Source organism: Arthrobacter sp. CJ23, from assembly GCF_024741795.1.
Lineage (GTDB): Bacteria > Actinomycetota > Actinomycetes > Actinomycetales > Micrococcaceae > Arthrobacter.
Genome location: NZ_CP102950.1, coordinates 3,833,361 through 4,628,024, shown reverse-complemented (window position 1 = coordinate 4,628,024; position 794,664 = coordinate 3,833,361). Strand labels below are relative to the sequence as shown.

At 66.3% G+C, this 794,664-nt stretch carries 719 protein-coding genes, 2 tRNA genes, 6 rRNA genes, 9 pseudogenes and 6 riboswitches (1 of these 742 cut by a window edge); of the genes and pseudogenes, 398 read left to right on the top strand and 338 right to left on the bottom strand.

What is annotated here, in order from left to right; genetic code table 11:
* Positions 1 to 465 precede the first annotated feature (465 nt).
* From rpmH to NVV90_RS21120, 9 genes are all read left to right on the top strand, one after another.
* Positions 466 to 603: a 50S ribosomal protein L34 gene (gene rpmH, locus NVV90_RS20945; protein WP_011776797.1), complete on the top strand. Its 138-nt coding sequence runs from the start codon at positions 466 to 468 to the stop codon at positions 601 to 603.
* A 41-nt stretch (positions 604 to 644) separates the two neighbouring features.
* Positions 645 to 1,055: a ribonuclease P protein component gene (gene rnpA / locus NVV90_RS20940; protein ID WP_258439158.1), complete on the top strand. Its 411-nt coding sequence runs from the start codon at positions 645 to 647 to the stop codon at positions 1,053 to 1,055.
* Positions 1,056 to 1,086: 31 nt separating this feature from the next.
* Positions 1,087 to 1,440: a membrane protein insertion efficiency factor YidD gene (yidD, locus tag NVV90_RS20935; protein WP_258441251.1), complete on the top strand. Its 354-nt coding sequence runs from the start codon at positions 1,087 to 1,089 to the stop codon at positions 1,438 to 1,440.
* 17 nt (positions 1,441 to 1,457) lie between these two features.
* A complete protein-coding gene (yidC, locus tag NVV90_RS20930; protein WP_258439157.1) occupies positions 1,458 to 2,429 on the top strand; it encodes a membrane protein insertase YidC in 972 nt (323 codons plus the stop codon).
* A complete protein-coding gene (locus NVV90_RS20925) occupies positions 2,429 to 2,986 on the top strand; it encodes a R3H domain-containing nucleic acid-binding protein (RefSeq protein ID WP_258439156.1) in 558 nt (185 codons plus the stop codon). Before yidC ends, NVV90_RS20925 begins: the two co-directional genes overlap by 1 nt.
* Before the next feature lie 6 nt (positions 2,987 to 2,992).
* Positions 2,993 to 3,643, top strand: coding sequence for a 16S rRNA (guanine(527)-N(7))-methyltransferase RsmG (gene rsmG, locus NVV90_RS20920; RefSeq protein ID WP_258439155.1), 651 nt, complete (start codon positions 2,993 to 2,995; stop codon positions 3,641 to 3,643).
* 87 nt (positions 3,644 to 3,730) lie between these two features.
* The gene (locus NVV90_RS20915) at positions 3,731 to 4,780 is read left to right on the top strand and encodes a ParA family protein (protein WP_258439154.1); all 1,050 of its coding nucleotides are present in this window, start codon (positions 3,731 to 3,733) and stop codon (positions 4,778 to 4,780) included.
* A gap of 67 nt (positions 4,781 to 4,847) precedes the next feature.
* Positions 4,848 to 6,062 (top strand): ParB/RepB/Spo0J family partition protein, encoded by a 1,215-nt coding sequence (locus tag NVV90_RS20910; protein ID WP_258439153.1) that lies wholly within the window; start codon positions 4,848 to 4,850, stop codon positions 6,060 to 6,062.
* 4,965 nt (positions 6,063 to 11,027) lie between these two features.
* Positions 11,028 to 11,267, top strand: coding sequence for a hypothetical protein (locus NVV90_RS21120; RefSeq protein WP_396125329.1), 240 nt, complete (start codon positions 11,028 to 11,030; stop codon positions 11,265 to 11,267).
* Positions 11,268 to 13,885: 2,618 nt separating this feature from the next.
* Here the strand turns inward: NVV90_RS21120 and trxA are convergent.
* The 5 genes from trxA to NVV90_RS20885 all read right to left on the bottom strand — a co-directional run bounded on the left by trxA (position 13,886) and on the right by NVV90_RS20885 (position 19,830).
* Positions 13,886 to 14,212: a thioredoxin gene (trxA, locus tag NVV90_RS20905; protein WP_207616073.1), complete on the bottom strand. Its 327-nt coding sequence runs from the start codon at positions 14,210 to 14,212 to the stop codon at positions 13,886 to 13,888.
* A gap of 36 nt (positions 14,213 to 14,248) precedes the next feature.
* Positions 14,249 to 15,205: a thioredoxin-disulfide reductase gene (gene trxB / locus NVV90_RS20900; protein WP_258439152.1), complete on the bottom strand. Its 957-nt coding sequence runs from the start codon at positions 15,203 to 15,205 to the stop codon at positions 14,249 to 14,251.
* Between the two features lie 211 nt (positions 15,206 to 15,416).
* The gene (locus NVV90_RS20895) at positions 15,417 to 17,075 is read right to left on the bottom strand and encodes an ABC transporter substrate-binding protein (RefSeq protein ID WP_258439151.1); all 1,659 of its coding nucleotides are present in this window, start codon (positions 17,073 to 17,075) and stop codon (positions 15,417 to 15,419) included.
* A gap of 137 nt (positions 17,076 to 17,212) precedes the next feature.
* Positions 17,213 to 19,303: a murein biosynthesis integral membrane protein MurJ gene (gene murJ / locus NVV90_RS20890; protein WP_258439150.1), complete on the bottom strand. Its 2,091-nt coding sequence runs from the start codon at positions 19,301 to 19,303 to the stop codon at positions 17,213 to 17,215.
* A 26-nt stretch (positions 19,304 to 19,329) separates the two neighbouring features.
* The gene (locus tag NVV90_RS20885) at positions 19,330 to 19,830 is read right to left on the bottom strand and encodes an NUDIX hydrolase (RefSeq protein WP_258441250.1); all 501 of its coding nucleotides are present in this window, start codon (positions 19,828 to 19,830) and stop codon (positions 19,330 to 19,332) included.
* Positions 19,831 to 20,038: 208 nt separating this feature from the next.
* On the opposite strand from NVV90_RS20885, the gene NVV90_RS20880 reads away from it, so the two are divergent.
* From NVV90_RS20880 to NVV90_RS20860, 5 genes are all read left to right on the top strand, one after another.
* A complete protein-coding gene (locus NVV90_RS20880) occupies positions 20,039 to 21,565 on the top strand; it encodes a CCA tRNA nucleotidyltransferase (protein WP_258439149.1) in 1,527 nt (508 codons plus the stop codon).
* A complete protein-coding gene (locus tag NVV90_RS20875; RefSeq protein WP_258439148.1) occupies positions 21,566 to 22,150 on the top strand; it encodes a histidine phosphatase family protein in 585 nt (194 codons plus the stop codon).
* Positions 22,151 to 22,772: 622 nt separating this feature from the next.
* Positions 22,773 to 22,913, top strand: a complete 141-nt coding sequence (locus NVV90_RS20870; RefSeq protein ID WP_258439147.1) for a hypothetical protein — start codon at positions 22,773 to 22,775, stop codon at positions 22,911 to 22,913.
* Positions 22,914 to 23,030: 117 nt separating this feature from the next.
* The gene (locus NVV90_RS20865; RefSeq protein WP_258439146.1) at positions 23,031 to 24,566 is read left to right on the top strand and encodes a glycosyltransferase family 87 protein; all 1,536 of its coding nucleotides are present in this window, start codon (positions 23,031 to 23,033) and stop codon (positions 24,564 to 24,566) included.
* Positions 24,559 to 25,998, top strand: coding sequence for an NAD(P)/FAD-dependent oxidoreductase (locus NVV90_RS20860; RefSeq protein WP_258439145.1), 1,440 nt, complete (start codon positions 24,559 to 24,561; stop codon positions 25,996 to 25,998). The genes NVV90_RS20865 and NVV90_RS20860 overlap by 8 nt, the downstream gene beginning before the upstream one ends.
* Positions 25,999 to 26,137: 139 nt before the next feature.
* Here NVV90_RS20860 and NVV90_RS20855 read toward each other — a convergent pair whose 3' ends face one another.
* The gene (locus tag NVV90_RS20855; RefSeq protein WP_258439144.1) at positions 26,138 to 26,743 is read right to left on the bottom strand and encodes an NAD(P)-dependent oxidoreductase; all 606 of its coding nucleotides are present in this window, start codon (positions 26,741 to 26,743) and stop codon (positions 26,138 to 26,140) included.
* Positions 26,744 to 26,825: 82 nt separating this feature from the next.
* On the opposite strand from NVV90_RS20855, the gene NVV90_RS20850 reads away from it, so the two are divergent.
* Positions 26,826 to 27,218: a helix-turn-helix domain-containing protein gene (locus tag NVV90_RS20850; protein ID WP_258439143.1), complete on the top strand. Its 393-nt coding sequence runs from the start codon at positions 26,826 to 26,828 to the stop codon at positions 27,216 to 27,218.
* Between the two features lie 20 nt (positions 27,219 to 27,238).
* Here NVV90_RS20850 and NVV90_RS20845 read toward each other — a convergent pair whose 3' ends face one another.
* Both NVV90_RS20845 and NVV90_RS20840 read right to left on the bottom strand, forming a co-directional pair.
* Positions 27,239 to 27,928, bottom strand: coding sequence for an ABC transporter ATP-binding protein (locus tag NVV90_RS20845; RefSeq protein ID WP_258439142.1), 690 nt, complete (start codon positions 27,926 to 27,928; stop codon positions 27,239 to 27,241).
* 50 nt (positions 27,929 to 27,978) lie between these two features.
* Positions 27,979 to 29,061, bottom strand: a complete 1,083-nt coding sequence (locus tag NVV90_RS20840; RefSeq protein ID WP_258439141.1) for an ABC transporter permease — start codon at positions 29,059 to 29,061, stop codon at positions 27,979 to 27,981.
* A gap of 202 nt (positions 29,062 to 29,263) precedes the next feature.
* Here NVV90_RS20840 and NVV90_RS20835 point away from each other — a divergent pair, with 202 nt between their 5' ends.
* The 4 genes from NVV90_RS20835 (at position 29,264) to NVV90_RS20820 (ending at position 37,407) form a co-directional block, all read left to right on the top strand.
* A complete protein-coding gene (locus NVV90_RS20835; protein ID WP_258439140.1) occupies positions 29,264 to 30,619 on the top strand; it encodes a sensor histidine kinase in 1,356 nt (451 codons plus the stop codon).
* On the top strand, positions 30,616 to 31,272 hold the full coding sequence (locus NVV90_RS20830; protein WP_309304081.1) for a response regulator transcription factor: 657 nt from the start codon (positions 30,616 to 30,618) through the stop codon (positions 31,270 to 31,272). The genes NVV90_RS20835 and NVV90_RS20830 overlap by 4 nt, the downstream gene beginning before the upstream one ends.
* A 190-nt stretch (positions 31,273 to 31,462) precedes the next feature.
* Entirely contained in the window at positions 31,463 to 35,311 is a 3,849-nt protein-coding gene (locus NVV90_RS20825; RefSeq protein ID WP_258439139.1) for an NPCBM/NEW2 domain-containing protein, read from the top strand.
* Positions 35,312 to 35,436: 125 nt separating this feature from the next.
* Entirely contained in the window at positions 35,437 to 37,407 is a 1,971-nt protein-coding gene (locus NVV90_RS20820) for a penicillin-binding transpeptidase domain-containing protein (RefSeq protein ID WP_396125328.1), read from the top strand.
* Positions 37,408 to 37,506: 99 nt separating this feature from the next.
* Here NVV90_RS20820 and NVV90_RS20815 read toward each other — a convergent pair whose 3' ends face one another.
* Positions 37,507 to 38,898, bottom strand: a complete 1,392-nt coding sequence (locus NVV90_RS20815; protein WP_258439137.1) for an aspartate aminotransferase family protein — start codon at positions 38,896 to 38,898, stop codon at positions 37,507 to 37,509.
* A 29-nt stretch (positions 38,899 to 38,927) separates the two neighbouring features.
* Positions 38,928 to 40,415, bottom strand: a complete 1,488-nt coding sequence (locus tag NVV90_RS20810; RefSeq protein WP_258439136.1) for a CoA-acylating methylmalonate-semialdehyde dehydrogenase — start codon at positions 40,413 to 40,415, stop codon at positions 38,928 to 38,930.
* A gap of 122 nt (positions 40,416 to 40,537) precedes the next feature.
* On the opposite strand from NVV90_RS20810, the gene NVV90_RS20805 reads away from it, so the two are divergent.
* A complete protein-coding gene (locus tag NVV90_RS20805) occupies positions 40,538 to 42,220 on the top strand; it encodes a PucR family transcriptional regulator ligand-binding domain-containing protein (RefSeq protein WP_258439135.1) in 1,683 nt (560 codons plus the stop codon).
* A gap of 29 nt (positions 42,221 to 42,249) precedes the next feature.
* Positions 42,250 to 43,167 carry a LysR family transcriptional regulator gene (locus tag NVV90_RS20800; protein WP_258439134.1) on the top strand — a complete coding sequence of 306 codons (918 nt, stop codon included), beginning with the start codon at positions 42,250 to 42,252 and terminating at the stop codon, positions 43,165 to 43,167.
* Positions 43,168 to 43,350: 183 nt separating this feature from the next.
* Here the strand turns inward: NVV90_RS20800 and NVV90_RS20795 are convergent, their stop codons facing one another.
* The 3 genes from NVV90_RS20795 to NVV90_RS20785 are packed head-to-tail and all read right to left on the bottom strand — an operon-like array spanning position 43,351 to position 45,504.
* Positions 43,351 to 43,755 (bottom strand): RidA family protein, encoded by a 405-nt coding sequence (locus tag NVV90_RS20795; protein ID WP_258439133.1) that lies wholly within the window; start codon positions 43,753 to 43,755, stop codon positions 43,351 to 43,353.
* Positions 43,752 to 44,558 (bottom strand): IclR family transcriptional regulator, encoded by an 807-nt coding sequence (locus NVV90_RS20790; protein ID WP_309304080.1) that lies wholly within the window; start codon positions 44,556 to 44,558, stop codon positions 43,752 to 43,754. The genes NVV90_RS20795 and NVV90_RS20790 overlap by 4 nt, the downstream gene beginning before the upstream one ends.
* Entirely contained in the window at positions 44,518 to 45,504 is a 987-nt protein-coding gene (locus NVV90_RS20785; protein ID WP_258439131.1) for a sugar kinase, read from the bottom strand. The genes NVV90_RS20790 and NVV90_RS20785 overlap by 41 nt, the downstream gene beginning before the upstream one ends.
* 280 nt (positions 45,505 to 45,784) lie before the next feature.
* Between NVV90_RS20785 and NVV90_RS20780 the strand changes: the two genes are divergently transcribed.
* The 12 genes from NVV90_RS20780 (at position 45,785) to NVV90_RS20725 (ending at position 60,723) form a co-directional block, all read left to right on the top strand.
* Entirely contained in the window at positions 45,785 to 47,086 is a 1,302-nt protein-coding gene (locus NVV90_RS20780; protein WP_258439130.1) for an alanine racemase, read from the top strand.
* A gap of 20 nt (positions 47,087 to 47,106) precedes the next feature.
* Positions 47,107 to 48,750 carry an amidohydrolase family protein gene (locus NVV90_RS20775; RefSeq protein WP_258439128.1) on the top strand — a complete coding sequence of 548 codons (1,644 nt, stop codon included), beginning with the start codon at positions 47,107 to 47,109 and terminating at the stop codon, positions 48,748 to 48,750.
* Complete coding sequence (locus NVV90_RS20770) at positions 48,747 to 49,382, top strand: bifunctional 4-hydroxy-2-oxoglutarate aldolase/2-dehydro-3-deoxy-phosphogluconate aldolase (protein WP_258439127.1); 636 nt, start codon at positions 48,747 to 48,749, stop codon at positions 49,380 to 49,382. Before NVV90_RS20775 ends, NVV90_RS20770 begins: the two co-directional genes overlap by 4 nt.
* A 23-nt stretch (positions 49,383 to 49,405) precedes the next feature.
* Positions 49,406 to 50,794 carry a GntP family permease gene (locus tag NVV90_RS20765; RefSeq protein WP_258439126.1) on the top strand — a complete coding sequence of 463 codons (1,389 nt, stop codon included), beginning with the start codon at positions 49,406 to 49,408 and terminating at the stop codon, positions 50,792 to 50,794.
* Positions 50,795 to 51,045: 251 nt separating this feature from the next.
* Positions 51,046 to 52,407: an MFS transporter gene (locus NVV90_RS20760; protein ID WP_258439125.1), complete on the top strand. Its 1,362-nt coding sequence runs from the start codon at positions 51,046 to 51,048 to the stop codon at positions 52,405 to 52,407.
* A gap of 40 nt (positions 52,408 to 52,447) precedes the next feature.
* Positions 52,448 to 53,764: a M20 family metallo-hydrolase gene (locus NVV90_RS20755; protein WP_258439124.1), complete on the top strand. Its 1,317-nt coding sequence runs from the start codon at positions 52,448 to 52,450 to the stop codon at positions 53,762 to 53,764.
* The gene (locus NVV90_RS20750) at positions 53,761 to 55,191 is read left to right on the top strand and encodes an amidase (RefSeq protein WP_258439123.1); all 1,431 of its coding nucleotides are present in this window, start codon (positions 53,761 to 53,763) and stop codon (positions 55,189 to 55,191) included. Before NVV90_RS20755 ends, NVV90_RS20750 begins: the two co-directional genes overlap by 4 nt.
* 90 nt (positions 55,192 to 55,281) lie before the next feature.
* The gene (locus NVV90_RS20745; RefSeq protein WP_258439122.1) at positions 55,282 to 56,592 is read left to right on the top strand and encodes an FAD-dependent oxidoreductase; all 1,311 of its coding nucleotides are present in this window, start codon (positions 55,282 to 55,284) and stop codon (positions 56,590 to 56,592) included.
* Between the two features lie 29 nt (positions 56,593 to 56,621).
* A complete protein-coding gene (locus NVV90_RS20740; RefSeq protein ID WP_258439121.1) occupies positions 56,622 to 58,304 on the top strand; it encodes an ABC-F family ATP-binding cassette domain-containing protein in 1,683 nt (560 codons plus the stop codon).
* 72 nt (positions 58,305 to 58,376) lie between these two features.
* The gene (locus NVV90_RS20735) at positions 58,377 to 58,955 is read left to right on the top strand and encodes a sugar O-acetyltransferase (protein WP_258439120.1); all 579 of its coding nucleotides are present in this window, start codon (positions 58,377 to 58,379) and stop codon (positions 58,953 to 58,955) included.
* A 5-nt stretch (positions 58,956 to 58,960) separates the two neighbouring features.
* Positions 58,961 to 59,545: a TetR/AcrR family transcriptional regulator gene (locus NVV90_RS20730; protein ID WP_258439119.1), complete on the top strand. Its 585-nt coding sequence runs from the start codon at positions 58,961 to 58,963 to the stop codon at positions 59,543 to 59,545.
* On the top strand, positions 59,542 to 60,723 hold the full coding sequence (locus NVV90_RS20725) for an MFS transporter (RefSeq protein ID WP_258439118.1): 1,182 nt from the start codon (positions 59,542 to 59,544) through the stop codon (positions 60,721 to 60,723). Before NVV90_RS20730 ends, NVV90_RS20725 begins: the two co-directional genes overlap by 4 nt.
* Here NVV90_RS20725 and NVV90_RS20720 read toward each other — a convergent pair.
* The gene (locus NVV90_RS20720; protein WP_258439117.1) at positions 60,656 to 61,372 is read right to left on the bottom strand and encodes a phosphatase PAP2 family protein; all 717 of its coding nucleotides are present in this window, start codon (positions 61,370 to 61,372) and stop codon (positions 60,656 to 60,658) included. The two genes, NVV90_RS20725 and NVV90_RS20720, sit on opposite strands and share 68 nt — an antisense overlap.
* A 38-nt stretch (positions 61,373 to 61,410) precedes the next feature.
* Between NVV90_RS20720 and NVV90_RS20715 the strand changes: the two genes are divergently transcribed.
* The 8 genes from NVV90_RS20715 (at position 61,411) to NVV90_RS20680 (ending at position 70,285) form a co-directional block, all read left to right on the top strand.
* A complete protein-coding gene (locus NVV90_RS20715; RefSeq protein ID WP_258439116.1) occupies positions 61,411 to 62,907 on the top strand; it encodes a bifunctional phosphatase PAP2/diacylglycerol kinase family protein in 1,497 nt (498 codons plus the stop codon).
* A gap of 143 nt (positions 62,908 to 63,050) precedes the next feature.
* Positions 63,051 to 63,995, top strand: a complete 945-nt coding sequence (locus tag NVV90_RS20710) for an ABC transporter ATP-binding protein (RefSeq protein WP_258439115.1) — start codon at positions 63,051 to 63,053, stop codon at positions 63,993 to 63,995.
* A 2-nt stretch (positions 63,996 to 63,997) separates the two neighbouring features.
* Positions 63,998 to 64,849: an ABC transporter permease gene (locus tag NVV90_RS20705; protein ID WP_258439114.1), complete on the top strand. Its 852-nt coding sequence runs from the start codon at positions 63,998 to 64,000 to the stop codon at positions 64,847 to 64,849.
* A 124-nt stretch (positions 64,850 to 64,973) separates the two neighbouring features.
* Positions 64,974 to 65,879, top strand: coding sequence for a 4-hydroxy-tetrahydrodipicolinate synthase (dapA, locus tag NVV90_RS20700; RefSeq protein WP_258439113.1), 906 nt, complete (start codon positions 64,974 to 64,976; stop codon positions 65,877 to 65,879).
* Positions 65,880 to 65,920: 41 nt separating this feature from the next.
* On the top strand, positions 65,921 to 67,207 hold the full coding sequence (locus tag NVV90_RS20695) for a sensor histidine kinase (protein WP_258439112.1): 1,287 nt from the start codon (positions 65,921 to 65,923) through the stop codon (positions 67,205 to 67,207).
* Entirely contained in the window at positions 67,204 to 67,899 is a 696-nt protein-coding gene (locus tag NVV90_RS20690; RefSeq protein WP_258439111.1) for a response regulator transcription factor, read from the top strand. The genes NVV90_RS20695 and NVV90_RS20690 overlap by 4 nt, the downstream gene beginning before the upstream one ends.
* A 62-nt stretch (positions 67,900 to 67,961) precedes the next feature.
* Positions 67,962 to 68,885, top strand: a complete 924-nt coding sequence (locus NVV90_RS20685; protein WP_258439110.1) for an intradiol ring-cleavage dioxygenase — start codon at positions 67,962 to 67,964, stop codon at positions 68,883 to 68,885.
* A gap of 71 nt (positions 68,886 to 68,956) precedes the next feature.
* On the top strand, positions 68,957 to 70,285 hold the full coding sequence (locus NVV90_RS20680) for a M18 family aminopeptidase (RefSeq protein ID WP_258439109.1): 1,329 nt from the start codon (positions 68,957 to 68,959) through the stop codon (positions 70,283 to 70,285).
* Positions 70,286 to 70,306: 21 nt separating this feature from the next.
* Here NVV90_RS20680 and NVV90_RS20675 read toward each other — a convergent pair whose 3' ends face one another.
* Positions 70,307 to 72,517, bottom strand: a complete 2,211-nt coding sequence (locus NVV90_RS20675) for a PKD domain-containing protein (RefSeq protein WP_258439108.1) — start codon at positions 72,515 to 72,517, stop codon at positions 70,307 to 70,309.
* A gap of 492 nt (positions 72,518 to 73,009) precedes the next feature.
* On the opposite strand from NVV90_RS20675, the gene NVV90_RS20670 reads away from it, so the two are divergent.
* From NVV90_RS20670 to NVV90_RS20640, 7 genes are all read left to right on the top strand, one after another.
* On the top strand, positions 73,010 to 73,762 hold the full coding sequence (locus NVV90_RS20670; protein WP_258439107.1) for a glycosyltransferase family 2 protein: 753 nt from the start codon (positions 73,010 to 73,012) through the stop codon (positions 73,760 to 73,762).
* Position 73,763: 1 nt separating this feature from the next.
* Positions 73,764 to 74,762, top strand: a complete 999-nt coding sequence (locus NVV90_RS20665) for a glycosyltransferase family 2 protein (RefSeq protein WP_258439106.1) — start codon at positions 73,764 to 73,766, stop codon at positions 74,760 to 74,762.
* On the top strand, positions 74,759 to 76,069 hold the full coding sequence (locus tag NVV90_RS20660; RefSeq protein WP_258439105.1) for a glycosyltransferase family 2 protein: 1,311 nt from the start codon (positions 74,759 to 74,761) through the stop codon (positions 76,067 to 76,069). Before NVV90_RS20665 ends, NVV90_RS20660 begins: the two co-directional genes overlap by 4 nt.
* 69 nt (positions 76,070 to 76,138) lie before the next feature.
* Complete coding sequence (locus tag NVV90_RS20655; protein WP_258439104.1) at positions 76,139 to 78,397, top strand: hypothetical protein; 2,259 nt, start codon at positions 76,139 to 76,141, stop codon at positions 78,395 to 78,397.
* Positions 78,398 to 78,440: 43 nt separating this feature from the next.
* Complete coding sequence (locus NVV90_RS20650) at positions 78,441 to 79,211, top strand: glycoside hydrolase family 16 protein (protein ID WP_258439103.1); 771 nt, start codon at positions 78,441 to 78,443, stop codon at positions 79,209 to 79,211.
* On the top strand, positions 79,195 to 81,165 hold the full coding sequence (locus tag NVV90_RS20645; protein ID WP_258439102.1) for a hypothetical protein: 1,971 nt from the start codon (positions 79,195 to 79,197) through the stop codon (positions 81,163 to 81,165). The genes NVV90_RS20650 and NVV90_RS20645 overlap by 17 nt, the downstream gene beginning before the upstream one ends.
* Entirely contained in the window at positions 81,162 to 82,205 is a 1,044-nt protein-coding gene (locus tag NVV90_RS20640) for an aminoglycoside phosphotransferase family protein (protein ID WP_258439101.1), read from the top strand. The genes NVV90_RS20645 and NVV90_RS20640 overlap by 4 nt, the downstream gene beginning before the upstream one ends.
* Here NVV90_RS20640 and NVV90_RS20635 read toward each other — a convergent pair.
* The 3 genes from NVV90_RS20635 to NVV90_RS20625 all read right to left on the bottom strand — a co-directional run bounded on the left by NVV90_RS20635 (position 82,202) and on the right by NVV90_RS20625 (position 86,025).
* Positions 82,202 to 83,653 (bottom strand): lipopolysaccharide biosynthesis protein, encoded by a 1,452-nt coding sequence (locus NVV90_RS20635; protein ID WP_258439100.1) that lies wholly within the window; start codon positions 83,651 to 83,653, stop codon positions 82,202 to 82,204. The two genes, NVV90_RS20640 and NVV90_RS20635, sit on opposite strands and share 4 nt — an antisense overlap.
* Positions 83,650 to 84,816, bottom strand: a complete 1,167-nt coding sequence (locus NVV90_RS20630; RefSeq protein WP_258439099.1) for a glycosyltransferase — start codon at positions 84,814 to 84,816, stop codon at positions 83,650 to 83,652. Before NVV90_RS20630 ends, NVV90_RS20635 begins: the two co-directional genes overlap by 4 nt.
* Before the next feature lie 87 nt (positions 84,817 to 84,903).
* Positions 84,904 to 86,025, bottom strand: a complete 1,122-nt coding sequence (locus tag NVV90_RS20625; RefSeq protein ID WP_258439098.1) for a glycoside hydrolase family 16 protein — start codon at positions 86,023 to 86,025, stop codon at positions 84,904 to 84,906.
* Positions 86,026 to 86,030: 5 nt separating this feature from the next.
* A riboswitch (cyclic di-AMP (ydaO/yuaA leader) is annotated at positions 86,031 to 86,198 on the bottom strand.
* A 383-nt stretch (positions 86,199 to 86,581) separates the two neighbouring features.
* Here NVV90_RS20625 and NVV90_RS20620 point away from each other — a divergent pair.
* Positions 86,582 to 88,003, top strand: a complete 1,422-nt coding sequence (locus tag NVV90_RS20620) for an amino acid permease (RefSeq protein WP_258439096.1) — start codon at positions 86,582 to 86,584, stop codon at positions 88,001 to 88,003.
* Positions 88,004 to 88,100: 97 nt separating this feature from the next.
* Here NVV90_RS20620 and NVV90_RS20615 read toward each other — a convergent pair whose 3' ends face one another.
* From NVV90_RS20615 to NVV90_RS20600, 4 genes are all read right to left on the bottom strand, one after another.
* Entirely contained in the window at positions 88,101 to 88,763 is a 663-nt protein-coding gene (locus NVV90_RS20615; protein ID WP_258439095.1) for a DUF1345 domain-containing protein, read from the bottom strand.
* A 4-nt stretch (positions 88,764 to 88,767) separates the two neighbouring features.
* Positions 88,768 to 88,917 carry a hypothetical protein gene (locus NVV90_RS20610; protein ID WP_258439094.1) on the bottom strand — a complete coding sequence of 50 codons (150 nt, stop codon included), beginning with the start codon at positions 88,915 to 88,917 and terminating at the stop codon, positions 88,768 to 88,770.
* A 78-nt stretch (positions 88,918 to 88,995) separates the two neighbouring features.
* Positions 88,996 to 89,298 carry a transcriptional regulator gene (locus NVV90_RS20605; protein ID WP_258439093.1) on the bottom strand — a complete coding sequence of 101 codons (303 nt, stop codon included), beginning with the start codon at positions 89,296 to 89,298 and terminating at the stop codon, positions 88,996 to 88,998.
* The gene (locus NVV90_RS20600; protein ID WP_258439092.1) at positions 89,295 to 89,732 is read right to left on the bottom strand and encodes a hypothetical protein; all 438 of its coding nucleotides are present in this window, start codon (positions 89,730 to 89,732) and stop codon (positions 89,295 to 89,297) included. Before NVV90_RS20600 ends, NVV90_RS20605 begins: the two co-directional genes overlap by 4 nt.
* 200 nt (positions 89,733 to 89,932) lie before the next feature.
* Here NVV90_RS20600 and NVV90_RS20595 point away from each other — a divergent pair.
* From NVV90_RS20595 to rplI, 5 genes are all read left to right on the top strand, one after another.
* Positions 89,933 to 90,015: transfer RNA gene (locus NVV90_RS20595), tRNA-Leu, on the top strand.
* A 306-nt stretch (positions 90,016 to 90,321) separates the two neighbouring features.
* Positions 90,322 to 90,627 carry a 30S ribosomal protein S6 gene (gene rpsF / locus NVV90_RS20590; protein WP_207616008.1) on the top strand — a complete coding sequence of 102 codons (306 nt, stop codon included), beginning with the start codon at positions 90,322 to 90,324 and terminating at the stop codon, positions 90,625 to 90,627.
* Between the two features lie 56 nt (positions 90,628 to 90,683).
* Positions 90,684 to 91,256: a single-stranded DNA-binding protein gene (locus tag NVV90_RS20585; protein WP_207616007.1), complete on the top strand. Its 573-nt coding sequence runs from the start codon at positions 90,684 to 90,686 to the stop codon at positions 91,254 to 91,256.
* Positions 91,257 to 91,384: 128 nt separating this feature from the next.
* The gene (gene rpsR / locus NVV90_RS20580; RefSeq protein WP_003800144.1) at positions 91,385 to 91,624 is read left to right on the top strand and encodes a 30S ribosomal protein S18; all 240 of its coding nucleotides are present in this window, start codon (positions 91,385 to 91,387) and stop codon (positions 91,622 to 91,624) included.
* A gap of 17 nt (positions 91,625 to 91,641) precedes the next feature.
* Positions 91,642 to 92,091 (top strand): 50S ribosomal protein L9, encoded by a 450-nt coding sequence (gene rplI / locus NVV90_RS20575; protein WP_207616006.1) that lies wholly within the window; start codon positions 91,642 to 91,644, stop codon positions 92,089 to 92,091.
* Between the two features lie 174 nt (positions 92,092 to 92,265).
* Here rplI and NVV90_RS20570 read toward each other — a convergent pair whose 3' ends face one another.
* Both NVV90_RS20570 and NVV90_RS20565 read right to left on the bottom strand, forming a co-directional pair.
* Positions 92,266 to 92,811, bottom strand: coding sequence for a hypothetical protein (locus tag NVV90_RS20570; RefSeq protein WP_258439090.1), 546 nt, complete (start codon positions 92,809 to 92,811; stop codon positions 92,266 to 92,268).
* A 264-nt stretch (positions 92,812 to 93,075) separates the two neighbouring features.
* Positions 93,076 to 93,498 (bottom strand): DUF1801 domain-containing protein, encoded by a 423-nt coding sequence (locus tag NVV90_RS20565; protein WP_258439089.1) that lies wholly within the window; start codon positions 93,496 to 93,498, stop codon positions 93,076 to 93,078.
* 58 nt (positions 93,499 to 93,556) lie between these two features.
* Here NVV90_RS20565 and NVV90_RS20560 point away from each other — a divergent pair, with 58 nt between their 5' ends.
* From NVV90_RS20560 to NVV90_RS20550, 3 genes are all read left to right on the top strand, one after another.
* Positions 93,557 to 94,408, top strand: coding sequence for a PhzF family phenazine biosynthesis protein (locus NVV90_RS20560; protein WP_258439088.1), 852 nt, complete (start codon positions 93,557 to 93,559; stop codon positions 94,406 to 94,408).
* Between the two features lie 92 nt (positions 94,409 to 94,500).
* Positions 94,501 to 95,127: an FMN reductase gene (locus NVV90_RS20555; RefSeq protein ID WP_258439087.1), complete on the top strand. Its 627-nt coding sequence runs from the start codon at positions 94,501 to 94,503 to the stop codon at positions 95,125 to 95,127.
* A 91-nt stretch (positions 95,128 to 95,218) separates the two neighbouring features.
* Complete coding sequence (locus tag NVV90_RS20550) at positions 95,219 to 95,602, top strand: zf-TFIIB domain-containing protein (protein WP_258439086.1); 384 nt, start codon at positions 95,219 to 95,221, stop codon at positions 95,600 to 95,602.
* A gap of 35 nt (positions 95,603 to 95,637) precedes the next feature.
* Here the strand turns inward: NVV90_RS20550 and NVV90_RS20545 are convergent, their stop codons facing one another.
* Both NVV90_RS20545 and NVV90_RS20540 read right to left on the bottom strand, forming a co-directional pair.
* A complete protein-coding gene (locus NVV90_RS20545) occupies positions 95,638 to 96,213 on the bottom strand; it encodes a hypothetical protein (RefSeq protein WP_258439085.1) in 576 nt (191 codons plus the stop codon).
* A 3-nt stretch (positions 96,214 to 96,216) separates the two neighbouring features.
* A complete protein-coding gene (locus tag NVV90_RS20540) occupies positions 96,217 to 96,696 on the bottom strand; it encodes a hypothetical protein (RefSeq protein WP_258439084.1) in 480 nt (159 codons plus the stop codon).
* 648 nt (positions 96,697 to 97,344) lie between these two features.
* Between NVV90_RS20540 and dnaB the strand changes: the two genes are divergently transcribed.
* Entirely contained in the window at positions 97,345 to 98,730 is a 1,386-nt protein-coding gene (gene dnaB / locus NVV90_RS20535) for a replicative DNA helicase (protein WP_258439083.1), read from the top strand.
* 64 nt (positions 98,731 to 98,794) lie between these two features.
* Complete coding sequence (locus NVV90_RS20530) at positions 98,795 to 99,604, top strand: hypothetical protein (RefSeq protein WP_258439082.1); 810 nt, start codon at positions 98,795 to 98,797, stop codon at positions 99,602 to 99,604.
* A 41-nt stretch (positions 99,605 to 99,645) separates the two neighbouring features.
* Here the strand turns inward: NVV90_RS20530 and NVV90_RS20525 are convergent, their stop codons facing one another.
* Entirely contained in the window at positions 99,646 to 100,620 is a 975-nt protein-coding gene (locus tag NVV90_RS20525) for an acyl-CoA thioesterase (protein ID WP_258439081.1), read from the bottom strand.
* 122 nt (positions 100,621 to 100,742) lie between these two features.
* Here NVV90_RS20525 and aztD point away from each other — a divergent pair, with 122 nt between their 5' ends.
* Complete coding sequence (aztD, locus tag NVV90_RS20520) at positions 100,743 to 102,056, top strand: zinc metallochaperone AztD (RefSeq protein ID WP_258439080.1); 1,314 nt, start codon at positions 100,743 to 100,745, stop codon at positions 102,054 to 102,056.
* Between the two features lie 95 nt (positions 102,057 to 102,151).
* Here the strand turns inward: aztD and NVV90_RS20515 are convergent, their stop codons facing one another.
* Positions 102,152 to 102,586, bottom strand: coding sequence for a DoxX family protein (locus tag NVV90_RS20515; RefSeq protein WP_258439079.1), 435 nt, complete (start codon positions 102,584 to 102,586; stop codon positions 102,152 to 102,154).
* Between the two features lie 101 nt (positions 102,587 to 102,687).
* Positions 102,688 to 103,110, bottom strand: coding sequence for an antibiotic biosynthesis monooxygenase (locus tag NVV90_RS20510; protein WP_258439078.1), 423 nt, complete (start codon positions 103,108 to 103,110; stop codon positions 102,688 to 102,690).
* A gap of 52 nt (positions 103,111 to 103,162) precedes the next feature.
* On the opposite strand from NVV90_RS20510, the gene NVV90_RS20505 reads away from it, so the two are divergent.
* From NVV90_RS20505 to NVV90_RS20495, 3 genes are all read left to right on the top strand, one after another.
* Positions 103,163 to 104,491, top strand: coding sequence for an MATE family efflux transporter (locus NVV90_RS20505; protein WP_396125327.1), 1,329 nt, complete (start codon positions 103,163 to 103,165; stop codon positions 104,489 to 104,491).
* A 66-nt stretch (positions 104,492 to 104,557) separates the two neighbouring features.
* Positions 104,558 to 105,112, top strand: coding sequence for a DUF308 domain-containing protein (locus NVV90_RS20500; protein WP_258439076.1), 555 nt, complete (start codon positions 104,558 to 104,560; stop codon positions 105,110 to 105,112).
* Between the two features lie 75 nt (positions 105,113 to 105,187).
* Positions 105,188 to 105,565 carry a hypothetical protein gene (locus NVV90_RS20495; RefSeq protein WP_258439075.1) on the top strand — a complete coding sequence of 126 codons (378 nt, stop codon included), beginning with the start codon at positions 105,188 to 105,190 and terminating at the stop codon, positions 105,563 to 105,565.
* A 51-nt stretch (positions 105,566 to 105,616) separates the two neighbouring features.
* On the opposite strand, the gene NVV90_RS20490 is transcribed toward NVV90_RS20495, so the two are convergent.
* Positions 105,617 to 106,165: a CGNR zinc finger domain-containing protein gene (locus tag NVV90_RS20490; RefSeq protein WP_258439074.1), complete on the bottom strand. Its 549-nt coding sequence runs from the start codon at positions 106,163 to 106,165 to the stop codon at positions 105,617 to 105,619.
* Positions 106,166 to 106,236: 71 nt separating this feature from the next.
* Here NVV90_RS20490 and NVV90_RS20485 point away from each other — a divergent pair, with 71 nt between their 5' ends.
* Positions 106,237 to 107,274, top strand: a complete 1,038-nt coding sequence (locus tag NVV90_RS20485; RefSeq protein ID WP_258439073.1) for a DMT family transporter — start codon at positions 106,237 to 106,239, stop codon at positions 107,272 to 107,274.
* Between the two features lie 75 nt (positions 107,275 to 107,349).
* Here NVV90_RS20485 and NVV90_RS20480 read toward each other — a convergent pair whose 3' ends face one another.
* Positions 107,350 to 107,616 (bottom strand): WXG100 family type VII secretion target, encoded by a 267-nt coding sequence (locus NVV90_RS20480; RefSeq protein WP_258439072.1) that lies wholly within the window; start codon positions 107,614 to 107,616, stop codon positions 107,350 to 107,352.
* A gap of 157 nt (positions 107,617 to 107,773) precedes the next feature.
* Between NVV90_RS20480 and NVV90_RS20475 the strand changes: the two genes are divergently transcribed.
* Complete coding sequence (locus NVV90_RS20475; RefSeq protein ID WP_258439071.1) at positions 107,774 to 108,046, top strand: DUF2277 domain-containing protein; 273 nt, start codon at positions 107,774 to 107,776, stop codon at positions 108,044 to 108,046.
* A gap of 15 nt (positions 108,047 to 108,061) precedes the next feature.
* Here NVV90_RS20475 and NVV90_RS20470 read toward each other — a convergent pair whose 3' ends face one another.
* The 6 genes from NVV90_RS20470 to NVV90_RS20445 all read right to left on the bottom strand — a co-directional run bounded on the left by NVV90_RS20470 (position 108,062) and on the right by NVV90_RS20445 (position 114,524).
* Complete coding sequence (locus tag NVV90_RS20470) at positions 108,062 to 110,428, bottom strand: cation-translocating P-type ATPase (protein WP_258441248.1); 2,367 nt, start codon at positions 110,426 to 110,428, stop codon at positions 108,062 to 108,064.
* 72 nt (positions 110,429 to 110,500) lie between these two features.
* Entirely contained in the window at positions 110,501 to 110,734 is a 234-nt protein-coding gene (locus tag NVV90_RS20465; RefSeq protein WP_258439070.1) for a heavy-metal-associated domain-containing protein, read from the bottom strand.
* Between the two features lie 49 nt (positions 110,735 to 110,783).
* A complete protein-coding gene (locus tag NVV90_RS20460; RefSeq protein WP_258439069.1) occupies positions 110,784 to 111,140 on the bottom strand; it encodes a metal-sensitive transcriptional regulator in 357 nt (118 codons plus the stop codon).
* A gap of 57 nt (positions 111,141 to 111,197) precedes the next feature.
* Entirely contained in the window at positions 111,198 to 112,022 is an 825-nt protein-coding gene (locus NVV90_RS20455; RefSeq protein ID WP_258439068.1) for an alpha/beta fold hydrolase, read from the bottom strand.
* Positions 112,023 to 112,044: 22 nt separating this feature from the next.
* On the bottom strand, positions 112,045 to 113,418 hold the full coding sequence (locus tag NVV90_RS20450) for a ZIP family metal transporter (RefSeq protein ID WP_258439067.1): 1,374 nt from the start codon (positions 113,416 to 113,418) through the stop codon (positions 112,045 to 112,047).
* A complete protein-coding gene (locus tag NVV90_RS20445; protein ID WP_258439066.1) occupies positions 113,415 to 114,524 on the bottom strand; it encodes a multicopper oxidase domain-containing protein in 1,110 nt (369 codons plus the stop codon). Before NVV90_RS20445 ends, NVV90_RS20450 begins: the two co-directional genes overlap by 4 nt.
* A gap of 87 nt (positions 114,525 to 114,611) precedes the next feature.
* On the opposite strand from NVV90_RS20445, the gene NVV90_RS20440 reads away from it, so the two are divergent.
* Positions 114,612 to 115,286, top strand: a complete 675-nt coding sequence (locus tag NVV90_RS20440; RefSeq protein WP_258439065.1) for a metal-dependent transcriptional regulator — start codon at positions 114,612 to 114,614, stop codon at positions 115,284 to 115,286.
* 266 nt (positions 115,287 to 115,552) lie between these two features.
* On the opposite strand, the gene NVV90_RS20435 is transcribed toward NVV90_RS20440, so the two are convergent.
* The 3 genes from NVV90_RS20435 to NVV90_RS20995 form a co-directional block, all read right to left on the bottom strand.
* Positions 115,553 to 116,047 carry a universal stress protein gene (locus NVV90_RS20435; protein WP_258439064.1) on the bottom strand — a complete coding sequence of 165 codons (495 nt, stop codon included), beginning with the start codon at positions 116,045 to 116,047 and terminating at the stop codon, positions 115,553 to 115,555.
* An 81-nt stretch (positions 116,048 to 116,128) separates the two neighbouring features.
* Positions 116,129 to 116,506: a CU044_2847 family protein gene (locus NVV90_RS20430; protein ID WP_258439063.1), complete on the bottom strand. Its 378-nt coding sequence runs from the start codon at positions 116,504 to 116,506 to the stop codon at positions 116,129 to 116,131.
* A 7-nt stretch (positions 116,507 to 116,513) separates the two neighbouring features.
* Positions 116,514 to 119,621, bottom strand: a complete 3,108-nt coding sequence (locus NVV90_RS20995; RefSeq protein WP_309304078.1) for a CHAT domain-containing protein — start codon at positions 119,619 to 119,621, stop codon at positions 116,514 to 116,516.
* Positions 119,622 to 119,780: 159 nt separating this feature from the next.
* Here NVV90_RS20995 and NVV90_RS20420 point away from each other — a divergent pair, with 159 nt between their 5' ends.
* From NVV90_RS20420 to NVV90_RS20410, 3 genes are all read left to right on the top strand, one after another.
* The gene (locus NVV90_RS20420; RefSeq protein WP_258439062.1) at positions 119,781 to 119,981 is read left to right on the top strand and encodes a hypothetical protein; all 201 of its coding nucleotides are present in this window, start codon (positions 119,781 to 119,783) and stop codon (positions 119,979 to 119,981) included.
* A 72-nt stretch (positions 119,982 to 120,053) separates the two neighbouring features.
* Entirely contained in the window at positions 120,054 to 121,187 is a 1,134-nt protein-coding gene (locus tag NVV90_RS20415; RefSeq protein ID WP_258439061.1) for an exo-alpha-sialidase, read from the top strand.
* An 8-nt stretch (positions 121,188 to 121,195) separates the two neighbouring features.
* Positions 121,196 to 121,483: a MoaD/ThiS family protein gene (locus NVV90_RS20410; protein WP_258439060.1), complete on the top strand. Its 288-nt coding sequence runs from the start codon at positions 121,196 to 121,198 to the stop codon at positions 121,481 to 121,483.
* 26 nt (positions 121,484 to 121,509) lie between these two features.
* Here the strand turns inward: NVV90_RS20410 and NVV90_RS20405 are convergent, their stop codons facing one another.
* From NVV90_RS20405 to NVV90_RS20395, 3 genes are all read right to left on the bottom strand, one after another.
* Positions 121,510 to 121,746, bottom strand: a complete 237-nt coding sequence (locus NVV90_RS20405; RefSeq protein ID WP_258439059.1) for a hypothetical protein — start codon at positions 121,744 to 121,746, stop codon at positions 121,510 to 121,512.
* Between the two features lie 216 nt (positions 121,747 to 121,962).
* Positions 121,963 to 123,144, bottom strand: a complete 1,182-nt coding sequence (locus NVV90_RS20400) for a hypothetical protein (RefSeq protein ID WP_258439058.1) — start codon at positions 123,142 to 123,144, stop codon at positions 121,963 to 121,965.
* Positions 123,145 to 123,315: 171 nt separating this feature from the next.
* A complete protein-coding gene (locus NVV90_RS20395; RefSeq protein WP_258439057.1) occupies positions 123,316 to 124,635 on the bottom strand; it encodes an MFS transporter in 1,320 nt (439 codons plus the stop codon).
* A 206-nt stretch (positions 124,636 to 124,841) separates the two neighbouring features.
* On the opposite strand from NVV90_RS20395, the gene NVV90_RS20390 reads away from it, so the two are divergent.
* The 8 genes from NVV90_RS20390 (at position 124,842) to pcaC (ending at position 132,870) form a co-directional block, all read left to right on the top strand.
* Positions 124,842 to 125,612: an IclR family transcriptional regulator gene (locus NVV90_RS20390; protein WP_258439056.1), complete on the top strand. Its 771-nt coding sequence runs from the start codon at positions 124,842 to 124,844 to the stop codon at positions 125,610 to 125,612.
* Positions 125,613 to 125,830: 218 nt separating this feature from the next.
* Positions 125,831 to 126,748, top strand: a complete 918-nt coding sequence (locus tag NVV90_RS20385; protein WP_258439055.1) for a shikimate dehydrogenase — start codon at positions 125,831 to 125,833, stop codon at positions 126,746 to 126,748.
* Positions 126,748 to 128,619: a bifunctional sugar phosphate isomerase/epimerase/4-hydroxyphenylpyruvate dioxygenase family protein gene (locus tag NVV90_RS20380; RefSeq protein ID WP_258439054.1), complete on the top strand. Its 1,872-nt coding sequence runs from the start codon at positions 126,748 to 126,750 to the stop codon at positions 128,617 to 128,619. The genes NVV90_RS20385 and NVV90_RS20380 overlap by 1 nt, the downstream gene beginning before the upstream one ends.
* A 39-nt stretch (positions 128,620 to 128,658) precedes the next feature.
* Positions 128,659 to 129,534: a protocatechuate 3,4-dioxygenase subunit beta gene (gene pcaH, locus NVV90_RS20375; protein ID WP_258439053.1), complete on the top strand. Its 876-nt coding sequence runs from the start codon at positions 128,659 to 128,661 to the stop codon at positions 129,532 to 129,534.
* Positions 129,535 to 129,538: 4 nt separating this feature from the next.
* The gene (gene pcaG, locus NVV90_RS20370) at positions 129,539 to 130,177 is read left to right on the top strand and encodes a protocatechuate 3,4-dioxygenase subunit alpha (RefSeq protein ID WP_258439052.1); all 639 of its coding nucleotides are present in this window, start codon (positions 129,539 to 129,541) and stop codon (positions 130,175 to 130,177) included.
* Positions 130,174 to 131,610 carry an adenylosuccinate lyase family protein gene (locus tag NVV90_RS20365; protein ID WP_258439051.1) on the top strand — a complete coding sequence of 479 codons (1,437 nt, stop codon included), beginning with the start codon at positions 130,174 to 130,176 and terminating at the stop codon, positions 131,608 to 131,610. The genes pcaG and NVV90_RS20365 overlap by 4 nt, the downstream gene beginning before the upstream one ends.
* A complete protein-coding gene (locus tag NVV90_RS20360) occupies positions 131,603 to 132,421 on the top strand; it encodes an alpha/beta hydrolase (RefSeq protein WP_258439050.1) in 819 nt (272 codons plus the stop codon). The genes NVV90_RS20365 and NVV90_RS20360 overlap by 8 nt, the downstream gene beginning before the upstream one ends.
* 2 nt (positions 132,422 to 132,423) lie before the next feature.
* A complete protein-coding gene (gene pcaC, locus NVV90_RS20355) occupies positions 132,424 to 132,870 on the top strand; it encodes a 4-carboxymuconolactone decarboxylase (protein WP_258439049.1) in 447 nt (148 codons plus the stop codon).
* A gap of 88 nt (positions 132,871 to 132,958) precedes the next feature.
* Here the strand turns inward: pcaC and NVV90_RS20350 are convergent.
* The 4 genes and pseudogenes from NVV90_RS20350 to NVV90_RS20335 all read right to left on the bottom strand — a co-directional run.
* Positions 132,959 to 133,093 (bottom strand): annotated as a pseudogene (locus tag NVV90_RS20350) (IS481 family transposase); the annotation flags it as partial.
* 55 nt (positions 133,094 to 133,148) lie between these two features.
* Positions 133,149 to 133,493, bottom strand: a complete 345-nt coding sequence (locus NVV90_RS20345; RefSeq protein ID WP_258439048.1) for an iron chaperone — start codon at positions 133,491 to 133,493, stop codon at positions 133,149 to 133,151.
* 173 nt (positions 133,494 to 133,666) lie between these two features.
* A complete protein-coding gene (locus NVV90_RS20340) occupies positions 133,667 to 134,308 on the bottom strand; it encodes an NADPH-dependent F420 reductase (protein WP_258439047.1) in 642 nt (213 codons plus the stop codon).
* 101 nt (positions 134,309 to 134,409) lie between these two features.
* The gene (locus NVV90_RS20335; protein WP_258439046.1) at positions 134,410 to 135,021 is read right to left on the bottom strand and encodes an NADPH-dependent FMN reductase; all 612 of its coding nucleotides are present in this window, start codon (positions 135,019 to 135,021) and stop codon (positions 134,410 to 134,412) included.
* A gap of 183 nt (positions 135,022 to 135,204) precedes the next feature.
* Between NVV90_RS20335 and NVV90_RS20330 the strand changes: the two genes are divergently transcribed.
* Genes NVV90_RS20330 through NVV90_RS20320 form a run of 3 tightly spaced genes read left to right on the top strand, consistent with a single transcriptional unit; the run spans position 135,205 to position 138,058 of the window.
* Positions 135,205 to 136,401 carry a Re/Si-specific NAD(P)(+) transhydrogenase subunit alpha gene (locus NVV90_RS20330; RefSeq protein WP_258439045.1) on the top strand — a complete coding sequence of 399 codons (1,197 nt, stop codon included), beginning with the start codon at positions 135,205 to 135,207 and terminating at the stop codon, positions 136,399 to 136,401.
* Entirely contained in the window at positions 136,401 to 136,688 is a 288-nt protein-coding gene (locus tag NVV90_RS20325; protein WP_258439044.1) for an NAD(P) transhydrogenase subunit alpha, read from the top strand. Before NVV90_RS20330 ends, NVV90_RS20325 begins: the two co-directional genes overlap by 1 nt.
* Complete coding sequence (locus tag NVV90_RS20320; protein WP_258439043.1) at positions 136,685 to 138,058, top strand: NAD(P)(+) transhydrogenase (Re/Si-specific) subunit beta; 1,374 nt, start codon at positions 136,685 to 136,687, stop codon at positions 138,056 to 138,058. The genes NVV90_RS20325 and NVV90_RS20320 overlap by 4 nt, the downstream gene beginning before the upstream one ends.
* Before the next feature lie 25 nt (positions 138,059 to 138,083).
* Here NVV90_RS20320 and NVV90_RS20315 read toward each other — a convergent pair whose 3' ends face one another.
* Positions 138,084 to 138,707: a hypothetical protein gene (locus tag NVV90_RS20315; protein ID WP_258439042.1), complete on the bottom strand. Its 624-nt coding sequence runs from the start codon at positions 138,705 to 138,707 to the stop codon at positions 138,084 to 138,086.
* Positions 138,708 to 138,870: 163 nt separating this feature from the next.
* Here NVV90_RS20315 and NVV90_RS20310 point away from each other — a divergent pair, with 163 nt between their 5' ends.
* Positions 138,871 to 139,569 carry a hypothetical protein gene (locus tag NVV90_RS20310; RefSeq protein WP_258439041.1) on the top strand — a complete coding sequence of 233 codons (699 nt, stop codon included), beginning with the start codon at positions 138,871 to 138,873 and terminating at the stop codon, positions 139,567 to 139,569.
* A gap of 71 nt (positions 139,570 to 139,640) precedes the next feature.
* Here NVV90_RS20310 and NVV90_RS20305 read toward each other — a convergent pair whose 3' ends face one another.
* The 22 genes from NVV90_RS20305 to speB all read right to left on the bottom strand — a co-directional run bounded on the left by NVV90_RS20305 (position 139,641) and on the right by speB (position 164,438).
* The gene (locus NVV90_RS20305; RefSeq protein ID WP_258439040.1) at positions 139,641 to 140,720 is read right to left on the bottom strand and encodes a LacI family DNA-binding transcriptional regulator; all 1,080 of its coding nucleotides are present in this window, start codon (positions 140,718 to 140,720) and stop codon (positions 139,641 to 139,643) included.
* Between the two features lie 38 nt (positions 140,721 to 140,758).
* Positions 140,759 to 141,661: a carbohydrate ABC transporter permease gene (locus tag NVV90_RS20300; protein ID WP_258439039.1), complete on the bottom strand. Its 903-nt coding sequence runs from the start codon at positions 141,659 to 141,661 to the stop codon at positions 140,759 to 140,761.
* Positions 141,661 to 142,539 (bottom strand): carbohydrate ABC transporter permease, encoded by an 879-nt coding sequence (locus NVV90_RS20295; protein ID WP_258439038.1) that lies wholly within the window; start codon positions 142,537 to 142,539, stop codon positions 141,661 to 141,663. The genes NVV90_RS20300 and NVV90_RS20295 overlap by 1 nt, the downstream gene beginning before the upstream one ends.
* Before the next feature lie 47 nt (positions 142,540 to 142,586).
* Positions 142,587 to 143,924, bottom strand: a complete 1,338-nt coding sequence (locus NVV90_RS20290) for an ABC transporter substrate-binding protein (RefSeq protein WP_258439037.1) — start codon at positions 143,922 to 143,924, stop codon at positions 142,587 to 142,589.
* Positions 143,925 to 143,980: 56 nt separating this feature from the next.
* Entirely contained in the window at positions 143,981 to 145,417 is a 1,437-nt protein-coding gene (locus tag NVV90_RS20285) for a GH32 C-terminal domain-containing protein (RefSeq protein WP_258439036.1), read from the bottom strand.
* 118 nt (positions 145,418 to 145,535) lie between these two features.
* The gene (locus NVV90_RS20280) at positions 145,536 to 146,261 is read right to left on the bottom strand and encodes a ferredoxin--NADP reductase (protein ID WP_258439035.1); all 726 of its coding nucleotides are present in this window, start codon (positions 146,259 to 146,261) and stop codon (positions 145,536 to 145,538) included.
* 58 nt (positions 146,262 to 146,319) lie between these two features.
* The gene (locus tag NVV90_RS20275) at positions 146,320 to 147,213 is read right to left on the bottom strand and encodes a hypothetical protein (protein ID WP_258439034.1); all 894 of its coding nucleotides are present in this window, start codon (positions 147,211 to 147,213) and stop codon (positions 146,320 to 146,322) included.
* A gap of 220 nt (positions 147,214 to 147,433) precedes the next feature.
* Complete coding sequence (locus tag NVV90_RS20270) at positions 147,434 to 148,168, bottom strand: aspartate/glutamate racemase family protein (protein ID WP_258439033.1); 735 nt, start codon at positions 148,166 to 148,168, stop codon at positions 147,434 to 147,436.
* Positions 148,169 to 148,176: 8 nt separating this feature from the next.
* Positions 148,177 to 149,637: an amidohydrolase family protein gene (locus NVV90_RS20265; protein WP_258439032.1), complete on the bottom strand. Its 1,461-nt coding sequence runs from the start codon at positions 149,635 to 149,637 to the stop codon at positions 148,177 to 148,179.
* A 10-nt stretch (positions 149,638 to 149,647) separates the two neighbouring features.
* Positions 149,648 to 150,436 carry an aspartate/glutamate racemase family protein gene (locus tag NVV90_RS20260; RefSeq protein ID WP_258439031.1) on the bottom strand — a complete coding sequence of 263 codons (789 nt, stop codon included), beginning with the start codon at positions 150,434 to 150,436 and terminating at the stop codon, positions 149,648 to 149,650.
* On the bottom strand, positions 150,433 to 151,116 hold the full coding sequence (locus NVV90_RS20255) for a GntR family transcriptional regulator (RefSeq protein ID WP_258439030.1): 684 nt from the start codon (positions 151,114 to 151,116) through the stop codon (positions 150,433 to 150,435). Before NVV90_RS20255 ends, NVV90_RS20260 begins: the two co-directional genes overlap by 4 nt.
* A 58-nt stretch (positions 151,117 to 151,174) precedes the next feature.
* Positions 151,175 to 152,656 carry an amidase gene (locus NVV90_RS20250; protein WP_258439029.1) on the bottom strand — a complete coding sequence of 494 codons (1,482 nt, stop codon included), beginning with the start codon at positions 152,654 to 152,656 and terminating at the stop codon, positions 151,175 to 151,177.
* Between the two features lie 12 nt (positions 152,657 to 152,668).
* A complete protein-coding gene (locus tag NVV90_RS20245; protein WP_258439028.1) occupies positions 152,669 to 154,039 on the bottom strand; it encodes an MFS transporter in 1,371 nt (456 codons plus the stop codon).
* Positions 154,040 to 154,273: 234 nt separating this feature from the next.
* Complete coding sequence (locus tag NVV90_RS20240; protein WP_258439027.1) at positions 154,274 to 155,614, bottom strand: MFS transporter; 1,341 nt, start codon at positions 155,612 to 155,614, stop codon at positions 154,274 to 154,276.
* 282 nt (positions 155,615 to 155,896) lie between these two features.
* Entirely contained in the window at positions 155,897 to 156,331 is a 435-nt protein-coding gene (locus tag NVV90_RS20235; RefSeq protein ID WP_258439026.1) for an SRPBCC family protein, read from the bottom strand.
* 102 nt (positions 156,332 to 156,433) lie between these two features.
* Complete coding sequence (locus NVV90_RS20230; protein ID WP_258439025.1) at positions 156,434 to 157,342, bottom strand: amino acid-binding protein; 909 nt, start codon at positions 157,340 to 157,342, stop codon at positions 156,434 to 156,436.
* Positions 157,339 to 158,379, bottom strand: coding sequence for a phosphotransferase (locus tag NVV90_RS20225; protein ID WP_258439024.1), 1,041 nt, complete (start codon positions 158,377 to 158,379; stop codon positions 157,339 to 157,341). Before NVV90_RS20225 ends, NVV90_RS20230 begins: the two co-directional genes overlap by 4 nt.
* 129 nt (positions 158,380 to 158,508) lie before the next feature.
* Complete coding sequence (gene mscL, locus NVV90_RS20220) at positions 158,509 to 158,952, bottom strand: large conductance mechanosensitive channel protein MscL (RefSeq protein ID WP_258439023.1); 444 nt, start codon at positions 158,950 to 158,952, stop codon at positions 158,509 to 158,511.
* A gap of 182 nt (positions 158,953 to 159,134) precedes the next feature.
* Complete coding sequence (locus NVV90_RS20215) at positions 159,135 to 160,430, bottom strand: D-arabinono-1,4-lactone oxidase (RefSeq protein WP_258439022.1); 1,296 nt, start codon at positions 160,428 to 160,430, stop codon at positions 159,135 to 159,137.
* Between the two features lie 28 nt (positions 160,431 to 160,458).
* A complete protein-coding gene (locus NVV90_RS20210) occupies positions 160,459 to 161,976 on the bottom strand; it encodes an aldehyde dehydrogenase family protein (protein ID WP_258439021.1) in 1,518 nt (505 codons plus the stop codon).
* Between the two features lie 12 nt (positions 161,977 to 161,988).
* On the bottom strand, positions 161,989 to 163,437 hold the full coding sequence (locus tag NVV90_RS20205; RefSeq protein ID WP_258439020.1) for a cytosine permease: 1,449 nt from the start codon (positions 163,435 to 163,437) through the stop codon (positions 161,989 to 161,991).
* Positions 163,434 to 164,438, bottom strand: a complete 1,005-nt coding sequence (speB, locus tag NVV90_RS20200) for an agmatinase (RefSeq protein ID WP_258439019.1) — start codon at positions 164,436 to 164,438, stop codon at positions 163,434 to 163,436. Before speB ends, NVV90_RS20205 begins: the two co-directional genes overlap by 4 nt.
* A 243-nt stretch (positions 164,439 to 164,681) precedes the next feature.
* On the opposite strand from speB, the gene NVV90_RS20195 reads away from it, so the two are divergent.
* Entirely contained in the window at positions 164,682 to 166,202 is a 1,521-nt protein-coding gene (locus tag NVV90_RS20195; protein ID WP_258439018.1) for a PucR family transcriptional regulator, read from the top strand.
* A gap of 25 nt (positions 166,203 to 166,227) precedes the next feature.
* Here NVV90_RS20195 and NVV90_RS20990 read toward each other — a convergent pair whose 3' ends face one another.
* From NVV90_RS20990 to NVV90_RS20160, 7 genes are all read right to left on the bottom strand, one after another.
* Entirely contained in the window at positions 166,228 to 166,986 is a 759-nt protein-coding gene (locus NVV90_RS20990) for a GGDEF domain-containing protein (protein WP_309304077.1), read from the bottom strand.
* 495 nt (positions 166,987 to 167,481) lie between these two features.
* On the bottom strand, positions 167,482 to 170,145 hold the full coding sequence (locus tag NVV90_RS20185) for a polysaccharide lyase 8 family protein (protein ID WP_258439016.1): 2,664 nt from the start codon (positions 170,143 to 170,145) through the stop codon (positions 167,482 to 167,484).
* Positions 170,146 to 170,356: 211 nt separating this feature from the next.
* Positions 170,357 to 171,367, bottom strand: a complete 1,011-nt coding sequence (locus NVV90_RS20180; RefSeq protein ID WP_258439015.1) for a hydroxyacid dehydrogenase — start codon at positions 171,365 to 171,367, stop codon at positions 170,357 to 170,359.
* Positions 171,364 to 172,275 (bottom strand): carbohydrate ABC transporter permease, encoded by a 912-nt coding sequence (locus NVV90_RS20175; RefSeq protein ID WP_258439014.1) that lies wholly within the window; start codon positions 172,273 to 172,275, stop codon positions 171,364 to 171,366. The genes NVV90_RS20180 and NVV90_RS20175 overlap by 4 nt, the downstream gene beginning before the upstream one ends.
* Positions 172,272 to 173,234, bottom strand: coding sequence for a carbohydrate ABC transporter permease (locus NVV90_RS20170; protein WP_258439013.1), 963 nt, complete (start codon positions 173,232 to 173,234; stop codon positions 172,272 to 172,274). Before NVV90_RS20170 ends, NVV90_RS20175 begins: the two co-directional genes overlap by 4 nt.
* Positions 173,235 to 173,290: 56 nt before the next feature.
* A complete protein-coding gene (locus NVV90_RS20165) occupies positions 173,291 to 174,604 on the bottom strand; it encodes a sugar ABC transporter substrate-binding protein (protein ID WP_258439012.1) in 1,314 nt (437 codons plus the stop codon).
* A 131-nt stretch (positions 174,605 to 174,735) separates the two neighbouring features.
* Positions 174,736 to 175,893, bottom strand: a complete 1,158-nt coding sequence (locus tag NVV90_RS20160; RefSeq protein ID WP_258439011.1) for a substrate-binding domain-containing protein — start codon at positions 175,891 to 175,893, stop codon at positions 174,736 to 174,738.
* A 186-nt stretch (positions 175,894 to 176,079) separates the two neighbouring features.
* Here NVV90_RS20160 and NVV90_RS20155 point away from each other — a divergent pair, with 186 nt between their 5' ends.
* Complete coding sequence (locus tag NVV90_RS20155; RefSeq protein ID WP_258439010.1) at positions 176,080 to 177,987, top strand: DUF2264 domain-containing protein; 1,908 nt, start codon at positions 176,080 to 176,082, stop codon at positions 177,985 to 177,987.
* Between the two features lie 6 nt (positions 177,988 to 177,993).
* Here NVV90_RS20155 and NVV90_RS20150 read toward each other — a convergent pair whose 3' ends face one another.
* The gene (locus NVV90_RS20150; protein ID WP_258439009.1) at positions 177,994 to 179,892 is read right to left on the bottom strand and encodes an FAD-binding monooxygenase; all 1,899 of its coding nucleotides are present in this window, start codon (positions 179,890 to 179,892) and stop codon (positions 177,994 to 177,996) included.
* Positions 179,893 to 180,213: 321 nt separating this feature from the next.
* On the opposite strand from NVV90_RS20150, the gene NVV90_RS20145 reads away from it, so the two are divergent.
* Both NVV90_RS20145 and NVV90_RS20140 read left to right on the top strand, forming a co-directional pair.
* Positions 180,214 to 180,720 carry a hypothetical protein gene (locus NVV90_RS20145; RefSeq protein ID WP_258439008.1) on the top strand — a complete coding sequence of 169 codons (507 nt, stop codon included), beginning with the start codon at positions 180,214 to 180,216 and terminating at the stop codon, positions 180,718 to 180,720.
* The gene (locus NVV90_RS20140) at positions 180,717 to 181,619 is read left to right on the top strand and encodes an amidohydrolase family protein (protein WP_258439007.1); all 903 of its coding nucleotides are present in this window, start codon (positions 180,717 to 180,719) and stop codon (positions 181,617 to 181,619) included. Before NVV90_RS20145 ends, NVV90_RS20140 begins: the two co-directional genes overlap by 4 nt.
* A 20-nt stretch (positions 181,620 to 181,639) precedes the next feature.
* Here NVV90_RS20140 and NVV90_RS20135 read toward each other — a convergent pair whose 3' ends face one another.
* The 5 genes from NVV90_RS20135 to NVV90_RS20115 form a co-directional block, all read right to left on the bottom strand.
* Positions 181,640 to 182,113, bottom strand: a complete 474-nt coding sequence (locus NVV90_RS20135) for an SgcJ/EcaC family oxidoreductase (protein ID WP_258439006.1) — start codon at positions 182,111 to 182,113, stop codon at positions 181,640 to 181,642.
* 6 nt (positions 182,114 to 182,119) lie between these two features.
* Positions 182,120 to 182,320, bottom strand: a complete 201-nt coding sequence (locus tag NVV90_RS20130) for an AsnC family protein (RefSeq protein ID WP_258439005.1) — start codon at positions 182,318 to 182,320, stop codon at positions 182,120 to 182,122.
* 91 nt (positions 182,321 to 182,411) lie between these two features.
* On the bottom strand, positions 182,412 to 182,996 hold the full coding sequence (locus tag NVV90_RS20125; RefSeq protein ID WP_258439004.1) for a histidine phosphatase family protein: 585 nt from the start codon (positions 182,994 to 182,996) through the stop codon (positions 182,412 to 182,414).
* A 109-nt stretch (positions 182,997 to 183,105) separates the two neighbouring features.
* Positions 183,106 to 184,008, bottom strand: coding sequence for an alpha/beta fold hydrolase (locus tag NVV90_RS20120; protein WP_258439003.1), 903 nt, complete (start codon positions 184,006 to 184,008; stop codon positions 183,106 to 183,108).
* Positions 184,009 to 184,132: 124 nt separating this feature from the next.
* Positions 184,133 to 184,837, bottom strand: a complete 705-nt coding sequence (locus tag NVV90_RS20115) for an alpha/beta fold hydrolase (protein WP_258439002.1) — start codon at positions 184,835 to 184,837, stop codon at positions 184,133 to 184,135.
* 182 nt (positions 184,838 to 185,019) lie between these two features.
* Here NVV90_RS20115 and NVV90_RS20110 point away from each other — a divergent pair, with 182 nt between their 5' ends.
* The 7 genes from NVV90_RS20110 (at position 185,020) to NVV90_RS20080 (ending at position 192,710) form a co-directional block, all read left to right on the top strand.
* Positions 185,020 to 186,072, top strand: a complete 1,053-nt coding sequence (locus tag NVV90_RS20110) for a YhcG family protein (RefSeq protein ID WP_258439001.1) — start codon at positions 185,020 to 185,022, stop codon at positions 186,070 to 186,072.
* A 244-nt stretch (positions 186,073 to 186,316) separates the two neighbouring features.
* A complete protein-coding gene (locus tag NVV90_RS20105) occupies positions 186,317 to 187,777 on the top strand; it encodes a fumarylacetoacetate hydrolase family protein (RefSeq protein ID WP_258441247.1) in 1,461 nt (486 codons plus the stop codon).
* Positions 187,770 to 188,459 (top strand): GntR family transcriptional regulator, encoded by a 690-nt coding sequence (locus NVV90_RS20100; protein ID WP_258439000.1) that lies wholly within the window; start codon positions 187,770 to 187,772, stop codon positions 188,457 to 188,459. The genes NVV90_RS20105 and NVV90_RS20100 overlap by 8 nt, the downstream gene beginning before the upstream one ends.
* Before the next feature lie 17 nt (positions 188,460 to 188,476).
* Positions 188,477 to 189,991 (top strand): 5-carboxymethyl-2-hydroxymuconate semialdehyde dehydrogenase, encoded by a 1,515-nt coding sequence (gene hpaE, locus NVV90_RS20095; protein ID WP_258438999.1) that lies wholly within the window; start codon positions 188,477 to 188,479, stop codon positions 189,989 to 189,991.
* A 53-nt stretch (positions 189,992 to 190,044) separates the two neighbouring features.
* The gene (gene hpaD, locus NVV90_RS20090) at positions 190,045 to 191,121 is read left to right on the top strand and encodes a 3,4-dihydroxyphenylacetate 2,3-dioxygenase (RefSeq protein ID WP_258438998.1); all 1,077 of its coding nucleotides are present in this window, start codon (positions 190,045 to 190,047) and stop codon (positions 191,119 to 191,121) included.
* Positions 191,122 to 191,124: 3 nt separating this feature from the next.
* Positions 191,125 to 191,910, top strand: a complete 786-nt coding sequence (hpaH, locus tag NVV90_RS20085) for a 2-oxo-hept-4-ene-1,7-dioate hydratase (protein ID WP_258438997.1) — start codon at positions 191,125 to 191,127, stop codon at positions 191,908 to 191,910.
* Positions 191,907 to 192,710 (top strand): HpcH/HpaI aldolase/citrate lyase family protein, encoded by an 804-nt coding sequence (locus tag NVV90_RS20080; RefSeq protein ID WP_396125326.1) that lies wholly within the window; start codon positions 191,907 to 191,909, stop codon positions 192,708 to 192,710. The genes hpaH and NVV90_RS20080 overlap by 4 nt, the downstream gene beginning before the upstream one ends.
* Positions 192,711 to 192,716: 6 nt before the next feature.
* Here NVV90_RS20080 and NVV90_RS20075 read toward each other — a convergent pair whose 3' ends face one another.
* Complete coding sequence (locus NVV90_RS20075) at positions 192,717 to 193,070, bottom strand: nuclear transport factor 2 family protein (protein ID WP_258438995.1); 354 nt, start codon at positions 193,068 to 193,070, stop codon at positions 192,717 to 192,719.
* A 58-nt stretch (positions 193,071 to 193,128) separates the two neighbouring features.
* Positions 193,129 to 193,659 (bottom strand): hypothetical protein, encoded by a 531-nt coding sequence (locus NVV90_RS20070; protein WP_258438994.1) that lies wholly within the window; start codon positions 193,657 to 193,659, stop codon positions 193,129 to 193,131.
* Positions 193,660 to 193,955: 296 nt separating this feature from the next.
* On the opposite strand from NVV90_RS20070, the gene NVV90_RS20065 reads away from it, so the two are divergent.
* Both NVV90_RS20065 and NVV90_RS20060 read left to right on the top strand, forming a co-directional pair.
* Positions 193,956 to 195,164, top strand: a complete 1,209-nt coding sequence (locus tag NVV90_RS20065; RefSeq protein ID WP_258438993.1) for an aspartate transaminase — start codon at positions 193,956 to 193,958, stop codon at positions 195,162 to 195,164.
* A gap of 48 nt (positions 195,165 to 195,212) precedes the next feature.
* Entirely contained in the window at positions 195,213 to 195,887 is a 675-nt protein-coding gene (locus NVV90_RS20060; RefSeq protein WP_258438992.1) for a 4-carboxy-4-hydroxy-2-oxoadipate aldolase/oxaloacetate decarboxylase, read from the top strand.
* Positions 195,888 to 196,082: 195 nt separating this feature from the next.
* On the opposite strand, the gene NVV90_RS20055 is transcribed toward NVV90_RS20060, so the two are convergent.
* Entirely contained in the window at positions 196,083 to 196,304 is a 222-nt protein-coding gene (locus tag NVV90_RS20055) for a hypothetical protein (RefSeq protein ID WP_258438991.1), read from the bottom strand.
* Between the two features lie 124 nt (positions 196,305 to 196,428).
* Positions 196,429 to 197,373, bottom strand: coding sequence for a LysR substrate-binding domain-containing protein (locus NVV90_RS20050; protein ID WP_258438990.1), 945 nt, complete (start codon positions 197,371 to 197,373; stop codon positions 196,429 to 196,431).
* 247 nt (positions 197,374 to 197,620) lie between these two features.
* Here NVV90_RS20050 and NVV90_RS20045 point away from each other — a divergent pair, with 247 nt between their 5' ends.
* The 9 genes from NVV90_RS20045 (at position 197,621) to NVV90_RS20005 (ending at position 206,692) form a co-directional block, all read left to right on the top strand.
* On the top strand, positions 197,621 to 198,703 hold the full coding sequence (locus tag NVV90_RS20045) for an ABC transporter substrate-binding protein (protein WP_258438989.1): 1,083 nt from the start codon (positions 197,621 to 197,623) through the stop codon (positions 198,701 to 198,703).
* Positions 198,704 to 198,752: 49 nt separating this feature from the next.
* The gene (locus NVV90_RS20040) at positions 198,753 to 199,877 is read left to right on the top strand and encodes an ABC transporter ATP-binding protein (protein WP_258438988.1); all 1,125 of its coding nucleotides are present in this window, start codon (positions 198,753 to 198,755) and stop codon (positions 199,875 to 199,877) included.
* Positions 199,874 to 200,794, top strand: coding sequence for an ABC transporter permease (locus tag NVV90_RS20035; RefSeq protein ID WP_258438987.1), 921 nt, complete (start codon positions 199,874 to 199,876; stop codon positions 200,792 to 200,794). The genes NVV90_RS20040 and NVV90_RS20035 overlap by 4 nt, the downstream gene beginning before the upstream one ends.
* Positions 200,794 to 201,612: an ABC transporter permease gene (locus NVV90_RS20030; RefSeq protein WP_258441246.1), complete on the top strand. Its 819-nt coding sequence runs from the start codon at positions 200,794 to 200,796 to the stop codon at positions 201,610 to 201,612. The genes NVV90_RS20035 and NVV90_RS20030 overlap by 1 nt, the downstream gene beginning before the upstream one ends.
* 326 nt (positions 201,613 to 201,938) lie before the next feature.
* Positions 201,939 to 202,727 (top strand): LamB/YcsF family protein, encoded by a 789-nt coding sequence (locus NVV90_RS20025; protein ID WP_258438986.1) that lies wholly within the window; start codon positions 201,939 to 201,941, stop codon positions 202,725 to 202,727.
* Position 202,728: 1 nt separating this feature from the next.
* A complete protein-coding gene (locus NVV90_RS20020; protein WP_258438985.1) occupies positions 202,729 to 203,451 on the top strand; it encodes an allophanate hydrolase subunit 1 in 723 nt (240 codons plus the stop codon).
* Positions 203,448 to 204,461, top strand: a complete 1,014-nt coding sequence (locus NVV90_RS20015; protein ID WP_258438984.1) for a biotin-dependent carboxyltransferase family protein — start codon at positions 203,448 to 203,450, stop codon at positions 204,459 to 204,461. The genes NVV90_RS20020 and NVV90_RS20015 overlap by 4 nt, the downstream gene beginning before the upstream one ends.
* A 57-nt stretch (positions 204,462 to 204,518) precedes the next feature.
* A complete protein-coding gene (locus tag NVV90_RS20010) occupies positions 204,519 to 205,859 on the top strand; it encodes an MFS transporter (protein ID WP_258438983.1) in 1,341 nt (446 codons plus the stop codon).
* An 83-nt stretch (positions 205,860 to 205,942) separates the two neighbouring features.
* The gene (locus NVV90_RS20005) at positions 205,943 to 206,692 is read left to right on the top strand and encodes an SDR family oxidoreductase (RefSeq protein WP_258438982.1); all 750 of its coding nucleotides are present in this window, start codon (positions 205,943 to 205,945) and stop codon (positions 206,690 to 206,692) included.
* Positions 206,693 to 206,831: 139 nt separating this feature from the next.
* On the opposite strand, the gene NVV90_RS20000 is transcribed toward NVV90_RS20005, so the two are convergent.
* Complete coding sequence (locus tag NVV90_RS20000) at positions 206,832 to 207,266, bottom strand: acyl-CoA thioesterase (protein ID WP_258438981.1); 435 nt, start codon at positions 207,264 to 207,266, stop codon at positions 206,832 to 206,834.
* Between the two features lie 110 nt (positions 207,267 to 207,376).
* Between NVV90_RS20000 and NVV90_RS19995 the strand changes: the two genes are divergently transcribed.
* Complete coding sequence (locus NVV90_RS19995; RefSeq protein ID WP_258438980.1) at positions 207,377 to 207,988, top strand: hypothetical protein; 612 nt, start codon at positions 207,377 to 207,379, stop codon at positions 207,986 to 207,988.
* Between the two features lie 62 nt (positions 207,989 to 208,050).
* On the opposite strand, the gene NVV90_RS19990 is transcribed toward NVV90_RS19995, so the two are convergent.
* From NVV90_RS19990 to purB, 3 genes are all read right to left on the bottom strand, one after another.
* Positions 208,051 to 208,554, bottom strand: a complete 504-nt coding sequence (locus NVV90_RS19990) for a GNAT family N-acetyltransferase (RefSeq protein WP_258438979.1) — start codon at positions 208,552 to 208,554, stop codon at positions 208,051 to 208,053.
* 191 nt (positions 208,555 to 208,745) lie between these two features.
* A complete protein-coding gene (locus NVV90_RS19985) occupies positions 208,746 to 209,402 on the bottom strand; it encodes a histidine phosphatase family protein (protein ID WP_258438978.1) in 657 nt (218 codons plus the stop codon).
* A gap of 174 nt (positions 209,403 to 209,576) precedes the next feature.
* The gene (purB, locus tag NVV90_RS19980) at positions 209,577 to 210,983 is read right to left on the bottom strand and encodes an adenylosuccinate lyase (RefSeq protein WP_258438977.1); all 1,407 of its coding nucleotides are present in this window, start codon (positions 210,981 to 210,983) and stop codon (positions 209,577 to 209,579) included.
* 266 nt (positions 210,984 to 211,249) lie between these two features.
* Between purB and NVV90_RS19975 the strand changes: the two genes are divergently transcribed.
* Both NVV90_RS19975 and NVV90_RS19970 read left to right on the top strand, forming a co-directional pair.
* On the top strand, positions 211,250 to 211,561 hold the full coding sequence (locus NVV90_RS19975) for a hypothetical protein (protein ID WP_258438976.1): 312 nt from the start codon (positions 211,250 to 211,252) through the stop codon (positions 211,559 to 211,561).
* Positions 211,561 to 212,988 (top strand): hypothetical protein, encoded by a 1,428-nt coding sequence (locus NVV90_RS19970; RefSeq protein WP_258438975.1) that lies wholly within the window; start codon positions 211,561 to 211,563, stop codon positions 212,986 to 212,988. Before NVV90_RS19975 ends, NVV90_RS19970 begins: the two co-directional genes overlap by 1 nt.
* A gap of 4 nt (positions 212,989 to 212,992) precedes the next feature.
* Here the strand turns inward: NVV90_RS19970 and NVV90_RS19965 are convergent, their stop codons facing one another.
* Complete coding sequence (locus NVV90_RS19965) at positions 212,993 to 213,421, bottom strand: phage holin family protein (RefSeq protein ID WP_258438974.1); 429 nt, start codon at positions 213,419 to 213,421, stop codon at positions 212,993 to 212,995.
* A 74-nt stretch (positions 213,422 to 213,495) separates the two neighbouring features.
* Here NVV90_RS19965 and NVV90_RS19960 point away from each other — a divergent pair, with 74 nt between their 5' ends.
* The 5 genes from NVV90_RS19960 (at position 213,496) to NVV90_RS19940 (ending at position 219,136) form a co-directional block, all read left to right on the top strand.
* A complete protein-coding gene (locus NVV90_RS19960) occupies positions 213,496 to 214,614 on the top strand; it encodes a histidinol-phosphate transaminase (RefSeq protein WP_258438973.1) in 1,119 nt (372 codons plus the stop codon).
* A gap of 149 nt (positions 214,615 to 214,763) precedes the next feature.
* Positions 214,764 to 215,963: a pyruvate dehydrogenase (acetyl-transferring) E1 component subunit alpha gene (pdhA, locus tag NVV90_RS19955; protein WP_258438972.1), complete on the top strand. Its 1,200-nt coding sequence runs from the start codon at positions 214,764 to 214,766 to the stop codon at positions 215,961 to 215,963.
* Entirely contained in the window at positions 215,963 to 216,943 is a 981-nt protein-coding gene (locus NVV90_RS19950; RefSeq protein WP_258438971.1) for an alpha-ketoacid dehydrogenase subunit beta, read from the top strand. The genes pdhA and NVV90_RS19950 overlap by 1 nt, the downstream gene beginning before the upstream one ends.
* Before the next feature lie 71 nt (positions 216,944 to 217,014).
* Positions 217,015 to 218,493 (top strand): dihydrolipoamide acetyltransferase family protein, encoded by a 1,479-nt coding sequence (locus NVV90_RS19945; protein ID WP_258438970.1) that lies wholly within the window; start codon positions 217,015 to 217,017, stop codon positions 218,491 to 218,493.
* Positions 218,494 to 218,497: 4 nt separating this feature from the next.
* Positions 218,498 to 219,136 carry a phosphatidic acid phosphatase gene (locus NVV90_RS19940; RefSeq protein WP_258438969.1) on the top strand — a complete coding sequence of 213 codons (639 nt, stop codon included), beginning with the start codon at positions 218,498 to 218,500 and terminating at the stop codon, positions 219,134 to 219,136.
* 52 nt (positions 219,137 to 219,188) lie between these two features.
* Here the strand turns inward: NVV90_RS19940 and NVV90_RS19935 are convergent, their stop codons facing one another.
* The 3 genes from NVV90_RS19935 to NVV90_RS19925 all read right to left on the bottom strand — a co-directional run bounded on the left by NVV90_RS19935 (position 219,189) and on the right by NVV90_RS19925 (position 221,409).
* A complete protein-coding gene (locus tag NVV90_RS19935) occupies positions 219,189 to 219,527 on the bottom strand; it encodes a hypothetical protein (protein ID WP_258438968.1) in 339 nt (112 codons plus the stop codon).
* Between the two features lie 143 nt (positions 219,528 to 219,670).
* Complete coding sequence (locus NVV90_RS19930) at positions 219,671 to 220,102, bottom strand: universal stress protein (protein ID WP_258438967.1); 432 nt, start codon at positions 220,100 to 220,102, stop codon at positions 219,671 to 219,673.
* Positions 220,099 to 221,409: a PLP-dependent aminotransferase family protein gene (locus NVV90_RS19925; RefSeq protein ID WP_258438966.1), complete on the bottom strand. Its 1,311-nt coding sequence runs from the start codon at positions 221,407 to 221,409 to the stop codon at positions 220,099 to 220,101. Before NVV90_RS19925 ends, NVV90_RS19930 begins: the two co-directional genes overlap by 4 nt.
* Before the next feature lie 112 nt (positions 221,410 to 221,521).
* Between NVV90_RS19925 and NVV90_RS19920 the strand changes: the two genes are divergently transcribed.
* The 3 genes from NVV90_RS19920 (at position 221,522) to NVV90_RS19910 (ending at position 224,052) form a co-directional block, all read left to right on the top strand.
* The gene (locus NVV90_RS19920; RefSeq protein WP_258438965.1) at positions 221,522 to 222,352 is read left to right on the top strand and encodes an isocitrate lyase/phosphoenolpyruvate mutase family protein; all 831 of its coding nucleotides are present in this window, start codon (positions 221,522 to 221,524) and stop codon (positions 222,350 to 222,352) included.
* A 130-nt stretch (positions 222,353 to 222,482) separates the two neighbouring features.
* A complete protein-coding gene (locus tag NVV90_RS19915) occupies positions 222,483 to 223,532 on the top strand; it encodes a hypothetical protein (protein WP_258438964.1) in 1,050 nt (349 codons plus the stop codon).
* A complete protein-coding gene (locus tag NVV90_RS19910; RefSeq protein ID WP_258438963.1) occupies positions 223,513 to 224,052 on the top strand; it encodes a hypothetical protein in 540 nt (179 codons plus the stop codon). The genes NVV90_RS19915 and NVV90_RS19910 overlap by 20 nt, the downstream gene beginning before the upstream one ends.
* 81 nt (positions 224,053 to 224,133) lie before the next feature.
* Here the strand turns inward: NVV90_RS19910 and NVV90_RS19905 are convergent, their stop codons facing one another.
* The gene (locus NVV90_RS19905; RefSeq protein WP_258438962.1) at positions 224,134 to 224,538 is read right to left on the bottom strand and encodes a GerMN domain-containing protein; all 405 of its coding nucleotides are present in this window, start codon (positions 224,536 to 224,538) and stop codon (positions 224,134 to 224,136) included.
* Between the two features lie 16 nt (positions 224,539 to 224,554).
* Between NVV90_RS19905 and NVV90_RS19900 the strand changes: the two genes are divergently transcribed.
* Entirely contained in the window at positions 224,555 to 224,857 is a 303-nt protein-coding gene (locus NVV90_RS19900) for a hypothetical protein (protein WP_258438961.1), read from the top strand.
* Between the two features lie 402 nt (positions 224,858 to 225,259).
* Here the strand turns inward: NVV90_RS19900 and NVV90_RS19895 are convergent, their stop codons facing one another.
* Positions 225,260 to 225,826: an NAD(P)H-dependent oxidoreductase gene (locus tag NVV90_RS19895; protein WP_258438960.1), complete on the bottom strand. Its 567-nt coding sequence runs from the start codon at positions 225,824 to 225,826 to the stop codon at positions 225,260 to 225,262.
* A 124-nt stretch (positions 225,827 to 225,950) separates the two neighbouring features.
* Here NVV90_RS19895 and NVV90_RS19890 point away from each other — a divergent pair, with 124 nt between their 5' ends.
* The 10 genes from NVV90_RS19890 (at position 225,951) to NVV90_RS19845 (ending at position 238,037) form a co-directional block, all read left to right on the top strand.
* On the top strand, positions 225,951 to 226,559 hold the full coding sequence (locus NVV90_RS19890) for a TetR/AcrR family transcriptional regulator (RefSeq protein WP_258438959.1): 609 nt from the start codon (positions 225,951 to 225,953) through the stop codon (positions 226,557 to 226,559).
* 352 nt (positions 226,560 to 226,911) lie between these two features.
* Positions 226,912 to 227,895, top strand: a complete 984-nt coding sequence (locus tag NVV90_RS19885; RefSeq protein ID WP_258438958.1) for an ABC transporter permease — start codon at positions 226,912 to 226,914, stop codon at positions 227,893 to 227,895.
* The gene (locus NVV90_RS19880; protein ID WP_258438957.1) at positions 227,895 to 228,860 is read left to right on the top strand and encodes an ABC transporter permease; all 966 of its coding nucleotides are present in this window, start codon (positions 227,895 to 227,897) and stop codon (positions 228,858 to 228,860) included. Before NVV90_RS19885 ends, NVV90_RS19880 begins: the two co-directional genes overlap by 1 nt.
* Positions 228,857 to 231,073 carry an ABC transporter ATP-binding protein gene (locus NVV90_RS19875; RefSeq protein WP_258438956.1) on the top strand — a complete coding sequence of 739 codons (2,217 nt, stop codon included), beginning with the start codon at positions 228,857 to 228,859 and terminating at the stop codon, positions 231,071 to 231,073. Before NVV90_RS19880 ends, NVV90_RS19875 begins: the two co-directional genes overlap by 4 nt.
* 62 nt (positions 231,074 to 231,135) lie before the next feature.
* Positions 231,136 to 232,863, top strand: a complete 1,728-nt coding sequence (locus tag NVV90_RS19870; RefSeq protein WP_258438955.1) for an ABC transporter family substrate-binding protein — start codon at positions 231,136 to 231,138, stop codon at positions 232,861 to 232,863.
* Positions 232,864 to 232,958: 95 nt separating this feature from the next.
* Positions 232,959 to 234,005: a Gfo/Idh/MocA family oxidoreductase gene (locus tag NVV90_RS19865; protein ID WP_258438954.1), complete on the top strand. Its 1,047-nt coding sequence runs from the start codon at positions 232,959 to 232,961 to the stop codon at positions 234,003 to 234,005.
* Positions 234,006 to 234,178: 173 nt separating this feature from the next.
* Positions 234,179 to 235,687, top strand: coding sequence for a S8 family serine peptidase (locus NVV90_RS19860; RefSeq protein WP_258438953.1), 1,509 nt, complete (start codon positions 234,179 to 234,181; stop codon positions 235,685 to 235,687).
* Positions 235,688 to 235,913: 226 nt separating this feature from the next.
* On the top strand, positions 235,914 to 236,567 hold the full coding sequence (locus tag NVV90_RS19855; RefSeq protein WP_258438952.1) for a hypothetical protein: 654 nt from the start codon (positions 235,914 to 235,916) through the stop codon (positions 236,565 to 236,567).
* 136 nt (positions 236,568 to 236,703) lie between these two features.
* Positions 236,704 to 237,255, top strand: coding sequence for an RNA polymerase sigma factor (locus NVV90_RS19850; RefSeq protein ID WP_258438951.1), 552 nt, complete (start codon positions 236,704 to 236,706; stop codon positions 237,253 to 237,255).
* Positions 237,252 to 238,037: a hypothetical protein gene (locus NVV90_RS19845; RefSeq protein ID WP_258438950.1), complete on the top strand. Its 786-nt coding sequence runs from the start codon at positions 237,252 to 237,254 to the stop codon at positions 238,035 to 238,037. Before NVV90_RS19850 ends, NVV90_RS19845 begins: the two co-directional genes overlap by 4 nt.
* Before the next feature lie 64 nt (positions 238,038 to 238,101).
* Here the strand turns inward: NVV90_RS19845 and ald are convergent, their stop codons facing one another.
* Positions 238,102 to 239,220 (bottom strand): alanine dehydrogenase, encoded by a 1,119-nt coding sequence (gene ald, locus NVV90_RS19840; protein ID WP_258438949.1) that lies wholly within the window; start codon positions 239,218 to 239,220, stop codon positions 238,102 to 238,104.
* A gap of 230 nt (positions 239,221 to 239,450) precedes the next feature.
* On the opposite strand from ald, the gene NVV90_RS19835 reads away from it, so the two are divergent.
* On the top strand, positions 239,451 to 240,665 hold the full coding sequence (locus NVV90_RS19835; protein WP_258438947.1) for a CdaR family transcriptional regulator: 1,215 nt from the start codon (positions 239,451 to 239,453) through the stop codon (positions 240,663 to 240,665).
* A 73-nt stretch (positions 240,666 to 240,738) separates the two neighbouring features.
* On the opposite strand, the gene NVV90_RS19830 is transcribed toward NVV90_RS19835, so the two are convergent.
* The 3 genes from NVV90_RS19830 to NVV90_RS19820 form a co-directional block, all read right to left on the bottom strand.
* A complete protein-coding gene (locus NVV90_RS19830; RefSeq protein WP_258438946.1) occupies positions 240,739 to 241,089 on the bottom strand; it encodes a hypothetical protein in 351 nt (116 codons plus the stop codon).
* Between the two features lie 46 nt (positions 241,090 to 241,135).
* Positions 241,136 to 241,342, bottom strand: coding sequence for a hypothetical protein (locus NVV90_RS19825; RefSeq protein WP_258438945.1), 207 nt, complete (start codon positions 241,340 to 241,342; stop codon positions 241,136 to 241,138).
* Between the two features lie 272 nt (positions 241,343 to 241,614).
* Positions 241,615 to 242,304 (bottom strand): helix-turn-helix domain-containing protein, encoded by a 690-nt coding sequence (locus NVV90_RS19820; protein ID WP_258438944.1) that lies wholly within the window; start codon positions 242,302 to 242,304, stop codon positions 241,615 to 241,617.
* A gap of 168 nt (positions 242,305 to 242,472) precedes the next feature.
* Between NVV90_RS19820 and NVV90_RS19815 the strand changes: the two are divergent.
* Positions 242,473 to 242,610 (top strand): annotated as a pseudogene (locus NVV90_RS19815) (IS5/IS1182 family transposase); the annotation flags it as partial.
* A gap of 10 nt (positions 242,611 to 242,620) precedes the next feature.
* Here the strand turns inward: NVV90_RS19815 and NVV90_RS19810 are convergent.
* Positions 242,621 to 243,784 carry an EAL domain-containing protein gene (locus NVV90_RS19810; protein ID WP_258438943.1) on the bottom strand — a complete coding sequence of 388 codons (1,164 nt, stop codon included), beginning with the start codon at positions 243,782 to 243,784 and terminating at the stop codon, positions 242,621 to 242,623.
* A gap of 768 nt (positions 243,785 to 244,552) precedes the next feature.
* Here NVV90_RS19810 and NVV90_RS19805 point away from each other — a divergent pair.
* Positions 244,553 to 245,077, top strand: a complete 525-nt coding sequence (locus tag NVV90_RS19805) for a hypothetical protein (protein WP_258438942.1) — start codon at positions 244,553 to 244,555, stop codon at positions 245,075 to 245,077.
* A gap of 19 nt (positions 245,078 to 245,096) precedes the next feature.
* Positions 245,097 to 245,246: riboswitch (cyclic di-AMP (ydaO/yuaA leader) on the bottom strand.
* A 113-nt stretch (positions 245,247 to 245,359) separates the two neighbouring features.
* On the opposite strand, the gene NVV90_RS19800 is transcribed toward NVV90_RS19805, so the two are convergent.
* Positions 245,360 to 245,584: a hypothetical protein gene (locus NVV90_RS19800; protein ID WP_258438941.1), complete on the bottom strand. Its 225-nt coding sequence runs from the start codon at positions 245,582 to 245,584 to the stop codon at positions 245,360 to 245,362.
* A 100-nt stretch (positions 245,585 to 245,684) separates the two neighbouring features.
* On the bottom strand, positions 245,685 to 246,095 hold the full coding sequence (locus tag NVV90_RS19795; protein ID WP_258438940.1) for a helix-turn-helix domain-containing protein: 411 nt from the start codon (positions 246,093 to 246,095) through the stop codon (positions 245,685 to 245,687).
* A 67-nt stretch (positions 246,096 to 246,162) separates the two neighbouring features.
* Here NVV90_RS19795 and NVV90_RS19790 point away from each other — a divergent pair, with 67 nt between their 5' ends.
* From NVV90_RS19790 to NVV90_RS19750, 9 genes are all read left to right on the top strand, one after another.
* Positions 246,163 to 246,945, top strand: coding sequence for a TetR/AcrR family transcriptional regulator (locus NVV90_RS19790; RefSeq protein ID WP_258438939.1), 783 nt, complete (start codon positions 246,163 to 246,165; stop codon positions 246,943 to 246,945).
* Between the two features lie 192 nt (positions 246,946 to 247,137).
* Positions 247,138 to 248,211 carry a LacI family DNA-binding transcriptional regulator gene (locus tag NVV90_RS19785; RefSeq protein WP_258438938.1) on the top strand — a complete coding sequence of 358 codons (1,074 nt, stop codon included), beginning with the start codon at positions 247,138 to 247,140 and terminating at the stop codon, positions 248,209 to 248,211.
* Between the two features lie 72 nt (positions 248,212 to 248,283).
* The gene (locus tag NVV90_RS19780) at positions 248,284 to 249,954 is read left to right on the top strand and encodes an ABC transporter substrate-binding protein (protein WP_258438937.1); all 1,671 of its coding nucleotides are present in this window, start codon (positions 248,284 to 248,286) and stop codon (positions 249,952 to 249,954) included.
* Between the two features lie 166 nt (positions 249,955 to 250,120).
* Complete coding sequence (locus tag NVV90_RS19775) at positions 250,121 to 251,098, top strand: ABC transporter permease (RefSeq protein WP_258441245.1); 978 nt, start codon at positions 250,121 to 250,123, stop codon at positions 251,096 to 251,098.
* An 8-nt stretch (positions 251,099 to 251,106) separates the two neighbouring features.
* On the top strand, positions 251,107 to 252,132 hold the full coding sequence (locus NVV90_RS19770; RefSeq protein ID WP_258438936.1) for an ABC transporter permease: 1,026 nt from the start codon (positions 251,107 to 251,109) through the stop codon (positions 252,130 to 252,132).
* Positions 252,129 to 253,076 (top strand): ABC transporter ATP-binding protein, encoded by a 948-nt coding sequence (locus tag NVV90_RS19765; protein WP_258438935.1) that lies wholly within the window; start codon positions 252,129 to 252,131, stop codon positions 253,074 to 253,076. The genes NVV90_RS19770 and NVV90_RS19765 overlap by 4 nt, the downstream gene beginning before the upstream one ends.
* Positions 253,073 to 254,176: an ABC transporter ATP-binding protein gene (locus NVV90_RS19760; protein WP_258438934.1), complete on the top strand. Its 1,104-nt coding sequence runs from the start codon at positions 253,073 to 253,075 to the stop codon at positions 254,174 to 254,176. The genes NVV90_RS19765 and NVV90_RS19760 overlap by 4 nt, the downstream gene beginning before the upstream one ends.
* Positions 254,173 to 255,714 (top strand): glycoside hydrolase family 32 protein, encoded by a 1,542-nt coding sequence (locus tag NVV90_RS19755; protein WP_258438933.1) that lies wholly within the window; start codon positions 254,173 to 254,175, stop codon positions 255,712 to 255,714. Before NVV90_RS19760 ends, NVV90_RS19755 begins: the two co-directional genes overlap by 4 nt.
* 43 nt (positions 255,715 to 255,757) lie before the next feature.
* Complete coding sequence (locus NVV90_RS19750; RefSeq protein WP_258438932.1) at positions 255,758 to 259,471, top strand: glycoside hydrolase family 32 protein; 3,714 nt, start codon at positions 255,758 to 255,760, stop codon at positions 259,469 to 259,471.
* A 100-nt stretch (positions 259,472 to 259,571) separates the two neighbouring features.
* Here the strand turns inward: NVV90_RS19750 and NVV90_RS19745 are convergent, their stop codons facing one another.
* Together NVV90_RS19745 and ptsP are read right to left on the bottom strand one after the other, a co-directional pair.
* The gene (locus tag NVV90_RS19745) at positions 259,572 to 259,850 is read right to left on the bottom strand and encodes an HPr family phosphocarrier protein (protein WP_258438931.1); all 279 of its coding nucleotides are present in this window, start codon (positions 259,848 to 259,850) and stop codon (positions 259,572 to 259,574) included.
* A gap of 47 nt (positions 259,851 to 259,897) precedes the next feature.
* Positions 259,898 to 261,598, bottom strand: coding sequence for a phosphoenolpyruvate--protein phosphotransferase (gene ptsP / locus NVV90_RS19740; RefSeq protein ID WP_258438930.1), 1,701 nt, complete (start codon positions 261,596 to 261,598; stop codon positions 259,898 to 259,900).
* A gap of 115 nt (positions 261,599 to 261,713) precedes the next feature.
* Here ptsP and NVV90_RS19735 point away from each other — a divergent pair, with 115 nt between their 5' ends.
* The 3 genes from NVV90_RS19735 to NVV90_RS19725 are packed head-to-tail and all read left to right on the top strand — an operon-like array spanning position 261,714 to position 265,623.
* Positions 261,714 to 262,436 (top strand): TetR/AcrR family transcriptional regulator, encoded by a 723-nt coding sequence (locus tag NVV90_RS19735; RefSeq protein WP_258438929.1) that lies wholly within the window; start codon positions 261,714 to 261,716, stop codon positions 262,434 to 262,436.
* Between the two features lie 59 nt (positions 262,437 to 262,495).
* The gene (locus NVV90_RS19730; protein WP_258438928.1) at positions 262,496 to 264,463 is read left to right on the top strand and encodes a PTS mannitol transporter subunit IICBA; all 1,968 of its coding nucleotides are present in this window, start codon (positions 262,496 to 262,498) and stop codon (positions 264,461 to 264,463) included.
* On the top strand, positions 264,463 to 265,623 hold the full coding sequence (locus tag NVV90_RS19725; RefSeq protein WP_258438927.1) for a mannitol-1-phosphate 5-dehydrogenase: 1,161 nt from the start codon (positions 264,463 to 264,465) through the stop codon (positions 265,621 to 265,623). Before NVV90_RS19730 ends, NVV90_RS19725 begins: the two co-directional genes overlap by 1 nt.
* Before the next feature lie 68 nt (positions 265,624 to 265,691).
* Here NVV90_RS19725 and cycA read toward each other — a convergent pair whose 3' ends face one another.
* From cycA to NVV90_RS19700, 5 genes are all read right to left on the bottom strand, one after another.
* Positions 265,692 to 267,152, bottom strand: coding sequence for a D-serine/D-alanine/glycine transporter (gene cycA, locus NVV90_RS19720; protein ID WP_258438926.1), 1,461 nt, complete (start codon positions 267,150 to 267,152; stop codon positions 265,692 to 265,694).
* Between the two features lie 151 nt (positions 267,153 to 267,303).
* The gene (locus tag NVV90_RS19715; protein ID WP_258438925.1) at positions 267,304 to 268,068 is read right to left on the bottom strand and encodes an ABC transporter permease; all 765 of its coding nucleotides are present in this window, start codon (positions 268,066 to 268,068) and stop codon (positions 267,304 to 267,306) included.
* A complete protein-coding gene (locus NVV90_RS19710) occupies positions 268,065 to 268,850 on the bottom strand; it encodes an ABC transporter ATP-binding protein (RefSeq protein WP_258438924.1) in 786 nt (261 codons plus the stop codon). Before NVV90_RS19710 ends, NVV90_RS19715 begins: the two co-directional genes overlap by 4 nt.
* Positions 268,847 to 269,218, bottom strand: a complete 372-nt coding sequence (locus NVV90_RS19705; RefSeq protein ID WP_258438922.1) for a DUF1048 domain-containing protein — start codon at positions 269,216 to 269,218, stop codon at positions 268,847 to 268,849. Before NVV90_RS19705 ends, NVV90_RS19710 begins: the two co-directional genes overlap by 4 nt.
* Before the next feature lies 1 nt (position 269,219).
* Positions 269,220 to 269,549: a PadR family transcriptional regulator gene (locus NVV90_RS19700; protein WP_258438920.1), complete on the bottom strand. Its 330-nt coding sequence runs from the start codon at positions 269,547 to 269,549 to the stop codon at positions 269,220 to 269,222.
* A 104-nt stretch (positions 269,550 to 269,653) separates the two neighbouring features.
* On the opposite strand from NVV90_RS19700, the gene NVV90_RS19695 reads away from it, so the two are divergent.
* Positions 269,654 to 270,160, top strand: a complete 507-nt coding sequence (locus tag NVV90_RS19695) for a GNAT family N-acetyltransferase (RefSeq protein ID WP_258438919.1) — start codon at positions 269,654 to 269,656, stop codon at positions 270,158 to 270,160.
* Positions 270,161 to 270,256: 96 nt separating this feature from the next.
* On the opposite strand, the gene NVV90_RS19690 is transcribed toward NVV90_RS19695, so the two are convergent.
* The 3 genes from NVV90_RS19690 to NVV90_RS19680 all read right to left on the bottom strand — a co-directional run bounded on the left by NVV90_RS19690 (position 270,257) and on the right by NVV90_RS19680 (position 274,603).
* Positions 270,257 to 271,711, bottom strand: a complete 1,455-nt coding sequence (locus tag NVV90_RS19690; protein WP_258438918.1) for a sugar porter family MFS transporter — start codon at positions 271,709 to 271,711, stop codon at positions 270,257 to 270,259.
* A 340-nt stretch (positions 271,712 to 272,051) separates the two neighbouring features.
* The gene (locus NVV90_RS19685; protein WP_258438917.1) at positions 272,052 to 273,407 is read right to left on the bottom strand and encodes a formimidoylglutamate deiminase; all 1,356 of its coding nucleotides are present in this window, start codon (positions 273,405 to 273,407) and stop codon (positions 272,052 to 272,054) included.
* The gene (locus tag NVV90_RS19680; protein WP_258438916.1) at positions 273,404 to 274,603 is read right to left on the bottom strand and encodes an allantoate amidohydrolase; all 1,200 of its coding nucleotides are present in this window, start codon (positions 274,601 to 274,603) and stop codon (positions 273,404 to 273,406) included. The genes NVV90_RS19685 and NVV90_RS19680 overlap by 4 nt, the downstream gene beginning before the upstream one ends.
* A 246-nt stretch (positions 274,604 to 274,849) precedes the next feature.
* Here NVV90_RS19680 and NVV90_RS19675 point away from each other — a divergent pair, with 246 nt between their 5' ends.
* The 7 genes from NVV90_RS19675 to NVV90_RS19645 all read left to right on the top strand — a co-directional run bounded on the left by NVV90_RS19675 (position 274,850) and on the right by NVV90_RS19645 (position 282,478).
* Positions 274,850 to 275,533, top strand: coding sequence for an IclR family transcriptional regulator (locus NVV90_RS19675; RefSeq protein ID WP_258438915.1), 684 nt, complete (start codon positions 274,850 to 274,852; stop codon positions 275,531 to 275,533).
* Positions 275,530 to 276,636, top strand: coding sequence for an ATP-binding cassette domain-containing protein (locus NVV90_RS19670; RefSeq protein ID WP_258438914.1), 1,107 nt, complete (start codon positions 275,530 to 275,532; stop codon positions 276,634 to 276,636). Before NVV90_RS19675 ends, NVV90_RS19670 begins: the two co-directional genes overlap by 4 nt.
* A complete protein-coding gene (locus tag NVV90_RS19665) occupies positions 276,633 to 277,283 on the top strand; it encodes an ABC transporter permease (RefSeq protein ID WP_258438913.1) in 651 nt (216 codons plus the stop codon). Before NVV90_RS19670 ends, NVV90_RS19665 begins: the two co-directional genes overlap by 4 nt.
* Complete coding sequence (locus tag NVV90_RS19660) at positions 277,280 to 277,999, top strand: ABC transporter permease (protein WP_258438912.1); 720 nt, start codon at positions 277,280 to 277,282, stop codon at positions 277,997 to 277,999. The genes NVV90_RS19665 and NVV90_RS19660 overlap by 4 nt, the downstream gene beginning before the upstream one ends.
* A 116-nt stretch (positions 278,000 to 278,115) precedes the next feature.
* A complete protein-coding gene (locus NVV90_RS19655) occupies positions 278,116 to 279,027 on the top strand; it encodes an ABC transporter substrate-binding protein (protein ID WP_258438911.1) in 912 nt (303 codons plus the stop codon).
* Between the two features lie 23 nt (positions 279,028 to 279,050).
* Entirely contained in the window at positions 279,051 to 280,892 is a 1,842-nt protein-coding gene (locus NVV90_RS19650; protein WP_258438910.1) for a urocanate hydratase, read from the top strand.
* 137 nt (positions 280,893 to 281,029) lie between these two features.
* Positions 281,030 to 282,478 (top strand): aromatic amino acid lyase, encoded by a 1,449-nt coding sequence (locus NVV90_RS19645; protein ID WP_258438909.1) that lies wholly within the window; start codon positions 281,030 to 281,032, stop codon positions 282,476 to 282,478.
* A gap of 24 nt (positions 282,479 to 282,502) precedes the next feature.
* Here NVV90_RS19645 and NVV90_RS19640 read toward each other — a convergent pair whose 3' ends face one another.
* Positions 282,503 to 284,155 (bottom strand): MDR family MFS transporter, encoded by a 1,653-nt coding sequence (locus NVV90_RS19640; RefSeq protein WP_258438908.1) that lies wholly within the window; start codon positions 284,153 to 284,155, stop codon positions 282,503 to 282,505.
* Positions 284,156 to 284,280: 125 nt separating this feature from the next.
* Complete coding sequence (rraA, locus tag NVV90_RS19635; RefSeq protein ID WP_258438907.1) at positions 284,281 to 284,754, bottom strand: ribonuclease E activity regulator RraA; 474 nt, start codon at positions 284,752 to 284,754, stop codon at positions 284,281 to 284,283.
* 152 nt (positions 284,755 to 284,906) lie between these two features.
* On the opposite strand from rraA, the gene NVV90_RS19630 reads away from it, so the two are divergent.
* The 3 genes from NVV90_RS19630 (at position 284,907) to NVV90_RS19620 (ending at position 288,425) form a co-directional block, all read left to right on the top strand.
* The gene (locus NVV90_RS19630) at positions 284,907 to 286,214 is read left to right on the top strand and encodes an MFS transporter (RefSeq protein WP_258438906.1); all 1,308 of its coding nucleotides are present in this window, start codon (positions 284,907 to 284,909) and stop codon (positions 286,212 to 286,214) included.
* A gap of 129 nt (positions 286,215 to 286,343) precedes the next feature.
* On the top strand, positions 286,344 to 286,949 hold the full coding sequence (locus NVV90_RS19625; RefSeq protein ID WP_258438905.1) for a TetR/AcrR family transcriptional regulator: 606 nt from the start codon (positions 286,344 to 286,346) through the stop codon (positions 286,947 to 286,949).
* 282 nt (positions 286,950 to 287,231) lie between these two features.
* Entirely contained in the window at positions 287,232 to 288,425 is a 1,194-nt protein-coding gene (locus NVV90_RS19620) for an NADP-dependent malic enzyme (RefSeq protein ID WP_258438904.1), read from the top strand.
* A 179-nt stretch (positions 288,426 to 288,604) separates the two neighbouring features.
* Here NVV90_RS19620 and NVV90_RS19615 read toward each other — a convergent pair whose 3' ends face one another.
* Genes NVV90_RS19615 through NVV90_RS19600 form a run of 4 tightly spaced genes read right to left on the bottom strand, consistent with a single transcriptional unit; the run spans position 288,605 to position 292,525 of the window.
* Positions 288,605 to 289,447, bottom strand: a complete 843-nt coding sequence (locus NVV90_RS19615) for a ribokinase (protein WP_258438903.1) — start codon at positions 289,445 to 289,447, stop codon at positions 288,605 to 288,607.
* 47 nt (positions 289,448 to 289,494) lie between these two features.
* Positions 289,495 to 290,010 (bottom strand): nucleoside deaminase, encoded by a 516-nt coding sequence (locus tag NVV90_RS19610; protein ID WP_258438902.1) that lies wholly within the window; start codon positions 290,008 to 290,010, stop codon positions 289,495 to 289,497.
* Positions 290,007 to 291,032, bottom strand: a complete 1,026-nt coding sequence (locus tag NVV90_RS19605; RefSeq protein WP_258438901.1) for a nucleoside hydrolase — start codon at positions 291,030 to 291,032, stop codon at positions 290,007 to 290,009. The genes NVV90_RS19610 and NVV90_RS19605 overlap by 4 nt, the downstream gene beginning before the upstream one ends.
* Positions 291,033 to 291,061: 29 nt before the next feature.
* Positions 291,062 to 292,525, bottom strand: a complete 1,464-nt coding sequence (locus tag NVV90_RS19600; protein WP_258438900.1) for an MFS transporter — start codon at positions 292,523 to 292,525, stop codon at positions 291,062 to 291,064.
* Between the two features lie 152 nt (positions 292,526 to 292,677).
* On the opposite strand from NVV90_RS19600, the gene NVV90_RS19595 reads away from it, so the two are divergent.
* The 3 genes from NVV90_RS19595 to NVV90_RS19585 all read left to right on the top strand — a co-directional run bounded on the left by NVV90_RS19595 (position 292,678) and on the right by NVV90_RS19585 (position 295,718).
* Positions 292,678 to 293,463, top strand: coding sequence for a GntR family transcriptional regulator (locus NVV90_RS19595; protein ID WP_258438899.1), 786 nt, complete (start codon positions 292,678 to 292,680; stop codon positions 293,461 to 293,463).
* Positions 293,464 to 293,725: 262 nt separating this feature from the next.
* Positions 293,726 to 295,045, top strand: a complete 1,320-nt coding sequence (locus tag NVV90_RS19590; RefSeq protein ID WP_258438898.1) for a sensor histidine kinase — start codon at positions 293,726 to 293,728, stop codon at positions 295,043 to 295,045.
* A complete protein-coding gene (locus tag NVV90_RS19585; protein WP_396125325.1) occupies positions 295,017 to 295,718 on the top strand; it encodes a response regulator in 702 nt (233 codons plus the stop codon). The genes NVV90_RS19590 and NVV90_RS19585 overlap by 29 nt, the downstream gene beginning before the upstream one ends.
* Positions 295,719 to 295,825: 107 nt before the next feature.
* Here NVV90_RS19585 and NVV90_RS19580 read toward each other — a convergent pair whose 3' ends face one another.
* The gene (locus NVV90_RS19580) at positions 295,826 to 296,296 is read right to left on the bottom strand and encodes a DUF4383 domain-containing protein (RefSeq protein ID WP_258438896.1); all 471 of its coding nucleotides are present in this window, start codon (positions 296,294 to 296,296) and stop codon (positions 295,826 to 295,828) included.
* Between the two features lie 158 nt (positions 296,297 to 296,454).
* Here NVV90_RS19580 and NVV90_RS19575 point away from each other — a divergent pair, with 158 nt between their 5' ends.
* The 3 genes from NVV90_RS19575 (at position 296,455) to NVV90_RS19565 (ending at position 298,433) form a co-directional block, all read left to right on the top strand.
* The gene (locus NVV90_RS19575) at positions 296,455 to 297,426 is read left to right on the top strand and encodes a hypothetical protein (RefSeq protein ID WP_258438895.1); all 972 of its coding nucleotides are present in this window, start codon (positions 296,455 to 296,457) and stop codon (positions 297,424 to 297,426) included.
* Positions 297,427 to 297,645: 219 nt separating this feature from the next.
* A complete protein-coding gene (locus tag NVV90_RS19570) occupies positions 297,646 to 297,966 on the top strand; it encodes a helix-turn-helix transcriptional regulator (RefSeq protein WP_258441244.1) in 321 nt (106 codons plus the stop codon).
* On the top strand, positions 297,963 to 298,433 hold the full coding sequence (locus tag NVV90_RS19565; protein WP_258438894.1) for an SRPBCC family protein: 471 nt from the start codon (positions 297,963 to 297,965) through the stop codon (positions 298,431 to 298,433). The genes NVV90_RS19570 and NVV90_RS19565 overlap by 4 nt, the downstream gene beginning before the upstream one ends.
* Before the next feature lie 57 nt (positions 298,434 to 298,490).
* Here NVV90_RS19565 and NVV90_RS19560 read toward each other — a convergent pair whose 3' ends face one another.
* On the bottom strand, positions 298,491 to 298,850 hold the full coding sequence (locus tag NVV90_RS19560) for a VOC family protein (protein ID WP_258438893.1): 360 nt from the start codon (positions 298,848 to 298,850) through the stop codon (positions 298,491 to 298,493).
* 42 nt (positions 298,851 to 298,892) lie between these two features.
* Positions 298,893 to 299,555, bottom strand: coding sequence for a LysE family translocator (locus tag NVV90_RS19555; protein ID WP_258438892.1), 663 nt, complete (start codon positions 299,553 to 299,555; stop codon positions 298,893 to 298,895).
* Positions 299,556 to 299,658: 103 nt separating this feature from the next.
* Between NVV90_RS19555 and NVV90_RS19550 the strand changes: the two genes are divergently transcribed.
* Positions 299,659 to 300,114 (top strand): Lrp/AsnC family transcriptional regulator, encoded by a 456-nt coding sequence (locus NVV90_RS19550; RefSeq protein WP_258438891.1) that lies wholly within the window; start codon positions 299,659 to 299,661, stop codon positions 300,112 to 300,114.
* Positions 300,115 to 300,139: 25 nt separating this feature from the next.
* Here NVV90_RS19550 and NVV90_RS19545 read toward each other — a convergent pair whose 3' ends face one another.
* The 3 genes from NVV90_RS19545 to NVV90_RS19535 all read right to left on the bottom strand — a co-directional run bounded on the left by NVV90_RS19545 (position 300,140) and on the right by NVV90_RS19535 (position 302,883).
* Positions 300,140 to 300,793 carry a hypothetical protein gene (locus tag NVV90_RS19545; RefSeq protein ID WP_258438890.1) on the bottom strand — a complete coding sequence of 218 codons (654 nt, stop codon included), beginning with the start codon at positions 300,791 to 300,793 and terminating at the stop codon, positions 300,140 to 300,142.
* Positions 300,790 to 302,316, bottom strand: a complete 1,527-nt coding sequence (locus NVV90_RS19540; RefSeq protein WP_396125324.1) for a WXG100 family type VII secretion target — start codon at positions 302,314 to 302,316, stop codon at positions 300,790 to 300,792. The genes NVV90_RS19545 and NVV90_RS19540 overlap by 4 nt, the downstream gene beginning before the upstream one ends.
* Positions 302,317 to 302,424: 108 nt before the next feature.
* The gene (locus tag NVV90_RS19535) at positions 302,425 to 302,883 is read right to left on the bottom strand and encodes an Lrp/AsnC family transcriptional regulator (protein WP_258441242.1); all 459 of its coding nucleotides are present in this window, start codon (positions 302,881 to 302,883) and stop codon (positions 302,425 to 302,427) included.
* 351 nt (positions 302,884 to 303,234) lie between these two features.
* On the opposite strand from NVV90_RS19535, the gene gluQRS reads away from it, so the two are divergent.
* Genes gluQRS through NVV90_RS19520 form a run of 3 tightly spaced genes read left to right on the top strand, consistent with a single transcriptional unit; the run spans position 303,235 to position 305,864 of the window.
* Positions 303,235 to 304,155, top strand: a complete 921-nt coding sequence (gene gluQRS / locus NVV90_RS19530) for a tRNA glutamyl-Q(34) synthetase GluQRS (RefSeq protein WP_258438889.1) — start codon at positions 303,235 to 303,237, stop codon at positions 304,153 to 304,155.
* A gap of 36 nt (positions 304,156 to 304,191) precedes the next feature.
* Entirely contained in the window at positions 304,192 to 305,319 is a 1,128-nt protein-coding gene (locus NVV90_RS19525; RefSeq protein WP_258438888.1) for a serine hydrolase domain-containing protein, read from the top strand.
* An 8-nt stretch (positions 305,320 to 305,327) separates the two neighbouring features.
* A complete protein-coding gene (locus tag NVV90_RS19520) occupies positions 305,328 to 305,864 on the top strand; it encodes an HD domain-containing protein (protein WP_258438887.1) in 537 nt (178 codons plus the stop codon).
* A 3-nt stretch (positions 305,865 to 305,867) separates the two neighbouring features.
* On the opposite strand, the gene NVV90_RS19515 is transcribed toward NVV90_RS19520, so the two are convergent.
* A complete protein-coding gene (locus NVV90_RS19515) occupies positions 305,868 to 306,521 on the bottom strand; it encodes a GntR family transcriptional regulator (RefSeq protein ID WP_258438886.1) in 654 nt (217 codons plus the stop codon).
* Between the two features lie 191 nt (positions 306,522 to 306,712).
* Between NVV90_RS19515 and NVV90_RS19510 the strand changes: the two genes are divergently transcribed.
* Positions 306,713 to 307,723, top strand: coding sequence for a 1-aminocyclopropane-1-carboxylate deaminase (locus NVV90_RS19510; protein ID WP_258438885.1), 1,011 nt, complete (start codon positions 306,713 to 306,715; stop codon positions 307,721 to 307,723).
* Here the strand turns inward: NVV90_RS19510 and NVV90_RS19505 are convergent.
* The 6 genes from NVV90_RS19505 to NVV90_RS19480 all read right to left on the bottom strand — a co-directional run bounded on the left by NVV90_RS19505 (position 307,720) and on the right by NVV90_RS19480 (position 314,095).
* Positions 307,720 to 308,913: a type II toxin-antitoxin system HipA family toxin gene (locus tag NVV90_RS19505; protein WP_258438884.1), complete on the bottom strand. Its 1,194-nt coding sequence runs from the start codon at positions 308,911 to 308,913 to the stop codon at positions 307,720 to 307,722. The two genes, NVV90_RS19510 and NVV90_RS19505, sit on opposite strands and share 4 nt — an antisense overlap.
* Positions 308,910 to 309,143: a helix-turn-helix transcriptional regulator gene (locus NVV90_RS19500; RefSeq protein WP_258438883.1), complete on the bottom strand. Its 234-nt coding sequence runs from the start codon at positions 309,141 to 309,143 to the stop codon at positions 308,910 to 308,912. Before NVV90_RS19500 ends, NVV90_RS19505 begins: the two co-directional genes overlap by 4 nt.
* Positions 309,144 to 309,269: 126 nt before the next feature.
* Complete coding sequence (locus tag NVV90_RS19495) at positions 309,270 to 310,514, bottom strand: low temperature requirement protein A (protein WP_258438882.1); 1,245 nt, start codon at positions 310,512 to 310,514, stop codon at positions 309,270 to 309,272.
* 99 nt (positions 310,515 to 310,613) lie between these two features.
* Positions 310,614 to 311,945, bottom strand: coding sequence for an ATP-binding protein (locus NVV90_RS19490; protein WP_258438881.1), 1,332 nt, complete (start codon positions 311,943 to 311,945; stop codon positions 310,614 to 310,616).
* A 468-nt stretch (positions 311,946 to 312,413) separates the two neighbouring features.
* Entirely contained in the window at positions 312,414 to 313,163 is a 750-nt protein-coding gene (locus tag NVV90_RS19485; RefSeq protein ID WP_258438880.1) for an SDR family NAD(P)-dependent oxidoreductase, read from the bottom strand.
* Positions 313,160 to 314,095, bottom strand: a complete 936-nt coding sequence (locus NVV90_RS19480) for a fumarylacetoacetate hydrolase family protein (RefSeq protein ID WP_258438879.1) — start codon at positions 314,093 to 314,095, stop codon at positions 313,160 to 313,162. Before NVV90_RS19480 ends, NVV90_RS19485 begins: the two co-directional genes overlap by 4 nt.
* A 219-nt stretch (positions 314,096 to 314,314) precedes the next feature.
* On the opposite strand from NVV90_RS19480, the gene NVV90_RS19475 reads away from it, so the two are divergent.
* From NVV90_RS19475 to NVV90_RS19455, 5 genes are read left to right on the top strand one after another with little or no spacing between them, the layout of a single operon-like run.
* Positions 314,315 to 315,649: an L-fuconate dehydratase gene (locus NVV90_RS19475; protein WP_258438878.1), complete on the top strand. Its 1,335-nt coding sequence runs from the start codon at positions 314,315 to 314,317 to the stop codon at positions 315,647 to 315,649.
* The gene (locus NVV90_RS19470) at positions 315,646 to 316,938 is read left to right on the top strand and encodes an alpha-L-fucosidase (protein WP_258438877.1); all 1,293 of its coding nucleotides are present in this window, start codon (positions 315,646 to 315,648) and stop codon (positions 316,936 to 316,938) included. Before NVV90_RS19475 ends, NVV90_RS19470 begins: the two co-directional genes overlap by 4 nt.
* A complete protein-coding gene (locus tag NVV90_RS19465) occupies positions 316,931 to 317,245 on the top strand; it encodes an L-rhamnose mutarotase (RefSeq protein WP_258438876.1) in 315 nt (104 codons plus the stop codon). Before NVV90_RS19470 ends, NVV90_RS19465 begins: the two co-directional genes overlap by 8 nt.
* A complete protein-coding gene (locus NVV90_RS19460) occupies positions 317,242 to 318,213 on the top strand; it encodes an aldo/keto reductase (protein WP_258438875.1) in 972 nt (323 codons plus the stop codon). The genes NVV90_RS19465 and NVV90_RS19460 overlap by 4 nt, the downstream gene beginning before the upstream one ends.
* On the top strand, positions 318,206 to 319,081 hold the full coding sequence (locus tag NVV90_RS19455; RefSeq protein ID WP_258438874.1) for an amidohydrolase: 876 nt from the start codon (positions 318,206 to 318,208) through the stop codon (positions 319,079 to 319,081). The genes NVV90_RS19460 and NVV90_RS19455 overlap by 8 nt, the downstream gene beginning before the upstream one ends.
* 71 nt (positions 319,082 to 319,152) lie before the next feature.
* On the opposite strand, the gene NVV90_RS19450 is transcribed toward NVV90_RS19455, so the two are convergent.
* From NVV90_RS19450 to NVV90_RS19430, 5 genes are all read right to left on the bottom strand, one after another.
* The gene (locus NVV90_RS19450) at positions 319,153 to 319,824 is read right to left on the bottom strand and encodes a FadR/GntR family transcriptional regulator (RefSeq protein ID WP_258438873.1); all 672 of its coding nucleotides are present in this window, start codon (positions 319,822 to 319,824) and stop codon (positions 319,153 to 319,155) included.
* A 199-nt stretch (positions 319,825 to 320,023) separates the two neighbouring features.
* Complete coding sequence (locus tag NVV90_RS19445; RefSeq protein ID WP_258438872.1) at positions 320,024 to 321,541, bottom strand: amino acid permease; 1,518 nt, start codon at positions 321,539 to 321,541, stop codon at positions 320,024 to 320,026.
* A 47-nt stretch (positions 321,542 to 321,588) separates the two neighbouring features.
* On the bottom strand, positions 321,589 to 323,004 hold the full coding sequence (locus NVV90_RS19440; protein WP_258438871.1) for an aspartate ammonia-lyase: 1,416 nt from the start codon (positions 323,002 to 323,004) through the stop codon (positions 321,589 to 321,591).
* 8 nt (positions 323,005 to 323,012) lie between these two features.
* Positions 323,013 to 324,098, bottom strand: coding sequence for an asparaginase (locus NVV90_RS19435; protein WP_258438870.1), 1,086 nt, complete (start codon positions 324,096 to 324,098; stop codon positions 323,013 to 323,015).
* Complete coding sequence (locus NVV90_RS19430; RefSeq protein ID WP_258438869.1) at positions 324,095 to 324,916, bottom strand: FadR/GntR family transcriptional regulator; 822 nt, start codon at positions 324,914 to 324,916, stop codon at positions 324,095 to 324,097. The genes NVV90_RS19435 and NVV90_RS19430 overlap by 4 nt, the downstream gene beginning before the upstream one ends.
* Positions 324,917 to 325,115: 199 nt before the next feature.
* Between NVV90_RS19430 and NVV90_RS19425 the strand changes: the two genes are divergently transcribed.
* The 3 genes from NVV90_RS19425 (at position 325,116) to NVV90_RS19415 (ending at position 326,874) form a co-directional block, all read left to right on the top strand.
* On the top strand, positions 325,116 to 325,700 hold the full coding sequence (locus NVV90_RS19425; protein ID WP_258438868.1) for a hypothetical protein: 585 nt from the start codon (positions 325,116 to 325,118) through the stop codon (positions 325,698 to 325,700).
* Between the two features lie 95 nt (positions 325,701 to 325,795).
* Positions 325,796 to 326,302: a hypothetical protein gene (locus NVV90_RS19420; protein ID WP_258438867.1), complete on the top strand. Its 507-nt coding sequence runs from the start codon at positions 325,796 to 325,798 to the stop codon at positions 326,300 to 326,302.
* A gap of 110 nt (positions 326,303 to 326,412) precedes the next feature.
* Complete coding sequence (locus NVV90_RS19415) at positions 326,413 to 326,874, top strand: DUF3817 domain-containing protein (protein WP_258438866.1); 462 nt, start codon at positions 326,413 to 326,415, stop codon at positions 326,872 to 326,874.
* Between the two features lie 42 nt (positions 326,875 to 326,916).
* Here NVV90_RS19415 and NVV90_RS19410 read toward each other — a convergent pair whose 3' ends face one another.
* The 6 genes from NVV90_RS19410 to NVV90_RS19385 form a co-directional block, all read right to left on the bottom strand.
* Positions 326,917 to 327,477 carry a uracil-DNA glycosylase gene (locus NVV90_RS19410; RefSeq protein ID WP_258438865.1) on the bottom strand — a complete coding sequence of 187 codons (561 nt, stop codon included), beginning with the start codon at positions 327,475 to 327,477 and terminating at the stop codon, positions 326,917 to 326,919.
* A gap of 244 nt (positions 327,478 to 327,721) precedes the next feature.
* Positions 327,722 to 328,507 (bottom strand): PKD domain-containing protein, encoded by a 786-nt coding sequence (locus NVV90_RS19405; RefSeq protein ID WP_258438864.1) that lies wholly within the window; start codon positions 328,505 to 328,507, stop codon positions 327,722 to 327,724.
* Positions 328,508 to 328,674: 167 nt separating this feature from the next.
* Positions 328,675 to 329,334, bottom strand: coding sequence for a DUF6318 family protein (locus NVV90_RS19400; protein ID WP_258438863.1), 660 nt, complete (start codon positions 329,332 to 329,334; stop codon positions 328,675 to 328,677).
* Between the two features lie 119 nt (positions 329,335 to 329,453).
* A complete protein-coding gene (locus NVV90_RS19395; protein WP_258438862.1) occupies positions 329,454 to 329,834 on the bottom strand; it encodes an RNA-binding S4 domain-containing protein in 381 nt (126 codons plus the stop codon).
* 98 nt (positions 329,835 to 329,932) lie between these two features.
* Positions 329,933 to 331,042, bottom strand: coding sequence for a sulfite oxidase (locus tag NVV90_RS19390; protein WP_258438861.1), 1,110 nt, complete (start codon positions 331,040 to 331,042; stop codon positions 329,933 to 329,935).
* A gap of 127 nt (positions 331,043 to 331,169) precedes the next feature.
* Positions 331,170 to 332,207 (bottom strand): aldo/keto reductase, encoded by a 1,038-nt coding sequence (locus tag NVV90_RS19385; protein ID WP_258438860.1) that lies wholly within the window; start codon positions 332,205 to 332,207, stop codon positions 331,170 to 331,172.
* A 275-nt stretch (positions 332,208 to 332,482) separates the two neighbouring features.
* Here NVV90_RS19385 and NVV90_RS19380 point away from each other — a divergent pair, with 275 nt between their 5' ends.
* Positions 332,483 to 332,974, top strand: coding sequence for a flavin reductase family protein (locus tag NVV90_RS19380; protein ID WP_258438859.1), 492 nt, complete (start codon positions 332,483 to 332,485; stop codon positions 332,972 to 332,974).
* 36 nt (positions 332,975 to 333,010) lie between these two features.
* On the opposite strand, the gene NVV90_RS19375 is transcribed toward NVV90_RS19380, so the two are convergent.
* Positions 333,011 to 333,835, bottom strand: a complete 825-nt coding sequence (locus tag NVV90_RS19375) for a hypothetical protein (protein WP_258438858.1) — start codon at positions 333,833 to 333,835, stop codon at positions 333,011 to 333,013.
* A 205-nt stretch (positions 333,836 to 334,040) separates the two neighbouring features.
* On the opposite strand from NVV90_RS19375, the gene NVV90_RS19370 reads away from it, so the two are divergent.
* A complete protein-coding gene (locus NVV90_RS19370; protein ID WP_258438857.1) occupies positions 334,041 to 334,445 on the top strand; it encodes a YchJ family protein in 405 nt (134 codons plus the stop codon).
* A 16-nt stretch (positions 334,446 to 334,461) separates the two neighbouring features.
* Here NVV90_RS19370 and NVV90_RS19365 read toward each other — a convergent pair whose 3' ends face one another.
* Both NVV90_RS19365 and NVV90_RS19360 read right to left on the bottom strand, forming a co-directional pair.
* Entirely contained in the window at positions 334,462 to 336,435 is a 1,974-nt protein-coding gene (locus tag NVV90_RS19365) for an acyl-CoA dehydrogenase family protein (RefSeq protein ID WP_258438856.1), read from the bottom strand.
* 62 nt (positions 336,436 to 336,497) lie between these two features.
* A complete protein-coding gene (locus NVV90_RS19360; RefSeq protein WP_258438855.1) occupies positions 336,498 to 336,794 on the bottom strand; it encodes a hypothetical protein in 297 nt (98 codons plus the stop codon).
* 247 nt (positions 336,795 to 337,041) lie between these two features.
* Here NVV90_RS19360 and NVV90_RS19355 point away from each other — a divergent pair, with 247 nt between their 5' ends.
* The 3 genes and pseudogenes from NVV90_RS19355 (at position 337,042) to NVV90_RS19345 (ending at position 343,078) form a co-directional block, all read left to right on the top strand.
* A complete protein-coding gene (locus tag NVV90_RS19355; protein WP_258438854.1) occupies positions 337,042 to 338,490 on the top strand; it encodes a DUF3375 domain-containing protein in 1,449 nt (482 codons plus the stop codon).
* Positions 338,491 to 338,492: 2 nt separating this feature from the next.
* Positions 338,493 to 339,323, top strand: a pseudogene (locus tag NVV90_RS19350) (DUF4194 domain-containing protein); the annotation flags it as partial.
* A gap of 293 nt (positions 339,324 to 339,616) precedes the next feature.
* Positions 339,617 to 343,078 (top strand): ATP-binding protein, encoded by a 3,462-nt coding sequence (locus NVV90_RS19345; RefSeq protein ID WP_258438853.1) that lies wholly within the window; start codon positions 339,617 to 339,619, stop codon positions 343,076 to 343,078.
* Positions 343,079 to 343,172: 94 nt separating this feature from the next.
* On the opposite strand, the gene NVV90_RS19340 is transcribed toward NVV90_RS19345, so the two are convergent.
* Together NVV90_RS19340 and NVV90_RS19335 are read right to left on the bottom strand one after the other, a co-directional pair.
* The gene (locus NVV90_RS19340; RefSeq protein WP_258438852.1) at positions 343,173 to 343,715 is read right to left on the bottom strand and encodes a TetR/AcrR family transcriptional regulator; all 543 of its coding nucleotides are present in this window, start codon (positions 343,713 to 343,715) and stop codon (positions 343,173 to 343,175) included.
* Positions 343,712 to 345,661 carry an MFS transporter gene (locus tag NVV90_RS19335; protein WP_258438851.1) on the bottom strand — a complete coding sequence of 650 codons (1,950 nt, stop codon included), beginning with the start codon at positions 345,659 to 345,661 and terminating at the stop codon, positions 343,712 to 343,714. The genes NVV90_RS19340 and NVV90_RS19335 overlap by 4 nt, the downstream gene beginning before the upstream one ends.
* A gap of 199 nt (positions 345,662 to 345,860) precedes the next feature.
* Between NVV90_RS19335 and NVV90_RS19330 the strand changes: the two genes are divergently transcribed.
* The 6 genes from NVV90_RS19330 (at position 345,861) to NVV90_RS19305 (ending at position 352,267) form a co-directional block, all read left to right on the top strand.
* The gene (locus NVV90_RS19330; protein WP_258438850.1) at positions 345,861 to 346,931 is read left to right on the top strand and encodes an iron-siderophore ABC transporter substrate-binding protein; all 1,071 of its coding nucleotides are present in this window, start codon (positions 345,861 to 345,863) and stop codon (positions 346,929 to 346,931) included.
* 14 nt (positions 346,932 to 346,945) lie between these two features.
* On the top strand, positions 346,946 to 348,049 hold the full coding sequence (locus tag NVV90_RS19325; RefSeq protein ID WP_396125323.1) for a FecCD family ABC transporter permease: 1,104 nt from the start codon (positions 346,946 to 346,948) through the stop codon (positions 348,047 to 348,049).
* 59 nt (positions 348,050 to 348,108) lie between these two features.
* Positions 348,109 to 349,212 (top strand): FecCD family ABC transporter permease, encoded by a 1,104-nt coding sequence (locus NVV90_RS19320; protein ID WP_396125417.1) that lies wholly within the window; start codon positions 348,109 to 348,111, stop codon positions 349,210 to 349,212.
* 1 nt (position 349,213) lies between these two features.
* The gene (locus tag NVV90_RS19315; RefSeq protein ID WP_258438848.1) at positions 349,214 to 350,044 is read left to right on the top strand and encodes an ABC transporter ATP-binding protein; all 831 of its coding nucleotides are present in this window, start codon (positions 349,214 to 349,216) and stop codon (positions 350,042 to 350,044) included.
* A gap of 44 nt (positions 350,045 to 350,088) precedes the next feature.
* Complete coding sequence (locus NVV90_RS19310; protein ID WP_396125416.1) at positions 350,089 to 351,096, top strand: siderophore-interacting protein; 1,008 nt, start codon at positions 350,089 to 350,091, stop codon at positions 351,094 to 351,096.
* A 331-nt stretch (positions 351,097 to 351,427) separates the two neighbouring features.
* Complete coding sequence (locus NVV90_RS19305; RefSeq protein WP_258438846.1) at positions 351,428 to 352,267, top strand: SGNH/GDSL hydrolase family protein; 840 nt, start codon at positions 351,428 to 351,430, stop codon at positions 352,265 to 352,267.
* Between the two features lie 67 nt (positions 352,268 to 352,334).
* Here NVV90_RS19305 and NVV90_RS19300 read toward each other — a convergent pair whose 3' ends face one another.
* Complete coding sequence (locus NVV90_RS19300) at positions 352,335 to 352,619, bottom strand: YciI family protein (RefSeq protein WP_258438845.1); 285 nt, start codon at positions 352,617 to 352,619, stop codon at positions 352,335 to 352,337.
* Between the two features lie 92 nt (positions 352,620 to 352,711).
* Here NVV90_RS19300 and NVV90_RS19295 point away from each other — a divergent pair, with 92 nt between their 5' ends.
* From NVV90_RS19295 to NVV90_RS19255, 9 genes are all read left to right on the top strand, one after another.
* Complete coding sequence (locus NVV90_RS19295; protein ID WP_258438844.1) at positions 352,712 to 353,191, top strand: MarR family winged helix-turn-helix transcriptional regulator; 480 nt, start codon at positions 352,712 to 352,714, stop codon at positions 353,189 to 353,191.
* A 41-nt stretch (positions 353,192 to 353,232) separates the two neighbouring features.
* Positions 353,233 to 354,015, top strand: coding sequence for an SGNH/GDSL hydrolase family protein (locus tag NVV90_RS19290; RefSeq protein WP_258438843.1), 783 nt, complete (start codon positions 353,233 to 353,235; stop codon positions 354,013 to 354,015).
* A gap of 327 nt (positions 354,016 to 354,342) precedes the next feature.
* Positions 354,343 to 354,579: a 50S ribosomal protein L28 gene (gene rpmB / locus NVV90_RS19285; RefSeq protein WP_011693744.1), complete on the top strand. Its 237-nt coding sequence runs from the start codon at positions 354,343 to 354,345 to the stop codon at positions 354,577 to 354,579.
* Positions 354,579 to 354,746 carry a 50S ribosomal protein L33 gene (gene rpmG, locus NVV90_RS19280; RefSeq protein ID WP_003798558.1) on the top strand — a complete coding sequence of 56 codons (168 nt, stop codon included), beginning with the start codon at positions 354,579 to 354,581 and terminating at the stop codon, positions 354,744 to 354,746. The genes rpmB and rpmG overlap by 1 nt, the downstream gene beginning before the upstream one ends.
* A 4-nt stretch (positions 354,747 to 354,750) precedes the next feature.
* Entirely contained in the window at positions 354,751 to 355,056 is a 306-nt protein-coding gene (gene rpsN / locus NVV90_RS19275) for a 30S ribosomal protein S14 (RefSeq protein ID WP_207617896.1), read from the top strand.
* 686 nt (positions 355,057 to 355,742) lie between these two features.
* Positions 355,743 to 357,268, top strand: a 16S ribosomal RNA gene (locus tag NVV90_RS19270).
* A 539-nt stretch (positions 357,269 to 357,807) separates the two neighbouring features.
* A 23S ribosomal RNA gene (locus NVV90_RS19265) occupies positions 357,808 to 360,947 on the top strand.
* A gap of 196 nt (positions 360,948 to 361,143) precedes the next feature.
* Positions 361,144 to 361,260 (top strand): 5S ribosomal RNA (gene rrf, locus NVV90_RS19260).
* The 16S, 23S and 5S rRNA genes sit together here, the layout of an rRNA operon.
* 228 nt (positions 361,261 to 361,488) lie before the next feature.
* Entirely contained in the window at positions 361,489 to 361,746 is a 258-nt protein-coding gene (locus NVV90_RS19255) for an alkaline shock response membrane anchor protein AmaP (RefSeq protein WP_258438842.1), read from the top strand.
* A gap of 18 nt (positions 361,747 to 361,764) precedes the next feature.
* Here NVV90_RS19255 and NVV90_RS19250 read toward each other — a convergent pair whose 3' ends face one another.
* Positions 361,765 to 362,853, bottom strand: a complete 1,089-nt coding sequence (locus NVV90_RS19250; protein WP_258438841.1) for an acyl-CoA desaturase — start codon at positions 362,851 to 362,853, stop codon at positions 361,765 to 361,767.
* A gap of 572 nt (positions 362,854 to 363,425) precedes the next feature.
* Here NVV90_RS19250 and NVV90_RS19245 point away from each other — a divergent pair.
* From NVV90_RS19245 to NVV90_RS19220, 6 genes are all read left to right on the top strand, one after another.
* Positions 363,426 to 364,951, top strand: a 16S ribosomal RNA gene (locus tag NVV90_RS19245).
* A 540-nt stretch (positions 364,952 to 365,491) separates the two neighbouring features.
* Positions 365,492 to 368,628, top strand: a 23S ribosomal RNA gene (locus NVV90_RS19240).
* 196 nt (positions 368,629 to 368,824) lie between these two features.
* Positions 368,825 to 368,941, top strand: a 5S ribosomal RNA gene (gene rrf / locus NVV90_RS19235).
* Positions 368,942 to 369,519: 578 nt separating this feature from the next.
* Positions 369,520 to 369,807 (top strand): HU family DNA-binding protein, encoded by a 288-nt coding sequence (locus tag NVV90_RS19230; protein ID WP_009358243.1) that lies wholly within the window; start codon positions 369,520 to 369,522, stop codon positions 369,805 to 369,807.
* 165 nt (positions 369,808 to 369,972) lie between these two features.
* Positions 369,973 to 372,144 (top strand): bifunctional copper resistance protein CopD/cytochrome c oxidase assembly protein, encoded by a 2,172-nt coding sequence (locus NVV90_RS19225; RefSeq protein ID WP_258438839.1) that lies wholly within the window; start codon positions 369,973 to 369,975, stop codon positions 372,142 to 372,144.
* Positions 372,144 to 374,132: an NHL domain-containing thioredoxin family protein gene (locus NVV90_RS19220; RefSeq protein ID WP_258438838.1), complete on the top strand. Its 1,989-nt coding sequence runs from the start codon at positions 372,144 to 372,146 to the stop codon at positions 374,130 to 374,132. Before NVV90_RS19225 ends, NVV90_RS19220 begins: the two co-directional genes overlap by 1 nt.
* 118 nt (positions 374,133 to 374,250) lie before the next feature.
* Here NVV90_RS19220 and NVV90_RS19215 read toward each other — a convergent pair whose 3' ends face one another.
* On the bottom strand, positions 374,251 to 375,279 hold the full coding sequence (locus NVV90_RS19215) for a hypothetical protein (RefSeq protein WP_258438837.1): 1,029 nt from the start codon (positions 375,277 to 375,279) through the stop codon (positions 374,251 to 374,253).
* Positions 375,280 to 375,382: 103 nt separating this feature from the next.
* Positions 375,383 to 377,080 (bottom strand): DUF853 domain-containing protein, encoded by a 1,698-nt coding sequence (locus NVV90_RS19210; RefSeq protein WP_258438836.1) that lies wholly within the window; start codon positions 377,078 to 377,080, stop codon positions 375,383 to 375,385.
* A gap of 185 nt (positions 377,081 to 377,265) precedes the next feature.
* Between NVV90_RS19210 and NVV90_RS19205 the strand changes: the two genes are divergently transcribed.
* Positions 377,266 to 378,099, top strand: coding sequence for a sugar phosphate isomerase/epimerase (locus NVV90_RS19205; RefSeq protein WP_258438835.1), 834 nt, complete (start codon positions 377,266 to 377,268; stop codon positions 378,097 to 378,099).
* Between the two features lie 10 nt (positions 378,100 to 378,109).
* On the opposite strand, the gene NVV90_RS19200 is transcribed toward NVV90_RS19205, so the two are convergent.
* Entirely contained in the window at positions 378,110 to 379,150 is a 1,041-nt protein-coding gene (locus NVV90_RS19200; RefSeq protein ID WP_258438834.1) for a LacI family DNA-binding transcriptional regulator, read from the bottom strand.
* A gap of 168 nt (positions 379,151 to 379,318) precedes the next feature.
* Here NVV90_RS19200 and NVV90_RS19195 point away from each other — a divergent pair, with 168 nt between their 5' ends.
* The 4 genes from NVV90_RS19195 to NVV90_RS19180 all read left to right on the top strand — a co-directional run bounded on the left by NVV90_RS19195 (position 379,319) and on the right by NVV90_RS19180 (position 382,973).
* Complete coding sequence (locus NVV90_RS19195) at positions 379,319 to 380,488, top strand: Gfo/Idh/MocA family protein (protein ID WP_258438833.1); 1,170 nt, start codon at positions 379,319 to 379,321, stop codon at positions 380,486 to 380,488.
* Complete coding sequence (locus NVV90_RS19190; RefSeq protein ID WP_258438832.1) at positions 380,488 to 381,702, top strand: dihydrodipicolinate synthase family protein; 1,215 nt, start codon at positions 380,488 to 380,490, stop codon at positions 381,700 to 381,702. Before NVV90_RS19195 ends, NVV90_RS19190 begins: the two co-directional genes overlap by 1 nt.
* Entirely contained in the window at positions 381,699 to 382,556 is an 858-nt protein-coding gene (locus NVV90_RS19185) for a sugar phosphate isomerase/epimerase (RefSeq protein WP_258438831.1), read from the top strand. The genes NVV90_RS19190 and NVV90_RS19185 overlap by 4 nt, the downstream gene beginning before the upstream one ends.
* Before the next feature lie 258 nt (positions 382,557 to 382,814).
* Positions 382,815 to 382,973, top strand: coding sequence for a hypothetical protein (locus NVV90_RS19180; protein ID WP_258438830.1), 159 nt, complete (start codon positions 382,815 to 382,817; stop codon positions 382,971 to 382,973).
* A 10-nt stretch (positions 382,974 to 382,983) separates the two neighbouring features.
* Here NVV90_RS19180 and NVV90_RS19175 read toward each other — a convergent pair whose 3' ends face one another.
* Positions 382,984 to 383,499, bottom strand: coding sequence for a GNAT family N-acetyltransferase (locus tag NVV90_RS19175; protein WP_258438829.1), 516 nt, complete (start codon positions 383,497 to 383,499; stop codon positions 382,984 to 382,986).
* A 57-nt stretch (positions 383,500 to 383,556) separates the two neighbouring features.
* Positions 383,557 to 385,500, bottom strand: a complete 1,944-nt coding sequence (locus tag NVV90_RS19170; RefSeq protein ID WP_258438828.1) for an FAD/NAD(P)-binding domain-containing protein — start codon at positions 385,498 to 385,500, stop codon at positions 383,557 to 383,559.
* Between the two features lie 243 nt (positions 385,501 to 385,743).
* Here NVV90_RS19170 and NVV90_RS19165 point away from each other — a divergent pair, with 243 nt between their 5' ends.
* The 8 genes from NVV90_RS19165 to NVV90_RS19130 are packed head-to-tail and all read left to right on the top strand — an operon-like array spanning position 385,744 to position 393,193.
* Complete coding sequence (locus NVV90_RS19165; protein ID WP_258438827.1) at positions 385,744 to 386,685, top strand: amino acid ABC transporter permease; 942 nt, start codon at positions 385,744 to 385,746, stop codon at positions 386,683 to 386,685.
* Positions 386,682 to 387,611: an amino acid ABC transporter ATP-binding protein gene (locus tag NVV90_RS19160; RefSeq protein ID WP_258438826.1), complete on the top strand. Its 930-nt coding sequence runs from the start codon at positions 386,682 to 386,684 to the stop codon at positions 387,609 to 387,611. Before NVV90_RS19165 ends, NVV90_RS19160 begins: the two co-directional genes overlap by 4 nt.
* Positions 387,612 to 387,621: 10 nt before the next feature.
* Positions 387,622 to 388,656, top strand: coding sequence for an ABC transporter substrate-binding protein (locus NVV90_RS19155; protein WP_258438825.1), 1,035 nt, complete (start codon positions 387,622 to 387,624; stop codon positions 388,654 to 388,656).
* Positions 388,653 to 389,834: an LLM class flavin-dependent oxidoreductase gene (locus NVV90_RS19150; RefSeq protein WP_258438824.1), complete on the top strand. Its 1,182-nt coding sequence runs from the start codon at positions 388,653 to 388,655 to the stop codon at positions 389,832 to 389,834. The genes NVV90_RS19155 and NVV90_RS19150 overlap by 4 nt, the downstream gene beginning before the upstream one ends.
* Entirely contained in the window at positions 389,812 to 390,645 is an 834-nt protein-coding gene (locus NVV90_RS19145) for a DUF1684 domain-containing protein (RefSeq protein ID WP_258438823.1), read from the top strand. Before NVV90_RS19150 ends, NVV90_RS19145 begins: the two co-directional genes overlap by 23 nt.
* Positions 390,642 to 391,691, top strand: coding sequence for an LLM class flavin-dependent oxidoreductase (locus tag NVV90_RS19140; RefSeq protein WP_258438822.1), 1,050 nt, complete (start codon positions 390,642 to 390,644; stop codon positions 391,689 to 391,691). Before NVV90_RS19145 ends, NVV90_RS19140 begins: the two co-directional genes overlap by 4 nt.
* Before the next feature lie 9 nt (positions 391,692 to 391,700).
* Positions 391,701 to 393,056 carry an NtaA/DmoA family FMN-dependent monooxygenase gene (locus NVV90_RS19135; RefSeq protein WP_258438821.1) on the top strand — a complete coding sequence of 452 codons (1,356 nt, stop codon included), beginning with the start codon at positions 391,701 to 391,703 and terminating at the stop codon, positions 393,054 to 393,056.
* A gap of 11 nt (positions 393,057 to 393,067) precedes the next feature.
* Complete coding sequence (locus NVV90_RS19130; RefSeq protein WP_258438820.1) at positions 393,068 to 393,193, top strand: hypothetical protein; 126 nt, start codon at positions 393,068 to 393,070, stop codon at positions 393,191 to 393,193.
* Positions 393,194 to 393,209: 16 nt separating this feature from the next.
* Here NVV90_RS19130 and NVV90_RS19125 read toward each other — a convergent pair whose 3' ends face one another.
* The 6 genes from NVV90_RS19125 to NVV90_RS19100 are packed head-to-tail and all read right to left on the bottom strand — an operon-like array spanning position 393,210 to position 398,751.
* On the bottom strand, positions 393,210 to 394,040 hold the full coding sequence (locus NVV90_RS19125) for an alkaline phosphatase family protein (RefSeq protein ID WP_258438819.1): 831 nt from the start codon (positions 394,038 to 394,040) through the stop codon (positions 393,210 to 393,212).
* Positions 394,037 to 394,699, bottom strand: coding sequence for an HAD family phosphatase (locus NVV90_RS19120; protein ID WP_258438818.1), 663 nt, complete (start codon positions 394,697 to 394,699; stop codon positions 394,037 to 394,039). Before NVV90_RS19120 ends, NVV90_RS19125 begins: the two co-directional genes overlap by 4 nt.
* Complete coding sequence (locus NVV90_RS19115) at positions 394,696 to 395,811, bottom strand: ABC transporter ATP-binding protein (protein WP_258438817.1); 1,116 nt, start codon at positions 395,809 to 395,811, stop codon at positions 394,696 to 394,698. Before NVV90_RS19115 ends, NVV90_RS19120 begins: the two co-directional genes overlap by 4 nt.
* The gene (locus tag NVV90_RS19110) at positions 395,808 to 396,671 is read right to left on the bottom strand and encodes an ABC transporter permease (RefSeq protein ID WP_258438816.1); all 864 of its coding nucleotides are present in this window, start codon (positions 396,669 to 396,671) and stop codon (positions 395,808 to 395,810) included. Before NVV90_RS19110 ends, NVV90_RS19115 begins: the two co-directional genes overlap by 4 nt.
* Positions 396,659 to 397,600 carry an ABC transporter permease subunit gene (locus NVV90_RS19105; protein ID WP_258438815.1) on the bottom strand — a complete coding sequence of 314 codons (942 nt, stop codon included), beginning with the start codon at positions 397,598 to 397,600 and terminating at the stop codon, positions 396,659 to 396,661. Before NVV90_RS19105 ends, NVV90_RS19110 begins: the two co-directional genes overlap by 13 nt.
* Positions 397,600 to 398,751 (bottom strand): ABC transporter substrate-binding protein, encoded by a 1,152-nt coding sequence (locus NVV90_RS19100; RefSeq protein ID WP_258438813.1) that lies wholly within the window; start codon positions 398,749 to 398,751, stop codon positions 397,600 to 397,602. The genes NVV90_RS19105 and NVV90_RS19100 overlap by 1 nt, the downstream gene beginning before the upstream one ends.
* Positions 398,752 to 398,981: 230 nt before the next feature.
* On the opposite strand from NVV90_RS19100, the gene NVV90_RS19095 reads away from it, so the two are divergent.
* Positions 398,982 to 399,701 carry a GntR family transcriptional regulator gene (locus tag NVV90_RS19095; RefSeq protein ID WP_258438812.1) on the top strand — a complete coding sequence of 240 codons (720 nt, stop codon included), beginning with the start codon at positions 398,982 to 398,984 and terminating at the stop codon, positions 399,699 to 399,701.
* A 26-nt stretch (positions 399,702 to 399,727) separates the two neighbouring features.
* Here the strand turns inward: NVV90_RS19095 and NVV90_RS19090 are convergent, their stop codons facing one another.
* From NVV90_RS19090 to NVV90_RS19080, 3 genes are all read right to left on the bottom strand, one after another.
* A complete protein-coding gene (locus NVV90_RS19090) occupies positions 399,728 to 400,219 on the bottom strand; it encodes a GNAT family N-acetyltransferase (protein ID WP_258438811.1) in 492 nt (163 codons plus the stop codon).
* A gap of 8 nt (positions 400,220 to 400,227) precedes the next feature.
* Complete coding sequence (locus NVV90_RS19085) at positions 400,228 to 401,181, bottom strand: D-2-hydroxyacid dehydrogenase family protein (RefSeq protein ID WP_258438810.1); 954 nt, start codon at positions 401,179 to 401,181, stop codon at positions 400,228 to 400,230.
* Between the two features lie 113 nt (positions 401,182 to 401,294).
* Positions 401,295 to 402,278 (bottom strand): ABC transporter substrate-binding protein, encoded by a 984-nt coding sequence (locus tag NVV90_RS19080; RefSeq protein ID WP_258438809.1) that lies wholly within the window; start codon positions 402,276 to 402,278, stop codon positions 401,295 to 401,297.
* Between the two features lie 369 nt (positions 402,279 to 402,647).
* Between NVV90_RS19080 and NVV90_RS19075 the strand changes: the two genes are divergently transcribed.
* Both NVV90_RS19075 and NVV90_RS19070 read left to right on the top strand, forming a co-directional pair.
* A complete protein-coding gene (locus tag NVV90_RS19075; RefSeq protein ID WP_258438808.1) occupies positions 402,648 to 405,170 on the top strand; it encodes a PxKF domain-containing protein in 2,523 nt (840 codons plus the stop codon).
* A 172-nt stretch (positions 405,171 to 405,342) separates the two neighbouring features.
* Complete coding sequence (locus NVV90_RS19070) at positions 405,343 to 406,332, top strand: LLM class flavin-dependent oxidoreductase (protein ID WP_258438807.1); 990 nt, start codon at positions 405,343 to 405,345, stop codon at positions 406,330 to 406,332.
* A gap of 25 nt (positions 406,333 to 406,357) precedes the next feature.
* On the opposite strand, the gene NVV90_RS19065 is transcribed toward NVV90_RS19070, so the two are convergent.
* The 4 genes from NVV90_RS19065 to NVV90_RS19050 form a co-directional block, all read right to left on the bottom strand.
* Positions 406,358 to 407,284: an AEC family transporter gene (locus NVV90_RS19065; RefSeq protein ID WP_258438806.1), complete on the bottom strand. Its 927-nt coding sequence runs from the start codon at positions 407,282 to 407,284 to the stop codon at positions 406,358 to 406,360.
* Between the two features lie 171 nt (positions 407,285 to 407,455).
* Complete coding sequence (locus NVV90_RS19060) at positions 407,456 to 408,193, bottom strand: VOC family protein (RefSeq protein WP_258438805.1); 738 nt, start codon at positions 408,191 to 408,193, stop codon at positions 407,456 to 407,458.
* A gap of 44 nt (positions 408,194 to 408,237) precedes the next feature.
* Positions 408,238 to 408,696: an aspartate 1-decarboxylase gene (panD, locus tag NVV90_RS19055; protein ID WP_258438804.1), complete on the bottom strand. Its 459-nt coding sequence runs from the start codon at positions 408,694 to 408,696 to the stop codon at positions 408,238 to 408,240.
* A gap of 66 nt (positions 408,697 to 408,762) precedes the next feature.
* Positions 408,763 to 409,092 carry a hypothetical protein gene (locus tag NVV90_RS19050; RefSeq protein WP_258438803.1) on the bottom strand — a complete coding sequence of 110 codons (330 nt, stop codon included), beginning with the start codon at positions 409,090 to 409,092 and terminating at the stop codon, positions 408,763 to 408,765.
* A 100-nt stretch (positions 409,093 to 409,192) separates the two neighbouring features.
* Here NVV90_RS19050 and NVV90_RS19045 point away from each other — a divergent pair, with 100 nt between their 5' ends.
* Complete coding sequence (locus NVV90_RS19045) at positions 409,193 to 409,786, top strand: TetR/AcrR family transcriptional regulator (RefSeq protein WP_258438802.1); 594 nt, start codon at positions 409,193 to 409,195, stop codon at positions 409,784 to 409,786.
* Between the two features lie 49 nt (positions 409,787 to 409,835).
* Here NVV90_RS19045 and NVV90_RS19040 read toward each other — a convergent pair whose 3' ends face one another.
* Entirely contained in the window at positions 409,836 to 410,690 is an 855-nt protein-coding gene (locus NVV90_RS19040) for a LysR substrate-binding domain-containing protein (RefSeq protein ID WP_258438801.1), read from the bottom strand.
* Between the two features lie 145 nt (positions 410,691 to 410,835).
* On the opposite strand from NVV90_RS19040, the gene NVV90_RS19035 reads away from it, so the two are divergent.
* Entirely contained in the window at positions 410,836 to 412,239 is a 1,404-nt protein-coding gene (locus NVV90_RS19035) for an MFS transporter (protein WP_258438800.1), read from the top strand.
* A gap of 24 nt (positions 412,240 to 412,263) precedes the next feature.
* Here the strand turns inward: NVV90_RS19035 and NVV90_RS19030 are convergent, their stop codons facing one another.
* From NVV90_RS19030 to NVV90_RS19015, 4 genes are all read right to left on the bottom strand, one after another.
* The gene (locus NVV90_RS19030; RefSeq protein ID WP_258438799.1) at positions 412,264 to 413,418 is read right to left on the bottom strand and encodes a N(5)-(carboxyethyl)ornithine synthase; all 1,155 of its coding nucleotides are present in this window, start codon (positions 413,416 to 413,418) and stop codon (positions 412,264 to 412,266) included.
* The gene (locus NVV90_RS19025) at positions 413,415 to 413,549 is read right to left on the bottom strand and encodes a hypothetical protein (RefSeq protein WP_258438798.1); all 135 of its coding nucleotides are present in this window, start codon (positions 413,547 to 413,549) and stop codon (positions 413,415 to 413,417) included. The genes NVV90_RS19030 and NVV90_RS19025 overlap by 4 nt, the downstream gene beginning before the upstream one ends.
* 77 nt (positions 413,550 to 413,626) lie before the next feature.
* Positions 413,627 to 414,091 carry a nuclear transport factor 2 family protein gene (locus tag NVV90_RS19020; RefSeq protein ID WP_258438797.1) on the bottom strand — a complete coding sequence of 155 codons (465 nt, stop codon included), beginning with the start codon at positions 414,089 to 414,091 and terminating at the stop codon, positions 413,627 to 413,629.
* 147 nt (positions 414,092 to 414,238) lie between these two features.
* Positions 414,239 to 414,312 (bottom strand) — tRNA-Gly (locus NVV90_RS19015).
* A gap of 237 nt (positions 414,313 to 414,549) precedes the next feature.
* Here NVV90_RS19015 and NVV90_RS19010 point away from each other — a divergent pair.
* On the top strand, positions 414,550 to 414,996 hold the full coding sequence (locus NVV90_RS19010; protein WP_258438796.1) for an SRPBCC family protein: 447 nt from the start codon (positions 414,550 to 414,552) through the stop codon (positions 414,994 to 414,996).
* Between the two features lie 64 nt (positions 414,997 to 415,060).
* On the opposite strand, the gene NVV90_RS19005 is transcribed toward NVV90_RS19010, so the two are convergent.
* Positions 415,061 to 416,806 carry a CAP domain-containing protein gene (locus tag NVV90_RS19005; protein ID WP_258438795.1) on the bottom strand — a complete coding sequence of 582 codons (1,746 nt, stop codon included), beginning with the start codon at positions 416,804 to 416,806 and terminating at the stop codon, positions 415,061 to 415,063.
* A 114-nt stretch (positions 416,807 to 416,920) separates the two neighbouring features.
* On the opposite strand from NVV90_RS19005, the gene dcd reads away from it, so the two are divergent.
* The gene (gene dcd / locus NVV90_RS19000; protein ID WP_258438794.1) at positions 416,921 to 417,496 is read left to right on the top strand and encodes a dCTP deaminase; all 576 of its coding nucleotides are present in this window, start codon (positions 416,921 to 416,923) and stop codon (positions 417,494 to 417,496) included.
* Between the two features lie 47 nt (positions 417,497 to 417,543).
* Here the strand turns inward: dcd and NVV90_RS18995 are convergent, their stop codons facing one another.
* From NVV90_RS18995 to NVV90_RS18985, 3 genes are read right to left on the bottom strand one after another with little or no spacing between them, the layout of a single operon-like run.
* Positions 417,544 to 418,743, bottom strand: a complete 1,200-nt coding sequence (locus tag NVV90_RS18995; RefSeq protein ID WP_258438793.1) for a cation:proton antiporter — start codon at positions 418,741 to 418,743, stop codon at positions 417,544 to 417,546.
* 5 nt (positions 418,744 to 418,748) lie between these two features.
* The gene (locus NVV90_RS18990) at positions 418,749 to 419,231 is read right to left on the bottom strand and encodes a cation:proton antiporter regulatory subunit (RefSeq protein ID WP_258438792.1); all 483 of its coding nucleotides are present in this window, start codon (positions 419,229 to 419,231) and stop codon (positions 418,749 to 418,751) included.
* Between the two features lie 21 nt (positions 419,232 to 419,252).
* Complete coding sequence (locus NVV90_RS18985; protein ID WP_258438791.1) at positions 419,253 to 420,656, bottom strand: MFS transporter; 1,404 nt, start codon at positions 420,654 to 420,656, stop codon at positions 419,253 to 419,255.
* A gap of 202 nt (positions 420,657 to 420,858) precedes the next feature.
* Here NVV90_RS18985 and NVV90_RS18980 point away from each other — a divergent pair, with 202 nt between their 5' ends.
* From NVV90_RS18980 to mnhG, 6 genes are read left to right on the top strand one after another with little or no spacing between them, the layout of a single operon-like run.
* Entirely contained in the window at positions 420,859 to 423,921 is a 3,063-nt protein-coding gene (locus tag NVV90_RS18980) for a Na+/H+ antiporter subunit A (protein ID WP_258438789.1), read from the top strand.
* Positions 423,918 to 424,451, top strand: coding sequence for a Na(+)/H(+) antiporter subunit C (locus NVV90_RS18975; RefSeq protein WP_258438788.1), 534 nt, complete (start codon positions 423,918 to 423,920; stop codon positions 424,449 to 424,451). The genes NVV90_RS18980 and NVV90_RS18975 overlap by 4 nt, the downstream gene beginning before the upstream one ends.
* The gene (locus NVV90_RS18970; protein WP_258438787.1) at positions 424,448 to 426,088 is read left to right on the top strand and encodes a Na+/H+ antiporter subunit D; all 1,641 of its coding nucleotides are present in this window, start codon (positions 424,448 to 424,450) and stop codon (positions 426,086 to 426,088) included. Before NVV90_RS18975 ends, NVV90_RS18970 begins: the two co-directional genes overlap by 4 nt.
* Positions 426,085 to 426,651 carry a Na+/H+ antiporter subunit E gene (locus NVV90_RS18965; protein WP_258438786.1) on the top strand — a complete coding sequence of 189 codons (567 nt, stop codon included), beginning with the start codon at positions 426,085 to 426,087 and terminating at the stop codon, positions 426,649 to 426,651. Before NVV90_RS18970 ends, NVV90_RS18965 begins: the two co-directional genes overlap by 4 nt.
* The gene (locus NVV90_RS18960; protein ID WP_258438785.1) at positions 426,648 to 426,926 is read left to right on the top strand and encodes a monovalent cation/H+ antiporter complex subunit F; all 279 of its coding nucleotides are present in this window, start codon (positions 426,648 to 426,650) and stop codon (positions 426,924 to 426,926) included. Before NVV90_RS18965 ends, NVV90_RS18960 begins: the two co-directional genes overlap by 4 nt.
* The gene (gene mnhG, locus NVV90_RS18955) at positions 426,916 to 427,338 is read left to right on the top strand and encodes a monovalent cation/H(+) antiporter subunit G (protein WP_258438784.1); all 423 of its coding nucleotides are present in this window, start codon (positions 426,916 to 426,918) and stop codon (positions 427,336 to 427,338) included. The genes NVV90_RS18960 and mnhG overlap by 11 nt, the downstream gene beginning before the upstream one ends.
* A gap of 10 nt (positions 427,339 to 427,348) precedes the next feature.
* On the opposite strand, the gene NVV90_RS18950 is transcribed toward mnhG, so the two are convergent.
* Both NVV90_RS18950 and NVV90_RS18945 read right to left on the bottom strand, forming a co-directional pair.
* Positions 427,349 to 427,609, bottom strand: a complete 261-nt coding sequence (locus NVV90_RS18950; RefSeq protein ID WP_258438783.1) for a DUF4235 domain-containing protein — start codon at positions 427,607 to 427,609, stop codon at positions 427,349 to 427,351.
* 167 nt (positions 427,610 to 427,776) lie between these two features.
* Complete coding sequence (locus NVV90_RS18945) at positions 427,777 to 428,520, bottom strand: NUDIX domain-containing protein (protein WP_258438782.1); 744 nt, start codon at positions 428,518 to 428,520, stop codon at positions 427,777 to 427,779.
* A 201-nt stretch (positions 428,521 to 428,721) separates the two neighbouring features.
* A riboswitch (TPP riboswitch) is annotated at positions 428,722 to 428,858 on the top strand.
* 74 nt (positions 428,859 to 428,932) lie between these two features.
* Here NVV90_RS18945 and NVV90_RS18940 point away from each other — a divergent pair.
* From NVV90_RS18940 to NVV90_RS18930, 3 genes are read left to right on the top strand one after another with little or no spacing between them, the layout of a single operon-like run.
* Positions 428,933 to 429,553 carry an ECF transporter S component gene (locus NVV90_RS18940; protein ID WP_258438781.1) on the top strand — a complete coding sequence of 207 codons (621 nt, stop codon included), beginning with the start codon at positions 428,933 to 428,935 and terminating at the stop codon, positions 429,551 to 429,553.
* The gene (locus tag NVV90_RS18935; RefSeq protein ID WP_258438780.1) at positions 429,553 to 431,136 is read left to right on the top strand and encodes an ABC transporter ATP-binding protein; all 1,584 of its coding nucleotides are present in this window, start codon (positions 429,553 to 429,555) and stop codon (positions 431,134 to 431,136) included. The genes NVV90_RS18940 and NVV90_RS18935 overlap by 1 nt, the downstream gene beginning before the upstream one ends.
* Entirely contained in the window at positions 431,133 to 431,927 is a 795-nt protein-coding gene (locus NVV90_RS18930) for an energy-coupling factor transporter transmembrane protein EcfT (protein WP_258438779.1), read from the top strand. The genes NVV90_RS18935 and NVV90_RS18930 overlap by 4 nt, the downstream gene beginning before the upstream one ends.
* 54 nt (positions 431,928 to 431,981) lie before the next feature.
* Here the strand turns inward: NVV90_RS18930 and NVV90_RS18925 are convergent, their stop codons facing one another.
* Together NVV90_RS18925 and NVV90_RS18920 are read right to left on the bottom strand one after the other, a co-directional pair.
* A complete protein-coding gene (locus tag NVV90_RS18925) occupies positions 431,982 to 432,437 on the bottom strand; it encodes a hypothetical protein (protein WP_258438778.1) in 456 nt (151 codons plus the stop codon).
* Positions 432,434 to 433,429, bottom strand: a complete 996-nt coding sequence (locus tag NVV90_RS18920; protein ID WP_258438777.1) for a WXG100 family type VII secretion target — start codon at positions 433,427 to 433,429, stop codon at positions 432,434 to 432,436. The genes NVV90_RS18925 and NVV90_RS18920 overlap by 4 nt, the downstream gene beginning before the upstream one ends.
* A 247-nt stretch (positions 433,430 to 433,676) precedes the next feature.
* Between NVV90_RS18920 and NVV90_RS18915 the strand changes: the two genes are divergently transcribed.
* A complete protein-coding gene (locus NVV90_RS18915) occupies positions 433,677 to 435,200 on the top strand; it encodes a UDP-N-acetylglucosamine 1-carboxyvinyltransferase (protein ID WP_258438776.1) in 1,524 nt (507 codons plus the stop codon).
* 82 nt (positions 435,201 to 435,282) lie between these two features.
* On the opposite strand, the gene NVV90_RS18910 is transcribed toward NVV90_RS18915, so the two are convergent.
* The gene (locus NVV90_RS18910) at positions 435,283 to 435,765 is read right to left on the bottom strand and encodes an endonuclease domain-containing protein (RefSeq protein WP_258438775.1); all 483 of its coding nucleotides are present in this window, start codon (positions 435,763 to 435,765) and stop codon (positions 435,283 to 435,285) included.
* A gap of 575 nt (positions 435,766 to 436,340) precedes the next feature.
* Between NVV90_RS18910 and NVV90_RS18905 the strand changes: the two genes are divergently transcribed.
* Positions 436,341 to 437,666 carry a glutamate--cysteine ligase gene (locus NVV90_RS18905; protein ID WP_258438774.1) on the top strand — a complete coding sequence of 442 codons (1,326 nt, stop codon included), beginning with the start codon at positions 436,341 to 436,343 and terminating at the stop codon, positions 437,664 to 437,666.
* 27 nt (positions 437,667 to 437,693) lie between these two features.
* Here the strand turns inward: NVV90_RS18905 and NVV90_RS18900 are convergent, their stop codons facing one another.
* The 4 genes from NVV90_RS18900 to NVV90_RS18885 all read right to left on the bottom strand — a co-directional run bounded on the left by NVV90_RS18900 (position 437,694) and on the right by NVV90_RS18885 (position 441,497).
* Positions 437,694 to 438,902: an O-succinylhomoserine sulfhydrylase gene (locus NVV90_RS18900; RefSeq protein WP_258438773.1), complete on the bottom strand. Its 1,209-nt coding sequence runs from the start codon at positions 438,900 to 438,902 to the stop codon at positions 437,694 to 437,696.
* The gene (locus NVV90_RS18895) at positions 438,903 to 439,313 is read right to left on the bottom strand and encodes a rhodanese-like domain-containing protein (protein WP_258438772.1); all 411 of its coding nucleotides are present in this window, start codon (positions 439,311 to 439,313) and stop codon (positions 438,903 to 438,905) included.
* Positions 439,310 to 439,579 (bottom strand): DUF1737 domain-containing protein, encoded by a 270-nt coding sequence (locus tag NVV90_RS18890; RefSeq protein WP_258438771.1) that lies wholly within the window; start codon positions 439,577 to 439,579, stop codon positions 439,310 to 439,312. The genes NVV90_RS18895 and NVV90_RS18890 overlap by 4 nt, the downstream gene beginning before the upstream one ends.
* A 14-nt stretch (positions 439,580 to 439,593) precedes the next feature.
* A riboswitch (SAM riboswitch) is annotated at positions 439,594 to 439,706 on the bottom strand.
* Between the two features lie 87 nt (positions 439,707 to 439,793).
* Positions 439,794 to 441,497, bottom strand: coding sequence for a SulP family inorganic anion transporter (locus NVV90_RS18885; RefSeq protein WP_258438770.1), 1,704 nt, complete (start codon positions 441,495 to 441,497; stop codon positions 439,794 to 439,796).
* Between the two features lie 229 nt (positions 441,498 to 441,726).
* Between NVV90_RS18885 and NVV90_RS18880 the strand changes: the two genes are divergently transcribed.
* The 4 genes from NVV90_RS18880 to NVV90_RS18865 are packed head-to-tail and all read left to right on the top strand — an operon-like array spanning position 441,727 to position 446,131.
* Positions 441,727 to 443,022 carry an NtaA/DmoA family FMN-dependent monooxygenase gene (locus NVV90_RS18880; RefSeq protein ID WP_258438769.1) on the top strand — a complete coding sequence of 432 codons (1,296 nt, stop codon included), beginning with the start codon at positions 441,727 to 441,729 and terminating at the stop codon, positions 443,020 to 443,022.
* Positions 443,023 to 443,024: 2 nt separating this feature from the next.
* On the top strand, positions 443,025 to 444,575 hold the full coding sequence (locus NVV90_RS18875) for an aromatic amino acid ammonia-lyase (RefSeq protein WP_258438768.1): 1,551 nt from the start codon (positions 443,025 to 443,027) through the stop codon (positions 444,573 to 444,575).
* Between the two features lie 5 nt (positions 444,576 to 444,580).
* Positions 444,581 to 445,621 carry a PLP-dependent cysteine synthase family protein gene (locus NVV90_RS18870; protein ID WP_258441240.1) on the top strand — a complete coding sequence of 347 codons (1,041 nt, stop codon included), beginning with the start codon at positions 444,581 to 444,583 and terminating at the stop codon, positions 445,619 to 445,621.
* Between the two features lie 24 nt (positions 445,622 to 445,645).
* Positions 445,646 to 446,131 (top strand): carboxymuconolactone decarboxylase family protein, encoded by a 486-nt coding sequence (locus NVV90_RS18865; protein ID WP_258438767.1) that lies wholly within the window; start codon positions 445,646 to 445,648, stop codon positions 446,129 to 446,131.
* Here NVV90_RS18865 and NVV90_RS18860 read toward each other — a convergent pair.
* Complete coding sequence (locus tag NVV90_RS18860) at positions 446,128 to 446,922, bottom strand: GNAT family N-acetyltransferase (protein WP_258438766.1); 795 nt, start codon at positions 446,920 to 446,922, stop codon at positions 446,128 to 446,130. The genes NVV90_RS18865 and NVV90_RS18860 overlap by 4 nt on opposite strands.
* 242 nt (positions 446,923 to 447,164) lie before the next feature.
* On the opposite strand from NVV90_RS18860, the gene NVV90_RS18855 reads away from it, so the two are divergent.
* From NVV90_RS18855 to NVV90_RS18815, 9 genes are all read left to right on the top strand, one after another.
* Positions 447,165 to 447,302, top strand: coding sequence for a hypothetical protein (locus tag NVV90_RS18855; RefSeq protein ID WP_258438765.1), 138 nt, complete (start codon positions 447,165 to 447,167; stop codon positions 447,300 to 447,302).
* Between the two features lie 230 nt (positions 447,303 to 447,532).
* The gene (locus NVV90_RS18850; RefSeq protein WP_258438764.1) at positions 447,533 to 448,795 is read left to right on the top strand and encodes an ABC transporter substrate-binding protein; all 1,263 of its coding nucleotides are present in this window, start codon (positions 447,533 to 447,535) and stop codon (positions 448,793 to 448,795) included.
* A gap of 14 nt (positions 448,796 to 448,809) precedes the next feature.
* The gene (locus NVV90_RS18845; RefSeq protein ID WP_258438763.1) at positions 448,810 to 449,721 is read left to right on the top strand and encodes a carbohydrate ABC transporter permease; all 912 of its coding nucleotides are present in this window, start codon (positions 448,810 to 448,812) and stop codon (positions 449,719 to 449,721) included.
* Positions 449,718 to 450,614, top strand: a complete 897-nt coding sequence (locus NVV90_RS18840; RefSeq protein ID WP_258438762.1) for a carbohydrate ABC transporter permease — start codon at positions 449,718 to 449,720, stop codon at positions 450,612 to 450,614. Before NVV90_RS18845 ends, NVV90_RS18840 begins: the two co-directional genes overlap by 4 nt.
* The gene (locus NVV90_RS18835) at positions 450,611 to 451,939 is read left to right on the top strand and encodes an enolase C-terminal domain-like protein (protein ID WP_258438761.1); all 1,329 of its coding nucleotides are present in this window, start codon (positions 450,611 to 450,613) and stop codon (positions 451,937 to 451,939) included. The genes NVV90_RS18840 and NVV90_RS18835 overlap by 4 nt, the downstream gene beginning before the upstream one ends.
* Positions 451,936 to 452,778: an NAD(P)-dependent oxidoreductase gene (locus NVV90_RS18830; RefSeq protein WP_258438760.1), complete on the top strand. Its 843-nt coding sequence runs from the start codon at positions 451,936 to 451,938 to the stop codon at positions 452,776 to 452,778. The genes NVV90_RS18835 and NVV90_RS18830 overlap by 4 nt, the downstream gene beginning before the upstream one ends.
* A 40-nt stretch (positions 452,779 to 452,818) precedes the next feature.
* Positions 452,819 to 453,688 (top strand): hypothetical protein, encoded by an 870-nt coding sequence (locus NVV90_RS18825; protein WP_309304075.1) that lies wholly within the window; start codon positions 452,819 to 452,821, stop codon positions 453,686 to 453,688.
* A 301-nt stretch (positions 453,689 to 453,989) separates the two neighbouring features.
* Entirely contained in the window at positions 453,990 to 455,774 is a 1,785-nt protein-coding gene (locus tag NVV90_RS18820) for a DUF6259 domain-containing protein (protein WP_258438759.1), read from the top strand.
* A gap of 46 nt (positions 455,775 to 455,820) precedes the next feature.
* The gene (locus NVV90_RS18815) at positions 455,821 to 458,655 is read left to right on the top strand and encodes an FAD-binding and (Fe-S)-binding domain-containing protein (protein WP_396125322.1); all 2,835 of its coding nucleotides are present in this window, start codon (positions 455,821 to 455,823) and stop codon (positions 458,653 to 458,655) included.
* A gap of 43 nt (positions 458,656 to 458,698) precedes the next feature.
* Here NVV90_RS18815 and NVV90_RS18810 read toward each other — a convergent pair whose 3' ends face one another.
* Positions 458,699 to 459,466 carry an IclR family transcriptional regulator gene (locus NVV90_RS18810; RefSeq protein WP_258438757.1) on the bottom strand — a complete coding sequence of 256 codons (768 nt, stop codon included), beginning with the start codon at positions 459,464 to 459,466 and terminating at the stop codon, positions 458,699 to 458,701.
* A 363-nt stretch (positions 459,467 to 459,829) separates the two neighbouring features.
* Here NVV90_RS18810 and NVV90_RS18805 point away from each other — a divergent pair, with 363 nt between their 5' ends.
* From NVV90_RS18805 to NVV90_RS18795, 3 genes are read left to right on the top strand one after another with little or no spacing between them, the layout of a single operon-like run.
* Complete coding sequence (locus NVV90_RS18805; RefSeq protein WP_258438756.1) at positions 459,830 to 462,403, top strand: cellulase family glycosylhydrolase; 2,574 nt, start codon at positions 459,830 to 459,832, stop codon at positions 462,401 to 462,403.
* Positions 462,404 to 462,459: 56 nt separating this feature from the next.
* Positions 462,460 to 463,941, top strand: a complete 1,482-nt coding sequence (locus tag NVV90_RS18800) for an ADP-ribosylglycohydrolase family protein (RefSeq protein ID WP_258438755.1) — start codon at positions 462,460 to 462,462, stop codon at positions 463,939 to 463,941.
* The gene (locus tag NVV90_RS18795; RefSeq protein ID WP_258438754.1) at positions 463,919 to 464,275 is read left to right on the top strand and encodes a hypothetical protein; all 357 of its coding nucleotides are present in this window, start codon (positions 463,919 to 463,921) and stop codon (positions 464,273 to 464,275) included. The genes NVV90_RS18800 and NVV90_RS18795 overlap by 23 nt, the downstream gene beginning before the upstream one ends.
* A gap of 246 nt (positions 464,276 to 464,521) precedes the next feature.
* Here the strand turns inward: NVV90_RS18795 and NVV90_RS18790 are convergent, their stop codons facing one another.
* From NVV90_RS18790 to NVV90_RS18775, 4 genes are all read right to left on the bottom strand, one after another.
* Positions 464,522 to 465,076, bottom strand: coding sequence for a cupin domain-containing protein (locus NVV90_RS18790; protein ID WP_258438753.1), 555 nt, complete (start codon positions 465,074 to 465,076; stop codon positions 464,522 to 464,524).
* Positions 465,069 to 465,473, bottom strand: coding sequence for a PAS domain-containing protein (locus tag NVV90_RS18785; RefSeq protein ID WP_258438752.1), 405 nt, complete (start codon positions 465,471 to 465,473; stop codon positions 465,069 to 465,071). Before NVV90_RS18785 ends, NVV90_RS18790 begins: the two co-directional genes overlap by 8 nt.
* Entirely contained in the window at positions 465,470 to 467,137 is a 1,668-nt protein-coding gene (locus NVV90_RS18780) for a GMC oxidoreductase (RefSeq protein ID WP_258438751.1), read from the bottom strand. Before NVV90_RS18780 ends, NVV90_RS18785 begins: the two co-directional genes overlap by 4 nt.
* Before the next feature lie 346 nt (positions 467,138 to 467,483).
* Positions 467,484 to 468,422 (bottom strand): aminodeoxychorismate lyase, encoded by a 939-nt coding sequence (locus tag NVV90_RS18775; RefSeq protein ID WP_258438750.1) that lies wholly within the window; start codon positions 468,420 to 468,422, stop codon positions 467,484 to 467,486.
* Between the two features lie 274 nt (positions 468,423 to 468,696).
* On the opposite strand from NVV90_RS18775, the gene cls reads away from it, so the two are divergent.
* The 3 genes from cls to NVV90_RS18760 all read left to right on the top strand — a co-directional run bounded on the left by cls (position 468,697) and on the right by NVV90_RS18760 (position 472,344).
* Positions 468,697 to 470,169 carry a cardiolipin synthase gene (gene cls, locus NVV90_RS18770; RefSeq protein WP_258438749.1) on the top strand — a complete coding sequence of 491 codons (1,473 nt, stop codon included), beginning with the start codon at positions 468,697 to 468,699 and terminating at the stop codon, positions 470,167 to 470,169.
* 97 nt (positions 470,170 to 470,266) lie between these two features.
* A complete protein-coding gene (locus NVV90_RS18765; protein WP_258438748.1) occupies positions 470,267 to 471,847 on the top strand; it encodes a hypothetical protein in 1,581 nt (526 codons plus the stop codon).
* A gap of 50 nt (positions 471,848 to 471,897) precedes the next feature.
* Entirely contained in the window at positions 471,898 to 472,344 is a 447-nt protein-coding gene (locus NVV90_RS18760) for a hypothetical protein (protein ID WP_258438747.1), read from the top strand.
* 16 nt (positions 472,345 to 472,360) lie between these two features.
* Here the strand turns inward: NVV90_RS18760 and NVV90_RS18755 are convergent, their stop codons facing one another.
* Positions 472,361 to 472,807, bottom strand: coding sequence for a hypothetical protein (locus tag NVV90_RS18755; RefSeq protein ID WP_258438746.1), 447 nt, complete (start codon positions 472,805 to 472,807; stop codon positions 472,361 to 472,363).
* A 197-nt stretch (positions 472,808 to 473,004) separates the two neighbouring features.
* On the opposite strand from NVV90_RS18755, the gene NVV90_RS18750 reads away from it, so the two are divergent.
* Entirely contained in the window at positions 473,005 to 474,585 is a 1,581-nt protein-coding gene (locus tag NVV90_RS18750; protein ID WP_258438745.1) for an NCS1 family nucleobase:cation symporter-1, read from the top strand.
* Positions 474,586 to 474,587: 2 nt separating this feature from the next.
* On the opposite strand, the gene pabB is transcribed toward NVV90_RS18750, so the two are convergent.
* From pabB to NVV90_RS18710, 8 genes are all read right to left on the bottom strand, one after another.
* Positions 474,588 to 476,708 (bottom strand): aminodeoxychorismate synthase component I, encoded by a 2,121-nt coding sequence (pabB, locus tag NVV90_RS18745; protein ID WP_258438744.1) that lies wholly within the window; start codon positions 476,706 to 476,708, stop codon positions 474,588 to 474,590.
* Complete coding sequence (locus NVV90_RS18740) at positions 476,705 to 477,277, bottom strand: low molecular weight protein-tyrosine-phosphatase (RefSeq protein WP_258438743.1); 573 nt, start codon at positions 477,275 to 477,277, stop codon at positions 476,705 to 476,707. The genes pabB and NVV90_RS18740 overlap by 4 nt, the downstream gene beginning before the upstream one ends.
* A gap of 116 nt (positions 477,278 to 477,393) precedes the next feature.
* Positions 477,394 to 478,989 carry an ABC transporter permease gene (locus NVV90_RS18735; RefSeq protein WP_258438742.1) on the bottom strand — a complete coding sequence of 532 codons (1,596 nt, stop codon included), beginning with the start codon at positions 478,987 to 478,989 and terminating at the stop codon, positions 477,394 to 477,396.
* A complete protein-coding gene (locus NVV90_RS18730) occupies positions 478,986 to 479,945 on the bottom strand; it encodes an ABC transporter ATP-binding protein (protein WP_258438741.1) in 960 nt (319 codons plus the stop codon). The genes NVV90_RS18735 and NVV90_RS18730 overlap by 4 nt, the downstream gene beginning before the upstream one ends.
* 95 nt (positions 479,946 to 480,040) lie before the next feature.
* Positions 480,041 to 481,429: an FAD-binding oxidoreductase gene (locus tag NVV90_RS18725; RefSeq protein ID WP_258438740.1), complete on the bottom strand. Its 1,389-nt coding sequence runs from the start codon at positions 481,427 to 481,429 to the stop codon at positions 480,041 to 480,043.
* A 183-nt stretch (positions 481,430 to 481,612) separates the two neighbouring features.
* Positions 481,613 to 482,575 carry a ribokinase gene (locus tag NVV90_RS18720; RefSeq protein ID WP_258438739.1) on the bottom strand — a complete coding sequence of 321 codons (963 nt, stop codon included), beginning with the start codon at positions 482,573 to 482,575 and terminating at the stop codon, positions 481,613 to 481,615.
* Complete coding sequence (locus NVV90_RS18715) at positions 482,572 to 483,999, bottom strand: MFS transporter (RefSeq protein ID WP_258438738.1); 1,428 nt, start codon at positions 483,997 to 483,999, stop codon at positions 482,572 to 482,574. The genes NVV90_RS18720 and NVV90_RS18715 overlap by 4 nt, the downstream gene beginning before the upstream one ends.
* A complete protein-coding gene (locus NVV90_RS18710; protein ID WP_258438737.1) occupies positions 483,999 to 485,045 on the bottom strand; it encodes a nucleoside hydrolase in 1,047 nt (348 codons plus the stop codon). The genes NVV90_RS18715 and NVV90_RS18710 overlap by 1 nt, the downstream gene beginning before the upstream one ends.
* A gap of 276 nt (positions 485,046 to 485,321) precedes the next feature.
* On the opposite strand from NVV90_RS18710, the gene NVV90_RS18705 reads away from it, so the two are divergent.
* Positions 485,322 to 486,299 (top strand): LacI family DNA-binding transcriptional regulator, encoded by a 978-nt coding sequence (locus NVV90_RS18705; RefSeq protein ID WP_258441238.1) that lies wholly within the window; start codon positions 485,322 to 485,324, stop codon positions 486,297 to 486,299.
* A gap of 31 nt (positions 486,300 to 486,330) precedes the next feature.
* Here NVV90_RS18705 and NVV90_RS18700 read toward each other — a convergent pair whose 3' ends face one another.
* Positions 486,331 to 486,954 carry a LysE family transporter gene (locus NVV90_RS18700; RefSeq protein WP_258441237.1) on the bottom strand — a complete coding sequence of 208 codons (624 nt, stop codon included), beginning with the start codon at positions 486,952 to 486,954 and terminating at the stop codon, positions 486,331 to 486,333.
* Positions 486,955 to 487,070: 116 nt separating this feature from the next.
* On the opposite strand from NVV90_RS18700, the gene NVV90_RS18695 reads away from it, so the two are divergent.
* Positions 487,071 to 488,126 carry a DNA polymerase IV gene (locus NVV90_RS18695; protein ID WP_258441236.1) on the top strand — a complete coding sequence of 352 codons (1,056 nt, stop codon included), beginning with the start codon at positions 487,071 to 487,073 and terminating at the stop codon, positions 488,124 to 488,126.
* Positions 488,127 to 488,181: 55 nt separating this feature from the next.
* Here the strand turns inward: NVV90_RS18695 and NVV90_RS18690 are convergent, their stop codons facing one another.
* The 5 genes from NVV90_RS18690 to NVV90_RS18670 all read right to left on the bottom strand — a co-directional run bounded on the left by NVV90_RS18690 (position 488,182) and on the right by NVV90_RS18670 (position 491,497).
* Entirely contained in the window at positions 488,182 to 488,580 is a 399-nt protein-coding gene (locus tag NVV90_RS18690) for a type II toxin-antitoxin system VapC family toxin (protein WP_258438736.1), read from the bottom strand.
* The gene (locus tag NVV90_RS18685) at positions 488,541 to 488,879 is read right to left on the bottom strand and encodes a type II toxin-antitoxin system Phd/YefM family antitoxin (RefSeq protein WP_258438735.1); all 339 of its coding nucleotides are present in this window, start codon (positions 488,877 to 488,879) and stop codon (positions 488,541 to 488,543) included. Before NVV90_RS18685 ends, NVV90_RS18690 begins: the two co-directional genes overlap by 40 nt.
* Positions 488,880 to 488,927: 48 nt before the next feature.
* Complete coding sequence (locus tag NVV90_RS18680) at positions 488,928 to 490,184, bottom strand: RNA polymerase sigma factor (protein WP_258438734.1); 1,257 nt, start codon at positions 490,182 to 490,184, stop codon at positions 488,928 to 488,930.
* Between the two features lie 19 nt (positions 490,185 to 490,203).
* Positions 490,204 to 490,563, bottom strand: a complete 360-nt coding sequence (locus tag NVV90_RS18675) for a YciI family protein (protein WP_216926769.1) — start codon at positions 490,561 to 490,563, stop codon at positions 490,204 to 490,206.
* Between the two features lie 118 nt (positions 490,564 to 490,681).
* Complete coding sequence (locus tag NVV90_RS18670; protein ID WP_258438733.1) at positions 490,682 to 491,497, bottom strand: class I SAM-dependent methyltransferase; 816 nt, start codon at positions 491,495 to 491,497, stop codon at positions 490,682 to 490,684.
* 122 nt (positions 491,498 to 491,619) lie between these two features.
* Here NVV90_RS18670 and NVV90_RS18665 point away from each other — a divergent pair, with 122 nt between their 5' ends.
* From NVV90_RS18665 to NVV90_RS18640, 6 genes are all read left to right on the top strand, one after another.
* Complete coding sequence (locus tag NVV90_RS18665; protein ID WP_258438732.1) at positions 491,620 to 492,261, top strand: LysE family translocator; 642 nt, start codon at positions 491,620 to 491,622, stop codon at positions 492,259 to 492,261.
* Between the two features lie 105 nt (positions 492,262 to 492,366).
* Complete coding sequence (locus tag NVV90_RS18660) at positions 492,367 to 493,662, top strand: APC family permease (protein ID WP_258438731.1); 1,296 nt, start codon at positions 492,367 to 492,369, stop codon at positions 493,660 to 493,662.
* Entirely contained in the window at positions 493,637 to 494,449 is an 813-nt protein-coding gene (locus NVV90_RS18655) for a hypothetical protein (RefSeq protein ID WP_258438730.1), read from the top strand. The genes NVV90_RS18660 and NVV90_RS18655 overlap by 26 nt, the downstream gene beginning before the upstream one ends.
* 65 nt (positions 494,450 to 494,514) lie before the next feature.
* A complete protein-coding gene (locus NVV90_RS18650) occupies positions 494,515 to 495,564 on the top strand; it encodes a LacI family DNA-binding transcriptional regulator (protein ID WP_258438729.1) in 1,050 nt (349 codons plus the stop codon).
* A 25-nt stretch (positions 495,565 to 495,589) separates the two neighbouring features.
* Positions 495,590 to 496,591 carry an aldo/keto reductase family protein gene (locus NVV90_RS18645; protein WP_258438728.1) on the top strand — a complete coding sequence of 334 codons (1,002 nt, stop codon included), beginning with the start codon at positions 495,590 to 495,592 and terminating at the stop codon, positions 496,589 to 496,591.
* A 136-nt stretch (positions 496,592 to 496,727) separates the two neighbouring features.
* Positions 496,728 to 499,313: a non-ribosomal peptide synthetase gene (locus NVV90_RS18640; protein ID WP_258438727.1), complete on the top strand. Its 2,586-nt coding sequence runs from the start codon at positions 496,728 to 496,730 to the stop codon at positions 499,311 to 499,313.
* A gap of 23 nt (positions 499,314 to 499,336) precedes the next feature.
* Here the strand turns inward: NVV90_RS18640 and NVV90_RS18635 are convergent, their stop codons facing one another.
* The 16 genes from NVV90_RS18635 to NVV90_RS18560 all read right to left on the bottom strand — a co-directional run bounded on the left by NVV90_RS18635 (position 499,337) and on the right by NVV90_RS18560 (position 514,950).
* Complete coding sequence (locus tag NVV90_RS18635; protein WP_258441235.1) at positions 499,337 to 500,554, bottom strand: pyridoxal phosphate-dependent aminotransferase; 1,218 nt, start codon at positions 500,552 to 500,554, stop codon at positions 499,337 to 499,339.
* 84 nt (positions 500,555 to 500,638) lie between these two features.
* Complete coding sequence (locus NVV90_RS18630) at positions 500,639 to 501,568, bottom strand: PASTA domain-containing protein (RefSeq protein ID WP_258438726.1); 930 nt, start codon at positions 501,566 to 501,568, stop codon at positions 500,639 to 500,641.
* On the bottom strand, positions 501,565 to 502,419 hold the full coding sequence (locus NVV90_RS18625) for a PASTA domain-containing protein (protein ID WP_258438725.1): 855 nt from the start codon (positions 502,417 to 502,419) through the stop codon (positions 501,565 to 501,567). Before NVV90_RS18625 ends, NVV90_RS18630 begins: the two co-directional genes overlap by 4 nt.
* Before the next feature lies 1 nt (position 502,420).
* A complete protein-coding gene (locus NVV90_RS18620; protein WP_258438724.1) occupies positions 502,421 to 502,894 on the bottom strand; it encodes a hypothetical protein in 474 nt (157 codons plus the stop codon).
* Positions 502,891 to 503,409: a phage tail protein gene (locus NVV90_RS18615; RefSeq protein WP_258438723.1), complete on the bottom strand. Its 519-nt coding sequence runs from the start codon at positions 503,407 to 503,409 to the stop codon at positions 502,891 to 502,893. The genes NVV90_RS18620 and NVV90_RS18615 overlap by 4 nt, the downstream gene beginning before the upstream one ends.
* Entirely contained in the window at positions 503,402 to 506,080 is a 2,679-nt protein-coding gene (locus NVV90_RS18610) for a baseplate J/gp47 family protein (RefSeq protein ID WP_258438722.1), read from the bottom strand. Before NVV90_RS18610 ends, NVV90_RS18615 begins: the two co-directional genes overlap by 8 nt.
* Positions 506,077 to 506,526 carry a GPW/gp25 family protein gene (locus tag NVV90_RS18605; protein WP_258438721.1) on the bottom strand — a complete coding sequence of 150 codons (450 nt, stop codon included), beginning with the start codon at positions 506,524 to 506,526 and terminating at the stop codon, positions 506,077 to 506,079. Before NVV90_RS18605 ends, NVV90_RS18610 begins: the two co-directional genes overlap by 4 nt.
* Entirely contained in the window at positions 506,523 to 506,870 is a 348-nt protein-coding gene (locus NVV90_RS18600; RefSeq protein ID WP_258438720.1) for a hypothetical protein, read from the bottom strand. Before NVV90_RS18600 ends, NVV90_RS18605 begins: the two co-directional genes overlap by 4 nt.
* Positions 506,871 to 506,878: 8 nt before the next feature.
* The gene (locus NVV90_RS18595; RefSeq protein WP_258438719.1) at positions 506,879 to 508,399 is read right to left on the bottom strand and encodes a phage baseplate assembly protein V; all 1,521 of its coding nucleotides are present in this window, start codon (positions 508,397 to 508,399) and stop codon (positions 506,879 to 506,881) included.
* 10 nt (positions 508,400 to 508,409) lie between these two features.
* Positions 508,410 to 509,168 carry a hypothetical protein gene (locus NVV90_RS18590; protein WP_258438718.1) on the bottom strand — a complete coding sequence of 253 codons (759 nt, stop codon included), beginning with the start codon at positions 509,166 to 509,168 and terminating at the stop codon, positions 508,410 to 508,412.
* A 1-nt stretch (position 509,169) separates the two neighbouring features.
* The gene (locus NVV90_RS18585) at positions 509,170 to 509,376 is read right to left on the bottom strand and encodes a hypothetical protein (protein WP_258438717.1); all 207 of its coding nucleotides are present in this window, start codon (positions 509,374 to 509,376) and stop codon (positions 509,170 to 509,172) included.
* A 1,009-nt stretch (positions 509,377 to 510,385) separates the two neighbouring features.
* Positions 510,386 to 510,877: a phage tail protein gene (locus NVV90_RS18580; protein WP_258438716.1), complete on the bottom strand. Its 492-nt coding sequence runs from the start codon at positions 510,875 to 510,877 to the stop codon at positions 510,386 to 510,388.
* A 1-nt stretch (position 510,878) separates the two neighbouring features.
* Positions 510,879 to 512,204, bottom strand: coding sequence for a phage tail sheath subtilisin-like domain-containing protein (locus tag NVV90_RS18575; RefSeq protein ID WP_258438715.1), 1,326 nt, complete (start codon positions 512,202 to 512,204; stop codon positions 510,879 to 510,881).
* Between the two features lie 13 nt (positions 512,205 to 512,217).
* Positions 512,218 to 512,919, bottom strand: a complete 702-nt coding sequence (locus NVV90_RS18570; RefSeq protein ID WP_258438714.1) for a hypothetical protein — start codon at positions 512,917 to 512,919, stop codon at positions 512,218 to 512,220.
* Between the two features lie 48 nt (positions 512,920 to 512,967).
* Positions 512,968 to 513,945 (bottom strand): YdeI/OmpD-associated family protein, encoded by a 978-nt coding sequence (locus NVV90_RS18565; RefSeq protein WP_258438713.1) that lies wholly within the window; start codon positions 513,943 to 513,945, stop codon positions 512,968 to 512,970.
* A 69-nt stretch (positions 513,946 to 514,014) separates the two neighbouring features.
* A complete protein-coding gene (locus NVV90_RS18560; RefSeq protein WP_258441234.1) occupies positions 514,015 to 514,950 on the bottom strand; it encodes an NAD-dependent epimerase/dehydratase family protein in 936 nt (311 codons plus the stop codon).
* A 142-nt stretch (positions 514,951 to 515,092) separates the two neighbouring features.
* Here NVV90_RS18560 and NVV90_RS18555 point away from each other — a divergent pair, with 142 nt between their 5' ends.
* The 8 genes from NVV90_RS18555 to NVV90_RS18520 all read left to right on the top strand — a co-directional run bounded on the left by NVV90_RS18555 (position 515,093) and on the right by NVV90_RS18520 (position 522,980).
* Entirely contained in the window at positions 515,093 to 515,845 is a 753-nt protein-coding gene (locus NVV90_RS18555) for a TetR/AcrR family transcriptional regulator (RefSeq protein ID WP_258438712.1), read from the top strand.
* Positions 515,846 to 515,854: 9 nt separating this feature from the next.
* Entirely contained in the window at positions 515,855 to 516,652 is a 798-nt protein-coding gene (locus NVV90_RS18550) for an oxygenase MpaB family protein (protein WP_258438711.1), read from the top strand.
* A 284-nt stretch (positions 516,653 to 516,936) separates the two neighbouring features.
* Positions 516,937 to 517,587: a Pr6Pr family membrane protein gene (locus NVV90_RS18545; protein ID WP_258438710.1), complete on the top strand. Its 651-nt coding sequence runs from the start codon at positions 516,937 to 516,939 to the stop codon at positions 517,585 to 517,587.
* Between the two features lie 166 nt (positions 517,588 to 517,753).
* Positions 517,754 to 518,548, top strand: a complete 795-nt coding sequence (locus NVV90_RS18540; RefSeq protein WP_258438709.1) for a DUF817 domain-containing protein — start codon at positions 517,754 to 517,756, stop codon at positions 518,546 to 518,548.
* A gap of 258 nt (positions 518,549 to 518,806) precedes the next feature.
* Entirely contained in the window at positions 518,807 to 520,681 is a 1,875-nt protein-coding gene (dnaK, locus tag NVV90_RS18535) for a molecular chaperone DnaK (RefSeq protein WP_258438708.1), read from the top strand.
* Positions 520,682 to 520,683: 2 nt separating this feature from the next.
* Positions 520,684 to 521,322 carry a nucleotide exchange factor GrpE gene (locus NVV90_RS18530; protein WP_258438707.1) on the top strand — a complete coding sequence of 213 codons (639 nt, stop codon included), beginning with the start codon at positions 520,684 to 520,686 and terminating at the stop codon, positions 521,320 to 521,322.
* A 238-nt stretch (positions 521,323 to 521,560) separates the two neighbouring features.
* Positions 521,561 to 522,532, top strand: a complete 972-nt coding sequence (locus NVV90_RS18525) for a DnaJ C-terminal domain-containing protein (protein ID WP_258438705.1) — start codon at positions 521,561 to 521,563, stop codon at positions 522,530 to 522,532.
* A 10-nt stretch (positions 522,533 to 522,542) separates the two neighbouring features.
* Positions 522,543 to 522,980: a heat shock protein transcriptional repressor HspR gene (locus tag NVV90_RS18520; protein ID WP_258438703.1), complete on the top strand. Its 438-nt coding sequence runs from the start codon at positions 522,543 to 522,545 to the stop codon at positions 522,978 to 522,980.
* Positions 522,981 to 522,997: 17 nt separating this feature from the next.
* On the opposite strand, the gene NVV90_RS18515 is transcribed toward NVV90_RS18520, so the two are convergent.
* On the bottom strand, positions 522,998 to 525,229 hold the full coding sequence (locus NVV90_RS18515) for a CotH kinase family protein (protein WP_258438702.1): 2,232 nt from the start codon (positions 525,227 to 525,229) through the stop codon (positions 522,998 to 523,000).
* 187 nt (positions 525,230 to 525,416) lie between these two features.
* Here NVV90_RS18515 and NVV90_RS18510 point away from each other — a divergent pair.
* A pseudogene (locus tag NVV90_RS18510) lies at positions 525,417 to 525,585 on the top strand (heat-shock protein); the annotation flags it as partial.
* A 34-nt stretch (positions 525,586 to 525,619) separates the two neighbouring features.
* Here the strand turns inward: NVV90_RS18510 and NVV90_RS18505 are convergent.
* The 3 genes from NVV90_RS18505 to NVV90_RS18495 form a co-directional block, all read right to left on the bottom strand.
* On the bottom strand, positions 525,620 to 526,018 hold the full coding sequence (locus tag NVV90_RS18505; protein WP_258438701.1) for a nuclear transport factor 2 family protein: 399 nt from the start codon (positions 526,016 to 526,018) through the stop codon (positions 525,620 to 525,622).
* Between the two features lie 66 nt (positions 526,019 to 526,084).
* A complete protein-coding gene (locus NVV90_RS18500; RefSeq protein WP_258438700.1) occupies positions 526,085 to 526,714 on the bottom strand; it encodes a CG0192-related protein in 630 nt (209 codons plus the stop codon).
* A gap of 184 nt (positions 526,715 to 526,898) precedes the next feature.
* A complete protein-coding gene (locus NVV90_RS18495) occupies positions 526,899 to 527,534 on the bottom strand; it encodes a TetR/AcrR family transcriptional regulator (RefSeq protein ID WP_258438699.1) in 636 nt (211 codons plus the stop codon).
* A gap of 101 nt (positions 527,535 to 527,635) precedes the next feature.
* Between NVV90_RS18495 and NVV90_RS18490 the strand changes: the two genes are divergently transcribed.
* Together NVV90_RS18490 and NVV90_RS18485 are read left to right on the top strand one after the other, a co-directional pair.
* Positions 527,636 to 528,679 carry an agmatine/peptidylarginine deiminase gene (locus tag NVV90_RS18490; RefSeq protein WP_258438698.1) on the top strand — a complete coding sequence of 348 codons (1,044 nt, stop codon included), beginning with the start codon at positions 527,636 to 527,638 and terminating at the stop codon, positions 528,677 to 528,679.
* Entirely contained in the window at positions 528,679 to 530,409 is a 1,731-nt protein-coding gene (locus NVV90_RS18485; protein WP_258438697.1) for an amidase, read from the top strand. The genes NVV90_RS18490 and NVV90_RS18485 overlap by 1 nt, the downstream gene beginning before the upstream one ends.
* Before the next feature lie 52 nt (positions 530,410 to 530,461).
* Here NVV90_RS18485 and NVV90_RS18480 read toward each other — a convergent pair whose 3' ends face one another.
* The 6 genes from NVV90_RS18480 to NVV90_RS18455 form a co-directional block, all read right to left on the bottom strand.
* Positions 530,462 to 531,892, bottom strand: coding sequence for an aromatic acid/H+ symport family MFS transporter (locus NVV90_RS18480; RefSeq protein ID WP_258438696.1), 1,431 nt, complete (start codon positions 531,890 to 531,892; stop codon positions 530,462 to 530,464).
* 2 nt (positions 531,893 to 531,894) lie between these two features.
* Positions 531,895 to 534,285: a bifunctional salicylyl-CoA 5-hydroxylase/oxidoreductase gene (locus tag NVV90_RS18475; RefSeq protein ID WP_258438695.1), complete on the bottom strand. Its 2,391-nt coding sequence runs from the start codon at positions 534,283 to 534,285 to the stop codon at positions 531,895 to 531,897.
* 14 nt (positions 534,286 to 534,299) lie between these two features.
* Positions 534,300 to 535,973 (bottom strand): AMP-binding protein, encoded by a 1,674-nt coding sequence (locus NVV90_RS18470; RefSeq protein WP_258438694.1) that lies wholly within the window; start codon positions 535,971 to 535,973, stop codon positions 534,300 to 534,302.
* A gap of 76 nt (positions 535,974 to 536,049) precedes the next feature.
* On the bottom strand, positions 536,050 to 536,922 hold the full coding sequence (locus NVV90_RS18465; RefSeq protein WP_258438693.1) for an acyl-CoA thioesterase II: 873 nt from the start codon (positions 536,920 to 536,922) through the stop codon (positions 536,050 to 536,052).
* A gap of 5 nt (positions 536,923 to 536,927) precedes the next feature.
* Positions 536,928 to 537,410, bottom strand: coding sequence for a cupin domain-containing protein (locus NVV90_RS18460; protein WP_017197360.1), 483 nt, complete (start codon positions 537,408 to 537,410; stop codon positions 536,928 to 536,930).
* Positions 537,411 to 537,438: 28 nt separating this feature from the next.
* Entirely contained in the window at positions 537,439 to 538,296 is an 858-nt protein-coding gene (locus tag NVV90_RS18455; protein ID WP_258438692.1) for a fumarylacetoacetate hydrolase family protein, read from the bottom strand.
* 135 nt (positions 538,297 to 538,431) lie between these two features.
* Here NVV90_RS18455 and NVV90_RS18450 point away from each other — a divergent pair, with 135 nt between their 5' ends.
* Positions 538,432 to 538,830 carry a RidA family protein gene (locus NVV90_RS18450; protein WP_258438691.1) on the top strand — a complete coding sequence of 133 codons (399 nt, stop codon included), beginning with the start codon at positions 538,432 to 538,434 and terminating at the stop codon, positions 538,828 to 538,830.
* Between the two features lie 85 nt (positions 538,831 to 538,915).
* On the opposite strand, the gene NVV90_RS18445 is transcribed toward NVV90_RS18450, so the two are convergent.
* A complete protein-coding gene (locus NVV90_RS18445) occupies positions 538,916 to 539,800 on the bottom strand; it encodes a PaaX family transcriptional regulator C-terminal domain-containing protein (protein ID WP_258438690.1) in 885 nt (294 codons plus the stop codon).
* Between the two features lie 325 nt (positions 539,801 to 540,125).
* On the opposite strand from NVV90_RS18445, the gene NVV90_RS18440 reads away from it, so the two are divergent.
* From NVV90_RS18440 to NVV90_RS18420, 5 genes are all read left to right on the top strand, one after another.
* A complete protein-coding gene (locus NVV90_RS18440) occupies positions 540,126 to 541,328 on the top strand; it encodes an amidohydrolase (protein WP_258438689.1) in 1,203 nt (400 codons plus the stop codon).
* 86 nt (positions 541,329 to 541,414) lie between these two features.
* Positions 541,415 to 542,350: an ABC transporter substrate-binding protein gene (locus NVV90_RS18435; protein ID WP_258438688.1), complete on the top strand. Its 936-nt coding sequence runs from the start codon at positions 541,415 to 541,417 to the stop codon at positions 542,348 to 542,350.
* 2 nt (positions 542,351 to 542,352) lie between these two features.
* On the top strand, positions 542,353 to 543,309 hold the full coding sequence (locus NVV90_RS18430) for an amino acid ABC transporter permease (RefSeq protein WP_258438687.1): 957 nt from the start codon (positions 542,353 to 542,355) through the stop codon (positions 543,307 to 543,309).
* 35 nt (positions 543,310 to 543,344) lie between these two features.
* Positions 543,345 to 544,097 (top strand): amino acid ABC transporter ATP-binding protein, encoded by a 753-nt coding sequence (locus tag NVV90_RS18425; protein WP_258441233.1) that lies wholly within the window; start codon positions 543,345 to 543,347, stop codon positions 544,095 to 544,097.
* A gap of 40 nt (positions 544,098 to 544,137) precedes the next feature.
* Positions 544,138 to 545,334, top strand: a complete 1,197-nt coding sequence (locus tag NVV90_RS18420) for an amidohydrolase (RefSeq protein ID WP_258438686.1) — start codon at positions 544,138 to 544,140, stop codon at positions 545,332 to 545,334.
* Between the two features lie 46 nt (positions 545,335 to 545,380).
* Here the strand turns inward: NVV90_RS18420 and NVV90_RS18415 are convergent, their stop codons facing one another.
* The 5 genes from NVV90_RS18415 to NVV90_RS18395 all read right to left on the bottom strand — a co-directional run bounded on the left by NVV90_RS18415 (position 545,381) and on the right by NVV90_RS18395 (position 550,656).
* Positions 545,381 to 545,824: a thioesterase family protein gene (locus NVV90_RS18415; RefSeq protein ID WP_258438685.1), complete on the bottom strand. Its 444-nt coding sequence runs from the start codon at positions 545,822 to 545,824 to the stop codon at positions 545,381 to 545,383.
* 94 nt (positions 545,825 to 545,918) lie between these two features.
* On the bottom strand, positions 545,919 to 547,421 hold the full coding sequence (locus NVV90_RS18410) for an APC family permease (RefSeq protein ID WP_258438684.1): 1,503 nt from the start codon (positions 547,419 to 547,421) through the stop codon (positions 545,919 to 545,921).
* A gap of 42 nt (positions 547,422 to 547,463) precedes the next feature.
* A complete protein-coding gene (locus NVV90_RS18405; protein ID WP_258438683.1) occupies positions 547,464 to 548,873 on the bottom strand; it encodes an aldehyde dehydrogenase family protein in 1,410 nt (469 codons plus the stop codon).
* Between the two features lie 98 nt (positions 548,874 to 548,971).
* Positions 548,972 to 549,931, bottom strand: coding sequence for a helix-turn-helix domain-containing protein (locus tag NVV90_RS18400; protein ID WP_258438682.1), 960 nt, complete (start codon positions 549,929 to 549,931; stop codon positions 548,972 to 548,974).
* Between the two features lie 128 nt (positions 549,932 to 550,059).
* The gene (locus NVV90_RS18395; RefSeq protein ID WP_258438681.1) at positions 550,060 to 550,656 is read right to left on the bottom strand and encodes a TetR/AcrR family transcriptional regulator; all 597 of its coding nucleotides are present in this window, start codon (positions 550,654 to 550,656) and stop codon (positions 550,060 to 550,062) included.
* 125 nt (positions 550,657 to 550,781) lie between these two features.
* Here NVV90_RS18395 and NVV90_RS18390 point away from each other — a divergent pair, with 125 nt between their 5' ends.
* The 12 genes from NVV90_RS18390 to NVV90_RS18335 all read left to right on the top strand — a co-directional run bounded on the left by NVV90_RS18390 (position 550,782) and on the right by NVV90_RS18335 (position 561,471).
* Positions 550,782 to 552,734 (top strand): primary-amine oxidase, encoded by a 1,953-nt coding sequence (locus NVV90_RS18390; protein ID WP_258438680.1) that lies wholly within the window; start codon positions 550,782 to 550,784, stop codon positions 552,732 to 552,734.
* Positions 552,735 to 552,754: 20 nt separating this feature from the next.
* On the top strand, positions 552,755 to 553,195 hold the full coding sequence (locus tag NVV90_RS18385; RefSeq protein ID WP_258438679.1) for a hypothetical protein: 441 nt from the start codon (positions 552,755 to 552,757) through the stop codon (positions 553,193 to 553,195).
* Positions 553,196 to 553,475: 280 nt separating this feature from the next.
* Positions 553,476 to 553,703 (top strand): Flp family type IVb pilin, encoded by a 228-nt coding sequence (locus tag NVV90_RS18380; RefSeq protein ID WP_258438678.1) that lies wholly within the window; start codon positions 553,476 to 553,478, stop codon positions 553,701 to 553,703.
* A gap of 81 nt (positions 553,704 to 553,784) precedes the next feature.
* Positions 553,785 to 554,012 carry a Flp family type IVb pilin gene (locus NVV90_RS18375; RefSeq protein ID WP_258438677.1) on the top strand — a complete coding sequence of 76 codons (228 nt, stop codon included), beginning with the start codon at positions 553,785 to 553,787 and terminating at the stop codon, positions 554,010 to 554,012.
* Positions 554,013 to 554,137: 125 nt separating this feature from the next.
* A complete protein-coding gene (locus tag NVV90_RS18370; protein ID WP_258438676.1) occupies positions 554,138 to 554,512 on the top strand; it encodes a TadE family protein in 375 nt (124 codons plus the stop codon).
* The gene (locus NVV90_RS18365) at positions 554,500 to 555,528 is read left to right on the top strand and encodes a Tad domain-containing protein (RefSeq protein WP_258438675.1); all 1,029 of its coding nucleotides are present in this window, start codon (positions 554,500 to 554,502) and stop codon (positions 555,526 to 555,528) included. Before NVV90_RS18370 ends, NVV90_RS18365 begins: the two co-directional genes overlap by 13 nt.
* Positions 555,529 to 555,562: 34 nt before the next feature.
* Positions 555,563 to 556,336 carry a Flp pilus assembly protein CpaB gene (gene cpaB, locus NVV90_RS18360; protein ID WP_258438674.1) on the top strand — a complete coding sequence of 258 codons (774 nt, stop codon included), beginning with the start codon at positions 555,563 to 555,565 and terminating at the stop codon, positions 556,334 to 556,336.
* On the top strand, positions 556,333 to 557,526 hold the full coding sequence (locus tag NVV90_RS18355) for an AAA family ATPase (RefSeq protein WP_258441232.1): 1,194 nt from the start codon (positions 556,333 to 556,335) through the stop codon (positions 557,524 to 557,526). The genes cpaB and NVV90_RS18355 overlap by 4 nt, the downstream gene beginning before the upstream one ends.
* The gene (locus tag NVV90_RS18350) at positions 557,526 to 559,064 is read left to right on the top strand and encodes a CpaF family protein (RefSeq protein WP_258438673.1); all 1,539 of its coding nucleotides are present in this window, start codon (positions 557,526 to 557,528) and stop codon (positions 559,062 to 559,064) included. The genes NVV90_RS18355 and NVV90_RS18350 overlap by 1 nt, the downstream gene beginning before the upstream one ends.
* Before the next feature lie 2 nt (positions 559,065 to 559,066).
* Positions 559,067 to 559,996, top strand: a complete 930-nt coding sequence (locus NVV90_RS18345; RefSeq protein ID WP_258438672.1) for a type II secretion system F family protein — start codon at positions 559,067 to 559,069, stop codon at positions 559,994 to 559,996.
* A gap of 8 nt (positions 559,997 to 560,004) precedes the next feature.
* The gene (locus NVV90_RS18340) at positions 560,005 to 560,889 is read left to right on the top strand and encodes a type II secretion system F family protein (RefSeq protein ID WP_258438671.1); all 885 of its coding nucleotides are present in this window, start codon (positions 560,005 to 560,007) and stop codon (positions 560,887 to 560,889) included.
* Between the two features lie 126 nt (positions 560,890 to 561,015).
* Positions 561,016 to 561,471 (top strand): Hpt domain-containing protein, encoded by a 456-nt coding sequence (locus NVV90_RS18335; RefSeq protein ID WP_258438670.1) that lies wholly within the window; start codon positions 561,016 to 561,018, stop codon positions 561,469 to 561,471.
* 22 nt (positions 561,472 to 561,493) lie between these two features.
* On the opposite strand, the gene NVV90_RS18330 is transcribed toward NVV90_RS18335, so the two are convergent.
* Entirely contained in the window at positions 561,494 to 562,294 is an 801-nt protein-coding gene (locus tag NVV90_RS18330; RefSeq protein WP_258438669.1) for a response regulator transcription factor, read from the bottom strand.
* A gap of 254 nt (positions 562,295 to 562,548) precedes the next feature.
* Between NVV90_RS18330 and NVV90_RS18325 the strand changes: the two genes are divergently transcribed.
* Positions 562,549 to 564,249 (top strand): cell wall metabolism sensor histidine kinase WalK, encoded by a 1,701-nt coding sequence (locus NVV90_RS18325; protein ID WP_258438668.1) that lies wholly within the window; start codon positions 562,549 to 562,551, stop codon positions 564,247 to 564,249.
* A 261-nt stretch (positions 564,250 to 564,510) separates the two neighbouring features.
* Positions 564,511 to 564,897 carry a hypothetical protein gene (locus NVV90_RS18320; protein WP_258441231.1) on the top strand — a complete coding sequence of 129 codons (387 nt, stop codon included), beginning with the start codon at positions 564,511 to 564,513 and terminating at the stop codon, positions 564,895 to 564,897.
* Positions 564,898 to 564,921: 24 nt separating this feature from the next.
* On the opposite strand, the gene NVV90_RS18315 is transcribed toward NVV90_RS18320, so the two are convergent.
* Positions 564,922 to 568,377: a DEAD/DEAH box helicase gene (locus tag NVV90_RS18315; protein WP_258438666.1), complete on the bottom strand. Its 3,456-nt coding sequence runs from the start codon at positions 568,375 to 568,377 to the stop codon at positions 564,922 to 564,924.
* Between the two features lie 224 nt (positions 568,378 to 568,601).
* Between NVV90_RS18315 and NVV90_RS18310 the strand changes: the two genes are divergently transcribed.
* On the top strand, positions 568,602 to 569,450 hold the full coding sequence (locus NVV90_RS18310; RefSeq protein WP_258438665.1) for a hypothetical protein: 849 nt from the start codon (positions 568,602 to 568,604) through the stop codon (positions 569,448 to 569,450).
* A 226-nt stretch (positions 569,451 to 569,676) separates the two neighbouring features.
* Here the strand turns inward: NVV90_RS18310 and NVV90_RS18305 are convergent, their stop codons facing one another.
* The 3 genes from NVV90_RS18305 to NVV90_RS18295 all read right to left on the bottom strand — a co-directional run bounded on the left by NVV90_RS18305 (position 569,677) and on the right by NVV90_RS18295 (position 571,506).
* Positions 569,677 to 570,054, bottom strand: coding sequence for a hypothetical protein (locus NVV90_RS18305; RefSeq protein WP_258438664.1), 378 nt, complete (start codon positions 570,052 to 570,054; stop codon positions 569,677 to 569,679).
* On the bottom strand, positions 570,054 to 570,665 hold the full coding sequence (locus NVV90_RS18300; protein ID WP_258438663.1) for a hypothetical protein: 612 nt from the start codon (positions 570,663 to 570,665) through the stop codon (positions 570,054 to 570,056). The genes NVV90_RS18305 and NVV90_RS18300 overlap by 1 nt, the downstream gene beginning before the upstream one ends.
* Positions 570,666 to 570,972: 307 nt before the next feature.
* The gene (locus tag NVV90_RS18295) at positions 570,973 to 571,506 is read right to left on the bottom strand and encodes a hypothetical protein (RefSeq protein ID WP_258438662.1); all 534 of its coding nucleotides are present in this window, start codon (positions 571,504 to 571,506) and stop codon (positions 570,973 to 570,975) included.
* A gap of 172 nt (positions 571,507 to 571,678) precedes the next feature.
* Here NVV90_RS18295 and NVV90_RS18290 point away from each other — a divergent pair, with 172 nt between their 5' ends.
* Together NVV90_RS18290 and NVV90_RS18285 are read left to right on the top strand one after the other, a co-directional pair.
* Entirely contained in the window at positions 571,679 to 572,176 is a 498-nt protein-coding gene (locus tag NVV90_RS18290) for a sigma-70 family RNA polymerase sigma factor (RefSeq protein ID WP_258438661.1), read from the top strand.
* Positions 572,173 to 572,850 (top strand): zf-HC2 domain-containing protein, encoded by a 678-nt coding sequence (locus tag NVV90_RS18285; RefSeq protein ID WP_258438660.1) that lies wholly within the window; start codon positions 572,173 to 572,175, stop codon positions 572,848 to 572,850. Before NVV90_RS18290 ends, NVV90_RS18285 begins: the two co-directional genes overlap by 4 nt.
* A 100-nt stretch (positions 572,851 to 572,950) precedes the next feature.
* Here the strand turns inward: NVV90_RS18285 and NVV90_RS18280 are convergent.
* From NVV90_RS18280 to NVV90_RS18265, 4 genes and pseudogenes are all read right to left on the bottom strand, one after another.
* Positions 572,951 to 573,070: pseudogene (locus NVV90_RS18280) on the bottom strand (formyltetrahydrofolate deformylase); the annotation flags it as partial.
* A gap of 8 nt (positions 573,071 to 573,078) precedes the next feature.
* Positions 573,079 to 573,906, bottom strand: coding sequence for a methylenetetrahydrofolate reductase (locus NVV90_RS18275; protein WP_258438659.1), 828 nt, complete (start codon positions 573,904 to 573,906; stop codon positions 573,079 to 573,081).
* Between the two features lie 32 nt (positions 573,907 to 573,938).
* The gene (gene lipA / locus NVV90_RS18270) at positions 573,939 to 574,964 is read right to left on the bottom strand and encodes a lipoyl synthase (RefSeq protein ID WP_258438658.1); all 1,026 of its coding nucleotides are present in this window, start codon (positions 574,962 to 574,964) and stop codon (positions 573,939 to 573,941) included.
* A gap of 154 nt (positions 574,965 to 575,118) precedes the next feature.
* Positions 575,119 to 575,216, bottom strand: a riboswitch (glycine riboswitch).
* A 148-nt stretch (positions 575,217 to 575,364) separates the two neighbouring features.
* Positions 575,365 to 576,192 carry a helix-turn-helix transcriptional regulator gene (locus NVV90_RS18265; protein ID WP_258438657.1) on the bottom strand — a complete coding sequence of 276 codons (828 nt, stop codon included), beginning with the start codon at positions 576,190 to 576,192 and terminating at the stop codon, positions 575,365 to 575,367.
* Positions 576,193 to 576,269: 77 nt separating this feature from the next.
* Between NVV90_RS18265 and ilvD the strand changes: the two genes are divergently transcribed.
* A complete protein-coding gene (gene ilvD / locus NVV90_RS18260; RefSeq protein WP_258438656.1) occupies positions 576,270 to 578,141 on the top strand; it encodes a dihydroxy-acid dehydratase in 1,872 nt (623 codons plus the stop codon).
* Positions 578,142 to 578,285: 144 nt separating this feature from the next.
* Here ilvD and NVV90_RS18255 read toward each other — a convergent pair whose 3' ends face one another.
* The 4 genes from NVV90_RS18255 to NVV90_RS18240 all read right to left on the bottom strand — a co-directional run bounded on the left by NVV90_RS18255 (position 578,286) and on the right by NVV90_RS18240 (position 581,122).
* Positions 578,286 to 578,762: a type II toxin-antitoxin system RatA family toxin gene (locus NVV90_RS18255; RefSeq protein WP_258438655.1), complete on the bottom strand. Its 477-nt coding sequence runs from the start codon at positions 578,760 to 578,762 to the stop codon at positions 578,286 to 578,288.
* Position 578,763: 1 nt separating this feature from the next.
* Positions 578,764 to 579,150 carry a hypothetical protein gene (locus NVV90_RS18250; RefSeq protein WP_258438654.1) on the bottom strand — a complete coding sequence of 129 codons (387 nt, stop codon included), beginning with the start codon at positions 579,148 to 579,150 and terminating at the stop codon, positions 578,764 to 578,766.
* A gap of 21 nt (positions 579,151 to 579,171) precedes the next feature.
* Positions 579,172 to 580,086, bottom strand: coding sequence for a tRNA (guanosine(46)-N7)-methyltransferase TrmB (gene trmB, locus NVV90_RS18245; RefSeq protein ID WP_258438653.1), 915 nt, complete (start codon positions 580,084 to 580,086; stop codon positions 579,172 to 579,174).
* Positions 580,087 to 580,153: 67 nt separating this feature from the next.
* A complete protein-coding gene (locus NVV90_RS18240; protein WP_258438652.1) occupies positions 580,154 to 581,122 on the bottom strand; it encodes a hypothetical protein in 969 nt (322 codons plus the stop codon).
* A gap of 92 nt (positions 581,123 to 581,214) precedes the next feature.
* On the opposite strand from NVV90_RS18240, the gene NVV90_RS18235 reads away from it, so the two are divergent.
* Positions 581,215 to 582,510, top strand: a complete 1,296-nt coding sequence (locus tag NVV90_RS18235; RefSeq protein ID WP_258438651.1) for an MFS transporter — start codon at positions 581,215 to 581,217, stop codon at positions 582,508 to 582,510.
* 83 nt (positions 582,511 to 582,593) lie between these two features.
* Here NVV90_RS18235 and NVV90_RS18230 read toward each other — a convergent pair whose 3' ends face one another.
* Positions 582,594 to 583,886 (bottom strand): MFS transporter, encoded by a 1,293-nt coding sequence (locus NVV90_RS18230; RefSeq protein WP_258438650.1) that lies wholly within the window; start codon positions 583,884 to 583,886, stop codon positions 582,594 to 582,596.
* 27 nt (positions 583,887 to 583,913) lie between these two features.
* Positions 583,914 to 585,134 (bottom strand): M20 family metallopeptidase, encoded by a 1,221-nt coding sequence (locus NVV90_RS18225; RefSeq protein WP_258438649.1) that lies wholly within the window; start codon positions 585,132 to 585,134, stop codon positions 583,914 to 583,916.
* A gap of 143 nt (positions 585,135 to 585,277) precedes the next feature.
* Here NVV90_RS18225 and NVV90_RS18220 point away from each other — a divergent pair, with 143 nt between their 5' ends.
* Positions 585,278 to 586,312: an Lrp/AsnC family transcriptional regulator gene (locus NVV90_RS18220; protein WP_258438648.1), complete on the top strand. Its 1,035-nt coding sequence runs from the start codon at positions 585,278 to 585,280 to the stop codon at positions 586,310 to 586,312.
* A 10-nt stretch (positions 586,313 to 586,322) separates the two neighbouring features.
* Here NVV90_RS18220 and soxR read toward each other — a convergent pair whose 3' ends face one another.
* Positions 586,323 to 586,820 (bottom strand): redox-sensitive transcriptional activator SoxR, encoded by a 498-nt coding sequence (gene soxR, locus NVV90_RS18215; protein ID WP_396125321.1) that lies wholly within the window; start codon positions 586,818 to 586,820, stop codon positions 586,323 to 586,325.
* Positions 586,821 to 586,844: 24 nt separating this feature from the next.
* Between soxR and NVV90_RS18210 the strand changes: the two genes are divergently transcribed.
* Positions 586,845 to 588,254 carry an MFS transporter gene (locus tag NVV90_RS18210; RefSeq protein WP_258438647.1) on the top strand — a complete coding sequence of 470 codons (1,410 nt, stop codon included), beginning with the start codon at positions 586,845 to 586,847 and terminating at the stop codon, positions 588,252 to 588,254.
* 11 nt (positions 588,255 to 588,265) lie between these two features.
* Here the strand turns inward: NVV90_RS18210 and NVV90_RS18205 are convergent, their stop codons facing one another.
* Positions 588,266 to 588,952: an NUDIX domain-containing protein gene (locus NVV90_RS18205; protein WP_258438646.1), complete on the bottom strand. Its 687-nt coding sequence runs from the start codon at positions 588,950 to 588,952 to the stop codon at positions 588,266 to 588,268.
* Between the two features lie 47 nt (positions 588,953 to 588,999).
* On the opposite strand from NVV90_RS18205, the gene NVV90_RS18200 reads away from it, so the two are divergent.
* The gene (locus NVV90_RS18200; protein ID WP_258438645.1) at positions 589,000 to 589,761 is read left to right on the top strand and encodes a DeoR/GlpR family DNA-binding transcription regulator; all 762 of its coding nucleotides are present in this window, start codon (positions 589,000 to 589,002) and stop codon (positions 589,759 to 589,761) included.
* Here the strand turns inward: NVV90_RS18200 and NVV90_RS18195 are convergent.
* On the bottom strand, positions 589,742 to 590,398 hold the full coding sequence (locus tag NVV90_RS18195) for a cyclopropane-fatty-acyl-phospholipid synthase family protein (RefSeq protein ID WP_258438644.1): 657 nt from the start codon (positions 590,396 to 590,398) through the stop codon (positions 589,742 to 589,744). The two genes, NVV90_RS18200 and NVV90_RS18195, sit on opposite strands and share 20 nt — an antisense overlap.
* 357 nt (positions 590,399 to 590,755) lie before the next feature.
* Between NVV90_RS18195 and NVV90_RS18190 the strand changes: the two genes are divergently transcribed.
* Positions 590,756 to 592,495: a DEAD/DEAH box helicase gene (locus NVV90_RS18190; RefSeq protein ID WP_258438643.1), complete on the top strand. Its 1,740-nt coding sequence runs from the start codon at positions 590,756 to 590,758 to the stop codon at positions 592,493 to 592,495.
* A 39-nt stretch (positions 592,496 to 592,534) separates the two neighbouring features.
* On the opposite strand, the gene NVV90_RS18185 is transcribed toward NVV90_RS18190, so the two are convergent.
* Genes NVV90_RS18185 through NVV90_RS18175 form a run of 3 tightly spaced genes read right to left on the bottom strand, consistent with a single transcriptional unit; the run spans position 592,535 to position 594,475 of the window.
* Positions 592,535 to 593,185, bottom strand: a complete 651-nt coding sequence (locus tag NVV90_RS18185) for an MBL fold metallo-hydrolase (RefSeq protein ID WP_258438642.1) — start codon at positions 593,183 to 593,185, stop codon at positions 592,535 to 592,537.
* Between the two features lie 29 nt (positions 593,186 to 593,214).
* On the bottom strand, positions 593,215 to 594,228 hold the full coding sequence (locus NVV90_RS18180) for an aldo/keto reductase (RefSeq protein WP_258438641.1): 1,014 nt from the start codon (positions 594,226 to 594,228) through the stop codon (positions 593,215 to 593,217).
* 31 nt (positions 594,229 to 594,259) lie between these two features.
* Positions 594,260 to 594,475 (bottom strand): hypothetical protein, encoded by a 216-nt coding sequence (locus NVV90_RS18175; RefSeq protein WP_258438640.1) that lies wholly within the window; start codon positions 594,473 to 594,475, stop codon positions 594,260 to 594,262.
* 272 nt (positions 594,476 to 594,747) lie between these two features.
* On the opposite strand from NVV90_RS18175, the gene NVV90_RS18170 reads away from it, so the two are divergent.
* Positions 594,748 to 595,683, top strand: a complete 936-nt coding sequence (locus NVV90_RS18170; protein ID WP_258438639.1) for an ABC transporter ATP-binding protein — start codon at positions 594,748 to 594,750, stop codon at positions 595,681 to 595,683.
* The gene (locus NVV90_RS18165; RefSeq protein ID WP_258438638.1) at positions 595,680 to 596,462 is read left to right on the top strand and encodes a hypothetical protein; all 783 of its coding nucleotides are present in this window, start codon (positions 595,680 to 595,682) and stop codon (positions 596,460 to 596,462) included. The genes NVV90_RS18170 and NVV90_RS18165 overlap by 4 nt, the downstream gene beginning before the upstream one ends.
* 25 nt (positions 596,463 to 596,487) lie before the next feature.
* Here the strand turns inward: NVV90_RS18165 and NVV90_RS18160 are convergent, their stop codons facing one another.
* From NVV90_RS18160 to NVV90_RS18150, 3 genes are all read right to left on the bottom strand, one after another.
* Positions 596,488 to 596,868 (bottom strand): multidrug efflux SMR transporter, encoded by a 381-nt coding sequence (locus NVV90_RS18160; RefSeq protein ID WP_258438637.1) that lies wholly within the window; start codon positions 596,866 to 596,868, stop codon positions 596,488 to 596,490.
* 2 nt (positions 596,869 to 596,870) lie between these two features.
* Positions 596,871 to 597,185: a multidrug efflux SMR transporter gene (locus NVV90_RS18155; RefSeq protein ID WP_258438636.1), complete on the bottom strand. Its 315-nt coding sequence runs from the start codon at positions 597,183 to 597,185 to the stop codon at positions 596,871 to 596,873.
* Between the two features lie 11 nt (positions 597,186 to 597,196).
* Positions 597,197 to 597,262: riboswitch (guanidine-III (ykkC-III) riboswitch) on the bottom strand.
* Between the two features lie 91 nt (positions 597,263 to 597,353).
* On the bottom strand, positions 597,354 to 597,983 hold the full coding sequence (locus NVV90_RS18150) for a HutD family protein (protein ID WP_258438635.1): 630 nt from the start codon (positions 597,981 to 597,983) through the stop codon (positions 597,354 to 597,356).
* A 230-nt stretch (positions 597,984 to 598,213) separates the two neighbouring features.
* Between NVV90_RS18150 and NVV90_RS18145 the strand changes: the two genes are divergently transcribed.
* Both NVV90_RS18145 and NVV90_RS18140 read left to right on the top strand, forming a co-directional pair.
* On the top strand, positions 598,214 to 599,350 hold the full coding sequence (locus tag NVV90_RS18145) for an IS701 family transposase (RefSeq protein WP_258441229.1): 1,137 nt from the start codon (positions 598,214 to 598,216) through the stop codon (positions 599,348 to 599,350).
* 309 nt (positions 599,351 to 599,659) lie between these two features.
* The gene (locus NVV90_RS18140; RefSeq protein ID WP_258438634.1) at positions 599,660 to 600,256 is read left to right on the top strand and encodes a phosphoribosylanthranilate isomerase; all 597 of its coding nucleotides are present in this window, start codon (positions 599,660 to 599,662) and stop codon (positions 600,254 to 600,256) included.
* A 272-nt stretch (positions 600,257 to 600,528) separates the two neighbouring features.
* Here the strand turns inward: NVV90_RS18140 and NVV90_RS18135 are convergent, their stop codons facing one another.
* Together NVV90_RS18135 and NVV90_RS18130 are read right to left on the bottom strand one after the other, a co-directional pair.
* Positions 600,529 to 600,822, bottom strand: a complete 294-nt coding sequence (locus NVV90_RS18135) for a putative quinol monooxygenase (protein ID WP_258438633.1) — start codon at positions 600,820 to 600,822, stop codon at positions 600,529 to 600,531.
* A 50-nt stretch (positions 600,823 to 600,872) separates the two neighbouring features.
* Positions 600,873 to 601,871: a LacI family DNA-binding transcriptional regulator gene (locus NVV90_RS18130; RefSeq protein ID WP_258441228.1), complete on the bottom strand. Its 999-nt coding sequence runs from the start codon at positions 601,869 to 601,871 to the stop codon at positions 600,873 to 600,875.
* Between the two features lie 164 nt (positions 601,872 to 602,035).
* On the opposite strand from NVV90_RS18130, the gene NVV90_RS18125 reads away from it, so the two are divergent.
* The 5 genes from NVV90_RS18125 (at position 602,036) to NVV90_RS18105 (ending at position 606,645) form a co-directional block, all read left to right on the top strand.
* On the top strand, positions 602,036 to 603,154 hold the full coding sequence (locus tag NVV90_RS18125) for a substrate-binding domain-containing protein (protein WP_258438632.1): 1,119 nt from the start codon (positions 602,036 to 602,038) through the stop codon (positions 603,152 to 603,154).
* Positions 603,155 to 603,247: 93 nt separating this feature from the next.
* Entirely contained in the window at positions 603,248 to 604,294 is a 1,047-nt protein-coding gene (locus NVV90_RS18120) for an ABC transporter permease (protein WP_258438630.1), read from the top strand.
* Positions 604,291 to 605,085: an ATP-binding cassette domain-containing protein gene (locus tag NVV90_RS18115; RefSeq protein WP_258438629.1), complete on the top strand. Its 795-nt coding sequence runs from the start codon at positions 604,291 to 604,293 to the stop codon at positions 605,083 to 605,085. The genes NVV90_RS18120 and NVV90_RS18115 overlap by 4 nt, the downstream gene beginning before the upstream one ends.
* A gap of 118 nt (positions 605,086 to 605,203) precedes the next feature.
* On the top strand, positions 605,204 to 606,160 hold the full coding sequence (locus NVV90_RS18110) for a carbohydrate kinase (RefSeq protein ID WP_258438628.1): 957 nt from the start codon (positions 605,204 to 605,206) through the stop codon (positions 606,158 to 606,160).
* Between the two features lie 83 nt (positions 606,161 to 606,243).
* Positions 606,244 to 606,645 carry a YccF domain-containing protein gene (locus tag NVV90_RS18105; RefSeq protein ID WP_258438627.1) on the top strand — a complete coding sequence of 134 codons (402 nt, stop codon included), beginning with the start codon at positions 606,244 to 606,246 and terminating at the stop codon, positions 606,643 to 606,645.
* Here the strand turns inward: NVV90_RS18105 and NVV90_RS18100 are convergent.
* Complete coding sequence (locus tag NVV90_RS18100; protein ID WP_258438626.1) at positions 606,642 to 608,384, bottom strand: exo-alpha-sialidase; 1,743 nt, start codon at positions 608,382 to 608,384, stop codon at positions 606,642 to 606,644. The genes NVV90_RS18105 and NVV90_RS18100 overlap by 4 nt on opposite strands.
* Before the next feature lie 72 nt (positions 608,385 to 608,456).
* Between NVV90_RS18100 and NVV90_RS18095 the strand changes: the two genes are divergently transcribed.
* On the top strand, positions 608,457 to 608,816 hold the full coding sequence (locus NVV90_RS18095; protein WP_258438625.1) for a DUF1801 domain-containing protein: 360 nt from the start codon (positions 608,457 to 608,459) through the stop codon (positions 608,814 to 608,816).
* Between the two features lie 157 nt (positions 608,817 to 608,973).
* Here NVV90_RS18095 and NVV90_RS18085 read toward each other — a convergent pair whose 3' ends face one another.
* From NVV90_RS18085 to NVV90_RS18075, 3 genes are all read right to left on the bottom strand, one after another.
* Positions 608,974 to 609,774: a 2-phosphosulfolactate phosphatase gene (locus NVV90_RS18085; protein WP_258438624.1), complete on the bottom strand. Its 801-nt coding sequence runs from the start codon at positions 609,772 to 609,774 to the stop codon at positions 608,974 to 608,976.
* Positions 609,771 to 610,640 (bottom strand): DUF4031 domain-containing protein, encoded by an 870-nt coding sequence (locus NVV90_RS18080; protein WP_258438623.1) that lies wholly within the window; start codon positions 610,638 to 610,640, stop codon positions 609,771 to 609,773. Before NVV90_RS18080 ends, NVV90_RS18085 begins: the two co-directional genes overlap by 4 nt.
* Before the next feature lie 63 nt (positions 610,641 to 610,703).
* Positions 610,704 to 612,038, bottom strand: coding sequence for an FAD-binding oxidoreductase (locus NVV90_RS18075; RefSeq protein ID WP_258438622.1), 1,335 nt, complete (start codon positions 612,036 to 612,038; stop codon positions 610,704 to 610,706).
* 216 nt (positions 612,039 to 612,254) lie between these two features.
* Between NVV90_RS18075 and NVV90_RS18070 the strand changes: the two genes are divergently transcribed.
* Genes NVV90_RS18070 through NVV90_RS18055 form a run of 4 tightly spaced genes read left to right on the top strand, consistent with a single transcriptional unit; the run spans position 612,255 to position 615,391 of the window.
* Positions 612,255 to 612,665 carry a molybdopterin-binding protein gene (locus NVV90_RS18070; protein ID WP_258438621.1) on the top strand — a complete coding sequence of 137 codons (411 nt, stop codon included), beginning with the start codon at positions 612,255 to 612,257 and terminating at the stop codon, positions 612,663 to 612,665.
* Positions 612,662 to 613,480 carry a molybdate ABC transporter substrate-binding protein gene (gene modA / locus NVV90_RS18065; RefSeq protein ID WP_258438620.1) on the top strand — a complete coding sequence of 273 codons (819 nt, stop codon included), beginning with the start codon at positions 612,662 to 612,664 and terminating at the stop codon, positions 613,478 to 613,480. Before NVV90_RS18070 ends, modA begins: the two co-directional genes overlap by 4 nt.
* Before the next feature lie 7 nt (positions 613,481 to 613,487).
* Positions 613,488 to 614,306 carry an ABC transporter permease gene (locus NVV90_RS18060; RefSeq protein WP_258438619.1) on the top strand — a complete coding sequence of 273 codons (819 nt, stop codon included), beginning with the start codon at positions 613,488 to 613,490 and terminating at the stop codon, positions 614,304 to 614,306.
* Positions 614,303 to 615,391: a sulfate/molybdate ABC transporter ATP-binding protein gene (locus NVV90_RS18055; RefSeq protein WP_258438618.1), complete on the top strand. Its 1,089-nt coding sequence runs from the start codon at positions 614,303 to 614,305 to the stop codon at positions 615,389 to 615,391. The genes NVV90_RS18060 and NVV90_RS18055 overlap by 4 nt, the downstream gene beginning before the upstream one ends.
* Here the strand turns inward: NVV90_RS18055 and NVV90_RS18050 are convergent, their stop codons facing one another.
* Positions 615,392 to 616,009, bottom strand: coding sequence for a pyridoxamine 5'-phosphate oxidase family protein (locus NVV90_RS18050; RefSeq protein ID WP_258438617.1), 618 nt, complete (start codon positions 616,007 to 616,009; stop codon positions 615,392 to 615,394).
* Positions 616,010 to 616,099: 90 nt separating this feature from the next.
* Positions 616,100 to 616,438, bottom strand: a complete 339-nt coding sequence (locus NVV90_RS18045; RefSeq protein ID WP_258438616.1) for a YciI family protein — start codon at positions 616,436 to 616,438, stop codon at positions 616,100 to 616,102.
* Positions 616,439 to 616,672: 234 nt separating this feature from the next.
* Between NVV90_RS18045 and clpB the strand changes: the two genes are divergently transcribed.
* Positions 616,673 to 619,342, top strand: coding sequence for an ATP-dependent chaperone ClpB (gene clpB, locus NVV90_RS18040; RefSeq protein ID WP_258438615.1), 2,670 nt, complete (start codon positions 616,673 to 616,675; stop codon positions 619,340 to 619,342).
* 3 nt (positions 619,343 to 619,345) lie between these two features.
* On the opposite strand, the gene NVV90_RS18035 is transcribed toward clpB, so the two are convergent.
* Positions 619,346 to 619,951: a septum formation family protein gene (locus NVV90_RS18035; RefSeq protein ID WP_258438614.1), complete on the bottom strand. Its 606-nt coding sequence runs from the start codon at positions 619,949 to 619,951 to the stop codon at positions 619,346 to 619,348.
* Between the two features lie 250 nt (positions 619,952 to 620,201).
* Between NVV90_RS18035 and NVV90_RS18030 the strand changes: the two genes are divergently transcribed.
* Entirely contained in the window at positions 620,202 to 620,426 is a 225-nt protein-coding gene (locus NVV90_RS18030) for a DUF3073 domain-containing protein (RefSeq protein WP_207616740.1), read from the top strand.
* A gap of 216 nt (positions 620,427 to 620,642) precedes the next feature.
* On the opposite strand, the gene NVV90_RS18025 is transcribed toward NVV90_RS18030, so the two are convergent.
* Entirely contained in the window at positions 620,643 to 621,668 is a 1,026-nt protein-coding gene (locus NVV90_RS18025) for a substrate-binding domain-containing protein (RefSeq protein WP_258438613.1), read from the bottom strand.
* Positions 621,669 to 622,191: 523 nt separating this feature from the next.
* Here NVV90_RS18025 and NVV90_RS18020 point away from each other — a divergent pair.
* The 10 genes from NVV90_RS18020 (at position 622,192) to NVV90_RS17975 (ending at position 633,681) form a co-directional block, all read left to right on the top strand.
* Complete coding sequence (locus NVV90_RS18020) at positions 622,192 to 623,256, top strand: hydroxyacid dehydrogenase (protein ID WP_258438612.1); 1,065 nt, start codon at positions 622,192 to 622,194, stop codon at positions 623,254 to 623,256.
* 5 nt (positions 623,257 to 623,261) lie between these two features.
* Positions 623,262 to 625,496: a glycoside hydrolase family 36 protein gene (locus tag NVV90_RS18015; RefSeq protein WP_258441227.1), complete on the top strand. Its 2,235-nt coding sequence runs from the start codon at positions 623,262 to 623,264 to the stop codon at positions 625,494 to 625,496.
* A complete protein-coding gene (locus tag NVV90_RS18010) occupies positions 625,493 to 627,247 on the top strand; it encodes a glycoside hydrolase family 43 protein (RefSeq protein WP_258438611.1) in 1,755 nt (584 codons plus the stop codon). Before NVV90_RS18015 ends, NVV90_RS18010 begins: the two co-directional genes overlap by 4 nt.
* Before the next feature lie 79 nt (positions 627,248 to 627,326).
* The gene (locus NVV90_RS18005; protein WP_258438610.1) at positions 627,327 to 628,649 is read left to right on the top strand and encodes an ABC transporter substrate-binding protein; all 1,323 of its coding nucleotides are present in this window, start codon (positions 627,327 to 627,329) and stop codon (positions 628,647 to 628,649) included.
* 29 nt (positions 628,650 to 628,678) lie between these two features.
* Positions 628,679 to 629,701 (top strand): carbohydrate ABC transporter permease, encoded by a 1,023-nt coding sequence (locus NVV90_RS18000; RefSeq protein ID WP_258438609.1) that lies wholly within the window; start codon positions 628,679 to 628,681, stop codon positions 629,699 to 629,701.
* Positions 629,698 to 630,648 (top strand): carbohydrate ABC transporter permease, encoded by a 951-nt coding sequence (locus tag NVV90_RS17995; RefSeq protein ID WP_258438608.1) that lies wholly within the window; start codon positions 629,698 to 629,700, stop codon positions 630,646 to 630,648. The genes NVV90_RS18000 and NVV90_RS17995 overlap by 4 nt, the downstream gene beginning before the upstream one ends.
* A gap of 37 nt (positions 630,649 to 630,685) precedes the next feature.
* The gene (locus NVV90_RS17990; protein WP_258438607.1) at positions 630,686 to 631,006 is read left to right on the top strand and encodes a helix-turn-helix transcriptional regulator; all 321 of its coding nucleotides are present in this window, start codon (positions 630,686 to 630,688) and stop codon (positions 631,004 to 631,006) included.
* Positions 631,007 to 631,027: 21 nt separating this feature from the next.
* Positions 631,028 to 632,008 carry a TIGR03086 family metal-binding protein gene (locus tag NVV90_RS17985; protein ID WP_258438606.1) on the top strand — a complete coding sequence of 327 codons (981 nt, stop codon included), beginning with the start codon at positions 631,028 to 631,030 and terminating at the stop codon, positions 632,006 to 632,008.
* 123 nt (positions 632,009 to 632,131) lie between these two features.
* The gene (locus NVV90_RS17980) at positions 632,132 to 632,914 is read left to right on the top strand and encodes a VOC family protein (RefSeq protein ID WP_258438605.1); all 783 of its coding nucleotides are present in this window, start codon (positions 632,132 to 632,134) and stop codon (positions 632,912 to 632,914) included.
* A complete protein-coding gene (locus NVV90_RS17975) occupies positions 632,911 to 633,681 on the top strand; it encodes a VOC family protein (RefSeq protein ID WP_258438604.1) in 771 nt (256 codons plus the stop codon). Before NVV90_RS17980 ends, NVV90_RS17975 begins: the two co-directional genes overlap by 4 nt.
* 3 nt (positions 633,682 to 633,684) lie before the next feature.
* Here NVV90_RS17975 and NVV90_RS17970 read toward each other — a convergent pair whose 3' ends face one another.
* Entirely contained in the window at positions 633,685 to 634,347 is a 663-nt protein-coding gene (locus tag NVV90_RS17970; RefSeq protein WP_258438603.1) for a GntR family transcriptional regulator, read from the bottom strand.
* A gap of 79 nt (positions 634,348 to 634,426) precedes the next feature.
* Between NVV90_RS17970 and NVV90_RS17965 the strand changes: the two genes are divergently transcribed.
* Genes NVV90_RS17965 through NVV90_RS17950 form a run of 4 tightly spaced genes read left to right on the top strand, consistent with a single transcriptional unit; the run spans position 634,427 to position 638,121 of the window.
* A complete protein-coding gene (locus NVV90_RS17965) occupies positions 634,427 to 635,458 on the top strand; it encodes a succinylglutamate desuccinylase/aspartoacylase family protein (protein ID WP_258438602.1) in 1,032 nt (343 codons plus the stop codon).
* Positions 635,445 to 636,389: an ABC transporter substrate-binding protein gene (locus NVV90_RS17960; protein WP_258438601.1), complete on the top strand. Its 945-nt coding sequence runs from the start codon at positions 635,445 to 635,447 to the stop codon at positions 636,387 to 636,389. Before NVV90_RS17965 ends, NVV90_RS17960 begins: the two co-directional genes overlap by 14 nt.
* Before the next feature lie 8 nt (positions 636,390 to 636,397).
* On the top strand, positions 636,398 to 637,324 hold the full coding sequence (locus NVV90_RS17955; RefSeq protein WP_258438600.1) for an amino acid ABC transporter permease: 927 nt from the start codon (positions 636,398 to 636,400) through the stop codon (positions 637,322 to 637,324).
* The gene (locus NVV90_RS17950; protein WP_309304073.1) at positions 637,321 to 638,121 is read left to right on the top strand and encodes an amino acid ABC transporter ATP-binding protein; all 801 of its coding nucleotides are present in this window, start codon (positions 637,321 to 637,323) and stop codon (positions 638,119 to 638,121) included. The genes NVV90_RS17955 and NVV90_RS17950 overlap by 4 nt, the downstream gene beginning before the upstream one ends.
* 89 nt (positions 638,122 to 638,210) lie before the next feature.
* On the opposite strand, the gene purM is transcribed toward NVV90_RS17950, so the two are convergent.
* The 5 genes from purM to uraD all read right to left on the bottom strand — a co-directional run bounded on the left by purM (position 638,211) and on the right by uraD (position 642,514).
* The gene (purM, locus tag NVV90_RS17945) at positions 638,211 to 639,371 is read right to left on the bottom strand and encodes a phosphoribosylformylglycinamidine cyclo-ligase (RefSeq protein WP_258438599.1); all 1,161 of its coding nucleotides are present in this window, start codon (positions 639,369 to 639,371) and stop codon (positions 638,211 to 638,213) included.
* Positions 639,368 to 640,993 carry an amidophosphoribosyltransferase gene (purF, locus tag NVV90_RS17940; RefSeq protein WP_258438598.1) on the bottom strand — a complete coding sequence of 542 codons (1,626 nt, stop codon included), beginning with the start codon at positions 640,991 to 640,993 and terminating at the stop codon, positions 639,368 to 639,370. Before purF ends, purM begins: the two co-directional genes overlap by 4 nt.
* Positions 640,994 to 641,150: 157 nt before the next feature.
* Positions 641,151 to 641,525, bottom strand: coding sequence for a hypothetical protein (locus NVV90_RS17935; protein ID WP_258438597.1), 375 nt, complete (start codon positions 641,523 to 641,525; stop codon positions 641,151 to 641,153).
* 138 nt (positions 641,526 to 641,663) lie between these two features.
* Positions 641,664 to 642,005, bottom strand: a complete 342-nt coding sequence (gene uraH / locus NVV90_RS17930) for a hydroxyisourate hydrolase (protein WP_258438596.1) — start codon at positions 642,003 to 642,005, stop codon at positions 641,664 to 641,666.
* Entirely contained in the window at positions 642,002 to 642,514 is a 513-nt protein-coding gene (uraD, locus tag NVV90_RS17925) for a 2-oxo-4-hydroxy-4-carboxy-5-ureidoimidazoline decarboxylase (protein WP_258438595.1), read from the bottom strand. Before uraD ends, uraH begins: the two co-directional genes overlap by 4 nt.
* A 187-nt stretch (positions 642,515 to 642,701) precedes the next feature.
* On the opposite strand from uraD, the gene NVV90_RS17920 reads away from it, so the two are divergent.
* The 3 genes from NVV90_RS17920 (at position 642,702) to NVV90_RS17910 (ending at position 647,320) form a co-directional block, all read left to right on the top strand.
* A complete protein-coding gene (locus NVV90_RS17920) occupies positions 642,702 to 643,520 on the top strand; it encodes a pyruvate, water dikinase regulatory protein (protein ID WP_258438594.1) in 819 nt (272 codons plus the stop codon).
* Positions 643,521 to 643,670: 150 nt separating this feature from the next.
* Positions 643,671 to 646,088, top strand: coding sequence for a phosphoenolpyruvate synthase (gene ppsA, locus NVV90_RS17915; RefSeq protein WP_258438593.1), 2,418 nt, complete (start codon positions 643,671 to 643,673; stop codon positions 646,086 to 646,088).
* A 137-nt stretch (positions 646,089 to 646,225) separates the two neighbouring features.
* Positions 646,226 to 647,320, top strand: coding sequence for an alanine--glyoxylate aminotransferase family protein (locus tag NVV90_RS17910; protein WP_258438592.1), 1,095 nt, complete (start codon positions 646,226 to 646,228; stop codon positions 647,318 to 647,320).
* Here the strand turns inward: NVV90_RS17910 and NVV90_RS17905 are convergent.
* From NVV90_RS17905 to NVV90_RS17895, 3 genes are all read right to left on the bottom strand, one after another.
* Positions 647,295 to 647,606 (bottom strand): hypothetical protein, encoded by a 312-nt coding sequence (locus NVV90_RS17905; RefSeq protein WP_258438591.1) that lies wholly within the window; start codon positions 647,604 to 647,606, stop codon positions 647,295 to 647,297. The two genes, NVV90_RS17910 and NVV90_RS17905, sit on opposite strands and share 26 nt — an antisense overlap.
* 8 nt (positions 647,607 to 647,614) lie before the next feature.
* Positions 647,615 to 648,514: a C2 family cysteine protease gene (locus tag NVV90_RS17900; RefSeq protein WP_258438590.1), complete on the bottom strand. Its 900-nt coding sequence runs from the start codon at positions 648,512 to 648,514 to the stop codon at positions 647,615 to 647,617.
* Between the two features lie 264 nt (positions 648,515 to 648,778).
* Entirely contained in the window at positions 648,779 to 649,279 is a 501-nt protein-coding gene (locus NVV90_RS17895) for a hypothetical protein (protein WP_258438589.1), read from the bottom strand.
* Positions 649,280 to 649,708: 429 nt separating this feature from the next.
* On the opposite strand from NVV90_RS17895, the gene NVV90_RS17890 reads away from it, so the two are divergent.
* A complete protein-coding gene (locus NVV90_RS17890) occupies positions 649,709 to 650,632 on the top strand; it encodes a S1 family peptidase (RefSeq protein WP_258438588.1) in 924 nt (307 codons plus the stop codon).
* A gap of 136 nt (positions 650,633 to 650,768) precedes the next feature.
* On the opposite strand, the gene bcp is transcribed toward NVV90_RS17890, so the two are convergent.
* The 7 genes from bcp to NVV90_RS17855 form a co-directional block, all read right to left on the bottom strand.
* On the bottom strand, positions 650,769 to 651,236 hold the full coding sequence (bcp, locus tag NVV90_RS17885) for a thioredoxin-dependent thiol peroxidase (protein WP_258438587.1): 468 nt from the start codon (positions 651,234 to 651,236) through the stop codon (positions 650,769 to 650,771).
* Between the two features lie 82 nt (positions 651,237 to 651,318).
* Entirely contained in the window at positions 651,319 to 652,050 is a 732-nt protein-coding gene (locus tag NVV90_RS17880) for a winged helix-turn-helix domain-containing protein (protein ID WP_258438586.1), read from the bottom strand.
* A gap of 11 nt (positions 652,051 to 652,061) precedes the next feature.
* Positions 652,062 to 653,411 carry an allantoinase AllB gene (gene allB, locus NVV90_RS17875; RefSeq protein ID WP_258438585.1) on the bottom strand — a complete coding sequence of 450 codons (1,350 nt, stop codon included), beginning with the start codon at positions 653,409 to 653,411 and terminating at the stop codon, positions 652,062 to 652,064.
* Positions 653,404 to 654,600 (bottom strand): glycerate kinase, encoded by a 1,197-nt coding sequence (locus tag NVV90_RS17870; protein WP_258438584.1) that lies wholly within the window; start codon positions 654,598 to 654,600, stop codon positions 653,404 to 653,406. The genes allB and NVV90_RS17870 overlap by 8 nt, the downstream gene beginning before the upstream one ends.
* Before the next feature lie 26 nt (positions 654,601 to 654,626).
* Positions 654,627 to 656,405 carry a glyoxylate carboligase gene (gene gcl, locus NVV90_RS17865; RefSeq protein WP_258438583.1) on the bottom strand — a complete coding sequence of 593 codons (1,779 nt, stop codon included), beginning with the start codon at positions 656,403 to 656,405 and terminating at the stop codon, positions 654,627 to 654,629.
* A 144-nt stretch (positions 656,406 to 656,549) separates the two neighbouring features.
* Positions 656,550 to 657,428, bottom strand: a complete 879-nt coding sequence (locus tag NVV90_RS17860; protein ID WP_258438582.1) for a 2-hydroxy-3-oxopropionate reductase — start codon at positions 657,426 to 657,428, stop codon at positions 656,550 to 656,552.
* Positions 657,429 to 657,541: 113 nt separating this feature from the next.
* The gene (locus NVV90_RS17855; protein ID WP_258438581.1) at positions 657,542 to 658,342 is read right to left on the bottom strand and encodes a hydroxypyruvate isomerase family protein; all 801 of its coding nucleotides are present in this window, start codon (positions 658,340 to 658,342) and stop codon (positions 657,542 to 657,544) included.
* A gap of 1,403 nt (positions 658,343 to 659,745) precedes the next feature.
* Here NVV90_RS17855 and NVV90_RS17850 point away from each other — a divergent pair.
* The 4 genes from NVV90_RS17850 to NVV90_RS17835 all read left to right on the top strand — a co-directional run bounded on the left by NVV90_RS17850 (position 659,746) and on the right by NVV90_RS17835 (position 664,953).
* Positions 659,746 to 660,174 carry a hypothetical protein gene (locus NVV90_RS17850; RefSeq protein WP_258438580.1) on the top strand — a complete coding sequence of 143 codons (429 nt, stop codon included), beginning with the start codon at positions 659,746 to 659,748 and terminating at the stop codon, positions 660,172 to 660,174.
* Between the two features lie 410 nt (positions 660,175 to 660,584).
* Complete coding sequence (locus NVV90_RS17845; protein ID WP_258438579.1) at positions 660,585 to 662,564, top strand: hypothetical protein; 1,980 nt, start codon at positions 660,585 to 660,587, stop codon at positions 662,562 to 662,564.
* A gap of 163 nt (positions 662,565 to 662,727) precedes the next feature.
* Positions 662,728 to 663,852 (top strand): hypothetical protein, encoded by a 1,125-nt coding sequence (locus NVV90_RS17840; RefSeq protein WP_258438578.1) that lies wholly within the window; start codon positions 662,728 to 662,730, stop codon positions 663,850 to 663,852.
* Positions 663,853 to 664,011: 159 nt separating this feature from the next.
* The gene (locus NVV90_RS17835) at positions 664,012 to 664,953 is read left to right on the top strand and encodes a hypothetical protein (protein ID WP_258438577.1); all 942 of its coding nucleotides are present in this window, start codon (positions 664,012 to 664,014) and stop codon (positions 664,951 to 664,953) included.
* 112 nt (positions 664,954 to 665,065) lie between these two features.
* Here NVV90_RS17835 and NVV90_RS17830 read toward each other — a convergent pair whose 3' ends face one another.
* Positions 665,066 to 665,524, bottom strand: a complete 459-nt coding sequence (locus tag NVV90_RS17830; protein WP_258438576.1) for an Lrp/AsnC family transcriptional regulator — start codon at positions 665,522 to 665,524, stop codon at positions 665,066 to 665,068.
* Positions 665,525 to 665,586: 62 nt separating this feature from the next.
* On the opposite strand from NVV90_RS17830, the gene NVV90_RS17825 reads away from it, so the two are divergent.
* Together NVV90_RS17825 and NVV90_RS17820 are read left to right on the top strand one after the other, a co-directional pair.
* On the top strand, positions 665,587 to 666,330 hold the full coding sequence (locus NVV90_RS17825; protein WP_258438575.1) for an AzlC family ABC transporter permease: 744 nt from the start codon (positions 665,587 to 665,589) through the stop codon (positions 666,328 to 666,330).
* The gene (locus NVV90_RS17820; protein ID WP_258438574.1) at positions 666,323 to 666,658 is read left to right on the top strand and encodes a branched-chain amino acid transporter permease; all 336 of its coding nucleotides are present in this window, start codon (positions 666,323 to 666,325) and stop codon (positions 666,656 to 666,658) included. The genes NVV90_RS17825 and NVV90_RS17820 overlap by 8 nt, the downstream gene beginning before the upstream one ends.
* A gap of 73 nt (positions 666,659 to 666,731) precedes the next feature.
* Here NVV90_RS17820 and NVV90_RS17815 read toward each other — a convergent pair whose 3' ends face one another.
* The gene (locus NVV90_RS17815) at positions 666,732 to 667,406 is read right to left on the bottom strand and encodes a hypothetical protein (RefSeq protein WP_258438573.1); all 675 of its coding nucleotides are present in this window, start codon (positions 667,404 to 667,406) and stop codon (positions 666,732 to 666,734) included.
* Positions 667,407 to 667,740: 334 nt separating this feature from the next.
* On the bottom strand, positions 667,741 to 668,139 hold the full coding sequence (locus tag NVV90_RS17810; protein ID WP_258438572.1) for a GNAT family N-acetyltransferase: 399 nt from the start codon (positions 668,137 to 668,139) through the stop codon (positions 667,741 to 667,743).
* On the opposite strand from NVV90_RS17810, the gene NVV90_RS17805 reads away from it, so the two are divergent.
* Positions 668,138 to 668,425: a hypothetical protein gene (locus tag NVV90_RS17805; RefSeq protein WP_258438571.1), complete on the top strand. Its 288-nt coding sequence runs from the start codon at positions 668,138 to 668,140 to the stop codon at positions 668,423 to 668,425. The two genes, NVV90_RS17810 and NVV90_RS17805, sit on opposite strands and share 2 nt — an antisense overlap.
* A 328-nt stretch (positions 668,426 to 668,753) precedes the next feature.
* The gene (locus NVV90_RS17800; RefSeq protein ID WP_258438570.1) at positions 668,754 to 669,014 is read left to right on the top strand and encodes a hypothetical protein; all 261 of its coding nucleotides are present in this window, start codon (positions 668,754 to 668,756) and stop codon (positions 669,012 to 669,014) included.
* An 875-nt stretch (positions 669,015 to 669,889) separates the two neighbouring features.
* Here the strand turns inward: NVV90_RS17800 and NVV90_RS17790 are convergent.
* A complete protein-coding gene (locus NVV90_RS17790; RefSeq protein ID WP_258438569.1) occupies positions 669,890 to 670,339 on the bottom strand; it encodes a hypothetical protein in 450 nt (149 codons plus the stop codon).
* A 368-nt stretch (positions 670,340 to 670,707) separates the two neighbouring features.
* Entirely contained in the window at positions 670,708 to 671,277 is a 570-nt protein-coding gene (locus NVV90_RS17785) for an RNA polymerase sigma factor (protein ID WP_258438568.1), read from the bottom strand.
* 638 nt (positions 671,278 to 671,915) lie between these two features.
* Here NVV90_RS17785 and NVV90_RS17780 point away from each other — a divergent pair.
* Positions 671,916 to 672,491, top strand: coding sequence for an MFS transporter (locus NVV90_RS17780; RefSeq protein WP_258438567.1), 576 nt, complete (start codon positions 671,916 to 671,918; stop codon positions 672,489 to 672,491).
* Positions 672,492 to 672,527: 36 nt separating this feature from the next.
* Here the strand turns inward: NVV90_RS17780 and NVV90_RS17775 are convergent, their stop codons facing one another.
* From NVV90_RS17775 to NVV90_RS17760, 4 genes are all read right to left on the bottom strand, one after another.
* A complete protein-coding gene (locus NVV90_RS17775; RefSeq protein WP_258438566.1) occupies positions 672,528 to 673,244 on the bottom strand; it encodes a hypothetical protein in 717 nt (238 codons plus the stop codon).
* Positions 673,245 to 673,385: 141 nt separating this feature from the next.
* Positions 673,386 to 674,189, bottom strand: coding sequence for an enoyl-CoA hydratase/isomerase family protein (locus NVV90_RS17770; protein ID WP_258438565.1), 804 nt, complete (start codon positions 674,187 to 674,189; stop codon positions 673,386 to 673,388).
* Complete coding sequence (locus tag NVV90_RS17765) at positions 674,186 to 675,418, bottom strand: CaiB/BaiF CoA-transferase family protein (RefSeq protein ID WP_258438564.1); 1,233 nt, start codon at positions 675,416 to 675,418, stop codon at positions 674,186 to 674,188. The genes NVV90_RS17770 and NVV90_RS17765 overlap by 4 nt, the downstream gene beginning before the upstream one ends.
* A 21-nt stretch (positions 675,419 to 675,439) precedes the next feature.
* The gene (locus tag NVV90_RS17760; RefSeq protein WP_258438563.1) at positions 675,440 to 676,822 is read right to left on the bottom strand and encodes an SLC13 family permease; all 1,383 of its coding nucleotides are present in this window, start codon (positions 676,820 to 676,822) and stop codon (positions 675,440 to 675,442) included.
* A 124-nt stretch (positions 676,823 to 676,946) separates the two neighbouring features.
* Between NVV90_RS17760 and NVV90_RS17755 the strand changes: the two genes are divergently transcribed.
* A complete protein-coding gene (locus NVV90_RS17755; RefSeq protein WP_258438562.1) occupies positions 676,947 to 677,711 on the top strand; it encodes an IclR family transcriptional regulator in 765 nt (254 codons plus the stop codon).
* Positions 677,712 to 677,768: 57 nt separating this feature from the next.
* On the opposite strand, the gene NVV90_RS17750 is transcribed toward NVV90_RS17755, so the two are convergent.
* Both NVV90_RS17750 and NVV90_RS17745 read right to left on the bottom strand, forming a co-directional pair.
* The gene (locus tag NVV90_RS17750; RefSeq protein WP_258438561.1) at positions 677,769 to 678,455 is read right to left on the bottom strand and encodes an amidase domain-containing protein; all 687 of its coding nucleotides are present in this window, start codon (positions 678,453 to 678,455) and stop codon (positions 677,769 to 677,771) included.
* A 558-nt stretch (positions 678,456 to 679,013) separates the two neighbouring features.
* Entirely contained in the window at positions 679,014 to 679,655 is a 642-nt protein-coding gene (locus NVV90_RS17745; protein WP_258438560.1) for an NADPH-dependent F420 reductase, read from the bottom strand.
* A gap of 130 nt (positions 679,656 to 679,785) precedes the next feature.
* Here NVV90_RS17745 and NVV90_RS17740 point away from each other — a divergent pair, with 130 nt between their 5' ends.
* Positions 679,786 to 680,397 carry a DUF1992 domain-containing protein gene (locus NVV90_RS17740; RefSeq protein ID WP_258438559.1) on the top strand — a complete coding sequence of 204 codons (612 nt, stop codon included), beginning with the start codon at positions 679,786 to 679,788 and terminating at the stop codon, positions 680,395 to 680,397.
* Between the two features lie 114 nt (positions 680,398 to 680,511).
* Here the strand turns inward: NVV90_RS17740 and NVV90_RS17735 are convergent, their stop codons facing one another.
* Positions 680,512 to 681,855, bottom strand: a complete 1,344-nt coding sequence (locus NVV90_RS17735) for an ammonium transporter (protein WP_258438558.1) — start codon at positions 681,853 to 681,855, stop codon at positions 680,512 to 680,514.
* Between the two features lie 329 nt (positions 681,856 to 682,184).
* Here NVV90_RS17735 and NVV90_RS17730 point away from each other — a divergent pair, with 329 nt between their 5' ends.
* The 4 genes from NVV90_RS17730 to NVV90_RS17715 all read left to right on the top strand — a co-directional run bounded on the left by NVV90_RS17730 (position 682,185) and on the right by NVV90_RS17715 (position 685,179).
* Complete coding sequence (locus NVV90_RS17730) at positions 682,185 to 683,198, top strand: AvrD family protein (protein ID WP_258438557.1); 1,014 nt, start codon at positions 682,185 to 682,187, stop codon at positions 683,196 to 683,198.
* Positions 683,195 to 684,169 (top strand): beta-ketoacyl-ACP synthase III, encoded by a 975-nt coding sequence (locus tag NVV90_RS17725; protein ID WP_258438556.1) that lies wholly within the window; start codon positions 683,195 to 683,197, stop codon positions 684,167 to 684,169. The genes NVV90_RS17730 and NVV90_RS17725 overlap by 4 nt, the downstream gene beginning before the upstream one ends.
* Positions 684,170 to 684,254: 85 nt before the next feature.
* Positions 684,255 to 684,500: an acyl carrier protein gene (locus tag NVV90_RS17720; RefSeq protein ID WP_258438555.1), complete on the top strand. Its 246-nt coding sequence runs from the start codon at positions 684,255 to 684,257 to the stop codon at positions 684,498 to 684,500.
* A 52-nt stretch (positions 684,501 to 684,552) separates the two neighbouring features.
* Complete coding sequence (locus tag NVV90_RS17715) at positions 684,553 to 685,179, top strand: flavodoxin family protein (RefSeq protein WP_258438554.1); 627 nt, start codon at positions 684,553 to 684,555, stop codon at positions 685,177 to 685,179.
* A 10-nt stretch (positions 685,180 to 685,189) separates the two neighbouring features.
* On the opposite strand, the gene NVV90_RS17710 is transcribed toward NVV90_RS17715, so the two are convergent.
* The 3 genes from NVV90_RS17710 to NVV90_RS17700 all read right to left on the bottom strand — a co-directional run bounded on the left by NVV90_RS17710 (position 685,190) and on the right by NVV90_RS17700 (position 687,092).
* Positions 685,190 to 685,867 carry a thioesterase II family protein gene (locus tag NVV90_RS17710; protein ID WP_258438553.1) on the bottom strand — a complete coding sequence of 226 codons (678 nt, stop codon included), beginning with the start codon at positions 685,865 to 685,867 and terminating at the stop codon, positions 685,190 to 685,192.
* Positions 685,868 to 685,882: 15 nt separating this feature from the next.
* The gene (locus NVV90_RS17705) at positions 685,883 to 686,290 is read right to left on the bottom strand and encodes a helix-turn-helix domain-containing protein (RefSeq protein WP_258438552.1); all 408 of its coding nucleotides are present in this window, start codon (positions 686,288 to 686,290) and stop codon (positions 685,883 to 685,885) included.
* Between the two features lie 85 nt (positions 686,291 to 686,375).
* The gene (locus NVV90_RS17700; RefSeq protein WP_258438551.1) at positions 686,376 to 687,092 is read right to left on the bottom strand and encodes an HAD family phosphatase; all 717 of its coding nucleotides are present in this window, start codon (positions 687,090 to 687,092) and stop codon (positions 686,376 to 686,378) included.
* Positions 687,093 to 687,258: 166 nt separating this feature from the next.
* On the opposite strand from NVV90_RS17700, the gene NVV90_RS17695 reads away from it, so the two are divergent.
* The 5 genes from NVV90_RS17695 (at position 687,259) to NVV90_RS17675 (ending at position 693,562) form a co-directional block, all read left to right on the top strand.
* Positions 687,259 to 687,936 (top strand): FMN-dependent NADH-azoreductase, encoded by a 678-nt coding sequence (locus tag NVV90_RS17695; RefSeq protein WP_258438550.1) that lies wholly within the window; start codon positions 687,259 to 687,261, stop codon positions 687,934 to 687,936.
* Positions 687,937 to 687,946: 10 nt separating this feature from the next.
* Positions 687,947 to 688,651 carry an AAA family ATPase gene (locus tag NVV90_RS17690; RefSeq protein ID WP_258438549.1) on the top strand — a complete coding sequence of 235 codons (705 nt, stop codon included), beginning with the start codon at positions 687,947 to 687,949 and terminating at the stop codon, positions 688,649 to 688,651.
* Positions 688,652 to 688,751: 100 nt separating this feature from the next.
* Entirely contained in the window at positions 688,752 to 689,723 is a 972-nt protein-coding gene (locus NVV90_RS17685) for a helix-turn-helix transcriptional regulator (protein ID WP_258438548.1), read from the top strand.
* Between the two features lie 60 nt (positions 689,724 to 689,783).
* Positions 689,784 to 691,517 carry an ABC transporter ATP-binding protein gene (locus NVV90_RS17680; protein ID WP_258438547.1) on the top strand — a complete coding sequence of 578 codons (1,734 nt, stop codon included), beginning with the start codon at positions 689,784 to 689,786 and terminating at the stop codon, positions 691,515 to 691,517.
* Positions 691,514 to 693,562, top strand: coding sequence for an ABC transporter ATP-binding protein (locus tag NVV90_RS17675; RefSeq protein ID WP_309304072.1), 2,049 nt, complete (start codon positions 691,514 to 691,516; stop codon positions 693,560 to 693,562). Before NVV90_RS17680 ends, NVV90_RS17675 begins: the two co-directional genes overlap by 4 nt.
* Before the next feature lie 6 nt (positions 693,563 to 693,568).
* On the opposite strand, the gene NVV90_RS17670 is transcribed toward NVV90_RS17675, so the two are convergent.
* The 4 genes from NVV90_RS17670 to NVV90_RS17655 form a co-directional block, all read right to left on the bottom strand.
* A complete protein-coding gene (locus NVV90_RS17670) occupies positions 693,569 to 694,513 on the bottom strand; it encodes a hypothetical protein (RefSeq protein ID WP_258438546.1) in 945 nt (314 codons plus the stop codon).
* On the bottom strand, positions 694,510 to 695,583 hold the full coding sequence (locus NVV90_RS17665) for a DUF3696 domain-containing protein (RefSeq protein WP_258438545.1): 1,074 nt from the start codon (positions 695,581 to 695,583) through the stop codon (positions 694,510 to 694,512). The genes NVV90_RS17670 and NVV90_RS17665 overlap by 4 nt, the downstream gene beginning before the upstream one ends.
* Complete coding sequence (locus NVV90_RS17660) at positions 695,573 to 696,742, bottom strand: DUF262 domain-containing protein (RefSeq protein WP_258438544.1); 1,170 nt, start codon at positions 696,740 to 696,742, stop codon at positions 695,573 to 695,575. The genes NVV90_RS17665 and NVV90_RS17660 overlap by 11 nt, the downstream gene beginning before the upstream one ends.
* Before the next feature lie 636 nt (positions 696,743 to 697,378).
* A complete protein-coding gene (locus NVV90_RS17655) occupies positions 697,379 to 698,644 on the bottom strand; it encodes a helix-turn-helix domain-containing protein (RefSeq protein WP_258438543.1) in 1,266 nt (421 codons plus the stop codon).
* Positions 698,645 to 699,012: 368 nt separating this feature from the next.
* Here NVV90_RS17655 and NVV90_RS17650 point away from each other — a divergent pair, with 368 nt between their 5' ends.
* The 3 genes from NVV90_RS17650 to NVV90_RS17640 all read left to right on the top strand — a co-directional run bounded on the left by NVV90_RS17650 (position 699,013) and on the right by NVV90_RS17640 (position 705,983).
* Positions 699,013 to 699,816, top strand: coding sequence for a hypothetical protein (locus NVV90_RS17650; protein WP_258438542.1), 804 nt, complete (start codon positions 699,013 to 699,015; stop codon positions 699,814 to 699,816).
* A 651-nt stretch (positions 699,817 to 700,467) separates the two neighbouring features.
* The gene (gene metH, locus NVV90_RS17645) at positions 700,468 to 704,118 is read left to right on the top strand and encodes a methionine synthase (protein WP_258438541.1); all 3,651 of its coding nucleotides are present in this window, start codon (positions 700,468 to 700,470) and stop codon (positions 704,116 to 704,118) included.
* A gap of 485 nt (positions 704,119 to 704,603) precedes the next feature.
* Entirely contained in the window at positions 704,604 to 705,983 is a 1,380-nt protein-coding gene (locus NVV90_RS17640; RefSeq protein WP_258438540.1) for an MFS transporter, read from the top strand.
* Positions 705,984 to 706,269: 286 nt separating this feature from the next.
* Here NVV90_RS17640 and NVV90_RS17635 read toward each other — a convergent pair.
* The 3 genes and pseudogenes from NVV90_RS17635 to NVV90_RS17625 form a co-directional block, all read right to left on the bottom strand.
* Positions 706,270 to 706,568, bottom strand: a pseudogene (locus NVV90_RS17635) (amylo-alpha-1,6-glucosidase); the annotation flags it as partial.
* Positions 706,569 to 707,089: 521 nt separating this feature from the next.
* Positions 707,090 to 708,454 carry an MFS transporter gene (locus NVV90_RS17630; RefSeq protein ID WP_258438539.1) on the bottom strand — a complete coding sequence of 455 codons (1,365 nt, stop codon included), beginning with the start codon at positions 708,452 to 708,454 and terminating at the stop codon, positions 707,090 to 707,092.
* 117 nt (positions 708,455 to 708,571) lie between these two features.
* Positions 708,572 to 712,438, bottom strand: coding sequence for a hydantoinase B/oxoprolinase family protein (locus NVV90_RS17625; protein ID WP_258438538.1), 3,867 nt, complete (start codon positions 712,436 to 712,438; stop codon positions 708,572 to 708,574).
* A gap of 300 nt (positions 712,439 to 712,738) precedes the next feature.
* Between NVV90_RS17625 and NVV90_RS17620 the strand changes: the two genes are divergently transcribed.
* Positions 712,739 to 713,512: an N-carbamoylsarcosine amidohydrolase gene (locus NVV90_RS17620; RefSeq protein WP_258438537.1), complete on the top strand. Its 774-nt coding sequence runs from the start codon at positions 712,739 to 712,741 to the stop codon at positions 713,510 to 713,512.
* Positions 713,513 to 713,843: 331 nt separating this feature from the next.
* Positions 713,844 to 714,656 carry an IclR family transcriptional regulator gene (locus tag NVV90_RS17615; RefSeq protein WP_258438536.1) on the top strand — a complete coding sequence of 271 codons (813 nt, stop codon included), beginning with the start codon at positions 713,844 to 713,846 and terminating at the stop codon, positions 714,654 to 714,656.
* 99 nt (positions 714,657 to 714,755) lie between these two features.
* On the opposite strand, the gene NVV90_RS17610 is transcribed toward NVV90_RS17615, so the two are convergent.
* The 3 genes from NVV90_RS17610 to NVV90_RS17600 all read right to left on the bottom strand — a co-directional run bounded on the left by NVV90_RS17610 (position 714,756) and on the right by NVV90_RS17600 (position 719,173).
* Positions 714,756 to 715,610 carry an IclR family transcriptional regulator gene (locus NVV90_RS17610; RefSeq protein WP_258438535.1) on the bottom strand — a complete coding sequence of 285 codons (855 nt, stop codon included), beginning with the start codon at positions 715,608 to 715,610 and terminating at the stop codon, positions 714,756 to 714,758.
* 201 nt (positions 715,611 to 715,811) lie between these two features.
* A complete protein-coding gene (locus NVV90_RS17605; RefSeq protein ID WP_258438534.1) occupies positions 715,812 to 718,625 on the bottom strand; it encodes an ATP-binding cassette domain-containing protein in 2,814 nt (937 codons plus the stop codon).
* Entirely contained in the window at positions 718,622 to 719,173 is a 552-nt protein-coding gene (locus tag NVV90_RS17600) for a hypothetical protein (protein WP_258438533.1), read from the bottom strand. The genes NVV90_RS17605 and NVV90_RS17600 overlap by 4 nt, the downstream gene beginning before the upstream one ends.
* A gap of 252 nt (positions 719,174 to 719,425) precedes the next feature.
* Here NVV90_RS17600 and NVV90_RS17595 point away from each other — a divergent pair, with 252 nt between their 5' ends.
* The 3 genes from NVV90_RS17595 to NVV90_RS17585 all read left to right on the top strand — a co-directional run bounded on the left by NVV90_RS17595 (position 719,426) and on the right by NVV90_RS17585 (position 722,980).
* Positions 719,426 to 720,871, top strand: coding sequence for an HNH endonuclease signature motif containing protein (locus tag NVV90_RS17595; protein ID WP_258438532.1), 1,446 nt, complete (start codon positions 719,426 to 719,428; stop codon positions 720,869 to 720,871).
* A gap of 239 nt (positions 720,872 to 721,110) precedes the next feature.
* Positions 721,111 to 722,100 (top strand): helix-turn-helix transcriptional regulator, encoded by a 990-nt coding sequence (locus NVV90_RS17590; RefSeq protein WP_258438531.1) that lies wholly within the window; start codon positions 721,111 to 721,113, stop codon positions 722,098 to 722,100.
* Entirely contained in the window at positions 722,093 to 722,980 is an 888-nt protein-coding gene (locus NVV90_RS17585) for an SDR family oxidoreductase (protein WP_258438530.1), read from the top strand. Before NVV90_RS17590 ends, NVV90_RS17585 begins: the two co-directional genes overlap by 8 nt.
* A gap of 59 nt (positions 722,981 to 723,039) precedes the next feature.
* On the opposite strand, the gene NVV90_RS17580 is transcribed toward NVV90_RS17585, so the two are convergent.
* Complete coding sequence (locus NVV90_RS17580; RefSeq protein ID WP_258438529.1) at positions 723,040 to 723,363, bottom strand: hypothetical protein; 324 nt, start codon at positions 723,361 to 723,363, stop codon at positions 723,040 to 723,042.
* Positions 723,364 to 723,404: 41 nt separating this feature from the next.
* A complete protein-coding gene (locus NVV90_RS17575; protein WP_258438528.1) occupies positions 723,405 to 724,034 on the bottom strand; it encodes a TetR/AcrR family transcriptional regulator in 630 nt (209 codons plus the stop codon).
* Between the two features lie 83 nt (positions 724,035 to 724,117).
* Here NVV90_RS17575 and NVV90_RS17570 point away from each other — a divergent pair, with 83 nt between their 5' ends.
* On the top strand, positions 724,118 to 724,897 hold the full coding sequence (locus NVV90_RS17570) for an SDR family NAD(P)-dependent oxidoreductase (RefSeq protein ID WP_258441224.1): 780 nt from the start codon (positions 724,118 to 724,120) through the stop codon (positions 724,895 to 724,897).
* 108 nt (positions 724,898 to 725,005) lie between these two features.
* Here the strand turns inward: NVV90_RS17570 and NVV90_RS17565 are convergent, their stop codons facing one another.
* Positions 725,006 to 726,148: an amidohydrolase family protein gene (locus NVV90_RS17565; RefSeq protein WP_258438527.1), complete on the bottom strand. Its 1,143-nt coding sequence runs from the start codon at positions 726,146 to 726,148 to the stop codon at positions 725,006 to 725,008.
* On the bottom strand, positions 726,148 to 727,512 hold the full coding sequence (locus NVV90_RS17560) for a glutamine synthetase family protein (RefSeq protein WP_258438526.1): 1,365 nt from the start codon (positions 727,510 to 727,512) through the stop codon (positions 726,148 to 726,150). The genes NVV90_RS17565 and NVV90_RS17560 overlap by 1 nt, the downstream gene beginning before the upstream one ends.
* A 144-nt stretch (positions 727,513 to 727,656) precedes the next feature.
* On the opposite strand from NVV90_RS17560, the gene NVV90_RS17555 reads away from it, so the two are divergent.
* The gene (locus NVV90_RS17555) at positions 727,657 to 728,424 is read left to right on the top strand and encodes a formylglycine-generating enzyme family protein (RefSeq protein ID WP_258438525.1); all 768 of its coding nucleotides are present in this window, start codon (positions 727,657 to 727,659) and stop codon (positions 728,422 to 728,424) included.
* A gap of 90 nt (positions 728,425 to 728,514) precedes the next feature.
* Here the strand turns inward: NVV90_RS17555 and NVV90_RS17550 are convergent, their stop codons facing one another.
* The 4 genes from NVV90_RS17550 to NVV90_RS17535 form a co-directional block, all read right to left on the bottom strand.
* The gene (locus tag NVV90_RS17550) at positions 728,515 to 729,987 is read right to left on the bottom strand and encodes an ADP-ribosylglycohydrolase family protein (RefSeq protein ID WP_258438524.1); all 1,473 of its coding nucleotides are present in this window, start codon (positions 729,985 to 729,987) and stop codon (positions 728,515 to 728,517) included.
* Positions 729,988 to 729,993: 6 nt separating this feature from the next.
* Positions 729,994 to 732,402, bottom strand: coding sequence for a glycoside hydrolase family 2 protein (locus NVV90_RS17545; protein ID WP_258438523.1), 2,409 nt, complete (start codon positions 732,400 to 732,402; stop codon positions 729,994 to 729,996).
* Positions 732,403 to 732,440: 38 nt separating this feature from the next.
* Positions 732,441 to 734,090, bottom strand: coding sequence for an FAD-dependent oxidoreductase (locus NVV90_RS17540; protein WP_258438522.1), 1,650 nt, complete (start codon positions 734,088 to 734,090; stop codon positions 732,441 to 732,443).
* 120 nt (positions 734,091 to 734,210) lie between these two features.
* Positions 734,211 to 735,245, bottom strand: a complete 1,035-nt coding sequence (locus NVV90_RS17535) for a LacI family DNA-binding transcriptional regulator (protein WP_258438521.1) — start codon at positions 735,243 to 735,245, stop codon at positions 734,211 to 734,213.
* Between the two features lie 260 nt (positions 735,246 to 735,505).
* Between NVV90_RS17535 and NVV90_RS17530 the strand changes: the two genes are divergently transcribed.
* From NVV90_RS17530 to NVV90_RS17505, 6 genes are all read left to right on the top strand, one after another.
* Positions 735,506 to 736,504, top strand: a complete 999-nt coding sequence (locus tag NVV90_RS17530; protein ID WP_258438520.1) for a carbohydrate ABC transporter permease — start codon at positions 735,506 to 735,508, stop codon at positions 736,502 to 736,504.
* A complete protein-coding gene (locus tag NVV90_RS17525; RefSeq protein ID WP_258438519.1) occupies positions 736,501 to 737,352 on the top strand; it encodes a carbohydrate ABC transporter permease in 852 nt (283 codons plus the stop codon). Before NVV90_RS17530 ends, NVV90_RS17525 begins: the two co-directional genes overlap by 4 nt.
* Entirely contained in the window at positions 737,349 to 738,008 is a 660-nt protein-coding gene (locus NVV90_RS17520) for a DUF624 domain-containing protein (RefSeq protein ID WP_258438518.1), read from the top strand. Before NVV90_RS17525 ends, NVV90_RS17520 begins: the two co-directional genes overlap by 4 nt.
* Positions 738,005 to 739,351, top strand: coding sequence for an ABC transporter substrate-binding protein (locus tag NVV90_RS17515; protein WP_258438517.1), 1,347 nt, complete (start codon positions 738,005 to 738,007; stop codon positions 739,349 to 739,351). The genes NVV90_RS17520 and NVV90_RS17515 overlap by 4 nt, the downstream gene beginning before the upstream one ends.
* A 319-nt stretch (positions 739,352 to 739,670) precedes the next feature.
* Positions 739,671 to 742,814 carry a fibronectin type III domain-containing protein gene (locus tag NVV90_RS17510; RefSeq protein WP_258438516.1) on the top strand — a complete coding sequence of 1,048 codons (3,144 nt, stop codon included), beginning with the start codon at positions 739,671 to 739,673 and terminating at the stop codon, positions 742,812 to 742,814.
* A complete protein-coding gene (locus NVV90_RS17505; protein ID WP_258438515.1) occupies positions 742,811 to 743,806 on the top strand; it encodes an acetylxylan esterase in 996 nt (331 codons plus the stop codon). The genes NVV90_RS17510 and NVV90_RS17505 overlap by 4 nt, the downstream gene beginning before the upstream one ends.
* A gap of 6 nt (positions 743,807 to 743,812) precedes the next feature.
* Here NVV90_RS17505 and NVV90_RS17500 read toward each other — a convergent pair whose 3' ends face one another.
* Entirely contained in the window at positions 743,813 to 744,277 is a 465-nt protein-coding gene (locus NVV90_RS17500) for an NUDIX domain-containing protein (RefSeq protein WP_258438514.1), read from the bottom strand.
* 127 nt (positions 744,278 to 744,404) lie between these two features.
* On the opposite strand from NVV90_RS17500, the gene NVV90_RS17495 reads away from it, so the two are divergent.
* The 5 genes and pseudogenes from NVV90_RS17495 (at position 744,405) to NVV90_RS17475 (ending at position 748,491) form a co-directional block, all read left to right on the top strand.
* On the top strand, positions 744,405 to 745,043 hold the full coding sequence (locus NVV90_RS17495; protein ID WP_258438513.1) for a GPP34 family phosphoprotein: 639 nt from the start codon (positions 744,405 to 744,407) through the stop codon (positions 745,041 to 745,043).
* Between the two features lie 29 nt (positions 745,044 to 745,072).
* Positions 745,073 to 745,153 (top strand): annotated as a pseudogene (locus tag NVV90_RS17490) (hypothetical protein); the annotation flags it as partial.
* Between the two features lie 112 nt (positions 745,154 to 745,265).
* Positions 745,266 to 746,516 carry a CaiB/BaiF CoA-transferase family protein gene (locus tag NVV90_RS17485; protein WP_258438512.1) on the top strand — a complete coding sequence of 417 codons (1,251 nt, stop codon included), beginning with the start codon at positions 745,266 to 745,268 and terminating at the stop codon, positions 746,514 to 746,516.
* Positions 746,513 to 747,499, top strand: coding sequence for a hydroxymethylglutaryl-CoA lyase (locus tag NVV90_RS17480; protein ID WP_258438511.1), 987 nt, complete (start codon positions 746,513 to 746,515; stop codon positions 747,497 to 747,499). The genes NVV90_RS17485 and NVV90_RS17480 overlap by 4 nt, the downstream gene beginning before the upstream one ends.
* A gap of 2 nt (positions 747,500 to 747,501) precedes the next feature.
* A complete protein-coding gene (locus NVV90_RS17475; protein ID WP_258438510.1) occupies positions 747,502 to 748,491 on the top strand; it encodes a D-glycerate dehydrogenase in 990 nt (329 codons plus the stop codon).
* Between the two features lie 168 nt (positions 748,492 to 748,659).
* Here the strand turns inward: NVV90_RS17475 and NVV90_RS17470 are convergent, their stop codons facing one another.
* Positions 748,660 to 750,096 carry an MFS transporter gene (locus NVV90_RS17470; protein ID WP_258438508.1) on the bottom strand — a complete coding sequence of 479 codons (1,437 nt, stop codon included), beginning with the start codon at positions 750,094 to 750,096 and terminating at the stop codon, positions 748,660 to 748,662.
* 150 nt (positions 750,097 to 750,246) lie between these two features.
* Here NVV90_RS17470 and NVV90_RS17465 point away from each other — a divergent pair, with 150 nt between their 5' ends.
* On the top strand, positions 750,247 to 750,744 hold the full coding sequence (locus NVV90_RS17465; RefSeq protein WP_258438507.1) for a DUF2199 domain-containing protein: 498 nt from the start codon (positions 750,247 to 750,249) through the stop codon (positions 750,742 to 750,744).
* Between the two features lie 23 nt (positions 750,745 to 750,767).
* On the opposite strand, the gene NVV90_RS17460 is transcribed toward NVV90_RS17465, so the two are convergent.
* Positions 750,768 to 751,337, bottom strand: a complete 570-nt coding sequence (locus NVV90_RS17460; RefSeq protein ID WP_258438506.1) for an MOSC domain-containing protein — start codon at positions 751,335 to 751,337, stop codon at positions 750,768 to 750,770.
* A complete protein-coding gene (locus NVV90_RS17455; RefSeq protein WP_258438505.1) occupies positions 751,330 to 752,571 on the bottom strand; it encodes an NYN domain-containing protein in 1,242 nt (413 codons plus the stop codon). Before NVV90_RS17455 ends, NVV90_RS17460 begins: the two co-directional genes overlap by 8 nt.
* 114 nt (positions 752,572 to 752,685) lie before the next feature.
* On the opposite strand from NVV90_RS17455, the gene NVV90_RS17450 reads away from it, so the two are divergent.
* Both NVV90_RS17450 and NVV90_RS17445 read left to right on the top strand, forming a co-directional pair.
* On the top strand, positions 752,686 to 753,045 hold the full coding sequence (locus tag NVV90_RS17450) for a TfoX/Sxy family protein (protein WP_258438504.1): 360 nt from the start codon (positions 752,686 to 752,688) through the stop codon (positions 753,043 to 753,045).
* A 94-nt stretch (positions 753,046 to 753,139) separates the two neighbouring features.
* The gene (locus NVV90_RS17445) at positions 753,140 to 753,502 is read left to right on the top strand and encodes a VOC family protein (RefSeq protein ID WP_258438503.1); all 363 of its coding nucleotides are present in this window, start codon (positions 753,140 to 753,142) and stop codon (positions 753,500 to 753,502) included.
* Here the strand turns inward: NVV90_RS17445 and NVV90_RS17440 are convergent.
* On the bottom strand, positions 753,499 to 754,467 hold the full coding sequence (locus NVV90_RS17440; protein ID WP_258438502.1) for a CapA family protein: 969 nt from the start codon (positions 754,465 to 754,467) through the stop codon (positions 753,499 to 753,501). The two genes, NVV90_RS17445 and NVV90_RS17440, sit on opposite strands and share 4 nt — an antisense overlap.
* Positions 754,468 to 754,637: 170 nt before the next feature.
* On the opposite strand from NVV90_RS17440, the pseudogene NVV90_RS17435 reads away from it, so the two are divergent.
* Positions 754,638 to 755,072, top strand: a pseudogene (locus NVV90_RS17435) (phosphoribosyltransferase); the annotation flags it as partial.
* Between the two features lie 888 nt (positions 755,073 to 755,960).
* Positions 755,961 to 756,527, top strand: coding sequence for a type 1 glutamine amidotransferase domain-containing protein (locus tag NVV90_RS17430; protein ID WP_258441223.1), 567 nt, complete (start codon positions 755,961 to 755,963; stop codon positions 756,525 to 756,527).
* A 115-nt stretch (positions 756,528 to 756,642) separates the two neighbouring features.
* On the opposite strand, the gene NVV90_RS17425 is transcribed toward NVV90_RS17430, so the two are convergent.
* Positions 756,643 to 757,512 (bottom strand): carbon-nitrogen hydrolase family protein, encoded by an 870-nt coding sequence (locus NVV90_RS17425; protein ID WP_258438501.1) that lies wholly within the window; start codon positions 757,510 to 757,512, stop codon positions 756,643 to 756,645.
* Positions 757,512 to 759,056: an APC family permease gene (locus tag NVV90_RS17420; RefSeq protein ID WP_258438500.1), complete on the bottom strand. Its 1,545-nt coding sequence runs from the start codon at positions 759,054 to 759,056 to the stop codon at positions 757,512 to 757,514. The genes NVV90_RS17425 and NVV90_RS17420 overlap by 1 nt, the downstream gene beginning before the upstream one ends.
* A 115-nt stretch (positions 759,057 to 759,171) precedes the next feature.
* On the opposite strand from NVV90_RS17420, the gene NVV90_RS17415 reads away from it, so the two are divergent.
* On the top strand, positions 759,172 to 759,777 hold the full coding sequence (locus tag NVV90_RS17415; protein WP_258438499.1) for a TetR/AcrR family transcriptional regulator: 606 nt from the start codon (positions 759,172 to 759,174) through the stop codon (positions 759,775 to 759,777).
* Positions 759,778 to 759,866: 89 nt separating this feature from the next.
* Here the strand turns inward: NVV90_RS17415 and NVV90_RS17410 are convergent, their stop codons facing one another.
* Both NVV90_RS17410 and NVV90_RS17405 read right to left on the bottom strand, forming a co-directional pair.
* The gene (locus tag NVV90_RS17410) at positions 759,867 to 761,120 is read right to left on the bottom strand and encodes an RraA family protein (RefSeq protein WP_258438498.1); all 1,254 of its coding nucleotides are present in this window, start codon (positions 761,118 to 761,120) and stop codon (positions 759,867 to 759,869) included.
* Complete coding sequence (locus NVV90_RS17405; RefSeq protein WP_258438497.1) at positions 761,120 to 761,593, bottom strand: RraA family protein; 474 nt, start codon at positions 761,591 to 761,593, stop codon at positions 761,120 to 761,122. Before NVV90_RS17405 ends, NVV90_RS17410 begins: the two co-directional genes overlap by 1 nt.
* A gap of 93 nt (positions 761,594 to 761,686) precedes the next feature.
* Between NVV90_RS17405 and NVV90_RS17400 the strand changes: the two genes are divergently transcribed.
* Both NVV90_RS17400 and NVV90_RS17395 read left to right on the top strand, forming a co-directional pair.
* A complete protein-coding gene (locus tag NVV90_RS17400; protein WP_258438496.1) occupies positions 761,687 to 761,998 on the top strand; it encodes a LysR family transcriptional regulator in 312 nt (103 codons plus the stop codon).
* A complete protein-coding gene (locus NVV90_RS17395; RefSeq protein ID WP_258438495.1) occupies positions 761,955 to 762,353 on the top strand; it encodes a LysR substrate-binding domain-containing protein in 399 nt (132 codons plus the stop codon). Before NVV90_RS17400 ends, NVV90_RS17395 begins: the two co-directional genes overlap by 44 nt.
* A 30-nt stretch (positions 762,354 to 762,383) precedes the next feature.
* Here the strand turns inward: NVV90_RS17395 and NVV90_RS17390 are convergent, their stop codons facing one another.
* The 4 genes from NVV90_RS17390 to NVV90_RS17375 all read right to left on the bottom strand — a co-directional run bounded on the left by NVV90_RS17390 (position 762,384) and on the right by NVV90_RS17375 (position 766,211).
* On the bottom strand, positions 762,384 to 762,965 hold the full coding sequence (locus NVV90_RS17390; protein WP_258438494.1) for a dihydrofolate reductase family protein: 582 nt from the start codon (positions 762,963 to 762,965) through the stop codon (positions 762,384 to 762,386).
* A gap of 129 nt (positions 762,966 to 763,094) precedes the next feature.
* Positions 763,095 to 763,997 carry a diacylglycerol kinase family protein gene (locus tag NVV90_RS17385; protein ID WP_258438493.1) on the bottom strand — a complete coding sequence of 301 codons (903 nt, stop codon included), beginning with the start codon at positions 763,995 to 763,997 and terminating at the stop codon, positions 763,095 to 763,097.
* Positions 763,994 to 765,607, bottom strand: a complete 1,614-nt coding sequence (locus tag NVV90_RS17380; RefSeq protein WP_258438492.1) for a glycerol-3-phosphate dehydrogenase/oxidase — start codon at positions 765,605 to 765,607, stop codon at positions 763,994 to 763,996. Before NVV90_RS17380 ends, NVV90_RS17385 begins: the two co-directional genes overlap by 4 nt.
* Positions 765,567 to 766,211, bottom strand: a complete 645-nt coding sequence (locus tag NVV90_RS17375; protein ID WP_258438491.1) for a TetR/AcrR family transcriptional regulator — start codon at positions 766,209 to 766,211, stop codon at positions 765,567 to 765,569. Before NVV90_RS17375 ends, NVV90_RS17380 begins: the two co-directional genes overlap by 41 nt.
* A gap of 17 nt (positions 766,212 to 766,228) precedes the next feature.
* Here NVV90_RS17375 and NVV90_RS17370 point away from each other — a divergent pair, with 17 nt between their 5' ends.
* From NVV90_RS17370 to NVV90_RS17300, 15 genes and pseudogenes are all read left to right on the top strand, one after another.
* Entirely contained in the window at positions 766,229 to 767,905 is a 1,677-nt protein-coding gene (locus NVV90_RS17370; RefSeq protein WP_258438490.1) for an FAD-binding oxidoreductase, read from the top strand.
* A gap of 26 nt (positions 767,906 to 767,931) precedes the next feature.
* Positions 767,932 to 768,732 carry an alpha/beta fold hydrolase gene (locus NVV90_RS17365; protein WP_258438489.1) on the top strand — a complete coding sequence of 267 codons (801 nt, stop codon included), beginning with the start codon at positions 767,932 to 767,934 and terminating at the stop codon, positions 768,730 to 768,732.
* A gap of 269 nt (positions 768,733 to 769,001) precedes the next feature.
* Positions 769,002 to 770,051 (top strand): hypothetical protein, encoded by a 1,050-nt coding sequence (locus NVV90_RS17360; protein WP_258438488.1) that lies wholly within the window; start codon positions 769,002 to 769,004, stop codon positions 770,049 to 770,051.
* A gap of 80 nt (positions 770,052 to 770,131) precedes the next feature.
* Positions 770,132 to 770,464 (top strand): helix-turn-helix transcriptional regulator, encoded by a 333-nt coding sequence (locus NVV90_RS17355; RefSeq protein ID WP_258438487.1) that lies wholly within the window; start codon positions 770,132 to 770,134, stop codon positions 770,462 to 770,464.
* Positions 770,465 to 770,477: 13 nt separating this feature from the next.
* Positions 770,478 to 770,963, top strand: a complete 486-nt coding sequence (locus tag NVV90_RS17350) for an SRPBCC domain-containing protein (protein ID WP_258438486.1) — start codon at positions 770,478 to 770,480, stop codon at positions 770,961 to 770,963.
* 221 nt (positions 770,964 to 771,184) lie between these two features.
* Positions 771,185 to 772,570 (top strand): cation:dicarboxylate symporter family transporter, encoded by a 1,386-nt coding sequence (locus tag NVV90_RS17345; protein ID WP_258438485.1) that lies wholly within the window; start codon positions 771,185 to 771,187, stop codon positions 772,568 to 772,570.
* A 43-nt stretch (positions 772,571 to 772,613) separates the two neighbouring features.
* Positions 772,614 to 773,417 carry a (S)-ureidoglycine aminohydrolase gene (gene allE / locus NVV90_RS17340; protein ID WP_258438484.1) on the top strand — a complete coding sequence of 268 codons (804 nt, stop codon included), beginning with the start codon at positions 772,614 to 772,616 and terminating at the stop codon, positions 773,415 to 773,417.
* Positions 773,418 to 774,188: 771 nt separating this feature from the next.
* Positions 774,189 to 775,787 carry a CdaR family transcriptional regulator gene (locus NVV90_RS17335; protein WP_258438483.1) on the top strand — a complete coding sequence of 533 codons (1,599 nt, stop codon included), beginning with the start codon at positions 774,189 to 774,191 and terminating at the stop codon, positions 775,785 to 775,787.
* Positions 775,784 to 776,728 (top strand): glutaminase, encoded by a 945-nt coding sequence (locus tag NVV90_RS17330; RefSeq protein WP_258438482.1) that lies wholly within the window; start codon positions 775,784 to 775,786, stop codon positions 776,726 to 776,728. Before NVV90_RS17335 ends, NVV90_RS17330 begins: the two co-directional genes overlap by 4 nt.
* A 72-nt stretch (positions 776,729 to 776,800) precedes the next feature.
* Complete coding sequence (locus tag NVV90_RS17325; protein ID WP_258438481.1) at positions 776,801 to 778,315, top strand: amino acid permease; 1,515 nt, start codon at positions 776,801 to 776,803, stop codon at positions 778,313 to 778,315.
* Between the two features lie 154 nt (positions 778,316 to 778,469).
* On the top strand, positions 778,470 to 780,110 hold the full coding sequence (locus NVV90_RS17320; RefSeq protein WP_258438480.1) for a biotin carboxylase: 1,641 nt from the start codon (positions 778,470 to 778,472) through the stop codon (positions 780,108 to 780,110).
* Positions 780,111 to 780,187: 77 nt separating this feature from the next.
* Positions 780,188 to 781,378 carry a serine hydrolase gene (locus NVV90_RS17315; RefSeq protein WP_258438479.1) on the top strand — a complete coding sequence of 397 codons (1,191 nt, stop codon included), beginning with the start codon at positions 780,188 to 780,190 and terminating at the stop codon, positions 781,376 to 781,378.
* 307 nt (positions 781,379 to 781,685) lie between these two features.
* Complete coding sequence (locus tag NVV90_RS17310; protein ID WP_258438478.1) at positions 781,686 to 784,283, top strand: aminotransferase class I/II-fold pyridoxal phosphate-dependent enzyme; 2,598 nt, start codon at positions 781,686 to 781,688, stop codon at positions 784,281 to 784,283.
* Between the two features lie 797 nt (positions 784,284 to 785,080).
* Positions 785,081 to 786,136 (top strand): hypothetical protein, encoded by a 1,056-nt coding sequence (locus NVV90_RS17305; RefSeq protein WP_258438477.1) that lies wholly within the window; start codon positions 785,081 to 785,083, stop codon positions 786,134 to 786,136.
* Positions 786,137 to 786,333: 197 nt separating this feature from the next.
* Positions 786,334 to 786,600 (top strand): annotated as a pseudogene (locus NVV90_RS17300) (cupin domain-containing protein); the annotation flags it as partial.
* Positions 786,601 to 786,666: 66 nt separating this feature from the next.
* Here the strand turns inward: NVV90_RS17300 and NVV90_RS17295 are convergent.
* Positions 786,667 to 787,773 carry a LacI family DNA-binding transcriptional regulator gene (locus tag NVV90_RS17295; RefSeq protein WP_258438475.1) on the bottom strand — a complete coding sequence of 369 codons (1,107 nt, stop codon included), beginning with the start codon at positions 787,771 to 787,773 and terminating at the stop codon, positions 786,667 to 786,669.
* 271 nt (positions 787,774 to 788,044) lie between these two features.
* Between NVV90_RS17295 and NVV90_RS17290 the strand changes: the two genes are divergently transcribed.
* The 5 genes from NVV90_RS17290 (at position 788,045) to NVV90_RS17270 (ending at position 793,639) form a co-directional block, all read left to right on the top strand.
* Complete coding sequence (locus NVV90_RS17290; RefSeq protein ID WP_258438474.1) at positions 788,045 to 789,325, top strand: sugar ABC transporter substrate-binding protein; 1,281 nt, start codon at positions 788,045 to 788,047, stop codon at positions 789,323 to 789,325.
* 2 nt (positions 789,326 to 789,327) lie between these two features.
* Positions 789,328 to 790,275 carry a carbohydrate ABC transporter permease gene (locus NVV90_RS17285; RefSeq protein WP_258438473.1) on the top strand — a complete coding sequence of 316 codons (948 nt, stop codon included), beginning with the start codon at positions 789,328 to 789,330 and terminating at the stop codon, positions 790,273 to 790,275.
* Between the two features lie 8 nt (positions 790,276 to 790,283).
* Positions 790,284 to 791,180: a carbohydrate ABC transporter permease gene (locus NVV90_RS17280; protein ID WP_258438472.1), complete on the top strand. Its 897-nt coding sequence runs from the start codon at positions 790,284 to 790,286 to the stop codon at positions 791,178 to 791,180.
* 31 nt (positions 791,181 to 791,211) lie between these two features.
* The gene (locus NVV90_RS17275) at positions 791,212 to 793,083 is read left to right on the top strand and encodes a glycoside hydrolase family 3 protein (protein WP_258438471.1); all 1,872 of its coding nucleotides are present in this window, start codon (positions 791,212 to 791,214) and stop codon (positions 793,081 to 793,083) included.
* 253 nt (positions 793,084 to 793,336) lie between these two features.
* Positions 793,337 to 793,639 carry a DUF4193 domain-containing protein gene (locus NVV90_RS17270; protein ID WP_258441222.1) on the top strand — a complete coding sequence of 101 codons (303 nt, stop codon included), beginning with the start codon at positions 793,337 to 793,339 and terminating at the stop codon, positions 793,637 to 793,639.
* A gap of 192 nt (positions 793,640 to 793,831) precedes the next feature.
* On the opposite strand, the gene NVV90_RS17265 is transcribed toward NVV90_RS17270, so the two are convergent.
* On the bottom strand, positions 793,832 to 794,664 hold the 3' portion of the coding sequence (locus tag NVV90_RS17265) for an alpha/beta fold hydrolase (protein WP_258438470.1). 4 nt of this gene lie beyond the right edge of the window; only the last 833 of its 837 coding nucleotides appear in the window; the start codon falls outside the window, past its right edge; the stop codon is at positions 793,832 to 793,834.

Sequence of the window (794,664 nt, the reverse complement as noted above, 5' to 3'; positions counted from 1 at the left end):
CAATGGGTTCCTAAATGCTTGCTTGCCTGCGTTGCTGGCAGCCGACGAGTCCACTGCAGGGCCTGGATTCCGGGACTAATCCACAGAGTTATACACAGCGCGTGGACAACGGGCTACTGAGACACTCTAGGGGATGGAATCGCCAGAAGATAGCTGGGAAGTTGCTTGTGGATAATTACACGGTTGTGGTTCTGAAACCGGGCCTGTGAGCCACTTCATCCACAGGCGCCGGCCTCTGCTTAGACACAGTTGTGGACAGCCGGCCCCGGGGCTCCCGGTTTGACTGGGAGGGCATTTTTGCCCTAACGTTGTGAAGTCCTTTGTGTCCGCTTTTGTGACCAGTTGTATCTCCTTGCGCCCAGCGTGCGGAGTGCCGCGTCAGCAGACATATACAAAACTCAGCGTCGGCCAGTTCTTCCCCTTTTGATCGGGTGGGCGCACCTTTGATCCACTGGAGTAACTAACGTGAGCAAGCGGACTTTTCAGCCGAATAACCGCCGTCGGGCAAAGAAGCATGGCTTCCGCCTTCGTATGCGCACCCGTGCCGGCCGCGCCATCCTGGCTGCCCGCCGTGGCAAGGGCCGCGTCGAACTGTCGGCGTAAATAACTGACTTGTCGAGCAGGGTCCTTATGCGGGTTCGACGGTGCTAGCCACCTCTAACCGTCTGCGGACGTCTACCGACTTTTCAACAACTGTACGTTCCGGCGTCCGCAATGGACGCCGGAACTTAGTGTTATATACGGCACCTATCGGTGCCGCGGAGCCGAGTCGAATCGGCTTCATTGTCTCCAAAGCCGTCGGGAACGCTGTGACCAGGAACCTCGTTAAGAGGAGACTGAGGGAAGCAGGTGCAATGTCATTGCACGAGCATGGAACCGGCCTTGCGGTCGTGGTCCGGGCTCTGCCTGCCGCTGCAACTGCAAGTTGGGAGCAGCTGCTCTCTGACTACAACGCCGCCCTGGCAGTGACGACGAAGCGTTTGCACGGATCCGTTCCGCGCAGCACTGCGCCGGACAACCACGGCACCACTACGGAAGGGACACCGCGTGCATGACGTAAGCACCGCCGTCGTTCCTTCCGTTGGCATGCCCAAAATCATCGGCGGCTTCCTCTGGGACCTTCCGCGCAACATCCTCATTCTTCTGCTGAAGACGTACCGCAAGGTCGTTTCGCCCCTGTACGGCCAGGTCTGCCGTTTCTTTCCCTCCTGCTCGGCCTACGCCCTTGAAGCAGTGACGGTGCACGGCGCCGTGAAGGGAAGCTGGCTCGCAGCCAAGAGGCTCGCCAAATGCCACCCTTGGAACTCCGGCGGCGTGGACCACGTCCCCGCCGGACACCGCCACTGGCCCGAGGGCAAGACCCCCACAATTGTTGTACTGAACAATCCGGACCTGTTCCTGGCTGCTCAGACTGATGAAGAAGGCCGCTCAGCGGCCTGACGAAATAGGGATATCGTATGGACTTCTTTGAAACAATCATGTTTCCGTTCAAGTGGCTGGTGTCAATCATCATGGTTGGCTTCCATGACGGTCTGAGCTTCATCGGTCTGCCTGCAGCCAACGGCTGGACCTGGACTCTGTCCATCATCGGGCTGGTGCTGGTGATCCGTGCCGCCCTGATCCCGGTGTTCGTCAAGCAGATCAAGGCCCAGCGCGGCATGCAGCTGCTGCAGCCTGACCTGAAGAAGCTTCAGGAGAAGTACAAGGGCAAGACCGACCAGCTGTCCCGCCAGGCCATGGCGCAGGAACAGATGGCGCTGTACAAGAAGCACGGCACCAACCCGTTCTCCGCGTGCCTGCCCATGCTGATCCAGATGCCGTTCTTCTTCGCCCTGTTCCAGGTGCTGTCCGGCGTCACCGCCGCGCGTGACAAGGGCATCGGCATCGGGGCGATGAGCCACGACCAGGTAGTCCAGTTCGACGAGTCGAGCATCTTCGGCGCCCCGCTCTCCGCAACCCTGCTTCACGGCACGCCCGAAGGCGGCAACGTAACCGCCGTCTGGATCCTCTCGATCGTCATGATCCTCGCCATGACTGCCTCGCAGTTCATCACGCAGAAGCAGATCATGGCCAAGAACATGTCCGAAGAGGCCATGGCCAGCCCCTTCATGCGCCAGCAGAAGATGATGCTCTACATCCTGCCGCTCGTGTTCGGCATCGGTGGCATCAACTTCCCCATCGGTGTCCTCATCTACTGGACCACCACCAACCTGTGGACCATGGGACAGCAGTTCTTCGTCATCCGGCGCATGCCGACCCCCGGCTCCCCCGCCGCCAAGGCACTGGCAGACCGCCGTGCCGCCAAGGGCCTGCCGGCCATTCCGCTTCTGGGCGCCAAGAAGGCCGACGACGAGGCCGCCACGGCCGTCGTGGCTGAAACCAAGGTTCAGCGCACCCAGCCCCAACGCAAGAACAGGAAGAAGAAGTAATGTCTGCTGAGAGCACCGAAGAAGTATCGGCCGAGGTCATCGAAGACCAAGAAGGCACCGAGGAAGAGACCACCGGAACCTCCAAGGGCGCCAGCCGCCTGGAAGAGGAAGGCGACATCGCCGCGGACTACCTCGAGGAACTGCTGGACATCGCCGACATCGACGGCGACATCGACATTGAGGTCCGCAACGGCCGCACCTACATCTCCATCGGCACCGACGAAGAGTCCGCTGCCCTGGACAGCTTGGTAGGACGCGACGGCGAAGTTCTGGAAGCCCTCCAGGAGCTGGCCCGCCTGTCCGTTCTCTCGGCCACCGAGAACCGCTCACGCCTGGTGCTGGACATCAACGGCTACCGCAAGGAACGCGCAGGTGTGCTGCAGCAGATCGCCGAGGACGCCGTCGCCAAGGTCAAGGAAAGCGGCGCCGCCGTTGCCCTCGAACCGATGAGCGCCTACGAGCGCAAGATCGTTCACGACGCCGTCGCCGACCTCGGATTCGTCTCCGAGTCCGAAGGCGAAGGCGCCGGCCGCCACATCGTGGTTTCGGCCGACTAACGGATCATGGTTGAAATCACCGCAGCTGAGCTGCAGGCAGCAGAAAAGATCTTTGGGGACCGCCTGGGCCTGGCCCAGCGGTATGTAGAACACCTGGCCACGTCCGGAACCGAGCGCGGGCTTATCGGCCCCCGCGAGGTTCCACGGCTGTGGAGCCGGCATGTGCTCAACTGCGCAGTCATCGAGTCGGCGATCGCCGAGGGCAGCCGCGTGGCCGACGTCGGATCCGGCGCCGGCCTGCCGGGCCTCTGCCTGGCGATTGCCCGCCCCGACCTGGAACTCACTCTCATCGAGCCGCTCGAGCGCCGGGTCATCTGGCTCCAGGAAGTGGTGGACGACCTCGGCCTGGACAACGTCACCATCATGCGCACCCGCGCTGAGCTGGCCGTCGGCATGGTCGAGGCGGATGTTGTCACGGCGCGGGCCGTGTCGGCCCTGACCAACCTGGCCGGGCTGACGATTCCGCTGCTCGGCGGCAAGGGCGAAGTTGTGGCCATCAAGGGCCGCAGCGCGGCAGAGGAAATCGAGAAGGCGGCCAAGACCATCCGCAAACTGGGCGGGGTGGAAACCTCGGTTGTGGTTTGTGGACAGGAGCTTTTGGAGGAACCCACCACAGTGGTGAGGATCATCGTCAACAAGCCCGGAAAGCGTGCCTAGATCCAGCTCGGTTTCCCGCGTGTCCGCGGGTAAGCGGTTAGGCTAGTGCACGGCAGCAAGAGCCGAATGAGAGTGAGAGTGTGACCAGTGGGCAGTAGTGAAACCTCCACGCAGCGGATCCCGCCGTTTATGTCTTTGGGGTCCGCGCGGGCAATGGCGGTGCCCTCGGCGTCCCTGCAGTCTGCCATCCTGCGCCCGAATTCGGTTGCAAACCTGGCTGTTTCACGTGAAACCTTGATTCCCGACGACGTCATGGACTCGATCGACGACTCCAGCCCCATCGCTCGGCAGCTCGCCAACGAGACCCGCCGCCGCGAACGGCTGGTGGGCCGGGAGCTCCCCAAGCCCGAGCGGACCCGCATCTTCACGGTCTCGAACCAGAAGGGCGGCGTCGGCAAGACGACCACCACGGTGAACATCGCTGCGGCCCTGGCATCCGCCGGCCTCAATGTGATGGTCATCGACATCGACCCTCAAGGCAACGCGTCCACGGCTCTGGGCATCGAGCACCACGCCGACGTCGACAGCATCTACGACGTCCTCATCAACGACCTGCCGCTGAAGGACGTTGTAGCGCCGTGCCCGGATATCCCGAACCTCATCTGCGCCCCTGCGACAATCCATCTGGCCGGTGCCGAGATTGAGCTGGTCTCCCTGGTCGCCCGTGAGCAGCGCCTCCGCCGTGCAATTGACGTCTACGCCAAGGAACGCGAGAAGGCCGGCGAGGCCCGCCTCGACTTCATCTTCATCGACTGCCCTCCCAGCCTTGGCCTGTTGACGGTCAACGCCTTCTGCGCAGCCAGCGAAGTGCTGATCCCCATCCAGTGCGAGTACTACGCCCTGGAGGGCCTCAGCCAGCTGCTGAAGAACATCGAGATGATCCAGAAGCACCTGAACGCCGATCTGGTGGTCTCCACGATTCTTCTGACAATGTACGACGGCCGCACCAACCTGGCTGCCCAGGTGGCCTCGGAAGTGCGTCTCCATTTCCCCGAGCAGGTCCTGGGCGCTGTTGTACCCCGCTCCGTGCGGATCTCCGAAGCCCCCAGTTACCAGCAGACAGTCATGACCTACGACCCGTCGTCCAGTGGGGCCCTGTCCTACATGGAAGCCGCCGCGGAAATCGCTGAACGCTAGAATCTTTGAAACACTGCAACAGCCTTGGCCGGTCCGTGCCCGGCTATTCCATCGGAGGGATGTATCAATGAGCGAAAAGCGACGAGGCCTGGGCAGGGGTCTTGGGGCTCTCATTCCGAGTTCCCCCGCGACCGGAGCAGTTGGCGCCAGCGCAGTGTCCAGCCGCCCAGTGGACCTGTTCTTCCCGGAAGCCCGCAAGACTCCGGCAGCACCTGCTGAATCTGTTGAGGTTGAGTCCCCAGCCGTAGTGGAGCCTGCTGTTGCGGAATCGGGAAACGGCAAGACCCCTGCGAAAGCGCCTGCGAAGACCGTGGCAGGCAAGAGCGCTGCGGCGAAGGCCCCGGCAAGGGCTGGTGCTGTGAAGGTGCCGGCCGCGAAGGCGGCTGCCGCTGGCTCCGCTGCCGGCAAGGTTGACGTAGAGGCGCCGGAAGCTGTTTCGGTACCCCAGGTTGAGCTGGTTGAAGTACCTGGCGCCCGGTTCGCTGAAATCGCGGTCACCGACATCCACCCGAACCGCAAGCAGCCCCGTAGCGTCTTCGATGAAGACGACATGGCTGAGCTTGTGCACTCGGTCAAGGAAATCGGCGTCCTCCAGCCAATTGTGGTGCGTACTTCAACCGAAAAGGGTGGAGAACCATATGAATTGGTCATGGGTGAACGCCGGTGGCGTGCAGTTCAGGCCGCTGGGCTCGACACCATCCCGGCAATTGTCCGTGACACCACGGATGACGACCTCCTGCGCGACGCCCTCCTTGAGAACCTTCACCGCAGCCAGCTGAACCCCTTGGAAGAAGCTGCCGCGTACCAGCAGCTTCTGGAGGACTTCGGCACCACGCACGAGCAGCTGGCCGACAGGATCGGCCGCTCCCGGCCCCAGGTCACCAACACGCTTCGCCTGCTGAAGCTCCCCCCGCTGGTTCAGCGCCGGGTTGCCGCGAACGTGCTGTCCGCGGGGCATGCGCGTGCCCTGCTGGCATTGCCAGACGCTGCGGCCATGGAGCGGCTTGCCCAGAAGATCGTTGCTGAAGGCATGTCCGTCAGGGCCACCGAGGAAGCCGTCACTCTTTACCAGGATCCTGTGGCTCCGGCCAAGAACAGCATCCCGCGCCCCAACGCCCGCCACGAACGCCTGGACTACCTGGCCTCGTCCCTGTCCGACCGTCTGGACACCAGTGTGAAGATCACGCTCGGTGCCCGGAAGGGGCGGGTCAGCATCGAATTCGCCAGCGTTGAGGATCTCAACCGGATCATGGATGTTCTGAGTCCCGGGGCCGAGGGCTAACGATCGATTTTCCACTGGATGGGGTTTGCTTCCTTGAGGCAGGCCCCATCTTTTTGTTTGGGTGATCCCGTCTGGGTGGTCCCGTGTTGGCCGCTCCTGTGTTGACGCTTGCTGCTTTTGCCGCTTGCTGATTGGGCAGGACTGGCGATTCCTTCATATCGGGCCTTGGCCGTGCACGCTGCGCTAGTGGCTTGGCTCTTCTATTTGCGGGCACATCCGTCTCCCACGAGGCGGATGTTTCACGTGAAACGGCACCTTGTCCCGGCGCAGAAGGATTGCGTTGGTCCGGAAGTTGCGTGGACTCTGCAAGATCACATGCGGTTGGCACCTTGCCTGGACGTGGCGGCCTCGCCAGTTTTTGGCAGCAGAAGCCCTTTTGCCAGGCCGGGGATCAGCGGCACTGCGCCTACCTCGCTGCGCAGTTGCGACCACTCCTCCGTCCGGAGAGTACTTCCCCCTTTCCCCTGGCTCTGGCATCCCGTGAGTATGCGTGGAGCCAGAGCAAGCAAGGATGGGCGGACGGAATCGGCAGTGGATGGATTCCTGATAGGGCTGCCGAGGGATGATTGCCGTGTGCCGCAGGGCCCAGTTACAAGCCGCCTATGGCACGTCCAGATTCAGAATCCGACCGCGGCCGCACTACGGATGCCCTTGTTTCACGTGGAACATGGTCCTTCTCCCGTACTCATGGTCGTTGGAGTCCTCGGGTTCCCCGGGACTTGAATTCCTGGGTAGGCCGAAGCTGCCCCAAAGAGAGCCTCCTGGGCCGAACGTTGTTCCCAGTGCAGGCCAATGGTCGCGCACATGCTCTCCTTGTTTGGTGTTCGGTAGCACCTGTCCGGAGTCCGGGGCTCCTCTGCGCCCGTAGGGGGCCCTGCACCTGGGACGAAGCCGCCCCTTTGACTCACTGGCCATGGGGCTCCGGGAATTTGTTGCTCCTGCGCGTGTTCGTCAGCGCTGCTGGATCCATGCGACAGGGAAGGTCACGGCGGGCAGTGTTGATATCCGCATGGCACACCTCAAAGAGCGCACATCCCACTGTGAGTTTCGGTCCACGTCGACACTGAGCTTCCGTGGGTTTCCGTGCCGTCCAGCGCTGCGTCTTGGCATGTCGATTCACCGGCAGCCGTGTTTCACGTGAAACATAGCACTGAGCTAGGCAGTGTGCCCCAAGGGCCGTTCCTCTGGCACGGCCAGTACAGTCCGGACCCGATACAGGCGTGCCGCTGGCACCAGTACGGCCCTGACACTGTCACCGCCGTGGCGCGGGTATGGGGCAGGCAAGAGAATTGGCATACGCCTTGGTGGCCTCCCGAGGAGATTCCTCGGACGCTCCGGCCTGGTGCAAGCAAGCTGGATCCCCTGCCTTCCAGCGGGCCACTGCGCGTTCTGTTTCACGTGAAACAGGCATGAGCTATTCCGCATGCCTTCTCCGTCCCTATCCACGGATGCCATGTCCAGCCCTCGCCGCCCCAAGGATGGAAGGCCACGGAGGGAACGCATGAACCATCCCACTACGTTGGAGGGCTGAACGTTTCATTGGGGCCGACGGAACCATCGGCGTCCGTCGTGTGCGCTCTGCTGGACGGGAGGTATCCGCCGCGGGGTTCGCGCAGGCCCCTCGGACCATACAACTGTGCTGTCCCCAGGCCCCCTGAGGCCCTGGCTTCTGGCGAGTAAACTCATGGCTTGACCAACTCGATACCTCTGACTCCAATGCTTGAAGTGTTGAAGCTTCCGATAATGGCTGAGTCTCACCCGTGGAAGAGCTCCTGAAGGAGAGTTCCGGAGGCTGCGTCCTACTCGGTCCCCCCTGACGTGTCGACCCCTGGCCGGCGCCGGAGCTGCTGGCGTCCACAGAGCAGTCACCGTCGACAGTCACCCGCTGCCGATAGGGCGCTCGATCCTTGTGCCAGCCCCGCTCGATCAGGCGCCTGGATGGCAGCCGGAGGCTCCGTCGGAGCATCTAGCTTCGGTGCCTCTAGGTGAGCTGGCACCCCACTTGGCCGCAAGGAGAATCCGTTTGGAACGGATCGCGCCACAGCGGCGTTCTGGGTCCCATGCCCGTGCCCTCACCCGGGCAGTCCACCGACGACAGTTTGCGGCTCCGAGCTATCAGCCGTAGTGCGAGCCCTTGGAGTTAGGAGGGCTTTGACTAGGGCAGCCGTGTCGGCAGCGGTGGCAGTGACATCGTCCATTGCTGGGTTCTGCCATCACCACTGTCGGGACATTAGGCACGTCCTGCGCTGTCGCCAAGAGCGTGGCCATCGAATCCCAGGGCTGGTTTGAGTTGGGCCGGGTCGGCAGATTCACTCGTCGGGTCGGATTCGGATGAGCGCGGTCCGAATCTTGGCTCCACGCTGGCTAGGTCAGTCGGCGGTGCGGCAATGTTTCACGTGAAACGGATGGGAGTAATGAAGACCCAAAGCGCACTGCTCATCTTCTTTGCGCCTCCTGGTATCGACCGGGACCTGTGGGTAACGCAGAATACGGCAGTGGATATGCCTGTGGATAACTTTGGGGAAAACTCTATGGAGAAGTGGGGTGACTAACGCCCCCCGTTGCATCAGGTTCGCCGCCGCCCCCTGGTGGGTCTCTGGTGGTCATAGGAGTGTTTCACGTGAAACGAAGACAGCCGCCCCGCTGACTCGGAGATTCTGGTGTCGCTTGACATGGAACCCTAGCTATTTCAGGGGATTCCTATGCGTACTCAGATCAACCGTCGTAGTCCCGCTGCCATCGAACGCTTGGCGTCGAGTGGGGCTTCGGCGATCTAAGCTGCGAACCAGGGTCCCTGGCCCGATCTTGGTCCCGGTGGATAGTCCTGTGGATAACATTGTGAATATCTCAAGTGGGTCCTGTGCATTACTAAGCCAATTTGAGAGAGCATGCTGGACGTACAGCTGGCGATGCATCGTCCTTGCTGTGAATCCGGGATCGACTCACTGGGTGGCATCAACCGTAGGCCCGGTTCAGCATCACGTGAACTAGGTCCATCTGAAGCACTGTCGGCGTGTCCGGTCTCCATGGAAGGGTGTAGCCGCCCATGTCGGCTGCCGGCACTAGCTGCAGTTCCGTCGTGAGTAGATCCGGACGTGGACCTGCAAGTGTTCGTGCTCGCGTTTGGGAGAGCATGGGAGGACTGGGCGGATACTCAACGCGAGAGCGAGAGCGAGTCCTGTACGGTGCAAGGACAATGGCAAGGGGCCATGTCCGTGTGTTTGTCCAGGGTTGATCCCTTCCGGGGGGGGGGGGGACGGAGCCTTGCCCGTCGAAGTTGAGACCAGCAATCGCCTCCCCGGATCCGGGAGGTACCCCAAAATGTTCGGGCCTTGGCTGCTGGCCGGAACGATTGGTATGTGCACAGCAAGTCCAGGAATGCCTCTGTTGATTTGAGGCCATCGTCCACGGCTGGCAAGGAGTGTGACTGCATGGCCCGGTCCCGTCCCCGTCCCGGCCTCCAGTCGTCCTAGGCTGGCATGGCTGCGAGGGTAGAGGGCAAGGAATTCGAAAGTTCGAAGGAGCAGCACCAAGGAAACGCAGTGTCAGCTACTTGGCTGTCGAAGGGCATCGGAGTACATCAGTTGTTGCCTGCGATCGGATCAAGCGGTGTGGAGGACCGAACACTCACGCCACATTCCAGACCCTGTCGAGGGAGGCGGTACGGGTCGCCTGTGCTCACCAGTCAGCGCCACCAGATGGATCCAGCCGACTCGGTAGCCTTTCACAAGGCACCTCCGTGGTGGCCAGGGGCTGGCGCCGTTGCACGCTTCTCTGTGCCCACGCTGACTGGGTTGGTCTCAAATCAGCAGCGCGTCCGGAGATCCAGGAGAGCGCGTGGCTTGGGCCTGCCGGTGCCGGGGTCAACGTGTCCCTGACGCCCAGGCGCCGGCGCCTGGCTGTCTGGCGCCTGTGTGCCAGCGTCCAGAAAATACACGTGGCCAACTCCGCCGGAGTGGCCGGATCGGACTCGGTTGTGCGGGCAAGCCGGGACCGAGAAGCGGTCGGTAGAGGCCGCTAGCGGAAGCAAGCGCCCTGGACTGGACGTAGAAGCTGGACCTGCCTGTTTCACGTGAAACATATGGGGCGTGGATGGGATTGACGACGTGGACGACGGAGTTGGGTGAGGTGACGTGGACGACGGACTTGGGTGAGGCGAGGCTGTCGGCGTGGGGCGTGGGGCGTGAGTCGTGGGCCATGAGTGGGACAGTGTGGCTGTGGAGATCGGTGCGTATTTGGAGGGGCAACCAGACTCCGGCCGTGGGTGAACATATCTTCATTGGGCGGGATGTTCACACGGTCAACGTCGTTTGCCGTGCACTGAACCCGGACGCCGGTGAAGTCAGCACCCATGCGATGTCCTCCGACCCGGCCGTGGTGCTGGAGGGGATCCACCGGTTCACCCCGCCCGACAAGGAATCTACGAAGCCGGCGCCACCGGAATGGTTCTCGCCCGGTGCCTGCAGGCACCCGGCATCAACTACGTGGTTGCGGCCTCCTCGAAAACTCCCGCGGGCCCGAGGACCGGATCAGGACCGACAAGCGGGACGCCCGGGTGCTGTCCGAGATGCCCGCGGTCGGCTCTTTCACAGAGGTGCGAATCCCGGACTCGCACGAAGAAGCCCCGTGGGATCTGTCCCGGCTGCTCTCCGGCACGGCCAAGGGCCTCGCGCACGCCCGCCAGCAGGTGAATGCCATCCTGCAGCGCCACGGCATCCGCTATCCCAAGGAGACCAGGTGGACGACGGAACATGGCTTGTGGCTGCACTGCCAACGCTTGAGGAACCGGCGCTGCAGTTCATCTACGAGGCCGAGGTGAAGCGGGCCGAAGTCCTAGCCGGCACCTGGCACGGATCGACAAGCAGGTTGCCGCCACGTCCGCGGAGTGCCGCTACGGCCCGGTGATTGACGCCTTGATGTGCCTACGCGCGGCATCCAAATCACAACCGCGCGTGCGGGCTGGCCGTGGAGATCGGGGACCGGACGCGTTTCACGGCTTCACCATCGGTTCCTTACCTCGGCCTGGTGCCCAGCGACATCTCCTCCGGCCAGTCCCGGCACCAGGCCCGATCACGAAAGCCGCGAACAGCCATGCCCGCAAACTCCTGGTCAAAGCCGCCCCGCAGCACCAACGCCCATACTCCCGCCCGGGGGAACGGCTGTTGCGCCAGTTCGACCTTGTCGCCCGGCAACCCGTACCCGTGACCTGGAAGGCACGCACCGGATCCACTACAGATGGGAACAGTTCGATGCCCGCAGGAAGAGGTCCGTCACGGCGAACACCGTGATCGTCCTTGAGCTCGCCGGCTGGTGCTGGTCACTGGCCACCCCGCTTCGGCAAGGACAACGCATGAACGCGGCCTGACACGAACGCGCCCCCGTGTGTTGCGGACAGTGTGATGGCAGCACATGGAGCCAACTCGAGATTCGGCTGGGAACAGACGGGCCAGACCGACCGCACTCGGCCTTTGGACGCAGACACGCTCCAGCCGAACGCATCGTCATGCGGCAACCAACCCGCGATCATCAGCCAGACACTGCAGTCCAGACGAGTCCAGCCAACACCCCCACCACCACCGGCCGGCACGCGATGAACGGCCCCGGAACCAAAAGCCGGGAGCCGCTCACCAATGCCTCTTGGCAAAGAGAAGTAGGTATCAGCGCCAGGGGCAGTGGCTACTCTCTGGAGATGTTTCACGTGAAACGGGCCAAAAGGGCAGACAGGCGTCACAGCGCCTGACCGCGCTTCGCCTGCCGCGGGTTCAACAGGTGACGTTCACGGGTGAGTGAATGTTTCACGTGAAACGGATACCACGCTGTGCTCACGTTTCACGTGAAACACCCAAACGCGCAGCCTGACCGCCTGGAGGAGAACTGAGGCCTAGACGCAGTCGGCGCGGCCCGGTCCGGCGGTTGCTGGTGACACCCCGACTGATGTGCGGCATGTGGCGACTGCAGCCGTTCACCAGGGCCGGACTAGAGTTCCCGCGTCCTGATGGACGACGTAAAGGGGTTGGAACGCCAGCCGACGTCCCAGTGTGCCGTGGCATTGTTCAATCCTGCCGCTACCTCTGCCTTGGCGTTCACCCGAGGAGCCGGCGGTAGTTGCGTCAGCATGGGCGGGAGTGGTTGCTGTTCGGGAGGCTCCGTACATCATTGAATCGGCTGCCCCGAACTGCTCGGAATGCCATCGGCGGGAGTACCCTCCGGCACCTATCCCTATGCCGCGGCGGCCACCAGCCCGGAACGAATCGAGTGTACGGACCCTGGATTCGTGGACAGCTCTGCCCGGTGACAGTCCGAGCCAGCGGCTGATCCTCCGCTGTCGGACGGTCCTGCAGGCAAGCTGCCGTGGTATTTGCAGGGAGCCGTGCCTTCCTTTGGAGTCACCTGAGTCGCCTTCCCCGCTTCTTCCTGCGCAGCGCTTCAACCGGCAATGAGCTGCGGCGACGAATTGAGCCGAGGAATCGAAACGGTTCGGCGCCCGTCGGCGGCTGTGGACCGTGGTCAGAAGGTGGAGCTGGGATGCCTAGGCGTAGTGTCATCCTCTCCCTACGATGGTGATGTTTCACGTGGAACAAGACAGCAAGCCGCACTCGAATGCAGAGACGCCTCGGACGCGTTGGTTAGCCGTGGCAGCCTGCCAGGAAGCATTATCCTTCGGAGTCACGTTAGGGAGCGAAGGTCGATACAGGCGGACCAGTCGTGCTTGGATTCAGAATGGACACGTGGAATGTTTGGACGTTCCATGCGCGGCCCGCAACTTGGCATACGCCGCGGCACTGGCCGATGAAGTCACGGTCAAGCAGACGAGCTCCCCCGCACAGGTGATGACGGCTCACTGCCGAAGCACCGCAGGCGGCACGCACCGCGCGGAAACCGTGGGCCAAGGCCTGGAGCAGGGTCCAGCCCAAGGGCCTGCAATCCACGCGGCAGAGTGAAGGCCTTCCATGGGTGCCGGTGGATGCGGAAGGTCTCTCGGAGTAGGCCTTCACCAGCTTGCAGCAGTCATCCCTCCCCCCGGGCCTTGCTCTTACGTCCGATGCTGACACGCTCACGTAGGAATTCTGACCGCCTCGCCTGGTCAGCCTCAGCCCGACGGAATCATGCCATCCGAGAATGTGGCCACAACCGGAGGGCAATGATCCAGGGCAACACATCCCTCAAGACCTTATGGTCAGTACGTCTCACGAATCCCGCATTGAAGATGAATGCGTGGCCGGGTGCGGGTTCCTCCAGCCCATCGACGAAATGCCCCAGCCCACCGTCGAAATGCCCCAGTCCGCGATGCGGTCGTCAGCACGGTCATCAAACGCCACGCGCGCCGGTGGAGTTCTGATGCATGCAAGGCCGGCAACCATGCCGGGACAAAGGAAACGAAAATGACCTACCAGAAAGGCCGCCGGAGCTGAGCAAGGATGTGTGCACGAAGCACCGAAACGTGAAGTGTCCATGAAGTCGTGAGAGATCACGGAGGCCTGTCCCTCGCCAGGCAGCTGATGATCCAGACCCCACGGGAACTGATTCACGTGAAACATGAAAATGCCGTGGAGAGGCACCAACCGCCCCGGACGCTGCAAACTTCGCCCTACCCCCGGACGCTGCAAACTTCGCCCTACCCCAGGTAGGCAAAAGTAGCAGGGCAACAGAGAAACGGTTCCTGGAAACCAGACGCAACTACAAAACCCAAAAGGGTTCAATATCCATGAATGGTCCAAAAACCAAGAAAGCCGGTGGTCTGCACACTCCCAAAGGAGCGGCAACCACCGGCTTTCCGAGCGGCACCCGCGAAACGGCTACCGAAAAACGCGTACTGAGAGGAACTAGGACAGAACGTCCGCGAATTCCTTCTCGAAGAACTGCTTCGGCTTGGCACCGATGACGGTGTTCTTCACTTCTCCCCCGTTGAACAGGTAAACGGCCGGGATGGAGGTGATGCCGTACTCGGCGGCAATGGCGGGGTTGTCATCAACGTTGACCTTGACGACGTTCACCTTGTCACCGTACTCGACGGAGATCTCGTCCAGAATCGGACCCAGCTTGCGGCACGGGCCGCACCATTCGGCCCAGAAATCCACGATGACCGGCTTGTCAGCGGCCAGAACGTCGGTGCTGAAGCTTGCGTCGGTAACGTCTTTGGCGTTGCTCATGTTTGACTTTCCCTTCTAGTGAATTGCTTGTGCCGCTTATGCGTGCAGGTCTGCGAGGTAGTGCTCCACGTCCAGCGCCGCAACACAACCGGAACCGGAAGCCGTGATGGCCTGGCGGTACGTGGGGTCGACAACGTCACCGGCGGCAAAGACGCCCTTGATGGTGGTGCGCGAGCTGCGACCCTCGACGGCGATGGTGCCTTCCGGGGTCAGGTCCAGCTTGCCCTTCACGAGCTCCGTGCGGGGATCGTTGCCGATAGCAACGAAGACGCCGGTGACGGGGAGTTCAGACTCGGTGCCGTCAACCAGGTTCTTGAGCTTGAGGCCGGTTACCTTGTCGCCGCCAAGAACATCCTCAACACCGGTGTTCCAGATGAAGTTGATCTTCTCGTGTGCCTGGGCGCGGTCGCCCATGATCTTGGAAGCCTTGAGAGCATCGCGACGGTGGATGACCGTGACGGACTTGGCGAACTTGGTGAGGAAGAGTGCCTCTTCCATGGCGGAGTCGCCGCCACCGATGACCGCGATGTCCTGGTCCTTGAAGAAGAAACCGTCGCAGGTTGCACACCAGCTAACGCCGTGGCCGGAAAGGCGCTTTTCGTTCTCAAGGCCGAGCTCGCGGTAGGCGGAGCCTGTGGAGAGGATGATGGCGCGGGCCTGGAACTTCTCCCCCGTGGCGATGGTGACAGTCTTGATGTCGCCGTCGAGGTCCAGCTCGGTAACGTCCTCGAACTGGATCTCCGTGCCGAAGCGGACTGCCTGCTTCTCGAAGTTTTCCATGAGGTCCGGGCCCAGAATGCCGTCCGGGAAGCCAGGGTAGTTCTCGACGTCCGTGGTGTTCATCAGTTCGCCACCGGCGGTGACAGAACCAGCAATAAGCAGGGGGTTCATGTTAGCTCGGGCGGTGTACACGGCGGCGGTGTAGCCGGCCGGGCCAGAACCTACAATGATGACGTCCCGCACCTGCGATGCGCTGTTTTCTGCAATGCTCACTTGGCGGTGAACCTCTTCCTTGGTCGATGCTGCTGCCTTTGGGGCAGCCACCTGACTCAACCGGGTGACGGCCCCAAATATTCCGGCGGTTTTTGGGGACCCGAAAAACACACCACCATTCAGGATACCGTCTGGCGGCTCAGGCCAAGGAAGAGCGGACGCCGGGTTACTTCGGCCCTGGTGGGCCGCGACGGGGGCCGCTGCGTGGGACTTACTGGACCTTGACCTCGGCCAGGCGAAGTCCATAGCCGAACCTGGTCTTCGGCGCTGCCAGCTTCGGCAGGGCCTTGATGACCACGATGACGTACTGCGCATTGACCGGCGCGCTGAGCGGCATGGTTAGTTCCGGGGAGGTGAAACTGTTGGTGCCGACCAGCTTGGCGCCATCCATTGCGGGGCGGTCGTTCGTGTAGACGCTGATGTTGCCGCCGGAGCCGCCGAGCTGGCTCAGGGTGATCGACTTGACCTCTGCGGGTGCCTTCAGTTTGACCACCAGCGGCAGGTCCGCGGCCAGTCCGCCCCAGTCCTCCGTAGCGAATTCCATGTCCGACCAGTAGCTTGCGGCGTTGCCGTCGAAGGCCCGGCCAAGGTCCTTGTCGAAGGTGGCGGCGAAGTCAAAGGTACCCAGGCGGGTGATGCCCTCGATGGCCGGCGGCTGGGCGGGCGGAGCGACGGTTTCCGTGGACGTCGGTGTTCCGGAGCCGGCGCCGGTCTGGGCGCCGGTGGACTGGCTGGTTGCTGCCGGGCCACCGCCGGGCAGGAGGCTGCCCAGGTTGGTCACTGCCAGGATGAGGCCGACCACCAGCACAGCAGCGAGCAGGCCGCCTACCAGCCAGCGCATGGAGCGGGGCTCACGCTGGGGTTCGTCGTCGTAGTAGTCCTCGTTGACGTCCCCGGACCCGGCAGCGGCCTGCGCCGGAAAGCTCGAGGCCGTGCGGACGTTGCCGGCAGCGGCTGCACCTGCACCTGCTGCCCCAGCGCCAGCGCCAGCGCCAGCGCCAGCGCGGGGCGCGGAGTCATTGCCGATGAAGCCGTAGTCCTCCTCGGACCACAGCGAAACCTTTGCCTCGGGCGAGGCGGAGGCTGGGGGCGAGGCGGGCACAGCCGGAGCAACAGGCGCAGCGGCCGGAACGGCCTGCGTTGCCGGCGGTGCCTGGGGCTCCTGGGGCGCCGCCGCCTGCGCTGCGGCCGGCGGGGCGGCCTGCGCGGGAGCCCACGTTCCGGCGTCGGGGGCGGTTTCCTTAGCGGCGGAATTCTTCACCGCGGCGGCGGCAGCGGCTGCCGCGGCGCCCGCTCCAGCGGCCGCAGCAGCCAGACGTGCACCAATGCCGCCGGCCTGGGCGGAGGAAGGCCTGCCTTCGGGCATCGGCGGGACAGCGGGCCGGCCGCCAGGCGCCTGGGCAGCAGGATACGCGTAGCCGTCCTCGTCGTACTGGATGTACTCGGCGTCGTGCTCATCGTCCTCGTAGAGGCCGTCGTAGGTTTCGGGCTCGTACGTGCGGGGCCGGCCGAAGATCTCGCTGCCGAGGGTTTCCGTGAAGAACGGCTCCACGTACGGCGCGTTGGTGGCGACCACCAGGTCCAGCAGGTCCGGTGCGGTGCTGTGGTTGGTGATGAGGTAGGTGGTGTTGTCGCTGACGCCCAGGTCGAGGATCTGGACGTGGCCCGGACGCTCTCCGGTGGCGACTTCGCGGGCGCTCTGGGCGACCTGTTCGCCGTTTCCGGGGCCGGCAACCAGGATGCTGACGGGCCGGTTGAGGACCTGGTCCACGCCGTCCAGCACCAGATCTTGGTCATGCGAGGTCAATACGGTGGCCGTGACCTTGTAGCGGCCGCCAAGCACTGATCCGACGTCGATCGGGTGGGACACGGGTTCCTCCTAGGCTGTCCGGGAGCTGCGGGTGGTGCGTACGGATCCCCCGGAGGCCGGTTGATCCGTGGTCTGCAACTACCTGTATTCGTCTTTGATCCTAGCCGATTGCGTGCTGCCTCCCCGGTTGGCGGAGGTCACTTCTTCGGCGTGCGCCTGCCCCTGAAGTGCGGATTGCGCCCCGGGGTTCCCTGGTAGGCACGGCGGCCGGGCAGCGGAATCTGCTGGCGGAGGAAGCCGCCCTGCGTGGAACTGGGGACGTTCTCGTCCGGCAGGTAGCTCTTTTCGCCCGCGGCTTCCCCGGCGGCCTCCGGGACGGCATCCGCAAGTGTCCCGTCCTCCACAGCCTGCCCGACGGCGGCTGCCGGCCCGTGTGCCTGGCCCGCCTCCGGCTGTGGTTCCGGTTCCAGCGCGGGGCCCGCCCTGAAGGAGGCGGCGTCGAACTCGCCCGAGATGCGTGGAATCAAACCGGTGTCGTCCGAGACCGTGGCGCGTACCGGCGTCGGGCCCTGTCCTGCCGCAGGGGCGGCGGCGGGTGCGGCACGGCTGCCCAGGCGGCCGAGCAGCGGGCGCAGCAGATCGCGCAGTTCGCTGACGCGGAAGACCTTCAGCAGGAAGAGGTAGGCCACCAGCATGACGGGACCCACCACCACCACCGTGACGAGGGACGCCGGGCGGCTGCTCCAGGCGAAGCCGTCGGCCCGGTAGCTGCCCAGGAGCCACAGGGCCAGGGCGCCGGCGAGCGCCGAACCAAGCGCCGCATAGCCCATCCGGATGTAGGAGTTGGCGATGCGCGGGCCGTCCAGGTGGCCCAGCAGGCGGCGCAGGAACCACACGCTGATGACCACGGAAAGGATGTTTCCGAGGGTGTACAGGCCGGCGATGGCGTAGATGATCTGGCCCACCGGCAGGAACTGGATGGCGAAGGCACCCACCACGTAGACCACCGCCAGCAGGAGCTGGACGTAGAACGGGGTGCGGGCGTCCTCGTTGGCGTAGAACACGCGCGACATCATGAAGTTGGCGCTCATGAACGGCGTGCTGAGCGCCAGGAGGGTCAGAGTCTGGGCCAGCATGACGCCGTCGGCGGGCTCCCCGCCGGAGAAGAACATGCCCAGCGGCCCCGCCAGGGCGAACAGGGCCAGCGCACCGAACACCGTGGCCACCGCCATGGTGCGCAGGCCGTGGGACAGGGCATCGCGGAGCTCGGCCTTGTTGCCGTCCTGGGATGCGCGCGTCATCCGGTTGAAGAGGACGGTGGCCAGTGAGAGCGCGATGATCGAGTGCGGCAGCAGGTACAGCTGGCTGGCCACTTCGAGGACTGCGTTGCCAGGCAGCGTTGCCGCGGCGGTGAGCTCGCCGGCATGTTCCAGGCGGAGGCGCTCGGCACCGGGAATCGTTGCGATCCTCATGACATAGAGGAACGCCAACTGCCCGACGGCGGCCGTCAGCAGCGTCCAGACGCTCAGTTTTGCTGCCTGGCCGAGTCCCACGCCGCGCCAGCCGAAACGCGGCCTGAGGCCTAGCCGCAGCCGGAACACCGGGATCATCAGGATGACCGTCTGGGCGACCACGCCGATGGTGGAGAACCCGGCTATCAGGAAGGTCTGGAACGGACCCCAGTTATCCAGGGTGTGCGGGTTGGTGTAGTTTTCGCCCAGGATCCAGATGAACATGCCCAAGCCGGCGATGGCCACCACGTTGTTCAGGATGGGGGCCCACATGGCCGGGCCGAAGGCGCCGTTGGCGTTCAAGACCTGCGTCAGGAGTGCGTAGAGGCCGTAGAAGAAGATCTGCGGCAGGCACCAGAACGCGAAGGTGACGGCGAGGGCCTTCTGCTGCGGCGAATAGCCCTGCGTGGTGAGGTCGATGACCAGCGGCGCGGCCAGCGTCACCAGTGCGGTCAAGGCCAGGAGCACGATGACGGCCAGGGTCAGCAGCCGGCCGATGTAGTCCGCACCCCGGTCCGGGGCCTTGCTCGCCTTGATGATCTGCGGCACCAGGACGGCGTTGAACACGCCGCCGGCCACCAGCAGGAAGATCAGGTTGGGCAGGTTGTTCGCGTTGATGAACGTGTCATTGACCGTTGAACCCAGGCCCAGGGCGGCGCCGAGCATCCAGGTCTTGGCGAAGCCCAGGAACCGGGAAACCAGCGTTCCGGCGGCCATGATGGCGCTGGAACGAGCTTCTCCGGATTGGACGGACTGGGTTGTTTTGGCTGCAGACATCGCCTTTATCGTCCCATGTGCCGGCGTCAGAGGTATTCGGGCAGTACTTCCCGGGCCAAATCGGCGATGCGGCGCTCGTTGGGGAAGGACAGCTTGCGGGCCAGATCCTGGATGGGCACCCAGGCGGCGTCCACGGCTTCCTGGTCCGGATCGTTCTCGATGGTCAGCTCGCCGCCGGTGGCCCGGAGCAGGAAATGGTGCACGGTCTTGTGGACCCGGTGGCCGCTCACGGTGAACCAGTAGTCGATGCTGCCCAGCGGGGCCAAGATGTCGCCCTCGATGCCGGTCTCCTCGGCGATCTCGCGGACAGCGGCTTGTTCGCTGTTTTCCCGGCCCTCCGGGTGGCCCTTGGGCAGGCACCACTCGAGCCGGCCGCCCCTATTAAGGCGGGCGATGATCGCAACCCGGAGTGCGCCGTCGGAGGTGTCCACCACGACGCCGCCAGCGGACACTTCCTCAACAGTGGGAAGTGCGGCCTGCACCGGGTGCTGGGCGGGCGCGACGTGGGCGCCGATTGCCGACGGCAACGGTGCGTTCGTCCTCCTGCCAGGAGCACTCGGGATCGGATTGGCCATGAACTCCACTCTAACGACTCTTGCCCTGTGGTGATGACCGGGACATGGCCGCAAAATGGACGGCAGGAGCCGGTCTCCTCCGGTCCGCGTGCGGGACCCCGCGTTTTGGGGCGTCCCGGTGGCCCATGACGGCCCAAAAATCTGCCAAGCTTAAGAGACTATGGCGCACGTATTGGACAGCTCTTCAGTTAACTTCACGATCGACCCGGTGGTCCTGGACCTTGGTCGGCGATTTGTTGACGCCGGATTCGAGCTGTCCCTGGTGGGCGGCCCCGTGCGCGACCTCTTCCTGGGGCGGACCTCCCCGGACCTCGATTTCACCACCGATGCCACGCCGGACCAGACCATCTCCGTCATCAAGAAGTGGGCGGACAACTTCTGGGAAATCGGCCGTGCGTTCGGCACCATCGGCATGAAGAAGTCCGGCTTCCAGATCGAGATCACCACGTACAGGGCCGAGGCCTACGATCCTGATTCGCGCAAGCCCGTGGTGGCCTTCGGTGACTCGCTCACGGACGACCTCCTGCGCCGCGACTTCACCATCAACGCCATGGCCCTGCGCCTGCCGTCCATGGAACTCGTGGATCCCTTCGGCGGCGTCCGCGATCTGCACGCCTCCGAGCTGGCCACGCCCGGCGCCCCGGAGGCCTCCTTCTCCGATGACCCCCTGCGCATGATGCGGGCCGCGCGCTTCGCCTCGCAGCTGGGCGTCTCCGTGCACGACGACGTCCGGCTGGCGATGACCGAAATGGCCGAGCGGATCCAGATCATCTCCGCCGAGCGCGTCCGCGACGAACTGGTCAAGCTTATTAACGGTGCGCACCCACGCGTGGGCATCGACCTCCTGGTGGACACCGGGCTCGCGGAGTTCGTGCTGCCCGAAGTGTCGGCCCTGCGCCTGGAATCCGACGAGCACCACCGCCACAAGGACGTTTACCAGCACTCGTTGCAGGTCCTGGAGCAGGCCGCTTCGCTGGAAACCGGCGGGGACGGTGCCGTGCCCGGCCCTGACTTTGTGCTGCGGTTTGCGGCCCTCATGCACGACGTCGGGAAGCCGGCGACGCGCCGCTTCGAACCGGGCGGCGCGGTGAGCTTCCGCCACCACGACATGGTGGGTTCCAAGCTGACCGCCAAGCGGATGAAGGCGCTGCGCTTCGACAACGACACCATCAAGGCCGTGGCCAGGCTCGTGGAGCTCCACATGCGCTTCTACGGCTACGGCGAGGCCGGCTGGACGGATTCCGCCGTGCGCCGCTACGTGACCGACGCCGGCCCCCTCCTGGAACGGCTGCACCGCCTGACGCGATCGGACGTCACCACGCGTAACCAGCGCAAGGCCGAGCGGCTCTCCTTCGCCTACGATGACCTCGAGGAACGGATTTCGGTCCTGCTCGAACAGGAATCACTGAACGCGATCCGCCCGGACCTGGACGGGGCCCAGATCATGGCAATGCTGGGGCTCAAGCCCGGACCGGTGGTGGGCCGCGCGTACAAGTTCCTGCTCGAAGAACGCATGGAACACGGCCCCCTCTCCCACGAGGAAGCCGAGTCCAAGCTTCTGGCATGGTGGGCAAGCCAGCCCGAGTCCGCCGCCGCCGTCGAACCTTCCGCGGAGACCGCCGGTTCCGCCCCGGAAGACACCGCGCCCGCCGCCGTCGCGCCCGCCGCAACATCAGAGGAGTCATAAGTGAACGAAACATCGAAGCTCACGCGCCCGCAGCTCTGGATCCTCCGCCACGGCGAGACCGAATGGTCCAAGAGCGGGCAGTACACCGGGCTCACCGACCTGCCGCTGACCGTTGAAGGCGAGCAGCAGGCCGTGGAGGCGCGCAAGGTCCTGGAAGGCATCGACTTCGACGTCGTGCTGACCTCGCCGCTGCGCCGCGCCCGCCGCACGGCGGAGCTGGCCGGCTATCCGGACGCCGTCCACGAGCCGCTGGCCGTCGAATGGAACTATGGCGACTATGAGGGCATCAGCTCGGACCTGATCCGCAAGGACAACCCCGAGTACCTGATCTGGACCGACGGCGTGCCGAACGGCGAAACACTGGACGAAGTGGCCGCCCGGGCGGACAAGATCATTGCGCGAGTCCTCGAATCCGGCATGGACAATGTCCTTGTAGTGGCCCACGGCCACTTCTCCCGGATCCTCACCGCCCGCTGGCTGGAACTGGACGCCCGGGAAGGCCGCCACTTCATCCTCGGCACCGCAAAGGTCTGCACCCTGGGCTGGGACAAGCGGACCCCCGCAATTGTGCGCTGGGGCCTCTGAACCGCGGTTCGGAAATTCTTTTTAGTAAATCTTCGAATTCACTGGCCATGTGCACGAAACATGGTGTAACTTAAATCTTGTTCCCAGAGCGATTTGCCGGGATCGAGGCGCGCAATGCTCCGGTCAGTCAAACGGGCCATTGCCACAGCAGAAGAGGAGGTTGGGAAAATGATTACTTTGACTAGCGGATGGATGATGAACGTCTCTGCTACCCCGGCCTTCACTGCTGATCGACGCCACATTTAACCCACTGGCTTTTCCCTGATTTTCCGGCCCGGCCTGTCGCCGGCGGGAATCTGATCTTCCGCCTATCCCGTATTCCGGGCTCGGCGCCTGGAAGAGCCAGTTGTTGACGCGGATCCACGCGGTTTGCCGCAGGTGCGCAGTATCCCCATAGTTCGGAACCAGCTTCTTGTTGGGGACGGCTGCAGGGCGCCGGCCTCGGCTGTGTGCACGGTCATCCGGGGTTTACCTCAATCGATCCGCTTTATCCACTCATTATTGACCGGCGCTCATGCCGCTAATTGGGCTGCTGTTTTCTCACGAATTCAATGGGCCTTAATTGTTGTGCCCGAATTCGGTCAATTCATTCGTATCAATCATCGAGGAAAGGAGGTGAACCATGGGAAAGCGCCTAAAGGACATACTGGTCTTCAACGGCAGGCCTGTCGAGAAGGACCGGACCATCTTCAACGGACAGCTGCTGGATCAGCGCCGCGAAGACGTCTACGTCGTCATGCACCAGATGGGAGTCATCCGCTGATGCCCTTCAGCCCTTCCGAAGGGAGTGTCCGATGATCCACATTGGAACAGATCCTCAAGGAGCCCACGCGGCTACGCGTGGGCTCCTGCCTTTTAAGCTGAAGGTATGCTCGATGCCATGCAGGAGACAAAGCCGCACCGGCAGCGAAAGCGCGCGCGCTTTGTGGTTCCCAGCCGCAGCGACGCCATGCTGCGGAACTTCACCGAACTGATCGGCGGTCCGCTCGGGAGGAGGTCCGCGCCCGGCAGGGTCTCCCCCGGCATCTTCACGGTGGAACGCGTCCTGATCATCCTGACGGTGCTGGCCGCACTCCTCGCGATCCTGGTCAAGCAGCACTGCCGCGTGAACGGCTGGCACACCCCGGTCCAGTTCTACGCCACCTGCTACTCGGACTTCCCCGAACTGTTCCGCAACCGCGGGATCGGGGACGGCGTCTTCCCGTTCTTCACCCAGGGCAGCTTCTTCGAATACCCGGTCATCATGGGCGTCATCGCCGGAGCCACGGCCCTTCTGGTCCCCGGCCAGGGAGTCAACGACGAACGCATCCTGGGGTATTTCGACGTCAATGCCACCCTGATCGTGGCCGTCTGGCTGGTCACCGTCCTGGCGACGGCCCGGATCAACCGGAGCAGGCCCTGGGATGCGGCCATGGTGGCCCTGGCGCCCGGGATCATCCTGGCCGGTGTCATCAACTGGGACATGTGGGCCGTGGGCATGCTCGCGGTGGGCATGTACTTCTTCGCGAAGAACCATCCAGTGGTGGCGGGCATCTTCTTCGGCCTCGGCACAGCCACCAAGCTGTACCCCGTGCTGATCCTCGGCGCCGTCTTCCTCCTGGCCCTGCGCACCGGACGGATCAAGGTTTTCCTGGTGACCGCCGTCTCCGCGGCCGCCGCCTGGCTGGCCATCAACGTGCCGATCGCCGCCATGAACCCTGCCGGCTGGAGGTACTTCTTCGAATTCTCCGAGGAGCGCCCCGCCGGCTACAGCTCCCCCTGGTTCGTCTACAACATCGTGGCCAACCGCCTGAAGTGGGAGCAGCTCGAGGCAGCGGCCATCAACACCCTGGCCACCAACCTCTTCCTCGTGGCGTGCGTGCTGATCGGCATCCTGGCGCTGACCGCACCGCGGCGCCCCCGCCTGGCGCAGTTGACCTTCCTGATCGTGGCCGCCTTCATCTTGACCAACAAGGTCTATTCGCCGCAGTTTGTCTTGTGGCTCATTCCGCTGCTGGCCCTGGCCCGCCCCCGCTGGCGGGACTTCCTGCTCTGGCAGGCCGCCGAGGGGCTGCACTGGGCGGCCGTGTGGATGTACCTGGGGCAGCTCACCAGCGGCGGCGCGTCCCAGCACAACATCGACATGCCCTACTACGTCATGGCCGTGGCCCTGCATATGTTCGCCACGGCATATTTGATGTTCCGTGTGGCCTGGGACATCTGGGAGCCGGAGCTTGACCCGGTCCGCCTGCGCGGCGTGGACGATCCGCACGGCGGGCCCTTCGACCGCTGCAAGGACTGGCTGCGCCTGGACGTCCTCCGGCCCACGGCCTCGGTGCTGCCCTGGCGGCCCCGCTCTGCGGCGACTCCCGCGGCGCCACCCGCCGCACCTCCCGCTGTAGAACCTCCCGCTGTGGGGGCGTCGCACGATGCCTGACGTCGCCGTCGTCGGCTCCGGACCCAACGGCCTCGCGGCCGCGGTGGTCATGGCCCGCGCCGGCCTGGACGTGCACGTCTACGAGGCTGCCGAGACGATCGGCGGCGGAACACGGACGGCGGAGCTGATCGAGCCCGGGCACTTCCACGACATCTGCTCGGCCGTGCATCCCATGGCGATCGCTTCGCCGTTCTTCCGCAGTTTCGAGCTGGAACGGCGTGTGGAACTGCGCGTGCCGGAGGTCCAGTACGGGACACCGCTCGACGGCGGCCGGGCCGCGATTGCGTACCGCTCGCTGGAGCAGACGGCGGCGGGGCTCGGAGCTGACGGGCCGGCGTACCGGCGGCTGATGGCGCCGCTGCTTCAGCGGCTGGACGGTGTGCTGGACGTGACCACGAATGCGCTGCTGCGCGTTCCCCGTGACCCTGTGGCGGCCGCCCTGCTGGGCCTGGCAACCCTGGAACAGGGATCGCCATGGTGGAACCGGAAGTTTGCCGGGGACCAGGGGCCGGCCCTGCTGACGGGCGTCGCCGCACATGCCGTGGCACCCCTTCCCTCCGTCACGGCATCCGGGGCGGGGCTGATGCTGGCACTGCTGGCCCATGCCGTGGGCTGGCCGATCCCCGTGGGAGGCTCGGCGTCGATCGCCGCTGCCATGGCCGACGACGTCCTGGCCCACGGCGGGACGATCCACACGGGGGAACGCGTGGACTTCCTGGCGTCGCTGCCGGGGCGCGTGAAACTGCTGGACGTGGCACCGACTGGCTTCCTGCGGATGGCCCCGGCCGGCTTGCCCGAACGCTACCGCCGGGCGCTGGACTCCTACCGCTTCGGGAACGCGGCGTGCAAGGTGGACTTCATCCTGTCAGGACCCGTGCCGTGGGCGGCGCCGGAGCTGGCCCGCGCCGGAACGGTGCACGTGGGCGGCACCCGCGCCGCGATGGCCGAGGCCGAGAACCTCGTGGCCGCCGGCCGGCATCCCGCGGAGCCCTACGTGCTCGTCTCGCAGCCGTCCGTGGTGGACCCCGGCCGGGCACCGGCGGGACGGCACATCCTGTGGAGCTACTGCCACGTGCCCGCCGGCTCCGCGGTGGACATGGCCGAGGCCGTGACGGCCAGGATCGAGCGCTTTGCCCCGGGCTTCCGGGACGTGGTGCTTGCCTCCAGGACCACAACGGCGGCGGACATGGCCGCGCACAACGAGAACTATGTGGGCGGGGACTTCAGCGCGGGGCTGATGGACGTCCGGGGCCTGCTGCGGCGGCCCGTGCTGTCCGCGGTTCCGTGGCGCACCCCGCTGCCGGGCGTGTACCTGTGTTCCTCGTCCACCCCGCCCGGACCCGGCGTGACAGGAATGCCCGGGTACCACGCGGCGAAGCATGCCCTGAAGGACATATTCGGGATCCAGGTACCCGGGCTGGGCCTGGGCTAGCTCTTGTTTGAGCGCGAACGGGCAGCAGATGCCCTCTTGGCGCGGATTTAGGGGCACGTGCTGCCCGTTCGCGAGGGCGCCGGGCCTTCGCGAGGGCGCGCAGGGCCTTCGCGAGGGCGCTGGGTTCTAGTTGGCGGCTTTAGTTGGCGGCGGTGAAGCGGGCGCGGCGGTGGGCCGGGGTTTCGATCTCGTCCAGCATTGCCACGGCGTAGTCCTGCGTGGAGATGCTGCTGCCTGCCGGCGAGTCCTTGGCCACGGAGTAGCTGCCCGTGCGCTCACCGGGCTGGATCATCGGTGCCGGGGCGAGCACGGTCCAGTCGAGGGATTCCGGGGCTTCCTTGACGGCGGCGAGGGCCTTGGCCGCCGTGGTGGCCTCAGCCTTGTAGGCCTCCGGGAAGTCAGGCGAATCAAGGAGACGGACGCCGTCGATCACCAGGGTTCCCGCGCCGCCCACAATCATGAGGCGCGTGCCTTCCGCGTTGCTGAAGGCGGTCTCCATGGCCGCGAGCCATTCGGCGTGGTCGCCGCCGGTGCGGCTGGGGCCCGTCGCCAGCACCACGGCGTCGTGCTCCTTGGCGATCTGCGCGAACGTCTGGCTGTCGGCCTGGTCGGCGGCCACGGAGACCGCACCGGCAACCTCGGCGCCCTTGCGGGAAATGGCGGTGACCTGGTGGCCGCGGGTGAGGGATTCGTTGACGATCTGGCTGCCGACCATGCCGGTTGCGCCGTAGACTGCGATTTTCATGACTCTCCTTGGGGTTGCTATCCTTGCGTGACACAAAAGTATCTTTCGGATACTGATAGCTTCAAAGGAACCTAGTTACCTCGTGGATACCAAAGACTTTCCCGCCAATGTGCTTGACGCCAACTGCCCTTCCCGCGTGGTCTTCCAGCGGATCGGGGACAAATGGGCGTCCCTGGTGATACAGGTCCTCGGCGGCGGGCCCGTCAGGTTCTCCGAGCTGCGCAAGATGGTCAGCGTGGTGACGCCCAAGGTGCTGACCCAGACGCTGCGGACGCTGGAACGCGACGGCCTCATCACTCGCACCATCCACGCCCAGGTGCCGCCGCGCGTGGATTACGAGCTCACGGCGCTCGGCGAATCTCTGCTGCAGCCGCTCACCATGCTGCGCGAATGGGCCGAGAACCATGTGCCCAGCATCCTCGAGGCCCGCGACGCCTACGATGACGCGCAGGACGAGGCCGTGCTGGGCCGCTGACCCGCGCCTTGTGGGCTGGCTCAGGCGGTACGGATCGGCAGGCCCAGCCGCCCGTCGCGCATGCTGGCCACGGAATCCGTGAGCGGCAGGAACTCGGTATCGTGCGTGACCATGAGGGTCGCCGTCGAGAACTCGTCCGTGACCTGGCGAAGCAGCCGCACGATCGACTCGCTGCGCTCCATGTCCAGGGCCGCCGTCGGCTCGTCCACCAGGAGCACTCGCGGGCTGGCCATGAGCGCCCGCGCAATGTTGACGCGCTGGCGCTGCCCGCCGGACAACTGGTGCGGGCGCTTGTTGACCACGCCGCCCAGCCCGACGACGTCGAGCAGGTCCGCAGCCCGCCGCCGTGCCGGCCGCACGGGATTGCCGCGCAGATGGTCGCCGATGACGAGCTGCTCGACGGCGGTCAGCGAGGGCAGGAGATTGGGCTGCTGGAAGATGATGCCCACGGCGTCCCGGCGCAGGGCCGTCAGCTCGGCCAGGCGGAGCCCCGTGGCATCCTGGCCGTCGATCACCACCAGCCCGGACGTGGGGCGGACGAGCGTGGCCGCGACCGCCAGCAGCGAGGATTTCCCGGAGCCGGAAGGTCCCACGAGGGACAGGAATTCGCCGGCATCCAGCTTGAGGCTGACGGCGTCGAGCGCCTTGAGGGTGGAGTCGCCGTCGGGGTATTCGAGGGTGACATTGACGAGGTTCAGGGCGGTGCTCACGGTATATGCCTTTCGAGGAATGTTTTGGTGGGGCGGAGGTTGGCGACCGGTCAGTTGCCGCCGAGGGCGAGCAGCGGATCGACCTTGGTGACGCCTCGGACCGCCAGTACGGCACCGGCCAGGCCCAGGAGCACAATCCCGGCGATCGGCAGGAGCGTGGTGAGCGGCGTGACCAGGAACGGCGCGGCCTGGGCGGCGAAGAATCCGCCCACCACACCCGCCGTGCCGCCCACGGCGGCCCCGGCGAGCAGCACGATTCCGGCCTGGACCAGGGCATCGCGCAGCACGTAGCCGGATGAGGCGCCCATGGCTTTGAGGACTGCGATGTCGCGGGTGCGCTGGACGGTCCAAACGGTCAGGAACGCCACGATCACCAGCGCGGAGATGCCGTAGAGAAATGCCTGCATCAGCATGAGTGAGCCGTTCTCGCTCTTGTACGAGCCGAGGGCCTGGAACGAACCGGCGGGCGAGGCGCTGACCGTGCCGGCCGCCGCATTGGCGGCGTCGACGTCCACGGAGGCTCCGGCGTCGAACGTCACGGCCAGGACTGTCGCCTCGCCGGGAGCGGTGTGGGCGAGCTTCCGCCAGGTATCGAGCGTTGTCCACACCACGCCCGTGTGGGAATACCACTGGTCCGGGACGACGGCCGAGACTGCCAGTTCGGTGCCGGCAACGGCCACCCGACTGCCCTGCGCCAGCCCCAGTTCCTTCGCCAGGGACTGACCGACGACGACGGCCCCGTCCGCGACGGGCGACGGTGCGGTTCCGTCGTCGGCCCCGAAGACCGCGACGTTGGCCGTGCCTGTGGCGCCGCCGTCGCCGAGGGACTGGAAGCGGGTCTGGCTGATCCCCAGCGCCGTGGCCGAGGCAACTCCCGGCTGCCGGCGCCAGGCGTCCAGCTGGGCCGGGGAGACCTCGGATTCGGTGTAGGAGGCTTTCGCTTCGCCGCCTGCGGGGGCGCCAAAGACGATCTGGTCCGTGGGCAGCGCGGCGATGGCCGACGTCGACTGGTTGCCCAGGCCGGCGGTCAGGCCGGACAGCATGACCAGCAGGAGGGTGATGAGGGCGACCACGCTGCCCATGAGGGCGAAGCGGCCCTTGGCAAAGCGGATGTCGCGGACGGCGAGAAGCATTGGAATCCTTCGTTTGTGCCCCATGGCGGCCGGTTTCCGGCCCTGTTTCCACTCTCCCGGCGTTGGGCGGCTCCGGCATCGGGAGCACGGTTGCTTGGCCGGGGCCGTGCGGTTGACCCGGGGATCAACCGTTCGGTTGATTGGCCTGCTCCGGCGCGGATTCGGGGCTGTTCCGTCGGAGGCCGGGGCTACGCTGGGAGGCATGCAGAGGAACGCGCGGGAAACGGTCAGCGGGGCCGCCCTGATCCTGCGCGTGCTCCGGGTGAGCCTGCATGTCGGTTTCGCCGTGCTGCTGCTGGTGGCCGTGGTCCGCGTTGCCGTCTCCGGCGCGGCTTACAGCGAGGGGACGTCCGCCTTCGCCGTCGGCGTGGGCCTGCTGCTGTCCGCGCTCCTCGCGGCCGTGTACCTGGCCGGGACCATCCTCGAAAAACGCCGCTCCGTGGATCCGTCCCGCTTCAATCCGGAGCCCTTTGCCCGTTGGTGGCTTGGCGCCGTGACCCTGCTTTGGCTGCTGCTCCTGTTGGTCAGCTCCGACTTCGCCTGGCTCGCCTTCCCGCTCTTCTTCCTGCAGCTGCATCTGCTCCCCCGGCGCTGGGCGCTGCCGGCTATCGCGGGGAGCACGGCCCTGCTGGTGGGGGCTCTCTGGTTCCACAGCCGCGGGGCCGCCGACGGCGGGATGCAGCTCCCCATGGTCCTGGGCCCCGTGTTCGGGGCCGCCTTCGCCGTGGTCACGGGCCTGGCTTACCGTGCCCTGTACGTGGAGGCCGAAAGCCAGCGCCTGGCCGCCGAGGAACTGCGGCGGACGCGCGCCGAACTGGCCCGGACCCAGCACGACGCCGGTGTGCTGGCCGAGCGCGAACGGCTCGCCCGGGAAATCCACGACACCCTCGCCCAGGGTTTCTCCAGCATCGTCCTGATGGGACGGTCCGCCGAGAAGGCCCTCGACGCCGGCGACTCCGGCACCGTACGGGAACGGCTGCGGATCGTTCAGGACACCGCCTCCGCCAACCTGGCCGAGGCCCGGAACTTCGTTCGCGGACTCAGCTCCCCGGCCTTGGAGGAATCCACGCTCGTGGAGACCCTGCGCCGGCTCTGCGGGAAGACCGAAACCGAGGCAGCGGCCCGGGGAACCGCGCTGCGCTGCCGCTTCGAGCTCGACGGCACCCCCGTGGAGCTCCCCAAACCGTATGAGGCCACCCTGCTCCGTGCGGCGCAGTCCTCGCTCGCAAACGTGTGGGCGCACGCCCACGCGCGCACCGCCGTGGTGACCCTGTCCTTCCTGGACGCGGAGGTCACCATGGATGTGTTCGACGACGGTACCGGCTTCGACGCCGCAGCGCTGGGCGGCTCTGCCTTGGGCGACGGGCCGGGGCCTGCCGCCCGGGGCGATGGAACCGGCATCGGGCTCAAGAGCCTGCGCGAGCGGGTGGCGGCGCTGGACGGCAGCCTGGACATCGAATCCGCGCCCGGCGAAGGGACCGTGGTGGCCATCCGGCTGCCCCTGGAGCAGGCCGAAAGCACCGTCGCAAGCGACGTCACCGAGGAGCCCGCACCGTGAACGACATCCGTGTCCTGCTGGTGGACGACCACCCCGTGGTCCGTGCCGGACTCCGCGCCATGCTGGCCGATTTCGAAGGCATCACCGTGGTGGCCGAAGCCGCCGACGGCGGCGCCGCCCTCGCCGAGCTGGCCAAGCTCCACACCCTGGGCGAGCCCGTGGATGTGGTCCTGATGGACCTGCAGATGGGCGCCGGGATGGACGGCGTCACCGCCACAGGCAAGATCAAAGCCGGCGACGCCGGATCTCCCCCGCCGCCCGTGCTGATCCTCACCACGTACGACACCGACGCCGACATCCTGGCCGCCGTCGAGGCCGGGGCCAGCGGCTACATGCTCAAGGACGCGCCGCCGGAGCAGATCCGCCAGGCTGTGCTCTCCGCCGCCGCAGGCCAGACCGCCCTTGCGCCCGTGGTGGCGGCCCGGCTGATGGGCCGGATCCGCAATCCGGAGCCCGCGCTGAGCACCCGTGAAGTCCAACTGGTGGAGCTCCTGGCCACGGGCATGAGCAACCGGGCCATCGCGCGCCAGCTCTTCATTTCCGAGGCCACGGTCAAGACTCACCTGGTCCACATCTACGCCAAGCTCGGCGTGGACAACCGCACGGCGGCCATCGCCGTGGCCACCCAGCGGCGGATCATCCGCACCCGCTGACGCGCGCCCCGCGAACCCAGCTGACTGGCAATAGTGGTTGTTCTGAGCGTCCAGAACAACCACTATTGCGAGCTAGTTGGGCGGGCAATTTTGGTGAAACGGTTGACCTTTTGCCTTTTCGGAGTGACGATTAGTGCACATTTCACTATGAGTTAGATCACAAAAAGTCACCTCTCGAAAGTGAGTCCCCATGTCCGCACCCTCACAGGGCTTGTCCGGCGCCGTCCGGACGGGCACCACGGGTACCCTCAGCTGTCTTGGCAGAAAGGCCGCGGCCCTCGGCCTCGCCTCCCTCCTGCTGGCCGCAGCCGTTCCCGCCCTGACCTTCCCCGCCGCCGCCAATGCCGCCCCCGGCGACCCGGCAGCCATCAAGACCGTTACCCCGGAAGTACCGGTGGACTCCGCCGGAGTACCCCTCGGCGCCATCACCGGCTTTACCCAGGCAGGCAACGTCGTCGACCTCGCCACGGAAGCCGGCGCCATCCGCGTCACGTTCCTCGATGACGGCAACTTCCGCCTCGAAGCCGACCCCACCGGAACGTTCACGGACCCCGCCAACACCGACCAGGGCGACCCCGCCCGGACGGCCAACATCGTGGTGGGCAAGGACAAGTTCCCCGGCACCACCCCCGCGGTCACTGACGGCGACTGGATCGTCCTGTCCACGGCCAAAGTCAGCCTGCACGTCAACAAGGCCACCACCCAGCTCAAGCTGCTCCGCGCCGACGGCTCCCTGGTCTTCGCCGAATCCGCCCCCATCACCTTCGGCGCCAAGTCGGCCACCCAGCACCTGGCACCCCAGGACGGCGAACAGTTCATCGGCGGCGGAATGCAGAACGGCCGCTCCGTCCACACCGGCGCCCTGATCAACATCGCCCGGAACTTCGACTGGGACGATGACGGCTACCCCAACGCCGTGCCGTACTACATGTCCAACAAGGGCTACGGCGTCCTGCGCGATACCTTCGCCCGCGGCTCCTACGATTTCGGGAACCAGCCCACCTCCACCCACGAGGAAAGGCGCTTCGACGCCTACTACTTCGTGGGCGACTACAAGCAATCCCTGAACTCCTACACCACGCTCACCGGCAAGCCGCTGATGCCGCCGGTCTACGCCCTGGAATACGGCGACGCCGACTGCTACAACCGCTCCAACCCCGGCTACTCCTCCTCCGGCTTCGGGGACCCCGACGGCGCCAAGCAGCGCACGCCGGACGCCATCAAGACGGCCCGGAAGTTCGTCGAGAACGACATGCCCGCCGGCTGGATGCTCGTCAACGACGGCTACGGCTGCGAATACCAGCAGCTCCCCGAAACCGTGGACAGCATCGAGGAAGAGACCGACCTCAAGGTGGGCCTCTGGACCCAGCGCTCGCTGACCAACCAGGAATACGAGGTGGGCGAGGCCGGCGTCCGCATGCGCAAACTGGACGTCGCCTGGGTGGGCCAGGGCTACCGCCAGGCCCTCACCGGCTGCCAGGCAGCCCACGACGGGATCGAGCAGTACTCCACCTCCCGTGGCACCTCCCTCATGGTGGAAGGCTGGGCGGGCGCCCAGCGCTGCGGCATGCAGTGGACCGGCGACCACTCGGGCAACCTCGACGCCGTCCGCTGGCAGGTCTCCGCGCTGACCGGAGCCGGCAACTCCGGCTTCGCCTTCAGCACCGGCGACGTGGACGGCATCTTCGGCGGTTCCGCCGAGTCCTATGTCCGCGACCTCCAGTGGAAGGCCTTCGCCCCGGCTCTCTACTCCATGTCCGGCTGGGCCGCCAAGGACAAGCGCCCGTGGCTCTATGGCGATGAAGCCACCGCGATCAACCGCCAGTACCTGCAGCTGCGCCAGCAGCTCATGCCCTTCATCTACACGCTGGCTCAGGAATCCTCGGCCACCGGCGTCTCGATGATGCGCTCCATGGCCCTCGAGTTCCCGGAGCAGCAGTGGTCCTACGGCGCCGAGGCCAACAACCAGTTCATGTTGGGCTCCGACTTCCTGGTGGCCCCGGTCTTTACCCAGACCGACGTCCGCAACGGCATCTTCCTGCCGGCCGGGCAGCAGTGGGTGGACTACTGGACGGGCAAGCTCTACCAGGGCGGCCAGATCCTCAACGGCTACAACGCCCCGCTGGACAAGCTGCCCGTCTTCGTCCGCGCCGGTGCCGTGGTGCCGCAGGGCATCGTGGCCCGCAACGCGTCCCTGGTGGCCGAGGACTCCCCCATCACCCTCGACATCTACGCCAAGGGCAAGAACACCTTCATGCTCTACGAGGATGACAAGGTCAGCCGCGAATACAAGGACGGCAAGGCCTCCCGCCAGCTGTTCGAGGTTGAGGCCCCGGATTACGGTCCGGGCACCGTGTCGGTGAAGATCAACACCCGCGACGGCGACTATGCCGGCAAGGCTGCGGCCCGACCCTACCAGCTCACGGTCCACGCCGGCGAGGCCCCTCGGGACGTTCAGGTCGGCGGCAACCTCCTGGCCAAGCTCGCCGACAAGGCAGCCTTCGAGGCCGCCACCACCGGCTGGTACTTCGACGGAGCCAACAACGGCACCGTCCACGTCAAGACCGGCCCCATTGCCTCCGACAAGACGGCCACTGTGCTGCTCAAGCAGGCCGGCCCGCTGGGCGGCCGGAGCCAGGAAGGCACCGCCGCCGAACTCCGCGTCACCACGGGGCAGCAGGTCTTCCAGGACCAGGAAGCCACGGTCACCGCTGAATTCGTCAACACCGGCAAGCAGGCCAAGAACAACGTCCGGCTGACCCCGGCACTGCCGGAGGGCTGGACCGTCAAGAGCGCCACCGGCGACTCGGCGGCAAGCGTCGGAGGCGGCCAGTCCATCACGGCCACTTTCGTGGTCTCCCCCGGCGCCGCCTCAAAGGCGGGCGCACAGACCGTGCGGTTCTCGGCGTCGTACGCTGCCGCTGACGGAACGCCGCAGACCGTGGCGGGAGCCAACCAGATCTACGTGGCCTACGGCTCGCTGGCTGCCGCCTACAACAACATCTCGGTCACCACCGTGGCCAACAAGGCCCTGGGCAACTTCGACGGCGGCGGGGCCACGTTCTCCGCTGAGCAGCTCGCCGCGGCGGCCGTTCCGGCCGGCGGGGTCCGCCCCGGCAGCACGGTGACGGTCAACGCCGGAACGCCCAAGCAGGTGGACTTCACCTGGCCGGCCGTGGGCCCGGATGTCCCCAACGCGGTGGCACTTTCCGCCCAGACGATCGCCGTCACGGGCCAGGGAACGCATCTGGCCGTTCTCGGCTCGGCCGCCGTAGGCAACGGCACCAGCCCCACGCTGACCCTGAGCTATAAGGACGGCACCACGGAGAAGCAGTCCATCTTCTTCCCCAACTGGCTGCAGCCCTCGGTGCTGAACGGCGCCGTCGTCGCGGTTTCCGAGCAGGGCCGCAACAACGCCAACGGACCGTCCCCGGAGTACACGCAGTACAAGTACCAGGCCTTCGCCAACACGGTCCGGCTGAACCCCACCAAGGAACTCGCTTCGGTGACCCTGCCCACCGACACGCGGGTGAAGTTCTTCGACTGGAAGGTGACCACGCAGCCCCTGCCCGAGGTGCCGCACGGCGCGGTCTACGCCTCCGAAACCCCGTGGGTCCAGGCCCTCAACGGCTACGGCGTGATCGGCAAGAACGTGGCCAACAAGGACTCGGCCTCGTCCCCGGACAAGCCGCTGGCCATCAACTACACCGACCCCGCCACGGGCCTGCAGCCCGGCTACGCCAAGGGCCTGGGCGTGCACGCTGCCTCCAGGATCACGTACTACCTGGGCGGCAAGTGCAGCAGCTTCACCGCCCAGGTGGGCCTTGAGAGCGGCTTCGGCGGGAACATCATCTTCAAGGTGGATGCCGACGGCGTGAACAAGTACCAGTCGCGCACGTACACGCCCGGCTTCGCCCCCGAGTCCGTGACCGTGGACCTCAGCGGCGTGGCGTACGTGGACGTGATCGTGGACCCGTCCGGCTCCATCAACGGCGCCCACGGCGTATGGGGGGACGCCAAGTTCACCTGCGCGCCGTGACTTAGTACGACGGCGGTGGCCCGCTTTCCCCTCGGGAGGCGGGCTGCCGCCGTCGCTGGCTTTTTGCATGCAGCAGCGGGGCTTCCGTAGGGCTGCCGCTGACGTTGTCAGGGGGAGGGGGCATAATGGCGCGGGTGGGGAAAACCAGGAATATTGTCTTTGGCCTTGTAACTCTGATGATGGCGGGTTCACTGACCGCCTGCGGCGACGGCCGCGCGGGAGCGGAGGATGCGGCGAAGCAGCTCGCATCCTCCCTTGCCGCGCTGGACGTGGGCTCTCTTGCCGTGGACGGCAAGGACGCCGCTGCCGCCAACGAGGAGCTGAGGGCCGCGTTCGCCGGCCTCGGACCCGCCAAACCGGCCGTGCAGCCGGGCGCCCTGACGCTCGACGGCGACAAAGCCACCGTGCCGCTGGACTTCACCTGGACCTTCGGTGCGGCCGAGTGGAAATACACCTCCCAGGCCGAACTGAAGAAGTCCGGCGACAAGTGGGCCGTCCAGTGGAACTCGGGACTTCTCGCGCCGCAGCTCGCGGACGGCGAAAAGCTCACGGTCCGCACCACCGCGGCCTCCCGTGGCCAGATCCTGGGCGCCGGAGACACTCCGATCGTCCAGGACCGCCCCGTGCTGCGCGTGGGCATCGACAAGACCAAGATCCCGGCCGAGCAGGCAGAGCCCTCGGCGAAGGCACTGGCCGCGTTGCTGGGCCTGGACGTTGACAGCTACGTCAAGCAGACGGCCGCCTCCGGGCCCGAGGCCTTCGTGGAGGGCATCGTCCTGCGCGCCTACACGCCCGAGATCTCGGCCGAGAAGATCCAGGCGATCCCGGGCGCCGTGAGCATCACCGACACCATGGCGCTGGCGCCCACCCGCACCTTCGCGCGGGCACTGCTCGGCAGCGTGGGCCAGGCCAGCGCCGAGCAGATCGAAAAATCCAACGGCGCCCTGCGCGCCGGGGACACCACCGGCACCGGCGGCCTGCAGCAGCAGTACGACGCCCTGCTGCGCGGCAAGGACGGCGTGGAGGTGGTCGCCAAGGTCGACAAGCAGCCGGACGGCACCGCGGCGCCGGGCGTGAAGGTCTTCTTCTCCTCTGCGCCCACCCCGGGCACCGCCCTCAAGACCACGCTGGACCTCAGGCTCCAGCAGCTGGCCGAGGACACGCTGGCCGGTGTGGGGCCGGCATCCGCAATCGTGGCGCTGCGTCCCTCCACCGGCGCCGTGCTTGCCGCTGCGTCCGGACCGGGCAGCAACGGCTACAACACCGCCGTCCTGGGCCAGTATGCGCCCGGCTCGATCTTCAAGATGGTGGATTCCCTGGCGATGCTCCGCAAGGGCCAGACCCCGGATTCGAAGGTCGACTGCCCGGCGACCGTCACTGTGGACGGGCGCACTTTCAAGAACGCGGAGGGCTACCCGGCCGGCTCCCTGGGCTCCGTGCCCCTGCGCGACGCCTTTGCGCACTCCTGCAACACGGCCTTCATCAACGCCCGCGACTCCATTGGCCAGGACCAGCTCGAAGCCGCCGCGGAAGCACTCGGCGTGGCCGTCGAGGCACCCAAGCTCGGCATCGACGCGTTCCTGGGATCCGTCCCGGGCACCGCCGAGGGCACCGAACACGCGGCCTCGATGATCGGCCAGGGCAAGGTCCTGTTCTCCCCGCTGACGGCGGCCGTCATGGCCGCCTCGGTGGGCAACGGGGCCCCGGTCTCGCCCCAGCTCGTGCTGAACCCCGACGCCGGTGCCGCCACCGCGGGAGGCGGCACCGCGCCGTCGTCGTCTGCTTCCGCAAGCGCCGCCGCGCCCGCGAAGGCGTCCGGAACGCCCCTCACCAAGGCCGAGGCCGCGTCCATCGCGGACATGATGCGCGCCGTGGTGACCTCCGGGCACGCCGGGTTCCTCGCAGAGGTTCCGGGGGCGCCGGTGGGGGCCAAGACGGGTACGGCCGAGTTCGGCAAGGACACCCCGCCCAAGACGCACGCGTGGATCGTCGCTGTCCACGGCGACCTTGCGGTGGCGGTGTTCGTGGAGGACGGCGGACTCGGCGCGACCACCAGCGGCCCGCTGCTCAAGAGCTTCCTGACGGCGGCCGGCTGAGCGCCCCGGCTCACGCCGGGCCGCAGACGTAAACGCAGAGGCTCCCCACCACGGTGGGGAGCCTCTGCGGTATCCGGACTGATGCGGGTCCGGGCGGAATTACACGGCGAAGCCGTCGGCGATGTCCAGCACCTCGTCCAGGATCGTGAGGCCGGCCTTGAGGTCCTCCACGCTGATGTTGCACGGCGGGACCACGTGGATGCGGTTGAAGTTCGCGAACGGGATGAGGCCGCGGGACTTGCAGGCGGCGATGAGCTGGTTCATCTCCGGGCTGGACGCACCGTACGGGGCCAGCGGCTCGCGGGTTTCGCGGTCCTTGACCAGTTCGATCGCCCAGAAGACGCCCTTGCCGCGCACCTCGCCCACGGACTTGTGCCGTGCGGCGAAGTCCGCCAGGGCCGGGCCGATCACCTCGGCGCCCACACGGGCCGCGTGGTCCACGATGCCTTCCCTTTCCATCGTGTTGATGGTGGCAACGGCAGCCGCGGTGGCCAGCGGGTGGCCCGAGTAGGTGAGGCCGCCGGGGTAGGGCCTGGTGGCGAACGTTGCCGCGATTTCCGGGCTGATGGCCACGCCGCCCAAGGGAACGTAGCCGGAGTTCACGCCCTTGGCGAAGGTCAGTAGGTCCGGGACCACGTCGAAGTGCTCCACGGCGAACCACTTGCCCGTGCGGCCGAAACCGGCCATGACCTCGTCCGCGATGAACATGATGCCGTACTTGGTGCACAGTTCACGCACGCCCTGCATGTAGCCGGCCGGTGGCACGTAGATGCCGGCTGAACCCGGGATGCTCTCCAGCATCAGGGCGGCGATGGTGGAGGCGCCTTCGAACACGATGAGCTGCTCGAGGTGCTCCAGGGCGCGCTGGCTTTCCTCGGCTTCCGTGGTGGAGTGGAAGGCCGTGCGGTACAGGTACGGCGGGAAGAAGTGCACGGTGCCGGTTGAGCCGTTGTCACTGGCCCAGCGACGGGGGTCACCCGTGATGTTGATGGCCAGGTGCGTGCCGCCATGGTACGAACGGTACGCGGACAGGACCTTCTGCCGTCCGGTGTGCAGCCGGGCCATGCGGACGGCGTGCTCGTTGGCGTCGGCGCCGCCGTTGGTGAAGAAGATCTTGTTCAGCTCGCCCGGGGTCCGTTCGGCGATGAGCCGCGCCGCCTCGGAGCGGGCCTCGTTGGCGTAGCTCGGGGCGATGGTGCACAGCTTGGCTGCCTGAGCCGCGATCGCGGCCACCACGGCGGGGTGCTGGTGGCCGATGTTGGTGTTGACCAGCTGCGAGGAGAAGTCGAGGTACCGCGTGCCCTCGCCGTCCCACACGTAGGAACCCTGGGCAGCCGAGATGACCATCGGGTCCAGCAGGTCCTGGGCAGACCAGGAGTGGAAGACGTGCTTGCGGTCCAGTTCGTAGGCGCGCTTCGCGGCGACGGTGTCGACATCGGGATGCGGCTCGGTCCGTTCGGGAAGGAGCCCGCTGTCAAGGGTGGAAGTCATGTCACTGTCTCCTGTTCGAATCGCGCGGCTCAGGCGTTCTGCGGGAAGCCGAGGTTGATGCCGCCGTGGCTCGGGTCCAGCCAGCGGGTGGTGACGGCCTTGCCGCGGGTGAAGAAGCCCACGCCCTCGGCACCGTGCGCGTGGGTGTCGCCGAAGAGCGAGTTCTTCCAGCCGCCGAAGGAGTAGTAGGCCATGGGGACGGGGACGGGGACGTTGATGCCCACCATGCCCACCTCCACCTCGTTCTCGAAGCGGCGGGCCGCTCCGCCGTCGTTGGTGAAAAGCGCGGTGCCGTTGCCGTAAGGGTTGGCACTGAGGGTGGCGAGGGCCTGGTCGTAGCTGTCCACGCGGACCACGGACAGGACCGGGCCGAAGATCTCGTCGCGGTAGATGGACATGTCCGTGGTGACGTTGTCGAACAGGGTGGGGCCGAGGAAGAAGCCGTCACCTTCGGCGTCCGGCGCAACCGAGCGGCCGTCGACGACGAGTGTGGCACCTGCCGCTTCGCCGGCGTCCACGTAGCCCGCCACCTTGTCCCGGTGCTGGGACGTGACCAGCGGACCCATGTCGCAGCCGCGCAGGCCGTCGCCGGTCCGCAGCCCACGGGCGCGTTCGGCGATCTTGGCCACGAGCTCGTCGGCGATGTCGCCCACGGCCAGGAGGGCGGAGATGGCCATGCAGCGCTCGCCGGCGGAACCGAAGCCGGCGTTGATGGCGGCGTCGGCGGCGAGGTCCAGATCCGCGTCGGGCAGCACGATCATGTGGTTCTTGGCGCCGCCCAGGGCCTGGACGCGCTTGCCGTTGGCCGTGGCGGTCTCGTAGACGTACTTGGCGATGGGCGTGGAGCCGACGAAGGAGACGGCCTTGACGTCCGGGTGGGTGAGCAGGGTGTCCACGGCCACCTTGTCGCCCTGGAGGACGTTGAAGACGCCGTCCGGCAAGCCGGCTTCCTTCCACAGCTCGGCCATCCAGTTGGCGGCCGTGGGGACCTTCTCGCTGGGCTTGATGATCACGGTGTTGCCGGCGGCGATGGCGATGGGGAAGAACCACATGGGCACCATGGCCGGGAAGTTGAACGGGCTGATGATGGCCACGGGGCCCAGAGCCTGGCGGATGGAGTGGATGTCCACCTTGGTGGAGGCGTTCTCCGTGTAGCTGCCCTTGATCAGGTGCGGGATGCCGCAGGCGAATTCCACCACTTCCTGGCCGCGGGTGACCTCGCCCAGGGCGTCGTCCAGGACCTTGCCGTGCTCCGAGGTGATGATGGCGGCGAGCTCGTCCTTGCGGGCGTTCAGCAGCTCCCGGAAGGCGAACATGACCTGGACGCGGCGGGCGAGGGAGGTATCGCGCCAGGCCGGGAAGGCGGCCTTGGCGGCGGCGACGGCGGCGTTGCCGTCCTCCGTGCTGGCCAGGGCCACCTGCGCGGTGACCTTGCCCGTGGCGGGGTTGGTGACGGGGGCGGTGCGCCCGCTGGCCGGGACGTAGCTGCCGTTGATCCAGTGCTCGATCGTGTTCACGGTTCTCCTGCGTGGTTCGGAAAGGGGTGGTTGCTGTGTGTTGGCTCCAGTCTGTCCGCCGCGCCACGGCCCCATAAGAGGCATCCTGTAAAGGAATCCGTTCCAGCATTTACACTATGTAAATGCTGCCCACTGTCCGTGCCATCCTTGACCTCGCCGTCCTCCGCGATGCCGCACCGGCCATCCTGGGCGGCGACGGCGCCCTCGACACGCCCGTCCGCTGGGTCCACGTCAGCGAAATCCTGGACCTGACCGGCCTGCTCTCGGGAGGCGAACTGGTCTTGACCACCGGACTGGAGCTGGAAAAGGAACCCGGCGTGGCGGCGTCGTACATCCGCTCGTTGGAGCAGGCCGGCGCGGCGGGCCTCATCGTGGAACTGGTGGGGCAGCGGAACCGCAGCCTCGCGGCCCTGCGCACGGCGGCCCGGACCGCCAAGCTGCCGGTCATCGTGCTCGAACACCGAGTCCGCTTCGTCCAGATCACCGAGACGGTGCACCGGATGATCGTGGCCGAGCAGCTGGAACGGGTGGAGCGCGCCCGGGACGTCCACGAGGCCTTCACCGTGCTCAGCCTCGAGAGCGCCGGCACGCAGCAGGTGGTGGAACAGGCCGCTGCCATGATCGGCGCGCCGGTGGTCCTCGAGGACCTGCAGCACCTGGTGCTCGCCTACTCGGCCCGGAACCTGGCCACCACCGAGCTGCTGGACGACTGGGAGCGGCGCTCGCGGACCACGCCGTCGCCCGCTCAGGCCCACGGGTCCGCAAGGCGCGCCGGCCCCGAAGAATGGTTGCAGTTGCCGGTGGGCGTACGGCGGCAGCTGTGGGGGCGGCTGGTGGTCCCGGTGGCGCTCGACGACGACGAGATGGCCGCCATGGTGCTCGAACGCGCGGCCCAGACCCTGGCCATCAACCGCCTCGCCGAACGGGACAAACGCGAGCTGTCCCAACAGGCGCAGGCCGGCCTGCTCAATGCGCTCCGGCAGCCGCGCGGGCTCAGCGAGGCCGAGGCCCTGGCCCGCGCCGCGTCGCTGGGACTCAAGCGCTCGCCCTACTACGTGCCCGTGGTGTTCCGAACGGCGCTGCCTGCCGGACAGGTTCCCGATTCTCATGGCGGCGCCGGGCTTCCCGCCCGGCTGCCCGCTGCCGCGCAGGGCGATCCGCTGGCCGGGCAGGAGGAAGAGCGCAAGCTGCTCGACCTGCTGGCCAGGGCGATCAAGTCCACGGCCAGCAGCGCCCTGACGGCGAGCATCCAGTCCGGCTCCCTCGGCATGATCCTGGCCCTGCCTGCCCGGCAGCTTGAGGACGCCACCCTGCAGCGGCTGACGGACGCACTGGCCGCGCACGCCGGCGACGCGCCCCCGGTCTGGACCATCGGCGTCGGGCGCTACCGGGCGAGCCTCCTGGAGGCGGCGGCCGGCATCGACGAGGCGGCGCACGTCGCCGAAACCGCGGCCACCCTGCACGAGTCCCGGCGGCCCTTCTACCGGGCCACCGACGTCCGGCTCCGCGGCCTGCTGGCGCTGCTGCGCAACGACCCCCGCGCCCAGCAGTTCGCCGAATCGGAGCTCGCCGGCCTGCTCGAGGCCGAGGCGCAGGGCCGGGAAGGGCTGCTCGAGCTGCTCGGCAAGTACCTCGAATCCGGCGGCAACAAGGCCGCGCTGGCGCGCAATGGCTACCTCAGCCGGCCCACGCTGTACGCGAGGCTGGCGAAGTTGGAGGAGCTGCTGGCCGTGGACCTCGACGACGCCGAATCGCGGACGTCCCTGCACGTCGCCCTTCTGCTGCACCGGCTGCGGGGGCAGTAGGGCTTTCGCCCAGGGTGCATCATGGACGCATGGCCAAGCCCTTCACCCTGACCCAGCTGCGGTACTTCTCGGTGGTTGCCGAGCTTGAGAACATGACGGCCGCTGCGGAGCGCCTGCTCGTGACGCAGTCGGCGCTCTCCGCCTCGCTGGCGCAGTTGGAAGCGAGCCTGTCCACGCAGCTGTTCGTCCGGCTGAAGACGCGCGGGCTGCGGCTGACCCCAAGCGGGCGGCAGTTCGCGCAGGACATCAAGGTCTTCCTGGAGCACGCAGACTCCCTCTATGAGTCGGCCCGCGGCATGGGGACCTCGCTGGTGGGTGAGCTCAAGGTGGGCGTCTTCGCACCCCTCGCGCCCTTCCGGCTGCCCACCATCCTGCAGACCTTCGAGGCGGAGCACCCGGGAGTGGAGGTCTCCTTCCTTGAAGCCGACCTCGCCGAACTCCAGACGGCGTTGCTTGAGGGCCAGTGCGATACCGCACTGATGTACGGGCTGGGGCTCGGCCGCGGCTTCACGTACCAGGTGGTGGAGCGGATCCCGCCGCACGTGCTGGTGCACGCCGAGCACCCGGCGGCCTCGCGCCCCGGGCGGGAGATCGCGCTGAGGGACCTCGACGGCGAACCCGCCGTGGTGCTCGACCTCCCGCACAGCCGGGAGTACTACGAGCAGCTGTACGCCCTGGCGGGCGTGGTGCCCAACGTCCGGCACCGCTTTGCGGGCTACGAGACCGTCCGCTCCTTCGTGGCCAAGGGCCACGGCTACGCCATGCTGAACCAGCGGCTGCACAGCGACGTCACCTACTCCGGCGGCAAGGTGGTGGCCCTGACCCTGACCGACAACTTTCCCCCGATCGAGGTCATGCTGGTGCGCCCGGAAGGGGTCCAGCCCACGCGCAGGGCGCTGGCGTTCGAGGAGACGTGCGCACGCGTCTACGGGGCGGCGGCGGGCTAGGAATACCTTCCCCAAAGGCTGTGGCAGGATTCCGTTCGGATGAATTGTGCGAAACAGGCCTGGGAGTGCGGATGGAGATGCCAATGAACGACGCCGGTGCTGCCGCGGCGCGTGCCGCGGCAGCGTATTATCCCGGGAGCAATCCATCTGCCCACGGCGCAGATCCCCGGGCGGGCCGCGAAACTACGCCGTAACCGCCAGTGCGTCGATCTCCACGAGCATGACCTCATGGGGCAGGTCCACGAAGACTGTGGTGCGGCTCGGCAGGGCACCGCTGGGGACGTTTTCGCGGATGAACTCGCCGTAGACGTCGTTCATGGCGGCGAAGTCGTCGCGGGTGGTGAGGTAGACGCGGAACATCAGCACGTCTTCCACGGAGGATCCGCCGGCCTCGAGGATGGCCTTGACGTTTTCCAGCGTGCGGCGGGTCTGGACGCGGACGTCGCCCTCGCCGATGTACTGGTTGGTGGCGGGGTCCATGGGGCCCTGGCCGGAAACCTGGAACAGGCCACCCTTCTTGATGCCCTGGGAGAATACGTGCGCCGGGGCGGGGGCGTTTTCGGTCAGTACTACGGTCTTTTCACTCATGCTGAGTTCCTTTCGTGGCTGATCCAGCCGAGGTCACGCGAAATGGCCTCGGTGCTGGCTTTGAGGTCGGGCAGCAGCTCAAGCAAGCCTTCATAGCTGAGCATCACTACCGGTACCGAACAAGAGGCTGCGGCAACAACGGCGCCGCTGGCGTCGCGGATGGGGGCCGCGATGCAGTGCACGAACGCTTCGTGCTCGGCGTTGTCGTGCGCCCAGCCCTGCTCCTTGACCTGCTCCAGTTCGGCCAACAGGGCCTCCGGCGAGGTCAGGGTGTTCTCGGTAACTTTCACGTAGTCCAGCCCCGCCGCGATCTTTTCCTGCCGGCTGCGCGGCATGTCGGCGAGGAGGACCTTCGACACAGCGGCCGAGTGCAGCGAAGCTGTCAGGCCGATGCGCGAGTACATGCGGACGGGGTGGTGCGACTCGAACTTGTCGATATACACCACTTCATTCCCTTCGAAGGCGGCGAGGTGCACGGTGTGCCCGGTGCGGCCGTTCAGTTCGGCCAGGTGCGGGTGGGCCACCTTGCGGATGTCCCGCTGCTCCAGCGCGAGGGAAGACAGTTCGAAGAGCTTGGAGCCGAGCATGAACCGCTGGTCCTCGTCGCGCACCACGAAGCGCTTCTCCTCCATGGCGTGCAGGAGCCGCATCACAGTGGTCTTGTGCACGGATGCCTTGGACGCGAGCTCGTCCAGGGTGGCTGGCTTCGCGGCGAGTTCGGCGAGCAGGTCGATGGCCCGCATGAGGCTCTGGCTCAAGGTGTCACGCTCCGGTTCTGGTGTTGAAATGTCCGTCTTCAACATGGATAGCAGCCCAGGCGTCATCCGAAGAATCGAGGATGGCCGAGAGCTGCGCGGCATCGGGCAGCGGGCCGCGGTCGCCGTGGACGGTCAGGGTGCAGGCGGCTGCCACATGGCCCCTGCGGAGGCTCGCCTTCTGGCCCAGCCCGAACAGCATGCCGCTGAGGTAGCCGGCGGCGAACGAGTCACCGGCGCCTACAGGCTCGACGACGGCGACGGACAATGCGGGCACCTCCTCCCGGGTGCCGCTCGAGTCGGCCCCGCCGCGCGCCAGGGCGATAGCGCTGATCGCCTCGTTCTTGATGACCAGCACTTGCGGGTCCGGCATCATCCGGCGGAGTTCGGCTTCGTCGGTGGTGCCGAAGGCGTGCTCGGCCTCGTCTTTTCCAACGAGCACGACGTCGGCCAGGTTCGCCAGGCGCTGCAGGACCCCACGGTCCTGGCCTGCCCACAAGGCTGCCCGCCAGTTGACGTCGAAGCTGATGGTCCGGCCGTTCCGGGGCGCAGTGAGGATGGCCTCGAGGAGTTCGAGGCACGCAGGGGAGAGGGCGGCCGTGATGCCGCTCAGATGGATGAGGGTAGCGCTTTCCAGCAGGGATGCCACCGCAGGGTTGGCCAGTGTGCCGCGTCCCATGGCCGAGGCCGCCGATCCTTGCCGGTAGTACAACACCGAGCTGCCGCCGTCGGGGTCTGCTTCCTGGGCGGGGACCTTCACGTAAAGGCCGGTAGGCAGGGAATCGTCAACCTCGACGGCGGAGACGCCCACCCCGTGTTCGCTGAGCTCATGAAGGATCCGGGTGCCGAAGCCGTCGCGGCCCACGCGGCTGACCCAGTGGGTGTCCAGGCCCATCGCGGCGAGGCCCATGGCGACGTTCGACTCGGCGCCGCCGATCCCGAAGTGGAGCTCGGTGGCGAGGTGGAGGGGGACGGCTTGGACAGGGGTGAGCATGGCCATCGTCTCGCCAACACATACAGCTGAAAGCATGTTCTCCCCACTCACTCTTGCGCTTTTCAGCGGCACTCGGACGCCGCGGTACGGAGCGTTCCGCGGCGGATTGGACGGCTCTGCGGACGTGCCGCGGCCTTGACTCCCAATCCGCCACCATGTTAGACATATCACCAGCAGGTTTGCAACCAGCGTTGCAAATTACGCAACGCAAGCGAAACCTCAGCCAACACAACCCCACACCGCAGCTTCAAAAACGCAGCACCGCGAAGGGAATGAACGCGTGAACACTTCCGAAGCCATTTCGGCAACCGCCGTGGCCGGCCTCGCAGAACGCCGGCTCGACTGGCGGCACAAGGCCGTGCCCGCCACCGCCAACGGGACCACCCACGCGGACTTCGTCGCCGCAAAGCACACCCTGGCCGAGCTCCAGACCCCGCTGCTGACGCTTGACTCCTCTGCGCTCCAAGCCAACGCCGATCGCCTGTCCGAGTGGTGCAAGGAACACGGCGTGCTGTTGGCGCCGCACGGCAAGACCACCATGGCGCCGCAGCTCTGGACCGAGCAGCTCAACCGCGGCGCCTGGGGCATCACGCTCGCCAACTTCGCGCAGCTCCGCGTGGCCCGGGAGTTCGGCGTCCGGAACCTCCAGCTCGCCAACAGCCTCACCGACCCGCACGCGATTCAGTGGGTTGCCGGCGCGCCCGAGGACACCAAGATCCTTTCCTGGATTGACTCCCTGGGAACCGTGGACGTCATCAACCGGACCCTGGCGGGCAGCGATGCTGTGCTGGACGTCCTCGTGGAGCTCGGCGCCCATGGCGGCCGGACCGGTGCCCGCTCTGTTGAGGCCGCGTTGCAGCTTGCCCGCGCCATTGCGGTCTCGCCGAACCTGCGGCTGGTGGGAGTCAGCGGCTACGAAGGCTCGCTGGCGCACACAGCGGACGACGCCGCCCTGGCCGCCGTTCGCGGCTACCTCGCCAAGATGCGGCTGCTCCACGAGCAGCTGCTGGCCGACGGCCTCTACGGCACCGACTCCGTGATCCTCACGGCAGGCGGCAGTGCCTACTTCGACGATGTCGTCACGGTCCTGTCGCCGTGCATCTCCACCAGCACAGCTCCCCGCGTCCAACTCATGATCCGCAGCGGCGCGTACATCATCCACGACGACGGTTTCTACCGCGGCATCTCGCCGTTTTCCCGCGAAGGCGGCCGGCCATTCGCTGCCGCAATGCACGGTTGGGCGCGGGTCGTGTCCCAGACCGAGCCCGGACTGGCCATCCTGGACGCCGGCAAACGGGACCTCCCGTTCGACGAAGGACTGCCGGAGCCGCAGCTCATCGGCCCGGCCCTCGGCGGACCCATGGAACCACTGCTTGGAGCCGAAATCACCTCGGTCAATGACCAGCACAGCTTCATGACATTCGACGCCGGCACCACCACGGTGCGCCCCGGCGATGTTGTCCGGCTGGGCCTGTCCCACCCGTGCACCGCCTTCGACAAATGGACCGTCATCCCGGTGCTTGCGGACAGCAACACCGATGGCGACCAGACCGTCGTCGACCTCATCCACACCTTTTTCTAGGACCTTCGAGGACACGCGCCATGAAGACACTCATCAGCAACGCCACCCTTGTGGACGGAACCGGGGCGGACCGCCGCCCCGCGGACGTCCTGCTGGACGGCACGGTGATTGCCGCCGTCGCCGACGCCGGAACCCTCACCGCCACCGGAACAGGCGCCGGCCGTACGATCGACGCCGCAGGCCTGGTCCTGAGCCCCGGCTTCATCGACATGCACGCCCATTCCGACCTTCAGCTGCTCATTAACAGGGACCACTACGCCAAGCTCAGCCAGGGCGTCACCACGGAACTGCTGGGCCAGGACGGACTGTCCTACGCGCCCGTGGATGACGCCACGCTGGCAGGAGTCCGCGAGAAGATCGCCGGCTGGAACGACAACCCCGCGGACCTCGACTGGGACTGGCGGACCGTAGGCGAATACCTCGACCGCCTGGACCGCGAGGACCACGGCGGCCGGATCGCCACCAACGCCGCCTACCTGGTGCCCCAGGGAACCGTCCGGGCCATGGTGATGGGCTTCGCCGAAGGCGACCCCACGCCCGAACAGCAGCAGCAAATGCAGGACGCCATCCGCACCGCCATGGAGGAAGGCGCCGTGGGAATGTCCTCCGGACTCACCTACACGCCCGGGATGTACGCCCGCACCGAGGAACTCGCCGGACTCTGCCGGACCGTGGGGGAAATGGGCGGCTTCTATGCACCGCACCACCGCTCCTACGGCAAGGGAGCGCTGGGCGCCTATGCCGAGATGATCGGGCTGAGCCGGGACACCGGCTGCGCCCTGCACCTGTCCCACGCCACCATGAACTTCGCCGAGAACAAGGGCCGCGCCGGGGAATTGCTGGAGCTGATCGACGCAGCCCTGGACGACGGCGTGGACATCACCCTGGACACGTACCCCTACCTGCCCGGCGCCACCACGCTCTCCGCGATCCTCCCCAGCTGGGCGTCGTCGGGCGGCACCCAGGCCACCTTGGACCGCCTGTCCGATCCGGACACCCTGGCGAAGATCCGCGAAAGCGTGGAGATCTACGGCTCCGACGGCTGCCACGGCGTGGTGGCCGAGTGGGACACCCTGGAAATCAGCGGCGTCCAGAACTCGGCGCTCGCAGGCTACGTGGGCAAGACCATCAAGGACATCGCGGCGGAAGCCAACAGCGAGCCGTTCGACGTCTTCGCGCAGATCCTCCGGGACGACCGCCTCGGCACCGGCATCCTGCAGCACGTTGGCCACGAGGAAAATGTGCAGGCCATCATGAAGCACCGCACGCACACCGGGGGCAGCGACGGTCTCCTTGTCGGCGCCAAGCCACACCCCCGCGCCTGGGGCACGTTCCCGCGGTATCTCGGCCACTACTCCCGCGACCTCGGACTCTTGAGCCTCGAGGAAACGGTCCATCACCTGACTGGCCGTCCGGCCGCACGACTCAAGCTCCACAAGAGGGGACTGGTCCGCGAAGGCTACGCGGCCGACGTCGTGCTCTTCGATCCGGAAACCGTCCGCGACGAAGCCACCTTTGAAAATCCGCGCCAGGCCGCCATTGGCATCCGCTACGTCTTCGTCAACGGCACGGCAGCCATCGACGGCGGCCAGCCCACTGGCGCCCGTGCCGGCCGCGCTCTGCGTCGCAGCAGCGACGGACTCACCCGAGAAGGACAACAATGACCCCTGAGGAATTCGTCCAGCAGCTCGAAGCCGACCGCACGCTCGCCGTGGTCCGCGCCGCATCCATCCCGGACGCCGCGGATCTCTGCCGGGCGCTGGCCGACGGCGGCATCCGCACGGTGGAGCTGACCTTCACCACGCCGGATGTGCTCCGGCACGTCCAGCGTGCCGCGGAGACCGCCGCGGAGCATGGCGTCGCCGTCGGGATCGGCACGGTCATGACCGCAGACCAGGCCCGGGCAGCCCTGGACGCCGGCGCCCGGTTCCTGGTGACTCCGGGACTCCGCCCGGAGGTGGCTGCCGTAGCCGCGGCCGCCGGAATCCCGTTCAGCCTCGGCGCCATGACACCCACAGAGGTGGCGCAGGCCCTCGACCTGGGTTCTTCGGTGGTCAAGATCTTCCCGGCCCGGCAGCTCGGTCCGGCCTACCTCAAGGATCTCCAGGGTCCGTATCCGGGAATCCGTCTCCTCCCCTCCGGTGGCATCGATGCCACCAACGCAATGAGCTACCTCGACGCCGGAGCCACGGCCGTCTGCTGCGGAACCAGCGTTGTTCCCCCGGCAGCAGTGGCAGCCGGCCACTGGGCCGACATTTCGGCCAGGGCCGCCGCCTTCACCGGCGCCCTCAAGTAGGACTTACCGAGAAAGAAACGTCCATGAATGAATTCCTTGAATGGCTGCGGCACGACACCGCAGGCCTGCTCCTCCTGGCGGGAGCCGGCATCGCCCTCCTGCTGTTCCTGATCATCAAGGTCAAGCTCGAACCCTTCATCGCCCTGGTGGGCACCGGTGTGATCGTGGCCCTGGTGGGCGGGATATCGGTGGAGGCGCTGGTCGGCTCAGCCACCAAGAGCAGCGACGCCCTCATTGAGAAGGGCTTCGCCGGCATCCTTGGCCACATCACGGTCATCATCGGCCTCGGCACCGTGCTCGGCGCCATCCTTGAGCGATCCGGCGGTGCGGAGGTGCTGCTGGGCAGGCTCGTAAAGATCTTCGGCGAGAAGGGCACGCCGCTCGCCATGGGCATCACCGGCTTCGTGCTCGGTATCCCCGTCTTCTTCGACATCGGCATCTTCGTGCTGGCGCCGCTGGTCTACGTGGCGGCCATCCGCGGCGGCAAGTCGCTCGCGCTTTACGCCCTGCCGTTGCTCGCAGGCCTCTCCGTGACGCACGCGTTCCTGCCGCCCCACCCCGGACCCGTTGCGGCCGCCGGCCTGTTCCACGTGGACCTTGGCTGGATCATCCTCATGGGCCTCATCTGCGGTATCCCGGCCTGGTTCGCCTCCGGCATCTTGTGGGGCACCTGGATCGGCAAGCGCGTCATGATCACTGTTCCCGAGGACCGGATCGTCCCCGAAGCCGAGGAGGCCAAGGGCCACGAGCCGTCCATCGGGCTGGTGCTGTTGGCCATCGGCCTGCCCATGATCCTCATCTTGGGTGGCACCTTCGGCAACATCTTCGCTCCTGCCGGCCCCTTCCGTGACACGCTTCAGTTCTTCGGCAACCCGGCCATCGCGCTGACCGTGGCCGTGCTGCTTGCCATGTGGCTCCTGGGCATCCGACGCGGCATGACCTCCGCCGAACTCAGCGAAATCACGGGCTCCTCGCTGCGTCCGGTGGGCATGATCCTGCTGGTTGTTGGTGCCGGTGCGTTCTTTGGCGCGGTCCTTTCCGCCACCGGTGTTGGCAAGGCCGTAGCGGATTCGCTGTCGCAGGCGGGCCTGCCGATCATCCTTTCGGCCTTCGTGATCAGTGCGGGCATGCGCATCGCCCAGGGCTCGGCCACGGTTGCCATCGTGACCACGGGCGGCATCCTGGCGCCGAGCCTGGCCTCGGGCTACTCCCAGCCCCAGCTGGCCCTGATCGCGATCGCAATCTCCTCGGGTTCGATCATTGCCAGCCATGTAAACGACGGCGGCTTCTGGATCATCTCCAAATACTTCAACATGTCCGTCAAGGACACGCTGAAGACGTGGACTGTCCTGGAGACGGTGCTGTCCGTGGTGGGCTTCGGGATGGCGGCGTTGATCTACCAGTTCGTCTAGGCGTCCATTGGCCGGCGGCGGTGCCGGCATCTCCATAAGCAAAATCTATTGATCAAGCAAAAACAATCAATTGGACAGATGTGAAGCCAGTCACACACAGTTGATCTTGTCGGGCGGATTGGGGGCCCGCCGGCAGGAATTCGAACTCCTGCCGGCAGCCCGAAACCCGGAACACCATGCTGATCAATAGGAGATTCGATGAATCTGAATCGCGCCGGATGTGCCCGCACCGCCAAAGGAGCGTGGCTGTAATGACCATTAACGACACCAAGACCCAGCCGGTCCCTGGAGCCGTGGAGGCACAGACGACCCCCGGCCTGACCGGATCCGCACAGGCCCCCAAGATCACCAAAATGCAGCGGCGCGTCCTGTTGGGCGGCAGCGTCGGCCAGTTCATCGAGTTCTACGACTTCACGCTTTACGGCCTCACCGCCGTCATCTTCTCCCAGCTGTTCTTCCCCGGCAGCAACCCGCTGGCCGCCATGCTGGCCACCTTCGCCACCTTCGGCGTCGCGTTCGTGGTGCGGCCGCTGGGCGGCCTGTTCTTCGGCGCCCTCGGCGACAGGATCGGCCGACGCCGGGTCCTCACCATCACGCTCATCGCCATCGGCGGTGCCACCGCGCTCATGGGCCTGCTGCCCGGCTACGCGCAGATCGGCGCCTGGGCGCCGGCCCTGCTGGTCCTCTGCCGGCTCGTCCAGGGGTTCTCCGCCGGCGGCGAGTCCGTCGGCGCACCGTCGTTCGTCTTTGAACACGCCCCCGTCAGCAAGCGCGGCTTCTGGCTCAACATCACCATCGCGGCCACGGCCCTGCCCTCGGTGGTGGCCGGCACCATGATCCTGATCCTGAGCCAGTCCATGCCCAACGAGGCCTTCATCGCCTGGGGCTGGCGCCTGCCGTTCCTCCTGGCCCTCCCGCTGGCCCTCTTCGGGGTCTGGATCCGCAGCCGCACCGAGGAAAGCGCCGCCTTCAAGGACGCCAAGGCCAGCCAGGCCAAGGAATTCAGCCCCATCCGCGAGGCCTTCCGCGAGAACAAGCTCCGCATGCTCCAGGTCATCTTCGTCATGGGCCTCACCGCCATGGGCTTCTATTTCCTCTCGGCCTATTTCGTCTCCTACGTGCAGACCACGGGCCACCTCAGCCGCGAACAGTCGCTCCTCATCAACGCCGGCGCCCTGGCCCTGTACGCAGTGCTCCTGCCGATCGGCGGCCGCCTGGGCGACCGCTTCGGCCGCAAGCCCATGCTGATCGCCGGCTCCGCCGCCATCGCCATCTTGTCCGTGCCCAGCTTCATGCTGGTGACCAGCGGCAGCCTGCCCCTCGCCCTGCTGGGCCAGGCGATCTTCGTGGTGGCCCTGTGCATCTACGGCGGCGGCTGCTACACCTTCTTCGTCGAAATCTTCACCACCAAGACACGCTTCACCTCGGCCGCCGTCAGCTACAACGGCGCCTACGCGATCTTCGGCGGCACCGCCCCGTTCATCGGCACCGCCCTTGTGGGGGCCAGCGGCGTGCCGCACGCCCCGGGCGTCTACATGGCGGCCGCTGCCGCCGTCGTACTTCTCCTGGTGCTCTTCACCAGGGTGCCCGAGACCCGCGGACGCATGGGCTAAGGCCCGCTCCCCACTTCCACCACTGAATCAAGGACTTCACATGAGCGCAGATGCCTTCCTCAAAGACTTCCACCACGTGGCCACCATCGGCTCCACGCCCAACAACGGCGTGGACCGCCAGGCCGCCACGGCCGACGACGCCCGCACCCGTACCTGGTTCGCCGAGTGGGTGCGCCGGGCCGGCTGGGAGGCCCGCGTGGACGGCATCGGCAACATGTTCGGCTTGCTGGAGTGGACCCCGGGCGCGCCGTTCGTGGTGATCGGCTCGCACCTGGACAGCCAGCCGCTGGGCGGCCGCTTCGACGGCGCGTACGGCGTCATCGCGGCCTTGCACGCCGCCCGCGCCATCGACCTCGAGGTGGCCGAATCCGGCGTGGCCCCGCGCTTCAACCTGGCCGTGGTCAACTGGTTCAACGAGGAAGGCGGCCGCTTCGCGCCCAGCATCATGGGCAGCTCGGTGTTCGCCGGGCTTCTGGACCGCGAAAAGATGCTGGCCGTCACCGATCTGCAGGGCGTGACCGTGCGGGAAGCCCTGGACGGCATCGGCTACCTCGGCACCGCCGCGGGCCCGGACGTGGCCGGCTACGCCGAAATCCACATCGAGCAGGGCCGCATCCTGGAACGGGAAGGCATCAACATCGGCCTCGTGGACAGCAGCTGGTACACGCAGAAGCTGGACATCGAGGTCCTCGGCGAGCAGTCGCACACCGGCGCCACGGCCATGGCCGACCGGCACGACGCCCTGGTGGCGGCCTCCAAGATCATCCTCATGGTGCACGACGTCACCAAGGACTTTGCCGAGGAAGCCCTGGTCTCCTCGGTGGGGCAGCTGACCCTGGAACCGAACTCGCCCATCGTGGTTGCCCGGCGCGTGCACCTTGTGGCGGACCTGCGCTCCGGAGACCCGGAGATTGTCGGCGCGGCGCGCGCTGCCTTACTGGAGCAGATCGACGCCCTGGCCCGCGAGCACGACATCAAGGTCAACGTGAAGGACTTCGACATCCGCCCCATCCGCCGCTTCCCGGAAGCCGGGCTCGAGCTCTCCGCGAAGGTGGCGGGCAGGCTGGGGCTCTCGTCCCGGCGCATCCAGACGATGGCCGGGCACGACTCCGTGGCCATGAACACCGTGGCCCCGTCCGTGATGCTGTTCATCCCCAGCGTGGATGGCGTCTCGCACTGCGAGCGTGAATTCACCACCGACGCCGACATGGTCACCGGCCTGGCGATGCTCACCGGGGTGGCGCGGGAGCTGCTTGCCGGCGCCTTGGAAGCCCCGGCGGGTCAGGAACACGCGACGGCGGGCCTGGCGACGGCGGGAGCCGGCACCGCCGGCGTCACGGCGGGCGGTGCCGCGTGACCGAGCTGCACTACCTCGACGCCACCACGGCCCTGGGCATGTTCCGCAGCCGCGAGCTGTCCCCGGTGGAACTCCTGGAAGCCGTGATGGCCCGGACCGAGGCCGTGAACGGGGGCGTCAACGCGCTGACGGAAACCCTGTTCGAGGAGGCCCTGCCCGCCGCCCGGCAGGCCGCCATCCGCTACGCCCGCGGCCGGGACCTCACCCCGCTGCTGGGCCTGCCCGTGGCGACGAAGGAAAAGCACGGCATCAAGGGGCGCACGCTTTCCCAGGGCCTGGTGGCCAGGAAAGACGAGTACGCCGCGGAGGACCACCCCGTTGTGGAGCGGATCCAGCGTGCGGGCGGCATCATCCACGCCCGCACCACCACCCCGGAATACAGCTGCGCCACCGTCACCCACAGTCCCCTGTGGGGAGTCACCCGGAACCCCTGGAACCTGCAGTTCTCGCCGGGTGGCTCCTCCGGCGGCGCGGGCGCCGCCTTGGCCGCCGGACTCACCCCGCTGGCAACGGCCTCGGACATCGCCGGCTCAACCCGGCTGCCGGCGTCGTTCACTGGAACGGTCGGCTTCAAGGCACCCTACGGCCGGATCCCCGGCCTGGCTCCGCTCTCGGCCGACCACTACCGCGGCGACGGGCCCATGGCCCGGACCGTGGCGGACACCGCCCTGCTGGCCAATGTCATGTCGGGCCGCCACCCCGGCGACCACACCTCGCTGGCAGACGTCCCTCCGCACAAATTCCACGCGCCGGCCGCATCCGTGGCCGGCCTGCGGATCGCCCTGTGCATCCGGCTGGGGAACTACCCGGTGGCGGCGGACGTCGAGGCCAACACGCGCTGCGTGGCCGCGGCCCTGCGCGACGCGGGTGCGGCCGTGGAGGAGATCGAACTCCCCTGGACGGTTGAGGCGATCAGCCGGACCATGTTCACGCACTTCGGCTACCTGCTGGGACCTGCCATGGAGGACGAGACGGCGGGCTCCGAGGAGCTCCTGGCGCCCTACACCCGCCGCTTCATGGCCGATGCCAGGCGTGCCGCCCGGCAGAACCGCTTCGTGGACGGGATCCGGGCCGAAACCCTGCTCCAGGCCCAGCTGGCCGCGGCGATGGAAGGCTTCGACGCCCTGCTGTGCCCGGCCTCGGCGGTTCCTTCGCTCGAGGCGGACGGCATGTACCTGGACGGCATCGACGCCAACGGGGAGCAGCTGGAGCACTACTGGCAGGGCCACATGACGGCCCCGTTCAACATCGCCAACCGCTGCCCTGTTCTGGCCGTGCCCAGCGGCATGGCCGGGTGCGGCATCCCCACAGGCGTCCAGATCGTGGGGCACCCCTTCGACGACGCCACCGTGTTCACGGTGGGTGCCGCCGTCGAGGCCGTCCTCCCGTGGGCCGGCCGCCGGCCGGAGCTGCTCACCCTGGCCTGACCGGCCGCCGATTCCATGGTTCCCTTCACACACGATGTGGGGCAGCATCGACCCTGAAGGGAATCATCGAACCGGGCTGGGAGGGGAACCATGGACCAGGCTGAAAGCACCAGCTGCGTCATCGCCGGCGGCGGCCCCGCGGGCGTGATGCTCGGACTCCTGCTGGCGCGCGCCGGCGTCGGCGTCACCGTCCTCGAAAAGCACGCCGACTTCCTGCGCGATTTCCGCGGCGACACCGTCCACGCCTCCACCATCAGGCTGCTGGACGAACTCGGCCTCGGTGAGGGCTTCCGCAAGCTCCCGCAGAGCAAACTCGGCAACTTCCGGCTTCCAACGGGCAGTGGAGAAGTCACCCTCGCCGATTTTGGCCTCCTCAAGCCGCCCTACAACTACGTGGCCATGGTGCCGCAATGGGACCTCCTGAACTTCCTGGTGGACGCCGCGCGGCAGGAGCCGCAGTTCACCCTCCGGAGGAACACCCAGGCCACGGATCTGCTGTACGACGCCGGCGGGAAGGTCGCCGGGGTGGCGTACCGCACCCGTGATGCGGTGTCCGGCGAGGCCACCGGAAGCGGCGAGATCCGTGCAGAGCTCACCGTGGCGTGCGATGGCCGCGGCTCCGTGCTCCGCGGGAAGGCCGGCCTGGTTCCGCAGGAGTTCCCGGTGCCGTTCGATGCCTGGTGGTTCCGGCTTCCCCGCCGCGACGATGAACAGGAGCCGGTGGCCTCCATTGTGCCGCGCTTCGCCGGGTCCGACATCCTGCTGAGCCTGACCCGCAAGGAGTACTACCAGATCGCCTACCTTGCCGCGAAGGGCTTGGATCCACAGCTGCGGGCCCAAGGGGTGCAGAGCTTCCGGGCCCGCGTGGCCAAGCTGCGGCCGGACCTGGCGGACAGGGTGGACGAGATCAAGTCCATGGACGATCTCCACCTCCTGGACGTCAAGCTCAACCGGATCAACCGGTGGCACAAGCCCGGGCTGCTCCTGCTCGGTGACGCCGCCCATGCCATGTCTCCCGCCGGCGGCGTCGGAATCAACTTGGCGATCCAGGACGCCGTGGCCGCGGCCACGCGCATCGCCGGGCCGCTGCTCCTCGGGACCCTGGGCGAGGCCGAGCTGGCTTCGGTCCAGAAGCGCCGCTGGTTCCCCACGGTGGTCCTGCAGAACATGCAGCTCTTGCTCCACAAGGTGGTCTTTGGCTCGGTCGTGAGGGGGCAGCAGGCAGCTGCGCCAGGCCCCGTCGTGTTCATCGCGCGGCACCTGCCCGGGTTTCGGAAGCTGCCTGCGCTCATGATCGCCTTCGGGCCGCGGCCCGAACATGCCCCGGCGTTCGCGCGGCGCGAAGGGCGCGACGGCGGCGGCCGGTCCGACGGCGGCGGCCCGCCCCAGGCGGCAAAGTAACCTCCCGCAAGCCATGGGAAGATTGACCGGTGGCCCATATTGACGTTTCCGGCATTGACTATTTCCTCTCCGACGGCACCCAGCTGCTCAACGGCGTGACCTTCAAGGTCCCGGACGGCACCAAGACGGCGCTGATCGGACCCAACGGAACCGGCAAGACCACCCTGTTCAAGATCATCGCGGGCGATCTTGTCCCGGATGAAGGCGCCGTGGGCCGCTCCGGCAACATGGGCATCATGCGCCAGTTCGTGGGCCAGGTCCGGGACGAGTCCACGGTCCGGGACCTCCTGGTCTCTGCGGCCCCTCCCGGACTCGCCGCGGCTGCGAAAGCAGTGGAGGACGCCGAGCTTGCCATGCTCGAGCATGACGACGAGCCCTCCCAGATGAAGTACGCCCAGGCGATCGTGGACTGGGGAGACGCCGGCGGTTACGACGTCGAGACCGTCTGGGACGAGGTCTGCATGGCTGCGCTGGGACTGTCCTTCGACAAGGCACAGCACCGCCGGGCGTCCACCCTGTCCGGCGGCGAGCAGAAGCGGCTGGTGCTCGAGGCCCTCTTCTCCGGCCCCGACGAACTCCTGCTCCTGGACGAACCGGACAACTACCTGGACGTCCCCGGCAAGCGCTGGCTCGAAGCCAAGCTCAACGAGTCCAAGAAGACCGTGCTGTTCATCAGCCACGACCGCGAGCTGCTGAACAACGCCGCCGGGCGCATTGTCACCCTTGAACCGGGCATCAACGGCGCCGGCGCCTGGATCCACGGCGGCGGCTTCGGCTCCTATGTGGAGGCCCGCGCGGACCGTAACGCCCGTTTCGAAGAGCTCCGCAAGCGCTGGGACGAGGAGCACGTGAAGCTCAAGGAACTCGTCAACATGTACAAGAACAAGGCCGCATTCCGCTCCGACATGGCCAACCGCTACCAGGCCGCCCAGACGCGCCTGGCCAAGTTCCTCGAAGCCGGCCCGCCCGAGGCCCTGCCAATCGAGCAGAACGTGCGCATGCGCCTCAAGGGCGGCCGCACCGCCAAGCGCGCCGTCGTGGCCGAGAAGCTCGAACTGACGGGCCTGATGAAGCCGTTCTCCACGGAAATCTGGTTCGGCGACCGCGTGGGCGTGCTCGGCTCCAACGGCTCCGGCAAGAGCCACTTCCTGCGGCTGCTCGCCACGGGCGGTACCGACCCGGAACGCGAGCACCTGCCGGTGTCCGACGTCGTCATCGCCGAAGTGCCGCACGAGGGCACCGTGAAACTCGGCGCCCGCATCCGCCCCGGCTTCTTCGCGCAGACGCACGTCCGCCCCGACCTCCTGGGCCGCACCCTGCTGGAAATCCTGCACCGCGGCGACGAGCACCGCTCCGGCCTGGCCCGCGAGGCCGCGGCCGGCGCGCTCGATGCCTACGGCCTGGCAGGGCAGTCGGAACAGAAGTACGAATCGCTCTCCGGCGGCCAGCAGGCGCGGTTCCAGATCCTGCTGCTGCAGCTCTCCGGCGCCACGCTCCTGCTCCTGGACGAGCCCACGGACAACCTGGACCTGCACTCCGGCGAGGCCCTGGAACGCGCCATCGACGCCTTCGAGGGAACCGTCCTGGCCGTGACGCACGACCGCTGGTTCGCGAAGTCCTTTGACCGCTTCCTGGTGTTCGGCTCGGACGGCAAGGTCTACGAGTCCGAGGAGCCCGTCTGGGACGAAGGGCGCGTCGACCGGGCCCGTTAGCCTCGACGCGGTCCCGAGGGCGGCGCAAGGGCTCCCTTTCTCTTCACCCCAAGGATGTGTACGATCGTACGCATGACCGATTACTTTGCCGGCGATCCGCGCACCAACCGGGAACGCATGCTTGCCGGGGACCCCTACATCTCCGACGACCCCCAGAGCGCCCGTGAATCACAGCGCGCAGTCTCGCTGCAGACAAAGTACACGGCCGCCTATGCCGAGGACCCGGATGCTGCCCGGTCCATTCTGGACGAGCTCCTCGGCTCCCTGGGCTACGAGGCGCACATCAAGCCCCCGATATATGTCGATTACGGAACATACATCACGGTGGGCGCACGTACCTTCATCAACTACAACCTGACGGCCCTGGACGTCGCCCCGATCAGCATCGGCGAAGACTGCCAGATCGGCCCCAACGTGCAGCTGCTGACCCCGACCCACCCCGTGGCACCCCAGCCCAGGCGCGACCGCCTGGAAGCCGCGGAACCGATCACCATCGGCGACAACGTATGGCTCGGCGGCGGGGCCATCGTCCTGCCCGGCGTCACCATCGGCAGCAATTCCGTGATCGGCGCCGGGTCCGTGGTCACCAAGGACATACCGGCGAACTCGCTCGCTGTGGGCAACCCGGCCCGCGTCATCCGGGAGATCTGACAGCCGTGGCCACACGCCGTTTCGACCCGGAGCGCCGGGACCGGATCATCGATGCCGCCCTGGACGTCATCGCAGCCCAGGGTGTCGCCGGAGCCTCGCACCGCAGGATTGCCGAACAGGCCGGTGTGCCGCTGGGATCCATGACATATCACTTCGCCGGCATGGACGAGCTTCTTACGGAAGCCTTCCGGCGCTTCGGCGACTCGATCGCGGACCGCTTTGACGAGCAGCTCGCGGGAGCGGCGGATGTCGAGGGCGCGCGGCGGGCCGTGGTGGACTTGATCCACCTTGACCTGCTGGACTCGCAGCGGGACCTGGTCCTGACCCACGAGCTCTACACGCTGGCCGCCAGGAAACCGGTGTTCCGCCAGATCACCCGCGACTGGATGGCCCGGAGCAGGCGGGCCCTCGGGCTGCATTTCGATCCAGTCACGTGCAGGATGCTGGACGCGCTGATCGAAGGACTGTTCATCCATGCCGCACTCGACACGGAACCGCACCACCGCTCCACCACGGTGGAGGCGGTCGCCCGCATCACCACTCCCTTGAACCACACCGAGCACACCACGTTGGAAGTTGCCACTCAATGACCCTCACCCAAAGCATCAACGTCCGGGCCGCGGCCGTGGCCACGTTCCTGGTCTTCGGCATGAACGGACTCGTGTTCGCCAGCTGGGCCGCGCGCATCCCGGCCGTCACCGAGACGCTGCACCTGACCTCCGGCCAGATGGGCACGCTGCTGCTGTGCACCGCCGTCGGGTCCTTGCTCGCGCTGCCGTCCGCGGGACGGGTGATCGGGCGGATCGGAACGGCCAACACCGTCCGGCTCGGCGGGATGGTGGCCGCGGCCGCCGGTGCGGGCATCGCCTTCTCCCTCATGGCCGAGTCCGTGCCCGGCACCGCCGTGGCGCTGTTCTTCTTCGGCGTGGGAGTCGGGCTGTGGGACGTGGCGCAGAACATCGAGGGCGCCGACGTCGAACACCGGCTCCGGCGCACCATCATGCCGCAGTTCCATGCAGCCTTCAGCGGGGGCGCCTTTGTGGGCGCCCTGATCGGCGCCGGGCTCTCCGGCATGGGCGTGGGCCTGCCCGAGCACCTGCTGGTGATCGCCGGCGTTGTAGTGTTGCTGGCACTGACGGCGCCACGCTACTTCCTGCCGCATGAGTCCCATGACACCGCCGACGGCGGGGCGGCAGCGGCCAAGGGCCCCTCGGCCTGGCGGGACTCCCGCACGCTGCTGATCGGCGTCGTGGTGCTCGGCGCCACCCTCACGGAAGGTGCCGGCAACGACTGGATCGCCAAGGCCGCCGTTGACGGGCTGGAAACCTCCGAGTCCACGGGCGCCCTGTTCTTCGCCCTCTTCGTGCTCGCGATGACCGTGATGCGGTTCCTGGGCGGCATGGTCATCGACAAGTTCGGCCGCGTCGCAGTGCTGCGGGCCAGCATGGCCGCGGCGGCCCTGGGCCTGGCGCTCTTCGTGTTCGCGGGCAACCTGGTCCTGGCCGGCATCGGTGCCGCCCTGTGGGGTGTGGGCGCCGCACTGGCCTTCCCCATGGGCATGTCGGCCGCGGCCGATGACCCCAAGCACGCCGCCGCCCGCGTTTCCGTGGTGTCCACGATCGGCTACGTGGCATTCCTTTCGGGCCCGCCGCTGCTCGGCTACCTGGGGGACCACACGGGCATCCACTTGGCGCTGCTGGCTATCGGGGCTCCGATCCTGCTTGCCCTCTGGCTTGCCGGCGCTGCAAAGCCCTTGACCACCAAGTAGCCGTCTGCACGGCATTCATATTCTCCTGAATGCATACGTCCTGGAATGCCAGCCACAGCAGGAGCACCACCCCGGCTGACAGGCAGGCGCCGCCCACCACATCCGTGAACCAGTGGGCGGCCAGGTAGGTGCGGCTGAGCATCATGGCAAAGATTCCCGCAAGGGAAAGCATCCACATCCACCAGCGGCCCAGAAGCAGCGTCACCACCAGCAGGAACGCCGTGGTGGCGGAGACGTGGCCGGAGGGGTAGGAACCGGTATCGGTGAGGACGTGGTTGTCGGCCGGACGTTCCCGGCCGATGGTCCATTTGGCCAGCTGCGTCACGAGTACCACGGCGAACCCTGCGGTCGCGCTGAAGGCGGCGGAAATGGGCCGCCGGCCCACGATCAGGGCAAACGCCAGCACCACGTGGAAAATGAGCATTCCCATGTAGCCGGCCCAGTTCAGGACGGGGTTCACGGCATCCCACAAGGGCGTGTGCAGCGTGGCAGAGAAGTCGTGCCATGAATTGTCCATGTCCTGGAAGGCCGGCCGCGCCACGTCCAGCAGCAGCATCCCGCCCAGCACCACGGCCACGGTGAGCAGCGCCGTGCTGACGGCTACCACCGTTCCGGCCGCGGACCTGCGCGGGAGAAGGGCCCGGATCATGGCTACATCCTAGTGGTGCGCCACGCTAGGGTGGGGGGATGCGAAGCATGCTGCGCAAGGGTCCTGGCCGGGTGGCAGTATTCGACCGCTTCCTCGTCCGCGCCGTCTCGCGGCAGCCCCAGGGCCAGCACGACGACTTCTTCAGCGCCCTCTCCGCCGCGGCCACCAAGGGCAAGCTCTGGTTTGCCATCGCCGGCGGATTCGCCGCCCTTCCGGGCAAGCCGCGCCGGGCCGCCCTGCACGGTCTCCTGGCGCTCGGCGTCGCCTCGGCCGCCACCAACCTGCTCTTCAAGACGCTGCTCCCCCGGGCCCGGCCGCTGCCCGAGCATCTCCCGGTGTTCCGCTTCGTGCACCCGCAGCCCACCAGCTCTTCACTGCCCTCGGGGCACTCGGCCTCCGCCGCGGCCTTCACCCTGGGTGCCGGGATGGTGTCCCCGGCACTGGGGGCGGTGCTGGCCCCGATCGCCGCAGGAGTGGCTTACTCCAGGGTCCATACGGGGGCGCACTGGCCCTCGGACGTGGTGTTCGGCTGCACCATCGGCGCCGGGGCGGCCTTGCTGACGCGGAAGTGGTGGCCGGAGCGGCAAGCGGCCCCGCCCACCGGCCGGACGGCTGCCGAGGCGCCGGCCCTCGACGACGGCGAGGGGCTGAGCATCGCGGTCAACGCGCTGGGCGGCTCCTACTCGCCGGAGACCGTCACGCTGCTCCGGGAAGCATTCCCCAAGGCGCATATTCATGAAATCAGCGAGGGCGAGGACGTGGCCGCCCAGATCCAGGCGGCCGCCGCCCGGCCCGGGACCAAAGCCCTGGGGGTGTGGGGCGGCGACGGCACGGTGGGCACCGCCGCCGCGGCCGCCGTCGGACAGTCCCTGCCCCTGCTGGTGCTGCCCGGCGGCACGCTGAACCACTTCGCCCGCGACGCCGGTGTGGCCACGGTGGCGGAGGCCGCGGCGGCTGCCTCGACGGGGACCGCCGTCTCCTCGGATCTCGGGCACGTTTCCGTGGGCCGGGGCATCGAGGGCGCCGACGAAACCCTCGAGCTCACCATGCTCAACACGGCAAGCTTCGGCGTCTACCCCAACCTGGTCCGCCGCCGCGAACGGCTCCAGCCGGCGCTGGGGAAACCGCTCGCCGGCCTCGTGGCGGGCCTGCGCACCTTCGCCGTGGCCTCGCCCACCACCCTGAAAATCGACGGCGTGCGGCACAAGCTGTGGATCCTCTACCTGGGCCGTGGCCGCTACTACCCGCGGGACGTGGCACCGCTGAGCCGGCCAGTGCTCGACGACGGCGTGCTGGACATCCGCATGGTCACCGCCGACGAACCCTTTGCCCGGCTCCGGCTCCTCTGGGCCGTGCTCACCGGCACCGTGGCGGCCACCAAAGTCACGCACCTGAGCGAGGCGTCCCGGCTCAGCATCGAGGCAATCGGCAAGCCCCTGGTCCTGGCCGTGGACGGCGAACCGCTGCCGGGTGTCCGGACCGCGGAGTTCACCGTGCAGCGCGGGAAGCTGCGCGTGTACGGGCCGCGTCCCTGAGTCAGTGTCATCCATGAGGACTACCCTGACTGGCCCCTGAATCATCCCTGAGACCGGCGATTTCCGCACCGGACGTGGCTAGCGTTGTAACTACAGTCAACACACGCAACTGCAGCCATCTGCTCCCAGGAGGGAACGCTTCCATGATTGAGGCAAAAGGACTGACGAAGGTCTACGGCGACAAAACCGCCGTCGGCGGCGTCAGCTTCACTGTCCAGGCCGGACGGGTGACGGGCTTCCTTGGCCCGAACGGCGCCGGCAAGTCCACCACCATGCGCATGATCATGGGCCTCGACGCGCCGACGGCGGGAACGGTCACCGTGAACGGTGTGCCGTTCGCCAAGCACCTGGCGCCGCTGCGTGAAATCGGCGCCCTGCTGGATGCCAAGGCGGTCCACACCAGCCGCACGGCCTACAACCACCTGCTGGCGATGGCGGCCACGCACAGCATCCCCAAGAAGCGCATCCACGAAGTCATCGAGATGACCGGACTGGGCGACGTCGCGAAGAAGAAGGTCAAGGGCTTCTCGCTCGGCATGGGGCAGCGCCTCGGCATCGCTGCCGCGCTGCTGGGCGATCCGCAGACCATCATCCTGGACGAACCCGTCAACGGCCTGGACCCCGAAGGCGTCGTCTGGGTGCGCAACCTCGTCAAGTACCTCGCCTCCGAGGGCCGCACGGTCTTCCTCTCCAGCCACCTCATGAGCGAGATGGCGCTGACCGCGGACCACCTGATCGTGATCGGCCGCGGCAAGATCATCGCCGACGCCCCCATCAAGGAGATCATCACCGGCAAGGGCCAGGCCCGCACCCGTGTCCGCACCGACCAGCCCGAACGGCTCATGCAGCTGCTGGCCGCCAACGGCGTCTCCGTGGAGGCACAGGACCGCGAGCTGCTGGAAGTCACCGGCCTGGACCCGCGCGGCATCGCCCGGGCCGCCCTGGACAACCAGGTCATGGTCTACGAGCTGACGCCCCTGCAGGCGAGCCTCGAGGAGGCCTACATGGAACTGACCAAGGACGAGGTCGAATACCACTCGCACATCACCACGGGAGCCCCGGTTTCCGCACAGGCCGGAGGGAACTAGCCATGAGCACCACTACTTTGGACCGCCGGACCTTCCGCAACGCCGTCGGACCCGGACCGTCGTTCTTCCGGGTCCTGAACTCGGAATTCATCAAGTTCCGCACTCTGATGTCCACGCTGATCCTCCTGGCTTCCACCGCCGTGGTCATGGTGGGCTTCGGCGCCCTGTCGGCCTGGGGGACCGGACAGTTCGCCGAGCAAGCCGCATCGGATCCCCAGGCCGCAGCAGCCATTGCCGCGCAGGGCGGGGACCTCGCCGTCGGCATTCCCACCTCGGGCATCTCTTTCGCCCAGCTCATCCTCGGGTCCCTGGGCGTCCTGCTCATGAGCTCCGAGTTCACCACCGGCATGGCCCGGTCCACCTTTGCCGCCGTTCCCAAGCGGCTCCCGGCCTTCATCGCCAAGCTGGTGGTGGTCATGGTGAGCGCCTTCGCCCTGACGGCCGTCTCCACCTACATTGCCGGACTCGTGTCGCTGCCCATCGTGGACAACTACAACCTCAAGCTGGACCTGAGCAGCTCGCAGTCCGTCAAGATGCTCCTCGTCAACAGCCTCTACGTGGCCGCCGTGGCCGCCATCGGCATGGCGCTGGGCACCCTGATCCGCAACTCGGCAGGCGGCATCATGAGCCTGGTTGGCCTGTTCTTCGTGGCGCCCATCGCCTTCCAGCTGATCCCCGGCGATTTCTTCAAGGAAGCCAACAAGTACCTCCCCACCAGCACCATCACGCCCCTGACCGCCGTCGAGCACGTCAAGGACACCCTGGAAGTCTGGCAGGCCGGACTGGTGCTGGGCGCCTGGGTAGTGGTGCCCGTGGTCCTGGCCATGGTGCTGCTCAAGAAGCGCGACGTCTAGGCAAGCCGGCGTCCAAGCAACACACGGGCTCCGGCAGAACACACGGGCTCCGGCAGAACGGCGATGGCCGTTCTGCCGGACTCCGTTTAAGAGTTTCCGCCCCCGAGCCGGTAACGTTTTGTCCATGACTGACTCCTCCGCTGCCTCCCGTCCGTTCGGAACCCTGGTGCCCGCCATGGTCACCCCCTTCACCGCCGACGGGGCAGTGGACTATAAGCAGGCAGCGGAACTGGCCAACACCATGGTGGACGGCGGTTGCGACGGCATCCTGGTCACCGGCACCACGGGTGAAACCTCCACCCTGACGGACGAGGAAAACCTGGGCATGTTCCAGGCCGTGCTGGACGCCGTGGGCGGCCGCGCCAAGGTCATCGCCGGCACCGGCACCAACGACACCCGGCACACCATCAGCCTGACCCAGCGCGCCGCGGCACTTGGCGTCCACGGGATCATGCTGGTCACCCCGTACTACAACAAGCCCAGCCAGGCAGGCATCCAGGCCCACTTCGAGGCCGCCGCCAACGCCACCGAGCTGCCGGTCATGCTCTACGACATCCCCGGCCGCGCCGGCGTCGCGATCGCCACCGAGACCATCATCCGGCTGGCGGACCACCCGCGCATCGTCGCGCTGAAGGACGCCAAGGCCGACTTCTCCGCCACCACGCGCGTGCTGGCCAACACCGACCTGGACGTCTACTCGGGCGACGACGGACTGACCCTTCCGCTGATGGCCGCCGGCGCCGTCGGGCTGATCAGCGTGACCGCCCACGTTGCCCCCCGCAAGTTCCGCGAACTGGTGGACGCCGCCGCCGCAGGCGACTTCGCCACGGCCCGCCGCCTGCACTTTGAACTGGACCCGCTCATCCGTGCGGCCATGGGTCACGTGCAGGGTGCGGTGGCCGTGAAGCAGATCCTCAAGTGGCAGGGAATCCTGTCCAGCTCCGTGGTCCGGCTTCCCCTGGTGGAACCGGGCGAGGCCGAGATCGCCGCCATCAAGGCCGACCTCGCCGAAGCGGGAATGGAATTCTAGACACGGGCCGGCCACTGCGGCCGCTCAACTAAGCTCAAGCCATGAGCGAAGATTTGCCAGCAAAGGACGCGTCGGCCCAGGTGGCCGACGCGTCCTTTGCTGAAATCACCCTGCGCCGCCGTGGCCGGATCCGCCGGTACTTCTTCGAGCACCCGCGGGCCATGGACGCCGTGGTGGTGCTCTGCTATTTCCTGCTGGCGTTGGCCACCCTCATCGCCTCGATCGTGGACGGCAAGTGGTTCGCCGCCGCGCTGCTGCTGGCCATTGCGGGGGTCCTGTTCCTGCGGCGCCGCTTCCCCGTGAGCGTGACGGCGGCCGTGGCCATCCTCGAGGTGGGCGTCACGCTGCTGAACCCCTGGGGCTCGAACGTCTCTGCCGGCCTCTGGTTCGCCCTGTATGCCGTGGCGGTGGCGCGGGCCCGGACCTATGCCCTGGTGGTGTTCGGTGCCGCGAGCCTGCCGCTGACCCTCGTGTACCTGTTCATGTGGACCAGCCCGTCCACCCCTGCCGGCCAGGACGGCACCCCGGAGAACTTCCACCTGGTCAGCAACATCGCCGCCGCCGTCAGCATCCTGCTGTCCAACCTCATCGCCACCGGCATCGGCATTTCCGTCCGGCAGCGGCGCGAGCACGAGGTCGAAATCCAGGCCTGGGCCGCCCGCACCGCCCAGCTGGGTTCCATCACCGAACGGAACCGGATCGCCCGGGAAATGCACGACGTCGTGGCGCATTCCCTGACCGTCATGGTCAGCCTCTCGGACGGGGCCGCCGTGGTGGTCAGGAAGGATCCGGAACGCGCCAGCGAGGTCCTCGGCGAACTTTCGCGCACCGGCCGCATGGCGCTGGCGGACATGCGCCGCGTATTGGGCGTGCTGCGCGACGATTCGGGGAAGCCCGCGCCCCTGGCGCCGCTCGAATCCGGCCACAACCTCGCCAAGCTGCTGGAGGGCTTCCGCACGGCAGGGCTGCCGCTGCACTACTCGCACACGGGCCCCACGCTGCCCCAGGACGCCGCCTTCCAGCTCACCGTCTACCGGATCGTGCAGGAGTCGCTCACCAATGTGCTCCGCTACGGGCGCTCCCTGGGCCGGGTGGACGTGCATATCGTCAGGGCCGGCGATTCGGTCACCATTGACGTGCTCGACGACGGCCGCGGCACCCGGGAGCCGGGCAGCGAAGCCGGCACCGTGGGAACGCGCCAAGGCATCGCGGGGATGCGGGAACGCGCGGGAATCTATGCTGGAACCGTGGATGCCGGCCCAGGCCTTAACGGCGGCTGGCGCGTCCACGCGGAACTGCAATGGAACGGTGACAAGGGGAAGTCATGACCGAGAACGGTCCGATCAAAGTCCTGCTGGTGGATGACCAGCCGCTGCTGCGCATGGGCTTCCGGCTCATCCTCGAGGGCGAGGACGATCTCCACGTGGTGGGAGAGGCCTCGGACGGCAACGAGGCCCTGCGGCAGGTGGAGGCGCTGCAGCCGGACGTGGTCCTCATGGACGTCCGCATGCCCATGATGGACGGCATCGAGTCCACGCGCCGCATCACGGCCTCGGCCTCCAGCGCACGGGTCATCATCCTCACCACGTTCGACCTGGACGAATATGCCTTTGCAGGACTGCAGGCCGGGGCCTCCGCCTTCCTCCTGAAAGACGTGGCCCCCGCAGAACTGGTCCAGGCGGTGCGGCTCGTGGCCAGCGGCGACGCCGTGGTGGCGCCCCGGGTCACGCAGCGGCTCCTGGAGACCTACGTCCGCGGCGCGCGACCGCCCGGCCAGGCCGCCCCGCACCCCCGGGACCCCCTGCTCGAGGAGCTCACGCCGCGCGAGACGGAGATGCTGGAAGCCATCGCCGAGGGCCTCTCCAACGCGGAGATTGCGCACAAGTTCTTCCTGTCCGAGGCCACGGTCAAGACCCATGTCCGCCGGATCCTCACCAAACTGCACCTGCGCGACCGCGTCCAGGTGGTGGTCTACGCCTACGAAACCGGGCTGGTGGTTCCGAGCAACCCCGACTACTGATTCACAGGCGGCTCACAGCCAGGCTATGTACACCGCATAGTGCCGGCCGCTTCCATGGAGACATGACAACTTCACCCCAGCCCCCGCAGCCCTCCACGCAGGACCAGCCGCATCCCAACCACGACCGCGGCCTGGAATTCGACCTGTCCACGCTGCTGAGCCGCCGCCGTACCCTGGGCGTCCTGCTGGGCGCCGGCACGGCCGCCGCGCTCGCGGCCTGCACCCCTGGAACCGGCACGGACAGCAGCGCCAGTGCGACGCCGTCGGGCACTGCATCCTCCTCCGCCTCTACCGGCATGACGACGGCCACCCCCTCGGCGACCGCCTCGCCCACAGTGACGCGTGCCTTCGCGGAATGCCGCGTGGAGATCCCGCAGGAAACCCTGGGCCCCTACCCCGGCGACGGCTCGAACGGTCCCAACGTCCTGGAGGCTTCAGGGGTGGTCCGGAAGGACATCACATCCAGTTTCGGCACCTCCACCACCAAAGCCGCAGGCGTGCCCCTCACCGTGACCCTGACCCTGCTCGACAACGCCAATGGCTGCAGCCCGCTGGCCGGAGCCGCCGTCTACGCCTGGCACTGCGACCGGAACGGCAAGTATTCGCTCTACGATTCCGGCCTGGAAAACGAGAACTACCTGCGCGGCGTGCAGGAATCGGACGCCAACGGCCAGCTGAGCTTCACTACCATCTTCCCCGGGGCATACAACGGCCGCTGGCCGCATATTCACTTCGAGGTATTTGAATCCATGAGCAACGCCACCAAGGCCGGGCAGGTGCTGGCCGTCTCGCAGATCGCGCTTACCGAGGCCGCCTGCAAGGAGGTATACGCCTCAGCGGGGTACGAGACCAGCGCCCGGAACTTCCCCAACACAACGCTGAAATCGGACAATGTGTTCGGCGACGACGGCGGCATCTACCAGCTGGCCACCATGTCCGGTTCGGTGTCCGGCGGCTACACCGCGGCGTTGAACGTGACAGTGTAACGGGGCAGCATAGCCGGACCGCGGCGCTGGCCTGGCAGGTGCTGCCGGGGGACGCGGCTAGACTCGGGGGCATGCCTACGAACGACTCTGCCGCAGACCACATCCAGGACCTCGGCGCCTACGTCAGTGCCTCGCCGTCGAGCTTCCACGCCGTCCACGAGGCCGCCCGGCGGCTGGACACTGCCGGCTTCACGGCCCTGGACGAGCTGCAGCCCTGGGACGATGCCGCCAGCACGGGATCCGGCGGCTTCTACGTGATCCGCGACGGCGCGCTCATCGCCTGGGTGACCCCGTCCGGCGCCGGCCCCACCACGGCCTTCAACATCCTCGGCGCGCACACGGACTCGCCGTCATTCAAGCTCAAGCCAAAGCCCACCACGGGCAAGTTCGGCTGGCTGCAGGCCGGTGTGGAGGTCTACGGGGGCCCGCTGCTGAACTCCTGGCTGGACCGTGAACTCCAGCTCGCCGGCCGCCTGGTGATGCTCGATGGCACCGAGCACCTCACCGCCACCGGCCCGCTGCTGCGCTTCCCGCAGTTGGCCATCCATCTGGACCGGGCCGTGAACGACGGCCTGACCCTGGGCAAGCAGCAGCACATGAACCCGGTGTTCGGGCTGGGCGACCCCGCCGGCGAGGACCTGCTCGGGCTGCTGGCCGGGCGCGTCTCCGGTGCCACCGTTGATCCCGCGCAGATCGGCGGGTACGACGTCGTCATCGCGGACACGCAGGCCCCCGCGGTTTTCGGGGCCAAGGGTGAGTTCTTCGCGTCCGGGCGGCTCGACAACCTCTCCTCCACGCACGCGGGCCTGGCGGCCCTGATCGCCCACGCTGCTGCCTCCACGGCTGCCGGAGCCGCGGCGGACGGACCCATCGCCGTGCTGGCGGCTTTCGACCACGAGGAAATCGGCTCCGCCTCCCGCTCGGGTGCCTGCGGGCCCATCCTCGAGGACATCCTGACCCGCATCTCCGACGGCCTGGGCGCCTCGGTGAGCGAACGGCGCAGGGCCCTGGCGGCGTCGTTCTGTGTGTCCGCGGACGCCGGCCACGCTGTCCACCCCAACTACGCCGAACGGCACGATCCCGCCAACCGGCCCGTCCTCAACGGCGGCCCGCTGCTGAAGATCAACGCCAACCAGCGCTACGCCACGGACGCCACAGGCGCGGCCTTCTGGGCTCGGCTCTGCGGCGAGGCCGGGGTCCCCTACCAGGAGTTCGTGTCCAACAACGACGTCCCCTGCGGCTCCACGATCGGTCCGCTGACGGCCACCCGGCTGGGGATCAGGACGGTGGACGTGGGCGTCCCGCTGCTCTCGATGCACTCGGCGCGCGAGCTCTGCGGCGTCGAGGATCCGCACTACCTCGCCAAGGCAGCGGAGTTGTTCTTCCGGACGGCTGTGTAGGGCGCGGCCTGGACAGCCAGTTTAGGAGGCCGGCTTCAGTGCGGTCCGCCAAGCGGCGACCGCCCGGGCTGCACTCAGGGTCCAGGTAGCCGTGCCGCTGGCTCCGGCCGTAGCCTGGGGCCGGTCGGCCAGTTCGGCCACCTGGCCGGCGGTGGTCTCCCAACGCTCGGTCCAGCCGCTCGGTGCGGACACCACGGGCGACGCGCAATCACACGCGACGCCGCCAATCAGCATGGCGCCGTCAGTGGCGGTGGTGATGCTCGGGGCGGTGATGCTGGTTGCCGTGTAGCTGGCGTCAACGGCGGTGACCACCGGGCCGTCCAGTGGTGCGGTGTTGCTGACGCCACGGTAACTGGTGATGCCGGCGCCCCACTTCACGGCTGTGCTCAGGGTCCACGTGTAACTGAGCGGATCGGCTGCGCCCACCACGTAGTAGTAGGCGAATGCACGGGCTCCCGAGGAAGGACCACTGTTGATCGACAGCGCATTGACCATGGGCACCCAGCCCGCCGGCACGGACGCCATTGTCGGGTTGAAGTCCGCGGTGATTGCGGCCACCAGCACATCGCCGGCAGCCGTTCCGGCAGGGGCGGCCATTGCCACGGTGGCAGACGCTGTTCCTGCCGTCGCTGTGGTGGACCCGACCACGCTCACCCCGGCAGCCGGCGGCGCCGGGCTGACCGTGATGGTTGAGGTGGCGGAGGTTGAGCCCGAGCTGTTGGTGGCCGTCAGGGTCGCGGTGAATATGCCGGCCGCAGCGTAGCTGTGGGAGGGGTTCTGTACCGTGGAGGTTCCGCCGTCACCGAAGGTCCAGGACCAGGACGTCGGCGTGCCCGTGGAGGTGTCCGTGAAGCTGACGTCCAGCGGCGCCGTACCGCTGGTCGGGGTGGCGGTGAATGCCGCCACCGGTGGGGGCGTGACCGCGTCCAGGCTCCTGTCGGCGAACCAGTAGCGCTTCGTTACGTCGTCGCTGGCCAGCACCACCAAGCCGGTTGTGCTGTTCACGCTCTGCTTGGTGGTGGTCACATTGTTGATGTTGTCAGATTCGTCGTCCTGAATGATGGGTGTGCCGCGGCCGGACACGAAAACAGGATCGTCCATGGAGGCGGTTTTTTCATAGATGCTGCCTGCCACGCCGGAGAAGGCGCAGCCGCTGACGGAGGTTGACGGTGCGGTTTGGAACGCGTGCACCAGATTGTTCTGGGTGTCCAGCACAATCTGCGGGCGTGAGACGCAATCACCCAAGGTGGAAATTGTGGAGACCGAGAAGGAACCAGTGCCGGGTTTGAAGACCAGCAGCTGAAGCTGGGGCAGCGCGGGGTCCCCTGAAATTTCGTTAAGGCTGGTCTTTACGGACGCGTAGACGCGGCCGGAGTTGTCGGCCTGCAGCGTTTTGAGGTTCATGTGGTCATCGGCTTGTTTATTGCCCTGAATTGCCGGTTGAACCTTCCACGAAGAAGCCGACGCCGGGGCCGTTCCGTCAGTGCGGGTTGCCCACCACATGGAGCCGGTGAGCTGGTCGCTCCACATCACCCCGATCTTGTTTTGGCCGAAGGCCACGACGGCCGAGATATCGTCAGCTGCCGGATTCGGGTTGGAGACAGGAAGGACGAAGGGGGTGGCCCAGTTGGTACCTCCAGGCAGGGAGTTGTTGACATAGACCGTGTTGGTAAAGCCGGCGGACGCGTTGCCGCCGACCTGCGTCCACGTGGCCCAGATCGCACCGGTGGTGTCCTTGTCGATGGTCATCGTTTCGCTGCTGTTGTTGTTGATGGTCGTCGGGAAACCATTGTCCAGTGTGTAGGTGCCATTGGCGTAGCTGTACCTGTAGAGCTTGGCCTGTTGGTTGGACTTCGACACACTCTTGGCGACCACGTGGGAGGCGATGTAGAGATGCTCGCCGTCCCACAGCGTGTCCGCCAACGTGCTGTTGCGGCTGTCATTCAGGACCCCGGTGTCCACCCACGCCTGCGCACTGCGGTCCAGGCGATAGATGTGCCAGCCGCTGCCTGACGTCCACATGTCCGCCCACCAGGAACCGTCGTTCCACCACAGCTTGCTCTGCGGCTTGTCGGCCGTCGGGGGGTAGTTGACGCCGGAATAGCTGATGCTCTCCGTGCCATAGCTGCTGTCGGCCAATGCGCCGCTGGAGCCTGTGAGGAGTGAACCTGCAATCAGTGTGGCCAGAACGAGCGTCTGGCTCAGCCATCTGGCGGAATGCTTGATCTTCATCGCAGGTCTCCTGGGCCCCAAAGTGTAGTCGACCTGAAGTTCCCAAGTCCGCCGGCCCAGCAACAACGGCAAAACCCCAAGATACGCGACAGTTTAGACCCGAACGCAATGGGGGGCAATGAGCCGACATTACCGAGATTGGAGGCCCGCGATATTCCCCGTACTCATAAGGGAAAAGCACAGGTAGCGGTTGAAAAACGAGTACCAACTACTGGTGACAACCGCTTGAGGCCAAACCTAGACTAAACGTCAACGGCCAGAGTCAAAGGCATATTTGATAGCTGGAGGCCAGAGACCTGACACATGACCGGATAACACGATACTGCTGCGCTCAACTTTCGGGTTGAGGACGGCGTTGACAAACATCCGCAACGTCACGAACTGGTGAGTCATGTGAGTATTTCCACCCAACCCCCAATTTCTTTCCCCAAGCCGGCCGTAGAGGCCTCAAGAGCGTCCGTAAGCGTGATAATCCCAACGCTCAATGAGGCAATGAATCTTCCATGGGTCCTCCGCCGCATGCCTTCGTATGTGGACGAAGTGATCATCGTGGATGGGCGCTCCAGGGATGGCACTGTGGAGGTTGCCCGCGCACTCCGCTCCGACGTCGTGGTGGTGAATGAGCAGCGGAAGGGAAAAGGCGTCGCAGTGCGTGCGGGACTCGCCGCATCCTCGGGCGACATCATCGTGATGCTGGATGCGGACGGAAGCATGGACCCGCAGGAGATCGGGTGGTTCGTTTCCCCGCTCCAGCATGACTACGATTTCGTCAAAGGCTCCCGGTACGTCACCGGTGGCGGCTCAGAGGACCTGACGCATTTGCGGAGTGCCGGCAACCGGGCGCTGACCGGCCTGGCCAATGCAGTGCTGCACAGCAACTACTCCGATCTTTGCTACGGATACCTGGCCTTCCGCAGGGAGTGCATCAGGATCCTGGAACCCGAATCCGATGGTTTCGAGATCGAGACCGAACTGATCGTGCGGGCAGCCAGGGCCGGTCTTCGGATCGCCGAGGTGCCCAGCAACGAGCTGGGCCGGATTTCCGGTGCCTCGAACCTGCAGACCTTCCGCGATGGGTGGCGGGTCCTGGGGACGCTCGCGCGGGAATGCCTGCTTTGGGAGGCGCCCACCGCCGGTGCCCGGCCCGAAGCCCTCCGCCGCGTGGCCTATGCGTACGCGAAGGTGAGGGTCCCGCACACGCCCACCGACCCCCAGAGCGTCCTGTCCATGGTCCGGAGCGCCTAGCATGTCCGGCCAGGTTGCTCCTCCGACGGTTTCAGTCGTCATCTGCACGTACACCACCAGGCGCTGGGACCAGCTGCTGGATGTCATTGAGTCCGTCCGGGACCAGACGGTTCCGGCCCAGGAAGTCCTGGTGGTCACTGACCACAATGAAGAGCTCTACAGGCGACTCATCCAAATCGTCGATGACGTGACCGTGGTGAGGAGCAGTGGCCCCCGCGGGCTCTCCGGAGCACGCAACACGGGTGTGGCCCTGGCGGCGTCGGACATTGTGGCCTTCCTGGACGACGACGCCGAAGCCGCGCCGGATTGGCTTGAACGGTTGCTTGTCCTCTACGACGACCCTGATGTCCTTGCAGTGGGCGGGCGCGTTGAACCGGTGTGGGACTCGGGACGCCCCGGCTACTTCGGCGAGGAACTCGACTGGATCGTGGGGTGCAGCCACCGCGGAATGCCCAAAGTCGCCTCCGAGGTCCGGAATGTCATCGGTGCAAACATGTCCTTCCGCCGCTACGTACTCCGCCAGGTGGGCGGCTTCAATATCTCCCTGGGCCGCCAAGGGACGTTGCCGCTTGGCTGCGAGGAGACTGAAATCTGCATCCGTTCCAGGATGGGTGCTCCCGGCTCGCGGATCGTCTACGAACCCGCAGCCCTGGTACGCCACCACGTGCCGGCCGAGCGGGGGACATTCCGCTACATGGTGTCGCGCTCGTGGTCTGAAGGGATCTCAAAAGCCCAGGTCAGCCAGCTCGTGGGCAACAAGCGGACATTGGGCCCGGAACGGCGCTACGTGCGCAGCATCCTGCCGCGGGCCGTTGTTTCCGGCGTACGCGATTGGGGCGCAGGGCGCAACCCGCAGGGACTTGGCCGTGCCGGAGCAGTCATTGCCGTCCTCGCATGCACTGCCGCCGGGTACGTCCGCGGGCGCCGGATCGGGCATGTCCCGGGACGCCCGCTGAGAGCGGCAGACCTCGCGGACGCACCATGGAGGGATGTCCAGTGAGTGAACGCGTGGATGAGCTCATCGCGGTCGAGGAAGGCGCCGCGGTCGAGCTGGCCCCCGCCATGGAGAGCGCCGTTCCGCCGGAATGGCCCGGAGCGCGTTGGATCGGCGCCGTCGACCTGGAGGGCCTCTCCGATTGCGCCTGGCTGAAGCTGCTCAACCATGCAGGGTACAACCGCGCAAGGCTGCTGGTGCGCGAAGGGGCAGCGGTCCGGGGCTTCGTCGACGTGGAGACTCCGGGGGGTATGCTCGGCCGTGCGGTTTTGGAGGAGGCCGTAGCAGCCCTCCCGGCCGTTGCCCCGGTCTCCGATCGCAGGGCATCAACTCCCTCAGTCACGGTGATCGTGTGTACGCGCGACCGCCCCGCACTGCTCAGGGGGGCCCTGTCCGCCATCCTGAACCTCGACTACCCCAATTTCGACGTCCTCGTGGTGGACAACGCGGCAGCCACGGCCGAAACCCGCCGCATGGTGAGCCGGGAGTTCCACGACCCCCGGGTGGCCCTGATTACCGAGCCCGCCCCGGGACTGTCCCAGGCGCGGAATGCGGGCCTTAACCATGCGCGGGGTGACATCGTTGCCTACACAGACGACGACGTCGTGGTCGATCAGGCCTGGCTCAGGGAGATCGCCGCGGGGTTTGAACGCATGCCCGGCACCGCCTGCGTCACGGGACTCGTGCCGGCCGGTGAACTGCGCTCGCCGGCACAGGGGTACTTTGACGACCGGGTCAGCTGGTCCAAGTGCATGGCGCCCAAGGTGTACTCCTTCGCGGATCCACCCAAGGACCTTCCGAAGTTTCCGTTCTGCCCCGGCGCCTTTGGGACGGGAGCGAATTTCGCGCTGGACCGCAGCATCGCGCTGGGCCTGGGCGGCTTCGACAAAGCCTTGGGCGCCGGAACCCGCACGGGCGGCGGCGAAGACATTGACATGTTCACCCGCGTGATCCTGGAGGGGCACAGCCTGGTGGTCCAGCCCTCGGCGATCGTCTGGCACCGCCACCGCGACGGTCTGGATGAACTCCGGACCCAGGCGCGCGCCTACGGCAGCGGACTCGGAGCGTGGCTCACAAAGATTGTCCTGAATCCCCGGACAGCCCGGCTCGCCTTGTCCCGCACCCCGCGCATCGCGTGGGCCTTTGCGCGAAGCACTTTCGCCGGCCGCCGGCCTCGCGGGCGGCAGGGACGGGGCCGCGGGCCCTGGGATGGGCAACTCGCCCAGGTTCTGCGGCTTGAGCTGTTCTCAGTGGCCCGCGGGCCTCTCAACTATTTGCTTGAACGCTGGAGGGGGGCCGCCAAGATGCTGTGAATGGCCCCACGGGGCTGTCTTGGGAATCACGCTGGGAGTTTTTCATTCAATTCGAACGGGGGCGCTGGAATGGCTTTGCTAATCCGAGACGGCGTTACCTCGGCGCTGGGGCATACGCCCACGCATGCGCTGAGCAGGCGACCGTCGTACTTCGATGTGGGGCTCGCGGTATCCGGACTGGCTGCAGCCGTCCTTATCCTCTTGGACGTCGGCGGGGCGCCTTTGGCCGCTTTCAAGCTTGTGGTCTGCCTCGCGCTACCGGGGTGGGTAGCGCTGTCCCGGCTTCCCGGCCTGGATCTGGAGTTGCGGCTTGTCTGGACGGCGGCAGCAAGCGCCGTGGTCTGCACCACGCTGGCGTTGGTGATGGCGTGGACGGGGTTCTGGCACCCCCGGCCGGTGGCGGCCGTCGTCGTCCTTGCCTCGGCGGCCCTTATCATCTTCGTGCCGGGCACCCTTGCCAGGGATCCTGGGCGCCCAGGCCCGCGGCCGAATGCTGCCGGCAGTGCCGAACCGTACCGGGGCTCCCGGTTCACGGCGTCGCTGCCCTGGCTCATCCTTGCCGCGGCGGCGGCCATGTGGGTTGCCGGCCTGGCCACCACAGGCCAGGGGAGGCTGGGCGACTTCGGGCTCCTGCCTGAACTGCCGCCCCTCTGGTACCTCGCCGTCGGGATCGTCGTGGGGACGTGTGTTTGGGGCGTTGTGGCCCGGAAGATGTTCTCCAAGTTGCTCATGAGCGTCTCGGTCTCCAGCCTCGTCGTCATGCTTTATGCATCAGCGGGCCTGCTCGCCCAGGTTCCCCGTTTTCCTTGGACCTACAAACACATCGCCGTCACGAACTTCATCACGGCTACCGGACATGTGGATCCCTCGGTCGATATCTACAACCGCTGGCCGGGCTTCTTTGCCCTGAGTGCCTACCTGGGCGAAGTGATGGGCTACCGCAACGCCCTGGATTATGCTGCCTGGGCCGAAACCGGATTTGCCCTCGTTGACGCCGTTCTGGTGCTCGCGATTGCGAGGATCATCTCCGACAGGGCACGGGTCTACTGGACCACAACCCTGATCTTCACTCTTGCCAATTGGGTGAACCAGAATTACTACTCACCCCAGTCCTATTCCTACTCCCTGTACCTCGCAATGTGCCTCGTCGCCCTTACCTTTTTGAAGGGAATCCCGGCAAAGTGGATGGTCGGCTTTGAACACCGGCTGCGGCATTTGCGGATGGTGCGGGAATTCAAGAAGCGACGCCCGGGGGCGCTGCCTCGCACGTGGGAGCGGCCCGTCCCGGCGATGCAGATCCTGGCCTGCGTGGCCATTCTGCTGGCTCAGGCAGTGATCGTGGTGAGTCACCAGCTCACGCCGTACATAGCCGTCCTGGGTCTTTTCCCGCTCTTCATCTCAGGCTATCTCAGGCCGCGCTGGCTGGGACCGGCACTCTTGCTCCTGCCGCTGGCATATCTCATTCCCAACTTTGCCTACGTAAGCGGCAAATACGGGCTCTTCAGCGGATTCAACATCTTTGCCAACACCGGCTACCGCGCGCCGCGCACAGACCAGTTGGTCCTGGGCCAATGGGTGCTTACGGGCCACACCCTTGCACATCTTGCCGTGGTCCTCACCTTGGCGACTGGAGTTCTGGCGGTTGCCGGATTTGTCCGCCGCCTGCTCCACGGCCATGTGCGAACCACCCTGGTTGTCGCCTGGCTGGCCGTCTCGCCGGCTTTGGGGCTGTTGGCACAGTCCTACGGTGGCGAGGCCCGCTTCAGAGTGTTCCTGTTCGCACTGCCCTGGCTCTCGATCGGGGTTGCCTGGCTGTTCTGGTCCGGGCCCATACGTACCCGCAAGGCCGTCGTCGGCGCAGGCTCAGCACTGGTGGCGATGGCCATGATGTTCACAGTGGTCCACTTCCAGCCTGAGGCAGATTACCGAGTATCCAAGGACGATGTGGTGGCCAGCCAATGGCTGGACGCGCACACGACACAGGGCGACCTCGTTTATGAAACGAAGTACTTCTTTCCCCTGCTGGTGGGACCGAACTATCCGCACTATCTCCAATGGGGAAGTGTGACCTCGCTGGTCGAGTACCTGAACGCGGTGGACGGGAAGGTCAGCATGGAGAGCCTGCGGCAGTATTCGGATCACCTCCGCGGTGCAAAATCCAATTACATCGTCTTTTCCGACGAGCAAAAGCGCCAGGCCATTGAACAGGGCCTGTTCGAAGCGTATTTGCTCCCAAAGCTGGAAAACGTGCTTGCGAAAGGAGACGGCGTCGCGAATGTCTTTAGTAACAGTACGGTCCGTATTTACAAGTTCGAAGGAACGGGCTAGCCGTCCCGGATCCCGGAAAGCCGTCCTCGGATCGCTGGCAGTCATGGTTGTCCTTGCCGTTGCCGGGGTGATGTTCCTGCGTTCGGCGGACAGTCCCTCCGGAATGCCCGTGGGTGACCTCCCGGGATGGAAGCAGACCGGGGCCCAGGACTTCGCCACGCCGGCGCCCTTCGGGCACGTGGAGGACGTGTACGGGCCTGAAGTGAACGGGTACTCCGGATTCACTGATTCCTCGGGCAGAGGCACCTATGCGCCTGATTCGGTGCTCTCGGTCGCCGATGGCCGGCTTGACTATTTCCTGCACACAGCCGACGGCGGACCGCAGGTTGCGAGCGTCATCCCCTTTGGATACACCGGACAGAAATACGGCCGGTACTCAATCAGGTTCCGCTATGACCCCATGCCAGGCTACAAAATTGCCTTCCTGCTGTGGCCGGCCAGCGACAACTGGAACGAAGGCGAAATTGACTGGCCCGAGGGCAGCCTCGACGGGCCGCTCTATGGTGCGTCGGCCATAAAGGGATCCTTTGCCAACGGGGCCATGGAATTCGATCCGCCACGCCGCACCTTTGCGCCGGGCGGACCGGGCGATTGGCATGTGGCCACGACGGAATGGACCCCCGGGAACGTCAGCTGGTTCATGGACGGCGCACTCATCGACCAGACGACGGTTCCCTCGGGAGTCCCCGACACCCCCATGCGCTGGACGCTTCAGGCGGAGACGTCCGACCGTGCCAGCCGGGACTTCCCCGAGGCCGCCGTGTCCGGGCACCTGCAGATCGACTGGGTGGTGCAGTATGCCTACGCCCCCTAGCGCCGTGGAGCAAGGGCCCGTCACGGAGCCGAACCTCGCCGCTGCCTTGCACGCCCTGGACGGCGCCGGACTTCCCTGGCTCCTGCTGCGGGGAGAAGACGATCTGGCCCGGCCGTCCGGGGACGTGGATCTGCTGGTGGCCCGGCAATTGCTGCCCCGGCTGGACGGGCTGCTTGCCTCCGCAGGTTTCTGCAGGGTCCACGCGCCCGGCCACGGCACCCACCGCTTCTACTTCTGCTACTCCGCCGGCGAGGACTTCTGGGTCAAGCTGGACGTTGTCTCGGATATTGCCTTCGGGCCCCACCAGCAACTGAAGACCCCATGGGCCTCCGGTTGTTTGGCGCGGCGGGTGCACCAGGGGCCGGTGTGGCTCCCCGCACCCGCTGACCAAGCATGGCTGCAGCTGCTCCATCTGGTCCTGGACAAGGGGCAGATTTCACCGCAAAAGATCGACGCCGCCCGGAAGGCGGCTGAGGTAGCATCGCCTGGCGACGCCGTCGCGGGCCTTATCGACCGCCGCATCGGACCGGGCACGGCCGCCCACGTGCTGGACCTGGTGCTGTCTGGCGGCTTTGACGGCGTTCAGGCCATGGCCGCCCGGATGAAATCCGCATGGGCCGGCGGTTCGGCGGTGCCGCGGCTGATCGCCGCCAGGAACACCGGACTGCGCCTGCTCGGTGCCAGGCTTCGGGGCCGCGGGCCGGTGTTGGGCGTGATGGGCCCCGATGGCGCGGGCAAAACCACCTTGCTCCATGGGCTTCAGGCGGCCATACCCTTGCCCACCAAGTACGTGTACATGGGCATGTGGGGGGCCGGTCCCTGGGATGCCCGGTTTGAGCGGATTCCGGGTTGGCGTACAGCCAAGAAGGTCCTCCGGCTCATCCGGGGCGGGCTGGTGGCCAGGGCCTACAGCCTCCTGGGCCGGCTGGTCCTCATGGACCGGGTGGCCTACGACGCCCTCCTGCCCGGTTCCGGTGACGGCGGCGCCGTGCACAAAGCCACCAACTCCCTTGCCTTCACAGTGGTCCAGGACCCGGACATCCTGTTGGTCCTGGACGCTCCTGGCGACGTCATGTTCGGCAGGAAGGGTGAGCATTCCGCCGCCATCCTGGAGGGCTGGCGGCGGGCCTACCGGACGCTGGCTGACCGCCTGCCGGGGAGCAGCCTCATCGACGCCGCCCAGCCCCAAGAGCTGGTCCGGAGGCAGGCGACCGGGATCGTATGGCGCCGGCTCACACCGGGAGCCGGGGCCGCCGCGGAAGCCCCGGCAGCAGCCCTGTCGCTGCACCTGTGGAGACTCCTTGACTGGCGGTTCCTTCTGCCGGACCTGCTGCCCCGGACCGTGGGGTATGGCGGCGCCGTGGGCCCGGAAAGGGAATCTGCTCTCCGCCTGCTTGACCCGGAGGCTGGTGTGATCCGCCCAGGACATGACGGTGAGCAGGGCAAGGGCTACGAGGTGGTGCTGCTCGCCGTCCCCGACCTGGCCCTTTTCAGGAGCGCGGCGGCAGCGCTGGAACCGGGCGGTTGGATGTGCGTGGAGGTCCGGCGCTCACTGCTGCGCCGCTCGGGGCCCCGCACCCTGAAAGGCTGGAAGCGTGCCCTGATCCGGGCCGGCTTCCAGGACGTCGGCGTCTACTGGAACGCGCCGACGCTGGACCGTACAGCGCGCATTGTGCCAGTGGCGTCTGCCGCCGCGATCGGGCACACCCTGGCCCTCCACCGGGACGTCCGTTTCGGAGCAAGCAAGGCCTTCGCAGCACGTCTGGCCTTCACGCTGCACCTGTTTGACCTGGCCATCCCGGAAGGAAGCGTCCTGGGTCGTCGTCCGCTCGACGGGCGCCCCCTGGACGGGCGCCCCCTGGACGGGCGCCCCCTGGACGGGCGCCCCCTGGACGGGCGCCCCCTGGACGGGCGCCCCCTGGACGGGCGCCCCCTGGACGAGGAGCCGCTTTGAACTTCTTTGACCGTTTCCTTGAAGAGCATTACCAGGAGTTCGGGCTGGAAAAATACATGGGCAGGCGCTGGGAAAGTGTGCTGCTCACGCCCAGGTTCGTCACATCCAGGCACGTGGTGGCACTGATCTTCGCGACCGGATCCCAGGAACCCGGCCTCGTCGTCAAGGTACCCCGCCAGCCGGGCGAGAATGACAGCCTGCGGCACGAGGCCGAGGTCCTGCGGGCGCTGAAGATCGCTGGAGTGGGGCCCTCGATGGGTGTCCCGGAGGTGGTGTCCGTCTGCGAAGTCGCTGCCCACACCGTCCTCGTCGAAACCGCAGTGACCGGAACACCCTTGGATCCGAGGCTGGTCGCTGCTGACTTGCCCGGTGCCGTCAGCGCGGGCGCAGACTTTGTCGACGCCTTGCCCTGTCTGCGATCGGCCCGGCAGAATCAGGGCTGGTACGAGCGGACCATCACCCGTCCGCTGGAGGCCCTCTCCGTCATGGTGTCCCCGGAACCCGAGGTCGACGCGCTTGTTGAACACACCCACGAGTTGCTGGCGCCCTTGCGTTCCGCGGAGCTGCCGGCCGTTGTGGAGCACGGCGATTTGAGCCACCCGAACCTGTTTCTGCAGGCCGACGGCAAACTGCAGGCGGTGGACTGGGAGCGGTCCAGCACCGATGGCCTTCCGGGCCACGACTTGGTGTTCTACCTGCAGTACCTGAGCGAATCAAACGAACGCGCTTTTTCCCGCGAAGACCAGCTTGGAGCCTATGATGCGGCGTTCGGCGCGCGCGGGTGGGCACTGGGGCACCTTGCCAGGCATCTGGCGCTGCGGGGCGTGGACGTAGGCCTGCTGCCCCAGCTGGTCATCGCGAGCTGGGCCCGGTCCGCAGCCACGTTGGCGTATCGGCTGGAAGGCCAGTCGGATCCTGGACATGGAACAGACCAAGTACGTTCGGCTGTCATGTCCGACAGGGATTTCTGGTTGTGGCGCCATGCGGTGACTGGTTCTTCGCCCAAGCACCCGGGCACCAGAGCGGCAGTATTGCCTTAGGACCGGCGGACCAGCTTCAGCAGTTCAGAGTGCAGGGACGGGAACCCCAGGCGCAGGATTGCGTAGACGAAGCCCACGGCCGTCACCACAACCACTGCGATGGTCGCCACAGGGCCGAGGAGCGGAGCTGCCAAGGTGCCTAGACCGGCCACGGCCACGGCTGCCCCGCAGACGACGCCGGGCACGGCCGCGCGCACCAGCCGGCGCGCCCGGAACTTCATCACCCTGGCGGCGACGGCCTGCATGCCGCAGGCAAAGAGCAGAGCCACCAGCAGCTGGGCGCAGGCGATGCCCACAATGCCCCATCGGGAGGCAAGCAACAGGACCGGCACCAGGATCGCCAGCCGGACGACGGAAACCCCGACGGAGAGCCCTGGGCGGCCGAGCGCCTTATAGACATCGTTGGCGCCGGCACCCAGCGACCGTGCCGCGGCATACAGGGCAAGGAACGCCAGTGGAAGGACGGCATCCATCCACGTTTGGCCGAAGAGCAACGGCACCAGTACCGGTGCCAGCACAGCCAGCCCCACTCCCGTGGTGACGCCGTACAGGGACTGGATCTGGACACTCTTCAGGTAGCCGTCCCGGAGCCTCTCCGGATCGCCGCTGACCTGTGCGTACAGCGGGAACAGGACGGTGGAGAGCACAAAAAACACGTTGAGGATCAGGGCTTCGGGAAGCCGGAAAGCCAAGGTGTAGTACCCAAGTGCCTGCGCCCCCAGCCAGAGACCGATGATGAGATAGTCGACGTCGAAGATCAGGCGGGCCAGCAGGCTGCTGCCGGCCACCGGGGCGCCGAACCTCACGTTGGCCCGGAGCGCGTCCCCGCTCACCCGCCAGATCTGCCAGGGCGCATGCCGCCGGACCAGGAACCAGCAGGTGACCGCGTACGCCACCGAGCCCGCTGCCGTGCCGATGGCAAGTGACCAGGCGCCATGGCCGGCAAACGCGAGCGGGAGTGTCACGGCGCCCATTGTGGCGGCGCGGATCACGGGTGCTGCCGTGAGCTGCTTGAACTGAAGCTCGCGCCGCAGCAGGGCCTCCGGGACTGCGCCGAAGGACGTGGCCAGCACGGAAACCCCCAGCACCTGGATGAGGGATGCCGCTGCCGGAAGGTTGAAGACCCCGGCGATCCAGGGCGCAGCCAGGACGGCCGCGGAAGCCAGGACCAGGCCCAGCACCACCGAGAGCAGCAGGGCCGAGCGCGCCATGACTCCCGTCCGCGGCAGGTAGACCAGTGCCTGTGCCACCCCGGCATCGGCAATGGTCTCGGCGTACGCCATGAGCACCAGCGCCAGCGCCACCAAACCGTACTCCTGGGGGGACAGGAGCCGAGCCAGGATGATGGTGGTCACCAGGACGATCACCCTGCCGGAGGCGAAGGCCAGTCCCTGCCAGACGGCACCCCGGACGCCGGTGCGGGCCAGGTCCCCGGGAAGGTGCATCATGCCTGCGGCGATCCGAGCGGCAGGCCTGGGTCGGCGGCTTGGATGGCCCGCTCGAGTTCGTCAAGGTAGTCGTGGGCAACGGTTTTCCAGGTCCGGAGCGGGCCGTGGCCTGGCTCCTGGCCATGGCCGCCGCGTTCGGTCAGGTGGCCAACGAGCCGTTCGACGAACCCTTGCGTGTCCCCTTCCACGGCAAGCAGGGAGTGCGGGTCCTGTTCGCGGGCGGCCACAGGTGTCGCCACGACGGGAAGGCCTGCAGCCAGGGCTTCGCGCACTGAGTTCCGAATGCCCACCCCGTGTTCGTCGGGAAAGGCGGCCACGTCGGCAGAGTGGAACACGTCGAGGACCGAGGGCACATTCGCCAGGACCTCTACCCGGGGGCCCGCAAGTGCAAGGACCGAAGGCACGGGACGGCGCCCTGCGATCACAAACCTGGCCTCCGGAACCTGCTGCCACACCAGCGGAGCGATCTTGCCGATCAGGACGGTCGCGCTGTCAATATTGGGACCGTAGTTGAGGCTGCCCACAAAGCACACCACGGGGACGTCCCGCGTGGTGCCTGTGCGAAATGACTGTTCGGCGCCGTTGGGGATGTGTCCGACCGACCGCCCCAGCCGTTCCGACCATGCGAGGGCATCCTGGGCGCCCACGGCGAGGAGCCGCGCCCGCGACGGCAGGCGCCGTTCGGCCAGCAGGGCCAGGATTTCCCGGGCGCGGTAGGCGGGCCGCAGTGTCCGCGCAATGGCAGTGTCCATCGCGGCCCGGATCGACCAGGGATCCACCGTCTGCAAAACCAGCGGTCCGCTGACGGAATGTGCCAGAAACAGGGCATGAGGGCCGTGGATCAGGGTGGCATCATGTTGCGCCGACAGCTCCGAGGCGGAGGCAAGGGCTGCGGCGGTGGAACGTTCGTGCTTTCCCAGACCATTGAGGCCAAAGCCTGACAGCAGGGTGGCCCAGATCCGCTTCCGGGTGGCCAGCACGTGCACGGCATCGCAGCGGTTGCGGATTTCGGCCGGCACATCCACCGGTCCGGCGAAGGTCAGAAGCGTCACGGCCACGTTCCCGGGCAGATTCCGCAGGAGCTCGAAAGGAATCATGGAGCTGCCGTCACCCAGCATGGGGTCCCGGTTGGGCACGCTTTCTGTGATGTACAGAAGCTTCATTGCAGGATTCTACGTGATGCGGCTCACGCAAAGGAGGGGTCGACGGCGGTTCTCACCGCCGTCGACCCCTGCCTTCAAGCCTGCTGCTTACTTCCAGGCCCGTACGTAATCAACCTGGACCTGGGACGCGGCACCGTAGGCGGCCGGGCTGCTTCCCGACGCCCCGACGTTGAGGATGATGTACTGCGGTGCGCCGCCGTCGTCAGTGGCGTAGGACTTCACCTTCACGCCGTCGAAGTAGACGTCAGCGGAGTTGGCCATCCGGTGAAGGCCGAAGGTGTGGAAGTTGTTGGACCAGTCCCCGGGGACTGTCCCCTGGTTGTGGGCGCCCGACGTTGAGTGGTAGTTCACCGTCATCTTGCCGCTGAGGACCTCGGCGATGTCATTTTCGCCGTTTGCGGGCCATGACTGGCCGTTTGTCCAGAACGCGGGCCAGTTGTAGAGGTTGGTGCCATCACCGGGGAAGCGGATACGCGCCTCGACATAGCCGGTGGTGAACTCGTAGCCGGTGCCAGCTCCGCCGCGCGGGTTGGTCGAAACCAGCGAACCGGAGGTTGACGAGTTCAGGGACAGGACAAGGTTGCCACCGGTGACGGCGACGTTGCTGGGGCTCGTGGTGACCTTGTTCATGGTTCCGCATGTGGGGGAGAACCAGCAGTTGGACCACTTGTTGGTGTCCAGCGAAGTGCCGCTGAATTCATCGGCAAACGCCATCGTCCAGGCCCCGGGAACCCCCACGGGCATGGGCGTCGACGAGGTGACCGGGAGCGCGGGTGCTGGTGCGGCCGTGGTGGTCTGGGTAGCGGTCGGCGTCGACGACGGCGAGGGTGCCGGTGCTGGCGCGGTTGCGGTGGGGGAGGGGGCCTCCGTGGTGGGCGCGGGGGCCGCCGTGGCAGTGGCCGTAGGGGCCGGTGCCACGGTTGTCGGTGCCAGTGCCTGTGCGTTCTTCGCCCGGCCCGGCGCGCGGTCGGACTTGCCTGAGGTGCTGGAGGCCAGGCTCAGGTCACTCGAGGCTGTGGACTGGTCGAAGGCCTGGCTGAACGCGGTGCTGCCCAGCAGGGCAGCCACCACGGCTGCCGACAACACCATGTTTCGTGGGCGCTTGGCCTGGCGGGCGACCCTGCTGAGCAGGGACCTGCCCTCTGTGGCCGGGGTGGAATTGCTTGCTTTGTGGCGCGCTTCAGGGCGCGACTGATCCTTGGAAGACATGGTCGTATACCTCTCAACGCCTGCGGAGTTAGCTGTCGGATTCGGATGAGGTCATCCGGCCGCGCGCGTAGCGCTGCGGCTTCACCCCTAGGGCCGGCATGGAAGCCATGGCCCGGAGACTCTGGGTCCCCCGTCTCTGCCACAAAGTAGTGGAATCCGGGCAGTGGCAGAGCTTGGCGTCTGCCCGGAGGTGGGCCGGAACGGTCGGCCCATTTGATCGACCGTACAGCATGCCGCCGGATTAATCACAATTAGGTAACGGAAATTACGGCGGCGGAGCGCCTCCTTGCGCGCCGCGGCTTCGCTGGTGTTGGCCGCGGCCGGAGGTGCCCGCGTCCCGAAAGACTCGTTTCGGGTCTATTTCAGAGTTGCCTAATGAGCAATATCTGATCCCTATTGCTATCCTATTTTGTGCATTGCGTGGATTTTGGGCGCGCCTGACTGTTCGATTGCACAACCTTGGACCCCTTGCGCCCGGGCTAGGGTGAAAACCCTGTGGCCCGACGCACATCACGCCCTGGCCCTCCCCCCAACTCCAAAGGACGGCGCCCCCACCATGCACGCTGACCAACAGCTTTCGAAGTCACTGAAACCACGGCACCTGTCCATGATCGCCATCGCCGGCGTCATCGGCGCGGGCCTGTTCGTGGGTTCCGGCGCGGCCATCCAGCAGGCCGGCCCTGGCATCCTTCTCGCCTACATGGCGGCGGGCCTGGTGGTCATCCTGGTCATGCGGATGCTCGGCGAAATGGCCGCCGCCAACCCGGAAACCGGGTCCTTCTCCACCTATGCGGACAAGGCGCTGGGCCGCTGGGCCGGCTTCAGCATCGGCTGGCTGTACGCCTGGTTCTGGATCATCGTCCTCGGCATCGAGGCGACGGCCGGGGCCGCGATCATCCACCGCTGGGTTCCGGGAATCGACCAATGGGTGGGCGCGCTGGTCCTCATGGTGCTGCTGACCCTCACCAACCTGGGCTCCGTGAAGTCCTACGGCGAGTTCGAGTTCTGGTTTGCCTCCATCAAGGTCGCCGCGATCGTGATCTTCCTGGTTGCAGGCATCGCCGCCATCATGGGCCTGATCCCGGGCGTCCCCGCCCCAGGCGTCACCAACCTGCTGGAGCAGGGCGGCTTCATGCCCAATGGCCCCGGCGCAGTCCTGGCCGGAATCCTGGTTGTGGTCTTCGCGTTCTTCGGCGCCGAAATCGCCACCATTGCCGCCGGCGAATCCGAAAACCCGGTGGACGCCGTCAAGAAGGCCGTGAAGTCCACGGTGTGGCGCATCCTGGTCTTCTACATCGGCTCCATCGCCATTGTGGTCACCCTCCTGCCGTGGAACAGCGCCAACGTGGCCAAGAGCCCGTACGTTGCCGTGATCGAGCTCTACGGCATCCCGGGCGCCGGCACCATCATGGACATTGTTGTCCTGACCTCCGTGCTCTCCTGCCTGAACTCCGGCCTCTACACGGCCAGCCGCATGCTGTTCTCCCTGTCCCAGCGCGGCGACGCCCCCAAATCGTGGATGAAGATCTCCAAGCGGGGCGTGCCGGCGGCAGCAGTGCTGGCCTCCACCGTGGTTGGCTTCATCACGGTTGGCCTGAACTACATCGCACCGGACACCGTGTTCCTGTTCCTGGTCAACACCTCCGGCGCCATCGCCCTGTTCGTGTGGCTCGTCATTGCCGCATCCCAGCTGATCCTGCGCCGCCGCATGGGTGCCGCGGCCAAGGACCTCGCCCTGAAGATGTGGTTCTTCCCCTACCTGACCTGGCTGGCGATCATCAGCATCATCGCCCTCCTGGTCGGAATGGTCATCCTGGAATCCACCCGCGAATCCCTGATCTTGTCGCTGGCCCTGGCCGCCGTCGTGGTCGGAATCGGCGTGTGGCGCTACCGCAAGGGCCGCGCCGTCGCCCTCCCGGCGACTCCAGCCGCCGAGGACGCCGAGCTCGAAAGCGTTGACGCCGGCCCGGCGTCGTAAGCGTCCTTAGCGTCCGGGCAACTGCCGTCAGCGCACGACGGCGGTTGCCCCGTCCGCGTTTAAGGAACCTGCACCGGAAGGCAGGTGAACGGCGAGCCTATACGGCCAGCCCGATCACCAGGTTGATGGTTGCCGCCAAGATGACCGTGCCGAACAGGTAGGACAGCAGGCTGTGTTTGAGGGCCTCGGCGCGGATCCCGTGGTTCTCCAGGTTGGTGTCCGATACCTGGTAGGTCATCCCCAGGCTCGTGGCCAGGTACGCGAAGTCCGTGTACTGCGGCGGGCGCTCCTGGTTGAAGCTGATGCCGCCCACCTCGCCGCCCGCGGCCTCGCCCGTGCCGTAGTAGAGCTCCGCGTAGCGCAGCGTGAAGAGGGTCTGTACGAGCATCCACGAGAGCGCCACGCACGCCAGCGCCAGTGCGCCCGACACGAGCCGCGTGCCCTGCGTTCCGCTCCCATGGGAGCCGACCACTACGGCGGCCACCGCGGCGAGGCTGGCCAGGTTTGCGATGAGGATCAGCACGTCGGTGGCGCCGCGGGAGGGGTCCTCGGCGGTGGCGTGCAGACGGGTCTGTTCCGGATCCATCCGGCCCACCACCAGCCACACCCAGGCGACGTAGACGACCGCGGCCACGGCCCAGCCGACGGCGGGGGCTGCGAGCCAGCCGCCGCCCAGGCCTGTGGCTACGGCGGCCGCTGCGCCCGCCAGGACCATGACCACAAAGCGCAGCCGGCTGCGCCTGACCCTTGCCTGTTTCATGTCCTCACCCTTCCAGGTCCTGGCCGCCGCCCTTCTTGCGGGCTTGCAGGATGCCGTCGCGGACGCCGGAGCGGACCACGAAATACAACGCGTAGAGGAAGATCGCTGCGGAGACGATCGGGATGATGATGCTGTTCAAGGGCGCGGCGTCCATGGGGCCTACCCTAGCCAAGAACGACGCCGGCGCTCCGGTGCCGTTCCGGGCGGCGGTCCGTGGGGGCTGCTGGCCTTGCTATTGGCCTGCGATTTCCCGGAGCGCCTCAAGGTGGACCGCCCAGGCCTTCCTGCCGCCGGGGCTCAGCTTGAGTGATGTCCTCGGCAGCTTGCCCACGAAGCTCTTCCTGACCTCCACGAAACCGGCTGCCTCCAGGATGGAGATCTGTTTGCTCAGGGTTGAGTCGTTGACCTGAACGGCTTCCTTGAGGTCCTTGAAATCCAGCGACTCCGCAGCTGCAAGACCAGCCACGATCGAGAACCGGACCGGGTGCGTCAAGGAATCCGCGAGACGATGCCGGGGATGCTCGGGGACCGTCATGCCTTCGCCTCACGCCAAGCGCACGAGACTGTCACCACGAGGATCAGAACAGAGCCGATGCAGGTCCCAATGATGTTCTGGCCCTGGGACAGGGAGGCCAGGACCACGGCGATGACGTAAGTGATCGACCAAAGCCATAGGTACAAGCCCCAGCGCTTCTTGAAGCCGGCCTTGGAAGAGCGGGCGAAGGTGGCGAGGAACGTCACCAAAAGGATGTTCCAGACCATCATGGCCAACATGCTGACCAAATACGGGACTCCGGTGGTCAAGCCCATCGCAAGTGTCCCCAGTGAGGTCGAGGCCCCAAAGGCCACCATGAACGCCGTGTGAGGCCAGCTGACGGAGGCTGTCGCGGCGGAGCCGACAGCTTGTGCCCGCTCCAGCAGTGCAATGGCTTCTTCGGGTGTTGGTTTGGAAAGCGGTGCTGCCTTCATGGTCTCCCCCTGTTGGTGTTTGCTCGATCAGCCTAGAAAGTACTTTCCAATTTGGCAACTACTTTCCTGGGGGAGCCTTGGCGAAGTCACGCCTGCCGCACAGGAATCCATGATTCTGCGCTCCCCGTGCTAGTGTCTTTGTCGCTGTTGAGGAGAAAAACGAAACGCCGATTGTTCGGTGCTTTTCTCCGAATCACCCTGCGCGGGTGGCGGAATGGCAGACGCGCTAGCTTGAGGTGCTAGTCCTCGAAAGGGGGTGGGGGTTCAAGTCCCCCTCCGCGCACAGGAAACCCCTGGAAGGTCCATGATCTTCCAGGGGTTTTGTCGTGTGTGGGCCCGGGTGCTCGTCTGGCCGGTCATGGTCCCGGTTTTGCTGCCGCCATCCCGGTTTTCCACATACGCGAACCCGCCTGTTCTGCCCCGCAAACCCGCCGAATAGCATTGGACACAGGAGATGGACTAAGATATTGAAGTCTGTGCTACGCCCCGCTGCCGAATTTCCGGTGGCGGGCGGACCCACGGCATCGCAAATGAACCTCCTGTTACGGAAATACCGTAACCGCTTAGCCCAAAGGAGGTGGGTTCACATATGCGTCCTTACGAATTGATGGTAATCATCGACCCCGAGGTCGAAGAGCGTACCGTAGAGCCGTCGCTTCAGAAGTTCCTCACCGTCATCACCAACGATGGTGGAACCATCGAAAAGGTTGACATCTGGGGCCGTCGCCGTCTGGCTTACGACATCAAGAAGAAGTCCGAAGGTATCTACGCCGTGGTGAACTTCACCGCTGCACCGGCTACCGCCAAGGAACTTGACCGCCAGTTGTCTCTCAACGAGACCATCATGCGCACCAAGATCATCCGCCCCGAAGACCAGAAGGTCGTTGCTGAGTAATTTCAGCTCCAGGCTTTTCAATCTTTACCCCGCAGGAACGAACAAGGAGGCAGTAGATGGCAGGCGAAACCACTATTACGGTCATCGGTAATCTCACCAATGACCCGGAGCTGCGGTTCACACCGTCTGGCTCGGCAGTAGCGAACTTCACCATCGCTTCTACTCCCCGGACCTTTGACCGCCAGTCCAATGAGTGGAAGGACGGGGAAACCCTGTTCCTCCGCGCATCGGTATGGCGCGAAGCAGCCGAGAACGTGGCCGAATCCCTCACAAAGGGTATGCGCGTCATCGTTTCCGGCCGTTTGAAGAGCCGTTCCTACGAAACGAAGGAAGGCGAAAAGCGCACCGTTATCGAGCTCGAAGTCGATGAAATCGGCCCGAGCCTGCGTTACGCCAATGCCAAGGTCAACCGCACCCAGCGCTCCGGCGCCCAGGGTGGTCAGGGCGGCTTCGGCGGCGGTAACAGCGGTGGCTTCGGAGGCGGCGCTGGTGCAAACCAGGGCGGCAACTCCGGTGGAACCTGGGGCGGCAACCAGCCCGCAGCGCAGGAAGATCCTTGGGCTACGCCCGGGGTCAGCAATGCAGGCGGCGGCTGGGGCAACGGCCCGGATTCCGAACCTCCCTTCTAAAACAAACAGAAATCGTCCGACGCCGGAACCCGCCGGAAGTGCCGCGAGGCACCCGGGCGGCAACCGCCGTCGAACACCACCATCCCGTGGATCAATATCCACGGGCTCCATAGAATAGGAGCTCCACGATGGCTAAGGCTGAACTCCGTAAGCCCAAACCAAAGTCCAACCCCTTGAAGGCCGCTGACATCACTGTCATCGACTACAAGGACGTAGCACTGCTGCGCAAGTTCATCTCTGACCGCGGAAAGATCCGCGCACGTCGCGTCACTGGCGTCACGGTTCAGGAACAGCGCAAGATCGCACAGGCAATCAAGAACGCCCGCGAAGTTGCACTGCTGCCCTACTCCGGCGCTGGCCGCGGCTAAGGAAGGGACTAACTAACATGGCAAAGCTCATTCTGACCCACGAAGTTACCGGTCTCGGTGCTGCTGGCGACGTTGTCGAGGTCAAGGACGGTTACGCACGTAACTACCTGCTGCCCCGCGGCTTCGCTCTGACCTGGTCCAAGGGTGGCGAGAAGCAGGTTGAGTCCATCAAGGCTGCCCGCGCTGCTCGTGCGCACGCTTCTGTTGAAGCTGCACAGGCCCAGGCTGCTGCGCTGTCCTCCAAGAAGGTCAAGCTCGTAGTGAAGGCCGGCGAGTCCGGTCGTCTCTTCGGCACCGTCAAGCCGGCTGACGTCGCTGCTGCAGTTGAGGCCGCTGGCCTCGGCGCCATCGACAAGCGCAACGTTGAACTGCCGAACCACATCAAGTCTGTTGGTTCGTACCAGGCCAACGTCCGCCTGCACGAGGACGTTTCTGCTGTTATCGACCTCGAGGTCGTCAGCAAGTAGTCAGTTTCTGACACGGAAGGCCCCCGCTACCGGATTCCGGTGGCGGGGGCCTTTCGCTTTAACCTGCTTTGCCCGGCGGACCCTGACGCTCGAACGGGCAGTAGATGCCCTTTCCCGGGCAGAATGGGGGCATTATGTGCCCGTTCGCGCTGCTCTGCGGGAGGGTGACTCGGATCAGACGCCCCAGTGGGCGAGGATTGCCTCGCAGAAGTCGTCGTTCGTGCCCGTCGAACCGAAGATCAGCTCTTCGCCGGTCAGCTCGCCGGAGGCAAGGTCGATCGTGAAGAGCCTGCGGATCTGGCCGTCGTTCTTGGCGAGGATCTTGCCGTCACTTCCGATAAGCCGGCCTCCTCCGGTGAACAGCGCGGTGATGCTGAGCGTCCCGTCTCCGTTGTCGACCATCTTGAGGTCCTTGGCGAGCGTGTTCGACTGGATGTCGGTCACGGTCATCCCGTTGTAGGTGAAGGTCCGGACGACTCTGAGCTCCTCGTGGAACCAGAGCACGTCATCTTGGCCGCGCGTCTTGGCGGAGCCGGAACCCGTCTGGTCATAGGTGAAGGAGGGCTGCAGCCCCGATCCGCAGAAGTCGTCGGCAACGCCGCTGGTTGAGAAATCGAGGCTGTAGCGGTCGATGACCTCCGCACTGGCGGGGGCAGCCCCCGCGACGGCGAGGCCACCGATGAGGAGTGCGGTGACGAGCGGGCTGAATTTCGTGAGCATGGTGGGGACTTTCGACGGGGACGGAATCTGTTCACAGATACAGAAGCGTCACAGCGCCCCACTCGGCGATTCGCAAGCACGGGCTGCGACGACCACCCCAGCCTGCGCTGAGTTTACTCCCCGGCCAAGGCCTCGCGATACGCCCGCGGAAAGACGAACAATGCCCGCGACTTGGGGTTTGGATGCTCGAACGGGCAGCAGATGCCCTTTCAGGGTCCGTATGGGGGCACTATCTGCCCGTTCGCGGCGCCCGGAGGCAGCCCCTCAGGGCTGGTGCAGCTCGGCCATGACGTGTCCGTACCCCGCGCGGATCATCTCGGCGAGGACTCCACGGTCCACGTCGTCCAGCTTGTTGATGTAGAGGCAGGCCACGCTGGCCTTGTGCTTGCCGAGCAAGGGGAGCAGGCGCTCGGCGTCGGGTCCGAACGTAAGCCCGTAGAGGGCGAGGTTCGCCTTGCGCGGCGAGAACCCTACCGCGGCCGAGTCGCCTTCCCGCCCGCTCCCATACTTGTAGTGGTAGCTGCCGAATCCCACGATCGTCGGACCCCACATGACGGCCTCCTGGCCGGTGATGTCACGCATTATGTCCAGCAGCTCGAAGCCGTCCGCACGCCGCCCCGGGTGCTCCACGGCGGCCAGGAATTCTTCCACAGGAACGTATGTGGGTTGGGTCTTGTTCTCTGCCATGCTCGTAGTTTCGCAGACGCGGGGAGGGCCTGCCAGCACCCGGTGATAGCCTGCAGCGGTGACTCCTGAAGCCCTGCGCACCCGCCCGTTCCACCAAGTCGACGTCTTCTCCGACCGGCCGTATCTCGGCAACCCGCTCGCCGTCGTCGTCGATGCCGAAGGCCTCAGCAGCCAGACGATGCAGCACTTCGCCAACTGGACCAACCTGTCCGAAACCACGTTCCTCCTGCCTCCCACTGACCCGCGCGCCGACTACAAGGTGCGGATCTTCACCGGCAGCGAGGAGTTCCCCTTCGCCGGGCACCCCACCCTCGGTTCAGCGCATGCCTGGCTGGAGGCCGGCGGCGCGCCGAAGCAGGATGGTGTGGTGGTCCAGGAATGCGGCGCCGGCCTGGTCAGGATCAAGCACGACGGCGGCCGGCTGGCTTTCGCCGCCCCGCCACTGACGCGCTCCGGTTCCGTGGACGAGGCCACACTGGCGCAGCTTTCCGCCGGGCTGCGTCTGCCGGAGGCGGCGTTGCTCGATGCGTCGTGGCTGGTCAACGGCCCGCAGTGGATCGGCGTGCTGCTCGAATCGGCCGAACAGGTCCTGGCCGTCGATCCGGACCTTGCCGCCATGGGGGATCTGAAAGTGGGCATCGTGGGCCCGCACTCGCCGGACGCGGATGTGGACTTCGAGATCCGCACGTTCATCCCCGGCGACGCCATGGTGGAGGACCCCGTGACGGGCAGCTTCAACGCCGGGGTGGCCCAGTGGCTCATCGGGAGCGGCCGAGCGCCCAGGAAGTATGTGGCGGCCCAAGGGACGGTGCTGGGCCGGGCCGGTCGCATCCATGTCGAGGCGGACGGCGAGGACATCTGGGTGGGCGGAGACTCGGTCACGTGCATCCAAGGGGCGGTGCTGTTGTAGGGCCGGAATAAATCGAGGTGCTCCCCGGTTTGTGGATATAGATGCAAACGCATGTACTCTATTTATGAACCACCGAGCAACAGGAGATCGCCATGGAGACCCGCCGCATAACCGTACTGTCCGCCGGACTGGGCGTCCCGTCGTCGAGCAGGCTGCTGGCCGACCAGCTCGCCGCCTCCGCGAAGCGCCAGCTGTCCCAGGCAGGCTATGAGGCGCAGGTGGACATCATCGAGCTCCGCGACCTCGCCGTGGAGATCGCCAACAACTTCGTCACCGGCTACGCGGCTCCCCGCCTGGCCGAGGTGATCGCCGGCGTCGAGGACTCGGACGCCATCATCGCCGTCTCGCCCGTCTTCAGCGCCTCCTACAGCGGCCTGTTCAAGTCCTTCATCGACGTCCTGGACCCGAAGTCCCTGGACGGCAAGGCCGCCCTCCTCGGCGCCACGGGCGGCACGGACCGGCACCAGATGGTGATCGACCACGCCATGCGTCCGCTCTTCAGCTACCTCCGCACCAGGATGACGCAGACGTCCGTTTTCGCCGGTCCCCAGGACTGGGGCAACACCGACGACGGCGCCTCGCCGCTATCCGAGCGCGTGGACCGTGCCGCGGGGGAGCTGGTGCAGCTCCTGAGCGGGCCGCAGCCGCGCCGCAAGGCCGATCCGATGGTCTCGCTGCCGTTCGAGCAGTTGCTTGCGGGCATCTCCGGCGGCCGCTGAGCCGCTGATCTTCGGCCCGTCCGGCCTGGTGGTGCGGGGCGGGCCGAACTTTTCCGGGCGCCGGATCGTTGAGCCGGTCATGAAGTGTCCTGTGGATTCAATTGACCTGGTGATGAGCGAACGCAGCGGCGTGGAGATCGACTACTGCCCGCAGTGCAGGGGAGTGTGGCTGGACCGCGGCGAGCTCGACAAGATCATCGACCGCGCCTCCGGCGGCTTCGGCGCGGCGTCCGCGCAGCCTCCTGCGGCCCCGCCGGTGCCGCCGCAGCCCGAGCCGCGGCTCACGCTGCCGCCGCTGTACGGCACCCCGTCCTACAACAGCCAGTCCTACAACGGCCAGGATCCGCGGCACGACCAGCGGGACAAGCCGCGCTACGACGAGCGCAGCTACGGCAAGCAGGGCTACGACCGCGACTACGACCGCCGCAAGCCCAAGAAGAAGGAAGGCTGGCTGGGGGACCTCTTCGACTTCTAGCCGCCTCAGGCTGCCTGTGGGCGGCTTCCGCTGCCTCAGTCGTCCAGGAGCTCGATGAACTCGAGGGCCTGCTTCATGGAAATGTCCGAATGCCGCGTCAGCGCCAGGGCGGCGGCCTCGACGTCGCCGCTCTTGGCCAGCGTCCGGATGCGTCCGTAGATTTCGTCGTTCAGCATGTTGCTGCTGACCTCGCGTGTGACGTCACCCTTGCTGGCGATCGCCCGGTACCGGTACGCGAAGTGCTCGGGTTCATCGTCGTCGTCCGCCGGCTCCGGCGTGGCTGCGCCCGGCAGGGTGAAGGGCTGCGGGTGTGAAGCGAGGGCGCCGACGGCGTCGCGCGAGGCCCGCAGGCCCTCTCCGGTTGCCTCCAGGTACAGCTTGATCGCCGCCATGGCCTGGCCTTGCGCGATGAGCGAGTAGAGCCTGCGGTGCTGTTCCTCGTTGAGTTTGGCAGCGGATTCGCGTGCGAGCTCGGCGGGATCCTTGCGCACCTTGGCCGCGGCCGCGTGTTCCCGGTAGCCCGCCGCGCGGCGGGCCACGCTGCGGCTGATCAACAGCACTCCGACGATGACCGCGATGAGGATCATGACGGGTACCAACAGTGAATCCATGCTTCAGAGCCGATCTATGTAGTTTTTGGCGGTCAACAGGTCCGAATGCGTCGCCTGCCGCAAGAGCCTGATGGCCTGGATTTTCTGGCCGCTGCGCGCCATGGCCTGCAGCTGGAGGGCGAACTGCGGATTGAGCTGCCCATTGGGCAGCACCGGGCCCTGGTAACCGGCCTGCCCCGCGCGGGGGCTGGTGCCGGCCTGGGCCTTCAAGGCAGCCCGGGACTGCTGGTCCTGCTGCGTCTGCTGGGCTTCGTTCTGGCTGGGCTTGGTGGAGGCTTCCACGCGGGCCCGCGCTGCCAGGGCGGCCTGCGACTGGGCGGCCTGGTGGGCCGCGGAGCGGACGGCCAGTTCCCGCTGGTAGCGTTCCGCGTCGGAGGTCCCGGTGTTGCGCGGCTTGAAGGCTTCCGTCAGCCCCCACAGGACCGCAGCAAGCACGATCAGCGGCAGTCCGATCATCAGTACGTCACCCAGAGTCAGACCCATGCTTAGAGCTTATGCCAGATCGCAGTTATCCACAGCACATTCCGGGGTCGGCATAGACTTCCGAGAGGGGACTGTCAAATTTCGAGGGGCAATGTGCAGTGCATCACAGTTGGGGCATGTTTTGGGCCTCCGCGCCGGGTTCCGGCACCCTGAAGCGGCGCGCCGGGCGTGTCGGCTGTGGATGACTCTTCGATGAAGTTTTCTTTAATCCACACGCGGCGGAGACTGTTTTCCCAGCTCAGGGGCTGTTTTCCGGGAAAAGAATTTCTCTGTCCACAGGTCAACGCACAGGCTGTGCACAACCAGGGGGAGGTATTCCACATGTTGTCCACAGGGCCCAGTTGGAGCCTCGGAAAAGCAGGGCTAACGTAGCTGAGGTACCTGTTTCGGGTATGAGATCCGCCCTTTTCCCGGCCCGCGGGCGCCCATCCAGCAGTGTTCAAGCATGCGCTGTGGAATGTCCTGTGGATAAGTTGTGGAAACTGGGGACAACGGAAAAAACTGGGGACAACGGAAAAATGTCTGCCCCCGTTGATACAACGGGATCAATGGGCAGGCACCGGAAACCCAGGGCAATCCATGCCGGGTCACCTGCGCTTTACGCACTGCCGGGGAGATTTTCTGCCGCGGACACAATGGAGGACGGCTTTGTCAGTTACGCACTTGGACTCGCTCGAGGCACCCCGGGCATCGGACGCCAGCCGGAAACCCCCGCAGGACATTCCGGCGGAACAGTCCGTGCTCGGCGGCATGATGCTCTCCAAGGACGCCATTGCCGACGTCGTTGAGATCGTCCGCGGCCACGACTTCTACCGTCCCGCCCACGAGACCATCTACGAATCCATCATCGACCTCTACGGCCGCGGCGAACCTGCGGACGCCGTCACGGTCTCGGATGAACTGACCAAGCGCGGTGAGATCAACAGGATCGGCGGACCCGCCTACCTGCATGAGCTCATCCAGACCGTCCCCACCGCCGCCAACGCCGGCTACTACGCCGAGATCGTGGCTGAGCGCGCCGTGCTGCGCCGCCTGGTCAACGCCGGCACCAAGATCGTCCAGATGGGCTACGGCCAGGACGGCGAAGTCGAGGACCTGGTCAACCAGGCCCAGGCCGAAATCTATGCCGTGGCCGAACGCCGCACCGCTGAGGATTACGTGGCGCTCAAGGACGTCATGGAATCCACCGTGGACGAGATTGAGGCCTCCGGCCACCGCGGCGACGGCATGACCGGCGTTCCCACCGGTTTCTACGAGCTCGACGAGCTCACCCACGGCCTGCATCCCGGCCAGATGATCGTCATCGCGGCGCGCCCCGCCGTGGGCAAGTCCACGTTCGCGCTGGACTTCGCCCGCTCCGCGGCCATCAAGAACAACCTGGCCACCGTCATGTTCTCGCTCGAAATGGGCCGGAACGAGATCGCCATGCGCCTGCTCTCCGCCGAGGCCACCATCGGTCTCCAGGACCTCCGCAAGGGCACCATCAAGGACGAGCAGTGGTCCAAGATCGCCACCACCATGGGCCGCATGAACGACGCCCCGTTGTTCATCGATGACAGCCCCAACATGTCGCTGATGGAAATCCGGGCCAAATGCCGCCGCCTGAAGCAGCAGCACGACCTCAAGCTCGTGATCCTCGACTACCTCCAGCTCATGAGCTCCGGCAAGAAAGTGGAGTCCCGCCAGCAGGAAGTCTCGGAATTCTCGCGTGCGCTCAAGCTGCTGGCCAAGGAACTCCAGGTCCCGGTCATTGCCCTGTCGCAGCTGAACCGTGGTTCCGAACAGCGCGCAGACAAGCGCCCCATGGTCTCGGACCTCCGCGAGTCCGGCTCCATCGAGCAGGACGCCGACATGGTCATCCTGCTGCACCGTGAAGACGTCTACGACAAGGAATCGCCGCGCGCCGGCGAGGCCGATATCCTCATCGCCAAGCACCGCAACGGCCCCACCAAGGACATCGTGGTTGCCTTCCAGGGCCACTACTCGCGCTTCGCCAACATGGCCGGCGATTCCGGTGGTGGCGGCGGCTTCTAGGCCGCGCCCGGGCGCCACCCCGGCACCAGGCATTCCCGCCGCGCCGCGCTAGACTGGATCGATCATGATCGGTGCCCGTTCCCGTCGTTTGGCATGGATCGTCGTCCTGGCGACCCTCCTCGCGGGCTGCACTCCCGCGGTCGACAATGCCGCCACCGATCGGCCGATCCCGAGCTCCTCGGCCCAGCCGGCCGCAGGCGATGGCGTCCCTGCCCCCCAGCGGACCCCGAGCCCCGCCCTGACGCCGGTTCCCACGCCAACCCCGGTGCCCCAGGCGTTCGCCCTCAACCTCTACCAGGAGGGGGACTTCGTGCCGCAGTACACCTTCGACTGGTGTGTTGCGGCGAGTATCCAGATCGCGCACAACCTCATCGACGACACGGGAGGCGGCACGTGGGCCGATCGCGCCCAGCAGAACGAACTGTGGGAGATGGCCCGGGCGCGGTCGTCCAATGCGTTCAACGGTGCCAACCCGATCGGTTGGGCGGAAGTGCTGACCGAGCTCGGGATGGGGCCATACGCCGTGGTCAGCATCGCCGACTACGAGGACGCGCTGCAGACCGCGGCGCGCGCCATCACCGACACGGACCGGCCGGTGGGGCTGGTCATGTGGAGCGGTCGCCACGCGTGGGTGATGAGCGGGTTCGAGTCGCTCGGCGATCCCCGGCAGTTCCCGGAGTTCTCGGTCACCGGAATCCGCGTCCAGGATCCGCTCCACCCGTACGGCAGCGGGAAGTGGGGTCCGTCGCCCGCGCCCAACAGCCTGCTCACCCCCGAGCAGCTGGCGACGCAGTTCGTGGTCCGCGAGCCCCGACGCTGGAGCAGCGATCTGCCCACCGGCTACCTGCTGGTGCTGCCGCTCGCCGCAGCCTGAGCAGCCGGCAGCCCCCGACGTCGCTCAGCGCTTTGACTCCGTCAGTTGCCGGGCGCCTGCAGCAGGTGGTCCGGCAGCCGGTTTCCCGGGGCGTGGCCGCGGATCTCCAGCAGCTCGCGCGCATGCGCGTGCAGCTTCCTGTCCTCATCTGAGACAGGCATCCAGGCCGGGATGGGCACGGCCGTCCCGGTTTCATCGCGCGCCACCATCACGGTGAGGCAATACGTGGTCAGGTTCATTTCCCGGGTCTTGGGATCGCCTGATCGGACATGTACGGCGATGTGCATGCCCTTGCCTCCGGTGTACACGAGCCGAGCCTCCACCTCCACCACATGGCCGATCAGCAGCGGTCGGTAGAAGCGCACCCCGCCGGAGAACACCGCCACGGTGTCCTTGCCGCAGTACCGGGAGGCGCACACGTAGGCCGCTTCGTCGATCCACTTCATGACAATGCCACCGTGGACCTTGCCGCCCCAGTTCACGTCAGTGGGGGACGCCATGAACCGGAGGACGACGCGTTCGGCGGTACCGGCGTCGGTATATTCCTGGGCATTCATGGCATTGACGATCTGCTCGCGGACGGCGACGCGCGCCAGCGCATGGTCCCGCTGCTCGATCTCCTCCGGCGTTGAAGGCTCGAACTGCGGGACCGGGACCGGCTTGCCGTCGGGTCCCACCGCCACGAAGATCACCATGCACTGGCTGTGCATCGTCTCCGGCCCGCCCTTGGGGTCCCGGGAGCTGACCACGGTGCGGATGTGCATGGACGAGCGGCCCGTGTAGACGATGGTGGACGTGACCTCCACCATGTCGCCGCTGTTCACGGGATCGGCAAAGTGGATGTTGCCGACATAGGCGGTGACGCAATAGGACTTGGACCAGCCGACGGCGGCGGCGTAAGCCGCCTTGTCCACCCACTCCAGGACGGTGCCTGCGTCCACGGAGCCGCTGTGGCCGACGTCGGTGGGGGCCGCTAGAAAACGGAGGGTGACGGAGTTGGAGGCGGGCTCACTCATGCTGCCACTTTACGAGCGCGGCCGTTGTCCTCCCTACTGTGACGTCCGGCCGTAGGCGGGCTTCCGGCCGGATTCCTGCGTCGAGTTTGTTCATATAAATGAGAATCATTACTGTTAACCGAATGATCACTCACCCCATCCCTTCATCAGTCCGCACGTACCGCGCGTTGGCGCTGCCCGCCGTCGTCGCCGTCTCCGCCCTGCTGCTTACCGGCTGCGGCGGCGCCGCCCCGGCGGCGGCCCCCGGCTCCGCCAGGGGCGCTTCGTCTGAGCCGGCGCCGCCCGAGGGTGCCAAGGAGGCCCAGGCGCGCACGCCGCGCCTCGTCCTCACCCACGACGCCGGCATCACGGTCCTGGACGCCAAGACGCTCAAGCCCGTGGGCGGCGCCGAACTGGAGGGCTTCAACCGCCTCAACCCGGCTGGCGACGGCCGGCACCTCCTGGTCTCCACCGGCGATGCCTTCCGCGTGTTCGACGCCGGCGTCTGGACCGAGGCCCACGGCGACCACGGCCACCACTACGCCGGCGAGCCCCGCCTCTTGGACCGCGCCTTCGCGGCAAGCAAGGCCGGGCACGTGGTGCGGCACGCCGGCAGGACCGTCCTCTTCAACGACGGCACCGGCAAGGTGGAGTCCTTCGACCCCGCGGGCCTGGCGGATGCCGTCAAGACCGGGCTGCCCGCAACCGAGGTCTACACCACGCCCGACGCCCACCACGGCGTTGCCGTCGGACTGCCCGGCGGGAAGCTGCTGGTAACGCTGGGCAACGACAAGGGCCGATCGGGCATCGCCGTCCTGGACGCCGCCCCGGAAGGCGGAAGCAGCCAGGACCGCAAGGAAATCGTCCGGAACGAGGACTGCCCCGGCGTCCACGGCGAGGCCGTAGCCGCGCACGAAGCCGTGGTGGTGGGCTGCGAGAACGGCATGCTGATCTACAAGGACGGCAAGATCACCAAGGTCGCCAGCCCCGACGCCTACGGACGCATGGGAAACCAGGCCGGCTCCGAGAAGTCCCCGGTGATCCTGGGCGACTACAAGGTGGACAAGGCCGCCACACTGGAACGCCCCAAGCGCATTTCCCTCGTCAACACGGAGACCGGCACGCTGCAGCTCGTGGACCTCGGCGCCAGCTACTCGTTCCGCTCGCTCGGCCGCGGCCCGGCAGGCGAAGCGCTGGTCCTGGGCACCGACGGCGCCCTGCGCGTGATCGACCCGCTCAGCGGTGCGGTCACCTCCACCATCCCTGTGGTGGCGGCCTGGGAAGAGTCGGAGACCTGGCAGGATCCGCGCCCCACGCTGTTCGTCCAGGGCACGACGGCGTTCGTCACCGAACCGGCGCAGCGCACCATCCACGCCGTGGACCTGAAGACCGGAAAGGTCACCAAGTCAGCCCAGCTGGACGTGGTCCCGAACGAGCTGAGCGGCGTGGAGGGCTAGGCCGAGCGCCCTCACATTGGACCCGATCAAACGAACGCCCTCTCACTTCCTGGCGGAAGTGAGAGGGCGTTCGGGGTCACCGGGTCCGGGGCTGCCTAGGCGAGGACGCTCAGCTTGGAGCCGTTCCGGCCGAAGACGACGGCATCCACGGAGATCCGCCCGGCGCCGGTCAGGGCCACGGCCAGTGCTGCTGCGGCAAGGGCCAGGACGAACTCGTAGCCGCCCTTGTCGGCGAAGATGCCCGCCGGGGCGTGGACCAGGAACAGGGCGCCGAGCATGTCGAGCGCCAGCAGGGCCGCGAAGACGCGGGCCAGGACGCCGACGATCAGGGCGATGCCGCCCACCAGCTCGATGGTTGCCACTACGGGCGCAACAAGCGAAGCGGCGGGCACGCCCATCTGGGTGAAGGCTGCCTGGGTGCCCGCGATGGTGAATTCGTTGAATTTCTGCCAGCCGTGCGCGGCGAAGATGAAGCCGACGATGACGCGCAGGACGGTAAGGGCTGTGTTGGTCAGGGTGGACTGGTTCATGGGATTGCACCGTTTCGGATAGCGGTTGGCTGTCATGAAGCCCGCGGCGCGGCCGCTTGGTTGAAGCTTCAAGTCCATCCTGTTCGATGAAACTTGAAGTGTCAACTAATGTGACGCCCGGCTACGGCGCGGCTTGGCCTGAAGATGCTCACGGCCTGCTTCCAGCGCGGCGGCACCATGGTTTCCGGGACCACCAGATTCACGTCGCCCGGCTGCGAGAACCAGCCCTCGATCCCGGTGCGGCGCTCCACCCGTGTGACTTCCAGCAGCCCTGCCGAGCTCTCGATCCACCAACGGCGCTCCTCGGACTCCTCCCACGCCTGCAGGGTCTCCGCATCCGCGAAACGGTAAAGCATGTTCCATTCGTCGGAATTGGCCGCCGTCCGCACCCACCCGGACCCCAGGTAGCCGGGCCATTCGCGCGCGAGTTCCTGGCCGGCGGCCGCCCAGGCGCTGGCCTGGCGGGTGTAGCCGGGCAGGACGGTGCGGGCGACGGAAACGGTAATGGGATGCTCGGTGGACACAGCCACAATCTACCGGCGGCCGCCGGGCTAGGCTGGGAAAGTGCCCCAAAAAGTGACCAGTTCCACCGCGCCCTCCTCTGCCCGTGAAATCCTGCGCCTCGCCGTGCCCGCCTTCGGTGCGCTCATCGCCGAACCGCTCTTCCTCCTGGCCGATTCCGCCATAGTGGGGCACCTTGGCGTGGCGCAATTGGCCGGTGTGGGGCTTGCATCCACCGTGCTGCATACAGCCGTGGGACTCATGGTGTTCCTGGCATATTCAACAACCCCCGCCGTAGCTCGGGCCATCGGGGACGGCAGGCTCCCTAAGGCCCTCGCGGCAGGGCGCGACGGCGTCTGGCTGGCTTTGCTGCTCGGTGCGGCGCTCGCCGTGGCCGGGTTCCTTGCTGCCGAACCCCTCGTCGACGCCATGGGCGCCAGCGGCGAGGTCCGCGACTTCGCGGTCGACTACCTGCGCTGGTCCATGCCCGGCCTCGCCGCGATGCTGCTGATCTTCGCGGGAACCGGCGTGCTGCGCGGGCTCCAGGACACGCGCACCCCGCTCTTGGTGGCCACGGCCGGCTTCGCGCTGAACATCGGCCTCAACTGGTTCCTGGTCTACGGGCTTGGCCTGTCCGTTGCCGGATCCGCCATCGGCACCAGCATCGCCCAGTGGGCCATGGCCGCCGTCTATCTGGTGATGGTGGGCCGGAACGCGCGGCGCCACGGCGTCTCGCTGCGGCCCGACTGGCACGGCATCCGCGCCATGACCAAGGTGGGTTCGTGGCTCATGCTCCGCACGCTCAGCCTGCGGCTGGCCATCCTCGCCACGGTCCTGGTGGTCACCGCGCAGGGGGCCGTGAACCTGGCCGCCCACCAGCTCGCCATGACCATCTTCTCCTTCCTGGCCTTCGCTCTGGACGCGCTGGCGATCGCCGCGCAGGCGCTCATCGGCAAGGAACTCGGCGCCGCGAACCCGCGGCGGGCACGCGAGCTGACCCGCACCATGATCCGCTGGGGCCTGGGCTTCGGCGTAGTCACCGGGACGCTGCTCGCAGTCGCCGCGCCGTGGGCCGGGCTGCTGTTCACCTCCGATGCCGGCGTCCATTCCGCCCTCACCGCGGCCCTGTGGGTGCTCGCGGCCGGGCAGCCCCTGGCCGGTTTCGTCTTCGTGCTGGACGGGGTCCTCATCGGCGCGGGCGACGCCCGCTATCTGGCGATTGCCGGCGTCCTGAACCTGGCGGTCTATGCGCCGCTGCTGCTGGCGGTCCACCTCATGCGGCCCGACGGCGCCGCGGGGCTCGTGTGGTTGTGGGCGGTCTTTGCGCTGGGGTACATGCTGGCCCGCGGAGTCACGCTGGGCCTGCGGGCCCGGACGGACAAGTGGATGGTCCTCGGTTCCTAAGGGAGGATCAGGGCCCGGCCTGAGCTTGCGAAGGGTGGGAGTGCCGGCACGCACTAAACTGGAGCCGTGACTCTCCCCGCCTCATCCGCGCCTTCATCCGTGCCTGCAGCCGCCGAGCTCTGGAAGTCCGTGCTGCTGCGCGCGGGCATCGCGCTCGTATTCGGCGCGGTGACGGTGTTCTGGGGGCAGCCCTCGGTTCACGTGCTGGCCTGGGCCGTGGGCCTCTATCTGCTGGCCACCGCGGCCGCTGTGTTCCTGTCCAAGAGCCTGCCGACGGCGGTGCCCGCCGTCGCGGCGATCGCCGGCATTGGCGCGCTGGCCACGCAGTCGGATGCCGGCGTCGCGGTTTCGGCGCTGCTGGGGCTCCTGGTGCTCGGCATTGCGGAGTTGGTCCAGGGACTGCGCCGCCGCGGCCAGCATGTCCTGGCCCGCGACTGGCTGGTTTCCGGCGTGATCGGCGTCGGCACGGCAGTGGCCCTGCCGTTCTTCATCAGCCTCGGCGCCCATGCCCTGCTGGGCGTGGCCGGGGGTGGCGCGATCATCTCCGGGGTGCTGTGGATGCTGTCCGGCCTCACGCTGCGGCACGATGGGCGTACCCCCGCGCCCGAGGCCGTAAACTAGTATCAGTACGTTCTACTCCTTGTAGAACTTTTGAGGACCGGCGGGGAGCCGAACAGGCCCGCCATCATTGGAGGAATGACCGTGGCAAACCAGGAACCAGGAGCCCCGCGCAAGATGCGGACCTCGGTCAAGGGACCACTCATGTTCTCCGCATTCTGGGGCGTCCTGATCTTCTTCGCGGTGCTGATCTTCGCCTCCGGCGGCAGCGCGCGTGCCCCCCGCTTCGACCTTGCTTTCACGGGCGCAGGCATCGCCTTCATCGTGAGCCTCGTGGTCGCTGCAATGCTGTCGATGAGCCACAAGGAAAACGCGGAGCACCTCGGCCAGGGCTCGGGCGTCAACCTGAGCTCCAGGAAGCCGAGCCGCGGCCACGGTTCGGTTGCCGGCCCCGCCGCGCCTTCCACCCCGTCCGCCGTCGACGGCGAGACTGACACTCCCGACGGCGACCGCTAAGTTTCCGGCCCCTCCCCGCCTTTGGCTGAGGCGACGACGCCGGTGGGCGGCTTACTCCGCGCCGGCCGCCTTGCGTGCCCGGTAGGCCGCGACGTGCGCCCGGTTGGCGCAGTTTCCCGTGTCGCAGTAGCGCCTTGAGCGGTTGCGGCTGAGGTCCAGCACGACGGCGTCGCAGTCGTCCGCCGCGCACACCCGCATCCGGTCCATTTCCTTGCTGCGGATGACGTCGATGATCGCCATCGCAGCCTCGGCGCCCATGCGGTCGGCCAGCGGCGCCTCGGGCGTGGTGGCATGCAGGTGCCAGTCCCAGTGATCGTGCTTGACCAGCTGCGGGAGGGCCTTGGCCTCGGCGAGCAGCTGGTTCACGGTCTTGGCCGCAGTGCTTTCCTCGGCCGACCACAACGAGGCCAGCAGGCTCCGCAGGCGCTTGACGCTGCGCAACTCCGCCTCGTTTCCGGCCCGTGTGCCGGTGAATTCCTCGGCGTCCAGGAAGGCATTCAGATCGGCCGGCGTCCGGAGGGAATCCTCCCCGTTCGCGGCCGTGTTGATCAGATTGACCACGCTGCGGAGGGCCACCTCGGTGTCAGGCGCAAACAGCACTTTGACTCCTTACATGATTCGAGAGTATTGTCATGACCAACACCTAACTTTACTCCTGACAGGAGGCTGCTGTGTCAGCTGCAAAAACCCCGGCTGATTCGGCAGGATTCATGGCCTCGGGCCTCGGCGTTGCCTTGTTCTCCTCCGCCGTCTTCGGCTTGTCCGGCTCGTTTGCCAAATCCCTGCTGGAAACCGGATGGACCCCCGGTGCTGCGGTGGCCCTGCGCCTCAGCGGCGCGGCGCTGATCCTGGCGATCCCCGCCGTCGTGGTTCTCCGCGGACGCTGGCACCAGCTCAAGGACAACTGGCTGACCATCACGCTCTTCGGCGTGATCGGCGTGGCCGGCTGCCAGCTCTTCTACTTCAATGCCGTATCCCGGCTGTCCGTGGGGGTGGCGCTGCTCCTGGAGTACCTGGCCCCCGTGATGATCGTGCTCTGGCTCTGGATAGCCAGCCGGCGCAGGCCCAGGGCGCTCACTGCGGCCGGTTCCCTGCTTTCCCTGGGCGGTCTTGTGCTGGTCCTCGACCTCACCGGTGCCGTCAAGGTGGACTTCGTCGGCGTGCTGTGGGGCATGGCCGCAGCGGTGTGCCTGGTGATCTACTTCTTCATCACGGCCAAGGAAAACGACACCCTCCCGCCGCTGGTCATGGCCGCCGGCGGGCTCCTGGTGGGAGCCGTGGTCATCTGGATCGCCGGTCTCACCGGACTGCTGCCCATGACTTTCAACACCGCCGACACCAGCCTGGGTCCCTGGACCACCCCGTGGTGGCTTTCCCTGGCCGGGCTGGTGGTGCTGGCCACCGTACTGTCCTACGTCACCGGGATCATGGCCGCCCGCAGCCTCGGCTCCAAGGTGGCCTCCTTCGTCTCGTTGACAGAGGTGCTCTTCGCCGTGGTGTGGGCGTGGCTGCTCCTGGGCGAACTGCCCGGACCCATCCAGCTGATGGGCGGCGGACTCATTGTTGCCGGCGTGGTGCTGGTCCGCGTGGACGAACTCCGCGGTGCCCGCCGTAACGAGTCCCAGCCCGGCGCCGTCGTTCTTGCTGCCGAACTGGACCACGCGAACGACGTCGAACCCCTGCCGAAGGTGCCGGCCACCAAGGCCTAGGAATGCTCGCCAGCCGGACTTAAGGCGGCAGGGCCCGGACGCTGGTGCGTCCGGGCCCTGCCGTTGAGCTTGGTCTTAGCTCTGGGAAGCCTGCGTCTGCTGCTCGGCGTTGCGCTTCACGTTGTTGCTTGCCTCGCGCAGTGCGTCAGCGACCTTCTGCAGGTTGCCGGCGTGCTGGCTGGTCCACTCGTCGCGGAACTTGTCGGAGTCGGGACCCTTCCAGTCGGTCGCGTTGAGAGCGGCGTTCAGCTGGGAGCGCTGCTCCAGGATTACTTCGGCACCTGCCTGCAGCTTGCCGCCCAAACCGCGAAGCTGCTCAACGTCTGCACCCCAAATAGCCATGTCATTCTCCTTCAAGTGGTCGGATCCGAACCGTTCGGCATCCCCAGAGGCCTCCGGTTTGTCCGGAAGATCCATTGACATGAAACTATCGGATTTCCCAGGGCGGGTCGATGGGGACGCCTCCCCATGCAGCACTGCCCATGGCTAGCATGGTTGTATGTGCCGCAATATCCGGACCCTGCATAACTTCGAACCGCACGCCACGAGTGCCGAGGTGGAGGCCGCCGCGCTGCAATATGTGCGCAAGATCAGCGGAACCGCCAAGCCGTCCAAGGCCAACGAGGAGGCCTTCGCGGAGGCCGTGCACGAGATCGCGCACATCACCCAGCACCTTCTGGATGCACTGGTGACGCATGCACCGGCGCGGAACCGCGAAGAGGAGGCCGCCAAGGCCAGGGCCAGGGCGGCCGTCCGCTTCGGTACTGCCTGACTTGCCGCTCGGCGGCTACTTGCCGAAGGAGCGCAGCCGCAGGGAGTTCGCCACCACCAGGACCGAGCTCGCCGCCATCGCTGCGCCGGCGATCATGGGGTTGAGCAGGCCCAGGGCCGCCACCGGGATGCCCACCGCGTTGTAGAAGAACGCCCAGAACAGGTTGACCTTGATGGTCCGCAGCGTCTTCTGCGACAACTCGATGGCCTGCACCAGCTGCCCGAGGTCGCTGCCCATGACGGTCAGGTCCGCGGCCTCGATGGCCACGTCCGTGCCCGATCCCATGGCGATGCCCAGATCCGACTGCGCCAAGGCAGCGGCGTCGTTGACGCCGTCGCCGGCCATGGCCACCGTGGCGCCCTGCTGCTGCAGTTTCCGCACGGCCTCCACTTTGCCTTCCGGCAGGACCCCGGCCAGCACGTCTTCCGGCGCGATCCCGACGGCGGCAGCCACCTGGGCGGCCACGGCGGCGTTGTCCCCGGTCAGCAGCATGGGGCGGATGCCGAGTTCCTTGAGCCGCGCGATCGCGGCCGCGGAGCCGGGCTTGATGGTATCGCGCAGGCTGACGATACCGGCAGCCTGGCCGTCCACGGCCACCCAGATGGCGGTGGCCCCGCCGTTTTCCTGGGCCGAGAGAGTGCCCTGCTGGGCGGCGTCGGGGGCGATGCCGTTCTGGTCGAGCCAGCCGGACCGCCCGACGACGACCGTGCTGGCGGTGCCCTCCAGCACCACGGTGCCGCGGACCCCGCCGCCGGGGGCGGAGGTGAAGCCTTCCACCGCGGGGAGGGCGGCGCCGTCGGGCAGTCCTGCCTTCGCCGCGGCGGCGATCGCGTGGGCGATGGGGTGCTCGGAGGCGGCCTCCACCGCGCCCGCCAGGGTGAGGACAGTGGTGCCGGAGTGCCCGTTCAGGGCCAGGGTGTGGTCCACGGCGAGCTTGCCGCTGGTCACCGTGCCGGTCTTGTCCAGCAGGATGGTGTCAACGGTGCGGGTGTCCTCGAGGACCTGCGGGCCCTTGATGAGGATGCCCAGCTGGGCGCCGCGGCCCGTGCCGGTCAGCAGGCCGACGGGCGTTGCGAGTCCCAGGGCGCAGGGGCAGGCGATGACCAGCACTGCAACGGCGGCGGTGAATGCGGCGTTCACCTCGCCGGTGAAAACGAGCCACAGCACAAACGTGAGGACAGCAATCACCAGCACCACGGGCACGAAGACCGCGCTGATCCGGTCCGCGAGCCGTGCAATGGGTGCCTTGCCGGTCTGCGCCTGGCTGACCAGCCGGCCCATCTGCGCGAGCGTGGTGTCCGCGCCGACGCGTGTGGCGCGGACCAGCAGCCTACCGGAGGTGTTGATCGTGGCGCCGGTGACGGGGCTGTCCGGTCCGACTTCCACCGGCACCGATTCGCCGGTCACCAGCGAGGTGTCGACGGCGGACGCGCCGTGGGTGACCACGCCGTCCGTGGCGAACTTCTCACCCGGACGGACAACGAAGACGTCGCCCACCTCGAGCTGGTCCGCCGGAATCTTGTGCTCCACGCCGTCGACCAGGATTGTGGCATCCTTGGCGCCCAGGCTCAGCAGGGCCTTGAGGGCATCGCCGGCCTTGGCCTTCGCGTTGGCCTCGAGGTAACGGCCCAGGAGCAGGAACGTGGTGACCACGGCGGCCACCTCGAAGTACAGCCCTCCGCCCATCCCGTCCATGGACTCCATGCCGGGGTGTTCCGTCATCATCGGGTTGGCGAACAGCTGCCACGCCGAATACAGGTATGCGGCCAGCACGCCGATGGAGACCAGCGTGTCCATGGTGGACGCGAAGTGGCGGGCGTTGATGGCCGCGGCACGGTGGAAGGGCCAGGCCGCCCACGTCACCACCGGCAATGCCAGCGCCGCCGCCACCCAGCCCCAGTGTGCAAACTGCACGGCGGGGATCATCGAAATCGCGAACACCGGCACCGTGAGGATGGCCGCGGCGATAAGCCGCGGGCGCAGCTTGGACGCCGCGGGACCGTGGGACATGTGGTCTGTGTGCGCCTGGTGGTCACCTGCCGCGGCCTCACGACCCACATGCTCTGCATGCTCGCTCGTGCCTCGCTTAGACGCATGCTGCCGCATATGTGTCGCGCCGCCGCTGTGGTCGTGTTCCGTTCCGCCGTGGGAGTGGCCGCCGTCGTGCTGCTCGTGGGTGTGGACGTGGTGGGTGTGGCTGGGGGATTCTCGGACTGTGGCTTTGTAGCCTGTGGCGTTGACCGTGTCCACGATTTGTTGGTCGGTGATGGCTGCCGGGACCGTGACGTGGGCTGATTCCAGGGGGAGGTTGACCAGGGCCTCCACGCCGTCAAGTTTGCCGAGTTTTCGCTCCACGCGGCTGACACAGGAGGCACAGGTCATGCCCTCGATGTCGAGCTCGATGACCCGGGTTCCGGGCTGTTGGAGGATGTCCTGCTTGTCCAAGGGGAACTCCTAGGCTTCGTTGGCCACCACGAGGTAGCCGGCTTCGGCAACGGCCTCGCCGATTTCCGATCGCGAGAGCTGCTGGGTGGACGTGATGGTCACTGTGGAGATGCCGCCGGGGTTCAGGTCCACGGCGACCTCTTCCACTCCGGCGAGGGATTCAAGTTCTTCGCTCACGCTGGAGATGCAGTGGCCGCAGGTCATGCCCGAAACGTTGACGTTGGTCTGGATGGTCTGGCTCATGGCGTGCTCCTTGGTGGTGAGTTGGATGGTGTGGTGTGACGTGGCGGAATTACCGCAGCAAGCGCCCGATGGCATCGGTGGCCTCCTTGACCTTGGCGTCGATCTGTTCGGCGCGAGCACCGGGATCCGGCTCGGAGGCGGCGCCGACCACGCAGTGGCCGATGTGCTCCTCGACGAGCCCGAGGCTGACGGCATGCAGGGCCTTGGTGACGGCCGCGACCTGCGTGAGGATGTCGATGCAGTACTTGTCCTCCTCCACCATCCGCGCAATGCCGCGGACCTGGCCTTCGATGCGTTTCAGCCGGCGCAGGTAGGCGTCCTTGTTGGCGGAGTAGCCGTGCTGGGCGTGGACTTCATGCCCGACGCCGACGACTGGGGCTGTGATGCTCAGATCTACCGTGCTCATGCACCCAAAGGTATACCCCATGGGGGTATCAAGGCAAGTACCCCCTGGGGGTATTTTTCATGACTCTCCCCACGACGACGGACGCGCCGTGATCCGGTCGATGAACGCCAGGACTGCAGGGTGGGCGGGATTGATGAGATGGCCGCCCGGGACAAGTACGGTTTCGGTGTAGGGCAGGGCACCTGCCAGCCGGGCGTTCACCAGCCGGCAGGCCGCAGGGGAATCCTCGGCAGAAATGATCAACGTGGGCCGGCGTATACCGGCAAGTTCGTCTTCACCGAGATCGAGCGGATCCTCGCTGAGGTCCAGGCCGTGCCCCCGCATCTCCGCCAGAACCGCAGGGCTTGTCCCGGAGAACATGGCCTTCAGTTCGTCCGGAAAGGACTCCCAGGTCTCGTCGCCGAGAGCATCGCGCACCACGGTTTCGGCGGCCGAGGAAGGGTCTTCTTCCGACGTGATGAGGACCCTCCGGCGCAGCTCGCTGGCCCAGATGGAGGCTTCCGGATCGATCGCAAACAGGGCAGGCTCCAGCAGGACAAGGGCCTTTACCTTGTCCGGGAAGTGGAGTGCGAAACCGAGGGCGATTACGCCGCCGGTGCTGCGGCCGATGACCACCGCCGGGCCGGCATGCAGCGATGCAAGGAGCGCGGCGGCGTCGTCCACGTGCTCAAGCAGGTCGATGCGATCGAAGGAAACGGGTGGCGCACTGCGGTGGAAGCCCCTGCGGTCATAGGTGATGCACCGCCCGTGCTCGGCGAGTTCCCCGGCTGCGTCCTCCCACATCACGGCCGAACTCGGGGTTCCGTGGATGCCGAGGATCGGCACGCCGTCACCGCGTTCCTCGTAGTAGAGATCGACCCCGTTAACGCGAACCCTGGCCATGGGTCCAGCCTAGGACTCCCGGCTATGCCTGGACCAGCAGTCCGGTCGCGAACATCACCAGCATGCCGAGGATGATGCCGGCGCTGGTCACCGGCGTCAGGGTGCGCCCGGCCTTCCCGCCGCCGTCAGTGTCGCTGCCTTCCTTGTCCCGGAGCAGCGGCAGGATCTTGACGGCCACCTGGGCCACGGCCCCGGCGCCCACACCCAGCAGGAAGGCCGAAATGCTCGGCTGGTAAACCGTGGCACCTATCAATGCCCCGGCAATGGCGGGGGCGCCGGCGATCAGGCCCAGCACCGCCAGGCGGCCCAGGGTGGGCGGCTGCTTGGCCAGCGGCGTGACGATGGCCAGCCCTTCGGTGGTGTTGTGGATGGCGAAGCCGACGATCAGCGTGGCCCCGAGCGCCAGGGACCCTACGGCATAGGCTGAGCCAATGGCCAGGCCCTCGCCCAGGTTGTGCAGCCCGATGCCGATGGCGATCAGCAGTGCGAGCCGCCGCGGCGGCAGCGCAGCAGGCTGTCCGGGGGTGCCTAAAGCGCCGGCGCTGGCCCCAGCGATGCCGGCGTCCTGCCGCCTGCGCATCCACGCGTCGGTTCCCTCAAGCACCAGGTAGGCCACGAAGGCCCCCAGGAGCACCAGCAGCGGTCCGCCGAACGAGCTGTTGTCCGCCACGATTTCCATGCCTTCGAGCGTGGCGTCGAACGCCAGGAAGACCAGCAGGCCCACGGTGACGCCGAGCAGCAACTGCACCCACGCGGCGGAGGAGCGGCGGATGAACGGCATCCACAGCATGCCCAGTGCCACCGGGATGACGCCAACGTAGACGCCGAGCAAAGCCATAAGGCCGAAGAACGAGTTGCCGCGCTCCGGGCTGGCCACTGCGGCGTCGATGGTGGCCAGGATCTTGCCGCCGTTGGACGTCACCAGGGCGATCTCGTAGGGGTCGCCGTCCACCCAGTGGTAGATGACCGTGATGGTGCTCGATTCGAGCGGGGCCATGGTCTCCCGCGTCTGGGTGAATGCTGCGTAGTAGTCCGAGACGTTGACCTGGGCGATCGAGACCGGGTCCGGTCCTTCGTTGCGGACCGTGAGTTCGATCTGGCCGGGGGTGAGGCGGACGTTCTCGACGACGGCCACTTCCTTGGGCGGGATTTCCGCGCCGAGCTTGGCCAGTCCGGGTCCGTTCAAGAGCGTGAAGAGCCCCAGGAGGATGGCGATCAGCGCGAGCGGTCCCAGCCCGAGCAGCCAGCGCTGCCCAAACCAGCGCTGCCTTGGCCGCTGCTGCCCAGACCCCTGCTGTCCAGGCCCCTGCTGCCCCAGCGGCTGCCGCGGTGCCGGACGACGGCCGGAGGCGGCCGCCGTCGTGGTTTCCTCGGTGTTCATGTCGTCGGGGCTCATGCCGGCTCCACCTCGAAGAAGCCCATCCAGCCGAGCTCGGCGAACTCGGTCTTGTGGGCGTGGAACATGTACTTGCCCGGGTAAGGGAAACGGATCTCCACGATGCCGCGCTGGCCCTGCACCTGGGAGACGGTGTCCGTGTATTCGCTGGGCGTGAGCATGGTCCCGGTGGGGTAGTAGTGGAAGAAATTGCCATGCACGTGGAAGGAATTGATGGGATCGTACTCCAGGACATTGATGAGGTGGATCCGCACCAGCGCGTTCTGCTTCACCTGCACGGGGTGGTCCATGAAGTGGAACGGCAGGCCGTTGACGGAGTAGAACTCGTTGTCGTCCCCGCCGTCGGTGTTGTAGCCGTTCATGACCATGACCATCTCGTCATCGGCCGTGGGGCGCCCCGCGCGCGGCTCGATGATGAAGCCGCCGTACAGGCCCTTGGCGATGTGCGGCGCCAGCGGCGACTGGTGGCAGTGGTACAGGTGCGTGCCGAACGGGGTGGCGTCGAACTCGTAGCTGAAGCTCTGGCCCGGCGCGATCGAGCCGGCGCCGATCCCCGGCGTGCCGTCCATTTCGGCGCGGTGGATGCCGTGGAAATGCATGGTGTGCGGGTGGGCGCCGGCGTTGGTGAAATTGATCCTCAACGCGTCGCCCTCACGGGCCCAGAGCGTGGGGCCGGGGATCCTGCCGTTGTAGCACCAGCCCGGGAACGTGACCCCGGGCGCGATCTCGAAGTCCTTGTCGACGGCGACGATGTCCCATTCGCGCAGGGTGCGGCCGTCCGGCAGGGTGCTGGTCTTGCCGCGGTCGAAGTCCCGCAGGATCGCGGTGGGGTCGATGCCGGCGCGGTCCGGCGGCACTGCGCCACCGGCGAAGCCCGCGTGGCCGGCATGGTTGCCCAGGGCCGTGGGGCTGGTGGCGCGGGTGCCCGACGTCAAGATCCCCGACGCCGGCGTGCCCGACGCCGGCGTGCCCGACGGCGGCGGGGTGCCGCCGCTGTGGTCATGGAGTGCCGTGAAGGCGGGGAGGGCGGCCATTGCCGCGGCGCCCGAAATCATCGAGCGCCTGCTGGGCAGTGCGGGCCCGTCCTGTACCGGAAGTTTGGCCACGGCTCCTCCTGAAACAACACTGTTCAATAGGCCTAACATATTTGTTAGGCAAGTCTAACAGTCAGCTTTCCGTTGATATCATCGGATATGCCCGTTTCGGATTTGAGCCACGCTGCCCAGGACTACCTCAAGCTGATCTGGAGTGCCACAGAGTGGACCTCCACGCCGATCACGGTCAGTGTCATGGCGGAACGGCTGGGCGTCCGGCCCTCCACGGCATCGGACGGCATCAAGAAGCTGGCCAAGCAGGGCCTGGTCACGCACGCACCCTACGGCAGCATCGAACTGACGGCCGAGGGCCGCGAAAATGCCGTGGCGATGGTCCGCAGGCACCGCCTCCTGGAGACCTTCCTGGTGCAGGTCCTTGGCTACGGCTGGGACGAAGTGCACGACGAGGCGGAAATTCTGGAGCACGCCGTCTCGGATTCCCTGATTGCCAGGATCGACAATCACCTCGGCCACCCCACGCGCGATCCGCACGGCGACCCCATCCCCACGGCGGACGGCCAGCCGCACCCCCCGGAGGGCATCCTGCTCTCCGATGCCGGCCCGGAATCGGAGGTGGTCATCACCCGCATCTCCGACGACGACCCCGAGATGCTCCGCTACTTCACGGAATTGGGCTTGGCCCCGGATGTCCGGCTGACGGTCCGCGAGCGGCGGCCGTACACGGATGTCACCACCATCCGGCGGCAGGGCAGCGACCACGACGCCGACCTCGGCCCCGTCGCGGCGGCGGCCATTTGGGTTGTGGCCGGGTAGGTCGAGCGCCCGTTTCCACAGCCCCGAAGCTTCCGTTTAAACAAAGAGCTCCGGAGTGCATTATTGGGGGATATGCACTCCGGAGCGGCCTTTGAGCAGGTGCTTTGCTTGCCTGCTTTAAATACTCTACGGGCCGATCAGGGCCTTGGCCAGCACCTCGAATAAGTACTTTGACTTTACTTTTTAGGGGCTTGTGCTAGGCCCGGATTGCCCGCCGGTGGGCACAAGACTCGCATTGCGGTGCCGGTGTGAAGGCTTCGTCCGGCTCAGCCCCTGCGGTGTTTGGCGGGCGGCACGATCAGCACCGGCGTGTGCTGGTGGTGGCTCAGCCAGGACGCCACCGAGCCGTTCAGAGCCTCGGAGATCCGGTGCCCCAGCCCCGGTTCCGGCGTGCCGACGATGATCATGGAGGCATGCACATCCGCGGCCAGCCGGCCGATCGCGCGGGCAGGATCACCGGCAAGGAGTCGCACGGTCCACTCCGCAGGGCTCCCTTCCAAGGCGGTCTTGATGAACGCGGCCAGATCGTCGCGGACCGCCTCAAGATCGGCGTCGACCTTCTCTGGATGGAGGGACATGCGGTGGGTTTCCCTGGACGGATCCCATTCCACCAGATAGCTGGCCTCGTCCACATAGGCGCAGACCATGGGCGTTCCCAGCCCCTCAGCAAGCATGCGCGCGGTCTTCAGTACCTCGCTGTGCTGGCCGGGCAGGACGCCCACCACCAACGGAACCGGGCCGCTGAAACTCTCCGGAGACATACTTCATTGTGGCCCGGCCCGCGGTCCTTGAACAGGCCGTCGCCCTGCCCGTACGGCAAGCAGTGCGCAAAGCGCGGGGGCTCATTCGGAGTCAAAACCGTCCGCTTTGGGCTGGGCTGTTCCGGGCCGGGGTGTTCCAGGCGCCCGGCGCCACGTCAGCGTAACGTTGAAGTTCGACGTCGTGCTGGCCGCCGCGATGAAGGCGCCCGCCTCGGCGTGCAGGTCGATGCCGAACGTCACGGTCACCTCGTCCGGGCGGTGCTCCAGGCTCAGGAGTTCGTCGATGACCCCCTGGACGGCCGGCCGGATGTGCCCCAGCGCCCTCTCGAACGTCTGCTGGGCACGGGCGAACATGCCTGAATGGTCGCCGCCGCGGACCACCACCCCGCCGGCCGCCGTCGACACTTCAACGGTGACCGTGCCGCCGTCGTCGGTGGGAAACTCGAGCAGCTGGGTCATGGGGTTCCTATCGGGGACCGGCGGGGCGGGCTGCGGCCCGCCGTGCAAGGACGGCAAGGGCGGTGCCAGCGGCGGCCACGAGGACCAGATGGACAACCACGAAGGCTCCGCTGCTGGGGATCCAGATGATCGGCTGCAGCACCAGGGGAGCGGCCAGGAGCCACTGCGCAGGCTGAAGTTCGGGCTGGCTGCGGCGGGCAATCATCAGCGCGGCCACGGCGCAGGCACTGGCCACAAGGCTCAGAGCCACGCGCAACGGGACGTAGTCGGGATCGACTTCCACATCCACGGAGCCGCCATGCAGCGCCACCGCCGCGATCGCCACGCCCAGCAGGACTTTGCCGCGGACCGGCCGGCCGGGCAGCCCGGCAAGGACCAGGATGTAGCCGAGCGGAACTGCCAGCCCCAGCAAGAGACGGAGGATCTCGCGGCCGCCCTCCCACCACCAACCTTCGTCCACAAGGATCACACCCTGCCCCCACGCTGCCCACGTGCCGGAGGCAGCAAGCACCAAGCCTCCGCTGAGCAGCAACCGCGGATTCACTGGCCGGGGACTGGCAAGCGTCGAAGCGGGGGCGAGGCCCGCCCCGGAGTGCGCCTGGGGCAGCGGATGCTCCCCGCCGCCGGGATCCGGCGCTTGCCACGGCCGGGACACCCATGCCACCACCAGCCCGGCCAGGGTCAGCGGGACAAAATAGCTGAGTTGGAAGAAGAGCGGTTCCTCGCGGATCCAAGCGAGGGCCACTGCCGTCAGGGACAAGCCCAGGATCCATCCGGCTACCCTCCGAGGCCATGGCTCCCGGACGCACAGGATCCCCAGCGCCAGGGCGGCGGTGCCTTGGAGAACGGTCAGGAAGGCGGCCGTCGGCACGGACATCCTTTCAAGCCCAGCCCAGCCAAGGACCGTCGAGGACAGTGCCGCCGCCGCCAGCAGCAGCCGGCCCGCGACTGCACGCGTGGGTACTCCGGCCGCCGCCATTGCCAGCAGCGCTGCCGGAATCAGCAAGCCCAGGGCCAGCGCCAGCGAAGTAGCGCCGGAATCCATCTTGTAGACGTACCAGTAGTACTCGGTGACTGCGCCAGCGCCCACGATGCCGGCCACCGCGAGCAGGAGCCCGCCGGCTAGTCCCAGCCACGACTCCCATGGGGCGGGAACCGGGCGCCGGACAGGGGCCGACGGCGGCGCCGGGCTCGGCGGGACGGGAACCGGGGTGGCCGGGGCCCGCGGGGCTGCAGCTTCGGGAAGGGCGGCCGGACGCTGGGGCACCGGCTTGGCGAGCGGCGCTTCTGGCACCGCCACGGCAGCCGGCGGCTCCTCCACCGCGGGCGCTGCCGGCGCGGGTTCCTCCGCCGCGGGCGCTGCCGGCGCGGGTTCCTCCGCCGCGGGCGCTGCCGGGGTGCCTCGCAATTCGGTGCGGGCCGCCGTCGTGAGCCCGTCCGGGTCCGCCTCGGCCGGGTCCAGGGCCTCAAGCTCGACGGCGACATCCAGCACCGCCTGCCAGCTGCCCCGCTGTGCGTGGTACCGGAGTTCGCTCTGCAGTTCTGCCACGCGCTGCCGGCGCTCGCAGTCCTTCCTGCGCTCGCCGGCATCGGGGTAACCGGCTTCGCCCTCCAGCAGGGCGTAGATTTCCGCCGCGCCGCCCCAGTCCTGGGCGGCCTCGGCCTCGCGGGCATGCCCGTACTGCTCGGCCAGCTCAAGCTGGCGCAGTGCCGAGTCACGCAGGGCCTGGGCGTCCCGGTAGCCGGGTTCCAGCGCCAGGACGTCGTCGAACAGTTCCGCCGCCGGCCCGAAGTTCCTGGTGCGGAGCTCCGCCGTCGCCTGCACATACAGGGCACGCAACTGCGCCTTGTGCGCCCGCTCCTTCAGCCGCAGGGCGTCTGCGTCCGAGAGGGTCCCCGGTACCGGCACCGGCGCCGCGAAAAGCCCCGGCGCGGCGGCGGGCGGAACGGGTGCGGCGAAAGGCGCGGGGACCGCGGCGGCGTTGGCCGCCGTCGGAGGCTTGGCAGGGGCCGCGAGCGTGAACAACTGGGTGGATCCGCCCCGCACATACAGGGCGGGCGTGACCCATTCCAGGGTGCCGTCCGGGCTGGCCATGACGGAGATCCGGCCGACCCGGGCCGCCTCGTCCACGGCCCGGCCGTTGGCGATCGCCGCGTAGAACCCATGCGCGAAGGCGATGGCCGCGGAGTCGCTGATGGCGAACTGCATGGCCGCCACGGCGCTGATCCCGCTGCGCACCAAAGAGGCCGCCGTGCCGGAGAAAAGGTCGGCCTGGCCCGTTTCTCCCGAGGAACACGAGTTCAGGACCACCAGGCGGGGGCGGGGTGCGGCGATGCTCAGCAGCGCCATGAGGCGGACCGCCCGCACCATCGCGGCGCGGCCGTCCGGCCCCTCCAGGGCGATCCTGCCTTCGTCCGCGCGGGCGTCGTAGTCGCCGTGGCCGATGAAGTGCACCACGTGCCATGGCCCGGCCAGCAGCGCGGCCTGCACCGCGTCCCAGGTTCCGCCGGCCGCCCAGACCAGCTCGATGCGGCCTTCGGAAACCGGCCCGGCCAGGGCCTGCGTCAGGTGGTCCTTTTCGGCGTCGACGTTCAGGGAGGGGAGATCGCGCGGGCTGGCCACAATGCCCAGGATCCGCAGCGGCGGCGTGATGTCGAGCGGGTTCAGGTGGTAGTCGGGCGCCGGAATGTGGCGCAGGAGGGGTTCGGTCTGGCAGAGGTACGACTCCGTCTCGGGGTCGAACAGCATCTCCCACGGCAGGGCCGCGAGCTCCGGGGCCGCGAGCCGCAGCACCACGCGCAGCTGCTGCCCCGCATGCTGGGCGGCCCCCAGGCTGGCCCGGTACGTTCCATAGACCTCCCGCGTAAACAGGGCCTGGAAGAGTTCCTGCCCCACACCCCGGACGGGGAGTTCCATGACCGGCGTGGTGCGCCGTGCCGCCACGGACGACGCCAGCACCGTCGCCTCCAGTTCGGCCCGCCGCTCAAGGATGCCGGCGACGTCGAGGGTGAAGGTCCCGGATGCATGTCCGCCCGCCGGAGCCTCCACGACGCGCACCGTGTATTCGCCGTGTTCTGAACCGGAATCGATCTCCAGCTCAATGTCAGCGTCCACGCCAGGCCCCCTCCACGCCCGGACCATGAACCCGCATGGTCCCTACCTCAAGGGTGGCCCTCCGCGGGGTCCGCGACAAGGGTTTGCGGGCTCCGGCGCCTGCTCTTGTGGTGCTCCGCGGCCGGGCCTACCGTTAAGCCGAGGGAGAGGTGGTCCGGCATGGAAATCTTCATGTGGTGGCTGGATATCAACATCGAGAGCAAGGAATGGCTGCGGGACAACCTGAGGGCAGAGGAACTGCCGCTGCAGGTGATCCAGCACATCGCTGAAGCCGGCGGTCCGCATCCCGACGACGTCAGCGGCGTCCTCACCGAGGCCGACTGGGACTTCATCGAGACGCAGTCGGAGTTTGTGGACTGAGGCTTCCCTGCACGGAAACTGTCTCGGGCCTTGCCCAAATACCCGTTGCGGCTCCCGCGCGTGCGTGGTTGCATGGGGTTCATGGCTACCGCAGAGAGTTATGTCTTAGCGATCGGGACCAAAAAAGGACTGTGGCTGGCAACCAGCACGGACCGCCAGGAATGGTCCCTCTCCGGCCCGCACTTCCTGATGAGCGAAGTCCCCAGCATCGGGATCGACACGCGGGACGGCCGAACCAGAATCCTCGTAGGCGTGCGCTCCGAAATCTGGGGCCCCACCGTCGCCCACTCCGACGACCTGGGCGCTACCTGGACCGAACCGGAGCACGGCGCAATCAAGTTCCCCGAGGACACGGAGGCGGCGCTTGAGCGCGTCTGGCAGATCCACCCCGACGCGGAGTCCCGTCCGGGGGTGGTGTGGGCGGGCTGCGAGCCGATCTCGGTGTGGAAATCCACCGACGGCGGCGAGCACTTCGAACTGAACCGCGGCCTCTGGGACCACCCACACCGGACTGAATGGGGATCCGGCTTCGGCGGCCCCGCGGCGCATTCGTTCGTGCTTGACCCAAACAGGGACCGTGTGCTGGTCGCGATGAGCACCGGCGGCGTCTACCGCTCGACGGATGCAGGAGGCTCCTGGGAGCCGCGCAACAAAGGCATCCAGGCGGAGTTCCTTCCAGACCAGTACCCAGAATTCGGGCAGTGCGTGCACAAGATCGCCGCGGATGCCGGCGTCGAGGGCCGCCTCTACGCGCAGAACCACGGCGGCGTGTACCGCACGGACGACGACGGCGGGAACTGGGAATCGATCGCGGAGGGCCTGCCCGCAGACTTCGGTTTCACAGTCTTGGCGCATCCCCGTCGAAGCGGAACCGCCTGGGTGATCCCCATGAAGGCTGAAAGCCATAGGATCCCGCCCGACGGCAAGCTTGCCGTCCACCGTACCGACGACGCGGGGGAAACCTGGCGGCGCCTGGACTCCGGCCTGCCGCAACACGAATACAACGCGGTGCTTCGCGATGCGGCAGCAGTGGATTCAGCTGAACCGACGGGCGTCTACTTCGGCACGCGCAGCGGTTTTGTCTATGCCAGTGCCGACGAGGGCGAGACGTTTACCGAGGTGGTCTCACACCTGCCGGACGTGCTGTGCGTCCGGGCCGCCGTCGTCGTCGGCGATTTTGCCGTCAGCGCCCCGGCGCCCGGATAGGGCCCGTCGTGGCTGACTTCACGGTCCTGCTGCCTGGTGTCCTGCAGCCACTCGTCGGCGGACAGTCCTGTCTGACTGCGTCCGCCGACGGGGCTGTGACCGTTGGACGGTTGCTGGACTCGGTGACCGGGGATTACCCGGTGCTGGCCCGGCGCTTGCGGGATGAAACCGGTGCGCTCCGCCGCTACGTGAATATTTACGTGAACGGCGATGAGGTCCGGCGTCTGAAGGGTCTGGATACGGAGGTTGTTGCCGGCCAGGAGGTGTTGATCATCCAGTCCGTGGCCGGCGGCTGAGTGGGCGCATGGGGTCAAGCCGGGCTTCAGGCGACCCGCCACACGCTGCATTCGTCGGTATTGATGGCTTTCCGCATGCCCGAGGCATGGTCCATGATCCAGACGACGCCGATTCCGGGTGCCGTTTCCTGGACCTTGCCCTTGCGGATGACCACGTCATCGTAGGCGGGTCCCACGGAGAGGCGGGCCTCGATTTCGTCGCCCCTGTGGAGCTGGGCAATGGCGCGGATACGTGTTGGGTGGCTTTGAACTTCCTTTAGCATCGTGACCTCCTGAGCGGGAGCTGGTGCCTGCACTTGCCGGCCATTCCAGTGTGGCGCGGCAATGTTGCCACGGTATTTCGCTGCGGTTAGCGTCCGGTTAGTTCTGCGCGTCGGGCGTGGGCGCGGGTTCGAACATGGAAGCGCGAGCGGACACTTGAGGCCCCAGAATCCGTGGATTTGGGGCCTCAAGTGTCCGCTCGCGCGGGGGAAGTGCTTCTATGCCCGTTTGTCGCTCATCAGGACCGTGCGTGCCTTTTCAAGGAAGGCGCTTCTGTCCTTTCGAAGCCTGAACATTGCCGAAAGCAGGAGGTTCATGTAGCCATGCCCCACCCAATTGGAATCATCGCCCAGTGCGTCTTCGAGCGACTTTCTGTTGAAGGGAATGAACGTCAATTCATTGGTCTCCCAGTCGTCCGGGGCAGCCCCCAGCTTTCTTGCACCCTGGATCGTGGCATTGGTCCATTTCGTCTGGGTGAGATTCACATGTCCCAACAGGGCCCACTCATAGCGGGTGACATCACACACGAGGCTGTGGAACGTGATTCTCTTCCGGATTTCCGGTTCGTCGTTGAGGTCGATTCCCAACTCCTCCTCGATGCCCCTTAGCGCTGTCAGATATGGGTCAGGCAGATCCGTCCTTGGGTCGATGTCCGCCGGGGCCATGCCCTCGTTCACGGAGATGTGCCGCAGATTCTTTGCGCTGCTGGCCTTGGCGCTGCGTTGGGTCAGCAGGAGATCGTCGTCAGCAGTTTCAATCGTGAGGTTGATGCCAAAGGAGTTCGAAAGGCCTGGCAGTATGTCCCGCAGATCTTCCGCAGTGAGGTCCTGTCCCTCGGCGGCCAGGTTCTTGCTCTGCTTCTCCCACGCGTTGGCTATGACCTGGAAGGTTGCGTAGTCTGTGACGGCATAGCCAAGGTCGATGGTGGGCTCTTCATCCGTGCCGATACGCGAAACGCTGATCCGTCGCAGGGCCAGTTTCTCCGCGTTCCAAGCTTCCGGGGCTGCATCCAGCTCCAACCGCCTGGCATCGATGCCTTCTTGCAGCTCGGCCGCTTGGCCGGGGCGAAGGGCTTGGCGCAGATCTTCAATCAAGACGTGTGCCGGCTGATCGGGAACTCGGCGGGCAGTGAGGTGATCGGGGGAGAATCCCCGGGGCGCAAACTGCCGGACATAAATCTGATGCCGGGCGGCACCGACGGCAAACGTCTCTGCCCCGCCGATGAGTTTCGCGTCCTGTGCCCGCCGCCGGCGTCGGTGGATTCTTCCGAACGTGTTGTACCACAGGGGTTGAATTACGCGGCCGGAGATATTGAAGAATTTCTCGGCCCCCACTCCAGCGGCCGCGCTGACGAAGGTGGTGAATGTAAAGGACCAAACCTCGGATACCCAGTCAGACATTGGGCCAGTATATGTGGCCCCCTTGGCCGGAAAGATGAATTCCGCATGCTCCGAACGAGCACTTGAGGCCCCAAATCCACGGATTTCGGGGCCTCAAGTGTCCGCTCGCGCGGGTCCGGCGTGGGTGCGGCGCCGGTGTCGCGCAGGGTGGCTTGACCGGGAGGCGACTGCCTATTTCAGGCCGAGCTCCGCTGTCGGGATCTTGCTGGATTCGCGGGCCGTGGAGGCCGATACCGCTGCGATGACACAGATGACTGCGGTGAAGATCGAGATCTGGATCCAGCCGCCGGCCTTGGTGCCGCCGATGGCCGTGACGATCGCGGGGGCGAAACCGGCCATGAGGAAGCCAAGCTGCGTGCCGATGGCCAGGCCGGAGAAGCGGACTCGCGTGCTGAACATTTCGCCGTAGAAGGACGGCCACACGGCGTTGGCGGCGGCGTAGCCGAAGGCAAAGTACACCGCGGACACCAGGAACATCAGCGGGACGATGCCGGATTCGAGGGTCAGCAGGAACACCGGCGTGAGGACCGCACTGGCCAGGGCGCCATAGATGAACACGGGCTTGCGGCCGATCTTGTCCGCCAGCATGCCGAACAGCGGCTGCGTGCCCAGAGCCACGAGGTTCGCCACAACCACCAGCCAGAGAGTGATGGTGCTGCTCACATGGGCTACGTCCTGGGCGTACTTGATGGCCAGGGTTCCGAACACGGTGCTCACTGCAGCGATGAACGCACAGCAGACCACGCGGAGGACGTCGCGCCAGTGCAGTTTGAGCAGATCGGCCACGGGCAGCTTGGAGATCTGGTGGTTCTTCTTGGCTTCGGCGAAGGCCGGCGGCTCGTGCAGGGTGCGGCGGATGAAGTATGCAACCAGCACAACGACGGCGCTCAGCCAGAACGGGATGCGCCAGCCGATGCCGTACTTGATCTCGTCAGGGAGCGCGACGACGGGGATGAAGACCAGGGCAGCGAGGATCTGGCCACCCTGGGTTCCGGTGAGCGTCCAGGAGGTGAAGAAGGACCGGCGGTTGTCCGGCGCGTGTTCAAGCGTCATGGAGGAGGCGCCGGCCTGCTCACCTGCGGCCGAGAGGCCCTGGCAGAGCCGGGCGAGGACCAGCAGAACCGGAGCCCACCAGCCGATGGTCTTGAAGTCGGGGAGGCAGCCGATCACGAACGTGGCGGCACCCATGAGCACGAGCGTGAACATGAGCACCTTCTGCCGGCCAATGCGGTCGCCGAAGTGTCCCAGGATGACTGCGCCGACCGGCCGGGCCACGTAGGCGAAGCCGAAGGTGGCGAAGGACATGATGGCCGCGTTGGCGTCCGCGCTGGGGAAGAAAACGTGCGGGAAGATCAGCGCGGCGGCCGAACCGAAGATGAAGAAGTCGTAGTACTCGACGGCGCTGCCGAGGAAGCTGGCAAGCGCGGCCTTCTTGGGCGTCCCGGCCGGGGCTGCGGTGCCCGGGACCGTGGACGGCTGGGTGTGGCTCATGGGGTTCCTTCGTGTGACGACGGTGTCGCGGATAAATCCAGGGTGCTGCGGTGCCGGTTTGTGGGTACCGCCGGCCGATCCATTCAGTAGCCACATGGTGAGAGCTACTTGCGTAATACAGAAATCATGGCTGTGAGCATGGTCACTTGTCAAGAACTTTATTCACCATCTAGAAATAGCTCTCACCATGTGAGAGCATTTAGCTTATGAATGTGAAAGAGGACACAAAAACCGACATGGTGGGCAAGGCCCTCGGGCTGCTGGTGCTGCTGGGTAATGAGCCGAAGGGCGCCAGCGCCTCGGAGCTGGCCAGGAATGCCGAGCTGCCGTTCAGCACCACCTACCGCCTGCTGGGCTCACTGACCCGCGACGGCTTTGTCGACTACGAGCCGGACGGCCGCCGCTACCATCTGGGCCTGCGCGTCTTCCAGCTGGGCCAGAGGGTGTCCAACCACCACGGTTTCGCAGCCACCGCGCTGCCGGTCCTGCAGCGCGTCACCGCCCGCACAGGCGAGGCCACCATCCTGTCCGTGCGCGACGGCGACCATCACCTGACCGTCAACAAGGTGGACGGTCCGCAGACTTTCCGTGTCACCAGCGATCCCGGCCACCTCGGCGCACTCCACACCACCTCGGTGGGCAAGGCGCTGATCGCCTTCGCCGACGACGCCGAGCGGCACCGGCTCGTCGAGGAGCTCGCGCTTGAGCCGCTCACCGAGTTCTCCATCACCGATCGCGACGCCTTCCGCCTCGAGATCGAACAGGTCCGGCGGCAGGGCTATGCGGTCATGGATGAGGAAAACGAGCTGGGCATGCGCGCCGTGGCCGTGCCTGTCCTCAACTCGCAGGGTCACGCCTTCGCCTCGCTCGCCACGGCCGTGCCGGTGTTCCGGCTCGGCATGGAGGCGCTCCTGGCCCACGTTCCCCTGCTCCAGGAGGCCGCGGCTGAACTAGCGGCGCGCCTGCCCCAGCGTTAGGCCCAACTGGGTCGCAATAGTGGTTGTTTTGGGCGCTCAGAACAACCACTACTGCCAGTCAGTTGGGTCTGCCAGCCGTTAGTCCGCAAAGCAAATGTTCGTGATAAGAACATGCGTGCGGAATGTGAACATGTGTAGTAATCTGAGTCAAGCACCCGGCCGGCCGGTGGCCCCCAAGGCGCCAACGGCCGCGGTGCTGAAGTCAAAGGAGCTTTAGGATGAGCAACCGAGCCGAGTCCGTACTGGCGGGCCTGATTGGCGAAGGCGTCATGCCGTCGCTCACGCCGCCCATGCACGAACGCGAAGCAGATGTGCAGGGCCTTCGCTTGCTGTACCGCCCCATCGACCTGCTGGAGCTGGCATTGCCGGCCGCCGCCGTCGGGGATCTCCTCATCGCAGCCCAGCGCATGGGCTTCAACGGCCTGAACATCACGCACCCGTGCAAGCAACTCGTGCTTGAGCACCTTGACGAAATCTCCGACGACGCCCGTCGCCTGGGTGCCGTCAATACGGTCCTCATTCAGGACGGCCGTTTCATCGGCCACAACACGGACTTCTCCGGCTTCGGCGCGGCACTGGCCTCCGGACTTCCAGATGCCAAGCTCAACCGCGTCGTCCAGCTCGGTGCGGGCGGTGCGGGGTCCGCCGTCGCCTACGCCCTGCTGACCGCCGGCGTCAGCACGCTGGACCTGGTGGACATGGATTCGGCGAGGGCCGCAGAGCGTGCCGCCGAACTCAGCGGACTCTTCCCGGCCGCCACGGTCACGCCGCACACTCCGGCCGAACTGCCTGAGCTGATGCCCCTGGCCGACGGCCTGGTGCACTGCACCCCGATCGGCATGGCCGCCCACCCGGGACTGCCGTTGGACACCGAGCTGCTGGAACCGCGGCACTGGGTTGCGGACATCGTCTACCGCCCCATCGAGACCCAGCTGGTGCGCGAGGCGCGCGCCAAGGGCTGCGACGTTCTCGACGGCGGCCGCATGGCAGTCGGTCAGGCGGCCGACGCTTTCCGGCTCTTCACAGGGCACGACGCCGACCGGGACCGCATGCGGGCCCACTTCCTCGAGCTGATCGCCATCGAGGATGCGCTGGCCGCTACGGAAGCACCGGCTTTCGCCAAGGCAGGCCGCTGATGCGCACCGGAATCGCCACGGTCTGCCTCTCCGGCACACTGAAAGAGAAGATGCAGGCCTGCGCCATCGCGGGCTTCGACGGCATCGAGATCTTCGAACAGGATCTGGTCACCTCGCCTCTGAGCCCCGAGGAAGTGCGGAAAATGGCCGCGGATCTGGGCTTGGGCCTGGATCTCTACCAGCCGTTCCGCGATTTCGACGGCGTCACCCCGGACCTGCTGAAGGCCAACCTCAAGCGGGCCGAGGCCAAGTTCAAGCTCATGTCCCGCCTTGGCATGGATACCATCCTGGTCTGCTCAAACGTCGCCACTGCAACGATCGACGACGACGAACTGCGCGCCTCCCAGCTGACGGAACTCGCCGAGCTGGCCGGGGCCCATGGCGTCAAGGTTGCCTACGAAGCCCTGGCCTGGGGAAAGTACGTCAGCGACTACGAGCACGCGCACCGGCTGGTGGAAATGGTGGACCACCCCAACCTCGGCACCTGCCTGGATTCCTTCCACATCCTGTCCCGCGACTGGGACACGGCACCGATCGAGCAGATCAACGCTGAGAAGATCTTCTTCGTCCAGGTTGCCGACGCCCCCAAGCTCTCCATGGACGTGCTCTCCTGGAGCCGCCACTACCGCGTGTTCCCGGGCGAAGGCCAGTTCGAGCTCGCCAAGTTCATGGGCCACGTGGTCCGCGCCGGCTACACGGGCCCGGTTTCCCTCGAGGTCTTCAACGACGTCTTCCGCCAGTCCGACGTCGAGCGGACTGCGGTCGACGCCATGCGCTCCCTGATCTGGCTGGAGGAGCAGAGCGCCAAATGGCTGGCGAGCACCTCCGAGGACGCCGCAGCGATCAACGGCAGCGCCTCCCGCCGTCGTTATCCCATGGAACTGGCCACGCTGCCCAAGGTGAACGAGCCGGCCGGCTTCAACTTCGCCGAGGTCAAGGCCGACGACACCGCACAGCTCGAGACGCTCCTGGGCCAGCTCGGCTTCGAGTTCGAGGGCCGCCACCGCACCAAGGACGTCCAGCTGTGGACCATGGGCCAGGCCCGCGTGATCATCAACGAGCAGGCCGCGTCGCACGCGGAACCGGCTATCGCCGCTTTGGGGTTCGACGTCGATTCGCCAGTGATTGCCTCCGCTCGCGCCCAGCAGCTCAAGGCGCCGGTGGTTGCCCGCAAGGTCCAGGCCGATGAGGAAGTCTTCCAGGGCATCTCCGCCCCGGACTCCACCGAGATCTTCCTGTGCCAGGGCAGCCCGGACGGCACTGCTGCCTGGACGCACGAGTTCGGCGAGGGGCTGGAACACTCCGGTGCCTCGCGGAACGCTGTGATTGACCACGTGAACCTGGCCCAGCCGTGGCAGCACTTCGACGAAGCTGTCCTCTTCTACACCAGCGCTTTGGCCCTGGAGCCGCAGCCGTTCGCCGAGGTCCCCAGCCCCAGCGGCCTGGTGCGCTCGCAGGTCATGGAAACCAGCAACGGCGCGGTCAGGCTGGTCCTCAACCTGGCCCCCGCGCAGCAGGCGCAGAGTGCACGCAAGACCTACCAGGAACACATCGCCTTCGCCGTGGACGACCTCGTGGCCACGGCCCGGTCCGCACGCGATCGCGGCCTCGAGTTCCTGGAGATTCCGGCCAACTACTACGAGGACCTGGACGCCCGGTTCGACCTCGAACCCGGCTTCCTGGCCACTCTCAAGGAGCTCAACCTCCTGTACGACCGGGACGCCAAGGGCGAATTCCTCCACTTCTACACCGCCACGGTTGGCAGCGTGTTCTTCGAAATGGTGGAACGCCGCGGCAACTACCACGGCTATGGAGCACCGAATGCCCCGGTTCGCCACGCCGTCCAATACGACTCGCTCCACCGCCACTGATTCAGACCATAAGGACCCATCCAACGAAGGGAGCCGGCTGTGCCGCAAGACCAGACCGTCCAACAGCTCGAATCCGATGAGCTCGTGCCCGCTGCTGAGCCACATGCCGGGCATGCATCGTCGGATGCCGCCGCGCACACGCAGGCGGATCTCAGTGCCGAGATCGGTGCCCTCAGCGCGGCCTACGCCCGGGCGCTGGCCGGCGTCGCAGCGCCGGAGACCCAGCCGCGCCTGGACTATGCGCCCTACCGCAGCAGCATCCTGCGCCACCCCACCAAGAGCCTGCACCACGCGGACCCGGAGACCATCGAGCTGTACTCGCCCGCGTTCGGGCACCAGGACGTGCACGCGCTGGAAGCGGACCTGACCATCCAGCACAACGGCGAACCGGTCGGTGAACGCATCATCGTCGCAGGCAAGGTGCTCGACGGGGACGGCCGCCCGGTGGCCGGGCAGCTCGTGGAGATCTGGCAGGCCAACGCCGCGGGCCGCTACATCCACAAGCGCGACCAGCACCCGGCCCCGCTGGATCCGAACTTCACCGGCGTGGGCCGCTGCATCACCGGCCCGGACGGCTCCTACCGCTTCACCACGATCAAGCCCGGCGCGTACCCGTGGAAGAACCACCTGAACGCCTGGCGCCCGGCGCACATCCACTTCTCGATGTTCGGCACGGAGTTCACGCAGCGCATCGTCACCCAGATGTACTTCCCGGGCGACCAGCTCTTCCCGCTGGACCCGATCTACCAGTCGATCGTGGACCAGGACGCCCGGGACCGGCTCGTGGCCCGGTACGACCACGAGCTGACCGGCCCCGAATGGGCCCTCGGCTACACGTGGGACATCATCCTGAGCGGGTCCCGGCGGACCTGGACGGAAAACGAAGCCTTCGGCGACGCCGGGGACGAGGAGTAGGCACATGAGCACCCTGACACCCACACCTTTGACACCCACACCGTTGACACCCACACCGGGCCAGACCGTCGGACCGTTCTACGGCTACGCCCTGCCCTTCAGCAAGGACAACGAGCTCCTGGCCCCGGGCAGCCCCGGCAGCATCCGCCTGCAGGGCACCGTGTACGACGGCGCCGGCCACGCCATCCCGGACGCCATCCTGGAGATCTGGCAGCCCGACGCCGGGGGCAACATCGTCCGGCGCACCGGTTCCCTGGTCCGCGACGGCTACACCTTCACCGGCTGGGGCCGCGCCGCGGTGGGCAACACCGGGGTGTACACCTTCACCACGGTCAACCCCGGCCCCACCAAGCCCGGCGGGGCCGCGTTCATCTCCGTGGCCGTGTTCGCCCGCGGCCTCATGAACCGCCTCTTCACCCGGATCTACCTGCCGGAAAACGAGGAAGCCCTCGCCAACGACCCGCTGCTGTCCTCCCTGGACCCGGAACGCCGCCGGACACTCATCGCCCGCCGCGACCCCGACGGAGGCCTCAGCTGGGACATCCGCCTGCAGGGCGGCGACGAGACCGTGTTCCTGGACTTCCAGCAGGACGGTTCGCTGGACCTGGCAACTGGCGATCTGGCAACGGAAAACCCGGCATGAGCGACGGCGACTTCGGCCTCCTCAGCCCCGTCTCGGCGTCGCCCGCTGTGGCGGCGCTGACGGGCGACCGTGCCGTGATCGCGGCAATCCTCGACGTCGAGGCCGCCTGGGCGGCTGTCCTCGAGGAGGCAGGGCTCGTCCCTGCCGGTTCCGCCGCTGTGGTGGCCGAAGCCGCCGATGCCGGCTCCTATGACGTCGCCTCGATCGCGGAACGGGCCCAGGGCGGCGGCAACCCGGTGATTCCCCTGCTGGGTGACCTCCGGGCAAGGGTCAAAGATCTGGACCCTGAAGGAATCGCGGGCAAGTCCGTCCACACCTCCCTGACCAGCCAGGACGTCCTCGACTCGGCCCTCATGGTGCTCGCCAGCCGCACGATTTCAGCGTTGCTGGTTGACGTAAAGGGCACGACGACGGCGCTCGCCACCTTGGCGGAACAGCATGCGGACACGCTGTGTGTGGGCAGGAGCCTGACGCAGCATGCGCTTCCGTACACGTTCGGGCTCAAGGCCGCGCAGTGGTTCCATGGGGTTGCTGCGGCGGCCGCGAGGCTGGAATCGCTTGAATTGCCGGTGCAGTTCGGTGGTGCCGGTGGAACGCTGGCATCGGGCACCAAGCTGACATTGGGTTCGGAGGCAACGCCGTTCAGCCTTGCCGATGCTTTGGCGTCAACGCTCGGACTCGCCTCGCCCGCAGCGCCCTGGCACACGAACCGCCTCGCGGTCACGGCTCTGGGTGACGGGCTTGCGGCCCTCATCGATTCCTTCGGCAAGATCGCCGCGGACCTGCTGTTCCTGAGCCGGCCCGAGGTGGGCGAACTCGGCGAACCGTTGGCCACCGGACGTGGTGTGTCCTCGGCCATGCCGCAGAAGCAGAATCCCGTGCTGTCCGTGCTCATCCGCAGCGCGGCATTGCAAGCACCCGGCCTGGCATCGCAGCTGCACCTTGCCGCGGCCACCTTCAACGACGAGCGCCCCGACGGTGCCTGGCACAGCGAATGGCCGGCCCTCCGCCAGCTGTTGGCCCTTGCTTTGGGCGCCGCTTCACAGCTGAGGGAGCTCACGGAAGGCCTCCGCGTCTTCCCCGAGGCCATGCGCCGCAACCTGGAAATCTCGGGCCCGCTGCTGCTCAGCGAAGGTGTGGCGGCCGCCGTCGCGCCTCTCCTTGGCGAGGACGGAAAGCAGAAGCTGCAGGGCGTCGTCGACGAAACGCTGAAGGCGCCGGCTGCCGAGCAGTCCCGTATCTACACCAAGCTGCTGCGCGAAACCGTCCCTGCTGACAAGCTCTCTGACGCCGAACTGCACGCACTCCTGGATCCCGCAAGCTACCTCGGCGAAGGGGCCGAGATTGCCCGCCGGATCCTCGCCGCCTACCCCGGCTTCGCGGCGTCTGCCGAAATCAATGGAACCTCATCGAAGGGAGCCACCCGTGCCTGAAACACCAACGGCCAGGCCAACTGTCAAGGCCGTGCTGCTCTCCCCGCAGCGCGAACTGGGAGCCAAGCCGCTCCTGGTGGTGGGCCCCTCGCTCGGCACCTCCACCGTGCTCTGGACCGAGGCGGCTGCCCTTCTGGGCGACGAATACGACGTCATCGCTTGGGACCTGCCCGGCCACGGCATCTCGCCGGCCGCCACGGAAGGCTTCGATGTCGCGGAACTGGCTGACGCCGTCGTCGATCTTGTCGACTCCGTGAGCCCCGGCGCGAACTTCCACTACGCCGGTGTCTCGCTGGGCGGCGCCACCGGCCTGCAGCTGGGCATCAAGCACGGCGACCGCCTCCGCAGCCTGTCCGTGCAGTGCAGCGGCGCCAAGCTCGGCACGCCCGAGGGCTGGCTGGAGCGCGCCGAAACCGTGCGCGCGCAGGGAACCCCGGTGATGATCCAGGGCTCCGCGCAGCGCTGGTTCGCCCCCGGGTTCATGGACCGCCGGCCCGAGGTCAGCAGCAGGCTCCTCCACGCCCTGCGCGACGCCGATCGCTTCAGCTACGCCTTCTGCTGCGAAGCCCTCGCCGCCTTCGACGTCCGCGCCCAGCTCGGCAGCATCACCGTCCCCACGCAGGCGATCGCCGGCGTCGAGGATTCCGTTGCCCCACCGTCGTTCGCTGAAGAGGTTGCCGCCGGCATCAAGGCCGGCGGCGGCAGTGCCGTGGCGGTGGCGCTCGACGGCGTCGCGCACCTCGCGCCCGCAGAGGCGCCGGCCGCTGTGGCTGATTTGATGCGGACCTTCATGAAGGAGAACGGACGATGACCATGAGTCCCCCACAGAGCAGCGACCCATCGCAGGGCGCCGTCCAGCCCGGCGCCACCGCGCAGGAGATCTACGACGCCGGCATGGTGGTCCGCCGCGGGGTGCTCGGCGACGCGCACGTGGACCGCGCCAACGCCGGGAAGGACGACTTCACCGGCGACTTCCAGGACATGATCACCCGGATCGCCTGGGGCGGCATCTGGACCCGGCCCGGCCTGGACCGGCGCATGCGCTCGGCCGTTACGATCACGGCGATGATCGCGCATGGGCACTGGGAAGAGCTCGCCATGCACATCCGTTCGGCACTCACCAACGGCCTGAGCCGGGACGAGATCAAGGAAATCCTGCTGCAGAGCGCCATCTACTGCGGCGTGCCCTCCGCCAACACCGCCTTCAAGACGGCCCAGAAGGTCTTCGCCGACATCGACGCAGTCACCCCACCCAACTAGGTCGCAGTAGGCGTCGTTTTGAGCCGTTGTGATGTCTCAGGACCTCGTGGACACTTCATGTCTCAGGACGTGGCGGGGCCGGTGTTTTCGGTGTCGCGTCCCAGGCTTCCTGCGGGGTCCGGCGCCCGGGCAGTGCTTGGTGTTCACGTTCGGTGTTGTAGTAGCGGTCGAAGGCGCGGACCTGGGCTTGCAGCACGGTCATCGTCTCGGCCGGCGGCTGCCGGCACGCGTTCGGCTGCGGGTAGACGAACCTTTGTTAGGCGCTGCGGGGCCTTTTCCTACTTCCGGATGGCCGCCAGCCGCGTCTCCAGGATCCGGCGCACCAATGAATCCGGCAGTGGATTGTCCGCAGAGAACCGCAACGTCCCCGGCGACCATGAGTAAGCCCCAAGCTCCTCGGCCATCCCCGGCAGGATCTGCCCGCTGAACGGGTACAGGGCCAGGTGGTTCTTGGTTTCGAGCACGCTCACGAAGCCTTTGCCTTCCACGAGCAAAGCAGGCATCCCGTAGCTGGTGCCCTCTTCGGCGTCGGGCGCTAACTCGCGCGCGATCTCGACAATGCGTTCCAGCGTCCCGCGGTTGGCTGCGCTGACGTCCTGCAGATAATCGGCGACGGTTCCCATAGGGACATGGTGCGCCATCCGACAGGAGTTTGTGTAATGATACGGCCCTTAAGAGCGTGTCCAAAGCGCCGTTTCTGTCCGCAAGATCGAAGGATCTTCCGCTCCGGGATCACCGCCAAGACGAAAAGCGGCGGGCAAGCGCAAGCCGCCTGCCCGCCGTCGTTCGTGTTGAGTTAGATGGTGCGCGTCGCCTTGGCGAGGTTGTCGCGGAGTTCGACGGCGTTCTGCCGGATCACGTAGGCAGGGCGGTCGCGCTCAGACCGCCAACTGTCCTCGAGCGGGCCGATGTTGACGGTGTCGAAGCCGAACTCGTCGTAGAGCCTGGTGACGAGTTCAGCGGCTTCGGGGAAGTCGCTGGCGGTGGCCAGTGCTCGCCGGTTTGGCGTACCTGCGGGGGTGCCGTCGGTGGTGATGTCCTTGGCGTAGAGGTGATTGAAGCCCTTGGCCACCTTGGAAGTGGGGAGATGCTTCTGGAGCAGCCCGGATGTCGTCGCTTCGCCGTTGTCCAGGGCCGTGATGTGGCCGTCTCGCTCCCAGTAGTAGTTATTGGTGTCGATGACGATCTTGCCCTCCAGCGGTGCCACCGGGATGTCCTGATAGTTCTTGAGGGGAACGGTCACGACGGCGAAATCGCCTGCCGCTGCTGCCTCGGCTGCCGTTGCGGCCCGGGCGCGGGGGCCCAGTTCCGTAACCAGGTCCGCCAAGGTTTCGGGACCCCGTGAATTGCTGATCACGACGTCGTAGCCATTTTCCACGGCCTTGCGTGCGACCTGGCTGCCAATGTGTCCTGCACCGATGATTCCGATTGTTGTCATGCTGGCGACAACAACATGTTGCAGACGCCTATTTCCCGCGTTACGCAATATGTCGGTGCCGCCCGCCGTCGAGCGTTTCCCGGCAGGCGGCGCCACGGGCGCTACCGCGTCAGCTTGGCCTCGTCCGGGTGCTCGTCGCCGATGTGGCCCGGGGCGTTGGCGGCCAGGACACGCTGCACGAAGGCGCTGTATTCCTCCATGTAGTGGCGCAGCAGCGCTGCCGTGCCCTCGTCCGTGACCGTCCCGTCCGCCGCGAAGCTCGCCGGATTGAACTTGATGTAGGCCTCCGGGGCGTTCAGCTGCGGCGCGTCGAGGAAGCTCAGCACGCTGCGCATGGAGGACTGCATGACGGCGGTGCCGATGCTGCCCGGCGAGGTGCCGATGATGCCCGTGGGCTTGCGGGCAAAGGAGTTGGTGCCCCAGGGCCGGGAACCCCAGTCGATGGCGTTCTTCAGCGCGCCGGGGATGGAGCGGTTGAATTCGGGCGAGATGAACAGGATGCCGTCCGAGGCCGCGATCGCGTCCTTGAGGGCCCGGCCGGCGGGCGGGTAGTCGGCGTCGTAATCCTGGCTGTAGAGCGGGAGGTCCTTGATGGGGATTTCGGTGAATTCGAGTTCCTCCGGCGCCACACTGATCAGCGCTTTGGACAGGACCCGGTTGATGGAGCTGCTGGACAGGCTCCCCACGAGGTAACCGATTTTGAAGGTGGCCATGGCTGCATTCCTTCCCGACGGCGCGGCAGAGCCGGCCCATCGACGGCGGGAACTGGGGGCTCCCAGCTCATGGCGAGCATAGTTCAGCCTCCCGTCATTGGGAACGGCCACCCTACTGCCGTGCCGGAGCCGCGGGCCATAGACTCTAGCCAACAATGACTCTGTCCGGGAGGGGAGCATCCGGTGTTGCTGGGCGTAGCGAGGGAGCGGATCGACGGCGAACGGCGGGTGGCGGCAACGCCCGAGACGGTGAAGCAGCTGACCGGGCTGGGCCTGGACGTGGTGGTCGAAAGCGGGGCCGGGCTCGCCGCCGGGCACAGCGACGACGACTACCGGAACGCGGGCGCCGCCGTCGAGCCTTCCCTGGTTCCCGGCAGCCTGGACGTCTACGCCCACGTCCGCCCGCTGGAACCCGCGACGGCGGCAGCCCTCCGGAAGGGTGCCGTCACCGTGGGCCTGGCCTCGCCGTCGTCGGCGCTGCCCACCGTCCGCGCGCTCGCCGCCGCCGGCGTGACCTCCTTCGCCCTGGAGCTGGTCCCGCGCATCTCCCGCGCCCAGTCCATGGACGCCCTCTCCTCGCAGGCCCTCGTGGCCGGGTACCGCTGCGTGCTGGAGGCCGCGATCCGGCTGCCGCGCTTCTTCCCGCTCTACATGACCGCCGCAGGGACCGTGCCGCCCGCCCGCGTGCTGGTGCTCGGCGCCGGCGTGGCCGGGCTGCAGGCCATCGGCACCGCCAAACGGCTCGGCGCCCGCGTCTCCGCCAACGACATCCGGCCCGCCTCGGCCGACGAGGTCGCCTCGATGGGCGGCACGTTCATCAAGCTGGACCTTGAGACGGCGGAGGCCTCAGGCGGCTACGCCCGCGAGCTCAGCGCCGACCGCGGCGCCCTGCAGCGGGAGCTTCTTGCCCCGCATGTGGCGCTGGCGGACGTGCTGATCACGACGGCGGCCGTGCCCGGCAGGCGGGCCCCGCTGCTGGTGAGCCGAGACATGGTGCAGGGCATGCGCCCCGGCTCGGTGGTGATCGACCTTGCCGCGGAATCCGGCGGCAACGTGGAGGGCTCCGTCCCCGGCGAGGACGTCCTGGTGCCCACGGCCGACGGTCAGGGCCAGGTCACGCTGGTGGGGCTGAAGGATCCGGCGTCGGCCATGCCATCGGACGCCTCGCGGCTCTACGCCAAGAACGTGGCCAACCTCCTCGCGCTCATGGTCCGGGACGGGACCGTGGCCCCCGATTTCGGGGACGAGGTGGTGGCCGGCGCGTGCCTCACGCACGACGGCGAGATCCGGCACGGCCCGACGGCGGAGGCGCTCGCGGCCCTCGACGCTGCGGACGCGGACGACGTTCCTGCGGAGTCCGAGAACGAAGGAGTGAACTGATGGACGGCATCAGCCTGCTGACGATCACCGTGCTGGCGGTCTTCGTGGGCTTCGAGGTGGTTTCCAAGGTCTCCAGCACCCTGCACACGCCCCTCATGTCCGGGGCCAACGCCATCCACGGCATCATCCTGGTGGGCGCCATCATCGTGGCCGGCCAGGCCTCGGACCCATGGGTGCTCGCGGTGGCGCTGCTCGCCGTGGTCCTCGCCACCGCCAACCTGGTGGGCGGCTTCGTGGTGACCGACCGCATGCTGGAGATGTTCGGCGGCAAGGGGCGCACCAAATGACCCTCCTCGCCCCGGTCTGGACCGCGCTGCTCTACCTGGCCGCGGCCGTGTGCTTCATCCTCGCCCTCAGGGGCCTGAGCTCGCCGCGCACCGCCCGGCGCGGCAACCTGCTGGGCGCCTTCGGTGCGCTGCTCGCCGTCGCCACGGTCTTCGTCTCGGTGAAGATGGACAACATTCCCTGGATCCTGGGCGCCATCGCGGTGGGAAGCGCGGTGGCCGCACCGGTGGCCCGGCGGGTGCAGATGACGCAGATGCCGCAGCTCGTGGCGCTGTTCAACGGGGTGGGCGGCGGCGCCGCGGCGCTCGTGGCCCTGCTCGAGCTCGGCCACACCGGCGACGCCTGGGTGCGTGTGGCCATCGTGTTCACGCTGCTGGTGGGGGCCGTGTCCTTCGCCGGTTCGGCTATCACGTTCGCCAAGCTGCAGGAGCTCATGACCACCCGCCCCGTGCTCTTCCCGGGCCTGCCCGTGCTCATGGGGGCCGTGCTGCTGGTCGCGGTGGGCGCCGCCGTCGCGATCGTGTTCAGCGGTTCCTTCCCGCTCGCCCTGCTGCTCTTGGCGCTGGGGCTGATGGCCGGCGTGCTGCTGGTGCTGCCGGTGGGCGGCGCGGACGTGCCCATCGTCATTTCGCTGCTGAACGCCTTCACCGGCCTGGCCGTGGCCGCGTCCGGCCTGGTGCTGGGCAACGTGCTGCTGGTGGTGGCCGGAACGCTGGTGGGCGCCTCCGGTACCATCCTCACCCGCGCCATGGCCGCGGCCATGGGCCGCAAGGTCACCGGCATCCTGTTCGGCGCCTTCCGGGGAGGCTCGACGGCGGGATCGACCACGGCGAGCGATCGCCCCGTGCGCTCCTCCAGCGCGGAGGACGTCGCGGTGCTCCTGGGCTACGCGCAACGCGTCATCATCGTGCCCGGCTACGGCCTGGCCGTGGCGCAGGGGCAGCACACCGCGGCCGAACTCGCCCTGGCGCTCGAGGCGCGCGGGATCGACGTGGACTTCGCCATCCACCCCGTGGCCGGCCGCATGCCGGGGCACATGAACGTGCTCCTCGCCGAGGCCAACGTACCCTACGAGTCGCTCAAGGAGATGGGCGAGATCAACTCCGAATTCAGGACCGCCGACGTCGCACTCGTGGTGGGCGCCAACGACGTCGTCAATCCCGCCGCCAAGACCAGCGCCGGCTCACCGATCTACGGCATGCCCATCCTCGAGGTGGCCGACGCCCGTCAGGTGGTGTTCCTGAAGCGCTCCATGCGGCCAGGCTTCGCCGGGATCGAGAACGAGCTGCTGTACGAACCGCAGACCACCCTGCTGTTCGGCGACGCCAAGGAGTCGCTGACCAAGGTGCTGGGCGCAGTCAAAGCGCTGTAGGGCGCGGGCGAGGCTTGTGCGCGTCCTAGACGTTCTTGGTGGACGCGAACAGGCGGCGCAGGGTGAAGAAGCACCCCAGGGCACCGAACAGCAACGCCATCAGGAAGTCGCCCATGTACCCGCTGACGAAATCGGGGTTGTACATGAGGTTGTCGCCCATGAGTGCCCACGGTTCCGGGTCGAACACCCTGGCCAGCGGCGACCCTCCCAAGAATTCGACCGCGTCCAGCCAGACCCCGCCGACGAACGACAGAATTGCGGTGGCCGCCGTGACTCCTGCGATGATCCAGACACCCTTGCGGCTCAGGACGCCGCCGGTGCCAAGGACGTAGAAACGGGCCGCCAGGGCAGCAGCGCCGAAGGTAACCAGCGAGGTGATCCAGCCGAACTTCCAGAGGATCATCCACACGATGATGCCGAGCGGGACGACGGCGAGGGCCAGCAAGGTTCCGCGTCCCACGTCCTCGGCGGGACGGTGCGGCTGCGCAAGAGGTGCCTGCTGCGGGTAGGCCTCGGGGTGCCACGCGGGCGTCCCTGCCGCAGCGCCCAGGGGATGTTCGGGGCCGGCAGGAAGCCTGACTCCATATTCGGGCTCGGGCCGTGCGGACCCGCTGGCTTCGTCATTCCCGGGCCGTGATTCTCTGGGCACAGCAGCATTCTCGGACAATTTTCCCCCAAATTTTCAGTGTCCTGCGACAGTCCGGCCCATACTCCCACGAGTTGCGGGGATTGGCCAGCATTCCACCACGCTGGAGCAACTGGGAAGGAACGTCACGGTCACTCTGGCTGGGCCTCCGGCCTATGCTGGATGGATGACTGCCAGCACTGAAACACCGCGGATCCAGCAAGAACAGGCCTACTACGGCGGCACCTACCTCTTCGAAGCTGAGGCCACGGTGGTGGCTGCCGGCGAGGACGAGAACGGCGCCTGGGCGGCCGTGAGTCCCAACATTTTCCACCCGAAGGGCGGCGGCCAGCCCTCGGACGAGGGCACGCTCAACGGTACTCCTGTGATCCCGTCCCGCAGCGAGGAAGGTCTCGTCGTATTGTCCGGTGCACCGGACAATCTGGAAGCCGGGACCGCCGTCGTCTGCGCCATTGACGCGGAACTGCGCAAGCGTCACGCCGCGCTGCACACTGCCGGTCACGTCCTGGGGCATCTGGGCGAGGCCCGCGGTTGGCAGAGCACAGGCCACAGCCACTATCCGGGTCAGGCGAGGCTGGATTTCTCTCCCGAGGGATTCGAGGCGGAGCTTGCCACCCCGGAGCTCCGCGAGGCAGTCCGGGCGGAGCTGCAGGAGGCGTTGGACGCCGTGCTGGCCCGCGGAGGAGCCGTCAACGCGACGACGGACGCCGCCGGGCATCGGATGGTGGAGATCGAAGGGGTCAACAATGAGCCATGCGGCGGAACACACGTCGCAACTCTCGCGGACCTCGCCCAAGTAAGGGTGCTGGAACTGAAGATCAAGCGTGGTGCGCTCAAGGTCCGCTACGAGGCGGAGCACGCCTGAGCGAAGCTCGGCCGAGCTGGACCGGCGCTGCTCCCTGCCGTCGGATTGCGGTCTAGCCGGATGCTCGCAAGCTATGCGGGCGAGTGCACAGCTACGGATGCGCGTTCAATGGTGGGGCACGCGATCTTCACTGCGGAGTCGTCGGGTGCTTCGTCCAAGCCCAGCAGCATGCGCACTCCTGCGGCTCCCAGCTCGTAGTGGGGGAGTGACACGGTGGACAGCGGTGGCCGAAGGTGGGCTGCGATGACTTCCTGGTTGTCGAATCCGACCACGGCGATGTCACCCGGGATGGACAGTCCGTGTTCCCGCAGTCCGTCATAGAGTCCCATGGCCATGCGGTCGTTGTAGCAGTACACGGCGGTGACGTTTCGTTTGAGCAGTTCTTCGGTGGCGCCGTATCCGCCTTCCTGGTCCGGGTAGGCTTCCATGACCAGGTGGGGGTCGAACGAAATTCCGGCAGCCTCCAGTGCTTCTTTGTACCCTTGGAGCCGTCCGTCCTTGGCTGGGGCGGGGATCGTGGCATTGATGAAGGCAATGCGCCGGTGGCCGCCGCGGAGCAGGATTTCCGTCGCGGACCGCCCACCCTGGGCTTCGTCGGGTACCACAGCGCGGGCCGCTCCGGGCTCGGGAGAAAAGCAGTTGACGAGGACGAAGTCGGCCTCGCGCAGTGTTTCCGGGATGTCGGTGGGCCGGTGGAACCACGTCGAGTACAGGATGCCGCGAACCTTGTATTCCAGCATCATGGCGATCGCGTCCTTTTCCAGGTCGCGGTTGCCCTCGGTGTTGGCGATCAGCAGGGCGTACCCGTGTTTCCAGGCTTCGTCCTGCGCTCCGTGGATGATCTGGCCTGCGAAGGGGGTGGTGGCGACGCCGTCTGCGACCAACCCGATGAACCGTGAGGTGCCGCTGACCAGGGTCTTGGCCATCGCGTTGGGGCGGTAGCCGAGCTGCCGGATCGCGTCTTTGACGCGTTGACGGGTCGCATCTGCGATGCGGGCGTTTTTCTTCTTGTTGATCACGAGCGAGACCGTGGCAGTGGAGACACCGGCTGCTTCAGCAACTTCGCGGAGGGTAACCGGATGGGCGGGGCCTGTTCTGACAGGAACGTCGGGGGTGGCCGCGGTGCCTGAATTATTCTCCTGCGAAATCATCTGTCCTCCATCAGGAGTATATCCGTCTGCCATGGCCGTCATCCCTTCGTCGCCCCGCTTTCCAAGCCTTGGATCATGGCCTTGTTCAGGACCAGGAAGACCAGGAGCAGAGGCGTGATGGTCACGCACACCGCGGCGAAGGTGGCAGTCCAGTCGACTTTGCCCATGGCACCGATGTAGTTCTGCAGACCCAAAGGAATGGTTTTCAGTTCTTCAGAGAGAACGAACGTGTTGGCGAAGACGAAGTCGTTCCAGATGAAGATGCTGTTGACCAAAACAACGGTCACGACGGTGTTCAGTGACAACGGCAGGGTGATCAAGCCAAAGATCCTGTACGGGCCGGCGCCGTCAATGGAGGCCGCTTCGTAGGTTTCCCGGGGGATGTATTCGAAGAATGATGAGAACAGGTAGATGGACATGGGCAGCGCGAAGCCGGCCAAGGGGATGATCATCGATTGGTAGGTGTCCAGCAGGTTCACTGTGGAGTAGTCGATGAACAGCGGGACCAAAGCGATCTGGACGGGAACGATGATCCCGATCAGGAACAGCCCACGGACAAACCTGCTGAGGCGGAAACCAAGGACCTGGATGGCGTAGGCGGCCATCATTCCCAGCAGGACAATGAGGACGTTGGCACCCATCGTGACGATGAAGCTGTTAAGGATGTTCCGGCCGAGGTCGCCTGTTTCGAACGCCCGGGCGTAGTTCTCCCAGGTCAGGGAGCTTGGCAGCGCGAAAGGGTCACCGGTCGCGAAGTCGTGCTCGGTGCGCAGGCTGGTCAGGAACAGCCAGGCGAGAGGGTAGACCTGGACGATCACGATCAGCATGATCAGCACGCGTGACAAGGTCCGGTACAGGCTGGGCTTGCGCCGGCGTCTCTTGATGGTGGGTGTGGGCGGCAGCGTGGTTGGCGGGGCGGCCGGGGCTGTTTGGGCGATCATTAGTCTGCCTTCCGCTTGAGCATGAACAGGATGAGGCCGACGGCGACGAGACATTCGATCACGATGAACACGGAGATGGTGCTGGCGTACCCGAAATCGGTACTGGTGAATGCAGTCTTGTACATGTAGGTGGTGAGCAGTTCGGAGGATTGTCCGGGGCCGCCGTTGGTCATGAGATAGGGGATGTCGAAGCCGCGCAGGCCGTAGGTGGTGGCCATGATGGTTGTGGTGATCCACACTGGCCGGATGTAAGGGAACCGGATTTTCGTGAATAGCGTCCACTTTGAGGCGCCGTCCAAAACCGCGGCTTCTTCCAGTTCCTTGGGTACGGCGATCAGCGCCGCGTAGATGATGAGCATGTAAAGCCCCGTGAACCGCCAGCCTTCGGGTGCGGAAACGGCGGCCAGTACGGTATTCACGTCTGACAACCAGGCGCGTTCGAAGGTGCCCAGGCCCACCCAGTGCAGCAACTGGTTGAGCAGGCCGACTGGATCAATGGAATAGATGCGCACGAAGAGGAACGCGATCGCCACCGTGGAGATGACGGCAGGCAGCAGATAGAGCGTTTTGATGAGCTCCCGCCCCCGGCGCAGAGACGTGAGCAGGCTGGCTACGAGCAGTGCACCGCCGAGCTGCAGGACCAGGCAGATGGCCAGGTAGAGGAGTGCATTGAAGAACGAGCGCCAGAAGATGTCATCGGCGGTGATCATCCGGATGTAGTTGGCCAGTCCGACGAACTCCATGTCGCTGATGCCGTTCCAGGAGAAGAAGCTCAGGAACAGGGATTGCAGAATGGGGAAAAGAACCGCTGCGCAGTAGAGCAGCAGAGGTGGGAGCAGGAAGACCAGGACGGATGTCCTTGACCTGTTGGGAAGCATGGCTGGGCCTTTCGGGCGGGGGCCTTTCGGCCCCCCGCCGCTACGGTTTACTTGAAGAACTTGGGGGCGTTCTGCTTGATGGTGGCGTCCATCGTGCTGGTGAATTGCTCGGGCGTGATGTTGCCCTGGACGAGAAGGACGAGCTCCTGCTGCAGCCTGCCGTTGGTAGTGGGGTCCAGTTGGGTGTCCCACGGCATGGCCTGCTTTGCCCCGAGGCCGTTGGCTGTTTCCAAGGCCTTCTTGTACAGGGGCGTGGCGTTGCCGGGGAGCGCGGTCTGCACGTTGGTGGTGGGGGAAAGGGCCCCCGTGGCTGCGTATTCAGTGGGGTACTTCTCCAAGGCGAACTTCAGGAAGTCGCTTACGAGCGGATCGTAGGTCTTCGTGTTCACGGCCATGCCGATGCCGGATGGGGAGACGAACTCATTGGCTGACGTCACCGAACCCTTTGTGGTTGGGAGGGTGAAGAAGTCGATGTCCTCGCGCACCGCGGGGTTCAGTTTGTCGGTGGCCAGGCTGGGCAGCTCCCAGGTGCCGATGTTGTACATTGCCGCCTGGCCGGAGGTGAACTGGTTCTGCGCGTCCGAGTAGCCCTGGGCGGAAAAGCCCTCTTGGAAGCACTTGGCCTTGCCGAGCTCTGCCATCCATTGAACGGTCTTTTGTCCGGCAGGATCCGTGAACTTGGCTTCGCCCTGCTTGAGCTTTTGGACGAACTCCGGTCCGGCTTCCCGGAACGGCTGGTACGCGACGTAGCGTTCCAGCGGCCACTGGTCCTGTCCGTCGATGGCGATCGGGGTGATCCCTGCACTCCGCAGCGCGGTGCACATCGCAGGGAGGTCATCCAGGGACTTCGGCACCGCGACGCCCGCCTTTTCCAACAGTGCCTTGTTGTACCAGATGAATTCCAGCTCGAACTGGAACGGGATCATGTACAAGGAGCCGTCGTCGAATCGCTGGTAGTCCAGGGCGCTGGGCCGGTAGTCATCGTAGATGTCCAGGGACTTCAAGAGCTTCTCGGCGTCCACCATCTTGCCCTGTTTTGCGAGCTGCTGGGCAAATGGAGTGGCGTCCGTGTCGAACAGTTCGGGGAGCTTGTTTGCCGCGGCCAGGGTCTCCAGTTTTTGGATGTAGGAGGGCCGGTCCGGAGTGGTAATGAGGTTCAGCGCGAAGCCCGGGTGGTCCTTGGCATAGTCGTCAGCGAGCTTCTTCATGATGTTGATGACGGCCCCGTCAGCGGGACGTGAAAGCAGCCACGAAATCTCGCGCGGCTTGACTTCCCCGGTGGGGCTGACGTTGGACGGGTCGCTGGAACTTCCTCCGCCGCCACAGGCTGTCAAAGCCAAGGCAGCGGCGGCGGCGATGGCGGCAGCACGGAACAGTTTTTTCATTGCGACAATCTCCCTTGATTGGTACGGGGGTGGGGATGGGGGTGGGGTTGGCGTATTCAGTTGTCGGTGCGCTTGCGTATCTCAAGTTCGGTGACGGTGGCGGATCCTTCGCCGGCGAAAAGGCCGATCCGTCCCGCTGACAGCTCGTAGATCCGGGCGCTGAGCGCCACCTGCCGGTCGACGACGGCGACGCACAGATCGCCGTCGACGATGACCTCCAGAGTGTGTTCGCCGGGGGTGAGGTCGCAGGGGCGTTCCAGTTCGATGTCGAACGGGACGTCACCGGAAACATGCCATTGCGCGTCCCCGGTGATGGTGCGTGGCCAGCGGTCGAAGACGAGCCGGCCGCGTTTCGGTTCCAGCCGCAGGACGTAGGAGTGGTCCCCGTCCTGGCTGGAGCGCAGCAGAAGCCCGCATTCGGTGGTGTTGGGGGCGATGTCCAGCACTGCCTTGGCATAGAACTGGCTGGGCAGTTCTTCGTCGGAGATGACGGCGGTGTACCCGTCCGGCACGTCCAGTCGTGTGGGCAGCTCGTTCGGCAGGGTTACCGGGACGTCATCCCAGAAGCTGTCTACGAGTTCGTCGGCGAAGGAGAATCCCAGTGTTCCGTCGGGGTTCTGGCGTGCTTCCAGGACGGACATCGTGCCGGCCCACTGCCAGGGACCGTCGTCGGTGTTGCCTTCCTTGCTGGCGATCCATCCAAAGAAGAAGCGGCGTCCGTCACGCTCCGCGGACTTGGATGCGTAGAAGGCACGGCCGTCAATGCTGTCCAGGTTCGGCACGGTCCACGGGCCGTCGGGGCTCTTGGCCATTCTGTAGCGGGTTGTGAACGATTCGGAAAACTCCGAATAGACCATGTACCACCAGTCGCCCCACGAGAAGACGTCCGGGCATTCATGGGTGATGTAGCGGCGCGGATCCCAGAACGGTTCGGTGTGCTGCCAGGTCATCAGATCATTGGAGATGCACTGGGCGATGACACCGCGGCGCCGGTCCGGTCCCGTGTAATGCCTTGCCGCGAGCAGCATCCTCCACTGGCCTTTGCTTTCATCCCGGAACACGAAGGGATCCCGCCAGTCACCGGACTCGTAGCCGTGGGGAGCGCCGAAGGTGAGTTCCGGATGTTTTGTCCAGCTCTGCATGTCGTCAGTGCTTGTGGCGTGCATGACCAACTGGAGAGGGGCGCCGTCGGCTCCGAGGTTGCGGGGGTTCTGGCCTGTGTAGAAGAGGTGGTGGACGCCGGCGTCGTCGATGACGATACTGCCCGTGTAGGCATTGAAGTCGAGGTCGGTTTCAGTGCCGTGCTGAAGCGAAACGCCGTGGTCCTCAAACTGCGTGAGGTCCTTGGTGGTGACGAGGTTCCAGGAAGTGCCGGGTTTGGGGTCTGAGCGGTCTTCGTGGAGGTAGAAGAGCCAGAACTCTCCATCCTTCTCGAAGGGGATGAGGTCCCCAACCCATCCATCGTTGGGCTGGAAGAAGACTGAGCGATTCATCTGCGCTGATGTCCATTCTGCTAAAGCGTTTGATCACTTGAAAGCTAGCGTTAATTCCCGAGATGATCAAGCGTTTTAGCAAATTTTGCTGGTTCAGCTGCTCGGCCCCCGCCATCGTTCATCCGGGCAGGTCCACGGCGCTGCCCCAGGGATAGCCGCGGAACACTTCTTCCTCGATATCGTTGTCGGCAATGCCCTCCCCACGGAGGATCCGCAGGGTGCCCGCGACCATTCCGAGGGTGCCGCTGACGTAGTAGACCGGCTTCACCAGATCGCCGGCCGCTTGGCGGAGGAGGCTTGGACCGATGCGGCCAATGGCGCCGTCCCAACTCGGGTCGGCGGCGCGCGTAAGGGTGTGGAACACACGGAAGCGGGCGTTCTCCTTTTCCAGCGCCGCCAAACTGTCCCGGTAGGCGATTTCGTCCTCGCTGCGGCTGCTGTAGACGAGCCGGATCTCAATGGGCAACGCCCTGTCGGCCGCATATTCGGCCATTCCTTTGAGGGGAGTGACTCCGATGCCGCCCGCTATGAGGACAGCGGGTCTGGTTTCGTGCAGCACGAAGTCACCGATCGGGCCAAAGACCGCCACCTCGTCCCCGGGGCGCAGGGCGGCGAACGCGCGTTTGAAGGCTGAGTCGGAGAGGCGGACTGCATACTCCAGGTGGGGCCGCGTGGGGCTCGTCGCCAGCGACATCGGACGGACGTCCAGGCCGGCCTCCGTCAGCAGCTGAAGGAACGTGAACTGGGTGGGTTCGAACACGAACGATTTCGGCTTCTCGACCTGAATCGCGTGCGTCGTGGGCGTGAGTTGCCGCGAGGAGACTACAGCGCTGGTGAAGTGCATACCGGGCCTCAAGTACCGGGCATCCGCTGGGCCTGGCCGAGATTGTTCCGGCGGCGGGCTAGAGCGGGATGCCGGGTGTGACGCGGGCGATCAGCTTCTCCGATGAGTCGATGATGCTCTTTGCGTGGTCGGGCGTCATGCCGGATGAAGGCATGATCGCCCGTGCTTTCTGGTCGAACATGGAGCCACTATGGCTCTCGATGCCGGGCGAAACGAGCAGCGGGACGATGTGTTCTGCGTAGCTCTCCACGCTGGGTGTGAGCACCCCGATCACCCATTCCATGGCGCCGTACCTGAAGCGGTTCGCGCCGGCCATGTTGCTTCGGATGTTCGTCTTGTGCAGCCCCGGATTCAGCCCGTAGAAGTTGATCTCCGGGTAGCGCTGCGCCGAGTCCCTGACAAGCGCTTCGTTGCCCGCCACGGTACTCATGTGCGCCGACATCGAGCTGTACGATTTCTCGAAATTCAGGTCGTCGATTTTGGCGGTCTGACCCGTGCCCGGGAATCCCATGATGAACACGCGCGGTTTCGTGGCGGGCTCCTGCCTGGTCTTGCCGAGGCGTGGGGCGAGGTTGCGGAGGAGGACCAGCCGGTTGAGGTAGCTCACGGCCATATCGCGTTCAAGGCCCTCCGCGGTCTGCTGTCGCTGAGGGGCCGCGAAGATTCCGGTCGTCAGGACCAGCAGGTCCAGGTTTTCCGCAGGCAGCAAGCCCGCAACCCGCACCGCCTCGCCCATCAGGCTCAGGTCTGCCTGGACGAAATCGATGTTGGCGGAACCGAAGTCGCGGAAGGTTTGCCCCACCACCGTCACTGCGGCCCCGCGCGAGGCCATCAGGCGGCTGAGGGCGCGTCCCAGGCCGCCGGTGCCACCGACGACTGCAACCCTCGTCCCGCTCAGGTCCAGTTGCTCGGAACTGACCCGCTCCCACTGGATGCTCTTGTCGTGTTTCACCGGGATGCTCCACTTCCCTGGGCACAGCTCTCTGTACGTCCAATGCTACGGGCTTCCCGTCCGGCCAGCGCGGGCGCTCCTGTGAGCGCAAAAAACGGCCGTGAACGCAAAGCGGCGGGCCCGCCGCTCGTCATCCAGGGCCCTGGACAACACGTGGGACGGACCGCCGCTTTGCTCTTGCCCGGTGGTACAGACCGAGCAATACGCTGCCAGGCCGGGATTAGGACCGGTCTGCCAGCAACCGGCCCCACCTTGGTGCGAGCAAGGGGGCGCCGGCAAGTTTCAAACAGTGCCACAGGGTCACGGCCACGGAGTCGAGCACCGGCACGCCGGTCTTCTCCTCCACCTCGGCCGTGATGTTGGCGCCGTACAGGTTGGTGCACAGGTAGACCAGGGCATCCGGGGTGGAGGCCGCGAGTTCCAGCGAGCCCGGCAGCATCTCGGCGTCCGTGACCGAGGCGAAGGACTCGTTGTCGCTCAGGTCCAGGTGCCGGTGGTCGATCGTCTTCACTCCGTGGCGCGCATACGACTCGATCACGGCCTCGTTGACATCACCCGTGTAGGGCGTGAACAGCCCGATCCGCTCGGTTCCGAAGGCAGCAAAGGCCTCCAGGTAGGCCAGCGTGGAGGTGGTGGCGGGGATGCCGGTGGCCTCGGTGATCTCGCGGACCAGCTCCTCGTCATGGGAGGCGCCAAGCCACGAGCCGGAGGTGCCGTTCCAGGCGATCACGTCCACGTCCGAGGTCGCGAGCAGTTCCGCGGCGGCGCGCATCCCGGCGGCGTCGAACTGCTTGTCCGAGGAATCATCCAGTGCGATGCGGGTGACGTTGATGCGGGTGAAGTGCAGCGTGACGTCGCGGCGGTCACCCAGGATCCGGTAGCTCTGCGGCTCCAGGCAGGTGTTGGAGGACGGCACGATCATGCCGATGCGGATGGGGCGGTTGGCGGAAGGCATGGGGGCTCCTAGCGGGTGAAAGCGGGATCGACGGCGGGCGCAACAGTGGCGGGCGCTGCCGGGGTCAGCGGAGACAGGGCATCGCGGTGTTCGGTGAAGCCGTTGCGGGCCACGAAGCGGCCCACGGGGCCGGGATCCTGGAACCCGCCCTCGTCCACCACCACGCGCCCGGCGGAGACGACGACGGCGGGCCAGCCGTTCAGCGTCTTCCCCTCGAACGGCGAGAAATCAGTGCCCATGTGCAGCGCACCGCCGTCGACGACGTGTTCTGCAGCGGGATCGAAAACGACCAGGTCGGCGTCGAAGCCTTCCACGATGGCGCCCTTGCGCGGCAGTGCGTTGATCCGGGCCGGGCCCGCGGAGAAGACCTCCACGAAGTCCTCCACGGAGCCGCCGGCCGAGGCCAGTGCGGTGAAGGTCACCGGCATGCGGGTCTCGACGCCGGGGAGGCCATGCGGCATGTAGCGGACGTCGTCCGTGCGCTCGCGCTTCTGCGAGAGGTCGTAGCAGGAGTGGTCCGAGGCCACCGTGTGGATGGCCCCGGCCGCGAGGCGGTCCTTGAGGGCGGCCACGGTTTCGGCGCTGCGCATGGGCGGGCAGCAGGCGTACCACTCGGGGAAGGCGCTGCCGTAGACGGTGTCGTCCAAGGTCAGGTAGTGCGGGCAGGTCTCGGAGTAGGCTTCCTGGCCGCGCCGGCGGGCCTCGGTGACCAGGTCCACGGCGCCGGGCGTCGACTGGTGCACGAAGTACACGGGGGCCCCGGTGTATTCGGCCATGGCGAGGGTTTCCTTGACGGAGATTTCCTCGGCCAGCTCGGGCCGGGTGCGGTGCAGGTGTTCGATCCCGATGCGGCCGTCCGCTGCGTGCTGCTCGGTGCAGTCGGCAATGATGGGGTCGTGCTCCGCATGGATGTAGGTGAGGCCGTCCAGGCGGACCATTTCGCGCATGACCTTGAGGATGGTGTCCCCGTCGGCCATGGTGGAGCCGCGGTTGGTGGTGTACATCTTCACGGAGCGCACACCCTCCGCGGCGAGCTGCTCCAGCTGCCACGGCACGGTCTCGTCCCAGCTGACCACGGAGCCGTGCAGTGCCACGTCGCAGCGCGATTCGGCGGCCAGGCGCTTCTTGTTCAGGACGGCGTCCAGCGGGGTTTCCTGCGCGTCGCGGGGGATGCCGAAATCGATGATGGTGGTGGTGCCGCCCCACAGCGCTGCCGTGGAGGTGGTGCGGTAGTCGTCCAGGGTGCGGAAGCGGCCGGTCACCTGGGCCACGTGGCAGTGGCCGTCCACGCCGCCCGGAATCACCAGCCGGCCGCTGGCGTCCACCGTGCGGGCTGCCGCAGGGACGGGCTCGGCGGCGTCGATGAGCTGGGTGATGCGGCCGCCGTCGACCACTACGTGCGCGGCCTGCCGGCCGAAGCTATTGACCACGGTGCCGTGGGCGATGACGAGATCTGGGGTGTGGGACATCGTTGTCCTCCTACTTCCGGGTGGCGGGCCGTGCGGCCGGGGCGGTGACGTTGGCCTGCGCGGCGGCCAGGGCGGCGTCGAGGTTCTCGGACAGTCCGCGGCGGCGCTTGACGGGCGGCGGGGCAAAGGCGCCCTGGCGGTGGAAGCCGGACTGCAGGGCCACCACGGCTTCGGTCATCCGGATGCCGGCGGAGATGCCGTCAACCACGGGAACGGGGATCTGTCCCTCAAGTTCGCGGGCCAGCCCGGCCAGCGGGGCACCTGCCAGGATCACGACGTCGGCGCCGTCCTCCGCGACCGCCTGCCGGCTGAGTGCCAGGAGGGTTTCCTTAAAGTCGGCCTGCACGGAGCCGATCGAGTTCAGGCTCTGGTTGATGGACCGGATCGAGGCGAGCCGGCCGCCGAGGCCGAAGTGCTCAACGCAGTCCCGGTACCAGGCGGTGATGCGGTCCGAGATGGCGATGATGGAAAAGCGCTGGCCCTGCAGGGCGGCGGCGCAGAGGGCGGCCTCGGTGATGCCGATGACCGGCGCATCCACCAGCTCCTTGAGGGCCGGCATGCCGGGATCGCCGAAAGCGGCCACGACGACGCCGTCCACCTGGCCGTGATATTCGGCGATGATTTCGGCGACGGCGCCGGCCGCAATGAGCGACTCGAAGCGGGTCTCGATGTATTCCACGCCGTGCGCTGCGGTGCGCACGGTCAGTTCGGTGTCCGGTCCGGCCGAGCGCAGGGCTTCGGCCTCGATCAGCGCGGTGACGTCGTCGCTGATGTTGGGGTTGATGACGAGGAGTTTCATGTTCGTTTCCGTTGGAGGGTGAGTTCGGCGGTGGGGGAGTCTTCGGGGAACTGTTCGCGGTACTTGCCGATGTGCGACGCCGATTGGGCGGCGGCGCGTTCCGGGTCGCCGCTGGCGATGGCGGCGTAGAGGTCGCGGTGTTCCTGGATCAATTCGGGGAGGTCGCTGACGTGGCGGAAGAGCCAGTGCATGCGGCCTTGGAGGGGTTCGAGCGCGGAGCGGAGAAAGTCGTTGTTGGCGATGCGGGTGATGGCGTCGTGGAATTCGCTGTTGGCGCGGTGGGCTTCCAGGATTGATCCCTTGGCCAGGCAGCGGTCGGCCTCGTCCAGCAGGCCCTGGAGCTGTTCCAGGTCCGCGGCCGTGGCGCGGGCGGCGGCCAGCCGGCAGGCGAGGACCTCGAGGGACTGGCGGACGTCGAAGAGGTCCTCGACGTCCTTGGCGCTCAGTCCGCTGACCTCCATGCCGCGGGAGGCGCGGTCGCGGATCAGGCCTTCCTGGCGGAGCATCCGGAGGGCTTCCCTGACGGGGAGCCGGGAGACGTTGAATTCCGCGGCAAGGTCCCGTTCCACGAGCCGGGTACCGGGCGCATAGTGTCCGTCGAAGATCCTGGTGCGGAGGGTATCGCGCACGGCTTCCCGGAGGGGGCGGTCCGTGTTGGGTGTCTCAGGTGCGGCCAGCATCTTTGCTCCATTCGTGGTTTTTTAGTGACTCTATGTCCTCGGTGGCATCCATCTCAGCTCAGTCCACTGGCCGGGAGCCGAATGGCGGCGGGCTGAGTCGGCCAAAGGCCTGTTCAAGGGCCGCCGCGACGGCAAGTACTTCGCGGTCGCGGTAGGGGCGGCCCACCACTTGGATGCCGGCCGGCAGTCCCTCCTCGGACAGGCCGCAAGGTACCACCACCACCGGGAACCCAAGGATGCTGATGGCCCGGCAGCAGGACCCGAGCTCGGTCCAGGGAATGTCCTTGCCGTCGACGGTGAGGCTTTCGTTCCGGGGGTCCGACGCCGGCACGCTCGCCACCGGGAGGAGGAGGATGTTGTGCTCCTCCATGAACCCCAGAACCTGGGCGCGGATGGCGTCGCGTTCCGCGGCGGCCTTGCGGTACTCGACGACGGTGGCGGGGGCTCCCAGCAAGCCATGGAGGTGCCCGCCCAGTTCATCCTCGCGGCCGGTGGCAAGCTCCACGACGTCGGGCATTCCCTCGGCCGTGCGCAGGGCCACGAAGGCAGCTGCTGCCCGCTCGAGGCCCGGCGGCCGGCCATGCGTCACCGCTACGCCGAGGCCCTCGAGGGCCTGCGCGGCGGAGCGGACGGCAGCCACGAGGTCGTTCCGGACGGGGTGGGTGCCCTCATCTTCGAACCATGCCGCGGTGATGCCGGCCAGGGTTTCCACGGGACCGCCCAGTGGCACCGGGACCGTAGAAGGATCGACGCCGTCCGGCCCGGCGAGGATGCCGAGCAAGACATCGAGGTCCTCCACGCTGCGGGCCAGCCACGCCACGGTGCCCAGCCGGTGCAGGGCGGACATCGAGTTTGGGGCGGGAATGCTCCCGTCCGCCGGCGGAACATAGGGCAGCAGCCCGGTCTCCGGGACCAGCCCCGCGGTGGGGCGCAGGCTGGCGATGCCTGTGCAATGGGCCGGCCAGCGGATGGAACCGCCAAAGTCGGTGCCGAGCCCGAAGGCGCTCATGCCCGAGGCCACGGCCGCGCTGTCCCCGCCCGTGGACCCGCCGGAGGTGAGGCTGGTGTCCCAGGGATTCCAGGTGTCACCGAAGAGCGGGTTGCGGCTGTGCGTTTCCACCGCGAATTCCGAGCAATTTGCCTTGCCCAACAACACCGCACCTGCCTCCTGCAGGCGGCGGACCGCCGTCGCGGACTGCTCAGGAACGTAGTCCCCCAGAAGGGGGCTTCCCGCCGTCGAGCGCAAACCCTTGGTGGCGAGCGTGTCCTTCACCGTGAACGGGACCCCGTGCAGCGGGCCAAGGAACCGGCCCTCGGCCGCGGCGGCGTCGGCTGCCTCGGCCTCCTGCCGCGCCCGCGGGTTGAGGGTGACCACCGCGTTCAGGCGGGGGTTCTCCTGGGCGATCCGTTCGAGGTGCAGTTCCAGGCATTCGACGGCGGTCAGCTGGCCCTCCCGCAGGGCGCGAGCCCATTCGGTCATGGACAGGCTGGTCAACTGCTCGATGCCGGGTACTGCGGAAGGCAGGGCGGTGTTGTTCATTGTCGGGGCTCCCTATCGGGTGGTGGCAGCGGTCTTGTTGCCGGCGTCGGTCATGGCGATCTTGGATGTTTCCTTGGCGACAAAGACGCAGTAGACCATGAGCAGCAAGGCCGCGGACAGGTACCCGGCCACGGAGAAGCCGGTGCTGGTGAGGGTGATCAGCTGGATGGCGATCAACGGGGCGAAACCGCCGCCGAAGACGCCCGCGAGCTGGAAGCCGACGGCCGCGCCGGTGTAGCGGACCTTGGTAGGGAACAGCTCGGGGATGAACGATGCCACGGGGGCGTACATTGCGGCCACGATCACCAGGCCGATGGCGGGGGCGATCATCACCAGGAACGGATCCCTGGAATTGAGCATCGCGATGAACACGAAGCTGTAGATGATGCCGGCTACGGCACCGCCGATCATCACCGGGCGGCGGCCCACCTTGTCGCAGAGCGCACCGAACAGCGGGATGGCGATCATCTGTGCGACGGCGGAAACGGTGGAGGCTGCAAGGGCCAGGCTCTTGGGCAGGCCGAGGTGTTCGGTGCCGTAGACGAGGACGAACAGGGCGAAGATGTAGAACGCGATGTCGCTGCCGATGCGGGCTCCGACGGCCAGGGCCAGGGCCTTCTTGTAGTGCGTGAAGACGTAGAGGATCGGGGCCTTGACCTCGTCCTGCTTCTTTTCGTCGGCCTTCCTCTCGGCTTCTTCGAAGACGGGGGATTCGGCGAGCTTCATGCGGATGTACAGGCCGATCGCAACCAGCAGGAAGCTGATCAGGAACGGGATGCGCCAGCCCCAGGACAGGAAGGCGTCCTTGGCAAGGACGGACGTCATGAGCGTGAAGATGCCGGTGGCCAGGAGCAGGCCCGTGGGGGCCGCGCTCTGCACGAGGCTGCCGAAGAAGCCCCGGCGGCCGCTCTTGTCCGATTCGGTGACCATGAGGGCGGCGCCGCCCCATTCGCCGCCGATGCCGATGCCCTGCAGGAAACGCAGGGAGACCAGCAGGATCGGGGCCCAGACGCCGATGTTCTCGTAGGTGGGCAGGAGGCCGACGGCGGCACTTGCCAGGCCCATCAGGAGCAGGGTGGTGACCAGGACGTTCTTGCGGCCGATCTTGTCGCCGAAGTGGCCGAAGATCGCGGCGCCCAGCGGCCGGACCACGTAGCCCACAGCGTAGGTGGCCAGGGCCAGCAACAGGCCGGTGGCCGGGTCCGAGCCGGGGAAGAACAGGATGGGGAAGACGATGGAGGCTGCGGTGCTGTACGCGAAGAAGTCGTAGTACTCAAGGGTGGTTCCGACGAAACTCGCGGCGACGACCCTCTTCATTGAGTTCTCGCCGCCTTTCGGCGTGGAGCCGGACACGGTGCTTTGGGTTCGGGAGTTGATCGACATTGGCCCTCCTGGGCGATGCGACGAGGCTCAACGTGTTGAGCGATTTCAACAGGCGGTGGGCGAGGGCGGTGGCCCTCGAAGCCCTACATCAATCAACCGGGCGGGAGCCGGGTTGGGTCTTGCGGTGAGGAGGTTGCCCTCGGTATGCCAGTTTGGGATCCCAAATACAACGGTATTTCACTGACACCCTTACGTCAATGATTTGGGATCCCAAACCGGGCCGTGCTGTACCGGCTAGACCGGGAGTCGCTTGTTGTAGTTCAGGGTCAGCACGGAAACGCCCATGATGATCGCGGACCCAACAAAGTAGAGCAGCGCCCAGGTGTAGGAGCCTGTGGCCCCGACAATCAGGCCAACCACAATCGGGGTGACGAAGCCCGCGATGTTGCCGCTGAAGTTCATGGCGCCGCCCAGGACGCCGGCATTTGTCCGGCCGCCCAGGATGGAGGGGATGCTCCAGAAGAGGCCCACCCAGCGGAGGAAGAACATGACCACGGACAGCAGGACAACCGCCGTCGTGGGGTCGGCCACGATGGTGACACCGACCAGGCCGCCCACCACCACGACGCTGGAGATGCCCAGCAGCGTGCGCATGACCAAGTTGGCCGAGGCGCCGGAGTTGCGCCACTTGTCGGCGATGTGGCCGCCAAGGATTTCGCCGACGAAGCCGGCGCCGAAGATCACGAACGTGGACCAGCCGATGGTCTTCAGGTCGAAGCCCTTGGCCTGGGCGAGGTAGAGCGGACCCCAGGTGAGCAGGCCGTAGAACACGCCGTTGAAGCCCAGCCAGCCGAAGCACATGGCCCAGAAGGAGCGGAACTTCAGGTACGGAAGCAGGGCGCGCTTGCCCTTGGCGCCTTCCGCCGCTGCTTCGGCGTCCTCAGCGGCGTGGGAAGCCTCGATGTAGTCGGCCTCGGCCGCGTTGACGCCGCGGTGCTGGCGCGGGTTGTCCCGGACGTACCACCAGACGGCCAGGCCCATGAGGACCGTGGCGGCGCCGGCGATGATGAACGCAGTGCGCCAGCTGCCCGTCGAGGCGATGAGCCCGGCGATGAGGATGCCGCCCAGGCCGGCACCGAGGGGAGCCCCGGCGTCCAGGATGGTGGCGCCACGGCCGCGTTCGGACTTGTGCATCCAGATGGCATTGAGCTTGCCGCCGGCCGGCATCACGCCGGCCTCGGTCACGCCGATGCCCAGGCGGGCAATGAACATGCTCAGGAAGCCGCCGGCAAAACCCGAGGCGGCCGTTGCGGCGCCCCAGCCCACGCAGGAGGCCGTCATGACCTTGCGCGGACCGAACTTGTCGATCAGCCAACCGACCGGGATCTGCATGAGGGCGTAGGTCCAGAAGAAGGCCGAGAGCAGGAGCCCGACGAGCTCAGGTGCGAGGTTGAATTCCTTCTGGATGATGGGCAGGGCCACGGAGATGGAGCCGCGGTCGATGTAGTTGACGGCGACCAGGACCAGGAGCAGGAGGAAGAGTTTCCAGCGGACATGGGTGCGTCGCTGCACGCCGTCCTTGCCGGTTTTTTCTTCGCCTTCCTGGGCCACTACTTCAGTGTTTTGGAGAGACACAGCTTCTCCTTCAAGGGAGTCAGGGGAATGGAATGGGGGGATGTCTGTGGGCAATGTGGATGTCTGTGAGGCGAACCGCACGGGATGCCGCTGCGGCCGGACTCGTCCCGGCGGCACGTGCTGCGGTTCCGGCCAGTCGGTGGGGGAAACGCATCCGGTGAATCCTTTGGGATCCCGATTTGGGATCCCAAAATCAAAGGTAAGTGTGACGCGGGGCACTGTCAAGGGGTTTGGTATACAAAGCCAAAAAACGGATTGTGACCGGGCGGGTTGGCGTGGCTGCTACGACGCTTCGAGCAGCCTCTTGATGCGTTGGTGGACTTCGCGGACCTGGCCCCGGGATTGCCGCTTGATGATCGGTTCGAAAAGCCGGGTGAAGCCGCGGACGCGCATTTCGAGCACCTCGGTGACGGTGGTGCTCGCGCCCTGATCTTCGAAAGTCTGCGTGGCCACAACGTCCACCGGCCCGTTGCCGCTCTTGATCGCGAGCCTCCGGTCCGGCTCGTATTCGACAATCTCGATGGGGGCCTCGAACCGTCGACGGCCCATGATGCGGATGTGGCTCCAAGTGCTTCCCACGCCGACTGGCCCCTCCGACGTCCGCCACGCCTTCTCAACCCACGGCTCGTGTTCGGGCAGGTGCTCGAAGTCTGCCATGTAGGCGAAGACCACTCCGACCGGGCGGTTGATGACAACGCTGGACTGGCTTCGGATCACGGCTTGGTCCCTTGTTCGACGATGCGGGCGGGTCACGCTCCAGGGTTAACTGCGACTCCTTGGAGGGGCATCACCGCTGCCCGCGCGGCCTCATGTCCGAAGCTACGCCGGGCCGGTGGGGCCGTCAATGAACTCCGTAGGATGCGCAAGCGCGCCCGTAGTTTGGCGAGGCCCCGGGCGGTGCGCGAGCATCTCGGCAAGCTCGGCCAGGCGGTGGGCGCGGGCGGATTCGGCGGGCGTGAAGGGCTCGTCCGGGCGGGAGAACACGAGCGGTCCGTGCCAGGCCGTGGGGATCTTGAGCAGTGTCCCTGAGGGCCCGACGCCGGCGGCCGGCTCTTCGGCGGAGCCTTCCGGAGCGTTGGGGACCACTCTGGCGGAGAGCAGTTCGGCGACGGCGAGGGGGAGCTCGTCCGGGTTGCCGGCGATGCGGGCCGCGATGCTCAGCGCCCTGGTCTGCCCGTCCGCCATGGCGAGCGCGGTGGTGGGCCACACATGGGACTCACGGCCGCCGCCGTCGTCGAGCGCTTTCAGCAGCTCCGTCTCACCCAGGTGGCCGGGCGCGGACAGCACGAACTCGTCCAGGACCGTGCCGTCCATCGGGTGCACGTGGATGCTGAGGATGTTCGTGTCCAGGCGTGCGAGGGACTGGGTGATCTTCTTCAGGGAGCCGGGCTGGTCGCGCAGCACGGTGCGGGCCCGCCACAGGGCCGGCGCGGTGTGGAGCTTGCGCCGGTGCCGCAGCGCGGGGGCGTGGAGCCAGCTCCGCAGCACCCTGGCGGCGGACGGCTCGGCCACCCAGATGACCAGGACCGTGGCGGTGACGGTCAGCAGGAGCACCTTGGCCAGGTACGGCAGGTGGGTTTCCACCACCGCGGCGTGCACCAGCAGTTCGATGGGGAGCATCACGGCGATCTGGGCCGCGGTAAAGCGGGCCTTGGGCGGTTCGGGCATCTGGCCGCACACTTCGCAGGAGAGCTCAGCGGTGGCGGGAGTCTTCTGCTTCGGCTTCATGTCCCCATGGTGCCCGGTGGGTGTTTCGGCGCGGTTGCCTGTGCGTCACGATCGTGCGCAGGACGGTTGGAGAGCCTGTGGCGCAGCCAGCGGACCACAGCTTCGCTTTGCTGCCGTTGAAAGGTCCGGAGGCTTGGGAGCCCCGGTGGCGGCGCCAGTCTGGCGGCATCAGTGAAGTACGCACCAAGACCAGCGAGGACACGGTCAACGCTGTCCGGCCGGACCGTCGCGAACGCTGCATGGGACTGCAGCACGGATTCAACGTCGAACATTGGATCGAACACGCGCACGTTGATCAGGGCGGAGAGGGCATCAATCCACGATGAGCCGACGCATGCCCAAGGCCAGTCCACAAGGACCGCTGTGTTGTTGGGTGTAATCAGGATGTTGTCGGCCCGGATGTCCGTGTGTACCAGGGAATCGCCACCGAGGTCCTTCAAGCCGGATAGGGCAAGCCCTTCCAATGACTCAAGATTCCTGAGGACCCAGGAATCGCAGTCCTCTGGAGGATCGCTTCTGATGCGGCTCCACGCATTGAATGCCTCACTTAGCTCCTTCTCGAGTGTTGGCAGGTTCTCGAGGGCTGCGGGGACGGGCGTTCGGGCCAGCCGTAGCAGGGCATCCAGGACAATCGTCAGTTCCGATAAGCGCCAAGGGATGTGCGGGTGCCTGCCTTCCACGTCGCTAAGGACCAAGGCAACCCACTCGCCGTCGTCGTAGGTGCCGATCAGCCTCGGCGCCGGAACTGTGTCTGCCAGCGCCCCTGTGACTGCCGCTTCCTTTCGATGGATGGCCGGTGACTGCTCGTTCAGTTGCGGACTGACCGCTTTGATGAACGCCCGGCCTCCCGAAACGGTGCGAACCCTGTCCGCCGTGCCTGGCGAAAATCCTCCCTGCTGGCCTGTGGCCGCCGTGACCCGGTCTCCGAGGATCTGTTCGATTCCCGCCTGCACACGCAGGGGCAAATCGTCCCAGCCGATCCGTGGACTCCATTCCGGTTGCATGGGAGCCAATAGTAATCCGGCCATCGGCGGCATGCAGCATTCCTGCCCAGTTAGTGGCCGTCTCAGTGACGGTCCAGACGCAAGAACCCGGTGTTCTCGGGGTGGGAACGCCGGGTTCAGCGAAGCAACTGGGAAGGGGCGCCGGAGAGGGCGCCGGGGCCCCTAGCGGACGGCGTCGGAGTCCCGCTCGGAGCCGCGGTTGGCTGCTGCGAGCTCGGACAGCAGGTCGCGGATTTCGGCGAGCAGTGCGGTGTCGGCCGGCAGCGGCTCTTCCTCGGGCTCCTCGGTGGCCAGGCGGGCCTTGACCATGGCGTTGATCTTGTTCATGGGCGCCACGAAGATGAAGTAGACCACGGCGGCGGTGATCAGGAAGGTCACGAACGCCGTGATGACGGCGCCGAAGTTCACGAACGTTGCGGGGTTGTCCGGCCAGATCGCGAAGCCCAGTCCCTCGGCGTTGACGCCGCCGGCGGCCGCAATGACCGGGTTGATGATGTTCGTGGTGAACGCTGCCACGAGGGCCGTGAACGCCGTGCCGACCACGACGGCGATCGCCAGTTCGATGACGTTGCCGCGAAGAATGAAATCCTTGAATCCCTTGAGCATGGAAAGACCTCCGGTAGTTTCGGGTTGCCGCCGCCGTTGGTGGAGGGCGGGCGCGGCGCGTGCAGAGATCAAACTACCACTTGAAGGTTTCGGGGAAGTCTTGGTTGGCTCACGGTCGGGGCGGCTGTGCCACACAGCGGCGGGCCCTGCGGATGGTCCGCAGGGCCGCCGCGATTGCCGACTCAGCCCACGAGGGCGCGCGTGTGGTCGTTGAGGAACATTCCCCGGGGATCGAACTCGCGGCGTACCTGGATGAAGGTGTCGAGCCCAGGGTAGAGGCGCTCCAGGCGGCTCCGGGTCATGAAATGGATCTTTCCCCAGTGTGCCCGCGGTTCGAAGTCCTGCAGCACGGCATCGGCGTCCCGGAAGAACTGCCAGTAGTCGGTTCCGGGCTTGGTGGTCAGGGTGACCACGGTGCTGTCGCGTCCTTGGAACTGTGACATGTAGCCGTCGTCGGCCTTCACCCAGCGGACCTCCACGGGGTATTTCTGGTCCGGGTGCTTGGTGCGGATCAGGTCCTGGATGGCCTCGACGGCGGCCAGTCCGTCCTCGCTGCGAACGAAGTACTCCAGTTCGTGGAACTGCGTGGTGAAGCCGCCCGGGTAGATCCGGTAGGAGCGGTCCAGCCGGGCACCTTCAACAGAGGAGATTTCGCTCTCGTCCTGGATCTGCGCCACGTTGTACCGCTTGGTGTAGCTGCGGTCCGCCATGCTCTGGCCCGGCGAACCCGGCAAATCCAGGAGCTCGCAGGAATCGTCGTCCGGGCACCAGAGGAACGAGTAGTGGCGGTTCGAGTCAATGTCGGCCTGCCACGTAGCCGCAGTCTCGGCCCACGTGGGATACGTGATCTGTTCCTGCAGGTAATAGCTGTCCTCGACGGCCAGCTCGACTTCCAGGAAGATCCCCAGCGTGCCAAGGGCGACCTGGGCAGCCCGGAGTTCGCGGAGCTGCCCCTCGCCGATTTCGACAATCTCGCCGTGGCCGTTGATCAGCTTCACCCAGCGCAGCTTGGAAGAGAAGCTGCCCAGGTCCCTGCCGGAGCCATGGGTGCTGGTGGCCAGCGCTCCGGCGATTTGCTGCTTGTCGATGTCTCCCTGGTTGCTGAGCGCCAGGCCCTGCTCCCACAACGCATCGCCAAAGGCATTGATGGTGGTGCCGGCCAAGGCCCTGGCTCGGCGCGCAACGGCATCCGTGCCGGTGATCGCCGAGAGGCCGGACATGTCCATCAGGACGCCGCCTGTCTGAACCAACGGCGAGGACGAGTGGCCTGAACCGACCGCCCGCACGGGCAGGCCTTCGCGGATGGCGAACCGGACGGCGTCGAGCGCTTCCTGTTCAGTCCGCGGCCGGACGGTGAAGGCGGGTGTGGCGCTCTGGTTCCCGCCCCAGTTGGTCCAGGTGACGTCCGTCCCGAAGGGAGCGGATGGGGTTGCCGCCCTGGCCGGGGACGCGGCCCGGGGAACGTTGGTGGTGGTCATTGCTAAGCTCCGTTGCTTGTCTGAACGCTCACGCGCCGTGGTTGATCATGACGTGCTTGGTGCGGGAGTAATCATCCAGCGCGTAGAGCGAGAGGTCGCGGCCGTAGCCGGATCCCTTGAACCCGCCCCACGGTACCTCGCAGGCCAGGACCAAGTGTGAATTGACCCAGACCGTGCCGAAATCGAGCTGCTTGGGGATCCTCAGCGAAAGGCTTGAGTCTTTCGTCCATACGGAGGCGGACAGGCCGTAGGGGCTCTCGTTCGCCCGGGTGACGGCCTCCTCGGTGGAACTGAATGTCTCCACCGTGACCACGGGTCCAAAGATCTCGTGCGTGGCAATAGGGGCTCCCGCGGGCACGTTGCTGATCACCGTGGGTTCGATGAAGTAGCCGGGGCCTTCAAGGGCAGACCCGCCGATCGCCATCGTCAGGCCGGCGGCCTTGGCGTCAGCCAGCGATTCCTTGACGCGTTCGAAGTGCGGGCGCGAAATCATGGGGCCGATTTCCACGTCGTCTCCCGCGTCCGGGGACCCCACCACCAGAGTGCTGACCTCACGCACCAGGTGCTCCGTGAACTCGGCTGCCACGGATTCGTGGACGAGGACGCGGCAGGCGGCGCCGCAGTCCTGGCCGGCATTCCAGAAGCCTGCATTCCGTACGCCGGCGGCGGCCGCGCGGAGGTCGGCGTCGGGGAAGACCACAACGGGAGCCTTGCCGCCGAGTTCCAAGTGGACGCGCTTGACCGACTTTGCTGCGGTTTCCGCCACGGCCTGGCCGCTGACCACACTGCCGGTCAAGGCGACGAGGGCGATGTCAGGGTGTTCGGACAGCCGCTGTCCTACGGTGCGGCCCTGTCCCGTGACGACGTTGAGGATTCCGTCCGGGATGTGTCCGGCCACGAGTTCTGCCAGCTTCAGCGTGGACAGCGGGGTCTGCTCGGACGGCTTGAGGACGATGCTGTTTCCAGCAGCCAGGATCGGGGCGATCTTCCAGGCGGCCATGAGCAGCGGGTAGTTCCAAGGGGTGATGACCCCGACCACGCCCACGGGCTCGCGGAGGATCACCGAGGTGTGGCCGGTGGCGTAGTCCCCGCCGGCCATGGACGTCAGGGTGCGCGACGCGCCAGCCATGAAACGGAACGTGTCGATGGTGCTGGAGACATCGTCCTCCGCGACGGTTCGCGGCTTGCCGGTGTTGGCGGACTCGATGATTTCGAACGCTTCACGGTTGGCTTCGATGATGTTCGCGATCAGGGACAAGACCTCGGAGCGCTCCTTGGGCGTGGTGGCACCCCAGGACTTTTGGGCCTCGACGGCGGCTGCGACGGCGACGTCGACGTCGGCTGCGGTGCCGGCCCGCACCGACGCCAGGACCTGCTCGGTGGTGGGGTCAACGACGTCGATGAGCTCGGTGGAGGAACCCGGCACGAAGGATCCTCCAATGAAGTGCCCGGTGGGAGGCAGGGGCAGGGGCGGCACGCCGCTGAAGCCTGCGGAGCTGGCGGAGGAACGTCGGACGGCGAACTGTTCGGTCTGGGAGGTGGTCATGATGTTTCGCTTTCAGATGAGGTCAGATGCGAGTGCAGGGGCTTGAAAGGGGGCGGCCGCCGGCTTGTTCCGGAAGATGCGTGCCGCGAAGTAGTAGAGCGGGGCAACAACCACCAGCCCCACGATCCAGGAGACGTCCACGCCGCCCATGGCCGCGGCCACGGGGCCCGTGTAGATCGCTGTGGCGGAGAAGGGGACCTGGATCAAGGCGCCTGCTACGTAGGAGCCGATGGCGACCCAATTGAACCGTCCGTACACGCCGCCGTCGCGCTTGAAGAAGTCTTCAACCTTGTAGTCGCCGTGCCGGAGAAGGTAGTAGTCCACCAGGTTGATGGCCGTCCAGGGGACCAGGACGTACATCAGGAACGAGAGGAAGTTGGTGTAGAAGAGGATGAAGTTGTCGCGGGCGAACAGTGCGATCAGCAGGGCGAGTGCGAAGATGACAACCGCGGCTATGCTCCGGGTCTTGGCGTGGGGCAGCCAGTTCGGCCTGAACGTCTGGCCGATGGTGAGGCTGCACAGGACTCCACAGTAAAGATTCATGGCATTCGACGCGGCCACGCCCAGGCAGAAGATCCCGATAATGGCGAGCGTCCAAGGCCCCAGCAGGGCTCCCAGGCTGCCCACGATTTCAACGTTGCCGCCATCGCTGCTCAGGGCCAGGGCCAGCGTTCCTACCAGGGCGCCCAGGATCATGGGAAACAGGGTTCCCAGGACGCAGCCTGAGTAGGACGCCCAGAAGGCCGGGGCCGAGCCCGTGCCCTGGGGCATGTAGCGGGAGTAATCCGAGACGTACGGGGCGTAGGCGAGCTGCCACAGGGCGGATACGGAGATGGTGCCCATGAAGCCAACCCAGTTGAAGTTTCCCTGGTCCAGGAAGCTGGCCGGCAGTCCCTGGACGAACAGGATCCAGGCGAAGGCCAGCAGCAGCGCCAGGCCGGCCGCGATGCTCAGGATGCGTGCGTAGGCGTGAATGAGCCGGTAGCCGAAGATCGTGGCAATAACGCTGACGACGCCGATGATGATGATGCCCGCGTCAACACTGATGCCCGGGCTGACGGCTGCCATTGCCTCGCCGCCAAAGACCAGGTTCGCCGCGAAGAAACCGACGTACATGATCACCACGATCACCACGATCAGCAGCGCCCCGAATGAACCGAACTGGCCGCGGGTCTGGATCATTTGCGCCACGCCCAGTTGCGGGCCCTGGGCGGAATGCAGCGCCATGAAGATGCCGCCCACCACGTTGCCGATGATGATTCCCACGATCGCGGGCACAAAGTTGAGGCCGAACACCGTGGTGGCGAGCCCGCCGGTCACGATGGTCATGATCATGATGTTGGAGCCGAACCAGATGGTGAAGAGGTCCCGGGCTTTTCCGTGGCGTTCGTTCGCGGGGATGGGCTGGATGGTCTTGTCCTCGAGCCGGGGTACCTCGGCCGTGGCGACGGGCGCGTTCATGACAGTGTCCGGGATGCCGAAGCGAGTTCGCGCACGGAGTCGGTGGAGGCCTTGCTGCGGTTCACCATGAGCGCGAGCAGGTCGAAAACGAGGGTGGCCGCCGCGACCGTGGTGATGTCTGCGTGGTCGTAGGCCGGAGCCACTTCCACGACGTCGGCGCCCACAATGTTGATGCCGTTCAGTCCGCGGAGCAGGGCCAGGAGTTCGCGGGAGTGGAGCCCGCCCATCTCCGGGGTTCCGGTGCCTGGTGCGAATGCCGGGTCCAGGACGTCGATGTCTATGGAGACGTAGACGGGCGTGTCGCCGAGCCGCTCCTTCACTTGGGCAATTGCTGCCGGGACACCGATGACGTCAAGGTCCGAGCAGCGGATGATCTGGAACCCGAATTCGTGGTCGCGGAGGAAGTCGTTGCGGTCATAGACCGGCCCGCGGATGCCGACGTGCATGGACTTGTCCTCCACAAGCAGGCCTTCTTCGAAGGCGCGGCGGAAGATGGTGCCATGGGTGACGGGCTGGTCGAAGTACGTGTCCCAGGTATCCAGGTGGGCGTCGAAGTGCAGCAACGCGACGGGTCCGTGGACCTTGTTCAGGGCCCTCAGCATGGGGAGGGCGATGGTGTGGTCGCCGCCGATCGAGATGAGCCTCTTGTCCCCGCTGATCAGGGGCAGCGCCTGCTCCTCGATTTCGCGGACGGCACGTGCGATGTCGTAGGGCGTGCAGGCGATGTCGCCGGCGTCAACAACCTGGGCTTCGTAGACGGGCTCGACGTCGAGCTCTGGGTGGTAGCCGGGGCGCAGGAGCCGGGAGGCCTCGCGGACTGCGGCAGGACCGAAACGGGCGCCGGGCCGGAAGGAGGTCCCGCCGTCGAACGGGACGCCGACGATCGCAATGTCGTAGTCCGGAACGCGGTCGATCTGGGGAAGCCTGGCGAAGGTGCCAAGGCCTGCATACCGGGGGACTTTGGTTGCGTCGACGGGGCCGATGGGCTTGTGCGTTGTCATGCCGGGATCCTTCGTTTGCTGTGCTGCCTGGCGGCTGGGCCACCGGCATTTCGGTGATGGTTGCGGGTGCTCGTCGTTGAGCGGGAGTAGTGCGGGAATGGTGGCGGGAAGTTCGTAATTCCATTCTTCGTGACGCGCATCACGGTGAATAGCGGTACATTGACTACAAATGGCCGAGGCGCTTAGACAAATGTCTAAACTCCGCCACATGCCGCCGTTCTGGAGAGCCGGGAGCACGTTTCAATGGCAATCACCGTGGCCGAACTCGTGGCCGAGCCGCAGCTGGGGCTGACGCTCCTGGCTGGGGCGGAAGGCCGCGACAACCGCATCACCTGGGCCCACACCTCCGACCTGCCCAGGCTGTGGGAATGGGTGACCGGGGGTGAGCTCATGATGACCAACGGCTTGTCCATACCCGCCGACGCTGCCGGGCAGGTGGCGCTCGCAGCGGCACTGGTGGACTCCGGAGCAAGCGCCCTGGCCATCGGCGAGAAGATGCACGCGCCTGAGCTCTTGCCGGAGTTCCTGGAGGCCTGCGACCGCCTGCCGCTGCCGCTGATCAACGTCCCCTACCCCTTGCCGTTTATCGCCATCGCCCGCACGGTTGCTGAAGCTTCGCTGCTCGAAGAATCGCGGCGCCTACGCCAGACCGCGCGGGTCTACGACCTTCTCCGGACGGCCGGTGCGTCCGAGGACAATTGGCAGAGCCTTGTCCAGAGGTTGGCCACGGAACTGGACGCGGATCTGTTTGTGGTTGATCGGCGCTGCCTCCATCCCTGGCATCCCGAAGGCCGGCCGCTCCCGGTGTTCCTCGCGGACGAATGGGCTCCGCTGTCCGGGCAGGTAGCCCTCGCGGGCAAGAACTTCCAGTGGCATCGCGTCAGGGGCAGGCACGTACTGACCATGGACATTCCGACCCATGCCAATGCGCTCCTGGTGGTGCTGCCGAACAGCGAGCCGCATCCGGACGCCGTCGTACTTCTGCACGCCGCAACGGTGCTGGGGCTGCAGCTTTCGCGCATTGTCCTGTCCTTGGAAGGCGAGCACAGGCTGGCGGGCGAGTTCCTGCTGCAGGCCTTCGACGGCCGCCTGGGGACAGCGGAAATGGAAAGCAGGCTGGCGGCTTTCGGGCTCCCGGCACAGGAGTTCCTGCTCGCCTCGATCTCAGCGGACGACGGCGACAGGCTGGCAAACGTGCACATCGAACTTTGGCGCCACGGAGTTCCGGCCGCGTCCTTGAGGCGCAACAATCGGCTGCACGTGGTGGTCTGCGCGGAGGTAGCCGACGATGTGCTGATTCACTGCGCCGGGCAGGGTGCCACGATCGGCATCAGCGCGCCGGCGGCCGTGGCCGGCATTCAGCGGGCGCTTCAGGAATCGCTCTGGGCGCTCGGTTCCGCCCAAGGGAACAAGGTGACCCTGGCCCGGTACGCCCAGGGTTCTTCGTGGCTTGGACTCACGAGCTTCGAGGAGGGAACGGCTTTGGTTCGGCGTCTTCTCGGTCCGATTTTCGAGTACGAACAGGGTGAGCACGGGGACCTCATTGTCACGCTGGGGACCTTCCTGGACAAGCAGCGTTCGTGGCAGAAGACCGCGGCTGCCCTCTTTACCCACCGGCAGACGGTCATGTACCGGATGCGCAAGATCGGCGAGCTGACCGGACTGGACATGAACGAGACCTCCACCGTGGCGCAGCTGTGGTTCGCCCTGCAGATCCATGAGGCCATGGATCCCCAGGGCAGCCTCACCCCGCGCCCGGCGTAGGCGGCGCCGCGGTGGACCGCGTCGGTCACCGTGGATTGACCGCTACCGCGCGGTTTCTCCCCAAGGCCTTGGCCTCATAGAGAGCGGCGTCGGCGGTCGCGATCATGTGCGCGAGCCCGGCGCCGGTGTTTGCGCTGGAGGCTATGCCATAGCTCACCGTGGGAAAGGCCATACCCTCAGGCGGGTTCGACGCAGCCAGAGTGCGGCTGATCTCCGCCGTGATGGTGGCGGCCCGATCTTGATCGGCGCCCGCCAGCAGGATGATGAATTCCTCACCCCCGTACCGCCCCACCAGGTCCGTGCGACGGACGGAATCCACGCAGGCAGAGGCAAACGCCTGGATCGCCGCGTCCCCGGCCGAATGGCCGTGCGTGTCATTCACAGCCTTGAAGTGGTCCAAGTCAGCCAGGATCACCGTGGAAACGGACCCTGCGGCCTCGAGCCTGCGGCATTCCTGGTCCGCCAATTCCGTGAACGCTTCACGGTTCAGAAGCCCAGTCAGACCGTCCCGGGTGGCCCGTTCCCTGAGGGCCTTGATGAGTTGCTCGTTACTCAGCTCCGTCATGCTGAAAGACACTGTAATCAGAAGGACTATGAGGAACAGGCAGGTCACCGCCGGGCTGAAGTAGGTGCGGAACTCCGGACCCTGGGGGCCGTCCAGAGCGTAGACGATTCCCCGGCACAGGAAGTAGGCAACCAAGACTGCGGCGACTAACCGGAGCGGCCGGTGGGCTTGCGAACCGTTGGGCTTCAACAGCGATAGTTCCCGGGCCGCAAGGGCCATCCCTGTTCCCATCATCAGCAAGTACACCAGGCCCCCGGACCAGGCATTGATGGCCGGGTTCTCCATAATGGATGCCACGACCGTGACTCCGGGGCCGGCGAGAAGCTGCCATCGCGCCGTCCGGAGCAGCCGCAGGGAACGGGTGCCTGCCCACACGCTGAACGCCCCAGCCACCAACAGGGCGTTCCCGAGCGGATTGGCCCAGACCTGGTGAGGTGTTCCAGTGAGCAGGAACGATGCGTTCCCGACAAGCCAAAACGCCAGCGCCACGCACCACCAGCCGCTGTACGGGGACCTGGTCCGGCGAAACGATCCCAAGAACAAGCAACACAGGGTCAACGTGACGACCCCCAGGGCCAACTTCAGACTTACCGTATCCAGCACCGTTCTCCCCCTTGCTGAGAACACACTAGCCCACCGCATCCGTCGAGCTGGCCTGGCAAGTGTCAGTTGGTGACGTGGTCACTCGCAGGGTTGTACTCCCACAAAGCCGGCTTAGCTCACCCTCGCTGTCAGCCTGGAGACGAGGTCGTCGATCTGGCGGAACTCTGTCGGGTCAATTTGGGAGGTGAGCTCGACAAGTGTGGTTCGGAGTCCTGCCAGGTTCTCCTGTGCAGTCTGACTCTTGAGGAGGGACTTCTGGAATGACTTGAGCTGGTCTTCGAGGCGCTTGTAAGGCTCTTTTGCCAGTGCCCCTGACTTATTCATCTCCCTGAGCCGATCTGAGACGTTCTCCGGTGTCAGCGCATAGCGGATCCTCACAGTTCGACTTGCACCGACGGCATCGGCTACGTCTGCGCTGATCCGCGTCTTGCCATTCACCCGGGTGGTGGTGATGCCCGGGTCGGCTGACAGGACATCGCCCGATTCGATATCGAGATCGATGACCACGCTCGTGGAGGTTTGGGTGGGATCGCTCACCGTGACGATCATTTCGGCATCCTGCTCTTCGATCCCGACAGCACATGCTTGAGCTGCCGTGACGAAGGAGACCGAGCCCGCGGCAAAGAACGTTGCAGCCCACCGGCCGGACGGTTCGTGGCGCGCCGAATGAGTGGCCCCGGTTTGGGACAGGACGCGGATGGGCGACTGCGCTGCGTACTGTTTGGTCGAGTCAACGGTGGCGTTTGGCAGAACGATGTAGCTGTACGTGTCAGTGGCCGACTTCGTGTGGTCCAGCCAGAGAGTGGAGAACGTGTTGCTCATGACGGCTGACGTCTTGTTCGGGCTGATGTCGCTCAGCTTTCCGCTTCGTGTCTGGCGTTGGGCGTTCAACACAGCAGGGGTGGGGAAGACGTAGCCTGCGACGCCATCCAGGTGGGCCCAGCCGGCGCCTTGAACGATATCGGTTGATCCGTCCACCGCAGCCACCGCCTTGCCGTCAATGGTGATCGTCGCGGCGGCCGCAGAGGTGGCTCGGCGGTTCTCCAGAATCGTCTCGGCGGTGCGGCCGGGAGCGGTGCTGATGCCGTCGCCGAGGCACAGGATCTCATCTCCAAAGAAGAACCATGATTTCCGGCACGTCAAGGACGACGGCGGCTGGGCCGTGAGGCGCAAACCGGCGGCTCCCCACGTGGTGGCCGCAACGCCACCTGCCCAATAATCCGGGTTGTGGTATTCCGCCCGCCACGGAACAGTGGCACGCGTTCTTTCCACACGGTCCACGGTGGTTCCAGGGATGCGGTAGGGATCCACCGTAAACCAGTACCCATTGTCGAACTGGGCAAGGTCGTCGGTGTAAAGATACAGAGCGCCGTCGGCTGTGTACCACGCAGCGAGATTCTCGTTGTTGCCCGTTTCGTAGTTGGAGATACGCAGCGAGTTCATGGCCAGGGCGGCGGCGAATGTCTCCGTCCGATGTATCACGCGGTCCATGGCGCCGAAGACCTGCGTCTTGACCAGCGGGCCGCGGGCCGGAGTGGCGCCATCGGCAAGGAGAGCACGTGCGGCCGTCAGGGATGCCAGTGAGAATGACGCTGTGAGATCGTCGGCCGTGTCCGAGCCGAGCTCCTGCTTCAACATCGCGGCCAAGCGTTCCCTGGTTGCGCCGGTGGCACCCCTCAGCAGTGGCAGGCAAGCGGCGAGGATTCCGTGTCCGCTGTCGTGGTCGCCCGCTGGTGAGAAGGCGACGTTGCGTCCGCGGACGGTGTCCATGACGAGCCCGTTCCAGAGGAAGGGTTCGAAAGCATCGTGGATCCAGTTGTAAACGATGGATGTATCCAATGCTGTTCCCAGCGCTGCGGTCCGGATGATGGTGGCGACCAACGAGCTGAGGAAGCTTGCACCATAGCCCCCAACGTAGGGGAACTGGCCGTGCTGAATGAAGGATCCGTCAGGGTAGAAGCCGTCGTGGCTAAAGAAGGCAACCTCATTGGGGCCGCCGTTGATGGCCCCCACATTGCCTCCGTTGAGCAGCCCGACGGTGCCGCCAATCGGCTCGGCGTAGGAGAGGAGGGAAGCGACGCTCTCCAAGGCTGCAGTGACGGTGGGCATGTCATCGGAGAGCACCCCACGGCCACTGAATCCGTCGGCGATGAGGGCCAGGTTTGCTGCCGCTGCCTGCGTACCGGTGGTCGGCATCTGTGGGACTTGCCGTGCTTGGGCAGCTACGCAGGAGCCGATCTGCGCCGCCGTCAACTGGTCAAACATGAGCACTGCAGTGTCGTTCAACGCCTGTGGTGTGGAGACCATCCACTCGTACCAGTTGTCGTATGCCTTGGTGGTGGCCGTGTAGGCGTTTGAAGTGAACCAGCCAAGACCGTCGATGATGGCTGCACGCAGTTGATCGTTCCCATAGGTAGGGGACCCAATAGCCGCCCAACCAATCGCCATGTCGCGGAGCCGCCGGGCTGTGGAGGTGAGGTTGGCGGACTTGGTCCCCAAGGGGAGGTCCGTCCATAGGGTGGTTCGCGAAGTGCCGGTGGCCATGGAGGTCTGCCATTTGACCGCGGTTGTGGCCAACGCGCGAAGGCGGGCTGCAATGGCCGCGTCCTCGGGGTCGTAACCCGAACCGACGAGTGCCGCTTGCCACGCCTGCCTCGCCAGGGTGAAGGAACCATCGGCAGCGGCAGCCTTCTGCGGCGTGAACTGAAGCGCCCCAAGCAAGGCCGCGGCCGCCGAACCGGCGATCAACAAGGACCTCCGGCTAAACGTCGCCATTCCGCTGACGTGAGGTTGGTGGACTTGAGACGTGGCATCCGTCGAGATTTCCATGATTCACCTTTGAATTCGTTGGGTCGTCATCCCGCGGACGCGGGAGACCGGTCTTGCATGAAATGGCGCTTCAGGTAGTGCTCGACCGTGGTGCGGGGGCCCCAAAAGTCCCCCCACCGCCGTCGAGAGTTAGGCAGCCGCTGAGTCGTTGCGACGGCTATGCGGTGAAGGCCAGGTCCTCCGCCTGGACGGGGAAGAGCAGCGGTTCGCCGCGGGCAACGCGGTGTGCTTCGGCCACGGTGGTGGCGGCCAGCCGCTCCAGCTCACTGCCGAGGGAACCGGCAAGATGCGGAGTCAGCAGGACGTTCGGGTTGGAGTAGAAGCCCGAATCTGCGGGCAGGACCCAGGGTGTGGTGACGTCCAGGACGGCAAACAGCTCGTGCCGTTCCAGGCGCGCAAGGAGTGCAGCCTGGTCAACCAACTCTCCGCGGGCGGTGTTGATGAACGTGGACCCGGCCCGGAGGCGCCCAATCAGCTCTGCATTGATCAGGTTCCGGGTGGAGGGAAGCGACGGCGCATGCAGAGACACCACGTCGCTGCTTTCCACGAGTTTCTCCAGGCTCACCAAGTGGGCGCCGAGGGCTGCGGCATCCTCCGGGCTCAAGTACGGGTCGGCCACCACGACGTCGAGCTCATACGGCTCGAGCAGCTGGATGACGTGCCTGCCGATCTTGGATGCGCCGATGATGCCCACGCGTTTGCGGTAGTTGCCCATGTCCGGGAAGAGCTGTTCGGGGATGACCTCGGCGCGTGTGGTGTGCAGGGCCAGGGCGATCTGCAACACCCTCTTGTTGGCCAGGATAATCATGGCCACGGTGTATTCGGCGACGGGGATGGCGTTGGCGTCCGCGGCGGTGCTGACCTGGAGGCCACGTTCCCAGCAAGCGTCCCCGACATGGTGCTTGATGCTGCCGGCGGCGTGCAGGATGTAGCGCAGCCGTGGGGCAGCGTCCAGGACAGCGTCGTCGATCAGTGGGCAACCCCAGCCTGTGATGAGGATGTCGGTTTCGGCGAGTAGCGCCCTGCCTTCGGACGAGTGAAAGTCCTGGATGGGTTCGCGGCTCAGGAGGTTCAGCACAGGCTCAAGGGAATCGAGGCTGCGTGCCGGGAATACGGCGCGTGCGGTGTGGGCCGGCATGGCGAGGGCAACGTTGAGTGCTTGGCTCATTTGACACTCCCCGCCGTCAGGCCGGACTTCCAGAACCTCTGGAGCATGATGAAAGCCAGCAGCAGGGGGATGATGGACAGCAGCGAGCCGGTAATGACCATCGGGACGAACTCGGGTTGTGGAATGGCGTAGCCCTGCCAGATGGAGATACCCACGCTGACCGGCAGGAGCTGCTGGTCCTGGAGCATGACCAAGGGAAGCATGAAGTTGTTCCACACGCCCACGAACTGGAACAGGGCGATGGTGATGAATCCGGGCAGCATCATGGGAAGGCCCAGCGAAAAGAAGGAGCGGATGGGTCCGGCGCCGTCCACCCGCGCGGCCTCCAGGGTTTCGGCGGGTACGTACGCTGCGCTGTAGACCCTGGCCAGGTACACGCCGAAGGGGTTGCACAGAACCGGGATGAGGATGGCCCAGATCGTGTTGGTGATGCCCACTACTGAGGCCAGAAGATACATCGGCAGCACCGTTGCGGTGTTGGGAATCAGTACGCCCACAAGCACAATCCCGAAGAACGAATCCTTGCCGCGGAAATTGAACTTGTCGAAGGCGTAGCCGGCCATGACGGAGATGAGTCCGCCGAAGACGGCCCCGAACGCGGCGTAGAACAGCGAGTTGGCCATCCAGCGGAAGAAGACGCCGCCGTCCTGGGTGATGACTGCCACGACGTTTTCGAAGAACGCCGGCTGTCCGAAGGCGTACGCGCCGGTGGAGTAGAGATCGGCCGCATTCTTGGTGGACGCGAAGAAGAGCCACAGCACCGGAAGGACCATGTATGCGCAGCCAAGAATCAGCAGGGCATTCACCGTGAAGGCGCTGGCGAAGCCGCCGCCGGGGCTGGAACGACGGCGCTTGACGGGGCTGGCCGGGAGATTGGTGTGCGGGCGGGAAATCATGCCGGTGCTCATGCTTTGTTCATCCTTGAGCTGAAGCGGGTGACGGCCCAGGACAGTGCGGCGGCCAGAAGGGCGATGATGATGGACGCGGCTGCGGCCTGGTTGAGGTTGTGCCGGTTGAAGGCGGCATCGTAGGCCCACATGTTCGGAACCCATGTGCTGGTGACCGATGCCGTGGCTTTGGCAAGGATGGACGGTTCGGTGAAGAGCTGGAGGGTGCCGATCACGGTGAAGAGCATGATGACGCTGATCGCGGGCAGGATCAAGGGCAGTTTGATGCTGATGGCTGCACGGATTTCCCCGGCGCCGTCCACGCGGGCGGCTTCCAGGATTTCCCGCGGAACCGCCTGTAGCGCGGTGAACAGGACGATCACGTTGTAGCCGGTCCACTCCCACACGGCGATGTTGACGATGGAGGGCAGGATCAGATGCGCATCCAGGAAGTTCAGGGAGATCCCGCCGGATTCCAGGACCGAGACGATCGGGCTGACGCCCGGCGTGTAGAGGTACGCCCAGATCAAAGCGGCGATGACGCCGGGAACGGCGTGGGGTAGAAAGACGAGGAGCTGGAACAGTTTCCGGGCACGGGCAACGGCGGCATCCAGCAGGAGTGCGAAGACCAAGGCGCCGCCCACCATGCAGGGGATGTACAGAGCGCAGTACATGATGAGGCGTCCGATGCCGCCCACGAAGCTCTCCGATTGGAGGACCTGAAGATAGTTTTCAAGTCCGACGAACGAGGTCTTGGCCTCGCCGAAGCCCAATCCGGACTTCTGCTGGGCGAAGAAGCTCAGCACGATCGAGTAGATGACGGGCGCCACCATCGCGAGTGCGAAGACTGCGAAGAAGGGGGTCAGGAACAATGCGGCGGTTTTCCCGCCGGTTCCTGACATGGCGCGTGACTTGCCCGGTGATGTAGCGCGGGTGGACGGCTTGGCGCGTCCGGTCTTTGTTGGGGTCTGGTTGACCATGAAATATCTCCTCGCTGGCAGGGCGGCCTCCGTTGAGGCCGCCCTGCCGGGCGGGCCTACTCCTTGACGGAGAGGCCATTCTGCTTGAGTCCGGCCACTGTGGATTTCTGGGCCGTTTCAACGGCTTCCTTGACCGTGCCGCCGGTGGTCAATTTGCCGTAGGCGTCCTTGAGGGCAGTGTTGGTGATGTCCCAGTTGGGTCCCCACTGCCAGCCCTTGCTGATCGTGCCGTAGGCCTTGTCGAAGACGGCGTAGATGTCGTTGCCGAAGTAGCTCGCGTCATAGGCCTTCTGGGCCACAGGGGTCAAACCCGGGAAGGCCAGGTAGGCGGAGCCGGTGTTGCCGCGGGCCTTGATGGCGTCCTGGTTGGTGCCCAGGTACTCGATGAACTTTGCTGCCGCGGCCGGGTTTTTGCTGCTCTTGGTGATGTTGAAGCTGGATCCGCCGTAAAACGCATCCGCTGACGTACCCCAGTTCGGTACTTCGGCGGCGATCCATTGGCCCTTCTGGCCACTGGCCTCGGTGCGCTTCTGGATGCCTGTGGCGCTCCAGTTGGCGCCGAGGACGCCGACGACGGCGCCGCTCGCCAGATCTGCTGACCATTCGTCGCTGAAGGCCTGCTGGACCTTGACGACCTTCTGATCGATCAGCTTCTGCCAGTAGGTGGCGACCTTTTGCGTCGCGGCGTCGTTGACGCCGACCTTCCAGCTGTCGCCTTCGGTGCCGAACCACCTGGCGCCGGCCTGCCAGGACAGTGATGCGGTCAGGGTCGGCTCATTCGGGTTGAAGCTCGCCAGATAGGCGTCCGGGGCAACAGCCTTGAGCTTCTTCCCTGCTTCCTCGAATTCCTGCCAGGTCTTGGGCGTTTCGACGCCGGCCTTGGCCAGCATGTCCTTGCGGTACCACATGATCATCGGAGCGGCATCGTAGGGCAGTGCGTAAGTCTTGTCGCCAAACTGGACCAGGGAACGGACCTGCTCGGACAACTTGTCCACGGTGGCTGCCTTGTCGATCAGCCCGTCCAGCGGCTGGAGCTGACCGTTGCTGGCAAACTGCGCCAGCTGCGGATACTCGATCGTGGCTACGTCCGGACCGTTGCCTGCAGTGATGGCCGTGGACAGCTTGGCATAGCCGCCGTTGGCACCGTTCGGGACGGTCTCAAAGTTGACCTTGATCTTGCTCTGGCTGGCGTTGAACGCAGCGGCTACCTTGTCCATTCCAGCCAGGGAGGACCAGAACGTGATGGTACCGCTGGGGTCTTCAGTGGGGGTCGAGGCTGCGGACGGGGTGGGGCCGGTCCCGCAGGCGGTGATGAGGGCAGCGCTGGCCATAAGGCTGGCTGCGCCCAGTAGAAGTTGGCGACGCTTCATTGTGTTCTCCTTTGAAATCCACGATGCGAAGGTGGCATGTGGTTTGCACCACATGATCTACAACCATGGAATCGCCATTTCTGAACAAATTCAATGAATCGAACAAATTCGAACAAGGCTGGGCGGCTCGATCATCTTAGGCTGGTGCTGCTGGAATCCCGAATGACGAGCGTTGGTGAGAGGTTGACCCTCTGAAGGGCCGCCGTGCCCCCGCGGTGCGCCCCAATGCGGTTGAGGCACATCACCAGTGCCTGGTGCCCTACGTCAAATTTGGGGGGCGCCACAGCGCTCAAGGGAACCGTGCCGAGTGAGGCAATCTCATCGTCGTAGGCAATTATCGCCATATTTTCCGGGACCTGGATTAGCCGTTCCTGGCAGGCGCTGGCGAATCGCAGCGCGTCCTCGTCGTTGTGCACGATGGCCGCGCTTACACCCGCTTCGAGACACCAGTCGAGGATACCTTCCACCGTTTGTTCGTGTGGCTGGGGATCGTTGCGCGCCCGCGAGATCGTGCGCACCATAGTGTCATCGTGGGGAAGCCCTGCGCGCTGCAGCGCCCTGCGGTATCCCTCTCTCAGGCGCGATGCGGTAGGGCTGCCCTCGAGGATGCACAGTGCGATGTTGCGGTGCCCCTGGGCAAGAAGGTGGTTGACGGCTATTTCAGCCCCCCGCGCGTGATCACTGCGAACGGACTCCAACTGGCCGTCGTCGAGAGCGTCCTCGATGGAACGTTCGACGACGACCACTGGCACTGCCGCTTGGGCCAGAAGCGCCAGCGTGGCCGTGCCGGCGAGCGATTCCTCACTCGGGGTGACAAGCAGGCCATCCACGCCGTTTTGGAGCAGGCGCTGGATCTGACGTCGCTCTTCCACCTCGGAGTAACTGGACACACCCAGCACCAAGCGCACGCCGGACTCTTTCGCCGCCGCTTCCGCCCCTCGGATGATCCCAGGGAAGTAGTACGCGGACGAGGGAACCACCATGCCGATTGTGGCCAGAGGGAGCCTGGACCCGGTCCGGTCGGCGCCCTGGGCGGCTGTCGAGACGGACTCGCCATGCGGCGCGAATGCGGCCCGGCTGCTGCCTCCGTTCATCCCGGAGAGCGGTGCCGTGGCGATCGCTCCTCCGTGAACCCTGTGCAGCAGCCCCCCGGCGTCGAGTACGGCCAGGTCGCGCCGTACGGTCATTCCCGAGATGCCCATCTTGGCGGCAAACTCTGTGACGTTGAGGGACCCACGGAGAGTCAGCTCACGCAGGATGAGTTCATGGCGATCTTCGGACAGCATCATGTCGCCTCCGTAAAGGTAAGTGCAGAAATGTTCAACTGCTACTTTATGAACTAGAGCGGACATATCCTTTGTAGTCAAGATGTCTATACGAAAGTGCGCAGTTTTGATGGGCGTAACCCCGCCGCCCCGGATTGCGGCGGCACCGTCATCTTGCCGGGCGGCCGCAAGCAACCATGGGAGGCTCCGGTGACCGATTTCGCTATGCCGCCGCTCGACTACACGCTCAGCCCCATCACCGGCTGGACGCGGGAACACTGGGTGGCCTTCGCCGACCAGCAGCTGCTTGCCGCCCGGGCGCACTTTTCCCCGCGGAAGGCGCTGATTCCGCTCGCCGGCCGGCCGTCGTCGTCGGGGGTCCTGTCCGACGGCATGGAGGGCTTCGCCCGGACCTTCATGCTGGCTGCCTTCCGCGTGGCCGGAGAGCAGGGGCACGATCCCCACGGGCACCTCGAGGTGTACCGGGAGGGCCTGCTGGAAGGCACCCGGCCGGGCAGCCCCGAAGCCTGGCTCCCCATTGTGGACCGCTCGCAGCCGATCGTGGAGGCCGCGTCCGTGGTGCTGGCGCTGCAGCTGACCAAGCCGTGGCTGTGGGACACGCTGTCCGCCAGCGATCAGGCGCGCGTGGCCGACTGGCTCCAGGGCTCATCGGGCAGCACGTGCGTGGACAACAACTGGGTGCTGTTCCAGGTCCTGATCGCGGAATTCCTGGCGGGTGCCGGGTACGGGCACAACGCCGCCCAGATCGAGGACGGCTTGGAGCGCCTGGAGGACTGGTACGCCGGCGGCGGCTGGTACCGCGACGGCGACAACGGCGGCACCGGCGACTTCTTCGACTACTACTGCGGCTGGGCCCTTCATCTATACCCGGTCCTGTGGTCCACGTTCGCGGCGGGGCGGCACCCCCAGGCCGATGCCCGGGGCCGGAAGTACACGGCCCGGCTGTCCGAGTTCCTCAAGGACCACGCCCTGTTCTTCGGCGGCAACGGCGCCCCCGTCTTCCACGGCCGCTCGCTCATCTACCGCTATGCCGCCGTCGCGCCCTTGTTCCTGGGGGCAGCCAACGAGTGCAGCCCCCTCACGCCCGGCCAGACGCGAAGGATGGCCAGCGGCGCCGCCAAGTACTTCCTGGACGGCGGGGCGTATCCGGACGGCCTGCCGGCGTTGGGCTGGTTCGGGCCATTCGAGCCCATGACCCAGAGCTACTCGGGGCCCGCGTCGCCGTACTGGACCTCGAAGGCGTTTGTCGGGCTGCTGCTGCCGGCCACACACCCTGTCTGGACCGCCGTCGAAGAGCCCGCACCTACCGAGGTGGAGGACCGTCTGCAGCTCAGCGAAGCCCCGAACTTCCTACTCCACTCCACCGCCGGCGACGGCGTGGCCCGGCTACTCAACCATGGCAGCGACAAGTACTACGGGCCCGGTGCCGACGATCCCCAGTACCGCAGGCTCGCGTACTCCAGCCACACGGCACCCTTGTTCACCTCGGACCCGGTGGACAACCACTTCGCCGTGCTGGATGCGGCCGGGACGCCCAGCCGCCGCTCCCGGATCAACCGGCTGGCGGCCGGGGAGCGCCAGGCGGCGAGCTTCCACCGCCCGGTGTGGGACGACGCCGAGGACCAGCAGGATTCCCCGTGGCGGGTGGCCTCCGGGACGGCGGCGTCCGGGGGATATGAGCTGCGGGTGCACGTGGTGGAGTCGCCTGCTGGCCCCGCCGCCGCCGGCCCGGCCGCGGTGCGTGAAGGCGGCTATGCGCTGGCGGGGGACCGGCCGATTGCGGCGGGCGGGGACGTCCTCTCGCACGACGGCCTCCGCTCCGGAATCTGGCCGCTGGCCGGCTACACCGGGAGCGGAACCGTGCAGCTGCAGGGCGTCTCGCCGCTCGGCGAACATGCTGCCTGCGGCTACGTGGAGGGCGCCCTTTCCGGGCCGCGGAGCCTCTTCGCCTCCCTTGTGTACCTCGGCGGCAGCGCGCTGTCCCTGCTTCCCGCCGGCGTCGAACTGCACGACGACGGCACCCGGGTGAGTGCCTCGGTGACGCTGGTTGCTGCCGGGGCTGCGCCGGTCCGGCTGGAGCTGGCTTTCGAGTTCTAGGTGCCGTTACTGGGCGGGCTGCCGGGCCGGCAGGAGGGGCGCGAAGAACGCGGCGAGTTCCGCCGTCGCGGTCAAAGGCAGCACGTTGGCCACGTACTGGTCCGGCCGCACGACCACTACGACGCCGTCGCGGCTGAGGTCGCGCTGCTCGAAGATGTCAGCGGCGGGATCCGTGCCGAAGACCTTCTCCAGGTAATTGAGCCGGAACGGACCCACAATCGGCTTGAACACCGCCGGGACGGCGCCGATGTCGATGTTCGTGTGGTCCTGCTGGTAGATCACCTTCACGTCGAACCAGGCGTCGCGGTCGGCGCCCGACGGCGTTGCCGCGAGCGGTGAGTCCGGCGAGTTCGCGATCCACTCGGCAAAGTCCGTGGTCGCCGATGCGGTTCCGGGTGCAGCGGGGTCGGCGAAGACGTAGATGCGCCAGCGGCCGTCCGCCTTGGCGTGGTGGCCCAGGTGCATGGGGTTGGTGTCGCAGACCCTGAGCACGGGGGCGGACTTGAAGCGCTTGCCGACGGGGAAGCCGGTGGCCAGGCCCTGGTGCTTCGCCTCGGCGACCAGCATGGACGGCGCGTACTGGGTCATGAAGCCGGCGGGGAACTCGGCTGTGCTGACGTAGAAGTTCTCCAGCTCGGTGGGGTCCTCGAACTCTTCGGGCTTCTTCGCCATGAGCGTGGACCACTCTTTGTCGAAGTCGATGAGGTTCTTGGCCACCACCTGGCGCTCGGCCGAATACGTGTCCAGCAGGCTTTCCGGGCTGCGGCCCTCCAGGACGTGCCCCAGCTTCCAGCCGATGTTGAAGCCGTCCTGCATGGAGACGTTCATGCCCTGGCCGGCCTTGGCGCTGTGCGTGTGGCAGGCGTCGCCGGTGATGAACACGCGCGGCGTGCGCGTTCCGCGCTCCTCCGGCAGGACGTCGTCGAACCGGTCCGTGAGACGGTGGCCCACCTCGTACACGCTGTTCCAGGCGACGTTGCGGACGTCCAGGGTGTAGGGGTGGAGGATCTCGTTGGCCTTGTGGATGACCTGATCGATGGTGGTCTTGCGCACGGCGCCGTGATCTTCCGCGGCGACCTCGCCGAGGTCCACGTACATGCGGAACAGGTGGCCGCCTTCGCGCGGGATCAGCAGGATGCTGCCGCCCGAGCCGGACTGGATGGCGCACTTGGTGCGGATGTCCGGGAAGTCGGTGACGGCCAGGACGTCCATGACACCCCAGGCGTGGTTGGCCTGGTCGCCGGCGAGTTGGCAGCCGATCGATTCGCGGACCTTGCTGCGTGCGCCGTCCGCCCCGACCACGTACTTGGCCCGGACGATCCGTTCCTGTCCTTCGTTCTCGCCCGTCGTGTGCAGCAGGGTCACGGTGACGGGGTAGTTGCCCTCGCCGGTGACCTCGAGGGCGCGGAATTCGTAGCCGTAGTCCGGTGCCATGCGGGCGGGGGAGTTCGCCATGAATTCGGAGAAGTAGTCCAGCACGCGGGCCTGGTTGACGATCAGGTGCGGGAACTCGCTGATGCCGGTGGGGTCATCCACGGTGCGGGCGGCGCGGACAATGCGGGAGTGGTCCGCAGGGTCCGGCTTCCAGAAGGCCATCTCGGTGATGCGGTAGGCCTCGGCGATGATGCGCTCGGCGAAGCCGAAGGCCTGGAACGTCTCCACGCTGCGGGCCTGGATGCCGTCGGCCTGGCCGATGGCGAGCCTGCCCGGGCGCCGCTCGACGATGCGCGTGGTGATGCCCGGGAACTGGGACAGCTGAGCGGCGGTGAGCATGCCTGCCGGGCCGCTGCCCACGATGAGCACATCGACTTCGTCGGGAAGGTCCCCGGGCCGGTTGATGCCGACGCCGGCCGCTGGCTCGACCCGCGGGTCGCCGGATACGTAACCGTGGTGGTGGAATTGCACGGGATTTCCTCACTTCGTTGTGTGGTTGTTCAATTATAGAATTCTAGGTTCCATAGTTGAACTACTGTCTTGACTGAGAACTGTACGCCAGCCGTGACGTGGGTGACAAGGGTGCGTTGGTGCATTCGTGGTGGGGTGCCGCCGGGAATCGCACGCCCCTGCGCGTCAGATTCTGCTGGATCACTCGCCGGCCGCACGCAAGCATCCGCGGAATTCCGGGCCTTGGTGCGAGGGTGGGGCTGGGTGATTGAGCAGAATGTGCAGGCCGACGGGGCCTGAGTCTGCGCCTGAGCCTGGTGGGGCTCTTGTACCCTGAGAGGCATGGGACATGGGGGAGTATCCAGGCGGCGGCGCGCCGTTGCCGCCGGGGCCGTGGGCCTCGTGCTTGTTGCGGGATATGCGGTTGCCGGCGCATTCCAGATTCTCGTGTGGAATCCGCTGGCTGCGGTTCCTGGCGCCACACTCGAAGAAATTCATGCCGAAATGGCCCGTGCCAACGAAACACTTGCCGCGCCCTTGGTCCTGACGTGGGCCGTAGTCGGAGTGGTACTGGCGGCATCCGTGGTGCTTGCCGCACTGGCGGGGTCAACCACGCGCGTCAAGACCGTAGTGGTGCTGGAGTTGTTGATTCTGGTGCTCGGAGCTCCGTCGCATTGGTTCGCGGCATTTCCCGCAGGCATGGGCATTGCCGATGCCTTCTTGATAGGAGGCGGGGACTACGCTCCGTGGGGCGGGCTGCTCTACGCCGTCAGCTTGGCGGCGCTTTTCGCGTTGGTGGTGATCGCCCTGGCGGGCAGGCGGCGCAGGGAGGATGCGATCCTCAAATGAGCGCAACCACCCCTGGGCCCCGCGATGATGCAGGCATTCCCGACTACCTGGGCGCCCTGGGGATTCCCGGGCTGGCGGACATCCACGTGCACTTCCTCCCGGACGAGATGATGCGCAAGGTCTGGGGCTACTTCGACGGGGCCGAGGAATCCTACGGCCGCGCCTGGCCGATCCACTACCGCACGACCGAGGCCTCGCGGCTGGAGCAGCTGCGCGGATTCGGACTCAAGGCCATCCCAGCCCTGTCCTATCCCCACAAGGCCGGCATGGCCGCATGGCTGAATGAATGGAGTGCGGGCTTCGCCCTGCGGACGCCGCGCGCACTTCACTGCGCCACGTTCTACCCTGAACCGGGCGCCGGGGACTACGTCCGCAAGGCCATCGCCGATGGGGCCCAGCTGTTCAAAGTCCACTTGGAAGTCGGCGGTTTCGCGCCGGATGATGCCCTCCTTGGCGAGGTGTGGGAGGCTCTTGAGAACTCGGGAACGCCTGTGGTTATCCATGCGGGATCGGCGCCCCTATCGGGACCTTTCACCGGTCCGGACCGCATTCGCCGGCTCCTGGCCACGCACCCGCGGCTGGTCCTGGTGATCGCGCATATGGGCATGCCCGAGTACGACGCCTTCGCGGACATCGTCGAGGAATACGCCAACGTCCATCTGGATACGACCATGGTGGGGACCGACTTCACCAACGGCTTCGCCCCCATGCCGGACAGCTACCTTGCCCGGCTCCCCGCGCTGCGCGATCGGATCATCTTGGGCTCGGACTTCCCCAATATCCCGTACCCGTACGCCCACCAACTCGATGCCCTCGCCCGGCTCGGCCTTGGCGACGATTGGATGCGCGCAGTGCTCTGGGGAAACGGTGCCCGCCTGCTGGGCCTCGCGGACGAGTAGCCGGCCCCAGAGGGCCTGCCCTAGGGAGCCGTTTTGGGGCGCCTGCGCGGCGCGTACGTTTCCGGCGCAAGCCCCTCGCTGCCCGCAACGTGGGTTTGCATCCCGGGAACCACATCGGTGTTCTGTGCACTGACTGCCAGCCACTGTCCACCGTCCTGCCGGGCCGCCGTGAAGCTGATGACGCCGCGCCTGGTCCCCGCTCTGTCGCCCGTGGGCGTGATCTGGCCGGTCATGGTCCAAGCCGCGTGAACCACGGCTGCGTCGGGCCCGAGTTCGCGGACCGTGACGCGGTCCAGCATCATGACGGTGTCCGGAAACATGTGCCGGAAACCGTAGGCATGGTTGTCCTGGATCTGCTGGCGGGTGGTCCACCAGAGGCCCACAACATTGACGAAGTCGGCGTCCTCAACGAAGAGAGCCGCGAGGGCTGCCGGATCAGCCGCGTTCCATGCGGCCGCAAAGCCCTCGGCGACGCCACGCGCACTTGATGCCATGGGAAGCTACTGCTTTCCGTATTTGCGGTGGACGGCCTGCTTGCTGACGCCGAGGCACAGTGCGATCGCTTCCCAGGACAGGCCTGCCTGCCGGGCCTTGCGGACCAGGGACGCTTCGGCGCGCCCGACTTCCTTTTGCAGTTCCGCCACGGCATGCAGCGCCTCGGCGGGACCTTTCCCGTCCATCGATGCCACCAGTATCTTCATCCGCTCCACCTCCACGCACACGCGTCAACTTTAGTTGACGCGTGTGCGTGTGTCAACTAAAGTTGACGCCGCGCGGCGGGGTGCGACGCGCTCAGACCCGGGCCGGGGCCAAGACGCGCTCGCCGTTGAAATATTCGAGCTCCCAGCCGTCAACGGGATGGTGGTGGGCCAGGTTGAGCGTGGCATTGTCGATGCCCTGCAGCGTGCGCCCGATGGCACTGCTGAGGCTCAGGCGGAGGAGTGTGCCGTGGGCGACCACCAGGACGCGCTGGCCGGGGAACTCTTCGGCCAGCGCGTTCAGCGCGCCCAAGCCGCGGCTGGCGGCATCGTCCTCGCTTTCCGCGCCCTGAAAACCGCCCGGAATGCGCAGGGCCTCCAGTTCGGGGCCGGCCTGCAGGCCCTCCGCGCGTCCGTAGCCGCGCTCGCTGAGCTCCTCCATGCGCCGGGCCACGGTCAGGCCCAGGCCGTCGGCAATCAGATCGGCCGTCTCCGCTGCACGGCTCAGCGGCGAGGACACGATCGCGTCCCATTCGTAGCCGGAAAGAACCTCCACGGCGTCACGCGCCTGGCCGCGGCCGACGTCGTTCAGCGGAATATCTGTGGCTCCCTGCAACCGGCGCTCCGCGTTCCAGTCGGTCTGGCCATGGCGGACGAGGGCGAATGTCGTAAGGCTCATGCCCTCCATTCTGCCTTGGGGCCGGCCGGGAGCTGCAGTTCCTTACGCCACGTGAGATGCGCTCGACGGCGGGAGGCCGGCGTCGGGCGTTCGGCTTGCCTTCACGGGTTCAGTGGGAGCCCAGTTCCTCGAGCAGCCGCGTCACGTGGGCCGGTTGTTCGATGGTGGCGAAGTGTCCGCATCGCCGAATGGTGGCCGTTTGCAGGTGCGGGATCAGTTGGGCCAAGCGGTCGAGGTCGGACGCTGGCGTGAACACGTCGCGGTCTCCCCGGATTGCCAGGGCGGGGCAGCGGATGCCGCGCCACCGGCCAAGGTCGTAGCGGGCAGCCGCCAATACTGCCGCGGTGAAGCTGGCGGGACGGGCGTCCGCCGCGAGCCTGCGGATGACGTCTACCGGTATGGCCGCCGGCACTGCAAAAAGCGGCGACAGCAACAGCCGCATCAGCGGTGTGTTCCCGAGCGCGCGGACGAGCGCCCTTCCGGCGGCTCCGAAGACTGCCGTGGAGCGCATGAGCAGCAGCATGCCCACGAAAAACGGCAGGCCGTGGAGCGGCCGCCGGATGGATTCGTGAACTCCGAATGTGGTGGCGGAAATTGTCGCCACGCTGGCCGTAAGCTCCGGCCGATCCGCGGCAATATGAAGCGCCAGGAAGCCTCCCATGGAGTGCCCCACCAGGTTCCAGCGCCGATACCCGAGGGCATCCAGGACCTGCACAACAACGCGTCCCATGGCCTCGATGCTGAAGTCTTCCAAGCGGGCGCCCGCCGTGGAATCGCCCCAACCCGGCAGGTCAATCAGCACCCGATCATGAGCGGGCGCCTCACGGAGCAACGGCAGGAACGTTGTCCAGGATCCGGCGGCACCGTGAAGGTAGACATCCGCGGCGCCGGATGAGGAGCTGCGGAGCCGGGCTCCCTGTATGCGGACCGCGCAGCGCCCCAGCTCCGTGGGAAAGAACTCCAGCCGCAGCGCGGCCTTAGCCGACGCCGCGGTCACCTGCGTAACGCTCATTTTCGCCCTTTCCTCCTGGTCTCTGACGGAGATTCGGAGCAGCAGGCGTTGTGGATTGGAAGGTTGAGCTGGATCGCCTATACCATGGGCTAATTTCCTCCAGGGTGGCGGGGACCTCGGGAGTTCACGCAGTCCTGTCCACGGCCGCAAGAATCGCGGCACCAAGCTCGGCAGGCTTGGTGAACTGCGGCCAATGGCCCGTTGGCAGGTCCACGAGTTCGATGTCCTTGATGCGGGCCAGTTCCGCCACGAACGGGTGGCCGGAATCCATCCATTCCGTCAGTAGCGACGAAGGGAACTCGCAGGCGATGACCGTGGCCGGCACGTCGTAGCGGCGCACGTCATGGAGGTGCTGCTGCTCGACGGCGACGCCCTTGGGCTGGCGGATGGCGCGCGCCCGGAAGGCCGTGCGCAGTTCCTCATCGAGGTCCACCAGGTCTGCGTCCTCGAAGCCATCCCACGGCGGCAGCGGGATCTCGTCCCCTTCAGCGGGCAGTTGGTCGTTGATGACTCCGCCCTCTCCCAGCGGGCCGCTGTCCACGTAGACGGCCCGGGCCACGCGCTCCGGGCGGGAATCGACCACGCCGTGGATGATGGCGCCGCCGCCGGAATGTCCCACCAGCACCACCTTGCCGTCGAGGGCGTCCACCGCCGCCGCCACGGCGTCAATATGCGTGCGCAGCCCAATGCCGGCCCGTGGTGCCCCGGGCGATTCAAGCCCGGGGAGGGTCAGCGGGTGCACTTGGTGCCCCGCTGCAATCAAGGGTGGAGTCACCTCCGACCAAGACGACGCGTCCAACCAGAATCCGGGAACCAGGATGATGTCCATGCCGGTACCCTACGACGGGCCACCGACAGAATGCACGCACATCCAGGAACGTGCCCGGCCTTCCGTCCTGGCCCGGCCGCGCCCCCGTCATGGCGGGGGGCATCCGTTCCGGCCTGAATTGTCCAGATGGCGTCTGGACAATTGCAGCCGGCATTGTCTGAGCCTCCACCTAGGGTGGCACCATGACCCAGCTCGAACCGGACCTTCCCAGCGACTATGCCGCCGCGCTCACCATATTGAAAGGCCTCATACAGGCGGCACAGCAGCGGGCGCAGCGCACCGTCAATACCGCCATGATCGAGCTCTACTGGAGCATCGGGCGGACCATCCTCGACAGGCAGGACAGTGAACCCTGGGGTAGCAAGGTGCTGGACCGGCTCGCACTCGACCTGCGGAGGGAGTTTCCCCACATGAAGGGATTCTCCCGCACCAATCTATACAACATGCGCGCCTTCGCCGCAGCGTGGAACGGTACTGAACCAATTGTCCAGACAACGTATGGACAATTGAGCTGGAGCCACAATGTAGCGCTCCTGAACAGGCTGAACGACCAAGGCCTACGTCAGTGGTACGCATCGCGGGCCGTCCTGCATGGTTGGTCGGTGGCCGTGCTGGAACACCAGATTCTCACGGGCCTCCACACCCGTAACGGCTCCGCCCCGAACAACTTCGAGGCAAGACTGCCTGGCGGGGGCGCCGACCTGGCAGGGGAAGTCGCCAAGGACCCGCTGGTGCTTGACTTCCTGGGCCTGACCGAAGAGGCCCAGGAACATGCCATCGAGGAAGCGATGACGCTGCGCATGGCCCAGACGCTGGCCGAGTTCGGACCCGGCTTCGCTTTCGTCGGCCGCCAGTACCATCTCGATGTCGATGGAGATGATTTCTTCATTGACCTGCTCCTCTACCACGTCCCATCCGACAGGTACGTTGTCGTGGAGCTGAAAGCAGGCAAATTCAAACCCGAGCATCTGGGACAACTGAACTTCTATGTCGCTGCAGTGAACGACATGCTCCGGCTGCCCAGGCAGGCCCCAACTGTCGGGATCCTTGTGTGCGGTTCCCGGAACGAACGCACTGTGCGCTACGCGCTCGATGGTTCCGCTCAACCACTCACGGTGGCCTCCTACACGTACGAGGCACTTCCGGCCGACGAGCAGGCCGCCCTACCGTCCCCGGCTGCCATCACGGCGGCGCTGGAAAGCGATCTAACCAACGCTCCCGCCGAAGCGACTTAGAAGCATGGTCAGAAGCGGTGGTGAAAGAAGCCCCGCCCCGATGTCCTTCCCGATTCGCTGCAGGGCCATCTGTAACCCGTGAATGGGAGGGAGGAGAAGTTGGCTGGCGACGGCGATGATCGGGAAGCGCGAGGGGTTGACGGGTTCCCATTTCTCGGCCATAGTGTTTCGTATACGATTTCGTACTCGATGAAGAGGAGGCGCTGTGACCGAGGGATCCATCACCCCGGAACTGACGCAGGACATGTTGGCCCGGACGCGCAAGGTCATCGCGGTCCACATCAACTACCCCAGCCGCGCCGCCCAGCGCGGACGCACCCCCGCGCAGCCCTCGTACTTCCTGAAGCCCTCCAGCTCCCTGGCCCTCGGTTCTGCCGGGAACCCCGGGACCGTCGAGCGCCCCGCTGGCTGTGAACTGCTCGGCTATGAAGGCGAAATCGCCCTCATCATCGGCACCGCCGCCCGCCGCGTCGGCGTCGAGGACGCCTGGGGCCACGTCGAATGGGTCACCGCCAGCAACGACCTCGGCGTCTACGATCTCCGTTACGCGGACAAAGGCTCCAACGTCCGCTCGAAGGGCGGCGACGGCTTCACGCCGGTGGGGCCCGCGCTCATCCCGGCCGCCGCCGTCGAGCCTTCCGCCCTGCGCATCCGCACCTGGCACAACGGCGAACTCGTCCAGGACGACACCACCGCGGACCTGCTGTTCCCCTTCGCCCGCCTCGTTGCGGACCTCTCCCAGCTCCTCACCCTGGAACCCGGCGACATCATCCTCACCGGCACCCCGGCCGGCGCCTCCGTCGCCCAGCCGGGCGACGTCGTCGAGGTTGAGGTCACCGCCGGCGGGCTCAGCAGCGGCCGCCTGGCCACCGCCGTCGTGGAAGGCACGACGCCGTTGGCCGACTTTGGTGCCCGGCCCCAGGCCGATGACACCCAGCGGGAGGAGGCGTACGGATCGCGCGAAGCGGCAGGACTCGCCCCCCTGGAGACCGCCGCGGCCTTCGTCCTGACGCCCGAACTGAAGAAGAAGCTCGAAAGCGTCTGCACCGCCACCCTCTCCAGCCAGCTGCGCAAGCGCGGCCTGGACAACGTCAGCATCGACGGACTGCAGGCCACCCGCCCGGACCGCCGCGTGGTCGGGCTCGCCCGGACCCTGCGTTACGTGCCCAACCGTGAAGACCTCTTCAAGACCCACGGCGGCGGCTTCAACGCCCAGAAACGCGCCATCGACTCCGTCAACGACGGCGAAATCCTGGTCATGGAGGCCCGCGGCGAAAAGGGCACCGGCACCGTGGGGGACATCCTGGCGCTGCGCGCCCAGATCCGCGGCGCGGCCGCCATCATCACCGACGGCGGCGTCCGCGACTTCACCGCCGTGGCCGATCTGGAGATGCCCACCTACTTCGCCAACGCCCACCCGGCGGTGCTGGGCCGGCGCCACATCCCCTGGGACACGGACATCACCATCGCCTGCGGCGGCGCCACAGTGCAGCCCGGCGACATCATCGTGGCCGACGCCGACGGCATCCTGGTGATCCCGCCGGCCCTCGCCGAGGAACTCGCGGACGACTCGATCGCCCAGGAACGCGAGGAGACCTTCATCGCCCAGATGGTCCAGGAGGGCCACAGCGTGGACGGGCTCTACCCGCTCAACGCCGCCTGGCGCGCCAAGTACGAGGAATGGGGAGGGACGCACAGTGAGTAACACCGCCGTGGACGTTTCCGCGGGCAGCAAGTCCGAGCAGGCCTATGCCGCCGTCAAGGCACGCATCGTGGAGGGCGCCTACACGCCGGGCTACCGCCTGGTGCTCGCCAAGATCGCCGAGGACCTGGGCGTCAGCGTGGTCCCGGTCCGCGAGGCCATCCGCCGCCTGGAAGCCGAAGGGCTGGTGACGTTCGAACGGAACGTCGGCGCCACGGTGTCCGGAATCGACCCCACCGAATACCTGTACACGATGCAGACCCTGAGCATCGTGGAGGGCGCCGCCACGGCCCTGTCCGCACCCTTGATCGGCCCCGTGGACATCGCCAGGGCGCGGGCCGTGAATGCCGAGATGCGTGACTGCCTGGACCACTTCGACCCGGTCCGCTTCACCGCGCTGAACCAGGATTTCCACAGCGTCCTGTTTGAGCACTGCCCCAATCCGCACATCCTGGACCTCGTGCACCGCGGCTGGAACCGGCTCGCCTCGCTGAGGTCCTCCACCTTCCGCTTCGTCCCCGGGCGGGCGCACGACTCCGTGGACGAACACGAGGCGCTGCTTCAACTCATCGAAAGCAACGCCGACGCCGACACGATCGAACACGCCGCCCGCCGCCACCGCGCCGCCACCCTGGACGCGTACCTCGCCCAGGCAGCCGCCGCCCCCACCCCCGCGTTGCACTAGTAGCAAGGAAGAAAACAATGACGTTCACTGCTCCTGAAACCACCACCCACTACGTCCCGCAGGACCTGCCGACGCATATCCAGCACTACATCAACGGCCAGTTCGTGGACTCGGTCAGCGGCAAGACCTTCAACGTTCTGGACCCGGTCTCCAACAGCAACTACGCCACGGCCGCGGCAGGCCAGAAGGAAGACATCGACCTCGCTGTCGCCGCCGCCCGCGAGGCGTTCGTGAACGGCCCGTGGCCGAGGATGAAGCCGCGCGAACGTGCCCGTGTCCTGAACAAGATCGCCGACGCCGTGGAGGCCCAGGAAGAGCGCCTCGCCGAGCTCGAGACGTTCGATACCGGCCTTCCGATCACCCAGGCCAAGGGCCAGGCCCTGCGCGCCGCCGAGAACTTCCGCTTCTTCGCGGACCTGATCGTGGCCCAGTTCGACGACGCCATGAAGGTCCCCGGCTCGCAGATCAACTACGTGAACCGCAAGCCGATCGGCGTCGCCGGCCTCATCACTCCGTGGAACACCCCGTTCATGCTGGAGTCCTGGAAGCTCGCCCCGGCCCTGGCCACCGGCAACACCGTGGTTCTGAAGCCGGCCGAATTCACGCCGCTCTCCGCCTCGCTCTGGGCGCAGATCTTCAAGGACGCCGGCCTGCCGGACGGTGTCTTCAACCTGGTCAACGGCCTGGGCGAGGAAGCCGGCGACGCCCTCGTGAAGCACCCGGACGTCCCGCTGATCTCCTTCACCGGGGAGACCACCACGGGCCAGACGATCTTCCGCAACGCCGCAGCCAACCTCAAGGGCCTGTCCATGGAACTTGGCGGCAAGTCCCCGTGCGTGGTGTTCGCCGACGCCGACCTGGACGCCGCGATCGACTCCGCCCTGTTCGGCGTCTTCTCCCTCAACGGCGAGCGCTGCACGGCAGGCTCCCGCATCCTGGTGGAACGCCCCATCTACGAGGAGTTCTGCGAAAAGTACGCCGCCCGCGCCAAGAACATCGTGGTGGGCGATCCGCACGATCCCAAGACGCAGGTGGGCGCCCTGGTCCACCCGGAGCACTTCGCCAAGGTGGCTTCCTACGTGGAGATCGGCAAGTCCGAGGGCCGGCTCCTGGCCGGCGGCGGACGCCCGGAGCACCTCCCCGAAGGCAACTACATCGCACCCACGGTGTTTGCCGACGTCGCGCCCGACGCGCGGATCTTCCAGGAGGAAATCTTCGGACCCGTCGTGGCCATCACGCCGTTCGACTCGGACGAGGAAGCCCTCGCCCTGGCGAACAACACCAAGTACGGCCTGGCGGCCTACATCTGGACCCAGAACCTCACCCGGGCCCACAACTTCTCGCAGAACGTGGAGGCCGGCATGGTCTGGCTGAACAGCCACAACGTCCGCGATCTGCGCACCCCGTTCGGCGGCGTCAAGGCCTCCGGGCTGGGCCACGAGGGCGGCTACCGCTCCATCGACTTCTACACCGACCAGCAGGCCGTGCACATCACCCTGGGCTCGGTCCACACCCCCAAGTTCGGCGCCTAAGCCTCCACCCGCCGTCGGCATTCCTGAACCCCTTTCAAAGAAGAGAGACCACCATGACCAACTTCGTCCCCACCCCCACCGTTCCCGCGCCGGACATCGTCCGCTGCGCCTACCTGGAACTGGTGGTCACGGACCTCGCCAAGTCCCGCGCGTTCTACGTGGACCTCCTCGGCCTGCACGTCACCGAGGAAGACGAGAACGCCATCTACCTGCGCTCCTTCGAGGAGTTCATCCACCACAACCTGGTGCTGCGCAAGGGCCCGATCGCCGCGGCCGCGGCCTTCGCCTACCGGGTGAAGTCGCCGGCCGAGGTGGACGCCGCCGAGGCTTACTACAAGGAATTGGGCTGCCGGGTCGAGCGCCGCAAGGAAGGCTTCACCAAGGGCGTGGGCGACTCCGTCCGCGTGGAGGACCCGCTGGGCTTCCCGTACGAATTCTTCTACGAGGTGGAGCACGTGGAGCGCCTCACCCAGCGCTACGACCTCTACAGTGCGGGCGAACTGGTCCGCCTGGACCACTTCAACCAGGTCACGCCGGACGTCCCCCGCGGCCGCAAGTACCTGGAGGACCTCGGCTTCCGCGTCTCCGAGGACATCAAGGACTCCGACGGCGTCACGTACGCCGCCTGGATGCACCGCAAGCAGACCGTGCACGATACGGCCCTGACCGGCGGCAACGGCCCGCGCTTGCACCACATCGCCTTCTCCACCCACGAGAAGCACAACATCATCCAGATCTGCGACAAGATGGGCGCCTTGCGCATCAGCGACCGGATCGAGCGTGGCCCCGGCCGCCACGGCGTGTCCAACGCGTTCTACCTCTACATCCTGGACCCGGACGGCCACCGCGTGGAGATCTACACGCAGGACTACTACACCGGCGACCCGGACAACCCCACGGTCACCTGGGACGTCCACGACAACCAGCGCCGCGACTGGTGGGGCAACCCCGTGGTCCCGTCCTGGTACACCGAGGCCTCCCTGGTCCTGGACCTGGATGGCAATCCGCAGCCGGTTATCGAACGCACCGATGCCTCCGAAATGGCCGTCACCGTGGGGGCCGACGGATTCTCCTACACCCGCCCGGAAGGCGCTGCCGCCGAGGGCTTCAAGCTGGGAGCCCAGGTCTAAATCATGCTGGACGCGAAGACGATCGAGGCCATCGCCGATGAGCTCCTGGAGGCGGGCCGGAACCGCAAGCCGGTACCGCGACTCACCGCCCGCTACCCCGAGATGACGGTGGAGGATTCCTACGCCGTGCAGCAGCTGTGGCGGCGCCGGAACGAGGAAGCCGGGCGCACGCTGGTGGGCCGGAAGATCGGCCTCACGTCCAAGGCCATGCAGGCCGCCACAGGCATCACGGAGCCGGACTACGGGGCCATCTTCGATGACATGGTGCTCGACACCGGCTGCTCGGTGCAGTGGGACAAGTACACGCACCCCCGGGTGGAGGTGGAGCTGGCGTTCGTGCTCAAGGACGCGCTCAAGGGCCCGGGCTGCACCATTTTCGACGTCCTGAGCGCCACGGACTACGTGGTTCCGGCCCTCGAGATCCTGGACTCCCGGATCGAGATGGAGGGCCGGACCATCGTGGACACCATTGCGGACAACGCCGCGATGGGCGCCATGGTGGTGGGCGGGCGCCCGGTAAGGCCCGACGCCGTTGACCTCCGTTGGGTCTCGGCCATCCTCTACAAGAACCAGACCGTGGAGGAAACCGGCGTGGCCGCGGGCGTGCTGGACCACCCGGCCAACGGGGTGCACTGGCTCGCCAACAAGCTCGCGCCGCACGGCGACGGCATGAAGGCCGGCGACATCATCCTGGCGGGCTCGTTTACCCGCCCGCTCTGGGTGTACAAGGGCGATACCGTCCACGCCGACTACGGACCCCTGGGAGTTGTCACGTGCCGATTCGAATGAGCCGTACGTTTTACTCCGCGCTCGGGGAGGCGGACCGGCCGTTGGCCGGCATGTGGGTGTGCTCCGGCAGCCCCCTGGTGGCCGAGATCTGCGCCGGCTCCGGCCTGGACTGGCTGCTGATCGACGCCGAGCACAGCCCCAACGGGCTCGAATCGATCCTCGCCCAGCTCCAGGCCGTGGCCGGCTACCCCGTCCAGGTCATGGTGCGGCCCCCGGTCAACGACACCGTGCTCATCAAGCAGTACCTGGACCTGGGCGCGCAGAACCTGCTCATCCCCATGGTGAACTCGGCGGCTGAGGCGGAGGACGCCGTCGCTGCCGTCCGCTACCCGCCGCTCGGCGTCCGCGGCGTCGGTTCGGCTCTGGCCCGCGCCTCGCGGTGGAACCGCATCCCGGACTACCTGGCCCGGGCCTCGGAAACCATCAGCCTCACGGTCCAGATCGAGTCAGAGGCAGCGGCATCGGCCGTGGAGGAGATCCTGGCGGTCGACGGTGTGGACGGCATTTTCCTGGGCCCGTCGGACCTCGCAGCTTCCATGGGCCTGCTGGGACAGCAGGAAGATCCTTTGGTGAGGGCCGCCGTCGAGCACTGCCTTGCCGCCGCCCGAGCGGCCGGAAAACCCGCCGGCGTCAACGCGTTCAACGAGGCCACGGCGCGGGCGTATCTCGACGCCGGAGCGTCGTTTGTGCTGGTCAGCGCGGACGTGGCGATGCTGGCGCGCGGCAGCGAGCAGCTCGCGGCAACATTTGTTCCCAAGACCGAGGAAACGCCCGACGCCGGTCCGCGCGGGAGCTACTGACGCCCGCTACTTCCGCGCCATGAACCACTCGGTGAATTCGCGGGCGCGGCCGTCCGGGGCGAAGCGGATGACCCAGAGATTGTCGTAGGTGGGCTCGCCGTTCAGGTACGTGGTGAGGCCCTGCACGAAGGCAACATCGCCGTCCTGGCCCAGCAGGGTCCACTCGAAGGTCCAGTCATGCGGCTGGTCCCCGGCCTCAATCCACCCCTCCACGATCTCCCGGTGGCCACGCCATGGGGATTCGGCGTTCGGCCGCGTGGAGTACACCGCGTCCTCGGTGAACAAGGCCCGGATGTCATCGGGTTCGTTCGAGGTCCATGCCCGTTCGTATCGGTCCATCCAGGAATTCACGTCGCTCATGCCTCCGTTGTACTCCCGGAGGCGGACGGGTTCAACGGTCCGCGAGGATGGGGGCAGGCTACGCCGTCCGCACCAGGCCCCGGCTCGCCCGCCGGATATGGTCCGGGGTGAGCCCCGTCAGCGAGGCAAGTTCGAGGTCATCGCAGGCCTGTGTGCGGAGGGCCATGACGATCAGCGCCTCCCTGCGCTCGATGATCTGGCCGCGATGCCTTTCGGCCGCCTTGAGTTCCTCGCTCTTCGCCTGCAGCGCCGCCAGATGGGCACTGCGCGAGACGCCGCTGAGGTGCAGTTCGTCATAAGCCAATCCGATGGTCCGGACTGCGCGCATGTTTTCCCCGGTCACCGCGGAAATCGTGGCCAGCGCGAGCCCGTCTTCCAGCGCCTGGGCGATCATTTCGTTGCGGGCCGCAGTCAAGGTCCGGATGGCGCTGGACGCGTGGGACAGGAGCTGGCGCTGCGCGGCGAGGGCATGCGTCAGCTTGGCCTGCTCACCGGTGGCAGCGGCTTGGGGCCGTACCGGGGACTTGGCCCGGTAGGTGTAGCGGCCCGTGGCCGAGCGGCCCTGAAGGGATGCGGATTGGGCTGGCATTGGCTCCCTTTGGGGTCTCTCACGAACGTCTTGAGCTATGAATCTAGGCTGCGTTCACCGGACCGGGGAAATACCAATACCGAGTGAACCCATAAGTGAAGTGCATGGAACTGACCCATCTGGGGCAGAAGAAGGCCGAAACCACGCTGGGGGCACTGTTGACCGCCCGACGGTCATAAGGCGCCCTTATTGATCCACGCACATTAGGTCTTATCCAGAGCGTCCGCCGATCCCTAGTCTCGAAATGGAGATACGCGAATCCGCGCGTCCCGAGTTCCACGTTTCTGGAGGAGACAATGTCCGACTATCTGCCGGCGTCGAGGGTCACCCGCATCAAGTCCTCAGCCAGCGTCGCGGCTGCCGCCCGCGTCCGCGAACTACGGGCTGAAGGCATCCCGATCATCGACCTGACCGTCGGCGAGCCGGACTTCGACACCCCGGACCACATCAAGGCGGCCGCCATCGCGGCGATCAACGCCGGCGAAACCAAGTACACCTCGGTGACTGGCACGCCGGAACTGCAGACCGCCATCCTCCGCCGGATCGAGAGCCACACGGGCGTGCGCTACGAGCCGAACCAGCTGACCATCGGCGGCGGCGCGAAGCAGGTCCTCTACGTCGCCCTCATGGCGTCGCTCAACGAAGGCGACGAGGTCATCGTCCCGGCGCCCTACTGGGTGTCCTACCCGGACATGGTCCTCGCCAACGACGGCACCCCGGTGATCGTTTCCTGCGGCGAGGACACGGGCTTCAAGCTCACACCGGCGGCACTCCGTGAAGCCATCACGCCCAACACCACATGGCTCATCCTCAACGCCCCGTCCAACCCCACGGGCGCCGTGTACTCCAGGGAAGAGCTGCAGGCCCTGGGCGCGGTCCTCGAGGACCACCCCCACGTCTTCATCCTCACCGACGAGATCTATGACGAAATCCACTTCGGCGACGGCCGCGTCACCAGCCTGGTCACGGCCGCCCCCGCCCTCCAGGACCGCATCCTGCTGGTCAACGGCGTCTCGAAGGCCTACGCCATGACCGGGTGGCGCCTTGGCTACGGCGTGGGCCCGGCCCCCTTGATCGCCGCGATGAACAAACTCCAGTCGCAGACGTCCTCGTGCCCGTCCTCCATCAGCCAGGCCGCGGCGGCCGCTGCCCTGGCGGGCGAGCAGTCGTTCGTCCGCGACAGCGTGGAGGTGTACCGCAAGCGCCGGGATGCCGCCGTCGAGGGCCTCAACGCCATCGACGGGCTGTCCGTCGCTCCCGCCGACGGCGCCTTCTACGCGTACGTGAACTGCGGCGGCGTCATCGGCAAGACCGCCTCGGACGGCACCGTGATCGGGAACGACCAGGACTTCACGCTGTACCTGCTCGACGCGGCACGGGTGGCCGTCATCCAGGGCTCGGCCTACGGACTGGGCCCCTACTTCCGGATCTCCTTCGCCACGTCGTTGGAGACCATCAACGCCGGCGTGGATGCCATCCGCGAAGCCGTCAGCGCCCTCAACTGAGCCCGTCGGGCGCCCCACCGAATCCAGACCACCAGAAAGTTGCAGGAAATGATCCACGTTAAGACCAAGTTCGAGCGTCCCGACGTCGACGTCGTCAGCCGCCTTGCCAAGTTCTCTTCCGCCACCATCCACGAAGCCCAGGGCCGCCGCGGCGCCTTGAGTTCCAAGATCAAGCCGATCGACCGCTCCATGTCCTTCTGCGGCCCGGCCGTGACCGTGGCGTGTGCCCCGCAGGACAACCTCATGCTCCAGGTGGCCATCCACTATGCGCAGGCCGGCGACGTGGTCCTGGTGGGAGCACAGGAATTCACCGACGCCGGCACCTTTGGCGACGTCCTGGGCAACGCCATGAAGGCCAAGGGCATCGCAGCCATGGTGACGGACTCCGGCGTGCGTGACACCCAGGACCTGATCGAGCTGGGCCTGCCCGTCTTTTCCGGCAGCGTCTGCATCAAGGGCACCGTCAAGGAGACCCTCGGCCCCATCAACCACCCGCTGGTCTTCGGCGACGAGATCATCTACCCGGGCGACATCCTCCGCGGCGACGCCGACGGTGTGGTGGTGGTCCGCCGCGAGGAGGCCGAGGAAGTCATCGCACTGTCCCAGGCCCGCGACGACCACGAGCGCGAACTCATCAAGCTGTACCACGACGGCGGCAACACCATCGAGCTGTGCGGCCTGACGGACAAGCTGAAGGCCAAGGGGCTCCTGGTCGAAGACTGAACACGTAGCCAGGGCCGGTCACCGCACGCGGCGGCCGGCCCTCTGGCGTGCCCATCCCCGGACCGGACCGGCCCGCCGAGGCGGGCACAACCCCCGGACCGGACCGGCCCGCCGAGGCGGGCACAAAGAAGGCGCCTTGCCGGTGGCAGGGCGCCTTTTGTGCTGCTGGCTTGGGGAAGGTACGACGGCGGTGGATCAGTCAAGTCCAGAGTGTCCCGGCCGGGTATCCACCAGATGCCATTCGATGCTGGTTCCCGCGTGCGCGGGCATCAGGCTGCCTTCAAAGACGAACAGCGGTTCACCGATGCCGCCCAAGGGACGCCAGAAACCATTCCGCGGGCAGTGGAATCCGGTTCGTGCGCTGATCGTTCCGCGGGTTGGATTCGAAACCCATCCGGTGGTGCTGATCTTTTTCACGGTTGTTTCCTTTGAACAGGCCCGCGGAATCCGTGAGCTGCTTTCGAATTACTTGTTAATTCGATATTAGGAAATTAAACCGGCCTTGAATAAGACCAAAGCTGTCTGTCCAGATAAGCGTTTGTTATGGATGGGCCGGCAACTGGACCGGGTCCGTCCCGTACTTGGTGATCAGCTGTTGATGCAGCATCTCCTTGACCAGGATGAGCACGGCCGAGGCGGCCTCGGACAGTGGTTCGTGGTCCGGGGTGCACAGCGCGATCTTGCTCTGAAGCCCGGGCTCGACGATCCGCAGCACCTTGAAGTTCTCATCGGGGAACAGCGCGTCAGCGGCGGATTTCGGCAGGACCGTGGCCCCGAGGTTCGCCCGGATGAGCCGGATCAGCGACGGCACGGACTCCACTTCACCCACAAGCTTCAGGGGCAGCCCCTGCTCGGACAGGCCCTTCTCGATGATCTGCCGCAGGGTGTGGTTCTTCTCGGGGAGGAACAAGCCCACAGTGCTGGCTTCTGCCAGGGTGACCGTGTTCTTGCCATGGGAAATGTCCACGTCCGGGTGCACCACCAGGTGCAGGTCCTCCACGATCATGGTGGTGAACTGCACGCCACGGATCTTCCCCGGCTCGTAGATCAGGGCCATGTCCAGGCGGCCGTTCTTGATGGCTTCACTCAGTACGCCGCCGAAGATCTCCGTCAGGTGCACCACGATGCCCGGGTAACGCCGGCCCACCTCGCGGATGATCTGCGGCGTCAGGCTGGATGCCATGCTGTAGGGCGCGATGGCGATGGACACCCGTCCCGACGGCGCCGCACCGGAGGCCGCGACGTCCAGCCGCGCCTGTTCCACCAGGCGCAGGATGGTCTGCGCGTGCCGGTACAGGGTGTGCCCTGCCGCCGTGGGCTCGACGCCTTGCTTGCTGCGGATCAGGAGGCGCTGCTTGAGGTCGTTCTCCAGCGAGGACACCTGTTGGCTGAGGGCCGGCTGGGCGACGTGGAGGGCGGCAGCGGCCTTGGTGATGCTCCCCGAGTCCACGATCTGCACAAAGTATGAGAGCTTCCGAGTGTCCATTGCTCCGCCTTCCTGTGGGCCTTCAGCCGGCCCGTATGCCATAAGGAAATTCTATGTAGGGACACACATTTCGTCTTTGTGTGACTTGCCTCTCAGCGACTACTTTGAGATCCACATCCCCTTGGTGGCATTTCCCAACTATCGGTGACTTTCTTGATTCCTACCCATCAAGAAAATCCCAATGTTCAAATATAGACGCATTCAGCACGCCGCCGCACAAACCGTTCATTCAGGAAAAGAGCACCCTATGAGATTTTCCCGCAAAGCACCCGTCGCTGCCACCGCCATCTTCGCCGCCTCGGCATTCGTCCTGTCCGGCTGCGGCGGCAATGCCGGCGCCCAGTCCAGCGGCTCGGCAAGCTCGGGCGAAGTCAACCTGATCGCTTACTCCGGCGTGTGGCAGGACCAGTACAACGCCGCCGTCGTCGAGCCCTTCAAGGCGAAGTACCCCGACATCAAGATCAACTACGTCTCCAAGCGGTCCTCCGCGGAAATGCTCAGCGCACTGCAGGGCCAGAAGGGCAACCCGGCCACGGACGTCGCCATCATGGACAACTCGGTCTCGGAGAGCGGCAACACCCAGGGCCTGTTCGACAAGGTCGACGCAACGGCAGTGCCGAACCTGGCCAATGTGCCGGACAAGTTCAAGAACAAGGACGGCTACGGTCCCGTGGTCATGCTCGACGCCGTCGGCCTGGTCTATGACACCGCCACCTTCCCCAAGGCCCCCGAGAGCTGGAACGTCCTCTGGGATCCGGCCTACGCGGGCAAGATCAACGTCAACGCGCCGCCGTCGCTCTTGGGCCTGTCCCTGACCGCCATCACCTCCAAGATGCAGGGCGAGGACTACACCAAGGGAATCGACGCCGCGGTGGCCCGCCTCAAGGAACTGGCGCCGTCGGTGCAGACCTTTGCCCCCAACCCCGATGAGTACCAGAACGTCATCACCGGCCAGACGGTCCTGGGCCTGGGCCAGAACGCCCGCGGCCAGTTCTACAGCGATCAGAGCAACAAGAAGATCGGCGTGACCTTCCCCAAGGAGGGGACGGTCTTCCAGATCAACACCGTGAACCTCGTGAAGAACGCCCCGCACTCGGCAGCGGCCAAGACGTTCGTCAACTACGCCCTGTCCGCCGAGGCCCAGTCGGCGTTCGCCAAGGCCCTGTTCTACGCGCCCTCCGTCAGCAACGCCACCTTGCCGGCCGAGGTCAAGCAGCGCGTTGTCCCCACCGACGGTTCCCTCAACATCGTGCCGTTGGACGTCACTTTCCTGTCCTCCGCCCGCGACAAGTGGACCGACACGTGGAAGCGCCAGATCATCACCAAGTAGCCGCTCGGATGACCGTCACCGCGTCCCCGATCCAGGAGAACCGAGAACCGTGAACTCAAAATTGTCGATCATCGACCTGACCAAGAGGTACGCCCCCGGCCTCGACCCCGCCGTGGACCGCCTCAACATGAACGTGGAGGAAGGGCACCTGGTGGCCCTGCTGGGCCCCTCCGGCTGCGGCAAGACCACCACCCTGCGGATGGTCGCCGGCCTGATGGACCCCACAGCGGGCTCCATCGTGGTGGATGGCAAGGAGATCACCCACACGCCGGTGAACCAGCGCGGCATGGGCATGGTCTTCCAGTCCTATGCGCTCTTCCCGCACATGAACGTGGCACAGAACGTGGCCTTCGGACTGCAGATGCGCAAGGTCCCGGGTGCCGAACAGGCCAAGCGGGTCGCCGAGGCCCTGGACATGGTCCAGCTGGGCCACCTGTCCAAGCGGCGGGTCAAGGAACTCTCCGGCGGCCAGCAGCAGCGCATCGCCCTGGCACGCGCGCTGGTGGTGGAGCCGACCCTGCTGCTGTTGGACGAGCCCCTATCCAACCTGGACGCGAAGCTGCGGGAGACCATGCGCAGCGAAATCCGCTCCATCCAGCAGCGCACCAAGGCCACCACGCTCTTCGTGACCCACGACCAGGACGAGGCCCTGGACATGGCGGACCGCATCGCGGTGATGAACGGAGGCCTGATTGAGCAGTTCGGTTCGCCCACCGACGTCTACGAGCGGCCGCAGACAAGGTTCGTCGCCAACTTCATCGGCCAGGCCAACTTCCTCACCGCCGACATCCTCTCCGAAAACGGTGCCGCGGAGAACGGCGAGCGGTTCTACAAGGTGAACGTCGAGGGCCTTGGCCGCTACGGCGCCGTCGGTGCGCCGGGCCTTGGCGGCACTACGCACGAACTGGTGATCCGGCCGCACCGGCTCAAGGTCTCCCTCCAGGCCCCGGAAGGGGACACGGCCGGTGACAACACGATCGCAGGAACCATTGAGCACGTCAGCTACACCGGCGACACCTTGGGCTACTCCGTCCGCGTCGGCGAACAGCACATCAATGCCCAGTTGCTGACATCCAGCGCCGAGGTTCCCCGCCGCGGGGACACCGCGTTCCTCTCTTGGGATGCCTCGGATGCCTACATCATCCCCGGCACCTCCAAGGGATCGCCGCGATGACGGGCACCCAGACCGAGCAGCTGCAGCTCCTGCAGCCGGGCGGGCAGGAGGGGGAACTCGAGAAGGCCAAGCGGACCCGGGACCGCCGCACCTACCTGGCGCTTCTCCTGCCCGCGGTCCTCGGACTGCTCGTCAGCTTCGTCTTCCCCCTCGCCTACATGATCCGGATGTCCTTCAACAAGGGCGCGCCCGATGGTGTGGTCATCGAGACGTTCACCCTGGACACCTACATCCAGCCGCTCACGGATCCCTACTACTGGCGGGTCACCCTGGAGACGTTCCAGATGGGCGTGGTGGTGGGCCTGCTGTGCGTGCTGGTCTCCTACCCCGTGGCGCTGTTCCTCGCCCGGACCACCAGCAAGTACAAGGGCCTGCTGATCGCCATTGCCATCGCCCCGCTGCTCACCTCCGCGGTGGTCCGGACGTACGGCTGGATGGTCATCCTCGGCACCAACGGCCTGGTGAACTCGTCCCTGGAGGGCATGGGCCTGATCGATGCGCCGCTGAAGCTCACCAACAACATGACCGGCGTGACCATCGGCCTGGTGGAGATCTTCATGCCCTACGCCATCCTGGCCATGATTTCCGGCTTCGGACGCCTCAACCCGCAGCTCGAAGAAGCCGCAGGATCGCTCGGGGCCAGCAAGCTGAGCGTCTTCACGAAAGTGGTGCTGCCGCTCAGCCTGCCGGGAATCCTCACGGCCTTCCTGATGGTCTTCGTCCTCTCGATCAGCACCTTTATCACGCCGCGGCTCCTGGGCGGCGGCAGCGTGCAGGTCCTGGCGACCGAGATCTACGACCAGACCACCGGCCTGCTCAACTGGCCGTTCGCGGCAGCCCTGTCGGTCATCCTGCTGGTGCTGTTCGGCCTGATCATCGCGGTCTACCAGCGCCTCACCAAGAGAATCGGAGGTTGATGATGAGCGAAGTCCGTCTTTTCAAGCCGCGTTTCAACGTGGCGAAGCCTGCTTTTGGAATTCTTGTTTTCCTGCTTTATCTGTTCCTGCTGGCGCCTTTGCTGATTGTCTGCGTCATTTCCTTCGCCTCCAACCAGTACCTTTCTTTCCCGCCCGAGGGTTTCACGCTCAAATGGTATGAATTGCTTCCCCAGGAAAGCACGTTCATGGCCGGAATGCAGGTCAGCCTGATTGTCGCCGCCATTGTGACGGTGATTGTGCTGGCCATCGGGGTGCCTGCCGCCCTGGCCCTGGACCGTTTCGAGTTCAGGGGCAAGGGCGCGGTGCAGTCGTTCTTCCTCTCGCCCCTGCTGATCCCCAGCATCGTGCTGGCGCTGGGCATGGTCCTCCTGTTCGGGCCCCTGCACCTGAACAACACGTACGCCGGCATCATCATCGGGCACGTGGCCGTGACCTTCCCGTTTGTCGTCAGGACCACGCTCATGAGCCTGGCCACCACGGACACCTCGTGCGAGTCCGCGGCCCGGATCCTGGGCGCCGGATCGTGGACGGTCTTCCGCCGCGTCACGCTTCCGATCATCCAGCCGGGCGTCATCGCGGGCGGCGTGATCGCCTTCATCGTGTCCTTCGACGAGGCCGTGATCTCGCTGTTTGTGGCCGAATCCGGGCTGCCCACGCTCCCCGTCCAGGTACTGCGCTACGTGGAGAACTCGGCCGATGCCGCCGTCGCGGCACTGTCCGTGATCCTGATCCTCATCTCGCTCGTGGTGGTCATCATCGTGGAGCGCGTCATGGGACTCCGGAAGGCGCTCCGCTAGGGTTCCGCGCCTGCTGCCGGCCCGCCGTCGTCGACCTCCGCGCAGGGGCCGACGACGGCGGGCCGGCGTTGCGCTGTCCGCCTACCCGCCGCTCCGTTTCCGGAGACAGCGCCGGCCGGTGTGCCGCAGGTCATAACGGAGAACTATCCCGTGATACGGATTAGGTCTTTGTGCAAGGCAGTTCGCGGGTGCGAGACTTCTAGAAAGAACCCGGCAGTGCTTTGGATCACCAGGCAACCGCCAATTCCAGGAATTCGCATAACCTTCCCGTGAGGTAATTCTGCGCATTTCCGGACCCCATTGCAGAACCACGGAAAGAGAACCACGTGAACCCGACAATTGATCTTGTAGCGGATCTCGGAGAGGGATTCGGCGCCTACACCATTGGCGACGACACCGAGCTCCTGGAGATCGTTTCAAGCGCCAATATCGCGTGCGGGTTCCATGCCGGCGATCCGGACATCATGGATGCCACGGTTGCTGAATGTGTCCGCCGCGGCGTCGGCATCGGCGCGCATCCGAGTTTCCCCGACCTTCGGGGCTTCGGCCGCCGGGACATGGGCCTCACCGCAGCCGAGGTCCGCGCAGACGTGCTGTACCAGCTGGGCGCCCTCAACGGCTTCGCCTCATTCCACGGCACCAAAGTCACCCACCTTGCCCCGCACGGCCGGCTCGGAAACCTCGTGGCCGTCCGCGCCGACTACGCCCGGGCCGTGGCTGAAGCCGCCGCCCGCGTGGACAAGGAACTCATCGTGGTCGCCCAGGAAGGCGAGCTGGCCAAGGCCTCCCGTGAAGCCGGACTCGGTGTGGCGATTGTGGGCATCGTGGACCGCGCCTACCAGGAAGACGGCACGCTGGTTCCGCGCAGCCAGCCCGGCGCCGTACTGCACCATCCCGCCGCCATCGTGGAGCGGACCCTGCGCATGGTGTGCGAAGGCAAGATCCGCTGCGCGAACGGCGCAGACATCGAGATCGACGTGGACACGGTCCTTCTCCACGGGGACAACCCCGGTGCCGTGGAACTCGCCCGCCTGATCCGCTCGGAGCTCGTCTCCGCCGGCGTCCGCATTGCCCCGCTGGCCGAGGTCATGGACGCCAAGAGGAAGGCGGCCTGACATGTCCGTGCTCACAGCGGCTCCCACTGAGATCTACGAGTCCGGAGACTCCGCACTGCGCGTCGTGGCGATCTCGGAGGCCAGCGAGGACAACTGGCTCACCGTCCACCGCCTTGCCGACTGGCTGGAAAGCTGCGGGGCCGAAGGCCTCCACGGCGCCGTCCCCACGTACGATTCCGTGCTGGTGGAGTTCGATCCCGTCCTCGTCTCGGCACGCCAGGTGCGCGCCTTCGTCAAGCTCGGCCTCCTGGAGCTGGGACGGTCCGACGGCGGCGCTGCCGCACCCCGCGAGTTCGACGTCCCCGTGGTGTACGGCGGAAAATACGGCCCCGACCTGGAGAAAGTCGCCGAGCACCAGGGCATCTCCACCGAGGACGTCATCCGCCTCCACACCGACAAGACGTACACCGTCCGCTGCCTGGGTGCCCCCGCCGGCTCGCCCATGATGGACGGCCCCGCGTTCCCCAAGCCCGTTCCGCGCCTGAAGGATCCGCGCCTCAGCGTCCCTGCAGGGGCCGTGGCAGTGGCCGGACGCCAGGCGGTCATCGCTCCCGCAGTGGCTCCCGGCGGCTGGTGCGTCATCGGCCAGACCCCGCTCTCGGTCCTGAACATCCGCCGCGAACCCCTGGTCCCCTACAAGCCCGGCGACATCCTCCGGTTCCGGCAGATCCAGGCCGAAGCTTTCAACGACTACGCCGGCATGGAACTGGAACCCCGGCCATGAGCGGGCACATCCTCATCCAGCAGCCCGGAAACTCCGTGGTCACCGACCTCGGCCGCTTCCGCGGACCGCGCTTCGGGCTACCCGTGAACGGCGCCCTGGACCAGTACTCGGCCCGGGCCGCCAACATCCTGGCCGGCAACCTGGACAACGAGCCCCTGGTGGAGATCACGGCCCTCGACTTCCGGATGACGGCCAACGCCGACATCCTGATCGCCGTCACCGGCGCACCGTTGACACTCACCGTCGGCGGCCGCCCCTGCAGCCAGTGGGAACCGGTGTCCGTCCGTGCAGGGGAGGCCGTCTCCATCCGCGGCATCAACCGGGGCCTCCGGGCCTACCTTGCCATCCATGGCTCGATCGAGGCAGAGACCCTGCTGGACAGTTGCGCCCCGGACACCGTGGTGGGCTTCGGCCTGCAGCTCAAGGAGGGAACCACGCTCCTCACGCGCCGCAGCGTCACCCCCATGCGCCAACCGTACTTCGACCTTCCGCTCTTCCGGCTCGGCCTTGAACGGCCCAGCATGGGACCGGAACTGCTGGTGGAGGTCACGGATGGGCCGGACGTTGACGAGTTCGGCGCATCCGGCGAACTCCTCTTCACCTCGGAGTACGCCGTGAGCGGCCGCAGCAACCACATCGGCCTGCGCCTCGGCGGGGAACTGCCGGAAAGAACCTCCAGCGGCGAAGTGCTGTCCCGCGGAGTGCCGGTGGGCGCCGTCGAGGTTCCCTCCCGGGAAGAACTGCTGGTGCTGCACCGGGGGCGCGGCGTCACCGCCGGGTATCCCGTGCTGGCAGTGGTGACCAGTAACGGACTGGACGTCCTGGCCCAAGCCCGGCCGGGGGACAAAGTCCACTTCCGCAGAACCACCGTGGCGGAGGCAACCGCCGCCCACCGGCGCTCGCGGGCCCAGCTTGAAACCCTCCGCGAATCCGTCAACACCGTCTTCGGACTCCTCGGCATTGGATGCCGGCCCCAGTGGCAGGACTTACCGGTTGCGGCATGCAGCTAAATACCTGTCGTCAATCCCAGTAGGCGTTGCTACGCTCTTCTTCAGTAAGGAAATGTCATGACCGCAAGGACCAGCGCTGCACCAGTGCAGCATGATCGGCTCACGGGCCGCCAAACACGCAAGGTTGTCACCGCAGGCTGCGTGGGCATCTTCGTGGAACTGTACGACAACGGCATCTTCGCATTCATGGCAGGAACACTGGCCCTCGTGTTCCTGGCCCCGGGCAACCCGGACAACGCCCTGCTCTTCGTCTTCGCAGGCTATGCGGTGTCCTTCTTCGTCCGGCCGCTCGGCGCTGTGGTGTGTGGCTACCTCGGAGACCGGATCGGCAGGCAAAAACTGCTGGTCTTCGTGATCCTCCTGATCAGCGTGGCCACCGCGGGCATCGGGCTGCTGCCTGCCTACTCGGCCATCGGCATCGCAGCCCCCATCCTGCTGGTGCTGCTGCGCATGCTGCAGGGCTTCTCCGTGGGCGGCGAAGCTGCAGGCGCCATGACCTTCCTGGCCGAGCACGCCCCCGAAGGCAAGCGCGGCGTCATCACCTCCTACGCGCAGATCGCCTCCTTCGCGGCCCTGCTCACCGGTACCCTCGTGGCGTTCTCCATGTCCCCGTGGCTGACGCAGGCAGCCATCGACGGCGGCGGCTTCGGCTCCTTCGCCTGGCGCATTCCGTTCCTCGTGGCCATCCCCATGGGCGTCATCGGCTGGTACATCCGCAAGGCCATCGCCGACACCCCCAACTTCGTGAAGCTCAAGGAAGAGGGCGGCCTCTCCAAGAACCCGCTGAAGGAAGCCTTCAAGTCCGCCGAGCACCGCCGCGCCATGCTCCTGGCCCTCTTCATCCCGCTCATGAACGGCTCCGGCTACTACGTCCTCTTCTCCTACATGCCCACGTTCCTCAAGGGCAAGCAGCTGAACTTCACCATCGGCGAAGCCCTCCTGGTCACCGCCTGCAGCCTGGTCGTGATCTGCATCGCCATCCCGTTCATGGGTGCCCTGTCCGACCGCGTTGGACGCAAGAAGGTCATCGCCGGATCCGCCATTGCCATGGCTGCCCTCGGCATCCCCTCCTACGCCCTGATCGCCACCGGTGAAATGGGCTTGGCCATCCTCGGTGCCTGCATCATGGCAATCGTCTTCGCCGGCCACACCGCAGTCATCCACATCCTGATCGTCGAACTGTTCCCCACACGGGTCCGGTACTCGGCCTACGGCCTTGGCTACAACATCTCCTCCGCCCTCTTCGGCGGCACCGCACCGCTGCTCATGACCTGGTTGATTTCCAGCACCGGCAACATCTACATGCCGGCCTTCTACGCAGTCATCACGGCACTGGGCACGCTCATGGCCGTGAGCACCGTCAAGGACCGCGCCCACGAACCCCTGCGCGACGCCTAAAACACACCTGACCTCCGGGCAGTGCGCGGGCTTCCCGGCCCGGCGCACTGAGCCCTTCCGATTCCCCACCGTTTGGAGAACCAATGTCTTTTTCCGACTACACCACGGCCCTCGTCACCGGAGCCTCGACCGGCATGGGCGCAGCCATCGCCGAACGCCTCGCCAAGCGGGGCCTGACGGTGCACGCCGTGGCCCGCAACGAGGATCGCCTCGCCGAACTGGCAGACCGTACGGGAGCCATCCCGCACGTGGTGGACCTGACCGATACCGCCGCGCTGGCCGCCGTCGTGGGCGAACTCAAGGTGGACGTCCTGGTCAACTGCGCCGGCGTCTCCCGGCCCGGCAACATCCTGGACTCCTCCGAAGAGGACATCGACGAGCTGGTGGACGTGAACCTCCGCGGCCTGCTGCAGCTCACGCGCCTGGTCCTGCCGGGCATGGTGGAGCGCGATCTCGGCCACGTCATCAACATCAGTTCGATCGCCGGCACGTACAACTTCTACGGCCACACGGTCTACCACGCCACCAAGGCCGCCGTGCACCAGATCTCCCGCCAGCTCCGCAACGACACGGTGGGCAAGCGCATCCGCGTCACCGAGATCTGCCCCGGCCGGGTGGAAACCGAGATCTTCGGCCGCAACATGGGCGGCACGCCCGAGGCCATGGAAGAAGCGTGGAAGACCTACTACGAAGGCTACGAGTCGCTCACCACGGACGACATCGTCAACGCCCTGGACTACGCCATCGGGACGCCGCGCCACGTCAACGTGGGCATGCTGGAGCTCATGCCGACGTTCCAGGTCCCCGGCGGCCTGACGTTCGACCGGCGCTAAGGCGCCCCGCAGGTTCCGGTGGCATCACTCCTGCCACCGGAAGTACAAGCCGGCGGCCGCGTTGTCGCGGCCGCCGGCACCCGTTAAGGCGCGCTCTGTTGGGGGCCGGACGCCCAAAGCAGGCCCCGGCGTCGGCGGTTCAGTCCTCGTGCAGCGCCTGGGTCAGGTGGTGCGTGGGGATGCGGTCGCGGTCGTAGGTGATTTCGGTGTAGCCGTGCGGCTCGGGGCGGCCGTCGGTGCCGAGGTTCACGAACACGATTTCCTCGATGGTCAGGATGCTCTGGCGCGTGATCATGTTGCGGACCTCCGCGCGCATGGTCAGCGACGTCCGGCCGAAGCGCGTGGCCGTCAGGCCCATCTCGATCAGGTCGCCCTGCACGGCCGAGCTGACGAAGTTGATTTCGGAGATGTACTTGGTGACCGCACGGCCGTTGCCCAGCTGGAGGATGGCGTAGATCGCGGCCTCCTCGTCGATCCACTTCAGCAGGCTCCCGCCGAACAGCGTGCCGTTCGCGTTGAGGTCTTCGGGGCGCACCCATTTGCGGGTGCGGAAAGTGATGTCTGCCGATTCCATAATGCGAGACTAGTCGAGGCCGCGGCGGGGGCCGTAGTCGGTAACGGTGCGCTACGGGCGGGCCCGTCCTCGGCAGCGGAAGGTGTTGACACCGGTGCAAGGATGTTGGCATGTCCTTCTTTGACGACGTGCCCGTGCCGGACAGACCACGCCAGCCCGAGAATGTACCGCCGGCCTGGTCGGGGCCGCCGCCTGACGAACTGCCCGATGTGGTGTCGGTGGGACGGTTCCTCAAGCGCTCCGGGCAGATGGTGATGGCCGTGAAGAGCATCGAAGTCTTTTCGACGGGCTGTTGGATCAACCTTGTCTGGAGCGTGCGCAGGGCCAAGGAAACGGACCGGGAATGGAGCCTGTTGACCGGCCGGTCCTTTGACCATCCCCACCGGACGAATGCGTACCCCGACGACGGCGGCCTCCGGATCGGTGTCGCGTTCGCCGACGGGCGCAAGACAACCACCACGCACCTGCACCCCGGCATGTTTGACGGCACCGAACCGGTGGCCGGGCCGGTGCTGCTGCGCTCCGGTGGCGGAGGCGGCTCAAGCAGCGACAGCCATGCAGTGTCCAACAGCACGCTCTGGCTGTGGCCGCTGCCGGCCGAAGGTGACATCCGGGTTGTGGCGCAGTGGGATGACCTCGGCATGGCGGAGCAGTCAGTGGTGATCGAGGGCGGGCTCCTGGCGGAGGCTGCCCGCAAGGTGCAGAATTACTGGGCGACGTAGCGCGTCAGCCCCGCGTCCGTGAGGCTGCGGAGTCTTGCGGAGCGGGGCACGCCCCAGGCCCGCTACGCCATGGCTGTGTGCGAGGCGCTGTGCGAGTCGAGGGCCTTCGAGTAGCAGTACGAGCCGCTGACACCCACATACGGTCCGAAGTTGGGTACCTCGGCGAACCCGGCACTCTGGTAGAAGCTGCGCCCGTCCGATTGCGCCGAGCCCGCCTCGGCCGCGATCACCGTAAAGCCGTGCGCGTGCGCCTGGGCTTCGAGGGCGGCCAGGATGGAGCTCGCCACTCCCGAACCCCGCGCATACGGCACCACGTAGAGCCGCTTGATCTCCGCCGTCGTGCCGTCCAGCATCCGCAGCCCGCCGCAGCCCAGTGGCTGGCCCGAGCACTTTTCGTAGGCCACCACGAAGACGGCGGTATCGGCTTCCGAGGGCGCCGGGCCCGGCTCGTGCTCGGTGGTGCCGAAGCGGCCGTCCAGCTCGGCCTGCTGTGCGGCGCGGAGGTCGGCGCCCACCGGGTTGGCCCAGGTGACCTGCCTGATGTTAAGCCGTGGGTTGGTCTGCATCGCGAGCCTCTTTCGCCGGAGGGGTTATGCACATCAAGCCTAGGAAGCCGCGGTTACCGTGGTGTTTCCTTGGCGTAAGCGTCCGGAGAACTACGGGCTACCGACGTGCCTTGCGTTGCGAGGCCTGCTCTCTACGTCCTTTGGCCGGGCGGAAGCACGTAGGGCTGGCCCAGCAACGTCCCACCGCCCAATTAGAGGGCGTCGCCCGTGGGATCCTCCGCCGTCGGGTCCGCCATCGCGAGTCCGCCCACCGGCATCTGGTCCCAGTGCAGCACTTTCCATCCGGAGGCGGGATCGCCCTCCAAGGCCACGATGCCGGTGTTGGGCAGCTGGTGCGTTTCGGCAAAGCGGGTATCGATATCCTCAGCCCGGCGCCCGGCCCAGCAACGGATGGCCGCCCCGTGGCTCACGATCGCCGCAGTCGCATGCCCGGCCGCCGCGACCTTGTCCACCGAAGCGTCGAAGCGTGCAAAGAATGCGTGCCCGTCGAAGGCCCCCGGCATGCGGACGTCCAGATCGCCGTCGGTCCAGGCGAACACCGTGCTCATGTACCGGACGTGCGATTCGTGGTCCGTCTTCTTTTCGAGCGCGCCGGCTTCGATCTCGTGGACACCGTCCAGGACCTCAGCGTCCAGTCCCTTCGCCTTCGCCAGCGGCGCCGCCGTCAGCTGGGTCCGGAGCAGCGTGGACGTGTAGATGGCCTCGATGGGCTCGTCGGCCAGGGCGGCCGGAAGGGCCTCCGCCTGGCGTTGTCCAAGCTCGGTGAGTCCAGGGCCCGGGAAGGCCGTGTCCAGTTGGCCCAGGACGTTGCCGGGGGTCTGGCCGTGGCGGATCAGCAAGAGCCTCATGGCTGCTCAGCTCCTCACTTTGTCGCGGTCCGGGCGAACGGTGGAGGCGACGCTCCTGCCCGGTTGCTTTCAGCCAAGCAGCCGCGGCACCGGTGTCCGGAGCGACACGCCGGTTAAGCGCCGATGGCGGACCAGGGCACCCAGCCCCGGCCCGCCGTCGTGCGGTGTTCGGTCCTACTGCAGGTGGTTGACCAGCTGCTCGGCGATGCCGGTGTACTTGCCCGGGGTCAGCGCCAGCAGGCGTGCCTCGGCGTCGGCGGACAGGCCCAGGCTGGAGACGAACTCCTGCATGCGGGCGGCGTCCACGCGCTGGCCGCGGGTGAGGTCCTTGAGGCGCTCATACGGGTTTTCCATGCCTTCGACGCCGGCGATGGCTTCGGCGCGCATGACCATCTGAATGGCCTCGCCCAGGACTTCCCAGTTGGTGTCGAGGTCGCCCGCGAGGACTTCCGCGGCCACGTCCAGGGCTTTCAGGCCCTTGACGACGTTGGAGATCGCCAGCAGGGAGTGGCCAAAGGCCACGCCGATGTTGCGCTGCGAGGAGGAGTCCGTGAGGTCCCGCTGCCAGCGGGAGGTGACCAGGGTGGCGGCGAGGGTGTCCAGGAGGCCGTTGGAGATCTCCAGGTTGGCTTCGGCGTTCTCGAAGCGGATCGGGTTGACCTTGTGCGGCATGGTGGAGGAGCCGGTGGCGCCGGCAACCGGGATCTGGCGGAAGTATCCGATGGAGATGTAGCTCCAGATGTCCGTGCAGACGTTGTGCAGGATGCGGTTGAAGCGGGCAACGTCGGCGTACAGCTCGGCCTGCCAGTCGTGGCTTTCGATCTGCGTGGTCAGCGGGTTCCAGGTGAGGCCCAGGCCCTCGACGAAGGACTTGGCCACGGACTCCCAGTCGGCGCCCGGGACGGAGGCAACGTGTGCCGCGTAGGTGCCGGTGGCGCCGTTGATCTTGCCGAGGTATTCGGTCTTGGCGATGCGGGCCAGCTGGCGGTTAAGGCGGTGGGCCACCACGGCCAGTTCCTTGCCGAGGGTGGTGGGGGTGGCCGGCTGGCCGTGCGTGCGGGAAAGCATCGGGACGGCGCGGTTTTCCTCGGCCATCGCTTCGATCTGCTTCACCAAGGCGGTGGCGGCGGGCAGCCAGACGTCTTCCACCGCGCCCTTGATGCCTACGGCGTAGGAGAGGTTGTTGATGTCCTCGGAGGTGCAGCCGAAGTGCACCATGGCCGTGAGGTTCTCGATGCCGATCGCCGGGAGGCGGCGGCCGATGTAGTACTCCACTGCCTTGACGTCGTGGACGGTGACGGCTTCGATCTCGGCCAGTTCGGTGACCGATGCGGCGTCGAACTCGGTGACGATGGCGCGCAGCTTCGCGTTCTGCTCTTCGGTGAGAGGGCCGGCGCCCGGGAGAACGGACTGGCTGGTCAGGTGGATCAGCCACTCGACCTCGACGTGAACACGGTCGCGGTTCAGGGCGGCCTCGGACAAGTAGTCAACGAGGGGCGCGACGGCGGCGCGGTAGCGGCCGTCGAGGGCGCCGAGGGCGAGGGGTTCGGATGCGAGGGAAATACGAGCGGAATCAGCCATGGGCCCTATTCTTTCACGATCTGCAAGGGCCCCGGGAGTTGGTGACGGGCCGGCCACCCTGCCCAGCCGCCGGAACGCCTTGCGCAGCCTGGGCGCACACTTCCCCTCCACACGCGGGCGTCCGGCGGCTTGCGCGGGTCCTGACGGCGGCTTTTCCACATAGCCGACGACGGCGGTTCCGCCCCGCGGCGCCGCTCCGTAGCGTCTGATTCAGCACCACAGCCGGCTTTATCACCACACAACCGCACGATCCGGAGGAGCAGGACATGAGCGGCATCCTCACCCAGGCGGGCAGCCCGCCGGTTTTCGACCCCCAGGAATGCGCCTCGCGCGGCCATGAGGTCCAGCAGTTGGCCTGGCGAATGGCGGCCTGTGCGGACCGGGCGGACGCCGTGCTGGCCTCCCTGAGCAGGCTGCAATTGGAGCAGTGGCAGTCGCCGGCAGGCCGGGCCTACCGGACCACCATTGGCCTGCAGGCGGCATCCTTGCGCCGTGCCCGGGAAACGTTGGAGGAAGCTTCGGCGCTGGTGCTGCGGCACTCACGGAACGTGGTGGTCTCCGGGCGGGCGGGATTCTGATGGCCGAGGTGACACCGATCGGTTCCGGCGGCGCACCCCACCCCATGGCGCCGCCGCCGGACGGCACCCTGCAGATACGTGGCGGCGTGGGTGGAATCGCCTTCCAGTTCGAGGAACTTCTGGCCGGCGCGGCGGCCCTCGACGAGCTGCATGGCCAGCTCCAGGATATTGAAAGAGAAGCAGAAGCGGTGCGTCAGGCGTTGTTTCCGTACCAGGCGGATTCCTATGCCTCGGGCAGCAACGCCGTCAACGCCGTGGGGGAGGGCGGCAGGGAAGTGGGCCGGGTCCGCGATCAGTTGTATCGGATCAGCAGGGAGGTCAGGGCCAGCCATCGAGAGTACGAGTTCACTGAGGATCTCAACGCGCTCCAGTTGCGCGCGGGGCTGCGCAATCCGGCGCTCGAATCTGGCCTGCGCCCCGACAATTTCGGCAAATTCAGCCGCAGGGATGTGGCGGACAGCCTGGTCGCCCAGGCGCCCTTCATCATTGGAACGCTACTGGGGCTCCCGGCCGCTGCGCTCGGGTTCGCCACAACAATTGCCGGTCCCATGGACGTCCGGGCCACCCTGAAAGCCATCACCGGAATGCCCGGGTTCGGCTTCCTCAAACCGCGGCCGGTGACCGTGGAAAAGTCGGCATCGGGCGTCGAAACCGTGGACGCCACCATGGCGGCACAGCTGGAGCGCCTGGACACGTTTGGCAACAACAACACCCGCGGCGAAATCGAGATCCAGGAATTCAACCAAGACGGCATCAAGCGCTGGGTGGTGCTCATCCCCGGAACGCAGCACGAGGACGAAATCGGCGGCAGCAACCCGCTGGATGAGGCTGGCATCGTGGACGGGCTCGGCTACGACTCGGCCGAAACCAATGCCGCCATCCTGGAAGCACTGCACGCGGCCGGCGCCAAGGCCGGCGAGCAGGTAGTCGCCATCGGGCACAGCCAGGGCGGCATCCACGCGATGAACCTGAGCCAAGACAAGGCGTTCCTTGCCGAGTTCGATCTGAAGTATGTGCTGACGGCCGGTTCGCCGGTCGGAGGCATTGAGGCCGAGCCGGGAATCAGCAGCCTGCACCTGGAGCACGAGCAGGACTGGGTGCCCGGTGCGGACGGCCTGCCCAACGCTGACACGAAGGAACGGGTTACGGTAACGCTCACCAACGACGTCGCCACACCGGAAGGCGAAGACCCCGGACTCGGTCCCGGCCACAAACTACAGAATTACGCGGACGGAGCCAGGCTCGTATCCGCCAGCTCGGACCCCTCGCTCATGGCCTCCACCGCGGCGTTCGCGGGGGTGGCCGGGGCCGGCGGCGTGGCCACCGTGACGCGTTTCAAGCTCACCCGGGAACCGGCGCAGGCCCAGGCCGCTGCACCGGCCCGGTCCCCGCTTCCGGAGACCCGCTCCGGGGCAGGGCCCCGGTAGCCGCTCAGCGCTTGCGGGCTCCGGGAATCCAGCCGGCCAGCATGCTGATGATGCTGATGATGATGGCGGCCAGGACAGCGGTCCAGAAGAAGGTGTCGATGGTCAGGTGGACCGGCGTGTAGCTGCTCAGCCACGAGGTCAGGTACAGCATGGCCGCGTTGATGATGATCGTGAACAGGCCCAGCGTCAGGATGGTGACGGGCAGGGACAGCAGCTTGACGAGCGGCCGGACGATGGCGTTGACCAGGCCGAAGATCAGCCCGATGAACAGGTAGGCCAGGACCACTCCGAGGGTGTCAGTGCCCTGGGTGATGCCGGCGTCGGCCACGGCACCTGTGGTGGCCGAGGTGGTGATGTCCATCCCGGGCAGCAGCCAGCTGGCAATCCACAGGGCCAGGCCGTTGATAAGGACACGCACAATGAATGAACCCATGAGGCCCATGCTGTCACATTCCTTGCCCCAAACGGGTCCTCCACAGCCCACAACGGCGAAGTAGGCTTGGGGCCATGACTACTACTGACAACGCACCGGAGGGCGTACTCCCACGCCCGGTGGTGGACAGGCTCCCCAAGTACGCGGCAGGCAAACCGCCGGCCGCGGTGGAGGGCCTCACCAGCTACAAGCTCTCGTCCAATGAGAACCCGTTGCCGCCGATCCCTGCAGTGCTGCAGGCCATCGCAGATCAGTCCGACATCAACCGCTACCCGGATCCGATGTCCACCAAGCTGCGCAACGCGCTCGCGAAGTTCCTGGATGTTCCCGCTGACGATGTCGTCACGGGCGCAGGCAGCCTCGGCGCGCTAAACCAGATCCTGGCCACGTTCGCCGGGCAGAACGACGACGGCAAGTCCGATGAAGTGATCTACGCCTGGCGTTCCTTCGAGGCCTACCCCATCTGCGTTGGCCTGGCAGGTGCCGAGAGCGTGCAGATTCCGCTGCTTCCGGACGGCCGCCACAACCTGGAGGCCATGGCCGCCGCCGTCACCGTACGGACCAAGGTGATCCTGCTCTGCACCCCGAACAACCCCACGGGCCCCGTCCTCAGCGCGGAGGAAGCGGAACGCTTCATCCAGTCGGTGCCGTCCGACGTCGTGGTGGTCATTGATGAGGCCTACCAGGAATTCGTCCGTGACGAGAACGCCGTGGACGGCATCAAGCTGTACCGCGACTACCCCAACGTGATTGTCCTGCGGACGTTCTCCAAGGCCCACGGGCTCGCGGGCCTCCGCGTCGGCTACAGCGTCTCGGGACCGCAGCTGACCCAGCACCTGCGCGTTGCCGCCACCCCGTTCGCCGTCTCCCAGATTGCCGAACGCGCCGCGGTGACCTCGATCGAGAACTTCGGGCAGGTTGTCGAAAGGGTACAAAGCATCGTGGACGAACGGGACCGCGTCACGGCGGGCCTGCGGAGCCTTGGCTGGTTCGTTCCTGAAGCCCAGGGCAACTTCGTCTGGCTCAACCTGGGCGAGAACAGCGGCGAATTTGCGGCATTGGCAGGGGAGCGGGCGCTCTCGGTCCGGGCCTTCGGGAACGAAGGTGTCCGGGTCAGCATCGGCGAGGTCGAGGCCAACACCCGTTTCCTCGAACTATGTGCAGGTTATACAAAGGCGCCGCGTTCTTCCTAGCGGTTAACAAATCCCGCGCGGCGCTTACTGCAGATAAAGTAAGGACGAAAGCCAAAATATATGCCCAATCCGGAATGCATTCCGGATTGGGCATATATCCCAGCGATACACATTGCTCAGCATCCGGCTGCGGCAGGCAAGGAGACGGTATGGGCTCGACACAACTGCCCACCCCCGGGACCGACGGAACAGTGGCGGAGGTCCCCACAGCGGGAGCCGTTTCCGGCGAGCCCGCCGCAGAGATGGTCCAACTGCTCGGCCCGGACGGCAAGCTCGGTACCGACCCCGTCTTCTCGGACTACGCCAAACGGATCGAACCCGAGCAGCTGCGCCGCTTCTACACGGACATGGCCAAGATCCGCCGCTTCGACCAGGAAGCCACCGCGCTCCAGCGCCAGGGCGAACTGGCCCTGTGGGTGCCGCTGACCGGCCAGGAAGGCGCCCAGATCGGCTCCGGCCACGCCAGCCAGCCGCAGGACTATATCTTCCCCACCTACCGGGAGCACGGCGTCGCGCTGGTCCGCAACGTGGACCTCGCTGACCTTCTGCGCCAGTTCCGAGGCATCTCCAACGGCGGCTGGGACCCCCGGGAGAACAACTTCCACCTCTACACCTTGGTGCTCGCGGCCCAGACGCCGCACGCCGTCGGCTACGCGATGGGCATCCAGCGCGACCAGAAGTTTGCCGAGGCCAGCGGTTCCACGGAACCCAAGGCCGCGGTCATGGCCTACTTCGGCGATGGCGCCAGCTCCGAAGGCGATGTCCACGAGTCCATGGTCTTCGCCGCCTCGTACAACGCCCCCGTGGTGTTCTTCTGCCAGAACAACCACTGGGCCATCTCGGTCCCCAGCTCGGTGCAGACCAAGATCCCGCTGGCCAACCGCGCCAAGGGCTACGGCTTCCCGGGCATCAGGGTTGACGGCAACGACGTCATCGCCGTGCACGCCGTCACCGAATGGGCCCTCGAGCACGCCCGCGAAGGCCGCGGGCCCGTCCTGATCGAGGCCTACACCTACCGTGTGGGCGCCCACACCACGGCCGATGACCCTACCAAGTACCGGGAGTCGGCCGAGGAAACCGCGTGGCGCGGCAAGGATCCGCTGGACCGCCTCGAAAAGTACCTGCGCGCCGAAGGCCTCGCAGACGACACCTTCTTCGAACAGGTCAAGGTGGACGGCGACGAGCTCGCAGCCCAAGTCCGTGCCACCACCCTCAGCCTGGAAGTCCCGGACATCCGCTCCTCGTTCGCCAATGTGTATGCCGAAAAGCATCCGCTGGTGGACGAGGAACTGGCGTGGTTCGAGGAATACTCGGCCGGATTCGAAAGCGACGCGGAGGCAGCCAACTGATGACCACCATGACCATTGCCAAGGCCATCAACGAGGGCCTGCGCGCAACGCTCAAGAACAACCCGAAGTCGCTGCTCATGGGCGAGGACATCGGCCCCCTCGGCGGCGTCTACCGCGTCACGGACGGACTGATCAAGGAATTCGGCGAGCACCGCGTGGTTGACACCCCGCTGGCCGAATCCGGCATCGTCGGGACGGCGATCGGCCTGGCCCTGCGCGGCTACAGCCCCGTCTGCGAGATCCAGTTCGACGGCTTCGTCTTCCCGGCCTTCAACCAGATCACCACGCAGCTGGCCAAGATCCACTCACGCACCAACGGCCGCTGCACCGTCCCCGTGGTCATCCGCATCCCCTATGGTGGCGGCATCGGCTCCATCGAGCACCACTCGGAGTCCCCGGAGGCCCTGTTCGCGCACACCGCAGGCCTGCGCATCATCTCCCCGTCCAATGCCCACGACGCCTACTGGATGATCCAGCAGGCCGTCGAATGCCAGGATCCCGTCATCTTCTTCGAGCCCAAACGCCGTTACTGGCTCAAGGGCGAGGTAGACGTCGAGAACCCCGGACCGTCGTCGGACCCGTTCCAAGCCCACACCGTCCGTGAGGGCAGCGACGCGACCATCGTGGCGTACGGCCCGCTGGTTCCGGTCGCCCTGGCCGCCGCCAACGCCGCGGCCGAGGACGGCCACAGCATCGAGGTGATCGACCTCCGCTCGATCTCCCCCATCGATTTCGACACCGTCGAGGCCTCCGTCAAGAAGACCGGACGCCTGATCGTGGCACACGAGGCCCCCACATTCGGCGGCATCGGCGGCGAAATCGCGGCCCGCATCAGCGAACGCGCCTTCCTGCACCTCGAGGCGCCGGTCATCCGCGTAGGCGGCTTCCACATGCCCTACCCCGTGGCCAAGGTGGAAGAGGACTACTTGCCGGACATCGACAAGATCCTCGAAGCCCTGGACCGCTCGCTGGCCTACTGAGCCGCCGTCCTGCCAACCGCCCCTGATTCAGCCCGCCGCCCGGCGGCCGGCACATCGAAATCGAGGACCCTGTGACTGTCAAGAAATTCAACCTCCCCGACGTCGGCGAAGGACTCACCGAGGCCGAAGTGGTCTCATGGAAGGTCCAGCCCGGCGACACCGTTGCCATCAACGATGTCCTCTGCGAGATCGAGACGGCCAAGTCGCTCGTCGAACTACCGTCCCCGTACGCCGGAACAGTCACGGAACTGCTCGTTGCCGAGGGCATCACGGTGGAGGTCGGGACGCCCATCATCGCCGTCTCCGACAACCAGCCCGGCGACGCCCCGAAGGCTCCGGCACCGGGAGCAGCCCCCGCCGTCGCGGCCCCGATGTACGGCACGCTGCCGATGGACGACGTCGAGACGCCCGCCGTCGGGCCGCTGGTGGGTTCCGGCCCCAAGGCCGACGCCGTCAAGCGCCGCCCGCGCAAGCGCCCGGAAGGCGCCGTGAGCGCACCGGCAGCAGGGGTCGAAAGCCCGACGCCGGCAGCAGCCCCCGCGGCACCGGCAGCCGTGATGGTACCCGCCGCAGCCCCCGCCGCCGAGCGGGCAGCCTCGCCCGCCGCGTCCCGCACGGCCGCCATCGGCGGCACCATCAGCGGGCTCGTCAGCAAGGTCCTCGCCAAGCCGCCGGTCCGCAAGTTCGCCCGGGACCTCGGAATCGACCTGGCAGACGTCGTCGCCACCGGCCTCCGCGGCGAAGTGACCCGCGAGGACCTGGTCAGCTACCAGGCCCAGCGCGACGCCGAACTGGACAAGGCCGGCGGCTTCTGGGGCGCCTCGCAGAAGCCCCAGGACCAGCGGATCGAGCGCATCCCCGTCAAGGGTGTCCGCAAGGCCACGGCCAAGGCCATGGTGGAATCCGCATTCTCGGCCCCGCACGTCAGCATCTTCGTTGACGTTGATGCCAGCCGCACCATGGAGTTCGTCAAGCGGCTCAAGGCCTCCCGCGACTTCGAGGGCATCAAGGTGTCCCCGCTGCTGATCCTCTCCAAGGCCGTCATCTGGGCCGCTGCCCGCAACCCCAGCGTCAACGCCACCTGGGTGGAGGACGCAGACGGCAAGGGCGGCGCGGAGATCCAGGTGAAGCACTACATGAACCTCGGCATCGCCGCGGCCACCCCGCGCGGGCTCATGGTTCCTAACATCAAGGACGCCCAGGACCTCTCGCTCAAGGAACTGGCCCTCGCCCTCAACGAGCTGGCCACCACGGCGCGCGCCGGCAAGACCCAGCCGGCCGAGATGCAGGGCGGCACGCTGACCATCACCAACATCGGGGCCCTGGGCATCGATACGGGCACGCCCATCATCAACCCGGGCGAGGTGGCGATCATTGCGTTCGGCACCATCAAGCAGAAGCCGTGGGTTCTGGACGGTGAGGTCATCCCGCGCTGGATCACCACCCTGGGCGGCTCGTTCGACCACCGTGTGGTGGACGGGGATCTCTCGGCACGCTTCATGGCGGACGTTGCGGCCATCCTGGAAGAGCCGGCGCTGCTCCTTGACTGAACACGTGGCTGCTGAGCACTCGACCGGGCACTCGACCGGGCGGCGCACGGTCTCTGGTACGCACCGCGTTGCCCGGTGGTTGACGGAGATTTTCCAGCCGCCGGTGGTGGTGACTGTGCTGATGCTTCTCAGCCCGGCTGCGGAGGCGGGGTTCCCCGGGACAATGTGGGCCGGGCTGCTCGGGGCGCTCTTCGTGTGCGTGCTGCCGCTGGCCTATGTCCTGGTGCTGGTGAAGCTGGGCAAGGTGAGCGACCACCACATCAGCGACCGCAAGCAGCGGGCGCCGCTGCTGCTGCTCGCCCTGGTGTCGGTCCTTGCCGGCCTGCTGCTGCTCCAGGCCATCCACGCGCCCGAGAGCGTCTCGATAATGATGCTGGCCCTGGTGGGCGGCATTGCCGTGCTCGCGGCGGTGAGCCATTTCTGGAAGATCAGCGGCCACGCCTCGGCCATATCCTCGGCTACCGTCATCGCTGTGCTGATGTTCGGGCCCGCGTGGCTGCCGCTGCTGCTTCTGGTGCCTGCCGTGGGCTGGTCGCGTGTGGTCCTGCGCGACCACACTCTGGGGCAGGTTGTTGCGGGGTCCCTCTTTGGCGGCGTCGTGATCGCCGGCCTGTGGTGGCTGCTGCGGGGCTGGCTGCTATAGCTGCAGTTCCTGCCGTCCAGGCCCAGCCCCCCGGGGGCGGGGGCCAGGAAGCCTAGAAGGCGGGGTAGCTGAGCAGCAGCGCGTTGAGCTCTTCAGTGGGCATGCTGCCTGCCAATCCCATTGCCAGCGACATTGCGATGGCGCCGATGGTCAGCATGGCAATGCCGGCCACGGTGAAGATCCGCCAATCGTCGCGCAGGAGGCTGGCGGCGGAATCGGGCATCTGCAGCAGGGGCGAGATCAGGTTCGGGGCACTGTCCCAGGATCCGTCGTCGAGGGTGGCGATGACACGGTCGTTGGCGCGGTCAACGCGCATGGAGCTGATGTTGTCGCCGTGGCGGGCAAGAAGAATGTCGTGTCCCACGCGCTGGCGCGGCTGCAAAGTAAGCAAAAGAGTAGTCCCTTGGGTTTGGTGGAGGGCTGTCGGCGCACTCCATTGGGGGCTACTCAATTTTATCGTCCGGGGGTTCGCGGGCACGCCTAAAGCCGGGTGAGGCTCCCCACCCGGCGGCGTGATCCGCGTCTAGTTGCCGGCTATGGCCGGTCGTCGGTCTTGGCGATGTAGACGTCGCACGGGGCGTTGTGGGCCACCGTGTTCGCGACGCTTCCCAGCACGCGGCCAAGTCCCTGCATGCGGCGGTTGCCGACCACGATCAGGCGGGCATCGACGAGCTCGGCCTCGTTGATCAGGGCGTCGCCGGGCTTTCCGCGTGCAGCGGTGTACGTGACCTCGAGCCCTTCGGTCTGGAGCTTTTCGGCGACGGTCCTGGCGACCTTTTCGGCCTCGGAGGCATCGGAAACGATCCAGCGGTCACCGCCGATTTCAAAAACCTCGGTGCGGTCGGTATCGAATGCGGTGACCACGCGAAGGCTCGCCCCCAGCGCCACGGCCAGGTGCTGCGCCGACTGCGCGGCCTTCATGGCAGTCTCGCTTCCGTCGACACCGACGATGACAATTCCGGTCATTCCCCTGCTCCTCTGCTAACGGCGGCTTCGATGGCTTCAGACAGTACAGGAGCCAGCCGGCGGACACCCTCGGCAATAGTATCCGGAGGCACGGCACTGAAGGCCAGCCGCAGCTTGTTGGATGGGCCGTCGGCGGGCGAGAATGCCGCGCCGGGAATGAAGACGACACCGGCGTCGATGGCCTTCTTGAGCAGGGGGTACGTGTCCACGCCTTCCGGAAGGGTCACCCACACGAAGAATCCGCCGTCCGGACGGGTCCAGCTCAGGCCCCTGGGCATGTGCTCGTCCAGTGCGGCCAGCAGTGCCTGGCAGCGCTCCGCGTACAGGGCGCGGTACGTCTCGATCTGCCCGCGCCAGTCGTAGTCGCGCAGGTAGGCCGAGACGATCATCTGGTTCAGCGGTGGCGGGCACAGGGTCACGGCCTCGGAGGCCAGGTAGAAGCGCCGCTGCAGGTGCGCGGGGACCAGCGCCCAGCCGATCCGCAGGCCCGGCGCGAAGATCTTGGAGAACGAGCCCATGTAGATGACATCGTCCGGGTTGGCCGCGCGCATTGGGGCCAGCGGGTGGCCGTCAAAGCGCAGCAGCCCGTAGGGGTTGTCCTCCAGTACGAGAATATTCGCCTTGCGGCATATATCGACGATCTGCTGGCGGCGGTTTTCTGCCAGCGTGATGCCCGAGGGGTTGTTGAAGTTGGGGATTGTGTAGAGGAACTTGACGTTCTTCCCCGCGGCCTGGAGTTCCGCGATCCGGGCCTCGAGCAGCTCCGGCACCAGCCCGTCGTCGTCCATTTCCACCGGTTCCGCCCGGACCTGGTACGCCTCGAAGGTGTTCAGCGCGCCCACGTAGGTGGGGCTCTCCACCAGCACCACATCGCCGGGGTTGCAGAAGACTTTGGCGGCCACATCCTGAGCGGACTGCGAGCCTGCGGTGACCACGATGTTCTCCGGCACGGCGTCCGTGATGCCCTCCGCGGCCATGATCTCGCAGATCTGCGTGCGCAATTCCAGGGTGCCCTGGCCGCCGCCGTACTGCAGCGCTGTCATGCCTTGCTCCGCAATGATGCGCGCGGCGGTCTGGCCCAGCTTCTCCAAGGGCAGGGACTGCAGATAGGGGTTTCCGCCGGCCAGCGACACCAGGCCAGGGCGCATGGAGATGTCGAAGACATCCCGCACGGCCGACTGCTTGATGTTGGCCGCCCGTTCCGAGAAGAGCTCCTCGTGCGGGTGGGCGGCCGTGGCCGCACGTTCGATGGCGTCGATGGCTTCCGCGGGCAGCTCGGGCCCGGCATCCAATGTTTCGTGGCTCACAGGGAAAGGATACTCCCCGATGTTGCCAATTAGGCAACAGTTGTTGCAAAGATTGCAGAGGATCTGTGCGTTGAGGCTTTACCTCGGGCGTCGGACGGGCTGGAATGGAGCCATGACACCGCACCCCAGCTCCGCAGCCAAGGCCGAAAGTTTCCACAAGCTCCACGCCGCCGTCCATGCGCCGCTGGTTTTGGTGAACGTCTGGGACGCCGCCTCCGCGCGGATGGTCGAGGAGGCGGGCGCGACGGCGGTGGCCACCTCGAGCTCGGCCGTCTCCTGGAGCCTGGGGTACCGCGACGGCGACCACCTGCCGCGCGTCCTCGCCCTGGAGGCGCTCCGGCGGATCGTGGCGGTGACGTCTGTCCCTGTGACGGCCGACGTCGAGACCGGCTACGGGCGCAGCGACGAGGAACTCCGGGACACCATCCTGGCGGTGCTGGACGCGGGCGCCGTCGGGATCAACCTGGAGGACTCCGCCGGGGAACCGCTGGCCGAGACCGCTGAGCAGGCGCGGCGGATCGCCGTGGTCCGCCGTGCCGCGGATGACGCCGGCGTTGACCTGTTCATCAATGCCCGGACCGATACGTATCTCTCCGGAAAGTTTCCAGGTACGGCATATGAGGAGACCCTGCGGCGCTCCGAGGCCTACCTGGCGGCGGGCGCCAACGGCGTCTTCGTCCCGGGCGTGGTGGACCTGCACGTGCTCCACGAGCTGTCCCGGCATATTGCCGCGCCGTTGAATGCCCTGGCCGGGCTCGGCGCCCCGTCGCCGCTGGAACTGCACGATGCCGGTGTGCGCCGGGTCAGCATCGGCGGCAACACCGCCAAGGCGGCCTACGCGACGGTGGCCAGGGTTGCCACGGAGATCATGGGCGACGGCAACTGGTCCGCTCTGGCCGGATCCCGCAGCCATGAGCAGATGGACGCCTTGTTCGAGGGGTAGGCGGGGACGTGGCCTGGAGAAAATGTCGTAGCCCGGTCTTAGCCTGAACGAGTTGATGCAGCCGGAGCGGGTGGGCAGGCGGAGCGACGGTTCGGCGGAAAGGCTCCGCAGGACAGGCCAGGAGGGGCAGATGGCAAGGCGAAGTGTGCAGTTCTGGCGCATTGAGCAGGTGAACGGTGACGAACTGATCCGTCCGTTCCCGGCCCGGCGCATCGCCGAGGTCCTGCGGGCTGCCCAAGCGCAGGGAACTGACCGGCACCTGAGGTGCGCCGATGGCACGGTCCTGCTGGCCCAGGCTGCGGCGCTTGCACCCCACCCCGTCCTGCTCCTGGACCGCGTCCGGGATTCCAATCTCCCCAGCATCGGGGACAGTGCTGGCCGGCGGAAGCCCTTGCCACTGGAGCCAGGAGACCACCTTCTGGAAACCAGCTACTTTGCGTTCCTTCCGCGCAATGTGATTGCCGTGCTCACCAGCGGCAACGGGCCACGGGCCTCCCGGCTGGGCGAGTACCTGGGCGGAATGCTCGGGCTGGAGCCCGGGCTGGTCCCCGTCGTGCGGGAGGACGTGGAGGAAATCCTGACGCGGCTGGAGGTGAGCCGCTTCGAATTTGCGCTCCCCGCGGAACGGCTCTCCGGCAAGCTGATGGAGGGGGAATGGGCCGACGTTCTGGACAGCGCCTCGCGGCTCATGAGCGAGGGGACGTTCCGCATCTCCCTGAGCGTGGGCCGCGCCGGCAAGGCCGAGGACAAGCAACGGATCAGGGACCGCATCCAGCAACTGATCGAGCTCTTCCGCAGGGCCGGCTCCGTGGAACATTTCGACTACGTGGTGGCCGAGGGCAAAGACTCCGTCACGGGCGAGCGCGAGGTGGTGGACCTGCTCAAGGAACGGTTCATCGCGCACATCGAGGTCGATGCGGATACGTTCAACGACCCCGCGAAGTCCACGGCCGAGGCCGTGGCGATCCTCAACCAGCAGGCCAAAGCCAACCAGGCCTTCTTTGCCCGCACGCTCCCCGGCACGGTGGGCGCCCCGGACGTGGATTCCATCCCGGAGATCGTGGCAGGCGGACTGGCCATACCTGGAAAGACCGGAGCGGGGACGGCAGCCGCCGGGAGGATCCCAATGGAGACTGCCGCGGAGGAAACCGGAGCGGACCATGAGCCTGTACGACGTTGACATGGAGCGGGTCCGGCGCAGGAACCCCTGGCGCTGGTTCCTGCTCCACCCCCGGGCCGACTATGTGTGGGCTGTGCTGGCGGTGTGGGTATGGCTTGGGCTGTCAGCCCTGCTGCGCCAGCCGCTGATGCTCGAAGGCGTGGGCGAAGCGGCCAGGAGCACCCTGTTCCAGACGCTTGCCGGGCTGTCCGGTGCCACGGCCGGCCTGACGCTGACGAGTGTGTCGATGCTGATCAACGTCCTCGGCAAGAAGGCCCCTCCGGGGCAGAGGGCCTTGCCGCTGGAACGGTTGACGCCGGATCACCGCAAGCAGATCGGGGACGTGTTCCTGGCCGCGATCCCGGGCCTGGGCCTGCTGGTGGTGGCCACTCTGTCCACGATTGTCCTGGAGGGCGACGGTGATACCGGCCTGTGGATTCCCGAGGCCGTCGTCTTCGTGCTCACCTTCGCCTCGGTCCAGGCGCTGCTGAGGGTCGCGTGGGCCCTGCGCCGCCTCATGGCGATTGCCACGGCCGGCTGAGCATGTCGTTCTGAACGGCCGCTGAGCATGGCGGCCCGACTGCCGGCTGAACACGGTTGCCCGAACGCGGCCTTCTCCAGTTCAGCGAAGGCTCAGTGCCTCGTCCAGGGTCTTTCCGTCGATGTAGATTTCGGCCCGCGAGGCGCCGGTGGCGGCCACGATTGTCTGGGTCAGCTGCGCTTCGATCCGGGGGTTGTCGCATACACCGCCGGGCCGCAGCGAGCCGCTGAGGTCCACCACAACCGTTGTGCCGCTGAAATAGCCCGAGACGAAGTGCAGGGCCGAGCCGGACAGCGCGTTGTACAGACCGGACTCCTGGGCGGTGGTGTTGGCCGGATCGAACAGCCTGCCCAGTGCCGTGGTCAGGGGGTCGTCCGTGGCTACGCCGCTGCGGACCGGGACCAGGCTGTCGTTGCAGCCGAAGCGCACCCCGCGGCTGCCGCCGTCGTCGATGGCAACGTAGTACACGGCGGGCCCAGAAGGCACGGCAACCCGTGGAAGCGTGGTTGCGGGCGGTTGGGCCGGCGCCGTCGAGGTGCCGCTGCCGGACGGGGCAGCTGGCTGCGGCGCCGAGGGCGGGCCTCCGGTGCCCGTACCTGTCCCGTTGCCCGTGCCAGGCGCGGTTCCGCCCGGAGTGGTCTGTGGTGCCGTGGTGCCGGCGGGACTCCCCGATGGTTCCCCGGAGCCGGGGCTGGTGGACGCTCCGCCGGTGCCTGCCGGCGTCGGGACAGCGTCCGGCATGGGTGATGGTGAAGGGCTCGGGGCTGGAGCCGCGGCAGGGGACGGCAGGGGACCGGCGGCCTGAGTGGCGCCGCCCTGGACGGGGAACTCAGGAGGAACGGCGCAGCTGCTGAGCCACAGGGGGAGCGCCAGGCACACGGCCACAACCGCCGTCGTCGACGTTTTCCCGCTGCGCCTGGTCCGCATGACAGCCCCGCAATCCTGCCTGGTCCACCTGTAATTCAACGTTACGGCGCGGCCCGGGGTGGCGGAACGGCCACGCGGTGACAGTTCGGCCTCAGCTCCGTCACGGAATGGTTGCACCCCCAATTGCGCCGCCCACAGGCGGAAGCAAGACGCCCGGCGCGCCGCCCACGGGCGGAGGCAAAACACCCACGCGGCAGCAAGACGCCCCCGCTCCGCCAGTGGGTGGAACGGGGGCGTCTCACGTGCACGGTCCATCAAGGACCGGCAGGGCAGGCCGTGGCTAGGCTGCTGCTTCTTCTTCCTGGACGGCCGTCAGGGGCTCGAAGATGCCCTTGATCTGCTCAACAACCTCGGCGTCGTCCTTCGGGTGCAGATCGGCGAAGCGGATCATGGAACCCGGAACGGCCAGCTTGACGTCCTCGAGGACCTTGGCGCCGGCGATCCCTGCGGCCTTGCGGGCCTCGTCCTGTGCCCAGACGCCACCGAACTGGCCAAAGGCGGTACCGACGACGGCGGTCGGCTTGCCGGCCAGCGCGCCGGCGCCGTACGGGCGGGACAGCCAGTCAATGGCGTTCTTCAGCGATGCCGGCATGGTGCCGTTGTGCTCGGGGGTGACCAGCAGGAGGGTGTCGGCGCTGTTGGCGGCGGCGCGGAGGGCGGCTGCCTCGGCCGGGACCTGGCCCTCGACGTCGATGTCCTCGTTGTAGAACGGGATGTTGCCCAGGGAGCCGTGGATCTGTACGTCTACGTTTTCCGGGGCGTTCTGCTGGATGGCTTCGGCCAGCTTCTGGTTGTGTGAATCGGCGCGCAGGCTGCCGACGAGGGCGAGAACGGTGTTCTTCGACATGGAGTCTCCTTGGGTCTGGCCTGGGGCTGGGCCCCCGGCCGGCGGATGGTGAGGCGTTTGAAGCCTTCGTACATGCTAAACGGACCATGGTCCGGTTAATATTCCCGTGACTAGAATGTTTCTTGTGAGCATGATCCCCATCCGGCCGGAGGTGCCCTTCGGCGCCCCCGCGGAGCGCAGCGACGCCGCGAGGAACCGTGAGCGCCTCCTGCAGGCCGCCCGGGAACTCGTGGCCGAGTACGGTGCCGAGGCCCTGACCATGGACGCGCTCGCGTGCAAGGCGGGCGTGGGGAAAGGGACCGTCTTCCGGCGGTTCGGGAACCGCGCCGGGCTCATGATGAATCTCCTGAGCGACGCCGAGGCCGCCTTCCAGCGGCAGTTCATGTTCGGGCCGCCCCCGCTGGGCCCCGGGGCGCCTCCGCTCGAGCGCCTTGCCGCCTACGGCGAAGGCCGTATCTACTTCGTCCTTGAATACGGCGAACTGCTGAAGGGTGCCGGGGTGACGCCACGCAACCGCTTCGACGCCCCTCCGGCGATGCTGGCCCACCGCCACGTGGAACTGCTCCTGCGCGAAGCCGGGATGGATGAGGATCCGTGGGTCATGGCAATGACCCTGTGCTCGGCGCTGGACCCTGAGCGGATCGTCAATGATGTCCGCGTCCATGGCATATCACCCAAGCGCCTGGCAGCCTCCTGGCGGCAACTCGTGACCCGGATTGTCAATCCCGTCTAATTCCCCGTGCAATTTCCGCAGCGCGAAAAACTCGATCTTGACCGGAATTGTCATGTTACCCGTGGTGATGTTCATAACAATCTGGGACCATGCTTGCAGGAACGCGCGTCCGTGAAAAATGTGAAGCAGTTCTTATGGTAGTTTCCTTTTGAATGTGACCTGCACCATACAGGCGGGGACTGATTGGACGGCAGCACTGGTAACCACCGCCTGCCCGACTTAGTGCCACTTCCGGCCACAGCCGGGAAACGGCGGAAGGACGAGCGTTGACCTTTATTGCCACAGCCATGGCGCCCCGCACGCGGGCGTCACGCCATGATCCGGAGCTCCGTGCTCAAGGCAGACGCCCAACATGCTGAAGTATCTTCTGAAGCGCTCAGGCATCTACCTGGTCATGATTTTCCTGACCACCAGTGCCGGCTATTTCCTGGCCGTTTCTTCGCTGAAACCTGCATTGCTCGAACAGGAAAAGATTCCGCGGCCCACCCCTGAGCAGGTCACCAACTCCTTCCGGCTCCTGGGGCTGGACCCCACCAAGAATCCCTGGGAACGCTACGTCGACTGGCTCGGCGGAATCATCACCAGGTGGGACTGGGGCCGCAGCCCCAACGGCGCCTACGTGAATGCCGAGTTCGCTGACCGTGTGATGGTCTCCACCCGGCTGTTCATTGCGTCCATCATCCTCACTCTCGTCATCGGCGTGGCCCTGGGCGTCTACTCGGCGGCCCGGCAGTACAAGTTCCAGGACCGGGCCATCACCTCGTACAGCTACCTGGTGCACATCCTCCCCGCGCCGATCGCCTACTTCCTGGTCCAGCTGGGCGCCATCAACATCAATGAGGCCCTGGGGCAGCGGATCTTCTTCGTCACCGGAATCTCGACGCCGGGCATCGACCCGGGCTGGCCGGCCTTCGTGGACCTGGTGGCCCACTACGCCGTGCCCACCTTCGCCATGACCGTGTTCGGCTGGGCCGGATACCAGATCGCGCAGCGCCAGTACCTGCTGGACAACGTCAACGCAGACTTCGTCCGCACGGCCCGTGCCAAGGGCCTCAGCCGCAACCAGGCCATCACCCGGCATGCCCTGCGCGTGTCCTTCATCCCGGTGGCGCAGAGCATCGCGTTCACCATCCCGGCCATCTTCACGGGCGGCTTCTTTGCCGAGGCGATCTTCGCGTGGCCCGGCGTGGGCCTGTGGAGCATCCAGTCGATCGGCATGCAGGACGTCAACGTGGCCACGGCCATGCTCGCCTACGGCTCCGTGATCTTCGCGGTGGGCGCCATCCTGGCCGATTTCGCCACCACAATCGTCGATCCGCGAGTGAGGGTCCAGTAATGACGAATCTCATCGACCCCATTTCGGAAATCGACGAGGCCCGGGCGGCGCAGGACGTTGTCATCGCCAAGTGGCGCATCATCTTCCGCCGCTTCATGCGGAACCGGACCGCCGTCGCCGGCTTATTCATCTTCCTGGCACTCTTCCTCTTCTCCTGGGTGGGCGGTTTCCTGACCCCCTGGGACAAGGAGACCATCGACCCCTTCAACATCGGCATGGGCCCCTCGCCCGAGCACTTCCTGGGCACCTCCCAGGCCGGCATCGACCTGCTGGCCATGGCGGTGGAGGGAACGCGCATCTCGATCCTCATCGGCGTGATCGTGGGCGGCCTCTCGGTGCTGATCTCCGCGATCTACGGCTGCAGCATGGCGTTCTTCGGCGGCAAGGTGGACTCCATCATGCTGTTCATCCTGGAGGCCCTGATCATGATGCCGGCCATCCTGGTGGTGGCCGTGGCCACCGGGGGCGGCGGCAGCGACGGACTCAGGGCGCTGCCCAGCTGGCTGCTCCTCATCGTGGTCCTGCTCGTCTTCAGCTGGATGGGCACGGCCCGCCTGGTCCGGTCCCTGTCCATGTCCCTCATGCAGCGGGACTACGTCAAGGCCGCGAAGTACATGGGCGTCCCGTCCATGAAGATTGTGCGCCGCCACCTGGTCCCGAACATCGGCTCCCTGCTGGTCCTGGACTTCACCCGCGGCGTCACCGGCGCCATCCTGGCCGAGGTGGCGTTCTCCTTCATCGGCATCGGCATCAAGACCCCGGACATCAGCCTGGGCGTGCTGATCGGCCAGGCCACCGGCCAGGTGTCGTCATTCCCGTGGATGTTCTGGGTGCCGCTGACCATCATGTTCCTCCTGACCGGTTCGCTGGCCATGATGAACGACGGCCTCCGGGACGCGTTCGACCCCAGCTCCAGCTCCATTGGCAGCGCCAAGACGAAGACCGCAAAGAAGACAAGCGCATGAGCACCAACATCGAACAGCCCACCAGCCAGCAGCCGGCCAGCGGCCCAGCAGGTGCTCCAGAGCGTGCTCCGGCAGGCCGGCAGACGCCCGCCGAGCGCCTGCGCGACGTCGGACTGTACGCCCCCGGCGACGCCGTCCTGAGCGTCCGTGACCTGAACGTCCGCTTCAACTCCGAGAACGGCGTGGTCCATGCCGTGCGCGGCGTGGACTTCGACCTGATGGCAGGCAAGACCCTGGGCATCGTGGGCGAGTCCGGCTCCGGAAAATCGGTCACCTCCATGGCGATCATGGGGCTGCTGCCCACCACGGCGGAGATCACCGGATCCGTGCGCTTCAAGGGCAAGGAACTGCTGGGCCTGGGCGACAAAGCCATGTGCAAGCACCGCGGCAGCGACATCGCCATGGTGTTCCAGGACCCGCTCTCCTCGCTGACCCCCGTCTACACGGTGGGGCGCCAGATCATCGAGGCGCTGACCATCCACAACCCCACCATGAGCAGGCAGGCCAAGGAGGCCCGCGCCGTCGAGCTCTTGCAGATGGTGGGCATCCCCAGCCCCAAGGACCGGATCAAGGCGTTCCCGCACGAATTCTCCGGCGGCATGCGCCAGCGCGTCATGATCGCCATCGCGATCGCCAACGATCCGCGGGTCCTGATCGCGGACGAGCCGACGACGGCCCTGGACGTGACCATCCAGGCCCAGGTCCTGGAGGTGCTGCACACCGCGCAGGAGGAAACCGGCGCCGCCGTCGTGATGATCACGCACGACCTCGGCGTGGTGGCCGGCATGGCCGACGACATCATGGTCATGTACGCGGGCAAGCCCGTGGAGACCGGCACCGTGGAGGACATCTACTACAACCCCCGCATGCCCTACACGATGGGCCTGCTGGGGGCGGTTCCGCGCGTGGACGCCTCGCAGAAGACCTCGCTGGTGCCGATCGAGGGCACCCCGCCCAACCTGGCGCTGCCGGTGACGGGCTGCTCGTTCGCGCCCCGCTGCCCGCTGGTCAGCGACGCCTGCCTGGCCGGCGAACCGGAGCTCTGGGCGGTGTCGGGGAGCGACGGCCACCACGCCGCCTGCATCAAGACCGATTCGCTCGCCACGGAAGTGGATGTCCACCAGATATTCCACGCCCCGCCGGTTCCGGTGTCAAAGTTCGACGGCGTCCCCCGTCAGGAGCGGAAAACCGTCCTTGAGCTCAAGGACGTGAAAAAGCACTTCCCGCTGCTCAAGGGTGCACTTTTCAAGCGCCGCATCGGCACGGTGAAGGCCGTGGACGGGCTGAGCTTCGACATCCGCGAGGGCGAGTGCCTCTCGATCGTGGGGGAGTCCGGCTGCGGCAAGACCACCACGCTGCTGGAGATCATGGAGTTCCACCCGGACCAGCAGGGCGAGGTGGTGATCGGCGGCGTCAGCAACAAGGTGGCCACGGACGCGAAGACCAAACAGGCCATGCGCAAGGAAATGCAGATGGTGTTCCAGGACCCCACCGGTGCCCTGGACCCGCGCTTCACGGTCTACGAGGTGCTGGCGGAACCGCTGGAAAACTTGGGGCTCCCCAAGGCCGCCATCAAGAAGCGGATCATGGAGCTGCTGAAGCTGGTGGGCCTGCAGGCCGACCACGTAAACCGCTTCCCCAACCAGTTCTCCGGCGGCCAGCGCCAGCGCATCGGCATTGCCCGGGCTTTGGCGGTGAACCCCCAGCTGGTGGTCCTGGACGAGCCGGTGTCCGCCCTGGATGTCTCCGTGCAGGCCGGGGTGATCAACCTGCTGGACCAGCTTCGCGCGGAACTGGGGCTGAGCTACCTCATGGTGGCCCATGACCTGTCCGTGGTCCGGCATATTTCGGACCGGGTGGCCGTGATGTACCTGGGCAAGATCGCGGAGACCGGGGACGTGGACCGTGTGTTCGACAACCCCCGCCACCCCTACACGCGGGCGCTCCTCTCGGCGATTCCGGTGCCGGACCCCGCGGTGGAACGGACCCGCGAACGCATCATCCTGCGGGGCGATCTGCCTACTCCGCTGGATGCGCCCAAGGGCTGCAACTTCGCCACGCGCTGTCCGGTCTTCGCGGCCCTGCCGGAAGCCAAAAAGGAAAAGTGCCTCACCGTTGAGCCGCCGCTCACTCCGGAAGGCGACGACCAGGAGTTTGCCTGCTTCTTCCCGGACGGCCAACTTGATGCCGACATGCTGGTGGTGCATGCCTAAGAACAGTGCCGGCTATTTCTAGACTCCAAGTATTCCAGTCGTAAAAAAGTGAAGGGAACACCATGAAGAAGTACATGACAATCGGCGGCGCGGCCATTGCCGCGGCACTGATGCTGTCCGGCTGCGGCGGGGGAACGCCGTCCGGCCCGGAGACGCAGAAGGGCCAAAGCTCCGGCGGCGACATCAACAAACTCATCAGCATCAACGCCAAGGACGCCAAGGACCTGGAGCAGGGCGGCACGCTCACCCTGGCCCTGGGCAGCATCGGCCCGGACTTCAACGGCTTCTCCAACGTCGGAAACAGCGCCGACAACACGGCCCTTCACGCCCCCATGGACCAGGCGTCTGCGGACGGGTCCACCTTCGGCGGCTGCTGGACCGCGGACTTCGACGGTACCGCTGTACTCAACAAGAACTTCTGCGAGGACTTCAAGAGCGAGGTCAAGGACGGCAAGCAGACCATCACCATCAAGGTGAACGACAAGGCCACATACAACGATGGCACCCCCATCGACGTGAAGGCCTTCACCAACACCTGGAACATGCTCAAGGGCGCGGACAAGTCCATTGATATCGTTTCCTCGGGTGCCTACGAATTCGTTGACTCGGTCAAGGCCGGCGCCAATGACAAGGAAGTCATCGTCACCACCAAGCAGCCGGTGTTCCCGCTGAGCGACCTCTTCTCCGGCATCGTGCACCCGGCCGTGAACACGCCCGAGATCTTCAACACCGGCTTCACCGGCAACCTGCACCCGGAATGGATGGCCGGCCCGTTCAAGCTCGAGCAGTTCGATTCCGCCGCCAAGACGGTCACCCTGGTCCCCAATGACAAGTGGTGGGGCGCCAAGCCGGTCCTGTCCAAGGTGGTCTTCCGCCAGATGGAGAGCGCAGCCACCATCGCGGCCTTCAAGAACGGCGAAATCGATGCCACCAGCGGACGCACCCTGACCCGCTACAAGCAGCTCGAAGGCTCCAAGAACGCGGACGTGCGCCGTGGCCAGCGCCTCTTTGCCGGCGGCCTGAACCTGAACGCCCTCCGCCCCTCGCTGACCGATGTGGCCGTCCGCAAGGCCATCTTCGCCGCCGTGGACCGCGCGGCCATCCGCAACGTCCGCTTCAACGGCCTGAACTGGGAAGAGGAGAGCTCGGGATCGATGATGCTGATGCCGTTCTCCAAGTACTACCAGGACAACTACCCGGTCAAGGAGACCGGCGCCGAGGCCGCCAAGAAGGTCCTCGCCGACGCCGGCTACAAGGCCAACGACAAGGGCATCATGGCCAAGGACGGCGTCCCCGTCGCCTTCAAGATCACCAACTTCGGTGACGACCCCACCGCACTGGCCACCACCCAGACCCTGCAGAAGCAGCTCCAGGCTGCCGGCATGGACGTCGGCATCGACCAGCGAGGCGACGCCGACTTCGGCAAGGTGGTGGGCGGCCGTGACTTCGACGTCACCATCTCCGGCTACACCGTGGCCCCGGACGCCACCGCTTCGGTGAAGCAGTTCTACGATTCCAAGACGAACGAGAACGAACTCGGCGACGCCGAACTGGACGCCGACATTGCCAAGCTCGCATCCATCCAGGACGACACCGAGCGCAACAAGGCAGCCATGGAAGTCGAGCGCAAGCACATGGCCAAGTACTTCTCCATGGGCACCGTGCTGAACGGTCCGGAAATCCAGTTCGTCCGCACCGGCCTGGCCAACTACGGCCCGTCGCTGTTCAAGAGCCTGTCCAACGTTCCGGACTGGACCACCATCGGCTGGGAAAAGGGCGCCAAGAAGTAAAGCGCAGCAAAAGCAACACCTGGCACGTCGGCCGGCATCCCATGGGTGCCGGCCGCCGTGTGTCCGGCAGCGGCGGGTCCGGGTACCGTGGTGCCATGACGGCCAAACCCATCCGCACCGCAGTCGCCGGCTACGGGCTGTCCGGCAGCGTGTTCCACGCGCCGTTCATCGCCGCCAGCCCCGCGTATTCCCTTGACGTCATCGCCACCTCCGACGCCGGCCGGCGGGCCGCGGCGGACGCCCGGTACCCGGGGGTGCGGTTCGTGGACGCCCCAGCGGACATCCTGGCGCTCGCCGGGGAGCTGGACCTCGTGGTGCTCGGCACGCCGCCGTCGACGCATTTCGCGCTGGCCAAGGCGGCGCTGGAAGCCGGGCTGGACGTCGTCGTGGACAAACCGTTCGTGGTGCACAGCGCACAGGGACGGGAACTGATCGATCTGGCCGCGCGGCTGGGCCGCGTCCTCACGGTCTACCAGAACCGCCGCTGGGACGGCGACGCTCTCACCGTGAAGAAACTGCTCGACGCCGGCACGCTGGGGACCGTGACGCGGTTCGAGTCGGGCATGGAGCGCTGGGCGCCGGCGATCGCCAAGGCCTGGAAGGCCGGCGCCACGGCGGAGGACGGCGGCGGGGTGCTGTTCGACCTGGGCACGCACGTCCTGGACCTCGCCGTGCAGTTCTTCGGCCCCGCGCGGGTCACCTACGCAGAGATCACGGCACGCCGCCCACAGGAGCACGCCGATGACGACATCTTCCTCGTCCTCCGGCACGACTCCGGCGTGGTGAGCCACCTAACGCTCAACCTCAACAGCCAGCTGCAGGGCCCGCGCTTCCGCATCCTGGGCAGCGAGGGCGGCTTCGTGAAGTTCGGGGCCGACCCGCAGGAACCCTACCTGCTGGGCGGCGGGCTGCCCACGGACCCGGCCTACGGCGTCGAGCCTGAAGGAAACCAGGGGACCCTGGAACGGGACGGCCGGCGCACGCCGCTGCCCACCGAACGCGGCGCGTACCCGGAGTTCTACCGCATCCTCGCCGCAAAAATCGACGACGGCGGGGCCTCCTCCGCGCTGCCCCTCCCGGTCGATCCTGCCGGCCCGGTGGAGGTCCTCAAGCTGATTGAACAGGCCCGGACCCTTGTTTAATTGTGAGCCAAGTCACTAAGGTCTAACACGCAGGGCGCATGCCAAAACATGGGCCGGATGCACCCTGGAAATGGACCGCGACAAACCGTCGGCGGAAACGTGAACAGAGATCTATCCCAGCGCGGCCGCCTGCCATCGCAGGCTGCCGGATGCTGGTGGAATGGAGCAGCAGCATGCGAAAACTCACACGATTCGTGGCACCCCTGGGCGCCCTTGGCCTGGCCGTAGGCTTCTTTGCGGCAACGGCGCCGCCGGCCGTCTCTTCACCCGCCCAAAGCGGGGAGATGCAGAACTACGTGGTCCTGTACAAGGCCAACAGCGTGGGCGCCGCTTCGCTGGCCGCGCTCCGGCAGGCCGGCGGAACCCTGGTCCAGACGTACCCGCAGATCGGCGTGGCAATCGTGAAATCGGACCGCGTTGGCTTCGACTCCACGCTGCGCGCCAAGGACGGGGCCGTCCAGGGTGCCGCCGCCACGGCGTCGTTCGGCGTCGGGCTCCAGGAGGACACAACCGACGCGGCCGCCGCGCCGGTGGAACCTGGAACGCCGGCTCCGGGCAACGACAACCTTTCCGGGCTGCAGTGGGACATGGACCAGATCCAGGCCCCGGCCGCGCGGGCCATCAACGGCGGCAGCGCCTCCGTGGTGGTGGGCGACATCGACACCGGCCTGGACTACACCCACCCGGACCTTGCCCCGAACGTCGACTTCTCCAAGAGCGTTTCCTGCGTTGGCGGCGTCCCCAACCAGGACCCTGCGGCGTGGATGGACGCCAACGGCCACGGCACGCACACGGCCGGGACCATCGCCGCCGCCAAGAACGGCATCGGCATGGTGGGCGTTGCCCCGAACGTGAAGATCGCCGGCATCAAGGCCGGCAACGATGACGGGTTCTTCTTCCCGGAGGCCGTGATCTGCGCCTTCATGTGGGCAGGCACCAACGGGATCCAGGTGACCAACAACAGCTACTTCGCCGATCCCTGGCTCTTCAACTGCAAGAACGATCCGGGCCAGCGGGCCATCTGGGAAGCCGAACGCCGCGCCATCAGGTTCGCCCAGCAAAGCGGCACCACCGTGGTGGCGGCCGAGGGCAACCAGTCCGACGACCTGGCGCACCCCACCCAGGACGTCACCAGTCCGGATGACACCACCCCCGTCACCCGTGACATCAGCAACGCCTGTGCCGTGGTTCCCGTGGAGGTTCCCGGCGTGATCGGCGTGACGGCCAACGGCAACAAGCAGTTCAAGTCGTACTACTCCAGCTATGGCGTGGGCACGGCCTCGGTGGTGGCTCCCGGAGGGGACCGCCGTCTCCAGGTCACCCCTGCAGCCGTGAACGGCCGCGTGCTGTCCACTTGGCCGTCCGCTTCACCCTGCCCCGCCGCTTTGACCGTGGTGGATGCGGGCGCGACGTACTGCTACCTGCAGGGAACGTCCATGGCTTCACCGCACGTGGCCGGCGTGGCTGCGCTGGTGGTGAGCACCGGCGTCAGCAGCCCCGGCACGGTGGCGTCGCGGATCAACAACACCGCCGACAATCTGGCCTGCCCGGTGGACATGTCCGTCTACGCGCCGTTCCCGGCCGTCGACAACGGCGCACCCCAGGTGTGCCAGGGCGGTGCCGGCTACAACGGCTTCAACGGCCATGGCCAGGTGAACGCCCTCCGCGCGATCGGCGGCTGACGCGCACTCACTGGTTCGCAGCGACTAAAGCACGACGGCGGGTCCCCGGTTTCGCTCGGAAGCCGGGGACCCGCCGCCGTGCCCTAGGAAAGAATTTTCGGCGCGGCCGTAACTTTTCCGTGGCCGCGGACGATGTAGGGGGAGTACGGAACGGGCCCGCAGCCGACCGAGCGCTGGCGGGCAGAACCGTTGCCGAAGTAGTCCTACACGTTTTTCGGAGGGTTCCATGTCCTTGTTCTCTGTCCTTGCCACCAGCAAAATCGCCGCCGGCGTCCTGGCCGCCGGAGCCGTAACGCTTGGTGGAACCGGTATTGCCGCCTACAACGGCGTGCTCCCCAGCGATGTCCAGCAGAGCGCCCACGAGTTGCTCGGTGCCCCCGCCCCGGCCGTGGAGAAGGCAGCCGACGCCGCCGCAGCCGCACAGGCCAAGGCCGCCGAGGCCGCCGCAGCCGGCAAGGCAACAGCCGAAGATGCCGTTGGAGCCGCCAAGGCCAAGGCCGAGAAGGCTGTTGCCGATGCCACGTCCCCCGAAGCCTTCGGCCTCTGCACCGCGTTCCTCAACGGCGGCCTGACGGCCGGCACCAAGGTTCCCGGCTACGAATCCCTGGCAATTGCCGCAGGCGGCGACGCCGAAGTTGAGGCGCACTGCGAGGCTGTGGTGGAGGCCGGCAAGGCCGCCGGCCTGAAGGCTGACGGTTCCGCGAATGCCGCAGTCGACGCCGATGCTTCCGTTTCCTCGAAGGCTCCCGCCGTGCCTGCAGTTCCGGCTGTTCCCGCCGTTCCGGCCGACCCTGCGGTTCCGGCCGTTCCTGCCCTCCCCTCGCAGCTTCCCACGGGCGTCCCGGCCGTTCCCGGCGCACCCGCCGGTTCTGTCCGCTAACCACTCGGCGGCTACGCTCTTGAATGCGGGGCTCCTTGGCTGAGGCCAGGAGCCCCGCTACGCAACAGACAGCAGCGGCAGTGGTTCCACGGACTCCGGGACGTCACTGCGCTGCGTGGGATGGAGGCATCCGCGGGTGCTGGACCCTTTAACTGATGAATATGTGCAGACGGACGACGACGATCCCGCTCTGCTCTTCACGGCTGCCTACAACAACTTTTCCGGACCGGTCTTTGGCTACCTGCGCGCCCGGGGAGTGGACGATCCGGAAGCCGTCACCCAGGACGTCTTCCTCGCGCTTTACCCGAAGCTGGCCACTCTCCATGGTGGGCTTCAGGGGGCCAGGACCCTGCTCTTCTCCATTGCGCATGCGCGGATGGTGGACCACTACCGCAAGCGGGAACGCACCCCGGACTCCACGCCGTATGAGGCGGACCTGGACGGACGGCGCTCACCCTCGGCGGAAGACCAGGCGTTCGGCCGGGGATCCGGGCTGGGGGTCACGGAACTCCTGGACGACCTCGCCACCGACTACCGGGAAGTCCTGGCCCTGCGGGTGGTCGCGGACCTGTCGGTGGACGAAACCGCGGACATCATGGGCAAGTCCCCAGGAGCCGTGAAACAACTGCAGCGCAGGGCATTGAGTGCGCTGAGAAAGCGTGCACAACTAAGGAACGGCACATCATGAGCGAACAGACCGCACCGGGCGCGCGGAACACCGGCGACGCCGGGCAAGCCATCGACCGCCTGCTGGCCGACGCCGGCCTCGACGAGGCGTACGGGATCCGCACCGAACTGCTCGAACTGCGCGCCCTCGCCGGCTCTGCGCCGGCTCCCTCCGCTGCAGTCCGGGCGCTGATGGTGCCCTCGGCCACGGTACCGTCCGCGGTCTTGCCGACGGCGGTGCCCATCGTGGTGATCCCCGCACCGGAGCCCGCCCCCGTGGACGAGCTCGCGGCCCGACGGCGGCGGAAGCGCCACGCTGCGATCACCGGTATCGCGGTGGTGGTGTCCCTCGCGGGCGGCGTTACCGCAGCCGCAGCCTCCGAGGGCGGCCTCCACGGAGCCTTCGAGCACTTCGGCGCGGTGGTGGGGACGGTCGTCGCGCAGCTCACGCCCGGGGCGGGCAACCCACCGCAGAACGGCGGGCCCGACTCGCCACCGCAGCTACCTGCGCCCACGCCCGGGGCAGGCGGCTACGGCCCCGCCACTGTGCCCGGTCAGACGAATCCCGCACCGGCCGCCCCCAACAGTGCGGACGGTGCCGCACACGGAAAGCCACAGCCCACGCCGGGCGGCGGGGCGGTTCTCCGCGTCCCCAAGGGCCCCTGGAACCTCCAGCCCGGCAATGTCACCATCCCGGCGCCGCCCATCACGCCACCGGGCATTGCTCCGTCGGATATCGCCCCGTCAGGCCTCCCGGTGCCTGTTCCCACCGTGCCGGCCAACCCTAGCAACCCCGCGAAATGACAGTTGACCCCAATGTCCACGGAGGACATTGGGGTCAACTGTCATCTCGGCGCCGCCTACTTTGCTAGGCGGAGACCAGGCTGTGCCAGTCGGCGACGAGGGGCAGGTTGTGCGCCTCGGAGACCGAGTGGTGTGCCACGTGGCCTGCGGCGATGTTGAGGCCGGCGGCCAGGGCGGGGTCGCGGTCGAAGGCGGCCTTGACTCCCAGGTTGGCCAGGGCCACGGCGTAGCGCAGGGTGACGTTGGTCAGTGCGTACGTGGAGGTGTTCGGAACGGCGCCGGGCATGTTGGCAACGCAGTAGAAGATCGAGTTGTGGACCTTGTACGTCGGTTCCTGGTGCGTGGTGGGGTGCGTGTCCTCGAAGCAGCCGCCCTGGTCCACCGCGATGTCCACCAGCACGGAGCCCGGCTTCATGCGTGCCACGAGCTCGTTGGTGACCAGCTTGGGAGCCTTGGCGCCCGGGATCAGCACGGAGCCGATCACGAGATCTGCGTCAACAACTGACTTCTCGATCTCGTAGGCGTTGGAGGCAACGGTCTTCAGGCGGCCCTGGTAGAGGGCGTCCAGTTCACGCAGGCGGTTGATGTTGATGTCCAGGATGGTGACATCGGCGCCGAGGCCCAGGGCCATGGCGGCGGCGTTGGTGCCTGCCACGCCTGCGCCGAGGACAACAACCTTGGCCGGACGAACGCCCGGTACGCCGCCAAGCAGGACACCCTTGCCGCCGGCCGGGGCCATGAGCGAGGATGCGCCGACCACTACGGACAGGCGGCCGGCAACCTCGGACATCGGGGCCAGCAGCGGCAACGCGCGGCCCTCCTGCACGGTTTCGTAGGCGATCGCGGTGACGCCGGAGTTGATGAGCTCGGCAGTGAGTTCCGGCTCGGCTGCGAGGTGCAGGTAGGTGAAGAGGATCAGGCCCTTGCGGAAGCGGTGGTATTCCGCCTTGATGGGTTCCTTGACCTTCATGACCATGTCTGCACGGCCCCAAACGTCATCGGCGTCGGCAACGATTTCCGCGCCGGCGATCGAGTATTCCTCGTCCGTGATGCCCGACCCCAGGCCTGCGCCGCGCTCCACCAGAACAGTGTGTCCGTGGGTGCGGAATTCGTGGACGCCGGCGGCCGTGATGGCTACGCGGAATTCGTTGTTCTTGATTTCTTTGGGGACGCCGATGATCATTTTTGGCTCCATGTTCAGCGGCTTTTCGGGCCGGGGGATGTGCTGGGGGCTGTGATTCCAGAATAAATCCGGCTGTGAGCGGCGCGACAGCAAAGCCTGGACACCCATGCGAAAAAACCCCGGAAGTCCGGGGTTTTTGACTTGTGCGGCTCGACATTTGTCGAACAGCAGGGCGGCAGGTGTCGCCTGATGTTCGTACGGATACTGCCCCTGGGCAGTAGGCTGGCAGGATGCAGCAGGACGTCGAACAGCTCGTGGAACACGTGGCGCTCAAGCTCGGCCGCGGGCTCTCCCTCGAAGACCTCGACGGCGTCCTCCTCGCCTACAGTTCCAACCAGTCCCACGCGGACCGCGTGCGGGTGAACTTCCTCCTCAGCAAGCGGGTCCCCGCCGACGTGGGCGCGTGGCAGCTCTCGCACGGCATCGCCACGGCGGTGCGTCCCGTGGTGGTGCCCGCGAATGAAGAACTCGGCATGCTGGGACGCGTCTGCGTCCCCCTGCTGGTGCGCGGTTTCCGGGTGGGATACCTGTGGGTCCAGCAGGACGCGGAGGAGCAGTCGGCCACGGCGATCCTCGCCCAGCTGCCCGGTGTCCGGGACGATCTGGACCTGCTGGCCGGGCTGCTGCTGGATTCCAACACGGCCGAATCGGAATTCCGCCGGCGCCGCGAGCAGGAGTTCCTGGCCGCGTGCCAGGGGGAGTCGAACGCCGTGGCGGCCGTGGCGGGCTGGAAGGAGGTCCAGGGCCGCGGGCCGTGGCAGCTGGTCACCGTGCTGGACGCCGACGGCGGCGGCCCCGAAAGCGATCCCCTCGCCGCGATGCTGACGCACCGTTCCGCTGCACTGCAGTCGAGCATCGGCGTCAAGGGTGTGTTGTTCAGCGCCGGCACGGAAACTCACTCGGTCATGCTGTTCCAGCAGACAGTGGGCAGGGCCGAACACGCCCAGATCCTGGTGCACTACCGCCTGGAGCTGGCCAAACGTGCAGGCCGGACCGTGGACCGGATCATTCTGGGCATCAGCGAGCCGTTCTCTGTGGTCAGGCAACTCTCCACCGCCTACAGGCAGTCCAAGCTGGCTGCCCAGGCGGCCGCCGTCGATCCTCCCCTGGGCGAGCTGGTGGACAGCCGCTCCGTGGGGGTCTACCAGCTGTTCGACCGGCTGCTGGCCCCGGGCGGCTGGGACGATACCGGATCTATCCACTTCCGCACGCTGGAGGACAGCGACAAGAACGGCGAGCTGCTGCCGGTGCTGGAACTGCTCTACGACAGCGACGGCTCCGTGCAGGACGTGGCGGCCAAGCTGCATCTTCACCGCAGCAGCATCTATAACCGGCTCGGCAGGATCCGCCAGCTGCTCGGCGTGGACCCCTTGCACGGCCAGCTGCGGCTCGAACTGCACTCGGCCCTGAAGGCCAGGCGCTGGGCCCGGCGGCCGCGGATCTAGAGCGGGGCGATGCCGTGGGGGTCGGGGGTCCGACCCCCACGGCATCGTCAGTGGGATTAGAAGCCGTCGGCAATCACCAGGCACACAGCTGGGCCATGCGGGCGGTGCCCCGTTCGTAGTCAGGGCGCAGTTCATCAAGCAGGGCCTGGTCGGGGTTCTCCTTGAAGGCTTCCATGGAGTAGTCCTGCACACCGATGATGGCCCCTGTGATCTCGCCGGATGACTTGGCCCGGGCATTTCCCAGCACCCGGAGGTACTCATCTTCCTCGTCACGGGTTTGGGGTGTGGCGTCCTTCAAAGGCGCGAGCCGGTCACAGACCTGCCCCAGGCTTTCGATCTGCGGTGTCGGCAGCGGTTTGGCGGCACAGCCCGCAACGAGCAGGAGCGCTCCAAGACACAGCCCGGCAACGTATTTTGCGTTCATGATTTCCCCCAGAAGTATCGAATGTCGAATCTAAGCCGCCCCGTCGTCATCTCAGGACGCGGGACTTGTCGCTGCCCTTCATCTGCGCGGCGGTGGCCAGCGGAGCTTTGATGGTGGCACAGAGAACGACGGCGTCATCGAGGTGGCGGTCCTTGTCCCGGGAATCCTCCCGGTAGGCGGCACCCTTGAGAACCAGCGCACCGAGCGCGTTCGGAATGCCGATGAGCACGGCGCCGTCGTCGTCGGCGGTCATCCGGCAACTCACGGTCCGCTGCACCGCCTGGGTTCCGCCGGCGACCTGGAACGTGCAGAACAATGTCGACGTCAGCGGTTGGCCGGGAGACGGCCAGGCCGGCCGCGGCCGCGTGCAGCTGGACCATAAGCCCGCCGACGAGTGTCCACTGGGTTGAGGGAATTTCCCTGGCCAGCTCCACGCATTGTGGCCAGAGTGTGCCCCAGCCGCCGGGCGGGACGGGGACGTCCCAGGTTTCGCGGTTGTCGGCGGACTCGTCGGCCAGTTCCGGTTCAGACATGGAGGAGTTCGTTGATGACGCGCTGTCCGGCGCTGCGTTCGCGGGCGGCCAGTGAGCCCATCAGGTCCACGGCGATCGCCGCGACCGGCACCCGCCCTTCGGTGAAGGCGTCAGCGATCTCCACCTCGTGGATGATGGCGTTCCCGTCGGGATCTTCGACCAGCCCGAAGGCCTCGGCCAAAGCCCGTGCGTCGCCGGCCATGACGTAGCCTTCGGCAATCCCGCTGCCGCCGGACATGCCGAAGGTATCGGCGGTTTCCTCGTCGCGCATCGCGGAGGCGCCGCTGGCGATCAGGTGATCGGTGAGCGCGGTGAGCCCGTCGGGCGTGGCCCTGAAGCGGATCGTTTTGTCCTTGTTCCGGGCCAGGACACAGACTGCGTTGGCGTCGAGCTCCCGCAGCCGGGATTTGAGCCGGGACTTCTCAGAGGAGGAGATCCAGGTCGGGTTCTGCCCGGACAGCAGCGCCAGGGCAGCCCACGCAGTTTTGGCCGTCCAGGCGCGGCCGCGGCGGGTCCCGGCGGCTGCCAGCCGTTCAACCGAGGACCGGTCAATGAGCAGCGTCCGTCCGGCCTGGCCGACGGCCGTCAGCTGGCCGGAACGAAGGAGGTCATGGACCGACGCGCGCGTGATCCCGAGCTTCTCCACTACCTCGGCCACGGTGAGGCAGTTCATCGTCTGCATACACTAAACCATACCTATGTGGGGATATGTGTCAATCATTTTGGCGCTGTCCTATTCCCCACGTCGGCACCCTGCTCCCAGCCCCAGGCATCTGACCAGTGGCGGCCGCCTGCCAGCATGTAGGTCCCGACCGTGACGGAGAAGAGGACTACAAAGGCCGCAACGAAAGTCGAATGGAACTTCAACACCTTCAAGCAATGGCGCGGCCTGGCCACCCGATACGACAAACTCGCCCTCACCTACCGCGGTGGCGCCGTTCTCCGGGCGGTGACCATCTGGCTGGCTGTTCTAGGAGACACGCTCTAGCTGGCCCGGCTCACGACGGGGGAAGGACCTGCTCCATTTCTTCGCCGGACGGGCGCGCAGAATCTGACGAGGGTTCGGAGGAATCTTGCCAGAGGTCCCAATCGCGGGGCTGGATGGAGGGTCTTCCCAGGAAGTAGCCCTGCCCAGCGGTGATGCCCAGTCCGGCCACTGCGGCGAGGTCCTCCGCGGTTTCGATGCCCTGGGCGACCAGCACTGCCCCAATCTGCTTGGCGAACTTCACGATTGCAGCTGGCGTCTCCTTGTCGGTTTCGTCATCGAACTCCACGATGAGGTGGTGGTCGAGTTTGATGAAGTCCGGCCGGAGCACAAGAATGGCGCGCATGAAGGACGGCCCGGCAGCCGCCTCGTCGACGGCGATGCGGAGGCCCTGCTCTCGAAGCGGCGCAAGTGCCGCCACGAGCGGCGCCGGATCATCCGGCGCCAGGCTTTCGGTCATATCCAGGACGATGCGCTCAATCGCCAAGGGTGATTGCTCAAGAACGTACGGCAGCCGGCTATCCAGGCATAAGGCCGGCGACACGTTCAATGACACAAAGAGATGGGCCGGGAGTTCCTCGGCTGTCTTGAGGGCGGACGCCAAGGCCGCGAATTCCAGGTCCGCCCCGAGCCCGACGCTTGCGGCGTTGGCGAACCAGTGGTCGGCGCTTTCCCCGTCGTCGCTGACGAACCGTGACAATGCTTCCACGCCGGCGGCCTGGCCGGAGCCGAGGTCATGAATGGGCTGAAATGCCGTCAGCAGCATGCCCTGGTCCAGGACCGCCTCGATTCGCGACCGGCTGAGGTCGTCATCGGCGTCGTGCCCGGTGGGGGCGGCAGGGTCCGGGACTTCCGGCCGCAGGGCAACACGGCTCGGTCCAGGCGCCGAAAGTGCGGCGGTCTCGGCGCCTTCGGGCGGCAGCGTCCGGGTGTAAATAAGGTGTTCGCGCAACGCGGTAACTGGATCTCCGGGGTGCGCAGCCACAGTGGCGCGCAGGCGTTCCCTGAGCGGAGCGCCCTTGGCGTTGCTTTGCGCGAGGACCGACTCGATGATCTCCCCGGCCTGCTTCTGGAGTGCCGTCAGGTCCCTGTCTGCAGGCGGCGTGGTTGGCCCGTCCGCCGGGCGCAGGCCGTGTCCGGCATTGGTCGAAGGCGTAGGCGACTTATCCACTGGCATGAGCTATTCCTTTGTTCCCCCCTGGCCCCGGCTGAGCCCGGAACCCCGCCCACGGTGCCTGTTGCCTCCTGCTTCAGTGTTGCCAGAACCCCGTGGACGTTGAACGATTGTACAACGCGAAAGAGCGGACGGTCCCACGTCGTGCGAAATTCGCCAGGGACGCGTTTGCTGACAGTTATCGGGCCTGTGCCAAGCTACTCGCTGGCCGCGTCCCCGGACCCTGGCAGAGACTCAGGTGACTGTGGCTGAACCGCTCAGCGCCTCGGGCTGCTCGTTGGTTGGGGCTTGTCCTTCGCTGACTCTGTGTCCTCCGACGGCTCCGTGCTCGTGGGAGAGGGCGTTGGGGTGGATGTGGGGGTCGGTGTCGACGCCGGGGTGGGACTGACCGTCGGAACGGGGGTGGGTGCCGGGGCCGGCTGTGTCGCAACAGGTGTGGAAGCGGCCGGCGCCGGAGCGAGGAACGAGGGCAGAGGTGACGGGAGTGCCGCAGGATCCCGAATAGGGAGCGGCCGTGCCGCGGCACTCGACGGTTCGACGACGGCGGGTGCTGCAGCGGGTGCTTGCTGTGAGGGTTGCGCCGGGGCCGCCGGGGCCGCCGGGGCCGCCGGGGCTTGGCCGGTTTTGGTGGCAGTCGCGGCTGCCGAAGGTGAAGGTGTTGCGCCGGCATCCTGCGCATGGGTTTCCTGGCCGAAGAAGGGCAGCTCAAGGGCTTGGCCGAGGGAACCGGCAGTCAACACCAGTCCCAGGGCTCCTGCCACCACTGCCATCTTGTGGCTCATCGTCCGGACGGTCGCGGCCTTCCTCAGGACAGCGTGTGGTTCCCGGCTGAAGGAGGAAGCTGCAAAGGACGCCGCACCGAAGCCGGAGCGAGGAGCTGCGGGCAGCGGCGTCGCGGGCAGTGCCGCCGTGGCCGTGGCCGCCGTGGGCAGCGCGGGCAGTGCCGGCGTGGCCGTCACCGTCGGAATGGCTGCCGTGGCCGGTTCCGCCGCGGGCAGTGCCGCCGTGGCCGTCACCGTCGGAATGGCTGCGATGGCCGGTTCCGCCGGCCCGGCAGCGGCCTGGGATTCCTGCTTTAGCTCGGCAGCGCGCTCGGCTGCGCGCGCGGCCGCCCGCGTGGTGGGTGCAGCCGTCGTAGGAATCGCCGCGGTGGCGGGTGCCGCCGTCGTACTTAGTGATTCCGTCGTACTTAGTGATTCTGAAGTCGGCGCGGGGGTGAACGATCCGCTGGGTTCGGCCCGACGGCGCCCGGTTGGCTGGGTGCGCTCGCGCGCAATTTGGGCGCGGCGCGGCTGATCCATGGTTGGGGACATGGTGGTTGCCTCTCAACGCCTGCGAGGTTAGCTGTCGGGTTCGGACGAGGCCGTCCGGCCGCGCATGGCGGCTTCACCCCAAGGGCCTGTGGAGAATCAGGCCCGGGAACTCTGGGTCCCCCGTCTCTGCCGCGGTCTGGCGGATTCCGGATTGCGGCAGAGCTCGGCGTCAGCCCGGAAACGGCCCGCTGGAGATCCGGGTCGCCCTTCGACGGTACACGAGCCGGCGGGTTAATGTCACGTTTGGGTAACGGGGTGGGGGGTCCTAATCCCGCGTTACGTCGTCCGACTCGGCCGGGTCCGCTGCCGATATTGGGGCGTCAGCCGTGGCTGCCGCGTCACCTGCGCTCCGGCGTCGGGCAATCTTCGACTCAACCCACATGGCCACGGCGACAAACACCACACAGGCGAACGTGAACGTGGCCACGAAGTTCAGCCCCATAGCGTAGGCGAGGGGGATGGCGCAGGCCATGGCGGCTACGCCAGCCACGATATGCCACCCTCTGAAATTGCCCACATTTAAGCGTAACCCCGGCCATTCCAGGCATCAGCCTCCAAGGAAGGATCGTTGCTTGATCCTTATCACTCCGTCACGTTGTGCCGCCGGCCGCGTCATCCGGGCCATCCGCGGCCGCCTTTTTCTTCTGCGATTCCAGCCAGGCCATGATGGCTGCAAGCCGGATGCGCCGGTGAGTGCCGCGGTATTCCACGGGGATCTCGCCGCGGTCCGTCATGTTTCGCAGGTAAGTGTGCGAAATGCCCGCGAGCTCGGCCGCCTGCGAGGTGGTCAGCATTTCCTCGACGCTGCTCACGGTCACCGCTTCGCCGCGGCTGAGCCGTGCGAGGAGGTCGACGACGGCGTCCCTCGCCTCGCCCGGGAGGCGGTGGACCGTGCCGTCAACGAACACGGTGATGTCGTTGCTGTCCTGGAGGGAACGCGCGAGGTTCCTGGCGTCGTCGGCGGCCAGGCCGGCCGTGACGCGGGGAGCTATCAATGCCATGCCAGAAGCCTATCCCGCGCCGCTTCCGGCCCCGATCCGCGCCCGGCTCCGTGTTAGATTCACGCCTATGGTCAACAAGCCCTCCACCCCGGATCCCGGCCGTGCCGTGGCCGCGGCCCTCGAGCTGCTGGTGCGCCAGGGCTACGACGCCACCTCCGTGGACGATCTGGCCGTCGCCGCGGGAATCAGCCGCAGCACCTTCTTCCGCAAGTTCGGTTCCAAGGAGGACATGGTCTTCGCCGACCACGACCGCATCCTGGCCCGCGTGGAGGACCAGCTGTCCCGCCCGGCGCAGGATCCACTCGCGGCCGTGGCGGACGCTGCCCTACTGGTGTTCGAACACCATGTCCGGAACCGCGGCACGTCCCTGACCCGGCATGAGCTGCTGCACCAGGTCCCGGCCCTGCGCGACCGCGAACTTGTCATGACGCACCGCTACCAGCGCGCCTTCCGCAGGTACCTGCAGTATGCGCTGCCGGAGGGTCCGGGCTCGGAGCCCGGCACGCGTGAGGCGTCCGGCGCCGGAGAGTACGGCGCTCGGGAATATGGCGCCGTAGCGTATGCCGCGTCCGTGGTGGCCGTGCACAACAGTGTCCTGCGCATGTGGCTGGGGGAGGCCGCCGCCGGATCGCCGCCGGAGTTGGACCGCGAGTTGGCCGCCCGGCTGGGCCGCGAACTGCGGGCCCTGGCCGACACCTTCCGTCCGGTGCTGGGTGGTGCCCCTCTCTCGGGTGCCGCGATGTCCGGTTCCGCAGCGAGCGCCGGCCGTCCCGCCGTCGTGGTGGCCGTGCTGGACCCGGCGGCTGGAACGGAACAGATCCTGCAGGCCGTCCGCGAAGCCCTGGCATAGTCGGCCGCCGCCGCCCCTCCCGATGCAGCTGGTGTGTCCCTGACGCGGCCCTTCGAAAATAGTCGTTGACACGCGTTAGTAACGCGCGTAATCTAAATCACACGCACCAAGTAACGCGCGTTACCACCGTAAGTGATTCCATGATTCCGCCAGCCACTGTGCCGGCCTCAACTGCGACTACCGGAGCATTCAATGGCGAACAGCACCCCATCCACCAGGCCCGCGTCCCCGCGGCAGCGGGGTGTCACCATGACCGACGTCGCGAACCACGCAGGCGTTTCCCGCACCGCCGTCTCCTTCGTCCTGAGCAACCGTGAAAACGCCAGCATCTCGGAGGAAACGCGCACCCGGATCCTCGAAGCGGTCCAGGCCCTCGGCTACCGGCCCAACGCCGGCGCCCGCGCCCTGGCATCGCAGCGCAGCGACTGGTACGGCATCGTCACTGAGATCGTCACGGCACCGTTCGCCGTGGACATCATCAAGGGCGCGCAGGACCAGGCCTGGCTGGATCGCCGTTTCCTGCTCATCGCGCCCTCCGACCAGGCCGATGCTGCCGGACCCAACCAGGGCATGGAAGACGCAGCCATCGAAAAGCTCCTGGAGCAGCGAGTGGAAGGACTCCTCTACGCGGCCACCTACCACCGGCCCGTGCACGTTCCGGAAAGCGCCAACGAGGTGCCCACCGTCCTCATCAACTGCTTCGACGCGGACGGGAAGCTGCCCTCGATCGTCCCGGACGAGCGCGCCGGGGGCCGCGTCGCCGTCGAGCGCTTGCTCCAGGCCGGGCACACCCGAATCGGTGTCATCAACCTGGACCCGGACATTCCTGCGGCCGTGGGGCGTTTGGCGGGGTGCCGCGAAGCACTCGCCGACGCCGGGCTGGAACTGGACCCGGAACTCGTGGTCTCGGGACATGCGACCGCAGACGGCGGCTACGAGGCCGCCTGCGAAATTCTTGATAAGTATCCGGCAGGGGCGGGCAGGCCCACAGCACTGTTCTGCCTCAACGACCGGATGGCGATGGGCGCCTATGACGCCATCAAGGAACGGGGACTGACCATCCCCGGAGACATCGCCGTGATCGGCTTCGACAACCAGGAACTGATTGCGGCCTACCTCAGGCCCAAACTGACCACGGTGGCGTTGCCCTTCGAAAAGATGGGCGCCCTGGGAGTCCAGACGCTCGCCGCCCTTACAGCAGGACAGCCGATCATTGCCGACCAGCAATTGGTCGACTGTCCGCTGCTAGAACGCTCTTCAGTCTGACCGCGAAATCACTCCTGAAGAACAACCCCTCACCCACCGTTCAGCTATGAAGATAGGAAAGAGACCACCATCATGACACAATCCCGGTTCCTGAGGTCTGCCCGCATTGCCGCGGCCGGCCTGGCCATGGGCGTACTGGTACTCACCGGCTGTTCAGCCACCGCCAGCAAGCCCGCCGCCGGCGCGGAGAACGCCAGCGCCTTCCTCACCATCCCCCGCGAGGACATGGGCACGTTCATCCAGAACTTCAACCCGTTCGCACCGGCCGTCAACCCGATGGTCCAGCAGTCCATCTACGAATCCCTGCTGATCTTCAACCCCGCCAAGGGCGACACCGTGCCGTGGCTCGCCACCGAATGGACCTCGGCGGCGGACGGAAAGTCCGTCACCTTCACCCTGCGCGAGGGCGTGAAGTGGTCCGACGGCAAGCCCTTCGTGGCCGACGACGTTGCCTACACCTTCGAACTGCAGAAGAAGATCAAGGGCGGCTTCGACTACCTTGAGGCCGTCACCGCCGAAGGCACCAACAAGGTGACCTTCACCTTTAACAAGCCGTGGTCCCCGGCCCTCTACGACGTCGGACAGCTCACCATCCTGCCCAAGCACATCTGGTCCGCGCTGGCCGACCCCGAAAAGGACGCCAACGCCAAGCCAGTGGGCACCGGTCCCTACACCGAGGTGGACAACTTCCAGGCCCAGTCCTTCGTCCTGAAGAAGAACCCCAACTACTGGCAGCCGGAGAAGCAGAAAATCGCCGGCATCAAGATGCTCGCCTTTGCGGGCAACGACGGCGCCAACCTCGCCGCCGCCAACGGCGACGTGGACTGGGCGCCGCAGTACATCCCCAACATCGAAAAGACCTTCATCTCCAAGGACAAGGAACACCGCCAGTACTGGTTCCCGGCCACGGGTTCCATGATCAACTGGCAGCTGAACACCACCAAGGCACCGTTCACCGACACTGCCGTCCGCAAGGCCCTCAGCATGGCCGTTGACCGCGACCAGGTCACCAAGATCGGCATGGGCGGCTACGCCAAGCCCGCCGACTGCACCGGCCTCTCCGGCAACTACGAAACCTGGAAGAACCCGGCCCTCAAGGACAACTGCACCTGGACCAAGCGGAACGTGGACGAAGCCAACAAACTCCTGGACCAGGCCGGCTACCCCAAGGGCGCCGACGGCAAGCGCACCCTCAAGGACGGCAAGCCGTTCGAGTTCAAGATTTCCGTGGGCGCCACCTCCTCCGATTGGCTGTCCGTGGCCAACGTGATCTCGCAGAACCTGGCCGACGTGGGCGTCACCGCCAAGGTGGACTCCCCGGACTGGGCCGCCGTGGTGGCCGGCTACGAGACCGGCGACTTCGACTCCGGCATCGTCTGGAGCGCCAACGATCCCAGCCCGCACAAGTACTTCAACACCTCCATGGGCACGGCAACCGTGAAGCCGGTAGGCACCAAGACCTTCGACAACTACCACCGCTTCGGCGACCCCAAGGCCGATGCCCTGCTCGCCCAGTTCGCCGCCGAGGCCGATGCCGGCAAGCAGAAGGACATCGCCTACAAGCTCCAGGAGGAGTACAACGACGTCGCGCCGCTGGTGCCGCTGTTCTCCGGCCCGGAGTGGGGTGCCTTCAACGACACGCGCTTCACCGGTTGGCCCACCGAGGACAACCCGTACGCCACCCTCTCGGTCCGTGCACCCACCACCGTGCTGGTGCTGACCACGCTGGAACCGCGCAAGTAGCCCACCCCGAGCCCAGCAAGGGCCGCTTGGACCGGCATGCCCGGCGCAGGATCACCGCGCCAGGCATGCCGCCCTCCCCTCCCCATTACCTCCCCAAACTCGCAAGCTCGCTTGGGGCCCCTCGGTAACGGGGCCCCATCTCCGCAATACCTGAATGGAGGAAACCGTGCGCTTCATCCTGCGCCGCCTGGGTTTCTACCTGATCGCCTTCTGGGCGTCCATCACCTTGAACTTCCTGCTCCCGCGCTTCATGCCCGGCGACCCCGTCTCGCGCATGTTCGCCCGCTCCACGGGCCGGATGCAGCCCGAACAGATCGAGGCCCTGCGCAAGCTGCTCGGCGTGGACGACCGCCCCATCTGGGAGCAGTACGTCGACTACCTGCACAGCATCGTCACCGGCCAGATGGGCGTCTCCATCTCCCGCTTCCCCACCCCGGTCACCGAGGTCATCGCCTCCCAGATCGGCTGGACCCTCCTGCTGGGCGGCACCGCCCTGGTGATTGCCGCCGTCGTGGGCAATCTGCTGGGCATCCTGGCCGCCTGGCGGCGCGGCGGAGCGATCGACTCGGCTCTCCCGCCGGTCCTGGTGTTCATCGGTTCGTTCCCGTACTTCTGGCTGGCGATGGGTGCCCTGTACCTTTTCGGCGTGGTGCTGGGCTGGTTCCCGCTCCGCCACGCGTTTACGGACGGCCTGGAACCCGGCTTCACCTGGGAGTTCATCTCCGACGCAGCCGCGCACCTGGTGCTGCCGGCACTCACCATCGTGCTGGTCTCAATCGGCGGCTGGATGCTGGGCATGCGCAACACCATGATCGCCACCAACGCCGAGGACTACATCACCATGGCCGAGGCGAAGGGCCTGCGGCCGGGCCGCATCATGTTCCGCTACGCTGCCCGCAACGCCATGCTCCCGTCCGTGACGAGCTTCGGCATGGGCCTGGGGTTCGTGGTGGGCGGGGCGCTGCTGACCGAGGTGGTGTTCGCCTACCCCGGCGTCGGCTACCAGCTGCTCAACGCCGTGCAGGGCCTGGACTACCCGCTCATGCAGGGGCTGTTCCTCACCATCACCGCCGCCGTGCTGCTGGCCAACTTCCTGGTGGACATCCTCTACGTCCGCCTCGACCCGCGCGTGCGCAGCAACTAGGAGCCACGATGACCACCTTTATCGACCCCTCACCGTCCGGCGTGGAAAGCACGACGGCGGCCCTCACGACGGCGGGCCCCGCACCCGAGTCTTCTGCCGCCGTCCGGCAGCCCTCAAGGGCACCGCGGCGTGTCCGCCGCTCGAAGCAGGGCTTCGTCCACGGGCTCCTCACCAACAAGAAGGCCATGGTGGGCATGGCGGTGATGCTGGCGTTCATCACGCTGGCGCTCCTGGCGCCGCTGATGTTCCCCGGCGACCCCTCGCGCATCACGGACATGGCCAGCCTGGAGCCGTCCGCCGAGCACTGGCTCGGCACCACCGCCAAGGGCCAGGACGTGATGGCACTGACCATCCACGGCTCCCGCAGCTCGCTCCTGGTGGGCCTCACCGTGGGCCTCGCGTCCACCTTCATCGGCATCCTGGTGGGCCTGGCCTCGGCCTATTTCGGCAAGTTCATCGACGAGGCCCTGTCCCTGGTCACCAACGTCTTCCTGCTCCTGCCCGGACTGCCGCTGCTGGTCATCCTGGCCGCATTCCTGCCGCCGGGACTGGGCACCGTGATCCTGGTCCTGGTGATCACCGGCTGGGCCGGCTCGGCCCGGGTGCTGCGCTCGCAGGCCCTCTCCATCCGCTCCAAGGACTTCGTGGCCGCTGCCGCTGTGTCCGGTGAGCGGGCCGGGCGGATCATGTTCCGTGAGATCCTGCCCAACATGGCCTCGATCGTCATGGGGACCCTGCTGGCCTGCGTCATCTACGGCATCGGCGCCCAGGCGGGCCTGGAATTCCTGGGCCTGGGCGACGTCAGCACGGTCTCCTGGGGCAACAACCTCTTCTGGGCCGGCAACGAGGGCGCCCTGCTCACCGGCAGCTGGTGGGTGTTCGTCCCCTCCGGCCTCTGCATCGCGCTGGTGGCCTTCGCCCTGGCCCTCATCAACTACGCCGTGGACGAGGTCACCAACCCCCGCCTCCGGAAAATCACGGCCGCCAAGGCCTCCCCAACTACCACCAAGACCCCAGGAAGGAGTGCCGCGTGACCATCTCCCAAGTCTCCTTCGGCTCGCACGAGCCGGTCCTGGAGGTAAAGGACCTCACCGTCCAGTACATCGGCGATACCCGCTCCACCACCGCCGTCGACCGCGTTTCGTTCAGCATCGGGACGGGCGAAATCTTCGGCCTGGCCGGCGAGTCCGGCTGCGGCAAGTCCACCATCGCCAACTCGATCATGCGCCTCCTGAAGGACCCGGCAAAGATCGCCGGCGGCAGCATCTCCTTTGGCGGCAAGGACGTCCTGGCGATGAGCCCGGAGGAGCTGCGCCGCTTCCGCTGGCAGGACGTGGCCATGGTCTTCCAGTCGGCCATGAACTCGCTCAACCCGGTGCTGACCATCGGCGAGCAGATCGTGGACGTCTACACCACGCACTCCGGCTACTCGCGCAAGGAATCCCTGCGGCGCGCGGCCGAACTGCTGGAACTCGTGCGGATCGACCCCGCGCGGCTCAAGTCCTACCCCCACCAGCTCTCCGGCGGCATGCGGCAGCGGGCGGTCATCGCCATGGCCGTGGCCCTCAAGCCGTCCCTGCTGATCCTGGACGAACCCACCACCGCCCTGGACGTGGTGGTGCAGCAGGAAATCATGGCGCAGATCAAGGAACTCCAGCGCGAGCTCGGCTTCTCCGTCCTGTTCATCACGCACGACATGTCCTTGATGGTGGAGCTCTCGCACCGCATGGCCGTCATGTACGGCGGCCGGATCGTGGAGACCGCCAAGGCCCACGAGGTGTATGCCAGCCCGCAGCACCCGTACACGCAGGCGCTCATGGGCGCGTTCCCGCCGCTCACTGGCCCGCGCCTTCCGCTGACCGGACTGCCCGACGGCGTGAAGTTCAGCAACATCCCCGATCTCGCCGAGGTGCGTCCCGGCCACTTCGCGGCACCTGTCGCTGCCACTGCACCCGCCCTGGAAGGAGCCTCGCGATGAGCGCCACCGTTTTGGCATCAACAACACCTGCCCCCGGCATCACAGTGCCGGCCCTCGAGGTCCGCGGCCTGGGCAAGACCTTCCCCATCGGCGGACTGCTTTCCCGGAAGTCCGTCCGGGCGCTCCACAAGGTGGACTTGAGCCTGGAACGCGGCGAAATCGTGGCGCTCGTGGGGGAGTCCGGTTCCGGCAAGAGCACCCTGGCCCGCTGCGTGGCGCGGCTCGAGAAGCCCAGCTCCGGGCAGATCCTGCTGGACGGCGTCGACGTCCTCAAGCACGACCGCTTCCAGGCCTCCCGGGCCTTCCGCTCCCAGCTGCAGATGGTCTTCCAGGATCCCTTCGGCTCGCTGAATCCGGTCCACAGGATCGAGCACTTCCTGCGCCGCTCCCTGGCGATCCACGGCAAGGCCGCCGCGGAGCAGGGAACCCAGCGGCGGCTCGAGGAACTCATGACCACCGTGGGCCTGCAGGCCGACATGCTCAACTCCTACCCGCACGAACTCTCCGGCGGGCAGCGCCAGCGCGTGGCCATCGCCCGGGCCCTGGCCGTGGAACCGCAGGTCATCCTGGCCGACGAACCCACCTCCATGTTGGACGTCTCGGTGCGGATCGGGGTCCTGAACCTGATGCGCAAACTCCGCGACGAACAGGGCATCTCGATGCTCTACATCACCCACGACCTTGCCTCGGCCCGCTACCTGGCCGACCGCACGGCCGTGATGTTCGCCGGCGAGATCGTGGAGGAAGGCGAGTCCCTGGACCTCCTGGCCAACCCGGCCCACCCGTACACGCAGCTGCTGGTTTCGGCCGTGCCGGACCCTGCCCGTGCCGGCTCCTATGACCCCGTCCGGAGGGCGGAACTGAGAGCCGCGGTGATGGCATCGACGTCGTGCGCGTTCGACGGCGACCCGGAGCAACCCTGCTCCGCGGACCGTCCGGTCCGCCACCGCGTGGGCGACGCCGGAAGCCGCCACTGGGTGCGCTGCCACCTGTACCGGCCGCTGGCCGGCGCGGGCGGACACGCCCTGGCCACCGAACCCGCGCTTGCTGGGGAACCCATATTTGCGAGCGAACCGAATGACAAGAAGGCTTCCGCATGACTGAACTGACCCACCCGCTCGCCACCGTGCCCCGGGACGAGCTCGTGGCCCGCGCCGAGGCCGATCCGCACCGGCCGCGCTTCCACTTCGTGTCCCCGGCCGGTTGGCTCAACGACCCTAATGGCGTGAGCCAGTGGAACGGCACCTACCACCTCTTCTACCAGTACAACCCCGAGGGCGCCTTCCACCACCGCATCCAGTGGGGGCACGCCAGCAGCACGGACCTGGTGAGCTGGAGCGACCTCCCGGTGGCGCTGGAACCGTCCGGCGGGCCGGATTCGCCGGACCGCGACGGCTGCTGGTCCGGCGTGCTGGTGAACGACGGCGGCACGCCCACGCTGGTGTACTCCGGCCGGCACGGGGAGCACGAACTGCCGTGTGTGGCCGTCGGGACCCCGGACCTGCTCAGCTGGGCGAAGGCGCCGGAGAACCCGGTCATCGCGGCCCCGCCGGCCGGGGTCGAGATCACCGCCTACCGGGACCACTGCGTGTGGCGCGAAGGCACCATATGGCGGCAGCTGGTGGGCTCGGGCATCCGTGGCCGCGGCGGCACGGCGTTCCTATACGAATCGGCGGACCTGCGCTCCTGGGGCTACATCGGGCCGCTGCTCATCGGGGACGCCGCGGACCGTGACGAAGCGGCCAGCGACTGGACCGGCACCATGTGGGAATGCGTGGACCTCTTCCGCGCCGGCCCCGGGACGCTCGGTTCCGGCGGCGGCCCGGCCGACGACGTGCTCGTCTTTTCCGCCTGGAACGACGGCGATACCCGCCACCCGCTGTACTGGACCGGCCAGTATTCCGGCGACTCCTTCGAACCGGCTGCCCTGCACCGCCTCGACTACGGCGGACGCTTCTTCTACGCCCCGCAGTCCTTCGCGGACGAGTCCGGCCGGAGGATCATGTTCGGCTGGCTGCAGGAAGGCCGCAGCGACGCCGCCATGGTGGAGGCCGGCTGGTCCGGCGTCATGAGCCTGCCCCGCGTCACCACCCTGGCCGCCGACGGCACACTGTCCTTCGCGCCCGTGCCGGAGCTGGAACAGCTGCGCTCGCAGCACGTGCACTTGCCGGGCCGCGTGCTGGCGGGCGGCGGAACGCCCGTGGAAACGGGGGTCTCCGGAAACCAGCTGGACCTGGAACTGGAGCTGCAGCTCGCGCCCGGTGCCGTGGTGCGGCTGGGACTGCTCGGTTCCCAGGACGGTGTTGAGGAGACGGCGGTGGAACTGAGCCGCGGATCCGGCGGCCAAGGCACCCTCCGCCTCGACCGCACCCGCAGCAGCCTCGACCCGCTCGTGGATGTGGAGCAGAAGTCGGGCCCCGTCCCGATGTCCGACGGGCGCGTGCACCTGCGCATCCTGGTGGACCATTCCGCCGTCGAGATCTTCGCGAACGGCAAGCCGCTCACTGCCCGCGTGTACCCCACACTGGGCGGGGAAAGCGTCAGCCTCACGGCCGCCGCAGGAACCGCAAGGCTCCTGTCCTTCGACGCCTGGACCATGGGCGGGATCTTCGGAGGTGCGCGCACCCTCTTCCCCTGACCTCATGTCCGTTTGGGTTCTTCCGAGATCAAAGGCGATCTGAATGCACAACAGAATAGTGGCCGGCCTCGCGGCCGCAGTCCTCAGTGTCGGTTTCGCGGGAACGGGGGTCGTCGCGCCGGCTGCGGCCGTGGACCCGGCGGGCCCCGTCACCCTCAACAGCACCACCAGCCCCATCCCGGACGCCGTCGGCGTGAGCGGCACCTGGACCCGGACCGCGCAGGGCGGGTACACCGCCGTCGCGCCGTCCGGGCAGAACATCGCGGCCGTCAGTGAACAGCTCGTGGCGGGCACCGCCCGGTACACTGCCGGGATAACCGTCGACGCCGGGAGTCCCTATGGGGTGGGGGCGCTCGTCTTCCGCGCGGCCCCCGACGCCGGGGCCGGCTATGCGGCCACGATCGATCCGAATCTGGACCGCGTGCGCTTGTTCGACCTCGCCACGGGCGAGGACATCGTGGCCCCGGCTTCCGTGGAACTCAACACCGGCCAGTCGTACAGCGTGGATGTCCACGTGGACGGGCCACGGATCTACGTGGCGGTGGACGGCGTGGCCACGATCGACGCCAGCGACCAGCGCTACGAGTCGGGCCACGTGGGCCTGCACGCCTTCAACGGCACGGTGGCGTTCGGAACGCCCGGCGTGCGGACCGTGGACGGGAATGTGGACGGTTGGACGGGTTCCGGAACAGGCTGGCAGGCGAGCGCCACGGGTTTCCGGGGCGTGGCTCCGGCCGACACCAACATCCGGAGCATCGCCACCGGGCAGGCCCCGGCGGACACCGATTTCACCGCCGACGTCCAGCTCACCTCCCCCTACGGCGTGGCGGCCGTGCTGTTCCGCAGCAACGCGGCCGGCACGTCCGGCTATGGCGCCGAGGTGGATCCCAACGCGGGCCGGCTGCGGCTGTACCGTGCCTCGGACAACGCCACGCTGGGCACCTTTACGACGGCCATTACGCTCGGCAAGGTCTACCGGCTGAGGGTCACGGCGATCGGCACCCAGCTGGCCGTCCACTGGCAGACAGACTTCCTGGACCGCGACGGTTACCTGCCCGCCATCACCGCCACGGATTCCACGCACGCCGCCGGACATGTCGGCCTGCTCTCCTACAACGGCACCGCGGTCTTCCAGGGCATGACCCTCCGCGGCCTGGAATCCCGGCTCCAGGGCTGGCGTTCCTCGTCCGGAGCCTGGGAACCGGACGTACGCGGGCTCCGGGCTACCGCCTCGAGCGGCACCGCGGCTCGGTACCTCCCGGCGGTGGCGTCCGACGTCGTCGCCTCCCTGGACCTGGCCGTCACCGCGCCGGCGACCGCCTCGGTAGTGGTGCGGAGCGACGCCGACGGCAGCGGCGGCACGGAGCTGCGGATCGATCCGGGGGCCGGCACCGCGAAGGTGTACGAGCGGGCGGCGTCCGCCCTGCTGCTGTCCAGCACGCTGCCGGCCGGGAGTTTCGGAACGTCGTCTCCCGCCCGGGTCCAGTTCACGGTGCGCGGCAGCGAGGCGTCCGTACTGATCAACGGCACTTCCGTGCTGAGCGGCTCGGTGGGCACGGCCGCCGGCACGGGCTTCGCCCTGCTGGCCGGCGGCGGAACCGCCTGGTTCCAGAACGTCCGCGCGGACGCCGCAGGGGACTACATGAACGGGCTCTACCAGCCGGGCTACCACTACACGCAGCAGGCCGGCAGCAGTTCCGATCCCAACGGTCTGGTCTATTTCGACGGCGAATACCACCTCTTCCACCAGGACCGCGGACGCTGGGCGCACGCCGTCAGCAGCGATCTGCTGCACTGGAAGCAGCTGCCCATTGCGCTGCCGCACCTGGCCGCGGGGGAATCGTGGTCCGGTTCCGCGGTGGTGGACGCCTCCAATGCCAGCGGCCTGTTCGGCGGCCAGCCGGGCGGCGGCCTGATCGCTTTCTTCACCACCTTCAACCACGATGTCGCCAACGGAAACCAGGCCGTCCGCGCCGCCTTCAGCACGGACAAGGGCCGCTCCTGGCAGCTCGTGCAGGAGGCTCCCGTGGTACAGAACCCCGGCGGACCGGACGGCGGCTGGGACTTCCGCGACCCCAAGGTCAGCTGGGACTCTGTTGCGGCCAAGTGGGTGATGGTGGTGGCCGCCGGCGACCACATCCGCTTCTACACCTCCACAGACCTGCTCGCCTGGAGCTACACGAGTTCCTTCGGGTACGGGGACTGGATCCGCGGCGGCGTGTGGGAATGCCCGGACTTCTTCTCCATGCCCGTGGAAGGGCAGCCCGGCGTCTCGCGCTGGGTGCTGTACTGGAGCACCGGGGCGGTCCGCGCCACCAAGGGATCCGCCGCGCAGTACGTCACCGGGAGCTGGAACGGCACGGCATTCACGCCCGACACCGCTGCCTCGCAGGTGCTGCAGGCCGATCACGGCAGGGACTACTATGCGGCCATGAGCTTCTTCGGCGCCCCCGACGGGCGGCGGATCATGATCGGCTGGATGAGCAACTGGGACTACGCCTTCAGCCCGCCCACCGGCCGCTGGAACGGTCAGCTGAGCATGCCGCGCGAGCTCAAGCTGCTCGATATCCCGGGCGCGGGGCTGCGGCTGTCGCAGGCGCCGGTTGTGGAGGAAGAGTCACTGCGGGCTTCCACCTTGCAGGCCACGGATGTCACGGTGACGCCAAGCTCGGCGAACCCCCTGGCCGCGGCCTCCGGGCGTTCCTTCGAGCTCGAGGCCGAGGTGGCCCTGCCTCCCGCTGGAGGCGCGACGTCCTTCGAGTTCGGGCTGCGGAAGGGGACAGGCACCACGGGGGCGCAGGAGACCTCGGTGAGGTACGACGCCGGTGCGGGCGCGGGTCCGGCGGGCACCGTGACGGTGGACCGCTCGGCGTCCGGCCGGGCGGACTTTAGCCGGTACTTCGCCGGGACGGCTGCCGAGAACTCCTCGGCGCCGTGGAGCTCAACCGTTGTGGACGGCGAACGCCGCGTGAAGCTGCGGATCCTGGTGGATGCCTCCTCGGTGGAGGTGTTCGGCGGCGATGGCACGGCGTCCCTCACCTCGCTGATCCTCCCCGACCCTTCCTCCACAGGGCTGTCCTTCGAGTCCAGCGGAGGCAACGCCCGGCTGGTCTCCGTCAAGGTCCACCAGCTGGCCGACACGGCGCGCCTGAGCGGCTCCGCCCAAAGCACGGTCCCGCCGTCGGACCCCTTGCCCGCCGTAAGCGGCACCGCCCGGCACAACCTGGGCGCGTACTCCGTGGTGCCCGGCGGGCGCTGGGAAAGCACAGGTGCCGGGCTGGCGGGCACCTTCGACAAGGACTCCACGGCCATGAGCCCGGGTTCCTTCACCGACGTGCGCGTGCAGGCGACGGTCCGCTTCGGCGGGGAGCCCTTTGCCGGGGCCATGCTGAACCGGGATCTCGCGCCTGAACGCGGGTACGGCGGGGCGGGCTCGGTGTTGCTGCGGTCGTCTGCCGACGGTTCCAGCGCGTACTACGTGAACCTGGACCCCAACCTGCGCGTGGTCCGGGTGTTCACGCTGGCAAACGGCGTCTTCAGCCCGGCGTCGAGCATCCTGGCGAGCGTTCCCCTGGCGCTGAGCCACGGCGTCAGCTACCAGCTGGACGCCGCCATCGACGGCAACCGGATCGCGGTGTCCGTGGACGGCGCGCAGCTGATCGACATCTCCGATGCGCAGTTCGCCGCCGGGAAAGTGGGCGTGAACGTCTTCGACGGCCGCGCCGCCTACCAGGATCTGGTGGTGACGGCACTCTGAGCACGTCGATTGCTCCGTAACGGCCCTTTTAGGCAGCCAAAACGGCAGTTGCGGAGCAATCGATGTCCCTGGAAGCCAATCCTGGAAGCCGCGGCAGAAGCTACTCGGCGTCGAGGTCCGTTTCGAGCAGCGTGACCAGGGAATCGAGGGCCGCGTCCGCGCCGTCGCCCTCGGCCCGGAGCACCACCACGTCGCCCTTAGCGGCACCGAGCGTCATGAGCGAGAGGATGCTGGCGGCGTCGAGCGCGTCCTCGGCCGGCTCTCCCACGTGGGCGATGGTCACCTCAACGGGCAGCTCGCCCGCGGCTTCGGCGAAGATGGCCGCGGGGCGGGCGTGCAGCCCGGAGCGGCTGGCGATGGTGGCGGTGCGTTCGGACATGGTTTTCTCCTAAATTGTGGCTTGAAGACAGCAGGGGTGGGGAGGCCTTAGAGCCCGAGTTCGTCCAGTATGGGCAGCTTGGCACGGACCCAGTCGCGGGCCTCGGTGGCGCTCGGGGCCGACAGCGCCAGGCGGGCCAGCTCCCGGGCCTGCTCCAGCGTGACGGTCTTGAGCACGGTCCCCACGGCGGCCAGCGAGCGGGCGGTCATGGACAGGGTGGAGACGCCGAGCCCGGTGAGGACGACGGCGAGGGCCGGGTCCGCGGCTGCCTCGCCGCAGACGCCCACGGGCTTGTTGTTGCCCTCCCGGCCCAGACCTTCCAAGGCCGAGCCTTCCACGGTGAGCTGGACCAGGCGCAGCACGGCGGGCTGCCACGGGGTGTTCAGTTCCGCAAGCGGGCCGAGCTGCCGGTCGGCAGCCATGGCGTACTGCGTGAGGTCGTTGGTGCCCAGGGACGCGAAGCCCACCTCGGCCAGCACGGTGGCTGCGGTGAGGGCGGCTGAGGGGACCTCCACCATGACACCCGGCGTCTTGATCCCGGCCGCCTCGCAGAGCGACGCGAAGCGCGCGGCTTCGGCCGCCGTCGAGATCATGGGGGCCATGACCCAGACCTCGGCCTCGGAACCGGCTGCCGCCAGGGCGATGGCCTGGAGCTGGCGCTCCAGCACGCCGGGGGTGGTGAAGTCGGTGCGATAGCCGCGTACGCCCAGGGCCGGGTTGGGTTCGCTGGCATCCGTGAGGAACGGCAGGGGCTTGTCCGCGCCGGCGTCGAGGGTGCGGAGCACCACCTTCTTGCCGGGGAACGCATCAAACACGGCCTTGTATGCGGCCGCCTGCTCGTCCACGGAGGGTTCGGTGTCCCGTTCCAGGAAGCAGAATTCGGTGCGGAACAAGCCCACGCCTTGGGCGCCCAAACCGGCAGCGGCCACGGCATCCTTGGCCCCGCCCACGTTGGCGAGCAGCGGCACCAAGTGGCCGTCCGCCGTCGTGCCGTTTCCGTCGAACACCGCCAAGACCGCGGAGGTTTCGGCCCAAGCGGCCGCGGCAGCGCGCTGCTCCTCCGAGGGAGAAACGGCCACGAAACCGGCGGCGCCGTCCACATAAACCTCGGACCCATCCAAAACCGAATCAACGCCATGCGCGGCGACCACCGCGGGCAGGCCCAGGGAACGGGCAATGATCGCGGTGTGCGACTGTGGCCCGCCGCCAGAGGTCACCAGCGCGAGGACCAGGGAGGGATCCAGCGTGGCGGTGTCCGCGGGGGCCAGGTCCTCGGCCACCAGGATGAACGGCGTATCGGACGAAGGGATCCCCGGGGCGGGGACGCCGCGCAGTTCGGCGACGATGCGGGCGCGGACGTCCAGGACATCCGTGGCACGCTCGGCCATGTAGCCGCCCAGGTTGTGCAGCATCTCCGCGACGGAGGCCCCGGCTTCCCAGATGCCGCGCTCTGCGGAGGACCCGGCGTTGACCAGCTTGGCGGCGGCCTTGAGGAGCATGGTGTCCGTGGCCATGAGGGCGGTTGCCTCGAGGACGGCCTTGCCGTCCCCGCTGGCCCTCTCCGCCCGCGCCTTGAGTTCGTCGTGGACGGCCCGGGCCGCGGTTTTCAGGCCGGCGACGGCGTCCTCCGCTGTGGTGTCCGCGGCCAGGCGCTCGCCCGACGGCGGTTCGCTGACTGGCTTGGGCATCTGGCGGATGGTGCCGATGATGCGGCCGGGGCTGACGCCCACTCCCTGGAAATTCTGCATTGAATCCTCTGTCCCTGCTCTTGGTCGGACTCACTGGCTGCGGCGCCTCGGGGTCCGAAAAAATCTCCTGTGATTCACTTCATATAGCGTTGCTATAGGTGCTAGGGTAGCGGTTATGAGTTTCGATGACCAGCTTCCGCCAAAGATCCGGCTGCTCCGTGCGGCAGCCGAATTGCTGGCAAATTCGGACGGGTCACCGGTCTCCACGCGCCAGATCACCAAGCTTGCCGGGGTCACGGCCCCCACGCTTTACCACCACTTCGGCGACAAGGAGGGGCTGTTCGACGCCGTCGTTGCAGCCGGCTTCGAGGAGTACGTGGCGGGGGAGCGCGACTTTGCGCCTTCGGGAGAACCCCTGGAGGACATCCGCCGGATGTGGGACAACCACGTCCAGTTCGGGCTGACCCAGCCGCACCTGTACTTGGTGATGTTCGGCAATATCCGTCCCGAAAGCCGCCCGGCCATTGTGGCCGATGCCGAGGCGCTTCTGGAGGAAATGCTGAACAAGGCCGCGATCGCCGGCCAGATCAACGTGCCGCCGCGTGAGGCGGCCAGAAGCATCCTTGCGGCCAATGTGGGCGTCACGCTCATGCTGATCGCAGATCCGGTGGAAGACAGGAATCTCGAGCTCTCAACGATGACCCGGGACTCCATGATCTTCGCCGTCTCCACGGAAAAAACCCGTGGCGCCGCGGCCGACGACTCCGGCAAGTCGTCGGTGGTTGTTGCGGCAATCGCCCTGAATGCGGCCCTCCAGGCCTCGCATTCGGACCAACTTTCCAGTTCGGAGCTGAAACTCTTCCTCGAGTGGCTGCACCGCATCTCCAGCAGTTCCTAGTCTGCTGGTCGACTTCGTCTGATTCCGCACAGCTGCGGGACCCACGTTAGGAATTCACAATGGCAACAGAGACAGTTGCGAAGCCGCGCACCAGCCTGCGCGTAGGGATCCAAAAGTTCGGGACGTTCCTGTCCGGCATGATCATGCCCAACATCGGCGCGTTCATTGCCTGGGGCATCATCACAGCCCTGTTCATTGAAAAGGGATGGATCCCGGTCGCGGCCTTGGGCGGCTTCGGTACGAACGCCGAGGGTGTTCCCAACGTCGGGCTCGTCGGACCCATGATCACCTACCTGCTGCCACTGCTGATCGGCTACACCGGCGGCAAGATGGTTTATGACGTGCGCGGCGGGGTCGTCGGTGCCATCGCCACCATGGGCGTCGTTGTCGGCGCCGGAATCCCGATGTTCATCGGTGCCATGATCATGGGCCCCCTGGGCGGCTGGACCATGAAGAAGATCGACGCCCTCTGGGACGGCAAGATCCGCCCCGGCTTCGAAATGCTGGTGAACAATTTCTCCGCCGGCATCTGGGGTGCGGGGTTGGCCCTGCTCAGCTTCTACGGCCTCACCCCGGTGGTCAAGGCATTCTCCACGGGCGCGGGAAACGCGGTCCAGTTCCTCGTCGACAACGGCCTCCTGCCGCTGACCAGCATCTTCATCGAACCGGCCAAGGTCCTGTTCCTGAACAACGCCATCAACCACGGCGTGCTCACGCCGCTGGGCGTCCAGCAGTCACTCGAACAGGGCAAGTCCATCCTGTTCCTGCTCGAGGCCAACCCTGGCCCCGGCTTCGGCATCCTGCTTGCGTACATGTTCTTCGGCCGCGGCGCCGCGAAGGCTTCGGCGCCCGGTGCCGCCATCATCCACTTCCTTGGTGGCATCCACGAGATCTACTTCCCGTATGTCCTGATGCGCCCTCTGCTGATCCTGGCCGCGATCGCCGGTGGCATGACCGGCATCGCAACGCTGGCCATCACGAACTCCGGCCTCGTCGCACCGGCGGCACCAGGGTCCATCATCGCCGTGATCGCGCAGACCTCCCGTGACAGTTACGTGGGCGTCATTCTCTCCGTGCTGCTCGCCACGACGGCCTCCTTCCTGGTGGCTTCGCTGATCCTGAAGACCACCAAGCACAGCGATGAGGGCGACCTCAGCGCGGCCACGTCCAAGATGGAAGCCATGAAGGGCAAGAAGAGCTCCGTTTCCTCGGCCCTCACGGGCGGCGTCGGCACGGCTGTCCTGACCCGTCCCGTCCAGAACATCGTGTTCGCTTGCGACGCTGGCATGGGCTCCAGTGCGATGGGCGCCTCGGTGCTCCGCAACAAGATCAAGGCTGCCGGTTTCCCGGACGTCAAGGTCACCAACTCGGCCATCGCCAGCCTCAGCGACACCTTCGACGTCGTGATCACCCACCAGGACCTCACCGAGCGCGCCAAGCCGGTCACGTCCAGCGCCGTGCACTTCTCCGTGGACAACTTCATGAACAGCCCGCGGTATGACGAGATCGTTGAGCTAGTGAAGAGCAGCAATGCGGGCACCGGTTCGGCGGGCTCGACGGCGGTTGCCGAGCCTGCTGCGGCGGGCGCCCCTGCAAAGGACGTCCTTCGGCCCGACAGCGTTGTCCTCAACGGCACCGCCACGGACCGCGACTCGGCCATCGACGAGGCCGGCAGGCTGCTGCTCGCCCGCGGCGCCGTGGACACGGCCTACCTGCAGGCCATGCACGAGCGCGAGGAATCCGTCTCCACGTACATGGGCAGCTTCCTGGCCATCCCGCACGGCACCAATGCAGCGAAGAGCCACATCATGCACTCGGCCGTGTCGATCGTCCGCTACCCGCAGGGCATCGACTGGGGCGGCAAGCAGGTCAAGTTCGTCGTCGGCGTGGCCGGCATGAACAACGAGCACCTCCACATCCTGTCCTCGATCGCCAAGATCTTCACCAACAAGGCCCAGGTGGCCCAGCTTGAGGAAGCCACCACGGTTGAGGAAGTGCTGGAGCTGTTCGGGAAGGTCAACGCATAGTGAAGGCAGTCCATTTTGGGGCCGGGAACATCGGCAGGGGCTTCGTCGGCCTGCTGCTGCACGAGGCCGGGTACGAGGTGGTGTTCGCCGACGTCGCGGACGCCCTGATCAGCCAGCTCGCCGCAGCAGACAGCTACCAGGTCCATGAGGTGGGCGAGACCCCCGCGGTGAAGACCGTCTCCGGGTTCCGCGCCCTCAACTCGGGCAGCGAAGAAGATGCCGTCGTCGCGGAAATCGCGACGGCGGACGTGGTCACCACGGCGGTGGGGCCGCACATCCTCAAGTTCGTGGCTCCCGTGATCGCGCGCGGCCTGGCCGGCCGTTCGCCGTCGCTGCCGCCTTTGCAGGTCATGGCCTGCGAGAACGCCATCAACGCCACGGACCTCCTGCACCTGGAAATCCGTGGCGCGTGGGACGCCGGTACCGGCGAAGGCGCGGGCGAGCTCGACGCCGTCGCGGTGTTCGCGAACACCGCAGTGGACCGCATCGTCCCCAACCAGGCGCCGGGCCAGGGCCTGGACGTCACGGTGGAGACGTTCTACGAGTGGGTCATCGACCGCACGCCGTTCGACGGCAAGGCGCCCGTTATTCCCGGGGCGACGTTCGTGGACGAGCTCGGCCCGTACATTGAGCGCAAGCTGTTCACGGTCAACACGGGCCACGCCTCGGCCGCCTACTTCGGCTACGCCGCCGGCCTGGAAAAGATCTCGGACGCCATGGCCGATCCGTCTGTGGCTGCGAAGGTCCGGGCCGTGTTGGAGGAAACCAAGCAGCTGCTGGTGGCCAAACACGGCTTTGTGGAGGCCGAGCAGGAAGCCTATGTGCAGAAGATCCTGTCCCGCTTCACCAACCCGCACCTGCCGGACACCGTGAACCGGGTGGGCCGTGCCCCGCTGCGCAAGCTGGGCCGGCATGAACGGTTCATCGGCCCGGCCGCGGAACTCGCCGAGCGCGGCGTCACGCCTGTGGCCCTGCTTGAGGCGATGGCTGCGGCCCTGCGCTTCGACGACGGCGCGGACGACGAAGCCGTGGAGCTCGCCCGGATGCTCGCCGAGATGGACTCCGCCGAGGCGGTGGAACGCATCACCGAGCTGCCGCCCGCGCACCCGCTGTTCGCGCAGGTGCAGAAGCTGATCGAGGAGCGCAAGGCCGAGGCGTAAACCATCCTAAAGATGGCCGACGTCGGCACCCATGGTGGGTGCCGGCGTCGGGCTTTGGCGTGTGGGGCTTAGCGCGCCGCCGCGGTTTCCGCCTCGGCCATCGCCTTCCACTCGGCCACGCGGGCCTGGTGGAGCGGGGACTTGCGGACCACGGCGTAGGCCGCGCCCAGGACCGCGAACCAGATGGGCGTCACCAGCAGTGCCGTGAGCGTGTCCGGCTGCGTGGTCAGGGCCCAGATCAGGAAGGCGAAGAAGGCGAAGACCACCCAGACCATCGGGATGCCGCCGGGCAGCTTGAAGGTGGAGCTCTTGTGGAGCCCGGGCCGGCGCTTCCGGTAGACGAGGTAGCTGGCCAGGATGATGGACCAGACGAACATGAAGCAGACCGCGGACACGGTGGTGACCATGTCGAACGCGACGCCCACGTCCTTGCCCGCGTAGAGCAGCACGACGCCGGCCAGCAGCAGCACGCAGGACAGGAACAGCGCGTTCTGCGGGACCTTGCGGCGGGACAGGCGGCCGAACACCTTGGGGGCATCGCCGTCGTTCGCCAGGCCGAACACCATGCGCGAGGTGGAGTAGATGCCGGAGTTGGCCGAGGACATCGCCGAGGTCAGCACGACCAGGTTGACCACCATGGCGGCCATGCCGAGTCCGGCCAGGGAGAACATGCCGATGAAGGGGCTGTGGCCGGCCTTGAACTCGGTCCACGGGGTGACGGACATCAGGATGATGAGGGCGCCTACGTAGAAGAGCATGACGCGCACCGGGATCGCGTTGATGGCGCGGGGCAGGTTGTGCTCCGGGTTCTTGGTTTCGGCTGCGGCGGTGCCCACCAGCTCGATGCCCACGAAGGCGAACACGGCGATCTGGAAGCCGGCCACGAAGCCCATGAATTCCTTGGGGAAGAGGCCGCCGTGGCTCCAGAGATTGGTGAAGCTTGCAGTGCCTGCGGAGGACTGGAAGCCGGTGAAGATCATCACCAGGCCCACGGCGATCAGAGCGACGATGGCCACGATCTTGATGAGCGCAAACCAGAATTCGGTCTCGCCGAAGGCCTTGACCGTGGGCAGGTTCAGCAGGAGCAGGATGGCGATGGTGCCCACGCCCGGGATCCAGAGCGGGATGCCCGGCATGAGCTCATTGGCGTAGCCTGCGATCGCAATGACGTCGGCAACTCCGGTGACCACCCAGCAGAACCAGTAGGTCCAGCCGGTGAAGAAGCCGGCCCAGGGGCCCAGCAGGTCCGCGGCGAAGTCGCTGAAGGACTTGTAGTTCAGGTTGGACAGCAGCAGCTGCCCCATGGCGCGCATGACGAAGAACAGCATGAAGCCGATGATCATGTACACGAAGATCACGGAGGGTCCGGCCACGGAAATGGTCTTGCCCGAGCCCATGAACAGGCCTGTTCCGATGGCGCCGCCGATGGCCAGGAGCTGGATGTGGCGGTTGCTCAGCGAGCGTGACAGGTGGGGCTCGCTGTCCCGGCTTGAGGCAGTGCGCTGCCCCGTTGTTGTCTGGTCGGACATTAGTTCAAGAACCCTTCGGGAGACCCGCCATAATGGTGACGGCCGTTACAAATCTGTTCGATAAAGCTATAGCTAATGTCTGACAAATGACCAATCGGCCCGCATGGCGAAAGCTCCCGCCTCGGAAGGGGGAGCTTTGCCTGTGGGGTGCCTAGGCGGTCTTCCGCCGGTACGCGGCCATGGCGAAGGCGTAGGCGAGAACCAGGATGCCGAAGCACCAGGCCAGCGCAATCCAGATGTCGCTGCCCACCGGCTGCTGCGCGAACAGCGCGCGGATGGAGTTCACGATCGAGGTCACTGGCTGGTTCTCGGCGAACCAGGCCACCGGGCCCGGCATCGTCGCGGTCGGCACGAAGGCCGAACTGATGAACGGCAGGAAGATCAGCGGGTAACTGAACGCGCTGGCGCCGTCGACGGTTTTCGCGGAGAGCCCGGCGATCACGGCCAGCCAGGTCAGGGCGAGCGTGAACAGGACCAGGATGCCGGCGATAGCAAGCCAGGCCCCCACGGATGCTCCGGTGCGGAACCCCATAAGGAGGGCCACTCCGACGACGATCGCCACCGAGACGAGGTTGGCCACCAGCGAGGTGAGCACGTGCGCCCAGAGCACGCTCGACCGCGCGATCGGCATGGACTGGAAGCGCTCGAAGATGCCGCCCTGCATGTCGAGGAACAGGCGGTAGGCGGTGTAGGCGATGCCGGAGGCAATCGTGATCAGCAGGATGCCGGGGAGCATGTAGTTGATGTACGACTCGTCGGATCCGGTATTGATCGCGCCGCCAAGCACGTACACGAACAGCAGCATCAGCGCGATCGGAGTGACCGCGGTGGTGATGATCGTGTCGGGGCTGCGCAGGATGTGGCGCAGCGAGCGGCCGGTGAGGACGCGGGTATCGCTGAGGACGTGGGTGCTCATCGGGATGCCTCCTGTTCTTTCTGCTCTTCAGCCGTCTCGCCGACAAGCGCCAGGAAGACGTCTTCGAGTGAGGGCTGCTTCTCGACGTACTCGATCTCGGCCGGCGGCAACAGCCGCTTGAGCTCGTCGAGCGTGCCGTTCTGGATGATCGTGCCCTTGTGCAGGATCGCGATGCGGTCGGCGAGATGCTCGGCCTCGTCGAGGTATTGGGTGGTGAGCAGCACTGTTGTGCCGTTCTGGGCGAGATCCTTGACCGTGTTCCACACCTCGATGCGCGCCTGCGGGTCGAGCCCGGTGGTCGGCTCGTCGAGGAAGATCACCTTCGGCTGGCCGATCAGGCTCATTGCGATGTCGAGACGGCGGCGCATGCCGCCCGAGTATTCGGCTGCCTTGCGGCCGCCGGCCTCGGTGAGCGAGAAGCGCCCCAGCAACTCGTCGGCGATCGCCCCCGGGTTCTTCAGGTGCCGGAGCTTCGCGACCAGCACGAGGTTCTCCCGGCCCGTGAGCACTTCGTCCACCGCGGCGAACTGCCCGGTCAGGCTGATCGACTCGCGCACATCGCCCGGGTTGGCGGCGACGTCGAAGCCGTGCACTGTCGCGGTTCCCGCGTCGGCCTTCAGAAGCGTCGAGAGGATGCGCACGAGCGTGGTCTTCCCGGCCCCGTTCGAGCCGAGGAGGGCGAAGATGCTGCCCGCCGCCACCTCGAAGTCCACGCCGCGCAGCACGTGCAGATCCTTGAAGGACTTCTCCATGCCCTGCACCCGGATTGCCGTGGCCGTCATTGCCCTGCCTCCTTCGCCTTCGCCTTGTCGACCGCCTCGTTGAGACGCGCCCGTTCCTTGTCGATCCACCGCGTTCCGCCGTAGGCCTGGGCGAAGCTCTCGGCGAACTCGATGGGATCTTCGCCGACGATCTCGCTCACGGGAGTGCCGTCGATGGCGGCGCGTTCCCACAGGTCCGCGAGGTCCGAGTGCATCTGCACGATCGTCTCCCCTTCAGTGACGCCGCCGTAGTACATGAAGTACCGGTTGAAGGCGTTTGCCACGCTGAGGTAGGGCTCGGGCAGGGCATCCAGCCGCGCCTTGGACTGCTTGTACTGCTTCTTCTGTTCAAGCGAGCCGGTGACCAGCTCGATCCACTTCGCTGCCATTTCAGTTTCCTCCCTTGCGGAGCTGTTCAAGCCGTTCGGACAAGAAGCTCCATGTGTTCCAGAATTCGTCCAGTTCCTTTTCGCCCTGCGCGTTGAGCGTGTACACCTTGCGGGGCGGCCCCTTTTCGGACGGCACCTTCTCGACGTCCACCAGGCCCTTTTGCTCGATCCTGACCAGCAGCGCGTACACGGTGCCCTCGGCGATTTCGGTGAAACCCTGCGCCCGGAGCAGCGTGGTGATCTCGTATCCGTATGCCGGGTTTCCGGTCAGGAGGGCCAGAACGATGCCCTCCAGTGTCCCCTTGAGCATCTCCGTTGTTTGCTTGCCCACCGGACACCTCCCTTCACTACTCAGTATTACTAGCTACCACTACATAGTAGAACTAGGTACCGGTACTTAGCAATACTGAGTTCCAAGGAAAATGGCATGCTGGGGTGGTGACTTCAGATTCCGCCGCCGTGCCCGCCCTGCTGACTACCGACGTCGACGGCGGGACGTTCGCCCTGCGCCAGGCGGTCAGGGCGGATCTCCCCGCGATCCTGCGGCTCCTCGCCGACGACCAGCTGGGTGCCGCGCGCGAAAGCGCCGACGATCTGGCTCCGTATGAGCAGGCTTTTGACGCGATCGACGCCGACCCGGCCCACCTTCTGGTGGTGGGTGAACTGGGTGGCGCTGTGGTGGCGACGTTCCAGCTCAGCTATCTTCCGGGCCTGTCGCGCAAGGGTTCATGGCGCGCCCAGATCGAGGCCGTCCGTGTATCCGGGGAGCTCCGCGGCCAGGGCGTCGGCGCGCTGATGATCCAGTGGGCCATTGACCAGGCCCGCGGGCGGGGTTGCTCGCTGGTGCAGCTGACCACGGACAAGTCCCGGATCGCCGCGCACCGCTTCTATGAGCGCCTGGGGTTCGTCGCGAGCCATGAAGGCATGAAGCTCACCCTCTGAGAATCAGCCCCGAACGCGAGATGGCACGTCGCGGCAATGTTCCATTTGGAACACTGCCGCGACGTGCCATCTCGCGCGTGAAGGAGGGTGCGGAGGCTACTTGCTGGCCAGCGCTGCCACCTTGGCGCCCTTGGGCACGAACAGCGTTTCGGCCTGCTCCAGCGACATACCGTTCGTTTCCGGCACCTTGAACATGACAAAGAAGAACGACGCCGCCGCGAACAGCGCGTACATGGCATACGTCAGCGGCAGCGAACCCGCGGCCATGACCGGGAAGCTGAGCGTGATGGCGAAGTTCGCGATCCACTGCGCGGCCGCCGCGAGACCCAGGGCCCGGGCACGGATGCGGGAGGGGAAGATCTCGCCCAGGAGCACCCAGACCAGCGGGCCCCAGGAAGCGCCGAAGCTCACCACGAAGACGTTGGCGGCAACGAGCGCCACGGGACCCCACGCGCCGGGCAGGGAAATCTCGGAGCCGGTGCCCACCGAGGAGGAGAAGGCCAGGGCCATGGCGCCCAGTGAGACGGCCATGCCGATGGAGCCAGCCAGCAGGATGGGGCGGCGGCCGATGCGGTCCACCAGGGCGATCGCCACGAGGGTCACCAGGATGTTGGTGACGGAGGTGGCCACGGAGATGGCCAGGGAGTCCTGCTCGTGGAAGCCCACGGCCTTCCACAGCGTGGTGGAGTAGTAGAAGATCACGTTGATGCCCACGAGCTGCTGCAGCACGGACAGGATGATGCCGATCCACACCACCGTCTGCAGGCCGAAGGTCTTCCCGCGCAGGGAGCCCTTCTTGGTGGAAAGCTGGTCCTGCTCGATCGATTCGCGGATTTCGCGGATGTGCCGCTCGGTGTCGTCGCCGGGCATGAGGGTGTCGAAGACCTTGCGGGCCGCGTCCTCCTTGCCGTTCAGGACCAGGAAGTGCGGGGATTCGGGCAGGCGGAACGCGATCCAGCCGTAGATGCCGGCAGGCACGGCGCAGGCGATGAACATCCAGCGCCAGGCCTCGATGCCCAGCCAGAACGGCTGGCCCGCGCTGCCCGCGGAGGTGGCCAGGACGGCGTCGGACAGCAGTGCGGCAAAGATGCCCGTGGTGATGGCGAGCTGCTGCAGTGAGGCGAGGCGGCCGCGCACGTGCCGCGGGGAGATCTCGGAAATGTAGGCCGGTGCGATCACCGATGCCAGGCCGATGCCGAGTCCGCCCACCAGGCGCCACACGATGAGGTCCCACACGCCGAACGCCAGGCCGGTGCCCACGGCGCTGACAAGGAACAGAAGGGCCCCCAGCTTCATGGCGGGGATGCGGCCGTACTTGTCGGCGACTTTCCCGGCCAGGTAGGCGCCGGCGGCACAGCCGAGCAGCGCCACCGCCACGGCGAAGCCCGTGACGGCCTCGCTCATCAGGAACTCGTCCTTCATGGCGTCCACGGCGCCGTTGACCACGGAGGAGTCGAAGCCAAACAGGAATCCGCCGACCGCGCCGGCGACGGCAAGGCCGATCACCTTGCGGGGCACCGGGGGCAGGCCTTCGGAGCTGGAATTGGACATGGGTCTCCCTTGGGAATGGGGTGGGTTGCTGCGGTGCGGACGTCGTCGGCTGTTCCGACGGGGACGCCGGTGCACTCGCGCTACACAGTGTGGCATGTCATAACAAGAAAGTTCCAGCCAAGGTGACTTGCATGACATGAATTCACATTGTTAACACAGAAGCCCGGCTTGTCGGCAGAAGGTTCGCGAGGAACACGCGCAAACGTGCCTGAATGGCCGGAAGGGTGCCTTTTGAGTCAACTAGTTGAACGCAAGGAACGACGGCGGCAGGGGCCTGGGCGCACCAGCCACGTGCCGCCGTCGAGCCTTTTGCTAACTGGATCACACCCAAGGTGAGTCGCTAGGAGAGCTCCTTCAACGCTTCGGTCAGGAGGCTGCCCGGCCTGCCGAGGCGCCTGTGCACGCCTTGGGAAGCGAGCAGCTCTCCGGCGATGACGACGTCGGTAACGTCGCTCGCAGTCGCACTGAAGGTCATCTGGAGCGGCCGGGATCCGGCGGTGCGGGTCGAAGCGGGATCGATGACCATGAGGTCACAGACTGCGCCGATGTGCAGCGCCGAGGAAGCGATGGGGGTGGCCATGGATCGTGCGGCCCCATCCGTTGCGGCCCGCAGCAGTTCCTGCGGGGAGAACCTGCCGCGCTGCCCGGTGCCCAGGCGTTCCCCGTGTTCCAGCGTCCGCATTTCAATCCAGGGATCGATCACCGCGTGCTGGTCCGTGCCGAGGGCTATGGCGGCTCCGGCGTCGGAAAGCTCCCTTGCGGGGCCGATCCCGTCCGCGAGGTCGGCCTCGGTGCTTGGGCACATCACCACGGTTGCCCCGGCTTTTCCGAGCAGGGCGATGTCGTCGTGCGTCAGGTGCGTGGCGTGGACGGCGGAGAGCCTTTGGGACAGCAGCCCGTGGCGCTCCAAGAGTCCGGCCGGGGTGGTGCCGTAGGCCTCCAGGCAGGCTTCGTTTTCCGCGGGTTGTTCGCTCAGGTGGATGTGGAGGGGGATATCGGCAGGCAACTCCCGGGCAACAACCTTGAGGTCTTCTTCGGGCACGGCACGGACGGAATGCAGGGCAGCACCCACGCTCACGAGATCCGGTGAATAGTCCTTCGCTATCGCAGTCCGAAGCGAGGAGAGGCGGTCCAGCCAGGCTTCGACACCGGCGTCCCCGAACCTTGCCTGTTCGGGGCTGAGTGGCGTTCCAATTCCTCCGGCCAGATACAAAGTGTCCAAGAGGGTGAGGCGGATCCCGGCTGACATTGCCGCCCGGACGAGGGCCAGCTCCATGGCATGCGGTTCAGCATAGGGTGCGCCGCTGAGCTGGTGGTGGACATAGTGGAATTCGGCCACACTGCTGAAGCCGGCTACCACCATTTCAGCGAAGACGGCAGTGGCCAGCTTCTCGTATTTCTCCGGAGTCAGCTCGGACGCGCTCCGGTACATCTGCTCCCGCCACACCCAGAAGTCTCCGCGACCGTCATGGGTACGCCCGCGCAGGACTCTGTGGAAAGCGTGCGAATGGGCGTTGGCCGCTGCCGGGAAGGTTATGCCAAGCAGTTTCGTATCACCTTGCTGGGGCTGGACTCCCGTGGTGATGTTCGAGATGCGGCCGTCCTGTGTCTCCAGGCGTACGCCGGCGGCCACTTCCGGAGCGCCCGTGCCGCCGTTGACTGTGATGAGGGCACTCTCGCACCAGAACCCGTTCACAGAAGTTCCTCCAGAACATCCGCCAGGGCAGCCGCGCCGGCCGAGGCGTCCTCGTCAGCCACGTACTCTTCCGGCGAATGCGAGATTCCGCTGGGATTGCGGACAAAGAGCATCGCGGAGGGAACGTATCCGGCCAGCACGCCCGCGTCGTGCCCTGCGCCGGTTGCCAGCACGGGAGCGCCCGGCAGGACCCCGCTGATGCGTCGGCTCAGCTCGGCATCGAAGTGCACGGTATCGCTATACGACTCCTCGGTGAGGGTCACCGTGCATCCTTCGCCAGCCGCGACTTCCCTGGCCGAACGGTAGATCGCTTCGATGAGTTGCGCCGTCACGGCGTCGTCCGGGTGGCGGGCATCAAGCCACAGATCGACGCGCGACGCGATCACATTGGTACCGCCCGGGACGGGCGTCAAGCGGCCGACGGTTGCCCGGGCATCCGGCTGCTTCGCGGCGATATCGCGCACGGCGAGTACGATCTGCGCGGCCGCCACCATCGGATCGGAGCGGTCGGCCATGAGGGTGGTGCCGGCGTGGTTACCTTGGCCGCCCACGCTCATTTTCCAGCGTCCATGGCCCAGGATCGAGCTTCCGACGGCGATGGCCGGCCCGCCCTGCCCCAGCCCCTTGCCCTGTTCCACGTGCAATTCAACGAAGTCGCCGATCCGTGCCAAAGCCTCCGGATCGGGGCCGACATGCCGGGGATCCAGCCCGTTGCCCCGCGCGACGTCGGCGAAAGTATCGCCGTTGACGTCGCGCAGGTTCAGCGCCTTGTGGACGTCGATGGCCCCGGTCAGGAGCCGCGACCCCAGGCAGGCCACACCAAAGCGGGACCCTTCTTCCTCCGGGAAGACCGTGATGGCCAAAGAGCGCGGCGGCTGAACTCCGCGCGCCTTGAGGATATCGACGGCGGCCAGCGCCGAAGCGACGCCGAGCGGTCCGTCGAATGCTCCTCCGCCCGGGACTGAATCGAGGTGGCTGCCGGTGACCAGGGCGCCGTCGTGGGGTTTTCCCCACCAGGCCCAGATGATCCCGTTGCGGTCGGTCTCGACGTCGAGGCCGCGCTGTTGGGCCTGCTCGATGAACCAGTGCCTGAGGTCGAGCTCGGGCGTCGAGTAGACGGCCCTGGAGTAACCTCCGCGCACCGCATCGCGGCCTACGTCCTTGATCGAGTCAAGGAGCTTATTAACGGTTTCCACGTGTTCCTCCGATGTTGAAGACTGCCACCAAGTAAAAAGCACATGCCACTCCATGACAAGGGCTTGAGTGGAAAACCGGCACAATTAACAGCCCCGAAACACCGCCGACACCTCCCGGTGACGTGCAGCGTCTCAAATCCCGGAATCTCAGGAAATTTGGCGAAACCTCTTGCCGTGGTGTGAAAAGTGGTTTTTACTGGATGGCAAGAAGGTTGTGATGTGGGCCACGGAAAGTGAAGGTGTGTGATGGCAGATTCCTCCACCCGGACAGTAGAGAGGGCGCTCGCCCTCTTGGGAGCAGTTTGTTCCGAAGGAGCCATTGCCCTGAGCGATGCCGCGAGGTTCGCGGACCTCTCGCCAAGCACCGCCCTTCGCCTCCTGCGCACGCTTGAAGGCAGCGGCTTTGTCTCCAGGGACGGCGGCGGGAACTTCCGCCCCGGCGCCAGCATCATCCAGCTGGGTGCACTGGCTCTCGGCAAAGAATCGCTCGTGGCGTTGTGCACACCCGCCATGAAGCGACTCGTCGCTGAAACGCGCGAATCCTGCTATCTGAGCATTCCCGGGGTTGGGGACACGGGAATCTACATCGCGATTGTTGAGGGCACTCATTCGATCAGGCACTCCAGCTGGGTGGGGCGGAGCATCCCGCTCGAAGGCACAGCCTCCGGCCAAGTACTCAAGGGCGAACAGCCCGAGCGTGGCTTTGCCGTGGTGCGGAGCGGTGTGGAGGACGACGTCACGGCCATCGCCGCGCCGGTGGTCATGGGGGGACGGACGGTGGCTTCCTTGAGCATCGTGGTTCCCAGCTACCGCGTGGACGAGCTGAAGGCCCTCAAGATCGGCCAGCAACTGGTGGAGGAAGCTGACAACGTCCTCACACTGAACACCGAAAACCATGAGCTACCCCAGGAAAGCATGGAAGCAAAATGATCAAGTTTGAAAATGTCACCAAGGCATACCCCGACGGTACTGTCGCCGTCGACGGCCTCAATCTGGAGGCGCCCACCGGCAAGCTGACCATCTTGGTTGGCCCGTCAGGCTGCGGCAAGACGACGTCCTTGAGGATGATCAACCGCCTCATCGAACCCACCAGCGGCACCATCTACCTGGATGACCAGCCCACCTCCGGCATGGACGCAGCGTTGCTTCGACGCAGGATCGGCTACGTCATCCAGCACGCCGGACTCTTCCCGCACCGCACCATCGTGGACAACGTCGCCACCATGCCGGTCCTGCTGGGCGAGAGCCGGCAGAAGGCCCGCACCAAGGCGCTTGAACTGATGGAGCGCGTCGGCCTGCCCGCCAGTTTCGCCAAGCGTTACCCGTGGCAGCTCTCCGGTGGCCAGCAGCAGCGCGTTGGCGTTGCCCGTGCCCTGGCTTCCGACCCGGCGTTCATGCTGATGGATGAGCCTTTCAGCGCCGTGGATCCCGTGGTCCGCGGGCAGCTGCAGGAGGAGTTCCTTCGCCTGCAGCGCGAGATCGGCAAGACCATCATCATGGTCACCCACGACATCGATGAAGCCCTCAAGCTCGGCGACCAGGTTGCCGTGATGCGCGTCGGCGGCAAGCTGGCCCAGATGGCTTCCCCGTCGGAGCTGCTCACCTCGCCGGCGGATGAATTCGTGGCGGACTTCGTCGGCCGTGACCGCGGCTACCGCTCGCTCGGTTTCACCAAGACGGCCGGGGCTGTGGCCATCGGCGAAGAGGCCGTGGTCCAGCTCGGCGCTTCTGCGGAAGAGGCCCGCGCCAAGGCCTCGGGTGCTTGGGTGTTGGTAGTCGACGGCGGCCGGAAGCCTCTCGGCTGGGCGCAGCCGGAGCTTCTCGATGGTGAGCTGAAGAGGGAGCACCTGAACCTCAGCGGCACCTCGGCGGCCGCATCCGGCACCATGCGCCAGCTGCTCGACGCCGCCCTCTCCTCGCCCAGCCGCCGCGGCGTGGTGGTCAATGAGCACGGCGAACTGATCGGCACCGTGACTGCCACGGACGTCGTCAAGGCCATTGAAGCCGAGCCACACCTGGAGACGGCGCGATGAACTTCGAGTGGCTGGGCCGCCAGTTCGACAACATTGTCTTCCTGCTCGGCTGGCACGTCTTGCTGGCCGTCACCCCGCTGATCCTGGGCCTGCTGATCGCATTGCCCCTGGGCTGGTGGGCACACCGGAGCCGCCGCATCTACCCGCTGCTGGTGGGTGTCGCAGGCCTCCTCTACACCGTTCCGTCGCTTGCGCTGTTCGTGTTGCTGCCCTTGGTCCTTGGCACCAAGATCCTGGACCCCATGAACATCGTGGCCGCACTGACCATCTACACCGTGGCCCTGCTGGTGCGCGTAGTGGCAGACGCCCTGGACTCCGTTCCCGAGGACACCGTCCAGGCCGCCAAGGCCATGGGCTACCGCGGATACCAAAGCCTGGTGAAGGTGGAACTGCCCGTGGGTGTCCCCGTCATCAGCGCCGGCCTGCGCGTGGCCGCCGTATCCAACGTGAGCCTCGTATCCGTGGCCGCACTGTTGGGCATCCCGCAGCTTGGCTCGCTCTTCACCCAAGGCTTCCAGCTGCGCTTCTTTACCCCGATCATCGCCGGCATCATCCTCTGCGTGGTCCTGGCCATGATCCTGGACGGACTGATCATCCTTCTCAACCGGTGGCTGACACCGTGGACCCCCAAGGTGGTGGCATCGTGATCAACTACTTGTTCGACCCCGCACACTGGAGCGGCGCAGACGGCATCCCCAACCTGATCGGCGAGCACCTGCTCTACTCGCTCATCGCCCTGGCCATCGCGGCCGTCATCGCCGTTCCCCTGGGCATCTACATCGGCGTCACCGGCAAGGGCGTCTTCATGATCGCCGGCCTGGCCAACGCCTTGCGCGCACTCCCCAGCGTGGGCCTGCTCATCCTGCTGGTCCTGCTGATTTCCCCGGCTTTCCCGTCCAAGATGGGCTACATCCTGCCCAGCCTCATCGTCCTGGTGCTGCTGGCTGTCCCGCCCATCCTGACCAACACCTATGCCGGCGTCCGAGCTGTGGATGCCGCCGCCGTCGACGCCGCCAGGGGCATGGGCTTCCGGACCATGAAGATCCTCACGGATGTCCAGCTCCCGTGCTCGCTTCCGCTGGTTTTGTCCGGTGTCCGCAGTGCACTGCTGCAGATCATCTCGACGGCCACCATCGCGGCGTACATTTCGCTCGGTGGCCTGGGCCGCCTGCTGATCGACGGCAAGGCCCAGAACGACTACAGCCAGATGGTTGCCGGCGCCGTCCTGGTCGCTTTGCTGGCCCTGTTCTTTGACCAGTTGCTCGCATTCATCACCCGCCGGGTTGTCTCACCAGGACTGACGCGGCGCACCATCAAGTCGGCTGTTGCAGCCGAACCCGTGAAGACCCCCGTCACGGTCTAGCTCGCTACCCCGCGTCATCCGCCGTCGGGCACCCCGCCCCACGGCGGCAACACCACTCAGCCCACCCCCACTTGGCCACCGCATGCCCCGCAACGGCCCTCCCAGAAAGAATTGACATGAAAAAATACCTTCCCGGCTTCGCCTTGGCGGCAGCCACCGCTATCGCCCTGAGTGCTTGCGGCGGAGACCCCATGGGCTCCTCCAACACCTCCCAGGCCGCTGCCTCCACGGACAGCATCATCGTGGGCTCCGCCGACTTCCCGGAAAGCCAGCTCATCGCGAAGATTTACGCCGAGGCACTCAAGGCCAAGGGCGTCCAGGTCACCGAGAAGCCCAGCATCGGCAGCCGCGAAGTCACCATTCCGGCGCTGAAGGACGGCTCCATCGACCTCATGCCGGAGTACGGCGGAGCCCTCCTTCAGTACCTCGACTCCGCCACCAAGGCGGTGACCTCGGATGAAGTCACCAAGGAGCTGAGCACCAAGATCCCGTCCGGGCTGACCCAGCTGACGGCGTCGAAGGCACAGGACAAGGACGTCCTGGCCGTCAAGAAGGAGACAGCCGAAAAGCACAACCTCAAGTCCATCAGCGACCTCCAGCCCGTGGCCAAGGAACTCGTCCTGGGCGGCCCGCCGGAGTGGAAGACGCGCATCAACGGTGTTGCCGGCCTGAAGTCCGTCTACGGTCTCGAGTTCAAGGAATTCTCGGCGCTCGACGCCGGCGGTCCGCTCACGCTGAACGCCCTCCTTTCCGGCCAGGTACAGGTAGCCGACCTCTTCAGCACCGATCCTGCACTCGCCGCCAACAACCTGGTTGCCCTCGAAGACGACAAGAACCTGTTCTTGTCCGAAAACATCGTGCCCGTCATCAGCCAGAAGAAGGCCACGGACACGGTCAAGAGTGTTCTGGACAAGGTTTCCGCGGCGCTGACCACCGAAGACCTGATTCAGATGAACGGCCGGACCGCCAAGTTCGAGGACATCGGACAGATCGCCAAGGACTGGCTCAAGTCGAAGAACCTGGCATAGTCCGGAATCTTGAGGAGAACACAATGACTGCCGATTTCACCACCGGAACCCGTCCGGTCAAGGCGCCCCGCGGCACGGAGCTGTCCGCCAAGAGCTGGCAGACCGAAGCGCCGCTGCGCATGCTGATGAACAACCTGGATCCCGAGGTCGCCGAGCACCCCGAGGACCTCGTGGTCTACGGCGGCACCGGCCGCGCCGCGCGCTCCTGGAAGGCGTTCGACGCGATCGCGGACACCCTGAGGGACATGGAAGAGGACGAGACCCTGCTGGTCCAGTCCGGCAAGCCGGTGGGCGTCTTCCGCACCAACAAGTGGGCCCCGCGCGTGCTGATCGCCAACTCCAACCTCGTCGGGGACTGGGCAACGTGGCCCGAATTCCGCCGCCTCGAGGCCGAGGGCCTGACGATGTACGGGCAGATGACCGCCGGTTCCTGGATCTACATCGGCACCCAGGGCATCCTGCAGGGCACCTACGAAACCTTCGCCGCCGTCGGCAACAAGCTGGCAGCCGAAGGCCGCCACCCCGCTCCCGCTGCGGAAGGCTCCACCGAGGGCCCGCTGGCCGGGACGCTGACCCTGACGGGCGGCTGCGGCGGCATGGGCGGCGCCCAGCCGCTCGCCGTCACCCTGAACGACGGCGCCTGCCTGATCGTGGACGTCGACGAGACCCGGCTGCGCCGCCGCGTCGGCAAGCGCTACCTGGACGAGGTCGAGACCGACCTGGACGCCGCCATCGCCAAGGTCCAGAAGGCCAAGGAAGAGCGCCGCGGCTGGTCCGTGGGCTACGTCGGCAACGCTGCCGAGGTCTTCCCCGAACTGCTGCGCCGCCACAAGGCCGGCGAGCTGAGCATCGACGTCGTCACCGACCAGACCTCCGCCCACGACCCGCTGTCCTACCTTCCCGAGGGCATCACCGTCGAGGAATGGCACGCCGAGGCCGCCGCGGACCCGGAAGGCTTCACCAAGAAGGCGCAGGCCTCCATGGCCCGCCACGTACAGGCCATGGTCGAGTTCCAGGACGCCGGCGCCGAGGTCTTCGACTACGGCAACTCCATCCGTGACGAAGCACGCAAGGGCGGCTACGGGCGGGCGTTCGAATTCCCCGGCTTCGTCCCGGCCTACATCCGCCCGCTGTTCTGCGAGGGCCTGGGCCCGTTCCGCTGGGTGGCGCTCTCCGGCGACCCGGAAGACATCCGCGTCACCGACGAAGCCATCAAGGAGCTCTTCCCGGAGAACAAGCACCTGCACAAGTGGATCGACGCCGCCCAGGAGCGCGTGGAGTTCGAAGGCCTCCCGGCCCGGATCTGCTGGCTCGGCTACGGCGAACGCCACCAGGCCGGCCTGCTTTTCAACAAGCTCGTCGCCGAGGGCAAGGTCAAGGCCCCGATCGTCATCGGCCGTGACCACCTCGACTCCGGCTCCGTGGCCTCCCCGTACCGCGAGACCGAAGCCATGAAGGACGGCTCCGACGCGATCGCCGACTGGCCGCTGCTGAACGCCCTGACCGCCGCCTCCTCCGGCGCCACCTGGGTGTCCATCCACCACGGCGGCGGCGTGGGCATCGGCCGGTCCATCCACACCGGCCAGGTCTCCGTGGCCGACGGTACGGACCTCGCTGCCGAGAAGCTCGAGCGCCTCCTCACCAACGACCCCGGCATGGGCGTCATCCGCCACGTCGACGCCGGCTACGAACGCGCCGTCGAGGTCGCCGCCGAACGCGGCGTCCGCATCCCCATGAACCCCCTAGCCTCGCAAGTCCCCACCAGCTCCCAGCCTTCGCAAGCTCAGGCCGGGTCCCTCGCCGGTGTGGCCCCACGGCCAGGGAACCCTGTTCACGGGGGCCCAGCCATGAACGAAACCCGCTAGCCCCCGGCGATCCGAACCCAACTAGGTAGCGGCAAGTGTCGTTTTGAGCGCTCAAAACGACACTTGCTGCTACCTAGTTGGGGACGGCGGGGGCCGGTAGGTTCAAGAAACTCAAGCAACTTCCAAGGGAGCATTCCATGATTGAGATCGATGGCCTGCAGTTGGACTTGTCGGACATTGTCTACGTGGCCCACGGCCAACAGGTCAGGCTTTCTCCCGAGGCCTTGGCCCGGATGGCCGAATCCCAACGCTCGGCGGAGGCCACCGCACGGCGACGGCCCGTCTACGGCCGGTCCACCGGCGTCGGGGCCAACCGCACAGTGTCCCTCTCGGCACGCGACGGTCAGGATTCCCATGGACTCAAACTGCTCCGCAGCCATGCCGTAGACGCCGGCAGGCCCCTGGACCGACCAACAGTCCGCGCCATGCTTGTGGTCCGGCTGTCCCAGCTGGCCGCCGGCGGCTCCGGCATCAACCCGGCCGTGGCCGAGTCCCTCGCTGAGCTGCTGAACGCCGATGTCCTCCCCGAGGTCCGCGAATTCGGCGGGATCGGGACGGCCGATCTCCCCGCCCTTGCCGGGACGGCGCTGACCATGCTCGGGGAGCGAAAGCCGCTCGACGGCGGATCCCTCCCCTTCCGCCTCGAGCAATGGGCCACAGCCGACGCCCTGCCTTTCATCAGCTCGAGCGCCCTCACCATCGCCCAGGCCGTCCTGGCCCACCAGGAACTCGAACGGCTGCTGGCCAACGCCACCACGGTTGCCGCCATGTCCTTCGTCGCGATGTCCGGCAACACGGAGGCATTCGGCCCGGCCGTGGCAGCTGCCGCAGACACGCCCGCGGTCGGCGAAGCGGCCCGGACAATCCGCGTCCTCGTCGAAGGAACAGGAGACCCCGCCCGGATCCAGGACCCCTACTGCCTGCGCACCCTGCCGCAGATCATCGGGTCCCAAGCCGAGGAACTCCAAGCCCTCGGGAAGCTGTTGGAGCGGCTCGTGACCGCAGGCAACGAGAACCCGCTGGTCCACGGATCGCCGGCCGACGGCACCAACGACGTAGCGCACCACGGCCTGTTCCAGATGACCAACCTCGCCCGCCGGGCGGACACCCTGCAGCTGGCCATCGGGGCCGCCTGCGCCACCAGCCTGCGCAGGATCGACCTCCTCTGCGACCCCAACTACACGCGCCAGCACCCTTTCCTGGCCGCCGACGGCTCCGGACAGTCCGGCGTCATGATGCTCGAATACGTCGCCGCAGCGGCCGCGGGCCGGATCCGGGCCAACGCCCAGCCCAGCAGCCTGCAGACCGTGGTGTTGTCACTCGGCGCCGAGGAGGACGCCAGTTTTGCCAGCGTGGCCACGGTCCAGCTGCAGTCCACCGCGCACGCCTTGGCGACCATCACCGCCGTCGAGCTTCTGTGCGCCAGCCGGGCGCTTCGCCTGCAGGGACGCAGCCCCGGGGAGTTCGCCAGCCCAAGGCTTCGCGCCGTCATGGCCGCGGGCCTCACGCTGTCCGCCGATGTCGAGGACCGGGACCTGCGTGGGGACCTGGATACGGCGCACGTGCTGGTGCGGGCCACGTACTGAGCGCGCGGCGCGCTTCGGTGGACGCTAGTGTGCCGAAACCGATTCCTTCGGCGCCGCCGTCGGGTCCGTGAGCTTCTTGTTCGGCAGCGCGAAGCTGATCAGGAACGCGAGGAGCGTCAGCGCCGCGGCGGTGAGCATGACGGCGTCGATCGCCTGGGCGAAGCCCTCGGTGATGGGCCGGGTGAGCACCGGGTTGGCCGAGTGCAGCCAGCTGGTGTCGTTGAGCGACTCGTTGTTGGCGCCGTTCTTGAAGAAGTCGTACAGCTTGGCGTTGGCGGGGTCCGCTGCCACGGCCGGGTCGCGCAGCACCGCCTGGTAGTCCGGGCTCGCCACCGCGGACTTCATGCCCTCGGCGATCTTGTCCGCGGCCAGGCTGAACAGCATGGAGATGAACACGGCGGTTCCCACGGCGCCGCCCATGGAGCGGAAGAAGGCCGCGGAGGAAGTGCCCACGCCCATGTCCTTCGGCGGCACCGAGACCTGCATGGCCAGGGTGAGCGGCTGCATGCAGAAGCCCAGGCCCATGCCGAAGAACACGGCGATCAGGCCGGGAACCCAGAGTCCGGTGTCCACGCCCAGGGACAGGCCCATGACCACGGCAGCCGCCGTCAGGATGGCCGTGCCGAGGATGGGGAAGATCCGGAAGGTGCCCGACGCCGAGATGGTGCGGCCAGCGGTGATCGAGCCGAACAGGATGCCCACGGTGAAGGTGATCATCATCAGGCCGGCCTCGGTGGGCGTGAGGCCCTTGACGAGCTGCAGGTACATGGGCAGCATCGCGATGGCGCCGAACATGCCGATGCCGATGATGAAGTTCAGCAGCGAGGACAGGCCGAAGGTGATGTTGGTGAAGAGCCGCAGCGGGATCAGGGCGTAGTCGCCGGCGCGCCTTTCGGCGAGCAGGAACCAGACGATGCCGATCGCGCCCAGGCCGTAGCACAGGAAGGAGTTCAGCGAGGTGAAGCCCCAGCTGCGTCCCTGTTCGGCCACGAGCAGCAGCGGCACAATGGCCAGCGTGATGGCGGCCGCGCCCCAGTAGTCGATCTTCTGCCTCACGTGCCGTGCGGGCAGGTGCAGGTAGAGGAACACGACGGCGAGTGCCGCCAGGCCGATGGGCAGGTTGATGAAGAAGACCCAGCGCCAGCCGTCGAAGCCCAGGATGGTGGAGGTGCCCGCGAAGGCGCCGCCGATCACGGGCCCCAGCACGGAGGAGATGCCGAAGACGGACATGAAGTAGCCCTGGTACTTGGCCCGGTCCTTCAGTGCCACGATGTCGCCGATGATCGTCAGTGCGAGGGCCAGCAGGCCGCCCGCGCCCATGCCCTGGATGCCGCGGGCAATGGCCAGCTCGGTCATCGAGTGCACCGAGCCGGCGTACAGCGAGCCGGCCAGGAAGATCACGATGGCGGCCAGGTACAGCGGGCGGCGGCCGAAGATGTCGCTCAGCTTGCCGTACAGCGGGGTGCTCACCGTGGACGTGATGAGGTACGCGGTGGTGGCCCACGCCTGCAGGGACAGCCCGTCGAGGTCGTTGGCGATCGTGTAGATGGACGTCGAGACGATGGTCTGGTCAAGGGAGGACAGGAACATGCCGAGCATGAGGCCCACCATGACCGTGAGTGTCTGACGGTGCGTCAGGACCTCGCCGGCGGCCCGCACGGGCGTGGTTTTGGACATTGCTTCTCCAAGCGGTGGCAGGAAGTGGGGAATGAGCAGGATAGTTGCTTTCAGTAACTATCCTAATCCCTCATTCATTCCCGCCTGAAGAAAAAGCTTCCCCGGCCCCGCCAAATGGCCGGCTGTCAGCGCTCCACAAGGACGCCGTCGGGATCGCAGTAGATCAGGACGCCGGGCTGGATCCGGACGCCGTCGATCACCAGCTGCACATCCACCTCGCCCACGCCGGTCTTGGCGCTCTTCTTGGGGTTGCTGCCCAGGGCCTTGACGCCCAGCGGCAGTGTGGCGATGGCCTCGCGGTCGCGGATGGCGCCGTTGATCACCACGCCGGCCCAGCCGTTCGCCACGGCGCTCTCGGCGATCATGTCCCCCATGAGGGCCGTGCGCAGCGACCCCTGGCCGTCCACCACCAGCACGGCGCCCTCGCCGGGGGTGCCCAGGACCGCCTTCACCAGGGCGTTGTCCTCGAAGCACCTCACCGTGCGGACGGGGCCGTTGAAGTGGCTGTTCCCGCCCAGGTTCTGGAACTGGATGGCGATCGATTCGACTTCTTCACCGCGCTCGTCGTAGAGGTCGGCGGTGTTGATCTGCGTGCTCAAAATGGTTCTCCTCACTCGGATAAGGCCACCCTAAACCCTGCGGCCGGGAGGCGTCGTGTCACGGGGTCATCTGTGACAAGGAATCGCGGCTCCGTTGCCGGCCTGCCGCGCTATTCTGGCTGCAGACGCATCGATCCAAAGGGGAAAGCGCCATGGCACTATCCGAACCGTCCGGTCCGGTACCGGAGCCTTCCGGGCTCCCGAAATCCCCGACGACGACGGCGCTCGCCGAACCGGTGGACCGTGTCCGCCCGCTGTGGATCACCGGAATCGTGCTCATCAACCTGGGCATCAACGCCGCCTTCTTCGGGCCCATCCAGGTGCTGCTGGGCCAGCAGGCCGCGCACTTCGACGAAGGAAGCAAGGAAGCCATCCTTGCCCTGGTGACGGGCTGCGGCGCCGCAGTGTCGCTCGTGGCCAATCCCTTGTTCGGCGCCTTCAGCGACCGGACCACCTCCCGCTTCGGCCGCCGCGTTCCATGGGTGGTGTTCGGTGCCGTCCTGGGTGCGGTGGCCCTCGTGGCGCTGGCCGGCGCACCCAACGTTGCCGTCATGACCCTCCTATGGTGCCTGGTCCAGGCCGGCTGCAACGGGGCCTATGCCGCCACCACGGCGGCCATACCGGACCGGGTTCCGGTGCTGCAGCGCGGAACCGTGGGCGGCCTGGCCGCCATGGGGCAGACCGTGGGCATCCTGCTCGGTGCGGTGATCGCCGCGGCCGTGGCGGGAAACTTTGCCGCCGGCTACCTGGTCTGCGCGGCGGCACTCCTTGCCGGCGTCGTGCTCTACTTCTTCAAGAACGACGACCAGCCCCTTCCCGCGCAGGAACGCCCGCCGTTCAGCCTGGCCGCGTTCCTCAAGGGCTTCTGGGTGTCTCCGAAGCTGTATCCGGACTTCGGCTGGGCCTGGCTGACGCGGCTGCTGGTCAACATCGGCAACCACATGGTCACCCTGTACCTGCTGTTCTTCCTCAGCGATGCCGTCCACCTCAAGGAGACCGAGGGCATCGAACCCGCGTTCGGCGTCCTGATCCTGACGGGAATCTATGCGGTGATGGTGATCATCACCAGCGTCCTGGGCGGATCGTTGAGCGACCGCATGGGCAAACGGAAGCCGCTGGTGATCGCGTCCTCCGTGATCATCGCCGCGGCCTCGCTCATCCTGGGGTTCGCGCCCACCTGGGCGGGCGCACTGGTGGGCGCCACGGTGCTGGGCATCGGCTTCGGCGCTTACCTGGCCGTGGACTTCGCGCTGATCACCCAGGTCCTGCCGACGGCCCTGGACCGCGGCCGGGACCTGGGCGTCATCAACGTGGCCAACTCCCTGCCGCAGGTGATCGCGCCGCTCATTGCCTTCCCGTTCGTCACGTACTGGGGCGGCTACGTCTCGCTGTATGTGGCTGCGGCGGTGATCGGGCTGCTGGGCGCGGTGTTCGTGGTGAAGATCAAGAGCGTGGCGTAGGGCGGGTTCGGAGGCCTTTCAGGGAACTGACATTTTGCTGCCGTATCATTGTCACGGTCGGCTGGCTGCGTGGTCATGGGGAACCCGGCAGGCCGCTTCCCTGCAAGCCCTCCCAAGAGATCGCCGGAAATGTCCGAATCGTATTCCCTGGAACCGTATTCCCTGGATCTGGCCGCTGGGTTGCCGCACATGGCCGCGGCCCCCACCACCCCGCGCCAGCAGCTGCGCTACGCCCGGATCCTGAAGACCGCGGCAGGGTTTGCGCAGCGCCGCTTCGACACGCTCAGCCTGTCAGACGTCGCCGCGAAGGCCGATGTCCCGCTCGGCACCCTTTACCGCTACTTCCCCTCCCCAACCCACCTCATGCTGGCCGTCTACCGGCAGCAACTGCGCGAGCTCCGGGACGGCGCCAGGCCGGGTCCTGCTCGCGGCCGCCAGCATGTGCTGAGCAGCCTCGTCATGGAGATCTTCCACCTGCGCGTCATGCAGCCGGGCGTGGAGTACTGCCTGATCCGCCCCTCCACCAGCAAGGACGGGGACACCGCGGCGCTGCTGCGGGAAATTGATGGTCTTGCGGAAGAGGTGGTCACGGCCGCAACGGACGACGCCGGGAAGGCCCGGATCCTGCTGCATCTGGTCAGTGGTCTGGTCCAGTCCGTCCGCTGCCGCCGGTTGTCGCTGTTCGAGGCCGAAAAGGATCTCAAGCAGGCCTGCGGCCTGCTCGCCGGCCCCTGAACTTCTCCGTAACCGGTCTAGACCACCCGGGTCAAAAGTCGGCTTTTTTGGCCCTTTTAAATAAGATTTAAATGAGGATAAACGTTTAACTCTCGAATCGTCTTGCTTTGTATGGAATCAGTCTGTGTGCTGCGGCTGCCTACGATGGCGAAACCGAAGCGGCTAGCAGCCCATTCCCGCAGGCGATCCACCGAACCGGCCAGCCACCCTTGGCCATCGGCGGATTCCTGTTCTTGCCGTATTGATGCCGTGGGTCCACGGCTAGCCTGAGGAGACAAAGACGTGTCCATTGAGACAACCCCCGCCGAAACCGAATCCGCCCTTGTCCTGAGCGACGAGGAAATCTTCGACGCCCACGTGGGCGGCAAGCTGACGATTTCCAGCACCGTTCCGCTGAACAACAAGCGCGACCTCTCCATTGCGTATACCCCGGGCGTTGCCCAGGTCAGCCGCGCCATCCACGCGAACCCCGGGCTCGCCCGCACCCACACCTGGGCCGAGCGCCTGGTGGTGGTCGTCAGTGACGGCACCGCCGTCCTGGGCCTGGGCGACATCGGCCCCAGCGCCTCCCTGCCCGTCATGGAGGGCAAGTCCGCCCTGTTCAAGGCCTTCGGCGATCTGGACTCCATCCCGTTGGTGCTCAACACCACCAACGTGGACGAAATCATCGAGACCCTGGTCCGCCTGCGCCCCAGCTTCGGCGCCGTGAACCTGGAAGACATCTCGGCCCCGCGCTGCTTCGAACTCGAAGAGCGCCTCATCGAAGCCCTCGACTGCCCGGTCATGCACGACGACCAGCACGGCACCGCCGTCGTGGTCCTCGCGGCCCTGACGAACGCCGCCAAGGTGACCCAGCGCGAGCTTGAAGGCCTGAAGGTGGTCGTTTCCGGCGCCGGAGCAGCCGGCATCGCCGTCGCCGAGATCCTGCTGACCGCCGGCGTCAAGGACGTCGTCCTGCTCGACTCCAAGGGCGCCATCAACGCCGGTCGTGCCGACATCGCCGCCGATCCCGCCAGCAAGAAGGCCCAGATGGCCCAGCGCAGCAACCCGCGCAACATCTCCGGCGGCCCGGGCGAAGCGCTCCTCGGCGCCGACGTGTTCGTGGGCGTCTCCTCCTCCAAGCTGGCCGAGGACCACCTGAAGCTCATGAACCAGGACGCCATCGTGTTCGCGCTGTCCAACCCGGACCCGGAAGTCCTGCCCGAGGTTGCCCAGAAGTACGCAGCCGTTGTCGCCACCGGCCGCAGCGACTTCCCGAACCAGATCAACAACGTCCTGGCGTTCCCGGGCATCTTCCGCGGCGCCCTCGACGCCGGCGCGCGCCGCATCACCCCGGCCATGAAGCTCGCCGCAGCCCGGGCCATCGCCGCGCTGGCCGAGGAAGACCTCGCTGCCGACTACATCGTGCCCAGCCCGCTGGACGCACGCGTGGCCCCGGCCGTGACCGCGGCTGTTGCCGCCGCCGCGGCCGAGTAGCCAGCGCATAAGCCGACGACGGCGACGCCTCCCGTGCTGGGGAGCGTCGCCGTCGTTCTGTGTTTAACAGCAACGCGGGGTCACTTGCGGCCCATCCGGAGGGCGTTAATGGGCCGTAAGTGACCTCGCGTTGCTTCCACCTAGCGCCCAGCTTGCTCCTCCTGCTGGACCACTGCTCGTCAGAGTCCGCCGCTGTAGCTTTCCAGGCGCCCGAACTCCGGCTGGGACAGTTCACTCGCCACGGCGTCCGCCCCCACCGCACAGGCCGTGGCAAGGCTGCTTTGCTCATCCAGCCCCGAGGCCAGGGCCAGGACCAGCGCTGCGCAGAAGGCGTCGCCGGCACCAACGCTGTTGACCACTCGGGCCTTCCGTGCGGGGGCATGGGCCGTCTTGACTCCGTGCGCGAACATGGAGGCCCCGCCGGCGCCGTAGGTCACCGCGACCCGCTTGGCGTTCCCGAGTTGGGGGATCAGTCCGTACTCGCTCTCGTTCACGATCACCAGATCGCACCGTTCCAGAAGCTCCGCGGGAAGTTCCTGGGCGGGCGCGGCATTGAGGGCGAAGAAGCCTGTAGTGCGGCGCGCGGCTTCCAGGACGATCCCGACGTCGATCTCCAGTTGGGCGAGCACAGTGCCGCCATCGGAGAAGTCCGCGCCCTCCAGGTCCACGTGCGCGTTGGCGCCCGGGCAGACGGCAATCTGGTTCTCGCCCTCGCTGTCGATCACGATCAGGGCCGTTCCGCTCGGACCGGGCACCTGCCGGACAGCATCCGTGTTCACCCCGGCCATGGCCAGGGCCTGGGTGAGGCTCCGGCCGTCCGTGTCGTCTCCTACTGCGCCCACCATGCGGGCGGCGCCGGCCAGCCGGGCTGCCGCTGCCGCCTGGTTGCCTCCCTTGCCGCCGGGCTGGCGGGTGAGAGTGCCTCCGCCGATGGTTTCCCCCGGCGAGGGAAGCCGGTGGACGCGCGATGTGAGGTCGACGTTGAGGCTGCCGAGCACGGTGAGTGTGGGCGATGCGGGCATGCCAGGTCCTTCGCTTGCTGCGGGTTCAGGGTGCCCGCCCGTTGCTCTCACAGCCAGAATCCCGCGTGGACCTCGGCGGCCTCGGGCAGGGCTGCGGGACCCGCCACGGCGACGGGTCGGCCGCCACGGGCGAACACCTCGCGGCAGGGAAGGTCCATGGTGGGCACGCCGGACTGTTCGGTGACGATCGCCGCGAGGTCCTGTTCGGGCAGCGCGTAGACTACGCGGCCGATGCCTGCCCAGTAGATGGCACCCGTGCACATGGCGCACGGTTCGGTGCTCGTGTAGAGCGTGCTCCCGGCCAAGGCCTCGGCATCCAGCTGCTTCGCGCTCAGGCGGACCAGGTTGGTTTCTGCGTGCCCGGTGGGGTCGTGCTCGGTGTTGACGGTGTTCATGGCTTCAACCACCGTCCCGTCCGCGGCCAGCAAGAGGGCTCCGAAGGGGTGGTCGCCGCGCTCGCGCGCCAGCCACGCCAGGGCGATGGCCCGCTGAAGCTGCTCAATGTCGGCCGAGGTGACCTCGGCCCCGGCGCCGCTGGGCAAGGCTGCATCAAATGCGGTCACGAGTGGATCCTTTCGTTCAGGGCGGCGCCGTGGGGCGCTGCTTCGCCCCGCAGGGGCAAGGTCAGGATGCGTTCCAGCAAGTGTGCCGCCGCGTCGTCCCTGACGGAGAGCACCACGCGGGACGCCCGCTCGGGTGCGGTGCGCTCGCCGGGTGCGGCGCCGCCGTCGATCCTCACACAATGGGTCTTCCCGCGGCCAGGGCCGTCGCTGGTGTCCACCGAGATCTCCACGAACGGCGCGTCGTCGGGCTCCAGGCCGCCGACGGCGACGGCTGCTGCCAGGGGGTCGTGCAGGGCGGCGCAGGCCTCGCCGAAGATGGAGCGGTAGAAGCCGAAGTACTGGACCAGCATGTCGGCCAAGGCGTCGGATACCGGGTGGCCTGCCTCGGCCAAGGCCGTGCGGTGGCTTTCGTCGAAACGGTGGTTCATGGTCACGTCAAGCGGTACCAGGGTCACGGGCCAGCCAGCCGTCATCACGGCGGCGGCGGCCTCGGGGTCGTTGATGATGTTGGCCTCGGCGGCCGGGCTGACGTTGCCCGGCACAAAGGCCGCCCCGCCCATGACCGTGACGTCGCGGACCAGCCGGGGCAGCTCCGGATCCAGTTCCAGGGCCAGTGCCAGGTTCGTCAGGGGGCCGACGGCGATGACCCGCAGCGTGCCGGGGTGTTCGTGGGCGAGGCGGACCAGCATCTCCGCTGCGCTTTCAGCCTCTGGGCCGCAGTCCGATGCGGGCAAGATGGTGCCGCCGATTCCGTTGTGGCCGTGCACGTGCGGTGCGCCGCCGTCGAACTGGCCGCGCAGGGGATCGTGGGCGCCCACGGCGACCGGGATCCCGGAGCGCCCCGCGGCGCGGAGCAGGTCCAGGGTGTTCGTTGCGCCGGCGCGTGCGCTGACGTTGCCGCTCACGGTTCCGATGCCCGCCAGGTTCACTTCCTGGCTGGACAGCAGGTAGGCGATCGCCAGGGAATCGTCGATGCCGGTGTCGCAGTCCAGGTAGAACGGCTGGGGTTCTGTGGTGTTCATGGTGCTCCTTGTGATGTTGGTGAGGGTTCTTAGTGGCTTGCGACGGCGGCGCGGCCCGGCGCAGCGGCTTCGCTGCTTCCGTGTCCGGCGGCGCCGGGTGCCGGGCGAAGGATCAGCGAGGCGCCGAACGAGGCCAGGGCAAGGCCGGCGGAGATCCAGAGGGCCGTCTGATAGCCGGCGATGGTGCCGGTGGCGACGGCGGGGGCCACCATGGCGATGCCGATGCTGGCGCCGATGCCGAAGCATGCCCCGTTCAGTCCGGGAACGGAGCCAGGCGCGGACTTTGGAGAATTCAGCACGGCGATGCCGCTGACCGTGCTTTGGAACTGGCCAAGGTACAGCACGCCCATGACGATCAGCAGCGCGAACACCATCCAGCGGTCTGCGGCAAAGATGGCGACGGCCACCGCGGCTACAACGATCAGGCCGCTGCTGATGCGCAGGGCCGTGAACCAGCCGATGCGCTGCGCAAACCAGCCGGAGAAGACGGCCGCGATGACGCCGACGAAAGCCGTCGGGGTGAGGTACAGGAGTGCGGACATGGAGGCGGAGAGTCCGTAGCCGGCCTTGGCGTCCTGGCTGAGCAGGATCACCGTGAAGTTCAGGGCGGAGAAGATGCCGGCTAGCGTCAGCACGGTGCTGGCCAGGACGGGCCATACCTGGCGTGACCGCAGTTGCCCGATGGCGATCAGCGGGTGGCTTGTCCGCTTCTCCACGGCCACGAACGCGAGGCCGGCCGCCACGGTTCCGGCGAGATAGCCGAGCGTCCAGGCATCTGCCCAGCCGGCGGCGGACGCCTGTCCGATCAGGTTGCTGAGGAGCACCAGGAACGTGCCCAGCGCGGCGGCGCCCCACCAGTCCATGCGGCCTTCACGGGCGCGGGCGGAGCCTTTGGGGACGACGACGGCGACGCACACGAGTGCCGCCACTCCCATTGCGAGGACCACGACGAAGAGGAACTGCCAGCCGACGGTGTCCGTGATGAAGCCGCCGAGGAAGCCGTCCAGGCCGCCGATGCCGCCGTTGACGGCCGAGATGATGCCGACGGAAATGCCGAACAGCCGCTTGCTGAAGCGTTCGGACAACAGCAGGAAGGAGATGGTGAAGGTGGCACTGGTGGCGCTTTGCAGGACCCTGCCGATGAGCAGCACCGTCAGGTTCGGGGCCAGCAGGCACAGGACCGTGCCGCCCAGCATGAGGGCAAGGACGATCAGCAGGGTGCGGCGGCGGCCCAGGAAGTCACTCCACCGGGAGAAGGCCATGCCCAGGACGGCACTCGTCAGGAAGAACAAGGACTGGACCTTGGCCACGTTCTCCGTGGACTCCTGGAAATGTGCCGCGATGGCTGGAAGCGCGGCCGAGAACAGGCTGGCGTTGAGCTGGAAGGACAGGATGGAAATGATGAGCGTTGCGATCAGGGCGGCCACGCGGGGCGCCTTGCGGCGGGGAAGGGCTGCTGGGGTGGGGACTACAGGGCTGAGCTGGTGTGTCACGGGCAAACTCCCTCAGGGGAACGGGTGCGGGGGGCGGCTCGATGCAGGTGTGGCGCAGAGCACAAGAAGGCTTATCTGTGGATCATACATGCTTGTTATACAAGCTGGGAATACCCATGACGTAAACTTCAAACATCGATGAAGGGACCCTCTTGGACATCAGCGCTGAAGCCGTTCTCTCTGAACCCCTGGACACCTCGGCCAACATTCCGCTGCGCGTGGCCGTCTATTCGCGCATCATGAACGCGATCCGTGGCGGCCACTTCCCGGTCTCATCGATCCTGCCCTCCGAATCGGACCTGGGTTCTGCCATGAAGGTCAGCCGGACGGTGGTCCGCGAGGCGCTCATGCTTCTGGAGGAGGACGGCTATGTCCGCTCGCGCCGGGGCATCGGGCGGTTCGTTGCCACGCGCCTGCCAAGGGTGGGCCTTGAACGGATCCGGCCCATGGAGGAGATCCTGGCCGAAGCCGGCACCGACGTGCAGGTGAGCCGCACAACCCATGTCCTGCACCCGTCGTCGTCCGTGTTCACCGCCGAGCCGCTGGGGATCCGGGAGGAAGACCCCTCCTGGTTCTTCGAGAGCATCATCAGGCGCGACGGCGCCCCCATCGCGCTGGTCCAGGAGCATGTGGCGAGCAAGAGCAGGCTCATGGACAGCGCGCCGGAGGCGGCCCAGGCCATCACGGAGGACATCCGCAAGGAGTCCACGCTCCTGGCAAATCTGATCGCGGCGGTGGGTCCTTCCTTCGGCCCCGGCGAGACCGACATTGCAGCCGGCACGCCTGGTGTGGCACGCGGAGAGCTGCTCGACCTCGACGCCAAAAGCCCGGTGCTCATCCTGACCCAGACCGTGGAGCACTCCGGCCGCATCTGCTACCTGGCCAAGACCATCGTCAATACGGGCACTGTCCAGATCAGCATCATCCAGGGGGCCTGACCTTCCCCGCCGGGATCGCAGCTAACGGCAGTGCCGGGGCGTCCGGACTGCCGTGATCTGCCATCTCGCGTAGCCCCAGGGATGAATCCGCTGGCTCCCGGGTGGAGATCGGGCGCCGGCGGGCGGAATCGGCCCTGTTGTGTCGGTGCCCGTGGATAGGGTGGCTGACATGGAACAGACACTGAAACTTGTACGGTAATGGGGCGCCCCTGCGGCGGCCGTCGTTTTCTTCGTGCTGTGGTGTGTCGCCGAGGCAGGGCGCATGGGGCCGGGGCTGCCGTACTGGAGCGGCACCTGGCCCCTGGTTCTCATGACCTTGGCCATTGCCGCGTCTGCATGGAAGCCCTACATTTCGCTGGGCCTGACGGCTGTGCTTCTGGGTGCCCAGCTGCTCTACGTGATACCTCCCATGTACTCGAACCATTGGGCGATCTACCTCGGATCATTCATCGCGCTGGCCTTCATCTTGTGGACGGCCGGCAACCGGACGCGACTCATTGCCTCCGGCGCGAACCTGGTCTTTGCCGCCTTCATGACTTTCATGATGATCTCGTGGAGATACGCCTACGGTGTCGGCTGGTTCCTGCCGCTTTACGCGGGAGACCGCTTGGCCCTCCAGCACTACGGCTGGCAACTGTTCGCCACCCTCCTGCTCATCGCCGCGGGCTGCGCATCCGTCGGCATCGCCTTGTGGTTCTACGAGGAACGCGGGAGCCTTTCCCTGGCGCGCAACCTTGCCCAGGCAAGCCTCAGGGAAACCGAGATCGAGCTCGTGGTCGAACAGGAACGCACCCGCATCGCCCGCGATCTCCACGACGTCCTGGCCCACTCGCTCGCCGTCATCGCCGCCCAGGCAGACGGCACCCGCTATCTCAGCCAGGACCAGCCCAAGGCCGTGCTCGACGCCCTCGAAAACATCGCGGCGTCCGCACGCCATGCCCTGGTGGACGCGCAGCGCGTCATCGAGGGAGTGCGCGACGACGGACTGGTCGCCCCGCAGCCCCGGCTCACCGACGTCGGGCCGCTCATTGAGCGGATGCGCCAGGGCAGCCTCAAGGTCCAGCACAGCGAGAGCGGCACGCCGGTGGAACTCGGGGCGGGGCAGCAGCTGGCGGTCTTCCGGATCGTGCAGGAATGCCTCACGAACGCCCTCAAGCACGGCGGCCGGGGCACCGCGGTACGGCTGCATCTGGACTGGAGCGGCCCGGGCCTGACCCTGCACGTGGCCTCCGAGCTGCCGTCGTCCGCTTCAATTGGGGGATCGGACGACGGCGGTGCGGCGGAACGCGTGGGGCGCGGCATCCCGGGCATGCGCGAACGCGCGCACCTGGCCGGCGGCTGGCTCACCTCGGGCCCCGACGGCGAGCAGTTCCGTGTCACGGTGTTCATTCCCTACGGTTCGCATGCGGCATCGCGATCGGCGGAGGAAGCCGCGGAACAGGAAGCCGCGGAGAAGGGGGCAGGCCCGGCGGGCAACGTGGCTGAGGGCACCGCACTCACCGAAGCGGCACCAACGGCGCCTGCGCTCACTGCCGCGGCGCCGCCGTCGGGCCATGAACTGGAAGGTGCCGGGCGTGGCTGAAGCCGCAGCGCCCATCACGGTTGCGCTGGTGGATGACCAGCCGCTGTTCCGGGCCGGCATACGGATGTTGGTGCAGAGCCAGGCGGACATGGCCCTGGCCTGGGAAGCCGACGACGGCGGGCAGGCGGTGGCGCTGGCAGCCCAGGACCGCCCCGACGTCATGCTGATGGACCTGCGCATGCCGGTGATGGACGGCGTCACGGCCACCCGGCAGATCGCCGAGGAAGCGGACGCGGCTGGGGTGGACAAGCCCCGGATCATCGCCTTGACCACGTTCAACCGGGACCAGGCCGTGGTGGAAGCCGTCCAGGCCGGTGCCAGCGGGTACCTGCTCAAGAGCGCCGAGCCGGAGTTCCTGCTGGCCGCGATCCGCACCGTCTACTCGGGCTACTCGGTGATTGCCCCCGGCTCCGTGCACGAGCTCTTCCAGCATGCGGCCAGGACGGTTCCGGTGGCCGGGCCGGACCTGTCGGTGCTCGAGGCTCTCTCGCCTCGCGAACGGGACATCTTCCTTCTGGCGGCCAAGGGCCTGGGCAACGGCGAGATGGCGGAAAGCCTGTTCGTGTCCGAGGCCACGGTCAAGACCCACCTGCGCAGCGTGCTCACCAAGCTTGGTGTCCGCACCCGGCTGCAGCTGGTGGCTTTCGCCTACGAGCACCGGCTGCTGGGCTAGGAGGCAAGCCAAGGCCAGGCCCCAGCACACGGGCCCCGGCACACGGCGCGGCGGCCGTCCCCGCGAAGGGGGCGTCCGCCGTCGTCGTCTTCCCTGACAAGGGGGCGCTACATTTTCCGCCCCTTCGCCTCCTCCATGGCATCCCGTCCGAGCCAGAGGCCCACGCCGATCATGGCGACGCCCAGGACCAGGTGCAGCCAGTTGTCCGCGGTGTTGAACGGGACGAAGTTCGCCATCGTGCCCATGTCGATGACGAGGCCGTAGATCCACAGGACCAGGTACACGGCGCCGCCGCCGATCAGGAACAGGCGGGCCATCCTGCCGGTCCTGGCCATTGCCAGGCCTGCAACGCCGAACAGGAGGTGGACGATGTTGTGGAGCACGGAGACTTGGAAGACTCCAAGCAGCATGGCGCCGGACTCATGTCCCGCAAACGTCATGGCACCGTAGTTGGTGGTGATTCCCGGAATGAACCCCAGGACGCCAACCGCCAGAAATACCCAGCCCACGATCATCGTGACGTTATGAAGCGTCAACCCCATCATGTGATGCTGGGCCGGATGCGAAGCGGTGGTCATATGTCCTCCTTTTCACGCTGGACGCCGGCTCTTCTGCTGGAGAACCGGCCTGGCGGCAAGGAGTCGCAAGGAACCCTTGCCGACGAGCACATTTTACTCCTGAAACGTGCCTGATAGCAGGGGAAGGGCACCCCGGCGCCGGGGGCTAGCATGGGGGCATGAATGATGGCCTGGGCGGCGGCGCGGCGGTGCCGGTCTACCACGACACCCGCGACCTGACGCCGTTCCGCGAGGGGCACGTCCGCACTCCCGTGCGGGGGCTCGCCGACGGCGTCGGAGGCGTGATCAGCGGTGTGCTCGGCGGGCGCGACCCGGGCAGGATCGGCGTCGAGGGTGAGGTTCCGCGGCTCAAGCGGCTCGCGGGGCAGCCCGCCAAGGCAATGCACAGCGCCGTCTTCACCAGTACCGCACCGGACCGCCTCATCACGCTGGCCCGCGCGTATCCGGGCTGGTCGGGGCTCTGCCACGTCATGGCCGGCCTCCTCGTGTACAAGCACGGCGGGTACCTGCGCGCCTCCGAGCTGCTGCGCCGCGGCCTGACCACCAGGATCGACGACGCCGCGAGCCAGTTCTCGTCCAGCTACCTTGGGCAGGTGGTCACCCGGGTGGAGGTCGCCGAACGGATCGAGGTTCCGGTGCTTTTCAGCGAGGAATCGGTGTTCCTGGCGCTCGCGCACAGCCTGCGGGAGCTGGGCCAGGCGGAAGCCGCGCTGGACTCCGTCGCCGGGCTGCCGCCGTCGTTGCCCGCCGCCCTGGCACGCTGCACCGCGGCCGCCTCGCTGGGCCGGCATGCCGACGTGGTCGCCTGGACCGGGGGCCTGCTCAACGCGGACGACCTCGCCGCCGCGCTGCTGCTCATCCGGGCGCGCTCGCTGCGTGCGCTGGGGTACTACGACGACGCGCAGGCCGCGCTCCGGGAGGTCCTGCGGCGGCGCAAGACCAGCCTGGCCCTGCGCAACGACGCCGTCACGGACCGCGCCCTCCTGGCCGTGGACATGGGCCGCCGCACGCTCACCCCGCGCTCGCGGCGCCAGGAACCGGCGGCGCTCGAGACCCTCGAGGTGATCCGCAAGGACGCCGCGATGCGCCGGCTGTGGGAACAGGACTGGAAGCAGCTGGGCGGCGACTGACGCCTGCCTGCCAGCCAGCCGGCCCCACCCTCCCTTCCGGACGCTCTCTCACCTTTGAGGATCCTTTGGCGGACGCTCTCTCGGATCCGCGTTCGAAAACCCCTTGCACGGGCAGGCGCAGGGGCGTATTCTCGTAATCAACCAATAGGTTGATCAAGAAGCTAGTTGATTACGAAACCAGGCAGGACCGTGGACCAGGACACTCTCGACAAAGCCTTCATGGCGCTGGCCGACCCGGTGCGCCGGGCCATCGTGGCCAGGCTGTCGCGGGGCGATGCCACGGTCAACGAGCTTGCCGAGCCCTTCGCCATCACCAAGCAGGCCGTCTCCAAGCACATCCAGGTCCTCGAACACGCCGGCCTGGTGACCCGCTCACGGGACGCCCAGCGCCGGCCCGTCCACCTGGATGCCGCGGCGCTGGAGGAACTGACGGCCTGGATCGACCAATACCGGCTGATCGCGGAGAGCCGCTTCCGGCGCCTCGATGCCCTCCTGGACACCATCGAAAACATCAAGGAGAAGAAAGAGGAAGAACAATGAGCAATCCAACAACCATCACCTCCGAGCCCGGCGTCCCGTTCGTGGAGACCATCCGCGAATTCGACGCCCCGGTGGACGCCGTCTACCGGGCCCACGTTGAACCAGAGCTCCTCGCCAAGTGGCTGGGTCCGCGCCGGGACACCGTGAGTGGCATCGAGTACGACACCAGGGTGGGCGGCCGCTGGAGTTTCGGCGGCGCCAGCAGCGACGGGTACGAGTTCACCTTCAGCGGGGTCTTCCACGCCGTGGAGCCGCAGAAGCTGCTGATCATGACGTTTGAGTTCTCCGGCGCCCCCGGCCAGGTGGGAATCGGCACCACCACCTTCGAGGATCTCGGCGGCCGCACGCGGATTTCCATCCACGATGTCTACCCCACCGTGGAGGCGCGCGACATGGCCGTGGCCAGCGGCATGGACTCGGGGGTCATTGAGGGCTACGAGCGGCTGGACGAGCTGCTGGCCGGCTGAATCCTCCGAATCGCGCGAGGTGCGAGGTGCGGCGCCGCGCATGCGGCGCCGGCGCGCTCAGCCTTCCGTGGCTGAGCGGACGACGCACCACTCGTTGCCCTCCGGATCCTGGAGCACCTGGAACGTGCCCACAGTGTCCGCGTGGATGGCGCCTACCCGGACCGCTCCGAGGGCCTCGGCCGCTGCAGCGGCACGCGGCACATCGTCCACGTGCACATCAATATGCAGCCGGTTTTTCCCCTGTTTGGCCTCAGGCACTTTCTGGAAGGCCAGGCGCGTCCAGCCCGGAGGGTCGATGTAGGACCACGCGTGGTTCCTGTGCACCGGATGGCCGCCGAGGATGGAGGACCAGAACTCTGCCAGTGCGGCCGGGTTCCCGCAATCCACCACGAGCTCGTCTACATGTCCAATCATCATCCGAGCCTACCGGGGCCCTCAGCACCGCCGTCGATTCAGGCGTCAGGAAACGCCCCAGGGGCGGGAGAACGCCTGGAGGTGCGGGAGGAGCTGTTCCGCCAGCAGCACGGCACCCAGGCCCACCATGATGATGCCGCTGGACAACGTCACCACCCGTGCCGCCGCAGGCCGGGACTGCAGCAGCTTCCGTGAGGCCAGGGCCACCACGGTGTAGACCACGGCCACCAGCAGCACGAACGTCAGCCCCAGGAGGCCCGACTGCACCGGGACCGGCAGCGCCGCCTCGGGGCTGACGAACTGCGGCACCAGCGCCACGAAGAACAGCAGGCCCTTGGGGTTGATGCCGCTGGTGCCCATGCCCTGGAAGAAGGTGCGGAGCTGGTTTGCGGGCTGCCCGACGGCGCCTTCCGCACTGAAGCTCGCGCCCCGCCACGAGCGGATGGTGGCCGCGCCCAGCCAGAGCAGGTAACCCGCGCCGGCCAGGGTGAGCCAGCCGAGCAGCCCCGGTACGCCGGCGAGCAGTGCTGCCAGCCCCGCGGCCATGAGAAGGGTGTGCACCACGTAGCCGCTGCACAGCCCGGCCACGGCGGGCACGAAGCTGCGCTGCCGCAGCCCGGCCGCAATCGAATACGCCCAGTCGACGCCCGGGGTGCAGGCCAGGGCGGCTGCGACAAACATGAAGGCGAGGAATAGCTGCGGATTCAAGGGTGGCTCCCGGGTAGTGGTGACAAGAAAACTCTAGGGAAAAATGCCCCATAAGTGTTCCCTGATTTAGCCCGGAATCCGCTGGTTTGGGTAAGATACTTGCGTGGTTGATGGAATAGACAGAAGTATTTTGCGCTACCTCAAAGAGGACGGCCGGATGACTGCCACGGCGCTGGCCGGCAAGGTGGGTTTGACGGTGGCTCCCTGCCACCGGCGGCTGCGTGATCTCGAGACCTCCGGGGTGATCCGGGGGTACCGCGCAGACATCGATCCCGCCGCCGTCGGGCTCGGGTTCGAAGCGATCGTGTTCGTGACGCTGCGCCAGGTGGACCGCGCCATCCTGGCTGCGTTCGAGGCCCGGGTGGCGGCCATGCTCAATGTGGTGGAGGCGCAGCGCCTTTTTGGCGCGCCGGACTACCTGCTCAAGGTCATTGCCGCGGACCTGCCCGCGTACCAGCGCTTCTACGACGACGAGCTCGCGGCGCTTCCCGGCGTCGAGCGCCTCACCTCAACCCTGGTGATGAAGAACCTGAAGTCGAACACCGGCCCGCCGGTGTAGCTGACGTCGGGCGGCGGCGTTGCAGCTACCCCGCGGGCAGGACGTGGACGATGATGACCTGGGTATCCTTGCCGCCGTCGTACCGGAGGTCATAGTTCACGCGTAGGCCCGTTGAAGTGCCGGGCGTGATGGAGAAGTCACTGGCGAAGCCGGGGTCCCCTTTGGCCGAGGCGATCCAGCGTTCGGCGGAGTCGGCGTCCACTCCGTACCGCCCCACGCCGTCGCGGATCAGCCCAAAAAACTCCTCCGGAGAATCCGCGGTGAGGAAGTACGTGACCTCGCTGAAGTCCGTCCGCTTGTCTGTGGTGTTGAAGCGGATCCGGTCCGTCTCGGCTGTGATCTCTCCGCTAGGGCCAACAATGGTGAGGGTGATCTTTCCGGAGTCCCTCGTGTTGATTTCGGGCCCATAGCTGCCGGCGGTGACCCCGACGTCGGCTTTCCTCAGCGACCCCGAACTCATGTCCAACCGTGCGGTCCTGGATGCGCGGATCTCAACCACGCCGGCGGCGTCAAGGGTGGAGAAGTCGGAGGTGTTCACTGTGCTCCCTTTGGAAGTTGGTGTGGCGGGTGTGGCGGGGGCCGTGGCCTGGCAGCCGGCCAGCGCGAGGCTTCCGGCGAGGGCAGCGACGGCGGCCAGGCGGCGTCCGTGGGCGGCCGCGCTCAACGACGGGGTCCTCACTGGTGCACCTCCGCGTCGAAGCCGTCCAGGAAGCGGTCCATGATGCCCGGGATGTTGTTGGTGGGCCTGTACTGTTCCACACGGTAGTTGAAGTCAGAGCCGATGATTTCCCGGGCGCGTGCAGGGTCCGTGGCCAGGAGGTTCTGGTAGGCGGGCAGGGTGTCCTGCTTGATGAGCGCCCAGCGCTGCTCGGCGTTGGAGATATTGCCGTCCGGGAAGCCCGTGGTGAAGTCGGTGCGGAACTGGGTGGGGTTGTCCCAGTTGGTGAAGGGGACGTTCTCCGGACCGGGGCTTTCCACGCTGAAGGTGTAGGGAAAGACTTCCGGGTAGCTCTTGGCCCCCGGGATGGAGGGTTCGCCGGCCAGGGTCACCAGGTACGTCACGGCCTCCCCGCCGGGGTGGCCGCGCATGGCGTCGTAGTCGTCCGCGATGATCTCGTTCTGTTCCCGGTACAGCAACGCGGTGTTGCCTTCCTTGACCTGGGCGGGGTCGCCGGAATCGATCTGGGCCCAGGATTCTGCGGTTCGCACGTCGATAGCGCCGGAATCGCGCAGGCGGTTGATCTCCTCGATGCCGCCGTTCATGTACGCCTCGTGCTGCCGGGCCTGGTCCAGGAAGATCTCCTTGTTCATGTCCAGCATGCTGGTTTCGTAGAAGCGGATCTCCTCATCCGTCATTCCGGCCAGTTGTTCGATCTGGTCCAGGATGGGCAGCGGGATGTCCGATGCCGGGTTGTCCGCGATCTGCTGAGCCAGATCGCGCATCATGGCCATGTCCTTGAAGCCGCCGGCGAAGGAGGGGCCGATCATGTTGGCCATGCCGGCCCACTGTAGGTCCGGGTTGGACAAGTAGGCCTGGCCGTAGAAGTCGTAGACCTTCTTGATGGTTTCCCAGTTGTGCTCGGTGCCCTTGGACGTGTCCCAGGTTGTTGGATCGATGCCCATGTCCCGCATGGCCTGCTGGTTCCAGTAGTCGCTGAGGAAGTCGGCGTACTCCGGCGAGCTCTTCTCGATCAGGCCCGAGTCCGCGGCCGCGTCCATGGCGGCCTTGGCGGCGTCAGGGTTCTGGAGCGCCCACTGTTTGAACTCCTCGCTGCCCAGGTACTCGCGCCGTTCGTCCGCGGTCATGCCGTTCAGCCTGTCCGTGAGCTCCTGCGCGGCGGCACTGTCGCCTGGACCGCCGGAGCCGGGACTGCCCGAGCCCGCGCCCCCGGAAGCTGCACCACTTCCAGCGGTGCTCGCTGTGTCCTGCTCCTCCGCATTCTTCACGAGGGCATGTGACGCTGCCTGCATGCCGGCCGCGGCGCCTTGGATGGCCCGCAGGTGCGAGCTGTTCCACTCGTGCCGGAAGCGCTCGCCGTCGTTCCCTTGCCAGGGGGCGCCTGCGATGGCACTGCCCAGCATTTGCCGGAGCTGGTCCAGCTTGCCGGCGCCGCCGGCCATGTCCTTGGCCAGCTGCCGCAGCTGTGCCACATCGGCGCCGTAGAAGTTGCCCGCCACTATCCCCCTGGAGTCCCGGTTCATGAGAACCTCCACCCATCCTAGGGCGGGCGCGGAGAACCGGGCATGGGCAGAACTGTCCATGTGGATAACGACGGCGGCCCGGGCGGCCCACCTTGGCGGGCGGGCGGCTCAGCCCTGCAGCAGCCCCGTGGTCCGGTAGGGGATGACCTCGCGCAGGAACATGCTGGTGGAGGTCCGCACGATCCCCGGGCACAGGCGGATCTCCTCGGAGACGCGGTAGAGGTCGTCCGGGCTGGTGGCCACCACGCGGATGATGAGGTCGGTTTCGCCGGCCGGGGCGTGGCATTCCAGCACCTCCGGGATTTCGCGCAGCGCGGCAATGGCCTCGTTGAGGCGGCTCTGGTCCAGCTCCGCGCTGACGGCGGCCGCCACGCCCCGGCCCAGCGCCGAGGGCAGCACCCGGCTGCTGTTCGGCCGCAAAGCCCCCGACGCAGTCATCCGCTCCAGGCGGGACTGGACGGTGCCGCGCGCGAGGTGCAGCTTCGCGGCCAGGACCATGATGGGCACCCTGGGGTCCTCGTCAAGGGCAGCGAGGATGCGACGGTCGGTCGCGTCGAGTTCCTGCAAAGTGACCACTTCCTGTCCAGTGATTCTTTGAGAATTAGTCAGAATGACCACTATTGCTCATCTCTGTTGCACCTACTGTATGTCTCCTGCTCAAATAGTGGCAACGAAGCAGGGCAAGGCTACCGCCGGAACCCTGCAGGCTACAGGCCCCCGGCACACCACCCGGTTTCCTGGACAGGTTTCCCGCAAGGAAGCTGCCGCTGATTGACTCTTGTTCACGCACTGTCATTCCGCACCCGCCCGTTCTCCGGGCCGCCCTCCAAGAGCCCCTGAGCCACCGAACGTTGCGGTAGCTGAGGGGCTCTTGCGTTGCCCGCGGGCAGCCCCGCCGGCGCCGCATAGGCTGGAGCCATGACTTCCGCAGCCCGCTTTAGGTCCGCAGGCCGCTTCGCCCCGAGCCCCTCCGGCGAACTGCACGTCGGCAATCTGCGCACCGCCATGCTGGCCTGGCTATTCGCGAAGTCTTCCGGCCGCGATTTCCTGCTGCGCGTCGAGGACCTGGACCGCGCCCGGGCCGGCGCCGAGGCCGTGCAGCTACGCGACCTGCAGGCCGTCGGCGTCACGTGGGACGCCGCCGTTGTGCGACAGACGGACCGCGCCGCGCTCTACGCGGACGCCATTGACCGGCTCACCGAGGCCGGCCTCACGTACGAATGTTTCTGCACGCGCCGCGAGATCCAGGACGCGCCCTCCGCCCCGCATGCGCCCCAGGGCGCCTACCCCGGGACGTGCCGCCGGCTCTCCGCCGCCGAACTCGAAATCCGCCGGGCCTCCCGCCCCGCCGCGGTCCGGCTGCGGTCCGATGCCAGTGAATGGACAGTGCAGGACACGTTGCACGGAAGCTTCACCGGCGTGGTGGACGACTTCGTGCTCCGGCGCAACGACGGCGTCACCGCCTACAACCTGGCCGTGGTGGTGGACGACGCCGCACAGGGGATCGACCAGGTGGTCCGCGGCGACGACCTCATGCCCTCCACACCGCGCCAGGCGTACCTCGCCTCCCTGCTGGGCCTGCCGGCGCCGGAATACGCCCACGTGCCGTTGGTGGTGAACCACGACGGCGCGCGGCTGGCCAAGCGCGACGGTGCGGTGACGCTCGCGGACCTTGCCGCCGTCGGGCTGTCTGCGGAGGCCGTCCGGGACCTCGTCCTCGCGTCGCTGGGACTGCCCGCCGGGCCGCTCGACAACGCGCTCGCAGTGTTCGACCCGGCCGGGATTCCGCGCGGACCGTGGGTCTGGCAGGGCGCCGGCCGTGTGCGTGGCAGGAGCTGACTTAAGGCACGCCCGGACGCCCAGTAGGCTGTTCCGATGGACGTACAGACGATCGCCCCCGGCTTTGAATCCGTCGCGGATCTGTTCCGCAGCTTCCTGGACGAGGACCCCGAGTACTCGGCCCAGCTGGCCGCCTACCACCGCGGCGTGAAGGTCCTGGACCTCAGCGGCGGCCCGCATACCCGCCCGGACTCCGTCACCGGCGTCTTCTCCTGTTCCAAGGGCATGGCCGGGCTGGTCATGGCGCTCCTGGTGCAGGACGGTGCGCTGGACCTGGACACCGAGGTGGCCAAGTACTGGCCGGAATTCGGAGCCGAGGGCAAGGCCACCATCACCGTGGCGCAGCTGCTCTCGCACCAGGCCGGGCTGCTCGGCGTCGAGGGCGGGCTCACGCTCGAGGAGTACAACCATTCCGAGCTCGCCGCCGCCAAGCTGGCCGCCCTGCGGCCGCTCTGGAAGCCCGGAAGCGCCTTCGGCTACCACGCCCTCACCATCGGCGTCTTCATGGAGGAACTCTGCCGGCGCATCGCCGGCACCACGCTGCAGGACATCTTCGAGCAGCGGATCCGCTCCGTCACCGGCGCCCACTTCTACCTCGGCCTGCCGGAATCCGAGGAACCCCGCTTCGAGCCCATCCGCTGGGCGGCGGACCCCTCCGAGCCCTGGGTGGATCCCAGCAGCCACATGGGCCTCACGGCCAATTCCCACGTCGGGGACATCCTGGACCTGCCCAACGACCGCGAGGTCCGCGCCGCCGGGCTCAGCTCCGCCGCCGGCGTCGCCAGCGCCGAGGGCATGGCCCGCATCTACGCTGCCGCGCTCACCGGGCTGGCCCCCGACGGCGGCCTGACCGCCGTCGGGCCCCTCCTCACCGAGGCGACCATCCAGACCGTCGCGGCCGAGCAGGTGTTCGGGATCGACCGCGTGTTCGGCGAGACCAGCGCCTTCGGCACCGTGTTCATGAAGTCGCACGCGAGGATGCCGTACGGCAGCTACCGGGCGTTCGGGCACGACGGCGCCAGCGCGTCCCTGGGGTTCGCCGACCCGGTGTATGACCTCGGTTTCGGGTACGTGCCGCAGCAGGCCGAACCCGGCGGAAACGGCTGCCGGAACGTCCTCCTGAGCTCGGCCGTGCGGCAGGCGATCACCCTCCTGCCTCAGTAGGATGGAGCATGAGCGAACCCAGATTCACCGTTGAAACAGCCATGGTCCTTGCCGAGGTGGCGCACAACCGCCAGAAGGACAAGCTGAAGCGGCCGTACCGTGAGCACGTGCTGGCGGTAGGGGATGCGCTGGCCGATTTCGACGACGACATCCGGATCGCCGGCTACCTCCACGACATCGCCGAGGACACCCCCATCACCCGGCAGGCCCTGCTGGACATGGGCGTCACCGAGCGCGCCGTGGACATCATCGAACGCGTGACGCGGCGGTTCCACGACGACCCGGACGACTATGCCGCCGGCATCCTCTACGTCGCCGAGGACCACGACGCCACCCTGGTCAAGATCGCTGACAATGCGCACAACTCCCTCCCGGAGCGTGTGCGGGCGCTCGCCGAAAAGTGGCCGGACAAGCCTCCGGTCACGCGCTACGCCGAGGCCCGCGAGGTGCTCTACCCAGCCGTGCCCTACGAGGAAGTCCGGCTGATCCTGGAGCGCATCAACCCGTATCTGCTGCCCGAACTGGACCGCATCGCCCCGGAGTAGCCGTTATTGGGAGGCTGTGAAGCGCAGCGAGAGCCAGTTGTCCCGGCAGGCCCTGGCGGCGCCCTCGGCGTCGCCTGCCCGGGTAAGCCTAATGATCTCCGCATGCTGCGCTACCGAGTCCCTGGCAGCGAAGGACGCGAAGCGCATCCGCTCGACCCGGCGGAGGACGGGCGTGGTTTGTTCCAGGAGTTCCTGTAGGGCAGAATTTCCGCTGCGGGTGACGAACACGGCATGGAAATCGTCGTCCGAGCGGAGGGCGGCCTCCACATCGAGGCGCTCCAAGGCTTGCTCGAAACGGACATTGGCATCGGCCATGCTGCCAATGTCGCCCTCGGTGACTTGGGGGACTGCCAGCCGGGCGGCCAGTTCATGCATGGCCGCCACCACCTGCTGGGTACTCACGGTGGAAGCGGCGTCGTAGGGCGCCACGATGGTTGCCTTTCCGGGCAGCGCGATGACCAGGCCGGCGCGTTCGAGCCGCAGCAGGGCCTCCCGGATCGGCGTCCGGCTGACCCCGAGCCACGTCTCAAGCTCGGTGTCCTTCAACCGCTCGCCGGGCGCGAAGGTGCCGTCAACGATCGCGTCACGGATCGACGCGAACACGTTGTCCCTGAGCAGTGAGCGCTTGTGGACGCCGTGGAGCGACGGAATGGGCATGCAACATATCGTATATCGCGGCCCCGGTGCCGGGCTCCGCAGCGCCCGGCGCCCGCAGCTCCGACGGGGACGTCAGCATGCCCTTGACAGCAACACTCTGCAAGAGTGCAATATATTGCATGTTGGATTTCATCGGATGGCTTTGCCGATGACCCGCCAGCAGCACAGCACCCCGCCAGCGAAGGATTCCCATGGCCATCACAGATTTCGAGCGCTATCCCCTGACCTTCGGCCCGAGCCCCATTCACCCCTTGCCGCGGCTGAGTGCGCACCTTGGCGGCGCCCGGATCTGGGCCAAGCGCGAGGACGTCAACAGCGGCCTTGCCTTCGGCGGGAACAAGACCCGCAAGCTGGAGTACCTGGTGCCGGACGCCATCGCGCAGGGAGCGGACACGCTGGTCTCCATTGGCGGCTACCAGTCCAACCACACGCGGCAGGTGGCGGCCGTGGCGGCGAAGATCGGCGTGAAGGCCCGCCTGGTCCAGGAAAACTGGGTTGACTGGCCGGATCCGCTGTCGGACCGCGTCGGGAACATCCTGCTGTCCCGCATCATGGGCGCGGACGTCCGCCTGGACAGCGCCGGATTCGACATCGGCATCCGCAGCAGCTGGGAACACGCCATCGATGAGGTCAAGGCCGCCGGGGGCACCCCCTATGCCATTCCGGCCGGCGCCTCGGACCACAAACTCGGCGGCCTGGGCTTCGCGAACTGGGCCTACGAGGTGGAGCAGCAGGAACGGGAGCTCGGCGTCTTCTTCGACACCATCATCGTCTGCACCGTGACGGGATCCACGCACGCCGGCATGATCGCCGGATTCGCCGGCCAGGACAAGCCCCGCCGCGTCATCGGCATCGATGCCTCGGCAACCTTGGAGAAGACGCGTGCGCAGGTGGAACGCATCGCCCGGAACACCGCCGAACTGATCGGCCTGGGCCGCGATCTGCGCGACGACGAAATCATCCTCATGGAGGGCTGGGCCGGCGACCTCTACGGGATTCCCGTCGACTCCACCCTCGAGGCCATCCGCCTCGGCGCCTCGCTGGAAGCGATGATCACCGACCCCGTGTATGAGGGCAAGTCCCTGGCCGGGCTCATCGACCTGGTGAAGAGCCGGGACATTCCGGCAAGCAGCAACGTCCTCTACGCTCACCTGGGCGGCCAGCTCGCCCTCAACGCCTACAGCGGGCTCTTCCGCTCCTAGCCCTCCATCAGCCGGCGCCGGTGCTTGAGTTCCTTGACCCAGTCCTTGCTCTGCATCGCGCCGAAAGGCGAGGCGCCGGCGTCGAGGTCCGTGATCAGCGGAGCGCTCGCCTTCAGGGCCGCCTCGAGGGAATGCTCCGCGGCGCGCTCAGTCAGCCCCAGCTTCACGGCCCAGCCAAGGAAGTGCTTGCGCGAGATCCCGTTCTTCTTGCCGCCGATGGCCAGCGCGAGGGTCTTGTCGCCGTAGACCACGGTGGAGGGGATGTCATAGACGGGGGCGATGGTGAACTCGCCGCCGGGCGACTGCACCATGGAGACGTTCTTGGCGTGCAGATCGCCGTTGCCCGTGAGCCAGGCGAAGGCCAGCTGGATGGCCAGGTTCCGCAAGGCCGGCAGCGGCGCGGAACAGTGGCCGGCCAGGGCGGCGCAGACCTGCCCGAACGGCACGCTGTACTTGTCCGCCGGGTACAGGCCCAGCACCTGGGCGCCGTCCTCCACGGCGAGGCGCAAAGCTCCGCCGTCGGCATCGGTGAGGCGGTCGAATCGCTCCACCAGCAGCCCGGCCCGGCCCGCGACGTCGTGCACCAGCTCCACGTTGCTCACCGGGATCCGCAGCCGGCGCGCATAGCGGAACATGAGGAACTCGTTCTCCACCACGAACGGGAACTCGGGGGCGTTGAGCTTGAGGATGAAGCGCTTGCCGGACTGCGCCACAGGCAGTGAAATCATCCCGGCGGACAACTTGTCCTGCACGCCCGCCAGCGCCACCGGGTCGATGAGCCCTGAGTTGCCCAGCAGGGCATCGAAGTCCAGCGGCAGCTTCGGATCGAGTACGACGGCGGCGCCTCCTTCCACAGGCGGCTCGCCGTGCGGGAGGGTCTGGACGTCCCCCACGGCGTCGCCGCCGGCTGCCATGAGGAGGGCGAGTTCGTCGTCGGCGCTGGCTTTGACCGCCCGGCGCAGGGAGTTCAGCCGCCGGCCCTCCGGGAGCAGCCCGGTGAAGTAGGGCGGCACGGCGCCGCTGGGCGTGAAGACGGGAGCGGGGCTGAGGGGGAGCGTGGTGGCGACCGCCGCTCCGCCGGATTCGAGGTACCGGGGCAGGTAGCTGAACTTGGTGCCGCCCTCGTGGCGCTCCAGCCTGGCGGCCAGGGTTCCCTGCTTGTAGACGTCCGCGATCCGGTGGAAGGTCATGGCCGTTGGCTTGCGGGGGCCGCCGTGGCCACGGTGAGCTCCAGGCCCAGGGTGCCCAGGACGGCGAGCAGCTGCTCGAGCTGGATGGTGGTCTTGCCCTGCTCCACGAAGCGCACAAAGCGCTCCGAGACGCCGGCCAGGTCCGCGAGTTCGGACTGGCTCAGGCTCAGCGAGCCGCGGCGGGCACGGACCTCGGCGCCCAGTGCTGCGGAGAAGGTTTCGGGTGTCACTTGAGCCTCAATCCCGCCAAGAGAACCGGCACGAACGTGCCGGTTCTCTCATTTTGCTCTCTCGAACACGAGGAATCAAGAGCTTGACGAGCGAAACCGGCACGAACGTACCGCTCCGTGTCGGGCCTAGCCCGCCGCAGCTTCCAGTCGACGAAGCGCCGCAGCACGGCCCTTGTGCCCTCGGCGCTCGTCGAACGCGATCGAGAGGCCCAGCACCACCATCATCTCCAGCATGCACAGGGGCACGGACGCGCCGGCTGCCGCCATGACCACACTTCCGGCCAGCGCAATCACAACCAGCGCCGACGTCCAGAGCAGTTCGCGATCCGGGCGCAGCATGATGCTGTAGAGGGTGGTGAGCGAAACCTTGAAGAGAATAATCGGGATGGCGATCGAGGCGACGGCGACGGCTCCACTGATGTGTGCCTCGTGATCGATGAAGTACGCGGCAACGTGCAGCCCGGCGCCAGTCGCCGCGATGGCAGCGAAGATGGGGATGTGACCGTAGCCGAAGACCCACGACCGGTGCCTCTGCAGGTGCAGCGCAGGACCAGACGGCAGGATGAAGTAGATCCACCACATGGCAAAGGCCAGCCCCGTCCCGCTCAAGCCGACCAAGGCAGCATCCAAAGTCCAGCCGTGCAGGGCAACGATTGCCCGCAGCGTCTCGATGGCACCAATCAAGCATTCACCCAAGGCAATGATCGCGAGGAGCCCGTACCGTTCGGCGATGTGGTGGGCGTGCCAGGGTGTTCGGATCTTCCGTTCCGCGAAATAGGGGGTGGCCATTTCGAGGACAAAGAGGGGAGCTGCCATCAGGAACGTAGTGAGGACGTTGGTCTCAATCAGCAGGACGACGATCCAACCGACTTGTACGAGTGCAAGGTACTTGGCGTAGCGGAGGCAGGTCTCGCGGCGATGCGGGTCCTGGCGAGCTGCCCGTAGCCATTGGAACACCAAGGCCACACGCATCACGATGTAGCCGAGCAGGATGGCGACGTTGTCCACGTGGTCACCCTCGATCAAGGAATGGAACATCGGCTCGATGCCCATCGCCAATATGAGGACGCCCACCATCTGGACCATCGTGACTACCCTGAACACCCAGTCGTCAGTGTCGTAGGCGCTTGCGAACCACGTGAAGTTGATCCAAGCCCAAATAACCGCGAACATGGCGAACGAGAATCCCAGGAGCCCGGCGCCAAAATGCGCTTCGGCTACTGCGTGGGCGAACTGGCTTCCGGCAACTCCGAAAGCGATGACAAACGTCAGGTCGAAGAACAGCTCCAGCGGGGTAGCGGTGCGGTGCTTTTCGTGGGGGTCGCGGCCGCCCATGCGGGCCAGCGCATGCCGTAGGGGATTCGTGGACATGGAAAAACAGTACCGCGTGGCAACGCGGGGTCAGATACGGCCCGTTCCGCACCAGAACATGGGCCGTATCTGACCCCGCGTTGCAGTCAGGGGAGGACGTTACACGCGGCCCAGCACCTCGATGTCCTCGAGGAAGTCCTGGTGGACCTCCTCGCTGACAGTGGTGCGGGTATCGCCGATGGCGTCGAGGTAGTCCTGGGTGACGGGCCCCCGGCGCCCGTTGGCGGACACTCCGCCAGCGCCGCCGCCGGAACCATTGCTGCCGCCGGTACCGCCGTCGTCGTACACGGCTTTTTCGAGCGCCCGCTGGGAGGCGCTCCGGGCCGCGTACTCGATGTCCGCGGGGGAGAAGCCCTGGGTGCGGTCCACGAGGAGCTGCACATCCACGTCGTCCACCACGGCGGCCGGGATGAAGCGCTGCCACATGGCCTCGCGGGCGTGCGTGTCCGGCAGGCCGATGGGGATCACGTAGTCGAAGCGGCCGTGGCGCAGGAACGCGGTGTCCAGGGCGCGGATGAAGTTGGTGGCGCAGACCAGCAGCCGGCCGGGCTGTTCGCGGAAGGCGGGGATGATCTTGAGGAGTTCGTTGGTGACGCCCTGCAGCGGCGACGGCGGGTCCCCGGCACGCTGGGAGGCGATTTCCTCCACCTCGTCGATGAACACCACGCAGTGCTCCAGCTCGGCGATTTCCAGGAAGGTTTCGCGCAGGGCGCCGGCCAGGCCCTTGGGATCGGCGGCCAGGCGGGAGGGGAAGACCTCCACGAACGGCCACTCCAGGCGGGACGCGATCGCCTTGGCGAAGGTGGTCTTGCCGGTGCCGGGAGGGCCGAAGAGGACCACGGCGCGCGGCGGCACCACGCCGTATTCATCGGCGAGGTCGGCCTCGGCGAGCGGCAGCACCAGGCGGCGTTCCAGGAGTTCCTTTTCGCGGCGCATGCCGGCCACGTTCTCCCAGAGATCGCGGGCCAGGATCCTGCCGCCCAGCAGGCTCAGCGGCTCCAGCTCCTGGCGCTGCACCGGGATGGTGCGCTCGAAGTAGCGCAGGTTCTTCTTGACCACGAAGCCGCGGCCGAGGAACGCTTCCACCCTGGTTTCGGATTCGGGCATGAGCGCGGAGAGCTTGTTGAGGCCGTGCGGCGCCATGCGGTTCTCGACGGCGGACAGGAGCGAGGTGCCGATGCCGCGTCCGCGGAACTCGGGGAGCGTGGCAAGGAAGACGATCCAGCCCTGGTCGTGCGCGGCGCGTCCGACGGCGGCGCCCACCACCTGTTCGCCCTGCACGGCCACCACGGCGTGGTCCTTCTCGCAGGACGCGAGCACCTCGGACAGTGCGTAGACGGGCTCGACGCCGTCCGCCTTGAGTGATTCCCACAGGTGCAGGATGCCGTCCAGGTCGGACGAGTGGAAGTCCCTGATGCGCCAGTTGCTCATGGCCTTGCTCCTTGGTGGATCGCCGTTGATGCCTTTGGAAATCGAGCATAGGCGAAGCGGGCGCGCCGGAGGTTGCCGCCCCGTTGCGTTACGCCGGATGTGGCAGGAAAAGGGTCGACTGCGCGCCGGAACGGGAGGAGGATTAAGGGGCAGTCGCTGGAAGGAGGTCTGTGATGTGCTACCCGTACAGCAAGGATTTCCGGCGGGACACCAGGAAAGATGCCTCACGGGAACCTGAGGAGCGCCCGGAGCCGCGCGTGGATGCGAAGGACTTCAGTTTCTGGGCCTTCCCTCGCCGCCACCGGGAGTTCAGGAATGATCCGGAGCCGGTAATCGACCGGAGCCGCGAGAGGATCTTCCGGGCATAGCTTCGGCGGGAACGCGGGTGTGGCCCGGGCTCGACGCCTGCAAGCGTCATGTCCGGGCCACAGCCGCGAGTTCGGGAGTTCGCGGAAGCGGGGCGGGGGCCTAGCCCACCGGCCGCAGCCGCAAACCCTGCAGGCCGCCGTCGACCGCCAGGGACGTGCCCGACGTCGAACCGGAGAGCGGGCTCGCGAGGTACGCCACGGCGCCGGCCACCTCGGCCGCGTCCACCAGGCGGCCATGCGGCTGCCGGGCGATGAGCGCGGCGCGTTCCGCGGCGGGGTCGGCGGCGGAATCGAGCAGGCGGCCCACCCAGGGCGTGTCCACGGTGCCCGGGTTCACGCAGTTCACCCGGATGCCTTCGCGGACGTGGTCGGCGGCCATCGCCAGGGTCAGGGACAGCACGGCACCCTTCGACGCCGAATACAGCGCGCGCTGCGGCAGCCCCGCCGTCGCGGCGATGGAGCAGGTGTTGACGATCGCCGCGGCCGGTGAGTCGCGCAGGTAGGGCAGCGCGGCACGGCTGACGCGGGCGATCCCGACCACGTTGATGTCCAGCACGCGGTGCCACTCGGCGTCGTCGTTCGCGGCGATGTCGCCCTGGGCGCCGATCCCGGCGTTGTTGACCACCACGTCCAGACGGCCGAACTGCGCAGCGACGGCGTCGACGGCGGCCCGCACCGAGGCGTCGTCGGCCACATTGCATTCGACGCCGAAGTGCGGCGAGCCGGCCGGGTTCAGGTCCAGCACGGCAACGCGCGCGCCGCCGGCGGCAAGCCGGTCCGCGATGGCCGCGCCGATTCCGGACGCCCCGCCGGTCACCAGGGCTGCGAGGCCCTCGAACTCGGCACTCATTCGGCAGCGCTGCCGGTGCCGCTTGCGCTCCCGGTGCCCGCGGCGGAGGAGGCGAGCGAGCCGGCGCTGGCCCGGTAGAACTCCTGGCGCTGGCTGCCGAGGCCGTCGATCTCCACCTCCACCACGTCGCCGGGCTGGATGTACGGGAAGCGGCCGGAGAGGGCCACGCCTTCCGGGGTGCCGGTGATGATGACGTCGCCCGCTTCCAGGACCATGTACTGGCTCAGGTGGTGGACCACCGTGGCGGGGTCGAAGATCATGTCCGAGGTGTTGGAGGACTGCCGGACCTCGCCGTTGACCCAGGTGCGCAGGCCGAGGTTGCCGGCGTTCACCTCGGAAGCCGGGACAAGCCAGGGGCCCAGCGGCGTGGAGGACGGCAGGGACTTGCCCTTCGTCCACTGGCCGGCGGGGCCCGTCAGCTGGTAGTCGCGCTCGGAGAGGTCGTTGGCGGCCACGTAGCCGGCGATGCATTCGGCGGCCTCGTCCGTGCCGGAAAGGTATGACGCTTCCCGGCCGATCACGATGCCGAGTTCCACCTCCCAGTCGTACTTTTCCGCCGACGGCGGGATGGGGGCGGCGTCGAACGGCCCGCTGACGGTGTTGGCCGGCTTGAGGAAGACGACGGGGGTGGCGGGGGGCTCCGTTCCGGATTCGGCGGCGTGGGCGGTGTAGTTCAGGCCGATGGCGATCAGATTGCCTGGGCGGGCCACAGGGGCGCCGACGCGGAGGCCTTCGGCCGAAATCTCGGGCAGCGTGCCGGATGCAAGGGCTTCACGGGTACGGGCGATGCCGTCCGAGGCGAGGAAGGCGCCGTTGATGTCCCGGGTCAGGGCCGCGAGGCTGAAGTACTTTTCAGTGCCGTTGGGGTCCTGGGTGAGAACAACCGGCTGTTCGTTTCCGGCCGTGCCCAGCCTGGCGAATTTCATGCTCATGTATTCCTCCGTGCTCTGGCTCTAACATCCGAGCTCTAGTCTGATGTTGTCCTCCATAATACGGAAATGTGACCCATTGACAAGACAGACATCGGATGTTTAGGCTCAGTGCAGATCAACGACCACCAGCACATCCTGTTGCACATCCAGTGGCACGTCCGCCAGGAACCCGGCCCGCCGGGAATGGCCCAACGGGGCAGCTGCCAAGCTAGGAGCACAATGAGCGTCATCACCGCCGTGGACACCTTCGACATCAGGTTCCCCACCTCGCAGGAACTGGATGGCTCGGACGCCATGAACCCGGATCCCGACTACTCGGCCGCGTACCTGATCATCCGCACGGACGCCGGCGACGGCCACGAGGGCCACGGCTTCGTCTTCACCATTGGCCGCGGCAACGAGGTGGAAACCGCGGCGATCGACGCCCTCCGCCACCACATCCTGGGCCGCAACGTCGAGGAACTCCTCGCCGACATGGGCGCCACGTGGAAACTGCTGGCCCACGATTCCCAGCTCCGCTGGCTGGGCCCGGAAAAGGGCGTCATGCACATGGCGATCGGCGCCGTCGTCAACGCCCTGTGGGACCTCAAGGCCAAGCGGGCCGGCCTGCCGCTGTGGGAGCTGCTTTCGGGCATGAGCCCGGAGGAGCTCGTGGCCCTGGTGGACTTCCGCTACCTCAGCGACGCCCTGACGCCGGAGGAAGCGCTGGCCATGCTCCGCGCCGCGGAACCCGGACGGGAAGCACGCAAGGCGGCGCTGCTGGCCGAAGGCTACCCGGCATACACCACGACGCCGGGCTGGCTGGGATACAGCGACGACAAGCTTGCGCGGCTGGCCAAGGAAGCCGTGGCCGAGGGATTCACGCAGATCAAGCTCAAGGTGGGGGCCTCCCTGGAGGACGACATCCGCCGCGTCCGCACCGCACGCGATGCGGTGGGCCCGGACGTGAAGATCGCCGTGGACGCCAACCAGCGCTGGGACGTCCAGGCCGCCATCGACTGGATGGCCCACCTGGCGCCGTACGACATTGCCTGGATCGAGGAGCCCACCAGCCCGGACGATGTGCTCGGCCACGCCGCCATCGCCCGGGGCGTGGCCCCGATCCCCGTGGCCACCGGTGAGCACGTGCAGAACCGGGTGGTGTTCAAGCAGATGCTCCAGGCCGGCGCCCTCCAGGTGCTGCAGATCGACGCCGCCCGCGTGGCCGGAGTCAACGAGAACATCGCCATCCTGCTCCTCGCCGCCAAGTTCGGCGTCCCGGTCTGCCCGCACGCAGGCGGTGTGGGCCTGTGCGAAGCAGTGCAGCACCTGTCCATGTTCGACTTCGTGGCCGTGTCCGGCAGTACGGAAGGCCGGATGATCGAGTTCGTGGACCACCTCCACGAGCACTTCACCACGCCGGCGGACGTCCACGGCGGCAGCTACTGGCCGCCGTCGGCCCCCGGCGCCGGAAACGAAATGCTCCGTGAGACACTGGCCGACTACAGCTTCCCCGACGGCCCCGTGTGGGCAGCGGGCGCTGCACTCGAGACCTCCAGGAAGGAATCCCGTTGATCCAGCACGCACCATGGTTCGAAGAGGCGCGGTTTGGCATGTTCGTGCACTGGGGCCTCTACGCCCTGCCGGCCCGCCACGAATGGGTGATGAACCGCGAGCAGACCCCCGTGGAGGAATACGCCAAGTACTTCCGCCGCTTTGACCCGGACCTCTACGATCCCCGCGCGTGGGCCCGCGCCGCACGCGAAGCCGGGATGAAGTACGTGGTGCTCACCACCAAGCACCACGAGGGCTTCTGCCTCTGGGACTCCGCGCTCACCGACTACAAAGCCAGCAACACGCCGGCGGGCCGCGACCTCATTGCCCCCTACGTGGAGGCCCTGCGCGCCGAAGGCCTCAAGGTAGGCTTCTACTACTCGCTGATCGACTGGCACCACCCCGACTTCACCGTGGACGGCGTGCACCCCCTGCGCAATGCCGGGGACATCGAGGCACTCAACCGGGGCCGGGACATGGGCCGCTACCGCGACTACCTGCACGGCCAGGTGCGTGAGCTGCTCAGCAACTACGGCACCATCGACTACCTGTTCTTCGACTTCTCGTACTCCGACGCCAACCCCGACGAATCCTGGGGCGGCAAGGGACGCAAGGACTGGGACTCCGAGGCGCTGCTGGCCATGGTCCGCGAGCTGCAGCCGGGGATCGTGGTCAACGACCGCCTGGACATCCCGGGCGACTTCATCACCCCCGAGCAGTACCAGCCGGCCGGTCCCATGCTGTCCGACGGCGTGCCGCTCACGTGGGAGGCGTGCCAGACCCTCAACGGCAGCTGGGGCTATGACCGCGACAACCTGGACTACAAGTCCGTGGACCTGCTGGTCCGGATGCTCGTGGACGGTGTCTCCAAGGGCGGGAACTTGCTGCTCAACGTCGGTCCCACCGCCCGCGGGAACCTCGACCCCCGTGCCGCGGCCTCGCTGCAGGGCATCGGCGAATGGATGCACCTGCACGGCCGCTCCATTTACGGCGCCGGACCGTCCGCCTTCACCGCCCCGGCGGATGCCCGCTACACGCAGCGCGGCGACCGGCTCTACGTGCACCTGTTCGCCTGGCCGTTCGAGTTCGTGCACCTGCCCGGGCTCGCCGGCAAGGTGGAATACGCCCAGCTGCTCAACGACGCCTCGGAGGTGTTCCTCAAGGAGAGCGACCCGAACCAGCAGGCGCACAACACCACCCCCGGCGCCCAGCCGGCCGGCACCCTGACCATTAAGCTCCCGGTCCAGCGCCCCGATGTGGCCGTTCCGGTGCTGGAGCTGTTCCTCAAGGAAGGCGTCTCCGGTGCCTGAGACCGTCGCCCTGCACACCCGGCTCAAGCCCGGGGCGGAACAGGAATACGACTCCGTCCACGCCGAGATCCCCGCCGAACTGGCCACGGCACTGAAGGACGCCGGTGTGGGCAACTGGCGCATCTGGCGCAGCGGCCAGGACCTCTTCCACCTTGTTGACGTGGAGGACTACCAGGCCATGCGGCGGGCGCTCGCCGGGCACCCGGCCAATGTGCCGTGGCAGGCCCGCATGGCGGAGCTGCTGGAGGTCCAGGACGACTACTCGGGCAACGATTCCGGCATCAAGCTGGTCTGGGAGCTCGCATGAGCGCGGCCTCCCTGGGCGGGGTGCCTGACGCCGGGCTGACGCTGGGCCGCCTCGGTTTCGGTGCCGCCGGCATCGGGAACCTGTACCGGGCCATGCCGGATTCGCAGGCCGAGGACACCATCAACGCGGCCTGGGATGCGGGCGTGCGCTACTTCGACACCGCCCCGCACTACGGCCTGGGCCTGTCCGAGCGGCGCCTCGGCGCCGCGCTCCGCGGCAGGCCCCGGGACGCTTTCACCATCTCCACCAAGGTGGGCCGGCTGCTGGTGCCCCAGGACGCCCACGGCCGTGTGGACGAGGAAGGCTTCGACGTCCCCGCGGACAACAGGCGCGTGTGGGACTTCACCGAGGCCGGCATCCGCCGCAGCATCGAGGACTCCCTGGTCCGCCTGGGCCTGGACCACGTGGACATCGCCTACCTGCACGACCCCGACGCCCACGACCTCGCGGCCGGCATCAGCCAGGCCCTGCCCGCGCTCGAAAAGCTGCGCGCGGAAGGCGTGGTCAAGGCCATCGGCGTCGGGACCAACTCGGCGGAAGCCGCGCTGGCATGCGTCGAATCCGCGGAGCTGGATCTCGTGATGCTCGCCGGCCGCTACACCCTGCTGGAGCAGCCCGGCGTCCCGCTGCTGGACCGCTGCACCGCGCGCGGCACCGGCGTCGTGAACGTCGGCGTCTTCAACTCCGGGCTCCTCGCCCGGCCCGAGGTCCCCGAGGACGCGCACTACAACTACGGACGCGCGCCCCGGGGCCTGCTGGAGCGGGCGCGGAAGCTGGCCGGCGTGTGCCGGGACTTCGGTGTGGAGCTCCCGACGGCGGCCCTCCAGTTCAGCCTGCGGCACCCCGCCGTCGTGAACGTGACGGTGGGGGCGAGCCGCCCGGAGCAGGCCGTGGGGAATGCGGCCAGGATGGCCGAGGACGTGCCCGAGGAACTGTGGGCAGCCCTCGCGGCGGTGCCCCATGATTGACGCGCACCTGCACCTCTGGGAGCTCCACGGCGGATCGGCCCTGGGCGCCGGCGCGTACGCCTGGCTGGGCCCGCAGCACGGCGGACTCTTCCGCAGTTACGGCGAGGCCGAGGCCCGGGAGACCCTTTTGGCGGCCGGCGTGGGCGGTGCGGTGCTCGTCCAGGCAGACGACACCACGGCGGACACGGACGCCATGCTCGCCGCCGCGGACCGGAATCACTGGATCCTCGGCGTGGTGGGCTGGATCCCGCTCGACAAGCCCGCCGAGGCCGGGGAGGAACTCGAGCGGCTCGTCCGCAATCCGAAATTCCGCGGCGTCCGGCACCTGGTCCACGACGATCCCCGGGACGACTTCCTGGAGCTGCCGGAGGTCCGGGAATCCCTCGCCCTGTTGGCAGCGCACGGCCTGGCCTTCGACGTCCCGGACGCTTTTCCGCGGCACCTCGGCCGGACCGTCCAGCTGGCCCGGGAGCTGCCGGAGCTGACGATCGTGCTGGACCACCTCGGCAAACCGCCGCTGGCGGAGGCTGGTTCCATGGCCGCCTGGCGCCGCGACTTCCGGGCCTTGGCCGTGCTGCCCAACACGGTGGCCAAGCTCTCCGGGCTGCACCTGCCCGGCGTCCCGTACACGGCGGAGGCCCTGCGGCCGCTGTGGGACGAAGCGCTGGATGCCTTCGGCCCGGAGCGGCTCATGATCGGCGGCGACTGGCCGGTCAGCACCCTGGGCGCCCCCTACGGCCGCACCCTCGAGGTGCTGCTGGAACTGGTCGGCGAACTGGATCCCGCCGGACGGCAGGCCGTCCTCGAAGGCACGGCCGTTCGCACCTACGGACTCAACTACAAGGCCGGGCATTCCCGCGCCCACTGATTGCTTCGGCACCCTGTGGACCTGGTGCGCCGTTCCTCAGCGGGTGCGGTTTCGGCGCGGCGGCGCTGCGGCTACAGCGCCTGCCGCAGCCAGGCCTCGACGCCGCTGATGTGCACCGTGACGAGGGCCCGGACCAGCTCGGCGTCGCCGCGTTCCAGGGCGTCGGCGATGGCCTTGTGCTCCGCGAGGGTGTGGGCCACGGCCTTCTCCTGGGTCAGGCCGCGCCAGATGCGTGCCCGGACGGTGCTGCTGGAGAGGGCCTCGAGGAGGCCTCCGAGGTAGTCGTTGCCGGCGGCATTGGTGATGATGTTGTGGAACTGGAGGTCGTGGGCCACCAGTTCCTCGACGTCGGTGTTCTCGTCGATGCCCAGCATGGTGTCGCGCAGGGCCTGGATGTCCTCGGGCGTCATCTTGCCGGCGGCGATGTGTGCCGTGGCCGGTTCCAGGATTCGTCGGACCTCAAAGAGTTCCAGGATGGAGCGGTCCTGGTGCAGGTCCACTACGAAGGCCACGGCCTCGTTGAGCAGCCGTGCGTCCAGGCTGGTCACATAGGTTCCGTCGCCGCGGCGGACGTCCAGCACGCGGATGAGTTCGAGCGCCTTGACGGCCTCGCGCAGGGAACTGCGGGACAGCCCGAGCCGCTCGCTCAGTTCCTTCTCCGGGGGGAGCCGGTCGCCCGCTTTGAGTTCCCCGCAGATCAACATGTCCTTGATCTTGCCGATCGCTTCATCAGTCACAGCCATGGATCAATCCTAGCCGCCAATCATCGGATGTTTGAGTTCGACGCGAGCTCACCCAACTAGGTCGCGCCAACCGTCGTTTTGAGTGCCCAAAACGACGGTTGGCGCTACTTAGTTGGGGTTGGGGACGTTAACGCCCGACGGCGGCACCCGGGTTCCGCTGTCACGGAACCCGGGCGCCGCCGTCGGGGGCTGGCGTTGGTCAGATCCTGTCTTCGGCGCCGGCGACCGGACGGTTGGCGATCACCGGGGAGCTGCCGGTGAAGCCGTCCCGGGCTGCGGCGAGCTCGTGGATCTGCTTGCGGCACAGGAACCAGCCGAGCACCATGAGCGCGCAGGCCACCAGGGTGACCAGCAGCGTCAGCGGGGAATCGATGAACACCATCACCAGCACGCCCAGCAGGAACAGCAGCGAGAGGTAGCCGGTGTACGGGGCGCCGAACATCCGGAAGGACGGACGCTTCAGCCAGCCCTTGTCCGCCCAGCGCTTGAGCTGCATCTGACACAGGACGATCGTGGCCCAGGTGACGATGATGCCTACCGAGGCGACGTTCAGGACGATCTCGAAGGCCTGGGCGGGGACCAGGTAGTTCAGCGGAACGCCGAGCAGCGAGACGCCGGCGGTGATCGCGATGCCGCCGTAGGGGACGCCGGCCTTGTTCATGCGCTGGGCGAACTTCGGGGCCGAGCCGGCCACGGACATGGAGCGCAGGATGCGGCCGGTGGAGTACAGGCCGGCGTTCAGCGAGGACAGTGCGGCGGTGAGGACCACGAGGTTCATGATCACGTCCACGCCCTGGATGCCGATGGAGCCGAAGAACGTCACGAACGGGCTGACGCCCTTCTCGTACGAGGTGTACGGCAGGAGCAGCGCCAGCAGGATGACGGAGCCGACGTAGAACACTGCGATGCGGAAGACCACGGAGTTGATGGCCTTGGGCATGATCTTCTCGGGGTTCTCCGTCTCACCGGCGGCCGTGCCCACGAGCTCGATCGAGGCGTAGGCGAACAGCACGCCCTGCATCAGGATGATCATCGGCAGCAGGCCGTTGGGGAAGATGCCGCCGTGGTCCGTGATGAGGCTGAAGCCCACCTGCTGGCCCTCAACCGGGGTCCCGAAGATGACGAAGTACGTGCCGATCACCAGGAACGCCACCAGGGCGGCCACCTTGATGAGCGCGAAATAGAACTCCATCTCGCCGAACACCTTGACGGAGACAAGGTTCAGGCCGAGGACCACCACGAGGGCGATCAGAGCCCAGAGCCACTGCGGCACCACGCCCATCCACGGGATGTATTTGCCGAAGAAGTTCATGTACAGGGCCGCGGCGGTGATGTCCACGATGGTGGTGGTGGCCCAGTTGATCCAGTAGAACCAGCCGGAGACGAACGCCGCCTTCTCGCCGAAGAACTCGCGGGCGTAGGAGACGAACGAGCCCGACGACGGGCGGTGCAGTACCAGTTCGCCCAGGGCGCGCAGGATCAGGAAGGCGAAGAAGCCACAGACCGCGTACGCGATGACAAGGGACGGGCCTGCCGCGTTGAGGCGGCCGCCGGCGCCGAGGAACAGGCCGGTGCCGATGGCGCCGCCGATCGCGATCATCTGGATCTGCCGGGGCTTCAGGCTCTTGTGGTAGCCCTTGTCCTCTGCATGGAGGGCCCGTTCGGAGGCATGGGCCTGGGCAGGGACCGTGTGGTCCGTAATGGGTGCGTTGGTCATTGGAATCCTTAGGGGTGTCCTGTTGGGAGGTCCTGCGTAAGGTGCGGTTACTTGCTCAAGTTCGCCAGGCGCTCGGGGCTGAGGAGTTCTTCGAGCTGGTCCGCGGTCAGGAGACCGTGTTCCAGGACGAGTTCCGCCACGCCCTTGCCGGTGACGAGGGCCTCCTGCGCGATGGCGGTGGCGGAGGCGTAGCCGATGTGCGGGTTCAGTGCGGTGACCAGGCCGATCGACTGCTCGACGGTAAGCCGCAGATGTTCGGTGTTGGCGGTGATGCCCCGGACGCAGCGGGCCGTGAGGGTGCGGCAGGCTGCTTCCAGGTGGGAGATGCTCTTGTGGAGGCTGTGGACGATGATCGGCTCGAAGGCGTTCAGCTGGAGCTGGCCGGCCTCGGCCGCCATGGTGATGGTGACGTCGTTGCCGACCACTTCGTACGCCACCTGGCTGACCACTTCCGGGATCACCGGGTTGATCTTGCCGGGCATGATGGACGAGCCGGACTGCACTGCCGGCAGGTTGATCTCGCCCAGTCCCGCGCGCGGCCCGGAGGACAGCAGGCGGAGGTCGTTGCAAATCTTGGAGAGCTTCACGGCCACGCGCTTCAGGACACCGGAGAGGTGCACGAAGGCGCCCACGTCCTGGGTGGCCTCGATGAGGTCGGCGGCGGTGAGCAGCGGCAGCCCGGTGATCTGGGCCAGGTGCCGGCAGGCCGCCTCGGCGTAGCCGGCTGGGGCGTTCAGGCCGGTGCCGATGGCGGTGGCGCCGAGGTTGATCTCGTGGATCAGCATCTGGGATTCGGCGAGCCGGGCCCGGTCCTCGCCGACAGTCACGGCGTAGCCGCCGAACTCCTGGCCCAGGGTCATGGGCACCGCGTCCTGCAGCTGGGTGCGGCCCATCTTCACCACGGTCTGGAATTCCATGGCCTTGGCCGCAAAGGCACCTTCGAGTTCTTCGAGCGCGGACAGCAGTCCTTGGACGGCGAAGATGGTGCCGAGCTTTACGGCCGTGGGGTAGACGTCGTTGGTGGACTGGCTCAGGTTGACGTCGTCGTTGGGGTGGAGCTTGGAGTAGTCGCCCTTGGCGTGGCCCAGGATTTCCAGGGCACGGTTGGCGATGACCTCGTTGGTGTTCATGTTCGAGCTGGTGCCCGCGCCGCCCTGGATGACGTCCACCATGAACTGCCCGTGGAGCATGCCGTCCAGGATGTCCTGGCAGGCCTGCTCGATCGCGTCGGCCTTCTCATCGTCCAGCAGGCCGAGCTCGCGGTTGCTCCGGGAGGCGGCGAGCTTCACTGCGGCCAGGCCGCGCACCAGGTGCGGGTTGGAGGCAAGCGGCTGGCCCGTGATGGGGAAGTTCTCGATGGCACGCAGGGTGTGGACGCCCCAGTAGGCACCGGCGGGGACGTCCCGGTCACCCAGGAGATCGTGTTCGGAGCGGACGTGGATGGCTTGATCGACGGCGGTCATAGCTGTCCTTAATCGTGGTTGGCTGACTGGAAGGTGGTTTGCAGGAAATTGCTGGCGCGCAGGACGCCCACCGGTTTGCCGCCGCCCAGCACAGGCGGGCTTTGGAGCGCATCCAGGGCGCCGTCGTCGAGCCCCAGGGCCTCGAGGACGCGGACGGTGACGGGCAGGCGGGCGCGGTCGCCGCCGTCGGAGATCTTGACGGCGATACCGGTGCCGTCCGGGAGCCCGATCAGCTGGAGGCCCTCGAAGCCGTCCTTGGCGAGCAGGCCCGGGACGGCGCGCATGAGGGCGGTGACGTCGCGGCCCTCGCCGGCCACCATCTCGGGGTAGCGGCGCATGGCGTTGGCGACCCTGCCCTCTTCGCTGGCGGCTGCCGCGCTGGCGAGCCGGCCGTAGGCGCGGGCCATGCCGTGCAGGGTGTGGGCGAAGAGCGGGGTGCCGCAGCCGTCGGTGCTGACGGCGGCGGCTTCCTCGCCGGTGAGCTCGGTGATGGTGTCCCTGACGAGGAGCTGGAGCGGGTGCTCGGGGTGCAGGTAGCCTGCGACCGGCCAGCCGTTGATCACGCAGACGGCGGCCATGGAGGCGTGCTTGCCGGAGCAGTTCTGGGCGAGCTGGGTGGGCGTTCCGCCGTTGCGGAGCCAGTCCTCGCGCTCGATGGTTCCGTACGGGAGGTCGGTGCTGTTTTCGAGGGCTGTTTCGGTGAGTCCGTGCAGTGCGAGGATCCGGCGGGCGCCGTCGCGGTGCATCGCGGCACCCGAATGGCTCGCCGCGGTGAGGGCCAGGAGGTCCTCCGGCAGTTCGAGGCCGGCGCGGACCAAGGCCACGGCCTGCAGCGGCTTGAGCGAGGAGCGGGGGTAGAAGGCGGCATCGGGATCGCCGGCTGTGATGAGGGTTTCGCCGCCCGGACCGGTGGCGATCAGCGAGCCGTAGTGGACGCTTTCCACGAGGCCGTCGCGGGTCTGCTCCACCAGGGGGACGTGGCGCGGGGTGCGGGTGTCCCTGTTTGGTGCGGCGTTCGGTGCGGCCTTTGGTTCGGCCGGGGCGGTGACTGCCTGTGCTTCGTGGGCGGGCATGGTGTCCTTCGCTAGGGTCATTTGCTGAGGATGGCGTCCAGGGCTGCGGCCACCGCGTTGAGGTGATCGGCCATGGCCTGGCTGGCGGCGCTGGCGTCGCCGGCTTCGATGGCGTCCAGGACGGCGAGGTGTTCCTCGTCCGAGAGGTGCTGCCGGTCAGCTACCATGTTCAGGGTTTCGGACTGGTGGGCGAGGGCCTCACGGATTTCGGAGACGACGCTCGCGAAGACCCTGTTGCCGCTGGCACGCGCGACGGCGGAGTGGAAGTTCGCGTCCAGGTTCACCCAGGCCTCGGGGTCGGTTTCCGTGAGCATGGCCTGGACGAGGTCCTTGAGGTGTTCAAGGTCCTCCTCGGTGCGGCGCTGCGCGGCGAGGCCCGCTGCAGGAACCTCGATATGCGGGCGTGCCTCGTTGAGGTCCCGTGCGCTGTACTGGCCGAGCGTGAGATCGTTGGCCACGTGGTTGGACACCACGAACGTGCCCTTGCCCGTCTTGGTGACCGTCAGGCCGAGCGTGTTGCAGGAGCGGAGCGCTTCACGGATGACGGAGCGGCTCACCCCGTACTGGGCTGCGAGCGTGGCTTCGGAACTAAGCTTGGCACCGACCTCGAACGCCCCGGACTCGATGTCATGGCGGATGGCGCTGAAGACGGCTTCGGCGGCGCTGACCCGGGTAAGGGGTCGCGGCGCGGTGGGAGAATTGGCGGGGGACTTCGCAGTGGGGGCCGGCCGGGGGACGGCGCCGCTTGTGGCGGTGCGCTGGCCCGCCGCAGCTTTCTGGCTGGGGGCGGGCTGTCCGGGATCGGCCTGTCCTGCTGTCCGGCTGTCTGACAGGTTCACGTAATGAATATGGCACGGGTCACAGGGGCATGTCAATGAGGCGCAGGTTTGTTGCGGGGGCTTGAGGGGCGGGGCGGGCTGGGTCCGGCCATCTACCCAGCGCATCACGTGGGTCTCGCTCCCGGAGCCCAGCCGAATCGCCTCGCTCCGGAGGATAATTGCCCCCAGCATCAACGTTCGGCGCTGACAGGGAGGCCCTATGCAGACACTTCCGCGCATTACGGTAGAGGTGCCCGTGCTCAGCATCGGATCCGGGCCTGCGGACTATGAGGGCTTTGACCGCTACGTGGATGCGCTGCGCCGGCCCCAGGGATTGCACATGACGCTGTTCCACCTCGGCGTTCTTGAGGACTTCGCCCGGGATGTTTCCGGCTGGACCAAGGGAATCACCAGTGCCGAGGCGGCTGGCCGCAGGACGGCTTCCTGGCTGCGTGGGCTGCCTGTGCTGGAGGGCTTCTCCGGTACCGCCGATCGGCTGATCGTCCTGGGCGGTGGCGCCGTGCGTGGCCTGGAAGTCGAGGTTCCCCAGCATGTGCGGGACTATCAGGTCTCCCTCGTCGTGGCGCTCCACGAGCTCCTCGACGAACTGCTCGTGGACAACATCGACGACTTCATTCTCAGCTCGCCGGCCCTTGGCTTCAGATCCCCGCGCTGGGTGCCGCATATTGCCGTCGGCAGGCCCAAGAACAGAAGCCGAGCGTCCATCGAACTTGCCCGGCTGGCGGTCGAATGCGGCGAATCGCGAATCAGGAACCGGCAATTGTTGCTGGACTTCGACGCCTGACGTGAACAATCCAGGAGATCCGGTGGCGTCGGGGCCCTTGTCCGGCGCGACGTCAGGCTGAGCCCGTGGTCCTGACCCCCTAAAGTAGGAGCACCATGCCAATCACCAAAAAGACGCTCGTCCAGGATGGCTTCACCGGATTCCGGGTCCTCGACGAGCTCGAGATCATGCGCGTTCCCCAGGGCCCCGGCATATTCGCCATCCTGCAGCCTGAAGGCTTCGAGCCGGTCTTCCTCGCCAAGAGCACGGCCGGCACGTTCAAGAAGAAGGATCCTTCGCTCAAAAAGGAAGCCCTCGAGGCCGAGTGGGTTACCGAAGCCAAGGTCCTTTACCTGGGCAAAGCCAGCGCCGGCAGCCAGGGCAACCGTGGCCTCCGCAAGCAGATCCAGGAGTTCATGGACTACGGCCGCGGCCGGCCCACCGTCGTCTGGGACGCCCGGCTGATCTGGCAACTCCGTGACGCCATGGAGCTGGTCATCGCCTGGAAGGAATTCCCGGCGGCCGAGGTCAACAAGGCGGAAGCCAGCTACCACGCCGACTTCGTCAGCAGCTACGGCCGGCTTCCATACGCGAACATGGTCCAGGCCCGCGCCAAAACCTAAGAACTAAGACCTAAGGACGACGACGGCGCGCGCCACCCGCCGTCGCGCGCGCCTGTGCGCCGGTCCACGGTATTTTGGAGGGGACTCCCGTTTCCCAACTGAGGACTTCCATGTCGCCCCGTACCCTGTTCCGCACGTTCGCCTTCGCCGAGGCCGTCACATGGACGATCCTGCTGATCGGCCTGTTCCTGAAGTACGTCACCCAGACCACGGACCTCGGCGTCCGCATGGGCGGCGGCGTGCACGGCTTCGTGTTCCTCTGCTACGGGGCAGTCACGTGCTTCACCTGGATCAACCAGAAATGGCCTGCACGGACCGGCGCGCTCGCGCTCGTCGCCACTGTAATCCCGTATGCCACCGTTCCGGTGGAAAGGTCACTGGATCGCAAGGGACTGCTCGACGGCGGATGGCGGCTCGCCAAGGGCGGGGAGCCTCCGCGGGGTGTACTTGAGAAGGCCCAGGCCTGGGTGCTCGGCAACCCGGTCATGGCCGTGGTCATCGCGGTTGCCGGCGTGGCGGCCGTGTTCAGCTTCCTGCTGTTCATGGGCCCGCCGGACACCTGGTTCGCCTGAGCCGGGGCGAGGCCCGGCATGATCCGGGCAGCCCCCCAGGCGTTAGAGGTGCTGGATTCCCGCCCGCTGCATGGCGTCCCGGTAGGTTTCGATGTTCTTGGCCAGGAGCTCCTGCTGCTTGGCCTCGGACAGGGCAAAGGCCCGGCCTCCGAGGGCGCTGGCTTTGTAGACCTTGATGCCGTGCTGGCGCAGGGGCGAGTGGTAGGTCTTCTCGTAGAGGGCCAGGAAGGCAGCGGCTTCGGTGCCGTGCGCGACGATGGCGGAAACCCTGCGGTTGATCTTGAGGAACTGGCGCAGCGGCCTGAGGCCGTCCGTCTTCTCCTGTGCGCTGAGAGCCGGCGGCAGTTCGGGATCGCGCACCCAGGGGTAGGAGTTCCACGGCATGACGTAGCGGACGTCCAGTTCCGCGGCGTCGTAGATCTGCTGCGCGCGGCGGGCGGCGTCGTCGTCGTTCAAATGTGAGACAAAACCGGATGCGGTACCGCGACCCGGGCTCACTTGGAGGGTGACGATCCGGCATTCGTCCTCGTCATGCACGGGATCGATGTAGGGCACGGAAGACCCCGGTTTCTTGGCCATCAATTCGTCGCAAAGCTGCGTCACGGCAGCAATGTTGGGCTCCTGAAGCAGAGCCCTCTTTTCGTCCCAGTCAGGTGTCACATTCTCTCCCACAGCTGTACGGCGTCGAGAATCGGCGTCTTCCGCAACTCTACGCGTCCCTGCCCTGCAGGTTCACCAACTTTTTTGAGCGTGACCGGGAAGCGAAGGGGGAGTCCCAAATGACCGGCCGACGGCTCCGGACTTCAAATGCCGGTGGCAGTCTGGCTCATTTCTGCGGATCCCTTGGCTACCTTGGGGTACGGGAGCCAGGGCAGGCCCACGATGTGGGGTCTGTCAGGCAGTTTTCGGCCACGAGGGCGGTCTCGGTCCTCCACACCTGGATGGTCCTGGGTGCGGTTGCCAGGTCCAGGGTTCCGTTGATGGGAAGGGCGGGTCCGCCGTTGACCGCGTAGGTGCCGGTGAAGCTGGTGGTGACGGTGACCGGGAAGTCGCCCGTTTGCTCATAGGCGTGGCTGGTCCGGGTGGCTTCGGACAGCCACTCCAGCTCCGGAATGGGGCCGCCGGCGATCGGCGTGGGCCCGAGGCTGGTGCCGTCGCCGAAGCTGAAGGTGTAGCTCGCCGGGGTGGCCACCAGGTGCACTCTTTGTCCGAGGATGGTGACGTCGAAGGCCTGTTCCGTGGTGTTGGCGTAGAAGTTGGTCGGCCCGCCCCTGAGTGTGTGGGGGAAGGGCTGGGCGCCGAGTTCACCGGCGTTCACCGGCAGTTGGCGGAAGTCGCTGAGGATCCGTGCGGCGATGTTGGCGAGGATGTTCTGCGGTTCGGCGTCGTAGAGGCAGACAGCTTGTCCGTTCACGGGCTGCCACTGCGTCCACGTGGGATTCTCAATGGCCTTGGGGGCGTACTTCCAGATGATCGGAATGCCCTCTTCTCCGCCCGGCTCCTTCGGAGGGCACCGAAGCTGACCGGGCAGGCAGGGCACTGACGTTTTGTCGTCTTCGACCCGGCACTGGAGGTCGTACATGTACTTGTTGGGATCCTCCTCGACGGCCGCATCAGATCTTGCCTCTGGCATACCCGTATCCGGATTGATTCTGAAAGTGGCACCAACGACAATTGTCGTTTTGTTTCGATCGGTGGTCGCTCTGGGGTCGTCGTTTGCAGCCGATGGTCCTGCACTGAACCAGACTTGCATGACGACCAAAAGCACCAGGACGCAAGAAGCACGTGCGGCTCGCACAGCTAGCCTACGATCTTTCCGTTGTCCGTAACGCGCCAGGCACCGTCAATGAAACGGGAGAAGACGGCCTCGGCAATGTTGGCTGCCGGGGTCTCGGCCTGCCCCACGCTGCCGTCAGCATCGTAGTACTGTGTTCGTTCCTGGATGACCTGGACCTTGGCTGACTGCTGATCTGCTCCGTCAACCCACATGACTTCGACGACCGGCGTTGTGATTCTTCCTCCGACGAGCCAGCGACCTTTCACATAGTTGAGTTCGATGGCCTTTTTGTAAGCTGCCGCAATCGCAGTTGATGTATCCGTTGTGCTTATCCAGGGGGCAAGGTCACCTGTTTCCATTGCGTAGGAGTAAGTGGCGTACCAGTACCGAACAAACGCTTCCAGCCCCTCCTTCGTGTTCTCCTTCGCCAACGAAGGCATCACGGGAACGGGCACGTTCTGGGCCTTGCCTTTCGCATCTGCGGGCTTGTACGCGGCGGTGGGCGTGGGAGAGGGCGTGGGCGTCGCGCTGGAGGTGGGGGACGCCGTCGTCGAGCCCGTATTGGCAGGGGTGCTGCCGCCCTGGCAGCCGCTCAGGAGCAGTGCTGCTGCAGCAGCAAGCGCCAGCGCGCTGACTCGTGTGCGGGCAAGCGGCGAAAAGTGGGCGAAGGAAATGCGGCTCATGTGTCAGGCTCCCCAGAAGCTGGTACGGCGTATCGTCGGCCAGTCTAACCGGGGCTGCGGGGCCGCTGCTTGTCACATGAAGCGTATGTGGATAACCCTCCGCCGAGACAGGGCGGAGCCTACCGCCCCTTGAGTCGCTCCATCTCGCGGCGGTCCTTCTTGGTGGGGCGGCCGGCGCCGCGGTCGCGCTGCGGCAGGCCGAGCGCCGGTGCCACGGGGCGGGGCGGGGTGTGGTCCGTGAAACAGTGTGAGGCCGCCTCGGCGCCGACACGTTTGGCGATCAACCGTCGGACTTCAAGGATGCGCTCGTAGCCAGGTTCGCGGACGCGGATGGTGTCGCCGACGATCACCGTCTGCGAGGCTTTGGCCGGGTTTTCGTTGATCCGCACATGTCCCGCGCGGCATGCAGTCGTGGACACGGATCGCGTTTTGTACACGCGGATTGCCCACAGCCAGGCGTCGATGCGGACGTTCGCGGGGGAGGCAGGCAGACTTGTCATGGTTGCGAACGAGTATAGCCGCCGACGCCGGGCGTCCCACCGGGCTGCCGCCGCCCGCGCCGCCCGCCGCCCCCGCGGCCGGCCCGCTGTCGGCGTCCCTACCGCACCGTCACGTGCACCAGTTGCGCCATGTTGTTGCCCATGCCCTGGTAGTTCCACACCTGCGTGGTCTGCTGAAGCGCGCCGGAGGAATCCATCGCCCGGCAGCGCAGTTCGTGCTCCCCGGGAGCGGCAAGCCAAACCATCGACCAGCCGGTCCAGGCAAAGTCGCCGGCTGGCGGGTCGAGATGCGCGGGCATCCATTCGCCGTCGATCCCCACCTCCACGCGCTCAATCTCGCCGTGCCCGGACCACGCCCGGCCGCGGAGCATCACTGGCCCGGCATCCATCACCCGTTTGCGCGTGAAAAAGTCCGGGATGCCCGGCGGCACCATGAGCGAGCGGACCCGGATGCGGGTGACGGGAAGCCCTGGCCCCTCCGGCCCCTGCATGTAGTGGTACGCGACGGCCTGCTGGTAGCCCTCGAAGCGGCTGGTCACTGCCTCGATGGACGCCAGCCACTTGACGCTCGCCATCCCGTACCAGCCGGGGACCAACAGCCGCAGCGGGAAGCCGTGCTGCGGCGGGAGCGGCGCCCCGTTCATCTCGTACACGAGCAAGACCTCGGGATGCATCGCCTCGGCGACCGTCAGGCTCCGCGCGTACGGTTCTTCTGTGCCGCCCTGGATGCCGCGGTCGGCGCCCGTGAAGACGAGCTCGACGGCGTCACCCGCCAGCCCGGCTTCGGCCAGGATGGGTGCCAGTGGGGTTCCGGTCCACGACGCCGTGCCTACGGCTTCGAGGACCCAGGGCTGGCTGAGCGGCCGGGGCTTCAGGAGCGAGCGGCCGTTGCCTGCACATTCGAGGGTCACGGGCATCGTCACGTTGGGCCGGGCCTTGAGGTCCTCCAGGTTCAGCTCGATCTCCCGGTCCACGGCCCCGCCGATCCGCAGGCTCCAGGTCTCGGGCGCGATGTAGGGGATGTCGAAGTGCGTCAGCAGGTAATGCAGGCCGGCCGGGGTGATGTCCTCGCGCAGGGCCTCGAGCGGCATCGCATGGTTGCGGGCCGCCAGCTGCAGTTCCTCGGCGGTGAGCGGCCCGCTGCTGGGTCCGCCAGCCTCAACGGGGGCGGTGAAATGGTTGCGGTTCTTCAGATTGTGCTTGGACATGGGAAGGCGGCGTTCTACTGGATGCACGCTGCGAGCAGCACTTAGATCAGGTTTACGCCGCCGCCCCCGGGGCGTCAAGAGAACCGTCCAAGAGAGCAGTCCGCGGTTCCTCAGAAGCGGGGAAAAGCTACTGCCGGCGTCGGAGTTCCGGATATTCCAGATGCGGCACCACGGCGCCGGCGTCGCGTTCCAGGAAGTTGCCGGCCGGGGCCACGATCTGGTCGATCTCGTCCAGGATGGCATCGCTGAGGACCACCTCGGCCGCCTTGAGGTAGTCGGTCAGCTGCTCCTCCGTGCGGGGCCCGATCACCACGCTGCTCACCGCCGGGTGGCCCAGGGCGAAGCCGACAGCGAGCTGGATCAGCGTAAGCCCGTGCCGTGCGGCCAGCTGGGCGAGGGCATCCGCGGCGTGGAGCTTGCCCTGGTTGAAGGGTGCGGTGACATCGAAACGGCCCGGCACCGCGGCGGCCCGCGAGCTCTCGGGCTGCCCCGCCCCGACGCGGTACCCGCCTGCCAGCCAGCCGCCGTCGAGCGGTCCATAGCTGAGGACCCCGACGCCGTACTGTTGCGTGATCGGGAAGACGTCGCGTTCGTTGGCGCGCACCAGAAGCGAGTAGGGGACCTGGTCCACCACCGGCGGGACCAGGTGGTTCGTGTTGGCGATCCACTGCGCTTCCACCAGCTGTGCGGGCGTGAAGACCGAGGTGCCGTAGTACAGGATCTTGCCCTGGCGGATGAGGTCGTTCAGCGCCGTGATGGTCTCCAGCAGATCGGTGGTGTAGTCCGGCCGGTGGGCCTGGTACAGGTCGATCCTGTCCGTCTGCAGGCGGCGCAGGCTGTCCTCCACCGCACGTACGATCCAGCGGCGCGAGTTGCCGGCGTGGGCCGGATTGGGCCCCATCTGGCCGTGGAACTTGGTGGCGAGGAAGACGTCGTCGCGCCTGCCCCGGACCGCCAGGCCCACTACGGTTTCAGCTTCGCCCTGCGAGTAGATGTCCGCGGTGTCGATGCTGGTGATGCCCGCGTCCAGCGCGGCGTGGATGATGCGGATGCTCTCGTCCGGACCCGTCGGGGCCGTGCCGGTGCCGAAGTTCAGGGTGCCCAGGGTCAGGGGGCTGATCAGGGCGCCCGTGCGTCCGAGGGTTCGTAGCTCGCTGAGGCTCATCTGCAGCTTCCTTTGTCGTGCTCGCGGTGGTGGTCAGGGCCTGCATGGATGGAGACGAGGCTACACAGATCGCGGCACCCGCACGCGGAACCGGTAGGAGTTCTTCACTTTTCGTCTCCGGGGGTAACGCTGGGGCGGATTTCCGGGGCAGTGGAGGCCCGGATCTTGACACGCGGGTACACAAACGTCTTCCGGATCAACAAATATTGTCCTGCCGGCCGGCAGGTGAATTAGTGGAAAGGAACCGCGTACCAATCCCAGGAAAGGAAGCTGACATGACACAGGCCACCGTGGACGGATCCGCATCGATCAAGGCTGCGTTCTCGCAATTCCCCTCCGGCGTTGCGGCCTTCAGCGCCATGGTGGACTTCGTCCCGGAAGCCCTGGTGGCGTCCTCCTTCACCGTGGGCGTCTCGCTGGACCCGCCGCTGGTCATGTTCGCCGTGCAGAACTCCTCTACAACGTGGCCGAAGCTGCGCCAGGCACCGCGCCTGGGCATCTCGGTCCTGGCCGAGGGCCAGGAAGCCGCCTGCCTGCAGCTGTCCTCCAAACGGGGCGACCGCTTTGCCGGGCTGGACACCTCCGTGAGCGATACGGGAGCCGTGCTGATCGACGGCGCGGTGCTCGGCTTCGAATGCGAGATCGTCTCCGAGACCCCGGCCGGTGACCACGCAATCGTGGTGCTCGAAGTGAAGTCCACGGCCATCAACCACGGCTCCAAGCCGCTGGTCTACCACGGGGCTGCGTTCCGGCAACTGGCGGCGTAAGCCGCTCGTCCCAGGCTCCGTCGCTACTAAGCGAAGCTAGGTGCGCGGCCGGGCCCCTGCTGCGGACGTGAGCGAACCGCCGTGCACAGGCTGCCGCGGCGAGTTCTTGGTGGCCCCGCCCTGCGGGGTCCCGCCGTTGGAGGGCGCGCCCTGGGATGTCTTCTCCGTCGGAACGGGCTTGTCCCGGGGTTCAGTCTCCTCGCTCGGCGCCACCTCGCGGACAGTGACCACGATCTTGGGAAGTTCGGCTGCTTTCGCACGGGCGGCGGCACGTTCATCGGCCTGCGCGACGGCGGCCGCCCACTTTTCGGACAGGACCGGCGGCTCGTGCGTCAGGGCAGCGACAAGCGGGTGGTGTTTCCCTTGCGAGGTGAAGAATGTTGCGGCCGCGCGCTTGGCCCAGGCCCTGAACTGGGCAGGCTTGAAGAAGTTCCGGCGCGGCCGTGCTGACACGGCAGCAAGCGGCACCGCTGCGGAGGCAGCCGCCGCGGAGGCAGCCGCCGCGGAGGCCGCCGCCGCGACGGCCGCCGCCGCGACGGCCGCCGTCGGGAGTTCCACCACCGGCTCCGCAGCAAGCGGCTCGCCGGCCGCGGGCGGGACAGCCTCCGGGAGCGCCGCTTCAGGCGCGGAGTCCGCCTCAGGGAACCACGTTGGCGTCGGCGGCAGGTGCACGATCGGCATCGTGTCACGCTTGGGGAAGACCCCCACCATCGCCAGCAGGATGATGGAGACCAAGCGGGCGATTCCTGCAATCACCAAGGTGAGCACCACCAGGAATCCCAGCAGCATGAACATGAGGCCTGCCACGCCGAGCGTGCCGAGAAAAGTCAGGTTGAGGGCGAGCGTTGTCGGATCCTCCACGTAGCCTCCGTTGCTGCTCGTTCGTGAGGTGAGCGCCGCTCACCCAGCGGCTTGTCTACCCAGCCTACGATCGACGGCCGACAGAATCACCTGCCAATTCGCGATCCGCCGAGGTTGTTTCGAAGCTGTTATCTCACATGACAAAATTTGTTGCCTAGCTCTCACCAACAACCAGCTCACCCGCAGCCCACAGATGGGGATCCCCATGACGCCAGACCTCTCCAGACTCCGCAACGGCATGTGCCCCTGCCTCTCCGGCGAACACTACGAGCAGTGCTGCGGCCGCTTCCACCGCGGCGACGCCGACGCGCCGACGGCCGAGCAGCTCATGCGTTCGCGCTACGCCGCGTTCGTGGTGCTCGACGCCGGTTACCTCCTGCGCACCTGGCACGCCAGCACGCGCCCGGCCTCGCTCGAGCTGGACCCGGACACGGAATGGCGGCGCCTGGACATCCTCGCAACGTCCTCCGGAGGGCCGCTCGATGACAAGGGGACCGTCGAGTTCGCGGCACACTTCAGGGCGGACGGCCAGCGCGGCATCCAGCGCGAAGTCAGCCGCTTCGTGCGGGAAGCCCAGCGCTGGTACTACCTTGACGGTGAGGTCCGGTAGCCCGCGGCGGCGTGAATCAGCGGTATTTGCGGTGCAGGTTCTCCCGCGTCGAGGCCCCCGGGGAGGCGTCGGCGATCCATGGACCGGTGCCCTCGGACTGGTCCAGGACGCCGGCCTCGAGCCAGGTGTAGTCGCCGGCGAGCACCTTGGATGAGAGCCCATGGTCGGCGTCGTCGGTGTTCCTCCAGAGCTGATCGAAGTATTCGTCCACCCGCACGCGGGCCTGCTCGCAGAACGCCTCCGCGAGTTCGAAGGCCGCGGCGCCGTGTGCGGGCTGGGTCCGCAGCAGCATCTCTGCCCGTGAGCAGCACGCCGCCATGGCGAACAGTTCCGCGCCGATGTCCACGATCCTGCCCAGGAACGCCTGCTTGTACTCGAGCTTCGCCTGCCAGCGCCCCATGCCGTAGAACGTCTGCCGGGCCAGCCGCCGCGAGGAACGCTCCACGAACCGCAGTTGCTTGCCCAGCCGCCCGAACTCGCCGTACGAGCGCGGATCCATGCCCGCCCCGGCCACGAGTTTCGGCAGCCACTTCGCGTAGAAGCCGGAGGCCCCGACGGCGGCGCGGGCCTTGTCCTGCAGGCTCGCGTCCACTGAAGCGAGGTCGCCCGCTGCCGCGAGGTGGGCGTCCACGGCCTCGCGGGCAATCAGGAGCTTCATGATTTCGCTCGAGCCCTCGAAGATCCGGTTGATCCGGATGTCGCGCAGCTGTTGCTCGGCGGCCACCGCCCGTTCGCCGCGAGCCTCCAGCGATTCCGCCGTCTCGAAGCCCCGGCCGCCGCGGATCTGCACCAGTTCGTCGGCCACCTTGTGGCTCAGCTCCGTGGCCCAGAGCTTGGCGAGGGCGGCCTCGATGCGCACGTCCTTCTGCCCGGCGTCGGCCATTTCGGCCGCCAGTTCGAAGACGGCCTCCAGGGCAAAGGTGGTGGCGGCGATGAACGCGATCTTCTTGCCCACGGCCTCGTGCTTGCCCACCGGCCGGCCCCACTGCGTGCGGGCGTTGGACCACTCGCGGGCGATCTTGAGGCTCCACTTGCCGGAAGCCACGCACAAGGCCGGGAGGGAGAGGCGCCCGGTGTTGAGCGTGGTGAGGGCGATCTTGAGGCCCTGGCCTTCCCTGCCGAGCCGGTTCGCGGCGGGGACCCGGACCTGGTGGAAGCGGGTCACGCCGTTCTCGATGCCGCGCAGGCCCATGAAGGCGTTGCGGTTCTCCACGGTGATGCCGGGGGAGTCCATTTCCACCACGAACGCGGTGATGCCGCCCTTCTGGGGGATGCCGTCCGGGCCGGTGTGCCGGGGGACCACCGCCATGACCACCACGAGTTCGGCGATCACCCCGTTGGTGGTCCACAGCTTCACGCCGTCCAAAACGTAGGACCCGCCGTCGTCGGATGGCACAGCGGTGCAGCCCATCCGGGCGGGGTCGCTGCCGACGTCCGGCTCGGTCAACAGGAACGCGGTGATGGCGCCGGCGGCGCAGCGCGGAAGGTACTCCTGCTTCTGCTCCGGGGTGCCGAAGACCTTCACCGGCTCGGGGACACCGATGGACTGGTGCGCCGAAATCAGGGCCCCGAGGCTCGAATGGACGGAGCCCAGCAGCGCCAGCGCCCGGCCGTAGTACACCAGGGACAGGCCCAGGCCGCCGTATTCGCGGGGGATCTTCATGCCGAAGACTCCCAGCTTGGTCAGGCCTGCAAGGTATTCGTCCGGGATCTTGGAGTCGCGCTCGATCACGCGCCCGGACATCGTCTCGCAGAAGTCCCGGAGCCGGGCCATGAACGCCTCGCCCCGCTCCACGTCGTCGGCCCTGGCCTGCGGCCACGGGTGGATCAGCCCCAGATCGAAGTCGCCCAGGTACAGGCCCTTGGCAAAGCTGGGACGGTTCCACTCGGTTTCGCGGGCGGCCTCGGCAATGGCGCGGGCCTGCTCGGCGGTGGCCTCGACGCGTGTGGCCGTGTGGTCGGTGGCTTGGCGGTCAGTGGCGGAAGTCATGGGTGAACTCCTCTACCGGACGTGCCGGTTTGGGCCCAGGGTCCGCCTTGGGTGGGAACCCTTCAGCTGTCCCTCAATGCTACCCGCGAGTAGCTACCCGTGCTAGGGGACGGCTGGAGCTCGCCCGGCAGTTCAACCTGCCCGGCGTGGTGGACCATGCGGTCCCACGCGAAATTGATGCCGTGGACCAGTCCGCCCAGCACAGCCTTGATGAGGTACCAGACCAGGCCGCCGGCGCCGATCAGGATGAGCGTGGCCAGCGCGGCCGCGGTGATGAACAAGACCAGAATCAGTGCAAATACCAGCGTTCCGAAAAATACGTACGTGGCTGTTTCCAGCGCCGTGAAATCAAGCTGCATGGTTCCCCCTTCGCAACATTGCCCGGGCCGACGTGGCAGAGGGCGACGTCGTTTAATAAGGACATTAGGGCGACGGCGGCTGCGCGGCCAGCGTGAAAACGCGCCGTGACATTGTTGATACGGGATCGAAACCCTACGCGGAGGTAGGTCACGGAACGGCCACGGCGGCCGCGGCGGCACCCTGCGTTAACCTTGTACGGGGCAGTTTTCGCTGTCCCATGGTTCCGTGGCAGCTGAAGGAGAGAAAGTGTCCCGTTCAGCAATGTCGTCAGCCGATGCCATCAGCGCCCGGCTGCGCGAGCTCGAAGTACTCACCAAGGGCCCCGCTTGGGCCCTCACGCGCTCGGCCCCGTGGGTCATCGCGGTCCTGCAGGCATCCTTTACCCGCACCCGCCCGCAGCTTCCCCTCGAAGAGTTCCACGCCGACGTCGACGCCTTCCTGGAGCAGCTCCGCCGCGAGGAACCGGGGCTCGGCGGGCAGGCGAACGGCAAGGCCTTCGCCGACGAGTGGACCCGGCGTCAGTTCCTGACGCGGCGCAACCAGTCGGGGCAGATTGTGTACGAGGCCACGGAGGCCGCGGCCCGCGTGCTCGCCTTCCTGGACAGCCTTTCGAGCGAACGCTCCACCCTGAACGGCTCCCGCCTGGGCACACTGTTGGGCGACGTCGAGAAGCTTGCCAACGAGACCAACCCGGACCAGAGCGCCCGGCTGGAAGCCCTCGAGGACGAAATCGAGGAGCGCCAGCAGCTCATCGAGGACATCAGCTCCGGCGAATTCGACGGCCTGCTGGACGACGAAGAAGCCGTGGAGGCCGCCGGGAACATCCTGGATCTCGCCGCCAGCCTGCCCGCGGACTACAAGAAGATGCGCGACCGCATCGAGGAGCTGGTGGGCGAACTCCGCAACCAGATCATCGAGGAATCGCTCAGCAAGGGTGCCACGATGGCCCAGGTCCTGGAGGCCGACAAGCGGCTGCGCCAGAGCCCGGAAGGCCGCACGTTCCGCTCGTTCACGGCCTTCCTTGAGGACCCGCAGCAGCAGCTGCGCTTCCGTTCGGCCATCGGCGAGGTCCTGAGCCGGCAGTTCGCCGACGAGCTCAGCCACGAGGACCGCGAAACCCTCAAGAACCTCGTGGCCGAACTGCGCACCCAGCACGGCCACATCCAGCGCATCTACGGCAAGCTCTCCGAAAGCCTGAACACCTACATCCAGAGCGACGACGTCCGGCAGTCCGTCAGCCTGCGCAAGGTCCTCGGCGAAGCCGAACAGGCTATCCGCGCCATGCCCTACGAACGCGACCGCCCCGGCCTGGTTCCCGGCCCGGTCCTGTTCAACGCAGGCTTCGAATCGCTCTCCATGGTCAAGCTCTTCGACCCGGACGAGTTCGCCGCCCCGCCACGGCTCGCCGATCCCATCGCCTTCAGCGACTCGGACCGCGTGCGCTCGCAGCGCACCGCGAAGGCAAGGCCCGACGTCGTCCGTGCCGCCATGGCGGGTTCCGCCACCCTGGGCGAGGCGTGGGAAAACCTTCCCGCCGAAGAACGCCACATCAACTCCGTGCGGACCCTGCTCTCCTTGGCCCTGCACACCGGCGCCGCCTTTGACCGGGCAGCCTGGGAACACCTCGACTTCGAACAAATCGACGGCAGCACACGCACCGCGTACCTGCCTGTTGTCACGCTGGATAGGGATTGACCATGACTGAAGAAACGACGACGACGGCGGCCCCGGAGGCGGCGGACGCCGCCGCGGATGCGACGTTCGTCGCGGAGCCTGCCGCTCCGCCTGCGGACCCCTTCCGGGTCAGGCCCCGGGACACCTTTGTTGACGGCGCGGCCCTGTTCCCGGGCGACACCGGAGTCCTCCCGATGAAGGTCCGCCAGGCCCTCGTGAAGCTGCTCAAGGGCCCGTATGTGGACGGCGGCCGCGACGAGAAACTGTGGACAACCCTTCTGGACAGCCAGCTCATCCTGCGCAGCCGGCTCTCCGAACTGTTCCTGACCCTGCAGCTGGACCACGAGCGCAAGATCGCGGTGCTCCGCCCGGTGGACCCGGACGCTATCGGCGGCAGCAGCCGTTCCAGCATCCTGCGCCAGCAGCGTGCCCTGAGCCGAGTCGAAACCATCGTGCTTCTGCGCCTGCGCCTCCTGCTGGACCGCCATGTCACGGCGAACACGGACCCCACCATCACGCGCGAGGAAATCGCCGATCTCGTGGCGCACTACCAGCCCGCCGGCCAACAGGACGCCCTGCGCGACGCCGACGTAGTCACCCGCACCATCACCAAACTCCAAGCCCGCCAACTCCTCCTGGCCACCCCCTTGGACGATACCTACACGATCTCCAACGCCCTCCCCCTGGCCCTCCCCTTCGAAAACATCGGCGACATCCCCGCCCAAATAGAAGCCTTGGTGGCAGTAGCAGCCGACGAAACAGGCACCGAGCCGCTGCTCGAGCTCGCCGACTCGGACGAATCCGCGGAGGACGACGAGGGTGACGGCGACGCACCCAACGACGATGGCGATGCCGCCCCCGCCCCTCCGCCGGACGGCTCTGCTGCAAGCAGCGAGCCGTCCGGCTCCGACAGCGGCAGTGGCCTACCCAACGCTCGCAAGCTCGCGTCGGGTCCCTCGGCCAGTGCCTTGGATGCCACTCCCTGGGCGGCACCGGCGTCCTCGCGGCTCGGCGAACCTGCGGCGCCCGGCCACAGCGGCGGCGACGGGGACATGCGGCAGCATGCGTCTAAGCGAGGAACGAGCGAGCATGCAGAGCATGTGTCCGATGCCGCTGCGGAAGGCGACCACGCAGAAGGGATCACCAAGTGACCATCGCAACCATGCTCCCGATCGGCGAGCTGACGAACCCCGGCCAGATGCGGTTGGCGCTGGTGCAGGTGGTCAACTGGGGCACATTCCATGGCGCCCACACCATGCACGTGGACCGCAACGGCACCCTCCTGACGGGCAACTCCGGCGTCGGGAAGTCCACGCTGTTCGACGCCATGCTGCGTGTCTTCGATGCCCGTCCACGCTCCAACGAGGCCGCCGGACAGCGCGCAGGCGGGGCTGTGGAGGACAAGAGGACCACGTTCACGTACATGCGCGGCAAGGTGGGCGACAAGGCCGTGGGCGAGGGCTCGGCCAGTGCCTTCCAGCGCCCCGGTGCCACCTGGTCCGCCGTCGCGCTGACGTTCGACAACGCTGCAGGCACCAAGGTGACGGTTTCCGCCCTGTTCGACCTGCCCAAGAACGGCACGGAGTCGAGCGTCGGGCGCTTCTACCTGATTGACAGCAAGCCGTTGGATCTGGCGGCCATCGAGGGCATCGCGCAGAAGCGCTTCACCCGCGGTTCCCTGGAAACGATCTTCCCGGATGCCCAGGTGTTCGATGTCCACAAGTCGTTTGCGGAGCGGTTCCGCCGGCTCCTGGGCATCAACTCGGACCAGGCGCTGCCCCTGCTGCGCGTCATCCAGGCCGGCAAGGGCCTGGGCGGCAGCGTCAACACCTTCTTCCGCGACCAGGTGCTGGACGCCCCGGCCACGCTCGTCGCGGCGGACGATGTGGTGGAGGAATTCAGCAACCTCATGTCCATCCGGCAGCGGCTGGAGGACGTGCGGCAGCAGCGCGACCAGCTGGCGCCCGTGCCGGGGCTGAACAAGGACTACGCCCAGGCGTTGCTGGATGCCAACCGCCTCCGGGAGCTGGCCGGCGGCGAATTCGATGCCTACAAGCAGCAGCTCGCCGTCACCGTGCACGCCAAGACGCTGGCCCGGTTCAAGGAGCTGGCCCAGGCCAAGGCCCAGGAGCTCGCCGCCGAACGCACGGTCCGCGACGCCCTGGCCAAGGAACTGCGCGGGCTCGAATCGGACTACAACAACCGCGGCGGCAACGCGATTTCCGCGATCGAACAGTCGCTCGAGAATGCCCGGGTGGGGCTGAAGCTCCGCCAGCAGGTGGAGGATTCCGCCCGCAAGGCCCTGGCCGACGCCGGGCTGGACCTCGAATGGTCTGCCGAAGGCTGGGAGCAGGCCCAGGAGCAGGCGGCGGCCCGCTCCGCCGAACTCCAGGGCGACACGGAGGCCCTGAAGGAACTCCGCTTCGAGGCCTTCGACGCCCACGCGACGCTGAAGCGCGAGCTGGCCGCGGCCGGGCAGGAACTGGTGTCGCTCAAGACGCGCAAGTCCCTGCTGCCGCCGTCGAGCATTGAAAACCGCGCCACCATCGCGGCCGCCACCGGCATCCCGGAAGAACGCATGCCGTTCGGAGGCGAGCTGATCGATCTCGCCGAGGGGGAGGAGCGGTGGCGTCCGGCCGCCGAGCGCGCCCTGCGGAACCTCGCCACCACCTTGCTGGTCCCCGGCGAGCACTTCGCGGCGGTCACCCGCTACCTCAACGACAACACCGTCCGCGGCTCGCTGCGCGCGGTGGACGTGTCCAAGCCGCTGGCCGGCGGGGCGCTGGCCGTGCAGGACGCGTCCGACGGCGAGCTGCTGGGCAAGTTGAGCATCCTCACCTCTGGGGCAAACGCCGACGCCGGCGAGTGGATCCGCGAACGGATCGCCCTGGACTTCGCCTTCCCCTGTGTGGAAAACCCGGACGAACTCGCCGCGCTGGACAAGGGCCTGAGCCTGGGCGGCGTGGTCAAGCGCAACCGCCACACCGTGGAGAAAGACGACCGCTTCACCGGCCGCCAGGACTACGTCCTGGGCTTCGACAACGCCTCCAAGCTGGAACTCGTGGCCGCCCGCGTGGGCGAGCTCGAGAACGAGCTGATCAAGGCCGCGGAACTGGCCCAAAGCCGCGAGGATTCGCACCAGGGCATGGCCCGCCAGCTCGAGGCCCTGCGCCGCGTGGCCGAGGACGAGCGCCCCTGGGAGCAGGTCTCGGCCAACGTTGCGGCCGAGGAACTGGGCAGGATCGAACAGCGCCTCACCGATGCCCTCGCCGCCCAGGCCGACCTGGAGCCGCTGCGTGCCAACATCGAGGCCGTACGCGAAAAGCACCAGTCCTCCACAGGCGCCGCGGCCGTGCTGCAAAGCGAATACAAGGCCCTGGACCAGCAGATGACCACCGCGGACACCCTGCTGGAAGCCGCACGGCTCCGCCTGGAGCAAGCACCGCCGTCGGGCTCCACCGTCACGGCGCTGGAACCGTACTTCGCCGGCTTCACCGAGCTCGCCGAACTGCACGAGCTCGATACCCTCGCCGTGGAGGTCCGCGGCAGGCTCCTGGGCGAACTGCACGCCGCCGAATCCCGCGGGCAGGCGACCGCCGAGCGGCTCACCCGCATGTTCGAGGGCTTCGTCCGCGACTGGGGCACCGCCATCAGTGCGGACCATGGCACCTCGATCGGCGCCGCGGGGGAATTCGAGGCCCGCTACCACGCCATCGTCAGCGACGGACTGCCCGCGCAGGAGGCCGAGTTCCGGCTGTTCTTCAACCAGCGCACGCACGAATCGTTCAGCACGCTGCTGCACCTGCTGGACGAAGAACGCCGCACCATCACCAGCCGCATCCTGCCGCTTAACGGCATCCTGTCCGAGGTCAACTTCCACGAGGGCAGCTTCCTGGAACTGGACATCAAGCAGACGCTGCCGGCCACGGCCAAGCAGTTCAAGGACGCCATCCACAACGCCCTGAAGGCGCGCCACACGCGCCCAACGCGTGCCGCCGGCACGTCCGCCACCGAAACGGACGACGACGCCGAGCTCACCGCCCGCTACAAGTCGCTGGAAACCCTGGTCAAGCGCCTGGGCTCGCATGCCCCGGAGGACCGGCGCTGGCGCGCTGAAGTGCTGGACGTGCGAGGGCACCTGTTCATCCAGTGCAAGGAACACCGCTCCGCCGCGGGAGCGGCGCAGGGCAAGAAGGGCGGCAAGAAGGCCGACGTCTTCATGCACGCGGACACCGGCTCCATGTCCGGAGGCGAGCGGCAGCGCTTCACGGCCTTCATCATGGCCGCGGCGCTGAGCTACCAGCTGGGCATCGCCGAGCAGGGCTTCACCACCTACGGCACGGTCATGATGGACGAGGCCTTCGTCCTGGCCTCCGAGGAATTCGCCGGTGCCGGCATCAAGGCGCTGCACGAATTCGGCTTCCAGCTGCTCCTGGCCGCACCGGAGAACGTCATCGACCTTTCCCGGCACCTGGGCTCAGTGACCGAGATCCTGCGCGACAAGCGGACCAACCGCTCCGGCGTGCTCACGGCCCCGGTGATCGGCGGCCCGGGCGTCCCCGGTGAATGGCGCTCCGAGGCGAACCCCGTGGACATCGTGCTGCGCTGAGCCGACACTCTCTCGAAAGCAACGCGGGGTCACTTACGGCCCGTGTTGGGGCACCGGATGGGCCGTAAGTGACCCCGCGTTGCACTTTGAGCGGCTAAGGCGCCGCGAAGGCGTCGATCTGGGCCTGGACCAGCGCGCCGTAGTGGGCCACCACTTCGTCGAAGTCCCAGTCGTCGAACAGGCCAAGGGTCCGCACGGACTCGCCGAAGCCGATCATGAGCGACACCACCACGGCGGCGTGGTGCCGGTTCGGCGTTGTGTCCCCGATCAGGGCCGCAATGTTCCCGAGGTACCTGGCCTGGGTTTCGGCGCGCGTAGCGACGGGGTCGGGCGAGTCCTGGATAGTGAACGGGAGCATGGCCCAGGGCTCCTGCATTTCGCGTTCGCGGCGCATCAGCACCCGGAAAACCATTGCGGCGCCGAGCTCCTCCCTCGGCACATTCAGTTCTCCCAGCAGCCGCTCGTTCGGCTGGGCGGCCGCGAAGAGCTTTTCCTTGGAGCCGAAAAGTTTCATGACCAACGCGGCCGACACGCCGGCGTCGGAGGCAATGTCCCGCACGGTCACGGAACGGTATCCCCGGTCGCCGAACAGCCGGCTGGCCGATGCCAGGATGGCCTCGCGGCTGGGGCTGCTCATGCGTTCACCAGCGGGCCCGGGGCAGCCGGGGACACGGCCAGGTCCAGCGTCACGGAACGGTTGTCCACCGTCAGTTTCCGTGCCGTGGCTTCATGGGTTTCGGGATGCAGCATCGACACAATGTACCGGCCGGCAGGGGGCAAAGGCACACTGTAGCGCCCGTCGTCGCCGGTTTCCACGGACGCGACATGCTCGCCGCTGGCATGGAGCAGGGACACCACCGCGCCGGCCGCGGGTTCGCCGCCGTGCGTTGCCTGGCCGCTCAGTGTCAGCTGGTCCTGCAGGGTGAAGTCCCGTTGCAGGGTGACGCCGTCGAAGTCGAAGACGTGCGCGGCCGGGGTCCAGCCCACGGCGTTCACGATCAGGAGGTACTTGCCGGCGCCCGGCACCGCCAGCGAATAGCGCCCGTCGGCGTCCACCCGGCTCCAGTCGACGGGCTCGCCGTTGAGCCGCAGCACGGTGACGACGGCGTGGCTCACCGGGGTGTTGCCGGTCACCAGGACGCGGCCGCGGAGCACCCGTTCGTTCCCGGAAGGCGCCGGAACCACGACGGCGGGGGCCGTCTTGGGGATGAAGGCGGCGGCCGCAATGGAGGCAGCCGCGGCCAAGGCCGCCATCCAGAACACGTCCTGGAAGGCGCCGAACGTCGGCAGCCGGACCGGCCCGACGTCGAACGTCACCGAGGTCAGGAAGGCCGCGACGGCGGCACTCGAGGTGGAGGTGCCGATCGCCCGGAGGAGGCTGTTCAGGCCGTTCGCGGACGCGGTTTCGGTTCTGGGAACCGAGGCCATGATCAGGGTGGGCATCGCAGCGTAGGCGATCGCCGTGCCGATGCTCACCACGGTGGAGCCGATGATGATCCAGGCGAGGGAATCCCAGAAGAACACGCGCCCCACGTAGCCCACCGCCATGACGGCCGCGCCCGCGATCAGCGCGGTCTTGCCGCCGTAGCGGCTGATGATGGCCCCGGACACCGGGGCGAACGCCACCATGGCCAGGCCGGAGGGAATCATCGCGAGCCCGGCGGTGATGACGGTCATCTGGAAGCCGTAGCCGCTGGCCGTGGGCAGCTGGAGCTGCTGGGTGGTCAGGAGCATGTTGGCGAACATGGCGAAACCGATCAGCAGCGATGCCACGTTGGTCATGAGGACCGGCCGCTTCCCGGAAGTGCGCAGGTCCACCATGGGCTGGCTGACCTTGAACTCGTAGGGGACCCAGATGCCCAGCAGGACCACGGCGGTGAGGAACAGCAGCAGCACCGGTTCCGAACGCCAGCCCCAGGATCCGCCCTTGGAGATCGCCAGCAGCAGGGCGGCCAGCGCCCCGGACAGCACCAGGGCGCCCACGTAGTCGAACCGCCCCGGCGTGCGGACCTTCGATTCGGGCACGATGAACGCGACGGCGAGCAGCAGGAGGAGGCCGGCCGTGGCGGAGACCCAGAAGATGGAATGCCAGCCGAAGGCCTGGTAGAGGATTCCCGCAAGGGGCAGGCCCAGGGCGCTGCCGATCCCCAGCGTGGCGCTCATCAGGGCCACGGCCGAGCCAATCTTTTCCTTGGGCAGTTCGTCCCTCATGATGCTGATGCCCACGGGGATCAGGGCCGCGGAGAAGCCCTGCAGGGCGCGCCCCACGATGACCCACAAGAAGGAGCCTCCCACCGCGGCGATGATGGAACCGAGCACCATCAGGGACAGGCACACGAGCATCATCTTCTGTTTGCCGTACATGTCGGCGCTGCGCGAGACGATGGGCGTGGCCACGGCACTTGTCAGCAGCGTGGCCGTGACCAGCCAGGAGGCGTCGTCTGCGGTGACCCCCAGGATCCCGGGGAAATCGGGCAGCAGAGGCACCACCAGCGTCTGCATGAGCGCCACGACAGTGCCGCTGAGGGACAAGGCCATGATGATGGCCCAGGCGGGAAGACTTCGGGTGCGGGTGGACGGCATGCGGGGACCTTCGGCGTCGCTCGGAGCAGGTGAATGGTTGTTCACCCTTCAATGAGTGAACCACTGTTCACCCCTTCGCTGCAAGACCTCCGGGCGTCATGTGCATCACGCCGGGCTAATACGTGACGCAAACGTTTCGTAATTAACTGAAGGGTAGGCTAGCCTTACTTAGGTTCGCATCACTTACCTAAGGATTTCCGTGGCTTCCCACCTCCCGCGCCGTGCCCTGCTGAAGACTGCAGGCGCAGCGACCGCCGCATTTGCCGCCGTCGCTCTCTCCCTCACCGCCTGCTCCACCGGGGCGACCACCGCGGCCCCGGCCTCCGCCAACGCGGTCACCGCCCAGTTCCCCGTCACCATCAAAAACGTCTTCGGCGAGACCACCATCAAGGCCCAGCCCAAGCGCGTGGTGACCATCTCCTGGGTCAACGACGACGTTGCCCTGGCCCTCGGCGTTGTGCCCGTCGGCGTTCCCAAGAACGAGTGGGGCAACAATGACAAGGGCTCCACTCCGTGGAAGGACGCCGCGCTTGAGAAGCTGGGCGCCGGCTTCGGCACGGCGAAGGCTCCGGTCCAGTTCTCCGAGGCCGACGGCGTCAACTTCACCGAGATCGCCAAGCTCGCCCCGGACGTCATCCTTGCTGCCTACTCCGGCCTTACCGAGGAGGACTACAAGAAGCTCTCCGAAATCGCCCCGGTCGTGGCGCAGCCGAAGCTGGCCTACGGCACCCCGTGGCAGGAAGCCACCACAGTCATCGGCAAGGCCCTGGGCAAGGATGCCGAAGCGGCCAAGCTGGTCTCGGACACCGAGGCAACCGTCAAGGACAAGGCCGGCAAGTACCCGCAGATCGCCGGCAAGTCCTTCATCTACGGCAACCTCGAGCTCGAGAACCCGGAAAACGTGGGCGTCTACACCGCCAACGACAACCGCCCGCGCTTCCTCACCGAAATCGGCATGAAGCTGGCCCCCGTGGTGGAGAACGCCGCCAAGGGTTCCGAGGAATTCTTCGTCCAGTGGTCTGCTGAAAAGGCCAACGAGCTGGAAGCCGACGTCTTCGTGACCTGGGTTCCGGATGCGGCCACCACCGAGTCCATCAAGAAAGACCCGCTGCTCGGCCAGATCCCGGCCATCAAGAAGGGCGCTCTCGTCGCCGACGCCGACCAGACGCTCACCCTGGCACTCTCCGCTTCCTCGCCCCTGAGCCTGCCGTGGGCACTGGACAAGTTCCTGCCCCAGCTGGCCGCAGGCGCGGACGCCGCAGCTAAGTAGCAGCGCACACCACCGTGACAACACGCACGACGACGGCGCGCGCCACGACGCGCGAACGGGCAGATAATGCCCCCAAAACCGCAAAAACAGGGCATTATCTGCCCGTTCGCGCCGGCGGGCAGGCCCTGGGCACCCGCCCCGCCTGGCTGCTGGCCGCCGTCGTGGTGCTTGTTGCCGTCTGCGCCGCCTCCCTGACGGTCGGCGCCCGGGGCCTGCCCCTGGAGACCGTGTGGCAGGCCCTCACCCAGTTCAACCCCGACGACGGCAACCACGCCGTGGTCCACACCCGCATCCCGCGCACCGTGCTGGGCCTGCTGGCCGGGGCCGCCCTCGGACTTGCCGGTACCGCGATGCAGGGGGTTTCGCGGAACCCGCTGGCCGACCCGGGCATCATGGGCGTCAACGCCGGTGCGGCCCTCGCCGTGGTGACCGGCATCTACGTCTTCGGCGTCTCCGGGGCCGGCGGCTACATCTGGTTCGCGTTCATCGGTGCCGCCGCGGCCGCCGTCGTCGTCTACCTGATCGCGTCCATGGGACGCGACGGCGCGACGCCGGTGAAGCTCGCCCTCGCCGGCGCCGCCCTGAACGCCGGCCTCTATTCGCTCATGAACGTCATCCTGGTCTCCAGCCAGGACACGCTGGACCGCTTCCGGTTCTGGCAGGTGGGCGGCATCGCCGGCAACGACTGGTCCGTGCTGCTCACCGGCCTGCCGTTCCTGGCCATCGGCGGCGTGATTGTCCTGGCCACGGGCCGGGTCCTGAACAGCCTGGCCCTGGGCGACGACGTGGCCCGCGGACTCGGCCAGAACGTGGCACTGGCCCGCGGGATCACCGCCCTGGGCATCGTGCTGCTGTGCGGCACGGCCACCGCCCTGGCCGGCCCCATCGCCTTCATCGGGCTCGTGGTTCCGCACGCCGTGCGCTTCCTCACCGGCCCGGACTACCGCTGGATCCTCCCCTTCTCCATGATCCTCGCGCCCGCCCTGCTGCTGGGCTCGGACGTCATCGGCCGCGTGGTGCTGCTCCCCGGCGAGGTCCCGGCCGGCATCATGACCGCCATCGTCGGCGCCCCCGCGTTCGTGTGGCTCGTGCGCCGCGGAAAGGGCGCCGCCCTATGACACCCCTTCTTAAGCGCGAAAACCTGAAGCGCGAACGGGCAGATAATGCCCTCAAAACCGTGAAAACAGGGCATTATCTGCCCGTTCGCGCGGCCGGCGCGGCGGGCGCGGCGGGGGCGGCCGGATCGGGCCGCGCGGGGTTCCGGGCGAACAAGACCGCCTTCCTGTCCGCCGCCGTCGTGGTCCTCTTCGCCGTCTATGTGCTGCTTGGTAGCTACACGGTCACCATCCCGGACTTCTTCACCATCCTCACCGCGCACCTGACAGGCGGCGAAAGAATCCCCGGCGCCAGCTTCATCGTCATGGAAAACAAGCTGCCGCGCGCGGTCATCGGCACCATGATCGGCGTGGCCTTCGGCCTGTCCGGCGGCCTTTTCCAGACCATGCTCCGCAACCCCCTGGCCAGCCCGGACGTCATCGGCATCAGCTACGGCGCCAGCGCCGCCGCCGTCGTGGCGATCGTGGTCTTCGGCGCCTCGGGGGCCACGGTCTCCGCCGCCGCGCTGGGCGGCGCCCTGGGCATCGCCGTGCTGATCTACGCCATTTCGCGCGGCGGCCTGGGCTCGGGCGCCGGCAGGGGAAACGCCGCCGGAAACCGCCTCATCCTGGCCGGCGTGGGCATCGCCGCCGCGCTGAACGCCGCGGTGAATTTCCTCATGACCCGCGCAGACATCCGGACCGCCGCGGAGGCCCTCATCTGGCTCAACGGTTCCCTGAACTCCGCCACCTGGGAGCGCGCAGGCATCCTCGCGGCCGCGCTGGCCCTGCTCATTCCCGCCGTGGCCGCCCTCGCCGGACCGCTGCGCATCCTCGAACTTGGCGACGACGCCGCGGCCGGCCTGGGCATCCGGGTCAACGCCGTCCGCTTCGGCCTGGTGGCCACCGCCGTCGCGCTGGCCGCGGTGGCCACCGCGGCCGCCGGGCCCGTCGCGTTCGTCGCCTTCCTGTCCGGACCGATCGCCCGCCGCTTCACCGGCAAACCCAGCCTGCCGGCGTCGGCCCTCACCGGAGCCGTGATCGTCCTGGCCGCCGACTACTTCGCCTACAACCTGGCACCCCTGCTCCTGGACGGCACCGTGCTGCCGGTGGGCGTGGTCACCGGCGCCCTGGGCGCACCCTTCCTGCTGTGGCTCCTGGTCACGTCCAACCGAAAGGAATCCTGACATGGCACAGCTCAGCGCCAAGGACCTGACGCTCCAATACGAGCAAGGGCGCGTGGTGGAGGGCCTGTCCACGCAGATCCCCGAGGGCCAGGTGACCATGATCGTGGGCGCCAATGCCTGCGGCAAATCCACCCTGCTTCGCGGCCTGTCCCGCCTCCTGAAGCCGGCCGCCGGCACCGTCACCCTGGACGGCAAGGACATCCACACGCGCCCGGCCCGCGAACTCGCCCGCACACTCGGCCTCCTCCCGCAGCACCCCACCGCCCCGGACGGCATCACCGTCCGCGAGCTAGTGGGCCGCGGACGCTACCCGCACCAGGGCTTCTTCCGCAGCTGGTCAGAGAACGACGACGCCGCGGTGCAGCGCGCGCTCTGCACCACCGCAACCCTAAAACTCGCAGATCGGAACGTCGATGAATTGTCGGGCGGGCAACGCCAGAGGGTCTGGATCGCCATGGCACTCGCGCAGGAAACCGAGGTCCTGCTCCTTGACGAGCCCACGACGTACCTTGACCTGGCGCACCAGGTGGAAGTGCTGGATCTGGTAACGGACCTGAACCGCAGCCGCGGCACCACCGTGGCCATCGTGCTCCACGATCTCAACCTGGCCGCACGCTACGCGGACCACGTCATCGCCATGAAGGGCGGCCGGATCGTGGCCGAAGGCGCCGCCACCGCGGTGGTCACCGAGGAGCTGGTCCGCACCGTGTTCGGCCTCGAATCCCGCGTGGTCCCGGACCCCATTTCCGGCACCCCGCTCATCATCCCCATCGGCCGGCACCACGCCGCGGCCCCAATCCGTCCCGCCACCGAACTGGAGATCGCGTCTTGAGTGCAAAAGCAGCCCGTGCCGTAACCACCGCGGCCACCGAGCCCATGACCCTCGCCTTCGACGTGACCGTCACCGCCGTGCAGGACATCGGCCCCAACTTCCGCCGCGTCACCTTCGGCGGCTACTCGCTGCGCGATTTCGGCGTTTCCGGGGAAACCCTGGACCTGCGCGTCAAGCTCATGATCCCCTCGCTCGACGCCGACGGCCGCCAGATCCCGCTGCCCGTCTTCGAAATGGGCGAGGCCGGCTGGTACCAGGAATGGCTCGCCATGGACCCCGCCGTCCGCGGCGCCATGCGCACCTACACCGTGCGCCGGGAGCGGTTGGACGCCGTGTACCCGGAGATCGACATCGACTTCGTGATGCACTTCGACGCCGACGGCCACGGCGGGCCCGCCGCCAACTGGGCGCAGCAGGCCAAGCCGGGCGATTCCCTGACCATCATCGGCCCCAACAACCGGGCCGCACAGTGCCTCACCGCCGAAATCTACGGCGGCATTGAATGGCGTCCGGGCATGGCCCAGCGCGTGCTGCTGGCCGGTGACGAAACAGCCGTCCCCGCCATCAGCGCCATCCTGGAGAGCCTGCCCGCGGGCATGACGGGCCACGCCTTCCTTGAGGTCCCGGAAGCGGGCGACTTCCAGGACCTCAGCACCGCGGCCGACGTCGAGATCACCTGGCTCGCGCGCGGCGCCGCCATCGGCCGCTCCCGCCCGCACGGCCAGCTGCTGCAGGAGGCCGTCCGCAAGGCCATCCCCGTACCCGGCTGGGTGGGCATCATCTCCCTCGACGGCGCCGCCGGCCCCGAACCCGAGGACGTCAACGTGGACCAGGACATCCTCTGGGAGACCCCGCAGCGCATGGACACCGCCTCGATCGAAGCCACCCGCAACCCGACCCTGCCCGCCGGCGCCCTGCCGTTCTACGCCTGGATAGCGGGCGAAGCAGGCGTCATCAAGGAAATGCGCCGGTACCTGGTGCGCGACGTCGGGATCGACCGGAAGCAGGTTGCGTTCATGGGGTACTGGCGGCAGGGCAAAGCGGAGCTGTAAGGCCGTCCCTCTCCTCCGTCACGCTTAGCGCGCGACGGCGGCCGTTGCGGCTTCGCCTTCGCCGCTACTTTGCGGTCGCTTAGCGTTCGGCCCCTTCCCAAACTTCGCAAGCTCAGTTCGGGGCCCTCGGGCCCTCTCTTCCTTCCGCCGCTCCGCTGCGGTCGCTGGGCGACCTTCGCTTCGCTCTGGTCGGCGATGCGCTCCCTGCAAAGCACCGGCTGCGGCTGGTGCGTTTGTCACCTTTCCGCCCCTTGCCTTTGCCGTTGGATCCGTCCCCGTTCGTTAAGCTCGCTGTTCCCTTGCGGTTGATTGGGGTGGGTAGGGTGGCGGGGTGCGGGATCTTCTTGGGGCGGACCAGAACGGGCGACGGCGGTTTGTCGCGCTCGGAGATTCCTTTACCGAGGGGGTGGGGGACTGGAACCCGCTCCTGCCCAATGGGGTCCGGGGGTGGGCTGACCGGGTTGCGGAGAAGTTGGCCAAGGCACAACCGGGCTGGGAGTACGCCAATCTGGCTGTGCGCAGCAAGCGGCTGCGCCAGATCATCGACGAGCAGCTTGAGGCGGCGCTCGCCATGGAACCAAGCCTTGTCACGCTGTACGCCGGGGGGAACGACCTTCTTGATTTCGGCACGGACATGGATGCGCTCATGGACGACTACGAGCTCCTGGTCGCCAGGCTCGCGGGAACGGGTGCCACGCTGGTCCTGTTCACGGGGTTCGACGTCAAGGTTTCCGCCGTGCTGGAGCCGTTCAAGAAGCGCAACACCCTCTACAACGAGCGGGTCCGGCAGCTGGCCGCCAGCTACGACGCCGTCCTGGTGGACTACTGGTGCTTCGACGCCTTCCACGACCGCCGCATGTGGGCAGCGGACCGGCTCCACATGTCCAAGGCCGGCCACAAATACCTCGCGGCCCAGGTCCTGGACCATCTCGGCGTGCCGCACAAGTTCACTCCCAAGGACTGGGAACCGCCAGCCCGGATCAGCCTGCGGGAATGGGAACGCCGGCAGCGCCGCTGGGTGAACGACTGGGTCCTGCCCCTGTTCGGCCGCAAACTCCGCGGCGTCACCCTGGGCGACTCGCTGAGCCCGCGCTGGCCTGAACCGGTAAAAGTCCCGCGCAAGGGCGGACTGAAGAAACTGATGCAGCAGCGCCAGGACGGGCCGCACTGACCCGTTGTCGGAACGGGCGGTCCGCCGGGAATCGAACGGCCCACCGTCCCGCCCCAGGCGTCAACGCTCAGTCCAGCAGGTTTTCGTATCCTTCGGCCACGCTGGTGGCGGTGAACTCGATGACCTCGAACTCGGCCACGCCGTTGCTGTAGAAGGGATCCTGGGCCAGTGAGGCATCCAGGGCGGCACGGTCCGCATTGGACAACAGCACCCCGCCCACCGCCGGAACCATGCGCCCGGACGCGAGGAAGATGCCGGCGTCGAACGCTTCCTTGACCCAGGCCATATGGGCGGGGCGGTGGAAATCGACGATCTCGTCGGGAACCTTGTAGGTCAGTGCAACTACGAACATGCCGCCAGCCTACCGCCCTGCCCTGATCCCGCCCCGTGTCTCCTGCCGGAACGGTTGAACCGCCAAGCAACCCCGTCTCCTAAGATGGAGCCATGACCGAACCACGCTGGCTCAACGCCGACGAACGCCGCGCCTGGCTGGCCCTGCTGAGCATCAACACCCTGCTTCCCGCCGCGCTGGATACGCAGCTCCAGTCGGCGGGCAAGTTGTCGCTGTTCGACTACAACGTGTTGGCCATGCTGTCCGAGACCGAGGGCAGGTTCCTGCCGATGAGCGAGCTGGCCGCGCGCACCAGCGCCTCGCTGTCGCGGCTTTCGCATGTGGTCACCAAGCTGCAGAAGCGTGGCTGGGTGGAGCGCGAGGCGCATCCGCGCGATGCCCGCGTCACCGTCGCGCACCTGACCGACGCCGGCATGGACACCATCGTGCGGCTCGCCCCGGGGCATGTGGACTCGGTCCGTGCCCTGATGCTGGACGCCATGACCGAGGCCGACGTCGCGGACCTCGCCCGGATCGGTGAGAAGATCGTCGCGCGTCTGGACAGCAACCACTGGATCCTGCGCGAGGACTAGCAACGTTGTTGCGCCGCGGGCTCTGGTGGCAGACTGGCGCCATGGATTTTTCCGCGCGGTATGTGGCCTTGGGAGACTCGTTCACGGAGGGTGTTGGCGACGATGACGCGGCCCGCCCCAACGGCGTCAGGGGCTGGGCCGATCTCACGGCCGCGGAGCTCGCACGCAGCAACGAGGGCTTCGGCTACGCCAACCTTGCCATCCGCGGGAGGAAGCTGCGCCAGATCATGGCGGAGCAGGTGGACGCCGCGGTCGAGCTCAAACCCACGCTGGTGACGCTGTACGCGGGGGCGAACGACATCCTGCGGCCGAAAGTGGACATCGATTCACTGGTGGAAGAGTACGACGCCGGCATTGCCAAGTTGAGCGCGACAGGCGCCACCGTGGTCCTCTTCACGGGATTCGATTCCCGCAACTCCAAGGTCTTCGCCACCACACGCGGTCGCACCGCGATCTACAACGAGCTCGTCCGCGAAGTCGCCGAACGGCACGGGGCACTGCTGGTGGACTACTGGCGCTTCGGCGAATACAACGATCCGCGCATGTGGGCGGAGGACCGGATGCACATGTCCACCGCGGGCCACGTCAACATGGCCAAGCGGGTGTTGGCTGTCCTTGACCAGGACGACGCCATCGAAGTTCCCGCCCTGGCGTCGCAGCCGGAACCCGGCAGGGCCGAAGCCCTCCGCGCCAATGCCCGGTGGGTCCGCGAATTTGCCGGTCCCTGGGTTGTCCGGCGCGTCCGGCGCCGCTCGTCCGGGGACGGCCTCCGGCCAAAATACGCCACGCTCACCCGGCCGCTCTCGCTGCCTGTGATTCCTTAATTGGTCTTAAATTCACCCAGCTCGTAGAATAGGTAGGCGCTAGGTGGCGCGGAGCGTGTGCAATTGCTCCGGTTGGTGGTGAAGGTCGGGTTTCCTGATCTCCCGGTGGCCGGTAGTTAGGGGCTCAAGTTGCGTGCATTCCTGTATTCGCCCAGTATCCCAGGACCTGTTCCAGTGGCTTCCACTGCCCGGTCCTGAGGCCAACCGTCTCGCCGCAGTCTTGTGGAAACTACCGAAATGGTCTGGAAGCTGGATGCGGACGCCGCCTGTCGCACGGCAAGCAGGAACTCTGCTGACCGTTTCGTTTAATTCTTTAGGAGAGTCGTCATGGCAGCACACTGCCAGGTGACCGGAGCCGAGCCGGGCTTTGGACACAGCATTTCGCACTCGCACCGCCGCAACAAGCGTCGGTTCGACCCGAACATTCAGAAGAAGCGCTACTGGGTTCCGTCCCTGCGCCGTAACGTCACGCTGCAGGTCTCTGCACGTGGCATCAAGACCATCGACGTACGTGGCATCGACGTAGTCGTCGCCGCAATCCTGGCACGAGGAGTAAAGCTCTAATGGCAAAGGACAAGGACGTACGTCCGATCATCAAGCTGAAGTCCACCGCGGGCACGGGTTACACCTACGTAACCCGCAAGAACCGTCGTAACGACCCGGACCGTCTGGTTCTGAAGAAGTACGACCCCAAGATCCGCCAGCACGTCGAATTCCGAGAGGAGCGCTAAACACATGGCTAAGAAGTCAATGATCGCTAAGAACGAACAGCGTAAAGTCATCGTTGAGCGTTACGCTGCAAAGCGTCTCGAGCTGAAGAAGACGCTGGTTGACCCCAACGCGACTGACGAAGCACGCGAAGCTGCACGCCTCGGCCTGCAGAAGCTGCCCCGCAACGCCTCCCCGATCCGTCTGCGTAACCGCGACCAGATCGACGGCCGTCCCCGTGGCACCTTCCAGAAGTTCGGTATCTCCCGTGTTCGCTTCCGCGACATGGCTCACCGCGGTGAGCTCCCGGGCATCACCAAGTCTTCCTGGTAATCACGAAGCTCTAGAAGGGTCGGCAACCGTTATGGTTGCCGGCCCTTCTTGCATTTAAGGCTGGTTGTTTCGCGCATTCCTTTCGCCCACCCAAAGCCTGCCGGTGACGCACAACACAGAATTCGCTTTCGACGGCGGGGGGTTGCTTGCCGGCGTGGAAGCGGGGTGCTTTTACCGTGCTGGCGGGGTTTTCAGGGTGGTTACGTGCGTTGGTTCTGGTGTTTTGGGGTGATTTGCCCCGGGGTCCAGGGGTGTGTAAAGTAGATCGAGTCGCCGCCGCTGATGCGGAAATCATGGCGACCGACCCCCTTCAAATTGAAGCCAAATATTTGGTCCACGTTCCGTGTGTCCGTGCTGGTTTTGGGGGTCCCGGATGGTGTTTTCCTGGTGTGGTTCCCTGGTTTTGGGAGTTGCGCCGGGGGGTATGGTCTGGTAGGTTTGGAAAGTTGCTCCGGAGCGAGCCGGTCCCTGTTTGTGGGGGTTGGTGGTGCCGGGTGTGTCTGTTGTTTGAGAACTCAATAGTGTGCCAAGTTTGTTGATACCGATTTGTTTTTATGAATTGGTTGATTTGCCGGGTTGCCCGCACCCCCGTGTGTGGTGGCCTGGTTTCAGCTGGTTTCAAATTTTGTGCAGCCTTCTTTCCCCGTGTTTCCGGGGGTGTTGGTTGTGTCTGTTTTTGTTTTACTTCAACGGAGAGTTTGATCCTGGCTCAGGATGAACGCTGGCGGCGTGCTTAACACATGCAAGTCGAACGATGACCCGGTGCTTGCGCCGGTGATTAGTGGCGAACGGGTGAGTAACACGTGAGTAACCTGCCCTTGACTCTGGGATAAGCCTGGGAAACTGGGTCTAATACCGGATACGACCGCTCACCGCATGGTGTGGTGGTGGAAAGCTTTTGCGGTTTTGGATGGACTCGCGGCCTATCAGCTTGTTGGTGGGGTAATGGCCTACCAAGGCGACGACGGGTAGCCGGCCTGAGAGGGTGACCGGCCACACTGGGACTGAGACACGGCCCAGACTCCTACGGGAGGCAGCAGTGGGGAATATTGCACAATGGGCGAAAGCCTGATGCAGCGACGCCGCGTGAGGGATGACGGCCTTCGGGTTGTAAACCTCTTTCAGTAGGGAAGAAGCGAAAGTGACGGTACCTGCAGAAGAAGCGCTAAGCTAACTACGTGCCAGCAGCCGCGGTAATACGTAGGGCGCAAGCGTTATCCGGAATTATTGGGCGTAAAGAGCTCGTAGGCGGTTTGTCGCGTCTGCTGTGAAAGACCGGGGCTCAACTCCGGTTCTGCAGTGGGTACGGGCAGACTAGAGTGATGTAGGGGAGACTGGAATTCCTGGTGTAGCGGTGAAATGCGCAGATATCAGGAGGAACACCGATGGCGAAGGCAGGTCTCTGGGCATTAACTGACGCTGAGGAGCGAAAGCATGGGGAGCGAACAGGATTAGATACCCTGGTAGTCCATGCCGTAAACGTTGGGCACTAGGTGTGGGGGACATTCCACGTTTTCCGCGCCGTAGCTAACGCATTAAGTGCCCCGCCTGGGGAGTACGGCCGCAAGGCTAAAACTCAAAGGAATTGACGGGGGCCCGCACAAGCGGCGGAGCATGCGGATTAATTCGATGCAACGCGAAGAACCTTACCAAGGCTTGACATGGACTAGTAACGCCTGGAGACAGGCGCCCCTCTTGAGGCTGGTTCACAGGTGGTGCATGGTTGTCGTCAGCTCGTGTCGTGAGATGTTGGGTTAAGTCCCGCAACGAGCGCAACCCTCGTTCTATGTTGCCAGCGCGTGATGGCGGGGACTCATAGGAGACTGCCGGGGTCAACTCGGAGGAAGGTGGGGACGACGTCAAATCATCATGCCCCTTATGTCTTGGGCTTCACGCATGCTACAATGGCCGGTACAAAGGGTTGCGATACTGTGAGGTGGAGCTAATCCCAAAAAGCCGGTCTCAGTTCGGATTGGGGTCTGCAACTCGACCCCATGAAGTCGGAGTCGCTAGTAATCGCAGATCAGCAACGCTGCGGTGAATACGTTCCCGGGCCTTGTACACACCGCCCGTCAAGTCACGAAAGTTGGTAACACCCGAAGCCGGTGGCCTAACCCCTTGTGGGAGGGAGCCGTCGAAGGTGGGACCGGCGATTGGGACTAAGTCGTAACAAGGTAGCCGTACCGGAAGGTGCGGCTGGATCACCTCCTTTCTAAGGAGCACCATCATCGCCCCGAAGGGACCGCATGGTCCTGGAGTGGGTGTGTGGAAGCAAAGCCCATTGCGCAGGCATTCGTCCTGCGGTGGGTGCTCATGGGTGGAATATCAACGAATCAGACTTGTTTTGGCATGGCCGTCGCGGCCGTGTCCTGGTGCCAGTACGGCGCCCGCGCCCCCTTGGGGGTGTGGGTGTTGGGAACGCGCCGGGGCGTGGGATGCGGGGTTGTGTTTGGCGCACTGTTGGGTCCTGAGGCAACAGGACCTGCAGCAATGCGGGAACCTCCTGGGGTTTCTGTTTTTCCTGCCTTCACCGAACACGCACGGTGGCCGCCCTCTTGGGGGTGGCTGGTGTGTGGGGTGTGGGGGACGGGGTTGTTGTTTGAGAACTACATAGTGGACGCGAGCATCTAGGCATGCGCATGGCCGTTCCTTCGGGGGCGGGGCGTGTGTGTGTCTTACAGCAATTTCTTTTTATGAAGAACCTGGCCCTTGTGGTCATGGTTCTCTCGAAAAAGCTTTTGATCTTTGTGTGGTCAAGTTTTTAAGGGCACACGGTGGATGCCTTGGCATTAGGAGCCGAAGAAGGACGTAGGAATCTGCGATAAGCCTGGGGGAGTTGATAACCGAACGGTGATCCCAGGATGTCCGAATGGGGAAACCCCGCCAGACGCGCGAGTGATCTGGTGACCCGCATCTGAACACATAGGGTGCGTGGGGGGAACGCGGGGAAGTGAAACATCTCAGTACCCGCAGGAAGAGAAAACAAGAGTGATTCCGTTAGTAGTGGCGAGCGAACGCGGATCAGGCTAAACCGTTCCATGTGTGATAGCTAGGCGGGCGTTGCATGGGCGGGGTTGTGGGACTTTCCGTACTGGTTCTGCCGGACCGGTGGGGTGTGGAGTGCAGGCATAGGTGAACGGTCTTGAAAGGCCGGCCAGAGAGGGTGTGAGCCCCGTAACCGAAATGTTGTGCACCGCCTGGAGAGGATCCCAAGTAGCACGGGGCCCGAGAAATCCCGTGCGAATCTGTCAGGACCACCTGATAAGCCTAAATACTTCCTAATGACCGATAGCGGACCAGTACCGTGAGGGAAAGGTGAAAAGTACCCCGGGAGGGGAGTGAAACAGTACCTGAAACCGTGTGCTTACAATCCGTCGGAGCAGCCTTGTAGCTGTGACGGCGTGCCTTTTGAAGAATGAGCCTGCGAGTTAGTGTTACGTCGCGAGGTTAACCCGTGTGGGGAAGCCGTAGCGAAAGCGAGTCTGAACAGGGCGATCGTAGTGGCGTGATCTAGACCCGAAGCGGAGTGATCTACCCATGGCCAGGTTGAAGCGACGGTAAGACGTCGTGGAGGACCGAACCCACTTCAGTTGAAAATGGAGGGGATGAGCTGTGGGTAGGGGTGAAAGGCCAATCAAACTCCGTGATAGCTGGTTCTCCCCGAAATGCATTTAGGTGCAGCGTTGCGTGTTTCTTGCCGGAGGTAGAGCTACTGGATGGCCGATGGGCCCTACAAGGTTACTGACGTCAGCCAAACTCCGAATGCCGGTAAGTGAGAGCGCAGCAGTGAGACTGTGGGGGATAAGCTTCATAGTCGAGAGGGAAACAGCCCAGACCACCAACTAAGGCCCCTAAGCGTGTGCTAAGTGGGAAAGGATGTGGAGTTGCGAAGACAACCAGGAGGTTGGCTTAGAAGCAGCCACCCTTGAAAGAGTGCGTAATAGCTCACTGGTCAAGTGATTCCGCGCCGACAATGTAGCGGGGCTCAAGTACACCGCCGAAGTTGTGGATTTCAGACATGGCCTAGCCTTCGTGGTTCAGGCGTCTGGAGTGGTAGGGGAGCGTCGTGTGGGCGGTGAAGTCGCGGTGTAAACCAGCGGTGGAGCCTACACGAGTGAGAATGCAGGCATGAGTAGCGAAAGACGGGTGAGAAACCCGTCCGCCGAATGATCAAGGGTTCCAGGGTCAAGCTAATCTGCCCTGGGTAAGTCGGGACCTAAGGCGAGGCCGACAGGCGTAGTCGATGGACAACGGGTTGATATTCCCGTACCGGCGAAAAACCGCCCATGCCAAGCGGGGGATACTAACCGCCCGGAGCCTGCCCAATCACCCTTGTGGTGTGCGGGTTTTGGCCGAGCGCGGGACCTGATCCCGGGAGGTAAGCGTATTAACAGGTGTGACGCAGGAAGGTAGCCGGGCCGGGCGATGGTTGCCCCGGTCTAAGGATGTAGGGTCAGGGATAGGCAAATCCGTCCCTGTGTGTTCAATCACGTTCCTGAGATCTGATGGGACTCCCGCAAGGGGGGATCCGGTGATCCTATGCTGCCTAGAAAAGCATCGACGCGAGGTTTTAGCCGCCCGTACCCCAAACCGACACAGGTGATCAGGTAGAGAATACTAAGGCGATCGAGAGAATTATGGTTAAGGAACTCGGCAAAATGCCCCCGTAACTTCGGGAGAAGGGGGGCCTGCCCCGTGATGGAGACTTGCTCTCCGGAGCGGGTGTGGGCCGCAGAGACCAGGGGGAAGCGACTGTTTACTAAAAACACAGGTCCGTGCGAAGTCGCAAGACGATGTATACGGACTGACTCCTGCCCGGTGCTGGAAGGTTAAGAGGACCGGTTAGCCACTTCGGTGGCGAAGCTGAGAATTTAAGCCCCAGTAAACGGCGGTGGTAACTATAACCATCCTAAGGTAGCGAAATTCCTTGTCGGGTAAGTTCCGACCTGCACGAATGGAGTAACGACTTCCCCGCTGTCTCAACCATAAACTCGGCGAAATTGCAGTACGAGTAAAGATGCTCGTTACGCGCAGCAGGACGGAAAGACCCCGAGACCTTTACTATAGTTTGGTATTGGTGTTCGGAGTGGCTTGTGTAGGATAGGTGGGAGACGTGGAAGCCCGGACGCCAGTCCGGGTGGAGTCATCGTTGAAATACCACTCTGGTCACTTTGGACATCTAACTTCGGCCCGTGATCCGGGTCAGGGACAGTGCCTGATGGGTAGTTTAACTGGGGCGGTTGCCTCCTAAAAAGTAACGGAGGCGCCCAAAGGTTCCCTCAGCCTGGTTGGCAATCAGGTGTCGAGTGTAAGTGCACAAGGGAGCTTGACTGTGAGAGAGACATCTCGAGCAGGGACGAAAGTCGGGACTAGTGATCCGGCGGTACATTGTGGAATGGCCGTCGCTCAACGGATAAAAGGTACCTCGGGGATAACAGGCTGATCTTGCCCAAGAGTCCATATCGACGGCATGGTTTGGCACCTCGATGTCGGCTCGTCGCATCCTGGGGCTGGAGTAGGTCCCAAGGGTTGGGCTGTTCGCCCATTAAAGCGGTACGCGAGCTGGGTTTAGAACGTCGTGAGACAGTTCGGTCCCTATCCGCTGCGCGCGCAGGAAATTTGAGAAGGGCTGTCCTTAGTACGAGAGGACCGGGACGGACGAACCTCTGGTGTGTCAGTTGTACTGCCAAGTGCACCGCTGATTAGCTACGTTCGGATGGGATAACCGCTGAAAGCATCTAAGCGGGAAGCTCGCTTCAAGATGAGATTTCCAAACACCTCGTGTGTGAGAGGCCCCCAGCCAGACCACTGGGTTGATAGGCCGGATGTGGAAGACAGGACCAAAGACTGTTGAAGCTGACCGGTACTAATAGGCCGACAACTTACACCACACAAACAAAACACTGCTTGCGTCCACTATGTGGTTCCCGACCAACAAACCCAAACCGCGGTTTGCACGGCACAGGAACACAACCACAACTAAACAACAACAACACCACACCTGCCCGCACGGGCAGGAACATGTTGTAACCACCGTTTTCCCACCCCCGCCACCGCCAGGTGAGTGCGGGGGACGGGACACAGGGTTACGGCGGTCACAGCGTGGGGGAAACGCCCGGTCCCATTCCGAACCCGGAAGCTAAGACCCACAGCGCCGATGGTACTGCACCCGGGAGGGTGTGGGAGAGTAGGACACCGCCGGACACACATCCAGGTCGAGCGCCCCCAACCCCGGTTGGGGGCACTCCCATTTAACAAACAAAAACCAGCAGAACCCCCGAAAAGAACAGGTCCCCACCATCAGGTGCGGGACCCTTCCTGTTTTAACGGCTACCCTGAAACCCACGAGACACCTGTCAAGAGCACCAGCGACACCCGGACCACGCCGTCGGGCAGTTGCCGCCGAGATGAAGTCCAAACAGGAGAGTGAACATGTCCAAGACGTCTAAGTGGCTCATCCTTCTATCCATCGTGAGTTTGGCGACAATGTTCCTTGTCCTGGCCTATGTCTGGATCGGCTCGCAGGTCTTCGGCATCAACACATCGCGGCTCGATCCTGCACAAGGTCCGTCATGGCCGATGCACGTGGTGGTGTGGTCGCTTGGTGTCGGAATCATTTTGGCAGTCTGTGGCATTACCTTGGCGCTGGCTCACGGCCGGCGGTCGCAGTGGCCGCACGAGCCTCAATAGCTCCGGCCAACACTGCGTTCATCGGGGGCGGAACCGGTCCCCCACCGGGCATTCGAACGGACCGCCGGCCGACAGCCCCACGGCGTTCAAGTACCGGACCACAATGCCGTAGGAAGCCACAAGGCTGGTCTCGGTGTAGGGGATATCCAGCTCCTGGCAGCGGGCCCGCACTACCGCGGCTGCCCGGTGCAGGTACGGCCGCGGCATGTCCGGGAACAGGTGGTGCTCGACCTGGCGGTTCAGGCCACCCATCAGGGCGTCCATGAACCTGCCGCCGGCTATATTGCGCGCTGTCAGCACCTGGCGGGTGAGGAAGTCGGCCCGGGTCGACGCCGGAAGGATGGGCATGCCTTTGTGATTGGGCGCGAAGGAGGCCCCCATGTAGAAGCCGAACACTCCCAGCTGGATGCCCAGGAAGGCGAAGGCCATTCCGAGAGGCAGCAGGCTGAACACAACAACAGGCACGAGTGCCAGACGGAGCAGGACCACGGGGATCTCAACCCAGCGGTGGTCCACCGGTCCCCGGCGGAACAGAAACTTCAGGGAATCCACGTGAAGGCTTACCCCCAGGAAGAACAACAAGGGGAAGAGCAGCCACCCTTGTTTGCGTGTAACCAGAACCATCACGCCCCGCCGTGACATGGCGGCCTGCGGGTGGAAGGCGATTGTCCCCGTGTGGATGTCCGGGTCCTTGTCGATCACATTCGGGAACCCGTGGTGGCGGGTGTGCTTTTGCGTCCACATTGCGTAGCTGATCCCGACCAACGCCGTGCCCACCACTCGCGCTGACCACTCATTCATCCGCTGGGACGCGAAGATCTGCCGGTGGGCGGCCTCATGGGCCAGGAAGCCGAACTGGGTGAGCACTACGCCCATGCCGGCGGCAACGAGCAGCTGGTACCAGGTGTCGTCCAGAAGGAAGAAGCCGGTCCATGCCCCTCCCCATGCAGTCATCAAGATGGCGAAAAGGGTGATGTAGAAGCCGCGTCGCCGGCGCAGGAGTCCGGCTTCCTTCACTGAGTTCAGCAGGGCGGCATAGCTGTTGACTACCTTGTTTGGAACGGGATTCCGCCGCGGAGCTCCGGCTGGGAAGGGTACTGCGTCCATAATGCCTCGGACCAATCACGGGCCAGTGCGACAGTCTGCATTCGGCACTGCTTGCCCTTCCCTCAGAATACTCCCGCGGTGGATGAACGTCGCCGCAAAATTTTCCCTCTCCGACGGCGCCGCAGCCGTCCTGGGCGGAGGGAACGGAGCGGCCGCGGCATCGCTGCGCTCACGGAAAACAACGCCCCCGACGCCGGATGTTGGCGTGGTGTTTGGGGTGGATTTGCGTGGGGGTGTGGGTGGGTGTATTGTTTTCTGAGTCGCCGGGTGCGGAACGGAAAGCCGGAAGGTGTGTATGTTTCGGATGGCGGCCAAATAATCTCCTTTTTCCAATGGCTTGTTGGTGTGTCTTTTGTGGCGTGCTGGCGGGTGATGAATCATGGGGTCTGTTGTTTGAGAACTCAATAGTGTGCCAAGTTTGTTGATACCGATTTGTTTTTATGAATTGGTTGATTTGCCGGGTTGCCCGCACCCCCGTGTGTGGTGGCCTGGTTTCAGCTGGTTTCAAATTTTGTGCAGCCTTCTTTCCCCGTGTTTCCGGGGGTGTTGGTTGTGTCTGTTTTTGTTTTACTTCAACGGAGAGTTTGATCCTGGCTCAGGATGAACGCTGGCGGCGTGCTTAACACATGCAAGTCGAACGATGACCCGGTGCTTGCGCCGGTGATTAGTGGCGAACGGGTGAGTAACACGTGAGTAACCTGCCCTTGACTCTGGGATAAGCCTGGGAAACTGGGTCTAATACCGGATACGACCGCTCACCGCATGGTGTGGTGGTGGAAAGCTTTTGCGGTTTTGGATGGACTCGCGGCCTATCAGCTTGTTGGTGGGGTAATGGCCTACCAAGGCGACGACGGGTAGCTGAGCCTGAGAGGGTGACCGGCCACACTGGGACTGAGACACGGCCCAGACTCCTACGGGAGGCAGCAGTGGGGAATATTGCACAATGGGCGAAAGCCTGATGCAGCGACGCCGCGTGAGGGATGACGGCCTTCGGGTTGTAAACCTCTTTCAGTAGGGAAGAAGCGAAAGTGACGGTACCTGCAGAAGAAGCGCCGGCTAACTACGTGCCAGCAGCCGCGGTAATACGTAGGGCGCAAGCGTTATCCGGAATTATTGGGCGTAAAGAGCTCGTAGGCGGTTTGTCGCGTCTGCTGTGAAAGACCGGGGCTCAACTCCGGTTCTGCAGTGGGTACGGGCAGACTAGAGTGATGTAGGGGAGACTGGAATTCCTGGTGTAGCGGTGAAATGCGCAGATATCAGGAGGAACACCGATGGCGAAGGCAGGTCTCTGGGCATTAACTGACGCTGAGGAGCGAAAGCATGGGGAGCGAACAGGATTAGATACCCTGGTAGTCCATGCCGTAAACGTTGGGCACTAGGTGTGGGGGACATTCCACGTTTTCCGCGCCGTAGCTAACGCATTAAGTGCCCCGCCTGGGGAGTACGGCCGCAAGGCTAAAACTCAAAGGAATTGACGGGGGCCCGCACAAGCGGCGGAGCATGCGGATTAATTCGATGCAACGCGAAGAACCTTACCAAGGCTTGACATGGACTAGTAACGCCTGGAGACAGGCGCCCCTCTTGAGGCTGGTTCACAGGTGGTGCATGGTTGTCGTCAGCTCGTGTCGTGAGATGTTGGGTTAAGTCCCGCAACGAGCGCAACCCTCGTTCTATGTTGCCAGCGCGTGATGGCGGGGACTCATAGGAGACTGCCGGGGTCAACTCGGAGGAAGGTGGGGACGACGTCAAATCATCATGCCCCTTATGTCTTGGGCTTCACGCATGCTACAATGGCCGGTACAAAGGGTTGCGATACTGTGAGGTGGAGCTAATCCCAAAAAGCCGGTCTCAGTTCGGATTGGGGTCTGCAACTCGACCCCATGAAGTCGGAGTCGCTAGTAATCGCAGATCAGCAACGCTGCGGTGAATACGTTCCCGGGCCTTGTACACACCGCCCGTCAAGTCACGAAAGTTGGTAACACCCGAAGCCGGTGGCCTAACCCCTTGTGGGAGGGAGCCGTCGAAGGTGGGACCGGCGATTGGGACTAAGTCGTAACAAGGTAGCCGTACCGGAAGGTGCGGCTGGATCACCTCCTTTCTAAGGAGCACCATCATCGCCCCGAAGGGACCGCATGGTCTTGGAGTGGGTGTGTGGAAGCAAAGCCCATTGCGCAGGCATTCGTCCTGCGGTGGGTGCTCATGGGTGGAATATCAACGAATCAGACTTGTTTTGGCATGGCCGTCGCGGCCGTGTCCTGGTGCCAGTACGGCGCCCGCGCCCCCTTGGGGGTGTGGGTGTTGGGAACGCGCCGGGGCGTGGGATGCGGGGTTGTGTTTGGCGCACTGTTGGGTCCTGAGGCAACAGGACCTGCAGCAATGCGGGAACCTCCTGGGGTTTCTGTTTTTCCTGCCTTCACCGAACACGCACGGTGGCCGCCCTCTTGGGGGTGGCTGGGTGTGTGGGGTGTGGGGGACGGGGTTGTTGTTTGAGAACTACATAGTGGACGCGAGCATCTAGGCATGCGCATGGCCGTTCCTTCGGGGGCGGGGCGTGTGTGTGTCTTACAGCAATTTCTTTTTATGAAGAACCTGGCCCTTGTGGTCATGGTTCTCTCGAAAAAGCTTTTGATCTTTGTGTGGTCAAGTTTTTAAGGGCACACGGTGGATGCCTTGGCATTAGGAGCCGAAGAAGGACGTAGGAATCTGCGATAAGCCTGGGGGAGTTGATAACCGAACGGTGATCCCAGGATGTCCGAATGGGGAAACCCCGCCAGACGCGCGAGTGATCTGGTGACCCGCATCTGAACACATAGGGTGCGTGGGGGGAACGCGGGGAAGTGAAACATCTCAGTACCCGCAGGAAGAGAAAACAAGAGTGATTCCGTTAGTAGTGGCGAGCGAACGCGGATCAGGCTAAACCGTTCCATGTGTGATAGCCGGCGGGCGTTGCATGGGCGGGGTTGTGGGACTTTCCGTACTGGTTCTGCCGGACCGGTGGGGTGTGGAGTGCAGGCATAGGTGAACGGTCTTGAAAGGCCGGCCAGAGAGGGTGTGAGCCCCGTAACCGAAATGTTGTGCACCGCCTGGAGAGGATCCCAAGTAGCACGGGGCCCGAGAAATCCCGTGCGAATCTGTCAGGACCACCTGATAAGCCTAAATACTTCCTAATGACCGATAGCGGACCAGTACCGTGAGGGAAAGGTGAAAAGTACCCCGGGAGGGGAGTGAAACAGTACCTGAAACCGTGTGCTTACAATCCGTCGGAGCAGCCTTGTAGCTGTGACGGCGTGCCTTTTGAAGAATGAGCCTGCGAGTTAGTGTTACGTCGCGAGGTTAACCCGTGTGGGGAAGCCGTAGCGAAAGCGAGTCTGAACAGGGCGATCGTAGTGGCGTGATCTAGACCCGAAGCGGAGTGATCTACCCATGGCCAGGTTGAAGCGACGGTAAGACGTCGTGGAGGACCGAACCCACTTCAGTTGAAAATGGAGGGGATGAGCTGTGGGTAGGGGTGAAAGGCCAATCAAACTCCGTGATAGCTGGTTCTCCCCGAAATGCATTTAGGTGCAGCGTTGCGTGTTTCTTGCCGGAGGTAGAGCTACTGGATGGCCGATGGGCCCTACAAGGTTACTGACGTCAGCCAAACTCCGAATGCCGGTAAGTGAGAGCGCAGCAGTGAGACTGTGGGGGATAAGCTTCATAGTCGAGAGGGAAACAGCCCAGACCACCAACTAAGGCCCCTAAGCGTGTGCTAAGTGGGAAAGGATGTGGAGTTGCGAAGACAACCAGGAGGTTGGCTTAGAAGCAGCCACCCTTGAAAGAGTGCGTAATAGCTCACTGGTCAAGTGATTCCGCGCCGACAATGTAGCGGGGCTCAAGTACACCGCCGAAGTTGTGGATTTCAGACATGGCCTAGCCTTCGTGGTTCAGGCGTCTGGAGTGGTAGGGGAGCGTCGTGTGGGCGGTGAAGTCGCGGTGTAAACCAGCGGTGGAGCCTACACGAGTGAGAATGCAGGCATGAGTAGCGAAAGACGGGTGAGAAACCCGTCCGCCGAATGATCAAGGGTTCCAGGGTCAAGCTAATCTGCCCTGGGTAAGTCGGGACCTAAGGCGAGGCCGACAGGCGTAGTCGATGGACAACGGGTTGATATTCCCGTACCGGCGAAAAACCGCCCATGCCAAGCGGGGGATACTAACCGCCCGGAGCCTGCCCAATCACCCTTGTGGTGTGCGGGTTTTGGCCGAGCGCGGGACCTGATCCCGGGAGGTAAGCGTATTAACAGGTGTGACGCAGGAAGGTAGCCGGGCCGGGCGATGGTTGCCCCGGTCTAAGGATGTAGGGTCAGGGATAGGCAAATCCGTCCCTGTGTGTTCAATCACGTTCCTGAGATCTGATGGGACTCCCGCAAGGGGGATCCGGTGATCCTATGCTGCCTAGAAAAGCATCGACGCGAGGTTTTAGCCGCCCGTACCCCAAACCGACACAGGTGATCAGGTAGAGAATACTAAGGCGATCGAGAGAATTATGGTTAAGGAACTCGGCAAAATGCCCCCGTAACTTCGGGAGAAGGGGGCCTGCCCCGTGATGGAGACTTGCTCTCCGGAGCGGGTGTGGGCCGCAGAGACCAGGGGGAAGCGACTGTTTACTAAAAACACAGGTCCGTGCGAAGTCGCAAGACGATGTATACGGACTGACTCCTGCCCGGTGCTGGAAGGTTAAGAGGACCGGTTAGCCACTTCGGTGGCGAAGCTGAGAATTTAAGCCCCAGTAAACGGCGGTGGTAACTATAACCATCCTAAGGTAGCGAAATTCCTTGTCGGGTAAGTTCCGACCTGCACGAATGGAGTAACGACTTCCCCGCTGTCTCAACCATAAACTCGGCGAAATTGCAGTACGAGTAAAGATGCTCGTTACGCGCAGCAGGACGGAAAGACCCCGAGACCTTTACTATAGTTTGGTATTGGTGTTCGGAGTGGCTTGTGTAGGATAGGTGGGAGACGTGGAAGCCCGGACGCCAGTCCGGGTGGAGTCATCGTTGAAATACCACTCTGGTCACTTTGGACATCTAACTTCGGCCCGTGATCCGGGTCAGGGACAGTGCCTGATGGGTAGTTTAACTGGGGCGGTTGCCTCCTAAAAAGTAACGGAGGCGCCCAAAGGTTCCCTCAGCCTGGTTGGCAATCAGGTGTCGAGTGTAAGTGCACAAGGGAGCTTGACTGTGAGAGAGACATCTCGAGCAGGGACGAAAGTCGGGACTAGTGATCCGGCGGTACATTGTGGAATGGCCGTCGCTCAACGGATAAAAGGTACCTCGGGGATAACAGGCTGATCTTGCCCAAGAGTCCATATCGACGGCATGGTTTGGCACCTCGATGTCGGCTCGTCGCATCCTGGGGCTGGAGTAGGTCCCAAGGGTTGGGCTGTTCGCCCATTAAAGCGGTACGCGAGCTGGGTTTAGAACGTCGTGAGACAGTTCGGTCCCTATCCGCTGCGCGCGCAGGAAATTTGAGAAGGGCTGTCCTTAGTACGAGAGGACCGGGACGGACGAACCTCTGGTGTGTCAGTTGTACTGCCAAGTGCACCGCTGATTAGCTACGTTCGGATGGGATAACCGCTGAAAGCATCTAAGCGGGAAGCTCGCTTCAAGATGAGATTTCCAAACACCTCGTGTGTGAGAGGCCCCCAGCCAGACCACTGGGTTGATAGGCCGGATGTGGAAGACAGGACCAAAGACTGTTGAAGCTGACCGGTACTAATAGGCCGACAACTTACACCACACAAACAAAACACTGCTTGCGTCCACTATGTGGTTCCCGACCAACAAACCCGCACCGGGCTTGCACGGCACAGGAACACAACCACAACTAAACAACAACAACACCACACCTGCCCGCACGGCAGGAACACATGTTGTAACCACCGTTTTCCCACCCCCGCCACCGCCAGGTGAGTGCGGGGGACGGGACACAGGGTTACGGCGGTCACAGCGTGGGGGAAACGCCCGGTCCCATTCCGAACCCGGAAGCTAAGACCCACAGCGCCGATGGTACTGCACCCGGGAGGGTGTGGGAGAGTAGGACACCGCCGGACACACATCCAGGTCGAGCGCCCCCAACCCCGGTTGGGGGCACTCCCATTTAACCCACAAAACAGCCCACGCTACCCCAGTCCGGGCGCCACCAGCCACGAAGAACAGGCCCCCACCACCAGGTGCAGGGCCACCTTTTGCTTTAACCGGCCAGCCACAGTATGCCGCGAGCGGCACATGGGGAACAAGCGGGGAACGTCCGGCGCACGGAACCGGAACGACCGCCCTGAAACCCAACGCGCATTGGCTCATTCCTACCAGGCACATGCCAGATGCCCGCAAGACCGGGCATTCGCGCGGCAGCCGTGAGGCCGGCGTCGGGCTCTGAAACTCGGGCTCTGAAACGGGGCGCGAAGGCCTGCCGGAAGCGGCCGGTAAGCGGCTGGCATGGGGCCCGGAAAGCCGCCCGGGAGCGGCATGGGGCCAGAAAACCCCGGAAATCCGGTGATTTTGCTCAAAAAAGCGCGGAAACACGCGGAATTTGCTGGCCATGTCTGTCCAAGCTGGTAAGTTTTCGAGCAGTGGCTTGCTCGCACTCCGCTTGAAAGCTCTAAAAACGTATTAGTCCAGGAGGACGTAAATGGCTAAGAACCGTAGTGAACTTGTTGCAGAGGTAGCAGGCAAGGCTGGCACCAGCCAGGCAGCCGTCAACTCCGTGCTCGATGCACTGTTCGAGGTTTTCGAGACTTCCGTCGCTGCCGGCGAGAAGATCACCATCCCGGGCTGGCTCGCAGTTGAGCGCACCGACCGTGCAGCACGCACCGGCCGCAACCCGCAGACCGGCGAAACCATCCAGATCGCCGCTGGCCACAGCGTCAAGCTGACCGCCGGCTCCAAGCTCAAGGCTGCTGTCTCCAACAAGAAGTAATCACCTTCGGAGCACACCTTGGATGGGCGGCAACCAACAGGTTGCCGCCCATCCTTCTTTTAGCGCGTTTTAACGCGCCGATCCGCGGCACGCGCCGGGCCGCAGCCCGGCCGAACCCCAACCAGCCGATTCGCAGCCCGGCGACGGGTAGCGGACAATGGATAGGTGCCATCTGCAAGGAAACCCGCCACCGCCCCTTCGCCTGCTCCCAAGCCGGGAACGCGGGGAGGTGCCGCCGTCGCGGGGATTTCGCTTCCATGGCAACTGGCCGGCCTTGCCGCGCTCTTCCTGGCCCTCGCCGCAGCACTGCTCTTCTCCGGCGCCGCAGCGGCCCGCCAGGTCTCCGATCCCGGCGCGTTTGTCCGCTGGGGCCTGCCGGTGGCCAAAGCCATCCACAACGGCTCCCTGGCCACCGTGATCGGCGGCCTGATCTTCGCCGTCGGGATCCTGCCAAAGAACATCGGCGGCTCCCGCTCCCGGGAGAAGGACGCGGACGCTCCTGAGCACCCGGCCTTCACCTGTGCGCTGGCCGTGGCGGCCGCCGCAGGTGCCGCCTGGACGCTGTCTGCCGTCGCGGTCCTGGTACTGACGTACGCCGACGTCGCGGGGCAGGGCCTCTCCGGCGATGCCGAGTTCACCCGCTCGCTGGTCTACTTCATGACGGACATCGAGACCGGCCGGGCCTGGCTGGCCGTCACCATCATCGCCGCCGTGGTCACCACCGCCCTGTTCGGCGTCCGCTCGCTGACCGGGCTGGCCATCACCCTGGTCCTGGCCCTGATCGGCCTGGTGCCCACCGCGCTGATCGGCCACTCGTCCAGCTCAAGCGACCACGAGGGCGCCATCAACTCCCTCGGCCTGCACTTGGTAGGCGTCTCCACCTGGGTGGGCGGCATCATCATGCTCGCCGTGCTCTCGGGCCTGCTGCGTGGTTCCAAGGCCGCCGGCACCACCGACATCACCGAACAGACCCTCAGCCGCTTCTCCGGGCTGGCAGGCTTTGCGTTCGTGCTGGTCTTCGCCTCCGGCGTGGTGAACGCCAGCATCCGCATCACCAACTGGGGCGACCTGACCGGCTCCGCCTACGGCCAGCTCATCCTGGCCAAAGCCGCCGCCACGCTGGTGCTCGGCGGCATCGGCTTCATGCACCGCCAGTGGGTCATCCCGCAGCTGGGACGCAACACCATGTCCGCCCGCCGCGTGCTCTGGCAGCTGGTGCTCGTCGAACTGCTGGTGATGGGCGCGACGTCGGGACTTGCCGTGGTGCTGGGCCGCTCGGCACCGCCGCAGCCCACCACCTACGCGCCGGACGCCTCGCCGTCGTTCATCCTCTCCGGCTACGAACTGCCGCCCGAACTGACCCCCACGCGCTGGCTCACCGAGTGGCGCCTCGACTGGCTGTGGGTGGGCATCGCGCTCTTCGGCGCGGCGGCCTACATCCTGGGCATCATAAAGCTCTACAAGCGCGGCGACCGCTGGTCCTGGTTCCGCACCGTGAACTGGATCATCGGCCTGGCCGTGCTGACCTTCATCACTTCCGGCCCGCCGGCGGTGTACGGGCGGGTGCTGTTCTCCGCGCACATGGTGGACCACATGGCCCTGACCATGGTGGCGCCGCTGTTCCTGGTCCTCGGTTCGCCGGTGACGCTGGCGCTGCGCGCCCTGCCGTCCCGCGGCGAAGGCACCCACGGATCCCGGGGCCTGCGCGAATGGCTGCTGCTGTTCGTGCACTCCAAGTTCTCGCAACTGGTCACGCACCCGCTGTTCGCCGCCGCCAACTTTGCCGGATCGATCATCCTGTTCTACTACTCGGACGCCTTCGGCTTCGCCATGCGCGACCATGTGGGCCACGAGCTGATGAACGTGCACTTCGCGCTCACCGGCTACATCTTCGTCCTCAGCATGATCGGCACCGACCCGCTGCCGCGCCGCGCCCCCTACCCCATGCGCCTCCTGCTCCTGCTGGCCACCATGGGCTTCCACGCCTTCTTCGGCGTGGCCATCATGGGCGGCACCAGCCTGCTGGCCGCGGACTACTTCGGCAACCTGGGCCGGAGCTGGGGCGGCTCGGCCATCGCGGACCAGCAAATGGGCGGGGCCGTGGCCTGGGGCATCGGCGAGGTGCCCACACTGCTGGTGGCGATCGGCGTCGCGATCATGTGGTCCCGCTCCGACGAGCGCGAGACGAAACGCACGGACCGCGCGGCCGACCGGAATAACGACGCCGAGTTGAACGCTTACAACGACATGTTTGCCCGGCTGGCGGACCGCGATGCCAAGATTGCAGAACGGACTGTCAAGCAGGCCGAACCCGATACAAAGCTGGAAGGACGCTGATGAGCGAAACCGTACGCACCCAATTGCGGGTCCGGGCCTCCGAACTGGAGGGCCGCGGCTGGCTCAACACCGGTGGCAAGTCCCTCGACCTGGAATCCCTGCGCGGCAAGATCGTGCTGCTGGACTTCTGGACCTTCTGCTGCATCAACTGCCTGCACGTCCTGGACGAGCTGCGCCCGCTCGAGGAAAAGTACTCCGACGTCCTGGTGACCGTCGGCGTGCACTCGCCCAAGTTCGAGCACGAGGCCGACCCCGTGGCCCTCGCCGCCGCCGTGGAGCGCTACGAGATCCACCACCCGGTCCTGGACGACCCCGAGCTCGCCACGTGGAAGGCCTATGCGGCCCGCGCCTGGCCCACCCTGGTTGTGGTGGACCCCGAGGGCTACATCGTGGCCCACCTTTCCGGCGAGGGCCACGCTGACGGCCTCGCGGTGCTTCTCGAGGAGCTGGTGGCTGAGCACGAGGCCAAGGGGACCCTGCACCGCGGCGACGGCCCGTACGTGGCCCCCGTCCCGACGTCGGGCACTTTGCGTTTCCCGGGCAAGGCCACCCAGCTGGCCAACGGCAACTACCTGGTGGTCGACTCCGGCCACCACCGCCTGGTGGAGCTCCGCCCGGACCTGGAGACCGTGGAGCGCGTGATCGGTTCCGGCGCCAAGGGCTACGCGGACGGCGGGGCCGAGACCGCGCAGTTCAACGAGCCGCAGGGCTTGGCCGTGCTCCCGTCCGAGCTCGCCTGGAAGCTCGGCTACGACGCCGTGGTGGCCGACACTGTGAACCACCGCCTCCGCGGCGTCACGCTCAGCTCGGGCTACGTCCAGACCGTGGCCGGCAACGGCGTGCAGCGCCTCCTCGACGCCGGTCCGGCCCGCGTGACGGAGTCCGGTGCGGGAGTTTGGTCGGAACACCACGACGACGGTCCGGCAGACTTCGCGGCGGACGCCGTGGACGTCGGGGTGCTGGGGCTCGGGACCGAAGTTTCGCTGTCTTCGCCGTGGGACGTCGTCTGGAGCGAGAAGCTGCAGCGCGTGGTCATCGCGATGGCAGGCACGCACCAGATCTTCGCCTTCGAACCGTTGTCCGGCGTGGTGTCGATCCTGGCCGGTTCGGGACTCGAGGGCCTGCTGAACGGCCCGGCCGAGGAAGCCTGGTTCGCGCAGCCTTCCGGCCTCGCCGTGGACGCCGACCACAACATCTGGGTGGCCGACTCCGAGACCTCGGCCCTGCGCCGCCTGGTCCTCGGCTCAGGGGAACAGGGCGAGCCGGGCATCACCGTGGAGTCCGCCGTGGGCAAGGGCCTGTTCGACTTCGGCTTCCGGGACGGCGAGGCCGCCGAGGCCCGCCTGCAGCACCCGCTGGGCGTCACCGTGCTCCCCGACGGTTCCGTGGCCATCGCGGACACCTACAACGGCGCCGTGCGCCGCTACGACCCCGCCACCCAGTCCGTGTCCACCCTGGCGCGCGGGCTCGCGGAGCCCAGCGACGTCGTCGTGGTCCACCCCGAAGGCGGCGAGCCGCTCCTGGTGGTGGTGGAGTCCAACAAGCACCAGCTGGTCCTGGTCCCGATCCCCAAAGAAGCCCAGCAGGTGGACGAGGGCGCGTCGCAGACGCAGCGGCCCAAGAGCCCGGTTGCCCCGGGGACTCTGGAACTGACCGTGCGCTTCACGGCCCCCACGGGGCAGAAGCTGGACGACCGCTGGGGCGACCCCACGCAGATGAAGATCTCCTCCACCCCGCCCGAACTGCTGGTTTCCGGCGGCGGCACGTCCGTGGGACTGGCGCGCACGCTCGAATTGTCCGCGGACATTCCCGAGGGCATCCTGCACATCACGGCCCGCGCCGCGGCGTGCGACGGCCCGGAGACCGAGGACGGTGAGATCCCGGACCACGCCGCCTGCCACCTGTACCAGCAGGACTGGGGCATCCCGGTGATCCTGCAGGCCGACGGCGACACGGGCCTGGTGTTGGACCTGCGCGGCATGGACTGATCTGCGGTGATTGCCGGAAGGCGATGACCGCTGGAAGGCCCGGCTTCCGACCCTGCGGGGTTGGGGGCCGGGCCGTTCTTGCAACGGGGCTTCTGTTGGGGGCCTGGTTTGCGGGGGCCTAGAAGCTCAGCATCGGGGTGACCGTGACGGTCTGGTCCGCGGTGTCCAGGTGCGTGGTGAAGCTGAAGTCGTGGACCACGTCCAGGTCGCTGACTGCGCCGGTGAACAGGTTGATTTCGCGTGCGGTGAGGCGGGCCTTGCCGTTGAGCGGGGCCACCACCCAGCGGCCGCCGAAGGGCTCGATGCTGATCTTGGGGTACTCGGTGATTTCCCACTTGATGGAGCCTGCCTCCACGCGGTTGCTGACGGCGTGGTAGAACGGGCAATTGGGCTGGAGCCGCTGCTGCTGGGTGGCTTCGGCCGCGCAGCCGTCCAGGAATTCCCTGAGCTTCTCGTCCACGGCCTTGTTCATGGCAGGGGTGGAGCGGGTCTTCAGGTTCAGCGGGGCCTGGCCGCCGTCCCTGCTGGTGACGGAGACCGAGGTGGCGGGCGCCTCGAAGAACGTGCCGTTCAGGCTGGCCTCGTAGTGGCCCGGGTAGAACACGGCAAAGCTGTTGCGGCCGTTGGGCATGTTCACCGGCAGGCCGTTCAGCGTGGCTTCGCTGGAGTTCACCACCGTGACCTCGATGGTGGGCAGCTGCGTGGGCACAAACGCCCATTTGGCGAAGAACAGCCACTGCGTACCGGTCCGTTCCAGGAGGAAATCGGTGTGGAGCGGGCTGCCGTCGATCGTGTAGTCAACGGGGACCGATACCCGGTTGCCGCCACGCGGCTCGGCGTTGCCGAGCTTGACGTCGGACACTTTGGCGGCCGCCGTCTGCAGGGCCGTGCCATCCAGCATGGCAGGGTTGGCGTATGGAACGGAGGCCCGTAACAGGCCCAGAGCTTCCTCGCCTTCGCCCTTCTTCAGGGCGTCCAAATACTCCCGGACGGGCTGCTGGGGGCTGGCCACTGAGGCACTGACCAGATTGACGCACACCACCGCTGCGGCGGCAGCAAGCATCAGACCGAGCAGCCAGCCGGCTGCGGTCTTGACCAATGCTTGGCTCAACTGCACGCTCTTTACGTTACCTGCCAGTGCACCCATACCCGCGCAGGGGGCGGCCGGTGTGACGCACGGAGGCCGCAATGGCGGCGCCGGACGGCGGCCGGAAACGCGCTGCTTCCGGCCCGCCGTCGGGATCCCATGCCTAGCGGCGGCGCCGCGAAGAGGTGCCGAAAACCCCGCGGAGCAGCTCGCGCCCGATCTGCGTGCCGAGGGAGCGGACCATGCTCTTCAGCCCGCCGCCCAGCGCCCCGCCGAGGGTTCCGGCGATGTCGCCGAACATCCCGCCGCCGTCCTGCTGGGGCGCGGGGGCCGGCGGTGCGGGCATCTCGGGGAGCGGCTGTGATGCAGGGCGTGAGCTGGGGCGGCCGAGGATTTCCTCCTCGATCCGGCGGGCATCGGCGTCTACGGCGTTTTGGTCCACGGTGTTCTGGTCCGCAGATCCGGGGACCGGCGGCTGGCCGGGGGCGGCCTCGCCGGTGGGTGCCGCGCCTTGGCCTTTCAGTTTCTCGTAGGCCGACACGTTGTCCACGGCCGTGCCGTACTTGCCCAGCAGCGGCGATGCCGCGATGCTGCTGCGGATCAGCTCGTCCGTGCTGGGACCCATGACGGATTCCGGGGCGCGCAGCCGGGTGAGCGCCACCGGGGTGGGCGCGCCCTTCTCGTTCATCACCGTGATCACGGCCTCGCCGATGCCGGCCGAAGTCAGGGTTTCCTCGAGGTCGTAGTCGCTGACCGGGAAGGTGGACACTGTTGCCTTCAGGGCCTTGGCGTCCTCCGGGGTGAAGGCACGCAGGGCGTGCTGGATGCGGTTGGCGAGCTGCCCAAGGACATCGGAAGGGACGTCCTTGGGGGTCTGGGTGACGAAGAAGATGCCGACACCCTTGGACCGGATGAGCCGGACCGTGGTGGTGATGGCGTCGAGGAAGGCCTTGGAAGCGCCGTTGAAGAGCAGGTGGGCCTCGTCCAGGAAGAAGACCAGCTTGGGCTTGTCCAGGTCGCCGGCCTCCGGGAGGTCCTCGAAAAGGTCCGCGAGCAGCCACATGAGGAAAGTGGAGAACAGCATGGGCTTGGTCTGCAGTGTGGGGAGCTCGAGGCAGCTGATCACGCCGCGGCCGTCCGGGGCCGTGCGCAGGAGTTCGGCGGTATCGAACTCGGGCTCGCCGAAGAACTTCTCCATGCCCTGGGCCTCGAGGTTCACGAGCTCGCGCAGGATGACGCCAGCCGTGGCCTTGGACAGCCCGCCGAGGTCCTCGAGTTCCGCCTTGCCCTCGTCCGAGGTCAGGAACTGGATGACCGCGCGCAGGTCCTTGAGGTCGATGAGTTCCAGGTTCTGCTTGTCAGCGAAGTGGAAGATCAGCTGCAGGCTGGATTCCTGCGTGTCGTTGAGCTCCATGATGCGGGACAGCAGGATGGGGCCGAACGAGGTGATGGTGGCGCGGACCGGAACACCGTTGCCGTCGCCGCCCAGGCTGAGGAATTCCACGGGGAAGACCTTGCCCTCCCAGGGCTGGCCCAGGCTCTGCGTGCGGGCCGTCAGCTTCTCGTTGGCCGTGGCCGCCGTGGCCAGGCCGGAGAGATCGCCTTTGATGTCCGCGAGGAACACCGGGACCCCCGCCGTGGACAGCTGCTCGGCCATCATGTGCAGGGTGACGGTCTTGCCTGTACCCGTGGCACCCGCCACCAGCCCGTGCCGGTTCATCATGGCGAGTGGCAGGCGGACCTGGGCTTCCTTGTGGACTTCGCCATCGACAATCGCGGCGCCAAGCTCAATCGTGGCTCCCTGCAAGGTGTAGCCCTGCTGGATGGTGGCGAGTTTTTCAGCTGCGGTTTTGTTGGCCATGCGCATAGCTTAGCCGGGCACAGTGACGGTTTCGCCGAATGAATTTGAGCTGCATGCCGGAACAAAATCGTTCGCGGTGGAGGCTGCAGACACGGCCTGGATGCACAACGGGGCAGGATTGCTTGGAAAGCGCATTCCCGCTACCGTGGGAGAAATATTCCCCCGAACAGACTGCGAGAATCCCGATGGCATTTGCCCCTGAGACCGGCGCTGGTGGCGGTCCTGACGCCGGCACCCGCTCCGCCCCCGAAGCGACGGAGCGGGCGGCGACCCTCACGCCCGGCATCTGTTCGGTGACCCTCCGTACCTTGGGCATTGACGAGGTGGTTGCTGTTGCCGCCGCGGCCGGCCTGGCCGGAATCGAATGGGGGGCCGATGTCCACGTGGTGGATGCCGCGTCCGCGGACCATGCGCGGGAAGCATGTGCCGCGGCCGGCCTGAAGGTCCTCTCGCTCGGTTCCTACTACCGGGCCGGCGCGTTCGGCGACTTCGACGACGTCGTCGCCCTGGCCGTCCGGGCCGGTGCGCCGCGCGTGCGGATCTGGGCCGGAACCGTCGAGCCGGCCGAAGCAGGCCCGCAGCTATGGGACGCGGTGGTCGAGGACACCCGGCGCATCGCCGCGCTCGCCGCCGCGCAGGACCTCCAGCTCGCCTTTGAATTCCACGGCGGTACGCTGACCAGCACGGTGGAGGGCACCCTGGAACTCCTCGCGCGGGTGGACCGGCCCAATGTGGGTACCTACTGGCAGCCGGCGGTCGGCATCGGCGATGAGGACGCCGTCACCTCGCTGCGCCGCGTGCTGAAGCATGTCACCGGCATCCACTCCTTCTCGTGGTGGCCCGCGACGGAGCGGCTTCCCCTGGAAGGCCGCAAGGAGCTGTGGCAGGCCGTGTGCCAGATGCTCCGGGAAAGCGGCCGGGACATGGACCTGATGCTTGAGTTCGTCGAAGGGGACCTTCCGGGCAACGTCACCCGCGACGCCGGCTTCCTGCGCAGCATCGCCACGGGCGCCGCGTAGCCTGCGGGGCTCAGGAAGAGGAGGTGCTCCGGCGGAGGGCCACGCTGCCGGCGATGGCGGCCGGCCCGGCGTCGTCGGAGATGGCACCCAGGGTCACCAGCCGCCCCAGCTCCTCCAGCGGCAGGCTCACCGTGGACAGCGCCGGCCGGAAGTCGCGCAGCCATTCGATGTCGTCAAAGCCGGCCAGGGCCGCATCGCGCGGAATCTTGAAGCCGTGCTCGCGGAACGCTGCCGCCACTCCGATGGCCATGACGTCGTTGCCCGCGAAAATGCAGGGCCGCGAAAGCTCCGCTGTGGCCAGCTTCCGGGAGATCCCGACGCCGGCGTCGAAGCCGCCGTTCCGGTTGAACGGGGCGCGTACCAGCTCGGCCGCGGGCCGGCCGGCGTCGGACAGCCCCTGCTGGAATCCCTTGATGCGTTCGTCCGAGGTGGCCAGGCCCTCCGGCCCGCCGACAATCATGAACGGGCCGTCGTGTTTCGCCGCCAGCTCCAGTGCGAGCTCCCTGGCCAGCGCTTCGTTGGGCACTGCGACGGTGTAGTACCTGTCCGTTTCGGCGGCGCCGATCACCGGCCGGCCGAGGACGCCCACGCGCCCGCCGTTGCGGCAGTAGCGGTCCAGCTCCGCGGCGAGTTCGGCGTTGGCGCCGGCGTCCTCGGACCGGGTGGACCGCGATCCGGCGATGACGATCGATTCGGCCCGGCGCGCGGCAAAGGCCACCACGGCGTCCTTTTCGCCCGCGGGCGTGCCGTCCGTGGTGGCCAGCAGCACCATGCGGTGTTCCTGGCGGGCGGCGGCCTGCACGCCCTGGGCAATCGCGGAGAAGTAGGGGTCTGCGATGTCGTGGACGATCAGCCCGATGAGCCCCGTGCTGGACTTCGCCAGGGCCTGGGCCTGGGCGTTGGCGACGTAGCCGAGGGCCTCGGCGGCGGCCCGGACGCGTTCGGCGATGCCCTCGCCGGGCTTCCTCGCGGAGCCGTTGAGGACTCTTGAAGCCGTGGCCAGGGAAACTCCTGCCAGCTTGGCGACTTCGGCCAGGGTGCTTGCGGCCACGGGACTTCCTTTCTGGTGGAGCGCTCTGACCACCTTATGGCAGTTCGGCGGGAAATTCTGGAAAGCGCTTGCCCGAATGACCTGGACGATGCACACTAGTGTCAGTGGGAATGCGCTTTCCCACTTTGAACACCACCCCTTTGAACACCACCAAGCTGGAGGACACACATGGGCTTCGAAACGAAGACGATCCGCATCGCCATGAACGGCATCACCGGCCGGATGGGCTACCGCCAGCACTTGCTGCGCTCCATCCTCCCCATTCGCGATGCCGGTGGATTCACCCTCGAGGACGGCACCCGCGTCCAGATTGAACCGATCCTGGTGGGCCGCAACGAGGCCAAGATCCGCGAACTCGCCGAGCTCCACAAGGTCCCCGAATGGTCCACCGACCTGGACGCCGTCATCAACGACCCCAGCGTGGACATCGTCTTTGACGCGTCCATGACCAGCCTCCGCGCCGCCACCCTGAAGAAGGCCATGCGCGCCGGCAAGCACATCTTCACCGAAAAGCCGACGGCCGAGACCCTCGAGGAAGCCATCGAACTCGCCCGGATCGGCAAGGAAGCCGGCGTCACGGCCGGCGTTGTCCACGACAAGCTCTACCTCCCGGGCCTGGTCAAGCTCCGCCGCCTGGTGGACGAAGGCTTCTTCGGCCGCATCCTCTCCATCCGCGGCGAATTCGGCTACTGGGTCTTCGAAGGCGACGTGCAGGCTGCGCAGCGCCCGTCCTGGAACTACCGCAAGGAAGACGGCGGCGGAATGACCACGGACATGTTCTGCCACTGGAACTACGTCCTGGAAGGCATCATCGGCAAGGTCAAGAGCGTCAACGCCAAAACCGCCACCCACATCCCGGCACGCTGGGACGAGGCCGGCAAGGAATACAAGGCCACCGCCGACGACGCCTCCTACGGCATTTTCGAGCTCGAAACCCCCGGTGGTGACGACGTCATCGGCCAGATCAACTCCTCCTGGGCCGTCCGCGTCTACCGCGACGAACTGGTCGAGTTCCAGATCGACGGAACGCACGGTTCCGCCGTCGCCGGCTTGAACAAGTGCGTCGCGCAGCAGCGCGCCCACACCCCCAAGCCCGTCTGGAACCCGGACCTGCCCGTCACCGAATCCTTCCGCAGCCAGTGGCAGGACGTCCCCGCGAACGCAGAACTGGACAACGGCTTCAAGCTGCAGTGGGAAGAATTCCTGCGCGACGTCGTCGCCGGCCGCGAGCACCGCTTCGGCCTGCTCTCCGCTGCCCGCGGCGTGCAGCTCGCCGAGCTGGGCCTGCAGTCCAACGACGAGCGCCGCACCATCGACATCCCGGAGATCACGCTCTGATGACCTCACTGATTCTTCCAACGCCCGACGGCGGCACCCGTGAGTACCGCCTGCAGCCCGCCACCGCCTGGGCCAAGCCCACGGCACCGCTGACGGCGCGTCACGCGTACGCCGCTGCCCATGTCATCCCCGAAGTCGCCGCGGACAACACCCCCGGCGCCCCGGCCCGGCTCGACTGGGATGCCACGCTGGCGTACCGGCACGAGCTGTGGTCCTACGGCCTGGGCGTTGCCGACGCCATGGACACCGCACAGCGCGGCATGGGCCTGGACTGGTCAGCCACCCAGCAGCTCATCAAGCGCACCGGCGCCGAAGCCGCCTCCGTGGTGGCCGCAGGCAACGCGGCCACGGCCGGCAAATCCGTCCGCGACCTTGTCTCCTGCGGCGCCGGCACCGACCAGCTGGACATCGCTGCCGTGCCCGCAGGCGCGGCCGGCCTCCAGGCCGTCATCGAGGCCTACCGCGAGCAGATCGCCGTCGTCAGCGAGGCCGGCCCCAAGGTCATCCTCATGGCGTCCCGTGCCCTGGCGAAGGTGGCCAACGGCGCCGACGACTACCTGCACGTCTACTCCACGCTGCTGCAGGAAGTGGAGCAGCCGGTCATCCTGCACTGGCTCGGCACCATGTTCGACCCCGCGCTGGCCGGATACTGGGGCTCCGACGACGTCTCCGTGGCCACCGAAACGTTCCTCAGCCTGATCCGCGAAAACGCGGACAAGGTGGACGGCGTCAAGGTCTCGCTGCTGGACGCCTCGCACGAGGTTGCCCTCCGCTCTGCACTCCCCGAAGGCGTCCGCCTCTACACTGGCGACGACTTCAATTACCCGGAACTGATCGACGGCGACGGCACCTACCACTCGGACGCCCTGCTGGGCATCTTCGCGGCCATCTACCCGGCCGCTTCGCTTGCCTTGCAGAAGTACGACGCCGGCAACGCTGCGGAAGCTCGCGCCATACTGGACTCCACTCGTGAGCTCGGCAAGCACATCTTCAGCGCGCCCACGTTTTACTACAAGACCGGCATCGCGTTCATGTCCTGGCTCAACGGCAAGCAGCCCGGTTTCCAGATGGTGGGCGGCCTGCACTCGGGCCGCTCCGTGGTGCACCTGGCCAGGACGTTCGAGCTGGCCGACCAGGCCGGGCTGCTGCGGGACCCGTCCCTGGCCGCGTTCCGGATGTCCGACTTCCTGCGGATCAACGGGGTGGGCGCATGAGCGACTTTTCCCGACCGGCCGACTTCTCAAGACTGTCCCTCAACAGCGCCACCACCAAGAAGTGGACGCTCGCCGAGGCCGTGGACGGCTGCGCCCGGGCGGGGATTCCCGCGATCGGCCCGTGGCGTGACCGCGTGGCCGAGGCGGGCCTGGACAAGGCCGCCAAGCTCATCAAGGACGCCGGCCTCCGTGTCTCCTCGCTGTGCCGTGGCGGCTTCCTCACAGCTGCCGACGCTGAAGGACAGGCCGCCGCACTGGCCGACAACCGCGCCGCCGTCCTCGAAGCTGTTGCCTTGGACACCCAGGAACTGTTCCTGGTGGTCGGGGGCCTCGCGCCGGGTGAGAAGGACGTGGTGGCAGCCCGCCAGCGCGTCGCGGACCGCCTCGAGGACCTGGTTCCCTTCGCCGTCGAGCACGGCGTCCGCCTGGTGCTCGAACCGCTGCACCCGATGTACGCGGCCGACCGGGCGCTCATCTCCACCCTGGGGCAGTCGCTGGACCTAGCCGCACCGTACGACGCGAAGGCCGTGGGCGTCGCCGTCGACACTTTCCACGTCTGGTGGGATCCGGAACTGAAGGCGCAGATCGAACGTGCCGGCCGCGAGAACCGCATTGCCTCGTACCAGGTGTGCGATTTCAACCTGCCGATCGCGGCCGATGCGCTGCTGTCGCGCGGCATGATGGGCGACGGCGTCATTGACTTCGCCACCATCGGCACCTGGGTGCAGGACGCGGGATACACGGGCGACATCGAGGTTGAAATCTTCAACCAGGAGATCTGGGACGCCGACGGCCACAGCACCCTGGCCACCCTGAAGCAGCGCTACGCGGAGCTGGTGCTCCCGTTCGCCTGACGCGTTGACGCGCCGACGCGCTGACCCGCCCCCGGACGGGCGGCGCCATGGACTGCGGGTCCCTGCCAGGTCACGGCAGGGGCCCGCTCTTGTGTGTCCACTAATCCTGTGCCGATTGTTTCCGTCCCGGGATTCCGATCGGGCATGTGAGATAAGTGGCACACCCTGGAAACATAACGTCGAAGCAAGGAAACATTCGCCGCATAGGCTGCTTTCACCTGGACAAAGATGTCCAGCTACCAGTGGAAGGACACCCCGATGTTGCTTTGGAACACCATTAGCCTGTTTGTAGATGCAGGCCGGAACGACGGCGGCTCTGGGGACAGCGGCGACCACACCCCGGGCCAGGACGCCGGATTCCCCACCAACCGCCTGTCATCGAGCGCCTGGGAAGGCTGGTGGCACGACGCCGCCTGAACGAAAACAGCTAGCTGGACGCGAGGGATTTGCTGAAGGCCAGGTGCTTGATCTGCTCGGGGTCGGCCTCGAGGTCGAACAACGGCGTGTAGCCGGTGGCCAGGTAGAGGTTCCTGGCCTCGGGCTGCCGCGGGCCGGTGGTGAGGTAGATCCGCTGGTAACCGCGGCGGGCGGCCTCGGCCTCCAGTTCCGCGAGCACCAGCCGGGCCAGGCCGCGGCGCCGGTGCGCGGAGTGGGTCCAGATCCGCTTGAACTCGGCGGTGCGGGCGTCGTATCGGCGGAACGCGCCGCCGGCCACGGTTTCGCCGTTCTCCTGCAGGATGAGCAGGGCACCGTGCGGTGCCGCAAATTCGCCGGCCGGGTATCTGTTGAGTTCCTCCGCCGCGCCACCACTGCCGAACAGGTCCCCGTAGCGGGTGCTGTATTCGACGGCGAGTTCGTCCAGGAGCGGCCGGACCCGGGGATCGCGCATGGGCAGGCTCAGGACGGTGAATCCCGACGCCGGCCGGGTAGGAGTGCTGGTCATGTCATGCCTTTCGTGCGTGTAGCCCAACTAGGTAGCAGTTGTTGTCGTTTTGGAGGCTCAAAACGACAACAACTGCGACTCAGTTGGGTGGGAAGCTGCAATGGTTTCAAGGAGGCGGCGGGCCAGGGCGTCGTTTTCCCGGAACGGCGCGGCGTTGGTGTTGGGGCGGGCAAAGGCGCCCGCACCCCAGCCGGACGTCCACGGACCGACGGCGAAGAGCCCGGCCTGCGGGGCGCCCAGCGGCGACAGCACCTCGTGCGCCCCGGACACCAGCAGCTTACCGGTGGAGTGGGCGCCGTCGGAGGTGAGCAGCCGCTGTTCCGTGCCCCGGCCGCTCGCATGCAACTCAGCCAGCGCGGGGTTGGCCGAGCGCTCCACGGAGGGCGACGGCAGGCGCGCCTCGATATACGCGGCGGCGTCCACCACCACCGGCGACTGGAACGAACCGGCCACGAAACGCCCAATGGATTCGTCCGGCCGCACCCACATGCCGGGCCCCAGGAACTGCACCAGGCCGGCCCGGTGCAGGGCCAGGAGTTCGCGCAGGCGGTGCGGCGGCGGCCCGGAATCGACAAAGCTGAAGAAGCCGTGCCACCAGCCGTGCACCGCCCGCTGGGAACGGGAGTTGAGCCGCTCCTGCGGCACCAGCCTGCCCAGCTCCATGTAGACCTTCAGCAGGGCCGCGAACAGGGCGAGGGTCTCGGAATGGTCCGGGGCCGTGCGCAGGGCGAGATCGTGCTCGATGTAGGCGGCCACCGATTTCTGTACGGCCTCGTGGCTGGAGAACGCGCAGCCGCTGAGGGGCTGGTCGAGGGCTTCGAGGTCCAGCCGGAACGCGGGATCCGGCACGGCCGCGGCCACCAGTTCCTCGCGCCCACGGCTGTACCAGTCGAGGCCGTCGAAACGGGCGGAGAAGCCCTCCCACGTGCCCAGCACCCGCTCCGGGTAGCCGGTGAACAGTTCGCAGTAGAAGGCGTAGCCGGCATCCTTCGCGATGAGCGGCCAGAGATGCGTGCGGAAATCGAGCTCGGCGTGCCTGGCCAGCAGCGCCTCCACGGCGGCGGCCGTGAAGTACCGCGGAGCCCCGGCGGCCTCGCCGCGCAGGGTGGATGAGATCTTGGAGTGGTACGGCACGCCGCGGCGCGATCCGGCCCAGAGCCGCGGCTCGGCGCCGGACGGCAGGTACGCCAGGCCGCCGTCGGACCCTTCCTCGAAACGCCCGCCGCGGCCCTCGAACAGCAGCACCAGCAGGTCCACGAACGCCAGGCCCATGCCGGAGACGATCACATCCTGTCCGGGGGCGATGGCCGAGTAGTCGACGTCGGTGGTGTACGACGGCGCCGCGTGGAAGCCACCGTGGCGGGCGGCGAAGGCGGCCATCCGCTCCGATTCGGCGTCGGGTTTGGAGTCGGTGTGGCCCAGGGAGTAGACCACCACGTCGGCGTCCAGCGCGGCTCCGGACGCCAGGCGCACGCGGTGCCGGCCGCCGTCGGGCCCCTCCTCTGAGGTGCCGGAACGCTCGACGGCGGTGGCCGTGTCCCGGTGCACCGCCACCGAGACGCCGGGGCCGAGGGCCGCGACGGCCCGGCGGAAGAACCACTCGAGGTATTTGCTCTGCAGCTGGCGGCTGGGAAACGACGCCGGGGTGAGCGCGCGCAGCTGCGCCAGAAGGTGCGGCTCCAGCCGGGGGACGTCCCGGATGGAGCCGTCCAGCACGCCGGCGGCCCAGGCGGCCAGCCCTGGGCCGTCCACGGCGGGACCGTCGCAGGCCACGGAGCCATCCGTGAACATGGTGACGTCCGCGGCGGTGGAGTTCAGCAGCAGGCCCGGGTTCTGGTCATGGCGCCAGATCCTCCCGGAGCCGGGCTGGTGCGGTTCCACCACATGGATGCGCAGCGGGCCGTCGAAGAGGGCGGGGCGGTTGGCCGCGAGCCGTTCGAGGATGCCGGCCGCGCGCGGACCGCCGCCGATGAACACGATGGCGGGGACTGTGGACGGCATGGCAACTCCTGGTGGCGGTGGCTGGTGCAGCCCAATCTAGGGACGCCGCAGGGCCGCGGTCGAGGCGCCGGTAACGGCCGTTCACCGTGCGTCATTCCGCGTCAACAAGCGCAAGAAAGCGACTCATGACGCCCTGCGAAGCCGCGTGAAGAAGTGCAAATATCCGCCTTGCTGGCGGCTTCCGGGCGCCCCTAGATTGGCAGCCATCCGATAGCCAACAACCGATCTGAAAGGAGGTGGCGCATGAGCACCATCGCTGCTCCGGCCGTACCCGCCGCCGACTACTCCGACTACCAGCTCGTCCCGGCCCGCCACCCCTGGCGCTGGGTGGGCACCGTTGTGGTGGCCCTGGGCGTCGCCGCCGTGGCCTGGTCCCTGGCCACCAACCCGCGCTGGGAATGGGGTGTGGTGGCGCAGTGGTTCACGGCGCAGTCCGTGGTCAACGGGCTCGTGGAGACCCTCAAGCTGACGGCCATCTCCGGCATTCTCGGCTTTGTGCTGGGCTTCATCCTTGCGCTCATGCGGCTGTCCGCCTCGCCGCTGCTGCTCTCCGTCTCCTGGACGTTCTCCTGGATCTTCCGCTCCACCCCGCTGCTGGTCCAGATGCTGCTTTGGTACAACCTGGGCTATCTCTACGAGAAAATCAGCTTAGGGCTCCCCTTCACGGACGTCCGCTTCTTCGAGGTCCAGACCACCACGCTCATCAGCCAGTTCGCCGCCGCCGTCCTGGGCCTGACCCTGAACCAGGCCGCCTACTCCGCCGAAATCATCCGCGGCGGCATCCTATCCGTCGACCAGGGCCAGCTCGAGGCAGCCGCGGCCCTGGGCATCCCGGCCTGGCGCCGCTCCACCCGGATCGTGCTGCCGCAGGCCATGCGCGCCATCCTGCCCAACGCGTTCAACGAGATCATCGGCCTGGTCAAGGGCACCTCGATCGTCTACGTCCTGGCCTACTCCGAGCTGTTCTACACCGTGCAGGTCATTTACAACCGCACGCAGCAGGTCCTCCCGCTGCTGCTGGTGGCCACGCTCTGGTATGTGGTGATCACCTCGGTGCTGAGCGTCTTCCAGTACTACATCGAGCGCCACTACGCGAAGGGCGCCCTGCGGAACCTGCCGCTGACCCCACTGCAGAAGGCCCGCAAGTTCTTTGCCACCCACGCACCCGTGAAGGAAACCCGATGAGCGCCACCGTCACCTCAAAGCAGCCGACGACGGCGGAGCCAGGCTCTTCAGCCAGCCCGGTTGCCGCTCCGGCCGAGTTCCCCGCTGCCGCCGCTCCGGCGCCGGCCCCCGCCGGTGATGCCGCGGCGAGCCGCGGCCAGGTGGACATCAGCAACGTCCGGAAGTCCTTCGGCACCACCGAGGTCCTCAAGGGCGTGTCCCTGTCCGTGCCGCCGGGCGGCGTCACCGTGATCGTGGGGCCCTCGGGCTCCGGGAAGTCCACGCTGCTGCGGACCATCAACCACCTGGAAAAGGTGGACGGCGGGTACATCACCATCGATGGCCGGCTGGTGGGCTACCAGGTGCGCGGCACCAAGCTCCACGAGCTGCGCGAAAAGGACATCCTGCAGCAGCGCACGGACATCGGCATGGTGTTCCAGAACTTCAACCTGTTCCCGCACCTGACCGCCCTGGAAAACGTGGCCGAGGCGCCGCTGGTCGCACTGCGCCCCGGGGACCCGCGGCGCCGCACCAAGGCGGAGGTCCGTACCCGCGCCCTCGACCTGCTGGACCGGGTGGGCCTGAAGGACCGTGCCGGCGCCTACCCCCGCCAGCTCTCGGGCGGGCAGCAGCAGCGTGTGGCCATCGCCCGGGCGCTCGCCCTGGACCCCAAGATCCTGCTGTTCGACGAGCCCACCTCGGCTCTGGACCCGGAACTCGTCAACGAGGTCCTGGACGTTATCCGCGAGCTCGCCAAGTCCGGCACCACCCTCATCATCGTCACCCACGAGATGGGATTCGCCCGCGATGTGGCGGACACCGTGGTGTTCATGGACCAGGGCCAGATCGTGGAATCCGGCACGCCGCAGGAGATCTTCAGCAATCCCCGTGAGGAACGCACCCGCAGCTTCTTCTCCAAAGTCATCGAACCAGCCTTCAACATCTGAGGAATCCTCCATGCTTCGCATCAGCAAGCGCGGCTCCGCCGCGAATGAACCAAAGCTGCGCCAGATCAATGGCAGGCTCCTGGCACTCGCCGTCCTTCCCGCCGTCGTCCTCCCGGCGCTCGCCGGCTGCTCCGATCCCGGCGCCTCCGCCGCCGGAACCGCGCCGGAGACCACGGCGGCGCGCAACGGCGTCGTCTACAACACCTCCCCGGAACAGAACCGCATCCGCGCCGACAAGGACGCCGCACTGGCCGCCAAAGTACCCGCAGCCATCGGCAGGGACGGCAAGCTGACCGTCGCCACCACGGCCGGCTCCATCCCGCTGTCCTTCCACGCCACGGACGACAAGACTCCCATCGGGGTCGAGGTGGACATCGCCCAGTTCGTGGCGGACAAGCTCGGCCTGGAGCTGGACCTGCAGGTGACGTCCTGGGAGAACTGGCCGCTCAAGACGCAGTCCGGCGACTTCGAGGCCGTGTTCTCCAACGTGGGCATCAACGCCGCCCGCGTGAAGCTCTTCGACTTCTCCAGCTACCGGGCCGCGTACATGGGCTTCGAGGCGAAGAAGACGTCCAGCTACACCGTCAACGGCGCGGACGACATCTCCGGGCTGAAGGTCTCCGTGGGTTCGGGCACCAACCAGGAGAAGATCCTCCTGGCCTGGAACAAGGACCTTGAATCCCGCGGCAAGGCGCCCGCCACGCTGCAGTACTACTCCTCCGACGCCGATACCATCCTGGCGCTGTCCTCCGGCCGTACCGACCTGAACATCGCGCCCTACTCCTCGGTCACCTACCGGGAGAACACCCGCGACGACCTGAAGGTGGTGGGCAAGGTCAACGCCGGCTGGCCGAGCGAAACCCTCGTGGCCGCCACCACCCTCAAGGGCAACGGCCTGGCCCCGGCCATCACCGACGCCCTGAATTCGGCCATCAAGGACGGCTCCTACGCCAAGGTCCTGGACCGCTGGGGCCTGTCCGAGGAAGCCCTGCCGGAGTCCAAGACGGTCACGGAGGCGAACTTTGTGGTGGGTGCTGTCAAGTGAAGTTCCAGGTCCTGGACATCATCCCGCACCTGAAGACCCCCCTGCTGGGGAAAACTCAGACTGGGGAGATCGTCTCCACCGCGGACCGCCTGAACCAGGTGGTGCAGACGGCGCAGCGCGCTGAGGAACTCGGCTTCGACAGCTTCTCCGTGGGGGAGCGGCATGCCGGCGAGTTCGTCTCATCGTCCCCGACGGCGGTCCTTGCCGCGATCGCCGCCGTCACCAGCCGCATCCGCCTCCAGAGCGGCGTCACGGTGCTCGCCGTGCTGGACCCCGTGCGGGTGGCCGAGGACTACGCCACGATCGACCAGCTGAGCCGCGGGCGGCTGGAACTGGTGATCGGCAAGGGCAACGAGGTGCTGCAATATCCGCTGTTCGGCCTCTCTCTGGAGGATCAATGGGAGCTGCTGGCCGAGAAGTACGGGCTGCTCCGCCGGCTCTGGCGCGAGGAAAACGTGACCTGGTCCGGCCGCTTCCGGACGGCCCTGACCGAACCCACCACCACCACACCGCGGCCCTTTGCGGGCTCCCCCAGGATTTGGCACGGCTCGGCTACAACGCTGACCTCCGCGGCCTTGGCGGCCGCATGGGGCGATCCCCTGTTCACCGCCAACGCCATCCAGCCCCGCGAAAACTACAAGGTCCTGATCGACCACTACCGCGAGGAATACGAACGCCACGGACACGATCCACGGCACCAGTACCTCGGCTCGGGCAGCGGTGCGGGAGGGGTGTTCATCTCGGATACCACCCAGGAGGCCATACGCCAGTTCGGTCCCGTGTATGAGGGGCTGACCGCGGGCCGGAACGTCCCCGGCAACAATTCGCCGTTCCGGGACATCCACCAGGCCGTGGCCGAGGGGCCGTCCCTGGTGGGCAGCCCGGAGCAGGTGATCGACAAGATCCTCAGCTACCACGAACTGTACGGGCACGATCTGCAGTCAATCTCCCTGCCCACCACCCTGCCGTTCGAACAGCAACTGGACATCCTGGAGCGTTTCGCCCTGGAGGTCATCCCGGCCATCCGGGCCGCCGCGCCCACCACCCTCTGGGAATCCGCGGATCCCTACGGCGGACGCCCCGCCTTCGCCGGCGCCAGCGAAGCCGACGCCGCAGCCACCATCACCGCCGACCACGACTTCAACAGGAGCGACCATGCCAGCATCTATGCCCACTGAAACCGACACCTTCGCCGCCGCCTGGGAGGACTGGCACGCCGTCCACGAGCAGCACCGTGCCGATCCGCACGGCTTCCTCGCCGTCACGCACCTGCACTGGCTCGACGGCCACGCCGCGCGGCTGGACGGCGCCCCGGGCGCCTGGAGCGTGGAGAACGACGTCGTCCGTGTCGTTTTGGAGGCCGGCGAGAGCCTGCTGCAGGACGGCCGGGAACTGAACACTGCGGCCGGCGCCACGCTTGATTTCGGGCCCATCGAGGAGCGCGGTGGCGTCAACCTCGTTTCCGGCAGCACCGTGCTGGAGCTGGCCAAGCGCGGCGGCGCCTACGTTGTCCGGCCGCGGAATCCGCAGAACGGGTTGCTGCGCGACTACCGCGGCACGCCGTCGTACGCGCCCGATCCCGCCTTCGCCGTGGGCGGTACCTTCGTACCGTTCAAAGCGCCCCGTCCCACCACGGTGGGTGCCGCCGTCGAGGGCATCCAGCATGTCTACGAGGCTCCGGGCGAGATCCGCTTCCAGCTGGACGGACAGGAGCTCACGCTGACCGCGTTCAACGGCCACGCTCCCGGCACGCTGTCCGTGCTGTTCACGGACGCCACGTCCGGCAAGACCACCTACGCGGCCAACCGCTCGCTCACCGTGGCCCCGGCCGTGGACGGCACCGTGCGGCTCGATTTCAACCGGGCCGTCAACCTGCCGTGCGCCTACACCGATCTGGCCACCTGCCCCTTGCCACCGGCCGAAAACCGGCTGGCCGTGGCCATCGAAGCCGGCGAGCAGATCCCGTACGAGAGGCAGGCCCGGTCATGAGCACCACACCCAAGGCCGGCTTCCTCGCGATTGAGCTGGACGGCGCCGCTCCGGACGGCCTCGCGGCCGCCGTGCTGGCCGCTGAATCGGCGGGATTCCATGCGGCGACGTTCGCGGATGCGCCCATTCCGGGCCGGATCAACGCCCTGCAGCGCGCGGCCTTCGCCGGCCCCGTGACCCGCTCCATCGCCCTGGTGCCCGAGGTGGACACCGTATACACCGAGCCCTTCCACGTCTCCACGCAGCTGGCCAGCCTGGACTACGTCTCCGGTGGCCGGGCGGGCTGGATCGCCACCGCGGAGGCTTCGACGGAGGCCGCTGCCGCCGTCGGACGCGCTCCTGTGACGGGCCCCGGGCTGGGGCAGGAGGCGGCGGCGTCCATCGAGGTCAGCCGCCGGCTCTGGGACTCCTGGGAGGACGACGCCGTGATCCGCGATGTCGCCACCGGGCGGTACCTGGACGTGGACAAGCTGCACTACGCCGACTTCGAGACCTCGGCGGACTTCGCCGGTCCGGGCTACTCCGTGAAGGGCCCGTCCATCATTCCGCGGCCGCTGCAGGGGCAGCTGCCCGTGCTGGCCGCGGCCCCGTTGGTAGCGGGAGGGCAGCTCCCGGCGGACGCCGTGCTGGTGTCCGCCCCGTCGCCGGAGCTGCTGGCGGCCGAGGTCCGCGCGGTGCGCGCCCGGCTGGGTGCCTCGCTTGCGATTGTGGCAGAGCTCGACGTCGTCCTGGACGCCCGCGGGCAGGCCGCCGCTGAGCGTGTGGGCACGGCGTCCGGCCGCGCCCGTTTTGCCGGCTCGGCCGCGGCGCTCACCGACTATCTGGAACAGCTCCTGGCGGAGGCCGACGGCGTGCGCCTGCACCCGGAGTCGCTCGCCATCGAGCTGGAAGACCTGGCGCGGCACGTGCTGCCCGAGCTCCGGCGGCGGGGCGTGCTGCGCCCCGTGGTCCAGGACGGCACGTTCCGCGAGCTGCTCGGACTCGAGCGGCCGGAGAGCCGGTACGCCCGCCCCGGCACGGCCGCCGCCGTCGGGACCGGAAACTAAGGGGAGACCATGACTCAGCACATTCATGCTAAATACCAGCCCTCAGGGCAGCTGCAGTTCGGCGTCTTCTTCCAGGGCGTCAACTCCGGCACCATCTGGAAGGCCCCGGAATCGGGCTCGCAGACGGACTTCGAATCGTTCCGGCGGATCGCGCAGACGGCCGAGCGCGGGCTGTTTGCCGCGTTCTTCCTGGGCGAGGGGCTCCGGCTCCGTGAACACCTTGGCCGCCCGCACGCCCTCGATGTGGTGGGTCGGCCCGATGCGCAGACCATGCTGGCGGCGCTGGCCGCCGTGACCACCAACATCGGTCTCGTGGCCACGCAGAACACCACCTACAACGATCCTGCGGAGCTGGCGCACCGGCTGGCCTCCCTGGACCTGCTGTCCGGCGGGCGCGCAGCCTGGAACGTGGTCACCACGGACAACGCGTGGACCGGTGCCAACTTCCGGCGCGGCGGCTACCTGGACCACGCCGACCGCTATGTCCACGCCGAAGCCTTCGTGGAAACCGCCAAGCGCATCTGGGATTCCTGGGAGTCGCCGGCCGGGCCCGCCCGCCGTGTGGTCCACGGGGGCCAGCACTACACCGTGGACGTCACGCCGCGGCTGCCGCGCAGCGCGCAGTACCGGCCGGTGCTGTTCCAGGCCGGGGATTCCCCGGACGGCCGCGACTTCGCCGCCCGGCAGGCGGACGTCATCTTCTCGGCGCACCCGAAGTTCGACGCTGCGGTGGAGTTCCGCCGCGACATCGTGGCGCGCTCCCTGGCAGCGGGGCGGGGCGCCAACGACGTCCAGATCATGCCGGCCAGCGAGTTCATCCTCGGCGCCACCGAACAGGAAGCCCTCGAGAAGAAGGCCTGGGTGCGGAGCCTGCAGATCGGCCCCCAGCAGGCCGTGGCCTACCTGGAGCAGTTCTGGGGCCGCGAACTGTCCGAATACGATCCGGACGGGCCGCTGCCGGACATCGACCCCGTGGTGGAGGAGACCTCCGAGACCCGCGGCAGCGGCTTCCACGGCGCCAAGGCCCGGCAGCTCGCGGACCAGTGGCGGGCCGAGGCCAAGGAGAAGGGGCTGTCCATCCGGCAGTTCGTCACCTCGCGCACCGCGCGGGTGGATGCCACGTTCACCGGCTCCTACAGCGGCGTGGCCGAGCACCTCGCCGAGTACGCGCGGGTGGGCGCCGTTGACGGCTTCAACATCTCGCCGTGGCTCATCCCTACGGGCCTGGACGACATCGTGAACCACCTGGTGCCCGAACTGCAGGAACGCGGCGTCTACCCCACGGAATACAGGGGCACCACGCTCCGCGAGCACCTGGGGCTGGCGACGCCGGTGCGTTCGGACGAGCTGGTCCCGGCCTCATGAGCTGGGGCCGCTTGGGCACAGATGCAAATCAGGCGTCAGCGGTGCCGGACGACGGCAGCGAGGAGGGTGCCGCCGTCGTCGACGTTTCACGCGGGACGCTCAGCCTGCAGTTCGCGGTGTGGGAGCAGAGGCTGTAGCGGGCTTCCCAGCTCTTCACCCCTGTGCGGCCCTCTCGGCGAGCAGCAGCCCAGCCAGTTCATGCGGTGCCACCACCGCCGGCCAGGGGCTGAGGTCCCCACCGCTCGCCCAGCGGAGGATGAACGATCCGCGTTCCTCCGGGGAGTCCCCGCCGTGTCCACCGGCGTCCACGTGTCCGTGATCCGCGACTACCACCAAGAGCCATTTTTCACCATGAGCGGCCGCGCGGCTCCGGACCGCGGCCCGGATCCGGGCCACGTGCCCATCCACCCGGGCCAGCGCCTCTTGGTACTGCGGGCTGAGTGCCCCGTACACGTGCCCGGCGTCGTCCACATCGCAGAAGTACACGAAGGACACGTCCGGCACCTTGTGCGAGTTCAGCGCGGCGAGGGTGAAGTCCGCGATCTCAGCGTCGATCCGGATGAAGCCGTGCGTCTCGCCGTCGCGGGAGACCACCGTGTGCAGTCCGGCCTTCTGCTGCTCCATCCGCTGGTGGATGACGGGCCCCAACCCTTCCGGGGAGACCAGCGGCGGCCAGCCCGCCGCCGCGAACGTCCGGGTGGAGGTGTCCTGGTAAAAGGCCCGGGACAGCAGGTCCGGGTGCCCGAAGAGACGGTGCCCCACGAAGGTATTGTCCCGGATGCCGTGCTGCGCGTGGGTGGTCCCTGTCAGCAGCGAGGACCAGCCCGGGCCGGACAGCGTGGGGACGTCCATGGTCATGTCCCGGTGGTCACCCTCGGCGGCCAGGGACCTCAGGATCGCGGCGGAGGTCGACTCCGCTGCCAGGTCCCAGCGGAGCCCGTCGATGCCCAGCAGGATGATGCGGGGCCGTGCGGACGCGCTCATCGTGCAGCCTCGCGGGCGTCCGTCAGGACGGCTAGCGTGACGTCCTCGAGCGAGCCGAGCAGCGTGCGGCCGGGCGCCGCCTCGATCGGGACGGTGGAGGGGACGACGACGACGGGGCACCCCGCCGCTTCCGCCGCGGCGAGGCCGACGGGGGAGTCTTCCACTACCACGCACTGGGCGGGCTCGGCTCCCAACCGCCGGGCCGCTTCCAGATAGGGGTCGGGGGCCGGCTTGGACGCGGGGGTGTCCTCGACGGCAACCACGAGCGTGAACAGCTCACGGCCCAGTTGGTCCCGGACCAGTTCCACCACGCGGCGCGGCGAGGCGGAGACGATGGCGGTGGGGATCCGCTCCGCGGCCAGGAGCCGAAGGAGATCCATGGCCCCGGGGCGGGGCACCACCTCCTGGGCCACCAGCTCGGTGAAGGCCTCATCGAGCCGGGCGGAGAGCTCCTCCGCGCTCAGGACGCATGCGGAGGGCATGGTGGCCAGGAGGTGGGTGGCCGTGTGCCCGGAGGGGCGGCCCAGGACGTCGGGTCCGTCGTCAGGGCCCAGTTCCCGGCCCAGGCCGAACGCCACGTCGGCCACGGCGTCCCACCAGAGGCGCTCGGTGTCCACGAGGGTCCCGTCCATGTCGAAGAGTACGGCTGCGGGCATCATGCGGTGATTTCCTCGTTCCGGGCTTGGTCGATCAGGACGGGGCGGTCCGGCAGGCCCAGCCGGACGCGCGCCCCGGTGGGGAGGGTGGATGCGTGAGTGGTCGGGACGTCCGCCACCGCCTCGCGGCCGCCGTCCAGGCGGAAAGTGAGCCGCGTCGTCGCGCCCAGGAAGGACGCCGCCACCAGTTGTGCCGGGCCGTCCGGGTCCGCGCGGACGGTGAGTGCCTCGGGACGGACCAGGACGTCGACGCCGGCCGTGCCGTCCCGGCCGGGCAGGCTCCCCTGGACGGGGCGGCTGACACCCAGGACGTCCACCAGGGCGCCGTCGCCGATGAGCCGGCCCGGGAGCCGGTTCATCGTGCCCACGAATCCGGCCACGAAGGGGGTGGCGGGGTTGGTGTACAGCTCCTCCGGGGTGGCGCACTGCTCCAAACGCCCGTCCCGCATGACGGCCACGCGGTCCGCCATGGACAGGGCCTCCTCCTGGTCATGGGTGACGAAGAGGGTGGTGATACCCAGTTCTAGCTGGAGGCGGCGGATCTCCTCCCGGAGGGACTGGCGGACCTTGGCATCCAGGGCGGAGAGCGGCTCGTCCAGGAGCAGCACCCGCGGCTCCAGGGCCAGCGCCCGGGCGAGGGCCACGCGCTGCTGCTGGCCCCCGGAGAGCTGGCGGGGGTAGCGACCGCCCTGGGTGGGCAGTCCCACCAGCTCCAGAAGTTCCTGGGCGCGGGCCCGTCGTTGGGCCGCCGGAGCGCCCTGCATGCGCATCCCGAAGGCGACGTTATCCGTGGCGTTGAGATGCGGGAAGAGGCTGTAGGACTGGAACACCATGCCGACGTCGCGGCGGTGCGTGGGCGTGCCGGTCAAGTCCACGCCGTCCACCAGGACCTCCCCGGAATCCGGGGTCTCGAAGCCAGCCACCATGCGCAGCGCGGTGGTCTTCCCGCAGCCGGAGGGACCCAGGAGGGCCAGCAGCTCCCCGGGATTCAGTGTCAGATCCAACCCGTCCAGGGCCGTGGTGGTGCCGAAGGAACGGCGCAGCCCGCGGAATTCCAGGGTGGCGCCGGGGGTTCCGGCGGAGGCTGGGCGCGGATCGAGGGCGGAGGCGGTCATGAGGTCTCCTTGGAGGCTTTGGAACGGCCGAGCTTCGCGACCGAGAGAAGGATGAGCCAGGTACCGATCAGGCCGACCATGGAGACGGCGACGGACAGCTGGGCGTGGGAGCCACTGATGGCGACAGTCCACACAGCGAAGGGCTGGAAGCCTAGCAGGGCGGACACCGCGTATTCGCCGAGCACCAGGGCGATGGTCAGGAACGCGGTATTCAGCAGGGCTTCCCGGAGGTTGGGCAGCAGGACCAGGAACAGGGTCCGGAACCAGGAGGCCCGGCACGAGCGGGCAGCCTCCACCAGGACCTTCACCTCGATGGCGTTCAGGCCCGATTCCAGGGTGGTGTAAGCCAGGGGCAGCGCCATGAGGGTGTAGGCGAGCACCAGGATGACCGGGAAGCCGGGCTGCTGCAGGGCCGCGAGCACCGGGAAGCCCGGGGTGTCGTAGAGCCAGTCGGTGGCCCAGCGCAGCACGGTGGTGATGCCGGCGCCCAGCGCCACGGCCGGGACCACGAGCGGGAGCATGCAGACGACGGCGACAAGGGCTTTCGCGCGCGGCGCTGCCAGGCGCACGGCCAGGAGGGCGGGCAGCAGGAGGCAGAAGACCAGGACGATCGTGGCGCCCGCCAGAAGCAGTGTCAGCCCGAGGCTCTGGGCCAGGCCGTCGGCGGTGAAGATGCCAGCATAGGCGTCCAGGCCCGGCTTCTGGCGGCGGTCTCCGAGGCCGACGGTGAAGGGCAGGGAGCAGAGGATGGGCACCAGGAAGTAGACGCCCGCCGCGGTGAGGGCGACAGAGCGTCCCAGCCGCGATTCACGGGCGGAGCCACTGGCCCCGGAGCGGCGTGCAGTGTTCAGGAGAGCCATGCCGAGGTCCTCCGCTGCAGCAGGAGCTGGATGCCCATCACCAGGGCGGCCACGACGATCATGTCCATGCCGAGGGCCAGGGCGATGTTCGCCTGCCCTACCAGGACGTCGCCCGTCAGGGCGGAGGCGATCTTCACGGTCACCAAGGGGATGGAGCTGCCCACCATGGCGGCCGCGGTGGCGTAGGCGCTGAAGGCGCTGCCGAACAGCAGTACGAAGCCGCTGAGCAGGGTGGGGAGCAGGATAGGGAGGGCCACATGCCGCCAGTACTGGAAACCCGTGGCGCGGTTGTTCCGTGCGGCCTCCCGCCACTGGGGTTTGAGGCCGTCCAGCGCCGGGGTGAGGGTGAGCACCATGAGGGGCACCAGGAAGTATAGGTAGACGATGGACAGGCCCCAGAAGTTGTAGAGGCTCCAGCCTTTGTCCTTGAGCCCGAAGAAGCCCGTCAGGACGCCGGCGTTGCCGAGGGTGGCCACGAAGGCGAAGGCCAGGGGCACGCCGCCGAAGTTGGCGATCACGCCGGAGGCGGACAGCACGGCTTCCCGCAGGCTGCGGAACCGGGAGGTGACGATAGCGTAGGCGATCGGCAGGCTGACCACCGTGGCGACGAAGGCTGTGAGCGCGGACAGGCGGACGCTGCCCAGGAGGCTCTCCAGGTATGGGCCGTCGAAGCTAGCCGCGAAGTTGGCGCCCGTGACGGACGTGGCGCCGGCGTCGTCGGTGGTGGTGACGGATCCGACGGCCATGGCGGCCACGGGGAGACCCAGCGCGACGGCGGCGAAGGCCAGCAGCGGGAATACTCCGAGCCAGCCGGGGGAGGGGCGGGCGGCCCGGCGGCCGGGAGCGTGGGGCTCACGGCGCCGGGTTTGGGCACCCGCATCGGCGACGACGGCGCGGTGCGCAACGACGTCAGGTGCGGCGGAGGTCATCAGGAAACGGCCTTCGTCCAGCCGTCGGACACGGTGGACTTGGCCTTCTGGCCCTGCTCCTCTGAGGGGTAGCTGGTCTTCTCCTGCGCCACCTTGGGCAGGCGGGCCAGGGAGTCCTTGTCCACAGTGCCGTCAGCGATCAGGGTAGGCAGGAGCACCGGGCGGGCGTAGCCCTTCAGCCAGAGATTCTGGCCCTCGGTGCTGTAGAGGAACTCCTGCCAGAGGCGGGCAGCGGCCGGGTGCGGGGCCCATTTCACGATAGCCTGGGAGTAGTAGAGAGAGAACACGCCGTCCTCCGGGATGGCGACCTTCCACTCGATGCCCTTGGTCTTCAGATCATCGGCGTAGGCAGCGTTCCGGTAGTCCCAGACGATGGCGATGGGCGTCTCGCCCTTTTCCATGGTGGCCGGTGTGGCTTCCACCGGGTTGAAGTTGCCGATCTGCTTCAGCTTGGCGAAGAAGTCGAGGCCCGGCTGGACGTTGTCGAAGGAGCCCCCGTTGGCGAGGGCGGCAGCGAACACGGCGCTGTAGGCCGAGGAGGACTTGGCGGGGTTGCCGGTGAGGGCCACCTTGCCCTTGTACTGCGGATCGGTCAGCTCGGAGAACTTGGTGGGGCACTTGGCTACCAGGCCGGCGTCGCAGCCGAAGGAGACGTAGCCGCCCATGTCGTTGTACCAGAGGCCAGTGGCCTCTTTCTGGGAGTCCGGGATCTTGCCGAACGAGGCCACCTTGTACGGGGCCAGCAGGCCCTGCTTTGCGGCCTGGACGTCGAAGTCGTGCCCCACGTCGATGACGTCCGGGGAGCGGTCCTGACCCTTCCGGGAGGACACAGCGTTGAGCTCGTCCGCGCTCGAGGCGTCTGGGTTCTCCACCTCTACCTTGATGCCGTACTTCTTCTCGAAGGTGGAGATGACTTCTCCGTAGTTGGCCCAGTCGTTCGGGAGGGCGATGGCGTTGAGCTTGCCTTCCTTCTTGGCGGCTGCGATCAAGGCGTCCATGCCGCCTCCAGCTTCGGCCGAGGTGACAGTCTTCCAGTCCACGGCGCCCTTGGATTCGGCTGGGGCGGCGTTGCCGGAGGAGCAGGCGGCCAGGCCGCCCAGAAGCAGAGCCGCGGCGCCCATGGCGCTGAAACGGCGGAGTGGGGTTTTCATGACATCTCCTAAAAGTTGGCTATACAACTTGTCAAAACCACTATCAGTGCCAAGGGTGTACGTCGGGTGAACGGGGAGGGGTGCGTGGATGAACCGTCCGAGCACTGTCGGTGTAAAGTCATTGATTTGCGGGGGATTTCGCCGATTCGCTGTACCGTGGGGGAATGGTTGACGAGGAATCAAAACGGGATGGCGTGCGCGCGAAGACTGAAGGTGCCCAGTATCGAAAGTTGGCAGCCAATATGCGCCTGGAGATCGAGGCCGGAGAGTTCGGAAGCAACGGACGGCTCCCCAGCGAGGAGAGCTTGGCGGAACAGTACGGAGTATCCCGGGGTACGGTGCGCAACGCACTGGCACTGCTGCGGGCCAACGGCCTGGTGACGTCCCGGCGCGGAACCCGGCGCGTGGTCTTGGGCACGGCGAGGACCCAGAGCTTTCAGGAACTGTTGAGTTTCACGGCTTGGGCTAGGTCCCAGGGGGAGGAGCCCGGTGCGCGCACCATCCACAACCGGGTCCGGCCGGCCACCGTCGCCGAAGTCGAAGTCCTCCAGCTCGGCGCCGGGGATGAGATTACCGAGGTGCTCCGGGTCAGGCTCCTCGGACGGGTCCCCGTGATGCTGGAGCGTACCGTGTATCCGTCCAGGATCGGCGCGGCGATCGGTGGGCTCGCCCCGGACCCCCTCTCCCACACAGCGGTCCTCGACGCTTCCGGCGTCGTGTTCGCGGATAGCGAGCACACCATCGACATCGTGGCCGCGGATCCGACCGACGCCCACACCCTGGGTTGCGCCGAAGGCACTGGCTTGCTCCGGGAAATCCGGCGAGCCACGGATCCGGCGGGTGTGCCGCTGCTGTGGTCGGAAGACCGTTTCCTTCCGGGAACTGTTTCGTTCACAGTGCACAACTCGGCCGCGGTCAGTTCCCTCGCGCGGCGCCGCGGGCGACTCTAGCTGATGTGTTTCTCCATCACGGACGCCTACAGGGGCGGTAGGGTGCCGGGGCCACAGCCGTCAGCTGCGTCAGCCACCATGAACACGTCCACCGGGTCTTCGCTTTCCAGGACGAAGCCGTGGCGTTCGTAGAGCCGGCGCGCTGCGCTGCCCTGGAGCACATTGAGCCGGAACGGGCGACCGTCCTGCGTCGTGGCCATGGCGTGCCGGAGGGCGGCCGCCCCGATTCCGCGGCCCTGGAATTCCGGGCCGAGGTAGAAGTGCTCGATCCAGGTGGCGTCTTCTTCGGGGCGGGCCGCGATGAGGCCGGCGTCGCGCCCGTCCACCACAATCACCAGGCTGTGCTCCGGCTGGAACGAGGCGAGGAAGCGCTCGCGCACCCGGACCGGGTCCCAGCGGCCCAGCCGTTCAAGGTCCGGGCGCATGACCACGGCGCGCAGCTCGGCGATCCATGCGGCGTCGTCGGGGAGCGCGGGGCGGAAGCCAAGACCCGCGGGAAGGGAGCTCTCAAAGTCCACAGGCATCCCTAAATCACCCGGAGGGGCTTGCCCTGCGCCCAGGCCTGGACATCCTCAAAGGCTTCACCGTAGAAGCGGGCATAGCTTTCGGCGGTGACATAGCCCAGGTGCGGGGTCAGTACGGTGCGTGGAGCACTCAGGAGCGGATGGTCGGCGGGGAGGGGCTCCACGTCGTACACGTCCAGGGCCGCGCCGCCCAGCCAGCCCTCGTTGAGGCCGCGGAGCAGGGCGTCCCCGTCCACCAGGGGGCCGCGCGCGGTGTTGACCAGGATCCCGTCCGGGCCGAGCAACCGCAGTTCCTCCTCGCCCACCACCCCGTGGGAGCGTTCGGAGAGCCGGACGTGCACGGAGACGACGTCGGCCTCCCGGAACAGCGCGTCCTTGCTGACTCTGCGGACGCCGGCGGCAGCGGCGGTTTCCTCGCGGAGGTTGGGGCTCCAAGCGATCACGTCCATGCCGAAGGCCCGCGCGTAGCCGGCCACCTTGCTCCCGATCTTGCCCAGGCCCAGCACACCGAGGGTCTTGCCGGAGAGTTCGAAGCCCACAGTGCTTTGCAGGCGTCCGGCACGCATCGCGTTGCCTTCGAACTGCAGGTTCCGGGCGGCCGCCAGCAGCAGCGCCCACGTCATTTCCGGAGCCGCGGCGGGGGAACCGCCCGTGCCGCAGACCGTGATTCCGAGCTCCCTTGCGGCCTCGATGTCGATCGAGGAGTTGGCCATCCCGGTGGTGACCAGCAGTTTCAGCCGGGGCAGCTGATGGAGCCGGGCGGCGTTGAAGGCCGTGCGTTCGCGCATGGCAACAACGATGCTGAAGCCGCGGAGTGCCTGGATGAGGGACTCTTCGTCCTGGAAGGGTTCGCCGAAGACCGTGACGCCGATGCCGTGGACGGCGAGCTGGTCCCAAGGGGCGTAATCGTAGGCGACACCCTGGTAGTCGTCGAGGATGGCGAGGCGGTGGCTCATGGTTCCCTACTATGCCCTATTCGTCTGCGACGCGGAAAAGCCCCTGGCGACACCGGAATTCCGGCGTCGCCAGGGACTGCGCGCGGCGCCGGCCAACATGCGCCGCGCCGGCGCTACTTCTTGGGCAGGCCGGCCGGGTTCAGCTCGGACGCCTGGATGGCCTCGGAGGTGAGTCCCCAGCGGTCCAGGATCTTGGTGTAGCTGCCCTCCTTGATGAGGTGGTTGAGGGCTGCCTGGGCCGCAACGGCCAAGCCGTTGCCCTTTTTGGTGGTGAAGGCGATTTCGGCCGTCAGGGGCCATCCGCCGTTGAGCGTGCCCACTTCCTTGGTCTTGCCGTCCTTGGCTGCCTTGTATGCGGCTCCGGCGTTGGGGCCGAACGTCAGGTCCGCGCGGCCGGACTGGAGTGCCAGCGTGGAGGCGGAGTCGTCGTCGTAATACTGGAACTCGACCGGTGCGAGGCCCTTGGCCTTGTTCTCTTCGTCCCAGCGCACCAGGATGGCTTCCTGATTGGTGCCCGAGCCGACGATGATGCGCTTGCCGGCAACATCCTTGGCTTCCTTGATGACGCCGATGGTCGAGTCGGTCTTGGCGTAGAAGCCCAGGAGGTCGTTCCGGTAGGTGGCGAAGTCGAACTTCTCCTTGCGGGCCTCGGTGACGGTGACGTTGGACAGGACCGCCTCGTACTTGCCGGACTCAACTCCCAGCGGCCAGTCGGCCCATGCCACCGGCAGCACCTCGACCTGCAGTCCCAGGCTCTCGCCCACCGCATAGGCGATGTCCACTTCGCTGCCGATGAGCGTTTTGTTATCCGTGGCGAACAGGCTCAGCGGGGCTGTGCCGCCGGTGGTGACGACGGTGAGTTTGCCGTCCGCCTTGACGGCCGCCGGCACCAGCGCGGCGGCCGCGGAGTCCACCGTGACCTTGATGCGGTTCTGCTCCGGCGTCAGGTTGAATTCTTTGGCCGCCGTGCTGGAAGCAGAGCCCGACGACGGTGCTGTCGCCGCCGTCGCGCCCGGGTCCGAGCAGGCTGCCAGCCCCAGGATGGTGACCGCGGCAAGTGTGACCACTGTGCCTGATGTGACGGCAGAAAATGCCATGGGAATGCCCTTCGAAAGTGTGTGGATGCTTGCTTGTGGCTGCAACTATCCGGCAGCTCCGGAAGCCGGTCAAAGCCGTTTGAAACGCTGGGATACAGGGGGTAACGGCGGTTAACGGCGGGTCAGTAGGGGTCACATTCGGACCGTTTTCAGCCAGCATGTCGGCCGGTGTTTCGGCTTGTGAAGGCGAGTGTTTCCGCAGGTGAAGGATCCCCAAACCAAGTAGCCGGGTTCAAGGCGCTGCAGGAAAGTCGAGTACTCGGTGCGGGAAGTCGAGTGGGGACTACTCGTGTGCCGGCTTGGGGCCCGAGCCTACGGTGAGACTACGTTGCGTCCGGCCGGTCGCACTGCCATGAGGGAGGCATTCCAATGAACGATTTGCTGGGGAATCTGAAGACGGAGCCGGCAAGAAAATACCTTCGGCATGCGGCGCTCAGGACGGGCGCCGTTCTAGCGGCTGGGGCCCTGCTGTTGGCGGGTGCCGGGGTGGCGCGCGCCGACGATATCTACAACACTCTCGATGGGACCGTCGACACCGTGGCCGAGGTCATGCCCCTGAACGTGGGCGGGGCAAACGGCAGCACGCTGCTGGCGGTGGTCCCCAGGAACGGGGACGGAAAGAGCGGATGCAATCTGACCGGAAGTGCTGTCCTTACGCTGAACATCGCCTCAAGCAATACTTCGGTGGCCACCATCGTCACACCGCAGGTGTCTTTCACTTCCTGCGGTTCCACGCCAACGGTTGTTGTGCACCCCGTGGCGGCAGGCTCGGCCACGGTGACCGCATCTGTCGCCTCCAACAACTCGGGAGGCACCTTCACTCTCGCGCCCGCGACGTTCGTCGTCAACGTTGCTCCCCCGGCCAACACCGCCCCTGTCCTGACCATTAGCGGGGTCGCTGCCGGCGCCTCCTACGCGAAGGGTTCTGTGCCGGCCGCAGTATGCAACGTGGCTGACAATGAGGACGGGCCGAGCTCCTTCCCGGCCACGCTGGCCGCGATGACGGGTCCCGACGGCGCCACCGGCGTCGGCTCGCAGGAGGCCAGTTGCTCCTACACTGACCAAGGCGGCCTCACGGCCGCCAGTTCGCTGAGCTACAGCATCACCGACGCCACTGCGCCAGGCGTCGGCTACACGCTCACCCCCACCACCCCGGACGGCTTCAACGGCTGGTACCGCAGTGCAGTGTCCTTGGTCTGGACGGTCGCGGAGGCCGATTCGCCCAGCACCCTGTCCAAGGTGGGCTGCGTGGACGCTGTCATCACGCTCGACCAGCTCCCCGGGGACTACAGCTGCTCCGCAACAAGCAGCGGCGGCGGGCCCACCGGCCCGGTGACCGTTTCCATCAAGAAGGACGGCACGGCACCGGACGTGGCCCTCACCGACGTTGCAGGCACCGCCGGCAACGCGGGCTGGTACACCTCGGACGTCACCGCCACGTTCACGGCAACGGATGCCACCTCCGGCCCTGCCTCGGCCACCGGCTCAGCGACCTCCAACGGTGAAGGATCCGCCGTCGCCGTTCCCAGCCCGGAGTTCACGGACAACGCCGGCAACGTTGCGGCCGCCGGTGCGCTGACCCCGACGTTCAAGATCGACAAGACGGCACCGGACGTGGCCCTCACGGACACCAGTGGAACGGCCGGCAACGGGGACTGGTACACCTCGGACGTCATCGCCACGTTCACCGGCACGGATGCCACCTCCGGCCCTGCCTCGGCCACCGGTTCGGTGACCTCCAGCGGTGAGGGATCCGCCGTCGCCGTTCCCAGCCCGGAGTTCACGGACAACGCCGGCAACGTGACGGCCGCCGGGGCGGTCACCCCGACGTTCAAGATCGACAAGACGGCACCGGACGTGGCCCTCACGGACACCAGTGGAACCGCCGGCAATGCAGGCTGGTACACCTCGGACGTCACCGCCACGTTCACCGCCACGGATGCCACCTCCGGCCCTGCCTCGGCCACCGGTTCGGTGACCTCCAGCGGTGAGGGATCCGCCGTCGCCGTTCCCAGCCCGGAGTTCAGCGACAATGCCGGCAACGTGACCGCAGCCGGGGCGGTCACCCCGACGTTCAAGATCGACAAGACGGCACCCGCCGTTGCCTACACCAGTGCCAGCGGAACCGAAGGGGCCAACGGCTGGTACACCTCCGACGTCGACGTCCTTTTCACCGGGACTGACGAGGCGTCGGGACTGTCATCGGACACCCAGTGGGCAACGTCGTCGGGCGAAGGTCCGGCGGTGTCCGTCCAGAGCCCCTGGTTCGAAGACATTGCCGGAAACGTCACGCCGGCGGGAGCCGACAGCCGCACGTTCAAGATCGACAAGGGCAACCCGACGGCGGCTTTCAACTCGACGCTGGGCAATGCCTACTTCGGTTCGGTGGGATCCGTGCCCACGTGCACCGCATCTGATGACGTCTCCGGCCCCGCCGGCTGCGTGGTCACCGGCTACTCCACCCAGGTGGGCACGCACACGCTGACGGCAACGGCCATGGACAACGCCGGCCGGACCGCCACGGCACAGCAGAGCTACACCGTCATGGCCTGGACGCTCAAGGGCTTCTACCAGCCGATTGACATGGGCGGCGTGCTGAACACGGTGAAGGGAGGCAGCACCGTCCCGGCGAAGTTCGAGGTGTTCGCCGGTGCAACCGAGCTGACGGACACGAGCCTCGTGTCGCTGAATGCCGCCAAGATCAAGTGCACCCTGGAGTTCCTTGACGACATCGAGCTGACGGCAAGCGGCAATACATCGCTCCGTTATGACGCCACCGGCGGCCAGTTCATCTACAACTGGAAGACGCCGGCCACCCCGGGCAGCTGCTACAAGCTCACCATGACGGCAGCCGACGGTTCCAGCATCAGCGCGAACTTCAAGCTGAAATAGCACCGGCGGTACCGCCTGTAATGGAGGGCCCGGCCAACAGGCCGGGCCCTCCATGTGCGCCAGCCCACCGGAACCCCAAGAAATAAGCCGGGCGCCGCCGTCGTTGTCGCCTACGTGCCCGGCCACCACCACGCCGGACCGTGACGCGAACCCGAAAGGCCGGTACCCCGACGTGACCGTACCCCTCTCCATCCTGGACCTGGCAATCATCGGCAAGGGCCAGACGGCGGCGGAAAGCCTCGCGGGCAGCGTCGCCATGGCGCAGCGCGCTGAAGAGCTTGGCTACCGGCGCGTCTGGTACGCCGAGCACCACAACATGTCCTCCATCGCGTCCTCGGCCACGAGCGTGCTGATCGCCCACGTCGCCGCGCACACCAGCACCATCCGCCTGGGCGCCGGCGGCATCATGCTGCCGAACCACTCGCCGCTGACCATCGCCGAGCAGTTCGGCACGCTCGAGACGCTGCACCCGGGACGGATCGACCTTGGCCTGGGCCGCGCGCCCGGCAGCGACCAGAACACCATGCGCGCGCTGCGCCGGGACCCCATGTCCGCGGACACCTTCCCGCAGGACGTCCTGGAACTGCAGGGCTACCTGACGGGTCCCACCCGGATCCAGGGCGTGGAGGCCACCCCCGGCAAGGGCACCAACGTGCCGCTGTACATCCTGGGCTCCTCCTTGTTCGGTGCCCGGCTGGCGGCCCAGCTGGGCCTGCCCTACGCCTTCGCCTCGCACTTCGCGCCCAACGCCCTGCAGGACGCCGTGGCCATCTACCGCCGCGAATTCAAGCCGTCCGCGCAGCTGGCCGCCCCGCACGTGATCGCCGGCGTGAACGTGGTGGCGGCCGATTCGGCCTCCGATGCACAGCAGCTGTTCCTGGCGGTGAAGCGGGACAGGGTCTCGCGCTTCCTGGGCGGCGGCCGGGAATTCACCGACGACGAGGCCGATCTCATCCTCGACACCCCGCAAGGCCAGCACCTGGCCGAGATGATGACGTACTCTGCCGTCGGCACCCCGGACGTGGTCCGCGACTACCTGGACGAGTTCGCCCGGCACGCCGACGCCGACGAACTCATCGTGGCCCACCAGAGCAATGGCACCGACGCCCGGCTTCGCTCCGTGGAGCTGCTGGCCGGGGTTGCAGGGCTGGTCCCGGCATAGTCCGGCGCCAGCCGGGCCGGGTCGCCTAGGTGAGCAGCAGTGCGACGGCGATCATCGCCGGCACGGCCACCACGGTAGTGATCAGAACGGTGTCCTTGGCCACGGTGATGCCGGTCCGGTAACGGCTGGCGGCCACGAAGACGTTCTGTGCCGTGGGCAGCGCCGAGGTCACCACCACCGCGAACAGGGCATGCCCGTCCATCCCGAGCGCGAAGCGCGCAAACAGGTACGCCAGCGCCGGGTGCACGATGAGCTTGAAGCCGCTGGCCAGCAGGGTGTCCACGCGGCGCCCGGCGTCCTTCTGCAGCGGCCGCGAGCCGTTCAGGCTCATGCCGAAGGCCATCAGCATGGCGGGTATGGCAGCGCCGCCGATCAGGTGGATCGGTTCCATGATGAGCGCCGGCACCTGCCAGCCCGTGCCGGCCACCAGCAGGCCCAGGGCAGAGCCGACAATCATCGGGTTCTTCACGATCATCAGGACAAAGCGCAGCGGAGTGGTGCGGTGGCTGCTGGTGCTGGCATCGAGTGCCATCAGGTACATGGGTGTGAAGAAGGCCAGTTGGAAGATCAGCAGCGGCGCAACATAGCTGGCATCACCGAGCACGAACACGGCGATGGGGATGCCCAGGTTCGCGGAGTTGGCCAGGGACGCGCTCATGGATGACATGAGCGATTCGGACAACGGGCGTTTGAGCCAGAATTTCACGATCGCGAAGAACAGGAGGGCCGTGGCAATGGCCCCCACGGCTGTGACCAGGAGCGGGGCGGCGAAGACCTCGTGCAGCTTCGCCTTGCCGAGGGTTTCGAACAGCAGGGCCGGGCTCGCGACGAAGAATGTCAGCCCGCTCAGCACGGAACGGGCGTTCTCACCCAGGATCCCGCGCCTGCCGACGAACATGCCCACCAGGATGATGGCCCACACCACGAAGAACCCGGACAGGACCCCTAGCACGCCGGCATCCGCTCGGTGGCGGATGCGGGGCGGCGTGGGTTCACAGTCCCAGCCTAAATCAGCTTTATTGCCCGGAGGGCCCGACGGCGGGATGTTTCGTCATGTGGACAGCGCCAGCCGGGCGCGGGGCCCGGTAGCCCGCGGGGGCGCCGAAACCCGCGGGGTGCTGCGTCAGCCCGGGGTGAGGACGCAGAACTCATTGCCCTCCGGGTCGGCGAGGCACGCCCATGGCACTTCGCCCTGGCCGACGTCGGCGTCGGTGGCGCCCAGGGCCTTCAGCCGGTCCACCTCTGCCGCTTGATCGTCGCCGGGATACGGCATCAGGTCGAGATGGACACGGTTCCAGACGGTCTCGATGCCGGAGGTGCGAAGCAATTCCAGGTACGGCCCCACACCCTTGGCCGAACGCAGCCTCGCATGATCGTCGTTCACCTCGTGCAGGGTCCAGTCCGTGGCCTCGCCCCAGAACCGGGCCATGGCCCGCGGATCCGCGCAGTTGACCACCACGGTGGCGATCGGCCCGGTGTCCCGGTAGATCTCCCGCGGCTCCAGCACACAGAACACATTGCCCTCCGGGTCGGCCAGGACCGTCCACGGCACATCGCCCTGGCCCACATCTGCGGGCGTTGCACCGAGTTCCAAGAGGCGCGCCACGAGCTCCGCATAGTGGGCCGCAGAACTGGTGGCGAGATCGAGGTGCGCGCGGTACTTGACCGCCTCAGGGTCCGGGACGGTGACCACATCGACGCAGAGGGCGGAGGGGTCCGGCCAGGTGAAGCCCACGGGCTCCACATTGGTCACGCCGGGTCCCTCGCTGGAAACACCCCAGCCGAGCGCCTCCGCCCAAAACCGGCCGAGCGCGGAGTCATCCCGAGCCTTGAAATTCACCTGAACAAGTCGCAGTGCCATACCGCAAGACACTATCCCAGGTAACCCGATACGGGAGGCAGGCCCTAGCTCAGGACGGAGCTGTTGATGGCGTGGCTGTTGATGGCGTGGCTGTTGACGGCGTGCGGCGGGCGCATGAGGCCGGGCGTGTGGGTCTCGGCGGGATCGCTGCCCAGCTGCGTGATCTTGTTGTCCTTGCCCACGTGGACCACCCTGGGACGGTAGGCCAGGGCCTCTTCCGTGGTCATCTCGGCGTAGGTGATCAGGATGACGACGTCGCCCACGTGCACCAGATGGGCCGCGGCACCGTTGATGCCGATGACGCCCGAACCGCGCTCGCCGGCGATGGTGTACGTCTCCAGGCGTGCGCCGTTGGTGACGTCCACAATGGAGACGAGCTCGCCCGGGAGGATGTCTGCAGCGTCCAGAAGGTCCAGGTCAACGGTGACGGAGCCGACGTAGTGCAGGTCGGCATGCGTGACCGTGGCGCGGTGGATCTTGGACTTGAACATTGTGCGGTTCATAATGCGATCAGTTTAGCGCGGGAACCAAAGGGGCGCTGTGACGCAATCTACAGCGCCCCGGTGGGCTCAGGCCTTGGCGCGGGCGGCCTTCATGGCACGGGATTTCCGCAGCCGGCCGTATCCGGCGAACAGCCGGGGCACCACGAAATAGACGGCCAGGGGCACTACCAACAGCGTCAGGACCAGCGCCCGCAGCACGGGATGCCAGGACTCCGTGAGCGGGCCGAGGGCAGTCATGCCGATGGCGACCAGGGGGAAGATGGCCAGCCAGGTGATCAGTGCGCGGACATGCACCGACGGTGCGGGCGCTTGTGCGGGTGCCGGTGCGGCCGCCGGTGCGGAGGGTGCAGCCGGAACGGAACCGGCCGCCGTCGGGAGGGTGCTCTGCGTGCTCATGGAAATCTCCAACCAACTAGTTGTCTTTGGGGCTGGGTTCAGCGTAGTGCCCCTCCGGACAATCTGCAACCACCTGGTTGGAATCTGTTAAGCTTGGTCCATGGCCTGGGATACTGAACGCACCAAACGCCTCCTCCTGGAGGCTGCTACCGCAGAGTTCTGCCAGTTTGGCCTGGCCGGCGCCCGCGTGGACCGCATAGCGGCCGGGGCGGGTGTCAACAAGGAGCGCATCTACCAGTACTTCGGGAAGAAGGACCTGCTCTTCGATGCCGTAATTGCCTCCCAGCTGAACATGGTCATGGACGAGGTGCCCATCGAGGGTGAAGGCGTGGACGCCGTCGCCGGTTATGCCGGACGCCTGTTCGACCACCACCGCGCGGACGCCACTCTGCCCCGGCTGCTGTTCTGGGAGGGCCTGGAGCGTGGCGATTACGTGGTGGACCGTTCCTGCCGCGCCGCAAACTGCGCCAGCAAGGTGGACCGCATCATGGCCGCCCTCCCCGGTATTGCCCGTGGGGACGCGGCGGACCTCCTCCTGACGATCATCAGCCTGTGCGACGCCTGGGCGGTCCTGCCCGAACTCGGTGGACTTGTCGCCGGTGCGGCACCCGACCGCGCGGAGCGGCGCAGGGCCGACATTGTGAGGACGGTAAGCCTCGCCGCGCAAGCGCTGCTGCCGGAACCGGCCCGCTGACGCGAGGCCCCGCCGTCGCCCGCTGATGCAGGCGAGCCGACGCCGCGCCTCAGGCCTGCTTGTTCAGCGTCCTGCCCATGATCGCCTGCGTCAGAGCGTCAATGACCTCCGCGTTGGCCAGCGGGTTGCGGATCAGGGTGAAGTCGACGTCGCCCACGGCCGGCAGTTCGAAGCGACGGGTGATGACCTTCAGGTCCTCGGGAACCAGCGACGCCGGCATGACCGCGACGCCGATGCCCGCCCGGACGGCGGCCAGGACCCCGCTGATCTGCTTGGTGCTGCATGTGATGCGCCAGGTCCGGCCCGCGGCCTCCAGGGCGTCGATGGCCAGCTTGCGGCTCAGGCTTGGCGCGGGATAGGCAATGAGGGGCACCGGCGCGCCCGGCTCCAGCACCGTCTGCTCCAGCCCCACCCAGGCGAAGGAATCGTGCCGGACTACCGTGCCCTCCTTGGCGCCGGCCACCCACTTCACGAACACCAGGTCCAGCTGCCCCGCATTAAGCCGCTTGTAGAGCTGGTCGCTCTGGCCCACAGTCAGTTCAAGGTTGATCTGGGGGTAGATCTGCCGGAATTCACGCAGGATCCGCGGCAGGCCGGTGATGGCGAGGTCATCGGCCGTGCCGAAGCGCAGCCGGCCCCGCATGGCCGAACCGGAGAAGTAGCGCGCCGCGGAATCATGCGCGGCCAGGATGCTGCGGGCGAAGCCGGCCATGGCGTCCCCGTTGTCCGTCAGCCGGACGTCGCGGGTGTCCCGGGCCACGAGGATCCGCTTGGCCGCTGCTTCGAGCTTGCGGACATGCTGGCTCACGGTGGGCTGCGCAAGGCCGAGGCGCTCCGCGGCCTTGGTGAAGCTCAGGGTCTCGGCAACCGCCAGGAACGAGCGGAGCTGCACGGGTTCGAACACGGTACTCCTTGGGGCCGCCGCCGTTGGACGCCAGGGCCATATTGCGTTTCGCAATGCTAGTTATAGGCACGATACGCTTCCATAATTGGTCGAGGCAACCATAGCGTTAAAGGCATTCCACCGAAACTCGATCTGAGGACTCCCTTTGGCACCCCCACCGCCTACCGCGGCAACCGTCAACCAGCCCGTCATCGATTCTTTCGCCGCTGCCGCCCAGGCACCGGACACCGTCACCCAGCCGATCGCCGTCGTGAGCGAACGCCTGCCCTGGCGGCACACCTTCATCTCCCTCAAGGTCCACAACTTCCGCATCTTCGCGATCGGCCACTTCGTCGCCGTCATTGCCCTGTGGATGCAGCGCATCGCCCAGGACTGGCTGGTGCTCCAGCTCTCAGGTTCCGTCACCGCAGTCGGGATCACCGTGGCGCTGCAGTTTATGCCGTCGCTGTTCCTGGGCCCCTGGGGCGGGATGCTCGCGGACCGCTTTGCCAAGCGCAAGATCCTGATCCTGTGCCAGTCGGCGGCGGCGCTGCTTGCGGCGGCCCTCGCGGTGCTCGCGCTGAGCCAGCGGATCGAAGTGTGGCACGTGTACGCGATCGCCCTGGCCCTGGGCCTGGTCACCTTGGTGGACCAGCCCGCGCGGCAGGTCTTCGTCAACGAGCTCGTGGGCCCGCAGTACATGCGCAACGCCATCAGCGTGAACTCCACCACCTTCCAGCTGGGCGGCCTGATCGGCCCGGCACTGGCGGGCGTGCTCCTCACGGCCGTGGGCGCCGGCTGGGCCTTCGCCGCCAACGCCGTGGCCTGCTGCTCCACTGTCACCATGCTGCTCCTCCTGCGCAAGGAGGATCTGTTCATCAGCACGCCGGCGCCGCGCCGCAAGGGGATGCTGCGCGAGGGCTTCCGCTACGCCCTGGCCAAGCCCACTATCTACTGGCCGTGGCTCATGGCCGGATTCGTGGCGGTTTTCGCCATGAGCCTGCCGGTGCTGCTGGCCGCCTTCGCGGACCACGTGTACGACGCCGGTGCCGGCGGCTACGGCCTGCTCAACGCCATGGTCGCCCTGGGTGCGCTGGCCGGGGCCATCGCCTCCGCCCGGCGCCGGAACCTCCAGTTGCGCTCGGTGGTCCTCGGTGCCGGCATGTACGGGCTGATGCTGTGCCTGTCCGCCCTGGCGCCGTCCATGGTGTGGTTCTCGGCGGCCATGGTGCTCTCCGGGTTCTGGTGCCTGATGTTCCTCACCGCGGCGAACCAGATGGTGCAGACCAGCTCCAACATGAGCATCCGCGGCAGGGTCATGAGCCTCTACCTGGTGGTGCTGATCGGCGGACAGGCGATCGGCGGGCCCATGATGGGCTGGCTCGCCGAACACCTGAACCCGCACCTGGCGATCTTCATCTCCGGCGGAGTTCCGGCCCTCGCTGCCCTGACGGTCGGCGTCGTGCTGGCCCGCCGCGGCGAGTTGACGCTCAAGCTGAAGTTCACGCAGCGGAGCCGCTTCCCGCGGAAGGTCCTGAGCCTGTCCGTCTACCCCAAGGTTCAAAGCTAGGAAACGCGGCCAGGCCCCGGGGGCCTAGGCCACAAGGTGCGGGTACTCCGCCGCCCGGCGCTGGAACTCCAGCACATCCGGGTTGCGGATGACGCCGTCGCGGATCTCTATGGCGCGGGAGATCGTCTCGTTCGAATCCCAGGCCTCGGGCCCCGAAATGACGGTCTCCAGGAACGGGAGGACCGCCTCGCTGATTTCCCAGCTGGACGAATTCCACAGGTACGAGGGGCTGTGGTCCACCGCGTAGTAGTTGATGTGGTCGCCCATGGTGAACATGGGCTCGGCGAAGCTGGTGTTGCGTGCCCAGCTGAAGCCCATGCCTTCATCGCAGGAGACGTCCACAATCAGGCTGCCCGGCTGGAACGCGGCCAGGTCCTCGGTCCGCAGGTACGTCAGCGGCGAGTTCGGATCCTGCAGGGTGCAGTTGACCACGATGTCGCTGGCAGCCAGGAACGGGGCGAGCGGCAGGCGCCCGCGTTCCGTGATGACCTCACTGAGGTACGGGGCGTTCTGGTCGTGGTCGAACTGCACGATCCGCACCGAGTGGATGGGGGAGCCGACGGCCGCGACTCCGCGGTTCGTCAGCACCTGGACATCGTGGATGCCGTGGGCGTTCAGCGCCGTGACGGCGCCGCGCGCCGTGGCTCCGAAACCGATGACTACGGCGCTCAGCCGCCTGCCGTAGTCGCCCGTGGATCCCGTGAGGGACAGTGCATGCAGGACAGAGCAGTAGCCCGCGAGTTCATTGTTCTTGTGGAAAACGTGCAGGCCGAAGCCGCCATCGCTGGCCCAGTGGTTCATTGCCTCGAAGGCAATCAAGGTCAGCTTCTTGTCGATGGCCAGTTGAGTGATGGCCTGGTCCTGGACGCAGTGCGGCCAGCCCCAGAGAACCTGCCCGTCGCGCAGCTCGGCAAGGTCCTCCGGCTGCGGCTTGGGCAGCAGGATCACCTCGGATTCGGCGATCAGTTGCTTACGGCTGGCCAGTCCGCCCACGAGCGGCTCCAGCTGGCTGTCGGAAAAACCGAAGCGCTCGCCGTAGCCGTGCTCGATCCGGATCTGCTGGCGCAGTTCCGGATCGATGCGCTCCAGGTGCAGAGGGTGGATGGGAACCCGGCGCTCGTCCGGTTTCCTCGAGGTGGCCAGGACCCCCAGGGTCAGCCTGCCTCTATGGCCACTCACTTTTTAGTGCCCGTTGCCGGTTTGGCGGCGGCGACTGCGGAGGTCTCTGCAGCTCTCTTGTCCGCGCGCTTTTCTTTGATGGATTTGCCGGATTTCTTCGATGCAGCTTGGCGCGGTGATTTGTCGGCCATGATCGCTCCCTTAGAGCGGAGCCGAAATGGCTCCTGGCTCCTGACGATACACCCCGTCTGCCCGGCCGGGTGTACAGCTAGGTGACCGGCTGGGCGGCAGGCCGGCCGTGCGTGACGCGGTGGGTGACGCGATCGGCGGCGTCCTCGACGCTTTCCAGGGACCGTTCCACGGGCTCGAGGTAGAAGCGGGCGTTGCTGATGATGCCCTCCTCCACCCGGAACACGATCACTCCGGTCACATCATGGGCCGTGCCGTCGCGGCGCACGCCGGACAGGTGGAGCTCGGCCCAGACATGGTCGCCCGACACGCTGTGGGCCAGCATGCGTGCGGTGATGTTCGGGACCCCGGTAAACAGCTGTTCCCAGTTGCTGCGGACCGTCTCTCGGCCCGTGAATCCGCGCAGGGGATGCGCCGGCGTCTCGTTGACATAGCCCGGCGCGAAGCACCCGGCCAGCCCCTCAAGATCGTGTTTGTTGGTGGCTTCCAGCAGGCGGTTGATGGCGGCCAGCGGGCCCGCCTCAACGTCGTCGGTGAGCGTCATCGCAAGGACCTCCCGGATAGGTGGACGTGTACCTCTGAGTGTAGGCTCCGGGGGCTTCGGGGTCACGGCCTTTGCGTCGACGGGCCCATCGACGGGGCAGTGAAGCAACAAAGAAGCACCCGGGCCAGGGACCCGGGTGCTTCTGCGTGGAGCGGGCGACGGGAATCGAACCCGCGTATCGAGCTTGGGAAGCTAGCGCTCTACCATTGAGCTACGCCCGCACTGCCCCGGATTTCGCCGGAGCGAGTCTAGCTTAGCGCAGTTGCGGGAGCTCGCGGACCAGGCTCACCGGCGGGCCCCGGACACGGCAGGATTGCGGTGGCGCGGAGGGCGTAACTCTTCGGTAAAGGCTCGGCCCGGCTGTGCCGATGGGGGCCGGCGCTGGCTATTCTGAAATTGTTAGCTGCACGTGTGGGGACCCGGCTACGTTCATTAGCCGTACGCGAAAAGAGGGTCCCATGGCATTCGCCGAATATGAAGTGGTCATCAGCAGGGATGCCATGACGGTGTACGGGTTCCTCGTCGACGGCCTGAACAACCCGCTCTGGCGCACCGGCGTCCGCAGCATTTCGCTCAGTTCAGGGGCTCCCGGCGAGAAGGGCGCGCTATACCAGCAGACCCTGGCAGGACCCGGCGGCAGGCCCATCGCGGCCGATTTTGAAATCACCGAGGCGAGGCCCGGTGCGGAGGTCCGCTTCGCCGTCGTGGCCGGCCCCGCCAGGCCCACCGGCGGCTACTACCTCAGCACCGAAGGCTCCTCCACGCGCCTGCGCTTCGCCCTGGAATACAACCCCAAGGGGCTGCAGAAGCTCATGAACGGCCTGATCCAGAAGACCATGGAAGGCGAAGTCGCGCAGCTTGAGCGCTTGAAGGCCGTGATCGAGGCCGAGCCGGCCGGTCTGTAAGGCCCGACGGCGGCATGTCGCCGCCGGGGCCGGCGCACCTCCAACTGCCGGAGCCTCAGGCGCGCTACTGCGCGAGCTTCCGCCCGGTCCATCCGGTGGCGACCGTCACCGGCGTCGTGAGTCCCCCGGTCCCCAGGTCCCAGTACTCAACCACACCGTTGGCGTCCAGCCCGGCGATGGCCGTGGAATTGAGGCCCTTGGCGCCACGCAGGGCACGCAGCCCTGTGTAGTCCGTCCAGCCGATGCCCACCACGGGCCTGACTTCCGAGCGTGGAGCAGGGGTGCCGATGCCGCGGTAGAGGCGCAGTTTTCCGTCGCCGCCCACGGCGAGCAGGTCCTCGAAGCCGTCGGCGTTGTAATCCACCATGCTGAGCCTGACGGCGGACACACCGCTGCCGACCTCCGTACGCCGGACAATCGGGACCATTCCGGCGTTGTTGTAAAGCCAGAGCTTGCCGGCCGAGTCCGTGGCCAGGATCTGGGGCAGGCGGTTGTTGGCGCACCATGTACCCACGGTCATTGTCATGGCCTGCCAGCCGCCGCTGCCGAGGGTGAGCGGGGCCTTGAAGCCGCCGGCCTGGATCCCGGGGCTAAGCACCAGGGATCCGTCCAGCTTCTGGGCCAGGATGTCGAAGACGCCGTCTCGGTTCCAGTCCGTCACGAAGACTTCCTTGGTGCCGCCGAAGCCCGTGCCCACGGTCCGGGCGGGGCCGAACTGGCCGTTGCCCAGTGACGGGAAGTCCAGCAACGCACCGGCGGAGTCCACGGCAACCAGGTCGCCGGAGCCGCGGATGGCCGCCGAGCTGAGGTCGAGGGTAGGGGGCTGGTGCTTGGCGATGGGATCGCACACGCTGGGCGCGGGCGGCGTCGGCGGAGTCACGGCGCCGCCCGGAGCATCGGTGGTGCCCGCCGGCAGCGTGGTGTAGCCGAAGAAGTTGACCACGCCCCACATGGTGTAGCGGTTGGGGGTGGTCTGCCAGTTACCGTCGGTGTACGTGATGCCGGCGCCCATGACGTTGAAACGGGGGTCCTTCAGCATGGCGTCGTGGCCGGGGGAGCTCTTCCACCACTCCACCAACTGCGCAGCGTCCCGGTCCCAGCGGACGGCGATGACCTCGCCGGCGCCGTTGTTTGGGTTGAGCGCACGGGGGTCGGTCCAGAAACTCGCCCGGTGCTCGATCACCTCACGCGTGGCAATGTTGTCCGACCAATCCTGCGCCAGGCTGGCCACCGTGGCGTGGTACTTCACCGGCGCCAGGCCCAGGGATGCTCGGTAGTTGTTGATCGCGTTGAAGACCGTGCGGATCGCTGCAGTGTTGTCGTCCGGGACCAGCCCCATGGTCGCGGCCCCGCCCACGCCGGTGCCTTCCGTGCTTTCGCGCTGGAGCTCCGGGGTCGGGGCAGTTTCCGGAGCGGGCGCCGCGGGGAGCGGGGCGGGTCCGTAAAGCGGCCCGATGGTCGCCACGGGCGGTGGGCCGTCAGCAACGGCTGGCCCGGTTTCGGTGACGTCGGGCCCGACGGCGGTGCCGGCGTCGGGGGTTGTCACCGCACCCGCTGCCGGGGTGCTCTGCTGCGGGGTGCCTTGCTGGAGTGTGCCCTGCTGGGCGGCGGGGGCCGTGCCCTTCGGTGCAGTGCCCGCCGGGGAGGGGGCCGTCGTCGCCGGCTGCTCGCTTCTGGCGGCCGGCTGCTCAGCCGTGGCTGATGCGCCGCGTGCAGCGGCAGCGGAGCCGCCGGACGTGATGGCATTCCCGGAAGCCGGCACGGCGAAACTGAGGACGCAAGCCAATATGAAGACCGCAGGCGCCGCCATTCTCCGCACAATTACCCCAGAATCGTTGTTTTGCCCCACAGGCAGTGGCCATATCAATCGGGACAATACTCCCACGGGGCGGCTGGGGACAGTGCATACGGTATTTTTGGATCTGTGCTGATCTCTGACCGCGACATACGTGCCGAAATAGACTCCCGACGGATAGTTCTTGAGCCGTACGATCCTGCGATGGTTCAGCCGTCCTCTGTGGACGTGCGCCTTGACCGGTTCTTCCGGCTGTTCGACAACCACAAGTACGCCCACATCGACCCGGCCGAGGAACAGCCCGAGCTGACCCGCCTGGTGGAGGTCGAAGGGGACGAAGCATTCATCCTGCACCCGGGGGAGTTCGTGCTTGGGTCCACCTACGAGACCGTCAGCCTCCCGGACGACGTCGCGGCCCGCCTTGAGGGCAAGTCCTCGCTGGGCCGGCTGGGCCTCCTGACCCACTCCACCGCCGGCTTCATCGACCCCGGTTTCTCAGGCCACGTGACCCTGGAACTCTCCAACGTGGCCACGCTGCCCATCAAGCTGTGGCCCGGCATGAAGATCGGCCAGCTCTGCTTCTTCCGCCTGAGCTCCTCGGCGGAACACCCCTACGGCACTGGCGAGTACGGCAACCGCTACCAGGGCCAGCGCGGCCCCACCGCGAGCCGCAGCCACCAGAACTTCCACCGGACGGCGATCTAAGGGTTCTTTCCTGGGGCGCTCATCGAAAGAGCCGCCTTGGGGAATCCCTAGACCGCCGCGGCAGCTTCCTTCGCTTTGGGCGTGCGCGGGGGCTTGCGGAACGCCTTGACGACGGGTTCCACGAAGCGTGCCGCGAGCGGGCCAAGGATAGCCATGATGAGAACGTAGGCGGTGGCCAGGGCGGCGAGCTCCCGGGGGACTGCGCCGGAGGTCACCGCAAGGCCCGCGATGACGATCGAGAATTCGCCGCGTGCGATGAGTGCGGCGCCGGCGCGGAAGCGGCCTGGCACCGCGATTCCGGCGCGCTTGGCCGCCCAGATGCCGGTCATCATCTTGGTCGCTGCAGTGACGACGGCGAGCACCAGCGCCCAGCCCAGCACCGGCGGAATGGAGCTCGGAACCGTGTTGAGGCCGAAGACCACGAAGAAGAGCGCGGCAAAGAGATCGCGCAGCGGTTCAAGGATCCGGGTGGCGTTGTGGGCCGTGGCGCCGGAAATGGCGATGCCTAGCATGAAGGCGCCCACAGCCGCGGAGACCTGCATCGCCGAAGCGAGGCCGGCCACCAGGAGAGCAGCGCCCAGCACATTCAGCAGGAAGACCTCGGAGTTCTCGCTGTGCACGGCCTGCGAGACGCGGTGGCCGTGCTTGAGCGCGACAACCAGGACCACGGTGACCACGGCCAATGCAATCCCCACGGTCTGCAGCCCGCCGAGGAAGCCCACGCCGGCCAGGATGGCAGTAAGGATCGGCAGGTAAATGGCCATGGCCAGGTCCTCGAACACCAGGATCGAGAGCACCACCGGCGTTTCGCGGTTGCCGATCCGGCCGAGGTCCGTGATCACCTTGGCGGCGATTCCGGAGGACGAGATATAGGTGACGCCGCCCAGGACGATCGCCCCCACGAGTCCCCAGCCCAGCAGCAGGGCTATGCCGGCCCCCGGGATGAAATTCAGGACAAGGTCCATCACCCCGGCCTGCCAGGACCGGCGCAGCCCGGTGACAAGCTCCGAGGCCGTATATTCCAATCCGAGCATAAGCAGGAGGAGGATGACGCCGATCTCGCCCGAAACATGGGCGAATTCGTGCATGCCGTCAAGCTTGACGAGTCCGCCCGCGCCGAAGGCCAAGCCGCCTAACAAATACAACGGAATGGGTGACATTCCGATCCTGCCCGCCAACCGCGCCAGGAGACCGAGGCAGAAGACGACGGCCCCCAGTTCGATGAGGGTTAGTGCGAGCGGGTCCATCGCCGTCAGCCGTTGCGCAGGATGTCGGCTGCTGAATCAAGACCTTCCTGGGTGCCAACAGCCACGAGCAGATCACCAAGGTGCAGAATGACGTCCGGTGCCGGAGACGGGACCACCTCGCCCTCCCGCATGATGGCAACGATCGAGACACCGCTGCGCGTGCGGATCTGGGCCTTGCCCATGGCCTGGTTGACGAACGGGGAATCAGCGGTGATGGAGAACTGCCGGGTCACGATGCCCGGGATTTCCCTGTGAGCCTCGGCAAGGCGCATGGCAATGTGCTGGCCGCCCAGCAGGTTGCCCAAAGTGGCAGCTTCATCGGCCGTCAAGGGGATGGAAGCCTGGCAGGTGTCCGGATCGTCCCACGTGGAGACGAACAGCTCCGCGTCACCTTCCCTGTTCTCCACAACACCGATGCGGCGGCCTGAAGCAGTGATGAAGTCCTTGCGGACGCCAAGGCCCGGGAGTTCAGTTTCATCCACGTTCATAAGTCCACCCTAACGCTGTTCTCAGTGCTGCGGTACGACCGCTATTTGGGTCTTGCCCGGCGGCTTGACGGGCAGCATCACGAGCAGGCCGGTCAGGAGAACCACCATGATTCCAAGGATGCCCCAGCGCTGTGCTTCGCCCTGTGCCACAAGAGGTGTGGCCACCGCGATGCAGAGGGTGAAGAGTGCCGGCGCCAGGAAACTCACGGCCCGGCCAGTGGTGGCGTACAGGCCAAAGAGTTCACCGGATTCGCCGTCGGGGGCCAAGCGGGCCAGATAGGCCCTGGAGGATGACTGGGCCGGTCCCACGAACAAGCACAGAAGCAGGCCGAACACCCAGAACGTGGTGGAGCCGGCCCACGCGTTTCCGAAGAAGGTGTAGTTTCCGTTGCCCAGGACGAGGATCGAAGTACCTGCCACGAGCAGCCCGACGAGCGAGCCGACGATGACGGCCTTGGGGCCGATCCTGTCATCGAGGAAGCCGCCGATCACCGCCCCGACGGCAGCCACCACGTTCCCGAAGATGGCGAAGAAGATGACCTCCTTGAGCTCGAAACCGAACGTGCCGGCCGCAATCACACCCCCGAAAGTGAAGACGGCAGCCAGCCCGTCCCGGAAGATCGCACTGGCCAGCAGGAAGAAGATGGTGTGCGGGCTGGTGCGGTAGATGGCCATGACGCGGCGGAACAGCAGCCCGTAGGAGGCGATGAATCCCAGCCGGGCCCCGTCCATCTTCACGGACAGCTCCGGCACGGCGAACAGCACCGGCAGCGCGAAGATGAAGAACCACAGGGCGGAGAACACGGCCACGAGACGGATGTTCAGACCGTCCTGCGTGGCGGCTCCGAACCATTCGAAGCTCGGCTGGACAAACAGCTGAAGGACCGCCAGCAGGGCGACGATGCCGCCGAGGTAGCCCATGCCCCAGCCGAAGCCGCTGACCTTGCCGATGTTCTTGGGCGTGGAGATCTGGGCCAGCATGGCGTTGTAGTTCACGCCCGCGAACTCGAAGAACACGTTGCCCAGGGCGATCAGGGACACCCCCAGGAGCAGGAACTCCGGCTTGGGGAAAACGAAGAAGCACAGGGCCGTCAGGACCGCGACGGCTGCCGTGTTGACGCCCAGCCACAGCTTGCGCCGCCCGCCGGCGTCGGACCGCTGCCCGGTAACAGGGGCCAGGAGCGCGATGGCGATGCCTGCAATCGACAGGGCCCCGCCGAGGGCCGCCGAGGCGGCATCCTCCCCGCCGAACGCGCTGGACGTGAGGTAGACCGTGAAGACGAAGGTGGTCATGACGGCGTTGAACGCCGCCGAGCCCCAGTCCCAGGCCGCCCAGGCCAGGATCTGTCCCTTGTTGGAGAAGGCCGGCCCGGAGGCGAGCTCGGAGGCCGGAGGGGATGCTTGGGGAACTGCAGCCGCGTTCATAGCCTGAATGCTATCCGGCCCCGGCAGGCTCCGCCGGGAGCCCCTCCCGTATGTGGACAATTGTTGGCGTCTCCCCGGCCGCCCCTCGCCGGCCCCGGCCAAGAACTGTCACAGGCCCTTGCTAAACTGGACCCACTGAACCCAACGTATGGCCGCCTGCTCCAACTTTTGACAACTTTTCCTGACTTTTGCGGAGACAACAGTGATCCCAGTTCTCGCCATGACCTTTGTAGCGGCAACTGTAGCGCCCTTGATCTTCCGAAAACTTGGCAGGAATGCGTTCTTTGTCCTGGCGGCCGTCCCCGCAGCGGCCTTCGTGTGGCTGCTACTGCGGCATCAGGCCATATATTCCGACGGCGGCATGCATGCCGTGACGGAAATCCTCCCGTGGATCCCGGACCTCAAGCTTGAGTTCGCCTTCCGGATGGACGCGCTGGCCTGGGTCATGTCGACCCTGATCCTGGGCGTTGGTTCCCTGGTCCTGGTCTATTGCGCCCGGTACTTCAAGAACAAAGACCCCGACCTCGGCGGCTTCGGTGCCCAGCTCCTGGCCTTTGCCGGAGCCATGTTCGGCCTTGTGACGGCAGATGACCTCCTGATGATGTTCATTTTCTGGGAGCTCACCACCGTTCTGTCCTATTTGCTGATCGGCTACGCCCGCACCCGCCTGGCCGCGCGCCGATCGGCCCTGCAGGCCCTCATCGTGACCACCGCCGGCGGCCTGGCGATGCTGGTCGGCCTCATCATCCTGGGGCAGGCCGCAGGCACGTACCGCATCTCGGCGATCCTGGAGCAAGCCGCTTCCCTCACCGCCGGTCCGGCACAAGGAGCGGTGGCGGCCGCCGTCGTACTCATCCTGGTGGGCGCGGTCACGAAATCGGCCCTGGTCCCCTTCCACTTCTGGCTCCCCGGCGCCATGGCGGCCCCCACCCCCGTGAGCGCGTACCTGCATGCGGCGGCGATGGTGAAGGCCGGCATCTACATCGTGGCGCGGCTGGCCCCTGGCTTCTCCACTACGGAATTCTGGCTGCCGCTGGTCCTGGGGCTTGGCCTGGCGACCATGCTGGTGGGCGGTTACCGCGCCCTGCGGCAGACCGACATCAAGCTCATCCTGGCCTACGGCACCGTCAGCCAGCTCGGCTTCCTGACAATGGTGCTGGGCCTCGGCCGGCCCGATGCCGCCCTCGCCGGGCTCGCCCTCCTGCTCGCGCACGGCCTGTTCAAGGCAGCCCTGTTCCTGGTGGTGGGCATCATCGACCACCAGTCGGGCACACGCGATATCCGCAAGCTCTCGGGCGTGTACCGGTCCTCGCGGGCGCTGGGCATCGTGGCCGGGATCGCCGCCGCGTCCATGGCAGGGATCCCAGCGCTGGCCGGCTTTGTGGCGAAGGAATCCGTGTTCGAAGCGTTCGTGCACTTCGGCACCGGCAAGGACGCCCACCCCTGGGGCTTGGCGGTGCTCGTGGGCCTTGTCCTGGGCTCCATCCTGACCTTTGCGTACAGCGCCCGCTTCATGTGGGGTGCCTTCGCCACCAAGCCCGGCGTCGAACGCACGCCCTTCAAGGCGATCAAGCCGGCGTTCCTGGCCGCGCCCGCCGTCCTGAGCGTGCTCACCATCGTGTACGGGCTGTGGCCGGCTCCCGTGGACGGCTGGATCCAGCCGTATGCGGCCCTGTTCGCGCCCGACGCCGGAACCTCCGACGCCGGGGCAGGGCACCTCGCGCTGTGGCACGGCTTCACCCCCGCGCTGGGCCTCACCGCCATTGCGCTGGCCGCCGGCGCCGCCATGTTCTACGGCCGGAACGTCGTCTCGCGGGCCCAAGGCCTGGTGCCGGACTGGATCGACGGCGACCGTGCCTACCAGCGAACCATCGGCGCCCTGGACGACATCGCCGTTTGGGTCACCGGGCGCACCCAGCGCGGTTCGCTGTACTTCTACCTCACGGTCATCCTGACCGTGGCCTTCGCGGTGCCGCTCACGGTGCTGATCGTGGCCAACAAGCCGCTGCCCGGCGGTCTCTACTTCATCGACCCGAATTCGCCGCTCCAGCTGATCGCGGCTGCCGGCATCGTGGCGGGGGCACTCGCCGCGGTCCGCGCCAACAAACGCTTCCTGGCCGTGCTCATGGTGTCCGTGACCGGCTACGGCATCGCGCTCATGTTCGCGCTGCAGGGCGCCCCGGACCTCGCGCTAACCCAGATGCTGGTGGAAACGATCGTGCTGGTGGCCTTCGTCCTCGCGATGCGCAGCCTGCCCGCCGAACTGCGCGACCGAACCGGCGGACGGCTGCGGGTGGTCCGGGTGATCATCGGCGCCGCCTTCGGCATCACCATGATCTTCGTGGCCATCTACGCCATGGGGGCCCGCGTGGCCGCCCCGGTATCGCTCGACTTCCCCAAGCTGGCCTACGAAGGCGGCGGAGGGCTCAACGTGGTCAACGTGACGCTGGTGGACATCCGGGCCTGGGACACCTTCGGCGAAATCTCCGTCCTGGTTATCGCGGCCACCGGCGTCGCCAGCCTGATCTTCGTCCGCGGCCGCGGCGAGCGCCTGCGCCCCGCCGCCACGGTGCCCGCCGGCAGCGTGGGGCGCCGCACCGGCGTCGAGCGTGACTCCCGCGACGGCGCCGCGCTGGCCCTCGCGAAGAAGTTCGCCGACGTCGGCCGGGATGCCTGGCTGCTGGGAGGCAGGACGCTGGCCCCGGAGCGCCGCTCGATCATCTTCGAAGTGGTCACCCGGCTGATCTTCCACTCGATGGTCATCTTCTCGGTCTACCTGCTGCTCGCCGGCCACAACCTGCCCGGCGGCGGCTTCGCGGGAGGCCTGACGGCCGGACTCGCGCTGACCATCCGCTACCTGGCCGGCGGCCGCTTCGAACTCAGCGAGGCCGCCACCGTGAGTGCCGGAACGCTGCTCGGGACTGGGCTCGCGACGGCGGCCGCGTCCGGCTTTGTGCCGCTGCTGCTGGGCGGGCAGGTGTTCCAGAGCGCCATCATCGAGGTCTGGCTGCCGGTGTTCGGCGACATCAAGTTCGTCACGTCCACCATCTTCGATATCGGCGTGTACATCGTGGTGGTGGGGCTGGCCCTGGATGTGCTGCGCAGCCTCGGCGCGGAGATCGACGAACACTTTGAGGAAAAGGCTGCTCCTGCCGGCGGGGCAGCCCACGCCGAGGCCGTTGCCGCGGGGAACGTCGCGTCGGCGGGCGCCGGCTTTACCGGCGAGGCAGAGGCTGCCACGGCGTCCGGAAAGGGAACCACATGAGCGTCAACCTGACCCTGCTGATCGTCATGGGCACCCTGTATGCGTGCGGGATCTACCTGATCCTGGAACGCAGCCTCACCCGGGTGCTCCTGGGCCTCATGTTGCTGGCCAACGCAACCAACCTGCTGATCCTGAGCACCGGCGGATATGCCGGCCTGGCGCCCTTTTTCAACAAGGACACGGAGCCCGGCGCCTACAACGATCCCCTTCCCCAGGCGCTGATCCTGACGTCGATCGTGATTTCCTTCGCCGTCACCGCGTTCATGCTCGGCATCATCTACCGCACCTGGGCCCTGGCCCGCCAGGACGAGATCCAGGACGACATGGAAGACCGCCGCGTGGCCAAGACCCCCAGCTTCGACGCCGAGGACGACGCCTTTGTGCCCCTGGAGACCTCGGAGTTCGCGCTGACGGCTGCAGGGCCTGACGGGCTCATCGGCCCCGACGACGCCGGCGGGCCGGGCGTAACCGGCGCCGGCGCCGGCACGGACTCCCCGGCAAGCGATCCTAAAGAAAGAGGCACCGCGTGAACCTCGCCAATCTGGCACCGCTCGCCGTCGTCCTCCCCATCCTGGGCGCCGCACTGACCTTCCTGCTGATCCGGCACTCGGCAGCCCAGCGGGCCGTCAGCATCGGCCTGCTGTCCGCGACCCTGCTGCTCGAATGCATCCTGCTGGCGTCCGTCTGGGACGGCGGCACCACGTCCGTCACGATCGGCGGCTGGATGCCGCCGTGGGGCGTGGTGATGGTGGTGGACCAGTTCTCTTCGCTCATGCTTGTGGTCTCGTCCGTGGTGAGCCTGGCGGTGCTCGTCTACGCCACGGGGCAGGGCATGGCCGACGGCGACCAGGAAGCGCCCGTCTCGATCTTCCACCCCACCTACATGATCCTGGTGGCCGGGGTGTCCAACGCCTTCCTCACCGGCGACCTCTTCAACCTGTATGTGGGCTTCGAGATCCTGCTGACGGCAAGCTACGTGCTCATGACGCTCGGCGGGACGGGGCCGCGCATCCGCGCCGGCGTCACCTACGTGGTGGTGTCCGTGGTCTCCTCGGTGCTGTTCCTGATCGCGATTGCCATGATCTACGGGGCCACCGGAACCATCACCATGGCCGATCTTGCGATCAAACTGGCCGAACTGGACCAGGGCACGCAGAACCTGCTCCATGTCATGCTGCTGGTGGCCTTCGGAATCAAGGCGGCCGTGTTCCCGCTGTCCTTCTGGCTGCCGGACTCCTACCCGACTGCCCCCGCCCCGGTCACCGCCGTGTTCGCCGGCCTCCTGACCAAGGTGGGCGTTTACGCCATGGTCCGGACCGAGACGCTCCTGTTCCCCGGAGACACCCTGAACGTGCCATTGATGGTGGTGGCGCTGCTGACCATGGTGGTGGGCATCCTGGGCGCGCTGGCGCAGAGCGACATCAAACGCCTGCTCTCCTTCACCCTGGTCAGCCATATCGGCTACATGGTGTTCGGCCTGGCGATGTCGTCCGCCGCAGGGCTGGGCGCCGCCGTGTTCTACGTGGCCCACCACATCACCGTGCAGACCAGCCTGTTCCTGGTGGCGGGCCTGATCGAACGCCGTGGAGGCAGTTCCTCCATGGACCGGCTGGGCGGGCTGGCCAAGCTCTCACCGCTGTTGGCGCTGCTCTTCTTCATCCCGGCCATGAACCTCGCCGGCATCCCGCCTTTCTCAGGCTTCCTCGGCAAGCTCGGCCTCCTGCAGGCCGGCGTGGAGCTGGGCACGCCGCTGGCCCTGGTGCTGGTGGTGGGCGGCGTGGTCACCAGCCTGCTCACCCTCCTGGCCATCGCCCGTGTGTGGAACCGTGCCTTCTGGCGCAAGCCCGAGGACGCCGAGTACCCGGACCCCGTGCTGCTGACCCCCGTTCCGGCGGGCCGCGGGACTGTGGGGCTGTTGCCGCGGAGCATGGTGGGAGCGACGGCGGCCCTGGTGGCCTTTGGTGTTGCGCTTACCGTCTTCGCCGGGCCGCTTTTCAAAGTGGCAGGCCACTCCGGAGAAGTCATGCTGGACCGTTCCGCGTATATCCACTCCGTCCTCGGCGACGGCGCCGTGGTGCCGCCGCTGCCCGGGCAGGGTTCGCAGGCGGCCCAGCCGGGTAATGCCGCACAGCCGGACACTGCCGCGCAGCCGGGGGGTGGCAAATGAGCCGGAAACCTATTTCGTTCAAGACCGAGCTGCCCCTGCTGGTCTGGCTCGTGATTGTCTGGGGTGCCCTGTGGCAGGACTTCAGCCCCGGCAACCTGTTGTTCGGAGCCCTGATCGCCATCCTGGTGGCCAAGCTCTTCTACCTGCCGCCCGTGGAATTGAGCGGGCGTTTCAACATCCTGCGCGCCATCCCGTTTGCACTGGGGTTCCTCGCCAAGGTGGCAGCCGCGAGCTACCAGGTCATGTACCTGGCCGTGCTGTCCGGCCCCAAGGTGCGCAACGCCGTCGTCGCCGTCCCTCTGCGGAGCCATTCGGATCTCATGGTGACGGCCACCGGACACGTCATCTCGCTGATCCCGGGCTCGCTGGTGGTGGAAGTGGACCGCTCCACCTCCACCCTCTACATCCACGCCCTCAACGTCACCACACCGGCCGACATCGCCCGGATCCGCCGCGAGGTCCAGGACATCGAGGCCGGACTGATCCGCATCATGGGCACGCGCGCGGAACTCGACGCACTCAGGGCCGAAGACCGGCCCGCCACGGAAGGAGCAGCGCTGTGAAGGACATCGTTCTCATCGTCACGGCCGTGATCCTCAGCTTCGCCGCCGCCGGCGCGATCATCCGCATCGCCGTCGGGCCGTCCCTGCTGGACCGCGTGCTCGCCTCGGACGTGCTGCTGGCCATCCTGGGCGCCGCGCTCGCGATCGACATGGCCGTGAACCGGCACCTCAACAACCTCATGCTGCTGGTGGCGCTCACGGTGATCGGCTTCATCGGCTCGGTGACCGTGGCCCGCTTCGTGGCCGACCGGAGGGAACAGCCCAATGACTCCTGATGCTTCGGGCGCGGACGCCGTGATCGACGCCGTCACCGCCGTCTTCCTTGTGGTGGGGGCGCTCATGTCCCTCGCCGCGGCCGTGGGCCTGCTGCGTTTCCCGGACCTCATGAGCCGCATGCACGCCGCCACCAAGCCGCAGGTGCTGGGCCTGTTCCTGCTGCTGGCCGCCATCGGGCTGCAGATGCGGACCTGGTGGGTGTGGCCCGTGCTGGTGGTGGCCTGGATCTTCCAGTTGCTGACCGTTCCCGTGTCCGCGCACATGGTGGGCCGCTCGGGCTACCGTACCAAGCACGGCCACCGGGAACTGCTCACCGCCGACGAGCTGGAGGCTGTGATCCAGAAGGCCGCGGGGGAGCGGGCAGACCAAAAGGCCGCCGGGCGCGAAACGGCCGGCAGGGCTTCGGACTGACAGAAGCTGGCTAGACGATGTCCTGGGTCTTGGCGAATCGGGCGATGGCGCGCTGGGTGCCGCGGCTGGCCAGGACCTGGATGAGGGTGCTGACGGTGCCCGAAATGAGCGCGAAAACGAGGGCCGAACGCAGGCTGGTTTCCATGTCGTCGTGGCCCTTGGGCGGCTTCTTGCCGGTGGACTTTTCCCAGGCCGCGTTGACGAGTTTGCTGCCGACGATTCCCGCGCCGATGCTCACTCCGGTGCCAAGAAGCTTGAAGAAGAGGTTCATGACCCCCAGCCTAGCGCCTGGCACCTCGCCGGATGCGGCTGCGGGGCGGGCGGGGCGATGCACCAGGGAAGCCACGTGGGCCGTCCGAGCGTGCTCACCGTCGACATTCCTCCAAGCGGCGGAATCGTCGTGAGCGGCGGAGCAGCGGAGATCACCGCCCCGGCGGCTTAGCGGCGGTTCGTGCGGCCCTTCAGGAAAGCCGCCATGGCACCTGCGGCGGGATGTACCGGGACGATCGGGTGCTCGGCGGACCAGACGGCCTCCACGCCCCCCAGCGCGCCTACCTCCTTGAGCAGGAACAAGGTGGGCGGCATGAGTTTCAGTCTCCCGGCCTCTTCGGCGGCCAGGATGTCGCGGACCGGCATCCAGAGCGACGACGACGCCTCCGTGGTCTGGTGCCGCGGCTCGGCTCCCGGCGCGGGACGGGCCACGTAGAAGTAGGTGTCGAAGCGCTTGGGCATGTCCGGCGGGGTGACCCAGTTGGCCCACGGGCGAAGGTCCGCGGCGTCAAGCCGGAGCCCGGCCTCCTCGAACACTTCGCGTTGCGCTGCGGCCAGTACCATTCCGGCGTCGGCGCGGGCCTGTGCGGAGCCTGCGCCGGCCCCGATCGAAGCCAGCTTCCAGTCCTGGGCGTGGGCATCCAGCAGCCCGTCCGGGTACTCCCGGCCGGCCTTGTCCGCGGCGTCCACGCGTCCGCCGGGGAACACCACCATTCCGGCGGCGAAGTCCATGGTGGCCACACGGTGCTGGACGAAGGTTTCGAGGCCGCCCGGGGCATCACGCAGGAGGATGACGCTCGCGGCGAGCCTCGGTTCGGGCACGGTGCTGCCGGGGGCGGGACGTTCTGGCGCCGTCCTTCCAGGCACTGGGTTCCGGGGCGTGACGCCGTTGCTTCCGTCTGTGCTGGTCATGGGGCCCCTTCGCTGCGGCAGTTCTGCTGGATCATTCTCTCAGGCTTGCCCTTGCCCCCGCGCCAGGACGGGCCGCACTTGAGTCAGGGCCCGGATGATCCAGCAGAATCGCACCCACCTCGTCCCGCCCCCAATATGACCCTCCCCAAAAGCCCGGAACTGCCCCGAGGTGTAAACTGGAGAACGCCCATCAGGGCAGATTTATCACGACAGGGGAGCGCCGCCGTCGGGCACTGCAGGGATGCAGCCGGTGGAAGGGCGCTGAGAGTGCGGACAGCCGCAGACCCTCGAACCTGATCCGGTTAGTACCGGCGTAAGGGAGTCGAGTTCTCAGAGTGTCCGGATCCGCGGGCGGCACAGGCCGTCCGGAAGCCGGGGAACACTTTCCCCTCCTGTAACTCAGGAGGCAGAAATGACAACAGCAAGCTTTAAGAAAGCCAGCTACAACTGGCGCGTTGTGGACATCGTGGTGGCGGCATTGATCGCCATCGCCGGCGGCGTGATCTTCTGGGCATGGTCCCAGGGCGCGGCCCTCGTCTCCACACCGATGAACGCCACGTACCCGCCCCTTACCGGCCTGATCGCCGGCGGCTGGATGATTCCGGCCGTGCTGGGCATGCTTATCATCCGCAAGCCGGGCGCGGCCCTGTTCTGCGAAACCGTCGCCGCCACGGGCGAGCTCATCATGGGTTCCCAGTACGGCACCACCGTGCTGATTTCCGGGCTGCTGCAGGGCCTCGGCGCGGAACTGGTGTTCGCCGCCTTCGCCTACAAGAAGTTCAATCTGCCGGTATCCTTGCTGGCCGGCGCCGGTGCGGGCCTGTTCTGCGGCCTGAACGACTCGTTCGCGCCGTGGGGCTGGAACATCGCCTATGAAGCCGGCGACAAGGCCGCCTACATCGTGTTCTGCGCGATCTCCGGCGCAATCATCGCCGGTGCGCTGTCCTGGATCGCCACCCGTGGCCTGGCCAGGACCGGTGTTCTGAGCTCGTTCGCCTCCCGCAAGGCCTTCTCGGAGCCTGTCTTCTCCTGATGCCGGTTTCCGACGCCGCTTCCACTGCGGGCCGGCCTGCCGCAGTCTCCGCCCGGGGGTGGGGCTGGCGGCACGCCGGCCGCTCCACCCCTGCCGTCCAGGGCCTCGACCTTGAGATCGGGCCGGGCGAGCGCGTGCTGCTGCTGGGGCCTTCGGGCGCCGGCAAGTCCACGCTGCTGCATGCCCTGGCCGGCGTGCTGGGCGGGGATGACGACGACGCCGACGAGAGCGGCTCGCTGCTGATCGACGGCGCCGCACCGCGCGGGCAGCGGGGCCGTGCCGGGCTCATGCAGCAGGACCCGGAAACGCAGGTGGTTCTCTCGCGCCTGGGCGACGACGTCGCCTTCGGCGCCGAGAACCTCGCCGTCCCCCGTGCGGAGATCTGGAAGCGCGTCCATGAAGCGCTCGACGACGTGGGGTTGCGCAGCATTGCCGGCGGCGGTTTGGCGCTGGACCACCCGACGTCGGCCCTGTCCGGCGGGCAGAAGCAGCGCCTTGCGCTGGCGGGCATCCTGGCGATGCGGCCCGGGCTGATCCTGCTGGATGAGCCCACCGCCAACCTGGATCCCGCCGGTGTGCTGGAAGTCCGCGACGCCGTGGGCCGCTGCCTGGACAAGACCGGCGCCACCCTGGTGGTGGTGGAACACCGCGTGTCCGTCTGGAAGGACCTGGTGGACCGGATCGTGGTGCTCCAGCCAGGCTCCGCTGCCGGCTCCGCGGGCGGGAGCGGCACGCCCGGCGTGCTTCTCGACGGCCCGCCCGACCAGGTCCTGGACGAGGCCCGGAACATGCTCATGGCTGCGGGGGTCTGGGTGCCGGGCTACGTTCCGGCCACCCGCACGCGCACCCGCGCGGAGGAACCGGCGGAGCTGCTCCTGGCCGCCCAGGACCTCGCCGTGTCGCGGGAACGGCCACGCCGCCGCGGCTTCAAGACCATCCCGCCCGTCCCGGTGCAGTCCGGCATCACCGCCCAGGTGCGCGCCGGCCAGGCACTGACCATCACCGGCCCCAACGGTGCCGGAAAGTCGACGTTCGCGCTGACGCTCGCCGGACTCCTCGCGCCTGTCGCCGGGAAGGTGTCGGCCGCCGTCGGGCTGTCCGGCGGTGCCGGGACAGACCCCTTCGCGTGGAAGGCCCAGCAGCTGATTTCCCGCATCGGCACCGTCTTCCAGGAGCCCGAGCACCAGTTCGTCACCGGCCGCGTGCTCGACGAGCTCATGTTCGGACCCCGCCACCTGGGCCACGGCGAAGAACGCGTGGACGAACTCCTGGAACGGCTTCGCCTGACGCACCTGGTGGACGCCAACCCCTACACGCTCTCCGGCGGGGAGAAGCGGCGGCTGTCCGTGGCCACGGTGCTCGCCGCCCACCCCAAGGTCCTGGTCCTCGACGAGCCGACGTTCGGCCAGGACGCCAACACCTGGGCCGAGCTCGCGTCGTTCCTCTCCGAACTGCTCGACGCCGGTACCTCCGTGGTCTCCGTGACCCACGACGAGGAATTCAGCGCGGTCCTGGGCGGCACGGAACTGCGCCTCGATCCCGCCTCGCGGAGCGGCACGCGCCAGGAAGCAGGTGCGGCATGAGGGATGCACTGACCCTGCGCGGCAACCACGCCCTCCTGACCCGCGCCAACCCGCTGGCCAAATTCGTGGCCGTTTTCCTCATTACCCTGGTGCTGGCGCTCTCCATCGACTGGGTCTCCGCCTCGGTGGCGCTCGCGGCGGAACTGGCGCTCTTCCCCCTGGCCGGGCTGACCCTGCGCCTGCTCTGGCAGCGCGGCTGGCCGCTCATCATCGCGGCCGCACTGGGCGGCTGGAGCACGGCGATCGTCGCCGCGGACAGCGGCGCGGTACTGCTCGACGTCGGGATCTGGTCCATCAGCGAAGGCTCCCTTGAGCTGGGGCTCGGCTTCATGCTGCGCGGCCTGGCGATCGCCATGCCGGCGATCCTGCTGATGAGCTGCACCGACCCCACCGACCTCGCCGATGCCCTGGCGCAGAAGGCCCGGCTGCCGCACCGCTTCGTGCTGGGCACGCTCGCGGCCATGCGGCTGGTGGGGCTCATGGCCGAGGAATGGCAGACCATCGGCATGGCCCGCCGGGCCCGCGGCGTCGGCTCCCATGGCAGCCCGCTGCAGCGCCTGCGCGCCACCCTGGGGCAGAGCTTCGGGCTGCTGGTCCAGGCGATCCGGCGAGCTTCCCGCCTTGCCGTGACCATGGAGGCCCGTGGCTTCGGCGGCGGGCGGCGCACCTGGGCGCGGGAATCCACGTACTCGCTGCTGGATGCGTGGGTGCTCCTGGGTGGCATGGCCATCGCCGCTGCCGCGGTCCTGGCAGCAGGCTGGGCCGGGACCTGGAGCTTCGTCTGGCGCTAGAGGCTGCGGCGCAACCTAGCGGGCCCGGAGCGCTTCCGTCCGTTCGAAGCGGTGCTACTCGCGCCAGTTGAGGAAGCCCTTGTGGTCCTCCAGTGGCGTGAGCACTACCTCGCGCCCGTACTTCTTCTTGGCATCCTGGCCGAAGAAGGCATCGGGGGTGATGCTGACGGCCTTGGCCACCTTGCCGTCCTTGAGGAACACGAAGAGCGCCGGGGATGCGGTGTACCGGTTTTCCCGGGTAATGGCTTCACCGAAGGCGGCCTCGATGTCCTTGGCCGGGGTGCCTTCCGTGACGAACCCTGCCTGGTCCCACTCGAAATCCGTGACGTCGGCAAGCTTCAGCTCGGTGCCGGTCGTGGCCGCCTGCAGCACGCGGCCGTCCAGCTTGTCGTCGATTTCTGGCATGGTGGTTCCTCCAAGTGAGCAGGCGCCCAGGGCGCAGGCCAGGACAAAGGTGAGCAGGGCCAGGGCGGCTCTGCGTGGGCTGGGGCGGTGTGCGGGGCGCGTCATGAGGTGGTCCTGGACTCGTCGTTGAAATCGGGGTTGTGGCCGGGTGCCGGGGCGGCGTCGTTCGCATCGCCCGTTTGATCCATGGGTATCTCGTTCGAGGGATGCGGCAACAGGTCCTGGCCCACCACCACGGTGTCGCCGTTCTTGACGGCCTGCTCAATCAAATCTGCGAGCTCCTCCGCACTGGCGTCCGGATGGGCGATGGCCACGTTGCGCCCCACCTCATTGTTGTACAGATCCATGGCTTCGCGCGGAGCCGGGTTGCCCGGGAGCTGCTCGTGGGCAGTGGCGTAGTCCTCCGCCCACTCGGCACCGTATTCCTTGACCATCAGGGCGTTCCAGTAGGCATGCCGGAAGGCATCGTTCTGGTCATCGTTCTGGTCGGGACTGGGAAAGCGCTCATCCGCAACGCTGAAGGCGTCGTCGTGGATTCCCTTGAAGGCGTTCATTTCGAGCGGGCCCAGGCCGTTGAGCAGTTCGGCCTCCTTTTCGGTGACGCGCCGCTGATCCACAACCAACCGCAGCGGATCCCAGTCCGAGGGCCACTTGGTGGTCTTGGCATCGCTGACCTGGTACTTGTCCAGGATTTCCTGGGGAGACGGCCTGTCCGACGACGGCTCGACGGCGGTCGTTTGGCCCACCGTCTGGCTGTCGGCAGGGAGGCCGGACTCCGGCGTCGAGCCCGTACTGCTGCCGGTATTGCTGCTGGTACTGCTGCCGCCGCCGTCGGCCGAAGCGGAAGACTGTTCCTCCGCGTTGCTCATCGCTGTCCTGGACGCATCGGCCACGCCGCGGGACGCGTTCTCAATCAGCGGGCGGAGGCGGCTCTGCCATTCGGCGGCGAACGCCTTGGCATCGTGGCCCTGCCAGTAGCCGCTTTGTGTGATCAGCGAATCGAGCTCCCGTGCCTTGCTGGACAGCAGCTCTGCCGCCGTGGACAGGGACTTGGAGAGCAGGCGGAGCTGCTCGATGTCGGCGCCGTAGAAGGCCATGTTTCCCCCTGGATAGCTTCCCGTCCATGATTGGCGATCCGGGCCGTGCGGGCAATGGGGAGAAGTCCCCTTGCCGGGCGGCAGCGTCCCGGGCGGCTTCAGGGGTGCCCCGTGCCGGATGTCCGGTTTCCTGCGGTGATGCGCCACCATGGCGCGGTATATCGCACAAGGCGGGTACCGTGTGAGCTTCGACGCGCAATGGGGAATTGTGCCGCCGATGCTAGATCACCTGTGATATTTTCTTGCCATGACTCAAGCTGCTGCCGAACACGTAGGCCTCCTTCTCCGCGACGCCCGCGGCGAAAAGGGCTGGACCCAGGGCCAGCTGGCCGCCGAACTGGGAACCAGCCAGAGTGCGATTGCACGCATGGAGCAGGGCAAACAGAACCTGAGCCTGAAAATGATCGAACGCCTCGAGACTATTCTCGGCCGCACCATCGTCAAAGTCGGCAAGCCGCAGATGACACACCTGCGTGTCGAGGGCGGACGCACGCTCTCCGGCGCGGTGGACGTCAACAGCAGCAAGAATGCCGGCGTCGCGCTCCTCTGTGCGAGCCTCATCAACCGGGGCACCACCACGCTCCGCCGGCTTGCCCGGATCGAAGAAGTGAACAGGATCGTTGAGGTGCTGATGTCCATCGGCGTCGAGTGCACCTGGCTCAACGGCAACGATCTGCGCATCCGCCGGCCCGAGACCCTCGACCTCGGTTCCATGGATGTGGAGGCCGCCCGCCGCACGCGCAGCGTCATCATGCTGCTCGGCCCGCTCCTGGATGAAAGCAGCGAATACCACCTGCCGTACGCCGGGGGCTGCGACCTCGGCACGCGCACCGTGGAACCACACATGCAGGCCCTTCGCCAATTCGGCCTGACGGTGGAAGCCAAGGCCGGTTTCTACGCCGTTTCCGCACCGCCCGCCGACAGCCACGACCGCTCCTTCGTCCTCACCGAGCGTGGCGACACCGTCACCGAGAACGCCATCATGGCCGCCGCCCACCGCCAAGGCACCACGGTGATCCGCAACGCCAGCCCCAACTACATGGTCCAGGACCTCTGCTTCTACCTGCAGGGACTCGGCGTTGTGATCGACGGCGTCGGCACCACCACGCTGAAGATCACCGGCCGCCCGGCCATCGACGTCGACATTGAGTACTTCCCGTCCGAGGACCCCATCGAGGCCATGAGCCTGATCACCGCCGGCATCGTGACCAATTCCGAGGTCACCATCCGCCGCGTGCCCATCGAGTTCATGGAAATCGAGCTCGCCCTGCTGGAGCAGATGGGCCAGGAGCTGGACGTGTCCGGGGAATACATGGCCCGCAACGGCCGCACGCGCCTGGTGGATGTCACCACCAAGCCCTCCGTGCTGACGGCGGCCAAGGACAAGATCCACCCGATGCCCTTCCCGGGCCTCAACATCGACAATCTGCCGTTCTTTGCCGTGATCGCAGGCAACGCCGAGGGCCAGACGATGATCCACGACTGGGTCTACGAAAACCGCGCCATCTACCTCACGGAGCTCAACAAGCTCGGCGCCCAGGTGCAGCTGCTGGACCCGCACCGCATCTACGTCAACGGCCCCACCAAGTGGCGCGCCGCGGAGATCGGCTGCCCGCCGGCACTCCGCCCCGCCGCCTGCCTCCTGCTGGCCATGCTCGCGGCCCGCGGAACCTCCGAGCTGCGCAACATCTACGTGATCGAGCGCGGCTACGAGGACCTGGCCGAGCGGCTGAACACCATCGGCGCCAAGATCGAGTACTTCCAGGACTAGGGACGGGCGCGGCGGGACATTCTGCTGGATCACCCCCGAGCTGGCGCCTCTGTTGGTGACTGGGTGATCCAGCAGAATGTGCTCACTGCCAGGGCCGGCCCCGCTGTAGCATCGCGTGGATTTCCCCCAGAACTTGGTTTGGGCTGTTCCAAACCTGCTCCGGGGCGTAGCTCAGCGTGCTGTATCCGAGGGCTTGCGCTGCGTTCAGCCGGGCCATGTCCTTTCGCCATGCCTCCCGGGAACTGTGGAAGGCATAGCCGTTGACTTCAACGATGAGCCATCCGCTCATGAGGAAGTCCACGCGGCCCACGCCCTCGATTTTGACCTGCCGCCGGAAATCCAGGCTGACGGATTCGAACAACAGCCGGGCGCTGATCTCCGGCACGGACTCAGACACCCCGTCTGCTTTGGCGAGGAGCTTTCGGGCGTTCCCGTAGTAATCGGCAGATATTTCACTCTCGAGGAGAGACCGCGGGACACCGAATTCCTGCATCGCCGATTGGGCAATGGAAATTGCGTCGACGGGTGCCAAGCAGTTCAGAGCGTGAATGACGGTGTCTTCCACTGACGCCACGGGAACGGCATTCTCTGCAGACAACCGCAGGCCGCCGTGCCGGACGAAACCCCTGCCCCGGCAGTGGCGCGTTGCCAGGTGAAGGCGCCCTGGCTTGTCTTTGATCCAGAGGCCATAACGCAGGGCGGCGCTTGCACAGGTCAGCTGTCCATTATTGAGGATCGCATTGAGGTACTCGGGGTCTGCGCCGGGAAGCGCCCATACTCCCTTGCGCGGTTGGCATGCCCCAGCGGACGCGAGCTTCCGGATGGCGGCAGGCGAATGGCCGTTGGCGCGGAGCAGGCCCACCCGGGCGACGCCACCGACCGAGACCAGGCATTCCAGTATGTCCATGGCTCCAGCTAGTCACCGAATCCCCCTGCGTGGGCCGTGGAAAATGCCGCATGTGGATGACGGTGCCGACATTCTGCTGCATCACTGAGATGGTGCCACGGGAGGAGGCCTGGGAAGACGCGGCCACACGGGGTCTGCGGGCGCGGTGATCCAGCAGAATGTGCTGCACCGGACCGCGGAACCAAGCCGCCATGCCCCTGTTCGGCCGTGTAGGGCCGGCGCACAATTGATGCATGCGCACCTTCGGTGTTGAGGAAGAGCTCCTGATCGTTGACCCTGTCAGCGGCGAGCCGCTCGCGCTCGCGGACGCGCTGCTCTCCGGAACGGGTCCCGCGGCCACCGAGGAACCCACCGAGGAACCCGCTGACGACTCCGCTGACGATCCCGCAGAGGAAGCCCCCGGCCCGCGCACCGGGCTCAGCCACGAACTCAAGCTGGAGCAGATCGAAACCCAGACCCGGCCGTGCCACAGCTATTCGGAGCTCCTGCACCAGATCCACCGGGGCCGCGCCATGGCCAGCAAGGCGGCCCGGCGGCACGGTGCCCGGGTGGCGGCACTGGCCACTTCACCGCTCGCGTCCACCCTGCACACCACGCCGGATCCCCGCTACGCGGCCATGCTGGAGCGCTTCGGGATCACGGCACATGAACAGCTGACGTGCGGCTTCCACGTGCACACCGCGGTGGAATCGCCGGAGGAAGGCGTGGTGGTCCTGGACCACATCCGGGACAAGCTCGCTGTCCTCACGGCGATCAGCGCCAACTCGCCCTACTGGCGCGGCCATGCCACCGGATTCGACAGCTACCGCACGCAGGCCTGGAACCGCTGGCCGACCTCGGGGCCCACCAGCATGTTCCGTTCCCTGTCCTCGTATCGCCGCGTGGTCACCCGCCTGATCGACACGGGTGTCCTGCTGGATGAAGGGATGATCTACTTCGATGCCCGGCTCTCGCGGAACCACCCCACGGTGGAGGTCAGAGTGGCCGACGTCTGCCTCCGCGCCGAGGACGCGGCCCTGATCGCCGTGCTGGTGCGGGCGCTCGTGGAGACTGCGGCCCGCGAACTGCTCGACGGCGTGGAGCCGGCCGCCGTGCCCACGGTGCTGCTGCGGATGGCGTCCTGGCAGGCCAGCAGCATGGGCCTGCGCGGCGATCTGCTGGACTTCGGCACCTTCCAGCCGGAACCGGCCGCCGATGTGGTCTGGGCTCTAGTGGACTACCTGGCCCCGGTCCTGGAAGCCCAGGACGAGCTGGAGCTGGCCCGTGAAGGAATCGCAACCATCCTGGACCGCGGCAACGGCGCACACGAACAGCGAGAAGCCGCCGCCCGTTTTGGTGCCGCACACGAAGGTGCCGCACACGACGGCGGCGCGCCCGACGGCAGCGCATACGCGGCAGCGCCCGCTAACCCCACTGCCAACCCCACCAGCACCGAAGCCGACGACGACGCCCGGCTGGCCGCCGTCGTCGGGCATGCCGTCCGGGTCACGATGCACGGCGCGGCCGCGGATGCGCGCTCGGAACCGGCGCCGGTGCTGACGAGGGTCCGGCAGGCCTGACGCCGGACCGAACCGCCGGACCCGCCCCTAGACCTGCTTGAGCGCCCGTTCGAGGTCGAGGACGAGGTCGTTCGGATCCTCGAGCCCGATGGACAGCCGGACCACGCCGTCGCTGAGCCCGATCGCCGCACGGCCTTCCGGGCCCATGGCGCGGTGGGTGGTGGTGGCCGGGTGGGTGATGAGGGACTTGGAGTCGCCCAGGTTGTTCGAGATGTCGATGACGCCCAGGCCATTCAGGAGCGCGAAGGCGGCCTCCTTGGCCGTGCGCCCAGCGGAGGGGAGCAGCTCGAACGTCAGGACGGTGCCGCCGGCCTTCATCTGCCTCGCGGCGAGCTCGTACTGCGGGTGCGATTTCAGCAGCGGGTACTTGACCCAGCTGACGGCCGGCTGCTGCTCGAGCCATTCGGCGATCCGGAGGGCCGTGGCCGAGGAGTGGTTGACGCGCAGGCCGATGGTCTCCAGGCCCTTGGTCAGCACCCAGGCGTTGAACGCGGACAGCGACGGGCCGGTGTGGCGCATGAGCTGCTTGACCGGGCCGTCGATGAATTCCTTGGTGCCCAGGATCGCGCCGCCCAGCACGCGGCCCTGGCCGTCGATGTGCTTGGTGCCGGAGTAGACGATCACGTCGGCGCCGAGTTCGCCGCAGCGCTGCAGGAGGGGAGTGGCAAAGACATTGTCGACGACGACGGTGGCTCCGGCCGCGTGGGCCAGTTCGCTCACTGCGGCGATGTCCACGATTTCCTGCATGGGGTTCGACGGCGACTCGAAGAAGACCGCCGTGGTCGGCTCCGAGAGCGCGGAACGCCACTGCTCCAGGTCCGGGCCGTCGACGAAGACCGTCTCCACGCCCCAGCGCGGCAGGATCTCGTTGAGGATGACGAAGCAGGAGCCGAATAGGGAGCGGGCGGCCACCACGCGGTCGCCGGCGGCCAGCAGGGCACCGAGCGCCGTGAACACCGCGGACATGCCCGACGCCGTCGCGAAGCACGCTTCGGTGCCTTCCAGCAGCCGGAGGCGTTCCTGGAAGGTGGCGACCGAGGGGTTGCCGTAGCGGGAGTAGACGAAGCGTTCGTCCTCGCCCGTGAACGCGCGCTCGGCGGCCTCCGCCGACTCGTAGACGAAACCGGAGTTCAGAAAGACCGCCTCGGAGGTCTCCTGGAAATTAGTACGGTCAAGGCCGCCGCGGACTGCCTGCGTGTCAGGGCTCCAGCCGGCGGCGTCAGGATTGAAAGTCACTTAGTTTTTCCCCAGGTTCGTCGGGAGTCCGCGGTTTTTCCAGCCGTTCACGGTGCGCTCGCCGTAGCGGTCCGGTTCGCCTTCAAAGCCCTCCAGCACGTTGTAGGAGGTGTAGCCTGCCTGCGTTGCGGCGATGGCGGCGGCGATGGAGCGCTGGCCCGAGCGGCACAGGAAGACCAGCTCGGTGCTGCCGGCCTCCGGGGCCTGCTGCAGCAGCTCGTCCAGGAAGCGGGAGTTGGGGACGCCGCCGGCCAGGTTCCACTGGATGAACAGCGGATCGTTTTCGGTGGCCTTGGTGTCCGGGATGCCGATGTGGGCCCATTCGCCCTCGGTGCGGACGTCCACCAGGATGGCGCCTTCTTCGAGTTTGGCCCACGCCTCGTGCGGGCTCAGGTCTCCGGCGTAGCTCACGCGTGGCCCTCGAATGCTTCTTCGTCCTCGTCGTAGCCCTCAAGCCGGTCAACGGCGCTGGCCACGGCGGCATCCGCGGTGGCGATGGCCACGGGCAGGATCACGGCCTGCGCCACGATCACATCGGTGCCGTTGAAGGTGGCGGAGGGGCTGCCGTGGAGCACGTAGCCCTCGGCCAGTGCGGCGGAGATCCGCTCGCAGAAGTCACGGGTGTCCGGGCCGGTGATCAGCCGGTAGGCGAGTTTTTCTTCGATGGGTTCAGTCATTTGCTGGTGCTCCTCAGTCACGCTTGCAGTTCGAAAGTGTCGATACGCCGAGTAGTCACCTGAGGCACCCCGCCGGAGAGAGGGTTGCCGACCAGCAAGTCAGGGCTTTGTGCTGGTGCTCATTACTCAAGAAAAAAGTAACATCCACGACGGCGGAGCCGCATGTGACAGGGGGGTCGCCGTCGTCATGTTGCGTAACCGGCGGCTGCTGGAGCTATTCGCGCCTGAGTGCGCGCACTGCGGCGCCGATGGTGGGGAAGAAATGCTCGGGCGTGAAGCGGGCCGCGGCGCCGAGGTGGAGCAGTTTGTCCTTGACCGGTCCCTTGAGCTCGGCGAACACCAAATCCACTCCTTTATTGGCGAGCCACTCGTCCAGGGTCACCAGGTCCTCAAGGGCAGTGGTGTCGATCCCGGTGATCGGCTCGGCAGCGAGGATGACGTGGGTGATCGCGTCCGGAGCCTTGCCGGAGGCTTCATCCAGTTGTTCCCGCACGAAGCCCGCCAGGACCTGCCCGTTGCCGAAGAACAGCGGGGCATCGAAGCGCAGGATCAGGAGCCCGGGGATGCGTTTGCCTTCGGGGTGCCGGGCGAGGTCGTGGTAGCCGGGCAGGCCCTCCTCTGAGCCCAACTCCGCCCGGTACGGGTCCCAAGCGCGGCGCACAAAGTCCAGGACTGCCAGGGCTATGGCCACCACGATGCCTTGCAGGACGCCCACTGTGAGGACGCCCAGGAAGGCAGCCAGCATCACCGCGGATTCGCTGCGGCTCAGGCTCAGGAGCCGCCGGACGCCGGACGGATCCGCGAGGGCAATGGCCGCGGCAATGACGACGGCGGCCAGTGTTGCGGAGGGCAGGTACTCGGTCACACCGGGTGCCAGGAGCATGAAGGCCAGCACCAGCGCCGCGCCCACCACCCCGGTCATCTGCGATTTGGCCCCGGCGTCCACGGCCACCGGTGTCCGTGACGTGCTTCCGGAGACGGGGAAGCCGCCCAGCAGTCCGGTGGCAGCGCTGGCGGCCCCGAGCGCGGCCATTTCCCTGTTCCCGGACACCCTCTTTCCTTCCTTGGCTGCCAGCGTCTGGGACAAGACGCCTGTATCCGCGAATGCCATGAGGGCAATGCCGGCGGCGGCGGGCAGCAGGGTCAAAGCATCGGCCCATCCAATACCGCCGAGCGCGGGGGCCGGCAGTCCCTGCGGCAGGACCCCGGCGACTTTCACGTGGTCGTTCAGGCCCCAGACCGCCGTCGCGATGCACGAGCCAACCACGGCGAAAAGGACGCCGGGCACCTTCCATTTCACAAGCCGCGGGATCCAGATGAGCGCCAGCGAACCCGCGCCGAGCAGCAGGGCCGGGAGGTTGACGCCGCCGCCCAGGACCCCGGTGGTGACCTTCGCGAGCTTCTGCCAGATGTCGCCGTCGGCCTCGATCCCCAGGAACGCGGGCAGCTGGGACAGGGCGACGAGCAGCGCGATCCCGTTCAGGTACCCGAGCCTGATGGGTTTGGAGAGCAAGCCGGTGATGGTCCCCAGCCGCAGCGCGGAACCCGCCAGCATGATCATGCCGATCAGCACCGCCAGCAGGCCGGCCAGCGCCACGGATTTTTCGCTGCTGCCCGCCGCCAGCGGCACGATCGCCGCGGCGATCATCGGGGCGAGGGCCGAGTCGGGGCCCAGGACCAGGATCCGGGAAGGCCCGACGGCGGCGTACACCAGCAACGGGATGACCGTTGCGTAGAGCCCGGTGACAGGAGGAAGCCCGGCGGCCTGCGCGTACGCCATGCCGGCGGGCACCAGCAGGGCGAACAGCGCCGCCCCGGCCACGAGATCGTGCCGCAGCCATTCGCGCTTGTAGCCCTTGAGCGCCCAGACGTTGGACAGCCGGTCCGCGGCGGAGCGAAGGATAGAGGTGGCGCTCATACTCAGATCATTGCCGAAGAGGGGTCCTTCCGGAACCCACAGGCAACGCGGGGTCACTTACGGCCCATCCGAGGCCCCAACATGGGCCGTAACTGACCCCGCCCTGCTCTTGTGCAGGGCCCCTCCACTTGTGACGTCCCGGGAGCATAATTGACGCAGTACGAACCCCGGTAACGTCCGATGAAATCAGGTCGCGGTGAACGGATCGAACAGTTCTAGAGTCAGTCCCATGCTGCACTTTGGGTGGTTCGTGGGCCACGGATTCGGTGTCCAGGGCTGGGGGACTCCCGGCTACGGACTCGGCTACGACTGGAAGAAGCCGGCCCTGTACCAGGAGGCCGTGCGGGCGTTCGAGCGCTCGGGGCTGGACCTGTTCATCATCGAGGACTCCCTGACCGTCCCGGATACCTACGGCGGCACGGCGGAGGTTTCCCTGGCCCACGCGTCGTTCGCGCCCAAGCATGATCCGCTGGCCCTGGTCCCGTACCTGCTCTCCGCGACGGAACACCTTGGCATCGTGCCCACCGTCAGTGCCTCCTTCTATCCGCCCTTCACCGCCGCCCGGCTCCTGGCCACGCTGCAGCACTTTTCCGAGGGCCAGCTGGGCTGGAACGTGGTCACCTCCGGCAGCGACCTCGCGGCCCGGAACTACGGCCTGGACCAGCAGATCGAACACGATCTCCGCTACGAGAAGGCCGAGGAATTCGTCGACGTCGTGAGGCGGCTTTGGCGGAGCTGGGAACCTGGCGCCGTGCTTGAGGACGTCGAGGCCGGTATCTTCGCGGACCACACCAAGGTGCACCCCATCAACCACCAGGGCGACTTCTTCAAGGTCCGCGGACCGCTGAACACGGCGCCGCTGCCGGAGGAGCCCGTGCTGGTGCAGGCCGGTGCCTCCCCGCGGGGCAAGGCCTTCGCGGGCGGCCATGCCGACGTCGCCATCGCCCTGGCCCGCGGCGCGGACGGCATGAAGGCCTACCGGGACTCCATCCGGGAGGAGGCCGCCAAGGCCGGCCGGAACCCCGACGACGTCAAGGTGCTGTTCGTCCTCAAGCCCACGGTGGTGGGCTCGAAAGCCGAGGCCGAGGAACTGAGGGCCCAACGCCGGGAGCTCACGCAGCGTGACATCGACAGCCAGCTGAACTCCATCTCCTACCTTTCCGTGATCGATTTCAAGCAGTTCGACCTGGACACGCCCCTCCCGGAACTGAGCACCAACAGCAACCAGGGAACGCTGGAGCACTTCGCCAAGGCGGCCCCGCCCGGCTCCACCCTGCGCCAGATCCTGCAGGCCCGCAGCGGCGGGGCCGGGGACAGCATCATCGGCACCGCGGAAGAGATCGCCGACCACCTCGAGGAGACCGGCGAGGCCGTGGGCGGGGACGGCTTCCTGTTCTCCGGCTTCGTGGACCCCGCCACCGTGCACGGAGTGCTGGACAAACTCACGCCCGAACTGCGGCGCCGCGGCCTGTTGAGGACAAGCTACGGCGACGGCGGCTTCCGCCAGAACCTGCTGGATTTCTGACCATGAACGCCGCCCAGCCCACATTCCTCATCAGCCACGCGCCGGTCCACGCCCGCCAGCTGGCCGCCGCAGCCGCCAATCCTGCCACGCGGATCGAACTGAGCGCGGACGCGCTGGAGCTGATCGGCCTCTCCCGGGACGTGGTGGACGAGACCATCCTGTCCGGCCGGCAGGTCTACGGGCTCAACACACTGCTCGGCTCGGGCCGGGACACGTCCGTGGAGGAGGCAGCTGTCCTCGCCTACCAGGTGCAGGTGGTCCGCTACCACCACAGCGGCGTAGGCGACTACCTTGACCGTGCCGCCGTCCGCGCCCTCATCCTGGCCCGGCTGATCGGCTTCAGCCGCGGCGGCTCCGGGGTTCGCACCCAGACCGCGCTCTTCTACCAGGAGCTGCTGAACCGGGGCGTTTACCCGGCCGTTCCGCGGGAGGGCTCGGTGGGTTCCTCGGACCTTACCCAGCTGGCCGCCGTCGCGGCCGTCGCGATCGGCGAGGGGCACGTGCTGGGCGCGGACGGCACCCTGGTGCCCGGCGCGCAGGCATTGGCCGACGCCGGGCTGGAACCCCTGACGCTCGACGCCGGCGAAGCCCTCGCGCTGCTCAGCGCCAACTCGTACTCCATCGGCTCCGGTGCGCTGGTGCTCGGGCGCCTCCTCCGCCTTGCCGAGCTCGCGGACCTTGCGCTCGCCCTCTCGCTTGAGGTGATTGCCAGGTACGACGACGGCGGGAACCTGAGTCCTTTTTCGCCGCTGATCCAGGCGGCCAAGGCAGTCGAGGGGCAGCGGCAATCCGCCGAGGCCGTCCGGCGGCTGCTGGGCGGCGGATGGCTGGAGGACGTCCGGCCGGGGGTCTCCGTGCAGGATCCGCTGTCCTTCCGGGCGGCCCCGCAGACCCACGGCGCTTTCCGCCACGTGGTGGGGCAGCTGGAGGCGGCGATCGAGGTGGAGCTCAACGGGCGCGGGGACAACCCGCTGTGCGATGTCGAGTCCGCGCTCATGGTGTCCGGCGGGAACTTCCAGCCGGTGCAGCTGGCCCTGGCTTTCGAATCCACCCGCCTGGCCCTGGCGCATGTGGGCATCTCCAGCGAGCGGCGGATCGCCAAGCTGTATCCGCCGCAACGGGCCATCCGGCAACGGCACCTGGCGGCGGCCCGCGACGGCGCCGCCCTGGCCGCCGAGGAGCTGCCGGGCCTGCTGTGGTACTCGGCGGCGGCCCTGCTGGCGGAGCTGAAGGTCCTGGCCGCCCCGGCCACGCTGGGCGCGCCCACGCTGTCCGCCGACGTCGAGGACCACTCCACCCTGGCGCCGCTGGCCCTGCAGCAGCTGGAGAAGTCGCACGAGGCGGCGGAGAAGCTGCTGACGGTCGAGGCTGTGACGGCGGCCTACCTGCTGGGCGAAGCAGAACAGCAGGAGGCGCGGCCCCTCGGCAAGGGGACGGGCGCCGTCGTCGGGCAGCTTGCGGAACTGCTGGCCCAACGGCTGCCGCCGCCGGAACTGGTGGCACGGGCGCGGCACGCTCTGCTGGCAGCGCTGGAGAGGGAAGGACAACTGTGAGCACCATGGTGGGCAGGCACGGGGCGCACGCGGCGGAGGTTCCGGACGGGCTGGACGAGTCCGTCCTGGCCAGGGTGGGCAACACCCCGCTGGTGGCGCTGGAGACCCTGAGCCGCGGGCTGGGCAGCACGGTCCACGTCAAGCTCGAATCGGAGAACCCGGGAGGCTCCATCAAGGACCGCACGGCGCTGAGCATGGTGCGGGCCGCCGAACGATCCGGGGAGCTGCAGCCGGGCGCGACGATCGTGGAGAGCACGTCCGGGAACACGGGGATCGGGCTTGCGCTGATCGGGCGCCTGACCGGGCATCCGGTGGTGGTGGTCACCGGCGACACCATCTCGGAGGAAAAGCTCGCGGCCCTGCACAACTACGGGGCGCGCGTGGTGCTGACGGACTGGAGCGCGCCGTCGGAATCGCCTGGGAATGCCCGTGCCGTGGCGGCCCGGATCACGGCGGACATTCCCGGCGCCTGGCGGCCCATGCAGTTCGACAACCCGGCCAATCCCGCGGCGCACTATGAAGGCACCGGGCCCGAGATCTGGCGCCAGAGCGGCGGGACGGTGACGCACTTCGTGGCCGGCATCGGCACCGGGGGCACCATCAGCGGCAACGGCCGCTACCTCAAGGAGCGGGTGGCGGCGGAGCGGCAGGGCGGGCACCTGGAAGTGGTGGGCGCCGACCCCTACGGTTCCGCGTACAGCGGTGGGCACCCGGGCGAGATCCTGGTGGACGGCGTGGGCAATTCCTGGCCCCAGGCCGAGTGGCCCAAGGTGTTCGACCGCGCGCTGGTGGACCGTTTCCTGCGCATCCCCAACGACGAGGTCTACTCAACCGTGCACCTCCTGCTCGACAAGGAAGGGCTGGCGCTGGGGCCGTCGTCCGGGCTCGCGGTGGCGGCCGCCCTGCGCGTGGCGCGTGCTGCGCCGCACGGTTCCGTGGTGGTGGCCATAGCCCCCGACGCCGGGACGAACTACCTGAGCAAGGCCTTCAATCCGGTGTGGCTGGCGGAGAACGGGATCCGTTTGGCGGCCGACGCAGGGGAGTAGGGGGCCGTAAGCTAGGCTCCAGACATGCCCGAACAGGATTCGCCACCGCGGCTCGCCGGCTATCTGGACAAGCAGCAGCCGGAGCTCTACCAGGCCCTCACCGCCTACGCCCAGAAGGTCACCCGCCAGGCGGACCAAGCCGGGATTCCGCGGCGGACCATGGAGCTGGTGAACTATCTGGCCTCGCAGATCAACGGCTGCGCCTTCTGCCTGGACCTGCACCGTCGCCGCGCCATCGGCTATGGCGAGACCGAGCAGCGTCTGGCCCTTATCCGTCTGTACGAGGAGGTGGAGCTGTTCAGCGAAGCCGAGCGCGTGGCCCTGGAAATCACGGAGCAGGTGACACGCATGAGCTCTGCCAGGCCCAGCGCTGAGCTTTTCGCCCGGGCCCGCCTCGTGTACGCCGAGGATCAGATCAGCGTGCTGTGCATGGCCGCGATCGGCATCAACGCCTTCAACCGTCTGTCGATTCTCAGCGGGCATCCAGTGCGCCGGGCCGCCACGGGCTAACCGCGGACGGGACTCCACACATAGGGAGTCGTGGTGGTGATGGCCTCGAACCCGAGCCTGCGCAGCACGGGCTCACTGTCCTTCGAAGCATCCACCTGCAGGTACCTGACTCCGCGGGCCAGGGCCAGCTGGGCGCGGCGGGCGATGAGGGCCCGGTAGATTCCCCGGCCCCGCCATTCGGACAGCGTGGAGCCGCCCCACAAACCGGCGAAGTCCTTGCCGGGCCTGAAGACGAGCCACGCCGCGGAAACCACGCGTCCGCCGGCCTCGGCCACGAGCACCTCGATGTTGTCCGGATCGGCGGAGATCCGGCTATGAAGGTCGTCAGCCATCCAGCTAAGCTCGTCCGCCCAGACGGCGGATTCCATCGCGGCAATGCGTTCCAGATCTGTCCGTTCGTGGACCGCCCTGAGACGGACGCCGTCGGGCACTTCCGGCTCGGCCGTCATCAGGGCGGTCTCACCGACCATGACAGTCTCCGGCTCCTCCGGAACGAATCCGGCGGCCAGCAGGCGCTCCGGAAGGTCCGCAGGCAAGTCATGCGACCGCGTCTTCCACTCCACGGCTTCGCCCCGGGCAGCAAAGAAATCCCGCTGCTCAGCGATGAGACGGTCCACGGCGGAGCCCTCGAGGCCGAGGTCCCGGGGAGCATCGATGAACCCCCGGTGCCCGCCGACAACCCGCAGCACAGGGCCATGGAGCTGGAAGTCGTAGCCCGAAGGCGGTTCGACTGGTATCGAAGCTCTCAGCTGGGCATCGTAGGCGGCAAGGATTTCGGGTATGCGTGGCATCGCCACCAGCCTAACGCCGGTCGGTAGGGAGTCCGGCAACGATCCGGAAACGAATCCTGGCTGCGCCGCTTCGCCGCCCCCAGCGCGCCCACAAGGCCAGACGATGGTCACCGCCATGCCGCACGGCCTTGACGGCTTCGTGGTTGGTGGGGAAATGAGTTCGTGTCGTTGAAGACAAGAGGGCCCGTGGCCCTGTTGGGATGAGTGTGTCTAGCATTCAACCAGGAGCAGGACCACGAGCCTTGAACGAGCCTACCGGGGTCGCAGCCGACGCTGCCACCATCATCTTCAACCTGCCCGACTACCGTGCCATCTCCACCGGCCTGGACCCCGACGGCGGTCGCCGGGTCTTGAGAAGTGCCGTCCGGACGGCGGCATGACACTCAACCGGGAATCCCATTCCCCACAAACCACCAAGAGCCGGCAAAACGGAGGAGTTCCGTCCCTTCACATCGTGCGCGAGTAGGCGTTCTCTCACCTGGCGCAACTAAGATGCGGCCTCTGAGAGTGTGTGCTTTGATCACATCGCCAGCAACAATGTCTGGCGATAACCCCCAAGTGGAGGTCAACGGTGATCACAGTGCGGAAGAGACGACGCGTAGGTGCAACTGTGCTTGCGGTAGCGGGGCTGCTGGCAACAGCAGGCTGCACCGCAGGCGGGAACGATGGCCCATCCAGCGGGTCCGGAGAGAAGACGACACTGACCGTTTGGTCCTGGAGCCCGGAATTCGAGAAGCAGTACGCGACGATCTGGCATGCTTTCGAAGCTACGAACCCTGACATTGAAATCGACTTCCGGACATATGTCGCGTCGGAATATAACCAAGTCCTCGCAACTGGCCTTACGGGTAGCGAAGGACCGGACGTCGTTCAGCTGAAGTCGTACGGTGGCCTGCAGGCGGTCGTGGACGGCGGCAATCTCATGCCCATCAGCGGAAAGGTCGATGGGCTTGATGCTCTTGCCGAGGACGTAGTGGCCGGGTTGACGGCTCGTTCAGATGGCGAAGTGTATGGCGTTCCGCTGTCAGTTCAGACAATGCAGGTCTACTACAACGCCGAGATCTTCGAGGAGAACCACCTGGAGGAGCCAAAGTCGTGGGCTGACCTGATCAAGATCTCCAAGGAGTTGAAGGAGGCTGGCATCATACCCATCTCCATCGGCGGGGCCGACACCCAGGTGGGCGTCCCGGTCGGTACTGAAGTCTTCTCCAGTTCCCGATACGGCGGCTCCGAGTTCGCTTCCGAAGTGCTGGCCGGAACGACGGACTTCACGGACCCGGACTATGTCGCCTCGCTCGAGTTGATGCAGGAGCTCCAGCCGTACCTTCCGGACAATGTCGCTGGTATCTCGACGGCTGACTCGCAGGCGCTGTTCCTCTCAGGCCAGGCAGCAATGTACCCGAGCCTTACCGCCGCTGCGGGACTCTTCGGCCACCAGAATCCCGACCTCAAGCTCGGCGTGTTCCCCGCCCCCGTAGGGAAGGGCTGGGCATCGTCGGCAGCCCTCACTCCGGGATTCGTCGATGGCGGCTACGGAATCTCGAGCCGTACGGAGCATCCCGATGAGGCGAAGCGCCTGCTGTCATGGATGACAACGGTGGAGTTCGGTCAACTCGTCGCGGACGAACTCGTGCAGTTGAACCCCGTCCCCGGCGTGGAAATCTCCGATCCGCTGTTGAAGGAGATGCTGGACAACTATGCGGCAAACCCGGCGCCCTACTTGATGCTGACGGACTTCCGTTACGGCCAGCCTTGGGGCTCTGACCTCGTCGGCAAGAACATCCAAGCACTCTGGCTGGGTTCCGAGGACGGCGAACAGGCCGCGAAGAAGATTCAGGATGGGCTGGCGGCATGGTTCACCCCGTCCAGCTAGGACGCCGTAGTTCGATGCGGGCAGCGACCGGCAAGTATTTGTCGATCGCCGCCTTCGTCGGCCCGGCGCTCACCCTGTTCCTCTTCTTCGTCGTCGGCCCCCTGATCAGCGCTCTCGGCTTCTCGCTCTTCGAGTGGCGTGGCACGAGCCGGGGCCTGTTCGCGGGCGTTGACAACTTTGTTACCCTCTTCACGGAGCTGCCGTTCCGGGAAGAGCTCCCCCGGGCGCTGAGTCACAACTTGCTCATCTTTGTCGGTATCTTCATCGTTCAGAACACCGTCGGCCTTGCACTTGCGATGAACATTCAGAAGCGACGTCGGTCGCGACGTGCACTGCAAACGATCGTCGCCATTCCCTATTTGGTCAGCGCACTCGTCGTTGGATACCTCTGGTCGCTCCTGCTTTCACCGGCGTTCGGTCCGGTCAATGCCTTTCTGAAGTCCGTCGGTCTCGGTTGGCTGGCGCTTCCATGGCTCGGGGATCCGAACTTGGCGATGGTCACTTTGACCGCCGTTGCGGCTTGGGCATGGCTGGGTTTCCCGGTCCTCCTCTACTCTGCCGCGCTCGCGGGGCTGCCTCAAGATGTCGAGCAGGCCGCGATGGTCGACGGCGCGTCTCCCTGGCAACGATTCTGGTACGTGACGCTTCCGCTCCTGACACCCGCCATTGGTACGGTCACGATCCTGTCGTTCATCCATTCGATGGAGATCTTCGGGCTGGCGTATGCGCTGGGTGGTTCCACGGGTTCACCGGCAGGCGGAACCGACGTCGTTGGTCTGCTGTTCTACCGAACCTCATTCCGCTCGGGATCCCCTAACGCGATAGGCATGTCATCTGCCCTGGCGACTGTGTTGTTTGTGACGATCCTCGTGACATCCCTTGTCGCAACCCGCTTGCTGCGCCAATACGAGAAGAGGCTGGCGTGACCGACACATCCACCAAACGCAGATCGAGCATTGCTGGGCCAGCACGGGAAGAGGCTCGCGTGACCGACAAGTCCACCGAACGTAGATCGAGCATTTTTGTCAACGTCTTCGTCTGGGGTTACGCGCTGATCGCCCTGCTACCGCTGGGCATGATGGTACTGAACTCGTTCAGGACGACGGCGGATCTGTATACGAAACCGCTCGGACTGCCATGGCCGCCCCATCTGGAGGCCTACGTCACTGCATGGACCGACGTGTCGTTCAGCACGTTCTTCCTGAACTCCGTCATCGTCACGCTCGGCTCAGTGTTCCTGACATCCTTGGTCTCGCTGCCGGCCGCGTACGCCCTGTCACGGTGGAAGTTCCGAGGAGCGGCCGCGATCGAAGCACTCTTTATCGCCGGGCTTATGATTCCAGTGCTGTTGACTGTGCTCCCGGTCTTCCAGCTGATCGACGGGCTCGGACTGCTTGACTCCCGGATCGCATTGATCCTCCTCTACGCCGCTGGCGGGATCCCCTTCTCGATCTTCGTGCTCAGCGCGTTCTTCCGGCAGCTGCCGGTCGAACTTGAGGAGGCCGCGGAGATCGATGGCGCCGGCAGGCTCAGGACGTTTTTCAGCGTAATGATGCCGCTTGTCGCGCCGGCGATTGCCACCGTGGTCATCTTCAGGTTCGTGCCCGTCTGGAACGAGTTCCTCTTCCCGCTGGTGCTTCTGCGGTCTGAGGAGAAGTACACCCTGCCGGTGGGTCTGACCCGGTTCTTCGGCGAATACTCCACGAACTGGGCTCCCCTCTTCGCGGCGCTGGTCATCTCGACCGTCCCGCTGCTGCTGGTGTTCGTGTTCGCCACGAAGTACTTCATCCGTGGCCTAACGGCGGGGATGGGCAAATGAACGACGTGGCTTCTCGAATGGACATAGGGCAAGATGCGGCCAACCAACAGGGAGACGGTGTGATCTCAACAGGAACCAAGGAGTACCGACCGGACGTTTCCATGCTGCCGGTTCCCTGGGCAGGCGACACGGGGGTTCGCATCTCTCACGTTGAGTGCATCATCACTGCCCCAGAGGGCGTGAACCTCGTCGTTGTGATGATTCGCACGAATGTTGACGGCCTCTACGGCTTGGGCTGCGCAACGTTCCACCAGCGCGCCTTCGCTGTAAAGGAGGTCGTCGATTCGTACTTGGCACCACTCGTCGTGGGTCGCGACGTTGGAGACGTCACCGACATCGGCGCCGCATTGCGCCTGGACTCGTATTGGCGCGGAGGACCTGTCCTCAACAGTGCGATCTCTGGCATCGACCAGGCCCTGTGGGACATCGCCGGCAAGCGTCTCGGAGCGCCCACCTGGCAGTTGCTCGGCGGACGAGTCCGTTCCGCCGTCCCGGTCTACGTGCACGCGAACGGATCTTCACCCGAGCGTCTCGTGGACGAGGTTCACCGGCGAATCGACGAAGGCTATCGGTACGTTCGCTGCCAAGTCGCTGTTCCTGGATCTGTCACGTACGGAACGGCCCGAGTCTCCGATGAATCGACATGGAATCCTCGGGAATACCTCCGGTTCATCCCGGACGCGCTTTCGTTCGTGCGACAGGCAGTGCCGTCGCACGTCGAGATGCTCCATGACGTCCATGAGCGGCTCGACCCCGCCGACGCAATCACCCTTCTCAACAATCTTCAGGATGTCGGGCTCTACTTCGTCGAGGACGCATTCGCGCCCGAAGACCTCGGATGGCTCAAGCATGCGCGTCTGCGGACGAATGTTCCGCTTGCGATCGGGGAACTCTTCACGAGCGTCAACGAGTACGTTCCGCTGCTGACCGAGCGACTCATCGATTTCATTCGTTGTCATGTTTCGGCGATCGGCGGTCTCACCCCTGCGCTGCGGCTGTCGGCCTTGGCCGAACTCGTGGGGGTGCGCACGGCCTGGCATGGACCTAGGGACGTCTCTCCAGTCGGACACGCTGCCAACATCGCCCTCGATATCGTCTCGCCGTCGTTCGGAATACATGAGCACCACGAGTTCTCTCCCGCTGCACTTGACGTGTTCCCGGGAACGCTGATGTCAGCAGGAGGAGTCGTTCAGCCGTCAACAGCACCCGGTCTCGGAATCGAGATCGATCTGCGCGCCGCTTCGCGCAACCCACCAGTTCACGCAACCGCGAACTGGCACTACGGCCGCGTCCGCAGGCCAGATGGGAGCCTTCAGAGGCCATGACCACGCCATCAGCTCGCCGACCTATCCTCATCACCGGTGGGGCAGGAGACATCGGCTCCGGTTTCGCGGCGCATGCCCGCGAAAGATACGACATCACCCTGCTCGACCTTCCCGGGCGATTCTCAAAACAGCAATTGCTGGAGGAACGTGTCACTGAGGCCGACTTGGGAGATTTGGACGCACTGCGAAGGGCATTCGATGGGCAAGACACCATCGTTCACCTTGCGGCGTTCCGCAAGGCATCGACACCATGGCAAGACGTCTTGGACACCAATATTCGTGGCACATACAACGTCGTGGCCGCGGCGATCGCGCAGGGATGCCGACGTGTGGTGTTCGCATCCTCGGTCCATGCGGTGTCGGGCTACGAGCACGGCCGCCAGATCCGAGAGGATGACCCTGTGAGTCCGGGCGATCTCTACGGTGTCGGCAAAATCTTCGGCGAGGCGCTCGGCCGATACGCCGCGCAAGCGGAAGGAATGTCGTTCGTCGCATTGCGGATCGGCGCGTTCCAGCAGCCCGAGGTGGTCACGGATTCCGAGTCCGGCTGGCTTCTTGAGGAATACTGTGCGCCCGATGATCTCTTCCAGCTTATGACTCTAGTCATCGACGAGGAGGACCTCACCTTCGAGATCTTCAACGCGGCAAGTGCGAACCGATACTCTCGGCTTGACATCTCGAAAGCGCGTCGCAAGCTTGGGTACAGTCCAGCGTTCGATTCCTTCACAATGAGGGCGGATATCGCCGAGGCGATCACAGCGGCCGGACCTCTCGCACCAGCTCCACCGTCAGGGATGCGATACGAGACAGAGGTGAGGGAGAAGGAACGGGTTCAGTGATCAGGACCAACAAAACGCTAGCCGGAACGACGAAACATCCGTGAGTTCCTTCACGATTCGGGGGGGCGCCTACGAAGCGACCGTGGCTACGGAAGGCGCTACGCTCCGGACATTGACGTACTCCGGGCGATCACTGTTGGACGCCGAGGCCCCATATGCAGGTGCAGTCTTGTCCCCATGGCCGAACAGGCTCGCGAACGGTACCTATCGGTGGCAAGGTCGAACACACCACGCGCCCATCAATGAACTGGAGTTCGGCCACGCCATCCACGGATTCGTGGCCGCACATCGTTGGTCCCTGCGTCACCATGGTCGCGAATCGGTCAGTCTTGAGTGCCACATCGGGCGAGACCTCGGCTTCGACTTCGATATCCACCTCGGTATTCGTTATACCGTCGGACACGAAGGCCTCACCTGCTCCATCGTTGCCGAGAACGTCGGCGAGGTTGCCGCACCGTTCGCGTGCGGATTCCACCCGTATGTGCGTCCGGGAGATTCCCCAGTCGAAGAGTGGCTCCTGACCATCCACGCTTCACAACACCTCGAGATCGACGAGGGGACGAAACTCCCGCTCCGAATGGTCAACACTGCGGCTTCGAAGTTCGACTTCCTGCAGCCGAGGCGGGTCGGCGCGGATCCGTTCAGTCGTGCGTTTCGAATCGATCGCATCGACGAAATGCGTGCGGCGGTATCGATCACAGACCCTGCTGGGGGATCGGTGAATCTCTACGTCGACGCCGCGCTGCCCTGGGTTCAGGTCTATCGGCCTGCCCCTTCACTCGGTGTCCATGCGGTCGCCATCGAGCCCATGACTTGTCGACCGAACGCGTTCAACACCTCCCCTGAGGAAGTGCGCCGCGACGTGGGAATCGCCATAAAAGCGGCATGGCGACTCGCGTTCTCTCAGTAGGTGCAACGTAGTTGCGCTGAGCGCTTGGAGCGACTCTGATGGGGAACAACAGCGAAGGAAGGCACAAAAAATGAGCAACGATGCTGAAATCACAGCTGGCCCTCTGCACTTGTCACTGAGCGATGCCGGCCGATCTGCGAGCTGGACTCTCCGAGACACCAACTTGCGTTCCCCGGTACATAGCGATCTATGGACGATGTCGCTCCAGTGGGGAGATCGCCGGGACTTACCTGTGCGAGCGTCTGAACAAACGCCCGATGTCCGAGTCACAGACACCGGCATAGAACTGAAGTACACCAGCGTGATCGCGGAAGACGGCACCCGGGCCCCTGTGGCCATGACGGTGAACATCGCATCGCGTGACGGCGAATTGGTCTTCACCGCGCACGGCGCTGTCGGCAACGCGGATGGTCTAGTCGTCGGCGAGCTCACCTTGCCCCTGCTTGCGCTCGAGCATGGCGCCGGCACGGACCGGCAAAGCGATGTTCTATACCGACCCGACGGATTGGGGCGTCGAACACCGAATCCCTGGGCAATGCGCATACCGCGCAGTACGGAATACATGGCCGCCGACCACAAGGAAGCATCGTTCGACTTCGAGTACCCGGGTGAGTTCAGCATGGCCTGGCAGGGGCTCGAGACGGGTGATCACTTCCTCTACCTCGGTCGTCACGACAGCGAATTCAGAGGGGCACTCTTCTCCGTCGGTACCCGGCACCCAGGCGACGACGACTACTTGACGCTCAGCACGACCGCACTCCCGCTTGCAGCCAGCACGAGCCGATTTGACGTACCTCCGATCGTGGTGCGCGCTGAGCGGGGCGACTGGCGCACCGGCGCGGCGCGGTACCGTCGCTGGGCGGACGAGTGGTACGCGGGGCCACGCCCAGGGGACGGCATCCGTGGTCGTGCCGGATGGCAACGAGTGATCCTGAAACACCAGCACGGTGAAATTCTCTACCGTTACAGCGATCTGGTCGATATATACGAGTCTGGCCTTCAGTCGGGTATCTCCGCCCTGCTCGTCTTCGGCTGGTGGGCCGGTGGTTTCGACCGCGGGTACCCCACCTACGAGCCCGACCCCCTCCTCGGCGGCCGCGAAGAGCTTGAGGCAGCCATCGCCGAGATCCACTCGCGCGGAGGTCTCGTCACGCTCTATGCAAACGGCAACCTCATCGATCGTCGGTCGGACTACTTCGCGGAGCGTGGCAAGTTCGAGGCGAAGAAGGATATGGCCGGCCACGAGTACACCGACGGGTACTACTTCGCTGATCGTTCCAAGCGACTGCGGAGCTTCACCGGCCCTGACTTCACGCAGGGCTGCCACGGGGCTGCCGGGTGGCGGGAGACGATGGCCGATGTTGCCGCCTCGGAGGTGACGCTGGGTACTGACTCGCTCTTCTTCGACCAGATCGGATTCCATCGAGTCGCTTGGCCATGCTTCGACCAGACTCACGAACACGGCGCGAAGACCGACATCGAAGCGAAGTTCCGAATCCAGACGCTCGAATCGATGGCAGCAGTCGAGGGTGTCGAGCTGATCGGGTCGGAGGGGGTCGCTGACTGCTTCATCCAGTACTTGGACTACCATCACGGGTGCGGGTTCGCATTCCGTGCCGAGGATGACGCGTTCCCGCACCTGTTCCGCGAGTCCTTCCCGGAAGCGATCATCAGCAACCGCGGCATCCATGACGAGCGGGATGACTGGGAGCGACAGCTTTCCTACGCGTTCGTGTTCAACCTCGTATTCGACGTTGCCATCCACCGGGCCCGCGGGCTCCTCTCCGAATTGCCTCACTACGGCACCGAGCTGGCGCGACTCACGGCCCTGCGATCAGAGCACGCCGCATTCTTCGAGAGCGGCGTATTCCACGCGCCTGATCAAGCGTGGGACTCACCGCTCATTCACGTGCAATACGGCCACGGGGACAAGATCCTCGACCTCCACTGGAACTCAAGTCGCACTGACGTTCTGACAACGGGCGCCGGCGTTTTGCTAGAGCCCAATGAGATCACGCTGACGGTGCGTGCCGCACATTCTTTGGCCACCGCTTCAGTGGGGAGCAGCAAGGCCGCACGGGCTTGACGGATTCGCCGACTTGGCGCCGTTCGAACGTACGAGAGGGAGCTTCATGGATCGGCTAGTCGCATCTACCCTGGCTGACGTCAACACGAGACTTCTCGCGCAGTTTTCGCAGTCTCCAGTTGACGTCGCCCATCGAGTCTCGGATCGACTCGCAGCAGCACACGATGCATCGCACTACCTCTTGACACCGCTTGCTGTTGTTCGCCCGAAGAGCCTCGATGAGGTCGCCAACGTGATGGCGATATGCCGTCGCACGGCGATCCCATTGACGTTCAGGTCGGGCGGCACGAGCTTGAGCGGGCAGGCTGGCACCGATGGCGTGCTCGTGGATACGCGGAGGCACTTCCGGACGATCACTGTGCTGGACTCCGGTGCTCGTGTACGCGTTGGGCCGGGCGCGACGGTTCGTGCGGTCAACAACCGACTCGCGTCGAATGGGCGCAAGCTCGGCCCGGACCCCGCGAGCGAAATCGCTTGCACCGTGGGCGGAGTCGTCGCCAACAACTCCAGTGGGATGTCTTGCGGGGTGCACGCGAACAGCTACTGCACCCTCGACTCCGTCGTAGTGGTTCTACCATCTGGCACCGTGGTCGATACCGGCGTAGAGGGGGCCGATTTGCGTCTACGGGAGGCGGAACCCGGCCTTTACCACGGGCTCCACCGCCTGCGCGAACGGGTGCGGGGCAACGAAGAATCTGTGCGAAGATTGCGGAAGCTCCACGCACTCAAGAACACCATGGGGTACGGACTCAACTCATTCCTCGATTTCGATCGACCGATCGAGATACTGCAGCAGCTCATGGTTGGGAGCGAAGGCACGCTCGCGTTCGTCGCCGAAGCGACATTCCGTACCGTCCCGACGATGAAGTACGTCGCGACGGAGCTGCTCGTTTTCCCGAACCTTGCCGACGCGACGACGGCCCTTCCCGCTCTCGTGGACGCCGGGCTCGCGACGATCGAACTGATGGACGCGGCAAGTTTGCGCGTGGGCCAGCGAGATCCTGAAGCACCCGAGGAGCTCCGGGAACTGAATATCGTTGATCATGCGGCGCTGCTCGTCGAGTACCAGGAAGAGACGGAAGACAACCTCGCTCGCCGGCTAACCGAAGCGCCGGCCCTCCTTGCCAGACTCCCACTTTCGCAGCACGCGGCGCTACGTACTGATTCGGACCGCCGGGCACGGCTGTGGCATATACGCAAAGGTCTGTATGCCGCTGTCGCGGGCGCTAGACCGCCCGGCACAACGGCGTTGCTGGAAGACATCGCGGTTCCAGTCGAGCGTCTTGCTGAAACATGTGCAGAGCTGCAACGCCTCTTCGACCGGCATGGCTACGAAGGTTGCGTGATCTTCGGGCATGCCAAAGACGGCAACATCCACTTCCTCCTCAATGAGCGATTCGACCGTCCTGAGATGCTCGCTCGTTATGAAGCGTTCACGGAGGACATGGTCCAACTGGTGCTTTCCCAGGGAGGGACCCTCAAGGCGGAGCATGGAACCGGTCGGGCTATGGCGCCGTATGTTCGACGTCAATATGGCGACGAACTGTTCGATGTCATGTGGGAGCTGAAGCGCCTTGTTGACCCCGATCTGCTGCTCAACCCCGGAGTCCTCCTCTCGCACGATCCGGATTCTCACACGCGACACCTAAAGACGGCGCCGCCGGTAGAGGAAGAGGTCGACCGATGCGTTGAATGCGGCTATTGCGAGCCCGTCTGCCCGAGTCGTGATCTCACCCGCACCCCGCGCGAACGGATCGTGCTGCGCCGCGAGTTGGAACGCGCACGGAACGTCGGCGACGTCGAGCTTGCTCGCACCATTGAGAACGAGTACGAGTACGACGGAATCCAGACCTGCGCCGTCGACGGCATGTGCCAAACTGCCTGCCCGGTTCTCATAAACACAGGTGACCTCGTGCGCCGTCTCCGATCGGAATCTGTTGGCCCCGTGAGCCAGGCGATGTGGAAAACTGCAGCAGGGCATTGGGATGCGGCTAGCCGTGCCGGATCGTTGGCGCTTTCCATCGGCAACGCGATTCCGACTGCGCTACCTGCAATGGCAACGAGGCTGGGACGCAGCATCATCGGCGACGACGTCGTACCGCTATACACAGAGGATCTCCCGGCGGGCGGTCAGCAGCGGAGGGTCATCGCAAGTGATGATCCCGCAGCTGTGTACTTCTCGAGTTGCACACAAACGATGTTCGCCGGGGCAACCAGTGAAGGCGTCGCTGAGTCATTCCTTCGTCTGTGTGAACAAGCCGGTATAGGTGTATCAACGCCTCAGGACATTCCGTCCCTGTGTTGCGGCACACCATGGAAGTCGAAGGGATTTACCGACGGCTATGACGCGATGAAGGCGCGGGTGCGTGAGTCTCTTCTGCGCGCCACTCGCGGCGGCGACCTCCCTGTCGTTTGTGATGCGAGTTCTTGTAGTGAGGGGCTCGCAGTGCTCCTTGACGTTGCCGCCGAAGGTGTGTTCCGTGTCGTCGACGCAGTCGCTTTTATAGACGAACACGTTCTTGCTCGGCTCCCACGTCTCGAACAGCTGACATCACTGACCATCCATCCGACGTGTTCCTCCACACAGCTGGGCATCAATGGAGCTCTACAGCGGGTTGCGGAAGCCGCAGCCCACTCGGTGACCGTCCCGGAAGATTGGGGATGCTGCGCTTTTGCCGGGGACCGTGGGATGCTTCACCCCGAGCTCACCGCGGTTGCGACGAAGCCAGCGGCGAACAATGTTGCGGCGCAAGCCACTGCGGCGTACGCGTCGCTCAATCGCACCTGCGAGATCGGGATGACGCGTGCGACAGGCGAGACGTACGTGCACATTCTTCAGGTGCTCGCTCAGACCCTTCCTCCGATCTCGGACCAAAGTTGACGGCTGCCGCGGCTTCGCGGCTTGGGTGCATCGGCGGAGGTGACTATTTGCGGACGCCGTATGCCGCGCGCGACAACTTGGTGGCCGTCGCACGTGCGAGACGCCCGATCTCTGGTACGCGGCCGTTCATGCGGTACTTCGGCCCATAAACTGCAACTGCCGCCAGAGGGAGTCCATTTCGACCCTGCGCGACGGCAGCCACCCGTTCGACATCATCTGTTCGCGGCATCCACACGTAACCACGAGATCGGGCGAGTTCCATTTCCCGTGCCCAGCTCTCCCCATTGAGGTGCACCTCTGGATGCTCGACCGGCGCGCCTCGCAAGTCGTTGAGAATGCGATGCTGTTCACCGACGGGTAACGCAAAGAGGATCGCGCGACCTGCAGCGGTCGCATGGAGCGGAGCGACATTCCCGACATGGGGAACCATGCGGAACGGATGTTCGGGGTCGACTTGTTCGACGCTCACAGAGTAGTCGCCCTGGCGGATGGTGAGGATGACCGTTTCGTCAACGGAGTGGCACAGTTCGTCGAGGAAGGGACGGGCTATCTCCCCGAGGGTGTACTGCTTCTGGAAACCCTGTGCGAGGTTCAGTACGCGCCCAGTCAGGACGATCCGGCGACTTTCGAGGCGAGCGAGCATACCGAGATCCACCAGCGCGGTAACGAGCCGCGACACTGAACTCTTGTCCGTGCCGGTCAGTTCAGCCAGCTCCGTGACAGTCGAGCCACCACGGGTCCCGGCGACAGCCTCCAGGATCCTGATGCCTCGGGCGAGCGCTCTGTAACGCGTGTCATCACTCAAAGTCATCACCCAGAATCTCGCTCAAAGATCCACCAGGGACGTGAGGATGAGAAGTACCGTGCGGTGTGTCGCTCGCGCAGAGCGTGCCGGCGTCATTGCTTGCCATGTGCCTGACCTTATGCGATCCAGTGCAAGCTGTACAACAAAGTTGCGCATTTGTCACCAAAATCAGGACTCGATTCGTGCCGCTACCGACCACTAGTCGGTACAGCCGGCGGCGAGTTGCGCCGGTGGCACTAAACACACGGTTGTGGTCCCCTCTCGTTGACAGTGCATGTCGTGGCTTCGTAGCGTCTGCTCAGACCGCAAGCGCTCGAGATTGGCTCGAGGCGGAATGAGCAGGTCACTGAACACACAAAGGCGTGCGATGTGTTCTTCGCTCTAGGGAAATCATCAAGAGCGCCGTCGATTACGACGGCGCTGCGGAGTTTGATCAAGGAGAACCAAGCGATGAAGTGGTCGGCGAGATCCAAATCCGTGCTCACTCTTGTGGCGGCAGCTTCGCTGCTCCTCACCTATCCACCCGAGGCGGCCTCCGCCGTCGATGCAACAACCGACGCGCCCCACATCGATCGGCCCGAGATCATTCGAGGGTTCAACACTTTCGGTGATCGCCTGACTCCGCAGAACGCGGACACCGTGCGGAACGACTATGGCGCAAACGCAGTCAGGCTTCAGATCCACCCGCAGCAATACGCACAGCAGCACAGCGTTTCGCTCGAGCAGGCATGGGACAAGTCACTTGATCTCACGGTGCAGGGACTTGACGAGGCAGCACGCAAGGGCATGATGTCGATCATCGACCTTCACTCTGTGCCGATTCCGGCAAACAAGAACTCACCCACATTCTGGGCTGATGAAAACTCTCTCGTTGCACTCGTGGCGAGCTGGGAGGAGATCGTCCAGAGACTCGCACCGTACCGCGAGTACATCTGGGGCTACGATCTGTTCAACGAGGCCTACAACTCCGCCGAACTGCCCTTGGGAGCAGCGGACTGGCCGGGCTGGGCGCAGGAAATCACTGACGCCATTCGAGTGACCGATCAGGCGACTCCAATCATCTTTGAGCCAAGCCCCGGGGCGCTTCCGCGGGGATTCAAAGAGAACGAATGGATCGACGCCGGCCCTGGGTATCCCGTGCTGTATCAGGGCGAGTTCCCGCTCCTCGATGATGACAACGTCATCTACAGCTTTCACTGGTACGAGCTCCACGCTTACACGCATCAAGGGATCGGCTATCACAACGGCAGCCCGGTAACCGAGGATTGGCCGGACAAGATGGTATATCCGGGAACGAACAATGGCGTGACTTGGAACAAAGAGACGCTACGGGAGCTTATGCAGCCCGTCGTCGATATCCAAGAAAAGTACGACGTTCCAATCTATGTAGGCGAGTTCAGCGCCGTGCGATGGGCTCCTGGCGCATCTCAGTACATCCGAGATTCGGTCGAACTGTTCGAAGAGTTCGGTTGGAGCTGGACTTATCACTCGTTCCGCGATTGGCACGGTTGGCAGCTCGACTACACCGACACGATGACCAGCGACGCTAACAGTGCCGCAGCCATCGCGACTCAACCCACCGATCGGGAGCTGACGCTGAAGTCACACTTCGCCCGCAACCAGTTCGTCGAACCGCTGGACACCCCACGCCCGCCTACCAACCTCGTCAACAACGGTGACTTCGCAATGGACGCCGACGGCGATGGCCTGGCAGACGGTTGGAGTCGCGGTCCCAACGCTCAGACTTCACTCACCCAATCCAACGGTTCATCCATACAGGAAGTGACAGTCTCCACCAGCAACCAGAAGGGGGTCGACCAGGAGTGGATCTCCGTTACCCCGGGCAATCGCTACGCACTCAAGGCGCGCCTCCGCGTGGATCAGGGCCAAGTCCGTTTCTGGCACTACGGCGTAACCAGCGCCTACACTTTCTCCGCGAGCGACATCGCGGCACAGGTCGGCCCCACCTCTGGAGCGTTCGTTGATAGTGCAGTGGAGTTCGTAGCAGCATCAAACACCGCCCGGCTCAGCATCCGGTTCTGGGCGAACGCTGCCGCAAAATTCGGGGTGACGGACGTCGAACTCATCGACCTGGGCCCAGCTGTGGTCGTCGAGCCGCCACGCACCGAAGTAGCCGTGACGACTGCCCCGTTGCCCGACCCGACTCTCTTGCAGTTCACCGCTACCGCGGCGCCAGGCAAATCGATTGACCGCACCGAGTACCGGATCGTCGGTGAATCTCAGGACTGGGCGCCAGTACCGACGGGCGGACTGCCCCTCACTGAATCCGGCTCCTACATCCTCGGCTACCGATCGGTGGATTCAGCCGGTGTGGTTGAGCAAGGTCGAGCGATCGCCGTCACGGTGCCGCCGATCACAGACACCACCATTCCCCAGGCAACGCTGGTGTCTCCCACCATCAGCGGTCCGTTCCAGTCATTGTCGGTGCTTGTGGAAGCGACCGACAACCTCGGACTCGGCAGGATCGTTGCCGACATCTATCAGGGGGCGACGCTCATCGAAAGCACGGCTTCGCCAGCGAACGGTGCAATGAGCGCATCACATTCAGCCCTCCTTGATCTCACTGACGGTAGCTACTCAATTTCCTACAGCGCGGAAGATGTTGCGGGAAATTCCTCTCAACACGCCACCTTCAACGTCACAATCGACACGACAGCACCAATCGTGACTGTCAAGGAAGGTTCGTCCTACACGGTTGGCAGCGACGGCACGTATTCGCGGGTGAGCTTCAAGCTTCATGATCTCGGCCGGATCGACAAAGTCACGATCAACGGGGTGGTTAAGGACCTGACGAACAATGCATGGTCCGACGTGAACTACGTCAAACCCGGGACGTTCGGGGCAGTCGCCGGTAACAATACTCTCGTCGTCTACGACGAAGCAGGTAATACAACGACCTTCGGATTCGTATTGACGAGCTGAGACGCAAGTGCAGGACGAAGCGAGCTCTCAAAGCTCAATCAAAACGGAAGGAAAAAATGTCACGGGAGAAGATTCTCGGTTGCTGGTTGGGTAAGGCCGTAGGGGGGACGCTGGGCCAGACTTTCGAAGGACTTGAAGGACCTCTCGATGAGAGCTTCTACTTTCCAGTGCCAGCCGAGATGGTGCCGAACGACGACCTCGACCTTCAGGTGCTCTATGCCTGCGTGATCGACGGGATGTCTGAGCCAGCGGTAGATCGTCACGTCATCGCACAGGCGTGGGCCGATCACGTTGCCTTCCCCTGGAATGAGTACGGCGTGGGAATGCGAAACCTCGCCGAAGGACTCGAACCGCCCTATACGGGTTCATTCGACAATTGGTTCACGTGCGGAGAGGGCGCTGCGATCAGGAGTGAACTGTGGGCGTGCCTCGCGCCAGGAGATCCCGACCTCGCCGGCGCATATGCATATGAAGACGCCTGTTTCGACCACGCGGGCGATGGGATCTACGCCGCGGTGTTCCTTGCGCGACTGCAGGCGCTGGCATTCGTCGACGACGACATCAACCGTCTTATCGATGGCGCACTGGCCGGGATCCCTGCAGATTCCGCCATCGTTGCGGTCGTGAATGACACTCGGAATTGGGTGCGATCCGGTCTTGGATGGCAAGAGGTGCGGGCGCTCATCATGTCCACATACGGCCGTTCTGATTTCACGGATGTGCGACCGAACACCGGCTTCGTCATACTTGGGTGGCTGGCTGGTAAGGACTTCAGCGAGCGAATCTGCATCACGAACAACTGCGGTGAGGACACGGACAGCTCCACCGCATCCCTCGGTGCGCTCTTGGGCATCCTCGACCCGGACTCGATCGACTCGAAATGGCTCGAGCCGATCGGACGTGATCTCGTTCTGAACGATGAGATCACGGGAATTACGCCGCCACCGACGATCGATGGTTTCACCGACCTGGTGATCGACCTTGCTGCGCGACTCCCCGGCACGCCTCCCACCGCGGAGAGCTCACCCTTCGATCCCGCTAACCACACGATTCCCGTGCAGATCGGGTGGACGAACACGACGCAGGGAAAGTGGACTGTCCGTGATCAGACAGAGCTCCCGCCCATCGATGGCATTATACCGCCGGTCACGAAGCCGTTCGTATCTTCTGCCCTTTTGGGGACATGCAGTCAGCTGCTGCGCACGGACTTCGAGGATCGAATTCTTCTGCTCCGGCTGAACGTCGACTCGCGCGGCCGGAAAGCCGTGCGGTTCATGTTCAACTCCACCGAGCATTACCGGGTGTGGCTCGATGGAGCCTTTCTCTACGGCGCGCAAGGAAGCCAATTCCAGTTTCCCGCGCCGCATATGGCACCCGTCGGCCAGTTCCATGACTTCGACATGCCCTCAGGCGAACACGAGCTCACGATCGCCATCAAGCGCCCACCCATCGACCGCGACAAGGCCGAGTGGGTCATCGCTCTGGTCGAGAGACCGAGCATGCTTTGGATCGAGAATGCCTTCCGACCTCACCTCTAGCGATGAACCCGCTGCGAATCATCGGCCAGGCATCGCCATTCACAAGGCGACGCCGGGCCTCGAGCGCGCCCTTCCCCTCAGCGAATGGGCGCCTACGTTTCGAGGCGGCTCCCTGGAGGACGCCGCGACCGCGAAGGCCGAGTTGGAGGAGCTGGTCGACGCGGCCGCCCGACCGGAGACAAACAGGCTCTACCGCACCGTCTGCCGCTGGTGGACAGAGCTCGAAGTCCTGATCGTAACCGGCGCCACGACAGGCGAAGGCGAAGCCAACAACACCCCGGCAAACTACAAATCGGTTATTCTCTTGAGAAGTGCCGTCCGGACGGCGGCATGACACTCACCCGGGAATCCCATTCCCCACAAACCACCAAGAGCCGCCTTGACTGGTGCGACGACACGGGCAGGAATAACCGGGCGGCTCACAGTGGTGACTTTGACCGGGCCTCCTGTGCCAGGCCGACGCAGCCGCTGACGATCGTCCCGTCGTCGTGAGTTAGAGGAGCTCCGTCACGGAAACCAACCGGCGGAGCGCGCCGGCTGAGACCACGGCGCGCCCCGCAGGCCCTTACTGAGCGGTCGGCTACCCGCCCGCCAGCCGCCGGATCAGCTCCGCCTGCCCGGGGAACTCGCTCACGAGCGCCCCGATCTCCTCCTCCGTCGGCTTCGCCGAATCCGCCGACTCATAGCCCGGCGAGAGGCTGCAACTGACCAGCGCGAACCCGGGTCCTGCCAGTTCGGCGCCGAACCAGGTGGAATGCGGCGCAGCCCCGTGCAGGATCTGGCCGGCCTCCGGGTCCGGGCCGAACCCCGTTTCCGAGTACCCGTCCTCCTGCGAGAAGACGTGAAGCCGGATGGGCGTGCCCAGATGGAAGAACCACAGCTCGTCCTGCTTCAGCGTGTGCAGCTGCAGCACCTCACCGGCTTCGAGCAGGTACCAGTTGGAGCTGTAGAGCGAATGGTCGCCGCCGCCGAACCGCGGAGGCAGCGCCGAACCGGCTATGTTCTCATCGCTCACCATCGCCGGGGCGAACCAGCCGCCAACCCCCGACGGCGACATGTCCAGCCGCTTGATCCAGTCCTTTGCGTCCAGCTCGCCCGGGTCCGCGTCGCCTGCGCTTGCCCCGATGTCACTCACTGGGAGGATCCGCCAGCGAGAAGCACACGGTGATCCCGATGATCGCGCCGGTGTCCAGGGACCGCAGGAGACCTTTTTGCGTCACGATGTCCACGTTCACCATGCCGCCGTCCTTGAGGGGCACCTCGATGGTTTCGTGGAAGTTGAGCAGCGGCTTTCCGCTGGCCATGACTTCCTTGTCGTGCGCCACGTGTTCCGCGCGCGAGTCCTGGTGGCCGACCAGCTCCGCCTTGCTCATGCCCACCAGGTCGGCGAAGTTCTGGTTGACCCACGGGAACACGGAATTCGCGTCCTTCACCACCCAGTAGACGCCGTCCTGTTTGTCCAGCACGTCGGCCACGGTCATCGGCGGCACCGTCGGCAGGACGGCCGGATCCAGCGCCGCGGCGGCGGTCACGGCGCGACTCCCTTGCCGCCGTCGGCCTCCAGCTTTTCGGCAAGGTCCTGGGCCAGGGCCACCATGGTCATGGTGGGGTTCCAGGAGCCGCCGGTGGGCCAGAGGGAGCCCCCGGAGACAAAGACGTTCCCGACGCCGTTGAGCCGGTAGTCGATCCCGACTACGGCGTCTTCTTCTTCGCCGATGGGCAGGCTCGAGCTTTCATGGACCAGGCCCGGGACGCGGCGTTCGGGGATCCCCGGACGGTCGGAGGCCCAGCTTCCGTTGTTCGGGTCGCCGTGCCAGTACTCCACCTGGCCCGCTCCGCCCGGGGAAAGCACGCGCTCCAGCATCTGGAAGGTGCCTTCGTCCATGGTGTCCCAGGTGGCGTCGTCGGTGGCGTTGGCCAGCACCTGCAGGGTCACATTGGTGGTGGTGTCCGCGCCGCCGGAGAGGCGCAGGTGGTTCTCCGTATTCGATTCGTCCAGTTCGCCGAGCACCGCACAGACAAACACCAGGTAGTCCTCCGAGGACAGCAGCTGTGCCATGGACGCGGTGGCGACGACGTCGGGGGCGTAGCGCTCGGACTTCTGGGCATTTGCGGCCGGTTTCCGGTCCGAGAGGACGGAGAGCTGCACGTGGTACTGCATGCCGGCCGGGCTCTTGCCTGCCATGTAGATGGCCGCCAGTTCCAGCTCGCCGAGGGCCTCGCTGAAGTCGTAGTCCTTACGCGGGACCCGGGCCACCACCGACGTGATGAAGTGGGCACTGAAGTGTTCGCCGGCTCCCGGGACCTGGGGGAAGGAATTGAGCACCAGTGTGGCCGGGGGAAGCGTGCCCATGGCCAGGACCAGGTTGGCCCCGCCGATGTTCACCACACCGCGGCTCGTATCCAGGGCCGTGGCCCGGCCGTCCTGCTGGATCACGGACTTCACGGTGCAGTCCGTGACAACGCGCAGCGGCGAACCTTTGCCCTGCGAGGCAAGGACCTGCTGCCTGTCCGAAAGCTCGAGCAGCACCGCCGGCGTCGAGAACTTCGCGAAGTCGATGCCCGAATTGGCGCCGGAGGCGGCGGCCAGCGGTGCCGGCATGGAACGGGTGGCGGAGTCGATCTCATGCAGGCCGGCCGCGAGCCGTTCCTGGAGGGCCTTCTGCATGATCCCGTACACCGGGCGGGTGTTGTTGATGAGATCGACGACGTCGGGGGACACCCCGGCGTCGATCTGGTCGGCCGGGATGACGTTGAGCAGGTCCTCCGCCGTGGTGAAGTGTGCCTTGGCGGCGTCCATGACGGCGCGCGGCCAGCCCCGCATCTCGTCTTCCTCCGGTCGGGGGCACCAGGCGCTCCACATGATGGAGCGGCCGCCGTAGAACGGGACCATGCCGTGCTGCCAGGAGATCTTGCCGGCCGGCTGGGTGGCGGTGGCGGCGGCCAGGGTCCAGGGGAACGTTTCCGATAGCCCGCCGAGCGTCTCCCGGTACGGCAGGGGAAGGTTCTGGAAATGCTGCGGCAGGAAGAACGGGCCGCGCTCGATGATGAGGATCCGAGCTTGCGGGTTGACGGTCAGGGTCCGCTCGGCGAAGGCGTAGCCGCAGAACCCGCTGCCGATCACGATATGGTCGAACTGTTCTTCCTCGCGAACGGTTTTCCATTCCCCTTCGCTCAGGAAAAACACATGGTCCATCACCTTCTGCGATGAAGGATCCTGGGGTCCGGGTGTGGGAAATCCGTGATTGAAATTCTGGGACGAAGAAACTGCACTCACAATGATGCCCTCCATCAGCCTGTCTGTTTTCACGGCACAGTGAAAACAGGGTGCCCCGCCGGACAGAGAGGGAGTTCACCCGCCCCAGCAGGGATCACTGGCATTAGTGAACCACTGATGGAATGCGTTCACAATAGAATCCTGCCGTCGAAATACGGCAATCAGAATTGCGCCGGCAATTGCAAGTCGAGTATCACTTCACTATCCGAGAATTGCCATCACATAAAGTCGATAAGACGTGACAAGATGTCGAATATCCGGCCTTTTACTCTATCCCGGCGAACAGCTCGTTGAGTTCGGCTGTGAGCTGCTTGCGCATGGCCACGGTGCCGATTTCCCGGCCGTTGATGTGGTTGACCGGGGCGATCAGGCGGATGCTCGAGATCAGCCAGACGGCGTCGGCGTCGAACAGGTCCTGCGGGACCAGCGGGCCGTAGCCGAGCTCCCAGCCGGCGGCCTTGGCCGCGGCGAACAGCGCGCCCTGCGAGGTGCCCGGAAGGATGCCGCTGTCCAGCTGAGGCGTGATGAGGCGCCGGATGGTCTTGCTCCCGGTGCCGTCGTCGGCGGTTTCAAGGTGCGCCAAGAGCACGGTCGACGTGGGGCCCTCCAGGACGCGGCCGTCCGTGGAGGTGAAGATGGCGTCGTCCGCGCCCTGCTTGTGGGCGTACCGCAGTGCGGCCATGTTGACGGCGTAGGAGAGCGTCTTGGCGCCGAGGAGCAGCCAGGGGGCGCGCTCGCCGGCGTCGGTGTCGAAACCGCGGTCCAGGAGCACGACGTCGATGCCTGTCTCGCGCTGACGGCGGCTGCCCGCGGGCGACGGCGAAGCCTGCACCCAGCAGGTGCTCCCTGCTGCGCCTTCCACGCCGCGGGTGACCAGGAGCTTGACGACCACCTCGTCCTCGGCGGGTGTGGGAGCCGGGTGGGTGCTGCGGAACTCCGTGATGGCGGTATCGATGGCCCGGCGCCAGGCGTCCTGCGCGGGGATGACCAGGTCCAGCGCCTCGGCGGACGTGCCCAGGCGGTTTAGGTGTGCCTGCACCTTGCGGGCGCGGCCCTCGACGGCCAGAAGCGACTCGAACACGCCATCGCCGCGTGTCGCACCGAGGTCGGTGGCCATGAGCTGCGGCTGGCTGGGATCGACGATGCGGCCGTTTTCGAAGGCGGGGTCCAGGAAGACGAGGACCGTGGGGGCAGGAGAGGTCATGCCTCAAGCTTAGTGCGGCCCCATGTCCGCGGCATTGACTGGGCCCACGATGCCCGGGTTCCCTGGCCGAAGCGAAGCGAGGTTAGGGAGGCATTGGGGATTAGCGCCTAACTTGCTCCCCAACCTCGCTGCGCTCGGCCGGGGCCCCTCGCATGGGCCCACGATGCCAGGGTTCCCTGGCCGAAGCGAAGCGAGGTTAGGGAGGCATTGGGGATTAGGCTGGGGCTCACGGTTTGTTGTGACCATCAAGTTCTTGGACCATGGGGGTTGTCGAGTGCTTTTTCCGTTTCCGCTGGGACTGGAATGGACGTGGCTGCTGGGCGTCTGGGCCATCGGGGAAATCATCCTGCGCATCGTGATGCTGGGCGTCATTCCGGGGAACCGCCGGCCCACCACGGCCATGGCCTGGCTGCTGGCCGTCTTCCTGATCCCCTCGGTGGGTTTCATCCTCTTCCTGCTGTTCGGCAACTTCCGGCTCTCCCGCCGCCGCCGGGAACAGCAGGAGGAAGTCAACCAAAGGGTGCGGGCCGGCACCTCGGCGCTGGCCGACGTCGCAAGCCACTACGACGGCCCCGAATGGGTGGTCTCGGCCGGCGAACTGAACCGCCGGCTCGGCTCGCTGCCCATGGTGGACGGCAACACCGTGGAACTCATCCCCGGCTACGAGGAATCCATCAAGGCCATGACGGAGGCCGTCCGCGGCGCCAAGGAGTACGTCAACGCCGAGTTCTACATCATGAGCAGCGACTCCGTCACGGACGAGCTCCTCACCGAACTGGAGAACGCCGCCGTCCGCGGTGTCGCCGTCCGGCTCCTGTTCGACCACATCGGCACCCTGCGCATCAAGGGCTACCGCCGGCTGGTCCGGCGCCTCAAGGGCAGCCGCATCCAGTGGCGGAGGATGCTGCCGCTGCTGCCGATCCACGGCCAGTGGCGCCGCCCGGATCTGCGCAACCACCGCAAGATCCTGGTGATCGACGGCCAGGTGGCCTTCACGGGCTCGCAGAACCTGATCGAACCCTCCTACAACAACCCCGCGCACCGCCGGGCGGGACGCAAATGGGTGGAGCTCATGGCCCGCATGGAGGGCCCGATCGTGGCCACCCTCAACGTGGTCTTCGCGACCGACTGGCTGAGCGAAACCGACGAATCGCTCGAATACCAGCTGCGCCTGCCCGCCAGCCCCGCGCCGGGGCGCGTGACCGCCCAAGTGGTCCCCAGCGGCCCGGGATTCGTCACGGAAAACAACCTGAGGCTCTTCAATACCCTCATCTACTCGGCGCAGCACCGGATCTCCGTCTGCAGTCCCTACTTTGTGCCCGACGATTCCCTTCTCTATGCGATCACGACGGCGGCGCAGCGCGGCGTTGACGTGGAACTGTTCGTCTCGGAGAAGGGCGACCAGTTCCTGGTGCACCACGCCCAACGCTCCTACTACGAGGCACTGCTCGAGGCCGGCGTGCGCATCTACCTCTACCGGGCGCCGTCCGTGCTGCACGCGAAGCACTTCACCATCGACGACCAGGTGGCCGTGCTTGGCTCCAGCAACATGGACATGCGCTCGTTCTCGCTGAACATGGAGGTCTCGGTGATGCTGCTCGGCGCGGAGACCGTTGACCTGATGCGCTCCGTGGAATCCGGCTACCGGGAGGTGTCACGGGAACTGACGCTGGAGGACTGGCTGCACCGGCCCATGATCGCCAAGTACGTGGACAACGTGGCGCGGCTGACGGCGACCCTGCAGTAGCCCCATGGGGACTGATGCCCATGGCAGCGGGCGGACCGCCGTGCAAGGATATGGACCGGCGATACGCCACTGACCGAACAACTTCCCCGGGGGACGGATGACCTTCTACGGCGCTGATGTAAACCAGCTGCGCGCGCTGGCCAAGGCCGCGGACAAGGCCGCCACCCTCCTCAGCAACAATGCCTCTTCCTTGCAGGGGCAGATCATGGCGGCTCCCTGGAAGGGCAACGACGGCGAGAACTTCCGGCAGGACTGGACCAGCCGCCACCACCCCGGCATCGAGCGGGTGGTGGCCAGCCTGCGGGAGAACTCCCGGGTCCTGCTGCGGCATGCCGAGGAGCAGGAGAACGCGTCGTCCGCGAGCACCGGCGGCAGCCGCCCCTCCGTGCTGGACAAACTTACGGGGAAGATCGGGAGCGGCCTGGACTGGCTCCAGGAGCGGGCCCGCGAGGCCGCCGCCGCCGAGAAACACCGCAATGGGCTCGAAGCGGGCCTGGAGGCGATGGCCAATGCCAGCCCCGAGGAGCAGGCCAATTGGTGGGCCGGCCTGTCGGCCGAAGACAGGAAGTACCTCATCGAGGGCGAAGGCGAGGGCGGGCCCCTTGCGTTGCAGCTCATGAAGATGGACGGCGGTATTCCGGACTCCGCCCAGGACCAGGCCCGGAAACACCTCCAGGAGCTGGCCACGTCCGATATTCCGGTCTCCAAGCAGACCGACAAGGCGACTCTTGACTGGCGGGCAGCCTGGCTCCATGGCGGCGCTGAAGTCGGTGCCGAAGTCGTCGAAAATGCCGACGGCACGGCCACCATGAAGGTCTACGGAAACCTTGGGCTGGGAGTCAACGACACCTCAGGAACGGCCGGAGTCACGCTCGAGGGCGAAGCATCACGCGAGTACTCCTTTGACAGCGTCGAAGAAGCCCGGGCCGCGCGTGACCAGATGTACAAGGACCTGCCGCCGGACAGCATCGGCGAGGTCAAGGACGCCGCCTCGAATACGCCGGACTACGTGCTGGACACCATCAACGAAGCCGCCGATGACAATGGATCCACGGGCCAGCAGGACAAGGTCAAGGGTTCACTGTCCCTGGATGTTGAGGCTGCAGGCGCCGGCTCCTCGGCCAACGCCTCGCTGTCGCTGAGCTACGAGAAGAACCTGGGCGACGGAACCTCGACGGGCACCGGGGAGGCCACCGCCGCGGCGTCCCTGGACTTGGACGGTCAAACGTTCGAGGCGTCCGGAAAAGGTGCCCTGGAAGTGAAGCTGGACAAGGACAACCGCATCAGCTCCGTGGCGCTGTCCATGGAGGGGACCGTGGCCCAGGGCTTCAAGGAAGGTGTGGACCTCAAGACGGCCAACGTTGAATCCAGTATCACGGCCGGAACGCAGGGCACCGTGAAGGTCGACATTGCGTACACGCCGGAAAACAAGGCGCTGATTGACAGCTATCTGCAAAACGTGGCGATGCAGAACCACTCCGCCGCCGCGGACGATGCAGCCAAGCTCTACGACGCCGGTTCGGCCACGGTCCAGGTGAATAGCGTGCTGACGGCCAAGAACGAGGCAGGGGCCGACTTCAAAGCCGGCGAGGTCAAGCTCAGCACCGAGAGCCAGACAACAACCAACGTGACGACGTACCACAAGGTCCCGAACGACGGGAAGCTTGAGCGGCTCTGAGACCGCTGTCAGACAGTCCCGTCCCGATCTTGCTGAGGAGCAACCACACTATGCCAACGCACATTGATTCCCCTTTGGGCTTTACCGCAGACTTTCCGGAGTTCACAGAGCTCATGACGGAGTCGACGGCGGGTCCCAACACCGAACAGTACGGACTCCTGGGCGGCATCCTGGTGACGGTTATCGATGATGGCCAGTCAGTTGACAGCCCCGCCGGGGCCAACGCCTGGGCACACATCAAGTCTGACTATTACCTCAACGAGCGTGGCGGAAGCATCCTGGCCGAAGGCGAACTGCAGCTGCCCGGCAAGGCGACGTACGCCGTCGTGACCGGTTACCTGGACGCGGACGGTGCGGCGAAGTCCGCCGCGACAGTGGGCGTGTGGGAGAACAACCGGTTCCTCGGCATCGTGGTGATCTGGCCCGTGGTCAATCCCGAGGTGGAGCCCCGGATCGATCTGCTGAAAGAGATTGTGGGCGCCGTCAGCGTGGGCTGACGGCATCCATGAGTCTTCAGTAGGTCAGCGTGACATCTTCAGCTGTGCACTCACCGGCGTTGGCGAACACGGCATCGCGGATGGCGTCCTGGGACTGCTTCGAGGGTGTCTCGCCGAGAGAGCGATCGAGCGCCAGCATGCTCACGGCCGCGAAGAGACCCTTGATGTCGCCGGTGGCAGCGTCCTTGGCCTCCTGGGCGCGGAAGTAGATGTCATCGTAGCCATCGGAGTCTTCAGCCTTCACAGCCCTGAGATCGACGACGAGGGAGTTGAAGCGCTCGCATGATTCCTTGACGCCTAAGGCCCCCGTGGAGGCACCCGCCGACGCGGACTTCGACGGCTTTGCGACACTATTGCCCGACGCCGGCGCGGTGCTGGCCGGTGCAGGGGCTTCGCTTGCCGGGGCGCAGGCCGTGAGGCCGGCGAGGCCGGCCATGGCGAGTGCTGCAATCAATTTCCTCATTTTGCTCCTGTTTCCCCAAGGCCTTAAGACCACACATTTCCGCTCATCCACCCTATGCGGATCGCCGCGCCGGCGCATTCCGGGCCCATGGGTAGTTCTCCCCGTTGCGGGTCCCGGCACCATTGCACGCCCCCGGGCCGCGTGCAATAGTGAAACTCCTGCGGCCTATGCAGGCGGCCGTCGTATTCGGAGGCGTCATGGGGCTGAAAGACGAAATTCCCAGTGCACCGGTACCGCCCGGGCCGGGTGACGAGCATCCGGAGAAGGTGCGGATCCTCGCCGAAGGCCGCCTGGTCAGCGACAGGCTCTGGAATGAGGACCTTGCCCCGGCCAGGCAGCGGAACTGGCGGGTCCGCAGCCTCTTTGCCCTGTGGATGTGCGATGTCCACAGCATCGCGGGCTACACCTTCGCGGCGGGCCTCTTCATCACCGGGCTGGTGGGCTGGCAGGTCTTCCTGGCCCTGGTCGTGGGCATCACGCTGGTCTACTTCCTCATGAACTTCGCCGGCACGGCGGGCCAGAAAACCGGCGTCCCCTATCCCGTGCTGGCGCGGATGTCCTTCGGGCTCTTCGGCGCCAACCTGGCCGCCCTGATCCGTGCCCTGATCGCCATCGCCTGGTACGGCATCCAGACCTGGCTGGCCTCCGAAGCCGTGCTGGTGCTGCTCTTCTCGGTGTGGCCCGAACTCATGCCGCTGGACGGACCGGACGTGCCCCACGTCCTGGGCCTGACCCCGATCGGCTGGGCCGCGTTCCTGGTCCTGTGGGCGGTCCAGCTGCTGGTGATCCGCCGCGGCATGGAAACCGTCCGCAAGTTCCAGGACTGGGCGGGCCCGGCCATCTGGGTGGCGATGTTCGCCCTCGCGATCTACATCGTGGTGCAGGCGGGGGACAAGTTCAGCCTCTCGATCCCCGGCGTCGCACCCCTGGACGGGCCCGCCGCTGTGGCGCAGTTCTTCTCCGCCATCGCCCTGACCGTCACGTACTTCTCGGCCCTGCTGCTCAACTTCTGCGACTTCTCGCGGTTCGCCCCGGACCGTAGGACCATCCTGCGCGGCAATTTCTGGGGTCTTCCCGTCAACTTCATCGCCTTCGCCCTGGTCACCGTGGTGGTCACGGCCGGCGCGGCGTCCTACTTCACCGAGTCGCAGTACCGCGGCCAGGACATCTTCAAGGTCATCACGGACCCGGTGGCCATTGTCCAGGCCATCGACAACCCCTGGATCACCATCATCGCCGCCGTGACGTTCGTGGTGGCAACGATCGGCATCAACGTGGTGGCCAACTTCGTTTCGGCCTCCTACGACCTGGCCAACGTGGCCCCGCACCGGATCGACTTCCGCCGCGGCGGCCTCATCAGCGCCGTCCTGGCCATCGTGATCCTGCCCTGGAACCTGTTCAGCAGCCCGGTGGTGATCGTCTACTTCCTGGGCGGCCTCGGCGCGCTGCTTGGCCCGCTGTTCGGCGTCATCTTCACGGACTTCTTCCGCATCCGGCACCAGCGCTGCAAAGTCTCGGACCTGTACCACGAGGACGAAACGGGCCTCTACTTCTACACGAAGGGCTGGAACCTGAAGGCAATTGCCGCGCTGGTCCCGGCCGCCGCCGTCGCGGCCGTCATGGCGCTGGTCCCGGCGCTGCAGACCTTCCTGCCGGGAGGCTCGGGCCTGGGCCCGTACTCGTGGTTCGTGGGGGCCGTCCTGGCCAGCGTCTTCTACTATTTCCTGACCCGCAACGACGCCCGCACCGTGCGGGCCCGCACGGAGGAGCACGACTGAACTCAGCCCGCGGGGAACTCCGCGCCGAGCGCCGACAGCACACCGAAGGCCTTTGTCCGGATCTCCTCGTACTCGTCCTCCATGGAGGAATCGGCCGTGATGGCACCGCCGACGCCGAGGCTGAGCGTGCGCCGCCCGTCGCCGTCGGCGGCCATCACCAGGGTCCGGATCACGACGGCGAGGTCCGTGGCCGCGTTCAGCGAGAAGTAGCCGATCGCCCCGGAATAGACGCCGCGCGGGCCGGACTCGAGGCGGTCCAGGATATCCATGGTGCTGATCTTCGGCGCCCCGGTCATCGATCCGGCCGGGAACGCGGCCGCGACGGCCTCGGCCCGCGGCGCCCCCGGGCGCAGGTGCGCGTCGATGGTGCTGACCATCTGGTGCACCGTGGCGTAGCTTTCGATCGCGCACAGCCGGCTCACGGTCACCGAGCCGGGGACGGCGAAATGGCTCAGGTCGTTGCGGAGCAGGTCCACGATCATGATGTTCTCGGCCCGGTCCTTGAGCGAAGTGGCCAGGTCCTCGCGCAGCGCGGCGTCCGCCACGGCATCGTCGGCCCGGCGGCGGGTGCCCTTGATCGGCTCGGCCCGCATGCCGCCGTCGGAGGCGATCCGCAGGAAACGCTCGGGCGAGGTGCTGGCCACGGCCAGGCCGCCGAAGCGCAGGTAACTGGCGAACGGGGCGGGATTGCGCCGGCGCATGGCCAGGTAGCTCTGCCACGGGTCCAGCCCCGGGTCCGCCGCCTCCAACGTGGTGGTCAGGCAGACCTCGTACGTGTTGCCCTCGTCGATTTCGTGCTGGGCATCGGCGATCTTGCCCTTGTATCCGGTGGCGGTGTCGCGGCTGCTGAACTCGAGCGGGAAAGCGGGGCTCCCGACGGCGGCTGTCGCCTCCGCGGGGGTTGTTTCGCTGAGGCGCGGGGCGGCTTCTCCACGGGGCGGCGCGGCGGCGGCCCGCACGGCCTCGGCTGCCAGCCGGAACCAGTCATCGGCGTCGGGGGCGTCCAGGGCCAGGAGCCAGACGGCCCGCTCGCGGTGGTCGATCACCACGGCCCGGCCCGCGAAGAGCAGGGCGGCGTCCGGCGTTTCGGAGCGGACGTCGCTGCCGCCGGTTTCGCGCTTGAGTTCGTAGCCGAGGTAGCCCAGCCAGCCCAGGGTGAACTGGCCCTCGTAGCCGCGCGGGGCGCGCACGGCGCGGCGCCCCCACACGGAGTCCAGCCAGCGGAAGAACGGCCCGCTGGTTTCCACGGTGGCGCAGCCGGCCGTCAGCCGGGTGGCCCCCGAACTGTGCAGGACCGACTGGCCGAACGTCCCTGCGTCGTCGGCGAGGATGCTGAAGCGGCTGCGCTCGGCGGCCGGGCTGTGGACCCGGCCAGCGTCGGGGACAGCGCCGGCCGCCACAGCGCCGTGCACCGTGGCGGCGTTGGAGGAATCCAGCCACACGGCGTTGTCCGATGCCCCGTACAGGGTCTCGAAGAGGGCGGCCGCATCCGGGACGGCGTCGAGCTTCTCGGACCGCAGCTGCAGGCCGCGGCGGGCGCTGAGTTCGGGGACCAGCACGGAGGCAAGGGCGGGCAGGTAGTTCAGGGCCTGCAGGACATCGCCGGGGGCCTTGCCGTCGGCGTGGTTGAGGACGCGGATGTCGGCGCTGCCCTGCACGGGGTCCGCATCCAGCCATTCCTGCTCCTGGGCGGCCCAGCGGTCCCAGTAGGGTTCGTAGCTGCTGCCGTCGCGGGCCAGGGCCCGGCGGCGGCGTTCCTCACCCGGGGCATCCACCCAGACGACGGCGTCCAGCATGGGCCGGGCGGCCGCCGCGGCGGCGCCAACGCCCTCCACGATCACGATTTCCGCCGGCAAGGTGACGAACTGTGTGCCGTCGTAGTGCTTTTCCCAGTCCCAGCTGACCCATTCCGCTGCTGTGCCCTGGCTCAGGGGCGTCAGGACCGTGGTGACATACCGTTCGATGCCCGCGGCCAGGCCGTTCCAGCCGGGGTAGATGTCCTCCAGGTGGAACAGCGACACCTTGTGATGCTCGCGGAGGCGGGCGGCCAGTTCAACGGCCAGGGTGGTCTTTCCTGCGCCGGACCGTCCGTCGACGGCAATGATCACAGGTGCGGGGGTCATGAAATAGAGGTTACCTGCTTATGGTCCAGGCGGTTCCCTCCGAACGGCTTGCCGGAGCTGTCCGTGATGGCCGTGCGGGCGTGCTCCACAATGCCCGGAATGGCGGCCTGGATGAGGGTCCAGGTGGAGTCGAAATCCTGGTGCCCGCCGTACCAAGGGTCCTCGATGCCCAGGTCCAGGGTGCTGCGGCCGGCCATGGCGGGATCGAAGCTGCGCAGCATGCGGATCTTGGCGAGCGATTCGCCGTCCGGGGCCGTCTCGTGGAGCCAGCCGTAGTGGTCCACGTCCAGGGCCAGGATGAGGTCGCGCTCGCCGAACCATTCCTGACGCCACGCCCGGGCAACATGGTGGGCCGAGTGAATGTGGTGGGCGTCGAGTTTCCGGGCCGCCCGGGGATCTATGGGGTGTCCGGCCTCGTACGCGGTGGTCCCCGCGGAGTCGACCTCCACGTCCCCTCCCAGCCCTTGGGCCTTCAAGGCCTCGGCCAACATGAGCTCCGCCATGGGGGAGCGGCAGATGTTGCCGGTGCAGACAGTAATGATGCGGTATGGGCTCGACGCTGAGTACATGCAGCAAGCATCGTGCATGCCGGCCGGTCTTGGCTAGACCCCGGAGGCCCCCGGCCGCGATTTTGTAAAATCGATGGTGTGTGAAGGCCGGGCGGCCGGTTTTCGAGGTCCCGGGGTCAGGTGCAGACCAGATCCCGACGGCGGTAGCCCGCCAGCGCCGATACCAACAGCACCGCCGCAATCGCCAGCGTCCACCACACCGGCAACCAATCGGCGTCGGGCGCTGAAACATTCGGCACCACATGGAACGGGCTCGTGTTCAGCAGCCAGTCCGGGAGCTTCAGCACCGGGCCGAACATCGTCAGCAGCAACCAGTACACCAGCAGCAGCCATGCCAGCCCTCGCAGGCGGGGAGCCAGGCCCACCAAGGCCAGGGCGACGGCGGCGGCCAGCCACAGCGCCGGCAGCTGGGCGAGGGCCTGCCGCAGGACCGTGCCCGTGTCCGCGGCGGAGCCCGTCACCTTCGCCCCGGCCGCCAGGGCCAGGGCGCCCAGCATGAGGCCCACGGCCGGCGCCAGGATGGCGAGGACCGCCGTCGGCGTGAAGTACCCGAGGCGGGACAACGGCGCGGACAGGACCCACTCCGCCCGGCGTTCCTCCTCCTCCGCGTAGAAATGCAGGGCGAGGTGGATGCCGAAGGCCCCGCTGATCAGCGTCAGCACCAGCAGCAGCACGCCCACGAAGGCCATGAGCAGCTGCTCCTCGGTGGCCACCCGGAAGGCGATCATCTGCTTGATGAAGGGGTTGTCCGCGAACACCGTGGCCATGGTGCTGGTGACCAGCCCGTACACCGATCCCAGCGCCACCAGGCTCACTCCCCAGGTCCAGAACGCCCCGCGGTCCAGCCGGGAGGTGAGCCCCCAGATTCCCGCCTGGCCCTGAGCGGGACCGGGCCGCCCCGGGATAATGCCCAGGCCGAAATCCCGCCGGGAGCGCAGCCACGCGGCCAGCACCGTGAGGATGGCACCCGCCGCGGCAAGCAGGGCCAGCGGCCAGAAATTGTTGTCCGTGGCCGGCCGGATCCGCTCCGCCCACCCCATGGGGTTCGTCCACAGCAGCCAGCTTGCATCCGTGAGGGTATCGCCCAGACCCCGCAGCAGGTAGCTGATCCCGAGCACGGACACGGCCAGGGTGTTGGCCGTCCGGGCCGCCGAGCCAAGCTGGGCCGTCACCGCCGCGACTCCGGCGAAGGCGACGCCCATCCCCGCCAGCAGCGCACCGAGGGCGAAAGCGCCCGACGGCGGGGCTCCCGCGGATGCCAGCGTCCCGCCCACCAGCAGGCCCACCGCGGCGGACGCGATCCAGGCCAGGAGGACGGCGGAGGCCAGCCTCGCGTGCTGGCCCACCACGCCGGAGTCCACCAGCTCGGCCTGGCCCGAGTCCTCGGCGGCACGGGTGTGCCGGGTGACGGCGTAGACCGCCATCAGCGCCACGAAGAACATGCTGAACATCTGCACGCGCCAGGTGACGAAGCCGATGGCCGTGGTGAGGTCGGTGGCCGGTCCGAACAGCAGGGCGAACGCGGGGTTGGTGGTGAGGGTGGCCTGGAGCAGCAAGGCCTCGGCGGGCGAGGTGAAGATGGAGCTGTAGGCGGCGTATGTCGCCGTGGGGATGGCCCCGAAAATCAGCAGCCAGGGAAGCAGCTTCCAGCGGTCCAGGCGGATGGCATGCCGCAGCAGGAGCAGGGTTCCGGTGAACTGGGTGCCGCTCACTGCCGGAGGTTCCCTCCGCCGTCGTCGGTGTCACGGTGGTCTTCACCGTCGTCTTCACCGTCGTCGGGGTGGAGGCGCTCGCCGTAGTGCTGCAGGAAGAGGTCTTCCAGGCTGGGCGGCGTGACGGTCAGGGCAGTGAGGCCATGCAGGGCAAGGGCGCCCATGGCGGCCGCCAGCGATCCCTCGTCCACGCTGAACCGCACGCGACGGCCCTCGATCCTGAGATCGTCTACGCCGGGCAGCCCGCCGAGCGGGGTGGCACCGTCGCTGAGGGTGGCGGTGACGTTGGTCCGGACGTGGCGGCGCATCTGCTCAAGGCTGCCCGTCTCCACCACCTTTCCCCGGCGGATGATGCTGATACGGTCCGACAACGCTTCCACCTCGGCGAGGATGTGGCTGGAGAGCAGGACGCTGCGGCCGCGCGCCCTCTGCCTGCGGATCTCCTCGCGGAAGATCGCCTCCATGAGCGGATCCAGGCCAGCGGTGGGTTCGTCCAGGATGAGGAGCTCGGCGTTTGAGGACAAGGCCGCCACAATGGCCACCTTCTGCCGGTTGCCCTTGGAGTAGGCCTGGCCGCGTTTGGAAGGGTCCAGCTCGAAGACCTCCAGAAGCTCCGCCCGCAACTTCAGGTCCAGACCGCCTCGGAGCCTGCCCAGCAGGTCGATCGCTTCGCCGCCCGTGAGGCTGGGCCACAGGCTGACGTCCCCCGGCACGTAGGCGATGCGCCGGTGGAGCGGAACAACGTCCCGCCATGGATCGCCGCCCAGGATTTCCACCCGTCCGGAATCGGCCCGCAGCAGGCCCAGCAGGATGCGGAGGGTGGTGGACTTGCCCGCGCCGTTGGGGCCGAGGAAGCCGTGGACCTCGCCTTCGCGGACGTCCAGGTCCAGGCCGTCCAAGGCCCTGAAGCCTCCGAAGGACTTGACGAGACCCGCGATGCTGACTGCAGCCGACATGCACTGAGCCTACGCTTGCTGCGCCCCTGCGGACAGGCAACAGGACAGGCGCCGCAGTGCTTGGCTACGGCGCCTGATTGATCCAGGTGGGATGGCTACACGCCTGCCGGTTCCACCACGTGGCCGTGGCGGAAGAGGTTCTGGGGATCCAGGCTGGCTTTGGCCTCCACCAGCCGCTCGTAGGCCTCAGGTGTCCAGGCTTTGGCCCGGTCCGCGGCATCGCCGAAGCGACCGTGCAGGTTGATGAAGCTGCCGCCCGTGGAGAACGGGGCCAGGGTCTCCCGGATCCGCGCAAATTCGCCGGGCAGCGCCGCCACGAACGGCGGCACGGCCAGGCCGGCTCCGAAGAAGCTGAAGGCCGCGTCCCGAGGCCCGATGCAGTCGCCGCCTGCCGGCGCCGTGGACAGCTCGCCGCCCATGAGCCGCAATTCGGCCAGTAGCAGCGGGCTTTCGACGCCGGGCCCCAGCAGCGCCAGCAGGGCCTCCACGGCGTCGTCGTCCAGGCGCTCCAGCATGAAGCCGCCTTCCCGGACGGGCACGGGCTGGTCCGGATCCTGGTGGATCGAGTCCATCTCCGTGTACGGCAGGGGGCGCACGCTGTCCATGGCGATGGGGGCGCATTTCCGCATGGGCCGGAGCAGCTCCGCCCCCTCGAACGCTGTTCCCTGGTGCGCGAAGCGCAGGTGCATCATGAACTGCCCGCGCAGCGGTTCCGGCACGATCTCAAGATCGGGCAGGCGCAGGAAGGCCAGCGACGCCGACACATCAGCCGGGAGCGACGGCGCCCAGGCCTTGAAGGCGGTGAGCACCTCCCGGGCATGCCCGCCCGGATAGTAGATGCCGCCGGCGTAGAACTCCCCGAGCAGGAACAGCTTGAACTCCATGGCCGTGACGATGCCCAGGTTTCCCTTGCCGCCCCGGAGCAGGGAGAACAGCCGGGGGTCGCTTCGCGGAGTCACGCGCTGCTGGGTGCCATCGGCCGTCACCAGCTCAAAGGCAATGACGTGGTCGCTTGCGAAGCCGTACTTGCGGCCCATCACGGGCAGGCCGCCGCCCAGCGTGTAGCCCACCACGCCGACGTCGGTGGTGGACCCATGGAGGCCCATCAGGCCCAGCGGGCCGGCGGCGTCAACCACGGCTTTCCACTGGACGCCCGCGCCGACCCGGGCGGTCATTTCGAGCGGATCGATCTCCAGCTCCTGCATGCGGCGGGTGCTGATGAGCAGCCCGCCCTCGATGGCGTTGGTGGCTCCGTGCCCGGTGGACTGGACGGAGATGGAGAGGCCGCGTTGGGCCGCCCACGCAACTGCCGCGGCGACATCGTCGGCGTCAAGTGCCCCGACAACGACGTCGGGGGTGTGCCTGGTGGAGAGGTTGAAGGCTGCCACTTCGGCGTCAAAGCCAGGGTCCGCCGGCGCGAAGACCGGGCCGCGGACGCTGTAGCGAAGGGTGGAGATTTCCAGGGAATCAATGAGGGGGAGCATAAGCATCTTTCGTATCGAAGGACGGCCCCAGCAAGCCTCAATCAGTTTATCCATCGAATGGAAATGAGAGAAGGCTTTTAAATCACGCATAATCGGATGGTCTTCGCGGGCGCTTGACGGTGCTTAACAGGACCTGCCCCCGCCGAGCCACGAGGGCACGGCGGGGGCAGCGCTGGAGGAAAGCTAGGACGCCAGGCGCCGTTCCACGTCTTCGACTGCCGGGTAGGCAGCCTGGGTGCCCTTCTTGGTGGCGGCCAGGGCGGCGGCCACGGAGGCGAAGGAGGCGGCGTAGGCCAGGGATTCCCCGGCTGCGAGCCGGGCGGCGACGGCGCCTGTGAAGGCATCGCCCGCACCGGTGGTGTCAACCGCGTTGACCTTGGTGGGCGCAACCCGGGTGATCCGCGAGCCTTCGGCCGCCTGCGAGTCGAGCACCACGGAACCGTGGGCGCCGAGCGTCACCAGCACACGCTCCAGGCCGCGGGCGGCGAACTGCATCCGGACGGGCTCCCAGGCCGCGGCGTCGGCACCGGCGCCAGGCACCTCGGCATCGCCCAGGAACAGCGAGGCCTCGTGCGCGTTCACCAGCAGGACATCGCTCAGGTTCGCGAGGCTCTGCGGGATCTCCGCGTACGGCGAGAGGTTCAGCAGAACCGTTGCGCCGGCGTCGTGCCCTGCCTGTGCGGCGGCCGCGACCGTCTCGAGGCTGACCTCAAGGCAAAGGCAGACGACGGCGGCGCGCTCGAACGCGTCCGTGGCGTCCGCGACGTCGGCGGGGGACAGGGTGCCGTTGGCGCCTGCCGAGATGATGATGCTGTTCTCCCCGTGCGCGTCCACGGAGATGACCGCCACGCCGGTGGCCGCGACCGAGGAGCTGCGGACGCGGGAGATGTCCACGCCGGCGCCGGCGGTGGAAGCCAGGAGCATGGCCCCGTTGGCGTCGTCGCCCACCGCGCCGACCAGGCTCACGTGCCCGCCGAGCTTGCTGGCGGCCACCGCCTGGTTGGCGCTCTTGCCCCCGGGATTGACGGCAAAGCCGTTGCCGTGGACGGTCTCGCCGGGGAGCGGGAGCCGCTCGCAGTAGATGGTCAGGTCCGCGTTGAGGGATCCGACGACGACGATCCGGCCGCCTGTGGTTTCCGGCGTCACTTGGCTACCTCGGCCTCGACGGGCTTCGGGATCAGCAGCGAGGCGGCGAACGCCGCCACGGTGATGACCAGCCCGGTCACCACCACGGTCAGGTAGGAGGCCTTGGCGTCACCCAGGGCGGAGGTTGCCACCAGGATGGCCGGCAGCACCAGGAAGCTCAGGCCTGCGCCGAGGTTGAAAGCGCCGGCGTTCATGCCTGGCAGGAAGCCGGGGTTGCCCTGCGGCGAGAGGACCACTCCGAGTCCGTTCAGCATGATGTTGACCGTACCCGCATACATGATGCCCAGCAAGGCTGTTCCGGCGATCATCATGGGCAGGCTGCTGAGGCCGAAGAAGGCGATGATGGCCAGGGCCGCGATGCTGCCGACCATGCCGATGCGCAGGACCTTGGTGTAGCCGAGGACCGGGGCCAGGCGGCCGCTGATGGGGCCGATGACCCAGCCGAGCAGGGCGTACGGGGTGAGGATGATGAGCGACATCTCGGTGGGTCCCACGCCGAAGCCCGGGGCCGCCGCCTGCACATAGGCAGGGACAATGCCGTTGATGACGGCGAAGATGCCGGTCATGGTCAGGGTGGTGGTCAGCAGCGGTGCCCAGGTGGAGCGCTGGCGCAGGTGGACGGTTTCCACCATGGGTGCCTTGGCGCGCTTCTCCACGGTCCAGAAGGCGAAGAACGCTGCGGCGGCAACCACGGTCAGGCCGATGGCGAGCATCAGAGGGCCTGTGGAGAATGCGCCCACCAGCTTGGAGCCCTCGTTGAGGGCCGTGAGCAGGGCGCCCACCGCGATGACGATGAAGAACACGCCCAGCCAGTCCATGGTGGTGCCGGCCGCGGGCTTGCTTTCGCCGGCCAGGAGGGCGATCAGGGCGGTGGCCACGAGGGCCAGGACCACCATGAGCCAGAAGATGCTGCGGAAGCCGAAGTTCTCGGCGAAGTAGCCGCCCACGAAGGAGTCGACGCCGGCCACGCCGCCGTTGACGGCCGTGATGAGGCCCATGAGGGTGCCGTACTTGCGCGGGTTGCTGACGGCGGAGCGCAGCATGATCAGGCACAGCGGCACCGTGGGGCCGCTGACGCCCTGGATGATGCGGCCCACGAAGAGCCAGGTGACGTCCGGGGCCATGGCCGCGATGACCGAGCCGACGGCCATCAGCAGCATCATGCCGAGCAGGATCTTCTTGCGTCCGATGATGTCACTCAGGCGCGGCAGGAACAGGGAGAACAGGGCCGCGGCGGTGAAGAACCAGGTCTGGGAAAGGCCGATGACGGCCTGGTCCGTGTGCAGCTCGTTGCCCATGGTGACCAGGGCCGGGCTGAGCATGGAGGCGTTGAGCTGGAAGGCCACGCAGGCGGCCAGCAGGGCCACCATGAGGGCGGTGACGTTGCCGCGGGTAGTCTTGGTTTCAGTGAGGAGCGTGCTCATTACTTGGCCTCCGCGGTTGCTGCGGCTGCGACGGCCGGTGCTGCGGCGGCTGGCGCGGCGGTGCCGGGCTCGCGGGGCTCACCGGGCTCGCCGATGCGGACGAGGGCGTCCGTGACGAGGTTCCAGAACTTTTCGTGGTCAAGGTCGACGGCTACGGAGGTGTGGCAGTCTTCGGGTGCCGGGGCGCGGAAATCGGCCACGGTCATGCCGAGCGTGAGCTTGCCCTGCAGTTCGATGTCCACGGGGACCTTGCGCGTGGTCATGACGGTGGGATCGATGACGTAGGCCACGGCGCAGGGATCGTGCACCGGCGGGTAGTCGAAGCCCTGGGCGTCCTTGTAGGCCTGGGTGAAGAACTCCATCAGTTCCATCACGAACTGGGCCGGCTTGGTGCCCACAGCGGCGATCCTCTCGACGACCTCCGGGGTGGCCAGAGCCTGGTGCGTGAGGTCCAGGCCGACCATCACCACGGGCCACTTCTCGTTGAACACGATGTGCGCGGCCTCGGGGTCGATGATGATGTTGAATTCGGCCACGGCGCTCCAGTTGCCCACGTGGTAGCCGCCGCCCATGAGGACGACTTCCTTCACGCGTTCAACGATGCGGGGTTCCTTGCGCGCAGCCAGGGCGATGTTGGTGAGGCCGCCGGTGGGGACCAGGGTGACCGTGCCGGGCTCGTGGGCCATGATCGTCTCGATGATGAGGTCGACGGCGTGGCGCGGGTCCAGCTCGATGGTGGACTCGAGCTGGGCGGGGCCGTCCATGCCGGTCTCGCCGTGGATGGACGGCGCGGTTTCGATGGTGCGGACCAGGGGCCGGGCGCAGCCGGCGGCGAAGGGGACACCGGTGATGCCGGCGATGGTGCCTACCGAGAGGGCGTTGCGGGTGACCTTTTCGAGGGTCTGGTTGCCCACCACGGTGGTGACGGCGAGCAGCTCGATGTCCGGGTTGCCGTGCGCCAGGAGCAGCGCCACCGCATCGTCATGTCCGGGGTCGCAGTCCAGGATGATCTTCTTGCGTTCAGGGGTCATGGTGTTGGGATCCATGTTCATCTCCACGTCATTGGGGCCTGCCAGGCAGGGCGCTAGGTCATTCAGAGAGATCTTGGCACCGCAATGCCCATTACGTCAAGCGCTTAACGTAGATTGCGTCAAGCGCTTGATGCCTTGCGGCAGCAGAAGTGGCGAAATCCCGGCTACGATCGATGCATGGAACCCGCGGAACGAGTGCAGCAGCCCCCTGCTGGTGGACCCGCCCCTGCTGGGGGACCGGCCGCTGCTGGTGGACCATCCGCCGCCCGTGCGCACCGCGTCACCGCGGCGATTGTGGCCGCCCGGGCCGGAGTCTCCACGGCCACGGTGTCCCTCGTGGCCAACGGGAAGACTCAGGGCCGCGTCTCCGACGACAACGTCTCCCGCGTCCGCCAGGCGATCGCCGAACTCGGCTACGTGGTGGACAGCATCGGAAGTTCCCTGTCCAAGGGGGTCAGTTCCATCGTGATCCTGGTAGCCCCGGACATCGCCAACCCCTTCTTTGCCAAGGTCATTGCGGGCGTCCGCGAATCGCTGGGGTCCGACTACCAGCTCCTGCTTTCCGTGACCGATGCCGGCGAGTTCCCCCGGGCCGACGACGTCCGCAAGCTCCTGGCCCTCCGTCCCGCGGGCCTGTTGGTGGACGCACCCAGCGCCGGGTTCCTGGAGGAGTTGTCCGTGGCAGGGCCCATGGTGCTCCTGGACGCGCCGGGCCTGGAAGGGTATGCCCCGTCGGTGAACCTTGACGTCGCCAATGGTGCCCGCGAACTGGCGGCGCACCTGGCCGCCATGGGGCACCGGCGCGTGGCCTACGTGGACAGCGTCACGGGCACAGCAACGTTCGAGATCCGCCGTGCCGCGTTCCTGGATGAGGCCGCCGCCTGCGGGATCACCGTGGCCGATGAGCACATCATCAGCACCACCATCGACGTCGGGGCGGCCGCCGTCGCGTTCGCGGCAGCCTGGCCGCAGTGGCAGCAGGCCGGGGTCACCGCCGTCGTCTGCAGTACGGACACGCACGCCTATGGCGTGCTGCAGGAAGCGCGGGTTGCCGGGGTCCGCATCCCGGAGGAGCTGGCCGTGGCGGGCTTCGACGACCTGCCGTACTCAGCCACGTCCAACCCGGGCCTCACCAGCGTGCACCTGCCGGCCACGCCGCTGGGCCTCAAAGCCGGCGAACAGCTCCGCGGGCTCATGGAGGGCCGGGTGCTGGAACAGCCGCAGCTCACGCTGGAGAGTTCGCTGGTGGTGCGCGGCTCCACGGCGTAGGGCCGGCCTCGGTCCAAGGGGCTCCGGACTCCTAATGGATGGCGGCGAGGAGCACGCCCACCAGCACGAACAGCACTCCGAAGGTCCGGTTGAGGACCTTCTGGCCATGCTCGTTGTGGGTGAAGCGCTGGAAGGAGCGGGCCGCCAGGGCGAAGAAGAACCACATGACGGCGATGTCGATGAGCACAATCGTGACACTGAGTACGGCGTACTGCGGGATGAGCGGCTGGTCCGGGCGGATGAACTGCGGCATGAACGCCAAGAAGAAGACGATCGCCTTGGGGTTGAGCAGGTTGACCCAGACGCCGCGCTGGAACATGGACCAGGCCGGCTCGTTCCGCCGGGCCTCGACCTTCTCCTTGTCCAGGTCCGGCCGGTGCAGGAACTGCCGGATGCCCATGTACACGAGGTACGCTGCGCCGGCGTAGCGGATCACGTTGAAGATCACGGGTGAGCTGGAGACCAGGACGCCCACGCCGAGGGCCACGATCACAATGTGGATGACCAGGGCCGCCTGCTGGCCCAGGACTCCCCAGATGGAGCGGCGGAACCCGGAGTTCAACGAATTGCTCATGGTGGAGATGGCGCCGGCGCCGGGCGTGAAACTGATGAGGGTGCCGGCGCCTACCAGGGCCAGCCAAAGGGAAAACTGCACCATCTCAGCTTATGCCGGTGAAGCGGGTGCCACGGACGCGGGGCCAAGCTCCTCGGAGAACCGATGCTTCGCAGAGGCGTTTGCGGCAGACTGGTGGCGTGAGCGGAATCCGGTGGGTGCTGCACGTCGATCTCGACCAGTTCATCGCGGCGGTCGAAGTGCTCCGGCGGCCTGAGCTGGCGGGCAAGCCGATCATTGTCGGCGGCCGAGGGGATCCCACGGAACGTGCTGTGGTGTCCACGGCATCCTACGAAGCCAGGGCGTTCGGCGTGGGTTCCGGAATGCCACTGCGCCTCGCAGCCCGGAAAGTGCCCGACGCCGTGATCCTGCCCGTCGATCAGGAGGCTTACCTCGCGGCGTCAGACATAGTGATGGCGACACTGCGCGCGCAGCCGGGCGCGACCGTGCAGGTGCTGGGCTGGGATGAAGCTTTTATGGGCATAGAGGCCGAGAACCCGGAAGCCTACGCCCGGCAGGTGCAGGCCGCCGTGCTGGAGCGAACCGAGCTGCATTGCAGTGTTGGCATCGGCGACACACTGGTCCGGGCCAAAGTCGCCACGGGTTTCGGCAAACCGGCTGGTGTCTTCCGTCTCACTGCCGAGAACTGGCTCGACGTCATGGGCAGCCGGCCCACCATTGACCTGTGGGGCGTCGGAACCAGGGTGTCGAGCCGGCTGGCCAAACTCGGCATCAACACGGTCGCCGAACTCGCCGCGTCCGACCCCCAGAGCCTGGTCCCGGAGTTCGGCCCGAAGATGGGTCCTTGGTATGCACAGCTCGGACGCGGGGACGGAGCCAGCGTTGTGGACGACACCCCGTGGGTTGCGCGCGGGCACGGCCGGGAGACCACTTTCCAGCAGGATTTGACCGAGCCCGCCCAGGTCGACGACGCCGTAAGGGAGTTGACGGCGCGCGTACTTGAGGATGTTGTGGCCGAAGGGCGGCCGGTGGTCGGGCTGACGCTCAAGGTCCGGTACGCGCCGTTCTTCACCAAGACCTACGGAAGGAAGATCCCCGAGACATTCGACCGGGAGGAAATCCTCGCGCGGGCCCTGGACCTCACAGCAGGAATCGAGCCGGACCGGCCGATCCGGCTCCTTGGACTGCGGGCCGAAATGTCGATGCCCGACGATGCCCGAAAGGGACACACGCCGACGCGCGGCGGCTGGTGAAGTGGCCGCGCCTGCTACCGGCAACGAAGCTCGGGCAGCGCCACGTTCCAGCCAGCTACCAAAGAGCCTCCACCAACGGGAACTCGTGAAACACCGGGTCCGCGGTGATGATCACCATCGACTCGACTATGGCCTGGGACGCGATCATCCTGTCGAAGGGATCCCGGTGCTCCCAATCGAGCTGCCCCGCGGTCAGTGCATGCGCTCCATTGATGGACAGTTCTTCATTGCAGAGTTCGGCGATGTGGCGGGAATACCCCAGAAGAAGGCCATCCAGCTCGGGAAGCCGCCCCAGCCGGTGCTTGTAGCCGAGCTCGTAGGCAGTGGCCGCCGACGCCACCAGGTGGTGGTCCAGCGACTGGATGACGCGGCGGGCCCTGGCCGAGAGCTTCCGTGGTTCGGTGAGTGCCCAGGCTAGGACATGGGTGTCGAGGAGGTAAGCGGTCCTTCCCATTGTGCAAGGTCCTCCTCACCCATGGGCTCGAGGAAGTCTTCCGGGAGCCGGCCCTTGACGAATCCGAGGCGCCGTTTGGTAGGCCGCTCAACCTTGACAAGCCGGGCGACAGGCCGCCCGGCCTTCGCGATCACCACATCCTCGCCGCGCTCAACCTTGTTGAGGAGCTCGGAAAGGCGGGTCTTGGCATCTTGGACGTTGTATTGCCCCATGTTGACCAAGTCTACTTGGTCAACCTCCGCGAAGTAAGGCTCCGCCGAGTAGAAGGGGGGAGGCTCGTCTGCGTAGTAGTAACTCATGAAACGAGCCTAGAGACGGCACCCCGCTGCCGGCAGAGACCACTTTCGCTATGTGGACAACGGCCCCAATTTGGACGCTTTCCCTATCAAATATTGCCGCTCCTGCAGGCTGCCCGTCTTCTTCGCCGCGGCCATGAACGAGGCCCGGGCACCCGCCGGATCCCCGGCCATTTCCAGCAGGTGCCCGCGGACGGCGTCGAGCCTGTGGGTCTGGGCCAGCCCGGCGTCGAGTCCGGCCAGCAGCTCAAGGCCAGCCGAGGGTCCTTCCACCATGGCCAGCGCCACCGCGCGGTTCAGGGTGACCACAGGGTTGGGGGCGAGGGCCTCAAGCACCGTGTAGAGCGCCAGGATCTGGGGCCAGTCGGTGTCTTCCGCCGTGGCGGCCTCCGAGTGCACCGCAGCGATGGCGGCCTGCAGCTGATAGGGACCAGCGGGGCCGCGGCCCAGCGTTGCGGCCAGCAGGGCCAGGCCTTCCTCGAGCTGCTCCCGGTTCCACAGGCCGCGGTCCTGTTCGGCCAGGGGCACCAGCGTTCCGTCCGCCAGCGCCCGGGCCGGACGGCGTGAATCCGTGAGGAGCATGAGGGCGAGCAGCCCGGCCGCTTCGTGCTCGGCCGGCAGCAGCCCGTGCAGCAGGCGGGCCAGCCGGATCGCCTCCGCCGTCAGCTCTTCGCGCTGCAGCGACGGCCCCGAACTCGCGGCGTAGCCTTCGTTGAAGATCAGGTACAGGACGTGAAGCACGACGCCGAGCCGCGCCTTGCGCTCGTCCCTTTCCGGCAGTTCGAAGCGGGCTCCGGCCTTCTTGATGTTCTGCTTGGCGCGGCTGATGCGCTGGCCCATGGTGGCTTCCGGGACCAGGAAGGCGCTGGCGATTTCCGCCGTGGTCAGCCCGCCCACCGCCCGCAATGTCAGTGCAAGCTGGGATGGTGCAGACAAAGCCGGATGACAGCAGAGGAACAGGAGGGTGAGCGTGTCATCGGAGTCAGGCGGGGCTCCGGCATCGGGTGACCACCCGTCGTCGGGCGCTCCAAGCGGCGCAGGTTCCAGCGCCACGGCCCGTTCCTCCCGGGTGCGCCGGGCACTCTCGCTGCGCCACTCGTCCACGAGCCGCCGGGATGCCACCGCCAGCAGCCAGGCCCTCGGGTTCTCCGGAACGCCGGCCGCGGGCCACTGCAGGGCGGCCTCCAGCAGCGCTTCCTGGACGGCGTCCTCGCAGGCGTCGAACTGGCCATGCCGGCGTGCCAGCACGCCAAGGACCTGCGGCGCGAGCGTGCGCAGCAGGTCCTCGAGCTGTGGTGCCGCGGTCAAGCGGCTCGGGCAAGCATGGCTAGACCTCCGGCGGCCCGTCCGGGATGGCGCGCAGCTCCACCACCTGCGAGTACTTGACGATGCTGGAGCAGATCTCCACGGCACGTTCCTCGCTGGCCACGTCCACCACCCAGTAGCCGATCAGCGATTCCTTCGACTCGGCGTAGGGCCCGTCCGTGGTGATCACGCCGTCGGGGGTCTGCTTGACGAGCTTGGCGGTGCTGCCGTCGGCCAGGCCGGCGTTGAAGACGAGCTCGCCGGAATCGCGCAGATCCTTGTCGATCTGGATCATGAACCCGATCATTTCCTTGACCCACTCCGGGTCGGCGGTCTCCATCATGCCCTCGGCCGAACCGAACATCATGATCATGTATTTCATCTCGAACTCCTTAGGAGGGGCGCCCTGTTTGGGTGCTTTCACTCATGGGTCGGAACTGCGGCGGGGTTTTCTACATGGTCGACGGAACTTTTTTGGGAGGGCGGGCAGGAAGGCACGCTCAGGCCCGGGCGATGACCTCCCCGTTGGGAATGAGGAAGAAGCCGTCGTCCGTGGCGCCCCAGCGGTGCCAGCCAGCGGCGATCCTGGCGAGGTCGGCCTCGTTCGCGAAGCCGTATTCGAGGGCCTGTTCGGCGAAGGCCGAGTGCAGCACCCGCTCGCTCCACACCCGGGACTGCCAGGCCCTTTGCTGCGCCGTGGCGTAGAGCCAGTTGCTGCTGGTGGGCGCCACCTGGGCAAAACCGGCCTGCTGCGCCCAGGACACCAGGCGACGGCCGGCGTCGGGCTCGGCCCCGTTGCGGCGCGCGATCTTCTGGTACAGCTCCATCCAGTCATCGAGTTCCGGGACGGCCGGGTACCAGCTCATGCCGTGGAAGTCGGCGTCGCGCACGGCCACGATCGCCCCGGGCTTGGCCACGCGGCGCATTTCGCGCAGAGCCGCCACGGGATCGGTGAGGTGCTGCAGGACCTGGTGGGCGTGGACCAGGTCGAAGGTCTCGTCCTCGAAGTCGAGATCGTAGATGTTTCCGGTGCGGAACTCCACGTTGGCCACCCCGCGCTCGGCGGCCAGGGCCGTGGCCTGGGCCAGGACTTCGGCGGAACGGTCCAGTCCGATGACCTGTGCCGGCGCCACGAGCTCCGCGAAATCGCAGGTGATGCTGCCCGGCCCGCACCCGACGTCGAGCACTGACGTCCCGGCGGTGAGATGGGGCAAAACGAACGCCGCGGAGTTCTCGGCGGTCCGTGAGGCGTGGGCCCGGACAACCGACTCGTGGTGCCCGTGGGTGTAGACATCTTCAGGCTTCTGCGCGTTCATAGGGAAACGCTACCCCCAGGGCGTCGGATTTTGGCGGATCCTGCCTCCAAAGATGGAGCCCGGTCCTTTGACGGAAATCGGGCGCTTTCCGGGAGCCGCAGCCGTACCGGATAATCGGAGCTGTGACTCTTGCTTCCTTGATTGCCTTCGCCGGACTCTGCCTCATCCTGTCCGTGACCCCCGGTCCGGACACGTTCCTGGTGCTGCGCATCGCGTTGAACCGGCCCAGTGCGGGAATTGCCGCGGCCGCGGGTTCGGCCGGCGCCGCCATCGTGTGGGCCGCCCTGGTAGGCATCGGCCTGGCCGCGCTCCTGGAACAGTCCGCTGAACTGTTCCGCTGGCTCAAGATCGCGGGCGGCCTGTACTTGCTGTACCTCGGCATTTCCTCGTTCATCAAGTCCCGGAAGGCCGCCAAAGCCGGCATCGACGGCACCGGTCCGGATACGCCGCTTCCGTACAGCAGGCTTTCCGCGTTGGGGGCCGGGGCGCTGTCCACGCTGCTCAACCCCAAGGTGGGCCTGTTCTACCTCGCCGTGGTGCCGCAGTTCATCCCGCACGGCGGCGACACGATGGGCACGTCCCTCATCCTCGGCGTCGTGGTGGCGGTGATTGCGTTCGCGTACCTCTCGATCGTGGCCGTCGTCGCGTTCAAGGCGATGCGGTGGTTGAAGCGCCCCAAAGTGAGCACCGTCGTCGAGCGCACCAGCAGCGGGATCATCGCGGCCCTGGGACTCGGGGTGGTGGCTTCCGGCGCCAGCAGCTAACTGGTTCCGGGCGGGCGGAGCGGCCCCGAAGATTCGGCAGGATATCGCCGCCATCCGGCGGTTTCGCTGCTGCCGCCCGGACGCCGCACGGTGTTCAGTTGAAGGGTGAGCGAAGCAATCAGTAAACCGGGCCTGGGTTTGTTCCGGGCGACCGGGATCTACGTCGGAGCAATTCTCGGATCCGGGGTGCTGGTGCTTCCGGCCATCGCCGCGCAGGCCGCCGGTCCGGCATCGCTCCTGGCCTGGGCGCTGCTGCTGGTCTTCTGCACCCCGGTGGCGTTCAGCTTCGCTGAAATGAGCCGCCAACAGCCCGACGCCGGCGGCATCGCGACGTTCGTGACCCGGGCCTTCGGACGCCGCGCCTCGGTGGTGGCCGGCTACCTCTTCTACTTCGCCATCCCCTTTGGGGCGCCCGCGACGGCTGTGATCGGCGGCGAATACATCGCCCACGCCATGGGCGGCGGCCGGGAGACGGCGCTCATCGCGGCCGGGCTGATCCTCGCCGCAGGCTTCGCGAGCAACGCCGTCGGCATCCACATCTCCAGCAGGCTCCAGCTGCTCCTCATGGTCCTTCTCGTGGCGCTGCTGGCGGCGGCCGTCGCAGTGTCCGCGCCGTACGGGCGCGCGGAGAATTTCGTCCCCTTCGCTCCGAACGGCTACTGGGCGGTGGGTGGGGCGGCGAGCCTCCTGTTCTTCTGCTTCGCCGGCTGGGAAGCCGTGACCCACCTCGCCGGCGAATTCCGGCATCCCGAACGCGACCTCAAGCGCGCCACCTGGCTGACGCTCGTCGTCGTCGGCGTGGTCTACATCGGCTTGGTGGCAGCGTGCGTGGCCGTGCTGGGACCCGGCCTGGCAGGAAGTTCCGTGCCCGTCGCCGAGCTGCTCGCCAAGGGGCTGGGCCCGGCGGCGGCGCCAGTCACCGCCGTCGCGGCAGCCGTGCTGACCTTCGGCCCGCTCAACACTTTCGTGGCGGGAGCCAGCAAGCTTGGTGCCCGTCTGGCGTCCGACGGCGTGCTGCCGCGGGCTTTCGCGCGCGGCGCCGCACCGGGCGAGGTGCCGTCCGTGAGCCTGGCGGGTCTGGCGGCCATGACCTCCCTGTCCTTCGCCGCCGCGGCCCTGGGCCTGCTCAGCATGGAGTTCCAGATCGGGGCGGCCTCGGCCTGCTTCACTGCCGTGACCGCGTTCGGCCTCGCCGCCGGGGTACGGCTGCTGCGGCGCGGGACGCCCGCCTGGTACGGGGTGATCGTGGCCGCCGTGGTGATGGTGGTGGTGCTGCTGTTCAGCGGCTGGGCGCTGCTGGTGCCGGCCGGTCTGGGAGCCGCCGCCGTGTGGGCCGGGCGCTTGTATTTGAAACCCGCTCTGCCACAATTGAGCCATGGCCGCAGCGTGGTCAATTCCTGAAGGTCTCGGCAGGGAAGCATCCCCGGACGCACTGCGCCGCCCGTTCTTCATTGCGGCCGTCATTGTCTTCGCCATCGTGGTGCTGGCCGAAATCGGCATGTCCCTCCTGCTCGGCGGAACCGCCGTCGAGCCCGTCTCGCTGGCCGAGGCCGGGAAGCTCGGTGTCCCGCCGGAAGTCTTCCTCAACACCCAAGGCGCCGACGCCGCGCCGCCCGGCGCAGGCATCGGCTTCCTCGCGTTCCTTGACGGGCTGCTGCTGTTCACCGTGGTAATGCTTGGCCTGAGCCTGGTCATCGATCTGCGCACGTACGGGCGGGTCCAGGGCATCACCACGCTGATCGTGACGTTCCTGTGGGTCCTTGCGGCATTCTTCACGGCCCTGCTGGCCCTGGCCAAGCTGTTCCTGATGTTCGGCCTGTTCGTGGCCGCCCCGTTCGGGACCATCGCCTACCTGGCCCTGTGGGGCAGCTTCCCGACGGGACAGGCGGCCGCGATTCTGGGACTCCTGCTCCTGCTGAAGATCGTGTTCGTGGTGCTGCTGATCCTGAGCCAGCCCAAGTTCCTGAAGGTCACCGGCCTGGTGGTCCTGCTCCTGGTCTCGGTGCTGCTGCAGCTCATCCTGGGTTTGATCCACGACTTCCTGCCCGGCCCGCTGGTGTCCATCGGCGACCAGTTCTGGGCGCTCATCACGGTGGTGGTGGCACTCGTCTGGGCCGTGATCATGCTGATCACGTCCATTCCGGCCGTCATCAACGCCCTGCGCGTGAGCGGGTCCGCGGGGGACTAGGCACTGTTCGCCGGCCGCTTCGCAAGCGCTTGCGAAAATGACGTGGCAGTGGCTACCTTGGTGTCATGACGACTTCTGTGGGCACGGTTGCCGAGATCGCTGGTGTCTCGGTTTCCACGGTCTCCCGCGCTCTCCGGGACGTCCCTGGCATCTCTGTGGAAACACGCAAGCGCGTGCAAAGGATCGCCCGTGAGTTGGGATATGTGCCGTCCTTGGCCGGTTCCCGTCTTGCCACCGGCAAGACGGGAACCGTGGCAGTTCTAACCCCCAGCCTGTCCAAGTGGTTTTTTGGCCAGGTCCTGGCCGCCGCGGGCGGCGTCCTGCGTGAGGCCGGCTACGACGTCCTGCTGTACGAATTGGCGGACGATGCAACGCGGGAGCGGTTTTTTGATGCGCCCAAGCTCCAGGGCCGGGCCGACGGCGTGCTCATTCTCGCATTGCAAGCAACTCCTGAAGAGCTGGCCAAACTGGGCGCCCAGGGGCTGCCTGTGGCCATGCTGGGCTCCGCGCAGCCGGGCATCCCGGGGATCCAGGTCCGGGACAGGGGGGCTGGCCGCTCGGCCGTTCGTCATCTCCTGAACCTGGGGCACGAACGGATCGCCTTCATCGGGATCCAGGAGGTGGCCGGCAGCACTTTGGGCGGTGTCCCGCCCGCCCAGCGGCTCCTCGGATACCGGGACGCCCTCGCCGAGGCCGGGCTGTCTGCGTCCCCTGACGATGAGGTCCTCGGGGAAAACACGATCGCCGGGGGCACTGCGGCGATGGCACAGCTGCTGTGTTCCGCGACCCCGCCGACGGCGGTGTTTGTGGCATCCGATGAAATGGCTTTTGGCGCCCTCCGCGCTCTCCGCAGAGCAGGGATCAGTGTTCCCGAGGACATGTCCGTGGTGGGATTCGACAACCACGAACTGGCCGAGTTCCTGGATCTCACCACCATGGACCATGCCGTCAGCCACCAAGGCAGCCAGGCGGCGCAGCTCCTGCTCGCGGCCCTCAGCTCCCCAGGTTCTGCGCCCCCGGCCCTGACCATCCCGGCCACCCTGGTCATCCGGGGCAGCACCGCGCCCCCGCGGCCCCTGCGCACCAAAACGTCCCACCGCGACACCGTCAATTAGTCAGCCACCCCGAAGGAAGCAGCACATGGAATACCGCAAACTCGGCGCATCCGGCATGTACATCAGTGAACTTGCGTACGGCAACTGGGTCACGCACGGCGAGCAGATCAACCAGGAGGCCGCAACCGCCTGCGTGCGCCAGGCCCTGGACCTGGGCATCACCACCTTCGACACCGCCGACGCCTACGCCGCAACCAAAGCCGAGACCGCCCTCGGCGAAGCACTCAAGGGCGTCCGCCGCGAAGGCCTTGAGATCTTCACCAAGGTCTATTTCCCCACCGGCCAGGCGGGGAAGAACGACCGCGGCCTGTCCCGCAAGCACGTGATGGAGTCCATCAACGGTTCCCTGCGCCGCCTCCAGACGGACTACGTGGACCTCTACCAGGCCCACCGCTACGACTATGAAACCCCGCTCGAAGAAACCATGCAGGCTTTCGCGGACATTGTCCGTGCCGGCAAGGCACTCTATATCGGTGTATCCGAATGGACGGCGGACGAAATCCGTGCCGGCGCCAAGCTGGCCAAGGAACTGGGCATCCACCTGATCTCCAACCAGCCGCAGTACTCCATGCTGTGGCGCGTCATCGAGGAAGAAATCGTTCCCGTCAGCGAGGAGCTGGGACTTGGCCAGATCTGCTGGTCCCCCATGGCCCAGGGCGTGCTCACCGGCAAATACGTGCCAGGCCAGGCCGGTCCGGCCGACTCCCGGTTCACCACCGACAACGGCGAGCTCAAAACCGACCACCGCTACCTCAGCGACGACGTCCTGACCCGAGTCCAGCAGCTCAAGCCCCTTGCGGCGGAAGCGGGCCTGTCCATGGCGGCCCTCGCGCTGGCCTGGGTGCTGCAGAACAGCAACGTCTCCGCCGCCATCGTGGGGGCCTCGCGTCCGGAACAGCTGGTGGACAATGCCACCGCGGTGGGCGTGAAGCTGGAGGCGGATCTCATGGACCGGATCGACACCGTCCTGGAGTCCGTCATCGAACGGGACCCCGGCAAGGTCGAATCCTTTCTGACCCGCCCCTGAGCGAAAGGCCGCCATTGGCTGAAGGCCTCCCCCCGGACCAGTTCAACTGTCCGGAGGGAGGCCTTCAGCATGGACGATGTGCCGAGGTGCGTCACGAATTTGAGTTAGGTTAGCTTTACCTTCTATCGTTGAGGCGGTGACCATACAGCCAGACTTGGCCGGTATTTCCTTCGCCACCGATCTGGCGAGGTTCGGAGGCCGGACCGCAATTCGCTTCAACGGTGGTTCAGCGAGCTATCGCGAGCTTGCTGGCCAGGTGGAATCCATTGCCCGTTCCCTGGGGCCTGTTCGCCGGCTCGTAGCACTGGAGGCGGACAACACCCTGCCGTCCCTACGGGTGTACCTGGCAGCGCTGGCGGCAGGGCATCCCTTGCTGATCCTGCCTCCGGGGGGAAGCCCGGCCTCCGCAGCCCTTGTTGCCGCCTACGATCCCGACGTCGTTGTCCGCCTTGCGGACGGTAATGCTGTGATGGACTGCCGGCGCGAAGGGACCCGCCACCAGCTGCATCCCGAACTGGCGATGCTCGTGAGTACATCAGGGTCAACGGGCTCACCAAAACTCGTGCGCCTCTCCGCTGACGGCATCCAGGCCAACGCGGCCGCAATAGCCCAGTACCTGCATTTGCGTCCCGAGGATACGGCGGCCACCACACTTCCACTGTCCTACTGCTACGGGATGTCGGTCGTCAACAGCCACCTGTCGGTAGGTGCCTCGCTCGCCCTTACGGATCTGTCAGTAGTGGATCCGTGCTTTTGGGACCTCGTACGTGCACAAGAAGTGACTTCCTTCGCGGCCGTGCCATACACCTTCGAGCTCCTGGGACGCGCGAGGTTTGCGGACATGGAGCTGCCGAGCCTGCGGTACATCACGCAAGCGGGCGGCCGCCTGGATCCCGAGCGCGTGCGTTCGTATGCGGAATTGGGAACCCGTCGTGGCTGGGACCTGTTCGTCATGTACGGGCAGACGGAAGCCACCGCCCGGATGGCCTACCTGCCTCCGGACCTGGCGTCCGAGCATCCGCAGGCCATTGGCGTTCCGGTTCCCGGTGGCGAGTTCCGGCTTGAACCGGTTCCTGGCCTGGATGACTGCGAACTCGTCTACTCCGGGCCCAACGTGATGCTTGGTTATGCCGAGCGGCCCGAAGACCTGGCACTGGGGCGCGTCGTGGAAGAACTCCACACCGGAGATCTTGCGCGGCGCACCGACGACGGGCTCTATGAAATAGTGGGGCGGCGCAGCCGCTTTGTGAAAATCGTCGGGTTGCGCGTGGACCTGGGCCAGGTGGAGCGGCTCCTGGACGGGCTGGGCGTGTCCGGGGCCGTGGCGGGCACCGATGATCGCATTGTGGCCGCGGTTGAAGGCACCCACGACCTTTCCTTGCTTGCCAAGACACTTGCGCAGGACCTCGGCCTTCCGCGTGCCGCGGTCCAGCTTCACGGTGTGCAGGCGATCCCGCGCCTGGGCAACGGAAAGCCGGATTACCCGGCCGTCCTGGACCTGCACGCCGAACGTGACGACGACGGCGGTACGCCCGGCTCCGCCGCTGGCTCTCAATGCGATGATGCCCGGCGGATTTTCGCCGATGTCCTGGAGCGGGAAGACGTTCAGGATTCCGATACCTTTGTTTCCTTGGGCGGCGACTCGCTGTCCTATGTTGCTGCCTCGGTCCGGCTGGAGCGCTTCCTCGGGGAGGTTCCGGCTGGCTGGCATCTCATGCCGGTCGCCGAGCTGGTTCCCCGTACCGTGCGGGGCGGCCCCACTGGAGACGTTCCCGGAGGCTTTTCGGATGGCCGTGCCGGCGGCCGGTTCCGGTCGTGGCGCCGCCGGCTGCTGGCGCCGATGGAGGCCGGAATCGTGCTGCGGGCCGTTTCCATCGTTTTCATCATTTCCACGCACATCGGGTGGTTTTCATGGGAGGGCACGGCACACGTGCTGATGGCCCTCGCCGGCTACAACTTCGCCCGCTTCCAATTGTCTGGAGCGCGCCGGGAACGGCTGCGGAGGCACGTGCGGACGCTCGCCCGGATCGTCGTGCCAAGCGTCGCCGTGATCGGCTTTGCGTTCGCTGTGACCGATACCTACAGCTGGGCCAATGTATTCCTGCTGAACGCCGTCCTCGGTCCGCCGGGGTGGAGCGACTTCTCCCGCTTCTGGTTCGTGGAGGTGCTGGTCCACATTCTGATCGGCGTCGCGGCCCTCTTGGCCATACCCGCCGTGGACCGTGCCCAGCGAAGGTGGCCGTGGGCCTTCCCGCTCGCCCTCGTGGCCGCCGACCTGCTGGTCCGTTTCCATGTTGTGGACCTTCCGTTTCCGGGGCAGGGCCCTGTTCTGTGGCTATTCGCACTGGGCTGGGCGGCGGCTGCCTCTGCAACCCTGTGGCATCGGGCCGTCGTCACGGCTCTGGCATTCCTGGCCATCCCGGGGCTCTTCGACGACGAATACCGCAACGCCACCATCCTGGCCGGCTTCCTGGTGCTTGTCTGGGTGCCGACCCTGCTGGTACCGCGGAGACTGCACAAGCTAGTGGCCGTACTGGCCAGTTCTTCGCTCTACGCCTACGTCACGCACTGGCTCGTCTATCCGTTGTTCGAGCAAGCAGGAAAGGGCGTGGCCGTCGCTGTTTCCTTGGCGGTCGGCGTCGGCTACTGGGCCCTTGCCACGCGCGTCATGGGGGCCGTGGAGCGCTGGTGGCGGCGCCGAGGCAGCCGGACGGCTAGCTGACGGGTGGTCCAGGGAGGCCGCGCTCAGCGGTTCCGGTACGCCGCCAGGAACATGGCGATCCTGCGCACGGCTTCCTCAATGTCCTCCACGGCCGGCAGGATCACGAAACGGAAGTGGTCCGGCGTGGGCCAGTTGAACGCGGTGCCGTGCGACACCAGGATTTTCTGTTCCTGCAGCAGCTCCACGACGAACTTCTCGTCGCTGGCGATCGGGTAGACCTCCGGGTCCAGCCGCGGAAACAGGTACATGGCACCGGCCGCCGGAACGCAGCTCACGCCGGGGATGGCGGTGAGCAGCTTCCACGCGAGGTCCCGCTGGTTGCGCAGCCTGCCGCCGGGCCGGATGAGTTCTTCGATGCTCTGGTAGCCGCCCAGGCAGGTCTGGATGGCATGCTGAGCGGGGACGTTGGCGCAGAGCCGCAGCGACGCCAGCAGCTCCAGGGACTCCCGGTAGGCCGCCGTCGCCGCGAGCGGACCCGTAACGGCCACCCAGCCGGCCCGGTAGCCGGGCATGCGGTAGGCCTTGGACAGGCCGCTGAACGTCAGCACGCAGATGTCGTCCGCCACCGCGGCCGTGTGGATGTGCGGGGCATCGACGTAGCGGATCTTCTCGTAGATCTCGTCCGAGAACAGCACCAGGTTGTGCTTGCGGGCGAGCGCGGCGAACTGCTCCAGGATGTGCCGCGGGTAAACGGCGCCCGTGGGGTTGTTCGGGTTGATGATGACGATGCCGCGGGTGCGCTTGGTGATCTTGGCCTCGACGTCGGCCATGTCCGGCCACCAGTTCTCGTCCTCATTGCAGAGGTAGTGCACGGCGTTGCCACCGGTGAGGGTGACCGCCGCCGTCCACAGCGGGTAGTCCGGGGCCGGGATGAGGATCTCGTCGCCGTTTTCCATGAACGCCTGCAGCGTCATGGAGATCAGCTCGCTGACGCCGTTGCCGATGAACACATCCTCGACGCCGATATTCATCAGGCCGCGCGTCTGGTAGTACTGCGAGATGGCCGTCCGGGCGGAGAAGATGCCCTTGGAATCGCTGTATCCCTGGGCGCCGCGCAGGTGGTGGATCATGTCCACCACCACGGACTCCGGCGCCTCCAGCCCGAACGGTGCCGTGTCCCCGAGGTTCATCTTCAGGATCCGGTGCCCCTCGGCCTCCATGGCCTTGGCCGCCTGGAGGATGGGACCGCGGAGTTCATAGCGGACGTTCTGGAGTTTGCTGGAGTGCTGCATCGGACGCATGGTTGATCTTTTCATGGCATGGCTCTCCTCGCCCACATTGGCCGTGCCGCGGACATTGGCCGTGCCGGGCTGGAACTCCAGCGCTCAAAAACCTAGCTTGGTATTGCAGATGTCCGGGCCGATCTTGCACATGTTCTGCTTGGGGTCCACGAAGATGCCGATGTCCCGCTGTTCCGTCTTGACCAGGACCAGGGTGTTGGGCTGGACCTTCTCCCCGGCCTCCCGCGTGGCGCCCACCACCACGCAGCGCTGGAACAGCCCGCCGGACGAGGTGCAGGTGGACCCCTGGCTGAGGTCCAGGGTGATCTTGGCAGCCGCTGCCTTGGACTTCGCGGTCTCGATGGTGGATCCGATCATCTCCGGCACGGTGCTCTTCACGGGCACGGCGATTTCCAACTGCACGGTGGACCCGCGCCCGGCGGCTGTGCCGCCGTCGGGCACTTGCTTGACGACCGTCCCGGCAGTCTGCGCGCTCTCCGTTTCCGTGGTGCTAACCCCGAAACCGGCGTCCTTGAGCATCTGCACGGCTTCGGCCTGCGGCCGACCTTCCGTAGAGGGGACCGTGGCGTCCTTGAACAGGAACCACAGGACCCCGCCGATGACGGCCAGTAGCACTACGCCGCCGATGATCACCCACAGCCAGGGAAAACCCGGCGTGGGCTTGGGGTCCTCGGCCTTAGGCACCACCAGGGTGACCACGTGGGCCTGGTCCGCGTAGTCCTCCGGGGCGTCGTCGGCCGAATAGGCGATGAGCTTCACCGGGTAGCTGCCCGCCGCCGCGCCCGTGGTGTCGAAGCTGACCACGTACTGTTCCATGGCTTTGCCGGCGATGACCCGCAGCGGGTTGGCGATGGTGGTGACGGGAGGCGTCGGCGGCGTGCTGGGCGCCGGGAACGCCCCGAGCACCACCCGTTCGGGCGCGTCGGAGCCGTTGGTGACGGAAGCGGTGAGCGAGCCCTTGCCGTCCTTCAGGTCCACGTCCGGCGAACTCAGGGTCATGGTGATGCTGGTCATTTCACAACAACTCCTAGGATCACGGCGATTTGGAGGGTCACACGGGTGCCGGGTGCCACGCGGCTGCCTTGGGGCGGGGTCTGCAGGATGACGGTTCCGGGGCGCTCGAAGCTGGACACGATCTCGATGTCCACGGCCAAGCCCAGGTTCTGCAGGACCTGGCTGGCCTCCTCCTGACGCAGCCCCACCACATTGGGCACCAGCACGGTGTCCGGGGCGGAGACCTCCAGACTGATGATGGAGCCGGGATCGGCGCGGCTGCCGGCCGCAGGGCTCTGGCTGAGCACGGTCCCGGGTGGTTCCGGGCTCTCGACCTTGGCGCTGGACACCGCGTAGCCGGCGTCCAGCAGGATCGCAATGGCCTGGTCCTGCTGTTTGCCCTTCACGTCCGGGACGCCGCCGCGCAGCAGGAACCACAGGACGGTGCCGACGGCGGCAAGCAGCACCACGCCGCCGATGATGACCCACAGCCACGGGAAACCACGCCGGGGTGCGGGCGGAACGGTGTCGGCCGGCACCACCAGGGTGAGCACATGGGCCTGGTCCGCGTAGTCCTCCGGGGCGTCGTCGGCCGAGTAGGCGATCAGCTTCACGAAGTAGCTTCCGGCCGCGGCGCCGGCGGTGTCGAAGCTGACCAGGTACTGCTCGGTGGCGCCGGCGGCCAGGGTCCTGAGCGGGTCCTCGATGCTTGCATATGTGGGCGACGGAGGCACGGTGGCCTGGGCCGGAAACGCACCCAGCACCACGCGCTGCGGGGCCGCGCCCAAATTGGACACGGATGCTGTCAAGGATCCCTTGCCGTCTTTCAGTTCCACGTCCGGGGAACTGAGCGTCATGCTGATGGCGGTCATCTCAGCCTCCTGCTTCCGAAAGCTTCAGGACGCAGTTCCCCACGGTGCCGCAGGTGATGCCCAGCTGCCCGCCGGAGGTACCGAAAGTCACGTCCACGGTGTCGCCTGCCTCGACATCCTGCTCCGCCCGGGTGCCCTCCACGAACAGGGTGACGGTGACGTTCTGCTGCGGGGCCAGTCGGGCGCGTTTGGTGGGCGTGCCGAAGGAGAACAGTCCGCCGAACTCCTTCACCACGAAAGTGCAGCTTCCGGCGACCACCAACTGCAGTTGCGACGCCGAGCACGAGCCCCCGGATGTGGACAGGTCCGCGCCGGTGAGCCGCCCGCCCTTGGCCGCCTCCGAGAAGCCGTCCTGCCAGTCCGCGGCAGCGTCGTCGTTGCCCCCTCCGCAGCTGACGCCGAACACCAGCACCAGGATGGCGATCACACCGCAGATGACCACGATGATGATGGGCTTGCGGTTTTCCTCGTTCACCCGGCCCCCACCTCGATCTCATCGGTGACGTGCGCCGGTTTGATGCCCTTCACGATCCGCCGCACCAGGTCCAGCTGCCCGGCAGCCGGGGCCGGGACGGTCACCTTGATGTGGAAGGCGCCCGGGACGGACTCGACGCCGAACCCCGGGACGCCGGTGGCCAGGTGCAGGAAGCGGGTGAGCCCGTCCACGGTGCCGCGCCGGGCGGACAGCTGCGCGGCGCAGGCGATGAGGTCGCGCTGCCGGGAGACCGGTACGCCCGCGGCGGCGCTCCCGGCAGCGTCCGGGCCGGGGAGGGTCAGCCAGTCCAGGTCCACCCAGCGTGACAGGAAGGGAATGAGCGACGACGGCGAGCGGCCGGGGTCCGGAACGGTGTGGATGCGGTCCAAGATGCCGCGGACGGGCGCGTGCAGGTCCTCGGCCACGGCGAGCAGGGCCTGCAGCGGCGCGCTGGTATCGGCCGCCACCTGGAAGACCTCGGGCAGCACCCCCAGCAGTTTCGGGGTCTCAGCCATTGCCGTGCACCACCTCGATCCGGTGCTCGCCCGAGCAGAACAGCCAGGTGTCCGGCAAGGTCACCACGTCGTCCACCACGCGGCGCGTGCAGCTCTCCCAGTTCGCGGTGTTGTCACGGCTGCGGTAGATGCCCTTGGTACCGGCCGCAAGGACCAGGACGCCGCCGTCCGGGGCCAGCGCGCCGGACACCGAGCGCACCGGCTCGAAGCGGGTCCGGTCCCGCAGCGGCAAATTGCAGTTCACGTCCGGCACGCTCCACTGCGCGGAGGCCTGCCCCAGCTGCAGCCGCAGCACGCCGCCGCTCTGTGTGGCGGCGTAGGCGGCATTGCCCATCACGTGTACGCCCCAGCAGCTGCCCCCGGTCCACCCGGTGCTGAACTGCTCCCAGGAATTCATGAATGCGGCATCGAACTGGGTGCGGGCGAGTTCGTCGATCTTCAGGCGAAGGCAGCCCGTCCCGGTGCCCTCCGGCACCGAGCGGCCGAGCCACACATAGCTCGCGCCGCCGTCGTACTGGACCGTCATGCAGCGGATGTCTTCCCCGGCCGCCTTGACCTGCTTGAAGCTGCCGGCGGTCCCGGCGTCCGGGGAGAGCCAGACTCCGGCGGAGGCCTCGGCCGCCACCACCACGCCCGTGCGCCCGCGCACGTCCACCAGCGCGTCCACGGCGTAGAAGCCGCGGTCCGGCTGAGCCTTGTCCACCACGTTCTGCACGGGGATGGCGCCGGGATCGGTGGAGAGCTCGTAGAGTCCGCGCTCTCCGGCGAGGAGCAGCAGCGGGGCGCCCTGGCGGTCCACCCAGCAGAGATCGGCGACGACGAAGCCCAGTTCGGCGGCGCGGCGCCACGATTCGCCCAGGTCCTCGCTGATGTAGATGCGGGATCCGGTGGCAGTGGAGGTGCTGACGGCCACCAGGCCCGGATGCTTCTCCGGGCCGAAGCGGCCGGGCGCCGCCGAACGGAACGGTGCGATGGAACGCACGGTCTCCTTCGGGGCTGCTGCCTCGCCGGCCGTCTCGCCCGGACCGGATGCTTCGCCGGCCCCGCCGAACTCCGCGCAGGCTTCCCAGCCGTCGCCCGCGTTGGTGGTGCGGAACAGCGCGCCATCCTGCGCCACGAACCAGGTGTTCTCCTGCCCCTCGGCCTGCACCAGGCACATCGCATCCTTATCCGGGACCTTGTCCACCTCCAGCCGGACCCGGTCCACGTACTGCACGCCCGGCTCGGCCTCCTCCATGGCCCGGTACAGGTTGGACACCCGCAGCGGCCTGCCGAAGCCCGAGCCGTAGCTGGAGGAATCCGTGCCCAGCGGGCTGATGGCCCCGGCCAGGCGGCCCACGATCCGGGACTTCACGGCCTCGGCATCCTCATCCGGCCGGACCACCACGCGGGCGTCCACCAGCACCTGCTTGTAGAGGCCCCAGCGGACCACGGGCTCGGCGCCCACGGTGGAGCGGCGCCGCAGGTACTGCTCCACTTCCAGCCGGACGCTTTCGCGGGCTTGCGCGTTGAGGTCCGCGGCCCTCAGCGGCTGATCGCTTGCCGTGCGGGTGCCGGGCACGTACGGCACCAGCACCACCTCCACCTCGCCGGGGCTGGCGAACGCCCACAGCTCCTTCCGGGTGAAGGCACGGGCACGTGCCACTCCGCCGTGCCGCCGGGCCAGGACCTCGTAGTCGCGCACCGTGACGGCCCGGTCGCGGGCCTGGAAGTCCTGCGGGGCGCGGCGCAGGGCGTTGTCCAGCGTTTCGCCGTCCCGTCCGCCGGTGGCCGCCTCGGGGTTGCTGACCTTGGCCCCCGGAACCGGTGTCCGCAGGACCGTGAGCTGGCCTGCGCCCACGTTGCCGCCCTCGCCGCCTCCGCTGCGGTACCAGGCGCGGACCTCGGCGCCCGGGCCGGGAACAGCCGGCAGGCCGCCGGCATCCTGAACCGCCCCCGTCCACCCTGCGGACTCCTCGTCCCACCAGGCGAACATCGCGACGCCGGCGGTCCGGTCGATCCGCACCGGCATCTCGCCGGGCCGGGCATCCGCGAACGCCTCCACCTCGCGGCAGTACCGGAAGGGCTTGCCGTCCACCAGCACCGCTTCGCCGCTGCTGAGCCGCGTCCCGGCAGGGACCTCGACGGCGATTGCCAGTCCGGCGCCGGACACGATCGGTGCGTTCGGGATGACCAGGCTCTGGCCGGGTCGGCCGGTCCCCGCGCCGATCGGCACGGCGTCGTACAGGGTGACATCGGCTGCGGGGACCAGCACGCTGGCCTGGCCGGCGGCCAGCACGGCCGCCGTCGTCGTCGTGAAGACCGGCTGGGGGGAGCCGGGGACGCCGGGCGGGCAGCTGACCTGGGTGCCGCGCGGGATGCGGATTTCCTGGCCGGCCGCGCCGCTTCCGGCGGCCGAGCGGCTGAATTCGAGCATCGTTTCCGCCGTGCTGGGAGGGTACAGCGAGGTGCCGAGCAGGTTCAGGTAGACCGCGTACAGCTTGTCCGGGACCCGGTTGAGCCGGTACATGAGCGTGTCCGTGAGGTATGCGAAGGCCTCGATGACCGTGATGCCGGGATCGTGGACGGAAAGATCGGTCCATTCGGGGGCGATCTGGCGGATGCGCTCGCGCGCGCCGGCCACCAGCTCGGCGAAGCTGCGGTCGTCCAGATTGGGCACGGGGATACTCATGCTGCACCTCCGGAAGCAACGGGCAGGGCGATGGCGATCTGGTCCTCGAGCTGGGTTGTCCGGACGCGGTATTTGAGCCGGATCTCCATCACTTCCGGGTCCTCGGGAGACCGGGAAGCGTCCAGGGACAGCATGGTGATGCGGTGCTCCCACTGCTCCACGGCGCGGGCCACGTAGTGGATGGCCAGGCCGGCGGTGGTGTCGTCCGCGGGTGCGAACGCCAGCCGGAACAGGTGGCAGCCGTACGTTGGGCGGTTGACGCGCTCGCCGGGCCGCGTGCTCAGGAGCAGCAGCAGGGCCTGGCGGATCGAGGCGGCGTCCGTGACGGTGGCCAGCCTTCCTGCGGGACTCAGCCGTAGGCCGGGGACCCCCGCGGCGGCATCGAAATCCGGATGGATGAAGGCCAGCGAACGGTATCCCTCCTTGCGGCTTCCGGCGGCGCTCACGACCCGGCCTCCACGAATTCCTGGCCTGGGCGGCGCACGGTGTACTTGACGGCGCCGGGCGGGGTGCCGTCCGTGAAGCCTTCCACGGTGTCCAGGCAGATCGCCTTGCCGCCGATTTTGATGAACGTTGAGTAGCCCTTGAGGACGGGCAGGGTCTTGTTGCAGGGCTTGATGTTGAGGCCCACGTTGGGGCACATGCTGATGTCCTGGCCCTGCGGATCGTTGTCCACCAGCACCGGGGATTCCGCCACCCGCACCCACTCCTGCGAAGGGACGTTCTCCACCTTGCCGTCGTGCCCGCAGCGCAGGATGGCCTCCTTGACCAGGATTCTCACGGCGCCCACGTGCCCATTCAGGCCTCCTCGAAATCGACGGTCTTGGCCCGGATCTTCATGGCCTTGCCCGGTGCTTCCAGGACCAGGTCCGTGGCGGCCGTGATCCGCAGCTTGTCCGGCCCCATTTCCACCGTGGAGCCGTGGCCGTCCGTCAGGCTGACGGTGCGGGCACCGCCGTCGAGCACGATCTGCTGCCCATCCGCGCTGCGGAAGGTGTAGCGGCTGTCCCGGGGCGTGTTCACCGCGTTGTCCGGCGTCTGCCCGGAACCGTAGAGGCCGCCGAGCACGATCGCCTGGGCGGGATCCGTGGCGGGCAGGAGCACCAGCACCGTGTCGCCCGGGGCGGGCGGCACCACCAGGCCCTTGTCCGGCCCGGCCGCGGTGGTCAGGACCGGCGCCCACGCGGTTTCGAGCTCCGGATACGCCGGCAGCTGCACCTTGGCCCGGCCGCGGCCCTCCGGATCCTCCACGTCCACCACCGTGCCCAGGGTGAAGACGTCCGGGCGCCGCTCGGGCGGGGCGGCAGGCGGGTTGGTGGTCAGGGTGGTTTCGTAGCCGGCGCCGTCCAGGCGGTGCGCGGCGCTGGCAATCGTGTAGGTCCCCTCGAGCGAGGCGGCGAGCCCGCGCACGCGGACGCAGCCGCCGGCGCGGAGCCGCGGATCGCCGTCGGCTACGAAGACGGCGGTGACCTGGCCGGCCAACCGCACGTCCAGTTCCGCCTGGGCCAGCCCGTCCGCGAGCGCCGTGGACGCGAGGGCCTCGTTGTCCCGGAGCAGCTTGCCGCCGGCGCCCACGCTGGCCAGGGCAGGGTCCGCGGAGACCTGGGCCTTGGCGTCGCTGCTGCCCGCCGCGGCATGGTGGACGGAGGCATCGTCCGCGCGCCAGCCGGTGGTGGCGGCGCCCGCGTAGGCCGTTTCCTGGCTCAGTTCCACCTCGGCCGAGTGCAGGCTGGTGCCGAGTTCCAGCTCCAGGGGTTCGCCTTCGCCGCCGAGCCCGGTGAGCCGGAGGGTGCCGTCGTGCACCACGGGGTAGGCGCCCACGCGGGCGCTCTGCTCCACGAGCAGGCTGAGGTCCGAGCGCGCGCACTGGTACACCTGGCCCAGCCGGGCACTCCCGCCCACCACCTCCAGGCCGGTGCCCTCGCACAGAGTGCGGGCAAGGCCCGCGAGGTCAACGTCATGGTGCAGCCGGGTGAACTGCCGCTTCCGGAGCCGGTGCAGGGCGTCGTAGGCGCGGACGCGGACTTCCTGCGAGAGGTCCGCGCCGTAGCTGTGCTCCACCACGGTCACCTCGCCCACGAACAGGGGAGTGCGCTGCCCGCCAAGTTCCACGCGGAGGGCGTCGCCGGGGGCAGGGTCCACGCCGCCGCGCGCCGCGGCCGATCTGCCTGGTCCGGGGCGCCAGCTGATGAGGCACTGGGCGGGGCGGGCGAGGACGCTGAGGACCTGCACGGAGATAATGGCGGCGGTTTCGGCCGCGGAGAGCCGCCGCCGCCCGAGGGTGACGACGAGTTCCGGCAACGCCTGCAGCTGCCTCATGACGGCCCGCTCATGGTGCCTCGCCCACCGGCGGGACGGCCAGCGGCCCGTTGAAGTGGGCGGGGTCGTCGATGTTGTTGTACTCCAGCAGCAGCTTCCACAGCAGGGGCGTGCCGAACGCCTCCACGGAGAGTCGCCCCAGCTCGGCGGGAGGGACCTCAGGAACCAGCTCGCCGCCGTCGGGCATTCCGGCCTCCCGGTCCGTGCTGCCGTCGCCGCTGACCATCAGCGTGTCCACCGGCGGGGCCGTGAGGTCCACGGCGGGCAGGCGCTGGGCGAGTTCGTAGTTTTCCCCGCCTTCCTCGTCTGCCGCCTGGCCAACGCGCACGAACACCATCCGCATCCACGAGCGCAACGGCGAGCCATCGGGGGAGAAGCGGTCGAAGCGTTCCGCGACCTCCGTGACGATGCCGGGGACGTTCCAGGCCCTGCCCCACACGAAGCGGACCGACGGCGGCCGGCGCTGCCGCTCCACCTCGGCGGAGTTTTCGGCGAGCGCCCAGATGGGCCGGGTCATCTGCCGCACGTCCTGGACATGGAGCGACGCCGGCGCGAGGTCGACGTCGAACAGGAGGTCCAGGCGGAGCTCGGTGTGGCCGCCGCCGGTGAAGAGGAGAGGATCGTCCGCCAGCCCGGTGCCGGTGAGCTTGCCGCCCGCGGAGCGCCGCGGCTCCACGCCCGCGGTCCGCTGCATCACCACGGTCTCGGGGTTGAGCAGGCAGCCGAGGTGTTCCCCGGTGTCCTCGATCAGGAAGGCGACCCGTTCCATCTCAGACCGCCTGCCGTTCCTCGTTCAGCCGGGCGGCCCGGGCCAGCGCGCCCTCGAACCGCTCCGGTGGGGTCTGTTGCGGCCCGGGCGCTGGGCGCGGGGCGAGTTCGGGCCAGATGCCGCCGAGCGGTGGTGACGGGGAACGGTCCGGGACCGTGCTGGGGTGGGCGTGGGGGTGCTGTTCGGGGCGTGCCGCTTCGGGGCGCACCGCTTCAGGGTGCACCGCCTCGGGGTGCACGACGACGGCGCCCACGGCTTGCGCGGGCGTGGCGGCTTCCGCAGGGGTTGGGGGAGCCTCGGTGGGCTGAAGCGAGGTAGTGGGGATTGGGGCGCGGCGGGCTGTTGCGGCGAAGTCATTTGGATGGCGTTGTGAGGCCCGCTCTACGGTCCTAAGGAGTTCCGAGGCACGTAGAGCAGGTCTCACAACGGGAGGTTCTGTGTGTAGGGCAGGGCCGGACGCGGCGACATCTGCGTTTGCCTCAGCAGCACGGCGTGGGCGGATCCGCAGCACCGGCGAGGCAGAAGGGGTTGCTTGCGCTGACTCCCGGGGTGCGTCCGCTGGAGCGCTGGCAATGATCCGTTGCGAGGCCTGCTCCACGTGCTCCGGGAGTCGCGAGGCACGTAGAGCTGGCCTCGCAACGGGAAGTGCTTCGCTCGGCACGGCTGGTCCTGGCGTGGGTGCAGCGGGCACGCGGGGCCTCCGGCGGCCCAGCACCAGGCGGGGAACCGAGGGACTCTGCTCGGCGCCTGTGGAAACCGGTGCCGCCAAGCGCCCATCTCCCGGACGAGGAGCCGCCGTCGTGGGGCTCTTTGCCCATGGCAGCCAAGGCAGGGCCTGCGCCATTCCGGCCCACAGCCGCGAACCAGGGTGCGAGATCGCCGCAAAGTGCCCCGGGACGGCGGGGGCGTCCGGAACCGAGGCGTCCGGAGCCCGAACCTCAGGCGGGGAGCCTAAAGGTGCCGCCAGTCCGGCGTCGCGCACCAACCGTGCCCAGTGCTCCGGTGCGCCGGAAACGTCCAGGCCTCGAACATCCAAACCGAGTGCCGTCGTCGGCCGCGCGTCAGCACTGTCTGCCGCAGATACGGTGCTTGCCTCGATGGCGCGGCCTCCGCGGGGGTCGATCCGCTCGGCGAGCTCCCGCAGCCGCCGGGCCGCGGCGCCGCGCCACCGCGCCGTGCCCCTCTCGGCGGACGGCCCTCCGTTCCCCGGCCCCTCGTCAGGCCACGGGCGCGCGGGCATCATCGAGCTCCAGGCGGTCGTAGGCGATGCTCAGGGACTCGATGGCGAGGTCTTTGCCGAGGGCGTCCAGCGGGGCGCCGAACCAGTCGCAGGGCCAGGCGCCCAGCAAGTTCCAGCGCCGTACCTCCACGGAACCGGCGTCGTTGAGCATGGCGATGGAGACGTTGCGGCGTTCCACGTGCCCGTCCACGGCCTTGAAGAGCCACTGGAGCATCTCGGTCGAATCGGTGAGCCCGTATTTGAGCGTGACCGGGGTATATTCCACCTGGCCCGGGATGACGCGCACGGTGCTGTTTTCCCCGCCGGAGCGGTACAGGATGCGGTCGATCTTCAGGCCCAGGCCCTCCACCTTGGTGAAGTGGCCCTGGACCACGCCCTGGATGACGAGCTTGAAGTTGTACGCGCGGTACGGATCCACCACGTTGCCGGGCTGCGCGGCAGGGGCGGGGGTGCTTGGCTGCTGGCTCATTTCAGGCTCCTGCGTTCTCTGTCTCGCTGGTGTTGTCCGCCGACTGCATGAGCTTGAAGATCACGAATTCGGCCGGTTTCACGGGGGCGATGCCGATCAGCGTGACCACCTGGCCGGCGTCGCGGACCTCGGGCGGGTTGGTTTCCTCATCGCATTTCACGAAGAACGCCTGCTGTGGAGTAGTGCCCAGCAGGGCTCCGTCCCGCCACACATTGGTGAGGAACGCTCCGATGTCGCGGCGGATGGACTTCCACAAGGTGTGGTCGTTGGGCTCGAACACCACCCAGCGCGTGCCGTCCGCCACGGATTCCTTGATCATGTTGGTCAGCCGGCGGACGTTGACGTAGCGGTATTCGCTGGCTTCCGGCGCCTTGGTGCGAGCGCCCCAGATGCGGATGCCCTCGCCCGGGAAGTAGCGGATGCAGTTCACACCGGCCGGGTTCAGGACCTCCTGCTCGCCGCGGCTGACGCGCCGCACCAGGTCGAGGGCGCCCTGGATGGGTTCGTTGGCGGGTGCCTTGTGGACACCGCGTGTCGCGTCCGTCCGGGCCCACACCCCGGCGATGTGGCCCGACGGCGGCTGGGTCACCTTCTTGCCGGAGACAGGGTCCGTCATTACGATCCACGGGAAATACAGGGCAGTGTAGCCGCCCGGCGACTGGGGCGCGCCGATCGCGTCCTCGCCGACCCCGGCCCCGACGGCGGCGGCCGAAGTGCTGGCGGGGTGGGCAGACGGCGTCGGGCGGGGCCCGGCGTCGGGCTCTTCCGTTCCGGAACCGTCGGCGTCCGGCTTGGCTGGCTCGGGCTTCGCGGGTTCGGGCTTGCCCGGCAGACCGGAAGTGGCCGCGCGGGTGAGGGCCCCGACGTCGTCCACTTTTTCCACCGTGTCCATGATCGCCATGCGGTCCTGGCGGAGGGGATGCTCCACGTGGGCCTGCAGCGCGGCGTAGGCCTCGGCGTCGGCGTACCCCGGCGCGGCGACCATGGAGATGTCGTCCACCGCCTCGAACAGGGTCAGGCCCGTCGGTTTGGCGGCGGTTCCGGTGAGGCTGCCGCCAGTGCCGATGTTGACCACGTAGCAGCGGCTGCCGCCGTTGGCGAAGAAGCCGAAGACGGCGTTGGACAACGGCGTGCCCGCGGTGGCCTTGCCCACGTACTGGTCCACGAACTGGGTCCAGTTGTCCAGGACACGGACCTCGTCCCGATGGGCGAGCGGGTCCGGGGCGACGCCCACGAACCCGGCGATGCTGGTGCTGACCTGTCCGATTGAACGGGCGCCGCTGGGCACTTCCTGTACATAGACTCCGGGCGCCTGATAGTTCGCCATGGTGCGCTCCTTTTCATTCCCACCGGATGATGACCGGGAGGCTGCTGGTGCTGGCCGAGACTTCACGTTCGGTGCCGCGGACTGCCACGGCAAAATGCTGGATTTCGTCCGCCGAGGCCAGGACCTCGAAGTGACCGGTGGCGTCGCTCACGACGGCGGTGGCGGACGAATGGGCGCGGATGTAGGCATCGGGGATGCCCTTGTTGTGGACGTCCACCAGCCGGCCGTGGAGGCGCCGGGCTGTGACGGTGGTGGCGATCAGCGGCTCGAGCACGGGCGGGCCGGAGGGCTCGTCGAAGCGCAGGGCCACGGGGATGCGGACCAGGAAGCCCAGGCCCTGGCGGACATTCGGTTCGTATTCGCCGGGCTGGAATTCGCCGCTGGACACCACCGAATACTGGCTGTTGCGTTCCACGGCCAGCAGCAGTTTCTCCATGTTGTCCAGCTGCTTGGGGCCGTGGCATTCGACGGCGACCCTCAGCTCCAGGTCCAGCACGGGACCCTCCCGGCGGGACCTGCCCACCCTGTTCAGGGCGACGGCATGGACGGTGACGGGTGCCTCAGGGGTCCCGGGTTCCGGGGTCCCGGGTGCGGGATCGGCAGGGCCGGTCTCCGAGGTGCCGGCGGAACCGTCGTCGAAACGGACACGCTCAGGGGACACGGCGTCGGACAGCACTCCGAGCAGCTCGGTCAACGATGAACGTACAAATCCCACGGTGACACCCCAGTCCAAGGTGGTCCACTAGAGCCGATGTGCTCTAGATTACTCCCGCACCGGCCTGCGAGTCACTGGGGCCTCAGGAATAACTCCATTCGATTGATGATTAGGGCTGGAGACGGGGGACGTGACGTCCTGGCGCCCCACCGCATAGGCCTCGCGCAGCCAGCCTTCAAGTTCGCCGTCAACGTCCGAGGGGTCCAGGAGCCGGACCGTGTGGATGTGAGTGCGCGGCGTCAGGGTTTCGATTCTGTGGAACCTCTCGGATTCCACGCGGCGTGTCAGCCAGAACTCCACGTCGAGCCAGCGCTTCCTGGGCACGGCCCCGGCGAACCGGACCCGGACCATGAAGGCGACTCGGTCCTGGTGGGGCACCAGGATGACCGGGCCGATGGATTCGATCGCGTGGCGGACCAGATCGAAGAGTTGGCGGACGTGGTCCGGCTTGCTGCGGAACGGATCGTCGAGCGAGTGCTGCTGGCAGGAGTGGTACATGTTCGGCGTGACAAACTTGCGGCCGCACGATGGGCATGTCCACAACGCCCGCTTGGCGCGGGGGCTGGGCGGCGGCACATCCCTGCCGAGGGACTGGGCCACAGTCTGTTCGATCCTGTGCGCCCGCGTGCCTGGCGTCCGCGCATCTTCAAGGAACCGGATGAGTTCGCGCCGGTGCGCGGCGGGAAGCCGGTCCCATGCCTGCCGGGCCCCGGCAGCATCGTTCAGGGCCGAGGCCAAATCTTCGGGCGGCCTGGCCTGGTGCGGCGCCAGTGGCAGGATGTCCAGGGTGGCGGTATCACCCACTTTCACGCCGGACGCGGCCCGCAGCCCTCCGGGTACGTACAGGACATGGCCGCTGGGCTTGACCGGCATCAGCGTCGCGTTGAACTCAACGCCGTCAAGCCGTCCGGTGACCCGGATGCGTCCGCTTGCCGCGAAGGGCTGAAGCTCTTCACTGACCCTGACGGGAACATCGACGCAGGGATTTGGTCCCCTAAAATGCACCGTCGCGGTGAAGCTGACCATGCTGCCATTGTCCCGCCGTCGACGCCGGCCGTGCCAGGGTCCCGCGGCGCCGCCCAACGCAACGGGCGCTCAGTGCGCCGTTGCGGGTTCCCGCTCCAGCCACCACCCCACGGTCGCGGCGGCGGCTTCGTCCAGCGGCGTCGGTTCCAGCCCGAGTTTCTCCTGGCTGGCCGAGGAGTCCATCACGAAGGGCCGCTCGAACTGGTACAGCAACTCCGCGAGTTCGCGCATGTCCGCGGAAAACAGCCCCGTCGCCCGCATTAGCCAGCCGGGGATGGCGCCGACTTTCGGGGCGGGCTTGCCCGCTGAGCTGGCGAGAGCCGTAGCCAATTCCCGCATGGTGAGCGGCGCGCCGCTGGGTGCATGCAGCACCTGGTTCCAGAGCCCCGGTAGCTGCGCAGCCTTGACCATGGCGGCGGCCAGGTCCGGGACATAGGTAAAGGCGTGGGGCTGCGTGGCGCTTCCCACAGCCTGGACTGCCTTGCCCTCGAGGATCCGCGGGACGAGCCGTTCCCCGGCGTGCGCCATCAGCACCCGCGGCCCGAAGAAGTCGCCTGCCACCACGCTGACGGTGTCGGCGGCGTGCGCCCCGCGGGCACGGAGCAGTTCGGTGCGGACACCGCGCTTGCCGCCGCTTGCCTCCCGCGGGCTGCTTTCGGTCATGGTCCGGTCCGGCTCGCTGTAGGAGTAGAGGCTTTCGGGAAAGACGACGACGGCGCGCGCGGCCGCCGCTGCATCCATCACCGCCTGCTCGGCCCGGGGGAGTTCGGCGCGCCAGGCCTTGGCGGAGTAGGCCGAGCCATGGATGCAGTGGAACACGGCGGCGGCGCCGGCGAAGGCCCCGCTGAGCTGCGCAGGGTCCGAGACGTCGGTCCTGCGGCGTTCAATACGGGGATGCTCCGGGCCGGATCCCGAGCGGGTGAGGATGCGGACCTCGTGGCCCTGTTCGGCGAGCTGCTCGGCAACGGTCCAGCCGACGGGGCCGGCTCCGGTGACAATGTACATGGTGGGCATGGTGTGCTCTCTTTCGGAAGTTCAGGGTTAGAGAGCGGTGCTCTCTCAATTCAGGATGATCCCGCGTTCGGCTTAAGTCAAGAGCACTGCTCTTCTTTGTTGACGGCGCTCTCTCTTGTGGCAAGCTGGGTCCATGAATCCCGCAGCTCCGCCCGCCGACGCAGCCCCACCCGCCAAGCCCCAAACGCCGCGCGAGCGTGCCCGCACGCAGACGGTCGCCGACATCGTCCGGCTGGGCCGCCAGCACCTGGCGCTCCACGGGGCCGCGGCACTGTCCCTGCGGGCCGTCGCCCGGGACCTCGGCGTCGTCTCCTCGGCGGTCTACCGCTATGTGGAAAGCCGCGACGAACTCCTGACGCTCCTGCTCATCGATGCCTACAACGAGCTGGGCGACGAGGTGGACGCCGCCATCGATGCCCTTCCCGAGGAGGATTTCGCCGGGCGGTTCCGCGCGCTGGGCCGCGCTGTTCGTGGCTGGGCCCTGCGCGAGCCGGCCAGCTACGCGCTGCTCTTCGGCAGCCCGGTCCCCGGATACCAGGCCCCCGGTGAGCGGACCACCGTGCCCGGCACGCGCGTCGTCTACCGCCTGGTGGGCAACTTCGACGCGGCCTACCGGACCGGTGCGCTCACCGCGCAGGCGGCTCCCGCCGTCGTCGTTCCTCCTGCGCTGGCCGAGAACCTGAACGCGATCCGCTCGGAACTGGGGCTTGCGGTCCCCGAGGCCTCCGTGGCCCGCGGCGTGCTGGCGTGGACCTCGGTGTTCGGGGCGATCAGCTTCGAGGTGTTCGGCCAGTACGGACGCGACACCTTCTCCGCCCGCGATGAACTGTTCGAGCACCAGCTCGGTGTCCTGGCGGAAGTCGTTGGGCTAACCTCCGGACGGTAAAGTATCCAAATGGTTCGTGGACTGGCTGACATCGGTGCGGAGGGCGTCCTGCTCGCCGGGGCCGGGCGCGCCATCTTGCTCCAGATCGCCGATCCGGCCGTGGGCCACGGCGTCGCCGAGCACAGCAATTTCGCCGAGCGCCCGCTGGACCGGCTGCGTGCCACCATGACGTATGTGTACGCGGTGGTCTACGGTTCCGAGGAGCAGTTGGCGGCCGTGCGCCGCGCCGTGAACCGCGCCCACGCCCCCGTCCGGCGCGAGGCCGATGCCGAGTCCGCCGGCTACAACGCCTTCGACGGGCAGTCCCAGCTGTGGGTGGTGGCCACCCTCTACGACACCGCCGTCACGGTCTACGAAAAAATCCACGGAACGCTCGACGACGACGCCGCCGACCGCGTTTACCGCGAGTATGCGCAGATTGGCACGGCCCTGCAGTTGCCCGCCGAGCTGTGGCCCGCCGACCGGGCGGCCTTCGCCCAGTACTGGGACGCGCGCATTCAAACGCTCATGCCGGACGCCGCCGCCAGGCGGGTGGCGCGGGATCTGCTCGAGCCCGCCGCGGGGCCCGTCCTGTTGCGCTTGTTGATGCCGCTGGCCCGCTTCCTCACCGCAGGACTCCTGCCGGAACACCTCCGCGCGGGCTTTGGGCTTGCTTGGGGCAACCGGCACAACCGGCGCTTCGAGCGCACCATGCGGGCCCTCGCGGCCGTCTATCCCCGGCTGCCGCAGCGGATCCGGCACTGGCCCAAGAACCACTACCTCGGGCAGCTCGTGACGGCCGGCGCCGGGGCCGGCCAGAAGGCCTGAAGGACACCCTGTCTGAACGGCTGGTCACGGCACGCCGGCACAAGATGGGCCACGCCGCGTTCCTTGTGCTGCTCCTCGCGGACGAGCTGGCACTCCGGGATTCCCACACCCGAAGCGACACGGTGGTCTCACATCGCTGGCAAGCGACATATGACCGATATCGTGTGGACCATGAATCCTAGATTGGCACGTGTCTGGCACGTGTCTGGCACGCGGCCACCGCGGCGTGCGTCGCCGTCGGTGTGACCGTTTACTTCGTATTGAACTGGCAGAACCATATGCCGGTGGTGGCAGAGACGGGCGAGCTGTTCCAGCGGTTCGGCGGGAGCCCACTCGGCCGCGGCCTGAACATCTTCGCTTTCTTCACCGTCCAGTCGAACCTGATCGTGGGCGTCACGAGCCTGTTGCTCGCCATCAATCCGAACAGGTCCTCGACCGTGTTCTCGGCGTTCAGACTGGCCGGGCTGGTCGGGATCACGGTCACTGGCGTTGTCTTCCATGTCACGCTCAGCGGCCTGTTTGAGCTGGACACCTGGGCCAAGGGCTCCGACCGGCTGATGCACTTCGTGGTGCCGATCATGGCCGTGGTCGGGTGGCTGGTGTTCGGCCCACGCGGCCTGGTTTCATCGCGGGTCGTGAAACTGGCGGTCCTGTTCCCCCTCGCCTTCATGCTCTTCACGATTATTCGTGGCCCATTGGCGTCGGACTGGTACCCCTACCCGTTCGCTAACGTGAAGGCCCTCGGGTACCCGCGGGTGATCATCAACGGCGTGTGGATCAGCCTGCTGTTCGCCGCCCTCTGCGCTGCGGTGGCATGGCTGGACAAGCGCCTGCCCACCAAGAAGACGCCCACTCCCCAAGCGGTGGTGTCGGATGAAGCACCGCACGCCGACGGCCCCAAAGTGGATCGGCCTGGGATTCGTTCCGTGCTTTGATCAATAATGGAGCTGATGGCTACTAAGGACACGCCGGTCCTTCGTGAGTGGGCCCTGCGGATGCCTACGGAAGCGCGCCCGGATCGCCCGAACCTGACGACTGCGATCCGGCGCGTCCCTTTGCTGCTCGGCATGGGGTGAGTCTTCCATATCTGTCAATCTGCGATTGGGATCGCGCAGGCTCACCGAGTTCGGGGTATTCGGGCTGAAGCAGGCCTGGGCCTGCATTTTCGGGGCCGCCCTGCTCGCCGTGATCCTTGCCGCGCGCCTTTGGTACCCGGACAGCGCCGGGCTGGCTAGGAACGACTCTCTCACCCTGGCCGCCGTCGCCATCCAGATCATCTTGGTGGCCACCAGGCTGGAAACCCTCCGGGAACTCCGGGTGATCGTGCTGTTCCACCTGGTGGGGACGGCCATGGAACTGTTCAAGACCGATGTGGGCTCGTGGAGCTACGAGGCCGAAGGCGTCCTGCGCATCGGCGCCGTGCCGCTCTTCAGCGGCTTCATGTACGCGGCGGTCGGCTCCTACATGGTGCGCGTCTACCGGCTTTTCGATCTGCGTTTCGCCCGGTATCCGCGGCGGTGGGTCACGGCGGTCCTCGCGGCGGCCATCTACGTCAACTTCTTCAGCCACCACTACATCGCCGACGCCCGCTGGGTGCTGCTGGCTGCCGTCGCGCTCGTCTTTGGCCGCTGCGTCATGCACTTCCGAGTGTTCCGGAGCCGCTTCCGGATGCCGCTGGTGCTGTCGTTCCTGCTGGTGGCGCTGTTCATCTGGATTGCCGAGAACATCGCCACGTGGTCGCATGCCTGGCTGTACCCGAGCCAGCAGGCCGGCTGGCACCTCGTGTCAGTGGACAAGCTGGGCGCCTGGTTCCTGCTGATGATCATCTCCGTGGTGCTCGTGGCCTGGGTCTACAAGCCGGTCCCGCCTGAAGCGGACGGGTCTGCCTCCGCCTGACGGAACACCCGCCGTCGGGCGTTCACGCTGGGCGAAATCGCCCGGAAAGCCCGCAATCAAGCGGATCCCGGGACCGTGAAATTCAAAGTTGAGCGGACTTGACTCAACTTTGAATTGACATCGATCCGACCCCGAGTACAGTTGAGTGCAGAACGCTCAACTAGCCGATTGTTGAGTGGTCCCCGGATCCGGAACCCGCCCTGCGGGCCCTGCTGACGGGGGAAATCTCCAGCATCGGCCATTGAAAGGAAACAACATATGTCACGCGCAGTAGGTATCGACCTCGGAACCACCAACTCCGTGGTTTCTGTTCTTGAAGGTGGCGAGCCCACCGTCATCGCCAACGCCGAAGGCGGCCGCACCACGCCCTCCGTCGTTGCATTCTCCAAGTCCGGCGAAGTCCTGGTCGGCGAAATCGCCAAGCGCCAGGCCGTCAACAACATCGACCGCACCATTGCCTCCGTCAAGCGCCACATGGGCACCGACTGGAGCGTCGCCGTCGACGACAAGAAGTACACGCCGCAGGAAATCTCCGCGCGCATCCTCATGAAGCTTAAGAACGACGCCGAGAGCTACCTCGGCGAAAAGGTCACCGACGCTGTGATCACCGTTCCGGCCTACTTCAACGACGCCGAGCGCCAGGCCACCAAGGAAGCCGGTGAAATCGCGGGCCTCAAGGTCCTGCGCATCGTCAACGAGCCCACCGCGGCTGCACTGGCCTACGGCCTGGACAAGGGCAAGGAAGACGAGCTCATTCTGGTCTTCGACCTCGGCGGCGGAACCTTCGACGTTTCCCTCCTTGAGGTCGGCAAGGACGAAGACAACTTCTCCACCATTCAGGTCCGCGCCACGGCCGGCGACAACCGCCTCGGCGGCGACGACTGGGACCAGCGTGTTGTCGACTTCCTGCTGAACCAGCTCAAGGTCAAGGGCATCGACCTGTCCAAGGACAAGATCGCCCTCCAGCGCCTCCGCGAAGCAGCGGAGCAGGCCAAGAAGGAACTCTCCTCCTCCACCAGCACCAACATCTCCCTCCAGTACCTCTCCGTCACCCCCGACGGCCCGGTCCACCTGGACGAGCAGCTGACCCGCGCCAAGTTCCAGGACCTCACCAAGGACCTGCTGGAGCGCACCAAGAAGCCGTTCCACGACGTCATCGCCGAGACCGGCATCAAGCTGTCCGAGATCGACCACATCGTGCTGGTGGGCGGCTCCACCCGCATGCCGGCCGTCTACGAGCTCGTCAAGGAACTGGCCGGCGGCAAGGAGCCCAACAAGGGCGTCAACCCGGACGAGGTTGTGGCCGTTGGCGCAGCCCTCCAGGCCGGTGTGCTGAAGGGCGAGCGCAAGGACGTCCTGCTGATCGACGTCACCCCGCTGTCCCTGGGCATCGAAACCAAGGGCGGCATCATGACGCACCTGATCGAGCGCAACACGGCCATCCCCACCAAGCGTTCCGAGACCTTCACCACCGCTGACGACAACCAGCCGTCCGTGGCCATCCAGGTCTTCCAGGGCGAGCGTGAATTCACCCGCGACAACAAGCCGCTGGGCACGTTCGAACTGACCGGCATCGCCCCGGCACCCCGCGGCGTTCCGCAGGTTGAGGTCACCTTCGACATCGACGCCAACGGCATCGTCCACGTCTCCGCAAAGGACAAGGGCACCGGCACCGAGCAGTCCATGACCATCACCGGCGGCACCGCACTCTCCAAGGACGACATCGACCGCATGGTCCGTGAAGCCGAAGAGCACGCAGCCGAGGACAAGGCGCGCCGCGAGGCCACCGATACCCGCAACTCCGCAGAGCAGCTCGCCTACTCCGTGGACAAGCTCATCGCCGAAAACGCCGACAAGCTGCCGGAAGAGGTCAAGACCGCGGTCAAGGCCGACGTCGACGCCCTCAAGGCCGCGCTGGAAGGCACCGACGACGCAGCAGTGAAGTCCGCCTTCGAGAAGCTGCAGGCTTCCCAGTCCAAGCTGGGCGAGGCCATCTACTCCCAGGCTGGTTCGCCGGACGGCGCAAGCAGCGCTGCGGGCGCCTCGGGTGCCCCCGCCGGTGACAAGGCTGCCGACGAGGACATCGTCGACGCCGAGATCATCGACGAAGACACCGCCGACGAGAAGAAGTAGCCATGCCTCACCACGGCAACGACGCAGAGCACCCTGAAGGCAACGAGCAGCACAAGCCCGTCATCCGGGACAACCGCAAGGTTGACCCGGAGACCGGGGCTGCCCGCCACCCGCACGGCGAAGCCGCGGCTTCTCCCGAGGGTGACGCCCTGTCCCAGGCTGAGGAAATCCTCAACGGGATGGAGGTCCCGGCCGAGGAAGCGGTGGCCCCGGGCGCCGCGGCTGAAGCCGAGGCAGCTGAGCTCCGCAACGACCTGCTCCGCCTGCAGGCCGAGTACGTCAACTACCGCAAGCGCGTGGAACGCGACCGCGCCGTGGCAGGGGAAATGGCCGTCATCGGCGTCCTGAACTCCCTGCTGACGGTGCTGGACGACATCGACGCCGCACGCCAGCACGGTGACCTCGAGGACGGCCCCTTCGCCGCGATCGCCACCAAGCTGGAGACCGCGCTGAAGACGTACGGCCTGGAGCGCATCGCGGAAACGGGCGTCGAATTCGATCCCACCATCCACGAGGCCCTCATCCAGCAGCCGGGCGCCGACGTCGAGGTTGATACGGTCAGCCAGGTGCTGCGTTCGGGCTACAAGTCCGGCGAGCGGGTCCTCCGCGCAGCACAGGTCATCGTCGCGGTTCCTGCGTAGCTGACGCGGTACCGCGAAGCGAGACAAGGGGCCCCGCCCCTACGCGTGGCGGCTTTTGTCCTACGGACTCAAGCCACCACGCTCCGGCAGGCCCGAAGCCACTCCCGGGCCCCTTGTCTCGCTCCGCTTCGGCGGTCGGGTCACCTGACAGGAATCCGATCATCCGCGACGGCGGTTATCTCACCTAAGGTGGGGTGAGCGCAGCAGCTGCTTATTTTTGATTTGAAAGGAAACGCCCTTGGCCAGCCAGGACTGGGTTGAGAAGGATTTCTACGCGATCCTTGGTGTCGCCAAGGACGCCTCTGACGCCGACATCAAGAAGGCGTACCGCAAGCTCGCGCGCCAGTACCACCCGGATACCAACTCCGGTGATGCGGCGGCCGAGAAGAAGTTCAAGGACATCTCCGAGGCGTACTCCGTGCTCTCCAGCGCCGAGGACCGCCAGCAGTACGACGCCATCCGGGCCATGGGCAGCGCTCGCTTTGCCCCGGGTGCTGGGCGCGGTGGAGCCGGCGCCAACGGCGGCTTCGAGGACCTCTTCGGCGGCCTGTTCGGCGGCGGTGGCCGGCAGCCGGCCGGTGCGGGCGGCCTCCCGCCCGAGTTCGCCGACCTGTTCGGCGGTGGGTTCGGTGGTGCCGGCCAGACAGGCTTCCAACGCGCCCCGCAGAAGGGCGCGGACCGCAACGCGTCCACCAGCATCTCCTTCGCCGGCTCCATCCGCGGCACCACGGTCAGCCTGCGTGAGGCCAACGGCAACGTCATCGACGTCAAGATCCCCGCGGGCATTAAGGACGGCCAGAAGGTCCGCCAGCGCGGCAAGGGCAATCCGGGCCCTGCTGGCAACGGCGACCTCATCATCACGGTGAGCGTCAAGTCCCACGATTTCTTCACCCGGACGGATGACAACATCCGTATCCATGTTCCGGTAACTTTCGCGGAAGCCGCCTTGGGTGCCAACATCCACGTGCCAACGCTCGACGGCGATACCGTCACCCTCCGCGTCCCGGCCGGCACGCCCTCCGGGCGCACGCTCCGGGTCAAGGGCCGCGGCGTCACTACGTCCAAGGCGACGGGCGACCTGCTGGTGACGATCGACGTCGCCGTCCCGCAGAACCTCAACAAGGAAGCGGAGGAGGCGGTCAAGGCGTTCGCCGCAGCCACCGCCGACGCCGATCCGCGCCACGACTTGGCCGCCAAGGCCCGGCTGTAGGGACGCCGTGATGGGCATCGACGCGTACGATCCGATCTTCGTCATCTCGATGGCGGCGGAGCTGGCCGACATGCATCCGCAGACGCTGCGCCAGTACGACCGGCTGGGCATCGTCTCGCCCAGCCGGGCCCCGGGCAAGTCGCGCCGCTACTCCCAGCACGATATCGATGTCCTGCGCGAGGTCCAGCGCCTCTCGCAGTCGGGCGTCTCGCTGGAAGGCATCAAGCGGATCCTGGAACTTGAGAACCAGGTGGCCGCGCTGAAGTACCGGGTGGCCGAGCTGACGGACGAACTGTCCCGCCGCCGGAGTCCTGCGGATGCCCGCATTTTCGCGGCGGGAGCGGCCGGCGACGTCGTCAGCCTGGCCCGCGGCCAGCGCCCGCGCGCGCGGTCCCAGGCCGTGGTGGTGTGGCGTCCGAAGCCACAGGGTGGGGCAAGTGAGCAGTAACGTGTGTCTTGCCTCGGTTATGCTCCCTTGGGTACCAGTTCTATTCTGATAGCTTCCATGCGCTTGGCGAGGCCCGTGGTGCCCGAGGTCTGCCCGTCGACGACCGGGGACTGCCAGCCTATGTCCTGCACGTGTGCTGCGTATCGAATGGTGTAGTGCGCCGCCAAGTCTCCGGTGAGCCTGATCTCAATGGCCTCCATCCGGAGGCCCTGGCCGACTGTGCCCGTGAAGTCAGGCGAGTCCGTCCATGCCGTCCAGCCGATATTCTGGACATGTGATCGGTACTCAAGGTTGCCAGCGTACTCTCCGCTGGATACCTGGGCCCGAAGTGCCTCCATCGCGATGCCGCGTCCTGTGGTTCCTGCGACGGCCCCGTCCTGGACCTCGGGCATCCACCCGATGTTCGCTACGTGTGCCCCGTAGGAGACCGACGACCCCGAGTTGGCGGGTTTTTCCGAGAGACGGATCTGGATTGCCTCGATCTGCAGGCTCTGTCCCGTTGTTCCGGCCAGGGCTCCGTTCTTGATCCAGGACATCCACCCAATGTTCTGCACATGCACCCGATACTCGATGTCGTACCGGGTAGCGAGCTGATCGGTAAGGGTGAACTCCACGGCTTCCAGTTGCAGGGAACGTCCTGTTGTTCCCAGCCTGGTATTTCCGTTTTGCCACGCGCTCCAACCGATGTTCTGCACGTGAGCCCGGCTGCGAATCGTGCCTGGGAACGGGCTGGACCCCAGTGAGATGTCGAGCGCTTCGGCTTGCAGGCCCCTGCCCGAGGTGCCCGCAATCTGACCGGATGTCATCGCGTTCTGCCAACCAATCTCCGCCACATGGGCGGCGTACTTCAGGACAGGCGTGTCTTTTCCGTAGACGGCCGCAAGGTGTCCGGCCTTTTCCGCCACCCAGTCGCGGAGGTACGCCACTTCGCCTTGCCAGCTGTCAGCCACCATCCGGGTGCCGGAAAAAATGGATGGCCTGCCGAGGACATTTGGCCAGCGTTCGAAGTTGGCTTCTGCCGAGGACGAGATCGCTGCCGCATTTGCATCGATCTTTGCAACGACGGCGTCCACTTTCGCCTGGAGTTGCTCTTCGTAGAATTTCGCAACGAGGGCAGCGAACTCCTCATTTCGGAACAGTTCGCCGAACCAGCCGTTGCCGCCGTCGCGTAGGAATTGGGCGTTCTTGATGTAGTCCTGCACAGGATCGCCGCCCAGGGACTCGGTGGTGTAGCTGGCGAACGCGCTGTCGAAGTCCCACACAGGTCCGGCATGCAACACATCATTTGTCCCGTCCCGCCAAAAGAAGACGCTGGACTGGGTGATCTCGGGATTGGCTCCGAGTTCTTGGACGAAGTGGTATTTGATAAACGATTCCACGTCGATCATGGAACTGATGGCAGCCCAGTCCTGGTCTGCGGCGTACAGTAGGGACTCAAATTCCTCGAGGTAGGCCTGGGTGTTCGCATAGGACTCTGCCAGCGCCGCGTCCAAGGGGGCCGCGACTTTCGCAACGGCGTCCTTGAGGACGAACAGCGTGTTGCTCCGGCTGGTGGTGAAGTGGAAGTCCTCGGCCAAGCCGTAGCTGTTGTCCAGCTCAAGCAGCAGTCCACCCGGATCGGCCAGCACCAGGCGGTTCTTCTTGACCTCTACCTTCTCGCTGAGCAGGTAGTTCCCCAGGTAGTCACCACCTATGGTCAGATCCACGAACCGGGAGTCTGGTGACGCAGGCAGCCCGAATTCGACAGCCAGGTCGTAGGCCGTTTTGTTTCGCAGCAACGATGCGTCCGCGTGGTTGGCCAGCAGGATCCACGTCTTCGCCGTTGGCAGTCCCAGCACGGGGGTGGTTGTATCGAACTTGATCTGGTAGGGCTTTTTCTCCAGGGCCCACGTGAAGTTGCCGCGGCTCTTGACGGACTCCAGCGTGACGTCGGTGAGGTTGTTGGCGGCATTGGACGGATCGACGATCGTTGCCAGGGAGTGCTGTTCCAGGGCCGGGTCCGCAGGAATGTCGTTCTTGGACCCATTGAGGTCAGCCAAGGTGTATCCCGGGGGCAGCTGGATGGAAAGGCTCGGGATATTCGTGATCGCCGCGGGTGATGGGCTCGGATCGGTAGTCGCGCTTGGTGAGGGCAGCACGGTTGGAGCAGCGACGCCGCCCGCAGGCACTGCGACCGCGCCTTCGGCGCCTGCCAGCAGCAGGGAACTGGCGAGGGCGAGGGCCGCCCACCGAGAACGAGCTTGTCCCATGGTGCACTCCCTAGCCTTGGAAAACCCTGCGGCTATATACAGCAGTAGTTCCATTCAAGGTTCGGGGGGGTGGTGAGTCACGAGTAGTGAGTACTCGTCTTTCGTTGGCTTCCGAGTTCCTGACTACTTGGACCCGCAGCGGTGTACTCGGTGGTTTCCCACGCACCGGCGGGGATCGAAGCAATGGCGCCCCTCGCAGTCGGGCGTCTCGCTCGAAGGCACTAAGCGGCTCCTGGAACTTGAGAACCAGGTGGCCGCGCTGAAGACGTCGTCAGCTGGCCCGCGGCCAGCGTCCGCGTGCGCGTTCCCAGGCCGTGGTGGTGTGGCGTCCGCGTCCGGGGGGCCCGCGGGCGTAGGGCTCCGTGTAGCTGCTGTCAGCTGGTCAGGCTGTCACCTGGTGACGGTGTCGGCGTGCCGATGTGCCACCTTCCATGCCCCGTCTTCGCGGCGATACACCTGCGTGGCCCGCAGGACATAGCTGCGGGGTTCCCCGTTGACGGAGACCGAGGTGTGCTCCAGACCCATCGTGTAGGCCATGTCGCCCACAACGTCATAGGACTGCACTTCGAACTCGTACGAGGTGCAGTCGGAGAAACCCTTTGCGAGGTCGGTGAAGAGATCGTTCAGTGCATGCTGCCCTAAGGCGTTTCGCCACGCACCCAGGACACTTACGGGTTCGTTGCGGGACCAGAGCGCCCGGCGTGGGGCCGAGTCGCCGTTGTGGAGGGCCAGTTCTGCGTGGTGCAGCTCGGACGTGACCCAGGCCAGGAATTCATTGCGGTCGGTCATACCTCAGTATGCTCTTGGCCCAACCTCCGGCGCAGCCCTCCTGAGCAGATGGGGAGGAGGGCAGAGCTAGCGTCGAAGCGAGGCCAATTCCACCGGCGTTTCCTGTCCGGCCCAGATGCCGCGCAGGGCAGGACCTTCCGAGGGCTGCCGGCCGAGGCCCAGGACCCGATTGACGAGCAAGGTGAGCTCCCCGGCGTCGATGGTGGTGACGCCGTTTTCGGTGACGGGAGCCTCCGGCGCCAAGGCGGGGACGCCGACGTCGGGCGTTCCACTGCCCTTCACGCTCACCGTGCTGGGGCGCGGCTCCAGCTTGCCGTCCGCCTGCACGAACTGCTCGGCCTGCTCCTGGCCCGTGAGAATGGCAGTGGCGAGGGCCGCGGCGTAGACGGGATCGGCACAGGCGTCGTAGACCCAGCGCTTGCCCAGGACCGAGTGGTCCGTGGTGCCCACCAGCCACGCTTCGGCGCCCGGAAGTGCGGCATCGCGGTAGCTCAGCGGGAGCTGGTAGATCCTGCCGCCGTGGGAAACCAGGTGGGTTTCCAGGCCGACTTCGCCGTCGGGATCGTCAAAGCGGTAGGCACCCACCAGCTCCGGCTGCGCGGAGTCGTCCTGGACGAACCAGGGCTGCAGCGGCAGGTGCTGCGCGATGAGTTCAAGCTTTGAGGGAGTCAGGGTTGCCTTGTGCAGAATCGCCATGGGCTCCAGCCTAGGGCAGTCCGGAGTCCGTTGGTGCCCCGTCCACGAATGCGGTCACCACAAGGAGCCCAACGCCCCGCCTGTGCACCATTGGTTCGAAGGCGCGAGCGTGAACCTGGTTCGCTGACGGCGCGCTGAGCCCTCGCTGACGCACCCGGCCCCGCCCCGCTGACGCACCCGCCCCCTAGGAACCCGGGTTGGGGGCAAGGGATCCCCGCGCCGCGCCGACCATGCCCTCCACCGCGCGGGCAAGGTGGGTGCCGCGATCGTTGACGCCGTCCCATCGGACCAGGGCCTGCGCGTTCAGGCCGTCCACCATTCCGAGGATCTGCCACGCGACGGCGGCGGCATCGGAAACGTCGAACGCTCCGGCCGCCACGCCGTCCTCCACCACTCCCTGGAAGACCTTCTGCCAGGCATCCATCTGCTCCCGGACCGAGGCGGCCAGGGCTTCGTTGCGGCGTCCCAGCGTCCAGGCTTCCACCCAGATGGCCGTGACGTCGAGCCTGCTGTTGTCCAGGAGCGTGTCCACCAGCAGCCCGAGCCGTTCCGAGGGGCCGGGGAGCTGGCTCAACAAGCCTGCAATCTCCCGTGTTTCCGCGGCCACGATGGTGGCGAACGTGCTTGACACGAGCGCGTCCATGTTGGGTTGGTAGTGCGCCACGAGGCCTGGGGCGACTCCCACGCGGGCGGCAACGTTGCGCAGCGTGAGTGCCATGAGGCCCGCCTCGAGTGCGATGTCGCGGGCGGCTTCGGTGATTTCTGCGGCGCGCTCTGCCGGTGACTTCCGGACCGCGCGCTTCTGTGGAGTGCTTGACATTACAGAACAGTCTAGATTACCTTTTCAACATTGTTGATCGTGCGATCAACAAGCGAACGAATAAGCGCGTGAGCAAGCGTAAGAAGACGAAGGAGTCCCCCATGGCTTGGAGAATGCCGGCCGAAACCGCCCCGCACGAGCGCACCTGGATGGCGTTCCCCCGCACCGGCCTGACCCTCGGCGACGACGCCGCCTCGGCCGAAGAGGCATACGCGGCCTGGACCGCCGTCGCCCACGCCGTGGCCGAATTCGAACCCGTCACCATGGTGGTGGACCCGAGCGAGCGCCAGCGCGCTGCCCGCATGCTCGGCAGCGACATCGAACAGGTCGAGGCGCCGCTGGATGAGTTCTGGATGCGCGACGTCGGACCCACCTTTGTGCTGGACGACGAACGTCCCGGCGTGCTTGGCGCGGTGGACTGGATCTTCAACGGCTGGGGCGCCCCGGCATGGTCCGAATGGCAGAAGAGCGCCGGACTGGCCCGCTTCATCGCCGAAGAATCCGGCGCGGAGCTGGTCAGTTCGCTGCTGGTCAACGAGGGCGGCGCCATCCATGTGGACGGCGAAGGCACCGTTCTGGTCACCGAAACGGTGCAGCTGGACCCGGGCCGGAACCCCTACGCGGACAAGGCGGCCGTTGAGGCCGAACTCTCGCGCACCATCGGCGCCAGCAAAGTCATTTGGGTGCCACGCGGCCTCACCCGCGACTACGAGGACCTGGGCACCCGCGGCCACATCGACATGGTGGCCACCCTGCCCGCTCCCGGCCGCATCCTGCTGCACTCCCAGACCAACCCGGAGCACCCGGACTACGAGGTCAGCCGAACCCTGCAGTCATTCCTGGAAGCCCAGACTGACGCGGCGGGCAAGCCGCTCGAGATCGTGCCGCTGCCGGCCCCGGAGACTCTGCGCGACGAGGAAGGCTTCGTGGACTGGAGCTACGTCAACCACCTGGTGGTCAACGGTGGCGTCATTGCCTGCGGTTACGGCGAAGAACGTGCCGACTCGCTCGCCGCCGAGATCCTGGCCGAGGCCTACCCTGGCCGCCGTGTAGTGACCGTGGACGCCCGGCCCATCCTGGCCCGCGGCGGCGGCATCCACTGCATCACGCAGCAGCAGCCCAAACTCGGTGGGGGTGCAGCGTAATGCCCCGCTTCGACGTCGTCGAGGCCTCCATCGCGCAACTGCGCGAGGCCCTGGAAGCCGGCGCGGTGACCAGCGAGGAACTCACCCGGGCCTACCTGGACCGCATCGAGGCCTATGACCTTAACGGCATCAAGCTCAACGCGATGGTGGTCATGAATCCCCAGGCCCTGGCCGATGCCCGCGCCTCGGATGCGCGCCGGGCCCAGGGCGCCCCGCGGGGTCCGCTGGACGGCATCCCCTACACGGCGAAAGACAGCTACCTGGCCAAGGGCCTCACGGCCGCGGCCGGTTCGCCCGCCTTTGAGCACCTGGTGGCGCAGCGTGATGCCTTCACCATCGAGCGCCTGCGGGACGCCGGCGCGGTGCTGATCGGCCTCACCAACATGCCGCCGATGGCCAACGGCGGCATGCAGCGTGGCGTGTACGGACGGGCCGAAAGCCCGTACAACGCCGACTTCCTGACGGCGGCGTTCGGTTCCGGTTCCTCCAACGGTTCCGGCACCGCGACGGCGGCAAGCTTCGGTGCCTTTGGCCTGGGCGAGGAGACCTGGTCCAGTGGGCGCGCACCGGCGTCGAACAATGCTCTATGCGCCTACACGCCCTCGCGAGGGGTCATCTCGGTGCGCGGCAACTGGCCGCTGGTGCCCACCATGGACGTTGTGGTGCCGCACACGCGGACCATGGCAGACCTGCTGGAACTGCTGGACGTGGTCGTGGCCGACGACGCCGAAACCCGCGGCGACTTCTGGCGCGCGCAGCCGTGGGTTCAGATCCCCAAATCGTCCGAGGTCCGGCCGGCGTCGTACCTTGCGCTGGCACCGGCAGACGCCGACGGCGGACGGGCGGCTTTGCGGGGTAAGCGCTTCGGAGTGCCGCGCATGTACATCAATGCGGACCCCGAGGCCGGCACCAGCGATGAGCCGGGCATCGGCGGACCCACCGGGCAGCGCATCGAGACGCGGGCTTCCGTGATCGAGCTCTGGGAGGCCGCGAAGCGTGACCTTGAAGCTGCCGGCGCCGAGGTGGTGCTGGTGGACTTCCCGGTGGTCTCCAACTACGAGGGCGACCGCCCCGGGGCACCCACCATCGCGACCCGCGGCTTGGTCAGCCCCGAGTACCTCAAACGCGAAATCGTGGACCTTTCCTCCTGGGCGTGGGACGACTTCCTGCGCGCCAACGGCGATCCGGCGCTCAACAGCCTCGCCGACGTGGATGGCGCAGCGATCTTCCCGCACCCGGAAGGAGCTCTCCCGGACCGCTACCGGGGGTTCGACGACGACATCGCCGAGTACCCGGAACACGTCCGCGAGCACGGTGTTTCCCGGTTCACCGAGATCCCGGAGCTGGAAAACGGGCTGCGTGGCCTGGAGGAGACAAGGCGCGTCGACCTTGAGGAATGGATGGACGGGCTTGGACTGGACGCCGTCCTGTTCCCGGCCTCGGCCGACGTCGGGCCCGCCGATGTGGACGTCAACCCGGCTTCCGCTGACCTCGGCTGGCGCAACGGCGTGTGGGTGGCCAACGGCAACCTCGTCCCTCGGCACCTCGGCATCCCCACGGTCACCGTGCCGATGGGCACCATGGCCGACATCTGCATGCCCGTGGGCCTGACATTTGCGGGTCGCGCGTACGACGACACGGCCCTGCTGACGCTTGCCGCCGCCTTCGAAGCGACCGGCTCGCGCCGCACCGCGCCACCCCGGACACCGGCGCTCCAGCCGTTTGCATGACAGAGGCGGGGCGGACACCTCGGTGCCCGCCCCGCCTCTGTAGTAGGGCGCTCTAGCGGACGCCAGCCTTCTGGTTCTCGCCCTCCGCGTCGCCGTCGAGCACGTCGCTCTCATACGCGCGGCTTGCCAGCCCGCCGCCCCCAGCCACGGACGCGGGAGCGGCGTCCTCGGTGCGGCGCTTCGGAATCATCGCCACGGCACCTGCCGCGAGCACGGCGATGCCGGCGAAGATGGCGAAGTTGTACTCGAACGGCAGCTTCGAACCGGCAATCCAGCCGCCGATCAAAGGCCCGGAGATGGCGCCCAGGCGGGCGAAGCTCAGGGCCCAGCCCGTGGCCGTACCGCGGATCTTGGCCGGGTAGTAGTCGGCGATGTAGCCCGTCAGGACAAGCGACGTGGAGATGGATCCGACGCCGGCAAAGGCCACGAACAGCAGGTTGACCACCATGGTGTTGGGGAAGACGAGCAGCATGATGCCCAGGCCGCCCAGGATGTAGAACACCACCAGGATGAGCTTCTTGCCGTACTTGTCGGCCGCGCGCCCCAGGATCAGGCCGCCAATCGCAGAGGCAAGGCTGAAGACCAACAGGAAGGTCAGTGACGAGCCAAGATCGTAGCCGGCCTTCTTCATGATGCTCGGCAGCCAGGTGTTGAGGCCGTAGACGAGGACCAGGCCGCAGAACAGCGAGATCCAGAAGAAGACCGTGGATTGCAGGTACTTCCGCGAGAACATGGTGGTGATGGTCCTCCACCATGGCTCCGCCGCCTGCGAGCCAGGACCGCCCTGGGCTGCCGGAGCAGCCGGGACAACCGGCACGTAGTCGTCGATCTTCAGCCTGGACGCCAGCGAGCGGGCCTCCGCCTTCCGTCCCTTCGACTCGAGGTATTCGAGCGACTCCGGGAGGAACTTCCAGATGATGGGCAGCAGCACGATCGGCGCTGCGCCGATGGCGATGACGGCGCGCCATCCACCGGTGGGAAGCACGAACAGTGCGGCGAGCGCGGCCGAAACGATGCCCAGCGAGTACCCGGAATACATGAGGCCGTAGTTGAACGAGCGCTTGTTCGGGGCCGAGTATTCAATGGTGAGGGCCGCCGCGACAGGGATGACTCCGCCCATGCCCAGGCCACCGATGAGGCGGAAGAGGCCGAACAACTCGGGCGTCGGCGCCCACGCTGCACCCGCCTGGGTGAGCGTGAAGATCACCATGGACGCCAGGAGCATCTTCTTGCGGCCCACCAGGTCGCTGAGGGTGCCGATGAACAGGGCTCCGATGAGCATGCCGATCAAGGCATATGAACCGAGTCCGCCAAGCTGCAACGGGCTCAGGTTCCATTCCTTGTACTCGGCAAGCGCGGGGAGCACCGCACCCAGCACGCCGACGTCGTAGCCTTCGGCGAGGATCGCCAGCCAGCAGCAGAACAACACCAAGCCGGTGGTCCGCGTGGGCACTTTCCAGTCGTTGACCGGAGCGTTGGCCATGGCTACTTCACCAGTACCGACGCGGCGGCGGACGCGGCGGTCCAGCGCAGGTGCGTGTTGAGTTCTTCCGCGTCCGGTTCCTTGAGCAGGGACAGGCGCGGACGAACAGCATCGGTGCGGGAGCTCGGCGGCTTGCGACGGCCGGCGCGGAACTGCGGAATCCACTGGGCACCGGGGCCCTGGTATTCCTGCTCGGCGGCGGCGTGCAGGGTCCACTGGGGGTCGTAGAGGTGCGTGCGGCCCAGCGCGATCAGGTCGGCGCGGCCGGCGAGGAGGATGGAGTTCACGTCGTCGTAGCTGGAGATGGCGCCGACGGCGATCACGGCCACGCCTGCGGGAGCGGCAACTTCCTGGCGGATGCGGTCTGCGAACGGCGTCTGGTAGCTGCGGCCGAACGCGGGCTTCTCTTCCTTGGCCACCTGGCCGGTGGAGATGTCCAGGCCGGCTGCACCGTGGGCGACGAAGGCGTGGGCAATTTCGATGGAATCGTCGGAGGTGTTGCCACCCTCGATCCAGTCGGTCGCGGAGATGCGCACCGTCACGGGCTTGCTGGCAGGCCAAGCCGCGCGAACGGCGTCGAACACTTCCAGCGGGAACCGCAGGCGGTTCTCCAGGCTGCCACCAAATTCGTCCGTCCGGCGGTTGGAGACCGGCGAGAGGAAGGAGGACAGCAGGTAGCCGTGGGCGGCGTGGATCTCGAGGAGGTCGAAGCCTGCCTCTTCGGCGCGCAGGGTCGCGGCGACGAACTCTTCCCTGATGGAGTCAAGGCCTGCACGGTCCAACTCGACGGGCGTCTGGTTCTCGGGACCGTAGGGCAGCGCGGAGGGGCCGACCGCCGTCCAGTTACCGGACTCCAGGGGCTGGTCGATGCCCTCCCACATCAGCTTGGTGGAGCCCTTGCGGCCGGAGTGGCCAAGCTGGGCGCCGATCTTGGCGGTGGAACGGGAGTGGACGAAGTCCACGATCTCCTTCCAGCTATCGCGCTGGCCGTCCGTGTACAGGCCGCTGCATCCTGGGGTGATGCGGCCGGCTTCGGAAACGCAGACCATTTCGGTCATGACCAGGCCGGCGCCGCCCAGGGCCTTGGAGCCCAGGTGGACCTTGTGGAAGTCGCCCGGGATGCCGTCCACGGCGGAGTACATGTCCATGGGCGAGACAATGATGCGGTTCTTCAGCTCCAGTTCGCCGACGCGGAATGGCTGGAACATTGCCGGCGCTACCTCGGCCAGCCCCTGGGACTCGGCGAAGTTGCGGTCCACGGCTTCGGCGAAATCGGGGTCGCGCAGGCGCAGGTTTTCCTGCGTGATGCGGCGGCTGCGGGTCAGCAGGTTGAACGCGAACTGGGTGGGGTCCTGGTCCTTGTACTGGCCGATGCGCTCGAACCATTCGAGCGAGGCCTGCGCGGCACGCTGCGTGGAGGCGACCACGGGCCGGCGCTCGGCCTCGTAGGCAGCCAGCGCGGATTCAACGTCCGCGTGCTCGTGCAGGCAAGCCGCCAGCGCAAGGGAGTCCTCCATGGCCAGCTTGGTGCCCGAGCCGATGGAGAAGTGGGCCGTGTGGGCGGCGTCGCCCAGCAGAACCACGTTGCCCTTGCGCCAGCTCTGGTTGCGCACGGTGTTGAAGTTCAGCCACTTGGAGTTGTTCGTCAGGACCTCGTAGCCGTCCAGTTCTTCGGCGAAGATCGAGCGGATCTTGGCAATCGCCTTCTCGTCGGAGACGCCGGGAGGGAAGACATCGTTGGCGGTCTCGTCGAAGCCCGCTGCCTTCCACACATCCTGGTGCATTTCCACGATGAACGTGGAACCCTCATCGGAGTACGGGTAGCCGTGGATCTGCATGACGCCCCACTGTGTTTCCTTCACGAAGAACTTGAAGGCCTCGAACACCTGGTCCGTGCCAAGCCACATGTACTTGTTGGTGCGCGGGTCCAGGTCCGGCCCGAACGCGTCGGCGTACTTGGCGCGGATCTGCGAATTGACGCCGTCCGCGGCCAGCACGAGATCGTAGTTGGCTTCGAGTTCCTCGATCGGCGGCGCCATGGTCTGGAAGCGCAGGTCCACGTTGAGCTCAGCGCAGCGGCGCTGGAGCAGCTCCAGCAGCTCTTTGCGGCTCATGGCCGCAAAGCCCTGGCCGCCCACGGTGATCATTTCACCGCCGAAGTGGATGTCGATATCGGTCCAGCGGGCGAACCGGCGGCTCATGTACTCCGCGACGACGGGATCGGCGTTGCCGATGCCCCCCAGCGTCTCATCGGAAAACACGACGCCGAAGCCAAAGGTGTCGCTGGCAGCGTTCCGTTCCCAGAGGGTGATGTCGTGGGACGGGTCCAGCTGCTTCATCAATGCTGCGAAGTACAGGCCTCCGGGGCCGCCTCCAACAATTGCGATCTTCATGGTTGTGCTCCTTCTCAAGCCTGGCACTGGCCGGCAGGGGTAAGTTCTTGGGTTTCGCTCGCGGGTCCGTCTTTGACGAGGCCGTCGCGGAGCTTGAAGTGCTGCAGTTTGCCGCTGGGATTGCGGGGCAATTCAGTGACGAACCGGATGTCCCGCGGGTACTTGTACGGGGCGATGGTCTTCTTGACGAAGTCCTGGATTTCCTTGCGCTTGGCGGCGTCGCCGTCGACGCCCTCCCGCAGGACGATGAAAGCGCAGACGATGCTGCCCCGCTCCGGGTCCGGACAGCCGATGACGGCGTTCTCCACCACGTCCGGGTGCTGGTCGATGGCCGACTCCACCTCTGGTGCGCCGATGTTGTAGCCGGAGGAGACGATCATGTTGTCCGAGCGGGCCTGGTAGGTGAAGTACCCGTCCTCGTCCTGGGTGAACGTGTCTCCGGTGACGTTCCAGCCGTTGACCACGTAGTTCGCCTGGCGGGCATCGTCGAGGTACCGGCACCCGGTCGGACCGATGACGGCCAAGCGGCCAGTCTGTCCCGGACCAAGCTCGTTGCCGTCGTCGTCGAGGATGGTGGCCCGGTACCCCGGCACGGCGCGGCCCGTGGTGCCGGGCCGGATGTCGTCACCCGATGCGGAGATGAAGACGTGCAGCATTTCCGTGGCGCCGATGCCGTTGACCAGTCGCAGGCCCGTGGCGTCCTGGACGGCCTGCCAGGTCTCCTTGGGCAGGTGCTCGCCGGCAGAAACCGCCACGCGCAGTCCACGGAGCAAATCGCCGCGGTTCTCCTTCAGGATTGCCCGGTAGGCGGTGGGTGCCGTGAAAAGGATCGTTGCCCCGGCCGCAGCCGCATATTCGGCCAGCTCAACGGGGGCGGCACGCTCGGTCAGCAGCGAGGACGCGCCGAACCGCAGTGGGAAGATCACCAGGCCGCCGAGCCCAAAGGTGAACGCGAGTGGCGGGGACCCAGCGAACACGTCATCCGCAGTGGGCTGCAGGATGTAGCGGGCGAAGGTGTCGGCGTTGGCCAGGATGTCCCGGTGGAAGTGCATGGTCACCTTCGGCACACCGGTGGTGCCCGACGTCGGACCCAACAGTGCGACGTCGTCCGCCGAGGTGTCCACCGCAGTGAACTCGCCGCTTTTGGCGGCGCAGCGGGCGGTGAGGTCGCCGTCGTCGTCCGCTCCGTAGGAAAGGACCGCGACGTCGTCGCCGGCCGCCACGGCAAGCTCGTCCAGGAAGCGGTGATCGGAGATCGCGACGACCGGCTTGGTGAGCTGGATCAGCGTGGCGACCTCAGCGGACCGCAGCATGGGCATGGTGGTGACCACCACGGCTCCGGCCTTCAGCACGCCCAGCCAGGCGGCCACAATCCACGGGTTGTTGGGACCGCGCAGCATCACGCGGTTGCCGGGCACCACTCCGAGGTCTTCGGTGAGGACCTGGGCTACTTGGTTGGCGCGCTGCTGGAGCTCTCCGTACGTCCAGACCGTGCCGTCAGGTGTCCGAAGGGCGGGGCGGTCCGTGCCATGCTCGGCGACCGCGTTGTCGATGAGCACTGACGCGGCATTGAGCCGCTCCGGGTACTGGAGTTCGGGCAGGGTGAATTCGAGCGCCGGCCAGGTGTTGGCGGGCGGCAGGTGGTCTCGGGTGAACGTGTCCACGTGGGCCGATGACGTCATGCTCATGGCCGTTCCTTTCAGTGGTGCGTCGTTGAAGCTGGGGTTGGGGTTGGGGGTTCGCGGAGGTTAGGCAAGTTCAGGCTTAGGCGCCGGCGCGGATCATGCCCTCTTGGGCGACGGTTGCAAGGAGCCTTCCTTGCCGATCGAAGAAGCGGCCCATGGCCAGTCCCCGGTTGCTCTGACCGGACACGGCCTCCTGGGCGTAGAGAACCCAGTCGTCGGCGCGGCCGTCGCGGTGGAACCACATCGAGTGGTCGAGGCTGGCAGTGGCGAGTCCGGGGCTGGACCAGTTCAGGCCGTTCACCCTCAGGAGCGGTTCAAGAATGGTGTAGTCGCAGACGTAGGCCAGGGCGGTGCGGTGGAGGTCGGCGTCGTCGGGCAGGCTGTCGAAGGCCTTGACCCAAATGGCCTGCTGCGGCACAGAACCGCCCTCCAACTCGACGTATACCGGTCCGGGAATATGCCGCATGTCGAAACTACGGCCCGTGGACCAATAGTCTGCGGCCGGTCCGGCGGTTCCGTCCAGCACTTCGGCGGCACTGCGCAGCGAATCGGGCTCGACGGCGGCAGGAGCCTGGGGCTGGAAGTCCGGGCCGTCTTCGGGAACCTGGAAGGAACCCATCGCGGCATAGACGGCCTTGCCGTTCTGGAAGCCGCGGACCGTGCGGGTGGAGTACCCCCGGCCGTCCCGCAAACGCTCCACTTCGTAGCGAACGCTGGAACCGACGTCGACGGGCCGCATGAAGTAGCTGTGCATGGAGTGCAGCGAACGGTCCTTGTCCACCGAGCGCATCATGGCCGCGGCCGCCTGCGCCACCATGTCTCCGCCGTAGGCCTTGGGCCACGGCACGTACTGGGTGGTTGCTTCATAGGCATCATCGTGGACCTGCGCCGGGACCGGAGTGAGGTCCACCGCCCTGAGGAAGGTCTCTGACGTCAAAGTTCCAGTGACCATCGTTGCTAGGCCCTGCGGTAGTCGGCGAGGGTTTCGTCGGCCACGTCTTCAAGGTTGACCACGAGGTTCTCGGGCGTGCGGGCCGTAAGCCAGACGAGTTCCTCTGTGACGGACATGTTGGCTTCAACGTGCGGCATGAACGGCGGGACGAAGACCCAGTCGCCGGCCTTCATGTCGATGAATTCGGAGTAGTTCTCGCCGAAGTAGATGCGGCCGTGGCCGCGGAGCACGTAGCCGCCGGTTTCCGCCTCGCCGTGGTGGTGCGGCAGGGAACGGTACCCGGGGGTGTTGGAGACCTGGCCGAACCAGATCTTGGTGGCCGGGGTGTGCTGGATGCTCACGCCGGAGACGCGGATGCAGTCGCCGGACTGGGCGGTGTTGGTGTCTTCGGCGCCAGCCCGGGTTACGACCGGCACTACCTTGCCGTCGGCCTGGGCGTAGATGGAGTTGTCGCCTTCGAGGCGGTATTCGGTGGTGGTCTGGCTCATTGGTCTCTCCTTTTGAATTGGTTTGGGTCTAGGCGTTGGCGGTGACTGGGGCGTGGATCCGGAAGACGTTCTCCAGCCGGCCGATCCCGTCGATTTCAGTGGTGAGGACGTCCCCGTCGTTCAGGAAGCGGGGCGGGGTCATGCCCATCCCGACTCCTCCCGGCGTTCCCGTGAGGACGAGGTCGCCGGGGCGCAGAGTAGTGAACTGGGAAATGTAGGACAGGAGCTTTGCCGGGCCAAACACCAAGGTGCCGGTGTTGCCGTGCTGAACGAGCTCACCGTTGACGTAGCCGCGGACCTCAAAGTCGCCGTCCACTTCGTCAGCGGTCAGCATGACCGGGCCCACCGGCGTGGTTCCGTCAAAGGCCTTGCCCTGGAACCACTGCAGCGTCCGGTTTTGCCAGTCGCGCATGGAAACGTCGTTGGCGACCGTGTACCCGGCGATGGCCTCGCGTGCCCGGTCCTCGGCCGCACGGAACAGTTCAGCGCCAACGACGACGGCGAGCTCGGCTTCCCAGTCGACGCGGCCGCTGCCGTGGACTTCCACAGCGTCCGAAGCGCCGACCAGGGTGTCCGCGTACTTGGCGAAGAGCGTGGGGTATTCAGGAAGTTCGCGGCCCATCTCCTGGATGTGGTCGCCGTAGTTCAGGCCGCAGCAGATGACCTTTCCGGCGCGGGGCAGCAGGGGTGCCAGCCCGGAAGCCGGTACGGAAACGGTATCCGCGTGCGCGGCCGCAGCGGCGGCCTCGGACACGACGGTGCGCCAGGCCGGATCAGCGAGCAGCGCCCCGACGTCGCGGGCCGGGAGCGGCAGGTACGTGTCCTCACCCACGGCGAGCGCCGCCGTCGTGCCGTTGTTGCTGGTCCTCAAGGTGGCCAGTTTCATGAGACGAGTTCCCTTCGTTTTTCAATGTATCGACTTTTTTACGATCGTCACATATGCTCAACGTAGCACGGCAGGAAAGATCTGCACAGAGTCTTTTCAAAAGTTTTCGCAGCTGCCACGACCAGGAGGAACAGCATGAGTCACAAGACGATCAACCCCGGATCACTCCCCAAGCCGTCCGGCTTCGCGCACGGCATGCTTGCCGGAAACACTGTGTTCCTGGGCGGGCAGACGGCCCTGGACAAGGACATGAACATCGTTCCCGGCGGCATTGTGGAACAGTTCACGCAGGCGTTCTCCAACGTCCTCACAACGCTGCGCGAGGCGGGCGGCCAGCCCGAGGACCTCGTCAACGTGACCATCTACCTCACGGATGTGGACGACTACATGGCGAACGGGCGCGAGATCGGCCGGATCTGGCGTGAGATGGCCGGTTCGGAGTACCCGGCAATGGCGGGCATCGGCGTCACCCGGCTATGGCAGAAAGAGGCCCTGATCGAAATCCAGGGCATCGCGGTGATTCAGGAGCGCTAAAGCGCCGCCGAACGCGAAGAGACTTGATGCGAAAAGGGTCGGCCGTTGCGGCCGGCCCTTTTCGCCGTTCAGGGTCGCCGCTGTATTACGGCGCCACAGGGACAACACTGCCGTGGATCAGCTCCTGGGCGTGGGCGGCGGCGAGCGGCGCGGCCAGCCGGTGCACGGCCTGGAACGTCTTCCGGACCGCGGGTCCTTTCCAGTCTTCCGGCAGGTATTCCAGCGGGAGGTTCGGGTCCCGGTAGGGGAAGCGGCGCCACGCTGTCAGCATCGGGATGTAGTAGCGGAACGCGTCGCGGCGCAGCTCGGCTGTCGATTCGGCGAGGGCGGCCTCTGGATCGTCGCCCACGAGCCCGGCCCAGAACTCCCCGGCGCCCTCGTAGAGGTCCAGGAACTCGGCGAACTGTTCATCGATGGCTTTCAGGTCCCACCACGCGGCGACCTTTGGCCCCATGGGTCCGTCAAACAGGTAGTCGCCCTGGAAGAAGTCCACAAACTGGATGAGCCCTCGTGAGGTGAGCCGCTCACGGACCTGCTCCAGGATCCGGGCGGGGGCTATCCACACGCCCGAGGCCACGGACCCGAAACCAAGGCCGGACAGTTCGGAGCGCAGCTGGTGCCGCCGGTTCCGCATGGATTCCGGGACCGAGAAGACGGCAAGCACCCAGGCGTCCAGTGGGGTGGCCCGCTCCGGTGCGAAGATTCTCTGGTCGCCTTCCCGGAAGACGTCGAGGACCGTCTCGGAGAGTTCGTACTTGGCGACCCCGTCCCGGCGGATGCTCTTGAGGACGCCCTTGGCCTTCAGTCGGGAGACGGAGGATCTGACTCCCGGGGCGTCGTAGCCCAGGTCGCCCAGCATGGAGATCAGCACGGACACCGGAAGGGCATCGCCCGAGCTGCGGCCATAGAGCCCGTAGATCGTGACAATGAGCTGCTGGTGGCGCACCGGTGGTGCGGGGACGGCCAACATGGGTGGATCCTCGTTTCTGCGCCAAGGGGTCAAGGCAGCAATCGTTTCATCATAGGGCGGAGCCGCCTTGCCCTGCGATGAGTCCGACGGCGACGCCCAGGAATTGCCGGCCCTCAGCCAGTAGACGCACATTGCCGAAACGACTCCTCGCGAGCCGAAATCCAACTTTGGTATTCCAAATGACATGCTTGGCGACTTGCTGCGCGGTTCATACAGCGAAATCTTCGGGATTTGGCGATTTGGGTATTGCAATGGAATACCAAAACCACCTACTGTGTGCGTATCGAGACAAGGTGACGATCGTCACAAGAACGGGAGGTTTGGGATGCGGGACACGCTTATCGAGCGCGTGCGGCTGGCGCATGAAGCGCCGCCAGTCGACCTGCTCGTCCAGGACGGCCGCATCGCGGAGATCCAGCCGACAGGCATCATCGACGCCGCCGCGGCGGTGCGCGAGGACGGCGCCGGCGCGCTCGCGCTGCCGGGAATGGTCGACGCCCATTGCCACGTCGACAAGACGCTCTGGGGCCGCGGCTGGGTGCCGCATTCCGCGGGGCCCGTGCTCGAGGACCGCATCGCGAACGGCGAGCGGGGCCGCGCGGAGCTCGGCCTGCCGAGCCGAGTCGGCGTGCACACGCTGCTCAAGCAGATGACCGCCACCGGGACGACCCTCGCCCGCACGCACACCGACGTCGATCCAGATATCGGGCTGCGCGGCCTCGAGCTCGTCGCGAGCGTCGCCGAAGAGCTGGCCGATGTGATCGACGTCGAACAGGTCGCCTTCCCGCAGGGCGGGCTGCTGACCCGCCCCGGCACTGCCGAGCTGCTCGAGTCGGCCCTTCAGCAGGGGCTGGTCGGATGCCTCGGCGGCATCGACCCCGCAGCGCTCGAGCGCGACTCGGTGCGTCACCTCGATCTGATCTTCGGGCTTGCCGGGAGCTACGGTGCCCGGCTCGACATCCACCTGCACGAGCGCGGCACCCTCGGTGCGCACACGATGGAGCTCATCATCGAGCGGGTGCTGCGGCACGGGCTCGAGGGCCGGGTCGCAATCTCGCACGGCGTGGCCATCGTCGAGGTCGACCGCGCCCAGTCCGAGTGGATCTCGCAGGGCCTCGCCGAAGCGCGGATCTCCCTGCTGACGGCGACGGTCTACAACACCCCGGTGCTGCCGATCGCCGAGCTGCGAGGGCGCGGTGTCAACATCGGCGCGGGCAACGACGGCGTGCGGGACCTCTGGGGCCCGTATGGAAACGGCGACATGCTTGACCGCACCTTCCACCTCGCATACCGCAACGGCTTCCGCACCGACGAGCAGATAGCCGCGGCATTCGACGTGGCGGTCAGCGGCGGGGCGATCGCCCTCGGGCGCGAACCCGCCCGGATCGAACCCGGCGCACCCGCCGATCTCTTCCTCATCGATGCCGCGAGCATCGGCGAGGCGGTCGCAGCCCGGCCGCCGCGGCGGCTCGTGCTGAAACGCGGCAAGGTCGTCGCGCGCCACGGGAGCCCCGTGCGCACGAGTTGACCCTGGCCTTGGCGAGCGGGACCCCGCTCGCTTCCTCCCCAACCCGTTCCGCATCCCGCGGAACCTCGCACCGAAAGGCAAGAACAATGTCGTTCTCCCGCACCATCTTCGCACGCCGCGCTGCGGCCACCCTCGCGGCCGGCGGCCTCGCCATGCTCGCCTTCACCGGCTGCGGCGTCTCCGACTCCTCGGCCACAGCCGCCGGGGGATCGCAGAAGGCTGCCGCCCTCGACGAGAAGGCGCCCCTCTTCAAGCTGCTGCCGCAGAAGGTCAAGGACAAGGGCGTGCTCACCGTCGCCACGCAGCCCGACTTCGAGCCGGCCAACTTCACCCCCGCCGGCTCGACCGGCATCCAAGGCTACAACGTCGACCTCATGGAGTCGATGGCGAAGCAGCTCGGCATCCCGGTCAAGTGGGAGAAGGTGCCCTTCGACCAGATCCTGATCGGCATGCAGAGCGGCAAGTTCGACGCGGCGATCGCCGGCATGACCGACCGCAAGAAGCGGCAGGAGCAGGTCGACTTCATCGACTACCAGTGGGCCGGCACCGTCTTCATGGTGCAGAAGGGCAACCCCAAGGGCATCACGAGCGCCGTCGACGGCGGCTGCGGCGTCAAGATCGGCGATGTGAAGGGCTCCGATGCCCACCGGCTCGTCGACATGATGGCCGCGGCGTGCACCGCCAAGGGAAAGCCCGCCACCGAGCTCATCTCCTTCCCGAACTCGAGCGACAAGAACCTCGCGCTCACCTCGGGCCGCATCGACGCCATCTTCTGGCCCGACATGGCGGTCTCGGTCATCCAGCGCGAAACCGGCGACAAGCTCGAGTCGCTCCCCGTCGACTTCGAGGAGAAGGTCTACCTCGGCATGACCTTCAACAAGGCGCAGACCGAGCTCCGAGACGCCTTCCTCACCGCCCTCAAGGCGATCCACGAGGACGGCAGCTACGACGAGGTTCTGAAGAAGTGGCATGTCGAGGTCATCGACCTCGACACCCCGGGCATCAATCTGGCGAAGAAGTGATCATGTCCGACATCACCCACCCGCCACTCCCGGCAGCGACCGATCCGACGCACTATGTGCGCAGGCCCGGCGACGAGCCGCCCGTGCAGGAGGCGCCGATCCGTGCGAAGCGGCGCCCCCAATACGGCCAGATCGTCACCGGGTTCGTCGCGATCGCGCTGCTCGTCCTCTTCATCCAGTCCCAGGCCCTGAACCCCAACATGGAGTGGAGCGTCACCAGGGAGTACATGTTCAACCCGGTGGTGCTGCAGGGCGTCGGCGTCACTATCCAGCTGGCGATCTTCGCCATGCTCATCTCGATCGTGCTCGCCTTCGCTATCGCCCTGATGATCCAGAGCAACAACAAGGTCGTGAGCGTCATTGGACGCGCCTACGTCTGGTTCTTCCGCGGCGTCCCGATGCTCGTGCAGGTGCTGCTCTGGTTCAACTTGGCGGTGCTCTTCCCCGTGATCCTCGGGCAGGATACGAACACCCTCATCTCGGGCTTCACTGCAGGCCTCATCGCCCTCTCGCTCGCCGAGTCGGGCTACATGGCCGAGATCATCCGAGGCGGCATCATCTCGGTGCCGACGGGCCAGACCGACGCGGGCGTGAGCATCGGCCTCACCCGCAACCAGGCCCTGGCGCGCATCGTGCTGCCCCAATCGATCCGGGTCATCATCCCGCCGACCGGCAACCAGTTCATCGGCATGTTGAAGGCCACCTCGCTCGTCTCCGTGATCGGCGGCAGCGACCTGCTGACGCGGGTGCAGCTCATCTACGGGCAGAACTTCAAGATCCTGCCCCTGCTCATCGTGGGTGTGCTCTGGTATCTGATACTGGTGACCATCGCCGGCACCGGCCAGCACTTCCTCGAGCGTCGCTTCAACGCCTCGCAGCCCGGCCCGCGCCGGGCGCGCAAGAGCACGGGGCCGGCGACGTCGACCATCACCACGACCACCACCGGAGGTGCGCTGTGACGCAAGTAGTCCCCGCAAGAACTGCGAGCGACACGATGCTCCGCATTGACGGCGTACACAAGTGGCTCGGGCACAACCACGTGCTGAGGGGCGTCGACATCGAGGTCCGCACGGGCGAGATCGTCTGCATCCTCGGCCCGTCGGGCTCCGGCAAGAGCACGCTGTTGCGCTGCATCAACCACCTCGACCCCGTCGACGGCGGCGTCATCGAGGTCAACGGCGAGCGGGTCGGGTACGAGCTGAACAGCGAGCAGCTCTACGAACAGAGTGAGCGCCGCGTGGCCAGGGCCCGCCAGCACATCGGCATGGTGTTCCAGCACTTCAACCTGTTCGGTCACATGACGGCCCTCGACAACGTCACCTACGGACCCACCAGGGTCCTGGGCCGCCCGCGCAAGGAGGCCGTCGCGAAGGCGCGGCAACTGCTGGCCAAGGTGGGCCTGGGCGACAAGGATGCCTCGTACCCGAGCCAGCTCTCGGGCGGCCAGCAGCAGCGCGTGGCGATCGCCAGGGCGCTCGCCATGGAGCCGCGACTCATGATGTTCGACGAGCCGACGAGCGCGCTCGACCCCGAGCTGGTGGGCGAGGTTCTGCAGACCATGCGGCAGGTCGCCGAGGAGGGCATGACGATGATCGTCGTCACGCACGAGATCGGCTTCGCCCGCGAGGTCGCTGACCGGGTGGTCTTCATGGACCAGGGCCGTGTGCTCGAGGACGGCCCGGCGCGCGAGGTACTCGACAACCCGCAGCACGAGCGCACGGCGGCCTTCCTCCGCCGCGTGCACTGAGCCCATGTGTGCACTGAGTCCAGAAGAAAGAAGGAACAGAATGACTGACAAGATATTCACCCTGAGGAACGTGCGCCCGTGGGGTGCCGAGGCCGCGGACGTCACCATCAGCGGTGGCGTCATCACCGAGGTGGCACTCGCCTCGGGTGCGTCCGAACCCGGTGACCTCGACGGTGGCGGACTCCTGGCCGTTCCCGGGTTCATCAACGCACACGCCCACGTCGACAAGAGCTGGTGGGGCAAGCCGTGGGTGTCGTACACCTATTCCGACCACCCCACCGTCGAGGGCTGGATCGCGAACGAGCGCGCCCAGCGCGGGAATTACGACATCCCGAACGTGAATTCGGCCACCGCGGTGCTCCGCGAGTTCCTCCGCCACGGCACCACCGCGACCCGCACGCACATCGACGTCGACCTCGGCATCGGACTGAAGGGCCTAGAGTCGGTACAGGCCGCCGTCGCCGAGCTCGACGGCGCGATCCACGTCGAGACGGTGGCGTTCCCGCAGGACGGCGTGTTGCGCCGGCCGGGCGTGATGCGGCTGCTCGACGAGGCGGCCCAGGCCGGGGCCGACAGTATCGGCGGGCTCGACCCTGGAACGATCGACGGCGACGTCGAGGGCCAGCTCGACGGGCTGTTCCAGATCGCCGTCGATCGGGGCGTCGGCCTCGATCTGCACCTGCATGACTTCGGCTCGCTCGGCGCCTACGAGTACCGCCAGGTGATCCGCCGCACGATCGACGCCGGCCTGCAGGGCAAGGTGAACATCTCGCACGGCTTCGCCATGGGCGCGCTGCAGCCGAGCGTGCAGGAGGAGATCATCGAGGGCCTCGCCGAGGCGGGCATCTCGTGGACCACCGTCGCGATGAGCGGCACCGCGCCGCTGCCCTGGCAGCGGATGCGGGAGCGCGGCGTTCCGCTGGGCCTCGGCACTGACGGCATTCGCGACCTGTGGTCGCCGTTCGGCGACGGGGACCTGCTGCGCGTGGCGTTCGCCTTCGCGCGCCTGCACGGGTTCCGCCACGACGACAAGCTCGCCACCGCGGTGGAGCATGCGACGAAGCACGGCGCGCCGTTCGTCGGACGGGAGCAGCACGACCTCGTCGCCGGTGCGCGCGCCGACATCGTGCTCCTCGATGCCGAGAACGTGCCGGACGTGCTGGTGCGCTGCCCGCAGCGGCGCCTCGTGATCTCTGGAGGCCGCGTCGTCGCCCGCGACGGCGAAGTGCTGGTCTGACTCGCGGCGGAACGTCGAGGGCGCCCGTAGCGCCAGATCGTAAGGATCAAGTGCTGCGGGCGCCGTTGCGTGGCCCGGCGGCCTCGCGGATGTGCGCCGGCCACGGCTGGGCGGTGCTGGATCCCGCGGGAACGTGGGCTACCGTGACGGTTCCGTCGGCAGCAATTCCGCCGTCGGAGGTGCCGTGGGCATGGCCATGGACCTCGAAGGCCAGGGTCATGGAGGTGCGGCCCAGGGTGTGGATCCGCACCGTGGCGGTGACGCGCTGGCCGAACCACAGCTTGGCCCTGTAGTTGATCACTTGCTGGACCCGCGGCGCACTCGGAAAATAGTCCGGCAGCTCCAGGCTGCGGAAGAGCTCGGCCTCCGCCGCCTCCACCCAGCGCACGATGGCGGAGTTGTGCTGGTGGCCGGAGGCATCGGTGTCCACCCATTCGACCGTGCGTTCGATGCTGGCCTGCGGGTTCCGCGGTGCGACGACGTCATTCATGGAGACCCTTTCGCGACGCGGATGGCGAGCGCGTCTGAGTCAAATATATATGGATTATGACGATCGTCAAGAATGATATACAACTGCCCAGTGCTCAAACGGAGTCGTCGGGAGCCCCGCCGAAGCCGATGCCGCCGTAGACGTCCGGGCGGTGCTTCTTCAGCCGAAGGCCCCAGAGCAGTCCGGCAATGCCGGGCACCAGGACCAACGCAGGGAGGATCCACGACAACGCGGAGTCGCCGTCCGAGCCGATCAGGACATTGAAATTGACCACGATCAGCACGAACACGGTGCCCAGCGTCAGGGCTGCCAGGGCCGGCGCGACGACGCGGGTCCAGAGGGAATGCCCGGCCGCGTGTTTGCGGAAGTAGCCGATGACAGCCACCGAAATCAGCACCAGGAGCAGCACCAGGCCGAAGGCCGCGGTGTTGGTCAGCCACGTGAAGAAGGTGAGGACCGGGTACAGCTCGGCCAACTCGGAGCCGATGCCGGCGATGGCGAACACCACCAGCGTGAGCAGGGCCAGCACGGACTGGGCCAGGGACCCGGCCACCGGGGCGTGCCGGGCGTTGACGAGGGCAAAGCTGCGCGGCAGCACGTTTTCGCGGCCCAGGGAGAACACATACCGGGCCACCGCATTGTGGAACGCGATCAGGGCGGCGAGCAGGCTGGTGATGAACAGGAGCTGCGCAATGTCGGAGGCGATCGCGGCGCCGTGGCCGGTGAGGAAGACGAACGGAAGGTCCGGGCCAAACTCCTGGGACTGCGCCACAATCTGGCTGGGGCCGGTCCCCACGGTCATGGCCCAGCCGGAGAAGGCGTAGAAGAGCGCGATGACGCCGACGGCGATGTACGTTGCCCGGGCGATGGACCGGGCGGGGTCCTTGGCTTCCTCGCTGTAGATGGCGGCCGATTCAAAGCCCATGAAGGCCGCCATGCTGAATGCCAGGGCGGCGCCGACGCCAGCCGTGAACAGGTTCGACGGCGCAAGTCCGGCGACGCTGGGGCCCTCCGGGCTCACAGCGAACGCGACAACATCAAAGACGATGACCGCTACGAATTCCAGCCCCACGAGGTAGCCGATGATCCTGGCGGACAGGTCAACCTTGTTGATCCCCAGCCAGCCCACCATGACGAAGCCCACCAGCGCCGTGGCCCACCACGGGACGTCGAGCCCAAGCTTGGCATTGAGGAAGGACGCCGAGGCAAAGCCAAAGAGCCCGTAGATGCCGATCTGCATCGCGTTGTAGGAAATCAGCGCCACCCATGCGGCGCCTACCCCGGTGGCCCGGCCGAGGCCCTGTGCGATGTAGGCGTAAAACGCCCCGGCGTTGCGGATGTGGGCGCTCATGGCTGCGTAGCCCACCGTGAACAGCGCCAGGCAGACACCGAGGACGATGAAGGACAGTGGAATGCCGACGTTCCCGGTGACCGCGAAGTTGCTGGGAATGCCGCCGGCCACCACCGTCAGGGGCGCGGATGCGGCAATGATCATGAAGACGAGGGCGGGCACGCCGAGCGTGCGCCTGCTCAGTCCTTTGGCGGTCCCGCTGCCTGCGCTGGTGCCCGCGGACGGGAGAGTTTGTTCGTGTGACATTAAGACCTCCATTGGGAGAAGAGCAATGCGTTGTCGGCGTGCTTAGCCGTTGATGACCTGCGGGACGCCGAGGGCTTTGAGGCCTTCGGCGCCGAATTCGAGGCCGTAGCCGGACTGCTTGGCGCCGCCGAACGGGATGCGGGGGTCCACGGCGCCGTGCTTGTTGATCCAGACGGTGCCGGCTTCGAGGCGGGCGGCGACCTTGCGGGCTGCGGCGGTGTCGGAGGACCAGACGGAGGCTCCGAGCCCGACGTCGAGCCCGTTCGCCAGGGCGATGGCCTCGTCGATGGTGCTGTAGCGGATGATGGGCAGGGCCGGGCCGAACTGTTCCTCGGTGACGAGGGGGTTGGTGTTGTCGATGTCGGCCACGAGGGTGGTGGGGTAGAAGTGGCCGGGCTGGCCGGTGTCGGGGTTGCCGCCGAGCAGGATCCGGGCGCCGGAGTCGCGGGCGGCGTCCACGAGACGGGTGACGATGTCGTACTGCTGTCGGTTCTGCAGCGGGCCCAGGACGTTGTTCTCGTCCAGGCCGTTGCCCATCGGCATGGCGGCGGCGACCTTGGTGAGTTCCTCGCAGACGGCCTCGTAGATGTCCTCGTGGACGTAGAGGCGCTTCAGGGCGGCGCAGGTCTGGCCGGTATTGATGAACGCGCCCCAGAAGAGGCCTTCGGCAATTCCCTTGGGGTCGGCGTCGGGCAGGACGATGCCGGCGTCGTTGCCACCGAGTTCCAGGGTAAGGCGCTTGACCGTGTCAGCCGACGAGCGAATGATCGCCTTGCCGGTGGCGGTGGAGCCGGTGAACATGACCTTGCCGACGGCAGGGTGTTCGGCCAGGCGGGCGCCTACCTCGCGGCCGCCGGAGACCGCGGTGAGGAGGCCTTCGGGGAGTTCTTCGTTGAGGACCTTGACCAGGGCCAGCACGGAGAGCGGGGTGTATTCGGAGGGTTTGACCACCACGGCGTTGCCCATCCGCAGGGCGGGGGCGATCTGCCAGGCGGTGATCATCATGGGCCAGTTCCACGGGCCGATCGCGCCGACGATGCCGATGGGCTTGTAGTGCAGTTCGGCGTACGTTTCGCCGTCGTCCACCACGGTCTCCGGGTCCAGGCGTGTGGCGGCGGTGGCGCGCAGCCACGCCGCGCAGGCGCCGACTTCGAAGCGGGCGTTGGGGCCGTTCAGGGGCTTGCCCTGCTCGCGGGAGAGCAGCCGGGCGAGTTCCTCGGCGGAGCGTTCGACGGCGTCGGCGGCCTTCAGGAGCGCCGCGGACCGGGCGTCGTGGCCCAGGGCCGCCCAGGCCGGCTGGGCGGCCGTGGCGGCAGCGACTGCCTGCTCCAGGTCCTCGACGGTGTGCACCGGCGCTTCGCCGACGGCGGTGCCGGTGGCGGGGTCGAATATGGTCCGGGTTTCGCCCGAGACCGGTGCGATCGACGTCAAAAGATCAGTGAATGTTTCCATGGTTCCAGCTTCTTTGAGCATCAACGCCCCCGTCTTGTCATTCAGCGAAGGCCTGTTGACTGAAGGCGAACGATCACTGCGGTACACGTACCAAGGTTCTAGGCGCCGCGCCGCCAGTCACTGGGGGACACACCGAAGGCGTCCCGGAACGAACGGCTGAAATGGGCTGCGTCCAGGAACCCCCAGCGGGCGGCGACGGCGCCCACGGCCGTGCCGTTATGCAGCGGGTCCCTCAGTTCGCGGCGGATCCGTTCGAGCCGCTGGCACCGGATCCAACTGGCCACGGTGGCGCCCGACTCATGGAAGATGTTGTGCAGGTGCCGCGTGGAGATGAAGTGGGCCGCGGCAATGCTGGCGGGGGACAGCTGAGGATCCGCCAGGTTGGCCTCGATGTATTCGCGGACCGACGTTGCCAGCACCACCTGCGGCTTCAGGCTGTCCCCCGCCATGTCCAGCTCCGAGTGAAGCATCGTTGATACAAGATCCAGGGCGTTGGCAGCCAAGCGGGATCCGCTGGGGCCGCTGAGGAGCCCTGGATTTGCCGCAATCTGGGCCATGAAGGGGCCAACAATGCCGGCAACGCCACTGCCGGAGGCCAGGCGGACCGCGGAAAGCTGTCCCACATATTCCGGCGGCAGTGTCAGCGCGTCATGGGGGAACATCACCACCATGACCCGGGCCCGCTCCTCGAAGGCGAGCGTGTACGGCCGGTTGGTGTCGTAGACGGCAAGGTCGCCGGGGCGCAGCACAGCCTCGCGGTTGTCCTGGATGAGCAGCCCGGTACCTTCCAGCTGAAGGTTGAGCTTGAAGTAGCGCTGCTCCGACCGTGCAAGCAGCGCGGGTGTGCGGTGGACGCTGTGGGGTGTGGCGGTTACCTCCACGATGCACATGCGGTCCAGCACCCTGGAGCGCATCCTGCCGCGGAACGTCTCCGCGTGCTCCGTTTCCGCGGCCAGCGGCACAAAGGACTCCGCCACGAGGTGTCGCCAGTGGTCAAATGAGGCGGCCACGCTGGAGGTGAGTTCCTGGCCCGCGGGGCGGGCTGTCGGTGCAGACATGGATGTTCCTGACGCCGGATAGCCATCTGAATTGTGGTCCCCCAGGCTGTGTCCTGCGACACAGTGATTTCAGGGTAGCGGCGAAGGCGGGCGTTGTCATCTTTTTTCGACGGTCGGCGAAAAAAGAATCAGGAGCCGGCCTGCAGGAGGGTCAGGAACGCTTCCAGTTGCTCGTCCAGGCCCAGGTCCGTCTCGATGCCCGGGGCGAGGGCCGCGGCTATCTGAGCGCCCAGCAGCATGTTCAGCAGGTGGCCGGATGCCGCTGAATCGTCGACGGCGGCAGTCACGTCCCCCTGCCGCCTCGCCTCGGTCAGGTATCCCTGGATCGTGCCATGCCATTGATCCATGGACTCACGGTGGATGGCGGCTTTTTCCGGGTCGGTGATGGCCTTCTGCCAGAACGGGACCACGATCCGCGCTTCATTGACGCGCTCGGAGTCCAGCGGCAGCACCTCCACGCAGAAAGCCCGAAGTGCCGCAATTCCGCCTTTCCCCGCCGTGACCTCCCTGATGCGCTCGTTGGTCCTGTTGAATACGTGGCGGAACGCAAAGGTCAGCAGCGTGTCCTTGGTGGGGAAGTAAGGCTTCAGTGCGCCGTTTGCAAAGCCGGCCTCGAGGGCGATCTCCCGCATGGTGGCGCCCTCGATGCCCAGCCTGGCGATGATCCGCCACGTCGCATCCACCAGTTCCAGGCGCCGTTCATCGTGGTCAACAATCTTTGGCACTCTGGTGATCTCCCGGAACTTTTTGTATCGAACCCTTGTGATCCATCTTACGGACCGTTTATTCTCTACAACTATAGAAAATAAAACTTCCGACCCCACCACAGTCCCGGACAAAGGCAGCGCTCATGACTCTTGCACCAGCTGATACAGCCACTCCTTACCGCCTTGCGGCGGCCGCGGAGATCACGGAAGTCCGGGGGATCCTGCATGCCGGGGGACTCCTTGGTCCGGACAATCGGATCGCCTACCTCGGCCTGCTGGATCCGTCCCGGGACAGCTCCAAGGAGTCCGAGGACCGCCGTTTCCGCATCTTCATCCACGACACCTCCGGCGGCCGCACCCTCGACGTGACGGTTTCGGCCACGCGCGGCGAGGTGGTCTCCGCCGTCGAACTGGACACTGCCGTCTCCGGCGAACTCCCAGTCCTGGAGGAGGAGTTCGAGGTGGTCGAGGAACTCCTGGCCTCGGACGAACGGTGGCTGAAGGCCCTGGCCGACCGCGGACTGGACGTCGCCAAGGTCCGCGTTGCCCCGCTGTCTGCCGGCGTCTTCGAGTACCCCGAGGAGAAGGGCCGCCGCATCCTCCGCGGACTGGCTTTCGTGCAGGACTTCCCGGAAGACAGCGCCTGGGCGCACCCCGTGGACGGGCTGGTGGCGTATGTGGATGTGGTCAACAAGGAAGTCACCAGGGTCCTGGACCTGGGCGCCGTCCCGGTCCCCGCAGAGCACGGCAACTACACGGACCCCCAACTGACCGGCCCGCTGCGCACCACCCAGAAGCCCATCAGCATCACCCAGCCTGAAGGTCCCAGCTTCACCGTCACCGGCGGCAACCACATCGAGTGGGAAAAATGGAGCGTGGACGTCGGCTTCGACGTCCGCGAAGGCGTGGTCCTGCACAACCTTGCGTTCCGGGACGGCGACAGGCTCCGCCCCATCATCAACCGGGCCTCCATTGCCGAGATGGTGGTTCCCTACGGCGACCCTTCGCCCATCAGGTCCTGGCAGAACTACTTCGACACCGGCGAATACCTGGTGGGCCAGTACGCCAACTCGCTGGAACTGGGCTGCGACTGCCTGGGCGACATCACCTACCTCAGCCCGGTCATCAGCGACGCCTTCGGCAACCCCCGCGAGATCCGCAACGGCATCTGCATGCATGAGGAAGACTGGGGCATCCTCTCCAAGCACTCGGACCTCTGGACCGGCATCAACTACACCCGCCGCAACCGCCGCCTGGTGATCTCCTTCTTCACCACCATCGGCAACTACGACTACGGCTTCTACTGGTACCTCTACCTGGATGGCACCATCGAATTCGAGGCCAAGGCCACCGGCGTGGTCTTCACCAGTGCCTTCCCGGAAGGCGGCTCTGACAACATCTCCCAGCTCGCCCCCGGCCTCGGCGCTCCCTTCCACCAGCACCTGTTCAGCGCCCGCCTGGACATGGCCATTGACGGCTTCACCAACCGCGTGGAGGAAGAAGACGTGGTCCGCCAGGCCATGGGCGAAGGGAACGAGCGAGGCAACGCCTTCTCCCGCAAGCGCACTGTCCTGAGCCGTGAATCCGAGGCCGTCCGGGACGCCGACGCAAGGGCAGGCCGCACCTGGATCATCTCCAACCCGGAGTCCCGCAACCGGCTGGGCGAGCCCGTGGGCTACAAGCTGCACTCCCAGAACCAGCCCACGCTGCTGGCTGACCCGGGATCCTCGATCGCCGGCCGCGCGGCCTTCGCCACCAAGGACCTGTGGGTCACCAGGTACGCCGAGGACGAGCGTTACCCCACGGGCGACTTCGTGAACCAGCACTCCGGCGGCGCGGGCCTGCCGGCCTACGTGGCCCAGGATCGCGACATCGACGGCCAGGACATCGTGGTGTGGCACACCTTCGGCCTGACCCACTTCCCGCGTGTGGAGGACTGGCCGATCATGCCCGTGGACACCGTTGGCTTCAAGCTTCGGCCGGAAGGCTTCTTCGACCGCAGCCCGGTCCTGGACGTGCCGGCGAACGCTTCGGGTGAGTCCTCATGCCACAGCGCGTCCGAGGGCACGGACGAGACCGCCGGCCACTGCCACTAAGTGGACACGGGACACAGGACATGACCACGACGGCGGGACGGGTCAGGGCACCCGGGCCCGTCCTCCATCCCCGGATCTGCGCGGCGCTCACGGCTGTCTCCTGCCTGATGCACGCGTGGCTCGCGGCCTCGGGGCACCACGATGCCTGGCTTGGCGCCCTCATGATTGCCTTGGCGGCCGTGTGCGTCCCCTGCACCGTGCACATTTGGCGCCACAGCCGGCTCGGCGCCCTCCACCAGGTCACGGTGTCGGCATTGGCGATGGTCGGCCTCCACGCTGTCCTGCTTCTGGGAGCGGGCGGTGCCGGGCACGCCCACGGCGGGGGACCGCCGTCGGGCGCCGGTGACGTTTCCGGCGCCGCCGGATTGCTGCTGGTGATCGGGCTGGAACTCACGACGGCGTTGCTCGCCGCCACGCTGGTGGCCCGGCTCCGGCGCCGCAGGGCCCTGCGCCCGGCCTGAGCGGCCCTTCCCCTACTCCGCGAACAGCTGCGACTTCTTCGCCTTGAGCGCCATGACCTTTTCCTCGATGGTGTCCTTGGCCATCAGCCGGCACACACCATGACGTTCCGCGCCTGCCCGATCCTGTGCGTTTCCTAGGTTTAACACAAGAAATGCGCAGGGTCGCCAGTCTTGTCACAGGATGTCCCAAAGTACGCGCTACGCGAAGTCGGACGTTGCTATGTTGCTAGTGAGCTGGTACTGGGCCAGCCCACATTCCCCAACTCGCTCAGGAGTTCACATGCTTTCTCTCTTCTCCAACACCGCATCCCGTGTCCGCCATGAAGAAGACGGCGCCACCGCCGTCGAATACGGCATCATGGTTGCCCTTATCGCCGTTGTCATCATCGTCGCCGTCACGCTGCTGGGCTCGACGGTCAGGGAGACGTTCTCCCAGGTCCAGTGTTCCGTGAGCGGCAAAACCTGGACGGCCGCCACCACTTCAGGTGGTAAGGGCACTTGCGCCTAGTAGGTCCGTCCCTTCGGGACTGGACCGAGGCTCGGGGCGCGCACAGCCGCGCCGTTCACCCCAACCATGCTAGGAGATTCAGTGCTTTCCAATTTGCTAAAGTCCGCTTCTCACGCGCAGCGTGACGAAACTGGTGCCACCGCCGTCGAGTACGGCATCATGGTTGCCCTTATCGCTGTTGTCATCATCGTCGCCGTCACGCTGCTGGGCTCGACGGTCAGGGAGACGTTCTCCCAGGTCCAGTGTTCCGTGAGCGGCAAAACCTGGACGGCCGCCACCACTTCAGGTGGTGCTGGCACCTGCGCCTAGGTACCGCGCTCCAAAGTGCCTGGGAGGCAGTACGCGGCACACCAAGCAATTCCGGAGTGGCGGCGGCGTTCAGGCGGCCGCCACTTCGCTTGATTAGGACATCCGTTCTCTGGAAGGGCAACAGTATGCCAAGGCCATCCGAACGGGGCGCCGTGGCAGTCGAATTTGCGCTGCTCGCACCGATCCTGGTGCTCCTGCTTCTCGGAATCATGGAATTCGGACGGGCTTACAACGCGCAGGTGTCGCTCTCAAACGCGGCACGGGAAGGAGTCCGCGTCATGGCAATCACGAATGACCAAACGGCAGCCAAGACAGCGGCGAAGAATGCCGGTGTCTCGCTGAACCCAAAGCCGACGGACGCGAACTTCACCTTTAGTCCGGCCAGCTGCACATCGGGGGCGCAGATGTCCGTGACTATCAACTACACACTCAGCACCCTCACGGGAATCGCCGGACCATTCGCGATGACAGGCGTAGGAGTCATGGTATGCAGCGGCTGATGGTCCGTGAGGACGGTGAACGTGGGGCTGTTGCGGTCCTTGTTGCCCTTCTTCTGGTGGTGCTGCTCGGCTTCGCGGCCCTTGCCGTGGATGCGGGAATGCTCTATTCGGAGAAGGCCCAAGTCCAAAACGGCTCCGACGCCGCGGCCCTCGCAGTGGCCCAGAAGTGTGCCGCGAACACGGGCGATCCGGATTGCTCTACCACGTCCCCGCTCGCGATCAGCATTGCCAACAAGAACGCCGTCGATGGCTTGAACAACATCAAGTCGATCAACTTGGACCTTAGCAACCGGAAAGTGACGGTGACCGCAGGGGCCAAGCAGTCTGGGGGCCCGGCGAACGCCGTCTCCCTCTTCTTCGCGCGGGTCCTCGGATTTAGCACAGCCGACGTGGTGGCCAACTCGAGTGTCCAATGGGGCAGCGCCCTCGCCGGACGAACCGCATTTCCCCTGGCATATTCCATCTGCCAGGTGCAGGGCTACATCGGCGGAGCCCTCCAGCTTCTCCAAGATCATGGAACGGGCGCCAACCCTAGCTGCCATTACGGACCTTCGGGCGCCACTGTTGCCGGTGGCTTTGGCTGGATCGTCCAGGATGCCGGAGTATGCGGTGGCACCATCAATCTCGCCGTCAGTGAAGGCGGCAGTGCACCGGGTAACAGCCTCCCAAACAACTGTTCAGCGACGCTTCAAAAGTGGAGCGACACTATCACCGCTGGGCGCGACGTCATCGTGCTGCTCCCAGTCTTCGACGCTGTGACAGGAACGGGAAATGGCGCCGTCTACCACCTCGTGTCCTTCGCCGCCTTCAAGGTTGCTGGCTGGAAGTTCAGCGGCAACAACTCGACCCCGGACGCCTTCCGCAACACGACTTCCGACGTCTCGTCGGCACTTGCCTGCACTGGAAACTGCCGCGGAATCATCGGGAGTTTCGTCAAGTACGTGTCGCTGGCGGACGGCTACTCGCTGGGGCCTGTAGACGCCTACGGGGCCACCATTGTGCGCTTCACCTATTAGTTTTCACCCCATTCTTTGAGCACAGGAGCAGTAAGTGAAGTCACGCTTGTTGGCAGGATCGGCAGCAGCACTGCTGGCCGTCATTGGGGTGGTTCTCGTCTTCTCTTACGCGCAAGGAGCGGATCAACGGGCGGTCCAGAACCTTGCACCTGTTGACGTGTTGGTGGTCAAGGCGGCCATCCCTGCCGGTACCCCTGTGGATGCCATGAGGGATTCCCTGGTTACCCAGCAACTGCCGGAATCGGCGGTCCCCAAGTCAGCGCTACACACGCTGGGGGACTCAGCGGGCAAAGTCGCCGCCGTTGACCTCGTCCCTGGCGAGACGTTGGTGGCCGAACGCTTGGTCGCCCCGGACGCACTCAAGACTCCCGGGGACGTGAAGGTGCCGGCAGGGCTCCAGGAGGTCTCCTTTCAGTTGGAACCCCAGCGGGTGGTAGGAGGACAGCTGGTTCCCGGCGACCATGTTGGAATATTCATCTCCATGTCCGGCGGTGGAATCGAAGCGAAGCCGGACAAGGAAACCACAGAACTGACCATCCACAAGGTTCTCGTGACCGCGGTCCAGCGTGGCCCACAAGCGGCAGGGAGCGCACAGCCGACGCCGAATCCCAGCTCCGGTGCGGCGGCTGATCCCAATGCCAGTGCACTTCCCACAGGATCCCTCCTGCTGACCGTGGCCGTCAGCGATGTGGATGCGTCCAAGATCGTTTTCGCCTCCGAGTTCGCCAAGATTTGGCTGAGCAAGGAGCCACTCGACGCCAAAGACAACGGACCCAGGATCATTCAGAGGAGCGAGGTGTACAAGTGAGCCGCTTTGTCCTGATCACTCCCAGTACTGACTTTGACAAACGGCTGCGTCAAGCCGTTGCCGGGGGACTGCCCGGAAGTGTGCAGACTTTTTTCACCAGCGTCTTGCCGGCTGATCCAGCCGAGCTGTTTGGCGCCCTTAACCAGGAACAACTCGAAGTCCTGATCCTAGGACCCGATGTGCCCATCGATGACGCACTGCGCTTCGCCACTGTTTTCGATGTGCAGTTGCCGGAGCTGAGCGTGATCCTTGTCAGTGAACTGGATCCCGAATTCGTCCTCCAGGCCATGCGGTCCGGCATTCGCGACATCATGAGCCCGGCAGCGGACCTGGCCCAGATACGGGTCATGCTTGAGCGTGCGTGTCAGTCTTTCGCCAGCCGCCAGCGCACCATGGAACCCAAGCAATCGGGTTCCCCGAGGGGCTTGGTGATCGGCATCTTTTCCCCCAAGGGTGGTGTGGGCAAGACGACAATCGCCACGAACATCGCCGTGGGGTTGGGCAAGATCGCTCCAATGAGCGTGGTGATCGTGGATCTCGACTTGCAATTCGGTGACGTCGCCTCAGGGCTCTACCTCAATCCCGAACACACCGTCACCGACGCAGTTACTCCGTCGGCCAGCCAGGATTCCCTGGTGCTCAAGGCCTTTCTCACCGTCCATCCGGCGAGTATCTACGCCTTGTGCGCACCCAAGGACCCCGTCGAAGCAGATGAAATCTCGCCGGAACAGATCGCTCGACTGCTCGAACAATTGGCCGAAGAGTTCCAGTACGTGGTGGTGGACACGGCGCCTGGACTGCCTGAAATCGGCCTCGCGGCTCTCGAACAGTGCACGGATGCTGTGTGGGTGACTGGCATGGACGTTCCAAGCGTTCGGGGCCTTCGCTCCGGTCTGGACATTCTCCGCAGGCTGAAGCTGCTACCGGAAAACCGCCATGTGGTCCTCAACATGGCTGATTCCAAGTCCGGCTTGTCGGTCCAGGACGTCGAATCAACTGTCGGTGCCCCCGTTGACGTCAGCATCCCCCGGTCAAAGGCTGTAGCTCTCTCCACCAACCGCGGGATTCCTGTGCTCCAAGAGTCCGTGAAAGACCCAGCTGTCAAAGGACTCAAGCAGCTGGTCGAACGCTTCAACCCCGTGTGGCGTGCCACAGCACAGCGCAAACTGCACAGAAGGGTAGTGGTCTAATGAAGCTGTCTGAACGCCTGCATGCTGCGGAGGGCAACGTCGAAGCATCCCTCAGCGCAGGGGTAAATGGTCCTGTGCCCGCGAATCCGGGTCCGGACACCTACTCCCCGTTGAAACCGACGTTTGCGGACTCCGCTCAGCAGCCCAGCCCCCATTCCGCCGGGAAGCCCAGCGGTGCCGCGAAACCGCATATCTCAGTCAAACTGTCCGACCACCCGGACTCGCCCAAGCCGAGAGTCCAACAACCCGTGGACGCTTTCGCTGCCCTCAAGCGGCGCGCCGCAACGGCATTGTTCGAGCGGCTGGGTACAAGATTCAACGACTCGACGGTGAGTGAAGAAGAATTGCGGACAACTGCCCGCGAAGAGCTCATCCGGATCGTCGACGCTGAGCAGGTCCCGCTGTCTCCTGACCAGCGCAGTCGGCTTGTGGCGGACGTAGCGGACGACGTCCTGGGCTACGGGCCGCTGCAACGCTTGCTGGATGACCCCGAGGTTACGGAGATCATGGTCAACAGGATGGACCAGATCTACGTCGAACGGCGGGGCAAACTTGTGCTTACGGATTCCGGATTCAGCTCGGAGCAACATCTCAGGAGGGTCATCGAACGGATCGTTTCCAGGGTGGGACGCCGTATCGACGAATCATCCCCTCTCGTCGATGCGCGGCTTGAGGACGGCTCCCGCGTGAACGCCGTGATTCCTCCGCTTGCCGTCGGCGGTTCGTCGCTGACAATTCGCAAATTCAGTAAAGTGCCGTTGACCATCAGGAACCTCATCGAGTTCGGCACACTCACGGCGGAGATGGCCGAACTCCTCAACGCTTGCGTCAAGGCCAAACTGAACATCATTGTGTCCGGAGGCACCGGAACCGGTAAGACGACCCTCTTGAACGTCCTGTCCTCCTTCATCCCGGAGGACAACCGCATCGTCACCATCGAGGACGCGGTGGAATTGCAGATCCAACAGCGGCATGTGGTCCGGCTAGAGAGCCGGCCACCGAACACGGAGGGCAAGGGCGAAGTGACCATCAGGGAGTTGCTCCGTAACTCCCTGCGCATGCGTCCGGACAGGATCGTCGTCGGCGAGGTTCGTGGCGGGGAATCGCTCGACATGCTGCAAGCCATGAACACCGGCCACGACGGCTCCCTCTCGACCGTTCACTCGAATTCCCCCCGGGACGCTGTGGCGCGCCTTGAAACCCTGGTTCTCATGGCCGGCATGGATCTGCCACTGCGCGCGATCCGCGAGCAGATAGCGTCCGCCGTGAACCTGATCATCCAGATCTCCCGTTTGCGCGACGGAACGCGTCGCATTACCCACGTGACCGAGGTCCAGGGCATGGAAGGCGACATTGTCACCCTGCAGGACGCTTTTGTCTTCGACTATTCGGCGGGCGTCGACGCCCACGGGATGTTTCTCGGCCGGCCCGTGCCGACGGGTATCCGTCCACGTTTCATCGACCGCTTCGAAGACCTGGGCATTCGGGTTTCACCCGGAGTTTTCGCCGCTCCGCTGACTTCGGCACCAAGGACGTGAGCATGCTCCTCATGGGAATGGCCTTGATGCTTTCAGCCATCCTGCTCTTCGGGGTAGCGGTGATCTTGCCCAAAGCCCCTGGGGTTCCTATGGATCGGAGGCGGCCCTACGAAGTGGGCCCTGGCTCGCAGCTCACCCGTTTTGCAGGGTCGGCGGCCGATGTCCTCCATGGCGTCCTGGCGCGTCGCAACATTCGGATGTTCGGCCGGGAAGAACTCGAAAACGCCGGCCTGCGAATGAGCCAAGCGGATTTCGTCATACTCGTGATCGCTGGGGCGTGCGTCGGTGCCTTGATCGGTCTGATTGTCGGCGGGCCCTGGGTGGCTGTTTTGTTCTTTCTCCCGGCACCCCTGGTTGGACGGCTGGTCATCAGGGTCCTGGCGGGCAAAAGGCGAGCAAAATTCGATGACCAGCTCGGTGATACCCTCCAGCTGCTTTCCGGCGGATTGAGGGCCGGCCACAGCATCCTCCGTGCGATCGATGCCGCGGCCAATGAGTCAACCAGTCCGACATCCGAAGAAATGCGCCGCATCATCACGGAGACCAGCCTCGGCAGGGATCTCCAAGCCTCGCTTAACGACACGGCCGACCGAATGCGGAGCGAAGACTTTGTGTGGATAGCCCAGGCAATCCAAATCAACCGTGAGGTGGGAGGAAACCTGGCGGAGGTCCTGGACCAGGTCAACGAAACCATCCGCGAGCGCAGCGAGATCAAAGGCCACATCAAGTCCTTGGCCGCGGAGGGAAAGTTCTCGGGATACATCCTCATGGGGCTTCCGTTCGGCATCGTCATCATGCTCATGGTGGTCAACCCGGGCTACATGGAGCCGATGTTTACGCATCCGCTTGGGTGGGGAATGATCGCGTCGTCAGCCATCCTCATGACCATCGGCGGGCTCTGGATGCGCAAGATCATCGACTTGAAGTTTTGAGGTGAATCGTGGATCCCCTTGTCTTGCTGTCGCTCCTCCTGGTGCCGCTGCCCCTTTCCTACCTCGGATGGTCGTTCTTTTCCACGGATCGCAAAACACAACGAGCGGTCCGGGAACTCCTGACGCGGGGCCACGACGTCGCGGAAGTCGAGGAACAGGGCCGAACCGGTGTGCTGGAGCGCCTTGGCTACCGGCTCACCCCCGGAAGCTATGCCCAGAAGCTGGACAGACTTCTATCCTTGGCTGGCCGGCCCCCGTCGCTGCCTTTGGGACGTGTCCTCGCAGCAAAACCCGGGCTCGGTCTATTTGGTGCCCTATTTGGTTTGTTCATCAGCAGCAACAGTCCAAGCGGGATTATCAAGCTAGTCGGGATATTCGTGGTACTGCTGGGATATTTTATTCCGGACCTGATGCTGTACAGCAAGGGACTGGAACGGCAAAAGGCGATGCAGCTGGAGCTCGCCAACACTATGGATCAAATGTTGATTTCGGTCGAGGCGGGCCTGGGATTCGAAGGTGCCATGGCCCGCGCCGGGGAAAACGGAAAGGGGCCGCTGGCCGAGGAACTTGTGCGAACGCTCCAAGACATGCAGGTTGGTCGCAGCCGCCGCGAATCGTACCTCGCGCTGGCCGATCGCACCAACGTCCCGGAACTTCGAAGTTTCGTACAGGCCGTCATCCAGGCAGACACCTACGGAATTGCCATCAGCCGTGTTCTTCGGGTCCAGGCCAAGGTGATGAGGGTGAAGCGTCGCCAGCGCGCCGAAGAGAAGGCGATGAAGCTTCCGGTGATGGTTCTCTTCCCGCTCCTGCTCTTCATCTTCCCCGTTTTGTTCATTGCGATCCTGGGCCCGGCGGTCATCAACGCCATTTCGGCCTTCAGTGGCGGCTGAGCGCAATAGCGCGTTCTCGGAATTAGGTGCAATGGGTGAAAAGGCGTCAAAACAAGAAAGGTTAAGATTTCCTCAGGATCGGCATAAGATCGGATTCTTTCGGAATTCGGAAAGTAGCATGGACGTATGTTCAATTCAGGTTTCAGCGAGGTCAACGAGGAGGCGGGCCCCGGCCATACGGGTTCGGCCGACCATTCCAACGGGCTGCCCACCGCCCATCTTGCCAAGCTTCCGATACTGGACCTCGCAGAATTCCAGCTCCTGGAAGACCAAGTGGACAATCCACTGATTGCACGTACCTTTGCCGGCGACTTCGCGAAGCTGTGGGGGATTCGATACGAAATCCTCGCAGCCGCAGTAGAACGCGGGGACTCGGCCGCAGCCCTCGACGCGATCCTCAGCCTGAGGACCTCGTCCACGATGGTGGGCGGTGTTCGCCTTGCGCGCCTTGCAGCGCAACTGGAAGAACACATCCGGAATAGTGATTTGCGCGAGGCCCAGCCCCTCCTCAAGGACGTTGCAGAATGCGGCCACCGCACGGTCCAGGAGCTAAAGGATAGCTACGTACTCAGGAATGAATGACGTCGAAACCCGGCCAGAATGCCTAGTCCGGTCTTCTGGGAGCCAGACGATACCCCACTCCTCGGACGGTCTGGAGGAAACGGGGTGACTGGGGATCTTCACGAAGCTTTCGGCGAAGATTACCTATATGGGTCTCCACGGCCCGTTCGTCGGCCTCGCTGATATAGGAATTATCGTCGTAGTAATCACCACGGGCTGCTCGAACAAGGTCGGCCCTGGTCCGCACCTCCCCGTGGACACGCAGCAAGTCGAAGAGCAGGTCGAATTCGCTTCTCGTCAATGTCAGGGGGGAGCCAAGAAGAAAAACCGTCCGTGTTTTGTAGTTCAGGACTAGGCCGTTGTGCGTGATCACGCCGTTGTCCGGCCCCGAACGGGCCAAATCACCACGGGCCGGCTCACTCGCGGCGGAGACACCTCCGTGGTCCTCCCTGGGCAAAGTAAGCCCGTCCTCTGTCCGGGGGCGCCTCATCATGGCAGTGACCCTGGCCCTCAATTCGCGGGGCAGAAACGGCTTTTTGACGTAGTCGTCCGCACCCGTGAGGAACGCCGTCAACGTCTCCGGTTCGTCGCGCCTGGCCGTCAACATCACTACATATGCATCGCTGAATTGCCGAATTTGGCGCAGGACCTCGTGGCCGTCCATATCTGGAAGTCCGACGTCCAGCGTTACCACCGCGGCGTGTTGATGTCGTACGACTTCCACTCCTTCACGCCCGGTTGCGGCGGAGTGCACCACAAAACCGGCCGACTTGAGGATTGCGTCAACCAAATTCCGGACGTCTTCGTCATCCTCAATGACAACAGCTACCCCAGGCTCGCTCATGACACCCTCGAGTCGGTGAACGCCGCCGCACAGCCCAGCGCAATGCGGGAAGTTTCACCCAAATAACCACGATACAAGCGTTGACGTCATAAAGCACCTAATATGTGGAACATGTGCTGCTCCGAACGTCCAGGGCCGTCCTGCGGTCTCGCCACATTCGGCGATCAGAGGGGCATAGGTGACTCCGTGCGGTTGTTACTGGAATTGTCCGGAGCAGTAATTCGTCCGCGAATCTCCCAACGAAGGGTTCTGGCTTGAGTGAGCAGCCTTTTATTCGCACGGCCGCACGTTTCTTCAGGAAACTTACGCCTCGCGCCCGGTTGGCTTTCTGTGAATTGCCACTGACGCTCATCGTCGCAGGCCTGGTGATCGCGGCCCCTACTGTCTGGCCAGGTCTATTGCAGAACCGGTTGTTTGTCGCCGGCGTCCTCCTCCACGGGATCCTGTTCCTGAGCTGCCTGCTGGTCCCTTGGGAGCGCTTGGCGCCGAGCGCAAGCCTGGCAATCCCCATTTTGGATCTCGTTGCCCTCTGTTTCACGCGAAACGGCGCCTTCAGTGCGATACCAGGCCTCATCACACTAGCCATCTTTCCAGTGATCTGGTTGTCTGCCTCAGGCCTGCTTTCCAAGACAAGCCTGATCCTCAGCTTTGTGGGCCCTTTCCTCATTGCGCTTCCGTCCGTTGTTTCGCACTTACCCCATCCCACCGGATCGGACATTTCCTCGGTGGTGCTTTTGCCACTCATGATGTTCGCGGTGGCCGTTTCCATTCGTTTGGCCGGTTCCAATGCCCGTCTCCAACAACGGCGGGTAAAACAGCGGGACCACGTCCTGCGGCAGTTGCTCGCTGCCAGCCGGGAGAGAGAGACGCTGCTGAAGACAATCCTGGACACGATCGACGTCGGAATTGTCGCCGTTGATCAGAAGGGTGAAACCGTTCTGATCAACAACCAACAAAAGGCATTCCTGCAGATGGCAATGCCGGCGGAAGGCCGGCCGGGGCTCGCGGAACAAGACAGGCTGGTTTTCGGCCAGGATCGGCGAACACCGCTCTCACCTGAAAAGGGCCCTATTCGAAGGGCTGTTGAAGGAGACACCTTCTCCGACTATCTCGTCTGGTTCGGCGCCGGCACCGGACAGCGGGCCATCTCTACCGCCGCACGTGGCATGAAAAACGAGTTCGACGACGGGTTCGGCGGTGCCGTCATCGTTTTCAAAGACGTGACGGATGTTGTCGATGCCCTTGCGGCCAAGGACGAACTCGTTGCCAACGTTTCACACGAATTCGGTTCGCCACTGACATCGATCTTGGGAAACATCGATCTCGTGCTACGCGGATCCCAAGATCTCCAACCGGAAACGAGGAGAGACTTGGAAGTCGCGGAGCGCAATGCGGAGCGGCTCCGTGCCTTGGTTGAAGACCTCCTTTTGTCGGCCGTCGCCGTGGAAAGCGTGCATCTACGGCGCACTGACTTGGCAGGTCTGGTGGAAAACAGTTTGGTTTCTGCGCAGGCGCAGGCCGACGCCGCCCATGTGGGCCTCGTCGCCGACGTACCAGCACCGCTCTGGGCAAATGCCGACCCCTTGAGGCTGGGACAGGCCCTGGACAACCTGGTTTCCAACGCCATCAAGTATTCGCCGGGTGGCGGACTAGTGACGGTAAGGGCGGAGCGGAACGACGGCTGGGTCCGGCTTGAAGTGGAGGACACAGGAATGGGCATGACCACGGACGAGTCAACCAGGATTTTCACGCGATTCTTCCGGACAAATTCTGCCCGTCAGGCCCGGATTCCAGGCGTGGGCCTCGGCTTGTCCATCACCAAGTCCATCGTGGAACGCCACGGAGGCAGCATCACTTGCAACAGCAGACCCGGAGGGGGAAGCACCTTTACTGTGGCGCTGCCCGCTGGTCCGCCCCTGGAGAAGTCCAACGCGGGCTCACCGGCCCTCTCTTGAGGCACACAGCAAAGGGAGGGGGTAACCGAGTAATCCCCACGATCCAACCAAGTAGCTCGCCACCCTGCAAGTGTTCCGACCGAACAGAATAGAGTACCCGCTACTCGTGACAGCCCTTGGCGTAGAGGATTGAATGGAGCGCAGAAGGTCTCAAGCGCAATTCCGGTCCCTTGGGGGGTTTATCCGTATGTGTGGTTTCTGCAATACCCCTGTGCCCAATCCGTGTCTCGCATTGACGGAGGTAGTCCGTTGAGCGCGGGAATGGAGTCCGCTGCCATGTTCGCGGGGTCGTTGCCCGGGCTGATCCTGATGGACCTGGGCCAGGCAATGGTGGTGGTGTGTCTGTGTTTCGACATGGTCCGCGCCTTGTCCGTGCCCCGCTCGCACCGCCGCTACGTGGCCAGTACCGTCTTCAGGACCTTGGCAGTGCCGTCAATCCTCGTCATGGGCGTCAGCGTACTGGTTGACGTGATTTTCTTGTCGTGGATGGACCTCGTCATGGGCGTCTTGGTGATGGTGACGATCATCTTCCGCTGGCACCACGACAAGGACGAGGACAACTGGTGGAAAGGCAAAGGCAAGAAGCTGGCCCGCTGGGCGCGGAAGCAGCTTGCGCCGCCGCCTGCACTGGCTCCGGCGATGGGCTGAGTGCCAGCGATGGGTTGAGCGGCGTCAGTCGCTGAACAGCCCCGCCAGGTCCTCCGCCGTCAGGGCCCCGCCGGAGAGGGCGTCGCCCTCCATCACGTCCGCGAACAGCTGCGACTTCTTCGCCTTGAGCGCCATGACCTTTTCCTCGATGGTGTCCTTGGCCACCAGCCGGTACACCATGACGTTCCGGGCCTGCCCGATCCTGTGCGTGCGGTCCACGGCCTGCGCCTCGGAGGCCGGGTTCCACCAGGGATCCAGCAGGAACACGTAGTCGGCCTCGGTGAGGTTCAGGCCGAAGCCGCCGGCCTTCAGGGAAATCAGGAACACCGGCGCCTGGCCGTTCTTGAACTCGCTGACCACGTCGGCGCGGTTCCGCGTGCTGCCATCCAGGTAGCAGTACTCCACTCCCTCGGCGTCCAGCCGGTCCCGCACCTTGCCGAGGAAGCCGGTGAACTGGCTGAAGATCAGGGCCCGGTGTCCCTCGGCCACCAGGTCCTCGAGCTGCTCAAAGAGCACATCGAGTTTGGAGGACCGCACGCCGGACAGGGACTCGTCCACCAGCGAGGCGTCCAGGCTCAGCTGCCGCAGCAGGGTGAGGGACTGGAAGATGGTGAAGCGGTTCTTGTTGACGTCGTCGATCAGGCCCAGGATCTTCTGCCGTTCGCGCTGCAGGTGCGTCTGGTAGACCTTGTGGTGCCGCGGGTTGAGCACCACCTCGAGGATCTGCTCCTGCTTGGGCGGCAGGTCCTTGATGACCTGCTCTTTGGTGCGGCGCATCATGAGCGGACGGACCCGACGGCGGAGCTTGGCCAGCTGCGCCTTGTCGCCGTTCTTTTCGACCGGCTTCTGGTAGTACTCCGCAAAGCGCCGCGGGCTCGAGAACAGCCCCGGTGCCACGATGGAAGTCAGCGCCCAGAATTCCATGAGGTTGTTTTCCAGCGGCGTGCCCGTGATGGCCAGCTTGAAGGCAGCCGGCAGCTTGCGGGCGCACTGGTAGGCCTTGGACTGGTGGTTCTTCACGAACTGCGCCTCGTCCAGCATGAGCCCGGCCCAGGCGAGCGAGGCGTAGGCGTCGTAGTCGATCCGGAACAGCGCGTAGGAGGTGATCACGACGTCGGCCCCGGACAACGCCTCGAGCGGATCGGTGCCGCTCTTGGCAAAGGTTTCCCCGATGGTCCGGACCGAGAGCCCAGGCGCGAAGCGCTGCACCTCGGCCGCCCAGTTTCCCACCACGCTGGTGGGGGCAACCACCAAGAACGGGGCGCCGCCGTCGGCAGCCCCGCCGCCCTCAGGCGAAGCGGCCTGCTCCTTCGCCGCGCACATCAGCGCGATCGCCTGCACGGTCTTGCCCAGGCCCATGTCGTCGGCCAGCACCCCGCCCAGGCTGTGCCGGAACAGGAAGCTGAGCCAGTTGAAACCCTCCAGCTGGTACGGGCGAAGCTCGGCGTTAAGGCCGGCCGGCAGCGGAAGCCCGGTCACGCCGTCGTCGAGCAATCCGCCCACGGCCTCGCGCCACGCGGCCGCCTGCTCGTCCACGATCCCCAGCTGCGCCAGCTCGTCCCAGAGCCCGGCCTGGAAGCGGCTGATCTGCAGGGTCCCGTCCTTGCCGTCCGGGTTGTCCTGCAGCGAGCGGGCCTCGTCGATCAGGGCGCGCAGCTGGTGCAGCTCGGGCAGGTCCAGGGAGAACCAGGCGCCGCTGGGCAGCAGCATGCGCGTCTGGCCCGCGGCGAGCGCGGAGAACACCGCGGCGAAGGACACGGGTTCGCCCTCGAGCGTGATGACGATGCCGAGGTCGAACCAGTCGCGGCTGTCCGTGGCCTTCGTGGAGATGGACACCACGGGGGCCTCTGCGGCCTCGCGGTAGTCGGCCATGTCTCCGGCGGTGTCCACCACGACGTCGGGCAGCTGCTGGAGCGCGGGCAGCACCTCCTCGGTGAACGCCAGGGTGTCCAGGCCGTCCAGCTCGGCAGAGGCCACCAACCGGGGCGTTCCCCAGCCGCCGGACGCGGACTCGGCCAGCGCCGGAACCACTTCCCAGGGCTTGCCAATGGACTCCAGGATGCGGGCTTCCTCGGCGTCGTCGCGGTAGCCGTGGTCGTCCGGGTGGCGCCACAGGGCCTGCGCCGTGACCAGGGTGCCGGACTTGTAGTGCCATTCCCAGTGCAGGCGCACCTTGTGGTCGGTCCCGTAGTTGGCCAGCAGGGACAGGGTGGGCACCGCCAGCGTGGGCAGCTCCACGGACTTGTCCGCGGCCTGCACCTTGGTGGACTGCCGCAGCTTGGGGTAGAAGGAGGTCAGGAATCGGCTCTCGTCCCGCGCCGGGATCTGCAGGGTGGCGCCGTCCGCGACGAATTCCAGCAGCTCGTCGCTGAGCCCGCCCTCGAGCGGTGCCAGCGTGATGATGTTCTCCAGCGTGGGGATCCCGGGGAGCTGTTCGGGCCCGCGCTGGGTGAAGAAGATGCCGGTGGCCGGCTTGCCGAGGAAGCCCACGGCGGCCGGGTCAACCGGCTCCCCGCCGAGGGAGACCGACGGCGCCAGCCGCAGGCCGCCGTCGGGCGTTCCCGCGTCCGGCGCGGGGCTGCCGGCGCCCGCCGCGCTGTTCCGCGCCAGGCTCAAGCCGACGACGGCGGCCTCCGCGCTGACGTGGACGGGCTCGTTTCCGGCGGTGTGGAGGAGGGGTATGCCAGCCTTGGCGGCCTCGGCCAGGAGCGCCCACAGGTTCTTGCCGGCGAAGTCGTTCAGGCTCAGCCACATGGCGCCGGAGGGCTGCTGGCGGCCGTTGCTGGAACCGTGCGCTGCCAGGAAGGACTGCAGCCACTCGACGTGGGATTCGTTGAATTCGCGCCGGTAGCTGACGTAGCTGAGGTTGTTCCAGGAGACGTCGCCGCGGATCCACTTGCCCTTGGCGCCCATCATCACGGGGCGGGCCTTGAGCTGGCGGACGCTGCGCATGGGGTCCCGGCGGCCCGTGTAGGAGAAGTGCGTGGCGGGTTCCTCGACCTCGAACTGCAGGGCCAGCGGCAGGCCTGTGCCGGGGGAGGCGCTGCCCGGCTGCGCGATCAGCTTGTTGAGCGCCAGCTCCCAGGCCGGGCGCGAGGAACCGCCCTGGTCCGTGGAGCCGGGGCGGGACGAAGTCTGCGGGCTGGTGGTGGCGGCCATGAGCTGTGCGCGCACCAGCGGGTGGTCCTCCGCGGTGAAGAGCAGCGCCGCCACGTGCTTGCAGTCCTTGCGGACCGGGCAGCTGCAGATGCCCACAGTGCAGGTCCAGCCGACGGGCTTGCGGACCAGTTTTGCCGACGTCGAATACGGCTGCGGGCCGTTCCCGCGGACCTTGCCGATCATGAGCCCGGTGGCGGGGTCGAAGGAAATCCCGCTCACCCTGCTGCCCATGGCGTACGCCAGTCCGGCCGCCAGCGAGCGGTCGTTTATGGCAGGAGTCTGTATGGCCAGTTCCCAGTTGTCATCGGTGTGGGACGGCATTCGCACGGCTACTTTCGGAAGAAGGTTATCTGCCTAATCCTAGCCAGCCCCACCGCCTCCCTCACCTCGCTACGCGAGGCCAGGGAACCCGGGCGGCGTGGGCCAGCCGCAAACGGCCCCCAAACTTCGCCCGGCGTTAACCTCCATATCGATTGCGGACGCCTTGCCGCGCGTACCTTGAAGGTGTCCGGAGCACCACCAGCTTTCAGCAGTGAGGAATTCCCATGACCAGCAATGAGTACCCCGTCGTTCTGACCAAGGCCGGCCTCGAGGGCCGCAACGAGGACGTCGTGGACGCCAACGTGGACGTTGTGAATGAGATGTACCAGGAACTCCTCATCAGCGAGGAAATGGCCCCCAACGCACTGGGCAGCTACTTCGTCGATTTCTACCTGACCCAGGCGCTTTCCGGCGGTTTCGCCCAGTACGTGTTCACCGTGCCGGAGCGTGAAGAGGTTGACGGCTACGTCCGGGCCGGCCTGGCAGGCATGGGCGCCGCCGGCCACCTGGACCTGTTCAACCGCACCGTTGCCGCGTTCGACGCCCTCAGTGACGACGACGCCGAGGTCTACCTGGACGGTGAACTGGACGAGTCCGAGGCCACCCCGGAGGCCGTCACCGAACTGGAGGAGCTCGACGGCGAGTTCGAGGCACTGCTGGAAACCGAAGACATCGTGGTCCTGAACGCAGCCTGGCTCCGTGCCCAGGAGAACCTGCTGGTCCTGGACGAGGAGGAGCTCAAGGCCCACATCGCCGGCCGCGTCGCCCTCATCCCGAACCTTGAGGAACGCCAGGCCGAGGCCGCCGAAGAGGCACTGGAGAACGCCCCCGAGTTCGAACTCATCATCCGCGAACTCTGCGCCGTGGCCGGCTACGAGCTGCAGAAGATCACCATGGGCGACCCCAACTACATCCACGACGGCGAGAAGACCCTGGCCTGGCACTTCGCCACGGACCACGGCGACTACATCATGGTCGAAGACGACGACGAGGCCTTCATGATCCACCCGGAGACCAAGGAAATCATCGCCGCCGTGGAGTTCGAAGAGTCCGAGGAGTTCGAGGACGCCTAGTTCCTCGCCGCGTTTGGGCGGCAGACATCCTCCCCACCGTCCCCCTGGCCTCGCAAGCTCAGCCAGGGAACCCCGGGGTTGATTAAGAACTGAACAGCGGTTGGCGGTAAAGGTACGTTCGCTGCTCGCTTTGAATTTTGGGTGTGTTGGACTTTCCAGCAAGAGGGCTCCGCCCGGGGGAACTGGTTCAACCCCCGGGCGGAGCCCTCTTGCTTACTTCTTCTTCTTAGTTTGTTGTTGCGGAGGAAGCTTTGTGGAAGCGTCCGTACTTATGTAGGTAGAGGTACGTGCCGATGAACGTGATGAGCCCCAGCAGGGGGCCGGCCCACAAGGCAATTGGTGAACCTTGGAGGAGGATAGCGCCGAGTCCGAAGGTTCCGGTCAGGGCGGCCCCGCCCGGGTTCGCTGTGGCGAGTTTGCCTTGGATGTGGCGGCCGAGTTGGCGGTAGTGCATGGCTTGGAGGGCTGCGAAGAGCAGAAATGAGGCCACCATGATCAAGGGCCACGGCCAGGGGGCCATGGCTACCACGCTCAAGGTCAGCCCGTACATCGCGGATAGCCCCAGCCAGTAGTTCCGTTGCGCGGGTTCGGTTGTGGTGTTCATCAGCACCCCCTGTTGAAGTCAATAACGCCTCCAGCGATCGTCATTGCTGCCGAGCAGCCGATCATGGCCATGGGGCCGAAAAAGCCCATCGCACCGCAGAAGGCCATGTTCGTTCCCCACCAGGCCCAGAGAGCGGCCCACGCGGACGCGCATTGCGGATACATTGGTTTCATCGCAATGCTGCCTTTGCCTCCACCGATCATGGATGGTTTGGCTTTGCTGAGTGTCGCGACCTTGGTGTTTCCCGGCCCGTCCTTTATTTCCAGGGCGAGGTAACCGGAATCTGTCATCGACACGAGGGCTTCAAGGGCATCTGTTGGCATGGCCGCTGCCAGGAACTGCTGCTGCAACCCGGCGTCGAAGCGGTTGTCCGCGGACAGGTACTGCGTGAGTTCCTTCGAGCCCTGGATGAGGTGCAGACGTTTTGCGAAGCCGACAGGATCGGCCAGGCGGGCCTGTTCCAGCCGCTTCATCGCCTCGGATTTCTGGGCCGGCGTCGGCTCCAGCAGTACAGCACCTTCGCTGCTGCCTACCACCGTCCGGTTCCCGGCAGCGTTGGCTGGCGCTACGGACGCGAAAACAACAGCGAACACCGCTACGAGCGTGGTCACGAACCGCAAAACCCTGGACCAATGTGATGCACGAATCATGTATACCCCCATAAGACCTTGAACCCGCCTGGTTGAGCGGGGGAACTGCGCCTCCTCCGGGAACCTCAAGGAGGCTCCAGTCCGGACAATCTAAGCGGACAACCCATCCAACGCAAGTCAAGTGACTCCGGCCGAAGATGGGCCCCGCCGGAGCGCTGCGGGCCCTCCGGCGAACCGGCAGCGGGATGGTCCGGGCGCAAGCAACGCGGGGTCAGTTAGGGCCCATCATGACCCCCGACATGGGCCGTAACTGACCCCGCGTTGGTGGTCAGTACCCCATCGCGGCGCCCTTGATCATCTCGCCGGTAGGGCTCACCAGGTACCAGACGCCGCTGAAGCCCTGGCCGAGGATGTCGCCGGGGGCTTTGTCGTTCGCGAAGTAGTAGACCGGCAGGCCGTTGATGGTCAGCTGCTTCTTCCCGTCGGCGGTGGTGATGGTCCCGATGGTCCCGGTGACGCCGTCAACCGAGGGGGTGGCCGACGCGGTGGTCACGGCCGGCCACATCGCCACGCAGGCACCTGCGCAGGCGCTGGTGCCCGAATCCTTGACGTCCTTGGTGAAGAAATAGACGCTCATGCCCTTACCGTCCACCACGATCTGGCCGGCGCTGGAGGCTGCGGTCTTCAGTTCAGCGGCAGCGGCGGCCGGGCTGGAAGGCGCGGCCGACGTCGGAGCCGCCGAGGACGGGGCGCTCGACGCCGGTGCGGACGAGGTGGGCGTGGTGCCGGTGGTGCCGCCGCAGGCAGTGATGGCTGCGGCCAACGCCAGCACGCTGAGTCCGAGGCCGAGTTGCTTCTTCATGTCTGGCTCCTTTGCTAGGGCCGGCCGAAAGGTGGCCGGGCGCTAACTCCTACGACGCCGCCGGGGGAAGAATGGTTCACGGGACTGAACCTTTTCCGCGATGGGCACGTCGTATCGCAGAAGAGCCGGAATGCCCGGAGCCGGGAACTGCCGGAAGACACAGGAGGCAAGGATGCCGCTGGACGAGGACGTGGTGGCCGCGATCTACCGCGACCATGGGACCGCGCTGCGCCGCTTTGTGCTCAGCTGCACGCCGGACGCGAACCTGGCGGACGACGTCGTGCAGGAAACCATCCTGCGCGTGTGGCAGCACGCCCCGCAGATCACCGGAAGCCTGCGCAGCTACCTGTTCCGCACGGCCCGCAACGTCATCATCGACAACTACCGCAAGGCCCAGCGCCGGCCCTCGGAAACCGGCGAGCAAGACCTGCCGGATCGCGGCGCCTCGGAGCGCGTGGACGAGCTCCTGAACCGTGTCCTGATGGAAGAGGCGCTGCTCCGGCTCAGCACCGAGCACCGCGAGGTCCTGGTGGCCCTGCACTACCAGCGCTTCACCGTGAACGAGGCGGCCCTGAGGCTGAACATCCCCAGCGGCACCGTCAAATCCCGGGCCTTCTACGCAGTGAAGGCCCTCCGCACGATCCTCGACGAAATGGGGGTGGCACGATGAGCGGAAACGCCATCCACCAGCTGCTCGGCGCCTATCTGCTGGGCGGCCTGGAAGCGGCCGAGGCGCGCGCCTTCGAGGACCACCTCGCCGGGTGCGCGGAGTGCCGCCGCGAGCTTGAGGAGCTCGAAAGCCTTCCGGCGCTGCTCGACGCCGTTCCCGCGCCCGACGCCGTGGCGCTCACCGCCGGGCGCCCCGCCGTCGACCCCTCCCCGCTCCTGGTGGAGCCTGCCGAAACCCTCAAGCACAAGGTGCTGGACGAGCTTGCGGCGCGCAGGCGGACGTCCCGACGCCGGCGCTCGGCTGTTATGGCGGGCGTCGCCGCCGCCTGCCTGGCGCTGGGCTTCCTGGCCGGGCCGCTGCTGAACCAGCCGCCCAAACCGGACGCGAGCTACTCGGTGCAGGCGGGCAGCGGGCTGCAGCTGACGGTGGGCATGGTGAAGAAGACCTGGGGCACCGAGCTGGAGGTGGACGGCCGGAGCATGCCGCTGGAGGGCACCCTGTACCTGTGGGTGAAGGGCCGGGACGGCGCCGAGGAGCTTGCCTGCGGCTGGACCGCCACGCCCAGCGGCCGCATCAAGGTCACCGGCGCCACGCCCGTGCAGCTGGCCGGGATCGCCGGCGTCGAGCTCCGAGACGAAGCCCAGCGCACGGTGGCCGCGATTTCGGTGCCGTAGCACGGCCGCCGAAGGCCCTCCTGCCCAATGCAAGTTCTATTTCAATCAATCCATATTTATCCCAAATTTCGGATAAGGCGCCCGGAAGCTTGGTGGCCCGCTAGCGCAGGATCACCGTCCGGTTGCCGAGCAGCAGGATCCTGCCCTCGCAGTGCCAGCGGACCGCGTTGCTCAGCGCCTTGCACTCGGCGTCCCGGCCCACCGCCACGAGGTCGTCGGGGTGCTCCCTCAGGCCGACGCCGGTGCGGTGCCGAGGGCGTCCGGTGCGGCCGCGTGGTCCGCGGCGGCCTGATTTGCAGCGGCTGCGTCCAGGCTGTTGAAGGTGTAGAGATGGATGCCCGCGATCCTGTCCTGGTTCTCCGCGAGTCCGGCCACGAGGGGCGCCGGCGAATACCGGTCCCCGCTCAGGAGCCGGCGGGCGAGCGGGCCCTTGCGGCTGAGGAACTTCAGGGAGGTGCCGACGCCGATCTGGGTTGCCAGCGAGACGAGCTTCGTCCGGGGAACGGCGCCGGCCACGCCAGCCCACACGGGCAGATCCACGCCTTCGCGGCGCAGCAGGGCCACGAAGTCGACGATTTTCGGGGCGGAGAAGCACATCTGCGTGACCACGTGGCTGGCCATGTGCTGCTTGGTCAGCAGGTCTTCCAGCAGGTCCAGTCCGGACACGGCCGGGTGGCCCTCGGGGTAGCCGGCCACGCCGACGGCGATGCTGCCGCCGGAGTACTGGGCGATGTCTTCCATCAGTTCTGCCGACGTGCCGTAGGGTCCTGCGGGCCGCGGCGTGTCCCCGCCGACGGCGAAGACTTCCCGGATGCCGGCGCCGTCGCAGTCGCGCAGGATTCCGGCCAGCTGCGAGCGGTCCTCCAGGGCACGGGCCGCGAGGTGCGGGACGGCCCTGTAGCCGAGCCGCGAGAGCTCGACGGCGGCCCGCATGGTGCGCCCGATGCCGTGGTGGGGCAGGCAGGTGATGGTGAGCGTGGTGCCCAGCGGCACGGCCGCGCGGACCTTTTCGACGATGCCCTCGGAAGGGATGATCTCAAGTCGTGTGGGGAACATCTTTGATCCTCTACGGGTCTCAGGTACGGGTGTCAGGCGCCGGCGTGGGCGGCGAGGATGGTGCGGGCTTCCTGGCGGGTGGTGCCGGAGTCCTGGATGCCTTCGGCGATGTGGGCCAGGTGGGCGGGGATCTGCCGGCCCTTCTTGCGCATCGCGGTGGCCCAGAGCCGGCCGGCGCGGTAGGAGGAGCGGACCAGGGGCCCGGACATGACGCCCAGGAAGCCGAGCTCCTCGGCCTCGGTGGCGAGGTCCACGAATTCCTGGGGCTTGACCCAGCGGTCCACGGGCAGGTGCCGTTCGGAGGGGCGCAGGTACTGGGTGATGGTGATCAGGTCGCAGCCGGCGGCGTGCAGGTCCGCGAGGGCCTCGGAGATCTCCTGGCGGGTTTCGCCCATGCCCAGGATGAGGTTGGACTTGGTGACCATGCCCAGGTCCCGGCCCTGGGTGATGACGTCCAGGGAGCGTTCGTAGCGGAACGCGGGCCGGATGCGCTTGAAGATGCGGGGCACGGTCTCGACGTTGTGCGCGAACACCTCCGGGGCGGAGTCGCAGATCGCGGCGATGTGCTCGGGTTTGCCGGAGAAGTCCGGGATGAGCAGTTCGACGCCGGTGCCGGGGTTCAGTTCGTGGATCTTGCGGACGGTCTCGGCGTAGAGCCAGACGCCCTCGTCCGCGAGGTCGTCGCGGGCCACGCCGGTGACGGTGGCGTAGCGCAGGTTCATGGCCTGCACGGAGCGGGCCACCTTGGTGGGTTCGAAGCGGTCCACGGGGGAGGGCTTGCCGGTGTCGATCTGGCAGAAGTCGCAGCGGCGGGTGCATTCGGAGCCGCCGATCAGGAAGGTCGCTTCCTTGTCTTCCCAGCATTCGAAGATGTTGGGGCAGCCGGCTTCCTCGCAGACGGTGTGCAGGCCTTCCTTCTTGACGAGGTTCTTCAGGCCCACGAACTCCGGGCCCATCTGGACCTTGGCCTTGATCCATTCGGGCTTGCGTTCGACCGGGACGGCGGCGTTGCGCTGTTCAACGCGCAGCAGCTTGCGGCCTTCAGGTGCCAGGGTCATGAGGAACTCCATAATTCAGGTGGCACAAGGGTGCCACGATGATTCGGGTTCCTCCCCGCTCTGTATTGGACCTGAGAGATTCCGTGTCCCTGCTCCTGCAGGACCACTTGCACCGTCGGTGAGCCCGGTAAACCGGACTGCTTTCCAGAGTTGCCTTGCCGCGGCGGTACATGGGCCTGAGAGATTCCTGGGGAGGGTTTGCTCCTACGGCGCCTGCTGAATGTACCGGCAGGACTCTCCCGCCGCAGATCATAAGCGCGTGCCACCGTGGGGTGACACATCACACAGGATAGCCGGTGCCCGGAGAGCACGCAAAGCACAGGCGGGCAATGCGCCAGGACCAAACGGCGTTCCGAGGGCCCCGACACGAGCTTGCGAGTGTTGGGAAGGGACCTCCGCACTAGCCCGCCACGAGTGCCGGCATCCTTTGTGCGGTGGACGTACCCGGCACCGGGGCGTACATGACCAGGTGCAGGTCCGGTGCGTCCGAGGGCACCAGGCGGTGCTGTTCAAAGACCAGTTCGCCCAGGACGGGATGCAGGAAGACCCGTTGCCTTGAGGCGAACCGCTCCACGCCGCGGTCGGCCCAGAGCTGGGCGAATTCCGGGCTGGCCTTGCCGAGCCGGCTGATCAGCTCGGTGTGGGCCGCCGATCCGAGCCGGGCACCCGCCTCGGCCCGGAACTCGGCCACGAAGTGGCGTGAGGTCTCTTCCCAGTCGGGCAGCATCTCGCGCAGGTGCGGGTCCGTGAAGATCAGCCAGAGCAGGTTCCGCTCGGCCGGGTCCACGGACGCGATCCGCGAGTACAGGCCGGCGTAGGCCCGGTTCCAGCCGGTGATGCCCCAGTCCGGGGCCACGGCGAAGGCCGGGAAGCCGAGGGAATCAAGGAGGCGCTGCAGGTGTGCGGGGGCTTCCTCGATCATGGCCGTCTCGGCGGCCGGAACAGGCGTGTAGCCGCCCATCGCCAGCACATACGTTTTTTCAGCACCGGTCAGGCCAAGCACGCGCGCGATGGCCTCGAGCACCTGCCTGGAGGCGTTGACTTCCCGGCCCTGTTCGATCCAGGTGTACCAGGTGACGCTGACCGCGGCGAAGGACGCCACCTCCTCCCGGCGCAGCCCCAGGGTGCGGTTGCGGCCGATGGGCGCCAGCCCCAGCTCCGCGCGCACGAGGTTCGCCCGGCGGTCGCGCAGGAACTGGCCCAGTTCCCGCCGTCGTTCATCATTCATTCCATCGAATCTAGCACTCCCACTACTAGTACCAGCGCCGACTTCCACTGCGGGCCCCTCACTGGTTGACTGGTTTGATGCCTCCACTACGTTCACGAACAGTCACCCACGGCCGCAACATGGTCGGTGCCCGCGCCCTCCTCCGCGCTGCAGGCGTCAACGGCGCCGATTTCGGCAAGCCGATCATCGCCGTCGCCAACAGCTTCACCGAATTTGTCCCCGGACACACCCACCTCCAGCCGGTGGGGCGCATCGTCTCCGACGCCATCATCGAGGCCGGCGGCATCCCGCGCGAATTCAACACCATTGCCGTGGACGACGGCATCGCCATGGGCCACGGCGGCATGCTCTACTCGCTGCCCTCCCGCGACCTGATCGCCGACTCGGTGGAGTACATGGTCAACGCGCACTGCGCCGATGCCCTGATCTGCATCTCCAACTGCGACAAGATCACCCCCGGCATGATGATGGCCGCCATGCGCCTGAACATCCCCACCGTCTTTGTCAGCGGCGGCCCCATGGAGGGCGGCACCGCCGTCCTGGTGGACGGTACCGTCCGCAAGCGCCTGAACTTGATCTCCGCCATCGCCGACGCCGTCAACGACTCCGTCTCCGACGAGGACCTTCTGGCCATCGAGGAAACGTCCTGCCCCACGTGCGGTTCCTGCTCGGGCATGTTCACGGCCAACTCCATGAACTGCCTCACCGAAGCGCTCGGCCTCTCGCTGCCGGGCAACGGCACCATCCTGGCCACGCACACGGCCCGCAAGGCGCTGTACCAGGACGCCGGCAAGGCGATCGTGGACATCACCAACGCCTACTACTCCGATGACGATGAAAGCGTACTGCCGCGCGCCATCGCCGGCCGTGCGGCGTTCGAGAACGCCATGACCATGGACATCGCCATGGGCGGCTCCTCCAACACCATCCTGCACCTGCTCGCCGCAGCACAGGAGGCCGAGCTGGACTTCACGCTCGAAGACATCGACGCGATCTCCCGCCGCACCCCCTGCCTCACCAAGGTTGCCCCCAACGGCGACTACCTGGTGGAGGACGTCCACCGCGCCGGCGGCATCCCCGCGATCCTGGGCGAATTGGACCGCGGCGGAATGCTCCGCCACGATGTGCGCTCCGTCCACGGCCCGGACCTGCGCTCCTGGCTGGACGACTGGGACATCCGCGGCGGCAAGGCCACGGACGCCGCGGTCGAACTGTTCCACGCGGCCCCCGGCTGCGTCCGCTCCGCCACGGCCTTCTCCCAGTCCGAGCGCTGGGACACCCTGGACACCGACGATGCGAACGGCTGCATCCGCTCGGTCAAGAACGCCCACACCGTGGAGGGCGGCCTGGCCGTGCTCCGGGGCAACATCTCGGTGGACGGCTGCGTGGTGAAGACCGCCGGCGTGGACGAATCGATTTTCAAGTTCTCCGGCCCGGCCGTGGTCTTCGAATCCCAGGATGCCGCCGTGGAGGCCATCCTGAGCAAGCGGATCGTGGCCGGCGACGTGGTGGTCATCCGCTACGAAGGACCCCGCGGCGGCCCGGGCATGCAGGAAATGCTCTACCCGACGTCGTTCCTGAAGGGCCTGGGGCTGGGCGCGAAGTGCGCCCTGATCACCGACGGCCGCTTCTCCGGCGGCACCTCGGGACTGTCCATCGGCCACATCTCCCCGGAGGCTGCCGCGGGAGGAGCCATCGCGCTCGTCGAGGACGGGGACACGATTTCCATCGACATCCCCTCCCGTTCCATCACGGTGGAAGTGCCCGACGACGAACTTGACCGCCGCCGTGCACTGCTGGAAGCCACCACCGGCTACCAGCCCCGCAACCGTGAGCGTGCCGTCTCACCGGCGCTGCGCGCCTACGCCGCGTTCGCGCTCTCGGCAGACAAGGGAGCGGTGCGGCACGTGCCGCTGGAACCCCTGCGGGCCACCGCCACGCTGGTCTAGCACCACTCTGTAGGCAACACCAAGCAGTAGACACAGCCCCTTGCGGGTCCGCACCAGCGGACCGGCAGGGGGCTGTCTGTATGCCGGAACGCTGTTGTTTCGGCGCCCGGTTGTTTCGGTGCGCTGTCAGTTGCCGGAACGCTGTCAGTTGCCGGAACGCAGCTCCGCGAGGAGGTCCTGGTTCTCGCAGGCGCGGGCGAATGCCTCGATCCGCCGCTCGATTTCGCGGCCCAGCAGCCAGGCGCCGATCCGCTCCGCGACGGGCCTCAGGAAAGCCGGGCGGCAAGAGAAGGTGTACTTCCAGACGGCGCGGGTGCCGCCGTCGTCGGGGGTGAAACGCCAGCCGCCGCCGAAGTTCTCAAAGAACCACGGGCCGGACACCATCGTCATGCCCACGTTCCTGGGTGGCGTGTAGGAGACGTATTCGCTGACCATGCGCAGGCCCAGCCGGGACACTGTGCGAGTGCGGACGCCCTTGCCGGCGGCGGTGGCGCCGTCCAGAAAGCCCTGCGCGGAAATGAAGGGGTCCCACTTCAACCGGAATTCGCCGGTGGTCTGGGACAGGGCAAAGGCCGTCTCCGGGTCCAGCCGGATGAACCGTTCCGCACGTACCTGGGGCATGTCAGTACAACGGCGTTCCGGAGCGGTGGGCCAGCAGTAACACTCCGGCAACGCACAGCGCAGTGAGGGACAGCCCGATGCTGCCCAGAACCCGGGCGGCGTCCCAGCGCTTGGACAGGCTCACGGCAGTGATGCCCGTGATCACGGCGATGAGCGCCAGGAGGCCGGGGACACCCCACATTACGGCCGGCATGACCCAGCGCAGCGTGCCGCCGGAACCATAGTCGCCCCGGGTGAACAACGCAGCGAAGAGTCCGATGGGGAAGGTGACGGCGAGGGTCATAGGCACCAGTATGGCCAGGACCGCGCTGGCGATTCCTGGACCGAGCCCCTTGGGACTGGCAGGCGGGGCCGGGGCGTAGGAAAGCTGCTGCGGCTGGTCACTCATGATTCCCCCAAATCGTGTTGGCTAGATCCTGCGGTACGTGAGGTCGAAGATCATGCGGCCGGCTTCGTGCGCCTTGCCCTCGAAGCTGGTGCGGATGCGGCCGTCGAAGCGGGGAGCCCAGCCGCCCACATGGTCCACGCCTTCGTTGGGTCCGGTGTGTTCCGTGCTGACGGGGGCGCGGCCTTCCTTGACCGGCGCGCCGCCCACCATGGACTCGACGCCGGACTCCCACACCTGGGTGAGGGGGCTTTCGGTGCCGCTCCGCTCGCCCTCGTGCATGTTCTCGAACTCGGTGGAACCGGCCAGGACCTCGCGCACGTGCACGGCGTAGTTGGACCAGTCTGTGGCGATCCGCCAGAAGCCGCCCTTTTCCAGGGCCTTGGCCGCGATGCCGGCAAAGGCGGGCTGGATGAGCCGGCGCTTGTGGTGCCGGGCCTTGTGCCAAGGGTCCGGGAAGAAGACCCAGAGCTCGCTCACGGAGCCGGCGGGGAGCATGGATTCCAGGACCTCGGGGGCGTTGGCCTCCACCACGCGCACATTGGTGAGGCCGCGGCTGTTGATCTTGATCAGCGTGTTGGCCAGGCCCGGGGTGTAGACCTCCACGGCCAGGAAGTCCTTGTCCGGGTTCTGCTCGGCGGCGTGGCAGACGGCGTCACCCAGGCCTGATCCGATCTCCACGATTAGGGGCGCCTTGCGCCCGAACTCCGCCTCGGCGTCGAAGGTGTAGTCCGGGTGCACCGAGGTGTTGGCCACATGCCGCGGTACCTGGATGGCCCAGCGGTCCGAGTGCTCTTCCCATGCAGCCTGGCGGCGGCCTTGCAGGCGGGTGCCGCGGCGCACAAAACTGACAGGCCGGCCGCCGTAGGTGCCGAAGGAGGCCTGGCTTCCGGGGGTCACGGGGCGCGGTGCATCGGGGGATTCTGGGGTTTCACTCATCCCTTCCAGAATACCTGCGGACCGGGAGGGCCAGGCGGCCGGGTCTGGCTATGTGGATAACCGCCGGCTACGGCAGCGGGGCGCCGCAGGGATCGCCGGGCTGGTCCAGCAGCCAGGCGTCTGTGGCGGGCACGAAGTCGCCCGTGCACATCACCCCGCCAAGAAACGTTTGCTGCCAGGCCTGGCGGCTGAGCTCGGCAGTGACCGTGAACGGTGCCCCCTGGTTGCTGACCCGCTGGGAGACTGTTTTGCCGGCGTCGAGGACGGTGAAGTCGAGTTCCACGGAGCACAGGGATTTCTTGCTGTCCAGCATCACCAGCAGCACGAACTGCTCGTCCTTCTTCAGGGAGATGGTCTTGTCCAGGAAGTACGGCCGTTCCTCGTGGGCCATGGGGTCGGCGCCTTCCGGCCGGTAGGTGGCCGACGCCCCGAAGTTGTCGAGGTGGAGGAACACCATCTGGGCGTTCTCCCCACCCGCCGGCGGTGAGACGAACAGTGTTCCGGCATGGGGAGTGGAACAACTGCCGGCCGGCTTCAGATCCAGGATGCGGACGCCGTCGGGCCGGTTGCCGGACACCGTCAGCTGAATCCACAAAGCGCCGGCCCGCACGCCGCCGCGGGATTCGAGCCACGCGGCCGGATCGGGCGAGGAGTTCAGCTCGGCCAGGTCCCGGCCGGAGAACTGTGCGGAGTCCGGGAAAGCGAAGGAGTTGCCGCCCAGATCGGTGATGCGCACGTTGTCGACGCGCACTGGCTCCCCTGTGGTGGTGGCCCGTTCCAGGAAGCCGCCGAAGAACGGGACCAGGAGGTTGCTGAGTGCCACGCCGAGCGCGGCCACGATGATTCCTGCGACCCACGTGACGGGCCGCAGCCACAGCGGCTTGCCCCCTGGCTTGCGCGGGGTGTCGTCCCGGTCGTCCGACGCGACGGCGGCCGGTTCCGGCGCGAGCGGGTCCGCAGCTTCCGCTTTCCTTGACTTCTTGGTGCGCTTCATCGCACCTCCGATCCCCCTGACGGCAACCCCGACGCCGTCCATAGCAACATGGTGCGCTTCCCGCGTGCTGATGGAAAGGGCGGGCCATTTCACACTGTGGGGAGGATGTGGGATGTCCTGGCGCAACTGCGAGAATGGGGGGCGTGACACCTCCCGAGAAACCCGCCACAGCCGCCTCTGAGCTGGCCGCCTCCGAACTGCTCGTCGACGCCGAGATCGACGACGTCCCCGCAGCCGAACCCACCCGGGTCACGACGCGCCGCGGGCTCGTTTTCCTGGGGATCTGCCTGGTCCTGATCGGCCTCAACCTGCGGACCGTGTTTTCCAGCTTCTCGGCGGTGCTGCCGGAAGTCACCGCCGACGCCGGCCTGCCGGGCTGGGCGGTGGTGGTCCTCACCACCGTGCCCGTCACCCTGCTGGGCGTGTTCGCGCCGCTGGCCCCGGTCCTGGCCCGCCGCTTCGGCGCCGAACGGGTGCTGCTGGGTGCGATGGCCATGCTGACGGCCGGGCTGTTGCTGCGCCCCATGGACCTCGCCGGCGCCGGCCACCTGCCGGCGCTCCTCCTCGGCACGGCGGCGTGTGGCGCCGCGATCGCCCTGTGCAACGTGCTCCTTCCGGGCCTGGTCAAGCGCGACTTCCCGCACCGGCTCGGCCTCATGGGCGGGCTCTACACCACGGCCATCTGCGCCTCGGCGGCCCTCGGGGCCGGCTTCACCTACCCCGTCTTCACCGCTGCCGGGCACTGGACCTCGGCGCTGTGGTTCTGGGCGCTGCCCGCCGGCGTCGTGCTCCTGCTGTTCCTGCCGCTGGCGCTGCGCCAGCATCCGGTCCGCCACGGCGTGGCAGCCGGCGGCGTCAATGTGTGGCGCTCGGCCGTGGCCTGGCAGGTGACCATTTTCATGGCACTGCAGGCCATGATGTCCTTCAGCGTGTTCGCCTGGCTGGCGCCGATCCTGCGCGACCGCGGAATCGACGGCGGCACGGCCGGGCTGATCGTGTCCGTCTCGATCGTCCTGCAGATGCTGGGTTCCTTCCTGGCGCCGGGCCTGGCCGCCCGGTTCAAGGACCAGCGCGCCATCAACGCCGTGGTGGCGCTGATGACCGGCGGCGGCTTCGCCCTGAGCATCTTCGGCCCCACGGAGCTGATCTGGGTCTGGACCGGACTCCTGGGGCTGGGCCAGGGGAGCCTGACGGCCGTGGCACTGACCATGATCATGCTGCGGACGCGGGACGCGCACACCGCCGCGCACCTGTCCGGCATGATGCAGGGCGTGGGCTACGGCCTGGGTTCCACGGGAACGCTCATGGTGGGTCAGTTGCACCAGGCCACGGGAGGCTTCGCCGCGGCCGGCATCCTGTTCCTCGTGGTCGGCTCCCTGGCCGCCGTGTTCGGATACCGGGCCGGGCGCAAGAGGTTTGTGGGCGGCTAACAGCCGGGCAGACCGGATCAGACGCCGACGGCGGCCCGCGCCTTTCGGTGCAGACCGCCGTCGAACCCGTGGTGCTTGAGTCCCTAGTGCGTCAGGTCCTTGCCCTTGGTCTCCGGGATGGTGAAGACGAACGCGATGCCGATCACCAGCAGGACCACTGCGTAAACGTTGAACAGCTGGGCCTGGCCGATGGTGCCGAGCCACGTCTGCAGGTACGGAGCCGTGCCGCCGAAGACCGCAACACAGATGGAGTAGGGGACGCCGACGCCCACGGTGCGGATCTTGGTGGGGAAGAGCTCGGCGTAGACGGCCGGGACGATCGCGGCGCTGGCGGCGATGAAGAACAGCATCACGGACATGGTGACGGCCAGCTGCCAGGGGGAGTCCTTCAGGAGCCAGGTCATGGGGAAGTGGAGCAGTGCCGCGCCGGCGGCGCCCATGATCAGGACCGGCTTGCGGCCGATGCGGTCGGACAGCCTGCCCCAGAACGGCAGTGCGGCGATGAACACGATGTTGGCGATGACTCCGGCCCAGAGGGCTGCGCCCCGATCCATCTTCAGGGTGGTGGACGCGTAGCTCGGAGCCACGACGCCCCAGATGTAGTAGCTCACGGTGAGGCCGACGGTCAGGCCGATGACCTGCAGGGCCTGCTTGCGGTGCCGCCAGATCTGCGGCCACATCGGCTCGTGCTTCTCCTTGGGGGTCTCGGCCTCGAAGGCCTCGGTTTCCTTCATGCGGGCCCGCATGACCAGGGCGTAGACGCCCAGCGCCCCGCCGATAAGGAACGGGATGCGCCAGCCCCAGGCGTTCATGTCGGCCTTGCTCAGCACGCCGGTCAGGATGGCGCCCAGCAGCGTGCCGGCCAGGATGCCTGCGGTGCCGGAGGTGTAGATGAGCGTGGCCCAGAAGCCGCGCTTTTCCTTGGGGGCCATCTCGGAAAGGTACGTCTGCGACGACGGCAGCTCGCCGCCGTGGGCCAGGCCCTGGATGAGGCGGGCCACCAGCAGCATCACGGAGGCGAAGGCGCCCACGGACTCGAAGGTGGGGGCGATGCCGATGAGCAGGCTGCCGAGGGCCGCGAGGCCGACGGCGAACGTCATGGACGTCTTGCGGCCGATCCGGTCGCCGATCCAGCCGAACACGAAGCCGCCGAAGGGGCGGGCGACGAAGCCGACGGCGAAGATCGCCAGCGTGGACAGGACCGCCGACGTCGGGTCGGCGCTGCTGAACAGGGCGCTCGCGATGAAGGGCGAGAAGGTGGCGTAGATGGCCCAGTCGTACCATTCAACGGCGTTGCCGATGCCGGTGCCGATGAGTGTCCGCAGGTGGGACTTGTGGACCTGGACTGTGGCCTGGGTGCCTACGGTTGACGTCATGTCTTGCTCCAAAGGGTGGCGGGAAGGTCAGTTGGCGGCGGCAAGGGCCGCGATGCGGGAGACGGCGAGCTCCGCGTAGAGCGCCGCGCCGTCGGAGAGGACGCCGTCGTCGAACGTGGCGTAGGGGGAGTGGTTGAACGGTGAACTGGTGTGGTCCACGCCCCGCGGTACGGCGCTGAGGCCCACGAAGGTTCCCGGCACTTCGGCGAGTACCCGGGAGAAATCCTCCGAGCCGCTTATCGGCGTGGCCCAGCGGGAGAGCCGGGAATCGCCGAACATGTCCGAGATGACGTTTTCGGCGGTGTGGGTCTCGGCCTCGTCCGTGACGGTCATGGGGTATTCGCCGCGGTAATCGACGTCAACGTCGAGCCCGTGTGCGGCGGCGATGCCCTTGAGGAGCTGCGGGATGGCGGTCATCATCCGGTCGCGGGAGGCTTCCGAGAAGGTGCGGATGGTGGCTTCGAACCGGGCAGATTCGGGAATGACGTTGCGCTTGGTTCCGGCATGGAGGACGCCCACGGTCAGGACTACCGGATCGAACATGCTGAACTGCCGCGTGATCATGACCTGCAGCGCCGTCACCATTTCTGCGGCCGCCGTCACGGGGTCCTTGGCTGAATAGGGTGCCGAACCGTGCCCACCGGCACCGAGGACCGTGACGAAGAGTCCGTCCGAGGCGCTCATCATCACTCCCGGTTTGGTGCAGAACTGGCCGTACGGCTCCAGGGAGGAAAACACATGCATGCCGTAAGCGGCGTCGACCCGGCGGCCGGCAGCGTCCAGGACGCCTTCGCGGATCATGTGGCCCGCGCCGTCGAAACCTTCCTCGCCGGGCTGGAACATCAGGACCACGTCGCCGGCGATCTGATCGCGGCGCTCGGCCAGCAGGCGGGCGGCACCGGCAAGCATGGAGGTGTGGAGGTCATGGCCGCAGGCGTGCATGGCGCCGTCGATCCGCGAGGTGTACTCGACGCCGGTGCGTTCCTGGACGGGAAGGCCGTCCATGTCGGCGCGGAGCAGGACCGCCGGCTTCTCTGCAGAAGTGTGCGGCGCGCCGCCGCGCAGGACCGCCGTGACCGACGTCGTGCTCTCACCGAGGGTGATTTCGTACGGGAGTCCGTCGAGCGCCTTGAGTACCTTTTCCTGGGTACGCGGGAGGTCCAGGCCAATTTCCGGTTCCTGGTGGAGCTCGTGGCGGAACCGGGCGATTTCTCCCTGCATCTCCTTGGCGTCTGAGGCGATCGACATCTGTTCTCCTGCTTCCTGAACGGTTGGTAAGTATCCATAGCCATTGTGGAGTGATTGGCCTCACAATCTTGGAAAGCCCTGAAAAAATTCAGGAACATGCCAGAATTGACAGGATTCACGCATCGACTAGGAGGAGACCGCTGATGGAACTCAGTGAAGAGGACCTGCGGCTGGTCAACGCCCTGCAGATTTCCCCGCGCATCAGCTGGTCGGACGCCGCGGACGTCCTCGGCGTCCATGCCACCACGCTGGCGGCGCGGTGGGACCGGCTGCGCGAGTCCGGAGCGGCCTGGACCACGGCGCACCTCATGGGTGATCCCAAGAATGCCTGCCTTGCACTGCTGGACGTGGACTGCGAAATGCACCTCAGGCCCGGGGTCACCGCCGCGCTCGCAGCCATTCCGGAAGTCATCACGGTTGAGGAAGCCGCCAGCAACCGTGACCTCATGCTGACCGTGATCACCCAGGACCTGGGCGAGTTCAGCAACGGGCTACTGCCCAAGCTCAAGGAAATCCGGGGGCTCACCAAGTACCGGACCTCGCTGTGCACGCGGATCCACACGAGCGGCTATGCGTGGCGGCTCAATGTGCTGAGCCGGGCCGAGCAGCAGGCGCTGCGTGCCCTGGCCGGGCCGGAAGCGGCCAATCCGTCCGCCCCCTACGCGGTTGTCACCCCGTTGCCGGCGAGCCACATGGCGCTCCTTCCCTTCCTCGCCCGGGACGGAAGGGCCTCCGCCGCGGAAATCGCCCGCGCCCTGGGACGGCACCCCGCCACGGTGCAGCGCCAGCTCGGCCGCGTGCTGGCGAGCCGGATGCTGTCCTTCCGGTGCGAAATTGCCCAGCAGTTCTCGGGCTATCCCATCACTTGCCAGTGGTTCGCGAATGTTCCAGCAGGCCAGCATGAAGCCGCGGCTGGCGAACTGCGCGCCGTCAGGAACGTCAGGTTCACGGCGTCCACCACCGGGAGCACCAATTTTGTGATCATCATGTGGCTGCGTTCCCTGGCCGAGGTCATGGAGATGGAGCTCGCCATCCAGCAGCGCATTCCGGGCATCGAACTCGTCGAAAGCGTCGTGATGCTGAGTACGGCCAAGCGTGTCGGCTGGATGCTGAACCCGGACTCGACGGCGACTGGCGCCGTGGTGCCGACGGCCGCGGAGCTCCCGCCGATCGGGTAGCGTGCAGGGCTCAGCCGTCCCAGCGGCGCGCTCCCGTGCCGCCCGTGCCCAGGTCGTCGCCCGGGTTCTGCAGCCTGCACGCCTTCAGGCTGAGGCATCCGCAGCCGATGCACCCGTCCAGGTCCCGGCGCAGGTGCTCCAGGGCGGTGATGCGCGCATCGAGTTCGTTCCGCCAGCGCGCGGAGAGCCGAGACCAGTCGCGCTTGGTGGGCGTCCGGTTCTCCGGCAACGACTCGAGGGCGGCCCGGATGTCCTTGAGCGGAATGCCCACGCGCTGGGACACCCGGATGAACGCCACGCGCCGCAGCATGTCCCGCCGGTAGCGGCGCTGGTTGCCGGTGGTCCGCACGGCCGAGATGAGGCCGTTGCGTTCGTAGAAATGAAGGGCCGACGCCGCCACACCGCTCCGTTCCGAGAGCTCGCCGATGGTGAGGGGATGGTGGGCGTCGCCGGGGAGCTGTGGCATGGTTCCGAATCCGTGGATGGCTGCGGGCTTGACCTCAACCATAGTTGAGCTTTTAGCGTTGCGTCCATGAGCAAAGACGACGCCTCTGCCGGCATCCTGCAACGCCCGTACCTTCTGGCGACCGTGGGCGCGTGTGCCCTGGTGTTCCTGGGTGCCTTCGAATCCCTGGCCGTGACCACCATCATGCCGCTGGTGAGCCGCGAGCTGGACGGTGCCGGCCTGTATGCCCTGGCCTTCGCCGGGCCGCTGGCCACGGGCGTGATCGGCATGGTGGCGGCCGGGAACTGGGCGGACCGGCGCGGGCCGGCCGCTCCGCTGTACGCCTCCGTGGCCCTGTTCGTGGCCGGGCTGCTGATCGCCGGCACCGCGGGCACCATGGAAGTGCTCGTGGCGGGGCGCTTGGTCCAGGGTCTGGGCGGCGGCGCCATGACCGTGGCCTTGTATGTGGTGGTGGCGCAGGTGTACCCGGCCATGCTGCACGCGAAGATCTTCGCGGCATTCGCCGCCGCCTGGGTGGTGCCGTCGTTGATCGGGCCGTTTGCGGCGGGTGTCGTGGCCCAGCTCAGCAGCTGGCACTGGGTGTTCCTGGGCGTGGTGGGCCTGGTGGTGCCGGCACTGGCCATGGTCATTCCGGCCATCCGCGGCCTGCGTTCCGCCCCGGACTCAAGCGGCCCCGCCGTCCCCTGGGCCCTTGGGCGCATGGCCTGGGCCGCGCTCGCGGCACTCGCCGTCCTGGGGCTGAACCTCTCCGGGAAGGTTCCGGCGGCCGGCACGGTGATCGCCGTCGTCGCGCTCTTGCTGGCGCTCCTGGCAGTCAGGCCGCTGGTTCCGCGCGGCACACTCACTGCCCGCCGCGGCCTGCCGAGCGTGATCCTGGTGCGCGGGCTCGCCTCCGCCGCCTTCTTCGGTGCCGAGGTCTACCTGCCGTACCTGCTTACCGAGCACTACGCCTTCACCCCGGCCTACGCCGGGCTCACCCTCACCGGCGCCGCGCTTGCCTGGGCCGGGGCGTCCACCGTCCAGGGCCGGATGGGCGCCAGGCTAGTGCACGCTGCCGCGGTCAGGACCGGTTCCCTGCTGGTGCTCGCCGCGGTCACCCTCACGTTCATCACTGCGGCCCTCGCCCTGCCGGCTGCCGTGGCCATCGCCGGCTGGATCCTGGCCGGTGCTGGCATGGGGCTCATGTACCCGCGGCTGAGCGTCATGACACTGGCGCTCTCGAGCCCTGCGGAGCAGGGCTTCAACAGCTCGGCCATGTCCATCTCGGACTCCCTCGGCGGGGCCCTCTCGCTCGCCGTGACAGGCCTGGTCTTTGGGGCATTGACGACGACGGCGGGCTCCTTCGCGGGCGTGTTCGCGCTGACCGTGGCCATCGCCGTCGCCGCGCTGGTCGTTGCGCCGCGGGTTGCCGTCAGGGCGCCGGACGTTGTGGCAGGCGATCGTGGATCCAGGCACGCTGAAGACGCCCGGGTCTGACGTCAGGCGGCTCAGAAGAGGCGGTTTAGGGCGGCCCACTGCAGGAGGATGACGGTCTTGCCGTCCACGATCCTGCCGTCGGAGGTCATGGCAAGGGCTTCATCGAAGGGAATCTCGAGCACCTCGATGTCTTCCCCCTCCTCCTGCAGGCCTCCTCCCGGGCCTGACAGATCGCCCGGAACGTAGGGTGCGACGTAGAAGTGGATGCGTTCTGTGACTGAGCCGGGGCTCATGTAGAGGTCGAAAACGTGCCGAAGGTCCCCCAGCGTGACGCCGAGCTCTTCGGCGGCTTCCCGTCGGATCGCAACATCGGGAGCGTCGTCATCCAGGAGGCCGGCGGCTGCTTCGATGAGCATGCCGTCGTGGTGTTCGTTGACGTAGGCGGGGAACCGGAACTGCCGGGTGAGCAGGACCGTTCTCCGGACGGGGTCGTAAACCAGGATGGTTGCGCCGTTCCCCCGGTCATACGTTTCCCGCTGCTCAGTGACCACCTGCCCATCGCGCCGCCGGTAGCTGAAAGTGGTTCGACGCAGGACATGCCACCCCTCCGACGTCACTTCGACGCGGGTCACGCCAACGTCGGGGTTTCGGCGCAGGCCGATCCCCGCACGGTCCAACCCCGTGCGGCCCCGGCTGTCCGGGATGTCTACTCCGGGCTGTCCCTCGGTGAGCTGTTGTTGAATTGCTGAGTCAGTCATGGGCATTAGAATAGTGCAAGAACGTGCATAACTCGGAAGGAACGCGAATGCTCGCTGCTGAACGCCATGCTGTCCTCCTTGGCCGCCTGGCCAAGGACGGGAAGATCGTCGCCAAGGAAATCGCCGCGGAACTGGGCCTCTCGGATGACAGTGTTCGCCGTGATCTCCGGGAACTCGCAGCGGCCGGGCTATGCCAACGCGTCTATGGCGGAGCCCTGCCGGTTTCGCCGGCGATTGCGGACTACGCCGCCAGAACCCATGTACAGCCGGAGAGCAAAGACCGGGTGGCCCTGTGCGCTGCCCGCCTCATCCGGCCGGGAGCCACCGTCATTCTCGACGGCGGCACCACAACCCTCGCTGTCGTTCGCGCCCTCGCACCTGACTTGTCCTGCACGGTCATTACGCACAGCCCCACGATCGCAGCAGCGCTTGTGCCGCACGCCGGCGTCGACGTTTTCCTCCTCGGAGGCCGCCTCTTCAAACATTCGGCAGTGACGTGCGGTGCCGCCGCGGTCGAGGCCGCACAGGCGGTCTCGGCGGACCTGTTCCTGCTCGGGGTGACCGGGGTGCACCCCACCGAGGGACTCACCACGGGGGACGTTGACGAGGCCGCCATGAAGCGGGCACTCGCCAGCCGGGCGGCCGATACCTACGTTCTCGCGAGCACCGAAAAAATCGGGGTCGCCTCCCGATACAGGGTGATGCCTGTTGAGGAGGTCGCCGGAATCATCACGGACGGCCCGGACGATGACCCGACCCTCAGCCAGCTCCGGCGGGACGGCGCTTCCATCATTCGCGCGAACACCTGAGCACCGTGTCGAGGATGGTGGCCTCCTGGCCGTCCGGGCCCGGGACCGTGCGCTCCCGTGAGGCGAGGACGTTGACCGTCCACGGCCCCCGGTCCAGGCTCAGCTCGGCCGCCAGTTCCTCCGGAGTGAAGAACATGTCCGAGCCGGCATGCCCGCTCCACGGCGCCAGGCCCTGCGGATGGTGCCCCACCACCAGAAGCGTTCCACCCGGGGCAACGGCCGCAGCGGCGGAGGCAACGGAATCGCGCCAGGGCAGCAGCGGCGAATGCAGGAACTGGGCCGAGACCAGGCCAAAGCGCTCGGCCGGCCGCCACGTGGCGAGGTCCCGCTCCTGCCAGGTGATCCGGTCCTGCAGCCCGGCCTCTGCGGCATGGGCGGCTGCGCGTTCAAGCGCGACGGCGGAGACGTCGACGGCGGTGACGGTCCAGCCGCGCCCGGCGAGCCAGATCGCGTCGGCACCTTCGCCGCAGCCCAGATCCAGCGCGGTGCCAGGCTCCAGGGCCGAGGCCTCGAGGACGAGCTGCGGATTGGGGTTCCCGCTCCAGACCTGCGGCTTGCCGCGGTATTTTTCGTCCCAGATTTCCGCGGCACTGCCGCCGCCCGCACCGAAAACGTGAGCGTCGCCGTCGTGCTTCATGTTCCCAGCCCCTTCGAGTTTGTGCTCTTATCCTCCCCTGATTCGCTCCCCGGCGGCGAGCGTTTGCGGGCAGGGCAGGGCGGCGCGTCAGGGCCACAACCCCGCTGCTGCTAAACTGGATCTACTTGATGTGCAGTGATGCCCGCTTTGTTCCGAATCTGGCAGTTCCCGGATTCGGGTTGTGGGCTTTTTTCATGTGAGAGGCACATCCTGCGTCGATGAACGCGTTCTCTCTGGTCCCGGCCACGGCTTCATGCCGACCGGTTGATCACTGACTTTTTCCTCGGCGAACCCTTGGCCCAACCGGCGTCGGGGGACGATGTCCGCTGGACACCGCCAGAAAGACCCAAGAAACACATGACTACTTTTGCTGCCCTTGGCACGCCCAAGGCCATCGCCGAGTCCCTCGCCGCTGATGGCATCGAAGAGGCCTTCCCCATCCAGGTCAAGACCCTCCCGGACACCCTCGCGGGCCGCGACGTCCTGGGCCGTGGCCGCACCGGCTCCGGCAAGACCATCGCCTTCGCCATCCCGCTCGTGGCACGCCTCGCCGAGCGCGAAGCCAAGTACTTCCGCAAGCCCGGCCGCCCCCTGGGCCTGGTGCTCGCACCCACCCGCGAGCTGGCCACGCAGATCAACGCCACCATCGAGCCGCTGGCCAAGGCCATGGGCTTGAACACCACGGTGATCTACGGCGGCATCTCACAGGCCCGCCAGGAAAAGGCGCTGCGCGCCGGCGTCGACATCGTCATCGCCTGCCCGGGCCGCCTCGAAGACCTCATCCGCCAGCGCATCCTGACCCTCGAAGCCGTCGAGGTGACCGTGCTGGACGAGGCCGACCACATGGCCGACCTCGGCTTCCTCCCGGTGGTCAAGAAGCTCATGGACATGACCCCCGCCCAGGGCCAGCGCCTGCTCTTCTCGGCAACGCTGGACAACGGTGTTGACAAGCTGGTCAACCGTTACCTGTCCAACCCGCTGACGCACTCCGTGGACGATCCCCAGGCCGCCGTCACCACCATGGAACACCACGTCCTGGTGGTCAACGACCAGACCGTCAAGAAGCAGCTGATCGTGGAACTGGCTTCCGGCGCCGGCCGCCGCGTCCTCTTCATGCGCACCAAGCACCACGCCCGCAAGCTGGCCAAGACCCTGACCGACTGCGGCATCCCCGCCGTGGACCTGCACGGCAACCTGTCGCAGAACGCCCGTGACCGCAACCTGGCCGAGTTCTCCAGCGGCGAGGTCCGCGTCCTGGTGGCCACCGACGTCGCGGCCCGCGGCGTGCACGTGGACGACGTCGAACTGGTCATCCACGTGGACCCGCCCACGGAGCACAAGGCATACCTGCACCGCTCCGGCCGTACGGCCCGCGCAGGTTCCGACGGCACCGTGGTCACGCTGACCCTCCCGGAGCAGCAGGCCGACGTCAAGAAGCTCATGAAGGCTGCCGGCGTGGACGTCTCCTTCGAGCGCGTGACGGCCAACTCCCCGCTGGTCGCCGAGCTCGTGGGCGACGTGGCGGACAAGGTTGACCCGCGCACCCGTGCGGCACTGCTCGCAGCCAAGGCTCCGGCACAGGGCGGCGGCACCTCCACCGGTGCCAATGCCCAGCGCAAGCGCAGCCGCCGCACCACCCAGGCCGCACCCACCGCGGGTGGCCGTGGTGGACGCGGTGGCCGTGGCAAGGTCGGCGCCGAGCCCGTCCGCACCGACATCAACCGTGCGGACCGCCGCGCAGCAGCGAACGACGATGTCGCACGCAGCCCGCGTGGCCGCGGCGCTGCCGGCTCGGGCCACCGCAACGACGTTGCCGGTGCCCAGGGCCAGAACAGCCGTTCGGGCCGTCCCGCAACGGGCCAGCGTGCCGCGGGTGGCCAGCGTTCGGCGTCGGCTCCGCGCACGGAATCCGCCACCTCCACGCGCAGCACGGGCAACAAGGCCGTGTGGTCTTCCGCTACCGGTGCGACGTCCGGCGGATCCTACGGTGCCGGTTCCGGCAACGCAGGCCGCGGGGGCTCCGGCTCCGGCCGTCCGGCCCGCAGCGGCCCGCGCCGCGCCTCGGCTCCGGCGTCCAATGAGCGCCGCGGCCGCTAAGGCCCCGCAAGTTTCGGCTGGTGCCTCGAGGCTGGTGCCCTACCAGCCGCGGGCGCGCCATTCCGCCAGGTGCGGCCGCTCGGCACCCAAGGTGGTGGGTGCGCCATGGCCCGGATGCACCACAGTGTCGTCCGGGTAGGCCTCGAACAGCCGCTCGGTGACGTCGTCCAGCAGCGACGTGAAGCGCACGGGGTCATTGCCCGTATTGCCCACGCCGCCGGGGAACAACGAGTCGCCGCTGAAAATGTGGGCCGGCCCTTCCGGATCCTCGTACACAAACGCGATGGACCCCGGGGTGTGCCCGCGCAAGTGCACTGCGGTGACCTCGATCCCGTCGAAGGTGCTGACATCCCCGTGATCCAGCACCACATCGACGGGCACGGGCAGTTCGGGGGCGTCATCTGCGCCCGCCGACGTCCTGGCGCCCGTGGCCTTCACCAGGCCCGGCAGCGCCCGGACGTGGTCCCAGTGCTGGTGCGTCGTTGCAATCTGCACCAGCCTGGGTTCGGCCGTGGTGTCCGCGGCCGAGTCCGCCAGCATCGCCTGGATGGCCGGAAGGTCGTCCGCGGCATCAATCAGCAGCTGTGCGCCGCTGGCCTTCGAGGTCAGCAGGTAAACGTTGTTGTTCATCTCGCTGACGGAGATGCTGCGGATGGTGATGTCACGCAATGAGTGAATAATCGATTCCATCCGCCCACTCTACGGAAGCGGCGGGCGGACTACTCGCGGCCCTGCGACACCCACTTGGGGTCCGCGGAGCGTGAGCCGACGACGGCGTCCGCGGCGTCGTCGAGCACGCCCAGCTGGGCGGCACTCAGCTCAAGGGACAGGGCGCCGAGGTTTTCGTCGATCCGGTGCGCTTTGCGTGTGCCGGGGATGGGGACCACCGGCAGCTGAAGCCGGCGGCCCTGCGCGAAGAGCCAGGCCAGGGCCACCTGCGCGGGAGTTGCATCCCGCCCGGTGGTCCCGGACAGCTCCGCTGCCACGGATCGCACCGCGGCAACAACGCCCTGGTTGGCATCCAGGGCGCCGTCGGCAAAACGGGGGATCCGGTGCCGGAAATCGTTGTCACCGAGTTGCTCGGCGCTGACGGTTCCGGTCAGGAATCCCCGGCCGAGCGGCGAATACGGCACGAAGCCCACGCCCAACTCTGCCGCAGCCGGGACGACGTTGCTTTCCACGTCCCGGCTCCAGATGGACCATTCGCTCTGTACTGCGGCGATCGGGTGCACGGCGTCTGCTTCCCTGAGCTCCTCGGCTGTCACTTCAGACAGGCCGAGGTGCCGGATCTTGCCTTCCCGGACAAGCTCCGCCATGGCCTCCACGGTTTCCACAATCGGAACGCGGAGGTCACGGCGGTGCATGTAGTAGAGGTCGATCACGTCGGTGCCCAGGCGTCGGAGGCTCGCTTCAACGGCCTGCTTTACGTAGGCGGCGTCGCCGCGGACGTCCGTGTAGCCGTCGCGGGGGTTGCCTACGATTCCGAACTTGCTGGCCAGTTGGACCTCGCTGCGGCGTTGTTTGAGCAGTTTGGCGATCAGCTCCTCGTTGCCGCCCGCGCCGTAGACGTCCGCGGTGTCGATGAAGGTGACTCCCGCATCTACGGCATGGTGGAGGGTCTTGAGGGATTCGTGCGGGTCAACCTCGCCGTAGACCGTGGTGAGAGCCATTCCGCCGAATCCCAGGGGGCTGACGGTGAGGCCGTCGCCGAGGTGTAGCGATGGTGCAGTCATGAGCGCGTTCCATTCCTTTGTGGGCTGGGTGTCACAGCCAAGAACCTCGGCCCTTCCCCCTGTATTCCTGGCCGGTGTCTAGCTGGCACGGGATGATCCGGTCGGCAGCCTGGCGCGTCGCCTCGATCGCCACGGCGTTGGACTCATCCGGTCCCGCCGCCCACGCCCACGCCTCCGCCCGTTCCATGCCGAACTGCACGTGCCGGTCTACAAGCCTGGCCAGCCGCAGCGCGGGAGGCGTGTCCATGAACCAGACCTCATCCAGCTGCGCGCGGACGTGGACTTGCCGGAGCCGGGCGCGCCCGTGAGGCCCAGAACAATCCGCCGGCCGCCGTCCAGTCTGTGTCTGAGGGCGGCGAGAGCCTGCGTTATCTCGGGGGAATCCATGGCAAAAGCGTAAACCGGCCGCCTATTGACGTCGCCGTCACGTTACAGGCCGCTTGTTTAGTCAATCGTTTTTAGTGATACCTTCAACGGGGCCATAGGGGATGCGCCTGCGTGTACGGAAGGAATTCTCCATTGGGGTTGGCGTCTGAGGCCGTTTCAGGAATCTCCTTTTCCGGGGTCACCAAGGCATATGCCGGGCGGAACGTGGTGGACTCCGTCAGCTTTGACTGCCCGCGGGGATCCATTACCGGATTCCTCGGGCCGAACGGTGCGGGCAAGTCCACGGCGCTTCGTATTGCGGCCGGACTGACGCATGCCGACGCCGGCGAAGTGTTCTTCGACGGACACCGGCGCCAGGACCTCGAAAGTCCCGGTCGTACCATCGGCTTCGTCCTGGACCCCACGGCGTTGCACCCGGGCCGCTCGCTGCAGGAGACCCTGAAGCTGAACGCCATGCTGCGGGACGTGCCGCGTTCCGCCGTCGAACACGCCCTCAGCGTTACGGGCCTCGGATCAGTCCGGAGAAAACGGGTGGGCTCACTGTCCCTGGGGATGCGGCAGCGGCTGGTCTTTGGCATGGCCCTCCTCGCCGGACCGCAGTTCCTGGTTATGGACGAGCCCACCAACGGACTCGACGCCGATGGCGCCCTCTGGGCCAGGAACTTCCTCAAACACTTCAGCGCCCAGGGCGGCACGGTGCTGCTTTCCAGTCACCTCCTCCGCGACATGCAGGCCGTGGCGGACCATATTGTCATGATCGACCGCGGGCGGATCGTCGCGTCCGGCACTGCCGCAGAGTTCAGCGTCAGTTCCAGGACAAAGGCCACCGCGGTCGAACCCGACCGCCTCAAGGAAGCCTGCAGGGTGCGCGGGTGGAACGTTGACCCCTCCGGGCGGGATTTCCTCATTGACGCCACCCCGGAGGACATCGGCCGGGCCTGCCTTGAGTTCGAGGTGGTGCTCACCCACCTGTCCAACATCACAGAGTCGGCGCTTGAGGAGAAGTTCCTTGCCCTGACGTCCGGGGAATTCAGCAGCCGCAACAACAACCTGGAGCCGATCCGATGAGCCAGCACACCCTCCAGCCAGCGACAGTTCCTGGCGGCCAAGGCCGGAGGATCGGATTTTCCCGGCTGGTCGCCGTCGAAATCCGCAAGCTGGTGGATACCCGCAGTTCCCTCGCCATCTTTGCGGTACTGGCTGTCATCGCTGTGGCGCTGGTGGTCGGTTTTGCCGTCGTCAGCACAGGCCAAGGCACCTCCATTACCTTCGCCAGCCTGGCCGGGAGCATCGGGCTCTTCACCGCGCTGGCCATGCCGCTCATCGGCATCCTTGGCATGACCTCCGATTCGGCCCACCGAACAACACATGTTTACTACCCGCTGTTGCGGGGCCGGACCGGGCAGTTCTGGGCCAAGGTCCTTGCCGCCGCCGTGCTGGCTGTGGCCCTTCAGCTTTTTGTGTTCCTGCTGTCGGCTGTTGTGGCTGCGGCCCTGGGCGGTGGGGGAACGGCGACCGGAGGAGCCTTCGACGGTGTGGGGCAGGAGCTTCTATCCGGCCTGGCATCGTGCCTCTTGAGCATGCTGTTCGGCGTGGCTCTCGCCGCAGCGATCCGCCGTACTGCCTTGGCAATCATCACTGTCATACTCGTCAGTCTTGTCGGAAACGGGCTCATCCTTACCCTCCTCCCGGACGCAAGCGGCTACCTCAGCACGATCACGGCCATGAGTGCATTGCTTGGAGGGCCGGAGGCGCCTTCGGCTCTGGAAGTGGTCTCGTCGTTGACCCTTTGGTACCTGATTCCACTCGGCATCGGTTGGTGGATTACGGAGCGCAGCGAAGCCTAGGGCCAGGTTCCGCGGCCCGGGCGGCCTAACGCCGGCCCGATTCAGTGTGTTCGCTGACCGCCTCGTACTTGCTCGCCGGAAGGGCCTTCAGCCCGGCGGCGCAGCCCACGATTCCGGCGATGAACAGCAGCTTGAGCGGGCTGGCGGGTTCGACGCCGGTGGCCATTGCCCAGCCGACCGTCAGTGCCGCGCCGATCCCCACCCAGACGGCGTAGGCCGTGCCGAGCGGGATGCGCTTCACGGCCAGGCCGAGCCCCACCATGCTCAGTGCCGCCGTCACGGCGAACACCAGTGTGGGCGCCAAGCGGGTGAAACCGTCGGACAGGCCCAGCGCCGTGGCCCAGACGGCTTCGAGCACGGCGGAGGCCAGCAGGACGGTCCAGGCGAAACCGGTCTTCGCCGCCATGGCTACGCCACCACCTTCAGGCCGACCACGCACGCGGCGATGCCGAAGAGCAGCAGCAGGCGGGCCGCCGTCGGGCGCTCGACTTTGGTGATGATCGCGTAGGCGGAGGTCAGCACCACGCCGACGCCCACCCATACCGCGTAGGCGGTGCCGGTGGGGATGGACTGCATGGCGACCGCAAGGCCGGCGGTGCTGGCGATGACCGAGACCAGGAAGACGAGCACCGGAACGGGCCTGCGGAAGCCTTTGGAGCGGTGGAGTGCGGCGGCCCAGACGGCTTCGAGCGCGCCGGAGAAAATGAGAATGGCCCAGGACATGACGGTTTTCCTTTGGCCAGTCTTGTCGCGTGCCGGGTACTGAACCGTCGTCCGGAGGTTCCGGAGGGGAACCTTGCTTTCAGGCTAGCAAGCCCGGCGCCGGGTGGCCACTCATGGTGGCCAGCGTCACCCATTCAGTGCCCAGCGCGCGCCGAGCCTCGTGCGTGGCTAGTGCGCGTGCGGGACCGCGTCGATCGACACCACGGCCAGGAAGCCGCGGCCCAGGATCTCCGGGGTGTGGAGGCCGGAGCCCACCACGGCGTCGTAGCGTGCGAGATCCACGGGTTCGGCAGGTGCTGCGGGGGCAGCGTCGGCATCTTCCGGGGCCGCTTCCGGCTCAGCTCCCGGAACCACGGCGGCCTTGCCCTCGAGCAGGATCGCCAGCTGGCCCTCGAACACGGGGTGCGCCCGCTTCTTGGAGAGCTCGATGATGGCCGTGTGGCCCTTGTAGGCGCCCTTTTTGGCGATGACGTTGAGGTCACGGATGTCGCCAGTGGGCAGTGCTCCGTGGGAAGCCGCTTCGCCGGAGAAACGGAAGGGGCGGTACTTCTCCAGGGGGTGCTCGCCGCCGTCGACAGTCAGCAGCAGCAGCTCGCCGTCGATCACCGTGATGACCCGCTCCATGCCGGGGAAGGCCGAGAAGTCGCCGGCTTTGGAGACCTCCGCGATGCTGACGCGCCAATCCCAGGCGCCGTCCTGCGACGATGCCGCCTTCGGGCTGCTGGCCAGCTCGCGCGTCACCCCGCCGCCGTTGCGCCACGGTTCGGGTCGGATGTCAGCAAAACGGATGATCTCCATGGGCTAAGCCTAGTCCCCGCCGCCTCCCTAGACTCGCTCCGCTCGCCCAGGGAACCCTGGCGGCGTGGGCCCATGCGAGGGCCCCGAACTGAGCGAAGCGAAGTTTGGGAGCGGACCAGGCGCTAGTACTACAGTCGCGTTTATTTTCCCGCGCATCGGCGTTTTAACCGGATTTCAGGGCCCATCCGTGTTAATCCTGTCGGGTGGGTGATGATATTTGCGTGGCGGATGTGCGGGAATGGGCCGATGGTTTGGTCGAGGTCGGGGAGCTGATCGGGGGCAGGTTCGCCCGGTCGGAGCCGCGGGCGAACGCGGTGGAGTATGTGCGGGGGCTGCTCTCGGAGGAGGAACGGAAGAACTCCTGGACGCTCTCGGAGCGTGCCGGCCACCGGGTTCCGGACCGGATGCAGCGGCTGCTCTCAAGCACGGACTGGGACCCGGACGGGCTGCGGGACGATCTGTGCTCCTACGTCGTGGACAAGATCGGAGACCCGGACGGGGTGCTGGTCGTGGACGAGACCGGCTTCCTGAAGAAGGGCCGGCGGTCCGCCGGGGTCGCCCGCCAGTACTCGGGGACCGCGGGCCGGGTGGAGAACTGCCAGATCGGCGTGTTCCTCAGCTACGCCACCAGGCACGGGCGGACGTTCCTGGACCGGGAACTGTACCTGCCCAAGGAATGGACGGATGATCCGGACCGGTGCGCGGGAGCCGGCATCCCGGCCGGCCGCGGGTTCAAGACCAAACCGGCCCTGGCCATCGACATGATCGAACGGGCCCTGGACGCCGGGGTCCCGGCGAAATGGGCGGCCGGGGACGCCGTCTACGGGCAGTACCACCGGCTGCGCCGTGCCCTGGAGGACCGCGGGATCTACTACGTCCTCGCGGTCCCGGTCTCCCAGCGCGTCGTGGTCAAGGACGGATCCTTCCTCGGCACCGAAAAGCGCGCCGACGCGGCGGTCGCGGACCTGGTCCCGTCCGCGTGGCGGACCCGCTCCGCCGGCGAGGGCTCCAAGGGGATCCGCGACTACGCCTGGGCCAGGGTAAGGATCAACGGCGCCGAAGACGGCCGGGCCGAACACTGGCTGCTGGCCCGCCGCAACCTGGCCAACCCTTCCGAGCTCGCGTACTTCATCTGCCACACCCCCAAACGCGTCGCCCTGGCCGAAATGGCCCGGATCGCCGGGATCCGCTGGTCGATCGAGGAAACCTTCCAGACCGCCAAGGGCGAGGCCGGCCTGGACCACTACCAGGTCCGCCAGTACACCGGCTGGTACCGGCACATCACCCTGTCCATGCTCGCCCACGCCTTCCTCACCGCCGTCAAGGCCAAAAAAGGGGCGCCGGAACCGGGCCGGAAGACCTCGTAGCGCTCTCCCTGCCCGAAATCCGGCACCTCATCACCCGCCTCGCCTGGGCCCGCATCCCCGACCCCGGCCATGTCCTGGGCCGCTCACGCTGGCGCCGAAAACACCAACACACCGCCCGCAAACACCACTACAGACAACGGTAAGCGGGAAAATAAACGCGGCTGTAGTACTAGTCCCCGCCGCCTCCCTAGACTCGCTCCGCTCGCCCAGGGAACCCTGGCGGCGTGGGCCCATGCGAGGGCCCCGGGTTCGGCGGCGGCACAGGCGCTTGCTAACGTCATATGAAGGAAATTGCTTGGAGGCATCGGAATGTTCGTCAAAGTGTGTGGCCTGAGCACGGCCGAGTCTGTCCAGGCCGCGGTGGACGCCGGGGCGGACGCCGTCGGCTTTGTGCTCACCGCCAGCCCGCGCGAAGTCACGCCGGAGCAGGTCCGCGGGCTGCTTCCGGGCGTGCCCGACGGCGTTGTCGCGGTGGGCGTCTTCCGCCACGAGCCCGCCGCCGACGCCGTCGCCACTGCGCGCGCCGCGGGCCTGGAATGGGTCCAGTTGCACGGTCACCGCACTGCCGAGGATGTCACAACAGTGCACGACGCCGGCATGCGGCTCATCCGGGCCGTCACCATGGGTGCCGCTGCCGAGGAGTTCGGGGACCTGGGCGAGGAAGTGTTCCTGATCGACGCCGCCGTGCCGGGATCGGGGGAGTCCTGGGACTACGCCTCGGTCCAGGCCAAGGGCCTCGGTGGGCGCAAGTGGTTGCTGGCCGGCGGGCTCGCCCCGGACAACGTTGCCCAGGCCGCGGAAGCGGCAGGCGCCTGGGGCGTGGATGTCTCCTCCGGCGTCGAGTCCTCCCGCGGAGTGAAGGACCTCGCCTTGGTGAGCGCCTTCGTGAAGGCCGCTAAGGCCTAAGCCTCCCTGTGCCCTTCCATCCGCGCCTATGGCCGACCGCGCTTGGCCATAGGCGCGGCCACCGTCTTCTGCGCGCTGGCGATCCTGCCCGCGATCCTTTCCGTCATCAGTGCCGTCGCCACCATCGCCCCGGTACTCACCGGGAACGGGGCGACGTGTTCCGGCGCTCTGCCACTGACAACGATGTACCTGGACCCAGGCCGTCGTGTCTGATCCGACGCCGACGATCGGCAAGGGATTCGCTGCGGCACCAGTACCGACGATTTCTAGAGTCAAGCCAGCGGCTGGAGCCAGGTCAGGACAGAGCCGTCGCCTTCGATGTGATCGGCAAGTTCCGCATTGAACGTTCGGCCGTATTCCGCGCTGATGTGCTCCTGGAATGCAGGCTCATCCCGGTAGACCTCGAAAACGAAGTACTCCCGCGGGTTTGTCTCCCGGGTGTAGGGCAGGAACATGACGTTCCCCGGTTCCCGGCGGACGTGGCCAGTCAGCTCGGCCATCATCTCAGCCACTCTGGCTTCGCTGCCGTGCTTGACGGTGAATTCCGCGTACAGCGTTTTGGTCATGTCCAGTCCTTTGCTCTGTTGGTTCCGAGTGTTCTGAAGGGCGGTAGTTGTCAGTCCAGCGGCCGGATCTCGCCGGATCCTCTGGTGATCAGTTCCGACGGGACGACGTAGGTTTGCGCGGCTCCGTGATCGCCATCGATTCTGGCAAGGATCCGCTGGGCCGCGAGCTTGCCGATCCGCTCAGGGTGCTGGGCAATGACAGTGATCCCCGGCTCCATCATGTCGGCCAGGGTGAAGTCGTCAAACCCCACCAGCGCCACGCGCCGGCTTGCACCCAGTTCCTTGAGGGCCCGCATCACCCCGAACGTGACGAGGTTCTGGCTGGAAAAAATTGCCGTGGGCGGGTTCTCGGAGGCCAGCAACTCCCGCGCTGCCAGCCGTGCCGACTCCTCGTTGTGGAGCCCTTCGCGAACAGGAACGGCCGACGTCGCCACACCCGCCCGGCCGAGCTCCTCGATAAAGCCCCGCCTCCGCTCCCTGGCGGTCTGGATTTCCGTGCGGTCACCTAGGTACGCGAGCTTCCGGTGCCCCTGCGCCAGCAAATGCGCGGCGGCCTTCGCCCCGCCCACGGCGTTGTCCGTCACCACCGCGTCCGCATCGATGCCGACCGGTTCGCGGTCGATGAAGACCATCGGCAGGTCCCGCGAATGCTCGGGGATGACGTAGGCCTGGCTCTTGGCTATCGGCGTCAGCACGAGCCCGTCCACGCGCCGGCGCAGGAAGGCTTCCACCAGCGCTTTCTCCCGCTGTGGATCATCATCCAAACTGGCGGCGAAGACAGCGATCCCGCGAAGGGCGAGCGCGTCTTCCAGCGCGCGATGGATCTCTCCGCTGAACGGGTTGGAGACACTGGGCAGCAGCAGGCCGATACTCAGTGTCTGGCGGCCTGTCCGCCGGAGGCTGCCGGCAGCCATGTCCAGCTGGTAGTTGAGCTGCTGCGAGGCGCCGAGGACACGGAGCCGCGTGGCCTCCGAAACGCCTGGTTCATCATTCATGACGCGCGACACCGTCTTGATACCTACACCGGCCAGCGCTGCCACGTGCCGCATCGTTGGCCGGCTGTTGGTGACCTCAGATTGGTAACGATTAGACATCGTTGTCAAACCTCGTCCTTCATTATCGATATTTCCCTTGACTCTATCCTGTGACGTTGGTTACATGATGCATGACATCGTTGTCAGGCACAATCGGTGCCCCGAAAACAGGAGATTCAATGTTGAGTTCCACAGCCCAGCGGACCGTCGCACGCCGCCTGCTCGCCGTCGGCGCCGTCCTGACACTCGGCAGCCTTAGCCTGACGGCCTGCAGCGGGAACAGCTCTGCCACCGGCTCCACCGGCGGTTCCTCGTCGGACAAGATCGGCGTTTCGCTGATTGTGAAGACCACGTCCAACCCGTTCTTCGTCTCCATGCAGGACGGTGCCAAGAAGGCCGCCGCTGCGGATGGTGTGGACCTCAAGCTGGCCGCGGGCAAGGCCGACGGCGACGAGGACACCCAGATCCAGGCGATCGAAAATGCTATCTCAAAGGGCGACAAGGGCATCCTGATCACCCCCAACGGACCGTCCGTGGTGGATGCGCTGAAGAAGGCCAAGGACGCAGGCCTGTTCGTCATCGCCCTGGACACCCCGCCGGACCCGGCCGACGCCGCTGACATCACCTTCGCCACGGACAACTTCAACGCCGGAGAGCTCATCGGCAAGTGGACCGCCAAGCAGCTTGCGGGCAAGAAGGCCGTGATCGCCTTGATTGACCTGTTCGACGACAAGGTTGTCTCGGTGGACTACAACCGGGACCAGGGCTTCCTGACTGGCCTGGGCATCGACACCGCGGACAAGAAGAAGAACGGCGACGAGGCCAAGACCGGCAAGTACACCGGCGGCAAGGGCGGCGACTACGAAATCGTCGGCAGCCAGGCTTCCCAGGGCGCCGAAGACGGCGGCCGGACGGCCATGGAGACCCTGCTCTCCAAGAACCCGAACATCAACGTTGTCTACACCATCAATGAACCCGCCGCTGCCGGCGCCTACGAGGCACTCAAGTCCGCGGGCAAGGAAAAGGACGTCCTCATCGTCTCCGTTGACGGCGGCTGCGCAGGCGTGAACAACGTCAAGTCCGGCGTGATCGGCGCTACGGCCCAGCAGTACCCGGTCAAGATGGCCGAACTGGGCGTCAAGGCCATTGTGGAGCTTGCAAAGACCGGCAAGAAGCCGGCCAACTCCGAGGGCCTGGACTTCTTCAACACAGGCGTCGAGCTCGTCACTGACAAGCCCGCCGACGGCGTAAAGAGCATCACCACCGCTGCAGCAGGGGACATCTGCTGGGGCAAGTAGCGCCTCCCTTCTGCGGGGAGACGCGCCAACGGTGTCTCCCCGCAGCACGTCCAGCACGACAGTTACGGAACATGGAAGTTCAGGAGCAATACAGTGACCCAGCAACAGACCGCCGGCCCGCCCAGCGCCGGGCATGCTGACCTGGCCGAGGAATTCCTCGACCGCCAGACGCCTCTCAGCAGAATCCGCAACGTTCTCCACCGATACCCTGCCCTCAGCCCCGCCATCGTCCTGCTGATCGCAGTGGTGGTCTTCGGACTTCTCAACGACCGCTTCCTGCGCGTGGAGAACCTGTCCCTGATCACCCAGCAGGTCGCAGTAGTTGGCACCCTGGCGATCGCCCAGACCCTCATCATCCTGACCGCCGGCATCGACCTCTCCGTCGGCGCGGTCATGATCCTGTCCTCGATGGTGATTGCCCAGATCGCGGTCGGCAACGGTATCCCCGGACCGCTGGCGCTCATCGCCGGTCTCGTCGTCGGTCTAGGTTCCGGAGCGCTCAACGGCTTCCTGGTGACCAGATTCCGGCTCCCACCGTTCATCGTCACCCTCGGAACCCTGAACATCTTCATCGCCCTGACCCTGCTCTACTCCGGTGGCAGCACCGTCCGCGGATCCGCCATGCCGGGCATCCTCACCTGGCTGGGAAGCACTTTCCCGATCGGACCGGTCCGCATCTCCACCGGTGTTGTCATGATGCTCCTGCTCTACGTCGCAGTCGCCTTCATCCTGGGCAAGACGGCCTGGGGACGTCACGTGTACGCCGTGGGCGATGACAAGGAGGCGGCCCGTCTGGCCGGCATCCCCGTCAACCGCGTCCTGATGAGCGTCTACCTCGCCGCCGGTGCAGTCCTTGCCGTCGGCGCCTGGATCCAGATCGGCCGCACGAACGCCGCCAGCCCCAACGCCGGCGTCGACCTGAACCTGGACTCCATCACCGCCGTCGTGATCGGCGGGACCAGCCTCTTCGGCGGCCGCGGCTCCATCTGGGGCTCACTGCTCGGAGCGCTGATCGTAGGTGTCTTCCGCAACGGCCTCTCCCTCGCCGGCCTGGACGTGCTCTACCAGACCCTCGCCGTAGGCATCCTGATCATCATTGCCGTGTCCGTCGATCAGTGGATCCGAAAGGTCAAGTCATGACCATGACAGAATTTGAAGCCCCCCGCACCGAAACCCGTGAGCCCATCCTCAGGGCCAGGAACCTCGTCAAGACCTTCGGCCGTGTCGTCGGCCTCGACGGCGTCAGCCTGGACCTGTACCCCGGCGAAGTCCTGGCCGTCATCGGCGACAACGGTGCCGGCAAGTCCACGCTCATCAAGTGCCTCACCGGCGCAGAGGTTCCCGACACGGGGGAGCTCTATGTATCGGGACAGCAGGTGCACTTCAAACGCCCGCAGGACGCCCGCGTCCACGGCATCGAAACGGTCTACCAGAACCTCGCCGTTTCGCCGGCCCTCGACGTCGCCTCGAACCTGTTCCTCGGCCGTGAAGAACGTCTCCCCGGCCCCCTGGGGAGCCTGTTCCGGATGCTCGACACCAAAGGCATGCGCAAGAAGGCCAAGGCAGAGCTGACCCGGCTGGGCATCTCGACCCTGCAGGACGTCACGGTGCCGGTGGAGAACCTCTCCGGCGGCCAGCGCCAGGCCGTCGCCGTGGCCCGCGCGGCGGCATTCGGCTCCAAGGTGGTCGTCCTTGACGAACCGACGGCGGCCCTGGGCGTCCGCGAATCCAACCAGGTCCTCCAGCTCGTCCGCGACCTGCGAGACCGCGGCCTGCCGGTCATCCTGATCAGCCACAACATGCCGCACGTGTTCGATGTGGCCGACAGGATCCACATCCAGCGCTTGGGCAAGTGCGCGGCCACCATCACTCCGCAGTCGCACAGCATGACCGACGCCGTCGCAATCATGACAGGCGCAGCCAAGGCCTAAGAGGTCGCGCAGCACCTCCCGCCCTCGGGATCCCCCTCCCCGTCCGCGGACCTGCTACAGGTCCGCGGACGGATCCATACCGGGATTCCCCGCCGGTAAACCCGAAGAAAGAACCCAGATGCAGAAGCCTCAACCGGGCAGCCCCGCCCACGACCAGCTGGACGCCATCGTCATCGGCGAAGCCCTGATCGACATCGTCAATGCCCCCGAAGGGTCCATCAGCTATCCGGGCGGGTCCCCGGCCAATGTCGCCTACGGCCTTGGCCGGCTCGGCGTCCGCACCGGGCTGCTCACGGCGATCGGCGAGGACGAACACGGCACCGCCATCAGCAACCATCTCCAGAGCGCCGGCGTGAGGCTTCTTCCCGGATCCACGTCCCTCGAACGGACAGCAACCGCCACCGCCACGCTGGCCGCAGATGGCTCCGCCAGCTACGACTTCGACATCGCCTGGCAACTGGCACACGTGGCACCGGCCACGGTCCCGAAGGTCCTGCACACGGGCTCCATCGCCACGTTCCTGGCACCAGGGGCCAGCACCGTCCGCACGCTCCTCGAGCAGTGCCACCGGTCCTGCCTGGTCACGTACGATCCCAACATCCGACCCGCGCTCCTGGGCAGCCATGCCGAGGCACTCACCCTCTTCGAGGATCTGCTCCCGCTCACGGACGTGGTTAAACTCAGCGACGAAGATGCGCAATGGCTTTACCCGGCATTGTCCCCGGACGACGTCGTCTCCCGCCTGCTGGAACATGGCGCGGGCCTGGCCGTCATCACCAAGGGCGCCGACGGCGCCCTGCTCGCCACCCCCGGCGCCCGGTTCAGCATCCCCTCCGTGAAGACCACGGTTGCCGACACCATCGGCGCCGGCGATTCGTATATGGCAGCCCTCATCTTCGGGCTGCTGGCCCGCGGTGAAGAAGCATTTGTGCCGGCCGCGCTCGAAACCATCGGACAGACCGCGGCAAGGGCCGCCGCGATCACCGTGAGCCGCCCGGGCGCCAATCCGCCGACGTCCGAGGAACTGGACGCGCAGTTGACCGAGCCTCAACGGCTGCCGTACGCCACCGTGTAGTGCGGCCGGCAGCGCTGAAGATCAGGGGCGACTCAGGGCATACCCCTAGGCTTTCGGGGCGTCCCGCGCGGGAGAATTGAGACATGAAAACGCTGCTCAACATCATCTGGCTCGTCTTCGGCGGCTTCGTCCTGGCGCTGGGGTACTTCATGGCCGGCATCGTGTGCTGCCTGCTGATCGTCACCATCCCGTGGGGCATCGCGTCCTTCCGGATCGCCGCTTACACGCTGTGGCCGTTCGGCCGGATGGTGGTGGAGAAGCCCGGCGGAAGCGGCGTGTTCCCGCTGCTCGGCAACGTGATCTGGCTGCTGGTGGCCGGCATCTGGATCGCGATCGGGCATGTGGTCACGGCCTTCGCCATGGCCGTCACCATCATCGGGATCCCGCTGGCCATCGCCAACCTGAAGCTCATCCCCGTCTCGCTCATGCCGCTTGGCAAGCAGATCGTCCCGAGCAACCGGCCGTTCGTCAGCACCTACCGCTAGGAAGCAACCACCGCTCCGGTGGGCAGATCGAAACTGAAACTGCGCTCCAAACGCACAGCGCCGCCGTCGGCCTCTGCCGTGAAGCTGAGCGCCAGTGTGTCCCGGGCCAGGTCCGCTTCCGTGACCGTGTAGACAGGCGTGAAGTAGAGTGCCTGCTCGCCCGGCAAGAGGTCCGCGGGCGGGAAGTCCGCCGCGTTCGCGTGCGGGCCGTGGAGTACGACGCCGGAAGCCGGCCGGGTGCCCTCGTTGCGGACCCGCCCGGTGAAGGCGAGGATGTCCCCGGCCTTGTAGCCCGGGATGATGGCGCCGTAGTTGAGGTCCTGGGCCTCGCGGGTGCCGAGGACCTGGTCCTGCTCCGTGTAGCCCTGGCCGATTTCCTTCCAGGTCTGCACGTCCCATTCGCCGTCGCTGTCCGAGCGGATCACGCGGAACTCGCTGGCGTTCCGCCAGACGGCGGGGCGCCCGGGGGTGATGGAGCGCAGCTCCATGTGGAAGACGAGGCCAGCGGGCCGGGCCGCGGGCGCGGCGGGCGCGGGCGCCGGTACCGGTTCAGCCGATGCAAGCTGCTCCGTCAGCTGCTCCGCGGGCACCGAGGCGAACACGATTTCGCGGTAGCCCTGCCGCTCGTACAGGACCCCGATGTTCCCGTCCGGAAGCCGGGCCGCCGTGGAGTAGGCCGAGCTGCCCTCGCACAGGAGCAGCTTGGCTGGCCAGCTGGCGCCGTTGTCCGGGGACAGGCTCAGCACGGTGTTGCGGCGCAGGTGGGTGTCCTGGTTGTTGCTGGCGAGTAGCCAGGCATCAGTGGCCGTGGCTGCCCGCGCGGAAACAGTCGGCAGGCCGTCGAAGCGCACCAGCGAGCCGTTGTCGCTGGGGTCCGGGAGGTCCTCCACGGGCCGCAGCGGGCTCCAGTTCTGCCCGCCGTCCTCTGACACGGCCGCCAGGCGGCGCGGCGTGGCGCGCGAATGGAGCAGCAGCCGGCCATCGTCCAGGCAGGCCACCTTGTTCTCGTTGGGCCCGACGCCGTCCGGGCCGGTGCCGATGAGTTCGCCCAGGGTCCAGTTCTCGCCGTGGTCGTCGCTGTAGGCCGAGGCGGCCATGATGGCGCCGTCCACCAGAAGCACATACTGCTGCACCAGCCTGCCCTTGAACGGGCCGGTGTGGACCTGGATGCCCTGGCCCGCCGAGGCGAACAGGCCGGTGATGCCGCGTTCGCGCTGTGCTGCGTCGGGCGGACCTGCGTCGGGCTGACCCAGCTTGAGCTGTTCGGTGAGCCGGCGGTGCTGCCAGGTGGCGCCGTCGTCGTCGGAGAAGCTGACGTCGGCATGCTGCACGTCGTCGTCCGGCTCCAGGCCGGCGATGGCTTCGAAGAAGCCCGCGTGCGTCCCGGCGGCGTGGAACATGAAGATCCGGCCGGTCTCGGCGTCCACCAGCAGGCTCGGATCGCCGTAGCCGTTGAGCCCCGCGCCCGTACGCACCAGCTGCTGCCCGCCCCAGGTGCGGCCGTTGTCCGTGCTGCGGCGCAGCAGGAGGTCGATGGGGTTGGGGAGGTCGTCCAGGTTGGGCCGGCCGTCGTAGGCGGCCAGGAGCGTGCCCCTCGTGCTGACCGCGAGGGCCGGGATGCGGTACTGCCGGTAGCCTTCCGTGCCGCGCACCGCCAGGACATGCTCGACGTCGGGACGGGCCTGGGGGAGCGCGCTGCCACGCGCGCTGCCATTCGTCGGAGAGAGGTAGGAGGTCATATGTCCATGATACGAGTCGTGCGCAAGCCCGGCAGGGTCCCGCTCATGCATGGACGGGCATATGGTGCTGCCATGAGCAACCGGAACCCCGAGGTGGACAGCTGGCTCCAGGCCTACGAAAACCCCCACCGCGAACTGGTGGCCAGGATCCGGGAGTTCATTCTCGACGTCGACCCCCGGGTCTCCGAGGCCGTCAAGTGGCAGGCGCCCACCTTCATTTTCAAAGGGAACATCGCCTCGTTCTTTCCGCGGGCCAAGAAGAACGTCACGTTGATGTTCCATCTGGGAGCCTCGATCAGGGACGAGCTGGGCCTGCTGGAGGGCGACGGCGAGGTGTCCCGTGTGGCGCGTTTCGTGGACGACGCCGATTTCGAGTCGAAGAAGCCGGCGCTGGAAGCCGTGATCAGGGCTTGGATCGAGGACAAGGGGTAGCAAGGGCGCAGCTGAACGCGGTCAGTCGATCCGCTCAGCCAGGGCCACGATGATCCCCTCCGGCCCTCGACCTCGAGGCCCAGCCCGAAGAAGAACGCCGTCGCCGCGTCGAGGTCGGCAGCGGTGATGCCGACATGGTCGAAGCGACGAATGTGTGTCATGGGTCCATCCTCCGGTGCTCCTGCCGGAACGCCCCGTCCCGCAGCAAGGCCACCACGGAGCTGCCGTCCAGTTCGGCGGCGATCTCGACGTCGTCCGCGTAGCCCGCGCCGATCAGCTCGCGGCCGCTGGAACACTCCCGCAGGATGTCGGCCAGGCGCGGCTCGGCTGCGTCGAACACGGCCGCGGCGGACACGGCCTCCGGCGAGAAGCCGCCGAGGCCTGCCGCTGCCAGCCCGGCAAGGAAGGCGCCGGCACCGATTTGGTCTTCCATGGCCGGCCGCAGGGAGCCGTCCGGCCATTGTTCCCCGGCTGCGATTACCGCGATCACCGACTCGGGCGGCAGAGTGGCCACCACCCATTCGGCCGTCGCTGCGGCGTTGCGCAGGGACACGGCGGCCAGCAGTTGCGCGGCGGATGACAGGTCATGGCAGATGGCCGAACCGTTCGGCGACGGCAGCACCACCCTCCGCAGCACCGGCGCCGCCCGCAGGCTGGCCGGCGAAAGGCTCAGGCCCCCGGAGCCCCGCGGGCCGGCCAGTTCCGCGCCATGGCGGGCCGCGAAATCCTCCGCCGAGACGTCCTTCCACGGATACGGCAGCACCTCGGCGCCGCGGTCGACGGCGACGCTCACGCACGTGGTGAAGGACAGGATGTCCACCACCACGGCAAGGTCCGCCTGCGGCGCAACGGCCCGGGCGCCGTCGAGCCCCCATTCGAAGCGGACGGTGTACGGAAGCTGCCGGTGCGCCGCATGCGGCTGCGCGCCGGGTTCTTGCGGGCTGGGCTGCTGCGTCATTCCAGCTCGGCGGCCAGGTTGCGGCGTGCGGCATCCAGCCACAGTTCTTTGGCGCGCTCGCCGTGGAAGAGCGGGTCCAGGGCCAGCAGGTGGCGCACAACGGCGGCGCGGCCCTTCGCGAAATCGTCGTCGCTGACATGTGCGTAGTCTTGCCGGACGGCGGCCAGGTAGCGGGCGTATTCGTCCGGCTCGCCGCCCAGCACGGACAGGTCCGCATCGCACAGGAGCGCACCGGCGGCGTCGTGCGGTTCCGGATTGTGCTTGGCCGTGAGCCGGACCAGCCGGGCGACCTCCGCGACGTCCTCGGCGGGCAGGCCGGCGGCACTGAGCTTCTCCTCGGCCAGGCGCGCCGAATCCTCCTCGTCCTGCCCGGCAACGCCCTCGTAGACGGCGTCGTGGAACCAGGCCGCGAGGGTCACCCGGCGGGCCGGAAGCGCCGGCTCCGTCAGGAGGTCCAAGGCTTCCAGCACGGCGAGCAGGTGGGTGCGGCTGTGGTAGCTCCGGCCGTCCTCGCCCCAGCGCTCCAGCAGTTCCCGGCCGAGCGCCTTGTGGCCCGGGAACGTCTGGTTCCACCGGGCCATGAGCGGAACGGTCAGGGACTTGCTGCGTCCGCGGGCGGGGATGCGGAGCCCGCTGGCGATGAGCTTGCGCACCAGCACGCTGGCCTCGACGGGGACGGCGCCCGCGGCCACGAGGTCCTTGTAGCGGCGCTCGGGGACGTCATAGTGGTCGCCGTCGAACGCCCGCTCCGGGATCTGTGCGGCCGCGGCGAAGGCGTGCAGCTCCTCGAGCGAATCGTCCGAGATGAGGTGCGAGAATACTGTCCCGTGCGCGGGCCACATCGGCGGATCCAGATACACGACCATGGCCAAAGTGTAGTCCTGCCTCCGGCCTGCCTGGCCGGGTCCCCCGTCAGGGAATCGAGGGATTCAGCCCTCGGCCGGGAGGATGTTCTGGTTGCCGCGGAACACGTTCCCCGGATCGAACTCGCGCTTCACCCAGGCCAGGCGCTTGTAGTTGTCCTCGCCATAGGCGGCCACGATGCGCTCCTGTCCCTCGTGCCCGATGAAGTTCAGCCACACCCCGCCGTTGGAGTACGGGGCGATGCCCTGGCGGAACTGCTTGACCCAGGCCTTGGCTTCCTGCCCGCCTTCGGGGGTAGCCGCCAGCCCGAACGGATGGCTCACCCAGGCCGCGTTGCGGTTGAGCAGGGGAGTGGAGGCTGCTGCCGGGCCGCCCACGGCCCCGCCCCAGCGTGCGATGAGCTGCTGTGAGTGTTCGCCCGGCAGGCGCTGGGCCGAGTCCACGAACAGGTCCAGGGCATCGTTGGAGAGCTCGTCGTGGTAGTCGGCGCTCCAGTAGTTGTACATTCCGGGCGGGTCGTCGAGCATGCTTTGGAAGTCGGCATAGCCCATGGGCTCCACGAGGTCCACGGTGGGGCCCAGGTCCCGGAACGGCAGGGCATGGATCGCGCCGTCGTCGGCGTCGCCCGCATAAAGGTACGCCACACCGAGTGCCAGCTTGCCCACCATGTGCTCGGGGACGAACTCTTCCGGCGGGGCGGTGAGGTAGATCAAGGCCGTCCCGACGGCGTCGGGGGCTGCCAGCGCGATGTCCCGGAATCCGCGGCTGACGTCCGTTGCGGCCTCGCCGGGGAAGAGCATGAGTCCCGCCTGCACGGTGGGGCCGAGCTCGTGAAGTGCGAAGGTGAAGGACGTGGCGACGCCGAAGTTGCCGCCGCCTCCGTGCAGGGCCCAGAACAGCTCCGGGTTCTCCTGGGCGCTCGCGGTGACGCGACCGCCGTCGGCCGTCACCAGGTCCACGGCGAGCAGGTTGTCGCAGGCGAAACCGTACGAGCGCTCCAGCCATCCGGAGCCGCCGCCCAGCGTGAAGCCGGCCACGCCTGTAGTGGACGCGCGCCCGCCGGTGGTGGCCAAGCCGTGTTCCTCGGTGGCACGGTCGAACTCGCCCCAGGTCACGCCCGCACCCACGGTGACGGTGCGGTTTCCGCGGTCCACGCTGATCGACTTCATCGGCCTGACATCCACCACCAGGCCGTCGTCGTTGGTGGACATGCCCGCGACCGAATGGCCGCCGGCCCGGACCGCCACATCCAGCCTGTTGTTGCGTGCGTAGGCCAGGGCGTCGGCAACGTCGCCGGGATCAGAACACCGGGCGATGACCGCCGGGCGCCGGTCGATCATCGCGTTGAAAAGCCTACGTGTTTCGTCGTAGTCCGGGCTGTCCGGCCGGATCAGTTCCATGATGACGCTCCTCCGCGTCCATGGCCCTGCCCTCCACCAGAAACGATACGGCTGCCGCGCCCGGGGAGCCACAGGCAAGGCGTACATTTTCGGACGGCCATGCCCGGCGACGGTGCGGGGGCCGTCCGGTGGCCGTGCCAGGACGCCCAGCGGTCATATTTCGTTTGCGTCGATATTGATCTGATTTATCCGCATTTGAGGATCTATGCTGATTCCATGCCGCAGATACGAATTTCAGAGGCCGCACGTTTCCTGGGCGTCAGCGACGATACCGTCCGGCGCTGGACCGAGAACGGCACCCTCACCGGGCACAAGGACGAGTCCGGGCGCCTGGTGGTGGACGGGCTGGAACTGGCGCACGTGGCCCGCGCCCAGGCCCAGCTCCCGGAGGACCCCTCGCGGGCAGGCAGCTCGGCCCGCAACCGCTTCATCGGACTGGTCACCGGAATCACCGCAGACAAGGTCATGGCCCAGGTGGAACTGCAGTGCGGGCCCTTCCGCGTGGTCTCGCTCATGAGCAGCGAAGCCGTCCGCGAGCTGGGGATCGAGCTCGGTTCCGTGGCCACCGCCGTCGTCAAGGCCACCACCGTCATCATTGAAACGCCGCAGGGAAAGAGCATTGTATGAGGATCCCCCGCAAGACCGTCACCGCCCTGTTCGTGGCAGGCGCCGTGGCGGCCGGCCTGGCAGCGGGCCTGACTGGCTGTGCCGGCATTCCTTCTCCGGTGGGGACCGGCAGCGGAACAGTCAGCGAGTCCCCGAAGCTTTCCGGCACCGTGACAGTGTTCGCGGCCGCCTCCTTGAAGGCCACGTTCACCAAGCTGGCCGCCGACTTCGAAGCAGCGAACCCCGGCACCAAGGTGGTCCTGAGCTTCGCCGGTTCCTCGGACCTCGTCACCCAGATCACCCAGGGCGCCCCGGCCGACGTTTTCGCCTCGGCGGACACCAAGAACATGGCCAAGCTTGCCGACGCCAAGCTCCTCGACGGGACCGCCGCCAACTTCGCCACCAATGTCCTGACCATCGCCGTGCCGCCGTCCAACCCGGCGTCGATCAGTTCCTTTGCGGACCTGGCCAGGCCCGGCGTCAAGGTGGTGCTCTGCGCCAGCCAAGTGCCGTGCGGTGCCGCCACGGACACTGTTGAGAAGGCGACCGGGACCACGCTCAACCCGGTCAGCGAGGAATCGTCCGTCACCGACGTCCTGGGCAAGGTCACCTCGGAAGAAGCCGACGCCGGCTTGGTCTACGCCACCGACGTCCAGGGCGCCGGGGACAAGGTCAAGGGCATCCCCTTCGCCGAGTCGGACAGGGCCGTCAACACGTACCCGATCGCCACAGTAGGCTCGAGCAAGAACAAGGAGCTGGCAGCGGCGTTCATCGCGCTGGTCACCGGCAGCGAAGGCAAGAAGACCCTCGGCGACGCCGGGTTCGGCACACCGTAGGGAGCACATGGATCACGCCAACCAAAGTGCGTACCAGGCCATCCCGCGGTGGGTGTATGCCATCGCCGCGGCAGGCGGCCTGTTCGTCCTGCTGCCCCTGGCCGCCATGGTGGCCAAGGTCAACTGGCCCCAGTTCATCCCGCTCATCACCTCGGATGCCTCCCTCACGGCCCTCGGCCTGAGCCTGCGCACCTCCGCAGCGAGCACGCTCCTGTGCATCGTCTTCGGTGTGCCGCTGGCCCTGGTCCTGGCCCGGGGGCAGTTTCCGGGGCAGCGGGTGCTGCGAGCCTTCGTCCTGCTGCCGCTGGTCCTCCCGCCCGTCGTCGGCGGCATCGCGCTGCTTTACACCTTCGGGCGGCAGGGCCTGCTGGGGAAGTCCCTCGAGGTCGCGGGGATCCAGGTAGCGTTCTCGACGACGGCGGTGGTCCTGGCCCAGACGTTCGTGGCCCTGCCCTTCCTGGTGGTCAGCCTCGAAGGCGCCCTGCGCACGGCCGGCAGCAAATACGAAGCCGTGGCCGCGACGCTCGGCGCCCGGCCCACCACGGTCCTGCGCCGGGTCACCGTGCCGCTCGTCCTGCCCGGACTCGCCTCCGGAGCCGTGTTGTCCTTCGCCCGGAGCCTGGGCGAATTCGGCGCCACCCTCACCTTCGCGGGCAGCCTGCAAGGGGTGACCAGGACCCTGCCGCTGGAAATCTACCTGCAGCGCGAGACCGACGCCGATGCCGCCGTCGCGCTGTCACTGGTCCTTGTGGCGGTGGCCGTCATTGTGGTGGGGCTCAGCTACCGGCGCGGCCGCGCCGGCGTCCCCGCGGAGGCGGCCCAGTGACGTTCACCCTGGAAGCGACACTCCGGGCCCGCGGCTTCGACGTCTCCCTCACGGTGGGTTCCGGCGAAACCGTGGCCATCCTGGGCCCCAACGGGGCCGGGAAATCGACGCTCATGGCGGTCATCGCGGGACTGCTCCGGCCCGACGCCGGCCGGGCCAGCATCGGCGGCAGGACGCTGTTCGAACTCGGCCCTGGGCCGCATTCCTGGAGCGCACCGCACCAGCGCGGCACCGCCCTCCTGGCCCAGGAACCCCTGCTGTTTCCGCACCTGAGCGCCCTGGACAACGTGGCCTTCGGCCCCCGCAGCGCCGGCGCCTCCCGGGCGGCGTCCCGGGAAACGGCCCGGCACTGGCTTGCCGAAGTGGACGCCCTGCCCCTGGCCTCCCGGCGCCCCGGCGAGCTGTCCGGCGGCCAGGCCCAGCGCGTGGCCGTGGCCAGGGCCCTCGCCGCCGACCCGGAGCTGCTGCTCCTGGACGAGCCCATGGCTGCCCTGGACATCCACGCGGCACCGATGCTGCGCAGGCTCCTCCGGCACGTCCTGGCCGGACGGCGCGCCATCATCGTCACCCACGACGTCCTGGACGCGCTGATGCTGGCCGACCGGGTGATCGTGCTGGAGGGCGGCCGCATCACCGAGGAGGGCCCCACCCGCGAGGTCCTGGGTCGGCCGCGGAGCAGGTTTGCCGCCGGGCTGGCGGGGCTCAACCTCGTGGCCGGCACCATCACCTTGGAGGGGATCAGAACCCCGTCCGGCCAGGTCTTCGCAGGCCAGCTCGACGACGTGCCCGGCCCGCTGGAGTCTGGATTCGACGCAGCCGGACCCGACGCTTCCGGACCCGACGGCGTGGCGGTCTTCCCGCCGTCGGCGGTGTCCGTTTTCCTGACCGAGGCGCACGGCAGCCCGCGCAACTCCTTCCCCGTCACCATCACGGACCTGGAGCCGCATGGCGACCAGATCCGCGTCCGCGGCGGCGAACTCTCTGCCGACATCACGCCGGCGGCCTCGGCGGACCTGGGCCTGGCCCCGGGCATGACCGTCTACTTCGTGATCAAGGCCGGGCTGGTGTCCATCTACCCGGCGTGACTACTCCTGGTAAATCCGCTCCGCATAGTTGGGGCCGTAGTAGGCCTCGATGTCGGCCAACGGCGTCTCGGGCTGGACGTAGGTCCTGGACAGCAGTGCGATGGAGGGCAGGTCCTCGGCGCCCCAGGTCCCTGGTTCCCATAGGCCGCTGCGCAGGAACGCCTTGCCGCAGTGCGTGAACACTTCCTCGATTGAAACCACCACGGCGGCCCGGGGCCTGTGCCCCCTCACCACCATGTCGTCGAAGAAGTCCGCGTCACTGACGATCCGGGCGTGCCCGTTGATCCGCAGCGTGTCCGTGCGGCCCGGAACCACGGACAAGATGCCGACGTTCGGGTTTTCCAGGATGTTCCGGAAGCCGAAGGCCAGCTTGTTGCCCGGCCGCTCCGGGATGGCGATGGTGGAGTCGTCCAGGACCCGGATGAACCCTGCCGGATCACCCTTGGGCGAGCTGTCCACACGGCCCTGGGCGTCCGCCGTCGAGACCACGCAGAAGGGGCTCGCGGCGAGCCACTGCCGGTCAAAGTCGCTCAGCGTGCTGCGGACCTTCCGGCGCGTCCGGTCCAGGGGGAGGCCTATCAGTTCTTCCAGTTCTGCCGCTGTGGCGATCGAATTCATGATGCCAGCCTAGAGGGCGGGCCCCGGCAAGAGGGCGGGATGCAGCCTGGAGGGCGCCGGGGAAGGCAGGCCCGGGCGCCCACCGTTTGGCTACATCCCCGGAATCTCGAGGGTTTCGATGACCTGGATTTCGGCGCCTTCGCCGGACATGAAGTGCGGGTGGCCTTCCATGAGGGCCACTGCAGCGTCCAAGTCCTCGGCCTGGACGATGCTGTAGCCGCCCAGCGTGGCATCGCCATCGGAGACAGAGGAGCCGTTCATGACCTTGGCTGCACCAAGCGGTGTGCCGAAGTCAACCAGGCCGTCGCCGGCCTTGGCCGCCCAGTCCGTCCACATTTTCATGCCGGCTTCGGCCTCTTCAGGGCTGGCTTCGGCGATGGCCTCTGCGGCCGACTTGGGAGATTTGTACAGAACCACAAATTTCTTCACGGTACGTCCTTGTCTTGGTGTGCCTGCGGGGTTCCTCCCGCCGGTCACAGCATGATCCTAGGGCTTCCCTCGCCTCGGCGGCAGGGGTGCCGGGGCGCGGATTTCCACATTGCAGGTCCCGGCGCTGGACACCCGTTTCGCCGTCGGCAAACATTGGGCGTAGAGGGCAATTCCGCAAAGTTGAGCATAGTAGACTCAACTTTGAACACGGCAGATTCCCGAAAGGAGCTCTCTTTGGACGTCAAATTCACCACCAAGAGCCAGGAGGCTCTTTCCGCGGCCGCCATGAACGCCTCCACGGCCGGCAACCCCCAGCTGGAGCCGGCCCACCTGCTCAAGGCGCTCATGGACCAGCGGGAGGGCGTCGCCGTCGCGCTGTTGCGTGCCACCGGCGCCGATCCTGACGCCGTCAGCGTCCAGGCCAGCACCGCCATCAAAGCACTGCCCGCCTCCTCCGGATCCTCCGTCCAGCAGGCCCAGCTCTCGCGCCAATCCATGCAGGCCATCCAGGCTGCCCAGAACGAGGCCGAGAAACTCGGCGATTCCTTTGTCTCCACCGAGCACTTCCTGCTGGGGCTCTCCGGCGGGAGCGAGGCCGTCGGGAGGATACTGCGCGACGCCGGAGCCTCCCATGAGGCGCTGCTCGCCGCCCTGCCGGGTGTCCGCGGAGACCGCAAGGTCAACTCCCCGGACCCGGAAAACACCTTCCAGGCCCTCGAGAAATTCGGCATGGACCTCACTGCCGTGGCCCGTTCCGGCAAGCTGGACCCCGTGATCGGCCGTGACAGCGAAATCCGGCGCGTCATCCAGGTCCTGAGCCGCCGCACCAAGAACAACCCGGTGCTCATCGGCGAGCCCGGCGTCGGCAAGACCGCCGTCGTCGAAGGCCTGGCCCAGCGCATGGTGGCCGGGGACGTCCCGGAGAGCCTGCGCGGCAAGACCCTGATTGCCCTCGACCTTGCCTCGATGGTTGCCGGTGCCAAGTACCGCGGTGAGTTCGAGGAACGCCTCAAGGCCGTCCTCGAGGAGATCAAGGGCTCTGAGGGCCAGATCGTCACCTTCATCGACGAGATCCACACCGTGGTGGGTGCCGGGGCCACCGGTGACAGCGCCATGGACGCCGGCAACATGCTCAAGCCCATGCTGGCCCGCGGTGAGCTGCGGCTGATCGGTGCCACCACGCTGGACGAGTACCGCGAGAACATCGAGAAGGACCCTGCCCTGGAACGCCGCTTCCAGCAGGTCTACGTGGGCGAGCCGAGCGTGGAGGACACCATCGGCATCCTCCGCGGGCTTAAGGAACGCTACGAGGCCCACCACAAGGTGGCCATCGCCGACTCCGCCCTGGTCGCCGCGGCTACGCTCTCCAACCGCTACATTTCCGGCCGCCAGCTCCCGGACAAGGCCATCGACCTCGTGGACGAGGCCGCCTCCCGGCTGCGCATGGAGATCGACTCGGCGCCGGAGGAAATCGACCAGCTGCGCCGTTCCGTGGACCGCCTCACCATGGAGGAACTGGCCTTGCAGGGTGAGACCGACGTCGCCTCCGTGGACCGCCTCGCCGCGCTCCGCGCCGACATGGCGGACAAGAAGGAGGCGCTCGCCGCCCTCAACGCCCGCTGGGAGGCCGAGAAGGCCGGGCTCAACCGGGTGGGTGACCTGAAGGCCAAGATCGACGAGCTGCGCTCCGCCGCGGAGAAGTTCCAGCGCGAAGGCGACCTGGAATCGGCGTCGCGCATTCTCTACGGCGAGCTGCCGGCACTCGAACACGAGCTCAGCGACGCCGCGGAGGAAGAGTCCGCCCGGGTGGCCGGCGGGGGCGCCAAGCCCGAGCTCATGGTGGCCGAGGAAGTCACCGCGGACGACATCGCCGAGGTCATTTCCGCCTGGACCGGCATCCCGGCCGGGCGCATGCTGCAGGGCGAATCGCAGAAACTCCTGCATATGGAGGAGGAACTGGGCAAGCGCCTGATCGGCCAGTCCAAGGCCGTTGGCGCGGTGTCCGACGCCGTCCGCCGTGCCCGTGCCGGCATCAGCGACCCCAACCGGCCCACCGGCTCGTTCCTGTTCCTGGGCCCCACCGGCGTGGGCAAGACCGAGCTCGCCAAAGCCCTGGCCGATTTCCTGTTCGACGACGAACACGCCATGGTGCGGATCGACATGTCCGAATACGGGGAGAAACACTCCGTGGCCCGGCTGGTCGGTGCGCCTCCCGGGTACGTGGGCTACGAGCAGGGCGGCCAGCTTACCGAGGCCGTCCGGCGCCGCCCGTACTCCGTGGTGCTGCTGGACGAGGTGGAGAAGGCCCACCCCGAGGTCTTCGACATCCTCCTGCAGGTCCTCGACGACGGCCGCCTCACCGACGGTCAGGGCCGCACCGTGGACTTCCGGAACGCCATCCTGGTGCTGACGTCCAACCACGGCAGCCAGTTCCTGGTGGACCCGGTGCTCGACGCCAAGGCCAAGCGGGACGCCGTCATGGCGGTGGTCAACGCCTCCTTCAAGCCCGAGTTCCTGAACCGGCTCGATGAGATCGTGCTGTTCGACGCCCTGAGCGTGGACGAGCTCGCCAGGATCGTGGAGCTGCATGTGGCCGAGCTGACCAAGCGCCTGCGCGACCGGCGCCTCAGCCTTGAGGTCAGCGACGGCGCCCGGGCCTGGCTGGCGATGTCCGGCTACGATCCCGCCTACGGTGCGCGGCCGCTGCGCCGCCTGGTCCAGCGCGAGATCGGCGACCGCCTGGCCAAGGAGATCCTGTCGGGGCACATCATGGACGGCGACACCGTGTTGGTGGACACTGCCGCCGACGTCGACGAACTCACCATCGAGGGGCTTGAGGCCCTGTCAGGGCCCGACGGCGGTGCGCCGGTGGGTACCGGGCTCACGGTGCGCCGGAAGGAGTAGCCGCTACTTCGGCAAGAGATCGTCCTTGATGGTGTTGCCGTCGCTGACCATCACGAAGCAGTCCACGCGGCGGTCGCCCTTGTCCCAGCTGGTGGAGCTCGGGTACACCAGCTGGTAGGTGAGCACGTAGTTGTTCTGCTTGTCGGAGAGGGTGGCTGCCTGGCAGGTCTCCAGGGTGCGCTTCTTGAGGCCTTCACGGCCTGGGTAGACCTGGTCGTCGGGGTACCGGCTGATGGCCACCAGCTGCGCCGAGTGGCCGGCGGTGCAGGCCACCGCCTCGGAGGTGGGGGCGTCCGGGTTGAAGTTCACGAAGCAGTCGCCCACCTGGAAGTTCTTGGTTTCCAGGACCACCGGCAGCACAGGCCGGGGCTGCGGGACCGCCGGTGCGTCGGCCACCGTTTCCTGGTGCGTGCCGAACTTGTCCAGCAGCACCGAGATGGTGATGCCGATCAGGACCATGAAGACGACGATGATCCCGCCGATGATCAGGCGTTGGCGCAGCGCGCGGCGGTCCTGCGCAGTGTCCGCTGCGTCTGCCCACACAGCGCCATCCCCTGGGGACGTGCGCCGTGGAGGAGTGTCGCCGGGGAGCATGCTGTCCTGGCTCATATTCGCGTCTGCGCCTTCCTTCCGTGCCTTCCGCGGGCCGCAATTAGGGTGACTCTACCCAACTTTTCCGCGCAAAGGACGGCGCAATCCGCGAATCCACGCGGGCGACACAGTCCAGCCCCCGGCCGTGGCAAGCAGTTGCTCTCGAAAGCATGTAATCTAGACATACGACAAATTGACCAAACATTCCGGGGCCTCACCGATAGCCAAGGTGACCACCTCCGGTCCGAGTACAAAAGGGGGTCACGCCATGGGGCGCGGCCGTCAAAAGGCAAAAGCTACCAAGCAGGCTCGGGATATTAAGTACTACTCCCCGAACACTGACTATTCGGCCCTTCAGCGAGAGCTCACGGGTCCGGGAAGTCGTGCCACGAGCCACTTCGCAGAAGATCTCCCTGAGCCGGATTACTCCGACTACGAGGACAAGTACGCAGAAGACGATGACGACGAGGTAGACACCCGCCGCATCGGATAGCTGTCGCAACCAACAGGTGCCTCTGGCACTGAGTTGCGTACCGCCGTCGTACTCAAGGTCGTCGCGCATCCGCGGATGCCGAACTTCTCTGAAAGGGCCCGTAGGGTACGCCAATCATTGGCGTACCCTACGGGCCCTTTTTGCTTCGTAATCTAATACGTGACTTCGCTTACGTGACTTCGCTGCCGCCGTTGGCGGGTGCTCCTGTGTGGGCCGTCAGTTAGCGGCAGCCGTGGAGTCCCGAATTATGAGTGCCGGCCTTACTGTCGACGAACCGGACGGTTCCCCGGAGTCGATCGTTGACGACAACAGAGTGAATGCACGGGCTCCCAGATCCTGAAAGTCCTGGCGCACCGTGGTCAGGGCCGGGCGCCACAATGCCACATGCGGCTGATCGTCGAAGCCCACGATCGACACATCCTCCGGGACCCGCTTGCCGCTGTCCATGAATGCCCGCATGACGCCGATTGCGACGTCGTCATTCCCGCAGAAGACGGCCGTGACGTCGTCGCGGGCAGCGAGTTCCTGGCCGACGGCGTAGCCGCTGGCAGGGTCCCAAGTGGCGTGACGGATCGGGGGGACCTCGGCGCCGGCTGCCTCCAGGGCGGCCTTCCAGCCCTCTGTGCGCCCGGAATGCTTGCCCATCGTGGGCACGGCGACATGGTGCACAGTTTTGTGGCCCAGCTCCAAGAGATGGTTAGTGGCGTCCCGCCCTGCTCCGCGCTCGTCGATTAGCGCACCCGTTGTTCCCTTAGGGCGGCGCGTTCCGCCGCCCGCCACAACCAATGGGATGGTGCTGGGGAAGGCCTTCACGGCGGCCAAGCCAGGCCTGTCGAATTCGAGGACGATGACTCCCGCCACCGGCTGGGAGAGGACGAGATCGATCGCTGCGTTGACGGCATCCTCTTCATCTGATTCCACTACCGCGATGATGACGGACATTCCCGTTTGCCGGGCGGCCTTTTCAACACCTTCGATCGTCTTGGCGTAGCCGTAATTGGAAGTGGCTCCCGTCAGGACGGCCACCATGGAGCGCTTACCGGACCTTGTGGCACGGGCAGCGCCATTGGGGCGGTAGCCGAGATCGGTTACAGCCTTCATGACGCGTTCACGGAGTTCCGGGGCTACGTACTTACTGCTGGTGAGCACGCGTGAGACAGTCGGCACAGACACGCCGGCGGCCTTGGCCACATCGCCGAGTACTGGCACCTTCCGCTTTGCGGGGGCAGTTTCCGTGGTCACCTTCACAGCGTAATACCATTTCCTTTCATAGCCGCGGCGCAGGCGACATAGCAGGCAATCGTTTTCACCGCTTGGTACCAGGCATTCTATTTGACGGCTCCGAATGTGACGCCGATTTTCCAGTAGCGCTGCGTGGCGATCATGAATATCGCCAACGGGATGATGGCCAACAAGAACCGATCGTGGTAGCTCCCATCGTCATGAGGCGTACGACCACGTGGAAAAGATGCGGGCTTCTGACGCCGTGGCGAAGGCCACGGCACCCGTCAGCAATCGCTTCATTGCCACCGACGTCATCGCGGGAAGGGGAAAACGTTATCCCCATTATCGAACCTGCATCACACTTGTGTCAAGCTACCGACGTCCCAGGCGGTACTTCGACAGCCTCCACCCGCGCCAGATCAGGGCAGTGGGATAACGTTTGCTTGTGACCCACGCAACAGCTACACTTCAGGAAATCGTTTGCCCGACCGGAGTTTCTCGCTGAAGAAAGCTCCCTTCTGAACCCCGATGAGGAGGTTTCATGGTCCCGATCCGTGCCGTCCAAGGTGGCCCAAGCTTCCGGCCCCGCGTGGTGGTCGCCGCTGGGAGCCAACAACTAGTGGAGGCCATCTTCCCGCCCGTTGTCCGGGAGGAGCTGGCTGTCGTGGCTGACGTCGCCAAGGACATCGTGCTGGACTGGAGTGCTCCCTCCGCCCGCGATGAGCTGGCCGTCGCCGACGTCGTAGTTTCCGGTTGGGGTGCGCCCCGCCTCGAGGAGGAGCACCTCGTCGGCGCGCCGCACCTGGTTGCCGTACTCCAGGCAGGCGGCGACGCTCGGGCCGCTATCGACGTCGATGCCGCCATTCGGCGCGGAATAGCCCTCTCGGATGCCGGCGAAGACAATGCCCAGCCGGTCGCCGAGTACACACTCGCCGCCATCCTGACCGCAGGAAAGGACCTCGTTCGCGCTGAGCGGCTATACCGGGAACGGCAGGCCTTTATCGACCGCGAGGCAGAGTTCGCCGATGCCGGCAATTACGGCCGCACGGTCGGTGTGGTGGGTGCGTCCCGCATCGGCCGGCGGGTGCTCGAGCTCCTGCGTCCCTTCGATTTCGAGGTCCTCGTTGCGGACCCCACAATCACAGACGACGACGCCCGCTCCCTCGGCGCGGAGCTCACCAGCCTGGACGGGTTGCTTCGCCGCAGCGATACAATCACGCTCCACGTCCCCGTTACGCCGGAGACCACCGGGATGATCGGCAGCGCCGAGCTTGCCGTCCTTCGTGGCGGCGCGACGCTCATCAACACCTCGCGCGGCGCCGTCGTCGACCAGGACGCCCTTGTCGAGGCAATCCGCGCCGGGCGTATCAGGGCGGTCCTCGACGTCACGGAGCCAGATCCCCTGCCGGCGGGCCACCCGCTATATATGTTGCCCGGCGTCGTCCTCACCCCGCACATGGCCGGCGCAGTTGGGCGAGAGATCGCCCGGCTCGGTTCCTTCATCGTGGGCGAGCTGAGCTGCCTCACCCGCGGCGAACCACTCCGAGGTCAAGGCCGCTACGCGTCTCCCGTTTCTCCAAACACTGATCAGGAAGGGTCCCAGTGACCGTCATGACTCCAGAGGTCGGCGAAGGCCTCACCCTTCTCGCGTGGGGCAACGCGCACCTTGCCGTACACATCTCCGCGGGCCCGGACGACGTGCCCAGGATCGCGGGCCTGGCACTTCCTGGCGACCCTGAACCCACGCTGCGCCGTTCCGCCCTTCCGCTGGTCGACGTCGCTTTGGCCGGCGAGGGCCGCATGGGGACCGCCGGAAAGCGGCACGTCGATGGCGCCGCCGCGCACCGGCTCCGGCTCATCCGGGAAAAGCACGGCAACGGCCCCGTCCCCGGTGAACGCGAGGGGCGCGCCCCAGTGTCCGGGCCATGGTGGCAACTCGTCATGCAGGACGCGCAAACCGGCCTTGAAGTTCTGGCCACGCTCTCGCTGCCCGGCGACGGTCCCGTCCTGCGAATTGCCACGACGATCACGGCCGGGGACGCGCCCGTCGTTGTGGAGCATGTCTCGTCGCTCGCGCTGGGCGGGCTTGCGGCCGGGGCTCAGTGGGAGGACGAGGCGGCCGTGTGGCACGCCGCGAATCCGTGGAGCGGCGAGTTTCGCTGGCTGCGGGCGACCCTTGCGGAGCGCGGCCTGGTGGACGTCGGGATGACCCGCTTCAATCAGCTCGGCTCCAAGAACCGGGTGGCCCTCACCAGCACGGGGGCGTGGTCCACGGGCGAGCACCTTCCGATGGGCGTCCTTGAGGACATCCGCACGGGCAAGCTGCTCGCGTGGCAGATCGAGACGAACGGCGCCTGGCATTGGGAGGTCGCCGACCGTTACGACGACCTATATGTAGTTGCCTCCGGTCCCACTGCCCTTGAGCACGCCTGGACTGCGAAGCTCGCACCGGGCGAATCCTTCCATGCCGCTCCCGCCTCAGTGACGCTTGTTCAGTCGCCGCGTCACGAGCGGGCCCAGGGACTCGCGGCACGTGTTGGGGACGACGGCGGCGCTTCCGCACTCGGTGCCGCCCTCACCACCTATCGGCGGGCCGTCCGTCGCGAGCATCCGGACAACGTCCAGCTGCCGATCATCTACAACGATTTCCTGAACGGCCTCATGTCGGACCCGACGACGGAGCGCGTCCTGCCGCTGGTCGAAGCGGCGTCGGACCTCGGCGCGGACATCTACTGCATGGACGCCGGTTGGTACGACGATGAGAACGGCGGCTGGTGGGACTCAGTGGGGGAGTGGAAGGCGGCCGCCAGCCGTTTCCCGGGCGGCGGGCTCGCCGCCGTCATGCGGACCGTGCACGACTCCGGCATGCGTCCCGGGCTGTGGCTTGAGCCCGAGGTGGTGGGCCGTCGCAGCCCGCTTGCGAATGTGCTGCCGCCTGAAGCGTTCTTCCGCCGCCACGGCCACCGCGTCTCGGAATGGGGGCGCTACCAACTGGACCTTCGTCACCCCGCCGCGCGAGCCCATCTGGACGACGTGGTGGACCGCGTGGTGGGCGAGTACGGGCTAGGCTACCTCAAGCTCGACTACAACGTGGACACCGGTGCCGGCACCTCCGGACCCTCCGGAATGGAGCCCTTCGGCAACGGCCTCCTGGGCCACAGCCGGGCGATGCTGGACTGGGCCGCCGAAGTCATGGACCGGTACCCCGGACTCATCATCGAAGGTTGCGCCGCCGGCGGCTCGCGCACGGATGCGGCCTCCGGGTCCGTCTTCCCCGTACAGTCCCTGACTGACCAGCAGGACATGCTCCTGCTGCCTCCGATCTCTGCCGCGGCGCCGCTCGCCATCACCCCCGAGCAATCCGGCGTGTGGGCGAGCATCGATGGGTCAATGGGGGATGAGATGATCGCCTTCGCCCTGGCGGCGCCCCTCGCGGCACGCTTCCACCTTGGCGGACGCATAGACACTCTCTCGTCCGTCCAGCGGGCCATCGTCCGCAGCGCGCTCGTGGCCTACGGCGGCCTGCGGACCACCATCGCCCGCGGCCTGCCGTTGTGGCCCCTGGGGTTGCCTGGCTGGCGGGACGAGTGGATCGTCCAGGGGACGGCCACGCCCTCGGAGACGCTCGTCGTCGTCCACCGCCGTGGCGGCGAGGAGGCGCTCTCGATCCCGCTTCCCGGCGTTGGCGTGGGCGCTGGCCTTGAGACGATTTTCCCCGCCTGGGGCGCCGGTGACGCAGTCCTTGCGCACCGCAACAGTACGGCCGTTCTCGACGTCACCATCGCGGAGGCGCCGGCCGCCCGCGTCTTCCGAATCACTGAGCCGATTGGAGGGCTGGGCCTGTGATCCGCAACCCGATCCTGCCCGGTTTCCACCCGGATCCGTCGATCATCCGTGCGGAGGGCCGCTACGTCATCGCCACGAGCACGTTCGAATGGTTCCCTGGAGTCCGCTTCCATGTTTCGGACGACCTCGTGAACTGGCACCCGGCCGGCTACGCGCTGACTGATCCGGCGCTGCTGGACTTGCGGGGCGTGCCCGACTCGGGCGGAATCTGGGCGCCGTCGCTGTCCCACAGCGATGGTCGCTACTGGCTCGTCTACACCATCGTGCGGACCATGGCGGGGCAGGCGAAAGACCTCGACAACTACATCACGACCGCAGAGTCGCTCGCAGGCCCATGGAGCGACCCGGTCTATGTTGGATCGCGGGGTTTCGACGCCTCCCTGTTCCACGGCCCGGACGGCCGGCGGTGGCTCGTGGGGTTGCGATGGGACCACCGCACGGGGAGCCCCAGGTTCGGCGGCATCCAGCTCCAGGAGTTGGACCCCGCTACGCTCGAACGGCTGGGCGCTCCCGTAGTCATCCATACCTCTTACTCCGGCGAGCTCATCGAGGGACCGAACCTCTATTTCCGCGACGGTTGGTACAACCTCCTCCTCGCCGAAGGCGGTACTGGATGGAACCACGGCATTAGGCTCGCGCGTTCCCGGGACATCCAGGGTCCCTACCAAGAGGACCCTCAGCCAGTGCTCACCACGCGGGACCTCGATCCGCTTGCCGTCGCCCGCGACGGCGAGACCGGTGCGTCGGGCGGCCTGCACAAGGCCGGTCACGGAGAGCTTGTGGTGACGCCCGACGGCGAGTGGTACCTCGTGCACCTGGCTTCCCGCCCGCTTGAGGCGGCCGAAGGTGCTGTGTGCCCGCTCGGCCGGGAGACATGCCTCCAGCGCGTCGAATGGGCGGAGGACGGTTGGCTCCGGCTCGCCCACGGCGGTCACCATCCCGCGCTCGAAGTCCCGGCGCCCGGCGCTGTTGGATCCGACGGGGGCCACAAACCGGAGTCGGCGGTACGGCCCGGATCCTCCGGAGTACTGGCTCCCGAAAGCCTCGGGGACTCCTGGATGACCCTTCGCGGACCAGCCGACGAGGCGTGGGCCCGCTGGGTCCCCGCGTCAGGCACCGGCGGCTCCGACAGCCTCCGCCTGAGCCTGACCGGCCGCGACTCGTTGCGCTCCGTGTTCGCCCAGTCCCTCATCGCGCACCGCGTCACTGACACCACAAGCCGCCTGCGCGCCGTCGTGCATGCGAATCCCGCTGAACCCGCGCACCGGGCGGGGGTCACCGCCTACTACGACACAACAGGCCACGTCTTCTGGCACCTGACCGCGGACGACGACGGGCGGCGCGTTCTCGCCGTCGAACGCCGGGACGCACGAGGCGAGATCGACGCCGTCCTCGACGTCGATCCCGGCCAGCACGGGCCGGTGCACCTCGAGGTGGCTTTTGACGGCGCAGCCGTGCGGGCTTCTGCCTCCTTCGACGGCGAGACCTGGGTCCCGCTGGGCGACGCGATCGACGTGAGCCCGCTCAGCGACGACCACGCTGGGCTCCTGCGCTTCACCGGGGCCTTCGTCGGCATTGCCGCCACAGACCTCGCCGAACACTGCTGGACCGCGGACTTCGAGAAGGTCGGCTACGGCGCCTGGCACGCCGGGTCCACCACTGCTTTCTTCACCCCAACCGAACAGGCACCACCAATTCAACAGGCACCACCAATCGATCCAGGAGGACCGATGAACCTCCGCGCGGGATAGAAACCCAGCGGGATAACGCATTCCCACCACCGCACCTCAGAATCACCCCCAACAGGAAAGACTCAAAGGAGAGAAAGACATGAAGAAAGCACCTGGAAAGATGCTCGCACTGAGCGCCGCGCTCGCCGCCGCAGCCATGCTGTCGGCCTGCGCTGGCGGAGCAGCCCCCGCTGCGCAGAAGGTTCAGTCAGGCCCCGTCACCATCGACGTGTGGGGCTGGAATGCCGAGACGGGCAAGTCGATGGCTGACGCCTTCAACGCCGCCCAGAGCGACGTCAAGGTCAACTACGTCCTGCAGGCCTCCAACACGGCAACCTCCACGAACTTCCGGAACGCCATGGAAGCCAAGAGCGGCGTTCCCTGCCTGGTTCAGGGCTTCGCACCCCTGACCACAATGGTCGTCAATGGTTGGGCCCAGGACATCACCGACGCCGTCAAGCCCACCGAGGACAAGTACAACGACGGCGCCAAGGCTGCCGCAAAGGTCAACGGCCAGTACTACGGCATTCCTGCGGGAGCCGATGGCCAGTTCATGATCATCAACAAAGACACCTACGCCAAATTCGGCGTTAAGGTGCCCACTACATGGCAGGAGTTCGTGGACGCGGGCAAGACCTTCAAGGCGAACGGCGTTGACGTCACTAACCTGGCCGGCGAGGACCCGAGCACCCTGATGAACCTCGCCCAGCAAGGCGGCGCTGAATGGTTCTCGATCGACGGCGACAAGTGGAAGGTCAACTTCACGGACAAGGCCACCCTTGCCGCAGCAGACATCGTCCAACAGCTCATCGACAACGACCTCGTGTCGAACCAGACCTACAAGGACAAGCCCGCCCTCTACTCGTATTTCGATTCTGGCAAGATGGCCTCCACCACCACTCAGTGGTGGTCGCTGACCGGCTACAAGACCAATTTCCCGGCCACTTCCGGGCACTGGGAGGCCGTTGAGATCCCGCAGTTCTCGTCCGGCAAGAAGGCCACCCCGGGCCGCTCTACAGCAAGCTTTGTCCCGGTCGGCTGCGAAAACCCGGAAGCCGTGGTCAAGTACGCGGACTGGCTCCTCACCCCTGAAGGAATTCAAGCAGGCAAGAACCCTAAGACCGGCTCGGTGGGCCTCCCCACCTCCCTGAAGGATCCGTCGGCGTACGTCAAGGACATCGTTCCGAAGGGCTTCTTCGTGGACGACGCGAAGGCAGCCGAGGTCATGGTGGACGCCCAGAAAGCCACTATTGGAAAGTTCGAGCTTGGCCCGAACTACGACGCCTGGTTCCCGGAGCTCCAGGACCAGTGGGGCAAGGCAGTCGCCGGCAAGATCAAGCTGAGCGAGGCCCTGAAGAACGTCCAGGACTTCGTGGCATCCGACCTGCAGAAGAAGGGGATCTCGTTCACGGCCGCCAGCTGACGGCTGGTTAGCGAGAGCAGGAGGACTCCATGACAGCAACCACCAATACGGCCGCCGGACTGGGCCGCCGTTCCCCGCGGGGCAGCACGGCCCCGCGGGGGAAACGCCCCACGCAAGGGATCAAAGCGGATGGGCCGGGAGATCCGTCGCTTCGACCACGGGCCGGATGGCGCGTCAAGCAGGACCTGAAAGGCGCGTCCCTGAGCCTGCCTTTCCTCCTCGGTTTCGGGGTATTTACGCTGATCCCGATCGCGATGGCCCTCAAGGAAAGCGTCTTTGCAACCAAGACGTCGGGTCTCGGCTTTGGCAAGGCCACCTCAACGTTCGTGGGCTTCGAGAACTTCGCCGAGGCCCTCACGGATACGTCTTTCTGGGCCGGGATGCTGCGTGTGTTCCTTTACGCGATCATCGTCGTGCCGCTTGGCCAGCTGGTCAGCCTCGCCATGGCCCTGGTGCTCGACGGCGTGCGGCGGCGGGTTGCAGCACGCTTTCGGATCGTCCTCCTGCTCCCCTACATGGTGCCCGGCCTTGTTGCCACCATGATCTGGATCTATCTGTACAGTCCCGTAGTGGGGCCGCTGGGGGATTTCTTCCAGCTCTTCGGGCTCGACGTGAACTTCTTCTCGGGCGACACAATTTGGTCGTCGATCGGCAACCTGGCTATCTGGGGCGGCATCGGGTTCAACATGCTCATCATGTACGGCTCCCTCCAGTCGATCCCCCACGAGATTTTTGAGGCCGCCAGAATCGACGGTGCCTCGGAACTGCGGATTGCTTTGGACATCAAGGTGCCGTTCCTGCGCGGTTCCTTGGTCCTGACAAGCCTGTTGGCGATCATCGGAACGCTCCAGATCTTCGGCGAGCCGCTGCTGTTCCGCGCCGTGACACCGGAAACCATCACCAAGGACTTCACCCCCGCCATGATGATCTACAACCAGGCCTTCCAGGTGGGCAACGTCAACTACGCCACAGCCCTCTCGATTGTTCTCGGCGTGGTCGTGGGCATAGTTTCCGCCATCATCTACCGCTTCACGAACAGGATTGAGTCATGACCCAGACAGTTCTGCGGCAAGGTACTTTGCAGGACGGGGCTCTGCCCAAACCCGGGCGTGCGCGCCGCAAATGGGGCCGAAACCCTAACGCGGAGCGCTCCGCGAACGAGGCCCAGGGCGTCTCCCGTTGGGTGATGCTTGGTATCCTCGCCTTCCTCGCCATGTATTCCGCGGGTCCCCTGTGGTGGCTCTTCGTGGCCTCGACGAAGTCGAAGGAGCAGCTCTATACAACGAACGGCCTCTGGTTCGGCCAGTTCAGCCTGGGGGATAACCTCGTGGCGCTCTTCACGTATCAGGAGGGCATCTTCTCCCGCTGGTTGTGGAACACGGTGGTCTACTCGACCCTGGGCTCGGTGGGGGTGACGCTGGTTGCCCTCGCGGCTGGCTACGCAATTGCCAAGTACCAGTACCGGGGCCGGGGCTTCACGATGGGTCTCATCATTGCGTCGTTCCTTATTCCGGGCACCCTGATGATCGTTCCGTCATTCGTGCTGTTCACCCAGATGGGCATCTACGACACGATTTGGGCGATGATCCTGCCCGGCATGTTCGGATCGTTCTCCGTCTACCTGGCGAAGGTGTACGCGGAGGGTGCCGTGCCGAGCGAGCTCATGGAGGCTGCGAGGATCGACGGCGCCGGCGAGTACCGGATCTTCTTCTCGCTGGGGCTCAGGCTGATGACGACGGCGGGCGCCACGATCTTCCTCCTGCACTTCGTCGCATCGTGGAACACCTTCATGTGGCCGCTCGTGTTCCTCAAGGGCGCCGATAAGTGGCCGGTCATGCTGGGCCTCTACTCGTGGCTCGAGCGCGGAACGGATAGCCAATATGACCTGACAGGCCTGGTGATCACCGGTTCGCTCATCTCGACCATCCCGATGGTGGTGCTCATGATTGCGATGCAGCGCTACTGGCGTTCCGGTGTCACTATGGGCAGCCTCAAGTAGTTGAGGGAAGCCGGGGGGTTGACGGAATGCGTTAGTGATGGCTAACGTATTAATCATGCTCGACCCCCTGGAAGTTGCCGCGGAACCCAACCGTCGGCGTCTGCTGCAGCTGCTGGCGGTTGGGGAGCGCACGGTCACAGACCTTGCAGCGGAGTTCACGGTCAGCCGCTCAGCCATTTCCCAGCACTTGCTCCTGCTGGAACAGGCCGGGCTCGTTTCAGCCCGAAAGGTAGGGCGGAACAGGTTCTACGCCGTGAATCCGGACGGCATGAGCGAGTTGCGCCGGCTCTTCGAGCAGTTCTGGACCAGTGAACTCGACCAGCTCGTGGCAGACGCCCACAACTTCCGCGGCAACTAACCTCTTCGAAAAGGACCCATCATGATCTTCGACAAGACAGTCCTCCTGCCGCTCGGCCTCGACGAGGCCTTTGAACTCGTCACCCAGCCTGCCCGCCTGCGCCGTTGGCAGGCCGTTGCGGCGCGCGTGGACCTGAGGGTCGGCGGGGAATTCCGCTGGACCGTGACGCCCGGCCACCACGCGACGGGCACGTTCACCGAGATTGAGCCCGGGAAGCGCGTCGTGTTTACGTGGGGCTGGGAGCAGCCGGGCGCACCGGCGGACAACGTTTCCACGGTGTCCATCACCCTTGAGCCCGCCGAAGCCGGCACGTCCGTGCGGCTGGTGCACGAGGGACTCGCGACTCCGGAGGCCGTCGCTGCCCACGCCGAGGGCTGGAACCACTACCTTGACCGCCTGCTCGCCGAGGCAGCTACGGGCGACGCCGGTGCCGATGAATGGGCGGCCGCTCCGCAGGACCTCAACGAACTGACCGCCGCGGACGCCACGCTTGCCGTGGTCCAGCGCGTGCTCGCGGCCGTCACTGCGGAGGACGCCCAGAAGCAGACGCCCTGCGCGGACTTCGATGTGGCGCAGCTGGTGGACCACCTGGCCGGTTCCGTTGCAGGCATTGCCAAGGCCCTGGGCGCCGAGGTCACCGACGACGCCGGCAAGTCGCCCGAGGTGCGTATCGCCGACCTTGCGCAGCCGGCGCTGGAGGCCTTCTACCGCCGTGGCCTGGACGGCACCGTGGACATGGGCTTCGCCGAACTGCCTGCCACCATGGTCGCCTCCATCCTGAACCTTGAGTTCCTGGTCCACGCTTGGGACTTCGCCAAGGCCATGGGCCTGGAACTGCACGTGGCCGATGAGCTCACGGACTACGTGGAAGTGCTGGCGCAGAACACCATCAGCGAGCAGGTCCGTGCAGGCGGCAGCTTCGCCCCCGCAACCCCGGTGGACGAGTCGGCGTCGAGCCTTGAGCGCTTGGTCGCTTTCACGGGACGCGCCATCCACGCCTAGCGCAAGCAGGGGAACCGCCATAGCGTAGTCCATGGAGACTCCAACGCGGGGTCACTTACGGCCCATCCGGGGCCCCAACATGGGCCGCAAGTGACCCCGCGTTGCAAGAAGGAAGGGAACGCCATGCCGGAGGTCGAGAGCTACAAGCAGGGGACGCCATGTTGGGTGGACCTTTCGTCCACCGACATTGAAGTCTCCAAGAACTTCTACAGTGGCCTCTTCGGCTGGGAACTTGATTCCATGGACGCCGGCCAGGGCATGACCTACTACATGGCGAAGCTGCAGGGCCGCTATGTGGCCGGCCTGATGCAGCAGCTGCCTGATGCGCCCGCAGGGATGCCGTCCTATTGGGCCAACTACATCGCGGTGGATTCCGTTGACGAGGCCGCCGAGCGGGCAGCGGCAGCCGGGGGAACCATCGTCTTCCCGCCGGACACTGTCCCCAACGGGGGCGGGCGCCTGTTCTTCGCCGCCGATCCCACCGGCGCCCAGATCGGTTTCTGGGAGGCCGGCACCCACCATGGGTCCGGCTTGGTGAACGTGCCCGGCACCATGGCCTGGAATGAGGTGCAAACCAGCGATGTCCCCACGGCCGTGGCCTTCTACGAAGCCGTGACGGGCTGCTCCAGCAGCACCGCCCCGGCCGGAGACGTGGAGGAGTACACAAGTCTCCTGGTGGACGGGGAGCCTGTGGCGGGTGTGATGAAACTGCCCGGCGAGGGCTTGCCGCCGTTCTGGATGACCTACTTCAACGTCGCCGACGTCGACGCCGCGGTGGCGCAGGCTGTCGGGCTGGGAAGCCACGTGATTGCGCCAGCATTCGATGTGCCCGGCATCGGCCGCTTTGCTGTGCTCATGGATCCTGCCGGGGCTGCCTTCAGCATCATGAAGGGCGTGGCCACGTGACCGCCCGGACCCAGTACTCCAACGGCGAACCCTGCTGGGCGGACCTGCAGACCAGGGACGTGGAGGCGGCCAAGGCCTTCTACGGCCGTGTGTTCGGCTGGAGCTTCGAGGAGCTGCCCACCCCGGACGGCCGCAGTTACGCCAAGGCCTTTGTGGACGGGGACCTCGTCAGCGTGATCGCGCCGCAGAACCCGCAGCAGGAGGCCGCCGGCACCAACGCGCAGTGGAACATCTACTTCGCGGCCGATGACGCGCAGGCCATTGCAGAGGACACGGTCCATGCCGGCGGAACGGTCCAGTTCGGGCCCGAGGCCGTGGGGGACACCGGCATCATGGCGTTCCTGGAGGTGCCAGGCGGCGGAACCACGGGCATCTGGCAGGCCGGCACGCACTTCGGGAGCCGCCGCTTCAACGAGCCCGGCGCCCTCGCCTGGGCCGAGCTCTTCACGCCCGAGCCCCGTGCCGCCGTCGGCTTCTTCCAGACGCTCTTTGGCCATGAGGTGACCGAATACCCGCAGGACGACGGCGGCAGCTACAGCACGCTGATGGTCGACGGCGAGGAGGTGGCCGGCGTGGTCCCTTCCGAGGAAGGCGACGAGGAGGGCTGGCAGATCTACTTCGGTGTGGCCGACATCGCCGGGGCCGCGGCGGCGGCCGTCCAGGCGGGCGGGGAGGTCCTCGTGGAACCGGATGCGACCCCCGGCCACGGCTCCCTGGCCACCATCATGGATCCACAGGGCGGCATCCTCAGCCTCATCCAGGTCTAGGGGCTACTGGTCTTTCTCGTGGCAGAGGTCCAGCAGGGGAATCAAAACGTCCAAGTCGCCGGCCCGGGCCGCTGCGACGATTCTGCGGTGCGCATCCGCCACGCGATCAAGCTTGTCCTGATCCAGCGGATAGGAGCGGCTGATGAGCCGCTGGACGGGGTTGTCCCACACGGACTGCAGCGTCTTCAGCAGAAAACTGTTGGGGGAGGGTGCAGCCAGGCTCAAGTGGAAGGCCCGCGTGGCTGAGAACAGCTCCTCGGCATCTGTGCTGGCTGCGCCCTCGGCGATCAGCAGCTCCAGCCGCGCTATTTCAAGATTGGTGTATTTCGCGCCGGCCTGCTTGATGGCCATGACCTCGAGTGCCTTGCGGACCTCGTAGACTTCCTCAACCTCTGAGCGTGTCAGCGTCGTGGCGAAGTAGCCGGACCCGGGCTCGAGCGTTGCCAGTCCGTCGTGCACCAGCCGCGTCAGCGCATCCCGGACGGGAGTGCGGGAAACTCCATACTCCTCCGCGATTTGCTCTTGGACGAGCGCGGCACCGGGGGCAATCACGCCATTGACGATGTCATTGCTGATCCTGTCGTAGACGTGTTCGCTCAGTGGCCGCACCTTCTTGGCAGCTTGCGCAGGCATTTCGCCCATCCCCTCATCGGTATAAAAACTCATTTGATCCTACGTGGTTTACATCACGGTATTCACTGTATACAGTGAATCCAATTCCACCAAGCCTCATGAAAGTTGCCCCATGACTTTGCACGTCCCCCGTATCGCCGGCATCGACTTCGCCGCCGCAGGCAAGCAGTTGGGTTACCTGGAGATCGAATACTCGGACAACGAGAATGATGCAGCTGTGATCCCTTCACCCATTGCAGTGATCAGCGGCGGTGACGGGCCCACCGTGCTCCTGCTGGCCGGAACACACGGCGATGAATACGAAGGACAGATCCTGCTCCAGGAGCTGATCCGTTCCGTCCGGGCCGACGATGTTGCCGGGCGGTTGATCATCCTGCCGGCGCTCAACATCTCCGCCGTCAGGGAAGGCCGGCGAGTAGCCAGCGTGGATGGCGTGAACCTCAACCGTGCGATGCCCGGCCAAGCCGATGGCGGCCCGGCCCGTCAGATCGCGTCCATTGTGGCTGAAGACCTCATCCCCATGGCTGACTACGTCATGGACATCCACTCAGGCGGCATCGCCTCCGAGTACGTCCCGTCGGCCTTCGTCTACCTCGGCCCGACCCCTGGACTCTGGGCAGAGAAGGTCTCCGCGGTCTCGGCTTTCAACGCCCCCTACTCCGTGGCGGTCAAGCCCATGCTCAAGGCAGGTTCCATCAGCGGTGCCGCCGATCTCGCCGGTGTGCCCATGATTTCCACGGAGCTTGGCGGACGAGGAACCGTGTCCCTGCCCATCCTGAACCGGGCGAGGACAGGACTTCGCTCGCTGCTGGGCCACTGGGGCGTGCTCAAGGACGAGCCGGCCATTCCCGAAGAGCCCATTCAGTGGGTGGAACTCACCGCCCGCTCGGCCGTCCACTCCACCATGGCCGGGCTCCTGGAACCCGTGGCGGAACTCGGCCAGAAGGTCAGTGCAGGCGACGTCGTGGCCCGAGTCCATTCAGTAGAGGAACTCGACAGGCCTGCCAAAGATTTCCACGCACCGATCGACGGGGTGGTCGCCATCGTGCGGCACCCCGCAATCGTCAATGTCGGCACCACCCTGGTCAACATCGCCGTTGACCACGGAACAACCCCACCGGAAGGTCATCATGTCCCGTCCTAGCGTCATCAGAACCAGCGCGCTGCTCCTGGCGGCAGCCGTCGGAATGTCCGGCTGCACCACCGCCTCCCTGGATGCAGGCAAGGAAGCCGCCGCCACTTCAGGCCACCAAAACACCACCACCGTGGCGGCCGCCGCATTCAACCACGCAGCGGCCGATCTGCTGCCCGCGGACATCAAAGCCAAGGGAACCCTGGTGGTCGGCACGGACCCCACGTTCCCGCCCTACGAGTTCTACGCCGACGACAACAAAACGGTGGTCGGCTGGGATGCTGACTTCGCCAAGGCACTCGGCGAGACGCTCGGCCTGGAGGTCAAGATGGTGCCCGCCACCTTCGACACCATCCTGCCGGGCGTCAGCTCGCACAAGTACGACGTCGGCATCTCCGGGTTCAACGTCACGGCCGAACGCCAGAAAAACGCCGACTTCGCCGCCTACCAAAGCAGCGGTTCCGGCCTGGCGGTCAAGGCCGGCAACCCCAAGAAGCTCACCCTGGATCCACTGAAGCTGTGTGGCACCAAGGTGGGCGGCGAGAAGGGGACCACCCAGGGAATCGAGACGCTTCCGGCGTTCTCCCAGCAGTGCGTCGACGCCGGCAAAGCACCCATCGACATCCAGCTCTTCCCGTCCCAGAATGAGGCGAACCTTGCCCTCATCTCGGGCCGCGTGGACAGTGTCCTGTCCGGCCTCATCGGCATGGGGTACGCCAGCAAGCTCTCCGGGGGAGCCTTCGAGCTCGCGGGTGATGAGGACTACGACCCCACGCCCGTCGGCATCGCGATGCCCAAGGGTTCGCCGCTCACAGCGTCCATCGTGGCTGCAGTGAAAACACTCGTCGCGAGCGAGACGTACAAGCAGATCAACACCAAGTACGGGATTCCGCAGACCGTGACCATCAGCGCAGACGCCGTCGACGCCGGTGGCACGAAATGAGCGGACTCATGAGCCTTCCCAAGACCGGAACGGGCACAGGCCGGTTCACCGTCGTCCCGGCCCGGCGCCCCTGGCGCTGGGTGGCAGGAACGGCCGTTGCCGCCGTCGTGATTCTGCTGGTGATCTCGGCAGTGACAAATCCGCGCTTCGGCTGGGACAAAGTGGCACTGTATTTCCGTGACGTCGCGATTGTGAACGGCATTGGGATCACGCTGTTCCTGACCGTGGTGTGCATGGCGCTGGGTGTTGGACTCGGCGTGGTCCTGGCCGTGATGCAGCTGTCCGCGAACCCCGTGGTCAAGGCCTCCGCCAGCGCCTATGTGACCATCTTCCGCGGCACTCCCGTGCTGGTGCAGCTGCTGTTCTGGTTCAACCTGTCGGCGCTGTACCCGGAAATCACCTTCGGCATTCCCGGCGTCAGCCTCGACGCCAACCAGCTCATCACTCCCTTGGCGGCCGCGATCCTGGGCCTTGGCCTGAACGAAGCCGCGTACATGTCCGAGATCGTGCGTGCCGGCATCCAGTCCATCGACCAAGGCCAGAGCGAAGCCGCGGGGGCGCTGGGGATGTCCCGGATCCAGACCCTCGTCCGCGTGGTGCTGCCCCAGGCCATGCGCGTCATCATCCCGCCCACCGGGAACGAGTTCATCGGCATGCTCAAGACCACCTCGCTGGTCAGCGTGCTCGCGGTCCCCGAGCTGCTGTACTCCGCGCAGATCATCTACTCCAAGAACCTGCAGGTGGTGCCGCTGCTCCTGGTGGCCAGCATCTGGTACATCATCATCACCACGGTGTTCACCATCGGGCAGGGGTATCTCGAACGCCGCTTCTCCCGCGGCACTTCCCGCTCCGTGCCGCCCACCACCATGGAACGGCTGCGGAAATTCTTCAGGGTCCATTCGCCGCTGGCCACAGGAAAGGGCAACGCATCATGACCATCGAATCCATGCCTTTGCGATCGGCAACAACGCAGGTGCCGCTGGTGCGGGCCGAAGGTGTCCGGAAAAGCTTCGGCAGCCACGAGGTCCTCAAGGGGATCGACCTGGACGTCAAGAGCGGTGAAGTGGTCTGCCTGATCGGCGCCTCCGGATCCGGGAAGAGCACCTTCCTGCGGTGCGTGAACCACTTGGAAAAGATCGACGGCGGCCTGCTCTGGGTTGAGGACCGGGTGGTCGGTTACCGGATCAAGGGCAGCAAGCTCCACGAACAGTCGCACAACGAGATCTGCTCCGACCGGACAGACATCGGAATAGTGTTCCAGCACTTCAACTTGTTCCCGCACATGACAGTGCTCGAGAACCTGATGGAGGCCCCGCTCAGGGTGCTCAAACAGCGCAAAGACGAGGTCCGGCGTCGGGCCCTTGGCCTGCTCGAAAAGGTGGGCCTGCAGGAGAAGGCGCACGCCTACCCGCGGCACCTGTCCGGCGGACAGCAGCAGCGCGTGGCGATTGCGCGGGCCCTGTGCATGCAGCCGAAGCTGATGCTGTTTGACGAGCCGACGTCGGCCCTGGACCCGGAGCTGGTGGGCGAGGTCCTGCGGGTCATGAAGGACCTGGCTCGGAGCGGCATGACCATGATCGTGGTCACCCATGAGATGGGCTTTGCCCGTGACGTGGCGGACCGCGTGGTGTTCATGCACGATGGCCGCATCATCGAGGAAGGCCCCGCGGAATCCGTCATCAACCATCCGCAGCACGAGCGGACCCGGGCTTTCCTGTCGGCGGTGCTGTAGGACCCCGCGCCGGCGAGTAACAAGAAAGAGCGGGCGGGCAGTTGAGGGATCAACTGCCCGCCCGCTCTTTTACTCAAGCGACAAAGCGCTTAGGCGTAGGCGTTCACCAGACGGACGGCGCCGCCGTCGACGCCCTTGGCGCCCTGGACGTAGTCCGGGCCGGCCTTGATGATCGAGTCGGAGTCCGCGGCAACGGTACCCATGACCCAGGACGGCAGTCCGCGGTCGTTGAGGCGGGCCACGGCGGCGTCGGCGGCCTCCGGGGACACGATGGCCACCATGCCCACGCCGAGGTTCAGCGTGCGCTCGAGGTCGGCCAGGGGCACGGTGCCCAGCTCGGAGACCAGCTTGAAGATGGCCGGCAGTTCCCAGGTGGCGCGGTCAACCGTGGCCACGAGGCCCTGCGGCAGGACGCGTGCCAGGTTGGCGGCCAGGCCGCCACCGGTGACGTGGCTGAAGCCGTGCACGGCGGCACCGGCCAGCGAACCGGCGCCGGTCACCGGGAAGGTGCGGGCGAGGTCCAGGCAGTCGGCGGCGTAGACACGGGTGGGCTCCAGGAGCTCCTCGCCCAGCGTGCGGCCCAGTTCGGAGACCTGGCGGTCCAGGGCCCAGCCGGCGTGGTTGATGACGCGGCGGACCAGGGAGTAGCCGTTGGAGTGGAGGCCGGAGGAGGCCATGCCGATCACGACGTCGCCGGCACGGACGCGGTCCGGGCCCAGCAGGGCGTCGGCCTCGACAACACCGGTGGCGGCACCGGCGACGTCGTATTCGTGCTCACCCAGCAGGCCCGGGTGCTCGGCGGTTTCGCCGCCCACCAGGGCGGTGCCGGCCACGGAGCAGGCGGCCGCGATGCCGCGGACGATGTCCGCGATGCGCTCCGGAACAACCTTGCCGCAGGCGATGTAGTCGGTCATGAAGAGCGGCTCGGCGCCCACCACCACGATGTCGTCCACCACCATGCCCACCAGGTCGAAGCCGATGGTGTCGTGGATGTCCATGGCCTGCGCGATGGCAACCTTGGTGCCCACGCCGTCCGTGGAGGTGGCCAGGAGCGGCTTCTTGTACGTCAGGAGCCTCGAGACGTCGTACAGGCCGGCAAAGCCGCCCACGCCGCCGAGCACCGAGGAGTTGTGGGTCGCCTTGACGGCGTCCTTCATGAGTTCGACAGCGCGGTCGCCCGCTTCGACATCGACGCCGGCGGAGGCGTAGGTGATGCCTGCATTTTCAGGGGCGGGGGTTGCGGAGGTCATACAGACCCTTTCGTCTTGGCCTCGGTCAGGCGATCAGCGTCGGTGAGCAGGTTTTCGAACTCGGCGTCGGGTCCCGGGTCGCAGCCCGTGGCGCCGGCCTTGGACGCCGGGTCCACGGCGTCCGCGGCGGAAGCGTCCGGCGTCGGCAGCCCGCCGAGGTCGGTGCGCTCGAGCAGGTTCTTGCCCAGCTTGTCGGCGCCGGGCAGCTCGATGGGGTACTTGCCCGTGAAGCAGGCGGTGCAGAGGCGTTCGCGCGGCTGGTGCGTGGCCTCGATCATGCCATCCTCGGAGATGTAGGCCAGCGAGTCAGCGCCGATGGCCTGGGAAATCTCGTCGATCGTGGCGCCGTTGGCGATCAACTCGGCACGGGATGCGAAGTCGATGCCGTAGAAGCAGGGCCACTGGACCGGCGGGGAGGAGATCTTGATGTGGACCTCTTTGGCGCCCGCCTCGCGCAGCATCCGCACGATGGCGCGCTGCGTGTTGCCGCGGACGATCGAGTCGTCCACCACCACAACGCGCTTGCCGCGGATCACTGATTCCAGGGCGTTGAGCTTGAGGCGGATGCCCAGCTGGCGCAGGGTCTGCGAAGGCTGGATGAACGTGCGGCCCACGTAGGCGTTCTTGACGAAGCCGTGCGCGAACGGGATGCCGGACTGTTCGGCGTAGCCCACGGCTGCGGGGGTGCCGGATTCCGGGACCGGGATGACGATGTCTGCCGCGTGGGAGTTTTCGCGGGCCAGCTGGCGGCCCATCTCCACGCGCGCCTCGTACACGGAGCGGCCGGCGATGGCTGCATCCGGGCGGGCCAGGTAGACGTATTCAAAGACGCAGCCGGCAGGCGTGGCATCGGCGAAGCGCTGGGAGCGGACGCCGTCCTCGTCGATGGCGATGAACTCGCCGGGCTCGATCTCGCGGATGAAGCTCGCGCCCACGGTTGCCAGGGCGGACTGCTCGGAAGCAACAACCCAGCCGCGTTCCAGGCGGCCCAGGCACAGCGGGCGGATGCCGTAGGTATCGCGGGCTGCGTAGAGGGTGCCTTCGTCCATGAAGACGAAGCAGAAGCCGCCCTTGATCTTGGGCAGCAGCTCCAGCGCGGTCTGCTCCAGGGTCTTGCCCTCCTCGCCTTCAAGGAGAGCGGTGACCATGGCAGTGTCCGAGGTGTTGCCCTGCTTCATTTCACCGGTCAGCTGGCCGTTGTTGCGCTCAAGGATCATGTCCCGGAGTTCGGCGGTGTTGGTCAGGTTGCCGTTGTGGGCCAGGGCCACCGTTCCGGTGGAGGTCGCACCGAGGGTCGGCTGCGCATTGGCCCAGTGGCTTGCACCGGTGGTGGAGTACCGGCAGTGGCCAACGGCCAGGTGCCCGGTGAGGGTGTTCAGGGTCGTCTCATCGAAGACCTGGGACACGAGGCCCATGTCCTTGTAGACATTGATGCGCTTGCCGTCACTGGTAGCAATACCAGCCGATTCTTGTCCGCGGTGCTGCAACGCATACAGCCCGTAATAGGTGAGTTTTGCTACTTCTTCACCGGGAGCCCAGACCCCGAAGACGCCACAAGCGTCCTGAGGGCCTTTTTCGCCGGGGAGAAGATCATGAGAAAGTTTTCCGTCGCCACGTGCCACTGGTCGATTGTCTCACGTCCCGGGCGTGGTAACTTCCCCGCTTCGGCTTTAAGACCGCCTCGGCGGCGAAAATGCGGCGCGCATCACATCGCCGCGGTTGTGTGACCCGGCAGGGACTGCCGTCCGGCAGTGCGGAACAGCGCCCGACGGCGGGTGGTCAGCGGCCGGCGTCGTCCTCGCCGGCGTCGTCGGGGACCGAGTCCGGAACGGCCTCGACCACGGCGTGCTGGGCCCGGCGGACGCTGAGGCGGTCAAGGATGAGGGCGGAGAGGGCGCCGAGGAGCACGCCGCCAGCGGCGAAGGCCACCAGGAAGAAGCCGAAGACCGCGCCGGCGTCGAAGCTCGGATCGCCGGGCAGGCCGTAGGCGACGAACGCCGCGATGATGATGCCCACCACGGCGCCGAGCGCCATGAACGGAACGAACTTGGGCGCCCGGCGGACGGTGATGCCGCGGCGGGCGGGGGCGCCGCCTCCGGGGTTGTTGCCGGAGTTCGGGCCCGCGCCGGTGGTGTTGGTGTCCTCAGAAGCCATGCCGTCCAGCCTACCGTTCCGGGTTTATGTCTCGCTCCGCCCGCCCAACTAACTGGCAGTAGTGGTTGTTCTGAGCGTCCAAAACAACCACTATTGCGAGTCAGTTGGGCACCCCCGCAGGCGCCGTGCCCCGGAGGCTCAGCTGCCGCGGTACGTGGAGAACGCGAACGGGCTCAGGAGCAGCGGCACGTGGTAGTGCTCGCCGGCGTCGGACACCGTGAAGTTCAGGTCCACTTCGGGGAAGAACGTCTCCGTGCCCAGGCCCGCGTAGTAGGCTCCGGTGGCGAAGTTCAGACGGTAGGCGCCGGCGTCGAGCCGTTCGGGGCCGAGGTCCTTGATCCGGCCGTCGGCATCGGTGGTGCCGTCCGCAACGAGCGTCCAGTTCCCGCCGTCGCGCGCGTACAGGCCGACGGCGACGCCGGCAGCCGGCCGCCCGGAGCCGGTGTCCAGGATGTGGGTGGTGACCTGGGAAACGCTCATGCGCCGACCTCTTCTTCGCTGATCACGTTGGCAAGGCGCAGCAGGGCGATTTCGCGCAGCTGGCCGGCCACAATGGTGTCTTCTTCTTCCGGGGTGTGCGCCAGGCGTTCCTGGAGCGAGGCCAGGATTTCGGCGGCGCTGCGTCCGGCGGCGCGGATCAGGAAGACCCGGCCGAACTTGTCCTCGTAGGCCCGGTTGCCCTCGGCAAGGGCGGCCGCAACGCCGTCATCGCCCGGGTCCACGCCGGCCTGTTCGGAGCGGGACATGGCCGCCTCGGTGGTCTGGGCCTGGGGCCGTTCGCCGATCCGGGGGTGGTGGGCGAGGGCCGCCGCCACCTCCGCGGGGGTGAAAGGCTCGGCCGTTTCCCGCGCGAAGCCGAGCAGGGCGTCGAGGCCGGTGAAGGGGCGGGCATCCGCGATCTGCTCCACCCAGCGCTCGATGTCCAGGCAGGGGCGGAGGACGCCCAGGGCGTCCGCGCGGTCAACACTGTTGAATACTGCAAGCTGCATGCTTGTTCATTCCTCGTGCAAATGCTGGCATCCATGGTGACGGCTATGCGGATATCCGGCCCGCGAAGGCCGGCTGAAACTGACTTCAAGCTTCCGCATCATGGAACTGTTATTTCAGCATACGTAATAGTCAAGCTGAGTGGCGGGGCTGGTGTCAAGAGAATACCGCCTTGGTGGAGAATGCCTCATGACCAGTGACGATCTTCGGCCTGTTTACTTCCTCTCGGACAGCACCGGCATCACCGCAGAAACGCTCGGAAACACCCTGCTGACGCAGTTCCCCGCAAACAATTTCGACCGCATCACGATTCCCTTCATCACCACGGTGGAACAAGCGCGGTCCGTCGTCAAAGTCATCGACGGCCTCGCCGCAGCCGGTCCGCAGCCGATCGTGTTTTCCACCGCCGTCAGCAGCGATATCCGCGAGGCCCTGGGAAGGTGCAAGGGGATCATCGTGGATCTCATAGGGACTCATGTCGGACTGCTGGAGCAGGCCCTTGGTACTCCCGCCAGCGGGGAACCCGGGCGGGCGCACGGCCTCGGGAACGCGGAGCGCTATCAATCCCGGATGGCCGCCGTCGAGTACGCCATGGAACACGACGACGGCCAGAGCCTGCGCGCGCTGGAAAAGGCCCAGGTCATCCTGGTGTCTCCGTCCCGCTGCGGCAAGACACCCACCACCATGTACCTTGCCCTGCAGCACGGCATCTTCGCCGCCAACTTCCCGCTGGTGGATGAGGACTTTGAACGAGAAGGACTCCCCAAGCCGCTGCGGCCCTTCGTGGAGAAGTGTTTCGGGCTCTCCTCCAACCCCCTGCGCCTGAGCCAGATCCGCACCGAACGGCGCCGCGGCTCACCCTACGCGTCCTTGCGGCAGTGTGGCTTCGAACTGCGGAGCGCCGAGCAGCTCTATGTCTCCCACCGGATCCCCTACCTGAATTCAGCGTCCGTATCCGTGGAGGAAATGGCTGCCACGATTCTGCAGCGCATGAACCTCAAGCATTAGGGAAAGTTTTCACAATTTCAGTGTGTCGCACATCATGTGGATAGAGTGCTTGGGACGTGTCACTGTAGACAGGATTCGCGCCCAGCGACCGGCCACAGCCGTGAACGGGCGGCAGCCCTGCATGCCATCCACTGCAAAGGAGCAGTAAATATGACAACGGACATTCTGTGGTTCTCGGAACTCGGACTCAGGGACCTGGACCGGGTAGGCGGCAAGAACGCCTCACTCGGGGAGATGGTGCAGAACCTCACCTCCGCCGGCGTCCAGGTCCCGGACGGCTTTGCCACGACGGCGGACGCCTACCGCAGCTTCCTGGCAGACTCCGGCCTGGACCAGACGATCGCCGAGCGGCTGCTCGGCCTGGACACCGACGACGTGACGGCCCTCGCCTCGGCCGGCCAGGACATCCGGACGCTCATACGCGAGACGCCGTTCCTGCCGGACTTTGAAGCCCAGATCCGGAACTCCTACCAGCAACTGGTGGACAAGCACGGGGGCTCCGAGGACCTCTCCTGGGCCGTCCGTTCCAGCGCAACGGCCGAAGACCTTCCTGACGCCTCGTTCGCCGGGCAGCAGGAAACCTTCCTGAACGTCCGCGGCATCGAGAACATCCTGCTCGCCATCAAGGACGTGTTCGCCTCCCTCTACAACGACCGGGCCATCGCCTACCGCGTGCACCACAAGTTCGAGCACGCCGAGGTAGCACTCTCTGCCGGTATCCAGCGCATGGTGCGTTCCGACGTCGGGGCCTCCGGCGTCATGTTCACCATGGACACGGAGTCGGGGTTCCAGGACGCCGTGTTCGTCACCTCCTCCTACGGCCTCGGCGAGGCGGTGGTCCAGGGCGCAGTGAACCCCGACGAGTTCTACGTGTACAAGCCCGCGCTCCAGGCCGGCCGTCCCGCCATCCTCAAGCGCGGACTGGGCGAGAAGGCCCTGCAGATGACCTACACGAGCAGCCGGGAGATCGGCCGCACCATCGACTTCGTGCCGGTGGAGGCTTCGCTGAGGAACCGCTTCAGCCTCAGCGACGACGACGTCGAGCAGCTCGCCCGGCACGCCGTCGCCATCGAGAACCACTACGGCCGCCCCATGGACATCGAATGGGGCAAGGACGGGATCGACGGCGGCCTGTACATCCTGCAGGCCCGTCCGGAGACAGTGCAGTCCCGGCGGGCCGCCGGCAGCCTGAGCCGCTTCCGCCTCAACGCGACCGGCCGGGTGCTGGTGGAGGGCCGCGCCATCGGCCAGCGCATCGGCGCCGGCAGCGTCCGCATCCTCACCGCGATCGACCAGATGGCCGCCTTCAAGACCGGCGATGTCCTGGTCGCCGACATGACCGACCCGGACTGGGAACCGATCATGAAGCGGGCGTCCGCCATCGTCACCAACCGCGGCGGACGCACGTGCCACGCAGCCATCATCGCCCGGGAACTGGGGATTCCCGCCGTCGTCGGCACGGGGGACGCCACGGACGCCCTCTCCGACGGCCTCGAGGTGACGGTCTCCTGCGCCGACGGCGAGACCGGCGTGATCTACGAGGGGCTCCTGGACTTCAGCGTCGAGGACACCGAGATCACCCAGTTGCCCGAGGCCCCGGTCAAGGTCATGATGAATGTCGGTACGCCGGAGCAGGCGTTCACCTTCGCGCAGCTGCCCAACCACGGCGTGGGCCTGGCCCGGCTCGAATTCATCATCAACCGCCAGATCGGCATTCACCCCAAGGCGCTGCTGAACCTGGGCGAGCAGCCGGCGGACGTGGCCGCGGAAATCCGGGAACGGATCGCCGCGTACAGCAGCCCTCGCGACTACTACATCAAGCGCCTGGCCGAAGGGGTGTCCACTATCGCGGCGGCGTTCGCGCCGGAGCCGGTGATTGTGCGCATGTCCGACTTCAAGTCCAACGAGTACGCCAACCTGGTTGGCGGGCCCGCCTACGAGCCACACGAAGAGAACCCGATGCTCGGATTCCGCGGCGCTTCACGGTACCTGGACCCGAGCTTCCGGGACTGCTTCGACCTCGAGTGCGAGGCCCTGTCCTTCGTCCGCAACGAGATGGGGCTGAGCAACGTCAAGCTGATGATCCCGTTCGTGCGGACCCTGGACGAGGCCCGCGGCGTCATCGAACTGCTGGCGGAGAACGGCCTGGTCCGCGGCGAGAACGGTCTCGAGGTGATCATGATGTGCGAGATCCCGTCCAACGCAGTCCTGGCCGACGAGTTCCTGGACTACTTCGACGGATTCTCCATCGGCTCCAACGACATGACGCAACTGGCCCTGGGCCTGGACAGAGATTCCGCGACTGTGGCGGGCGGCTTCGATGAACGCGACCCTGCCGTCAAGAAACTCCTGAGCATGGCCATCAAGGCCTGCAAGGAGCGCGGCAAGTACGTGGGCATCTGCGGCCAGGGTCCCAGCGACCACGCGGACTTCGCCCAGTGGCTGGTCGAGGAAGGCATCGATTCCGTGTCCCTGAACCCCGACACCGTGGTGGACACCTGGCTCCGGCTTGCCGGTGCCGCAGCCGCTGTGGAGGCCGGCGCCGCAGCGGGCGCACCGGCCAGCTGACGCAGCAGCCACGGCAGCACGGACCGGGAATCAGGACCGTGCTGCCGTGGCCGCCGTCGCCCCTGCCTGGGTGCGCCGCTCGCTCTGCCGCGGCCGCGGGAGGAGAATGTCCCCAACTAAGGTGAAGGGGTTCCGCCATGCCAGCCATCCTGACCTCCCGGTTCCTGTTCGGTCCCGGCCCCAGCAATTGCTACCCCGAGGCCACGGCCGCCCTGGCCTACCCGGTGATCGGGCACCTGGACCCCGTCTTCATCGAGCGCCTGGACAGGACGTGCGCCGGGCTCCGGACGGTCTGGGGGACCTCCAATGCGCGGACCCTCCCGTTGAGTGCCACCGGTTCCGGCGGCATGGAAGCCGCCTTCGTGAACACGGTGTCCGAAGGCGACGTGGCCGTCATCGCCGTCAACGGCCTCTTCGGGGAGCGGATGTGCGAGGTCGCCAGGCGCTGCGGCGCCACCGTGGTGCGTGTGGACCACGAATGGGGCCAGCCCGTTGACGCCGAAAAGGTCCTGGCCGCGCACCCCCACCCCAAGGTCATCGCCGCCGTCCACGCCGAAACCTCGGTGGGCGTGCTCTCGGACATCGCCACGCTCGGTGCCGGCAAGGGCGATGCCCTGCTGATCACCGACGCCGTGACCTCCATCGGCGGGCTGGAGCTGCTCGCTGACGACTGGGGGATCGACGTCGGCTACGCCGGCACGCAGAAATGCCTGGGCGTGCCGCCGGGGCTGTCCCCGTTCACCGTGTCCGAGCGCTCGTTCGAGCGCCGCATCAAGGATCCGCGCTCCTGGTACCTCGACATCGGGCTGCTCGGCGGCTACGTGGGCGCTGCCAGCGGGACCCGCACCTATCACCACACCGCGCCCGTCACCATGATCGCCGGCCTCGAAGCGGCCCTTGACCGCATCCTTGCCGAGGGCCTGGATGCCGTGCAGGCCCGGCACCGCGCCGCCGGGGCGGCGCTGCAGGCGGGCCTCCAGGACATGGGCCTGGAACTGTTTGCCGCCGAAGGCGCCCGCCTGCCCAGCCTCACCACTGTGAAAGTGCCCGACGGCGTCGACTCGGCTGCCGTACGCGGCTACCTTCTGCGGACCTTCAGCATGGAGATCGGCAGCGGCGTGCGCGAGTTCACGGACACCGTGTGGCGGATCGGCATGATGGGCCCGAACGCCACCCCGGCCTCGGTGACACTGGTGCTCGGTGCGCTCAAGGAAGCCCTCGCCAAGGCCTGAGCGGAGCTGACGCGCTCTCGCTGGTGTCCTCGGAGTCGTAGGCCAGGACCGCGAACGCTGCGGCGTCCCCGTCAGCGGGTCGGATTGACTCAACCCGCAAGGTGCCAGCTCCGGGCAACAGAACGGACTGGCCTTCACGGAAGGCCTGCTTGCGCTCTTGTCCGGAGGACCGGATCCAGACCTGGATTGCGGGGGCGGCGTCCGCGACGCCGATCTTCACGATTCCGACGAGGACACCGCCGAAGCTGGGCTGCATGCCTTGTTTGACTGTTACGAGCTGCTCCACGGCCATCCTTACTTCACATCCATGGAGTACACGGAGTCAAAGTTTTCCTTGTACTCCTCCTCGGTCAGTTCCAGAGTGCCGGACTTGTGCTCGCCGTCAAGATCGCCGCCGGACGGGCCCCAGGGGTTGGCCAAGACAACGATCTTCTCCCCGGAGTCGTTGGTTTTCACGTCTACCACGATGTATGCGTGGTTGGGGACGACATCGGTGCGGTTGACTTCGTCGGACTCCCAGAACCAGTCAAAGTCCTCGTCCTTGACATCTTCCGTGCCCACAGAAACGGCTTCACCGTTCGCGAGCTTGTCCTCAAGCTCATCCAGGCTCAGCTCGCCGTCTCTGTCGGCGGACTTCCCCGTCATCAGCTCCATGGCATCGTTGCTGAATCCGCCGTTGATGTCGTTGTACGAGCCGCCGCGATGCTCGGCGGCCGCGCGCTCGTAGATGGAGAGCCAGTTCGGCTGGCCGTCGGCACCCCGGACGCCGCCCGGTGTTGACTTAGCCTCAACAGTGACTTCCACCGGTTTCCCATCTTCGTAAAGGGTTACTACCCAGTGGGCCGGAGGATCGCCCACGGGACGCATATGCGTGGCGAGGAATTCGTCGAGTTTGCCTTCCCTGTCCAGCGTCTGGGCAACCGAGCCCAGTCCTGCCAAAAGCCAGCAGTCGCCGATCTGTCCTTGCTGGATATCTCTGGGATTGCCGGCGGCGGGGTCGTCGCGGACGTCACCACGGACATCGACATCAGGGAGATCCGGGTTCAGGGGACCAGGGTCTCCGGGAGGATTGGAGTCCGGCTTGCCCGGCGCGCCGGAATCGGAGGCTCCCGAGCTGGCCTTGTCCTGCTCGTCCGCATTGCGGTTCAGCTTGCCTGCCTGGTCCTGCAGATCCAGGGCGACACGCTTCAACATTGGGCGATGTTCGGAATCCCACGCGGCCCGGAACATCGAGGCGTCCCGTCCGTCCCATGAAGAGTTTGAAATGATCTGACCCAGCTCCATGGAAAGCGCAGTCATCTTTTCGGAGTGCCGGGACATCGTCCTGGCGAGTGCCCGCAGTTGTTCGATGTCAGCACCGTAGAATCCCGGCATCTGTCTGTCCCCTTTTGTCTTGAGATTGAAGCCAACGCCACGGTATTTCAGCGCAGCGGGCATCGGATGGGAGAACGTCCCCCGTCAGCCGGCCGGTATCTCTTTCGGATCGCACGCTTTGGAATCAACCGGGACGCTGATGCGAAGGTAGGCCGGGCTCTTGGACTCGACGGTCACTGTGGCACCGGCTGCGTCCGTGCTGCTCGCAACCACCCAGCCGCCGGGGACAGGGTCAGTTCCGTCGAAGGCGGGGAAGCCGTGCTTCGCCAGGATGGGGTCGCCGGCGGAGAAGACTTCGGCAAAATGCTTCGACGGTTCCACGATGTCCGCGCTGCTCTTCATGGTCTGCGGGTACAGCATGCATCTCCCATCCTTGAGTAGGGCCATGCCGGCAGGCTCGTCAACAGTCCAGCTGATGTCGGGCATCTTTTCCTCCAATGCGGCGATGAACTCAGCGCGCACGGCATCGTATTTCGTGAAGCTCTCGGCCACCGGCGCCGGGGCCGCGGTGCGGGGCGGGCTGCTGCTGGGTGCGCCAGGAGTCGGCCGTGCCTCGCAGCCGGCCAGGAAGAGTGCCCCTGTCACCAACAGCGCTGCAATCAAAATTGGCCGTTGCCGGAGCGCGTTTCGGCCCATTCGGCAGTCCATTTCTTGCCCCCATTCCATGCCGGCCCTGCATGACCGGCCCATCATGCGATGCTTTCACAGCTCAGCTGCTTCCCGCGATGGGGAGGACAACCCATGGCAACGCGGCGGAGCCGACAGGAAGTCCCTGCCTCGGCTGTGAGGTGACCCAAGAAGGCTCAACGCTGACGTGCGTCAGTTCAGCCGGTTGGCCTGCGCCCTGGTTGCCAGGATCTTGTCCAGGGGCTTGGAGGGAACTTTGCCCGCGCAGGCGGCCCTTTTTCTGTTGTCTTTCAGAACCGGCGAGCCTACCATCCTGTTACAGGGCGTAACGTAATTGAATGATCACGTGAAGCCGCTCACTGTCTTGTTCGGAGAGGGTGCAATGCCGTGAACTCTGCTGAAAATTCCCCAAGCGATGCTGCGCTGATCGAGGCCGTCAAGCCCTGGTTGTCGCGCCCCAACATTGTGGGCCTGGACGTGGGACCCAAAGCCGTGGACGGTCAAGTGACGGACGTGCGCTCGATCGTGGTGCACGTGGTGAGGAAAACGCCTGTGGCCGAGCTTGGTGCGGAGGACTTCCCCATTCCGGAGCAATTCGCCGCCCATACCCTGGGCGAGGACGGCACCGTCCGTGAGGTTACGGTTCCCACCGATGTCGTCGAAGTCGGCGACGTCCGGCTCGACATCAACAACGAACGGATCCGGCCTGCCGAGGGCGGATACCAGATCAGGGCCGAAAACATGCCCGGGACCGGCACGCTTGGCGTCAACATTGTGTGGGCATCCAAGTACCGGCTGATGACCAACAACCACGTCATTGCCTGCAACGGCAACGCCGGGGCTGATGTGTACCAACCCAGCAACGGGGTGAACAACAAGATTGGCACGGTCAACGGATTCATCCCCGTGGTCACCTACCCCAGCGCCACCCAGCCGCACCCGCATTTCAACACCCAGGACCTGGCCTGGACCTACCTCACGCCGGCCACGGGATCCCCGGAGATCACCCAGATCGGCGTCCCCAGGGGCGTCCGCGCCCCCGTGCTGGGAGAGTCGATCGTGCTGGTCGGCAAGCAAACCGGCTCGGTGCAGAAGGCGAGCATCGCGAGCGTGGCCTACACGACGAAGGTTGAGTGGCCCGCCGCAGGCAGCTGGGCCTGGTTCGATACGATGATCCGCCTCGATGCCAACGTGACCCAGCCAGGTGACTCGGGCTCGGCGTATGTGGCCCTCTCCGACGGCATGGTGGTCGGCATCCACGTCGCCGGGAACGCCTCCTTCTCGTGGGGATGCCAGCTTTCGCCGTTCTGACCGCAGGCGCCGGGCTCCAGCGCCCGGCGCGGCGGTCCTGACCCTCTTTGAAACGCCGACTGCCCCGACACGCCGTAGGCACGGTGTGTCGGGGCAGTCTGCTGTGCAAAGAAGGCCAGGAAGGCAGGACTAAAGGCTAGACGCCCAGCTCTTCCTTCAGCGCGGCCACGTGGCCCTGCGCCTTGATCTGGTACTGCGTGAGCTTGACCTTGCCTTCGCGGTCCAGCACCACGGTGGAGCGGACCAAGCCTTCGACGATTTCGCCGTCAACCAGCTTCTCGCCCCAGGCGCCGTAGGCGAGGGCCACGGCGTGGTCCTCGTCGGAGAGCAGCGGGAACGTGAGGGCGAAGTCGCCGGTGAAGGCTGCGAGCTTCTCCGGGGCGTCCGGGGAGATGCCCAGGACGTCGTAGCCGGAGGACTGCAGGCTGGACAGGTTGTCGCGGAAGTCGCAGGCTTCCGTGGTGCAACCGGGGGTGGCTGCTTCCGGGTAGAAGTACACAATCACATTGCGTCCGATGTAGTCGGACAGCGAGACCTTGGTGCCTTCGGCGTCGAGCAGCGCAAAATCGGGTGCCTGCGTGCCGACGAGGAGTTTCTGGGCCATGGTGATCCTTACGTTTCAGTCAGCTGGTGTTGCCAGCGACGGTTCGTTCTTCGGCGGGTTCTAACTGTTGTAAACAGCGTGGCTAGATGCTGTATTCCGCCGGTCCACGCACTGTTGCATGGGGTCCTGGTACGAACTGGTAGCCACCGCCGCGCACCGTGGAAATCACGTGCCGGGCGGCGTGCAGCTTCCGGCGTACCCTTCCAACGTATACGTCGATGGACCGAAATGCAGCGCCGGGAAGGTCAAATGACTCCAGAAAACGCTGCAGTTCCTCGCGGCTGATGGCCCGCGAGCAGTTCACCACAAGGTAGCGCAGCAGCTTGTATTCCATGCCTGTGAAGCTCACCGGGACGCCGTCCAGCAGGACGGTGTCCGCGGCCAGGTCGATGGCCACCTGGCTGCGGCGCACGGCCAGGGAGACGGGCGCGACGGCGGTGCTTCCGGCGGCGAGTGCCTCACCCGCGCCGGCCGGAACAGCCTGTCCCAAAGCATCGGCGAGCGTAACGGCGGGGTAGGTACCGGCGTCGGCGGTGTCCTGTGGAGTGCCGCCCCAGGAGACAGCGCCGACGCCGGATTTTGCTGCTCCGTCGGCGGGCCATATGCGGACCTCCGCTGACGGAGCAAGTTTCAGGGCGCGGGCCAGCACCATTTCAGCTGCCCGGGCCCACACTACGGGATCGATGTCCTGGTTCTCGCCGGGCTGGACCCACAGAGCCAGTCCGCGGGCGTTCAGCCCGGGACGCCCTGCGGACCCGGGACGCCGGGTCACCGCAGTGCGGCCCGGTGGCGGACCATAGGCGTTGACGGCCATGGCGGTGGGCCTTAGACGCCACCGCGGCGGATCAGCTTGCCGCCGGGGTTCTGGCCGTCGATCACGGTGCCGCGCAGGAACGTCTGGCGGACGACGCCGGAGAGCGCCTTGCCGTCGTACGGCGTGATCGGGTTCTTGTGCTTGAGCTTGGTAACGTCCACCACGAACGCCTCGTCCGGCGCGAAGATGGAGAAGTCCGCATCGTAGCCCAGGGCCAGCTGGCCCTTGTTGTGCAGGCGGGCCAGTGCGGCGGGCTTCTCTGCCATCCAGGAAACCACCTGCTCCAGGGTGATGCCGCGGTGGCGGGCCTCGGACCAGATCAGGGAGAGCCCCAGCTGCAGCGAGGAGACGCCGCCCCAGGCCACCGCGAAGTCGCCGTTTTCGAGGTCCTTGAGGTCAAGGGTGGAGGGGGAGTGGTCGGAGACGATGCAGTCGATGGTGCCGTCCTGCAGGCCCTTCCAGAGCAGCTCGCGGTTGGAGGCCTCGCGGATGGGCGGGCAGCACTTGTACGCCGTGGCGCCGTCCGGGATTTCCTCGGCCATGAGGGTGAGGTAGTGCGGGCAGGTCTCCACGGTGAGGTGGACGCCGTCGCGCTTTGCCGAAGCGATCATGGGCAGTGCGTCCGAGGAGGACAGGTGCAGGATGTGGGCGCGGGCGCCGGTCCAGCGGGCACGTTCGATGACCTCGGCGATCGCCTTGTTCTCGGCGCCGCGGGGGCGGGAGGCCAGGAAGGTTTCGTAGTGGTCGCCGCCGGGGTGCGGTGCGCGGTCGATCGCATGGGAGTCCTCGGCGTGGACGATCATGAGCGAGTCGAAGGACTTGAGCTCGGCCATGTCCTCTTCCATCTCGTCCGCGTCAAGGTGCGGGAACTCGTCCACACCGGAGTGCAGCAGGAAGCACTTGAAGCCGAAGACGCCCTCGTCGTGCAGCGGGCGGAGGTCCGCCTTGTTGCCGGGGATGGCGCCGCCCCAGAATCCGACGTCCACGAACGCCTGGTCCTTGGCCACCACGCGCTTCTGCTCCAGGCCGTCCACGCTGGTGGTGGGCGGGATGGAGTTCAGCGGCATGTCGATGATGGTGGTGACACCGCCGGCGGCTGCGGCGCGCGTGGCGGAGGCGAAGCCCTCCCACTCGGTGCGGCCGGGCTCGTTGACGTGCACGTGGGTGTCCACCAGGCCGGGGATGAGGGTCTCGTCGTCTGCCAGCTCGATGACCTGGGTGCCGGTGAGCCCGTTGCCCAGCGGCTCAATGGCGACGATCACGCCGTCGCGGATGCCCACTTCGCGGGCGGTGATGCCGGCGGTGGTCAGGATGCGCTGGCCGCGGATGACGAGGTCATAGGCGCCGATTTCTTCAGACATTGAGGTACTCCTTGTTTTCTGTCGCCGTGGTGCTTGCGGGAAGCCCTGCCAGGTGAGCGCCGATGCTCTTGCCCAGTTGTTCGAGCAGCGGTCCTGCTTCAGCAATGCATTTGTCTACGTTTGATTCGAGGTCTGTCAACGCGTGGACCTGCTGGAAACCAGCGTCCGAAAGTTGTTCTTCGCTCAGCGTACTGCGGCCGCATACGGCGATGACAGGGACGCCGGCGCGCTCGGCTGCCCGGGCCACGCCCATGGGCGTCTTGCCGAGCAGGCTTTGTTCGTCCAGGCTGCCTTCGCCGGTGATGACCAGGTCCGCGCCTTCCAGCCGCTCGTCCAGCCCGGTGAATTCGAGCACGACGTCGATGCCGGGACGGCGGTTGGCGGCCAGTGCGGCGATGGCAATGTAGCCCACGCCGCCGGCGGCTCCCGCGCCGGGTGCGACCGCGGCGTGCTCGGCACGGACGCCCAGCTCACCGGAGAGGACCGTGACGAAGGTGGCCAGGGCCAGGTCCAGGGTGATGACGTCGTCCGGCGTCGCGCCCTTCTGCGGTCCGAAGACCGCGGCGGCGCCGCTGGTCCCGAGCAGGGGATTGTCGACGTCGGACGCCAGCGTGAAGCGGGTCTCCTCCAGGCGGGTGTCCATGCCGGAGAAGTCGATCCGGTCCAGGCGGGCCAGGGCGGCGCCGCCGCCGGGGAGTTCCTTGCCCTCGGCGTCCAGGAACACCGCCCCGAGGCCCTGCAGGACGCCGGCGCCGCCGTCGGTGTTGGCGCTGCCGCCCACACCGAGGATGATCTTGCGGCAGCCCAGGTCCAGGGCGGCGCGGATGAGTTCTCCGGTGCCCAGGCTCGTGGCGGTGGTGGCCGTCCGCGAGTGCGGGCCGTCCGGAAGCAGCGCCAGCCCGGAGGCTGCGGCCATTTCGATCACGGCTTCGCGGTCGCGGACAGCGAAGTCGGCCTGGACCGGCCGGCCCGTGGGGCCGGTGACGGTGGCGGTCCGGCGGGTGAAGCCGGAGCCGACGGCGGCGTCGAGGGTGCCCTCGCCGCCGTCGGCCACCGGAATGCGGGTGGCCTCAAAGGCCACGCCTGACGCTTCAGCGAAGCCGGCCAGCAGGCCTGCTTCCAGGTGCTTGGCGACGTCGGGCGCGGACAGCGAGCCCTTGAACTTGTCCGGGGCGATGACCACACGCATTCCGGTACCTCCTTTCAGTTTCTGTACTAGTCCAGCAGGGCGATGATCGCGGTGGGGGCGTCCTCGCCGCGCTCGGCCAGCTCTTCGAATTCGTTCACGCCGTTGATTTCGACGCCCATGGAGATGTTGGTGACCTTTTCCAGGATCACTTCAACCACCACGGGAACCTTGAATTCGGCCATGAGTGCCTTGGCCTTGTCGAACGCGGCCGGCAGATCGGAGGGGTTCTCCACGCGCAGGGCCTTGCAGCCCAGGCCTTCGGCCACCTTGACGTGGTCCACGCCGTAGCCGTTGGTCTCCGGCGAGTTGATGTTCTCGAACGCCAGGGACACGTTCTGTTCCATCTCGAAGCCGCGCTGCGACTGGCGGATCAGGCCCAGGTAGGAGTTGTTCACCACTACGTGGATGTACGGCAGGTTGAACTGTGCGCCCACGGCCAGTTCTTCGATCATGAACTGGAAGTCGTAGTCGCCGGACAGGGCAACAACGGTCTCGTCCGGCTTGCCGCGGACAACGCCCAGGGCGGCCGGGGCGGTCCAGCCCAGGGGGCCTGCCTGGCCGGCGTTGATCCACTTGCGCGGTCCGAAGACGTGCAGCAGCTGTGCGCCGGCGATCTGGGACAGGCCGATGGTGGACACGTAGGTGGTGTCCTTGCCGAAGGACTTGTTCATCTCTTCGTACACGCGCTGCGGCTTGATCGGCACGTTCTCGAAGTGGGTCTTGCGCTGCAGGGAACCCTTGCGGGCGGTGCACTCGGCAACCCAGCCGGAGTAGTCCGGCAGGGACTTGGCTGCCTGGCGCTCACGGGCGATTTCCAGCAGGCCGTCCAGGGCGATGCCGGCGTCGGAGGCGATGCCCAGGTCCGGCGAGAACACGCGGCCGATCTGGGTGGGCTCGATGTCGATGTGCACGAACTTGCGGCCGGCCGTGTAGGTGTCCAGGCCGCCGGTGTGGCGGTTGGCCCAGCGGTTGCCGATGCCGATGACGAAGTCGGAGGCCAGCATGGTCTCGTTGCCGTAGCGGTGGCTGGTCTGCAGGCCCACCATGCCGGCCATCAGGACGTGGTCGTCCGGGATGGTGCCCCAGCCCATCAGGGTGGGGATGACCGGAACGTTGAGCAGTTCGGCCAGTTCAACCAGCTGCGCGGAGGCGCCGGCGTTGATGATGCCGCCACCGGCAACGATCAGCGGGCGCTCGGCTGCGGTCAGCATGTCCAGGGCCTTTTCCAGCTGCTTGCGGCTGGCCTTGGGCTTCTCGACGGCGATGGGCTCGTAGGTGTCGATGTCGAATTCGATCTCGGCCATCTGCACGTCGAACGGCAGGTCCAGCAGGACCGGGCCCGGGCGGCCGGAGCGCATCAGCTGGAAGGCCTTCTGGAAGGCGCCGGGAACCTGGCCGGGCTCCAGGATGGTCATCGCCATCTTGGTGACGGGCTTGGCGATGGACTCGATGTCCACGGCCTGGAAGTCTTCCTTGTGCAGCTTGGCAACAGGTGCCTGGCCGGTGATGCAGAGCATGGGGATGGAATCCGCCCAGGCTGCGTACAGGCCGGTGATCATGTCGGTGCCTGCGGGGCCCGAGGTGCCGATGCAGATGCCGATGTTGCCATCCTGGGCACGGGAGTAGCCGTCAGCCATGTGGCTGGCGCCTTCAACGTGGCGGGCCAGCGTGTGGCGGATGCCGCCGTTCTGCCGCATTGCCGAGTAGAAGGGGTTGATTGCCGCGCCTGGCAGGCCGAACGCCTCGATGGCGCCTTCCTTTACCAGGATTGCGACGGCAGCGTCTACGGTGCGCATCTTAGCCATGGTGTACTCCTTGAAAGTCTTTGGGGTGCCCGCTGGGGGCGGAATTTGGGTGTAGTGGGGGAGCCGCCGTCGTGATGTACGACGGCGGATCCCTGGTTTGCTTGTTGTCCGGCTACTGCCGGAGGTGCTTACTTGCGGCCCGGCTTACTTGCGGCCGGAGAGCTGCAGGACCTGCTTGAAGAGGCCGGAGTGGTCGAGGCCGCCGTCGCCCTGGTTGACGGTTGCGGCGACGAGCTGTGCGACGACGGCGCCGAGCGGGACGGCGACGTTGGCTTCGCGGGCTGCGGAGGTGACGATGCCGAGGTCCTTGTGGTGGAGGGCCAGGCGGAAGCCGGGGTCGAAGTTGCGGTCGAGCATCTTCTGGCCCTTCTGGTCGAGGACCTTGGAGCCGGCCAGGCCGCCGCCGAGGACCTTGAGGGCTGCGTCGGTGTCCACGCCGTAGGCCTCGAGGAAGGCGATGGCCTCGCCCAGGACCTGGATGTTGACGGCCACGATCAGCTGGTTGGCTGCCTTGACGGTCTGGCCGGAGCCGGCGGGGCCAACGTGGACGATGGTCTTGCCGACGGCGGTGAGGACCGGCTGTGCTGCCTCGAAGTCGGCTGCCTCGCCGCCCACCATGATGGAGAGAACGGCGTCGATGGCGCCCTGTTCGCCGCCGGAGACCGGGGCGTCCAGCGGGCGGATGCCGGCTGCGGTTGCTTCTGCGGAGAGGCGCTTGGCAACATCCGGGCGGATGCTGGATGCGTCGATCCAGATGGTGCCCTTCTTGGCGTTGGCGAAGACACCCTCGGGGCCGCTGACTACGCCCTCAACATCGGGGGAGTCCGGCACCATGGTGATGACCACGTCGGCGTCCTTGACGGCGTCGGCGATGCTCGTGGCACCCTTGCCGCCCTCGGAGACGAGCTTGTCGATCTTGTCCTGGCTGCGGTTGAAGCCGGTGACGGTGTGGCCGGCCTTGACCAGGTTGATGGCCATGGGGAGGCCCATGATTCCGAGACCGATGACTGCAACGTTGCTCATTGTGTTTCCTTTACTGAAAGTCTGTGTGGTGATTGCGGAAGCCGGACCCAACTAGGTAGCTCTATCTGTCGTTATGGGGGCCCAAAACGACACTTAGCGCTACTCAGTTGGGACTAGTTGGAGATGCGCTGGCGGATGGCCCAGGCGAAGGCCGTTTCCTGCGGTTCCTTGTACTCGAGGCCGATGTAGCCCTCGTAGCCGAGTTCGCGGCTGCGGGCGATCCATTCGCCGAGGGGGAGCGTGCCGGTTCCGGGAGCGCCGCGGCCGGGGTTGTCGGCGATCTGGATGTGGCCGAAGTCCTTGGCGTGGTTCTGGATGACGGATTCGACGTCGTCGCCGTTGACTGCCAGGTGGTAGAAGTCGGCGAGGAGCTTGACGTTGGTGGCGCCGGATTCCGCCTTGACGCGGGCGATGACCTTGAGTGCGTCTTCGGCCGTGAGGAGCGGGTACTTGGGGGCGCCGCTGACGGGTTCGAGGAGGACGGTGCCGCCGATGCCCGCAACGCCGGCAGCTGCCGCGGCGAGGTTCTCGGCGCCGATGGCGTCCTGCTTCTCGGCCGATTCGCCGTCGATGCGGTTGCCGTAGAGGGCGTTGAAGGCCTTGCAGCCGAGGCGCTCGCCGATGCCTGCAACGACGTCGATGTTGTCCAGGAATTCGCTGGAGCGGGCGGTCCAGGAAACCAGGCCGCGGTCGCCGCCGGGCATGTTGCCGGCGTTGAAGTTCAGGCCCGTGAGCTGGACGCCTGCATCCTTGATGGCGTTCTCAAACTCGGTGACCTGGGCGTCGGTGGGGACGGAGGTGTCGAAGGGCCACCAGAACTCGACGGCGTCAAAACCGGCAGCCTTCGCGGCTGCGGGGCGCTCGAGCAGGGGAAGCTCCGTCAAGAGGATGGAGCAGTTCACTGTGTACGTCATCGTAGGTCCTTCCGAGGAGGGGCTGGGATCTATCTTCCGGGCTGCTTGGCTCTTGGAGAATTTCCGCTTTGTGGAATTTAGATTCTGCTTTATGAAAAGTTTAGGGAATGGGAGGGGCGGAGTCAAGGGGGTGTGTTGACTCATGGGCCAACGGTGAGATGCTCGATCAGTTGGTCTCGATGCTTGAATGGTCCGGGGTCAACGCCCCACAGGCCGTTGGCGCAGCCGGTAAGTGAAATGGCTCGACGAAGGCCGCGAATCGCGCTACACCGGATGTGCGGCCACTGCCCGCAGAGTCTGTTGGTCCTGGCATGGAATCCGCCCGACCGTCCGGGGACCACCTGCGGCGACGATGCCGACCGGCTTCCGAGCCTGGAGGGGTTCAATGGGCCAGATCAGGCGCGCCTCCATGAGGGAGTCTTGGTGTCTGGCTTCATCCGGCACGAGCTCTGCAAATCCAACCACAATGCCCAGTCGGAGGAGAAGCAAGGCGACATGATCCGCAGTTGCGTCGTGCACTACCGCTCCGACGCTTCCGTGCCAGCACTGGTTCCCCAATGAGCGCCATCCATTGCGCGGATCGGTCTGAATTGTTCATCGGAGTCACTTCTGAACTGCCGTGCGTCACATAAGCCTTCGGCGAGTGTTGCGCCGACTTATGATCATGAGATGGGGTCGACTGGACAGCAGCAAGAATCAACGGGTGGTGGGAGTCCTTCAACGGCTGAGCGGTACCGTGACCGTTCCCGCTCAGCGGCGACACTCTTGGCGACTGCAACGGGGGCGCTTACCGCAGGACTGCTATTCTCATCGATCAAGAATGACTTATCGGTGTCCGCGCAGTCCTCCGCGTACGTTTCGTGGGTGCTTTTCGTAATTAGCAGCTGCCTCTATCTGTGGGCTTCCCTATATGCCAAGCCCGTGGGAAAGGGGTCTACGTCAGATTTCGCGACTGTCATCGTAGACAAAATCCGCTTGATTACGACGTGGGGATCCGTGTCTGGCGCTCTGGCCGCTGCTGCCCTCTTAGCTGTTCCACCATTGAACATACTCACTCCCGATGCGGGTAGGGATGTAGTAGTGGAACTTGGGAATGATGCCCCGAGGCTTGCGGAGTGCCCTGCGATAGGCAAATCGTTCAATGCCGTTGTCGCGCTAGGAAATCTCAGGGGAGCCTCTGATCTTGTTCCTTTCCGTGTGGCTCCGACGGATTGTGGAAATTCCGAGCGATCTGAGGCAGTCACGATTTATGTCGATCGAACGAAAGCGATGATTGTAGAACTTCCGGAGTCGAAAGATTGAATTCTGGAGGCTACGCTCCGGAGGCGCTGGTTGTCAGATGGATTCCGTTACTGACTATGAATCCCAGATGGGAAGCAGTTTGGCGTGATACCGTTTCCCGATTGAATAATCCCACTACGCCGATTCGGGAGTTCTCCGACAAGGACGATGTTGAATCTGATGTTCACTTCTTGGCCTACGAAGCCAATTGGCACAAGAAGATCGCTAAAGACGGTTCAATAGGGAATTCATTACAAAATTGGCCGCCTTCCCAGAATTCGCGAATAGTTCTCGTCTCATGCGATAGGGCAGCCTTTCCAAAAGTTTCTGAGAAGCAAGTTCAAACTCTTGCAAATCAGACTCTTGGTGACATTGGTAAGCAGCGCCACATTTTGCGCGTATACACCATCGATAGTCTTAGAACGCAAGTTGAGAACCTGATTCTGCAGACAATGATTGAGCATGGGATGGCTCTGCCTTCCGAACAAAAGCAGGTATTCGAAAAATCCCTTTATGAGGAGGCCGGCGGATGGAACGCACGGGACATCTAATTCAGCCAGCTTGGGTATGTGCCGTTATGGCTCCGTGGGCAGTGTCACCGCATCCGAACTTCTCCCGGGAAGTGGTGGATGGTCCGGGGCTACTTGGCCTGGTTAGCCAACTTCGCACCGACGATTACGAGAGGTATCGGGATGTTTTGGCTCCTGAATCGTCCGATTGGGTACTGCAACTTGTCGAGGCAGCAAACACGTCAGTGATGGAATCTACCATCGGGCGAGGTGCCGCACTCTTGTGGAAGTTTAGCGAAGATGTATCCCTTCCCTTCGGGGCTCGCGCAGCCGCCGCCATATTCGCTAGTGTTGCCCAAGTTGAATTAGACGAACCTGAACTAGCTGTGAGTGGGTTGAGGGACTTGATTCGATATTCCGATTCCCTTGAGGAAAGTAGGAGCCAGAGCCTAGTGCGGAAAGCGCTGCTCATCCAACTGGCTGTTCGGGAAAATGAGATGAGGGATTTCGATGCTGTTCGGCGGACTCTGAGCAATCTCAATGGTTTCAAACTTTCTTCTGGCCTCTGGGAAACCTTCGAAGTATCTAGGGGCGTTACTTGGTCTTCGAGTGTCGTGCAACGAGATGTTTTGGATGCGATTCGGAACCATTTCAGGATGATGGAATCAATCATCGAGGATATCGACGGGGAAAAATGGGTCGATGTGGTGCGGTCGCGTATTTCGTGGCCGGACACGCGGATCCTGTCGCAAGCGGGGCAGAGAGACCGGGAGCTCGTAAACCAGCGTTACTTGGACGAAATGGGTGCGCGGCCAAGGAAGGCGATTATGTCTTCTGGCCACCCAGCGTTGCACGCAGCGTGGAGCAGCCTGCTTGCTGCTGAACTTTCTGCGAACCCACATGAGATCCATCGCTGCCGACTCGGGCTTGCACAGGCAAGATTACTCATCGAGGGTACCGACGCATCTGCCGTACAAGATGCACTGAGGCTCTTGCGCCTGACCGAAGACAGGGAGGCTTTGGAGGTCGCAATACAAAACGTTCAGTCTCGTGGGCCAAGCAAGGCGTTGGCGGAAGAGGCTCGCGTTATCGTCGGGCGCTCATCGTTCCCTTCGAGAGTTGCCGGATCAGATCTCATAACAGTCTCTTCGGCGGCCAACTTCTTGGGCGAAACTGAGCTTCGTCTTGGACTCGACGCTGCGTTCAGTCTTTTGCGGTCGACTGAGCGGAGGAGCTTCCAGGACGAAAGGGCATTATGGGGCGCCATAACGAGGCTTCTTGCGGATAGCGGAGCCGATGAGCACGTAGCCTGCGAAGCCATCGAAATCCTGCGCGACTCACCAGATGTCCGAATCCTGGAGAACACTCTTCAGGCCCTTCTAGAGGAAATTAACTGGGACAGTGTTTCAACTTCGACCAAGGAAGCATGGAGGACTTGGGGCGAAGCGCGACTCAACGACGGGACGGCAAAAGAGCTTGCCGCGCAAGCTGCAGTGATTGGCGGTGCGTCCCTTCAGCAAATACATGAGGGGTTGTCTGACCTTGAAGTCGCGACGTACATTCTGAATCATCATTCCGAGACGGAACCGGTCCCGGCACAAGTGTTGGAACGAGCGGTTGCCGCCGCCTTGGAGGCAATGGAAGCGGTTCGGCGAGATTCCCGAACAGGTGGAATGTCGGTGGGGGGGTACGATTCCGGTTCTTTGGGCGTGAGTCTCGCGGTGCGTTTCGATGTGCCCGAGGTGTGGAACGGAGTTACGAACTTGGTGACGGATGATGCCGTCGACGGGTATTTCAAAGCTGGCGCGCTTGATCGGATGTCGTACCACATTGAACTGCTACCCGAATCTGCCCGGAAGAATCTCGTTTCAGACTGGTCCAATGTCATCAATTCAGTATTCCGAGACCATCCATTCGCAGACGAAGTGCTGCCCCACTTTGCAGAAGCAATTCGACTGGGGGCGGCATTGGGATGCCTTGAGCGTGATGAAGCCGTTGGCGCCATAACTGAGCTTTCTGGGGGCAGCAAGCGGAGTCGAAGCGCGGCATGCCTGGCTGTTCCTATGGTTGCTCAGTCCTTCCATGACGAGGAATGGGGCCAGGTCGTGCTCCTTCAATTGACAACGGATGCATCGCCGGAAGTCCGGGCATTGGCGGGCAAGGGCCTTGCCGAAATTGGGGGTTCGCAGTCCAGCATGACCGCCATCGCCAGCCGACGCCTACTATCCCTCTTGCAGGCAGACGGCATTCGGATTCCATTGCGGACACTTCATGGACTGCAACGGGCGGCAGAACAAGGGTGGAACTACGACCAGCAGATTGTTGAAGAAGTGTCGTCCATTGCAAGCCTTCGTCCAGCACGAGTGTTGCGGAGAGCAGCTGGAGAAGTTCTCAAGCGCCTGGCGATGCATCCAGCAATCGACGGGATGTAGGTCTGCAGATGTCGGATCCATCAAAGACCCGAGGGCTTGGCTTTCTCCTCAAATCCCAGCTATCGCACGAGCCATGAGTAGGTTTGCAGTCCGCGGCAATAGCCTGAGATGCGTGGATGCGGCTCCCATTTGTGCGGATACCTGCATCAGCTAGGATGACTCAATGACCGGGGCTCAGGGCACACGCGAAGGACGACTTCGACAAACAGATCGAATGCTTAAGCAGGGGCTAAGCCTTGACGAGATAGCAAAGAGATTGGACGTGCAAAGGCGAACCGTTTCCGGCTATGCGCAGGAGCTTGCGACGCATCCTCTGCCTGACGAAAATGACGTCTTTGGCCTTGTCATCTACCAGAATCCAGAGTATGTCTCAGCCTTGCTCCAACAGCTCTTTGCAATTGGTCTCCCTGTGGAAGAGTTTGCGGAGACTTTCAACGCCGGAATGCGGCAACGAACAACCGAAGCGGGGATAAACGGTGGTGCCAAATTCGGTCTCAAGCTCCCCTTCATTCCGGATGCCTCTGCTCACGTCGATGCCGAGGCTAGGACCAGAGGCGGCTCCGAGGACAAGAACGAGCAGCGCCAACACCAGAAGTTCTTGTTTACTCAGGCGAATTACCTACATAACGTGCGAGCGGCCCTGGATGAACGTGGGCTCGTATTCAAGGTTGCGGGCGCGAACACCCTTGACCAGTTGAGGTCGGGGGTGTTCGTAGAGTTCTCGGCTTCATTCGAGCCCAACGAAGTGAACAGCATCCTCGATCTAGCCACGCCGGAACTCGTTGCCGCCATAGTCAAACACAGGCACAAGACGGATGCGCTTGAGGCTTTTGATTTTGACTCATCGCACGAAGCGCGGCAGGCATTTGCCATGAAGGTGAGCATCGAAGCTGATTCCAAGGCTGAGCTTGCCGCTGCAGCGACAGTGGCGGTCCGTCAAGACTTCAGAAACGAAACGACGCGTGAATACTTCGGGACCATCAGAGGGATTGACAAATCGTCAGTAACAGCAGTGACTATATGTGACACGGAATATTTCTTGAATCAAGACAAAGACAGAATACTCGACGGGACCTTTAGGGTCTTGGGCAAGATTGCCGAGATCAGCATGGAGCCGGTGTCAATTCTGAGCCGGAATAAGTTCCTCAACCGCATGCGGCAGTCAATGCTCGACGACTTGACGGAACGACTTGATGCGCTTACGCAGGATGGCCAATTTGATGCATCGCTGAAATTGGGTTTGGTCCCACCAGTCTTGAAAGTAATCCCGATTGCGATCTACCTGTAGTTAGCGTGTTCCACGGCGCGCCCGCCTCGGACAGCTGAGCGTCCCCACCCGTCCCCAACCCTCTACCCACCACCCCCGCACCTCCCTAGAATTACAGGACAATCGTGCGGAGCTCCCCGCCTATTGCCCCGCGCGGAAAAGCCCTACCAAGGGAGCGTCATGCGCCGCAGAACCCAGAATCCAGCACAAGCATTTCGCCGCACAGCCATCGCGTTCATTGCGCTGGCGGCCCTGTTCATCCCCGCTCCACTCGCCACCGCCAAGCCGCCCACTGCCCAGTCGCTCATTGAGCTGACGGGCGCCACCGGCGCCGAAGGCATCGCCCCCGGGCGCGGGAGTACCTTCTACGCCGGGGACCTCATCCTCGGCGACATCTACCGCGGCGACATCCGCGCCGGCACCGCCCAACTGTTCATCGACGCCCCGGCCGGCAGGGCCGCCGTCGGGATGACCACCGACCTGCGCAACAGCCTGCTGTTCGTGGCAGGCGGCGGCACCGGCCATGGCTACGTCTACAACACGGACACCGGAGCCGCAGTGGCCGACTACCAGCTGACCACACTGGGCGGCTTCATCAACGATGTCACCCTGACCCCGGACGGCGCATGGTTCACCAACTCTGCCCGCGGTGAACTGTACTTCGTGCCGGTCGGCCAGCACGGTGAGCTGGGCGACGTCGAGACCCTCACCCTGAGCGGTCCGGCCGCCAACACCTCCTCCGCGTTCAACCTCAACGGCATCGCCGCGGCCGCCGGCGGCAGCACCCTCATCGTGGCGCATTCGGGCAACGGCGCGCTCTACACGGTGGACCCCGCCACCGGCGCCAGCGCAGCCATCGCCGGAGTCAGCGTCCCCTTCGTCGACGGCATCACCGTCCAAGGCAGCACCCTCTGGGCCGTGCAGAACGGGCTCAACCAGGTCAGCCGCTTCACCCTCGCGCCCGATCTCTCCTCCGGCGTGATGCAGGGCGTTATCGAGAGCGCCGACTTCCAGACCCCGACGACGGCGGCCCTGTTGGGCAATACGCTCGCCGTGGTCAACGCGAAGTTCTTCACCCCCGGCGCCACCGAATTCGAGGTGGTTCTGGTCCCGGCCCGCTGAGCCCGGCCGCCTAACGTGTCCTAAATGGTTGAAAAGCGATACCGCCGCGACCCATGTCTCACGGGTCGCGGCGGGTAGGAGGCGGTTGTCCTCTTCAGCTGATGTCAGAGGCTCAGTCCAGGCTCTTGATCACCTTCATTGTTGGATGCGAAATAATGCGGTGGATCCCGGGGAGTTTTGTCATCTTCTGGGTCTGGAAGCGTTCGTACTCGTTGCCATCCGCGACGTCCACCCTGACGATGTAATCCGGCACGCCGTACACCCGCCGGACCTCCGTCACTTCGTCAAGCGCTGCGACGGCTGTTTCGAAATCCTCGACCGTCTGCCGGTTGGTCATGGTGATCTCGACCGACATGATGACGCAGAAGCCCCTTCCCGCGGCCGCTGGGTCGATAACCGCCCGGTATCCGGCGATTACCCCGTCGTCTTCCAGCCGTTGGACCCGCCGCAGGCACGGTGCGGGCGTGAGGCCCACCCGGCGGGCCAGTTCGAGGTTGGTCAAACGCCCATCTTTGGAGAGCTGCAATATGATTTCTCGATCCACGGCATCGAGCTTTCTTTGATTGCTCATAAGACGAGAATACAGCGCAGATTAGCAACCATATGCTCATCAAATCTCTCTACGATTGCTTCATGACCGAAAATACCTCGCAGAGTGTGCTTCCCGCGGCCGGATGCGCCGCGGCCCCTGCCGCTCCGGGGGATGTCCGGCTGGCCATCCGAGCGTCCTTCCCTGCGCTCCTGGCTGCACTGCCGATGGGCGTCGCCTTCGGCGTGGTGGTGGCACAGTCGCCCCTGGACTGGTGGTGGGCACCGGTGTTCGCGACCGTGATTTTCGCCGGCTCCCTCGAATTCCTCATCCTGGGAATGGTGGTCACCCTAGCCCCGCTGGCGTCGATCGCAGCGACCGCGTTCCTGGTCAACTTCCGGCACGTCTTCTACGCCCTCTCGTTCCCCTTGCACCGCGTGCACGGCCGCGGCGCCAAGGTCTACAGCACATTCACCCTCACTGACGAGGCGTGGGCCCTGACGACATCCCCTGAGGCGCAGACGTGGAGCCGGCGCCGAATCCTCGCCATCCAGGCCTGCTTCCAAGTCGCCTGGGTGGGCGGGGTCACCGCCGGCGCGCTCGGCGGAACCTTCATCCCGGAAGGGGTTGTGGGCCTCGACTTCGCCCTCACCGCATTTTTCCTGGTCCTCGGCCTCGATGCTTACCGCGTCCGCCGGAGTATCCCGCTCCCGGTCATCGCTCTCTGCTGTGCACTGGCCGGCTATGTGGTTTTTGGCGAGGGAATGCTCGTCGCCGCCATGGCCATGTTCGTGGCATTCCTGCTTGTGCGCTATGCCCTCCAGCAGAAGAAGACTTCCCATGCCTGAGCCGGCCTACATCCTTGCCGCCGTCCTGATCAGCTCGGCCGTCACGTGGACGTTAAGGGCTGCCCCGTTCGCCCTGCTCGCCCCGATCCGCCACAGCGCCCTGCTGCCGTACCTCAACGAGAACATGCCTGTCGGCATCATGACCATCCTGGTGTTCTACACGGTGCGGCACGTCCCGCCGGCCTTCACGCCGGCGACCGCCGCGATCGCCGCAGGGTTCATCGTCACTGCAGGTCTTCACCTCTGGCGACGTAACGCCGTCGTCAGCGTCCTCGGCGGAACCGCCGTCCACGTCGCGCTGGCATCAACCCTCCCTGCCTGGCTCTGACCGTTCTTCGTCCCCTACTCTCGGGTCGATGCCCTCCATGAGGTGAGTGAGTTAAGGACGGGGCTGGCTGGAATCAGAGTCGGGCCACGACTATGGTCGGGCGGAAATCCTGCCTGATGAGGGTCTTGCCGTTCGGCAAGGGGTACTCGCAGCGGCCCAAGGCTGCAAACCCTGCATCCGACATGGCTGAGTCCAGCGCCTCGGGGTCGATGTCCGATGACACTGAGGCGAGAGCGTCGAACGACGACGCGTAGTCCGTCGAGCTGACGAAGCCTGCCGCGTCGTTGCGTTGGATCACGCATGACAGCACGCCGATGGAGCCGGCATTCGCGGCCGCGAAGGCGGCGAATTCTTCGGCGCCGACGTACTCCACGATGAGGTTGGCGATGAGGAGGCCGACGGGCTCAATCCTCACGGAACGGTCGATGCTCGTCTCGATCAGATGGAGGCGATCCCCGAGGGTGTCGTGGTACAGGGCTTCGCATGCGTCGAGGTAGTCGGCGTTGATGTCGTAGCCGTACACGGCATCCGTGGTTTCCGGGTTGATGAGATCGAGTCCGTTGCCTCCCGCGACCCCCAGCACCCCGATGGTACGGGACGGGTACGCCGCGAGTTGTTCCCCGGTGATGTGGTGGAGCTGTTGAAGCTGCCCGACCCGCGCGTCGCTCATGTGCTGCTCGTACACGCCGAGGTCGATCCCGCGCCAAGGATGCTCGGACGTGTCCCGGCGGCGATCGGGGGCGGTCACTGCTCCGGACCAGACCGGTGAGCTCGCCGGCGCATCGGCCGGTCTACCGCCCAGAGCTTGATGTGATGGATGCCGTTCATGCCCCAAGCCTTCCACATTGGCACGAGCCTAACCACTCAGATTTCAGGCACCTGCGGCAACACAAGTCCAGCGCTCAGTTGGCTGCCCAAAACGCAGCCTTGAGTGGCGGTCCGCCATACCGTCCAGGAATCCTTAAATGTTCGGTGAGTGTCGTGCCTCGAACACTGGGCGGCCATCAGTCGCCGCTGACCTTCTGGGGCTCACCGGACGGGCAGCCAGTTAAAGCGTCCGGCGTCGCTGGTGTCCCTGCAAGCTAGCGAAGTTGGATGAGACCAGCATTGGTTGGACGGAAACCGCATGCCTCCAGGTAGAAACTCTTTAGGTGCTCGTCGAAGTCAACATGAAGCCAGTCGCAGCCTGCCTCCCTTGATTGCTCGGTTGCAACGGCGATGAGTCGTTTCCCGATGCCCTGCCGGCGAGCCCTATATGCCACCAATGTGTCTTCGATGAACGCGTGTAATTGACCGTCCCAGATCACATTGACGAAGCCCACGAGGCCGTGGCCGTCGCGGGCCGTGACCCAACCCAGACTCAGGCGCGAGAGAACATCCGTCCAATCGGCGTCAACGAGTGCATGATCGAAGCCTTCTGCGTGCAGCCGGTTGATTTCTTCGTTCCGAACCATTCCGCGCCATTCAAAGGTGATCGTCATGGTGAACAGCATCGCAGATTGTCGCCGCTCGGCACTCGCCCGGGAACAGGCATCGGGCGGCGCACGCTCGAACGGTGGCATCAGCGGTACCGGGCTGGAGGAATCCCTGCGTTTGATCTTCAGCCACACTCTGACCGCCGGACGCGACGCGTTCCGGCCGAGACCGAGCCTGGCAACGCTGCATCGTCTCGCGGTCGCGGAGGCGCAGCGCCATAAAACCCGGGAACTCGACATCCTTTCACCAGCCACGGGGACAGGCCTAGCAGCACGCCCAGAAGGCCGATAAACAACGCGAGGGCCATGTCCCGTGCAGAGGGCGCGTGGTGGCTTTTCGCCGCCAGGGCAAACCATCCCACAGGCTCCTGCTCTGGGCCTGCATCAGTTGTGGACATCGGAATTCAGGCAGCAGTAGGCTTTTCAGGCGGGCACACGTGAGCAAAGTGCCCGTCAATGAAGGCGCCCCAACCTCTTGTCCGGCGCCGCGTTTGGGCCCATGCACTGGGGCAACGAAGAGGCCTTATGGTGCCGCAGCCGGCTGTGTCGCCGGCCCGGCCGAGCATAGATTGCCATTCATCCATTGGTGGAATTCCCACTGCATTCCCAAGAGGCAAGCAATGAAAACTCAGATTCGTCGATTCCTTATGCTGTTCGTCGCCGTGCTTTTCGTCTTCACGGCCGGGCTGCCGGCAGCACAGGCAGCCAACCCGAAAGCCAGCTGTGTGGGCGTCATTGTGTCGACTCTGGCGCCGGCGGGCGAGCTTGACGTAGACGACTTCAAGGCTCTCGCCGAGAGCACTGGGGCACCCACGTTCGGACAGTTCGTGAAAACCGGAGCGCAGCTGCACCTGGGCTCCATGGAGGCGTGCCTTCCGTAGCATTCTGCCCACTAGGTTCTGGATTTGATTGCTCTTCGGCGGCGTTCTTTGTTCGCTTGGCGTCGCTTAAGGGGGGATGCGACGCGATTAGTTCGTGAGGGCTCGCGGCCGCCTGTGAATGTTGCTCGGGACATTCCGGGATCGCGGGCAATCTGCGCAGCGGGCTCGCCGCCCTCGACCTGGCGGACAGCGCTTCGAGTCTGACAGTCCGTGACCTCGTGGCGTCGGCAGCCAAAGGGCCTTTCCAGCTTCTCGGCGCTTGCTGATGGAATCGGCAATGCGTTCGCGTTTGATCCCTTGTTCCAGTTGTGCGAGAGCCGGCCATGATCGTGAACAACATCGACCCCATGGGTGTCGCGATGATCAACCTGGACGTCATCGGCTCCGAGACCGGCGGCCAGACGATCCGCCTGCTACCGATCTGTCGCCTGCTGTCGCTTCGAAGCGCGTGCATAGCCGATCAGTGTCGGCGTTATGGGCTGCTCCGAGTGTCTTGTAACTAGCGGTGGATACAGCGAATCAACCAGAAGGTTGTGAGACATAGTCACAAGAATCGCCGGCCGCGGACAAACTCGCACGATTCCACGAAAATTAAGGCGCTGCCGTCGTAGCAGCTGTTCAGCCGGTGAGACGTCTCACATCCGTAGGGTTGCATGACGCCATGAGGTGTTGCACTTGGGGCACCTTCACAGGGCATCTAATCGGGCGGGGTATACCGGCATGTCAGCTCCAGCATCCGCACAGGCAGTATTTAGGGGCGCTGGGGCGCCCGATGATCGACCGGCTTACGGCAGGGTTAGGGACACTACTCAGCACGGCGTCGCCCTGAACCGACTGGCTTGTCCCCGACGTGACGCACGATTCAGGGCCCCCTGTTAGAGGCTGAGGTATTGAGTTTCGGTCGAACTGTCCCTGTAGGTCACTTCGATGGCCACGGGTTGGTCGGAAGAGTTTGTCAGTTCAGTACCGGGAAGCCAGAAGGCGAACTGACCTTTGGAGACGGTGGCCATGATCCGTTCGCCGGTCGCGCTGGTGTAAGCGATGGCGGCAACGTCAGTGCCAACCTGACCAGATGCCATTGAGAGCGGATTGTTTGCGATTACACCTGTTCCGAGCTGAGTAGCCATGACCCCTCGGGGTGTGAGCGCCTTACCTTTTCGGGGGTTTCCCACTGAACCGAAGGATCCTTTTTTGAACCATGGTGCTGTGGTATCCGTGGTGCACGTTGCTTGAAAGCCGTCGACTCCAGTGAGGACGACAGTGGTCCAGGCGCCGCGCTTCTCAGCGATAGCGACTTCTGCTGCTGCCAGATCGTTGGCATACATGCCGCTGCCAACACCTTGACTAGAGCGGACGCAGTCGGAGACCGCACTGACACGCTCGGGGCCGCTCAGCTCACCAGGAGCGGCGGTCCACGTCGCGAAGGCCGGGTCCCCTCCCGAGAGTGCGGGCACGACGAGGAACCCGGCCGTGGCTGCCAGAGCTAAGGCTCCCAAGGTGAGGGCTCGCCGGCGACGGCTGGGTCGTGACGTGGTCGTTTTGTTTTCCATGGGTCCGGTTCCGCTTGCCGGAGCAGTTGGGCGGGACCTGAGAATCTGTTCCAGGTCTTTCTGTGAACGGTGCCAGTCGGGAGCTGTACTCTGCTCGGCTGCGTCCATGGACCGTAGAAGTGTGTCAATATTTTGGTTGTTTTTCATGGTGTCGAGGCCTTTTCGGGAAGTGCCGCAGGCACGGCGGACTCGTTCTGGGGGAAGTGGTCGAGGAGTAGTCGCAGGGCTCGTCGCGCTCGGGCTAGGCGGAGGCGAAAAGCCACGGGAGAAATCCCCACGACCTGTGCTGCTTGTGGTGCGGAGAGCTTCTCGAAGATCGCGAGTCCCAGGGTCTCTTGGTGGACTTCGGAGAGAAGCGCCCAAGCCCTGCCAAGATCAACGCGGCTGCTGACCAGGTCAGCGTGAGAAGGGCGATGAGATGCCGCCGTCGCCTCGGCTAGGCGGACACCCAGGGCCTGCCGTCGCTGTTCTCCGCGGCGAGCATTCAGCATGAGATTTCGTGCGATGCCAAAGACCCAGGCTCGGGCGTCATCCTGGAGCGTCGGCGCTTCCGAAATTCGTCGCCAGACTATAAGAAACGCCTCGGCCACCACGTCCTCAGCATTCGCCGCTTCAGTGCGACGCTGAACGAACTTCAGTAGGTCGGCATACGCAGATTCGTATAGTGCCCGAAAGGCCTCTTCCCTGTCAGGGGCTCTCGATAGGTAGCTCATACCCTGTACTTGTCCGCCACATACCTAAGTGTGTTGCAGTCGTCCGAAAATTCTCACAGCCCGCGCCCTCAAAGCGGTAAACAGCGAATCTCAGCATCCCTGAGGCATCGCGCCAAGCTCTTGCCGCCGCAAGCACCCGGTAAAGGATCCTTTGCTGGACATTGGCATGCCTTACGGTCGACCGGATCGATCACGTCAGGCGCTACTTGGATGACGCACTGGTTACTGGTCGTCATGCCCAGTAACCAGTGCGTCATCCGGCGGGCAACGTCCCATATCACCGCAGCGTTAGGTGGAAGCCCCGATCGCTCCCGTAGCGCGGTGGACCTCCCGGACCTGGCCTGGCTCGAACAGGCAACCACCCTCACCAAACTACGGGCTGGACACGTACTTACCGGGTATACGCGTCTTGGGCAGGTTCAGAGTCGAGCATATGTTTTTGTACCTGCATTTTCTGCAGCAACCTGCCCGATTCCGGTACCTCGCAACTGCGGATGCCCGCACGAAAGCGCCAGAAGTAGGAATATGTCGACGAAACTGCAGGTGCTCTCGACCGATGAAGCAGGGCGTGAAATCAACGCTGGCCCTCGAGCACTTCTGCCCCTACAAATTGTCGGTACCATGTGGGATCCTGCAACATGGCAACCAAACGCCGTCGCTCAAGTAGCGCGGGCGCCGCCGTCGGATGTGGCCCCGTCCTCGCCCTCGTCGTGATCGGGCTCCTCATCCAGTACTGGTGGGTTCTCCTGATCGCTCTCGGTGTGGTTGCACTGACCGTGGCACTCGTTCGCTTCGCTATGGCCCCGCCCCGTCCGGCCAGGGTGCGCCCGCTCAAGTCTGCCCGTCCGTCCAAGCCCCCACCGGTCATGACACCGCCCAGCCCGGCCCTCGTCAATGACGATCTCGCGGACCAGATGCGCGCCATCAAACACGTCCGCCACATACGGGACATGCAGGAGTGGGACTACGAGTGGATCCGACTGACCAACCCCGAGAAGAGCAGCCGCGAACTCGGTGAAATCGCCAACGCCCATTTCGCGCGGGGCCGGTCGATCGGCATTAACTATGGGGACCCCTCCGTCCCCTGGCTCGGAGGCCCAAGCCTCGGGCAGGAAGCGCCATCGTGTTGTAGACAATGCCGTGACCGGGGACACCATGAATACCTTCGCCGCGATTGCGGGCGGCGATCGGTCCTCGACGACGAGCTGTGCTGATCCCGGAGGAGCGACCTGATCGTTGTCAAGCCAGGGTCAGCCCCGCGCCACCCAGTCCGCGTTCGTCGACCGCCACACCGCCGCGGCCACGAACGTGAGCCCGACGATCTCGAGCGCGCCACCGGCCACGGCGAACCACTCGTTGCCGACGATGATGTTGATGACGTGGCCGATGGTCCAGCAGATGATGAGCGCGCCCGCCCACCACCGCACGCCGACGGCGCGGCCGGCCAGGATCACCGCGAGGCCGAGCAGCAGCGTGCCGACAAGATTGCCGATCGCGAACAGCAGGTAGAACGGCTGGCCCCATGTCCCCGCGGGCGATGCATCCAGGGCGGCGGCCGCGTCCACGCCGTTCGTGGCCAGGGCGATCCAGTCGAGGTTGGCGAAGCTGATACCGAAGTAGCTGATGTAGCCGGTGACCATGAGCGCTACCGCCCACAAGGCCAGTCGCGGTCGGGCCGGACGCAGCAGACGCAGCGCAGCCGGAAGCCCGAGCACCGCCAACAGTGATCCGACGAGAGCGAACATGACCGCTGCCAGCATGGTGTCGGGAGCCGCAGCGGCCAGTTCGAGGCCACCGGCCGCGCCGCCGGTGCTGCTGAGGCCGGTCGAGGTTGATGCGCCGGCGTAGAGCGCATTGCAGACCAGCTGACAGACGAAGGCGACCGGCAAGGCGATCGCGGAGCTGCGGCGGCGGAACCCGGTGGTGGGATCGGGGACTGGATCCGGGTGGGAAGCCGAATCATTCATGGCCCGACTTTACGGCACTGCACCAGCAGCAGGAAGGGGCGGTACTCGAGGAGGCAAGGACGCATGCCACGCAAGGCGATTCAAAGCCCCGGACGGCGACACCGAGCGATCACACGAGGCCGCCACCACCCGCACCATCCCTCACCCCACGGGCCGCCAGGTGAACTGTGGCTGCTCACGGTTGAGGAAAGCGCTGATGCCGATGCCCATGTCCGGGTTGTCCGGCATGGCGGCCCAGGCATCGGCCCATTCCTGGTCGATGCGCGGGTGGTTCATGTCCGTCAGGTCCACCAGCCGCTTCATGGAGTGGGTGGAGAAGCGGGAGCGGTTCCGCAGCGAACCGACGATGGCGGCGCACCGCTCCTCGAACTCCGCGTCGGGAACTGCCTCGGCCACCAGCCCGAGTGACTGGGCCCGGGCGGCGGTGAACGCCTGGCCGGTGAGGAGGATGAACTTCGCGTTGGCGTGGCCCACCTGCCGGACGAGCCGTTCGATACCGGGCCGCGGGTAGATGATGCCGATCTTGGCCGGCGTGATGGCGAAGACGGACCGCTCGCTGGCGATGACGAAATCGCAGGCCGAGGCGATCTGCCAACCCCCGCCCATGCACGCCCCGTCCACCAAGGCCACGGTGGGCTTGGTGACGGACGTGATGGCGTGGTCTGCCCGGCTCAGCTGGTCCACGCTGGTTTCGTCCTCCTGCCGGTCCAGCAGCACGGATGACAGCTCGCTGATGGCCGCGCCCGCGCAGAACGTATCGCCCGCGCCGCGCAGCACCACCACGTTGACGTCTGGATCGGCCTCGAGGTGCGGCATGAGCTCCTGGAGCTCCAGGCACATGGCCTTGGTGAGGGCGTTCCGCTGCGTGGGGTTGTCGATCTCGACGGTTGCCACGCCATCGCTGACGCTGACGTTGATCCTGGGGCTGCGTTCGGTAGCGCTCATGGCCGTGCTCCTGCCGTTGATTCCGTGCCCATTACTGAGTTGTTCATGACCTTGCCGGTGGCCTCGAGCCGCTCGATGTCCTCCTCGGAGAATCCCATCTCCCGCAGCACTTCCGCCGTGTGTTCCCCCAACAGGGGCGGCGGCGACAGGATCTCGCTCGCACCGCCGTCGAGACTTAACGGCCCCCGCAGTAGCGGCAGCACGGAACCGTCCCGGCGCCGTCGCTGCTGGACCAGGCCCAGGGCGGCCACCTGCTCGGAGGCCAGGGCCTGCGTGTAGTCGTAGATGGGGCCGCAGGGGATGCCCGCCTGGCTGATCATGGGCACCCACTCCGCCGCCGGCTTCGCAGCGAGGGCCGTCTCGATGAGCCCGGTCAACTGCTCCCTGTTCGCCGAACGGTCCGCACCGGTGAGGAAACGCGGATCCTCCACGGCCAGCGGGATGCCGAGCAGGCCGCAGAACGCCCGCCACTGCTTGTCGCTGCCGACGGCGATGTTCACGGGATCCGTGGCCGTGGTGAACATGCCGTAGGGCGCGATGACCGGGTGGTTGTTGCCCTGCGGCGAGGGGGCTTCGCCCAGGCTGAGGGCCTTCTGGCCCTGGAACGCCGAGAGATTCAGCGCCGTCTCCAGCAGTGACGTGGAGACGCGCCGCACCGGCTCGCCGTTGCGCCGCCCCAGCAGCGCCGCCACGATGCCGAACGCGCAGACCATGCCGGAGGTGATGTCCACGATCGGGACGCCCACGCGGTAGTTGCTCCCCGGCCCGGCTCCCGTGACCGACATGAGGCCGGACATTCCCTGGATCACCTGGTCCAGCCCGGCGTGGTCCTTGAGCGGTCCGGCGTTGCCGAAACCGTTGACGGACCCGACGACGAGACTCGGGTTGAGTTCCTCGAGCCGCTCCGCCGTCAGCCCCATTTTGTCCAGCGTGCCGGGCTTGAAGTTCTCCACCAGCACGTCGGCGTTGGCGATCAGCCTGCCGAGGATTTCGCGGCCTTCGGCGGAGTAGAAGTCCAGGCAGACGGAGGCCTTGTTGCGGTTCACGGAATCGAAGTACAGGCTGTGCCCGTCCTGGAACGGCGGCCATTGGCGGGCGGTATCGCCGCCGTTGATGCTTTCGACCTTGATGATCCTGGCACCCATGTCGGCCAGCAGGGCGGTGCAGTACGGGCCGGCGAGGGCCCGGCTGAGGTCGACCACGGTGATGCCGCGGAGTGGCTTGATCATGGCGAAGTCCTTTGTTTGCAGCTAGAAACTGGAGGGCAGTACCAGGGCGCCCACCAGCAGGAGCGGGCCCACCGCCACCATGGAGAGGCCCCAGCGGGTGAGCAGCCTGGTGATGCGCGGCCGTTCGTCCTCGTCCACGGTGGCCACGAAGGTGGCGCCCACGGTGGAGAACGGCGAGACGTCCACAATGGATGAGCACACGCCCAGGGCGGCGATGACGGCCCAGCCGGCGATGTCCCCGGAGGCGACCAGCGGCAGGGCCAGCGGCACCAGCGCGGCGAGCATCCCGGTGGTGGAGGCGAACGCCGAGACGAGCCCGCCGATCGCGCAGATCACCAGCGCCGCAACGAGGGGTGTCCCGACGCCGCCGGCTGCTTTGCCGAGCAGGGCGACGGCTCCCATGGTCTGAAGCACGCCGACGAACGTGATGATGCCGCCCACCAGCAGCACCGTGGACCAGTCGATCTTGGCCACCGCGCACTTGCCCGACGCCGGATCGCAGAGCGTGAGGACCGAGGCGAACGCGAAGCACAGGATGCCGATGTCCGGGTTCGCGCCGAGGAGGGACATCAGGATGACCGTCAGGACCAGGCCGGCCATGCACAGCACGGTGATGATCTGGTTCCGGTTCATCTTTTCCGCCGCGGCAGGCGGCGTGCGGCGCGGATCGTCCAGAACCTGGACGCCCAGCGTGACAACTTGGCGGGCGCGGGCGGCGTTGCCTTCGCGCTCAAAGGGGTGCGACGGCGTTGGGCGGCTGGTGCTGAACCGCGGCAGATCGCCGAAACCGTCAACCGTGCGGCGGTTCAGGAGCCTGAAGCCGCCGAAGAGCACGTAGGCGGCCGCCAGCAGGAGGACATTGGCGGCGAGGGCGACCGTGAACAGGACCAGAGGGTCAAGGTCGATGCCCGCGGCCTCGGCCGTGCCGTAGGTGACGATGCCGAACAGGCTGGTGGGGGCGAAGCCGCCGGCGCTGAGGCCGGAGCCGATCGCGATGCCCATGAGCATGCGGTCGATCCCGTACTTCTTGGCGAGCGGCATCCCGATCGGGGCCATGACCAGGCCGGCCAGCGGCGATCCCATGGCCGAGATGCCCACGGTGAGCGCGAAGAAGGCGATGGGAAGGAAGAAGGCGCGGTCGCCCACCTTGGTGATGGCCAGTTCGATGATCCGGTCGATGGTCCCGTTGGCCTGGGCAATCGAGAAGAAGTAGGTCACGCCCACCAGCAGGACCAGGATCCCGATGGGGAAGCCGGCCACCACTTTGTCGATGCTCATGCCCGCCATCCAGATGCCGACGCCGGCCGCCGCGGCAAACATGAGCACGCCGATGTGCACCTTGCGCAGGGTCGCCACGACGAATACGCCGACGAATATGAGGAGTGCAGCAATTTGAATACCCATAGGGTCCGTTCTCCAATCAAACATCTTCGGTTCACTGGATGAACCAACGGTTCATTTTTGGAATTCGCCTGTAATGTAGATCACGAAAGGTGGGCGGTCAAGGGGCCGGCGATCAGGAGGTTGGATGAGCACGCAAAGCGTCGTCACTGCTATGAAGGTTCTGGAGGCGGTCTCGGACAACCAGCCGGCGGGCCTGTCCGAGCTTAGCCGCGAGGTGGACGTCCCCAAGGCCACGGTGCTGCGCATGCTCCGGACCCTCGGCGAGCTTGGCTGGGTGTCGCAATCGGACGCGCAGTCCGGGAAATGGGTGCTGACCAACCACGCCTTTGCCGTGGCCAGCCGCGGCAGCAGCGGATCGGCCATCCGCGATGCGGCCATGGGGCCGCTCAACGCCCTGCAGCTGGACACCACCGAGACCGTGCACCTGGCCGTGCCGGACCGCCGCTTCATGCTGGTCCTCGAACGGCTCGACACCCCGCACGTCCTACGCGCATTCCTGCCCTTGGGCTCGCGCCTGCCCATGCACGCCTCGGCCACCGGCATCGCTTTCCTGGCGGCTGCGGACGACAGCTACGTTGACGAATACCTGTCCGTGCCGCCGGATGCCGTGACCCCGCAGACCGTGGTGGACCCGGCGCTGCTCCGGCAGATGATCGCCGAGACCCGCGCGCGCGGCTTCTCCATCAACGAACAGGGCCTGAGCACCGGCATCTCCTCCATCGGCGTCGCCGTCCTGGGGCCGGGCCAGAAACCGGCCGGGTCCATCTCGATCTCCGGCCCGTCCAGCCGCATCGTGCCCGCCAAGTTCGAGGAATACGGCGAGGCCGCCGTCGGGGCCGCCCGGGAAATCAGCCGCGCGCTGGGCGCGTACTCGGCGAAGGGGTACTGAGCGCAACGCAAAGGCCCGACGGCGGGAACCTCCCGCCGTCGGGCCTTTCAAACTTCCTTAGTTGGCGATCCTCACCAAGTAGGCGCGTGCCTTGTCCTTTGAGCCTTTGTATTTTTCGGCGATCCAGCCGCTACGTCCTCCGCTCCAAGTCCATCCCTGATCCAGTACCCCCCGGGACTGGCCGGATACAAGCGGGTATTTGTAGCGGCCGTTTGAGTCTTCGGAGAACGCGGTGATAATCATCGCGTGATCCACGAACCCGTCGGCTCCATTGTCCCAGTCGTAGAAAATGACATCGCCAAGCTGGGCATCTTTCACATTGTTGTTTCCGAAATCGAGTTCGCGGATCGTGCCGATCTTGCTTTCCCGGACAAGATAGCTTTTGAGGTGATCTGCGCTGGCCGCTGCCTTGCTCGGGCCGCCACCTCTTGCGATGTGCGCCCTTGAAGCGATGAGGCCCGGATTCAACGTCCACGGCGTCCACGTCTTGCTTTTCGGGAGCCCTCCCGCCCATAAGGCTCGAGACACAAACCAAGTGCAGTTGTTTCCGAACAGGTATGGCTCCTTGTCAAGCGCCATTGAGCGAGCGAACTTGACCGCGCTGTTCCGGTTGTATTTGCTGCCGGCTGCTTCTGCCGGGCTTGCGCCCAGCAAAAGGCCGGCGGCAACAGCAGCCCCGCCCAACACGATGCTGCGGCGTGCCGGGAATTGAATGGGAGTGCTTTGTGAGTATCGCTCAGACATGCTGATTCCTTCCTGCGGTTGTTCCAGATTCCAAGAGCTCGGGAATCCAGAGAATTGCTTGCCACCCGCCGCCGAACCATGGATTGATCCCCGGCGGTTGCCGCCACCGGGGCCCGTTGTTCGGGTGAGTGGGACAAACCTAGCAAAAGGAAATGCTGCGCCCAGCGGGCGAACTGCCAAGGGGTGCGGGGATGCCGCTCGGATGGTTAACGAAGGAAGCCCCTCAGCGGCAACCGAAGGGCTTCTTGCGCTCACATGGAGCCCCGCCGGGAGACCCAGGGATGTGACTCTGGCGGGTGGTGGCAAATCGCCTCGCAGGAGGCGGAATGTCTTATTTCACAAGGAAATGAGACACCCAAACAGTATGATCGCGGGCCGGTTAAGTCAAAGAAATCTTGTGTGGAATCAGGCCCCGCCGAGAAGTTCCTGGCCTGATTTCGAGCGCCAACGCACACGCCGGTCTATGTGAGGAGCCTCACATAGACCGGTACGTGAAATATTCCCGACCAGGCATATTTGGGGATGCCCCACAGCCAGGTCTCCCTGCCAGAAGTCCCCTCAGATCGTCCGCGGCGCCTTCGCCAGGTTCGCGGCGAGTTCGGCCGCGTTCTGCCGCACCACATAAGCCGGGCGGTCCCGTTCGGCCCGCCAGCTCTCGGAGAGCGGGCCCATGTTCACGGTGTCGAAGCCGAACTCGTCGTAGAGCCTGGTCACCAACTCCGAAGCCTCGGGGTAGTCGCTGGCGGTGGCCAGGGCGCGGCGGTTCGGCGTGCCGGCAGGGGTGCCGTCCGTGGTGATCTGGCGGTAGTTGATGTGGTTGAAGGCCTTCGCCACCTTGGACGTGGGCAGGTGTTCCTGCACCAGCCCGGAGGTGGTGGCCTCGCCGGCGTCGAGGGCGGGGACGCGGCCGTCGCGCTCCCAGTAGTAGTTGCCGGTGTCGACCACGATCTTGCCCGCGAGCGGCTCGGCCGGGATGCTTGCGAGGCTTCTGAACGGGACGGTCACGACGGCGAAATCGCCTGCCGCAGCTGCTTCGGCAGGTGTTGCGGCCCGGGCGTGCGGTCCAAGTTCGGCGACCAGTTCGGCGAGGGTTTCCGGCCCGCGGGAATTGCTGAGAACCACGTCGTAGCCGAGTTCGACTGCCTTGCGCGCAATCTGGCTGCCAATGTGTCCTGCACCGATGATTCCGATGGTTGTCATATCCGAGGAAACACCGGCGCCCTGGGGGATATTTCGTGCGTTAGGCCCTGCGGCGGCGGACGGCGCACGCGGTTGTGGCGAATACTGGATGCACAACCACGATTCCGGCAGGCAAGGACGGTGGTCAACGGTGAACGGCGAAAACAGTGCCTTCAGGCGAAGGCTTGAGCGGGCTGCTGAGGTGCGCGCGGTCCGAGTCTCCGGCGGCAACGCCCAGGAGGATGCTGAGCTGCAGGCCGCCGAGGAAGAAACCCGGCAGAAGCGCCGGAAGGTGGACGACGCAGCCCGGGTGGAATACCTCATCCGCGACGCCATGGCCCAGGGGAAGTTCGACAACCTCAAGTACGCCGGCAAGCCGATTCCCGGGCTGGGGGAGGCCTACGATCCCGACTGGTGGGTCAAAGGCCTGATCCAACGCGAGCATCTCGGCGGACTTGGCCCCAAGGCGATTCTCCTGCGCACCGAGGACGCCGAACTGGACTCAAGGCTCGATGCCCAGTTCACCGAAAAGCAGGTCCGCGACATCGTGGAGGACTTCAATGCCCGGGTCATCGAGGCGCGGCGCCAGCTCCAGGGCGGCCCGCCGGTCATCACCAAGACTCGCGACATCGGCGTCGAGCTTGAACGCTGGCGGGCGCGCAAGGCTGCTGCTGCTGCGGCCGCGGCGGCCGACGTCGGGCCTGTGCCGGAGCCGGAGATCAAGCGCCCCTGGTGGCGGCGGATCTGGACCGGAACCGCCTGACCCGCCCTGCCGCGGACATTCTGCTGGATCACCCCCGCTGCCACCACCGGGAACCCCGTTATTGCGGGAATCGAAGGGTGGCAGCGGTGGGGTGATCCAGCAGGAACTACCGGACTACGCGAGGCTGTCCTGCTTGGCCCGCCCGGCAGGGGCACCGGCATCGGCCGAGTGGGCATCGCCGGACCGTCCGCCGGCCGGGGTGTGGTGCTGGAATAGCGCGTGGAAGTCGCCGCGGAAGATCTCGCTGAATTCGTAGGCGGACTCGGCGTGCTCGGAGCGGTCCACGCCGGCCACTTCGTTCTCGTGGCTGACGCGGAAGCCGATGGTCTTGTGGATGGCGAGGGCGATCACGGCGGTGGCGATGCCGGAGACGGCGATGGTGATGAGGACCGCGACGGTCTGGGCGATGAGCTGCTGGAGGCCGCCGCCGTAGAGGAGCCCGCCGCCTTCGCCGTTGACGGGCAGGGCGATGAAGCCGAGGGAGAGTGTGCCCACGATTCCGGCGCCGAAGTGGACGCCCACCACGTCCAGGGAGTCGTCGTAGCCGAACTTGTGCTTCAGGTCCACGAAGATGGCACAGGCGGCGCCGGCCACCAGGCCCAGGCCCACTGCGGCGAGCGGGCTGATGTTGGCGCACGACGGCGTGATGGCCACGAGGCCGGCGACGGCGCCGGACGCTGCACCCAGGGAGGTGGGGTGGCCGTGGCGGATCTTTTCGGTGATCAGCCAACTGAGCATGGCCGCGGCCGGGGCCACCAGGGTGTTGATCCAGACGAGGCCGGCCTGCTCGGCGGTGGTGGCGGCGCCGGCGTTGAAGCCGAACCAGCCGAACCAGAGAATGGCGGCGCCCAGCATGATGAAGGGGATGTTGTGCGGGCGGTGGCTGGGGTCCTTCTTGAAGCCGTGGCGGTTGCCCAGGATGAGCACCAGGACGAAGGCGGCCACACCCGACGCGATCTCCACCACGGTGCCGCCGGCGAAGTCGATGACCTGGCCGAACACGGCAGTGACAGCGCCGCCGGCGCTCATCAGCCCGCCGCCCCAGACCATGAAGGCCAGCGGGCAGTAGACCAGGGTGATCCAAGCGGGGACGAAGAGGACCCAGGCGCCGAACTTGGCGCGGTCGGCAATGGCGCCGCTGATCAGGGCCACGGTGACAATGGCGAAGGTGGCGCTGAAACCGACCTTGATGAGTTCGGAGGCCGGGACGTTGGCGAGGCCGAAGCTGGCGAAGGGGTTGCCGAACAGGCCCAGGATGCTCTGGCCGCCTGTCATGGAGTAGCCCCACAGGACCCAGACCACGCCGACTATGCCGGCGGAGACAAAGCTCATCATGATCATGTTGAGCGCAGCCTTGGCCCGCGTCATGCCGCCGTAAAAGAGGCCGAGGCCCGGCGTCATGAACAGCGCAAGCGCCGCGGAGATCATCACCCAGACATTTCCCGCAGTGAGTTCCACCAGGGTGTCCCTTCCATTCGAACCAGCCGTGAACGGGCCCGCATGTTCCGGCCCTGTGCAACCCCCTGATCAATATTCGGTGAGCTATGTTTCGGGTTCCGAAGAGGCAAGTTGCGGAGAAGTTACAGAAATCCCTGCTTCATGAAGATCGCATGACCGTGATGTTTCGGGAGTGTTAACGGCGATTCACGCGGTCATCATGATGGACGCGCCCTTCCCGGCACCCGGATGGTGGTGGTGCTGGCACCACCACCATCCGGGGACACTGGTTACCGGCGGCACCGTGGCGGATTCTTGGATCACCGCCGATGACGATCCAAGGAACACGCATGCCACTTGCCCTACGCTCCGCCACCGAACGATACGCTTCCATCGACGAGCTCCTGGGCGATGGGCGCCGCCGCTTCTTCAGCCACGGTTACAAGTCCACCAATCCGCGGCTCCACGAACTCCGGGTGGCCCATACGGTGTCCGAGTCCACGCTCACTGCCCGCGCCGGACTGGGCGTGGAAGGCGTCTGGTCCGTCAAGGGCGACTCTGCGCAGACCCCGCATCTGGGCACCACGGATGTCCTTGTCCTTGCTTGCAGAATGGCCGAGGCCCTGCTCGCCAGCCGCTATTCTCCTGAGCTGCTGCCCAAGGCCTACCTGCAATCGGTGACCATCTCCGGCGGCAGCGAGCCAGTGGAGGGGGCGCTGGGCCACCTCGACTGCCAGGCAACACTCCAGGATGTGGGTGACGGATCCTCGGTCCTGCGGTGCTCGGTCGCGTCCATGAACGCCGTTCTGCAGCTGGCCCATGCGCCGGCCGAACTCGGACTCGCGTCGGTCCAGTCGCCGTCCGAGGATGCCTTGGTTGGCGAGTCCGGTACGCGCCTTTACGGCGGGCTCTGGGCGGAACGGCAGGTTTCGCTGCTGGACGTGGTCCTTGAGCCGGACGACGGAACCGCCTGCGCGCTGCTGTCGTTCCGCCAGCAACCGTCCCTGGGCCACCCCCTGGTCCGCCGCCGCGGACTGGAGGCCGCCTACCCTCAGGCACTCTCCGCCGTCGAGTACTTCGTGGCCACCCTGCAACTGGGGCAGGTCCTGCTCTACCGGCTGGACGCCATGAACCGCGCGGACAGCAACACGCTGTGGATGCGCAAGACCCGCATCACGTTCAGCGGACCGGGTCCGAAAGCGGCGGGCGGGCACGGAACCGGACTGGCCGTGCGGCTGCAGAAGAGCCGGTTGATCGTGAAGGACGGGGAGCCGTGGCGCTGCGCCGACGTGGTGGGAACCTTCGACGGCGGAGAAGTCGTCTGCAGCGTGGCCCACCAACTGCCCACCGGGGCAGGCCAATGAGTGCCAGGGCGGCCGTCGTCCGGGGGCTCGGCGGAGCACTTCCCGACAGGGTGGTCACCAACGAGCACCTGTCCACCATCATGGACACTTCGGACGAATGGATCAGGCGCCGCACGGGCATCGCCGAACGCCGCCATTCTGACGAGACCGAGAGCACCAGCGTCCTCGCCACCACCGCAGCGCGGCGCGCGCTGGCAAGTGCCGGCGTCGAGTCCGTGGGGCTGATGATCGTGGCGACGTCGACGCCGGACAAGGTCTGCCCGGCCACAGCGCCGAAGGTCGCGGCGAACCTCGGGCTGCACGGCATCGCGGCATTCGACGTCTCCGCCGTCTGCTCCGGGTTTGTCTACGCCATGGCGACGGCCACCTGGGCCATCACGTCGGGCGCTGTGGACTCGGCCCTCGTCATCGGTGCGGACACGTTCACCCGCCTGCTCGATCCCACGGACCGGACCACCTCGGTCATCTTCGGGGACGGCGCCGGCGCGGCCTATCTGTCGGCCGGAACGGCAGAGGAGCCCGGCGCGGTCCTCGCCTCCACCCTCCACTCCGACGGCAACGGCGAAACGCTCATCCACGTTCCACGCAGCGTCGGCAGCTTCTTCGAGATGCAGGGCAAGGAGGTGTTCACTCAGGCCGTCACCGCCATGTCCGACTCCGTGGAAACCGTGCTGGAGCGTGTCGGCTGGACGGCAGCTGAGGTGGATTCCCTGATCGCCCACCAAGCAAACCTCAGGATCCTGAACACCGTTGCCTCCCTGACCGGGATCCCAGGCTCCAGGGCCGAAGTCCATTTGGACAGGGTGGGCAACACCTCTGCCGCCTCGATTCCCTTGGCCATGACGGACGCGGGAACGAAGGGCCACAGGAGCCCGGGCGACAAAGTGGTCCTGACGGCCTTTGGCGGCGGAACCACCTGGGGCGCCATTGCCATGACCTGGCCATCGATCTCGGTGGTCGACCCGCATTAGGGCCGCACCACCTTCCTGCGGGCCGCGTGCCCGCAGGACCACCGTGGCACCGGCCAACCCGGGCCACCTGAACAAGGGGGAACCAATGGAAATTACTGCTCTGGACGTCGCCGAGGCGATCCGCTCCACCATGGACGAGCTCAGCCACATGGGACCGGACGATTCGTTCGCGGACCTGGACATCGATTCACTCTCACTCGTTGAAGCCGCCGTCATCCTCAGCAACAAGTTCGGGGTGCACGTGGACGAATTCGAGCTCGCGGATGCAGGGAACGCCCGCGCTGCGGCCGTTCTGGTCGCCGAAAAGCTTGCCCTGCAGCCCGCCTTCTAGCCACAGACCCCTCAGAAGTCCCAGCCCGACCAACACAAAGATTGAGGTACCCATGGCCATCCCGGCTATCGCAGTTGTTTACTACTCAGGCTCCGGCCACACCAAAGTCCTGGCGGACGCAGTGGCTTCCGCGGCCGCATCGGCCGGTGCCACCACCTCGCTCCTGCGGGTGGATGAACTGACGGAGGAGTCCTGGAACTTCCTCGACGAGGCCGACGCCATCATCTTCGGCGCACCCACCTACATGGGCACAGCGCCGTCGGCCTTCCATGCCTTCGCCGAGAAGACCGCAGGCCGCTGGTCCGTGCAGAAATGGCACAACAAGCTAGGCGCCGGCTTCACCAACGCCGCCTGCAAGGCCGGGGACAAGAACTCCACCCTGGATTACTTCTCCATCCTTGCCGCGCAGCACGGCATGAACTGGATCAACCTCGGCCTGCTCCCCGGCTGGAAGAGCACCAAGGGATCCGAAAACGACCTCAACCGCTTCGGCTATTTCAACGGTGCCGCGGCGCAGACGTTCTCGGACGTCGGCGTCGAGGGCGTCCATCCTGCGGATATCGCCACCGCCGAGCACCTGGGCAGGAGGGTCGCGGAGATCTCCGGCATCTTTGCCGCCGGCAGGATCGCTGTGGACCGGGAAGTCGTGGACAGCGAACTCGTCAGCGCGGGAGCCTAGCAGTTCCCCATCACGGCCCCATCACGGGAGCCGCTGTCCCCGGTCCTGCAGGAACATCCCCCGGGGCCGGGGACAGCGTGGTTTCCACGATCGCCAGTACTGCCGGGTTGCCGAGGTGGAACAGGTGGCCACCGGGAATCTCATGGAGCCGGGGTTCCGCCGAACACCATGACGCCCAGCGAAGGGTGTCCGCGGCAGGAACCACGGGATCGTCCGGGCTGAAGAGGACGGTGGCCGGCACCTCCAGCTGGCCGGCCGGTGGCCTTCCCGGATACCTCGCCAATAGCGCCAGGTCCTCGAGCAGTACCTCGCGGGCGCGCGACGACAGGGCACGCCCGGACAGTGCGGCGGAACCCGCCGACGCCGCTAACGCGGTGGCGGCAGCACCGCCGTCGTGCATTCCCGACGGCGGACGGGCGGCCGCAAGGAAGACGTGCGCCACGCGGCCGGTGTGCTGAAGCCGAAGGGCGGCCTCGAACGCGAGGATCGCCCCCATGCTGTGGCCGTAGAGCGCGATCTCCGGTGACGGTGATGCTCCGATGCGCCCGGCGAGGGCGTCTGCCGCCGCAGACACGGACGGAAAATCCCTGCCGCGGTACCCCAGCTTGGTGACGTCCATGCCGGCGAATCGCCAGCCCGCAAAACTGGCCGTGGTTCCTCCGGCGTGGTGCAGGCAAAACAGGTGCATGCCGGCGTCCGGGCGCTAGCTGAAGGCGAGCCGGTGGCGGTCGTGCTCCATGCGGGAAACCGCCACGTCATCCATGTGCTCCTCGGCCCATTCCTTCATGTCGAAGATGATCCGGAGAAGCGAGTGGCCGCGAGGCGTGAGCTCGTAGTCGGTGCGCACGGGAACGGACACGGTGACATGCCGCAAAACCAGTCCGTCACGTTCGAGGGAGCGCAGGGTGGACGTCAGCATTTTCTGGCTGGCTCCGGGAATCTGTTTGCGCAGCTCGCTGTGGCGTTGCTGCCCATCCTGCAAGGACAGCATCACCAGCGTGACCCATTTGCTGCTGATGGCCTCCAGCAGTTGACGTGCCGGGCAAAGGTCCAACGAAGCGTTGTAGTGCTTCCGGGCCGTCTGTCGTTTCTGTTCAGCCGTAAGTGTCATGATCCCCAATACTTTCCCTCAGATTTACCGCAGGGGCACAGCATACGTGGAGCATATGACAGCCATGGAAACGGAGTAGCAAACCTTAACCCACGGGCGCCGGAGCGTTCAGCGTCCCGGGTGTGACCGGCTCGGGTGTGACCGGCTCGGGTGTGACCGGCTCGGGTGTGACCAGAAGGGATTCGCCCGTCAGAGCCATGAACTGGAGATCCGAGTGGTGGTCGCCGTAGGCGAAGCTTGCTGCCAGGTCCACCGCGTGTGCGGCGGCATGGGCGGCGACGGCCCGGGCCTTTGCGTCCCCCACCAGGGCTTCCTCGATGTCGCCGGTGTACAGGCCATGGGCGGACCGGGGCGCGGTGCACAGGAGTTCAAGCTGGGGCCAGCGGCGGCGGACACGCACCAGCGCGGGAGCGAACGACGCCGTCACCGCAACGATCCGCCGGCCGGACATCGCGTGGGCGTCCAAAAGGGATGCCACCGGTTCCAGGAAGGGCCACGTGTCCGGTGATTCAGCCTGGAGATCCGCCCAGCGCTCGCCGAGTTCCTTGACCTCAGCGACGCTCCGGCCGCGCCACCAGCCGAAGTAGCGGGCGTTGGTCACGGACCGCGGCACACCATTACTCGCTGCGGACCGCAGGCCCGCCAGGAATTCCTCGGCCTCCCCGGCGCACGAGCGATCGGCGGCGTCGAAGCGAAGGAACTCGAAGATGGTGTTGTAGGCGGTGACGGTGCCGTCGATGTCGGTGTAGACGGCCTGGGACGGTCCAGGGGACGGGCGGGACGGGCTTCCGGATTCTTCCACAGGAAGAATCCTAAGGACCCTTTCGCCGCATGGAAGCCCCTGCGGGCAGGGCACTTTGAGGTGCCCTAGGCACAAAAAAGTGCGATCTTACGCAGCATGGAGGCGGCGGGTGAGGATCGATGACGGGGCACAAGCGTCCCCGCAGCTAAGCCTCGAAAGGAAGCCAATGCCTACCATCCTCCACATCAACGCCTCTCCCCGCTACGCCAACAGCGACTCCCTGCGGCTGGCCCGGCACTTCATCGATTCCGTCCAGACTGCCGGTGCGGAGAGCTTTGAGCTGGAGACGCTGAACCTGTTCGACGACGGTGCCCTTCCTGTTTTCGGCCACGTCGCGGCTGCCGCCAAGATGGCTGTCTTCACCGGCCAGGACCAGACGCCGGAGCAGATCGCCGCGTGGGAATCCGCCCGTGCTGTCTTCGAGCAGTTCGCCGCCGCCGATGCCTACGTCTTCAACATCCCCATGTGGAACGCCGGCGTCCCCTACGTCCTGAAGCAGTGGATCGACATCATCACCCAGCCAGGCTGGAGCTTCGGTTTTGACCCCGCTGCTGGCTACCGCGGCCTCATGGAGGGCAAGCAGGCCCTCGCCATCCACACCAGCGGCGTCTACGCTCCCGGTGTTCCGGCAGCCTTCGGTTCCGACTTCAGCAGCACCTTCTTTGCTGACTGGCTGAACTTTGTTGGCATCGAGGACGCCACGCACGTCCGCTTCGCCCCCACGGTCCTCAACGGGGACGTGGAAGGCACCCGCAAGGTTGCCGAGGCCGACCTCAGCGACGCGGCCATCGAGTTCGCCGGCAAGCTCAGCGCCGTGGGAACCCTCCAGCTCGTCAACGACTAGGGCGGACGCAGTGCGCATCGGCATTTCGGGTACCTATTCCTCGGGCAAGACGTTTACCTCCATGGCACTGTCCCATTACACGGGGCTGCCCCGGACCCGGGCCAGGACCATGCGGGAGATCCTCCCGGAGGCCGCCCCGGGCAAGACCCTCGAGGAATGCACCGCAGCGGAACTCATCCAGATGATCGTGACGCGCCACGTGGAACGGGCCGTGTACGAGGACAAGCTCTCGGATGGCTTCATCTCGGACGGTTCCTCCCTGCAGGAATGGATCTACGGATCTGTGCGGGTTTCCCTCGGACTGAATCCCAGCGCCTCGGCACATCTGAAGCCCGGGGAAACGGTGGAGAAGACGCCGGAACTGGCCTTCTTCGAAGAGGTGATGGCGAGCCTCGGCAACAGTTTCAAGAACCACGTGAGGAACTCCTTCGACGTGTTCGTGCACCTGAAGAACGAGCTCCCGCTCTCTGCCGACGGGCACCGCCCGGTCAACGACGAATTCCGGAACATGTCGGATTCGATCCTGCAGCAGACCATGGACGAACTGGGCATCCCGTTCCACGTGGTGTCCGGTTCAGTGGAGCAACGCCTCGAACAGATCGCCGCATTGTTCAGCCTCGAGCCCCGCATGAGTCCGGCGGATGCCGCACGTCTGGCCTCCGAGGAATATGCACAGTTGGATGTCCGCTCCGAACGTGAGCGCGTCCTGCAGTAACCAGGAATCCTCCGGATCCAAGGTTCGGATTCCGCTCACCGGTCCGTCCGGCCGACCGCTGCATGCGGTCGGCCGGACGCTCGTCATTAGTGGAGAACCCATGCGCACCGATCAGCAGACTTCCAGCCAGGCCCAGTCCAAGCAGGCCCAGTCCAAGCAGGCACGGTCCCTTCAAGCCCGGTCCAACCATGCCCGCCTCGGCGAGTTCTTCCGCACGCGCCGGGAACAGACCCGCCCCGAGGATGTCGGCTTGCCTGCCAGCTCCCGACGCCGGACTCCCGGACTCAGGCGCGAAGAGGTCGCCGTCCTGGCGAACGTCGGGGTCTCCTGGTACACGTGGTTGGAGCAGGGCCGGGCCATCGGTGCCTCGGAGGAAATCCTCGACGCGATTTCGAACGCCCTCCAGCTCGGCGCTGAGGACCGGACACACGTCCGGCGGCTCGCCTCGGGTCGCCGCCCGCCCCAGGGAGCGGCCGGCAGCCCGGCCGGCCACTCGGGAGTCCAGGGTCACGGCCGGCCCGGCGCCCGTCCCGGCGGACTTCCCTTCGACGCCGACGGCGGCCAGCTCGCCCTTCTGCAGCAACTGGTGGACGCCATCGCGAACCCCAGCTACGTCGCGGACCCCTTCTGGACCGTTGTCGCCATGAATTCTGCCGCCGCGGACATCTTCGATACCCGGGTTGGTGAAAGCTGCCTGCAACGGTTCTTCACGGATCCGGAGCTCGCCCGGCCGCATGTGCACAAGGAGATGATGGCCCGCTCCATGGTGGCCCAGTTCCGGGCGCAGTCAGCCAAATTTCCGGACGACCCCCGGTTCGACGCCATGGCACGAAAGCTGGGCGAGGTGTCCGAAACCTTCCGAGAGCTGTGGCAACGCCAAGTGGTGGGCGATTCCTACCACGTGGACGTGGTCTACGACCACGAGTCACTGGGCCGGCTCAGCTTCGCCCCCATGGCCCTGGGCGTCCCGCAGTTTCCGTCCCTCCGGTTGTTCACGTACTTGCCCAAGAGCGGAACCGGGACGCAGGCAGCCCTTTCGGGGCTGAACAGGAAAGCCGCGATCTCCCCCTAGTTGCCCTCAGCAACCAGTCGTAGACTGGCCTTCGAATCACTTCGCGTGAGTGGAGACCGGATGCTCTGGAAGCTTCTCGTGCAGTACCTGCGGCCGCAGCGGCGGCTGCTGATCGCCGTCGTGGTTTTCCAGCTGGCGCAGTCCATCGCCTCGCTGTACCTGCCCACGCTGAATGCCGACATCATCGATGAAGGCGTGGCCAAGGGCGATACCGGCTACATCCTGCGGCTGGGCGGCGTCATGCTGCTCATCACGCTCTTGCAGATCGCCTGCGCCATCACCGCCGTGTATTTCGGCGCGAAGGCTGCCATGGCCGTGGGCCGGGACCTGCGCGGCGCCGTCTTCACAAGGGTGGGGGAGTTCTCCGAGCAGGAGGTCACGCGTTTCGGGGCGCCGAGTCTGATCACGCGCTCCACCAACGACGTCCAGCAGGTCCAGCAGTTGGTGCTGATGAGCTGCACCATGATGGTGGCCGCGCCCATGCTGAGCATCGGCGGCGTGATCATGGCCATCCAGCAAGACGTGCAGCTGTCCTGGCTGATCGCGGTCAGCGTGCCCGTGCTGTTGGTGTGCGTCGGGCTGATTGTGGTGCGGATGGTGCCGCTGTTCCGGCTCATGCAGCTGCGGATCGACACCGTGAACCGCGTCCTCCGCGAACAGCTCGCCGGCATCCGGGTGGTGCGGGCGTTCGTGCGCGAGGAGCTGGAGACGGCGCGCTTCGCCCAGGCCAACGACGACGTCACCGAGATGGCCCTGCGCGCCGGCCGGCTCATGGCGCTCATGTTCCCGGTGGTGATGCTGGTCCTGAACGTCTCCAGCGTCGCGGTGATCTGGTTCGGCTCGTTCCGGATCGAGGACGGCTCCATGCAGGTGGGCACGCTGATCGCCTTCCTCAGCTACCTCATGCAGATCCTGATGTCCGTCATGATGGCCACGTTCATGGCCGTGATGATCCCGCGCGCGGCCGTCTCGGCGGACCGGATCGGCGAGGTGCTGGAGACGGAGTCGAGCGTGCGGCCGCCGGAGAACCCGGTCATCAAGTCCGCCGGGCGCGGTGAGCTGGAACTGCGCGACGTCGGGTTCGCCTACCCGGGTGCCGAGCAGCCGGTCCTCTCCGGGATCAGCTTCGAGGCCCGCGCGGGGCAGACGACGGCGATCATCGGCAGCACCGGCGCCGGCAAGACCACTCTGGTGAACCTGTTCCCGCGGCTGTTCGACGCGAGCAGCGGTTCGGTGCGGATCGACGGCGTGGACGTCCGCGAGCTGCACCCCGAACTCCTCTGGGGGCACATCGGCCTAGTCCCGCAGAAGCCCTACCTGTTCTCCGGCACGGTGCGCAGCAACCTGCTGTACGGCAAACCGGACGCCAGCGAGGACGAACTCTGGCAGGCCCTCGGCATCGCCCAGGCGCGCGACTTCGTGGAGGAAATGGAGGGCGGCCTGGACGCGCCCATCTCGCAGGGCGGCACCAACGTCTCCGGCGGCCAGCGGCAGCGGCTCGCCATCGCCCGGGCGCTCGTGAAACAGCCCGAGCTCTACGTCTTCGACGATTCCTTCTCCTCCCTGGACACCGCCACCGACGCCCGGCTGCGCCAGGCCCTCAAACGCAGCACCTCCGGGGCCACCATCGTGATCATCGCGCAGCGCGTCTCCAGCATCGTCGATGCGGACCAGATATTAGTGCTCGACGACGGCAGGATCGTCGGGCGCGGAACGCACGCTGAGCTGCTGGAGACCTCCGAAACGTACCGGGAGATCGTCTCGTCCCAGCTGGCAGCGGAGGACGCGGCATGAGCGGGCAGCACCGCCCGCCGTCGGGCGCTACCCCCGGGAGGGGCGGAAGCAGCAGCGGTGGAACCGGACCCGCCCCGAATACCGGGACCGCCGTCGTCGAGCGCATACCCCGCCCGGCCGCCGGACCGGGCCGCGGCGGACCGTTCGCCGGAATGAACGTCCCGGCTGAGAAGGCCATGAACTTCCTGCCGTCCGCCAAGAGGCTGCTGGGCACCCTGCATCCCGAGCGGCTGTGGCTGGCCCTGGTCCTGGTGCTGGCCGTGGCGAGCGTGACGTTCTCGGTGATCGGCCCGCGGCTGCTGGGCGAGGGCACCAACCTGATCTTCGCCGGCGTGGTGTCCAAACAGCTGCCCGCCGGGGTGGGCAAGGCCGAGGTGATCGCGGGACTGCGGGCCGCCGGCGAGAACGCGAAAGCGGACATGCTCAGCGCCATGGACCTGAACCCCGGCGTCGGGATCGACTTCGCGGCGCTGTCCTCCGTGCTCCTGTGGGTGCTGGTGCTGTATGTGCTGGCGTCCGCGTTCGGCTGGGTGCAGGCGTACATCCTCAACGGCGTCGTGCAGCGGACCGTGTACCGGCTGCGCGAGCAGATCGAGGCGAAGATCAACCGCCTCCCGCTGCGCTACTTCGACTCGGTGCAGCGCGGCGAGCTGCTCAGCCGGGTGACCAACGACGTCGACAACATCTCGCAAAGCCTCCAGCAGTCCATCAGCCAGGCCGTCACCTCGCTGCTGACCGTGGCCGGCGTGCTGCTGATGATGTTCCTGCTCTCGCCCGTGCTGGCGGTGCTTGCGCTGGTGACGGTGCCGCTGACGCTGGTGACCACGGCGCTGATCGCCAAGCGCTCGCAGAAGCTGTTCGTGGCGCAGTGGAAGAACACTGGCGAGCTGAACGGGCAGATCGAGGAGACCTACACCGGGCACGCGCTGGTGAAGGTGTTCGGACGGCAGCGCGAGGTGGAGGAGCGGTTCCGGCAGAAGAACGCCGAGCTGTTCGCCGCCAGCTTCGGCGCGCAGTTCATTTCCGGGCTGATCATGCCGGCCATGACGTTCATCGGGAACCTGGTCTATGTGGGGATCGCCGTGGTGGGTGGCCTGCAGGTGGCGTCCGGGGCGATGCAGCTGGGCGACGTGCAGGCCTTCATCCAGTACTCGCGCCAGTTCACCATGCCGCTCGCGCAGCTGGGCTCGATGGCCAACCTGCTGCAGTCCGGCGTGGCGTCCGCGGAGCGGGTGTTCGAACTGCTGGATACCCCGGAGGAGTCTGCTGATCCAGATCCTCCCGCTGTTCCTGTTGGCGGGCGGGGGCGGCTGGTGTTCGAGAACATCTCCTTCTCCTACTCGGCCGACAAGCCGCTGATTTCGGATTTGAACCTCGTGGCGGAGCCGGGGCAGACCATCGCGATCGTGGGGCCCACCGGGGCGGGCAAGACCACCCTGGTGAACCTGATGATGCGCTTCTATGAGCTGGACGCCGGGCGGATAACGCTCGACGGCGTGGACGTCGCCACCATGTCGCGGTACGAGCTGCGCTCGCGGATGGGCATGGTGCTGCAGGACACATGGCTGTTCGGCGGGACCATCCGGGACAACATCGCGTACGGCCGGCCCGATGCGTCCGAGGCGGAAATCCTGGAGGCGGCTACTGCCACCTATGTTGACCGCTTTGTGCACTCCCTGCCCGAAGGCTACGACACGCTTTTGGAGGACGAAGGCTCCAATGTGTCCGCCGGCGAGAAGCAGCTGCTGACGATCGCCCGGGCGTTCCTGTCCCGGCCGTCGGTGCTGATCCTGGACGAGGCCACTTCTTCAGTGGATACACGCACCGAGGTGCTGGTGCAGCAGGCGATGCGGGCCCTGCGCTCCGACCGGACTTCCTTTGTGATCGCGCACCGGCTGTCCACCATCCGCGACGCCGATCTCATCCTGGTGATGGAGTCCGGGCAGATCGTGGAGCAGGGAACGCACGCTTCCTTGCTGGAGGCGGGCGAGGCGTACGCGCGGCTGTACGAGGCCCAGTTCGCGGCGCCTGTGGCGGAGGTTTAGAGGGCTCTAGATTTCTAGATGCCTGCAGAATATCCCAATATAAAGCTTGCCATCGTCAACGGCGAAGTGGATGCGATTTCTATGGGCTTCGAGCTTGGTGTGCCATTCGAAAGAGAGGTCTTTCGAGCCAATCGAGCGGACGCGGGAGGACATAGCCTTGCTATTGCGACGCGTCCTGTTACTTTCCTTGGAGCAGTCAATTCCTGCCCGTGAGCCCATTTCGGCAGCAATACGGTTCGGATCGTTTGTTTCGCCGTAGACGGAAAGAAAATGATCATCCAACCCCGAAAGGTGGCTAATGAGTGTGCCGCGAATGGTAGCTATTTCTCCTTCGAATTCCTTGGCGCCAGACCAGACACCTTCTATGAAATTCGATTCCGGAAAAGCCTGCTGTGCCACTGTCTCGATTGCGTGCGGCTGCAGATTGCAAATCTCCGGAACCTGTCGCCAGAAGTATTTGAAGTCATTGACCTCCGCAATGTATGAAGCTTGAAGCTCAGCTTCGGTTTGAGAGATGCGAATAAGTGCGATGCCGCGGATGGACGATTGGTTAGTTGTCAGTAGAGCAGCTGGCTGTTGATTCTCTAAGTCCAGTGCGCAAAGGATGGCTCCGGTGGAAGCAGTTTCGGCAAGGCCATCCCCGACTAATACTCCATCTGCAAGAGAGGGAGATTCCCGATTCTGGCATTTATGCAACAATCCATAGAGCAATCTACGGGCATCGGCGTCTATCCCTGAAGGTCCATAAAGTAAATCTGTGAGCCGTCTTCCGCTAGAAGTGCAAACGCCCCAAACTAATTCCGTGTGATATGTTTCACCGCCGCCCTTCTTTGCTTCGACAAGGATTTTGGAAAATTCAGTAAACGCCTCACTGATCACCTCATCTGAATCGTCGTGAAACTTGAATCCATTCTCATCGACGAAGTAGTTGGCAATGATTGAATCGGTCATTTGCGAGCCGTCGTAATGGCGAAGAGATCCTTGTCCATCTGGTCGAAGAAACCTTCCGGCCACCGACTGAGCCGCCCGCCCTCATCGACTGTTATGGAATCGACCCCCATCTCTCCGAAAAAGTGGAAAAGAACGCTGTTCGCTTTAGTTTCTCCGCCACTGGCGACGTGCCGTCGAATTCCATTAATAACATGGTCGCTATGTGTCTCGATGAGAACCTGAACCCCGGAGGCGGCCACGGTGGCCAGAAAGCGCCCTATCGCAGACTGTCCTGCCGGGTGAAGATGGGCTTCGGGGCTGTCCACGATGAGGATTCCACCAGGCTTCGAGGTTAGTCCAGCAACAATGATCGGGAGGCAGTAGCTGACTCCAAAGCCGGTATTCGTGGGCAGTAGCCACTCTGAGGAGAAGTTTTGCTTCCTAATGCGGAGCGTGACGAGGTTGGTCTTGGGTACCAGAGTGGCTTCTACTTGAGTGGGTCCCACCATGTCGCTAAGCCAAGCCTCGACCTGAGATCTAAGGGTCCAAACTTCCGTCTCAGACTCGTGCCTCAGAGATGCGGGAACCTCGTTCCGGCCACATACCGCCAGCGTATGAGCGGCATAGCGGCCGTCAAATCCGACGACGGCGTCATCGGGCCGAAAATAGGCGGATGGATGGGTTGTTCGCGGACCGATGCGTTCTGCCGCCAAATGTATGAATGCGGCGCCTTGGAAGACTTCTGGTGGGGTCTGCGGCCGGTTCAGGATGCTCAAGTATGGGACGTCGCCTGTGGGGCCGATGTCAAAGACCCATTCATATGGGACTGCAGACGTTATTTTGACTGAGAACTCACCGGAAGCGCTCTCGTGATTGAGGAGGTCAGCCGCATGGCCCAGATCTAGGCCGGTTTCACTGGATAAGGAGACCGTGGAGTCTGGGCTAAGGCTGGCCTGATGAGCCAAGACCAGTGACTGCAGCACTGTGCTCTTACCGCTGCCGTTCAATCCGCTCAGAACGCTAAGTGGGGACAACGCAAGTTCAAGGTGAGAGAACCGTTTGAAACCATGCAATTCAAGGCTACTCAGCACGTAGGGCCTCTTCCAGAATCATCTGGGCCGTAGCGAAGCGAGTGCGCACTCGGCCTGGATGAGAGGTGGATGTCGTAATGCTTTCCAAGTACGAGTAGTCATCTGTCATTCTTGACCGTGCGCTTGAAGCAATCTGGTGGGCCATTGCCTTGATCTCTGACCGGTCATGGTCCGCCAGCACCATTCCCCAGCTTTCCAGCAGTGGGCGATTGATTGGGCTGAGGCGGCTCTCCCCTCGTGGCCATTTTCTGAATGCGTGCCGTCCAAAAATTGTCTTGGCATTAACCATGGCTCGTTCAAAGTCTTCAAAGAGGCGTTGGAGTTCGCTGTCGGAAAGCAACTTTTGATCGTCAAGCGTCTCGTTCGCCCAGGAGAGGAGGCGCTCCAGGGAACCAAACTTCTCATACTTATCTAAGTCGCCAAGTAGGCGGAAAGCGCAGAAACGCAATACTGCCTCGCGATCCTGCATCCGGATGTGATCGTAGAGTGCATTATCAGTTGCTTCGCGAAAAGCGTTGCTCTCCGTGCAACGCTTGAGGAAGGAGCGGCTTCGATCCTTGCTCATGCAATGACGAATTTCCATGGCATTGAGCGGTGCTCCACCAGTATTGATCCTAGCAAAAATGTCATACTTGACTTCGCTTGGCGTTGAAGGGTCAATTACATTTGCAACAATTTGAGCATTCAGCAGCCTTCTTTGAAGCACTGCCGGCAAGGCGTCAAAGCGAAGGCCCTCTTGTGCTGATAGGTATTCAAGATCCTTCAAGACAAAGCCTGCACCACGGGCAAATGAATGAATGGTTGTCAGTCGCTGAAGGCCGTCTACAACCCTAAGAAGACCATCAGTGTCCTCTGAGAAGTAGAACGCTGGCATTGGAATCTGGAGGAAGAGGCTCTCAATTAGACGGGACTTCTGCTTAGACCGCCAAACAAACTTCCTTTGAAAGTCGGGGGCGAGGTCCAGATCGCGGTTATCGATCATATCAAGGATATGCCGAAGCGAAAAAGTCTTGGTGGTGACGCGGATCTTTTCGGGATCCCACGGCTTAGGTCCTTCTTGTAGGCCAAACTCAATCTCCCCCTCGTCTTCAACCTCCACGCCGAGACGCTGTCCCTCGTACCACTCTTCTTCGGGGAGAGTGTCTGCTTTGCTGGTCATGCATGCCAGTATGCAGGAGTTCAATTGCCGAGGCGAGTTGACGTCACGCGGAATCTGCCTTGGCCTGTTCCGATGCCGCCGAAGGTTGTCGCACGACGTTTTGAGCGACCTAGCACTCAATTGCCGGGCTGGTGTTTGACTCGCAAGTGCCCAGTACGTGGTGCCATAACCTTGTCCGCATCGACCACGCCAGACCTGGCGGTGGCGCCGCCGTCGGAGCCGGACGACTGTCGTGGTCATGTTCGGCAGTCGACGTGACTCTCATCGCACGCTCGCTAGTCTCCTCCGCAGTCATTGAGGAAGTCTTAACCGTTGAGATTAGACCAAGCTCTGCCGGGGACAACCTTTGGTGGAAACGGTCATTGGCACTCCGATACAACACGTCCATGCGACAACCCATTTGGCCCAACTGTCCAGGAGGGACTGGAGCTTCACGCGCCATTTTCTCATTTGGTTGTCCAAATAGGGCGCAGGTTCGCGGTTCCGGTGTCGGGGGTCAATGGGATCTGGCCTGTGTGGCCCCCCTTAGTTATCACGATATGACGACCCATGGTAGGTCGACGGTCGCCCCCCCGTCGGGACACCGTCGTCGGGTGGCGGTAGGAATCTATTGGCGCCCCCATGGAGTCGGCGGGGCTAGTTGTCCCTGAGATAGTTGATTTCATCGAGTCCAGCCTGATTCAACATGTCACGGCAGACTAGATGCAAGTCCGCCCGCAGTTCACTTGACCTCCGCGCTCGGAGTAGCCCTTGAACAGGCGCGAATCGCCGGAGAATTTCGGGACGTGATGCGTGACTTAGCCTGCCGTGGGACAGGTACATCTCCAGTGGGAGAGTTCCGTCGGAGCCTGCGTCCCAAGTGAGCCCGGCACGGACTTCGTACCCGCCGTCGTTCCGAGTTCGTTGCGCGACAGCCGAAAGAAACATACCAAGCCCTGCCATTGCGAATTCGACGGACAGACTCGTAGTTTCTGGCTTCCACGCGCTTGTGACTGCATGACCTGCGTTGCCACGGTCACTGATGATCTCGCCGCCGATGTCCACAACCAAAGCCACCGATCCATCTCTATGGAGTTCCAACAGGTGGTTCGTTTGCCCAGATTGATATTTGGCCAGCCATCGCCATCGGCGTAGTCCTATGGCGGGGGACGCACTGAAGTTGTCCATGGCGGAGGACTCCGAACGGATGAACTCTTTGACACTTGGCAAGGCGGAGTCGAAGAAGTCCCTCGCGCTCCCGACTTCCGAGGGATAGCCGATCATGCCCTTCACGCTCGCGGGTGAAGCGACGGCGACGAAGCACACCTTCCTTTGAGGCGAGATGTGCGCCAGGGTCTCATCGTAGAATTCGACCAGATCTGCCTGGCGTCTTCGTCTGCCCTCGAAACGTTCGCTAAAAGCCTGTTCAATTTGGCGCTCATCCATCCAGCGGGTGTCCGAGCCGTGACGAACCGGCGCTAGAAACGCCTCCTTCTTCCAGTACATGTGGGGCGACTCGGCGCTTGGCGGCACCACCATCGCGAGCACGCTGCGATCGGGTTGCTGTGGATCCGCGATCTTGACCGGCTGGATGTCCATGAGCGGAGGGTGTACCAACGTGTAAGCAATCTGCGTCAGTGACCGTATGTCGGCCTCATTGACCTTCATCGGTTCGATTTTCTTCGCAGTGCCACGCCCACGCTCTTCGGCAATACCGTAGAGCACTACGCCACCCCCGGAGTTGGCCATGGCCGCGAAATCTTTGGCTGTCTCGTCCCTCCATTCGCCTTTTCCGATAGGCAGGATCTGCTTGAAGTCGAGGTCGGCCGCTTCTTCAACGTGCTGCTCAACGAGCTGCTCGATCATCTGCGAGGTGAGGGGGCCCGGGGCCGCGCCCAGGGCCCGGTGGATGGAGGTGAACATCGTGCCATCCTAACCGTGGCACCCGCACAGCCCCGAGCTGGCCAGTTACAACCGACGAAGGACCAGTGATCCGAGTCCTCCTCGTCGTATGCGCAGACGACGGACGCGCTGCTAACGATGTCTCCTGCCCGGATGACGACCTCGCAGCGATTCAAGAACACGAACCCAAAGCCGCAAGATAACCTCGCGGATGTACTGATTTTCGTCGACCTACTGCTTTGGGGTGGACATCAAACCCGAAGTCCCTGGGTCTGGGCCGACCGCGTGACGGCGTCCGCCACGTTGAGTCTGGTTTCTCTGCTTCATGCTTACCTGTGCCTGTGCCGGTAAGGTCTTTCGGGAACCACAACCGGCCGGAGGCAGCAACCATGACGGAAACCACAACGCGACCTGACGTGAGCGCGAGCGATAAAGGGCCAGGGCCATCAAGACAGCAGCGCGCGGACCCATCGAAGCTTCACGGCTTTGCCCGCTTTGTGGCCGGACTCGTTGGGTTTACTGTCCTCTACGCAGGCGTCACCGGAGTCTTCACGATTGGCAGAGACTGGGGGCCTATTGCGCTTCTCGTCGTCGGGGCAATCTTCCTGCTGGTGGCTCTGGCAGGGCGGCTTCCCCGCCTCAAGTGGGAGGGAAAGGAAGTGGAGTGGCCCGCCGCCGAGGTCGGCGACGTGATCGCCGATCACGCTGAAGACTTGCCGGCAGCCGAACGTGATGCTCTGCTCGACGACCTTTCGCGGATCTCCCCGGAGGCGGCCGGCCCCGTGATGAGGGCCGTGCTGAATGAAGCCCAGATACTCCATCACGTATGGAAGACACTCCCACCAGGGGTGGAGCTGCTCACGGAAGAAGATGCCCTACGGCTGTATCCGCAGACGGGTGGTCAATTCGGGGATGGGCTTTTGCAGGACGCCAGCGGCAAGCGCGTGATCTTGGAGGCCCGCGGCAGCGGGAGGCTGCCGGCGTCGCTCCTGACAAATGTGGAGCGCATCCGGCAAAACGATACGAACATGGTCGGAGGGCTCCTCATTACCACCCGGCGGCTGCCAGAGGTCCTTCGAGAGCAGTACGCCGAGCGTGGCTGGCAGGTACATGTCGTGGATCCGTCCAACGTGGATGTGGTAGCACTAAAGTCCGCTATCTGGTCGGCCTTCAACTCTCCGCGCACAGCATAGGTCGCGCGGAAGTTCGTCGGTGGGCATTACTCGACGAGGATCCGTCTGCAGACCGGCTCCGGTAGGGGCTCGCTGCGGTTGAGCATGTCTGGGCAGTCTCCCCGCGCCCAGTGGTGTGTCTAGGCGACGCTCTAGTCGACCGCCAATACCGCAGGCTCCACCAGCGTCAGCGACCGGTTCCTTGTCACGCCTGAACGGTCCAAGGGCCCCTCACGGTCTCGGGCCAGTGATGGGCACCACGGGTTGGCTGCAGCCGCCGCCGGTTCCTGCGCGGCGCGGCTTCAGAGGTGTGGATCTGCTCGGTTCGGCGCCCCGGCAGCACTCTGCCCGTCGTCGGCGTCACCCCAGAGCGAACCAAAGAATCAAGGTCCCCGGCGCCGCGGAAGGTGGCCCCGATGGCGGTTCCGGCGGCATTGCTGCGGCAATCAGAATCCAGCCTGGGAGTACCGCCGAGCTCACTTCCGCGGCCGTCCCTACGACGACGCAGACTGAGCCAAGTAGAACTCTGTTCGGCGCTAACTCAAGCGGACGACGGCGGGAGGTCCCGCCGTCGTCCGCTCCTTCTTTGTGGTGGCCAGAAAGCACCCCACCCCCCGTCGTAGTACACAGAAACACGGCCCAAAGTATGAGCCCCGGACGTAGTCTGTTCATATGCCTCGGTTTGCGCTTGATATTGAGTCCGTCGCCCGTCCCGTTCGCTCGCAGGAGCTGCTGGATGCGGTGAACCAGAGGGTGGTCATTGCCGATGGGGCGATGGGCACCATGCTGCAAGGGCGGGAGCTGTCGCTCGAGGACGACTTCCTGGGGCTGGAAGGCTGCAACGAGATCCTCAATGCCACGCGGCCGGATGTCCTCGCGGAGATTCATGACGCGTACTTCGCCGTGGGCATCGATGCGGTCGAAACCAACACCTTCGGTGCGAACTGGTCAAACCTCTCCGACTACGGCATCGACGACCGCATTGAAGAGCTTTCCCGGAAGGGCGCGGAGATCGCCCGGGACCGCGCCGAAGCGGCAGAAAAGACAGACGGACGCATGCGCTGGGTCCTGGGCTCCATGGGCCCTGGCACCAAGCTCCCCAGCCTCGGCCACACCACGTACGACTACCTCAAGCAGACCTTCGCCCTGCAGGCCGAGGGCCTCATCGACGGGGGAGCGGATGCCTTCCTCATCGAGACCAGCCAGGACCTCCTGCAGACCAAAGCGGCGGTCAACGGCTGCAAGCAGGCCATCGTGTCCCGCGGCATCCGGCTCCCGATCTTCGTCGAGGTGACCGTCGAAACCACGGGAACCATGCTCATGGGCTCCGAGATCGGCGCCGCGCTCACCGCCCTCGAGCCGCTCGGCGTCGACGCCATCGGCCTGAACTGCGCCACCGGGCCGGACGAGATGAGCGAGCACCTGCGCCACCTCTCCAAGCAGTCCTCAGTCGCGATCGCCTGCATGCCCAACGCCGGCCTGCCGATCCTTGGCCCCAACGGTGCGCACTATCCGCTGTCACCCACGGAACTCGCCACCGCGCACGAGCAGTTCGTGCGGGAATTCGGCCTGGGCCTGGTGGGCGGATGTTGCGGTACGACGCCGGAGCACATGGCCGCCGTCGTCGAGCGTCTTGCGCCCTTCCGCGCCTCCGCCGTCGTCACCAGCGGCGGCAGGGGCGCCGACGGCGGCCGCGTCCCCACCGAGCGTGAAGCAGGCATCGCCTCCCTCTACCACCACGTGAATTTCGACCAAGAGTCTGCGTACCTCGCGATCGGCGAGCGCACCAACGCGAACGGTTCGAAGGCGTTCCGCCAGGCGATGCTCGAAGAGCGCTGGGACGACTGCGTGGACATCGCCCGCGAGCAGGTCCGCGTCGGCGCGCACCTGCTGGACGTCTGCATTGACTACGTGGGGCGCGACGGCGTGGCCGACATCAAGGAGGTCGTCTCACGTTTCGCGTCGGCCTCCACGCTCCCGCTCGTCATCGACTCCACCGAACCACCCGTGCTGCAGGCCGGGCTCGAACACATCGGCGGACGCCCCGTGGTCAACTCCGTCAACTACGAGGACGGCGACGGCCCGGACAGCCGCTTCGCGCGCATCATGCCGCTCGTGAAGGAACACGGCACCGCCGTGATCGCCCTGACCATCGACGAACACGGCCAGGCACGCACCACCGAGGGCAAGGTGGCCATCGCCTCGCGCCTGGTGGACGCCTTGGTGGGCGAATGGGGGATGCGCGTGGAAGACATCATCGTCGACTGCCTCACCTTCCCCATCGCCACCGGCCAGGAAGAAACCCGCCGGGATGCCATCGAAACCATCGAGGCCATCCGTCAGATCACCGCGAAGTACCCCGGCATCAACACCACCCTGGGCGTCTCCAACGTGTCCTTCGGCCTGAACCCGGCAGCGCGCATGGCCCTGAACTCGGTGTTCCTGCACGAGGCCGTGCAGGCCGGACTCACCAGCGGCATCATCGATGCCGCCAAGATCGTGCCGCTCGCTTCCCTGCCGGAGGAACAGCGCAAGGTGGCCCTGGACCTCGTCTGGGACCGCCGCGAATACGACGCCGACGGCAACCTCACGTACGACCCCCTGGCCAGCATGCTGGACCTGTTCGCCGGCGTCGACACCGCAGCGCTGAAGGACCAGCGCGCCGCCGAACTCGCGGCGCTGCCCACCGGCGCGCGCCTGGAGCGGCGCATCATCGACGGCGAAGGCAAGGGCCTCGAAGAGGACCTCGACCTGGCCCGCGCAGAGGGCATGACCCCGCTCGGCATCATCAACGACTACCTGCTCGAGGGCATGAAGGTGGTGGGCGAGCGCTTCGGCGCCGGCGAGATGCAGCTGCCCTTCGTGCTGCAGTCCGCCGAGGTGATGAAGACCGCCGTCGCGCTGCTCGAGCCGCACATGGAGAAATCGGATGCGTCGGGCAAGGGCACCATGGTGATCGCCACCGTGCGCGGCGATGTGCACGACATCGGCAAGAACCTGGTGGACATCATCCTCACCAACAACGGCTACAAGGTGATCAACCTCGGCATCAAACAGCCCATCGCCGACATCATCGCGGCAGCCGAGGAGCACAACGCCGACGTGATCGGCATGTCCGGTCTCCTGGTGAAGTCCACCGTGGTGATGAAGGAGAACCTCGCGGAACTGCAGGCCCGCGGGCTCGCGAAGCGGTGGCCGATCATCCTCGGCGGCGCGGCGCTGACCCGCGCCTACGTGGAGCAGGACCTGGCAGGCCAGTTCGAGGGCGAGGTCCGCTACGCGAAGGACGCCTTCGAAGGCCTTTCCCTCATGGAGCCGCTGGTGCAGGTGGCCCGCGGCGCCGACCCTGCGGAGGTGGGCCTGCCCGCGCTGAAGAAGCGGCACCACCGCAAGGGCGGGACGCTTACCCTGACCGAGCCGGAGGCAATGCCCGGCCGCTCCGACGTCGCCTCCGACAACCGCGTGCCGTCGCCGCCGTTCTGGGGCACGCGCATCGTGCGCGGCGTCTCGCTCCACGATTTCGGTGCCTTCCTCGATGAGCGCGCCACGTTCATGGGGCAGTGGGGGCTCAAGCCCGGCCGCGGCGAGGACGGCGACTCCTATGAGGAACTGGTGGAACGCGAGGGCCGGCCGCGCCTGCGGTACTGGATGGACCGCATCCTCGGCGAGGGAATGCTCGATGCATCCGTCGCGTACGGCTACTTCCCGGTGGTCTCCGAAGGGGAACAGGTGGTGGTGCTGCACCACGGGGAGGATCGCGACGGCGTCCTCGGGACCGCGGGCCTGCTCGCCCCGGATGGGGGATCAGGCGGTCCGCTTGGCACCGAGCGGCTGCGTTTCGACTTCCCGCGCCAGCGCCGCGACCGGCACCTGTGCCTCGCCGACTTCGTGCGCTCGCGCGAATCGGGGCAGATCGACGTGCTGCCGGTGCAGCTGGTCACCGCCGGCGGCAATGTCGATGAGGTGACTGCCAAGCTCTTCGCCGGCGATCACTACCGCGACTACTACGAGCTCAACGGCCTGGTCATGCAGCTCACGGAGGCGCTCGCGGAATTCTGGCATGCCCGCATCCGCTCGGAACTGGGCTTCGCCGCCGAGGAGCCCAAGGACAAGGCCGGTCTGTTCAAGCTGGACTACCGAGGTGCGCGGTTCTCGCTCGGGTACCCCGCGTGCCCGGACATGGAGGACCGCCGCAAGGTGACGGAGCTGCTGAAACCCGAGCGGATGGGCGTGGTCCTCAGCGATGAGCTGATGCTGCACCCCGAACAGTCCACCGACGCGTTCGTGTTCCACCACCCTGAGGCGAAGTACTTCAAGGTGTGATTTGCAGTTGGGCCATCCGCTGCCAGGATCAAGCAACCATCTTCGCCGGCGACGTCAACCGCAAGGAGAGCTGCGCCCCGGCAGGTTTCTGGACGGCCACGGACGCCGACGCTGCGCAGGCGCCGGGATTCAGCACGCGTACAGGTCCCGCGGCTGGCTGCCCAACCCATGGACCAAGATCATCCGATGACCTACGCGGACCACGACGGACTACTCGTCGAGTCCATGCTTCGTCCCGTCGGCTAAACCATCCGGCACGGTTACAGGAGCCCGGCAGTCATACGGGGCGTGCGAAAGTCCAGTAATACCCCTCGCGTGACAGGAAGAGTCACGGCAGAAACCTTGACTTGTTGCTACCAAGGGAAATAAGTTGTTGTCTGATCAACGGCGATCTAGATCATACGTGCGAAGCGCTGCCCCGCAGTGTTCTGGGCTGAAAGTGAAGCACCACGCGGTCTGGGCGCCATCCACTGAATGGAGACAACATGGAACGCGACCTTGCAGACAATTCGCTGGAGAAGGTGAGCCCGGAGCGCCTGCGTAAAGTGGTACGGGCCTCTTTTGCCGGGACTGTGGTGGAGTGGTTCGATTTTGCCATCTACGGCTACATGGCAACCCACATTGCCGCTACGTTCTTCTCATCCAAGGATCCGGTTACGGGTCTGCTCGAGACGTTTGCCGTGTTCGCTGTGGCGTTCGCGCTGCGGCCCTTGGGCGGGATCTTTTTCGGACGCTTGGGCGATCGTCTTGGACGTAAGAAGATCCTGGTGCTGACCGTCCTGCTCATGTCCGGATCCACGGCCGCAATCGGACTCATCCCAAGCCACGAGACGATCGGCATCTGGGCCGCCGTCCTACTGGTGCTTTCCCGGTGTTTGCAGGGCTTTTCTGCCGGGGGCGAATACGCGGGCGCCACCATCTATGTCGTCGAACACAGCCCCGACAGGCGCAGGGCACGTTACTCGTCCGCCATGTCCGCGGCGACGTTCTCCTCATTCGCCCTCGCCGCTGGACTCGGAGCGCTGCTCAGCTTCATCCTGCCCCCCGAGGCCATGGGCGATTGGGGCTGGCGCATCCTCTTCCTACTGTCAGTGCCGATGGGCCTGATCGCGTTCTACATTCGCGCCAAGCTCCACGAGTCTCCTGAGTTCCAAGCGATGATCGATGATTCAGCCTCCCGGCCCGCCCCGTCTTTGGGAGTCGTCTTCCGCACCCAGTGGCCCGCGATGCTGCGTCTAGGCGGGTTCGTGATGCTCACGGCGCTCTCCTTTTACATTTACTCCACGTACATGTCGACCTTCCTGATCAAGGTGGTCGGCCTGCCCCAGCACCTCGCGCTGTTCTCGAGCTTGATCTCGCTGACCCTCGCGACGGCGCTCGCCCCCGTGATGGGCCGCGTCTCGGATCGCATAGGGCGCCGCCCCACCATGCAGACAGCCGCTGGCCTCCTGGCCATCCTCACCATTCCCGCGTATATGATCGCCGAACAGGGAACGTTCGCAGCCGCCGTTGCGAGCCAACTGCTCATAGGACTCGGCGCCGTGACCGCTAATGTCGTGACTTCGGTCCTTATGTCGGAAATGTTCTCGACTGACGTGCGCTTCGCGGCATCTGGCACCTGTTACAACATCACCTACGCGGTGTTCGGCGGCACCGCACCCTTCCTGGCAACGTGGCTTGTTGCCGGAACCGGATACTCGCTCTCCCCCGCCATCTACGTCGCAACCATCGCCGTCGCATCATTCCTCGTCGCCACCTTCCTCATGCCCGAGACCGCAGGACGGCCTCTCCGCCGCTACCACGACGACCCCGTTCCCACAGTGCCCGCGCGCGCCGTGGCCTCACAATCGGTGTCCGGGGCCTGAGGACACGGGCAAGAACAATGGCCGGCCCGCTGTCCGGACCCGGGTGGGTCCGGACAGCACGCCAGCCGATGTTGGAACGCACATCGGGGCCGGTCGCGCTACGGCTATCTCAGCCTGGCAAGCAAAGAACTGGTCTGACGAGAGACCGTAAGTTTCCAAGCCCTCCGGCAGTCCATCGATTCCGGGAGGCCGGCCGGGACGGGGGCTCAGCCCGGCCATTTCGGACCTGGGCATATCAGAGGATTCCACTGGAGCCTCAGCAGACGACTTGTGAGGATGACCGTCAGGCGCGTGCCATGTACGCTGCGTAGACACAGGCCTGCAGCGCGCACAGCGCAATGGGCGGTTCAGCTTGGGCGCCGTACGCGAAGTTTGTGCCGTCCCCGGAGTAGTCCCGGATCCAGTCCAGGGCACGGTCCGCGTGCGGCAGCAGGCGGCGATGGTGTCTTTGGCGAATCACCGACGGCTTACTGCCCCGAGCACGCTCACGAACAGCGGTGTTGCATCGACGCTGCCGCAAGAGGCGGATGAGCCGCCCAGGGCCAGACCGTTGGAGACATCGAGCCTGACCTCGTGCAGGATCTCGGTGGCAATCTGCAGCACGGGAATCTTTGCCACCCGCTACGGTCAGGACCGTGCGCCACTGTCCGTGCGGCGGGATCGACACTCGGTACGTGAGGCCTTCCGGTGAAATGTCTGGTCAACTCTGATACCGACCATGGTCAGGACCTGCACCTCCCTCACCTCAACGGCGCCGGCCGCCGAGCCGGAAACGAACGCTTTCCACAGGTGCGATGCGGGGCTTTGCCTGGCACGACGGATCTGGTTTGAGGTTAGGATCCTGCTATGTCAGCCAGCTTCGCGTGCCCCTTCTGCGTCGAAAGTTCGGTTTCGCCTACAACCACGTCCACATCCCGCACGGACGCAGCTCACCTGAATAGGGTGAAGCCCTAGAGGCACCGGCGGCCTCTTGCGGACGGCGTATCCCGCGAATCCGAGTCCGGTGCTTGTAGGGATTTAATGTCATCCGCCCGGCGGGAACTCTGTGGGGGCCAGGAGTTATCGCCGGGCGGATGGTGTCTGTGGTGCGGGGTTTCAGGGGCCTGTCAGTCCGTGCGGACTTTGCTGGGGTCGACGTTCCGGGCGGCGAAGATCAGCAAGCCGGAAGCCAGGATGGGGAGGACGCCCCACCATAGTGTGGCGTTGATCCAGCCGGCTCCCGCGGCGAGGGTGGCGGTAATGAGCAGTCCGCCGATGATTGCTCCGACTTGGCCGGAGGCGTTGATGATGGAGCTTCCCGTTGCCCGGGTGTGGACGGGGAAGCTTTCGCCGGTGAAGAACAGCAGGGCGGAGAAGGGGCCGATGAGGAAGAACAGCCCGGCGCTGTACAGCCCGATGATGAGCGGGAAGTCCCCGTTCGGGGCCTGGAGCATGGTGAAGAAGGAAATGGCACACAGGATCCAACCGATCCCGATCGCGTTGCGGCGTCCGATCCGGTCGCCGAGCCAGCCGTGGAACAGGTAGCCGGCGAAGGCTGTGGCGTTGGAGATGATGAGGATCAGCAGCGCGTTGTCGAACTCGACGTTTTTGCCGTCCGGTGCCGTAAGCAGCGACGTGCCGAGGATCGCGAAAGCAAGGACGCCAAGCCAGTTCAGGAGGAAGGCCCCGCCGATCGTCAGGGTGGACCGCAGCGATTCTCCGCGGAAGACTGAGACGAGTGGGCTGGCCTTCTCGGAGACGTCGATTCCGTATTTCTCCCCGAGCTGCTGTGCCTCTTCCATCCGGCCGTCCTTGATCATCTTGTCGATCTGGTGGCGGTGGGCGAACTGGGGGCTTTCTTTGAGCCAGCGTCCGGCGATGACGATGAAGACGGCGGGGAGGGCGGCCACGGCGAAGCAGAGCGCCCACCCGCCGATGGGGAACAGCAGGTAGACGGACCCGGCGGCCAGGACGGAGCCGACCGGCCAGCCGGATTGGACGAGTGAGTAGATGAGACCGCGGCGGCGGGCCTTGGCGGGATCGCTGTTGTGGGCGAACATCTCGTTGAGGTAGGCAGCGTTGATGGACTGTTCGGCGTAGCCGAGGCCGGCCAGTGAACGCACGAGGACCAGGAAGACGAGTCCAAGGCCGGCAGAGAGGCCCACAACCCAGCCGACAGTGGCCGTCAGCAGTGAGGCGACGGCGGCACCGACGACGGCGATCAGGATGCCCTTGCGGCGGCCGATCCGGTCGACGATCGGGCCAATCCCGAAGGCCACGAGGGCAGTCCCTGCCGTCACCCAGGTATTAATCCCCGTGGACTGGGCCGCACTCCAGCCGAGGTCGGAAGCCAGCACCGGCAGGAGGTTGCCGAACAGGACGAAGTCGTAGACGGCGAAGGTCCAGGCGAAGAAGCAAATCCAGGTCGCCAGCCGGACGTCCTTGGGCCTGACATCGGACTCGACAAATTGAAAGGTTGGGGCAGTGGTCATGACTGTTCCTAATTCACGGGGATAGGTGGGCGGTGTGATGAGGAGGGAACGAAGGGGCGGCCTGGAGGCCAGCGTCGCTAGCTGGCTCCAGGCCGCCCCCTTACTGCTGCTCCTGGCTCAGGTTGCCGAACTGAGCTCGGAGACCAAAACCTCGCGGCGTTCGGCGGTTGACCTCAGATCTACTGTGAGCTGGCCGTTGACCTCCTTGAGGACCACGCCGTAGTCACGGGCAGCCGCCTCGGCGGTTGTGAAGCCGTCCAGTACGTCCTCGAGGACCTTCAGGGGGTCCCGCCGCTGGGGGTCACCGAAGCCGCCACCGCTGGGCACGGTGATCTGGAGGGAGTCGCCGGCCAGCAGTTGGCGGCCGGTGACTTTGGACGGCCAGGACTCCTCGCCCTCCCGGCCGGGGTTTTTCACGAGCGAGCCGTTGAGGCCCTCGTGGCCGCCGAACGCGCCCCATGGTACGTCCGACTCGTGGCGTTCACCCTCGCAGGTGATCGCGGTGTCCGTCAGGAAGGTGTTCTCCCGGACGATGCCGATGCCGCCGCGGAACTCGCCGGCCGCCGCCGGCTCGGAGCGCAGTTCGTAGCGGTCGGTGCGCATCGGGAACCGCCACTCGAGCTCCTCGATCGGGTTGTTGCGGGTGTTGGCGATGAGGTTGTCCACGGAGTCCGGCCCGTCGCTGGTTGCGCGGGCGCCGTAGGAGCCCTCGTTGACCTCGAGGTAGACCCAGTACTCGCCCTGTTTCTCGTCCCATCCGGAGTAGGAGATGAAGTGGATGTGGGCGGAGTTGCCGGCGGTGACGCGGTCGGGGATGACAGGGGCCAGGGCCCGCAAAGCCAAGTCGACGGCGCGTTGTACTTGGGAGAACCGGGAGAAGGTTGCAGCTGGGTACTTCGGGTTGAAGATGGTGCCTTCCGGGGCGATCACCTTCAGGGGCTTGAGCATGCCCTCGTTCTGGGGCACGAACACCGGGAAGGCGACCTCGTCCAGGAACATCATGCGGGTGATGAACGTGAATGCCGAGACTGTGGTGCCCTCGAAGGCGCAGTTGTAGGCGGTCGGCACCTGTTCGGAAGAGCCGGTGAGGTCGTAGGTAATCTCGTCACCCTCGACGATCACCTTCACGACGATTGGCAGCTTCTTGCCATAGTTGCGGCCGTCGTCGTCCAGGTAGCCGACCTCGGTCTCGTAGACGCCGTCCGGGATCTTGGCGATTTCCTGGCGCAGCATCCGCTCCGAGTAGTCGATCCAGCTCTGGCCGGCCTCGCGGACCGCGCCGAAGCCGTAGCGCTCAATGAGGGCGATGTAGCGGGACTTGGCCAGCTCGCAGGCGGCGATCATCGCCTGGAAGTCGCCCTCGTTGGAGGTGGGTGTCCGGGTGTTGTTGAGAATGTGCCGGATCAGCGATTCCTGGCGGACGCCCTTCTCGGAAATCTTCACCGCCCGGAAGATGGTGCCTTCGGACTGGATGTCCTGAATGTCCACCATCAGTCCGGAGTACGCGCCGCCGTTATCGATCAGCTGGCCCGAGGCTCCGGCGAAGCCGACGAGTTCCCCGTCGTGGAAGATCGGTTCGATGATCGCCACGTCGGGGGAGTGCGTGGCCCCCAAGTAAGGATCGTTGTGCAGGATGACATCACCGTCGTGGATGTCGTCGCCCAGGACCGAGATCACACCCTTGACGATCTTGGGCATGGAGCCCATGAACATGGGCGTGGAGTCGGACTCGGCCAGCACGTTGCCGTCCCTGTCGAAAAGCCCTGCGCCGAGGTCCTCGGACTCGCGGATGATCGAGGAATAGGCCATGCGGAACAGCACCGAGGCCATTTCCTTGGCCGCCGAGTTCAGAGCGCCCCCGATCACGCGCATCAGGATCGGCGTGGCCAGTTTCTCGGCACTCTGGGTCGCGGCCGGGCAGTCGATGACGAGGTTGCCGGCGGCGTCCACCGCTCCGGAGAATCCCGGAGGAATAACGGTGGTGGAGTCGTACTGTTCGATGATGGCGGGACCGGTGAAGGTAATTCCCACGCCCATCCTGTCGCGGTCGTAGAAACTGGTGTCCAAGGTGACCGGCTTGCCATCCTGTTCGAAGGTCACCGGACGGGTTTCCACCAGGGCGTCTTTGAGGGAACCGGACTTGATCGCCTCCGGCGTGGGCAGGTCATCCATCACGGCGCTGGCCTCCACGCGGATGTTGATGACCTCCACGGTGCCGTTCTTGAAGCGGTGGCCGTACTCCTCAAAGTGGGCATCGTGGAAGGCTGCCTCGGCCTTTTCCAGCCAGGCTTGGTTGACTGGTCCTGCGGGGGCAGCGAAGCGGATCTCGTATCCCTGGCCCTCGTAGCGGGCGTCCGCGAGCCATTCGAGCTTGCGGCGTTCGGCCAGCACGTCCTCGGCATCCAGCTGGGCATTGGCCTCGCGTTCCAACTGCTCGAAGGAGGCCTGGATGGCGGCGGGGTTGGCGTTGGCGAACGTGAACCGGTTGGTGGCGACGAACTCGTACTTCTCGTCGGTAGCCAACAGGCCGGTGGCAGCCATGATGCCGGGGTGGGCCGGGATCAGCACCTTCGGGACCTCCAGCTCCGCGGCGATCTCGCAGGCGAACAGTGCGCCGGCACCGCCGGCAGCGACGAGGGTGAAGTCGCGCGGGTCGTAGCCCCGGCGCACGGAGTTCTGCTCGATCGCCTGGGTCATACCGAACTTCTGGATCTGCAGGGCGCCGAGGGCTGCCTGGTCCACCGACATGTTGAGCTTTTCTGCCAGACCTTCCATGGCCTTTCGGGCGCCATCAAGGTCCATATCCATACCTGAGCCTGCCAGGACCCGGTCAGGACGCATGCGGCCCAGCAGCACCTGGGCGTCGGTCGATGTCGGCTCCGACCCGCCGCGGCCGTAGCAGACCGGGCCCGGGACAGCTCCCGCAGATTGAGGACCCACGCGGAAGACCCCGCCAGCGTCGACGTAGGCGATGGAACCGCCGCCGGCACCAATGGTATCGATGTCCACCATAGGGACCATGGCCTGGTGGTCGCCGATCTTAGTGTCCAGCAGGTGACGCATGCGCAGTTCACCCTTATAGGCCACACCGATGTCCGCCGAGGTACCGCCGATGTCCAGGGTGACAACGTTCTCGAAGCCGGACTGGCGGCCGGCCCACATGCCGCCGATCAGGCCGCCGACCGGTCCGGACATCATCAGCGTCACCGGCCGCTTGGCGGCCTCCTTGATCGGAACCATGCCGCCGGAGGACTGCATCAGCAGGATCTCCCGCTTGTAGCCCAATCCTTCGGCCTGCTCCTGCAGACGGTAGAGGTAACGCGAGACCCGGGGCCCGACATAGGCATTGAGCGCGGTGGTGGAGAAACGCTCGTACTCCCGGTATAGGGGCACGATCTCGCTGGACAGGGACAGGTAAGCCTCGGGGAACTCCTCCGCGACGATTTCCCCGATCCGCTGCTCGTGGGCGGAATTCAGATACGAGTGCAGCAGGCAAACGGCGATGGCCTCGACTCCGGCAGCCTTCAGCTCGCGCACGCGCTCACGGACCTCATCTTCGTCCAGGGGAACCAGGACGTCGCCGTTGGGTGCCGTGATGCGCTCCTTGACCGTGAGCCGATGACGGCGCTTGATCAGGGGCTTGGTCTGCCACGGCAGCTCCTGTTGCAGGGAAAAGTTGTATGGCTTCTTGTGCCGGGCGATGTGCAGGATGTCACGGAAACCCTCGGTAGTGATCATCCCGACCTCCGCACCGGTGTGCGTCAGCGCGGTGTTCGTAGCCACCGTGGTCCCGTGCACCAGCTGGTCGATCTCCGCAAGCGAGACACCGGCCTTCTCGCAGAGCTTCTTGATGCCGGAGATAACGGCTTCGGACGGATCGTGGGGGGTGGAGGGGACCTTCTCCACAACGGCAATGCGCTGGGCGTCGTCTGAAAAATACAAGTCGGTGAAGGTGCCGCCGACGTCTACTCCGATGCGCTTCATGCTGGGGTCCTTTCGGAAGTGAGGCTCAGGACTGCGTTGAAGGGAAGCCTGGGTGGGCCTTTCGGCCATTGGCAACCCCGTTTGGAGTCCGCTGGGTTAGACCGCAAATCTGTGTGCCATAAGTCACAAGTTGCTTAGTAAGCAATGTAGTTCCCGTGGAAGCAACACGCAATGGCTGGCGGTTCTTTTTTTCAAATCTCACAAGGGGGTTGTGCGTTGCGCAAACAGCAACTACTGTGATGACACAGCAACAAAAAAGTGGACTGGGAAAGCCCGGTCCCCGAGAGAGTGGAGACAGCCATGACAACAGAGACGTTCAACGACATCGAAGCCCGCCTGGCAGCAGTGCTGGAGGAGGCGTTCGAAGCAGGCACGGACATCTACAACGAGCGAGGCTTCAAGCGTCGGATCGGCTACGGCAACCGCCCCGCCGTCATCCACATCGACCTCGCGAACGCTTGGACCCGTCCGGGCCACCCGTTCAGCTGCCCGGGCATGGAGACGATCATCCCGAACGTCCAGCGGATCAACGAGGCCGCGCGCGCCAAGGGTGTCCCGGTCTTCTACACCACGAACGTGTACCGCAACCGCGACGCCACCTCCGGGACGAACGACATGGGCCTGTGGTACTCGAAGATCCCCACGGAAACCCTTCCGGCGGATTCCTACTGGGCGCAGATTGACGACCGCATTGCTCCCGCGGAAGGCGAGGTCGTAATCGAGAAGAATCGCGCCTCGGCGTTCCCGGGGACGAACCTCGAGCTCTTCCTGACCTCCAACCGCATCGATACCCTGATCGTGACCGGTGCGACCGCGGCCGGGTGCGTGCGCCACACCGTCGAGGACGCGATCGCGAAGGGCTTCCGCCCGATCATCCCCCGGGAGACCATCGGCGACCGCGTCCCGGGCGTCGTGCAGTGGAACCTCTACGACATCGACAACAAGTTCGGTGACGTGGAGTCCACGGATTCGGTGGTGGAGTACCTGAACGGCCTCCCGCAGTTCGAGGACACGGTCCCGAAGACCCTCTCGGATCCCCAGCCCGAGGTGGCGGCCCCCGCGGATCCGGCCTAAGCCGCACCGCCCTCTCGGAGCCCCGCGGTCCGGCAGCCCAGGCCGACCCGACCACAGCCGGCACCCCTCAGCGGTGCCGGCTGTCGTCAGGTCGGGCTGGGCTGCGGTGATGAGTGCGTTTCTGGAACACGGCAGTCGCCAAGGTTCCCGCTATGCCGATCCACCACCCAATGCCGTAAGGAGCAGATTCGAGACCAGGTCCCGGATCTCCTGGGCCGCGCCGCGGCGTGCCCGCAGCGGCCGGCGGCCCGGCCTCCTGCCAGAGGAGGAAAGGGCATCGTACGATGACTGATACGGGTGACTTGCACTAGCGCCCGAAGAGGGAGAACTCATGCTGGAGACACAAACCACCGCCGACAAACCGCAAGGGGCGGCAGCATCGCTGCTCAACGGTCTGACGGTCCTCGAAGCCTTCTCCGTCGCCAAGCGATCCCTCCTGGGCGTCACGGAGATCTCCGAACTCGTCGGCCTGCACAAGAGCACCGTCTCCCGGATGCTCACCGGCCTGGACGAAGCCGGATACGTGCAGCGCGACGAAGACACCGGGCGATACCGCCTCGGACTCGGGATGATCGGCCTGGCAGGACCGCTGCTGGCCGAACTCGGCGTCCGCCGTACCGCCCTGCCCCACCTCGAAGAACTCACCGAAGCCACCGGCGAGACGGCCGCGATCGCCGTCTGGAACGGCACCAACGCGATCGTTGTGGAACAGACGGCCTCCCCCCATCAGGTCAAACACAGCGCGGCGATCGGCACGCGCTACAACAAGTTCGCCAGCTCCTCAGTCCGTGTGTTTCTCGCCGAGCTGCCGCCCGAGGAGACCGACCGTCTGCTGGCCGGCCGGATCGTGCTGCGAGAGGCCTACCGCGGTCTCGAGGACCCGGTCTACGAACAGCTGGCCGCCGTGCGGGACCACGGGTACGCCGTCAACGACGGCGAGACCACTTACGAGGAATACGGCGTGTCCGCCCCCGTGCGGGACTACCGGGGGGAAGTCGTCGGCTGCATCACAGCCAGCGCGCCCCGGTCCCGGGTTCAGTACCAGAAGAGTCAGTCGATCCTGCGCGAAGCCGTGCTACAGGCCGCTGAGCGCGTTTCGACTCGGCTGGGCAGCCTCCCGGGGGAAACAAATCCAGTGCGCTGACGGGCCATTACGGCTCCTCCGGGAAAGCAAACCCTGCCCTTGCATCCAGGAGCCACTGTGAGGTCAACTCCGCGAAGGCCGGCCGGATGCGTGGGTGAATCAGCCCGGAAGTGAAGCCGACCAGCCCAAGCGGGTGGATACTTCCGAGGCAGCATGCTGTACGGCTTGAACCAGAGCGTCCCTGGTGGCCTGCTTGTACACGCGGGAACGGGGAGCGGCTGCAGTGATGCACCCAACCACCTTGCCTCGGTAATCCCGGACCGGAGCGGAGACCCCAAACTCTTCCTCTGCTGTTGCACCGTCGTTGACGGCGTATGCCTGACGGGCGACTTCCTGCAGGTGGGTGGTGTGGTCAACCGGCAAACCATCTCCTGCCTTGCGTGGTATCTGCCCGGATCCGATCAGCTCGGTCGCGAGGGCCGGTGCCAGCTCCGCCAGGAAGACCCGCACCGAGGAACTTTCGAACGTGTTGTACCGGGTTCCAATGGTGGCAGTGTGTTTGACCTGAAAGGGGCTGGCAACCTGCTCCACGACGATGGCCTCATGACCATTCCAGACCGAGATTGCGCTGGTCTCTTGGGTGCTTTCGGTTAATCGCTCCAAATAGGGAACCGCGGCACGGCGGACATCCAGGTCCGCCAGTAAAGGGCCGGCCAACGCAAGGAGGCCCAGCCCGAGGCGATACCGCCCCGTCTCCTCATCCCGCTGGACATATCCAGCTTCTGCCAGACCGCTCAAAATGCGTGAGACCGTGCTCTTGTGGAGGCCAACCCGGTGAGCAACCTCAGTCACACCAAGAACCGGATTTTGCACCGAGAACGCCTCCAGTACAGCAAGACCATTCAATAGCGACGCCGCAGCTCCTTGGACTTGGCTGTTGTCCTGCCTCAGCCTCCCCGCCATCTGCATCCTCTCGCGCAGCGTGACCGTCCCGCCACTCTTTTTGGCCATCATATGCCGTACTCGGGCGCAGAAACGGAAGATGCGGCGCGGCACTGCTCTGCTTCTCCTCACCGCCGCCCCCGACCATCCCGACATCGAGGCACGCGAGCAGCGCCTTGATGTTCAGCCGATAGGTCAGAGACAGTTGTCGGCCGCGTTTCCTCGCGGTGTCCTCAGACCCGGATTTGAAGCCGGTCCCTGTCCTGAGCAGGGTTAGGTCTGCGCGGCCTGCCCGCCCGCACGTCCGCCAGCGCCGGAGACCGGCTTCACCCGCCGGAGCGCTGCGAGAATGGCCCGCCCCACCACAGCGATTCCGACGATCGTGGTGACGGCACGCAGGGTGTCCCACCCCGCCGTCGAGGTCACCAGCGAGTAGAGCAGGAAGCTGCTGAGGTTCGTGGCCAGCGGCGCACCGGGCATGTAGGAGATGCCGGTGCCGGCGCCCACCGCGAAGGGCCAGAACCACAGGTTGGTCAGCAGGCCGAACAGGTATGACGCCAGGATCCCGTAGCCGCACAGCATCCACAGTTCGGCCTTGCCCCGCACCCGCCGGGGGAGCAGGCCCGCGCCCGCGCCCACCCAGGCGCAGGCGAAGATCTGGAACGGTGTCCAGGGCCCGATGCCACCCCACAAGGCGCTGGAGAGCGCGATGGTGGCGGCGCCGAGGAGCATGCCGAAGCGGGCACCGAAGGCCCGGCCGGCCAGGATCAGCAGGATGAAGACTGCCTCCACGCCCCCGACGCCGGTGCTCGCCACCCGCACCGCGGAACCGACGGCGGCCAGGACGCCGAGCAACGCCACCGTGTGTGCGGAGCTCACCGAACCGTCCAGCGACACGACGACGGCGATGACGGCGAGCGGCGCAATGGCCAGCGCCGCATAGGGGAGTGCTGCGGCGGCATCCTCCGGGAGCGCCGCGGCAAGCAGCGGCCAGCAGAATGCTGCGAAGGCCACGACGTTTGCGGCCGCAAGGACTGCGAGCTCGACGCCCCGCGGCATCCGGATGCGGCGGGGCTTTGTGGCTGGGATGTCTGGCGTTCGCTCGGTGAACCGGGATGCTGGGATGGCTTGGGCCGCTGTGGACTGGGCCGCTTTGGATGGTGCGGTGGCCTCTTCCGGGGCGGCTTCCGGTGCCGATGAAGGCGCGACGCCGTCACGCATCGGGAGGATCCGGGCGCCGAGGCTATGGGCAAAGTCGAGGTCGTGTGTGGCGATCAGGACCGCCGCGCCGTCGTCCGCGGCTGCCCGCAGCGCCGACGAGACTGCCGTGCGCGCCGCAGGATCGAGTCCGCGGGTGGGCTCGTCGATCAGGAGCACCTGGGGATCGTCCAAGGTCTGCAGCGCGATGGCAAGGATCCTGCGCTCGCCTGCAGAGAGGTCCCGGGGATGCTCCTGTCCAATGGGAATCCGGACGTCGCCCCGCAGACGGGCCAGGTGTGACGCCGCGGAGCCGGGCGCAGGCTGCCCGCCGTTCTTGCGGCGGGCCTGTCGCCGCTCGGACGCGCGGAGCTCTCCCGCGACGGTATCCCTGGTGAACAGGTCGTCCGAGGCGTCCGGGACGAGGGCGACCCGGCCGCCGTCGAGCGTTCCTCCAATAACTGTTCCTTCGCCGAGCGCGAGCGCCACCAGGAGGGACGACTTCCCGGCCCCGTTCGGTCCCACTAGGGCCACCATCTCACCGCGGTGCAGGGTCAGGGATGCGTCTTGCACGAGTGCCGTGCCCTTGCGGTGCACCGCAAGGTTTGTTGCCGTCAGCACTGGCGCGAGGTCAGCTGGCTCTGCCGGCGTTGGATGCGCAACCGTCGGGGAAGCGGATGGCGCGGCGCCCGGCATCAGGGCGCCATCGTCGATGGTCCACCAGAAGTCGGCAACCGGCACGAGTGCTTCCGCCCGGTGCTCCGCCACGATGACACAGACACCGGCATCGCGGGCGAGGGCGTTGAGCACGGCAATGACGCGTACGCGGGCGGCGGGATCAAGGTCAGCCAGGGGCTCATCCACCAGGAGCACGGCCGGGTGGTCCACCACCGCGGCGGCGATGGCCACGAGCGTTGCCTCACCCGCCGAGAGGGTGCTGATGTTCCGGTCCAGCAGTGCCGAGACCCCGACGCGCTCTGCGAGTTCCAGGACCCGGGCCTTGGCGGTGGCGGATGCCATGCCGCGCAGCTCCAGGGCGAGGGAGATTTCGTCCCGGACCCGGGTGCTGGCGAACGCGGCGCGGGGATTCTGCAGGACGACGCCGACGAGGCCGGCGGTATCGCGCGGCGGCATCGTGGCACGGTCCGTGCCGGCGACGCGCACGGTGCCGGAAATTTGTCCACCGTCAACGTGCGAGAGGAGGCCGGCGATGCCTCGCAGGATGGTGGACTTGCCGGAGCCCGTCGTCCCGGTGATGACCGTGACGGACCCGCTGGGCGGCGTGAACGCTGCGACGCGAACCTGGGCGTCACCGATGCGGAATTGTGCGCCCCGGATGAGGACCGGCGCTTCGGTACTGCTACCGGGTTGGAATGCCGCCCGGCTCCCGAAGCCGCGCAGTTCCAGGGCCGCGGCAACGCGGCTCGCGTGCTCAAGGGTGCGCTCGAGCACGGGCACCAGCGCGCGGGGTCCGAAGCGTTCGCCCCGCAAGCGAAAGGCCAAGCGTACGGAGGTCACGGCGTCGGCGAGCGCCGGGAGTGCCGCCCAGGCCACCACGAGCGTCCGGGCCAGGCCCTGCATGGGCCCGCGTCGGGCCAGGTGCACGAAGCCGCGGGCCACGTCCACCCAGGCGTTGAGCAGGCCGAAAGCGAGGAAGATCCCGGCAATCGGCAGGGCGGACACCACCGCGGCCCACAGGCCCTGTCCCGTGACCGGACCGAGGAAGACCACATGCGCGTACGGGGCCGGCAGCCGAACGGCCGGCAGGTCGAGCAGAAGCGGTTCGCCAAGGCCCGCCCCATTGAAAAGGATGCGGTAGATGACCCGCGCCGCGATGAAGACGACGGCAAGAGCCGCCGCTGCGCGTAACGGCGCGGGTCGAAAGGTCATGCCGTGGGTGCGGCCGGCGCGCCGTCCACCGTGAACAGCAGTTCCAGGCTCTCTCCCGGCTTCACCTGCAGGGTGGCGAGGCCTTCCTGCGCGTAGGCCCAGTCGCCGGTTGCTGGCTTAACCCAGAGGGACCAGTAGGCGAAGGCGGCGGGCGTTTTGCCGCATTCTTCCCGGTACTTTCCGGCCTTGTGGGTGATGTCGAAGTCCGCGGCCGGCACACCGTTCACACGGCATACGAGTTCGGTGGGGTACTGCGTGGTGCCTTCGGTCTTCACCTTTGCCTCGTCGAGCACCTTGGAAGCGGGAGTCGCCGCGTCCACGGGCACGCACACGGAGGTATCAGCGGCGGCCTGCTTCAGGGCGCCGGAATCGACGATGACCTTCACGCCGGTGCAGGGCCCGGAGGCGGCGCTGGATGAAGCCGTCGACGCCGGTGCGGAGCCAGTGGGCTGGGTGGCGGCCGGCGTGGAACAGGCGGCGAGGGTAAACAGGAGACCGGCGGCGGCGAGGGTGCTCGCGGCGGCGGTGCGGATCTTAGTCAAAGTCACGTGTCAAGGGTAGGACGTGCATGTCCGGATCGGGATGCTGTCGACTTGTGTGACGCCGGGACTGCGTTCTCACAGCACAGTCAGCCCGCCACAACGCAAGCGGACGACGGCGGGCGCCCACTCGCCGTCGTCCGATTGCGTTTTGTCACTGCTGAGGACGGTTTTGCCGGTAATGGCGAGGTGATTTCCCTGCGCGCCTTCGCCGGAACGGGTTGCGGCATAAATGTCAGACCCCTCTGCCAGGCTGTGCTTATGGAAACCGGCGCGGTTATCGATGCGGGAGGCAGGGCCGCAGTGACGGCTGCCGTCGCGTCGGTGGCCGGGCTGGTCGCTCAGCTTGCCGGCGCTGTTGCCTGCCCTTCGTCCCTGCCACACCAAACGGACCACACCGCTGACGCTGACCCGTTGCGGGAGTTCTCCGAGGCATGCCTGGAAGGGCTGGAGGTACTGGCGCGGGTCGAGTCGGCCGCGGCGTCGGTGAAGATCCGGCTGCTGGCCGCCTACGCGGAGGCCACAGCAGCGCTGGAGGCCCCGCCCGCCAGCGCACAGGAGGCATCGGCGCGGGAGATGTCCCTGGTGGCAGAAGTGGCGTGCGTACTCACCCTCGGCGAACGCGCCGCATCCGCCCTTTTGTGGGAGGCCCAGGCGCTGGCGACCTCCCTGCCGGCCACTCTGGACGCACTTCAGGCCGGGACCATCGCCTGGCAACACGCCCGGATTGTGGTCGACGAAACCGATGGCCTGCCGCCGTCGGCCGTTTCGGCCTTGGAATCGCATTTCTTCGGTCCGAAGGCGCCGGACGCCGCCCGCTGTGCCACGCCCGGCGAATTGGTGCCCTCCCGGTTCCGGCGGAAAGTCCGGGCCTGGCGCGAACGCCACCACCCCGAATCCCTGGAGAATCGCCATGCAAAGAGCGTGGCGGACCGGCGAATGGAGTATACCCCGGACCGGGACGGCATGGGCTGGATCTCGCTGTACCTTCCCGGTGACACGGCCTGCGCAGTCTGGAACAGGGCCTCTGCCCTGGGCCGAGGCCTCCAGGGCGCTGACGAGCCGCGCACACTCACCCAGATCCGGGCTGACATCGCTGCGGGGCTGCTGCTGGGCAGCGCCAAGCGGCAGCCAGGTGAGGTGCCCTCTCCCAAGGCCGACGTCCTGGTGACCGTCCCCGTGTTTTCCCTCCTCGGACTCACTGATGAGCCCGCGGAGGTGGATGGGTTCGGGCCGGTCCCGGCATCGATCGCGCGTAGGCTCGTTGCCGAGGGTGCCAGCTCGTTCTACCGGGTCTTGGTTGACCCGCGGGATGGGGCGTCGCTGGAGATCGGCCGGACCAGTTACCGGCTCCCCGCATCCTTGAAGCGGTGGCTCAGGATGCGGGACGGCGCCTGCACCTTCCCCGGCTGCAGCAACCAGTCCCTGGACAACGAGAACGATCACCTGACGGCCTGGCAGGACGGCGGGACCACCGGTGTCAGCAACCTAGGACAGGTCTGCCCCAAACACCACCGACTTAAACACACATTCGCCTGGACACCTGCGCGGGCAACGCACAATGCACCGCCGGGCTGGATTTCACCCACCGGCCGGCACTACCCACCCGAACAACAGGACCGTGAACCCCCGCACTGGCCAGCTGGCTGCACACCCCACGCTGCCAGCCCGCTCGAACATGCCACCATGATGTATCTCGCCGCCTGAGCACGGTGGCCGTTGTTGTGGTGTGCCACGCGAACTCTCCTGCCTGGATAAGCGGAGCAGCCCTCGGTGCCCGTCTCAAGGTAGATGTGCTCAAGGTTCGGGCGCAGGCGCAAACGGTCGACGGCGGGACGTCCCGCCGTCGTGCGTTTTCTTTCTACGTGGCTGCTTCTGTCTCCGGCCGGCTGGGGGTGTCTGACAGACACTGCCGCCGGATGTTCGGGCTGCGTACCTTGGAACCCGTGGACAGAAAAGAAGAGATCCGTGAGTTCTTGATTTCGCGTCGTGCGAAGGTCAGCCCGGAGCAGGCCGGGATCCCCAGTTATGGGGAACTGCGGCGTGTGCCGGGACTGCGCCGTGAGGAAGTGGCGCAGCTGGCCGGGGTGAGCACGGACTACTACACGCGGCTGGAACGCGGCGGCCTCCGCGGCGTCTCCGACTCGGTGCTCGAGGCCGTGGCCTCTGCCCTTCAGCTGGACGAGGCAGAGCGGGCACATCTGATGGACTTGGCTCGGACGGCCAACACGCCGTCAAGCCGGACGCCCCGGCGGCCAACGCAGCTGCGCGTCCGTTCCGGAGTGCTGCGTCTGTTGGACGGGATGACCGGAGTGGCCGGAATCGTGCAGAACGGCCACGGCGATGTCCTCGCCGCCAACCTGCTGGGACGGGCCCTGTACTCGGAGGTATTTAACTCAGCCGAGTCGTCGGGGCAGGACGTTCCTGGCCGGCTGCCGAACCAGGCCCGCTACATCTTCCTCGATCCCCGGGCGGCCGACTTCTACCCCGACTGGAGCTCGATCGCGGCCATCTCGGTGGCGATGCTTCGCCTGGAATCGGGCCGGAATCCCCACGACCGGGCATTGAACGAGCTGGTCGGCGAGCTCACCACGGGCAGCGGCCTGTTCGCCGCGCTCTGGGCCGGGCGCGACGTCCGCATCCACACCACGGGAACCAAGCGCTTCCACCACCCGGTGGCCGGCGAGCTGTCCCTGCAATACGAAACGTTGGACCTCCCCGGCGACGAAGGACAGATCGTGTTCACCTTCACCGCCGAGCCCGGCTCCGCCTCCGAAAACGCGCTGGCATTCCTCGCCAGCTGGGCGGCATCGCCTCCCGAAGAAAGCACTCAAAGAGCCATCTCCGGCGATCCTGCCGGCGGATCCACTGCCCCCGCGCGCTCCCACGCGCAGCCAGGGCGCACCACAGGAAAGACAGAACCCTCCCATGACTGAACAAGACACCACCACGGAACAAACCAACAACACGGCCGGCAAGAAGGTCTGGTTCATCACCGGCGCCGGCCGCGGCATGGGTACCGACATTGCGAAGGCAGCCCTCGCCGCCGGCCACGCCGTGGTCGCCACCGGCCGCAACCCGGAAAAGGTCACCAAGGCCGTCGGTGACAACGAGGACCTCCTCGCCGTCAAGCTCGACGTGACCGACCCCGCCGACGCTACGGCCGCCATCCAGGCAGCGGTGGACCGCTTCGGCCGGATCGATGTCCTGGTCAACAACGCCGGCAACTTCTACGCCGGGTTCTTCGAGGAAATCACCCCCGCGGACTTCCGGGCACAGATCGAAACCACCATGTTCGGACCCATGAACGTCACCCGCGCGGCCCTGCCGGTCCTGCGCGCCCAGTGCTCCGGCCTGGTGGTCACCATCTCCTCCACCGCGGGCCTGGCAGGCGGGGAGTTCCTGTCCGCATACGCCGCGTCGAAGTTCGGGGTGGAAGGCTGGGCCGAGTCGCTGGCACCGGAGGTAGCACCGTTCGGCATCCGCTCCATGATCGTGGAGCCGGGGTTCTTCCGCACCGAGCTGCTCACCCCGGAATCCACCAGCTACGCGGAGTCCACCATCGGTGACTACGCCGAGCGCACCGCGCAGACGGTCGCCACGTGGAAAGGCAAGGACGGCCTGCAGAGCGGCGACCCGGCCAAGCTCGCCGCCGCGCTGATCCAACTGGCCGAACTGGACGAACCCCCGCTGCGGTTCGCCGCCGGCGCCGACGCCGTGGGCGTCTTCGAGACCCGGGGCAAGGCCCTCCAGGCCCAGGCCGACGCCCACCGCGAACTCTCCAGCAAGCTCGCCTACGCCTACGCCGACGCCTGACAAAACGGAAACGGACGACGGCGGGAGGTCCCGCCGTCGTCCGCTGACCATATTCTTGCCTAGCTGCTGAGGGTCCAGTGCACCCGAATGGCCGCGGCAATGGGGCTGGCGGTGACGTCGACCCGGAACGCGACGGGCGCTGTCCCTGTCTCCTCGATGGTCGAGTCGCGGTACACGCGGCCGCACGAGGGGCAGAGGGTGTAGAGCTCCCCATCCGCAGGCCACTCCGCCAGCTCCGCGGGGGCCGGGGTATCTTTTCCGGCGTAGACCGGGACACCTTCTGAATTGGCCTGGATCAACCCGTCCTTGCTGACGGTATTGCCGCACACGCAGGTGATGGTGGTGACATCATGGCCGATCACATCGGCGGTTTCGGCGTCCATGATGACCTCCCCGGTGATGGAAGAGACGTGCTGTTATCAGCTTATGCCTGCTGGTCCGTGCGGGCGCCTGGAGTTGGCACCCGCAGCACCCCGATCGCCGACTCAAGGTACGGCACCGGATCCGGGTCCGTCCCGGCAGCCCACCGCATCCACGCCTCGAACGTCACGCCCATGAACGCGGCACACAAGTACGCTGCGACGTCCTCGGCCACGCCGGCGGAAACGAGGTAAGCCCGCGCCCTGTCCCGCTGCGGCGCCAGGGACTCGTAGCTCCGGCTGGCCAGCTCCGGGTGCTCGGCGATCAGCCGTAGCCGGCCGCGCGTGACCGCCAGGTCCGGAATCACCAAAACCCCGGCGATAGCCGCATCGCGCAGCCCCGCCAGGACGCCGCCGTCGGACGTGTCATGGGTGCGGGCCGACTCCAAAACCAGTCCGGAGGCCTCGACCACCGGCTCCATGCCGCCCCAGACGAGGTCCGCTTTGCTGGCGAAGTAGCGGTACAGGCTCTTGCGCCCGATGCCGGCCTCCCGCGCGATGTCCTCCATGGAGGTCTGCTCGTAGCCGCGCTCGGCGAACAGCCGCAGCGCAATCGCGGCAACGGCGTCGGGATCTATCGTCACCGGGCGCCCGGTGGGGCGCGGAACGGCGGTGGTCAAAGCATCCGAGGGCATCCCACCAGTATTCACCCTTTCATAATGACACAGAGTGTCATAAGGTGGATGGCATCTCCCACCTCAACGTCTGGAAGGACATCATGGGCAACGAAGCTTCATGGCAGGAAGCCACCACCAGCGGCCGCTTTGCCGGCAAGACGGTCATCGTCACCGGCGCCGCCTCCGGCATCGGCCAGGCCACGGCCCTGCGCATCGTCAAGGAAGGCGGCCGCGTGATCGCCGCCGACATCAGCAAGGATCGCCTGGACGATCTGGTTCTCGAGAACGCCGGACTGGACCTGGTCCCCGTGGCCGGCGACATCTCCACGGAAGAGACCGTGGCCGCCGTCGTCGCTGCCGCCGGCGGGCGCGTGGACGCCCTGGCGAACGTCGCCGGCATCATGGACAACTTCGCCCCCATCCACGAAGTGGACGACGAGCTCTGGGACCGCGTCTTCCGGATCAACGTCACCGCCCTCATGCGCCTCACCCGCGCCGTGGTGCCGCTGATGCTGCACGCCGGCACCGGTTCCGTGGTCAACGTCGCCTCCGAGGCCGGCCTGCGCGGTTCCGCCGCCGGCGCCGCCTACACCGCGTCCAAGCACGCCGTCGTCGGCCTGACCAAGAACTCGGCCGTGATGTACGGGCCCCAGGGCCTGCGCTTCAACGCCGTGGCTCCCGGCCCCACCATCACCGGCATCGTGGCCAACTGGGGATCCCAGCTCGCGGCCGAACGCCTCGGCCCGCTGATGCAGGCCACCGTCCCCACGCCCGCCACGGCGGCACAGCTCGCCGCCTCCATCACCTTCCTGCTCAGCGACGACGGCACCAATGTCAACGGCGCCATCCTCGCGTCCGACGGCGGCTGGTCGGCCCTGTAGGGGGCCGCACCAAACGCAAGCGGACGACGGCGGGTGGTCCCGCCGTCGTCCGCTGGGCAGGGTTCAGCACGGTGTCCGTTCTGCTTGCTCGGGATCTCGGGCCGGCGCTCAGGGGAGCGCGTACACACGGAGGGCGTTGCGGCGTGCGACGAGTTGCACGATCCTGCGGGCGTCCGCCTCGGAGCAGTCGTCGTCGTCGATCCATCCGCCCACTACCTTGGTGATTGCGTTGCGCCACAGTCTCGCTCCGAGGTAGTGAAGTTCGGCGGGGCCGAAGGCGTCGGAGGAGTAGAGAATCTTCGTGAAGGGAGCCAGTTCGAATGAGCGGGCCACCAGATCCCGGCTCCGTGAGCCGGTGAAGTTCACGGCAAGCCCTACATCGATGTAGACGTTTTCAAAGGCATGGGCCAAGTAGCCGGCTTCGCGCTCGAATGGATAGCAGTGGAGCAGCATGATGGGTGTGTCCCGGACCTCTGGGGACCGCAGGAAATCCAAGAGGTACAGGGGATTGGTCTTGTGGAGGTCCAGGTCGCGGTCACCGAATCCGACATGGAATTGCAGCGGAAGCTTCATCTGCGCTGCCGTGTGGATCCCGTGGGCAATGAGTGTCACATCGGTGAGCCTCGGCTTGGTGCCAGCGGGCTGATTCTCCTGCCAGCGGCGGGCTGCTTCAACCACCGCAGCCGCTGTGGGTCGGCTGAGATTCTGCTCGAATCCTGCGCGGTAGGCGAGAACTGTCTTGACGCCGACGGCCCTGCGGGTGAGTTCGTGAAGCCGCTGGCCGAATTCCTCGACGTAATCCGCCGGATTGGCGATCTCCTGGATCAGCGACTCGGCGACCAGTTCCAGCCGAACGACCTCGTGGGTTCGCCCACCGGAGACCTCGGCCATTCCGGCCTTGCCGAGGTAGTCAGCGGCATCCAGACCTGTATCGATCAGCCAGTCGCTCACGCCAGCAGCGCGGGTCATGCGCCGGCTGACCTCGAGCTCTCCAAGCTCGGAGCGCCGGCTCCAGTAGTCGGCCGGCGAGGCGTGCCGCGGCAAATCAAGAACGCCGCTGCACCAGCGTCGGATGGCGAGCCCGATTTGTGTGTTGTAGGCGTCCCCGGGGCGAGCCAGTGGTTCCGTGCTTCCTTCGTTGAGCGAGTTCTGAAAGCGTGCCTCATCACCGTCGAGGTGGAACGCGCCATGCACGTGGTGGTCAATAAGGCTGACTTGGTCGACGAAGTCCGGGAATGAACCGCCCGCCATTAGATCGACCAGGCAAGTCGAAAGCGCTCAGCGGTCTCTTCCGGCGAGAGTTCCGCGCAGGTTCGCTGCTCGTAGCGCCGGACGGCCACCGTGGCATCGACGATGGCGTCTCCGAGAAGCCTGCGTGCAAGGCGTGACGTGTCCAGCGTGTCGATGATGGCGGTGGGGGAGCCTGAGAGCAGCCGGACGTTGGCCCGGCGCCGCTCGCCTTCCGAGAGCCGCCCTGGGTCACCCGGGATCTCTGCCGGAAGCCCGCGCCCGCCGTGGATGCCGTCAAGGGCGAGGGCAAGGATGGATGCGGACGCCAGATACACGTTTGCCGACGGGTCGACGATTTTCACCTCCACGTTGGCTCCGTGCGGATTGCTGTTGCCCGCGTTCAGAAAGCGCACGGAGGCTTCCCGGTTTTCCAGCCCCCAGCACAAATAGGCACCCGACCACGTGCCGGGTGCCAAGCGGCTTCCGGACAAGATTGATCCCGTGAGGAAACCCTGGATATCTGGGAGTCCGGCGATGATTCCTCCAATGGCCGCGCCTCCCTCGGCGCCGATGCCGTGCGGCCCGCTGCCGCCGGAGAACAGCGGCAGGCCGTTCTTGTGGAGCGAAAAGTGCTGGTGGGCACCGTTTCCGACCGTGCCGGGAAAGGGCAACGGGGAGAACGAGGCCTGCATGCCGCGGGCCCGGGCGACGATGCCAACCATGATCTTGGCAAGGACCACGGTGTCCGCGGCCTGAACCGGCGAAGCGGGGGGAAGGGAAAACTCGAACTGGTTTCTGCCGTACTCGGCGTGGATCTGCTCCACCGGAACGCCGGCACGGTTCAGCCCTGACAGCAGATCATCGAGGAATTCCGATCGGTCCAGGAGGCCGCTTGCCCCGTACGGAACCCAGGGTGCGGTTTCCAGCGCTGAACCGTCTGGGGCGACGAGGAAGAATTCAAGTTCGTGGCCGACGAGTGCCTGGTATCCGGCCCCGTCGAGGCTGCCGTCGACGTCGGCCAGAAGGCCGCGGGCACAGGCCGGAGAGGCGGCTCCGTCCTGTTCGAACAGGCTGCCCGGTGCCCATGCCCGGCCGCCCGGCAGCACACGGAGTCCGGCGATATCGATCTTCAGGCGCATATCGCCAACGGGGGTGATGCTGTCCGTGAACGCTATCCCGCCGTCGATGGTGAAGACATGCCATACGGGGGCAGCGCCCATCCCGGATTGGTGGAAGGCGTTGAGCCGGGCCAACGGGACGCTCTTGGCCAGTGTGATGCCCGAAGCATTCACCACCGTGCCGATCACGGTGCGCACGCCGACGGCTTCGAGCTCGCGCTGGGCCTTGGCAACAGCGGATTCGTCGGCTGATGCGATTTCAGTCATGCGCCTATCATGCGGCGCCTCCCCGTCCAAGGGAAGGTTTGAAAGATGTGCCGGCCTGGCAGCGCTGAGCGGACGACGGCGGGACCTCCCGCCGTCGTCCGCTTTTGTGCCGGGGCTTGTGCCGGGCCCTTAGGCTTGGTTCCCATGGACACCAAGCCACCGCAACTCCTCAACCTGCCCGGCGGCGAAATCGAGCTCCGCGACGCGCGCACTGGCCGCACCAACGCCGTGACTCTCATGGCCTTCCAGATTGGAAGGACGGCGGTGACGTGGGCCGAGTTTGCCGCTTTCAAGCGTGGCAGCGATCGTGGCCGGCCGCCTCATGCCCCGGCGCACGGCCTCACTTGGTTTGAGGCCATCGAGTGGTGCAACGCCGCGTCGGAAGCCGAAGGCCTCGCCCCGGCGTACGCGCGGAGCGGCCGCAAGGTGGAATGGGACGTGGCGGCCGACGGCTACCGACTGCCCACGGAGGCCGAGTGGGAATACGCCTGCCGCGCCGGATCGTCCGGTCCGCACCACGGTCCGCTGGAAGAGGTTGCCTGGACGGCTAAGGACGGGCTGGCCGCGCCAACGGACGTCGCGCAAAAGGCTCCCAATGATTTCGGTGCCTACGACATGCTGGGCACCGTCTGGGAGTGGTGCTGGGACTATGCCGATCCGGCCAGGTACGCGGACTACAGATCCTTCCGCGGTGGTGGCTGGGCCGACGAGGCGTGGAACGTGCGGGCCTCGGTGCGGCGGGGCAGCGCGCCGGATGCGGTCCTGGAAGATATCGGATTCCGCGTGGCGCGCGGCGCCTGCGGTCCGCGCACGGCAAAAGCCGCGCAGGGCTGGTCGGACGAGGCCGACCGCGATCGGGCCAAGGTCCGCGGCCCGATCCCGTTCGGCTGGACGCCGCTGCGGTTTGACTGAACTGGAGAGCCGCGCCTGAACACCGCCGTCGGCATCTGAAGCCTGCGCGGCCCGTCAGGAACGGGCCGCGCAGACATTCATGACGGGGGCCTATCGGAGCGCGTTGGGAATCCATTCCTTGGTGTCTGCGTCCGCGATACCGACGATCCATTCGCCCACGGTCCCGGCCTCCGGCCTGTGGAGGACCACGGTCAGATCGTGCAATGGGGCCGAGACATCGAGGTCCTCGTACGTATTGATGTGCGGCATGTGGGGCGACGGAAACACGCGGCCCTCGTCCCGCCCGAAGAGCCAGCTTCCGTCGAACCAGACCCGCACCATGAGGTTGCTGGCCACCATGACCCGGACACGGCCGACGTCGTTCGTGTTCACGCGGTAGCGAAGAACCAGGAGGTCGTCCTCGAAGTCTTCTGCCGCCATCCTGGCCCAGGTTCCTTCGAGGGCCGTGGCCGTTGATGGCCCCAGTGGCATGGGTTCCGCGCCGTGGCTGGGTGGCATGAACCAGTCGTTGAGCGCACCGAGTTCGCCCGCACGGGTCGACCAGCTTTGCTGCACCTCCACCGTCTTCTGTGCGGCGTCCCACGCCGGAGCTTCTTCCCGTTCGACGAACCGCAGCCGGTCCCTGAGTTCAAGGACCAAGTCGGTGAAGGCGTCGATCGTGGCCGGCGCGGCGAGGCCGACGATGCCGGGGCTCACCACCAGTTGGTTCCCGATCGGGGCGAGCCATTCCTCGGGGATCGAACCGGGTGAGAGGATCCCGATGGTTGCGCCGACTGAGGCTGCGGAGCTGTCGGTGTCCTTGCCACAGTTGGAGGTGATCAGGATGCACCGTACGAAGTCGCCGTCCCCGGCCAGCAGCCCGAGCACAACGAATCCGGTGTTCATCCGGACATCCGTGAAATCCGGTGATTCAAAGCGATCCAGGATCTGGCTGCGCACGTGCTGCCAGTCCTGGTTTTCCTTGAACCAGGAACGGGTTGCGGTGACTACCTGGGCGATTCCCGATTCCGCAGGGATCACGCTGAGGCCGGCGTCCAGCAAGGCGTCGATGCTGCCGCCGAGGAATGCCTGGCTTTGCATGGCCGCGAGGAACATCGGTGCGAAGACCCCGTCCCCGGCGTGATCGACGCAGGCGTCTCGGTAGGCGTACTCCGCTGCAGCCTCCGGATCGCCCGGGGCCAGGCACGCCCACAGTTCGCTGCGGATGGCGGCACCCTCTCCGCAGGTGAACCAGTTGTCGAAGGACCCACTGTGCGGGGGAGCAATGCCTTCCCTCAGGTTGCGCTTCGCGATGCCGTATTCGTTGAACGGGAACTCCACATGCGTGGTCCAGGCTTGCGCCAACGCGCCCGAAGTAACGGACGGCGCCGGTTGTTCGGACAGAACGCATGCCCAGACGACCTGGAGGTCAAGGTCGTCGTTGGGCACCATTTCAGTGGGCACGGGATCGTAGAAGGTCGCGGAAAGGGGGCCGTCGAGGCCCTCGAACGGCTGCCCCAAGGTGCCCCCGATCGCCTTGCCGAGCCAGCAGCCGAGGACGGCATCGCGGTATGTTGACGTCATTTCTTCCTACTTCCGTGTGTTCAAGTCGTTGGCGCATCGCAGAACGGGTGCGCGGCCAAAGCGCTCCGATTCAGTGCTGTCGGTGTTGATGAAGAACGTCGTGTACTCGCCTGGAAGCAGGGTGACCAGCATGCTGTCCACCGTGGCCTGGGGATCGACCCGGTCGGCGAAGATCGACAGGTCCCGCAGGAGGCTGTTCGCCGTCACCTGGACCCGGACGCCATGTTCCTCCTGGGTGATGTCAGCCGTGTATGAGGGCGTTGGGTAGTCCAGGTCTTTGTCCTCCCGGAAGAACCAGCTGGCCCTGTGCTCGCCGGCGTCGACTGTCAGGAGCTCCCGCTCCGGGTGCTCTGCACCGCAGAGCTCGGGGTCCAGGTTCACCAGGCCGTTGGACCTGGGGCCGACGTCGAACTCGACGTCCTGCTCCGCGAGAACAGAACCTCCGAAGTCCGTCCGCCTGACGCAAGTCCGGAACATCCAGTGATCGTCGCTGTCATTGATCGCAACGAGTGCCAGTGAGTCCTCGAACGGTTGGATGGTGATCAGCCGGTCCGCGTACGCCCGCCTCAGCGCATACCAGGAGGGTTTGAGGCGGGCCGCCGAGTCAATGACCGACCAGGAAAGGGCCGGCCAGCAATCGTTGAGCTGCCACAGAACGGTACCCGTGCACAGCGGCCGCAGGGAACGGAAGTGCTCAACACCGGTGGCGATGGCCCGTGCCTGGTTGAGCTGTGTGGCGAACAGCCAATCGTCGAAGGAATCGAGCGGCGGAAAATGATCGTCCAGTCCCCGCTGGAGTTTGGCCTCTCCGTCCATCGCCTTCTGGTGGTGTTGCAGAATTCGGGATTCGGGACGCAGCTCATGCGGCCCCACAGCGTCCAGGAGCGTGCTGTAGCTTGCCGGCGCCTGATAGCCGAACTCGGCCACGAACCGTGGCCGCCAATTCCGGTAGGCGCCATAGTCCTCGGTGTTCCAGACGTCCCAAACGTGCGAGCTCCCGTGGGCCGGGTCGTTGGGGTGGATGCCGGGGCTTCCCGAATAGGGGCTGTTGGGCCAGTACGGACGCGCCGGATCAAGCTCGGACAGCAGCGACGGCAGGAGCTCCAGATAGTACTTCCGGCCCCACTCGCGCTCCCCGAGAACGGGTTTCCACTCCCAGTCCTCGTGTCCCCAGAGGTTCTCGTTCCCGCCGAACCACAGGATGAGGCTGGGGTGCGGGGAGAGCCGCGTGACGTTTTCCCGGACTTCGGCCTCGACCTCGGCCATCAGCTCAGCCGTTTCCGGATACGCCGCACATGCGAACAGGAAGTCCTGCGCAACGAGGATCCCGAGCTGGTCGGCGGCATCGAAGAACTCCTCGGACTCGTAGTTGCCCCCTCCCCACACCCTGATGAAGTTCACGTTCGCGGCGACTGCCTGCTCGAGCCGTTCGCCGTAGCGGGCCGGACTGACCCGGGTGGGGAAGCAATCGTCCGGGATCCAGTTGACGCCCTTGACGAATACCGGAACTCCATTCACCAGGATCGTGAATGGAGAGCCGTCGGCGTCGGGGGCTGCATCGATCTCGACTGTGCGGAACCCGATGTGCCGCTCCCAGCTGTCCAGCAGCGACCCGTTGACAGACCTGAGGGAGATGGAAAGGCCGTACGTGGACGGTTCCCCGTATCCCCGCGGCCACCACAGCTCCGGCCGTGCCAGCTCGGCGGGAAGCGTGACGCTCTGCTCTCCGCCGGCCACAAGTGCAGAGAACGTTCGCCCGCCGAGGGAGACTTCCACGTAAAGGTCCTCGGAAGACGCTGCCTGCCGCCGCAGGTTGACCAGTGCGCTGACACGTCCGGTGTCGCCGTCGACGGTGACTGTGGGGATGACCGAGGCGATGCGGGCTGTGGACCACGTCTCAAGGTAGACGGGTTTCCAGATCCCGGCGGTGACCAGGGTGGGCCCCCAGTCCCAACCGAAATTGCTGGCCGTCTTGCGCACGAACGGGTACGGCTCGTCGTAGGGGTTCGGCATGGGGCCGCTTGCATCCTCACGTGCCAATGCCCGGGCGTAGGGTGCGTCAAAGCGAACCTCAAGCACGTTGCTTTCACGCCCGAGCAGCTCGGTGACATCGATTCTGAGGGCCGTGAACATCGACGTCGTGCTGCCGACCACGGTTCCGTTCAGGCGGACCTCGGCGAAAGTATCCAGGCCGTCGAAGACCAGCTCGGTCATTCCGCCGTCAGGATCGACGGCGGGAATTTCACAACGGTAGATCCATCCGCTGTGCCCGATCCACGAGGTGAGGGTCTCGTTGTCGGCAAGGTAGGGGTCCGGAATGATCCCGGCCGCCATGAGGTCTGTATGCACGCACCCCGGGACGGACGCGGGAACATTGTGGACTTCGCTGCCCTCGCCGGGGTTCCCCCCGTCCATGCGGGTGAGTGTCCAGGGCCCGGTCAATGGAGTCGTCGTCATCGGGTATTCCGCTTCCTGACGTCATCGGGCCAGGCGAGTGGAATCTGAAGGCGGGAGGAGAGCAGGCGCTGGAACTCGGCCAGCGACGCGCCCTCGGAACGGACCTGGCTTGGCCTTTTCCCGTCATTGAGGCAGAAGGAGACCAGCGCGCCGGCGGCCTCGCCGATGCTCCATTCGACAGGATGCAGACGGTAGGCGCCGTTGGTGATGTGGGTTGTGCCGATGTTCTTGTTGGCCGCGATCAGGTTCTGAACGCGTTGGGGGAGCAGGGATCCCAGCGGGATTTGGAAAGGATGGCAGGCGATATCGATGTAGGACGCTCCGGTAGCTGTTGGGTGGAGGTCGATGCGATACCCGCCGATGCCTACGGTGTCGTGGAACAGGGCTGAGCCGCGTCCGTCCGCTGCGTCGACCCCGATGTGTTGCTCCAGGACGGTGAATTCTGCCTTGATCCTCCGCGCCTCTCGGACGTAGATCGCCTTGGCCAGGCCGTCGGAAGTCCCCATGAGATCGGGCCTGAGCCGGAGGCCCGGGTATCCGTGGCCGTCGTCGTGCCGGGGCGCTTCCGTTTGCATCCAGTAGAGGAATGACAGGGACAACTCCTTGGCGTTTGCCCGGGTGGCGGCATCGGCATCCGGATCGTTGTTGATCAGTGGTTCTTCCCAGTAATCGGTCTGGGGCCAATTCACCAAGGAGACGTCATTGCCCAGGAAGGAGGGACCGAACTGTTTCTTGGCGAGGATCCGGCGGTAACGCCAGAGGTCCTTCTGGGAATCGTCGGCCGGGTCGCCGTCGAAAATCTTCCGGGTTCTCGGTTCGAGTGTTTGCGGGTCCAGGTCGGTCCACGAAAGCTGGGATCCCGGCCAGAACGCGTCCTGATGGTCCCGCCAGTGTTCGAAGCGCTTTGGCTTGTCGATGGTGTGGGTTTCACCCGGGCGGTGCTCAATGGCGAAGCACCACGAGGGTGCCTGCTGGTTCCGGGGGTCGGCAACCGCGGCGGCGTTGGGCTCACCGGTGTCCTCGCGGCTCTCGGCGCCGAGGACGTGTTCCACCTGCCCGAGTTCCAGAAGGTCCCCGAGCTCGGTTGCGTCCACGAAGTACGGAGCCCGGATGTTCACCCGGTCCCCGTCGGTTCCGGTGACGGTCACGGACACAACGTTGTCGGCAGCCATTTCCACGGCAGCCGGGGCGTGGTTCAGCAGTACCGTCAGCAGGCCCGACGCCCGGGCGGGCGCCAGCATCTCTTCGATGGCGGCCACCCCCACGCGCGGTTCGTGGCAAAGATCGCTCACGAACCCGAGGCCGGGGTTCAGCAGCGGGGCTGACGCCACCGCCGCCTTCAACGGGTACGCACGCCGGTAGTAGTCGCGGATGCGGTTGCGCAGGACACGGTAGCTGGGGCTCGAATGTGTTTCGATCCACGGGTGTTCGTCCGGCGGGACTGCCTGGGATGTCATCTGGCCGCCGAGCCAGTCCGTTTCCTCCGTGAGGATGACCGTTTGCCCCAGCGAGGTGGCAGTCAACGCCGCCGCGACGCCCCCAAGGCCGCCTCCAATGATGACCACGTCGGCTGAGATTTCCCACTCGCTCATCGTGCGGAAACCGTCGTGGTGCGGCCGCCGGCGGGCGGACAGGCCAGCGCGCATGCCACGAATTCCTGTGTCGACTTCATTGTGTTCGACCCCTCCTGGGATGATTGCCTTCAAGTCTGATGCGTATCAGACTAACGCAATTCTCAATCACCGCAATGCATGCGTGCGAGGGGTTTAGCTGCTCGCGGCGGTCCTGGGGGAGGAAATGCTGCTCTCGTTCAGGGGCAGGCAGTCAAGGTAGCGGTGGCTCGGACTGTCGACGCCGTCCAGGATGCTGACCAGCAGTCGGACGGCTTCCGAGCCGAGTTGCCGCCGCGGCGCCGACAGGGTTGACCACTGCCGCTCCGGCACCGCCGCGCCGGCGTCGTCGGAAAGTACGACGACGGACAGCTCCTGGGGGATGCTGAGGCCGTGGGCCCGTGCGTAGCTCTCGAGCCAAAGCAGCTGGGGGCCGCCCTCAACGAGGAAGGCCGTCGTCCCGTCCAGCTCGGCGGTGGCCGGCAGGAGCTCCGAGGGCTCCACCATGGCCGCTTCAAGGCCATGCGCCTCCATGGCAATCCGGTAGCCGTCGCGGCGGGCGGCGGTGGCCTCGAAGCTGATGTCGTCCAGGAGGTAGGCGATCTTCGTGTGCCCCAACTCCGTTAGGCGGTCGATGGCGGCCGCAACGCCTGACTGGTAGTCGGGGCTGACAAACGGGATTTCGACGCCGTCGATGATGCGCCGGCCTATGTGCACAAACGGGTAGCCGCTTGCCGCGAGGCGTTCTAGTTCACTCTTTTCGCGGTCGAGGCCGAGCAGGATGGTTCCATCGGCCACGGTCAGCTGGGAGTTTCCGTCAATGAACAGGGGGCGTTTGCCCGACGTCGTATCGGTGGCCGTGAAGAGCAAAAGGTTGTACCCGTCGACGACGGCCTGCTCTTCGATTCCCACCAGAAACTCGTGGTAGAAGTTCATTTGGCTGATGGGGAAGATCGGTTCGAACGTGTGGACCCCCAGCAGCCGGTTCCGCGTTCCCCGCATTTGGCGGGCCGCAACGCTGGGCACATAGCCGAGTGCCTCCACCGCGGCCATCACCTTGTCCCGCGTCTCCTGAGCTATGCCGTAGCGGTCACCGCTGCCGGTGATGACGGACGAGACTGTGGCCTGTGAAACTCCGGCGAGGCGGGCGATGTCGGACTGGCGCGCGGGGCGTTTGCGTTGTTCTCCCATGCCCCCAATCTTAATACGTATCAGAATGCGCCGAATCGCTTGACTTTGAATGCTCCTGATGATTATCTGATACGCATCAGATCGACGAGGGGCCGGCAATGAGGCACGATCAAACGAGGCATGGGCGGGGCGGTTGCTTTTTGGGGCAGCCAGCCGGCCTCTGACCCTCCGGCGACTCGAGCGCCATGAAGATCCGAAGATCGCAGAGCCCGGCGAATACCTTTCGCCGAAGTCACAGAGAGCGCAATGGTGGGATTCTGGTGAGCAGCGTACGCACGACCGCAAAGGCACCCGTAGAGGTGCCGAAGGAACAAAGGCCCGGGCCGGGGCGGGCACGGAAGAACTGGCAATCGAGGGAACGGATCACCGCCTCGCTGATGGCCCTGCCGTCGCTGATCCCGCTGGTCCTTTTCGCGCTGCTGCCGGTGGCCTATGTGGTGTTCCTCAGCTTCACGCGGTACAACGGCGTCACATCGCCGCAGTGGATCGGGCTTGTCAACTACCAGCAGATGCTGAAGGACGGGGCCTGGTGGCAGTCCGTCCTCATTACCTTGATCTTCGCGCTCGGCCAGATCGTGATCGGTCTCCCGCTGTCGTTGTTCCTGGCCACCCTTCTCAACAGCGGGTTGAAGGGGATGGCCGTGTTTCGGGGCATCTTCTTCCTGCCCTATGTCATCTCCATCGCCGTCATCGGCGTCGTGTTCTACTTCCTGCTCAGGCCGGTCAACGGAGTGATCAACGGAATACTCCAGGCCCTGAGCATCATCTCCACGGATGTGGACTGGCTCGGAAGCCAGGGAACCGCGCTGGCGAGCCTGATCCTGGTGGGCGTCTGGTCCACCTTTGGGATCAACCTGATCTTCTTCCTGGTGGGGCTCCAGACAGTCCCCAAGGACCTTCTGGAAAGCGCCCAACTGGACGGCGCCAACGCCCTGCAGCAATTCCGCCACATCACGCTGCCGCTGCTCGCCCCCATCACCCGCGTCGTCGTGGTGCTGTCCATCGTCTTTTCGCTGAGGTCCTTCGACCTCGTCAAAACGCTGACAGATGGGGGTCCGGCCGGGCAGACAAGCGTGATGTACACCTACCTGTTCGACTACTTCTTCGGAACTGACAGGGGAAGCCAGTACGGCTACGCATCGGCCCTTGCGGTCGGCGCGAGCATCATCGCCGCGATCGTCTCGCTGGTCTACATGGGCCTTGCCCGCGATCGAACAGTCCGCTCGCAGGCAGCAGGCACGGAAGAAGGAACGCGATGAACAACCGGAGCGCTTCGCGCGCCACGCTCAGGACGCTCGCCTACCTGGTTCTCACCGCGGTGGCCATCGTCACGCTGGTCCCCTTGGTCTATGCGTTCTTCGCATCCTTCAAGCCCTCGGCCGAGATCTTGTCCAGCGGATCGCAGCTCCTTCCAGAGACGTGGACGTTCGACAACTACATTCGGGCGTGGGAATTGGGCGGGTTCAGCCGGTACCTGGCCAACTCTGTCATCGTGGTGATCGGCGTCGTCGCAATCGACCTCTTTGCCTCCTCCATGCTCGGCTACCTCCTGGCGCGGCGGGCGGTTCCCTTCCACGGGGCCATCGTCGCGGTGATGTCCTTCACCTTGTTTGTCGGCGTCGGGACTGCAACCCTCTATCCGCGCTTGCAAATTGCCCAGGTCCTCGGAATCGACAACCTCTTCGGCGTCATCCTGGTCGAGCTCTCCGGCATCGGCATCATCCATGTGTTCCTCATCCGGGCCTTCTGCGAGAGCCTGCCGCTGGAACTCGAGGAGGCCGGACGCCTGGACGGCCTGGGACTGTTTGGCGTCTACTCCCGGCTGGCCCTTCCGCTCATGCGGCCGATCCTCGCCACCACCGGGATCCTGGCGTTCCAGGAAGCCTGGAACAACTTCCAGATCCCCTATGTGTTCACCATCAGCGACCAGGACCTCCGCACCCTGGTGGTCGGGGTCTTCGCCCTGCGGAGCACCTCCGAGGGCACGCAGGCATACGACCTCATGCTGGCCGGCGCGATGATCATCATCGTTCCGATCGTCATCCTGTTCTTCGTCTTCCAACGCTTCTTCATCCAGGGCATGACCGAGGGGAGCGTGAAGGGATGAAACCGACAGGACTCCTCGGTGGCCTCTACCGCGCATGCAGCATTTACAGTGCGTTGGCCTGGATCAGCGTCCTGTGGCTCCTGGGCTCCCTGCTCCTGGTCACGCTGCCGATGGCCACCGTTGCCCTCCACGATGCGGCTGCCCGGCTGCTCGACGGCGAGGCCCCCACCTGGAGGCGGTTCGTCCGCACCATGAAGGAAAACGTCGGCTCGTCCTGGATCGCGTTCGCCGTCGTGGCCCTTCCGGGCTCCCTGGCGTGGGCTTTGCTGGGGATCTCCCGCAGCGGTGCAGGACCGATGGCCGCCGGCGCGGGCATGGCGCTGGTTGCCGTCACCGCCATGATCTTGGCCGTTGCTCCACATGCATGCCTCAAGGCCGCCGGGGATCCGGTCTCGGTGATCCGCTGGACTGCCTATATGGCCATGGCACGGCCAATCCGGGCAATTCTCGCTGTCGTCCCGTGGGTGGCGATGACCGCCGTGGTCGCATTCTGCCCGCCTCAGATCATCATCGTCGTCGCAGCGGTTGCCATAAGCATCCCAGCCCTCGGCAGCGTTGCGGTCATGAAATACGAATGGGCGACGGCGCCGCGCGGCGCCCGTCGTCAAGGAATTCAGGCTTTCTCCAACATCACGTCGAAAGGAATCATGCAATGAGAACGAAGAGGTTCACTCGTTGGGCAGCCCTGGTGGGGGCGGCGGCAGCTGTCAGTCTTGTCTCCGCCTGCGGCTCCGGCACGCCGTCAGCAACCCCGACGGCGGGAGGTACTGTAAGCGTCTGGATTCAGAACGGCGCGCAATCAGCTGCGATCCAGAAGCATCTTGAATCCTGGGGCGCGGAGAACGGCACCACTGTGGAGGTGACAGTACAGGCCTCCGATTCATACCTCAACGCGCTTCAGCTCGCGCTCAAAACGGGCAAGGGCCCGGACGTCTTCGATGCCTCCAGCGCCCAGGTCCTTGCATCCGCCGGGTTCTTGAAGCCGCTCGACGATGTGTTGAGCGACGAGGACAAGACGGCGTACGCCAGGGCCCTGCAGAAGCCCTCGCCGTACATCTTCAACGACGCCACCTACGCGGTGCCCACCACGGCGGATACAACGCGGCTTGCCTACAACAAGGACATCTTCAAGAAGGCCGGCCTGGATCCGGAGAAGCCTCCGGTAACGTTTGCCGAGGTCGTCACGGCATGCAAGGCCATTGAGGCGAGCGCCCAGGGCGTCTATTGCTTCGGGCTTCCGCTCAAATGGGTGGGTTGGGCCAGCTGGATGCTGGACCCCAGCATCACCAACACCGAGGACGATCTGACGGGCAAGGGCATCTTCAACGTCAGCACTCAGAAGTATGAGACGGACAAGGCCAAGCCGGGCATCGAACTCTACCGGGAACTGATCAGCAAGGGCTGGGCGTACCCGGGGGCAAGCTCGCTCGAAAACGATGCCATGCGCGCCGCCTTCGCAAAGGGCGAGATCGCCATGTTCGTCTCTGCGTCGTGGGACGTGGGCGTGCTCAACGAGACCAACAAGACCAGCGCCAACTGGGCGGCAGCGGCCGTCCCCGCCCCCCAAGGCACCAAGGCCGTGCGGCAGGCAATGAACGCGGGCACCCCTTACGGGATCAACGCGGCAAGCAAGAATGCCGCCGGAGCCGGCGCCGTGCTCAACGTTCTCATCGGCTCCACCCTGAATACACAGCTCGGGAAAACGGGCCTGACCTTCCCGCTCAGGGCGGATGCAGCCAAGGCGGCTTCGGACGCAGCAAAGTGGCCCCAATATGCGCAGTATGCCCCGTCAGAGACCGACAAGGCGTGGTTCGTCGCGCCGACGGCTTTGCTGAACGTTCAAGGGGAGAACTTCAGGGATGCCATGGCCCGTCTGCTGCTCGGCACGGAGGACGTCTCCAGTGGCCTTGACGCGATAGCGGGCAAATACAATGCGGCGTTCAAGGATGCCGTCGATTCAGGCCAGATATCGGCCGAGAACTTCGCAAAGGCGAAGTAGAAGTTCCGGGGTGTGGCTCCGCGGAACCACACCCCCGGAACCGGCAATCCAGCGGGTCATCTTTCGAAAGACAAAGGAGCAGGTCTCTAGCCCTGCACGGGACAAGGAAGTCTTGGTCGACATGGAAATCTCACGAAGAACCGTTCTCAAATTTGGCGCAGCAGGCAGTGTATTCGCGTTGATCCCGCTGGGCTCAGTGCCCCTGGCGGCACATGCGGCAGACAGCACCCAAGCAATGAACGTGAACATCTCCCCTGGCGCCGCGGCCCCACTGCCTTCCAACTTTGGCGGGTATAACCCTGATTTCCAGGTTGTCGGCATGAACTTCCGGGATCCCCAGGCCGCGAGCCTTGCCCGCGACCTTCGTGCCGGAACCCTGCGGTATCCATCAGGCACGGATTCGGACTACTTCGACGTTCGCACCGGAAACGTGAGGCCGGAATGGGCCGCACAGTTCTTCGGCAAAATGACGGCCTTCGATACTTCGCTTGACGATGCACAGATCATCGGTGCAAAACCGGATCTGCACCGGCTGTCCGGCTTCAAAACGCTCCTGGACGACATCGATGCCGACACGGTGATCATCATCAACGGCTTTACCGATTCGCCGGAGTCGGCAGGAGCAGTTGCCGCCTACTGCGTGGCGAACAACATCCGGGTGGCAGCCTATGAACTGAGCAACGAAGGCTGGCTCCTGCCCACCTTCTTCATGGATGCCACGGACTATGCCGCCCGGATGAAGCCCTACTTCGAAGCCATCAAGGCCGCCGATCCGCAGGCCCAGGTGAACGTCATGTTCTCCCAGGGGGAAGCACCGGCATGGGACCAGGCCCTGGCGGACTACCCGGACAAGTACTGGGACGGCATCTCCTTCCACATGTACGGCGGAGGAGACCGCTACAGCACCTTTGACGACGCCGTGAAGGACCTGAACACCCGTCTGGCAGACCGGACCAATTCGTACATCGACAGCTACTACCTGGCCAAGGGACGCCCGGACATGCGGGTGACCGTGAGTGAATTCAATTCCACTCCCAGCACCATGACCAAGCTGTCCACCTCAGGCATCATCCGGACCCTCTACAACGGGATCTTTGCTGCCGAGTTCATCACGAGGCTTTCCAGCCACCCCAACGTCGACCGTGTGATGCTGCACGGGCTGGTTCAGTTTGGCGCGACCTTCACGAAACCGTACGTGGACACGATGAAGAACGCCTATGAGCGCGGCACGCCGTTGGACACCGCAGGCTTCGATTTCGGCGTCATCAAGCACGGCTCGGCCCTTGCCCTCTCCGTCTGCCTGGACGCCATCAACAGCAGTTCGCATACCCTGGCAACCGGTACCGATGGAACGGTGACGGTCCCCAAATATGGTGGAACCGTACCGGCCGTGCACACCCAGGCCTACGTCGGCCTTGACGGCCACGACTACCTGGTGGTCACCAACAAATCCAATATCGCCCATTCCCTCAGCATCAACTGGGACGGGGTTCCCTTGCCTGGCCCGTTTGAAACGAGATACATCAGCGCAGAGGATCCGCGCGCTGAGAATACCGCGGTGGATCCCAACACGGTCGCGGTGCAGGAAGGAGCATCGCCGAACCCTGTGCTCGTGCCCGGGTACAGCGTCATGCGGATCAAGTGGAGCCGGGCGGGCACGGCCCTTCACTCATCGGTGGTTGTTCCCAGGGGAGCCCAGATCGTCAGGGCCCAGCCCGCTGGGCGAAGCATCCACGTGTCCTGGACCAAGGCAGAAGCGGCTGAGCTCCATGTTGCGCTGTGCAAGACAAGCGACGGAACAATCATTCGCCAACAAGTCAGCAAGAAGTCCGAGCTCACGTTTGAGGGACTGGCACTGGGAACGACGTACCAGGTGACGGTCGCACCTCAAGAGGGCGGGGGAGCAGGCACGGAATCCAAGCCCAGCTTCGTGCGACTTGCCGTGCCGGACCCGAGCACCTTGGAGTCTGTAACCCCGGGCGACGGCACTGCTGTGCTGGCGTGGACGCCCGTAGCCGGAGCGGACGGCTACATGGTGCGCTACGGTCCCACGGGCACGGAGGCATCGCTGGCCGTAGGAAATTCCATGGGCGTGGAAGTTTCCGGGCTAACGAACGATGTTGAATACATGTTCACGGTGCACGCGGTCAACACGTATGGGGAATCGCCCGCCTCCGGCTCCCTCACCGCGACACCGAGCGCCAACGTACCCTATCCGCCGCACACTGTGCTCGCGGCAGCGGGCGGCAGCGGAACCCTCGTATGGTGGAAGCCCTCCTACAAGAGGGTTTTGAACGCCAACTTCGAAGCCGGAGCCGCAGGCTGGGAGCTCCAGGGAGCATGGTCCGTCCTGGACCTTCCCGGCGCGGACGGGCCGTTGGCTGACGGCAAGGGCATGTCCAAGCGGTTGGCCATCAACGGAACAGGAATCGCAACGACCGGATCCGACGTATCAGCGAATCACTTTGTCGGCGCCGAAGTGGCGTTTTCGAGCACGCTGTCAGGATCAGCGGGACTGGTTCTGCGCTATGTGGACAGCGCGAACTACTATTTCGCCAGCTTCGACTTCGCCACCGCGAAGCATTCGATTGGCCGGGTGCTGGCGGGCACCACGTCGGTTTTGGCCGAAACCCAGCCAATCACGGAGGCCTATGCGCTTCCGGCGGCGAACCGGCAATACACCTACCGCTTCGAACTCAACGCGGCCGTGCTGGTCCTCTTTCGCGACGGTTCGGAAATACTGCGCGTGCGGGACACGAACCTGCTTTCCGGAGCGCCCGGGCGGGTGGGCATCGTCTCGACCGGAGCGGCCGTCAACTATGACCGCGTCCACATCGAAGCTGACACCGCCACAGGGTTCGATATCCTGCGATCAACTGAGGCCGGCGGACCCTACTCCACCATTGCTTCGCACTCAGCGGGAACCACCTTCCTGGACACGACGGCCAGCAGCCCCGGCAACTACTACCGGGTCATCGCAGTCACCGGAAGCATTCGCTCCGCGTACGCCTCGCATCCGGCCCCGTCGAGGCTGAAGAACGTTGCCCGCGACGCAACCATCACGGCCAGCAGCACCTTGGCCGGCACAGCGACGGCCAAGCTCGTGGACGGAATCAAAAACCTCGATTCCAGCCGCTGGGTTTCGCAGCCCGGTGAACCACATAGCCTCGAATTCACGTGGCCCAGCGCCAAGACCATTGCGCGGGTGTGTGTCTATTCAGGATTCATGGCGAACCGCGGATTCCAGATCGGAGCCTACGATCTTCAGTGCTGGGTGGACGGGGCATGGGAAACGGTCACGTCAGTGACTGGCAATACGAAGGACGTGTATGACGGAGGCTACAACGACCTCTCCTTCGCCCCGATCTCCACAAGCAAGATCCGTCTTCACATCACCGATGCCTGCACCGCCCCGGGCTACACGAACGCCCGCGTACTTGAAGTGGAAATCTACGGCAAATGAACAGCGCAACATCGTACGCGGACACGGAGACTCCGCTCAGGAGCCACCACGGCCAGTTCCGTCCGGAGGACTTCGATTCCTTCTGGCTGGACACCCTCGCCGAAGCGGACCGGCATCCACTGGACCTGCGTCTTGAGCCCGTCGAATCGCCGCTGAGGACGATCGACGTCTTCGATCTGACCTTTGCCGGTTTCGGCGGAGAACCAGTGAAAGGCTGGCTTCGACTCCCCAGAGCAAGGGGAGCGAAACTGCAGGCCATCGTGGAGTACGTGGGTTACGGGAGCGGGCGGGGCCACCACATCGACAACCTGCTCTGGTCCTCCGCAGGCTACGCCCACCTGACCATGGATACCCGCGGCCAGGGGAGCTCCCACAGCATCGGGCACACGCCGGACCCGCACGGCTCCGGCCCTTCAGTGCCCGGCTTCGCCACCCGGGGAATAGCCGGACCGGGTGAGTACTACTACCGCCGGGTCATCACGGACGCAGTGCGCGCCGTGGCGGCCGTGCGAACGCTCGAATGCGTCGATGCCTCAAGAGTGGCCCCATTCGGGGCAAGCCAGGGCGGGGGCATCGCCCTCGCCGTCGCCGGGCTGGTTGAAGGGCTCTCGGCCGTCGTCGCGAAGGTGCCTTGCCTGAGCAATTTCCCGCTTGGAATCAGCCTCGCGGAGTCCGGGCCATATACGGAGATCGCCGCCTGGCTCAGGATCCATGCCGAGGAAGAGGCGGAAGCGCTGCACACCCTCTCCTATTTCGACGCCGTCAACTTCGTGGAGCGAGCGACGGCGCCGGCGCTGTTCTCGGCAGCGCTCAAGGACATGGTGTGCCCGGCGCCAACCGTGTACTCGGCGCACGACGCCTACGCTGGCGAGAAAAGCCTGAACCTGTGGAAGTACAGCGGCCACGAAGGTGGCGGCGTCGGCGAGGACCACCAGGTCCTGGGCTTCCTTGAGGCGAAGATGGCCACCTCGTCGGACCGCAGCTCAGGCTAGGGCCCGCTACCCCAGCCGCCGAACGAGGGCATCGAGGATCGGCAGCTGACCTTTCACCAGTTTGGTGCGGGCTTCGGCCTCGCTGGCCCATACGGCGTCGTCGATCTCCGGGTAGCTTCGGACGATGCCGGAGCCCCTCGGCCATTCCAGGTCAAAGGTGTTGCTCACGATCAGTCCAGGTTCAAAGTCCGTTTCGGCGGTGAAGACGGTGATGATCTTGCCCGAGGGCTGCCGGAAGGCGCCCAGCAGAACGTACTCGACGGCGGGCGCGGGCGTGCCGATCTCCTCGGCGAATTCGCGGTGCGCTGCCGCCAGCGGGTCCTCGTCTTCGGTGTACTCGCCTTTGGGGATGGACCAGGCGTGGGCGTCCTTGCGGGCCCAGAAGGGTCCGCCCATGTGCGCGATCCACACCTCCAACTCCGATGCGGCGCTCCGGCGGTACAGCAGAATGCCTGCGCTCCGAACTGACATTTTCCCTCCCACAACGGGCCACCTGATGCAGGCCGCTACCCAAGGCAAGAGTACGACGGCGAGGCCTCCCGCCGTCGTACTCTCGCTGGCCGTTGTAGTCGCTACCCAACAGGGCCACCATGATCCTATGGATGCTGAAACACCGAGGGCCGGGGAGCTGAGCCTTCCCCAGGAATTTCTACTGCTGGCAACGGACCCCAAGGGCGGCGGGCCCGAACTGCCGGCGTTCGTCCTCCGGGTCGGAGTGGCGGGCGCAGTGTTGGCCGAGCTGGAACTTCTCGGCGCAATAGAGCTGCAGGGCAAGCGCGTCAGGGCTACCGGCGCCGCCCCGCAATCGGAGTTCCAGCACCAGGTGGATATCATCCGTGAAAAGTCCCGGCCCCACACTCCCAAGCGGTGGGTCGCCATGCTGGAGAGCCGCGCCGAACTGCACCGTCTCTACGAGGGGATGGTGCAGCTGGGCATCGTGGAGCATGTCGGCGAAAAACGCCTGGGCCTGTTCAAGACCACGCGGTACCCGGAGAAGGACCACGCTCCGGAAGCCGCGCTGCTGCAGAAGGTCCAAGCCGTACTCGGCGGTGAGCCGTCAGATTCCAGGACCACGGCCCTGACCGCCCTGCTTCATGCAGCAGGGCTGCTCGACAAGCTCTTCCCCGGAGCAGACCAGAGCCGGGCAAGGGCGCTGACGAAGGACCATTGGCCCTCCCGTGCGGTGGTGGACGAACTGCGCATGGTCAGGATGGCGGACGCAGAGGCCGCCACGTAAGGCCCGCTGCCGGCGCCGGATCCCTCTTCATGATCCACGTCACCAGCAACACTTTCTGGCTCCTGCAGTCACTGCTGGGGCAGAGTGTGAGGGGCGCCCTGAAATGGGTCACTGCCGGGGTCTCGGTGGCCTCCGTCGTCGCGATCCTCCTGATCCTGCCCACGAGCCTGCTGTTCTGGGCGGATCAAGTCCGCCCAGGCACTAACGAAAGAAAGAACGAACATGACAGAGACACGCATCGCGCCCTTGGAAGGCGTACGCGTCCTGGAGCTCGGAAACTACATCGCCGCGCCCACCGCCGGCAGGCTGCTGGCCGATTTCGGTGCCGAAGTGATCAAGGTCGAACGCCCCGGAACCGGCGACGAGCTGCGCAACTGGCGGCTCCACAAGGGCAACACGTCCATGCTCTACCGCACCCTCAACCGCAACAAGAAGTCCGTGGTGCTGGACCTCAGGACCGAGGCCGGCAGGCAGGCCGTGCTGGCACTCGCCGCAAAATCGGACATCCTCCTGGAAAACTTCCGGCCCGGCACGCTGGAACGCTGGGGCCTCGGCCCCGACGTCCTCAACCAGGCGAACCCGGACCTCATCATCACCCGCATCTCCGCCTTCGGGCAGACGGGTCCGCTCTCCGAGCGGCCCGGCTTCGCCGCCGTCGCCGAAGCCTATGGCGGGTTCCGTAACCTGGTGGGGGACCCGGACCGAGCGCCCGTCCGGGTGGGCGTCTCCATCGGAGACTCGATCGCGGGCCTGTACGCCGCGTTCGGCTCCGTGATGAGCCTCTCCCAAAGGGAAGCACGACGCCGGGATGCGGCTGGCGCTGTCCCGCTCGCCGAGCGGATCATCGACGTCGCGTTGCATGAGGCGATGTTCTCCATGATGGAATCCCTGATTCCGGACTACCAGGCCTACGGCGTGGACCGGCAGCGCGTGGGCGGCCGGATGGAAGGGATCGCTCCGTCGAACGCCTACGTCTGCAAGGACGGCGCCAGCATCGTGGTGGCGGGCAACGGCGACTCCATCTACCAGCGGTACATGCAGACCATCGGCCGCCCGGACCTCGCGGAGGACCCTTCGCTGCAGAGCAACGCAGGCCGCTGGGAGCGGCGCGAAGAGCTGGACCAGGCCATCGGGGCATGGACGGGGGAGCTGGACGCCGCCGACGCCCTCGCAGCCCTGGACGCCGCCGGTGTCCCCGCCGGCCCCATCTACACGGCGGCGGACATCAGCAGCGACAGCCAGTACGCGGCCCGGAACATGATCCAGAAGTTCGACGTGTCCACTGGGGAAGAGGTCCTGTCCGGTGTGGGCTTCCCCGGCATCGTCCCGGTGATCGGAAACCAGTCGCTGCCCATCCGGAACCTCGGACCGGACCTGGGCGAAAACACCGTAGAAATCCTCGGCGGGCTCCTCAACATGAGCCCGGCAGAGATCAACGCGGCCTCCGGCCGCGAGGAGGCACTCCAGGCATGAACCATTTCGAAAACAGCCTCGCCGCAACGTTGGGCAACACCATCCTCCGGGATGTGACCCTGCGGGACGGGCTCCAGCTCACCGGCAAACTGCTATCCACCGAGCGGAAGGTCGAGACGGTCCGGGAGCTGCTGCGCCTGGGCGTGCCGGCCATCGAGCTGGGCTCCATGGCCCGCGCGGACCTCGTCCCCACCATGGCCAACACGCTCGAAGTGGTCCAGGCCCTCTCTGCGGAGGAGCTGGAAAGGTGCTGGATCTGGGTGGCCACCCCCGGCCACGTGGCCAAGGCCTCGGCTGCCGGAGCGCGGAACTTCCAGTACTGCCTGTCGGCCTCGGATTCGCACAACAAGGCGAACATCGGCCGCACCACGGACGAAAGCCTGGCCGCCCTGCCCGAGGCGGTGGAGTACGCCCGCGCCGTCAATGGGCAGATCCAACTGTGCATTGCGACGTCGTTCACGTGCCCGTTCGAAGGATACGTTCCCGAGGAGCGCATCCTGTCCATCGCCAACGACCCCCGGGCCGAAGGCACCACAGACATCGTCATCTGCGACACCCTGGGCCAGGCCATCCCCGCGCAGGTCTCCGGGCTGATCGCCCGGGTCCGGGACGAGTCCCCGGCACGGCGGATCGTCTATCACGGCCACGACACCTGGGGCCTCGGGGTGGCCAACACCCTTGCGGCCATCCAGGCGGGCGCCGCCATGGTGGACGGGGCACTCGGCGGCCTGGGCGGCTGCCCCTTCGCGCCTGGTGCCAGCGGCAACACCTCCAGCGAGGACATCCTTTTCGCCACCCGCCCGGAGTGGCTCACCACGGAAACCTTCGCGGGCCTCGTGGTCCTGTCCGAGAAGCTGCTGGCCGAGCTGGGCGAACCCAACCGTTCCAAGGCTGCCCAAGGCGCCCGGTCCAGGGCGGAAGCCTTCGACTGGGTCCTCCCCTCGGACAGCGCTGGACAGCCTTCCACCGTGGGAGGCAACTGAACATGGGGAACCACTTCCTGGTCACCACCGCCATCCCGGAACCGGGCCTGCAACTGCTGTCCGATGCCGGCCAGGTCACCGTGCTGCCCGAGCCGCCTGACTACGCGACGCTGGCGGCCCTGTGTGCCTCGGGTGAGTACGACGTGGTCCTCACCCAACTGCGGGACGTGGTGGACGAGCCGCTCCTGGCCGCCGCGCGCCTGAAGGGCGTTTCCAACTACGCCGTCGGCTACAACAACATCGACGTGGACGCTGCCGCCCGGCACGGCATCCTGGTGGGCAACACCCCGGGCGTGCTGACGGACGCGACGGCGGACATCGCCATGCTGCTCATCCTCGGCACCGCCCGCCGCGTGGTCGAAGCCGACCAGCTGCTCCGCGACGGAAAGTTCCTCGGCTGGGAACCGGAGTTCATGCTGGGACGGGATGTCTCCGGCGCCGTGCTGGGCCTGGCCGGGTTCGGCCGGATCGCCCGGGCTACGGCCCGGCGCGCGCTGGGGTTCGGCATGGAAGTCCTCTTCTCGCCGCGGCCGCCGGGCGACCGTCCGGTCAGCGAGGAGGAACTCGGCGAGTTCGCCGGCAAGGTCCGGCAGGTGCCCTGGGCTGAGCTCGTGGAACGCAGCGACTTCCTGTCCGTGCACGTCCCGCTGAACGAGCAGACGCGGCACCTGGTGGACGCCGGGGTGCTGGAGCGGATGAAGCCGGACGCCATCCTCATCAACACGGCCCGCGGGCCGGTGGTGGACGAGGCCGCCCTGGTGCAGGCCCTGCGCACCGGCGTCATTGCCGGTGCGGGACTGGACGTGTTCGAGGACGAACCACGCCTGGCGCCGGGGCTGGCCGAGCTGCCCAACACGGTGCTGCTGCCGCATCTCGGCAGCGCCACGGTCCGCGTCCGCAGCGAAATGGCCCGCCTCAGCGCGCTCAACGCCATTGCCATCGCCGAGGGCCGCTTGCCGCTCCATCAGGTCAACCCCCTCGCCGGGGCATGACGATCCTCATTGCCCCGGACAGTTTCAAGGGCACGTACTCGGCGGCCGGGTCGCCGCGGCCATTGCGGCGGGCGTGTACGACGGCGGACGCCGGGCCACGCGGCTGCCCGTCGCCCTTCGGATGGGGGTGTTGGCTGGTGCTGGGGTGGCTGTTCGGCGGGTTCGGCCTTACTCGTCCGCAGGGGGCGGTGCCGCCGTCTCCTGCGCTTCGGCGGCCGCCTGTGCATACGAGGCCGAGACCCGGCGGTAGACCGGGGTCAGGAAGGCCAGCAGCGCGGCCGCGATCATGATGATCCCGGCCACCAGGAACACCAGGGCGATGCCGCGGGACGTTCCCTCGCCAAGCAGCGGGGCCAGCTGGGCCGCTCCCTCGGTGGACCGTGCGTACGGGATGATCCAGACCTGGGCGATCGGCGCGATGAGGAACGCGGTGATCGGCGCTGCCGCGGACTCGAACGCCATGGCGAATCCGAACACCCGGCCCTGCCGCGGCAAGGGCACTACCCGCTGGATGACGGTCTGTTCGGCGGCCTCAACGAAGGGGATCAGGACCATGTACAGCCAGATGCCGGCGATGTACAACCATGCCCACTCCCGCACCGTGAACATCGCACCGAGGAACCCCATCACCATCACCGCGATGAGCATGGTGCGCAGCGGGTTGGCCCCGAGCCCGAACTTGCCGATCACCGCGCCACCCAGGATGAACCCGGTGGCGCCCACTGCGAAGACGGTTCCCCACAGTTCCACGGGGAACATCTCCAAGCCGTAGGGATCCATCAACGCCATGTAGACGCCGCCGATGAAGTTGTTGAACGTGGAGAAAATGATCAGTGCGAACAGTCCGGCAATGGCCAACACTGCGGTGAGGGAGCCGCGCAGGTCGAATCCGCCGTGTGCGTCCGTGGCGGCCGCGCGCACCTCCTCGGGCATGCGCAGCGTGAGCAGGTGCGCGAAGGCGATCGCCGTGAGGACCAGGGCGACAACCAAGGTCCAGCCCATGCCCAGCAGCCCCACAGAGAGTCCGGAGAGCACCGAGGTGACGAGGAACATCAGTCCCTGAACCATGCCCACCAGCCCGTTGGCATTGGCCCGCCGGTCCGGGTCGATGAGGATGGTGACCGTGGTGGAAAGGGCAATGTTGCGCATGTTCTCCACCACCGCGCCCACCAGGATGATCACGGCAAAGATCCAGAACCACGGCTGCGTCAGGTCCAGCAGATCGGCGGCGGGTGTCAGAAGGAACATCACCCCGGACAGCACGAACATCACCAGGGTGAAACCGGTGGCGAAGCGCATCACGGCCAGCTTGCGGTAGCGGTCCACGAAGGTGCCGAAGCTGATGCTGGACACGGCGATCAGCAGCATGTACGCCCCGCCGATGACGCCGGTGGCGATCACGTTGCGTGTCTCCAGGTAGACCCAGAACGTCAGGGCGAACCACAGATAGCTGGTGGTGATGTTGGCCAGGGCAGTGTTCACCAGGATCCCGGCGAACGTGCGGGACCGTTGTGCCGAAGTGCGCAAGGACGCGTCAATGGCGTCGGGATCGACCAGGCCTGGAGCCGCAGCGACTCCGGCCTGGGCCGGTTCGTGCTCGGTCATGCGTCCCAGTTTACTGAGAACCGGCTCTCGTGGACACGGTCAATTCCAGGACGGCCCGACGACGGCGGGATCACCCGCCGTCGTCGTCCTGGCTTGGCCCGCGCTGCGGCGGCTAGTCTTGCACACATCAGATGCGCGGCAAGGGGACATATGGGGATTCTGAAGAAGCGAAGGTGCAGCACCTGCGGGCGTTCGCTGGCCGCGCATGAGCGTGATGTTCGGTTCCAACTGCCTGACCCAGTGCTGAAAAGCCCCGAGCAGCACCACGCGGAGGGAAGCTGGCTCAGCCATAAGCACCCTAATACCTCGGTCATGATGATGGTCCCGGAGATCGGACCGTTCGTCAGGGCCCTGCTCCCCGTACGGCTGACGGAGGGCCACTCGATTCAATTCGGTGTGTGGGTTGCCATCCATCCCGACGACGCGGAAAGGGCAGCTTCGGTGTGGCTGGAACCGGACTATGCGGACTTGACGCTGACCGGCTACCTGGCAAACAACATCGAACCGTGGGGCCTCCTGAGGTCCCCGGTGGACCTGGCGGTGCGGAATGTGGACCACACTCCCTATTGCGTGAGCAGCAGTTCCCCGGAACTTGAAGACCTGCTCACCAACGAGTGGCCGCACAGCATCCTCGACTCGCTGCCTTAAGGCTGGCTCAGGGGCTCTAAGCCCTAAGGCAACCGCGACGCCCGCAGCACCGTGGCCTCGCCGGCACGCCCGGGTTCCAGCGGCACGGGACTGATCAGCACGGCAGGGCCGCGGTGCAGGATGCCGTCCGTAAGCACTTGGCAGCGCACGCCGCCCCGCCCGCGCATCGCCTTGTGCGCACCAGGGGCCAGCATCTCATCCATCCAGGCGCAGGGATGGGCAGGCCGTCCGGCCTTGAGTCGCACCACGTCCCGGCCGGATTCCAGCGCGAACTGGTGCCCCAGCAGCGGAGCCAACTCGGCCCCTCGGAGGACCACGTTGCGCCGTGTCAGGAGCGGGTCGAAGGGCTCCGCACCCAGCTCGGTGGCCATGGCTTCGAGCGCTTCGATCGCGAACACGGTGACGGCGGCATCCATATGTGCGGCCTTGCCGAAGAAGCGATCGCCGACGATGCCCTTGCCGGCCACCAGCTCAACTTGCTTGGCATCCGTGGTGGGGACGTCGGCCGCTCCCTCGCGTGCGCGGCCGAAGTAGGCGTGTGCCGGGGACACCAGAAGGTGCAGGACCTCCACCTCGTAGCGGTAGTCAGGCATCGACGAAGCCGCCGCTGGCCCAGCGCCGCAAGGCCAGCCGCTCGGCGTCATCGAACTCCATCAGGGCCACGCGGCACAGTTCCTCCACGTCCTCGGTCCAGGCTGCCGCCAGCTCCTCCGCCGTCGACGTGTCAGTCAGCTGGAAATCGACGTATCCCAGGCCTTGAATGACAAAGTTCACGGCGCCACGGGACACCGGCTGACCTGCGCTGACACAGTCATCCCTGACAAGCCTCGCCAGCTCGTTGCGGTTGACCGGCTGGTCACGGAGCCTGGCCGCCATGGCCATGAACAGCTGCCGGAACTGGGCGGCGGAAAGTGCGGGCACATCCGTGACCCTGGCGACCCGCTCCTCTATGCCGGACTCGGTGCCGGCTTCGGCGGGCAGATCGTCGCTGGAAAACCTCTGCGCATCCCAAACCCAGCCGCCACGGATTGCCGAGTATTCAACGTTGTTGCCGATCTGCGCCACCCAGGTCCCGAATTTGCCGAAGCCACCCCAGTCCGTCTTCAGGGACGGATCCGCCGTGAGCGCACGGTGGGCCACCATCGCCCCGACAACCGGGCCCGGGGCAGCCCGGACGAAGTCGCTGACCTCCTTGACCGCGGCGGACACAGCCTTCGCCCTGGACTTCGCCTTCACGGCACCCCCTGCCTGCGAGGGCTGGACGGACGGCACCGCGTGGATCGGCTCCACCGTGGTGCCGTTGAGGATCGCCACGAAGTCGTGGGACTCCACCACATGGTCCGCCATCTCGCGGTAGGCGAAGGCCACGGCGCCCGCGGCGATGACCGTGGTCATCTTGTCGGCTGCACGGAAACGCTGGATGAGTGAGGTGAAGTCCGCGTCGGCTGAGGCGATGAAGAACTCGTCGATGCCGGCGGTGCCGGACAGTGTGTCCATCGCGTCCAGCACCAGGTTGATGTCGGTGCTGCTCTTTCCGCGTTGCGTCAGCGACGGGCAGTCGATCACACGAAAACCGGCCCGAGTCCAGTAAGTCCGGTACTTCGAGAACGCCACCGGGTTCAGGTAGCAGTTGCGGATGAGGAACCGGCGGGAATTCTCGCCGGGCCCGCCGGCGGACAGTGCATCAGCCCAGTGCTTGGGGTCTTCTGCGAACCGCTTCGCCGCCTGGGGATCCAGGGCCTGAAGACCCAGGTAGACGTTGTCGAAATCGACAAACATGGCGGCCCGGAGCCCTGGCCGTCGGGAGGGAGAATGCGCCTCTTTCATTGGCTCAGTGTGCCAGCAACCGGGCCACAGTGGTGAGGCTTTTTTCTGCGACACGCCAAGCCGACGGGTGATGCCGCCGGGTGATAATGGAGGCCCCGAGCGGAAGGCACCTCTATGGAAATCGCAAAGCCCACCGAAGCCGACAAGGAGCAGTTCAAATCGCTGCTGGCGGGGCTGCCCGGCATCGACATCAAGCCGATGTTCGGGAACCTGGGCGCCTTCGTCAACGGGAACATGTTCGCAGGGCTGTTCGGCTCGACCATTGGCCTGCGCCTCTCGGATGAGGACCGCGAGGCGCTGACGAGCAGCAGCGAGACGCTGCCCTTCGGTCCGGCCGGACGGCCCATGGCCGGCTACGTGGGGCTGCCCGTCCAGGATCCGGGCGCGAAGATCGAGCCGTGGGTGGCCCGCGCGCTGGAACACGTAGCAACGCTGCCACCCAAGGCACCCAAGGCGCCCAAGAAAAAGAGCTGACGACGGCGGCTGGTACGGCCAAGCGCCAGGCCATTGTGCCCCGGGGCATTCGGTCCTAGGGTGGTGCCGTTCCCACCATGAGCCAGGAGGAACGATGTCCGGCGAGCCAGCATTCTTTGAGATCGGTGTTGAAGACCCCCAGCGCGGCAAGGAGTTCTACGGCGCGCTCTTCGGCTGGGATTTTTCTCCCGGCCCTTCCGGCGGTGGCGGATTCATGATCGGCACCGCAGGGATATCCGGCGGTATGCATGGCGGCGATCCGGGTGCCGTTCCATACCTGTTCTTCCGGGTTGATGACCTGGACGCCGCCTTGGACCGGGTGCGGGAACTCGGAGGCTCCGTCGATGAGCCTGAGCTGGGGGACGAGGCCAATGCGGGGCAGTACGGACGGTTCAAACTCTGCAAGGATGACCAGGGATCTGCGTTCGGGCTCCACGAACCGCCAAAGCCTGCTTAGATCGGGATTTCCAACGCGTTCTCGCCCTCGATCCAGACGCTCCGCGTGCCGAGCTGCTCGCACAGCCGCTGCATCCGCCCGGCAATTTTCCACGCGTTCCGACGAGCCAGGCGCGTCTGGAACTCGGTGATATTCGTCGGATGCAGGCGCAGCTTTCGGGGCGCGCTTTCGCCGGTTTCCAGCAGGAAGATGAATGACTGATCGTTGCGTTCTGTTGGGTCCACGGCGTAGTCATCCACGAAGTCGCCGGCGCTATAGATAATGGGCCGGTCCCTGTAGATTTCGATGCCCCGGAAAATGTGGGCCGAATGCCCGAACACCACATCGGCCCCTGCATCTACCAGCGCCCGCGCCAGACCCTGATGCTCAGTGGGGACAGCGGCCCCCCAGTTGGGGCCCCAATGTGCCGAAACGATCAGCAGCTGGACGCGCCCCTTCGTCCGCCGGACCAGGTCCAGCAGATCCGTGACCCGCTGGTCACCGGCATCCACGGGCACGTAGTGGATCCCGGGAGACCGGGCGGTGGCCTCCCAGCCCGGCTCGTTGTCGGTAAAGGCAATGAAGCCGACCGCAGTTGGGCCCACCCGCAGGACTGCCGGCCGCCGGGCAGCTTCAGCGTCGATCCCAGCCCCGGCCCTGAGGATCCCGTGCTGATCGAGCGCCGGCAACATCTCCCGAAGCGCATCAACCCCGAAATCCAGCACATGGTTGTTGGCCAGCGACACCACATCGATCGCCGCGGACCTCAGGCTCCCTACGTTCTTGACGTCCGAGCGGAAGTGGAAGGTCTTGCCCACGACGGGTGTTCCGCCGTCCGCCAGGACGCATTCGAGGTTGGCGAACCTGATGTCCGCCTGCCTGAGGACCGGGAGGGTATCGCCCCAGGGATAGGCGGGATCCGCCACTTTCAGCTGCTCGTTCACCAGGCGTCCGAGCATGACGTCCCCCAGGAGTGCCATCTGCATGCTCCACCTCCACGTTGGCAGGGCCTCTTCTTTCAGGATGGACCAAAAAGCTCTCGCGTGGTCCCGGTTCCTGAGGGATAGTTGGAACAGGCGGCTGCAACCGTTCATTCCGTGCTGTTCGCTGGTTTGGACAGGCCTGCGGCCGCTGTCCTGATGGGAACGTCGCGGCGATGGGCAGTTTTGAGGACAGGGCTGATGCAGGGCGTCAGCTGGGGATGCGCCTGGCGTATCTGCGTGCCCAGGACGCAGTTGTCCTGGGGCTGCCCCGGGGCGGCGTTCCGGTAGCGTTCGAGGTTGCGGCGGCCCTTGACGCGCCGCTGGACGTGATCGTGGTGCGCAAGCTTGGAGTACCGGTTGAGCCCGAACTCGCGATGGGAGCCATCGGGGAAGACGGTGCTTACGTTCTTGACAAGCATGTCCTCTCACTCATGAGGGTTAAGCAGGAAGAACTGCTGGCCGTCGAAAGACGGGAACGGGCTCTGCTCGATGCCCGGGTGGCACGATTCCGTACGGGCCGGACCCGCATGGATCTGCACGGCCGCATCGCCGTCGTCGTCGATGATGGGATCGCCACCGGGTCAACTGCCCGGGTGGCATGCGGCATCGCTCGAAAGCTGGGGGCCGCGAGAGTGATCCTGGCCGTTCCTGTTGCCCCTGCCGACACGCTCACGAGCCTGACGGAGCCGGACGAGGTGGTGTGCCTTGCCACGCCCCGGCAACTCACAGCTGTGGGCTACTACTACCGCAACTTCTCGCCGACCAGCGACGACGAAGTGGTGTGGCTGCTCGACGCCGCTGCCGAGCGTCTGGAGCGTGCATCTTCTTCGGCCGGAAACCTTGGCCTCGATGAGGACGTGGAGATCAAATCGGATGGGTTGCGGCTCCATGGACACCTGCACCTTCCCGTGCCTGCTGCCGGAGTGGTGGTGTTCGCCCACGGCAGCGGCAGCGGCCGCCACAGCCCGCGAAACCGATTCGTCGCCTCGACGCTCCAAAGGGCAGGGCTGGGCACCTTGCTGCTTGACCTGCTCAGCCCCGGGGAAGAGCACGACCGCGCGAACGTGTTCAACATCGAACTGCTCGCGCGCCGGCTGACCGCGGCAACGGCCTGGCTCGGCGGCAGGCGGGACACTGCCTCATGCAGCGTGGGATACTTCGGGGCGAGTACCGGGGCCGGGGCAGCGTTGTGGGCAGCGGCCGAACACGGGGCACAGATCGGTGCAGTCGTCTCAAGGGGAGGCCGTCCGGATCTCGCCGGAGCGAGGCTTGCCCTTGTCCGCGCCCCGACGCTCTTAATTGTCGGCAGTGCGGATCACAGGGTTCTTGAACTCAACCGCCGGGCGAAGGCCCTGATGCGCTGCCCCAACCGGCTGGAGCTCGTCCAGGGAGCCACCCACCTGTTCGAAGAACCCGGGACACTGGAGGAAGCGGCGACTCTGGCCAGGGACTGGTTTGTGCTGTACCTGCTGTCAGGCCAAGCAAGAGGAGGACACATGCCGGGGCACAATATTGCGGGCAAGAAGGTTGCTTTCCTGCTGACCGACGGCGTGGAGCAAGTGGAGCTGACCAGCCCATGGAACGCCGTGAAGGATGCCGGCGGAGAACCTACCCTCGTGGCCCCCAGAAGTGGAAGGCTTCAGGGTTTCAGGGGCACTGAAAAGGGCGAGACCTTTCACGTCGACATGACGGCGGCGGAGGCCGACGCCGCCGACTTCCACGCTCTGGTGCTCCCCGGTGGCGTTGTCAACGCAGACCACCTTCGCGTGGACAAGGACGCCCAAGCCTTTGCCCGGAGCTTCTTTGAACAGCACAAGCCGGTGGCGGCCATCTGTCACGGCCCCTGGCTCCTCATCGATGCCGGAGTGGTCCGGGGCCGGAACGTTACGTCCTACCGGACACTCCAGACGGATCTGAAGAACGCGGGCGCCAACTGGAGCGATGAAGAAGTGGTGGTGGACCATGGCCTCGTGACCAGCCGCAGCCCGCGGGACCTGCCGGCCTTCAATGCAAAACTGTTGGAGGAAATCGCAGCGGGCGGGCACGCCGGGAAGACTGCGTAGGCAAACCGGGAGGGGACGACGGCGGCGCGCGCCGCCGTCGTCCCCTGGCCTTTTTGTTTGCGGTGACTTTTGACGGGATGCGCCGGTCAGCCTCCAGGCTTGGGCGGACTCCGCCTCACTGCCGTGAACTCCATTCAGGCGGCACGAAGCTGGCTCCGCCGAACATGGGGAAGGAGACGAGCCCTTGCTGGTCGTGGAGCTGGCTCCATTGCCTGTTGATGCCGAAGGTTCCGTAGCGCCGCACGAGCGATACCCGGTCGAGGTCCAGCACACCGTAGAGGATCTCCTCGCCGCCCCGGGCCTGCTGCATGATGGTGCCCTCCGGGTCCACGATGACGCTTTCGCCGACGCCGCACGGGTCTGCGCCGTTGACGTTCACCACGTAGACCTGGTTGACGAAGGCGTTCGCCCGGGACATGACCACTTCCATTTCCCGGTCGCGGGTGGTGGTCAGGGTGGGCTGGATGATGACCTCGGCGCCGAGCCAGGCCAGTTGCCGGGACACTTCGGGGAAGCTGCCGTCGAAGCAGATGGCGAGCCCCACCCGGCCCTTGCCGGGGATGTCGAAGGTGACGAACGAGTCGCCGGGCGTGGTGGTTTCAAAGGGCCGCCAGGGGAACAGCTTCCGGTACCGCGCCACGATCTCACCTTCCGGTGAGACGGCGATCGCTGTGTTGTAGACGTTCCCGTTCTCTTCCTCCAGGAGGGAGCCCGGGACGAGCCACACTCCCAGCCGCCGGGCCAGCTGGCAGATCCGTGCGGTGAGGTCGCTCGGGATGGGGGCCGCAGAACGCGTATCAGCCGCGGGATCAGGCTGGAGGAACTCGCCCGGAGCGGAGAGCAGCAGCTCCGGCGCCACGATGATGTCCACGTCCGGCCCGGCATCCTTGGCACATTCGGCCTGATGCGCGAAGCGCTGCCAGGTGGCTTCGACGTCGTAGGGAACAGACCTGGTCTGGATGGCCGCTATGGACAGGACTCGCATTATGCCTCGGTTTCGTTGCTCAGAATGGTGGCCAGTTCGGCCCTGTTGGTGACGTTTCCACGCGGGATGGTTTGGCCCGAGAAGAAGTCCTTGAACCTGGGGCGCAGCAGTACGGTGACGATGGCGCCGAGGACCAGGGCGCCGATGCCGATCCAGAACACGGTTCCGATGCCCAGCCAGGAGAGCCCCACATACTCGGGGGAGAGCATGTCCAGGGCGCTGACCGCGAATGCCGCGATCATCATGGCCGCACCGACCGCGGGCAGCACGCCCTTCATCAGCAGGGAAGCCGGGGAGCCGCGCAGTTCCGGAGCGAAGTAGACCACGCATGCGACGGCGGTTGCGGCGTAGTAGGCGGCGATCAGGAGCCCGATCGAGAGGACAGCGAAGCCGATGAAGTCCGCGGCGATGGCCGTGAGGCCCACTGTCACCACCACACTCAGCAGGGCCCACCAGATGATCGCCGTCGTGGGGGTGCCGCGCAGGAGGTGCATCTCTGTGGTCGCCTTGGGAAGGGCCTTGTACGTGCCCATGCTGAGCCAGCCCCGCGGGGTGCTGACCGCGACGGTCATCAACGCCGCCAGGGCGGACAGCCCGATGGCCAGAACGATGACCTGCCCGAAGACCGGACCGGTGGCCTGGGGTCCCAGGACGGAGAGCACATCCGAGACGGTCTCCGGATCGGTGATGCCGGCGATTCCGGCGAAGCCGACGGCGGCCAGGGCCGTCACCACGTAGAACACCAGCAGGATGCTGGTGGTGATGACGACTGCCCGGCCCGGGGTGCTTTTCCGGTTGCTGGTCTCCTCGTTGACTGCGATCAACGCGTCCCAGCCCCAGTAGATGAACAGGCAGAGGATCACCCCGGACACGAGCCCGGAGAGGTCGCCGAAGGCGAAGGGATTCAGCCACTCCAGGCTGGGCGGCTCGGCGCCGTCGAGGGCATTGTTGCTGGCAATGGCCGTGAACGCGCCGATGCAGAAACCGCCGAGCGCTATGAGCTGCAGGGCGATGAGGGCGTACTGGAGCCATGCCGAAAGCTCGATTCCCCGGGCCGAGACCACTGCGCTGATGCAGATGAAGCCGCAGGCAATGAGGGCAACCAGGACGGGCTGCTCCGCCACGGCGGCAAGGCCCAGGAAACCCAGCAGGTAGGTGGTTGCCACCTGTGCGAGGGCAGCCGTGGCGATGAAGGTGGCGATCTGGGGAACCCATCCGCCCAGGAACCAGCCGGCACTGGGACCGAACACGCGGGTCATCCAGACGAATACGCCGCCGCAGTCCGGCATCTCCTTGTTGAGGTCCCGGAAAGCGAAGGCCGTGAACAGGATCGGGACGAAGCCCAGCAGGAAGGCTGCCGGGGTGTGCGCGCCCACGGCGAGGACCACGAAGCCCAGGGTGACGGCGAGGCTGTAGGCGGGGGCCACGGCGGCGAGCCCAAGGGCGACGGTGGGTCCGAGCCCGATGGAGCCGGCTTTGAGCCCTTTGTCGGAAGAACCCGGGGTGGTCGCCGGCGGAGCGAGCGGGGGAAGTGGGTGGTTCATGGGGACTCCTCATCGAATCGAAAATTTGAATGCCATTCAAATTTGAATCCCATTCAATATCTCGTTAGGCTCGCTGTCAAGACCTGAACTTTTCAGGGGGATGGGGAGAATCCGGATGGCGGGGCAGAGCAAGAGGGAACTCAAGCGGCAGCACATCGTGGCGTCGGCGCAGGCGGTGGCCGCCCGCGAGGGGTCCGGGGCTGCGACGCTGCGGGCAATTGCGGCCGAGGCCGGCATGGCACCCAACGCGGTGCTCTACTACTTCGGGAGCCTGGCGGACATTGCCGCTGCGGCCGTCCAGTCGTCGTCGGACCGGCTGCTGCAGCAGCTGAACGAAGCGGTCGCCTCGCATTCCACGCCCACTGCGAAGCTTGCGGCCGCGATCCGCTCGGGAACCATGGCCGGCCTGAACGACGACATCTCCAGGATTCTCTACGAGTACTGGCCGGACGCGCTGCGGGACGACGAGATGCGGCGGATCCAGGCGGAGCTCACGCGGGAACAGCAGTCCATCTACCAGGACATCATTGCCATGGGCGTTGCTTCCGGGGACTTCCGCGCCGCGATGGAACCGGCAGACATTGCGCGCATCCTGGTGGCCCAGGAAGACGGCCTGGTGATGGACGTCCTGGCCGGGGTAGCCAGCAGCCGCTACGTGCTTGAACTCAACGCGCGCCTCGCTGCAGTACTGCTCGACGCCGATCCCGCACAGCTCGTGTAGCCGGCACGCCCGGAACCCGGGGGCGGGCGGCATTCGACGACGGAAAAGCCGTCCGGGGAATACTCCCCGGACGGCTTCGTATCTTCCCGTCAGAGCGAGTAGAGCTCGAGGGTGGATATGCCGTGGCGGATCTCGGCGAGGATGCGCTGCTCGTCGGCCACGCGCTCGTCGGCTTTGTCCAGGACCGTTTCTGCGGCGTCCTTGGGCAGGATGACGACGCCGTCGGCGTCGCCGACCACCAAGTCGCCGGCACGGATGGTCAGGCCGCCCACCCGGACCGGGGAGGAGAAATCGCCGGCGTAGTCCTTGGCGGTGCCGACCACGGTGACGCTGCGGGAAAAGACCGGGAAGTCCATCCGGGCCATTTCCTCGCTGTCGCGGACGCCGCCGTCGATCACGAGCCCGGCGATGCCCCGGTGCTGGGCCGCGGCGGCGAGGATTTCACCCCAGTGCCCGTGCTCGGCGCCCTGCATGTCAACCACCAGGACGCTGCCCGAAGGCGCGTTCAGGACGGCGTGGTGCAGGGCGAGGTTGTCCCCGCCCACGCCGCGGACGGTGAAGGCGGGCCCGGCCACTTTGGCGCCGTGCCAGGCCGGTTTCAGCCCAGGGTCGCAGGCGCAGGGCAGTTTGGATGCTTCGTACAGGGTGGCTGTTGAATGTCCGCTGGCCGCGTTGCTCATTTTCTTGCCCCACTGAAGGTCGTGGTAGCCGAGGTCCCTGCGGGCCTGGACCAGGGTGGCACCGCCGTTGACGGCGGCGACGATGCGGGTTTCGGTGTCCTCGATGCCTTCGGCGATCTCCGCGACCTCGGCGGCGCGGGCCTGCGGCACGGCGAGGGCGCCGTCGGCGTCGGCGCAGATGATGTCCGCCGGCGAGATGCGGACATCATTGATGGTCACCTCGGTCTGGACGGCTACGAGCTGGACGCGGTCCTTGCCGGTGCGCATGAACCTGCCCCGGCTGAACAGAGGGTAGTTCTGCTGCAGCGAGGTGGCGATGTCGCGGCAGACACCGTTGATGACGGTTCCGGCGATCCCTCGCTCGGCGGCGACCTCGGTCATGATGCCGCCCCACACGGTCACGTCCGTGCGTCCCCCGTTGTCGATGACAATGACGGCGCCCGCCGGGACGTCGTCCAGGAAGTCACCCACGCTGCCGCGGGACTCGCCGGCCGGTGCGTACTGGACGGTGAAGGCCGGTCCGGTGGCCCGGAAGCCATAGGTCAACGGAGCCAGTCCGTGGAGGGTGCCGTGCAGGCCCAGCGCGTCCATGGCATCGGAGATGGAGGCGGTGGGCAGGGCTGCCAGGCGTTCGATGACGGTTGTTTCGGCGGTGGTGTTCATCAGTGTTCCTCGGTGATTTCAGATTCGGGGATTCCGGCCAGGCGCGCGTCGCGCATGGCTTCGTGAAGTGCGACGCCGGCCCTCAGCTCGGCGGCGATGGCCTGCTCGCGTGCGGCCACGCCCTGGGCGTGTTCCAGCACCTCTTCGAGGCGGCTGCCGGGGACCACCACGACGCCGGTCTCGTCTGCCAGGACCAGGTCTCCGGGGGTGACGGTCACCCCGCCCAGTTGGACGGGTTCGCCGGTGGAGCGCTGCTGCAGCCGGCCGCGGGCGGTCGCGGGGATGCGGCCCTTGGCGAAGACGGGAAAGCCGATCTCCCGTGTCTCGTGGACGTCCCGGCAGGCGCCGTCGGCAACCACGCCGCGGACACCGTTCAGGGAGGCGCCCAGGCTCAGGAGCCCGCCCCAGCAGGACACGTCCGTGCGGCCGTCGTTGGCCACCACGATCACGTTGCTGCTGTTCGCGTCGGCCACGGCGGTGGCTCCGATGTGCGCGCCGGAGGGTCCGGGGGCATACAGTGAAGGTCTAGTTCTGTATCGCTGTAAGAGGAAAGGCGACTCAATCTCATGGTCGAAGTCCGGCAGGCCCGGTATTTCGCAGCCGTCGCCGAAGAACTGCATTTTGGGCGCGCGGCCGAGCGGCTCAACATGTCCCAGCCGCCGCTGAGCCAGGCAATCCTGCAGCTTGAACGCCAGCTGGGCACGGAGCTGTTGACCCGTCCCAGCCGCTCGGTGCTGCTGACGGACGCCGGAAAGCTGTTCCTGGAAGGATGCCGGCTGCTGGTGCAGGCCGCGGAGCGGGCCGCGGAAGTGGCCGCCCCGCGCCAAGTCCGGGATGGCAGGCACGCTGCGCATCGGTTCGGTGACCTCTGCCTTTGACCGGCTACTGCTGGAGGTGCTGGAGCGCTTCCGCAACGACTGGCCCGACGTCGAGCTGCAGGTCTCGGAAATCGACACGCACCACGGGCGGGACCGGCTGCTGCGGCGCGAGTTGGACGTCGCGATCATCCGCCAATCGGGATCCGGCCGCGGGCTCAGCTCGGTCCCCTTGCGCAGGGACCGCTTTGTCATCGCCCTGCCCGCCTCGCATCCCTTGGCGGGCGAGCAGGGGGCGGTGGACCTGGCCCGGCGCGTGGACCTCGTGGAGCTGTCCCTCGTGAGCCGCGCCGGCGAACCGGAGCCCATCACCCGGCACTTCATCGACTGCGCGCAGCAAACCGCCCTCGGCGACTAACCGGGCCCTTCGCGTACCCGCTCAGATCGGTCAGCGGCGCACCCGATAGCGCAGGTGAAGCACCCGGTTGCCCTGAATCACCACGTCAGGATCCTCCAACAGGTGCTGCGCGTGGACCGACCCGAAGTAGCGCTTGCCGGACCCGAACATGACGGGTACGACGTCCATGCGAACCTCGTCGACCAGGCCCGCGGCAAGCACCTGGCCACCCACGTCGCCAGCAGCGACCTCGACCAAGCGGTCGCCCGCAAGCTCCTGCGCCTTGGCCACGGCTGCCTCGACGCCGTCGACGAAGTGAAACGGCGCCTCGGGGTCCCAGCCCTCGGGCTGGGGCCGGTGCGTCACGACGACCACGTGGTCGATCCCGCTCGGAGGCTTCCCGTCCCAGCCGTCCGTCATGTCGAAGACGTGGCGGCCGGCGATTGTCACCCCGATCTGGTCCCAGTACGCCCGGGTGTAGTCGTAAGATGTCTGCGACACCTTCAACTCGCCACTCTCTTCCAACGGCACGTCACCGCTGGTCAACCAGTCGAACAGGGGTCCGGGTTGGTCGTTCTCGTCCGCGATGAAGCCGTCCACCGACACCGAGCTGTACATGACCACCTTGCCCATGGGGCGCTCCTTTGCTTTGGCGTGCCCCAAGATTAGCGGCTTCAAGGTTCATGGTGAAGGGCACGGTGTCGCAGTGATGTGACGGGGCTCGTAGCCCTGCCGGCGGGCGGGAACGGAACGGACCGGACCCTAGGAAAACACCGGGGAGTCCCGGGGGACCAGGACCTTGACGGCGGCCGGGAGGATCTCAACGGTTGCCGGAAGCGGGGCGAGCATCTCGCCGTCGGCGTAGACATGCAGGGGCTTGTTGGCGCTGATGGTGACGCTGCGGCCATGCGTGAAGCCGACCCCCGGAGTGCCCAGATGCGTGCCGCGGTAGGAGCGCAGGAAGGTGGCAACGACCCGGAAGATCGAGGCCCGTCCCAGGCTGACCACATCCAGAAGGCCGTCATCCACCTTGGCCTCCGGGCAGATGCGCAGCCCGCCGCCGTATTGGCCCACGTTGCCCACCGCCACAAACCAGCCGGGGAAGACCGTCTCCTTGCCGTCCACGGTGACGGTGAAGGTCACGTCCTTCCATTCCCGGAGAGCCTTCAGCCCGCCGTACAGGTACGTCAGCGATCCGAGGTTCAGCTCCGTGCTGTTGCCGTATTCGTTGGCGAGGCCGTCGAATCCGACATTGGCCACGCCAAAGTAGGCGCGCCCGTTGACCAGGCCCAGGTCCACGTCCCGCACCACCAGCTGCGGGATGTTGCGGACGGTCTGGACCGGGTCGATCCCGAGTCCCAGCCGGCGCACGGTGTCATTGCCGCGGCCGCCCGCCAGTGGAAGGAGGACGACGCCGGAATCGCGTGCCCCGCAGGCGGCCGCCCCGAGGAAGCCGTCACCGCCCAGCACGGCCACGATGCTTCCCGGGGCTGCTTCGCGGGCTTTCCGCGTCGCTTCCTCCAGGCTTTCCGTGACCACGACGGCGGGCGTGAAACCTGCTGCGCGGAGCGCTGCGGCGGTTTCCGTGCAGAAGCGCAGGCCCCTGCCGCGGCCCGATGCCGGATTGACCAGCAGGAGCACCTCGCCTCCCTGCGCTGCGGTCATTCCGCACTCCCTTCGCCCGCCGTGGAACCAGCCGTGATGTCCGAATCATCGCCCATGCCGGTACCCAGCTCGAGGATCTCCTCCGCCGTGGCGCGGGCCTTTGCGGCGTCGTCGGGGACCAGGGCCAGGCGCGTGCGCCGCTCCAGGAGGTCCTCCACGCTGGATGCCCCTTCGGCGCGGACCCCGAACAGGAGCTCGGCCCCGGTGATCTCCGTCCCCTCGAACAGGGGCCGGGCCAGCCGGGCGTCCTGCTGCTGAAGCCGGTACACCGTGACGGCCTCCGTTCCGTATTTGGCCACCAGCCGCGCAGGTGCGTCGACGGCGTCGAGCTCTTCCCGCGGGGCGGCGCCCACCAGCGGGAGCGTCCTGGTGCGGGACAGCTGATCCACCGCAAGCCGTGCCGTGGCGGCATCCACCGCGTCCTGGGCCATCCGCCGGTAGGTGGTCAGCTTGCCGCCCACCACGGTGATGGGTTCCCCAGGAACGTCCCGGACCAGGTGCCGGCGCGAAATGTCGGCGGTTTCGGAGCTCTTCCCGGCATCCGCCGCCCGGACCAGCGGCCGCAGCCCCGCAAACGTCCCCACAATGTCGGCGCGCGTCAGCGGCACGGCAAGGGTGGTGTTCACGACGTCCAGGAGGAAATCGACGTCGTGCTCCGGGACCTGCGGGCGGTGCCCGTCCGCAAGGCGGTCCTCCTCATCCGTGAGCCCGATGTAGACCACCCCGGTGGCTTGCGGCAGCACAAAGACGTAGCGGCCAAAGTGGCCCGGCACCGCCACGGTGTGGGCTGCATGCGGATTGCCCAGCCGCTCCGAGCGCACCACCAGGTGCGTTCCGCGGCTGGGGGTGACCGCCAGGTTCCTCTCCAGCTCGGCCGCCCACACGCCGCTGGCATTGACCACGGTACGGGCCTTGATCTGCAGCTGGGCTCCGGTGCGGGTGTCCACGGCATCAATGCTCGTCGCGCCCAGCGCCGTTGCCTTCACGTCGCGGACCATGTGCGCGCCATGGGCGGCGGCTGTCCGGAGCACCCCCAGGACCAGCCGCGCATCGTCCACCAGCTGTCCGTCCCAGTACAGGAAACCGCGCCGCAGCTGCCCCGGATTCAGGGCGGGGGCCAACGCTGCCGTTGCCTGGCTGGACAGGAGCTGCGGCCGGGGAAGTACGTTGCTGCCCAGTCCGGAGAAGCGGCGCAGCACGTCATAGAGGACCACTCCGGCCCCGGCTGCGAGTCCTCCCAGGGCGGGGGCGCCGCGGCTGTCCGGGATGACGAAGCCCAGCGGGCGGACCAGGTGCGGGGCGATCCGGCTCATGAGCCACCGCCGCTCCACGGCCGATTCCCAGGCGACGCCGAAGTCCATCCTGGCAAGGTAGCGGAGGCCGCCGTGGACCAGTTTTGAACTGTAGCCGCTGGTGCCGGACGCGAAGTCGTTGCTCTCGATCAGGGCCACGCTCAGGCCGCGGCTCACGGCGTCCAGGGCCACTCCGGCGCCGGTGATTCCGCCGCCCACCACCGCAACGTCCACGGTGTGCCTGGCCAGGTGCGCCAGGGACCGGCGGCGGCTGGCGTCATTGATCCAGCTTGGGCTCTCTGCTTGCTGCGTTGTCACGGGCCTGTCCTTTGCTGCCATCGTTCGACGGCGTGAGGTAGCGTTCCAGCATCTTCTTCAGCTCGGCGAGGGAATCGTCGAACGTGCCCATCCGGATCAGGACTTTCGAGGAGAGGGCCACGCCCTGCAGGGCAAGCAGCAGTGAGACGGCGGTGCCGGGGGTGGCCTCGATGCTGCCGTCCTCCAGGCCGACGGCGATCAAAGCCTCCAGGCGGGAGAGAACCAGCTGCTGGCTCTGCCCGAAGCGGTCGGTGACGTAGGGAATGAGGAATTCGGGGTCCCGTTCGCCAATGGAGGCCAGCACTTCCGAGGTGGCGAAAACACTTACGCTTTCGACGGCGAACTGGACCAGTTGTGCGCGGCCGTTGCCGGTGGTGCTGGCAGCCTGGGCGGCTTCCGCGTAGGCGCCGAACTCGTGCGTCAGCATCTGGAGCACGGCGTTCTCCACGGTGCCCATCCTTCGGTAAAAGGTCATGCGTGAAACGCCTGCGCGGTCGGCAATATCGTTGGCCGTGGTGCGGCGGATTCCGTGGCGGATGACCGATTCCCGGGTGGCGGCGAGGATCTTCTTGTCGCCCACAGGGATGGTACGTTGTGACTTCATGTGTAACACTGTATCCCATGGTGACGCACATTACAGAGGAAATCGCGCGGTCAGTTTGGTACGGGTGGGGGGACCCGGCGCGGGCACGGCCCCTGAGCCAGGCCGCGCTCAAGCTCCTCCGGGAGGAGCTGAAACTTTCCAGCACCGAGCCCTCCCAGCCTCCCGTTCAGCTGTCCGAGGTGCGGTTGGGCCCGGTGCGCCTGCACGAGGAGGTCCTTGCCGAACTCCGGGCAATCTGCGGACCGCAGCACGTCTCAACCGAGGCCCGTGACCGCATCGAGCACGCCGGGGGCAAGAGCACCCCCGACCTGTTGCGCCGCCGCGCCGGGGACGCCCTCGACGCGCCAGACGCCGTCGTTTTCCCCGCCGACAGCGCGGAAATACGCCAGCTCCTGGAACTCTGCGGCCGGCGCCGGCTGGCCGTGGTCTCGTTCGGCGGCGGCACCTCGGTGGTGGGCGGCGTGGAGCCGCTCCGCGGCCGCTTTGACGGCGTCATCACCGTGGACCTGCGCCGGATGGACAAACTGCTCAGCATCGATCCGGTGTCCCGCACGGCCACCTTTGAAGCGGGAATCCGCGGCCCGGCCATCGAGGCCGCACTCTCAGCCCATGGCTTTACGCTGGGGCACCTGCCGCAGAGCCACCAGCAGGCCACCCTGGGCGGATACATTGCCACGCGTTCCGCTGGCCAGGCCTCCACCGGCTACGGCCGCTCGGACGATCTGGTGAAGTCAGTCCACCTCGAGACCCCGGTGGGGCCCTTCGACGCCGGCAGCGACGCGCCGGGTACTGCCGCGGGACCCAAGCTGCTGGACGTCGTCGTCGGGAGTGAAGGCATCTTTGGCGTGATCACCTCGGCGACCGTGAAAATCACCCCGGCGCCGCGGCACAAGAGCTACGGTGCGTGGTCCTTCCCGTCCTTCGAAGCCGGCGTCGAGGCCCTGCGCCGCCTGCGCCACGAGGGCGTCCGCGGCGACATGCCGCATGTCTGCCGGCTCAGCGATCCCGACGAAACCGCCACCACCTTCAAACTTGGCGGCCCGAAAACCGAACTGCTGGGACGCTACCTGGCCCTGCGCGGCCAGAAGAGCCCGGCGCTGGCACTCCTCGTCTGGGAGGGCGACGCCCGCGAAACCCGCGCCCGCAAGCGGCGCAGCGCCCGGATCATGCGCCAGGCTGGCGGCGTGCTGCTGGGTCCGCTGCCCGGCGAATCCTGGGAACACGGGCGGTTCAGCGGGCCGTACATGCGCGATGAACTGCTCACCCGCGGCGTGTACGTCGAAACGCTCGAAACCGCCGCGAGCTGGACCAAGGCGGGCGCCAGCTACACGAGCGTCCGGCAGGCCATTTTCGATGCGCTGGAGGAAAAGGGCGGCGGCGCCTACGTCCAGGCGCACGTTTCGCATGTCTACTCCGACGGCGCCTCGCTGTATTTCACCTTCCTCGGCGGGCTCGAGGAGGACGGGCTCGCGCAGAATGCCCGCATCAAGGACGCAGCCTCCCGGGCGATCGTCGCGGCCGGCGCCACCATCACGCACCACCACGCGGTGGGCACGGAGCACGCCCCGTACATGCGTGCGGAGATCGGCGGGCTGGGCGTCAGGGTGCTCCAGGGAATCAAGGACGTGCTGGACCCCCAGGGCATCATGAACCCGGGCAAGCTCATCCCGGCCGCAACGGAGGAAACAGCCTGAACGCTGCCGGAAGATAGAGTGTCACGGTGAAGATTGCCCTGGCCTCCGACGGCGCCGAGCTCGCCTGGACCGACGCGGGCGAGGGCCAGCCGCTGCTCCTGATCGCCGGCCAGGCGACGGCCATGGACGGTTGGGGCCCGACGGCGGAGGCCCTGTCCCGCTGGTTCCGCGTCATCCGCTTTGATCACCGCGGGATCGGCGGCAGCGGCGACGGCGACGCCGGGCGCTACACCACCAGGCTCCTGGCGGCCGATGCGGCCGCAGTCCTGGACGCCGCCGGCGTCGAGGCCGCCCACGTGTACGGCCACTCAATGGGTGGACGAATCGCCCAATGGCTGGCCATCGACCACCCGCACCGGGTGCGGGCTCTGATTCTCGCGGCCACCAGCGGCGGGAAGCGTCCGGGAGGGGACCTGCCCGGGGCCGGGCCCACCCCGGCCGCTCTGGAGGCGCTGGTCAGCGGCGACGCCGCGCGCCTGGAACCCCTGTTCTTCGACCCCGGCTGGGCGCGGAACCACCCCGAGGCAGTACGCACCTTCTTCAACTCACGGGCCTCCGCCTGGGCCAAGGCGCGCCACTTCCGGGCCAGCCGCGACCATGACGCCTGGGGCGAGCTCGGCGCCATCCACGCCCCCACGCTCATCCTCCACGGCACTGACGACGCGCTGACGCCACTGCCCAACGCGGTCCTGCTGCACCAGCACATCCGCCGTTCCACGCTGGTCAAGGTTCCCGGCGCCGGCCACGGCCTCCACTTGGACCACCCTGAGACCGTCGACTGGATCCGGCAGTTCATCGCAGCCAAGGCCCCGCTGAAAACGGCCTGAGCGTTCCCGCGCCAGGGCCTGGCCTGGGCCTTGCCGCACCAGGGCCCGGCCTGGGCCTTGCCGCACCAGGGCCCGGCCTGGGCCTTACCGGGGTCAGCGCAGGCCGCGGAAGAACGTGCGCACGTCATCCACCAGGGACATCTCACTGGTTGTTCATTGCGCCGAAACCGCAGGGCTGCTGCGCGTTATTACGCGGCGGGAAGTCTTTTGACGCACCCGTTCACCCCTTATGGGCGGAATCACCGCAGAACCCGAGTTAGGACTCCCTCATGCGCCTGAAAAGCTTCCAGACCGCCGCAGCAGCGGCTCTCATCGCAGCCAGCGTCGGCACCGGAATCCAGCCCGCCTTTGCCGCGGACGATGCGGCTGCCGCGCAGCAGGCGTTCAGCTTCGGCGTCATAGGCGACATCCCCTATGGCGCCGCTGAAATCGCGAAGTTCCCCGCCAGGATCCAGGACATCAATGCCGATAGCGGACTGAAATTCGTCACCCACGTGGGCGATATCAAGAATGGTTCCTCAGTCTGTTCGGATGAATACTTCCAGCACATCCGGGCCGAGTTCGACACCTTTGAGCACCCGCTGATCTTCACGCCCGGCGACAACGAATGGGTGGACTGCCACCGGACCAACAACGGCGCGTACAACCCGTTGGAGCGCCTGGACAAGCTGCGCGAGGTCTTCTTCAGTGAACCGGGCAAGACCATGGGGGCCACGATGCCCCTCAAGACCCAGGAAAACCTCGGGCTGCCCGAAAATGTCCGTTTCACGCAGAACCGCGTGGCTTTCTCGGTGATCAATGTCCAGGGCAGCAACAACTCGCTCCTTCCGTGGACCGGCCTCGGCGAAGCCGCCGCAACACCGGAGCAGCTGGCCGAAGTGGAGCACCGCACGGGAGCCGTCCTGGCCCAGCTGCGGGAGACGTTCAGTGACGCCACGCGCCGCAACGACCGGGCCGTGGTCCTCATGACCCAGGCCGACATGTTCGACCCTTCACTGCTGGACGCCGCCCTGGCAAACCCCGGCATGGTCTCCGGGTTCCGTGAAATTGTGGAAACCCTCATCGAGGAGAGCAACAGCTTCGACGGTCCCGTGTACCTCATCAACGGTGACAGCCACGTTTTCGCCGAAAACCAGCCGCTGGCCGAAGGATCGCCGTGGCTTGAGGTCTACGGTCAGGACGCAGCGGCCGATGATCTGCAGCGGATCACCGTGGACGGCTCCGCCAACGCCACCAACTACGTCCGGTTCACAGTGGCCGGAAATGGCGACAAGGGTGCCGACATCCTGTCTTGGGAAAAGGTCCCCTTCACCGGCTAGCGGCAAGGGTGGAAGGCGGCGGCGTCGACGAGGGTTGAAGCCATTGACATCCCCGGTCCGCGGGCATATCGTACAACCAAATGGTTGTAGATCAGCTCAGTGAGGCGGAAGCCGACCGCCTCTTCCAGGCCTTCGCCGACGCCACCCGCCGGGACATCGTGCGCCGGGTGACGGTGGGCGAGTATTCGGTATCCGGTCTCGCTGCGCTCTACGCCATGAGTTTCGCCGCCGTCCAGAAGCATGTGGCGGTGCTGGAACGGGCTTCCCTGGTCACCAAGGAGAAGCGCGGAAGGGAGCAGATCGTGCGGGGGAACCATGATGGACTGCAAGAGGCCCGGCGTCTGTTGGATCAATTCGAAATGATCTGGCGGCAACGTGCCGACCGGATCGCGGAAATTCTCGCTGAAGATTAGGAAGGGATCTGCCATGACTGTTGTCAGCGTGGACAAGAATGCCGAGGCCCTGAGCCTCACCGTCGTTGCCGAATTCGAGGCCGGCGTGGAACGCGTCTGGAGAATCTGGGAGGACCCGCGCCAGCTTGAGCGCTGGTGGGGACCGCCCACCTGGCCGGCCACGTTCGAAACCCACGAGTTCACCCCCGGTGGCAAGGCCGCCTACTACATGACAGGCCCCGACGGGACCACGGCCCGGGGCTGGTGGAAGTTCACTACCGTCAACGCGCCTGACCACCTTGAGTTCGACGACGGCTTCGCCGACGACCAGGGCGCACCCGTGGACGAAATGGGAGTCACGCACGCCACTGTGAAGCTCGAGCCGCTCGGCGACCGCACCCGTATGACCATCTCCACGAGCTTCGAATCGGAGGAACAGCTCCAGAAGATGTCCGAGATGGGCATGGAAGAAGGCCTTCGTGAGGCCATCGGCCAGATCGACGCGCTCCTGGCTGAGTAGTACCAACTCAAGAAGCGCTTAACGCAAGGGAACGACGGCGGGAGCCTCCCGCCGTCGTTCCCTGCCGTTTGATGCTTGTGACTTTTCCGCTTCGTGGAACTAGCCTTCCATTATTTACATCAGCGCCGCTAGTGCGTAGCGCGGCCGAAACAAGCCGCCCATAGCGTCGTCTGTGACCTCGGCCGCGACTCCTGCGTGGCCTCACACAGATAGGCGCCGCCATGAAGATCCCCATACCTCCCTCCGCTGCCCTCCCCGCGGTGAAGAAGCCCCTGTACAAGTCGTTGTTCGTCCAGATCGCGGTTGCTGTCGTGCTCGGGATAGGCATCGGCTACTTCTGGCCGAACGTTGGATCCGCACTCCGCCCTCTCGGCGACGGCTTTATCCAGCTCATCAAGATGATCATCGCCCCGTTGATCTTCCTGGTGATCGTCACCGGCATATCGGCGGTGGGGGACGTAAAGTCGGTCGGCCGGGTAGGCGTCAAGGCCCTGATCTACTTCACCGGCGCCACCCTTTTTGCGCTGGCCTTTGGGCTGGTGGTGGCCAACATTGTCCAGCCCGGTGCAGGCCTGAACATCGACCCCGCGAGCCTTTCGCAAGACGCGCTCAATGCCAAGACCAGCACGGCGCCGCCCAAGGACGCCGGCCAGTTCCTGCTGGGCATCATCCCCACCAGCGTGATCGGCGCCTTCGCGTCCAACACACTGCTTCAGGTCCTGTGCTTCTCTGTCTTCTTTGGCGCGGCCATCGTGGTGGTCGGACGAGACAAATGCAAGCCCGTCATCGACGTCATGGAGACCACCCTCGAGCTGTTCTTCAAGATCATGGCCTGGGTGATGCGCGTTGCACCCATTGGCGCTTTCGGAGCCATGGCCTTCATTATCGGCCAATACGGCCTCAGCTCCCTCAGCACGTACGCGCTTCTGATCGCTGCCTGCTACGGTTCAGCCCTCGTTTTCATCGGGCTGCTGTTCATCGTGGCCTGGGTCTACCCGCGGGTTCCACTGTGGAAGTTCATCAAATACTCCCGCGAAGAATTCCTGCTGGCGCTGGGCACCGCTTCCACGGAATCCGTCCTTCCGAGGATCATGACGAAACTGACCGATGCCGGGTGCTCCCGGGCAACCACGGGCCTCGTAGTGCCTACCGGGTATTCCTTCAACCTTGACGGCGCGGCACTATACCTTTCGATCTCCCTCCTTTTCCTCGCCCAGGCATTTGGGCACAACCTCGACCTCGGACAGCAGTTGGCAGCCCTCGGCATTCTCATGCTGACCTCCAAGGGCATGGCTGGAGTTCCCGGCTCCGCGTTCCTGGCACTCTCCGCAACCGCTGGTGCGCTGGGCATCTTCCCCGTGGCAGGTGTGGCGCTGCTGCTCGGAGCCGACCGGCTCATGGACTCGATGCGCGTGGTGGTCAACCTGCTGGGGAACTGCGTAGCGACGTTTGTGGTGTCCAAATGGGAGGGCCAATTCGACCGCGACGCAATGCTCGCCGTACTCAACCGGCAAGACGTTGTCACCGAGGAGCCTTCTGGCCACACGTCCGGAGCGGAGCGGACCGAATCGCAGCCGGACAAAACCGCCGTCCCGGCAGCTCGGTGAGCCATGAGACCGGAACCTCCCCGACGATTGCCAGGAGCACCCCATGCGCACCACCCATGACGCCACTGTGCCCCCGAGGCACCGGCAACGCCAAACCACCGCCTTCCAAACTGCCTACGCCCTCGTTCCCAACGGCGCGTCGAGCGACACCACCGTCCTCCAGCTGACGGGCTGGACAAAGACCCGCGCCTGGGTCGTCGCCAGCCCCATGAAGGGATTCGTTGACCGGTTCACGCACCACAGCGTTGAAGTCCATCCCGGCGGCGGGAGCAACAGCCCCGAACTCGAACCCGGCGTCGAAGCCGTAGTCTTCCTGACCAGCGGCACGCTGCAGCTGACACTCGACGGTGAAACGCACGAATTGGAGGAAGGCAGCTACGCATATCTGGCTGCCGGCGCGGACTGGACCGTCCACAATTCATCGCACGAGACCGCACGGTTTCACTGGATCCGCAAAGCGTACGTTGCCTTGGAGGGCCAGAGTGCCACCTCCTTCGTGACGCGGGAGCGCGACGTACCACCGTCGGTCCAAGCCGGAAGCGACGGAGTCCGGAGCACGAAACAGTTTGTCGACCCGAACAACCTCGCCCACGACATGCACGTCGACATCGTCACCATCCAACCCAACGGGACCATTCCCTCCACCGAAACGCATGCGATGGAACGCGGCATCTTCGTCCTGTCAGGCAGCGCTCTCTACAAGCTCAACGAGGACTGGGTGCAAGTCGACGCAGGGGACTCTCTCCGGCTGCACTCCTTTTGCCCGCAAGCCTGCTATGTCAGCGGCCCGGAACAGTTCCGCTACCTCCAATACAAAGCGGTCAACCGTCAGTGCCGTCTCAGCTAGGAGCCGTTGGAGGCTAGTGCAAGAGAGCGACGGCGGGAACTTCCCGCCGTCGTTCTCTGCTGTTTTGGTGCCTGCTGAGGCTACTTGGTGACCAGTTGGGGGAGGGGCGGCTGAACGCCGCTGCCGACATCTGAGGAAATGTCTTGACGCTCACAACTGGGGCTGCGATTCTCGTTATATGAACCTGTCAGACAGCCGGACAGCCTGACAGCGCATGGCCTGTAGTTGGGGACCGCCTGAGACCCAGGCGCGTTCCGTCGGCCAATTCCTGACGCTGGTGTGGGGGTGAAACCCATCATCCGACCAGAAAACAAAAGGCCACCACTCACATTTCCAGCGATTGAAAGCCACAGCCATTCCCCAGATAACCACCCGCGATCCGGAACGACTGGACGCCGACTCAAAGAGAGCATCATTCAATGCAACCTTCCGGTGGCTCCGGGAAACGGATTCACTGTCCGCATTGTTTTCTAGCCACTGCTGTCCTTCGCTTTCACGCAAAGCAAGAGGTACAGGACGCGAACCACTCTAGGCCCTGACAGTTCCCGCAGACGACCCATCCACCTGAAGAAATGCTCTGCAATCCAGCATGCTTTCAGCCCAAGGCCATGGTTATACCGCCGCCATTGAACCTCCCAGGAGCGCTTTGGTTCGAGGACCGAAAATGAGCCAAAAAGTTTAGAACCGGGACACAAGAACAAGGAATGTGTTCTAAGTAACGTTGTGAGTCCGGACGGTGCCGTCCGGATATGCACTGTCAGAAGGAAGCCCATGGCGACAGCTACTGTGGACGACATCCTGTCGGATCTCCCGCCGGGTTGCGCCAGACTCATTCTTCACCCCACCTGTCCCGTCCATCGGATTGAGCGTTTGCTGATCGTCGACGCCGATGACGAGACGAGGGACGTCCGGGCTGCATTGGTTCTGTTGGTGGGAGTTCGCGGCCGCTCCGTTTTGCCTGCTGTTCGCCGGCTTCTTGCTAATCCGCCGCTGGTGCTGGCCGTGAAGGGCCGGCCCGAGGAGGTGGCAGAAGTGGAGGAACTTCTAAGGGAGACCGGGGCTGGACTTCTGCTGGTGGACCCGGATTCGGACTGGGACCGGTTTGTTTCCATTGCCAATGCCAGGATCCAGCCGCGCAGCTACCAGAGTGAAGTTCTCACGCTGCTCGAGGAGGACCTTTTTGCCATAGCTCAAACGACTGCGCGCCTGACGTCCAGCCATGTCGTCATTGAGGACGCGGCCAACAAGGTGCTCGCGTACTCCACTGTGTGCAATGACATCGATGAACTCCGCAAGGCATCGATACTGGCGCGGCGGGGTCCGCGTAAATATGAACTGCTGCTCAAAGACCTCGGCGCCTATCGCGAACTGCACCGGACTCGCGCGACTGTTCGGGTACCTGCCAGGCCACAGGACGGTTTGAGGGAACGCGTTGCCATTGCATTGTTCGCGGGCCACCGCATCATGGGGTACATCTGGCTTCAGGAAACGGGGGAGGGCTTTGGTCAGGATGTTGAGTATGTTCTGAGCGGCTCGGCCACGCGGGCGGCGGCCGAATTGATCCGGTATCGCAACCATCAGGCGTTACCGATGCGGGAGGACCGGATCGTTCGTATCCTGTCCGGCCCTGCGGAAGCCGCGGCCTGTGCCCACAGTGAGAAGATGCCTGCGGATCTCCCCGCAGCCCTGATCCTGATAGGAATCTCGGCCGAGGCCGCACAGGCCGACGATGCGGCACTCAAGCACGGCGAACTTGCCAATCTGGCGTCCATACATGCGGCAGCCTATAAAGCGTCTGCCATCGTGGGGCAATTCAGGGGAGACACCGCTGTCGTCCTCCCGGGACTGCAGCCGAAGAACGCCAAGGCTGGGCTTCGGATCCTGGCGGAGGCCATCGTCGGTGATGCGACCAAGCACTTGGGGATCTCCCCGTTTGCAGCAGTTGGACCACTCGCTGCTGACCTTTTGTCGGTTCACTCGACGATCGCGAAAACCGAGGCCTTACTGCGCTGTCTGCGCCGCGGAGGGGACGCTTCGGTGGCCACCGAAGACGATTTCGAGGCGGAGATCCTCCTCCACGAGGCAGTGGCAGATTTCACAGCGTCGGCCTTTCGTCACCGCGCGCTCTGGACCCTCCTTCGTGAGGACAGTGATCTGGCCGAGACGCTTCGCGTGTATTTCGAGGTCTCACTGGACGTCGCCGCATGTGCGCATCGCATGAATCTGCATAAGAACACTGTCTATTACAGGATCAGCAAGGCCGGACGGATTACCGGCCTGGACTTCACTGATCCGCGCCATTCCTTGGTTGCCCTGCTTCACGTTCAGGAGTGGGCGGATAAGTACAAGGAGCAAGCGGAAAAGAAATGACTACAGTAATCGATTCGGTCCCCTTGGGAGTCGTGCTGGACGACATTGTCCAGCTGCACAGGCCGCGGAATGAACGTGGTTCGGTCCCCGCCAGGATTCCGCATTTGTCCGCTCCACCGTTCGACCGGTTCGGGATCGCCGTCGCCACCACGACCGGAGAGATCTTCAGCGCCGGCGATGCCGGCATCCCCTTCTCGATACAGAGCATTTCCAAGGTCTTCACCTTGGCCATGGCACTCGGCGTGGATGACCGGGACTCGCTGTGGTCCCGAGTCCTTCGCGAGCCTTCGGGGACCTCCTTTGATTCCCTGGTGCAGCTTGAAGTTGAGCACGGGATTCCTCGAAACCCCTTCATCAACCCTGGCGCACTGGTTGTGACCGATCATCTAATGGAGAGCTTCCCGGACTCCGCGGGCCACTTCCTGCGTTTCCTCGCGGAGCAGGTGGGGGAGTCGACTGTCGGGGTTGGCCCCTTCATTGATGAAGCGGCGGCCCAAAGCGAGCTCGCCAGCGGCAACCGCAATCTTGCTCTCGCGCACTTCCTGAAGGACTTTGGCAACTTGCGCCACCCAGCCCAAGCGGTGGTCGAGTCCTACATCAGGCAGTGCTCCGTGATGATGACCTGCGAACAGACGGCGAAGGCCGGGCTGTTCCTGGCGCGCGGCGGACGTGGGGAAGCCGGCTCCGTTGTGTCAAAGGACCAAGCAAAACGTATCTGCTCCATCATGCTGACATGCGGCATGTACGACGCCGCCGGAGAGTTCGCCTATCGGGTCGGGCTCCCGGGCAAGAGCGGCGTTGGTGGCGGAATCCTAGTCATCGTCCCCGGGAGATACTCCATCTGCGTTTGGAGTCCACGGCTGGACTCCAAGGGCAACTCGCTGGCCGGAATGGCTGCACTCGCTGACCTCACTGACCGCACTGGCTGGTCTGTGTTCTGAAAAGAGCCCGCCATGATTTCGATCGGCCCTGTCAATGCACACGCTTCTTTGCTTCAAACCGAAAGGAATCAAATGTCCATCAATACCAGTGATCAGAAAGACGGTCACCTGACCGACGGCGGTCACGCACACGCCTCGGACTCGCTTATTCACGCAGAGGAAGCGGGGTACCACAAGGGCCTCAAACCCCGCCAGATCCAGATGATTGCTATCGGCGGCGCCATCGGAACAGGCCTGTTTCTGGGCGCGGGTGGACGGCTGCACATCGCCGGCCCTTCGCTCGTCGTCGCCTACGCAATCTGCGGGTTCTTTGCCTTCCTGATCCTCCGCGCGCTCGGCGAACTCGTGCTCCACCGCCCGTCCTCTGGGTCCTTCGTCTCCTATGCCCGGGAGTTCTTCGGCGAGAAGACAGCCTATGTCGTCGGCTGGTTCTACTGGATCAACTGGGCCATGGCCACCATCGTAGATACCACCGCCGCCGCGCTGTACATGAACTTCTTCGGCAAGTACATCCCTTGGATGGGCGCGGTTCCGCAGTGGGCGTGGGCCCTTATCGCCCTGGTTGTGGTCCTTAGCCTGAACCTTGTTTCGGTGAAGGTCTTCGGGGAGCTCGAGTTCTGGTTTTCCCTCATCAAGGTCGCGGCACTCGTGGCGTTCCTGTTCGTTGGCACCTACTTCGTCATTTTCGGCACCCCGATTGACGGCCAGGACGTTGGATTCAGCCTCATCGCGGACAACGGCGGCATGCTACCCAACGGCCTGCTCGCCATGGTCCTGGTGATGCAGGGTGTGTTGTTCGCCTACGCCGGAATCGAACTGGTGGGCACTGCTGCGGGCGAGACAGAGAACCCGGAAAAGATCATGCCCAAGGCCATCAACTCGGTCGTCTACCGCATCGGTCTGTTCTACGTCGGTTCGGTCCTGCTTTTGGTCCTGCTGCTTCCCTACACCTCGTATGAGAAGGGCGTCAGTCCCTTCGTCACATTCTTCGGTTCAATCGGCGTCCAAGGAGTAGACGTCATCATGAACCTCGTAGTGCTCACGGCTGCATTGTCCTCGCTGAACGCCGGCCTTTACTCAACAGGCCGGATCCTGCGTTCCATGTCCATGGCCGGTTCAGCCCCGAAGTTCGCCCAACGGATGAACAAGGCCGGCGTTCCCTACGGCGGCATCGCCATCACCGCAGGAGTCTCCCTACTCGGGGTTCCGTTGAACTACCTCGTCCCCCACGATGCTTTCGAAATCGTCCTTCACGTGGCTGCAGTTGGGATCATCGTGATGTGGGCCGCCATCGTCCTGTGCCAAATTCAGCTCAAGCGATGGGCCGACCGGGGATGGCTCGAGCGTCCGACCTTCCGGATGTTCGGTGCCCCATATACCGGCTACCTGTCCCTGCTCTTTCTAGCGGGCATCCTCGTCATCGTCTTCATTGATTCCCCGCTCACCATGGTGGTCACCGCCGTCGCTTGCGGACTCATGGTGCTTGGCTGGTTCCTTTGCCGCAAGCAGATCCATGAAATTGCAGCAGCCAGGGAAGGCTACACAGGCGAAGCGCCTGTGATCGCCAACCGACAAAGCCTCCGGTAGAAAACCGGCTCACAAAGTGGCTGAACGGACCACGTCCTAAGCAGCCGCCGTCGGGGGCCCGCCACAGTCCCGCAAGCCGGCCGGCACCGCCAGCGATGGTTTGCACCAACACCTTGTTCAAAATCTCGCTCCCAAACCCCCAAGAGGTAACACCATGAAGCACATGCCCAACGGCGCAGAAGGAAACAACACCCCCACGCCGGCGACAATTGCTGCCAGAGTTGCCGCTCCTGCAGCAGCGAACTCCCACCACGTGGCCGCCGACGAAACCCCCGCAATCAGCGTCGGCACGGATGCTGCGTTTGCTGAAGCTGTCCCGAGGCTGGCATCTGGGCGAGGGCTGGAGAACATCTCAGAAGTTCGACACTTCTTCCGGACCAATGATGTGCCGGTGTTTTTCATTGGGGCCACGCCCTTCAACCTGCTCGGGTTGGACCGTTGGGTGCGGAACTTCTCATACGTGACCTACTACGACGCATGGGATGGAGCCCACCCCAAGGTCTTCTCACCCCTATACAAGCCGTACCACGAATTCGAAGACGGCGAGGCCATTAACAACTGGCTCTTGAACAACCCCGAAGTCCGGGCGCACATGGCGCGAGGCCTTCTCCCTGGCGTCAGGCCCAAGGTGGCCATGGTGTTCTTCAACGAAGAAACCGAAGCGATTTGCGCCGAACTCGGCTACGACCTTATCTTGCCCCCGGCGAGCCTGCGCGAACGCCTCGATTCGAAGATCGTGACCACGCAACTGGGCGACGAAGCCGGCGCACCAAGTGTCCCCAACGTCCTGACCACAGCCAACGACTGGGACGAACTTGTCCAAGCAGCCGAGGCTGCTGGCCTCGGCGAGGATCTCGTCGTTCAGACACCCTATGGGGACTCCGGGAAGACTACGTTCTTCATTTCCTGCGAAGCAGATTGGGACAAGAACAAAGACGACATTATCGGCCAGGAACTGAAGGTGATGCGCAGGATCAACAACCTGCCGGTTGCCGTCGAAGCCGTCATCACCCGGTGCGGTACCGTGGTAGGACCGTTCCTGACGGAGCTGACAGGATATGCGGAGCTCACCCCGTACCGGGGCGGTTGGTGCGGGAACGAAATGCACGCCGAGGTCCTCACGCCCGGCCAAAGAACCAAGGCAACGGAGCTTGTACGCCGGCTCGGCGACCGGCTGGGCGAAGAGGGCTACCGGGGATTCTTCGAAGTCGACGTACTCATCGACACCGACGAAGACGAGGTCTACCTGGGTGAATTGAATCCCCGGATCAGCGGCGCCTCCGCGATCACCAACGTCACCGCCGGTGCCTACGCTGACATCCCGCTGTTCCTCTTCCACCTGCTCGAATACATGGACGTGGATTTCGTCCTGGACGTCGATGAGATCAACCAACGCTGGGAGGACCTGGCCGGTGGAGACACATGGAGCCAAATGATCATAAAGGAAGCATCGCCGGTCGTAGAGCAACTCGTGGAAACCCCACCGACAGGCCAGTACTTCCTGGACGCCACGGGCGCGCTGGTCTTCCGGCGTGCCGCACTTGACTGGCACCAGCTCAAGGACGAATCCGAGGCCTTCTTCCTGCGCATCTACGGCCCGGGGGACTACCGGTGGAAAGGCGCCGACCTTGGCGTTCTGGTGACCAAGGGACGCCTGCAACGCGACACCAACGGACAATCATCGTTGACCATCCGTGCACGCCACCTCATCGACTCGATACGATCGCGCTACCTCGGGGTTGCGCTGTCCGACGCCGCAGAACCGAAGCGGTCCCAGGGCGTGAAGTCTCAGTGAATGCAGTTTCAAGCACAGGATTGATGGAGTTAGCAGAACGGATGTCTGACACAACTGAAGCCGGATACCCGGTAGGCATGAACCTGGAAAACTGGCAGTCAACCCAGTATCTGCATTGGAGTTTCCAGCACATGGCTGATTTCCTGCCCACGGCTGTCATTTCCCGTGGAAGGGGCCCAGTCGCGGTTCTTCAACCGCGGCCACTAGGCTCCGCACTGGAAAGCATCGGTGTCCCGCCCCTGCACGACGGGGCACCGGCCACCATCCGCGAAGTCATCGATGCCACTAATACCGACGGCTGGGCAGTCATGCACGGAGAGAACCTCATCGCTGAAGAATATGCAGGGGGCATGACAGCGGGGTCTTCGCACATTCTGATGTCGGTCAGTAAGACCCTCGTCGGGACTGTTGCCGGTGCGCTGTCAGATGAGGGAGTCCTCGACACAGACGCCCTCGTAACTGCATACGTTCCCGCTTTGGCGGGGTCGGGATACGCCGGTGCCACAGTCAGGAATCTGTTGGATATGAGATCCGGCATCGCGTTCTCGGAGAACTACCTTGATCCCTTCGCCGAGGTCCGACTCCTGGAGGAGGCTATCAGCTGGGCACCACGAATGGACCCCGGGCTACCTACCACGCTGTACGGGTTTCTCCAGACCCTGCGGCAAAAGACCTTCCACGGAGGAGTCTTCGAATACCGCTCCTGTGAAACCGACGTCCTTGGCTGGGTTTGTGAAGCAGCCGCGGGAGAGCCCATGCCCGAGCTCATGTCCAGGCTCCTCTGGAGCAGGATGGGTGCAGAGGAGGACGCTACGATAGGCACCGACCCCGTGGGCACCGGCATGTTTGACGGAGGAATCAACGCGGGACTGCGCGACATGCTCCGGTTTGGTTCGATCTTCCTGAACGATGGCGTTTCTCTGACCAATGAACGGATCCTTTCGCCGGGCTGGATCGCAGAGACGCTCAACGGTGCCGTCGACTCCAGGGACGCCTTCCTCTGCAGTCCGGGTGACAACCGGATGCCCGGGGGCATGTACCGCAACCAGATCTGGTTCCCCTACCCGGGCAACGACGTGTTGCTGTGTCTGGGCATCCACGGCCAAATGATCTACATCAACCGCCCCGCGCGCGTCGTGGCCGCGAAACTATCCAGCTGGCCGCTGCCCCAGGACGCGGCGAAACTCTTCTCGACCTTGCGCGCCTTTGACGCTATTTCAGCCACTCTTGCCGCGGACACCGCCAGGCTCCGACAACGAGCACATTAGGCCGGTTAGGGAGAGGGCTGGCGTGCATGACTGGCTGCTCAAGCCTTGGAAGTCTTGCTCACCACCGGCCCTCTCCCTTGTGCAGGGCAACAAATGACCAGATACCAGGCCTGCACCGGACTGCGTCCTTCGGTCACATCCGACCATTCGCGCTGCCCAGGATGCGGGCAGCCATTTCGAGAAACAGAACACGGATACAGACATGACAAACGAGACATCCGGCAAGGAAGTCAAGACCCCAAGCAGGGCTTGGCGCGTCCGGGCCGATGCCTGGGAATTCCTGGGGTATGCCCTGAAGCAGCTGAACATGGGAAGTGCCGCCAAACCTTCCCAAGCGAGCCTGCAAGACCAAGTTCAGAGAGCGCTTGGGCTGCTGAGGGCGGTTGAACCGTACTGGGCAGTTCCCGGGGTGGTTACAGTGGCGAGGCTCGAGGAGGCCGTGACGTCAGGTGACTTCCAGACTGCTGTGGATTTGCTGGCGTCGGTGGCACCTCAGCTGCCTTCTTCCGGGTCGGCGGCTGAAGCCCAGAGCAGCAGCCGAGGACCGCAAGAGGGACATGAGCCGGACATGGGGGACGGGCATGAGAATGTCTCCAGACCACGGTTTGAGGTCCTTCTCGTGGATGACATCACGGGCCAGGAAGCTGACGCCCTCAAGTCCGATATGTACGCCCAACGACGGACCACCGATGCTTTCAACTACGAGGTCACAGTGGTCTCCAGCTACGAAGACGCACTCGTGGCATTGCTGTTGAACCGCGACATTCAGGCCTGCATCCTCAGACCCGGCTTTGAGGTCACCAGCAAACAACCGCTGGGACGTGACCTTCGCACGTTCCTCGGCGGCCACGTCAGTGAGCGGCTTGAAGGGATGCGCCCAATAGGGCGCATCCTTGATCTGGCCGAAAGGATCTCCGAACTTCGCCCGGAACTTGACGTGTACCTGGTGGCAGGCGTCTCAATTGAAACGCTGGCCGGCGCCCTGACCCGCCGATTCAGGAGGATCTTCCGCCGACAGGATCATCTTGACCTGCATCTGTCGCTGCTCTCGGGCATCGCTGAGCGCTACGAGACGCCGTTCTTTACCGCTATCCAGAACTACAGCCGTCGTCCCTCCAGCGTGTTCCATGCTCTGCCGATTTCCCGCGGAGGTTCAGTTGGCACCTCCCCCTGGATCCGTGACATGGCCGACTTCTATGGACTGAACCTTCTGCTGGCTGAGACCTCCGCAACATCCGGCGGCCTGGATTCGCTGTTGGATCCGCATGGGTCCATCAAGCGTGCGCAGGATCTGGCGGCACGCGCGTTCGGCTCCGAGAGAACATACTTTGTCACCAATGGAACATCGACTGCGAACAAGATCGTGCATCAGTCAATCCTTGCTCCCGGAGATATAGTCCTGGTCGACCGGAACTGCCACAAATCCCATCACTATGCCTTCGCACTGGCAGGTGCCCAGGTCTCATATCTGGACGCATACCCGCTGGATAAGTATGCCTTCTACGGGGCTGTCCCGCTGACAAGCATCAAGCAACGACTGCTTGACTACCGGCGGGAAGGCCGCCTGGATGAAGTCAAGATGATCACTCTGACAAACTGCACCTTCGACGGGATCGTCTACGACGTTGAACGGGTCATGGAAGAATGTCTGGCCATCAAGCCGGACCTTGTTTTCCTCTGGGATGAAGCCTGGTTCGCCTTCGCAGGGTTCCACCCGGTTTACCGGCGGAGAACCGCGATGGCAGCGGCGCGGAAGCTTACGTCCTCCTTCAGCGATCCGTCCTATGCGGCCCGGCACGCCAAACAGGAGGCCCTTCTCCAGAATCCCGGGACAAACGAATATGCAGACGATGAGCTCTGGCTAAGCACCCGGCTGATACCGGATCCGAGGAAGGTCAAACTTCGGGTGTACGCTACCCAATCCACGCACAAGACCCTGACATCGCTCCGCCAAGGGTCGATGATCCATGTCCACGACCAAGACTTCAGGGAGATGAATCAGGAGTCGTTCCGCGAAGCGTACATGACGCACACCTCGACATCACCGAACTACCAGATTCTGGCGTCCCTGGACATCGGCCGCCGCCAGGTGGAACTCGAAGGATTTGGTCTGGTGCAAAGGCAGGCCGACCTCGCCACGAGCCTGGCCGAGGCAGTCGCCCGGAACGCGCTTCTAAAGAAATACTTCCGGGTCCTCACAACCCACGACCTGGTCCCCGCCCAGTACCGGATCTCCACCAGCCCAATGCCGTTGCGGGACGGCTATTCAACGTTCGAACGCGCATGGCAACACGATGAATTCGTTGTCGACCCCAGCCGGCTGACCCTGGACATCAGCCGCACCGGGGTCGACGGCGACACCTTCCGCCATCAGTATCTGGCGGACAAACACGGCATCCAAGTCAACAAGACCTCGCGTAACAGCGTGCTCTTCATGACCAACATCGGCACCAGCCGCAGCGCCGTGGCGTATCTGATCGAGGTTCTCGTAAAACTCGCAGAAACCTTCGAGAACGAGACTCCCGGCATCCTGAGCGGGCGGGCCCCCACGATCGTAGCGACCGGCCCGGCGACAGCCACGCCGCCACTGCCGGACTTCAGCAGCTTTGCCGCCCGATTCCGTAAAGGGGCCTCCACTCCGGACGGAGACATCCGGACAGCCTTCTTTGAAAGCTACCGCCCAAGTGCAACCGCCTACGTCGCCCCCGACGAGCTTTCGGCGCAGATCAACAGCGGAACCGAGGTTGTGTCGGCGGGCTTCGTCACGCCCTACCCGCCAGGATTCCCCATCCTGGTCCCTGGCCAGGTCATCACCACCCAGACCCTGGAGTTCATGGCGGCGTTGGACACCCGCGAGATCCATGGCTTCAACCCCGATCAGGGCTATCTGGTGTTCAAAGACTAGAGAAGGGTCCCGAGGCACTGCCCCGGATAAAAGCACACTCAACTCACGGTCATGAAGGCATGACCTCTCTCATAGCGCAGAAGGCTACAACAGTGAAAACACGTCTCGTATCGGACTGGACAAAGCTGATAGGAAAACGGGTAGAGATCCGGCGTTCGGGCGAACAAGTTCAGACGGGGCTCGTGGACAACGCCATGCCCGACTCCTCCGTTATCTGGCTTGCACCCGAAGGTGTCCATCGCAGAGCACTTTTCGAGGCAGCCCACGGCTTCGAGATATGGGTCGAGCCCGGAGCGCAGACGTAGCACCAGCCACCTGCTCAACCACTTCGAAGCGGTACGCCGACACGCCAGCCTGCAGTATCGAAAGAACAGAATGAATTCAACACAGCCGGTAACCGAACTTGAAGTTCATATCAGCGCGCGGACGCAGCTTTCCACGCTCCTAGCGGAGGCAGAAGCAACCCTCATCGCGGCATCACTACCCGCCGGGCACCGGGGCGGCATCCTCATCACCCGCCACAGCGCGCGCCACTACACAGTAGCGTTCAGCACTGCCATCCCCTTCGGAGAAACACACGAGCTCTCAGAATGACCATCCACGGCTCCGCCATCGGGCACCAACAAGCACCAGGCGCCGCCCACACCGCACTAGCTTCCAGGATGGAATTGGCTGATCGCGAACACCTAAAGACGCTGCCACCCCCGTTGCCCCCCAAATCGCGGGGGTGGCAAGCACCAACCCACAACGCCCCTGCTGAGAGGGGGTGTTGGGTCACAACCAGCAAAGGATTGCATATGAAAAGAAATGACAGTGCATCAACCGTAGGGAAGACCCTTCGCGGCATCGTTGCCGCCGGGATGTCGGCTGCGATGCTGGCTCTGGCGCCGGGCGGTATCGCATCTGCTGCCGATGAGCCCGCGGCTTCGTTCGCTCCGATCGACCAGCCAGGGCCAGCGTTCTCGGTACCGCAAAACCTTCTGGCGGAGAGCCTGGAGTGCACTGGCGACGTCACGGGCGCAAGCCGTGATGTCGTACTGCTCATCCACGGCACCACGCTGAACCCGGACACGAACTTCGACGGGAACTGGTTCCCCGCCTTGGACAAGCTGGATTGGCCGTACTGCTCCGTCGCCCTGCCTGAGGACGGAATGACGGACATCCAGGTCTCGGCGGAATACATCGTGCACGCTATCCGGGAGATCAGCGCAACCAGTGGCCGGAAGGTAGACGTCCTCGGTTTCAGCCAGGGCGGCCTCGCTCCTCGGTTTGCGCTGCGGTTCTGGCCCGACCTGCGGGACATGGTCGACGACGTCGTTGCCCTAGGCGCGACCAATCACGGAAGCCTGACCGTGGACGCCATGTGTGCGCCGGGCTGCGCACCGGCCCTTCAGCAGCAGCGCCTGAACTCCGCCTTCGCGCAAGCGACGAACTCCCACCAGGAGACCTTCGCCGGCATCTCTTACACGAACATTTACTCCCACACCGACCAGTTCGTGACGCCCAATCTCAGCGACTCCGGCACTACGTCATTGCACGGCGGGGGCGGCAGCATCACCAACGTCGCCCTCCAGGACGTCTGTCCGCTGAACGTGGCCGATCACCTCGCAACGGGAACGTATGACCCGGTCGCGTACGCCCTGGCCGCCGACGCGCTGACCCACGCCGGTCCAGCAAACCCTGCACGGGTGCCATTGACGACGTGCACCAAGCTGCTCATGCCCGGAGTGAACGCACTGACGTTCCCAGGCAAGTACGTCGACCTTTGGAACACAGTCCTCGCCGAACTGGTGGCATACCCACACGCCACGTCCGAACCCTCACTCAAGTCCTACGTCTACGCGCAGCCCTGACTGCCGCTGCTGCACTGTGGCAGCGAGGATCCATGCCGGGAATCCTTTTGGCCGCTGAACGCTCCCCGGAAGCGGGCTTGGGTCTGACTCCGGGGAGCGGTTCACACCCGGTGCCGAAACCGTGCTCTGGCAGTCGCACGTAGGCGCGGATTGTCTGGAGGGGACTCTGAACGATAGAGATGGTCTCTAACCCGAACAACCTCGCCCACGACATGCACGTCGACATCGTCACCATCCAACCCAACGGGACCATTCCCTCCACCGAAACGCATGCGATGGAACGCGGCATCTTCGTCCTGTCGGGCAGCGCTCTCTACAAGCTCAACGAGGACTGGGTGCAAGTCGACGCAGGGGACTCTCTCCGGCTGCACTCCTTTTGCCCGCAAGCCTGCTATGTCAGCGGCCCGGAACAGTTCCGCTACCTCCAATACAAAGCGGTCAACCGTCAGTGCCGTCTCAGCTAGGAGCCGTTGGCGGCCAGCGCAAGAGAGCGACTGCGGGAACCTCCCGCCGTCGTTCTTTGCTGATATCTATGGCGTGCAGCCGCAGCTTTCCCGAAGGAGCACCTGGACAGGAAGGACCCTGTGCTCGCACGCCGATGGGATCTCGGCCATCCGTTTGCTCAGGAGCTCGACGGCGACCCGGCCCAGCAGGTCCATGGGCTGGCGGACCGTGGTGAGCGCCGGTTGCATGAACCGGCCTGCATCGATCCCGTCGAACCCGGTGACTGCGACGTCTTCCGGAACCTTGACCCCGGCCGCGGTGAGGCCCTCGATGACGCCTAGGGCGGTCTGATCGTTCGCGCAGACGACCGCGTCGGGCAAAGCCGGGCGGCCTGCCTTATCGGCGAGCAGCGCTGCGACGGCTTCGCGTGCGTCTGACCGGCCCGTGGTGCCGCCCAGGACAGTGCCGTCCGGGGCGGCCAGACCGGCTGCCTCGAGAGCGTCAAGGAACCCATTGTGCCGCGCGTAGCGGTCGTAGTCATCGACGGGCCCGGCGAACCAGAAGCTCCTGTGCCCGTGGTCTTCGATCAAGTGCTCGACGAGGCGGCGCATCCCGGCCTTGTTGTTGACCGTCACCGAGGACATGACCGCGGGGTCTTCCGGGAACTGGGCAACCAGGACGATGGGCTTGGTCCGGGCCAGGTGGACGAGCATTGACTCGGACACCACGTGGGGGAGCACCACGAGGCCGTCCACCCGACGGGCGATCTCATCCAGGGCCACGCCGCCCGAGTCCAGCTTCTGCCAGCCAACGGCGAGCGGGAGGCCGCGCACAGTGCATTCGAGTTCCACGCCGCGGAGCACCTCGTCGGCGAAGAGCGGGTAGAGCCTTGGACTGGTCGACGATTCGCGGACCAGGGGGACGTCGTCCTCGTCGAGCTGCTCTGGCATGGCCAGTTCGTCGGGCTCGTGGCCGCTGAACGAGTACATGCCGACGACGCCGCTGTGGCGCTCGGCCAGGCCCCGTGCGAGGCCGCTCGGGATGTAGCCGAGCGTCTCGACTGCCTTGCGGATTGCCTCCTGCGTGGCAGGCCGGACCTTGTCCGGGGAGCGGAAGAACCTGGAGACGGAGGCCGTGGAAACGCCTGCAGCCTCCGCGACGTCGTAAACCGTTGGCGTGGTGCTGGTAGACACAGAATCCCCTTCCCCGAGGGCGTTTGACCACGAGGTCACGTTGCCCGGCCAATCGCCGAGGCTAACACATACTGTACGCGCATACATCCCTGAAATAAAAGGGGACGTGACCCTTGCCACAGCAAAATGTATGCGCGTACAATTTTGAGCACGGGCCGATCGTCGACGTCGAACAGCAGCCCCTGTGCTCTCCGCTCCCCTTCCTTTGAGAGGAACAATGATGTTTAAGAAACGAGCAGACCTGCCGGCGCCAAAGATGCCGGCACCTAAGATGCTCCATCCCAAAGCCACACAAGCAGCCGCCATCGGCCTTGCCGCTGCCCTGCTCCTGACTGCCTGCGGACGCGACAACGGACCCGGTTCCGGATCCACCGAATCAGCATCCCCAATTGCCTCGGGCCCCGCGACCGGAACAGTCACGGTGTGGGCGCAGGGTGCCGAGGGCGCCGCACTGCCTCCCTTGGCAAAGGAATTCGAGGCCGCCAATCCCGGCGTAAAGGTCAACGTCACGGCCATCCCCTGGGATGCCGCCCACAACAAATACCAGACGGCCATCGCCGGGGGCACCACCCCTGATATCGCCCAGATGGGCACCACCTGGATGAGCGACTTCAGCGATGCCTTCGACCCCACGCCCAGCGCAATCGATACCGGCGACATCTTTCCCGGTTCGGTGAAGTCGACCGACGTGGGCGGGACCAGGTATGGCGTCCCGTGGTACGTGGACGCCAATGTGGTCTTTTACCGCAGCGATCTTGCAGCAAGGGCCGGCCATGAGACCTTCCCCACGGACTGGGCTGGCTTCAAATCCTTGGCCAAGGACCTCCAGAGCAAGGCCGGCGCCAAGTATGGAGTCGCGCTCCCCGCGGGCGGAGCGGACTCCTTCCAGCGCATTCTCCCGTTTGTCTGGTCGGGCGGGGCTCAGCTGGTGAACCAGGACAGCACCAAATGGACGCTGGACACGCCCGAGCTCGCTGAAGCCCTCAACTACTACAACAGCTTCTTCACCGAAGGCATTGCCGACAAGAGCCCTGCCACCGGTGCCGGTGCTGCCGAGTCCGCGTTCGTCGACGGATCCGTTCCCATGTGGATCGGCGGTCCGTCCGGAATCGGCGAGCTGGAAAAGGCCGGCGGTGCGGGATTCGCCGACAAGTACAAGGTGGCCATGGTTCCGAAGCAGAAGTCGGCGACCTCCTTCGCTGGAGGCTCCAACCTGGTCGTCTTCAAGAAATCACAGAACCGGGACGCGGCATGGAAGTTCATCCAGTGGCTCTCCAAGCCCGACATCCAGGTCAAGTGGTACAAGGCGACAGGGGACCTGCCAGCATCCCAGTCTGCATGGAAGGACCCCTCGCTCTCCGGTGATTCCAAACTTGCCGTCTTCGGCGACCAGCTCAAGGACGTCAACTCCCCGCCGTCCTTCCCGACCTGGACCCAGGTGTCTGCCGCTGCCGACACCCAGCTGGAACAGATCGTGAAGGCCGGCAAAAACCCGGCCTCGGCCCTCAAGGAACTGCAGTCCACGGCCGACTCAATCGGGACAGGCCGCTGAACATGAGCACGACGTCCAGCCGCACCCCGTTGCCTACCGCATCCCGGTCGCCCAGGGGTGCGGCCGGACCCTCCTCGCGCCGCCGCAGGCAGGCACTCATCGCATGGATGTTCGCGCTCCCGTTCGTGGCGGTCTTCGCCGTGTTCATGCTCGTGCCGCTGGTTTCCTCCTTCGCGATGTCCTTCACGGACTTCACCAGCCGTGACGTCCAGAACCCGGCCGCGATCGGTTTCGTCGGCATCAAGCAGTACGCGACGTTGTTCGCCAACCCGCAGTTCCTCCATTCGATGCTCAACACGGCCTATTTCGTCGTCGTCGGCATACCACTGACCATGGCCGTGGCGCTGGCCTTGGCAGTGGCATTGAACAGTGGAATCAAACGCTTCCGGACGGCCTTCCGCGTAGGGTTCTACACCCCCGTGGTCACCAGCATTGTTGCCGTGGCCGTCGTGTGGCGGTTCATCCTGCAGCCGGACGGCCTGCTGAACACCATCCTGGGCGCAGTGGGAATTCACGGCCCCGACTGGCTCAACAGCACCACGTGGGCCATGCCGGCCATGATCCTGATGGCCGTGTGGCGGAACATGGGCACGCTGATGATCATTTTCCTGGCGGGGCTGCAGAACGTATCGGCGGAAATGCTCGAAGCCGCCGAGGTGGACGGTGCCAATGCCTGGCAGCGGTTCACCAGGATCACGCTGCCCACCCTGCGGCCGACACTGCTGCTGGGCGCGGTGCTGCTCTCCGTTGGCTACCTGCAGTTCTTCGAGGAGCCGTTCGTGATGACCAAAGGCGGGCCGCTCGACTCCACCCTGTCCATCAGCTACTTCACATACAACCAGTTCGGGTTCGGCAAATACGGCTTGGCATCCGCCGCCAGCTATGTGCTCTTCGTCGCCATAGCGCTGCTGAGCCTCGTCCAATTCCGTGCCCTCCGGTCGAAGGACTAAGCACTGCCATGACATTTCCCACAGAAACCCTCACGCCCGCACCCTCGCGGACCCAATCCGGTGGACCTGCACGCCGTCCCCGCCAACGCGGTCAGCGCGGCCGGCCCCTCGTGTATATCCTGCTGCTGCTCGCCGTGGCTGCTACCCTCCTGCCGTTCGCCTGGATGCTGCTGGGATCATTCAAGACCCAAGGTGAACTCCTTCGCAGGCCTGTCACGTGGTGGCCACAGGACGGCACGCTTGCCAACTACACCTCCTGGTTCACTGAGCTGCACATCGACAAGTTCTTCACGAACAGCCTCATCGTTGCCGTCGTCACGGTCTTGGGCAACCTGCTCTTCTGCTCGATGATCGGCTATGCACTGGCGAAGATGAACTTTCCAGGGAAACGGTTCCTCTTCTTGCTGGTGATGGTGACCCTGATGGTGCCCGGGGTGGTCACGTTCGTTCCCCTCTTTGTCATGGTCAGCAAACTGGGGCTGGTCAGCACTTACCCGGCGCTGTTCCTTCCGTTCCTGGCCTCGCCCGTGGGGGTCTTCCTGATGCGCCAGTTCATGCTGGGCATCCCGGATTCAATCATTGAGGCGGCACGGATCGACGGAGCCAGCGAGTTCCGGATCTTCACCCGCGTGGTGATGCCCCTCTGCGGCCCGCCTCTGGCCACGCTGGGGATCCTGACTTTCCTGGGCTCGTGGAACAACTTCCTCTGGCCGCTGGTCGCGGCCCAGAGCGAGGACATGTACACCCTACCGGTGGCGCTGTCCCTCTTCTCGACCGGGCAGAATGCCACCAACTACGGCCTGCTGCTGGCCGGATCGGTCCTGGTCATTACCCCAATCGTCGCCCTTTTCGTAGCGCTGCAGCGCTTCTTCATCCAAAGCGTCGCCGCCACCGGCATCAAGTAACGCTTTCCCTGAACAGCTGAGAGGTACAACCTTGAACCACTTGCAGACTTCCATCGCGCCCAACGGCACCCTTTACCGGGATTTGAACCGCAACGGAGTGATGGATCCCTTCGAGGACCCATCACTCAGCCCGGAGGACCGGACAGCGGACCTCCTGCCTCGGCTTAGCCTCGAAGAGAAGGTGGGTCTGCTGTTCCACACAGTCATTGAGACTGGACCGGACGGGACCCTGTTGGAACACCCCGGAAACATCAGCAAATCGCCCACCACCGCCGTCGTGGTCCAGAAGTTCATGAATCATTTCAACGTGCACGCCCTGGGGACCCCACGGCAGGCGGCCCGCTGGAACAACGCCATCCAGAAACTCGCCGAATCGAACCCGCACGGCATACCGGTCACCATCTCCACGGACCCGAGGCACGCCTTCATTGAAAACACCGGCGTCTCTTTCAACGCGGGCCATTTCTCCCAGTGGCCCGAACCCATCGGCCTCGCCGCCACCGGCAGTGCAGAGCTGATCCGGCGGTTCGCCGACATCGCACGGCAGGAATACACCGCCGTCGGCATCCGTGCCGCGCTGCACCCAACGGTGGACCTTGCCACCGAACCGCGCTGGGGCCGTCAGGCCGGCACCTTCGGCCAGGACAAAGAGCAAACCTCGCAGTTCGCCGTCGAATACCTCAAGGGACTCCAAGGCGAGTCCCTTGGCCCGGGCTCTGTTGCCTGCACCACCAAGCACTTTCCCGGCGGCGGCCCCCAGCGCGACGGCGAAGACCCGCACTTCCCCTACGGCCGTGAGCAGGTCTACCCCGGGGGACGCTTCGAGGAGCACCTTGAACCCTTCCGGACCGCCATCGCCAACCACACCAGCGCCATCATGCCCTACTACGGAATGCCCGTCGGCCTCGAGCTCGACGGTGAACCCGTCGAAGAGGTCGGCTTCGGCTACAACCGGCAGATCATTACCGGGCTCCTGCGCGAAAAGCTCGGCTACGGCGGTGTGGTGCTCAGTGACTGGGAACTTGTCAATGACAATGTCGTGGGAGACAAAGTACTACCCGCCCGCGCTTGGGGGGTCGAGAACCTGACTGCAGCGGAACGCATGCAGAAAATCCTCAACGCCGGCGTGGACCAGTTCGGCGGGGAAGAGTGCACGGACTTGCTCCTTGGCCTGGTCCGTGATGGCATCGTCAGCGAAGAACGGATCGATGAATCCGCGCGCCGGCTGCTGCTGGTGAAGTTCCAACTGGGCCTCTTCGACAACCCCTACGTATCGGAGGACGCAGCGGCCGTCCTCGTCGGCAACGATGACTTCCGGGCTGAAGGGCACCGCGCCCAGGCACGTTCGGTGACCGTGCTGACTGACAAAGGAGCCGACGGAAGCCGCCTGCTGCCGCTCTCCGACAAGCCGCGCATCTATGTCGAAGGCCTCGACCCGGCAGCCCTGTCGGGCACAGGCACGCTCGTTGAAGCGCCCGAGGACGCCGACGTCGCAATCATCCGCCTCCATGCACCGTGGGAGCACAGGGAGGATCTGTTCCTTGAGGAGGGCTTCCATGCCGGCTCCCTGGACTTCCCGCCCGGGCTCATTTCGCGGCTGACGGCCCTTTCCAAGAAGGTGCCGTTGATCATTGACGTCCGTCTGGACCGCCCCGCGATCCTCACCCCGCTGACCCAATTCGCCAGCGCGCTGGTAGGCACTTTCGGCGTTTCCGACGCTGCGCTGTTGGACGCCCTCACGGGGAGGATTCTCCCGTGCGGCCGTCTGCCCTTCGAGTTGCCTTCCTCCATGGACGAGGTCCGCGCCTCGCGGCCCGATGTAGCATCCGACACTCCGTCACCGCTCTTCGCCAACGGGCACGGGCTGTCCCTGATCCGGGGCACCGACGCCGCCTATGACTGAACTCCGCGCTTCCTGGATCAGCGCCGCCGTGCACGAACAGGCCTGGCAGGAACTCTTCGATGGCTACCTCTCGCAAACAGTCCACGCACCCCCGCCCGCACGGTGAAATGCACCGTGAGGGGGCGCTAACAGCAACCTGGACATCACGTATCTGCCGCACATGCGTTCAAGTGCACCATGGCCGGGGAATAGCCTTGCCCTGGCCGACGTTGCAGCTGCACCAGTCAATACGAGAGAAATGAGACAACACCAGGTGGCCACCGATTACGACGAACTCCGTTCCGACGTCGCGGAATCCCAGAACACCTCGCTGCGGGCGGTGCAGTCGGCCAACGCCCCGGATGCCCGCAGTGTCGTGCGCGAGCTGGAGGAGGCCGATGCCTTCGAAGGGAGCGAGCTGCCCGGCGGCGAGTTCATCGCCGAGGAACTGATCTTCGCGGTGATCCCGCAGAAGGACGACGAGTTCACCTGCTATTCCTGCTTCTTGGTCCGCCACCGCTCCCAGCTCGCCCTGGAAAAGGACGGCCACGCCTACTGCCTGGACTGTGAAGGCTGACCCTTTTCCTCGGGCCAGTTCAGGGCTGCGGTCAGCTGCCGGCGAAGGCTACCTCGTCGCCGCCCCCGGGCGGCGGGAGGCCGAGATCCTGCCGCCGGTCCTCCTGGTCTGCGTGGACGGATCGGGCTGCCAGAACCGTCCGGTGTCGCGCTATCTAGCGGATGGGATTGCGCCTCCGGCGCCCGACCCGGGTCAGGCGGCAGACGTTCCGGTGGGGGACTCGATGGGGTGCCGGCTTAGGAAACGGGCAACCCCGCCGGCCACCGGAGCCGGGTCCAGGATCTGCAGGAGGTGCGAGGGCAGTTCGACCTCGAGCGCCTCCGCGCTGGCTGCAACCAGCCCTTGGTGGACTTCATGGAAGCCTGTCCAGCCGGCCTGCGGGTGGACGACCGAGAGTATCGGTGCTGAGATTTGGCCGACATCGGCAGGGCCGAACTGCCAGGTCTGGAGCGCACCTCCCTCGACGGCCAAGGCCGTGGGCGCGTCCTTGACCACTTGACCTGAGGCTCCGGGCAGCCTCTGGTCCAGGAGCTGCTGCCAGCCCGGCCCGAAGGCGCCGTCCAGCCAAGTGGTGGATGCCGCCTCGACGTCGCCGCTCGCGAATTGCTGCATGGCCTGGCCGATCACCGACGTGATCACGCCGGTGGCCTCAGATGACATGAAGAAGCCCAAGGGCGGCTCGAGCAGCGCCAGCGAGGCGAAGCGTTCGGGCGCGATGCGGCAGGCTTCGAGTGCCACGTTGGCACCGAAGGAGTGTCCCACGGCATGCGCAGCACCGATGCCGAGCTGATCCATGAGCCCGAGCAGCTCGAGAGCCAGATCGCCCATCGCAACCGGGGCCGGCCTCGGCTCCGAGGCACCGTAGCCCGAGCGGTGCGGAGCGATCAGCCGGAAGCCGGCCAGCTCCGGCCGGCCCAGGAGCGGCAGCATGCCGTCGGCAACGAATCCGGGATGGAGGAGCAGGACCGGTTCCCCAGCACCGGCCTCGTGGAACGAGATTCTCCGACCGTCGACAGTGGCCTCGT

Coding starts and splice junctions, on each gene's coding strand:
- yidD (WP_258441251.1), top strand. CDS start 1,087: ATGCCCAAAATCATCGGCGGCTTCCTCTGGGACCTTCCGCGCAACATC.
- yidC (WP_258439157.1), top strand. CDS start 1,458: ATGGACTTCTTTGAAACAATCATGTTTCCGTTCAAGTGGCTGGTGTCA.
- NVV90_RS20925 (WP_258439156.1), top strand. CDS start 2,429: ATGTCTGCTGAGAGCACCGAAGAAGTATCGGCCGAGGTCATCGAAGAC.
- rsmG (WP_258439155.1), top strand. CDS start 2,993: ATGGTTGAAATCACCGCAGCTGAGCTGCAGGCAGCAGAAAAGATCTTT.
- NVV90_RS20910 (WP_258439153.1), top strand. CDS start 4,848: ATGAGCGAAAAGCGACGAGGCCTGGGCAGGGGTCTTGGGGCTCTCATT.
- trxA (WP_207616073.1), bottom strand. CDS start 14,212: ATGAGCAACGCCAAAGACGTTACCGACGCAAGCTTCAGCACCGACGTT.
- murJ (WP_258439150.1), bottom strand. CDS start 19,303: ATGTCTGCAGCCAAAACAACCCAGTCCGTCCAATCCGGAGAAGCTCGT.
- NVV90_RS20880 (WP_258439149.1), top strand. CDS start 20,039: ATGGCGCACGTATTGGACAGCTCTTCAGTTAACTTCACGATCGACCCG.
- NVV90_RS20870 (WP_258439147.1), top strand. CDS start 22,773: ATGGGAAAGCGCCTAAAGGACATACTGGTCTTCAACGGCAGGCCTGTC.
- NVV90_RS20865 (WP_258439146.1), top strand. CDS start 23,031: ATGCAGGAGACAAAGCCGCACCGGCAGCGAAAGCGCGCGCGCTTTGTG.
- NVV90_RS20860 (WP_258439145.1), top strand. CDS start 24,559: ATGCCTGACGTCGCCGTCGTCGGCTCCGGACCCAACGGCCTCGCGGCC.
- NVV90_RS20855 (WP_258439144.1), bottom strand. CDS start 26,743: ATGAAAATCGCAGTCTACGGCGCAACCGGCATGGTCGGCAGCCAGATC.
- NVV90_RS20840 (WP_258439141.1), bottom strand. CDS start 29,061: ATGCTTCTCGCCGTCCGCGACATCCGCTTTGCCAAGGGCCGCTTCGCC.
- NVV90_RS20835 (WP_258439140.1), top strand. CDS start 29,264: ATGCAGAGGAACGCGCGGGAAACGGTCAGCGGGGCCGCCCTGATCCTG.
- NVV90_RS20825 (WP_258439139.1), top strand. CDS start 31,463: ATGTCCGCACCCTCACAGGGCTTGTCCGGCGCCGTCCGGACGGGCACC.
- NVV90_RS20820 (WP_396125328.1), top strand. CDS start 35,437: ATGGCGCGGGTGGGGAAAACCAGGAATATTGTCTTTGGCCTTGTAACT.
- NVV90_RS20815 (WP_258439137.1), bottom strand. CDS start 38,898: ATGACTTCCACCCTTGACAGCGGGCTCCTTCCCGAACGGACCGAGCCG.
- NVV90_RS20805 (WP_258439135.1), top strand. CDS start 40,538: ATGCTGCCCACTGTCCGTGCCATCCTTGACCTCGCCGTCCTCCGCGAT.
- NVV90_RS20800 (WP_258439134.1), top strand. CDS start 42,250: ATGGCCAAGCCCTTCACCCTGACCCAGCTGCGGTACTTCTCGGTGGTT.
- NVV90_RS20795 (WP_258439133.1), bottom strand. CDS start 43,755: ATGAGTGAAAAGACCGTAGTACTGACCGAAAACGCCCCCGCCCCGGCG.
- NVV90_RS20790 (WP_309304080.1), bottom strand. CDS start 44,558: ATGTTGAAGACGGACATTTCAACACCAGAACCGGAGCGTGACACCTTG.
- NVV90_RS20785 (WP_258439131.1), bottom strand. CDS start 45,504: ATGCTCACCCCTGTCCAAGCCGTCCCCCTCCACCTCGCCACCGAGCTC.
- NVV90_RS20775 (WP_258439128.1), top strand. CDS start 47,107: ATGAAGACACTCATCAGCAACGCCACCCTTGTGGACGGAACCGGGGCG.
- NVV90_RS20770 (WP_258439127.1), top strand. CDS start 48,747: ATGACCCCTGAGGAATTCGTCCAGCAGCTCGAAGCCGACCGCACGCTC.
- NVV90_RS20765 (WP_258439126.1), top strand. CDS start 49,406: ATGAATGAATTCCTTGAATGGCTGCGGCACGACACCGCAGGCCTGCTC.
- NVV90_RS20760 (WP_258439125.1), top strand. CDS start 51,046: ATGACCATTAACGACACCAAGACCCAGCCGGTCCCTGGAGCCGTGGAG.
- NVV90_RS20755 (WP_258439124.1), top strand. CDS start 52,448: ATGAGCGCAGATGCCTTCCTCAAAGACTTCCACCACGTGGCCACCATC.
- NVV90_RS20745 (WP_258439122.1), top strand. CDS start 55,282: ATGGACCAGGCTGAAAGCACCAGCTGCGTCATCGCCGGCGGCGGCCCC.
- NVV90_RS20735 (WP_258439120.1), top strand. CDS start 58,377: ATGACCGATTACTTTGCCGGCGATCCGCGCACCAACCGGGAACGCATG.
- NVV90_RS20725 (WP_258439118.1), top strand. CDS start 59,542: ATGACCCTCACCCAAAGCATCAACGTCCGGGCCGCGGCCGTGGCCACG.
- NVV90_RS20720 (WP_258439117.1), bottom strand. CDS start 61,372: ATGATCCGGGCCCTTCTCCCGCGCAGGTCCGCGGCCGGAACGGTGGTA.
- NVV90_RS20715 (WP_258439116.1), top strand. CDS start 61,411: ATGCGAAGCATGCTGCGCAAGGGTCCTGGCCGGGTGGCAGTATTCGAC.
- NVV90_RS20710 (WP_258439115.1), top strand. CDS start 63,051: ATGATTGAGGCAAAAGGACTGACGAAGGTCTACGGCGACAAAACCGCC.
- NVV90_RS20705 (WP_258439114.1), top strand. CDS start 63,998: ATGAGCACCACTACTTTGGACCGCCGGACCTTCCGCAACGCCGTCGGA.
- dapA (WP_258439113.1), top strand. CDS start 64,974: ATGACTGACTCCTCCGCTGCCTCCCGTCCGTTCGGAACCCTGGTGCCC.
- NVV90_RS20695 (WP_258439112.1), top strand. CDS start 65,921: ATGAGCGAAGATTTGCCAGCAAAGGACGCGTCGGCCCAGGTGGCCGAC.
- NVV90_RS20690 (WP_258439111.1), top strand. CDS start 67,204: ATGACCGAGAACGGTCCGATCAAAGTCCTGCTGGTGGATGACCAGCCG.
- NVV90_RS20685 (WP_258439110.1), top strand. CDS start 67,962: ATGACAACTTCACCCCAGCCCCCGCAGCCCTCCACGCAGGACCAGCCG.
- NVV90_RS20680 (WP_258439109.1), top strand. CDS start 68,957: ATGCCTACGAACGACTCTGCCGCAGACCACATCCAGGACCTCGGCGCC.
- NVV90_RS20675 (WP_258439108.1), bottom strand. CDS start 72,517: ATGAAGATCAAGCATTCCGCCAGATGGCTGAGCCAGACGCTCGTTCTG.
- NVV90_RS20670 (WP_258439107.1), top strand. CDS start 73,010: ATGAATCTTCCATGGGTCCTCCGCCGCATGCCTTCGTATGTGGACGAA.
- NVV90_RS20665 (WP_258439106.1), top strand. CDS start 73,764: ATGTCCGGCCAGGTTGCTCCTCCGACGGTTTCAGTCGTCATCTGCACG.
- NVV90_RS20655 (WP_258439104.1), top strand. CDS start 76,139: ATGGCTTTGCTAATCCGAGACGGCGTTACCTCGGCGCTGGGGCATACG.
- NVV90_RS20650 (WP_258439103.1), top strand. CDS start 78,441: ATGGTTGTCCTTGCCGTTGCCGGGGTGATGTTCCTGCGTTCGGCGGAC.
- NVV90_RS20645 (WP_258439102.1), top strand. CDS start 79,195: ATGCCTACGCCCCCTAGCGCCGTGGAGCAAGGGCCCGTCACGGAGCCG.
- NVV90_RS20635 (WP_258439100.1), bottom strand. CDS start 83,653: ATGATGCACCTTCCCGGGGACCTGGCCCGCACCGGCGTCCGGGGTGCC.
- NVV90_RS20630 (WP_258439099.1), bottom strand. CDS start 84,816: ATGAAGCTTCTGTACATCACAGAAAGCGTGCCCAACCGGGACCCCATG.
- NVV90_RS20625 (WP_258439098.1), bottom strand. CDS start 86,025: ATGTCTTCCAAGGATCAGTCGCGCCCTGAAGCGCGCCACAAAGCAAGC.
- NVV90_RS20620 (WP_258439096.1), top strand. CDS start 86,582: ATGCACGCTGACCAACAGCTTTCGAAGTCACTGAAACCACGGCACCTG.
- NVV90_RS20615 (WP_258439095.1), bottom strand. CDS start 88,763: ATGAAACAGGCAAGGGTCAGGCGCAGCCGGCTGCGCTTTGTGGTCATG.
- NVV90_RS20610 (WP_258439094.1), bottom strand. CDS start 88,917: ATGGACGCCGCGCCCTTGAACAGCATCATCATCCCGATCGTCTCCGCA.
- NVV90_RS20605 (WP_258439093.1), bottom strand. CDS start 89,298: ATGACGGTCCCCGAGCATCCCCGGCATCGTCTCGCGGATTCCTTGACG.
- NVV90_RS20600 (WP_258439092.1), bottom strand. CDS start 89,732: ATGAAGGCAGCACCGCTTTCCAAACCAACACCCGAAGAAGCCATTGCA.
- rpsF (WP_207616008.1), top strand. CDS start 90,322: ATGCGTCCTTACGAATTGATGGTAATCATCGACCCCGAGGTCGAAGAG.
- NVV90_RS20585 (WP_207616007.1), top strand. CDS start 90,684: ATGGCAGGCGAAACCACTATTACGGTCATCGGTAATCTCACCAATGAC.
- rpsR (WP_003800144.1), top strand. CDS start 91,385: ATGGCTAAGGCTGAACTCCGTAAGCCCAAACCAAAGTCCAACCCCTTG.
- rplI (WP_207616006.1), top strand. CDS start 91,642: ATGGCAAAGCTCATTCTGACCCACGAAGTTACCGGTCTCGGTGCTGCT.
- NVV90_RS20570 (WP_258439090.1), bottom strand. CDS start 92,811: ATGCTCACGAAATTCAGCCCGCTCGTCACCGCACTCCTCATCGGTGGC.
- NVV90_RS20565 (WP_258439089.1), bottom strand. CDS start 93,498: ATGGCAGAGAACAAGACCCAACCCACATACGTTCCTGTGGAAGAATTC.
- NVV90_RS20555 (WP_258439087.1), top strand. CDS start 94,501: ATGGAGACCCGCCGCATAACCGTACTGTCCGCCGGACTGGGCGTCCCG.
- NVV90_RS20545 (WP_258439085.1), bottom strand. CDS start 96,213: ATGGATTCACTGTTGGTACCCGTCATGATCCTCATCGCGGTCATCGTC.
- NVV90_RS20540 (WP_258439084.1), bottom strand. CDS start 96,696: ATGGGTCTGACTCTGGGTGACGTACTGATGATCGGACTGCCGCTGATC.
- NVV90_RS20530 (WP_258439082.1), top strand. CDS start 98,795: ATGATCGGTGCCCGTTCCCGTCGTTTGGCATGGATCGTCGTCCTGGCG.
- NVV90_RS20525 (WP_258439081.1), bottom strand. CDS start 100,620: ATGAGTGAGCCCGCCTCCAACTCCGTCACCCTCCGTTTTCTAGCGGCC.
- aztD (WP_258439080.1), top strand. CDS start 100,743: ATGATCACTCACCCCATCCCTTCATCAGTCCGCACGTACCGCGCGTTG.
- NVV90_RS20515 (WP_258439079.1), bottom strand. CDS start 102,586: ATGAACCAGTCCACCCTGACCAACACAGCCCTTACCGTCCTGCGCGTC.
- NVV90_RS20495 (WP_258439075.1), top strand. CDS start 105,188: ATGACCGTGGCAAACCAGGAACCAGGAGCCCCGCGCAAGATGCGGACC.
- NVV90_RS20480 (WP_258439072.1), bottom strand. CDS start 107,616: ATGGCTATTTGGGGTGCAGACGTTGAGCAGCTTCGCGGTTTGGGCGGC.
- NVV90_RS20475 (WP_258439071.1), top strand. CDS start 107,774: ATGTGCCGCAATATCCGGACCCTGCATAACTTCGAACCGCACGCCACG.
- NVV90_RS20470 (WP_258441248.1), bottom strand. CDS start 110,428: ATGACCTGTGCCTCCTGTGTCAGCCGCGTGGAGCGAAAACTCGGCAAA.
- NVV90_RS20465 (WP_258439070.1), bottom strand. CDS start 110,734: ATGAGCCAGACCATCCAGACCAACGTCAACGTTTCGGGCATGACCTGC.
- NVV90_RS20460 (WP_258439069.1), bottom strand. CDS start 111,140: ATGAGCACGGTAGATCTGAGCATCACAGCCCCAGTCGTCGGCGTCGGG.
- NVV90_RS20455 (WP_258439068.1), bottom strand. CDS start 112,022: ATGGCCAGGGTTCGCGTTAACGGGGTCGATCTCTACTACGAGGAACGC.
- NVV90_RS20450 (WP_258439067.1), bottom strand. CDS start 113,418: ATGAGCCCCGACGACATGAACACCGAGGAAACCACGACGGCGGCCGCC.
- NVV90_RS20440 (WP_258439065.1), top strand. CDS start 114,612: ATGCCCGTTTCGGATTTGAGCCACGCTGCCCAGGACTACCTCAAGCTG.
- NVV90_RS20435 (WP_258439064.1), bottom strand. CDS start 116,047: ATGTCTCCGGAGAGTTTCAGCGGCCCGGTTCCGTTGGTGGTGGGCGTC.
- NVV90_RS20430 (WP_258439063.1), bottom strand. CDS start 116,506: ATGACCCAGCTGCTCGAGTTTCCCACCGACGACGGCGGCACGGTCACC.
- NVV90_RS20420 (WP_258439062.1), top strand. CDS start 119,781: ATGGAAATCTTCATGTGGTGGCTGGATATCAACATCGAGAGCAAGGAA.
- NVV90_RS20415 (WP_258439061.1), top strand. CDS start 120,054: ATGGGGTTCATGGCTACCGCAGAGAGTTATGTCTTAGCGATCGGGACC.
- NVV90_RS20405 (WP_258439059.1), bottom strand. CDS start 121,746: ATGCTAAAGGAAGTTCAAAGCCACCCAACACGTATCCGCGCCATTGCC.
- NVV90_RS20400 (WP_258439058.1), bottom strand. CDS start 123,144: ATGTCTGACTGGGTATCCGAGGTTTGGTCCTTTACATTCACCACCTTC.
- NVV90_RS20395 (WP_258439057.1), bottom strand. CDS start 124,635: ATGAGCCACACCCAGCCGTCCACGGTCCCGGGCACCGCAGCCCCGGCC.
- NVV90_RS20390 (WP_258439056.1), top strand. CDS start 124,842: ATGAATGTGAAAGAGGACACAAAAACCGACATGGTGGGCAAGGCCCTC.
- NVV90_RS20385 (WP_258439055.1), top strand. CDS start 125,831: ATGAGCAACCGAGCCGAGTCCGTACTGGCGGGCCTGATTGGCGAAGGC.
- NVV90_RS20380 (WP_258439054.1), top strand. CDS start 126,748: ATGCGCACCGGAATCGCCACGGTCTGCCTCTCCGGCACACTGAAAGAG.
- pcaG (WP_258439052.1), top strand. CDS start 129,539: ATGAGCACCCTGACACCCACACCTTTGACACCCACACCGTTGACACCC.
- NVV90_RS20365 (WP_258439051.1), top strand. CDS start 130,174: ATGAGCGACGGCGACTTCGGCCTCCTCAGCCCCGTCTCGGCGTCGCCC.
- pcaC (WP_258439049.1), top strand. CDS start 132,424: ATGAGTCCCCCACAGAGCAGCGACCCATCGCAGGGCGCCGTCCAGCCC.
- NVV90_RS20345 (WP_258439048.1), bottom strand. CDS start 133,493: ATGGGAACCGTCGCCGATTATCTGCAGGACGTCAGCGCAGCCAACCGC.
- NVV90_RS20340 (WP_258439047.1), bottom strand. CDS start 134,308: ATGACAACAATCGGAATCATCGGTGCAGGACACATTGGCAGCCAGGTC.
- NVV90_RS20335 (WP_258439046.1), bottom strand. CDS start 135,021: ATGGCCACCTTCAAAATCGGTTACCTCGTGGGGAGCCTGTCCAGCAGC.
- NVV90_RS20325 (WP_258439044.1), top strand. CDS start 136,401: ATGGACGGCATCAGCCTGCTGACGATCACCGTGCTGGCGGTCTTCGTG.
- NVV90_RS20320 (WP_258439043.1), top strand. CDS start 136,685: ATGACCCTCCTCGCCCCGGTCTGGACCGCGCTGCTCTACCTGGCCGCG.
- NVV90_RS20310 (WP_258439041.1), top strand. CDS start 138,871: ATGACTGCCAGCACTGAAACACCGCGGATCCAGCAAGAACAGGCCTAC.
- NVV90_RS20305 (WP_258439040.1), bottom strand. CDS start 140,720: ATGATTTCGCAGGAGAATAATTCAGGCACCGCGGCCACCCCCGACGTT.
- NVV90_RS20300 (WP_258439039.1), bottom strand. CDS start 141,661: ATGATCGCCCAAACAGCCCCGGCCGCCCCGCCAACCACGCTGCCGCCC.
- NVV90_RS20295 (WP_258439038.1), bottom strand. CDS start 142,539: ATGCTTCCCAACAGGTCAAGGACATCCGTCCTGGTCTTCCTGCTCCCA.
- NVV90_RS20290 (WP_258439037.1), bottom strand. CDS start 143,924: ATGAAAAAACTGTTCCGTGCTGCCGCCATCGCCGCCGCCGCTGCCTTG.
- NVV90_RS20285 (WP_258439036.1), bottom strand. CDS start 145,417: ATGAATCGCTCAGTCTTCTTCCAGCCCAACGATGGATGGGTTGGGGAC.
- NVV90_RS20280 (WP_258439035.1), bottom strand. CDS start 146,261: ATGCACTTCACCAGCGCTGTAGTCTCCTCGCGGCAACTCACGCCCACG.
- NVV90_RS20270 (WP_258439033.1), bottom strand. CDS start 148,168: ATGCCTTCCGCCAACCGCCCCATCCGCATCGGCATGATCGTGCCGTCC.
- NVV90_RS20265 (WP_258439032.1), bottom strand. CDS start 149,637: ATGTCCCACACCCCAGATCTCGTCATCGCCCACGGCACCGTGGTCAAT.
- NVV90_RS20260 (WP_258439031.1), bottom strand. CDS start 150,436: ATGAAACTCCTCGTCATCAACCCCAACATCAGCGACGACGTCACCGCG.
- NVV90_RS20255 (WP_258439030.1), bottom strand. CDS start 151,116: ATGCTGGCCGCACCTGAGACACCCAACACGGACCGCCCCCTCCGGGAA.
- NVV90_RS20250 (WP_258439029.1), bottom strand. CDS start 152,656: ATGAACAACACCGCCCTGCCTTCCGCAGTACCCGGCATCGAGCAGTTG.
- NVV90_RS20245 (WP_258439028.1), bottom strand. CDS start 154,039: ATGTCGATCAACTCCCGAACCCAAAGCACCGTGTCCGGCTCCACGCCG.
- NVV90_RS20230 (WP_258439025.1), bottom strand. CDS start 157,342: ATGAAGCCGAAGCAGAAGACTCCCGCCACCGCTGAGCTCTCCTGCGAA.
- NVV90_RS20225 (WP_258439024.1), bottom strand. CDS start 158,379: ATGCCGCCGATGGCCGGATTACTATTGGCTCCCATGCAACCGGAATGG.
- mscL (WP_258439023.1), bottom strand. CDS start 158,952: ATGCTCAAGGGATTCAAGGATTTCATTCTTCGCGGCAACGTCATCGAA.
- NVV90_RS20215 (WP_258439022.1), bottom strand. CDS start 160,430: ATGACCACCACCAACGTTCCCCGGGCCGCGTCCCCGGCCAGGGCGGCA.
- NVV90_RS20210 (WP_258439021.1), bottom strand. CDS start 161,976: ATGACCACCTCCCAGACCGAACAGTTCGCCGTCCGACGTTCCTCCGCC.
- NVV90_RS20205 (WP_258439020.1), bottom strand. CDS start 163,437: ATGAACGCGCCCGTCGCCACGGCCGAGGTACCCCGGCTCGAGGACAAG.
- speB (WP_258439019.1), bottom strand. CDS start 164,438: ATGACAACGCACAAGCCCATCGGCCCCGTCGACGCAACCAAAGTCCCC.
- NVV90_RS20195 (WP_258439018.1), top strand. CDS start 164,682: ATGGCAATCACCGTGGCCGAACTCGTGGCCGAGCCGCAGCTGGGGCTG.
- NVV90_RS20990 (WP_309304077.1), bottom strand. CDS start 166,986: ATGGCCCTTGCGGCCCGGGAACTATCGCTGTTGAAGCCCAACGGTTCG.
- NVV90_RS20185 (WP_258439016.1), bottom strand. CDS start 170,145: ATGGCGACGTTTAGCCGGAGGTCCTTGTTGATCGCCGGTTCGGCGGCC.
- NVV90_RS20180 (WP_258439015.1), bottom strand. CDS start 171,367: ATGAGCCAAGCACTCAACGTTGCCCTCGCCATGCCGGCCCACACCGCA.
- NVV90_RS20175 (WP_258439014.1), bottom strand. CDS start 172,275: ATGAGCACCGGCATGATTTCCCGCCCGCACACCAATCTCCCGGCCAGC.
- NVV90_RS20170 (WP_258439013.1), bottom strand. CDS start 173,234: ATGGTCAACCAGACCCCAACAAAGACCGGACGCGCCAAGCCGTCCACC.
- NVV90_RS20165 (WP_258439012.1), bottom strand. CDS start 174,604: ATGAAGCGTCGCCAACTTCTACTGGGCGCAGCCAGCCTTATGGCCAGC.
- NVV90_RS20160 (WP_258439011.1), bottom strand. CDS start 175,893: ATGATGCTGTCCGAAGATCGCCATGAACTCATCCTGCGTGAGCTGACT.
- NVV90_RS20145 (WP_258439008.1), top strand. CDS start 180,214: ATGGGACATGGGGGAGTATCCAGGCGGCGGCGCGCCGTTGCCGCCGGG.
- NVV90_RS20140 (WP_258439007.1), top strand. CDS start 180,717: ATGAGCGCAACCACCCCTGGGCCCCGCGATGATGCAGGCATTCCCGAC.
- NVV90_RS20135 (WP_258439006.1), bottom strand. CDS start 182,113: ATGGCATCAAGTGCGCGTGGCGTCGCCGAGGGCTTTGCGGCCGCATGG.
- NVV90_RS20130 (WP_258439005.1), bottom strand. CDS start 182,320: ATGAAGATACTGGTGGCATCGATGGACGGGAAAGGTCCCGCCGAGGCG.
- NVV90_RS20125 (WP_258439004.1), bottom strand. CDS start 182,996: ATGAGCCTTACGACATTCGCCCTCGTCCGCCATGGCCAGACCGACTGG.
- NVV90_RS20120 (WP_258439003.1), bottom strand. CDS start 184,008: ATGAGCGTTACGCAGGTGACCGCGGCGTCGGCTAAGGCCGCGCTGCGG.
- NVV90_RS20115 (WP_258439002.1), bottom strand. CDS start 184,837: ATGGACATCATCCTGGTTCCCGGATTCTGGTTGGACGCGTCGTCTTGG.
- NVV90_RS20110 (WP_258439001.1), top strand. CDS start 185,020: ATGACCCAGCTCGAACCGGACCTTCCCAGCGACTATGCCGCCGCGCTC.
- NVV90_RS20105 (WP_258441247.1), top strand. CDS start 186,317: ATGTTGGCCCGGACGCGCAAGGTCATCGCGGTCCACATCAACTACCCC.
- hpaE (WP_258438999.1), top strand. CDS start 188,477: ATGACGTTCACTGCTCCTGAAACCACCACCCACTACGTCCCGCAGGAC.
- hpaD (WP_258438998.1), top strand. CDS start 190,045: ATGACCAACTTCGTCCCCACCCCCACCGTTCCCGCGCCGGACATCGTC.
- hpaH (WP_258438997.1), top strand. CDS start 191,125: ATGCTGGACGCGAAGACGATCGAGGCCATCGCCGATGAGCTCCTGGAG.
- NVV90_RS20080 (WP_396125326.1), top strand. CDS start 191,907: ATGAGCCGTACGTTTTACTCCGCGCTCGGGGAGGCGGACCGGCCGTTG.
- NVV90_RS20075 (WP_258438995.1), bottom strand. CDS start 193,070: ATGAGCGACGTGAATTCCTGGATGGACCGATACGAACGGGCATGGACC.
- NVV90_RS20070 (WP_258438994.1), bottom strand. CDS start 193,659: ATGCCAGCCCAATCCGCATCCCTTCAGGGCCGCTCGGCCACGGGCCGC.
- NVV90_RS20065 (WP_258438993.1), top strand. CDS start 193,956: ATGTCCGACTATCTGCCGGCGTCGAGGGTCACCCGCATCAAGTCCTCA.
- NVV90_RS20060 (WP_258438992.1), top strand. CDS start 195,213: ATGATCCACGTTAAGACCAAGTTCGAGCGTCCCGACGTCGACGTCGTC.
- NVV90_RS20050 (WP_258438990.1), bottom strand. CDS start 197,373: ATGGACACTCGGAAGCTCTCATACTTTGTGCAGATCGTGGACTCGGGG.
- NVV90_RS20045 (WP_258438989.1), top strand. CDS start 197,621: ATGAGATTTTCCCGCAAAGCACCCGTCGCTGCCACCGCCATCTTCGCC.
- NVV90_RS20035 (WP_258438987.1), top strand. CDS start 199,874: ATGACGGGCACCCAGACCGAGCAGCTGCAGCTCCTGCAGCCGGGCGGG.
- NVV90_RS20030 (WP_258441246.1), top strand. CDS start 200,794: ATGATGAGCGAAGTCCGTCTTTTCAAGCCGCGTTTCAACGTGGCGAAG.
- NVV90_RS20020 (WP_258438985.1), top strand. CDS start 202,729: ATGTCCGTGCTCACAGCGGCTCCCACTGAGATCTACGAGTCCGGAGAC.
- NVV90_RS20015 (WP_258438984.1), top strand. CDS start 203,448: ATGAGCGGGCACATCCTCATCCAGCAGCCCGGAAACTCCGTGGTCACC.
- NVV90_RS20010 (WP_258438983.1), top strand. CDS start 204,519: ATGACCGCAAGGACCAGCGCTGCACCAGTGCAGCATGATCGGCTCACG.
- NVV90_RS20005 (WP_258438982.1), top strand. CDS start 205,943: ATGTCTTTTTCCGACTACACCACGGCCCTCGTCACCGGAGCCTCGACC.
- NVV90_RS20000 (WP_258438981.1), bottom strand. CDS start 207,266: ATGGAATCGGCAGACATCACTTTCCGCACCCGCAAATGGGTGCGCCCC.
- NVV90_RS19995 (WP_258438980.1), top strand. CDS start 207,377: ATGTCCTTCTTTGACGACGTGCCCGTGCCGGACAGACCACGCCAGCCC.
- NVV90_RS19990 (WP_258438979.1), bottom strand. CDS start 208,554: ATGCAGACCAACCCACGGCTTAACATCAGGCAGGTCACCTGGGCCAAC.
- NVV90_RS19985 (WP_258438978.1), bottom strand. CDS start 209,402: ATGAGGCTCTTGCTGATCCGCCACGGCCAGACCCCCGGCAACGTCCTG.
- purB (WP_258438977.1), bottom strand. CDS start 210,983: ATGGCTGATTCCGCTCGTATTTCCCTCGCATCCGAACCCCTCGCCCTC.
- NVV90_RS19975 (WP_258438976.1), top strand. CDS start 211,250: ATGAGCGGCATCCTCACCCAGGCGGGCAGCCCGCCGGTTTTCGACCCC.
- NVV90_RS19970 (WP_258438975.1), top strand. CDS start 211,561: ATGGCCGAGGTGACACCGATCGGTTCCGGCGGCGCACCCCACCCCATG.
- NVV90_RS19965 (WP_258438974.1), bottom strand. CDS start 213,421: ATGGGTTCATTCATTGTGCGTGTCCTTATCAACGGCCTGGCCCTGTGG.
- NVV90_RS19960 (WP_258438973.1), top strand. CDS start 213,496: ATGACTACTACTGACAACGCACCGGAGGGCGTACTCCCACGCCCGGTG.
- pdhA (WP_258438972.1), top strand. CDS start 214,764: ATGGGCTCGACACAACTGCCCACCCCCGGGACCGACGGAACAGTGGCG.
- NVV90_RS19950 (WP_258438971.1), top strand. CDS start 215,963: ATGACCACCATGACCATTGCCAAGGCCATCAACGAGGGCCTGCGCGCA.
- NVV90_RS19930 (WP_258438967.1), bottom strand. CDS start 220,102: ATGACCGGAATTGTCATCGTCGGTGTCGACGGAAGCGAGACTGCCATG.
- NVV90_RS19920 (WP_258438965.1), top strand. CDS start 221,522: ATGACACCGCACCCCAGCTCCGCAGCCAAGGCCGAAAGTTTCCACAAG.
- NVV90_RS19915 (WP_258438964.1), top strand. CDS start 222,483: ATGGCAAGGCGAAGTGTGCAGTTCTGGCGCATTGAGCAGGTGAACGGT.
- NVV90_RS19910 (WP_258438963.1), top strand. CDS start 223,513: ATGAGCCTGTACGACGTTGACATGGAGCGGGTCCGGCGCAGGAACCCC.
- NVV90_RS19895 (WP_258438960.1), bottom strand. CDS start 225,826: ATGTCGAAGAACACCGTTCTCGCCCTCGTCGGCAGCCTGCGCGCCGAT.
- NVV90_RS19885 (WP_258438958.1), top strand. CDS start 226,912: ATGCTGAAGTATCTTCTGAAGCGCTCAGGCATCTACCTGGTCATGATT.
- NVV90_RS19880 (WP_258438957.1), top strand. CDS start 227,895: ATGACGAATCTCATCGACCCCATTTCGGAAATCGACGAGGCCCGGGCG.
- NVV90_RS19875 (WP_258438956.1), top strand. CDS start 228,857: ATGAGCACCAACATCGAACAGCCCACCAGCCAGCAGCCGGCCAGCGGC.
- NVV90_RS19870 (WP_258438955.1), top strand. CDS start 231,136: ATGAAGAAGTACATGACAATCGGCGGCGCGGCCATTGCCGCGGCACTG.
- NVV90_RS19865 (WP_258438954.1), top strand. CDS start 232,959: ATGACGGCCAAACCCATCCGCACCGCAGTCGCCGGCTACGGGCTGTCC.
- NVV90_RS19860 (WP_258438953.1), top strand. CDS start 234,179: ATGCGAAAACTCACACGATTCGTGGCACCCCTGGGCGCCCTTGGCCTG.
- NVV90_RS19855 (WP_258438952.1), top strand. CDS start 235,914: ATGTCCTTGTTCTCTGTCCTTGCCACCAGCAAAATCGCCGCCGGCGTC.
- NVV90_RS19845 (WP_258438950.1), top strand. CDS start 237,252: ATGAGCGAACAGACCGCACCGGGCGCGCGGAACACCGGCGACGCCGGG.
- ald (WP_258438949.1), bottom strand. CDS start 239,220: ATGATCATCGGCGTCCCCAAAGAAATCAAGAACAACGAATTCCGCGTA.
- NVV90_RS19835 (WP_258438947.1), top strand. CDS start 239,451: ATGCAGCAGGACGTCGAACAGCTCGTGGAACACGTGGCGCTCAAGCTC.
- NVV90_RS19830 (WP_258438946.1), bottom strand. CDS start 241,089: ATGAACGCAAAATACGTTGCCGGGCTGTGTCTTGGAGCGCTCCTGCTC.
- NVV90_RS19825 (WP_258438945.1), bottom strand. CDS start 241,342: ATGACCGCCGACGACGACGGCGCCGTGCTCATCGGCATTCCGAACGCG.
- NVV90_RS19820 (WP_258438944.1), bottom strand. CDS start 242,304: ATGCAGACGATGAACTGCCTCACCGTGGCCGAGGTAGTGGAGAAGCTC.
- NVV90_RS19810 (WP_258438943.1), bottom strand. CDS start 243,784: ATGCCAGTGGATAAGTCGCCTACGCCTTCGACCAATGCCGGACACGGC.
- NVV90_RS19795 (WP_258438940.1), bottom strand. CDS start 246,095: ATGGCATTGATAGCTCCCCGCGTCACGGCCGGCCTGGCCGCCGACGAC.
- NVV90_RS19790 (WP_258438939.1), top strand. CDS start 246,163: ATGGTCAACAAGCCCTCCACCCCGGATCCCGGCCGTGCCGTGGCCGCG.
- NVV90_RS19785 (WP_258438938.1), top strand. CDS start 247,138: ATGGCGAACAGCACCCCATCCACCAGGCCCGCGTCCCCGCGGCAGCGG.
- NVV90_RS19780 (WP_258438937.1), top strand. CDS start 248,284: ATGACACAATCCCGGTTCCTGAGGTCTGCCCGCATTGCCGCGGCCGGC.
- NVV90_RS19770 (WP_258438936.1), top strand. CDS start 251,107: ATGACCACCTTTATCGACCCCTCACCGTCCGGCGTGGAAAGCACGACG.
- NVV90_RS19760 (WP_258438934.1), top strand. CDS start 253,073: ATGAGCGCCACCGTTTTGGCATCAACAACACCTGCCCCCGGCATCACA.
- NVV90_RS19755 (WP_258438933.1), top strand. CDS start 254,173: ATGACTGAACTGACCCACCCGCTCGCCACCGTGCCCCGGGACGAGCTC.
- NVV90_RS19750 (WP_258438932.1), top strand. CDS start 255,758: ATGCACAACAGAATAGTGGCCGGCCTCGCGGCCGCAGTCCTCAGTGTC.
- NVV90_RS19745 (WP_258438931.1), bottom strand. CDS start 259,850: ATGTCCGAACGCACCGCCACCATCGCCAGCCGCTCCGGGCTGCACGCC.
- ptsP (WP_258438930.1), bottom strand. CDS start 261,598: ATGCAGAATTTCCAGGGAGTGGGCGTCAGCCCCGGCCGCATCATCGGC.
- NVV90_RS19735 (WP_258438929.1), top strand. CDS start 261,714: ATGAGTTTCGATGACCAGCTTCCGCCAAAGATCCGGCTGCTCCGTGCG.
- NVV90_RS19730 (WP_258438928.1), top strand. CDS start 262,496: ATGGCAACAGAGACAGTTGCGAAGCCGCGCACCAGCCTGCGCGTAGGG.
- cycA (WP_258438926.1), bottom strand. CDS start 267,152: ATGTCCGACCAGACAACAACGGGGCAGCGCACTGCCTCAAGCCGGGAC.
- NVV90_RS19715 (WP_258438925.1), bottom strand. CDS start 268,068: ATGAGCACCCACGTCCTCAGCGATACCCGCGTCCTCACCGGCCGCTCG.
- NVV90_RS19710 (WP_258438924.1), bottom strand. CDS start 268,850: ATGACGGCCACGGCAATCCGGGTGCAGGGCATGGAGAAGTCCTTCAAG.
- NVV90_RS19705 (WP_258438922.1), bottom strand. CDS start 269,218: ATGGCAGCGAAGTGGATCGAGCTGGTCACCGGCTCGCTTGAACAGAAG.
- NVV90_RS19690 (WP_258438918.1), bottom strand. CDS start 271,711: ATGTCCAATTCCAGCTCCGAAGGCCTGCCCCCGGTGCCCCGCAAGGTG.
- NVV90_RS19675 (WP_258438915.1), top strand. CDS start 274,850: ATGGCAGATTCCTCCACCCGGACAGTAGAGAGGGCGCTCGCCCTCTTG.
- NVV90_RS19670 (WP_258438914.1), top strand. CDS start 275,530: ATGATCAAGTTTGAAAATGTCACCAAGGCATACCCCGACGGTACTGTC.
- NVV90_RS19665 (WP_258438913.1), top strand. CDS start 276,633: ATGAACTTCGAGTGGCTGGGCCGCCAGTTCGACAACATTGTCTTCCTG.
- NVV90_RS19655 (WP_258438911.1), top strand. CDS start 278,116: ATGAAAAAATACCTTCCCGGCTTCGCCTTGGCGGCAGCCACCGCTATC.
- NVV90_RS19650 (WP_258438910.1), top strand. CDS start 279,051: ATGACTGCCGATTTCACCACCGGAACCCGTCCGGTCAAGGCGCCCCGC.
- NVV90_RS19645 (WP_258438909.1), top strand. CDS start 281,030: ATGATTGAGATCGATGGCCTGCAGTTGGACTTGTCGGACATTGTCTAC.
- NVV90_RS19640 (WP_258438908.1), bottom strand. CDS start 284,155: ATGTCCAAAACCACGCCCGTGCGGGCCGCCGGCGAGGTCCTGACGCAC.
- NVV90_RS19630 (WP_258438906.1), top strand. CDS start 284,907: ATGGCACTATCCGAACCGTCCGGTCCGGTACCGGAGCCTTCCGGGCTC.
- NVV90_RS19625 (WP_258438905.1), top strand. CDS start 286,344: ATGTCCGAATCGTATTCCCTGGAACCGTATTCCCTGGATCTGGCCGCT.
- NVV90_RS19615 (WP_258438903.1), bottom strand. CDS start 289,447: ATGCCCGCATCGCCCACACTCACCGTGCTCGGCAGCCTCAACGTCGAC.
- NVV90_RS19605 (WP_258438901.1), bottom strand. CDS start 291,032: ATGAACACCACAGAACCCCAGCCGTTCTACCTGGACTGCGACACCGGC.
- NVV90_RS19590 (WP_258438898.1), top strand. CDS start 293,726: ATGGGGCCGGGGCTGCCGTACTGGAGCGGCACCTGGCCCCTGGTTCTC.
- NVV90_RS19585 (WP_396125325.1), top strand. CDS start 295,017: ATGAACTGGAAGGTGCCGGGCGTGGCTGAAGCCGCAGCGCCCATCACG.
- NVV90_RS19580 (WP_258438896.1), bottom strand. CDS start 296,296: ATGACCACCGCTTCGCATCCGGCCCAGCATCACATGATGGGGTTGACG.
- NVV90_RS19575 (WP_258438895.1), top strand. CDS start 296,455: ATGAATGATGGCCTGGGCGGCGGCGCGGCGGTGCCGGTCTACCACGAC.
- NVV90_RS19570 (WP_258441244.1), top strand. CDS start 297,646: ATGGCGCTGGCCGACCCGGTGCGCCGGGCCATCGTGGCCAGGCTGTCG.
- NVV90_RS19565 (WP_258438894.1), top strand. CDS start 297,963: ATGAGCAATCCAACAACCATCACCTCCGAGCCCGGCGTCCCGTTCGTG.
- NVV90_RS19560 (WP_258438893.1), bottom strand. CDS start 298,850: ATGATGATTGGACATGTAGACGAGCTCGTGGTGGATTGCGGGAACCCG.
- NVV90_RS19540 (WP_396125324.1), bottom strand. CDS start 302,316: ATGAACCGGGACTCCAGGGGGATAGTGGCGGGCAACTTCTACGGCGCC.
- gluQRS (WP_258438889.1), top strand. CDS start 303,235: ATGACTTCCGCAGCCCGCTTTAGGTCCGCAGGCCGCTTCGCCCCGAGC.
- NVV90_RS19525 (WP_258438888.1), top strand. CDS start 304,192: ATGGACGTACAGACGATCGCCCCCGGCTTTGAATCCGTCGCGGATCTG.
- NVV90_RS19520 (WP_258438887.1), top strand. CDS start 305,328: ATGAGCGAACCCAGATTCACCGTTGAAACAGCCATGGTCCTTGCCGAG.
- NVV90_RS19515 (WP_258438886.1), bottom strand. CDS start 306,521: ATGCCCATTCCGTCGCTCCACGGCGTCCACAAGCGCTCACTGCTCAGG.
- NVV90_RS19510 (WP_258438885.1), top strand. CDS start 306,713: ATGGCCATCACAGATTTCGAGCGCTATCCCCTGACCTTCGGCCCGAGC.
- NVV90_RS19505 (WP_258438884.1), bottom strand. CDS start 308,913: ATGACCTTCCACCGGATCGCGGACGTCTACAAGCAGGGAACCCTGGCC.
- NVV90_RS19495 (WP_258438882.1), bottom strand. CDS start 310,514: ATGTCCACGAATCCCCTACGGCATGCGCTGGCCCGCATGGGCGGCCGC.
- NVV90_RS19490 (WP_258438881.1), bottom strand. CDS start 311,945: ATGAGCAACTGGCGCATCAGGGACTTCCACTCGTCCGACCTGGACGGC.
- NVV90_RS19485 (WP_258438880.1), bottom strand. CDS start 313,163: ATGAGTGCCGAGTTCGAGGGCCTCGCAGCCCTGGTGACCGGCGGGGCG.
- NVV90_RS19480 (WP_258438879.1), bottom strand. CDS start 314,095: ATGAGCATGAAATTCGCCAGGCTGGGCACGGCCGGAAACGAACAGCCG.
- NVV90_RS19475 (WP_258438878.1), top strand. CDS start 314,315: ATGAGCGTCATCACCGCCGTGGACACCTTCGACATCAGGTTCCCCACC.
- NVV90_RS19460 (WP_258438875.1), top strand. CDS start 317,242: ATGAGCGCGGCCTCCCTGGGCGGGGTGCCTGACGCCGGGCTGACGCTG.
- NVV90_RS19455 (WP_258438874.1), top strand. CDS start 318,206: ATGATTGACGCGCACCTGCACCTCTGGGAGCTCCACGGCGGATCGGCC.
- NVV90_RS19450 (WP_258438873.1), bottom strand. CDS start 319,824: ATGGCTGTGACTGATGAAGCGATCGGCAAGATCAAGGACATGTTGATC.
- NVV90_RS19445 (WP_258438872.1), bottom strand. CDS start 321,541: ATGACCAACGCACCCATTACGGACCACACGGTCCCTGCCCAGGCCCAT.
- NVV90_RS19440 (WP_258438871.1), bottom strand. CDS start 323,004: ATGACCGCCGTCGATCAAGCCATCCACGTCCGCTCCGAACACGATCTC.
- NVV90_RS19435 (WP_258438870.1), bottom strand. CDS start 324,098: ATGACCCTAGCGAAGGACACCATGCCCGCCCACGAAGCACAGGCAGTC.
- NVV90_RS19425 (WP_258438868.1), top strand. CDS start 325,116: ATGCAGACACTTCCGCGCATTACGGTAGAGGTGCCCGTGCTCAGCATC.
- NVV90_RS19420 (WP_258438867.1), top strand. CDS start 325,796: ATGCCAATCACCAAAAAGACGCTCGTCCAGGATGGCTTCACCGGATTC.
- NVV90_RS19415 (WP_258438866.1), top strand. CDS start 326,413: ATGTCGCCCCGTACCCTGTTCCGCACGTTCGCCTTCGCCGAGGCCGTC.
- NVV90_RS19405 (WP_258438864.1), bottom strand. CDS start 328,507: ATGCCAGAGGCAAGATCTGATGCGGCCGTCGAGGAGGATCCCAACAAG.
- NVV90_RS19400 (WP_258438863.1), bottom strand. CDS start 329,334: ATGAGCCGCATTTCCTTCGCCCACTTTTCGCCGCTTGCCCGCACACGA.
- NVV90_RS19395 (WP_258438862.1), bottom strand. CDS start 329,834: ATGACAAGTCTGCCTGCCTCCCCCGCGAACGTCCGCATCGACGCCTGG.
- NVV90_RS19390 (WP_258438861.1), bottom strand. CDS start 331,042: ATGTCCAAGCACAATCTGAAGAACCGCAACCATTTCACCGCCCCCGTT.
- NVV90_RS19385 (WP_258438860.1), bottom strand. CDS start 332,207: ATGAGCCTCAGCGAGCTACGAACCCTCGGACGCACGGGCGCCCTGATC.
- NVV90_RS19380 (WP_258438859.1), top strand. CDS start 332,483: ATGACACAGGCCACCGTGGACGGATCCGCATCGATCAAGGCTGCGTTC.
- NVV90_RS19370 (WP_258438857.1), top strand. CDS start 334,041: ATGACGCCAGACCTCTCCAGACTCCGCAACGGCATGTGCCCCTGCCTC.
- NVV90_RS19365 (WP_258438856.1), bottom strand. CDS start 336,435: ATGACTTCCGCCACTGACCGCCAAGCCACCGACCACACGGCCACACGC.
- NVV90_RS19360 (WP_258438855.1), bottom strand. CDS start 336,794: ATGCAGCTTGATTTCACGGCGCTGGAAACAGCCACGTACGTATTTTTC.
- NVV90_RS19340 (WP_258438852.1), bottom strand. CDS start 343,715: ATGAGCAGCCCCAGCCGCGAGGCCATCCTGGCATCGGCCAGCCGGCTG.
- NVV90_RS19335 (WP_258438851.1), bottom strand. CDS start 345,661: ATGCCGTCCACCCGCACCCGAAGTCTTCCCGCCTGGGCCATCATCATG.
- NVV90_RS19315 (WP_258438848.1), top strand. CDS start 349,214: ATGGCACAGCTCAGCGCCAAGGACCTGACGCTCCAATACGAGCAAGGG.
- NVV90_RS19310 (WP_396125416.1), top strand. CDS start 350,089: ATGACCCTCGCCTTCGACGTGACCGTCACCGCCGTGCAGGACATCGGC.
- NVV90_RS19300 (WP_258438845.1), bottom strand. CDS start 352,619: ATGTTCGTAGTTGCACTGACCTACAAGGTTCCCGACGAGATCGTCGAT.
- NVV90_RS19295 (WP_258438844.1), top strand. CDS start 352,712: ATGACCGAACCACGCTGGCTCAACGCCGACGAACGCCGCGCCTGGCTG.
- NVV90_RS19290 (WP_258438843.1), top strand. CDS start 353,233: ATGGATTTTTCCGCGCGGTATGTGGCCTTGGGAGACTCGTTCACGGAG.
- rpmB (WP_011693744.1), top strand. CDS start 354,343: ATGGCAGCACACTGCCAGGTGACCGGAGCCGAGCCGGGCTTTGGACAC.
- rpmG (WP_003798558.1), top strand. CDS start 354,579: ATGGCAAAGGACAAGGACGTACGTCCGATCATCAAGCTGAAGTCCACC.
- rpsN (WP_207617896.1), top strand. CDS start 354,751: ATGGCTAAGAAGTCAATGATCGCTAAGAACGAACAGCGTAAAGTCATC.
- NVV90_RS19255 (WP_258438842.1), top strand. CDS start 361,489: ATGTCCAAGACGTCTAAGTGGCTCATCCTTCTATCCATCGTGAGTTTG.
- NVV90_RS19250 (WP_258438841.1), bottom strand. CDS start 362,853: ATGGACGCAGTACCCTTCCCAGCCGGAGCTCCGCGGCGGAATCCCGTT.
- NVV90_RS19230 (WP_009358243.1), top strand. CDS start 369,520: ATGGCTAAGAACCGTAGTGAACTTGTTGCAGAGGTAGCAGGCAAGGCT.
- NVV90_RS19220 (WP_258438838.1), top strand. CDS start 372,144: ATGAGCGAAACCGTACGCACCCAATTGCGGGTCCGGGCCTCCGAACTG.
- NVV90_RS19215 (WP_258438837.1), bottom strand. CDS start 375,279: ATGGGTGCACTGGCAGGTAACGTAAAGAGCGTGCAGTTGAGCCAAGCA.
- NVV90_RS19210 (WP_258438836.1), bottom strand. CDS start 377,080: ATGGCCAACAAAACCGCAGCTGAAAAACTCGCCACCATCCAGCAGGGC.
- NVV90_RS19205 (WP_258438835.1), top strand. CDS start 377,266: ATGGCATTTGCCCCTGAGACCGGCGCTGGTGGCGGTCCTGACGCCGGC.
- NVV90_RS19195 (WP_258438833.1), top strand. CDS start 379,319: ATGGGCTTCGAAACGAAGACGATCCGCATCGCCATGAACGGCATCACC.
- NVV90_RS19190 (WP_258438832.1), top strand. CDS start 380,488: ATGACCTCACTGATTCTTCCAACGCCCGACGGCGGCACCCGTGAGTAC.
- NVV90_RS19185 (WP_258438831.1), top strand. CDS start 381,699: ATGAGCGACTTTTCCCGACCGGCCGACTTCTCAAGACTGTCCCTCAAC.
- NVV90_RS19180 (WP_258438830.1), top strand. CDS start 382,815: ATGTTGCTTTGGAACACCATTAGCCTGTTTGTAGATGCAGGCCGGAAC.
- NVV90_RS19175 (WP_258438829.1), bottom strand. CDS start 383,499: ATGACCAGCACTCCTACCCGGCCGGCGTCGGGATTCACCGTCCTGAGC.
- NVV90_RS19170 (WP_258438828.1), bottom strand. CDS start 385,500: ATGCCGTCCACAGTCCCCGCCATCGTGTTCATCGGCGGCGGTCCGCGC.
- NVV90_RS19165 (WP_258438827.1), top strand. CDS start 385,744: ATGAGCACCATCGCTGCTCCGGCCGTACCCGCCGCCGACTACTCCGAC.
- NVV90_RS19160 (WP_258438826.1), top strand. CDS start 386,682: ATGAGCGCCACCGTCACCTCAAAGCAGCCGACGACGGCGGAGCCAGGC.
- NVV90_RS19155 (WP_258438825.1), top strand. CDS start 387,622: ATGCTTCGCATCAGCAAGCGCGGCTCCGCCGCGAATGAACCAAAGCTG.
- NVV90_RS19145 (WP_258438823.1), top strand. CDS start 389,812: ATGCCAGCATCTATGCCCACTGAAACCGACACCTTCGCCGCCGCCTGG.
- NVV90_RS19140 (WP_258438822.1), top strand. CDS start 390,642: ATGAGCACCACACCCAAGGCCGGCTTCCTCGCGATTGAGCTGGACGGC.
- NVV90_RS19135 (WP_258438821.1), top strand. CDS start 391,701: ATGACTCAGCACATTCATGCTAAATACCAGCCCTCAGGGCAGCTGCAG.
- NVV90_RS19125 (WP_258438819.1), bottom strand. CDS start 394,040: ATGAGCGCGTCCGCACGGCCCCGCATCATCCTGCTGGGCATCGACGGG.
- NVV90_RS19120 (WP_258438818.1), bottom strand. CDS start 394,699: ATGATGCCCGCAGCCGTACTCTTCGACATGGACGGGACCCTCGTGGAC.
- NVV90_RS19115 (WP_258438817.1), bottom strand. CDS start 395,811: ATGACCGCCTCCGCCCTCGATCCGCGCCCAGCCTCCGCCGGAACCCCC.
- NVV90_RS19110 (WP_258438816.1), bottom strand. CDS start 396,671: ATGGCTCTCCTGAACACTGCACGCCGCTCCGGGGCCAGTGGCTCCGCC.
- NVV90_RS19105 (WP_258438815.1), bottom strand. CDS start 397,600: ATGACCTCCGCCGCACCTGACGTCGTTGCGCACCGCGCCGTCGTCGCC.
- NVV90_RS19100 (WP_258438813.1), bottom strand. CDS start 398,751: ATGAAAACCCCACTCCGCCGTTTCAGCGCCATGGGCGCCGCGGCTCTG.
- NVV90_RS19085 (WP_258438810.1), bottom strand. CDS start 401,181: ATGAGCCACCGCCTCGCCATCCTCGACGACTACCAGGGTGTCGCCTAC.
- NVV90_RS19080 (WP_258438809.1), bottom strand. CDS start 402,278: ATGGCATTTTCTGCCGTCACATCAGGCACAGTGGTCACACTTGCCGCG.
- NVV90_RS19075 (WP_258438808.1), top strand. CDS start 402,648: ATGAACGATTTGCTGGGGAATCTGAAGACGGAGCCGGCAAGAAAATAC.
- NVV90_RS19060 (WP_258438805.1), bottom strand. CDS start 408,193: ATGGCACTGCGACTTGTTCAGGTGAATTTCAAGGCTCGGGATGACTCC.
- panD (WP_258438804.1), bottom strand. CDS start 408,696: ATGAACCGCACAATGTTCAAGTCCAAGATCCACCGCGCCACGGTCACG.
- NVV90_RS19050 (WP_258438803.1), bottom strand. CDS start 409,092: ATGAGCACGCAGAGCACCCTCCCGACGGCGGCCGGTTCCGTTCCGGCT.
- NVV90_RS19045 (WP_258438802.1), top strand. CDS start 409,193: ATGGCCTGGGATACTGAACGCACCAAACGCCTCCTCCTGGAGGCTGCT.
- NVV90_RS19025 (WP_258438798.1), bottom strand. CDS start 413,549: ATGGCCGACAAATCACCGCGCCAAGCTGCATCGAAGAAATCCGGCAAA.
- NVV90_RS19020 (WP_258438797.1), bottom strand. CDS start 414,091: ATGACGCTCACCGACGACGTTGAGGCGGGCCCGCTGGCCGCCATCAAC.
- NVV90_RS19010 (WP_258438796.1), top strand. CDS start 414,550: ATGGCATTCGCCGAATATGAAGTGGTCATCAGCAGGGATGCCATGACG.
- NVV90_RS19005 (WP_258438795.1), bottom strand. CDS start 416,806: ATGGCGGCGCCTGCGGTCTTCATATTGGCTTGCGTCCTCAGTTTCGCC.
- NVV90_RS18995 (WP_258438793.1), bottom strand. CDS start 418,743: ATGGACCCGCTCGCACTAACCCTCATCGAACTGGGGGCCGTCGTCTTC.
- NVV90_RS18990 (WP_258438792.1), bottom strand. CDS start 419,231: ATGAACGTGGATGAAACTGAACTCCCGGGCCTTGGCGTCCGCAAGGAC.
- NVV90_RS18985 (WP_258438791.1), bottom strand. CDS start 420,656: ATGAACGCGGCTGCAGTTCCCCAAGCATCCCCTCCGGCCTCCGAGCTC.
- NVV90_RS18975 (WP_258438788.1), top strand. CDS start 423,918: ATGAGCGTCAACCTGACCCTGCTGATCGTCATGGGCACCCTGTATGCG.
- NVV90_RS18965 (WP_258438786.1), top strand. CDS start 426,085: ATGAGCCGGAAACCTATTTCGTTCAAGACCGAGCTGCCCCTGCTGGTC.
- mnhG (WP_258438784.1), top strand. CDS start 426,916: ATGACTCCTGATGCTTCGGGCGCGGACGCCGTGATCGACGCCGTCACC.
- NVV90_RS18950 (WP_258438783.1), bottom strand. CDS start 427,609: ATGAACCTCTTCTTCAAGCTTCTTGGCACCGGAGTGAGCATCGGCGCG.
- NVV90_RS18945 (WP_258438782.1), bottom strand. CDS start 428,520: ATGACCAGCACAGACGGAAGCAACGGCGTCACGCCCCGGAACCCAGTG.
- NVV90_RS18940 (WP_258438781.1), top strand. CDS start 428,933: ATGACAACAGCAAGCTTTAAGAAAGCCAGCTACAACTGGCGCGTTGTG.
- NVV90_RS18935 (WP_258438780.1), top strand. CDS start 429,553: ATGCCGGTTTCCGACGCCGCTTCCACTGCGGGCCGGCCTGCCGCAGTC.
- NVV90_RS18930 (WP_258438779.1), top strand. CDS start 431,133: ATGAGGGATGCACTGACCCTGCGCGGCAACCACGCCCTCCTGACCCGC.
- NVV90_RS18925 (WP_258438778.1), bottom strand. CDS start 432,437: ATGACGCGCCCCGCACACCGCCCCAGCCCACGCAGAGCCGCCCTGGCC.
- NVV90_RS18920 (WP_258438777.1), bottom strand. CDS start 433,429: ATGGCCTTCTACGGCGCCGACATCGAGCAGCTCCGCCTGCTCTCCAAG.
- NVV90_RS18915 (WP_258438776.1), top strand. CDS start 433,677: ATGACTCAAGCTGCTGCCGAACACGTAGGCCTCCTTCTCCGCGACGCC.
- NVV90_RS18905 (WP_258438774.1), top strand. CDS start 436,341: ATGCGCACCTTCGGTGTTGAGGAAGAGCTCCTGATCGTTGACCCTGTC.
- NVV90_RS18890 (WP_258438771.1), bottom strand. CDS start 439,579: ATGACTGAACCCATCGAAGAAAAACTCGCCTACCGGCTGATCACCGGC.
- NVV90_RS18885 (WP_258438770.1), bottom strand. CDS start 441,497: ATGAGCGCCACCTCTATCCTTCGCTCCGCCGCGGACCGGCTGTCCAAC.
- NVV90_RS18880 (WP_258438769.1), top strand. CDS start 441,727: ATGCTGCACTTTGGGTGGTTCGTGGGCCACGGATTCGGTGTCCAGGGC.
- NVV90_RS18875 (WP_258438768.1), top strand. CDS start 443,025: ATGAACGCCGCCCAGCCCACATTCCTCATCAGCCACGCGCCGGTCCAC.
- NVV90_RS18870 (WP_258441240.1), top strand. CDS start 444,581: ATGGTGGGCAGGCACGGGGCGCACGCGGCGGAGGTTCCGGACGGGCTG.
- NVV90_RS18865 (WP_258438767.1), top strand. CDS start 445,646: ATGCCCGAACAGGATTCGCCACCGCGGCTCGCCGGCTATCTGGACAAG.
- NVV90_RS18860 (WP_258438766.1), bottom strand. CDS start 446,922: ATGCCACGCATACCCGAAATCCTTGCCGCCTACGATGCCCAGCTGAGA.
- NVV90_RS18845 (WP_258438763.1), top strand. CDS start 448,810: ATGCGGGCAGCGACCGGCAAGTATTTGTCGATCGCCGCCTTCGTCGGC.
- NVV90_RS18835 (WP_258438761.1), top strand. CDS start 450,611: ATGAACGACGTGGCTTCTCGAATGGACATAGGGCAAGATGCGGCCAAC.
- NVV90_RS18830 (WP_258438760.1), top strand. CDS start 451,936: ATGACCACGCCATCAGCTCGCCGACCTATCCTCATCACCGGTGGGGCA.
- NVV90_RS18815 (WP_396125322.1), top strand. CDS start 455,821: ATGGATCGGCTAGTCGCATCTACCCTGGCTGACGTCAACACGAGACTT.
- NVV90_RS18810 (WP_258438757.1), bottom strand. CDS start 459,466: ATGACTTTGAGTGATGACACGCGTTACAGAGCGCTCGCCCGAGGCATC.
- NVV90_RS18800 (WP_258438755.1), top strand. CDS start 462,460: ATGTCACGGGAGAAGATTCTCGGTTGCTGGTTGGGTAAGGCCGTAGGG.
- NVV90_RS18795 (WP_258438754.1), top strand. CDS start 463,919: ATGCCTTCCGACCTCACCTCTAGCGATGAACCCGCTGCGAATCATCGG.
- NVV90_RS18780 (WP_258438751.1), bottom strand. CDS start 467,137: ATGGACCATGTGTTTTTCCTGAGCGAAGGGGAATGGAAAACCGTTCGC.
- NVV90_RS18775 (WP_258438750.1), bottom strand. CDS start 468,422: ATGACCTCTCCTGCCCCCACGGTCCTCGTCTTCCTGGACCCCGCCTTC.
- NVV90_RS18765 (WP_258438748.1), top strand. CDS start 470,267: ATGACCTTCTACGGCGCTGATGTAAACCAGCTGCGCGCGCTGGCCAAG.
- NVV90_RS18760 (WP_258438747.1), top strand. CDS start 471,898: ATGCCAACGCACATTGATTCCCCTTTGGGCTTTACCGCAGACTTTCCG.
- NVV90_RS18755 (WP_258438746.1), bottom strand. CDS start 472,807: ATGAGGAAATTGATTGCAGCACTCGCCATGGCCGGCCTCGCCGGCCTC.
- NVV90_RS18750 (WP_258438745.1), top strand. CDS start 473,005: ATGGGGCTGAAAGACGAAATTCCCAGTGCACCGGTACCGCCCGGGCCG.
- pabB (WP_258438744.1), bottom strand. CDS start 476,708: ATGACCCCCGCACCTGTGATCATTGCCGTCGACGGACGGTCCGGCGCA.
- NVV90_RS18740 (WP_258438743.1), bottom strand. CDS start 477,277: ATGTACTCAGCGTCGAGCCCATACCGCATCATTACTGTCTGCACCGGC.
- NVV90_RS18730 (WP_258438741.1), bottom strand. CDS start 479,945: ATGTCGGCTGCAGTCAGCATCGCGGGTCTCGTCAAGTCCTTCGGAGGC.
- NVV90_RS18725 (WP_258438740.1), bottom strand. CDS start 481,429: ATGCTCCCCCTCATTGATTCCCTGGAAATCTCCACCCTTCGCTACAGC.
- NVV90_RS18715 (WP_258438738.1), bottom strand. CDS start 483,999: ATGAGCACGCTCCTCACTGAAACCAAGACTACCCGCGGCAACGTCACC.
- NVV90_RS18710 (WP_258438737.1), bottom strand. CDS start 485,045: ATGGATCCCAACACCATGACCCCTGAACGCAAGAAGATCATCCTGGAC.
- NVV90_RS18690 (WP_258438736.1), bottom strand. CDS start 488,580: ATGGGAAGGACCGCTTACCTCCTCGACACCCATGTCCTAGCCTGGGCA.
- NVV90_RS18685 (WP_258438735.1), bottom strand. CDS start 488,879: ATGAGTTACTACTACGCAGACGAGCCTCCCCCCTTCTACTCGGCGGAG.
- NVV90_RS18675 (WP_216926769.1), bottom strand. CDS start 490,563: ATGAAATACATGATCATGATGTTCGGTTCGGCCGAGGGCATGATGGAG.
- NVV90_RS18670 (WP_258438733.1), bottom strand. CDS start 491,497: ATGAACGCGCAGAAGCCTGAAGATGTCTACACCCACGGGCACCACGAG.
- NVV90_RS18655 (WP_258438730.1), top strand. CDS start 493,637: ATGGCCGCAGCGTGGTCAATTCCTGAAGGTCTCGGCAGGGAAGCATCC.
- NVV90_RS18650 (WP_258438729.1), top strand. CDS start 494,515: ATGACGACTTCTGTGGGCACGGTTGCCGAGATCGCTGGTGTCTCGGTT.
- NVV90_RS18645 (WP_258438728.1), top strand. CDS start 495,590: ATGGAATACCGCAAACTCGGCGCATCCGGCATGTACATCAGTGAACTT.
- NVV90_RS18635 (WP_258441235.1), bottom strand. CDS start 500,554: ATGCGTCCGATGCAGCACTCCAGCAAACTCCAGAACGTCCGCTATGAA.
- NVV90_RS18630 (WP_258438726.1), bottom strand. CDS start 501,568: ATGACCAGCATCACCATGACCCTGAGTTCGCCGGACGTGGACCTGAAG.
- NVV90_RS18625 (WP_258438725.1), bottom strand. CDS start 502,419: ATGACCGCCATCAGCATGACGCTCAGTTCCCCGGACGTGGAACTGAAA.
- NVV90_RS18615 (WP_258438723.1), bottom strand. CDS start 503,409: ATGGCTGAGACCCCGAAACTGCTGGGGGTGCTGCCCGAGGTCTTCCAG.
- NVV90_RS18610 (WP_258438722.1), bottom strand. CDS start 506,080: ATGAGTATCCCCGTGCCCAATCTGGACGACCGCAGCTTCGCCGAGCTG.
- NVV90_RS18595 (WP_258438719.1), bottom strand. CDS start 508,399: ATGAGGCAGCTGCAGGCGTTGCCGGAACTCGTCGTCACCCTCGGGCGG.
- NVV90_RS18590 (WP_258438718.1), bottom strand. CDS start 509,168: ATGGAACGGGTCGCCTTCCTGATCGAGGACACCGGGGAACACCTCGGC.
- NVV90_RS18580 (WP_258438716.1), bottom strand. CDS start 510,877: ATGAGCCAGCAGCCAAGCACCCCCGCCCCTGCCGCGCAGCCCGGCAAC.
- NVV90_RS18575 (WP_258438715.1), bottom strand. CDS start 512,204: ATGGCGAACTATCAGGCGCCCGGAGTCTATGTACAGGAAGTGCCCAGC.
- NVV90_RS18565 (WP_258438713.1), bottom strand. CDS start 513,945: ATGGTCAGCTTCACCGCGACGGTGCATTTTAGGGGACCAAATCCCTGC.
- NVV90_RS18560 (WP_258441234.1), bottom strand. CDS start 514,950: ATGTACATTGTCACCGGAGCCGGCCCCGTCGGCTGGACCGTTGCCGAG.
- NVV90_RS18555 (WP_258438712.1), top strand. CDS start 515,093: ATGAATCCCGCAGCTCCGCCCGCCGACGCAGCCCCACCCGCCAAGCCC.
- NVV90_RS18550 (WP_258438711.1), top strand. CDS start 515,855: ATGGTTCGTGGACTGGCTGACATCGGTGCGGAGGGCGTCCTGCTCGCC.
- dnaK (WP_258438708.1), top strand. CDS start 518,807: ATGTCACGCGCAGTAGGTATCGACCTCGGAACCACCAACTCCGTGGTT.
- NVV90_RS18530 (WP_258438707.1), top strand. CDS start 520,684: ATGCCTCACCACGGCAACGACGCAGAGCACCCTGAAGGCAACGAGCAG.
- NVV90_RS18520 (WP_258438703.1), top strand. CDS start 522,543: ATGGGCATCGACGCGTACGATCCGATCTTCGTCATCTCGATGGCGGCG.
- NVV90_RS18515 (WP_258438702.1), bottom strand. CDS start 525,229: ATGGGACAAGCTCGTTCTCGGTGGGCGGCCCTCGCCCTCGCCAGTTCC.
- NVV90_RS18505 (WP_258438701.1), bottom strand. CDS start 526,018: ATGACCGACCGCAATGAATTCCTGGCCTGGGTCACGTCCGAGCTGCAC.
- NVV90_RS18500 (WP_258438700.1), bottom strand. CDS start 526,714: ATGGCGATTCTGCACAAGGCAACCCTGACTCCCTCAAAGCTTGAACTC.
- NVV90_RS18495 (WP_258438699.1), bottom strand. CDS start 527,534: ATGTCAAGCACTCCACAGAAGCGCGCGGTCCGGAAGTCACCGGCAGAG.
- NVV90_RS18490 (WP_258438698.1), top strand. CDS start 527,636: ATGGCTTGGAGAATGCCGGCCGAAACCGCCCCGCACGAGCGCACCTGG.
- NVV90_RS18485 (WP_258438697.1), top strand. CDS start 528,679: ATGCCCCGCTTCGACGTCGTCGAGGCCTCCATCGCGCAACTGCGCGAG.
- NVV90_RS18480 (WP_258438696.1), bottom strand. CDS start 531,892: ATGGCCAACGCTCCGGTCAACGACTGGAAAGTGCCCACGCGGACCACC.
- NVV90_RS18475 (WP_258438695.1), bottom strand. CDS start 534,285: ATGAAGATCGCAATTGTTGGAGGCGGCCCCGGAGGCCTGTACTTCGCA.
- NVV90_RS18470 (WP_258438694.1), bottom strand. CDS start 535,973: ATGAGCATGACGTCATCGGCCCACGTGGACACGTTCACCCGAGACCAC.
- NVV90_RS18465 (WP_258438693.1), bottom strand. CDS start 536,922: ATGGTCACTGGAACTTTGACGTCAGAGACCTTCCTCAGGGCGGTGGAC.
- NVV90_RS18460 (WP_017197360.1), bottom strand. CDS start 537,410: ATGAGCCAGACCACCACCGAATACCGCCTCGAAGGCGACAACTCCATC.
- NVV90_RS18455 (WP_258438692.1), bottom strand. CDS start 538,296: ATGAAACTGGCCACCTTGAGGACCAGCAACAACGGCACGACGGCGGCG.
- NVV90_RS18450 (WP_258438691.1), top strand. CDS start 538,432: ATGAGTCACAAGACGATCAACCCCGGATCACTCCCCAAGCCGTCCGGC.
- NVV90_RS18445 (WP_258438690.1), bottom strand. CDS start 539,800: ATGTTGGCCGTCCCCGCACCACCGGTGCGCCACCAGCAGCTCATTGTC.
- NVV90_RS18440 (WP_258438689.1), top strand. CDS start 540,126: ATGCGGGACACGCTTATCGAGCGCGTGCGGCTGGCGCATGAAGCGCCG.
- NVV90_RS18435 (WP_258438688.1), top strand. CDS start 541,415: ATGTCGTTCTCCCGCACCATCTTCGCACGCCGCGCTGCGGCCACCCTC.
- NVV90_RS18430 (WP_258438687.1), top strand. CDS start 542,353: ATGTCCGACATCACCCACCCGCCACTCCCGGCAGCGACCGATCCGACG.
- NVV90_RS18425 (WP_258441233.1), top strand. CDS start 543,345: ATGCTCCGCATTGACGGCGTACACAAGTGGCTCGGGCACAACCACGTG.
- NVV90_RS18420 (WP_258438686.1), top strand. CDS start 544,138: ATGACTGACAAGATATTCACCCTGAGGAACGTGCGCCCGTGGGGTGCC.
- NVV90_RS18415 (WP_258438685.1), bottom strand. CDS start 545,824: ATGAATGACGTCGTCGCACCGCGGAACCCGCAGGCCAGCATCGAACGC.
- NVV90_RS18410 (WP_258438684.1), bottom strand. CDS start 547,421: ATGTCACACGAACAAACTCTCCCGTCCGCGGGCACCAGCGCAGGCAGC.
- NVV90_RS18405 (WP_258438683.1), bottom strand. CDS start 548,873: ATGGAAACATTCACTGATCTTTTGACGTCGATCGCACCGGTCTCGGGC.
- NVV90_RS18400 (WP_258438682.1), bottom strand. CDS start 549,931: ATGTCTGCACCGACAGCCCGCCCCGCGGGCCAGGAACTCACCTCCAGC.
- NVV90_RS18390 (WP_258438680.1), top strand. CDS start 550,782: ATGACTCTTGCACCAGCTGATACAGCCACTCCTTACCGCCTTGCGGCG.
- NVV90_RS18385 (WP_258438679.1), top strand. CDS start 552,755: ATGACCACGACGGCGGGACGGGTCAGGGCACCCGGGCCCGTCCTCCAT.
- NVV90_RS18380 (WP_258438678.1), top strand. CDS start 553,476: ATGCTTTCTCTCTTCTCCAACACCGCATCCCGTGTCCGCCATGAAGAA.
- NVV90_RS18370 (WP_258438676.1), top strand. CDS start 554,138: ATGCCAAGGCCATCCGAACGGGGCGCCGTGGCAGTCGAATTTGCGCTG.
- NVV90_RS18365 (WP_258438675.1), top strand. CDS start 554,500: ATGCAGCGGCTGATGGTCCGTGAGGACGGTGAACGTGGGGCTGTTGCG.
- NVV90_RS18350 (WP_258438673.1), top strand. CDS start 557,526: ATGAAGCTGTCTGAACGCCTGCATGCTGCGGAGGGCAACGTCGAAGCA.
- NVV90_RS18345 (WP_258438672.1), top strand. CDS start 559,067: ATGCTCCTCATGGGAATGGCCTTGATGCTTTCAGCCATCCTGCTCTTC.
- NVV90_RS18335 (WP_258438670.1), top strand. CDS start 561,016: ATGTTCAATTCAGGTTTCAGCGAGGTCAACGAGGAGGCGGGCCCCGGC.
- NVV90_RS18330 (WP_258438669.1), bottom strand. CDS start 562,294: ATGAGCGAGCCTGGGGTAGCTGTTGTCATTGAGGATGACGAAGACGTC.
- NVV90_RS18320 (WP_258441231.1), top strand. CDS start 564,511: ATGGAGTCCGCTGCCATGTTCGCGGGGTCGTTGCCCGGGCTGATCCTG.
- NVV90_RS18315 (WP_258438666.1), bottom strand. CDS start 568,377: ATGCCGTCCCACACCGATGACAACTGGGAACTGGCCATACAGACTCCT.
- NVV90_RS18310 (WP_258438665.1), top strand. CDS start 568,602: ATGACCAGCAATGAGTACCCCGTCGTTCTGACCAAGGCCGGCCTCGAG.
- NVV90_RS18305 (WP_258438664.1), bottom strand. CDS start 570,054: ATGAACACCACAACCGAACCCGCGCAACGGAACTACTGGCTGGGGCTA.
- NVV90_RS18295 (WP_258438662.1), bottom strand. CDS start 571,506: ATGAAGAAGCAACTCGGCCTCGGACTCAGCGTGCTGGCGTTGGCCGCA.
- NVV90_RS18290 (WP_258438661.1), top strand. CDS start 571,679: ATGCCGCTGGACGAGGACGTGGTGGCCGCGATCTACCGCGACCATGGG.
- NVV90_RS18285 (WP_258438660.1), top strand. CDS start 572,173: ATGAGCGGAAACGCCATCCACCAGCTGCTCGGCGCCTATCTGCTGGGC.
- NVV90_RS18275 (WP_258438659.1), bottom strand. CDS start 573,906: ATGTTCCCCACACGACTTGAGATCATCCCTTCCGAGGGCATCGTCGAA.
- lipA (WP_258438658.1), bottom strand. CDS start 574,964: ATGACCCTGGCACCTGAAGGCCGCAAGCTGCTGCGCGTTGAACAGCGC.
- NVV90_RS18265 (WP_258438657.1), bottom strand. CDS start 576,192: ATGAATGATGAACGACGGCGGGAACTGGGCCAGTTCCTGCGCGACCGC.
- ilvD (WP_258438656.1), top strand. CDS start 576,270: ATGCCTCCACTACGTTCACGAACAGTCACCCACGGCCGCAACATGGTC.
- NVV90_RS18255 (WP_258438655.1), bottom strand. CDS start 578,762: ATGCCCCAGGTACGTGCGGAACGGTTCATCCGGCTGGACCCGGAGACG.
- NVV90_RS18250 (WP_258438654.1), bottom strand. CDS start 579,150: ATGAGTGACCAGCCGCAGCAGCTTTCCTACGCCCCGGCCCCGCCTGCC.
- trmB (WP_258438653.1), bottom strand. CDS start 580,086: ATGAGTGAAACCCCAGAATCCCCCGATGCACCGCGCCCCGTGACCCCC.
- NVV90_RS18240 (WP_258438652.1), bottom strand. CDS start 581,122: ATGGACGGCGTCGGGGTTGCCGTCAGGGGGATCGGAGGTGCGATGAAG.
- NVV90_RS18235 (WP_258438651.1), top strand. CDS start 581,215: ATGGGGGGCGTGACACCTCCCGAGAAACCCGCCACAGCCGCCTCTGAG.
- NVV90_RS18230 (WP_258438650.1), bottom strand. CDS start 583,886: ATGACGTCAACCGTAGGCACCCAGGCCACAGTCCAGGTCCACAAGTCC.
- NVV90_RS18225 (WP_258438649.1), bottom strand. CDS start 585,134: ATGTCGATCGCCTCAGACGCCAAGGAGATGCAGGGAGAAATCGCCCGG.
- NVV90_RS18220 (WP_258438648.1), top strand. CDS start 585,278: ATGGAACTCAGTGAAGAGGACCTGCGGCTGGTCAACGCCCTGCAGATT.
- soxR (WP_396125321.1), bottom strand. CDS start 586,820: ATGGTTGAGGTCAAGCCCGCAGCCATCCACGGATTCGGAACCATGCCA.
- NVV90_RS18210 (WP_258438647.1), top strand. CDS start 586,845: ATGAGCAAAGACGACGCCTCTGCCGGCATCCTGCAACGCCCGTACCTT.
- NVV90_RS18205 (WP_258438646.1), bottom strand. CDS start 588,952: ATGACTGACTCAGCAATTCAACAACAGCTCACCGAGGGACAGCCCGGA.
- NVV90_RS18200 (WP_258438645.1), top strand. CDS start 589,000: ATGCTCGCTGCTGAACGCCATGCTGTCCTCCTTGGCCGCCTGGCCAAG.
- NVV90_RS18195 (WP_258438644.1), bottom strand. CDS start 590,398: ATGAAGCACGACGGCGACGCTCACGTTTTCGGTGCGGGCGGCGGCAGT.
- NVV90_RS18190 (WP_258438643.1), top strand. CDS start 590,756: ATGACTACTTTTGCTGCCCTTGGCACGCCCAAGGCCATCGCCGAGTCC.
- NVV90_RS18185 (WP_258438642.1), bottom strand. CDS start 593,185: ATGGAATCGATTATTCACTCATTGCGTGACATCACCATCCGCAGCATC.
- NVV90_RS18180 (WP_258438641.1), bottom strand. CDS start 594,228: ATGACTGCACCATCGCTACACCTCGGCGACGGCCTCACCGTCAGCCCC.
- NVV90_RS18175 (WP_258438640.1), bottom strand. CDS start 594,475: ATGGACACGCCTCCCGCGCTGCGGCTGGCCAGGCTTGTAGACCGGCAC.
- NVV90_RS18165 (WP_258438638.1), top strand. CDS start 595,680: ATGAGCCAGCACACCCTCCAGCCAGCGACAGTTCCTGGCGGCCAAGGC.
- NVV90_RS18160 (WP_258438637.1), bottom strand. CDS start 596,868: ATGGCGGCGAAGACCGGTTTCGCCTGGACCGTCCTGCTGGCCTCCGCC.
- NVV90_RS18155 (WP_258438636.1), bottom strand. CDS start 597,185: ATGTCCTGGGCCATTCTCATTTTCTCCGGCGCGCTCGAAGCCGTCTGG.
- NVV90_RS18150 (WP_258438635.1), bottom strand. CDS start 597,983: ATGGAGATCATCCGTTTTGCTGACATCCGACCCGAACCGTGGCGCAAC.
- NVV90_RS18140 (WP_258438634.1), top strand. CDS start 599,660: ATGTTCGTCAAAGTGTGTGGCCTGAGCACGGCCGAGTCTGTCCAGGCC.
- NVV90_RS18135 (WP_258438633.1), bottom strand. CDS start 600,822: ATGACCAAAACGCTGTACGCGGAATTCACCGTCAAGCACGGCAGCGAA.
- NVV90_RS18130 (WP_258441228.1), bottom strand. CDS start 601,871: ATGCGGCACGTGGCAGCGCTGGCCGGTGTAGGTATCAAGACGGTGTCG.
- NVV90_RS18125 (WP_258438632.1), top strand. CDS start 602,036: ATGTTGAGTTCCACAGCCCAGCGGACCGTCGCACGCCGCCTGCTCGCC.
- NVV90_RS18115 (WP_258438629.1), top strand. CDS start 604,291: ATGACCATGACAGAATTTGAAGCCCCCCGCACCGAAACCCGTGAGCCC.
- NVV90_RS18110 (WP_258438628.1), top strand. CDS start 605,204: ATGCAGAAGCCTCAACCGGGCAGCCCCGCCCACGACCAGCTGGACGCC.
- NVV90_RS18105 (WP_258438627.1), top strand. CDS start 606,244: ATGAAAACGCTGCTCAACATCATCTGGCTCGTCTTCGGCGGCTTCGTC.
- NVV90_RS18100 (WP_258438626.1), bottom strand. CDS start 608,384: ATGACCTCCTACCTCTCTCCGACGAATGGCAGCGCGCGTGGCAGCGCG.
- NVV90_RS18095 (WP_258438625.1), top strand. CDS start 608,457: ATGAGCAACCGGAACCCCGAGGTGGACAGCTGGCTCCAGGCCTACGAA.
- NVV90_RS18085 (WP_258438624.1), bottom strand. CDS start 609,774: ATGACGCAGCAGCCCAGCCCGCAAGAACCCGGCGCGCAGCCGCATGCG.
- NVV90_RS18080 (WP_258438623.1), bottom strand. CDS start 610,640: ATGGTCGTGTATCTGGATCCGCCGATGTGGCCCGCGCACGGGACAGTA.
- NVV90_RS18075 (WP_258438622.1), bottom strand. CDS start 612,038: ATGGAACTGATCCGGCCGGACAGCCCGGACTACGACGAAACACGTAGG.
- NVV90_RS18070 (WP_258438621.1), top strand. CDS start 612,255: ATGCCGCAGATACGAATTTCAGAGGCCGCACGTTTCCTGGGCGTCAGC.
- modA (WP_258438620.1), top strand. CDS start 612,662: ATGAGGATCCCCCGCAAGACCGTCACCGCCCTGTTCGTGGCAGGCGCC.
- NVV90_RS18060 (WP_258438619.1), top strand. CDS start 613,488: ATGGATCACGCCAACCAAAGTGCGTACCAGGCCATCCCGCGGTGGGTG.
- NVV90_RS18050 (WP_258438617.1), bottom strand. CDS start 616,009: ATGAATTCGATCGCCACAGCGGCAGAACTGGAAGAACTGATAGGCCTC.
- NVV90_RS18035 (WP_258438614.1), bottom strand. CDS start 619,951: ATGAGCCAGGACAGCATGCTCCCCGGCGACACTCCTCCACGGCGCACG.
- NVV90_RS18030 (WP_207616740.1), top strand. CDS start 620,202: ATGGGGCGCGGCCGTCAAAAGGCAAAAGCTACCAAGCAGGCTCGGGAT.
- NVV90_RS18020 (WP_258438612.1), top strand. CDS start 622,192: ATGGTCCCGATCCGTGCCGTCCAAGGTGGCCCAAGCTTCCGGCCCCGC.
- NVV90_RS18015 (WP_258441227.1), top strand. CDS start 623,262: ATGACTCCAGAGGTCGGCGAAGGCCTCACCCTTCTCGCGTGGGGCAAC.
- NVV90_RS18005 (WP_258438610.1), top strand. CDS start 627,327: ATGAAGAAAGCACCTGGAAAGATGCTCGCACTGAGCGCCGCGCTCGCC.
- NVV90_RS18000 (WP_258438609.1), top strand. CDS start 628,679: ATGACAGCAACCACCAATACGGCCGCCGGACTGGGCCGCCGTTCCCCG.
- NVV90_RS17995 (WP_258438608.1), top strand. CDS start 629,698: ATGACCCAGACAGTTCTGCGGCAAGGTACTTTGCAGGACGGGGCTCTG.
- NVV90_RS17990 (WP_258438607.1), top strand. CDS start 630,686: ATGGCTAACGTATTAATCATGCTCGACCCCCTGGAAGTTGCCGCGGAA.
- NVV90_RS17985 (WP_258438606.1), top strand. CDS start 631,028: ATGATCTTCGACAAGACAGTCCTCCTGCCGCTCGGCCTCGACGAGGCC.
- NVV90_RS17980 (WP_258438605.1), top strand. CDS start 632,132: ATGCCGGAGGTCGAGAGCTACAAGCAGGGGACGCCATGTTGGGTGGAC.
- NVV90_RS17970 (WP_258438603.1), bottom strand. CDS start 634,347: ATGAGTTTTTATACCGATGAGGGGATGGGCGAAATGCCTGCGCAAGCT.
- NVV90_RS17965 (WP_258438602.1), top strand. CDS start 634,427: ATGACTTTGCACGTCCCCCGTATCGCCGGCATCGACTTCGCCGCCGCA.
- NVV90_RS17960 (WP_258438601.1), top strand. CDS start 635,445: ATGTCCCGTCCTAGCGTCATCAGAACCAGCGCGCTGCTCCTGGCGGCA.
- NVV90_RS17955 (WP_258438600.1), top strand. CDS start 636,398: ATGAGCCTTCCCAAGACCGGAACGGGCACAGGCCGGTTCACCGTCGTC.
- NVV90_RS17950 (WP_309304073.1), top strand. CDS start 637,321: ATGACCATCGAATCCATGCCTTTGCGATCGGCAACAACGCAGGTGCCG.
- purM (WP_258438599.1), bottom strand. CDS start 639,371: ATGACCTCCGCAACCCCCGCCCCTGAAAATGCAGGCATCACCTACGCC.
- NVV90_RS17935 (WP_258438597.1), bottom strand. CDS start 641,525: ATGGCTTCTGAGGACACCAACACCACCGGCGCGGGCCCGAACTCCGGC.
- uraH (WP_258438596.1), bottom strand. CDS start 642,005: ATGAGCGTTTCCCAGGTCACCACCCACATCCTGGACACCGGCTCCGGG.
- uraD (WP_258438595.1), bottom strand. CDS start 642,514: ATGCAGCTTGCAGTATTCAACAGTGTTGACCGCGCGGACGCCCTGGGC.
- NVV90_RS17920 (WP_258438594.1), top strand. CDS start 642,702: ATGACCAGTGACGATCTTCGGCCTGTTTACTTCCTCTCGGACAGCACC.
- ppsA (WP_258438593.1), top strand. CDS start 643,671: ATGACAACGGACATTCTGTGGTTCTCGGAACTCGGACTCAGGGACCTG.
- NVV90_RS17910 (WP_258438592.1), top strand. CDS start 646,226: ATGCCAGCCATCCTGACCTCCCGGTTCCTGTTCGGTCCCGGCCCCAGC.
- NVV90_RS17900 (WP_258438590.1), bottom strand. CDS start 648,514: ATGTTGAAGCGTGTCGCCCTGGATCTGCAGGACCAGGCAGGCAAGCTG.
- bcp (WP_258438587.1), bottom strand. CDS start 651,236: ATGGCCCAGAAACTCCTCGTCGGCACGCAGGCACCCGATTTTGCGCTG.
- NVV90_RS17880 (WP_258438586.1), bottom strand. CDS start 652,050: ATGGCCGTCAACGCCTATGGTCCGCCACCGGGCCGCACTGCGGTGACC.
- allB (WP_258438585.1), bottom strand. CDS start 653,411: ATGTCTGAAGAAATCGGCGCCTATGACCTCGTCATCCGCGGCCAGCGC.
- NVV90_RS17870 (WP_258438584.1), bottom strand. CDS start 654,600: ATGCGTGTGGTCATCGCCCCGGACAAGTTCAAGGGCTCGCTGTCCGCG.
- gcl (WP_258438583.1), bottom strand. CDS start 656,405: ATGGCTAAGATGCGCACCGTAGACGCTGCCGTCGCAATCCTGGTAAAG.
- NVV90_RS17860 (WP_258438582.1), bottom strand. CDS start 657,428: ATGAGCAACGTTGCAGTCATCGGTCTCGGAATCATGGGCCTCCCCATG.
- NVV90_RS17855 (WP_258438581.1), bottom strand. CDS start 658,342: ATGACGTACACAGTGAACTGCTCCATCCTCTTGACGGAGCTTCCCCTG.
- NVV90_RS17840 (WP_258438578.1), top strand. CDS start 662,728: ATGACCGGGGCTCAGGGCACACGCGAAGGACGACTTCGACAAACAGAT.
- NVV90_RS17835 (WP_258438577.1), top strand. CDS start 664,012: ATGCGCCGCAGAACCCAGAATCCAGCACAAGCATTTCGCCGCACAGCC.
- NVV90_RS17830 (WP_258438576.1), bottom strand. CDS start 665,524: ATGAGCAATCAAAGAAAGCTCGATGCCGTGGATCGAGAAATCATATTG.
- NVV90_RS17825 (WP_258438575.1), top strand. CDS start 665,587: ATGACCGAAAATACCTCGCAGAGTGTGCTTCCCGCGGCCGGATGCGCC.
- NVV90_RS17820 (WP_258438574.1), top strand. CDS start 666,323: ATGCCTGAGCCGGCCTACATCCTTGCCGCCGTCCTGATCAGCTCGGCC.
- NVV90_RS17805 (WP_258438571.1), top strand. CDS start 668,138: ATGGTGAACAGCATCGCAGATTGTCGCCGCTCGGCACTCGCCCGGGAA.
- NVV90_RS17810 (WP_258438572.1), bottom strand. CDS start 668,139: ATGACGATCACCTTTGAATGGCGCGGAATGGTTCGGAACGAAGAAATC.
- NVV90_RS17800 (WP_258438570.1), top strand. CDS start 668,754: ATGAAAACTCAGATTCGTCGATTCCTTATGCTGTTCGTCGCCGTGCTT.
- NVV90_RS17790 (WP_258438569.1), bottom strand. CDS start 670,339: ATGTATGCCAACGATCTGGCAGCAGCAGAAGTCGCTATCGCTGAGAAG.
- NVV90_RS17785 (WP_258438568.1), bottom strand. CDS start 671,277: ATGAGCTACCTATCGAGAGCCCCTGACAGGGAAGAGGCCTTTCGGGCA.
- NVV90_RS17780 (WP_258438567.1), top strand. CDS start 671,916: ATGGCAACCAAACGCCGTCGCTCAAGTAGCGCGGGCGCCGCCGTCGGA.
- NVV90_RS17775 (WP_258438566.1), bottom strand. CDS start 673,244: ATGAATGATTCGGCTTCCCACCCGGATCCAGTCCCCGATCCCACCACC.
- NVV90_RS17770 (WP_258438565.1), bottom strand. CDS start 674,189: ATGAGCGCTACCGAACGCAGCCCCAGGATCAACGTCAGCGTCAGCGAT.
- NVV90_RS17765 (WP_258438564.1), bottom strand. CDS start 675,418: ATGATCAAGCCACTCCGCGGCATCACCGTGGTCGACCTCAGCCGGGCC.
- NVV90_RS17760 (WP_258438563.1), bottom strand. CDS start 676,822: ATGGGTATTCAAATTGCTGCACTCCTCATATTCGTCGGCGTATTCGTC.
- NVV90_RS17755 (WP_258438562.1), top strand. CDS start 676,947: ATGAGCACGCAAAGCGTCGTCACTGCTATGAAGGTTCTGGAGGCGGTC.
- NVV90_RS17750 (WP_258438561.1), bottom strand. CDS start 678,455: ATGTCTGAGCGATACTCACAAAGCACTCCCATTCAATTCCCGGCACGC.
- NVV90_RS17745 (WP_258438560.1), bottom strand. CDS start 679,655: ATGACAACCATCGGAATCATCGGTGCAGGACACATTGGCAGCCAGATT.
- NVV90_RS17730 (WP_258438557.1), top strand. CDS start 682,185: ATGCCACTTGCCCTACGCTCCGCCACCGAACGATACGCTTCCATCGAC.
- NVV90_RS17725 (WP_258438556.1), top strand. CDS start 683,195: ATGAGTGCCAGGGCGGCCGTCGTCCGGGGGCTCGGCGGAGCACTTCCC.
- NVV90_RS17720 (WP_258438555.1), top strand. CDS start 684,255: ATGGAAATTACTGCTCTGGACGTCGCCGAGGCGATCCGCTCCACCATG.
- NVV90_RS17715 (WP_258438554.1), top strand. CDS start 684,553: ATGGCCATCCCGGCTATCGCAGTTGTTTACTACTCAGGCTCCGGCCAC.
- NVV90_RS17710 (WP_258438553.1), bottom strand. CDS start 685,867: ATGCACCTGTTTTGCCTGCACCACGCCGGAGGAACCACGGCCAGTTTT.
- NVV90_RS17705 (WP_258438552.1), bottom strand. CDS start 686,290: ATGACACTTACGGCTGAACAGAAACGACAGACGGCCCGGAAGCACTAC.
- NVV90_RS17695 (WP_258438550.1), top strand. CDS start 687,259: ATGCCTACCATCCTCCACATCAACGCCTCTCCCCGCTACGCCAACAGC.
- NVV90_RS17685 (WP_258438548.1), top strand. CDS start 688,752: ATGCGCACCGATCAGCAGACTTCCAGCCAGGCCCAGTCCAAGCAGGCC.
- NVV90_RS17680 (WP_258438547.1), top strand. CDS start 689,784: ATGCTCTGGAAGCTTCTCGTGCAGTACCTGCGGCCGCAGCGGCGGCTG.
- NVV90_RS17675 (WP_309304072.1), top strand. CDS start 691,514: ATGAGCGGGCAGCACCGCCCGCCGTCGGGCGCTACCCCCGGGAGGGGC.
- NVV90_RS17670 (WP_258438546.1), bottom strand. CDS start 694,513: ATGACCGATTCAATCATTGCCAACTACTTCGTCGATGAGAATGGATTC.
- NVV90_RS17660 (WP_258438544.1), bottom strand. CDS start 696,742: ATGACCAGCAAAGCAGACACTCTCCCCGAAGAAGAGTGGTACGAGGGA.
- NVV90_RS17655 (WP_258438543.1), bottom strand. CDS start 698,644: ATGTTCACCTCCATCCACCGGGCCCTGGGCGCGGCCCCGGGCCCCCTC.
- NVV90_RS17650 (WP_258438542.1), top strand. CDS start 699,013: ATGACGGAAACCACAACGCGACCTGACGTGAGCGCGAGCGATAAAGGG.
- metH (WP_258438541.1), top strand. CDS start 700,468: ATGCCTCGGTTTGCGCTTGATATTGAGTCCGTCGCCCGTCCCGTTCGC.
- NVV90_RS17640 (WP_258438540.1), top strand. CDS start 704,604: ATGGAACGCGACCTTGCAGACAATTCGCTGGAGAAGGTGAGCCCGGAG.
- NVV90_RS17630 (WP_258438539.1), bottom strand. CDS start 708,454: ATGACCACTGCCCCAACCTTTCAATTTGTCGAGTCCGATGTCAGGCCC.
- NVV90_RS17625 (WP_258438538.1), bottom strand. CDS start 712,438: ATGAAGCGCATCGGAGTAGACGTCGGCGGCACCTTCACCGACTTGTAT.
- NVV90_RS17620 (WP_258438537.1), top strand. CDS start 712,739: ATGACAACAGAGACGTTCAACGACATCGAAGCCCGCCTGGCAGCAGTG.
- NVV90_RS17615 (WP_258438536.1), top strand. CDS start 713,844: ATGCTGGAGACACAAACCACCGCCGACAAACCGCAAGGGGCGGCAGCA.
- NVV90_RS17610 (WP_258438535.1), bottom strand. CDS start 715,610: ATGATGGCCAAAAAGAGTGGCGGGACGGTCACGCTGCGCGAGAGGATG.
- NVV90_RS17605 (WP_258438534.1), bottom strand. CDS start 718,625: ATGACCTTTCGACCCGCGCCGTTACGCGCAGCGGCGGCTCTTGCCGTC.
- NVV90_RS17595 (WP_258438532.1), top strand. CDS start 719,426: ATGGAAACCGGCGCGGTTATCGATGCGGGAGGCAGGGCCGCAGTGACG.
- NVV90_RS17585 (WP_258438530.1), top strand. CDS start 722,093: ATGACTGAACAAGACACCACCACGGAACAAACCAACAACACGGCCGGC.
- NVV90_RS17580 (WP_258438529.1), bottom strand. CDS start 723,363: ATGGACGCCGAAACCGCCGATGTGATCGGCCATGATGTCACCACCATC.
- NVV90_RS17575 (WP_258438528.1), bottom strand. CDS start 724,034: ATGCCCTCGGATGCTTTGACCACCGCCGTTCCGCGCCCCACCGGGCGC.
- NVV90_RS17570 (WP_258441224.1), top strand. CDS start 724,118: ATGGGCAACGAAGCTTCATGGCAGGAAGCCACCACCAGCGGCCGCTTT.
- NVV90_RS17565 (WP_258438527.1), bottom strand. CDS start 726,148: ATGGCGGGCGGTTCATTCCCGGACTTCGTCGACCAAGTCAGCCTTATT.
- NVV90_RS17560 (WP_258438526.1), bottom strand. CDS start 727,512: ATGACTGAAATCGCATCAGCCGACGAATCCGCTGTTGCCAAGGCCCAG.
- NVV90_RS17555 (WP_258438525.1), top strand. CDS start 727,657: ATGGACACCAAGCCACCGCAACTCCTCAACCTGCCCGGCGGCGAAATC.
- NVV90_RS17550 (WP_258438524.1), bottom strand. CDS start 729,987: ATGACGTCAACATACCGCGATGCCGTCCTCGGCTGCTGGCTCGGCAAG.
- NVV90_RS17545 (WP_258438523.1), bottom strand. CDS start 732,402: ATGGACGGGGGGAACCCCGGCGAGGGCAGCGAAGTCCACAATGTTCCC.
- NVV90_RS17540 (WP_258438522.1), bottom strand. CDS start 734,090: ATGCGCGCTGGCCTGTCCGCCCGCCGGCGGCCGCACCACGACGGTTTC.
- NVV90_RS17535 (WP_258438521.1), bottom strand. CDS start 735,245: ATGGGAGAACAACGCAAACGCCCCGCGCGCCAGTCCGACATCGCCCGC.
- NVV90_RS17525 (WP_258438519.1), top strand. CDS start 736,501: ATGAACAACCGGAGCGCTTCGCGCGCCACGCTCAGGACGCTCGCCTAC.
- NVV90_RS17520 (WP_258438518.1), top strand. CDS start 737,349: ATGAAACCGACAGGACTCCTCGGTGGCCTCTACCGCGCATGCAGCATT.
- NVV90_RS17515 (WP_258438517.1), top strand. CDS start 738,005: ATGAGAACGAAGAGGTTCACTCGTTGGGCAGCCCTGGTGGGGGCGGCG.
- NVV90_RS17510 (WP_258438516.1), top strand. CDS start 739,671: ATGAACTTCCGGGATCCCCAGGCCGCGAGCCTTGCCCGCGACCTTCGT.
- NVV90_RS17505 (WP_258438515.1), top strand. CDS start 742,811: ATGAACAGCGCAACATCGTACGCGGACACGGAGACTCCGCTCAGGAGC.
- NVV90_RS17500 (WP_258438514.1), bottom strand. CDS start 744,277: ATGTCAGTTCGGAGCGCAGGCATTCTGCTGTACCGCCGGAGCGCCGCA.
- NVV90_RS17495 (WP_258438513.1), top strand. CDS start 744,405: ATGGATGCTGAAACACCGAGGGCCGGGGAGCTGAGCCTTCCCCAGGAA.
- NVV90_RS17485 (WP_258438512.1), top strand. CDS start 745,266: ATGACAGAGACACGCATCGCGCCCTTGGAAGGCGTACGCGTCCTGGAG.
- NVV90_RS17480 (WP_258438511.1), top strand. CDS start 746,513: ATGAACCATTTCGAAAACAGCCTCGCCGCAACGTTGGGCAACACCATC.
- NVV90_RS17475 (WP_258438510.1), top strand. CDS start 747,502: ATGGGGAACCACTTCCTGGTCACCACCGCCATCCCGGAACCGGGCCTG.
- NVV90_RS17470 (WP_258438508.1), bottom strand. CDS start 750,096: ATGACCGAGCACGAACCGGCCCAGGCCGGAGTCGCTGCGGCTCCAGGC.
- NVV90_RS17465 (WP_258438507.1), top strand. CDS start 750,247: ATGGGGATTCTGAAGAAGCGAAGGTGCAGCACCTGCGGGCGTTCGCTG.
- NVV90_RS17460 (WP_258438506.1), bottom strand. CDS start 751,337: ATGCCTGACTACCGCTACGAGGTGGAGGTCCTGCACCTTCTGGTGTCC.
- NVV90_RS17455 (WP_258438505.1), bottom strand. CDS start 752,571: ATGAAAGAGGCGCATTCTCCCTCCCGACGGCCAGGGCTCCGGGCCGCC.
- NVV90_RS17450 (WP_258438504.1), top strand. CDS start 752,686: ATGGAAATCGCAAAGCCCACCGAAGCCGACAAGGAGCAGTTCAAATCG.
- NVV90_RS17445 (WP_258438503.1), top strand. CDS start 753,140: ATGTCCGGCGAGCCAGCATTCTTTGAGATCGGTGTTGAAGACCCCCAG.
- NVV90_RS17440 (WP_258438502.1), bottom strand. CDS start 754,467: ATGCAGATGGCACTCCTGGGGGACGTCATGCTCGGACGCCTGGTGAAC.
- NVV90_RS17430 (WP_258441223.1), top strand. CDS start 755,961: ATGCCGGGGCACAATATTGCGGGCAAGAAGGTTGCTTTCCTGCTGACC.
- NVV90_RS17425 (WP_258438501.1), bottom strand. CDS start 757,512: ATGCGAGTCCTGTCCATAGCGGCCATCCAGACCAGGTCTGTTCCCTAC.
- NVV90_RS17420 (WP_258438500.1), bottom strand. CDS start 759,056: ATGAACCACCCACTTCCCCCGCTCGCTCCGCCGGCGACCACCCCGGGT.
- NVV90_RS17415 (WP_258438499.1), top strand. CDS start 759,172: ATGGCGGGGCAGAGCAAGAGGGAACTCAAGCGGCAGCACATCGTGGCG.
- NVV90_RS17410 (WP_258438498.1), bottom strand. CDS start 761,120: ATGAACACCACCGCCGAAACAACCGTCATCGAACGCCTGGCAGCCCTG.
- NVV90_RS17400 (WP_258438496.1), top strand. CDS start 761,687: ATGGTCGAAGTCCGGCAGGCCCGGTATTTCGCAGCCGTCGCCGAAGAA.
- NVV90_RS17395 (WP_258438495.1), top strand. CDS start 761,955: ATGGCAGGCACGCTGCGCATCGGTTCGGTGACCTCTGCCTTTGACCGG.
- NVV90_RS17390 (WP_258438494.1), bottom strand. CDS start 762,965: ATGGGCAAGGTGGTCATGTACAGCTCGGTGTCGGTGGACGGCTTCATC.
- NVV90_RS17385 (WP_258438493.1), bottom strand. CDS start 763,997: ATGACCGCAGCGCAGGGAGGCGAGGTGCTCCTGCTGGTCAATCCGGCA.
- NVV90_RS17375 (WP_258438491.1), bottom strand. CDS start 766,211: ATGAAGTCACAACGTACCATCCCTGTGGGCGACAAGAAGATCCTCGCC.
- NVV90_RS17370 (WP_258438490.1), top strand. CDS start 766,229: ATGGTGACGCACATTACAGAGGAAATCGCGCGGTCAGTTTGGTACGGG.
- NVV90_RS17360 (WP_258438488.1), top strand. CDS start 769,002: ATGCGCCTGAAAAGCTTCCAGACCGCCGCAGCAGCGGCTCTCATCGCA.
- NVV90_RS17355 (WP_258438487.1), top strand. CDS start 770,132: ATGGTTGTAGATCAGCTCAGTGAGGCGGAAGCCGACCGCCTCTTCCAG.
- NVV90_RS17350 (WP_258438486.1), top strand. CDS start 770,478: ATGACTGTTGTCAGCGTGGACAAGAATGCCGAGGCCCTGAGCCTCACC.
- NVV90_RS17345 (WP_258438485.1), top strand. CDS start 771,185: ATGAAGATCCCCATACCTCCCTCCGCTGCCCTCCCCGCGGTGAAGAAG.
- allE (WP_258438484.1), top strand. CDS start 772,614: ATGCGCACCACCCATGACGCCACTGTGCCCCCGAGGCACCGGCAACGC.
- NVV90_RS17335 (WP_258438483.1), top strand. CDS start 774,189: ATGGCGACAGCTACTGTGGACGACATCCTGTCGGATCTCCCGCCGGGT.
- NVV90_RS17330 (WP_258438482.1), top strand. CDS start 775,784: ATGACTACAGTAATCGATTCGGTCCCCTTGGGAGTCGTGCTGGACGAC.
- NVV90_RS17325 (WP_258438481.1), top strand. CDS start 776,801: ATGTCCATCAATACCAGTGATCAGAAAGACGGTCACCTGACCGACGGC.
- NVV90_RS17320 (WP_258438480.1), top strand. CDS start 778,470: ATGAAGCACATGCCCAACGGCGCAGAAGGAAACAACACCCCCACGCCG.
- NVV90_RS17315 (WP_258438479.1), top strand. CDS start 780,188: ATGAACCTGGAAAACTGGCAGTCAACCCAGTATCTGCATTGGAGTTTC.
- NVV90_RS17310 (WP_258438478.1), top strand. CDS start 781,686: ATGGGAAGTGCCGCCAAACCTTCCCAAGCGAGCCTGCAAGACCAAGTT.
- NVV90_RS17305 (WP_258438477.1), top strand. CDS start 785,081: ATGAAAAGAAATGACAGTGCATCAACCGTAGGGAAGACCCTTCGCGGC.
- NVV90_RS17290 (WP_258438474.1), top strand. CDS start 788,045: ATGCTCCATCCCAAAGCCACACAAGCAGCCGCCATCGGCCTTGCCGCT.
- NVV90_RS17285 (WP_258438473.1), top strand. CDS start 789,328: ATGAGCACGACGTCCAGCCGCACCCCGTTGCCTACCGCATCCCGGTCG.
- NVV90_RS17280 (WP_258438472.1), top strand. CDS start 790,284: ATGACATTTCCCACAGAAACCCTCACGCCCGCACCCTCGCGGACCCAA.